This is a genomic window from Pseudomonas synxantha BG33R, assembly GCF_000263715.2.
Lineage (GTDB): Bacteria > Pseudomonadota > Gammaproteobacteria > Pseudomonadales > Pseudomonadaceae > Aquipseudomonas > Aquipseudomonas synxantha_A.
Genome location: NZ_CM001514.1, coordinates 1,090,083 through 1,994,396, shown reverse-complemented (window position 1 = coordinate 1,994,396; position 904,314 = coordinate 1,090,083). Strand labels below are relative to the sequence as shown.

Sequence of the window (904,314 nt, the reverse complement as noted above, 5' to 3'; positions counted from 1 at the left end):
CGCCATGAACACCTCGATGAAAACCCTCGTGCTCACGGCGCAATGCCCTACGCTGTTCGCCACGCGATGCATGCGCTCGGGTGCCGAGGGCTATGTGTGCAAGGAAGGGGACTTGAGCGAGTTGCTGAGCGCCATCCGTGCGGTCCTGTCCGGTTACAACTACTTCCCCAGCCAGGCGTTGAACGGCCCCGGAACGGAAGGCCTGGATGTACAAGAACTGGAACTGTTCAAGACAGTCAATGACCGGGAGCTGATGGTCTTGCAACTTTTTGCACAAGGCCGCACTAACAAGGAAATAGCCAAAGGCATGTTTTTGAGCAACAAGACTGTCAGTACTTATAAAAAGAGGTTAATGCAAAAACTCAAAGCCAAATCCTTGGTAGAACTCATCGAGATGGCAAAACGAAACGCGCTAGTGTGAGAAAGCGGATGCCCAGGCGTATAAAGGACTATCTGATTATATTGAGTGCCGGTCTGTACTTCAGCACTGCCGTGCTCGCAGAGCACCAAACAAACCCGGAACGCTTCACCTTATTGAGTCGTGCGGGAGCCGTTCAACTCGGCACTCATTTTGATAAGGCTCAGCACCAGTGGCTACAAAACAAACGCGAACTGGTGCTGGGCACCTCCGCGCCCGATTACCCGCCATTCGACCTGACGTCCAGCGGCTATGATTATGAAGGGCTGACCGCCGATTACGCGGGGTTGTTGGCCAAAGCACTCTCCTTGCCGGTCAACGTAATGCGCTACCCGTCCCGGGATGCAGCCATTCGAGCCTTGGAAACCGGGGAAATCGACTTGTTGGGCTCATCCAACGGTTTTGAGGCTGCGACACCGAACCTTATCCTCTCTGAACCCTACGCCGTGGACCAACCGGTACTGGTCACCCGCGAGGGAGAAACCCGTAGCCTCAACGAGGGCCTGGACGGGCTGCGCTTGAGCCTTGTCTACCATTACCTGCCGCTCAATGAGGTAGAAAAGCTGTACCCCAAGGCCATCATCCGCGCCTATCCGTCTTATCAGAACGCCTTGAATGCGGTGGCCTTCGACCAGGCGGATGTGTTTCTGGGTGACACCATTTCCACCCACTACATGATCAACAAGGGTTATCTCAAAAACATCCGCATGGCCAATTTCGGCAAGCATGAGGCTTATGGTTTCAGCTTCGCCATGCGTGAAGATAACCGCGTGCTGCTGAGCATTGTCGACGCGGTCCTGGCTGCGGTCCCCATCACCGAACGAGACAGCATCGCCAAACGCTGGAGCGCCGGCAGCGATATCCTGCTCACCGACAAGAAATTGCAACTGACCCAACGCGAAGAGCGCTGGCTTAAAGAGCATCCGGTGGTCAAGGTGATCGTCAATGAAACCTTCGCGCCTCTCACGTTCTTCGATGCGGACGGCAACTTTCGCGGCATTACCGCCGATCTCCTGGAGCTGATTCGCCTGCGCACCGGCCTACGCTTTTCGATCGTACGCGGGCGTGATGTCAACGCGATGATCGATCAGGTCACCAGCCAGAAGGTCGATATGATCGGGGCCATTGTGCCGAGCAACACAAGGGACTCGCAGCTCAATTTCAGCCGACCCTACCTGGAAAACTCCTACGTATTGTTGACACGCAAGGAGCCAGGGCCACCCGCGAACATCGCACAAATGGCAGGAAAGCGCCTGGCGATAACCCAGGGCAACCCCTTGATCGAGACCTTGACCAACGATTTTCCCCAGGTTCACCTGGTCGAAACCAGTGATACTTTCAGGGCATCGGAGTTACTCGCACAAGGCCAAGTGGATGGCGCGGTGAGCACACTGGTGATCGCCAACTACCTGCTGTCTGCCAAGGCTTTTCAGGACAAGCTGCAGATCAGCGCCAGCATTGGCACTACGCCGGCAACTTATACCCTGGCGACATCGCGCCACGCCACGGAGCTGAGCTCAATCCTCGACAAGGCGCTGCTCAGCATCGCCCCGGATGAAATGGGCGTGATCAACAGTCGTTGGCGGGGTTACACCGCCGCGTCCGACAGCTACTGGCGCAACTACCATCAATTGATATCTCGAATCATCATCGGCACCGGGCTGTTGCTACTGATTTCCCTGACCTGGAACGCCTACATGCGGCGCCAGATAAAACACCGCAAAATGGCCGAACGGGCCCTGAACGACCAATTCGAATTCATGCGTGCGCTGGTCAATGAAACCCCCCATCCGATCTACGTGCGTGACCGCAACGGCCTGCTGCAAACCTGCAACGACAGCTACCTGCAGGTATTCGACGTCAAACGCGAAGACGTGATCGGCAAAAGCGTCACCCAGATGAGCATGGCCCTGGAGTCGGAGGCGGCGCAATACCATGCCGACTATCTGCGCGTAGTGGCCGAGGGCATTCCGCTGATCCTGGATCGCACATTGCATATCCACGAGCGCAAACTGACGATCTATCACTGGATCCTGCCGTACCGCGACTCCACAGGCGAAGTCCAGGGCATCATCGGCGGCTGGATCGACATCAGCGACCGACGCGAGTTGTTTGATGAGCTACGCGCCGCCAAAGAGCGGGCCGATGAGGCCAATCGCGCCAAGAGCACGTTCCTTGCCACCATGAGCCACGAGATCCGTACGCCCATGAACGCCGTGATCGGAATGCTCGAACTGACGCTCAAGCGCGCCGATCAAGGGCATCTCGACCGCCCGGCCATCGAAGTGGCGTACAACTCGGCCAAGGATCTGCTGGAGTTGATCGGTGACATCCTGGACATCGCACGTATCGAGTCCGGCCGTCTCAGCCTGGCGCCGGAGCGCGTCAACCTGCGCGAGGTGATTGAGTCGGTGGTGCGTGTCTTCGACGGTCTCGCACGCCAGAAAACCCTCAGCCTGCTGCTGGAATTCAAGCCCGACCTGAACGATATCGAAGTGCTGATAGATCCTCTGCGCTTCAAGCAAGTACTGTCGAACCTGGTGAGCAACGCGATCAAGTTCACCGAGCAAGGTCAGGTGAAGATCAAGGTGGAAGTACAGCCGACCCAGGCACCGGAGCAGATCGAGCTGAAGCTGGTGGTGGAAGACACCGGCATCGGCATCAGCAGGGAGGATCAACTGCGTCTGTTCGAACCCTTTGCCCAAGCGGACAATTCCGGTCAACTGGCCAGGAGCGGCGCGGGGCTGGGGCTGGTGATCTGCCGCAGCCTGTGCGCCATGATGGGCGGCCAGTTGAGCCTGAGCAGCGTGCCCATGGTAGGTACCCAGGTGCACGTCAACCTGAGCGTACCCCGCCTGCAAACGATCACGGTGGTGGGTGAGCAACAGCCTGAAGCGCCGGCCGCCACTCGGGTGCTGAATGTACTGGTGGTAGACGACCACCCGGCGAACCGCCTGCTGATGTGCCAGCAACTGGGCTACCTGGGTCATCAATTCACTGCCGCCGAGCACGGTGCTGCAGGGTTCCAGGCCTGGCGCAAGGAGCATTTCGACCTGGTGATCGCCGATTGCAACATGCCCATCATGAATGGCTATGAGCTGAGCCGTTCAATCCGTGAGTATGAGCAACGCGAACAATTGGTACCTTGCGTGGTGCTGGGCTTTACCGCCAATGCCCAGCCAGAGGAAAGACAACGTTGCGTGCAGGCCGGCATGGATGACTGCCTGTTCAAGCCCATCAGCCTGACCGTACTGGAACGACAACTGGCGCAAATCGCCCCCAAACCTGCGAACCAGCGCCTGAACCTCGAGTGCCTGCAAGCGTTGACCGGCGGCGACCCGCAATTGAGTCGACGCCTGCTGGAGGAGCTGCTGAGCAGCAGCCGTGACGACCGTCAGGCGCTTGTCACGCTGTTGAACCGGCAGGCCCAACCCCCTGAGATCATTGAGCAAGCCCACAAAATCAAGGGCGCAGCCCGTATCGTTCAGGCCCATTCATTGGCTGGGCAATGCGAAGCGCTGGAGCAAACCTGCGCTCGCAATGAAGAGTGGGCAACCATTGAAACCGGCATCAAGGCGCTGGAGCATCTCATGCTGGAACTGGAGAGGATGCTGCAGGTTCAACTGGCCGAGCTGCAAGGCCAATAAACGCCCGGGCCCGCAACGGCAGGAGCGAGTCACTCGCTCCTGCACTCCTCTGCCTTGGCTTGCAGGTTCAGCAGTCGGTCAGCCGCAGGAAAATCGCCGCCAGCCGTTCAATCCCTGCCTGGTCCTGAGGTGTAAAACGGGCCAGTGAGGGACTGTCGAGGTCAAGCACGCCAATCAGCTGACCGTCTTTGACCAATGGCACCACCAACTCACTGTTCGAGGCACTGTCACAAGCGATATGGCCTGGGAACGCATGCACATCCTCCACCCGCTGGGTTTGTCGTGAAGCCGCAGCAGCGCCACATACGCCACGGCCGAAAGGGATACGTACGCAGGCTATCTGACCCTGGAACGGCCCAAGCACCAGTTCTTCATTGCGATTAAGGTACAAGCCTGCCCAGTTCAGGTCATCGAGCTGGTTGAACAGAAACGCAGAAAACTGTGCACTGTTGGCAATAAAGTCACGCTCATCCGCCAGCAATGACTCCAGTTGTGCACACAGCATGGCGTAGCCATCGAGACCGCTGCCGGCTTGTTGTAAATCGATCATGGTTGACGTTCCAGCAATTTAAGACCTACCCAGTAACGGGCAAACTGATAGGCACAACGACCATTGCGGTTGCCGCGCCCTGTGGCCCAGCACACCGCGAGTACATCAAGCTGCTCATCGCGCTGCCACTGCAAGCCGGCCTTGCCGGCCAACTCGCCGATCCAGTGTTCCACCACATCCAGGAAATGCTCCTGGGAAAACGGATAGAACGACAGCCACAAGCCAAAACGGTCCGACAAGGCAATCTTGTCCTCTACCGCCTCGCTCGGGTGCAACTCGCCATCCACACGTTTCCAGTTGTCGTTGTCGCTCTGGTTCTCCGGCACCAGATGACGGCGGTTGGACGTGGCATACAACAGCACGTTTTCCGGCGCCTGCTCCAGGGAACCGTCCAGCACGCTTTTGAGCACGCGATAATCGCCTTCGCCGGCTTCGAACGAAAGGTCATCGCAAAACAAAATGAAGCGCTGCGGCAGTTTTATCAACTGTTCGACCACGCGCGGCAGGTCGGCCAGGTGGTCGCGTTCGATTTCGATCAAGCGCAGACCCGCCGTGGCGTGCTGAGCCAGCAAGGCACGCACCATGGAAGACTTGCCGGTGCCGCGAGAACCCCACAGCAGCGCGTGGTTGGCGGGCAGGCCATCGAGGAACTGCTGGGTATTACGCGCCAGTTGTTCACATTGCTTGTCGACGCCAATCAGGTCCGACAAGCGCATATCCAGGCTCACTTCCAGCGGCAACAGGAAGCCACTGCGACCTTCGCGCTGCCAACGAGCGGCCAGGCATTGGCGCCAGTCGATGGCTTGGCGCGGGGCCGGCAATAAGGGTTCCAGGCGAGCAAGTACGGCGTCGGCCCGCTCAAGGAAGGCATTCAATCGAGAATCCATGATTATTCCTCTGGCAAGTTCTTGTAAAAGATGGCGTATTGACAACCCTGCGGCAGACCGCATGAGGCTGCGTCAAAAAACGATTCGTGCCCGGCAAGCTGAAGCTTGGGGATGTTCAGCTATGCTTGCCGGGCGAAAGGAAACGTGAAGTGGTTCAACACTCGATGGATATCAAGTTCGCCCACCGCTTGTCTTATAAACAAGCCAGATTGACTGTGCTGGTCGGTTTCGTGTTGGGAACCTTGCTCAGCCTGATCCAAATCGGCATTGATTATGCCAGTGAAGACGCATCCATCAACCGTGAAATACGCTCACTGATTGAAATCAGCCATAACCCCGCGTCGCGTATCGCCTACAACATCGATGCCGAACTCGCCCAGGAGCTGACCCTGGGCCTGCTGCACTCCCCTGCAATTACCCGTGCGCAGCTGATCGACAACAATGGCGCGGTGCTGGCCGACGTCAACCGCCCGCGCAAGGAAAGCAACTATCGCCCGGTCAGCGATTTTCTGTTTGGCGCCAATCGTCAGTTCGAGGACCGACTGTTTCTCAACCATATGCCCAACGAATCCCTCGGTGTATTGCGCCTCGACGTCGATACCTATGCCTTTGGCAGCCGTTTCCTGCATCGCGCCGAGATCACCTTGCTCAACGGATTTACCCGCAGCCTGCTGCTGACCGGGATCTTGCTGGGCTTATTCTACGTAATGCTCACTCAACCACTGGTACGTATTATCCGAGAGTTGAGTACCCGCAAACAGGCACGCCTGGATTGCCCGCCGGGGCATGAGCACGACGAAATCGGCGTATTGGTCGACGTCGCCAACCAGCAATTTGAAAACATGGAAACCGAGATCCATCAGCGGCGTCACGCCGAGGACCGCCTCACCGAATACCTGGGCCAATTGGAAAATATCGTTTCGGCGCGCACCCTTGAACTCAAGGCCAGCAACCAACGCTTGAGCCAATCCAATGATGAACTGGAAGCAGCCAGGATGACCGCGCTGGGTATGGCACAGGCACGGGCCGCGTTCCTCGCCAATATGAGCCATGAAATCCGTACGCCGCTCAATGGCCTGCTGGGGATGATTGCACTGTCGCTCGACAGCTCACTGAATGCCGAGCAGCGCCAGCAACTGTCGATCGCCCATGACTCGGGCAAAGTGCTGGTCGAATTGCTCAACGATATTCTCGATCTGTCCAAGTTCGATGCCGGCCAACTGGAACTGGAACATATCCCCTTCGACTTGGGCTCACTGGTGGAAGACACTGCCAACCTGCTGTCGCAGAATGCGGCGCCGAGTGTCGAGCTGACGTGCCTGATTGATCCACAGTTTCCCGCCCAGGTCATCGGCGACCCGACCCGGGTGCGGCAAATCGTCAGTAATCTGCTTTCCAATGCCTTGAAGTTCACCCGCTTCGGCCGGGTCGATGTGCGCCTGCGTGCCCTGGAAGGCAGGGTCAATATTGAAGTCTGTGATACCGGCATCGGTATCGCCCAGGAAGCCCAGGTAAAAATCTTCCAACCCTTCACCCAGGCCGGAGCGGGCATCACCCGTCAATTTGGCGGTACGGGTTTGGGGCTGGCCTTGACGCACAATCTGTGTGAAGCCATGCAAGGCCGCTTGAGTATCAGCTCGGAGGTGGGCTTTGGCAGCCAGTTCTGCGCCGACCTCCCGCTACCCACTCATCTGCCTGCCACGCGCTATACACCACTCACAGGTGATGTAATCGCCATCACCCATGCCGGTGGCGGGTTGACAGAGCTGCTCACCACCCTGCTGCCCTCTTGGGGGCTGACACCAAGGTGCTATTCCCAAGACGATGATTTGAGCGCACTGGCCCCTGACCTGTTGATTACCGACTGCCCTGAATGCTTGTTCCGCTTGCGCCCGGCAATCAGCGCGCCGATTCTGCTGGTCACCGCCTATGGCAACTTCATGCCCAGTGAAGAAGTCGCGGCGCTGGCACCGCTGCAGCAACAAGCACGTCCATTGAGCCGTAACGCGCTGTACCAGATCCTGCAACGCAACCTGCGCAGCAACACGCAACCGATCCTCGACCCGATCCAGATGGAAGCCGCGCCGCTGGCTCACCGCGCGCGCATCCTGTTGGTGGAGGACAACGCGGTCAATCAACTGGTGGCCAAGGGGATGCTCAGCAAGCTGGGGTGTGAGGTGATTGTGGCTGCCCATGGTGGGGAAGCGCTCAAGCTGCTTGAGGACCAGCGCTTCGATATGGTGCTGATGGACTGCAACATGCCGGTGATGGATGGCTACGAGGCCAGCCGGCAAATTCGCCGCAGCGGGCGCTGGCCAGACCTGCCCATTGTCGCCTTGACCGCAAATGCCCTGTCCGAAGAACGCGAGCGTTGCCGGGCGGCGGGCATGAACGATTACCTGGCCAAGCCGTTTCGCCGCGAAGAACTCCATGCGTTGCTGGAGTTGTGGGTACCGACGACGACAAGCCTCTGAGGCTGCGCCCACACTATCGTGGTCATTTGAGCAAGGCTTCGATCTCCTGGCTCAGGTCCTGGGGCTTGGTCGTTGGCGCAAAACGCTTGACCTGCTTGCCGTCGGGGCCGATGAGGAACTTGGTGAAGTTCCACTTGATATTCTTGGAGCCCAGCAGCCCCGGGGCCTGCTTTTTTAACTGTACGAACAACGGGTGGGCATCGCTGCCATTGACGTCGACCTTCTTGAACAGCGGAAAACTGACGCCGAAGTTCAGCTCGCAGAACTCGGCTATCGCGCCTTCGTTACCCGGTTCCTGCTTGCCGAACTGGTTGCAGGGAAACCCCAGCACCACCAGCCCCTGGTCCTTGTAGCGCTGCCAAAGTTGCTCCAGGCCCTTGTACTGGGGGGTGAAGCCACATTTGCTGGCGGTGTTGACCACCAAAATGGCCTTGCCGGCGAAATCGGCCAGGGTCTTTTGCTCACCCTTGATGGTGGTGCAAGGGATGCTCAGCAGGGAGTCGCTCATGGCAATGCCTCAATTCAGGGGAAGAAGTGATACGCGTACGCTTGACCGACCGGCATTCGGGCCTGTTTATCGCTTCAAGCCGAGCGCGGCACCAGGTCCAGGCACACCGAGTTGATGCAGTAGCGCAGGCCCGTCGGCGGCGGGCCGTCCGGGAACACATGCCCCAGGTGTGCGTCGCACTTGGCGCAGGTGACTTCGGTACGAATCATGCCGTGGCTGACGTCACGAATTTCGATCATCGCGCTGTCGGCAATCGGCGCGTAGAAGCTCGGCCAGCCGCAGCCGGAATCAAACTTGGTGGTCGAATCGAACAGCGGCTCATTACAGCAGATGCAGTGATACACGCCGTCGGTCCTGGTGCCGTTGTACTTGCCGCTGAAAGGCCGCTCGGTGCCCTTGAGGCGGCACACGTTGTACTGCTCAGGGTCGAGCATGGCCTTCCACTCATCAACGGTTTTCTGCAACTTTTCCATCGGTACACCTCGGCAACTGAAAAACCCTGATCTGTGTCTTTTCCATGGATCAGGCGGCACGTATGATTGCGCCTCTTCAAAACGCCAGTCTGGCACCCGCGCCATCGGCATTCAAACGTATTTATGGGGGCGAACCGCGCAGGATTCACCCTACGGTAGTGCCTACGCCGTCTGAATCGTTCATTTTCAGGATCACATCGCCATGCAGGTCAGCAAATCGAACAAGCTCGCCAACGTCTGCTACGACATTCGCGGCCCAGTGCTCAAGCACGCCAAGCGCCTGGAAGAGGAAGGCCATCGCATCCTCAAGTTGAACATTGGCAACCCGGCGCCGTTTGGTTTCGAAGCGCCGGACGAAATCCTCCAGGACGTGATCCGCAACCTGCCGACCGCCCAAGGCTACAGCGACTCCAAGGGCCTGTTCAGTGCACGCAAGGCGGTAATGCAGTACTACCAGCAGAAGCAGGTCGAAGGTGTCGGCATCGAGGACATCTACCTGGGCAACGGCGTGTCCGAGCTGATCGTGATGTCGATGCAGGCGCTGCTCAACAATGGCGATGAAGTGCTGGTGCCGGCACCGGACTATCCGCTCTGGACCGCTGCCGTGACCCTGGCTGGCGGCCATCCGGTGCATTACCTGTGTGATGAAGGTGCCGACTGGTTTCCGGACCTGGCCGACATCAAGGCCAAGATCACCCCCAACACCAAGGCCCTGGTGATCATCAATCCGAACAACCCTACCGGCGCCGTGTACTCCAAGGAAGTGCTGCTGGGCATGCTTGAACTGGCACGCCAGCACAACCTGGTAGTGTTCTCCGACGAGATCTACGACAAGATCCTCTACGATGACGCCGTTCACATATGCACCGCCTCCCTGGCTCCGGACCTGCTGTGCCTGACCTTCAACGGCCTGTCCAAGTCGTATCGCGTGGCGGGCTTCCGCTCCGGATGGATCGCCATTTCCGGCCCCAAGCATAATGCCCAGAGCTACATCGAAGGCATCGACATGCTGGCCAACATGCGCCTGTGTGCCAACGTGCCGAGCCAGCACGCCATCCAGACCGCCCTCGGCGGCTACCAGAGCATCAATGACCTGATCTTGCCCCAGGGTCGCCTGCTGGAGCAGCGCAACCGCACCTGGGAGTTGCTCAACGCGATCCCCGGTGTGAGCTGTGTGAAGCCTATGGGCGCGTTGTATGCGTTCCCGCGGATCGACCCGAAAGTCTGCCCGATTCTCAACGACGAGAAGTTCGTGCTCGACCTGCTACTGTCGGAAAAGCTGCTGGTGGTCCAGGGCACTGCGTTCAACTGGCCATGGCCGGATCACTTCCGCGTGGTGACTTTGCCACGTGTGGATGACCTGGAAATGGCCATCGGTCGCATCGGCAACTTCCTGAAGTCCTATCGCCAGTAAGGACATTGACGCTGTACGACTCACATTGGGTCGTACAGCGATTATCTGGCAACACTTCTTTCTCGCTTACGTGCGGTGGTAGTTCACTCAGCCCCTGCCCGAGGCGTGCCCCCTATAATCACGGGGCGGCAAGGCAAACTCACGCCGGTCATGGCCGACAATACAGGTCGGAAAATCCCTTCAGGGCCTTACGTTCACGCTGTAGGACACAGTTTGAAATAGTCGCTCGGTTGAATCACCCCATGCGGCACCTTATATACCCCGCAGTACGCGACATATTAAGCATGAGGAGAACCCTACAACCATGATGCGCATCCTGCTGTTCTTGGCCACTAACCTGGCGGTCGTGCTGATTGCCAGCATCACCCTGAGCCTGTTCGGCTTCAACGGGTTCATGGCGGCCAACGGGGTTGACCTGAACCTCAATCAGCTGTTGGTTTTCTGTGCGGTCTTTGGTTTTGCCGGCTCGCTGTTTTCGCTGTTCATCTCCAAGTGGATGGCGAAGATGAGTACCAGCACCCAGGTCATCACTCAACCTCGCACTCGCCATGAACAATGGCTGATGCAAACCGTGGAGCAGCTATCTCAAGAAGCAGGCATCAAAATGCCCGAAGTGGGGATTTTCCCTGCCTATGAGGCCAACGCCTTCGCCACCGGCTGGAACAAGAACGACGCGCTGGTGGCCGTAAGCCAGGGCCTGCTGGAGCGTTTTTCGCCCGATGAAGTCAAGGCGGTGCTGGCCCACGAGATCGGTCACGTGGCCAACGGCGACATGGTCACCCTCGCGCTGGTACAGGGCGTAGTGAACACCTTCGTGATGTTCTTTGCGCGGATCATCGGCAACTTTGTCGACAAGGTCATCTTCAAGAACGAAGAAGGTCGCGGCATTGCCTACTTCGTGGCGACCATCTTCGCCGAGTTGGTGCTGGGCTTCCTGGCCAGCGCGATCACCATGTGGTTCTCGCGCAAACGCGAGTTCCGCGCAGATGAAGCCGGCGCACGCCTGGCGGGCACCAGCGCAATGATCGGCGCGCTGCAACGCTTGCGCTCCGAACAGGGCCTGCCAGTGCATATGCCGGACAGCCTGACGGCCTTTGGCATCAACGGTGGCATCAAACAGGGCATGGCTCGCCTGTTCATGAGCCACCCGCCGCTGGAAGAGCGGATCGACGCACTGCGTCGTCGGGGCTGATAACCCAGGCAAGACAAAAAAGGGGCGATTGAATCGCCCCTTTTTCGTGGGCGTGATTTACCGCCTGGTCAGCCGATAAACACGCTCATCAAGCCGAGTAACGCCGTCCGCCTTGAATTTGCTGCTTTCACTCAAAATGTCCCGCTCTTGCAGCGTAACCACATTCCAGTGCGGGCCCAGCAGCGACTGCACTTCCTCATCCGGGACAGCGAAAGGCGGGCCAGCCCTTTGTACCTGGTCGTAGTCGACAGTGATCAACAACCCCTCACAGACGGGGGCCAGCAGGGTATCGAGATGCTCGGTGTATCGCGAGCGCATTGGCTGCGGCAAGGCGATCAGTGCCGCGCGGTCATACAGCGCCGTGCAATCAGCCAAGGCACTTGCGTCAAGGGCGAAGAAGTCACCGCACCACACCTCGACCAGGCCCGCCTGATACACCTTGAACACGCCTCTATGATCGATCTGCGGCGTAAGCCCCTGCTCGCTGAAGAACGCCTCAACGGCTTGATCAGACACCTCCACACCCATCACGCGATGCCCGCGATCCGCCAACCACTTCATGTCCAGGCTCTTGCCACACAAAGGCACGAAAACCCTGGCACCATCAGCCAGGGCCAACGCTGACCAATGCCGCTGCAAGTAAGGATTAACGTCGGACTGATGAAAACCGATCTGATTGGTTGCCCAGCGTTCCTGCCAAATTTTTGCGTCCATGCATCACCTTGAAAAAATCGATCAAAAGACACTAAATCTTATATTAGATCTCGATTAATGATCTGAATGAAGATAGCCCCATATTAATCTTCAGGGCCCCTCTTATGTTCCCCAGCCTGTTTATCTCCCATGGCTCTCCGATGCTGGCCCTGCAACCCGGTGCCAGCGGCCCGGCGCTGCAGGCCCTGGCAGCCGCGTTGCCACGGCCCAAGGCGATTGTGGTGGTATCGGCGCATTGGGAAAGCCACGAGTTACTGGTGAGTGGCAGCGCCGCGCCCGAAACCTGGCACGACTTCGGCGGCTTCCCTCGCGAACTGTTTGCGGTGCAATACCCTGCGCCGGGTGATCCACAGCTGGCAAATGAAATTGTCGAGTTATTGCAGGCTGACGGCCTGACTGCACGCGTCGACAACCAACAGCCCTTCGACCATGGCACCTGGGTGCCCCTGTCGCTGATGTACCCGGCGGCGGATATTCCGGTGGTGCAAGTCTCCCTGCCAAGCCGCATGGGCCCGGCTTTTCAAACCCGGGTTGGACACGCCCTCTGCAGCCTGCGCGATCAAGGTGTGCTACTGATCGGCTCCGGCAGCATCACCCATAATCTCAGTGAGCTGGACTGGCGGGCCGGGCCGGAAACCATCACGCCATGGGCGCTAGCCTTTCGCGACTGGGTGGTCGAAAAACTCGCTGCCGGTGACGAAACAGCCTTGCATGACTATCGCCTCCTGGCGCCCCATGCAGTGCGCAGCCACCCCAGCGACGAGCATTTGTTGCCGCTGTACTTTGCGCGGGGTGCCGGAGGTGATTTCAGCGTGGCGCATCAGGGCTTCACCCTCGGCGCCTTGGGCATGGACATCTACCGCTTTGGCTAACGCAGATGCACAGCCTGAAATCCCAGGCAAAAAAAATCCCCGAACCAGTCGGGGATTTTTTATGTGCGATCAATCAGCCCAGAGGCGGATCAATCTTCGCGGTAGCGACGCAGTTTGAGCTGCTTACCGGCAACGCGAGTGTCTTTGAGCTTGGCCAGCAGTTTTTCCAGGCCATCTTCCGGCAGCTCCACCAGGGAGAAGCTGTCACGTACCTGGATGCGACCGATGGCTTCACGCGCCAGACCACCCTCGTTGAGGATAGCGCCCAGCAGGTTCTTGGCAGCGATACCGTCACGCGCACCCAGCGCGGTACGGCAACGAGCACGACCTTCAGCCAATGGAACCGGAGCACGACGCTCACGATCACCACGCTCTGGACGGTCGCCGGAACGCTCTGGACGATCACCGCGCGGGGCGTTGTTCGGGACCAGTGGGCGCTCTTTCTCGATGGCAGCCAGGGTCAGGGCTTGACCATTGGTTGCTTTGCGCAGCAGGGCTGCAGCCAGGGCACGCGGGGTGCAACCGATATCTGCGGTCAGGCGGTCCAGCAGGTCGCCGTGGGTCGATTCAGCATCAGCCACCAATGGCGCCAGGCTGTTGGTCAATTTCTTGATGCGTGCATCAAGAACGGCCTGGGCATCCGGCAGGCGTACTTCGGCAACTTTCTGACCGGTGACACGCTCGATCACTTGCAGCATGCGGCGCTCGCGCGGAGTCACCAGCAGCAGTGCACGACCTTCGCGACCCGCACGGCCGGTACGGCCGATACGGTGAACGTAGGACTCTGGATCGTACGGCATGTCAACGTTGAACACGTGGGTGATACGTGGAACGTCGAGGCCACGAGCAGCAACGTCGGTCGCCACAACGATGTCCAGACGGCCATCCTTGAGGGAGTCGATCACGCGCTCACGTTGGTTCTGGGCGATGTCACCGTTCAGCGCAGCGGCTTTGTAGCCTTTGGCTTCCAGGGCACTGGCCAGGTCCAGGGTCGCTTGCTTGGTGCGCACGAACATGATCAGGGCGTCGAAGTCTTCGACTTCCAGCAGGCTCAATACAGCCGAGGTCTTCTGGTCAGCGTGAACCAACAGGTGAGCCTGTTCGATCGCGGTAACGGTCTGGGTCTTGGTCTGGATCTTCACGTGTTGCGGATCGCGCAGGTGGCGTTCGGCAATGGCACGGATCGACTGCGGCAGGGTGGCCGAGAACAATACGGTCTGACGGGTCGGTGGCAGCGCCTTGAAGATGACTTCCAGGTCATCCATGAAGCCCAGCTTCAACATTTCGTCAGCTTCGTCCAGAACCAGGTGGTTCACGGTCGACAGGACTTTTTCGTCACGACGCAGGTGGTCGCACAGACGGCCCGGGGTGGCGACAACGATCTGTGCGCCGTTACGGATAGCCTTGAGTTGTGGGCCCATCGGCGCGCCGCCGTAAACGGCCACAACGGTTACGCCTGGCATTTGCTTGGCGTAGGTTTCAAAAGCGGTTGCTACTTGCAGCGCCAACTCTCGGGTTGGCGCCAGGATCAGGGCTTGCGGCTCGCGCTTGGCAGGATCGATACAATGCAAAATAGGCAGGGCGAACGCGGCGGTTTTACCGGTACCGGTTTGCGCCTGGCCAATCATGTCCTGGCCGGCCATGATGATCGGGATCGATTGCTGCTGAATAGCCGAAGGTTCTTCGTAGCCAGTCGCGATGACAGCGGCGAGAATGTTCGGGTTAAGATTAAAAGCGGCGAAGCCGCCGGTTTCCTGGGTCATGGGTCTGCCTCTAAGTGCATCCGCAAAGACCCATGCTCCAAAGCTGCGCATGCCGTGTTGAGACTCAAGAGTCGCCCTGGCTGCTTTGTCGGCGGGGATTTGCGAAAACGAATGAATGAAAAAGATTCGTCAAGGGAGAGTCCGCTGTGCGGACGTGCAGCCGAAGCTGACTTCGGGGAATTGCGCTACCTAAACGCGGCCCGGTTAAAGGCCGGCGCGCACTATACCGGAAATAGCTGAAAAAGGGAGCTTTTTTTATCGCAGCGCACTGATAAACCGCGCTGCGTCGCGGGCTTTGCAGATCTGTGCGCCAGGGTCTATTTTTCAAAGGCCCGGCCCTGCTGGTCATCAAGCTTAAACGGTTCACCCACCCACTCAGGCCCTTCGGTCTGAAACCCTACCCGCGCCCGAGGGCACACCCGATGAAACAAGCCAGCAGTAGCCGCGTCAGCCGTGCACTTGAGGGCCATGTTCTATTGCTGGGCCTGGACCGCGTGGCCAAGCGCAATGCCTTCGACCTGGATTTACTCAATGAGCTGAGCCTGGCCTATGGCGAATTTGATCGAAACGATGACGCCCGGGTGGCCGTGGTATTTGCCCACGGCGATCACTTCACGGCGGGGCTGGACCTGGCCAATGTCAGCGGCGTGATGGCGGGCGGCTGGCAACCGCCGCTCGGCGGATGCGATCCCTGGGGCGTATTCGCAGGGCCCAGGGTCAGCAAACCGGTGATCGTCGCGGCCCAGGGCTACTGCCTGACCATTGGTATCGAGTTGATGCTGGCGGCGGATATCAACCTCTGCGCCAGCAATACACGCTTTGCACAGATGGAAGTGCAACGTGGGATCTTTCCGTTTGGCGGCGCAACAATGCGCTTGCACCAGATCGCGGGCTGGGGCAATGCGATGCGCTGGCTGCTTACCGGAGACGAGTTCGACGCCCATGAAGCCCTGCGCCTGGGCCTGGTACAGGAAGTAATGGCCAGTGAAGACCTGTTGCCCCGCGCCATCGAACTGGCCAACCGCATTGCTCGTCAGGCGCCGCTTGGCGTGCAGGCGACGCTGATGTCGGCGCGTCTGGCGCGTATGGAAGGCGAAGCTGTCGCCGCCGCCGCCCTGCCGCCCATGGTGGATAAATTGCTCAACAGCGAGGATGCCAAGGAAGGCGTGCGGGCGATGATCGAGAAGCGGCCGGGGGTGTTCAAGGGGATTTGAGTTGGTAATACCGACGCCATCGGGGGCAAGCTCCCGATGGCGACGGAGCACACAACTAGGTTGCCGGCCGAATAGCCTTGATCAACGGCTGCAACGAGTACCCCAATCTCGGCGCCAAGGCTTCGGCGCGGGCTGACAGGGCATCGAGGTCCAGTTCCTGATCCAGCTCGGAAGGCACCAGCAGAATCACATTGCCCTCCTTCACCGGCAGCTCCCAGTAGTGTCGGTGATACAACCCACGCAGCAATGCCGCGCCCAGCGGTTTACCATCATCGGTGGCCCACTGATTGATCACCAGCCAGCCGCCGGGGTTGAGTTTCTTCTGGCAGCTTTCCAGAAAGGTCCAGGCCAGATGCCCCACACCGGGGCCGACATCGGTGTAGAGGTCGACGAAGATCAGGTCGGCCGATTCAGCGGTATCGAGCAATTGCAGGGCGTCCCCCACGCGAATGTACAAGCGCGGGTCGTCATCGAGCCCCAGGTATTCGATGGCCAGGCGCGGTACATCAGGGCGCAGTTCAATGGCCTCGACGTCTTCCAGCGGCAGAAACCTGAGGCATGCCTGGGTCAACGTGCCCGCCCCTAAACCGAGGAACAACGCGCTCTCCGGCTGCTCATGGCACAGCGCACCGATCAACATGGCGCGGGTGTAGTCATACTCCAACCAGCTCGGATCGGCGGTGAACACGCAGCTTTGCTCGATGGCGTCGCCGAATTCGAGAAAGCGGTAATCGGCTACTTCGAGCACACGGATCATGCCGAAATCATCATGGACTTCGGCCAGCAGGCGCTCGACACGCTCCTCGGTCATCACTACTCCTAAGGGGTTTACCGCTTGGCAAAGGCGCTATTGTCGGCCAACCGGCAGCAACAGGTCACGCACTAATTGCTGATAACATCAGCGTCATCCGTCAATCACCCAATCGAGTTCATGATGAGCCAACCCTGGAGCCCCGACAGCTGGCGCGCCCTGCCGATCCAGCAACAACCCCAGTATCCGGACGCTGCACACCTGTTGCAGGTGGAGCAGAACCTGGCCAGCTACCCGCCGCTGGTGTTTGCCGGGGAAGCCCGTGAGTTGCGTCGCCAGTTTGCCGAAGTGACCCAGGGCCGCGCTTTCCTCCTGCAAGGTGGCGATTGTGCCGAGAGTTTTGCCGAGTTCTCCGCGGCAAAAATCCGCGACACCTTCAAGGTGCTGCTGCAGATGGCGATTGTCATGACCTTCGCCGCCGGTTGCCCGGTGGTGAAAGTCGGACGCATGGCCGGCCAGTTTGCCAAGCCGCGCTCGTCCAACGATGAGACCATCGACGGCATCACCCTGCCCGCCTACCGTGGCGACATCGTCAACGGCATCGGCTTCGATGAAAAAAGCCGTGTGCCGGACCCGGACCGCCTGTTGCAGTCCTACCACCAGTCCACCGCCACCCTCAACCTGCTGCGCGCGTTTGCCCAAGGGGGGTTCGCCGACCTGCACCAGGTGCACAAGTGGAACCTGGACTTTATCGCCAACTCCGCACTGGCCGAGAAGTACAGCCAACTGGCAGACCGCATCGACGAGACCCTGGCCTTCATGCGCGCCTGTGGCATGGACAGCTCGCCGCAATTGCGCGAAACCAGCTTCTTCACCGCCCACGAAGCGTTGCTGCTCAACTATGAACAAGCCTTCGTGCGTCGCGACAGCCTGACCAACGACTACTACGACTGCTCGGCCCATATGCTGTGGATCGGCGACCGTACACGCCAGTTGGACGGCGCCCACGTCGAATTCCTGCGCGGGGTGAACAACCCGATCGGCGTGAAAGTCGGGCCGAGCATGAACCCGGACGATCTGATCCGCCTGATTGATATCCTTAACCCGGACAATGACCCTGGTCGCCTCAACCTGATTGCGCGCATGGGCGCAGGCAAAGTCGGCGACCACTTGCCCAACCTGATCCGCGCCGTACAGCGCGAGGGCAAGCAGGTGCTGTGGAGCTCCGATCCGATGCACGGCAACACCATCAAGGCCAGCAGCGGCTACAAGACCCGCGACTTTGCGCAAATCCTCGGCGAAGTGAAGGAGTTCTTTCAGGCGCACCACGCCGAAGGCAGCTACGCCGGCGGCATTCATATCGAGATGACCGGGCAGAACGTCACCGAATGCATCGGCGGCGCACGGCCGATTACCGAAGACGGGCTATCGGACCGCTATCACACCCATTGCGACCCACGGATGAATGCCGATCAGTCGCTGGAGCTGGCGTTTCTGATTGCCGAGACCTTGAAACAGGTCAAACGCTGATCAACATCGCCGCCCTTAATCGGGCGGCATCGGGTCGCTGGCAATTGAGCTGGACCTGCTCCAGCCCCAGCCAGGCGGCCATTTGCCGCAGGTTGAAGGCCAGCGCCAACATGCCTTCGTCGTCCAGCCCCGATTCCTCTTCGTGCACTGCATGCACCGCCAGCCGCCCATGGGCACGCTCGGCCCGCAGGTCGACGCGCGCAGCGATCCGCTCATTGTGCAAAAACGGCAGCACGTAGTAGCCATACACCCGCTTGTCTTGCGGGGTGTAGATCTCCAGTCGATAGCGGAAATCGAACAAGCGCTCGGTGCGGCTGCGCTCCCATATCAATGAATCGAACGGTGACAGCAAAGCGCTCGCCGGCACTTTGCGTGGCACTTTGGGCTCCGGCAGACAGTACGCTGGTTGCTTGAAGCCTTGCACCTGGCACGTCAGCAACTGCCCGTCCTCGACCAGTTCGGCCAAGCGCGGGCGGCTGTCCGCGGGGTCGAGGCGGAAGTAATCGCGCAGGTCCTTTTCGGTGGCGATACCCAGCGCCGTCGCGCTATGCAAAAGCAAGCCGCGCTGGGCTTGAGCCTCGCTCACGGACGTTTGAAGAATCTCGCCCGGGATCACACGCTCCGGCAAATCATATAGCCGCTCAAAACCCCGGCGCCCAGCAACGGTGACCAAACCGGCGGCGAACAGCCATTCCAGTGCGTGCTTCTCATCACTCCAATCCCACCAGGGCCCAGCACGCTCCTCTCGGGTCGACAAACTGCCCGCACCCAAGGCGCCCTGTTGCTCGACGCTGTGCAACACACGCTGGATAGTCGCCTGCTGCTCACGGCCAAAACGCGCCATCTGCGCATAGATGCCCTGCCCTTGCCTGGCCCGCTCCATGCGCCAGCGCATCAGCGGGTACATCGCCATCGGCAACAGCGACGCCTCATGCCCCCAATACTCGAACAATGAACGCCGCCTCCCCTGGCTCCAGGCTGCTTGCTCAAGGAGCAACGGGGTGTACTGGCCCAGGCGGGAGAACAACGGCAGGTAGTGGGAACGCACCAATGCGTTGACCGAGTCGATCTGTATAACGCCCAGGCGTTCGATCAGCCGGTTGAGGTGCGCAGCTTTTATCTGGGCAGGCGCTTGGCGCCCCGAGAAACCCTGGGCGGCCAGCGCCATGCGTCGAGCTTGCTTGAGTGAAAAGGACAGGTCGGCGGGCATGGCAATCTCCATAAAAGCTCGCCCCTACCCTACTGCATCCTGGCTTACTTTCGCAGCGGGTCTTCCCAGAAATGCCGATGGCTTTCCTGCTCGACGTCGGCGCGGTTGAGCCCAATATCTTTGAGTGCGTCATCGCTCAAGGTCGCCAGCAAGTTGCGCTCCTGATGCAATAACTGCCAACGCGCAAACCTGTGGAACAGCTCGGCAAACGCCCCTTTATTCAGCAATACAGAACCTTTCTGGCCTTTCATCTACTCGCCCTCCAGTGGGGATGACGAAAGTGTGTGCCTGCCGCTATGATCAATCCAACGAATGTTTCTTATGCAATACATCTCGGAGATTGATCCATTGTCCGGTTACCCGAGTATCGACACTGACGTGCTACGCACCTTCGTGGCCATTGCCGACCAAGGTGGCTTTACCCGCGCCGGTGAGCTGGTCAACCGCACTCAATCGGCGGTGAGCATGCAGATGAAACGCCTGGAGGAGGATGTGTTGCAGCGCAAGCTGTTCGAGCGTGATGGCCGACAGGTGCGGCTTACGCCCGAAGGCCAAGTGCTGCTGGGGTACGCGCGGCGCATCCTGAAACTGCACAGCGAGGTGTTCAATACCCTGCGCGAGCCACACATGGTGGGGCTGGTACGCATCGGCACGCCGGATGACTACGTGATGCGTTTTCTGCCGGGGATCCTAAAGCAGTTTTCCAAAGCTTACCCACTGATTCAGCTTGAGATGCACTGCGAGGCGTCGTCTGTATTGATGCAACGGCGGGACCTGGCGCTGACCGTCATCAGCCGCGAGCCCGGTAATGATATCGGTGAGTTGTTGCGCACTGAACGCATGGTGTGGGCTGCGTCACCGTGCTTCTGTGTCGATGAGCACGATGCCCTGCCCCTGGCGATTTCCGGCGATGACTGCCTGTACACCCATTGGGCACGCGCCGCACTGGATGCGGCCGGACGCGATTATCGCCTGGCCTATCACAGCTCCAACGGCGCGGCGATCCAGGCGGTGGTCAGTGCTGGCCTGGCGGCGATGGTCAGCATGGAAAGCCTGATCACCGACGACCTGCGAGTGCTTGGCAGCGAAGAAGGCTTTCCCCCGCTGCCGTCGATGAATCTGCGCTTGCTACGCAACCCGCAGATGACGTCGCCGATCACGGAATGCCTGGCGGAGTACATCGTTGAAGGCTTCAAACTTTAAAGGTCAACATCACCGCGCACACCACTAAAAAGCCACAGAACAGGCCGCGCAACAGGCGCTCCGGCATGGCGTGCGCGACTTTCACACCCCAACTGATACTGAGCAGGCCACCTACCGCCAGTGGCAGGCCGATCATCCAGTCCACCTCGTGGTGCCAGGCATAAGTGACCAGAGTCACGCTGGTGCTGGGCAGCGCCAAGGCCAACGATAAGCCTTGGGCAACCACTTGGGTGGTGCCGAACACACTGGTGAGTACCGGCGTGGCGACCACCGCGCCACCCACGCCGAACAATCCGCCCATGGAGCCGGACGCCGCGCCCAATACACCAAGCCACGGCCATGAATAGCGCATCTGCGTCGTGGGCGGCGCGTTGCGGGTGAACATGCGCAGCAGGTTGTAGGCCGACAGCGCCACCAGGAACGCAATAAAGCCGATACGCATTGCGCCCGCATCCAGCCCCACCGCCCAGATAGATCCCAGCCAGGCAAAGCAGAATCCCATCACGCCCAATGGCAAGGCGTGACGCAACTCGATGCGATTACGCTGGTGATAGCGCCACAGGGCAAGCATCACATTGGGCACCACCATGACCAAGGCGGTGCCCTGGGCGATCTGCTGATCCAGGCCGAACAGCACGCCCAGCACCGGGATAGCAATCAGCCCGCCGCCAATGCCAAACAGCCCACCCACCGTGCCCAGGGCCGCGCCCAATATCAGGTACATCACTAAATCCAACACCGCGCTACTCCGTCATCCCAAGTCTTGCATGCTACGCAGTCGGCTCTAGCGCGGAAACGCACAGCAACGCACAATGGCTATGCCCATCTCGCACAAGCGCTAGCCAATGAACCCCAATACCCTCACCGAACAACTGGGCCTGTTTCTGGACGTATTGGAAACCGGCAGCTTTTCCGCCGCCGCACGGCGCCATCCGCTGACGCCCTCCGCGGTGGCTAGGCGTATCGACAGCCTGGAAAGCTCAGTGGGCAGCCAGCTGTTCCAGCGCAGCACCCATGCGGTGCTGCCGACACCGGCGGGTTTGGCCTTTGCCGAACGGGCCCGGCGGATCGTCAGTGAGTTGCAACTGGCCCGGGCGGAAGCAGTGTCCCTGAGCCACGCGCCGGAAGGCTTGATCCGGGTGGATGCACCTGCGGCATTCGGTCGACGGCACCTGGCACCGGTGATTGCGGATTTTTTGAACGTGTACCCGGGCCTGGACGTGCATCTGCACCTGATCGACAGCTTTGTCGATATGCAGGGCGCACATCTGGGCAAGGTCGACCTGGTGCTGCGTGCCGGGCATATCGTAGACACGCGGTTGATCGCTACCCCGCTGGCGAGCATCGTGCGTATCGCCTGTGCCAGCCCGGCCTACTTGAAGAGCCGCGGCACACCGACCCATCCTCGAGAACTGAGCGAGCATGACGGCCTTGACTGGGATGGCCTGGCGCCAATGTTTGCCTGGCGCTTTGAGCATGACGGGCGTCGCACCACTTATCGTCCGCGGCGTATCCGCCTGAGCGCCAACAACGCTGAGGCCCTGCTCAGCGGTGCGCTGGCGGGGCTGGGCATCGCGCATTTGCCTACCTGGCTTGCCAGTGAATACCTGGTACGCGGTGAGCTGCTGCCGCTGTTTTGTGAAAACGGCCTGCCCAGCCCGGAGACCGCCGGCATTTATGCGCTGCGCCTGGAACAACAACCCAACGCCCGTAGCCGATTACTCCTTGAATACCTCAAGTCGCGCTTCAGCCCAGTGCCGCCTTGGGATTTGGCCTTGCAAAGCGGCCTGATCTGACCCGCCTGGCAAAATTACCTGGCGCATTAAAGATTTGCCCGCTAGATTCCAGCGCAGACACGCTTTTACGAGGCACCCCAATGAGTAAAAACCCTGATCCCTGCCAATCGCTGCTGCTGGACAATCAGCTGTGCTTCGCCTTGCATTCCACCTCGTTGCTGATGACAAAGGTGTACAAACCCTTGCTCCAGGCGCTCGGCCTGACCTACCCGCAGTACTTGGCCATGATGGTGCTGTGGGAAGAGGATGGTTTGACCGTCAGCGAAATCAGCAGCCGCCTGCTGACGGACCCCGGTTCACTCACGCCATTACTCAAACGCCTGGAAGCCGAGGGCCTGCTTAGCCGCACCCGTAGCCGCGAAGATGAGCGGGTGGTGGTGGTAGAGCTGACCGACGCCGGGCGTGCCTTGCAGGGCAAGGCCAAGGATGTGCCCCAATGCATCCTGGGCGCCAGCGGGATGCAGCTTGCGCAATTGCGCAAGCTGCAAGCCGACCTGATCGCGTTGCGCGGCAATCTGCAAAGCGCTATTTAGAAAACAGCAAATCACTTTAATGTGGGAAGGGCGGTGCGCCCCTCCCACATTAAATTTCAGCCAGTCAAAAACATTTAGCTTGCGCGCAAAACATTAGCGCTATACATTGGCCCTGCCAACTAATTAGCGCGCAAACATTTAGCGCTACCAACCAAAGAGGAACGCCCCATGCAAACGCTCTATACCGCAGTAGCCACCGCCACTGGCGGCCGTGATGGTCGCGCTGTTTCCAGCGACAACATCCTCGACGTCAAACTCTCCACCCCCAAGGAATTGGGCGGTGCTGGTGGCCAGGCTACCAACCCGGAGCAACTGTTCGCCGCGGGCTACTCCGCTTGCTTCATCGGGGCGCTGAAATTTGTCGCCAGCCAGACCAAACGCAAAATCCCGGATGACGCCTCTATCACCGCCCACGTTGGCATCGGTCAGATCCCCGGCGGTTTCGGCCTGGACATCGACCTGCACGTCAGCCTGCCGGGCCTGGCCCAGGAGGATGCGCAAAGCCTGGTCGACGCCGCCCACCAGGTATGCCCTTATTCCAACGCCACCCGTGGCAACGTGGATGTGCGCTTGCATGTAACAGTCTGATAAACAGACGCCCACAAAAAAGCCCGACACCAGGTCGGGCTTTTTGCGTACCGGCGGGGCCAGAATTACTTCTTGGCGCGACCTTTGTACGAACCACCTTCGCGGGTGTCGATCTCGATCAGGTCGTCGATTTCGATGAAATCGGCCACTTGCAGTTCGGTACCGTTGCTCAGCTTGGCAGGCTTCATCACCTTGCCCGAAGTGTCGCCGCGAGCGGAACCTTCGGTGTAGGCAACCTTACGCACGATGGTAGTCGGCAGCTCTACGGACACCAGGCGCTCTTCGAAGAAAATCGCTTCGCAGACGTCTTCCATGCCTTCTTCGATGAACGGCAGAACGGCTTCGATATCTTCAGCGTTCAGCTCGTACATGGTGTAGTCGGTGGTGTCCATGAACGTGTAGGTGTCGCCGCTGATGAAGGACAGGGTCGCTTCCTTGCGGTCGAGGATCACGTCGTCCAGTTTGTCGTCAGCGCTGTAGACGATCTCGGTCTTGTAACCGGTCAGCAGGTTCTTCAGCTTGGTCTTCATGATTGCGCTGTTACGACCAGACTTGGTGAACTCAGCTTTCTGAACCAGCCAAGGGTCGTTTTCGAGACGGATCACTGTACCGGGTTTCAGTTCTTTACCAGTTTTCATTGCATATATCCGAAATTTGGATGGGATTTACAAAAATCAAGGTGGCGTATCATATCCAACTTTCATAAAACTGTACCAGCGCCGTCGCAAGATCGGCCTGCAAGCCTTGTTCCAGACACCAGTTCTGCGCGTGCTCATTCACCTCGGGCCAGTGTTCCAGCAGCATTTTCCAGGACTGTGCCATGTCGCCATCAGCGTTCCAGGCTTGCCAAAGCGCAAAGACAGCCGCTTTGGCGGCAGGCGAGAGTGCAGCGGTGTACAACTCAAGGAAGGCATCCAGTTTGTCCAGGTGGATGTCTTCATCCTGGCGGTAGATATGCCACAGCAACGGCCTCCCCGCCCATTGGGCGCGCACGAAGGAATCCTCACCGCGCACGGCGTTGAACTCGCAACACCACAGCAAATGGTCATATTGCTCCTGGCGCATGAATGCAATGACCTGCACCGTCAGCGCCCCGCGTACCTGGATGTCTCCCGCCGACAGGCTGGTCACGCCCAACCAGCGTTGCACATCCCCCAGAATTCGCCCTTCCGGCACCAGCAAGTGAGTCGCACGCCCATCCTTGGCGAGCACGTCCAGCCAACCGGCCAGCCCAGGATTCTCATAGGCAAACAATGAGATCAATCGTGCCCCGCCCGCAGGAGACACGCCCAGGCTCTGCAGGAATTGTCGTTGCGCAACGTCATCCTGCTGAAAAGCCTGGCGTCGCTCCACCAACCCGGCTTCACGCAGCAAACCACCGGTACCAGGACGAAAGCCGGGGAAGAAAAAGTACTTCTGCACCCCCTTGAACTTCACCGAAGGCAGGCGATGACAACCCACCACCCAGTCTTCTGCGCTGAGGTAATCCAGGTTCATCCACAACGGCGGAAGCTCACGCTCGGCCATGCGCTCCATGTAGTGCGGCGGCAGCTGGCAGGCGAATGCAGCAATCACCACATCGGCCGACTGCGCGCCCGGCCATTCGGCCGGCCAGTGCCGCACCTCTACGCCCTCTTGCCATTGCTGGTCCATCTGCACATCAATGTGCGGGCACATGCGCTCGAACGCCCGCAGGTCATCGACCCACAAGCGCACCTCACAACCATGCTCCGCCACCAACTGTCGGGCCAGGCGCCAGGTCACGCCGATGTCGCCGTAGTTGTCGACGACGCTGCAAAAAATATCCCAGCGGGCTTTCATTCCGGGCTCCATCGTCCAAAGGCTCGATTGTCCGCATAAATGCGCTGATGCAGAAGGCTTGATCGCGATTATTCTGCACGGCGGCTGTGCGACAATCGGCACCACGCCGTCAATGTCTGCCAGGAGGCCATCATGTCCGACCGTCAGCTGTCACTGTTCAAGCTGTGCATCGCCATTGCCGCAGGCGTGTGGCTGGGGTTTATCGCCATTGCGCTGACCGCCTGGCTGGCAACTCGCTATCTGTTTCCCCAAAGCCTGGCACCCGTGGCCCAGGCGGTTCAGCAGTTGGGCGAGCCGGCCGCAGTTGTGCCGCAGCCACCGAACCGCATGTTCGAACAGTATCAACAAAACCTGCAAAAGCAGGAACAACAACAGGCCCTGGACCAGGCCCGCAGTAATGCGCGCAACCTGTCCAACCCCAAATGCCAGTTCTGGCTGCAACAGGACCAGAACGCCCCCAGTGAAAAGACTCGGGCCAATGTCCTGCAATTTTGCGATTGAAGATCATGAATAAACACGCCGTCCTCCAGTTGATCCTGGAAAAACTCACCGCCGACCTCGATATTGCCCAACGCGCCGCGCAGACCGCTTACGAAACCGCGACCCACGAAGAAAACATCGCCGAGAACAAATACGACACCCTGGGGTTGGAGGCGTCATACCTCGCGGCCGGGCAGGCCAAGCGGGTCGAGGAGATCAAGCAATCGCTGACGCTGTGCCAGAACCTTCAGTTGCGAGGGTACGATGAACAACGCGGGATAGAAGTCGGGGCGCTGTTGGGCCTGGAAGACGAGAACGGTCGCCAGCAATGGCTATTTTTGGCGCCGGATGCGGCAGGGTTGAAAGTCGATGTGGTCGGGCAACCGGTGACCGTCATCACCCCGCGCTCGCCCCTGGGCAAAAGCCTATTGGGCAAGTTTGAAGGGGATGAGGTGGAGATTCTGGTGGCAGGCGCTCGGCAACACTTTATGGTTACCGAGGCCCGATAAATCACTCAGTGGACGGGTAATTCAACACCGTCGAACAAATCTTCCAGCTCTTGCTTGTTGTGGCACTGGATCGCCTTGGCCATGACTTCGCGGGTCAGGTGCGGTGCGAATTTCTCGATGAAATCGCACATGAACCCCCGCAGGAAGGTGCCGCGACGGAAGCCGATCTTGGTCACGCTCGACTCGAACAATTCGCTGGCATCCAGCACCACCAGGTCTTTGTCGAGGTTGGTGTCGACCGCCATCTTGGCGACGATCCCGACGCCCAGGCCCAGGCGAACGTAAGTTTTGATCACGTCAGCATCTGCAGCGGTGAACACCACTTTTGGCGTGAGGCCACGGTGGCTGAACGCTTCGTCGAGCTTGGAGCGGCCGGTAAAACCAAACACGTACGTCACGATTGGGTATTCAGCCAAAGCTTCCAAGGTCAGCTTCGGCAGCTTGGCCAGCGGGTGGCCTTGGGGCACCACTACGCAACGGTTCCAGCGGTAGCACGGCATCATCACCAGGTCGCCGAACAGCTCCAGGGCCTCGGTGGCGATGGCAAAATCGACGGTGCCATCAGCGGCCATCTCGGCGATCTGCATCGGCGAGCCCTGGTGCATGTGCAGGGCGACGTCCGGGTATTGCTTGATGAAATCGCGAATCACCGGCGGCAATGCATAACGCGCCTGGGTGTGGGTGGTGGCGATCGAGAGGGTGCCCTTTTTTTCGTTGGAGAATTCCTGGGCGATCTGCTTGATGCTCTCGACTTTACGCAAGATCTCGCCAGCGGTGGTGATGATCCGCTCGCCAGCCGGGGTGACGCGGGTCAGGTGCTTGCCACTGCGAGCGAACACTTCGACGCCCAACTCGTCTTCGAGCAGGCGGATCTGCTTGCTGATACCGGGTTGCGAGGTGTAAAGGCTTTGAGCGGTAGCGGAAACGTTGAGGTCGTGGTGCGCCACTTCCCAGATGTAGCGCAGTTGTTGAAGCTTCATATCAATCCCTCAAAGCAGATAGACGCCACGGGTATCAGCGACGATATATAACTATATTAAAGGTTAGACAGATAAATCTAGAACTTTTTATCGTTTTTACCGATCAGCTATCTTCGCTGCGTCTACGCTGCAGCGACGGCACCAGATAAACCGGCACCGGAGACAGCTGCAACACGCGAGCAGCGGTGCGCCCCAAGGGCACGGCCACGCCGGTTGCCTGGCTATGACTCCCTACGATCAGCAAGTCGACGGAAAGTTTTCGCAGTTGGTCGAGAATCACCTCGCAGGTATCCCCTTGGATCACCCTGACCGAACGAATCAATTGCAGGTCCTGCTCCCCTTCCCCCAACTCATCGCGAAAGCCGTCCAATACGCGCTGTTCGATGGTCGCCATGACCGTGCTCAACCCCTGGCTCTGCCATTCGCTCAGCGCCTTCTCATCAAGGTAGCTCTGTAATACTGATTCGGCGAACAACCCGATGGGCTCGACCACATGGATCACATACAGGTCAGCCTTGAACGTTCGCGCCAACGCCAGCGCATGTTGCATCACGTACGGCGCATACAGACCCAGGTCCGTGGCATACAACATCGAACGAATCATAGAACCTCCTGGACTGCCAGGATGGCGGAGATTGAATGAGCTTAGCAGCTAGCTCTCGGTCTGGATTCTCAACTCGTTACTGATGCCATGGGGCACATGCCCGGTGGCCACCACCTCCCTGGCTTTCTCGCAATGCCCGGCCTGGTCATCAAAAAATACATCGGCCGCAAAGGCCTCCAGGAAGGCGGATTTTTCCAGCCCACCGAGAAACAGCGACTCGTCCAGGCGGATATCCCACTCACGCAGCGTACGAATCACACGCTCATGGGACGGCGCCGAACGTGCAGTGACCAGCGCCGTGCGGATCGGGCAGGCGTCATCGGCAAACTCGCGCTGCAACAGGTTGAGCGCCGCCAGGAAGCCTTTGAACGGGCCGCCGTGCAACGGCTGGCGCGCCGACTCCCGCTCACTGGCCTGAAAGGCTTCCAGCCCGCCAGCCTGGTAGACACGCTCGGACTCGTCGGAGAACAACACTGCGTCGCCGTCGAATGCGATGCGCAGTTCTTCGCTCGAAGCCCGGCGCGCACCGCCCGACAGAATCGTCGCCGCGGCAAAACCGGCATCCAGGGCGCTGCGCACATCTTCAGCATGGGTGGAGAGAAACAGATGACAACCGAAGGCAGCCAAATAAGGATAAGGACTACGCCCGCCGACGAAAGCGGCGCGCGAAATGTCCAGGCCGTAATGCTGGATCGAGTTGAACACCCGCAACCCGGTATCGGCACTGTTGCGCGACACCAGCACCACCTCAACCCGCGCACGGCCCAAGCTGGCATTCAGGCTCAACAGCTTTTTGACCAGCGGGAAGGCATCGCCGGGCTCGAGGGTTTCTTCCTCGTGTTCGATCTGGTATTTGCGGTAAGCCTCAACACCTTCAGCCAGGTAGACCTTGTGACTGTCACTGAGGTCGAACAGCGCCCGCGAGGAAATCGCCAGCACCAGCTTGTCACCCAACCCCTTTGCCATGGTGTCTCCCCCCAATCAGCGATTGTGCCGATCAATAAAACTCAAGGCCTGGTACAGCGCCTGCATACGCGGCAGCTCGCAACCGGCCGCCCTCGCAGCGGCCAGGGGCCGGGCGTAGATCGCCGCCAATTCCAATGGGCGCTTATGCACGTGATCGTGATACATGCTGGGCAAGTAATCGTCCATGGTTTCGGTCATGGCAAACATCTGCCCTGCGTAGCTGACGGGAATTTCATGGCCGCAGGCACGGGCGCCTTGCACCACTTCGGCCATCAAGGCCTGGATCAATTCGCGGCTGGACTCATCCGCCATCATGGCCTTGGTTCCCGTGCCCAACAACACAGACAGGCCGTTATACGGCACGTTCCACACCAGTTTATGCCAGCGCGCCTGATGCACGTTGGCCATGGCCTGGGACTCGATGCCGGCCCGGTGAAACAGCCCCGCGCCCTCTTCGACAATTGCCTTTTGCTGCGCCTCATCGTTGGCAGCCGTACCGCTGTGATACCCCAGGTTGACCCGGCCCAGTGCCTGATGCTCGACCACACCCGGAGCGGACCGGTACACGCCGATGTAGCACAGCCCGCCGAGCAGGTGCAGCGACGCTGGCAAATGTTCACGCAGACTGTCCTCTACATCCAGGCCGTTTTGCAGCAGCACCACCTTGGCATCCGGCGCCGCGACCTGGGCGATAGTCGGCGCCAGGTCCACGTTGCCGGTGGATTTGGTGCCCACCAACAGCCAGTCGCATGAAGGCATGTCGGCGGCGCAGGCATAGGCCTGAACCGGATGCAGGTGCAACGGGCCATGCACCGTGCTGTTGACGTGCAGGCCCTTTTGACTAACCGCTGCATATTCGCTGCGCAACAGGAAATGCACATCGAAGCCAGCACGCGCCAGCATCAAGCCGTAGTAACCACCAATGGCACCCGTGCCAATAATGCCAATGCGTGGCGACGGGGATGAAAGGGCTGTCATGGCAAATCCTCTGGTGTGCGTGTGAGCGCCTGGTTTACACATTTGGCGAGGTCGGATGCCGTAAGCCGTGTCTGTAATTGCCCGAGGAACTGACCCTCGCACACCAGGAACAACGCCGGCAAATGAAAGATCTGGTAGCGTTCGACTGCACCGCCATTGTGCCCGGCATCAACCCAGCACACGCGGTCCACCGGCAGCGGCCAGCTCGGCAGTTGCTGGCGTGCCCAACGGCAACTGGAGCAGCCGACACTGGTAAACACTACCAGCGAAATACCTGGCAATCCCAGCAATTGCTGGTCAATATCCAGGTCGGTCAATTCCAGTTCCTTCACTATACTGCTGCCACTGCCGTCAACCGGACGGCGCTCGGAGTCCGTGTACATGGGTCGTTTTTTACCTCACCCTGATGATGTCGCTGTCGAGTTGATCCAACGTCCCTCTCCTGCCCTGCCCCGTCAACGCCTGCACACTATCGGCCGCGGCGGCGTCGCCTGCAATTGGCCGCGAGCCTGGCGCCCAGGCACGGCGGTCGACCTGCATATCCCCTCCTTGGGGCCCAGCGCCCGTTATCCGGGCTATGTAGCCTGGTGCCGCAAAGGCGAAAACGCTTATCGCGTCGGTATTTGCTTTACCGATGAGCACGCCTTGTTCGGTGCGCGAATGGGCGAGCAAGTGTGCCAGATCGAACGTTACTGCCGCCTGCACGAAAACACCGAGCCAACACCTGCGCAACTGGAAGCCATGGCCCGTGACTGGGTGTCGCGCCACGCCGCCGAGTTCTCCCATGAGGCCGTTGTGCAATCGGCGCTGGATTAAACCGGGCTTTGCCCATTGTCGCGGGCCCGTGTTACGCGCTAAGGTTCCTCCCCCCTGTATTCAAATCATGCTGTGCCCGCCGCACGGGGATGGCTGGCGGCCGGCACCCGTGACCCTGGCGAGTAACACGATGGCTGATTTACCGATCAATGACCTTAACGTCGAATCCAACGAGACCCTGATCACACCCGATCAGCTCAAGCGCGAAATCCCCCTGAGCGACGCTGCCCTGCAGACCGTCACCAAGGGTCGCGAAGTCATCCGTGACATTCTCGATGGCACCGACCACCGTCTTTTCGTGGTGATCGGGCCTTGCTCGATCCACGACCTCAAGGCTGCCCACGAATACGCCGAGCGTCTCAAGGTGCTGGCCGCTGAAGTGTCCGACACCCTGTACCTGGTGATGCGCGTCTATTTCGAGAAACCGCGTACCACCGTCGGCTGGAAAGGCTTGATCAACGACCCGTACCTGGACGACTCGTTCAAGATCCAGGACGGCTTGCACATCGGGCGCAAACTGTTGCTGGACCTGGCTGAAATGGGCCTGCCTACCGCCACCGAAGCGCTGGACCCGATCTCCCCGCAGTATCTGCAGGACCTGATCAGTTGGTCGGCCATCGGCGCACGCACCACCGAATCGCAAACCCACCGCGAAATGGCGTCCGGCCTGTCTTCGGCCGTAGGCTTCAAGAACGGCACCGACGGCGGCCTGACCGTGGCGATCAATGCCTTGCAATCGGTCTCCAGCCCTCACCGTTTCCTGGGTATCAACCAGGAAGGTGGCGTCTCCATCGTCACCACCAAGGGCAACGCCTACGGTCACGTAGTGCTGCGCGGTGGCAACGGCAAGCCCAACTACGATTCGGTCAGTGTCGCACTGTGCGAACAGGCGCTGAACAAAGCCAAGATCAAGCCAAACATCATGGTTGACTGCAGCCACGCCAACTCCAACAAGGACCCGGCCTTGCAGCCACTGGTGATGGAAAACGTCGCCAACCAGATCCTGGAAGGCAACCAGTCGATCATCGGCTTGATGGTCGAAAGCCATTTGAACTGGGGTTGCCAGGCAATTCCAAAGGATCTGGCCGATTTGCAGTACGGCGTGTCGATTACCGATGCCTGCATCGACTGGGCGGCTACCGAAACCACCCTGCGCAGCATGCACGCCAAGCTCAAGGACGTGTTGCCCAAGCGCAAACGCAGCTGAACCACGCATTTTTTCTGGATCAGACGCACACAAAAACGCCGGGCAAGCCCGGCGTTTTTATTGGCAACTGGTCAGTTACAGCTTTGCGGCATGGCGCTGGTGACGCTCCATATAGCGCTCGACATAGGAGCACGATGGAATCACGGTGTAGCCAGTCACTTCGGCATACTCCAAGGCTGCCTCGGTCAACGCGGCCGCAATGCCTCGTCCGCGCAGCGCGTTGGGCACGAACGTGCGATAGATATCCAGCGTCTGCTTCCCGAGGTCCATATAGGTCAGATAGGCACGATGACCGTCCACATTGGTCTCGAACTGATGACCAGCCTGGTCATGGTGGATGGACAACGCCTCGCTCATCACTACTCCTCGCGGGTCTTGAATATTGACCCTACCTTACCGATGTTTTTCCGGCGAAGGAACATCTACGCCACCCCGTGCCGGTTTCGACAACGAGAAAACCCTGAGCGCTCACAGCCAGCACGTAGGGAATAGTAGGCACCAATCCTGCAATTGCTCAAGGCGCACTCATCATTCCCTGCCCCGGCTGGATATATAGAAAGGGCCTCGATCAACCGTTGACCGATAGCCTGAACATTGCCGGCAGTTGAAGCTTGAGACGAACTGCCGCTCTTAAAGTCACCTCTACATGCGCAAAAGATGCCAGCCGGAGTAAAGCCGATGGCAACGAAAGTGCCCGCTTCGATATATAAATTTTCATCTGTTTACAAGGCTTAACACATGCGGGCCGGCCCTTTCAGCCTGGATCCAATGTCGGTCGAGATGAAAAAAACTGGACAGTTTTCATACAAACCTTCAAAAGGTTAGCCAAAATAGATTCGGCACAGGAATTTTTTTTGCTTCTTGCGCAACGTCAGTTTACTTACTACAAGTAATGGGTAGTATGTACGCCGGCTATTAGCTCACTCTGAGCAAGTAGCCATCTAATTGAAAGTCCTTGAAGGGGAACACGATGAACAACGTTCTGAAATTCTCTGCTCTGGCTCTGGCCGCAGTTCTGGCTACCGGTTGCAGCAGCGTCTCCAAAGAAACCGAAGCTCGTCTGACTGCAACTGAAGACGCAGCAGCTCGCTCCCAGGCTCGTGCAGACGAAGCCTACCGTAAAGCTGATGAAGCTCTGGCTGCTGCTCAAAAAGCACAACAGACTGCTGACGAAGCTAACGAGCGCGCTCTGCGCATGCTTGAGAAAGCAAGCCGCAAGTAATAATCCTTCGGGGTTGTTATCAAGCCGATCCATTTATGGGTCGGCTTTTTTTTGCCTCGCGCTTGACGCGCCTACAGGTCGACCGGCGTGCTGGAGGCCACCGGCGCCGCGCCCGGCACGCCAATCTCGGTCGGCAAACCATCCTCGGCCGCGACCACATCACGCACCTGGTCCCAGTTCACGCGCAGGTTGTTGGACAGGTCTTCACGCTTGAGCAACGCGTTGATGACCGCCGTGTGCTTGTCGACCACCGAAGGCGTGCCGTCATCGTTCAACGGGGTATTAGCTTCAAGGTAGACCTTGCCACCACTGCTGCCGAACTTGTAGGCGTCGTTGATAATGCGCACCGAGGTGCCCACCGGCACCATGCCGGCCATTTCCAGTACGTTGTTATTGAACATGCGGAAACAGCCGTGGCTGGTACGCGTGCCGATACCAAATTTCATGTTGGAGCCATGGATCAGGTAACCCGGCGTGCCCAGCGTGAACTTGAACGGCCCCAGCGGGTTATCCGGACCGGCAGGCACCACGTTGGGCAGCGGGTCACCGTTGGCGGCGTGCTCGGCCTTGATCGAGGCCGGTGGCGTCCAGGTCGGGTTCGGCGTCTTGGCGATGATACTGGTGTGGGCGATCGGCGAGCCCCAGCCTTCACGGCCAATGCCCAACGGGAAGGTGTAGACGACGTCCTGGCCCTTTGGATAGTAGTAGAGCCGGTACTCGGCCAAGTTGATCACAATGCCTTCCCGTGGCCCCGGCGGCAGGATAAAACGTGTCGGCAGCACAATATCGGTGCCCGCGCCCGGCAGCCAGGCATCGACGCCGGGGTTGGCCGCGACCATTTCCGAGTAGCCCAGGTCGTAGGTGGTGCCCAGGTCGGCAAAGGTATCTTCGTACTTGGCCTTGATGACCTGGACCTGACCGACAATGTCCTCGCCTGGCGGCGGCAGGGGCAACTGCAAGGCTGCCGCCGAACCGGCCGCACAAAGCGCAGCGAGAGACAGGCAGCAGGTGACGACGGAAAGGCGCGACAACATCCGGAAAATCCTTCGCAAGACGACGGGTAGGTTAAAAGCGAGCTACAAGCTACAAGCTTTCAGCCGCTAGCTTACAGCTTATAGCTCGAAGCTTGCAGCTGCTTCTATAACTCGAACCGCAGCTCCGGCCAGATCGGCGGCGTGCCGCGCTTTTGCGATTCGAGAATCGCCCGGCATAACGGGCACAGGCGCTGATCCTGGAAGATCGAGCGATTCACCGACGACCAGCGTGGCTGCGCCGGCAATAAAGTGCCGCAGAGCGTGCGGTCGATCGAGCCGCCCAACTCCAATTGACGCGCCACCAGATGCACCCGCACTTCCTGGCAGGCGAACAGATCCAGCTGCTCGTCCGGCTCGATCAGTTGGTAGTTAAACAGGGACCAGGCAGGGCGCGACATCGGGGGCTCCAGATCAGGGGGGCGCCACCTTAGCCGAAAGCCTGCCGGTAGAAAAGCGTCATAGCAGCGGTTTTAGCGTCGGCCAGACATTTTCCAGCAACTTGCCTTGCGCTGCGACCGCCGGGTGCAGTTGATCAGCCTGCATCAACTCTGGATGACCGCCCACGCCTTCGAGGAAAAACGGTACCAGCGGAACGTTTTTTTCCTTGGCCAACACACCATAGACTTCGGCAAACGCAGTGGTGTATCGCGGCCCGTAATTGGGTGGCAACTGCATACCCAGCAGCAGCACCTTGGCACCGCCAGCCTTGGACTGGTCAATCATCGACGCAAGATTTTGTTTCAATTGCGCCGGCGGTTGCCCGCGCAAGCCATCATTGCCCCCAAGTTCGATAACCACTACGTCAGGCTTATGCTCTGCAAGCGCCGCAGGCAGGCGTGCGAGGCCACCCGCACTGGTGTCGCCACTGAGGGATGCGTTGACCACTTTGTCGTCAAAACCCTCCTGCTTGAGCCGTTGTTCCAGCAGAGCAACCCACCCTTTGCGGGTATCCAGGCCGAAACCGGCACTGATACTATCGCCAACGATCAGGACTGTACCCGCCGCTGCGTTCTGGGCCATGCACATCAAGGCCAGGCCAGCACTCAAAAACCACATTCGCATCGGATTCTCCATGGGCGCAAGCATTCTCACCGCGCGAAACCTTAGCAAAGTGGTTCCCAGCGCGGAAGGTGAACTGACTATCCTGCACGAACTGAGCCTGGAACTGAACAAGGGCGATAGCCTGGCTATCGTCGGCAGCTCCGGTTCCGGCAAATCCACCCTGCTGGGCCTGCTGGCCGGCCTCGACCTGCCCAGCAGCGGCGAAGTCACCCTGGCCGGGCAAGCCTTGAGCACCCTCGACGAAGACCAGCGTGCACGCATCCGTGCCGAACATGTGGGTTTCGTCTTTCAATCCTTCCAACTGCTCGACAGCCTCAATGCACTGGAAAACGTGATGCTGCCGCTGGAACTGGACGGCCGCAAGGACGCCCGCGAACGCGCCCGGCATCTGTTGGAACGCGTGGGCCTGGGCCAGCGCCTGACCCACTCGCCGCGCCAACTGTCCGGTGGCGAGCAGCAACGGGTCGCCATTGCCCGCGCGTTTGCCGCCGAACCGGACGTGCTGTTTGCCGACGAACCCACCGGCAACCTCGACAGCCATACCGGCGAGCGCATCAGCGACCTGCTGTTCGAGCTCAATAAAGAGAGCGGCACGACCCTGGTACTGGTCACCCATGACGAGCGCCTGGCCCACCGTTGCCGACGCCTGATCCGCCTTGAAGCCGGCCTGATGGTCGCGCCCCTGGAGCCTTGATGGCACGTTTGCCGCTGTTGCGCCTGTTCAGCCTTGCCATGCGCCAGTTACTGCGCGACGCCCGCGCAGGTGAACTGCGCGTGCTGTTCTTTGCCCTGCTGGTGGCCGTGGCGGCCAGCACCGCCATCGGCTACTTCGGCGCGCGCCTCAACGGCGCCATGCTGTTGCGTGCCACCGAGTTCCTCGGCGCCGACCTGGTGCTCGAAGGCAGCTCACCTGCCCGCCCCGAGCAAATCAGGTCCGGGGCCGAACTGGGCCTGGATCACGCCCGCATCGTGGAGTTCTCCAGCGTTATCGCCACGGACAATGGCATTCAGCTTTCCAGTATCAAGGCCGTCAACGAGCAGTACCCCTTGCGCGGCGAGTTGAAAAGCAGCGCCGAACCCTTCGGTACGCAAACGCCGGGCGGCGGCCCCAAACCCGGTGAAGCCTGGGTGGAAGCAAGGCTGCTGACTGCGCTGGACCTGAAAGTCGGCGACAGCATCGACGTCGGCATGAAGACCCTGCGCCTGGCGCGTATCCTGACGTATGAGCCCGACCGGGCCGGCAACTTCTACAGCCTCACGCCCAGGGTGATGATCAACCTGACCGACCTGGACGCCACCGGTGTAGTCCAGCCAGGCAGCCGTGTGAGTTACCGCGAACTGTGGCGTGCCCCGCAAGGCAGCAAGGCGCTGCAAACCTATCGCGACCTGATCAAGCCGGGCCTCGCTGCGAACCAGCGACTGCAGGATTCGCGCGATGGCAACCAGCAGATCGGCGGCGCCCTGGGCAAGGCCGAGCGCTACCTGAACATGGCCAGCCTGGTGGCGGTGCTGCTGGCCGGCGTGGCCGTGGCACTGTCGGCCAACCGCTTCGCCAGTCGTCGTTTCGATGCCAGCGCGTTGTTGCGCTGCCTGGGATTGTCACGACGTGAAGCCATGTTGCTGTTCAGCCTGCAACTGAGCGTACTGGGCTTGCTGGCAAGCCTGGTCGGCGCCCTGCTCGGCTGGCTGGCGCAATTTGGATTGTTCTATTTCCTGCACGACCTGCTGCCCGCCGATGTGCCGCCGGGCGGATTGCTGCCGGCCGTCGCGGGGATCGGCACCGGGCTGGTCGCCCTCGCAGGCTTCGCCCTCCCACCATTGGCGGCGCTGGGGCGCGTACCGCCGCTGCGGGTATTGCGCCGCGATTTGCTGCCCATCCCCTCAAGCACCTGGATGGTCTACGGCGCGGCGCTGTTTGCCTTGGGCCTGATCATGTGGCGCCTGAGCCTGGACCTGGTATTGACCTTCGCTTTGCTGGGCGGCGGCGTGGTCGCGGCATTGATCCTTGGCGGCTTGTTGCTGCTGATGTTGCAAAGCCTGCGACGCCTATTGGCTCGCGCCTCCTTGCCCTGGCGCCTGGGCCTGGGCCAATTGCTGCGCCACCCGCTGGCGGCGGCAGGCCAATCCCTGGCCTTTGGCCTGATTCTGCTGTCCATGGGATTGATCGCGCTGTTGCGGGGCGAATTGCTCGACACCTGGCAAAATCAACTGCCCAAAGACGCGCCCAACTATTTCGCATTGAATATCCTGCCGGCCGACAAGGACGCCTTTGGCGCCCGCCTCCTGGAAGTACAAGCGCAAGCGGCACCGTTGTATCCGGTAGTGCCGGGGCGATTGATCAGCATCAACGGCGAACCCGTGCAAGAGATTGTCAGCAAGGACTCCAGTGGCGACCGTGCCATTCAACGCGACCTGAGCCTGACCTGGGCTGCCGATTTGCCTCCGGGTAACGCCCTGACGGCGGGCGCCTGGTGGTCGGCGCAACCAAGCGATGAGATTCCTGGCGTGTCGGTGGAAGCCAAGGTGGCCGAGAGCCTGAAACTCAAGCTCAACGACCATTTGCTGTTCACCATCGGCGGGGAAAACCGCGAGGCACGGGTCACCAGCCTGCGGACCATCAACTGGGATAATTTCCAGCCTAACTTCTTCATGATCTTCCAGCCCGGCACCTTGAAAGACTTACCCGCGACCTACCTGACCAGCTTCTACCTGGCACCCGGTCACGACCAACAGATCGTCGATCTTTCACGGGCCTTCCCGGCTGTCACTATCCTGCAGGTCGAGGCGTTGCTGGAGCAGTTGCGCAGCATCCTCGCCCAAGTGACCCTGGCGGTGGAGTACGTGCTGTTGTTTGTGTTGGCGGCGGGGATGGCGGTGTTGTTCTCCGGCTTGCAGGCCACTCTGGACGAACGCATCCGCCAGGGAGCCTTGCTGCGAGCCCTGGGTGCCGAGCGCAAATTGCTGATCAAGGCGCGACGCATCGAGTTCGGCCTGCTGGGTGCCGTCAGTGGCCTGCTTGCGGCATTGGGCACCGAACTGGTGACGTGGGTGCTGTACCGCTACGCCTTTGACCTGGCGTGGCATCCCCACCCGTGGCTGCTACTGCTACCCGTGATCGGGGCCGTGCTGATCGGCGCTGCCGGGGTATTCGGCACGCGTCGCGCACTGAATGCCAGCCCGCTGACCGTATTGCGCGAAGGCTGAGACCTGGCTGGCCCGTGCTCGGTTCAAAGCACGGGCCATTATGCCTGCTTCACATATTCAATCTTGGTGATCCACCAGCACACCTCGCCGCCTGGGGTGTGCACGATTGCCTCATCGTCCACCTCCTTGCGCAGCAGGGCCCGTGCCATGGGTGAGTCGATGGAGATGTAATCCATTCGGTCATAAATCTCGTCATAACCCACGATACGAAAACGCTTGGTGTCACCCTGTTCGTTTTCGATTTCGACCCATGCGCCGAAAAACACCTTGCCCTCCTGCTCGGGCATGTATTCCACCACGCGCATATCTTCCAGGCGTTTACGCAGGTAGCGCACCCGCCGGTCGATCTCCCGCAGCAGTTTCTTGTTGTACTGGTAGTCCGCGTTTTCACTGCGATCGCCCAGCGAGGCCGCCCAAGTCACTTTGCGCGTGGTGTCCGGACGCTTTTCCCGCCACAGGTAATCCAACTCTTTTTTAAGCGCTTCATGGCCTTCTTTGGTAATCAGCTTGGTACTCAAACGCTTGCATCCCCAGGCAGTGTCCAATGGTGCCAAATACGCCAGGCATCATGCCCAGGCGTTGGCTGGCTGGGGGTGATGATAAATGAACCTGGGCGGCGAGCCCATCGGCTTATCCCTGGCCATCCAGGACCTGGTCCAGGCCAAAGAGCGTCCCGTGCAGATGCTGGCGCACTCCTGACAACTGCGACATCATCATCGCCAGCTTTTCCGCCTTTTGGTTGACCTCTGATTGCTGATCCTGCAGTTGAGCATGACGCTGCTCCAGCTCTTGGTGTTTTTCGTCCAATTGGCTTTGCTGCTCTTGCAGCCGTATCTGCCAGTGCTCAAGTTGCTCTTCCTTTTCGAGGACAGCGCGTTTTTTTTGCGTCAGCTCCTGGGCGACCTTGGCGAGATTGCTCAGGGTGCTGTCCATCTCAAGCAAAGACTCTTGCTCCAGCGGCGCAGGCTCCTCAAACGGTGGGACTTCAGGCTGTTCAACCTGAAAAGGCACCTTAACTGCCTCAGCGGGCGCCTCCGGCATCTGCACAAACGATGGCACCGGTTCTTCCACGATATCTTCCACCACAGGCTGTGGCGCAATCCTGGGTGGGGTTGGGTTGCGTGGCGGTGCAACCATTTGCGATGAGAAGCGGATCGACGGCACGATCACCGTACTACTTTCGATGGCAGGCAGCGCAGGGGCTGACATACCCAGGGTAATCACCTTCATCACCAACGCTTTCTTGATGATCACTGAGTGGTGATCCTCGGGTCGGGCAGGCGGCAACCTGCACCCCTTCAGGTCAATGAAATGGAACGGAACCTGGGGCTCGGCAGCCGGTATCGCCTTGGAGCCTGGTGCCGCCGCCAGCGTCAGAACCTGCTTGAAGACCTGCATCGCCACCTGCAAATCCTCCTTCGAATCAACGCCGCCCAGGAAGTAGCGTTCAAGCTTTTTACGCAGAACCGCGATGTAGACCCTGGAATGACCAGGTTCGGCTTCTTCATCGAGGCTATACACAAGAAAGTTCGAAGCCGTTTGGGCGACAGCAAACCCACAGAGCAACGCACCGTTTACAGGTGCCTGCGCATCGCTGCGCTCAAGAACAAGAGTACGTAGAAGCATCATGGCGATCAGGCCTCGTTACAAAAGAGAAAACCTTATATAAACATCAGATAAACATCCGAACATTAATAAGCCCTCCAAACAAAACAATTGTTTCAGCGAATTATCGAGCCGAACGTAGGATTCTTCTTATAAGTCGCGCCGTGCGTTCCCAACCACAACTAATGAACGTACTCTTTTTAAGGCCCTTCCCTATAAAGCGCCGCTTCGCACACGCCCCGAACACTTATTCGGTAACGACATGATCGAGATAAGCAACTTAACAAAACAGCTGGGCAGAACAAGCGCAATTACCAATATTTCCTTCAGTGCGCAGCATCAGGAATGCGTGGGCCTGTTGGGAGAAAGTGGCGCAGGGAAAACGACCTTATTGAACTTGATCGCCGGTACGATCAAACCGACTTCTGGGCAAATCAATATTCTGGGGTTCAATACCCAAACTCATTCACTTCAAGCCAAAAAAGCCATTGGCTATCAACTTCAGGGCGGACTCACCCACCATAGAATGTCGGTCAAAAACATGCTTGATTTTATTGCGGCCATTCGTGGTTTGAGGGGCCTGGAAAAGCGTAGCCAGGTAGAGCAGGTAGCCGCACGGCTGGACCTGATGCCCGTGCTCGACTGCCCCACCGACATACTGTCCCCTGATTTGAAGCGCAGGGTTGCATTGGCCCAGGCTTTAGTCCACTCCCCAAGCCTGCTCCTGCTCGATGAACCCACGCAAGGGCTATGCCCTGATCAACGGCTCAAGTTCAGCGCACTTATCAAGTCCCTGACCGAGGACATGACGGTCATTATCGCCTCCCGCCAGTACCACGAACTGACGGACATGTGCACCCGCGCCCTGGTCATCGCCGGTGGCCGCCTGGCCGCCGATGCTTCGCTGGCGGATCTGCAGCGCAGTTCCCGGCATTTCCAGGCGGTGACCCTGGCATCAGACAGCCCGTTGGATTTACTCGCACTTGCCGTATTACCCGGCGTCGCGGGCATCGAGGAGGACCAACATGCACAGGGCAAGGTGACTGTCCTGGCCATGCCCGGGCACTCCATCTTCCCCTCGATTAACGCGCTTATCGCACATCGCGGCTGGAACATAACGTCTTTGAGCCTGGAGCCGGGTCGCCTGGGCGATGTCGTTCACCATCTGAGCCAGGAGATACCTGCTTGAGACTGCTACCTGTTATTTTCAAGCGTCAACTCGCCAGTTATGCCTGCTCACCAAGCACTTACCTGAGTGTGGCGGTTTTCCTCGTGCTGTGTGCGACATTGGGATTGGACACCCAGCACTGGATGGAGCGAAACAGCAGCGATTTGCAGGTTTTCTTCGAACTGCACCCCTGGCTCTATCTATTGTTGGTCCCCATTTTATCGACGCAGTTGTGGTCGGATGAATACAACAGCAGCTTTTGCGACACGCTGAAATCCTTGCCTGTCACCGCCACTGAACAGGTGGTCGGAAAATTCATCGCAGGCTGGACCGTCTGCGCCATTGCCTTAATGTTTAATTTCCCTTTGGTGATCGCGGCCAACTATCTGGGCACACCGGATAATGCCGTTATCGCGTCACAATTCCTGGCCAGTTGGTTGCTGGCCGGAAGTTATCTCTCGGTGGGCTGCTTCATCTGTGTACTTGCCAAGCAACGCATCATTATTTTCCTGCTCACACTGGGCTTATTGCTGATTGCCAGCGCGCTTTCCTCAATGCTGGATGCACTTGATAGCCAGACACCCATTTGGATTATCGACAGCCTGATGTCCCTTGACCCTATTGCTCGCTTTAGCACGATGGATAATGGCAAACTGACACTGCATGACGGCTTTTACTTTATAAGTATGATCCTGGCTTTTCTCTTTGCGACGACCATCACACTCAACTACAAGAACAGCTGAGAAGGAAAGCCACTGATGGGATCCGCTCTTCGTGCGGGTATGACCTTACTTGTCATATCGCTACTGTTTCTGGCATTCAATCTGGTCTGGGTACCGAAAATACCCAATATCCGCTGGGACTTTTCACACACACAAATCCATACCTTATCGTCATCAACGCGCCAACTGCTGACAACACTTGAAAACCCATTGGACCTGTATTACTTCAATGCCATCAATGCCCCTCAACGGAGCCAGGCAGTGAGTCGTTACGGCCGTCGCGTTGAAGACATGCTCAAGGAAGTCGAAAAGGCGGCCAACGGCATGATCAATCTACATGTCATCAATCCAACGCCTTTTTCAGAAGACGCTTACAAAGCTGGTTTGTTTGGCCTAGATGACACGCAAGGTTTCCTAGGCCTCATTGGCACCCGTGCCGGCCATAGCGCGCAACGCATTGACCTGTTCAGTCCCGAGCATGAGTCATTGCTTGAATATGAAATCAGCCACCTGCTCCACAAACTCATGCACCCTGAACGTCCCACTATCGGCCTGCTGTCGGGACTGGCGCTACACGAACCTGCCGGCGAACTACTGGAGCAGATGCGCGAACAATTCAACGTGGTGGAACTGGCATCGACCATCGCTCAAGTGCCGTCATCGATAAGTACATTGATGGTCGTACAGCCCGGCGCCCTGCCCGAGCAGGCTCTGTATGCCATTGAGCAAGCGGTAATGAGAGGCGCAAGGCTGATGGCCTTTATCGACCCGGTGAGCGAGATAGCTGCGCAAGCCATATCGACCAACGCCAGGCTGGATGCACTGCTCACTGCATGGGGTATACAAATGCCAGCGGACAAGCTGTTGGTCGATAATATTTACGCCTCATCGGCTACGCCCGGCCCCGGAATGCCAAAGGTACTGCACCCGGCCAGGCTGGAACTTCCACGCCAGGCAATGAACCCGACAGACCTGAGCACCTGGAACCTGGATGCCGTGACCGTGTCCAGCAGCGGCGCACTCTCCCTGTCCAACAAAAATCGTACGCTGCTGACCCCCTTGCTACAGAGCTCCCGGCAGTCCGTGCTGCTGGATGCAGGGCGCTTTGCTTCTGCGACCACGTTCGACTCACTCATCGATGAAACCGCCACGACAGGAGAGCGCCACGTGATTGCCGCCCGCGTTGAGGGCCCCGCTTATTCGGTGTTTCCCGACGGCCTCAAGGGCCAGCCACCGGGGATGCAACATGCCGAGCAGATCCAGGTGGTGGTCGTGGCCGACACTGATGTGCTCGCGTACGCTGTCAGCAACGCTCAGCCCAACGGCAACGCGCAATTTGTATTGAATACCCTGGATAACCTGGCGGTTCCGGAGATACTCAGGCGCATCCGACCTCGCGTCATCACCCAGCCACTGCACAGGCTCGAACACATGCGCGAAAAAGCCGCACAGGCTTATCGCAAAAGTGCGGTTGAACTGGAGCGACGGCACGAGCACACAGAGCAAGCATGGCAAAGGCTGAATCCAGGGCACGCACGCCTGGTCACACAGGCCGTGGATACCAACACCCAGTTGCAGGCACTCAACAGGGAGCGCCTGCAATTGCCCATCGAGTTGCATACACTCAAAGCCCAGGCATACGCGCCCTTGCAGCGTTTCGAGCGATACCTTAAAGGGCTGATGATCGCCACGATGCCGTTATTGTTATGCCTGATTGCCTGGGGACTTGCCCTCCACCAGCGTCGACGCCGATCAGCCGCGCCAGCGGTCTATGACTGACGGCTCAACGCCGCGCAATCAACCCCTGGCGGGCAATACGGGTCAGTTGGTGGATCACTTCATGGGCGTCGCCGGCATTGGGCGCCTGGATCACTGCAAGGTCGAAACTATTGCTGGCAAAACGAGCCAGGGATTCGCCGTCCTCGACAAACTGGATCAGGAACGCCGAGGGCCTACCGCCACGGCGTGGCCAGCCGTCCAGATAACGCAGGAGCGTCGGCTGGTGTTTACCACCCAGGAGGATTTTCGGATTGCGTTGAGTCAGGTCCGCGGTAATCGGGGCCAAGCGTATGAGAGGGCGTGGTGCATTCATCGTGTCGTGTCTCTGCCTCAAAAGTCTGCGGGCAGGTGAGAGGCAACACCGAACCAGCGCTTTAGCGGTATTTCGAAGAGCGCCCTGGGAGAGGATACGGACTTCTGTCGGGCTGCATTGAGTCCCAGTGGCGCCCCGCAATTAGCTGTTTAAATCGGCGCATGAGCAGCATCCTAGAGAAGCCGGTGGGGCAGTGTCAAGAATCCCGAGCAACGAAAAGGCCCGCAGATGCGGGCCTTTTCCGGGACATGCAAACAGATCAGTCAGTGATGGCGCGATCAACCGACAGTTTGCCGGCACCTTCGAGCAACACCGCCAGCGCCCCGCCGAGCAAAGCCAGAGCAAACTCATAACCGTTATTGGCCATGAACAAGCCGTTATGGATATGCACCGAGAAGATTGCCACCAGCGTGAGGAAGGTCAGGCCCAATGCCGCCGGGCGAGCGAGCAAACCAATGATCAGGGCCAGGCCGGCAAAAAACTCGGTACCACCCGACAACACTGCCATCAGGGTACCCGGCGTCAGGCCGAGGCTTTCCATGAATTGGGCAGTACCCGCCAGGCCGCCGCCGCCAAACCAGCCGAACAGTTTTTGCGAACCGTGAGCGGCAAAGATGATGCCGACGAAGATGCGCAGGACAGTCAGGCCGTAACCGGCGCGGGTAGACAGGACGCGTGTAATCATTGGGCTCATTTAAGTAAATCCTTTTCCAGGTAGGGGTTGGTTGGCCGCTATATTAATCAGTTTAAGCAATGATAAAAGCGCAAATATTGCCTAATTAATATCGATAAAGTTGATTATTTTCGTGAGACCATTTTTGCTGCAGGCGGCTCCAGGGACTCTCGCTCCCGGTCGAACGCCAAGTAATACTTGTTGACGCTATTAACATAGCTGACGCCGCCCATCCCCACCTGCTCCATGGCGATGCGTTCAACCTGGAAGAACCATTGATTGGGGTTCAGCCCGCGGCGCCTGGCCTCGGTGCGCATCCCCTGGACCCGCTCCGGGCCCATGTTGTAGGCCGCCAGCACAAAAGCCATGCGCTCGCGCTCGTTGAGCTTGGGGCTGGAGAAAAATTTACGCCGGATCAACGCCAGGTAACGTGCGCCAGCTTGCACATTGCTATCGAGACTCTCGATGTTGTTGACCCCCACCCGCTGCGCCGCCGAAGGCGTGATTTGCATCAGGCCGGTCGGGCCGCCGCTATTGCGTGCGCCTGGGTCCAGGGAGGACTCCTTGAACGCCAACGCCGCCAGGTTCAGCCAGTCCATCCCTTGCTCGCGCGCATGTTTTTGCAGGACCGGGCGCAGTTTTTCCAGACGCTGACGGTCGGCGCGCGCCAGCGGGTTGCGCACCTGATAGAGGCGTCGGTAGATACGCTGGAACGCCACGTCCTGATCGGCAGGGGTTCGATAGGTCTTGAGAAATCGGTCAATGCTGGCGCGCAGCATCGAAGCGTCCTGGCGCACGAACCAGAACTCGTCACCCGGTTCGCTGATTACCACCTGCTTGTCAAAGCGCAGCTTGGGCAGGATTTTCGACCAGCGTTCGGCAATCGGTTTTTCAACGATCGTCAGGTGAAAAATCCCGGCCTGCACCATCTCCAGTACATCCTCTACCGCCAGGCTAGGGTCAACCCACTCCACCTTCACCGGCGCTCGTTTGTGCAGCGCCAGTTTCTGATTGACCTGACTGATGGCATCCGCCGCCGCACTGCCGGTGGTCAGCGTCAGCGTGCGACCAGACAGTTGCTCCAACTTGGTAAACCGTCGCTCACCCTTGACGCCAACCAGCCACAACGGCACATCGCTGACAATCGGCTCGCTGGCGCTGATCTTGTGTACGGCCTTCACATCCAGCAACTCGCCGGGCGCCACCAGGTCACCTTCGCCACGGGCCAACGCGCCGAGTAACTGGTCCTTGGCCTTGGGGATGATCTTGAGGTTGATTTCCTGGCCATCGCGGGCGTGACCGTTGAGGTACTGTTCGAAGGCGCGCAACCGATGGTATTCGACGCCGATGGCCTGGCCCTGCACTTCACCGGAGCTGTTGCGGCTCTGGTTGACCAGTACGCGCAGGGTGCGACTGGAGCGAATTTGCGCCAAGTCACGCACCTTGCCAGGCTTGGTGACTTCCAACGGCCCGTCCAGACGTGCGACCGCCGCCATGGGCAGTAGCAACGTCAGGCACAACACAAGCAACGCCGAGGGTCGGATCATCCGCTCTCCGGAAAGAATACTGGCCAGCGCCTTCGCGAATAACAAAGTGCTGGAGGTCAGAAACAGAGCGCTCTATGCGCTGGCAAGGCGCGCAACGGCGACACAGTGACAGGCAACTGGCCAACCACAATGTCGCTTGCGACGTTCAAAGACAGCGATAACGCGTTGTAGTTCTTGGTTTTTCTTATAAATCTACAGCTCTGATATGCTTTCCGGCCGCAGGCGGAGATAGCACCATGCAACTCATTGATATCGGCGTCAACCTGACCAACCCCAGTTTCGACGAGAGGCACCAGGCTGTCCTCGAACGCGCCTACGCCGCTGGCGTGCAGCAATTGGTGCTCACCGGCACCAGCATCGAGGGCAGTGAACAGGCCCTGGAGCTGTGTGCAAAACTTGATGAAAGCGGCCAGCGCTTGTTCAGTACCGCTGGCATCCACCCTCACTCCGCCAGCGACTGGAACGGCGACAGTGCACAGCGCCTGCGTAGCCTGTTGGGAGACAGTCGGGTGCGTGCCGTGGGCGAGTGCGGGCTGGATTTCAACCGCGACTTCTCCCCTCGCCCCCAGCAGGAAAAAGTCCTCGAACACCACCTGGCCCTGGCCGTCGAGCTGAAACTGCCGGTGTTTCTCCACGAGCGCGACGCCAACCAGCGCCTGCTGGAGATCCTCAAAGATTACCGCGACCACCTGCCCGCCGCCGTGGTGCACTGCTTCACCGGTGAAAAAACAGCGCTGTTCAGCTACCTGGACCTGGACTTGCATATCGGCATCACCGGCTGGATCTGCGACGAACGCCGTGGGACGCACCTGCATCCGCTGGTCAGGGAAATTCCCAGGGGCCGCCTGATGCTGGAAAGCGACGCGCCGTACCTGCTGCCGCGCACCCTGCGCCCCAAACCAAAAAACGGTCGCAATGAACCAGCGTACTTGCCCGAAGTCCTGCGCGAAGTGGCCTTGCACCGTCATGAAACCCTCGAAGACCTGGCAATGCACAGCACCGCCTGCGCCCGCCGCTTTTTCGGCTTGCCTGATGTGGATTAATGCCGTGCATTGACGCATGTCAAAAACGTTTTTCTGAGTAGCGGCACAATAATGGCACCTTGCCAATACTGTTTCCGCTATCAGAGAAAACCTTCCATGGGTGCCTGGCTTAGCAATATCTCGCTCAAGTACAAATTCTGGGCCGTCAACGCGGTCGCCTTCATTACCACCCTGCTGCTGGTGCTGTACGCGGTACAGCTTGAGCAACAGGCACGCAGCCAGGCATCCCAGGCTTCGGCCCAGGCTCAGGGGCGGTTGCTCAACGCCTGGCCAGCCGACAAAGCCCTGCCCACCGGCGAGCAATGGCTGGCCTATGCCCAGGGGCAAACCCCACAATTGGGCGAACAGGCTCTTCCAGCCTTGAATACTGCCAGCGGCTGGGTCGAACTCAATCACATGCCGCTGTTGGGCAAAAACCCACTGATAGGCGCCGAGGTGATCGATCGCGTTGACGGTCAACACGTCGCCGTCCTCGCCTACGCACCCAGCCTTGGCCAAGTGTTCAGCGAGCGCTTCGCCAACTATGCCGTCGCCGTGGCAATCCTGATGCTGGCCATGCTCGGCGCCTCACAGCTGTTGATCCGCTTCCTGCTCAGCCAACTCAACACCCTCAAGGACGTGATGCTGCACGTCGAGAAAACCGGCGACCTGTCGGCACGCGTGCCCTTGGCCTGCAAGGACGAAGTCGGCCAGATGGCCAGTGCATTCAACGCCATGCAGGCCGGTTACCAGCGCGTGGTCAACACCGTGGCACGCACCGCCCGGCAACTGGATGACGGTGCCGCACGCCTGGCCAGCAGCATGAACGAGGTGCAGCACGGTATGCTCGGCCAGCAGAGCGAAACCGACCAGGCCGCCACTGCCATCAATGAGATGACCGCCACCGTCCACCATATCGCCCAGCACGCCGGCGCTACCCGCGACCTGTCCCAGACCGCCGACACCCTCGCCGGCAGCGGCCAGGAGGTGGTCACCCGCGTACAGCGTTCAATTGCCGGGCTGTCCAACGGCGTGCAGCAGACCGCCGAAATGATCCAGAAACTGGCCCAGGACAGCCAACAGATCAACGGCGTGGTCGGGGTGATCCACAGCATCGCCGAACAGACCAACCTGCTCGCCCTCAACGCCGCCATCGAAGCCGCCCGCGCCGGGGAAATGGGCCGAGGTTTCGCGGTGGTTGCCGACGAAGTACGCAACCTGGCCAAGCGCGTGCAAAGCTCCACCGACGAAATCACCCGCATGGTCTCGGCATTGCAAGCCGGTACTCGCGATGCGGTGGACTTTATGCAGGAAAGCTCATTCAAGGCCGACGACTGCGTACAACAAGCCCAGGAAGCTGGCGCCGCACTGGCGCAAATCACCGGTGCCGTGGCGCAGATGCGCGAGAGCAATACTCAGATCGCCGTCGCCGCCGAACAGCAAAGCCATGTGGCCGAAGAGATGAACCGCGCCGTGGTGAGTATTCGCGATGTCACCGAAAACACCGTACAGCAGACCATGTCGTCGGCAACCACCAGCAATGAACTGGCGACGTTGGCGGGTGAGTTGAGCAAGGCGATTGGGCAGTTGAAGCTGTAAGACTGTTCTACCTGTAATCCGATTCCTACCGCCAAGCCTCGGTTTACCTGAAGTTTAGGCGAAACTTCCTCGCCATCCCCGCGAATAACGCCGACTTCTTTTACCCAGGAACCGCTGCAAAGTCCCTCGCCTGATCAAATAGTGCGAGGGATTGCAGATGGTTGTTTTCGTTAGAGCCCTGGTTGACAGGGCTGGCTCTTGATTCCGGTGATCGCTGGCTTTGTGCTGGCCCCCATGGATCCCAAGGCGCCGGATGTCACTCGCGTTTTAGCGGATTTTCGTACCTGCCTGAACACGTTCGACGCGTGGGCCGACAGCCTGTTGAGTGGTTCGGCACTTGCCATGGAGCAGGTGTTCAAGGTTGGGGAAGACGTCGCACTGGTCGCGCCGGCCTCTTCCGACAAACCCAGCCGCACCGTCGCTCAATGCAAAGCCCAGGGTGGGTTGACCCTGGTGCATCTGTTTGAAAGTACCCGGTTTGTACCCATCGGCAACACCCAGGTGGAACTGCAAGCCCTGGCTCGAGATGGCAGCCCGGTCGGCGCGCCGCTTCATCGGACCATCGGCCCCAGCGGCATTCTCGAAGTCAACGACTGTACCCGCGACCAGCAATACCAAATCACCTTTTACCCCAATGTCTCCAAGGATCACGTCAAGGCGCTGTATGCCTCCTACACGTCAGTGATTGCCGGGTTGGAAGCTGATCTGCGCAAGCAGTGGGACGAGCATTTCCAGCTTCAATGGGCCGACTTTGTCAAAGCGCCAGCCTATCAACGCAGTGGAATGCAGGGCATGGCCTTTGCTACCGGGCTCGGCAAGGCGCTCTACAACCTGTGGGACAACATCACCGAGCTGTATGACCTGCTCGCGAACTTCAAATCCAACAGCGAAAAGTTGCTGAAGTACCTCTCCCAGGCCGAGCTGGATGCGCTGCTCGCGCTGGGCAAAGACACGCTGGCCAAGGGATTGCTGGTGCTCAGTGATGAGCCGCTGCTGTTTATCTACGTGGCAGCGGTGGTGGCCTGGATACGGATGCTGCCGCCGCCGCAGATGTATGAGTTGCTGGGTGAAATCACCGGCGAAGTCTTGATCAACCTGCTGCTGATCTGGGCCACGCGGGGTATTGGCGTACAGCTGCGGCTGGGTGCGCAGATGCTCAGTCGCGTCAAGTCCGGGCAAGCGCGGGCGTTGTTGGAGTTGCTGGCCAGGCAGGTGGCGGGGCCGCGGTTGGACACGCATGTTGAGGCCGCCAAGCCTGTGTTGCTGAGCAGTGCGGCGACGCCGATCAGGGTGGTGCCGGCTGTACCGTTGAAGGCTGGGAATCAACTGGTTTCGAACCCGGTGCCCGCAGTGCGAAGCAAGGCCCGGCAGACCGTATTGGTCCGGCAGGAGCACGTCGATGATGCGCCGGCTGTGGCTTCGAATCCGAAGGGGGATGCGGCGGCACCTGCGGACAAGACGGTTACTAACGGCTGCCCGGTGTCGATGGTCACCGGGGAAGAATTGCTTACCCTCACCGACGGCGCGCTGGATGGGGTTTTGCCGTTTGAGTGGACCCGGCTGTATCGCACCAGTGCGGTGGAAGTCGATTGTGGGTTGGGGTTTGGCTGGAGCCATGCGCTGGCGCACGGGCTTTGTGTGTCGGGCGATTCGGTGGTGTGGACCGACCATGAGAACCGCTCGACCACCCTGCCCTTGCCTACAGCGGCTCGACCCGCGATCACCAATAGTCTTGCCGAAGCGGCGATCTACTTGGGCTCGACGCCTGATGAACTGGTGCTGGCCCAGGCGTCGCGGTTCTATCACTTTCGCGACGGTGTACTGACTGCGATCAGCGATGCGTATGACAACCGTCTACGCATTTGTCGTGATCGCTCGGGGCGAATTGAGCGGCTGGATAACGGTGCTGGTCGCTCGCTGCTGCTGCGTTATGAGCTGGATCGAATCGTCGCGGTGGACTATCAGGTGCATCGCGCCACAGGGCGTGAACCTTACGTCTGGGAAACCGAGCAGAACGTTGTTTCCTACGCCTATGACGAAGCTGGACGACTGGTTTGCGCGACCAATGCCGTCGGTGAAAGCGAGCGTTATCGGTACGACGATCAGCACGTCATTCTTGAGCGGCAGCTGGCCGGTGGGGCGAGTTTCTTTTGGGAATGGGAGCGCGCTGGCAAGGCGGCGCGCTGCGTCCGGCACTGGGCGAGCTTTTCGCAGATGGACACGCGCTATGCCTGGGGGGATGACGGCCGTGTCACCGTGCATAACGCCGATGGCAGCCAGGAAGTCTATGTCCACGACGACCGGGCGCGGTTGGTGCAGCGGATCGATCCGGACGGCGCCGAGCATTTCAAATCCTATGACGACAAAGGCCGGCTGACCGTCGAGCAGGATCCGCTGGGCGCGGTGACGGCGTATCAGTACGACGAAGCCGGACGCTTGGTGGCGTTGTTTCCCGGGGATGATGAGCCGACCTCCTACGAACATGACAACGGCTTCGTACGGGTTGTAAGGCGCGGCGAGGCTGTCTGGAAATACGAGCGTAATGAGCAAGGCGATGTCACCCACAAAACTGATCCAGATGGTAATTCGACTGACTACAGCTACAACAAATACGGGCAACTGACCGGAGTTTGGTACCCGGATCACAGTTGCCATCGGCTGGTGTGGAATGAGCGGGGCCAGTTACTGGAAGAGCAATTGCCCAATGGCGGGATCAAGCGTTATCGCTATGACGATTTAGGCCGACAGATTGCCCGCGAGGATGAACACGGCGCACAGACAGTCTATGAATGGGACAGCGTCGGTAGGTTGATTCGCCTCGTCTTGCCAGGCGGCACCACACGAGAATTCAGCTACAACCCCTACGGAAAAATCATCGCCGAGCGCGATGAACTGGGCCACGTCACCCGCTACGAATACGCCGATGGGTTGCACCTGATCAGCCGCCGTATCAACGCCGACGGCACCCAGGTCAAATACCGCTACGACAACGTTCGCTTACTGCTGACCGAAATCGAAAACGAAGTCGGCGAAACCTACCAACTTGACTACCACCCCAACGGCCTGATCCAGCAGGAAACCGGCTTCGACGGCCAACGCACCGCCTACGTCTACGACCTCAACGGCAACCTGCTGGAAAAGACCGAACACGGCGACGACGGCAGTCAGCTCATCACCCGCTACGAGCGCGACCACGCCGGTCGCCTCGTACGAAAAACCCTGCCTGATGCCAGCGTTGTCGACTATGCCTACGACCGCCAAGGCAATCTCCTCAGCGTCGAAGACGGCCACTGGGCGTTGGCCTACGAATACGACCGCCAAAACCGCCTGACCGCCGAACACCAAGGCTGGGGCACCTTGCGCTACGGCTACGACGCCTGCGGCCAACTACAAAAACTGCGCCTGCCCGACAACAACCGCCTCACCTTCAACCACGACAAAGGCGGCCATCTCGCTACGGTCGAGCTCAATGGTGAGGTGCTCACTGCACATTTATTCAAGAGCGGCCGCGAACACCAACGCCAACAAGGTCAACTGCTCAGCCACTATCACTACGACGAGCAAAACCGCCTACACGCCCACGCCGTTACGCAGCAGCAAAACTACCTCTACCAACGCCAATACGACTACGACAAAAGCGGCACCCTCACCCGCCTGCTCGACACACGCAAAGGCCAACACGACTACCGCTACGACCCGCTTAATCGCCTGACCCGCGCCGATCATTCCCAAGACGTCCAGGAGCACTTCGCCCACGACCCGGCGGGCAACCTGCTGATGCAAGACCGTCCCGGCCCGGACATCGTTGCCGGCAACCGCCTGATGATCCAGGGCGACCGCCATTACGACTACGACGCCTTCGGCAACCTGATCCGCGAGCGGCGCGGCAAGGGCCAGCAACTCGTTACTGAGTACCGCTACGACTGCCAGCATCGGTTAATCAGCATCACAAAACCGAACGGCGAAACCGCCAGTTATCGCTATGACCCGTTTGGGCGACGTGTCAGCAAAACCGTGGATGGCAAGACCACCGAGTTTTTCTGGCAAGGCGACAAGCTGATTGCCGAACACCATGCGGATTGTCATCGCAGCTACATCTACGAGCCCAGCAGCTTCCGCCCCCTGGCACTGCTGGAAGGCTATGGACCGCAAGTCACAACGCCCTACCACTACCAACTCGACCACCTCGGCACACCGCAGGAACTCACCACGCCCGAAGGCGAAATCGTCTGGTCCGCCCACTACCGCGCCTACGGCCAGATCGCCCGGCTCGACGTAGGCAAGATCGACAATCCGTTGCGCTTTCAAGGGCAGTATTTCGATCAGGAAAGCGGGCTGCACTACAACCGCCATCGCTACTACAATCCGGATATCGGTCGTTACCTGACGCCGGACCCGGTGAAGTTGGCGGGTGGGGTCAATGGGTACCAGTACGTGCCCAGCCCTACTGGCTGGATTGATCCGCTGGGATTGAGTACAAATTGTCCGGGCTCAGGAAAGAAAAAACCGACCTGCTCTTTGCCTGCTGAACCGGATATACCTGATGTCTCTCGTAAAGGGGCGTTCAGGCAAGCAAAAAGGGATGCCAATGTACCGATGACTCAAAACCCCGATGTGATGACACACCCGAAGTCAGGAAGAACGACACAGTACATAGTAGAAAAAATGACTGATTTGAATGATGACAATATATTGGATGAGAGCGGTAGATTCATAAATTCAAGAGTTTATCAATTCACGAGGGCAGATGGCTCTAAAGTACTTATTCAAGACCATTCTGCCGGGCATAAATTTGGCAGACCAGACGGCATAGGTGACCAAAAAGCGCATTTCAATTTGCGACCAATAGACAAGCCTCGAAACGGAACCGTAAACGGCGGCAAGGATCATTACAACTTTAGGAAAAACCGATGAAATACTGGAACGAACTTGATCATAATATTTTTTTTGAAAAGATTTTTAGCACGCCTATAGAAATCGGAAAAATTGCTCTTTTTTCTTTGCAAATAGAAAATGATCGACCTTCTGTTGGATTAGGGTTCGACATACCCGAATTCCCAGATATCTTGCCAAAAAAATGGGAAGGGAAAGGCTATAACACCTGCAGAATGGGCATCGATTGTCATGGTATTCGCGAATTAAAAATACACAACATCCCCCTTAGAGAGGTGTTTTTTGTTGATATTACTAAGCAAAATGACCTTTTTCATTTCCAAGCAAAGAATGAAAGTTCTCTAATTGAATTCAAGGCTAAATTCATTTCACTTTGCGATCCGAATGTATACATAAATGGTCCAGACGATTATTTTTTCTAGATAGAACAAAAATAGCGTAATCACTATGCCCCCATAGCCAGCCCCAATTCGCCCCCCGTTGGTTTGGATGAGGCCTTTCGCAGAACAGGCATACCGGAGACTGAATACAGCGTATCAAAATGGGGCAAAGACCAATATGGCAAATCATTTCCAACGGAATGGCGTGTACAAAGCGGGCCCAATAGGGGAGTGGAAGTGAATATTGACGACCTTCTGCTTGTGCCAAGCAAAGAAGGCCCAAAATCACCTCATATCGGCTATCAAACTCCTGGAAAGAGGTCCGGTGGAGGTGCAAAGAGAGGCCATATACTGCTCAAACTGGTTCCTCTTAGCCGCTCCAAAAAAGGTGTCCCTTGATGAGCTACTTGGAAGAGGAAATAGACGAAGCATGTAACACCTTGAAAATCAGCTCAAGGAAGCTTGATGCGAATGAACTCAACGTATTGATAAATTCTCTGACGAGAAAATTTTTCAAATCACAAAGCAACGTGCTTGATTCCACCGAACTGAACGAAAAACACACGGAGCACAACCCTGACTTTTGGAAGGAAATACCGTATCGCATCAGCGAGAAGGATCTAGTTCTGGTGGTATTTGACTCAGCATATACCGCCTGGAAAATTGATAACTCTCGAGTTCTAGCATCTGTTTTAGGCGAAACCACCGGCTATCCATTTTGGATAACCGATAGCGAAATAACATTTTTGGTGCATATGGATGATCATGACTGCGTCATTTGGGCATGAGGATCACTCCGCCAAACTGTTCTCTATAACCCCAATAGCCAGCCTTGATTCGCTACCCCGCCCCTGCGCACCTAAACTCTGTCCAAGTTGTTCCAACGGACAGAGGACTCACGATCATGGGCAAACGTCACCCCAATCTCCCCGCCTGGCAATGGCGTCATTACCCACAAAACCACCAGCACCCGACCAACCTGGCGTTGCATCTGATTGCCGTGCCGCTGTTTATCGTCGGTTTCCTGCTGATCGTTTCAGGGGTGTTCAGCCTGAGCTTGGCCAGCTTGGCTATCGGTGTGGTCGGCATCGTGGCGGGCCTGGCGTTGCAGCGTCACGGCCACAGCCTGGAAGCCCAGGCCAGTGAGCCGTTCAGCGACCGTAAAGATGCGGTGCAACGCCTGGTGGTCGAGCAATTCGTGACCTTCCCGCGCTTTGTGTTAAGCGGTGGCTGGTGGCGTGCCTGGCGGCAACGTCACCACCACTGACAGGGCTTAGGCGAACACCACCACGGTCTGGCGGCTGAGGGCGATCAACTCGCCGGTCGGGCTCCACAGCGCAGCGGCAGCGTGGCCGTAGCCGTCGCGGGCGTGCTCGATGTTGACGTGGTACTGGCACCAGTCGAGGGTGGTCAGGTCTTGCAGCGGCTGGATGAACTCGATGGTCCAGGTCAGGGTGCTGCCAGGCGCAGGCGTTTTCAGGTGCGGTAGCAAAGCTGGCGGCCAGGCGTCGACCAGGGCGAGGATATGCGCTTCGGTCAGCGGCTCTTCTTTCACATCCCCGCGCAACCGTACCCAGCCGCCCATGTCGCGGGACTTATTGCCCGTAAACGGCAGGCCGCCCACGGCCCAACGCATCGCCAGGTGGCGCATGAACTCAGGGGTAACGCCCTTGATGTACGGCAGCTCCTGGCACTCATCCCAATGTTTGAACACTGGCGCCGGTTCGCTCGCGACGTCGATTTCCGACGTTCGAGATGCGCCAAAACTGGCCTGGACCAGGGTCGCTACTTCACCGTTCTGGACCACGCGCCCAAGCAACTGGCTGACGGCCTTGCCCTCGCGTAGCACTTCGACTTGATAACTGGCAGGTACATCCGGCGCCACCGGGCCGACAAAGGTGATGGCCAGGGAACGTAACGGACGATCCGCCGACACCTGGGCACGCAGCGCCTCGTATTGCAAAGCGGCGACCAGGCCGCCAAAGGTGGCACGGCCCTGAGCCCATTCGGCAGGAATGGTGACGTCCAACGGGTTGCTTCGGGCAGCGTCGAGCAAATCACTAAAGCGCATGGCGACCTCACATCAAGAAAATCGATGGGGAATCTTAACCATCAAGACGGACCGGCACACCACCCATTCCGGCCAAAAGCCGGACCGCGTTAAAAACAATCGGCGCTGAGTTTGTCCAGCACACGGTCAGCCTGCCCTTGAGCCTTGAGCATGGTGCGCTGCCAGATGGCAACGCAAGGTTGCAGATCCGCCTGCTGCCCGGCCTGGGCCAGCCACTGCCAGCAGTCATGCCAGTCGCCCAGGGCGCTTTGGGCTTTCTTCAATCGCGACATGGCGTTGGGGGATAGCTTGTCCAGTTCGGGGTAAGCCTCGGCGGCGTAACGCACGCGCTTGATCAGCAACCGCAGGCGGTGGCGATCATGCTCGGGATCCTTCAGGGCTTCATCGAGTTTCTGCCATTGCTTGGCCAGGCGTTTCTCGATGCGCGGGCGCAAGCCTTTGAGCAGTTTCTGGTGCTGGGAGGCGCGAATAAAGCGTGGGAATGCATCCAGAATCAGTAACAGGTGCGCCAACTCCGGGCTTTGCGCCACATGGCGATAGGCCTCGGGCTGCAGGCGCAGGCGCCGATCAGCCGCCTCGTGATAACCGTGCTGATGCAGATACGCCGCCAGGACCTCGCGGTCACGCAGCGGCGTGGTCAATTGGCCAACCGTACTGGCGGCCAATTCAAGCTGTTCCACACCGGGCAGCCCGCGCAAAGGCCGCAACAAGCTGCGCAAGCGCCGCACGGTGGTGCGCAAATCATGCAGGGCTTCATCGTCAGTGACGGCGGCGAGGCGAGCCTGGCAGCTCAGTAACCCTACTTCCAGGCCTATGACCTGGGCGACTAACTGATTGACCAACGCTGACATCCTGCCCTCACTTTCCAATGAATAATCCTACTCGCCGCTACAGGTCAACGCCCGGCGCGAGACTCACGAATATAGAACCGCGCCTTCTGGGCTTTGTTGGAGCACCCTTCAAACGCTTCAAACTGCTGCTGGGTCTTGGCGCCAGTCAATAGCGACAGAGCCTTGGAGTAACTCACGGTGCCGGCAAAACCTTCAGCCTTGGCCAGATCGAGTTCTTTCCAGGCGGCATCCAATTGGGAACCGCAGCTGTCGCGGTAGGCCGTCTTGCCGGCACAGCCGGCCAAGGCCAGCACGATCACAGGCACACACATCCAGGCTTTCATTGATGACACCTCAAAATAAGCAAAATCATTCGTAGCCTGTAGACGTTACCCACAGGGAAAAGTGCCTTGTCCCTAGCCTGAAATCGGTCGTACCTATTGCCAGAGCATACCCGAGCACAAAGGTTATCCTCGAAAAATAACCGAAGATTGAAGCCGCCCCCCGGATGGGTGCATTGTGGGCACCTGTTTTGCGAAGGACTGGGACATGAAAAAACGTGTTGCCTTAGTGCTGGGCTCCGGGGGAGCCAGGGGCTACGCCCATATCGGGGTGATCGAAGAAATCGAACGACGCGGCTATGACATCGCCTGTATCGCCGGCTGTTCGATGGGCGCGGTGGTCGGCGGCATCTATGCCGCAGGCAAGCTGGACGAATATCGAAACTGGATCGAAAGCCTGGACTACCTCGACGTATTGCGCCTGGTAGATGTGAGCTTTCGCCTGGGTGCGATTCGTGGCGAAAAAGTTTTCGGGCAGATTCGCAAAATCGTCGGCGAGATCAATATTGAAGAGCTGCGCATCCCCTACACCGCCGTGGCCACCGACCTTACCAACCAACAGGAAATCTGGTTTCAGGAAGGCTGCCTGCACCAGGCCATGCGCGCATCGGCGGCGATCCCAAGCCTGTTCACCCCGGTGATGCAAGGCAATCGGATGCTGGTGGACGGCGGTCTGCTCAACCCGCTGCCTATCGTGCCGGTGGTGTCGAGCCACTGTGACTTGATCATCGCGGTCAACCTCAACGCCACCAACCAGAAGCACTATCGGCTGCCGGTGATCCAGCGCCCGCCGGCGTTCAAGAGCCGCTTCAACAGCCTGGCCAAGTCGCTCGGATCGCACCTGCCATTTCGCCGCAAACAGGCCGAGCAGTTGATGAAGCTCGAACAGGAAGCCTTGCAGGCCCAGGCAGCAGAGATCAACCCGTGGCTGGAGTCGGCTGAACCCGAATCCCAGCAACCCGCTGCCGCGCCGGAAAAAGCCGGCGCACCGAAGTCGGCGACCGGCTCGTTCATTATCGATAACGTCGGGCCTGCGTCGCTGCTGGACCTGATCAACCAGAGTTTCGAGGTGATGCAGACGTCATTGGCGCAGTACAAGATCGCAGGCTACCCGCCAGATGTGCTGATCAACGTGCCGAAGCGAGTGTGCCGGTTCTTCGAGTTCTACAAGGCGCCGGAGCTGATCGCCCTGGGGCGGGAGATTGCCAGTGATACGTTGGATCGGTATGAGAGTGAGCAGAGTTGAGCGCGTGGGTGTTGCTGATGGCCTCATCGCGGGCAAGCCCGGCTCCCACAGGTGAATGCATTTCAACTGTGGGAGCTGGCTTGCCTGCAATGTCGCCAGCGCAGGCACCACAGACTCAGGCACCTAGCAACCGATACCCCACCCCCGCCTCGGTCACGATAAACCGTGGCTGCGTCGGGTCATCCGCCAGTTTCTGGCGCAGGTGCCCCACCACGATACGCAGGTAATGGCTGTCTTCGGTGTGAGTCGGGCCCCAAATATCCTTGAGCAATTGCTGCTGGGTAATCACCCGCCCCGGATGCCGGGCCAGTTGCGCCAGCACTGCATACTCCTTGCGGGTCAATGCCACTTCGGCACCGTCCAGCAGCACGCGGCGATAGGCCAGGTCCACCGTCAGCGGGCCAAAACTCAAGGCGGCTTCCTGAGCCTCTCCCGCCGGTGCCTGACGCAACAACGCACGCACCCGAGCGAGGAATTCCTGGATGCCGAAGGGCTTGGTCACGTAGTCATTGGCGCCACCGTCAAGAGCCTCGACTTTCTGGCCTTCACTGGCCCGCACTGACAGCACCAGCACCGGCACCGTCGACCACTCGCGAAACTCGCGCAGCACCTGCTGGCCGTCCATGTCGGGCAGCCCCAGGTCGAGCACCAGCAGGTCCGGTTTGTTCAGGGCCGCTTGCGCCAGGCCTTCGTTGCCGGTGCCGGCCTCGATTACCTTATAGCCCTGGGAGGCCAGGCTGATGCGCAGGAATTTGCGGATCTGCGGTTCGTCATCAATGACTAGAATCGTCGCGGTCTGGCTCATGGTGTCCGTCAAAATCCGTTAAAGAATCACCCCATTCAGGAGCCATTCAAAGGTCAGTGTCCAAGCCAGGTTGAGATTGTAGCGGCAGAAACAACGTGATGCAGGTACCCCGCCCATCAATGCCATCGGCCACGCTGATATGCCCGCCGTGCGCGCCCACCATGCCCTGGCAGATCGCCAAACCGAGGCCAGTGCCCTGTCCGCCTCGATCACCGCGAGCAGCGGTATAGAACATGTCGAAAATCTTCGCACGCTCGTCCTCGGGAATCCCCGGCCCTTCATCCGCCACGGCAAAAAACAACTGCTCATCCTGCACGCCAGCGCGCAACTGCAAGCGACCCTGGGGCGGCGAAAACCGGGCGGCATTTTCCAGCACATTGACCAACGCCTGTTCGATCAAGGCTGCATGCACATACAACAAGGGCAGTTCCGACGGCACCTCGGTGCTCACTTGTAATGGCGCCAGCACCGCGCGCAAACGCCCGAGGGCACTGCCGACGATATCACCGGGTGACACCCAGTCGCGCGCCAGTTTCAGCGCGCCGTGGCCCAGCCGCGTCATGTCCAGCAGGTTCTGGATATAGCGGTCCAGGCGCTCGGCCTCATCACGGGTGCCTTCAAGCAATTCGCGACGATCCTCCATGGGAATGGCTTCGCCGAGGGCCAGCAGGCTATCGATACTGCCGCGCATGGAGGTCAACGGCGTGCGCAAGTCGTGGGACACCGACGCCAGCAAGGCGCTGCGCAGTTGTTCGGTTTCGCCGTGCAGACGCGCCGACTCCAACTCTTGCCCCAACTGCGCCCGCGCCAGCGCCTGGGCCAGCGGCTGGCTCAAGGCAGTGAGCAAACGTCGGCGTTGCCCGCTCAACTCCAGGCCCGGTTTGGCGCTGACACCGAGCAAGCCCAGCGGCCCCTCTTCACCTGACAACGGCCACCACCACCAACGTCCGAACGGCAAGGTGCCGGTGCCCATACCGGCAGGCTGATCATGCTGCCAGGCCCAATCGGCGGCAGCGCGTTCGGCTTCGGTGAGGGTCAGCGGGCCACCGGTCTCGACCGTCCAGCCGCCCTGACCGTCGCGATTGACCAGACACAAGTCAAGGTCGCGCCAGCCTTGCAGATGGTGGGCGGCGGCGCTGATCACGGCTTGGCGATCGGTGGCCGCCGTGAGCTTGCGCGACAGGTCGAGCAGCTCGCTGGTTTCTTCCTGGGTATCGCGCAACGCCTGCAGTTGGCGGCGCTGGCGCGCGGCGAGGTTGCCGGTCAGGGCGGCCATCAGCAGGAAGAACAGCAGGGTCAGCACATCCTCTTCGCGCTGAATGGCGAAGGAAAAGTTCGGCGGGATAAACAGAAAATCGTAGGTCATGAACGACAGCGCCGCGCACACCAGCGACGGCCCCAGGCTGCTGCGCACCGCCACCAGCAATACGGCAGCGAGAAACACCAGCGAGATATTCGGCAGCGGCAACACACTGGACACGGCCCACGCCACGGCCGCAGCAACCACCGTGGCAACCACCGCCAACGCGTAATCGAACCACACTAACCCGCGCACATCCGGCAAGCGTGGCGGCGCCGGTATGTCATCGCTGTCGAGGACGTTGATTTCCAGGCCACGGGCATTGCGCAACAGCCGCGCCGCCAAGCCACCACCGAACAAGCGCCGGCGCCAGCGCATCCGCGACTGCCCCACCAGCAACAAGCTGGCACGGCGTTCGGCGGCGTGCTGGATCAGGGTCTTGGCGACCTCCCCGGCCCGCAATAACACCACTTCGCCGCCCAACCGCTCCGCCAGTTGCTGGGCGTTCTGCAGACGCAGGCGCGATTGCTCATCCCGCGCTCGGCCGTTGTCGACGTGCACCAGGCTCCAAGGCAAATGCCGACGCTGGGCCACACGGCTGGCATGACGCACCAGGCGTTCGGCTTGCGCATCGCCATCCACGCCCACCAGCAAACGCCCACGTACCGCCGGCGCGGCCTGGCCGAGTTGGCGATAGCCCTGGGCCAGATCATCGTCGACGTGGGCGGCGGCGGTTTGCATCGCCAGTTCGCGCAGGGCCATGAGGTTGGTCTGGGTGAAAAACGCATCGATGGCCGCACGCGCCTGTTCGGGCACATACACCTTGCCGTCACGCAGGCGTTCGAGCAGTTCGCGGGATGGCAGGTCGATCAGCAACAGTTCGTCGGCCTCTTGCAGCACCCAGTCCGGCAGGGTTTCGCGCACTTGCACGCCGGTGATGCCACGCACCTGATCATTGAGGCTTTCCAGGTGCTGGACGTTGACCGTGGTGAACACATTGATACCGGCCGCGAGCAATTCCTGAATATCTTGCCAGCGCTTTTCATGACGGCTGCCGGGGGCGTTGCTGTGGGCCAGTTCATCTACCAGCACCAGCTTGGGCTTGGCGGAGAGCAGGCCGTCGAGGTCCATTTCTTCGAGCATCACGCCGCGGTATTCGCTGCGTAACAGCGGTTGTTGCGGCAGGCCGCTGAGCAAGGCTTCGGTCTCGGCGCGGCCGTGGGTTTCGACCACCCCGGCAATCAGCCGTACGCCCTGACGCAGTTGGGTGTGGGCCGCCTGAAGCATGGCGTAAGTCTTGCCCACGCCAGGCGCGGCGCCGAGGAAGACCTTGAGCCGGCCACGGCCAGCCCGGGGCAGATCGGCTAACAGGGCATCGGCGCGGCCGGAGTCGCTCATACTCGGGGGTTCCTTCAGGTATTTATAGAGAGTCTTCAAGGCCGCCATCGCGGGCAAGCCCGGCTCCCACAGTGGAATGCATTCCACTGTGGGAGCCGGGCTTGCCCGCGATGGCGATCGCCTTGCTTACAACGCTTCCAAAGCCATATTCAGCGCCAGGACGTTTACCACCGGCGGCCCTACCAACGGGCTTTCGATGTGCTCATCCAGCAACCGCTGCAAGGTCGCCACCGGCACATTGCGCGCTGCCGCCACTCGCGCCAGTTGATAGGCAATCGCCTGCGGTGGCAAGTGTGGATCAAGGCCGCTGCCGGAGGTCGTCAGCGAGGCCAGTGGCACCGGGCCCTGGCCAGGCACTGATTGTTTGCCGGCATCCTCGACTATGCGGGTCGCCAAGGCCGGATTGCTGGGGCCCAGGTTACTGGCACTGCTGGACACCGTCGCAAAGGCTCCTGCTGACGGGCGTGGATGAAACCAGCTGTCGCCGGTAAAGTCCTGGGCGATCAGGCTGGAGCCGCGCACCTTGCCGCTGGCGTCGTGCACCAGGCTGCCATTGGCCTGGTCGGGGAAGGCCACTTGCGCCACGCCCGTGACCACCAGCGGGTAGGCGACGCCGGTGATCAGGGTCATGAGTACCAGCAGACTCAGGGCTGGGCGGATGATGTTTGTCATAGTCAAATCCTCAATAAATCAGACAGGTCAAACCAGGTGCAGCGCCGTCAGCAGCATGTCGATGGCTTTGATACCCACGAACGGCACCAACAGCCCGCCCAGGCCGTAAATCAGCAGGTTGCGCCGCAGCAAGGCCGCCGCACTCGCCGCTTGCACCCGTACACCGCGCAGCGCCAGAGGAATCAGCACCACGATAATCAAGGCGTTAAACACAATGGCCGAGAGGATCGCGCTCTGCGGGCTCTGCAAGTGCATGATGTTGAGCACGCCCAGTTGCGGGTAGATCGAGGCGAACAGCGCCGGCAGGATTGCGAAGTACTTGGCCACGTCGTTGGCGATGGAAAAGGTCGTCAACGCGCCACGGGTTACCAGCAATTCCTTGCCGATCTGCACCACGTCCAGCAGCTTGGTCGGGTCGCTGTCGAGGTCGACCATGTTGGCCGCCTCGCGCGCGGCCTGGGTGCCGTCGTTCATGGCCATGCCGACGTCAGCCTGAGCCAGCGCCGGGGCGTCGTTGGCGCCGTCGCCGCACATGGCAACCAGGCGACCATCGTTTTGTTCATGGCGAATACGCGCGAGTTTCTTCTCTGGCGTGGCTTCGGCCAGCACGTCATCCACCCCGGCTTCAGCGGCAATCGCGGCGGCGGTCAGGGGGTTGTCGCCAGTGACCATCACGGTGCGAATCCCCAACTTGCGCAACTCGGCAAACCGCTCGCGGATGCCGGGCTTGACTACGTCCTTGAGATGGATCGCACCGAGCAATTTGCCATCGGCGCAGACCAGCAATGGGGTGCCGCCGCTTTGGGCGATCTTGTCGATTTCCCGCGACAGCGCAGGTAAAAGCTCGCTGCGTGGCTGGCCGATAAACGCCAGCAGCGAATCCACGGCGCCTTTGCGGAACACGCGGCCCTGATAGTCGACACCCGACAAGCGGGTCTCGGCGCTGAAGGGTACAGCGGTCAATTCATCCAGGCTTGGCTCGGCCTGCGGGTGCAAGGCACGCAGGTATTCAACGATGGATTTGCCTTCCGCCGTGTCATCGGCCAAGGATGCCAGCAACGCGCCTTCAGCCAGTTCCCGGCCACTGACCCCAGGCGCCGCGACCACGGCCGAGCAACGACGATTGCCGAAGGTGATGGTGCCGGTCTTGTCCAGCAACAACACATGCACATCCCCCGCCGCTTCCACGGCGCGGCCGGACTTGGCGATCACATTGAGACGCACCAGGCGGTCCATGCCGGCAATGCCGATGGCCGACAACAAGCCGCCAATGGTGGTGGGGATCAGCGTCACCAGCAGTGCGACCAGAAACACCAGAGGCAGGCTGCCATTGGCAAAATGCGCGAACGGCTGCAAGGTCACCACTACCAGCAGGAAGATCAGGGTCAGGCCGATCAGCAGGATATCCAGTGCGACTTCGTTGGGGGTTTTCTGGCGTTTGGCGCCTTCCACCAACGCAATCATGCGATCCAGCGTGGACTCACCCGGGTTGGCGGTGATGCGAATCAGCAGCCAGTCCGACACCAGCCGTGTGTTGCCGGTAACGGCCGAGCGGTCACCGCCGGACTCGCGGATGACCGGGGCGGATTCGCCGGTGATCGCCGCTTCGTTGACCGCCGCAATACCTTCGACGACCTCGCCGTCACCGGGGATCATTTCCCCCGCGGCAACACGGACCACATCGCCCTTGCGCAGGCTGGTGGCCGGCACCACCTTGAAGCTGCCATCGGCCTCCTGGCGCCGGGCGCTCAAACCTTCGCTGCCAGCCTTGAGGCTGTCGGCGCGGGCCTTGCCGCGGCCTTCGGCCAGGGCTTCGGCGAAGTTGGCGAACAGCACGGTGAACCACAGCCACACGGCGATTTGCACGGCGACAAAGGTGGGCACGGTGGTATCGGGCACGAAGCACAATACGGTGGTGAGGATGGCAGTCAGTTCGACCACCAGCATCACTGGCGAACGTTGCAGTTGGCGTGGGTCCAGCTTGACGAACGCCTGGACCAGCGCCGGGCGCCAGAGCGCCGAGATGGCGGTTTTGGCAGGCTCCTGGGTTTTGACCGGGGCCGCGTTTTTTGCAGGCATGTTCATATTCATATCCCCTTGGTCAGAAGCCGATGCTCAGGTGTTCAGCGATAGGACCCAGCGCCAGCGTCGGCAGGAAAGTCAGGCCGCCCACCAGCAAAATGGTCACGGTCAACAAGGTGACGAACAGCGCGCCATGGGTGGGGAAGCTGTTCTGGCCAATCGGTGCGGCCTTCTTCATCGCCAGGCTGCCAGCCAGGGCCAGCACCGGGAGGATGTAGCCAAAGCGACCGATCAACATGCCCAGGCCGAGCATCAGGTTATGGAACGCGGTGTTGGCGCCGAGGCCGGCAAACGCCGAACCGTTGTTGGCACTGGCCGAGGTATAGGCGTAAAGCAACTGACTGAAGCCGTGGGGGCCAGGGTTACTGATCGCGCCCGCCGGGCCCGGCAGGCTGGCGGCGATGGCACTCAACACCAGCACGCCGACCGGCATGACCAGCAGGGTCACCACCAGCAATTGCACTTCCTTGGCCTGGAGTTTCTTGCCCAGATATTCCGGTGTGCGGCCGATCATCAGGCCGGCAAGGAACACCGCGATCAGTACGTTAAGCAACATGCCGTACATGCCAGCACCAACGCCGCCGAAGATCACTTCGCCAACCATCATGTTGACCAATGCCACCATCCCACTCAGCGGGCTGAGGCTGTCCTGCATACCGTTGACCGAGCCGTTGGATGCCGCGGTGGTGGTCACCGACCACAGCACGGTGCCGGTGGTACCGAAGCGTGTTTCCTTGCCCTCCAGCGGTGCGGTTTGCTCCACGGCCGGGTTGTTCAGGGTCGGATTGGGCTGGTACTCGGACCACAGCGACGTCGCGCCGCCGATCAGGAACAGCGCCAGCATACACGCGAGGATCGCCCGGCTCTGACGCAGGTCCTTGACGTAGTGGCCGAAGGTAAATACCAACGCCACCGGGATCAGAATGATCGAGGCCACTTCGAACAGGTTGGCCCAGGCTGTCGGGTCTTCGAACGGATGCGCCGAGTTCACCCCGAAGAAGCCGCCGCCATTGGTGCCCAGTTGCTTGATCGCAATCTGGCTGGCGGCCGGGCCCAAGGGAATCACTTGGTCCACGCCCTGCAGCGTGACGGCGTCAACATAGTGGGCGAAGGTTTGCGGCACGCCCTGCCACACCAGAAACAGTGCGAGCACCAGGCACAACGGCAGCAGGCCGTAGAGGGTGGCGCGGGTCATGTCGACCCAGAAGTTGCCCAGGGTATGGGCAGATTTGCGCCCGATCCCACGGCACAAGGCAACCAGGACAGCGAGACCGGTCGCCGCACTGACGAAGTTCTGCACAGTGAGGCCAGCCATCTGGCTGAGATAACTTAGGGACGCCTCACCGCTGTAGTTCTGCCAGTTGGTATTGGTCATGAAACTGACGGCGGTGTTGAACGCCAGGGTCCATTCCTGACCCGGCAACTTCTGCGGATTCAGTGGGAGGGAGCCCTGGAATAACAGGATCGAGAACAACAACAAGAAGCCCGCCAGGTTGAACGCGAGCAAGGCCAGCATGTATTTCTGCCAGCTCTGTTCCTGCTGCGCATCCACGCCCGAGAGGCGATAACAGGCCCTTTCGACAGGCCCCAACACCGGCGTCAACCACGTGCGCTGGCCTTCCATCACCTTGTAGTAGAACCGCCCCAAAAACGGTGCTGGCACCAGTACCACGGCAAAAAAGGCGATGATCAGCCAATAGTCATAACTGTGCATAGCCCGCTCCTAGTTCCGATCCGCGCGTAACAGCGCAACCAGCAGATAAATGAACAGCGCCACGGCCAATAGCAGTGACACTCCGTCCAGAACGCTCATGGAAATTTCCCCGTCTTGCGGCGATTGCCGCGTGTGAGGGCATTGTCCCCAGGAGGGGTGTAAAGGAACGAGAGCAAGGCGCCGGGTGGGGCGTAAAGATGGCGTAAAGAGTGGGTTTATGCGGGGTTTACAACGGGATTTGCAGTGGCTGGGAGGGCCTCTTCGCGGGCAAGCCCGGCTCCCACAGTGGAGTGCATTCCAAATGTGGGAGCCGGGCTTGCCCGCGATGGCGGCAGGTCAGACACCACCGCCCTTATCTGGTGCACGCCAAGCCACATTCAAACGCCAAACCGTCCCGCAGGCGACATAGGCACTGCTTTGCGACAGGGCTCCGCAGCCTGGCATAACCACTGCAACACCCTGAATCATTCCAACCCCTTCAGGGAGCACCCCACAATGAACACACAACTCAAACCCACCTTAGGCACCCTGCATCTCTGGGGCATCGCCGTGGGGCTGGTGATTTCCGGCGAGTACTTTGGCTGGAGCTACGGCTGGGGTGTGGCCGGCACCTTGGGCTTTCTGGTCACTTCGTTGATGGTCGCCGCGATGTACACCTGCTTCATCTTCAGTTTCACCGAGCTGACTACCGCCATTCCCCATGCCGGAGGCCCCTTTGCCTACAGCCGTCGCGCCTTTGGTGAAAAAGGCGGCTTGATTGCCGGGCTGGCTACCTTGATCGAATTCGTCTTCGCCCCGCCCGCAATTGCCCTGGCCATCGGCGCCTACCTGAACGTGCAATTCCCGGCACTTGATCCCAAGCACGCCGCCGTCGGCGCTTATATCATGTTCATGGGCCTGAACATCCTCGGGGTCAAACTTGCCGCGACCTTTGAGCTGGTGGTGTGCGTACTCGCCGTCGCCGAACTGCTAGTGTTCATGGGCGTGGTCGCGCCGGCGTTCAGCTTCAGCAACTTCGCCCTCAACGGCTGGGCCGGTTCCGACACCTTCGGCGCCCCGGCGATTGCCGGGATGTTTGCTGCGATCCCCTTCGCCATCTGGTTCTTCCTCGCCATCGAAGGCGCCGCCATGGCTGCCGAAGAAGCCAAGGACCCCAAGCGCACGATTCCAAAAGCCTATATCAGCGGCATCCTCACCCTGGTGATCCTGGCCATGGGCGTAATGTTCTTCGCCGGTGGCGTGGGTGACTGGCGCACCCTCTCGAACATCAACGACCCACTGCCCCAGGCGATGAAAACCGTAGTCGGCGAAAGCTCCGGCTGGTTGCACATGCTGGTGTGGATTGGCCTGTTTGGGTTGGTGGCGAGCTTCCACGGCGTCATCCTCGGCTACTCGCGCCAGTTCTTCGCCCTGGCCCGCGCCGGTTACCTGCCGCCTTTCCTGGCCAAACTGTCGCGTTTTCAGACACCCCATCGAGCAATTATCGCCGGCGGCCTAGTCGGCATCGCGGCCATCTACAGCGACGGCCTGATCAACCTGGGCGGCATGACCCTGACCGCGGCGATGATCACCATGGCGGTGTTCGGTGCCATCGTCATGTACATCATGAGCATGCTCAGCCTGTTCAAACTGCGTAAGACCGAGCCCATGCTGGAACGCACCTTTCGCGCACCGGGCTACCCCATCGTGCCGGGTATTGCACTGGTACTGGCAGTGGTGTGCCTGGTGGCGATGGCCTGGTTCAACGCCCTGATCGGGCTGATCTTCCTGGGCTTTATGCTGGCAGGCTTCATCTATTTCCAACTGACTGCGCAAGACCGCGCCGACGCCCCGGCAGATGCGATGTTGACGGGACTATAGCGCCCGCGAGGCAGAACGGGCCTACACTGAACTACTCAGAAAGCCCGTGACTCAAAGCAGTCATTACCGTGGGAAACTTTCCCACGGACATCTGCCTCAAGGAGAGCCTTATGCCGTGGTATGCGTGGTTGATTATGGTAGTCGCAATCGGATCGATCGTCGGAGGGCTGATGATGCTGCGCGACAGCGCCAACAAAGTCGAACTCACCGACGAACAACGTAAACGCGTGGCCGAGCGCAATGCGCAGGCGGATGCCAAGGATGCGCAGGATCGCTGAATCTTGAGTTACTCCCAATCCGCCTTGGCAATATGCAAGCCGTGCTGCCCTTTGTAGGCAGCACGTTCCGGTTGGCTCCAGCCACCTAGCAACGCGTCCTCCAACCGGTAGATTTCCACCCCCAACGGACGACAAACCGTTAGCGGGTCCTGCGCATCTGGCCCCCACATCGGCAGCGATAAATCCCCGCCAGGGCACGTCGACAACGCACACAGCAAATCAATCTCGGCAAAAAACTCCAGGTAATCACCCTTCTGCGCCGGACAGGCTTTCATAAAGTACATGTCATCGTGATTGAGGCCCGTGCACTGGAAAATATTCAACACGTCATGCACGTCGAATTCTGTCAGACCGTGGGGCAATACTGCACGGGTCAGGTTTGAGTGACAGTGGTGATGGAAATCCTCACCGGTCAGCATACGGTTCACATAAGGGTCGCAGCGCGTGCCAAGCAAATCGTGCAGGCGTCCGCCGTGTTCATCGATGCCGTAGCTGGCGAGGCTGTCGTCGGTGATGGTCACCAGCGGCCTTAGAAAGGGCAGGTTCGACCACAAGCGGTCATGGGTGCTGACATGGGCGCCTTGCAATTGCCTCGTGCGCGCAGCCCATAAACGCTCGCGCGGGTCATTGGCGTTCCACACGTTGAAGTCGCCCACCTGTGGACCCACCGGTGTGGTCACACGAAACACATGCCCTGCCGGAACCTTCCACGCCCTCCCCGTACGAATCGGTACCTCGAACTGTTCGATCAACGTGCGCTGATCCTTGCGATCACGAATACGTTCATAGAACGCCGTATCCACCTGCAACGCCGAACCTTTGCTGACTTGGTAAGCGGCGGGATAGTCTTTGTACATGGGGTATGCCTCCATCAAGGGTGATCAAACAAGGCGAGGGAAAGGCGTTCGGAATCATCCAGGTACAGGCTCATCGCCTCGCTGGCGGCCTGCGTCCGGTTGCTGGTCAGCAGCGTGTATATCTCATGGTCGCGCTCCAGCCAGGGTAACTGGAAACGCTGCTCATCCGGCGCGGCGCAAAACACCAGGCGCAGCTGGGCGATCACCTGGGCAAAAAACTCATCGAACAGTGGGCTATCCATCAACGCGACGATCTGTTGGTGGAACATAAGACTGTGGGTAGCCACCGCTCGCCAATCTTCGCGCTCCCGGGCCAGGGTGGTGGCGTCGATAGCGTTTTGCATGCGGCCTGATTGAGTGTCCGTCAGCGGACCGCTTTGGGCTATGGCCCGCAATTGCAGGGTGCGGCGGACTACGAAGAGGTCACGTACTTCTGCCCGCTCCAGGCGCCGAACCATTACGCCCTTATTGCGGACATAGCGGGTAAGCCCTTCTTGGCCCAAGCGATGCAGCGCCTCACGGATAGTATTGCGCGAGGCGTTGTAGGCCTTGACCAACTCGGCCTCGACGAGCGATACACCCGGCAGCAGCCGCCCGCCGATAATGTCGGCGCGTAATTCCAGGGCGATTTGGTCGGCTAAAGACAAGCTGGGCGTCATGTACACCTCAAGATTGTTGAACAATCGTTGAGTTGAATGTAATCACGTTTCATGCCAACGCGGCCTGAGAGGAAATAGACGCAGCTTTGATAAAGGAAAGGCCGGTCAATGACCGGCCTTCTGGGGCTATCTTCGCATCTTCAATTAATAACCAATCTGTCGCGATTCTTCTCCAGCAGTGCTTTGCCGATGCCTTTTACTTCCAGTAACTCATCCACCGCCGTGAACGGACCGTTGCTTTCGCGATACGCAACGATCGCCTTCGCCTTGGAAGCGCCGATACCGAACAGGTCGCGGCGCAGGGTTTCGGCATCGGCGGCGTTGAGGTTGACCTTGGTGGATTGTTCGATCTTGGTCATTTGGGTGGAGATTGGGCTTGAAGCTTCCGGCTTGATGGAGGGCGCAGCGATGGTGGCGACGGAGAGGCTAGTGAGGAACGCGAAGACGAGGGATGAAATGTAGAGGTTTTGCATTGGTGACGCTCCATGACATCGGTAAGAGAAAAGCAGCTTTCCGAAGCTGCATTTCTACATTAGGCGAAAGATGGAGGGTGTCAAAAATGGGGGTATTTCAAGGTATGAAAGAGTTCGGCTTTTTGTGTACAGGCCAGTAAACGCCTGCCGTCAAGCAACGGTTGGTGCCGACGTTCGCCTGATAAATCTTCGCACAGAATCGCAAATTCAAGTCGCGGGCGGTGCCTGGAATATCCAACCACCTTCCTAATGAACATCGATAATATCAAGGTCCGCAGCGAACTCGGCGGCCCCGGCATTACCGATGGACAGTAGGCGGAACAAAGAGGCCGATGCAGTAGCACCGCACACTTCATATCACAGCGTTTGTTTTTTCCGAGTAGGCAACCGTGGGGGCGTTGGTCTGCTCCACTCGTTTCTTGCGCATAAACCTTTTCTCTACATGAACAAAAGTAATGGTCGACAAGGCGACGATGATTGGAATGGTCACGAAATTTGCCACCCAAAAAGTTACTTTATCAAGAGCAGCAAGATCAAAAAATACAGACAGGAGCTTGAAGGATAAAAACAATACCGGCAAGTGGAGCAGGTAAACACTGTAGCTGATATCACTGAGCCTGTTCAGGAACTGGTAATGCAAGAAGTACGGATTTGAAATTGTAATGCATATGAAGAATATTGTTGCCAGCGCGAATCTCAACGCTCCGTAGCCGGGGACATCAACCAGCCCGCACACCCAAACAAATATACCCACTGCAATTAACATGGAAAAGAATTTAACCGGTTTATTCGTGATATTTTTTTTATGAACAACCGCCGCCACCATGCCTGACAGAAAGTAGGCCCAACACACCACGGCAGAGGTGCCCAGGTCAATGGCAGCAATCAGTATCGCCACCGTCAGGATAATGGACCTATAGCGCGACCTGTAAAAAATTGCCACCATTGGCAGCACTGCATAAAAACGCCATTCATGCACCAACGTCCATGTCACGGAACTCAGAGGCACAAGCGATACGCCCCCAATTTTCATTGGGTTATCTATGAAATTAAACGTTACCAGACCAGCGATAGTGGTAATAGACTCTTTATCCAGGAAATCAAACCCTGCAAAAGAAATCGCAATAATAAATACCAAGAACGATGCCAGATAGTAAAGCGGAGCCACTCTCCTGATTCTTGCTACGAAGAAATCACCCCAATCGATATGCTTGCTCTTCATGACTTTATCAAAGAAAAGAAAACCCGTTATGCAGAAAAAAATCTGCACACCAAAAGATCCAAGGTTCGGGTAAATTTGTCCCCACGCAGAAAAAACTGTATTTTTCACACCCAAATTTATTAGTACAAACGGCGCATGATTAATGAAAACAAATATAGCCGCAAGACCACGCAGGCCATTGATGAATTTATATTCATGCTGAACTTCTGCACTTTCTATTTTAGACCTGAATATCGACGAAAAAGCAATGAACATCAATATTATCAATAGCGTAAGTGCAATTACTTCAAGTGAATATTCGGTTTTCATTTAGAAAAATTACTCATGCAATGCCTTCCTGCTTTGGGCTATGTTGAAAAAGCTCCATGGATGATCAAGCCGCGGGCTCTGGCCGGCCGCTCATCACGAGGCAGCGCTCAATGAAAATGTCATCGTGCAGCGCCCCAAGCGGATTGTATTCCGGAAGCGGTGTGCAGGGGAAGAAAATGTAGAGCGCGAACGCTCCTTGAAAAGGGCGAGGTTATGCCAAAAAATACTCTAAATGCACGTCGTGACAGACAATGAAGCTGATAGCTGAGTATTTCAACGTGTCGGCAAACCAAGCCTTCTGATGAATAGATGTTGATTGACGTGAGTGCGCTGTAATTAATTAAATTATTCAACAGAGCGAACGTTTTTAAAGCATAGATAACAGCACCGCCGTACTGTTATCCGCTTCCAAGATCTTACCTCATGGCTCCAGCCGTCTTTGTTGATAAGACCAGTCAACAATTTCACCATCGGGGGCATAGCCGCTAACAGTTTCGCGTAACAATTGACGCACTTTACTGTAGTCATGGCTTTCAATAGCACATAACAACTCGGACAACCTCGGTTTCAATACGCTCCACGATAAATAATCTTCGTTTGCACTCATGATCATTGGATGTTGTGTGGCATCGACATTATCACCGATGAGTAATTCCTCGTAGAGTTTTTCCCCGGGCCGAAGCCCTGTGAACTCGATGGCGATATCGCCCAGCGGTTTTTTATCTGAACGAACACTCAGGCCAGACAGATGAATCATTTTCTCTGCCAATTCCGTGATTTTAACTGGTTCCCCCATATCCAATACAAAAACATCTCCTCCCTGGCCCATTGAGCCTGCCTGGATAACAAGTTGAGCCGCCTCAGGGATGGTCATGAAATATCGAGTGATCTTCGGGTGGGTCACTGTTATCGGCCCACCTGATTTGATCTGCTTGTGAAATAGAGGAATGACGGAACCAGAAGAACCCAGAACATTTCCAAACCGAACCATTGTGAAGCGTGTACGATTTTGAGGGGTAGCTGCACCGTTGAAGAGAGCAGGTTCTAGCTCACGGCTGAGCGCCTGCAACGTCATCTCAGCGAGCCGCTTGGTGCTTCCCATAACATTGGTAGGGCGAACCGCCTTATCAGTCGAAATAAGTACGAAATTAGCAACATTCGAAATAATGGCCGCTTGAGCGGTATTTAACGTACCAATAACATTATTCAGAAAACCTTCCGCAATATTATGCTCTACCATCGGCACATGCTTATAAGCGGCCGCATGATAGACGGTATTTACATGCCAGGTTTTCATCACATCAACCAATTTATCCTGGTGACGTATTGACCCCAGGATCGGCAGCAATTTTACCGCCAATGAATCCCTGAGTATGCGTGCCTCCAGTTCGGACATAATGCTGTATAAATTGTATTCACTGTGCTCAAAGAGAATCAGGGTGGTGGGTTGCAATTCAAGGATCTGGCGACACAGTTCAGATCCAATCGACCCCCCCGCGCCGGTAACCAGCACCACCTGGCCCTGTATGCAATGCTCCAACAGATCTTCTTGGGCGGGTACAGGATCGCGCCCCAACAGGTCGGCAATATCCACTTCTTGAATATCATCAACTTTGACACGACCGCTGGCCAAGTCCATGAAGCCCGGGACACTACGCACATGTAAAGGAAAACCTTCAAGAAATCCGAGGATTTCCCGACGACGCCCGCGCGTCGATGAAGGTATCGCCAATAAAATTTCTTGAGCCCCTGTGGCATCGATCATACGCTGGATATGTTTGGGCTTGTAAACCTGCAGCCCCGAGATTACCCGATCCGAAATAGTGGAATCATCGTCAATGAACGCAACGGGTCTCATCAAGCGGCCCATGCGTAATGCCGCGACTAGCTGATTTCCAGCAGACCCGGCACCGTAGATAGCTACACGCGGCAAACCATCGTCACGGTTGGTGAAAGGCACATGTTGAGCAGCGGTAAACCAATCTCCCAGGAAGAATTGGCGCAGCGCTAATCTCAAGCCCCCAATCATGATCAGGCTGAGCCACCAATAGTTAAAGATGATAGAACGCGGAATTACATTCTGGTGATTACTGTACCAATAAACGACCACACCAATAATTAGCGAAGACAGGCTGACAGCTTTGACGATAGCAATTAACGCATCATTTCCGAAATAGCGCAAAACCGCCCGATACATACCAAAATGTATAAACAGCGGAATAGTCACGATCGGCGCGGTCAAAAAAAGCCAGGTGTGCAGCATAAACGGATTGATCATTTCATCGAGACCTATCCGCACGACAAAAGCCAACCAAAGCGCAAACCAAACTAAGAAGACGTCAGTAATCACCTGCAAAATACGTTTATACCTGCGCGGGAGGCTTAATAAGCGCGATCTCAGTGAGTTCATATATTTCTAAACCTCTCGCAGTTCTAACAATCTAAAATCTAAATAGACGCACATCACGATTAGGCTCTCGCCACTCCGTCCCCTAACAACATTACTCTTTAACCCCGGCCTTGAACTTCAGAGCCAGGACAACGAGTGGAACATAGGCGATCAACATACCGACAGCACCATCAATTCTGTCAAATGCAACAAGCCATGCAATCGGTGCGAGCCAAACCAGGTTTATCAAGATTACGCACAGTGTGACAGGGACGTGGGCATTAAATCGCCGTGAGGCGTATTGATAAGCGTGACTGCGATGTGCCTCATACACTTTTTCGCCGCGTAGTAGCCTGCGCATCAAGGTAAATGTCGCGTCAACGATAAATACTCCTAATAAGATCAGCCAGACCCATAGCAGCGTAGAGGAAAAAGAAGCCGCTTTAAGAGAAATAATAGCGAGCGTGATTCCCAGGAAGCCGCTGCCCGCGTCGCCCATGAAAATTCGTGCTTTGGGAAAATTCCAGTAGAAAAAGCCTGCCGTCGCCAACGCTAAATAAATAGGCGGCCATAACAACTCCTCATACCCCAACATCCAATAGATGAGAGCGGCAGAAGAGCACGCACAGATGGCTTCAGCACTTGCCAAGCCGTCAATACCATCCATGAAGTTGTAAAGATTCAACATCCACACTGCATACAAAACGGCTAACGCCCCGCCAATCCAGCCTAGGTTGACGTGTAATCCAAAAATCGTGACAGGCGGTAGCCCGCCGATCCAATACACCGCCCATATCGCAGAGAGAAAATGTCCTAACAGGCGCCAGCGTGCAGGAATATGCCCGTGGTCATCCAGAAAACCTAACGCGGCTACCGTTATACCCGCCAGGAACGATGCAAGGAAAAAGGTGTTATCGATCAAATCAAAGGAACGCATCAACCCCAGGGATATCAGAAATCCCAGCACAATTGCCAGTCCACCACCACGAGGGGTCGGCACAGAGTGTGAACTTCTGCTGTTAGGAATATCCAATACATTGCGCTGGAGTGCATACCGACGCAATAATCCTGTAAAAAGAATGGAACTCGCTATTGAAATAATCGCTATCCAGAACGCCATCAGCCTATCCCTACCTGCAATAATTCGAAGTGAATCACTTTAATAAACGGAACTTTCGGCCTGTTTCGACCAAAGCATTACTGGCTTCTTTCGCAGGAACCCAATTCAATAATGTTTGAGCTTTGGCAGCATCCACAACCAATGACCTACACAACTGCGTATATAACGATCGCTTCCCGAGTGCGCTGGCGACCGAACGTATTACAGTGTCAGGAAGGCTGAACAATTTTTCTTTTCGCTCCATGCCCGAGGCGAGAAGTTTGATAATTTCACCAATGGAAAAATCATCTCCGTCAGAAATTAAAAATAGTTCGTTTGCAGCCAAAGGGTGCTCAATACACAGCTCAACGAAATCCACCAGATTATCCAGCGCTATCATGCTGCGCTTGTTTTTCACGGCGGCGAAGGGTAACGGCAATCCAGACGCTATCAGCTTCAGGAGACGATTAAAATTACCTGGCGCTTCAGCGGCATACACTAAAGGAGGCCGGATAACTGTCAACTCCATCGCCTCTGCAGCAAGTAACTCTGCTAGCGTGTGCTCTGCTTTTAATTTCGAGCGGGCATATTCTGCATGCGGCCGGGGCTCATCGCTCTCAGTAAAACCACACTTATCCGTCTCCGCACCATTTACTCCAATAGAGCTAATGAATATAAACCGACGGACACCTGCTTTTATCGATTGCTTTGCTAAATTAACGGCACCTTCGACATTTATTCGTTCAAACTCCGTAACTGGATCTTCGCTCCCCGCATTCAACACATGCGCGCGCGCGGCCAGATGGATAACGGTATCAACGCCTTGCAGGGCACGATCCCAGTCAGTATTACCGTCTACCTCACCGGTCGAAAACATCTGGATATCAGATGGCACATCAGTAGAGGGCCTGCGGGAAGAGCCGACAACTGAGTATTTGGCTAAACTGACGAGGTGCCCGGATAACGCCCGCCCAATAAAGCCATTCGCACCAGTAATAAGGATTTTCATTTAGTCCTGTCTAACACTTTCTGGTAAATTTTCAGAATTTTATCCAACATAATATCGAAAGTAAAATTTGTGCGATATCTGTATTGACCTGAAATGCCTTGTTTTTTTCGAAGCTCAGCGGATTTAATCAATTGCGTCAATGCGTCGATCAGCCCTTGCTGATCCCCACGCTCTACCACGAAACCGTTATCACCATTCGCAACCAGCTCGGACACCCCTCCGACGTTAGAGGCGATGACTGCAAGTCCACTGCGCATAGCTTCCAATATAGTCAGCGGCAGTCCTTCCCAGTCAGAAATCAAGACGAAAATGTCAGATCGTGAAAGCCTGATCGGAACGTCATCACAAGCCCCGGAAAACACCACCTTCTCGCTAATTCCCAGCTGTGCCGCCAATTTCCGGGCGTTCGCAAGTGAAGGGCCGTCGCCCACCAATTCAAGCTCCCAGTTTTTGGCTTCCACTTTTGCAAGCGCTTCCAATAGAAATTTTTGGTTTTTGGGTACTTCGAACCTTGCAACCATGATCAAGCGTATTTGATCAGACTCGGTAAAGCCGACTCTATTGGAACAGACCTCGGGCATACCATTGTGGATGGTCAGAACAGTATCTTCATCGCCCACTTTGGCCTTCAAGGCAAGTTGCCTGTCAAACTCGGAAACCGTAAGAATCTGGTCTGAGAAACGAGCCATGATCCTCTCAATATTACGGTATACGAAACGACGCTTTTCAGACACGCCCTCCGTAAAAGCCCAACCATGTGCCGTAAAGATCGCTGGCAAACCAAGACTCTTAGCGGCCAGTCTGCCGAGGATGCCAGCCTTGGAGGAGTGCAAGTGGACGAGATCGGGTTTTAGCTTGGAAAGCATCGCTCTCAGTTCAAAGAAGGCGCGAATATCCTTTCCAGGACTGATTTCACGAACGAGATATTTCAATGAATAGCACGACAGCCCCAGATCCCGCGCTCGAGAGTTAAAGACGCCCTCGCCACCCACGAGGATATCAACGCTATGACCTGCTTTAGATGAGCCCAGCGCCAAATCAAGGAGATGCACACTGGCGCCACCTATAACATCCGAACGAGTTATGACATAAACAATTTTCACACTACGCACCTTTTCAAATAACTTGCCCAAGCCCAAATTACCGGATCCAGAGATTGGCTATTTCTCATCGATGTGATCACACTAAAAACCACTCGAGGATTGCTGATAACCAAAATATCCTCAGGCCTTGGGCTGGGCATATAACTCCTCCCACCTACCAATCACAGACTCCATGGAAAAGTTATCAAGTACTCTTGATCTTGCCGAAGTGACGAGTGACTTTTTTTGCTCTGGAGGTAGATCAAGTGCCGAGTTGATAGCTTGACGTAGCGCCTCAGGATTGAATGGTTCAACAAGATAGCCGCTACCTCCCAGCACCTCTTTCACCCCTCCGCAATCTGTGGCAACCACTAACGTTTCGCACGACATCGCTTCAGCGACGACTAACCCAAAGCCTTCCCATGCAGAAGACAAAATATAGACATCCGCAGCGCTGTAGAATGACGGAACGTCGTCGCGTCGCCCGAAAAAACTTATCTTTTCGCTCAGGTTGGCTTTGTTAGCATATAGCGTGAGATCAGCAGCCAAGGGGCCGTCGCCTACTATCCACAGACGTACATTGTCGTGATCTTGTGAAACCAGTGTGAACGCATCTAACAGACAGGGATAGTTTTTGGCTTCAACCAGACGGCCGACTGCCAAGAGAACTCTAATAGAAGGATCCACAGACTCTCTGGCACGAACTTGATTCCGCACCGATTCATCAAACACAAAACGTTCCGTATCTATACCGTTGGGTACAAATACCATACGCCCGACAGGCGAAGCGCCTTTCGCAATAAGCATATCAACCGCTTCCTGGCTTACATTCGTTGTGAGATCAGCCAAAAAATCAGTCAGACGGTAAGCCAGCATTTTCAGCTTACCTCCTTCATTTGAACTATGTGCCGTACAAATCAGCCTGGGAACTCTCACAACTGAACGAACCATTCTGGCTATTAAATTCGCATGCACCATGTGGCTGTGCAATACATCTGGTTTAAATCGCTTAATTAATTTGACCAGATTATTAATTGCACGCACCATCCCGAAGATGGTTTTATTACCATTTAGAGCCACCACCGTTACATCGGGCGCCTCTGGAAGCACATCCGCGTCGCCTGTCAAATAAGCAATCACGACGTTATGTCCTCGTGCGCTCATCCGGTCAGCCAGATTTACGACTTGCTTCTCGGCCCCGCCCATCCCCAACCCAGTGATAAAATATAATATATTCATCGAGGCCGCCCTAGAAGCATATACAAAAGGCACTGTACGGATCTGATTAAATTCTTTAACTTATAATATACTGTTTTCTCACGCAAAAATTGCGACCAGTAATAAGTAAAGAAGCCTTTTGGATTAGCTCTTAAATGGCGTGAAAAATTACGACTGTATCCATCTTCCAGATAATCGCAGAGATAAATTATTTTTCGTGTAAAAAAGATGATATCGCCCGCGTCCCCCAATTTATTCCAGATATATAGTTCTGGAACAAATTTCTCGTTCTTGAATATGGGAAACGGAAATGCTGACATCACGTCAGTTCTAAATATGTAAGCCAAGTCACCCTTGAATAACTTGCCAGCTTCAGTCGGCGTCGAGACAAAGCTCTGCTCGACCGTGCTTAACTCATTACCAAGCAACTCACCACTGAAATACGCCTTTCGATAGCACAACCCCACTGTCTTATCAGTCGCGGTTGCGATTGAGGTATTTATCCTTTCAACGGCGTCAGACACCAGTGCATCATCGCTGTCTACTATAAAGATCCAGTTTGTTTTCGCAGCTGCTACCCCGCTATTAATAGCTGCGTGCTTTCCAGCATTACTTTGCCGTACCGCTGTCAGCGTGAAGCCTAGGTCTTTCTTTTTTAGCTCTTCAATGAAATTCTGAGTTTCATCTGAGCTGCCGTCGTCTATCACCACCCACTCAAACTCTTTTGAGCTTTGTTCAAGCAAGCTCTTGAGTAGCCGAGGGAGAGTACTGTAACGATTATATGTCGCCGTTAAAATTGTTATCACTCAGTGCGCCCCTCAAGATAAGTGACCGGCTTATATCGATAAGACAATACAAGAAACGTCACGCACAACATGACTTCCGCCAAAATAAACCCAAGCACGATACCATTGACATAATAGTTAATCGACAACAGACTTGCCAGAAGTATCGACACTACCGAGAACAAAAGCATTGCAGAACTCGCAACTTTGTCCATACCGCGAGGTATAAGCATGCACAAACCCAATGCTTGATTAGTCATTCTAAAAGGGATTATCCATACAAAAATCTGCAAGGTCGTCGTCGCCTGCTCGAAATCAGCCCCCAATAGTTTGTTTATCAGAAACCCACCAGCTACGGAAATGGAAAGTGCACTTACGCACCCCAGCAAGAACATCAACCCGACAATGATCCAGGAGAGCCTTGATGCTGATTTTGCAGAGGAAAGGTACTGTCTATTCAAATACGGAAAAAACCCAATGAGGACTGGATTTATAAAACCCACAAATCCTCTTATGATTTTTTCAGCAGGAACATATCCTGAAACAGCGACTTTTCCGCAGAGCAGTCCTACAAGAGCAGGCCCAGCGCTAAGCAGAATATTGTTTGAGCTCTTATAGATGAAAACGTGAAACCCTTTGCAAATCTGAAGCCATCCACCTGACAAGCTGAACCGAACGCGGCATCCATTTCGGTAGCACAAATAATTTCCGAGCACTGTATTTGCCAATGCAAATGTGGCTAAAATCGATAACGCCACCAATGCGTCACCTGGGTCGTGAACAAAAATAAATAAGCATATAAGGCTTGCGACCCGCAGACCTACTTCTAAAAAGACCACAAGCGCAATTTTCTCAAGCCCTTGAAAAAACCAAAACGGGCTAAACCCAAAAGCTATAAAGTACAGAAAACCCAAGCCTATTACTTCAAGCTCGAAGGTCTGTGAATTGATAAACATATAAAAACACAGTGCCGCGATGCTTATAACCGATGAAATTATCAGCTTCGCGGACAGCACCTCACCAAAGACCCTAGACAGTACCGTCACATCAGTCTTCGCCAAAGAGACTTGTCTGGCAGCACTCAACGAAAAACCGTATTCAACAACAAGTGAAGACAGTAAAGCAATTGATTGGACCAGTACGACCTTGCCGTATTCCTGTACACCCAATGAACGCGCCAGTACCGGAATCTCCAGAATAGGCACCAAATAACCAAAGAGCTGTACAACAAAAAGCAGGCTCATATTTTTAAATACGGTGAACACGTTATCGCCCTATCTGCTTGTCATACATAATATTCACCACCCCGGCATTGTCATACTTGTAAATACGAGACAACCAGGACACCATCAGAATCCAATAGCCCCATTCTGACATCTCAGTACTCAGCGGGTGAAAGAGCATAATAAAAATATAACAAAGAACGCCCAACACTGCGGCAAACTTAAAGAATATATTCTTATTTAAATCAGAACCGTCCACCAGCGACAACAAGAAAAACACAAACGGCATTAGCATTAAAAATAAAAGTGCCAACTCACCCAGTACGCCCACATCACCCAGCATGCCCAAATACACATTATGGATAACAATATTTTCCCCATCCACCACGCTAAATGAACTGCCGAATCCGCACCCGAATGGAAAGCATTTTTGGACGTTTGATATCCCATCTTGTATCATCGCCGACCTGACTGGATCGCCCTCAAACAAACGATTCAAGACCAACAATGAATCATGATTCGTCAGGTCAATATTTGAAGAGAGCAGCACACAAACCCCTGCGATCAAGCACAGTATTGCGACCAGTAGCGTCCTGATAGGGAAAATCAAAAAGCGCAAAAGAAAAAAGGAACATACAACGATCGCAAACCATAGAAAACCGGTGCGACTGGAGTCCGCCAGCAATATATACACCGACGCCATTAAAATGAGGCCAGCAAAAAGTGCATTTTTAATACGCGTCGTGAGTAACATTGCAATAATGTAGGGCGCAAAGAAAGCACACACTTTCCACATCACCCCTGGGTAGGCAAATTCACTGCCTTGCCGACCGTCACCCAATTGAATATAGAGGTCGGTAAAAAAGAATTTCGACAGCATAAATACAACAAGACTCACCACAATCGAAATCGAAGCAATCTTATAAAAGTCGTTCAACTCCAGCAAACCCGAACAGCTATATATCACGAGAAACAATATATAAATAGCTATGAATTTGACACCTTGATAAGCGGTATAGATATCCGAATTAATTACTCCGGAGATCATAAAAGCTAGTGTCATCAACGTAAAACCGAGGGTAATAGAGCTTACTTCTGGCGACAACTTCACTCTGCCGCCGCTACCATAAATCCCAAATACTAGTACTCCACCCCATAGCAACCAGTAGTTAAGCGAACCAATAATATTCCTAGTGTCACCCAAGGTCACGAGTACGCTGGCTGCCAGCACGGCCAGGAAGGCGTAACGCTTATTAGTTTTCATATCGACCTCAGAATACGCTCAGTTGAAGCATGCGCCGGTTGCCAATCGAGCCATTTCAGGTACCGATTAGATGAAGGGGACCACTAGAGCAAGCCATAGGCCCGACAGCGAGTAAAAACAATTTTACACTGCAATCGAGGCTTCTATCTAGGATCTTCTGCTGGGTCAAGGCTAAGAAAACCAACACTACAACAGATGGCAATTTGCCTCTAGGATAAGGGGGCGCGATTTTTACGCTTGACCCCCCGATCGAAACCCATCCTATATTGTATAATTGAAGAACTTGCTAAAGATCCGGCTCGCGCAATGCGTGCTTTATTATCCGGAAGAAAGCGATTGCAAACCCAACAACAAGACCAAGCAGTAATCCACCGATTATCAGCAAGGGACGATTCGGGCTTATCGGGGAAGTTGGCTCTAGTGCTTCTTTATCAATAGCCACAAGCTTAAGATTACTCATATCCTTATTCACACTCAGCAATCGTGCTTTCTCTGCGCGTAATGGCTGCACATCTGTCAGAAACAATTCATCCTTCACGCGACTCTTCAACACCTCAATCTCTCTATTGGACTCCAACAACTTTAATTCTTTGGCAATTTGAGAGATCCGTCGCTCAGTGAAGTCATTAGACTTTCGCTGTAGCAAGACTGCGCGCTCAGCTTCAAGCGCATTGACACCCATGAAATACAATGGAATCTGCTGATTGTTAATTTCCGTTCTCATGCTGACAGAACCGGAATGTGCATCATCACCCACGGAGGTAGGTGAAGCAGGCATCATAATATTCAGTTTCTTGGCAATTGTTATGGCCTCATTAAGCTCGGCAATTCGATTCGAATTTAAGCTATGAAGCTGCGTCCGCAGCCCTTGAAGCTCGTCTTGTAGCTGAGCTCGGCGAATTCTATCTGACTCGGAAAGGGATGCAATTCGTGCCTCTTTCCACGTGTCATAGCTTGAACGGGCTGCGGCCAACCTGCCGTCGATCTCCTTTAAACGGTTATTGATAATAACCGTCAAGTCGGCCGATATATGATCACGCTCATTCGCTATTGCATACTCTACAAAACCATTGAGTATTGAAACGCCATCAATCCCCTTTGGGTAGGTCAACTCAAGTTTCAAATAAGAACTAAGCGAGTCAGCTTTATCTTTATCGGACAACATCAAACTTATAGATTTTTTATTGAACTCTTCGAACGTCTGCTGAAGATTACGTCCAGGGCGCACAAACCCCTCAAAGAGCTTTTGATTGGATCTAAAAAAACCCATGCGAATCTCGTATGACTCTAAGGCCATACCTACCCTTACCAATGCTTCACCAGGAGGTAAAACGTAAACTTCCGAGCGGTTAAGCGCATCCAATTCATTAATCGCAGCAGGCCTAAGCACACTGCTCACCTTGTATTCTGGCGTGACCGAAAATGCATAAATCGCAAAAACTGAAGAAATCAGTGCGCCCACTGAAAAAATAATGATTTTTTGACGCCAGAGGCTTGTTACAAGCGCTAACGAGTCAAATTTTTTATGCTGAGGGATGAGAACGGAGCGTAAGCTACTACTCACAACAAAAACCTGCCTTCAAAGAGAAACTGCGGGCTCGTTATGCAAAACAGATTGTGTATTTTCTTATTTTAATTGGATTATCGTCAAAACCCTGCGTCTCTGCCGAATTTCGAGCGCACAAAATGCCTGTTATCGAGAACAGATTCCATTTTGCCATCTCTCAGACATTTTACAAGTCTTGACATGTATGTAGGGCGATTCTGAATTTGCCAAGGAACTGTCGCAATCTACGGGTTGCGCCAATAGGCACCGGCAGCGATTCATAATCCTTGAACGGCATGAGATTTCTGACAAGCGGTCACGATCACCGCTTATCCAATCCCTGCCCAAGACAATCAAGCAATCGACTTATTCTGACGCCTACGCACAAACACTCCCAATACTGGCCCAATCAACATCCCAACAATCAAAGCCACCACCACAAACACCGCCACCGGCATCTGCGCAGTACTCCAACCCAGGAACGACAGCGCCACACCCTGCTGGTTCTCCAGCACAAATGCCAAGACCACCAAAGCTGCAAGCACTGCAATCAATACCGCAACAACGCGCTTAACCCCACGCATACCCTTCTCCTTCCCCAAAAACACTCAGACGCCTTCTTCCTCTTCTTCGTTCACCCGATCACGCAATTCCTTGCCCGGTTTGAAGTGGGGTACGAATTTGCCATCGAGGCTGACGGATTGGCCGGTTTTTGGGTTGCGGCCTACGCGCGGTGCGCGGTAGTGCAGTGAGAAACTGCCGAAGCCACGGATTTCGATGCGGTCTCCGGTAGCGAGGCATTGGGACATTTGCTCAAGCATGGTCTTGATAGCCAGCTCCACATCCTTGGATGAGAGCAGCCCTTGATGGGTGACAATTCGTTCGATCAACTCCGACTTCGTCATATTTTTCCCTTCTTTTTCAAGCAGCTAGGAAAAGCGCTTCGAAGGTTTTAGCATGACTTGATGAATTTGAACAGCCCATGTGTAAACTTATCTGCCGACCGCATAAACACCTTCAGCCACCCTACTGTTACTCATTTACAGATCACCAACATCGTCCGCGTCACTGCGCCAGCCGGGTTCCAGCCGAACAGGTAGTCACCCTCTTCATCCTCTGCATCACTGGAGCGAGTGATGACTTTGTAGCCCTGCATCTTGCACTCACGGGCAGCACGCTTCTCGCACTTCTCCCATTTATTACCCAAGCCAGAGCAGTCGATCTCGATGCCACTGACGCCTCGCTTGGCGTGCGTCTTGGCGCTGGTGGAGGAGCAGCCGGCAAGCACTACCAATGCAAGTATTACGATAATCCTGTTCATTCAAACCCTTATTGAGTCAGCAACGCGAAATAGCCACTTCAAAGACTATAGTCAGTTCTGACATTGGGCTGAACGCCTTCGTTCGATGCAGTTGCTTCATCAAATTTCAGGCGCAAAAAAGGGCGACCGAGGTCGCCCTTTTTCAACAGCTTTACAGAACTTAGTTCTGCTTGGCCATTGCCTGGCGCAGCAGTGCCGCCATGGTGGTGTCAGCAGCAGCTTCCGGAGCAGCTTCTTTCAAGCTCTGGATAGCTTCTTTCTCTTCCACTTCGTCTTTCGACTTGATGGAGAGTTGGATCACGCGGCTCTTGCGATCAACGCTGATGATCTTGGCTTCTACTTCCTGGCCTTCTTTCAGAACGTTGCGCGCGTCTTCAACGCGGTCACGGCTGATTTCGGAGGCTTTCAGAGTCGCTTCGATATCGTCGGCCAGAGTGATGATGGCGCCTTTAGCGTCAACTTCTTTCACAGTGCCCTTAACGATTGCGCCTTTGTCGTTCTCTTGAACGTACTCGGAGAACGGATCGCTTTCCAGTTGCTTGATACCCAGGGAGATGCGCTCGCGCTCTGGGTCAACCGACAGGATAACGGTGTCCAGCTCGTCGCCCTTCTTGAAACGACGAACAGCTTCTTCGCCAACTTCGTTCCAGGAGATGTCGGACAGGTGAACCAGGCCGTCGATGCCGCCGTCCAGACCAATGAAGATACCGAAATCGGTGATCGACTTGATGGTGCCGGAGATTTTATCGCCCTTGTTGAACTGGCCAGAGAAATCTTCCCATGGGTTAGATTTGCACTGCTTGATGCCCAGGGAGATACGACGACGCTCTTCGTCGATGTCCAGAACCATGACTTCCACTTCGTCGCCGACTTGTACGACTTTCGAAGGGTGGATGTTCTTGTTGGTCCAGTCCATTTCGGAAACGTGTACCAGGCCTTCCACGCCTTCTTCCAGCTCTGCGAAGCAGCCGTAGTCGGTCAGGTTGGTAACACGCGCGGTTACGCGAGTGCTTTCTGGGTAACGGGCTTTGATAGCGACCCATGGATCTTCACCCAGTTGCTTCAGGCCCAGGGAAACACGGTTGCGTTCGCGATCGTATTTCAGAACCTTGACATCGATCTCGTCGCCAACGTTGACGATTTCGGAAGGATGCTTGATACGCTTCCAAGCCATGTCGGTAATGTGCAGCAGGCCATCGACGCCACCCAGATCGACGAATGCGCCGTAATCGGTGAGGTTCTTGACGATACCTTTGACTTGTTGGCCTTCCTGCAGGGATTCCAGCAGAGCTTCACGCTCGGCGGAGTTCTCTGCTTCCAGCACGCTGCGACGGGAAACGACAACGTTGTTGCGCTTCTGGTCGAGCTTGATGACTTTGAATTCGAGTTCTTTGCCTTCCAGGTGCGTGGTGTCGCGCACAGGACGAACGTCGACCAAAGAACCTGGCAGGAACGCACGGATGCCGTTAACGTCGACAGTGAAGCCGCCTTTAACCTTACCGTTGATAACGCCCTTGACCACTTCTTCAGCTGCGAAGGCTGCTTCGAGAACAATCCAGCATTCAGCGCGCTTGGCTTTTTCACGGGACAGCTTGGTTTCACCGAAACCGTCTTCAACCGAGTCCAGAGCAACGTGAACTTCGTCACCGACATTGATAGTCAGGTCACCAGCATCGTTGTAGAACTGTTCCAGCGGGATCAGAGCTTCAGACTTCAGACCAGCGTGAACGGTTACCCAGCGAGCTTGGTAATCGATATCAACGATAACACCGGTGATGATGGAGCCTGCCTGAAGGTTCAGGGTTTTTAGGCTTTCTTCAAAGAGTTCCGCAAAGCTTTCGCTCATTTTAATTCCTGTTGATAAGGGCGAAGAATACGCCCATCTCCACACCCCAGACGGTGTGGGTCAGTTTCAGTTAAAAGAAGCCACCGCAGGACTATGACTGGTCCCCTGCGGCCTTCTTGATCATCCGGCGATATCGCGAATGGCGATTTCACTCATGATGCGTTCCAGCACCTGTTCGATGGACAACTCCGTGGAATCCAGCTGTATGGCGTCAGCCGCCGGCTTGAGCGGGGCTACCGCACGCTGGGTATCACGCTCATCGCGTGCACGGATCTCATCTAGCAGACTCGACAGACTAACACCATCGACTTTGCCCTTCAACTGCAAGTAGCGGCGGCGCGCTCGTTCCTCGGCACTGGCCGTGAGGAATATCTTCAACGGCGCCTCGGGAAACACCACCGTGCCCATGTCGCGGCCGTCGGCTACCAGGCCCGGCGGCTCCTGGAACGCACGCTGGCGCTGCAGCAAAGCCTCACGAACCGCTGGCAAAGCAGCCACTTGGGAGGCGCCGGCACCGATGCTCTCGGTACGAATCACATCACTGACTTCGTCGCCTTCCAGAATGATGCGCTGCAGTTGACCGTCGGTCGCCGCGATGAACTGCACGTCCAGATGGGCGGCAATTTTCGTCAACAACTCTTCGTTGGTCAGGTCGACGCCATGGTTGCGCGCCGCGAATGCCAACAGGCGGTACAGCGCGCCGGAATCGAGCAGGCACCAGCCCAGGCGCTTGGCCAGGATGCCGGCGATGGTGCCTTTGCCCGAGCCGCTTGGCCCGTCGATGGTAATCACCGGTGCTTTGATATTCACAATTGAGCCTCTTGGGCAACACGAATGCCGACGTGGGCACCCAGTGTAAGAAAGTTCGGAAAAGACGTAGCAACATTGGCGCAGTCACGAATACGAATCGGCGCCGCCGCCAGCAGGGAGGCCACGCTGAACGCCATGGCGATGCGGTGATCGCCATGGGCATGCACTTCGCCACCGCCTATCGGGCCACCGTCAATGATAATCCCATCAGGCGTGGGTTGGCACTTCACACCCAGGGCCAGCAGACCGTCGGCCATGACCTGGATACGGTCCGATTCCTTGAGCCGCAGCTCCTCGGCACCGCGTAATACGGTGCGCCCCTCGGCGCAGGCAGCAGCGACAAACAATACGGGAAACTCATCGATCGCCAACGGCACCAACGCCGCTGGAATCTCGATACCCTTCAAGACAGCGGCCCGGACACGCAAGTCCGCAACAGGCTCGCCACCTACCTCACGCGGATTCTCAAGACTGATATCAGCCCCCATCAGCCGCAGGATATCGATCACGCCGGTGCGGGTCGGATTGACGCCGACATGCTCAAGCAGCAGCTCGGAACCCTGGGCAATCGACGCAGCCACCAGAAAAAACGCCGCAGACGAAATATCCCCAGGCACCTCAATGTGGGCAGCCGTCAGCCGATGACCCGACTCCACCGACGCCGTCGCGCCCTCCACCGCCACCGGATAACCAAAGCCACGCAACATGCGCTCGGTATGATCGCGGGTCGGCGCAGGCTCGGTGACTGCGGTTTTACCTTGTGCATACAGGCCAGCCAACAACAGGCAGGATTTAACCTGCGCACTGGCCATCGGCAACGCGTAAGTCAGGCCGTTGAGCGTCTGCCCACCACGAATGGTCAGCGGCGGACGCCCTTCAGGACCGGTCTCGATCACCGCGCCCATTTCCCGCAGCGGCTTGGCCACGCGACTCATCGGGCGCCTGGACAGCGACGCATCACCGGTCAGGACGCTATCGAAGCTTTGCGCCGCAAGCAGACCCGCCAACAGGCGCATCGATGTACCGGAGTTACCCAGGTAGATCGGTCCTGGCGCTGCCTTCAAGCCGTGCAGGCCAACCCCATGAATAGTCACTCGCCCATGGTGCGGGCCCTCGATCACCACGCCCATGTCGCGAAACGCCTGCAAGGTCGCCAGGGCATCTTCGCCTTCAAGGAAACCTTCGACCTCCGTTACGCCGTCAGCCAATGAACCCAGCATGATCGATCGATGGGAGATCGACTTGTCACCTGGCACCCGAATGCATCCGCTCAAGCGGCCACCCGGATTGGCGATAAAAGTCAGCTCATCGGCGTTCACTGCAGTTTCCATATAGGCCCGGCGCGCCAGGATCTTGCTGAAATGCTCTCGCGCCACCCGCGCCCGGGTGAACACACCCAGTAACTGATGGCCATCCCCCGCATCCACCGCATCGCGCAAGGCGTCGAGGTCACTGCGGAACGTGTCCAGGGTGCGCAACACCGCTTCGCGATTGGCGAGAAAGATGTCATGCCACATCACCGGGTCACTGCCGGCAATCCGCGTGAAATCGCGAAAACCACCGGCGGCGTAACGGAAAATCTCGAGGTTTTCGTTGCGCTTGGCCAACGAATCCACCAAGCCGAATGCCAGCAGATGGGGAAGATGGCTGGTCGCGGCCAACACTTCATCGTGGCGCTCGACCTGCATATGCTCCACATCCGCGCCCAGCTCGCGCCAGAGCCGATCCACCACGGCCAACGCCGCCGGATCAGTCTGCGCCAGTGGCGTCAGGATCACCTTATGCCGACGGAACAACTGCGCATTGGACGCTTCCACCCCGCTCTGCTCGGAACCGGCAATCGGATGGCCCGGCACAAAGCGCGGCGGCATAGCGCCAAACGCCAATTGTGCCGCGCGCACCACATTGCCTTTGGCGCTGCCGACGTCCGTGAGGATCGCCTGCCCCAGGTCCATGCCAGCCAATACGGCGAGCAATTTCTCCATGGCCAGGATCGGCACCGCAAGCTGGATCACGTCCGCACCCTGGCAAGCGATTGCCAGGTCCGCTTCACAGCGATCCACGACACCCAACTCCACCGCCAGCTTGCGCGATTGCGGGTCAAGGTCCACGCCGACTACTTCGCCACACAGCCCGCTGTCCCGCAGGCCCTTGGCGAACGAACCACCGATCAATCCCAGGCCGACCACCACCAGGCGACCGATCATAGGCACAGCAGGTTGCAATGCAGTGACATCAACCACGGGCCAGAACCTTGGCCAACGCCTCCAGGAAGCGGCTGTTCTCGGCCGGCAAACCAATGGTGATACGCAGGTGGTTCGGCATACCGTAGTTGGCCACCGGACGCACGATCACGCCTTCGCGCAACAAGCCCTGAAATACCGGTGCAGCCTCTTGGCCGAGGTCGACGCAGATGAAGTTGCCCTTGGACGGAATCCAGCCCAGGCCCAACTCGCGAAAGCCGTCCTGCAACTGCAACATGCCGCTTTCGTTAAGGCGGCGCCCTTCTTCCAGGTATTGGGCATCCTTCACCGCCGCACACGCAGCCGCCAGGGCCAGGCTGTTGACGTTGAACGGTTGGCGTACGCGGTTCAGCACATCGGCCACTACCGCTGTGGACAGGCCGTAGCCCACCCGCAACGACGCCAGGCCATAAGCCTTGGAGAAGGTGCGCGACACCAGCAGGTTCGGGTAGGCCGCGAGGAAATCCAGGCCATCGGGCAGGTCGCCGCCTTCGGCGTACTCGATGTAGGCTTCGTCCAGCACAACCAGCACATGCTCCGGCACGTTCTGCAGGAACTCGTTCAGGGCCTGCGCATCGAACCAGGTGCCGGTCGGGTTGTTCGGGTTAGCGATAAACACCACGCGGGTTTGCGCATCGATCGCTGCCAGCATCGCCGGCAGGTCGTGGCCCCAGTTCTTGGCAGGAATGACGCGCGCATCAGCCCCTACGGCCTGGGTCACGATCGGGTAGACCGCGAATGCATGCTCACTGAACACCGCATTCAAACCGGGCGCCAGGTAGGCACGCCCGACCAGTTCAAGAATGTCGTTGGAGCCATTGCCCAGGGTCACCTGATTGAGCTCGACCCGGCATTTGTCTGCCAGCAGGGACTTGAGGGCAAAGCCATTGCCGTCGGGATAACGGGTCAGCTCGGCAAGCTCCTCCCGAATCGCCGCCAATACTTTGGGGCTCGGACCCAGCGGGTTTTCGTTACTCGCCAGCTTGACGATCCTGGACGGGTCCAGATTCAACTCGCGCGCCAGCTCGTCCACAGGCTTGCCTGGAACGTAAGGCGAGAGTTGTTGCACGCCCGGCTGTGCCAGGGCGAGGAAGTTGCCACTCATGTCAAAGCCTCACAAAACCGCTTTCGGGTAAGAGCCCAGCACTTTGAGTGCCACGGCTTCCTGACTGATCTTCTCCAGCACGCCCTTGACCAGCGGGTCGCGGTGGTGGCCGATGAAGTCGATAAAGAACACGTAGGTCCATTTACCGCTGCGCGAAGGACGAGTCTCGATGCGCGTCAGGTCAATCCCGTTATCGTGGAATGGCACCAGCAGCTCATGCAACGCGCCGGGCTTGTTGCTCATGGAAACGATGATCGAAGTCTTGTCGTCGCCGGTTGGCGGCACTTCCTGGCTGCCGATCATCAAGAAGCGCGTGGAGTTGTCCGGGCGGTCCTCGATTTTCTCGGCCAAGCGTGTCAGCCCGTAGAGGCCCGCAGCCATATCGCCGGCAATCGCCGCCGAGTTCCACTCACCCTTGACCCGCTTGGCCGCTTCGGCGTTGCTGGACACCGCCACGCGCTCGACATTCGGGTAATGGGCGTCCAGCCACTTGCGGCACTGGGCCAGGGACTGAGCGTGAGAGTAGATACGGCTGATGCTGTCGGTCTTGGTGTTCTCGCCCACCAGCAGGTGGTGGTGAATACGCAACTCGACTTCGCCACAGATCACCATGTCGTGCTCGAGGAAGCTGTCCAGCGTGTGGTTGACCGCGCCTTCAGTGGAGTTTTCCACCGGCACCACGCCAAAATTCACCGCGCCGGCCGCCACTTCGCGGAACACTTCGTCGATGGCCGCCATCGGCTTGCTGATCACCGCGTGGCCGAAGTGCTTCATGGCCGCCGCCTGGGTGAAAGTGCCTTCAGGGCCCAGGTAGGCCACTTTCAGCGGCTGCTCAAGGGCAAGGCAAGAAGACATGATTTCACGGAACAACCGCGCCATCTCCTCATTGCCCAGCGGCCCCTTGTTGCGCTCCATCACGCGCTTTAGCACCTGGGCTTCGCGCTCAGGCCGGTAGAACACCGGCACTTCGCCTTCCGCCAGGGACGCCATTTTCACCCGAGCCACTTCCTGGGCGCAGCGCGCGCGCTCACTGATCAGCTCCAGGACTTTCTCGTCCAGGCTGTCAATGCGTACGCGCAGGGCTTTGAGTTCTTGCTCAGACATTAGCCGTGTTCCTTTTCGAACTCTGCCATGTAGGCAACCAGCGCGTTGATGGCGTGGATGTCGACAGCGTTATAAATGGAGGCGCGCATACCACCGACCGAGCGGTGGCCCTTGAGGTTCAGCAAGCCACGCTCGTCGGCGCCGGCCAGGAACGGCTTGTCCAGACGATCATCGGCCAGGCGGAACGGCACGTTCATCCACGAGCGGTCGGTAAGGTTGATCGGGTTGCTGTACAGGCCGCTGGCGTCGATGAAGTCGTACAGGGTGCGCTTCTTCTCTTCGTTGCGCTTGCCCATCGCAGCCACACCGCCCTGCTCCTTGAGCCATTCGAAGACCAGGCCGGACAGGTACCAGGCAAACGCCGGCGGGGTGTTGTACATCGAGCCGTTATCGGCCGCGACCTTGTAGTTGAGCATGGTCGGGCACAGCGAACGGGCGCGACCGAGCAGGTCTTCGCGGATGATATTGACCAGGATGCCGCTCGGGCCGATGTTCTTTTGCGCACCGGCGTAGATCATGCCGTACCGGGACACGTCGATCGGGCGCGAGAGGATGTCCGAGGACATGTCGCACACCAGCGGAACGTCACCGACTTCAGGCACCCAATCAAATTCCAGGCCACCGATGGTTTCGTTCGCGACGTAGTGAACGTAGGCCGCGTCCTTCGTCAGCTTCCACTCGTTCTGACCTGGAATGGCGAAGTAGTCGTAGGGCTTGGCGGTACCGGCCACATTGACGTGACCGTAGCGCGAGGCTTCTTCAATGGCTTTCTGCCCCCAGATACCGGTGTCGATATAGTCGGCAGTGCCCTCTTCGGGCAACAGGTTCAGTGGGATCTGAGCGAACTGCTGGCTCGCGCCGCCTTGCAGGAACAGCACTTTGTAATTGGATGGGATGTCCAGCAAGTCGCGCAGATCCTGCTCGGCCTTGGTGGCGATGGACACGAACTCATCGCTGCGATGGCTCATTTCCATCACGGAGAGGCCTTTTCCATGCCAGTCGAGGAGTTCACCCTGCGCACGCTGCAGGACTGCTTCAGGAAGCGCCGCGGGACCGGCACAGAAGTTATAGGCTCTCTTGCTCACATCCAATCTCACTCTGATCTGGTGGGGCTGCAATCATGTTCGGCAACACCCTTTTTCTGAAGCCAACCCATGTGGGAGCTGGCTTGCCTGCGATACAGGCACCTCGGTAGTTCCAGTGATACCGCGGTGATGCTATCGCAGGCAAGCCAGCTCCCACATGGACCGCGTCCAGGCAAAGGACGTGTATTTTTCAAAGGGGACAAACAACAAGGGGGCGAATCTTCATCCGCCCCCTGTGTGTCCGCTTATTCCTGCGGTTCTTCTTCGTCTGCGGCAGCATCGAGGGTTGGCTCGTCGACGTTGTCATCGCCGGCTGCGATCACCTCGCCGTCGAACTCCTCGCCTTCCAGCTCTTCACCTTCAACTTCCGAAGGCTCCTGCACACGCTCCAGGCCGACCAGTTTTTCATCCTTGGCCAGCTTGATCAGGGTCACGCCCTGGGTGTTACGACCCAGGCTCGACACTTCAGCCACACGGGTACGCACCAGGGTGCCCTGGTCGGAAATCAGCATGATCTCCTCGCCATCAAGCACCTGCACCGCGCCGACCAGACGGCCGTTGCGGTCGTTGCTGACCATGGCGATCACGCCCTGGCCGCCACGCTTGTACTCCGGGAACTCGCTGATGGCAGTGCGCTTGCCGTAGCCGCGCTCGGAAGCGGTGAGGATCTGGCTGCCTTCTTCCGGGATCAGCATCGAAATCAGCTTCTGCCCTTCCGGCAGGCGCATGCCGCGTACACCGCGGGCGGTACGGCCCATGGCGCGCACGTCGGATTCCTTGAAGCGCGTAACCTTGCCGCCATCGGAGAACAGCATGACTTCGCGCTCGCCATCGGTAATGGCGGCGGAAATCAGTACGTCACCTTCATCCAGCTCCAGGGCGATCAGGCCCACGCTGCGTTGACGGCTGAAGGATTCCAGCGGGGTCTTCTTCACGGTGCCCTTGGCGGTGGCCATGAAGATGAAGTGACCTTCGGTGTATTCCTCGACCGGCAGCATGGTGGTGATGTATTCATCACTGTCCAGCGGCAGCAGGTTGACCAATGGGCGACCACGGGCAGCACGGGAAGCTTCCGGGATTTCGTAGGTTTTGAGCCAGTACACCTTGCCCTTGCTGGAGAACAGCAGCAGCGTGGTGTGGCTGTTGGCGACCAGCAGGTGAGCGATGTAGTCCTCATCCTTGACGCCGGTAGCCGATTTGCCTTTACCGCCACGGCGCTGAGCCTGGTACGCAGCCAACGGCTGGGTCTTGGCATAGCCACCGTGGGAGATGGTCACGACGCGCTCTTCTTCCGGGATCATGTCACCCAGGGTCAGGTCCAGGCGCGCATCGAGGATTTCGGTGCGGCGCACGTCGCCATATTCGGCGCGAATCACTTCCAGTTCTTCGCGGATCACTTCCATCAGGCGCACAGCGCTGCTGAGGATGCGGATCAACTCGCCGATCTGGTTGAGGATTTCCTGGTACTCGGCCAGCAGCTTCTCGTGCTCAAGGCCGGTCAGGCGGTGCAGGCGCAGTTCCAGGATGGCCTGGGCCTGCTCCGGCGACAGGAAGTACTTGCCTTCGCGCAGGCCGTATTGCGGGTCCAGGGTTTCCGGACGGCACGAATCGGCGCCTGCGCGCTCAACCATGGCCACCACAGCGCTGGATTCCCAAGGCGTGCTGATCAACGCTTCCTTGGCTTCCGACGGGGTTGGCGAGGCTTTGATCAAGGCGATGACCGGATCGATGTTCGACAGCGCAACGGCCTGGCCTTCCAGGATGTGCCCACGCTCGCGGGCCTTGCGCAGTTCGAACACGGTACGGCGGGTGACCACTTCGCGACGGTGACGCACGAAGGCTTCCAGCAGGTCCTTGAGGTTCAGGATACGTGGGCGGCCGTCGATCAGTGCAACCACGTTGATACCAAACACGCTTTGCAGCTGGGTCTGGGCGTAGAGGTTGTTGAGGATCACCTCAGGCACTTCGCCACGACGCAGCTCGATCACCACGCGCATACCGTCTTTGTCGGACTCGTCGCGCAGTTCGGTGATGCCTTCGAGCTTCTTCTCTTTAACCAGCTCGGCGATCTTCTCGATCAGACGCGCCTTGTTCAGTTGGTATGGGAGCTCGGTGATGACGATCTGCTGGCGGCCACCGACCTTGTCGATGTCTTCGATCATCGAACGGGCGCGCATGTAAATGCGCCCGCGACCGGTGCGGTAGGCTTCGATGATGCCGGCGCGACCGTTGATGATCGCGGCGGTCGGGAAGTCCGGGCCGGGGATGTACTGCATCAGCTCATCGACAGTCAGCTCGGGGTTGTCGATAAGGGCCAGGCAACCATCGATGACTTCACCGAGGTTGTGCGGCGGGATGTTGGTGGCCATGCCCACGGCGATACCGCTGGAGCCGTTGACCAGCAGGTTGGGGATCTTGGTGGGCATGACGGCCGGGATCATTTCGGTGCCGTCGTAGTTCGGCACCCAGTCCACGGTTTCTTTATGCAGGTCGGCCAGCAGCTCATGCGCCAGCTTGGTCATGCGCACTTCGGTGTATCGCATGGCCGCGGCGTTGTCGCCGTCGACCGAACCGAAGTTGCCCTGGCCGTCTACCAGCAGGTAGCGCAGGGAAAACGGCTGGGCCATCCGAACGATGGTGTCGTACACCGCAGTGTCGCCGTGAGGGTGATACTTACCGATCACGTCACCGACAACACGGGCAGATTTCTTGTACGGCTTGTTCCAGTCGTTACCCAGCTCGCTCATCGCGAACAGCACACGCCGGTGCACGGGCTTCAAGCCATCGCGCGCATCAGGCAGTGCCCGACCGACAATTACGCTCATCGCGTAGTCGAGGTAGGACTGTTTCAGCTCGTCTTCGATATTGACCGGGAGGATTTCTTTGGCCAGTTCGCCCATGAGAAGCCTGATTCCTTTTTCGGGTGAAACCTCGTCACATCCATTCGGGACGAACGAAGCTCGCCGCTGCCGACACAGTGCCTGACAACGACTTACGACAAATCAACGAGTTATGACACGGATCTGCGCGTTATGGGCAACCCCTCGGGGCAGCCCTGGAAACCGCCGAATGTTATCACAATCGCCGCCACGCACCTATCCCCCTGATGCGCATGGAGGCTAGTAATTTGACGGATGACAGGCTTGAAGGGGACGAGAGGGGCTCAGAGGTGGGGTGATGCTGTTTTTTGAGGATGGATCCGAGGGTTTTATTGACTTTCGGGCCCAATCGGGGGCAAGCCCCCTCCCACACTTGAATTGTGAACACAGTCAAAATGTGGGAGGGGGCTTGCCCCCGATTGCTATTTCACAGACACCACTGTCCTCAATGCAGCCGCTTACGGCACATCAACCTGGCCAATTTGGCAGTATCCGGCCGCTCGACCACGCCTTTCTCGGTCACGATCACATCAATCAGGTCGGCCGGGGTCACATCAAATACCGGATTAAACGCATCCACCTCCAGCCGCTGCCCCATGACGTCCAGCAGCTCAGCGGGATCGCGCGTCTCCAGCGCAACATCATCGCCGGTAGCCATCATCAAATCGAGCGTCGAACTCGACGCCACCACCATAAAGCGCACGCCATGATGCATGGCACAGACGGCTAGCTGATAAGTGCCGATCTTGCTGATCACGTCACCATTGGCGGCAATACAGTCAGCACCGACCACCACCCAGGTCACGCCTTTGGTCTTGAGGATATGCGCCCCGGCGGAGTCGGCATTCACCGTCACCGGGATGCCCTCGCCCGCCAACTCCCACGCCGTCAGGCGCGAGCCTTGCAGCCATGGACGGGTTTCGTTGACATAGACCTGTTCGACCAGCCCCTCCAGGAACGCCGCGCGAATCACGCCGTGGGCCGTACCGACACCGCCCGTGGCCAATGCTCCGGCGTTGCCATGGGTGAGGATCGCCTGGGCGTTGCCCTGGTGCTTGCGAATCCGCTCCATACCCAACTGGGCCATGACCACATTGGCCTCCCGGTCGCTTTCATGGATCACAATGGCCTGGGCTTCCAGCACGGCAACCGGGTCGGCGTGCTGCTTGAGGCGGTCCAGGCAGTCGCGCATATTCTTGAGTGCCCAGAACAGATTCGACCCGGTCGGGCGGCTATCGGCCAGCAGCGCGTAGTCTTCTTCCCACGCTGCCTGCCAGTCGCCACCCTCGGCAATGCGCTCACGGGCGGCCAGCACCAGGCCATAGGCGGCGCTGATGCCGATGGCCGCTGCGCCCCGCACCACCATCGAACGAATGGCCTCGGCCACCGCCGCGACGGTATGACAGGCCACCCAGCTCTCCCGGGACGGCAACACGCGCTGATCGAGCAGGTACAGCGCGCCGTCACGCCAATCGATGGCCTTCACTTTCTCTGCAGCCAACAGTCGGTCGCGCATCCCTTACCCCGCACTCATGAACAAAAGCCGCGGATTATAGCGATCCGCCAGCCAGGACGCTCGGGTATACTTCGCCCTTCTTTTATAGCTGCCTGGGAAGAAGCCTGCGATGACCTCCACTGCCGCCCCGCTCGACGTGTTGCTCTTGCCGACCTGGCTGGTACCGGTCGAACCTGCCGGCGTGGTGCTCAAAGAGCATGGTCTGGGCATCCGCGATGGGCGCATTGCCTTTATCGGCCCACGGGCCGCCGCATTGAAGCTGGCGGCCAATGAGGTGCGCGAACTGCCCGGCATGTTGCTCAGCCCCGGCTTGATCAACGCCCACGGCCATGCGGCAATGAGCCTGTTCCGTGGCTTGGCCGATGACCTGCCGTTGATGACCTGGCTGGAAAAACACATCTGGCCGGCCGAAGCCAAATGGGTCGATGAAGCCTTTGTGCGCGACGGCACCAACCTGGCCATCGCCGAACAGCTCAAGGGCGGCATCACCTGCTTCTCCGACATGTACTTCTTCCCCAAGGTCGCCAGCGATTGCGTGCACAATAGCGGTATGCGCGCGCAGATCGCCATGCCGATCCTCGACTTCCCGATTCCCGGCGCCAGCATTGCCGACGAGGCGCTTCGCCAGGGCATCGAGCTGTTCGGCGACCTCAAGCACCACCCGCGCATCAAGATCACCTTCGGCCCTCACGCGCCCTACACCGTGTGCGACGCCAACCTGGAAAAGATCCGGGTGATCGCCGAAGAGCTGGACGCCGCGATCCATATGCATGTGCATGAAACCGCCTTTGAAGTACAACAAGCCGTGGAGCAGACCGGCGAGCGGCCATTGGCGCGCCTGGGTCGCCTCGGCTTGCTCGGGCCGCGCTTCCAGGCCGTTCACATGACCCAAATCAGCGAAGAAGACCTGGCTTTGCTGGTAGAAAGCAACACCAGCGTCATCCATTGCCCGGAATCGAACCTGAAACTGGCCAGCGGCTTTTGCCCGGTTGAGCGCCTGTGGCAGGCTGGGGTCAATGTGGCCATCGGCACCGACGGCGCCGCCAGCAACAATGACCTGGACCTGCTGGGCGAAACCCGTACCGCCGCGATGCTGGCCAAGGCCGTCGCCGGCTCGGCCACCGCTCTGGACGCCCACCGTGCCCTGCGCATGGCGACGCTCAACGGTGCACGGGCCATGGGCCTGGAAAGCGAGATTGGCTCGCTGGAAGTCGGCAAGGCCGCAGATATAGTCGCCTTCGATCTGTCGGGGCTGGCGCAACAACCGATCTACGATCCGGTCTCACAGCTTATATATGCCACCGGACGCGATTGCGTGAAACACCTTTGGGTCGCCGGCAAGCCATTGCTCGACGACCGGCAATTGACCCGCATGGATGAACAACAGTTGACCGCCACGGCCATTGCCTGGGGCCAACGCATCAGCGGGCACAGCGAATAACGAAGGTGCTGAGCCCATGCGCTCGGCACCCACTCACCGATTTTTCAGATTTAGAGGATTCATCATGAGCAACGTCGACCACGCCGAAATCGCCAAATTCGAAGCCCTCGCCCACCGCTGGTGGGACCGCGAGAGCGAGTTCAAACCCCTGCACGACATCAATCCACTGCGGGTCAACTGGATTGACGAGCGCGTCAACCTGGCCGGCAAGAAGGTGCTGGACGTGGGTTGCGGCGGCGGCATCCTCAGCGAAGCCATGGCTCAACGCGGCGCGACCGTGATGGGCATCGACATGGGCGAAGCGCCATTGGCCGTGGCGCAGTTGCACCAGCTTGAATCCGGCGTGAGCGTGGAATACCGCCAGATCACTGCCGAAGCCCTGGCCGAGGAAATGCCCGAGCAGTTTGACGTGGTGACCTGCCTGGAAATGCTCGAACACGTGCCGGACCCATCCTCTGTGATCCGTGCGTGCTTCCGTATGGTCAAGCCCGGCGGCCAGGTGTTCTTCTCCACCATCAACCGCAACCCCAAGGCTTACCTGTTCGCGATCATTGGCGCCGAATACATCATGAAGCTGCTGCCGCGTGGCACCCATGACTTCAAGAAATTCATCCGCCCCTCCGAGCTGGGTGCGTGGAGCCGTCAGGCCGGGCTGACCGTCAAGGACATCATCGGCCTGACCTACAACCCGCTGACCAAGCACTACAAGCTGGCCAGCGATGTTGACGTCAACTACATGATCCAGACCCTGCGCGAGGAGTAAGCCTGTGAAGTTGCGAGCGGTTCTCTTCGACATGGACGGTACCCTGCTGGATACCGCGCCGGACTTTATCGCCATCTGCCAGGCCATGCGCGCCGACCGCGGCCTGGATCCGATCAACCCGCAGCACATCCGCGATGAGATCTCCGGCGGTGCGCGGGCGATGGTTGCCGTGACCTTTTCAATGGACCCTGAATCACCCGGCTTTGAAGAGCTGCGCCAGGAATTCCTGGAGCGCTACCTCAAGGACTGCGCGGTGCACAGCAAACTGTTCGACGGCATGGCCGAGTTGTTGGAAGACATCGAGAAGGCCAAGCTGATCTGGGGTGTGGTCACCAACAAGCCCGTGCGCTTTGCCGAACCGATCATGCAGCGGCTGGGCCTGGCCGAGCGCTCGGCCGTGCTGATCTGCCCGGACCACGTGAAGAACAGCAAGCCGGACCCGGAGCCGATGATTCTGGCGTGCAAGCTGCTCGACCTCGACCCGGCGAGCGTATTGTTCGTGGGCGATGACCTGCGTGATATCGAATCCGGCCGCGATGCCGGTACGCGCACGGCGGCGGTCACCTACGGCTATATCCACCCGGACGACAACCCGCGTCACTGGGGCGCTGACGTGGTGGTGGATCACCCGCTGGAATTGCGCAAGGTGCTGGATAACGCGCTGTGCAGTTGCTGATTGTTCGAAGATCTCAACAACACTGAGATCAATGTGGGAGCTGGCTTGCCTGCGATAGCGGTCTGCCAGCCAGCACATCTGCCGACAGGTACTCCGCCATCGCAGGCAAGCCAGCTCCCACAGGAAATGGATTCCACTTTGAGTGGTGTATCACCTTGAATTTTGTCGAGGCTATTTATGTTTGATTATTCTGCCCCTCCAGAACTGCTCAAAGGCCGGGTCATCCTGGTCACCGGCGCCGGCCGCGGGATTGGCGCAGCAGCGGCAAAGACCTATGCCGCCCATGGCGCGACCGTGCTGTTGCTGGGCAAGACCGAAGCCAACCTGGCCCAGGTATATGACCAGATCGAAGCCGCCGGCCAGCCGCAACCGGTGGTGATCCCGTTCAACCTGGAGACCGCCCTGCCCCATCAATACGATGAGCTGGCAGCGATGATCGAAAAAGAATTCGGCCGCCTCGACGGCCTGTTGCACAACGCCTCGATCATCGGCCCACGCACGCCGATCGAGCAGTTGTCCGGCGAGAATTTCATGCGCGTGATGCATGTGAACGTCAACGCGATGTTCATGCTGACCAGCACCTTGCTGCCGCTGCTCAAGCTGTCCCAGGATGCATCGGTGGTGTTCACCTCCAGCAGCGTCGGGCGTAAGGGGCGGGCGTATTGGGGGGCTTATGGTGTGTCCAAGTTTGCTACCGAAGGCTTGATGCAAACCCTGGCCGATGAGCTGGAAGATGTAGCGGCAGTGCGCGCCAACAGCATCAACCCGGGCGGTACACGCACGAGTATGCGGGCCCAGGCGTATCCCGGTGAGAACCCGATGGAGCGGCCAGCACCGGAAGAGATCATGCCGGTGTACCTGTACCTGATGGGGCCGGACAGTGCCGGCATCAATGGACAGGCATTTGATGCGCAGTAAGCCCTGACACACTGCAAAAAATGTGGGAGCTGGCTTGCCTGCGATAGCGGTGGTGAATGTTCCATCGCCATCGCAGGCAAGCCAGCTCCCACATTGCTTTGTGGTGTTGTTAAAAACTCAGTTTTTGACCACTTCCTCCAAGGTGAAGCGCCCCAGCGGGTTCTGCAGGAAGTTACTCACATTCTTGCGTGAAATATTGATGTACGGGCTGTAGTACAGGTCAATCCAGTTCACATCCTGTTTCGCCAGTTTCTGCAACTCGACATACATCTGCTCACGCTTGGCCGGGTCTGCCTCGACTCGCGCCGCAGCTACCAGCGCCTTGACCTTGTCGTTCCTGTAGCGGGTCATGTAGTTCTGGTTGGTGTCGTGGCCCAGCACGAAGGTGGTTTTCTGGTCCGGGTCGAGGATGTCGTTGGTCCAGTACATCACCGAAATATCGTACTCACCGTCCACCAGCATCTGCCAGCTTTGGGTCGGGTCGACCTTTTGCAGGTTGGCGGTGACGCCGACCTTGGCCAACTGGTCCTTGATGATCACCGCAATCTGCTCGTCGGCCTCGTTGCCGGCGTTGACCACGTAGTTGAGCTTCAAGTCCTTGGCACCGGCCTCTTCCAGCAGTTTCCTGGCCTCAGTCGGGTCATAAGGACGTTGCAGGTTGTTGGCGTAGTGGTACAGCGAGCCTTTGGGAATGTAGGAATACGCCACGGTGCCTTGACCGTAAGTAGCGGTTTTCACCAGCGATTGTTTGTCGATGGCCATGTCCAATGCCTGGCGCACCTGCGGCTTGGCGAGCAAACCGTGCTCGTGGTTGATCAACAAGTGATCTTCACGGGTAGACGGGTCGGCGTGGATCACCACGTTCTTGTCTTTCTTCAGCTCTTCGACCCGCGAGAACGGTACGAAGATCGCCGTGTCGAGTTCGTTGTTCTGCACCATGCGCATACGGGTGTTGTCGTCGGTCACCGACACCCATTCCACGCCGTCGAGACTGACGTTATTGGCCTGCCAGAAATCCGGGTTCTTCTTCAGGATCACCCGGTCGCCCTTGCGCCACTCTTGCACGGTAAACGCACCGGACGTCACCGGGTTTTCCGAGTAGGCGTCTTCGCCCATCGTGGTCATGGCTTTTTCCGACAGGATCGACACCGTCGGCGACGCCAGTTGCGAGAGGAAGGCCACCGCCGGGGTTTTCAGAGTGACCACCAGGGTCTTCGCATCGCTGGCCTTGGCGGTGTTGATCAGGCTGAACGGATCGCTCCACAACGACGCCTTGTTGTCACGAATGCGCAGCAGGCTGAACGCCGCATCGGCAGCGGTGATCGGCGAGCCGTCGGAGAACTTCGCTTCGCGCAGTTTGAAGGTATACGTCAGGCCGTCTTTGGAAATGTCCCAGCTTTCGGCCAGGCCCGGTTCCATCTTGGTGCCCAGGTTATCCACGCGCACCAGGGTGTCGTAGACGTTGGCAAATACCCAAGTGTCGCGGTTTTGCGCGCTTTTGATCGGGTCAAAGGTGGTGCTGTCTTCACGGCAGCCGATGGTGAGGACACCGGCGGCCTGGGCCAGGCCTGCGGTCAGCGACCAGGCGGTCAGCGTAGCGGCGGCGAGCAACTTCAAGTGGCGCGATTGCATATCACAACTCCTTGTTAATGAATGGCAGAGGTCAAGGCAAAGGTTCTTCAAGCACGCAACTGTACCGATGCTCGTGCAGGAAATGGGTCGGCGGCAACACCGCGGAACACACGGCTTGCGCATACCGGCAACGCGGGTGAAACGCACAGCCTGTAGGCAGATTCAGTGGACTGGGTGGCTCACCCGGCAAGGGATGCGCGGGCAACGGCCGATGCGGGTCAATCTCGGGAATCGCCTCGATCAACGCCGCCGTGTACGGATGACGCGGCGTGGTGAACACCGCTTCCACCGGCCCTTCTTCGACGATCTTGCCCAGGTACATCACCGCCACGCGGTCGCACAGGCGCCGCACGATGGCCAGGTCATGGGCGATAAACAGGATCGCCAGGTTCATGCGTTGTTGCAGTTCCAGCAGCAAGTTGATGATCTGGCCCTGGATCGACACATCCAGCGCGGCCACGCATTCATCGGCAATGATCAGGCGCGGCTCCACCGCCAGTGCCCGGGCGATGCCGACGCGCTGGCATTGGCCGCCGCTGAGGGAGCCCGGTTTGCGCCCGGCCAACTCGGGGCGCAGGCCCACCAGTTCCAGCAGCTCGTTGACGCGTGTCGGGATCTGCTCCACAGCCACCTTGCGCTGCACGCGCAACACCTCGGCGAGGGTTTCGCCGATACTGTGCCGGGGGTTCAGCGCGGCGTACGGGTCCTGGAAAATCATCGCGGTTTCATGGCGCAGGCGGGCGATGTCGATGGCGCTGCCGTGAGCCATATCGATACCGTCAAACAGCACCTGGCCGGCGCTGATCGGGTTGAGGTGCAAAATCGCCCGGCCCAGGGTGCTCTTGCCGCTGCCGGACTCGCCCACCAAGCCGAGGGTTTCACCGGCGGCAAGGTTCAGCGACACCCCGTTCACCGCCCTCACCCACTGCTTGTTCAAACCGAACAGGCCACTGCCGGACGCGGCAAAACGTACCTCCAGGTCCTTGATCTGCAACAGGCTCATGGTCGCCCTCCCAACGGATAGTGACAGGCCACGCGTGCGCCTTGGGGCAACAGCTCGGCGCATAAGGCCCCGGCCTGCGGGCAACGCGGATTAAAGCGGCAACCTTCAGGCAAGGCATCGAGCAACGGCGGCTGGCCAGGGATGGTGCGCAACAAGGCATGACCGCTGCTGTGGGCCGGCTGGCAGTCGATCAGCCCAGCGGTGTACGGATGCTGTGGACGCGCCAGCAGTTCGTATTTGCTGCCGTGCTCGCACAGGCGCCCAGCGTACATCACCGCGATGGAGTCGCAGGTTTGCGCGACCACGCCCAGGTCATGGGTGATCATGATGATCGACAGGCCACGCTGGTCACGCAGGTCGAGCAACAGGCGCAGGATTTGCGCCTGCACCGTCACATCCAGAGCCGTGGTCGGCTCGTCGGCAATCAGCACTTTCGGGTTGCAGCCCAGGGCCACAGCGATCATCGCGCGCTGGCGCATACCGCCGGAAAACTCATGGGGATAGTTGTCGACCCGCGCCTGCGGGTCCGGGATTCCGACCTGGCGCAATACCTCGATAGCCTGCGTGCGCGCGTCCTTTTTTGTAGCACCTTGATGCAGGCGGATGCCCTCGGCGATCTGCTCGCCAATGCGCATCAGCGGATCCAGGTGGCTGCTGGGGTTCTGGAAGATCATGCCCAGTTGCCCGCCCCGCACGGCGCGCATACCGGCGTCATTCAGTTGCAGCAGGTCCTGGCCGGCCAGGCGTACGGCGCCACCTTGCACACGCAGGCCGGGCGATGGCAGCAGGCGCATCAAGCCGCGGCAGGCCATGGTCTTGCCCGACCCGCTCTCACCCACCAGGCCGAGAATCTCACCTTCGGCCAGGTCAAAGGACACACGATCTACCAAGGTGACATCACGCCCGCTGTTGTTGGCGATCACGCTGAGGTCGCGCACTTGCAGCAGGCTCACGAGCGGTCCCCCAACACTTGCGCGACACCGTCGGCCAACAGGCTAAAGCCCATGGCCAGGGTCACAATGGCCAACCCCGGGAAGGTGCAGATCCACCAGGCCGTGGTGATAAAGGCTTGCCCCTCGGCCACCATCGTCCCCCACTCCGCAGTAGGCGGTTGCACGCCCAGGCCCAGGTAACTCACGGCGGCGCCGTTGAGCAACACCAGCACCGCGTCAGACATGGAAAACACGATGGAGCCAAACAGGGCATTGGGCAGCAAATGCCGGAACAGAATGCGCCCATGGCCAAACCCCAGGCTCTTGGCGGCCAGGGCAAACTCGCTTTCCTTGAGCACCAGGATCTGCGAGCGAATCAACCGCGCATACGACACCCAGCCCACCAGTGCCATGGCGATATAAAAGCTCTGCAAGCCAGGCCCCAGAATGGCCATGATCGCCAGCATCAGCACCAGGAACGGGAACGCCAGCACCACATCGATCACGCGCATACAGAAACTGTCGAAACGCCCACCCACATAACCGGACACCGCGCCGACGAAAGTGCCGATGATGAACGGGAAGATCACCCCGACAATCGCCAGTTGCAGGTCGATGCGCGCGCCCCAGATCACCCGCGATAACACATCCCGGCCGTAATTGTCGGTACCCAGCGGATGGGCAAGGCTGGGCGCCAGCAAACTCATGTCGGTGTTTTGCGCGATGGGGTCAAACGGTGCGATCCACGGCGCAAACAGCGCCAGGGCCAGCCACGTCAACAGGATCAGTAGGCCCCAGGCGGCGGTCAGGCGGCCATTGCGAAAGCCAAAGCGCAGGCGCAAGCGCCAGGGTGCAATCAGTGGGCGGCTGCTCATTGCATCTTCACCCGTGGGTCGAGCGCTACCGTCACTATGTCGGCGACGAAGTTGACCACCACCGTGGCACAGGCCAGCACCATCGCCACGCCCTGCACCACCATGTAGTCACGGGTGAAAATACCGCGCACCAGCAATTGGCCGATGCCCGGAATCGCAAACAGGCTTTCGATGACCACCGTACCGCTGATCAGCCAGCCGATGTTGACCGCCAGCAGGTTGACGGCCGGCACCAGGGAGTTAGGCAGTACATGCCGACGAAACACCGCAGCCTCGGACAAGCCTCGGGCCCGGGCGGCGGTGACATGATCGGCCTGCAGCTCCATCAACATACTCGCCCGCAGGTTGCGCACCAGCACCGCCGAAAGCGCCAGGGCGATGGTCAGGCACGGCAACACCATATGGTGGGCCTTGTCCAGCCAGGTCCGCCCATAGCCAGACACCGGGAACAGGCCCCATTGCACGCTCAGCAGCAGGATCAGCATCAAGCCCAGCCAGAACGCCGGCATCCCCAGGCCGACCGTGGTGAAAACGCGGATCAGGTTGTCCGCCCAACCGCCTTTGTGACGCGCCGCTACTGTCGCCAGCGGCACCGCGATCAGCAACGCCAGGGCCACGCTGCCCAGCACCAGCATCAGCGTCGGCTCGATGCGGGTAACGATCAGTTTCAGCGCGTCGACCTTGTACAGCAGCGATTGGCCGAGGTCGCCCTTGAGCAGGTTTTTCAGGAAGTAGAAGTATTGCAGCCACAAGGGCTGGTCGAGGCCGAACTGGGCACGGATTTTCAGCAGCGCATCCGGCGTACTGCGCGAGCCAAGCAAAGCCCGCGCTGGGTCGCCGGGGATCGAGCGCACCAACACAAAAGTGATCAGGCTGATGCCAAACAGCACCGGCAGCAGTTGCAACGGCCGGGACAGGACAAAACGGTAACGCGCCAGGTTCATCCGTCAGCCTCGGTGGCGAGCGAGAAAGTCCAGCAGCACCGGGAAGTACGCTTGAGGTTCTTCATAAAACGGCATATGGCTGCTATTGGGGAATACGTGCAGTTCGGCGTGTGTGGCGGCCAGCTTCATGCGCATGGCGCAGGCGGGGGTCAGTTCGTCGTGCTGGCCGGTCGTGATCAGGATCGGCATCCGGAATTCAGCCATCTCCTTGAGGCGGTTCCAGTCCTTGAGGTTGCCGATATAAAGGAACTCGTTGGGGCCCTGCATGGTTGCGTAGGGCCCCATGTTCCAGTCGCCCAGGGAGCGTTTGAGCGGCTCCGGCCACTCGTCGAGGCGGCACACATGGCGGTAGTTGAGCAAGGTGATGGCGGCCTGATATTGCGGGTGGTCGAGGGCGCCCATGGCTTCGTGGCGCTGCATCATGGCCACGGTTTCGCTGCCCAGGGCGCCACGCAGGCGTTCGAGTTCCTGGGACAGATGAGGAATGTCGCCGACGGTGTTTTCCAGGATCAGGCTTTTCAGCGCATCGGGATAATGGATGGCGTATTCGATACCGAGCCAACCGCCCCAGGAATGCCCGAGCAAATGCACGCGGCCCAGGCCCAGGGCTTGGCGCACGGTCTCGACTTCCTCGACATAACGGCGGATTTCCCACAGCGCAACATCGGTCGGTCTGGCTGATGCGCCCGTGCCAAGCTGGTCGAATGCAACCACTCGCAGGTTATGCGCTTTGAGCCAGCCATGAGCGTCACGCAGATAGTCACACGGCAGGCCTGGGCCGCCGTTGAGACACAGCAGCACTTCATCGCCTTCGCCAAAGCTGTAGACCACGAGGTTATGGCCGTCGACTTGTACGTTGTACTGCTGGTCGGGGGCAATTTCACGCCACATGCATACATTCCTTGTGTTGTATCGGCCTGGCGGGTAGCGGCCGTTTATCAGGTCAACACTACCGAGGATACCGTGCGTCCATAACCTAGTATTTCTTATAGGTTTGGCCTGGCTGTCCTTCGCCGGGGCGTGGCATTCTACTTGCAGCAAGTCGAGATTCAAATGAATTCGGGAGCAGAACGGATGCTGGCCAAGCTGACCGCCTTCAATAATCGCCTCATGCCGGGCAGGAGCCTGGATGAACAGATGGACAATACGTTTATTCTTGCCCAACAACTGGGCTTCGATGCGCTGGTGTACGACTACACGCCGGTGCCCATCGACCTCAATGGCACACTGATTACCCCCTCGGTGTTGCAACTGCGCAACACACCGCCCGACTGGCACGCCTTATGGTGCAGCGAAGGGTTTTACCAGATCGACCCGGTGCAGCACCTGGCGTTGAGCACGGTATCGCCGTTTGTCTGGTCCTATGAAGCGAAAACCGAGACCGCCCTGCAAAAGATCATCGACCCGTGCCACGCCCCCGTTTCCTCGTACCTGCACGAACGTGAACTGACCTGCGGCGTCAGCGTGCCCATTCACTTGCCCCGTGGTGGCTTCGCATCGCTGACCGGCCTGCGCACCGGCAAGGCGCGCACGGTGTTGAAGGACGCACAGCACACATTGGCCGACTTCAGCCTGATTACCCACGCCCTGCAGGAAGCGGCTTACCCGTTGTTCAGCAAGGAACTGCGCGCCTACCCGCACATCCACCTGACCAAGCGCGAACGCGAATGCCTGAAATGGGCCGCCGATGGGCTGACCGCCGCCGAAATCGCCACCAAACTGAGCCGCTCCCTGGCAGTCGTCACCCTGCACCTGGCCTCGGCCATGCACAAGCTGGGGGCCAAGAACCGCGTCCAAGCGGTGGTGCGGGCCACCCATTACCGCTTGCTGGAAGGTTGAGTTTTCGCAAAAACCTAGCTGTTTTGCTAGTTACCTAAACTTTTTGTTCAGATTATCGTAACCCTGATCATTTTTTTCAGAGGGTACGAAATGGAATTCATCGAAAAAGTTCGCGAAGGCTTCGCACCCTTTGGCGCCTACCAGACCTGGTATCGCGTCACCGGTGACCTGGGCACGGGCCGCACGCCGCTGGTGATCATCCATGGCGGCCCGGGCTGCACCCACGATTACGTCGATGCCTTCAAGGATGTCGCCGCCAGCGGCCACGCGGTGATCCACTATGACCAACTGGGCAACGGTCGCTCCACGCACCTGCCCCACAAAGATCCTTCGTTCTGGACCATCGGCCTGTTCCTCGACGAGTTGAACAACCTGCTGGACCACCTGCAGATCAGCGAGGACTACGCGATCCTCGGTCAATCCTGGGGCGGTATGCTGGGCAGCGAACACGCGATCTTGCAGCCCAAGGGCCTGCGCGCGTTTATCCCCGCCAACTCACCGACCTGTATGCGCACCTGGGTCAGCGAAGCCAATCGCCTGCGTAAACTGCTGCCCGAAGGCGTGCACGAAACCCTGCTCAAACATGAACAGGCCGGCACTTATCAAGACCCGGAATACCTGGCGGCCTCGCGGATTTTCTATGACCAGCACGTGTGCCGGGTCAACCCATGGCCCGAGGAAGTGGCGCGCACCTTTGCCCAGGTCGACGCAGACCCGACGGTGTACCACGCCATGAGCGGCCCGACTGAATTCCACGTAATCGGCAGCTTGAAGGACTGGAACGTGATTGGCCGCCTGGACGCGATCAAAGTGCCGACCCTGGTGATTTCCGGTAGGCATGACGAAGCCACACCGCTGGTGGTAAAGCCGTTTCTGGATGAGATCGCAAACGTGCGCTGGGCACTGTTTGAAGACTCCAGCCACATGCCCCATGTGGAAGAACGCCAGGCGTGCATGGGGACCGTGGTGAAGTTTCTGGATGAGGTGTGTTCAATGCCGCACAAAGCCCGCAAGGCTGGCTAGGTTCCAATGTGGGAGGGGGCTTGCTCCCGATGACGGTGTATCAGTCAATATCTTCAGTGGCTGACACACTGCTATCGGGAGCAAGCCCCCTCCCACATTTTTAGACCTCAGTGGTTTCGGGTTTTGCAGCTTTCTTCGAGGTATCCGCTACCAGGGGAATCTCCTTACCTTCAGCATCAAACAACTTCCCACCCCGGTAGTAATCCCCATCACGCAACGCGGCCACATCGCGAAAGCACAAACTACGCTCAGTCCCCGCCACAAACACTGACTGCTGGTCCGAGTTACCCGCGGTGAAGTGGTTGAACGCCAGGTTCAGCAGGATCGCCATGATCGCCGACGAACTGATGCCCGAGTGGAAGATGGTCGCGAACCAGCTCGGGAACTGATCGTAAAAGCTCGGCGCGGCGATGGGGATCATGCCAAAGCCGATGGACGTGGCAACGATGATCAGGTTCATGTTGTTGCGGTAATCCACCTTGGACAGCGTACGAATGCCACTGGCCGCGACCGTGCCGAACAACACGATCCCCGCGCCACCCAGCACCGAGGTGGGCACCGCCGCGATCACCCGCCCCATAAAGGGCAACAGGCCCAGCACCACCAGGAACACCCCGCCGGTGGCCACCACAAAGCGGCTCTTCACCCCGGTCACCGCCACCAGGCCGACGTTCTGGGCGAACGCGCTTTGGGTGAACGAACCGAAGATCGGCGCGAACATACTCGACAGCATGTCGGCGCGCAGGCCATTGCCCAGGCGCTTGGAGTCAACCTTGGTGTCGATGATCTCGCCCACCGCGAGGATGTCCGCCGAGGTTTCCACCAGCGTCACCATCACCACGATGCACATGGAAATGATCGCGGCCACATGAAAGGTCGGCATACCAAAGTGGAAAGGTGTAGGAAAGCCAAACATCGGCCCTTGCGTGACGCTGGAGAAGTCAGCCATGCCAAGCAGTACGGCGATTATTGTGCCGATCACCATTGCCAGCAGGATAGACAAACGCGAGATGGTAGCGCTGCCGATTTTGCTCAATAGCAGCACCAGCACCAGAGTCAGGGCCGCGAGGCCGACATTCGACATACTGCCGAAATCCGCCGCACGGCTGTTGCCGCCCATGGCCCAGCGCGCAGCCACTGGCATCAGAGTCAGACCGATAGTGGTGATCACGATGCCGGTCACCAGTGGCGGAAAAAATTTGGTAATGCGTGAAAACACCGGGGTGATCAACAGGCCGATCAACGACGCGGCCATCACCGCACCGAGAATTGCCGGAATACCTCCCGCCCCGTCGCTGCCAACAATCGCCACCATGGTCGCCACACCCGCGAACGACACGCCCTGCACCAGTGGCAACTGACAGCCGAAGAACGGCAGGCCAAGGGTTTGCAGCAACGTGGCCAAGCCACCGGCAAATAACGACGCGGCAATCAACAGACCAATATCCGCCGGCGACAACCCGGCGGCCTGGCCGACGATCAACGGCACGGCGACGATGCCGCCGTACATGGTGAGTACATGCTGCAGGCCGTAAGCCATGTTGGCGGCAACGCCCAGATTTTCATCTTCGGGCCGCTGCGGTGACGCCTTCGGGATAGTCATGGTGAGGGGGTCTCTGTTTTTGTTGTGCGCTCACTGTATGCAATGTTCAGACTGTATGTCCATAGAGTTGTATACAATCAATCGAACAAGATACCCTCCCGCGGCGTTACAAAAACAATCCGGCCGTCATGAGCCAGAACGCCAAAGGACAAAAATAATGAAAAAGGCACTACAGGGCGCAACCGTTGCATTGACCCTTCTGGGCGGTGGTGAGGCTGTGGCAGTGGAATGGATGAACAACAGCGTAGGATTTCGCTACGGCCAGCACTTCACCAATCCGAACAACCCCGACGATTTCAGCAAGCGCATCTACAGCTTCACCCACGCCAGCGGCTACCGCTACGGCAGCAACTTCCTCAACCTCGATGTGTTTCTGTCCGATAGCCGCGACCCACGCAAGGGCACCGACCATGGCGGCAGCGAGGTGTATGCCGTGTACCGGCACCAGCTATATGCCTCGCGCGTGTTCGATCTGCCGCCGGGTACCGGGTTGATCAAGGATTACGCCCTGACCCTGGGTTTCGACGCCAACCGCAACAACAACTTCGCCTCAGCCAAAAAGCGCGCGCTGTTGATCGGCCCGACCTTGAAGTTCAACACCGTCGGCGTGCTGGACCTGAGCCTGATGTACTACAAGGAAAAGAACCACACCGGCATTCCCGGCGCACAAGAGTCGAACCACACCTTCGACGACACCTACATGCTTAACCTGACGTGGATGCGCCCGTTCGAGGTCGGCAACCATGCGGCGAAATTCCAGGGGTTTATCAATTACGTCGGGGAGAAAGGCGAGGACTACCATGGCCGCGATACGGCACCGGAAGCGCTCATGCGCACGGCGCTGATGGTGGCGGTACGGCCGGGTAAAAGCGTCAAGCCGAACCTGTACCTGGGGGTGGGGTATGAATACTGGCATAACAAATTCGGCGTGGACGGTGGCCGGGGAACCCGCACCTCAACCCCCACCCTGAACATGGAAGTGACGTTCTAACTGAAGAAACTCAAAAAAATGTGGGAGCTGGCTTGCCTGCGATAGCGGTGTATCAGTGCCAGATGGGCTAACTGACAGACCGCTATCGCAGGCAAGCCCCCTCCCACAGTTTGATCGTATTGTCAGCTCAGGCGCTGGCCAGTTCGGAAGTATTGCGCTTCGGCCGTGCCAGCCAATACCCCAACACCGCCAGCGGCGCCGTCGCCAACATCACAATCACCGTGATCATCAGCGGTTGCTCGATCATCGACGACACCAACAAGCTGGCCAGGAAGCACAGGCCCAGTTGCAGGGTGTTTTGCAGGGCCGCGGCCTTGCCGGAGTTTTCTGCAAACGGCATCAGCGCATTCGCCACCACGATCGGGTAGCTGGCGCCGTTGCACAGCGCCATCAGGCAGAACGGAATCAGTAAGGTGGTCAGGGTCGGCACGCTCAAGGTGGCCACCAGGTACAGCGCCACCATGCTCAGGCAATAGGCGCCCAGCAACCACGGCAACAGGGTTTTGCCCGCCAGGTGCTGCAAGGCGCTGCGGCAACTGTAGCCGCCAACGAGAAACGCCAGGGTCGGCAGTACGTAGCTCAGGCCGATGTCATTCGGGCTGTAGCCCATGCCGCCGAGGATGAACGGCGAGGCCGTGAGCCATGCGAAGAAGCTGGCCGAACAGGCGGCGAAAATCATCACGTTGCCGGTAAACACCCGCGAGGTGAGCAACTGTCCGTACCCCAGACGCGTGGGTCCGCCCTTGTGCTCCACACGCTTGGGCAGACTACGCAGGAACAAGGTCGGCAACAGCAGCAATAGCGAGACCACCAGCAACACGCCGAAGATCGCCTGCCAGCCAAAGTGATTCAACACCATGGCGCCCAACAACGGTGCAAGAGCCGGCGACAGCGACATCAATGGCATGATGCTGGCGAAGACGCGATGGGCCTTGTCGGCCGGGTAGCGATCAATCACCAATGCCTGCCAGCTCACGGCTGCGGCACACACGCCAATCGCCTGTATAAAGCGCAGCGCCAGCAGTTGTGGGGTGGTCTCGACCCAGAACATGCCCAGGCAACCGAGCACAAACAGGCTCAGGCCGGCAAGCAGGATGGGTTTGCGCCCCAAGCGGTCCGAGAGCGGCCCCCACACCAACTGCCCCACCGCAAAGCCGGCGAGAAAAATGCTCAAGCTGGCGCCCACCGCGCCAGCACCAATATTCAACTGCTCGCCCATGGCGCCAAACGCCGGCAAGTACATGTCCATGGCGAGATAGCCGAGCATACTCAGCCCCGCCAGATACCAGGTAAAACCAAAAGAATTTTTCATCGAAGCCTTGTAAAAACTGCCATCAAACTATTTGCTGACTGGCGCCCATTATGAAGCTGACAAAATCTGTGTGAAGCGATAATAATTGGACACTCTCATCAATAATTTTGAAGGCAGCCCACATGTGGTCGGAATATTCTCTGGATGTGGTCGACGCCGTCGCCCGTCACGGCAGCTTCAGCGCCGCCGCCCAGGAACTGCACCGCGTACCGTCGGCCATCAGTTACACCGTACGCCAACTTGAAGAATGGCTGGCCGTGCCCTTGTTTGTGCGCCGGCATCGCGACGTGGAACTGACCCCCGCAGGCCGCCTGTTTATCGACGAAGCCCGCAGCGTGATGAAGAAAATGCTCGGCACCCGACGCTTGTGCCAGCAGGTGGCCAATGGCTGGAGCGGCCAGTTGAAGGTGGCGGTGGACTCCATCGTCAAACCCCAACGCTGCCGCCAACTGGTGCTGGACTTCTATCGGCAGTTTCCCGAGGTGGAACTGCTGCTCGAATACGAGGTGTACAACGGCGTATGGGATGCGCTGGCCGATGAGCGCACCGACATCGTGATCGGCGCCACCAGCGCGGTGCCGGTGGCGAGTCACTTCAGCTTCCGCGACATGGGCCTGCTGAACTGGCTGTGTGTGGTCAGTGTTCGGCACCCCTTGGCGGCGGTGGAAGGCTTGCTCAGTGATGACCAATTGCGCCCTTTCGCCTCACTGTGCATGACCGACACCTCGCGCAATCTGCCCAAGCGTGACACCTGGACCCTGGATAACCAGCGCCGCCTGGTGGTGCCCAACTGGGCTTCGGCCCTGGATTGCCTACGCGATGGGCTGTGTGTAGGGATGGCGCCGGCCCATCAGGTATTGCCATGGATCGAGCGCGGCGAGTTGGTGGCGCTGCAATTGAGCCGGCCCTTTCCAGCCAGCCCATCATGCGTGGCGTGGGCGCAGAGCAAGCTTTCGCCGGCCATGGCGTGGTTGCTGGAATACCTGGGAGATACCGAAACCATGAACCAGGAATGGCTGAATGGCCCCTCCCTCTGAACCCCTCCCACACTTTGATTGCATTTCAAGCCAGTAGTCGGGTGATGGCACGTACGATCATTTCGACTTCCTTGCTGTGCAACGTCAGCGGCGGCAACAGGCGAATGATCTTGCCCCGTGTGACGTTGATCAGCAGCCCGTGCTCCTGGGCGGCACGTTGGGCCAGGTCGCGATAAGGGCTGGCCAGCTCAATCCCGATCATCAAGCCTTTGCCACGAATTGCCCGGACGTGCGGGTGCCCGTCCAGCTCCATGCGCAAGCGCGCCAGCAAGTGTTCGCCCTGGTGTGCGGCGTTTTGCAACAAGCCTTGCTCATGAATGATATCCAGCACGGTGCAACCGACACGGCACGCCAGCGGGTTGCCACCAAAGGTACTGCCATGGCTGCCTGGAGTGAACAGCGCAGCAACCGCGGCACGGGCCAGACAGGCGCCGATGGGCACGCCGTTGCCGAGGCCTTTGGCCAGGGTCATTACGTCTGGCACGATGCCTTCGTGCTGGAAGGCAAACCAGGCGCCAGTGCGCCCGATGCCGGTCTGGATTTCGTCGAGCATCATCAGCCAGCCGTGGCGCGTGCAGTGATCGCGCAAGGCTTTGAGATAACCCACTGGCGCCACCACCACACCACTTTCACCCTGGATCGGCTCAAGCAGCACGGCTGCGATGCGCGTGCCGAACTGCGCAGTGATCACCTCCAAAGCCTGCATATCGCCAAAGCCTACCTTGATGAAATCCCCCGGCAGGCGCTGAAAGCCCAGGCGCACCGATGGCCCGTCACTGGCGGCCATGGTGCCCAGCGTGCGGCCGTGAAAGGCGTTTTCCATCACCACCACCAACGGCTGTTCAATGCCTTTTTTCCAGCCATGCAAGCGCGCCAGTTTCAGGGCTGTCTCGTTGGCCTCAGCGCCGGAGTTGTTGAAGAACGCGCGATCGAGCCCCGACAGCTGCGCCAGGCGCTGGGCCAGCTGTTGTTGCCAGTCGATGCTGTAGAGGTTGGAGGTGTGCAGCAGCAAGCCGGCCTGTTCACTGATGGCCGCCACCAGCTTGGGGTGGGAATGGCCGACATTGGTCACTGCCACGCCGGCGACAGCGTCCAGGTATTCGCGGCCCTGCTGGTCCCAGAGGCGCGTGCCCAGGCCACGGGTGAAGCTCAGGGCCAAGGGTTGGTAGGTGCTCATCAGGCAGGCGGCGGTCATGGTTGCGGCTCCAGTGCATCGTTGCGGTGATGGAAGTATCGTTAACCACCTGCGCTGGATAAACTGCGAATATCTGCAATGACTTTAAATCAGGGCTTGATAATGGATCTTTTTCAGGCAATGTCGGTGTACGTGAAAGTGGTCGAAACCGGCAGCATGACTGCCGCCGCGCAAGAATGCGGGATGTCGACCACCATGGTGGGCAACCATCTGCGGGCGCTGGAGCAACGGCTGGGTGTGAGCTTGCTCAAACGCACCACGCGTAAGCAGAACCTGACCGAATTTGGCGGGCAATATTACCAGCGCTGCCTGGAAGTGCTGGGGCTGGTGGCGGACTCCGAACTGCTGGCCGAGCAGATCCACAGCGAAGCCCCTAAAGGCAGCCTGCGTATCACCGCGCCTCCTGTGTTCGGCACCGAACGCCTGGTGCCGGCCTTGAGCGAGTTTTCCCAGCGTTATCCACTTATCGACCTGTACGTAGTGCTGGGCAATGAACGCATGGACCTGGTCGACAGTGGCTTCGACGTAGCGATCCGTCTCGGTGAACTGGGGACCTCCAGCCTGATCGCCCGGCCCATGCAGCCCTACACGCTCACCCTCTGCGCATCACCTGCCTACCTGGCGCGACGCGGCACGCCGCAGACCCCGCAGGACCTGCAACAACATGACTGCCTGGCGTTCGCCTACCCTGCGAACGACAACTGGCGTGACACCGACAAACTGTGGCGCATGAGCGAGGATAGCAGCGAGGTGGAGGTTCCGGTGGCGGGTTCATTGACCATCAACAGCTCGCAAGGCTTGCGCCAGGCGGCCGTCAACGGCATGGGCATCACGATGCTGGCCGATGCCCTGGTGCAACCGGACCTGGAGAGCGGCAAGCTGGTGGCCCTGTTAACCACGTATAAATTGCCCAGCCGCCCGATGCACCTGCTGTATCGCCATGACCGTTACCGCCTGCCCAAGCTGCGGGCATTCGTCGATTTCGTCATGGAAAAGTGGGCACATTAAAGGCCACGCCCAACGCCCGCAGACGCGCGGCGGTACGCTCGGCAGATACATGATGAATGCCCTGCCAGCCCAACGCGATAGCAGCCTCGGTGTTGCCGGCGACATCGTCAATAAACACCACTTCACGCGGTTTTATGTCCGGCAGGTGAGCGCGGACCTGATCAAGGCTGGCGTGGTAGATCGCCGGGTCAGGCTTGATCAATTTCAACTCGCCGGACACGACGATGTTTCGAAAGAGTTGCAGGAACGGATAGTGGGCCCGGGCGTAGGGGAAGGTCTCCGCCGACCAGTTAGTAAGCCCGAACAACGGCATATCGGCCTTGTGCAAGGCCTTGAGAATCGCCACGCCGTCGGCTAACTCACCGCGCAGCATCTCGTGCCAGCGCTCGTAGTAAGCCTGGATCAAGGGTTCGTGATCGGGATGCAGGTCAATCAGGGTGCGGGTGGCTTCGGCCAGGGTACGACCGGCATCTTGCTCGGTGTTCCAGGCCTGGGTGCAGATGTTGTCGAGAAACCACTGCCGCTCTGCCTCATCGGCAATCAGCTTGCGGTACAGGTGCTGCGGGCTCCAGTCGAACAGGACACCGCCGAAATCAAAAACTACTGCACGAATCGTCATCAGATCCTCCGTTAGCGTGGCTTGATAGCAGCTGGAGTCTGGCAGATCTGGAAGAGAGAGGCGCGCGTCGGGGCGTAAGAAGTGTCTGAAAAGACTCGGATCAAATGTGGGAGGGGGCTTGCTCCCGATAGCAGGGTGTCAGCCACTGAAGATAGTGACTGATACGCCGCCATCGGGAGCAAGCCCCCTCCCACATTTTGGTCCGGATCAGACCTTAAGCTTGAATCAGGCCGTTGATTTTGACGGTCGGGTTCACATCCGCGTCGTAATCCACGCCATCGACTTCAAAGCCGAACAAGCGCAGGAACTCGGCCTTGTAGCCGGCAAAGTCGCTGATCTCATTGACGTTGTCGTCGGTAACCTGATTCCACAGCGCGGCCACGGCGTCCTGGACCTTGGGTTCCAGCTCAGCCAGGTCGGCGCGCAAGCGGCCATCGGCGTCGAGCTTAGGTTCTTTACCGTACAGGCTGTCCTTGAACAGGCCGTAGACTTGCTCGATGCAGCCTTCGTGGGTGCCCTGCTCTTTCATCACCTTGAACAGCAACGACAGGTACAGCGGCATGATCGGGATCGCCGAGCTGGCCTGGGTGACCACGGCCTTGAGCACCGACACGCGGGCGTCGCCCTTGAGCGCCGCGAGGTTTTCGCGCAGGGTCAGGACTTTCTTGTCCAGGTCTTTCTTGGCTTCGCCGATGGAGCCGTTCCAGTAGATGTCCTGGGTCAGCTTCTCACCGAGGTAGGTGAAGGCGGTGGTCTTGGCGCCTTCGGCCAACACATCGGCGTCACGCAGGGCATCGATCCACAGCTGCCAGTCTTCGCCGCCCATGACCTTCACGGTGCCGTCGATTTCTTCCTGGGTTGCAGGCTCAAGCGTGGTGTCGACCACCACGCCCTTGTCGGTGTTGATACCGCGCAGGGTGACGGCCTTGCCGATTGGCTTCAGGGTGGAGGTGTGCACCACGCCTTGCGGGTCGGTACGGCGCGGCGCGGCCAGGCTGTAGACCACCAGGTCGATCTTGCCCAGGTCTTTCTTGATGGTCTCGATGGTCAGGCGCTTGATCTCGTCGGAAAACGCGTCGCCGTTGATGCTCTTGGCGTACAGGCCTTTTTCCACGGCAAACTTCTCGAACGCCGCGCTGTTGTACCAGCCGGCGGAGCTCAGTTTGCCTTCTTCGCCTTCTTTCTCAAAAAACACGCCCAGGGTGTCGGCGCCGCAGCCAAACGCAGCACTAATGCGCGCGGCCAGGCCGTAGCCGGTGGAGGCACCGAGGACCAGTACCTTTTTAGGGCCGCCTTCGATGACGCCGTTTTTGATTACGTAGTCGATCTGCTCTTTGACGTTCGCTTCACAGCCAACAGGGTGGGCGGTCACACAGATAAAGCCACGAACCCGCGGTTTGATGATCATAAAAATTTCTGCCTCTTCCAAGGTGCCGAAGGCCAATGGTGGCCATTCAACTTCAATCGTACCGGTCTATGACGTCCAAAAAACCGAAGCGTCACGATAGTCGCAAATCTTCTGTTCTCAAAATTCAATCCACAACGCCCCCGGCTCGCCCCAGCAGGGGGTTAAAAATTGTGCAGAGGCTTCACAATTTTCGAACCATTTAAAACGCCTGCGCGGCCCATAAAGCCCTATCATGACGATATTGTTTCATTATGTTTCAAAGTTGGAGCCATGTTTCATGAGCAAAAGTGCTGTCGGCAAGAAGCTGGTGTCCCTCGCCTGGGTACTCGGTGTGTTGCTATTGATGGGCTGTTTTCCGCGAACCTGCCTGGTGTTTCTGCTGCTGGTGGTGGTGTGCGGTGTCTATGATTTCTTGCGCAACGGCCTCTACGACCGCGCCACCATCAAGAAATACTTCATCGGCAACGGTCGCAATACCTGGGTGCTGGCACCGTTCAACACCCTGCTCGATCTGCTGAGCAGCCGCAACCGGCATGTCTATACCCTGCAAGACCTGCCACCGGCCTGGCGCGAAGACCTGCAACAGGTGATCGACGACGCCATGGCCCGCAAGGATGAAATCATCGGTTACCTGGACGAACGCATGGCCGAGAAGAAACGCGGCATGTTGTTTTTCCAGTGGTACGGCCGCCCCATCGAGACCACGCTGGATATCCCGCAACTGCGCAAGAAACTGCCATTCGTGAAGACCATCGGCGTCTCGGCGTTCAACGAAAACCGTTCCACGTCCTTTCACTTCGGCCCCCTGCGCATGATGTTCCGCGTGCTCTACAACATGGCCCCGGCGCCCCACCACGAAGGCGTGTATATCCAGGTAGGCAAGCACAAGCACTACTGGCACGACGACCCGCTGTTTATCTTCGATGACACCCTGATGCATGCGTCCTTCAACAAAAACGACGCCAAGCGCTACTGCCTGTTCATCGACATCGTGCGCCCGACCTTGCTGCCGTCAGTGCTCAACGCCGTGATCGCAGGCTTTGCCGGGCTGGTCTTTACCCTGCGTCGGGTTTTCTACAAAAACTGGAAGCTGATTCAGTAAGTTCTGCGGCATGATGGTGCTGGACGGTATTTGCGCTGGGCCTCGCGCCTGAGGTAAATAACCGTCTCGTGCGACCTTAATTGGCGCTCACCATTCTCAAGCCATCGCCCCGAAACGGGCGCGGTGGCTGTGCTTTCAAGGAATCAGAATGCCCCAACGTCAAGTCATCAATGCCTCCGTCAGCCCCAAGGGCAGCCTCGAAACCCTGTCCCAACGTGAAGTGCAGCAACTGAGTGAAGCCGGCACCGGCAGCATCTACACCCTGTTCCGCCAATGCGCCTTGGCCATCCTCAACACCGGCGCGCATATCGACAACGCCAAGACCATCCTCGACGCCTACAAAGACTTTGAAGTGCGTATTCACCAGCAGGACCGCGGCGTGCGCCTGGAACTGCTCAACGCCCCGGCCGATGCCTTTGTCGATGGCGAGATGATCGCCAGCACCCGCGAGATGCTGTTCAGCGCCTTGCGTGACATCGTCTACACCGAGAACGAACTGGACAGCCAGCGCATCGACCTGAGCAACTCCCAAGGCATCACCGACTACGTGTTCCACCTGCTGCGCAACGCCCGTACGCTGCGCCCGGGTGTGGAGCCCAAGATCGTGGTGTGTTGGGGCGGCCATTCGATCAACACCGAAGAATACAAATACACCAAGAAAGTCGGGCACGAACTGGGCCTGCGCAGCCTCGACGTGTGCACCGGTTGCGGCCCTGGCGTGATGAAAGGCCCTATGAAGGGCGCGACCATTTCCCACGCCAAGCAACGCATCACCGGCGGGCGTTACCTGGGCTTGACCGAGCCAGGCATCATCGCGGCCGAAGCACCGAACCCCATCGTCAATGAGCTGGTGATTTTGCCGGACATCGAAAAACGCCTGGAAGCCTTCGTGCGCGTCGGCCACGGCATCATCATCTTCCCCGGCGGCGCCGGCACGGCAGAAGAGTTTTTGTACCTGCTGGGCATCCTGATGCACCCCGACAACCGCGACGTACCGTTCCCGGTAGTGTTGACCGGGCCCAAACACGCCGCGCCTTACCTGGAACAATTGCACGCGTTCGTCGGCGCCACCCTCGGCGAAGCGGCTCAGCAGCATTACCAGATCATCATCGACGACCCCGCCGAAGTGGCGCGCCAGATGACGGCCGGCCTCAAGGCGGTGAAGCAGTTCCGCCGTGAGCGTAACGACGCGTTCCACTTCAACTGGCTGCTGAAGATCGACGAAGGCTTCCAGCGCCCGTTCGATCCTACCCACGAAAACATGGCCAGCCTGCAACTGAGCCACGCGCTGCCGCCCCATGAACTGGCAGCCAACCTGCGCCGGGCGTTCTCGGGGATCGTGGCGGGTAACGTCAAGGACAAGGGCATCCGCCTGATCGAAGAGAACGGCCCGTATGAGATCCACGGCGACCCGGCGATCATGAAACCGCTGGATGAATTATTGAAGGCGTTCGTGGCCCAGCACCGCATGAAGCTACCGGGCGGCGCGGCGTATGTGCCGTGCTATCGCGTGGTGCAGTAAGCCAGCGGCGGTCGGTCATAGTTTGTATCTGTTTGGGGCGTAGCCAACGGTGTGAGTATCGAGCATTCGGACTAGGGTTTTACTACCGACTGACTCACACCTGCGAGCGACCTATGGACCAACGGATATTGTCCTCTGTCATTCCTTACCCTAAGGTAAGGAATATCACGATGGAGATCTTCACTATGGCTACCGCCACACTCACTTCAAAAGGGCAAATCACCATCCCTGTCCAGGTCAGGACAGCCCTGGGCCTGGAAACAGGCGACCGGGTGGAATTCGTCGAGATGGAAGACGGCAAGTTTTCCATGATCGCCGCCAGCAAAACCGTCAAGGACCTCAAGGGGTTGATCCGCAAACCCGCTCACACCGTGTCTATCGAAGACATGAACCGAGCCATCGCGGCCCAGGGAGCAACCGCTGGATGATTGGCCTGGATACCAACGTGCTGGTGCGTTATGTGACCCAGGACGACCCGGTTCAATCAGCTAAAGCATCCCAACTGATCGAATCGCTCTCGGCCGCCTCGCCAGGCTTTGTCAGCCTGGTGACGCTTACGGAGTTGGTGTGGGTGTTGCAGTCCTGCTACCAGTCGGCCAAAAGCGACGTGGTGACGGTGCTGGAAACCTTGTTGCACACACGGGAGCTGACCGTCGAGCACGCCGATATCATCTGGCAGGCATTGCGCAAGTTCAGCGCAGGCAAAGCCGACTTTGCCGACTGCCTGGTTGAACGCTGTGGCCATGCGGCGGGGTGCGAGTACACCGCCACCTTTGATCTGAACGCGGCCAAGGCAGCGGGGATGAAACGGCTCGACTAGCCCGTATTTTTTGTAGGAGCGAGCTTGCTCGCGAAGAACGTCAACGATAACGCGAGCAGTCAGGTTGCACGCGGTGCCTGTGAGTTTTTCGCGAGCAAGCTCGCCCCTACAGAGGGAGAGGAAATGGGGTCAGCGAACCCAGCCGCCGATCTGCCAGTGGTAGCCATCATTACGCTGCACCCAGTGCGGGTGTACATAACGATAGCCCTGGCGCACCGGCTCCCAATGGCCGTGCACCGCCACATAGCGCCCGCCTTCCCAACGCCAGTAACCGCGTGACCAGATATAACCTTCGCGCACCGCCGGCTCGACTTCGATCACCTGCACCGGCGGCGGTTGCGGCGCGACCACATCAACGTACTCATGCTGCACCGGCCTGCGCTCATGCACAACACGCTCTTGCACACACCCGGAAGCGGCGACCACCATGGCGGCCAATGCTGCATAACGTAGCAACATACAAAACCCTCGGGCGCGAACGCCCAACACCTGCACTGGTAAAAATCCCCCTTTGTTTCAGCCACGCTCCTGCTTGGCCCTGGGTACTTTTTAACAGGCGGTGTCTGTCGGGTTGCTGAACCTGCCAGCCTCAGGAAGTACAGGCGACAGTCGGTCGCTTCAGGCGCACCAGCACCAACCCCGCCACGACTACAGCAATGCCCGCGTAGGTCGATGCGTGGATCACATCACCAAACATCAACGCGGCCCACACCAGAGTCACCGGCGGCTCCAGGTACACCAGCGCCGCCACATGGGTGGCAGTCATCACCCGCAGCAGCATCCACAGGCTCAAATAGGCGAGGAAGGTGGAGAACACCGTCAGCCACACAATCGAGATCAGTACGTTGGTGTCATGGGGAACACTCAGGGTGTCGGTGTAGATCACGGCCGCGGTAAAACCTATCAAGGTCAACAGCGACTGGATAAACAGCGGCAATACCAACCCGCTGTCCTGGGCCTGCACCGAGCGACGCTCGTACAAAGTCGCCAGTGTCAGCCCAAGTGCCGACACCAGAGGCAAGAGATACATGACCAGCCCGACACCCTGCCCGCCACCGCCATACTGCCCGGCAATCACAATCGACACACCGACAAAGCCGATCATCAACCCCAACCACTGCCAGCCGCCACTGCGCTCGGACGCCATGCCCGTCGACAATGCCGCGGTCATCAACGGCTGCAACGCCGCAATGATCGCCGCGATCCCGGGCGGTAGACCGTTCTGGATCGCCACGTAGAGGCAACTCAAATACAGGAACTGCGACAGGAACCCGACAACCGCGTGATGACGGATCTGCTGCCAGGTCACCTCCAGCAACCGCTTGTTCAGGAACAGCGCCAGGCACAGCGAGACCAGCAGGAAACGCCAGAACAGCAGATTGAACGCCCCACCACCCTGGGTGCCGAGCTTGGCGCCGATAAAGCCTGAACTCCACGACAAAACGAAAACCGCCTGCAACAGCAGCAACCCTAAGGTAGATCGCTTCATATCGCCTCCCATCGCTGTGATTTGACTCAAAGGCTAAAGGCTGCACATGCTTGCGTATATTTGAATTACACAAACAACAAATCCGAAAAAGCCGAATTATGCCTAAACAACTGAATATCGAGCTGTTGCGCACCTTTCACGCCGTAGCGCGCTTTCGGCGCTTTAACGAGGCGGCCGAGCATGTGCACCGCAGCGCGTCCACCGTCACCACGCAAATCCAGAAGCTGGAGGACCAAGTCGGACAGCGTCTGTTCAGCCGCAGTAACCAGGGCGTGGAATTGACGCTGTACGGCCAGAAACTGCTCGGCGAAACCACCGAATTTCTCAAGAGCCATGACCGCCTGCTGATTTCGCTGATGCCCCAGCGCATGCAGGGCAAGATCCGCCTGGGGGTGCCGGATACCTACGCGCCCGCCTTCATCCAGGAATTTTTACCGCGACTGATCGCTGACAACCCCCTGCTGGAACTGGAGATCGAAGCGCGCACCAGCGGTGAGTTACTGGACTTATTCACGGCCAACCAACTGGACTTGGCGATCACCGTCAGCGCGCACCCGCTCGCACAAGGTGAACGCCTGGGGGCCGTGCAGCCGCTGTGGGTGGCGACCGAAGGCTTCAACTCGCCGCCGAACGTGCCATTACCCATCACTGTGCCCATCACTGGCTGCCCCTATCGCGCCGCAGCGCTGCAGTCGTTGAAGGATCATGGGGTCTACCACCGGCTACTGCTGGAAAGCCCCAACTCGTCTGCGGTCGAAGCCTGTGTACGCAGTGGCGTGGCGGTTGGCCTGATGGAGCAAAGCCGTATGGGCGAAGGGCTGATCCACATGTCAGAACTGCCACCTCTACCCGCGCAGCATCTGTACCTGATGTGCGATACCGGCAATGCGCTGGCGCTGCATGTGCATGAGCAAATCCGCCACTTCAAGGTCTGAACTGCGCCCACAAAAAAGCCCGCTGACCGTCACCGGTTCAGCGGGCTTTTTCGTGGGTGTTGCTTACAGCGCCAGGTCAGACGCCGGCTTGCTTGGCTCAGCCGCAGGCTTGGCAGCCTCGGTAGCCTGTGGAGCGGCCAGTTGCGGGATCGCTGGCGGTGGTGTCAGTTGCAGCACACCGGCGGTGTAGGCCCATTCCTTGGCAACAGCTTCAGGGCTGTCGTTCAGCTTGGTGCCGTAGCTTGGCACGATCTGGTGCAGTTTTTCCTGCCAGGCCGGGCTTGCTACTTTGTCCTTGAAGACTTTTTGCAGCACGGTCAGCATGATCGGAGCCGCGGTGGACGCGCCTGGCGATGCACCCAACAGGCCGGCAATGCTGTTGTCGGCAGAGCTGACCACTTCGGTACCCAGTTTCAGCACGCCGCCTTGCTCTTCATCACGCTTGATGATCTGCACGCGCTGGCCGGCTTGCCACAGGCGCCAGTCGGACTGCTTGGCGTTCGGGAAGTACTCTTGCAGCGCCTTGAAGCGGTCGTCATCGGACAGCATCAGTTGGCCGGCGAGGTACTCGACCAGTGGGTATTCACGAATACCGACTTTGGTCATGGGCCAGATGTTGTGGGTGGTGGTGCTGGTCAGCAGGTCCAGGTACGAGCCTTCTTTCAGGAACTTGGTCGAGAAGGTTGCGAATGGGCCAAACAGGATCACGCGCTTGCCATCCAGCACGCGGGTGTCCAGGTGCGGCACCGACATCGGTGGCGAACCGACCGAAGCCTTGCCGTAGGCCTTGGCCAGGTGCTGCTCGGCGATGGTCGGGTTCTCGGTCACCAGGAACGAACCACCGACCGGGAAGCCTGCGTATTCCTTGGCTTCAGGAATGCCCGACTTCTGCAGCAGGTGCAAGGCACCGCCGCCGGCGCCGATGAACACGAACTTGGCGTCGGTTTCAGTCTTGGTGCCGTCTTTGAGGTTTTTATAGCTCACGCGCCACGAACCGTCGTCGTTGCGGGTGATGTCCTGCACTTCGCTCGACAGTTTCAAGTCAAACTTCGGCGTGGTTTGCAGGTGAGCGACGAACTGGCGGGTGATCTCGCCGAAGTTCACGTCGGTGCCGATCGGGCTCCAGGTGGCCGCGATCTTCTGCTTCGGATCACGCCCTTCCATCATCAGCGGGACCCACTTGGCGATCTGCGCCGGGTCTTCGGAGTACTGCATGCCGGCGAACAACGGGCTGGCCTTCAGGGCTTCGTAGCGCTTTTTCAGGAACTTGATGTTGTCATCGCCCCACACAAAGCTCATGTGCGGTGTGGAGTTGATGAACGAACGCGGGTTCTTCAACACGCCCTGCTGAACCTGCCAGGACCAGAACTGACGGGAGATCTGGAACGCTTCGTTGATCTCGACCGCCTTAGGGATCTCAACGTTGCCGTTCTTGTCTTCCGGGGTGTAGTTCAGCTCAGCCAGGGCCGAGTGACCGGTACCGGCGTTGTTCCAGCCGTTGGAGCTTTCTTCGGCCACGCCATCGAGGCGCTCGACCATCTCCATCGACCAGTCCGGTTCCAGCTCATTGAGCCAGACACCCAGGGTCGCACTCATGATGCCGCCGCCGATCAGCAGCACATCGACTTTCTTTGCCTCTTCCGCGTGAACGGACGTGATCCCCATCGACAAAGCCAGCCCCAGCAGGGCAGTGTTTACTTTTTTAAACATCAGTAGCACCTATGATAAAACGCCATCCGCCCTACCGCCCCCGATCATGAGCAACCCTCGTTCACGCTACGTCAGGCAACGCACCGCGGGGTCTGCACATTCACATGAAGGCTGCAGGGTGGGCACACAAGGCCGATGGATCGACCTCACTGTTATGTCCCTTCTGCGCTGACTTCTTATCGTTATTGGCTTCAGCTACCTGGGCGACAGCCAACCGCTGGGACGTATACGGGTGTACGCACCAGGGAAAGACTAGACCAAGACGGCGCGCAGAATATCACGCTAAACAGCGTTTATGCGCCGTTTGGCCAATTGACAGGCCTAAATCGCGGGTTTTAATGCGCCGGTGTCAAGCCTGGCAGCCGCGACCTGCGGTCACAGGCCCGGAACTCTGACGCAAATGGCGGTTCTAGACACCTTCGCCGTTGCCTGCGTAGCATCGGCAGCTGTCCTTCGTGCACACCTTCCACACAGAGTTACCCATGACTACCCAGCAAACACCCGGGCACGTACTGCCCGCGCGCAGCGCCGCGAAAATGGAAGCGGCCATGGCCGTAGGCGCCTTCGCGATCGGCACCGGCGAATTCGCCATCATGGGCCTGATGCCCGACATCGCCCAGAACCTGGGCTTGAGCGAACCGCAAGTCGGCCACGCCATCAGCGCCTACGCCCTGGGCGTGATGGTCGGCGCCCCACTGCTGGCCATCCTCGGCGCCAAGCTGCTGCGCAAACACATGCTGCTATTGCTGATGGGCCTGTACGCCCTGGGCAACTTCGCCACCGCCTTCACCCCCACCTTCGGCTCACTGGTGGCCTTCCGCTTTATCAGCGGCCTGCCCCACGGCGCCTAATTCGGCATCGCCGCCGTGGTCGCTTCCAGCATGGTGCCCACCGACAAACGCGCCGGCGCCGTAGCCCGTGTGATGATGGGCCTGACCCTGGCCATGCTGCTCGGCAACCCCATCGCCACCTTCCTCGGCCAACACCTGGGCTGGCGCTCGGCGTTCGCCCTGGTCAGCGTGATCGCCCTGCTCACCATCGCCCTGGTCTGGCAATTCGTGCCCCACCGCCACGACGAACAACGCAGCGACCCGCGCAAGGAACTGCGCGCCTTCACCAAACCTCAGGTATGGATGGCCCTGTCCATCGGCGCGATTGGCTTTGCCGGGATGTTCTGCGTATTCAGCTATCTCGCGCCGACCATGCTGGAAGTGACCAAGGTCTCGTCGCAGTGGATTCCGTTTGGCCTTGCCGCGTTCGGCGTCGGCGGCATCATCGGCAACATTGCCGGTGGCAAGCTGTTTGATCGCATGCAGTTCCGGGCGGTGGGCTTGATTCTGGTGTGGTCGATGGCCGTGCTGCTGTTCTTCCCCTTCGCCGCCTCGTCGCTGTGGGGTGTGCTGCTGAGCATGGGATTGGTTGGCACCATGGTCGCATTGGCGGCACCGTTGCAGATCCGCCTGATGGACATAGCACACGAAGCGCCGAGCTTGGCGGCAGCGTCTAACCATGCCGCGTTCAACCTGGCAAATGCCCTGGGCCCGTGGTTTGGCGGCATGGCCATAACTGCCGGCCTTGGCTGGACCAGCACCGGCTACATCGGCGCCGCAACAGCGCTGGTGGGCCTGTGCCTCTACCTGATTGCCCGCCGCATGAAAGGCGGCCACTAGATTCTCTGTAGGAGCGAGCTTGCTCGCGAAAATCGCCAACGATAACGCGGGCATCCTGATTCACCACCGCGCCCTCAAGTTTTTCGCGAGCAAGCTCGCTCCTACACGTCATCACTCAAGCGGGCTGCACAACAGCCCAGCGCGACATCAATCATCACGCAACACCCCCGAACCAATACTCCCCGCCCACTGCCAACAAAATTCATCTTGGCAGCTTCGCCGGGGCTACGGTCGCCAAACGCCTGACCACTGAAAATCAAACTGTGGGAGGGGGCTTGCCCCCGATAGCAATGGGTCAATCAACACACCACTGACTGCCTCACCACCCCATCAATCATCATGCAACAACCCCGCCCCATACTCCCCATAACTACTCCCCAACCCACTACCGCCAAAATTCATCTTGGCGGCTTTGCCGGGGCTGTGGTCCCCAAACGCCTTACATCCGCCAGAAAAGCACGGGTCACTATTCACGGTTGGTGAAGATGAACAAGCACCCAACATCAACGTGCCGGTGATCATCACAACTTTGACGAGGTTCGAGATCATGGTTTCAGTTCCCTATGGGCTGGAGGCGCTGGGGTCCTCTCTTGCAGGCAATCGTAGACCTCAACTGCGCAGGGAATTATGAAACTTTGCTGGGGGACAGCATGAGTTCAGGTTGCCGCCTTGGGTAAGGCGGCGGAGTTGGTTATCAGGCTTTGACTGGGGCGGTTACAGGCGCAACCTGCTCCTGGGCTCGGTCAACGAGCAGCGAGCTCAACTCGATTAACTGCTGAATGCCCAGGGCGATAGCGCGCTGGGAATCGTCGAGGTCGAACGCCAAGGTGACGGCCATTTCGTTGGCGGATGCGAGGTTTTCGGCGGCGTTGGCCAGGAGGGTTTCGGGGTCGAGGGTTGGGTTTACGAGGAATAGGTTGTCGCTTGGGCGTTCGTCGGGCGCAGCGTTGTCGGATGGGGGCAAGTGATGATGGATTGCTCGCTGGGCTGCGGCTTGAAGCTTGGGATCAGGGGATGCAGCGTTTGAAGCATAAGGCGGATTAGGTGTGATCTTGTACATGGCGAAGCTCCTTAACTATTCAGGAACTACCAGTCTCACTTCCACATGAGAGGTGGCAGCTGTACGCAGGTGTGGAAGACCAGGGCTAAGGACCCGGCGCACCGAAGTGCCCCGCGCACAGCCGCCGAAACACATGATACAGGCGTAAAAAAACGCCGGTAGGTGTTTGTGACGATTGCGTCTTAGCTTGGTACGGACTTCCACATCCGACCGCTGGTTTTCCAGCGGTTTGGGGAGGTTAGCGAGGGGAGGCCTGAGGGGCAAGCCGAGAAAAGTGTGGGAAGTTTCCCGCTGGGGTTTTGGATCACAGATGAAAGTATGGTGGTCTGACTCCGAAGCCCGACCAATACATATTATTTGCTGAAAGGAAGCCTAAACTTTTAATACACGGTGGAAGCGAACAACTCCCCCATTGAACATTCAAGACAATTACCTACGCAAGCTCCCAAGGTTTATCATTTCTGCCATCGACTGGCTTCAACACCCCATCCTTTCTCATCGCCATTGCCGTCCACCGAACGTCGTACTGCCAGGTATAGAGAAGCGAGCCGGACCGCTTTATATCAGACTCATAATGATCCCATATATATTTGGCAACATCCCTCGGCCAACCAACCCCACCCATGGATTTCAACGCGGTAACAACCCAAGGTTTCATATCCTCTCTTGTAATCATAAATACCTGTTCAAATTTACCGAGATATCGTATCAGACCACCATACCGGTTTGAGTTGGCATAGGAAAAGCAAACGATTCACTCCCAGACACACCTCACCACGAGCTGTCGCTTCAACCCAGCGTTCCAAGGCGTAAGATGCCCCAAAACCTTCTTTCATCGAGGCCGCCATGACTGGGATATCCCTAAACCTGCCGGAAGACTTATCCAACTCTCTCGCCGGCCTAGCAAAAACCAACGGTCAGACAGCAAGCTACCTGGCGATGGACGTTCTTCGCGACTACATCGAGCACGAAAAAACGCTGACCGCTCAGATCGAGCTGGCGGTAAAAGACGCCGACGAAGGCAAATTCGCCACCGATGACCAAGTAGCAGCCATACGTACTAGGCGCTGGAGCATGAATCCGGGTTGAGTGGCTTAAAAAAACACTCAAAAACCTGGAAGACGAAGCGAAATATATCGCTCTTGAAAATCCAAAAGCCGCTGACGACTTCTCGGATGCCATTTTCGCCAGCGTCGACAGGCTGGCTCAGTTTCCTTCCATGGGACGCGAAGGTCGGGTGAAACATACCCGCGAACGTCCTCGCTCGAAGTGGCAATGCGCGCAAAACTTACCTCTCCGGCACCCAAGATCCGTTCCTGATAAACTGCGCGCCATTCGCCTCGCTGACTCAGATCCCCCATGTCCCTACAAACCGCCCCACTTTCCCGCCGCTTCTCCGTCGCCCCCATGATGGATAGGAACGACTGACGCTGTAGGCCGCGTATTCCCTAGCCTACAGAGCCGGCAGGAAAGCCACGTACCACTTTTGTACCACCCTTACTTGCGGGCTGCAGCGCCCTACCCCTTAAGATGGCGTCAACCTGCCAAAAGCAGATGCCGAAGCAGGCTATCTACATCGCCTGCCAGACAGCCGAACGTCCGCTCTTGGGCGATTACTACGGTTCGTGGAGAGCAATATTCGGCCAGAACCGGCCTTGTAGCTGTCTACGGGAAGGGCGATGGCGGTTATGATCAAGAAACCTCAAATAATTTAGAGCGGGGCCATGAACACATTCATTAATTTAGCTAACTACCTGCATCTTGCTGATATTGCAATAAACGCCATCGGTGGGTTTCTCGGGAGCGCTGTCCTTCTATGGCTAGCGATGGGACGTCAAGGCATTAGGACTTTGAGATCCAGACTTGGCCGACCGTCTGTGCTGCTACAGGCACGAAAAACGCCTGAAAACATCTTCACGGGTATTGAATTGGGAGCGCCTGCGGAATGGATTAAGGAGCAACTTGGACCACCGAATAGGATCGCAAAAAATTGGTGGGGCTATCGTTTTTCCGACTCCCTGGTTTCTCTAACATTCAACGCTAACCATTCTCTATTAACGCTTGCTGTAGCGCTCACAGATGAGAAAACAACATTCGAGTTCCCAGCATTACACTTTGACTGCCCTCCGCTAGGGAAAATGGTCGTGGCCGATCTTCAGGTGGACCATCTTTCATTAACGTTCAATGACTCTATGCGGCATAGTGAGTTATTGATCACAGGCATTGAAGGTCCTAAAGGAGCTTTTCATCACATCGCTTTCGGCGTGTTAAACCCGCACATTCCGGGTCCACTGTTAATGGACATTTTCGAGTGGGATAGTAACAAAGCTACTCTTATAACTCCCGCAGATAAGCTGCGGATCAATTGGGCTGCGGTATCAGCAACTCCAGTAATTAACACGTTCCCATGGGATTTAGGCTTAAGGTTGTAATGAGAGCATGAAAAGTGGGTTGATTTCTCCTAGCCGCTCTATTGCCCTTCGCAAATCTGCTGCTATTCTTCTAGCTTTGTGAATCAGGTGGATATAATGGCGAGCGACTACTCACTGCCGGCGGTGCTGGAAAAGATGTATGAGAACCAACTGGCGTTAGAGGCGGCATTAATGGAGTTGGTGTTATGGGCTGAGGACCGTGGCGCACCGACGGTTGGCGACAACATCCGTGGATCGCTTCACACGCTTGGTGAAAATGCGGGTTACATCAGACAAGGATTAGCTAGGCTGAGGCAGCAGGAGGGGCCATGAACAAATTGCGGACTGAAAATGCGGCTACGTCGATTAGAGAGTCGCACGTGTAGGCAGAAGTCGTACGCTTCTGCCCAGACGGAACGCAAAAAATTGGCCGATAGCATCCAGCCACTCAGGTGGGATTTTGCAGAACCACAAACTGAAGAGTTTACGGGGCCTGCTTCAACTTTATTGCCGCGCTTTTAAAGTTACAACTTAACACACCGGAACACCAAACTAATAGGCGGAAATTTTATGGACGAGTTCTCGTTAGAAAAAATGTCAGACAGCATTCACTATGGCAAGACAAAAGAATACTTCAGAGAAGTTTTGTCATCATATCATAACGGAAACTATAGATCCGCAGTAGTAATGCTTTGGTCGGTCGCGATATGCGACATTGTTTATAAGTTGCAAAACCTAATAGATTTATATGATGACGCATCAGCAAAGGCTATATTAGAGGAGGTCAGTAAGATCCAAGATACCGACCAAAAGTCTTCTGCCTGGGAACTGAAATTAATAGACGAGGTAAACGATAAAACAAATTTATTAGATAGCTCAGAGTATGAAAATCTTAGATATTTACAAAAACAAAGGCATCTATCAGCACATCCCGTTTTGAACAGAGAGCGTGAACTGCACTCACCGAACCACGAAACCGTGAGAGCATTAATACGAAATACCTTGACCGATGTATTAACTAAGCCTCCCTTCTACACCCAACATATCCTTCAAGAACTTCTCGATGACATTTCAGAGTCCAGAGAGATCCTTAACAGCAGATCAAAAGTAAAAAAATATGTTGTAAATCGATATTTTGACAGAACAACCAAACCAGTTGAGCTAAATATATTCCGTTCGCTGTGGAAGATTGTATTCAGACTTGAAAATGAGCAGTGCGAAAACAACAGGCTAATCAACCATCATGTTCTTGAAGTACTAGCTGAACGAAACAAAGCCTCACTAATTGCAACAATACAAGGAGACGTGGACTTTTTTAGTAACTTAGCTAGCGCTGGCAACCCATTGCAATATTTTATTTTCTTCCTTTCTGACAATCCCGAGTTATTCCCGTTATTAAGCGATGCTGCACGCTTGAAGATTGAACATTACATAGAGAACGACCCTATAGGTAAAACAACAGGATGGTTTGTAAAGGAGAACATTTTCAAGCACGGCGACGATCTAAAAGAGTGGATTGCAAAAGACAAACCAATATTTACCTCACATCAATTTGATTACATACTTAATCTTTCGGACTCTGAGGAGTGGCAAGAGAAATTCTGTGTGATCGCTTCAACGTACTATGGAGTCAGTACAAGTTATGACCAAGCCGACTCGCGCTTTCAAGTGGCGATCCCTCAGTACATAAAATTATTCAATGAAAACTCAATTAAGTATCTAGCCGAACAAATCGAAAACAACCCTCAGTGCCACGATAGAGGCCGCGCGCGACATGATTATACGATTATCAAAGCGAGAATAGATGAACTGTATGGAGATACATTCGACTATACGAATTATTACTGGTTTAGCAGAAAGCTTGGCCTCGCCGATTAAGTTTCAACGTCGAATCTCCAGCGCTTGAGGGTAAGCGCAGCTTGCGGCCGGATTGTGGTCATAGTAATTGGTAGGAAATACAGTTTATATAATAACGGCCTCAATCCGGAGGCCTTTTTTATACGCATTGAGACCACAGCCCGCAACATTTGTGCACCAAATCTTGCCTGACTGTATTCATGTATCTCTGGCAACTAGGAAAACGCTCACCTGGAAACGTCAACATCTGACGCTGTAAGGGTGAGAGTGCGGGTGCGTGCACGTAAAGTTCGTTAGTACTGCGCAACTTCGCACGCAGCTTCAAAAGCGGCCCGTCTAAGGCACCTCTAGCGTTTTCATGTTGACCCAAGGGAAGGAGGTTAGGAGGGTTAGTTTTTTGCAGAGCGCCCTGAAAGCCTTGTCTGTTGTGGCTTTCCGAAGGGTTGGCAAGGTTAGCTTTTGGGTTAATTCTGGTTATTTCCTAACCTTTATTAGCGTTAAATATTCAATATATTAATTCCTTTAAAAACAGTCACTTACGAATTACTAACCTTTGAACTAACCCAACCTAACCCATCAAAGTTAGGTCTCAAGCCCAACAAACACGGGCCTTCCAAGCCCAAAGCCCCCCTTCAAAAAAAAACTAACCCTTTTCCCGAGGCACCTTCTGATTTCAGCCGTTCGTGCGTGCTTATAAGCGTTGCGTAAAACATCCACCCTCGCAGGGTTCCGCAGGTTTCTGCCCCCTCCAAAACGCCAAGCAAGCGCCCAGCCTGAGCCGCCGAGAGTGGTACGCAGGGCCGCAGAAAAAACGACCCATTTAGCCCGCAGGCGAGGTGGGGGGACGACGGCGCGCGCCAGGTGCAGACCATCCTACCGACCGCCTGTAGCACGTCATTTCCCCGGCAACTTGTGGCACGCCACACCCCCGCACCGTGGGCGTGCGCATCGGGCCGGCGACGTGCCCTGACGCCGCCGAGCCACGACACGCCGGCCAACGGGTTAAGGCCCGTATTTACTGGCTGACGCCCTGCTTTCGATTGCCGTGCCGTCACCGAAATGCTATGTTGGGATGGGTTTCTTCACGCTATAGAAGCGCAAACTTTCATCCTCCCCCCGCTCATTTTTTCCTCCCCTGTCCGCCTCACTGCCTACAGCTCGTCGCCTCAAATCGCGCACGTTGCAAACCTCGATTACTGTATGCGCATACAGTGTTAATAAGCAGTCAATCGCATGACCCCCTTAGAACTCAAAACGGCTTGGCTCGCCAAATGGCGTCTGATCCTTGAAGACGGTCTTAGCCGAATGGATAACCCCGAGGCTCACAGATCTATGTGCCGGTGGGAAACCCACGACATGCTGGAGGCAGGGGTGGTTGATCAAATGGAAAAGATGGAAATGGACGAGTTGGCTGACGCGGCCTATTGGCATGCCGTCGAAGAACTGGCTACCGACGCTGAGGGATACATGTTTGGTGGACACTACGATGTAGTGCCCAGAGCCGGATCGGAGTGCATTGGGCGGATAATGTCCAACACGTACTATTCAGTCACTGGCCCAGGTGCGTGTGGGTTTGATGGAAAGGTGGTTGGTACCAAACGTGACCGTCGCCTGGAGCTCCGTAATAGCAATAAGGCCTGGGCTTTAGAGGGGCTGCTGCTGATCGCACCATCCGGTGAGCTGTACGACTTGGTGCAGACTGCACAAGTTATCAATGGGAAGGTTTATCCAATCATCAGCGACACGGACACCTATCGGGCGCTAGTAGATTGCGCCCAGGTCGCCTTGGAGGAGCATGATTTTGAAAGTTACCGCAAGACCAGGCCCCTACTGCAATGCGCCCAATTCACCAAGTGCACCGCTTGTCTGGACCACTTCGGGCTGCGGGAAGACTGCCTGAAGTGTTCAGGTCAGGGCTTTGTCCCTAAATCTGGCGGTCAACCAACGTCATCCGCGTAAGCCGAAACCGCCTCGTCGACCAACTCCCGCCATTCACCGCAATCGATCACCTTGCGCTCAAGCATGCTGTCAGCCAAGGCCAGGCGCGTTTCATATCGGTACTCTGGCGACCCAGCTTCAAACTCCGCATCAGTGAGAAGCGCAAACCACGCTTCCATCTCGTTAACCTGCTGTATATCGGTGGTCATGACGAATCTCCCGCCCAGGTGTCTATTGGATAGAGACCGGCCGGGGTACGGCTGTTCACCAGGACCGACGGGCGGAAAAGATATGTGCGGAAGGCTCTCGCAGTACAGCGGCATCCACGACTTCGTTGCGGCGTTGAGCATGCCCAACGCGCTGGTTAATTCCGTAGGGGATCTGCCGCTTGACCGCTATAACGTCGCCCCTATGACCCTGGTTGCACTACTGCATTTGCAGGGCGAGCTGCTGCACGCCGACCCAGTGCGCTGGGGCTGGCGACCGCACTGGGCAAAGGACCGAGCCGCGCCAATCAATGCCCGAGTTGAGAAGGTCGCTCATGGGCCGTTCTTCCGCTCGATCTGGCCGCATCGCGCAATCGCGCCAATAGATAACTGGTTTGAATGGGTGGATGAAGGCGGGCCAAAAAAACAGCCCTACCTGATCCGTAGACGGGATGGCGCGCCGGTGCTATGTGCATCCATCGGCCAGCTACCTGACTCCGATGAGGGGCCAGGCGAGCATGATGGGTTCGTGATTATCACCGCCGACAGTGCCGGCGGCATGGTGGACATTCACGATAGAAGGCCCGTGGTGTTGACCCCGGACCTGGCCCGCGAATGGTTGGACCCGGCAACGCCCAAGGAACGTGCCGAGCAGATGGTGTTGCACCAGGGCGAGCCAGCAGAGGCCTTTGAGTGGTTCCCTGTTGCAGTTTCAGTTGGTAACGTACGAAACCAAGGTCCTGAAATCATATTAAAAATCAAATAACATTAGAGCATATTAGACAAATCACAAATAGGCCTCCTCCCTCATTTTATTTCGTCGTTCCGCATTAAATACTCTTTCAACGAATCAACAGTAAAGTGTGGAACTGGAGATGTCACTAAATACTCATTGTCTTTTTTAATATCCATCTTCAAGCTCAGCACACCTTGTCCTTTGTACTTTTTATTCACGAGCACAGTAATCACGTCCATAGCGCTCCTTAATGTACTAAGTGTCTCATCTAAGATCTCGATCATTTGCTCTGTCATTACATGAATCGCGACTAATTGCCCTACACCTACCGCGTCTTTCAACTCATCAAGGCTGTGTCCTCCCACGCGCCCTAAACCTGAGCTTTTCAGAGTAGATCTGTACTCATCCAACCCCTCATTTCTATTGGCGAAGTTTTCAAAACAGGCCCTATACCTTGCATCGGCGAGATAAAGAACATCTATCGCTCGTGCGTCCTTCACCGAGAGCGCGATGTCAATCATTCGCGGATCAACCCGATCAACAACTCCAGCATTGCTTGGCAACTTAGATATATCTATAAATCTCGCAGGATGATCAAGACTAGGAAAAATATTGTACTTCTTTATTGAGTAAAGCTCGTTCACTTGCATCATCAAACGAACCCAAGTTTTATGAATCGTAGAAATATCAGCTTTGTTTTCTTTCTCTTTTTCAGTTCTCTTCTGAAAAACGTAAGAGCATACCGCACCCGCGATAGCGCCTCCAAAACCAGCAGCTACTGGGCCACCTACGTCTTTCAATAGGGCAACAACCACGGGGCTTATCATCTGCGAAAGATCTGAAGCAAAAGCCAAGATTGCTAAAGATAGGAAAAATATTGAAAACGCACCTATGAGAAATCCCATAACCATTGGAAAAAAAATACGCCTCTGACCTCCATACTTAACTCGAAATCGCATACTACAGACACTCAAGTGAAGAAGTTGCGGTTTCTGTTTCGACTCCCGCCTGTACTGGTGGAAATTGGACTTGGCGAAATACAACAGCGCCAAGCAGGCCCTCGAAAAGAGCGATGGCCACGAAGCCCAAACACTCAATGAAAAGCAGCTTCGGGAGAAGGCACTGAGCGTCGCCGGCTGCGTCGTCGAGATCGCCAACTGCTACCCCAAAGCCCTCTATTTCCAGCGCAACGAGATTACCGACGAATCCTGGTACTTCTTCCGCGTCGACTTCCCGCACGACGGCGGTTCAGTGAGAAACACCTTCACGGGTGGTCAGGTCGCCGCTGCCAGCGAATTCAAGAAAAGACTTCTCGGCATGGGTGCCGGAGCCGTGTTCACCGGCAGTGGACAGCAATTAGACAAACTCATGAAAGACCAGCTTTTCGGCATCAAGACAGTTCAGACCATCGACTATGTGGGCTACAGCAAGGAATACCACTGCTACGTTTTCAACGACGTCGCCATCCGCGAGGGCCAGGTAATTCACATCAATGAGGAAGAGTTTTTTGAGATGGGCAAGTTGAAGCTCAAGACTCTACAAAAGGGTGTGAAGATCGATCTGGAGAAGGATGGCAAAAAATACGATGACCAATGGCTTGGGCTTTTGTGGCAGTGCTTCGGTGCCCAGGGCATCGTGGCGTTGACCTTCTGGTTTGGCTCGCTGTTCGCCGAACAGATCCGCGGCCGGTACCAGTCGTTTCCTTTCCTTGAGGCCACTGGCGAGGCCGGCGCCGGCAAGACCACGTTGCTCACGCTGCTATGGAAACTCGCGGGGCGCGACGGATACGAAGGGTTTGACCCGTCCAAATCCACCAAGGCCGGCCGCAGCCGCTTGATGGGCCAGGTCTCCGGGATGCCCATCGTGCTACTGGAATCGGACCGTAGCGGCGACGACAAGGCCCATGCCAAAACCTTCGAATGGGACGAACTCAAGGATTACTACGGCGGCGGCACCCTGGCGACCAAGGGCGTGAAAACCGCAGGTAACGAAACCTACGAACCGCCGTTTCGAGGCACCATCGCCATCAGCCAGAACGCCCCTGTAGTGGCTTCAGAGGCGATCATGACCCGCATCGTCAAACTGCACTTCGTGCGACCCAACGTCACCGCTGAAAGCCGTGCGGCGGCAGATCGGCTCAATGCGCTGGAAGGTTCGAAACTCAGCAACTTTGTATTGCAGGCCGTGCGCAAAGAGCTGGAGGTGATGGAACTGTTCGGCCAGCGGGTTGCGGGCTACGAAGCGAAGTTGCGCAACCTGCATTCCCACTGCTTTGCCTGCGACACCCCATTCAAAGACGAGCACAGCGAATGTCGCCATTGCGGCAACAAGCTGCGCGGCTACATCCGCGTGGAGCGGATCAACAAGAACCACGCCCAAATGCTCGCCCTGCTGGACTGCCTGTGCATGGTGGTCCCGCTCACCGACGCACAGGTCGAGCATACCCGCTCGCAGATCATTCGCATGGCGATTGAGCGTCAGGCCTCGATCAGCTCCGACCATCCGGTAGTTGCTGAATTCTGGGAAGTTTACGAATACCTGGAAGGTCTCGACGCCGATGGCCCGGTGGTCAACCACAGCAAGAAAGACCACGTCATCGCCATCAACCTCAACGACTTCGTGAAATGCGCGGCAGAAAACCGACAAAAAATCGCCGACGTCAGCGAGCTGCGCGAACGCCTGAAGGACTCCCGCTCGCGGAAGCTACTCGACGTCAACAAGGCGACTGACAGCGCGGTACGGGCTCACCAGGCCAGCAAGACCAACGCCGTCGTCACGAAACAACCCATCGTGAAGTGCTGGCACTTCCAAGCCTGACTGATCAACAGCAATACCCGCCAGGCGCTGCAACGTCTGACACCACCCAAAGGAGAAGCACCATGCACGTACAAGTCATCGCAAGCGGCGGCCAAAACGGCGCAACGAACCGTCACAGACATATCGAAGAGCTGAGGGATTGGTTTGGGGAAAGCTCAAAAGTCATTCACGCCGAGGCCTATGCGCCTGACGACCTGGTCAAAATTCTGGAAGTTAGCGCGGCAACCGATTTTGAAATTCTGGTGCTGGAGTGCAGCCCCGAACAAATCGTCGCCGTCCTGCTGTGGCAGACAGAAACCGAAGAGGTTGCCGAACTTGAAAATGTGCTTGTGCACCTGGTGCGCAAGCAAAAAACAACTGGCGAAAGCCAGTAAGAAGGTGGTGCCGAGGGGCTGCAACCCCTCGACACCGACCACCCAAAGGAGAAGCACCATGCAAGTGAATCAACCCCAAGGCGGCACCGCAGAGGCTACCACAACCCCGCTCGTTGTCGGCGACACGGTCAGCTACGTCGCAATAAGCGGCGGTGGTCGGGCATACCGCCTCAGCGCTCGTACAGGTGTGATTGAAGGAATTTATGGCAACGTCGCCACACTACGCACTGCCAACGGCCGGAATGTTACTCAACCCCTGGACAAGCTGACACCCGACGGCCAGCCCAATGCGCTGACAAAAATGTTTATGAGGGGTCAGCGATGAGTTCAGGCCCTCGCACCCGCCCGCCGTTAGCCGGTTACCGGCTGGACTTGCCCAGCCGCTGCGATATCTGCGGCAAAGCCCGCTCAAAGGGAAAGCACGAGGCGTGTAGTCGAATACGCCAGCAGAGCAAGACGGCGGAATGGGCTGCATTTATGGCAGAGCGTGAAGCAGCCAAGCAGAAAAAACGGTGTCGTTACACGCATCTATGAGGATAGTCATGAACACAGCATTTATCCTGATGGCTCAGTACGACGGCCAGGCGATTATCTCGCTGGAGGTGGTGTGCCGTGACTACTTCACGCACCTGACGCCGGACATGTTCCAGCGCAAGGTGATGAGCGGTCAGATCAAGTTGCCCATCACCCGCCTGGAGCCCAGCCAGAAGTCGGCCAGGGGCGTCCACCTCACCGACCTGGCCGCGTACCTGGACTTGCAACGCGCGGCAGCAGTTAAAGAGCACAGCCAGATCAACGGGTTAAAACACGCCTTTTGAGCCATTTCATTGACGCGGCGCCCAGTTGGACGGGCGCCCTCAATATTTTGTCGTGCCACTCCCATCCCAAATAGCGGTCCCCCTTGCCACGCAGGTGGGTGTATCGCCGCATCGAATTCCAATCCCGATGGCCGGAAACGCTGGCCACACGCGGGATGTCCCAGCTCATTTCAAAGAGGCGACTGATACCTTCATGCCGAAGGTCGTGGAAGTGCAGGTCCTGGATTTCCAGAAACTTGCAAGCTTTCGTCCAGGACGTGGAGATAGATTCAGGACTGTAGGGGAATATATTGTCACCGGCCTTCGGCATCGTCTGGAGGATGTGCCACGCCTCGTCCGGCAGGTAACACCAAACATCGTTGCCGATCTTCTGCCCTGGGTTTTTCATGTCACGCACCAGGACACGCTGGCCGGCCTCGTCTATGTCTGCCCAGCGAATTCGGGTTATTTCATCGAGCCGGCGCGTGGAGAACAGGGCGAAACCCACGACCTTCAGCATATTTATGACAGTAGGGCGCCTCACTTGCATGTCCTGGTAGTGCGTCAGCACCCGTCTTAGCTCATCCAACGTCGGCCGGCGGTCACGCTCACGGCTTTTCAGGTTATAGCCCAGCTTGCGTAACACACGCCGGGCACCGCCCATGGCGAGCGGGTCGACCTGGTAGCCCCATGCGTCTTTGGCAATTGCCAGCACTGCGCCCAGGTGCGCCAGGTCATTGCCAGCGGTTTGTGGCTGAACACCTCCGCCCTCTCCGCTCATTCGCCAAAGTGCGTAATCGACTAGGCACTGGGTGTTGATATCCGTATCGGTCAACTTGCCCAGGTAAGTCTCGCCAATTGCATTAAGTGTGGCGCGCTTGGTCTTACCCAGCGGCTTGGCTTTCTCAACTTCGACCAGGTAGCGATCGGTCATATCTTTCAGCGTGGCGCCCTTGCGGTTTGCGCGCTCGATTGCACCAGGTTCATCCAGCTCCGACCCACGCTTGCGTGCCCAAGCCTGAGCAGCCTGTTTTCGGGCGAAGGTCTGGCTCTCTTGGTAGACTTGCACTCCGTCGCGCTTGATGCGGATCTGTGCCGTGTAGCTCACAGTCCCATCCGCCAGTTTTCTTGCCCTGATAGTCGCCATATTGAAAGTGGTACGCGTCAGTTTTGAAGTGGTACATCGTACCACCGAGCCTTTAAAAACGCCTGAAAACGCCCGAAAACACGCCTAGAACACGTTGAGTAAAATGCTAGATAAACAGAGCTTTAGCCCCGCAAACGCAAGGCCTACGCTGTCTCGGCGCTTTAGTGTTGCCCCCATGATGGATTGGACCGACCGCCACTGCCGGTTCTTCCTACGCCTGCTCTCCCAACACGCCCTGCTCTACACCGAGATGGTCACCACCGGCGCAATTCTCCACGGCGACCACGAGCGCTTCCTGCGCCACAACGAAGCCGAGCACCCGCTGGCGCTGCAATTGGGCGGCAGTGTTCCGGCTGATCTGGCCGCCTGTGCCCGGATGGCCGAGGCCGCCGGTTACGACGAAGTGAACCTGAACGTCGGTTGCCCCAGCGACCGGGTGCAGAACAACATGATCGGCGCGATCCTCATGGCGCACCCTGCCCTGGTGGCGGATTGTGTGAAGGCGATGCGCGATGCGGTGTCGATCCCTGTGACGGTGAAGCACCGTATCGGCATCAATGGCCGGGACAGTTATGCCGAGCTGTGTGATTTCGTCGGGACGGTGAAGGACGCCGGTTGCACCAGTTTTACCGTGCATGCGCGGATTGCGATTCTGGAGGGGTTGTCGCCCAAGGAGAACCGGGACATTCCGCCGTTGCGTTATGACGTGGCGGCGCAGTTGAAGCGGGATTTTCCGGAGTTGGAGATTAATCTCAACGGTGGGATCAAGACGCTGGAGCAGTGCCAGGAGCATTTGCAGACGTTTGATGGGGTGATGTTGGGGCGGGAGGCTTATCACAATCCGTATTTGCTGGCCGAGGTGGATCAACAGCTGTTTGGCAGCACTGCGCCTGTCATCACCCGCGCCGAGGCGCTGGCACAGTTGCGCCCGTATATAGCCGAGCACTTGGCAACAGGTGGCTCGATGCATCACATCACGCGCCATGTTCTGGGGCTGGGAACCGGTTTCCCGGGGGCGCGTAAGTTTCGGCAATTGTTGTCGGTGGATATTCATAAGGCGGTGGATCCGTTGGCGTTGCTGGATCAGGCGGGGGAATTGTTGGAGGGGCGGTGACGGGTTGGGTGTCAGTGGGGGTATTTGGGGCTGACAGGCTGCTTTCGCGAGCAAGGCCGCTCCCACAGTTTTGAGCGATGTGTGTCAGGTGAATATCAGTGGCTGGACTGGCGTTATCGCAGGCAAGCCAGCTCCCACAGTTTGACTGATGGGGGTCAGGTGAATGTCAGTGGCTGGGCTGGCGTCATGCAGGCAAGCCAGCTCCCACAGTTTGACTGATGGGGGTCATGTGAATGTCAGTGGCTGGGCTGGCGTCATGCAGGCAAGCCAGCTCCCACAGTTTGACTGATGGGGGTCAGGTGAATGTCAGTGGCTGGGCTGGCGTCATCGCAGGCAAGCCAGCTCCCACAGTTTGACTGATGGGGGTCAGGTGAATGTCAGTGGCTGGGCTGGCGTCATGCAGGCAAGCCGGCTCTCACAGTTTGATTGGGGTGGTCATCGGGCAGTTGGGTTGAACCTGCCAGCGATTTTGCCCTCCTATTGAGCACCACGGCCGGTAATTCAAACGGCCGTTTCCAGGTTATTGCCCTCGCAAACGACCTAACGCATTTGCGCCCTTGAGCGCTTGCCAGCGCTCGGGTAATGTCATCAGACCCACAGGACAGAGCACGCCCATGACTTCCAAGCTGGAACAACTCAAGCAATTCACCACTGTCGTAGCCGATACCGGCGATTTTTCCACCCTCGCCAAGCTCAAGCCACAAGACGCTACCACCAACCCTTCCCTGCTGCTCAAGGCTGCGTCGATCCCTGGCTATGCCAAGCTGCTGGATGAGTGTGTACAGGACTGCAACGGCGACGTGGGCCTGGCCAGTGACCGCTTTGCGGTGGCGGTGGGTCAAGAAATTCTCAAAGTAGTGCCGGGCCGTATTTCCACCGAGGTAGATGCGCGTCTGTCGTTCGACGAGGCGGCCATTCTCAAGCGTGCGCACCGTCTGATCGACCTGTACGACAAAGCCGGGGTTAGCCGCGATCGCGTGCTGATCAAGATCGCTTCTACCTGGGAAGGCATCCGCGCCGCCGAGAAGCTGGAAAAAGAAGGCATCCAGACCAACCTGACGCTGCTGTTCTCCTTCGCCCAGGCCGTTGCCTGTGCTGAAGCGGGTGTATTCCTGATTTCGCCATTCGTGGGCCGTATCTACGACTGGTACAAGAAGGCCAACGGCAACGACTACACCGGTTCCGATGACCCGGGCGTGCAGTCGGTGACGCGCATCTACAACTACTACAAGGCCAATGGCTACAAGACTGTGGTGATGGGTGCGAGCTTCCGTAACCTGAGCCAGATTGAAGAGCTGGCCGGGTGTGATCGCCTGACCATCAGCCCGGACCTGCTGGAGAAGCTGGCGGCGGATGAAGGCAAGCTGGAGCGCAAGCTGGCGCCAGGCCATGCCGGTGAGGCACGGGTGCATATGACTGAAGCGCAGTTCCGTTGGGAGTCCAACGAGGATGCGATGGCGACTGAGAAGCTGGCAGAGGGCATTCGCCAGTTTGCTCGCGACCAGGAGAAGCTGGAGGCGTTGTTGTCGGCCAAGCTGTAAGGGCAGATAGCAGCAAAAAGGGCGGCACCTGTGAGGGTCCGCCCTTTTTTGTGTGCGCCAGCCTCAAGCCAGTCGCAGATCAACTGTGGGAGGGGGCTTGCTCCCGATTGCGGACTGTCAGTTGGATATGTGCCGACTGATACACCGCTATCGGGAGCAAGCCCCCTCCCACATGGGTATGTGTTTGGTCAGAGAAGCCGTCAGTGGCGCTCGAGGGCGTTCACGAGGTCGTGGAAGGCTTCGCGGTTGGACTCGTTGAGGCCCATGAGGATCTTGTGCGCTTCCAGCACCTTGACCCGCACGACTTCCTCGGACTGGTCCTGGGACGGCAGGTCGGTGAGGCATTCCGGGCAGGGAATCGGGCGGTCAACGATGTTGAACACCTGGTCAAAACCCATCGACTGCAACAGCCGGGTGATGTCTTCGTGGGTGGTGACCACAGTCGGCAACAGGCCGACCTTCTGCCGCGACAGAATGGACAGCTTGGCCAACAGCCCCAGAGTGGTGCTGTCGATGCTGCGGGTTTCGGTCAGATCGATCACGATCGCCGAGAAGTTCAGCGCTGTGAAGATCCGCTCAATCGTCGCATCCAGGGCCGAACACAAGGTCAGGCGCACTTCACCGACAAACTTCAGGACGAAGGTCCCGTCTTGCTCGGCGAATTGGATTCTTCCGGTACTCATCAAAGATTCCTGCTCAACACCAATAGGGCGATATCATCCGGCATCTCCCCTAGCGTGGCCAATCCAAAAACCTGCCGCAGGCCATCCAGGCTGCCGCCCGCCGACTTGACCTTTTGGGGCAAGGCGGCTTCTTTCTCTTTGAGTGTAGGCTCTGGAAGAAGGTCCAGGATACCGTCGGACATCAGCGTCAGGCTGAAGGTCGGCGGCAGTTCCAGGATGTGGTCTTCGTAGGTGGCTTCGTTGAACAAGCCCACCGGCAGGCCACGCCCTTCCAGGTAACGCACACTGTCAGGAGTGTACAAAACAGGCATCGGCAGGTGACCGCCAATACTGTAGGTCAAAAGACCGGTTTCTTCGTCGATCACGCCGCCGACCATCGTCACGTGCTTGCCCAGCTTGCAGCTGATCAGGCCCCGGTTGATGTGGCCCAGCACTTCGGAGGGGGTGAACTCCGGCAAGGTGCCATTGCGCTTGGACTCGAACAACAGCCGCGTGGTCATGAACTTCAACAACACGGTCACAAAGGCAGAAGAAGCGCCATGGCCGGAAACGTCGGCCAGGTAGAACGCCACACGTCGCTCATCCACACGGAAATAATCGACAAAATCACCCGACAGGTACAACGACGGGATGATCTGGTGGGCAAACTTGAACTCGTCGATGCTCCAGGGGCTCACCGGCAGCATGTTCATCTGTACCTGGCGACCGGCGTTCTGGTCTTCCTGCAGCAGGTTCAGGCTGGCTTCGAGCTCGCGGTTGGCGGTCTCGAGCTTTTCGCGGTAGCGCTGGTTTTCCAGGAGCAGGCGTGCACGGTCCAGGGCGCGGCGCACCGAGTGCTCCAGCACGGCCAGGTCTTCCAGGGGCTTGATCAGGTAATCGGCAGCGCCCAGGCGCAGGGCTTCGACGGCGTCGTTCATGACACCGGCACCGGACACGACAATCACCGGCGTTTGCGGGGCAAGCTCGGTCACCTGGCGAATCAGCTCCAGGCCGCCCATCTGGGGCATGCGCAGGTCGCAGATCACAAGGTCGGGCTTGTCGCGCTCGAATACCTGGAGACCCTGTTGGCCATTACTGGCCTGCAGGACGCTGAAGCCACTGTCTTCCAAGTAGGCCGCGAGGCTCGCGCGCACTACTTCGTCGTCATCGATTATCAGCAGCGTGGCACTGGTTTTTTGCATGTGGGCAAACGGCGCCAGAATTAGGTTGGCGTAGGCGGCTCGGCAATGGCCGGGCTCACGTACTGGATTCGCTTTCTAGCCTCTCTGTCCTACAAAGCATTGGGATTTCGCCCATGCACAACGGTAAAGCAGAGGTGCCCTTCTAAGGCGCAGACGGTACTCCCATCCGTGAGGGGTTTCAAGCTCATGGCGATGGTCGCCGGGCGTCTTTACCCTGCAAATCACCGGGAGTTATAAGAACCGCTTGGACCACAACACAAAGTAAGGTTGTGGCACCCATAAAAAAGGCGACCATCAAGAGGCCGCCTTATTTCATTTCAAGATGTCACGGCTTAAAAGTCGTCGACAACCTTGCCGTCCTTGACCTTGAACTCACGGTTCTGCAGGTAGGCGTTACGGATAAAGGTGTACTTGTCGCCGCTGATCAGCTTCTCGCTGTCGAGCAGGCTGGCGCGCACGTCAACGACGTTGAGGCCGAAGGTGCTGTTACGCCAGCCGATGTCGTTCATGTAGCGGTACGGCTGGGTGTAGCTGTCGACGTACTTGGACGGCGCATCACGCAAGGTGCTTGGGCCCAGCAAGGGGATCATCACGTAGGGACCGCTGCCGACGCCCCAGTAGCCGAGGGTCTGGCCGAAGTCTTCGTCGCTGCGCTGCAGCCCCATTTTGGTGCCGACATCGATAAAGCCCAGCACGCCAAAGGTGGTGTTGACCAACAGGCGAGCGGTGTCGACACCGGCATTGTGCGGCTTGAGTTGCAGCACGTTGTTGGCCAGGTTGCCGACATCGCCGATGTTGCGGAAGAAGTTGTGAACGCCGTCCTGCACAAACTGCGGGGTGACGAACTGATAGCCCTGGGCGATCGGCTTGAGGGCGTAGGTATCAACGGTGTCGTTGAAGGTGAAGATCGGGCGGTTGACGCTTTCCCATGGATCATCTTCCGACGCGGCTTGAGCGGCGAACGGTGCCAACAGGATGGTGGCACACACCGATAGCTGAGCGAAGTAGTGGCTCCAGCGCATAGCTTTTGCTCCTTGAATGGTCTGTCATGGGCGCTATGCCCTGAATAAGGCCGTCAGTATATGACGGAAGTGTGTGTTTAGGCAGCCACAACGAAACGACTTACTTAAAATGAACAAATTTCCTACACATATCGACAGTGTCATGCCCTTGTCATGGCGCCCCGATATCGTGGTTGCTATTTCAGGGACGTTCAGATGCCACACGCCGAGATTGCCGTCACCACCGCCCCCTCGCTGACTGCCGTGTTATTTGGCCTGAGTGGCTGCCTGGTGGATTTTGGTTCCCAGGCCCGCGGCGACTCGCCCTCCCCCGACGCCGAAGCCACGCCTGGCGCACTGAAAGTTCTGCGTAGCCTGAAAGAACAAGGCGTGCCCTGCGCCTGGCTGGATGAACTGCCCCCTCCGTGACCACGCCCCTTTCCGCCAGCCTGCCGAGCTGGATCAAGGCCGCTTCGCCCTCCTCCATCCGCTGGCCCGCGCCCCACGCCTGCTGGCAAGCCTTGATGGAGTTGAACATTGAGCGCCTGGAAGGCTGCGTGCTGGTCAGCGGCGAGCCGCGCCTGCTGCAATCGGGCTTGAATGCCGGGTTGTGGACTATCGGCCTGGCCTCCTGTGGCTCGCTGTGCGGCCTGTCACCCGCGCAATGGCAGGCACTGACCGCGCAGCAACGCGAATACAAGCGTGGCAAGGCGACGGTGGCGCTCTATGGCCTGGGCGTGCACTCGGTGATCGACCACCTGGGCGAGTTGGGAAGTTGCCTGGCCGACATCAGCCTGCGCCGGCTCAAAGGCGAGAAGCCCTGATCAAGATCATGCACGGTTGGCCGCAGTGGATTAATCTACAGGCCAGCCCGTAGACCTTTCACGGCGTGCCGTGGTCTATGCCAGTGACTATCGATAAAAGGAAAGACGTCATGCCTGATCGCAAAAAGCTGGAAGAACAGGTCGAGATTCTGCGTGGGCAGTTGGAACAGGAGCCGCCGCTGTCGGAAGAAAAACGTGAAGCGCTGGAAGCCCTGATTGCCAAGTTTGAATTACAACTCGAACTTGAACCGGCCACTCAGACGCCAAGCATCTCCGACGATGTGAATCAAGCGGCCATAGAGTTCGACGCTGAGCACCCGGTCATTTCCGGGACATTGCGCAATATCATGATCACCCTGGGCAATATCGGCATCTAACCTGCCCGCCAGCCAAGCAAAGACCCACATGTGGGAGGGGGTTTGCTCCCTCCCACATTTGCTTGTGTGTACAGGCTTACTGACGCGCCAGACGCACGTTCAGGAACTGGGTATTTTCAGTACTGCGATACGGGTTGATATCCAACCCTCCCCGACGCACATACCGCGCATACACGGTCAATTTCTCCGGCTTGAGCAAGCGCTGCAAGTCCAGGAAGATCCGCTCCACGCACTGCTCATGGAAGTCCGAGTGCTGGCGAAAGCTGACGATATATTCCAGCAGGCTGGCGTGATCCAGCGCCGCGCCACGGTACTCCACCACCACACTGCCCCAATCGGGCTGGCTGGTCACCGGGCAGTTGGATTTGAGCAGGTGGCTGTGCACGCTCTCCTCAACAACACGCGAGTCATCACAGCGCAGCAGCTCCGGGCGCGGGTGCTCGTAGCTGCTGACATTGATATCCAGGCCGTCAATGCACGCACCCGGCAACGCCATCACACCTTCGGCCTCGATGTCGGCCAGGCTGCGGATGCGCACAGTCACCGGCTTGCCGGCTGCAAAGCTGAGGTCAGTGCGCAAGGTAGCTTCAAGGCTTGGCGTATCGGCAAACGCAGTCTGGTTCAGCGAGTTGAGGTACAGCTTGAACGACTTGGACTCGATGATGTTCGGCGAGTCCGCCGGAATGCTGAACTCACCGATGGCCACCACCGGCTTGCCCGACGGCAGCAACCAGGACAGTTCGAAGCAGTTCCAGAAATCCACGCCCTTGTACGGCAGGGTGTCGGCGCTCAGGCCCAGTTCGGCCCATTTGGCGGCGCGCGGAATCGGGAACAGCAACGAAGGCGTATAGGTAGAGATGTATTCACTGGACTTGCCCAGCGGCGAATGTTCGGCTGCGGGATGCATGGCGGAAACCTGGCTAAATAAACCGCGCCAGTCTACCAGCCTTTGCCCCCGCCCTTAACAAACGCCTCACTCAACGGTCAGTTTGCCGACCATGCCCGCCTGATAATGGCCGGGAAGGTTGCAAGCGAACTCCAGGCCAGTGGCCTTGGTGAAGGTCCAGGTCAGTTCGGCCGTCTTGCCCGGCTCCACCAACACACTGTTGGGATCGTCATGCTTCATGCCGCCCATATCGCCGTGGCCCATGGCGCTGTGGTCCATCTTGCCCATGCCGGTGGCGGTGAGCATGCCGCTGGCTTGCATCTGCAGCATCTCTTTCTGGTGAGCGGCATGCATTGCCGCGTCGCCCAGGTTGAATTCGTGGAGCAAGCGGCCTTTGTTGACCAGTACAAACCGCACGGTTTCACCGGCTTTTACGTCCAGGCTCTTGGGCTCGAAGGCAATGTCCTGCAGGGTGACTTCCACGGTACGCGTGGCCTTGGCTGCCGGAGCCGGCTGGCCGAACGCGTAACCATGAGCCGCATCCGCCAGCGCATTGAAGCTCAGCGCCAATAAGCAGCCCGCCGTTAACAGGGATGTACGCAACGCCATTTCTCACGCTCCAAAAATAGGTGACCAGCTTGGGCCGCACTTTAAGATAGCCTCGCTGCCAGCCAGCTGACTGCTAGATTACAACTTTGTCAGCTTGCGCCCATACCCTTGCGCCCACGGTATAAAGGCCCGCGCTTACCCCTTGCCAAGAGCCCGATATGAAACTGCTGATCGTCGAAGACCAACCCAAAACCGGCCACTATTTGCGTCAAGGCCTGGCCGAGGCTGGCTTTACCACCGAACTGGTGGCCGACGGCACGACCGGCCAGCACCTGGCGCTGAGCGGGGATTATGACTTGTTGATCCTCGATGTGATGCTTCCGGGCCGCGACGGCTGGCAGATCCTGCAGGCGGTGCGCAGCGCCGGCCTGGACATGCCGGTGCTGTTCCTCACCGCTCGCGATGCCGTGGAAGACCGCGTACATGGCCTGGAACTGGGCGCCGACGACTACCTGGTCAAGCCCTTCGCCTTTTCCGAACTGCTGGCCCGGGTGCGCACTTTGTTACGCCGTGGCAGCAGCACACCGCAGGAAACCACCCTGCAACTAGCCGACCTGCGCTTGGACCTGATCCGTCGCCGCGTCGAGCGCGACGGCCAGCGCATCGACCTCACCGCCAAGGAGTTTGCCCTGCTGGAAATGCTGCTGCGTCGCCAGGGCGAAGTACTGCCCAAGACGCTGATCGCGTCCCAGGTGTGGGACATGAATTTCGACAGCGACACCAACATCATCGAAGTGGCGATACGCCGCCTGCGCCTGAAAGTCGACGATAACTTCCCCAACAAACTGATCCACACCGTGCGCGGCATGGGTTACGTGCTGGAGGAGCGCTTCACGTGATCAAGCGCCTGTCGCTGACCAGCCGCCTGGCGCTGCTGTTTGCCGCCTGCACGGCGGTGGTCTCGTTGATCGCCGGCGTACTGTTCAACCGCGCCAGCGAAGCGCACTTCGTCGAGCTGGACCAGCAACTGCTCGACAGCAAGCTGGTGGCCCTGCGCAGCGCCTTGCAGGGTGTCGACTCACGTGAAGCCTTTGCCCTGCGCGGCCCGCAATTGCGCGCAGAACTTGATCACCAGCCCGACTTCACCGTGCGCATCACGGCGGCCGACCAGCGCTGGGTGGACGGTGCACCGTACCTCAGCGTGCCCGCAGCACCCGGCCTGCACAGCCTGCAAAACGCCGGCACCGACTACCGTGTGTACAACGCGCCATTGACGCCCGGCCAACCCGGTTCGCCACAGCTGAGCCTGATACTGGACATCACCCACCACCAGCACTTCCTGGAGCATATGCAACGCTTGATCTGGCTGACCGTCGGCCTCTCGGCCCTGGCTACCGCCCTGCTCGGCGCCTGGGCTGCGCGCAGCGGGTTGCGGCCGTTGCGGCGCATGGGCGAGGTGGCCGCCAGCGTATCCGCCCACTCGCTGACGCAACGCCTGCCCGAGGCGCAAATGCCGGTGGAGCTGGAGGAACTGGCCCAAGCCTTCAACGCCATGTTGGGGCGACTGGACGACGCCTTCCAGCGCCTGTCGGCGTTCTCCGCCGATATCGCCCACGAGCTGCGCACGCCGCTGTCGAACCTGCTGACCCAGACCCAGGTGATTCTCACCCAGCCACGCCCACTGGAGGATTACCGCGAGGCGCTGCACAGCAACCTCGAAGAGTTGCAATGGATGGCGCAACTGGTCAACGACATGCTGTACCTGGCCAAGGCCGACCACGGGTTGCTGATGCCCAACCGTGAAGCCCTGGATCTGGGCGATGAGGTCGACGCACTGTTGGAGTTTTTTACCCTGCTGGCGGAGGACGCACAGGTCACGCTGGTACGCGAAGGCAGCGCCCATACGCTGGGCGATCGCGGCATGTTGCGCCGGGCCCTGTCGAACTTGCTCGATAACGCGCTGCGGTTTACCCCACCGAGCGGTGAAGTGCGGGTGCGGATAGAGAGTGGCGTGACACTGACAGTTGAGAACACCGGGGAAGGTATTCCTGCGCAGCTGTTGCCGCGGCTGTTTGACCGGTTCTACCGAGCCGACCCGTCAAGGCAGCCAGGCAGCAGTGAACATGCGGGGCTGGGGTTGGCGATTACCCAGTCGATTGTGCGGGCGCATGGGGGGAGGATTTATTGTGAGTCGCAGGCGGGCTGGACAAGGTTTGTGATTGAGTTGCCCAAGGGAGATTGATGCAAGCTGGGCCGGCCCCATCGGGGGCAAGCCCCCTCCCACATTTTGACCTCATTGTTCCTGTATAAACGCGGTCCAGCGTGGGGGGCTTGCCCCCGATAGCGGTCTAAGGCCTTACGAATATCTCAAGGCATGGGCCGGCTCAATCTTCGCCGCCCGATACGCCGGGTAAATCGTCGCCAAAAAGCTCAACACAAACCCCGCCGAGCAGATCAGCAACACATCCCCACCTTGCAGCTCCGAAGGCAGGTTGCTGACAAAATACACATCCGAACTGAAGATATGCTGCCCGCTCACCCGCTCCAGCCAACCTACCAGTTCACTGACGTTCAGCGCCGCAATCACCCCCAGTACGCCGCCGATCAAGGTGCCGACCACGCCGATCACCGTGCCCTGCACCATGAAGATAGCCATGATCTGCCGAGGCGTGGCGCCGATGGTGCGCAGGATCGCGATGTCCGCGCCCTTGTCGTTCACCACCATGATCAACGTGGCGATGATGTTGAACGCAGCGACTGCGACGATCATCAGCAACAACAGACCGATCATGGTCTTTTCCATCTTCATCGCGCTGAACAGGCTGCCCTGGGTGTGGGTCCAGTCATCCGGCTTGTAAGCCGCGCCGAGGCTGGCAGCGATATCCGCCGAGACTTTGGGCGCTGCGTACAAGTCCTTCACCGCCAGGCGCACGCTTTGCACCTGGTTGGGCTGCCAATGCTGGATTTCTGCCGCGTCGGCCATGTGGATCAGGGCCATGGAGCCATCCAGCTCGGCGCCGACCTTGAAGATGCCCACCACGTTCAACCGCTGCATACGCGGGGTGATGCCGCCCGGCGCGCTGCTCAGTTCCGGGACGATCAGGGTCAGCTTGTCGCCCACGTTCAGGCGAAAGCGCCGCGCGGTGATATCGCCGACCACCACGCCAAACTCGCCGGGTTTGAGGTCGTCCAGTTTGCCGCGCACGATGTGCTGGGTCACGATCGACACCTTGCCTTCCTGGGCCGGGTCGACGCCGCTGATCTCGATCGGCTGCATGGCGCCCTTGTAGGAGAACATGCCGTCCATCTGGGTGAACGGTACCGCAGCTGTAACTTGCGGATTCTTCATCGCCGCGGCCGCCACCGGTTGCCAGTCATCAATCGGCTTTACGCCGACGATGGTGGCGTGGGGCACCATGCCGAGGATGCGCGAGCTCATTTCGCGCTGGAAGCCGTTCATTACCGACAGCACCACGATCATGGCCAATACGCCCAGGGCGAGGCCGATCATCGAGGTCATCGAGATAAACGAGACAAAACGGTTACGGCGCTTGGCGCGGGTATAGCGCGTGCCGATGAAAATGGATAACGGTCTGAACATTCGCGTACACCGCCTGAAAAAATGAAAAAGCCCGACGCCAGGCGCCAGGCTTGAAACAGGTCAGATGGCGACCAGGTGACCTTCCTGCAGGTGCAACACGCGGTCCATCTGCCGGGCCATGCTCATGTCATGGGTCACCACCAGGAACGCGGTGCGCATCTGGGTGCTCAGTTCCAGCATCAAGTCCTTGATGCCCTGGGCGGTGTGGGAGTCGAGGTTGCCGGTCGGCTCGTCGAGCATCACCAGGCCAGGGTTGTTCACCAGGGCGCGGGCAATCGCCACACGCTGGCGCTCACCGCCGGACAGTTCGGCCGGCTTGTGCTCCAGGCGATGGCCGAGGCCGACGCGCTCCAGCAAGGCGGTGGCACGTTGGCGCGCCTCCGGGATCGCGGTCTTGCCGATCAACAGCGGCATGCACACGTTTTCCAGGGCGGTGAATTCCGGCAGCAGGTGGTGGAACTGGTACACAAAGCCCAGCGAGCGGTTACGCAGTTGGCCACGGGCCTTTTCATTCAACGCCGACAGTTCTTCGCCGGCCAGCCATACGCTGCCCTGGGACGGCGTATCGAGGCCGCCCAACAGGTTCAGCAAGGTGCTTTTGCCGGAGCCGGAACTGCCGACGATCGCCACGCGTTCACCCGGATGCAGTTCCAGTTGCAGGTTCGACAGCACAACCACCGATTCCGGGCCTTCCTCGTAGGATTTGCCCAGGTTGCGGCAGCTCAGGATTGCTTTTTCACTCATGCCCGATTCACTCATAACGTAATGCCTGTGCTGGCTGGGTACGTGCCGCGCGCCAGGCTGGATACAGGGTGGCAAGGAAGCTCAGGACCAACGCGGCGCCGCCCACCATCAGCACGTCCTGGGTTTGCACCTGGGACGGCAAGTAGTCGATGAAGTAGACGTCAGCGTTGAGAAACTTGTGGCCGATCACTTTTTCAAGCAGGGCGATGGCGGCGCTGACGTTCAGAGCGGCCAGAATGCCCACCGCAGTACCGATCAGGGTGCCGACCACGCCAATCACGGTGCCCTGCACCATGAAGATCGCCATGATCTGCCCCGGCGTGGCGCCCAGGGTACGCAGGATGGCGATATCGCCCTTCTTGTCGTTCACTACCATCACCAGCGTGGAAATGATGTTGAACGCAGCCACGGCGACGATCAGCAGCAACAGCAGGCCGATCATGGCCTTCTCCATGCGGATGGCCTGGTAGAGGTTGCCGTGGGTACGGGTCCAGTCGCGGGCGTAATACTCGGATTCACCCAAGTGCTGGGCGATTTCCCAGGCGCCGCGCGGGGCGTCGAACAGGTCGTTGAACTTCAGCCGCAGGCCCTGCACCTGGTCCGGCTGCCAGCGATGCAGGCGGGCCAGGTCGGTAAGGTTGGTCAGGCCGATGTAACCGTCGATCTCGCCGGCGCCGACGTGGAAGGTGCCGACCACGGTAAAGCGCTTCATGCGCGGGAACATGCCGGCCGGGGTCACGGTGACTTCCGGAGCGACGAAGGTCAGCTTGTCGCCAACCCCCACACCGAGCTTGGCCGCCGCCTTGTCACCGATAACGATGCCGAAACTGCCGGGGGCCAGGTCGTCGAGCTTACCTTGCTGCATGAACTTGTCGATGATCGAGACGTGGCGTTCCTGGGCCGGGTCGATGGCATTGAGCAGGATCTTCTGCACCTTGCCGTCGTTGGTCAGCAACCCCTGCATCTGGGTAAACGGCGCGACCGCCACCACCTTGGGGTTCTGCTTGACCTTGGCGGCCAGGCTTTGCCAGTCGTTGATGGGCGCATCGCCCTCGATGGTCGCGTGGGGCACCATGCCCAGCACGCGGGTACGCATCTCATGATCGAAGCCGTTCATCACCGACAGCACCACGATCATCACGACCACGCCCAGGGCGAGACCGATCATCGAGGTCAAGGAAATGAACGACACAAAATGATTGCGACGCTTTGCACGGGTATAACGCGTGCCGATAAATACGAAGAGAGGTCTGAACATGTCGGGGCTTGTTCGGAGGAAAAGAAGACGTCCCGGTGGCGGGGTCTGGTAAGCAGCTTTACACTCAGACCATTACCGTTACCTGGGGTTCGCCATGTCGACATTAGATGAAGAAGAGCGCCGCGAATACTACCGTATCGACGACATGATCGCACTTCAAATCAGCACATTGTCTGGCCCCGAAGCGGCGAGCAAGGAAGTGTTGCTGGATGATTCGCCGCTATTCAATCTGCTCAGCGAACTGCACCTGAGCGAATTCGAAGCCCAGCACCTGCTGCGTCAGATCAGCGAGAAAGACCGCAGCCTGGCGGCCTTCCTCAAAGTGCAAAACAAGCGCCTGGACCTGCTCAGCCAGGTCATGGCCCGCGGCCTTCTGGCTGAAGTGGGCGCGCCGCAACCGGTGATTCTTTCCGAGGGCGGCATCGACTTCCAGCACCCTACCCCGCTGACACCCGATACTCACCTGGCGGTCAAGCTGGTGCTGATGCCCCAGGCGCTCGGCCTGTTGCTGCGCGCGCGGGTGACCCATTGCGATCCCAAGGGCGACAGCTTTGATGTGGGCACGGAATTCGAATCCATGACCGATGCCCAACGCCAACTGCTGGCGCGCTACATCCTGCAAAAGCAGGCGCAGGAACGCCGTCTGGCGCGAGAGCAAAGCGACGACCTCTGAATACCTATTCATTCCGCCAGCGATCCTGGCGCAAAGGAGCAACTGTGACCCTGATCTACGGCCATCGCGGTGCCAAAGGCGAAGCACCGGAAAATACCCTGACCAGTTTTCAGGAATGCCTCAAGCACGGCGTACGCCGTTGCGAGCTGGACCTGCACCTATCCATGGACGGCGAGCTGATGGTCATCCATGACCCGACCCTCAAGCGCACCGCCGACCGGCGCGGCAAGGTCGTCGAGTACTCGGCGGCTGATCTGGTGAAGATGGACGCGCGCAAAGGCGGCCCGGGTTGGGTCAGCCCGTGCCCGATCCCACGCCTGGAGGAGCTGTTCGAAAAGTGCGACTTCGATCACTGGCAACTGGAAGTCAAAAGCGCCTCGCGTACCCGTGCCGCCACCACCGTGCTGGCGATTCGCGAAATGGCCGTGCGCTTTGGCTTGATGGACAAGGTCACGGTGACGTCAAGCTCGCGGGAAGTGCTCAAGGCCGCCGTGGAACTCACCCCGGACCTGTCACGCGGCCTGGTCGCCGAATACGCCTGGCTCGACCCGTTGAAGGTCGCGCAGAACTATGGCTGTGAATACCTGGCATTGAACTGGACGTTATGCACCCCTGAGCGGCTGGAAAAAGCCCAGCGCCAGGGTTTGCACGTATCCGTGTGGACGGTCAACGAACCTGCGCTGATGCGCAGGCTCGCCGACTTCGGCGTAGATAGCCTGATTACAGACTTTCCCGGTTTGGCCACTGCCACTCTCGGGAATTACTGAAATCGGTCTCCCCGGCCGGCTCAGGCCACCGGCCGGAGCCGCTCAAAAAAGCCGGTTGAGGCCGTCGTAGGCGGCTACCCGATAGGCTTCGGCCATGGTCGGGTAGTTGAAGGTGGTGTTGACGAAATACTTGAGGGTATTTTGCTCACCCGGCTGGTTCATGATCGCCTGGCCAATGTGCACGATCTCCGACGCCTGGTAGCCAAAGCAATGCACGCCGAGTACTTCCAGGGTCTCGCGGTGGAACAGGATTTTCAGCATGCCTTGCGGCTCACCGGCGATCTGCGCACGCGCCATGCTCTTGAAGAACGCCTTGCCCACTTCGTAAGGCACCTTGGCCTTGGTCAGTTCGTGCTCGTTCTTGCCGATAGAGCTGATCTCGGGAATCGTGTAGATCCCGGTCGGCACATCATTCACGTAGCGCCAGCTGCCGTTGTCGACAATGCTGCCAGCAGCCGAACGGCCCTGGTCATGGGCGGCACTGGCCAGGCTTGGCCAGCCGATCACGTCACCGGCACCGTAGATATTGGTTACGCAGGTGCGGTAGTTCTCGTCCACCTCGATCTGGCCACGGCTGTTGACCTTGACCCCGATATTTTCCATACCCAGCTTGTCGGTGTTGCCGGTACGGCCATTGCACCACAGCAAGGCGTCGGCCTTGATCTTCTTGCCGGACTTGAGGTGCAGGATCACACCGTTGTCCAGGCCTTCGACTCGCTCGTACTCTTCGTTGTGGCGCACGGTGATGTTGTTGTTGCTGAAGTGGTAGCTCAACGCCTGGGAAATTTCCGAGTCGAGGAAGCTCAGTAACTGGTCACGGTTGTCCACCAGCTCCACCAGTACACCCAGGCCGCTGAAGATCGAGGCGTATTCGCAGCCGATAACGCCGGCGCCATAGATGATCAGTTTGCGCGGGGTGTGGCCCAGGCTGAGGATGGTGTCGCTATCGTAGATACGCGGGTGGTGGAAATCGATGTCCGCCGGGCGATACGGGCGCGAGCCGGTGGCAATGATGATGTGCTTGGCCACCAGTTTCTCGACCACGCCATTGGCGCAGACCACTTCGACGGTTTGCTCGTCGGCGAAGCTGCCGGTGCCGAAGAACAGGTCGACGCGGTTACGGGCGTAGTAGCCGGTACGCGAAGCGACTTGCTTGGAGATGACTTTTTCGGCGCTTTTCAACACGTCCGGGAACGAGAACCAGCGCGGCTCGCCAATAGCCCGGAACATCGGGTTGGTGTTGAACTGCATGATCTGGCGCACGGAGTGACGCAACGCCTTGGACGGGATGGTACCCAGGTGGGTGCAGTTACCGCCGACCTGACGACGGCTATCGACCATCGCCACCTTGCGCCCTGCTTTGGCAGCGTTCATCGCCGCACCTTCTCCAGCCGGGCCGGAACCCAGTACCACCACGTCATAGTTGTAGACAGCCATGCGTACTCCTCAGAACAGGCCAGGCGTACGGTTGGACGCCTGGCTAAATCATGCCGCGGCCAGCGGTCATGAAGGACAATTTGGCTCAAGTGTGTGAACCGGGGCACAGTCTATAGAAGGCCGAGCGCCGCGAACATTAACCCTTGGTCGCGTCGTAGGCCAGTGTTGCCATACTACAGGACGCAAATTAGCGCCGATTTCAGGATGAGCATTATGCGACAACTCTTATCTGTTTAATGTGTCGACTGAGCCATCGCTATCGGGAGCAAGTCGAATCGTCGCACCGCCCCTCCCACATTCTGATCTGCAAATACATTCAAATGTGGGAGGGGGCTTGCTCCCGAAGAGGCCCTACCCAGCAACACAAAACCCACAGGCATGAAAAAGCCCCGAACCAGTCGGGGCTTTCTCATTCAGCCCAAAGGCTTAGCGCGGGAACGCAGGCGGGTTGACCCCAGCCATGTCTTCCATCACGCGAACCACCTGGCAGCTGTAGCCAAACTCGTTGTCGTACCACACGTACAGCACAACACGGTTGTCCTGGGTGATGGTCGCTTCAGCGTCCACCACACCGGCGTGGCGCGAGCCAACGAAGTCGGTGGAGACCACTTCCTGCGAGTTGACGAAGTCGATTTGCTTGTGCAGATCGGAGTGCAGCGCCATGTAGCGCAGGTACTCGTTCATCTCTTCACGGGTGGCTGCTTTCTCAAGGTTGAGGTTGAGAATGGCCATCGACACGTTCGGCGTCGGTACACGGATCGCGTTACCGGTCAGCTTGCCGGCCAGCTCAGGCAGGGCCTTGGCAGCAGCGGTGGCAGCACCGGTCTCGGTGATCACCATGTTCAACGCGGCGCTACGGCCACGGCGATCGCCCTTGTGGAAGTTGTCGATCAGGTTCTGGTCGTTGGTGTACGAGTGAACGGTTTCAACGTGGCCGTTGACGATGCCGAACTTGTCATTCACAGCTTTGAGCACCGGCACGATGGCGTTGGTGGTGCAGGAAGCGGCGGACACGATCTTGTCGTCAGCGGTGATTTCAGCGTGGTTGATGCCGTGCACGATGTTCTTGAGCTTGCCTTTGCCAGGCGCGGTCAACACGACACGGTCGATACCCGGGCAAGCCAGGTGCTGGCCCAGGCCCTCGGCATCACGCCATACGCCGGTGTTGTCCACCAGCAGGGCGTCCTGGATGCCGTACTGGGTGTAATCCACCTCGGTCGGGTTCTTCGCGTAGATCACCTGGATCAGGTTACCGTTGGCGGTGATGGTGTTGTTTTCTTCGTCAATGGTGATGGTGCCGTTGAACGAGCCGTGTACCGAATCGCGACGCAGCAGGCTGGCGCGTTTGGTCAGGTCGTTTTCGGCGCCTTTGCGCACCACGATGGCACGCAGGCGCAGGCCGTCACCGCCACCGGTTTTCTCGATCAGGATGCGCGCCAGCAGGCGGCCGATACGGCCGAAGCCGTACAGCACCACGTCGGTGCCTTTGCGGGCCGCGGCGTTTTGCTGGCCAACCACATCGGCCATTTCTTCACGCACGAACTGCTCGGCACTGCGGCCGGCGCCTTCCTTGCGGAATTTGTAGGCCAACTTGCCCAGGTCTACCGAGGCCGCGCCGAGCTTGAGCTCGCTCATGGCTTTAAGCAGTGGGAATGTTTCGTGGACGGAGAGTTCGCTGTCGTCGGCGGAGCGATGGCGCGCAAAGCGGTGAGCTTTGAGAATCGCGATGACAGACTGGTTGATCAGGCTGCGGCCATAGATCGAGCTCACCACATTGTTATTGCGGTACAGCTGGCCGATAAGCGGAATCATCGCTTCTGCGAGTGCTTCACGGTCGATCCATTCACCAAGACACTGGTCGGGCTTCTGAGTCACGGGAACCTTCCACATGTAGGGGCAGAAAAAAGGGGCTACATTATGTCGCCCGACTGGCCGTTGAGCAATGCGCTAGGGGCAACAAAAAGCCCTTGCAAAAAAATACCGTCGCGCTACAGCCCAGTAAATACGCGGGTTCCAGAAGGCCACTAGTCCAGCGCCATCGCCGACTTGTCCGTAACCCTCCTAAACATTCGCGCATTTTGGCACTACATATTGAGTCAAAACCGGTCATTGTTTGTCTTAGCCACTACATTTCCTACAAACCGTAATAGGCACAGTCAGCAACTGACAGGCGGCACCTGGGGCCGTTACAATTACCGACTTTGTCGCAACGCTTGGAGCTCAACCTTCCGTGCCCGTTCTGCGTCTACCGCTTCTCCCTGCCGCGGCAGGTAAACAGCACTGGGGCAACCTGCCCGGTGCCGCCCTGAGCCTGGCCATTGCCGAGGCTGCCAGCGCAGCCAAGCGCTTTACCCTGCTGCTCACCGCCGACAGCCAAAGTGCCGAACGGTTGGAGCAGGAGCTGAGCTTCTTCGCCCCGGATTTGCCGGTGCTGCATTTTCCCGACTGGGAAACCCTGCCTTACGACCTGTTCTCGCCGCACCAGGACATCATCTCCCAGCGCATCGCCAGCCTGTACCGCCTGCCGGAACTGGCCCACGGCGTGCTGGTGGTGCCGATCACCACGGCGCTGCACCGCCTGGCGCCGACCAAGTTCCTGCTCGGCAGTAGCCTGGTGCTGGATATCGGCCAGAAGCTCGACGTAGAACAGATGCGCACGCGCCTGGAAGCCAGCGGCTACCGCTGCGTCGACACGGTGTACGAGCACGGTGAGTTCGCAGTGCGCGGCGCCCTGATCGACCTGTTCCCGATGGGCAGCAAGTTGCCGTATCGCATCGACCTGTTCGATGACGAAATCGAGACCTTGCGCACCTTCGATCCGGAAACCCAGCGCTCCATCGACAAGGTCGACTCGATCAAGCTGCTGCCGGCGCGGGAGTTCCCGCTGCAAAAAGACGCGGTCACCCGCTTCAAGGCGCGCTTTCGTGAGCGCTTTGACGTGGATTTCCGTCGCTGCCCAATCTTCCAGGACTTAAGCAGCGGGATTACCCCAGCGGGTATCGAGTACTACCTGCCATTGTTCTTCGACGAAACCTCCACCCTCTTCGACTACCTGCCCCAGGACACCCAGGTGTTCTCGCTGCCAGGCATCGAGCAGGCGGCGGAAAACTTCTGGAACGACGTGCGCAACCGCTATGAAGAGCGCCGCGTCGATCCGTCCCGGCCTTTATTGCCGCCCGCCGAACTGTTCCTGCCGGTAGAAGACTGCTTCGCCCGCTTGAAAAACTGGCCGCGCGTGGTCGCCAGCCAACAAGATGTAGACGCCGGCAGTGGTCGGGAACGCTTCCCCGCGGGAACCCTGCCCGACCTGGCGATCCAGGCCAAGGCCACGCAACCGTTGGAAGCGCTGTCCAACTTCCTCGGTGACTTCCCTGGCCGCGTGCTGTTTACCGCCGAGTCCGCCGGGCGCCGCGAAGTGCTGCTGGAGCTGTTGGAACGCTTGAAACTGCGGCCCAAGACCGTCGACAGCTGGCCGGATTTTGTAAATAGCAAAGAGCGCCTGGCGATCACCATCGCCCCCTTGGACGAAGGCTTGCTGTTGGACGACCCGGCCCTCGCACTGATCGCCGAGAGCCCGCTGTTCGGCCAGCGCGTGATGCAGCGCCGTCGCCGGGAAAAACGCGCAGACGCCAACAACGACGCGGTGATCAAGAACCTCACCGAACTGCGCGAAGGCGCCCCGGTGGTGCACATCGACCACGGCGTCGGCCGCTACCTGGGCCTGCAGACCCTGGAGATCGACAACCAGGCCGCCGAATTCCTCACCATGGAATACGCCGAGGGCGCCAAGCTCTATGTGCCGGTGGCCAGCCTGCACCTGATCGCCCGTTACACCGGTAGCGACGACGCTTTGGCGCCGTTGCATCGCCTGGGCTCCGAGACCTGGCAGAAAGCCAAGCGCAAGGCCGCCGAGCAGGTGCGCGACGTGGCCGCCGAATTGCTCGACATCTATGCCCGCCGCGCCGCCCGCGAAGGCTACGCGTTCGCCGACCCGAAAGCCGACTACGCCACCTTCAGCGCCGGCTTCGCCTTCGAAGAAACCCCAGACCAGCAAACCACCATCGAAGCGGTGCGCGCCGACATGCTCGCGCCCAAGCCGATGGACCGCCTGGTGTGTGGCGACGTGGGCTTCGGCAAAACCGAAGTGGCCATGCGCGCGGCCTTTATTGCGGTGCACGGCGGTCGCCAGGTGGCGATCCTGGTGCCGACCACCCTGCTCGCCCAGCAGCACTACAACAGCTTCCGCGACCGCTTTGCCGACTGGCCGGTGACCGTGGAAGTGATGAGCCGCTTCAAGTCCGCCAAGGAAGTGAATGCCGCCGTTGCCGACCTGGCCGAGGGCAAGATCGATATCGTCATCGGCACCCACAAGCTGCTGTCGGACGATGTGAAGATCAAGAACCTGGGCCTGGTGATCATCGACGAAGAGCACCGCTTTGGCGTGCGCCAGAAAGAACAGCTCAAGGCCCTGCGCAGCGAAGTCGACATCCTTACCCTCACTGCTACGCCGATTCCGCGCACGCTGAACATGGCCGTATCGGGTATGCGCGACCTGTCGATCATCGCTACACCGCCCGCACGCCGCCTGTCAGTGCGCACCTTCGTGATGGAGCAGAACAAAAGCACGGTCAAGGAAGCGCTGCTGCGTGAACTGCTGCGCGGCGGCCAGGTGTATTACCTGCACAACGATGTGAAGACCATCGAGAAATGCGCCGCCGACCTCGCCGAGCTGGTGCCGGAAGCCCGTATCGCCATCGGCCACGGGCAGATGCGCGAGCGCGAACTCGAACAGGTAATGAGCGACTTCTACCACAAGCGCTTCAACGTGCTGATCGCCTCGACCATCATCGAGACCGGCATCGACGTGCCCAGCGCCAACACCATCATCATCGAGCGCGCCGACAAGTTCGGCCTGGCGCAGCTGCACCAACTGCGCGGCCGCGTCGGGCGCAGTCACCACCAGGCCTATGCCTATCTGCTCACGCCGCCGCGCCAGCAGATCACTTCCGATGCGGAAAAACGCCTGGAAGCGATCGCCAATACCCAGGACCTCGGCGCCGGTTTTGTGCTGGCCACCAACGACCTGGAAATCCGTGGCGCCGGCGAGTTGCTCGGCGACGGCCAGAGCGGGCAGATCCAGGCGGTCGGTTTCACGTTATATATGGAGATGCTCGAACGCGCAGTGAAAGCCATCCGCAAGGGCGAGCAACCGAACCTCGATCAACCCCTGGGCGGCGGCCCGGAGATCAACCTGCGCTTGCCGGCATTGATTCCCGAAGACTACCTGCCGGATGTTCATGCGCGGCTGATCCTCTACAAGCGCATCGCCTCGGCCACCGACGAAGAGGGCCTCAAGGACCTGCAAGTGGAGATGATCGACCGCTTCGGCCTGCTGCCCGAACCGACCAAGAACCTGGTGCGCCTGACCCTGCTCAAGTTGCAGGCCGAGCAGTTGGGGATCAAGAAGGTCGACGCCGGGCCGCAAGGTGGGCGTATCGAATTCGAAGCGCAGACGCCGGTCGACCCGTTGGTACTGATCAAGCTGATCCAGGGCCAGCCCAACCGCTACAAGTTCGAAGGGGCTACGCTGTTCAAGTTCATGGTGCCGATGGAACGTGCCGAAGAACGCTTCAATACCCTGGAGGCGCTGTTTGAGCGCCTCATCCCGAAATCCGCTTGAAGGACGTCGCCATGCGCTTGTTCCGCATTCTGAGCCTGTTGTTGGTGGTACTCGCGCCTTCGGCATTTGCCGACAGCCCGTACCAGGTGGAAATGATCCTGGTGCGCCAGAATGCGGAGCCGGTGATCAACAGCCGCGCCGCCCCGGAGAACTGGGACGGCGGCGCCCAGCGCCTGGGCGAGCAGCTGAGCCCGCCGCGCCTGGGCAACATCGTCGAAAAATTGCGCGCTGATTCCAACTACACCGTGCTCGCGCACAAGGCCTGGGAACAGAACCTGGGCGAGCAGCCGGTGAAGATCGCGATCACCGACGGCCAGGAGCAATTCGGCCAGTTTCCTATCGAAGGCGTGCTGAGCCTGCAACTGGGTCGTTTCACCGACATCGATGCTGATTTCTGGATCAACCAGTTCGACGGCAACGGCAGCGTGATCGCCAGTGAACACCTGGCGCAGAAAGACGTACGCACCAAGAACAACCAGCTTAATTACCTGGACGGCGGCCACCTGGCGTTGCTGATCAAGATCACCTCGCTGACCGCCAAGCCGCCCAGCGCACCACCGCCCGACATGCAGGACTGATCCAGCGCCATGCCCCTCACTTCGCCTCTGACCAAACCCCTGGCCCCTTCGTGGGCCAATCGCTTCAAAGAGCAGAGCCTGGAGCGCGGGCGGCGTTACGCACTGGAAAACCGCGTGCGTATCGTCGAGTGCGGTGACAGCACCATTACCGCCAGTTGCGAAGGTTCCGGCGGTAACGTCTATCGGCAAACCATCTCGTTGCGTGAGTCGGCCAAGGGCCTGCTGATCCTGGTGGATAGCCGCTGTACCTGCCCGGTGCACACCAACTGCAAACACATCGCGGCGGTGTTGCTCAAGGTCCAGGAAACCCTGGCCTACCCGGCGGCAACCCAGGATGCGCAACTGCTGGAAAAACTCCAGGCCGTGCTGGATAACCGCGTGGTCCTGCCGCAGGTGGTCATGGAGGATGTGCAGCCCGTGCCACGCCTGTGGCTGGCGAGCGTCGAGTTCAGCGCGTTCGAACCGCGCAACGGCAAGATGCAGCGCTATATCCAGCACCGTGCGGCACTGTCGTTCAACTACCTGGGCAATTACGTCAGTGGGCAAAAGAACGCCGATATCATCGTGCGCCAGGACACCCAAAGCCTGCGAATCAAGCGCCACCCCGAGCTGGAACAAGCCTGTCGCGAACAGCTGCGTCTGCTGGGTTTCAAGATCGCTACGCGCCAAAGCAAGGCCTTGCCTGAAAGCGCCGGCGAGCTGTTCGAGATGGTCAATGACAGCGCCTGGCTGAACTTCACGCTCAACTCATCGCCGACGCTGCGGGCCGAGGGCTGGGAGCTGCAAATCGATGAAGACTTCGGTTTCGACCTGAGCCCGGTGGACGACTGGTACGCCAGCGTCGATGAAGCGCCGGAGCGTGACTGGTTCGACCTGGAGTTGGGCATCATCGTCAATGGCGAACGGTTGAGCCTGCTACCGATATTGCTGAACCTGATGCGCTCCCACACCGAGATCCTCAACCCGGAAAAACTCGCAAGGCGCCGCGATGATGAACTGATCCTGGTGAATATTCCCGGGCTGCCCAACGGCCACGGCCCGCTGCAAGTGGCGCTGCCCTACGGGCGCTTGAAACCGGTACTGGCGACTCTCGGCGAGTTCTACCTGCAGGAAACCGGCACCACGACGTTGCGCCTGGCCAAGGCCGACGCGATCAGGCTCAACCCGCTGGAAGACCTGCCGTTGCAATGGGAGGGTGGCGAGAAGATTCGTAACTTCGCCCAACGCCTGCGAGACATCAAGGACTTCACCTGCGTCGCGCCCCAGGGCCTGAACGCAACCTTGCGCCCCTATCAACTGGAAGGCTTGAGCTGGATGCAGTCACTGCGCCAGCTGGAAGTGGGCGGGATTCTCGCGGACGACATGGGCCTGGGCAAAACCCTGCAAACCCTCGCGCATATTCTCTCCGAGAAAATCGCCGGGCGCCTTGATCGGCCCTGCATGGTCGTGGTGCCCACCAGCCTGATTCCGAACTGGCTCGACGAAGCAGCGCACTTCACCCCGCAACTGCGGGTGCAGGCGCTGTACGGCGCAGGGCGCAAGAAACACTTCGCCAACCTGCACGACTACGACCTGCTGCTGACCACGTATGCCCTGCTGCCCAAGGACATCGACACGCTCGCCGCCCTGCCCTTGCACGTCTTGATCCTGGATGAAGCGCAGTACATCAAGAACCCGTCCAGCAAGGCCGCCCAGGCCGCACGCGAGCTGAATGCCCGCCAGCGCTTGTGCCTGAGCGGCACGCCATTGGAAAACCACTTGGGTGAACTGTGGTCCCTGTTCCACTTCCTGTTGCCGGGTTGGCTGGGCGACGTGAAGAGCTTCAACCGTGATTACCGCGTGCCGATTGAAAAGCGCGCCAGTGACGTGCGCTTGCAGCACCTAAACGGTCGAATCAAACCCTTCCTGCTGCGCCGCACCAAGGAACAGGTGGCGACCGAATTGCCACCCAAGACTGAAATCATCCACTGGGTCGACCTCAACGAGGCCCAGCGCGATGTGTACGAAACCATGCGCCTGGCCATGGATAAAAAGGTCCGCGACGAAATCACCCGCAAGGGCGTGGCACGCAGCCAGATCATCATCCTTGAAGCGCTGCTCAAACTGCGACAAGTGTGCTGCGACCTGCGCCTGGTCAACGACGCCACTCTGCCAGCGCGTGGCAGCAGCTCAGGCAAGCTCGACAGCCTGATGGAAATGCTCGACGAGCTGTTTGCCGAAGGCCGCAGGATTCTGCTGTTTTCGCAGTTCACCTCGATGCTGAGCCTGATCGAGACCGAACTTAAAAAGCGCGGGATTGCCTACGCGTTGCTGACTGGGCAGACCCGCGACCGGCGTACACCGGTGAAGGATTTCCAGAGCGGCAAGTTGCAGATCTTTCTGATCAGCTTGAAGGCCGGTGGCGTGGGTTTGAACCTGACCGAAGCCGACACGGTGATTCACTACGACCCGTGGTGGAACCCGGCCACGGAAAACCAGGCCACCGACCGCGCGTATCGCATCGGGCAGGAAAAACCGGTGTTCGTGTACAAGATGATTGCCCGAGGCACGGTGGAGGAGAAAATCCAGCACTTGCAGAAGGAGAAGTCCGACCTTGCGGCGGGTGTTCTGGATGGCCGGACCACTGGCGATTGGCAGTTGGGTAATGAGGATATCGAGGCGCTCTTCGCACCACTGCCTAATAAGCAAGAGAAGCGCTGACTGTTAGATCGCTATCGCAGGCAAGCCAGCTCCCACACTTGAATGTATTCACACATCAAAATGTGGGAGCTGGCTTGCCTGCGATGGCCGCGCTTCGGTTTTCAGTCGATCAACTGCGCATCACGCAACGCAGTAAGCGCTGTCAGCCAACGCGGGTACTGCTTATAGTCCGTCGACGCAACCGCCTGCCCACGCATACGCGCAATCCGCGCCGACGGCGCGACCTTCATCCGCTGCGCGGCGGTGAGTGCCAGCTCGGCAGCCGCGCGGTCATTGCACACCAGCCCCATATCACAACCCGCCGTCAGCGCCGCCTCGATCCGACTCGCCGCATCACCCACCACGTGGGCGCCCGCCATGGACAGGTCATCACTGAAAATCACCCCATCAAACTGCAACTCGCCGCGCAGGATGTCCTGCAACCAGCGGCGCGAGAAGCCGGCGGGCTGGCTGTCCACCTGCGGGTAGATCACGTGCGCGGGCATCACTGCGGCCAATTGCTTGCTCAAGCGTGCGAAAGGCACCAGGTCATTGGCGCGAATTTGTTCCAGGCTACGCTCGTCATTGGGAATGGCGACGTGGGAATCGGCCTCGGCCCAACCGTGGCCAGGGAAGTGTTTGCCGGTGGCGGCCATGCCGGCGCTGTTCATGCCGCGGATAAAGGCACCGGCCAGTACGGCGGCGCGCTCGGGGTCGCCTTCAAAGGAGCGAGTGCCGACCACAGCGCTGCGTTGGTAATCCAGGTCCAGCACCGGGGCGAAACTCAGGTCGAGACCCACGGCCAGTACTTCGGTGGCCATGATCCAGCCGCACTGTTCTGCCAGGTATTCAGCGTTGGGGTTATCGGCCAGCGCGCGCATGGCCGGCAGGCGCACAAAGCCTTGGCGCAGACGCTGCACGCGGCCACCTTCCTGATCGACCGCCAGCAGCAGGTCCGGGCGCACCGCACGGATCGCCGCACTCAGCTCGCGAACCTGGCGTGGATGCTCGATATTGCGCGCAAAAATAATCAGGCCGCCCACTTCCGGTTGGCGCAACAGGTGACGATCCTCGGCCGTCAGCCAGGTACCGGCAACGTCGACCATCAAAGAACCTTGCAGGGCAGCAGTCATAAACCTTCCTTAAATAACGCACACAACCCGTCGTGCTGACCAGGCACGGTCAGCACGACGGGTTGCGGACAAATAGCTGAAATCGGCATGGCGGCTAGCTTAGCGGATGCAAGCGGCCACGCACACCCAGGGGCGGTCAAACCTTGGCGGCGACCGGTGCAGTTTTGCTGCGTGGGCGCAGTTGGGCGGCGGCCATGGTCGAGTCGGTGACGCCAGTCTCGGCGCGCATACCCGCAGCGAGGAACGGCACCATCAGGCGCATCACCTGTTCGATCGAGGTGTTCACGCCGAAATCGGTCTCGGCTATCGCTCGCAACGCCTTGATCCCGGACATGCTGAACGCCGCAGCGCCGAGCATGAAATGCACGCGCCAGAACAGTTCGATAGGCGGAATACGTGGGGCCGCCTCGTTGACCAGCAACATATAGCGGCGGAATACTTTGCCGTACATGTCTTCCAGGTAACGGCGCAGGTGGCCTTGGCTCTGGCTGAACGCCAGGCCCAGCAGGCGCATGAAGATCGACAGGTCATTACCACTGCGAGGTTGCACGACCAACGCCTGCTCTACAAGAATTTCCAGCAGTTCTTCCAGGCTTGGCTTGTGATCAGCCTTGGCCTGGCGGCGCTCCAACTCACGGTCGAGGCTGGCACAGAATGGCCCCAGGAAGCGGGAAAACACCGCTTGGATCAGGGCTTTTTTCGAGCCGAAATGATAGTTCACGGCAGCGAGGTTGACCCCAGCCTTGCTGGTGATCAGCCGCAATGAGGTTTCAGCAAATCCTTTTTCCGCGAACAATTGCTCGGCAGCATCGAGAATGCGTTCAACGGTTTCCGACTGGGCCATGGCTACTCCGCCTGACAAACACTTGTTTGAAACATACGTTTCAGAGTGTGTCTTGTCAAGCCTGCGGGTTCGCTTTCCGGCCGGGCAGTCACCCCTTTCATCGCTATTTAATCACATCCCTTCCGCCGTGTAGGCAACACCCCATCTACGTTGTAGGAAGGGTGACGCATGACCGTCCAGCGGAGTCGCGCAAAAGGATGATTGCCAAGCGCAGCTCACTGTATATAATCCCAGTCACTGTATAAAAAGACAGAGCGATCAACATGCTAAAACTGACGCCACGCCAAGCCGAGATTCTGGCCTTCATCAAGCGCTGCCTTGATGACAACGGTTACCCGCCTACCCGTGCGGAGATTGCCCTGGAACTGGGGTTCAAGTCCCCGAATGCCGCGGAAGAGCACCTCAAGGCGCTCGCTCGCAAAGGCGCGATCGAGATGACTCCAGGGGCATCACGCGGTATCCGCATCCCTGGCTTTGAAGCCAAGGCCGACGAATCGACACTGCCGATCATCGGCCGCGTCGCTGCCGGTGCGCCGATCCTGGCGCAGCAGCACGTCGAGGAATCCTGCAATATCAACCCGACCTTCTTCCATCCTCGCGCCGACTATCTGTTGCGTGTGCACGGCATGAGCATGAAGGACGTAGGCATCTTCGATGGCGACCTGCTCGCCGTGCATACCACCCGTGAAGCCCGCAATGGCCAGATCGTCGTCGCCCGTATCGGTGATGAGGTCACGGTCAAACGCTTCAAGCGTGAAGGCAGCAAGGTCTGGCTGCTGGCCGAGAACCCTGAGTTCGCCCCGATTGAAGTCAACCTGAAAGATCAGGACCTGGTGATCGAAGGCTTGAGTGTCGGCGTCATTCGCCGCTAAAGGAGGCATCATGCAGCTCGTGCACACCCCACAACACACACAACTGTCGCTGTTCGAGGCCTTTATGGCCCAACCCCTTGCGCCCATCCTCAAGGAAACGGTCGAAGCCCCCTGGGGCGGTGAACCCGAGGCGTTCAGTGAATTGTCGTTGCGCGGTGCAGCCGAAAGCTGCCTGAACCTGCTGGCGCCAATTCTGCGCGAATTGAGCGAAGACCAGGACGCACGCTGGCTGACGCTGATCGCCCCGCCCGCCAGCCTGACCCAGGCCTGGCTGCGGGACGCCGGCCTCAACCGCGAGCGCATCCTGCTGTTGCAGCCACGGGGAGCGCAGAGCGCCCAGCAGTTGACCTGTGAGGCCTTGCGTCTAGGCCGCAGTCATACGGTGGTGAGCTGGTTGAATCCGTTGAATGCGAGCGCCAAGCAGCAACTCATCAGTGCCGCACGTACGGGCGATGCTCAGAGTTTGAATATTCGCTTGGGATAAAACTACAGCTTGGCGTGCAGTGATCGGGCTTGGAAGCCCTTTCAGCACAAGACTTCAGTGAAGTACCCGCGGGCCGTCGTCCTTCTCCGGTTCGCCTTCAGCCAGGCGACCTGCCATCTGCACGCCCACGCTCAACATGGCTTTAGCCACTTCCACGTGCTGGCCCTGCAGGAACACTTTGGCATCTTCGGAAAAATCCAGAATAACCAGAGAACCTTCGTCCTCAGCCCGGCGCAGTTCGATTCGGCCATCAGGCAGTTCAACAATTTCCAGAAAGGACGTTGGCATAAAAGTCTGTTCTCCACGAAAGGCCGAGATTATATCAGTCATCCACCCAGCCTCGCAGAGGAACCGGGCAGGTTTCTTTACGGCTTGATGAATGGTGCCCGGCGAGCGCCTACCTTCAGCACTCGTTCAACCCCTCACGAAAACGCAACGCCATCTTTTTCAGCTCCTGGCGCCAGCCTTCCAACTCTTCGCGCCCCAAGGGCTTGAGCTCATCCTGTTCCAACGCCACGGCAACGATCAGCGGCTGGGTGACATCGCCCTTGGGCACATGGGGAATACGTGGTGGATGGAACATATCCGCATGGGCCTTGAGCAGCCGTGCCACCCAACTGTCAGGGCTCTGGGCCATTTCCACCAGCTCGGCCAACTCAGGGATCGCCATCGAATCGAGCACTTCACGATTCATGATCATTTCTGCCCGGGGGGCACCTGCCTGGGGCAAGCGGTAGAACCCTGCAATTTCATGACACAGCCCCAGCAACGCGCCATAGAGATGGAACAAGGCCGCTTCGCGCCCCGCCTGCACCAGCGCGATGGCATTCATCTCCTTCCCTTCCTCTGCACGGCCAAGGGCGTCCAGGGATAAACCCGCGAAGTAAATTTTCTGATTGGTACGGGTATAGAGTTCGTTGGCCATGACGGCAATCTCCACAACGAATAGGCGTGATGCTGGCTGAACAGTGTCACGGATCAGCCGAATGTACTGCAAGTGCAAATGTGGGGGGGGGGGCTTGCTCCCGATGGCGGTGGGTCAGTTACAGATGTATCAACTGACACTCCCTCATCGGGCATAGGTATCTACACAACTCTGACGTAGCAACCATCAGTAACCACGATGCGAAGCGAGCCGCTCTTGATCTTGATCTGCTTTTGATCTTGATCTTAGGCGCCCCGTTAAACCACGCTGGCCGGAATTCGACAGGGATTTGGGGGGGTAAACCGGCAGGGATGCCGGTTTAGCCGCCCCGCGCCATGGATGGCGCGTGGCGGCGGCCCCCCAAATCACTGGCGGATTACGGGCACACCGAGCCACAGCGAGGTGCAGAGTGGTGGGGCGAAGGCCTTTTGCTTACTTTTGGGCGTCTCCAAAAGTGAGTCGCTGTAAGAGCGAAACCATAAGCGGCCGTTACCGCAGCAACGGATATGTACTCGGTCTGATCCAACATCCTGGTCGGCTGTCAGGCCGCCTTCGCAGGCAAGCCAGCTCCCACATTTGGATCGCGTCGCATCATTTAGATAGTCGGTGGCTGTCAGGCCGCCACGGGAGCAAGCTCCCTCGCCACAGGTTCAGGGCCATGCCAAAGTTGTGTAGATACCCATGCTCATCGGGGGCAAGCCCCCTCCCACATTTGGATCTTCAGCGCATCCGATGGATCAAGCGCCCTGGCGCTTGTCCTCGACCTTCCACTTGCCGCCGTCGTAGAACGCTTTCCAGCCGGTAGGCTTGCCGTCCACTTCGGTCTGCACGTACTGCTCCTTGGTCTTGCGGCTGTAGCGGATTACGGCTGGGCGACCATCCGGGTCCTTCTTCGGCGCTTCACACAGGAAGTGGTACTTCGGATCGATCTCGTCCTTGTGCGGTACGATTTCCATCACGAGCGGCGCACGGGTCTCGCGGTTTTTCGGGAACTGGCTGGCAGCCAGGAACAGCCCCGAAGCACCGTCACGCAGGATGTAGGTGTCGTTGACCTTTTCGCACTTGAGCTCCGGCATCTTCACCGGATCCATCTTCGGCGGCGCCGCATCACCGCTTTTGAGCAGTTTGCGCGTGTTCTTGCAGGTCGGATTGGTGCAGCCGAAGAACTTGCCGAAACGGCCGGTCTTGAGCTGCATCTCGCTGCCGCACTTATCGCATTCCAGGCTCGGACCTTCATAGCCTTTGATGCGGTAGGTGCCCTCTTCGATCTCGTAGCCATTGCAATCGGGGTTGTTACCGCAGATGTGCAACTTGTGCTTCTCGTCCAGCAGGTAGGCGTCCATCGCCGTGCTGCAGATCGGGCAGCGGTGCTTGCCACGCAGCACCAGCGACTCGGATTCACCCTCGTCATCAGCCGCGATTTCATCACCCGGCACCAGGTTGACGGTCGCCTTGCAGCGCTCTTTGGGCGGCAGGCTGTAGCCCGAGCAACCGAGGAATACGCCCGTGGAGGCGGTACGAATCTGCATTGGTCGACCGCAGGTGGTGCACGGAATATCCGTCATTACCGGCTGGTTGGCGCGCATACCGCTCTCAGGGTTCTCGGCCACTTCGAGTTTTTTCTTGAAGTCGCCGTAGAACTCATCCAGCACGTTTTTCCAGTCGCGCTCGCCCTGGGCCACGTCATCGAGGTTCTCTTCCATACCGGCGGTGAAGCCGTAGTCCATCAGGTTGGAGAAGCTCTCGGACAGACGCTCGGTAACGATATCGCCCATCTTTTCCGAATAGAAACGACGGTTGTGCAGCGCGACGTAGCCACGATCCTGGATGGTAGAGATGATCGCTGCATAGGTCGACGGGCGACCGATACCGCGTTTCTCCATCTCTTTCACCAGGCTGGCTTCCGAATAGCGCGCCGGCGGCTTGGTGAAATGCTGGGACGGGTCGAGCTTGATCAGCTTCAACGTATCGCCCTGGGCCATGTCCGGCAGCACGTCGTCATCGCCTGGCTTGGCGATTTGCGGCATGACGCGGGTGTAGCCGTCGAACTTGAGGATACGGCCCTTGGCGCGCAGCTCGAAGTCGCCAGCGCCCACACTGACAGTGGTAGACAGGTATTGCGCCGGCAGCATCTGGCAGGCCAGGAACTGGCGCCAGATCAGCTCGTAGAGGCGCTCAGCGTCACGCTCCATGCCGCTCAGCTTGGCGGGCGTGGTGTTGGCGTCGGAAGGACGAATCGCTTCGTGAGCCTCTTGTGCGCCTTCCTTGCTGCTGTAGACGTTCGGCTTCTCCGGCAGATAGGTCTTGCCGAATTCGCTTTCAATATACGTGCGCGCCATCGCCACCGCGTCTTGCGACAGGTTGGTGGAGTCGGTACGCATGTAGGTGATGTAACCGGCTTCATACAGACGCTGGGCCATCATCATGGTCTTCTTCACCCCGAAGCCCAGGCGGTTGCTCGCGGCCTGTTGCAGGGTAGAAGTGATAAACGGCGCCGACGGCTTGCTGCTGGTCGGTTTGTCTTCACGCTTGACGATGCTGTAGCTGGAAGCCTTGAGCTTTTCCAGCGCGGCCATGGCCTGGGCTTCGTTCAGCGGCTTGAAGGCCTCGCCTTTCTCGCGGGCCACTTCGAAGCGCACGTTGGCGCCCTTGGCAGTGCCCAGGTCCGCGTGGACTTCCCAATATTCTTCGGGGTTGAACGCACGAATCTCACGCTCACGCTCCACCACCAGCTTCACCGCAACCGATTGCACACGGCCGGCGGACAAACCACGGGCAATTTTCGCCCACAGCAGTGGCGAGACCATGTAGCCCACGACGCGGTCGAGGAAGCGACGGGCCTGCTGGGCGTTGACGCGGTCAATGTCCAGCTCGCCCGGCTTGGAGAAGGCTTCCTGGATGGCTTTCTTGGTGATTTCGTTGAACACCACACGCTTGTAGCGGCTGTCATCACCGCCGATGGCTTCGCGCAGGTGCCAGGCAATGGCTTCCCCTTCGCGGTCCAAGTCCGTCGCGAGATAGATGGTGTCAGCATCCTTGGCGAGCCGGCGCAGCTCTTCGATGACCTTTTCCTTGCCCGGAAGAATTTCGTACTTGGCCTTCCAGCCATGGTCCGGGTCCACACCCATGCGCGAGACCAGCTGCTTGCGCGCTTTCTCTTTAGGGCTGAGCACCGGACCTTCGCCTGCGGCCGCCTTGCCGCGCTTGGCGGCAGGCTCCTTGCTGGCGCTAGCCGAACCGCTGGTGGGCAGGTCTCGGATATGGCCGATACTCGACTTCACCACGTACTCGTTGCCCAAGTACTTGTTGATGGTCTTGGCCTTAGCCGGGGATTCCACAATGACCAGCGATTTGCCCATGGATCGGAAAGTTCCTGAATTCGAGAAGTGAAAGGCAGTTGGCGCCTGTCGCGGCAACGCTATATATAGTGGCAACAAGGTGAGGTCAAGCGCAGCATTCTGCGCGACCTGCCGTTATTGCCCTTTAAAAAGACTGGGTTCGGCCTGGACCAAAGCAAAGCGCGGGACCTGCTCGCCGTCAACTTCAACGGTCTCCAGGAACATGCTCAAGGGACGCACCCAAAAGCCGTATTCGCCATACAGTGCTTGGTAAAACACCACTTCTTCTTCGGTTTCCGAGTGCCGTGCCACGCTGAAAACGCGGTACTGCGGCCCCTTGTAATGTTGGTAGAGCCCTGGTTCGACTTTCATGCTCTGGCCCTCGTACAAAATTTGTTGAAAAAAAATATTAAAAAGTTCCAAAAAACAAAAACCGGGGCACTGGGCCCCGGCTTCCGTCAACCGAACGTTTAGACGCGTTCGAAGACGGTGGAGATGCCTTGGCCGAGACCAATGCACATGGTTGCAACCCCAAGGTTGCCGCCATTTTGCTTCATCACGTTAAGCAAAGTGCCGGAGATACGTGCACCGGAGCAACCGAATGGGTGGCCCAGGGCAATCGCACCGCCGTGCAGGTTAACCTTCTCGTTCATCTTGTCGAGTACTTTCAAATCTTTCAGCACTGGCAGGGCCTGTGCGGCGAAAGCTTCGTTGAGCTCGAAGAAGTCGATATCGGAGATGGAAAGGCCTGCGCGCTTCAAGGCTTTTTGTGTGGCCGGTACTGGACCATAGCCCATGATCGCCGGGTCCACACCTGCTACCGCCATCGAACGGATCACGGCCAACGGCTGGATACCCAGGTCCTGGGCACGCTGCGCCGACATCACGATCATGCACGAAGCACCGTCGGTGATCTGCGACGACGTACCGGCTGTCACGGTGCCGCCCTTTGGATTGAACGCAGGCTTCAACGCCGCGAGGCTTTCCAGGGTGGTGTCCGGACGAATGGTTTCGTCGTAGTCGAACAGTTTCAGGAAACCGTTCTCGTCATAGCCGTTCATCGGGATGATCTCATCCTTGAACTTGCCTTCCACGGTCGCCTTGTGGGCGAGTTGGTGGGAACGCAGGCCGAACGCGTCCTGGGCTTCGCGAGTGATGCCGTGCATCTTGCCAAGCATTTCCGCGGTCAGGCCCATCATGCCCGAGGCCTTCGCCGCGTACAGCGACATGTGCGGGTTGGGATCGACGCCGTGCATCATGCTGACGTGGCCCATATGTTCCACGCCGCCGACCACGAATACATCACCGTTGCCGGTCATGATCGCTTGTGCAGCGGTGTGCAGCGCGCTCATCGACGAGCCGCACAGGCGGCTGACGGTCTGGCCGGCTGCGGTGTGCGGGATCTGAGTCATCAACGACGCCATGCGCGCGATGTTCCAGCCCTGCTCCAGGGTCTGGTTGACGCAGCCCCAGATCACGTCTTCGACTTCGTTCGGGTCAACCTTGACGTTACGTTCCAGCAGCTTGCTGATCAGGTGCGCCGACATATCTTCAGCGCGGGTGTTGCGGTGCATGCCGCCCTTGGAGCGGCCCATCGGAGTACGACCGAAGTCGACAATCACGACGTCTCTTGGATTCAAGCTCATAAATATTCTCGCTCTAGTCGATTGGGCGCTTAACCGAAGAAGCTCTGGCCATTCTTGGCCATTTCACGCAGCTTCGCGGTCGGGTGGTACAGCGGGCCCAAATCAGCGTATTTGTCAGCCAGGGCAACGAACTCGGCCACACCGATCGAGTCGATGTAGCGCAGTGCACCACCACGGAATGGAGGGAAACCAATACCGTACACCAGGCCCATATCGGCTTCGGCGGCGGTTTCGACGATGCCGTCTTCCAGGCAACGCACGGTTTCCAGGCACAGGGCGATCATCATCCAGTTGATGATGTCCTCGTCCGACACCTCACGCTGTTCGTAGATGACCGGAGCGAGCACTTCGTGCACCGACGGGTCGGCGACTTTCTTCTGCTTGCCCTTCTTGTCGGCCTCGTAGGCGTAGAAGCCCTTGCCGTTCTTCTGGCCCAGGCGCTTGGCCTCGTACAGCGCGTCGATCGCCGAGCGGCGGTCGTCTTTCATGCGGTCCGGGAAGCCCTCAGCCATCACGTCGCGGCCGTGGTGGCCGGTGTCGATGCCGACCACGTCCATCAGGTACGCCGGGCCCATGGGCCAGCCGAATTTCTCCATGACCTTGTCGATGCGCACGAAGTCCACACCGGCACTGACCAACTTGGCGAAACCGCCGAAGTAGGGGAACAGCACGCGGTTGACCAAAAAGCCCGGGCAGTCGTTGACCACGATCGGGTTCTTGCCCATTTTCTTGGCGTAGGCAACGGTGGTGGCAACAGCCAGCTCGCTGGACTTCTCGCCACGGATCACTTCCACCAGCGGCATCATGTGCACCGGGTTGAAGAAGTGCATGCCGACGAAGTTTTCCGGACGCTTGAGGGCCTTGGCCAGCAGCGAAATGGAAATGGTCGAGGTGTTGGAGGCCAGGATAGTGTCGTCTTTGACCTGAGCTTCCACTTCAGCCAATACCGCCTGCTTGACCTTCGGGTTCTCGACAACCGCTTCGACCACCAGATCGACGTGGCCGAAATCGCCGTAGGACAGCGTAGGACGAATGCCGTTAAGCACTTCGGCCATTTTTGCAGCGGTCATACGACCTTTATCCACGCGGCCCACCAGCAGCTTGGCGGCTTCGGCCAGACCCTGTTCGATACCGTGCTCGTTGATGTCTTTCATCAGGATCGGCGTGCCTTTGGACGCCGACTGATAGGCGATACCGCCGCCCATGATACCGGCGCCGAGTACGGCAGCCTGCTTCACGTCCTTGGCAATTTCGTCGTAGGCCTTGGCCTTTTTCTTCAGTTCCTGATCGTTCAGGAACAGGCCGATCAGGCTCTGGGCCGCCGAGGTTTTCGCCAGTTTGACGAAGCCAGCCGCTTCCACTTCCAGGGCTTTGTCGCGACCGAAGTTCGCGGCCTTCTGGATGGTCTTGATCGCTTCAACCGGGGCCGGGTAGTTCGGGCCGGCCTGGCCTGCCACGAAACCTTTGGCGGTTTCGAAAGACATCATCTGTTCGATAGCGTTGAGCTTGAGTTTTTCCAGCTTCGGCTGACGCTTGGCCTTGTAGTCAAATTCGCCGCTGATGGCGCCCTTGATCAGGTTCAGCGCGGCTTCGGCCAGTTTGTCCGGAGCCACCACTGCGTCGACGGCACCGACTTTCAGTGCGTCCTCGGCCTTGTTTTCCTTACCGGCGGCGATCCATTCGATCGCATTGTCGGCACCGATCAGGCGCGGCAGGCGCACGGTACCGCCGAAGCCCGGGTAGATGCCCAGTTTGACTTCCGGCAGGCCGATCTTGGCGGTCGCGGACATGACGCGGAAATCCGCTGCCAGGCACATTTCCAGGCCGCCACCCAACGCAATGCCATTGATCGCGGCAACGGTCGGCACGTTGAGGTCTTCGAAATCGCTGAAGATCTTGTTGGCTTCGAGGTTGCCAGCCACCAGCTCGGCATCGGGCAGCTTGAAGTTGTCGACGAATTCGGTGATGTCAGCGCCGACGATAAACACGTCCTTGCCGCTGGAGACGATCACGCCCTTGACCGAAGCATCTGCTTTGATGGTGTCTACGGCCTGACGCAGTTCGTTCAGGGTTAGACGGTTGAACTTGTTGACGGACTCACCCTTGAGGTCGAATTTGAGTTCGACGATGCCACTTTCAAGAGCCTTAACCGTGATGGCTTTACCTTCGTAAATCATCAACTGATCTCCACGATATGGAAGCTGAACAGTACACACCGGACGCTGGCCTCTGGTTTGACGTTGACAGTCGCATCAATGCTCAAACCCATCCGCCAGGCACACCCGCCAGTGCGATAGTCGGGGTTATGTATGAGCTGCCTGTAGGACAAACGCTCAATTCATACGCCCGTTTGATTTGGGTACGCCACCTTCATCCAATTCCGGGCAATTGTCAATCGCTCCAAAGGCTCGGTAAAACGCGACTTTCCAGTCATTTCAGAACCCGGACCACAGGCAGGCAACCCGTCAATATTCAAATATTCACAAGATCAATAATAGAAAAGATGTGGGAAGCGGCTGTACAGAAAGGGATATACGGCTAGGCTAGCGGGAACTTGCAGATTTACCGGCCTGCCTGGCCACCTCCAGCCCGATGATGAAGTCGGGCTTTTTATTGCCCGATCTCTGTAGGAGCGAGCTTGCTCGGTCCTACAAACGCAGGGTCAGGCCAGAGCCTTGAGCAGCGCATCGATGTCTTTGAGCACGCTCGCGTCGCCCTTCTCGCCCCAATACAACGCGATCATTTGCTTGTCCGCTTCAATTTTGTAGACGTTCGCCGGTAGCGTTGCAAAATACGGCAACAACTTTTCATCCACACACCCTTCGCGCCATTGATTGACCCACACACCCGGCTCCAGCTGCCAGTAACTCCAGATGGCCGGCGTGCTCCCACGCCGTGGTCGACAGTACTGTGCACAAGGGCTCGGCGGCTCTTGCTTGAGCCAGTGCGGCCATTCCTGGGGCGCCAACTGCATGGCCAGGCCGATGCGGCGTGCCTCCATGCGCAGGGCCATGCGCCCGCTCTGCCCACGCGACGGGCGCAGCCAGGCCAGGGGGCTTAAAACCACCGCAAGGATTGACACCACTATCCACACCGTCATATGTGTACTCCCGAATTTCTAGATGAGCGGATTTGACCTGACGCAACCCCATCCGCTTGAAAGCAGCCATACTGAACTTATTGCAGCCCCCTGGAGGAACGCCTCATGCCCTACAAACATATTCTGGTCGCTGTCGATCTGACCGAAGAGTGCGATCCGGTGATCAAGCGCGCGCAGGAATCTGCATTGGCCAATGGCGCCATACTGTCGCTGGTGCATATCGTCGAGCCCATGGCCATGGCCTTTGGCGGTGACGTGCCGATGGACCTTTCCCAGTTGCAGCAACAACAATTTGACCAGGCCAAGGAGCGCCTGGACCGTTTGATTCTCAAATACCCGCACCTGAAAAAGGAAGACTGCCACCTGACCTACGGCCAACCGCGTCAGGAAATCCACCACTTGGCCAAGGAAAAAGCCTGTGACCTGATCGTGGTCGGCAGCCACGGCCGTCATGGCCTGGCACTGTTGCTGGGCTCCACCGCTAATGATGTATTGCACGGCGCGCCTTGCGATGTACTGGCCGTCAAACTGGCAAAGAGTTCGTAAGACCGATGAAGGTCTAATGTGGGAGCTGGCTTGCCTGCGATAGCAGCCTGTCAGTTGATGCATCAGATGGCTGTTACACCGCTATCGCAGGCAAGCCAGCTCCCACAGTTGAATCGCATTTCATATTAAAAAGCCCGGCGCTCATAGAAGAGTGCCGGGCTTTTTTATTGCGGTGCGATTACTCAGGCATCCAGCTCGGCCCAACGCTCAACCAACGCTTCCAGCTCCTGGTTCAACGTCTCCAGGGAAGCAATGACCGCAGCGGTTTCTGCCGCCGGGCGCAGGTAGAAACCGGCGTCAGCCATTTGCGCTTCTACCGCGGCAATCTGCTGTTCCTTGGCGTCGATCTCACCCGGCAAGGCTTCCAGCTCACGCTGCAACTTGTAGCTGAGTTTCTTCTTGGCCGCTGGTGCAGCTTCCTGGGCCGGTGCAGCCTCTTGCACAGGAGTCACAACCGCCGAGGTCAGGTCGGCCTTGCCGGACTTGCTCTCGGTCACGCCCAGCAGACGTGGCGAACCACCCTGACGCAACCAGTCCTGGTAACCACCGACGTATTCGCGCACCTTGCCTTCACCTTCAAAGACCAGGGTGCTGGTGACCACGTTGTCGAGGAATTCCCGGTCGTGGCTGACCATCAGCACAGTGCCGTTGAACGTCAGCAGCACTTCTTCGAGCAACTCGAGGGTTTCCACATCGAGGTCGTTGGTCGGTTCGTCGAGCACCAGCAGGTTGGCCGGCTTGCTGAACAGCTTGGCCAGCAGCAAACGCGCGCGCTCACCACCCGACAGGGCCTTGACCGGGGTACGTGCACGTTGCGGGCTGAACAGGAAGTCGCCCAGGTAGCTGAGTACGTGGCGGCTCTGGCCGTCGATGTCGATAAAGTCGCGACCTTCGGCGACGTTGTCGATCACGGTCTTTTCCAGGTCCAACTGGTGGCGCAACTGGTCAAAGTAGGCCACATCGATGCGCGTGCCCTCTTCAACCTTGCCGCTGGTCGGCTGCAGACCGCTGAGCATCAGCTTGAGCAAGGTGGTCTTGCCAGTGCCGTTGGCGCCCAGCAGGCCGATACGGTCGCCGCGCTGCAGGACCATGGAGAAGTCCTTGATCAGGAACGGGCCGTCCGGGTGATGGAAGCTGACATTCTCCAGCACCATTACCTGCTTGCCCGACTTGTCGGCGGTGTCCAGCTGAATATTGGCCTTGCCGGTACGCTCGCGGCGTTCACTGCGCTCCACGCGCAAGGCTTTCAAGGCACGTACGCGGCCTTCGTTACGGGTGCGACGGGCCTTGATGCCCTGGCGGATCCAGACTTCTTCCTGGGCCAGCTTTTTGTCAAACAGCGCGTTGGCGGTTTCTTCGGCAGCCAGGGCGGCTTCCTTGTGCACCAGGAAGCTGGCGTAGTCGCCGTTCCAGTCGATCAGGCCGCCACGGTCCAGCTCGAGGATGCGCGTGGCCAGGCTTTGCAGGAATGCACGGTCGTGCGTGATAAACAGCACGGCGCCCTGGAAGTCCTTGATGGCTTCTTCAAGCCAGGCAATGGCGCCGATGTCCAGGTGGTTGGTTGGTTCGTCGAGCAGCAGCAGGTCCGGCTCGGACACCAGGGCCTGGGCCAGCAGCACACGGCGACGCCAGCCACCGGACAATTCGGCGAGGGTCTTGTCGGCCGGCAGTTGCAGGCGGCTCAGGGTGCTGTCCACCAGTTGCTGCAAGCGCCAGCCGTCGCGGGCTTCGAGGTCTTGCTGGACGTGCATCAGCTTGTCCAGGTCTTCCTCGGTGACGCAGTTCTGCGCCAGGTGATGGTATTGCGCGAGCAACTCGCCAACGCCGTCCAGGCCTTCGGCAACCACGTCGAACACTGTCCGTCCGTCGGCCACCGGCAATTCCTGCGGCAATTCGCCGATCTTGAGGCCCGGGGCACGCCAGACAGAGCCGTCATCAGGCTTCTGGTCGCCTTTTACCAGCTTCATCATGCTGGACTTGCCGGTGCCGTTGCGGCCGATGATGCACACCCGCTCACCACGGGCGATCTGCCAGGACACCTTGTCCAACAACGGCATGGCGCCGAAAGCAAGGGACACATCGCTGAATTTGAGCAGGGTCATACGCTTCTCCAAAAACTGGGCGCGCATTCTACCTGACTTAAGGGTGGGATGCGGTCGGCATTTTCTCTATTGACACGTTCTGTAGGACATTTCCGGCGAACTTGAACGAACCAGACGGCAAAGCTTTCGCGGGCCGCTGGCAAAAGGCTAAGCTAGGGGCAATCAGTGTCGGCAGTGCCGGTGCTAGTCGTGATTTCTCTGCACGGACGTCTCATGCGCAGTCGCCTTTTCAACTTTTTATCTTGTCTGCTTCTTTCCGCCACTGCCGTTCAAACCGCCCAGGCGGTGGACCTCACCACCCAACGTCAGTATTACGATCAAGCCAAACGCGCCCTGGCCAAGGGCGACAGCGGCCCGTACATGCAATACAGCCAGGCCCTGGCCGACTACCCGCTCACGCCGTACCTGGCGTATGACGAGCTGACTGCACGCCTGAAAACCGCGAGCAACGAGGAAATCGAACAGTTCCTCGCCAAACACGGCGACCTGCCCCAGGCCAACTGGATGAAACTGCGTTGGCTGCGCTGGCTGGCCGAGCGTGGCGATTGGCAGACCTTTGAAAAGTACTACGACACCAAGCTCAATTTCGTCGAGCTGGACTGCCTGCATGGCCAGTACCAGCTCAGCCACAATCTGAAGGCTGAAGGCTACAAGACCGCCGAAAAGTTGTGGATGACCGGCAAATCCCAGCCCGCCGCCTGTGACGCCACCTTCGGCCAATGGGCCGCTGCCGGCCAACTGACCGAACAGAAGATTTGGGACCGCACCAAGCTCGCCGCCGAAGCCCGCAATTACGCGCTGGCCAACAGCCTGGTGAAGACCCTGCCAACCCTCGGCGTCCAAGGCCGCCTGATGGTGGATGTGGCGCAAAAGCCTGACATGCTCAGTGATCCGTCACGCTTCCTGCCGGCCACCGAGGCGATGTCTGACGCCGTCGGCCTGGGCCTGCGCCGCCTGGCCCGCCAGGATCCGGACAAGGCTATGGCCCTGCTCGACGGCTACGCCAGCAGCATGCACTTCTCTCGTGACGAAAAGGTGTCGATTGCCCGCGAGATTGGCCTGACCCTGGCCAAGCGCTTCGATCCACGTGCGCTGGACGTGATGACCAAGTACGACCCGGAACTGCGCGACAACACCGTGTCCGAATGGCGCCTGCGCCTGCTGTTGCGCCTGGCGCGCTGGGAAGATGCCTACCAGTTGACCCGCAAACTCCCACAAGACCTAGCCACCACTAACCGCTGGCGCTACTGGCAGGCGCGCAGCCTGGAGCTGGCCGAACCGAAAAACCCGCAGGCCCTGGTGCTGTACAAAAACGTGGCCAAGGAACGGGACTTCTACGGCTTCCTCGCCGCTGACCGTTCCAAATCCCCTTATCAGTTGAACAACAAACCGCTGGTGATGAGCCAGGCGTTGGTCAACAAGGTGCGCAATACCCCAGGTGTGCGCCGTGCGCTGGAGTTCTACGCCCGTGGCCAGATCGTGGATGGTCGCCGCGAGTGGTACCACGTCAGCCGGCACTTCAACCGTGACGAAATGGTCGCCCAGGCCAAGTTGGCCTACGACATGAAGTGGTACTTCCCGGCGATCCGTACCATCAGCCAGGCGCAGTACTGGGACGACCTGGACATCCGCTTCCCGATGGCGCACCGCGACACCCTGGTGCGCGAAGCCAAGGTGCGCGGCCTGCATTCAAGCTGGATATTTGCCATCACGCGTCAGGAAAGCGCGTTTATGGATGACGCCCGCTCCGGCGTGGGCGCCAGCGGCTTGATGCAACTGATGCCCGGCACTGCCAAGGAAACGGCGCGCAAGTTCAGCATCCCCCTGGCCTCCCCGGCCCAGGTGCTGGACCCGGACAAAAATATCCAGCTCGGCGCCGCCTACCTCAGCCAGGTGCACAGCCAGTTCAACGGCAACCGCGTGCTCGCTTCCGCCGCCTATAACGCCGGCCCCGGCCGTGTTCGCCAATGGCTGCGCGGTGCAGACCACCTGAGCTTCGACGTTTGGGTGGAAAGCATCCCGTTCGACGAAACCCGCCAGTATGTGCAGAACGTGCTGTCTTATTCGGTGATCTACGGGCAGAAGCTCAATTCGCCGCAGCCGCTGGTGGATTGGCATGAGCGCTACTTCGACGACCAATAATAGTTTGTAGAAGCGAGCTTGCTCGCGAAGAACTTCAACGATAACGCGTGCTTCATGGATGAACGCGGCGCTTGTGAGTTTTTCGCGAGCAAGCTCGCTCCTACAGAGGTTCCATGCCCGCTTCGAGAGATGCGGGCATTTTTTATGGGTGCTGATTCACCTGTTCATCTCCATCACTGAACTGCAACGCCGCCAACCGCGCGTATAGCGGGTTGTTTGCAATCAGCTGCTGATGCGTGCCCACTGCCACCAGCTTGCCCTGATCCATCACCGCTATTCGATCGGCATTCTTCACGGTCGCCAGGCGGTGGGCGATCACCAGCGTGGTTCGCCCTTGCATCAATTGCGGCAGCGCTTGCTGGATCAGGTGCTCACTCTGGGCATCGAGGGCGCTGGTGGCCTCGTCCAGCAACAGGATCGGCGCATCTATCAGCAAGGCGCGGGCGATGGCAAGGCGTTGGCGCTGGCCACCGGAGAGGCCCATGCCGCCATCGCCAAGATGGGTCTGGTAGCCGTCGGGCATCTGCAGGATGAAGTCGTGGGCATGGGCGATACGCGCAGCGGCTTCGACCTGGGCCATGGTGGCGGACGGGTTGCCGTAACGAATGTTGTCCTCGACGCTGCCGAAAAACAGCGCCGGGCTCTGGGACACCAGTGCAAAGTGGCGACGCAGGTCCAGGGGGTCCAGCTCGGTCAGCGGGCGGCCTTCGAGCAGGATGCGCCCTTGCTGGGGATCGTAGAAGCGCAGCAGCAGGTCGAAGATTGTCGACTTGCCCGCGCCGGAGGGGCCTACCAGCGCCAGGGTTTCGCCGGGATTGATGGTCAGGTTCAAGCCATCGATGGCGTAACTGTCCGGCCGTGAGGGGTAGCAAAAGCGCAGATCTTGCAGCTCCATGCGGCCACTGACCCGCTGCGGCAAGCGTTCGCTGCCATCGGCCGGCGCCTGGATGTCATTGCTCGACTGCAACAGCTCACCGATACGCTCGGCCGCACCGGCAGCACGCTGCAACTCGCCGAGCACTTCGCTCAGAGTGCCAACCGCACTGCCGACTATCAGGCTATAGAACACAAACGCCGCCAGCTCACCGCCGGAAATGCGCCCGCTGATCACGTCCATGCCACCTACCCATAGCATCACGCCCACGGCGCCGAGCACCAGCATGATCACCAACGTGATGAGCCAAGAGCGCTGCAGGATGCGTTTGCGGGCAGTGCTGAAGGCGTCCTCCACCGTCACAGAGAACCGTTGTTCGTCCTGCACCTGGTGGTTGTAGGCCTGCACCGTTTTGATCTGGCCCAAGGTCTCGGCGACATAGCTGCCGACGTCGGCAATACGATCCTGGCTCAAACGCGACAGGCTGCGCACCCGGCGCCCGAAGATCAGGATCGGCGCCAGTACCAGCGGCAGCGCCACCACCACGATGCTGGTGAGCTTGGGGTTGGTGATGAACAGCAACACGATGCCGCCGATGACCATCAGGGCGTTGCGCAGGAACAGCGACAGCGATGAGCCGATCACCGATTGCAGCAACGTGGTATCGGTGGTCAGCCGCGACTGGATCTCCGAGCTGCGGTTGTTCTCGTAGAAGCCTGGGTGCAGGTAGATCAGGTGGTTGAACACTTGCCGGCGAATATCGGCCACCACGCGCTCGCCAATCCATGACACCAGATAAAACCGCGTGAACGTACCCACAGCCAGGCCCAGCACCAGCACCATGAACAAGCCGATGGACTGGTTGAGCAAGTGCGGTGACTGGGTCATGAAACCCTGGTCGACCAGAAGGCGAATGCCCTGCCCCATGGACAAGGTGATGCCGGCGGTGACGATCAGCGCCAGCAAGGCGCCCAGGGCCTGCCAGCGGTAGGGCGCAATAAAGCGGCTGGCCAGGCGGATCGCACGGCGTTGACGGGTTGAGAACATGGAAGGCACCACCAATGAGGAATCTGTACTTCAACATTGGGGGAACTTGCGCAAATAACAATGAGTCAGGTTAATTATGCCCGCCGATACAGGCCGCTAGAGGCTATCGGTCTAAGACTCATCTGGAAATATGTACCGGTTTCTGGTGGACTGGGTGTTCGAACCGATGAGCGTGCAAGGAGTTGTAACAGCGCGTTCATGCGGGGGATTTAAGATAGGTACACAACCTGATGAGGAGACAGGCCATGACCTTGCAAGATAGCAGCAACGCCAAGATTGAAGTGATCCGCCAGCAGCAGGTGTTGCCTTGCTCGTATATCGATGCCAAGGGCCACGAAGTGCAGATTACCGAAGAGATGATCCAGCAAGCCTGCAGCGAGCTGGAACAGCGACTGGTCAAACCTGCCCAGCAAGGCTAAGTGCCCACGCTCTTTCAAACCCGGCCCAGGTGGCCGGGTTTTTTATAGGTGTTTACAGCGTTTCAGCGCCCAGAGCCGAAACGATAGCCGACAGCGCCGTCGACTCGCCCTTGATGCGCACTTTCAGGCCATCTATCTCACGGCGCTGCGGGTAGTGCTTGCGCAGCAAATCGAAGGACTGGCGCTGCTCCTGCACGGTCCCCACCAGGCTGCGACGAAAATCTGCATCATCACGGCGCGGGTCGTACACGCTGCGGCACAGGGCCGCCAGTGCCCAGGCAGGATCGGTTGAAGCGTTCAGGTGGACTTCGTCCAGCCAGGGTGCCGGCAATAAATCACTGAGCTGAACAGTCGGCTCCTGGCCCAGGTGCGCGCAGAACGCCTGGTAGATCTGCGCGGTGCCGCGCTGCTTGCCATCGAGGCTGTAGCCGGCGATATGCGGCGTGGCCAGCACGCACAGGTCAGCCAGGTCGACGTCCACTTGCGGCTCGCCTTCCCACACGTCCAGCACCGCTTGCAGGTCTTCACGGGCCAGCAGCACCTCGCGCAGCGCGGCGTTGTCCACCACCGCGCCACGGCTGGCGTTGATCAGCCAGGTGCCGGGCTTGAGTTGCTCCAGACGCTGGCGGTCGAATAAATGCCAGGTGGCGCCATTGCCGGACTTGATCAGCGGCGTGTGCAAGCTGATCACATCGCACTGCGCGATGATCTGTTGCAGGCTGACGTAGTCGCCGTCCTCGGCGATCTGGCGCGGCGGGTCGCACACCAGCACGTTCCAACCCAGGCCCTTGAGGACCTTGACCAGTCGCCCGCCCACCTCACCGGCACCGACGACACCGTAGGTGCGCGAGCCCAACTCGACACCTTCGATTTCGGCCAGGGTGTGCAAGCTGCCGAGTACGTAATCCACAACCCCCCGCGCATTGCAGCCAGGCGCGCTGGCCCACTGGATGCCTGCCCGCTTGAAAAAGTCCAGGTCCAGATGGTCGGTGCCGATGGTGCAGGTGCCGACAAAGCGTACGTTGCTGCCTTCGAGCAGGGCACGGTTGACGTTGGTCACCGAGCGCACCAGCAGCACGTCGGCCTGCTCGACGGTAGCGCGGTCGATGGACCGCCCAGGCACGCGGCGAATCTCGCCAAACCCCTGGAAAAAGTCATCAAGCAGCGGAATATTTTCGTCGGCAACAATCAGCATGGCAGGCTCCTTTGGCGGATCAGCAGTGTACAGGCATGGGATTCAACTAACACAACAGATCCCTGTGGGACTGCATTACAAATCAGCAACACAGGTTTTTTCCTGACCACTGCGTCAAAGCGTAGAATCCGCCGTCCTTGCGACTGCTTTTTTATTGGACACCTGTACGTGAACACTGCCACCGCTACCCTTTCCCGCCCCGCCCGCATCAGCCGGGAAGTGCGCGGCCTGCTGACGCTGGCCTTGCCGATCATGATCGGCCAATTGGCAACCACTGCGATGAGTTTTGTCGATGCGGTGATGGCCGGGCGTGTCAGCCCCCAGGACCTGGCGGCGGTCGGCCTGGGTAACTCGATCTGGATCCCGGTGTACCTGCTGATGACCGGCACCTTGCTGGCCACCACGCCGAAAGTGGCCGAGCGCTATGGCGCGGGCAAACTCACCGAGATCGGGCCGTTGGTGCGCCAATCGTTGTGGTTGGCCGTGGTGGTCGGCCTCTGCGGTGCGGTGCTGTTGCTGTGTGCCGAGCCGATCCTGCATGCGATGAAGGTCGAGCCCGACCTGATCGAGCCGTCCATGGGTTACCTGCATGGCATCGCCGCGGGGATGCCGGCAATTGCGCTGTATTACGTGCTGCGCTGCTTCAGTGATGGCCTGGGCCGTACGCGACCGAGCATGGTCATGGGCCTGTGCGGCCTGGCGCTGAATATTCCGCTGAACTACATCTTCATCTACGGCCACTTCGGCGTACCGGCCATGGGCGGCGTGGGTTGCGGCTGGGCCACGGCCATTGCGATGTGGGTGATGATGCTCGGCCTGGCGGGCTGGACGCGCTGGGGCCCGGTTTACCAAAGCAGTGAATTGTTCAAGCGTTTCGATTGGCCGCAATGGACGGTGATCAAGCGCATCCTGGGGATCGGCCTGCCGATTGGCGTAGCGATCTTCGCCGAGTCGAGCATATTCGCGGTGATTGCCCTGTTGCTTGGCAGCCTGGGCGCCACCGTGGTTTCCGGCCATCAGATCGCGTTGAATGTCAGTTCTTTGGTATTCATGATCCCCTACTCCCTGAGCATGGCCGTGACCGTGCGCGTCGGCCAGGCCCTGGGGCGTGGTGAACCGCGTGAAGCGCGCTTCGCCGCCGGGGTCGGCATGGGCACTGCACTGGCCTATGCGTGCCTTTCGTGCAGCCTGATGCTGGTGTTTCGTGAGCAGATCGCGGCGATCTACACGCCCGACCCGGTGGTCATCCACCTGGCGTCGATGCTGATTGTGTTCTCGGCGCTGTTCCAGTTCTCCGACTCGATTCAGGTCACCGCCGCCGGTGCTTTGCGCGGCTACCAGGACACCCGGGTGACCATGGTGCTGACCTTGTTCGCCTATTGGGGCGTGGGGCTGCCGGTGGGTTACGCCCTGGGGCTGACCGACTGGCTCGGCGAACCCAGCGGCCCAAGCGGTTTATGGCAAGGGCTGATCGTCGGCTTGAGCTGTGCGGCGGGGATGTTGCTGGTGCGCCTGGCGCGCAGTGCACGCCGGCGCATTCGAGCCGAAAAGGCGCTGGCTTAATCGGCTTTCTTGCGGATCCAGTACAGGTAGGTGCCAGCATCTTCCTGTTGATCCACCAGTTTGTGGCCAAGAAACACGCAGAATTTGGGAATATCTCGACGGGTCGACGGGTCGGTGGCGATCACCTTGAGCAAGCCGCCCGCCGGCAGGTCACGGATGTGCTGGTGCAGCATCATCACCGGCTCCGGACAGTTGAGGCCGGTGGCGTCGAGGGTGCCGTCAACAGGTAAATCAACACTCATACTTCACTCCTGAAACAGGCCCGCTCTTATGTGGGAGTGGGCTTGCCCGCGATGACGTGGGCACATTCAACATAGATTTCGACTGTTATACCGCTATCGCAGGCAAGCCAGCTCCCACATTTAATATCAGCGGCCTTTAGATTTCTTTATGTCTACCAGGCGACGCAGGTGACATGTCACTTCTTCGCGGTCGTGGTACAGCTGCTTGCAACCGATTTCCACCCGTATGCCGCGTGCCTTGAATCCCTCTTCGATGCGTTCGAGCAGGCGCTTCACTTCGGCGTAACGCTGCTTCATCGGCAACTTCAGGTTGACCACCGCCTCACGGCAATGCCCCTCGCCGATCCAGGTTTCCAGCAGCGCCGCGTTGCGCGCAGGCTTCTCGACGATATCGCAGACCATCCAGTCCACCGGCTGCTTGGGCACGAAGGTGAAGCCATCAGCCATCAAATGTTGCACCAGGCCGGTGTCCATCAGGCTTTCGGCCATGGGGCCGTTGTCGATGGCGGTGACCAGCATGCCGCGGTTGACCAGTTGCCAGGTCCAACCGCCTGGCGCTGCGCCGAGGTCGACGCCGGTCATATCACCGTGCAGGCGCTCGTCCCACTGGTCACGGGGGATAAAGTGATGCCAGGCCTCTTCCAGCTTCAAGGTCGAGCGGCTGGGCGCGTCACGCGGGAACTTGAGGCGCGGGATGCCCATCGGCCACATTGCCGAGTTGTTCGACTCGGCCAGCCCCATGAACACTTCGCGGCCGCTCTTGAAGGTCAGCAACAGGCGCGGCTTGCTCGGGTCGTCCACCAGCTTGCCGGCGCCCAGCAGGGCTTTGCGCAGGTGCACTTCGAATTTCTTGCAGAAGTTCGACAGTTCCTTGCCGTCGTTGGTGTCGACCATCTCCAGCCACAGGCTGCCGCACAGCGGAAATTCGCGCAGGTGGGCGAGGATCACGCTGATGCGGTCGGTTTCCGGCAGGTCGATAAACACCCCGCGTGCCCACTGCCTCGGGAAGATCAGCTCGGCGAAGCGCTGGCCGTGCATCAAGCGCTGGGCGCCGTCTTCTTCCGTGCAGACAAATTCGGCGCAGGCGCTGCCGGTCTTGGCCTTGGCGTAGCCGGACACGTTCAAGCGCGCGGCGTGTTCCGCGATCTCGGAACAGACTTCGCCTTCAAAACCCGGGCGGCAGTGCATAAAAAGGGTGTTCATCTACTCTCCTGGTGAATCACACTGACCTTGCGCTATCGCAATGCCTGTCATGAAAACGCGCGCATGATAGCCGAGTTCGGAACCTTGGGCTCGACGATAGAGTCCAGTTATTAGCCTGCTAATGAAAACAGCGCTAACGTGTTAGCTCTGTTCGTCCCGTCAGGTCCGTAGCCGTGCGGACCATAAGGAGTCATGTAATGTCATCCCTTGATAGCCTGAGAACCCTTAAGACACTGCAAATAGACAGCAAGACCTACCACTACTTCAGCCTGCCCGAAGCCGCCAAGAGCCTGGGTGATCTGGACAAGCTGCCGATGTCGCTCAAGGTGCTGCTGGAAAACCTGCTGCGCTGGGAAGATGCCAAGACCGTGACCGGCACCGACCTCAAAGCCATCGCCGCCTGGCTCAAAGAGCGCCAGTCGGACCGCGAGATCCAGTATCGCCCCGCCCGTGTGCTGATGCAGGACTTTACCGGGGTGCCCGCGGTGGTCGACCTGGCCGCCATGCGCGCCGCCGTGGCCAAGGCCGGCGGTGACCCGCAGCGCATCAACCCGCTGTCGCCGGTGGACCTGGTGATCGACCACTCGGTGATGGTCGACAAGTTCGGTACCACCAGCGCCTTTGAGCAGAACGTCGATATCGAAATGCAGCGCAACGGCGAACGCTACGCCTTCCTGCGCTGGGGCCAGAGCGCCTTTGACAACTTCAGCGTCGTGCCACCGGGCACCGGCATCTGTCACCAGGTGAACCTGGAATACCTGGGCCGCACCGTGTGGACCAAGGACGAAGACGGCCGCACGTACGCCTTCCCCGACACCCTGGTCGGCACCGACTCCCACACCACCATGATCAACGGCCTCGGCGTACTCGGCTGGGGCGTGGGCGGGATCGAAGCCGAAGCGGCCATGCTCGGCCAGCCGGTGTCGATGCTGATTCCGGAGGTCATCGGCTTCAAGCTCACCGGCAAGCTCAAGGAAGGCATCACCGCCACCGACCTGGTGCTCACCGTTACACAAATGCTGCGCAAGAAAGGCGTAGTGGGCAAGTTCGTCGAGTTCTACGGCGACGGCCTGGCCGACCTGCCCCTGGCCGACCGCGCCACCATCGCCAACATGGCGCCGGAGTACGGCGCTACCTGTGGCTTTTTCCCAGTTGATGAGGTGACGCTGGACTACCTGCGCCTGTCCGGCCGCCCGGCTGAGACGGTCAAACTGGTGGAGGCCTACACCAAGGCCCAGGGCCTGTGGCGCAATGCCGGCCAGGAGCCGGTGTTCACCGACACCCTGGCCCTGGACATGGGCAGCGTCGAAGCCAGCCTCGCCGGGCCCAAGCGCCCCCAAGACCGGGTATCCCTGCCGAATGTCGGCCAAGCGTTCAGCGACTTCCTCGACCTGCAATTCAAACCCACCAGCAAGGAAGAAGGCCGCCTGGAAAGTGAAGGCGGTGGCGGCGTGGCCGTGGGCAACGCCGATCTGGTCGGCGAGGCCGATTATGAATACGAAGGCAACACCTATCGCCTGAAAAACGGCGCGGTGGTGATCGCCGCCATCACCTCCTGCACCAACACCTCCAACCCCAGCGTAATGATGGCGGCCGGGTTGGTGGCGAAAAAGGCCGTGGAAAAGGGCCTGACCCGCAAACCTTGGGTCAAGACCTCGCTGGCCCCAGGCTCCAAGGTGGTCACCGACTATTACAAAGCCGCGGGCCTCACCCAGTACCTCGACAAGCTCGGTTTTGACCTGGTGGGCTACGGCTGCACCACCTGTATCGGTAACTCCGGGCCGTTGCCCGAGCCTATCGAAAAAGCCATCCAGAAGGCCGACCTCGCCGTGGCCTCGGTGCTGTCGGGTAACCGCAACTTCGAAGGCCGCGTGCACCCGCTGGTGAAAACCAACTGGCTGGCTTCGCCGCCCCTGGTAGTCGCCTATGCGTTGGCCGGCACTGTGCGTATCGACATCAGCAGCGAGCCGCTGGGTAACGATCAGCACGGAAACCCGGTGTACCTGAAAGATATCTGGCCCAGCAGCCAGGAAATCGCCGACGCGGTGGCGCAGGTCAGCACCAGCATGTTCCACAAGGAATACGCCGAGGTGTTTGCCGGTGACGAGCAATGGCAGGCGATTGAAGTGCCCCAGGCAGCGACTTATGTGTGGCAGAAGGATTCCACCTACATCCAGCATCCACCTTTCTTCGACGATATTGCCGGCCCGCTGCCGGTGATCAAGGATGTCAAGGGCGCCAACATCCTGGCCCTGCTGGGCGATTCGGTGACCACCGACCACATCTCCCCTGCCGGCAATATCAAGACCGACAGCCCGGCCGGACGCTACCTGCGCGAGCAAGGGGTGGAACCGCGTGACTTCAACTCCTACGGCTCGCGCCGGGGCAACCATGAAGTGATGATGCGCGGCACCTTTGCCAACATCCGTATCCGCAATGAAATGCTGGGCGGCGAGGAAGGCGGCAACACGCTGTATATCCCCACCGGGGAAAAAATGGCGATCTACGATGCATCCATGAAGTACCAGGCCTCAGGCACGCCGCTGGTAGTGATCGCAGGTCAGGAATACGGCACCGGTTCCAGCCGCGACTGGGCGGCCAAGGGTACCAACCTGCTGGGGGTCAAGGCGGTGATCGCCGAGAGTTTCGAGCGTATCCACCGCTCCAACCTGGTGGGCATGGGCGTGCTGCCGTTGCAGTTCAAGCTGGACCAGAACCGCAAGACGCTCAAGCTCACCGGCAAGGAGAAGATCGACATCCTCGGGCTGACCGATGCCGAGGTCGAACCGCGAATGAACCTGACGTTGGTGATCACTCGGGAAGATGGCAGCAGCGAGAAGGTTGAGGTGCTGTGCCGGATTGATACCTTGAATGAAGTGGAGTACTTCAAAGCGGGTGGGATTTTGCACTACGTGCTGCGCCAGTTGATCGCCTCTTAAGAGCAACGCAGATCAAATGTGGGAGCTGGCTTGCCTGCGAAAGCGGTGGGTCAGCCAACATTTTTATAGCTTGATACTCCGCCATCGCAGACAAGCCAGCTCCCACAGTTTTGATCACATTCCAGGCATAAAAAAGGCGCTGCATCTTTCGATACAGCGCCTTTTTTATGGTGTGCGGTTTAGCCGAACAACCACTTCCACAACAGCACCAACACCACCACCGCCAGCACCGGCCGCGCAATGCGGTACGCCTTGGGATGCTTGCGCTTCCACTGCTTGACCTGGCCACTGAACTTGTCGCTGAAGGTCTTGCTCCAGGCATAGGCCTGGTTGATGCCGCCCACGCGTTCGTCGTCAAGGTTCTGCGGCGCAGTAGCACGGCCCAGCTGCTTGCTGACCCAGCGGTTGATGCGGGTCATCACACGGTTGCTCAACGGCCGTTCGATGTCGCAGAACAGGATCACGCGGGTCTGCTCGGTTTCGTTCTTCACCCAGTGCACGTAGGTTTCGTCGAACATCACGTCTTCACCGTCGCGCCAGGCGTAGACCTGGCCGTCGACGAAGATGCGGCAGTCGTCAGAGTTCGGCGTGGACAGCCCCAGGTGATAACGCAACGAACCGGCGAAGGGGTCGCGGTGCGGGTTCAAGTGGCTGCCGCCTGGCAACAGCGCGAACATGGCGCCCTTGACGTTGGGGATGCTGCTGACCAGGGCCACGGTTTTGGGGCACAGGGCCTCGGCCGATGGCAGCGGTTTGTCGTACCACTTGAGGTAGAAGCGCTTCCAGCCTTTCTTGAAGAACGAACCGAAACCGGCGTCGTTGTTCTTTTCGGCGGCGCGAATGTAGCCCTCGTCAAACAGGTGCATGGCCTCTTCGCGGATCACTTCCCAGTTGTCCTTGAGCACGTCCAGTTCCGGGAACTTGCTGCGGTCCAGGTACGGCTTGGACGGCACCGCGGAAAACAGGTACATCAAGGCGTTATACGGGGCGAACAGCGCCGAATGGTTGACGAACTGGCGCAGCATCGGCAAACGGGCCTTGCCACGCAGGTGCACATACAGCGTGCTGCCGATAAACAGCAGCAACACCGACAGTTTGGCGGCCAAAGAAAAGGTCATGCAGCAACTCCTGGAAATAAGCGCCTGGCCGGCAAACTTGCGTCAACGGGAAACCAGACGTAACAGCCGGCCATGATAAACACTTGAGCCATTATGCAGAAGGCCCACGCCGACCGGATGACTTACATCAACCTTGTGGGACCGCTTTGAAGATCAGACCTGGTTTTCCTGGTCGGTAAACACATCGCTGAACAACATGCTCGACAGGTAGCGCTCGCCGGAGTCCGGCAAAATTACCACGATGGTCTTGCCTTGCATTTCCGGCTTCTCGGCCAGGCGTACTGCCACAGCCATGGCGGCCCCGCAGGAGATACCGCACAAGATACCCTCTTCCTGCATCAGACGCAGGGCCATGGCCTTGGACTCTTCGTCGGTCGCCAACTCCACGCGGTCGACCATCGACAGATCGAGGTTTTTTGGCACAAACCCGGCGCCGATACCCTGGATCTTGTGAGGGCTGGGCTTGATTTCTTCCCCCGCCAAGGCCTGGGTGATCACCGGGGAAACCATGGGTTCCACGGCCACCGACAGGATCGGCTTGCCCGCAGTGTTCTTGATATAGCGTGACACCCCGGTGATGGTACCGCCGGTCCCCACGCCCGCCACCAGCACATCCACGGCGCCGTCGGTGTCGTTCCAGATTTCCGGGCCGGTGGTTTTCTCGTGGATCGCAGGGTTGGCCGGGTTTTCGAACTGGGCCGGCATAAAGTAGGTGGTCGGGTCGCTGGCGAGGATTTCACCGGCCTTTTCGATGGCGCCCTTCATGCCCTTGGCCGGCTCGGTCAGCACCAGCTCGGCGCCCAGGGCCTTGAGCACTTTGCGGCGCTCAAGGCTCATGGACGACGGCATGCTCAGCAGCAACTTATAGCCACGGGCCGCCGCGACAAACGCCAGGCCGATACCGGTATTGCCGGAAGTCGGCTCGACAATGGTCATGCCTGGCTTGAGCTTGCCGCTGCTTTCGGCATCCCAGATCATGCTTGCGCCAATGCGGCACTTCACTGAATAACTCGGGTTACGCCCTTCGATCTTGGCCAGAATCGTCACGCCACGCGGTGCGATGCGGTTGATCTGAACCAGGGGCGTGTTACCGATGGAATGCGCGTTGTCTGCAAAGATACGGCTCATGAGGGATCCTGTTGGCGACTTTGAAGAAGGCCCCAAGGGTATGCCTCGTTCTCCAGGGCGTCCAGACGGGGGAACGTTGCGTTCATCAGAACAGTCAATCTCCTACAAGCAAGGAGAACTGCCCCATGAAACGTCGTTACAGTTGGCCGTTAGGGACAATCGCCGCTCTGGTGCTGGTCCTGATTGCCTTGAATATCGCGCTGCCCTACCTGGTGCGCAATTACCTGAACGAGAAACTCGCCAACATGGGCGATTACCGCGGCGAAATTGCCGATGTGGACCTGGCCCTGTGGCGCGGCGCCTACCGGATCAACGGCTTGCAAATCGTCAAGGTGGACGGCAAGGTCCCGGTGCCATTCGTGAAGGCGCCGCTGATCGAGTTCGCCGTGAGCTGGCATTCCCTCTGGTACGACCACGCCGTCGTGGCCGAGGGGCATTTTGTGCGTCCGCAGATCAACTTCGTCGATGGCGGTGCCAACAAGCAGGCGTCCCAGACGGGTAAAGGCACCGACTGGCAGGAACAACTGCGCAAGTTGCTGCCGATCACCCTCAATGAAGTGCGCATCGAAGACGGCGAGATTGCCTTCCATAACTTCAGCTCCAAGCCCCGGGTCAATATCAACGCCACTGGGGTCAACGCCAGCTTCTACAACCTGACCAATGTGGTGGATGTCAAAGGCAAGCGCGACGCCCGCTTCGAAGGCAAGGCACTGCTGCAAGGCCAGGCGCCCCTGGAGGCCAATGCCACCTTTGATCCGCTGAGTGATTTCAAAGAGTTCGAGTTCCGCTTCCGCGCCCGCGACCTGCAACTCAAGCGCATGAACGACTTTGCATCGGCCTATGGCAAGTTCGACTTCAAGGCCGGCACGGGCGACGTGGTGATCGAAGCCCAGGCTGAAAATGGCCGACTCACCGGCTACATCAAGCCGCTGCTGCGTGACGTAGAGGTGTTTGACTGGCAACAAGACGTTGAAAACAAGGACAAGAATATCTTCCGCTCAATCTGGGAGGCCGTGGTCGGAGCCAGCGAAACGGTGCTGAAAAACCAGCGTAAAAACCAGTTCGCCACCCGTGTGGAGCTCAGCGGTAGCGTGCACCAGCAGAATGTCAGTGCGTTTTCTGCAGTGATCGCAATTCTGCGCAATGGGTTTATCCAGGCGTTCAATGCCCGGTATGAACAACCCAAGCCCAGCGCTGATTAACCCTGTGGGAGCAAGCCCCCTCCCACATGTCCCTCATTGCTCAGGATATTGATGTGACCCGCCATTCAGAGACTGAATGCCCCGTCTGCGTTCACAGTCGCCGGGGCTGCGGGGTATAGTCGGGGCATTGATGAATCCGAGGAATGACCGATGAAGTTCGAAGGCACCCAGGCCTATGTGGCTACCGATGACCTGAAACTGGCCGTCAACGCCGCCATCACCCTGGAGCGGCCGTTGCTGGTCAAGGGCGAACCGGGCACTGGCAAAACCATGCTTGCCGAGCAACTGGCCGAATCCTTCGGCGCCAAGTTGATCACCTGGCACATCAAGTCCACCACCAAGGCGCATCAGGGCCTCTACGAGTACGACGCAGTGAGCCGCCTGCGCGACTCGCAACTGGGCGTGGACAAGGTTCACGACGTGCGCAATTACCTGAAAAAGGGCAAGCTCTGGGAAGCCTTCGAGTCCGAGGAGCGGGTGATCCTGCTGATCGACGAAATCGACAAGGCCGACATCGAGTTCCCCAACGACCTGTTGCAGGAACTCGACAAGATGGAGTTCTACGTCTACGAAATCGACGAGACCATCAAGGCCAAGAAGCGCCCGATCATCATCATTACCTCCAACAACGAAAAAGAGCTGCCGGATGCATTCCTGCGCCGCTGCTTCTTCCACTACATCGCCTTCCCCGACCGCACCACCCTGCAAAAAATCGTGGATGTGCACTACCCGGACATCAAGAAAGACCTGGTCAGCGAAGCGCTGGACGTGTTCTTCGATGTGCGCAAGGTTCCGGGGCTGAAGAAGAAGCCTTCCACGTCCGAACTGGTCGACTGGCTCAAGCTGCTGATGGCCGACAATATTGGCGAAGCGGTGCTGCGCGAGCGCGACCCGACCAAGGCCATCCCACCGCTGGCCGGCGCTTTGGTGAAAAACGAGCAGGATGTGCAATTGCTGGAACGGCTGGCGTTCATGAGCCGCCGCGGTAATCGCTGATGCTGCTCAACCTGTTCAATGAAATGCGTGCGGCCAAGGTGCCGGTGTCGGTGCGCGAGCTGCTGGACCTGATCAACGCGCTGAAACAGCGCGTGACCTTCGCTGACATGGACGAGTTCTACTACTTGGCCCGGGCGATACTGGTCAAGGACGAGCGGCATTTCGACAAGTTCGACCGTGCCTTCGGTGCTTATTTCAATGGCCTGGAAAAACTCGATGACCATTTGCAGGCGCTGATCCCCGAAGAGTGGCTGCGCAAGGAATTCGAACGTTCGCTGAGCGATGAAGAACGCGCGCAGATCCAGTCCCTCGGCGGCCTCGACAAGCTGATCGAGGAGTTCAAGAAACGCCTGGAAGAACAGAAAGAACGCCATGCCGGCGGCAACAAATGGATCGGCACTGGCGGCACCAGCCCGTTCGGTTCCGGTGGCTACAACCCCGAAGGCATTCGCGTCGGTGACGCCGGCAAGCGCCAGGGCAAGGCGGTGAAAGTCTGGGATCAGCGCGAGTACAAAAACCTGGACGATCAGGTGGAACTGGGCACGCGCAACATCAAGATCGCCCTGCGCCGCCTGCGCAAGTTTGCACGCCAGGGTGCGGCCGAAGAGCTGGATATCGACGGCACCATCGACCACACCGCCCGCGATGCCGGGTTGCTGAATATCCAGATGCGCCCCGAACGCCGCAACACCATCAAGCTGTTGCTGCTGTTCGACATCGGCGGCTCGATGGACGCCCATGTGAAGACCTGCGAAGAGCTGTTCTCGGCGTGCAAGACCGAGTTCAAGCACCTGGAGTACTTCTACTTCCATAACTTTGTGTACGAGTCAGTGTGGAAGAACAACCAGCGTCGCACTTCGGAGCGCACGTCCACCCAGGACCTGCTGCACAAGTACGGCGCCGACTACAAAGTGATCTTCATCGGCGATGCGGCCATGGCGCCCTATGAGATCACCCAGGCCGGCGGCAGCGTCGAGCACTGGAATGAAGAACCGGGGTATGTGTGGATGCAGCGCTTCATGGCCAAGTACAAGAAGCTGATCTGGATTAACCCCTACCCGAAAGATACCTGGGGCTATACGGCCTCGACGGGGATTGTGCGGGAGTTGGTGGAGGATCAGATGTACCCGCTGACGCTGCGCGGGTTGGAAGAAGGTATGCGTTTTCTCTCGAAATAGGCGGTGTTTTGACCGGCCTCATCGCAGCATGGGTATCTACACAACTTCAGTTCGCAGCCCCCCTACGGTAACCACGATGCGAAGCGAGCCGCTCTTGCTCTTGATCTGCTTTTGATCTTGATCTTAGGCGCCCCGTTAAACCACGCTGGCCGGAATTCGACAGGGATTTGGGGGGTAAACCGGCAGGGATGCCGGTTTAGCCGCCCCGCGCCATGGCGGATTACGGGCACACCGAGCCTGAGCGAGGTGCCGAGTGGTGGGGCGAAGGCCTTTTGCTTACTTTTGGGCCTCTCCAAAAGTGAGTCGCTGTAAGAGCGAAACCATAAGCGGCCGTTACCGCAGCAACGGATATGTACTCGGTCTGATCCAACATCCTGGTCGGCTGTCAGGCCGCCTTCGCAGGCAAGCCAGCTCCCACAAGGGTTATGCATTCCAACTTTGAAATGCATTCAACATGTGGGAGCTGGCTTGCCTGCGATGCTTTTAGCGATCGGCAAACCGCTGCAAAAACTTGGTGTGCTGCCGATGCGCCGCCTCCTGCACCACCGGTGCCAACCGCACCTTCTCCCCCGGCAAACACTGCGCCAGCCGCGCCAAGGATAAAGGCGTCAACGCGCCCAGCCGCGGATAACCGCCGATGGTCTGCCGGTCATTGAGCAACACAATCGGCTGCCCATCCGGGGGCACCTGGATCGCGCCCAACGGAATCCCTTCGGAAATCAACGACGGCCCCTGGTACTGCAACGGCGTGCCGAGCAAGCGCATCCCCATGCGGTCGGCGCGGCTGTCCAGCGCCCATTCGGTGTTGAAGGCGTCGAATAAACTCTGCCCGCTGAACTGGCCGATCTGCGCGCCGATAATCACGTCCAGTGAGGCACCGGATTGCAACTCCGGCTTGGCCAGCACCTTCATTGCACCGCCCGTACCGGAATAAGCCAACCGCCCGCCTTCGGCCAATGCCTTGCCGAAACCGTCCACCCCGCCCAACGCTTCGCGCACGACCGTGGCACAACTGCCAAGTACAGTCGGGGCATCGAACCCACCGGGCGCCGCCAGATAAGCGCGTGCCCCATTGAACGGCTGGGTGAAGCGCAGTCGCTGGCCCTTTTGCAGGATAAAACTGCGACCGGGGCTTATGGCGCGCTCATCGATATAGGCGCCCAGGTCTGCACCGGCCAGTGCCAACAGGCAATAATCCTCGGCCTGCACGGTAAAACCACCCAGGGTGATCTCCACCACCGGCGCATCCAGGGCATTGCCCAAGAGCCAGTTAGCCCAAGACATCGACACCCAGTCCAGTGCGCCGCCCTGGGTTACACCCAGGTGGCGCACGCCAAAACGCCCGGCGTCCTGCAACAGGCACAGCGGCGTGCTGGCCTCGATCATCAAGCGGCTCATGCCTGCGCCTCCAACGGCGTGTCATCGCCACCCAGGTTGACGAATTCGGTGTGGCTGACCGGGGCGAAGCGCACCGTGTCGCCGGGCTGCATCAGGCTGTAGCCGTCGCGCGCACGGTCGAAGAGTTTGGCCGGGGTGCGGCCGATCAGGTTCCAGCCGCCCGGGGACACCACCGGGTACGCAGCAGTTTGCCGTTCGGCGATGCCGACGCTGCCAGCGGCCACGCGTTTGCGCGGTGTGTTGAGGCGCGGTGTGGCGAGCATTTCATCCACCAGCCCCATAAAGGCAAAACCCGGCGCGAAACCAAGGGCGAACACCTGGTATTCATGGGCGCTGTGGCGGCGGATCACGTCCTCTACCGTCAGCCCGCTGCGCTGGGACAACAGCGTCAACTCCGGGCCGACGCTCAGGTCGTACCACACCGGCAGCACATGGCACTGGCCGCTGCCCTGGGCCTGGGGTTGCAGGTCCGTCAGCGCAAGGTCGATCAGCTCCCGAGCCTGTGTCGGGGTCAGCTCCCTGAGGTCGTAATGCACCATCAAGGTGGTGTAGGACGGCACCAGATCCACCAGCGCCGTGCCGAACTCTGCGCGCAAACGCTGCGTGGCAGCGAGCATCCACGGCATGTTGGCCTCGGCAATCACCTCAAACAGACGCACCATCAGGCAGTCGATGGCCACCACTTCAATGCGTGGCTTCATGCTGTCTGCAACGCTTGGCGGATACGCTGCACCGCGGCCACCGAGCTGGCGTTGTCGCCATGCACGCACAAGGTATCGGCCTGCAAGGCCAACGGGCTGCCGTCGCTGGCGACCAATGCCGCGCCACGGGAAATGGTCAGGGCCTGCTGCACGATAGTGTCGCTGTCGTGGTGCACCGCGCCGGGCAACTGCCGGGAAACCAGATGGCCCTTGCTGTCGTAGGCGCGATCGGCAAAGGCTTCGAACCACAGGGTCACACCGTATTCGTCACCCACAGCTTGGGCGGCGCTGTTGTCACGGGTAGCCAGCAGCATCAGCGGCAGGTCGCCGTAAGCGGCCACGGCCTGGATCACCGCACGCAACTGCGCGGGGTTGGCCATCATGTCGTTGTACATCGCACCGTGGGGTTTCACGTAGCTGACGCGTCCGCCCTGGACCCGGCAGATGCCGTCCAGCGCGCCGATCTGGTAATGCAACAGGTCCTGGATTTCCTGCGGCGTGTAGTTCATTGACCGTCGGCCAAAGCCTTGCAGGTCTTGATAGGCCGGGTGAGCGCCCACTTGCACGCCATGCTTGAACGCCAGGCTGACGGTCTTGCGCATGATGCTCGGGTCGCCGGCATGGAAACCGCAGGCCACGTTGGCGCAATCAATGAACGGCATGACTTCGGCGTCCAGACCCATGGTCCAGTTGCCAAAGCTTTCGCCGATGTCGCAGTTCAGTAGCAGGCGGCTCACGGTGGTCGCTCCTGTAGGTTTTGTTTTTTTGTAGTGTGGGATTTATTACACAGAACTCGCAACTTGTCCTGGCACCCCAACGACGCTTATCGTGGAACGGCTCGATTTTTGGCGCTTGCCCGGTGCGACGTCCAACTAATAAAAACCGATCCATGCATAAGAAAAAGTTGATCCCATGAATTTGAAGTTCCTCGAAACCTTCGTCTGGGTGGCCAAGCTCAAGAGCTTTCGCCTGACTGCCGAAAAGCTGTTCACCACCCAGGCCTCGATTTCCAGCCGCATCGCCGTGCTTGAAAGCGAGCTGGGGGTGAAGCTGTTCCTGCGAGACTCCCGGGGCGTGAGCCTGACCCCGGAAGGCTTGAAGGTGCTCGATTATGCCGAGCAGATGATGGTGACCATGCAGGGTTTGAAACAGTCCCTGGAGACCACCAGCAGCAAGGTCGGGCGCATTCGGATCGGCGCGATGGACACGGTGATCCACACCTGGCTCAGCCCGCTGGTGGCAGAACTGATGAAGCTGTTCCCGCTGGTGGAAATCGAGCTGGTCGCCGATACCGCGCTGAACCTCAGCGATCAGTTGCAAAAAGGTTTTCTCGACCTGATCCTGCAAACTGACCTGCTGCGCCTGGAAACCGTGCGCAGCCTGGAACTGGCCAGCCATCCCATGGCCTGGATCGTCGCCAGCCACTCGATTTACAACCGTGACTACGCCTCCCTCGCCGAACTGGCCCAGGAGCGCATCATCACCTACTCGAAAAACTCCCACCCGCATCAGGACGTGCTGAGCCTGATGCAGGCCAATGGCGTGGCCGCGCCCAGAATGAACTGTGTGAACTCGGTGTCGGCAATTACGCGATTGTTGCGTGACGGCTTCGGCATCGGTGCCCTGCCGCCGGTGCTGGTCAGTGAAGAGCTGGCGCGGGGGGAATTGGTGATGCTGCCGATGGCACAGCGCCTGCCGAACTTGCAGGTGGTGGTGTCATGGCGCGTGGGGGTGGAGTTGGTGGAGGAAATTGTGGGGCTGTGCCAGAAAGTGGTGGCTCGCTATGCCGAGGAAGTCGGTGCAGAACGCATGCAACTGCATAAACCCGATTAAAACTGTGGGAGCAGGCAAGCCAGCTCCCACATTGGACCGAGTCGGCCCTGACTTATAGGCCCTTCAAGTCCCGCTCTTCGATCGGACGGCTCTGACGCAAGCGCCGGCCACCCAGCACTACCCAGTCGATCAGGCGATACAGGCACTCGATGCCGAACGACAACAGCATCGCCCCGCCCAAGCCCCAGCCCATGGCTTCGGGCGTCAGCAGAATCTGGTAACTGTAGCCATTCCAGGTTTCCAGGCGGATATCCGGGTCGGCGGCTACGGCCACTTGCAGGGCGCGGATGTACCACGGGCCCTGCATGGCCTGGAATTGCTTGTCCAACTCAAGCTGGCGATCAAGCATCGCGCCCAGGCTGCTGGCGTCGCTCTGGAACACCGGGTCATCGCTGGCGCGGTAATGCGCCACCAGCGCTTGCATGTCACCGTTGAAGAACTGCTGCGCGGTGGACTCAAAGCCGCGCAAGCCAGTCTGTGCCTCAATCAAGTGGGCTTCGACGCGCTTGGCGTAATCGTTGATAAACCCCGGCACTTGCACGCCGACCAACAAGCCAATGGCAAACAGCACCAACCGCAGATAGCTGAGCAACATGGTCGATTCCTTATTCGGTAACGCCCTGGCTGACGCATTCACCGCGTCGCCACAGGCTCCATTGGCCCGGTTCGTAGCGGGTCCAGTTTTCGTTGTCGGTCAAAGGCTCGGTGGCGATGACGGTTACCACGTCATTGGGCGTCGTTTCGGCCTGAAAATCGACGATCACGTCGACATCTTTCAGGCGTGCGGGGCCAAACGGCGCGCGCCGGGTAATCTGCGCCAGCTTGGTCGAGCAGTAGCAAAACAGCCAGTCACCGTCGCTGAGCAAGCAGTTGAACACGCCCTTGCTGCGGTATTCGGCGCAGGCGGCGATCAGGTCCGGCAGCACGTGCTCGATGTCCACAGGCTCAGGGAAGGCTTCGCGCACGCGGTTGAGCAGGTCACAGAAGGCCGCTTCGCTGTCGGTATCGCCGACCGGGCGGTAAAACGTGGCGCGCGGGTGGAAGTCGGCCAACTGGCCGTTATGGGCAAAACACCAGTTGCGGCCCCACAGCTCACGCACGAACGGATGGGTATTGGCCAGGCTGACCTTGCCCACATTGGCCTGGCGGATATGGCCGATCACCACTTCGCTCTTGATCGGATAGCGCTGCACCAACAGCGCCACTTCAGACTCACTGCTCGCGGCCGGGTCCTGGAACAGGCGCAGGCCACGGCCTTCATAGAAGGCGATGCCCCAACCGTCGCGGTGCGGGCCGGTACGCCCACCGCGCTGCATCAGCCCGGTAAAGCTGAACACGATATCGGTGGGGACGTTGGCACTCATGCCCAATAATTCACACATGCCAGGGCTCTCGCTGCAGGGGCAGTCAACGTTTAAAGGCGCGGCTCGACCCGCATACCACCAGCAGGCGCCGGGCGACGGAACGGTTCGTCGTCTTCCGGCTCGGCGGCCAAGGCGGCATCTGCAGCAGCCTTGCGCTCACGGCGAGCGTTGGCGGCGCGTTCGATGGGCCAGCGGATCAGCACAAACACGATGTACAGGGCAAACACGATCATCGTGTACATGAACAGATCGGAGATCGCCCGCCAGGCGTTGTTGCCGACCTTGAGCACCAGGTCCAGGGCGGTAATGGCCACGGCCGGCGCAAACTGGGTCTTGACCGGGTCGACGATGGTCGGGCTCAGTAACAGCACCGCCATCAGCAATTGCAGCGGCTCGCGCAGCCAGCGCCAGACCCAGCGGGTCATGCGCCACCACACTAACAGGCAGCCCAAAGCGGCGAAGGCGTAGAGGCCCCAAGCGGTCAGATAGTCGTTCTCGGTCATGGTGTCCATGGCAAGGCTGGCAAAGAGGCGGCTATGATAACGGCTTTTGCGTGTCGCGGCTGCAATGCCGGCCACCGTCCGCCAGATAGGGAATTATCCATGCCTATTTCCACCGCTCCGATTGCCCGCAAGGCCCCAGGCGCAGACCCCTACGCCTGGCTGCAGGAGCGCGACACCCCTGAAGTGCTCGATTACCTCAAGGCGGAAAACGCCTGGCAGGAAGCCCAGCTCGCCGACCAGCAGGCTTTGCGCGAAACGCTGTTCGATGAGATCAAGGGCCGCATCCTCGAAACCGATCTGTCCCTGCCCTCCCCCTGGGGCCCGTACCTGTACTACACCCGCACCACCGCCGGCGACGAATATGCACGGCACTATCGCTGCCGCCGCCCGGCCGATGACAGCAACCAGGTGGACGAGAGCAGTGAAGAACTGCTGCTGGACCCGAACGTATTAGCCAATGGCGGCTTTTTCTCCCTCGGCGCGTTCAGCATCAGCCCCGACCACCAGCGCCTGGCCTACAGCCTCGACACCAGCGGTGAAGAGATCTACACCCTGTACGTGAAGGAATTGGCCACCGACAAGGTCAGCGAACTGGCGTTCGACAACTGCGACGGCAGCATGACCTGGGCCAATGACAGCCTGACGCTGTTCTTCGGCGAACTGGACGACACCCATCGCCCGCACAAGCTGTATCGCTACCGTCTGGACGGTACGGCGGCGCAGGAAGTGTTCCACGAGCCCGATGGCCGTTTCTTCCTGCACTGCTACCGTTCCAGCTCCGAGCGCCAACTGCTACTGGCCCTGGGCAGCAAGACCACCAGTGAAATCTGGGCGCTGGATGCCGATCAGCCGCACCTGGCCTTCACCTGCCTGGCGCCGCGGGTCGAGGACCACGAATACGATGTCGACCACGGCAAGCGTAACGGCGAGTGGACCTGGTTTATTCGCAGCAACCGCGACGGCATCAACTACGCGCTCTACCTCGCCGCCGATACCGGCACGCCGCCTACCGAGGCCGACTGGCAGAACCTGATCCCTCACAGCGACGAAGTCATGCTCGACGGCGTGAGCCTGAACGCCAGCGCCATGACATTGAGCCTGCGCATCGGCGGCCTGCCGGTCATCGAGGTGCACCCCGAGGGTGTACCGGCTTATCGCGTGGAATTACCCGACGCCGCCTACAGCCTCTACGTACAAAACAGCCTGGAATTTCCAAGCGACAAAATCCGCCTACGCTATGAGGCCCTGAACCGTCCCGCCCAGGTGCGTCAGCTAGAGCTGGCAAGCGGCGCGCAGGTGGTGCTCAAGGAAACCCCGGTACTCGGCACATTCAACGCCGACGACTACGTCAGCCAGCGCCTGTGGGCCACCTCTGCCGACGGCACCCAAGTGCCCATCAGCCTGGTGGTCAAGCGTGATCAACTGGGTAAACCCACCCCGCTGTATCTGTACGGCTACGGTGCCTACGGCTCAAGCCTGGACCCATGGTTCTCCCACGCACGCTTGAGCTTGCTGGACCGAGGGGTCGCGTTTGCCATCGCCCATGTGCGCGGCGGCGGTGAGCTGGGTGAAGCCTGGTACCGCAACGGCAAGCAGGAACACAAACAGAATACCTTCAGCGATTTTATCGCCTGCGCCGAACACCTGATCACCGAGGGGCTGACCACTTCCAGGCAACTGGCGATCAGCGGCGGCAGTGCCGGCGGCCTGTTGATTGGCGCGGTGCTCAACCAGCGCCCGGAACTGTTCCAGGCGGCGATTGCCGAAGTGCCGTTCGTCGATGTGCTCAACACCATGCTCGATCCGGAGCTACCGCTGACCATCACCGAGTACGACGAATGGGGCAACCCCGAGGAACCCGAAGTGTATGCGCGCATCAAGGCTTACGCGCCATACGAAAACGTCAGCGCCCAGGCGTACCCGGCCATGCTGGTGATTGCCGGCTACAACGACAGCCGCGTGCAGTATTGGGAGGCCGCCAAGTGGGTGGCCAAGCTGCGCGATACCGCCACTTCAGACAACCTGTTGCTGCTCAAAACCGAGCTGGGCGCCGGCCATGGCGGCATGAGCGGGCGCTACCAGGGATTGCGTGACGTAGCGCTCGAATATGCGTTTGTGTTCAAGGCGCTCGGGCTGATCTAGGCACTTGATGGAGCGGGCCCGTCTGAACGCAGGACCGCCTTGACTGTTTTAACCGCCGGGCGTCTTCGGCTTGCTGTCGTTCTGCTGCAGGCCGGGGACAGTCTGGTCCTTGGGCGGCGTGGGCAACACGATGGGCACCAACGGTGGCGTACCGTTCGTCTTGGGCGTGGCGGGCGGGCTGACTTGAGGGTACAACGTCGGGGTCGGCGTGCCCGGCGCGCCTGGGGTTGGTGCGGGCGCGACCGGTACGGTTTGCAACTCCTGAGCCTGCGCCGCAGCGGATATGAGCGCGCTCAATACAATGACCGTTAGAATGCTGCACTTCATCGATGGCTCCATGGCCTGACCGGAATGCCTTAAGGCTACTCCCAACTGCGCAAGAATGCCCTTCCCAATGAGATTTCCATGAAACGTTTCGTTCTGCTGGACACTACTCCGATCCCCGACAACGGCGGCGCCTTGTGCCTGTTCGAGTATGGCGAGGACTTCGTCATCAAGATCCAGGGCGGTGACGGCGGCCAGTTGATGAACACGCGCATGCACGGTTCCGAAGACGCCCTGGCGGAGATTCCCTGCCGCAAGGTCGCCGGTCGCCCCAACTCACGCGTGCTGATCGGCGGCTTGGGCATGGGCTTTACCTTGGCCGCGGCGCTCAAGCATTTGGGCAAGACTGCCGAAGTGGTGGTGGCCGAGCTGGTGCCGGGGGTCGTGGAATGGAACCGTGGGCCACTGGGAGAAAAATCCGGGCGCCCATTGCTGGACCCGCGCACGGTGATTCGTCTGGAAGATGTGGCCAAGGTGCTACAGGCCGAGCCCCAGGGCTTCGACGCGATCATGCTTGACGTCGACAACGGCCCCGAGGGGCTTACGCAAAAGGCCAACAGCTGGCTGTATTCCGCCGGTGGCCTGGCCGCCTGCGCCAAGGCCCTGCGGCCCAAGGGCGTGCTCGCCGTGTGGTCGGCCAGTGCCGATAAGCTGTTCAGCGACAAACTGCGCAAGGCCGGTTTCAAGGCTGAAGAGGTTCAGGTGTTCGCCCATGGCAATAAAGGCACGCGGCATACCATCTGGATTGCAGAAAAGCTGAAGAGTTGAATCACCCCCTCCCACATTTGACCTGCGGCGTCAGTTAAGGGATTTGCGGTAGTCGATCACGTACGGCACTTTCTTGTCGAAGGTCTTCTCCAACTCGTCGCGATCCAGCTGGGTCATACCGCCCAACTGCCGGGCAGTGAAACCGCTGTCGCCGACCATTGCCCCCGGCGCCAGGCTGACCATGCGCTTGGCCACAGCCTCGATGGCGTCCTTGTAGCCGCCCTTCTTGTTCAGGTTGTACTGGCCCAGATCAATCTGCGTGCGCAGCCAGTTGCCCCAGTAGAACTCGAGAAATTCCGGCGCAATCGCACCCTCGCTTGGCTTGCCGTAGGCGGCCTTGCGGGTGAAATACACCAGGCTGCGGAACGTGTCGTCCTGCAGGTTCTTGAAGCCCAGGTGCGCTGGCAGTTGCTCCGCTGGCAACGCCTGGCCTCGGTTGTCCTTGAGCCAGACCTTGCGAGCCGCTTCCATCCGCTGCCAGAACGTGGCGAGGTTAGGGCTGGCACTGAAGTCGTTGGTGACCTTGACCCACATTTTCAAGCGCGGGCCAGCGCCGGGTGTTTCCCACAGGGTGGTGAAACTGTGATGACCATCGGTCAGGTAAAGCTGGCCGCCGGGACCCACCACCACGGTTTTCATATCCTGCGCATAGGTGCCGACCGGGTGCTTGCAGGTAAAGCTGTCGGGCCTTAGCAGTTCGGCGTTTTTCGGCACCTGGTCAGCCTCGCCCTGGCCGTTGGTTTCGCAGTACTCATCGAACGCCTTGGCCGGCTTGTCGGCGAACAGCCCCAGGCTGTAGTAGATCTGGTCGAACCCCACCACGGCCTGGGTGGGGTGCAATTGCTCCAGGGCCACCTCGATCACCTGCCCGGGTTGCGGCGTCGACAACGCCTGGGCCTGAGCGGTAACCACACAGAGCACAAGCCCGAGAGTCCATGAATGCAGACGCATAAATTTCAAATCCTTATCAGTCAGTGAAGCAATCCCTAGGGGTGATTTTCAGCGTAAGCGGCTAGAATCAACCTTATCCGTGACCCACCAAATAGCCAGGAGCCATGATGAGCTCGACCAACCCGCCCTCCCACACCGCCAAGCTGGACCGCATCCTCGCCGATGCCCAGCGCGACCGCGAAATGGGCTACCGCGACAAAGCCTTGAAGATGTACCCCCACGTGTGCGGCCGCTGCGCCCGTGAATTCGCCGGCAAGCGTTTGAGTGAACTGACCGTACACCACCGCAACCATAATCATGATGACAATCCCCAGGACGGCTCCAACTGGGAATTGCTGTGCCTGTACTGCCACGACAACGAACACTCGCGCTACACCGACCAGCAGTATTTCGGCGAAGGCTCCACCAGCAGCCCGAGCATTGCCAAGGCGACGCACAACCCGTTTGCGGCGCTGGCGGGGTTGATGAAGAAAGACGACTGAAGATCGTCCTTGTCTGTACTGGCCTCATCGCAGGCAAGCCAGCTCCCACATTTGGAATGCATTCCCCTGTGGGAGCCGGGCTTGCCCGCGATGACGATCGCCCAAGCACTGCATACACCCAGGCCGTATAATCGCCGTTTTTCTCCAAGGCACCCTTCCCCGTGGGCAATAAACGCTACAGCTGCATCGGTCTGTATAACCCAAAATCCCCCGAAAACGTCGGCTCGGTGATGCGTGCCGCCGGCTGCTACGGCGTGGCCTCGGTGTTCTACACCGGCGTGCGCTACGAGCGCGCCCGGGACTTCATCACCGACACCAAGAAGGTCCACCACGACATTCCGCTGATCGGCATCGACGACCTGAAGAAGATCCTGCCCCTGGGCTGCATCCCGGTTGCCGTGGAACTGGTGGAAGGCGCCCGCCCGCTGCCTGAATACACCCACCCCGACCGCGCGCTGTATATCTTCGGCCCCGAGGACGGTTCCCTGGACAAGGAGATCCGCGACTGGTGCGAAGATGTGGTGTACATCCCCACCACGGGCTGCATGAACCTGGCGGCCACCGTCAATGTGGTGCTCTACGACCGCCTGGCCAAGGGCAACAACACCCGTTCGGGCCCCAAGTACTGATTCTGCGGGAACATCGGGCACCTGCGCGCAGTCAGCTAGTAACACTAGCCCTTGTTGGAGACAGATCATGAGCGACAGCAAAATTTTGCAACCTATCATCGAAGCCACACCGTTGAAGCCTCAGCCTACCCAGAACGTGCATGGCTGGGAGCGCATCGGCTCAGTGGCGGGCGGCGTGATGATGGTCGGCAAAGGCCTGCGCCGCGGCGGGATTTTCGGGCTGATCCAGGTGGCGATTGGCGGCGTGGCACTGGCCCGTGGCTTTACCGGGCACAGTTCGCTCAAAGACAAGCTGGAGCAGGGCCGCCAGGAGATGAACAGCGTGCGCACGAAGATCGAGCGGGCCGGGGAAGAATTGAAGAATTTGAAGACCAAGGCGGAAGTGGCGGCGCAGAAGGCTGTGAAACCCAAAACCTGACCTAAGTAATTGGACATGCTGGAGATTCAAATGTGGAAGGGGGCTTGCACCCTCCCACATTTTGAATTGCACAGGGCTTGGGATCAGCGCAGCAGTTTGCTATCCAGTACCACCGACGACTCGCCGATTACGCTTTCAGCCAACTGAACGAACTCTTTGGTGTTGATGCTGTTCACCCGCATCACCGCCTGCGCCAGATCATCCAGGGAGCGCTTGTTGTGGGTTTTCACGCGGATCTCGCGGTCCAGGTCCTGCAACACCAGTACTGCCCGCGCTACACCAGCGCTGCCGATTTGCTCGCCCCTCAGCGTGGTGACCGCCTTGCTTTCTTTGGCCAGGCGCGCCTGGATCGCCGCATAACGCTCATCGGTGAGGCCCCCGGCACGTCGCACCAGTTCAATCGCGTAATACTCCCCCAGGCCCTCGCTGATCCAGTCACTGCTGTCGTGGTCGTTGAAGCGCCCGATGGCCTGCACCACCTCGCGCAGCAACGGGCTGCTGCCATTTTCGCTGACCAGTGGCGTACGGCTGTTGAGGTAGATCGAATCGTGCGACGCCCAGGCACCGCGGCGCATCGGGTCACTCGCGCCGACGATCAATAATTTGGCGGGATGGCGTGGGAACGCAGCGTCCACCTGCGGCCACACAAACGTCAGCAGCGTCAGCACGTCCATGCGGCGCATGCCCTGCCCCTTTGGCGAGGCCACGGTGACCTCGGTTTCACCCAGGCGCAGGCGACGGCTGCCGAGGTTACCGGCGAGCATCCAGCCGGTGGGGCGGTCGAACAGGCGGGACACGTTGTCGATGCGGAATTTGTTTTTGCCAATGCGCGGCCAGGCGGTTTCGACGCTCTTCCAGCCCGCGGGCAGTTCGAACATCAGGCGCGAGACCAATTCAATGCCATCTTGCTGGTCCAGGCGCGCAGCCGGCACCAGGTCTTCACCGCGCAATAATGCCCAATTGGGCGTGGCCCGTGTGTCAAAGGTGCCCGGCTTGCGCGCGTGGGTCAGGCGCACGCGGTAGGTCAGGCTGGCCTTGTCGGCGCTGGGCTGCCACACACCACGGCTGCCCGTGACTTGCCATTGGCCGTCGGCCTTGAAGTCGCTGTAATCGCCACTGCGGCCCAGGTCAAAGTCCAGGCTGCGCACCGCCGAGCCTTGGGACAGACTGACGCGCACCTCGGCCTGCTCGCTCTGGGGCAGCAGCTTGACGTGATAATCCAGGTCAACCTTCTTAGCGCACCAGCCCGGCCCGCTCAGGGCCAGCAATACCAGGGCCGCTGCCAACTTGGCTGCCACCTTCATACACACTCCTTTGTTCAGCCTGCACGGAAGATCAGGTAATCCTCCCAGTCGTCCTCTGGCACGCTGCCTTCGCTGAGCATGCGCCCGGACTGGGAAATGCGTTCATGGTGCACGGCATCGCGGTCGCCGCAGACCAGGTGGTGCCAGAGCGGCAAATCCTTGCGCTCGCTGACCAGGCGATAGCCGCAGGTTGGCGGCAGCCATTTGAACTGGTCGGCCTGGCCGGGCGTGAGCTGGATACAGTCCGGCACCGAAGCGCGGCGATTGGGGTAATCGGTGCACTGGCAGGTTTTCAGGTCGAGCAGTTTGCAGGCGATACGCGTGTAATAGACGCTGTTGTCGTCTTCATCCTCAAGCTTTTGCAGGCAGCACAGGCCGCAGCCGTCGCACAACGACTCCCACTCCTCCTGGTCGAGGTGCTCAAGGGTTTTGCGTATCCAGAAAGGTTCGACTTTGGCGGCCATGGCTCAACATCAGTATCAGAAGGTGAAAAGGCCGCCAGTCTAGTGCCCAAGCCCGTTACGGCCAAGCGCTTACGACTGACGGTGTTGCAAGACTTGTCAGGCCTGGGTTGGCGCAGTAGTTTTGAACCCCGGCTTTTTTCATCAGGATCTGTCCATGAGCGATAACCCACGCGTTGCCGATTACCCGATCCATACCCAATTCACCGAACGCTGGTCGCCCCGCGCCTTTACTGGCGAAAGCATCCCGCAAGAGACGTTGCTGAGTTTCTTCGAAGCCGCACGCTGGGCACCCTCGGCGTACAACTCGCAGCCGTGGCGGTTTCTCTACGCCCGCCGGGACACGCCGGACTGGGAGCGTTTCCTGGGCCTGCTGAATGAGTTCAACCGCAATTGGGCGCAGCACGCGTCGGCCCTGGTCATCATCGCGTCGAAAACCGACTTCATCGCCCCCGGCGCTACAGAAGAAACCCCGGCGCTGTGGCACACCTTCGACACCGGCTCGGCCTGGGGACACCTGGCGCTGCAAGCCAGCCTCAGCGGCTGGCACACCCACGGCATGGCCGGTTTCGATCAGGAGCTGACCCGCAAAGAGCTGAAGATTCCACAAGGCTATGCGCTGCATGCGGCCGTAGCGGTGGGTAAGCTGGGTGACAAGTCGAGCCTGCCGGAATACCTGCAAGGCCGTGAAGCGCCGAGCCCGCGCAAACCGTTGAGCGAGCTGGTATCAGAAGGTGATTTCCGCTTATAAGGCCCGACGAAAGCTGCACCTGAGCAGTGCAGCTCTATCGGAAAGGGATCAGGTCTCTGGATCTTTTTTGATTGCAATATCGGGTATCGGTTGATAGTACGGGCCGTAGTCCATCAGCAATTCATCACCTTTCTTGATGTGTTTATTTGCCACGAAGAACGTCAGATTTTTCCCAACGCTGATGGACACCACATTGTTTGTTTGCCACACCGGCCCGCCGCGCAGCTGAGAGGTGTTGACCAGGCTCAGCGTATTGCCGCTATTCAATGCACTGACCGTACGTTCACGCGAGCGCGTGCCGAACAAGTAGGTCAAAACCGCACGCGAACCTTTTTTGCGCTCCTCCTCAAACAGGGCAACTTGATTGGGGTAATACTTTCCCGAGTACGGGCCCAGCACTTCGAATCTGGGGATATCTCGCCGCGCAAACACCGAAGCACCACGTACCGGCCCTTCGTCATCCAGCGGTGTCATCACCTCCAAGGTGTCATCAAATCGAGTGCCGTGCTGCCTCTCGGATCTTAACCAGTCTTTTATCGACTCTTTAATCTGACTGCCGACCGAGTTTCTATCGGCTGCACTCATACCATCCAACAATTCATTCCAATAGGTAATCCGAATATCGTCAATAGCCCCCTCCAACTCCCTGGTCAAGCTGATTCCGGGATTTCTCGGGTCCTGTAGGATGGGCAAGGAATTATCGATTTGATGGGGAGCCAGAGTACGAACGTACATGACACCTGGTTCAGTCTTGATGCTCGGGCCGGCTGCCGATGACGGCTCAGGTACCTGTGCCTGTTGCTTCACGACTGGGGCAGTTTCAGGGCGGGGCATCGACAGGTCCAGAGGTTCCTGCTGCGATGGTTCAACGAAATCAGACGCAGGCCGCTTTCTACCTGGGAGTGCGGGAGGGCTTGTACTTGTACTTGTACTTAAAGTGCCCGTACTCATGGGTGACACGGCAGGTGGAATGCGACCGACACGCCGTACAGCCTCCGTGGTGAGGGACCCATCGATTCGAACAAACCAGGACCATTCGAGCGGGCTGAGATTGTGCTGAGCCTGAAAAGCCGCCGGCGTGACTTTATTGCCAGGCTGTTGGGCAAGCTGGCTCCATTGCTGCAAATGCGTATCGGCGATCTTGGTGTAAGTGCCGCCAGCAGCCTTGAAAAACAGCGCCTGCGCCGCAGGCCCCACACTTGCGTCCTGCCTTGCGTGGTTTCGAAAATCACCTAAATCAAGATTATACCGAGCGGCGAAACCCTGCATGGTCACCGTGTCGCGTGCCTGCTGAGTCATCCCTTGCCATTCAAGAAGATGATCCGGTCTGATTGCAAACGCCGGTGTCCCGTTAGGGCGGTCACGCACGATCTTGCCCACATCACTCAAGCCACCACGGCCATCCAGGTAATACGCGAAGGTCGGCGGATGGATTTTATGTTGTCGGGCGAAACCTCGGACAGTGATCTTCTGCTGCTCTTGAGGGGACAGCGCTTCCCAGGCCCGGAGGTGATCGGCGTTAATGATCACACCGCCTTTGCTTCCCAGGCGCTGCCATTGATCGCCGTGCACCTGCTGGACCAGCAACTCGGTTTGCCGATTGTTGTGATAGATCCGCGCCTGGACAACACCCTCTTGCGTACGTGTCACTTGGCGAACTTCATACACCGCCGTCCGCCCATCACTGTCGATATGACGAATATGTGACAAATGGCCATCGGCAGCCACGTAAAGCCCCTGACTGTTTCGTACAAGCCCGGCGATTTTCGACTTGGGGGCCTCATATCGACTGAATGCGGTGTTGCTCAGCTCCACCCCTGATTCGATGTATGCGGTGCCGGCCAGGCCATCCACAGCGTGGATATCAGGGGTAAAACTGTCGAGCGGGCGCCCATAGGCGCGCATCGTGTCGCTATCAAAGGCATACCATTTGCCATTGTGCAGCACAGCCCCCCCTCTGACCCTGTCGCCTGCCACGTTGAAGGCCCCCGTTGCCGCGTCTCCGTACTGCTTGCTGGCAGCCTTGAGCACGTCATAACGACCCGCCGTGCCCCTGAGCTGCTTGAGTTGCCGGCGCACATAACTGCCGCCTTTGGTCGCCAACCGACCACCGCCCACCAACAGATCTCCAACGCCGCTCAACGGGTTGAGGGCATCTACCATGGTAGCTCCGACAAACCTTGCAGCCTTGGCCGCATGGCGTGTCGATGACAAGGCTTTACCCAGTACCTTGCCTGTTTGCGCAGCCTTGCCGACCCCCACGGTGAGCAGCCCGACGACATCCAGAGCCAGATCAAAGAGGCCTTGCCCGACGTTACCCTGGCGAAAATTGACGATGGCCGAGCGTAGCGGGATGAGATTCAGGAAGAACTCGCCAATCGCCTCGTTGCGGCTTCTGTCCTGATCATAGGAAGTGGTTCCCCTGGCCTCATTCAATAGATCATCGTTTTTCAGGTCGAGGGCCTTTACAAATACGCGGGCGATTGCATGACTGCGCGCAGAGTTGAAGCTGTCAGGCAGCACCGCCTCATCAGAGACAGCCTTGAACTGCCGAGCGCCGACATCATCGTGGGGCTTGAACGGCGCGGTTCTCGTAAGGATATCGGCATCCCGTTCATCCATCTTGTGAGAGGTGAAAGGGGCAGTGAGGCGGCGTATCCGATAATTCCTTTTTTCGATCACGCCCCGTCGGGTGTCAATCAGATAGACATTGGTTTGCCCATTCCTGGTGGCCTTCATCTCCAGGGTGTGGCCTCTGGTACGCAACATGGGCGGGCTAAATAAATCAGGGGCAACTGTATATTGGTTGGTATGGAAGAATTCCAACTCGCCGTATTCGAGGTTCTGACGATCTTCCAGCGGTAACGCCGAGATCAGGTGTCGGACCAAGCCTTGGTGGGCTTCTTCATGGGTGTTGATAGCCGCATCGAACGCGGTCTTGAACGACGCGGCAACACTCAATTTCCCCGCCCTGCCAAGGCTGCAAACTTTATCGATGGGCAGACGCTTGTCATTGCTGATCCAATGATCTTCAGCCCCGAGCGGGGTGCCTTCCATGACGATATCCAGCATCGAGCGCATACCGGGATAGAGACCGGGCCGCCCTTCTTTCAACCTGGCCTTCTGTATAGTTTTGACCTCAAACAAGCTTGGGTCCAAGCCGGGAAACGCCTCTTCAAGCAGAACCAAGGCATCCGCCCTTCGACTGGGGATCGGCGTTTGCAGCACAGCGCTGGTGGTTTTTATAGAACTCAAGTGACTGTTAAAGGCCACCCTTACACGCTCCATTGCATCCGCCGAAGGCGTCTGATCAGCACTGAAGAGGGGATCGTTAACCACGGCCCAGTCCCTCAATGCCTGATAATCGATCTGTTGGCTGACGTCTTCGTCGCTCTCAAGCTGCTCAGCAGCCAGCAAAACCTCGGCATACTCCATGCCCAGCGTACAGCCAGGGGTGCGTGCTTCGATCCTAGCCACCGCCATCGCCAAGTGTGTCCAGAGCACGCTGGCGTAGGTCACACTGGCAGGAATATTCTTGATCAGAAACTGCGGCGCTATCCTGGCCAACAGCAGAGAGGCACACAGGTTGGCGGTTTGCGCGGTGGCCCGGCCGTTTTCAATCAAGTGTGTAGCCAGCCTCTGAATCACCGCCGACGCCGTTTGCCCCCAGTGTTGACGGCTTGCCAGATCAAACCCGGCGACGGTGTCGCGGGCAGGCGTGACCAGGGACTCCGGATCAAGTCCAAGTTGGATCGCCGTTAACACATAATCGCTGCTGTCGACGCCCGCAGGGATGCCGTCCAGCCTGGACCGAATGGCATGCCCCAGCGCCATGGCCTTGGGCGAACCGAGCAGTTTTTCCATCGCCAGCACCGGCGCCTTCAGATCCGCTTCAGACACCGAGCTTTCGCTGATCAAATAGCCCAGGGCACCTTTCGCGCTATCCGCCAACGGCAAGCCTGGCAACCCACTGCTGTTGCTTTGCATCAGAGTGATGATGCTGTTCTGGTCTTGAAGGGGCATCTGGACGGGCCACGACAACCCGCCACCGAGGTTGCCCAAAGGATGAACTCTCGCCCGTTCGGCAATCATTTCCTGCAGGCTCGTCAACGCCTCCAGGGTTTTCGGAACCTCTGTGCCACTGCTGGACAAATAAGACTCAAGGCTGACCACTCGGTTGGCAGACAGTGGTTGCGCGGCCGGATCGGCAGAGTTGTCACACACGTACATCGTTGTGTTTTTGAGCTGCGATGCCAGCGCACTCTCCATCTGCGCTCTGGATAGCGCTGGGGTTTGAACGAGTTGCCGGTTCAAGTCCTGGATAATATTCTGCAACTTATCGGCCAGGGTTCGCCGGTTGCAGTGCTCTGCGAGCGCAGCATTAAGTGATTCAGGCTGTTTAATTGCGCGAATATCGACGGCGTGCACAACCTCTTCAGGAGGTTGGACAGCAGGGGTAACGGGCAAGCTGGAATGCGCGAGGGGGCGGGTATAACCCCCCGGCGAAGTGAGGGTATTCATAGGGGCTGTCCTTAGTCAACGAAGCGCTACCTGCGCTATCTGAAGTCCCTGGGTGGAAAATCAGAGAAGAAGGTTCCCTATAAACTGTCAGGCTTTATGTGAGTGACTATAGGTGAACGAGCACGCCCGGTTGCCAGGCGCCCTGGTCAATAGCCGCGCTCGAAATTCACTTCCCCGCGCAACGCTAGCTTGGCCTGGTAGGCGCGCACGTTTTGCACAAACAACGCCACCATCATCGACGGCGAGGTCGGTGCCGAGCTGTGACCGGTCAACAGCAAACCCCACGCGGTCCAGAACGGGTGGCGTTGCGGCAACGGCTCCTGACGGCACACGTCGATCACCGCGCCGGCCAGATGCCCTTCTTTCAGGGCCTCGACCAAGTCGGCATCCACCACCGCCACGCCGCGCCCGACGTTGATAAACAACGCCGTCGACTTGAATTGCTTGAACAACGCCGCGTTGTACACGTCATGGGTGTCCGGGGTATTGGGCAGCAGGTTGATCACGTAATCGACCTCGCCCACCAAGCGGCCCAACTGATCGAGCCCGGCCACTTCGATAAAGGGTGCCTGTTCCCGCGCCGTACTGGCGATGCCGTACAGCTTGACGCCAAAGGGCACCAGGAAATCAGCCACGCTTTTGCCAATATCACCCGTGCCGACAATCAGCGCCGTGCGCCCCGCCAGGCTCTGACCCATGCGGTTGTCCCATTTTCGCTCGACCTGGCTAACCAGCCGCGCCAGCACTTCGCGCTCATGGCCTAGCATATAGGTGAGGACAAACTCGGCCATGACCTGGCCGAAGATGCCAACCGCACGGGTCAGGCGATAGTCGCGGGGCAAGCCATCGGCCAGCAGCGGCGTGATACCGGCCCAGGTCGATTGCAACCACTGCGGGTGATGGCCCTGGCGCAGCAGCGTCGCCAGCAGATCGGGCTGGCCCAGCCACACCGGGCAATCGGCGGCCAGGCGCGAGAGTTCGGCCGAGTCACCGCTGGTCAGCACGTCAAGGTCCGGGGCGGCCTCCTTGAGCAGTTGGGTGTAGAGCGGGTGATCCTGTTCAGCAATCAGAACACGCATGGTTCAAACCTTTCAAAAACAATGCAGACGGACGCACGCATCCTTACGGCCACCGTCGTCTAATACGATTCCATTTAAAGCCTGTGCCCTGACACAGGCACTGATCGATCACATCGGGTCGTTGCGGCGCAGCAACTCTTCGGGCAAGTGCTCGATGTACTCGTCTTCGGCCGGCGGCATTTGCAGGTGGTAGCCCTGTTTGTCGAGGTTTTCCAGCACCACGGTGATGTCTTCGCGCGACAGCTTGCGCTCCGGCGTCAGCACCATGTCAAACGCGTGATGCGCCTTGCCGAAGGCGTCCATCAACGGCTCGGGCACGCGCTCGAGGGCATCGCTTTTGAGCACGTAGAGGTACATGCCGTCTTTTTTCTTGCTGCGGTAGATGGAACAAATACGTTTCAAGGCTGTTCTCCGGCATTGGCCAGGCTGTCGAGCAGCGCCTGGCCCATCAACTCGCGGCGCCAGCCACGCAGCGAGTCTGGCAATTGGTAAGGCCCATCGGGGTAGCCACTTTTGACCAGGGCTTCGAGGGTTTTCTTGCGCAGCATCAGTTCCGGCGCCATCTCCAGGCGCTCGGCGAACGTCTGGCCCAGGGCGCGCAGTTGCTTGATCAGCGCGGCGGCATCCACCGGCAACGGTTCGGCCACGGCGGGAGGCCATTGGTCCATCGGCACGCTACCGGCACGTTTGATGAGGTCCAGCAGGAACTGGCCGTCCTGACGCACGGTACGCGGGTGCATGTCTTCGATCTTGCCCAGCGCTGCCAGGTTGTCCGGCTGGGATTTGGCCAACGGCCAGAGCGAATGCTCGCGGATGATGCGGTTGCGCGGCAGGTCACGGGCGCGGGCCTGCTGCTCGCGCCAGGCGCACAATTCACGCAGCACGGCAAGTTGGGCACGGGACAGTTTCCACGCCAGCTTGGCGTCGCGGTACACCTCGAAAGGGTCGATTTCGCGGCGCAGGTTGGCGACCAGTTCGGCACCGTCTTCCAGGACCCAGGCGTACTTGTCATCCGATAGCTGCGGGCGCAGGCGAATATAGACCTCGGCCAGGTGCACCGCGTCTTCGGCGGCGTAACTGACCTGCGTCTCGGACAATGGCCGCTGCAGCCAGTCCGAGCGGGTTTCGCCCTTGGGCAGCTCGATATCCAGCACCGCTTGCACCAGGCGCGAATAACCCATGGAAAAGCCGAGGTTGAGGTAAGCCGCGGCCAACTGGGTGTCGAACAACGGCGCCGGCAGGCTGCCAGTCAGGCGCAACAGCACTTCCAGGTCTTCGCTGCAGGCGTGCACCACCTTGATCACCGCTGGGTTCTCCAGCAAAGCGGCCAAGGGTTGCCAGTTGTCGATGGTCAGGGGGTCGATCAGGTAAGCGCGCGCGCCATCACCGATCTGGATCAGCCCGGCAATAGGGTAAAAGGTGTCGACCCGCATGAATTCGGTGTCGAGGGCGACGAATGGCAACTGCTGCCATTGGGCGCAATGCTGGCCGAGGCTATCGTTGTCGCAGATCCAGTGAATATCGATGGCCACACGGCTCTCCCTTGAAGAATGGCGCGCAGTATATATCGCGAAAGGGGCTTGCGAGCATCCGCAGTGCACACACCATCATGAAAACTCCGACAGGAGATGAAGAATAGTCCGACAAATGGGAGTTATCCTCTCTTACGCAGCACGTACACACACCACAGTTTGGAGCCCGGCAGGAACTCCTGGTAATTCAGAACCTTGAAGCCCGCCTGACGAAACTCATCCTCTACCGGTGTACCCGCGCTTACGGAAACAATCACCGTGTCGCGGCTGACGCGGTGAAACTCACGCAACAACATTAATCGCACATCGCTGCTGGGCACATGACGAAACAACTCCAGGCAGAAAATGCAGTCCACCGCATTCGCCGAAAGGCCAATCGAAAACGCCGAGCCCTGGAAAGTTTTGACACGTTTGAGCAACGTGCCCGGGTGATGGGTACGCGCGTGGTCGAGCATGGCCTGGGAGTTGTCAGAGGCGAGGATCACCCGGTTGACGTGCTCGGCCAGCACCGGCCAGAAGCGCCCCGAACCACAGGCCAGGTCAAGGATAAGCCCTGGCTCACCCGCGACCTTCAGCGCATGGCGAACCAGCCGCGCATCCCGCCACGCGGCCAAGCGCTGCAACAGCCTTGGCGGACGCGGATCACCACAGACCCTGGCATGCTCACGGTCACAGCGCTCGGTGAATTCAGTCTCGATGGGGGATGGAGGTTGTGGCGACATCACGGGCTCATGTGGGTAAAACGGTAGTGAACGACCTTGATTCCCAGCTTAACCACTGCAACGTGAAAAAAAGGTCGAAAGCCGCCACCGTAAACTCCGTCACGCCTGATGCAGGTACCAGCGCCAATCCTGCTCACCGACCTCGCCCATGAACTGGCGATATTCGGCACGTTTGACTGCCAGGTAAACACCAAGGAATTCACTGCCAAACGCATCCTTTGCCCATCGCGAAGCCTCAAGCGCACGCAGGGTGGTCAGCCAGTCAGTGGGCAACAGCTCCTTGGCCTGGGCATAACCGTTTCCTTCCACCGGGGCGCCAGGGTCGCGTTGCTCGCGAATGCCGCGATGGATGCCGGCCAGGATCGCGGCGGCCGCCAGATAAGGGTTGGCATCGGCGCCGCAGATGCGGTGCTCGATATGCCGGGAACTGGCCGGGCCACCGGGCACGCGCAGGCTGACGGTGCGGTTGTCCACGCCCCAGGTGGCAGCCAGGGGTGCATAGCTGTTGGTTTGGAAACGCCGATAGGAGTTGGCGTTGGGGCAGAACATCAGCAGCGAATCGAGCAACGTACTCAGCATCCCGCCCACCGCCTGGCGCAGCAGTGGCGTGCCATCAGCCGCCTCGCTGGCGAACAGGTTATTGCCCTGGGCATCGGCCAGGCTGACGTGCATATGCATGCCGGTGCCGGCCAGGTCGTCGAACGGCTTGGCCATGAAACATGCGGCCATCCCATGCTTGTGGGCCACGCCCTTGACCAGGCGTTTGTAGCGCACCGCTTCGTCCATCGCCTGTAAAGCATCAGTGCGATGTTCAAGGGTGATTTCCACCTGGCCCGGGGCGTACTCGGAGATGGCCGTGCGCGCCGGGATACCTTGCAGCTTGCAGGCGCTATAAAGGTCGGCGAGAAACGGCTCGATCTGCTCCAGTTCGCGCAGGCCATACACCTGGGTCGAGCGCGGGCGATTGCCGTCCATATCCCGCGCCGGTTGCGGACGACCGTTGCCGTCGGGCTTCTGGTCGAGCAGGTAGAACTCCAGCTCTGCCGCCATCACCGGGTAATAGCCATCGGCCTTGAGTGCATCGATGACCTTGGCGAGCAAATGCCGAGGGTCGGCCACGGTGGCGGGCAAGCCTTGTGTGGGGTGCATGCTGACTTGCACCGCTGCGGTAGGAATCAAACGCCAGGGCATACGCTGCAAACTGCCACTGATCGGGTAGGCGCGGCAGTCGATATCGCCGACTTCCCACACCAGCCCTGAGTTTTCTACGTCATCGCCATTGATGGTCAGGCCGAGAATGGTGCTGGGCAGTGGCCGGCCGGTTTCGTACACCGCCAGCAGTTCGTCGCGGTGCAGCAGCTTGCCGCGGGGGACGCCGTTGTTGTCGAGGATAAACAGCTCGAACATCTCGATGTCGGGGTTCTGCTCAAGGAAGGTTCGGGCTTCGTGCAGGCGGGCAAAGACACTCATGGCAATTCTCATACGTTTGGGTCAGGCAGGCGCAGATGCGCACAGGTGCGCGTCATCCGTGGGGGTGGATCAACGTAGAAGAGAGGTGTCTGGCGGGCGCGCGTGTCGACAATGGAACAGGGCCCAGAACGCAAGTGCAGAAGGCAGTGTCGCGGCGTGAGTGTCGGGGCAACCGTCCATGCGCGGATCACAGAAATAGAGAACCCCGAGCGTCACACGCCTGGATAGGCGGTTAAATTCAGGCTTGATGGAGTTTGGGTGCAGTTTGGCTAAACATTCCTCACCTTGCCACCCTGCCCGGCGCTGGAAATAATGGGCGCCCCGACCGTGCCCCAAGGACTCGCCCCCATGAAAGCTCCTCTGGCCCTCTGTGTGCTGGCAAGCCTGGCCAACATCGCCCAGGCCGACACTGTTCCGTCACGTCTTGACGAGGTGATCCAGCGCGGCACCCTGACCGTTTGCACAACGGGCGACTACAAGCCCTACACCTCATTGCGCGCCGATGGCCGTTATGAAGGTATCGACATCACCATGGCCGAGTCCCTGGCCAAGAGCCTCAACGCCACGATCAAGTGGGTGCCCACCACGTGGAAAACCCTGATGCCGGACTTCCTCGCCCAACGGTGCGACATCGCCGTGGGCGGGATTTCGGTGTCGCTGGAGCGGCAGAAAAAGGCGTTCTTCAGCCAATCGCTGGGGGTTGACGGCAAGATCCCACTGGTGCGCTGCGCCGATGTGCAGCGCTACCAAACGGTTGAGCAGATCAACCAGCCACAGGTGCGGGTGATCGAGCCGGCAGGTGGCACCAATGAAGTGTTTGCCCGTGCCCACCTGGGCCAGACGCAGATTCGCCTGCATGACAATGTAACGATTTTTGATGAGCTGCTGGCGGGCAAGGCCGATGTGATGATTACCGATGCCAGCGAGGCGCGGTATCAGCAGAAGCTCAAGCCTGGGTTGTGTGCGGTCAATCCTGAGCGGCCGATGCAATACAGTGAAAAAGCCTTCCTGCTGCCTCGCGATGATGTGGCCTGGAAGAGTTATGTGGATCAGTGGTTGCACTTGAGCGTGGCGACCGGGGGGTATGCGGGGATTGTCAGCCAGTGGTTGGCTGCGCCTTGAATTTTCTGCCATGACGGCCTGTCTGGCACACCGAGATCCAAATGTGGGAAGGGGCTTGCTCCCGATATAGGTGGATCAGCCAAAAAACTGTTAACTGACACTCCGCTATCGGGAGCAAGCCCCCTCCCACATCAGCTCGACGAACGCCCTGCACGCGGCGCTGCGATAGGCGCCCTTGCGGCTCAATAGTGCGGCAGTACGCTGCGGCAGCGGTGGGTCGATGGTCACGGCGTGCAGCCCCGTCTGCGCCTCGGCCAGTGCTTGGGGCAGGACGGTTGCCAGTGACGTGTTGCGGACGATTTCGATGATTGCGCTGATGGAGTTGTCTTCCATGGCGATAAATGGTTTCACACCTTGCCCGCGGCAGTAGTCATCGATATGGCGGCGGGTAGCGAAGCTCGTGTTCAGCAGCACCAGGGGTTGTTCAAGCCAAACGAGTCGGCTCAATTGGGGATGGCTGGCACTGACCACTACGCTCAGTTGTTCGACAAACAGCCCCTCGCACTCAATGTCCGGCCCATGTTCGCCGGTAAATCCGATACCGATATCCAGCAGGTCCTCGCCCAGTGCAGCTTCGATACGGTCCTGGGTCAACTCCTCGACGCTGAGGGTGATGCCCGGGTACAGCGTATTGAATCGCGCCAGCAACGGGCCGATCAGGTAGGCGGTGAAGGTCGGCGTCATGGCCAGGCGCAAATGCCCGCGGCTGAGGTCCTGCACATCGTGTATGGCGCGGCTGCCGGCCTGCAGATCCTGCAACGCCAGCCGCGCAAAGCGCACATAGGCTTGCCCCGCATCGGTCAGGCTGATACTGCGCCCGGAGCGGTCGAGCAGCGGCGCGCCGAGGCTTTCTTCCAGCTGTTTAATCTGTTGTGAGAGGGTCGGCTGCGATACATGCAGCGCTTCGGCGGCGCGGGTGAAGTTGCGATGCTCGGCAACGGCGAGCAAGTAACGGATATGACGCAGCAGCATCGACAGCGCTCCAGCTATAGGCATGACTTATAGACAGCATCATAAACCGGTCTTGGACGCTATAGCCGAAAACTTCCATCCTTGCCCCATCAGCGACGCAAGGAGAACCACCATGCAGCATCTCATCGATGGCTTCCGCAAATTCCAACGTGAAGCCTTTTCCCAACGCAGCGACTTGTTCAAGCACCTGGCGACCACACAGAACCCCGGCACCTTGTTCGTGTCCTGCTCCGACAGCCGTGTCGTGCCGGAGCTTCTGACCCAGCAGGAACCCGGCGATCTGTTCGTGATCCGCAATGCCGGCAATATCGTGCCGTCCTACGGCCCCGAGCCGGGTGGTGTATCGGCCACGGTCGAATATGCGGTGGCGGTACTCGGGGTCAGCGACATTGTGATTTGCGGGCATTCGGACTGCGGCGCCATGACTGCCATTTCCACCTGCAAGTGCCTGGACCATCTGCCGGCCGTGGCCAACTGGTTGCGTCATGCCGAGTCAGCCAAGGTGATCAATGCATCCCGTACGCATGTCTCGGACGCTGCGCGCCTGGATTCATTGGTGCGTGAAAACGTGGTCGCCCAACTGGCTAATCTCAAGACTCACCCCAGCGTTGCGCTGGCCCTGGAACAAGGCCGGATGAACCTGCACGGCTGGGTGTATGACATCGAAACCGGTGGCATCGACGCGCTGGACGGTCGCACCGGACGCTTCGTCTCCCTGCTCGACCATCCAACCACCCGCGCCCACGCTGCCTGAACCTTAACCACCCAAGAGGACATCACCATGTTGCAATCCCAATTCGCCCAAACCCCACGCCTGGCCCTGGCCGATACCGTTATCGACCTCAAGGCACGCAAGAATCTGTCATGGCAGGACCTCACCGATGGCACCGGCCTGAGCCTGGCGTTCGTCACCGCCGCCCTGCTCGGCCAGCACCCACTGCCCAAGGAGGCGGCCGACATCGTGTGCGACAAACTCGGCCTCGACCAGGACGCCAGCCGCCTGCTGCAAAGCGTCCCACTGCGCGGCAGTTTCCCCAGCGGTGTGCCGACCGATCCGACGATGTACCGCTTCTACGAAATGCTGCAGGTCTACGGCTCTACCTTGAAGGCCTTGGTGCATGAGCAATTCGGCGACGGCATCATCAGCGCCATCAACTTCAAGCTGGACATCAAGAAAGTCGAAGACCCGGACGGCGGCTCCCGTGCGGTCATCACTCTGGACGGCAAATACCTGCCCACTAAACCCTTCTGATTCCCGAGCGACCGTCTACGCTCTTGTCACACCAACAAGACCGAGGGACGGGTATATGAACACACTGCTGCGACTCACCTGGCTGCTGTGTTGCAGCCAGGTACGGGCCAGCTGAAAAATTTGACGTGTGAATACTCCAGTTTCACCTGCACCTTTTTCGCAAATTACCACTTTCACCCTTCACGACCCCAGACTTAGTTCATTCAACGACTAGGGTAATGGAACGGCAACTTTTATCTGCCGACTACCAAAACCCCAGCAGCTGAATAACAGCATGGAGCCGAGCGCATGACACTTGATACGCCAGTAATCACTATAAGGATCGGATTATTCTTTGATGGAACCGGAAATAACGCTTTGAACGCCCTGGCTGGCACCCCTGACAAAGGAGTCAGCTACCAGGGTGCGATTTCAAATATTTATCGACTCTATAAATACTACACCACTACCATCGTTCCAGAGACATTGATGCAAACGGGGATTTATATGGAAGGTGTGGGTACCAAAACCAATGATTTTGACAGCACGCTGGCGATGGCCGTAGGCGTGGACCTTCCATTAACCATAGGCGGCTACGGCGTTTTTGCGAAGTATGCCATGGCGGTTAGCAAAGCCTGTGCAACGATCGGGCAATTATTGTCTTCCATGCTACCAACACAGAAAAACGTAAACATCGAGTTTGACGTGTTTGGTTTCAGTCGCGGCGCTACCATCGCGAGACACTTCGCCAATATGGTCATATCAAAAAACAATTCTATATACCTGCCCATCGCTGAAATATTAAAAAAGTACGACATGGTACTGAGACAAGATCTAGACATTCATTTTCTGGGACTCTTCGACACTGTGGCGAGCATCTGGACATTGAATAACGGCCAGTGGCAGGACCCTCATGATACGGGCAATACTTCCGGCATGGATATTGAACTGCGCTTGATTCATCCCAGCAAAGTGCTGCAAATCCAATCCATGCATGAGTATCGGTATAACTTCCCTCTGCGCAGTGTGCAACCGCCTTACGTAGAACTGCCCTTACCCGGCTGCCATTCCGATATAGGTGGCAGTTACGCCCTGGGCCCTGCCGTTCAAACTGAAGTTTGCCGCATCACACCAAAACGTTATTGGCCAAACCCGCACTACGATCCAAGAGCGCATGTGGTGGATGAAATTAATAACTTAAGAATGGATCCTATACTTAATGTTCTGCTGGAGCATAGTTCTGTCGAGTACTCTGTACTACCACTGCCCTATTATCAAGGTATCAGTCGTCGCGAGGTGAAAGGCGAATTGCAGCTCATTGCTGGCTGGGTAATGCTCGATACCGCCTGCCATAACGGTTGCAGTTTTGACAAGGACGCGTTCAAGGCGGACTACCCAATACCTGATGACCTCAAGCCTTTTTTACGCACGGCACTGATCCGGCGAAACGAAGTCAGCTCCCACATGCCCTTGACACCGTACTCCCCGCAAGAGCTGGCGTTTCTTGCGAGAGACTATATTCATATTTCGGTGGACTGGAAAAACGTATTAATGCCTTTTGCCCCGAGGCCGCTTAACCTGCTGACGGAGCCATTGCAGCAGCACATGCACGCGCAACTAGCGCTGGAGACGCACTTCAACGGGATTTTTGGCAACGAAAGTCCAAATCGACCCGATATGGATTGGCAGCGCAAAATTTTCATGAATGCTCACTCGATTTTCCCCCACCTCCGTCTGGGTGAGATGCGAGCAGAAAATTTCGTATCCGATAGCGCGATCATCATCGATAAAGTAGTAAGTTATTCCACGCCCCCCGCTCTGCCCCTCGATCACTGGAGCCTGGAAGGATTATGGAACTACGCCAATCAGACAATAACCCTGGACGCGCCTGGCGGCCGTATTGTCTACCGCTTCAATAGCCGTGACCTGTATTTGGTACTAGGCCCCGCAGTCGACGGCAATCATGTCCATTTTGAAGTCAAGCTCGACGGCCAGGCGCCTGCCCCGTACTCAGGCAGCGATGTAGCCCCAGACGGCACCGGCACCGTGATATCGAAGCGAAAGTATCATCTGGTTCATCGAACCGATAACACTGAAGAGCAAACATTCAGCATTACGTTTTATGGACCTAAAGTCGTGGTCTATGCTTTCGCTCTTGAGTGATTTCCCGGCTCTAAATCGCCCGACTCAACCACATCACGATAACCTGTCTCCTTTCCACAATAGCTGATGCTGACGGCGCGCTGAGCAAGAGCCGTCTACGCTCTTGTCACACCGACAAGACCGAGGGACGGTATATGAACACACTGCTGCGACTCACCTGGCTGCTGCTGTTATGTGGCTGCAGCCAGGTGCATGCTGCAACGGCTCAGGAAGCGGATGCCCAGGCCGCCAAGACCTTGCTGGAAAAGGCCTTGGCGTACTACCACAAGCAAGGTGACAAGGCCTTTGCCGCCTTCAGTCGACAGGGCGAATTCATCGACCAGGACCGCTATGTGTTTGTGGTTGATACCCAAGGCGTACTGCTGGCCAGTGGCGGCCCCTCGTCTGCGCTGATCGGTCGCGACGTGTCCGAGGTGCTCGGGCCGGATTTGCGTCAGTCATTCAAGGACGCGCTCAAGGTGCCCGAAAGCCAGGGTGTCCAGCAGGCCGACTATCGCTGGCAGAACTGGAACGACGGCAAGGTCGAACACAAGCATGTGTTTTATCAGCGGGTAGGCAAACGCATCCTGGCGGTGGGTTATTACCTGCCACGGGCCACGCCGGAACAGGCACGGGCGCTGCGTAACAAGGCGGTGGATGCGCTGGTGAAGGATGAAACCGGCACGCTCAAGGCCATCAACTCACTGCAGGGCGGCTTCCTGCAGGATGACCTCTATGTGTTTGTGGTTGACCTGAATACTCGACGTTATGTGGCACACGGGACAAACCTGCGTCTGATCAACACTGACTTTGCCAAGATCAAGGACCCGGATGGCAAACCGGTGGGTGAGCCGATCCTCAAGATGATGGCCGAGCAGGATCAGGGGGAATACAAATACCGCTGGAAAAACCCGGTGACGGGTAAGGTCGAGAACAAGCACGCTTATGTGCGCAAAAGCGGGCATTTCATGGTTGCGGTGGGGTATTACAGCCCCTGATCTGTTGGCTTTGATCGTTCCCACGCTCTGCGTGGGAACGCCGCCTGAGACGCTCCGCTTCCGCTTATCTAGCTTTGTCTTCACGACCGCGCAGTACCCGGTTCGGCATCACAATCGCCGCCGCCAGCCCAAACACCGACACCGCCGCGCTCACCATCAGCAAATGCCGAAACGTCACCGCCAACTCGCCGCGCAGCGCATCCTGCGCCGGGCCGGGTGCCGCGTTGAGGCCGTCAAGCAGCACGTTGCCAGAACTGCCTTCGGCCACCAGTGCGGCGCTCGTCAAATGGGCGAAACTGGAATCGTGCAACAGCGCCAGCAGCAACGCCGACATGCACGCCACCCCCACTGCCCCGCCCAAAGAGCGGAACAGGTTGGTGGTACTGGTGGCCACACCGATATCCCGTTGCTCCACCGAGTTCTGCGTACCCACCAACGAGGTCGGGAACTGCATACCGGCGGCAATGCCGCACAACAGCATGAATACGCTGGTGAGCACCACCGCCTGGGGCGCGCTGTAGGCCATGCCGAGAATCGCTAGCGGGCTCAACACCGCGCCGCTCAGGATCATCGGTTTATAGCGGCCAGTCACCGAGGTCATGCGCCCGGCGAAATACGCGCCCATCGGCAAGCCCATCGCCAAGGGCAGCAAGTGCAGGGCCGCACTGTCGGCACCGGCGCCGGTCACGGTCTGGTAACGCAGGGGCATCAGCACGGTCAGGGAAATCGCCTGGAAGCTGGTGACAAAAATCGTGCACCAACACAACACCGCACTGCGGTTGGCAAACAAGTGCATGGGCAGCAGCGGTTCGCGCGCGCGGCGTTCGTGCCACACAAACACGCTCAACGCCAGCAGTGCGCAGGCCAGCAACCCCAGCACTTGAGCGTCACGCCACGAATGGCCCTGGCCGATTTCGGTGATGCCCAGCAACAAGGCGGTGAGGCCGATGATCATCAGCACCGTGCCGAGGTAATCGATGATCGGCTTGCGCTGCGGCACCGGCAGCCCCACCAGAGTGCGATGGGCCACGTACCAGGCGCCGGCACCCAGCGGCAGGTTGATCAAAAACACCCAGCGCCACGACAAGTACTCGGTCATATAGCCGCCCAGCACCGGCCCCGCCACGCTGGCCACCGCGTACATGCTGCTGAAATAGCCCTGGTACCGGCCGCGTTCGCGAGGGGGAATGATGTCGCCGATGATTGCCTGGCTCACTGAAATCATCCCGCCGGCACCGACGCCCTGGAGAATCCGCGCCAGCACCAATTGCTCCATGCTTTGCGCCATGCCACAAAACAGCGACGCCAGGGTGAACACGCCCATGCCGATCAGCATCATGGGCCGGCGCCCATACAGATCGCCAAGCTTGCCGTAGATCGGCACCGCCACGGTCATCGCCACCATATAGCCGGAAATCACCCAGGCCAGCAGGTTGACGTCATGAAACTGCGCGGAAATGGCCGGCATGGACACCGCCACAATGGTCTGGTCCAGGGCGCCGAGGAAGATCGCCATCATCAGCGCAGCAAGAATACTGCGCACGGCGGGAACGGTTGGGGCGGGCTGATTGAGGTGAGTCACGGCAGAACCTTCGAACAAGGCCCGCAGGACAAGATCGCCCGCGGGAATGCTCAATACGATAGCAGGCTATTCGATAGGCTCGTAAGCAAGCCCGACGTAATTTTCTGCAATGGTTTTGCGCCCGGCATCCGAGTGGATGAAATAATCCAGCTCACTCTCGGCAATGCGCTGGCTGAAGGCGTCCGCCTGGGGAAACTCATGCAGCATCGAGGTCATCCACCAGGAAAATCGCTCGGCCTTCCATACCCGGCGCAGGCAGATCGCCGAGTACTTTTGCAGCAAGTCCAGGCGCCCTTCGCGGTACACCTTGAGCAAGATCCGGAACAACGTGCTCACATCACTGGCCGCCAGGTTCAAACCCTTGGCGCCGGTGGGCGGGACAATATGCGCAGCATCGCCAAGCAGGAACAGGCGCCCGTACTGCATGGGCTCCACCACGAAGCTGCGCAGCGGCGCGATACTTTTTTCAATCGAGGGGCCGGTCACCAACTGCTGCGCCAATGAACCGGGCAAGCGGGTTTTCAGCTCATCCCAGAAACGCTCATCCGACCAATCCTCCACAGCCTCGTCCTGCGGCACTTGCAGGTAATAACGGCTGCGCGTGGGTGAGCGCATGCTGCACAGGGCAAAACCCCGTGGGTGTTTGGCATACACCAGCTCGGCGTGTACCGGCGGCGTATTGGCGAGCACCCCCAGCCAACCGAAGGGATAGACCCGCTCGAATACCTTCAACGCCTGCGCCGGAATCGACTGGCGGGCGACGCCATGGAAGCCATCGCAACCGGCGATGTAATCGCACTCCAGGCGATAGGCTTGGCCTTGGTGATTGAACGTCAGCCAGGGTCGATCACTTTTCAGATCATGGGGCTGTACGTCGCACGCCTCGTACAGCGTGGTCGCGCCGGCGGCTGCGCGGGCGGCCATCAGGTCGCGAGTGACTTCGGTCTGGCCGTAGATCATCACCGATTGGCCACCGGTCAATGCCTTCAGATCGATCGGGATAAGTTGGTCATTGAGGGCAATGTCAAAGCCGGTGTGCACCAACCCCTCAGTCTCCATGCGTTGGTTCACCCCGGCTTCGCGCAACAGGTCGACCATGCCCTGCTCCAACACACCGGCACGGATGCGCCCTTGCACGTAATCGGCGCTCTGGCGCTCTAGAACAAGGGTTTGAATACCAGCGTTGTGCAGCAGCTGGCCGAGCAGCAATCCAGACGGACCGGCGCCAATAATGGCGACTTGGGTTTTCAGGGTTTTCATTATTTTTATGGCCTTCACGCTTTACCCGAACGTATCGAGTGAAAGAGTTGTCAGTGGACGTGTGGCTGACATTTTTCACTTGAGCGAACCGCATAAGAAGGTGAAAACTGCGTCAAAGCCTGCGCTTTTCGCCAATCGGGGCGATTACCGAACCATTATCCTGAGTATCGGATTGAAACCATGACCAAAACCGCGATTCCGGTCTTCAAGCTTTACGGGGAAAGCCAGCAGTGGCCGACGCCCGATTTGTTGCACTGCGAAACCATTTCCCGGCGCAGTCGGGAATACCAGTGGGAAATCCAGCCCCACCGGCACGCGGATCTGTGCCAACTGCTGTATGTGCACAAAGGCCAGGCACAACTGGAAATCGAAGGCCAGCGCACCACCCTCAATGAAGCGAGCCTGCAAGTGCTGCCGCCACTGTGCGTGCATGGCTTTCGTTTTTCCGAAGATGTGCAGGGTTATGTGGTGACCCTTTCGGCGCCGCTGGTCAGCCATTTGCAGGCGCAATTGGGCGACACCGTCGATGGCCTGCAAACCCTCGGCAGTTATCCTGCGGGCAAGGACAGCGACTACTTGAACAACCTGTTCGTGCGCTTGCAGGACGAATACGCCGATGATCAACCGGCACGGGACATGATGTTGCACGCCTTGGTCAGCGTGCTGCTGGTGTGGGTCAGCCGCCAGGCGATCCAGCGCCGTCATCCACGCGCCCCACGTGGTCGTGAGTATTTTCGGCGTTTCACCCAACTGGTCGAACAGCATTACCGTGAGCACCCCAAGATTGAAGATTTGGCCCACAAGCTGGGCATCTCGGTCTCACACTTGAACGGGACTTGTCGGGAGTTGGGCGGGCAACCGGCGTTGCAGATCATGCATGACCGCCAGTTGCTGGAAGCCAAGCGCTTGTTGACCTACACCAGCATGACCATCAATGAGATGTCCGAGGTGCTGGGCTTTTCCGACCCGACCAACTTCTCACGACTGTTTCGCCGCAGGGTCGGGTTTTCACCCAAGGCGTTTCGCGAGCAATTGAAGGCCGAGCAGCCTACCTGAGCGCGCTGAAACTGCCGGTGCGCGGCACGCATTGGTCCTGGTGGCAACTGATCGCGAACGCCGCCGGTTGCATGCGGGTTTGTTCGACGCGATAGGCGGCTGTCCCGTACAACGCAGTCGCCAATGCGCAGAGGGTGAAAATCGTCAGGTATTTTCTGGTTTTGATACTCATGGCACAGACCTCTGAACGGATCTACACGGTGCTGTTTAAAGCATAGGTCAGTCAGCGCAAGTTGCCATGATTGGCTGCCATTCAGCGCGTTTATATCGCCTTAGAGGCCGACGTCCCACGCAGGCGCCTCCGGAAACCGCAGCACCAGAAAATCCAGCAGGCTGCGCAGTGCCGAGGGCATGTGCTTGCGCGAGGCGTACACCGCATAGATGTTCATCTGCCGTGGCTCTGCTGCAGGCAGCAAGCGCACCAGTTCACCACTGCGGATCAGGTCACCGGCCTGATAACTGGGGAGCATCGCCACCCCTGCCCCGGCCAGGGTTATACGCAATAACGTGCTGGCCTCGTTGGCGGTGATATTGCCGTGCACCGGCACCGACACGTGTTCGCCCTGCTCTTCGAAATGCCACAGGCTCTTGCCGAAATAGGAGTGGGTCAGGCAGTTGTGCCGGGCCAGGTCTTCGACTTTCTGCGGCGCCGGATGCTCACGCAGATAGGCCGGTGTGGCACACACCACCGAGCGGCACACGGTCAAGCGCCGGGCGATCAGGTTCGGGTCCAGGTCATTGCTGGTGCGGATCGCCAGATCGATGCGCTCATCCACCAGGTTCACCGTGCGGTCGAGCATCTGCAAGTCCACCGTCACCAGCGGGTAGCGCTTGACGTACTCGGCAATGGCCGCGCCCAACTGCGCCTGGCCGAACGAGGTACTGACGCTCAGGCGCAACAAGCCCCGGGGCGCGTCATCGGGCTCGCTGACGGCGGCCTGCATATCAGCGCACAGCTCCAGCAATTGCCGGCAGCGCGGCAGGGTTTCGCTCCCGGCAGCAGTGAGGCTGAGCTTGCGCGTGGTGCGGTGCAGCAGGCGCGCGCCGACCCAATCCTCCAGCTCAGCCAGGTAACGCGAGACCACCGGGCGCGACAGGTCCAGATGATCGGCGGCGGCAGACTGACTGCCCAGGTCCACCACAGTGACAAACACGCGCATTGCTTGAAGACGATCCATGATCTGCCCGATTTCAGAAACAAACTATGTCCAAGCATCGCATTTTTTGTGGTGTTTTATGCAACTAAGCTCTACCCACCCCTTACCAATGGCAGGAGCTGCCCAATGTTCTCGACCTTCAAACGCTTGACCCTGGCCACTGCCGCCCTGGCCTTCGCCGCCCACGCGGCAGCCGCTGAGCTGAAACTGGACGTGTACAACCCCGGCGAAGCGGCGATCTTTCCCGTCAGCTCGGTGCTGGTCAGCGGTGCCAAAGACGCGATCCTGGTGGACGCCCAATTCGGCAAAGGCCAGGCCGAACAACTGGTGCAGAACATCCGCGCCAGCGGCAAGCACCTGACCACCATCTACATCAGCCATGGCGACCCGGACTACTACTTCGGCCTCGACACCCTGACCGCCGCCTTCCCCGACGCCAAGGTGCTGGCGCCGCAACCGGTGGTCGACCATATCAACGCCACCGTCGCCGGCAAGCTGGAATATTGGGGCCCGAAAATGGGCGCCGACAAACCGGCCAAGACGATTGTGCCGCAAGTGCTGCAAGGCCACAGCCTGACCCTTGAAGGGCAACAGCTTGAAGTGGTGGGTCTGGACGGTCCGCAGCCGGATCGCAGCTTTGTGTGGATCCCGTCGATCAAGGCTGTGGTCGGTGGTGTGGTTGTCGCCGAAAACATTCACCTGTGGATGGCTGACACTCAGGGCGCGCAATCTCATAAAGACTGGTTGAGCACCCTTGAGCGCATTGAAGGCTTGAAGCCAAAAACAGTGATCCCTGGCCACTACCTGGGCACCCCATCGCTGGCCTCGGTGAAATTCACCGCCGACTACATCAAGGCCTTCGACATCGAAACCGCCAAGGCCAAGGATTCCGCCGCCCTGATTGCGGCCATGAAACAGCGTTACCCCACCCTCGCCGACGAAAGCTCGCTGGAATTGAGCGCCAAAGTCGCCAAGGGCGAAATGAAGTGGTGATCGGCTTTAAACCCTAACCCTGATGGAGAACGTCATGAGCAAAATCGCAATCATTGGTGCCACCGGCCGTGCCGGTAGCCAACTGCTGGAAGAAGCCCTGCGCCGCGGGCATACCGTTACCGCCATCGCTCGCAACACCGACAAGCTGGGCGTACGCCCAGGCGTCACGGTCAAGCAGGTGGATGCCCTGGACGCCGATGCCCTGCAACACGCTATCAGCGGCAGCGATGTGGTGATCAGCGCCGCGCACTTTGCCACCTTGCCCGCCAGCGCCGTGATCGGCCCGGTGAAAAAGGCCGGGGTCAAACGCCTGCTGGTGGTGGGCGGTGCGGGTTCGTTGCTGCTACCGGACGGCAGTCGCGTCATCGATAGCCCGGGTTTCCCGGCGGAGTACAAGGCCGAAGCCAGTGCCGGGGCTGACTTCCTGGAAACGCTGCGTCAGGAAAAGGAATTGGATTGGACGTTCCTCTCGCCATCGGCGCTGTTCGACGGGACCGAGCGCACCGGCAAATTCCGCCTGGGCCAGGATGACCTGTTGGTGAGCAGTGACGGTAACAGCTCGATCAGCTTTGCCGACTACGCCATCGCCATGATCGACGAGGTTGAAACACCCAAGCACTCGCGTAAGCGCTTCACCGTTGGCTACTGACACCACGCGGTAAACATGTGGGAGGGGGCAAGCCCCTCCTACATTTGTGCCTGGCTGGCCAGCCAATCCATCAGGGCCAACAACCCGGCAGAAGGCACTGTCTGCGGCGGATACACCAGGTAATAGCCCATGCCCGTCGGCACCCGCAGTTCAAACGGCATCACCAGGCGCCCCGCCTTCAGGTCCTCGCCAATCAGCGCACGATCACCGATCGCCACGCCCGAGCCTTGTGCCGCCACCGTCATCGCCAGGTCCAGCGTTTCGAAATGATGCCCCTGGCTCAGACTGCTCAGGCGCGTACCCGCCGCTTTTAACCACAATGCCCAATCCCGCTGATCCCGCGTGGGGTGCAGCAGCACCTGGTGTTGCAGATCTGCTGGCGTGTGCAAGTTGTCCAGCAAGGCCGGCGCACAGACCGGTGTGAGTTGTTCATCGAACAAATGCCGAGCCTCCTCGGACTGCTCGGCGATGGGCGCATAGATCACCGCCGCATCAAATGGCTCGCGACGAAAATCCACGGTGTAGGCCACGGTGGTGGTGAGCTCCACCGGTACATCCGGGCGCTCCCTTTGCCATTGCAGCACGCGTGGCAGTAGCCAGCGCATCACACAGGTGGACGCCTTGAGCTGCAAAACCTCGCAGCGATTGCCGATTTGCTCCACGGCCTCACCGATCACGCCGAACACCTGCTGCACCCGCAGCGCCCACTCGCGACCTTCCTCGGTCAGGCTCAAACCCCGCGCCTGGCGCACAAACAACCCATAGCCCAAATGCCGTTCCAACCCCGCGATCTGGCGGCTCACCGCCCCCTGGGTGATGTGCAGTTGCTCGGCGGCGCGGGTGAAGTTGCAGCATTGGGCCGTAACCCAGAAGGTGTGCAATGCGGGCAACGGTGGAAGGCGTTTCATTAGGGCGCAGCCATGACGTGAGGACATGGCGAGTATGACTTTTTATCGATTGTTGCCGCTACCGGCCAGCCGTTCCAATAGCGCCTTCAATCCATAACAAGAGCGACCGGCATGGCAACCTGCGGCGAAGTATTGGTCCACCTCCTGAAAGGCTACGGTGTCGATCATGTGTTCGGCATCCCCGGTGTGCATACCGTGGAGCTGTACCGTGGTTTGGCGCGCTCCGGCATCCGTCACGTCACCCCGCGCCACGAACAGGGCGCCGGGTTTATGGCCGACGGCTACGCGCGCACCTGCGGCAAGCCTGGTGTGTGTTTCATCATTACCGGCCCGGGCATGACCAATATCACCACGGCCATGGGCCAGGCCTATGCCGATTCGATCCCGATGCTGGTGATTTCCAGTGTGCAGGCGCGCAGCCAGTTGGGCGGCGGGCGTGGCAAGTTGCATGAGTTGCCGAATCAGAGCGCACTGGTGGCCGGCGTGGCGGCTTTTTCCCATACCTTGATGTCGGCCCACGAATTGCCCGGCGTGCTGGCACGGGCGTTTGCACTGTTTCAGGCCGGGCGGCCGCGCCCGGTGCATATCGAGATTCCGTTGGATGTGCTGGTGGAAAATGCCGATGCCCTGCTGGGCAGCCAGCCGGTCAGCGTGGCCCGCGCCGGAGCGGCACCGACGGCGATCGAGCACATGAGCCGCTTGCTCGCCACCGCCCAACGCCCGCTGATTCTGGCCGGTGGCGGCGCCATCGATGCGGCGCCCGAGTTGACCCGCCTGGCCGAAACCCTCGGCGCGCCCGTGGCCCTGACCATCAATGCCAAAGGCCTGTTGCCTGCCGCACACTCATTGTTGATCGGCTCGACCCAGACCCTGGCGGCCACCCGCGCCCTGGTCGCCGAGGCCGATGTGGTACTGGCCATCGGCACGGAACTGGCGGAAACCGATTACGACGTGACCTTCGCCGGCGGCTTCAAGATTCCCGGTACGTTGCTGCGCATCGATATCGACCCGGACCAGACCGTACGCAACTACCCGCCCGAGGTGGCCCTGGTGGCCGACGCGAAAATCGCCGCCCGGGCGCTGCTTACCGAACTGGACCGCCAGCCACTGGCGCCGCGCAATACCGATTGGGGCCCGGTCCGCGTCGCACGTTTGTGGACCGAGCTGGAGCCCACTTGGGACGCTGCCACCCGTGCACACACGCGGCTTCTCAACACCGTCCTGGAAGAACTGCCCGGCGCCGTGCTGGTGGGTGATTCCACCCAACCGGTGTACAGCGCCAACCTGACCCTGAACCTCGACCGACCACGTCACTGGTTCAATTCATCCACCGGCTACGGCACCCTGGGCTATGCCCTGCCCGCCGCCATCGGCGCCTGGCTGGCGCGCGGCGATGGGCAACCGGTGGTGTGCCTGATCGGCGACGGCGGCCTGCAATTCACCCTGCCGGAACTGGCCAGCGCCGTGGAAGCCGGCACACCGGTGATCGTGCTGTTGTGGAATAACCAGGGCTATGAGGAGATCAAGAAATACATGCTCAATCGTGCCATCGAGCCTGTGGGTGTAGACATTTACACCCCGGACTTTATTGGCGTAGCCAAGGCCCTGGGCTGCGCGGCAGAGAGCATCGAAGGCATCGAGCATCTGCGCTCGGCACTGCGCGCCGCAGCTAATCGCCAGGGGCCGACGCTGATTGAAATCGACCAGGGGCGGTGGGAGTCGACCAGGCCCGGAACTCGCTCTATGTGACTCTGGTTTTCCCCTGTGAGAGGGGCGATCTGTCAGTTATCCGCAATTTTTAGATAGCCCCAGCGACTTTCTGATTTGCCCCACTTGCCCCTGCATGGCCTGATTCGCCCTTGTTCGATCAAGGCAGGCCCATGGAAAACGTTCACGCAAAACCCACCACCGCCGTATGGCTGATGATCAGCGTGGTGCTGGTCGCCCTTAACCTGCGACCGTCGATGGCGGCTGTGGGGCCGTTGTTGTCGTCGATTCGCGCGGACGTGCCGTTGAGTTTCAGCAGCGCCGCCTTACTGACCATGTTGCCGGTCATGGCCATGGGCCTGGCGATGTTTGTTGGCATGGGCCTGGCCAAGCGCCTGGGCGAACATCGCAGCATTATGCTGTCGCTGCTGGTGATTGGGCTGGCGACCTTATCGCGATTGTTGCTGGATTCGGCGCTGGAACTGATCGTCAGCGCGATTGCCGCAGGGGTCGGCATTGCGCTGATACAGGCGTTGATGCCGACGCTGATCAAGTCGCGATTCAGCGCTGACGTTTCACTGTTCATGGGCCTGTATGTGACTGCGATCATGGGCGGCGCTGCGCTGGCGGCATCACTCTCACCCTTGGTGCAAGTGCGCACCGGCAGTTGGCGCATCGGCCTGGCGATCTGGGCGGTGCTGGCGCTGTTGGCGCTGGTGTTCTGGTATGCCCAGCGTTCGGCTCTGCCACCCTTGCCTCAAGCAGCTTCGAGCACTCGGGAATCATTTTTCAGCAATCGCCGCGCCTGGTTGCTGGCGATCTTTTTTGGCCTGGGCACGGCGTCCTATACCTGTGTATTGGCGTGGCTGGCGCCCTACTACGTCGAACAGGGCTGGAGCGAGCAGAATGCCGGCTTGCTGCTGGGCTTGCTGACCGCCATGGAGGTGATCTCCGGCCTGGTCACCCCGGCCATCGCCAACCGACGCCAGGATAAACGCGGCGTGATCGCGGTGCTGCTGACGCTGATCATCCTCGGGTTCTGCGGCCTGATCCTCAGCCCACAACACTGGAGCCTGCTATGGCCTTGCCTGCTGGGCCTGGGTATCGGCGGGCTGTTTCCCATGAGCCTGATTGTGTCCCTCGACCACCTCGACAACCCACGGCGCGCCGGCAGCCTTACCGCGTTTGTACAGGGCATCGGTTACCTGATTGCCGGCATGTCGCCCTTGATTGCCGGAGTGATCCGCGATCAATTGGGCAGCTTTGAAGGGGCCTGGTGGTCGCTGACCGCGGTGACTGTGGTGATGCTGCTGATGGTCCTGCGCTTCAACCCCCGGCATTACGTACGACATATCCGCTGACGTCGTATTACAAACAGTATTTGTCCCACACGAAACATTGACGAGTCCTACAGAGCTTTCTATTGGTACGAGCGTTCCGTTAACATTTTGCTCAGTCTTGTACTGAGTTCGGTACAAAGGGTTTACGGACGAAACCGATGCTAAACAGTAACTCGCTCAGAAAGCTCGATATGCAGGATTTGATGGTGTTTATCGCCGTCTACGACCAGAGCAGCGTTACTGATGTGTCCGAAACGCTGTTCGTCAGCCAGTCCACGGTGAGCTACAGCCTGAAGAAGTTGCGCACCAGCTTTGAGGATGAGCTGTTTATCAACACACGGGCCGGTATGCGTCCGACGTACAAGGCCACCACCATGTACGGGCATGTGCAGAAAATCCTGGAAAGCATCAACCTGTGTCACGCCGGTGGCCAGGCCTTTGACCCGACCCAACAGGCGGTGACCTTCAATGTGTGCGCCCCGGAATACTTCGAGCAACTGATCCTGCCACGGCTGTTGAAGCACTTCGACCATGCCGACCTGCCGGTGATCGTCAATGTGCAGAAGCTGGAAACCGACATTCCTGTCGATGACCTGCGTGAAGGCCGCCTCGACCTGGTGATCTGCTTCGGCCCGCACTTTCATCGCACCCATAAAGACTTCAAGACCCAGATGCTGCTGGAGGATGACCTGGTTTGCGTGTTCGACCAGCGCTCGGCGCCCAGGGAGCCGGCGTTCAGCCTGCAATCTTTCGTCGAGCGGCGTCACATATTCCCCACGCCATGGTCCTCCGACACCAACATGATCGACGGCTGGCTCGCACGTCAGGCGCGCAAGCGCCAGGTGATCGCGCGGGCCAATAGCTACAGCGCAGCGTTGAAGATGATTACCGGCACCGACTTCATCGTCACCCTGCCGCGTCGCGTGCAAAAGTTGCTGGCGCCGGCACCGGGGTTCGGTGTGTGCGAAGCACCCAACGGTTTGCCGGGGTTCACCCTGGATATGCATTGGAAGGAAACCAATGGGCAAGACAGCGCCAATAGCTGGTTTCGTGAGCAAGTGGTGAAGGTGTGTGAGGAACAGCTGCAAGCGGCAAGTTGAAGGCGCCAAGCCGTCTCTACAGTTGCTTAGCTTGGAGCCGGGAGCTTGTCACTCATGAACGCCTCCAGCCGCGAACGCATCCAGCGCTCCGCCGGGTCGGTGTCGACGTGGCTGAGCCAGACCATCGACAAATCCAGGGTCGGGGTTTGGAAGGGAAACGGCTCGCAGTACAGATTGCCGCTGGCGGCCATGGCTTGGGCGGTGTAATCCGGCAGGCTGGCGATCATGTCGGTGCCGGCGAGCAACGCCGGCAGCGAACTGTATTGCGGCACCGACAGCACCACATGGCGCTTGCGGCCCACCTCCGCCAGCCACTCATCGGCAAACCCGGCCACGTTGGCAGTGTGGGACACCAGCACATGGGGCCGTGCGCAATATTCATCGAGGGTCAGCGGCGTGTCCGAGGCATCGGCGCGCAGCAGGCAGGGGCGGATATGCCGCAACAGCTTGCGCTTGGCATTTGCCGGCAGGCCGCGGGTCTGGGTGATGCCGACGGTGATATCGCCCGACGCCAGCAAGTCGGGAATGCGCCAGTAATCCACGTGCTGCACCACGAACACCACCTGCGGCGCCTCCTGGCGCAAGGCACGCAGCAACGGCGGTAGCAGGCCGAACTCGACGTCATCGGACAGGCCGATGCGAAAGGTCATGGTACTGATGGACGGATCAAAGTCATGGGTCAGGCTCAGGGCCGATGACAAGGAATCCAGGGCCGGCGACAGGTGCTGGATGATTTCCTCGGCACGGGCCGTGGGCTCCATGCGATGGCCGACACGAATGAACAACGGGTCGTTGAACAAGGTGCGCAGGCGGTTGAGGGCCGAACTGATGGTGGGCTGGCCGAGAAACAGCTTCTCCGCCACCCGCGTCACATTGCGCTCAAGCATCAGCGCTTCGAAGACCACCATCAGGTTGATGTCGGCCTTGCGTAATTCATTGCGATTCATCGGCGCCCACCCCTCTCCCCAAGACAAGCCGCAGTTTAGAAAGGCCACAGGGCTGCGTCTATGTGCGCACTGTTCATCCGGCGGCTTTGGGACTATAAATCAGCGCTTGAAGGTCGCAGAGACTCCATTGTGCTGATCATTTTCGCCCTGAGCCTACTGTTCAGCGGTTTTTTGCTATGGGCCATCAAATTCATCGTTCACCCCACCGCCAGGACTTTGCTGCGCGTTTTCGTCGGTTTATGCCTGGCGGCGGTGGTGGCTTACCTGGTGCTGGCTTCCGGGTTTCCGACCTCGTTGCCGGTGTGAGGGGCCTCCTGGCCCTGGCGCAGGCGTAATGCCGACAACGCGGCCACCACCAACACCACGACAATCACTTTCAAGCGGTTCATGGCATTACCGGTGCTCATCTCAATGGCGCCCATCACCGAACGCCCGACGAACCCACCAAAAACCCGCAAGCGTTGACGAACCCCTGTCCAGCAAAATTCGGTCGTCGTTCTCTTCCAGGCAAGGCCGTTTCCACAAATCAACTGAATCGATTTACTGTTAGATCTGACAGTAGATTTTCACTGACATTAGTATTAATCATTAATCACGAAAAAGGCTGTTAACTATTACTAATACTGATGAGAACTCCATCATGACGACTATCGAAAAACGTGCAACTACAGGTCGCTTAGAAGCCGATATCGAAGGTGACACTGAACGGTGGGTGGCTGACTCAGTTATCTATCAGGCCGACACGAACTCTTTTGTAGTAGGTGGTCCAGAAGAAGGAGTCATGTTCAAAGGTTTGTATTTTACATTCCCCACAGATATCTCTGTTGGTGAGCATGCAATCAATAGAGGTACCAGAGTCGGCGCGTGGTTCAATCCCGGCAGGGCAAACAGCTGGATTGCCGATGAAGAAGGAGGAACGGTGAATGTGTTATCAGTTTCCTCGAACGACGCTTCTATCAAAATATCTTTCAATTTTGTTGCAGTTAACCCGGCAAACAACCAAGAACGTAAGAAAATAGATGGCGAGGGCGAGTTCGAGGGACACTCCCTGAAAAGCGACGTAAAATATAAAAAATAATAATTATTTGCCACCCACATAAATAAAGCGCTTATCTTCAACTTCGAGGAAAACGAAATATAAATATACCCCTTGCATCGGTCATATATGAGAGCGAAGGTACTTTGACGCCCCCCCCCCACACATACAACGTCGCTCTCAATTTTTTTGACTGGATGGGTACTCAGGGTTTCAGCGGACGCTCCTGGTCCCGCTCGGAAAGCTCAGTCCCATCATCGGGATGCTTCCAGGTCTGCGGTTTTTCCTCCTCCTGTCGCCGGGGTTGTTCGCGCTCCGACTCATTCTGCCGTTTCTGTTCGTCAGCCATTACCACCTCCCATCCGTAAGAATTGGACACAGGCTCAAGTATAGAACAAGGCAGGTCTTTTGACGGAGGCACTGATTGATAGCCAGCGCGCATCAATCTATTCAAATTTGTCACTTATCATTTCTAAATGTGTCAGCCACTATCCCCAGTCTTAAGCGAAACAAGCACTTTAAAAAGAACGCTGGAGACACAAAATCATGACTAGCCCTTCCCGGCCCGCCCCTGCCAGCTCGAAAGTAGGCGCTGTATTGCGCGTTACTTCGGGCAACTTCCTCGAACAGTTCGACTTCTTTCTGTTCGGGTTCTACGCGACCTATATCGCTGCCGCGTTCTTCCCCGCCGCTAATGAGTTTGCGTCATTAATGATGACCTTCGCCGTGTTCGGCGCGGGCTTCCTGATGCGACCACTGGGCGCAATCATTCTGGGTGCCTATATCGATGACGTGGGCCGTCGCAAAGGCTTGATCGTGACGTTGTCGATCATGGCCAGCGGTACGCTATTGATCGTGCTGGTGCCCAGTTATCACACCATTGGCCTGTGGGCGCCGCTGCTGGTGCTGCTGGGCCGCCTGCTGCAAGGCTTCTCGGCCGGTGCGGAATTGGGCGGTGTCTCGGTTTACCTGTCTGAAATGGCTACGCCGGGCCGCAAAGGTTTCTACACCAGTTGGCAGTCGGGCAGCCAGCAGATCTCCATTGTGGTGGCCGCCGCGCTGGGTTATGGCTTGAACGTGTGGATGGAACCGTCGGTGGTCGCCGATTGGGGCTGGCGCATTCCGTTTGCCGTTGGTTGCGTGATCATTCCGTTTATCTTTGTGCTGCGTCGCAACCTGCAGGAAACCGAAGAGTTCGCCAACCGCAAGCATCGCCCGACCATGCGTGAAGTGATGGCGACCCTGGTGAAGAACTGGACCGTAGTCATCGGCGGCATGTTGATGGTGGCCATGACCACCACCGCGTTCTACCTGATCACCGTGTACGCACCGACCTTCGGCAAGACTGTGCTGCAACTGAGCACTTCCGATGCCCTGCTGGTGACCTTGCTGGTGGCGGTGTCGAACTTTTTCTGGCTGCCGATCGGCGGCATCCTCAGTGATCGCTTCGGCCGCAAACCGGTACTGATCGCCATGACCGTGCTGACTGTTCTCACTGCTTATCCAGCGCTGTCCTACGTGGTCAACGCGCCAAGCTTTGCGCACATGCTGGAAACCCTGTTGTGGTTCTCCTTCCTCTACGGCCTGTACAACGGCGCAATGATCCCGGCGCTGACCGAAATCATGCCGGTGGAAGTGCGCGTGGCGGGTTTCTCCCTGGCTTACAGCCTGGCGACTGCGGTCTTCGGTGGCTTCACGCCGGCGATTTCCACCTGGTTCATCCACATCACTGAAGACAAGGCATCTCCCGCCTATTGGATGATGTTCGCCGCACTGTGTGCACTGTGTTCAACCCTGGCGTTGTATCGCCACGCCAATACCCGTGGCCAAGTCATGCAGGAGGCGGTGCAATGAAGCCTTTATTCAAATCCCTCACTGCCGTTGTCCTCGGCGCCCTGGCGCTGACGGCCCAGGCCGAAGAGCTCAAGGTGATGACCTCCGGTGGCTTCACCGCCGCCTATAAACTGCTTGGCCCGCAATACGCCAAGCAAAGCGGGGACACCCTCGACACCATTCTCGGCCCGTCCATGGGCAAGGCGCCGGAAGCGATTCCCAACCGCCTGGCCCGCGGCGAGCACGCCGACGTAGTGATCATGGTCGGCTACGCCCTGGATGAGCTGATCAAGCAAGGCAAGGTCGACCCCGCGTCCCGCGTGGAATTGGCCGATTCGCGCATTGGCCTGGTGGTGAAGGAAGGCGCGCAAAAACCTGCGATCAATACCGACGCCGAACTCAAGGCCGTGCTGAGCAAAGCCAAATCCGTGGCGTACTCGGACAGCGCCAGCGGTGTGTACGTCGAGAAAGAGTTGTTCAAGAAACTCGGTATGCCGGCCAAAGGCACCATGATCGAACGCGTGCCGGTGGGCGAGCAGGTGGCCAAGGGTGACTACGAAGTGGGCTTGCAACAGGTGGCTGAATTGCTGCCGGTCAAGGGCGTGACGTTTGTCGGCAAAATCCCGGAAGACGTGCAATCGGTGACACGCTTTGCGGCGGGCATTCCGGTCAACGCCGAACACCCGGATGAGGCCAAGGCGCTGCTGCAGTTCATGGCCTCGCCGCAAGCTCAACCGGTGGTGCAATCCACCGGCCTGGACTCGGTGTCACGCTGACCGAAACGGCATCTCCCGCACCAATCGCTCCAACTCCAGCGCCGCGGGCGGCAGTGTCCGCCCGCGGCGCTTGATCAAGCCCACATTGCGCATCACCTGCGGCTCTACCAGCGGCACACTCACCAGAATCGGGTGCTCGCACGCCGGCATCGCAATCGACGGCACCATCGCCACGCCCAGCCCCGCCTCCACCAGCCCGATCATGGTGGTCACGTGGTGGGTCTCGCAGATACTCGGCTTTTTCACCCGCACGCCACGCAGCGCCTGGTCGAGCAGGAAGCGGTTGCCCGAGGTTTTGTCCACGCTTATGTAGTCGTGTTCATAGGCTTCGGTCCAGGTCACGCTCTCACGCATGGCCAACGGATGGTCACGCCGACAGGCAAGCACATAACGCTCCTGCAGCAACAGCTCGAACTCGACCTCGTCGGCCAGGCTACCGCTGAAGCTCACGCCGAAATCCGCTTCACCGCTTGCCACCGCATTGCTCACTTCACCAGCACTGGCATCGAGCACCCGCAGGCGAATCTTCGGATACAGCTTGTGGAATTCGGAGATCACGTGGGGCATGAAGTAATACGCGGTAGACGGCACACAGGCGATGGTGACGTTGCCCATGCGGGTGGACGCGACGTTGCTGATGCCCATCAAGGCGATGTCAAGATCGTCGAGCATTCGCTCCACCTGGGGCAAGAAGGCACGACCGACCATGGTCAGACTGACCCGCCGTGTGGTGCGTTCGAACAGCTTTACATCCAGGGCGGATTCAAGCTTCTCGATGCGTCGGCTGAGGGCCGGCTGCGAGATACGGATGGCCTCGGCGGCGCCACGGAAACTGCCCTTGTCTACCACGGCGCGGAAGGCTTGGAGGTCGTTGAGGTCGAAATTGATGATCACGGGAGGCGGGCCAAAGTGGTCGGGGTGACGAGCATTATCGTATGGGAGTCGATGGGATGCCATGCGAGCCGGGGCGGCTTTATCGAGATAATCCTGTTACAGATATCAAGTCATACATTTCAGCAGCTTATCGGCTACCTGCGGCCACGCGATCGTCAAAACGGGTCAATACTTGCGGCCTGGACCACACAACTGGAGACGCAGCAACTTATGCAAACCTACCCCTTCTGGATGGACGACGAGACGCCGGATATCGGCATTGATCAGTTGCTTGTTGCATCGCGCCAATGGTCAAGTAGGATTGAATCCTACTCACTTCTGGCGGACATCCCAATGCGCTCAACCCAGCAAATGAGCATCACCTTGCCCCTTGAAATGGCGGCCCTGGTCAAAGCCAAGGTGGCTGCCGGCGAATATGCCAGCGAAAGCGAAGTGATTCGCGACGGATTGCGGGTGCTGCTGGCACGTGACCGTGCCATGGAAGACTGGCTGAGGGACGAAGTCATCCCGGCAGCGACCGCTCTTGAGGCACAACCTGCGCGCGGGTTATCTGCAGAACAGGTTCGCGAGCATATGGCAGCCAGGCGTCAGCGCAAAGGCACCGGGAACGCGTGAGCTACTCGGTGGTTTTTTCGCCTGAAGTCCTGACGCAACTCGATGCCCTTGAGGATTACATCTGCGATGCCGGCTCCCCCTTGGTAGCGACGCGCTTTATCGACAATCTCGTCAGCTACTGTGAAAGCCTCGCCCTGTTCCCCTTGCGTGGCGCGCGCCGTGACGACCTGCTTACAGGCTTACGCATCACGCACTATCGTCGCAGCACCATCATCGCGTTCAGGGTGAGGCCTGATTGCGAAACGGTGTCGATAGTGGGGGTATTTTATGGCGGGCAAAACTACACGGCGCTGTTCCAGGGTGAGGGGAACGACTGCTCATTGATAGATGAAAAGCCTGCTGAAAACTGATCGGCAGGCCTTTAGCGCTTAATCGACTGATAGTTTCTCCCAAGCCGCTGGCGCACTGAAAAACGCCTGCGCATTACTGTCCAGCGTCTCCAGGTGATACCCCCCCTCCTGCACGATCAGGCACGGTAACCCCAGCCCTCGAATGCACTCTCCCAGCCGCGCAAAGCCTTCCCGCGTCACCGCGACCTTGCTTTGCGGGTCCAACTCGTAAATATCAAAGCCCAGTGACAACACCAGCACATCCGCCGAGAAGTCCTTCACCGCTGCCAGGGCCAGCTCCAGCTTTTCGAAAAACAGCGCTTCGCTGGCACCGTGGGGCATGGGCAGGTTGAGGTTGAACCCTAAGCCTGGGCCATCGCCTTTTTCTTCGGCAAAGCCCGCCACCCCGGGATAGAAGTTGGTCGGATCGCCATGGATCGACGTGTAGAGCACGTCATCGCGCTGGTAGAAAATCTCCTGGATGCCTTGGCCGTGATGCATGTCGGTATCGAGCACCGCGACGCGCTGGAAGCCTTGGCGTAACGCTTGCGCAGCCACCGCCGCATTATTGATGTAACAGAAGCCGCCCGCCGCATCGAAGCGAGCGTGATGACCCGGCGGGCGGCACAAGGCGTAGGCGGCAGGTGCGCCATCGAGAATCGCCTTGGCAGCGGCGACGGCGCTTTGGGCTGACCAATACGCCGAGCGCCAGGTCAGTTCACCGATCGGGCAGCTGCCATCGGCCAGGTAACGGGCCGCCTGGGCCAGAATACCGCGCAGGGCGTTGGGCTCGCGCACGAAGATGTTGGACATGACTTCGTCGCCCCAGTCTTCGGGGATTTCCTTCCAACGCTGGTGAGCTTCTTGGAGAAAATCCAGATATGCAGCGCCGTGCACGGCGAGCAGCGGTTCCATACCGTAGTCGCTCGGTTGCTGGATATCAAAGCCCAGGGTTTGCGCAGCCAGCAGCAGGTTGCGCGCACGCTCGGGGACCTCCTGTGGCGTGCGCATCTGGCCACGAGAGTAGTAGCTGCGTGGGTGATGCAGCAGTTGTTCGGGATGGAAAAACGTATTCATAGGATGCTCCTGGATAAACACAGAACCTGCGGGAGCTGGCTTGCCTGCGATTGCGCACGGTCAGAGCACAATGTACCGCCTGCGTCACCGCTATCGCAGGCAAGCCAGCTCCCACATGGGCACGGCGTCAGCCTTTAGAAATGAACCTGGCCGGCGCGTTTCAACACGGCGTTGAGCAATACATCGGTGCCCTGGCGCACGTCTTCAGGCAAGACGTCTTCGGCTTCGTTGTGGCTCAGGCCACCGACACAGGGGATGAAGATCATCGCAGTCGGGCAATAGCGCGCCAGGTGGATGGCATCGTGGCCAGCGCCGCTGATGATGGTCTGCTGGCTGTAGCCCAGAGCATCCACCGACGCTTGCACACAGGCCACGCACTCAGCATCGAACGGCGTGGCCGGGCTGATCCAGTGCGGTGTGATAGTCACGCTGAGGCCACGGTTGTCGGCAATCGCTTGCAGGCGTGCGCGCACTTGCTGCTCCATGGCGTCGATATCGGCGTCGCGGTGATGGCGCAGATCCACAGTGAAGTCGAGCACACCGGGAATGGTGTTGCGCGACGACTTGGCAATGCTCAATTCACCCACAGTGGTCAGGCCATACGGGGCAAAATCGGCAGCGAGGTTTTCCAGGGCCTGGATCATTTTTGCGGCGCCGTACAACGCATCTTTGCGCAGTGCCATCGGCGTGGTGCCCGCATGGGCAGCCATGCCTTCGACACGCACATCGAGCCAGCGAATCGCCTGGCCGCCGGTCACCACGCCGATACTGTTGGCGTTGTCTTCCAGGATCGGGCCTTGCTCGATATGCGCTTCGAAATACGCATCCACTGCCCCACCCAATGCACGCTCGCCGTTATAACCGGTGGTGCGCAACGCCTCGGCCACGCTGACGCCATCACCGTCGGTGGTCGCCAGCGCCTTGTCCAGCGCGAGGGCACCAGTGAACACCGCCGAGCCCAGCATCGCCGGGGTGAAACGCGCGCCTTCTTCGTTGGTCCACACCGCAATTTCCAGGGGCTTGCGCGTCTGGATGCCGTGGTCGTCGAGGCTGCGGATCACCTCGAGTCCGGCCAATACGCCGTACACGCCATCGAAGCGCCCGCCTTCGGGCTGGGTATCGAGATGGCTGCCGATCATCACCGCAGCGGCGTCATTGTCGGTACCCGCACGACGGGCGAACAGATTGCCAATGGCATCCACGCTCAACGTCAGGCCAGCCGCTGTACACCAGTGACTGAACAGCTCACGACCGGCCTGGTCTTCGGCGCTCAACGCCAGGCGGCAGCTGCCACCGCGTGCGGTTGCGCCGATCTCGGCCATGTCCATCAGGCTACGCCACAGGCGCTCGCCGTTAATCTTCAACATTGCGGACTCCCTCAACTGTGTGCCATTTCCAGGCGGTGAGCCGTGGCGTGGCGGCGGGACAAGGCCAGCACGCACACCAACGAGACCGCCGCGATCACGCTGTAAAACACTGCCATCGGCCACCATTGGCCCAGGTATTGATGGGCCAGCCAGGTGCCGATCAACGGTGTCAGGCCACCGGCCAATGCGCCGCATACCTGGTAAGCCAGAGATATCGCGGTGTAGCGCACACGGGTTTCAAACAGGCCGCTGACAAAGCCTGCGATGACGGCGTAGAACGACGCCATGCACACCACCGCGAGGGCTATGCCGAGGATGATCAACGGCGCCTGGCCGCTGCTGACCAGAACGAACATCGGATACGGCGAGGCCATTGCCAGTACGCACATGGCGCACAGGAACCGTGTAGCGCCGACCTTCTCTGCCACCCACGCGGCCAGTGGCTGAACGCAGAACTGAATAATGGCGACGACGAACAGGCATTCCAGAATCAGCGAGCGCGGCAGGTTCAGTTGTTGAGTGCTGTAGGCAATCATGAAGGTGTTGGTGAAATACACGCCGGCAATCCCCAATGTGTTGGCGCCAATGCACAACAACAGTGGGCGCCAGGCGGTTTTCAGCACTTCCAGCACGGGGGCTTGGTCCTTCTTGATCGCCCGCGCTTTTTCCGCCAGGGCCTTGTCTTCGAGGAACTGCGGCGACTCATTTACACCCAGACGAATCGCCAGGCCGACCACCAACAGCAAGGCACTGGCCAGGAACGGCAGGCGCCAGCCCCAACTGAGCAGGTCTTCTTCCGGCAAGCGGGTCACCGCACTGAACGCCAGCAGGGAAAGAATCAAACCGGCCGGGCTGCCCAATTGCGCGAAGGATGCAAAGAAGTTACGGCGCCCCTTTGGCGCATGTTCTCCGGCCATCAACACCGCCCCGCCCCACTCACCGCCGACCGCAATGCCCTGCACCACTCGCAGCAGTATCAGCAGCACCGGTGCCGCGGCGCCGATCTGTGCATAGGTCGGCAACAGGCCGATGCACACCGTGACCACGCCCATCATGACGAGGGTAATCACCAGGGATTTCTTGCGGCCGATGCGGTCGCCGATATGGCCAAACACAATGCCGCCCAACGGCCGCGCAAAGAAGCCCACGGCGAAGGTGCCGAACGCAGCCATGGTGCTGAACAATTTATCGTCGGAGGGGAAAAACAGCTGACCGAACACCAGCGCCGCAGCGGTGGCATAGATGTAAAAGTCGTACCACTCGATCATGGTGCCGATAAAAGCGGCGGCCGCGGCACGGCGAGGCTGCGGCGAAGCGGAAGGCTTCATGGGGCTGGCTCCTTTGGTTATTTTTTTGGCAGGAGAAGGTCGAACCGGTGCGCTCTGATGGCGCTTGTTGAGGCCGATTTTTCGGCCTGGGGCTATGATTAGTCAATTTTCTATTTATTATCTTGATTATAAATACTGCTTATTATCGAGCGACACCATGTCCGAATCCCGCCGCGATATTCACCCCCTGCTCAACGACCGCCTGGACTGGAACCTGCTGCGCACCTTCCGCGTGATCGGCCAGGAACTGAGCATCAGCCGCGCTGCTGCCCGCCTGCACCTGACGCAACCGGCCATCAGCCAGGCGCTCAAGCGCCTGGAGGAACAGCTGGATTGCCAGCTCATCGTACGTCGCGGCCCGCGCTTCGTGCTCACCGAGGCAGGTGAACAGATTTTCGCGATTGCCGGCGAGATGTACGGCCAGGTTTCGCAAATGAGCAACGCCCTGCAAAAGCCGGGTGATGAAGTGATCGGCAAAGTGCGCTTGCTGATGATCAGCCGGATTAATTCCGACACTTTCGATGACTTTCTCGCAGGCTTTCATCGCGAACATCCGCGGGTCGATCTGGAAGTCGAAGTGATGCGCAGCTCCGACATCGTCGCCGCCCTGCTGGAAAAAACCGCGACCCTGGGGTTGAGCCTCAATCGTCGGCCTCAGCCGCGCCTGGAACAGCACCTGTTTCTGCGTCAGCGCTACGCGTTCTTTTGCGGAAAACATCACCCATTGTTCGGGCGCACAAACCTGGCCGAGGGGGATTTGCAGTCGGAAAACTTCGTGAGTTTTACCAGCGACCAGATTGGCGGGATGCTCTCGCCGCTGACGATTTTTCGTGATCAGCAAGGGTTCAGCGGACGGATCGTGGCGTCATCTTCCAGCCTGGAAGAAGTGCGGCGTTTGGTCATTGCCGGGTTTGGCTTGGGGTGTTTGCCCATTCATGTGGTGGCGGACGATGTGAAGAACGGGCTGCTGTGGCGGTTGCCGCCGGATGAGGGGATTGCGGATGTGGATATTCATCTGTTGTGGAACCGGGAGCAGAAGATGAGCCGGGCGGAGGGGGTGTTTATTGAGAGTCTTTTGGGTCGGTTGGCCGACGTATAATTGACCACATCCTGCGTGTCAAAAAGCAGTTACAACTCACTGAATGCACGTCGAAGCACACACGGCTAGGATTGCAGCCAACTAAGCCAATGGCGTACATTAGCGATGATTTTCATAGAGACGTCAGTCTTCACCCGTCGCGTTAAAGAATTGATCGACGAGGATGCCTACATGGCTCTTCAGAACGAGCTGGTAGTCAACCCTTCTGCTGGCGATGTGATTGAGGGTACGGGTGGAGTTCGCAAGATACGAGTAGCAGCCAAAGGCCATGGCAAACGAGGCGGGGCGCGGGTGATCTATTACCATTTCGTCTCGGCATCACAGATTGTTTTACTGATGATCTATCCCAAAAATGAACAGCAGGACTTGACTGCCGTAGAGCGCAAGTCACTGAAGGCTGCGATTGAGCACTGGAGATAGCTATGAGCAGATTTTTTGATGAACTGATGGAAAGCGTTCAAGAGATGAACGAGATCCTGCGCGGAGAACGCGAACCTTCTCGTGAGTTCCATGTTGATTCAATGCGAGTCAAAGAGATCCGTAAGGCGACAGGGCTAACCCAGGCTAAATTCGCAGCGCTGATTGATGTGCAACTTGGCACGTTACGGAACTGGGAGCAGGGTCGTCGTGAGCCTACCGGACCAGCAAAGGCATTGTTGAAAGCTATCCATAATGACCCAGTCCATGTACTGAATGCGTTGGCTAGCTAAAATAAGACTCCAGCGCTGCGCCTTAAACATCGTCATACCCGGAAAAGCCCGGAGTTGACCCAGCGACGGGCTTTTTCGTTTGTGCGGCAGATTCAAGGCTCTTTAAATCTCACATCGATAGCACTGATGATTACTATCGAAACGAGCGCCTGAACGATTGCCGCCACTGATTCCTATAATCGCTTCAAATTCCCTCCTCGCCTGGCTTCAGGCGACATTCCTCCCGGAACCCAATCCCATGCCAAGCGCGAGCCAGGCCCCTAGCGGGCTTCCCGAACATAATCAACAAAGCGTCAAACAGCAGTGGCTGGCGATTCTTTCGGTCGCCGTGGGTGCCTTCGCCCTGGTGACCAGTGAATTTCTGCCGGTGGGCGTACTCAACGACGTCGCCAGCGACCTGGGCATCAGTGCCGGTCACGCCGGGTTGATGGTCACATTGCCCGGCATCATGGCCGCCCTCGCCGCGCCGTTTCTGTCGGTCAGCATTGGTGCCATGGACCGTCGCTACCTGCTGATCGGCCTGACACTGGTGATGATCATCGCCAACTCGGTGGTGGCCTTAGCTAACGATTTCAGCCTGCTGCTGTTCGGCCGTGTATTGCTCGGCATCAGCATCGGCGGCTTCTGGGCCACGGCCATTGCCCTCAGCGGGCGGCTGGCGCCCAAAGGCGTTGGGGTTGCGAAAGCCACCTCGATCATCATGATGGGCGTAACGCTCGCCACCGTACTGGGCGTGCCCGTCGGCACCTGGCTCAGTGGACTGATGGGCTGGCGCATGACCTTCCTGGTTACTGCGTTGGTGGGCATTCCGGTGCTGCTCGCGCAGATCTTCCTGCTACCGCGACTGACGCCGGAAAAGGCCATTGAGATTCGTGACTTGCCCGCGTTGTTTATCAACCCACAGGCGCGAGTCGGCTTGATCGCTGTATTGCTGATCGGCCTGGCGCACTTTGCTGCGTATACCTATGTCGCCCCCTTCTTCAAACACAGCTCCGGCTTTGACGGCCCGACAATTGGTTCATTGCTGCTGCTCTACGGTGTGGCCGGGGTAATGGGCAATATCTTTGCCGGTTTCGCCGCCAACCGCAGCGTACGTCACACCCTGCTGCTGGTTGCGTTGATGATCGGTACCAGCACCGCACTGTTCCCCTACTTCGCCACCGGCCTGACAGGCGCCTCGATGCTGATCGCACTCTGGGGTTTCGCCTTCGGCGCCTTCCCGGCTTGCGCCAGCATCTGGATGTTTGTCGTGGCCCCCAAGGATGTCGAACGCGGCATGCCACTGTTTGTGGCGCTGTTTCAGGTGATCATTGCCCTGGGCTCGTTCTTTGGCGGGCGCATCGTCGACCAGATGGGCAGCTCGGTGTTGTTGAGCCTGGCCACGGTGTTGGTGGGGTTCGGGTTTGCGACCGTGCTGGTATTGGGGCGCAAGGTCAGCAATAGCCTGGTGGCGCAGCCTGCCTGACCGGGTTAGAGATGCGCAAAAAAGCCTGCTGAGCATTGAGTTCAGCAGGCTTTTTTCGTTTCAGGGAGCAGGTACTTATTTGGCCGTGGGGAAATCACGCTCGAGGACGGCATCCACCAGCATTTGCGCGTTTTCGATCAATTGAGCCAGGGCCATGATCACGGGCGACTGCGTGCTGTCAGGATCTTCGGCGCATTGATAGGCGGTTTGCAGGGCGGATGAAAGGATTTCGGTGGCGTTGGTGAGGGCTTCTTCGGTGCCGACATCTGCACCTACATGGAAGATTTTCCGAGGGGAAAATTCGGAGTCAGAATCGAGATTGCTCATTGTGTAGCTCCTGTATGCAATGGGAGCTGCCACATCCCGCTGTCAAACAGAATCAGGTGGCAGCTATGCGCGGGTTGACAGACCGGTATACAGGACCCGGCGCACCCGAAGATGCCCCACGCACAGCCGCCATAAAACGACGTCACAGCAGAAACGCTGTAATCGCATGGAGGTCGTACACCTGTAAATCAGTCTGTCAAAACCGGTCGCCATGAGGGCGACGGCGAAAGGTTAGCGTCCTGCCCCAGTCAACGCAACCCTGCTGGAAAACTGTCGAACCGGCACAACGTAAGCACCTGTTTCGGAAAAGCTTGGTAACCAGAATTCCGGCGAGGAAGCTTGTGTGCACAAGCCTGCAAGCTAGCCTCAAAAAGGTCGCCGCCGTGGCGACATACTGTCAAGGATGCTGATATGCCAACGAGATATCGCGATGCGGTCACAGGTGAATACGTAACCGAGCAAGAGGCGAAGAAAAGACAAAGGGAAACGGTAAAAGAATCGGACAAAAAGCGCCCGGCAAAAGAGGATGAAGCGTTGATAGCGACCGTACGTGAGCGCCAGGCGTCTGCTCAGCGAGTGAAGGTTTCTCTAGACGACCTGTAGCCTTGATTTTACCGCGGGCCATTTGAATCGGCTCACTGGCCCGCGTCCTTAGTCAAGACATGTGCACTGAATGCCAGGAAATCGCCCAAATGTTTGGTGATGATCGCAACGGCAATAGGCAACTGAAGCGTCTGATACTCATGCACCGCGATATTGCGGAAACCGACCATGTTTTTCAGGTTAGTCAGTAAGGAAGGATTCACCCATCCTCCCTGCGCCAGCAGCTCAAACACGTCACGAGCACTTTGGGGGACACCGAGGCGCTCACGACGAATCAGATGTTGCCCCATGTCTAGAGCCGCCTCGCAGGCACGCTGAATATTGAGAATGGCCGCATCTTGACGGGTGAAGTCAGTGGCAAAACTGGCTGGATCCTTTTCGTACTCCTCCCGAGCACGAGCAACGCAACGCTCAATACTGGCAGCCTTGTTGATGAGTACATCATCGGCCATATACCGTTCCATCCTTTTGAATGTCGACTAGCAGCTCTGCCCTGGCGCAATCCAATGCAGTTTTCTCGCTGAGTATGTAGCTCTCAAAGATACCCGCCTGACTGTCCTTGCTCCAGAGGCGGCGCCCTGTCGTTATGACTTGGTATTGCATGACCGTCGAGGCTGCGCGTAAGTCCAGCAAATCGACGGGGACCTTGACGATATCCGCTAATTCCCCGCATAGGCGCCACAGTTGCAGTGGGTCAATGCTTCCCTCAATCAGCACAGCCAAGTCAAGATCGCTGTCGGCATTTGCCTCGCCCGTCGCCTGGCTGCCAAAGACGTACACTGCCAAAAGACCTGGAAGGTTAGCCTGCAAATGCGTGAGCACTTTTTCAAAATTCATGATTGACCCGCATTGTCATCAGGTAATCACGACCGTAGCAGAATTCACCTGAGCATTTCTGCTACAAAAACAAAAACCCCCAACAACCTTTAAGTTATTGGGGGTTTCTGTTTATAAGTAATGGCGGAGAGATAGGGATTCGAACCCTAGGTACCGGTGAAGGTACAACGGATTTCGAATCCGTCCCATTCGGCCACTCTGGCATCTCTCCAACGGCGCGCATCATAACAGCATGATTGATGGATGCAAAGCGCCGAAGCGATTTTTTTCCGTGCTATCAGATGCTTGCGTCGATTACAGCGGTACGCCCAGACGATTGGCGACTTCTTCGTAGGCTTCGATCACATCACCGAGGCCCTGGCGGAAGCGGTCTTTGTCCATCTTCTTCTTGGTGTCCTTGTCCCACAGGCGGCAGCCGTCTGGGCTGAATTCGTCGCCCAGGACGATGGAGCCGTCGTGGAACACGCCGAATTCGAGCTTGAAGTCCACCAGCAACAGGCCTGCGTCGTCGAACAGCTTGGTCAGCACGTCGTTGACCTTGAGGGACAACTCTTTCATGCGCGCCAGTTGTTCAGCGGTGCCCCAGCCGAAGGCCACGACGTGGGATTCGTTGATGAACGGGTCGCCCTTGGCGTCGTCCTTCAGGAACAGCTCGAACGTGTAAGGGTTGAGCTTGAGGCCCTCTTCCACACCCAGGCGCTTGACCAGGCTGCCGGCGGCGTAGTTACGCACGACGCATTCCACCGGGATCATGTCGAGCTTCTTGACCAGGCACTCGTTGTCGCCCAGCAGTTTGTCGAATTGGGTCGGGATACCGGCCGCTTCGAGCTTCTGCATGATGAAGGCGTTGAACTTGTTGTTCACCATGCCCTTGCGATCAAGCTGTTCGATGCGCTTACCGTCGAACGCCGAGGTGTCGTTGCGAAACAGCAGGATCAGGCGGTTGGCGTCGTCGGTCTTGTACACCGACTTGGCTTTGCCGCGGTAGAGTTCTTCACGTTTTTCCATGATGGGCTCCGCTTTGAGTAAGGTGGGCTAGGCGATGTGTCGCCAGTCGAGCCCTGAATCTTGATCGGCCAGTTGCAGCCAGTCCGGGTCGCACCCGAGGGTGTCGACAAAACATTGCCGGGCAAGCGTCGGCAGGTTGTTCTTGCTGCTGAGGTGAGCCAGGACCAGGTGTTGCAGGTCTTGCCAGCCCAACTCATACACCAGGTACGCCGCCTGGTGATTGTTCAAATGTCCCAGCTCGCCGCCCACCCGCTGCTTGAGAAAGTAAGGGTAGTGGCCGCGCGCCAGCAGATCCCTGCAGTGGTTGGACTCGATCATCAAGGCATCGAGGTCCCGGTAACCGTCCAGCACCCTGGCGCAGTAGGAACCCAGGTCGGTCAGCACGCCGAAACGCCGCTGGCCGTCACTGAATACGTATTGCGTGGGCTCCTGGGCATCGTGGGCAACCGCGATGACATTGATGCTCAAGGCACCGATTTGCAGTTGCTCGCCACCGGCCAGAAAACCTGCCGGCTCGATGGGCTTGCGCATCCCGCGCAGCGTGCCGCGACTCAAGTACACCGGCAGATTGTAGCGCCGAGACAGTAAACCCACGCCATGCACGTGGTCGGCATGTTCGTGGGTGACCAGAATTGCGCTCAACTGCGTGGGGTGAACCCCGAGGCGCAGCAGGCGTCGCTCGGTTTCTCTTAACGAGAAACCACAATCGACCAGCACGTACGTGTCATCGTGGGCGACCAGCGTACCGTTCCCTTGGCTACCGCTGCCGAGAACGGCAAAACGCACCGAATCAGCCCAGGTTGTCTTGAATCACGCCCAACACTTTGCGCGCTGTCTCAGCTGGCGCGACGGTATTGATGTTCTTCTCGACGGTGACTTGCACGCTTTCGCCAACCTTGCTCAAACGAACCTGATAACGCTCGGCACGGGTTTCGATCTCTTCCTTGGTCGGCGCGCTGCCGAACAGTTTGCCGAAGAAACCTGGCTCGTCGTCTTTCTTCTCGGCCTTTTCAGCCACGTTGATGTAGTACAGGCCCAGGCTGCGGTTGATGTCTTCAACGCGCCAAGGGCCTTGCTCCAACGCACGGCCAACACTGGCCCAGGCACGGTCGAGGTCTTCACCCAGGTTGAGCACCACGTTACCGCTGCCGTCTTCGGTGAGGCTGACGCGGTTAGGGGTGTCGTAGTCACGGGCGGCGAGCAGGGAAACGGAACCGCCCTTCTCGGAGATACGGCTCATGCTGGCGAGCATCTCGTCGACCAGCGCGGCATCGACGCCGGTGTTGACCGAACGCGGGGTGAAATCGACGTTGGCCGTGCTGCCGGCAGGGCGCTCGGCGCTGACCACATAGACTTCACTGGTATTGCGCTGCACGCCTGGCTCGATGCGCACACGCACACGGGCCTCGCTGTCGGCGGCCACACCGCCGGCCAGCAGGCGCTGAGCCATGTTGGCGGACAACTCGCGGCCTTGCTGCCACGCCGTGGTGAACTCACCGGTTTGCGGGCGTTGCTGGTCGAGACGGAAACCGTTGTCCTGGAAGAACTGCACTGCCACCGGCCAGACTTCGGCAGGTGGGCGCTGAGCCACGATCCAGCGGTTGTCGCCACTTTTCTGCAGGCTGTAGTCGCTGGCATCGGCCACTGCCGTGATCGGCTGCGGGCGCGGTACTACGTACTCGCCCTTGACGGTGTCGTCGGCGACGTTGCGTGGGATCGGCAACAAGGGGTCAAGACGCTTGGCGACATTGACATCAGGCGGCAACTGCATCGGTTTGGTTGCTTGCGCTTCCAGGTAATCGCTGCCGCGGTCACGGAAGTAGCCTTCCGGGCCCCATACCCAACCGCAGCCACTGGTGCTGGAGATAATCAAGGCAAGTGCGGAAAGTCCGGCCAATCGCTTCATGCGTAGTGCTTCCTCAATTAAACCAGGACGCCGGACTGGCGCAGGGCCTGTCGCAGCGGTTCGTGACAGGCTTCGCTGAGCCGGGTGAGCGGCAGACGGATACCGTCCGGCATCAGGCCCATCTCAGTCAGCGCCCATTTCACGGGAATAGGATTGGATTCGATAAACAGTGTCTTGTTGAGCGGCATCAGCTTCTCGTGGATCGCACGGGCCGTCGCGGCATCGCCGGCGATGGCGGCCGCGCACATTTCGCTCATGGCACGCGGAGCCACGTTGGCGGTCACGGAAATGTTGCCCTTGCCACCCAGCAGGATCAGTTCGACAGCGGTGGCGTCGTCACCGGAATACACCAGGAAGTCACTGCTCACGCCGGCCAGGATGTCCTTGGCGCGCTGCAGGTCGCCAGTGGCTTCCTTGATACCGATGATGTTCGGCACGGTGGACAGGCGGATCACGGTCTCGGCCTTCATATCGCACGCGGTACGACCCGGTACGTTATAGAGGATCTGCGGGATCTGGACGGCTTCGGCGATGGCTTTGAAGTGCTGGTACAAGCCTTCCTGGGTCGGCTTGTTGTAGTACGGGGTCACCAGCAGGCACGCATCGGCGCCGGCTTTCTTGGCGTTGCGAGTCAGCTCGATCGCTTCGCGCGTGGAGTTGGCGCCCGTTCCGGCGATCACGGCGATGCGGCCCGCAACGCGCTTGACCACGAACTCGATCACCTGGATGTGTTCTTCCACATCGAGGGTGGCCGATTCACCTGTGGTGCCGACCGCCACGATGGCGTTGGTGCCCTCTTGCAGGTGGAAGTCCACCAGTTTGCCCAGGCTGTCCCAGTCGAGACGACCTTGTGCATCCATGGGTGTGACCAGTGCCACCATACTGCCCGCAATCATGCAACCGCTCCTGCCGGAAAAAGAGAGCCGTAATGGTACTGGCGCCAAGATGCTTGTACAAGCGAAGTACCGCGTGAGGATGCGTTCTGGAGCAACTAAACGTCGGGCAATGCCATCATTGGGCCAAAGCACCGCTTCAAGCCGGCCGATCACGCAATGAAAACGCCACCTCCTAGCCCTTGGCGACGCTTTTCGCTACCCTTGATCCTTTGATCGATACGGCCCACACAGTATTGACCGCTCATCGCTTTAGGAAGGCTGCATGTCCACCCCCACAGTTCGCGAACAATTCCTTGTTATCAGTGCCCTCGGCGCCAACCCCATGGAGCTGACCAACGTCCTGTGCCGCGCCAGCCATGAGAACCGCTGCGCCGTCGTAACCTCCCGCCTCACCCGCCACGGCGAGTGCAGCGCGCTGGTCTTGCAGATTTCCGGTTCCTGGGACGCCTTGGCGCGCCTCGAAACCGGCCTGCCGGGCCTGGCCAAGAAACACGATTTCACCGTCAACGTAGTGCGCAGCGCAGCCCTGGAAAACCGCCCGCAGGCCCTGCCTTATGTGGCGTATGTCAGCTCGGCCTACCGCTCGGACATCGTCAACGAGTTGTGCCAGTTCTTCATCGACCACAACGTCGAGCTGGAAAACCTGACCTGCGACACCTACCAGGCCCCGCAAACCGGCGGCACCATGCTCAACGCCACGTTCACCGTGACCCTGCCGGCCGGCGTACAGATCAGTTGGTTGCGCGACCAGTTCCTGGATTTCGCCGATGCCCTGAACCTCGACGCGCTGATCGAGCCATGGCGCCCACAGAACCCAATGTAAGGAAGCATCTATTCATGCCAGTCATGCCGGTAGCCATCGATAAACCTGTCGCCGACTTCGAAGCCCAGGCCACCAGCGGCCAGACTTTCAGCCTCGCAGCTCTCAAGGGCAAGCAAGTGGTGATCTACTTCTACCCCAAGGACAGCACCCCGGGCTGCACCACTGAAGGCCAGGGCTTTCGTGACCAATACGCAGCTTTCCAGGCCGCCAACACTGAAGTGTTTGGTGTGTCGCGTGACAGCGTGAAGTCCCACGAGAACTTCAAGGCCAAGCAGGAATTTCCTTTCGAGCTGATCAGCGACAAGGACGAAGCGGTCTGCCAGCTGTTTGATGTGATCAAGCTCAAGAAGCTGTACGGCAAGGAATACCTGGGCGTTGATCGCAGCACCTTTCTGATCGACAGCGAAGGCGTGCTGCGTCAGGAATGGCGTGGCGTGAAAGTGCCGGGGCATGTGGATGCCGTGTTGGCGGCAGCGCAGGCGCTGAACAAGGCCTGATTGTGCGTCGATAAGGCCGTCAGGCCTTGCGCAACCAATACCGGTACACACCCTCGGCTTCTTCTTCGTGCTCCAGAGTGTGGCCGGCGAGTTTGGCAAAGGTGCGGAAGTCACGCTGGGAGCCAGCGTCGGTGGCGGTCACCTTGAGCACCGCACCGCGGGCCATTTTATTGAGTTCCATCTTGGCCTTGAGCAGGGGCAACGGGCAGTTGAGGCCGCTGGCATCGAGTTCGGCGTCAAAGGCTACAGCGTCGGTCATGGTGTTACTCCAGGCAAACATTTGGGCTGCTTAGAATATCTGGTCCCAGGCGCAGTGTCCGGCTACAGTAAGCTCTTTGTCGAAAGGCTTTGTGCATGACTTTTTTGCGCCCTACCCTGCTGACGCTGGCCTGCCTGCTGGCCTCCCCGGCCTTCGCCGATGAGCTGCCGTCACTTGGTGACGCCAGTTCTGCCATTGTCTCGCCCCAACAGGAATATCAACTGGGCCGCGCCTGGCTGGCCTATTTGCGCGGTCAGGTGTCGCAGCTTAATGACCCGCAACTCAAGGACTACGTAGAAACCAGCGTGTACAAGCTGGTGGAGACCAGCCAGGTCAACGATCGGCGCCTGGAATTCATCCTGATCAACAGCCCGCAGCTCAACGCCTTTGCGGCACCCGGCGGGATCATTGGGGTGAACGGCGGCTTGTTCCTCAATGCCCAGACCGAAGGTGAATACGCGTCGGTACTGGCCCACGAACTGGCGCACTTGTCCCAGCGCCACTTTGCCAGGGGCGTGGAAGCCCAGTCACGCATGCAACTGCCAATGATGGCGGCGCTGCTTGGCGGCATTATTGCCGCCGCCGCGGGTGCCGGCGATGCGGGTATCGCCGCAATTGCCGGCTCACAAGCGGCTGCGATCCAGGAGCAGCGCCGGTTCTCCCGGCAGAACGAACAAGAGGCAGACCGCATCGGCATCCTCAACCTGGAGAAAGCCGGCTACGACCCGCGGTCGATGCCCACCATGTTCGAACGCCTGATGCGTCAGTACCGCTTCGATGCCAAGCCACCGGAGTTCCTGTTGACGCACCCAGTGACCGAATCGCGTATTGCCGACACCCGCAATCGCGCCGAACAGGCCAAACTCGGCGGCAAGGAAGACAGCCTGCGCTATCAACTGATTCGCGCACGCGTGCAATTGAAATACGAAGACACGCCTGGCCTGGCTGCCAAGCGCTTCCAGGCGCAGTTGGACGACAACCCCAAAAACGATGTAGCGCGTTATGGCCTCGCCATTGCGCAGATCAAGGGAGTCCAACTCAAGGAAGCACGGGAAAGCCTGGCACCGCTGCTCGCCAAGGCACCCAATGACATCACCTACAATCTGGCGCAGATCGAACTGGACATCACCAGCAACCGCATGGCGGATGCCCAGCAACGGACTGACCGTATGCTCACCCAGTACCCCAGCAACTATCCGCTGAACCAGGTGCGGGTAGACCTGCTGCTTAAGCAGAACCGCACCGCCGATGCCGAAAAGGCGCTGGATGGCTTGCTCAAGTCACGCCCCGACGATCCGGACGTGTGGTATCAGGTGGCCGAAACACGCGGCCTGTCCGGCAACATCATCGGCTTGCATCAGGCCCGCGCCGAATACTTCGCACTGGTAGGGGACTTCCAGCAGGCCATCCAGCAACTGGACTTTGCCAAGCGCCGCGCAGGCAGTAATTTCCCACTGTCCTCACGTATCGACGCACGTCAGCGTGAGCTGATCGAACAGGAACGCCTGGTGAAAGGGATGATGAGCTAAACCCGTCACCCACAAAAAAGCCCCGCTGCCGTTAACCGGCAGTGGGGCTTTTCGTTTCTATTGCAATACAGGCTTGACGATTACTCGGCCAACTTGAAGGTGATGAAGCTGGCACGACCTTGACGCAGTACGCGCATCGACACCGAACGGTTCTTCGGCAACGCCTTGGCGATGTCGGTGAACTCCTTGGTGGTGTTGATCGCCTGATTGTTCAGGTGAGTGATCACGTCGCCCGGCTGCAGGCCGATCAAGGCGGCTGGGCCGTCCTGGACTTCCTTGATCACCACACCGCTTTGCAGGTCAAACGTCTTCTTCTGCTCGGCGGTCAGTTCAACCACGGCGATGCCCAGGCGGTTACTGCTGCGCTCTGCACCCGGCTTGGCATTACCCAGGGCATCCAGCGTCGCGCCTTCTTCCGGGATCGCACCGACGGTCAGCTCCACGTTCTGGCGCTTGCCGTCACGAATCACTTCCAGTTTGGCTTTGCCGCCGGCCTTGAGCGCGCCGACCAGATGAGGCAGGTCCGCCGACATGACGATGGGTTGGCCGTTCATGCTCAGAATCACGTCGCCGACTTTCAGGCCGCCTTTGGCCGCTGGACCATTGTCCTGGATTTGCGCAACCAGAGCACCGGCCGGCTTGTCGAGGCCGAAGGATTCAGCCAGGTCTTTGTTGACTTCCTGGATCACTACGCCCAACCAGCCACGGCTGACTTTGCCACCGCTTTTGAGCTGATTGGAGACGTCCATGGCCACGTCGATCGGGATCGCGAAAGACACGCCCATGAAACCACCGGAACGGGTGTAGATCTGTGAGTTGATGCCTACCACTTCGCCAGCCAGGTTGAACAATGGCCCCCCAGAGTTGCCCGGGTTGATCGGCACGTCGGTCTGGATAAACGGTACGTAGTTTTCATTCGGCAGGCTGCGACCAATAGCACTGACGATACCCTGGGTGACGGTATGGTCAAAGCCGAACGGCGAACCGATCGCGACGACCCATTGGCCGGCCTTCAAGTCCTGGGATTTGCCCAGCTTGAGAACCGGCAGGTCCTTGCCATCGATTTTAAGCAAGGCTACGTCGGAACGCGGGTCGGTACCGATCAGCTTGGCCTTGAGTTCACTGCGATCAGCCAGGCGCACGAGGATTTCGTCGGCATCGGCAATCACGTGGTTGTTGGTCAGAATATAGCCGTCAGGCGAAATGATGAAGCCCGAACCCAGGGATTGGGCTTCGCGCTGACCACCGCCACCACGAGGGGTGCGCGGTTGCGGCATACCGCGCTCGAAGAACTCGCGCAGCATGGGCGGCAAGCCTTCCAGGTCGGGCATCTGCTGGTTCGAAACTTTGCGATCCGGCAGTTTCTGGGTGGTACTGATATTCACCACGGCCGGTGAGGCTTGCTCTACCAGTTGGGTGAAGTCAGGCAGCTCAACTGCTTGCGCAGGCAAGGCCTGACCCAGTACCAGCACTGTGGCGACTATGGATAGGTAAGACTTCAAACGTGGTATCGACATACAGCTCCCGTTACGACGAGCAGGGTTAAGCGACAGGGTCCAATAAACGCCGAATGCGGCAAACGACATTTTTGTTCCGCGAACAAAACAAGGCCAGAGCCAACAAACCCTGACCTATAAAAAACATAGGAAATTTTTGCAAGTGAAAATGCTGATCCAGAAATTTCATACGATCGGCCCTCAACCTAACTTGAGCACAGATTGAAAGGTCAGGATGAACATAGAATTAACAATCTCACGGCTTGGCAGCGGCATTTTCACCGCGTACCGACAGCGCGATACGCTCAGCAGTGCCGACGGGGATCTCCCCTACTACGGTGACCATCATCTCACCGTCAACCGTATTCAAACGCCGAGAAACCGCCACCGTCGGGCCGAGCTGAGCGCGGGTTTCATTCATGTCGGCGCCCTTGGCGGACTCAAGAAATACAGAAAAACGTGCGAGCCCATCATCATACATCAGGCTATCGACGGTCGATTTCGTTTGGCGGTCTTTGCGCGTGGTGCTGCTGACCTGCTGGAAACCAGGCGGCAGCCAATCCAGATGCCACGCCTGGGAGGCAGGCATGTCAGAGGCTTTATCGGTGGAAGCAGCAACAGGCTTGCATTCGCTGCCAGGCTGTAAGTCATGCTCGGCAGGAACGACCGAGGTATCCAGGCGCGCATACTGAAAGCGCTCCAGCAATTGCCCCTGATCATTGAGCAGCAGGGATTTGAGCGGCAGCGCCGTCTCACGATCCAGGTGCAATTCAAAACCGTAGCGGTAGTGATCTCGCGGGCTGATTGACACAATCACAGCATGACGACCGGCCACGCGGGATTTGCCAATGACGGCAAGTTCATAGAATTGAGTGAGTTTTTTTGAATCGAGAGCACGCGAAGGTGCATCAGAAGAGGTGACCAACCCAGCACTCAGATCGCCACTGACGCAGTGCGTCCGGCCATCCAACCGTACGGTTTCCTGAGGCGAGCCGTCCAGTTGCAGCAACCGCTCACGGACATGACCGTCCTGCACACGGTGCCAGATAGCATGGGTAGAAAAACTGCCATTACGTTCGTAGACAAACGTACCTTCAAAGCTTTGCTGCTGCTCTGCACGCCCAAGTCGAGTCAGCCAGTCTTGGGCTTCATCGGCATGGGCGGACTGTGCAATCCAACTACTGAGCAAAAGCGCAAGGAGCGGTATGGCGCGCATAGAGCTCCCTAGCGGATCAGCGGTTTTCCTGACTGGCTGCGCGAGCGTATGGCAGAGCGCTTTCGGTACCTTTGGCGGCCGATTCCTGTGCGTGCTGACGCAGGTAACCTGGCAGACGCTGATCTTGCCAGCCAGATTGCCCTTGAAGCACACCATTGGCCATCGGGCCTGTGGTATCAGAGCTTTCCTTGTAGCCTGCCAGTACAGCCGGGCCTTTGACTTGCGGACCCGCCATGACGGGCTGCTGAGTTTGCTGGGCCAGTTCGGCGCCGGCAATTTCGTCCTGGTTGTACAGGCGAACACCAGCCAGTACGGCGACGGTCACCGAGGCAGCCACTGCCAGTCGACCCAGGCTACGCCACGGGCCACGAGCAGCTTTGGCCGGAACGGCTTCATCAGCCAGCGCGGCAGAAACGGCCGCAGCAATATCCAGACGAGGGATTAAAAGATCCTTGTGCATCACCGCCCGAGCGACTTGGTAACGAGACCAGGTATCACGGGTTTCGGCATCATCAAATGCGTTGAGCACTCGACGAAGTTCCAGTTCATCCGCTTCGTTATCCATCACTGCGGACAGCGATTCCTGCAGGGCATCACGACTCATGGCGGTTCCTCTCTTGGCTGTCGCCGCTGTCTTTAGTTTTCCTGCAACAATGGTTGCAAGGCTTTGTCGATGGCTTCCCGGGCCCGGAAAATCCGTGACCTTACAGTCCCCACCGGACATTGCATGACGCTCGCAATGTCTTCGTAACTCAGACCATCGAATTCACGTAAAGTTAATGCCGTACGCAAATCTTCTGGCAGTTGCTGAATTGTTCGATGGACGGTGCCTTCGATCTCGTCGCGCAGCAATGCACGCTCCGGCGACTCGAGATCTTTGAGGCCGTGATCACCATCGTAAAACTCAGCATCTTCTGAACTGACATCACTGTCTGGTGGGCGGCGGCCGCGAGACACCAGATAGTTCTTCGCCGTGTTAATGGCGATGCGATATAGCCACGTATAAAACGCACTATCACCGCGGAAATTTCCAAGTGCACGGTACGCCTTGATAAAGGCTTCCTGTGCAACGTCCTGCGCTTCATGGGTGTCGTGCACAAACCGCACGATCAACCCGAGAATTTTGTGCTGGTATTTCAGCACTAGCAGATCAAATGCTCGCTTGTCGCCGCGTTGTACGCGCTCGACCAGCTGCTGATCCTCTTCCTGGGTTAGCATGAACACTCCTCGTTGTACTCGAAGGAGGCTTGCATAACTAAACGATCAGGCTTGCAAACATAGACTCGGGCTTTTCGCAAAAGTTCTCCCCCTTCAAGCAAGTTTCCGGCATGCACTGATTTGGCACACACGAAAAACGCAGCCCGGGCGGGGCCGGCTGCGCGAATAATCTTGTCGCCGGTTTCGTGACGCGTCCAATGCTCCCGACGGGCCAATAAACTCAACGTTTTCCCAGCTTTCGGGCAACCTGCTATTGAGTCGGGGCCTATGCAAAAAGTTCCCGTCCCGCCAACCGGCCGTTTCCCAAAGCTGCGCGGCATAATCTCACAATGCCACGAATGCGTGGCTATTGTGCCGCTCCACCCCTCTATATACTAGTGGCCCGTGTGACCCTTTGATTCGCCGATCCAGGCGTCCTGTTTGCGCCGCTCCTTCGGATCGCTTTTTGCGGAATCCTTTCAATGAGCCAACAGTTTCAACACGATGTGCTGGTGATCGGCAGCGGTGCAGCCGGCTTGAGCCTTGCCCTGACCCTGCCCGGCCACCTGCGCATTGCGGTTTTGAGCAAAGGCGACCTGGCCAACGGCTCGACATTCTGGGCCCAGGGCGGCGTCGCGGCGGTACTGGACGACACCGATACGGTGCAATCGCATGTCGAAGACACCCTTAACGCCGGCGGCGGCCTGTGCAATGAGGAGGCCGTGCGCTTCACCGTCGAGCATAGCCGGGAAGCCATCCAATGGCTGATCGACCAAGGTGTGCCCTTCACCCGTGATGAACATGCCGGCAGCGACGACGGCGGCTTTGAGTTCCACCTGACCCGCGAAGGCGGCCACAGCCATCGCCGCATTATTCACGCCGCCGACGCCACGGGTGCCGCGATTTTCAAGACCCTGCTCGACCAGGCTCGCCAACGGCCCAACATCCAATTGCTGGAACAACGCGTCGCCGTCGACCTGATCACCGAAAAACGCCTGGGCCTTGCGGGCGAGCGCTGCCTCGGCGCCTACGTACTCAATCGCACCAGTGGCGAAGTCGATACCTACGGGGCGCGCTTCACTATTCTTGCTTCGGGCGGGGCCGCGAAGGTCTATCTCTATACCAGCAACCCCGACGGTGCTTGTGGCGACGGCATTGCCATGGCCTGGCGATCGGGCTGCCGGGTGGCCAACCTGGAGTTCAATCAGTTCCACCCCACCTGCCTGTACCACCCGCAAGCCAAGAGCTTCCTGATCACCGAAGCCCTGCGCGGCGAAGGTGCGCACTTGAAGCTGCCCAATGGCGAACGCTTCATGCAGCGCTTCGACCCACGCGCCGAGCTGGCACCGCGCGACATTGTCGCCCGCGCCATCGACCACGAGATGAAGCGCCTGGGTATCGATTGCGTCTACCTGGACATCAGCCACAAGCCCGAAGCGTTTATCAAGACCCACTTCCCGACCGTCTATGAACGCTGCCTGACCTTCAATATCGATATCACCAAAGGCCCGATCCCGGTGGTGCCGGCCGCGCACTACACCTGTGGCGGCGTGATGGTTGACCAGCACGGGCGCACCGACGTGCCCGGCCTCTACGCCATCGGTGAAACCAGCTTTACCGGTCTGCACGGCGCCAACCGCATGGCCAGCAATTCGCTGCTCGAGTGCTTCGTGTACGCGCGCTCGGCAGCAGCGGATATCCTTGAGCAACTGCCGCGCATCAAGGTTCCAGCCGCCCTGCCCCGCTGGGACGCCAGCCAGGTCACCGATTCGGACGAAGACGTGATCATCGCGCACAACTGGGACGAGTTGCGGCGTTTCATGTGGGACTACGTGGGCATTGTGCGCACCAACAAGCGCCTGCAACGGGCGCAGCACCGGGTACGTTTGCTGTTGGATGAGATCGACGAGTTCTACAGTAACTATAAGGTCAGCCGCGACCTGATCGAGTTGCGCAACCTTGCCCAAGTGGCCGAGCTGATGATTCGTTCAGCCATGGAACGCAAAGAAAGCCGCGGGCTGCATTACACCCTCGATTACCCACAGATGCTGCCCGAAGCGCGTGACACTATTCTGGTGCCAACCACCTACGGCGGCTGAACTTCAGGCGCACCCGCAGGCGTCGGTGCACATCGGCGCCCAGTGCGTCCTTGGGCACACAGATCGAGCGCACCCGCCGCTCGCCCGGCACTCGATAACGCAGCACCACGATCAGCGGCAACGCCAGGCTGTCGGGGCGCAGCTGCACCGCGTGCCAGCCGCGTGCGGCGCTGAATAATTGCCAGCCATCGTCGTCACGGCGCAGGCCACGAATCGACGAACGGTGAGTAAGCAGAACATGGCGCGGTAGCACCCACGCGCAGTGTGCCAGGCATAACAGGATGCCGAGGCTTGAATAAGGCAGGTTCAAAACCAGCAGGCTACCCATCGCGAACAGTTGGGCAAGCAGATACGCCGCCAGCAACAGCCGCGAAGCCTGCCAGCGACATTCAAAACGATTACTTGGGCTGGACACGATCCAGGATCATCCGAACCATGCGCTGCAGCTCTGGATCTTCAGATTCAGCGCGCTCCATGAACCAGCCGAACATGTCCTGATCTTCACAGGTCAGCAACCTGACGTAGAGCTCGCGGTCCACCTGATCGAGCGTTGCGTACACCTCTTTGGTGAAAGGCACCAGCAATACATCCAGCTCCAGCATGCCACGACGGCTGTGCCAGTAGAGGCGATTGATTTCTACATCTTCGACCATGGAGCCCTCCTCAAATAGAGCGCAAGTATACAGGCCCGGCGACACCGGAACAGTCGGCTTTGGTCGCCCGCGACGAAACTATGCATTTGCCGGACGCCCCTCTATGATGCACCCATGACTTTTTAACCTGCGATGACCCATGGCTGACTCTGCTTTCTTCTGCCCCCTGTCCCACGAAGGCGTTCTCGCCGTCCGCGGTTCTGATGCTGCCAAATTCCTGCAAGGCCAGCTGACCTGCAACCTCAATTACCTGAGTGATACCCAGGCCAGCCTGGGCGCGCGCTGCACGCAAAAAGGCCGGATGCAGTCCAGCTTCCGCATCCTGCTGCAAGGTGACGGCGTGCTCCTGGCCATGGCCACGGAGCTGCTCGAACCGCAGTTGGCAGACCTGAAGAAATACGCGGTGTTCTCCAAATCCAAACTTACCGACGAAAGCTCCGCCTGGGTACGCTTCGGGCTGGCGGACGCAGACACGCCCCTGGCCGCCCTTGGCCTGGCGCTACCCGCCGAAACCGACAGCGTGGTGCGCACCGACACCTTGATCGCTATTCGCGTGTCCCCTGGCCGTGCCGAACTCTGGGTGCCCACCGAACAAGCCGACACCGTGCGCAACCAACTGGCCGCACAATTGCCACAAGCTGAGTTGAATGCCTGGCTGCTTGGCCAGATTCGCGCGGGTATCGGCCAGGTAATGGCGCAGACCCGCGAACTGTTCATCCCGCAGATGCTCAACCTGCAAGCCGTGGGCGGCGTCAGTTTCAAGAAAGGCTGCTACACCGGCCAGGAAATCGTCGCGCGCATGCAATATCTGGGCAAACTCAAGCGGCGCCTGTATCGACTAAGCCTTGAAGCCACGCAATTACCCGAGCCCGGCACGCCGTTGTTTTCCCCAGGCCATAACAGCGCGGTTGGCGAGGTCGTGATCGCGGCAAAAGCTGACCAGTCGATTGAACTTCTCGCTGTGCTGCAAGCCGAAGCTGCCGAGAGTGGCGACGTGCGTACAGGCAGCCTGGAAGGCCCCGGCCTGCAGCTGCTTGATCTGCCTTACCAACTGGACCGTGATCGCGAGATACAGCGTTAATCGCCATACCTTTTTGCAGCACCCTAGAGAGCATGAATGAACAAGCTGGCGGAAAAAGTCCAACAGGCGTTGGTGACGGCCATCGACAACGATGACCTGGTTCTGCCGACATTGCCGGAGGTGGCCCTGAAAATTCGCCAGGCCGCCGAAGACCCTGAGATCAGCATCAGTCATTTGAGCAAGGTGATCAGTCGCGACACCGCCCTGTCGGCGCGCCTGATCAAGGTGGTCAACAGCCCGCTGTTACGGGCGAGCCAGGAAGTCACCGACCTTCACACGGCCATCACGCGGCTGGGCACCAACTACAGCAGCAACCTGGCCATCGGCCTGGTGATGGAGCAGATTTTTCACGCCCGCTCCGAAGTGGTCGCACAGAAAATGCGCGATGTGTGGTGCCGTAGCCTGGAAGTCGCCGGCGTCAGCTATGCCTTGTGTCGCCGGCATAGTCACCTCAAGGCCGACCAGGCGGCCCTCGGCGGGTTGGTGCATCAGATCGGCGTGCTGCCGATCCTCACCTACGCCGAAGACCACTACGAGCTGCTTTCCGACCCGGTCAGCCTCAACCACGTCATCGAAAGCATTCATCCGTTACTGGGCGACAAACTGCTGAGTCGCTGGGACTTCCCCGAAATGCTGGCGAAACTGCCGGGCCAGTACCTGAACCTGGAACGCAACTCTGCCACACTCGACTATGTGGATCTGGTGCAGATCGCCGTGCTCTACTGCCATCACAACACCGACCATCCGCTGGCGAAAGTCGACATTACCAGCGTGCCTGCGATGAAAAAGCTGCGAATTGATCTCTACAGCGAAAAGACGCGCACCGAACTGGATGAAGCCCGGTCGATGTTCTACTGATCAACCGCCGATAAAACTCACGCGCACTTTCAACCCGGCCAACTCGCCATCATGCAGGCTGATCTGCGCCAGGTGCGCACGGCAGATCTCCCCGACAATCGCCAGCCCCAAGCCAGACCCCATGCCCTGCTGGCTACGGCGATAAAAGCGCTCGAATACCCGGTCCCGCTCATCCAACGGGATGCCTGGGCCATCATCCTCAACCTCCAGCACCGCCGGCGCGGTCACGCGCAAAATCACATTGCCGCCAGGTGGCGTATGGGCCATAGCGTTGTCCACCAGATTGCTCAGCAGCTCATTCAACAGCGTCGGTTCACCGCGCAACCAGACCGGCTCGTCCGCCTCCAGTGCCAAGGCCACCCCGCGCGCGTGAGCCAGCGGCGCCATGGCCATGCCCAGTTCGCGCGCCAGCTGGCTGAGGTCGAGCAACTGCGCGCCCCCTTCAGCAATGGCTCGGGCACCGTTTTCGATACGGGCCAGCGACAACAATTGATTGGCCAGATGGGTCAGGCGGTCGGTGCCCTGGGCAGCGCTTTCCAGGGTGCTGTGCCAGGTGGCCGGCTCCTGGGCACGCAAGCCCAGTTCCAGGCGAGCCTTGAGCGCCGCCAAGGGCGTACGCAGTTCGTGGGCTGCATCGGCAATAAACTGGGCCTGGCGCTCGAACTGGCCGCGCAGACGTTCGGTGAAATGGTTGAGGGAGCGCACCAGCGGGCCGAACTCATCCTGAACTTCCACCAATGGCAGCGGCCGCAAATCATCGGGTTGGCGTTCTTCCACCGCTGTACGCAGGCGTTCGAGCGGACGCAGTGCAGCGCTCACCGCAAACCACACCAGCAGCAACGCGCCGATGGCCAGCATCCCCAGGCGCAGCAAGGTGTCGGCCATCAAGCTGCGGGCCATGGCAACGCGTGCTTCGTCGGTCTCCGCGACACGAATCTCGGCCATGCCATTCATGTTCGGCTCGGAGACGGCCTTGAGCAGGCTCACCACTCGCACGTGCTGGCCCTGGTACATGGCGTTGTAGAAGCGCGCCAGGGCCGGGTAATCGTCGGTGCGGGGAGTGCCGGGCGGCGGGCCTGGGAGGTTTTCGTAACCGGATATCAGCTTCTGGTGGATATCGTTGACCTGATAATAGATGCGCCCGGCACTGTCGTAGGCGAAGGTGTCGAGGGCCACATACGGCACATTTGCGCTGAGGGTGCCGTCCACCTGGGTCAAGCCTGCGGCAATGGTGCGCGCCGAAGCCAACAGCGTGCGGTCATAGGCCGTGTCGGCGGCTTCGCGCCCGTTCCAGTAGGCGCTCATGCCGCTGGCGAGCATCAACAGCACCAGCAACAGCGCCAGGTTCCACAGCAAGCGCCAGCGCAGACTGCTGGGCTTATGCATCGCGGGCTTCCAGCAAGTAGCCCAGGCCGCGGAACGTCACGATGGCGATGGGCTGGCCGTCGAGCTTCTTGCGCAGGCGATGCACGTAGATTTCGATGGCATCGGGGCTGGCCTCCTCGTCCAGGCCGAAAACCTGAGAGGCCAATTGCTCTTTGCTCATCACGCGGCCGGGTCGGGCGATCAAGGCTTCGAGCACGGCTTGCTCGCGGGAGGTCAACGTCATCAATTCACCGCCAACCGTGAAGCGTCGTGTGTCCAGGTCGTATACCAGCACCCCGCACGTCTGCTGGCGCTCCCCACCCAGTACGCTGCGGCGCAGCAGCGCCTTGACCCGCGCTTCCAGCTCTGTCAGTTCGAACGGCTTGGCGAGGTAGTCATCGGCGCCCAGGTTCAGGCCGTGCACGCGGTCTTTGACATCACTGCGTGCCGTCAGCATCAGCACCGGCAGGTTTTTCCCTCGGGCCCGCAAGCGCGCCAGCACCTCGAAACCATCCATGCGCGGCAGGCCCACATCGAGGATCGCCGCCGCGTATTCCTCGCTGCCCAAGGCCAGGTCCGCGGCCACACCATCGTGCAGCACGTCGACGGTCAGACCCATGCCCTTGAGCGCTTGCGCAACACTTTCGGCAAGTTGCAGATGGTCTTCAACCAGGAGGACACGCATGGATTTCTACCTCATGAGGAGTGGTCGGCGCGGCGTTTTATTGGCCCGCTGGCCGGCGAGTTTACAGGCGCAACTTGCCCTGTGAAGCCCGAAAACATTGAAAGACAATTGAAAGGTTAGTGAAAGCTTCGCCCTTTAGCATCCAGCTACGGTGGTTTCTGCCCGCCGAGCTGCCTCATCCGTAGCGCCCGAAAAACGCCTCGAAGCGTTTTCGCCAAAAATAAGAACAATAATGGAGTCCATCACGATGCTGTCGACACAGCCCCAGGCTTGCACGCCTGTTCGTTCTTGCCTTCTGAACCACACCGCTCTCGCCAGTGCTTGCGCCCTCGCCGGCTTTTCGCCGCTAAGTCAGGCTGCCTTCTTCGAAGACAGTAGCGCGACCCTGGAAACCCGCAACATGTACTTCAACCGCGACTTTCGCGACGGTACACGTGCGCAGCAATCCAAACGCGACGAATGGGCCCAGGGCTTTATGCTCAACCTGCAATCGGGCTACACCGACGGCACTGTCGGTTTTGGCGTGGATGCGCTGGGTATGCTCGGCCTCAAGCTCGACTCCAGCCCCGACCGCACCGGCACCGGGTTGCTGCCGACCCACGACGACGGCCGTGCCGCCAATGAGTACTCCAAGCTGGGCCTGACCGGCAAAGTGAAAATCTCCGCCACCGAGCTGAAGGTCGGCGCGCTGATACCCGAATTGCCGATCCTCAAGCCCAACGACGGTCGCATCCTGCCGCAGACCTTCAACGGTGGCTTGATCACCTCCAAGGAATTCAAGAACCTGGTATTCACCGGCGGCCGCCTGGACAAAGCCAAAGACCGCGACGACACCAACTACGAAGATATCGCGCTCAACAACAAGAACAGCCGCTTCCTCAGTGGCGCCACCGGCAAGCACTTCAACTTCGGCGGCGTGGACTACAAGTTCGCCGAAAAAATCACCGGCAGCTATCACTTCGCCCAACTCGATGACGTGTACCGCCAGCATTTCCTCGGCCTGGTCGCCGCGCGCCCGATGGGCCCCGGCACCTTTGCCGCCGACCTGCGCATGGCCATCAGTGACGACACCGGCAGCGCCCGCGGCGGCAATATCGACAACACATCCCTCAACGGCCTGTTCAGCTATGCCCTCAATGGCCATAAGCTCAGCGCCGGCTACCAGCACATGTCGGGCGACAGCGCCTTTCCGTATGTGGATGGCAGCGACCCGTACCTGGTCAACTTCGTACAGATCAACGACTTTGCCGGCGCCGAAGAACGCTCCTGGCAGGCACGCTACGACTACGATTTCGCCAAGCTTGGGATTCCAGGCCTGAGTTTCATGAGCCGTTATCTGTCGGGCGACAACATCAAGCTCAAGAACGGCCAAACGGGCAAAGAGTGGGAGCGCAACAGCGAGATCAAGTACGTGGTGCAAAGCGGCACGTTCAAGGATGTGGCCGTGCGCCTGCGTAACGCGACCTATCGCTCCAACTATTCAGCCCGTGATGCGGATGAAATGCGCTTGCTGGTCAGCTATAGCATTGCCCTTTGGTAAATGTGCGTTGGTACTAAAACCTTATAACAACAACGATGGAGATAACCATGAACCCTTCACTGCGTAAATTTGCCCTCGCCGCCGGCTGCATGTTGTTCGCCGGCCAGTTGCTGGCCGCCGACGAGCCCAAGCGCCCGGAATGTATCGCCCCGGCCTCACCTGGCGGCGGTTTTGACCTGACCTGCAAGCTGGCGCAAAGCGCGCTGGTCAACCAGAAGCTGCTGAGCAAGCCGATGCGTGTGACCTACATGCCCGGCGGCGTTGGCGCGGTGGCCTACAACGCAGTGGTTGCCCAGCGCCCTGCGGACGCAGGCACTTTGGTGGCCTGGTCCAGTGGTTCGCTGCTGAACCTGGCCCAGGGCAAGTTCGGTCGCTTTGATGAAAGCGCCGTGCGCTGGCTGGCGGCGGTAGGCACCAGCTACGGTGCCATCGCAGTGAAAAACGATTCGCCCTACAAGACCCTCGACGATCTCGTAAAAGCCTTGAAGAAAGATCCGGGCAGCGTAGTGATAGGTTCCGGCGGCACCGTCGGCAGCCAGGACTGGATGCAAACCGCGCTGATCGCCAAGGCTGCCGGGATCAACCCGCGTGAACTGCGTTATGTGGCCCTTGAAGGCGGCGGTGAAATCGCTACCGCGCTGCTCGGCGGTCATATCCAGGTGGGGAGTACCGACATCTCCGACTCCATGCCGCACATCCTCAGCGGTGACATGCGCCTGTTGGCGGTGTTCTCCGAGAAACGCCTGGACGAGCCGGAAATGAAAGACATCCCCACCGCCAAGGAGCAAGGCTACGACATCGTCTGGCCGGTGGTACGCGGTTTCTACCTGGGGCCAAAAGTCAGCGATGCCGACTACGCCTGGTGGAAAGACGCCTTCGACAAGCTGCTGGCCTCCGACGAGTTCGCCAAGCTGCGTGACCAGCGCGAGCTGTTCCCGTTCGCCATGACCGGCCCGGAGCTGGACACCTACGTGAAGAAACAGGTGGCTGACTACAAAGTGCTGGCCAAAGAGTTCGGCCTGATCCAGTAAACGCCCGTCATTTGTGTAATGCCCCTGTAGGAGCGAGCTTGCTCGCGAAGAACCCAAGGACATCCACGTGCGTCCAGACAGCACGCGTTATCGTTGAAGTTTTTTGCGAGCAAGCTCGCTTCTACAAGAGGGGCCTTGGAGTTTTCTATGCTCTTACAACGCATTTTCGCTGCAGCGCTGTTGCTGGCCTGCGCCGGCCTGGCCCTGATGGCCTGGCCGTATCAGGCGGCGTTTTCCTACGAGCCGGTCGGCCCACGTGCCTACCCGCTGCTGATGCTCGGGCTGATGAGCCTGGCGCTGATCTACATGCTGTTTCGCCCGCAACCGACCAGGCACACCGAAGAAGAACCGGCGCTGGACCGCGAAACCCTGATCAAGATCGGCCTTTGCGTCGCGCTGTTGCTCGTGTTCGCCGCCACCTTCGAATCCCTGGGGTTCATTCTCAGCAGCATGTTGATCGGCATTCCAATGGCGCGCCTGTATGGCGGCCGCTGGATGCCCAGCGTGGTGATCGTCGGCCTGATGGCTATCGGCTTGTACCTGCTGTTCGATAAAGCCATGGATGTGCCGTTGCCCCTCGGCCTGCTCGACGTTCTGGAGAACTGATATGGATACTTTTGGCTATTTGGGCCAGGGTTTCGGCGTCGCGCTGAGCCCGTACAACCTGGTGACCGCGCTGTGCGGCACTTTGATCGGCACCGTGGTGGGCCTGCTGCCGGGCCTGGGCCCGATCAACGGCGTGGCGCTGTTGATCCCCATCGCATTCGCCCTGGGCCTGCCGCCGGAGTCGGCTTTGATCCTGCTCGCAGCGGTGTACCTGGGTTGCGAATACGGCGGCCGCATCAGCTCGATCCTGCTCAACATCCCGGGCGAAGCGTCCACCGTGATGACTACCCTCGACGGTTACCCGATGGCCCGCAAAGGCCTGGCTGGCGTAGCGCTGTCGTTGTCGGCATGGAGTTCGTTCATCGGTGCGTTTATCGCTACCTGCGGCATGGTGCTGTTTGCCCCACTGCTGGCCAAATGGGCGATTGCCTTCGGCCCGGCGGAATATTTCGTACTGATGGTGTTTGCGATTGTGTGCCTGGGCGGCATGGCCGGTGACAAGCCGCTGAAGACCTTCGTGGCGGCGCTGATCGGGCTGTTCCTCTCGGCAGTGGGCATCGACGCCAACAGCGGCGTGTACCGCTTTACCGGGGATAACATCCACCTCACCGATGGCATCCAGTTTGTGGTGCTGGTGCTGGGCCTGTTCTCCATCAGCGAGATCCTGCTGCTGCTGGAAAAAACCCACCGTGGTCAGGAAGCGGTCAAGGCCACCGGACGCATGATGTTCAACCTGAAGGAAGCGGGTGCGGTGTTCGTGGTTAACATCCGTTGCGGCCTGCTCGGTTTCATCATGGGCGTATTGCCGGGCGCCGGTGCAACCCTTGCGTCCGCCGTTGCCTACATGACCGAAAAACGCATGGCCGGTGCCAGCGGCAAGTTCGGCCAGGGCGATATGCGCGGCCTGGCGGCACCGGAAACCGCCATTGGGGCGTCCGCCTGTGGCGCCTTGGTGCCGATGCTAACGCTCGGCGTGCCAGGTTCGGGCACCACTGCGGTGATGATCGGCGCCCTGTCGCTGTACAACATCACCCCAGGCCCGCTGCTGTTTCAACAGCAACCCGACATCGTCTGGGGCCTGATCGCATCGTTGTTCATTGCCAACATCATGCTGGTGATCCTCAACATCCCGATGATCCGTATCTTCACCCGTATCCTCGCCGTGCCGAACTGGGCACTGGTACCGGTGATCGCGATCATTACCGCGATTGGTGTGTATGCGGTGCATGCCACCACCTTCGACCTGTTCCTGATGGTCGGCATCGGCATCTTCGGCTACATCCTGCGCAAGCTGGATTTCCCGCTGTCGCCGGTATTGCTGGGCTTTATCCTCGGCGGTCTGATGGAACAGAACCTGCGCCGTGCGTTGTCGATTTCCAATGGTGCGCTGGAGATCCTGTGGTCGAGCCCGATCACCTTTGGTGTATGGGTACTGACAGCGCTGATGCTGATGTTCCCGCTGGTTCGCATCTACCGCAAACGGGCCCTGCAGCGTCGTGCCGTGGCTGATGTCTGAAGTCACCTTTAAACATTGGTGGGGAACACCGCTGGTCGGCCTGGCCGGCGGTTACCTGGCCAGCCTGGTCGGCTGGCCGTTGCCGTACATGGTCGGCGCGTTGCTGGCGATCATCCTGGTGCGCTGCCTCACGCCCTGGCAATTGGCGGAGATTCCCGGCGGGCGCAAATGCGGGCAATGGGTGGTGGGTATCGGCATCGGCCTGCATTTCACGCCGGTGGTGATCGAACAGGTGATGAGCCACTTCGGCCTGATCTTTTTCGGTGCTCTGGTGACCAGTTTTTCGAGCGTGGTCGGCGTGTGGTTGATGCGCCGCAGTGGGGAAGATCGCGCCACGGCGTTTTTCTCCAGCATGCCGGGCGGCTCCGGCGAGATGGTCAACCTCGGCGCCCGCAACGGCGCGGTGCTCAGCCGGGTGGCGGCAGGACAAAGCCTGCGTGTGCTGGTGGTGGTGTTGTGTGTGCCGGCGATCTTCAAGTATTTGCTGGGCGGCGGTGCACCGCAGTTTCACCCGGCGCCTGTGGACTGGGCCTGGCTGGCCCTGCTGTTCCCGGTAGGTGCGCTGGTGGCCTGGGGCTGGCAGCGTCTACGTCAGCCCAATCCCTGGCTGTTCGGGCCATTGCTGGTGAGCGCCATCGCCAGTGTGACGTGGGACTTGCACATCGGCCTGCCCGACGGCGGCAGCCAGATCGGCCAATGGCTGATCGGCAGCGGTTTGGGCTGCCACTTCAATCGGCAGTTCTTCCGCAGCGCACCGGCGTTCATGGGCCGCACCTTGACTGGCACGGCCTTGACCATGGCGCTCGCCACGTTGGCAGCGGTAGGGTTGAGTGCGCTGACCCACCTGGACCTGCGCTCACTGACGCTGGGCATGATGCCTGGCGGCATTGCCGAGATGAGCCTGACGGCAGAGACCCTGCAATTGTCGGTGCCGTTGGTGACGGCGATGCAGGTGATGCGTTTATTGTTTGTGTTGTTTCTGGCGGAGCCGTTATTCAGGCATTGGGACCGTCAGGCCTGATCAGGGATGGTGCACTGGGGCTAGCCGTTTATCGGAACTGTCATTTCTAACAGGTAGGCAACCTAAGCCACGCCGCGTTGAATGATTGTTGCGCCTACTTCTAGCCGAAGTAAAGGCGGACGAGGCACTCAACCGAGCAAGGAACCAAGTCATGAACCAAATAAACCAGTTAGAGACTGAAAAAACAAATCTCACCGAAATAGATCTGACCCAACCCGAAACCATTACTCCCATTTCCTTCGCTGACCTCACGCTCAATATTCCAAACATGACCACGCCCGTAGTTGGCTACGACGGCGGCATCAACAAAGCGGCCTTGAATGTTCAGCGAGATAAGGGTTTGCGGTGCATTCTTAAGCCCTATCTGGAGATGGCTGAAGATGACTTCATCGAGCTATTTTGCGTAAACACTGCGACGCCCGTCGCATTTCATACAGTGACCGCATACGAAGCCGAAAAAGGTCTGCAAATCCCTTTATATATTCCTTTTCTGCGACTGAATGAGGGTTCTGTAGGACCAGTGTTTTTCCGGGTAACACGCGGATCAGGTGGTGCGAAGGACGAAACAAAGCACTTCACATTAAAGGTCGATACTCTGGAACCTGGTGGCCGCGACCCCATCGCCAGCACACCTCAGAATGAAAACCTCACCAAGCCGATTTTCGATAGGGAAATCATCGATAACGGTGTTACAGAAAAAGATGCGGAAAAAGGTGTGGCCGTTCTCATCAACTATTACCCCATTGATGAATCGCTCCAAGCCGGGCATCACAGGTCAACACGCGATGTTATTCGACTGAGTATTAATGGAGTCATCATTGAGCATCCTGTGACCGAAGGCGAAGCCGCCAGCAAGGACCCCATCAAAATAATCATCTATCAGAAAAAATGGGAGGAGATAGGCAGTGGCGAGCGTGTCTGCGAGTATGAAGTAGTTGACGAGACCGGTAACTATTCGCTGGGCTGGTCTCCGATGCAAATTATTTCAGTCTACCTCAAAGATGCGACGCCACCACTGCCAAAGCCGTTCATTGAAGACACTAATAATGATGGTGAAGTGGACCTCGATGAGTTAAATGGGACTGATGCCACAATCGTTGTGTACGTACGCGACCGAGACTATCTGCCACGGGATCTGATACAAATACAAGCCGAAGGGCGTACAGAAGATCACGTCATCATCAAAAAGTCTTACGAGTACGAGGTACTGAGCGTTACACGGGACGCAAGAATTCTTCTTCCCTTTGAGGATCTATGGCCATTGGTCAAAGGCAGTTTGCGCTTGCGCTACGAGCGAATCCGCGCGGGAGTTACACCTAACCGAAGTTCACAAGTTGAGGTGGTAAACATCATCGGCACCGGAAACTCAAAAGGATTGCCACCGCCGTTGGTACTTGAAGCGCCTGATGGAAATTTAAAGCCTGATTCAGCAACTGTTACAGTACGAATCGAGCCTTTTACTGGGCAAACAGCATTCGCAAGCATTAAGCTCAAACTGGTTGGCACCCTTGCCAATGGCACGGGTTACTACCGGGAAGTCGGGCCACGCCCAGCGGGTAGCGGGCCAATAACTATCCGACTGATCAATGGGCCAGAGGGTGAAATAGCCAAATTGGAAGGTGGCACGCTTGAGATCTCGTATATTGTAACGCCCGAGAAACCTGGCCCCTCACGTGAATCCCAGTCTATACATCTCGAGATTGGGGACATCGTCGCCTCTTTGCCAGCCCCCATGGTTGAAGAAGCTCCGCCACCAGACTTTGTGTATAACCCAGAAGTCTCAAAGTATGGCGCAACTATCGTTGCTCGAAAAAACGCCGCATTTACCTTGGACAGCATTGTCACCCTGCACTTTGAGGGCAGTGTGGCGGGAGGAAGTGCAAAACCTCAACCCTTCAAAATCACCCAGAATTGGCTCAATGAAGACTTGTATTTTTTCGTAGACCAGTTAACGGTAGAGAAAAACAAAAACTACTCGGCGCGAATCTATTACACCCTGTCCAAAGAATATGAACGTACACGCTTTTCACACGCGCTCATCATGAAGGTCGGCGCACCGTTGAATCTGCCAGAACCCGAAGTGTTACAAGCGACTGTGATCAACCCAGGAAAGGCGACAATGAATCCGGCGCATGTTCTGACGCCTGCGCTATTCACTATTCGCGTCCGATATTCGCCCATGCTAGATACCCATCAAATCAACGTGGACTTCATGGGAGCCATAGGGCTGGGCACTCCTTATATTCCCTCACAATCTGGAAATTCGGCTCAGGGTTTTGTTGATTTCAATGTAAGCAATACCGCTGTAGCAGCCAACTTGGAAGGTACATGCACAGTCAAATATGAAGTCGTCAGTGCGGACGGAAAAACCCCCTCAAAAGAGCTGACCCTTGAAGTACAACCCTTGCCCTCTTCACTACTGAACGTGGTGAGCATACCCGAAGCGGTAGGAGGTGTCATTGACGCCAACCGTAAAAATAACGTACTCACCCTCGACTATCCATTTATGGGATTAAATCAAGAGTATTTCATTAATCTCAAAAGCCAAAGTAACCGCTTGCTGACTGGAAAAGTTTCACCGGAGGAATTCACAGCCAAGAGAATAGTGAAAGAGATACCTGCTGACTACTTACCCAGCCAACCGAATGGCAGCGACGTCACAGTGGAGGTCAGGGTCTCCTTAAATGGAGTTGGTGATCTCAACTCAGCAACCCGCCTTGGTGTTCCGCCGCCCTATAAAATAAAGAAAGCGATAGGAATAATAAACCATATTGACGTAGGTGGTACGCCAACTTGGCTGGTCACGAGCCCCAACGGGAAATTTTTATACGTCACCAATAACACAACCCACTCCGTATCGGTTATCGATACGACCACAGACAAAGTCATACATACTATTACCGGGCTGAACGGCCCATACAGTCTTGCAGTACATCCGGACGGTTCGCTTCTGTATGTGGGCAATCTGGGAGACAAGACAGTTTCCATATTCTCAACCGCCGACTACAAAGAGCTACTCCCAAGAATCCCCGGCTTCAATGCTCCCCATGGCATAGTCATAAATGACAGGGCGACACGTATGTACGTGACGTGCAATGCGGATGGCTACATTTACGTACATGATGTGGCCAGCAGAGGGCGTCTATCCAGTATCAAAATACTCTATCCAACGGGCATTGCTTTAAACCCCTCCAATAGCCGTCTTTACATTGCAGACTACAGTAGGGTGTCGATCCTCGACACATCAACAAATCAACTGGTTGGCACCGGGATCCCCGGCTTCAACTACCCGAGGGATATTGCGTACAGCCCGCACAACATCGCAACACCGCGTGTCTATTTAACGAACCAGAATTCCAATAATGTCATCATCGTTAACGCAGGAACCAACATCGCTCATAAGACTCTCAGTGGTTTCCTTCAACCCTATGGAGTGGCTATCAACCCTGTGATTGAACATGCCTATATCACAGAGAACACCGGCAACTCATTGAAAATAATTGATGTCAACACGGAGGAGGTCATTGACACTTTCACCGGTCTCAACCAGCCACGAGGCGTTGCCGTACTCCCGAATGGTTCAAAATTCTATGTTGCTAACGCCGGCGGTCACACTGTGACCGTTTTCTCTGCATAACCCACTGCAACTCTGTAGGTAAAAAAAAGCCCCGATTCGCAAGATCCGGGGCTTTTTTACCGCGTTACACGTGAGACGTTCACATCCTTAAAAGTCGTAACGCAACCCCACGTTCACGCCCCAAGGCTGGTCAATGCTCTTGCCCATGCTACGCTCCACATCGGCATGCACTTTCCAGTTCTTCGACACCGCCATGGCGACACCGGCAGCCATCTCAACCCGCGATCCCGACAGGTCGTTGTTGAAGCTGTTGCCGTTGACGGACACCTTGTTGCTCTGGTTGAACTCATGGGCCACTGCAGTACGCAGGTACGGCTGCAACACGCTGCCGCTTTCCAACTGGATATCGCGCCCGGCAGTCACACCCAGCTTACCCACCACCGAGGCCGTACGTGCGCCTTCGGCTTGCAGACCGTTGTCCAGTTCGTAGCTCTGGCGCTGGATGATCGCCGTGGCCAACTGGCCGTAAGGCTCGACGAAGTAACCGTCATCCAGCTTGATATTACGCCCCACTTCAGCAGAAGCCGTGACCGCGTTTTGCGTGTAGTTGCCCTTGGCTTTCTTGCCGTCGCTCATGGCCACGTTGGACTCGTTGTGCAAGCGGTTGAACTTGAGCACACCATCGAAGTAAAGACCACTTTGCGCGTCCATCCAGGTGGCATAACCGCCCAGGTAGTAGCTGTCGACGCTAGCCTTGCTGCCGCGGCTCAGGTCCAGGTCCGAGGTGCTGTGACCGGCCATGAAGCCTGCCAGCCATTGGCCATCGCCACCGGACAGCGGCACGTCGGCACGTCGGCACGTCGGCACCCAGGGTGAAACCACGCTGGGTCTGGTTGTACTGCATGCCTTTATCGCTGTTGTTCACTTCAAATTTGTTGCCATAGGCACGGCTCCACAACCCGGTCGATTGACCGTCGCTATGACGCAGCTCACCCATGCGGGTACGCAGGTTGGTCATTTCACCGTACAACACACTCGGCGCTGCGTTGGCCAGGGCCAGCACGGAGTTGGTGCTCGGGCTGATCACCTTGCTGCCGGGGTCCAGCAGCCAGTCCTTGCCTTCGTTGTCATCGACCAGGCTATAGGAATAGGTGCCGACATCCACCCGGTCCCCGGCCAGGCTGAACTTGGCGCCACCGTCTTCGGTGTGCACCACGTGCAGGCGATCTTCTGACAACGGATCGGCGCCGCTGCTGGCGATCAGCAGTTTATGGTCGCCCGAAGAAGTGCCGGTGACATTCAGGAAATCGCCGGTCAAGGTAGCGAAATCCGCGCTCATGACGAACGTGCCATTGCCTGACAGGTTGTCCACGTCCAATTGGTAGAACGTGCCGGTTTCGCCAAACTTGACGTTACCGCCACTCAGGGACAAGTCGCCCACGTGCTGGTTGTCGACCATCACCCAGGTAGCATCAGTGTTGACCGCCAGCTTGTCGACATTCTCCAGGCGGCCGGTAAGCACCGAGCCATTGTTCACACCAACACTGGCACTGCCGCCGTTGTTGATGACATCACCCGTCAGAATTGCGTGGTCCAGGTTAAGGTCCAACGCGCTGTCGGCACCCACCTGAATATTGCCATCCAACTCGCTGAAGCGCACGCGCATGTTGGCCGAGCCGCCCTGGGTCAGCTCGAGCATGTTACCGTTCTGACCCTGCAGGGACGAACCATTGGTCACGTCGATTTCAGCCGTGATCGGCCCCCGCACATTAATCGCGGGGCCATCGAGGCCCGTCACACGCGAGCCGTCGAGTATCAGATGAGGCGACTCAAGGGCAGTTGCACTTTCAAGGGACATCACAACGCCCGTGGTACCACCGGTAATTTCGCTGCCCGTGGCGATTGCGGCCCCTCCCAGGAGCCTCAACCCTTGCTGGCGTTGGCCCACCAGCACAGAGTTGTTCAACTCCAGAAGGCTATGGGACGTGACGTTGGCCCCATAGGTCGCTCCAGTGATTTCACTATTGTCGACTTGTGCGTAGGACCCCGTGGTCGCGCCCACCTGGCGAGCCACGTTCAAGCCGCCACTGGTGTGGCTGGTAATGCGCGCGTCGGAAATAGTGGCGCTTGAATTGCTGAGCGCAATGGCCGCCTGGGAGCCATGGACAGAACTCACAGTGGCGCCTGTCAACGTCAAGGTCGACCCGCTCGTCGCACGTATTTCTTTAACGTTGGCGTTCTTGTGAACAGTAAGCGTCGCACCTTTTTGGGCCAGATAGTCGCTGGCTGCGGACCCCGGGCGGACGTCATATTTGCCGCTGCCCACCGTTCCGTCCACCACAATCGTCGACATTGCCTGTTGACTCAACAGGCATAACGGTGCGGCGGCTACGAGCTTGATGATCGATGATAAACGCGAATAACGAAAACGCTGGGAAGTAGGAGAAATCATGTTGTGTAGCCTCAGAATTAAGTACCAGTTCGAACCCGGAACCCGTATCGAAGAGGTTTCCGTTTTCCACGGTGCAGAGACTAATAACGTGAGTTCCCAAAGAGCGTAGGACTTTCCTTAAAGTACAAACTTAATAAAAAACCCCACCCTCTCAAGCGAGAGGGTGGGGCCCCGACAGTCAATCAAAGCGTACCTTTGACGCGCGACGCACCCGGAACACAATAGCCAGGAATGTTGCCTCCCGAACCAACCAGATCCCAGGCTGCCCTCACCTCGTCGGACCTGCCCCGATCTCCCGTGGAGGGGCGCAGAAGCCTCCAACGCACACCGACGATGCCTCGGCCATTATTGCCTGTGACGTCTTGAAGCCAGACCTTCAAATCCAGCGGGACGGTCAAGCCAAGATTGACATGCTCACTGTTGAGTTCGAATTCAGCGGTCTCTATGGGCGCCCCGACAGGCGCGCCAGGAGCGTTGAACGCGTATCTGAGAGCCTCGATGCGCACTTTGTCGCCAACCACGAGCCCGGGATCCAGAATCTTGACAGGCACACCTAGCCAAGGCTGCCGAGCACAGTTAATGGCATAGGTGAAGTTCGGGTTGCCTGTAATAACGATGGCATTTTCAAAGGTCACAGGCGTCAGGCTACCGATGTTGAAGATCTCCACGACAACATCTTGATTCGGAGAATGCTTATAGTTGATGGCATCCCGAATAACGCAGTGGGTTTCAATGGTGCCGTTGCCCTTGACATCGATAGTGGCCCACGGCACGGTAAAAGGCACCGGAAAATCGGCCGCTTCCACCCCGGTTACCGAGTAAGTCCCAACGACATCCCCCCCATAGACATAGTCAATGAAATCACCCACTTCCAGCCCCGGTGGTAGGGTGAAAGTGACGGTGGCATCGAAGTTGCGATCTTTCTCGAAGAGGCGGTTATCGGGTTTGGGGTCGGGGCCCCCACCGAGCAGAACGGGCTGTGCCAAGTTTGTGTCTACAGGGCCTTCACCAGGGTTTTGCCCACCGGGCTCACGCAGGTCGACATCCACTTGCACCACAGCTGCGTTGTAAGTGGGGCTGCTTTGGCGCTCAATCATGACTTTGATATCCGCCGTATAGAAATTCCCGCCTGCCGCAATAGCTGCAAAACGTGCAGGGATGTCAATTGGGAAAACGGGCATGCCAACAGATTGACGATAGATCTCAATAGTCCCCCATAACACGACCAGGGTGTCGTTCTGCAAATGGCCGGTCAGGCTTTCCAACCGCACCGTTGCGCCGTTACGGGCCTCTGCTTTATCAACCAATGGCGCTTCCAACACACTGACGGGACCAAACACGGGCGCTTCGTTCAGACTCACTTGTACGTAGTTTGGAATAGACAACGTAGTCGTGTTGCCAGACCGATCAGCCAGGTTATATCTCACGTCTATCGAACCTGACCGCTCAAGAATCGTTGCAGTTGGAATATGACCAGTAATGTCGCCTGTCACCGGCACGTCATCCTCGATCGCAACGATATTACTTCCCACAAGTACTCGATAAGTATCACCGCCACGCCGGTCTGCCGGCGTGGGAATGGTGAACTCCAAACCCGGTTTACCCACGAGAAAGGCTGGGGTCAGTTCGGGGCCGTAATCTTCTATTATGACCCTCGAAGGTTGATTGCCATAGTTAGGGTCCTGCGCGTCTACGTAAACCCGATTGATGTTGTAATTAACGTCATTGCCGCTGAGGTTGAGCACATGAACGCTAATGTCTTTGACACCGTTGGTTTGCAAGGCCGACTTGGGGCCCAAATCCACAATTACCGGATCAGGTAAAGTGATAGCTGCGTCGTAGGTCTCAATATGTACCGGCCGGTCATTCACAGAGACGGTGAGTGTATCGAAGTCATTAATAAAGCCGGTACGGTCCCACAGGTCAACCCTTAGACTGAGTCCGCTCAATTGAAGCGCCCTTGGCACCACATTCCGGTGGTTGTCGCCATCAATGGCCGCCAATAAACCAGGGATCGTCGGAGCAGGTAAATATGTGGGATCGGTAACGGGTTCTTCCCACTCTTCCATGGGGCCTACAGGGTCGTGACTAACAGGTTTACTGGATGTGTTGGACATGATTCAAACTCCTCAAAAGAATAAGTATCTGTCCGGGCATAAAACGACGGTAAGACTAAACACCCGGGTGTCATTTTCTAAACGTATACCGACCCTGCAGAGGTCTGAATTGGCAAACCTGCTGGCGTCTCATTCATTTAATGCCATTTCCCTTTAACGCGTAACTGTCAAACTTGACAGTATCCCTTGCGGCTCGACTGTGATGCTCGCAACCACGAGCACCTCCTCCACTACAAGTACATTGCACCCTTCGCCACTACGCCTAATCGTCCGACACGCAAGGCGGTGAGTTGGGCCGAATCAATGTGATGAACACCAACTTACGCTCGGAATACCCCATGCCTGCACCTGCCGGTTTGATGATCTGGTAGCGCGCAACCGCAGAGCCATGCCGAGGGTTGGTTTGCCCTTCTGGTGGCTTGATCAGCCCCGGAAGCAAGATGTATGGGTCAAACGGAATCTGAAAGACATATCCCTCACGGGCTTCTCGGGCCGTCAGCGTATGGCTGAAGGACTTGATGGTGTCAGGAATGACAGCGCCGGCGAAACCATTAGGGTGCGCATAACTGGCCCAGTGCAAAAGCACCTCATCACCGCCGTCCAACAGCGTTGGATCCCCGGGTATTTTAACGCCGGCTCCGTTTACCCAAGGTCGCAGATGGCAGCTGATAAACCCAGCGTCCGGGCCAGGTCCGTAGTTGACTCCGACATACTCAAGGGGTTTGAGCCCAACGATAGGCACCGTATTGATCATTACCGGTGTGTCTGGCGCGCGTTGCCGGTTGACCCCGTTGAAGGTCCAGTAAAAGAAAGGAACCCAACCTGTATCTAAAAGCTCGATGATGTTCCAGTCGACGAACCACTCAATTTCCCGACCCGCGCTATCTCCCGCTTGTACGGTGTAGGTCGCGATGGGCCCGGGAAAGCTCCCTGCCATCAGTTCCAACTTTTGATCAACATCGGGCGCGCCATACAACGAGGTAATCACGCGTACCGGCTTACCCTCGTCGTTGATAGTCAATTGGTTGTCACCATCTACCCCCTTCACTGTCACCACGTCCAGCAATAGGTTGATAGGGTTTGGGTTATTCGGGCTCACCGGCCCGGCAACCGTCAGATCCACAGCAGCAAAGCGGGTGATCGATGGCCTGGAGGGGGCAACGCCTCTCTGCCAACTGTATTCTGCCCTCACAGTCCCGGAAACGAACTCGTAACCGCCGCTGGCCAACACCGAATACGGAATCGGCACCCTGATAGGCCAATCCTGAAAAGCTGAAATAACGATGGGGTCCAGCGGTATAAGATCCCATGACGGTAGGAGACGATCCCCTTCTGTTGAGCCGAGTACTTCGAGGATATTCATATATACCCCGCCTTCAGCACGGGCGTCATTGAGGGTTATACGCCCATCATCCAACTGCGGAATTTCAACCGGACGCAGGTCGGTGGGCGTAGGCGTCAGATTGATTAACAGGGGAGCGGTACGTGATGGGCCCGACTCACGCCCCGAGCGGTCTTTCAAAAAGTACTGAGCGTTGTACTCCCGATTGGCCAGACCGCGAAGAAAAGCGCCCGGGAAATGCACCTCGATGGGCCGAGCCCCATCCTTGTGCGCTTGAACAATGGTGGTGGTGGCAACGATGTCCAAATGGCGTGGACGTTTGCGCAAAGGCTTGAGAAAAGGCAGTGGTATTAAATAAGCCTCCACCACATCCCCCAAACGTATGTCCGGCCATATCAAATCAATAGTAGCTGTCACTCTGTCCAGATTGGCGGGATTATCCAGATATTCATCCGTTACGCCGTCATCTTCGATGACCTGCGGGAGCTGGAAACGCGGACCACGCAAGCCGTTATTTGGCCCGACCTTGTCACTGTCCAATATTGTCGAAAACGAAGGCCCCCCTGGGTTACCACTTGATTCTCTTAATATGACCTCGTAGCGCAATCTATGCAGGCCGGGTACTTCCATGAGATGGGGAGGTACCAGAGAGTCAACGTCAGGCAGGTCGCTAGCATCATAAGGCGCCTCCAGCCTCTTCTCATCAAACATCTCGTCCCCCAAGAACCACTGGACAAGAGTGACATCCCCTGGATCAAGTACATTATTGCCGGGCCACAACGTAGGCACTTCAACCCTCAGCCCTGTGCTTTGAAAAAATACCGGTATTTTATGACCGCGGTCATCTGCCTCAAGGTCTAATACATCAGGTGCAACAGGTGCATCCAGGACCAGCACACCTGCTTTTGTGCCACGACTGGAAGGCGGATTAAGCGGATCGTACTCAGACATATCGACTCTCCTAGACGACTATCAGGTTGAGGCCCTCGACCACCTAAAGGGTACTGACCCCATCCAAAGATCACGGAGAGTAGTTAAGGCAATTTGCCCCCAAGCGGATACTGTCAGAACTAACAGGTGCTGCGTCCCGTGCAGTTTTGTTCAGCTTGGCTAGAACGATAAAATTCTTTCGAATCATCGAATTGCAGATGTGAGACGGCATAGCACGCCTCGCACGCATCAGACAGGCGGCAACACCCAATCAATCGGTGTCTCACCGCTTTGCTCAAGAAACTTGTTGGCCCGGCTGAAATGCCCACATCCCAGAAACCCGCGATACGCGGACAACGGCGACGGATGCACCGACGTCAGCACCAGATGCTTGGTGGCGTCGATCAGCTTCTGCTTGCTTTGGGCGTGAGCGCCCCACAGCAGAAACACCAGATGGGGCTGATGCTCACTGACCACCTCGATAATCCGATCGGTAAAGAACTGCCAGCCCTTGCCCGCGTGGGCGTTGGCATTCGCCCGCTCTACAGTCATGGTGGTGTTGAGCATCAGCACACCCTGGTCGGCCCAGCTTTGCAGGTAGCCGTGGTTGGGGATGTCGATGTTCAGATCACGCTTGAGTTCTTTATAGATATTGACCAGTGACGGCGGCGCCGGTACGCCAGGTTGCACCGAGAAGCACAGGCCGTGGGCCTGGCCAGGGCCGTGGTAGGGGTCCTGGCCGAGGATCACCACCTTGACCTTGTCCAGAGGGGTGGAGTTAAGGGCGTTGAAAATCAACGGACCGGGCGGGTAGATCTCTTTGCCGGCGGCATGTTCCTGGCGCAGGAACTCGCGCAACTGGGCCATGTAGGGCTTCTCGAACTCATCGCGCAGGGCGTGTTTCCAGCTGGGTTCGAGTTTGATACGGTCGCCATCGGTCATAGTTGAATTGTCTTGTAAAAAAGAATGAGGCGAACCCTAGGAAAGCCGACCCCGCTTGTCAATTGATCTGACACACCCCCGGCACTTTCCCACGAAGGGATCATACTCATCCTTCACCTTCTCGATTGAGGTCACAATGAACCTGCACTTCGAAGAACTGGCCGGCAACGGCGGTGCGCGCATAGGCATCGCCAGCCTGGACGCTCAAAAATCCCTCAACGCCCTCTCCCTGCCCATGATTCTGGCGTTGGCAGAGCGCCTGGATGCCTGGGCCAACGACCCGCAAATCGCCTGTGTGTTGTTGCGCGGCAATGGGCCAAAAGCCTTTTGCGCTGGGGGTGAAGTGCGCAGCCTGGCTCAGGAGTGCCTTGAACAACCCGGCGAAGTACCGGCCCTGGCCGCGCAGTTTTTTGCTGCCGAATATAGCCTCGACTACCGCTTGCATACCTACCCCAAGCCGCTGATTTGCTGGGGCCACGGCTATGTATTGGGCGGTGGTATGGGTCTGTTGCAAAGTGCCTCGGTACGTATTGTTACGCCGAGCAGTCGCCTGGCCATGCCCGAGATCAGCATCGGGTTGTACCCGGATGTAGGTGCCAGCTGGTTTCTGTCTCGCCTGCCGGGCAAGCTCGGTTTGTTCCTGGGCATTACCGGCGCCCATGTCAACGGCCGCGATGCCCTGGACCTGGGCCTGGCTGACCGCTTCCTGCGTGATGACCAGCAAGATGAGCTGCTTGACGGTTTGCTGCAACTGAACTGGCAGGAACAGGCCGCAATGCAGCTCAACAGTTTGCTCAAGGCCCTAGCCCAGGAAGCGGTCGGCCAACAACCCGAAGCGCAATGGTTGCCGCGCCGTGGGCTGATCGACGAATGGCTGGATGTGGGCGATATACGGTGTGCCTGGCGCGCATTGAGCCTGTTGCGTGATCACAGCGATCCGCTCTTGGCGCGCGCGGGTAAAACCCTCAGTGAAGGCTGCCCGCTGACGGCACACCTGGTGTGGGAGCAGATTCAGCGTGCCCGTCATCTATCGCTGGCACAGGTGTTTCAGATGGAGTACACCATGAGCCTCAATTGCTGCCGTCATCCAGAGTTCGCCGAAGGTGTTCGAGCCCGCTTGATCGACAAGGACCAGACACCTCATTGGCATTGGCCGGATATCAATACCCTTCCGGAAGCGGTGGTGCACGCGCATTTCAACAAGGCATGGGAGGGCAGGAATCCTCTGGCGGACTTATCTGACTACTGACAGGTTTGTTCGCTTGTCGTTGACGTTGAAAGCGCAGTTGTCCGGCTGGCTGTCCGTGCAGGTATATACCGGCAGTGTGAACGCACCGGGCCGCAGCTCCCAATACAAGGTGCTGGTCAATGACATGTTGATAATTTTACTGTCCTTGTAGGGCCTCAGTGCTACCACACCGTCCCAACCGGTGCGGTAGATGCACTTATCCATGTAGCCGTTTTCCCTCTGCTCGTCCTCGCCCGGTATGAAGACCGCGCCGATGAATCCGTCGATAAAGCCCCGATACTTGACCTTCGGGCTTTGCCACCGCAGGCCGTTGTCCTCGACGCGATAATGCCCGTCGACATACGAGACCTGCGCCGGGTAAGGACAGCCTTGCTCCGCTCTGGCCGATGCAACGATGCAGCTCATCAGCAGGAGCACACAAATCAGTTGTTTGAACATAGGGATTCCATCTGCTCAGTTTCACCACGCAAAGCGCAGGGCTTTTCGCTAGTGAAATACAGCTATCGCCTCAAAGATAGCTGTTAAATCTGACAGTACGGACATACGGTACCTATAAAAAACGGCGCTTGATGCGCCGCTTGTTTTTCAAGATATTTAACGATGACCGCCGCGGCCACCTCCGTGATCGGAACCACGCCCATGCCCGCCGTTGCCCCAGCGATTACCCCACCCTTGGTTGGAGTAAGGCCGGTAACCCGCTCTTGGGTAATAACGCGGTGCCGGCTGGTAATAACGCGGCGCCGAATAATAGCGAGGTTGTGGTGCATAGTAGCGAGGCGCTGGGGTGTAATAACTGCGCCCATAGGGAGAATAACGCGGGCCGCCGTAATAATAGGCGGGCGCCGGTGCGGTATAGACTTCGGAGCGATAGTAAGTGGCGCCTCCATCGTAGTAGGGCACACAAGCTGACAAGGTCAGGCCGAGCAAAGCGATAAGCAGCAGTCGTCTATACATGGCGGCCTCCTGGACCGCGGAAGAGCTCCTCCAGCGACGCTGGAGAGCGGCATTCAGCCTTCACTGAATGACGAAATATCTGACATCAAAAACCGAATCTGGTGCGCCTACGACATAAGTAGAAACATCTGTTTCAGACCAAGTGAATGCTCGCCTTCAGGACGCGGCGATGGAACCGGACTCAGCGGCGCTGTATCGTGCAAGGACTTGTGCGCCCCTGCCCGATTCCTGCCTGAACCGACCGATGACCACACCCACCCTTTGCCCTGCCTGCGGCGCTCGCAACGACTGCACCCTGGCCGATCCGCGTACCGCCGACCAGCCCTGCTGGTGCTACAGCGTCACCATCGATCCGGCGGTGCTTGAAGCCTTGCCCGATGAACTGCGCAATAAAGCCTGCCTGTGCCCGCGCTGTGCCCAGGCGGACGAACAGTTGCGTAACCGCAATGCGCGTTGATCGTTTCCTCAGCAACCTGGCGCAGTTCAATCGCCAGCAAGTGCGCCTGCTGCTGGCGGGACGCCGGGTGACCGTCGATGGTGTCGTGATCAGCGACCCTCATCATCCAGTACGCGAATTCAGCCATGTCTGCGTTGACGGTGAAGTACTGCAGGCAGGCAAACCGGCGCGCTATTTCATGCTGCACAAACCCCGGGGCTGCGTGAGTGCCACATCGGACCCGCAACACCCCACTGTCCTGGACCTGCTGGATGTACCGGACAAGGCCGAGCTGCATATCGCCGGTCGCCTGGATTTCAATACCACCGGCCTGATGCTGATTACCAACGACGGCCAGTGGTCGCGGCGCCTGACGCAACCACAGACCAAGTTGCCCAAGGTTTACCGCGTGGAAACCGAGCAGGACATCGGTGCGCAGTACGCGGTGACTTTTGCCGAGGGTGTGTATTTCGCTTTCGAAGACCTCACCACCCAACCTGCCGAACTTGAGTTGCTGGGCCCAAGGACGGCGCGCTTGAGCATCATCGAAGGCCGCTATCACCAAGTGAAGCGGATGTTTGGCCATTTCAACAATAAGGTGACAGGCCTGCATCGCGAGCGGATGGGCCCGCTGGCTCTGGATACAAGCCTGGCGCCGGGCCAATACCGACCATTGACCGACGACGAAATCCGGCAGGTCTGACGACCGTTCGGCCAGCGACGGCAAAAATCCGGCCTTTAAACTTGCGGCCTGCCGGTTGTGCTGCTTGACTCAGGGCTGCGCCACATCATGACTGATGAGTCGCTCCATAATCTCCAAGAAACACCTTGCCTCGCCCGCGCTTGATCTGCGGGCCATCCCGGCAAACCGCCCTTCATAACAATACCCGCCGGCCAGCCGTCATCGGACCGACATGGGCCCTCATTTCCAGGCGTATGCCTACCTGTCACAAAGCTCGTGCAGAGTGATCTGCGCGCACTACCCGCTTGCCAGGAGTCTTACGACATGAGGCCAGAAATCGCTGTGCTGGATATACAGGGTCAGTATCGGGTGTACACGGAGTTCTATCGCGCGGACGCGGCTGAAAAGACCATCGTCCTGGTCAACGGCTCCATGGCGACCACGGCGTCCTTCGCTCAAACCGTGAAAAGCCTGTACCCGCAATTCAATGTGGTTTTGTACGACCAGCCTTACGCCGGCCGTTCCAAAATCCATAACCGCCATGAGCAGATGCTGACAAAGGAAGTTGAGGGCCAGATTCTCCTGGAACTGCTCGATCACTTCGCCGCAGAGCATGTGCTGTCCTTTTCGTGGGGCGGTGCCGCCACGCTGGTTGCGCTTGCACACCGGCCTCGACGTGTGGAAAAAGCCGTGATCAGCTCATTCTCGCCAGTGATCAATGCGCCGATGCGCGATTACCTTGAGCGCGGTGTCGACTACCTCGGCAACCTCGACCGCGACCGCGTCGGCCACCTGGTCAATAGCACCATCGGCAAGCATCTGCCGTCGCTGTTCAAGCGCTTCAACTACCGCCACGTCAGCAACCTGGCCGAGCACGAATATGGGCAGATGCACTTTCACATCAGCCACGTACTCAACAGCGACCGGCTTTGCTACCTCAGGGCGGCCAAACAGATCGACATTCCGGTGCTGTTCTTGAACGGCGAATGGGACGAATACACCAGCGCCGAGGATGCCAGGCTGTTTGGCCAGCATGTGGCCAAGAGCAGCTTCAGCACCATCCAGGCCACGGGGCACTTTCTGGATATGGAGCACAAAGCGGCGTGCCGGGATAGCCGTGAGGCAGTGGTGGGCTTCTTGAAACCAGAGCGACAGGTGAGCCGGCTGCGATATCACCAGGGGCAGACGCAGCATGCAGCTACCCTTTGAAATGGAGACTGGCGACGGTGAACAAGCGCCTTCGCCACACGCAACCCACACATTTTTCAAAGAAAAACTTCAAATTGCAGCGAACATCTGGTACAAAGTCAGCCGCTCTGAGCGGGTATAGTTTAGTGGCAAAACGAAAGCTTCCCAAGCTTTAGTTGAGGGTTCGATTCCCTCTACCCGCTCCACTTGAATGCGGCACCTGCGTCAGGCTAAATCTGGCGAAGGATGCATGGAAACCGGTCCCTGGTGACCGGTTTTTTTATGCCTGGGATTTGAGGTTCAAGAACGTTGTGCACTGACCAGCTCGGAGTTGACAGGCTTCCAGCCCACCAACGCGATCAACAGGGTCAGCAGTTGCAAACCGATGATCAGCCCCACACACCCGGCCCAGCCCCAGCGCTCCCAAATCAGCGCCGGCACGATAGCTCCGCAGCTACCGCCCAGGTAGTAACAGGTCAGGTAGACCCCCACTGCTCTTGCCTTGCTGTCGCCAGCGTTGGCGGTGATGAAGGCATTGGCAGCGGCTTGGGCGAGGAACACGCCGGTGGAGCTGAAGGCCAGACCTACCACGATGCACCACAGGGAAGGCACCAGGGTCAGGGCCGAACCACAAACGCCCAGCACCGCAGCGATGCTCAGCAATTGGGCCTGTGGGCGGGCTTTGCTGAGGCGGCCGGCGATGGGTATCACGATCAGCGCCAACAGAAATACCGTGTACAGCGCTCCCAAGGCCGCAGGCCCGAGGTTGAAAGGCGGTAGGCCAAGGTACAAACCTGCGTAGGTGAAGGCGGCGACCTGTGAAAATAACACGCAAAAACCTACGGCATACGCGGCCATCAGCGGCGTGCGTAAAGCACCTGACCAAGCCGCCTTGGCCGGCTTCGCCCGCGGGCGATTGGCGGGCAGCAGAAACTGGATGAAACCGCCCACCATCACGCTCAACACGGCCAGCCACTCAAACGCTTCGCGCCAGCCCACGTACTCGGTCACCACCCCAGTGACGAACCGGCCGGCGAACCCACCCAGCACGGTACCCGCCACATACAGGCTGGTGACTTCAGTCACCGTGCCACCGCTCCAGCGATCGCCGATGTAAGCCACGCTCGTGGCGAACACTATGGGGATCAGCATGCCCTCGACAAAGCGCCAAACCAACACTTCAGCAAAGCTGTCAGCATAGGCCGTCATCAACGCCGGCCCCGCCAGCAACAGCGCCGCCAGGCTTATCACCGTGCGTTGCTCGAAGTACCGGGTCAGGTGGCTGACGAATGGCGCAGTGATCGCCACCGCCAGCGTGGTTACGGTAATGCTCCAGCCCGCAGCCTTGGCGCTGATGCCGAACTGCGCCGCAAACACCTGCAGGATGCTCTGGGTGGCGTAGAGGTTGAGGAATGCGGCGCAGCCACACAGGAACAGGGCAAGGCGGGCACAATGCAGACGCGGTTTCATGAAACCTCTCGTTTTATTTTGTGCGGCCTTTATAGAATGGCCGGCGTGCCTTTAACCAATACCGAATTCCGACCGATTGATACCCAAGGATCAGGATGCTCGACCTACGCAAGCTGCGTTACTTTCTGACGGTCGCTGAAGAACTGCACTTCGGCCGTTCTGCACTTCGCCTGCATCTGGCCCAGCCGCCGCTGACTCGGCAGATTTCTGCGCTGGAGGCAGAATTGGGGTTCAAGCTGTTTGACCGCACCAGCCGCACGGTCACCCTCACCGCTCAGGGGCGTTCGTTCCTGCCCTATGCCCGCGGTGTGTTGGAGCAAGTAGAACTGGCGCAAGTGATCGCGCGTAAATTGGCCGCCGGCACTGCGGGCCAACTGGCACTGGGATATGCCAGCTCAATCGCGCTGTCGGACCTGTTCAGCCAGGCGATCCAGGCATTCGCCCAACGCTTTCCCGATGTGCAGTTGACCCTGGTGGAATGCGCATCCGGCAGCCTGGGTGCCCAGGTGGCGGACGGACGCCTGGATATCGGCTTGAGCCGCCTGATGCCGCAAAGCGCCGATGTCCAGGCGTTATCGCTGGGTGAGGAGCGATTGGTGGCCGCCGTCTCCAGCGACAGCCCATTGGCCAGTCAAACGATGCTCGGCGTGGCCCAACTCAGCACTTATCCGCTGATTCTGTTTCCGGCCGATTACGGGTCTGGCTTGAACCAGTCCATCGAGCAACTTTACCGACACCACGGCCAGCCCCTGCGCCCTGGGCCGACCGGGCGACAGATCACGTCGATCATTGCCTTGGTGGCGGCCGGGCAAGGCGTTGCGCTGGTCCCGGAATGTACCCAGAGCTTGATGAACAAAAGCGTGACGTATCGACCGCTGCAGGAAGTGGATGCATGTGCGCAGTTGTTGGTACTTACCCCGACATCAGGAAGAGGCGTATTGGTGGATGCATTTATTGGTGTACTTGAACAGGTATTACACATCCGGTAATACCGCGAAAAATCCCGCAATACGTCTCGGCGGCGCCATTCCAGCGCCGCCATACACTTCCTTCAACCGCTACCGAAATACCGGACATCGACCATCGGTAGGTAGAGTGTTGATAATTTTTTTTCAGTAGTTATAGTCACCACCAACACACACCACAAGGAGGTGATGTGGATAGCCGCTATTTGATAGGTCACATCGTTGCAGACGGTTGGTATCTGGTGCGCATCAGGGGCAGTCATCATCACTTCAAGCACCCGACAAAGCCCGGTCTGGTCACGATTCCTCATCCAAAAAAGGACCTGCTGGATAAAACCGCCAAGAGCATTTTGAAACAGGCTCTGCTGAGTTAACCGTCCCTGGAGGGCAACACACATGCTTTATCCCATCGCAATTTCAACGGGCGACGAGGACCACGCCTGGGGCGTGGAAGTCCCGGATATTCCCGGGTGCTATTCCGCCGGCGATGACCTGGACGACGCCATGGCCATGGCCCGCGAAGCCATCGAGGGGCACTTCGAGATCCTTGCAGAAGATGGCGCGCCGATCCCCTGCGCGCAGAAAGTCACCTTGCACGCCGCCAACCCACAGTACGCAGGCTGCACCTGGGCGGTGGTAGACATCGACGTCACCAAGTACCTGGGCAAGGCGCAAAAACTCAACATCACCCTGCCGGGGTATCTGTTGAATCGCATCGATGACTATGTACTGAATCACCCGGAAGAAAAAAGCCGCTCGGGGTTTCTGGCGTCCGCGGCACTCAAGGTATTGCAACAGGATCGATAATCGCGGCGAAGCAAAACCGAAGGGTTTACCGGAACGTTCAGCTGACGAGAATTTGACCGCAAGAAACGTAGTTTCCAGACCCGCTGGCGGAACTAGAGTAGCGTCATGCCCATTAAACGCCTGTTCGAGGAGCCCGCTCATGACTTACCAATTCAAGCTCATGCCTTCCCCTGTCGGTGAACTGACCCTGGTGGCGCGCAACGGCAAACTGAGCGCCATTTTATGGGAAGTGGAACGCGCAAACCGTGTGCGCCTGGGTGAATTGGTCGAGGCCAATGACAGCCCGATATTGCTGGAAACCCAACGCTAGTTAACGGAGTACTTTGCCGGATCGCGCAATCGGTTTGAGCTGGAGCTGGATTTCGCCGGTACCGATTTTCAGAAACAGGTTTGGCGGGCTCTGCTGACAATTCCCTTCGGCGAAACGCGCAGCTACAGCCAGATTGCCCAACAGATCGGCAACCCCAAGGCTGTACGCGCAGTCGGTGCGGCGAATGGGCGTAATCCGATCTCGATTGTCGCCCCCTGCCACCGGGTGATTGGTGCATCAGGCGGGCTGACCGGATTTGCCGGGGGGTTGCAGGCCAAGCAGTATTTGCTGGCACTGGAAGGCGCAGGTCAGGCAGAGCTGGCGTTCTGACTTAGGCGGCGACTGAACCGTTTACCGAGATATTTGTTAAAAGAAATTTCAAAGAACTGCTGTGGTCAATTATTCATCACCTCTTCACACAGGAAACGGTAATGAAATTCTCCACGGTCTCGCAAACCCTGTCCCGCTGGGCAGGCAGCCCCCGAACCTTCTACACAGCCGTCGCACTGATCCTGATATGGAGCCTGAGCGGGCCCTATTTCCACTACAACGACACCTGGCAACTGATCATCAATACCTCGACGACCATTATCACGTTCCTGATGGTGTTCCTGATCCAGAACACGCAAAACCGCGACAACGATATCCTGCATATCAAGATTGATGAGCTGCTGCGCGTATCCAAGGATGCGCAGAATGCCGTGCTCAGCCTCGATGGCCTGGACCGCAAGGAACTGGAAAAGCTGCGCCAGGAATACCGCGACATTGGCAACACCAGCAGCCTGAGTTTGAACAACGGTTGCACCGACAACGTGGCGCCGACCAAGACGGACCTGAATCAGGCATAGAAAACGGCGGTTGGGTAGGCCCCCACCGCCGATTTCATTTCACGCTACGGTCTCAACCGTCGCCTTGATGACCCTTGCCATAGGTTGATGCCAGGGCACGGGCTTTTTGCAGACGCTCTTCGAGCTTGGGCAGCGTCTCATCCACCAGCGCTTTTATCTCCGGCACATCCGACGCGGCACCTTCTTTCTTGAACAGGGCGATGGCGTCTTCGTTTTCCTTGACCTGCTGTGCGGTATAGGCAGCGTCAAAGGAGTCACCGTCCTTGAGTTCGGGCATCAGGGTTTCGGCCTTATCGACGATCTTCTCCCGTGGCGCGACCGGCAAATCGAGCTTCTTGGCGATGGCTGCCAAGTGCTGGTTGGCCAGGGTGCGCTCGTTGATGACCTCAATGGTGTAGTCCTTGATCTCTTGGGACGAGGTCTTGGCGTGGGCCATGCGACTGGTTTCGATATCGGCCATACCTTTGGCCGAAGCCTGCTCGATAAATTCAGCAGGCGACTGGGCGAAAGCATTGCTGGCGCCGAGGCCCAGCAGCATCGCGAAACTGGCGGTGCGTAACCGGATAGCCATGCGGCTCATGATGGGTTCCTCCAGAGCAAAAATAGGTACGGGGATCTACACCCGCCCTGGATTCGAATTTTCAGAGCCGCAAAGGTTTAGAAAAAACTTATCAGTGCGACGAACGGTTGTCGTCATTTCATGCCGGCTTGCTTGCAAACAAGCCCGGCAATGCATGCGCCAGGGCATTAATGGCAAAGCCGATGAACATCACGCCGCAGAGCTTGGTGATCAGGATTTCATGGCGTTGATACACCGTGCGCACTCGTTGGGCACCGACCACGCCGATCAAAATCCCATAGGCCAACAGGCCGCCCACAAAGCTCACGAAGATCAGCGACGGCAGCATCGACCACGTCAACAACTCGGCACGGCTGGACAGCAACGCGGTGAAAGTCGCCACGGCAACCGGATAGGCTTTGGGGTTGGTCAAGCCGAACACAATGCCATGCCAGAACGGGTGCCGCGCCGCGCCCTGGGGGGCATCGCCGTTGCGGCGCTGGGTACGGATCGCACGCCAGCCGAGCCAGAACAGATACACACCGCTGAGTACGCCCAATACATCAAACGCACTGCTGCCCACTTCTCGCGCACCGACGATGGCAATCAGCGCAGTACTGCACCACACCACATCACCGAGCAAATGCCCGCACAAAAAACCCGCTCCGGCACGCCGGCCACGCGCAGCACCGATGCCGAACACGGCCAAAACACCTGGGCCAGGTGTAATACCGTAGATAAAACCCGAAGCAAGGACGGCGAGCAGCAAGGATGGGGTCATGAATAGACGCTCTGACGGATTCTTGAAGGTGATTGATTCTGCATGTTTCACTGCGGTGGGTAAAACTTCATTCCTGCGTAAGGCTTGGCGCGACAAGCTTGCAGGCGCGAGGCCAGATCACCGACATGAACCTCCAGCTTGTGGCCGTCGGGATCGAGGAAATAAAACGACGCGCCTTCACTGCGGTTGTCACGCCACTCCTGCACGCCGGCGGCCCGCAGGCGTTCGACCAACGCGGTGAAATCAGCGGCATCGACGGTGAAGGCATAGTGGGTGTAATCCATTGCTGCAGTGGTCGAGCGCACCGGATCCAGCGACAGACACAGCCAAAGCCCGGGCAAGGACAGGTAAGCACCGTTGTCCCAAGTGGCATCGAGTTGAACACGCAGCAGATCGTGATAAAAACTGACGCTGCGCGGCACGTCGGTGACGGCCAGGGTCAGGTGGTTGAAGCCGGTTAGCATTTAGGTTTTCTCTTATTATCGGTGACCATCGGACAATACACCGCGCACCCGCCCAATCAACCACTGCAACCCAGAATCACCACCCCGCCGCACATGCCAGGCCAGCTCAAAAGCAAACGAGGGAATATGAAACGGCGGTGGCACGGTCAGCAAATGTTGATGGTCGATATTCAGTAAACCCCGGGACGACACCGTCAAAATCAGGTCCGTGCCCTCGATCAACTGTGGCGCCACGCCCCAGTGCGGCAGGCTGATTGCCACATGCCGCCGTTCACGTATCGCAGTCAGTGCCCGTTCGATTTCCGGGGTACCGCTGCCGCGCATCTCCAACAGCACATGTGGGCGCGACAGGTAAGTCGGCAGGTCCAGCGCACCGCTGGGTGCAAGGCTGTGGCGGTCGACCAGGCAGGTGTAATGCTCTTCGAACAATGGCGTCGTACACAGTTCGGCGGGCATGTCGGGGAATACGCCCGCCGCCAGGTCGAGATCGCCATTAAGCACGCCGTCAACCATGCCTTCGCGGCTGGCCTGGATGATCTGCAGGTCGATGCCCGGCGCTTCACTGCGCAGGACGCGGACCAATCCTGGTAGGAGGATCGCTGCGCTGTAGTCTGACATTGCCACGCGAAAGCGGCGCTTGGCCGAGGTGGGGTCAAAACGATTCGGCGCCAATAATGCCTGCACCTGGCCCAGCGCTTCGGCCAATGGCGCTGCCAACTCCAGAGCCCGAGCCGTGGGCACCAGCGCGCCGCCCTGACGCACCAACAGCGGGTCGCCAAGCATATCGCGCAGCCGCGCCAACGCGTGGCTCACCGCCGGCTGGCTCAGGTGCAGGCGCTCGGCGGCGCGGGTCACGTGTTGCTCGCTGAGCAAGGCGTCGAGGATCACCAGCAGGTTAAGGTCGATGCGGCGTAGATCATTCATCAGCTGCATGGTCTGTATAAGAACTTGGAATTTAAATCTGCGCGACGAATAGCCTAGAGTCCAGCGAAACTTCTGGGAGCATGGAGATGAGCGCGTTGCATTGGATGGGTTTGTTAGCGCTGGCGGTGATCGCCGGAGCCGTGGTGCCGTTTCAAAGTGCAATCAACGCTAATCTTGGGCGCGGCCTCGGCCATCCATTGTGGGCCACCTTGGCGTCGTTGCTGGTGAGTATCATCGTGCTGCTGCCAGTGATTATCGCTTTGCGTCTGCCCTTGCCGAGCCTGACATTTATCACCAAGGCACCGTTGTGGATGTGGGCCGGTGGCGCCTTCGGCGTCTGTTTTATTTCACTGGCGTTGATGCTGCTGCCCAAACTCGGCGCGTCAGGGTTTATTGCGTTGGCGATGGCCGGGCAGATTCTCGCCTCGTTGCTGCTCGACCATTTCGGCCTGTTCGGCCTGGTGCAACGCCAACTGACAACGCCGCGGGTGTTGGGCGCGTTGCTGCTGATCGGCGGCGTGGCATTGATCCAGTTCAGTGGCGCTCAGCCGCCAGGCGATTGATCTGGGCCTGCTCTACCACCGGCTGCGGCGCGCCCAGGCTCGCAGCCTGTAACATTGCCCGGCCGACAGTCTCGGTGCTCACCACCCAAGCCGGTTTTACCCGCCGCACAAACGAAAGCACCGGCCCCAGCACGCTATAGAAAGCTTGATACAAGGGCGTCTTTGAGCGCACGCCGTGCAACGGCTGAATGATCCCCGGACGGAACAGGTACACCGCCTTGAACGGCAGGCGCAGCAAGGCGTTTTCCGTCTTGCCCTTGACCCGCGCCCACATTGATTGGCCCGTCTCGGAACTGTCCGTGCCAGCGCCGGACACGTAGATAAAGGTCATCTGCGGATTAAGCCGCGCCAGGGTACTGGCAGCCACCAGGGTCAGGTCATAGGTGAGGTGGGTGTACCGGGCTTCGTTCATGCCTGCCGACGAGACACCGAGGCAAAAGAAACACGCATCAAAACCTTGCAGCAGGTTCTCCAGGGGCTGGAAGTCGAGCATGTCGCTGTGCAGCACCTGATGCAGTTTGCCGTGTTGCTGGGTCAGGGGCGTGCGGCCGACGGCGACCACTTCCTGCACATCTGCCGCCAGCAGGCACTCGCGCAGCACGCCCTGGCCGACCATGCCGGTGGCGCCGAATAACAGAACTCTCATTAGGGAACCTCAGCGGCACGCCGCAAGCTTGCTCAAGTAGAACGCGTTGAGCGTGTAGCTTAACGCCTGCCGCCTGAGGCTGCCCTATCAAAACGCGCTACGAAATATCTCCTCAATCTGACGCTGATCCGCCCGTCGTGGATTGGTCAGCCCGCACGCGTCCTTCAGCGCGTTCGCGGCCAGCACTGGGATGTCCTGCAACTTGGCACCCAGCTCACGCAGGCCGGCGGGGATTTCCACGTCCTGGGACAGTCGGCGGATTGCCGCAATCGCGGCCTGGGCGCCCTCCTCCACGGTGATGCCCTTGATGTCCGCGCCGAGGGCGCGGGCCACGTCGCTCAGGCGCTTGGCACTGACGCTGGCATTGAAGCTTTGTACGTGGGGCAGGAGCACGGCGTTGCAGACGCCATGGGGCAAGTCGTACAGACCACCCAGTTGGTGAGCCATGGCATGCACAAATCCCAGGGACGCGTTGTTGAATGCCATGCCAGCGAGGAACTGCGCATAAGCCATGTTTTCCCGTGCGGCCATGTCGTTGCCGTCGCGCACCGCCAGGCGCAGGTTGGCACTGATCAGCTCGATGGCCTTGATCGCACAGGCGTCGGTGATCGGTGTGGCGGCGGTGGACACGTAGGCTTCGATGGCGTGGGTCAGCGCATCCATCCCCGTGGCGGCGGTGAGGCCCTTGGGCATACCGACCATCAGCGCCGGGTCGTTGACCGATAGCAGCGGCGTGACGTTGCGATCGACGATGGCCATTTTCACGTGACGGGTTTCGTCGGTGATGATGCAAAACCGCGTCATCTCGCTGGCAGTGCCGGCGGTGGTGTTGATGGCGACCAGCGGCAGTTGCGGCTTGCTCGACTGATCGACGCCTTCATAGTCGCCGATGCGTCCGCCGTTGGTGGCGCACAAGGCGATGCCCTTGGCGCAGTCATGGGGCGAGCCGCCGCCCAGGGACACCACGAAATCGCAGGCCGTCTGTTGCAACAGCGCCAGCCCCTTCTCGACGTTTTCCACCGTGGGGTTGGGCTTGGCGCCGTCGTAGATCACCGAGTCGATATCCTGCATCGCCAGCTTCTCGGCGATCATGCTGGCCACACCGGCTTTGGCCAGGCCGGCGTCGGTAACGATCAAGGCTTTACGAAAGCCGTAGGCGCGAATAGCGGTCATGGCTTCGTCGAGGCAGTCGCTGCCCATGATGTTGACGGCGGGGATGAAAAATGTGCTGCTCATGGTCGATCCTCAGAGGCTTTATGCCGACAGAATCCACCGGTACTGCATAGCGCATCTTGATCAGGATCAACGCCGGCTCGTGATAAAGTCACCCTCCAGCCGATTTCGAGTAGACCCGCCGCAATGAAGGATTTCCAGGATATTGACGCCCACCTTGAAGATTGGAGCGCCCTGCGCGACGCCATCGACTTCAACGGGATTCTGATCGGCAACGGCGCCAGCCGCACGATCTGGGAAGACTTTGCCTACGACTCGCTGTTTGAAAACGCCCGCACCGTTGAAGAAAAACCCCTAAGCCAATCCGAACTCAGCGTGTTCGATGCCCTGCAAACCCGCAGTTTCGAGCAAGCCCTGGGCGCCTTGAAAACCACCAGCCGGGTCAACAAGGCCCTGGCGGTCAGTTCGGCGGCACCGCGTAATCGCTATTACGCGATCAAGGAAGCGTTGATCAACACCATTCACACCGTACACATCCCCTGGCGACTGGTGCAGCCATCGACCCTGGCGACGATCAACAATGAGTTGGCACGCTACGCCACCGTCTTCACCAGCAATTACGATTTGCTCAACTACTGGGCAATCCTGCACACGCCCGGGATCGACGACCTGTTCCGCAGCGCCGATTCAAGCTTCGACCTGCGCAATACCCACACCGACACCACGCGCATTCTCTACCTGCACGGCGGCCTGCATCTGGTGCGCAACCTTGATGGCACAGCGCGAAAACTGCCGTCCACCGACAGCACCTTGCTCAGCAGTTTCGCGATCAACAACACGATCAAGACGCTGGACGATGTGCCGCTGTTCGTCAGTGAAGGCAAGGTGGAGGAAAAGCTCAAGAGCATTCGCAGTTCGGATTATCTGTCGTTCTGTTATGAGCAGTTGCTGAGCCATGAAGGCGCGTTGTGCATTTTCGGGCATGACTTGGGGCCGCAGGATAAACACCTGGCGGATGCGATTCGCCAGGCCGGTATCACCACCCTGGCGATCTCGGTTTCGGGGCGCACTGATGGCTTTATTCGTCAGCAGAAGCAGCGGTATTCGCAGCTGTTCGAAGGTACAGGAGCGCAACTGAAATTCTTCGCGGCGCGCACGCATCCGCTGGGTAACCCGGCGCTTTCGGTGCCGGTCGAACACTGAGCAAGCCCGCCCCCACATTTGATTGCATTTCAAATCGGGATCAGCGTCATTCCTCAGCGCTGTGCACCACCACCAGCAACTGCGCCTGCACCTCTCCCACCGAGCGAATCCGGTGGGGTTTCTGCGCATTGAAATGCAGCGCATCGCCGCGCTCCAACAGCACCCGCTCGCTCATGAAATCCACTTCCACCTGGCCTTCATGCACGAACAGAAACTCTTCCCCCAAATGCTCCTTGAAGGTCTTGTCGGTGAACTCCGCCGGCGGGTAGATGATGAACGGCAACAGGCTGCGCTCGCTCACCTGATGGGCAAGTACCGCATAACCCGGTGACGTGTCGGGCCGTTCATGGCTGCGCACCAGGCTGTAGCTGTCGAGGCTGACGTTGCCTTCGCTGAACAGCTCTTCGACTTTCACGTTCAGCGCCTTGGCCAGTTTCAGCGCAGCAGCAATGGACGGCGTGTTGAGCCCACGCTCCACTTTCGACAGGTAACTCTTGGTCATCCCGGACTTTTCGGCCAGGGCCTCCAGGGTTACGCCAAGTTTTTTTCTAAGTAATTTCAAACGGATAGACATTTGCTGCGGTTAATCCATGCAGAAAGCGATGAGCCGTGCTTGCCAATGACACAAAGTGTCATATAGCATCTTTAGTGTCATTTGCAGTCACCCAACGACCTTGCGAGCAGCGGGCGAGCAGCAAATCCGACGTCCATTGAACTACCCAAAGGACACCGATATGGCCAAGACATTAGCACTCCCGAAAGACCAACTGGTCAAGCAAGCCCTGAGCCAGATGCAAAACAGCCTGGCAGATAATACGTGGACCGAGCGCCAAAAGCTGGCGCTGACCTGCCGAATTCTGTTCGAACACGGCCACGACTCTGGCCTGGCCGGGCAAATTACCGCACGCGGGCCTGCGCCTGGCACCTACTACACTCAGCAACTGGGCCTGGGTTTTGACGAAATCACCGCCAGCAACCTGCTGCTGGTCAACGAAGACCTGGAAGTGCTCGAAGGTCATGGCATCCCCAACCCGGCCAACCGTTTTCACACCTGGGTGTACCGCGGGCGCCCGGATGTAAACTGCATCATCCATACACACCCCACGCACATTGCCGCGCTGTCGATGCTGGAAGTGCCGTTGCAGGTGTCGCATATGGACCTCTGCCCGCTGTATGAAGATTGCGCGTTCCTGGAGGCCTGGCCCGGCGTGCCGGTGGGCAATGAAGAGGGGGAGATCATCACCACGGCGCTGGGTGACAAGCGCGCCATCCTGCTCTCGCACCACGGCCAGTTGTCCACCGGGGCCAGCATCGAAGAAGCCTGTGTCATCGCGCAGTTGATCGAGCGGGCGGCCAAGTTGCAGTTGCTGGCGATGTCTGCGGGCACCGTCAAGCCGATCCTGCCAGAGCTGGGGCGCGAGGCCCACGACTGGATTTCCAAGCCCAAGCGCCATGGCGCTGCGTTCAATTACTACGCGCGGCAGAATCTGCGTAAACATGCCGATTGCCTGAACTGATCGCCCCCTTTTTTCGACCGGAGTTTTCCCATGTCCAATCCAACTATTCACGGCATCATCGGCTACACCATCACCCCGTTCAGTGCTGATGGCCAGCGTGTTGACTTCGACGCACTCGGGCGTTCTATCGACCGCTTGATCGACAGCGGCATCCACGCTATCGCGCCGCTGGGCAGCACCGGCGAAGGCGCTTACCTGAGCGATGCCGAGTGGGACGAAGTCAGTGCCTACAGCATCGAGAAAGTCGCCAAACGCGTGCCGACCATTGTCAGCGTGTCCGACCTGACCACCGCCAAGGCCGTGCGCCGAGCGCGCTATGCCGAGGCGCACGGTGCCGATGTGGTCATGGTGCTGCCCGCCTCATACTGGAAACTCAGCGAAGCGCAAATCCTCGCCCACTACGCCGCAATCGGCGACAGCATCGGCGTGCCGATCATGCTCTACAACAACCCGGCCACCAGCGGTACCGACATGTCGGTGGAGTTGATCCTGCGCATCCTCAAGCAGGTCGACAACGTGACCATGGTCAAGGAGAGCACGGGCGACATCCAGCGCATGCACCAGTTAAAACTGGAGAGTGACGTGCCGTTCTACAACGGCTGCAACCCGCTGGCCCTGGAAGCCTTCGCGGCCGGTGCCAAAGGCTGGTGCACCGCGGCGCCGAACTTGATCCCCCAACTCAATCTGGACCTGTATCAGGCAGTGCTGGCCAATGACTTGAATAAAGCGCGAGAGCTGTTCTACCGGCAGTTGCCGTTGCTGCAATTCATCCTCAAGGGCGGGTTGCCGACGACGATCAAGGCCGGGTTGCGCTTGACTGGGCTGGAGGTGGGGGATCCAAGGTTGCCGGTGTTCCCGCTGGGTGAGGCGGGGATCGAGCAACTCAAAACACTTCTGAAATAAACTCAGGGCCTGTGTGGGAGGGGGCTTGCTCCCTCCCACAGTTGAATTGAGTACAGCCTTTTAATAGAGACAAATAGCAATAATTCTCGATATCATTCACGACTTTTCCACGCCGTGCTTCGTCAAGAAGGATATCCATGTCTCATCCCAAGCCCGACCCGTCGTCGGCCGATGCCTGTCGCGGGTTTTATGCAGATATTCTGTATTTCCTGCGTAAACGCACGGACAACGCCAGCGACGCGGCGGACATGACTCAGGATGTCTTTACCCAGTGGCTGGGCTACCGCGATCGAGCCAAGGTCGAGCAGCCCCGGGCGTTTCTGTTTCAGATGGCGCGCAATCTGTTGCGCGATCACTGGCGCAAACAGAAGGTACGGCACACCGCCCATTCCGATCACGCCGAAATGGATACCGAGCCGGTCACCGACGAACAGCACGACCCCATGGCCGCCGCCCTTCGCCTGCAACGCCTGGAACAGTTGAAAGAAGTCCTCGCCGAACTCTCGCCCCGCCGGCGAGAAGCCCTTATGCTGCACCGCTTCGAAGGCTTGAGCCAGGCACAGATCGCCGAACGCATGGGCATTTCGACCAGCATGGTAGAAAAGCATATTGCCTTGGCCCTGCTGCATTGCAAGCGACGCCTTCAATCCGACCCCGGCACGGAGCAGCCAGAATGAACCGCCCGAGCGACATCGACGCCCTGGACAGCCAAACGAGCGACTCCATCGACGCCCAGGCCGCCAGTTGGTTTGCGCGCAACCGCAACGCTGCCAGCCGTGCCGACCGCAAAGCCTTTGCCGCCTGGCAGGCGGTGCCAGCCCATGCGCGTGCCTATGCCGAATTCGAACAGCTGTGGGCCGACCTGGCCCAGTTGCAACAACTGAACAAACCGCTGCCGCTGGCAAAACGCAAACGCCCCCTCTGGCGCCCTGCCCTTGCGGTGGCCGCTGCCGTGCTGTGCGCCGTGCTGGCGACCCACATCGGCGCGCCCCGCGAGCTGTATCACACCCAGGTCGCCGCTCATGCCAAAGGTATGCGTACCTTGAACCTGCCCGATGGCAGCACTTTGTACGTGAATGCCAACACCCGCATCCGCGTGGACTTCAGCGCCCATCAACGTGTCGTGCATCTGGACAAAGGCCAGCTGTATATCGAAGTGGCGGCCGACAAGGAGCGGCCACTCTACGTGCAAGCCGGCGAGTCGATCATACGGGTGGTGGGCACTGGTTTTGACGTGCGCCGCGGCCAACAGCAACTGGTGGTGAGCGTTGCCCATGGCCAGGTGGCGTTCGAGCCGGACAGCAAAAGCCCCACCACCCTGCTCGGCGCCCGGCAACGTGCCGCTTACAGCTACGCCAAAGGCACCCTGCAACAACAAACCCTCAGCGCTGAAGAAGTGGCCGATTGGCGCAGCGGGCATTTATCGTTTCGCAATCGCGAACTGGCCAGCCTGATCGACGAGCTGAGCCTGTACCGTCCCCAGGCGCCGTTGCAGGTCAGCAAGGCCGTGGCGCAACTCAAGGTGTCGGGGAACCTGGATGTGAATGACCCCGATGCCCTGCTCAACGCCTTGCCCGCCCTGTTGCCGGTAAAAACCGTGGTCTTGGCCGATGGCAGTGTGAAAATCGAGCCGAGCAAATAGCCTGCATACCGCCCACATGAGAATATATTGCATTCGCATGTGTGGTTTTTTTGGCCTGCCCCGTCTTCCTCCTGTCCGTGTTTGATACGCACACCTTTTTGGCTATTTAGCCGCTCCGGGGGATTTCATGTTTCGCGCGCCTTGCCACGCTTCGCACCTGTTTCTTCGACCCACGCTCATGGCCACGTGCCTGGCCTTCAGCCTCAATGCCCAGGCCGAGTCGTTCACCCTGCACCTGCCGGCCCAGTCACTGGCCACGTCCCTGAGCCAGGTGGCACAGCAGGCGAAAATCCAGCTGCTGTTCGATGAAAACCTGCTCAAAAACCTGAAAGCGCCGGCGCTTGACGGTGACTACACCGCAGAAGTAGCGATTCGCTCCCTGCTGAAAAACGGCGAGTTCACCCTGATCAAGGTCGGCAGCACCTACGTAGTGCGCCCCGATGAGGGCAAGGCCACCAGCAGCGCCGCGATCCAGCTGGACACGCTGAGCGTGATCGGCACCGGCAACGAAGTGAACGCCGGCACCGTCAACCGCTCCACCCTGACCCAGGCCGATATCGACCGCTACCAGTCCAATAACATTCCGAGCCTGTTGCAGACCCTGCCCGGCGTCAGCCAGGGCGGTTCGCTCAAACCTGGCGGGCAGACCATCAACATTCGTGGTTTCGGCGATGCCGAAGACGTGCCGTTGACCGTGGACGGCGCCACCAAGACCGGCTTTGAGCGCTACCAGCAAGGCACGGTGTTTATCGAACCCGAGCTGATCAAGCGCATCGAAGTGGAGAAAGGCCCCAACTCGCCGTTCACCGGCAATGGCGGCTTCGGCGGCACCGTCAACATGATCACCAAGGACGCCCCGGACCTGCTCCAGGACGGTCGCAACAGCGGCGCGATGCTCAAATACGGCTACTCCAGCAATGACCATGAACAGGTCTACAGCGGTGCCGTGTATGGCCGCACCGACGATGGCCGTTTCGACGCCCTGGCCTATCTGACCCAACGCGACGGCGGCGATATGAAGGTGGCCGCCAAGTTGCCCAACGACAACAACGAGTACCCGATCAACCCCCAGCGCTTGCCCAACAGCGCGCAGGATGTGGACGGCAAGTTGTTCAAGGTCAACGCGTACTTCACCGATGAGCAGAGTGTCGGCCTGTCGTACTCGCGTTCTCACAGCAACCGCTGGACGCCGTTTTCCGCCGCGAGCTACCCAACGCCGCCCACCCAGTTCAACATCGACCGCTACGGCTACGAAGGGGCATTGAAGCGTTTCCTCGCGCACCGCGATACGGTCGATACCACCTGGTCGGGCAAGTATCACTACCAGCCGCTGGATAACCCGCTGGTGGACCTCACTGTCAAATACTCCCAGTCCAATACCGAACAGACCGACGAGCGTGACGCCACCGCGTTTTTCCAACTGGCTACCGGCGGGCGCAAGATGGACACCGCCTACACCGACAAAAACCTCGACATCCGCAACGTCAGCTTGTTCGACACCGGGCCCTTGCAGCACGCGGTGACCGTCGGCGGGCAGATCCGCAAGCACATCCGCGAAACCGAAATGTGGATGCCCGGCACCACCTACAACACGCCGCGCTACAACTATGGGCACTTCCAGCCGGGCTTCATGCCCCACGGCAAGGTCGATACCAACAGCTTCTTTATCCAGGACGCGGTAACCCTCGGCGACGTGACCATCACCCCGTCGCTGCGCTATGACCATGTGCGCAACCGTGGCGAAGGCAACGATGCGCCCTACTACAACAACCCCGACCCCGCGGTTGGCCACGATTACAGCGACCGCACCTACACCGGCTGGTCGCCACGCCTGGCGCTGTTCTGGACCGTGACGCCGAATGTGGGGTTGTTCGCCAACTGGAGCCAGACCTGGCGCGCCCCGGTGATCGACGAACAATATGAAGTACAGGGTCTGGGCAGCCGCACCGCGACCAGCGTGGACCTGGACCCGGAGCGCATCACCTCGATCACCCTGGGCAACATCACCAACTTCGACAACCTGTTGGCCCAGGACGATAACCTGCAACTGCGCACTACCCTGTTCCACAACAAGGTCGAAGACGAAATCTTCAAGGCCACCGGCGTGGGCTGCCAGAACCAGGCCATCAACGGCGGCAGCATCTCCTCAGCGTGCCCACCGGGGCCGATGTCCAACTATCGCAATATCGGTGGCATGACCATCAAGGGCGTCGAACTCGAATCGATCTATAACTCCACCTACCTGTTTGGTTCGGTATCGTTTGCCTATGCCAAGGGCCAGCATCAGGGCGCCTATACCAACCCCTGGGGCCCGGATGTGGCGGCACGGGATATCCCACCGACCAAATGGGTGCTGGTACTGGGCACCAACATCCCGGCCTGGGATGCCCAGGTGGGCTGGATGGGTCAATTCATCGGCGCTACCGACCGCTTGCCCAGCGACAAATACTCCGGTGGCCCGGGCTCCGGCGTGGGCGACCGGTTCTTCGACCAGTACGGCAACAAGCGTTACAACACCCAGGGCCTGTTCGCCAAATGGAAACCGCAGCAGGCTTACCTCAAAGGCACCGAGGTGAACTTCACCGTGGACAACCTGTTCAACGAAAACTTCCGCCCGGCGTTGAGCGGCGACCGCGCCTACACCAAGGGGCGCGATGCGAAGATCAGCGTGACGCGATTCTTCTGACCACACACGCATTCCAAATGTGGGAGCAGGCTTGCCTGCGATAGCCGTGGTACAGCCACCATCGTCATCGCAGGCAAGCCAGCGCCCACAGGGAACGCTCACTTCAGGCCAGGTAGCCATCCCCGCGCAACAGGGTTTCCAGGCAGTGCTCAGTGATGTGGTAGAACGCCTTGAGCTCCTGGATTTTCACCAGCAACTGCGCGTTGTCCAAAGGCTGCGCACGCTTGACCGCAAGAATCATCTTGTTCTTGTTGGTGTGCTCCAACGAGATGAACTCGAACACCTTGGTCTCATAGCCACAGGCTTCCAGGAACAACGCACGCAAGCTGTCGGTGACCATTTCTGCCTGCTGGCCCAGGTGCAGGCCGTATTGCAGCATCGGCTTGAGCAGCGCCGGGCTCTGGATCTGCAGGCGGATCTGCTTGTGGCAGCATGGCGAGCACATGATGATCGACGCGCCGGAGCGGATGCCGGTATGGATCGCGTAATCGGTGGCGATGTCGCAGGCATGCAGGGCGATCATCACGTCCAGCTCGCTCGGCGCCACACTGCGTACGTCCCCGCACTTGAACACCAGCCCCGGGTGCTCCAGCCGCGCGGCAGCACTGTTGCACAGGGTGACCATGTCTTGGCGCAATTCAACACCGGTAACCTCGCCCTCGGCCTTGAGGGTGTTGCGCAGGTAATCGTGAATGGCGAAGGTCAGGTAGCCCTTGCCAGAGCCGAAATCGGCAACGCGCACCGGTTGGTCGAGTTTCAACGGCGACGACGTCAGCGCATGGCTGAACACTTCGATGAACTTGTTGATCTGCTTCCACTTGCGCGACATCGAGGGAATCAACGCCTGCCTGGCATCGGTCACCCCCAGATCGGCGAGAAACGGCCGGCTCAGGTCGAGGTAGCGGTTCTTCTCACGGTTATGCTCGGCTGACGGTGCTTCGCGCAGTTGTTGCGGCTGGCTTTTGAACAGCGAGCTTTTGTTCTTCTTGCTGTATTCCAGCTGGGCTTCGTCAGTCAGCGACAGCAAGTGCGCGTTCTTGAATGACGCAGGCAACAGCTCGGCAATCGCCGCCACGCCGTCAGCCAAGGGGAAATTCTTGGTGATGTCGCGGGTCTTGTAGCGGTACACGAAGGACAGGCACGGCTGGTCTTTGACGGTGACCGGCTTGATGATCAGCCGTTGCAGCTCGGCTTCCTCACCGACGTACTTGGCCAGCACCAGCTTGATAAAGGCGTTTTGCGCAAGGCTTGCGCTCAGCAATTGGATGAACTGGGCGTGATGATCCGGCGCAGGGTTGGCGGGTTGAGCGGTGACGGACATGAACAAAAACGCCTCGGGCAAAGAATGCCGGGCATTTTAGGGGGGATAGGGGTTCAGGGCACGGGGTTATTTGACCAATGGTCAGTTCCAGCAGCCACAGTAGATCCAAATGTGGGAGGGGACCTGCCCCCTCCCACATTTGGAACTGAGTTGGCCGGGTTATTCGAGTACCACCAGGCGATTGGGCAGCTCATTGCGCGTTTGCGTCACCGGCACATGCACCTTGAGCAACTCGCCGCACGCCTCGATGCACGCAATGAACCCGGCCAGCGTCTGCCCCTGTTTCACCTGCTGGGTGAACGTCTTGACGATGGCGTCCCAACTGCTGTCATCCAGGCGTTTGGAAATGCCGTCATCGACGAGGATCTCCACGTAGCGTTCCGCCTCGCTGACAAATATCAGCACGCCAGTGCTGCCCAGCGTGTGGTGCAGGTTCTGCTCCAGAAACTGCCGACGCGCCAGGTTCGAGGCGCGCCAGTGGCGTACGGAGCGGGGAATCAGGCGGGTGGTGACCTTGGGCAAGCGAAACACCAGGCACAACACAATAAACGTCGCCCATTGCGCCAACAGCAAGGTGTACATGGTCAGGTAGCCCGACAAATAATGCACCACGCCCGGTACCACCAACGCGATCAGGCTGGCCCACAGCAACGGGATGTAGGCGTAGTCGTCGGCACGCGCCGCCAGCACGGTCACCAGTTCTGCGTCGGTGTTTTTTTCGACCCGGGCAATTGCTTCGGCGACTTGGCGCTGCTCATGTTCAGTCAGTAATGCCATGGTTGTAGATGCTCTTTTCTCGTTATTGTCATTACCAGCCGCCCGAAGCCCCGCCACCGCCGAAGCCACCACCGCCGCCACGGAAACCACCGCCACCGCCGCCCCCACCACCGCCGCGGCCGCTGCTGCTGAGAATGGCCAGCAGGATAGCGCCTACCGGCAAGCCCATGCGATTGCACAGCCACAACACGCCGATCAGCAGGATAAACAGGCCGATGGAAAACCCGGGGTTATCCTTGGCGAAATTCGCATCCGCCACATGGGCGGGCACCGCCAGGGGTTCACCGCCCACCACCTGGATCATCGCCGCCACGCCGTCGCTGATGCCCTGGCTGAAATTGCCGGTCTTGAACTTGGGCAGGATCACCTGGTTGATGATCACCCAGGACTGCGCATCCGTCAGCACACCTTCCAGGCCGTAACCGACTTCGATGCGCAATTGGCGCTCATCACGGGCAACGATCAACAGCGCGCCGTTGTCCTTGCCCTTCTGGCCGATGCCCCATGCGCGCCCCAATTGATAACCGTAGTCTTCAATCTGGACGCCCTGCAGGTCGGGCACGGTGACCACCACAAGCTGGTCACCGGAGGTCTGCTCCAGCGCCTGCAGCTGTTGAGTGAGCTGCTGGCGCGTTGCCGGGTCGATCATCTGGGCGTTGTCCACCACCCGCCCGGTCAATGCCGGGAAGGTCAGGGCCGCCTGGGCCATGCCCATGCAAGCCAGTAGCCAGAACGCCAGGCCTATCCGTAATAAACGCATCGACACCTCAAGGCAGCGTTATTTGAATTTCACCTGCGGCGCCTTGTCGGCATCGGCGCTGGTGGCTTCAAACGTGGCGCGGATCGGCAAGTCGCTGTACATCACGCTATGCCACAGACGGCCCGGGAAAGTACGGATTTCGGTGTTGTACGCCTGCACGGTCTGGATGAAATCACGACGGGCCACGGCGATACGGTTCTCGGTGCCTTCAAGCTGGGATTGCAAGGCCAGGAAATTCTGGTTGGCCTTGAGGTCCGGGTAACGCTCGGACACCACCATCAAACGGCTGAGTGCGCCGCTCAAGCCATCCTGAGCTTGCTGGAACTGCTTGAGTTTTTCCGGGTTGTCGAGGGTGCTGGCGTCCACCTGGATCGAGGTGGCCTTGGCCCGCGCTTCGATCACGGCGGTGAGGGTCTCCTGTTCGTGGGCGGCATAGGCCTTCACCGTTTCCACCAGGTTGGGGATCAGGTCGGCACGGCGTTGATACTGGTTCTGCACCTGGCCCCAGGCCGCCTTGGCCTGTTCGTCCAGGGTCGGGATGTTGTTGATGCCGCAACCGCTCAGCACGGTGCTGATCAATAGCAAAGCCGCGACCTTGAAGCCCCAACGGTAAGTCTGTGCTGCTTGCATGGTGTTTCTCCTGCCCAATCTTGATGGAATTTGACGACTAACCCTATAAACCACGCGCTTGGGGCATAATCCGCCACCACTGGAATGCATCGAGCCAATCAGCTACAAAGATGCCCAGCGCGAAAAAGAGTTCAGAGTGTGCTGCATTTATCTGAACAACACCCGAACAACAATAGACGCTCCCCACATTTTGGCCGACCAGCGTAACCGCTGTGCAGTGAGCCGAAAAAGGATATTCATGAAGAAGCTGTGTTTGCTCGGCCTTGTTGCCACGCTGGCCACCCACCCCGTCTGGGCAGAAACAAAGCCTGCTGCGCTTAAAGACAAGGACGCCTTCGTCAGCGACCTGCTCAAGCAAATGACCCTGGACGAAAAGATCGGCCAATTGCGCTTGATCAGCATCGGCCCGGAAATGCCCCGCGAGATGATCCGCAAGGAAATCGCCGCCGGCCGCATCGGTGGCACCTTCAACTCCATCACCCGCCCGGAAAACCGTCCGATGCAGGACGCAGCCATGCGCAGTCGCTTGAAGATCCCGATGTTCTTCGCCTATGACGTGATCCACGGCCACCGCACCATTTTCCCGATCAGCCTGGCCCTGGCCTCCAGCTGGGACATGGACGCCATCGGCCGCTCCGGGCGTATCGCCGCCGAGGAAGCCGCTGCCGACAGCCTCGACATCACCTTCGCGCCGATGGTCGATATCTCGCGCGACCCGCGCTGGGGCCGTACCTCCGAAGGTTTCGGCGAAGACACCTACCTGGTCTCGCGGATTGCCGAAGTCATGGTCAAGGCGTTCCAGGGCGCAAGCCCGGCGAATGCCGACAGCCTGATGGCCAGCGTCAAGCACTTCGCCCTGTATGGCGCGGTGGAAGGCGGGCGCGACTACAACGTGGTCGACATGAGCCCGGTCAAGATGTACCAGGACTACCTGCCGCCCTACCACGCGGCGATCAAGGCCGGTTCCGGCGGCGTGATGGTCGCGTTGAACTCGATCAACGGCGTGCCCGCCACCGCCAACACCTGGCTGATGAACGACCTGCTGCGCAAGGACTGGGGCTTCAAGGGCCTGACCGTCAGCGACCACGGCGCGATCTTCGAGCTGATCAAGCACGGCGTGGCCAAGGACGGGCGCGAAGCCGCCAAGCTGGCGATCAAGGCCGGCATCGACATGAGCATGAACGACTCGCTGTACGGCAAGGAATTGCCCGGGCTGCTCAAGTCCGGCGAGATCGAACAGAGCGACATCGACAATGCCGTGCGCGAAGTGCTCGGCGCCAAGTACGACATGGGCCTGTTCAAGGACCCGTACCTGCGCATCGGCAAGGCCGAGGATGACCCGGTCGACACCTACGCCGACAGCCGCCTGCACCGCGCCGAGGCCCGCGACATTGCGCGCCGCAGCCTGGTGTTGCTGAAGAACCACAACGACACCCTGCCGCTGAAAAAATCCGCGACCATCGCTCTGGTCGGCCCGCTGGCCAAGGCGCCGATCGACATGATGGGCAGTTGGGCGGCTGCCGGCCGACCTGCGCAATCAGTGACCCTGCTCGACGGCATGAACGCCGTGATCGGCGAAAAGGGCAAAGTGATCTATGCCCGCGGTGCCAACATCACCGGCGACAAGGCGGTGCTCGACTACCTCAACTTCCTCAACTTCGATGCTCCGGAAGTGGTGGATGACCCACGGCCCGCCCAGGTATTGATCGACGAAGCAGTGAAAGCGGCGAAAAACGCCGACGTCATCGTCGCGGCCGTGGGCGAATCCCGTGGCATGTCCCACGAGTCGTCGAGCCGCACCGACCTGAACATCCCGCAAAGCCAGCGCGACCTGATCAAGGCCCTCAAGGCGACCGGCAAGCCGTTGGTGCTGGTGCTGATGAACGGCCGCCCGCTGTCGATTCTCGAAGAGAACCAACAGGCTGACGCGATCCTGGAAACTTGGTTCGCAGGTACCGAAGGCGGCAACGCCATCGCCGACGTGCTGTTAGGGGATTACAACCCGTCGGGCAAGCTGCCGATCACCTTCCCGCGTTCGGTGGGGCAGATCCCGACCTACTACAACCACCTGACCATTGGCCGGCCGTTCACCCCAGGCAAGCCGGGCAACTACACCTCGCAGTACTTCGATGACACCACAGGTCCCCTGTTCCCCTTTGGCTATGGCCTGAGCTACACCACGTTCAGCCTGGCGGACATGGCGTTGTCGTCCACCACCCTGAACAAGACCGGCAAGCTCGACGCCAGCGTCACCGTGAAGAACACCGGCAAGGTCGACGGCGAAACCGTGGTGCAGTTGTATATCCAGGATGTGGCCGGCTCGATGATCCGCCCGATCAAGGAGCTGAAGAACTTCCAGAAGGTCATGCTCAAGGCCGGCGAAGCGCGCACGCTGCACTTCACCATCACCGAGGACGACTTGAAGTTCTACAACGCCCAGCTCAAGTTCGCGGCGGAACCAGGGGAGTTCAATGTGCAGATCGGACTGGATTCACAGGATGTGCAGCAGCAGACCTTTGAGCTGCTTTGATCTAAAGCTGTAAACACGGTCAGTGTGGGCGCTGGCTTTTGTGGGAGCTGGCTTGCCTGCGATACAGGCACCTCGGTTTGTCAGGTGTACCGAGGTGATGCTATCGCAGGCAAGCCAGCTCCCACATTTGATTGAGTGATGCGACTAGCCGCGCCGATCCAGCAGGTTCACCACCAACCGATCAATCCACCCCCACACTCGCTGCTTCACCCGCTTCCACAACGGCCGCGCCTTCCATGCCTCCAGGCTCACCACCTGGCTTTGGGCAAAATCCGCTTCGAAACTGCCCACCACCGCCGCCGTCAATCCCGGGTCCAGGGCTTCGAGGTTGGCTTCCAGGTTGAAGCGCAGATTCCAGTGATCGAAATTGCATGAACCAATGCTCACCCAATCATCCACCAGCACCATCTTCAGGTGCAAAAAGCACGGCTGGTATTCAAAGATCTGCACACCTGCACGCAGCAGACGCGGGTAATAACGATGGCCGGCGTAGCGTACTGACGGGTGATCGGTACGGGGCCCGGTGAGCAGCAAACGCACATCCACCCCGCGCCCTGCCGCCCGGCGCAAGGCACGACGCACACTCCAGGTCGGTAGAAAATAGGGAGTCGCCAGCCAGATACGCCCTTTGCTGCTGTTCAAGGCGCGAATCAACGACTGCAGGATATCGCGGTGCTGACGAGCGTCGGCGTACGCCACGCGACCAAGCCCGGGGCCCGTCGCTGGCACTTTCGGCAAGCGCGGCAAACCGAAATGGGTCGCCGGTTTCCATTCACGGCGCGCGGCGTTAGCGTGCCATTGCCGGTCGAACAGGGCCTGCCAGTCCAGTACCAGCGGGCCGCTGATCTGCACCATCACTTCATGCCAATCGGCGCTGTCTTGCCCCGGCGTCCAGAACTCATCGGTGACGCCCGTACCACCGACCACGGCAACGCGCTGGTCGATCAGCAGCAGCTTGCGGTGGTCGCGATACAGGTTGCGCATCCAGCGCCGCCAATTCAGGCGATTGTAAAAGCGCAGCTCCACGCCGGCGTCGGTCAAGCGCTTGCGCAGCCCAAGGGTAAACGCCAGGCTGCCGTAGTCATCGAACAAGCAGCGCACCTGCACCCCACGCTCGGCGGCCAGCACCAGCGCCTGCACCATCGCGTCGGCACAGGCGCCGGCTTCGACCAGATACAGCTCAAGATCCACCTGCTGCTCGGCCCGGGCGATGCCCACCAGCATCTGCGGGAAGAAACTCGGCCCGTCGATCAGCAGTTCGAATTGATTGGCGCTGCGCCACGGGAACACTGCGCCACTCATGTCAGCGCGCCGTGAAGATCAGTACCGCACCCACCGGCACCGACAAACTGATCGACTTGAGCCCCGCCGCCTTGCGCAAGGCCGCCACACCCGGCGCCAGATCGAAGTCCTCGGCGTGCAACACCACAGGCTCCAGGGTCACCACCTGGAAACGTCGCTCATCCAGGCGCGTGGCAAGCAATTCGGCACTGTAGGTCTGGGTCTTGCCGTGCAGGGTGACGCTCAGCGGCAGGCGCAACTCCAGCTGCGCGCCGGACGCCAGGTCGTTGATCGGTTGCAGATTGATCTGTGCGCTGATCAACGCGTCGGGAAAGGCCTTGATCTGGAACAGCTCTTTACGCATGCGCTCATCGCGCAGCGGGATGCCGCTGTTGATCGACTCCATCTCCACTTGCAACTGCGCCGCGCCCTTGGCATCGACTTTGCCGTGCAGCACCAGGAAGCGGTGGACTTCAGCAATCTCGGTGTTTTTGGTGGTGACGAAAGACAGGCGCGAGGATTCGTTATCCAGGTACCAATCGGCGTGGGCAGGCACGGCGGCACAAGTCAGCAGCGCGAAGACCAGAGGTTTGACATTGAACATAAAGACTCATGGGGCAAAAAACCTGGGCGAACATTAAGCGCAATCTCACGAACGGCGCAAATCCAATGTGGGAGCTGGCTTGCCTGCGATGGCGGTGTGCCAGGCGAGAAATGGTTGACTGATACATCGCCATCGCAGGCAAGCCAGCTCCCACAGGGTTTTGCGGTGTTTTTAATCCAGCGTTCGCTGAACTTCGCACACCGCCTGTTCGAGGCTGGCCATATGCAGGTTCAATACCCGCTCCACCGGCGCCTGATGCATGGGCCAATGCAACGCCATGCTCCCCACCAACCGACCATTGGCGCGCACCGGCAACGCCACCGCCCGAATCAGGAACGGCAAACGCACCGGGTATTCCCAATAGCCCTCGGTACGCTGGCCGAACCCCTGGTGCTGGGTTTGCTCGCAAGCATGGCTTTGCTCATCGGCGGCCACACGATCGCGACACGCCAGCCGTTGCACTTCATCAAGGGGCAACTGCGTCAGGCATGCCTTGCCCATCGCCGAGTGAAACAGGCTGGCGTACTGACCGACGATCTGGCAGTTGTTCGGGTAAAGCTTGCGCAACACGCCGGGAATCGCGCTTTCCATGACTTCCAGGCGCTCGCCGTCGAAACACGACAAGTCCACCACCAACCCCGTGCGCTCGCTGAGCTCCAATAACCAGGGCGCCGCGCTTTCCACCACCTGGCGCTTGAAGCGTTGCTGGGTATCGCCGAACAAACGCCGAGCGCGCAGGCGGTAACGCCGATCGCTCAGGCCGCGGTAGACCCAGCCCTGATCCTGCAAGGTCAGTAACATGCGCGACACCGTGGCCTTGGGCAGCCGCGTAAGGTAGTGCAGTTCTTCCAGCCCCAGGGCCTGGTGCTCGCCCAGCAATTCGACGATTGCCAGTGCGCGCTCAACCGAGCGTACCGTGCCTGTCTCCATGTTCGATCTCCCTGTTGCCGGTGGATGATCTGTTTTGCACAGCAAGATACAGGCCCGGTCGCGGGTCAGCCGGTCGGTGCAAGACACGCCGGCGGCCGGCGTTGCACCCATTGAGTCAGCTGTTCATGGGCAAATGCCAATTGCAGTACGGCTCGGTCGGCCTGGGCCGGGCCGATGATTTGCAGGCCCATGGGCAGCCCTTGGGGGTTGAAGCCCACCGGGATGCTCATGCTCGGCAAACCGGCGAGTGTCGGGCCGATCACCACCTCCATCCAGCGGTGATAGGTGTCCATTTCGCGCCCGCCAACGAGGCGTGGCCAAGGCTGTTGTGCATCGAAAGGGAACACTTGGGCGGTGGGCAACAGCAGAAAATCGTAACGTTCAAACAACTTGGCCAGGGCCCGATACCACTCGCTGCGATCCACCGACGCCTGGTACACCTGCTGGGCACTCAGGCCCTGGCCGCCCTCCACTTCCCATTGCGCTTCAGGCTTGAGCAATGCGCGTTTTTGCGGGTTGGCGTAGGCCGCGCCGAGATTGCCGTGCACCAGCCAATGGCGGTGTACCAGCCAGCAACGCCACAGGCGCGCCAGGGAAAAGTCCGGCTGGCAGCTTTGCACCTCGCAGCCCAGCGTGGCGAAATCATCGAGTGCCGCCTCGCACAGGCTCAGCACGCCTTCTTGCATCGGCAGATAACCGTTGTAGTCACCCAGCCAACCCAGGCGCGTGCCTTTGAAGTCGCGCTGTAACGGCTGGCCCAGCATCGCGGGATCGTCCTGGGACGACAAGGGCACACGGGGGTCGTAACCGGCCTGGATGCTCAGTAGCCGCGCTACATCCGTGACGCTGCGCCCCATCGGGCCTTCGGTACCCAGTTGCTGCACGAACAGCTCCGGCATCGGCCCGTGGGGCACGCGGCCCTGGGACGGGCGCAAGCCGAACACGTTATTGAACGCCGCCGGGTTGCGCAGCGAGCCCATCATGTCGCTGCCATCGGCCACCGGCAACATCCGCAACGCCAGGGCCACCGCTGCCCCGCCGCTGCTGCCGCCGGCCGTCAGGCGTGGGTCATAGGCATTGCCGGTGGTGCCAAACAGTGTGTTGTAGGTGTGGGACCCCAGGCCGAACTCCGGCACGTTGGTCTTGCCGATGATGATCGCGCCACTGGCACGCACCCGCGCCACGCTGATGGCGTCTTCGTTCGGTACATGCTCGGCAAACAATGGTGAGCCCAACGTGGTGCGCAAACCTTGGGTTGCCGCCAGATCCTTGATGGCCTGGGGCATGCCATGCATCCAGCCGCGGGATTGGCCCTGGTCCAGCTCACGGTCGCAGGCCCTTGCCTCGGCCAGCACAACCTCGCTGTCGCGCAACGACACCAACGCATTCACACGAGGGTTGAAACGCTGGATCTGCGCCAGGTACGCCTGCATCACCTCTTCGCACGACACCTGCCGCCCATGGATCGCCTGCGACAGTTGCGTGGCATCCCAATCGACAATACTCAAGGCTTCACCTCTCTGGAAAACGGCAGCGGTTTGCTCGCTCGCGGAGCCTCGCGCATGCAGTAAGTACCGAGCAGCGTCAGCACGCACGCGAACAATACATAGAACGACGGTGCCACGGGCGTGCCCAGTACTTTACTCAACCAGGTCACGATCAACGGCGCAAACCCGCCGAACACCATCACCGCCACGTTATAGGCCACCGACACGCCGGTCGAGCGCACCTCGATGGGAAACTGTTCGGCCAGCGCCGTCGGCGCCGGGCCGAAGAACCCGCCAATGGCCGTGCACAGCATCACCTGCATCACCAGCAAGCGCTCAATGGACGGCGCGGCAGCCACCCATACATACAACGGGTAGACCATCACGAAGAACGCCAGGGTGAAGGCCATCAACACCGGTCGCCGCCCCAAGCGATCCGAGAGCAGGCCGGACAACGGAATCACCACGGTCATCAGCGCCACCGCAAACATCTGCACCATCAACACCTGGTCCAACGGCAGGCCGAGATTCTTGTGGGCGAAGGTCGGCATGTTCACCAACACCACATAGAACGACACCGTCGCGCCGCAGGCCAGGCCCATGGACACCAGGATGCTGCGGCGATGATCACGCAATACATTCATCAGGCTCGGTGCCGGGCCGGTGGCGTTTCTGCGCGCCTGGATAAACTCTTCCGGGTCTTCCATATGCCGACGAATCCACAACCCCACCGGGCCGATCAGCAAGCCCAGCACAAACGGCAGGCGCCAGCCCCACAGGTCGAGGGTTTCGGGGGAGAAGAAGTGCGTGACCAGCGCCACCATCGCCGCACCACCAAACACCGCCAGGCACTGCCCCACCAATTGCCAGGAGCCATACAAGCCCTTGCGATGGGCCGGTGCGCTCTCCACCAGAAAAGCCGTGGCGCTGGCATATTCACCGCCCGTGGCAAACCCCTGAAGCATCCGCGCCACCACAATCAGCAACGGCGCGCCCATACCGATGGCGGCGTAGTTGGGGGCGAAGGCGATCAGCGCGATGGACACGGTCATCAGCCGGATAATCAACTGCATCGCGGCTTTGCGGCCTTTGCGGTCGGCATAGATACCCAACAGGATGCCGCCCACCGGCCGTATGAAAAAGCCCACGCCAAAGGTGGCCAGGGCCATCAGCAGCGAAGCGTATTCATCCTCCGACGGGAAAAACTGCCGGGCGATAATGCTGGCGAGAAAGCCGTAGACGATAAAGTCGTACCACTCCAGCGCGTTGCCGATCACAGCCGCCACCACTTGGCGGGTGCGGGAGACGCCGGGTTTTGAAGTCTGCATGAGGAACACTCCATTCAACCGATAAGGGAAAGGGTCCAGCGGCAGAAAAAAGTGCGGTCGTCAGGCAGGCTTGAGCCAGCTCTCGGCCAACGCGCCCCAATAGGCGGCGCCGGTCAGCAGGATGTCGTCGTTGAAGTCATAGGCGGGGTTATGCACCATCGGCCGCGACACGCCGTTGCCGATAAACAGGTAACTGCCGGGGCAGCGTTGCAGCATCCAGGCGAAGTCTTCACTGCCCATCAGCGTGCGAGTGTTGCCGTCCACCGCATCGGCGCCGAGCAAGGCCACACCGACCTGGCGAGCGAATTCGGTTTCTTCGCCATGGTTGACCAGCACCGGGTAGGCCGGACGGTGCTCGATCTGCACGGTGCAGCCGAAGCTGGCGGCCTGGGTGTTGATGATCGCGTTGACCCGCTCCAGCATCTGTTCGCGCACCTTGGGGTTGAGTGCGCGCAGACTCAGGCGCAGCAAGGCTTGCTGGGGAATCACGTTAGCAGCCTGGCCGGCCTGCAAGGCGCCGACGGTGACCACGGCGGCTTCCTGGGTATCGATATTGCGCGCCACCACCGTCTGCAAGGCCATGACCATACTCGCTGCAGCCACCAGTGGATCGACCGTGAGGTGCGGCATGGAACCATGGCCGCCGACGCCTTCCAACGTCACCGTGAGCAAGTCTTGCGAGGCCATCATCGGCCCGACTCGCAAACCAAGATGCCCAGCCGGCAAGCCCGGCATATTGTGCATGCCGAACAGGCCGTCACACGGGAAGCGCTCCAGCAAACCATCCGCCAACATCGCCTCGGCACCGCCCTGGCCTTCTTCGGCGGGTTGGAAAATCAGATTCAGGGTGCCGTCGAATTGCCGGGTCGCCGCCAGGTAGCGGGCAGCGCCGAGCAGCATGGTGGTGTGGCCGTCATGCCCGCAGGCGTGCATGCAACCGGCATGCTGGCTGGTGTAAGCCGCACCGGTATTTTCGATGATGGGCAAGGCATCCATATCGGCACGAATACCCAGCGTGCGCGAACTGCTGCCATTGCGCAGCACCCCGACCACACCGGTCTTGCCGATGCCGGTATGCACCTCATACCCCCAATCCCGCAGGGACTGCGCGACCAGCGCTGAGGTGCGGTTCTCTTCAAAGCCGAGTTCGGGATGGGCGTGGATATCGTGGCGCACAGCGTGCAAGTCGCTGGCGACATCGCTGAGCCAATCCAGGATGTGCTGGTGTGGGCGCATGGTGATTCTCCTCACAGGCGGGTGGTCCCGTTCTTGTTGGCGACACATCGACAGCTAAGCGCGATGTGGGCGCGAGGACAATCAAAGGTGGTTCCACCCTGTGGAACCTCAAGGCCGGTTCTTTTTCCGAGAACCCACGCAGATAATCTAAATGTGGGAGCTGGCTTGCCTGCGATGACGGCGGCACAGGCACCAGTGATGTTGGCTGACCTGACGCTATCGCAGGCAAGCCAGCTCCCACAGGGGAATTTGGGTGTGTCAGGGGTTGAGGCGGCAGCCTTGACGGTCGCCCAACCACCGTGCCGTATGCGTACGCCCCAACCCACTCGCCGTCACTTCACTGCGCTCCGGCGTGTCGATCAACGCACTGGTCGGCACGTACTGCTTCACATACCCACGGCAATACTGCGCCGGGTTGTTCTCCACATACCGGCACGAGCAATACTCCTTGGCCGTGTACGCCGCGATGATGTCGGGGAAGGCTTGCAGGTTGACGCGCTCGTGCCACACCCAACCCAATAGGGCCAGCAACAGCAGCAGAAACAGACTGGTAAACGGCCGACGACGAATCATGACCGCACCGCCGCCAGCACGCGCTTGAGCAGTTCGTTGTGGCGGTAGCTGCCGTCGCGGTCATCGCCGTAGCGCACGATCACCAAGTGTTCGTCGGGCAGTACAAACAGTGCCTGGCCCCAGTGGCCCAGTGCAGCGAAGGTATCGGCCGGCGCATCGGGCCACGGTTGGGGCATGCCTTTGTTGAGCCACCATTGGCCGCCCGGTACCGCTTCATCCTGGCCGGCTTTGTAGTTGTCGAAAGGCCGCCGATTGAAAGCCACCCACTCTTTGGGCAGCAACTGTTGCTCACCCCAGCGCCCATCCCGTGCCATCAGCAGCCCGACCCGCGCCAGATCGCGAGCAGTGAGGTAGGCGTAGGACGAGGCAACAAAGGTTTCGTCGGCATCGGTTTCCCACGTCGCGTTGCGAATGCCCAATGGCTTGAACAGCGCATCCCACGGATAGCTCATGTACGCCTTGTGGCCGAGCATGCCTTTAAGCGCAGCGGACAGAATATTGCTGTCGCCACTGGAATAACGGAACGCCTGGCCGGGTTCGGCGGCGGTTTCGGTATCGGCGGCAAATTGCGCCATATCGCCACGCCCACGGGTATAGAGCATCGCCACAACAGAAGACTTCAATGGGGCGTATTCATAGTCTTCCTGCCAATCCAGCCCCGAAGCCCAATGGAGCAAGTCGGCCATGCTCACCTTGGGGTGTTGCTTCATCGGCGGGTAAAAACGTGCGGCCGGGTCGGTGAGTTTGAAGCGGCCTTCACCGTAGGCCACGCCGAGCACAGTGGCCATCAGGCTTTTGCTCACCGACCAGGTCAGGTGCGGCGTGCTGGCGGTGGTTGGCGCGGCGTAGCGTTCGTAGATAATTTCGCCGTCACGAATGACCAGCAGCGCGTCGGTGCGGATGCCTTCGCGCGTTTCATCATTGCGCGGTGCAAAAGCAAAATCTTCCAACGCTTTGATAGCCGGACCCGCCAATTGCGGACCATAGGCCCACTCTTTCGCCGGCCATTGTTCGGCGCAGGCATTAGTGGTTAAAACCAGCAAGGCAGCGCACAACAAACGTTTGACCATAAAGGATCACTCAGCGCATTCAAGCCCGCCAGCCTAGCCGAGACAAATGACGGTTTGGCGACGCCACCACCTTGCCGCTCGCCTTAACGCCCTGTGACTGCCCAGCATGATTTTTGAATCCGTAGGCCTCGTAAACCTGGGCTCCCGTAGGTGTCGCCCCGCCCCGTTTGCCCCAGCGCTCCTCGTTGCCGTTAACAGAAACCGAAACGTGACTGCCAGATTGAAATACGCCCAGGCGCCCTTCTGCCAGTTCCTCGGGAGGCACCTGCTCGACCTGCTCCCATAAGCCCAACCGTTTGAAGGCGTACTCGATACTGCCGCCATTGTTCAAGATATCCAGCGCGCGAGCGTAATCTCCCGACCCACTGGCATGGCTTTGCTCCTGAAAACGCTTTGCCGCAACCGCCACGATAAAGTTGGCATAGATAGCAGCCTGAATGTTCTGGCACTTGAGCTTTGCCGCCTCTGCCGCTTGTTTCACCTCAGCCTTGCTCAGCGAAGTGGTATCACCATTTCGCAGGGTAATGTGATAGCCATGCGGGGTTTCACGTACTTTCTTGAAAATATCAGTAGGTTTTTCGCCGAACTGCATCATCGCCATCTTGATAACCGCCACGATGGTGCAGTTATCGCTGCTCCACTGACTGAATCCGCCCCAGATGTTCCCAGGCTTTTGCCCAGGGTGGGCATTTACCGGTTTGTACTGGTAATGAGGTGCCGCCCGCCAGTTCCGATGTGCGCCGACGGTACGCCCATAGGTACGCCCGTCTTTGCTACGAATACCGCTGAAGCTTTCGATAGGCCACTCAGCCAAGGCTGGCGCGGGCTGGTAGTTCCATCCAGTGATCGAATGTGAGCTTATAGGTGAAACAGCCATGCATGCTCCCAATGTCGCAGGGTTCCCGTTAATAGGTTTGTCTACCTTTTTGTGGTCCGAACGCTAATCAGGTTCCACTTGGCCTCCTATAGGGCCTCAACCTTATGTCGCCGAGAGAGAATGACGCGACATTGCCCTCCCTATCCCGTTGGCCTGTCATCCAACCGTCACCGTAACTTCATGGAGATGACACCGAGGCTACATAGCCTGACTTTGGACAACAAAGTCGACTGGCCGCAACCTGGCCGGCACCCGGAGACTCGCTATGACTCAGATCGCCCGCATCAGCGACAAAGGCAATGAACGCCGTCTGCAAGCCGAACGCCTGGTGGGCGCCAAAGCCTTGCAGGAAGCCCAGGCCCTGCGGTTCAACGTGTTCAGCGGCGAGTTCAACGCCAAGCTGAAAGGCGCGGAACTGGGCCTGGACATGGATGACTATGATGTTCACTGCAGCCACATCGGCGTGCGGGATTTGAACAGCGGTCGACTCGTCGCCACCACTCGTCTGCTCGACCACCAGGCCGCCAGCACTTTGGGCCGGTTCTACAGCGAAGAAGAATTCAGCCTGCACGGTTTGCTGCACTTGCAGGGCCCGATCCTGGAAATCGGCCGCACCTGCGTCGACCCCGCCTACCGCAACGGCGGCACCATCGCGGTGCTCTGGGGCGAACTGGCCGAAGTGCTCAACCAGGGCAGCTACAGCTACCTGATGGGCTGCGCGAGCATCCCGATGCACGATGGCGGCATTCAGGCCCACGCAATCATGCAGCGCTTGCGCGAGCGCTACCTGTGCAACGAACACCTGCGCGCCGAGCCGAAAAAGCCACTGCCGGCCCTGGACTTGCCGTCCAACGTCATCGCCGAAATGCCACCGCTGCTCAAAGCCTATATGCGCCTGGGCGCGAAGATCTGCGGCGAGCCGTGCTGGGATGAAGACTTCCAGGTGGCCGATGTGTTCATCCTGCTCAAGCGCGACGAGCTATGCCCGCGTTATGCGCGCCACTTCAAGGCGGCGATGTGATGAACCGCCTGCGCATCTACGGGCGCATCGCCCGCGTGCTGTTGGTGGTGGCGCTAGGCTTGAGCATGGCCAGCGTGTTTGGCCTGTTCGAGCGTCTGGGCGTGGCCAATTCAATGGTGCGGCGCCAGCGTTGGTCGCGGTTCTTTATGACGCGATTGAGCAACGCCCTGCCCTTTCGCGTAACGGTGCACGGTGAGCTGCCGCAAGCGCCGATGCTATGGGTGAGCAATCACGTGTCCTGGACCGACATTCCACTGCTGGGCATGGTCACGCCGCTGTCGTTTTTGTCCAAGGCCGAAGTCCGCACCTGGCCGGTAGCCGGCTGGCTGGCGGCCAAGGCCGGCAGCCTGTTCATTCGTCGTGGCGCGGGTGACAGCCAGTTGATCCGCAAACAGATGACCCGCCATCTGGAGCAACAGCACCCGTTGCTGATGTTCCCCGAGGGCACCACCACTGACGGACGCAGCTTGCGTACGTTCCACGGGCGTTTGCTGTCCAGTGCGATCGATGCGGATGTGTCGCTGCAACCGGTGGCGATTCGTTATCTGCGTGACGGTGGGGTTGATCCGCTGGCGCCGTTCATTGGCGATGACGATTTGCTCTCGCACCTGATGCGCTTGTTTTCCAACGACCAGGGCGATGTGCAGATTCATCTGCTCAAGCCGATTGCCTGCGCCGGGCAGGAACGCGCGGCATTGGCGTATCAGGCGCAGCAGGCGGTGCAAAAGGCGTTGTTTGGCCCGGTGCCGGAAGCTGAGCAAGTGGCTGCTCGACCTGCGTTCGCGGCATAAAGCGGGCACAGTCATATGTGGGAGGGGGCTTGCTCCCGATAGCAGTTGTTCAGTCAACATAGACAGTGACTGACACACCGCAATCGGGAGCAAGCCCCCTCCCACATTTAGACATCGGTGGTCAGTTGGATCTGCGCAAATCTCTGCAATTGGGGATAGAACACCCGGAAATCTTCACTTAACGGCTTATAAAGCTCGCGCAACTCGTGCATCGCAAATCCGAGTGCCTGCGGGTCAGTCAGCCGCCGCGAAATCCCGCGCAGCACCTGCTCCATCACCGCGAACTCGCGATACGAGCCCAGCCAGTCATCCGCCGCCATATACGGCGCAATCTGCGCCAGCCGCCCCGGCAACGCGGGTTCGGCGGCGAGCACGCGGTACACCTGCGCGGTGAAGCGCTCCAGAGGCTGGTCGGCATACAGCGCCCAATCCCGCGCCAGGCAATGGTCAAAAAACACATCGAGCACGATCCCGGCATAGCGCCTGCGGGTCAGGCTGAAGCGCGACAACGCCTCGCCCACCAACGGGTGGCTATCGGTAAACCGGTCAATCGAACGATGCAACTGGATCGCCGCTTCGATTTGCGGGCTGAACTGGCCCTGCAGGCGGCCTTTGACGAAGTCGCCATACAGGCTGCCCAGCAGTTGCGCAGGAAGTTGGCCGCCCAGGTGCAGATGTGCGAGATAATTCATGGCGCGCAGTCTATCACTGCCGCACTCATATCGTTATAACCCGATATACCGATTCGCTTTGGCCTCAGATCAAAATCATATTGGTATATCGGGATATGACGATTTAAAGTTCGCCTCATCGCGATATAACGCTTTACGACACCGAGCACCCTGCCATGTCCATCGACCTCGACGAAATAATAAAAGCCCTGGCGCACCCAGTACGACGAGACATCCTCACCTGGCTCAAAGACCCGAAAGTGCAATTCCCCGAGCAACTGCACAACCACGAATACGGCATCTGCGCCGGGCAGATCGACCAGCGCTGCGGCCTGTCCCAGTCGACCGTGTCGGCGCACCTGGCAACCTTGCAACGGGCGGGATTGATCAGCAGCCAGAAGGCCGGGCAATGGCACTTTTTCAAACGCAATGAGGAGACGATCCAAGCCTTTCTCACGGCGCTCATAACCGAACTCAGCACACCGCAATAACCAAGGAAACGCAAATGCCCCTCTCGCTCCTCATACTGGCCCTGAGCGCCTTCGCCATCGGCACCACCGAGTTCGTCATCATGGGGCTGCTGCCCGATGTTGCGGCGGACCTGGGTGTGTCGATTCCCGGCGCAGGCTGGTTGGTCACCGGCTACGCCCTGGGCGTGGCCATCGGCGCGCCCTTCATGGCACTGGCCACCGCCAGGCTGCCACGCAAGGCCGCCCTGGTAGCGTTGATGGGCATCTTTATTGTCGGCAACCTGCTGTGCGCCTTGGCCAGTGACTACAACGTGCTGATGTTTGCCCGCGTCGTCACGGCGCTGTGCCACGGTGCCTTCTTCGGGATCGGTTCCGTGGTGGCGGCCAACCTGGTGCCGGCCAATAAACGCGCTTCGGCGGTGGCCCTGATGTTCACCGGTTTGACCCTGGCCAACGTGCTCGGCGTGCCGTTGGGCACTGCACTGGGTCAGGAAGCTGGCTGGCGCTCGACCTTTTGGGCAGTGACCGTGATTGGCGTGATCGCCTTGATTGGCCTGATCCGCTTCCTGCCCGCCAAGCGTGACGAAGAAAAACTCGACATGCGCGCCGAACTCGCGGCCCTCAAAGGCGCGGGTATCTGGTTGTCGCTGAGCATGACAGCGCTGTTCGCCGCCTCCATGTTCACCCTCTTTACCTATGTAGCCCCGCTGCTCGGCGATGTGACCGGCGTGTCGCCCAAAGGCGTGACCTGGACCCTGCTGCTGATCGGCCTGGGCCTCACGGTGGGCAACATCATCGGCGGCAAGCTGGCCGACAAACGCCTGGCGGCCACCCTGATCGGCGTGTTCATCAGCATGGCGGTGGTTTCCACGGTGTTGAGCTGGACCAGCGTTGCACTGATACCGACCGAAATCACCCTGTTCCTGTGGGCCACCGCCTCGTTTGCCGCCGTACCAGCGCTGCAGATCAACGTGGTGACCTTCGGCAAGGCCGCCCCCAACCTGGTGTCCACCCTGAACATCGGTGCCTTCAACATCGGTAACGCCCTCGGCGCCTGGGTCGGTGGCAGCGTGATTGCCCACGGTTTCGGCCTGACCAGCGTGCCCCTGGCCGCTGCAGCACTGGCGATTCTCGCGCTGCTGGTGACCCTGATTACCTTCCGCCAGAGCGGCGATGCCGACCTGGCCCCCGCGACCAACTGATCAACTTAAAGACAAAGGTGTTTTCCCATGACGACTATTTTCGATCCGATCACACTGGGCGACCTGGAACTGTCGAACCGCATCATCATGGCGCCACTGACACGATGCCGAGCCGATGCCGGCCGCGTGCCCAACGCGCTGATGGCCGAGTATTACGTGCAGCGAGCATCCGCCGGGCTGATCCTCAGCGAAGCCACCTCCGTGACGCCCATGGGCGTGGGCTACCCGGACACCCCGGGCATCTGGTCCAACGACCAGGTGCGTGGCTGGACCAACATCACCAAGGCCGTGCATGGCGCGGGCGGCAAGATCTTCCTGCAACTGTGGCACGTGGGTCGCATCTCCCACGAGTCCTACCTGAACGGCGAAACCCCGGTGGCGCCAAGCGCGATCCAGCCTAAAGGCCACGTCAGCCTGGTGCGCCCACTGGCCGACTACCCTACCCCGCGCGCCCTGGAAACCGCTGAAATCGCCGACATCGTCGACGCTTACCGCGTAGGTGCCGAGAACGCCAAGGCCGCTGGGTTTGACGGCGTGGAAATCCACGGCGCCAACGGCTACCTGCTCGACCAGTTCCTGCAAAGCAGCACCAACCAGCGCACCGACCAATACGGCGGCTCCCTGGAAAACCGTGCGCGCCTGCTGCTGGAAGTCACCGACGCCGCCATCGAAGTGTGGGGCGCCGGCCGCGTGGGCGTGCACCTGGCACCGCGTGGCGATGCGCACGACATGGGCGACGCCAACCTGGCCGAAACCTTCACCTACGTCGCCAGCGAACTGGGCAAGCGTGGCATCGCCTTCATCTGCTCCCGTGAAAAAGAAGGTGCGGACAGCCTCGGCCCACAACTGAAAAAAGCCTTCGGCGGCGTGTACATCGCCAACGAACGCTTCACCAAGGACAGCGCCAATGCCTGGCTGGCGGCGGGTAAAGCAGATGCGGTGGCCTTCGGTATTCCTTTCATTGCCAACCCGGACCTGCCGGCACGCTTGAAGGTTGATGCGCCGTTGAACGAACCGCACCCGGAAACCTTCTATGGCAAAGGCCCGGTGGGTTACATCGACTACCCGACGCTGCCGATCTAACCTGATCCGCACAACCAATGTGGGAGGGGGCTTGCCCCCGATAGCAGTGTTTCAGTCAACACATCAGTGACTGATCCACCGCAATCGGGGGCAAGCCCCCTCCCACATTTACCTGTTTGTAGCGCCTGCGGAAACATTGCTTCACAGAACGGCAACAATATCGCTACAAAATACTTAGCCGGCTACCTATCAACGGCCCGCCAGCCCGTATATAACGTCACCCCACAAATCAGGCAGAAGGACGATTGACGATCCTTAGGCTTTACTGTTGACACAACTGGTCGCAATTACGCATTTTGTCTCAATTGCGCAGGCTGGGGCTCAGGCGCAGCATGTCCAGCCCTATATCAGCCCAACGCTCGGCGTCCTGATGCAATTGAAAACTGTCAGGCACCAGCAGCCACTGGCCGATCAAGCCGTGGATAAAGGCATGAATACACACAGCGCCGCGGGTGGTATCCAGCGTGGCTGGAAGTTGCCCGCGATGGACCGCGTTACGCAACGTCAAGCCGATGCGCAGGTTGCACTCAAGGGTGTGGGTCTGGCGTTGGCGGCGCATGTCACACATTTCATCGGTGAACTCGCACTTATGAAACAGAATCTCGTTGATGCGCCGGGTTTTCGGGTCCAGGGCCACTTCATGGTACAGATGAATCAAAAGCTTGCGCATACAGCCCAGCGGGTCGGCTTCGTCCTCGCTTTCACTGGCCCGCGCCAGTTCGTCCAGGGGCTCGTGCAACGTGTCGAGCAGTGCCTGAAGCAAGTCGGACTTGTTGCTGAAGTGCCAGTAGATAGCCCCGCGCGTCACCCCTGCCAGCGTGGCGATGTCCGCCAGGGTGGTCCGCGCGACGCCGCGCTCATAAAAGGCTTGCTCGGCGGCTTGGAGAATCTGGCTGCGCGTTTCCTGAGCTTCCTCTTTGGTGCGACGAACCATGGCAGTAAAACCTCAATCGGGACACTGTGGATGGTACTTGACCATCATCTGAATAATTATGGGACGACGCCGTCATGGGCACCGAACGTACTAGAATCGAGGCTTGCGGCAGTGCTTTGTCAACATTGCGGCAAGCCTGTCAAGAGTTTACAAACAACCATGAACGTAAGTATATTGCGTAGCAAGCTACTTATCCACTCACGGCTTGTTTTTTACCCTTCCACACTTCTTGTGCGCACTCTGCGCGCCTGACCCGAGGATCTTCATGCAACTTAAGCCAGCTGTTACCGCTCTGGTCACTGCCGTCGCCCTGGCATCGCTGCTCAGCGGATGTAAAAAGGAAGAAGCGGCACCGCCCGCTCAAACCCCTCAGGTCGGCGTGGTCACCATTCAACCGCAAGCCTATACCCTGACCACCGAGCTGCCAGGCCGCACCACGGCCTTTCGCATCGCGGAAGTCCGGCCTCAGGTCAACGGCATCATCCTCAAGCGCCTGTTCAAGGAAGGCGCCGACGTGAAGGAAGGGCAGCAGCTCTACCAGATCGACCCGTCGGTGTATGACGCCACCCTGAAAAGCGCACAAGCCAGCCTGTCCCAGACCAAGTCCATCAGCGACCGCTACAAGCAGTTGGTCGATGAACAGGCCGTCAGCCGTCAGGAATACGACACCGCCGTCGCCAACCGCATGACCGCCGAAGCAAACGTTCAAACCGCCCAGATCAACGTGCGCTACACCAAAGTGTTTGCACCGATCTCCGGGCGTATTGGTCGTTCTTCGGTGACCGAAGGCGCACTGGTCAGCAATGGCCAGGCCGATGCCATGGCCGTGATTCAGCAACTGGACCCGATCTACGTCGACGTCACGCAGTCCTCGGCTGAAATGCTGAAACTGCGCCGCGACCTGGAAAGCGGCCAGCTGGAGAAGGCCGGCGAAAACGCCGCCAAGGTCAAGCTGACCCTGGAAGACGGCACGCCTTACGCCCAGGACGGCAAGCTCGAGTTCTCCGAAGTGTCGGTCGACCAGACCACCGGTTCCGTGACCCTGCGTGCCGTGTTCCCCAACCCTGACCACGTGCTGCTGCCGGGCATGTTCGTGCACGCCCAGTTGCTGGCCGGTGTGAACAGCAAGGCCATCCTGGCTCCGCAGCAAGGCGTGACCCGTGACCTGCGCGGCATTCCGACGGCGCTGATCGTGAACAAGGACAACAAGGTCGAGCAACGCGAACTGGTTGCCAACCGTACCGCGGGTGCCTACTGGCTGGTGGAAAAAGGCCTCAATGCCGGTGACCGCGTCATCACCGAAGGCTTGCAATACGTCAAGCCGGGCGCCGAGGTGAAGGTCACAGAAGCTGCCAACGCTAAACCCGCCGGTACTGCTGCAGCGCCTGCTGCCGCCGCTGGTCAAGGGGAGTAATCCATGTCGAAATTTTTTATCGACCGCCCCATTTTCGCCTGGGTAATTGCCCTGGTGATCATGCTGGTCGGGGCACTCTCGATCCTGAAGTTGCCCATCAACCAATACCCGGCCATTGCGCCAACGGCCATTGATATCCAGGTGACCTACCCGGGCGCTTCCGCACAAACCGTGCAGGACACCGTGGTGCAGGTCATCGAGCAACAGCTCAACGGTATCGACAACCTGCGTTATGTCTCCTCGGACAGTAACTCCGACGGCAGCATGACCATCACCGTGACGTTCAACCAGGGTACCAACCCGGATATCGCCCAGGTTCAGGTACAGAACAAGCTGAACCTGGCCACCCCACTGCTGCCCCAAGAAGTGCAGCAACAGGGTATCCGCGTGACCAAGTCGGTGAAGAACTTCCTGATGGTGATCGGTCTGGTGTCGGAAGACGGCAGCATGACCAAGGACGACCTCTCCAACTACATCGTGTCCAACATCCAGGACCCGATCTCCCGTACCGCGGGGGTGGGTGACTTCCAGGTGTTCGGTTCGCAGTACGCCATGCGTATCTGGCTCGACCCGGCCAAACTGAACAATTACCAGCTCACGCCAGTGGACGTCAGCAATGCCATCAAGGCCCAGAACGTGCAGGTGGCCACCGGCCAACTGGGCGGCCTGCCTGCCCTGCCCGGCACCCAACTGAACGCCACGATCATCGGCAAGACGCGCCTGCAAAGCACAGAGGAATTCGCCAAGATCCTGATGAAGGTGAACACCGACGGCTCCCAGGTTCGTCTGGGTGACGTCGCGCGTATCGAACTGGGCGGCCAGAACTACAGCATCAGTGCGCAGTTCAACGGCAAGCCGGCCTCGGGTATGGCGATCAAGCTGGCGGCCGGTGCCAACGCACTGGACACCGGCAAGGCCATCCGCGAAACAGTGAAGTCCCTGGAGCCGTTCTTCCCGCCTGGCATGAAGGCGGTAGTGCCGTATGACACCACCCCGGTAGTGACCGAGTCGATCTCCGGCGTGGTTCACACCCTGGTCGAAGCGATCGTGCTGGTGTTCCTGGTGATGTTCCTGTTCCTGCAGAACTTCCGCGCCACCATCATCACCACCATGACCGTACCGGTGGTATTGCTGGGTACCTTCGGGATCCTGGCGGCGTGCGGCTTCACCATCAATACCCTGACCATGTTCGGCATGATCCTGGCCATCGGCTTGCTGGTGGACGATGCCATCGTGGTAGTGGAAAACGTCGAACGAGTAATGGCCGAGGAGCATCTGTCGCCCAAAGAAGCGACGATCAAGTCCATGGGCCAGATCCAGGGCGCCCTGGTGGGTATTGCCCTGGTACTGTCGGCGGTACTGCTGCCGATGGCGTTCTTCGGTGGCTCCACCGGCGTGATCTACCGCCAGTTCTCCATCACCATTGTTTCGGCGATGGCGTTGTCGGTACTGGTTGCCCTGATCTTCACCCCGGCCTTGTGCGCCACCATGCTCAAGCCGATCGATCCGGAAAAGCACGGCCAGCCCAAGCGCGGCTTCTTTGGCTGGTTCAACCGCACCTTCGACAGCGGCGTACTCAAGTACGAGCGCGGCGTGGGCAACATGATCAAGCACAAGATCCCGGCGTTTCTGGTGTATGTGCTGATTCTGGCCGGCATGATCTGGATGTTCACCCGTATTCCGAGCGCGTTCCTGCCTGAGGAAGACCAGGGTGTGATCTTCGCCCAGGTGCAGACACCGGTAGGCGCTTCGGCTGAGCGCACGCAAAAAGTTGTCGATGACATGCGCGCCTTCCTGTTGAACGACAAGGAAGGCGAGCCAGGCGAAGGCAAGTCGGTGAACTCGGTGTTTACCGTAAACGGCTTCAACTTCGCCGGTCGAGGCCAGAGCTCGGGCCTTGCGTTCGTGATGCTCAAGCCGTGGGATGAGCGTGATTCGACCCAATCGGTATTCGAAGTGGCCAAGCGTGCCCAGGGTTACTTCTTCGGGGCCTTCAAGGACGCCATGGTATTTGCCATCGTGCCGCCTTCGGTGCTGGAATTGGGTAACGCCACCGGTTTCGACGTGTTCCTGCAAGACCAGGGTGGCGTCGGCCACGACAAGCTGATGGCTGCACGTAACCAGTTCCTGGGCGCGGCGGCACAAAGCAAGGTGTTGGCGGGCGTACGTCCTAACGGCGTGAACGATGAGCCGCAGTACGAGCTGACCGTTGACGACGAGAAGGCCAGTGCCCAGGGCATCAGCCTCGCGGACATCCAGCAGACCCTGGCCATCGCCTTGGGTGGCAGCTACATCAACGACTTCATCGACCGTGGTCGCGTGAAGAAGGTGTATGTACAAGGTGACGCCGCCAGCCGCATGTCGCCGGAAGACCTGGACAAATGGTACGTGCGCAGCGACTCCGGGAAGATGGTGCCGTTGTCGGCCATCTCGTCGGGCCAGTGGATCTACGGTTCGCCCAAGCTTTCGCGATACAACGGTGTAGCGGCGATGGAAATCCTCGGTACCCCGGCACCAGGCTACAGTACCGGTGATGCGATGGCCGAAGTCGAACGCATTGCCAAAGAACTGCCGGCCGGTGTCGGCTATGCCTGGACAGGCCTGTCGTACGAAGAACGCCTGTCCGGCTCCCAGGCGCCTGCGCTGTACGCGCTGTCGCTGCTGGTGGTGTTCCTGTGCCTGGCGGCACTGTACGAAAGCTGGTCGATCCCGATCGCGGTGATTCTGGTTGTGCCACTGGGTGTGATCGGTGCACTGATCGCTACCAGTATGCGGGGCTTGTCCAACGACGTGTTCTTCCAGGTGGGCTTGCTGGTGACAGTGGGTCTGGCGGCGAAAAACGCCATCCTGATCGTGGAATTCGCCAAAGAGCTGCACGAGCAAGGCAAAGGCATTGTCGAGGCGGCTATCGAAGCGTCCCGGATGCGTCTGCGCCCGATCATCATGACGTCCATGGCGTTCGTGCTCGGCGTACTGCCGCTGGCAATTTCCAGCGGTGCCGGCTCAGGCAGCCAGCACGCGATCGGTACCGGCGTGATCGGCGGTATGATCACCGCCACTGTGCTTGCCATTTTCTGGGTGCCACTGTTCTACGCAACCGTGTCCTCGGCCGGCGAACGCAAAAAGAAAGACACTACTGAAACTCCTAAAGAGGCTGGCCAATGAGCAAGTCGCTACTTTCCCTAGCCGTCACGGCATTCGTGCTCAGTGGCTGCTCGCTGATACCTGACTATCAGCGCCCCGATGCGCCGGTGGCCGCACAGTTCCCGCCTGGGCCGGCGTATTCGTCGGCCCAGGCGCCGAACCAGGCCGCTGCCGAGCAGGGCTGGAAGCAGTTTTTCCATGACCCTGCCCTGCAACAGCTGATCCAGACCGCGTTGGTGAACAACCGTGACCTGCGTGTCGCGGCCCTGAACATCGACGCCTATGCAGCGCAGTACCAGATCCAGCGTGCCGACCTGTTCCCGGCGGTATCGGCCACCGGTAACGGCAGCCGTTCGCGCACCCCGGCCAAGCTGTCACAGACCGGCGAATCGTCTATCGCCAGCCAGTACTCGGCGGGCCTGGGGATCAGCTCTTATGAGCTGGACCTGTTCGGTCGCGTGCGCAGCCTGAGTGAAGAAGCACTGCAGAAGTACTTCGCCACTGAAGAAGCACGGCGCAGTACCCAGATCAGCCTGGTGGCCAGCGTGGCGAATGCCTACCTGACCTGGCAGGCCGACAAGGAACTGCTCAAGCTGACCCAGGACACCCTCGGTGCTTTCGAGCAGAGCTTCAAGCTCACCTCGCGCAGCAACGAAGTCGGCGTGGCCTCGGCGCTGGACCTCAGCCAGGCGCGCACCTCGGTGGAAAACGCTCGTGTGCAACTGGCGCGTTACACCCGCCAGGTGGCTCAGGACGAAAACAGCCTGACCCTGTTGCTGGGTACTGGTCTGCCGGCGAATATCGCCAGCAAGCCGCTATCCGATGACCTGCTCAGCGAAGTGCCTGCCGGCTTGCCGTCAGACCTGCTGCAACGTCGTCCCGACATTGTGCAGGCCGAGTACAACCTCAAGGCTGCCAATGCCAATATCGGCGCGGCCCGTGCGGCGTTCTTCCCCAGCATCAGCCTGACGGCCAGTGCCGGTACCGCCAGCCCAACCCTGGGCGGCCTGTTCAAAGGCGGTTCGGGTACCTGGGCGTTTGCCCCGCAGATCAACATCCCGATCTTCAACGCCGGTAGCCTGCGCGCAAGCCTGGACTACTCGAAGATCCAGAAAGAGATCAACGTGGCCAACTACGAGAAAGCCATCCAGACCGGCTTCCAGGAAGTCTCCGACGGCCTCGCTGCGCGTCAGACCTACAAGCAGCAACTGGATGCCCAACGTGGCTTCGTCGAGGCTAACCAGGATTACTACCGCCTGGCCGAGCGTCGCTACCGCATTGGTGTCGACAGCAACCTGACCTTCCTCGACGCCCAGCGCCAACTGTTCAGTGCCCAGCAATCGCTGATCACCGACCGCCTGGCGCAGCTGACCAGCGAGGTCAACCTGTACAAGGCCCTCGGCGGTGGCTGGAATGAGCAGACCGCCAAGAATGAGCCGTTGAAAGAACAAGCACCGCCATTGAAGTTGTTCTGATAGCGCGTGTGTAAGAAAACCGCTTCCCTTACCGGAAGCGGTTTTTTTATGCCTGGTTTTTTACCTCGCCAACTTGCGTTCGATCACCGCCCACAACCCGCCCTCCCCCACTTTCATCGCCCCTATACCGCCGCGCACCATGGCCGCCACCTGCATAAACCCAATAACAACAGGTCCAACGCCATGAGCACTTTTCACCCGCGCCAGCTGTTGCTGGCTGCCGCTGTCGGCAGTCTTGCCGTTCCTGCAATCGCCGAAGAACACGGTTTTCTTGAAGATGCCAGCGCCAACCTCAACCTGCGTAACTTCTTCTTCAACCGCAATTACACCAACCCGACCAAGGCCCAGGGTGGCGCACAGGAGTGGACGCAGAGTTTCATCCTCGACGCCAAGTCCGGCTTTACCCAAGGCACCGTGGGTTTTGGTGTGGATGTGCTGGGCCTGTACTCGCTCAAGCTTGATGGCGGGCGCGGCACGGGCGGCACTCAGTTGCTGCCGCTGGACCATGATGGCCGTCCGGCGGATGAGTTCGGGCGCCTGGGCGTGGCGTTCAAGGCGCGGTTTTCCAAGACCGAGGTCAAGGTGGGCGAATGGATGCCGGTGCTGCCGATCTTGCGTTCCGACGACGGCCGCTCCCTGCCGCAGACCCTGCGCGGCGGGCAGATTACCTCGAAGGAAATCGACGGCCTGACCCTGTATGGCGGCCAGTTCCGCGCCAACAGCCCGCGGGACGACGGCAGCATGAGCGACATGTCGATGTTCGGCAAAGCCGCCTTCACCTCCGACCGCTTCAACTTTCAGGGCGCCGAATACGTGTTCAATGACAAGCGTACCCAGGTTGGTGTGTGGAACGCCCAGCTCAAGGACATCTACAGCCAGCAGTATCTCAACCTGATCCACAGCCAGCCCGTGGGCGACTGGACCCTCGGCGCCAACCTGGGGTTCTTCTACGGCAAGGACGACGGCAGCGCACGCGCCGGTAGCCTGGACAACAAAACCTGGTCCGGTTTGTTCTCGGCCAGGTATGGCGGCAACACCTTCTACGTTGGCCTGCAAAAACTCACCGGCAACAGCGCCTGGATGCGCGTCAACGGCACCAGCGGCGGCACCCTGGCCAACGACAGCTATAACTCGAGTTACGACAACGCCGAGGAAAAATCCTGGCAAGTGCGCCACGACTACAACTTCGCCGCCCTCGGCGTACCGGGCCTGACCTTGATGAACCGCTACATCAGCGGCAGCAACGTACACACCGGCACCGTCACGGACGGCAAGGAGTGGGGCCGCGAAAGTGAAGTGGGCTACACCGTGCAGAGCGGCGGCCTGAAAAACCTCACGGTGCGGTGGCGTAATTCGAGCATGCGCCGCGACTACAGCAACAACGAATTCGATGAAAACCGGTTGATCGTCAGCTACCCGATAAGTCTGCTGTAAGACTTCGGCGAGCGTCACCAGCAAGGGCAACAGACACCGCCGTTGAGTCAGTGCTGCGTCTGGAAGGGTGGCCGGTCGTTGATTCTCAGCTGGCCGATTACGCGGTTCCAAGCGCAGGAAACTTGACCCTCTTACGTATTCAAACGACATAAAATGAATTTATTAGCATCGGAATGATACGTAGTTGATCGCCACACAGAACTTGCCTGCATAACGTCAGGCATTGTTCCTAATGAAGAGAATACGAATCATGGACACATCCCCCATCATCTCAACCTTTGAAAAAGTCCCAAAAGCGCCGACGTACGACACATCGTCCACGACAACCCCACCCAGAATGGTCGACCTGGCTAACGATGGAAATGCCGCCATAAGACAATTCAACGCTACTACCTACAACCCCGGGACCAGAGCAACCAAGGATGCGGTTACCGTTTTGATTGAAACAAGCGATAAAGCCGATGAAGTCAGCATTCGGTCTGGCGCTAGTGGCCGGCTCTCGGCATTGGTGAACGGCAAGTCCTACGATCTTCCCGCTATGGACGAACACGACTTTTTGGACATTAGAACTAAAGGTGGCAACGACAAGGTTTTCGTTGATCCGAGTGTCAAGGCTATCCTCCATATCAATGGCGGTGACGGCGACGACCGTATTGCAGGCGGAGGCGGTCACGGCATCTATTATGGCGGGGACGGTGACGACCACATCGTCGCGGGCAGCGGTTACACAAGGATCTTTGGCGGCGCAGGAAACGACATCATCCAAATGGGCCCGAAGCTAGGCGTTGCCCTCGGTGGGGCGGGCAACGATGTGATGCTCGCCGGCACCGGCAACGCGCAACTGTCCGGTGGTGATGGCAATGATGTGCTGTATGCAGGTGAAGGTCCCAAGGACCGAGTGGTTCATCTTAACGGCAATGGTGGCAATGACAGTATTCATGCAGGCAAAGGTATAAATGTGCTCAACGGTGGCAAGGGTGACGATACCCTGGTAGGCAACGAGCGCACTACTTTCTATACCGGCACAGGCCTGGACACCGTTCACGCACACAACCAACAAGACCGTATTTATGCGAAGCCCACCGACACTATTAATAACCACGGTGGTGCCGACATCACATATGTCGAACCTGGTAATGCCGGAGAAAAGGCATTTGCCATTAAAGGCTCAACCGCCTTCATGGCCCAGGTTGAGGAAGCCCTGGAAGAACTAAGGGCCTCGCCTGAAGGACAGGAAGTGCTCAAGAAGATGGATGAGCTTGTGCAACAGTCGGGCAACCCTATTACGATCCGGGAAGCGCAGCCACATGAGTTGGCTGCCAACTATATATTCAAGAACGCATTTGTCGACAAACTAAAGGCTGAGGGCACCAAGAACTATCCGCACAACGCCGACACGGGCTTTATGGTAGACGGTAAACCCGGATCGGTTGCGACCCATGCCGAGATTGCGATCAGATTCAATGAAATCGAATACTCTGAATTCACATCTCAGGCTACATTGCTTTTCCATAACATTATCCACGCCTATAACGGCGCATCCGGCACCTTCCTGCCGGGGCGACCGGCCGCCGTCGACGACGATGGCAAACCCGTTATCCGCGACGGCAAGGAAGTCTTGGATCACGACTACGAGCTGCAAGCGATCGGTGTTCCCAACAGCGCAGGGGTTGACAATCCTTACCCGTTCTTTGAAAACGCGCTGCGCGAAGGGATGGGTGTTCCATTGCGTCGAAGGGGCGTGGACATCGGCTAACCCTTGAGCATCACGCCACCGTCTACGTGCTCGTTGCATTGATCAGGGCACAAACCCACGCTCGATGAACTCGCTGTATGGTGCCCACCTGCTACCGCAGAGCCCATACACGGTGGCGTTTGAACAAGCCTAGCCCCATGAAATCCTTCTTTCTGGCACATGTACTTCTGGCCTCGGCCCTCAGCCTTTGCGGCTGCATCGGCCCTCCCTGCAAACGCCGAAGAACACGGTTTTCTGGAAGATGCCAGCGCCAACCTCAACCTTCTTAACGTCTTCCTCAACCGCAATTACACCATCCCGACCAAGGCCCAAGGCGGCGCGCAGGAATGGACGCAGAGTTTCATCCTCGACGCATGGCCGGCCGGCGGATGAGTTCGGGCGCCTGGGCGTGGCGTTCAAAGCGAGGTTTTCCAAGACCGAGGTCAAGGTGGGCGAATGGATGCCGGTGCTGCCGATCTTGCTTTCCGACGACGGCCGGTCGCTCCCGCAAAACCTGCACGGCGGGCAGATCACCTCGAAGGAAATCGATGGCCTGACCCTCTATGGTGGGCAGTTCCGCGCCAACAGCCCGCGGGATGAGCGACATGTTGATGTTCGGCAAAACCGCCTTCACTTCCGACCGTTTCAATTTCCAAGGTGCCGAGTACGCTTTCAACGACAAGCGCACCCAGGTCGGCGTATGGAATGCCCAGCTCAAGGACATCTACAGCCAGCAGTATCTCAACCTGATCCACAGCCAGCCTGTCGGCGCCTGGACCCTCGGCTCCAACCTCGGGTTCTTCTACGGCAAGGACGATGGCGGCGCCCGCGCAGGTAACCTGGACAACAGAACCTGGTCCGGCCTGCTCTCCGCCAGGTACGGCGGCAACACCTTCTATGTCGGCCTGCAAAAACTCACCGTGCACTGGCGTAATTCGAGCATGCGCCGCGACTACAGCAACAACGAATTCGATGAAAACCGGTTGATCGTCAGCTACCCGATAAGTCTGCTGTGAACCGGCGCCGGACTTACTGTATGGTGCGCGCCTGCCGCTGCTGATCCCCCCAGCAGCGGCCTTTATCGAGCCTGCGTACCTGATGAAACCCTTTGCCGCAGCGAGCGTAGTGTTTGCCTTGGCCCTGAGCCTGAGCGGCTGCATCGGCGCGCCCATTGCCCTGACACCGGCAACCCAGCAACGCTTGCAAGCCCAGGCACCGATCCGCTTCCTGTTGACCTTCGATGACGGCCCAAGCGCCTCGGGCTACAACAACCCGAGCCGTTCGGTAGTGGCCGACCTGGCCAATAACCCGGTGTTGCCGGGGATCAAGGCGGTGTTCTTCCTGCAGACCGAAGCGGCCCGCTCAGGTGGCAGTTCTCGGGGGCGCAAGACCATGGAACGTGAATTCGCCGCTGGCCATGTCCTGGCCTTTCACACGGCGACGGCGTTTCATACCAATCACCGCTGGCTGAACGATGCAGAGCTGGAACGCACCCTTTCCGAAGGTACGGCAGACATTGCCGCCATCACCGGCACGCCGCCCATGCTGGTACGCCCACCGTTCTGGAACTACGACCGCCGTACCTTCGCCGCCTACCAGCGGCATGGCATGCACGTACTGCTGACGGACCTCAGCGCCAATGACGGAAAGATCTGGGGCTTCAACGCCAGCCCGCGCCGGCGGGCCAATTTGTATCGGCAGCTGTCGGTCGTGCGTGAGCGCATCGCGCTGGGTGAACTGCCGATGGTTGAAGGCGTGATACCGGTGGTAGTGACCTTCCATGACATCAACCGCTACACCGCCCGGCATATGCAGGAGTATTTGCAGATCCTGATGGACAGCGCGCGGATCAACGGTTTGAAGACCGGTGTCGAGCCGTTCTACACCGACCACGCCATGCTGGAACGCGCAGCACTGGCACGTACCGTGAAGGATGTGAATGAAGAGGTCCATCTGCCGGGTGTATGGAACTGGATATGGGATGCGGACTCACACTGAAAGCTACAAACAATTACAACAGTAAGATATTTAAGTCAGACAGGTAGTCCCATCCTGCCCCACCACGCCCACCTCATTAACCACCCACAGACCATAAGCCTTTTAAATACGTAGGAAAGTGAAACAAGTGGCGTTGGAACTCAGTACTCCTTCCCGCCCACTATCGGATCAGTAGTTCGCAAGACTTACCGCGCACTGCCCAACCTTCTCACGCTTGCCAACCTTTAAAAGGACTTAGTCATGTTGACAACTCCCTTACAGAACAACTATTCGCACAGCCTTTACAACCCTAACGAAAAATCCATTCACTGCGATAAAAAACACTCAGACTCCCCCCACCCGCTGCACCGTAGAGAAAATAACTTTCTACCGGCGAACACCGCCAAATCTGCGCGCTTCGCGAAGGATCAGGTTGCTACCTCGCTGGCCGGCCAGCGTGTTAACTCCTCGATGGATAAACCCGTCAATTCCGCAGCCACGGCTCCAGCACAACAGCCCATGGAATCAAGCCCCATCACCGAAGTGCCACGCGCCCTCACCAGTACCCCGACCACTCACACGTACGATAACGGTAACGTCAAGATCACCTCGGCAACGGCTCATGAAGGCAGTTTTCACGGCGTTCCCATGCTGCGCAACAAAGTCACCATCGAAACCGGTAATAGTGCAGACAACGTTCACCTCAAGAGTCTTCCGGACATTGGGGTCGTCGCAGAAATAAACGGCAGGCGATACCTGTTACCGGTTCAGAATGCTGGCGGCATGACCGAGACCGTGGAAATAAAAACCAAGGGTGGCGATGACCACGTCACGATTGCAGACGACATCTGGTTCCAAACCACTGTGAGTCTTAACGACAACCACACGGTTTCCGGGACCAATGGCTATACCTCCGCCCCCGAGTCAGCGGGCGTGAAAACATTCTCGCAACCCGGAATCATCGCCATTGCACCTCACCTGCAAAAAGGCGCCGAGTTCAAACATGACGAGACCACATTCAAGTTCTCGCCAAACGCCAACCCAAGGCAGTTCGGCGACGGCGTCATGCAAATCACCGCCGGCAGCGGCAATGACACTATTCGTATCAGCGCAGCAGAAGACAATTCATTGTTAGCTGAAGTGAATGGGCAACAATTCCTCCTGCCTATTAAAAACGATCCAGCAGGTGGTTCCAGGCTGTTCATTCAAGCCGGAGACGGAGACGATAAAGTCACCATCGACTCTAATGTAAAGAACTATGCCTTTATCAACATGGGCGAGGGTAAAGCAGGCACTTTATACAGTGGCGGCGGGTTCGTTTCGGGTGAAGAAGAGCCCAATTTGAGGCAGCGCTATACCACGCAAAACTACAAACCTGTCGGGACCAGTGCCTGAACCCCACGCTGGCGTAATGTCATGAATACTGCCCGCCCGATGATCACGGGCGGGTCTTCTCGCCAATTACGCGCGCGATTCAACCCCGAGTTCATCCCACACCGACTCGGCCAAGTGAAACGTCGCATTCGCCGCCGGTATTCCGCAATAGATCGCACTCTGCATCAGCACTTCCTTGATCTCGGCGCGGGTCACACCATTGCTGGCGGCCGCACGCAGGTGCAGCTTGAGCTCTTCACTGCGGTTCATGCCGATCAACATGGCGATGGTGATCAGGCTGCGGGTATGCCGAGGCAGCCCGGGGCGCGTCCAGATATCGCCCCAGGCATGGCGCGTGATCATTTCCTGGAACTCGCTGTTGAACTCGGTCAGGGCATTGAGGCTGCGGTCGACATGGGCATCGCCCAGCACTTCGCGGCGCACCTGCAGGCCATCGGCGTAACGTTGTTTCTCGTCCACAAAACGCTCCTCAGCGAGCCAGCAGAAAGTTGATCACACGGTCGCTGAAGGCAGCGCCGGCTTGCACGTTGGACAGGTGCGCCGCATAGAACTCGGCGTACTCGGCGCCCTGCACATGGTGCTGGATAAAGTGGCTGCCAGCCGGCGGTGTCACCGCGTCTTCAGTGCCGGCAATCACCAGGGTCGGCACCTTGATCGACGACAGTTGCTCACGAAAATCCGCGTCGCGCACGGCGCCGCAATTGGCGGCGTAGCCCTCGGGCGATGTGGCCGCGAGCATGTCGGTGATCTGCTTGGCCTGGTGCGGGTTGGCCGCAGCGAAATCCGCGGTAAACCAGCGCGCAATCGAAGCATCGCGCAGCGCCACCATCGCAGCGGCGCCGTCACGCAGGACCATTTCGATGCGGGGGTTCCAGACCTCAGGCGTGCCGATCTTGGCGGCGGTATTGCACACCACCAGGCGCTGCAAACGCTCGCCGGCGTGGATGCCCAGCCATTGGCCGATCAAGCCGCCCATGGACAGGCCGCAAAAGTGCGCACGCTGGATATCCAGCGCATTCAGCAACGCAAGCACGTCGCGCCCCAGTTGTTCGATGCTGTAGGGCCCCTCGGTCACCAGGGACTTGCCGTGACCGCGGGTATCGAAACGCAACACGCGAAAATGCTCGGTGAACGCCGGGATCTGCACGTCCCACATGTGCAGGTCGGTGCCCAGAGAGTTGGACAGTACCAGCACCGGTGCATCCACCGGCCCGTCCAATTGGTAATGCAATTCGCCCTCGGCGAGTTGTACAAAAGCCACAGCAGTCTCCTCAGGCAGTCAACGCAAAGTGTTCAGTCACGGCACGCGTGACCCAGGTCTGGGCTTGGCCCAGGTAATGGGCCGGGTCGAGCAGGCGGTCCAGTTCAGCCGCTGACAACTCGGCAGTCACCTGGGGCTCATCCGCCAGCACGGCGCGCAAGTGACGCTGCTTGGCCACGGCGCGTTTGCAGCATTGCTCCAGCAGGTGGTGTGCGGTATCGCGGCCCAGGCGTTGGGCAAGCACGATGCTGACTGCTTCAGCCAACACCAGGCCCTGGGTCAGGTCCAGATTCTGCGCCATGCGCGCGGTATCGACCTCCAGCCCTTCACTCACCAGCAGCGCCTGTTGCAAGGCGCCGGACACCTGGCGGCAAATCTCTGGCAAGGTTTCCCATTCGGCGTGCCACAGGCCCAGGCTGCGTTCGTGCTCCTGGGGCATGGCGCTGAACATGGTCGCCACCAGGCCCGGCACGCGGGTGGCAGCGCTGATCAATACGGCGGCGCCTACGGGGTTGCGTTTGTGCGGCATGGTCGATGAACCGCCCTTGCCCGGCGCGGCGGGCTCAAACACTTCTGCCGCCTCGGTTTGCATCAACAGGCTGATGTCGCGTCCCAGTTTGCCGAGGCTGCCGGCGATCAGACCGAGTACGCTGGCAAATTCCACCAGGCGATCGCGCTGGGTGTGCCAGGGCTGTTCCGGCAAGCCCAGTTGCAACTCGGCGGCCAAGGCTTCGGCAACAGGCATGGCGTGTTCGCCGAGCGCCGCCAAGGTGCCGGACGCACCGCCAAATTGCAGCACCAACAGGCGCGGTTTCAATTCGGCAAGGCGCTGGCGACTGCGTGTCACCGCACCCAGCCAACCGGCGATTTTCATGCCCAGGGTGACCGGCGTCGCGTGCTGCAGCCAGGTGCGTCCGGCCAGGGGCACAGCGGCGTAACGCTGCGCCTGGGCAGCCAGCACGTCCCCCAGGCGCGCCAAATCCGCCTCGATCAACACCAGCGCCTGGCGCACTTGCAGCACCAGGCCGGTGTCCATCACATCCTGGCTGGTCGCGCCCAGGTGCACATAACGCTCGGCGTCGGCCTCTTCACTGGCGATCAACTTGCCCAGCGCCTTTACCACTGGAATCGCCGAATTACCCGCCGTGGCAATGGCCGCGCCAAGCGCATCGACGTCATACAGCGAAGCCAGGCACGCCTGGGCAATCGGCGCGACGGCAGCCTGGGGAATCAGCCCGACCCGAGCCTGGGCCCGGGCCAGCGCCGCCTCGAAATCCAGCATGCCCTGCAAGCGTCCCTGGTCACAGAACACTTCGGCCATGCTGGCGGCGGTGAAGTAAGCGTCGAACAGTTGATTGCTCGTGCGCAGCGTCATAACTCATCCCTTACAAATCGTGATGCAGGTACGCCGCCTGTTTAGGCAGGCGCAAGCTGAACAGGAAGGCCACCGCCATCATCGCAGTGACGTACCAATAGAAGGTGTTTTCCATGCCGATGGATTTCAGGCTCAGTGCGACCACTTCCGCCGAACCGCCAAACACCGCGTTAGCCACGGCATATGCCAGGCCCACACCCAAGGCACGCACCTGGGGCGGGAACATCTCGGCTTTGACCAGGCCGCTGATGGAGGTGTAGAAGCTGACAATCGCCAAGGCCAGGGTGATCAGTACAAACGCCAGGAACGGGCTGGTCACGGTTTTCAAGGTCAACAGGATCGGCACAGTGAACAAGGTGCCAAGGCCGGCGAACCAGAGCATGGAATTACGTCGCCCGATCTTGTCGGCCAACATGCCGAACAGCGGCTGCATGCACATGTACAGAAACAGCGCGCCGGTCATGATGTAGCTGGACGTCTTGGCGTGCATACCGACAGTGTTAACCAGGTACTTCTGCATGTAAGTGGTGAACGTGTAGAAAATCAGCGAGCCGCCAGCGGTGTAGCCCAGCACAGTGATGAAGGCTTTGCCGTGGTCACGGAACAGCGCGACGATGCTGCCGGCGTCCTTGTCCTGACGCATTTCCTTGCTGGTTGTTTCTTTCAGGGTGCGACGCAGCAGCAGGGAGATCACCGCTGCGATGGCGCCGATTACAAACGGAATGCGCCAGCCCCAGGCACGCAGTTCTTCTTCGCTGAGGATCTGTTGCAGGATCACCACCACCAGCACCGCCAGCAACTGGCCGCCGATCAGGGTCACGTATTGGAACGAGGCAAAGAAACCGCGCTGGCCCTTGAGCGCAACTTCACTCATGTAGGTCGCCGTGGTGCCGTACTCGCCCCCCACCGACAAACCCTGGAACAGCCGCGCCACCAACAGCAGCGCCGGCGCCCAGGCACCGATGTCGTTATAGGTGGGCAGGAAAGCGATAACCAGTGAACCGGCGCACATCATCAGCACCGAGATCATCATCGAATTTTTGCGCCCGTGCTTGTCGGCCACCCTGCCAAACAGCCAGCCGCCGATCGGCCGCATCAGGAACCCGGCGGCGAACACACCGGCGGTGTTGAGCAGTTGCACCGTGGGGTCGTCCGAGGGGAAAAACGCCGGGGCAAAATAGATTGCGCAGAAGGCGTAGACGTAGAAGTCGAACCATTCGACCAGGTTGCCGGAGGAAGCCCCGACAATCGCAAAAATCCGTTTGCGGCGTTCTTCTCCGGTGTAGTGACTCGTTGTTGTTGTCATGGTTTTTTACTCAGTGGGAACGGTTATAGCCTAGACATACTTTGCAACAACCATGTTCCGCAAGCAGACTTTTGGGTATGTAGTGACTGGGAGGGCCTCATCGGGAGCAAGACCCCTCCCACATTTGACCGAGTTGTCTGAACTCTACTCGGTCAGTGTGGGAGGGGCGGTGCGACGATTCGACTTGCCCCCGATGAGGCCCTACAGCCAACTCAGTAATCGAAGAACACCGTTTCCTTGTCTGTCCCCTGCAAAATCACATTCCACTGATACACACCCTGCGCATCCGCCTTGGCAATCAAGGTGCTACGACGCTCAGCCGGTACACACGCCAACAGCGGGTCATCGCCGTTGAGTGCCTCACCGTCAAAATAAATCCGCGTGAGCAAGTGCTTTACCAACCCACGGGCAAACACCAGTACCACCAGATGCGGCGCCTGAGTCGTGCCTTTCAATCCCGGCACACTGCCTGGCTTGATGGTGGTAAAGCGGAAGCGCCCCTCGGCATCCACCGGCACCCGGCCAAAACCTTCAAAGTGCGGATCGACCGCCTTGTCTTGCTCGTCCTCAGGGTGGTCATATTTACCGGCAGCATTGGCCTGCCAGACTTCCAGCATGGCGTCGTTGACGACATCACCGTTGCCGTCCACTACCTGGCCGCTGATCGCCACGCGCTCGCCGAGTGTGGCGGCTACGGTCATGTCTTCACGGTTCAGCCAGGTCAGGCCGATGTGGTAATACGGCCCGACGGTGTGGGACGTGGTCGCGTTGAGTGTCATCTCATTTCTCCATCGGCGTGGCGTCGCGGCCGCGCAGGACGATGTCCCAGCGGTAACCGAGGGCGTAGGAAGGGACGGTTTTTTCCAGGTCGAAACGCGCGATCAGGCGTTCCTTGGCGCGGGTATCCGGCACGCAGTTGTAGATCGGGTCGTATTCGAGCAATGGGTCGCCAGGGAAATACATCTGCGTCACCAAGCGCGTCAGCACACTGGGGCCGAACAGCGAAAAGTGGATATGCGCCGGGCGCCATGCATTGTGATGGTTGCCCCACGGGTAGGCGCCGGGCTTGATGGTCTGGAACTGGTACCAGCCATCGGCGTCGGTAACGGTACGCCCGGTGCCGGTGAAGTTCGGGTCCAGCGGCGCGTCGTGCAGGTCACGCTTGTGGTTGTAGCGCCCGGCGGCGTTGGCCTGCCAGATCTCCACGAGAATGCCCGGCACCGGCAAGCCATTCTCGTCCAGCACACGGCCATGAATGATGATGCGCTCGCCTTGGGGCTCGCCTTCATGCTGGGCGGTCAGGTCGTTGTCCTTGTCATTGATGCGCTCGGCGCCGATCGTCGGGCCGGTGATTTCCGACAATGAATGGGGCAGGAACACCAACGGCTGGGACGGCGAACGCAGGTTCGTCGACTGATACGCCGGGTGCAGGTAATCAGGTTGAGTGCCCGCTTGCGGGCGCCGGTAACCAGGCTTGTCACTCATGGAGCCATCCTCTTTTATTAGACGCGTTCAATCGCCAGGGCCAGGCCTTGGCCGACGCCCACGCACATGGTCGCCAAGCCTTTGCTGCCGCCGGTTTTTTCCAACTGGTGCAGGGCCGTCAACACCAGCCGTGCACCGCTCATGCCCAGGGGATGACCCAGCGCAATGGCACCGCCGTTCGGGTTGACCTGAGGTGCATCGTCGGCAATACCCAGCTCGCGCAGCACCGCCAGACCCTGGCTGGCGAAGGCTTCGTTAAGCTCGATCACGTCGAAGTCGGTGACCGCCAACCCCAGGCGTTCCACCAGCTTGCGCACCGCCGGCACCGGGCCGATGCCCATTACGCGCGGTGCGACACCGGCACTGGCCATGCCCAACACCCGGGCGCGGGCTGTGAGGCCGTGCTTCTTGACGGCATCGGCGGATGCCAGAATCAGCGCAGCAGCACCGTCATTGACCCCCGAAGCGTTGCCGGCGGTGACGGTCTTGTCCGGGCCGTTGACCGGCTTGAGTTTGGCCAGGGCTTGCAGGCTGGTGTCCCGCGGGTGTTCATCGTGTTCCACCAGGGTTTCGCCTTTTTTATGGGCGACCCGTACCGGCACGATTTCCTCGGCGAAGAAACCGGCGGCTTGCGCAGCGGCGGTACGCTGTTGGCTGCGCAAGGCGAAAGCGTCCTGGTCGGCGCGGGAAACCTGGTAGTCGTCGGCGACGTTATCGGCGGTCTGCGGCATGGCATCCACACCGTACTGGGCCTTCATCAACGGGTTGATGAAACGCCAGCCGATGGTAGTGTCTTCCAGCTTCATGCTGCGCGAAAACGCTGCATCGGCCTTGCCCATCACGAACGGAGCACGGGACATCGACTCGACGCCGCCAGCAATCGCAAGCTCCATTTCGCCACTGGCAATAGCGCGAAAGGCCGTGCCAATGGCATCCATGCCCGAGGCGCACAGACGGTTGAGGGTCACGCCCGGAATGCTCTCCGGCAGCCCCGCCAGCAACAGTGCCATGCGCGCCACGTTACGGTTGTCTTCGCCGGCCTGGTTGGCGCAGCCCAGGAAGACTTCGTCCACCGCGTCCCAGTTCACCGACGGGTTGCGCTCGATCAGGGCCTTGATCGGCAGCGCCGCCAGGTCATCGGCACGCACCGTGGACAGCCCACCGCCGAAACGACCGATCGGTGTGCGAATGGCATCACAGATAAATACCTCGCGCATCAGGCTTCTCCCGGTGCTTGGCCATGGGCGGCGGCGGTGCGAGCTTCAAGCTCGCGCAGCGCGGTCAGCTCTGTCTCGGTCGGTTCTGCCGTGGTGCTGACCTGGTCGGCAAAGCGAATCGCCCAGCCGGTGGCAGCGACCACTTGCTCGCGGGTCACGCCGGGGTGCAGCGCGGTGACCACGAACTCATGGCTGCCCTCCTCCGGTTCCATGATGCACAGGTCGGTAATGATGCCGACGGGGCCGGCACCGGGCAGGCCAAGACGCTTGCGTGAGTCGCCACCTTCGCCGTGACCGACGGAGGTGATGAAGTCCAGTTTGTCGACAAACGAACGGGACGACTGTTTAAGGATGATCAGCACGCTCTTGGCAGAACCGGCGATCTCCGGCGCGCCACCGGCACCCGGCAAACGCACTTTGGGCTGGTGATAATCACCGACCACGGTGGTGTTGATATTGCCGAAACGGTCGACCTGGGCCGCACCGAGAAAGCCCACGTCAATGCGCCCGCCCTGCAGCCAATAGCGAAAGATCTCACCGGTGGGCACCACAGTGTCGGCGGTCTCGGCCAGTTCGCCATCGCCGATCGACAGTGGCAACACGCTGGGCTTGGCACCAATCGGGCCAGACTCGTAGATCAACACCACATCGGGTGAGGACGTCAGCCGCGCCAGGTTGGCGGCCTTGGACGGCAGGCCGATACCGACGAAGCACACCGAGCCGTTCTTCAAACGGCGTGCAGCGGCGACGGTCATCATTTCATTGGTGGAGTAGGTCATTACTTGGCCTCCTGCGCGGTGGCCAGCTTGGCCTGGAACTCGCTGAAATCAGCAGTGCCGTGGATAAATTCATCAATCCAGGCGGTAAAGGTCCCACGGTCGCGAGCAATCGGATCCCACGCCTGGTAGAAGCGGTTATCCCGCTCGTTGTAGCCGTGAGCGTAGGAAGGATGTGCGCCACCCGGCACATGGCACACCGCAGTCAGTGCCCAGGTCGGCAACACGCAACTGTTCATCGGCGCATTGAGGTCATCGACGATTTCTTCCACGGTGACAATGCAACGCTGAGCCGCAAGGGCCGCTTCCTTCTGTACCCCGAGAATGCCCCAGAGCAACACGTTGCCCTTGCGATCGGCCTTCTGCGCGTGAATCACGGTGACATCCGGACGTACCGACGGCACCGCCGCCAGCACTTCGCCGGTGAATGGGCACGTAACGGTCTTGATCAGTGGGTTGACCTTGGGCAAGTCGGAACCAGCGTAGGCACGCAGCACCGCGAACGGCAGGCCCGAGGCACCGGCGACGTAGGCATTGGCCAAGTCGGCGTGGCTGTGTTCTTCGATCTCCAGCGGTTGCGGCCATTGCTTCTCCACCGCGTCGCGCAAACGATGCAGGGAGCCCACGCCCGGGTTGCCGCCCCAGGAAAAAATCAACTTGCGCGCGCAGCCAGCACCGATCAATTGGTCGTAGATCAGGTCGGGCGTCATACGCACCAGCGTCAGGTCTTTCTTACCCTGACGAATGATTTCATGACCTGCGGCCGTAGGGATCAGGTGGGTAAAACCTTCGAGAGCGACGGTATCGCCGTCGTTCACAAAGCGCTTGACCGCATCACGCAGGGTGAGGATTTCAGCCATGGGGTTGGGCTCCCGGTGTTGATCGAAAAAGGCGCTGAGGTGGCGCCGAAGTGCTTGAAGATTAAGCCGGGTAAATGGGCCGAACAATCCGATAATCGACTCAGCGTTCGATTATCGAACGGATTGTTGTCTAGCTAATCGTCTAAGCGAACGCAATTCAAATGTGGGAGGGGGCTTGCTCCCGATAGCGGTGGATCAGCCAACAAATTTTTTGACTGACACCCCGCAATCGGGAGCAAGCCCCCTCCCACATTTGAGTCCCATCAAGGCTTAAGTGGCGTCGGCATGGCTGACCATGCCCTTGATCAACACGGCTGCAGTGGCGAGTGCCGCCGGAATCACCAGTGCCGTGAGCACCTGCTCGAAATTCCAGCCCAGGCCCAGCAAGGTGGCCCCCATCCACGCGCCCAGGATCGCGCCGAAGCGGCCAATGCCAAGCATCCACGACACACCGGTAGCACGCCCCTGGGTGGGGTAGAAACGTGCGGCCAGGGACGGCATCGCCGACTGCGCACCGTTGACGCACATCCCGGCGATCAGCACTAACGTTGCCAATAAAGTGATATTGCCAAGGCTTTGCCCTACCGCGTAGGCAAACACCCCGGCCAGCAGGTAGAAAGTACCGATCACTTTGTGCGGGTTGAACCGGTCCATCGCCCAGCCCACGCCCACTGCGCTCAACACCCCGCCAAACTGGAACAACGCGCCGATAAATGCCGCCTGCTCCATGCTGGCGCCACTGTCGCGCATCAAGGTGGGCAGCCAACTGGTCAGCAGGTAAACAATCACCAGGCCCATGAAGTAAGTGAGCCACAGCAGCAAGGTGCCGGTGCTGTAGGTGCCCGAGAAAATCACCGCGAACACGTTGCGAGCCTTGACGGTTGTTTGCTCCGGCACGCTGAAGCTGCCGGCCTGGGCCACGATATTGGGCTCAATGGGTGCCAGGGCCTTGCGTACCTTGTCGGTACCGCGATTACGCACTACCAGGTAACGCGCCGACTCCGGCAGCCACACCAACAGCACCCCCGCCAGGATCAATGGCAGGATGCCGCCGATCAGCAACAAGCTGTGCCAGCCAAACGCCGGGATCAACTTGGCCGAGATAAACCCACCACCGGCCATGCCCAGGTTGAAACCGCAGAACATGCTGGTGACCAACAACGACTTATGACGCTCGGGGGTGTATTCGGAGAGCAAGGTCGTGGCATTGGGCATACCCGCGCCCAGACCCAGCCCGGTCAGAAAGCGCAGCACTAGCAACTGGTCGACATTAGTGCTGTAGGCCGAGGCCAGGCTGAACGCGCCAAATACCAGTACCGCACCGACCAACACGACTTTGCGACCAAAGCGGTCGGCCAGCGGGCCGGACCCGAGTGCGCCGAACACCATGCCGATCAACGCGGCGCTCATCACCGGGCCAAGGCTGGCGCGGTCGATGCCCCAGTCCTGGGACAGGGCCGGCGCAATAAAACCCATCGCCGCCGTATCGAGGCCGTCAAGAAAGACAATCAGGAAACACAGGATCACCACGCGCCACTGGTAGCGTGACAATGGCTGGGTGTTGATGAAGGACTGCACGTCCAGGGTGGTACCGACAGAAGGCTGATTCATTATTTTTATTCCACACCGATGGCGGGCCGATGACCTCAGGTCATCATTATTGTTAGGCGGCGCTTTGAAGCGCTGCCGCACATTAATAAGCCAGGGGAAACACCGTCAATCGAGCCGACCGGGATCTGTGCGGTCACCGAACAGCTTAGGCAAACAGTTGCGCGCTCAACTCACGGCTGGCGGTGAGCATACTCGGCAGGAAACGCTGTTCCAGCTCGCTGCGGCTGACGCGCCCGGCATGGGTGCTGACGTTCAGTGCGGCCAACACCTGGCCGGATGCGTCATACACCGGCACCGCGATGGAACGCAGGCCCTGCTCCAATTCCTGATCGACGATGCACCAGCCTTGCTGACGTACCTGTTGCAAGCACTCGAACAAGGCTTCGGGAGTCGTGAGCGTGCGGCTGGTCTTGGTTTGCAGGTCTGCGTGGTCGAGGTAATCCTGCAGCGAGGCATCATCCAGGGCCGCCAGGAGGATGCGCCCCATGGACGTGCAATAGGCCGGCAGCCGACCACCGACTGAAAGGTCCACGGAAATCAGACGCTGAGTCGTGGCCGAACGTGCGATGTAGAGAATATCGTCGCCTTCAAGGGTGGCCATGTTGCAGGCTTCATGGAGCTGCTCGCTCATGCGGTCCAGATAAGGCTGGGCCGAGACGGCCAACGGTGTGGACGACAAATAGGCATGACCGAGCGTCAGCACTTTAGGCAATAGCGAGTAGGTACGCCCATCCGTGGTGGCGTAGCCGAGTTTGATCAAGGTATGCAGGCAACGGCGCACAGCGGCGCGGGGGATTTCCGTGCGGTGGCTGATCTGGGCGATGGTCAGGTGACGCTTGCGCTCCTGGAACGCTTGCACCACGGCCAGGCCACGGGCCAGGGACGTCATGAAGTCCGGATCACCGGTGAACGCCTGGATGCGCTTGGCCGGTGAAGCCACGATCGGCGGCGCCACTGATGCGAAGGAGTTGCGCAATTGATCGTTCATTTCCAGGGTCCTGTCTCTTGTTCTTACCACGGGAGGGTTGGCCGCTATTACAAGCCGGGCCGGTCGCGATGCACAAGCCAGCGCCAGCAACATTGGGCGATTATCGGACGATCATGCGATTATCGCAATTTGTCAGGCTAGGGCAGCCGCCGCCGCGGCCAAGTTTCAGATTTGCCTGATGAACCTGGGAAGTGCGGACATTTACGCTTTTATTTAGAACCGGTGGCGACAATATGATGACGCTGTTCACAAATAGTGATGCCCACCCATAACACCCTCCCCTGCACCGTTGACGCTTTTTAACTTTATGATGATAGCGTTATTCAAATGCGCCGCTATAATGCAACCTGTGCAGAGGTCGGCCCGGTATCACTATCGGGATGGGAGCTCGCCAGGCGCTGGAGGACGTAAGCCGCGCCGGCCACAAGTAGCCGCTTAAAAGAACTGCCCTCAGGCCTGCTTTTCAACTTGAACGGTTTTCTACTGTTTTATTTGGAATCGCCCGAGGACGACTGTTGAAGCGCGACACTGCGCAATCAATAAACTTCACACAATTAGGTAATACTGTGACGAAAGATGAACTGCGCGCCGAACTTGAGCGCCAGGAGCAACGTTACAAGGACGTCTACGGCGGAGAAGTCACCACCTACGCCGCGCAACCTGAGCCGGAACGCAAGCCATGGCGCAAACGCGCCAGCCTGCTGGATCAGGCATTTGCCCAGGAAATCCAGAAGATCGAACAGGAACTCAAAACCGAAGAGCCATAAGCGCTTCGGTGCGAGTAGGCAGGGCCCTGCTGTCTCTGCCGGTCCGCCACCGGCAGGGAGCCCCTTGCGTCAGCGCCCGTTGGTCAGTCGCTTACAGCCGCGCACGAAATTTCATACAAATGTTTCAGGCATGACGTTTTCATGACAAATGCCGGCCTTTTGCGGCCTGCGCTTTATAAATCAAAGACTTGCCAAAGCCCCGAAAACCCTGGGATGCGTCCGTTTTGCCCGGGCTTGTGCGACGAAGATTGTTACCGATGAGCAGCTAATGCATCGATTACCGATGTTTTCTGGCATAATCGCGCCCCCTTACGACCGGGTCAGAAAACCTTCATGATCGATTTATTCAGCGGACTGGATGCTTGGGTTCTAGTGAGCCTGCTGCTCGCCCTGGCCTTTGTCCTCGCCTTCGAGTTCATCAATGGCTTTCATGACACCGCTAACGCGGTGGCCACAGTCATCTATACCAAAGCCATGCCGCCACACCTGGCCGTGTTCTTCTCCGGGGTCTTCAATTTCCTCGGCGTGTTGCTCGGTGGTGTCGGTGTCGCCTACGCCATCGTGCATTTGCTGCCGGTGGAGTTGCTGATCAATGTGAACACCGGCCATGGCCTGGCGATGGTCTTCTCGTTATTGGCGGCGGCGATCACCTGGAACCTGGGCACCTGGTACTTCGGTATTCCCGCCTCCAGCTCCCACACCCTGATCGGCTCGATCCTCGGTGTCGGCCTGGCCAACGCCCTGATCAACGACATCCCCCTGGCTGACGGTGTGAACTGGCAGAAGGCTGTGGATATCGGTGCATCCCTGGTGTTCTCGCCGATGGCCGGCTTCCTGGTCGCAGCCCTGGTGCTGATCGGCCTGAAGTGGTGGCGCCCGCTGTCGAAGATGCACAAGACCCCGGACCAGCGCCGCAAGCTCGACGACAAGAAGCACCCGCCGTTCTGGAACCGCCTGGTTCTGGTGATCTCGGCCATGGCCGTGAGCTTCGTGCACGGCTCCAACGATGGTCAGAAAGGCATCGGCCTGATCATGCTGGTGCTGATCGGTATCGTGCCGGCGCAGTTCGTATTGGACCTGGGCAGCACCACCTACCAGATTGAGCGTACCCGTGACGCAACCCTGCACCTGAACCAGTTCTACCAGCGCAACCACGAGACCCTCGGCGAGTTCCTGGCCCTGGGCAAAAGCGTGAAGGATGATCTGCCGGGCAAATTCCGCTGCAACCCGCAGCAGACCGAGCCGACGATCAACGCGCTGCTGGGCACCCTCAAGGGCGTCTCGGACTACCACTCGCTGACCGCAGATCATCGCATCGAAGTGCGTCGCTACCTGCTCTGCCTGGACGACACCGCGAAGAAAGTCGGCAAGCTGCCTGGGCTGGATTCCCGTGAGAAATCCGACCTCGACAAGCTGCGCAAAGACCTGACCGCCACCACCGAGTACGCCCCGTTCTGGGTGATCCTCGCGGTTGCACTGGCCCTGGGCCTGGGCACCATGGTGGGTTGGAAGCGCGTGGTACTGACCATTGGCGAGAAGATCGGCAAGCAGGGCATGACCTATGCCCAGGGCATGTCGGCGCAAATCACCACCGCGACCATGATCGGCTTCGCCAACATCTTCGCCCTGCCGGTGTCCACCACGCACGTGCTGTCTTCCGGTGTGGCAGGTACCATGGTTGCCAACAAGAGCGGCCTGCAAGGCGGCACCGTCAAGACCATCCTGATGGCCTGGGTATTGACCCTGCCAGCAACCGTCGGCCTGTCGGCCGGGTTGTTCTGGCTGGCGTCCAAGGCATTGGGCAACTGATAGCCGGCCGGCCATAAAAAAGGTGCGATCCGCGAGGGTCGCACCTTTTTTTATATCCAAGCGCACCGCCGTCCACCTGTGGGAGCTGGCTTGCCTGCGATTGCGCAGTAACAGTTGATGAATATATGAGCTGACCCACCGCGATCGCAGGCACGCCTCCCACATTTTTTTACCTTCTGCCATCAATTGACAGCCAAAAAAAAAGGGCGACCGAAGTCGCCCAAAATGCCTTGCGTGCCCATGTAACCCGGAAAGACTTAAGGTTTTTTACGCTTGTTCGCGTCTTTCCAGATAAAAAATCCAAACCCTACAAAAAACAGCACCATGAGGCTGACAGTCAGCACTCCGGCAAAAACCACATTATCGAAAAACATGACCGGCCTCCTGCACGTGCCCTGTTGCGATAGGGCTAAGTTAAGGGAGAAGGCGCAGTGGGAAATTGACCAGGATCAATGTCGCCCGCAACGGGGCGTAAAGAAGGGTAATAACTGACCTGCATCAACAGATGCAGGCGGTTTCAACGCTTTTTCGGTTTGTTCTTCGACTTCTTCTTGGGTTTGCCCAAGGGCATGGCTTGTTCAAAGGCTTGGCGCACTTCATTCAAGCGTTTGTCATTGAGGTCGTGCACGCGCTTGGCGCGTTCGGCATTCAGGTCGATCAGCTTGTCGTCATCACTCATGGCTTGGCTTACGTCGTGGCGGGAATGGCCCAATAATGCGGCCTGCCCCGCCCAACGGCAAATCAGCGGGCGACAAAATGCAGGTCATCGACCAAAATCGGCACTTTCCCCCTTACCCAGGAGGCGCCATCCGGTGGCCTTGCACAACGACCTTCCACCGCTATTGGCCCTGCGCGCCTTCGAGGCCGTGGCGCGGCACTTGAGCTTTATCAAGGCAGCGGGCGAATTGTCGGTGACCCAAAGTGCGCTGAGCCACCAGGTGCATAAGCTTGAACAGCATTTGGGCAAGCCGCTGTTTATCCGGCGTACCCGTGCGATTGATCTGACCTTGGCCGGGCAACATTACTACGACCAAATCCGCCCAGCCCTAGACGCCATCGCTACAGCGACACGCAGCCAACGGGGTGTACCCAGCACCAGCGTGTTGCGCATCGGCGTATTGGCGTCTTTCGCCACGCTATGGCTGGCACCGCGTCTGGCCGAGTTTCTACAGCGCTACCCGCACATCCAGGTGGAGTTGCTGCCCGCGATTCAACTGGCCAATGTCGCCACGGCCGAAGTTGACCTGGCCATCCGTTACGGCAAGGGCGATTGGCCCGACGTGCAGGCCACGCGCCTGATGGCCGAAACCTTGTCACCCGTGTGCAGCCCCGCGTTCAAGGCCAGCCAGGTAACCAAAGCCCCCCTACTGATGGCGACCTCGCACCGTCCTTTCGAGTGGACGGATTGGGCCGCCCATTACCAGGTCAACCTCGATCACCACCCCAGGGTGATGCTGCATGACTACAACATCGTGGTCGAGGCTACCGTGGCCGGCCAAGGTATCGCCATGGGCCGCCATCGCCTGATCGAACGCAGGCTTCAGGACGGCAGCCTGGTGGAGGCCTTTGACTGGCCGCCCTATCACAGCGAAATCGGCTATTGGCTGATCACTCCCCAGGGCCCACTCGGCGAAGCAGCCGAATGCTTCAGCCAGTGGTTGAAGCACCTGTGTGCGGATGGGTGAGTTTTTTCGATACGTCGATTGAGATCTATCCGTTTGTCGTCCATCGCAACAGCCAACATGCTCAAACCTCCTGAACCCAGAGGTTTTCAGCATGACCGATTCCATTCGCCAACGCGTACACACACTCGGCCTGACACTGCCCACACCCAGTCAACCGGCTGCCAATTACATCAACCATGTCGTCAGCCAACACCAGCTGTTCATTTCCGGGCAAATTCCCATACTCGATGGCAAACCCGCCTACATAGGCCGGCTGGGCGATTCCCTCAGCGATGAAGAAGGCGCCCAGGCGGCGGAACTGGCGGCGCTGGGCCTGCTGGGGCAATTGAGCGACGCGCTGGGCGATGACCTGTCGCGCGTGGTGCGCATCCTGCGTCTGGGCGTCTTCATCGCCAGCAACGCTGATTTCCAACGCCAGAGCGTGGTCGCCAATGGCGCCTCGAACCTGCTGGTCAACGCCCTCGGCGACAAAGGCCGGCACGTACGCACCGCCGTAGGCGTCAGCAGCTTGCCGGCTGGCGTCGCCGTGGAGGTGGATGCCATTTTCGAGCTGCAGCCATGAGCCCGCTGGACGTCCAACAACTGCGGGAGGCCACGCCCGGTTGCCAGTCGGGCCTTGTGCACTTCAACCATGCCGGGGCGTCCTTGCCCAGCCAGGCGACGCTGGACGCCATCATCGAACAGTTGCAACACGAAGCCCGCAACGGCCCGATGGAAGCTGGCGAACAGGGCGCCGTGCTGGTGGAAAACGCCCGCCGCGCCGCCGGGCAACTGCTCAATGCACCGCCCTCCTCGATCGCCTTCGCCAGCAGTGGCTCAACGGCCTGGAGCATGGCGTTCCAGGCGCTGGGACCCTGGCGGCCGGGCGACCGCATCCTGGTGGGGCGCCATGAATGGGGCGGCAACCTGGCGAGCATGGAGTTGGCCGTGCAAGCGGGCGCGCGCGTGGAAGTCATCCCCTGTGATGCCACCGGCGCGGTTTGCCCGGTAGCCCTGGAAGCGATGCTCGACGCCCACGTGAAGCTGATCGACCTTGCCTGGCTGCCGGCCAACGGCGGCCTGATCAACCCGGCCCAGGCCATCGGCGAAGTGGCTCGTCGGCACGCCATCCCCTACTTTATCGACGCAGGCCAAGCCGTCGGCCAATTACCGGTGGATGTGCAAGCGTTGCAGTGCGACGTGCTCAAATCCGCCGGCCGCAAACACCTGCGCGGCCCGCGCGGTACTGCACTGCTGTATGTCAGGCCGGATTTTCCTGGGCAACTGAACCCGGCGCAACGCGACGTGTTTTCGGCGCCCTGGACCACCGACGGCTTCGACCTGCGCAACGACGCCCGGCGCTTCGAAACCAGCGAAGTGTCCGTCGCCCTGCTGGCGGGCTTGGGCAATGCACTGCAAGAGATCAATCGACTGGGGATCGAGCGGGTGTGGGAAAGGGTCTCGCAGACCAGCGCCCGAATCCGCGAAGCGCTGCATCAGATACCTGGGATTAGCCTGCATGACCTGGGCAATGAACATTCGGGCTTGATCGCTTTCAACCTGGCCGGCTGGGATAGTTTTGAACTCAAGCGGCGCTTGGGGTTAAAGCGCATCAACATCGGTGCCAACGGCGTGGCCTATACGCCGCTGGATATGCAAGCACGTGGGGTGCGCAGCATTGCGCGCCTCTCCGTCAGCCCACTCAACACCGATGACGATATCGAACTGTTGATCAAGGCCCTGCATGAATTGAACGCTTAAACCTCGATGTCCACCCACAAGCCCTGGCGCGGCGCGTCTTCGATCAGCGGCGCCACGGGCACCGTGTTGTCAGCATTGAGCAAGTCGCCGGGGATAGGCAAATGCTGCTCGACGTCATCGTCGGCTTCGCGCCGACGCTTGTGCTGCTCCTGCTGACGACGCTGCTCTTCGCGCAACAGAAAGGTCGATTGCTCGGCATCGCCTTTTTTCAGGTCGATCGTGCTCTCGCTGGAGCCCGGTTGAACGGGCACCACCGGCGGAATATCCGGCTTCTGGCGTGCCGGATCGAGTTGCGACGTGACCGGCACAACACTGACGGGCAGCATGGGTGGCAGCATGATAGTTATTCTCCTGATCAACAGGCTGTCGGCGGGTTGCAGGGCGACTTGAGCGCAGGCTCGCCAAGCTGTGACTCAGTCGACACTCGCAAGTGCCCGCCACCCGTCGATTCAGCACTCTGCCCGCCGGCCAAACGGAGTAGTTTTTGTCAGAGTCCTTGGGCGCAAGGGCTTGTTCCGTTAAGATAGTCGGCTTTTTCACGGCGGGAGTCAGGCAGCATGGCGCAGCAGTATCAACCGGGGCAACGCTGGATTAGTGACAGCGAAGCAGAGCTGGGGTTAGGCACCGTTCTGGCACAGGACGGGCGCTTGTTGACCGTGCTCTATCCGGCCACTGGCGACACCCGCCAGTATGCGCTACGGAATGCGCCCCTCACTCGTGTGAGGTTTTCGCCGGGTGACACCATCACCCATTTCGAAGGCTGGAAAATGACCGTACAGGAAGTCGACGACGTCGACGGCCTGCTGGTCTACCACGGCCTCAATGGGCAGAACGAGCAGGTCACCCTGCCGGAAACCCAACTGTCCAACTTCATCCAGTTCCGCCTGGCCAGCGACCGTCTCTTCGCCGGGCAGATCGATCCGCTGGCGTGGTTCTCGCTGCGCTACCACACGCTGGAACACACCAGCCGCCAGTTGCAGTCCTCGTTGTGGGGCCTGGGCGGTGTGCGTGCACAACCTATTGCGCACCAACTGCACATCGCCCGTGAAGTCGCTGACCGTATCGCGCCGCGGGTCTTGCTGGCTGACGAAGTGGGCCTGGGCAAGACCATCGAAGCGGGCCTTGTGATCCATCGCCAACTGCTCTCGGGCCGCGCCAGCCGCGTGCTGATCCTGGTCCCGGAAAACCTGCAGCACCAGTGGCTGGTGGAAATGCGCCGCCGCTTCAACCTGCAGGTCGCGCTGTTCGACGAAGAACGCTTTATCGAAAGCGATGCCACCAACCCGTTCGAAGACACCCAGCTTGCACTCGTTGCGCTGGAATGGCTGGTGGACGACGAGAAGGCCCAGGACGCGCTGTTCGCCGCCGGCTGGGACTTGCTGGTGGTCGACGAAGCGCACCACCTGGTGTGGCATGAAGACAAGGCCAGCGCCGAGTACTCGCTGGTCGAACAACTGGCTGAAGTAATCCCAGGCGTGCTGTTGCTCACCGCCACCCCGGAACAACTGGGCCAGGACAGCCACTTTGCGCGCCTGCGCCTGCTGGACCCGAACCGCTTCCACGACCTGCAAGCCTTCCGCGCCGAGAGCGAAAACTATCGCCCGGTGGCCGAAGCCGTGCAGGAGCTGCTGGACAAGGGCCGCCTGTCGCCGACCGCACACAAGACCATTCAAGGCTTCCTCGGCGACGAAGGCGAAGCCCTGCTCACCGCCGTCAACGATGGCGACACCGAGGCCAGTGCACGCCTGGTACGTGAACTGCTGGACCGCCACGGTACCGGCCGCGTACTGTTCCGCAACACCCGCGCTGCCGTGCAAGGCTTCCCCGAGCGCAAGCTGCACGCCTACCCGCTGCCAAACCCGGATGAATACCTCGAACTGCCTTTGGGCGAACACGCCGAGCTGTACCCGGAAGTCAGCTTCCAGGCACAACCGGATATCGAGGAAGAACACCGCTGGTGGCGCTTCGACCCGCGTGTCGAGTGGCTGATCGATCAGCTGAAAATGCTCAAGCGCACCAAGGTCCTGGTGATCTGCGCCCACGCCGAAACCGCCATGGACCTGGAAGACGCCCTGCGCGTGCGCTCCGGCATCCCGGCCACGGTGTTCCATGAGGGCATGAACATCCTCGAGCGTGACCGCGCCGCCGCTTACTTTGCCGATGAAGAGTTCGGCGCCCAGGTGCTGATCTGTTCGGAAATCGGCAGTGAAGGCCGCAACTTCCAATTCTCCCACCACCTGGTGCTGTTCGACCTGCCGTCCCACCCCGACCTGCTGGAACAGCGTATCGGCCGTCTGGACCGGATCGGCCAGAAACACGTGATCGAACTGCACGTACCGTACCTGGAAACCAGCCCGCAACAGCGCCTGTTCCAGTGGTACCACGAAGCGCTCAACGCCTTCCTCAACACCTGCCCGACCGGCAACGCCTTGCAGCATCAGTTCGGCCCGCGCCTGCTGCCATTGCTCGAAGCCGCCGACGACGGCGAGTGGCAAGCCTTGATCGACGAAGCCCGTGCCGAGCGCGAGCGCCTGGAACAAGAGCTGCACACCGGTCGTGACCGCTTGCTGGAACTCAACTCCGGCGGCGCCGGTGAAGGCGATGCGCTGGTCGAGGACATCCTTGAGCAAGACGACCAGTTCGCCCTGCCGATCTATATGGAAACCCTGTTCGACGCCTTCGGCATCGACAGCGAAGACCATTCGGAAAACGCGCTGATCTTGAAACCCAGCGAAAAAATGCTCGACGCCAGCTTCCCCCTGGGCGACGACGAAGGTGTAACCATCACCTACGACCGTAACCAGGCGCTGTCGCGTGAAGACATGCAGTTCATCACCTGGGAACACCCGATGGTGCAAGGCGGCATGGACCTGGTGCTGTCCGGTTCCATGGGCAACACCGCCGTGGCGTTGATCAAGAACAAGGCGCTCAAGCCGGGCACTGTGCTGCTGGAACTGCTCTATGTCAGCGAAGTGGTTGCCCCGCGCTCGCTGCAACTGGGCCGTTACCTGCCACCGGCCGCCCTGCGCTGCCTGCTGGATGCCAATGGCAACGACCTGTCGGGCCGCGTGTCGTTCGTGACCTTGAACGACCAACTGGAAAGCGTACCGCGAGCCAGCGCCAACAAGTTCGTGCAGGCCCAGCGCGATCAGCTCACACCGCGCATCAACGCCGGTGAAGAGAAGATCGCCCCGCGTCACGCCGAGCGTGTGGCCGAAGCCAAGCGCCGCCTGGCCGCAGACACCGATGAAGAACTGGCGCGCCTGACCGCATTGCAAGCGGTCAACCCCACCGTGCGTGACAGCGAGCTGGTTGCCCTGCGCAATCAGCGCGAGCAAGGCCTGGCCATGCTCGACAAGGCGGCGCTGCGACTGGAAGCGATTCGGGTGTTGGTGGCGGGCTGATCATTCGCTGTCAGTAGAAGGCCCGCGCAATGCGGGCCTTTTTATTTGTCTTCAGGGCCTCATCGGGGCATGGGTATCTACACAACTTCAGTTCGCAGCCCCTACGGTAACCACGATGCGAAGCGAGCTGCTCTTGATCTTGATCTTAGGCGCCCCGTTAAACCACGCTGGCCGGAATTCGACAGGGATTTGGGGGGTAAACCGGCAGGGATGCCGGTTTAGCCGCCCCGCGCCATGGATGGCGCGTGGCGGCGGCCCCCCAAATCACTGGCGGATTACGGGCACACCGAGCCTAGGCGAGGTGCCGAGTGGTGGGGCAAGAGCGTTTTGCTTACTTTTGACTGGGCCGGCATTCCGGCTTTTCAAAAGTGAGCCGCCGTAAGGGCGGAACCAATAGCGGCCGTTACCCAAACAACGGATATGTACTCGGTCTGATCCAACATCCTGGTCGGCCCTGAGGCCGCCATCGGGAGCAAGTCGATAGGGTCACCGCGGTCTCAAGCTGTAGCGGCAGCCGCCGGCACCTCAACCGCACTCAACCCCTCCTTCATCTTCTTGGCATCACGTACAAAACTGCGCGAGGCCTGAAACAGAAACAGCATGGTCAAGAACAGCGCCACCGGAATCAGGTACATGGCGTCATGCAACCCCACGGCTTTATAAGCCTCAGTCATTTGCTCTGCCCCGGCCGCATACATCGCCGAATGGGCAAAGTGATCGGACAGCGCCCCGACCACCACCGGCCCCATGCCACCGCCGAGCAAATACAGGCCTGCAAAGAATAGCGCCATGGCCGTGGCACGCAGGCGCGGTTCGACCACGTCCTGGATCGCGGTATACACGCAGGTATAGAAATTATAGGCAAACAGCCAGCCCACACTGAACAGCGCGACAAACACGCCTATCTCGATACGCCCGGCATGCAAGGCCCAGGCGGTAGTCACCGTGGAGATGATCAAGCTGCACGCAGCAAACAGCAGACGGCCGTTGGCGACCCGCTGATGGATCTTGTCGGCAATCCAGCCACCCAGGGTCAAGCCCACCAGGCCGGTCAAGCCGACGATCACACCGGTGGCGACGGCAGCGTCCTGCAACGGCAGGAGGAAATAGCGTTGCAGCATCGGCACCAGGAACGAGTTGCACGCATACGTGGCAAAGTTAAAGCACAACCCGGCCAGCACCAGCCACAGGAAGGTCGGCACCGCCAGTACGCGGCGGATCGGGCGGTCTACACGCTCCTGGGACACTTGCACGGTTTCCGCCGCGCCGCGCTTAGGCTCTTTGATATAGAACATGAACACCGCCAGGATCATTCCGGGCACGGCGGCGATAAAGAACGGGGCACGCCAGCTATCAAACGCCTTGACCATCGCGCCAATGGTGAAAAACGCCAGCAGCAGCCCCAACGGCAGGCCGAGCATGAAAATCCCCATGGCCCGGGCGCGGCGATGGGCGGGGAACAGGTCGCCGATCAGTGAATTGGCCGCCGGTGCATAGCTGGCTTCCCCGATGCCGATGCCCATACGCACCAACAGGAAGGTCCAGAAACTCCCGACCATGCCATTGACCGCCGTCAGCCCGCTCCAGGCGAACAGGCCCCAGCCCATCAATTTGCTGCGCGAGCCGGTGTCGGCCAGTCGCCCGAGCGGCAGCCCGGCAATGGCGTAGACAATGGTAAAGGCGGTGCCGATGATACCGAGCTGAAAGTCGCTCAGGTGCCATTCCATGCGGATCGGCTCGATGATGATCGCGGGGATGGTGCGATCGAAGAAGTTGAACAGGTTGGCCAGGAACAGCAGGAACAGAATGCGCCAGGCATTCGCCGCTTGGGTCGAGTTCTGCATGGGTCCGTCTCTTTTATTGTTATGAGCGCTACGATGCCCGATGCATCCTGCCCGGTACCTGCAACATAGTCAGCTGAGGCGCGGTTGTCTGTAATGATTCGTAAAGCTGATAGGGCATGATTTCACCCGGTAACACGGGGATTTGTCCCACAAAAATATAAGTGCGCCTCCCCCTTCCCAACGGCCATGGCACGGATAGAATGGCGAGCCTTCCTGTAACACCCCCAACCTACTTTCTTATTGATGACGCCCATGTCCGAAGCCAGTCCGTGTCTGAATTGCGGTGCCTGCTGTTCACACTTTCGCGTGTCTTTCTTTTGGGGTGAGTGCGCCTCATCCGGGGGCACGGTGCCCGATGATCTGGTGGTGCAGATCAACCCGACCCGGGTGGCAATGATCGGTACCGATCAAAAGCCTGCGCGCTGTTGCAGCCTTGAGGGCGAAGTGGGCAAAAGCACCAGTTGCTCGATCTATGCACAGCGTTCGAGCCCGTGTCGCGAGTTCGATGCTTCCTGGAGCCAGGGTGTACAGAACGTTGATTGCGATGCTGCCCGTGCTGCCTTCGGCCTGGCCCCTTTGCAAGCTCCGCCGTTTGAACTGGACCTGCCCATCAGCGCTTAGCACCAAACGCTATGCACAGCATGACAAATTAATTGAGATCAAAATGCCATTACCCATGGCAAATTCCATGAGGCTTCTATACTCGACATGGTAGGTCATCGCCTCTGGCAGTGACGTGGCTCTATGACGGGATACGCTATGGAATGGCTGGGCCAGCATTTTTTCACCGACCTTCCAGACACCGGGCATTTATTGCTCAATTGCAGCCATAACCCCTTTCTGGTGCTACTGGCGTATCTGGTTGCCTGCGCAGCGGGGTTCGGCACGCTGGACATGGCCGAACGCGTCGGCCATGTAGAAGACCCCACCGCTCGCCGCCACTGGCGCTGGCTGGGAGCGGGCTGCCTGGCGGGCGGGATCTGGTCGACCCACTTCATCAGTATGCTGGCGTTCCAGGCCCCGATCGCCATTCATTACGAATTACTCACGACGTTTGCCTCGCTGTTGATCGCCCTGATCGCCTCGCTGTTCGCCATGAAAACCCTCAGTCATGCCCATCTGCGTGTGCACCAATACCTGCTGGCTTCGATATGGATGGGGCTGGGCATCGCGCTGATGCATTACGTGGGCATGGCGGCGATGCGCTCCCAGGCGCAGGTGTACTTTGAATCGCAGTTGTTCATGGCCTCGGTGGCGATTGCCATCGTTGCCAGCCTTGCGGCGTTGCTGCTGTCCAGTTACCTGCGCAACGGTGCCGGGGTGTTTCACCAACTGCTCAAGTACGCCGCCAGCCTGGTTCTTGGCGCGGGGATCCTGAGCATGCACTTCACCGGCATGGCGGCCATGCAAATGCTGGTACCCAGCGGCGCGGACCTGTCGTTGCCGGTGGACAACAATCCGATTCAACTGGGCCTGTCGGTGGCGGTGATTACCCTCTTGGTGATCGGCAGCGGTGTCAGCGCAGCCCTGGCAGACAAAAAACTGCAGCACAAGGAGCGTGACCTGCGCCGCGTCAATGCGCTGCTCAGCGAACTCGACCAGGCCCGCGCCTCACTGCAACAAGTGGCCCATTTTGACGCGTTGACCAACTTGCTCAACCGCCGTGGTTTCAATCAGATCTTCGCGGAGAAAGTTGCAGAAAAAACCCGAAGCCAAGGCATGATGGCGGTGATCTTCCTCGACATTGACCACTTCAAGCGCATCAATGACAGCCTCGGCCATGACGCTGGTGACCAGTTGCTCACGGTGCTGGCCGGGCATATCAAGGGCTCGATACGTAGCCGTGAGGATGTGGTCGCACGGTTTGGCGGCGATGAGTTCTGCATCCTGATCAATATCCATCACCGCGACGAAGCGCGGCACATGGCCCAGCGCATCATGCAGAAAATGAAAGAACCCATCGAACTGGCCGGCCGCCGCATGGTGATGACTACCAGCATCGGTATCAGCCTGTTCCCCGACGATGGCCAAACCTGCGAAGAACTGCTGAAGACCGCCGACCTGGCGCTGTACCAATCCAAGGACACCGGGCGCAACAGCCTGAACTTCTTCAGCTCCAACCTGAAAACCCGTGCCTCCCTGGAACTGCAACTGGAAGAGGAGCTTCGTGCCGCATTGCGCGCACGCACCGAACTGGTGCTGTTCTATCAACCAATCTTCGACATGAAACTGGGCAAGGTCACGCGCCTTGAGGCACTGGTGCGCTGGCAACACCCCCAGCATGGGTTGCTGGCCCCGGACCGGTTTATCGGCATCGCCGAGAACAATGGGCTGATCGCCGAGTTGGACCACTGGGTATTGCGCCAGGCCTGTCACGACCTGAGCCTGTTGTCTGACCGGGGCTACACCGAGTTGACCATGGCCGTGAACTGCTCGGCCCTGAACCTGGCGCGGGACGAGCTGGCCGATGAAATCGAAGACGCCCTGCGCTTTGCCGGCGTGGCGGCCAACCGCCTGGAACTGGAAGTCACCGAAAATGCGCTGATGGGCAATATCAGCAGCACCCTGGCGCTGTTGCGGCAAATCCGTGCCCTGGGGGTCTCCCTGGCGATCGATGATTTCGGCACCGGCTACTCATCCCTGGCCTATCTCAAGCGCCTGCCGCTTAACACCTTGAAGATTGATCGCTCGTTTATCCAGGACATCCCCAAATCCACCGCAGACAGCGAAATCGTCCAGGCGATTATCGGCATGGCCCACACCCTGCACTTGCAGGTGGTGACCGAAGGCGTGGAAACACAGGCGCAGTTTGAGCTATTGCTCAAGCACGACTGTGACTTCATCCAGGGTTACCTGCTCAGCCCGGCGGTGCCGTTCAACGACATCATCGGTGTGATGCAAGGCATTGCGATGCGCAATCCGCTCTACCCCTTCAGCGTGGAAGGCAATAAAGAGGCCGCTGCCCCCAAAGAACCCGCCGCAGGCCGTATCGGCCCGCCGGCCATCGTCAGGCCAATTCGCTGACGCCGAAGCTTTGGCCTTAGCCATCATTTGACGAAAAGCCCCCGACGAACGGCCGACTCACCAGAGTCCGACGAGGGGTCCTTTTAAAAAACAGGGTTAGAACCGAGCGTCCCGGCACATCGCGCCCAACGACCTCCAAAAATAGCGCTGCCTCCTAGACCTGCGACGTCTTGTCGCCCCATGAGCAGCGCCCGCTGGCCATCCAGCCCCGACTGGAAGATGATTCATCTCGTATCTGTTTGACCCTCGCGGCATCAAGACCAAACAGTCGCGCCGTTATTCAGTAGAGAGAAACGTCCAACTTTATAATGAACAGCTGAGGAGGCTGTACCCCGTGCCGATTGTGCTGAACCCCTCCGACCAAGTTTATCAATTTGTTCTCTCTCAGCGCTGAACCGACGAGTCCGCTCCTGTTAGGGAAGCTGAAGTAATCTTGAGGTACGCTGAATCTCTCCACCTGTCCTGTGATGAAAGGCTCTGTCACGTCCACGGGATGCAGACAATACAGCGTATCGTCCCCGACCCGCCTGAACAAAAGCGCAGTACCATCTTCTGTCGAATCAAGAAACTCAGCACGTGCGACCCTGCTCATGACTTCGACCATAAGCGCCCGGAGTGTGACCGGTCCCTGGCGAGTGACGGCTTGATGGTAATAAGGATGAAAACTGTCAGGCTCGAAATCCAAGCGGCGCCAGACTTTTGGTTGAGTCCCCTTATGAGCTCGACTGATAGGCAATCTGCGATTCGCACCTCTCGTAGGGTGAGTCAGCCCAAGCAGTGACAGAGGGTCACTTACTTGCGATTGGCCCGTGCGCCATACACGTAGCATGTCCACGAACTTGAAATCCTTCTGGTAGAGATTGAACACAGCCCTGGCAACTTGAGTTTGGCTGGTAGATGTCATTTCTGGAAACGCGTCCTGAACGTAAGCAGCAATTGTCTTTTCAAAAGGCCGCCGCTCCAGGACGTGCCAGGCCCGCGTACTGGTGTTGTAGGTTGCGATCATAGGCTGTTCGCCAGGATTGTTTCGCAACATCAACTCGAAACTATCAAAATCGTTATACGAAATGTTCGGGTTTCGAACACCGACTACCGTCTCGTACACGCGCCCATCAAAGGTGGTCCGATAAAAACGATCATCTAACTTAATGAAGGTACCTTCAACCTGAGACCAACCTGCCCCCTCCGTGAAAACGGGTTTGTACTCAAAAACATCGTAGGTGTCGTGCACTTGTTTCAACAACCCGGCTTGAATTTGCTGGCCCCAGGATTTCCACTGGTGGGTCACAATGACACTCGGACGCGCCACAGGCATGGCAACAGGAACCGAGTGCGCCGCTTGATCAATACCTTGCAACCGTAGCCTGACCTGATCAAGGGTCGTTACCGAATTAAGGTACTGACGAAACTCATGGGGAATATCCCGCAAACCGATGGAGTCCCACTGCGTCGAGCCGTCTCCCAAATCCCGGACGAAACGAAGTTCCATAGCCCTTTCACGGCCAGCGGGGAAATCAAATGAGTCCAACACCCTGGCAGCCTGTTGCGCATCCAGGTCGGGGTAGAGCCTGATCAGGTCATCTCGCGCCATGCGTGAGTGATAGCCGCCTCTCAAACCATACTCTGGCGAGCGTATGACCCACTCATTCAAAGTGTTCTGAGCAAGGGGCGGCAGGTGATACTGATATTCAGCCGTTTGACGAGGCCTTTGCAGGCGCCAGGTGCCGGTCCCCGAGGTTTCGTCAAAGGTGACCTTGTACCAGTGGTCCTTCTCCTTGAGAAAATGCTGCCCTGGCGTCGAGCCTTTTCCCGGGCGGGTGTAGATCCCTTTGCTTTCCCATCCGGACAGAGGAGTCACATCTTTCGGCGCAGCCTTGAGGGCCATGCTGTGGGGTAATCGCGGGCGTACAGGCGGGGTGAGACGTATCGGAGCAAAGCCCACGGCGCCATCAACCAAGGCTCCGACTGCATACGTGAAAGCCCTCACAAACTCATGTGTCGCTCCGACAGAGTCATCATTTTGCAAAGCATCCAGGGCCGCACTCAACGACATTGCGCTGCGCACCAGGCCGATGACAAAGGTGATTTTGATCGGAAAAACTGCCAGTGCCAGTTCCACCAGCCCTTCAACAACGGTCCAGACGCTACGTACATTCGACTCATGGGTGCTGGTGGTCTTGCGATCCGCGTGGGCGATAGCGGCACGAGCTTCGACGTCATAAGACCACTCGAGAAAGTTCAGTCTGATGGGCGATAACGAGACCTCGCTGCGAAAAATCCCTCTTTTGAGCGTGTTGCGCAGCCTGGGTAGCGCATCGCCGTCCATCCTTTCAAACAGGTAGTCACGCCATGCCTCGTCATTGATAAATTGCTCAAGCAGTTGCGTCATACCGGTGAATTCACGAAATGCCCGTCCGTCTTTCGCTCGCGGGGTGTAAAGCACCACGGTATAGACCTTTGGTTTTTTCGAGATGAAAGCCAACACCCCCCTCACGAGAATGTCACGTACATATAGCGCGGCGACCACGACGTTATAACCCTCGACCTTTGCCCGCTGACCGTTGTCGGTGGGTTGATCGAGCACGCTTTTAACCAACAGATAACTAAGGTCCTGCGGGTGCGCTAAATAATCCTTGGCGATCTTGGCTTCAATGGCATCAACCCTGAGCTGTTTGTGCATCACATTGACAAAATCCTGCTTGAGCGTGCGAGCCTCGCTGGACGTCAGCAAACGCGTTTTGAGAAACTCAATGTAGGAGCCGCCGATATCCACGTCCCGCACCAGGTCCTTGACTTGCTGCGTGGTCAACTCCGTATAGGGCTCGCCGTAGAGGCTTAAGCGGGACTTGGCTACGAACACCTCGTCGAAATAATCGACATTGACCAACGCCAACTCGGCCAGGCTTTTTGTTTGAATGGAATAGTGGGACTGGCCGTCTTGCGGATTAGGCCTGGCACCGGGAAAGTAGATGCCCGGTGCAGGGTTTGGCCGACGAATAGTGACCTTGATATCGGAGGGGTCCGTGTTGATGCCATATTGTTCCTCCAGCGCCTGCGCCAGTTGTTCATTGCTGTAGGCCAGTAATGCTTTGTGGTCACCAAACTGTAAAACCGAGGGCGCGCCCTCCCCTGTATCGGTACGTTGCAGCTCATTCAAGTAGTCGCGCACGGCCGTCGCCCAGGCCTGCTTGTCCGTTTCCGATGCTGTACTTAAAAATTGATCGAGTTCAGCCTTGGAGCGCTTTGTTTCACGAGCGAGCAGCACATCACTTACGCCAAACAGCCGCTGCATGTCCGTGGCCAAATTCAAGCTGGCCGGCAATTGGCTGAAGTCGTCGTCTACACCGCGCTGCTGATAACGGCTTACCTCGAATGCGAAGTCTTCGATCAGCTTTTCGTATTGCGACGCTACACTGGTGCTGAAGACCGACTCGAAAATCTCCTCATAGGCAAAGCACCCTGCGGCGGGCACTGTGTCACGCAGGGTTGTAGCAGGTTCACAATCTTTGTTTGCCAGCAGTGTGAACAGGCTATCGAACTCGTAGTCGGTGTTTAAACGACGATGCAGTTCCTGATCCAGAAGCGCCAGAGAAGGGAATGCCTCCAGCCCTCGATTGGGTGTGAACAACACCACAATGCCCACGCTGGCACTGGGCTCGACACGGCGAACGACAGGGGCCGCGGGTGAGGTGTCGTTAGCTGATGGCGGATCAGACGGGTCCCGGGACGTCAGCACCAACGCCCCATGCAAGGGCATGTCCGCAGTTGTGCCCTTCAGCGCCAGGGAGTAGCCGACAGGCCGGTTGGGTCTTGTTTGTCGCGCCACAGCATCGGGATACGCCACAAACGCCTCAACCAGCAGCAAGCCATTAGAGTTCAGCGTTCCGTCCCCCCTGAGCAACGTCGATTCCAGGCTGATTTGCGAACTGCGCGCCAAACCCACGTATTGCTTGTGCGAACGCGGGTTTTCTGTGGTCACTGCCTTATTCCAGAACGCATCCAGGCAAGTCTTGTAGGCGGTCTTCAGTGAACCCGCAAGATCATCCAGGAAAGCGTCAAATGCAGCTGGGGTAAGCGACGATGGCAACCCCTGGTCGGCCGCCTCGTCTCGATCGAAGGTAAAGCGGGTACGGCGATTGGCATACGCGGTGGGTTGATTATCGACAATTCGCCTCACCACGGCATCCATCAAGCTGGGGAGTAGCCGGAGCACCTGATCGGCATCCTGCTCGACCGCCGCGTCGCTCGAATCGCTTTTAATGAACACCCGAGAGGCGTCCAAAGGCTTGGCGGTCGAGGGGAATATGGCATTCACTCGCTCGTTTACAAACGATGAAAAGCTCGGCCGCGCACGCAGAACCTGAAGCTTTTTATCGATGCCTTCGAGTTGATTCCGGTAGTGCGCCTTGTAGTCATTATCCTGCGTAGCCCAAAGACTTGCAGAGGGGGTGGAAGACAATCGTGATGCCAGTTGCATAGTTGAGCCCTTGCTGAAAATTGAATAGTTCAGGGCTCAAAATTACGTTGCTGTCAGTTCGAGTAGGCAGCACATACTTACGACGGCGATTCAGTTGTACTCAGTAACAATTAAACTGAGCTGGCGACAGTCACACAACTGTGCCCATGACGTTAACGTCACCCTTACGTGTGACGTTTCTCTACGGCAAAGAGCCATCACGCTACTCGGCTACACACTTTATGTGGCGCCAATTAGCGCCCCGATGTGGTGCGCAGCATCATAACGGCGCCCTTTCCTGGATCAGTATCCACGGCGAAACCACCACCGCCCACAGGCTCGGATCACGCTCAACAAGGTCCAACGCCCGCGTCGCAGACACTTCGCCAAGGCTCCCTGAAGCCAGCCAGGCAGCGACTTTGTCACGGTTGTCTTCGGCCATTCCCTCGGCCGCCTCGATCAAATCCAGGGCAGCGTCGACCCACAATAGGGCGCCCTTGGCAAAGAACGGCTCTAGCTCCTTCCAGGAAATTTCAGCGGTTTCACCGAGCAGCTTGGCATAGAGGGTGCTAGGTTCTTGCGTCATGGGAGTTCACCTGAGTAAAAAATCGGCGCAATCATAGCCTTCTGACTCAGGCAGAAAAACCCAGTAGCAAATGAGGTAGCGATTGAAAGGGCCGGGAAAGCCAGGGAACACCTTGAAGACGGGTGTAAGCCCGCCGCAATTCTGTCTTTTTCTTTCATTTAAGCGACACGCTCAGGTTTTGCCCCCCGTTGCCAGCTTTTCAATTGATCAACCGGCGCTCTACACTGTACCGGTACAGTTGCCAGGGCAATACCGGGGGGATATCCGCGATATCTGATCCGGTTCTGCAGCTCACAAGGCCGCTAGAACTATAAAAAATACAACAGTAAGAGTGGAGCACTATGAATAAGGCTACTAAGCAGATTTCCAAACTGTTTGCCGCTATGGTCCTGGCTGGGGTTGCCGGCCATTCGTTCGCAGCTGACACCATCAAGATCGGCATCTCCGGTCCCAAGACCGGTCCGGTAACGCAATACGGCGACATGCAATTCATGGGTGCCAAGCAAGCCATCAAGGACATCAACGCCAAGGGCGGCGTGGATGGCAAAATGCTTGAAGCCAAGGAATACGACGACGCTTGCGATCCCAAACAAGCCGTGGCCGTCGCCAACAAAGTGGTCAACGACGGCGTCAAGTTCGTAGTCGGTCACCTCTGCTCCAGCTCCACTCAGCCAGCGTCGGATATTTATGAAGACGAAGGCGTCATCATGATTACCCCGGCTGCCACCAGCCCTGAAATCACTTCCCGTGGCTACAAGCTGATTTTCCGCACCATTGGTCTGGACAGCGCACAAGGCCCGGCAGCCGGCAACTACATCGCCGACCACGTCAAACCGAAAATCGTTGCGGTACTGCACGACAAGCAGCAGTACGGTGAAGGCATCGCCACCGCCGTGAAAAAGACCCTCGAAGAAAAAGGCACCAAGGTTGCCGTCTTCGAAGGATTGAACGCCGGCGACAAGGACTTCTCCTCGATCATCCAGAAACTCAAGCAAGCCAACGTCGACTTCGTCTACTACGGCGGCTACCACCCTGAGCTTGGCCTGATCCTGCGCCAGGCCAAGGAAAAAGGCCTGAACGCCAAGTTCATGGGCCCGGAAGGCGTCGGTAACGACTCCATCTCGCAAATCGCCCAGGGCGCTTCCGAAGGCCTGCTGGTGACCCTGCCGAAATCCTTCGACACCGACCCTGCCAACAAAGCCATCGTTGAAGAGTTCACCAAGAACAAGCAGGACCCGACCGGTCCGTTCGTGTTCCCGGCGTACTCGGCGGTTGAAGTCATCGCCGGCGGTATCGCTGCCGCGAAAAGCGAAGACACCGCCAAAGTGGCTGAAGCCATCCACGCCGGCACCTTCAAGACCCCTACCGGCGACCTGAGCTTCGACGCCAAGGGCGACCTGAAGGACTTCAAGTTCGTGGTCTACGAATGGCACTTCGGTAAACCAAAAACCGAAGTTTCCCCTCAGTAAGCCAGGCGTTACTGGTCAACAAGCCCACTGTGCAAGCAGTGGGCTTTGTTTTACGAGGTTTATGGGCCATGTCACCCGCGATCCGGGCGCTGGCTCACCTGAAAATCTTAAAACCGTCACCAGCGGTTCGCTGGCAAACGCTTCGTGCAACCTGGTCACAGAACAGGGCACCGAGCCGGAAATGACTCCACCAGTGAAATGCGTATCGGGTTTTTAGGAGCGCTGTAATGCCTGAGATCTATCATTTTTTCCAACAGCTGGTTAATGGCCTGACCATTGGCAGCACCTATGCCTTGATAGCCATTGGCTACACAATGGTTTACGGCATCATTGGAATGATCAACTTCGCCCATGGCGAGGTGTACATGATTGGTTCCTATGTGGCCTTCATCGCCCTTGCCGGGCTGGCCATGATGGGGATCCACTCCCTGCCGCTGTTGATGACCGCTGCGTTCCTGGCATCGATCATCGTGACCAGTGCCTATGGCTACAGTATCGAGCGGGTTGCCTACCGTCCCTTGCGTGGCAGCAACCGTTTGATCCCGCTGATTTCCGCCATCGGCATGTCGATTTTCCTGCAGAACACCGTACTGCTGTCCCAGGACTCCAAGGACAAGTCCATTCCCAACCTGATCCCGGGGAGCATCTCCTTCGGCCCAGGTGGCGCACAAGAAGTGCTGATTTCGTACATGCAGATTCTGGTTTTCGTGGTCACCCTGGTGGCCATGCTGGGCCTGACCCTGTTCATTTCCCGCTCCCGTCTGGGGCGCGCCTGCCGGGCCTGTGCCGAAGACATCAAGATGGCCAACCTGCTGGGCATCAACACCAACAACATCATCGCCCTGACCTTCGTCATTGGTGCTGCGCTGGCGGCCGTGGCGGCCGTGTTGCTGAGCATGCAATACGGCGTGATCAACCCCAACGCCGGTTTCCTGGTGGGCCTCAAGGCCTTTACCGCAGCGGTATTGGGCGGCATCGGCAGCATTCCGGGCGCCATGCTCGGCGGGCTGGTGCTGGGTGTGGCCGAAGCCTTTGGCGCCGATATCTTCGGCGACCAGTACAAGGACGTCGTAGCGTTCGGCCTGTTGGTTCTGGTGCTGTTGTTCCGTCCGACCGGCATCCTGGGCCGTCCGGAGGTTGAGAAAGTATGAGCAGATATCTTAAATCGGCGTTTTTCAGCGCCTTGCTGGTATGGGCAGTGGCCTTCCCGGTACTCGGCCTCAAGCTGAGCATTGTCGGCATCAACCTGGAAGTGCACGGCACCGGGCCCATGACCCTGACCGTCATCGCCTTATGTTCGGTGCTGATGTTTCTGCGCGTGCTGTTCACCCAGCAGGTCGGTGCCTTGTTCAAGGGCAACCGTGCTCCATTGGTGTCACCCAAGGTCAGCCAATTCCTGACCCTGCCGCGCACCCAGCGCTACATCATCATTGGCCTGATTATCGCCGCGCTGATCTGGCCGTTCTTCGGCTCCCGCGGTGCGGTCGACATTGCGACGCTGATCCTGATCTACGTGTTGCTGGGCCTGGGCCTGAACATCGTGGTGGGCCTGGCCGGCCTGCTCGACCTGGGTTATGTGGGCTTCTACGCCGTGGGTGCCTACACCTACGCGCTGCTCTCGCACTACCTGGGCTGGAGCTTCTGGATCTGCCTGCCGCTGGCCGGTATGGCGGCGGCGACGTTCGGCTTCCTGCTGGGCTTCCCGGTGCTGCGCCTGCGCGGTGACTACCTGGCCATCGTGACCCTGGGCTTCGGTGAGATCATCCGCCTGTTCCTGCGTAACCTCACCGATATCACCGGTGGGCCCAATGGTATCAGCAGCATTCCCAAGCCAACGTTCTTCGGGCTGTCGTTCGACCGCACCGCCGCCGAAGGCATGCAAACCTTCCACGAGTACTTCGGGATCGCCTACAACCCGGTCAGCAAAGTGGTGTTCCTGTACCTGGTGGCGCTGCTATTGGCGCTGGCGGCACTGTTCGTGATCAACCGTTTGCTGCGCATGCCCATCGGCCGTGCGTGGGAAGCGTTGCGCGAAGATGAAATCGCCTGCCGTGCCCTGGGCCTGAACCCGACCATCATCAAGCTCTCCGCGTTCACCCTGGGCGCCGCGTTCGCCGGTTTCGCCGGCAGCTTCTTCGCCGCTCGCCAGGGCCTGGTGACGCCGGAGTCGTTCACCTTTATCGAGTCGGCGATCATTCTCGCCATCGTGGTATTGGGTGGCATGGGCTCGCAACTGGGCGTGATCCTGGCGGCGATCGTGATGATCCTGCTGCCGGAAATGATGCGTGAGTTCAGCGAATACCGCATGTTGATGTTCGGCGCCATGATGGTGCTGATGATGATCTGGCGCCCTCAAGGCCTGCTGCCCATGCAACGTCCACACATGGAGCTGCGCAAATGAGCCGCGAGATCCTGAAAGTCGAAAACCTGAGCATGCGCTTCGGCGGCTTGCTGGCGGTCAATGGCGTGGCCCTGACCGTAAAAGAGAAACAGGTCGTGGCGCTGATCGGCCCCAACGGTGCCGGCAAGACCACGGTGTTCAACTGCCTCACCGGCTTCTACAAGCCGAGCGGCGGCAGCATCCTGCTGGACGGCCAACCGATCCAGGGCCTGGCGGGTCACGAGATCGCTCGCAAGGGCGTGGTGCGTACCTTCCAGAACGTGCGGTTGTTCAAGGACATGACCGCAGTCGAGAACCTGTTGATCGCCCAGCATCGTCACTTGAACACCAACTTCTTCGCGGGCCTGTTCAAGACCCCGGCGTTCCGCAAGAGCGAGCGCGAGGCCATGGAATACGCGGCGTACTGGCTGGACAAGGTCAACCTGACCGAGTTTGCCAACCGCCCGGCAGGCACCCTCGCCTACGGCCAGCAGCGTCGCCTGGAAATCGCCCGCTGCATGATGACCCGCCCGCGGATCCTCATGCTCGACGAACCTGCCGCGGGCCTGAACCCCAAGGAAACCGAAGACCTCAAGGCGCTGATCAGCGTGCTGCGTGAGGAAAACAACGCCACGGTGCTGTTGATCGAACACGACATGAAACTGGTCATGAGCATTTCCGACCATATTGTAGTGATCAACCAGGGCACGCCGCTGGCCGACGGCACGCCGGAGCAGATCCGCGACAATCCTGAAGTGATCAAAGCCTATCTGGGGGAAGCGTAAAATGTTGCAGTTCGAAAACGTTTCCACGTTCTACGGCAAGATCCAGGCCCTGCACGACGTCAATGTCGAAGTGCGCCAGGGTGAGATCGTCACCCTGATCGGCGCCAACGGTGCCGGCAAATCGACATTGCTGATGACCCTGTGCGGTTCGCCGCAAGCCTACAGCGGCAGCATCCGCTACATGGGTGAAGAGCTGGTGGGCAGGCACTGCGCCGAAATCATGCGCAAGAGCATTGCGGTGGTACCGGAAGGCCGCCGCGTGTTCTCGCGCCTGACCGTGGAAGAGAACCTGGCCATGGGCGGGTTCTTTACCGACAAGGGCGACTACCAGGAGCAGATGGACAAGGTGCTGCACCTGTTCCCCCGCCTCAAGGAACGCTTCAGCCAGCGCGGCGGCACCATGTCGGGCGGCGAGCAGCAAATGCTCGCCATCGGCCGGGCGCTGATGAGCAAGCCCAAGCTGTTGCTGCTGGACGAGCCCTCCCTGGGCCTGGCACCGATCATCATCCAGCAGATCTTCGATATCATTGAACAGCTGCGCAAAGATGGGGTGACGGTGTTTTTGGTGGAGCAAAACGCCAACCAGGCATTGAAAATCGCTGACCGGGCCTACGTGCTGGAAAACGGCCGGGTGGTGATGCAGGGCACTGGCGAGCAACTGCTGACCGATCCGAAAGTGCGCGAGGCATATCTGGGAGGTTAAGACCCGGTTACTGAGTAAACTGGATCTAAATGTGGGAGGGGGCTTGCCCCCGATAACGGTATATCAGTCACATGTCCTGTGCCTGACACACTGTCATCGGGAGCAAGCCCCCTCCCACATTTTGTTTTGCATAAATTTGAAGTTTTTTCGACTGATTTTGTAACGAACTCAATCCCCCTCCCTCTAGTGGTGCAAGCAGGCAATCAAGCCTGCGCATTCAACCACTGCTGGAGACACACCATGACCACCAAACTGTCCGCCGCCACCCTCGTCCTCGCCCTGGGTTCGGCCCTGAGCCTGTCCGCCCTGAGCACCACTGCCCAAGCAGCCGATGACATGCAGAAATGCTTCGGCGTGGCTGAAGCCGGCAAGAACGATTGCGCCGCAGGCGCTGGCACCTCTTGCGCCGGCACCTCCAAAACCCAGGACCAGGCCAATGCCTGGAAGCTGGTCCCCGCCGGTACCTGCACCAAGACCCCAAGCACCACCTCGCCGACCGGCTTCGGCCAGGAAACCGAATTCACTGCCAAATCCTGAAACCTCGTGCAGCCTGAGTACTGATGATGACGCCTACATCCCCTTATACGGTCTCACCGACTCAGGTGCCCGGCCTGCCCTTGCGGGCTGGGCTGGGGTTGAGGACCGAGCACTTTACCCAAGTGCTTGAGACCGGCCCCGATATCGGTTTTTTTGAAGTACACGCCGAAAACTACATGGTGGCCGGCGGCCCGTTTCATCACTACCTGGGATTGATCCGCGAGCAGTACCCGCTGTCGTTGCACGGCGTGGGCCTGTCCATCGGCGGCGAAGGTGCCCTGGATCGCGAACACCTGGCACGCTTGGCGACGTTGATCGAGCGCTATCAACCCCAGTCTTTTTCCGAACACCTGGCCTGGTCCAGCCACGGCCCGGTGTTTCTCAACGACTTGCTGCCGCTGGCTTACGACGCCACCACCCTGAGCCGAGTATGTGCGCATGTTGACCAGGTGCAGAGCACGCTCAAGCGGCCGATGCTGCTGGAGAATCCCTCGACCTACCTGCAGTTCCAGCGCTCTACCCTGGATGAAACCGACTTCATCAGCGAAGTCATCCGCCGTACCGGTTGCGGCCTGCTGCTCGACGTCAACAACGTCTACGTATCCTGCATCAATCACCAGCGCGATCCATCGGCCTACATCGACGCCCTGCCCTTGCACGCAGTGGGGGAGATTCATCTGGCCGGCTTTGCCGAAGACACAGACAGCCTGGGCGACCGCCTGCTGATCGATGACCACGGCGCGCCTATCGATAACGCCGTGTGGCAACTGTACGAGCACGTGCTGGCGCGGACCGGTCCGGTGGCCACGTTGATCGAGCGGGATAACCAGGTGCCGCCCTTTAGCGTATTGCAGGCCGAAGCCCGGCAGGCTGAAAGCTATTTGTCGCAGGTGGCCCGATGAGCCTTCAACAGGCATTCGCCCACGCGCTGCTGACGCCGGACGCAACCTGCCCCGAGGAGGTGTTCAGCAGCAACGGGGCCGACCCGGCGAGTCGCTTCGCGGTGTATCGCAATAATGTCCACAGCGCGTTGATAAATGCGCTCGTCGCCGCCTATCCGGTGACGCGGCAACTGGTTGACGATGAGTTTTTCCACGCCATGGCCAGCCTGTATGTCCAGGCTCACCCGCCCACCAGCCCTTTGATCAGCGAATACGGCAGCACGTTGGCAGCGTTTATCCAGCGCTTCGAACCGGCCTCAAGCGTGCCATACCTGGCAGATATCGCTCGGCTGGAGCGCCTGCGGGTTCGGGCTTATCACGCGGCGGATCGCCAGGCGCTGGATCAGCACAGCGTGCTCCAGCAACTGCAAGGCTGCGCGCAGCTGGGGCAATTGCGGGTGCGACTGCATCCATCCCTCGAAACATTGGAATCTCCCTACGCGATCGTGTCTGTTTGGGCTGCGCACCAGACCGACGGGGTTATCGCCACCTTGAACCCCTGGTACGCCCAAGGCGCGCTGGTCCTGCGCCACGGGTTGGCGGTCAAGGTGTTCGCCATCGACAGCGGCTCGGTGACGTTTATCAACCGCCTCAACCAAGGCGCCGGGCTGGAGTTGGCCATCGCTGACGCCCTTGAAGCCTCAGCCGAATTCGACTTGCACCAATGTCTCACGCTGCTGATCAGCCACGACGCCATTACTCATTTGCATCTGCCACCCAAGGTATCGCCATGAACACTCCCGCTCCGTGCCTGGTAAAGCGAACCATCGCACTGTTTGAAAAAATCCCCTACAGCCTGATCGCGTTTATTGCGCGCTTCTCCATTGCCGCAGTGTTCTGGAAGTCCGGGCAGACCAAGGTCGAAGGCTTTGCCATTGATGTGATCAGCGGCACATTCCAAGTCGGTGAACCCAAGCTCGCCGCCTCGACACTCTGGTTGTTTCGCAGCGAATATCGGTTGCCCCTGGTGCCACCGGAGGTGGCCGCGTACCTGGCAACCTTTGCCGAGCACTTTTTCCCGGTATTGATCCTGCTGGGGTTTGCCACACGCTTTTCGGCCCTGGCCCTGATCGGCATGACCTTGACCATTCAGTTGTTCGTCTACCCTGACGCCTACCCCACGCACGGCACCTGGCTCGCGCTGTTGTTGCTGTTGCTCGCCAAGGGGCCGGGCTGCTTGTCCATCGACCACCTGATTGCCCGTCGCTTGCGTTAAAGCCGATCCAGCGCCTCGCCGCTGCGCCGGAACCAATCCACCAGGTAATCGGCCAGCACCTGGGTGCGCCTCGGCAGCCCCCCCTGGTAGGGATGGACCAGGTACATCGGCATTCGGCGTGTCTGATAGTCGCGCAGGATCCAGCGCAATCGCCCCTCGGCCAACTCCGTCGGCAACACGTAGGACGGCAGGCGGGCGATTCCGGCGCCCACCAGGGCGGCTTTTTTCAGCAGGTTGTAATGGTTGGAGGCAAACGTGCCGCTCACCCGCACTCGCAGTAATTCATGCTGCTGGTGATACAACCACTCCTCACGACCGCTGTAGTGACTGTTGAGCAAGCAGCTGTGCGTCGACAGGTCCGCCGGGGTCAGCGGTTCGCCATGCTGCTCCAGATACGCCGGGCTGGCGCAGGTCACCTCGTGCCAGGCCAGTAAAGGCTTGGCGACCAGGCGTTCATTTTCGATGGCAGCCGCGCGCACGCCCAAGTCAAAGCCATCGCGCGCCAAGTCTCGGTAGCTGTTGTTAAGCTCCAGCTCGATCTGCACCTGCGGATATTGCCGGGAAAACTCCAGCAACAAGCCATCGAAGAAGGTTTCGCCCAGCGACACCGGAACGGTCATACGCACAGGGCCGGCCAAATCATCTTTGAGCCGCGCCAACGCCTGCCGCGCGCGTTCTACCTGTACCACCAGCGCTTGTGCCTGGGGCAGCAACGCCGCGCCGGCCGCGGTGAGGCTGAGCTTGCGGGTGGTGCGGTGCAACAGCACCACGGCAAACTGCGCTTCCAACTGGCTGATGCGCTTGGACAACTGCCCTTTGCTGCAGCCCAGCTGTTCGGCCGCCACGGTGAAACTGCCCGCTTCGATCAGCACAGCAAAGGCTGCCAGATCATCCATTTCGCTCATGGATTGTTTCCATTTGAAAACCAAAGGTTGCCTATTAGCGCGTTTATTCGCCTGAAAAGCCACACTAGACTGGACCTTCAGTTAACCCCCTGGAGGAACAGCACGATGAAAATCCTATTGATTGGTGCCAGCGGCACCATAGGTTCAGCGGTCAAGGCAGAGTTGGCGCAACGCCACGAAGTGATCAGCATCGGCCGTACCAGCGGCGACTTCCAGGTGGACATCAGCGATAGCGCCTCGATACGCAGGCTGTTCAAGCAGACCGGCAAGTTCGACGCCCTGATCTGCGCCGCAGGCAGTGTGAACTTCGTGGCTCTGGGAGAGATGAGCGACAGCGATTTCGAACTGGGTCTGCGTGACAAGCTGATGGGCCAGGTCAATCTGCTGCTGATCGGGCGCGAATACGCCAATGACGGTGCCTCGTTTACGTTCACCAGCGGCATTCTCAACCGCGACCCGATCCGTACCGGTGCCTCGGCCGCGCTGGTCAACGGCGCGCTGGATGCCTTTGTCAAAGCCGCGGCAATCGAGTTGCCACGGGGCTTGCGTGTCAATTCGGTGAGCCCGACAGTGCTGCTGGAAGCCATGGGCAGCTACGCTCCATACTTTCGTGGGTACAAACCGGTGCCTGGTGCAGATGTGGCGTTGGCCTACGCGAAGAGTGTCGAGGGCTTGCAGACAGGGCAGACCTTTATCGTGGGCTGACCTGCCAAAGAAGGTTCTCGGTACCTGCCACCTTTAGTGCAGGTACCGAGTTGCCCACTGCGCAGCCAAGTCTTTGGGCACGGCTACTCTTAAGCTGCCCCCCATAATCCCTTGAACGTGGCTGGTGTATAAACGGCGACCATCGATATAAAGCGTCATCTGCTTTCCGTAGGTCAGCGTGGTAATGGCTGTGGTACGCGCCTTGGCCTCTTCGCTTAACGTAATGCTGGCCGATACGGTATCCGCATTCAGATTGTGGATACTCTTGAGTTCAAGCGAGATCTCGGTGAAGTCATTAGCCGACGAATACTCCAACCTCGCGGCGTCCTCAGCAAACACCGAAACGCTGGCAAACAGCAGTCCATACGCGCTCCATTTATTTGTCATCGCAACTCTCCCAGGCAAAGTCATCAACCCTTGCATACCGCTCCCGTCCTTGCATCAGTAAAGGCTTAAAGGCTGACGTATGCCGCAGGTATTGGTTTCGAGCCGTTTACAGACTTGTGGTGCGACGCGAGGCTGCGTAACGTGGCGGCACTTGTTTTGGAGACCCGATCAATGCGCGCCGCTCGTACTCTTGCACTGCTTGCCCTGCTGCCCCTGTTCACCGCTTGCCAGATGTTCGAGAGCGAGCCGGCCAAACCGTCTACTGCCGGGCTGACCCGTATGCAGGGTGAGTTGACCGCTGTGGAGGGCAAATTGTTGTTCCAACCGTGCGGCGACAAACGCAACTATGTGGTCAACGACACCGGCGGCACCAGCATCCTGCAGGAAGCCGCGTCCCTGGCCGGCCAGCAAGGCGCTTTGTTTGCCGACCTGCGCGGCAAGTTTTCCGGGGTTGCCAGCGGCACCCAGGGTTCGCTCGACCTGCAACAACTCTATCGCGTAGAGCGCTCGACCTCAGCCTGCGACGATCCGGACTTCAAGCGCATGATCCTGCGCGCCAACGGCCATAAGCCGGCCTGGGCAATGAATGTCACAGCCAAGGGCATGGTGCTGGAACGCGAAGGCCAGCCACCGCTGGCGGTGCCCTACGTCGAAGAACAACTGGGCGATGGGCGCTTCAACCTGATGACCGAAGCCAATAACCAGCACATCGAACTGTGGGTGGCGCCCCAGCGCTGCGTCGACAGCGTGAGCGGCAGCCTGCAACACATGAGCGCCGAGTTGCGGGTGAACGGCCAGGTGCAGCGTGGCTGCGCGGCGTTTGGCGGCTCCCGGGACGACTGATTGTGCCTTGGGCTGTTTTAACCTGACGGAAAACCGCCTTTGGGGCTTATAATCGCCGGTTTGCAAAACAGCCGGCCTCCTTGCCCGCCGCCTACCGGATCCTGTCATGTTACGAATCACCGAACTCAAGCTGCCCATCGACCATCCCGAAGAAGACCTGCGGCCTGCCATCGTGCAGCGCCTGGGCATCGCCAGTGATGACCTGCTCGATTTCACCCTGTTCAAACGCAGCTACGACGCCCGTAAAAAGTCGTCGGAGCTGTGCTTCATCTACACCGTCGACCTGAACGTCAAGGGCGAAGCCGCCCTGCTGCTCAAGTTTGCCGATGACCGCAACGTCAATCCCGCGCCGGATGTCAGCTACAAGGTCGTGGGCCAGGCGCCGGCTGGCTTGGTTGAACGGCCAATCGTGGTGGGGTTTGGTCCCTGCGGGATCTTCGCCGGGCTGCTGCTGGCGCAGATGGGCTTCAAGCCGATCATCCTCGAACGCGGCAAGGAAGTGCGCCAACGCACCAAGGACACCTGGGGCCTGTGGCGTAAAAGCGTGCTCAACCCCGAGTCCAACGTGCAGTTCGGTGAAGGCGGTGCCGGGACCTTCTCCGACGGCAAGCTGTACAGCCAGATCAAGGACCCGAAATTCCACGGACGCAAAGTGCTGCACGAGTTCGTCAAGGCCGGTGCACCGGAAGAGATCCTCTATGTCAGCAAGCCGCATATCGGCACTTTCCGCCTGACCGGCGTCGTGGAGAACATGCGCGAGCAAATCATCGCCCTGGGCGGTGAAGTGCGCTTTGAACAACGCGTCACGGATGTGTTGATCGAAGACGGGCAGTTGAACGGCGTGGTCATCGACGGCGGCGAGCAGATCCTTTCCAGGCACGTGATTCTTGCCCTGGGCCACAGCGCCCGTGACACCTTCCGTATGCTCCATGAGCGCGGCGTGTACATGGAGGCCAAGCCGTTCTCGGTGGGTTTCCGTATCGAACACCCGCAGTCGCTGATCGACGCCGCACGTCTGGGCAAATACGCAGGCCATCCGAAACTGGGCGCAGCGGACTACAAGCTGGTGCACCACGCCAAGAATGGCCGCTCGGTCTACAGTTTCTGCATGTGCCCTGGCGGTACCGTGGTGGCTGCGACCTCAGAACCGAACCGCGTCGTGACAAACGGCATGAGTCAGTATTCGCGTAACGAACGCAACGCCAACTCCGGCATCGTGGTCGGCATCACCCCCGAGGTGGATTACCCGGGCGGCCCGCTGGCCGGTATCGAGTTGCAGGAGCGCCTGGAGTCCCACGCCTACATCCTCGGCGGCAGCAACTACGAGGCGCCCGCGCAACTGGTGGGTGACTTTATCGCCGGCAAACCTTCCACCGCCATCGGCAGTGTGGAGCCGTCCTACAAGCCCGGCGTGTCCCTGGGCGACCTGGCCCTGGCCTTGCCGGACTTCGCCATCGAAGCCATCCGCGAAGCGTTGCCGGCGTTCGAAAAGCAGATCAAAGGCTATTCGCTGCACGATGCAGTGTTGACCGGCATCGAGACTCGCACTTCGTCACCCTTGCGCATTACCCGCAATGAGTCGATGCAGAGCCTGAACGTCAAAGGCCTGTTCCCGGCCGGGGAAGGCGCGGGTTACGCCGGTGGGATTCTGTCGGCAGGTGTCGACGGGATTCGGATTGCCGAGGCGTTGGCGCGGGATATGTTGGGTATCGAAGCCTGAGAACACTGCAGTAAAAATGTCGGAGGGGCGGTGCGACGATTCGACTTGCTCCCTCCCACATTTTGATTTGCGCCCGGTCAGATGTTGGCGCGCAGGATACTGGTCGGTAGAGACTCGCCCTGCTCTACGCTCGCAGCCACTGCCGCAACCAACCCATCCAGCTCATACCCCTGCCCCGCCAACCACGCCTGATCGTAATAGGTGGTGGCATAACGCTCGCCGCCATCACACAAGATCGCTACGATCGAGCCTGACTCTCCCGCCGCTTTCATCTGGTGCGCAGCCACCAACGCGCCGATCAGGTTGGTCCCGCTGGAACCGCCGACCCGTCGTCCCAAACGCCCAGCCAGGTAATGCATGGCCGCCAATGACAAGGCGTCTGGCACCTTGACCATCGCATCAATCACCGCCGGCAGAAACGACGCCTCGACACGCGGGCGACCAATCCCTTCGATTCGCGAACCACACTCCAGGCGCAGGCTGGCGTCGCCGCTCTGGTAGAAGTCGAAAAACACCGAGCGCTCGGCATCGGCACACAGCACGCGGGTGCAATGCTGGCGATAACGTACGTAGCGGCCCAGTGTCGCGGTGGTGCCGCCAGTGCCGGGGCTGGAAATCAACCAACTGGGCTCCGGGTGCTCCTCAAAGCGCATCTGCTGGAAGATCGATTCGGCAATGTTGTTGTTTGCGCGCCAGTCGGTAGCACGCTCGGCGTAGGTGAACTGGTCCATGAAGTGACCACCACTTTCCTGGGCCAGGCGTTCGGATTCGGCGTAGATCTGCGTCGGATCCTGAACCAGATGGCTCTTGCCACCGTAGAAGGCGATCTGGGCGATCTTTTCCTGGGAGGTGGTGGCCGGCATGACGGCAATGAACGGCAACCCCAACAGGCGAGCGAAGTAGGCTTCAGAGATGGCTGTGGAACCGCTGGACGCTTCGATCACCGGGGCGCCCGGCTTGAGCCAGCCATTGCACAGCGCGTACAAAAACAGCGAGCGGGCCAGCCGGTGTTTCAGGCTGCCTGTGGGGTGGCTGGACTCGTCCTTGAAGTACAACTCGATGCCGGGCAACCCCGGTAACGGCAACGGGATCAGGTGGGTGTCGGCGCTCCGCTGGAAGTCCGCTTCAATGATGCGAATGGCTTCGCGGGCCCAGGTACAGTGGTCGCTCATGGTAGGTTCTCTAAGGTTTTCAGCCTTGATCTTAAGATGTTTCCTACACTTGACACAGATACAGTGCCGACTCAATTGGACACACAATTGCTAGTCTTTGACGCATTGGTAACCCGGCTCATCTCTTATAACAAATAAGAATATAACTTTTGTTTTAACAACTAACTGTACGGGTTAGGGTACCCACCTATTGAACCTCAAATGGAGAGCATCCCTTGCCTCTGCGTAGCACTTTTACTCGTTTCTTCCAGCTGGAAGCCGCCAGTGGTCTGTTGTTGATCGCCGCTGCCGCGTTGGCGCTGATCATCAACAACTCACCGTTGTCGCACCTGTACAACGCGTTTCTCGATACACCGGTGGTTGCCCAGGTCGGCGCGTTGAAAATCGCCAAGCCGGCACTGCTGTGGATAAACGACGGCCTGATGGCTCTGTTTTTCCTGCTGATCGGCCTGGAGGTCAAACGCGAACTGCTCGATGGTCACCTCTCCAAGCCTTCCCAGGTTGTGCTGCCCGGCGCAGCGGCCATCGGCGGCATGGTGGTGCCGGCGCTGATCTACTGGGCGCTGAACAAGGACAACCCGGCCGCCCTCGCCGGCTGGGCGATCCCGATGGCCACGGATATCGCGTTCGCTCTGGGCGTGCTGGCACTGCTGGGCAAGCGCGTACCGGTGTCGCTGAAGTTGTTCCTGATGACCCTCGCAATCATTGATGACCTCGGTGCCATCATCGTCATCGCACTGTTCTATTCCGCTGACTTGTCCGGCGCGTCCCTGGCGGGTGCGGGGGCTTGCTTGATTGCCTTGATTGCGATGAATCGCCTGGGCGTGATCAAGCTTGGGCCTTACCTGATCATCGGCCTGATCCTGTGGGTGTGCGTACTCAAGAGCGGTGTGCATGCCACACTGGCCGGTGTGACCCTGGCATTCTGCATTCCACTGCGCACCCGGAACGCCGAAACCTCACCGCTGCTGACCCTGGAGCACGCCCTGCACCCGTGGGTGGCCTACGCCATCCTGCCGTTGTTCGCGTTCGCCAATGCCGGGGTTTCCCTCACCGGCGTGAGCCTGGAGAGCTTCACCCATTCCGTGCCCATGGGCATCGCCGCCGGCCTGTTGATCGGCAAGACCATCGGTGTGTTCGGCCTCACTTGGCTGGCGATCAAGACTGGTATCGCGTCCCTGCCCAGCGGCGCCAACTGGGGCCAGGTGCTTGGCGTGGCTGTTCTGTGCGGTATCGGCTTCACCATGAGCCTGTTTGTAGGCTCCCTGGCATTTGTGCCGGGTGCCAGCGAGTTTGCCGGTGAAGACCGCATGGGGATTCTGACCGGGTCGATCCTGGCAGCCTTTATCGGGTATGCGGTGACGGCGATGGCGAGTCGCAAAAAAGCCTGAGCCCCTGGGAAAGCAGCATAAAAAAACCCCAACCGGTCACCCGGCTGGGGTTTTCTTTGCCCGATTACTTACCGCTTAGCGAGTAACGCGGCTGGTACCGTCAACAGTCATGATGCGTACGCGGTCGCCAATGCGGAAGATTTCATTTTCCTGCACGGCTTGTACGTAGGCGCGCATACTGCCGTCGTCTTCGCGCACGGTGATTTCCACGCCCTGGGTGCGGGTCAGGCCTTCTTCGGTGGCCGAGCCCAGCAGGCCGCCCGCGACCGCGCCGATTACAGCGGTGACGATGCTGCCACGGCCGCCACCGATGGCGCTGCCGCCAACACCGCCGATGACTGCGCCCGCAGCGCCGCCGATTGGGGTCTTGGTGCCTTCGATTTTCACCGGACGCAGGGATTCGATGGTACCCATGCGCACGGTCTGAACGCGACGCGCCTCATCACGGGAGTACGAGTCGCCGGTCAGACTCGAGGCGCAGCCACCCAACAGCAATGACAGGGTGGTAAAGCAGGCAACTAGTAAAACGGACTTACGCATAGCATCAACTCCAAAGGACAGGTATTCATTAAACGCTGTGGCTTGGCGCCTGTCACGGCAAGCCGGGCAGAAAATTGCTTTCATTCAGCCTGAGTACAGACTGCCAGCACCAGAAAACACGACGAACGGTAGCCTGGCTGTGGTGCGCAACGGCGCCCTCAACTGCTTGATCATTGTAGCCGCACAATCAAAAGCGCCGAAATCTCCTGAATAGAGACGTCGGCGCAAGGGGCATGATTCAGGCGGGATGACGAAAGGTGACGCTCAGGGCGCCAGGCGCTCGCGAATCCATTGGGCGTCTTGCACACGATAGTTGAGACGATCATGCAGGCGGCTGGCGCGGCCCTGCCAGAACTCGATGCGCTCGGGCAGCAAACGGTACCCACCCCAATGCTCGGGGCAATCGGGCTGGGTATCGCTGAAACGCTGTTCGGTGGCCTTGAGCAGATCGTGCAGCTCTTCACGGTCACGAATGACCCTGCTCTGCGGGGATGCCCAGGCGCCGAGGCGGCTGCCCAACGGGCGCACCTGGTAATAGGCATCCGACTCTTCAGGGGTGACCTTGACCACGCGCCCTTCAATACGCACCTGGCGTTCCAGGGTCGGCCAGAAGAACGTCATGGCCGCAAACGGCCGCGCCGCAAGTTGCTCACCCTTGGCGCTCTGGTAGTTGGTGAAGAAGGTAAAGCCCTGTGCATCCAGGCCCTTGAGCAGCAGGATGCGACAGTGCGGGCGACCGTCCTGGTCGACCGTCGCCAGGGTCATGGCATTGGCCTCCACCGGCGGCTGTTCGGTTTTCACCGCGTCGCCAAACCATTGGTGGAACAACGCAAACGGCTCGTCCGGGGCCTGGGCCTCGCTCAAACCGTCCCGTGTGTAGTCACGGCGCATATCAGCCAGTGCCTGGGTCATGCGGCTTTATCCTTGTGGTTCAACGGCTCAGTTTTTCGCCTGGTCGTTCGAAGCGGGTGCAGCAGCCTTGGCTTTGGTTGCAGCCGGCTTCTTCGCAGCAGGTTTGGCCGCGGCCTTTTTAGCCGCTGGCTTGGCGGCCGCTTTCTTGGCCGGAGCCTTCTTGGCTGGTGCTTTTGCCGCCGGTGCCGGGGCTGGAGCATTCTGCACGGCAACCATTTCAGCAACCGGTGGCGTCTTGCCCGAATTGTACTGGCTCAGCAGTGCAAGCATCGTTGTACGCTGAGTGAACATGATTTCCATGCGACGATTCAGCGCACGCCCCTGGTTGCTGTCGTTGGCGGCACGCGGCATAAGGTCGCCCATGCCACGCAGCATCAAGCGGTCCTGCTTCAAACCACTGAGGCTGAAGATCGAAGCAATGGACTGCGCACGCTCCTTGCTCAACGCCTGGCTCGCAGGAGCGCTGCCGGTGGCATCGACGTGGCCCAGAACCAGTACGGCGGTCTTGGGATCAGCCTCAACGGCCTTGGCCACACGAGTGAACGGGCCCAAAGTCACCGGCAGCAGCATCGCCGGACGCTTCGGGTTGTAGGAACCGTCTACCGGGGCAATCACGACCAGCACGTTGTCGCGACGCTCCAGTTGCAGCGAACTGCCCTTGATGGCCTCGCGCAGGCGTGGCTCGTAGTCGTCCAGCCAGGCTTGGGTGATTTTCGGGTCAGGCATTGGCACATTGGTCACGTCGACCTTGGCCAACGGCTTTGGCTTGCTTTCGAACGGCCACCACCAGCGGGGTTCGGCGTCGGTCTTGGCGACGACAGGTGCCGCGTCGGAAGTCGGGGTTGCGGCCTTCAGGTCGGCTTTCAGGTCGGCCTTGGCATCGGCGGCTTTTTCTTCGGCACTCTTGGTGGAGAACGGCCACCAGCTGTAGCCGGTATCAGCCTTGGCGGGCGAAGCAGGTGCAGCAGCAGCGGCGACAGGTTCAACAGGCTTGGCGCCGGCAGCTGGTTTGGCATCCGGCTTGGCGTCGGTTTGGGTCACTGCGTCCTTGGTCGCAGCCTTGTCCGATCCAAATGACCACCAATGCCCACCTTCGGCATCATTTTGTGGAGTTTGTGCGCAACCTGTAATAGTGAGGCACAGCGCCAGTGCCAAGGACTTGTTCGATAACATGAGATATCCACAAAATGAGAAAAAACCAGGGGGCCTGATGACCCGTTAAACAGACGCTTAAAGAACATTCAAGTTACAACATGTCGTTCAGCATCTTTTTATACTTGCCTTTGTAACAAAAAATTGTGAAACAGCAAGGGGTTTATAGACAACCGGCCAATATTCCGACCAACTTCTGCGCACGCGGGTCCATAAGTACGTAAGGGCCCAGGGTATTAGTCACAAAACCGAACGCTACATCATGTTCAGGGTCGGCAAACCCGACCGAGCCCCCTGCGCCGGGATGCCCGAAAGCGCGTGGCCCGAGGCCGAACGTGGCATTGGGCAGCTGCGGTTGATCCAACATGCAGCCCAGGCCGAAACGGGTTTGGGTCAATAAGGTTTTATCCGGCCCAATACTGTGTTCGCGGGTCAATTGTTCGAGCATGTCGCTTTCCAGCAAACTACCGTCCAACAAACCGCTATAAAACCCGGCCAGGCTGCGCGCATTACCGTGACCATTTGCCGCGGGTTGCTGCATGCGCCGCCATTCGGGCTTATTAGTGCTGGTCAGAATAGACGGTGGATTGGCAAATGCCCGTGTGGTCATCGCCGCCGGTTCGCGCATCATTACTTGAAGTAACCGTTGCGCGGCTTCATCCCCCATATTGCCCTTGCTGCGCGCTATATGGGCCACCCGATAAAACTCTGCATCCGCCAGGCCAACGTGGAAGTCCAGCCCCAGCGGCCGTGCGACCCGTGCCACGATCGACTCACCCGGCCCGCGCCCATCGGCGCGGCGCAACAGTTCGCCGACCAGCCAGCCGTAGGTAATCGCCTCGTAGCCATGGCCCTCGCCCGGGGTCCACCACGGCGACTCGGCCGCCAGGGTGTCAACCATCAGTTGCCAGTCATACAGGGCTTCGGTAGGCAGCATTTCGCGGATGGCCGGCAGCCCGGCCTGGTGGCAGAGCAACTGGCGCAATGTGATCGCCTCCTTGCCCGCCGCAGCGAATTCCGGCCAGTAGTCAGCCACCGGTGCATCAAGCTTGAGCTTGCCTTCGGCCACCAGTTGCAAGGCAGTGACAGCCGTGAAGGTCTTGGTGCAGGAGAACAGGTTGACGATGGTATCGCTGTGCCAGGCTTCGGCTCCGTCCTTGTCGGCAGTACCGGCCCATAGATCGACGACGGTTTGCCCGCCTACCTGGATGCACAGCCCGGCACCACGCTCCTGGGGATCATCGAACAATGCGGCAAAGGCTTCGCGTACCGCTTCGAACTGCAGCTCGTAATGACCCTGAATCTGCACCTGATTCCCCTCGCAAAGCACCATGAAAAGTGGCCGCCATTCTTTCAGCCATTGTGGGTTTTGTGAACCCGTCAACGACGAATCAATGACCGTTGCCGGAGTGCCCACCTGCATGTCCAGCGCCCTGCCCTGCGCCTTTGCCGCCCTGCCCCTGCTTGGCGCCTTCACTTTCACGCGCCGTGCGGGTCGCCTTGGCTTTTTGCGCCTCACGGCCCAACTGGTCGACCGCCGCCAGGTTGCTCTTGCGCACACTGTCAACGAAGCCCTGGAAAGGTACATCGGTGATGCCAACAAGGCCGAAATGGCCATTTTCGCCATCCAGCAGACGCCCGGTGACCGGCTGGTCCAGGTACTGGAACCAGTGCACGCCAACAATCGATGGCTCGGCCATGGCCTGCTTGAGGAACGTGGCGTACGCCGTACCGCGATCTTCTTCGCGGGCCAATTGCGTCACGCCGCCCCAGAACGGGCCACGGTCGGCCGAGCCGAAGTTGAATTCGGTGATCAACACCGGTTTGTCCAACTCACGCAGGGCGGCGAAGTCATAACCGTCCTGGGGTTTTAGGGTGTACATGTTGAAGCTCAACACATCGCAATACTGCGCGCACGACGCCACTGCTTCCGGGGTGCTCACGGCAAAACGGCCGCCCAGCAACAGTTGGTTCGGCGCGTGCCACTTCAGCGAGTCGGAAATGGTCTTGAAGTAAGCGTCGGCGAAGGTCTTCTGGAAGTACTTGAAGTCAGCTTCGATTTCCGGGTGTTCAGGGCTGGGCATCGGTGGCTCGAAGCCTGGGTCTTCCATCAGTTCCCAACCCGCCAGTTGAATACCCCAGGCTTTGGACAGACCTTCCTCGTTGCGATATTTGTCACGCAGCTGCTTGAGGAACGCGCGCTTGGCCGGGACATCGGTGGTCATGCGCAGGGTGCCGTAAGCCAAGGCGTAGCGGGATTTTGCATCGTCGCCAGGACCGGCCCAGGCCAGTTCGTTGTCGGCAAAAAAGCCGATCAACCACGGATCGTCGCGGTGATCACGAGCGGCGATGGCCACGGCGCGTTCGGTGGCCATCGCGAAACGTGGATCGAACGGATCGGGCATACCGCCCCACCAGTCGGTGCCGGTGCTGATGCTCGCGTAGTCACCCACAATCGACAGCGGCAGGGTATAAGGCACGCGGTCGGCAGTGGCCAGGTCCTCGTCGCTCCAGTTGCCCACGGTATTGAAACCCCAGGCTTGCAGACGGTCCAGGGTGTGCGTCACCCAGCGCTTCTGGTCCAAACTCTCGCCGCCGTAGGTGCGCTGCAGGTTGGCGCCATAAAAGTCATACCAACGCCCCGAACCAAAGCCGCGACCTTCGCCGGCACCGTTGCCGGTGCGGTTATCGCTGCTGCCGTAGTACTTGTCGAAGGATTCGCCGGCCTTGGGCAACGCCGCGAACATCCACTCACGCCCTGCCACGTAGGTCTGGCTGTTGTCCGCAGCCACGGTGTTGACCCCCAGTGAATAGAACGGATGACCTTCAGGCGTCACCAGATACCAGCGGCCGTCGCGCTTCTCTGTGCGGAAAAAGCCGCTGGAATCGAACGCCGGGCCTTTGTTCCAGCCGCCGTATTGGTCCAGGGAGGATTTGTCTCGCTCAGCCAACCAGGTTTTGAGCTGCTGCTGCTCTTTGGCAGCCGACGCCTTGAGCTGCTCGTCGCTGCTGACCTTTTCCGGCCAGCGCGCCCGGGTGGATTGGCCATAAGAGTCGACCAATTCGCTGTAGGCGGCCGTCATTACCGGCTCGCTGTCCTGCACGCCAAAGCGCTCCAGCAGGATGCTTTGGGCGGCATTGGGCTTGATCATCGACAGGGTCACCGACACTACCTGGCTGCGGTCGATTTCGCCGGCACTGGCGGCCAGCAATACGCGCTGGCCATCCACGGTCATCGGCATCGGCGGGCCAGCCTTCATGCCCTGGCTCAGTGGCGAGTTGGCTTGCAATGGTACCAGCAGGGTCTGCGCAGGCCCGGCCGGCAAGTCGATGCGGCTGACCAGGGTCTTGCCGTCGGCGCTCTGCACCTTGACGTAGAGGGTCAGTGCCCAGTTCATCGCGCTCTGGATACGCAGGCTCATGGCGCTCGATTGCGACCAGTCCCACACACCGGATTGCGGGCTGAGCACCAGGCTTGGCTCGGCCGCCGGGTTGAAGGTGATACGGCGCAGCACCTCGCCTTCGGGAGTTTGTTCGGCGTTGTATTGGGGCAGGCTGGCGTCCTGAGTCGCCACCTTGACCACATCGGCAGGCCGGACGAAGTTGAACAGCGTTTGTTGCCCGGCAGGCGCGGCCATCAACGGCGCAGCGAACAGCAAGGCAAAAAGAGCGGGCAGCGTGCGAATCATACGAACAAGGTTCTCCCAAACGGCCGGTGAATGGCCTGGTGATAGTGATGAGATAGACCACAAAGTGGGCGAATTCGCCCACGGGGGTTTAAGAAATTTCGCGCCTGAACGGCGGCAACGCATTGAGGATAGCTTTGCCATAGCGTTGGGTGACCAGGCGGCGGTCAAGCAAGGTGATGGTGCCGCGGTCTTGCTCGGTGCGCAGCAAGCGCCCGCAGGCCTGCACCAGCTTCAATGAGGCATCCGGCACCGAGATTTCCATGAACGGGTTGCCGCCACGGGCTTCGATCCATTCGGCCAGTGCGGCCTCGACCGGATCATCGGGCACCGAGAACGGGATCTTGGCGATCACCACGTGTTCGCAATAAGCGCCAGGCAAGTCCACGCCCTCGGCAAAACTTGCCAGGCCGAACAATACGCTGGAATCACCGCCGTCGACCCGCGCCTTGTGCTTGTTCAGGGTTTCCTGCTTGGACAGGTTGCCCTGGATAAACACCTGTTTGCGCCAGTCGCGGTCGAGGCCATCGAACACGTCCTGCATCTGTTTGCGCGACGAGAACAGCACCAGGGTGCCGCGCGAACCTTCCACCAGTGACGGCAGATCGCGAATGATCGCCGCCGTGTGGGCAGCCGCATCCCGAGGGTCAGCCTTGAGGTCCGGTACGCGCAGCACACCGGCATCGGCATGATGAAACGGGCTCGGTACCACAGCGGTAACGGCCTTTTTCGGCAGGCCGGCGCGCATACGGAAGCGATCAAAGGTGCCCAGGGCGGTCAGCGTGGCCGACGTTACCAGGCAGCCGTAGGCCACGTTCCACAGGTTGCGGCGCAGCATTTCAGCGGCGAGGATCGGGCTGGCGTTGACCTCGATATCAAACAGCGCACCGCTTTCCGACAGGGTAAGCCAACGGGCCATGGGCGGGTTGTCTTCCGGATCTTCCACGGTGAACGCGGTCCACAGCTCCCAGTTACCCTGTGAGCGGGACAACAGGCTGCCGAACAGCGGGTACCACTCCTCGGCCTGGTTGCTGGCAATGCCGATATTGACCTCGCCGTCCATGCCTTCCTTGAGCAAATCCGTAAGGCGGGTGAACAAGTCGGTCAGGCGTGAAAAGCCTTTCTTCAGCTCGATGCCCATTTCGCGCATGTGCTCGGGGATCATGCCGCCGACAAAACGGTGGCGCGGGCGCTCACGGCCCTCGACGTCTTCGCCGGGCTTGAAGTCGGCCACCTGTTCGCAGGCGCTGAACATGAATTGCTGTTGGGTCTTGATCTCCCGCGCCAGCTCCGGCACCTGCTCGATCAGCTTTCCCAGGTCGCCGGGCAGCGGATGCTGGGCCAGCAACTTGGTGAGGTTCTTGGCAGTGGTTTCCAGCCAGTCGGCAGTGGAACGCAGGCGCGTGTAATGGGCGAAGTGGCCGATGGCTTTGTCCGGCAGGTGGTGACCTTCGTCGAACACATAAAGCGTGTCGCGTGGGTCGGGCAGCACCGCGCCGCCGCCCAGTGCCAGGTCGGCCAGCACCATGTCGTGGTTGGTGACGATGACATCCACCTTGCCCATGCCTTCGCGGGCCTTGTAGAAGGCGCACTGGCCGAAATTGGGGCAATGGCGATTGGTGCACTGGCTGTGGTCGGTGGTCAGGCGCGCCCAGTCGGAATCCTCCAGGGCGGTGGGCCAGCTGTCGCGGTCGCCGTCCCATTTGTTGCCGGCCAGTTTCTCGATCATGCTGGTAAACAGCTTCTGGCTGGCCTCGTCGACCTCGATCTTGAAGCCTTCTTCTTCGAACAGCGATGCGGTGGCGGTTTGCGCATGGCCTTCCTGCAGCAACACGTCGAGCTTGGACAGACACATGTAGCGGCCACGGCCCTTGGCCAGGGCGAAGGTAAAGCTCAGGCCGCTGTTGCGCATCAGGTCGGGCAAGTCTTTGTAGACAATCTGCTCTTGCAGGGCGACGGTGGCGGTGGCGATCACCAGGCGCTTGCCGGCGGCCTTGGCGGTGGGGATCGCGGCCAGGCTGTAGGCCACAGTCTTGCCAGTACCGGTGCCGGCCTCGACGGCCACAACCGCGGGTTCGCCCTCGCGGCGACCTTCGTCATCGGTGTCGATATCCCCGAGGACTTTCGCCACTTCGGCGATCATCAGGCGTTGGCCGTAGCGCGGTTTCAAGCTCTTGGCTTCGAGAAAACGCGAATAGGCGCCCTGGATCGTGGTTTTGAGTTCAGTGCTGATCATGGATAGTCGGGCGCAAAAAACGCTGGATAAATTTTCAGTGGTTCGGATCGGCCGCTATCATACCCCGCTAATTAATCCCGCGCAGAACGGAGTACCACAATGACCGCGTTTAGCCTCGCTTACACCCTGCATGTACTGGCCGCCCTGATTTGGGTCGGCGGTATGTTTTTCGCCTGGATGATCCTGCGACCCGCCGCCATGGCGGCCCTTGAGGGCCCTGCCCGGCTCAAGTTGTGGGCAAATGTGCTTCAACGTTTTTTTGTGTGGGTGTGGGTCGCGGTCGTGATTTTGCCGATCAGCGGCGTTGGTTTGCTGCAACTGCGCTTCAACGGTTTTGAAACCGCGCCGCGCTATGTGCAGGTGATGATGGGGTTGTATCTGGTGATGACTGCGCTGTTTATCCGCATCCAGGCGTTGAAGTTCCCGGAACTGCGCAAGGCGGTGGCGGCTGAGGACTGGCCGGCGGGCGCGGCTGCGCTGGGGCAGATTCGCAAATTGGTGGGGATTAATCTGATCGTAGGGTTGGTGGTGGTGGCGATTGCTTCGGCTCGACCGATGTTCTGAGGCGAGGCTTGCATCGCCATCGGGGTGTGGATATCTACACAACTACAGTTCGCCGTACCCAACGGTAACCACGATGCGAAGCGAGCCGCTCTTGATCTTGATCTGCTTTTGATCTTAAGCGCCCCGTCAAACCACGCTGGCCGGAATTCGACAGGGATTTGGGGGGTAAACCGGCAGGGATGCCGGTTTAGCCGCCCCGCGCCATGGATGGCGCGTGGCGGCGGCCCCCCAAATCACTGGCGGATTACGGGCACACCGAGCCTAGGCGAGGTGCCAAGTGGTGGGGCAAGAGCGTTTTGCTTACTTTTGTCTGGGCCGGCATTCCGGCTTTTCAAAAGTGAGCCGCTGTAAGAGCGGAACCAATAGCAGCCGTTACCCAAATAACGGATATGTACTCGGTCTGATCCAGCATCCTGGTCGGCCCTGAGGCCGCCATCGGGGGCAAGCCCCCTCCCACCTGAAATGCATTCCAACATGTGGAAGGGGCGATGCGACGACTCGCCTTGCCCCGGTAGCATCGGAACAGTCGACTCAAAGCCGCTGAATGGTCACCGCCCCCGCAGGCCCGGCCGGCCCCGGCTGCCCTTCAAGCCCCGGCCGACCCTTGTCGCCACCATCGGCGCGGTACACCAGGCAGCCCTTGGACTGCCCACCCTTGCCAGGTTTACCCGCCACGCCAGGCAACCCACCGGCACCGCCGTCCACCCAGACCTTGATTTGCTCAATCGGGAAGTCCTGCGGCAACTCCAGACGTACCTGCGCACCCGCCGCACCCGGCAGGCCGTCACCGCCGTTGTCACCGTTAAACCCGCGCCCGGCCGAACCCCAGGTGCAGCCTGGGTCCACGCCGTTGGCGCCATCCAGGCCCGCATACCCTTGGGCACCGGCACCGCCGCGGGCGTCTACCGACAACGCTTCAGCAGTGAGGGAATTGATCCGCAAGGTCAGGTCACGCCCAGCCTTGGCAGGTTTTTCATGGGTGCCGGGGGCGCCGCGCGACGTGATCTGGCTACCCTGCTCCAGTTGCGCCTGGCGCACTTGCATTTGCAGCGCGCTAGCGCCGGGAACAATGGTGATGCGTGCGTCACGCCCCAGGTGCAACTCATCCACAGTGACCTGACTGATAGTGGCCGGAATCAGCAAAGTGCCATAGTCCGCCACGTCCAGGCGCTCAAGCTGCAACACGCTGGTGCTGCTGGGCAGGCGAATCAACGAGTTGGTTTCGACACTGACGCTCTGGGCCAGGGCAATGGGGCTGACCAGCAGGGCCAACAGAAAAACCTTACGCATCATGGGGCTCCTGAGTGTTTTCAAATTTTTCTTTGAGCGCACAGTAACGACTTCTACCGGCGATTTGCCAGTGAAGGATCAAAAAACTTCCGCTGGTACGGTACAAGCCGCCGTGGCCCTGACCGCAATGTCCTAGGCTGGCACGCCCAGCCGCGCTAGTCTCTACCGTCCTGATGTGAGGATCTGCAATGACCGCTGGAATTTCTTCCCGTACACCCCAGCAAGCCCTGGCTGCCCTGCTTGAGTTGCACCAGCCCAAACGCCTGCTGTTATTGGGCGCCAGCCAGTTTCCGGCGCTGGAGGCGTTTAAAACCGCGCACCCGGATGTGAACGTCTGTGTCGCCGCACCTGGGCCACTGCCTGCCGAACTGGCAGCGCAGCGTTTTGATTTGGCGCTGGTAGTCGATTGCCTTGAACACTTGCCCAAGCCTCAAGGTCTGACGCTTCTGGGCGGCATTCGAAACCTCAATGCCAGCCGGATCGCGGTGCTGGTCGACCTGCGTGCCTGCGACTGGAAGGACACCGACTTCTTTTCCCTGGCCTTGCAAGCCGGCGAGCGCTTCCAGCGCGATGAGCAAGTTCTGACGCTGTTTACCTATGATCTGCTTGACTATAAACAAGTGCCCGACTGGCTCAACGCACGCTTCTGGGCCAACCCGGAGAATTTTGGAAAGTATTGGTGGTAACCCGATGAGTACATCCATTTGCCCGTGCGGCAGCGGCAATCTGCTGGATGCCTGCTGCGGCCATTATCACGCCGGCCACCCGGCGCCCTGTGCCAGTGCGTTGATGCGCTCGCGCTACAGCGCCTATGTGCTGGGCCTGGTCGATTACCTGGTGGCCACCACCCTGCCCGCGCAACAGGCCGGTCTGGACCGCGACGCCATCGCCGCCTGGAGTGCGCAGAGCACCTGGCTGGGCCTTGAGGTGGAAAGCTCCGAGGTCTTCGGCGGCCAGCCGGAACACGCGTTCGTCACCTTTACTGCGCGCTGGCATGACAGCACCGGCGAACATAGCCACCGCGAGCAGTCTTCTTTCGTACAGAATGAGGGGCGCTGGTACTTCATCGACCCTACGGTGGAACTGAAGGCCGGGCGTAATGACGCGTGCCTGTGCGGCAGTGGGCAGAAGTTCAAGAAGTGCTGTTCCAGCTACCTTTAATTCACTCACAGGGATAACGCCATGCTTCGGATTTATAGCTTGATGCTGGCGTTAACCCTGGGCCTGACCGGCTGCGCCTCGTGGTTCGAAGACGACTCGCCGCCGCCTCACGTATCGCTGGTGAAGGTCGAAGTCGTGCGCGCCAAGCTGCTGGAGCAGAAATTCAAACTCTACTTTCGCGTGGACAACCGCGACGATGCCGACCTGACCGTGCGCGGCCTGATCTACAAGGTCACCCTTGGCGATCTGGTGTTGACCGAAGGCGAATCCAATGAATGGCTGACCGTGCCGCCGCGCGGTCATAAAGTCTTCCGGGTCTCGGTACGCACCAACCTCTGGCCACGCGTACGCGATGTGGTGCAGATGCTGAAAAATCCCGAGCGCCCCGTGCCCTATCGCCTGGAGGGCGAGCTGAAAACCGGATTATTCATCGGTAATGACGTGCAGGTGGCTCACAATGGCGAGATAATCCCCGGCGATTTTATTCCGGAGCAACATCGATGACTCAGCAACCCCATGTCCATGGTCCTGACTGCAACCACGATCACGATCACCATGATCACGACCACGGCCATGTCCACGGGCCGAACTGCGGCCACGCTCACCAGGAACCGGTGCGCAACGCCTTGAAGGATGTTGGCCGCAACGATCCTTGCCCGTGCGGCAGCGAGAAGAAATTCAAGAAGTGCCATGGCGCATAAGCCGCACTGATGATCAAAATGTGGGAGGGGGCTTTCTCCCTCCTACATTGATTTGCACATAGCTTGAGCACTCACGCAATTACACAACTCCCGCTTGCGTCGTTTCGCCGCGCTCACTAACGTAGCGCCTTTACTGACGCTACCCCCCGCAGGAGCTTTGCCATGGCCTCGCCAGCCCTCTTACACTTTCTTCCCCGGTTCGGCGTTGCCGCGGCAGTGGCCAGTGCCTTGGGCCTGGCGGGTTGCCAGCTCCAGAACACCCAGGACACCCTGCCACCTGTGGCTGGCGTACAGCCAATCAAGGGCCTGGCACAGAATGTATCGATACGCCGCAATGCCCAAGGCATGCCGCTGATCGAAAGCAACACCTTCCACGACGCGCTGTTCAGCCTTGGTTATGTGCACGCCAGCGACCGCATTGCCCAGATGGTCACCTTGCGCCTGCTGGCACAGGGCCGCCTGGCGGAAATGTCCGGGCCTCAAGTGCTGGATGTCGACCGTTTCATGCGTGCGGTCAACCTCAAGAAAAGCGCGGGCGAGCTGTACAACGCCTCGTCGCCGCGCCTCAAGCGCTTCTTTGAAGTGTATGCCCGGGGCGTCAATGCCTACCTGTTCCGCTATCGCGACAAGCTGCCGGCGGACCTGGCACAAAGCGGTTACACACCCGAATACTGGAAGCCGGAAGACTCGGCGCTACTGTTCTGCCTGCTCAATTTCAGTGAGTCGAGCAACCTGCAGGAAGAGATTTCGTCCTTGGTGCTGGCGCAAAAGGTCGGCGTCGACAAACTCGCCTGGCTCATCCCAAGCGCGCCGGACGAAGCCGTGCCGCTGGCCGAGGCCGACAAGCTCAAGGGCGTGAACCTGGGGCAGATCAGCGGCCTCGCCGCCCTGGGCACCGTAAGCCAGCAGTTGAGCGGCCTCAACACGCTCGGGGTCACCACCTCAAGCAACTGGGCCATCGCCCCGCAACGCAGCCGCAGCGGCAAAAGCCTGCTCGCCAACGATATCGCCGCCACGCCACAAGCCCCGTCGCCATGGAGCTACGTGCAGATTCGCGCGCCTAAATATCAGGCCGTGGGTGCTTCGATCGCTGGCCTGCCGACCCTGCTGTCCGGTTTCAACGGCAAGGTGGCGTGGAGCATGAGCGCGGTCAAGGGCGACACCCAGGACCTGTTCCTGGAGAAGGTCAAGCGCCAGGGCAACGCGTTGTACTACGAGAACAACGGCAAATGGCTGCCGGCTGGCGTGCGCAACGAAACCTTCTTTATCAAGGGCCAGCGCTCGATTCGCGAAACGGTGTACGAAACCCGTCACGGTGCGTTGCTCAATAGCAGCCAGGCCCTCACCAGCGGTCTCGGCCTGGCCCTGCAGACTGCTGCTTTCAAGGACGACAAGAGCCTGGACGCGTTCTTCGACCTGTCCCGTGCGCAAAACGCCGGCAAGGCCTCGGACGCCACTCGCGAGATTCGCGCCATCGCGTTGAACATGATCTTTGCCGACGCCAGCAATATCGGCTGGCAAGTCACCGGCCGCTTCCCCAACCGCCGCGAGGGCGAGGGCCTGTTGCCATCGCCGGGTTGGGACACGCGCTTTGACTGGGACGGTTATGCCGATGCGATGCTGCACCCCTACGACCAGGACCCGGCCCAGGGCTGGATCGGCACGGCCAACCAGCGCACCGCACCGCGTGGCTACGGGATGCAACTGTCCAACTCCTGGGATGCACCGGAGCGCAGCGAACGCCTCGCGCAACTGGCCGGTGCCGGCAAGCATGACAGCCGCAGCCTGATCGCCATGCAATACGACCAGACCACGACCTTCGCCGCCAAGCTCAAGAGCATGTTCCAGGCCCCGGGCATGGCCCAGCCGCTCAAGCAGGCAATCGACGCCCTGCCGCCAGCGGAGCGCGTCAAGGCTCGCGAAGCACTGGAGCGCCTGATGGCATTCGATGGTCGCCTTGCGCCAACCTCGGCTGACGCGGCGATCTACGAGCTGTTCCTGCAGGAAAGCGCCAGGCAGATTTTCCTCGACAAACTCGGCCCGCAAGACAGCGCCAGCTGGAAAGCCTTTGTCAGCAACGCCAGCCTGTCCTACTCAGCCATCGCCGACCACCTGCTGGGCCGCGAAGACAGTCCGTTCTGGGATGACACGCGTACACCGCAAAAAGAAGACAAACCGGCGATCCTGGCCCGCACGCTTGCCGCCGCTATCACTGCCGGTGACAGCCAACTGGGTGCCGATCACAAAGCCTGGCAGTGGGGCAAGCTGCACAGCACCACCTGGAAAAACGCCAGTGGCCAGGTGATTCGCGGCCCCTTCGCCAGTGGTGGCGACCACAACACCTTGAACCCGGCGCCGTATAACTGGGGTGAGGATTTCAACACCACCCAGGTGTCGGCGCTGCGCATGATCATCGACTTCGGCCTGGCCGAACCCATGCTGGGCCAGGGCGGTATCGGCCAGTCCGGCAACCCGGCCAGCCCGAACTATGCCAACGGCATTGACCCGTCGCTCAAGGCGCAATACCTGAGCTTCCCGATGCAGCCGCAGAACTTTGAAAAGGTGTATGGCAAGACCAGGTTGACCCTGACGCCCGGTAAGTAACCGGGCTTCCCTGACAAAACCGGATAACGCTGTGGGAGCCGGCTTGCCTGCGATAGCAGCCGAGTAACCACGATGCGAAGCGGCCGCTCTTGATCTTGCTCTTGCTCTTGATCTGAAGCGCCCCGTCAAACCACGCTGGCCGGAATTCGACAGGGATTTGGGGGGTAAACCGGCAGGGATGCCGGTTTAGCCGCCGTCAGGGCGGAACCCTAAGTGGCCGTTACCGCAGGAATGGATATGTACTCGTTATAACAGCGTCGACTGTCAGGCCGTCATCGCAGGTAAGCCAACTCCCACCTTTGCATTACCTGCATTCAGATAGAACTTCTGCAACCAGCCCCGCCTCATAAGTAACAAGCCCCCAGCCCCGGTCACCCCATGGACCTCGTCATCGCCCGCCCCGAAGGCCTCTACTGCCCTGCCGGTGATTTTTATATCGACCCCTGGCGCCCAGTGGAACGTGCGGTCATCACCCACGCCCACGGCGACCACGCCCGCACCGGCAACCAACATTACCTGGCCGCCGCCCCCGGCGAAGGCATCCTGCGCTGGCGCCTGGGCCAGGACATCAACTTGCAAACCCTGGCCTACGGTGAGCAGTTGCTGCATCACGGCGTGACCTTGAGTTTCCATCCGGCCGGGCACGTGCTCGGTTCGGCTCAGGTGCGCCTGGAATATCAGGGTGAAGTCTGGGTCGCGTCCGGCGACTATAAGGTCGAACCCGATGGCACCTGTGCGCCTTTCGAGCCGGTGCGTTGCCACACCTTTATCACCGAATCCACTTTTGGCCTGCCGATCTACCGATGGCAGCCCCAAGCGCAGATCTTTGCCGGGATCAATGACTGGTGGCAGGCCAATATCGCCACGGGCAAGGCCAGCGTGCTGTTCTGCTATTCCTTCGGCAAGGCCCAGCGCATTCTGCATGGCCTCGACGCCAGCATCGGTCCGATCCTCAGCCATGGCGCCGTCGAGCCGCTGAACCGGGTCTACCGCGAGGCCGGCATCTACATTCCCGAAACCCTGTATGCCGGGGATTTCAAAAAGACCGACCGTTTACTGCGCCAAGCCTTGATCATCGCCCCGCCCTCCGCCGGCGGCAGCACCTGGATGCGCCGTTTTGGCGACTACAGCGACGCCTTCGCCAGCGGCTGGATGCGCCTGCGCGGTACACGACGCCGGCGCGGGGTGGATCGCGGCTTTGTGCTGTCGGACCACGCCGATTGGCCCGGGCTGTTGTGGGCCATCGAACAAACCGGCGCCGAACGGGTGATGGTTACCCACGGTTCGGTCGGCGTGCTGGTACGCCACCTGCGAGAAAAGGGCCTGGACGCCCAGGGCTTCAGCACCGAATACGGTGATGACGAAGAAGAGGCCACGGCATGAAAGCCTTCGCCGAGCTGTACGCCAACCTCGACGCCACCACCTCCAGCAATGCCAAGCTCGCAGCCCTGCAAGCCTACTTCCTGCAAGCGCCGCCGGAAGATGCGGCATGGGCGGTGTACTTCCTCTCCGGCGGGCGACCACGGCAACTGGTGCCCACACGCTTGCTCAGGGATATGGCGACTGAGGCGGCGAGCATCGAGCCGTGGCTGTTTGAAGAGAGCTACCAGTCCGTAGGCGACCTGGCCGAAACCATCTCCCTGCTGCTCCCCGAATCGACCTACAGCTCTGAAGACGGGCTTGCCGTGTGGCTGGAAGAAAAACTGCTGCCTCTGCGCGGCCTTTCACCCATGGACCTTGCCGAGCGCCTGCCTGCGTTATGGGCGCAACTGGATCAACCGAGCCTGATGGTGTGCATCAAGTTGATCACCGGCAGCTTTCGCGTCGGCGTCTCCAAACTGCTGGTTACCCGCGCCCTTGCCGCCATGGCCAATCTGGATAGCAAGCGCGTGGCGCAGCGGTTGGTGGGTTATACCGACCTGTCCAACCGTCCTACAGCCGAGGGCTATCTCAAGCTGATCGCTGCCGAATCATCCGACGAACATGCACAACGTGGCGGGCAGCCATATCCGTTTTTTCTCGCCCACGGGCTGGCGCAACCCGTCGAGCAATTCGACAGCCTGCTCGGCTCCCCCGCCGACTGGCAGGTGGAATGGAAGTTCGATGGCATCCGTGCGCAGTTGGTCAAGCGCGAGGGGCGCCTGTGGATCTGGTCACGGGGTGAAGAGTTGGTGACCGAGCGTTTCCCCGAGCTTCACAGCCTGGTCAGTGGCCTGCCCGACGGCACGGTGATCGATGGCGAAATCGTGGTGTGGAAAGACGCGGTGCAACCCTTCGCGCTGCTGCAACAGCGGATCGGTCGCAAAACCCTGAGTAAAAAGGTACTTGAGGATGCGCCCGTCGCCGTGCTCGCTTACGACCTTCTGGAGTATCAGGGCGACGACTGGCGCAACCACATCCAGGCCGAGCGCCGCACGCAATTGGAACAGGTGATTGCCGCGTGCAACCAACCGGTGCTGTTGCCTTCGCCGCTGATCGAGGGGCCAACCTGGGCAGCGCTGGCGACCCAGCGCGAAGCCTCTCGCAGCCTTGGTGTTGAAGGCATGATGCTCAAGGATCGCAAGGGCCTGTACGGTGTGGGCCGCACCAAGGACATGGGCCTGTGGTTCAAATGGAAGGTCGACCCCTTCAGCGTCGACGCCGTGTTGATCTACGCCCAGCGCGGCCATGGCCGGCGCGCCAGCCTGTACAGCGACTACACCTTCGCGGTATGGGACGGCCCGCCGGGCAGCGAGCGCACGCTGGTGCCGTTCGCCAAGGCCTATTCCGGGCTGACCGACGAGGAAATGCGCAAAGTCGATGCGATTGTGCGCAAAACTACCGTGGAGAAGTTCGGCCCGGTCAGCAGCGTGACGCCAAACATGGTGTTTGAGTTGGGGTTTGAGGGTATCGCCCTGTCCAAACGGCACAAGAGCGGGATTGCGGTGCGGTTTCCGCGCATGTTGCGCTGGCGTCAGGACAAGACGGTGGAAGAGGCTGACAACCTCGCCACACTGCAGGACCTACTGACTTGACCTAAATCCCTGTGGGATCTCCACAGACCTGCAATGGTGCACCCATTTTCAGATGCCCATTTTCGGGCATCTCCTACACTCAGCCTTGCCTTATCCCACCTTTTAAAAAGCCCGTCCGGAACTATGGTGCAGAAATTGCTACTTGTGCTGCGTCTGACACCGTTCAGTAACAGTCCTAAACGCGCCACAAGCGCTTATCTTGGTTTCCAGGGAATACATAATGAAAAAAGCATTGCTGACCCTTTCTGCACTGGCTCTGTGCATGGCCGCTGGTGTCGCTACCGCCAAGGAATATAAGGAATTGCGTTTTGGTGTCGACCCGTCCTACGCACCGTTCGAATCCAAAGCCGCCGACGGCAGCCTGGTTGGCTTCGATATCGACCTGGGCAATGCGATCTGCGCGGAGCTGAAGGTCAAGTGCAAGTGGGTTGAAAGTGACTTTGACGGCATGATCCCGGGCCTCAAAGCCAACAAGTTCGATGGCGTGATTTCATCCATGACCGTAACGCCGGTGCGCGAAAAGGCAATCGACTTCTCCACCGAGCTGTTCTCCGGCCCCACGTCGCTGGTGTTCAAAAAAGGGGCTGGCTACTCGACACCTGAGTCCCTCAAGGGCAAGTCCGTGGGCTACGAGCAAGGCACCATCCAGGAAGCCTACGCCAAGGCCGTGCTGGACAAAGCCGGGGTAACCACCAAGGCCTACGCCAACCAGGATCAGGTGTATGCCGACCTGACCTCCGGCCGCCTCGACGCGTCGGTGCAGGACATGCTGCAAGCCGAACTGGGCTTTCTCAAGTCGCCGGCCGGTGCCGGTTATGAAGTCAGCGCCGCCATCGACGACCCGTTGCTGCCGTCGAAAACCGCGGTCGGTATCAAAAAAGGTAACACTGAACTGAAGGCGCTTTTGGATAAAGGTATCAAAGCGTTACACGATGATGGCACCTACGCCACCATCCAGAAGAAACACTTTGGCGATTTGAACCTGTACAGCGGCAAATAATGCCTGGAGCGCCCCTCCCTGCAGGGGCGCTTTTCTATCGCCATAGGTCCTGATTTATGTTCGAAGAACTGTTGCAAACCCTCGGGTTGAGCGCGCTCAGCTTGAAGGGTTTCGGCCCGCTGTTGCTGCAAGGCACCTGGATGACCATCAAGTTGTCGGTGCTGTCCCTGGCCGTCAGCGTACTGCTGGGCCTGCTCGGCGCCAGCGCCAAACTGTCCAGCCTGCCGTTCCTGCGTATCCCCGCCCAGCTCTACACCACGCTGATTCGCGGGGTGCCCGACCTGGTGCTGATGCTGCTGATTTTCTACAGCCTGCAAACCTGGCTCAGCAGCTTTACCGACTTCATGGAATGGGAATACATCGAGATCGACCCGTTCAGCGCCGGGGTGATCACCCTGGGCTTTATCTACGGTGCCTATTTCACCGAAACGTTTCGCGGCGCTATCCTCGCCGTGCCCCGCGGCCAACTGGAAGCCGCCACTGCTTACGGGCTCAAGCGCGGGCAGCGGTTTCGCTACGTGACCTTCCCGCAGATGATGCGCTTCGCCCTGCCGGGCATCGGCAATAACTGGATGGTGATGCTCAAGGCCACCGCGCTGGTATCGATCATCGGCCTGGCAGACCTGGTGAAAGCCGCCCAGGATGCGGGAAAAAGTACCTATCAACTGTTCTACTTCCTGGTACTCGCCGCGCTGATCTACCTGTTGATCACCAGCGCCTCCAACTTTGTCTTGCGCCGTCTGGAACGTCGCTACTCCGCCGGCGCCCGGGAGGCAGTGCGATGATCGAGCTATTGCAGGAATACTGGCGCCCCTTCCTTTATAGCGACGGCCAGCACGTCACCGGCCTTGCCATGACGATGTGGTTGCTGACGGCTGCACTGGTCATCGGCTTTCTGGTGTCGATCCCGCTTTCCATCGCCCGCGTCTCGCGCAAGCGCCTGGTACGTTGGCCGGTGCAGTTCTACACCTACCTGTTTCGCGGTACGCCGCTCTATATCCAGTTGCTGATCTGCTACACCGGTATCTACAGCATTGCCGCCGTACGCGAACAACCGCTGCTGGATGCGTTTTTTCGCGACGCGATGAACTGCACCATCCTGGCCTTCGCGCTCAACACTTGCGCCTACACCACGGAGATTTTCGCCGGGGCGATCCGCAGCATGGCGCATGGCGAAGTCGAGGCGGCCAAGGCTTACGGCCTCAGCGGCTGGAAGTTGTACGCCTACGTGATCATGCCGTCAGCGCTGCGCCGTGCGTTGCCCTACTACAGCAACGAAGTGATCCTGATGCTGCACTCGACCACGGTGGCATTTACCGCAACGATCCCGGACATCCTCAAAGTGGCACGGGACGCCAACTCCGCCACCTTCATGACCTTTCAATCATTTGGCATCGCCGCGTTGATCTACCTGGCGGTGACCTTTGCCCTGGTCGGCCTGTTCCGCCTGGCGGAGCGCCGCTGGCTAGCCTTTCTCGGGCCGAGCCATTAAGGAGACTCAATGCGCCATCAGCTACATGACCTGATCGCGCCGGTGCCCGGCACGGCGCGGCAGATCCACAGTTTTCACTTCGGCCCGCAGCAGGCCGCAGGCAAGGTCTACATCCAGTCGTCGCTGCACGCCGATGAATTGCCGGGCATGTTGGTGGCCTGGCATTTGAAAGTACGCCTGGTCGAGTTGGCCGCGGCCGGGCGCTTGCGTAGCGAAATCGTGCTGGTGCCGGTCGCCAACCCGGTGGGCCTCGAACAAGTGTTGATGGACATCCCCTTGGGCCGCTATGAACTGGAAAGCGGGCAGAACTTCAATCGCCTGTTCGTTGACCTTGGCGAAGAGGTCGGCAACCAGGTCGAAGAGCTGCTGGGCGATGATCCCCAGCACAATGCCCGCTTGATCCGCAGCGCATTGTCCAGCGCCCTGGCCGCGCACACCGCCCAGACCCAACTGCAATCCCAACGCCTGGTACTGCAACGCCTGGCCTGTGATGCCGACATGGTGCTCGACCTGCATTGCGACTTCGAAGCCGTGGCGCACCTGTACACCACACCTGAAGCCTGGCCACAGGTAGAGCCATTGGCGCGGTACCTCGGCTCCGAGGCCAACCTGCTGGCCACCGACTCCGGCGGGCAGTCCTTTGATGAGTGTTTCACCCTGGTGTGGTGGCAGTTGCAGCAACGTTTCGGCGAGCGCTTCCCGATTCCCATGGGCAGTTTTTCGGTGACCGTCGAACTGCGCGGCCAGGGCGATGTAAACCATGGTCTTGCCGCGCTGGACTGCCAGGCCATCATCGATTACCTGATCCACTTCGGCGCCATTACCGGCGATGTGACGCCCCTGCCCGCCCTGGCTTACCCGGCCACGCCATTGGCGGGTGTGGAGCCCGTCACCAGCCCGGTCGGCGGCTTGCTGGTGTTCAGTGCCTTGCCGGGTCAATACCTGGAGGCCGGGCAACTGGTCGCCGAAATCATCGACCCCATTACCGACCGCGTAACGCCGGTGCGCTGCAAGCACGCCGGCCTGCTGTACGCCCGTTCGCTGCGACGCATGGCCACTGCCGGGATGGTCATCGGCCATATCGCCGGCACGCAGGCCTACCGCAGCGGCTATCTACTTTCGCCTTGAGGATGCACGCCCCATGTACAAACTGACCGTTGAAGGCCTGCATAAAAGCTATGGCGACAATGAAGTGCTCAAAGGTGTTTCGCTCAAGGCCAGGACCGGTGACGTGATCAGCCTGATCGGCGCCAGCGGCTCCGGCAAGAGCACGTTCCTGCGCTGTATCAACTTCCTGGAAACCCCCAACGATGGCGCCATGACCCTGGACGGCCAGGCGATCCGCATGGTCAGCGACCGCCATGGTATGCGCGTGGCCGACGACGCCGAGCTACAACGCTTGCGCACACGGCTGGCGATGGTGTTCCAACACTTCAACCTGTGGAGCCACATGAGCGTGCTGGAAAACATCACCATGGCCCCGCGCCGCGTGTTGGGTTGCAGCAAGAAAGACGCCGAAGACCGCGCCCGTCGCTACCTGGACAAAGTCGGGCTGCCGGCGCGCGTGGCGGATCAATACCCGGCGTTCCTGTCCGGCGGCCAGCAGCAACGGGTGGCCATTGCCCGCGCCTTGGCCATGGAGCCGGAGGTGATGCTGTTCGATGAACCCACATCGGCTCTGGACCCGGAGCTGGTCGGTGAAGTGTTGAAGGTCATCCAGGGCCTGGCCGAGGAAGGCCGCACCATGATCATGGTGACCCACGAAATGAGCTTTGCGCGCAAGGTTTCAAGCCAGGTACTGTTCCTGCACAAGGGCCTGGTGGAAGAGCAAGGCACACCAGAGGATGTGCTAGGCAATCCGAAAAGCGAACGCCTGCAGCAGTTTCTGAGTGGCAATTTGAAATAAACCTTTGCGACGTCTGGAGGGTCTCTGCAATAGAGCCTCCAGAGCGTCAGCTGCCGCATGGCAAAAACCCACGATTTCGCCAAACAATGGTTCGCCGCCAAAGGCTGGAAACCGTTCGCCTTTCAGAAAGACGTCTGGGCAGCGGTCAAGGCGGGCCAATCAGGGTTACTGCATGCCAGCACCGGCGCGGGTAAAACCTATGCCCTGTGGTTTGCCGCCCTCAACCGTTTCGCCATCACTCGCCCGCCCGCCACTGGCAAGCGCAAACCACCTGCTGAGCCGCTGACCGTGTTGTGGATCACGCCCATGCGCGCCTTGGCCGCCGACTCCGCACGCGCCCTACAGGCACCGCTGGACGCCCTGCAGATTCCCTGGAGCGTGGGCCTGCGCACCGGCGACACCAGCAGCAGCGAACGCGCACGCCAGACCCGTCGTCAACCCACCGCATTGGTCACCACTCCGGAAAGCCTGACGTTGATGCTGGCGCGGGCCGACAGTGAAACGAGCCTGGCGCACCTGCGCATGGTGATCGTGGATGAATGGCATGAGTTGATCGGCAATAAGCGCGGCGTGCAGTTGCAACTGGCGCTGGCGCGCTTGCGGCGCTGGCATCCTGAGTTGATGGTGTGGGGCATTTCCGCGACGCTGGGTAATCAGGCCCACGCTTTGGAGGTTCTGGTCCCACAGGGCGGTGGGATCAATGTACAGGGGCAGACGGCCAAGGCACTGCAGGTCGACACCTTGCTGCCGCCCGTCACCGAGCGCTTTCCCTGGGCCGGGCATATCGGCTTGAAGATGTTGCCGCAAGTGGTCGCAGAGGTAGAAGCCAGCAGCAGTTGCCTGGTCTTTACCAACACCCGGGCGCAATCGGAGATCTGGTATCAGGCGATTCTCGATGCCCGCCCGGACTGGGCCGGATTGATTGCCCTGCACCACGGCTCGTTATCGCGGGAGACCCGGGATTGGGTGGAACGAGCATTGAAAGATGGGCAGCTCAAGGCGGTGGTGTGCACCTCCAGCCTCGACTTGGGTGTGGACTTCCTGCCGGTGGAGCGAGTGTTGCAGATCGGCTCCGCAAAAGGTGTGGCGCGGCTGATGCAACGCGCCGGGCGCTCCGGCCATGCACCGGGTCGGCCGTCACGGGTGACGCTGGTGCCGACCCATAGCCTGGAACTAGTGGAGGCGGCTGCCGCCCAGGATGCAATTGCGCAACGGCGCATCGAAGCGCGCGAATCGCCACACAAGCCGCTGGACGTCCTGGTGCAGCACTTGGTCAGCATGGCCCTGGGGGGTGGGTTTACCCCGGATGCGCTGCTGGCGGAGGTGCGCGGCGCCTGGGCCTATCGCGATCTCACCGAAGCGGATTGGGCCTGGGCCCTGGGGTTTGTACGCCATGGCGGCCTGTCACTTACCGCCTATCCGGATTACCGCCGTGTGGAGCCCGATGAGCATGGCATCTGGCGTGTACCGGATGCCCGCCTGGCACGCCGTCACCGCATGAGCGTCGGTACCATCGTCAGTGATGCCAGTATCCAGTTGAAATTCTGGAGCAAGGGCGGCGGCGGCAAGAACCTGGGCAGTGTCGAAGAGGGTTTTATTGCGCGGCTCAAGCCGGGGGATGGGTTTCTGTTCGCCGGGCGTTTGCTGGAATTGGTGCGCGTGGAAAACATGACCGCCTACGTGCGCCGCAGCAGCGCGAAAAAAGCCGCGGTGCCACGCTGGAATGGCGGGCGTATGCCGCTTTCCAACGAGCTGGCCCAAGCGGTAGTCGAACGTTTTGACGCGGCGGCGCATGGGCGTTTCGACGGGCCGGAAATGCAGGCGGTACAGCCACTGCTGCAAACCCAACTGCGTTGGTCTGGCCTGCCGACGCGCGACAACCTGCTCGCCGAAACCCTGCAATCGCGAGAAGGCTGGCACCTGTTTCTGTACCCCTTCGCCGGCCGTCAGGTACACCTGGGCCTGGCGAGCTTATTGGCGTGGCGGGTCAGTCAGCAGCAGGCGGTGACCTTCTCCATAGCTGTGAATGATTATGGCCTGGAACTGTTGAGCGCCACGCCAGTGAACTGGTCGTTGTTGTTGAATACGGCGTTGCTGAGCCCCCAGCGCTTGCTGGAGGATGTGGCCGCCAGCCTTAACGCAGGAGAACTGGCCCTGCGCCGCTTTCGCGAAATCGCGCGGATCGCCGGGCTGGTGTTTGCCGGGCATCCCGGTGCGCCGAAAAGCACGCGGCAGGTGCAGGCTTCCAGCGGATTATTCTTTGAAGTGTTCAAGCAATATGACCCGCAGAACCTGCTGCTGGCCCAGGCCGGGGAAGAAGTCTTGCGCGATGAGTTGGATATTCGTCGGCTGGAAGAGACATTAAGTCATCTATCGGCACTGAAACTGGACATGCACACGATTCAGCGGCCCACGCCCCTGGCCTTCCCGCTGTTGGTGGAACGGATGCGCGAAAGCATGAGTTCGGAGAAGTTGTCGGAGCGCATCGCCCGGATGGTCAAGGACCTGGAAAAAGTCGCAGACAAAGGAAAAGCTTGATGCATTGTGCACTGACGCTTGCAGGCGAAGAACTGTGGTTATTGGCGGACAAGGCCGTGTACTGGCCCGCTCGCCGGTGCCTGCTGATAGCCGATGCGCATTTCGGCAAGGCATCAGCCTATCGCAGCCTCGGGCAACCGGTGCCGCAGGGCACCACAACGGCCAACCTGGAACGCCTGGACAAGCTGCTCTCGGCCGTGCCTTGCACGCAGGTCATCTTTCTCGGTGACTTCCTGCATGGCCCAGGCTCTCACGCCAGCGGCACCCTCGGCGCGATCCGGGCCTGGCGTGAACGTAACGATGCCCTAGCGATGACCCTGATTCGCGGCAATCACGATAAACGGGCAGGCGACCCGCCTGCTGACCTGAGGATCGAGGTGGTGCCAGAGCCGCTGCTGATGGGCCCTTTCGCCCTGCAACATGAGCCTGACGCCCATGCCAGCCACCACGTATTGGCGGGGCATGTGCATCCGGTGTACCACCTGCGCGGCAAGGGCCGCGAGCGCTTGCGCTTGCCGTGCTTCCAGATCGGCGAACGGGTCAGCCTGCTGCCGGCGTTTGGCGCCTTTACCGGGGGCTATGCCGTGCAGCAGGACGATGAGCACCGAATCTTTGTCATCGGCGAACACAAGGTATGGCCCATTCAGTAATGTGACTGATTGGACGTCCAGGTATCAGGCGACAGGCGCGGGCGGTGGCTCGTCTGGCAGGGTCGGCTCACCGGGTTCGGTAGGCTGGGGGTAATCGGGTTCGGGTTGGCCTGGAATGCCGCCTGCATGGGCAGGGTTGGCCATCAGGGACCAGGCCAGAACACCAATCTGGTTGGGTTCAAGCCGGGCGAGTTCTGCGCTGATTCGCGGGTCGATCTTCATAAGGTACTCCTCAAGCGTGGCCCGACGCGTTTTGCACGCGCCGAGGCAGTACACCTGAATAGAGTCACTTTGTGCAGACTAATTCCCTTTAACCGTAGGAGCTTTCGATCAAGCGCGTGGGAGAGTGACGCCACGCTGGCCCTGGTACTTGCCGGCGCGGTCTTTGTAGGACACTTCACAAGCCTCGTCGGACTGCAGGAACAGCATCTGTGCCACGCCCTCATTGGCATAGATCTTTGCCGGCAAGGTGGTGGTGTTGGAGAACTCCAGGGTCACATGGCCTTCCCACTCCGGCTCAAGCGGGGTGACGTTGACGATAATGCCGCAACGAGCGTAAGTGCTTTTACCCAGGCAGATGGTCAATACGTCGCGGGGAATGCGGAAGAATTCCACGGTACGCGCCAGGGCAAAGGAGTTGGGCGGGATGATGCACACGTCACTCTTGACGTCGACGAAGCTTTTTTCATCGAAGTTCTTCGGATCGACAATCGCCGAATTGATGTTGGTGAACACCTTGAATTCATCGGCGCAACGCACGTCATAGCCATAGCTGGAGACCCCGTACGAAATCACCCGCTCGTCGCCCGAGCCACGAATCTGGCGCTCGACGAACGGCTCGATCATGCCGTGTTCCTGCGCCATGCGGCGAATCCACTTGTCCGATTTGATGCTCATGGCGGTGTCCTGAATAGCGAGGTGGAAAAAATCTGTGGGCCATCTTACCGGGGCCAGCCTTGGGGTTCAAAGGCCGCAAGGGTTTTCTTGATCAAAGCCCTGCCCGCTATAAGCCTCAGCCAACATGGCCGGGGCCGGGACTGCTGTCAGGGAGGGCTGTAAATACCACCGCCAGTCACGAAAATAGAGAAACCTTCGGAAATACCATTGGCACGTTCCGGAAAAAGGGTTAAGGTGGCGCCACTGTGCTGCTTGTGTCACTGAGAATCTCTACACGATATGTTGAATTTCGATCCAACCATCTCCAAGAATTTTTCCTGCTCTTTGCACTCAGTCTCGGCCAGGGCTTTTCCTGAGTCGCAGTTAACTTTGTCCAAGGAGTTACACCATGTCTAATCGCCAAACTGGTACCGTTAAGTGGTTCAACGATGAAAAAGGCTTCGGCTTCATCACTCCACAATCCGGTGACGACCTGTTCGTTCACTTCAAAGCTATCCAATCCGACGGCTTCAAAAGCCTGAAAGAAGGCCAACAGGTTTCTTTCATCGCTACCCGCGGTCAGAAAGGCATGCAAGCTGAAGAAGTTCAAGTTATCTAACTTGTACTGACTCAGTCGAAAAAACCCCGCCCTTAAAAGCGGGGTTTTTTTATGCCTGGATTTTGGGGGAGACCTGAACAAAAGCCGGGCATAAAAAATGTGGGAGGGGCTTGCCCCCTCCCACATCCAAGCTTTCAAGCGGCGTGGCTTACTGGAACAACGACTCACTCGACAAGCCATTCTTCTCAAGGATCTCACGCAAGCGCTTGAGGCCCTCCACCTGGATCTGCCGCACCCGCTCACGGGTCAGGCCAATCTCCAGGCCTACGTCTTCCAGGGTGCTGCTCTCGTGACCACGCAGGCCGAAGCGGCGAATCACCACCTCACGCTGCTTGTCCGTAAGCTCTGACAGCCACTGGTCAATACTTTGGGAAAGATCATCGTCCTGCAACAGCTCGCAGGGATCGGTCGGGCGATCATCCGTCAGGGTGTCCAGCAGGGTTTTATCCGAATCCGGCCCCAGCGAGACGTCGACCGACGATACACGCTCGTTAAGGCCCAGCATGCGCTTGACCTCCCCTACCGGTTTTTCCAGCAGGTTGGCGATCTCTTCAGGCGAAGGTTCATGATCGAGTTTTTGCGTCAGCTCACGCGCCGCCCGCAGGTAGACGTTGAGCTCCTTGACCACATGGATCGGCAGCCGGATCGTACGGGTCTGATTCATGATCGCCCGTTCGATGGTCTGGCGAATCCACCAGGTAGCATACGTCGAGAAGCGGAAGCCCCGCTCGGGGTCGAACTTTTCCACCGCCCGGATCAAGCCCAGGTTGCCCTCTTCGATCAAGTCCAGCAGCGACAGCCCACGATTGACGTAGCGTCGGGCGATTTTCACCACCAGGCGCAGGTTGCTTTCAATCATGCGTTTGCGCCCAGCCGGATCGCCCTTCTGCGACAAGCGCGCAAAATGGACTTCTTCTTCGGGAGTGAGCAGAGGGGAAAAGCCGATTTCATTGAGGTACAACTGAGTCGCATCGAGCGCCCGGGTGTAGTCAATGTACTTGTGTTGCTTTAACGCGGAGGCGCTCCTGGATTTGGTACGAACTGAAGGTGGTGCCGCTCCTTCATTCTCTGACATCGGTTCCGTAGCGATTTCGGCCCCCATAAGGAGAACCTCATCGTCGATGTCAAACTCCGGCGCTTCTTTACTGAGAGCCATTGTTATAGTCCTTTGGTGAGTTCGACCTCAAGCTCAAGCGACGCCTTTATCCTTGGCAACGCTGGAGCCTGTTCCTTCTACGTGAGGGAACAGGCTGTGCAACACATCAACGACGGGGCAGGAATTGCAGCGGATCTACAGGCTTCCCTTGGCGGCGAATCTCAAAGTGCAGTTTCACCCGGTCTGTGCCCGTTGAACCCATTTCGGCAATTGTCTGTCCGACTTTGACCTGCTGCCCCTCCCGAACCAACAGCCTGCGGTTATGACCGTAGGCACTGACGTAGGTATCGCTGTGTTTGATGATGACCAGCTCGCCGTAGCCCCGTAGACCACTCCCGGCGTACACCACTGTCCCATCAGACGCAGCCAAAACAGGCTGTCCCAAATCCCCGGCGATATCAATGCCTTTATTCAAACTACCGTTTGAAGAGAATTTTCCAATCAGTACGCCATTTGAAGGCCAACCCCAGCCGGTCGGCGCCGGCCCTGCAGGTGGCAACGGCGCGGGAGCGGGCTTACTTGCAACGCTAGGCGCAGCACTGCCTGCAGGCCGGGTGATGATGGTGGTTTTGCTCGAAGACGATGGCGAAGATCCCGACTTTGTCACAACTGCCGTAGCCGCCGAACCTGTGCGGCCATCGAAACGAATGGTCTGCCCTGGATGAATGGTATAGGGCACGGGAATGTTGTTACGAGCAGCCAGCGCCTTGTAGTCCCAGCCATAACGGAAGGCAATGGAGAACAGTGTGTCGCCTTTGCGCACCACATACTGGCCCGTGGTCACCGTGGGCCGCTGCGGTGCTGCGTTGGTGCGGTCAACGACACGCGCACCGCCCGATGGCGTGCTCGAGCAGGCGGCCAATAAGGAACTCAAGACAAGGCCAAGCACCAGTCGCTGAAAGCTTGTTTTACTCATTCGCTGCGCAGGACCTGTGAGACTCACCCGCCGCTCCCTTTGTGGTGGCTGAACGTTAACGCCTGGATCAGGCTTGAAATATGACGCAAGTATAACTGGGCATTGGCTTTTTACTGGCACCCGACTGAAACGAAAAATTCATCTTGTTCAATTGCGGCTGCCAAGCCTGTTGATTCAATAGACCCCGGCGTAAGACACATCCTCGCCAGCAGAATTCACTGCCAGGGAATAAATGCTCAGGCCAAGGGGCCATTCAACAGCGGCACGAAGCGCACTGCGCCCAGCACGTGCCGGGAAAAACCTTCTTCCTCGCGGATAATAAGCATCAACTGTTGCACTTCGCCGGAGCCCACCGGGATGACCAGCCGCCCGCCAGGCGCCAACTGATCCAACAGGGCTTGAGGCACATCGGTGGCCACGGCGGTGACAATAATGCCGTTGTACGGCGCCAGCGCCGGCCAGCCTTCCCAGCCATCGCCCCAGCGAAACACCACGTTGCGCAGGTTCAGTTCTACCAGACGCTCCTTGGCACGGTCCTGCAGCACCTTGATGCGCTCTACCGAAAACACTCGCTCTACCAACTGCGACAGCACGGCTGTCTGGTAACCGGAGCCGGTGCCGATCTCCAGCACCTTGTCCAGGGGCCCGGCCGCCAGCAACAGCTCGCTCATGCGCGCAACCATATAGGGCTGGGAGATGGTCTGGTTGTGGCCGATAGGCAACGCCGTGTCTTCATAGGCGCGGTGCGCCAGGGCCTCATCGACAAACAGGTGCCGCGGCGTACGCCGAATCACTTCCAGCACCTGGGCGTTGGACAAGCCTTCTTCGTACAGACGCTGGATCAACCGCTCCCGGGTGCGCTGGGAAGTCATCCCGATGCCACGGCGCAACAAGTCGTCTTGTTCACGAGCCATCAACGCAGTCCCTCCAGCCAGCCATCGAGGCCACTGAAGGCATCACTGAAGGTGCGATCCAATTGCAACGGGGTAATTGACACATAGCCTTGCATCACCGCATGAAAATCCGTGCCCTCCCCGCCATCCTCGGCATCACCGGCCGCGGCGATCCAATAGCCTTCCTTGCCGCGCGGGTCGACCACCTTCAGGGGCGCCGCCGCTCGGGCGCGATGGCCCAGGCGCGTCAGCTGGATACCGCGGATACGGTCGAGGGGCAGATTGGGAATATTCACGTTGAGTACCGTACGCGGCGGCAGGTCCAGTGACTCATGGGCCTGCACCAGCTTGCGCGCGAAATACGCCGCGGTTGCCAGGTTATCCAGTTGCCGCGAAGCAAAGGAAAAGGCGAACGCGGTGCGCCCCAGGAAGCGCCCTTCAAGGGCCGCCGCCACAGTGCCGGAATACAGCACGTCATCACCCAGGTTGGCGCCCAGGTTGATTCCCGAGACCACCAGGTCCGGCTCATGCTCCAGCAAACTGTTGATTGCCAGGTGCACGCAGTCGGTGGGGGTGCCGTTTACGCTGATAAAGCCATTGGCCAGAACCTGCGGGTGCAGCGGACGGTCGAGCGTCAGCGAACTGCTGGCGCCGCTCTTGTCCTGGTCGGGGGCAACCACCACGCACTCGGCGTAATCCTGCAGCGCAGCATAGAGCGCGGCAAGACCGGGTGCGGTGGCACCGTCATCGTTTGATATCAGAATACGCATGGGCTGTCCGTCTGCCCCACCGGCACCAGATCAACAAGCTCGCGCACCAAGACAGTGGCGAAGCATCCGGCCGGCAGGACGAATTCCAATTGCAGAATGTCAGGCCCGGGATAATGCCACGTCAACCCGCCAATGGGCAGTCGCAGAATGCGACGTTCCTGGCTCATTCCTGCATTCACCAGCCAATCACGTAGGTCGGATTCGCTGGCAGCGACAGATTGTTCCAGATCATGCGTAAGACCTTTCGCCGGCGAGTCGCCTTCGCCCCATTGTGGGCCAGTCGGGTGCAAGTCCAGGATCGCCAAACGCGGGTCGCTGCATTCAGCCTCCCCTGCAGGGAAAAAACTGCGGCTGTCGGTAAAGGCCAGCAGGTCACCCACCTGGGCGCGCTGCCAGGAGCCGTCGGCGACACGCGCTGCCAGCACTTTGTTGAACAAGTAGCTACGAGCGGTGGACAGCAATCGCGAACGCACGTTGCGTTGCTCCGGCAGGGCCTTGCGAGCCGCCCATTCACGGGCATCCACCACGTTGCCACCGTTGTGGCCAAAGCGCTGGGCGCCGAAATAATTGGGAATGCCATGCCGGGCAATCAACTGCAAACGCGCGTCGATGGCGGCGGTATCGCCGGCCAGTTGGGTCAGGCGCAAGGTAAAGCCGTTGGCCGAATGCGCACCACGTTGCAACTTGCGCTTGTGGCGGGTGGTTTTCAGGATCTTGAGGGTGTCATTTTCCGCACCGCTCAGGTCCGGGTCGGCCTTGCCGGGCAACTGTACGCTGAACCATTGGCGGGTCAGGGCCTGACGGTCCTTGAGCCCGGCATAGCTGACGGTGCGCAGCGACACACCGGCGGCCTTGGCGATACGCCGTGCGGCCTCTTCAGTATTCAAGCCGCGCTTTTCCACCCACAGCCACAGGTGCTCACCGTCACCAGTCAACGGGATGTCCAGCACCTCATCAACCTGGAAGTCTTCTGCCGTCGCCTTCAGCACCGCGCTGCCCAGGGCCTCGCCGTAGGCCCGCGGGCCCAGCAGTTGCAAGTCGTTCATGCGCGCAGCAACAAGGCAACGGAGTGCACGGCGATGCCCTCTTCACGACCGGTAAACCCGAGCTTTTCGGTGGTGGTGGCTTTCACGTTGACTTGATCCAGTTCAATTTGCAGGTCTGCGGCAATCAGCGCACGCATCGTTTCAATATGGGGGGCCATCTTCGGCGCCTGGGCCACGATGGTGTTGTCGACGTTGCCGACCTTCCAGCCCTTGGCATGGATCAACCCGACCACATGGCGCAACAACGCACGGCTGTCCGCACCCTTGAAGGTCGGATCGGTGTCCGGAAAGTGCTTGCCGATATCGCCCAATGCCGCCGCGCCGAGCAAGGCATCGCTCAAGGCATGCAAGACAACGTCGCCGTCGGAATGAGCCAGCAACCCATGGTGATGTGCAATGCGCACGCCGCCCAAGGTGATGAAATCGCCCTCAGCGAAACGGTGCACATCGTAGCCGTGGCCAATACGCATAAAAAAACGCCCCGATTTAATTCAGGGCGTGATTCTACCTACTTTTGCCTCACATTAACCGAGCAAAGCACGACCATGATGGCGCAAATGGTCTTCGATGAAGCTGGCGATGAAAAAGTAGCTGTGGTCGTAGCCAGGTTGCAGGCGCAGTTCCAACGGATGGTTGGCCGCCTTGGCCGCTTGCAGCAGGGCCTCGGGCTTGAGCTGAACCGCAAGGAAATCGTCACGATCGCCCTGGTCCACCAGTAGCGGCAGTTTTTCCGAGGCTTCGCTGATCAGCACGCAGGCATCCCATTCTCGCCACTTGGAACGCTCTTCGCCCAGGTAACGGGAAAAAGCTTTCTGCCCCCAGGGGCAGTCCATCGGATTGTTGATTGGCGAAAACGCCGACACCGATTGGTAGCGTCCCGGGTTACGCAGCGCGCATACCAATGCGCCATGTCCGCCCATGGAATGACCGCTGATGCCGCGTTTAGCCGACGCCGGGAAATGCGCCTCCACCAAGGCCGGTAACTCCTGCACCACGTAGTCATGCATCCGATAGTGCTTGGCCCAGGGCTCCTGCGTGGCGTTCAGATAGAAACCAGCGCCGAGGCCGAAGTCCCAGGCGTTGTCCGGATCGTCCGGCACACCGGGGCCGCGGGGGCTGGTGTCCGGTGCGACGATAATCAAACCCAGCTCGGCGGCCATGCGCTGGGCACCAGCCTTCTGCATGAAGTTCTCATCGGTGCAGGTCAAGCCGGACAGCCAGTACAGTACCGGCAACTTACCGCCCTGCTCTGCTTGCGGCGGCAGATAGACGGCGAAGGTCATGTCGCAACCGAGCACATCGGAATGATGCTTGTAGCGTTTATGCCAGCCGCCGAAGCTCTTCTGGCATGACAGGTTTTCCAGACTCATGGCCGACCTCAGAAGTGAATGACGGTACGAATGCTCTTGCCTTCATGCATCAGGTCAAACGCTTTGTTGATATCTTCAAGGCCCATGGTGTGGGTGATGAAGGTGTCCAGCGGGATCTCACCGGTCTGGGCCATTTCCACGTAGCTTGGCAGCTCTGTGCGCCCACGTACGCCACCGAATGCCGAACCGCGCCAGACGCGCCCGGTGACCAGTTGGAACGGACGCGTAGCGATTTCCTGGCCGGCACCGGCCACGCCGATGATCACCGACTCGCCCCAGCCTTTATGGCAGCACTCAAGCGCCGCACGCATCAGTTGCACATTGCCGATGCACTCGAAGGAAAAGTCCACGCCGCCGTCGGTCAAATCGACAATTACGTCCTGGATTGGGCGGTCGTAATCTTTCGGGTTAATGCAGTCGGTAGCCCCCAGTTGCTTCGCGATTTCGAATTTGGCCGGGTTGATGTCGATGGCGATGATGCGACCGGCCTTGGCCTTGACCGCGCCGATCACAGCCGACAGGCCGATACCGCCCAGCCCGAAGATAGCCACGGTGTCGCCCGGTTTGACCTTGGCGGTGTTGAGCACCGCGCCGATGCCTGTGGTGACGCCGCAACCAAGCAGGCAGACTTTTTCCAGCGGCGCTTCCTTAGGAATCTTGGCCACGGAGATTTCCGGCAACACGGTGTACTCGGAGAACGTCGACGTGCCCATGTAGTGGAAAATCGGCTGGCCTTTGTAGGAGAAACGCGTGGTGCCATCCGGCATCAGGCCTTTGCCTTGGGTAGAGCGGATGGCCTGGCACAGGTTGGTCTTGCCCGACAGGCAGAATTTGCACTTGCCACATTCCGGGGTGTACAGCGGGATCACATGATCGCCGACAGCGACTGAAGTTACGCCCTCGCCGATGGCTTCGACCACTGCGCCGCCTTCGTGGCCCAGGATCGACGGAAAAATGCCTTCCGGGTCCGCACCCGACAACGTATAGGCGTCGGTGTGGCACACGCCGGAGGCAACCACCCGCAACAGCACCTCGCCAGCCTTGGGCATGGCGACGTCCACTTCCACGATCTCAAGGGGCTTCTTGGCTTCGAAGGCTACGGCGGCGCGGGACTTGATCATCCGGGTTTCTCCAGGGGGTTAAAAATGGATTGCAGCAGTGTAAAACATGGCTGCTTGATTAATAATCCAGACAAAAGAAAAACTTTATTGCTGTACAGGGATAATGACCATGCTGGAAAACCGCTGGGAAGGCATCGACGAATTCGTCGCAGTGGCCGAGTGCAGCCAATTCACGGCGGCGGCCGAGCGCCTGGGAGTATCGTCGTCCCATATAAGCCGCCAGGTGGCACGCCTGGAGGAGCGCCTGCAAACGCGCCTGTTGTATCGCAGTACACGCAAGGTGACGCTGACCGAAGCGGGTCAGACGTTTCTGCAGCATTGCCAGCGTTTGCAGGACGGTCGCGAAGAAGCCCTGCGGGCGGTAGGCGACCTCACCAGCGAACCCAAGGGCATGTTGCGCATGACCTGCGCAGTCGCCTATGGCGAGCGCTTTATCGTGCCACTGGTGACCCGGTTCATGGCGCTCTATCCGCAACTGCGGGTGGATATCGAACTGAGCAACCGTCAATTGGATCTGGTGCACGAGGGCCTGGATTTGGCCATCCGCCTGGGTCGCCTGCAAGACTCGCGCATGGTCGCCAGCCGCCTGGCACCGCGGCGCATGTACCTGTGCGCCTCCCCTTCCTACCTGGAACGCTATGGTCGGCCACATAGCTTGTCGGAACTGAGTCGGCATAACTGCCTGATCGGCAGCTCGGATATCTGGCAACTGGCCCAGGACGGGCGGGAATTTTCCCAAAGGGTTCAGGGAAACTGGCGCTGTAACAGTGGGCAGGCGGTGCTGGATGCGGCGCTGCAAGGTGTAGGGCTGTGTCAGTTGCCGGATTATTACGTGCTGGAGCACTTGCACAGTGGTGCGCTGGTGTCGTTGCTGGAGGCGCATCAGCCACCGAATACGGCGGTGTGGGCGCTGTACCCGCAGCAGCGGCATTTGTCGCCGAAGGTCAGGAAGCTGGTGGACTTTCTCAAAGAAGGCTTGGGTGACAATTCGGTCTATCGAACATAAACAGCTACCGTTCGTGCATTGCCTGGACACCGGTTAATAACCGCTTTCATTAGAAAACCAGGCAAGCCCATGACGTCCAACACTCGGCAACTCCAGCACATCAATCATTTTGTCCGAAAGGTTCTGGCCGACTTTCCGGTGCCCAGCGCTATCGCAGCCCAATTGCTTTGCGAGCATCTACAACCATTCACTCAGGAACAACTGGACCCGGATACTACGTTCCTGACCACTCTGGAATACAACCTCGACAACCCCGATGCCCCCTACACTGCAGTGATCGTCCAATCCATGAGCCTGACCGAGGCCATGATCTGCAATGCGCCCCATGCCCCTGGCGGCATGATCAACAACACGGGCTTTTCCACTATCGCGCCGTACTTCAATATCGTTGATGAACTGCCGCGCCTGATGGATAACCGCATACCGCAAATGTTCAACGAAGAGTTCATCACTTCCGGCTGGATTCCGCCCAGACGGTATGAGGCGCTTTACCGGCAAAGCGAACCTCAGGTCTACGACCCGACCACCCAACTGGAGATCGCGCCTGCTGTTCTCAGAAAGGTGATTGACTCAAGCAACTTTGAACAAACCTATGACAAGGCCATCACCCAATTCTGGGAGGAACATCGGGACAATTACACCACCCTGATGCGCATCGCCTTCGCCAAGGCTTACCTCAATCAGTACGAAGAATTCACGCTCACCGAAGCAGAACGGCAACTGGCTGCACGAGCGGCAGGTATCGGCGTCGACAGGGACGCCAGCAACCTGACTCTTGAGGATTTTCAGGCGCCCTACTCACCGGATAAAAACTTATCCGTGCGCGTGCTGCGCATTCATCAGTTCGACGCCACCGACATTCTTACGATTACCGACACCCAGAGCCAGATCACCCTGCTGTACGTCCCCGGCAACTCCTCCCCCATCCATGGTTTCAACAGCCCAACGGACATGCGCAATGCGCTGGTAAAAGTGGCCAAGGACCCGACCCAGCGCAAAGCGCTGACCAACCACTTTGAACCCGACTCGATTGACTCCGGCCTGATCTACAGTGGTGTCGAGGAAGCATTGATCGGTATGGCGATGTACCCGGAATCTTCCAGCCCCCCCGGTTTTTTCAATAGCTTGTTGCGCAACGGTTATTGGGACCCCGAGCAATACATTAATAACCCAATGTATCCGGCGCTCAGAAGCAACCCATTTGCGTTTATCGCACGACAGATCCGCAGTCGGATTGCAAAATTGGCAGCCAAAACCGTTGTCTCGCCCTTGGACACATTCAAGGCCGACACCCTCGACGCCTTGGATAAAGCCTGCCTGCTGGCGATCCCCGTGGCGCTGACCATGGGCACGGCGTTGCTGGCGGAGTTTTGTTTCATTACCTCAGGCTTGACTGGCATGGCGATCGGCGCCGATGACGTGCTCAAGGACAAACCCCACGCCGTTGAGCGCATGGTGTTCGGCGCCCTGAACGCGCTCCCGGTGGTTATCCACGGCATCAGCAAAGGCGCGAGCAGTCTTGAGGCGTTACGCCCCGTGCTTGGCCCGGCTACGCGGGCAGAGGAGGGCCAGATCAGCGTCAAGGTGATCACTCAGGCCTCCGCCCAAACCGAGACTCGCCCCCTGGTCGCTGCAACATCCCCCAGCGGCTTGCAGACCGTCAGGATTCAGGGCGAGACCTTCCTGACCTACAAAAGCCCGAATGACTGGGGTTCTTTTGAGCTGTTCGTGAATAATCCAGAAGCCCCCGAGAAGATTCAATCCACGGGTCTCTATGCTATTCAGAGCGCCGACCTGCAATGGCGACGTGCCGGATTGACCGGAGGGGGGGCATTTCGCAATGCCTGGCAACGGGTTTACAAACTGTTTGGTAGCACCCAGCAGTTGAGTTTCTTCAGCGCCTACCAGATGCCAGCGCCCGTGCGCGAGACCGTCGTGCAGATGCTCACCGACACCAGCTCATTTTCGGAAGACTTCGAACCCTTCGGAATGGATGCACAGTCGATCAGCAACGCCCGGAGACTGTTCTTTGAGAAAAGGAGCCAATTAAACCAGGATTCGGCGATCTTCTTTCACCACCTGCCCTACTCGCCCCTGCAGCCGGTCCTCCCCCGCTTGAGCTTGAACGAATCACAGCGAAGCATTATCGAGAAACTGCTACGTGCCAGTGACGGCCTCGTGATCGGCGAAAGCCACAGCGCCGAATCGAGCAAAGCCTTTCTGATCGACAACATGCAGATACTCGCCAGCCAAGGTGTCAAACGCATCTACTTCGAACATCTGCTGACGGATGTGCATATTCCGATGCTGAAGGCTTTTTACCGGTCGAAGAACGCCCCCATGGCCGAGGCGCTGACAAACTTCCTGAACGGGATCTACCCACTGCCTCGAAACCACTATTACTCATTCACAAACGTCGTGACCAAAGCCCGAGAGGCCGGAATCAAGATCCAGCCGATCGACTGCACCGTGAGCTACATACTTCGCGATATGCGCGACAGTGCAGGAACCCTGCGCCAGCGGATGATGAACTATTACGCCACCGAGGTGATTCAGTGGATCCAGACCTCCAAGCGCCAACCCGGTAAATGGGTCGCACTGGTGGGCGATACCCATACCAATACCTTCAAGGACATCCCTGGGCTGGCCGAACTCACCGGCAGCATCGGCCTGCGGATAGAAGATAGAACGGGCACCCACCCGTTGGGCATCGAAGTCGATCCGGGGCGCACCGCCAGCCTGGGCCTGAACAAAGGGGAAGGCACGGTCAAAGCCAACCTGGTCTTGCGCGTTGATCCTGCCGCGTTGCAGCACTCAATGGAATCACAACCCGGCCCTTCGCACAGTCGAGTGGTGAAGTCGGCCCAGGCACTGCTGACACGGCCAGGCCAATTCATGCTCACCGAGGCCACCCACATTGACTATCGATCCCGACGCGGGGACCTGCGCAGTTTCAGGATCAACAGCCAGGAAGGCCGGAACTCCATCAACGTGGTCGGCTGGCCTATTGATGAGAAGCCATTCGACAGCATTGAGGCATTGGTGAGCGAGCTGAAAACCCTGCCCGGGTTGGAGCAAGTCTACGGCTGAGGGTCAGGACGCCTGATAAGCCCGGCGCTGACGCAGCCATTCAAGGTCTTCGGGGCGGGTGACCTTGATATTGTCCGCACGCCCTTCGACCAGCCGTGGCGCCTGGCCGGACCATTCCATGGCCGACGCTTCGTCGGTGATCACGGCGTCCGCCACCAGGCTGTCGGCCAAGGCGCGGTGCAAGGCCCCCAGGCGGAACATCTGCGGCGTATAAGCCTGCCAGATCAGGCTGCGGTCAACGGTTTCCACCACGCGGCCATGCTTGTCGACGCGCTTGAGCGTGTCGCGAGCCGGCACCGCCAGCAGACCGCCCACCGGGTCATCCGCCAGTTCAGCCAGGAGTTTATCGAGGTCATCACGGCTCAAGTTAGGCCGCGCCGCGTCATGCACCAGCACCCAGTCATCATCGCTGGCACCCAGGGCATTAAGGTGCAGCAGTGCATTAAGCACCGAGCCCGAGCGTTCCGAGCCACCGTCCGCACGCTGGATGCGCGGGTCTGTGGCGCACGCCAGGGTGGGCCAATAAGGATCATCAACAGCAAGACTGACCACCAGCCCCTTGAGCGAGGGGTGGTCGAGAAAACAGCCGAGGCTGTGTTCGAGAATAGTGCGCCCGCCCAATTGCAGGTATTGCTTGGGACGGTCCGCGGCCATACGGGCACCGACGCCCGCGGCAGGAATCACGGCCCAGAAGGCCGGTAGATCGTTGTTCATTGGGCCAACTGGTAGAGGGTCTCGCCCTCCTTGACCATGCCCAACTCATGGCGAGCCCGCTCTTCAACGGTCTCCGTACCTTTTTTCAGCTCAAGCACTTCGGCGTCCAGGACACGGTTGCGCTCCAGCAGGCGTTCGTTTTCGGCACGCTGGTCGGCAATTTGCTGGGTCAGTTCTTCCACCTGCGCAAAGCTGCCATTACCGACCCATAGGCGGTACTGCAGGCCAGCCAGCAACAAGAGCAAGACGAGGAACAACCAATTGGGACTGCGCATCGAAATCCGGATATCCAGTGAAAAAAGACAGTCATGCAAACCTTTTGCAGCAACTGATAGCACAAAGCCTGGAAAAACCAGGCTTGCGCTTGTCAGTCAGCAGATTAGCGCCGAAATTCACACTTTCGTGAAATTTCTGACGCAACCCGCAGACTTTTTACCATTTACTGCTTAGCCGCGAAACTCGCCGCGACCGTTGTACTTGGCTTTACCTGCCAATTGCTCTTCGATGCGCAGCAATTGGTTGTACTTGGAAACGCGATCGGAACGGCACAGGGAGCCGGTCTTGATCTGGCCCGCCGAAGTGCCCACGGCCAGGTCGGCAATGGTGGAATCTTCGGTTTCGCCGGAGCGGTGGGAGATCACGGCGGTGTAGCCCGCAGCCTTGGCCATCTGGATGGCTTCCAGGGTTTCGGTCAACGTGCCGATCTGGTTGAACTTGATCAGGATCGAGTTGGCGATCTTCTTGTCGATGCCTTCTTTCAGGATCTTGGTGTTGGTCACGAACAAGTCGTCGCCCACCAGCTGGATTTTCTCGCCGATCTTGTCGGTGAGGATTTTCCAGCCATCCCAATCGGACTCGTCCAGGCCGTCTTCGATCGAGATGATCGGGTAGCGCTGGGTCAAGCCCTTGAGGTATTCAGCGAAACCTTCGGAGTTGAACACCTGGCCTTCGCCGGACAGGTTGTACTTGCCATCTTCATAGAATTCGCTGGCCGCACAGTCCAGGGCCAGGGTCACGTCGGTGCCCAGTTTGTAGCCGGCGTTGGCCACGGCTTCGGAGATCACTTTCAGTGCATCTTCGTTGGAGGCCAGGTTCGGTGCAAAACCACCTTCGTCACCCACAGCGGTGCTCAGGCCACGGGCCTTCAGTACAGCCTTGAGGTGATGGAAAATCTCGGTGCCCATGCGCAGGCCTTCGGAGAAGGACTTGGCGCCCACCGGCTGCACCATGAATTCCTGGATGTCGACGTTGTTATCCGCGTGCTCGCCACCGTTGATGATGTTCATCATCGGTACCGGCATCGAGTAGACGCCCGGGGTGCCGTTCAGGTTGGCGATGTGCGCGTACAACGGCAGGTCCTGGTCCTGAGCTGCTGCCTTGGCGGCAGCCAGGGACACGGCGAGGATTGCGTTGGCGCCGAGGCTGCCTTTGTTTTCAGTGCCGTCGAGCTTGATCATCGCGTGGTCCAGGGCTTTCTGGTCCAGCGGGTCCTTGCCCAGCAACAGGTCACGAATCGGACCATTGATGTTGGCTACAGCCTTGAGTACACCCTTGCCCAGGTAACGGCTCTTGTCGCCATCACGCAGTTCCAGCGCTTCGCGCGAACCGGTGGAAGCACCGGACGGCGCGCAGGCGCTGCCGATGATGCCGTTATCGAGAAGCACGTCGGCTTCGACGGTGGGGTTGCCACGGGAGTCGAGAACTTCACGACCTTTGATGTCGACGATTTTTGCCATTGTTGTAAACACTCCAAAGTTGACGAAAACGACGCAGCTGAAGGAAATCTTTTGACCGACCGCAAGGGTGGAACAACGGGGCAGGCTTGCAGACGACAAGGCTCAGGCCCAAGGGCCTGAGCATTTAGCGTGGGAAATTCTACCGGAGAAATGGCAGTTACGCGGTCTCTACCGTCGGAAAACTCTTGACCAGCTCGTCCAACTGCTTGAGTTGGGCCAGGAATGGCTCCAGCTTGTCCAGGCGCAGGGCGCATGGGCCATCACATTTGGCGTTGTCCGGGTCTGGGTGGGCTTCAAGGAACAGGCCCGCCAGCGACTGGCTCATGCCCGCCTTGGCCAGGTCGGTGACCTGGGCACGGCGACCGCCGGCGGAGTCCGAGCGACCACCGGGCATTTGCAGCGCGTGGGTCACGTCGAAGAACACCGGGTATTCGAACTGTTTCATGATGCCGAAACCGAGCATGTCCACCACGAGGTTGTTGTAGCCGAAGCTCGAACCACGCTCGCAGAGGATCAACTGGTCGTTACCCGCTTCCACGCACTTGCTCAGGATGTGTTTCATCTCCTGAGGGGCGAGGAACTGGGCTTTCTTGATGTTGATCACAGCGCCGGTCTTGGCCATGGCGACCACGAGGTCGGTCTGGCGCGACAGGAAGGCCGGCAACTGGATGATGTCGCACACCTCCGCGACCACGGCAGCCTGCTCAGGCTCGTGGACGTCGGTGATGATCGGCACGCCGAAGGCTTGCTTGATGTCCTGGAAGATCCGCATGCCCTCTTCAAGGCCCGGGCCGCGATAGGAGGTCACGGACGAACGGTTGGCCTTGTCGAAACTGGCCTTGAACACGTATGGAATACCCAGCTTCTGGGTAACTCGCACGTATTCTTCACAGACCTGCATCGCCATGTCGCGGCTTTCCAGCACGTTCATGCCGCCGAACAGCACCATGGGCTTGTCGTTGGCAATCTCGATATCGCCTACGCGAATGATCTTCTGGGCCATCAGGGTTACGCCTTCTTCTGATGTTGCGTCAGTGCTGCTTTGACGAAACCGCTGAACAACGGGTGACCGTCGCGCGGCGTCGAGGTGAACTCCGGGTGGAACTGGCAGGCCACGAACCACGGATGATCCGGCGCTTCGACCACTTCAACCAGCTTGCCGTCACCGGAGCGACCGGAAATCTTCAGGCCAGCCTCTTTGATCTGCGGCAGCAGATTGTTGTTCACTTCATAGCGGTGACGGTGACGCTCGACGATTACGTCCTTGCCGTAGCAGTCGTGTACCAGCGAGCCGGCTTCCAGCAGGCAGTCCTGCGCACCAAGGCGCATGGTGCCGCCCAGGTCGGACGTTTCGGTACGGGTTTCAACGGCGCCGGTGGCGTCTTCCCACTCGGTGATCAGGCCGACGACCGGGTGGCCGCTGCTGTGATCGAACTCGGTGGAGTTGGCGTCTTTCCAGCCCAGCACGTTACGGGCGAACTCGATAACGGCCACTTGCATGCCCAGGCAGATACCCAGGTAGGGCACCTTGTTCTCGCGAGCGTATTGCACCGCGGTGATCTTGCCTTCCACGCCACGCAGGCCGAAACCGCCCGGCACGAGGATGGCGTCAACGCCTTCGAGCAGCGCAGTGCCCTGGTTCTCGATGTCTTCGGAATCGATGTAGCGCAGGTTGACCTTGGTACGGTTGCTGATGCCGGCGTGGCTCATCGCTTCGATCAGCGACTTGTACGCGTCCAGCAGCTCCATGTACTTGCCGACCATGGCGATGGTGACTTCATGCTCAGGGTTGAGCTTGGCGTCGACCACGGCTTCCCACTCGGACAGGTCCGCGCCATTGCACTGCAGGCCGAAACGCTCGACCACAAAATCATCCAGCCCCTGCGAATGCAGGATGCCCGGGATCTTGTAGATGGTGTCGGCGTCTTCCAGCGCGATCACCGCACGTTCTTCAACGTTGGTGAATTGCGCGATCTTGCGGCGCGAGGAAATGTCGATCGGATGATCGGAGCGGCACACCAGTACATCCGGCTGCAGGCCGATGGAACGCAGCTCCTTGACCGAGTGCTGGGTAGGCTTGGTTTTGGTTTCGCCGGCGGTGGCGATGTACGGCACCAACGTGAGGTGCATCAGCATCGCGCGCTTGGCGCCGACTTCGAAGCGCAGCTGGCGGATGGCTTCAAGGAACGGTTGGGATTCGATGTCACCCACGGTGCCACCGATCTCGACCATCGCCACGTCGGCATCGCCTGCACCCTTGATGATGCGGCGCTTGATTTCGTCGGTAATGTGCGGGATCACCTGGATGGTTGCACCCAGGTAGTCACCACGGCGCTCTTTGCGCAGCACGTGCTCGTAGACACGGCCAGTGGTGAAGTTGTTGTTCTGGGTCATGGTCGTGCGGATGAACCGCTCGTAGTGGCCCAGGTCCAGGTCGGTCTCGGCGCCGTCGTGAGTGACGAACACTTCACCGTGCTGGAACGGGCTCATGGTGCCCGGGTCGACGTTGATGTACGGGTCCAGCTTGAGCATGGTGACTTTAAGCCCCCGCGCCTCCAGGATGGCCGCCAATGAAGCGGAGGCAATGCCTTTCCCCAATGAAGAAACAACACCGCCCGTGACGAATATGTAGCGCGTCATGAAAAACCCTAGAAGTCTGCGTTAAAGCGGTCCGAGCCGCCGGGGAAAGCGAAGGAAGGCCGAAGCCCCCGATCACCTGCATTAATCACAGTGCACCTTTCAAAAAAACCGCCGCGTTGTGACAGACCAGCAAGGAAACACCGGTACGTTGATCGCTACACATTTTTTGGAATCGCCCAGCAAAGACTGCTTGGTAATCGGCAACTGCTGCGATTCAGTCGAATCCACAGAAGTTGTATCAAGAAGGGAGCGTAGTCTACCGGAAAGGCGCTATCAGCTCAAACCTTGATCGCAGGTCTGTGGCAACCAATGTAATTGCCAGTCATCCAGCGGACTGGCACTCAGCCCCGCAAGCGTTGGTACAGCCAGCAATTGCTCGCCCCGATAGACCAGCGGCAATCTGCCACGGACGAAGCCCGGCATACCACTTTCATTCAACAGGCGCTTGAGATCACGCCGGCCTCGACCTGGCACTTCGACGATTTCGCCACCCTGGCGATAACGAATCGACAAGGGTCCCTCGGGAGCCTTGCCGGCAAACATCAGTTGGCCGTTCCCGGGCAACTCTAGTGGATTTCGCGGATCGGGCCAGCTCACCGACTCGTCGGAAAATTCCGACCACGTGGAAGGCAGCCACCAAATGCGTTCGCCGCAACGATGAAGCTGACCGTCTGCCAGGCGCCATAACGGCTGTGCGTCCCCCTTGGCATCGCGCAGGGCGTACCAACTGGCCCAGTGGTCACTGTCGGGCATACGAGTCAGGGGATTCAGCCAATGACGCAAGGCATTGCGCTGGCGCGCATCGGAAAGATCGCGCAACGGAGCAAGGACCAGGGAAGGCAAAGGCAACCAGCGAAACGCTGAAGGCTGATCGGCGGCGGTCAGATCCATGTGCGCCAGTTCGTCGAGCAGGCCCTGGGCTTCACTCAGGTGCTCGGCAGTGCGGGCCAGGCTCAAGATTGCCTGGGGCCAGCGTTGAGTCAGCGCTGGAAAGACTTGGCGGCGCAGGTAATTGCGCGAGAACCGTGGATCGGCGTTCGAAGGGTCTTCAATCCACTTCAATTGGTGTTCGTGGGCGTAGGCTTCCAATGCTCCCCGGGAAACCGCCAGCAATGGCCGCACCAAGTGCCCCGTCGCCAACGGGCGACGCTCGGGCATTGCCGCCAACCCACGCACTCCGGCTCCGCGTAACAGGCGGAACAGCAGGGTCTCGGCTTGATCGTCGCGATGCTGGGCGGTGAGCAACACCTCCCCGGCCCCCATTACCTGCATGAACGCCTGGTAACGCGCATCGCGGGCCGCACGTTCAAGGCTCGCACCAGGACTGACTTGCACGCGCATGACCCGCAAGGGTACGCCCAGGCTGTCGCAGACCGATTGGCAATGCGCGGGCCACGCATCGGCAGCAGCTTGCAGGCCATGGTGGATATGGACGGCGCTGAGAGCAGGCAGATTTTCAAGTTTGGCCAGCGAGACCAGAAGGTGCAACAGGACGGTGGAGTCGAGACCGCCGGAGAATGCGATATGCCAGGCCGGCGCATTGCGCCAGGGTGCCAGGGTGCGCAGGAGTGTGGCCGGCAGGGTTGGTTTCATCACACGTCACCGCCGCAAAGCTGGAATACGTTCGTCAGCATACACAAAACAAATGTGGGAGCCGGGCTTGCCCGCGATGCAGGCACCTCGGTCTATCAGTGATACCAAGGTGATGCTATCGCAGGCAAGCCAGCTCCCACACAAGCCGGCTCCCACATCGAGTTACGGCGCCGACTTTAGAGACCGTAGCTCATCAGACGCTCGTAACGACGGGCCAGCAGCGCTTCGTTATCCAGCTTCTTGAGCATCGCCAGTTGCGAGCCCAGTTCAGCACGGATGGTCGCGGCAGCCGCGGCCGGGTCACGGTGGGCGCCGCCCAGTGGTTCGGCGATCACTTTGTCGACGATACCCAGGCCTTTGAGGCGATCGGCGGTGATGCCCATGGCTTCAGCCGCATCCGGCGCCTTCTCTGCGGTTTTCCACAGGATCGAGGCACACCCTTCCGGCGAAATCACCGCGTAGGTCGAATATTGCAGCATGTTCAACTGATCGCACACGCCAATGGCCAGCGCACCGCCGGAACCACCTTCACCGATCACAGTGGCGATGATCGGGGTTTTCAGGCGAGCCATGACGCGCAGGTTCCAGGCAATCGCTTCACTCTGGTTGCGCTCTTCGGCGTCAATACCCGGGTATGCGCCCGGAGTGTCGATGAAGGTCAGGATCGGCATCTTGAAGCGCTCGGCCATTTCCATCAGGCGGCAAGCCTTGCGGTAGCCTTCCGGACGCGGCATACCGAAGTTGCGACGGACTTTCTCGCGCACTTCACGGCCTTTCTGATGGCCGATCACCATCACCGGCTGGTCGTCCAGGCGAGCGATACCGCCCACAATGGCCGCGTCGTCGGAGAAGTGGCGGTCGCCGTGCAGCTCATCGAACTCGGTGAAGATGTGTTCGATGTAGTCCAGGGTGTACGGACGGCGCGGGTGGCGAGCCAGGCGCGCGATCTGCCAACTGGTCAGCTTGCCGAAGATGTCTTCGGTGAGCGTGCTGCTTTTGTCTTGCAGGCGAGCGATTTCGTCGCCGATATTCAGCGAATTGTCATTGCCGACCAGGCGCAGCTCTTCGATCTTGGCTTGCAGGTCAGCGATCGGCTGTTCGAAATCAAGAAAATTCGGGTTCATAAGCGTCCGTCTTGGGTCGACGGCCAGGGAGTGCCTGGCCAGCCGGTTGTCTATTCGCGCCCTACCTTAAGGGAGAGGCGCGTTTAGGTCGAGATTAAATGTTCAGCCGAGGTCAGGGGTACTGACCGTCAACGGTATTGGAGGAAGACGTTGTCTCGCCCGAACTGGTCACGCAAAGCTTGAATCAAGCCATCAGCCGGATCAATCCGCCACGTCTCACCAAACTGCAACATGGCCTTGGCGTCGCTGCCGGTGTACTCCATGGTTACCGGGCACGCGCCGCGGTGGCGCTTGAGCAGGTCACCCAACCAGCGTAGCTGATCGCCCTTGAGCGCTTCGGTCTTGACCTTCAAGCGCAGGCTTTCGGCCAGGTTGGTGCGCGCATCTTCCATGCTCATCACCCGTTTGATACGCAGGCGCAGGCCGCCGGAGAAGTCATCATTGCTGACCTCCCCTTCCACCACCACCATGGCATCGGTCTGTAAAAGCGATTGGGCGGAGTGGAACGCATCGGCAAACAGTGACGCTTCGATCCGGCCCGAGCGGTCATCCAGGGTGATGAAGCCCATTTTGTCGCCCTTTTTATTTTTCATCACCCGCAGGGCGATGATCATGCCGGCGACGGTCTGGGTATCCCGCGCGGGCTTGAGGTCGATGATGCGCTGGCGGGCGAAACGGCGGATTTCGCCTTCGTACTCGTCAATCGGGTGGCCGGTGAGGTACAGGCCCAAGGTGTCTTTCTCACCTTTGAGGCGTTCCTTGAGGGTCAGCTCCTTGGCCTTGCGATGATTGGCGTAGACATCCGCGTCTTCTTCGACGAACAGCCCGCCAAACAGATCGGCGTGGCCGCTGTCATGGGTGCGGGCAGTCTGTTCGGCAGCCTTGATCGCCTCTTCCATGGCGGTAAGCAGCACCGCACGGTTACGGTCGATATTGGCCTGGTAAGCCTTCGGCTCATCATGGAAATACGGACCGAGACGGTCGAGCGCGCCGCTGCGGATCAAGCCATCGAGGGTACGCTTGTTGATGCGCTTGAGGTCAACACGCGCGCAGAAGTCGAACAGGTCCTTGAATGGCCCATCCTGGCGCGCTTCGGTGATGGCCTCCACCGGACCTTCGCCCACGCCCTTGATCGCGCCGAGGCCATAGATGATGCGGCCTTCGTCGTTCACCGTGAACTTGAACTCAGAGGCGTTCACGTCCGGCGCATCGAGGCGCAGCTTCATGGTGCGCACTTCCTCGATCAAGGTCACGACCTTGTCGGTGTTGTGCATATCGGCCGACAGCACCGCTGCCATGAACGGCGCCGGGTAGTGGGCTTTCAGCCAGGCAGTCTGGTACGACACCAGGCCATAGGCGGCGGAGTGGGATTTGTTGAAACCATAACCGGCGAATTTTTCTACCAGGTCGAAGATGTTACCGGCCAGATCGGCGTCGATGTTGTTGGTGGCGCAACCCTCAATGAAACCGCCGCGCTGCTTGGCCATTTCCTCGGGTTTCTTTTTACCCATTGCGCGACGCAGCATGTCCGCACCACCGAGGGTGTAGCCGGCCATTACCTGGGCGATCTGCATCACCTGTTCCTGATACAGGATGATGCCGTACGTCGGCGCCAATACAGGCTTGAGGCCCTCGTATTGATAGTCGGAGTGCGGGTAAGCCAGCTCGGCGCGACCGTGCTTGCGGTTGATGAAGTCATCCACCATGCCCGATTGCAGCGGGCCCGGACGGAACAGCGCCACCAGTGCGATCAAGTCTTCCAGGCAGTCGGGCTTGAGCTTTTTGATCAGCTCTTTCATGCCCCGGGATTCAAGCTGGAACACCGCCGTGGTTTCAGCTTTTTGCAGCAGGCTGTAGGTCGGTTTGTCGTCCAGCGGGATAAACGCGATATCCAGCGGTTCTTCGCCAACCTTGGCGCGGTCGCGGTTGATGGTCTTGAGTGCCCAGTCGATGATCGTCAGGGTACGCAGGCCGAGGAAGTCGAACTTCACCAGGCCGGCCGCCTCCACGTCATCCTTGTCGAACTGGGTGACCAGGCCGTCGCCTTCTTCATCGCAGTAGATCGGCGAAAAGTCGGTGAGCTTGGTCGGGGCAATAACTACACCACCGGCGTGTTTACCGACGTTACGCACCACGCCTTCGAGCTTGCGCGCCATGTCCCAGATTTCGGCGGCTTCTTCATCGACCTTGATAAAGTCGCGCAGGATTTCTTCCTGCTCGTAGGCTTTTTCCAGGGTCATGCCGACTTCGAACGGGATCATCTTCGACAGGCGGTCGGCCAGGCCGTAGGACTTGCCCTGCACCCGCGCCACGTCGCGAATTACCGCTTTCGCCGCCATGGAACCGAAGGTGATGATCTGACTTACCGCGTTGCGGCCGTATTTCTCGGCCACGTATTCAATCACACGGTCACGACCATCCATGCAGAAGTCGACGTCGAAGTCGGGCATCGACACCCGTTCCGGGTTCAGGAACCGTTCGAACAGCAGGTCATATTCCAGCGGGTCAAGGTCGGTGATCTTCTGTACATAGGCCACCAGCGAGCCAGCACCTGACCCACGGCCAGGACCTACCGGTACGCCGTTGTTTTTGGCCCACTGGATAAAGTCCATTACGATCAGGAAGTAGCCGGGGAATCCCATCTGGATGATGATATCCAGCTCGAAATTCAACCGGTCGACATACACCTGACGCTTGGCTTCGTAGTCTTCAGTGGTGTCCTTGGGCAGCAGGACGCTAAGGCGTTCTTCCAGGCCATCGAACGACACTTTGCGAAAGTATTCGTCGATGGTCATGCCATCGGGTATCGGGAAGTTGGGCAAAAAGTGCTTGCCCAGCTTCACTTCAATGTTGCAGCGCTTGGCGATCTCGACGGAGTTTTCCAGGGCCTCGGGCAAATCGCTGAACAGCTGCGCCATTTCATCGGCGCTTTTGAGGTATTGCTCTTCACTGTAATTCTTCGAGCGGCGCGGGTCATCCAGGGCCCGGCCTTCGCCGATGCACACGCGGGTTTCATGGGCCTCGAAATCTTCTTTCTTGATAAACCGCACATCGTTGGTCGCCACCAGCGGCGCACCCAGCTTATCGGCCAGGGCTACGGCAGCATGCAGATGTTCTTCATCGTTGGGGCGGCTGGTACGCTGGACTTCCAGGTAGAAACGGTCCGGGAATACCTGCATCCACTCACGTGCCAGCACCTCGGCTTCCTGGGGATTACCGCCCAGCAACGCGATACCGATCTCGCCCTCTTTAGCCGCCGAGAGCATGATCAGGCCTTCGCTGGCTTCGGCCACCCACTCGCGCTCGATGATGATCGAGCCGTTGCGCTGGCCATCAATAAAGCCACGGGAAATCAGTTCGGTGAGGTTGCGATAACCCACGCCGTTCATCGCCAGCAGGCTGATGCGGCTCAGTGGGTTATCCGGGTCCTTGTTGGACAGCCACAGGTCGGCGCCGCAGATCGGCTTGATGCCGGCGCCCATGGCGTTCTTGTAGAACTTGACCAGGGAACACATGTTGTTCTGATCGGTTACCGCCACCGCAGGCATATTCATGCCCACCAGGGTTTTGACCAGCGGTTTGATCCGTACCAGGCCGTCGACCAGGGAATATTCAGTGTGCAGGCGCAGGTGAACGAATGAAGCCGGCATAGTGATCCTGTCTTGATACATGAAAACAACAAGGCCCGGATTGTACCGGGCCTTGGTAAAAACATCAGCCTTGCTGCTAAACCACGATCAGACTTTCGCGGGCCTCATAAGCCAGGCGTACCGGGGCAAACGAGCGGCGATGGATCGGGGTCGGGCCCAGCCGAGCCAGGGCTTCCAGATGAACGGGCGTCGGGTAGCCTTTATGGCCGCCAATCCCGTAGCCGGGGTAGATCAATTCGAACGCAGCCATTTCACGGTCACGGCTGACCTTGGCCAGGATCGAGGCAGCGGCAATGGCCGGAACCTTGCTATCGCCCTTGACCACCGCTTCCGACGGCACCGCAAGCTTCGGGCAACGGTTGCCATCGATCATCGCCATTTTCGGGGTGATATGCAGCCCTTCAACAGCACGCTGCATGGCTAACATGGTTGCATGGAGGATATTAAGTTCGTCGATTTCCTCGACTTCAGCGCGAGCGATATGCCAACTCAGGGCCTTCTCGCAGATCTCGTCATAGAGCTTTTCGCGACGGGCCTCGGTAAGCTTTTTCGAATCATTGAGGCCCAGGATCGGGCGGTTCGGATCAAGGATTACCGCCGCCGTGACCACTGCGCCACACAGCGGGCCGCGCCCTACTTCGTCAACACCGGCCACCAGTTCGTGAGCTTGGGCAACCAGGCTGAAATCCAGGCCCATTTGCGTGGTCATAAGGCTTCCTGTTTATGGCCGATCAAGGTCAGCACGGCGTCGGCCGCCTGGTTCGAGGCATCACGACGCAACGTGCGATGAATGTCGTCGAAACCACGGGTCTGCTCTTCGCCGCCGTCAATCAAGGGTAGTAGGGTTTGCGCAAGCGCTTCGGGCGTTGCATCGTCCTGCAACAACTCCGGCACTAGCAGGCGCTGGGCCAGCAGGTTGGGCAAGGAAATGTAAGGGCTCTTGACCATGCGCTTGAGGATCCAGAAGGTCAGTGGCGCCAGGCGATAGGCCACGACCATCGGCCGCTTGTACAGCAAGGCCTCAAGTGTGGCAGTGCCCGAGGCGATCAACACCGCATCGCAGGCTGCCAGGGCCAGGTGGGACTGGCCATCGAGCAGGGTCAACGGCAGGTTGCGGCCTTCCAGCAGGGTTTCGATCTGTGCACGACGTTGTGGACTGGCGCAAGGCAGCACAAAGCGGATTCCCGGCTTTTGCGCCTGAAGACGTTCGGCAGCATCAAAAAACAACGCCCCCAAACGCCCCACCTCACCGCCACGACTGCCTGGCATCAACGCTACCAACGGGCCAGCGGGCAAGCCCAGCTCGGCGCGTGCAGCCGCACGATCAGCCTGCAAGGGAATGGCGTCAGCCAGGGTGTGGCCGACAAACCGCACCGGCACGCCCTTCTCCTCGTAGAACCGGGCTTCGAATGGAAGCAAGGTCAACATCAGGTCGCAGCCTTCGCGGATTTTCAACACACGCTTCTGGCGCCACGCCCACACGGATGGGCTGACGTAGTGCACGGTCTTGATCCCGGCCTGGCGCAACTTGAGTTCGATATTGAGCGTGAAGTCCGGCGCATCGATGCCGATAAAGACGTCAGGTTTTTCTTCGATCAGCGTCTTGATCAAGAGCTTGCGGCGAGCGAGCAGCTCACGCAGGCGCCCCAACACCTCCACCAACCCCATGACCGACAGCCGCTCCATGGGGAAGTAGGAGGCAAGCCCTTCGGCCTGCATCAACGGCCCACCCACGCCGATAAACTCCACCGCAGGATGCTGGGCCTTGAGGGCTCGCATCAGGCCAGCACCCAGAATGTCGCCGGACGCTTCACCGGCCACCAGCGCAATACGCAGATTGGCCATGATCAGCGGGTGATGCCGCGAGTCGACGCCTGGATCGAGTCACGGAACACCGCGACTTCCGGAAACAGGGTTGCCGGCTCGGTCAGTTCGGTCAGCGCCTGCTCAACCGTCAGCCCCTGACGGTAAACCGTCTTGTAGGCACGGCGCAGAGCGTGGATCGCCTCTTCGCTGAATCCGCGACGGCGCATGCCTTCGAAGTTCATGCTGCGAGCCTCGGCAGGGTTGCCGAACACCGTCACGAATGCAGGGACATCCTTGCCAATGGCGGTACCCATGCCGGAAAAGCTGTGGGCGCCGATATGGCAGTACTGATGCACCAGGGTGAAACCGGACAGAATCGCCCAGTCGTCAACGTGCACATGGCCTGCCAGCGCAGTGTTGTTGACCAGGATGCAATGGTTGCCGATCACGCTGTCATGGCCGATGTGCGCATAGGCCATGACCAGGTTGTGATCACCCAAAGTGGTTTCAGCGCGATCCTGTACGGTGCCGCGGTGAATGGTGACGCCTTCACGGATGATGTTGTGGTCACCGATTACCAGGCGTGTTTCTTCACCCTTGTACTTCATGTCCGGGGTGTCTTCGCCTACCGAGGAAAACTGGTAGATACGATTGTGTTTGCCAATACGGGTCGGACCTTTAAGGATCACGTGTGGCCCGATGACAGTCCCCTCGCCGATTTCCACACCTGCGCCGACGATCGACCAAGGGCCGACCTCAACGTCGGCGGCCAGTACGGCCGACGGATCGATGATTGCGCGAGGGTCAATCAAACTCATAGTTTGCGTTCCGCACAGATGATCTCGGCAGAGCATACCGGCTTGCCATCTACCGAGGCCTGGCATTCGAACTTCCAGATCTGGCGCTTGCAGCTGATAAACCTGGCTTCCAGGATCAACTGGTCACCCGGGGTGACCGGGTTGCGAAAACGCAGCTTGTCGGAGCCCACGAAATAGTAAAGCGTGCCGTCGGCAGGCTTGAGGTCGAGCATTTTGAAACCAAGGATACCGGCAGCCTGGGCCATCGCTTCGATGATCAACACGCCCGGCATGATGGGATGCGCTGGGAAGTGACCGTTGAAGAATGGTTCGTTGATGCTGACATTCTTGTAGGCACGAATGCGCTTTTCCTCGACATTGAGGTCCACTACGCGGTCCACCAGCAGGAACGGGTAACGGTGAGGCAGGTATTCGCGAATCTCGTTGATGTCCATCATTTCGGGGGGAAGCCTGTAATAAAGATTGGGGGCGGGCGAACTAAGCGCACGCCCCGCTAGCAAATCAAGGAGGCAGTCTAGCGGCTGTGCACACTTGATATGGAAATGGTATCAGCCTTCAGATGAAGCATTACCGCCAGGGGTCACGTCCCCAACACGCTTTTCCAGCTGTTTGATACGTCGTGCCATGTCGTCGATCTTCCTCAAACGCGCCGCGCTCTTGCGCCATTCAGCCGCAGGTTGCATGGCGGTACCGGAAGAATAGGCCCCCGGCTCGGTAATCGAGTGAGTCACCATGGTCATGCCGGTGATAAAGACGTTGTCGCAAATATCGATATGCCCCACCAGCCCGACGCCGCCGGCGAGCATGCAATGCTTGCCGATTTTGGTGCTGCCGGAAATACCCACGCACGCAGCCATGGCGGTGTGATCGCCAATCTGTACGTTGTGGGCGATCTGGATCTGGTTGTCGAGCTTCACGCCGTTACCGATCACCGTATCGGCCAAAGCCCCGCGATCCACCGCAGTGTTTACACCGATCTCCACATCGTCGCCGATCAATACGCCGCCGACCTGGGCAATCTTGTGCCAGACACCTTTGGCGTTGGCAAAGCCAAAGCCTTCGCCGCCGATAACAGCGCCGGACTGAATGACCACACGCTGACCAATACGCACATCGTGGTAGAGGGTTACACGTGGGGCCAGCCAACCATTGGCACCGATTTCACAGCGTGCGCCGATAAAGCAGTGGGCGCCCACGGTGACACCTGCGCCAATACGCGCCCCGCTTTCGATCACTGCAAACGCACCGATGCTGGCCGCAGGGTCAACCTGGGCATCATCGGCAATTACCGCAGATGGGTGAATACCACCGGCCGCTTTCGGCTTGGGATCGAACAGGTGTGACGCCTTGGCGTACGACAGGTACGGGTCGGCCACCACCAGCGCATCCCCGATAAACCCTTCAGCGTCAGCGGCCTTCAGCAACACGGCTGCGGCCTGGCAATCAACCAGGTATTTACGGTATTGGGGATTTGCGAGGAAGCTCAACTGAGCTGGGCCAGCCTCCTGCAAGGTGGCTAGCCCAGTGATTTCTTTCTCCGGGGAGCCACGCAAGGTGGCTCCCAGGAACTCGGCCAACTCGCCGAGTTTGATAGTCGCGGTCATGGCTTACTTCAGCTGGTTCATGCGCTCGATCACCTGACGGGTGATGTCGTATTGAGGCTTGACGTCAATCACGGCGCCGCGCTCGAACACCAGGTCGAAAGCACCCTTCTTGATGACTTCTTCCACGGCGCTGTCGAGCTTGGGCTTGAGCTGCTTGAGCATTTCACGGTCGGCAACAGCCTTGGCTTCGTTCAGCTCCTTGGACTGGAACTGGTAGTCACGGGCCTTTTGCTTGAATTCAAGCTCCAGACGCTCGCGCTCGCCTTGCTGCATCTTGTCGCCACCGGCTACCAGACGATCCTGGATGCCCTTGGCGCTGCTTTCCAAGGTTTTGAGCTTGGTAAGTTGCGGACCGAATTTCTTCTCGGCATCCACGGCGTACTTCTTGGCCGCGTCGGATTCCAGCAGAGCCATCTGATAGTTCAGGACGGCGATTTTCATTTCGGCGAAGGCCGGGGTGGTTACCAGCACAGTGGCCAGCAGGACCAATTGAGTCAACTTACGCACGATGTACTCCTACAGAATCCGTTGTCGTTATCTTGGGTCAGACGCTTAGAACGTCTGGCCGAGGGAGAATTGGAAAATCTGGGTTTCAGCGTTATCCGGTTTCTTGATCGGCATGGCCAGAGCAAAGCTCAACGGGCCCAGCGCAGTCACCCAGGTCACACCCACACCCACGGAGCTCGCCAGGTTGCTGAGGCTCACGTCGTTGCACTGGGTGTTGGACTTCAGACCGCTTGGGTTCTTGATCTGCTCGCACTTGGAGTCGAACACGTTACCCACGTCCCAGAAGACCGAAGTCCGCAGGGAACGCTGGTCCTTGACGAACGGCAGCGGGAACAGGATCTCGGCACCACCCTGGATCAGCACGTTACCACCGAACGGCAGTGGATCATCGTCATCATCGCGGCGAGTGCCGACGTTACCGGTTTGGTCAACACCGCGGCTTGGGGTACCACGTGGGCCCAGAGTGCTGTCCTTGAAGCCACGCACCGAGTTGAAACCACCTGCGTAGTAGTTCTCGTAGAACGGCAAGCCATCGGTCGAACCATAACCGTCGCCATAGCCCAGCTCTGTGTGCAGGCGCATGGTGTAGTTATCGCTCAACGGCTGGAACAACTGGCCGCGGTAGTCAAGCTTGAAGAACGACAGGTCGCTGCCCGGTGTGGTGACTTCCGCAGTCAGGCTTTGAGAGTGACCACGGGTTGCCAGTACACCTTTGTTCAAGGTCGACTCGGACCAGCCGGCAGATGCCTTGAAGTTCAGGAACTTGTCACCTTCACGACGAGTGAAGTCGAAGATCTCGTCCACGGTATATACACCGGTCTTGATCTCGTCCTGTTGCGCGGTGATGCCGAAGGTCAGGCGCGAGGTTTCGCTGATCGGGTAACCGATGTTTGCGCCCACACCCAGGCTGTCGATCGCATAGCTTGCAACGTCGACGTCGAGGTCTTTGTAGTCGGTGGTGCGGTAGAAGGCGTTGTAGCCCAGGCTCACACCGTCAGCTGTCCAGTAGGGGTCGACATAACCGAAGTTATAGCGGCTCTGGTATTCGCTTCGGGTCAGGCCGATGGACACCTTGTTACCGGTACCGAGGAAGTTGTTCTGGGTGATCGAGCCACCCAGGATCAGGCCGGCGCTCTGTGCGAAACCGACGCTGGCGGTGATCGAGCCCGAAGCTTGCTCTTCAACGGCGTAGTTCACGTCAACCTGGTCATCCACACCCGGTACGGCCGGGGTTTCGACGTTGACTTCCTTGAAGAAGCCCAGACGCTCAAGACGGGTCTTGGACTGGTCGATCAGGTAGGTCGAAGCCCAGCCACCTTCCATCTGACGCATTTCACGACGCAGCACTTCGTCCGCAGACTTGGTGTTGCCACGGAAGTTGATGCGGTTTACGTAGGCGCGCTTGCCAGGATCGACGACGAAGGTGATGTCTACCGTGTGATCTTCATCATTCGGGGTCGGCACGCCGTTGACGTTGGCGAAGGTATAGCCTTCGTTACCCAGGCGGCGAGTGATCAGTTCGGAGGTAGTGGTCATCAGCTTGCGCGAGAACACCTGATCCTTCTGCACCAGCAGCAGGGACTTGACCTGGTCCTCAGGGACTTTCAGGTCGCCGCTGAGCTTGACGTCACGAACCTTGTACTTCTCGCCTTCGTTGACGTTCACGGTGATATAGACGTGCTTCTTGTCCGGGGTGATGGACACCTGGGTCGAAGCGATGTCCATGTTGATGTAGCCACGGTCCAGGTAGTAGGAGCGCAGGCGTTCAAGGTCACCGGAAAGTTTTTCACGGGCGTATTTGTCATCGTTCTTGAAGAACGACAGCCAGTTGGTGGTCTTGAGCTCGAACAGGTCGATCAGGTCGTCATCAGCGAATTTGGTGTTGCCCACCACGTTGATGTGCTGAATGGCCGCGACGGTACCTTCGTTGATGTTGACCTTGAGGCCCACACGGTTACGAGGCTGCGGGATCACTTCGGTTTCCACGGTCGCGGAGTAGCGGCCCTGGGCAACGTACTGGCGTTGCAGTTCGTTACGCACACCCTCAAGGGTCGCGCGCTGGAAGATCTCGCCTTCGGCCAGGCCGGATTGCTTCAGGCCCTTCATCAGGTCTTCAGTGGAGATGGCCTTGTTACCTTCGATCGCGATACTCGCAACGGAAGGTCGTTCGACGACCGTGATGACCAGGACGTTGCCTTCGCGACCCAGTTGGATATCTTGAAAGAACCCGGTTTTGAACAGCGCACGAGTGGATTCCACCAGGCGACGATCATCCGCCTGTTCCCCGACGTTCAACGGCAAGGCACCAAAGACGCTACCCGCGGAAACCCGCTGGAGGCCGTTGACGCGAATATCGGAGATGGTGAAGGACTCGGCGTGAACTTCGGCGATCATCAATACGGTGAGAACCGCAGTTAGCAGCAGACGTTTCATGAAGTCCTTTCTTATTCCAACTGGCAATAAACAAACTGCCGCAAAATGCGGCAGATTCGCAATTCAGCGAAGCGTTACAGTCGTCCCAGATCGTTGACCAGAGCTAACAACATCACCCCGACCACCAAACTGATACCGATCTGTATCCCCCAACCCTGCACCCGATCCGACAAGGGGCGACCACGCACCCACTCGACCAGATAAAACAGCAGATGCCCCCCATCCAATACTGGAATGGGCAGCAAATTCAGAACCCCAAGGCTAATACTCAGATAAGCCAGGAAATTCAGGAAATCCGCGACACCCGACTGGGCAGAAGCGCCCGCCACTTTAGCAATGGTTATCGGTCCACTCAAGTTTTTTACCGAGAGCTCACCGAACAACATTTTCTTGAGGGATTCGAGGGTCAGTACGCTCATGGTCCAGGTGCGGTTCGCACCCTCGCCAATCGCGGCCAAAGGCCCGAAGCTGACCTCTCGGACCATCGATGGCGGCCATTCGACACCTTTGACCCCGGCCCCCAGGTAACCCCCGGCCGCCTTCGCCTCCCCGCGAACCGACAAGGTCACGGGAACGTCGATTTGAGCACCCTCGCGCTCAACTTTCAGCACAATTCTGGTATCAGGACGCACGCGTACCAGGTCGACCACTTGCTGCCAGTCACCCAGCGCCTGGCCATCGAGGGCCAGCAGGCGATCACCGGTTTTCAGGCCTGCGGCCTGGGCCGGACCTTTCGGATCCAGCTCAGCGAGTACCGGCGGCAAGGCCGGACGCCAAGGACGAATCCCCAGGGATTTGATCGGATCAGGCTCATCGGCGCCCTTGAGCCAGTGGTCCAGAGCCAACGCCCGCGGGGTTTCGGCACTGGAATCCTGGTCACGCACCACCACATTGACGGTGCCGCTTTCACCCAGGCGGCGCACCAACTGCAAATTGACCGCGCCCCAACCGGTGGTCGGCTCGCCATCAATGGAAACAATTTCCTGCCCTGCCACCAAGCCGGCCCTGGACGCGATGCTGTCCGCCTCGATTGCACCGATGACCGGGCGCACCTGCTGGCTGCCCATCATGGCCAGAACCCAGAAGAACACCATTGCCAACAGGAAGTTGGCGATCGGGCCCGCTGCAACAATTGCGATACGCTGACGAACGGTCTTGCGATTGAAAGACTGATCCAATTGATCAGCCGGCACTTCACCTTCGCGCTCATCGAGCATCTTGACGTAGCCACCCAACGGGATAGCGGCAATCACGAACTCGGTGCCACGACGATCATGCCAGCGCAACAATGGCATGCCGAAACCAACGGAAAAGCGCAATACCTTGACGCCGCAACGACGCGCCACCCAGAAGTGGCCGAATTCGTGGAAGGTAACCAGCACACCCAGAGCAACCAGGGTGCCGACAATCATGTAGAGCGCACTCATCTAATTTCTCCGCATTTCAATCCGATGCCTGAAGGCTCAAACGCGCCCACCCTAACGTGTGTCGCGATCCAGCCATTGCTGGGCCAAGGCACGGGCCTTGGTATCAGCCTCAAATACCGCTCCCAGGTCATTTACAGCCACGACTGGCTCAAGATTCAGGACGTCCTCGATGATACTCGCGATCTGCGGAAAGCGGATGCGCCGTTCGAGAAACGCCGCCACCGCCACTTCATTGGCCGCATTGAGCATGGCCGGCGCGCTGTTACCCGCCTCGGCCGCTTGCCGCGCCAGACGCAGGCACGGAAAACGCTGCTCGTCCGGGGCTTCGAAGTCCAGGCGCGCAATCGCAAACAGATCCAGGGGCGCCACGCCGGAATCGATCCGCTCCGGCCAGGCCAAGGCATTGGCGATCGGCGTGCGCATATCCGGGTTGCCCAACTGCGCCAACACCGAACCGTCCACGTAATCGACCAAAGAGTGGATCACACTTTGCGGATGGATCACCACCTCGACCTGATCAGGCCGTGCATCGAACAACCAGCACGCCTCGATCAGCTCCAGGCCTTTGTTCATCATGCTCGCCGAATCCACGGAAATCTTGCGCCCCATGGACCAGTTCGGATGAGCGCAGGCCTGATCGGGAGACACATGCTCAAGCTCAGCCAGCGGAGTCTGCCGGAAGGGGCCACCGGACGCCGTCAGCAGAATCCGGCGCACACCGACCTGGCTCAAGCCGCGGGCGAAATCCCCGGGCATGCACTGGAAGATTGCGTTGTGCTCGCTGTCCAGCGGCAGCAGGACCGCCCCACTCTTGCGCACGGCTTGCATGAAGAGCGCGCCAGACATGACCAGGGCTTCTTTATTGGCCAGCAGAATTTTCTTGCCGGCATCGACTGCCGCCAGGGTCGGACGCAACCCCGCCGCGCCGACAATCGCCGCCACCACGGTATCCACATCGGCGTCGGCCGCCACCTGGCACAACCCCGCTTCCCCGACCAGCACCTGGGTGGTCAACCCTGCAGCCCGCAGATCATCCTGCAGCCCACGGGCCGCCGCGGCCTCAGGCACTACGGCAAAGCGCGGTGAGTGGCGCACGCACAAGGCCAGTAATTCGCGCAAACGCGTGAAGCCGGTCAGGGCGAAAACCTGGTAACGATCCGGGTGACGAGCGATGACATCCAGGGTACTCAGCCCGACGGAGCCGGTCGCGCCCAGCACGGTAACCTGCTGCAGGCCGCTCACGAAGCGATCATCCACAGCAACACCGCGAAGATCGGCAGCGCGGCAGTCAGACTGTCGATGCGATCCAGCACGCCACCATGACCCGGCAGCAGGTTACTGCTGTCCTTGATCCCGGCCTGGCGCTTGAACATGCTCTCGGTGAGGTCACCCACCACCGAGATAAACACGACGATAGCGGTGCCCAGCAAGGCCAGCAGAATCTCTTTCACCGACCAGTCACGCACCAAACCGACCACCAGCGTGATCAGTAGCGTCAAGGCCAGGCCACCGTATACGCCTTCCCAGCTCTTGCCCGGGCTGACGGCCGGAGCCAGCTTGCGCTTGCCAAATGCGCGACCAGAGAAGTAGGCGCCGATATCGGCCCCCCACACCAGCACCATCACGGCCAGGATCAATTCATTACCCATGGGGTAGCGCTTGATTTCCACCAGCCCTTGCCAGGCCGGTAGCAGGATCAGCAAGCCGATCACCAGCTTGCAGGCCACGCTGGACCATTGACCGCTGGTGCGTGGGTAAGTCAGCACCAGGAATGTTGCCAACGCCCACCACAGCACCGCCGCCCCCAATACCCAGGGTGCGATGTCCGGCAGGATGTACATCAGGAACAACAACACCGCGACCACTGCGGCGTACGCCACGCGCGGCAACTGGTTGCCGAAGCCTGCCAGGCGCGCCCATTCCCAGGCACCCAGACTCACGACCAGGCCGATGAACAGCGCAAAGCCGGAGCCTTCAAGCAGGAAAAAACCGCACAAGGCAATCGGCAGCAGGATCAGCGCCGTGATGATTCGTTGTTTAAGCATTTAAACCCGGGCTCCAGCTTCGATCTGCTCGCTCGTTTTACCGAAACGACGCTGACGGGAAGCGAAATCGGCCAGCGCATTGCGCATGGCATCGTGTTTGAAGTCCGGCCAGAACAGGTCGGAGAAGTACAACTCGGTATAGGCTAGCTGCCACAGCAGGAAATTGCTGATGCGATGCTCGCCACCGGTACGGATACACAAGTCCGGCAACGGCAGGTCGCCGGTCACCAGGCAGGTTTGCAACAGTTCGGGCGTGATGTCGTCGGGGCGCAGATGGCCGGCCTGCACTTCGCGGGCAAGCCGTTGCGCAGCCTGGGCGATATCCCACTGGCCACCGTAATTGGCTGCGATCTGCAGCACAAAACGATTACTGCCTGCGGTGATAGCCTCGGCTTCGCGCATGGCCGCTTGCAGCTCCGGGTGGAACCGCGAGCGATCACCAATGATGCGCAGACTGATGTTGTTGTCGTTGAGGCGCTTGGCCTCACGACGCAGCGCCTTGAAAAACAGGTCCATCAAGGCACTGACTTCGTCCGCGGGCCGCTGCCAGTTCTCACTGGAAAAGGCGAACAAGGTCAACACCTCGACCTTGGCCTCGGCACACACCTCAATCACTGCCCTTACCGCGTCAACACCCGCTTTATGCCCGGCAACACCCGGCATAAAGCGTTTTTTCGCCCAGCGATTATTCCCATCCATGATGATCGCGACATGGCGCGGCACCACGGAGGGCACAGTCTGCTTGGTCTTTTCCATAAAGGCGTCCTGACCCCTTATACGGCCATCAGGTCCTTTTCTTTTTCTTCGGTAGCCTTGGTGATCTGGGCTTCGGCGTCCTTGGTCAGCTTGTCGATATCAGCAACGGCACGACGCTCTTCGTCTTCGCTGATTTCCTTGTCCTTGACCAGCTTCTTCAGGTCACCCAACGCATCGCGACGGATGTTACGCACCGCAACGCGCGCATCTTCAGCGGCACTGCGCGCCTGCTTGGTGAAGCCCTTGCGGGTTTCTTCGGTCAAAGCTGGCATGGAGATCAACAACAACTCGCCGAGGTTGGTCGGGTTGAGGTTCAGGCCGGCGCTCTGGATCGCCTTGTCGACTGCCGCGAGCATGTTGCGCTCGAAGGCTACGACTTGCAGGGTGCGCGAGTCCTTCACGGTCACGTTGGCCACGCCGCTGAGCGGGGTGTCGGAACCGTAGTAAGGCACCATCACGCTGCCCAGGATGCTCGGGTGCGCCTTGCCGGTACGGATCTGACCAAATGCATGGCTCAGGGATTCCAGGGATTTCTGCATACGCGCCTGGGCGTCTTTCTTGATTTCATTGATCATTGTTGGCCTTCCTCGATCAGAGTCCCTTCCGCGCCGCCGTGTACGATATTCAGCAGGGCGCCGGGCTTGTTCATGTTAAATACGCGCAGCGGCATCTTGTGGTCGCGGCACAGGCAGATAGCAGTCAGGTCCATCACACCCAGCTTGCGATCCAGCACTTCATCGTAGGTCAGATGATCGAACTTCTCGGCATGCGGGTCTTTGAATGGGTCTGCAGTGTATACGCCATCCACCTTGGTGGCTTTGAGCACCACGTCGGCATCGATTTCGATAGCACGCAGGCACGCCGCCGAATCCGTGGTGAAGAACGGGTTGCCTGTGCCGGCGGCAAAGATCACCACTTCCTTGGAGTTCAGGTGGCGCATGGCTTTGCGGCGATCGTAGTGATCGGTCACGCCAACCATGGAGATAGCCGACATCACGATGGCCGAGATATTGGCACGCTCCAGGGCGTCGCGCATGGCCAGGGCGTTCATCACAGTGGCCAGCATGCCCATGTGGTCGCCAGTGACCCGATCCATACCGGCCGCACTCAGTGCCGCGCCGCGGAACAGGTTGCCGCCGCCGATCACCAGGCCGACCTGCACACCGATACCGACCAATTGGCCGACTTCCAGCGCCATGCGGTCAAGCACCTTGGGGTCGATCCCGAACTCTTCCGAGCCCATCAGGGCCTCGCCGCTGAGCTTGAGTAGAATGCGTTTATAGCGAGCCTGATAACCACTGCCCTGCTGAGCCATTGCGAATCTCTCCTGCGGCGTATTTTTTAAAAATTCTTGGCGAGCCGTTTACGGCTTGCGTTCACTCTAGCTGGACGCTGTCACAGCGCCATCGGAACACGGCTTTGTAAGCCAGTTCCGAGAGGAAACCAAATAAAATTGGCCTTCCCATTTGAAAAGAGGCTGCGCGCGTGAGCGGGCAGCCTCTTTCGGCGACAGTTTGGGACTGTCTTATTGCTTGGCGGCAGCCAGCTGGGCAGCAACTTCTTCAGCGAAGTTGTCGACCGGCTTCTCGATGCCTTCGCCTACTTTGAAGTAAGTGAAGGAAACGATTTCAGCACCGGCTTTCTTGGCCAGTTCGCCAACCTTGATTTCAGGGTTCTTGACGAACGCCTGCTCAACCAGGCTTGCTTCGGCCAGGAACTTGCTGATACGGCCTTTGACCATGTTCTCAACAATGTTTTCTGGCTTGCCTTTGATTTTTTCTTCGTTCAGCTGCAGGAACACAGCTTTTTCGCGCTCGATCGCTTCGGCAGACACTTCCGAAGGCAGCAGGAACTCAGGGTTGCTTGCAGCAACGTGCATAGCGATGTCTTTGGCCAGCTCAACGTCGCCGCCTTTCAGAACAACTGCTACACCGATCTTGTTGCCGTGCAGGTAACCACCGACAACATCACCTTCAACGCGAACCAGGCGACGGATGTTGACGTTTTCGCCAACCTTGCCGACCAGTACCAGGCGAGCTGCTTCTTGAGCTTCGATCAGAGGCTCAACAGTGGTCAGCTTGTCAGCGAAGGCTTTTTCGACGCTGGCAGCAACGAATGCCTTGAAGTCATCCTGCAGAGCCAGGAAGTCGGTCTGCGAGTTGACTTCCAGCAGAACGGCGGATTTGCCGTCTTCTTTCAGGGCGATAGCGCCTTCAGCAGCGACGTTGCCTGCTTTCTTGGCAGCCTTGATGGCGCCGGAAGCACGCATGTCATCAATGGCTTTTTCGATGTCGCCGCCGGCCTTGGTCAAGGCCTTTTTGCAATCCATCATGCCTTCGCCGGTACGCTCACGCAGTTCTTTAACCAACGCTGCAGTAATCTCTGCCATTTCAAAATCCTCTTGGATAGGTTTTCAACCATTCCACCCGATCAAACGGGCGATCAATTCTTCCCGAATTTCCGTTGTAGGCCGCTGCACGTTACAAATGATGTAGCTGCGCTGCCGACAAATGGTTTTCGAGGTGGCAAAAAGGGGGCCAAGCCCCCTTTTTGCTTACTGAGTCAACGCCAGGGCGTCAGTTACTCAGCGGCAGCTACCGGAGCTTCTTCAACGAACTGCTCGGTACCGCCAGCAACGTGGTTGCGACCACGGATTACAGCGTCAGCCATCGAACCCATGTACAGCTGGATAGCGCGGATTGCGTCATCGTTGCCTGGGATGATGTAGTCAACGCCTTCCGGGCTGCTGTTGGTATCGACTACGCCGATAACCGGGATGCCCAGCTTGTTGGCTTCGGTGATCGCGATGCGCTCGTGATCAACGTCGATAACGAACAGTGCGTCAGGCAGACCGCCCATGTCCTTGATACCACCCAGGGAACGATCGAGCTTTTCCAGGTCACGGGAGCGCATCAGCGCTTCTTTCTTGGTCAGCTTGGCGAAAGTACCGTCTTCGGCTTGCACTTCAAGGTCACGCAGACGCTTGATGGAAGCACGGATGGTTTTGAAGTTGGTCAGCATGCCGCCCAACCAGCGGTGATCGACGTACGGCGAACCGCAACGTGCTGCTTCTTCAGCAACGATCTTGCCAGCGGAACGCTTGGTGCCGACGAACAGGATCTTGTTTTTGCCCTGGGCCAGACGCTCTACGAAAGTCAGAGCTTCGTTGAACATTGGCAGGGTTTTTTCAAGGTTGATAATGTGAATCTTGTTACGCGCGCCGAAAATGTATTTACCCATTTTCGGGTTCCAGTAACGGGTCTGGTGACCGAAGTGCACACCGGCCTTCAGCATATCGCGCATGTTGACTTGGGACATGATAGTTCCTTAATAAGTCGGGTTTGGCCTCCACGTATCCCAATGACCAACCAGCGGCATCAAGGCCTCCGGCACCCAGGTCATCGTGTCGACACGTGTGTGGATTTAAGCTTTTCGGGGTATCCCCGGAAAGCGGCGCATTTTATACCACAGCAAGGGCGAAAACGAAACCCGCAATCACACCTGACCGCAGCGGTCTGTGCGCAAGCCGTTGAATAGAGCGGATTTACCCCCACTCTATAGATAGAAGCGATCGTCAGGGGCTCATGGTTTACCGCCCGCGTCTGGTAGAATCGCGTTTTTTGTGGTTTGTGCGAATTCAGCAACCTTTTGTCGCACGCCCGTAAACCGTATTGATTTCAGCGCGTCGCGCTAGAGAGAGCCTGTATGACCGTTAGTTTGAAAACCGCCGAAGACATCGCCGGCATGCGCATCGCCGGCAAACTGGCCGCCGACGTGCTGGAAATGATTGCAGAGCACGTAAAGCCGGGCGTCACCACCGAAGAGCTGAACCAGATCTGCCACGACTATATCGTCAATGTGCAAAAGGCCATCCCTGCGCCGCTGAACTACAAAGGCTTCCCCAAGTCGATCTGCACCTCGGTCAACCATGTGGTGTGCCACGGCATTCCCGGTGACAAGCCGTTGAAGGACGGCGACACCCTGAACATAGACGTCACCGTGATCAAGGACCGCTACTTCGGCGACACCAGCCGCATGTTCCACGTCGGCAACGTGCCGGTCTGGGCCGAGCGCCTGTCCCAGGTGACCCAGGAATGCATGTACAAGGCCATCGAAATCGTCAAGCCAGGCTGCCGCCTGGGTGACATCGGTGAAGTGATCCAGAAGCACGCCGAAAAGAACGGCTTCTCGGTGGTGCGCGAATTCTGCGGCCACGGCATCGGCACCGTGTTCCACGAAGAACCACAGATCCTGCACTACGGCCGCGCCGGCACCGGCATGGAACTCAAGGCAGGCATGACCTTTACCATCGAGCCGATGATCAACCAGGGCAAGGCCGATACCAAGGTGCTGGGCGACGGCTGGACAGCTATCACCAAGGACCGCAAGCTCTCGGCCCAGTGGGAACACACGCTGCTGGTCACCGAAACCGGCTACGAGATCTTCACGTTGCGTGCAGACGACACCATTCCTCGCGTTTCGGCGTGAGGGTTGCTTCGGTTTTCCAGCTTCAACCGTGTGACTGACTCAATAGATAGATAGGAAAGCCGACCGATGCCCCAGGTGGATCCCGAACTCTTCGACCGTGGCCAGTTCCAGGCCGAGCTGGCATTGAAGGCGAGCCCCATCGCCGCCTTCAAGAAAGCCATCCGCCAGGCACGCGAGGTGCTCGACGCGCGTTTTCGCAGTGGTCGGGACATCAGACGACTGATCGAGGACCGCGCCTGGTTCGTCGATAACATCCTGCAGAAAGCCTGGGAACAGTTCAGCTGGAGTGCAGACGCCGATATCGCCCTGGTGGCGGTCGGCGGCTACGGTCGCGGCGAACTTCACCCCTACTCCGACATCGACCTGTTGATCCTGCTGGACAGCGCCGACCACGAAACCTTTCGCGATTCCATCGAGCGTTTTCTGACATTGCTGTGGGACATCGGCCTGGAAGTCGGCCAGAGCGTGCGCTCGGTGGATGAATGCGCCGAAGAGGCCCGTGCCGACTTGACGGTGGTCACCAACCTGATGGAAAGCCGCACCATCTGCGGCCCCGAGCGCCTGCGCCAGCGGATGCTCGAAGTCACCAGCACCGCACACATGTGGCCGAGCAAGGATTTCTTCCTGGCCAAGCGCGCCGAACAGAAGGCACGGCACCACAAGTACAACGACACCGAATACAACCTGGAGCCCAACGTCAAAGGCTCCCCGGGCGGGCTGCGGGATATCCAGACGATTTTGTGGGTGGCGCGCCGCCAATACGGCACGCTGAACCTGCGCGCCCTGGCTGGCGAAGGCTTCCTGGTGGAGAGCGAAAACACCCTGCTGGCCTCGTCCCAGGAGTTCCTGTGGAAGGTGCGCTACGCCCTGCACATGCTCGCCGGGCGCTCCGAGGACCGCCTGCTGTTCGATCACCAACGCTCCATCGCCACCCTGCTGGGCTTTGAGGGCGAAGACGCGAAGACCAGCATCGAAAGCTTCATGCAACAGTACTACCGGGTGGTCATGAGCATCGCTCAGCTCAGCGACTTGATCATCCAGCACTTCGAGGAGGTGATCCTGGCCCCCGAAGACGAAGCGCCGCCGCAGCCGATCAATGCGCGCTTCCAACTGCATGACGGTTATATCGAAGCACGCAACGACAACGTGTTCCGCCGCACCCCGTTCGCCATGCTGGAAATCTTTGTGCTGATGGCCCAGCAGCCGGACATCAAAGGCGTGCGCGCCGATACCATCCGCTTGCTGCGGGAAAACCGTCACCTGATCGACGACGAATTTCGCAACGACATCCGCAATACCAGCCTGTTTATCGAACTGTTCAAGTGCCGCATCGGCATCCACCGCAACCTGCGGCGCATGAACCGCTACGGCATTCTCGGGCGCTACCTGCCGGAGTTCGGCTTTATCGTCGGGCAAATGCAGCACGACCTGTTCCACATCTACACCGTCGATGCCCACACCCTGAACCTGATCAAGCACCTGCGTAAGTTGCAGTACACCCAGGTATCAGAGAAATTCCCGCTGGCCAGTAAGCTAATGGCCAAGCTGCCCAAGCCCGAGCTGATCTACTTGGCGGGCCTGTATCACGATATCGGCAAGGGTCGCCATGGCGATCACTCGGAAATCGGTGCAGTGGACGCCGAAGCCTTCTGCCAGCGCCACCAACTGCCCCTCTGGGACAGCCGCCTGATCGTCTGGCTGGTGCAAAACCATCTGGTGATGTCGACAACCGCCCAGCGCAAGGACTTGTCCGACCCGCAGGTGATCCACGACTTTGCCGGCAAAGTCGGCGATGAAACCCGTCTCGACTATCTTTATGTGCTGACCGTCTCCGACATCAACGCCACCAACCCCACGTTATGGAACTCCTGGCGCGCCAGCCTGTTGCGTCAGCTGTACACCGAGACCAAGCGCGCCCTGCGCCGCGGCTTGGAAAACCCGGTGGACCGCGAAGAGCAGATCCGTCGCACCCAAAGTGCGGCCCTGGATATTCTGGTACGCGGTGGTAACGACCCGGACGACGTCGAACAGCTCTGGTCGCAACTGGGCGACGATTATTTCCTGCGCCACACCGCCGGCGACGTGGCCTGGCACAGCGATGCGATCCTGCAGCAGCCGGCCGACGGTGGCCCGCTGGTATTGATCAAGGAAACCACCCAGCGCGAATTCGAAGGCGGCACGCAGATCTTCATCTACGCGCCGGACCAGCACGACTTCTTCGCCGTGACCGTGGCCGCCATGGACCAGCTCAACCTGAACATCCATGACGCCCGGGTCATCACCTCCAGCAGCCAGTTCACCCTCGACACCTACATCGTGCTCGACACAGACGGCGACTCTATTGGCGATAACCCGGCGCGGGTGAAAAAGATCCGCGAAGGCCTCACCGAAGCCCTGCGCAACCCGGACGATTACCCAACCATCATCCAACGCCGGGTACCACGCCAGCTAAAGCATTTTGCCTTTGCGCCCCAGGTGACCATTTCCAACGACGCGCAGCGACCGGTGACGGTGCTGGAACTCAGCGCGCCGGATCGCCCGGGCCTGCTGGCGCGCATCGGCGGGATTTTCCTGGAGTTCGACCTGTCGTTGCAGAATGCCAAGATTGCGACCCTCGGCGAACGGGTGGAAGACGTGTTCTTCATCACCGACGCTGATAACCAGCCGCTGTCCGACCCTGAGCTGTGTCGCCGCCTGCAGGATGCGATCGTGGAACAATTGAGCGTGACCCAGGAACCCGGCGTTGAGCTGACCCGACTGACTATTTGAATTCTTAACTTTGTGAACACGAGTCATGTGGGAGCTGGCTTGTCTGCGATGCAGACACCTCGGTCCGTCAGGTCGACCGCAGTGATGCCATCGCAGGCAAGCCAGCTCCCACAGGGGCCGCGCTCACCGTGATAGAGGCTTATATGAACAACGCCCTTAACCAGTTGCAGCCCTACCCCTTCGAGAAACTGCGCGCCCTGCTCGGCAGCGTGACGCCGAACCCGGACAAACGCCCGATTGCACTGTCCATCGGCGAACCCAAGCACAAGTCCCCGACCTTTGTCGCCGAGGCGCTGAGCAACAACCTCGACCAGATGGCGGTGTATCCCACCACGCTTGGCACCCCTGCCCTGCGTGAAGCCATCGGCGCCTGGTGCGAACGCCGCTTCAATGTGCCCAAGGGCTGGTTGGACCCGGCGCGTAACATCCTGCCGGTCAACGGCACCCGTGAAGCCCTGTTCGCCTTCACCCAGACCGTGGTCAACCGTGGCGACGATGCGCTGGTGGTCAGTCCCAACCCGTTTTACCAAATCTACGAAGGCGCCGCGTTCCTGGCCGGGGCCAAGCCGCATTACCTGCCGTGCCTGGATAGCAATGGCTTCAACCCGGACTTCGACGCCGTCTCCCCCGACATCTGGAAACGTTGCCAAATCCTGTTCCTGTGCTCCCCAGGCAACCCGACCGGCGCGCTGATTCCCGTCGACACACTGAAAAAACTCATCGCCCTGGCCGACGAATACGACTTCGTGATCGCCGCCGACGAATGCTACAGCGAACTCTACTTCGACGAACAAACCCCACCGCCCGGCCTGCTCAGCGCCTGCGTCGAACTGGGGCGCCGGGATTTCAAACGCTGCGTGGTGTTCCATAGCCTGTCCAAGCGCTCCAACCTGCCAGGCCTGCGCTCAGGTTTCGTGGCCGGCGACGCCGACATCCTCAAGGCCTTTTTGCTGTACCGCACCTACCATGGTTGCGCGATGCCGGTGCAGACCCAGCTAGCCAGTATCGCTGCCTGGCAGGACGAGGCCCATGTACTGGCCAACCGTGACCTGTACCGCGAGAAGTTCGATGCGGTGCTGGCGATCCTCAAACCGGTGCTGGATGTACAAAGCCCGGACGGTGGGTTCTACCTGTGGCCGAATGTGAATGGCGACGACGCCGCCTTCTGCCGCGATTTGTTCGTGGAAGAACACGTGACCGTGGTGCCGGGCTCGTACCTGTCACGGGAAGTGGATGGCTTCAACCCGGGTGCCGGCCGTGTGCGCCTGGCACTGGTTGCGCCGTTGGCCGAATGTGTGGAAGCGGCTGAGCGGATTCGCGCTTTTATTCAGCGTCGCGGCTAAAGGCTCGCGGGTCACTTCATGTGACCCAAATTTGCCTCGCTCATATCCAATTCCGCCAACACCTCCCTCAATACGTCATCACCAATCTGGTGGTGACGGCTCAAGCTGTACAACTCCAGCCGTTGCGCACGCAGAGCCTTGAGCCGCAGCTTGCGTTCAAGCAGGTCCATCTGGTGCGCCAGCGCCTGGGCTTCAGCCGAATCGTTGAAGACTTCCAACTGATGGCGATATTCCGACATCAGCCGGGCCTTGAGTTCGGTAGCCAATGCCGCCTGGGCGGCGTCCGGCGTTTCGGCGTCGGCAGGCTCTTCGGCCTCAAGGGCATGGATTGCAGCCACGGCGGTCTTTTTCCAGGCCTCGCGCACTTCGTTGTGGCGTTTTTCATCCGGGCTTTTTTCGACGCCGCGTAACAGCAGCGGCAGCGCGATGCACGCAGCGACCAGCGATAACAGGATCACACCGGCCGCGATGAAAATCAGCAAGTCACGCTCCGGAAAGTCCTGCCCTGGCGCCAGCAGCAGGGGCACCGACATGACACCTGCCAACGTCACCGCACCGCGGACACCGCCGACGGTCAGCAACCAGCAGGAGCGCGCCGTCGGCACCAGGGTCAGCGCGCTTTTGCCACGCAGCCTGCGCAGCAACCCCGACAGCCGCCAGATGCTCTGCACCCAGATAAACCGCAGCACCACCAGCACCAGAAAGATCGCCACCACGTCCAGGCAGCGGTACAACAGGGTCGGCCACAGGGTGGTTTCGTGGCTGACCACAGCCTTGATGATGTCCGGCAGTTGCAAGCCCAGCAGCAGGAAGATCAAGCCATTGAAGGCAAACTCCAGCAGCGACCAGACGCTGCGGTTGAGCAAACGCGTACTGGTCTGGCGCGGCAGCAGGTCGAGCCAGCTCTGCATCATGCCCGCCGCCACCGCCGACAAAATGCCCGAAGCGCCCAGGCGCTCAGCCAACACGTAGGCAGCAAAGGGCAACAACAGCATGAACACCACATGGGTCGCGGGGTCATCCCAGCCCCGTGCAATCATCCACGCGCGCAGACGGCCGACCAGCCAGCTCAACGCTACCCCGACCGCCAAGCCGCCCACGGCGACCAATACAAAGGTCAGGCTGGCATCCGCCAGGGAAAACACCCCGGTCAACGCCGCCGTCAGGGCAAACTTGAAGGTCACCAGGCCTGACGCGTCATTCATCAGCGCCTCGCCTTGAAGCATGTGCATCAGCGGTTTAGGCAAGCGATTCTGAGAAATGGCCGACACCGCCACGGCATCCGTCGGGGATAAAACCGCCGCAAGGGCAAAGGCCACCGGCAAGGGGATCGAGGGCAGCAACCAATGAATGAAGTAGCCGGCGCCGACCACGGTAAACAGCACCAGGCCCACCGCCAATGTCAGAATCGGGCCACGTAGGCGCCACAGTTCGCGCTTGGGCATGCGCCAGCCATCGGAAAACAACAGCGGCGGCAGGAACAGAAACAGGAACAGCTCCGGGTCCAACGCCACATGCAGCCCCAATGTGGGCCAGGCCAGCAAGGCGCCGGCGGCAATCTGTACCAAGGGCAACGGTAGCGGGATGATGCGTCCGACCAGACGCGAAAAGCTGACCAGCATCAGCAGGATAAGAACAGTGTAGGCGGTTTGCATAACGCGGATTTCCCGGACAATCGACTTGCAACGACACATCAGGCAACAACTGGCCGTTGAAGTGCCATATTACCCCGCTATGTTACTCGCCTATGCCGCGCACCGGCTTTTGCACAAAAGTCGCAGGATGCTGACGGGCGGCGCCGAAACCGGCTGGTCGTGGCATAATCCGTGATCTTTCATTTTTCATTGGTCCAAAGGGGGGCAATTCCTTGACCGCTTCAAGCAAAACCCTGCACCTTTTCGGCATCAAAGCCTGGGATGCAGCATAAGAAACGCTCAAGGCCTTTAATATCAAGGCCTTGACCATAAAAACACCCACAAAAAGCACCAACTTTTGCGACTCTTCTAAACCCAATAAACATTGGTCCAAACGGTTGCGTTTTGGGGAAGAAACTCCAACGCGAAATCCCGCCACCGGCGTCCTGCCGACGAACACCACTCCCAAATCTGATTCACCTCGATTACTGTACACGCATACAGTACTTGAGATTCACCTATGAACGTTGACATGGACACCGATGATTGGCTCGGTTGCCCCACTCCGCTGGAGATGTACAAGCACCAATGCTCAATCCTCGTAGATGAACTGGTCGAGACAGAGCGCATGTTGCGCAGAGCACGGGCGAATATCGCCGGACTGGTCCAGATGAATGACCTGCTAATGAAAGGCAAGGCTCAGGCCGAGCAGCAGTTAAGCCTGGCAAGCTCAGAGCTCGCCGACCTTAAGGGCTCGCTCACAGAGCCTGGAGTGCTCAGTATTAGGCTTGTGGCCGGGCAGCGCGATCACTTCATGCGTGAGAATCAACGACTGCTGGCAGAGTTAAAAGCACTGCATGAGCTTCACCCGAGCTCATCTGAATAGGCTGCTACAGCTTCTTCCGTCAGTACCCGCCACTCACCCTCATCTATCAGGCCCTGCTCCTTCAAGTCATTCGCCAGGGCCAGCCGCGCTTTATAGCGCTCTTCTGGTACGCCCTATAAGGTCTACAACATTCAACGACAAATGACCTTGCAAAAACTACTGTATGTTTATACAGTGAAATCTGTTGAACGAAGATGGTTTCGAATCCATCGACTGAAAACCCGACGAACGGGGATCATTGAAATCGCACGTTAATACACCCAAATTGACTAACGTTGTAGAGATAATGAAACAACCGTAACGTAGGATTCATCATGCTTTCGCTACGATTTTGCTTCATAGAAAAGCTTCATGAACCTGTTAGGTCAATCGTATTGACGAGACCACTAACGTAGCCCATATTTGGATTGTGACTTTTGGCGAAGGTTGACAGTCTCACCAATAGCTATAGAATCCCGCGACCTTTTATAAACATCAGGATCGTCGGGAATGGTTCAGGAAGAGCTTAATCAGAAGCAGAAAACGGTTGCAATTCTGTACGACAACGTGCTACATGCTGCAAACCGTGTTTTGCACCAAGCAAAAAACTATTCTATAAGCGTCCTGAAGCTTGAAAACCCGACGTACGCACAAATAGCAGCACAGTTCAGGGAGGTGTGCTCGATCATTGATCTGCTAGCGAGTCAGATTGACGATCCCCACACAGCGCAAAAAGCGCAGGAATACGTGGGATGCATGGAAGGGATAGCGAAAGCAATCGACGAAGACGATGCTGACGCTCTCGAAAGCTTTGTTAAACAACTAGATATGAGGTCATTCCTGTGAAAAAGCTAAGCGATTTCGAATTTGCCGCACTGGCCAAACGCGCCACCGCTATTCTCGAATCTATCGAGCGTAAGCTGGACGCTACCGAAAAAGCATTGGCATCCCATGTAGGCGCCAAGCAAGCAGCTTAATTGCCGCATTGAATTCCTGGCCTCGCTTTTGCGGGGCCTTTTCATTTGTAGCGTGCAATGAATTTCTTGACCAACCTAAACCAGCACCAGTACCACCATCCCGATCGCCCCTCCCCTTCTGACAACTTGAGACACTATATATAGGCCTTTCCCAGAGCCCAGATACAAGATAATGCGTTTTTGAGGGGTTAGCAACGCACTGCCTGTGGATAACACTGTGGGTAAAATGTGTATTGATCTTTGAACACCCGTGCAGGCCGCAGCATCACTGGGTTGCACCGTTTATCACAGAATTTTCTGGCTATAAAACAAAGACTTAATACGGTGCAATAGCACTCACATACGCCTGGCAAGCACGCAAAGCGATTATGGCGTTATCCCCGTCATCGGTGATGCGGATAATTCTTTGAGAATGCGCTGGGTCAAGTTGGGCTCGACGGGCTGCATGAACCACGCCGGCGGTGCCGGGGGTGGTAGGCACGTTGCAGCCACTGGCTGAATCCTCGGCAAGGAGGACTGACAGCCGGACATCAGCAGTAGCAAGCTGGTCACGCAGGCGAGCTTGGTTGCGTTGGGCATCGGATAATTCCTTCGTGTGTTGTTGGTCCTGGAGCGCGAGCTGTTGCTCGGTGGCTAGGCGCTTATCCAGCTCGGCCGACTGCTGAAGCCAGGCCTCGCCAGTGATTGCATCCAGTTCCCTCTGGTGGTGGGCGCCCTGCTCCGCAATACGCTCGGCCATCTTCTTGCCCAGACGCCAGTCCTGAACCTGCCATGCCCCGCCAAAACCGATGCCCAGCGCCAGCAGGATTGCCAGCCCCAGGCCGGCCAGCTTCTGTACCGGCGTCATGCCAGCGCCCGCCGTACGCCTTCGGCCAACACCGCATCAGGGTAGGCATAGCCTGCGTTCTCGTGATGGATGATGGCTTTGACGAAGCCAGCCATTACGGCGGGCCGGGCCAGATCCACCTCGGCGCCAGGCCGGGTGCCGGTGTTCGCTTCGACCGAGCGCACGTACGCCGCAGTGTCGTTCTCTACCGACGGCGCCCACCGGCTGATGATCGCCTTCACAGTTTTCAGGCCATGTTTTCGCTGATAAGTCAGCAGCAGCTTGCCCAGGGCGCGAATACCATTCTCGGGCGTATCGAACCTGGCGAAGCGCTTTTCTACCGCAGGGTCTGGCTTCAACTGGCCCTGCCACTGGTTGGCCGGGTTGTAATCGATATTTCCGGGGTTTTTGTTGCGTACCCCGCGAGTTTCGGTGGTCGACATGCTTTTCTCCAGGCGTAAAAAAGCCCGCTCAATTGGCGGGCTGCTATTCTTCGGTCGATCTGAGTGGCGGCGGCGTATCGACCTTTGGCATTTCAAGCCGCACATCGATCCAGCTATTCAGCGGGACATCCATAGGTGCGCCCCAGCCCGGCACCATCTCCCCGTCGTCGGTGAGCGTCCAGCGCTGTTTGAATAGGCGAATGATGACAGTGCCGTCCTCTTCCTGATGGCTGTCGGTGATACCAAGCATCCGCCCACCGTCAGGGGAGCTTGGGTCGTGGGTCCGCCAGCCCTCCAGTGCCAGGCCAAGGCTTCCCGTCACCCGATACTCGCCAACGCCGAGGCGCTCAACAATAACGCCGCGTGCCTCATCGTTGGCCACACCCCATTCGCCGGCGGGGAGAAACGATTCCTCTTGCAGGTCGCGGCGCTCGCTGGCGGACACACTCGCAATTCTCAGGATTGGCGATGCCGCAGAAAGCGCACCGCCGGAACCGCGGGTGGTGTTGCCTGTGTGATAAAGCTTGTATGTGGGGCCGAATGCGCCGCCACTGTTAGATTCCGTGGTTCTAAAATGTAAGTTACCGGTGCCTTGAGCAACGGGGATGAGCAACTGCGCCTCGAAGTCCTGAGCATAGGGAATACGGATAACCGTGCTGTACGACAAGCCTGAAGACGAGCCGGGAGCGCCAAGTCTGGAAAAAGCACCACCTTGGCCGGGTTCGCCAGGCCTATCTGCTTGATATGTCGTCGGCGCATTGTTCGAATAAAACCCACTGTAAGTACCCGCAGGGATAAGCTCGCCGTCTTGCAACCCAAAGCTTTTAGTTGAGGCCGCTCCCAGCCCTAAGTTTTGCCGGGCAGAACTCGGCGTATTCCCGCCCGTGCCGCCTTTTGCAACGGGTAGCGCTGCTGGCAACTGTCCGTTAGCCGGAGCCCCAAGGGCAGTATAAAGCTCGTTCGAGTTGTCGTTATTCTTCTGGCTGGCAGTACGAAACGTATCGCCGCCTTGACCTGTCGGCGCCGTGCCGAGATTAATGCTTTGTCTTGCCATTAAATTAAACCCCTATTTTAAAAGACAATTAAACAGCCAGCTTCCCAAATACCGCAGCGAGCGAAAAGTATGTTGGGTTTGTCACGGTAGTGACGCTAAATCTGATAAGCCCGGCCGGAAAATCATATCGCAGCCCTGTTGCTCTGGACTCATTATTTCCCGCCATCATTGGCATTCTGCCGTTGTTCACCATTAAATAATCACCAAGCTGATAACTCATTGGAACAGAGTACCAATTCGTCGGTAGTCCCTGAGTGCTATAGGTTGTATGTGTATAGGTCCAATTCTGAAGGGCTCTCGTAAACACAGCCGCCTGTGTAGCAGAGTCAAATATCTGCTTGCCATCAGCGCCCCACATCCTCAACCCATATGTAGCGAGGGGCTTAGATGAAAAGGCCGCTACGAATAGGCTTCCAGAGTGAACTTGTCCCGATGTCACGGTAGCGCCCGTCCATGCCCCCGCTGAACCTTCAAGAAGAACGCCCAGCTGAATCAGTGAGCCATTATTCGGCGGCCTGATAAAAACAAGCGGTGGCTCCTGCGTGTCGACTACGTTCTGAAAGACAACAGACGTCCCCGAGTTATAGGTGCCTTTATGAAAAACGCACAACCTTGCATATTCAGAGTCGAGGGATATAGCCCCAGAATCATTTACCACTTGCAACCCGTAACTCATCACGCCCACCTTGCGACGATGAGACGCATGGTTGCAGTAGAAACAGAATCGCTTGGCCTAGCGGCAAGGAAATTCCTGACATACACCTCGTTCGTTCCCATTTCACATTCAAGCTGATTGTTAGACGACACCTGTGAGGTATCGTTGTTAATTGGCAGCAAGAAACAAATTGCATTATTTACATTGCAATTAGGCGCGGCAAATGTTCTGGTTCTTGGTCCTGATGATCCTGGCGAATAAGACACAAGCACTGATAGAACAATGCGATATGTAGATAGGCTTGTATCAAACTCTAGTGTTCCGTTAGAGGACCACATTCTTAGACCTGAGCTCATTCTGTTTGATCCCCTAGCTGTACTCGCTTCACACCGTTAGCGTCCCAGAAGCGCAGCGACCGATTTGTCATCATTAATCTTCCCTGGCCTGGCACCACCCCGTTGATTTCGACGGTTCCATCTTTGTTCAGGATCCAACCCTGCTGTCCGGCGATGTAGTTGGTCGAGCTGATGTAGGCCCCAATCTTCGCATTGGTGATCGTCCCATCCTGGATGAATGCCGACTTGATGTAGGTTTCTGTCCCGTTCACCGCGAATGGCACGCTTGACCCTGCCGCCCCTACCGCGCCGTTGTAGATTGCAAACTGGTCGGCTTGGATAACGAAGCGTGAAGTAACTTGACCGTTATCACCGGTTTCAATGCCAAATCCTACCCCGGTTGAGTAAGGCGAACCGTTCACGTCGAACTTGAACCGCAACGAGTAGGTGCCGGTGATCTTTCCGTTTACGTCTTGGTTGATGCTTGCTTGTTGCTGGAACTGCTGGGTGTGGCCGTTAACGGTTGTTTGCAGCTGAGTGGTCTGGCTTGCGGTGGCTGACGCCTGATCGGATACCGTCTTAATCTGCGTCTGTACGGTGGCTTTGTTCCCGTCAAAATCGGAGCGAAGAGCCGTTACTTGGTTGGTCGTAGCAGTCTGCTGATTGACGAGCGCGGTCGTTGTCTCCTCATATGTGGCGTAGTTTTTGATGACCTGAGCTTCGACAGTTTGAGTGAGCTTGCCCTGGGCGTAGTCACCATCGGTAATGGCAGACTGGATAGACCAAACGCCCGCATAGCCCTGCGTTCCGCCAGCCAGGTCATTCTCAGAACCAGCCATAGGCGCATTGATTTCAGCGTACACACCGTCAATTCGCTCTGTCTGCGCGGTCAGCTTGTCATCGACGTTGTCTACTCGCTGATTCACTTGGGTAACGTTATTTGCCGTAGCCGCCAGGCCAGTTACCGGGTCATTTACCTTTGTCTGGAGCTGGTTAAGCTGCTCCTGAGTGGCAATCACCTTTCCATCAACTACGTTGATTTCCTGGTCGAGGTTATCAACCCGTATGGCCAAAGCGTTCGCATCAGTGAGGATGTCGCCGACGTCTTTCCAGTTTGCGCTGGGCGGCTGAGAGCCAGTGTTAGCCGCGAGGGCTTGGTACAGCTTGTTTCCCTGACGAACGATGTCACCCTTGGCGTAAGCCTTTGCTGCATCCCACAACAGCGCATCAACATATGGCTTGATTTGCGCCTCTAGATCCTTTCTAAGCTGCTCATTTCGAGCGTTCACAGACCCAGGCCCATCGCCGTCGATCAGATTGATGCGTCCATTGAGGGCTGGAGCCAGCGATGATTCATCAATCTGCCCCTTGACCTGCTCAAGGAGCGGCCAAGCGTCCGAAACAGACTGGCCCATCACTCCGTTTACGGTCGGATAGAACGGGCCAATGTTCCCGGTGCGATCCACCAGGCGCGCCCAGAAGAACAGCGTTGCCCCTGACAGAAGCGACTGCATACGGTAGTCGGCCTGCGGGTATGCGAGGTCGGCCAGCTTCGTCGCCGCCTCCAGGTTGTTCGCTGGTCCATACCACAGCTCTGTCCGCTGGGTATCCTCGGCGCCAGCAGGGAAGCCCCACTTGATACTGATCCCGAACAGTTCGCCTTTAGTGGTGAGGGACGACACCGCCGGTGGCAGGCCTGTCTTGCCTTCAAGGTTGGTCAGGCTAGAGTTCTTCCAGATCGAAGAAATTTCGAAGGCACTCACCGAACGCACACGGGCGATATAGGCGCCCGAGTAGATGCCGGTGACGTCGACGCTTGTCGAGCCCGTGCGCTGCACCTTGAACCAGTTGCCGCTGTCCTTGCGCCACTCCACGTCATAGGCGACGGCGCCAGCAACAGCGGGCCATGAGATGTTCATGGTGCTAATGGCTATGCCCTGGTCGATCGATACGTTCGAAGTGATGGTGACGCTGGCGGGCGCCGGAACGACAGTAATAGGAATGACGCTGATCGGGCGTTCTTCCAGGCGTGCGCCCGTGTCGATGCTAGCGAACTTGCTTGGCTCGTACTGCAAAGCGCTAATGTCGTAATCGCCCTCAGGCGTCCGAGCGGTCCTCATAACTCTATATAGAGGGATTGCCAGGTCGTCAGCGTCGATTGCCCACTGCAGCTGTGCGGCCGGTGCCTCGCTGTAGGCGACGGTAACGGTTACGTTGCGGCCGTTCACGCTCTCCACTGTGCGCCCTTCCGCTCGCCCGCCGGGTAGGTTGATCACAAGCCGGTCGCCGGCCTTGGCCAGGGTGTCGCGGTCCAGGGTGATGACCTTCCCCGCCGCTGCCGCAATGCGCCCGCCGATCTCCCGGCCCGCCAGCAGCGAGTCGGCGACAGGGATAATGAAGCCTGGCAGCGGAATGCGCCCTTCCATGCCCGTCCTGAAGCTAATGGTGCGGTCCTGGTTGTTGCTCAGTACCAACCACTTGGCGCGGCGCTGGGCTTCTGATGCCCGAGTGCAACCGATGGCACTGATCTCCGTCGGCTTGTCGCCCAGGCGGCGCTGGAGTGGCAGGTCGGAGTAGACCGTGACGTCAGTGTCGTAGTTGTTGAGTGGGTTGTCGTAGCTGACCAGGCAGCGAGTGAAGCGGGTCTTCGCCGAGGCGCTGCCGTAGGAGATCTTGCCGTCGATGACGTTGGACCGGGTGAAGACGTAATCGATGTCCTGCGCCCGAGGCATATCGGCCTGCATGACTAATTGGCCCTGGGCCCAGTACGTCATCCCGCGATAGATGCCGGCGATGTCGCGCAACAGCGACCAGGCGTCGGCCTTGCCCTGCAGGTTCATGTCGCACAGAAAGCGTGGCTCCACGCCGTCGGCACCATTCGGCACCATCTGGTCGCAGTACTGTGCAATGCGATACAGCTCCCACTTATCCACCATCCACGGCTTGATGCGGCGGCCCAGACCGAAACGGTCCTGGGTGCAGATCCCGTAGGTGATCCAGGCCGGGTTATTGGTCCAGGCCTCCTTCATGGTGCCATCCCAGGCGCCAGAGTAGGTGCGGGCCACCGAGTCGTAGTTGCTCGGCACCTGCCAGCGGCGGGCCTTGCACTTCACGGTCACGGCCGGGATGTTGGTGAACTGCTCGGCGTCGAACTCGACGAACAGCAGCGCCGTGTTTGGGTAGCGCAACTTGGCGTCGATCACCTGCGTGTAGCCAGCTATGAATAGGCTGTCGGCTATCTTGTCGGTGTTCTGGGAGTTTGGCGTGAGGCGTCGAACGCGGATCAGCCAGCCGCTGGTAGCCGGTGGCAGATCAATACGCAGAGACCGCTCGTAGCGGGTGGTGGTTTTGCCATCCATGGCGCCCACCAGAACCTCCTGATACGCGCCGCCATCGGTTGCCACATCGACCGCATACTCGATACGGTAGCCGTTAATGTTGTTTTCGGCGTCCTGGCTCGCAAGACGAGGTGTGGCAAGGCGGATACGGGCGGCTGAAAGCTGAAGGTTGGTCAGTGACTGGACCCATGGCGCACCGCTGCGCAGCTCAATATTCAGAGAGGTCTCGTTGTCGACAGACGGAATGCCTGGAATATAGGTCTGCTCAACAGAGCCCGGCCGCCAGTCCCACTTGACGTTGTTGAAGTTGAAATTGCCGCTGGCATCTTGGATCGGGGTGTTGTCGAGGAAGATATCGCGCGCGGTTGGTGTGCCGTCGAATTCACCCTCGCCCACGGCGATCAGGATCTTGGCCACGTTGGTGGAGCGTAGGCTGTCGGGAGCCTCTACAGGTGCCTTTGGCTTGCTCTCGCCACCTTTGGCGCCGTGAATATCCAGCTTCTGTGCTGCGCCCATGCTTTCCTCCAGGCAATAAAAAACCGGCTCATGGCCGGCTTGCTCGATGCGTCGTGGTTATGTCTTGTCTTCGGCGTAGATCGATGCCGAGATGATTGCCCCGCCCCACCGCCGCTCACCGATGCAGATCGGGACAGGGTTGCCGCTGGCCGTGGTGTTCTTGGCGCTGCCAAATGCGTAGCTGGGCATGTTTTCAGGCGAAGCACTCTGCTTGAGGCCTGCAGCCTGTGGGCTGAGCATCTGGATCACGCCGCCGGCAGTGAGCGCGATACCCGGCGCCAGGGTCGCGCCGTTGGTTATGGTGCTCATGGCAATCAGGATGACGCCGAGAACCGTCTGTAGCAGTCCTGCTCGCTTCGCGCCCTCAACTACTGGAACAATCCTAACTTCCTTAGTACCACCCATGCCGAACTGGTCCAGGCCAGCGTTCTTTCGATTGCGGAAGATGGCGAAGCGAAGGCCCAGGCGGTCGAGGCGGCGAATCTCGGCCTCGAATCCGTCAATCGTGGCCTTCAGCGCCCGGAATACCTCCCAAGTGTCGCCAGACCCGACCTGGCGCCGGTGCAGCCTGCCGAATTTTTGAGCCAGCGAGCCGGACAGCTTAATGGTGGTCATCGGCGAATAAACGATGGCGCTCATCGGGCCTCCTTGTGTCGAAGAATTAAGCGGGTTCGCTGAAGCCAAGGGCCGCCGTAGACGATCACCTCTGATGGCCGGCCATAGAGGTGGTGCAGGACGAAGGGCCCAGGGCCGAACACGCCGGAGTCCTCACCAGGCAGAGCCGGTTCGGTGCCCAGATATATCCCAGCGTGGTTCGGGTGAGCCGTGCGACCTACCTCCATTACGATCATGTCACCGCGCTGCGGCGTGTCGACTTGCTCGAAGCCGGCGGCGGCGTAGTTCGCCTCGTACAGGCTGGTGCTGTCTGCACTCTCCCACCATCCCTCGGTGCGCTGGAAGGCTTCGAATTCCAGTCCCCATTCACGCTGGTACCAGTCAGCGCAGACCTGCCAACAGTCCCAAGCGCCATGCACGAACGGTCGCTTGAGCAGCGGCGTGCTGCCGGTGGGCGTGATGGTGCGAAGGTCGCCTTCAGGCCATGACAGGATGTGCCAGGGCAAGGCCGTAGCCTCGCACATGGCCAGGTCGCGCGATGACGGCCGGCTGGTGGCGTCTGGGTGGGAGTGAACGATGCCGATCACCTCGCCCTGGACTTCCGCCGCAGCGTAGTCCTCTGGATCAAGCCTGAACTCTTCGTTTGGCTCTGTTGCGATGTTCCGGCACTGGAAGTACTTCTGCGCTCGGCCTACGGCCAGCACCAGGCCGCAGCACTCTTTCGGGTACTCGGCCGCCGCATGCGCCTGGATGGCCGCAATGATGTGTTTGCGCATGGTCAGCTCCGGGCTATAAGGGAGACGGCGGGGTAGCCCCCGAATGGGTAGGCGTTGCCCTCGCCGAAGCGGGGGATACATCCCTTGCCCAGGGTGGCGTCGCACATATCCAGTTCAGGGTTGTCGGTGACCACGCCATCCTTCGTGACGTAAGGTCCCGTGTATCCGCAATTGGGGCCTCTGTAACCCCCCGTCAGGCACCAGTGGCACAGAGTGGTCATCTGCCTGCCGATCGTCTCGCCGCCGACATCGCCCGGACTGGCCAGGTCCCAGCTGACTGTCTCGCCGTCCTCGTTGGTTTTCTGGTCGACATACCAGACCTCGATCGATTCCTGAGTGGGATCGGCCGCGGGGTTGCCGCCTTCGAAGTTCACGGCATCGAGAAACTCGGCCAGCGTATTGCGAATGGTCAGCTTGAACTCGAGCAGATCCTCGAAGGCCAAGCAAAGCGCGGTGATTCGCCCGTTCACGTTGCCGACCGAAAGCTTGGGCCGTACCGCGGTGCCGTCGCCATTCGCCTCGCTGCCCTCGTACTGCATGGGCCAGGCACCGTACTCTTCGCCCTTCCACCAAATCGACTTGGCCGGCAACTGGTCAGCGTTGCCGCCGGCGGCGATCAGTTCGGCAGGTGTATGCGGGATCGCATGGCCGTGGAAGCGCAGAACATCGGCGCCGTAATCGCTGCCGTCCAGTTCGAACAGCATGACTTCGTTGCCAGGCTCAAGGGTCTGGATAGCATTGATCAGCGACATGGATTGACCTTTACGGATGGAAAGCGCGCTCGAACGTCGCTGTCACTTTGAATACGCCCCCGCCCATGGGCGTAGGGGTTGGGTTCTTGCAGGTGAACAGGCCGAGTTGGCCAAGTGGCGTGGTCCACAAGAAGGCCTTCGCACCCTGATGCCGGTCGAAGAACGCCATCATGGCCGCTGCTGTCGCGGTATTGCCCGTGTGGGTGATCGGGTAGGCATCGACCTTATTGTTGATCCCATCCCCGACCTCTTGCTTGTAGCCATCCCCAAACTGGGAGGTGCGCACCCGATAGGTGATATCGGGCGCCTCTCCGTGCTGGGTGGGCCAAGTGAACGTTTCAATCGCCATGGTTACCTCCCGTTGATCAGGCGCCAGATTGAGCCGCCAGGTTGCAACCCTTTGGAAATAGCGGTTTCTGCCTCGGTCTTGGCGGCCTGCTGGATACCCTTGCCGAGCTGCGTGGTGTCTTCCTGCGTTGCGTTGCCGCCAGCGCCTGCCGTTTGCACGGACACCGACACGGGGAAGTTGTAGGTGTTTCCACCTCCGCCACCGCCGGCCGCAGCCATGATTGAGCTGCCGCCCGTCATTAACGGCGTGACGCTGCCGCCCTGCGCACCGGTCATCAAGTACGACCGGCCGCCCTGACTGAACAGCTCTGGCCCCTTTTCGTTTACCTCGTACAGGGTATTTGGATCAACCGGGCCGCCAGATGCTCGCCCTTCTACAAGAGCGCTGCCGATGCTTGAGCCAAAACTGCCGGCACCTGCTCCCGCCGCTGACCCACCGCCAAACCAGGCGCCGATGGCAGTGCCCGCCAGGCCCGACAGCAAGCCGGAAGCAGCCTGCCGCGTGGCGATCCGCGCCATATCAGCGAGGATCGATTTGGTGAAGTCAGCGAACGAAAACTTGCCGTTGGTGACGAAGCTGGCCACCGCGTCTTCCATGGAGCTGAAAGCGTTGGTGAACAGGCTGCGAGTTTGCCCTGCGACATCTCGCGCAGACTCGAGATAGTTGTGGTAGGCAGAGGTTGCCCCCTTCCTCCAATCACCTTGCGCCTCGGACATCTTTCCGTAGTTGTCGACTACAGTGTCCCGATACTTAACCTCGGCATCCTGAAGACTGTCCAGGTCGTTCTCGTAGTCCTCCTTACTGTACTTGTCCGGAGCGGTCTTGCGTCGATCCAGCAGCTTGGCGCGCTCGTCGTTGAACTTGTCACGCGATGCATCAAGGTCGCGCTGCAGGCCTGACTCTCGGTCACCCATGCCGACCGCCGAAGCGTTTCGGTCGCCCGTGAGTGACAACGCTCTGCGTTGCCGCTCCAGTTGCTCGACGTACGCCTGCGAAGCAACAGTTAGCTGCTCAATGCGGCCCTTCTCGTTCGAAGAGAGCACTTTGAGCTGGCTGTCTGCATCCTTCTGCGCCTTGACCATCCCCTGCCGCGCATCGGCGATCTTCTGATCGATCTGGATGCTCTGCGCCGCGGTTGTACCCTTTTTGGCCTTGGCCGCCTCCAGCGCATCGATCTCAGCCTGGTATGCAGCAGTTACGTCATCCCTTTCCTGCTTGATCAGGGCTGACCGCTGCTTGGCATAGTCAATTAGCGATACAGCGCCGCGCTTCTGCTCCGCGTCCAACTCTTTCTGAGCGTTTTTGTAGTCGTTGACGATGTCAGATAGATTGTTTTTTGCGCTATTGAACGAGGTGAGGTCTACGCCATTTTTAGGCTGACTTTTATTGAATTTCTCTCGAATCCCTGCAATCTCTTTCTCGATCTCCACCTCGGAGCGCCCAGCCTCCATGCCAAGCTGTCTGGCGTCTTTGATATCGCTTTCAAGCTTCGCTCGGCCTGTTAGGTTACTCTTTTGGCGAGCATCCCACTTCCCGATAGCGTCAATCCTTGCTTGCTCTGCCCTATCAGCATCCCCCTGATCCTTCGCCGCTTTCTCGCTCGCCGCTGCGATAGCTTTCAGGCCTGCAAGACGCTTTTGAAGCGCTGCCGTGGAGTCGTCATTCTCGCCGTCTGCCAGCCCTAGACCAGAGTTCAGCTTGCTCAAACCGGAAGATATGGCACCTGCAATGCCCCCGTCTTGGCGGGTCTTAATGATCCGTTCAAGGATTTCTATTTCTTTTTTGGCATCCGGGAACAACTCGGACCGGACATTCCGATACGCCCTGCTGATTGCGCTGCCGATCGCATCCCATCCGGCCTCTACGCCAGACAGCGACTGCTTGTAACGCTCCAAACGCTTCTGGGCATTGGTGTTAAGTGTTTCTCCAAGCAAGTCGAGCGCTTCTTGCTTCTTGCCCTGCTCGTCGAGCGCTGCGATAGCTTCGTATTGTGCGGCGGTTAGAAGGCCGTATTGAGAGCTGATTTTCTGCGCAGCTTTCGTTGCGTTATCGCCCATGCCCCCAAGAGACGCTGCCACCTCGCCAGCGCTCTTGCCGGTAACTTCACCTATTGCCGCGGCGGCATTTGCGAGGCTCACAAACTGCTTCTCGCTGAGCCGGCCGCTGCCCGCGAGAGCCATTACCGCCTCTTTTGCTTGCGAAAAGCTTCCTGTCAGTACAGATGCAGCGGTAGCGATGGAAGAGAGTCCATCTGATGTGAAGCTTGTGCTCGCTGCTCCAGAGAAAAGCGCTTTATTGAAATCAGAGGCCTCTTTCTGAGCGCTGTAGAAGGCCAGGCCCAGCCCAGCAAGAGCGGCGCCAGCTATAGTGACAGGGCTTATGAGCCCGCCGATGTATCCACCAAGGGCCTTGGTTGCTGCTCCAATCCCGCCAAATGAATCTTTGATTTGCGAGCCTTGCTGGAGAAAAACAGTCAGCGGCGCTTGACCGCCCTGCAGCGAAACGAAAATGTCCGAAAACTGTGCAGGTAGCATCCTGAGAGCTGCGGCATTTTGTTTTGCAGTATTGCCAGTACGATTTATTGAGTCATCAAACCGGCCCAGAGCTTCTCTGGACTGCTGAATTTTTCCTTGGTATTCGCTGAAAGTCGACGCGTCCAGGCCGACGCCTTTGTGCCGCGCGAGCTTCGCTTCCAGTTCATCAAGTCTGCCAAGAGCTTTTACTGTCGGGTTAATTTCTCCAAGAAGATCGGCGAGCTCGTCTTTCTGTTTTTTCAAAGACGCGGAGGCTTTGTCCGCACCCTTCGATACACCTTCGGCTGCCTTTTCCGCCCTGGACCCTGCGGCAGCAAGCTTGTCTAAGTCAGAGCTCGCCTGCGTTGCATCGGTCGAATCGACCTTGATCCCAAGCTCGGCAATCGACGTCATACTTTTCTCCGGGCGTAAAAAAACCCGCCTTAGCGGGTTTCAATAATCATGATTGGTATAAATATGAAGCGGTCACTATCACTACCCCGATAGCACACACGATTAGTGTTCGACTTCGCCTCATTGGCTCATATAGCTGGGAGTGCGCAACCCTTGCTTGCTCTTCAGTGATAGGGGTGACATCAGCGGAGCAATGCTTGCATTTGCTGGCCTGCATCTTGATAAGTTCAGCACAGTGCGGGCACTCGCGCTCACCTGAGCTTGTAACAAGGAGACCTTTTGGAATAGATCCTGCCCGTTGTGGAAGCGGCTTAACAATCAAGAAGCCTATTAGGCCGGCAAGTGGAAAGCATGCCCCCACCAGGAAACCCGTTATCGCAGATCTATTCTTCGCGTTTGCAGCTATTGCGGTAAGTATGGCCATAACCAGCCAAGCCAATATGAGCATTCTCTTGCCTCCCTGTAGATAGCGGCAATCTACCACCATCCACGGGGAGCGCCAAAGCCGCCTGTACGAATCCCCAGTAACGCCCGACCATCGGCCAGTAGTAGCCTCCTGCCACACGCAAGGATTCCCCAGTCCTACGCCTGCAAGCCCAAGGACTGGGGTTGCGCCAATATCGGCGCGTTTATGACCTGGAGGTCAATGTGAGTGACGAATCAAATTACGGAGTTTCCTCTGGCCCTAGCGACAGGATGAAGCAAGAAATTGGTGAAATTGTCGTTGCACACGCCAATTGCGACCCCGCTCTCGCTGCTCTTATGCAACAACTCACCAAGACAAACGACCAAACGAACCTGGTGCTGATTCAACAATTAAAACTAAAAGGCTCATCAATGGCAGACTTCATCTCTGCTGTTGTCGATAAAACCGATCATGTAGATCCAGCCATTCGCGATCGCATCCTTAAGGTGATCACGCAGTATCGGAAGCTTTCTACCTACAGAAACGAGATTGCTCATTGGCAATGGAATCCTTGCGAGCCAGGAGTAGAAGCGGCGCTGTTAAGAAATACCCTCGCGAAAAAGCCGACCGAGAGCGAAAAAACGTATTCACTTCAGGATCTGCGTTCGATCTCTTTCGGCTTGCATCAGGTATTCGGTGTCGTAGGATCAATCAGCACAATTATTGCTGCCAATCCCCCCTCACAAATGTCCAATCAAATCATGTCGGCATTGGACGCCATGTTTGACAAGATCAAGTCGGCAATTTCCGACATTCCAGAGCCTTCGGCTGAAGAACAGCCATGATCCGAAAAACATCTTCCAACAGATGAGCGGACATTAACGGATCGTAGAGACTGTAGAGGTACTCCATGGAAGCCTCAGTCATCGCACTGGTTACGATCACCTGTTCCAGTTCCTGAGGCGACCGCCCTGCAAAGCGCGCAAGGTCTGCGTAGCCTTGCGCTGTGAGCCAATCTGATAGTTCTCTCACGCTCGCCTCCTGCGGCCATGCCGCGTCACATTGATTGTTTTACGTGCGGCTCTCGCCCATCACTAGCAGCGCTTCAGCCTCCATCATCCGAAGGTCGGGGAAAGCCTGTGCCAGCTCTTCCCGCTTGAGGCCGATCATGCTGGCCACCGGTTTAAGTGCGCTGTAATCCAGGCCCACGGCGCCGCCCATACCCACACGCCACTGCGTGGACATCGCCTCGAACAGCAGGAAGGCCGGCCAGTTGTCTGGCCAGACCTCGTACTCTTCATCGGGGATGTCGGCCTTGGTCATGCCGAAGGCCGCCAGATCAGCCTCTGACGGCCCCTGCTCGTAAAGGATGCGGGCAGCGCCGGTCAGTTTCCCAGGCGTGCCGGCTTGTATGCAGCCTGGTAGGCGTCCAGCACTGCCTGCGGCGCGCCGATGCAACTGGTAACCAGCGCAGTCATTGACTCGTCAGAAAGCTTTTCGTCGAAGCCCCAGCCGCTGACGATGTCCTTAAGCTGATTCACCTGCAGCGCGATTTCGGAGGCCGTGGCGTCCTGCCAGGACATGCCCTCGTCTTGCACTTTGGTTGCGTGCTCGTCCCGCGCGGTGTTCCAGCGGTCGAACAGTGCCGACAGCGCGATGCGGTCGAGGTACTTGAACTCGAAGTCCACCGCCACCGCGTCACCACCCACGCGGGGGATCTGCACCTTGGCCTTGAACGTTGGGTTTGGAGCGATCTTGATCTTGGCCATGGGTTACGCCGCCGCCTGGTAACGAGTCGGGCGCGAAGCCAGCGACAGAGTGATAGTGCGGGTCATGATGTTGTTGCGGGACAGAGATGGCGTAGAGGTGATCGAGACGTACGCGTTGTAGTAGATCTCGGAGCCGTTCGGCAGTTTCAGCCGGACCACGCGCGCTTCCTTGTCTTCGTCCGCGGCTTCGCAGATCGGCACATAAGGCAGCAACGGGTCATCGGCGACGGTAATAGTCATGCTGATTGGCGATTTGGTGGTAGGCAATTGGCGGTCGTCATCGTCTTCCAAGAAGCCGAAGGTAGTGAACTGCTGATCACCTCCACTGGTTGCGACTTCAGTGATTTGGGCGATCTGCGCCCAACCGCTTACGGCGCGCACCGAGCCAACCCCGGCGCCAGGCGTGTACACGTTCGTCTTGGTGGTGTTAATGCCCTCAAGCGCAAACGAATCCGTCAGGGCTGCGTCAACACGAGCGGTGCGGTCGTTAAGCCGAGTCCATCCGGATGTCACAACGATGATATCGCCGTCTTCCAGGGTGTGCGCAACTGCGGACACAACAGCAGGGTTGGCGTTGGTGATGGCGGTGGCCAGAACAGCAGCACTGAACACCGACGCGATTTCCATAATAGCGCCGTTGGGCAATTTGAAAGCCATTGGTTGTTTCCTCTTTGCAGAAATGACAAAACCCGCTCAGTGGCGGGTTCTGGGTTTGCCCAACGGGCGAATTAGTTGGTGTCGGCTCGATACTGGAACGAGGCCGGCACGGTGAAGGTGTTGCCATCAGGGATGCCTGGGCCTGGGCCGACCGGCGTAAGCACGATGGCGACGAGACCAGCGCGAGGGATACGCAGATTCACCGGGAACAGCGCGGCCAGCTCATCAACAATGCCGCTCGCCTCGGTCCGGTACTTGCCGGACGGTGCCACGATGTTGACCTGGAACACGCCGACGTACAGCTGGTGGTCGCCGCCGAGCGTGTTGCTGGCTGTCACCGCCGGCAGCGTGAAGGCCCTCAGGTACGTCTCGCCGGAAGCCGGTGTGTAGGTCTCGTTCTCGACCACCACCTTAAGGGGCTTAGTTCGAGCCTTGGCCCAGGCCAGCAGGCGCGACTCGAAAGCGGCCGAAATGATGTTATGGCTCATACCTGGTTATTCCTGATGGCTTCCTCAACGATCTGCTGGAAGCGGGCAAGCGTTATTTGCACCATGCCAGAGGGTGCTTTTTTCTGGGAGTGCCCATATTCCAGCGGGATCGCATACACCAGGTTGTTGACGATGTAGGCAACCTGCCCAGCCTCAAGCTTGCTGACTTCGGCCACCAGGGCGGCAATGGTCTCGTGTCCGGACTTGTCGAAAGTGTCCAGGCTCTGACTTGAAGGGGCGCCCACGGTAAACTGCCAGTTGCCTTTGAAGCGCCCAGTGTCCACCGGTGACAGGCGGATGACCGAAGTGCCGATCTCGATCACCACCTCACGGAACACATCGTCGATGGCTTCCTTGGTCTGCTCCGCGAACGCTGCCAGACTCTCAGCAAAACTGCCATTTAGCCCGCCGTAGCGGCTGGTCATGTGATGAGGTTTAGCCATTACTTACGCACCTGCAGCTCGAAGCCAACCGCCAGGCCGGCATAATTCCATGGGCCGACGGCGATCACCGTGTAGGTGGTGCCATCGAACTGGATACGGTCGTTACTCAGTGGCAAAGGCATGTCGGCTCCGTTGAGCTGCACCGGCGAGACCAGCAGCTTGACGTCGCCGCGAACGATCAGCGTGCCATCGATGTACTTGTCGTCGTATTCCTCGCGGAAGCCTGAGCCGTTCAGCACCAGCTCTCCAGGCGGCTGCGGATTGTCTGGGTCGTATTCGCCCAATGTCTCCCGGCGCAACACCAGTTCCAGGCCTTTGCCGCCCTTGCTGCGCGGCGCGAGCATGCGTGTGGCCGTGGCCTTTGCGCGGTCATAGATATCTGGCATCACTTGCGCCTTATCTTGTAGATGGCCGAGCAGCGGCAGTTGGCGCGCTCACTCCACCCAGCTCCGAGGCTCGTATCGCCCGGATACCTAAGTAATGCACCGTTCGGGCTTTGGAATGGCTGATCCTTCTGAACCTCTTGCCCGCCCATCACTGAGTGGGTGTGACGGACCTTCTTGTCGCCTCGGTCTCGCCAGGTCTTCGTTACCAGATCACGATCAAGGCCCTGAGCAATCAACTGCTCATACACCTGGTCGCGGCCGGCACCGAATGACTCCAGCGCCTCGGCCTTGGACAACATCTCGGCATAAGTCTTCATCAGGCGATCAGCGTAGCGACCGGCGATCTTGTCCACGTCAGCCTGTGCGACTGGCGTTCCCGCCTTGATTGCTCTGTTCACGATCCCATCGAAGCGGCGGTCCCGGCGCTTGCGCTGCAAGTACTTGCGCATCTCGTCGGGATTGCCGCCCAGGAGTTGGGCACGAGCATTCAGGACGTACTGGGCATAGTTGCCAGGCAGGCCGATGACGCCGCCTGAGCGTGAGCCTGTTTGAGCGCTTACACGGCCCAGGAGGTCAAGCGCTGCCTGGCGAGGCGTGCGAATCATCGGCGTAGCGATGACTCCCACCTGCACTGCAGCAGGCTGTGCACTGGGCCACCCGACCACGCGTCGGCGAGTAGCCATCACTTCGCGAATAGCGGCGCGGACGTCGATGGATGCGTTGGCGCGGATCTCTTCCGCCTTGGCCGACACCCACTTCTCAGCAGCGGGCTGCCTGGCATCGAACTCAAAACGCCCAAGCTCACGGGGGATCGCGATCGCCTTAACCTCGTACTTGGCGCCGGCGATGAACACCGACCGCGCCAGCTCAAGGAACACGGACAGCGCTCCCAGGCTGAGCAGCGAGACCAGGCCCTCTTCATCCTCTTCCGCGATCAGGCGCTCAACTTCTGCAACCGTCGCCGCGCCGACCACCGTCTTGACCTGCTCCAGATAGGCCCGCTGCATCGCAGGCTCCATTCCTTCGATGGCCTGGATGATCTGCGCCGGGGTCATACCGTAAACACCGCAGGCAGCGTGTAGCGAGCCACCAGCACCGGTGCAATCATCTCGTCGATGATGCTAATCACCGGTCGCACCGAGCTGGCCGCGTCCGCACCCACCGATACGGCGAATTCAGTTTCCAAAGGCCCGACCTTCTCACGCTTGACCATTGAGGCGGACACGAAGTCAGGGCTGAGGCTGCCAGGGCTGACCAGCTCACGAAGACCGGCTTCGTACGTTGCTTGCTCGACCTCAATCGGCACTTGGTCCGCTGGGATCGGGTGACCTTCATAGTCATAAGCGCCTGTGCGCGGCCACTCCCTGGCTTGCCCTCTGCCCTCAGTCTTCACGCCGGGGAACAATGACTGCCACACGCCAGAATCCAACAGCTTCCGGTAGCGACCGTCTATGTAGGCCGATGCCCGGATCAGCGCGGCCTGCTTCGCCACTTCATCGCCGGCCCAGGCGGTATTAGCGCGCGCAGCGTGATAGGCGTCGGCAGCTGCGACGGAACCGTAGAAATCAGGCATCGGGATATCTCGAATAGGTGGCCCGAAGGCCTTGGGTCAGGAGGCGAACATTTTGCAAAACGCCTTGGCGGCGCGCAGGGATGGAACCTTGCCGGTCTGCTTAAATACTGCCAGGTCGCCGCATTTCTGATACTCGAAGCCTGGGCCTGTCACGACCGCGATATGGCCGGAGCGCTCTGCTTTGATTTGGCTCATGTTCGAATCCTCGAATAAGTGGAGCGGCGAACCGCTCCGGGATTTACTTTTTGTCGCTGTCAGCTTTCTTGGCCTCGCCGACGGCAAGGAAGTCCAGGCGCTTGGCGCCCTTCAGACCCGCTTCGGTGAGGTCTACATCGACGGAGTCGCCTGGCGCGATGTATTGAACGCCAGACTTCGTATGCACGCCCTGCAGCGCCTTCGAGTTATTGGTCACTTTCATGTCGACCTCCTATCAGGCTACGGGCGGGGTGATTTCGTCGAGGTACGCCACGGCGCCCGGGAGACGAATTTCTGTGCCGCCGGTACGGGCGATGATGCCGGTTTCGAAGCCCATGATGGACTTCTGGCGCGGGGCCAGGACGCGGCGTGGCATCGGCAGGTGGAAGCGAACCACTTCTGGGTCCTTGCGGTACGCAACCAGGCGACCACCACCATCCTGCGAAGCGTTACGGGCCTCACGCAGCGGCGCGATGTCCAGCGGCAGGCCGGTTTCGGCGGTGTAGATGTTGTTGCGGCGCATGTATTCCAGAACCGTCATGAAGCCATCGCCAGCACCCATGCGCTTGGTTGCCACAGCGCGGAATGCATCAGGCGGCATACGCAGGGTGTCTGCCCACTCGACTTCGCCAGTGTTGGTGCGGATGCTTCCCAGCAAGCCGTTCACATCGGCCATGATCAGGTCGACGTCTTTGGCGGTCCAGTAGGTCGAACCAGCAGTGCCGGACGCAGCCGCATCCACACGGGACACGTTGCCGTCGTTCAGCAGGCCGGTCCAGCGCTTCTCGGTGCTACCGACGAAAGCAATGCTGTTCAGCAGGCGCTCAACCTTATCGGCGGCCGAATCAGCCTTGGTGCCGCTCAGGTTGATGCCGTACAGCTGGGCCTGGTTCACTTCTTCCAGGTTCCATTCCCAGCCGGAGCCGATCATGGCGAAGTCGTGCGATGCCTGGTCATGGGTGGCCGAGTTGAACGGCATGTCAGTACCCGAACCCGACAGGAACTTGGCTTCACCAGCGGTATCGACGGTGAAGAACGTGGTGCCGATAGCCCATGGAGCGCCTTCAGTGACCACTGGAATGCTCGCGGCGTAGTTAAACGTCGGGTAGCGGCGCGTGTAGATGCGCGTTTCGATGTTCCGGCCCTGGGCCAGAACGAACGGGAACGCCGACTGAGCGTCTTCGAAAACTTGAGGCATGTTAAGCGCTCCGATGTTTGAGGGAGATTTCGACGATGTCGCCGTTCGCACCGGTGGTGTCGAAGATGGCACCAGGGATCAACACTGCGCCTTCAGCGGCGGTCGTGACGTAGCGATTGGTCGCGGCGACGTAGTAGACGTCATCGCCTGGCACAACAGCGGCGCCGGCGGTTACGTACATCTGGCCATCGGTCATGAACGCGCCAGTGAAGTCACGCGGGTAACCGTCGATCAGAGTGGAACCGGTCGCCACAGGCGGTACGGCTGCGCTCAGCACGGCCAGGCCCAGGAACAGGGTGCCAGTGGCGGCGATCTTGTGATCGTTGCCAGCACCAGCCACACGGAAGCCAGGCGCGCCGAAGACAATGCCTTCAGCGTTCGAGACGGTGCGGCTGATCTTGTTGCACTTCTCTTCGTTGGCGACCAGGCCGGGCACGCCCTTGGCTGGAGCGTTGGTGTAGGTGGTTTGGTAAGTAGCCATGGTGTGCTCCTTATGCCTTCGGCAGGTGGGCGGTTTGCATGTCGACAATCATCTGCAGACGTGCTTTTTCCGATTCGTCGCCGACGGTCTTGCCGTCCTGCTGAATCATGTGCTTGCGGAAGGTGTCGCCGGCCGGGTCTTTCGCGGCGTCTTCCACCAGGATCTCGAAGCGCGCGTCGATGTAGGCGTCCGCCTTGCCCGTTACGGCTGCATCACCCAGCTTGGCGATGACCACGGCCTTGCGGATCTCGGCATCGGTCTTGCCGGTATAGTCGGCATCGGCGATGGTTTTGGCCTTGGTGAGCAGATCGGCACGGGCGGTGACGCGCTTGTCGATGTCGGCATCGCTGATCACAGCTGCTTTCAGCTTGGTGATCTCATCGTCCTTCTTGGCCAGTTCACCATCCTTCAGCGCGATTGCAGTAGCGTGCGCGTCGGTCAGGGTCTTGGTGGCGGTGGCAGCGTCGGCAAGCTTGGTGTTCAGCTTCTCGATGGCCTGGGCGCCTTGCTCGGTGACATCAATGGAGATGCCATCGACAAGGAGTTTTCGCAGTGCATCAGCCATGTCATGGCCTCCTGTTGGGGTATTTGGTTTGCTATCACCGATACGAAACTCTTCGCCAGCCCGCGCGCTGTGCACCAGGCTGAGGTGATTCATTTTCATTGGGCCCAGGCTGACGTGATACGCATCGCCCTCTGGCGTTACGCCATCCTGGAAGATGATTTCAGCGCCATAGCCCATGGAAAGTTGTCGTTTGCCAGCCTCGAAGTCCGAGATGGCCTTGGCATCCATGAGGACCAGCGGCACCTTCACCCGCTGACCATCACGGATGACCTCGCCGCCAGTGTTGCCGACAGCCACGTCCTTCCAGTTCTTGGAATTGACGCCGTCGCCGCCTGGGTGGTCGTTGGTCATGGGGCGGTAGGCGTAGGAGTTCATCGCGTCCTTGTGGAACACCGAGCTCTCAGGCCGGTAAACCTTGACGATTGGTACATCACGCAGCCCGTGTTCGTTGTCTGGGTCAATCTCGGAGCCTAGGTAATCCTGAATGCCGGTGCGGGCGACGAAGGCCTCGGCCACCAGGTAGCCGTCTGCCGTGCGTCGAACACCGGAGACAGGCACGGAGTCGGTAAAGATCATGGGTCGAGTCCCTCAGTGTCGGTTTTTTCGGGGGCTGGTGACGTCGGGAGGTCGCCGCCTACCTCTTCGTCCGGCATCTCAGCCCCGAACTGGTCGATGGCCGCTTCCAGCCCAGGCATCACGCTCAGCTCCACCAACAGGTTCACCGATGCAGCTGATAGCGCGTCCTCAGGGAACAGGCCCGAGTCCTTCAGCGCCTTGATGGTGTCGGCGGTGGTCTTGCCGATGTCTGCCCGCTCCTTGGCCGTGGCCTGCCACAGTGGCGCCCATGAGTAGTGGATCTCCCTGGGCCGACTGCCCAGCGCTGATCGGATCAGGCATTCATCCAGCACGCTCATGGCTGGCTTGATCTCCAGCTTCTGGCGCGATGCGACGTTGTCGTAGTAGTTGCGGGTGTTCTCTTCGCCGTTTGCACCCAGCCCGGTGGAGGACTGGCCGAACATGCGGGTGCCCGGGATATCGAACGCGCCGGACACGCCCTGCTCCGTCTTGGCGATCACCTCAGGCAGAGTGCCGAAGCTGGCCGACTTGGAACTGTGGGTTTCGTTGCCGTCGAGGATCAGCGCGCCGTTGATACCCTTGGCGGTAGCAGCGAGGCGCAAGCGCTCCAGCAGCAAGCGCTCGTAGTTCTTGTCCTGCATGCTCGCCATCAGGTTTGGGATGTTGATGACGTCGATCTTGGCCTCGTAGACCAGGCTGACCACGTTCGCGACCGTCTCGTCGTAGTGACGCACCGCAGGCATCGCGGCCAGCAGCACCGAGTCACCCCAGCCAAAGGCGGCACCCATGGCCAGTTCAGGGTCTGGGTGTGGTGTGCCGACGAAGATCACCAAGCGCGATGGATGGATCTCAACCATGCTGCCCGGTAACCGGTAAGCCTTGGGCTTGCCAAAGCGTGGGCTCTGGGGATCTTGTTCAATCTCCGTCGCGCTGAGTTGCCGGCGGGTCATAACAGTGAGGTATTTAACGCCTCCCTGCCGCACGCGCTCAGGGTTCAGCTCGGATGCCGTGTCTCGCTCCCCGGTGCCGATGAACACAGCAGCACCACCGAACAGGCGGGCCTTCAATAGGGCCTCAAGGATTTTGCCCTTGACGTTCAGGCGTTCTTCCTCGGCCTCGATCAGCTCGATCTGCCCCTTATCGGCTTGCCAGCTGCGCCAGTTACGGCACGCGTCCACCGCGGGGATGGTCACGCCCTTCTGTGCAGTCCACGAACCACGGAAGGCGTTCAGCAACTGCTGATCGTCCATCTCCGGGATGGCGTAGTGCGAGTGGGATGCCTTGTCGCGCGCAGTACCCAGTCCTGCGACCAGGTTCTGCAGGCTGTCTTTCAGGTAGCTGAATGCGCTCATGAGTTGCTCACGTTTGCGAGTGTGTAGCTGCCCGCAATCGGGAAGCGCTGGACAATGAAGTAGCCGAGTGCGTCGACCGGGTCTTCAGTGCCGTCCTTGTTGGGTTCGCCGTTTTCGGTGTATGCCTGTTGCTCCAGCACCTGGGTGGTTACTGGGCAGTTGTCGGTGTTCACCAGGTAGCGGCGCTTCTGGTCTATGTTCAGGAACATGGCGTTCACTGCCAGCACGCGATCACGGACAATCGGGTTGGATGGATTCACCATCACCATGAAGCCGGCGGCGCGGAGAAGGCTGTGGTCCGACTCGCTGCCGTTCACGCTCTTGCGGTTCTTGCCGCTGGCATCCGGGTATACCGTGATGCTGTGGCCAGGGAAGCGGCGTTTCAGCTCGACAATCATCGCCGGCGTATCGAAAAGGCTGGTCGCCTCTTCCAGCAGCATGGGCAGGCCGTCGCGGATGACGTGGATCGTCGCGGCCATACGGTTGATGTTGAAGTCCATGCCGACGTGCAGTTGCTCGCCTGGGCGGATCGTTGCGTCCGTGTGGTTCTGCTTTCGGCAGAAGCTCGGGTACACGCTGCCAGAGGTGAGGTTGACGAACAGGCCGTCAATGTAGGCGTCCACCAGGTTCGATGGGTAAGACTCCCGCAGCGACTTGATGTAGTCCTTCGGCAGGTTCTTGGCATTCTGCCGCGTGGAGGCGTGCACGATGCCGTACAGGGGCCTCTGACTTGGATTGGATGCAAGCTCCTTGACGAACTTGCGGTACACCCAGTTGAAGCCCTCCGGCGTCGTGGTGACGTCGATGGTGTTCATGTCCCGGCCAGGCCACACAGTGGACATCCGCGCGATGATCTTCTTCCAGGCGCTGTCAGCCTTCTTGATCGGCATGCAGTCGATCTCATCGACAAGCGCATGCGCAATGTTGAAGCCCACGATGCGGTGCGGGTGCTCCATGCTCTTGCAGACGATCGTGGACAGGCACCGGCCGCGGTTATCGCGCAGGTACACGCGCTTCTTGCTCGGCACGATGTCAGCGAATAGGCCGAAAGCCTCAGCAACCACCGGCATGGTGTCGTAGAAGATGTCCGCGATCTGCGGATAGGTCGGCGCGAAGTAGCCCTGGGGTATGCCTGGGAACTCCAGCGCGTTTACGCACATGCGCACGCAACCTACAAACGTCTTGCCACTCCGGTACCCACCAACGAACGCCATGAACTTCTTGTGGCTTTTGATGAACTCGAACTGGGGCTTATTCAGCATCAGGACAGCTTGCATCTTCCACCCCGATAATTACTTGCTTGGGCTCGGGCAGGCCCTTATTCGGGTCTTCCAGTTCGCGGCGCAGCTTCTCGTTGGTAAGGCGGCGCGTTTCCAGGTCTTCCTTTGTCCGCTCCAGGCTCTCGACACGGGCAGTAAGCCGGTCAATCAGGCTGGAGTAGTCGCGAACCTTGCTCGTAGTCGTTATCGATGTGAGCGAGGTCTCCTTGCCACTGACAAGGATCGGCTCTTCCTTCTCCGATTCCACCTCAAGCGTGTTGCCGAATTCGTTCTCCCTGGCCAGGGCACGCATCAAGCGCACTCGAGTCAGCCGCAGCTCATCGTCCACGCGCCCCAGCTCAATGCTGGCAAGCATGTCGTTCTCTTCGTCAGTGAGGAATCGGCTGTAGATCGAGCCGGGCTTTGCAGCGTTCTTGTTGCCCCTCTGTTCCTTGGGGCCTGAACTCTTGCCGCCGTGTAGCTTGCAGCGAGAGGAACCCGGTATCGCGTGACGCTTGCATGGTTCCCCGTTGCCGCGCTTGGATGCGCCGCATAGGGCCATAGTCAGCCTCATTCATGGGGTTGGTTTTCGCAGAACGATTCATTCAATGCATTCGAACGTCATTCAACGACCATTCGATTGATTTTTCCCTCACCAGCCGCCGACCATCTTGGCTCCTATCGCCATACCGGCGACGAACACCAGCATGACCAGCAGCGAGTCAATACTTAGCGCCATCGACGCCGTTGATTGGCGCATCGGCGGCGGCTCAGGAGGCTTAACTGCCTGGCACGTACCGCACATTGGAATGCGCTGATCCGTAATCAACGACACTCCGCACCCATTGCAAGCAGCGCACCTGGTGGGAGTCACGGTGCAACCTCATACTGGAATGCCCGATCAGCAGGCATGGCCGTCACAAACCGGCACCGGTGAGCATCGAACTCTTCCCGGGTCGCGATGGTGCGCTCGTACCGAGAGTTGGTCTTGCCGGTGAATCGCTCGCGGTGAACGACCACGCCCTTGCGCAGGAACTCGACTTCAGCCGATCCCAGGAGCTTGGTTACGATTACTTTCATGTGACCTATCTCGCGCCACGATTTGGCGCATACGAAAACGTGGCGCGGGTTACGGCGACTGACGCTCTACCGCTTCGTTGACCTTCTCAGCCGCCTTGCTCGCCGTATCAGCTGCCTGGACTGCGGAGCGTGAAGCGTCTTGCACCTTCACGGCTGCGTCCTGCGTCTTCTCGGCCAGGTTGGTCAGGCGTAGGTCACGCTTGCCCAGGGCGGCGTCATACGCGGCGCGCACCTCAGCAAGCTGCTTGGTCTGCTCGCTACTGGCGGACCACACGCCTGCCTGGTAGCCGAGGATCCCGCCACCTGTGACCAACATTAACGCGACTACCCAGATCTCTGCCCGGCGCCACCAGCGGCGAGCGATGAACTCCATTGCGCAACGATCCATTAAGCGATACCTCCGAGCTGAGAGCGCAGCCTGGCGATCTCTGCGCTCTGCGTTGTGACCTTCTCAGTGAGCGTGGCGATCTGGCTGGCCAAGGCTTCCACCTTGCCTTCCATGCGCCCCACAGTGGCGGCGAGCTCGTTGCGCTCTTTGGCGAACTGGTCAGCGCGGGCCTCAGCGGCGTTCGCTCTGGCACGCTCGGTGTCGAGCAGCTCATTCAGCCGGCGGACGGTGCCAATGTCGGCATTATCCATTGCCCGGTCAGTTGCATCCTTGGAGAGGAATTTCCTCAACCACAGAAAGCCGCCCAGTAATACGGTTCCAGTACCGCCCAGCCAGGTAGCTGTGCCTGGGCCGAGGTCAGTAGGATCCATCTTCACTCCATCGGTATAGGTTGGCCGTTGTCGGCCTTGCAATTGAATCGGCTCACACAGCACTCCCAGCTCGGAGCAATGGGTGTGGTGGAGCCGAAAACTGGAAAGGCCCGCGGATTGCGGACCGTTAGTTAGCTTTAGCGAAGCTGCGAAATTTGGGCTTCGAGCGCCGATATCCTGGCGCTCATAACGGAATCGGCGGCTATACGCGCCGTACATTCCTGTGTGATGAGTGCTTTCGTGACCGAGGCATCATCGACGAAGCCCTGGCGGATGTAGGTCACACCGTCCACTACGATGAATGGCTTTAGCTCTTGGACATCACGCAGATCAGGAAGATTGTCCAGAACGACTCGGGGTGAACCGTTTGTACTGATTACCAGCTTTCCGTCTTTGATGACCGTATTCGATCGCTCTTCCGGCAAGCCGTTGATCTCGAAGGTGCCGGTGGCCTGGTCAAGCTTCCAACCGGAAACGCCCGGCACGTAGTTTTTGGATTGAATAGAGCCGGACATTTGCTGTGCCTCACAACGAGAAAAGCCCCTGCATGTACAGAGGCCCTGAATAGGTCCCTCATCAGCGTGACAAGTCAGAGGCTCTGAGGGCTTGGGGAAACTTAGGCAATAAAAAACCCGGCGCAGTGGCCGGGTTCTTGTTAGTCAGTCCTACACACGCAGGAATGACAGGATGGGTGAATAATGCGACATGGCGACATGATATTGCAAGCCCTTTTGAGGGACTATTTCATGCCGCCTCGCTTTCCAGCACTCCAACCGCTTCAAGCATGTGCTGCGCCTCTACCAGAGCCTCGTTCACAAGCGACTCCAAACCCTCCTTGATCGCCTTGTTCCAGCGCTGGTAGGTTCGCTCTGTCAGCCCCTGGGCATCCCAATTCGTCATGTCGTAGTTCGACTCGGCCAGGACGATCATCTCACCCGGCTTCGACTCGGCGACAGACCTGGCGTGTTTGTTGGCGCGGGCTATATCGGCGTCCGCCGCCTTGTTGCGCCAATCCCACTGGCCATCCTCCTTGTTTTCCCGGTGCTTTGGCGCCTTGACCTCGACCACGGCGCGCTGGACACCCTTCGACTGCTGCGGTACCGCCCAGACCAGCACGGCCTGCTGGGTGAATCGCAGCGGCGCCGGCGTAGGCACAACCGCGACCAGGCGGCCGATTGAATCGATTTTGCGCCCGCGGTGGGTGCTGTACTTGGCAACCAGTGCATTCCAATGGCGCGGGGCGAGCTGGGCGTGCAGCAGCTTGTGAACGATGCAGTCGGCGAGCAGTGCCGCGTCCTTGCCGGTGATCTCGCCTTTGAGCTTGCTGGTCTGAACCCGAGGCTCGACATTGCAGCCGCCAGCGCTGTTGATGGTTTCCGCTGCCAGAGCACGGACGACTGCTGAAATGACGTTTTGATAGTTCATGCTGCAGCCCTCTTCAGTTCTCTGGTCTTTGCCCGGTATTCGGCCTTGATGATCTTGATGTCTTCCATGTCTCTAGGCCCTCAAGTGCGGCAAGTCATGAGCTACCAAGTAATCGTTGCGCGCTTTAACTGCTTCCTTGATTTCCTTGAAGCGGCCGAGGTGTATTTGCTTTCTCTGCCACTGGACCTTTGCTGACCACTTGCCTCGATCCCAAGAAACCCCGACATGGCCGCTGGTGTTCTTATCGGTCAGACGACGATTTGCCGCCTGCACGTTGTAATCGGCGTACCGGCAGTTCCCCGGCTCATACCCCTTCGAGGAATCGATTCGGTCAAGAGTCAGCTCATCGGTGTAGCCATTGGCGAGCGACCACTGCATGAATGGCTCAAAGCTCATCCACTTATCGCAAAGGGTGACACCCTCGTACTTCTGTACCTCGGCTCCCTTTGGGCTTAGGCATCGCCGTTTCATGTTTGACCAAGTCACATGCAGCCGGCTGTTTCTGTTGTTGAGCCCGTGGGTTGAGCGCTTCTGTCCGCCACGCTTGTTAGCGCAAGGGATGCAAAGCCCGGTCATGACCTTTGCCCGATCCGTCCGCGTTTCAAACTCGCCGCGGCAGTCGCGGCACTGAAATACGCCGATAGATCTACGGCCGCCGTGGCGGACTTCAGTGAATTTTCGTAAAAGAATCACATCGCTGCACATAAACCGGCATCCTCGTATCGCTTTTCAAGACGCTTTGCTTTCTTTGTGAACACCGCCTTCAAGCGCTTCAAGTACGGGATTTCATGGCGGACCAGTCCCTGATTGCACTCCAGCCACGCCACCTTTTCCGCTCCGATCTTCTCCACCAGGCGTGGTCGGTAAACCATGATGTTTCCGCTCAGGTGGGCATTGCATTGGGAGCAAGACTTGTTCATGTTCCAGAGGTTGAAGCGCAGGTGTGCTGCGGCGCCGACGCTGCGGAAGTGCGAGCAGTGCCATTGACCACCCCAGCTCGCCGGTTTGTCGCAACTGATACAGCCGAGACGCACATCGCGCAGGCGGACGTAGCGGTTTATGGCGGCCTGGGCCTCCTTGGCGTAATCACCGCGACTTTTCAGGGCCTCTTTTCGGACCTTGATGTCCTTGCGCTCGATCTCGGCCAGAGCCTTACGCGCCTTCGGCTCATGCCTGGGCGCGTCGATCATCGCGCAGGTTGGACTGCATACCGCCTGGCCCATGCGCGAAGGCACGAATGAGGCCCTGCAGGTAGCAACGCGGCATTTCTTGGGCTTGGCCGGCTTCCGTTCGATGGTCATAGTGCTTTCCTCGCGGCCCGTTCAACTTGGGCCTTTCGGTCCCTGCGCTTAAGCTCAAACTCTTCCACCGAGCGCTTGCGGCGATGGTCCAGCACCACGCCGGCGATAATCGACAGGACAAGGATGGCCCCGTAAACGTCTACGTAATCCATCAGTATCTGCCTCCCCAGTTGTCCTTCTGTGTCCAGCGCACGCCATGCTCGGCGCCAAATGCCATAACCCACTCAATCAACTCGCCGCACTGCTTCACGTTGAGCTTGCTGGTGCGTTCGTAGATGACGTCGAACCCGTTGCCATCGACCGCCGGGATCATCTGCGGTTGATCGCCCGACTCGCGCAGCCAGGCGGCGGTGAGGAGGCGTTTCCAGATCAGGACGTCCCACTTCTTCCCTGCGTGCTCTACCTGGGCGGCGATATCGGACAGGGCCGCGTGTAGGGCCTTGTTTTGCTCCCCGCTGCGGTCCACGTCGGTGATGGCCAACTTCTTGGGCCTGGCCAGGTCCAATCCGGCGATGTAGCCCATGGCCCTGGTGCGGTCTGATTCATTGCGGATCTGGAGATTGGTCATGGCCGCTTCTCCAGGCTTTCGAGGTAGAACACCAGGGCACCACCGATCAGCAGGCCCAGTACGAATACGCCGAAGGTGGTCATGACTGCTCTCCATTGCCCATGGCGGCGTCGAGCTGGCGGTCAAACTCGGCGTCGAATTCATCCTGAGTGTCCTCAATCTGCGCCAGGGTCATTGCTCGCATACGGCGAAAACGATCCGCATCCTTGCGCAGCGCCTCGCACTCAGCCTTCAACTCAGCATTCACCCGCTCGTAGGCTTCGTAGCCGGTCTTGAGGCCGGCGACTTCGGCGCGGAGTTGCTCCACCAATCGCTTGGAGTGGCGAGCCAATCGGAATGGGCAGTCCAGCTCGGCCTTGAGCCGGTCAACCTCGGCGTACATATGCTTTGTGCCCATGCGTCGCCCTTCGTCATATCCTGATTGCCAGCTATTGGCATCTGACTGGAAAGTCTCCACCTGCGCGTTAAGGGTTTTGTTCTCGGCGATCAGGGCCAGAATGGTGGCGGGAGTCGCGGCGCCAAAAAATGCCGTAACAGAATCAATCTCGGCCTGATTCGGGCCGCACTCGCTGCTGATCGCTATATCGACTGCAACATCGCCGTTCACTGCGTTTGCAGCCTCGGCAACCCGCTCCAATTCGCTGTAGTCGCTCATACCGCCTCCTGGTAATGCGTGTGGTGGGCACGCTTCTGTATGCCGTCGGCCATTACGATTCGCTTGTCGGCACCACGGGTGAGCCTGACGATCTCGTTGTTCTTGCTGGAGACCAGGAAGCCTTCGTCGCGTAGCTGCTGGACTGTTTGGGTTTGGGCTGGGGTCATGGCCGTTGCTCCTGAACCTTGCGATCGACACAGGCCACCCATGCGGATGAGCCACGCTCGTTTGTTTTCGCGCACACTTGAGCAAGGCTCGGGGCCGGCGCTATCAAATACCCAAAAAGGACGACCACAGCGAAGAAGAGCAGCGCGATAGCGGCGCCTTGCAACACGGCCCATATACGTCTCATCGCGATACCCTCTTCGCTTCACGCTCGGAGTCGTCTTTTCGAATTGCGCGGGTCATCGTGAAAAGGCAGTACCCAAAGGCAATTGCGATGGGAGAGAAAAGGATCCAGCCGTTCAATACCCAAGCCTTGCGCCAGGCCAAAGAACCGAGTGGCGCGCCCTCATAAATCCAAGGGCCGATCCAGATCGTATTGAGCGGACCCCAAATGATTGTGATGAACAGGAGCATCACAAGCATCGTGATGACGCAGCGAATCCCAGCTTTGTCGATGTGATCTTTCATCAAAAGCCCTCCTTGCCGCGCTGTGATTCCCAATCGAACGGAACAACGATCAGCCCGCCCTCCCGCAACCGGTCGACGCAGCGGTCGCCCATGGCTCGGCCCAGGTCATTCGCTTCCAGGTTGGATATGATCACCGTCGGCGCCTCGCGCTCGTACCGGCCGTTGATGATTGCGAACAGGGTGGTCAGCTCGAAGTCGCTCGGCTGCTCCTTGCTCACGCCGATCTCGTCCAGCACCAGCAGGTCGGGATTGATCAGGCTGGCCAGGATGTCTCCCTCGGTGCGCTCGCTGTGTCGGTCGTACGTGCCACGGATGGCCTGCAGGACTGCCCCAACCGTGCGATACACCGCAGACCGGGAGGTCTTGTGCAGCAGCTCGTTGGCGATGGCCACGCCGAGGTGGGTCTTGCCGGTACCAGGCTTGCCGATCAGCACCATGCAGCGCCCTACTTCGCGGATCTGGTCGAACGTGGCGACGTAGTGGCGGCAGAACTTCAACGCCTTGCGCTGTTGGTCATGCTCGACTTGGTAGTTATCCAGCGTGCGAGTGAGGAAGCGTTTCGGGATCAACGCATCGCCCAACTTGCGAGCCAGGGCAATCCGCAGCTCGTAGGCCTTGTTCGCCTTCTCGCTGGCTTCACGCTCTTCTGCGATGGCACGCATGCATTCAGGGCAGCCGCCCTTCAGCTCACGGCCCAGCAGAACGGTGACCTTCTGGTCGAAGTTGCCGTGCTTTTCGCATTCCGCCGGCTGGGTGCGGATCGGTGGCGCGCCTTCAGGAAGCGCCACAACCTTCTCAGAGCGCATAGGAGCCGTCCTCACGCTGGATCAGGCCGATTGTGTAGTCGCGTTCAGCGAAACCGGTGTGGCGCGATTGTGGGAACGGGTGAACGTTGCTGGCGGGCTTCACCTCGTCTTCCCAGCGCTTGCCGTTAAGCCAGGTGGACGGGTGCGGGATGAATTGCCCACCATCCTTGGTCCAGGCTTGAGAGGCGCATTGTTTGGCTAAGCCCTGGGCGATCAGGTTGAACAGGTCGTCAGTGACCTTAAGTTTCTTCCAGGCCTTTTCGGCGGCTGCCTTGCCCTTTTTGTTCGGGTAGAGCTTCCAGAACTTTGGGAACAGGTCATCAGCCGCAGGCGAAGAGCTTTTAGTGTTCTTATCTGTATATGTATCTGTATCTGTATCTATATGGTTGACGTTTCGTTGCAACGGATCGTCAACGCCCGTTGAACGTTCGTTGAGTTCTTGTTGCTTTTTGAGGGCCTTTGCACGCGCCGATGCCTTCCCAGCGTTCGAAGCGGTAACCACTTTGCTGTTGACCGCCTCCAAATCAGCTTCGACACGGAACTGCACCCAGTGCGTTTCGGTGACGTGGAAGAACTCGCTCAACGTCTCGGCAACGGAAGCCCAACGGTCGTTGGGAATCCGCGCGACTGTAGCGAGGCGATCAATGCGAAGAGGCTTGCCCGTCTGCCAGTAGCTGAACAACAGCAGCATGTAGGCTCCATGCTCCTCAGCAGTCAGGTGAGTGGTGTCGGCCAGGTAGTCGGCGACGTAGAACTGCATGTAAGGGAGCGCAGCCATCATTGGGCCTCCAGTTTGTACTGAGCCCACAGGCCGGCCACCCAGGTGACACCCTTGGGAGTGAATTTGGTTTGGTTAAATGCGTGGCCGCTGTCGCTGGTGCCGGTCTTCACGTCGAAGCGGCCGGCGTGGATGTGCCCGCTGTAGGCCTGCCACTCCCCGCCCATGCGGTACATGATCTTCTTGTCGAGCAGGAACTCGCGAAAGCGGGCCTCATTGGCCCCCAGCAGCTTGGCTGTCTGGCGGAAGCCCTTCAGTCCCGTGGACTCGACGTACTTGTCTACGAACTCTGCTTTGGGCGCAGCAATGGCCAGGGCCTGATTGGCCTGATGCTGCAACTCAAACTGCTCAGCCCAGGCACGGGCGGCGGCGGCCGGATTAGAGAAGTCCGGAAGCGTCGCGATGACGCGTGCGCCTTCAAACCCTTTCAGCTTCTTCAGGACTGATCGACGTACAGCCTTCGACTCGCGCATACCGACCAGCATGCATTGATCAAGAGTCAGGTCATAAGTGGCGACTTGGTTGCCGTGGTGGGGGGTGAAATATTTTTGCACCCCCTCAAGCTCATCACCCAGCTCATCCTCAACACGAGACAGGAAGTGGTCATTACGAACTTTTGGCTCGCCAGCGAGAACCCGAGCGTCGTTGATCATTTCCCGGAGTTCAATGCTAGACATTGTCCGCGCCACGTTTTTCGATTGCAGAAAACGTGGCGCATTAATTCCAGCGGTATTGCTTTGTGATTCGATTTGCATATAATCCGCCTATCAAGTTGTTCAAAAGGCCGGGTCACTACCCCGGCTTTTTATTGCCTAAAATTTGGTCAGCCCCTATCGAGGCCCTTTTTGTGTTCCACCAGTGAAAGCAGAGGCGCTTTGCGCTTCATCTGCTCCAGCTGGGTCTGGAACGCGAGCGATCGACCTGCTTCCAGGTATTCATGCGTCGCGTATTCGAGACTCCATCCAAGCTCGGCACTTAACTGCCGAACCTCGTCCTGAGCCCCCTTCTCCAGCATGTCGAAGGTTCTTTCAGGCATTGGCCCTCCATAGGGCCTTTAGGCCGTCTTATCATTGGAACCAAGGTTCATTTCCCGGATCAGTTCCGCTGCGCCGAGGCGGCGCGCAACCATCGAAAGCTCATGCACATACGTAGCGAGCTGCATGCCTGCGCGCTTTGCCTCCATCCGCAAATAGCGGACGTCTTCGGGCTTGAACCGGGATTTGATTACTTCACTGCGTTTGTGGGATGGATCGTCATAGGCCATTGATGGGCTCCTTGGTGGCTGATGAATTTGTTTAAGCGGCAGAAAGTTCTGGCCAAATCTGTCGCCAGTCTTCCGGGCGCAGATCTCGCCTCGTGACCAAACCGGATGTGGCCGATTCAGTGCGCGCAGCAATTTCTGCTGATGCTGTTTTGTGCCCATAGGCAATAAGCCGGAGGTAAGCCCGAGTCGTACCGGTGCCTTCGACCTGTTCGTCTGTCGCCGTTTTTAGCCAGGCGAGCAGGCTTTGATTTTTGGTCCGCATGGGGAACCTCCTTCTGGATATGAGGATTATTACCCACAGGTAATCATCAAAGCAATACCCATGGGGAATTTACCTTTTGGTAACAGATGGTGATGATCCGCAAATGGATATTTCAGAGATTCGGAGAGCCAACCTTCAGTCGTTGATGAATGAAAGGTTTGGCGGAACAAAGGCACGAATAGCGGACGAGCTTGGTAAAAGCCCTAGCTATATAGCTCGCTGCTTGTCTTTGACTATTGCCCCAGAAAACCGGAAAAAAATTGGCGAGGAATTCGCCAGGCACATCGAGGATGTTTTGGATTTGCCTCGCTATGCGATGGACAGTCCATCCGGGCTGAAAGACAGCAACGGCACATCACAAGCGATCGACAGCTCAAAAATGGATGCCTTGAGAAACCTCAAAGGCAAAGTGACGCCTCGTAGCCTTGACGCTTTAAAGCGAATTGAAAAGGCTGCGCTAGCCGGACGCCTTAAAGAGGCGGACCTTGTATTACTTGAAGGGATTGCAGCCAGATTTGAACAGCTCAGCAAAGAATAGCCTTGAGCCTATAGGTCGTGCCGAGGTAACTACGATACTTGGGCGGATCGGCGAAGGTAATGACGGCGAAACCTACAAAGCAGAGATGCTTGACGCCGACGGCAACACGATCACCGGCTATGTCAAACTAAGTCTTGACCCTCGAAAGATAATTGCCGAGCTGACAACCTCCCAGGTCGGTAGGGCGCTTGGTATGAGAATACCAAGACCCTTCATTGTGCTGCTGGACACCTCTGATCTTACAGAAGAGTATCAATCCAGCTTTTCGAATAGAGGCACGATGGTCTGCTTTGCGAGTCAGCAGGCAAGCAACAGAAGCTACAGCCTGGAACGCGCTATGCGAAATCCTTCGCAAGCATTTAGTAAGGCCGTCGAAAAGCAATTCGATCTTGATGGGACTATTGCTCTTGACGAGCTGATTGCGAACGACGACCGAAATTTAGGGAATATCATCTACTCCCCTGGCCGTCAGGAATTCTGGCTGATAGATCATGGTCGTGCGCTGACGGGGAGTTGGTGGGAATTGTGGGGGCTGGACGATCCATCTGTAGAAGTCAGGAATCTTTTGGTCGACAATAGCGTCTCAGGATGGGACGAGTCAGTCAGAAACAGAATTTTGGAAAAAGCACATTCGGTGGTAAACAAATGTGCAGCGCTTTGTCTGGATGATCTGGACAAAGATGGACACTTTGCCAAAATTGATCCAGCCACGGACAGGCAGGAAATTATTGATTTCTTGCGCGGACGAATCCAACACACGGTACCCCTATTATGCAATCGTCTCCAGTTGGGGCATCTGTCTTTGATGCCGCAGAGGCCTTCCTAAGCGACAGCAGTAAGCGGAAGCTTGTAAGCGCTCGCTGGATGGCTGTGTTGCTGGAGCCAATTAGCTTCTCAGGCGAGCGGATTACCTCTGGCGTTGCGATCGTGCCTGATGACGGATCTGCGCCGCGCGTTATATGCACGCTCTCGGCTGAGCCTCTCGAAAAGGTTTTCGGCAGGTATGGGAAGCACTTAATGAATTTGGCAGGCAGCGTCAATTCCGAATTACAGGCTTTTCTCCTGACTGGCGGCGACCTTAGGTCTTGGCAGCCGGACATGAACGGCGTGCACAAGGGCAAGATCACGCCCACCAAGAACGTTTCTCTAGAGGCGATTCTCAAGTCCGCTCTCATGCACAGCTCCCTTTTCAGTGCGAAAGGAAATGATGCTAATGGCAGCGAGGGTACTGATCGCTCCCTAGCAAAGTTTCAGGAAACAATCCGGCAAATCGTTCTAGCGTCTCGCGAAGGCATGAAGGTCAGATTCAACCCGAGAATGGCACTATATGGTGGAAAAGCTCGAATTCCGATCTCTTATGTTGGTACGCACCTGGCGATCAATCTGACATCTCTTGATATGACCGTAACGTCGAACTCCCAGCAGCGCGATGCCGCGCACAGAAAAATAAATCAACTCCTGGCCTTGAGAGATATCGGCATAGGGCATTCAACTGACAAGCTGGTCCTTGGGCTTTGGACGCCTGATCGAAAGCTGACTGATCAGCAGGAAGACACCTTCAGTGCATACACTACCGAGCTGGAATTTGCGGCCGGGAAAGTGGGCGTTGATTACATACTTGCGGATGGATCAATCGGGGAGTCTGAGGCAGCCATGCCTTTTGCGAAGCTGATTCTCGCCGACGCATAAATATTGCTTCGCTCTAGCTGAAGTCAAAGCCCGCCTTGCGCGGGTTTTTTATTGCCAAAAAGATTACCCATAGGTATTGACTTGAATAGTTACCCACAGGTAATGTTCAATCCATCGAGTCACCCAACAGGAACTCGCCAGGGCCTCAAAGCCCGCCGCTCTTTAACAGCACGGGAACCTCGCAGATCGATCCCCAGCAATGGGCACAGCGCGAGCAATAAATTCGATCTCCAAGCCAGCTCTGGAACTGGCCGTGCTCACCAGATGTGAGTACGCGAAACCACGCAAGCCGGTCGGCGAAGAACACCGTCCACGAAATGTGTGACGCCGGCCAGAGATATGAATCGGGCGATGCGCGTGGTGGAGACAACAGATTTCCTCGATGACCTTGGCGACAGGGTCATCCGGAAAATCAACCCGGAGGGCAACACGATGGCCAGAAGCAAACGCAGCGACTACGCAAAAGTAAAAATCTGGATGCCCAACATGATCTCAGATGTTGAAGGAACGATTGCCGGCGTTGCGCTGGAGACGTTTTCGGCGATCGGCGACAAGTTCACTCGTGAACAGGTGCTGAAGCTTATGACCGAACGGCACGAAGCAATCCTTAAGCGCGAAGCTGAACGTAGTGCCGCATGAATCAGACAACCAGCGCCACGACAGCCTGTCGTTAACTGCCCGAGTGCCTCTCACTGAGTAGCCGCGACGGCCATAGAGTGAGACCGCATCGGACTGACACTTTGCACGGAGCCTGCCGTAACCACTCGGAAGCGTAGCCGTGATCACGGAGTGTCAGCCCGATGCGGACGAAGCAACACTCCTCGCAATGAGGCCACCTGCATCAAGTCGGCCATGTCGGGCAGCGCTTAGGCGCAAGGCAGCCATGGCACCGGACGCGTAACCGGAACCTTAACGAACCACCCCGGCCCGACTCCAGCAGAGTGACCGGGTACAGATGGCTCCCTGCTGATTCAGGTAGCCATCTGGTTTCACAAATGCCTCTAGCCCCCCTGGAGGTATTTGGAAGCCAAACACCGCCAATTGGAGGCGACCATGACTTACGAAGTAATAGTTGAAGGGTACGTCCTCCAGGTGGAGGTGACGTGGCTTGAGGAAGCTCTGCCAACCGAGTACCGGAATGGCAGCCGGGAAGTGGCGTTCAACGTGTTGTCCGGGACCATGTACGACGCCGACGGCATTCCCATGGACGTGTTCCAGATGGAGCTTTCGGTACTCGCCGAGAGTGACGAGTTTGTCCCGATGATTGAAAAGGCGCTGTGGTATGAGATTGACGCCCGCAAGCGCCGCTATGGGAGCCTAGCAGCATGAGCAGAGCAAACGTTATAGCCGTGGGCATGATCGACGCCCGCTTCGACTGCATCCGCAACGGTGACACCTCGGCTCAGTTGTTCGCCGAAACCAGCATGGCCATGGAAATGGCTTACGCCCTGGGCGCCATAGATGACGGTGCGTTCTCTCACTACAAGGAACGCTACAACCGGCTTTATCAGACCCAGGCCGAAGCGTTCCTTAACGATATCCGAGCGAGGGCTGGGCTATGAGCATCGAAGCCGGATCATTCGAAGAAGTCGTGGAAGCCCTGATTCGTCAGGGTTTCTTGTTTCTGGTAGACGTGAAATGGATCGAGCAGCCTTGCAAGTGTGCGGGCCGCTGGACTTGCAAGGTGGCGATGTGAGGGATATCGAACGCACTGAGGCGCTGGGCTGGAAAGGCGAAAGCGAAGCTCGCCGGGCTGACAACCGCGAAAAGAGCGCTGTCATCTTGGCGGAACGCGGCATTCAGTTCGAAGCCAAGAACATGGGCGCACACCTGATCGTCAGCCATGACGGCAAGGTGGCCGACTTCTGGCCCGGCACTGGCAAGTACATTCCTCGCGGCGGTGGTCGCCCAGGTCGTGGCGTGTTCAACCTGCTCAAGCACTTAGGTGTAAAGCCATGACCAGTTACCAAAGAGCCAAGCGCTACTGCTTCTGGCGCGGGTCTGCCATAGCACTCGCATTCTTTACGACCTGGATGCTGCTAAGCGCATACGCCGGGACGATCACTAAATAACTCCAATTCATAAAGCCGCCTGCATGGCGGAATGAATCCCCCATGTCTGCAAATCAAGTTGCCGTCACCATTGACGACATCAGCGAAGCCAATGCCCCAGTGATCTACGTGAAAGACGGCCTGAAGCCTTTCCTGCAAGCCGTGAAGGAAGAAGTCAGCTCGCAAGTGCCTGACCTGACCACCGCCAAAGGCCGCGACCGTATCGCCTCCCTGGCCGCCAAGGTTAGCAAGTCCAAGGTTGCCGTCGAGAAGCCGGGCCGCGAATACCTGCGCCGCCTAAAGGAAATGCCGAAGGTAGTCGAGGCCGAGCTGCGCGAGTTTGTCGACGCCATGGATGCCCTGCGTGATGAGACGCGAAAGCCGTTGAGCGACTGGGAAGCCGCCGAGCAGACCCGCAAAGATAAGCACGTCGATGCAGTGCAGGCCATCCATGACTTCTGTGTAGATCTGACGGACATCAGCGCATCCGTCCTACTGGAATCAATCACCTCAGTCGAAGCTGTCCAGATGGGTGACCACTGGGAAGAGTTCGAGACCGAAGCCGCCCGCGCCAAAGAATCAACCCTGGCAAAGCTGCGCGCCGCGCTGACCGTTCGCCAGAACCACGAAGCCGAGCTTGCAGCGATTGCACAGTTCAACGCAGAGAAGGCGGTGCGCGAACAGCAAGAGCGCGATGCAGAGATTGCCCGTGTTGCTGCTGAGCAGGCTCGTATCGAAGCAGAGCAGCGGGCACAGGCTGAACGTGATGCTGCAGCCCGACGAGAACAAGAACTGCTGGATCAGGCCGCAGCCACTCAGCGTGCCGCAGCACAAGCCGCACTGGACGCCGAGGCAGCCGCCGAACGCCAACGCCTGCAACTGGAACTGCAGGCCGAACAAGCGCGCACAGCAGCGGCACAGGCAGAAGCAAGCCGTGTTGCCGCCGAACAGCGCGCCGAGCAAGAGCGCCTTGCGGCCATTCGCCGCCAAGAGGAAGCCGTGGAGCAGGCGCGACTGGATGAGGTTGCCCGGGCGAACGCAGCGGCAGATGAAATCCTGCGCCAGCAGCAGGAGCGCCAGGCTGACGTAGCACACAAGTCGAAGATCCTGGGCGAGGCTAAGCAGGCCCTGATCGGCATGAACATCAGCGAAGAGCTGGCCAAGGCCATCGTCCTAAAGATTGCCCGCGGCGAAGTGCCGAACGTATCCATTCAATTCTGAGGTATCAAGCATGTCCACTGACATCATCATGCCGGAGTCGCGCCGACAGGTAGCCGCTCCGGCCGCAATGGACACCAGCATCATGGCTGTCATCAGTCGTGCGGCTTCCGATCCTTCCTGTGACATCAACAAGCTTGAACGCCTGATGGAAATGCACGAGCGCATGCAGGCGCACAGTGCAAAGCAGCTGTACGACGAAGCATTGGCACAGATGCAGGAGGAGATGCCCGTCATCGGCGAGCGAGGCGGGATTAAGGATAAAAACGGACGCATCCAGAGCACCTACGCGCTCTGGGAGGACGTAAACGAAATGATAAAACCTGTAATGGCGAAGCACGGGTTCGCCATTACCTTCCGAACGCCTCGTAACGATCGAGGCATTGAGGTTGAGGGTGTTCTCAGTCACCGCGCTGGGCACCGTGAGGTTACCTCAATTGTCCTGCCCGTGGATGCGACTGGCAGCAAAAACGGCGTACAGGCCGTGGCTTCCAGCGTCAGCTACGGAAAGCGCTATACCGCAGGACTGCTGCTGAACATCACGACCACTGGCGAAGATGATGACGGAAACGGCCCAGCCGCCCAGATCACGCCGCGCGTTACCTCTGCCCAGGCCACGCAGTTGGCGACCTTACTGGAAAAGTGCAGTGACAAGGCCAAGGAAGCATTTAAGAAGATCCATGGCGCACCGGCCTCCGTTGAGAAAGCGGTATTCGATCAGGTGCTGGGAATGCTCACCAAGTCAGCCGCACAAAACGCAGCGGCTCAGGAGAACACTGATGCAGATAATCACTGAGGTTGAGCAGGGTTCGCCGGAATGGCTTGCCCTGCGCCTGGGCATCGTCACTTGCTCCGAGCTGGAATGTCTGCTTACCAACGGCAAAGGCGAGGCCGGTTTCGGCGTTGGCGCCTTCACCTACATGAACACGCTGATCGGCGAACGCATCACCGGTGAAGCTGCAGACCCATTCATGGGTAACCGCCACACCGAGCGCGGACACGAGCTGGAGGGTGTGGCCCGCAAGCTGTACGAGCAGCGCGAGGAGGTCGAAACCAACCAGGTGGCAATCATCCTTAACCACGGCGCCGGCTATTCGCCTGACTCGCTGGTGGGCGCCAAGGGCCTGACCGAAATCAAAACCAAACTCCCGAAGTTCCAGGTTGAGGTGATCCTCTCCGGCGAGATCCCCAAGGAACACGTCGCCCAGTGCCAGGGCGGCCTGTGGGTCTCGGAACGCGAGTGGATCGACTTTGTTTGCTACTGGCCAGGCATGCCGCTGTTCATAAAGCGCGCCTACCGGGACGAAGCGCTGATCCGCAAACTCTCGGAGCGGGTGAAAACCTTCTACGAGATCCTCGAAGACCGCATGAACCAAGTATTGGGGATCGCAGCATGATCAGCATCCTACAGAACGAAGTAGAACGACTTCGGCCGGCATCGAAGGAGCTGAACTCCCTGACCGAGCAGTTTCTGGCGGCCGGCGGCAAGATCGAAGAAGGCCCCGCCAGCGGCTATATCCCGAAGCCCATCACGTACAGCAACAAGATGCCGCCGACGCCTAAGCCGTTTCTTCGGCGCCGGGTTGAAGCAGAGCCGCTTCCCTTTGCACCACTGGACGCCAGGAATGACAGGCGCGCCAAGCAAGCCGAACAGGCAAAGGCTTTGGCACCTACCCATACACAGACCGAAGTATCGTTTGCCCTGGGCATGACGAGCAAAACGCTGAAGGCTCTGGCTAAGGATTTCGGCTTTGAGTACAAGCGGTCCACGCACGGTGGCTATAACGGTCCGGACCGAAAAAAGTTTCTCGCCGAGCGCGATGCAACATTCGTTGAGCGAATCAAGGAGTTCAAGGCGCAGGGCATCACGCGGCGCCAAGTGTGCGGAAAGCTCGCAATATCATGCAAAACGCTGGATCGGATTCTGAAAGAGTACGAGATCGACTATCCCAAAGCTCGCCTGGGCTCCCGTTCATGCGCCGCATAGCCCGCACCCAGCAACGCAAACGTCAAACCTGGCTCGCACTGCCGGCCAGCGGAATAGAAGAGGTAGGCCATGGCCAAGACTGTTCAGGAACGATCAGCCAAAGCAGCGCAGAAACGGCTGGCGGTCGCCGAGAAGGAATTGCGGCACAAGGTCAGGCCGGGCATCGAGCAGGCCATAGAGCGTATCTGCGCCAGGGGCAAGACGCCGATCATCAGCGAGGTCTTGCAGATTGCCATCATGAAGATGGACTTGATGGACGACGACAAGTTGGCAGAGTTCTTGAGTTATCCGCGCCACGACATCGTGATTAGCGAAAACGTAGCGCGTGAATTTCACAATCAAAGCTTGAATGAGGCAAGGCGGGACCCGGGTGACGAGATTCTGTCGCCTAGTAACGGGGGGCTGGCGGATTTTGCTCCAGGAATTTAGCGCCTCTCTCGTAGGCCGCTTTTTCTGCTTCTTCGGCAGTCTCAAACTCTCCACGGCGAGTTGGCGGCACTTCACGCCCATTGGCCGACACTGCGATTATGTCCCAGCCGCCTGCGAGGTTGGCAGAGCTAACAACGACCCTGACTCCATGCTCATTTGAAGATTCTTTCATAAACATCTGACTTCTCCTTTATCCGGCTCCATGCCGGTCACCCGTAATACCCCATATCAACGAATCACGCCAGCCGGCCCCGCAGCAGATAGGCCGGCCAGGTCGCGCCACCGCGCCAGGTCAGCGATCAGCTTGAGCCCCAGGCGTACCTCGGCTTCAAGCCTTTCTTCGGGGAGGCTGAGTAGCCGCACAACCTCAGCGCCGATCAGGCGTATCGCTTCCACGTCGGTTTTCGTGCTCATCGCAGTCACCGTCAGGTTTTTGCTGAGTGCAGATCATCAACCCTATTCACGAATCACGCCAGCCGGCGAGGCAGGCGCACGCTTGGAGATAACCCATGCAAGCAGTCATCTACGCTGGCCTGCGCAACGGCGAGCGCGATCAGCGAATCCACGACGCCCTGGTTTATAAGCACGTCGTTGAGGTTGCCAAGGAATTCCATCTGGCACCGAACACCATTCGCGCGGCGGCAAAGCGAATTCAAAATGCTGTTGTGTTCGAGCTCTGTCTGCTAGGGGGGGGGCAGCCAATGCCTATCGGCAAAGTCGTCGCGGATTGCTTCCGGAAGGCAGCCCTTGGCGCTTACCGGAACTACCACGGCACCTTCCGCAACCTTGAGCTGCCTTGCTGGGTGATCACCGATGGCACCAACCGCATTGAGGTGATGGAGCTTCGCAAGATCGATACAGGCGAAGTTTCGCTGTAGACACCACTCCCTCCTGAATCCCTCATGAATCACGCCACAGGCGAGGATCCCCTATGTCCGCACAACAGAAGAAACACCCCTTCGATTTCAAAACCCAATACGGGCTCGGCTTCAACCCTCAGGACGATGAGATCGTTGTCGACTTCTTCTGTGGTGGTGGCGGCGCCGGTACCGGACTGGAAATGGGCCTGGGCCGCGCGGTAAACGTCGCGAAGAACCACAGCCCGCAAGCGATCAGCATGCACACCGTGAATCACCCAGGCGCCAAGCACTTCACCACCGACGTGTTCGAGGGTGATCCGGACACCGAGTGCGGGGGCAAGGCCGTCGGCTGGTTCCACATGTCACCGGACTGCACGCACCACAGCCAAGCGGCAGGCGGACAGCCGCGCAAGCGCGAGATCCGCAACCTTTCATGGATCGGGCTCAAATGGGCAGGCATGAAGCGGCCCAGGGTGATCAGCCTGGAGAACGTGAAGCAGATCCTGCAGTGGGGCCGCTTGATCGCCAAGCGCGACAAGGTCACCGGACGAGTGGTGAAGCTTGACGGCAATATCGCGGCACCTGGCGAGGTGGTGCCGGTTGGTCAGCAGTTCCTGATCCCAGACCCAAAGCAGCGTGGCCGCACCTGGCGCCGCTTCGTCGCCTTGCTGGAAGGCATGGGCTATGTAGTTGAGTGGAAGGTGATCAAGGCGTGCGACTTCGGCGCGCCGACCAGCAGGGAGCGCCTGTTTATGATCGCCCGGTGCGACGGTCAGCCAATCGTGTGGCCGGAGGCGACCCACGCCAAGAACCCCATCAAAGGCCAGCAGAAGTGGAAAACAGCCGCCGACTGCATCGACTTCACCGACCTAGGCAAAAGCATCTTCGGCCGCAAGAAAGACCTGGCCCCGGCCACCCTGCGCCGCGTTGCCAAGGGCATGAAGAAGTTCGTCATCGATAGCGCCTCGCCGTTCATTGTGCCGATTGCCAATTGGTCCGGCGAGGCAGTGCAGTCTGCCGACGAGCCGCTGCGCACCGTCACCTCCTACCCGAAGGGCGGCGCCTTCTCGATGGTCAGTCCGATCATCGCCCCGGCAACGCACCAGGGCAGCGACAGAATCAATGACCCACTCGATCCGCTGCCGACGGTGACCTGCGCCAATCGCGGCGAGCTGACGCTGATCAGCCCGTTGATGGTTGGGGCCGGTGGCCCTGAGTACTCAGGCAAGCCGGTGGGCATGGACCAGCCGGTGGGCACGCTGATGACCCAGAACCACCGCGCGCTGGCTTCAGCTTGCATCGTCCAGGCTGGGCACGGCGAGGGCTCTGGCGCAAACAAGCGTCGCTCCCACGGGGTGAACGACATCTACGGTCCGATCGGCACCGTTACTGCCAGCGGCGGCGGCCAGTCCGTCAGCACCGCGGTGATGATCCAGGCCAACGGCGGATTCAACACCACCCACGCCAAAGGCATGGATGAGCCCATGACCACGGTGACCAACACCGGCAGCCAGCAGCAGTTGGTGACGGCCACTCTGGTGACGAACACCACCGGCCACGCGCCAACGGACCTTGACTGCCCTGTTCCCACCGTGACCACCGGCCAACACCACGCACTGACCACTGCCCACTTGGTGCACCTTCGCGGCAACTGCGATGCACGGGACGTGAACGACCCGCTGCACACCGTCAGCGCCGGCGGCCAGCACCACGGTCTGGTCAGCGCATTCATGGAGCGGGCATTCGGCGGCAGTGTTGGCCAGGGCCTGGAAGATCCGGCGCCGACCATCACGGCAGGCGGTGGTGGCAAGAGCTCGCTGGTGTCGCTCACTTTGTCGCCAGAACACGAAGCCGGTGCCCTTCGGGTCGCCGCGTTCCTTATCAGCTACTACGGCACCGAGAACATCAGTGCCTGCGACTCGCCCGCGCCAACGATCACCACCAAGGACCGCCTGGCCATGGTCACCGTGATGGTCAAGGGAACCCCCTACGTAATCGTCGACATCTGCCTGCGGATGCTGAAGCCGTCCGAGCTGTACAAGGCTCAAGGCTTCCCGGCCGACTACATCATCAACCACGGCGCCGACGGCAAGCCGTTCACCAAGACCCAGCAGGTGCACATGTGCGGCAACAGCGTCAGCCCGCCGCCGATGGCTGCACTGGCACGGGCCAACGACCCGTGGCGAATCGCTGAGCGTCAGGCCGTTGCTGCTTAAACGCGTTCAGCAATCAGCCTGGCCCCAACCTCACGCCCAGCCACCTGCGCCAGGCCACGGTCAACATAGGTTCGGTCACCCGCAACAACCGGCACTACCACCTCACCACCGCGCTTCACCTCGACGTTGATACGCCAGGTCTCCCGGCCTTCCTCGTCCTTGTCGCACTCCATGTAGTTCCAAACCTGAAAGCCTTCGATCTCATCGTAAATATCGTGCTTTGTCATGGTCCTGCCCATTTAGAGGAAGGGGCCATCGTAGCACCACACCCCGGGAATGGCCCGGCAAGGACTCCCCATGCCTACAGAAAACATACCGGCCGAGTCGGCGCGCAGCTTGGCCACGGCCAGCACCCTCGACGCTGAGACCTGGGCCGATTTCGTAAAACGCCTGCGCTATGACTGTGTCGGCGCCGGGGTGCACGATCACTGCACCGCCGACGCGATCTTCATTGTTCAGGCAAGACGCATCGTCTATGGCATCGACACCGACTACAGCGACAACCGCGTGCTGCTCGACCACTGCAACGAGGGCGAATGGTTTTCGCCGGAAGAGTTCTGGGAAGACCAGGATCATGACGCGCGCGCAGCGCTCAACAAGGCCATGCAGGATTGGTCGAGCTGCCAATTCATGAAGGCTGACGAGTCAGACCAGTGGTACGTGCTGGGAGAGCTGAAAGAACACAGCGTGACTGGCTGGCACGAAGCGTGGGAGTACATCAGCGCCCACTTCACCAAGGACGCCGCCGAGGCGTTCGTCCGCCGCAAGAAGCACGATTATCGCAAAGGCATGCGTGTCTACGTTGAATCCCAGTACTACTCCTGGGAGTTCAACACAATCAAGGAAGCGATCCTCGACGGCACGCTGACCTACACGCCGAAGGAGGCAGCATGAAGCGCATCTATCTCAGTGGTCCTATGAGCGGCTTGCCCGGGCTGAACTTCCCCACCTTCCACAGCATGACCGCCAGCCTCCGCGCCAGCGGCCACACAGTCACCAACCCCGCCGAGATCAACCCCGATGGCGGCACCTGGAACGACTGCATGCGCCGCGACATTGCCGCCCTGATGGACTGCGACACCGTGGCCACCCTGCCCGGCTGGGAGCATTCAAAGGGTGCTCGCCTGGAAGTCCTGATCGCCGAACGCCTCGGCATGACGGTTGTGAATGCCCATGATCTGGTAACGAGGGAGGCTGTATGAGCGAAGTCGAGCGATATTGGATCGACCCAAGCAGGTTGGTTCAGGAAGGCTGGCACCAGGACGATACCTGTGTTGCGAAGGACTGGGCCTACGACCGCGTTGTCGCCGAGCGTGACGCCCTGCAACAGCGCCTGACCGCAGCTGATGAGCGGAATGATGAGGCAATCGACCTGCTCAGACGCGCCCGCGCAGTGATCGAGGGCGGAGGCTGGGCGGATCTTGAAAGGGATATCGCCAAGTTCTTCAAGCCAGCAGAAGGCAAAACACCATCGATACCGCCAGAGCGCGAGCGCCTGATGGAAATCGTTCAGGAGTACCCAAACGTGGATCCGCTCGAATACGACGCCGCAGTCCGAATACTCCGCAAGTAACCCCTCCCCCTTCAAAGTCAGCCGCTATAGCGGCAAGGAACCGGTATGCCTGAACAAAAGTATCCGCTCGACGTGGAGAGCGTAGGCAGTGACACCTACATCGTTATGAGCAAAGGCCACCACGACTTCACCGAATTTATGACTGAGGCAGTTACCCAGTACCACGGGTGGTTCCTGGGCGGACCGCAGCACGTTTGGATTAAGACCACACCAACCAAAGGGGGCTGGAACTACAACATCGTAAAGGAAGGCACGCGAGGCGCCTGGCCGGCCACTTACTGCTGGGAGTACGCCGACAACTACAAGGAATGGCAGAAGCTGGCGGTGACGCCATGATCGCCACACCGCGAAGCGTACCGGACGCTGGCACCGGGATGCTGCCGATTCGCCTTCAGCGGCATGGAGCGCCCGGCGAGGTGTATCCATGCCCGACTCATTTCGGCGATAGCTGCTCCTACTGCGGCGGTACCGGCATGCGCGCCATCTGCGACAAGACTGATTGTCATGAGCACGGTTGTCAGGGTGGCGGCTGCTCCCGAACCGCCGAAGACTACCGAATCCAGCAGCTGCACAAATCGCGAGCGGAGGCAAAGCCATGATCGCCACCCTCTGGTTCGCCGACGTCTTCATCTACAAGGGGCCGAGGCCATGAGCCGGTTTATCGCCATCGTCCATGGCTGGCACGTCCACAGCAATGGCTTCACAGTGCACGAACTTCAGTCGATCACTCTGGTGGATGCCAACAAAGAAGCGTGCTGGCTAAAGGAGCAGCGTGAGGCGCCATTCGACAGGTGTGCATACGTTGTCGTTGCGATCGATGACACCGAATACCTGCCGCGTCGCCTGACCTGGCGCGAGCGTATTACCGGCTACCTGAAAGCAACCTCCTAACCCCAATCCCCCTACATGCCTGCCGGTGAGCGGCGGGCGAGGTATTCGCATGTCTGAGAAAACTGTTAAAGCCATCATGGAACAAGCCCAGGTATTCGCCAGCAGCTGGTCGATGGTGGGCGGGCCGTTCGCCGCCGACGACCAGCTCGAGCGCGCCAAAGATGAAAAATTGGAGCTGGAGAAACTCGTCAAAGGCGCGCTGGAGGGCTCAGTAGGCGCACCGCAGGATGTCGGCGAAATGATCGAAGCGCTGCTTGCCTGGCATAAACGGCAGACCGATCAACTGCAGATCCTTACGGACAACTCCAAAGAAGGCACGACCCTTTCCCTGGGCACCGATGATCCAGTCGACATCACCCTGACAAAAGATATGGCCAAGGGCTTGCGCATCGGGCTCGTCCTGGCAATGGATCGCCTTGGCAAACTGCCCATCAGCGTCAGCCATGGCGATGATGAAGATCCTGACTACGAAGACGAATAACCCAGCCCACCTTCTGCCGCCCAGCGCGGCAAGGACAACCCATGTTCGCTATGAAACTCACCCTGATACTGCTGGGCGCTTTGCTGTACCTGGTAGGAACCATCGGCTGGTTCGGCTGGCTCGGACTCGACCTGCTGTACACCGGCACCACCGAGGCACTGATCTACGCCTTCACCGGCACATGCACCTGGCTGCTGACCACCTTCGGCCTGGCAATCCACATCATCAAGACAGCTCGGCCCACTGCCGGCGGGAGGAATCCATGAGCAAAGTCACCCTAGATGAATGGGCGGCGGCCGAGTTCAAAACGCCACCAAGTCCCAACACCCTGCGCAAATGGGCACGGGAGGGCCGAATCAACCCTGTACCCGTAAAGCACGGCCGCAACTACTATGTAGAATCGGACGCACATTATCAGGACCCTGAGCAGCAGCCCGCCCGAATCACAGGGGGTAGCCTGATCAGCAGAATAGAGAGAGCCCGCCATGGCGCCCAGGCCGCGTAACACCGGGTCAAAGGACCTCCCACCCAATCTCTACCGCAAGACCGACGCCCGCAACGGCGTCACTTATTACACCTACCGCGACCCAATCAGTGGTCGCGTATTCGGCCTGGGCAAGGACAAGGAGGCGGCCATACGAGAGGCCGTCGCCGCCAACCACGCAGACGCCATCAAACCAACGCTGGCTGAGCGCATCAGCACTCCGGCGCCAGCGCCTGGCAAATTGTTCTCGGAATGGCTGGACGAATACCGCGAGCTGTTCGCCGAGCGGAAGCTGTCGGCAAGCAGCAATAAAAACGTGGGTATGCGGCTAAACCGCCTGACGGCAGTCTTCGGCTCGAAGGGGATTAAGGACATCACAACGATGGATGTGGCCGATTACCTGACGGGCATGGCCAAAGAGGGAAAGGCGCAGATGGCCAGGGCAATGCGTTCGCTGTTGCGAGACGTGTTCGCCGAGGCGCAGGCGCGGGGGTGGGCAGACGCCAACCCGGTCGAGGTGACCAAGGCGGCGCGGGTGAACATCAAGCGCGAACGGCTGACGCTGGAACTGTGGAAGGCGATCTACGAGGAAGCCACGAAACCGTGGCTTCGCAGGGCAATGGAGCTGGCGGTGCTCACCGGCCAGCGGCGTGACGATATTGCATCAATGCTTTTCAAGGACGTGCACGACGGCTTCCTGCATGTCGTTCAGTCCAAGACCGGGGCCAGGCTGCGGATCAGCACCGCGCTTCGCCTCGAGTCAGTAGGACTGGATCTGTCTACCGTAATAAAGCAATGCCGCGACCGCGTTCTGTCACAACACCTGGTGCACCATGCACAAGCTTCGGGCCGGGCAAAGGCGGGCCAGCCGTTGGTTCTGGACACGCTGAGCTCTGCCTTCGCTGAAGCGCGCGACAAAGCCGGCGTGAAGCTGGGCATAACTTTCGGCCGCCAGCCACCGTCCTTTCACGAACAGCGATCCCTCGCCGCACGACTTCACGAACTCGAAGGCCGTGACGCCCAGAAACTACTCGGTCACCGTTCGGCCACAATGACCGATCTGTACCGCGACAGCCGAGGCGCTGAGTGGATCGACGTGGCATAATCGACGGCTGAATTTTTGGGCGATATTGGGGAAGTTTTGGGGAGGATTTTATGCCCAATGGAATCAAGCACTTACAGCTTTACGGCATCAAAGCCTGCGACACCATGAAAAAGGCGCGCACCTGGCTCGATGAGCACGCGCTGAGCTACGAGTTCCATGACTACAAAACGGCCGGTATCGACCGCGAACACTTGACCCAATGGTGCAACGAGCACGGTTGGCAGGTGGTTTTGAACCGTGCGGGCACCACCTTTCGCAAACTCGAAGACGAACGCAAAGCCGATCTCGATCAGTCGAAAGCCATTGAACTGATGCTCGCACAACCCTCGATGATCAAGCGCCCGGTGCTTGATCTCGGTGACAGAACCCTGATTGGCTTCAAGCCAGATAGTTATTCGGCGGCCCTCAAGTAGGCCAGCCTTCCATTTTTGTAGAGGTAACAGCATGTCCAATTCCCTGTTCAGCCTGGGCTTCGGCGTCGGCACTCAGAACCGCCAAGGTGCTTGGCTGGAAGTGTTTTACGCACAACCGTTGCTCAACCCGTCAGCCGAGATCGTTGCCGCCATTGCGCCGATCCTGGGTTACACCGAGGGCAACCAGGCGATCACGTTCACCATCAGCCAGGCGCTGCAACTGGCAGATGCACTCAAGAACGTCGACGCCACCCAAGCCGCGCTGCTGAATCGCCTGGCTGAAAGCCACACCCCACTGGTTGCCACACTCCTGGCCGAAGACGCCGCGCTGACCTCCACGCCAGAGGCCTACCTCAAGCTGCACTTGCTGTCCCATCGCCTGGTCAAGCCTCACGGCCTGAACCTGGCAGGCGTGTTCCCGCAGTTGCCGAACGTGGCCTGGACCAGCCAGGGCGCCATCGACATCGCCGAACTCGCCGAGCGCCAGCTCGAAGCGCGTCTGCGTGGCGAGCTGCTGGAAGTGTTCTCGGTGGACAAGTTCCCGAAAATGACCGACTACGTGGTACCGGCCGGCGTACGCATCGCTGACGCTGCGCGTATCCGCCTGGGCGCCTACGTGGGCGAAGGCACTACCGTGATGCACGAAGGCTTCGTCAACTTCAACGCCGGCACCGAAGGCCCGGGCATGATCGAAGGCCGTGTATCGGCAGGCGTGTTCGTCGGCAAGGGTTCGGACCTGGGCGGCGGCTGCTCTACCATGGGCACCCTGTCGGGCGGCGGCAATATCGTGATCAAGGTAGGCGAAGACTGCCTGATCGGCGCCAACGCCGGCACCGGTATCCCGTTGGGCGACCGCAACACCGTGGAGTCGGGCCTGTACATCACCGCCGGCACCAAGGTTGCGGTGCTTGACGAGCAGAACCAGTTGGTCAAGGTGGTCAAGGCGCGCGAGTTGGCCGGTCAACCGGATCTGCTGTTCCGTCGCAATTCCGAGACCGGTGCCGTGGAGTGCAAAACCCACAAATCGGCCATCGAACTGAACGAAGCGCTGCACGCTCACAACTAAGCAGCCACTCGATGACACTAGCGGGCCGCACCTTCGGGTGCGGTTCGCTTATACGAGTCTTGATCACCATGCTTGTGCCCTCCCCCTGGCGCGCCGATTTCCCGGCCATCGCCACCCTGCAAAGGCAAGACCAGACCTATCTGGACAGCGCCGCCACCGCGCAAAAACCCCAGGCCCTGCTGGATGCCATCAGCCATTACTACGCCAATGGCGCAGCCAATGTGCACCGCGCCCAGCATTTGCCGGGAGCCCATGCGACCCAAGCCTTTGAGGACAGTCGCAGCAAGGTCGCGCAGTGGTTGAATGCAGGCGACAGCGGGCAGGTCGTGTTCACCCACGGCGCAACCTCTGCGCTGAACCTCTTGGCCTATGGCCTTGAGCACCTATTCAATGCGGGCGATGAGATAGCCATCAGCGCCCTGGAACACCACGCCAACCTGTTGCCCTGGCAACAATTGGCCAAACGGCGTGCGCTGACGCTGGTGGTATTGCCCCTGGACGATGACGGTGTGATCGACCTGCAAGCCGCCGCATCATTGATCGGCCCGCGCACGCGCCTGCTGGCGGTGAGCCAGTTGTCCAACGTGCTGGGCACCTGGCAGCCGCTGGAAGCGCTACTGACGCTGGCCCAGGCAAACGCTGCCCTGACTGTTGTGGATGGCGCCCAAGGCATCGTGCATGGTCGCCACGACGTACAGGCCCTGGGCTGCGATTTCTACGTATTTTCCAGCCACAAGCTCTACGGCCCGGACGGCGTCGGCGTGCTGTTCGGTCGCAACGCTGCCCTGCATCACCTGCGCCACTGGCAGTTTGGCGGCGAGATGGTGCAGCAGGCAGATTATCAAGGCGCCAGCTTCCGCCCAGCCCCCCTGGGGTTCGAAGCCGGCACGCCGCCCATTGCCGGCGTGATCGGCCTGGGTGCCGCCCTGGATTACCTGAGCTCACTGGATCAGCACGCCGTGACTGCCCATGAAGCGGCACTGCACGACTACCTGCTGCGCGGGCTGAAAGCTCGCAATGGCGTACGCGTCCTGGGGTCACCTCACGTGGCGTTGGTCAGCTTCGTGGTGGACGGCGTACATAATGCTGACCTCGCCCATCTCCTGACCGAACAAGGTATTGCCGTGCGCGCCGGGCATCATTGTGCAATGCCGCTGCTCAAGGCCATGCACTTACCCGGCGCCATTCGAGTGTCCCTGGCGCTGTACAACGATTCCGATGACCTGGAGCGCTTCTTTGAAGCGTTGGACCAGGCGCTGGATATGTTGCGATGAGCTTGCCAGTGGACGCGATGGCTGCGCTGCAGGCATTCCAGGCTGTCGGCGGTTGGGAGCAGCGCGCGCGGATGCTGATGCAATGGGGCGAGCGACTGCCCGCGTTGGCGGATGATGAAAAGGTCGACGCCAACCTGGTGCAAGGCTGTGAAAGCCTGGTGTGGTTGGTGGGGCGTTTGCAGGACGGCCATTGGCAGTTTGCTGCCAGCAGCGAGGCGCGAATGATTCGCGGGTTGGTGGCGCTGTTGCTGGCGCGGGTCAATGGGTTGTCGGCTGATGAACTGCAAGCGGTGGATTTGCCGGGTTGGTTTGCACAACTGGGTCTGTCCCGGCAGCTGTCACCATCGCGCACCAACGGCTTGAATGCAGTCCTGCAACGTATGCGCGAACTAAGCCATACACACAACTGAATGTGGGAGGGGGCTTGCTCCCGCTGGCGGCGTATCAGCCACCAGATCTATCAATCTGACACTCCAACTTGATAGCAACCGACGGTAACCACGATGCGAAGCGAGCCGCTCTTGATCTTGATCTTGATCTTAGGCGCCCCGTTAAACCACGCTGGCCGTAATTCGACAGGGATTTGGGGGGTAAACCGGCAGGGATGCCGGTTTACCCCCCAAATCCATGGCGGATTACGGGCACACCGAGCCTGAGCGAGGTGCCGAGTGGTGGGGCAAGAGCGTTTTGCTTACTTTTGCGCTGTTCAAAAGTGAGCCGCCGTAAGGGCGGAACCCATAGCGGCCGTTGCCCAAATAACGGATATGTACTCAGTCTGATCCAACATCCTGGTCGGCCCTGAGGCCGCCATCGGGAGCAAGCCCCCTCTCACATTTTGAACGGTGTAAAGCTCTGAGACTCAGAGGGGCTTGACCCGCTCCGAAGGTCTGCGCACCCCAGCCACAATCTTGTCCACCGCCTTGGTCGCCGCCACCATCCCGAAGGTAGCCGTCACCATCATCACCGCGCCAAACCCGCCCGCGCAGTCCAGCTTTACGCCGTCGCCAACAAAACTCTTCTGCAAACAGATGCTGCCGTCCGGCTTCGGATAGCGCAGTTGCTCGGTGGAAAACACGCACGGCACGCTGTAATGACGGGTGACGGTGCGCGAGAAACCGTAGTCGCGGCGCAGGGTGGAGCGCACCTTCGAGGCCAGCGGGTCATTGAAGGTGCGGTTCAGGTCGCACACCTGGATCAACGTCGGGTCAATCTGCCCGCCAGCGCCGCCGGTGGTGATGATCTGGATCTTGCGGCGCTTGCACCAGGCAATCAGCGCCGCCTTGGCGTTGACCGCATCGATGCAGTCGATCACGCAGTCGATGTTCGGGGTGATGTACTCGGCCATGGTGTCGCGGGTAACGAAGTCCGCCACGGCATGCACCGTGCACGCCGGGTTGATGCCGCGAAGGCGCTCGGCCATCACTTCGACCTTGGGCTTGCCCACGGTGCTGTCCAGGGCGTGCAACTGGCGGTTGCTGTTACTCACGCAGACATCGTCCAGGTCAAACAGCGAAATCTCGCCCACCCCGCAACGGGCGATCGCTTCCGCCGCCCAGGAGCCCACGCCGCCGACGCCGACAATCGCCACATGGGCCGCTTTCAAGCGTTCCAGCCCTTCGATGCCGTACAAACGGGCGACGCCTGCAAACCGCGGATCTTCTGTACTCATGATCATTACCCCAAAAACCGGCGCGCATTATGGACTACAGCGCGACAAGTTCGAAGCTTCCAGCTACAAGTAAAGAACTTAGGTGGACTTTCGCAGACTAACGTCCGGCTTTTCTCTGTCTGCTATACGCTCAGGGAAAGGCCGGTGTAGGATGCGCGCCGTTCGGCGTAGGCCGACACCTCTTTTCGTTCCGCACCTTTTGGAACCCGACATAACCATGGCATCGCGTAAATTTGGACTCAACCTGGTGATCGTGCTGGCCATCGCCGCGCTGTTCACCGGTTTCTGGGCGCTGATCAACCGCCCGGTCACCGCTCCCAACTGGCCTGAACAGATCTCCGGGTTTTCCTACTCGCCGTTCCAGCAAGGCCAGTACCCGCAGAAGAATCAGTTTCCGACTGAAGAGCAGATGCGTCAGGACCTTGCGATCATGAGCAAGCTGACGGACAACATCCGTACCTACTCGGTCGATGGCTCCCTGGGCGAAATCCCCAAGCTGGCCGAAGAGTTCGGACTGCGCGTGACCCTGGGGATCTGGATCAGCCCGGACCTTGAACGCAACGAGCGTGAAATCCAGCGTGCCATCGAGATCGCCAATAACTCGCGCAGTGTCGTGCGCGTGGTGGTCGGCAACGAAGCCTTGTTCCGTGACGAAATCACCCCTGAAGCGCTGATTGTGTTGCTGGACCGCGTGCGCGCTGCCGTGAAAGTGCCGGTGACCACTTCCGAGCAATGGCACATCTGGGAAAAGAACCCGCAACTGGCCAAGCACGTCGACCTGATCGCCGCGCACATCCTGCCGTTCTGGGAGTACATCCCGATGGACAAGGCCGGCCAGTACGTACTCGACCGTGCCAAGGATCTGAAGAAAGCCTTCCCGAAAAAGCCGCTGCTGCTGTCGGAAGTTGGCTGGCCGAGTAACGGCCGTATGCGCGGTGGTAATGAATCGTCGCCGGCTGACCAGGCCATTTACCTGCGCACGCTGGTAAACAAGCTTAACCGCCAGGGTTACAACTACTTCGTGATCGAGGCCTTCGATCAGCCGTGGAAAGTCAGTGACGAAGGCTCGGCAGGTGCTTACTGGGGCGTGTTCAACGCCGCGCGCCAGCAGAAATTCAATTTTGAAGGCCCGGTCGTTGCTATCCCGCAATGGCGGGTGCTGGCCATCGGCTCGGTGGTGCTTGCACTGCTGTCCCTGACCCTGTTGATGATCGACGGCTCGGCGCTGCGCCAGCGGGGCCGGACCTTCCTGACCTTTATTGCGTTTCTGTGCGGGTCGGTGCTGGTATGGATCGGCTACGACTACAGCCAGCAATACAGCACCTGGTTCAGCCTGATAGTCGGCGTGTTGCTGGCCCTCGGTGCTCTTGGCGTATTTATCGTGTTGCTGACCGAAGCCCACGAACTGGCGGAAGCGGTATGGACCCACAAGCGCCGGCGTGAATTCCTGCCGGTAGAAGGCGATTCGGACTACCGTCCGAAAGTGTCGATCCACGTGCCGTGCTACAACGAGCCACCGGAGATGGTCAAACAGACCCTCGACGCCCTGGCTGCCCTCGACTATCCGGACTACGAAGTCCTGATCATCGACAACAACACCAAGGACCCGGCGGTATGGGAACCGGTGCGCGACTACTGCGAAACCCTGGGCCCGCGCTTCAAGTTTTTCCACGTCGCACCCCTGGCTGGTTTCAAGGGGGGCGCGTTGAATTATCTGATCCCGCACACCGCCAAGGATGCCGAAGTGATCGCGGTGATCGACTCGGACTACTGCGTGTCACCCAACTGGCTCAAGCACATGGTGCCGCACTTCGCCGATCCGAAAATCGCCGTGGTGCAGTCGCCCCAGGATTACCGCGACCAGAACGAAAGCACCTTCAAGAAGCTCTGCTACGCCGAATACAAAGGCTTCTTCCATATCGGCATGGTTACCCGCAACGACCGTGACGCGATCATCCAGCACGGCACCATGACCATGACCCGTCGCTCGGTGCTTGAGGAACTGGGCTGGGCCGACTGGTGCATCTGTGAAGACGCCGAACTGGGCCTGCGCGTGTTCGAGAAAGGTTTGTCGGCAGCGTACTACCACGACAGCTACGGCAAGGGCCTGATGCCGGATACCTTTATCGACTTCAAGAAACAGCGTTTCCGCTGGGCCTATGGCGCGATCCAGATTATCAAGCGTCACACCGCCAGCCTGATACGTGGCAAAGACACCGAATTGACTCGCGGCCAGCGCTACCACTTCCTCGCGGGCTGGTTGCCGTGGGTAGCGGATGGCATGAACATCTTCTTTACCGTCGGCGCACTGTTGTGGTCGGCGGCGATGATCATCGTGCCGACACGGGTCGACCCGCCGTTGCTGATTTTCGCAATCCCGCCGTTGGCGTTGTTCGTGTTCAAGGTCGGCAAGATCATCTTCCTCTACCGTCGTGCCGTAGGGGTGAACTTGAAAGATGCGTTCTGCGCGGCCCTGGCCGGGTTGGCGTTGTCCCATACCATCGCCAAGGCGGTGTTGTATGGCTTCTTCACCACCAGCATTCCGTTCTTTCGCACGCCGAAAAACGCGGATAACCATGGCTTCTGGGTAGCGATCTCTGAAGCCCGCGAAGAAATGTTCATCATGCTGCTGCTGTGGGGCGCTGCGCTGGGGATCTACCTGGTGCAGGGCCTGCCAAGCAATGACATTCGCTTCTGGGTCGTGATGTTGCTGGTGCAGTCGCTGCCCTACGTGGCTGCGCTGATCATGGCGTTTCTGTCGTCGCTGCCGAAACCGGCGCCGAAGGCTGAGCCTGCCACGGCGGTGTAAAAACTTGCGCAATGCACTAAACGGCGGCCTCTGGCCGCCGTTTTGCTATAAGATAACGGCCCTTTTGTGAGACTTGGCCTGGCCCAATTCTATGTGGGAGCTGGCTTGCCTGCGATGCAGACGCCGCGGTCTGACAGGCACACCGCAGTGATGCTATCGCAGGCAAGCCAGCTCCCACATTGGAATTGCGTTGCTCCAGGCTCGATATTTCCACATTCGTCCTGCGCCCATCACACGCTTTCCGGAGTTTCCCCATGACGGCCCATGCCGACCTTTCGCCGACCCTTCAACTTGCCATCGACCTGATCCGTCGCCCCTCGGTCACGCCGATCGATGCCGATTGCCAGAAGCTGATGATGCAGCGCCTGGGCGACGCCGGTTTTGCGCTTGAACCGATGCGTATCGAAGACGTAGACAATTTCTGGGCCACCCACGGCAAGCACGAAGGCCCGGTGCTGTGCTTCGCCGGCCATACCGACGTGGTGCCGACCGGCCCGGTGCAGGCCTGGCAGAACGACCCCTTCGACGCCTTGATCGATGAAAACGGCATGCTTTGCGGCCGTGGCGCGGCAGACATGAAAGGCAGCCTGGCGGCGATGCTGGTGGCGGCGGAACGCTTTGTCACCGACTACCCGGACCACAAGGGTTCGGTCGCCTTCCTGATCACCAGCGACGAAGAAGGCCCGGCGCATCACGGCACCAAGGCCGTAATCGAACGCCTGGCTGCACGCAAGGAACGCCTGGACTGGTGTATCGTCGGCGAACCGTCGAGCACCACCCTGGTGGGCGATGTGGTCAAGAACGGCCGTCGCGGCTCCCTCGGCGCCACCTTGACCGTACGCGGCGTACAGGGCCACGTGGCTTACCCGCACCTGGCGAAGAACCCGATCCACCTGGCTGCGGCGGCCCTGGCCGAGTTGGCTGCCGAGCATTGGGATGACGGCAACGCCTTCTTCCCGCCGACCAGCTTCCAGATTTCCAACCTCAATTCCGGTACCGGCGCCACCAACGTGATCCCCGGCGACCTGACGGCGGTGTTCAACTTCCGCTTCTCGACCGAGTCCACCGTCGAGGGCCTGCAACAGCGGGTCGCGGCCATCCTGGATAAACATGGCCTGGACTGGCATGTGGATTGGGCGCTGTCGGGCCTGCCGTTCCTCACGGAGCCGGGCGCGCTGCTGGATGCGGTATCTGCCAGTATCAAGGCGATCACCGGGCGTGAGACCAAGGCGTCCACCAGTGGTGGTACTTCCGATGGGCGCTTTATCGCCACGCTGGGCACCCAGGTGGTCGAGCTGGGCCCGGTCAACGCGACCATCCACCAGGTCAACGAACGCATCCTGGCCAGCGACCTCGATGTGCTGACCGAAATCTATTACCAGACCCTGATCAAGTTGCTCGCCTGATGCTTGCCTGCCCCATTTGCAACGCACCGCTCAGCGCGGTGGACAATGGCGTAGCGTGCCCGGTCGGGCACCGTTTCGACCGTGCGCGCCAGGGCTACCTGAACCTGTTGCCGGTGCAGCACAAGAACAGCCGCGACCCGGGCGACAACCTGGCCATGGTCGAGGCACGCCGCGACTTCCTCAACGCCGGGCACTATGCCCCGGTGGCCAAGCGCCTGGCCGCACTGGCCGCCGAGCGCGCACCACAGCGCTGGGTCGACATTGGGTGTGGCGAGGGTTACTACACCGCGCAAATTGCCGAGGCGCTGCCCGACGCCGATGGCTATGCCCTGGATATATCCAAGGAGGCGGTCAAGCGCGCGTGCAAGCGCAACCCGGCGCTGACCTGGTTGATCGCCAGCATGGCCCGAGTACCCTTGGCCGATGCCAGCTGCCAGTTCCTCGCGAGCGTGTTCAGCCCGTTGGACTGGCAAGAAGCCAAGCGCCTGCTCAGCCCCGGCAGCGGCTTGATGAAGGTCGGCCCGACCAGCGGCCACTTGATGGAACTGCGCGAGCGCCTGTACGACGAAGTGCGCGAATACACCGACGATAAACACTTGGCCCTGGTGCCGGAGGGCATGAGCCTGGCGCACAGTGAAACCCTTGAGTTCACCCTGAGCCTGGCCGAGCCTGCCGACCGCGCCAACCTGCTGGCCATGACGCCTCATGGCTGGCGAGCCAGTGCCGAGCGCCGCGCCGAAGTGATCGAGGCGGCCGAGCCGCTGCAGGTCACGGTGTCGATGCGCTACGATTATTTCGTGCTTCAATAGCTGACTTTACAAATACCCGCGAATGGATTTTCGAATCCCGCAACGAGGAACATCCATGCGCCAACCCGATATCGAGATTTACCTGAAAGACGCCGACGTCGATCACAAGGCCATCGCCGCCTGGCTGGGCGCCGCCCTGGGCCCTTGCTCCGACTGGGTCCAGAGAGGCCAGACCTACAAGTGCAAAGCCGGCAGCGTGCCAGTTACCTGGCTACCCAAGGCTGTAGGCAAATGGAACAGCCTGTACCTGGAAAGCGACCAGACCCCGTGGGACGACGACATCGCCTGCGCCCGCGCCGCGTTTGCCGCATTGAATGTTGAAGTGCGCTGCGCACCGGGGACGTGGGTTGAGGAAGAAGGCGAGGAAAGTGCCGATACCTGGATTCGCATCAGCGCAGATGGTGAAGAGCAGATAACCTGGAAAACAGCCTGACAGTGGATTGCTAACCCAATCAATGTGGGAGCTGGCTTGCCTGCGATGCAGACACCTTGGTCTATCAGTCAGACCACAGTGATGCTATCGCAGGCAAGCCAGCTCCCACAGTTGATTGGGTTATCAAAACAAAGTTGTCACAGGCCCACCACATCCTCTGCCTGCAAGCCCTTCTCGCCCGTGACCACTGCGTATTCCACCTGCTGGCCTTCGGCCAACGAGCGGTGGCCTTCACCGCGAATGGCGCGGTAGTGCACAAACACGTCCTTGCCGTCTTCACGCTGGATAAAGCCGTAGCCCTTTGCATCGTTGAACCACTTCACATTGCCGGTTTCGCGCGTTGCCATCTGTTCACTCCCACTGGTTTTTTATTGTTGAGTCGCACGTATTGAACTGCCGAGTATAAGACAGGCTCAAAAACCATCAACTCAAGTTTACATCGCTGCTTTTTTGCCGATTTTCGGTGAATACGGCACACTACCTGCCCGAGCATCTGCTCGGTTTTTTCCACTTGAAGCAGTTCGCCTATGACCCGCTCCCCGTTCCGCCGTCTGGTGTTTGGCACCTTGCGCCGACTGTTGTACCTCTGGGTTCGCTCGGAGACGATCAACCAGTCGTCCCTCACCCTTAACCTGGACCGCAGCCGGCCGGTTTTCTACGTCCTGCAATCACCCTCCCTCACCGAGTTGGCGGTGGTCGATGCCGAGTGCACCAAGGCCGGCCTGCCGCGCCCGGTGCTGCCGGTATCGGTAGGCCCATTGATGGAGCCCGCGGCGTTCTTCTATCTCACGCCGGACCCGGATTGGCTCGGCCGTCAGGACAAGCGCGGTGCACCGCCCACCCTGACACGCCTGGTCAATACCCTGACCGAGCACGCCGAAGAGAATGCACAAATCATTCCCGTCAGCGTGTTCTGGGGCCAGTCTCCTGCAAGCGAGTCCAGCCCGTGGAAACTGCTGTTTGCCGACAGTTGGGCGGTGACCGGGCGTCTGCGCCGGTTGCTGAGCATCCTGATCCTGGGGCGCAAGACCCGCGTGCAATTCTCCGCGCCAATCAACCTGCGTGAATTGATCGAGCACAATAAAGGCCACGAACGCACCGTGCGCATGGCCCAGCGCATCCTGCGCGTGCACTTTCGTAACCTGAAGACGGCAGTGATCGGTCCCGACCTGTCCCACCGCCGTAACCTGGTGAAGGGGCTGGTGAATATGCCGCTGGTGCGCCAGGCCATTGTTGATGAAGCCGAACGAGAAAAAATCTCTGCGGAAAAAGCCAAGGCCCTGGCGCTGCGCTACGGCAACGAGATTGCCTCGGACTACACCTACACCGCGATCCGTTTTCTGGAAGTGGTGCTGAGCTGGTTCTGGAACAAGATCTACGACGGTATCAAGGTCAATAACATCGAAGGCGTGCAGAAGGTTGCCCAAGGCTACGAGGTGATCTATGTGCCTTGCCACCGCAGCCACATCGACTACCTGCTGCTGTCGTACCTGCTGTTCAAGAACGGCCTGACCCCGCCGCACATCGCGGCCGGTATCAACCTCAACATGCCAGTGATCGGCAGCCTGCTGCGCCGTGGCGGTGCGTTTTTCATGCGCCGCACCTTCAAGGGCAACCCGCTGTACACCTCGGTGTTCAACGAATACCTGCACACCCTGTTCACCAAGGGGTTCCCGGTGGAGTACTTCGTCGAAGGCGGCCGCTCGCGCACGGGGCGCATGCTGCAACCGAAAACCGGGATGCTGGCGATTACCCTGCGCAGCTTCCTGCGCTCCTCGCGTATGCCGATCGTGTTCGTGCCGGTGTATATCGGCTATGAACGCGTGCTCGAAGGCCGCACCTACCTCGGCGAATTGCGTGGCGCGAGCAAGAAGAAAGAGTCGATCTTCGATATTTTCAAAGTGGTCGGCGCCCTCAAGCAGCGTTTCGGCCAGGTCGCGGTCAACTTCGGTGAGCCGATCAAGCTGGCGGAATTTCTCGACGCCGAGCAACCGGACTGGCGCGCCCAGGAACTGGGCCCGAACTACAAGCCGGCGTGGCTCAACGAAACCACCAATCGCCTTGGCGAGCAGGTGGCGCGGCACTTGAACGAAGCCGCGGCGATCAACCCGGTGAACCTGGTGGCCCTGGCCCTGCTGTCGACCACACGCCTGGCCCTGGATGAACAAGCCATGGCGCGCCAGCTCGACCTGTACCTGGCGCTGCTGCGTCGCGTGCCCTACTCGCCCCACACGACCTTGCCGGAGGGCGATGGCCTGGCGCTGATCAAGCACGTCAAGGACATGAAGCTGCTGTCGGAACAAAGCGACGCCTTGGGCAAGATTGTCTACCTGGACGAGCAGAACGCCGTCCTGATGACCTACTACCGCAACAACGTGCTGCATATCTTCGCCCTGCCGGCGTTGCTGGCGAGCTTCTTCCAGAGCAGCTCGCGGATGAGCCGCGAACAGATCCTGCGCTACACCCGCGCGCTCTACCCGTATCTGCAATCGGAGCTGTTTATCCGCTGGTCGCTGGAAGAGTTGGACACCGTGGTCGACCAGTGGCTGGACGCGTTTGTCGAACAAGGCCTGCTGCGCTTCGAAAACGCCGTGTACCTGCGCCCGGCGCCGAGTTCGCGACAATTTGTGCTGTTGACGCTGTTGTCCAAGAGCATCGCCCAGACCCTGCAACGCTTCTACATGGCGATATCGCTGTTGCTCAACAGCGGCCAGAACAGCATCAGCGCCGAAGAACTGGAAGACCTGTGCACGATCATGGCCCAGCGCCTATCAATCCTGCACGGTCTCAACGCCCCGGAGTTCTTCGACAAGAGTCTTTTCCGACATTTTATTCAGACGTTGCTGGAGCAAGATGTGCTGCGTCGCGATGAAGCCGGCAAGCTGGGCTATCACGACCTGCTCGGCGAACTGGCCGAAGGCGCCGCCAAACGCGTGCTGCCGGCCGATATTCGCCTGTCGATCCGCCAGGTGGCCTTGCACCGCGTAGACGGCGCAGCCGAAGCGCTGGCGCAAGCAGAAGCAGTCACACCTGAACAAAGCCGTTAGATTGACTGAGGCGCCGGGCGGATTCCGGCGCCGTTGAAAAGGAGCTGCACCATGAAAAAGATCATTCTCCTGGGCCTGACCGCCCTGCTCGGAGCCTGCCACTCAATGACCCCAACCCCGAAAGCCAGCCTCGACGGCGAAGTGTTCTATCTGCAACGTATTGCCCTGCCGCCTGCTGCCACCTTGAGCGTCAGCCTGCAAGATGTGTCCCTCATGGACGCCCCGGCCGTGACCCTCGCCGAACAGAAAGGCCCGGTCAAAGGCCAGGTGCCTCTGCCGTTTCACTTGAGCTATGACCCGGCCCAGGTCAAGCCAGGCCATACTTACTCGGTCAGCGCTCGCATCGAACTGGAGGGCAAGCTACTGTTCATCACTACAGAGCGGCACGCCGTGCAACTCAATGGCCAGGATCCACAGCCGCTGCGCCTGCGGGTTGATGCGGTCGCACACTGATCAATTCACGTCATAAGGAAGCGCCCATGCTCCGCAAATCTCTTCGCCTCACCGCCCTGTGTGCCGGCTTGCTGTTCGGTGCCAACGCCATGGCCCTCGACCTTGGCAGCCTGTCCCAGGGCGACGCCAGCGGCGGCCTGAAGGATGCCTTGACCCAAGGTGCGCAGATTGCCGTCAAACAACTGGGCAAACCCGGTGGTTTCAGCAACAACCCGGAAGTAAAAATCGGCCTGCCAGGCAAGCTCGGCAAAGTCGCCGACAAACTGAAAATGTTCGGCATGGGTGACCAGGTCACGCAGCTGGAAACCAGCATGAACGCAGCGGCTGAAACCGCCGTGACCCAGGCCCAGCCGATTCTGGTCAACGCCGTGAAAAACATGAGCGTGACCGACGCCAAGGGCATTCTCAGCGGTGGTCAGGACTCTGCCACCCAATACCTGAACAAAAGCAGCCGAGAGGAAATCCGCGCCAAGTTCCTGCCCATCGTCAAGGCCGCTACCGACAAGGTCGGCGTGGCTCAGCAGTACAACGCCCTGGCCGGCAAGGCCGCGGCCTTCGGCGCCGTGGATGCCAAGAGCGCCAACGTCGAAAACTACGTGACCGAGCAAGCGCTGGATGGTTTGTTCAAGATGATTGCGCAGCAGGAAGAGACGATTCGCAAGAATCCGGCGGCGGCTGCCACCAGTTTGGCAAAGAAGGTGTTTGGAGCGCTGTAACCCCGCACTACGACCCTACTGCGCCAAGGCCGCTGGTAACGGGCCTTGGCGCAGTTGTTTCAGGCCAAGCCTGTCACGGGTTTAACGAAACAGCGGATACAAAGGTCTGCTGGGTGATTGATACCCGTGGACCGGTTGTTGATGCAGGTATGGCGGGTTGTGATACCTGGTGGGTTGGGCATAGCTAAAATGCGGGCGGTGGTAATGACCTGAACTTCCATGATGAGGTCTATAGGACTGGGTGATAGCGAAATCATTGCGTGGCGCATGATTACCCAGCAAGGCCCCGAGAAAAGCCTCTTTGAAAGCCGCAATTACATTAAAGAACGACATGTAAAACTCCATGAACTCAATGAAAAGGCCTGGCCGCCACATGGCAGTGCCAAGTCCTCTGCCTGTCCGTCAGGCATTGCCTGAGTGGAGTTACAAGGGCAAGCGTTCCATCTGAGCGACTGCGTGTTTGCATCGGTATGTAAATACTGCCCGGTGGGTATCAGGGGATGGCCAGGCACCGGCCTGGCAGAGAAACCCAAAAAAACACATGTACGGGAAACAGCAAACACCTCGCTACGCTGCCTCCTTCCTGACTCTGAACCACGCCGCGTACAACGCCGGCAAAAACAACAGCGTCAACGCCGTCGCCACAATCAACCCGCCCATGATCGCCACAGCCATGGGCCCGAAAAACACGCTGCGCGACAGTGGGATCATCGCCAGCACCGCCGCCAGGGCCGTCAGCACAATCGGACGAAAGCGTCGCACGGTCGCTTCGATAATCGCCTGCCACGGCGCCAGCCCGGCCTTGATGTCCTGCTCGATCTGGTCCACCAGAATGACCGAGTTACGCATGATCATTCCCGACAACGCGATCGTGCCGAGCATGGCGACGAAGCCAAAGGTTTGGCGGAATACCAGCAGGAACAAGGTCACACCGATCAGGCCCAGGGGGGCAGTCAGAAAAACCATCGCCGTGCGTGAGAAACTGCGCAATTGCAACATCAGCAAAGTCAGCACCACCACGATGAACAGCGGCACGCCGGCCTTCACCGAGTTTTGCCCGCGAGCAGAGTCTTCGACGGTGCCACCCACTTCCAACAGGTAACCGTCCGGCAGTTCGGCACGCACACCTGTGAGCGTCGGCAGGATCTGCTGCACCAAGGTCGCCGGTTGTTCCTTGCCGTAGATATCGGCACGCACGGTCACGGTGGGCAGGCGGTTGCGGTGCCAGATGATGCCTTCTTCGAAACCGTATTCGAGGGTGGCGATCTGCGACAGCGCCACGCTTTTACCATTGTCGGTGGGTACGGCAAGGCTCGGCAGCAGCGATAACTCGGTGCGTTCGTGGACGGTACCGCGCAGGAGGATCTCGATCAATTCGTTGTCCTCCCGGTATTGGCTGACGCTGGAACCGGTCAGGGAACTCTGCAGGAATTTCGACAGGTTGGCAGTACTCACGCCAAGGGCGCGCGCCCGGTCCTGGTCGATATTCAGATACACGATTTTGCTCGGTTCTTCCCAGTCCAGATGCACGTTAACCACGTGGGTGTTTTCGCGCACCTTGGCCGCCACTTTGCGGGCCAGGGCGCGGACCTCTTCGATGTGTTCGCCGGTCACGCGAAACTGCACCGGGTAGCCCACGGGCGGGCCATTCTCCAGGCGAGTGACCCGCGAGCGCAGCTCGGGGAACTGCTCGTTGAGCGTTTCAATCAGCCAGGTGCGCAGGCTTTCACGCTCCTCGATGGTGTTGGCCAACACCACGAACTGCGCGAAGCTGGCGGCCGGCAGTTGCTGGTCCAGCGGCAGGTAGAACCGCGGCGAGCCGGTGCCCACGTAGGCCACATAGTTGTCGATACCCGCGTGCGCCTTGAGCAATACCTCCAGACGCTTGACCTGCTCGGCGGTGTTGCTCAGGGAGGCGCCCTCGGCCAGTTTCAGGTCGACCATCAGTTCCAGGCGCCCGGAAGCCGGGAAGAACTGCTGCGGTACAAAGCGGAACAACGCGACCGAGCCGATAAACAACAGCAGGGTCAACACGATGACCGTCTTGCGCCGACGTATACACCACTCCACCAAACGTCTTACACGCTGGTAGAAAGGCGTGCCGTAGGGATCCGGGCCATCGGTGCCGTGCTTGGCCGCGTGAATTTTCGCCAGGTCCGGCAGCAGCTTTTCCCCGAGATACGGTACAAACACCACGGCAGCCACCCAGGAGGCCAATAAGGCAATGGTCACCACCTGGAAGATCGAGCGGGTGTATTCACCGGTGCTCGACTGCGCAGTGGCAATCGGCAAAAAGCCCGCCGCGGTGATCAAGGTACCGGTGAGCATGGGGAATGCTGTGCTGGTCCAGGCGAAGCTCGCAGCCTTGAGCCGGTCGTAGCCCTGCTCCATTTTGATCGCCATCATTTCCACAGCGATGATCGCGTCATCCACCAGCAAACCCAGGGCCAGCACCAGAGCGCCAAGGGAAATCTTGTGCAGGCCGATGCCCAGGTAATACATGCTGGCAAAGGTCATCGCCAGTACCAGCGGGATCGCCAGGGCGACCACCATGCCGGTGCGCACACCGAGGGAGAAAAAACTCACCAGCAATACAATGGCCAATGCCTCGGCGAGCACCTGGACGAATTCGCCGACGCTGGTCTTCACCGCTGCCGGTTGGTCCGACACCTTGCGCAGCTCCATGCCCGCAGGAAGGTTCTTTTGCAGGCGTGCGAATTCACTCTCAAGAGCTTTGCCCAGTACCAGAATATCCCCACCGTCGCGCATGGCCACGGCCAGGCCGATGGCGTCCGCGCCCATATAACGCATGCGCGGTGCCGGTGGGTCGTTGAAGCCCCGATGGATATCGGCAACATCGCCGATACGAAAGGTGCGATCGCCCACTCGAATCGGGAAGTCGCGAATCTGCTCCACGGTTTTGAAATTGCCCGACACGCGCAACTGCACACGCTCGCTCGGGGTTTCAAAAAAGCCGGCGGTCGATACGGCATTTTGTTCCTGCAACGCCTGCTGTACTGCGGCCAACGGCAAACCCAAGGTGGCAAGCTTGAGGTTGGACAGTTCGATCCAGATCTTCTCGTCCTGCAGGCCAAGCAACTCGACCTTGCCCACATCAGGCACCCGTTGCAGCTGAATCTGGATGCGGTCGGCGTAGTCCTTGAGCACGGCGTAGTCAAAACCATCGCCGGTCAGGGCGTAGATATTGCCGAAGGTGGTGCCGAATTCGTCGTTGAAAAATGGCCCCTGGATATCCGGTGGCAAGGTTTGGCGGATGTCGCTGATTTTCTTGCGTACCTGGTACCACAACTCAGGAATTTGCGCCGAACGCATCGAGTCGCGGGCGATGAAAGTGACCTGGGATTCGCCGGGGCGCGAGAAAGACACAATGCGCTCGTACTCACCGGTCTCCATCAATTTTTTCTCGATGCGTTCGGTGACTTGGCGCGACACCTCCTGGGCCGTGGCGCCGGGCCAGTTGGTCTTGATCACCATGGCCTTGAAGGTAAAGGGCGGGTCCTCGCTTTGCCCCAGCTTGGTGTAGGACAGGGTGCCGACCACGGCCAGCAGAATCATCAAAAACAGTACGATCTGGCGATTACGCAGCGCCCATTCGGAAAGATTGAAACCCATCGGGATTACTCCTTGGCCGCCAGATTCACGACACGGTTGGAGCGATCCACAGGGCGCACTTGCTGGCCCTCATGCAGCACATGCACGCCTGCGGCAACCACCCAGTCGGTGGGAGCCAAGCCTTCGAGCACCGGCACGTTTTTTTCACCGAACGCGCCAATGCGCACCGGCGTACGCTCAAGGGTGTTGTCCGGCTTTACCCGCCAGACGAAGGACGCGCCGTTCTCTGCGCTGAGAGCAGACAGCGGTACCGAGAGAGCAATGACGCCATCGGCTTGTATGAATACGCGCGCGCTCTGGCCCAGTTCGGCCGGCACTTTACCGCCGGTGAAGGCTACACGGGCGGCGAAGGTGCGGGATTTCGGGTCGGCTGCGGGTGACAGTTCACGGATGCGTCCGGCGAAGCGCTGTTCGGGCTGGCTCCACAACTCTACCGACACCGGCTGGCCGACCTTGAAGCGGCCGAAGCCTTGCTCGGGCAGGCTGATCAGCACTTCGCGCTCACCATCGGTGGCCAGGGTGAACACGGTCTGGCCCGCCGAGACCACTTGGCCGACTTCGACAGCACGCTTGGCGACCACGCCGTCCTGGGGCGCGCGCAGCACGGCATAACCGGCCTGGTTGCTCGACACGTCGAACTCGGCCTTGATCTGCTTCAGGCGCGCTTCACCTGCTCGGTAGAGGTTTTCGGCGTTGTCGTACTGCGAGCGGCTGACCATCTGACGGTCCATCAGGGTCTTGTAGCGATCGCGCTCAGCGCGCACCAGGTTCAGATTGGCCTCAGCGCCGGCCACTTGGGCACGGCTGGCTTCCAGTTGCAGGCGCACATCCTGGGGGTCGAGTTCAGCCAGTGACTGGTTAGCCTTGACCCGCTCGCCCTCCTCCACCAGCCGCTTGCTGACTTTGCCGCCGATGCGAAAGGCCAGGTCCGGCTCATAACGGGCACGTACTTCACCGGGGTAGCTGTCCATTGCCTGTGCCGAGGGCTGCGGTTGCACCACCATGGCGGGGCGGACGGTGGCCTGGGTCGCTTCTTCATGGCCGCAGGCGGCCAATAAAAAGACCAGGCTGACAGGCAAAGCAAGGGGCAGGAACGCGCTGCGCATGCTGAAGGACCTTTCGCAAATGAAGCTTGGAATAATTATACTGGCCGGTATGTTATTAATACCAAACTCGCCAGTCCAGTATTAAAGGTGAAAATGTCCGACAATCCTGTGAACACCGCCAGCCCCGGGCGTCCCAAGGACATGGCAAAACGCCAGGCAATCCTCGAAGCCGCGAAATCCCTGTTCCTGGGCAATGGCTACGCGAACACCAGCATGGATGCCGTCGCGCTTGCGGCAGGCGTCTCGAAACTCACCGTCTACAGCCACTTCACCGATAAAGAGACGTTGTTCACCGCGGCGGTGGTGGCCAAATGTGAAGAGCAATTGCCGGTGATGTATTTCGAGCTCCCCGCAGGCATGCCCGTAGAGACGGTATTGCTGAACATCGCACGGGGCTTTCATCGGCTGATCAACAGCGAGGAGTCGGTGAACCTGCATCGCCTGATGATGACCACCGGCAATCAGGACGTGAAGCTCTCGCGGATCTTCTTCGAAGCCGGCCCCATGCGCATGTTGCAAGGCATGGAACGCCTGCTCGGCAAGATCGACCAGAGCGGTGCCTTACACATCGACACCCCCTTCAAAGCGGCCGAGCACTTCTTTTGCCTGCTCAAGGGCACGGCGAACTTTCGCCTGTTGTACGGTTGCGGCGGGCAACTGAGCGCAGAGGAGGCAGAAGAGCATGTGCAGGACGTGGTGAAGTTGTTTATGCGGGCCTATCGCAGCCCGGTCTCGACAACAGCGTAGGGTGCAACAACCGACACTAACCACGATGCGAAGCGAGCCGCTCTTGATCTTGATCTGCTTTTGATCTTGATCTTAAGCGCCCCGTTAAACCACGCTGGCCGGAATTCGACAGGGATTTGGGGGGGTAAACCGGCAGGGATGCCGGTTTAGCCGCCCCGCGCCATGGATGGCGCGTGGCGGCGGCCCCCCAAATCACTGGCGGATTACGGGCACACCGAGCCTAAGCGAGGTGCCGAGTGGTGGGGCAAGAGCCTTTTGGTTACTTTGGGGCTCTTTTCCAAAGTGACCCGCTGTAAAAGCGGAACCAATAGCGGCCGTCACCTGAATAACGGATATGTACTCGGTCTAATCCAACATCCTGGTCGGCCCTGAGGCCGCCATCGGGATGCAAGCCCCCTCCCACATTTGGATCTCGCAGCATCACGAATATGAGTGCTGTTGCTTGCAGCTTATGGCTTGAGCGCTTTCTTGGGATAAATGTCGTAGCGGCTGGATTTGCCATCCAACGCATGACTCGGTTTGGGCCCGTCAATGCACGGCGCCTTGCGCGGGCGCTTGACCACCACACGGTGGCTGGCCAAAGCCAGGGCGGCAGCGAGCAAGGCCGGTGCATCCGGATCATCGCCCACCAACGGTCGAAACAGGCGCATTTCCTTCTTCACCAGGGCGGTTTTCTCACGGTGTGGAAACATCGGGTCCAGGTAGATCACCTGGGGCGGCTCGCCCTCCCAATTGAGCATCACATCGATGGAGTCGCCCTTGAGCAGCTTCATGCGCGCCACAATCGGTGCCACTTCAAAATCCTGCGCAGCGCGTGCCAGGCCGTCTTCGAGCAAGGCACCGATCAACGGCTGGCGTTCGATCAGGCTCATCTCGCACCCCAGGCTGGCCAATACGAACGCGTCCTTGCCCAACCCGGCCGTGGCGTCCAGCACCTTGGGCCGTACGCCTTGGGCGATGCCCACGGCCTTGGCGATCATTTGCCCGCTGCCACCGCCATATAAACGCCGGTGCGCCGCGCCGCCTTCGACAAAGTCGACCCGCACCGGCCCCGGCGCATCAGGCCCAAGCTGCTGCAATTGCAGGCCCTGCTCGCCCACTTGCAGGGAAAAATCCGCATCCGCCACCTGTAAAGGCAAGCCCAGCAGCGAAGCCCACTGCTCGGCGCAGGCCTGGAAACTTTCGGCCAACGCCTCGACCTGGATGCGGCTGGCCGCTGGTTGTTCGTTCATCAATCGCTACGCTCAAAAATATTAAGGATCGGCAAACAGCGGCCGATAAAAACAGCAGTCAGGTATTTTGCCAGAGCTGAGCGTCGACCGAGAAAAATGTCAGACATTCTTCCCCTAACCATCGGCGTACTGCCGACCCACAACCACTACGGCCTGCGCAATACTCAAGCGCTGGCCGGGGTGAGTCATGTGTGGCAGGACTTCTTCGCCCGGGCGCTGGCCGAACAGCTCGGTGAAACGCCGCGGGCACTGGCCGCCAAGGCGCCTGCACCTGCCGACCCTTCGGTCGAACCCGGCGAAGGCGCCGACATGCTCTCGCAGATCCTCACCCAGCGTGAGTGTGACGTGAAAGACACCGAGATCGCCCCGCCTGAGCCGCTGTTCCTGCCGATTGCCGAATTCGAAACCGAGTTGCTGCCACCGGCGCCGATACCCTTCCCGGAAGAAGAACTCGTCGCCCAGCAGCGCCAGCAGGATTTCGACAGCGGTTGGGTCCGCCCGATTGTGCTGAACGCCGGCCAACCACTACCAGAGCCCGGCCCGACTCCCGAGCCACGCACACTGCACTTGCCGATTGCCGAGTTCGAACTGGACCTGTTGCCACCGGCTGCCGAGCCATACCCCGAAGAAGAACTGATGGCGCAACAGAAGGCGCTGGATTTCGACTACTACTGGGCGCGCCCACTGGTGACCCACAACCTGCGCCTGGCCGCTTAAGCCTCAGCGACACACCCACCATCGCCCCATATCCAGATGAAAATGGTTGCGGTGAGCCGCGTTGTAGTCCGGGCTCAGCACCACGTTGAAATCATCACAGGCGTTATCGCGCACCCTGCGCAGGAAACGCGCACTGTCGCCCTCCCCCGGCCAGTCCTTCAACACGCTGATGCTGCGCCCGTCCGCCAGACGAAAACCGGCGATATCCAAGGCATTGGCCGAGGCATGTTGGCTCAGACGCCCGTCGGCACGGTTGTAAACATTACGGCAGGCAAAGCTGCCCAAATGCTCGACCCGACTCACCGCCTGACCGAACACTGCCTGGGCCGCCGGTTGCAGGCTGTGACGCTCGAACAACGCGAACGCCACAGCCAGGGGGCAACTGGCCAGAAAACTGCTGCTCAGAGCCACCTCAGAGCCCTGCACACGCAGGACATTGCGCAACGGGCACGCCGCATCGGCAGCGGTATCCGCCTGACGGCTGACCCGCAGGCCGGCGGTTTTCAAGACCTGGTCACACAGCGCCGGATCATCCTGCAAACGGCTGAGCTTGTAGCGCGTGAGCAGGTTGGGACTGGCGCGCACATCCAGGGGTGCCCAGGGGTTCCACTCAGCCGGCATCGGCACCCAGCCACGCCAGACGCCCAGCGCAAAAGCGCCCGCCAGCAGCAACAGCAGGCCCAGCCCTTTTATCGAACCCACGGCTCAATCCTTGAAAAATCGGATGTCTAGGGGGCGTTCTCAATTAGTTTCCCCGACGGGGAAACTAATTGAGAACGCCCCCTAGAGTAACCCCAGTTGCTGCGCAACGGGCTCTCGATGCAGGGTGGGCAGCGGCGGCAGGCCGGGCAGGCGCGCCATCAGCTGGGCATGAAAGCGCAACGCCAGTTGTGCTGCAAGGCGGTTGTCCGAGGTGTGCAGGAATATGTACGGCGTGCGTCCCTCTTCGATCCAAGTGGCGATCTTTTCCACCCATGGGATCAGGAACGGGTCATTGGCCTCCAGCTCCGGATGCCCGATGAAGCGCACCTGGGGAAACCGGGTCAGCGCCGCCGGGCGCGGTGGCACCCTTGGCTTTTTGGATTGGGCGTGCAGCACTGCCGCCGAGGTTGACGTGCAGCTGAACAAGGCGCGAGGGTCAAGGCAGATGCGCTCGACGCCACGATCGCGCAACAGGCGGTTGAGCATACGCTCGGCGTCTCCCTTGGCGAAGAACTGCTCGTGCCGGACTTCCACGGCCAATGGCCGATCAATACCATCGAGGAAACCGGCCAGTTCAGCCAGGCGCTGCGGGGTAAACCCTTTTGAGAGCTGCAGCCACAGCGGTGAAACGCGCTCACCCAAAGGGCTCATCAAACTGACAAAACTTTCTGCCGCAGGCAATTGCTCGCGCAAGTCACCCGCATGGCTGATATCCCCTGGGAATTTGGCGGTGAAGCGAAAGTCAGCCGGCATGATCTCGGCCCAGCGCTGCACGGTAGCGGCCGAAGGTCGAGCATAAAACGTGGTATTGCCTTCAACCGCATTGAAGACTTGAGAATAGAGCCCGAGGTAATCGCTGGAACGCGCCTCCACCGGGTACAGGTACTCGCGCCAGGCGTTTTCACTCCAGGACGGGCAACCAATGTAATAAGGCAAACCCATCAGATATGAATGTCGAGACCCAGCACTTCCATATCCCATTCGACAAAGCCGGCGGTGGTCAGGTAACTGGCCAGGGCAGTGGCAACGCTTTTGCTCATGGAGCGGGGGAAGACCATGTCTTGCTGACGGGCGGGAACGCCGCTGGTACGGGCGCCGCCAGCACTTTCGGCGCGGGAGGGCGACTCAGAGTGGACTTCGATGAAGTCCGGCGAATCCTCGACCGAATCATCTACCGTCACGTTCGCCTTGCGTGGCTTACGCTTGAGAGGGTAGGACTGTGAGGAGAAGCCGTCTATACGCATACATGCAGACTCGGTATCAATGATGGCAATTTAGCGGCGCTTTCCATAGTGCGCAAATGCTCTGGTGATAACTAGAACACATAATTTGTAAAAGGTTTAAAAACCGCGGCAAATTCTGACGATTGGCGAAATTTGCAGTCGAATGCGCCCATTTTTGACGTCAAATAATCCCGCGCTCGGCCTTTGTCTGCGCCACTTTATCGCGAAGGTAAACCGGTGCCGCTTGATCCGCCGGGATCGCCTCGCCGCGTTCGAACGCAAAACGTGCCAACGCCAGCAGATCTTCGGCATGGGGCAACATCGCAGCGTCCTGCCCTGCCAAATGCACGTCGATGCGTTCGCCATAACCCCAGCCGGTGCCGGCACCGAACCACTCACCGCTGGCATCAGCCGGCAACCCTGCCGCTTCTGGCGGCTGCACCGCCTCCACGCCCACCAGACGCATCTCACCGGCAGTTTCGCGGTAGCAACCCCAATAGACTTCATCCATGCGCGCATCAATTGCCGCCGCCACTTGCGTGGCGCCATGTTCACGCAATGCGCGCTGGGCCAGCACGGCGAGGTTGGACACCGGCAATACCGGACGCTCCAATGCAAAGGCCAGGCCCTGCACCACGCCGATGGCAATACGCACACCGGTAAAGGCACCGGGGCCGCGGCCAAAGGCGATGGCATCCACGGCAGCCAGGGTGGTACCGGCGTCTTCGAGCAACTGCTTGATCATCGGCAGCAACTTCTGCGCGTGCAGGCGCGGGATCACCTCGTAGTGGCTCGTTACCTTGCCATCGTGCAGCAAGGCAACGGAGCAAGCTTCAGTCGCGGTGTCCAGGGCCAGCAGGGTGCTCATCGGTGTGGGTGTCCAAATGGGGAAAAAAGTGCGCCAGTATAAACAACAACGGCCCGCAAGCGGGCCGTTGTACGCAAAGCTGATGGCGGGATCAGCTCAGTGCTTGCATCACCTTGGCGGTAATGGCTTCTACCGAGCCCACGCCTGGGATATGGCTGTACTTCGGCTTGCCTTGGGCAGCGGAGAGCTTCTGGTAGAAGTCCACCAGCGGCTTGGTCTGGGAATGATAGACCGACAGGCGATGACGCACGGTTTCTTCGGTGTCGTCTTTACGCTGCACCAGGTCTTCACCGGTGACATCGTCCTTGCCTGCAACTTTCGGCGGGTTGTAGACGATGTGGTAAACGCGGCCCGAACCCTCGTGAACGCGACGACCGGCAATACGCTGGACGATTTCTTCGTCCTCTACGGCGATTTCAACCACCGCATCCAACTCAACACCCGCCTTCACCAAGGCTTCAGCCTGGGGAATGGTGCGAGGGAAACCGTCGAACAGGAAGCCGTTCTTGCAATCTTCCTGGCTGATACGTTCCTTGACCAGGTTGATGATCAGATCATCGGAGACCAGGCCGCCGCTGTCCATCACGCTCTTGGCGATCAGGCCCAGCTCGGTGCCGGCTTTGACAGCAGCACGCAGCATGTCGCCGGTGGAGATTTGTGGAATGCCGAATTTTTCAGTGATGAACTTTGCCTGAGTACCTTTACCGGCCCCGGGAGCTCCCAGCAGAATGACGCGCATCGATGTGCTCCTCAATTTTTTATAGAGATGACGCTCGGATTCGCCGCGTGGGGCCAATCTCGTAAAAATATGGGTCCAGGCCGATCAAACGGCCAAAGGCTGATCAAGATACACAGCGGGCCCTCACCATACAAGCCGCCAAAAGTAGGAGAAACCCGCACCCGGCATACGTCAGCGGCATGGTGTGCCTGAGCGCAACCCGCCTCCTCAAACAACGACCGCCCTTTTCAGGGCGGTCGTTGTGGTTGATCCGCAAGCCGTTGAGAACACGCAAGAAACCTCAACCGGTGTTGCGCAAACCGGCGGCAATACCGGCCACGGACACCAGCAGCGCCTGTTCCAGAGGGCTGTCTTGCGCCGCCTCTTGCCGACGGGACCGCGCCAGCAACTCGGCCTGCAGCAGGTGCAACGGGTCGAGGTAGGTGTTGCGCAGGCGGATGAACTCCAGGGTGTCAGGGCTATGGGCCAGCAACTGCGACTGGCCGGTCAAGCCAAGCACCACATTACAGGCCTGCGACAATAGGTCGCGTAAATGCGCACCCAATGCCAGCAGGTCTGGCTGCACCAGGCGCTCATCATAAAGACGGGCGATATCGGCATCGGCCTTGGCCAGCACCATTTCCAGCATGTCGATGCGCGTGCGGAAAAACGGCCACTGTTCACGCATCTGCGCCAGCAACTCACCTTCCCCCCGCTCCAGCGCCTTGCTCAATGCCGCCTCCCAGCCGAGCCAGGCAGGCAGCATCAGGCGCGTCTGGGTCCAGCCGAAGATCCACGGGATCGCGCGCAAGCTTTCAATCCCACCTGCGCGACGCTTGGCCGGGCGGCTGCCCAGGGGCAAACGGCCCAACTCCTGCTCCGGCGTGGACTGGCGAAAATACTCGACGAACTGCGGATTTTCTCTCACCACGGCGCGGTAAGCGCTGACACCGTCTGCCGCCAATTCGTCCATCAAGTGACGCCAGGCAGGCTCCGGTGGTGGCGGCGGCAGCAGTGTCGCTTCCAGCACGGCGGCCAGATAGAGGTTGAGGTTCTGCTCGGCGATATCCGGCAGGCCGAATTTGAAGCGGATCATCTCGCCTTGTTCCGTGGTGCGGAAACGCCCTGCCACCGAGCCCGGTGGCTGCGACAGGATCGCCGCGTGGGCCGGGCCGCCGCCACGACCAACGGTGCCACCACGACCATGGAACAACAGCAGTTCCACCTGCTGTTCGCGGCAGATATCCACCAGACGCTCCTGCGCTCGGTATTGCGCCCAGGCGGCGGCGGTAGTGCCTGCGTCCTTGGCCGAGTCGGAGTAGCCGATCATCACTTCCTGAGGCCCCTGCAACCGCGCGCGATAACCCGGCAGTTGCAACAGCCGCTCCATCACCGGCCCGGCGTTATCCAGGTCAGCCAGCGTTTCGAACAACGGCACCACACGCATCGGTCGTTGTACGCCCGACTCTTTCAACAGCAACTGCACCGCCAGCACATCCGAGGCGGCACCCGCCATGGAGATAACATACGAGCCCAATGAGGCAGCCGGTGCGGCGGCGATTTCCTTGCAGGTATTGAGCACCTCGGCGGTGTCTGCCGACGCTTTGAAATACCCCGGCAGCAACGGCCGACGACTGGCCAGTTCCTGGGTCAGGAAGCGGATGCGTGCGTCTTCGTCCCAATCCTCATAACGCCCAAGGCCCAGGTAGTCAGTGATTTCAGTCATGGCCGCCGAGTGACGGCTGGAGTCCTGACGCACATCCAGGCGCACCAGGAACAGCCCGAAGGTCACCGCACGGCGCAAGCAGTCGAGCAGCGGCCCATCGGCGATCACGCCCATACCGCATTCATGCAGGGACTGGTAGCACAACTCCAGCGGGTCCAGCAGGTCGCGGTTGTTCTGCAACACTTCGGCAGGCGCCGGGGTGCTGGCCGTCAACGAAGCGTGGGCCCACTGGCGCGTGGCACGCAGGCGTTCGCGCAGTTGCTTGAGCAAGGCGCGATAGGGTTCGACGCTGTCGCCGACCTTGGCTTGCAACGCCGGGCTGGCCTGTTGCATCGACAGCTCGGAGGCCAGCTGATCGATGTCGCGCAAGTACAAATCCGCGGCCATCCAGCGCGCCAACAACAGCACCTCGCGGGTAACCGGCGCGGTGACATTGGGGTTGCCGTCACGGTCGCCGCCCATCCACGAGGCAAAGCGAATCGGCGCAGCCTCCAGGGGCAGGCGCAAGCCGGTAGCAGCGTGCAGGGCCTGGTCAGCCTTGCGCAGGTAATTGGGAATGGCGTGCCACAGCGAATGTTCGATCACCGCAAAGCCCCACTTGGCTTCGTCCACCGGGGTGGGCCGGATGCGGCGGATTTCTTCGGTGTGCCAGGCTTCGGCGATCAGCCGTTGCAAGCGTTCGCGGATCTGCTCGCGTTCGGCGCTGGTAAGGTCACGGTGGTCCTGGAGGGCCAGTTGCGCGGCGATGGCATCGTATTTCTGGATCAGGGTACGGCGAGCCACTTCGGTGGGGTGGGCGGTGAGCACCAGCTCGATTTCCAACCGTGCCAACTGCCGGGCCAGGGATTCATGGCTGTGCCCTTCGCTTTTCAGGCGCGCCAGCAACTCCGGCAACACCCGGGACTCAAAAGGCGCTGGTTGCGATTCATCGCGCCGATGAATCAGTTGATATTGTTCGGCAATGTTGGCCAGGTTGAGGAACTGGTTGAAGGCCCGGGCAACAGGCAGCAACTCGTCCTCTTGCAACTGATTCAAGCTGGCACTCAGTTCGTCGCCGGCCGCCTTGTCCGAGACGGCGCCGCGGCGGTCAGCCTTGGCGCCTTTGCGGATTTGCTCGATCTTGTCGAGAAAGTCATCGCCGTACTGCTCTCGAATGGTGTTGCCCAACAGTTCACCCAGCAGGTGAACATCCTCACGCAAGCGTGCATCGATATCACTCATCAGCCAATCTCCAGCCAGAAATCCGGGACGCGCAGGTGTTCCAGAGTGCCGCCGGCGTCGGTTTCTGACAAGGCCGAACGCAAACGACTTTAAACCTTGCGGCTTAAAGCTAGTCTCAAGCATGAGCCGTCGCGTTATTCACGCAGGCGGCTGGTCACTCATCACCGCCTGCCAGCGCAGGCTTATTGAGGTAGCCATGAAAATTCGAGAACTGGCCCAGCATTGGGAAGAAACCGCCAAGGGTCGCCTGACCAAGACTGAGTACGCGATTCATCTGGATGTGGAATCTGCCGCAAGGCTGGCCGCCATTGCCGAGATGTACCCCAAGCGCCACGTCGAAGAACTGCTCGGCGAGCTGATCGGCGCCGCCCTTGAAGAGCTGGAAGAAAGCTTTCCCTATATCAAGGGCGACCAAGTGATTGCCACCGATGAAGAGGGGGATCCACTGTATGAAGACGTGGGTCTCACACCCCGCTTTCTGACGTTGTCCCGCCGCTATCTTCATGATTTGTCCGCCAGCGCTGACGAACAGAAGCACTGAAAAACATTTTATTGACGTCAATCAAACCCAGGTATTCCGGGCTTTTTACAGGCTCGGAGTACCGCTGCGCGCTGCGAAAGTTCCATCTTTTGAACACTGACCACTCAGTCAGATATTTTTTCAGGCAATTCGCCATATCCGCTGAACTTTTGAAAAAAGCCTCGGGTCACAGCCAGTAGCCATCACTTGTGGAACGGTCGTTTGAACTGGCCTCATGAGCTTTACCGCCGGGCCCGCAACCGATACGCCACGATGGATTTTGATGTTTTTCAGGAGTTATCCAATGGAGTTGAAGACGATGAACACCAGCACCGCCAAATCCTCGTTTAACCACCTGCGCGGGCTCAAATTGGCCGCGCTGGCAATCGGCACCAGCTTCGTTCTGGCAGGCTGCGCCGGCAACCCTCCAACCGAGCAGTACGCTGTGACCCAATCGGCCGTTAACAGCGCCGTGAGCGCTGGCGGTACCGAGTTTGCAGCCGTGGAAATGAAGTCGGCTCAGGACAAGCTCAAAGAAGCTGAAATCGCGATGCACGACAAGAACTACGAGAAAGCTCGTCAGCTGGCTGAACAAGCCGAGTGGGACGCCCGCGTCGCCGAGCGTAAAGCCCAGGCTGCCAAGGCTCAACAGGCTGTGAAGGATTCTCAGAAGGCTGTTGAAGAACTGCGTAAGGAAGGCATGCGCCCAGCTGCAATCATGCAGAAGTAAGCCACTGCCCCTTGATTGCATCGCACCTGATATCGAATTGAAAGGACGACACGACTATGCGTAAACAATTGATGATCCCTGCCCTGCTGGCGATGAGCGTTGCCTTGGCGGCCTGCTCCACCCCGCCGAACGCGAACCTGGAAAATGCACGGACTAACTTCTCGGCCCTGCAAACCAACCCGCAAGCCACCAAACTGGCAGCCTTGGAAACCAAAGACGCCAGCGAATGGCTGGACAAGGCTGACAAGGCATACCGCGATAACGAAGACGAGAAGAAAGTCGACCAACTCGCTTACCTGACCAACCAGCGTGTTGAAGTTGCCAAGGACACCATCGTCCTGCGCGAATCCGAAGCCAAGCTGAAAAATGCCGGCGACGAACGTGCCCGCGCCCTGCTGGACGCCCGTGACGCGCAAATCAAGCAACTGCAAAACAGCTTGAACGCCAAGCAAACCGATCGCGGCACCCTGGTGACTTTCGGTGACGTACTGTTCGCCACCAACAAGTCCGACCTGAAATCCAGCGGCCTGGTGAACATCACCAAGCTGGCGCAGTTCCTGCGCGATAACCCGGATCGTAAAGTGATCGTTGAAGGCTACACCGACAGCACGGGTTCCGACTCGTACAACCAGAGCCTGTCGGAGCGTCGTGCAGCTTCCGTGCAACGTGCACTGGCTCAACAAGGCGTGGATATCTCGCGCATCGTGACCCAGGGCTACGGCAAGGAATATCCAGTTGCCGACAACGGCAGCGTTTCGGGCCGTGCCATGAACCGTCGCGTTGAAGTGACCATCTCCAACGACAACCAGCCAGTCAAGCCACGGTCTTCCGTTGCTAACTGATTGATTGTTGCCGGATAAAAAACCCACCTCGCGGTGGGTTTTTTTTGGCTAAGAAAATGTGATCGGACGATCGGTGTCTTCATCCGGCGGCGTTATCATCTTCGCGCTTGCGGGGCCGTCTGACGGGTTGCCAGTCAATTTGTTACGCGCTTGCTCTTGCGCATCATGCCGCTCCAACGCCTGATGCGCCCTGGCCATGGCCAGCATGTTGCGTATCACATTAATATCGATCACTACTCCCCGCCCCCTTCTGTGTAAGTTACATCGCCCTCTGTGGCTTTTTTACACAAAACGGTTCCCGGTAATTTCGCCAAGCGCAACTTTCAGCGAAATCAATCGGCTTATCCGGATTCGCCGCCAGGTAGTAGAAACGTGCTCATCACAGGCGGTGAGACCCAGGCTCACTGCTGCAATTGCGGGGTTTGCTCCCCCATACAACGCACGGCCTGCTTTTTGTTGTTCACCAGCACGCCGCTCAAGCCCTTCTGTTCGGTATCAAACATCACCAATACACCGTCGACACACTGCGCCACTTGTGCGGCCGGCGTGAGGGAGATCTTGTAATCCTCACCGGGCACGGTTTTGAGCATGGTGAAGTCGCTGAGCAGCAACGCATCTTCCGGCTTGGCGAAGTGCAGGTAGCCGTAATACCACAAGCACCCAACGGTACCGATGATAGTGCCGATGCCGGTGAGGATCAGCGGGATCATGTTGCGTTCTTCACTCATTGTGGGCTCTCTGATGAATCAACTTTAGGAATTGGATAATTCGCAATCTCGCCCAGCCGGCGCAGGCCGTTGAAGTGCTGCGGGTCGTCCAGGTAACGCAGCATGACGGTTTGCCAGGTCTTGTCGGCAAACGTCTGTACATGGCCGCCACGGGTCAGTTGCAACACCCTTGGCGCAGGGGCCACTTGATACAGGCGGATGCCATTGGCTACCGGCACGATGGGATCATCCAGGCTGTGGAACAACAGTTTTGGCACACCGGTCAGTTGGGGCATGGCATTGATTGCACTGTCGGCGTCGGGCACCAGCCACGACAGGGGCACCTGCAACGGCCAGGTTAACCAGGACGTGCTCAGGGCGAATTGTCCTACGTCACGATAACTGGCGGGTACGCCATCCAGTATCAGCGCCTTGATCTGGGGTTGACGCGCCGGATGGGCCGCCAGGTAATGCACCGCCAGCGCGCCGCCCAGGCTTTGGCCGAGCACAATCAACGGTTGCCCCTGGGTTTCAGGAGCTTTGTCGAGCCAGCTGAATGCTGCGTCGATATCCTGATAGATCGCCGGCAAGGACGGTTTGCCTTGCGAAAGCCCATAGCCGCGATAATCGAGCAACAGCACTTGATAGCCTTGCTCCGGCAACCACCAACTGCCGCCCAGGTGCCAGGCGAGATTACCGCCGTTGCCGTGCAGGTGCAGCACCGTTCCCTTCAGAGGTACGCCGGGTTTAGCCGGCAACCACCAGGCGTGGAGCTTGAGGCCGTCAGCAGTGGTGATAGTGACGTCGCGGTATTGCAGGCGGGCTTTTTCCGGCGTGAAGGGCAGGCCGGGCTCGGGATAGAACAGCAAGGAGCTGCAGCCGTTCAATGTGAGTAGCAGGCATAAGATGCCGAGGATTCTCATCCGTTGAAACCTCGTAGGTGAGTTGAAACCTGAAGTCTTGTGAAGATCCAATGGTGGGAGGGGGCAAGCCCCTCCCACACGCTGACCCGGTTGCTTCAATGAAATACCTAAAGGATATTGGAGTAATCCGCCTCGATCCGATCCAGGCTCAAGTGGTTGAGGAAGTTGGAAAAACACATCCACGCCGCCAGCGCGTTCATATCGCGAAACTGCTCCGGCAGGTACTTGGGCGGCACCACCAACCCCTCGTCGACCAGTTGGCGCAGGGTACGCATGTCTTCCAGGGTGGTCTTGCCACAGAACAGCAGCGGCACTTGTTCCAGCTTGCCTTTGCGCACGGCGAGCTGGATGTAGTTGTAGACCATGATAAAGCCCTTGAGGTAGGACAAATCCTTGGTAAACGGCAGACCGGTCGGCACTGAACCACGGAACACCCGGCTGGCGTTGCCATAGCTTTCGGCCATTTCAAAGCCTTGCTCACGGAAGAACTCGAACACCTGCAGGAAGTCGGCGCCCTCCTCCACCATATGGATGGCGCGGGTACGGTTGGTCAATTTACGCAGGCGGCTGGGATAGGAGGCAAACGTGATGATTTCCATCAGGATCGCCAGGCCCTCCTGGGTCACGGTGGACGACGGCGGGCCCTTGGACAGGAACGTGCAGATTGGCTGGTTCTGGCCATTGAGCGTGGTGCCCACATGCACCAGCCCTTCATGCACTTCCAGGGCGCGCACGTCGCGGTCGTTGAACATCGCGTCGGCGCGGATCTTGATATAGTCGGCGCCCGCCGCCGCATCCGCGACGATACCGTCGGACTCGAACACGCGGATAGTCTCTTCTGCCTCGCCAAACACCTTGTTCAGACGCGTTTGCAGCAGGCTCACCGCATCCTTGGCGGTGAGGGTCTTGGCTTCGTCCTTCAGATCGCCCCGGCCATCGATATTGTTCAGGTAGTCCGACAGCATCAGCCCCAGGTCTGCCAGGGTCGGGTCGCCAGCGTGGAACGCATCGGAGGCAGCGCCGTACAGTTCCTGGGATATCAGGCCAAAGTCCTCGGTGCCGCGCGCTTCAAGCATACGCACCACCATGCGGTATTCGCGGCACATGCGCCGCATGATCTGCCCCACCGGGCTGAACTGCCCCAGGCGGCGGGTGATGTCGCGCTCGATGTTCTGGAACTCCAGCTTCACCGCACTGGAATCGAAAGACAGGGGCCGGTTCAGGTAGTAATCGCGGTCCACGGCAGGCATGGCCTTGCCCTTGGCCTTGAGGAATCCCTGGCGGATGTTCTCGTCCCACTTCACTGCGTCGAGAACCCGGATCGGTGTCTGCGCCAGCACAATGCGATCGGACAAGCTGCGTATCGTCTGCTGGTAATCGTCCACCCGGTGTCTTCCTCTTTAAACGTTGAGCGTTGTCAGGCTTTGCTCGAATGCTGTCAGACCGAGGCCAATACCAGATGCATGTAACGCTTGAGGATTTCAAGCATCTCTTCACCGGTCAGAGGCTCTGCGCCGCCCAACAGGCCCTGATATTCCATCCGACTGATGATAGCCGTCAACACCTTGGCATCCTGCTGCGGCTCACGGGAGCCCAACACTTGAAAAAACTGCCCGGTGCCCTGCAACAGAATCTGTTGATGGGAGCGCACCAGTTCAGCCAGTCGCGGGTTCAGCAGGGCCTCCTGTCGAAACGCCTGCTCGGCCATCAGGTATTCGCGGCGGTTGGTCAGTTGGCGCAGCACGTAATCGGCGGTCAGCCGGGCAATGTCATCGGCCAGTTGCGCGCGCGACTGCGGGCTGCCATCGCCATAGGCAACCATCTCGCGCAACAAGCCCTCGTTACGCATCCACAGTTTGCCCATGAAGGCCGCGCTGCGTTCGACGTATTGGGCGAAGGTGTCGGTGAGCAGGTCATCGATATCCTTGAAATAGTAGGTGGTGGCCGACAACGGCACACCCGCCTCCGCCGCTACGGCTCGATGGCGTACGGCACGCACCCCTTCGCGCACCACGATGCGCATGGCCGCATCGAGAATGTCCTGGCGGCGTTGTTCGCTGCCCCGGCGGCTGGCCTTGCGGCCCTGGTACTGAACGCTTTCAGCCACGGCAGCAGCAATGCCGGCGGCACCTTCTTGAGCCATTACGCGGTTCACCACACTTCTTCCTTTAAAAGTGACGCTGGAATACGCCACATAAAAAAGCCGCCTTGTAAAAGGCGGCTTCGGATTTCGCAACGGTTACGCTTGTGGCCGCATGTGCGGGAACAGGATCACATCGCGGATCGATGGCGAGTTGGTCAACAACATCACCAGCCGGTCGATGCCGATGCCTTCACCAGCAGTCGGCGGCATGCCGTACTCCAGGGCACGTACGAAGTCGGCGTCGTAGTGCATGGCTTCGTCATCGCCGGCGTCCTTGTCGGCCACCTGAGCCATGAAGCGCTCGGCCTGATCTTCCGCGTCGTTAAGCTCGGAGTAGGCGTTGGCGATTTCGCGGCCGCCGATGAACAGTTCGAAACGGTCAGTGACGTTCGGGTTGTCGTCGTTGCGACGCGCCAGCGGCGACACTTCGAACGGGTACTGGGTAATGAAGTGTGGCTGCTCCAGCTTGTGCTCGACCAGCTCTTCGAAAATCATCACCTGCAATTTGCCCAGGCCTTCAAAGCCCAACACCTTGGCACCGGCTTTCTTGGCGATGGCGCGAGCCTTGTCGATGTCGTTCAGATCGTCAGCGGTCAGCTCAGGGTTGTACTTGAGGATCGAGTCGAACACCGAAAGACGCACGAACGGCTCGCCGAAGTGGAACACCTTGTCGCCGTACGGCACGTCGGTAGTCCCCAGAACAAGCTGCGCCAGTTCACGGAACAGTTCTTCGGTCAGGTCCATGTTGTCTTCGTAGTCGGCGTAGGCCTGGTAGAACTCCAACATGGTGAATTCAGGGTTGTGACGGGTCGAGACGCCTTCGTTACGGAAGTTGCGGTTGATCTCGAACACCTTCTCAAACCCGCCGACCACCAGGCGCTTGAGGTACAGCTCCGGCGCGATACGCAGGAACATTTCCATGTCCAGCGCGTTGTGGTGGGTTTCAAATGGCTTGGCTGCGGCACCACCGGGGATGGTTTGCAGCATCGGCGTTTCCACTTCCAGGAAGTCACGCTGCATCAGGAAGCTGCGGATGTGGGCAATGACTTGCGAACGCACACGGAAGGTCTGGCGCACGTCTTCGTTGACGATCAGGTCAACGTAACGCTGGCGATAGCGCTGCTCGGTGTCGGTCAGGCCGTGGTGCTTGTCCGGCAGCGGGCGCAAGGACTTGGTCAGCAGGCGCACGCTGGTCATTTCGACGTACAGGTCGCCCTTGCCGGAACGGGCCAGGGTGCCTTCTGCGGCGATGATGTCACCCATGTCCCAGGTTTTCACCGAGGCCAGGGTTTCTTCCGAGAGGGTTTTACGGTTGACGTAGACCTGGATACGCCCGGTCATGTCCTGAATCACCATGAACGAGCCACGGTTGAGCATGATGCGACCTGCCACCTTGACCGGGATCGCCGCTTCTGCCAGCTCTTCCTTGGTCTTGTCCGCGTACTGTTTCTGCAAGGCATCGCAGTAGTTGTCGCGGCGGAAGTCGTTGGGGAAGGCGTTACCCTTGGCGCGCTCGGCAGCAAGCTTTTCCTTGCGCAGGGCGATCAGGGAGTTTTCTTCCTGTTGCAGGGCTTGCGGGTCGAGTTGTTGGTCGCTCATGTCTTTTGAAATTCCATCACAGGTACGTTTTCCCCAGCCTTCGGCTGGGGATCGCGAGCAAGCTCGCTCCTACAGGGGTGTTACAGGCCGGATTTCAGGCTGGCTTCCAGGTATTCGTCGATATCACCGTCGAGTACCTTGTCGCAGTCGCTGCGTTCGATGTTGGTGCGCAGATCCTTGATCCGCGACGCATCGAGTACATACGAACGGATCTGGTGACCCCAGCCGATATCCGACTTGGTGTCTTCCAGCGCCTGGGAAGCGGCGTTGCGCTTCTGCATTTCCTGCTCGTACAACTTGGCCCGCAGCATTTTCATGGCGGTATCCTTGTTGGCGTGCTGGGAACGTTCGTTCTGGCAACTGACCACGGTGTTGGTCGGTACGTGGGTAATACGTACGGCCGAGTCAGTGGTGTTTACGTGCTGACCACCGGCACCGGAGGAACGGTAGGTGTCGATGCGCAGGTCGGCCGGGTTGATCTCGATTTCCACCTTGTCGTCGATCTCTGGCGAGACGAAAACGGCGGAGAACGAAGTGTGACGACGGTTGCCGGAGTCGAAGGGGCTCTTGCGCACCAGGCGGTGCACACCGATTTCGGTACGCAGCCAGCCAAAGGCGTATTCACCCTTGATATGCACGGTCGCGCCCTTGATACCGGCGACTTCACCGGCGGACAGTTCCATGATGGTCGCGTCGAAACCGCGCTTGTCGGCCCAGCGCAGGTACATGCGCAGCAGGATGTTGGCCCAGTCCTGGGCCTCGGTGCCGCCGGAACCGGCCTGGATGTCCAGGTAGGCGTTGTTCGGGTCCATTTCATGGCTGAACATGCGGCGGAATTCAAGCTTGGCGAGGTTTTCCTCGAGACGGGCCAGCTCGGCGACGACATCGCCCACTGCGCCTTCGTCGTTTTCTTCGACAGCCATGTCCAGCAGGTCACGACAATCGGCCAGACCGGTGTTCAGCTCGTCGAGGGTGTCGACGATCTGCGCCAGCGCAGCGCGCTCGCGCCCCAGTTCCTGGGCGTATTCAGGTTTGTTCCAGACACTCGGATCTTCAAGCTCGCGGTTGACCTCGGTCAGACGCTCATGCTTTTGATCGTAGTCAAAGATACCCCCGAATAGTTTCGGAGCGCTCGGACAGGTCCTTGATGGTGTTAAGGATCGGGTTGATTTCCATGGCGGGCAGCACTCGTTGGCGAACTTTTGAAAGCCGGCGAGTATAACGGCAAACGGCTGGGAACGGCAGCCCGCTTGGCCGATTCTGCCAAGGCGGCGCTTCCTCTCCTCACGCCAGCTTCGCTAACAGATGCGCGACCACCAAAGCGTTTCCTGCGGGAGGGCGATACCCCGCGTTAGAAAAACCACACCTACTACTCGCTCAAAAATGACCGTTCATCTGTTTATACAAATGATCTGAACATCAAAATCAGAGCCCGCCTAAAAGAGCACAATCCAACCCACCCGAACAAAAACAAACAATTAGGTTTCTAGCCAAATCGCCCCAAGACTCAAGTCACAAATATACAAGAATATAAATACATCAGTTTCAGACCCGTCTTACAAATACTCCTACAGACATAAAATCAAATCAAAACGCCATCAGTTTTTTATTCCTTCCCGCTCAAATAAGTTCGATCAAAGCGACTGAGCTTTGTCTTCAGGACGTACAAACTTTCAAACTCGATCACTCTCACAAAAAACGGAGAGACCCTATGGCACAGCAAGGGTGGCAACCAGGACAACCTTTAGAACTCAAGCCCACGATAATTACCGCCGGGAGACGAAACACTTATTGGGGTGGCGAAGGCGGAGGCTACGCAGGAAGTGGAGATGGCTGGGGCCTTCAAGAAGGGCCTCGTCGAGGTGAAGGAGACCGTAGCCGCTTCAAGCAGTTTGACTTCCCCAGCACCACCGCTGATTTCATTGGAGAGCAAAAGTACAACCAATCCTTGATTGACGCAGAGTACAGCGCACGGTTCGCAACGCTAACGACTGAAACTGAACGCGAACTCGCAGAGAAACAGCAAGCCGCGAAAGCTTCACAGCCACTCACAGAGACAGCCTCAGCCATTCTCGATCAAAAAATCGCACTTGAAATCATCGACGCGAAAAAAACCAAATACGCCAATACTGCGCCACTCATCTATGGGCTCTATGATCAAAGCCCTTTTTATCTGATGGAAAACTTAACCTATACAAAACTACGTGAAACGCTTGCATCCTCTGACCCGATAAGAAATTTGGGCGATACGTACACACTTTACGACAACGTTTGGAGAGCCGCGCAAGAACTCAAGGCTCTCTCGCTCTCCATAGACATTCTGGCTAAAAAACTTTCAGGGTTGGCAAAGGCCCGGCAAACGTTGGAGGCCAATTTAGCCGAACATGATCCTGGCTGGGCAAATTTACACAATGAGTATCTGAAGGCCATTGCCGATGAGTTGGAAATTCAGGTGCAGTTGCTGCCGGAATATTTGCAGGTGGAACTCACCTCTCTTGCAGGTTCTGTCGTTGGATTGACACCCGACCAGACCCTCATGCTTTACAAAAACACGCTGGACAAAATGATCGAAGAAACGATGGCTGCGATCAAACCTATTGACCCACCGTTAGCCATAAACCGGAACGGGTTGATGATTTACTATCCCGCAGCCAACCCACGGGTTACACCGCCACTGAGCAAACCCGAGCTTGAGGGACTGAAACAGCTTATTTATCTGCAGCAGAATACCGCGCTTGGGGTGAGATGGCTCAGCCACCATGATTTTGTGCTGAATTCAGAGTCCGCGCGGTTTCTTGCCAACGCCTCCAATGCAATCAGCGACCTCGCGGGACGTGCGCAGCAGGTAGCCACGGCCCAGGCGCGTATTGAAGCGGTACGAGCAACCAATACCTATCGACTGTCGGGCACTGCTTCTGCGACTCAAGCGATAGTCATGACCTCAGTCGGGACTATCGCAACAGCAGAAGGGATTACCATCACGCTGCAAGCTGCTATTCGGTCAGCAGTGGCCGCATTGACGGAGTTGGTCGCAAGTACCGCGAGTGGCTTAATGGTCGGTGTTTCAGCGTTGGTCTATTCCCCCAAACTCGCAAATGGAGAACTTCCAGAGCGTTATGCGCTTGGTACACCGATCTCAACCTTGGTACCAGACCTCAACGAGTCGACGATAACCTCGGCAGTCAACGGCACAATCGACCTGCCGGTTCGAATGAGTTCGAAGACGGCTACCGATGGGCGGTCAGAAGTATTAGTGGTCACTGCCGACGGTACAAGCGTGCCTTCCAAGGTCAAGGTGGTTGCTGCGACCTATGATCCTGGGCAGAAGGTATACACCGTCACGACAAGTGACATTCCACCAAGAACGTTGATCTGGACACCTATCGTTGCCCCTGGGGATAGCTCAACAACGCTGCCCGTTGATCAATCTGAACCGCCTGTCTATACGGGAGCTACCGTAACTCCCGTTGAAGGAAGGATTGACAGTTTTCCAGCCGCTGCTGAGGCAGGATTTGACGACTTCATCACTGTCTTCCCGGTCAACTCTGGCTTACCTCCCATCTATGTGTTTTTCAGGGATCGACGGGAAGACCCAGGAGTTGTGACAGGCAACGGGCAATCTATAACCGGTTCCTGGCTAGGAGCGGCCTCACAAGGGGAAGGCTCCCCTATACCTTCGCAAATTGCCGACAAGCTTAAAGGTCAGGAGTTTAAAAACTTCAGAGCATTTCGCGAAGCCTTCTGGAAAACGGTTGCCAACGACTCGGAACTGGCAAGTCAGTTCAAACGTCAAAATTTGTCGATAATGCTGGATGGGAAAACTCCCTTTTCAAGCAAATCAGAGTGGGTGGGGGAATCTGTTAAATTCGAAATTCACCACAAAATTTTCATTTCTCAAGGCGGCGAGATTTTTGACATTGACAACATCTATATAGTCACTCCAAAACGCCATAAAGAAATTCATAGAAAAGGCATCTAAAAAGATGAAAACATTAATCACCGAATACACAGAGACCGAATTTCTGAACTTTGTAATCTCTCTTTGTGACAGCAGCGTTCGCACCGAAGAAGAAGACATTGAAATGGTTTTCGAGTTTGAACGCCTGACGGAGCACCCGGACGGAGCGGATCTAATCTACTACCCAAGAGATGACAGAGAAGACAGCCCAGAAGGAATTGTAAAAGAAGTCAAAGAGTGGCGTGCGAATAATGGCAAGCCTGGTTTCAGAATAGAATAACGCCGCCCTATCCCCTGCCATCGGTTCTACAACGATGGCAGACTTCTTATTTCACTCAACGAGTCGACAATAACCTCGGCAGTCAACAGCACAATCGACCTGCCGGTTCGAATGAGTTCGAAGACGGCTGCCGATGGGCGGTCAGAATCATAATGCTGAAATTTACGCATACTAACCCCTAAACGCCACATGGAGCCTCATAAGAAAGGAGCCGAATGATGAAACTCAAACAAAGTTTTTCCGAGTATACAAAAGATGAATTTTTATTATTCATGAAAGAAATACTCAAGGAAAATACCGCTCCAACCGATGAGCGACTAGATAAACTTTTACAACACTTCGAATTAATTACTGAACACCCAGAAGGAACAGACCTTATTTATTACACCGCATCGGATACAGAAAGTACAATTGAAGCTATAACTGAAAGAGTTGAAAACTGGCGAGCCACCAATAACAAGCATGGATTTAAGGTTGAGCCATAATAAATACGGCCATTCAACTGGGTAATTAAGATGAAAACCTCAATTTCCGAGTACACAGAAAGCGAATTTTTAAGTTTTGTAACTTCTCTTTGTGATGCGAGTGCTCGCACTGAGGAAGAAGATGACGAAATGCTATTAGCATTCAAGCGACTTACGGAGCATCCTGACGGATCAGATCTCGTCTACTATCCAAGAGCTGACAGAGAAGACAGCCCGGAGGGCATTGTAAAAGAAGTTAAAGAGTGGCGTGCGGCTAATGGCAGGCCTGGATTTAAAATAGAATAATCTCTCTGCAATCCCCCTTCCATCGACGCTACATAGATGGCGGGTTTCTTCGTTCAACCACGTTCATGTGCACTTAATCTGGACGAATACCGCGCTCACAATGTGGGAGGGAAGCCCCTCCCACATTTTAATGGGGTACAGCCTCAACTCACTCGATACCAACCTGATTACGCCCATTATGCTTGGCCGTATACAGCCCCTTGTCCGCCGCCATGATCAGTTGCCGGCAGTCCGTGCCCTGCACCGGCGTCAAGGTCGACAGGCCAATGCTGATGGTCAGGCTCGCCCCTTCTGCCGGGGCAATGTGCGGGATTTTCAGGGCCGCCACCGCCATGCGCAATTTTTCTGCAACCAACCGTGCGCCGCCCGGCGAGGTATTGGGCAGTACCAGCGCGAACTCTTCGCCGCCGTATCGCGCCGGCAAGTCCGAAGGGCGGCTGCTGGCGTCGCGGATAGCGGCGGCGACTTTGCGCAAGGCTTCATCGCCTTCGACGTGGCCGAAGCTGTCGTTGTAGGTCTTGAAGAAGTCCACGTCGATCATCAGCAGCGACAGTTGGGTCTGGTCGCGCATGGCACGGCGCCACTCCAGTTCCAGGTATTCGTCGAAGTGGCGGCGGTTGGACAGCCCGGTCAGGCCGTCGGAGTTCATCAGGCGTTGCAGCACCAGGTTGGTATCCAGCAACTGTTGCTGGCTGACCCGCAGCGCACGGTAGGCCGCGTCACGCTGCAACAGCGTCATGTAGGACCGCGAGTGGTAGCGGATACGCGCCACCAGTTCGATGTTGTCGGGCAGCTTGACCAGGTAATCGTTGGCGCCGGCCGCGAAGGCCGCACTCTTGATCAGCGGGTCTTCCTTGGTGGACAGCACGATGATCGGGATATTCGCGGTCGCCGGGTGATTGCGGTATTCACGCACCAAGGTCAGACCGTCGAGGCCGGGCATCACCAGGTCCTGCAGGATCACCGTCGGCTTGATGCGGATCGCCTGGGCAATCGCCTGGTGCGGGTCGGCGCAAAAGTGGAAGTCGATGTTTTCTTCATGGGACAGGCCGCGCCGCACGGCTTCGCCGATCATGGCCTGATCGTCGACCAGCAGCACCATGGCGGCGTTCTCATCGGTCTTGAAGTCGTCGAGCTGTAAATCATTCATGTGCAGTCACCTGAATTACTACCTGCAAGCCAGCACGGCGGGAGATTTTCGATCATTTTGCAAAGACCTCCAGCAATCGGGGCGCAATTCTATCCAGTGGGCGAATTTCAACAGCAGCATCAATCGCCGCCGCCGCTTTGGGCATGCCGTACACCGCCGAGCTCTGCTGATCCTGGGCGATGGTCAAATATCCTTGTTCGCGCATCAGCTTGAGGCCCTGGGCCCCGTCGCGCCCCATGCCGGTCAGTAGTACGCCGACGGCGTCACCGGTCCAGTAACTGGCGACGCTTTCGAAAAACACGTCGATGGAGGGCCGGTAAATCTCGTTCACCGGCTCTGCGGTATAGGCTAGCGTGCCATTTTTCAACAAGCGAATATGATGGTTGGTGCCGGCCAGCAAGACCACGCCGGCCTGGGGCGGCTCGCCCTCACAGGCCAGGCGCACGGGCAGGCCGGAGGCGCTGCTCAGCCACTCGGCCATGCCGGCGGCGAAGACCTGGTCCACATGCTGCACCAGCACGATGGCGGCGGGAAAATCCCGCGGCAAGCCCTTGAGCAGAACCTCCAGCGCCGCCGGCCCACCCGCTGAAGAACCAATGGCCACCAGCCGTTGACGCTTGCCTGTGCCCCGTTGCGGTGGGGTTTCGGCACGCACACGCGTGCCGCGCTGGCCAATCAACCAACCGATATTGAGGATCTTGCGCAATAGCGGTGCCGCCGCATCCTTGGGGTTGCCTACGCCCAGCGCCGGGGTATCCACCACATCCAGCGCTCCGTGGCCCATGGCTTCGAATACGCGGCTGACGTTGGCCTGGCGGTCGACAGTAACGATCACGATAGGGCAAGGCGTGTCAGCCATGATCTGCCGGGTAGCCTCCACCCCATCCATCACCGGCATGATCAGGTCCATCAGGATCAGGTCCGGGGTCAGCTCGGCACAGCGGCGCACCGCTTCCAGGCCATTGCTGGCCACCCACACCACCTCGTGGGCGGGCTCAAAGCTCAAGGCGCGGCGCAAGGCCTCTATCGCCAGGGGCATGTCATTGACGATCGCAATCCTCATGCCCGGGCGCCTCCAATCAGTTCAACCACGGCGTCGAGCAAGGCGTCGTCATGGAAACTGGCTTTGGCTAAATAATAGTCGGCGCCCGCGTCGAGTCCACGACGTCGGTCTTCTTCACGATCCTTGTAGGAAACCACCATCACCGGCAACGATTGCAGGCGACTGTCACGACGCAAAAGTGTGACCAATTCAATACCGTCCATGCGAGGCATATCAATATCAGTGATAAGCAGGTCGAAGTCCTCGGAGCGCAATGCGTTCCAGCCATCCATGCCATCGACCGCAACAGCGACTTCATAACCACGATTGAGTAATAATTTGCGTTGCAGCTCGCGTACGGTCAGCGAGTCGTCTACCACCAGCACGCGCTTGCGCGGTGCTTCGGTGGCCTGCTGGCTGCGCCGGGCGATACGTTCCAGGCGGCCGGTGTTGAGCAATTTATCCACCGAACGCAGCATGTCTTCGACATCGACGATCAGTACCACCGAGCCGTCATCGAGCAAGGCCCCTGCAGAAATATCCTGGACCTTGCCCAGGCGATCATCCAGCGGCAACACCACCAGGGTGCGTTCACCGATAAAGCGCTCCACGGCAATCCCGTACACGGCATCGCGCTCGCGGATCACCACGACTTTCAGGGTCTGCGAAGGACTCTGCCCCGGTGGGCGCTGCAGCAACTGGCTGGCGGCAACCAGGCCCACATGTCGGCCCTCGTGCCAGAAGTGTTGGCGGCCTTCCAGTTGCACAATGTCGTCGGGAGCCAGGTCACACATACGTTCAATGTGGGCCAGGGGGAAGGCATAGGCTTCTTCGCCCACGTCCACCACCAGGCTGCGCACCACCGACAAGGTCAACGGCACTTCCAGATGGAAGCGACTGCCCTGCCCCGCCGTCTGCTCCAGTACCACCGCGCCACGCAGTTGGCGAACCATATGCTGCACTGCATCCAGGCCAACGCCACGACCGGACACCTCGGTGACCTTGTCGCGCAAGCTGAACCCCGGCAGGAACAGGAACGTCAGCAGTTCCTCTTCGCTCAGGCGCAGGGCAGTTTCCACCGGCGACAGATTACGTTCGACAATGGTGCCGCGCAGGCGCTCCAGATCGACACCGTTGCCGTCGTCGCTCAATTCCAGTACCAGCAACCCGGCTTGATGGGACGCACGCAGGCGGATCAGGCCTTCCGCCGGTTTGCCCGCCAGCAGCCGCTGCTCGGGCGTTTCGATGCCGTGGTCGACCGCATTGCGCAGTAAATGAGTGAGCGGTGCTTCAAGTTTTTCCAGGACGTCTCGATCGACCTGGGTCTTTTCGCCTTCGATTTCCAGGCGCACTTGCTTGCCCAGGCTGCGACCGAGGTCACGCACCATGCGCACCTGCCCCGCCAGCACGTCGGCAAACGGTCGCATGCGGCAGGCCAGTGCGGTGTCGTAAAGCACCTGGGCGCGCTGGCCGGCCTGCCAGGCGTACTCGTCAAGTTCCGCGTTTTTATCCGCCAGCAGTGCCTGAGCTTCGCTCAACAAGCGGCGGGTATCGGCCAGGGCTTCCTGAGTCTCAAGATTCAAATCCAGGTGCTTGAGGTGACCGTCCAGGGTATCGAGGGCGCGCAGGCTGTTGCTTTGAATGCGCTTGAGGCGTTGCATACTGGCCAGGTGAGGCTTGAGCCGCTGGGTTTCCACCAAGGACTTGCTCGACAGGTCCAACAGGCTGTTCAAGCGCTCGGCGGTAACCCGCAGTACACGCTCGCCACCCTCGGTGATGCGCTTGTTCTGACGCGGTGGCTCACTGCTGACGGGCGGTGCAACCTCTGGCTCTTGCGGCAATGCTTCAACGATAGGCGCCGGAGCAGGCTCGGGCTCGGCTTTTGGCGCCGGCGTAGCGGGTGGCTGCGCCGGGTCAAGCAGACGCTCCATCAACTCCACGTACGCCTGGATATCCAACGGCCCCACGCTGTTGCCTGGCGTGGCGATACGCATCAGCAGGTCAGTGCCTTGCAACAACGCATCGATATGTTCCGGTTGCAGGTACAGACGACCTTCCTGGGCGCTGACCAGGCAATCCTCCATGACGTGGGCCACGCCGACCCCGGCATCCACCCCAACAATCCGCGCCGCGCCCTTGAGCGAATGTGCGGCGCGCATACAGGCTTCAAGTTGATCCGCCTGGGTCGGGTTGCGCTCCAGGGCCAGCAGGCCGGCGCTCAATACCTGGGTTTGCGCATCGGCCTCCAGGCTGAACAGCTCCAACAGCGAGGCATCACGCATCTGGTCGGGGGTCATGCGAGGCTCCGGGTCACGGCGGACAACAATTGCGCTTCGTCCAGCCAGCGCAGGCTGCGGCCTTTGAACTGCAACACACCTTGGGTATAGCGTGCGCTGGCCTGGGTACCGGAGGCCGAGGCCGCGTTCAAGGTGCGCTCATCGATGGCATGAATGCCATCCACTTCATCCACCGGCACGACGATCGGACCGTCCTGGGCGGCAATGATCAACATGCGCGGCATGATCCGCCCGCCACTGGGCCCGCTGCTGGTGCTGTCCAGGCCCAGCAGTTCCACCAGCGATAGGCACGCCACCAGCGCACCCCGCACGTTGGCCACCCCCAGCAGCGCACGGGAACGCTGGTGCGGCAAGGAGTGGATCGGTTGCAATGGCGCCACTTCCACCAGGCAGCGGGTGGCGATACCGAGCCATTCTTCACCGAGGCGGAACATCAACAGCGAACGGGTGACCACCTCGCTACCCGCTTCGGCAGCGGCCTGCGAGCGCTGATCATCCTGCTGCAGGGCATAGCGGTCGAGCAGGCGCGTGGCGGCGGCGGAATACACCGAGCAGTTGCGGCAGTGAATATGCTCGTCCAGCAGTGGGCAGGACCTGTCGCCATGAATGCCGATACGGTTCCAGCAGTCATCGATGGCTTGGGTATCGGTCAGCGTCAGGTCCAGGCCTGCGGTGTCGAGCGCGTCAGGGCTGTTCATCGTTCGGACTCACTGTGTGCTCGCTCGCTACGGGCGGCGCGGGCTTGTAGCCGGCGCGCTCCCGCACTGTCGCCCTGGGATTCGAGCAACGCAGCCAGATGCATCAAGGCCTGCGAATGCTGCGGTTCCAGGTACAAGGCTTTTCGGTAATACCCCTGGGCTTCCAAGGCGCTGCCGGCCACATCGCTGAGCAACCCCAACCAATAGAACACCTGGGCAACCGGCGGGTGGCTGCTTAAATAACGCTCACAGGCGGCCCGGGCCTCCGCACTTTTGCCTTCATTGGCCAGGGTCGCGATCTGGCCGAGCAAATCCCCTGCGTCGGTGTGGGGCACCTTGACCGGCGGCACCTGAGTGCTGACCGTGCTGAACGGACGCGGCTTGAGTGGTATCGGTGCTGCACTGCGCTGCGGTGCTGGCGCGGGCATCGGCACGAATACCGGCGGCGGGGTCTGCTCTACGTGTCGACTGAAGGCAAAGGATTGCGGCACGCCAATCGAACGCATGCCATGGCGCCCCAGCAGGCTGCCCTCGGCCGGGCCGATAAACAGCACACCGTCCACATGAGTCAGTTCCTTGAGCACATCAAATACTTGCTTCTGGGTCGGCTGGTCGAAGTAGATCAACAGGTTGCGGCAGAACACAAAATCGTAGGTCGGCTCGTTGGCCAGCAGTGTCGGGTCGAGCAAGTTGCCCACTTGCAGACGCACTTGCTCGCGCACCCGGTCGGCGATGCGGTAACCGCCGGTTTCTTCTGTGAAGTGGCGGTCGCGAAATTCGAGATCGGCCCCGCGAAACGAGTTCTTGCCGTACACACCGCGCCGGGCACGTTCCACCGACAGCGGGCTGACGTCCATCCCCTGAACCTTGAACTGATGGGGCGCCAGGCCCGCATCCAACAAGGCCATGGCAATCGAATAGGGCTCTTCGCCAGTCGAACACGGCAGGCTGAGGATGCGCAGCGCGCGCATCTGCTTGATCTCGACCAGCCGCAGTTGGGCCAGGCGGGCCAAGGTCGCAAAGGACTCGGGGTAGCGGAAAAACCAGGTCTCGGGAACGATCACCGCTTCGATCAGTGCCTGCTGCTCGTCGTGGGAATGTTGCAGGAGCTGCCAGTAGGCCTCCGTCGACTGCGCCTGGGAGGCTTGGCAGCGCTGGCGCACCGCACGCTCGATGATCGCCTCGCCCACCGAGGCAACGTCCAGGCCGATGCGTTCTTTCAAGAACGCCGAAAAACGCGGGTCACTGCTCATAGGCTTAACTCGGCGCAAAACAGCAAGGCGCGTACTTCAGCGCTCAGCAGCTCGGCAATGCCAATCCACTGCATCAAGCCCTGTGCATCCTCGCGTACCGGCCCCAGGTAGGGCGCCTGCTGGTTGTCCACGCCATAAGGCTGGAACTCGGCGGGGTCGCAACGCAGGGTGTCGGTGGCCTGCTCCAGGATCAGCCCCAGCCCACGCGCTTCACTCCAGGGTTGCGGCTGGTAGTTGACCAGCACCAGCCGCGTGCTGGTGCGAGCCTGGGCCGGGGTGCCGAACGTCAGGGCACTGACATCGATTACCGGCACCAGCGCGCCGCGATGCGCAAAGATACCCGCCACCCACAGTGGCGCATGGGCGATGGGTTTGAGCGGCAGGCGCGGCAGCACCTCCGCCACTTCGGTGGCCTTTAGGGCAAAGCGTTCGTTGCCGATGCGAAACACCAGGAACAACGCCGTTTTCGCTGCCGGGACGGCGACGCGTTTAGCCGCGAGATCGCTCATCAGACTTTGAAACGCGACACGCCGCTGCGCAGACCCACCGCGACCTGGCTCAGCTCATCAATGGCAAAGCTGGCCTGACGCAGGGATTCGACGGTCTGGCTGCTGGCATCGCCCAATTGCACCAGCGCGTGGTTGATCTGTTCGGCGCCGGTGGCCTGGGCCTGCATGCCTTCGTTGACCATCAACACCCGCGGCGCCAGGGCCTGTACCTGGTGGATGATCTGCGACAGTTGCTCGCCCACTTGCTGCACTTCGAACATACCCCGGCGGACTTCCTCGGAGAACTTGTCCATGCCCATCACGCCCGCCGACACCGCTGACTGGATCTCACGCACCATTTGCTCGATGTCGTAGGTTGCCACGGCAGTCTGGTCGGCCAGGCGGCGCACTTCGGTGGCCACCACGGCAAAGCCGCGACCGTATTCACCGGCTTTCTCCGCTTCGATGGCGGCATTGAGAGACAACAGGTTGGTCTGGTCAGCCACCTTGACGATGGTCACCACCACCTGGTTGATGTTGCCGGCCTTTTCATTGAGGATCGCCAGCTTGGCGTTGACCAGGTCGGCGGCGCCCATCACCGAGTGCATGGTCTCTTCCATGCGTGCCAGGCCCTGCTGGCCGGAACCGGCGGCCACCGAGGCCTGGTCGGCGGCGGTGGACACTTCGGTCATGGTACGCACCAGATCCTTGGACGTGGCCGCAATCTCGCGGGAGGTGGCGCCGATTTCCGTGGTGGTGGCTGCGGTTTCCGTGGCGGTGGCCTGTTGCTGCTTGGAGGTCGCGGCGATCTCGGTGACCGAGGTGGTGACCTGCACCGACGAACGCTGCGCCTGGGACACCAGGGCAGTCAGCTCGGTCATCATGTCGTTGAAGCCGGTTTCGACCGCGTTGAATTCGTCCTTGCGCTCCAGGTTCAGGCGCTTGCTCAGGTCGCCGGTGCGCATGACCTCGAGGATCTGCACGATACGCTGCATCGGCGCCATGATCGCGCGCATCAGCAACAGGCCGCACAGCGCCGCGGCGAGAATCGCCAGCAGCAGCGAGACGCCCATGCTGACCTTTGCCGCTGCTACGGCATCATCGATGGCAGCGGTGGCATTGTCGGCGACCTGTTTGTTCTCATTGATGATGTCGTTGAGCTTCATGCGGCCTGCGGTCCAGGCGGGGGTCAGTTGTTCGTTGAACAGCCTTAGCGCCTCGGCCGGGTTGTTGCTCTGATGAGCCGCCAGGACCTGGGCGAGAATGGCGTTGTAGTTCTGGTGCAGTTTTTCGAAGGCATCGAATTCGGTCCGATCCTGGGTGATATTGATCGTGCCCGCGTAACTGGCCATGTGCTGCTCAAGCCGCGCTTCGAATGACTTGTAGTCCTGCTTGTCTTCCTCGGAAATGCCCTGGTTTTCGTGGATCCCGACCAGTTCCTGGGTTTGCAGGTAGCTGTCGACCCAGGCGCTGCGGATCATCGAGCTGAAAAACACGCCGGGCACGGCGTCGTCGCGCACGGAGTTTTCGCTGGCTTCGATCTTGAGCAGGCGCGAATAGGAGAGCACCACCATCAGCAGCATGATGGCGATAATTACCGCAAAGCTCGCCAAAATCCTTTGGCGCAGGGTCCAGTTCTTCACAGTAATTCCTCGCAGGGGCATTCAAATGGAGGGGAGTATAGCTGAGCGGATGCTCGGGTTTATCAACGCTTTTGAGGGGGGATCCACAGAATGCGTAAGCGGGATGGGTAGCATCTTTGGCTACAGGGATCTAACTGAAGGGGCCCGGAGCAAATGTGGGAGGGGCGGTGCGACGGTTCGACTTGCTCCCGATGGCGGCCTCAGGGTTGGTTGGGATGTTGGATCAGACCGAGTACATATCCGTTATTCAGGTGACGGCCGCTATTGGTTCCGCTTTTACAGCGGGTCACTTTGGAAAAGAGCCCCAAAGTAACCAAAAGGCTCTTGCCCCACCACTCGGCACCTCGCTTAGGCTCGGTGTGCCCGTAATCCGCCAGTGATTTGGGGGGCCGCCGCCACGCGCCATCCATGGCGCGGGGCGGCTAAACCGGCATCCCTGCCGGTTTACCCCCCAAATCCCTGTCGAATTCCGGCCAGCGTGGTTTAACGGGGCGCCTGAGATCAAAAGCAGATCAAGAGCAAGATCAAGAGCGGCTCGCTTCGCATCGTGGTTAGCGGGGCAGAGCTGCGTTGAGCCGCACTTGCTTTTCCAGCTCCAGCTTTAAGCCGGGTTCAAGTTTCAGTTGGCGGGCCAGTTCATCCAGGTAGGCTTTTTCCATGAAATTTTCCTCATCCACCAGCATGACGCTGGCGATGTACATTTCGGCGGCCATTTCCGGGGTGCTGGCGGCGCGGGCGACGTCGGTGGGGTCCAGGGGCTTGTTGAGTTCGGCGTGCAGCCAGTGTTGCAGTTCCTGGTCGTTGTCCAGCTTGGTGAATTCGCCTTCGATCAACGCGCGCTCGCGCTCATCCACATGGCCGTCTGCCTTTGCGGCGGCCACCAGTGCCTTGAGAATGCCCTGGCTGTGTTGTTCAACCTGGGCCGGAGGCAGGCGGTCGATGGTTTGTGGTTCGCCTTGGGGGGCGCTGGCTTGCTGGGCTTGCCAGTTGCCGTAGGCTTTATAGGCAATCACACCCAATGCGGCCAGGCCGCCGTAGGTCAGGGCCTTGCCGCCGAATTTGCGCGCTTTTTTGTTGCCCAGCAGCAAGCCCATGGCTCCGGCCGCCAGGGCGCCGCCGCCGGCACCGCCGAGCATGCTGCCCAGCCCGCTACCGCCGAGTAAACCGCCAAGGGCGCTTTTGTCGTTGGATTTGCGTTGGCCGCCAGCCTTGTTTTGCAACATATCCTGGCCAGACTTGAGCAACTGATCGAGCAATCCGCGGGTATTCATTCGTAGCCTCCAGACACTTGGGTTCATAGGATCAATAGGCCCCCAGCGTAAGACGAAGTGCCAAAAAGCCGCGATCTAGAGTGCTTCCAGATGTAACGCGGGTATGCCAACCAGGAAACGTCTTGTTGCATATGCAAGGCCATCATCCCGCCATCAATCAATTTGCCTTGTTCATCGAACCGCTTAAGCTATCCGGCGTCTGTTTATTGTCCGTTGCGTTTGGCCGAAGGCATGTCCGAACCGTTATTTCTGATCCGCTACGTGCCAGGAACGGCGCGGGATTTGCTCACGACAGGTTGTCTCTATGCACCGCAGGAATTTGCTCAAAGCATCCATGGCCATTGCGGCTTACACCGGTTTGTCGGCCAGCGGCCTGCTGGCCGCGCAGGCTTGGGCCGGGAACCGTGCCGCCGACGGCAAGGCCGTGGCGTTCGATTTCGAAACGCTCAAGGCGCAAGCCAAGCAACTGGCCACCCGTGGCTATCAAGACACTAAGCAGGTGCTGCCGCCAACCCTGGCCACCATGACCCCGCAGAATTTCAACGCCATTGGCTACGACGGTAACCATTCGTTGTGGAAAGAGTTGAACGGCCAACTGGACGTGCAGTTCTTCCATGTCGGCATGGGTTTCAAGACGCCGGTGCGCATGCACAGTGTCGACCCCAAGACCCGCGAGGCTCGCGAAGTGCATTTCCGCCCTTCGCTGTTCAACTATGAAAAAACCACGGTGGACACCCAGCAACTGACCGGCGACCTGGGTTTTTCCGGCTTCAAGCTGTTCAAGGCGCCGGAGCTGGACCGCCATGACGTGCTGTCGTTTCTCGGCGCCAGCTACTTTCGTGCGGTGGATTCCACCGGCCAATATGGCCTGTCGGCCCGTGGCCTGGCGATTGATACCTACGCGAAAAAACGCGAGGAATTCCCCGATTTCACGCAGTTCTGGTTCGAAACTCCGGACAAGAATGCCACCCGTTTTGTGGTCTATGCCCTGCTCGACTCGCCAAGCGCCACCGGCGCCTACCGCTTCGATATCGACTGCCAGGCCAAACAGGTGGTGATGGCAATCGACGCGCACATCAATGCACGCACCGCCATCGAACAATTGGGCATCGCACCCATGACCAGCATGTTCAGTTGCGGCACCCATGAACGGCGCATGTGCGACACCATCCACCCGCAAATCCACGACTCGGACCGCCTGGCCATGTGGCGCGGCAATGGCGAGTGGATCTGCCGCCCGTTGAACAACCCGGCCAAGCTGCAATTCAACGCGTTCGCCGACACCGACCCCAAAGGCTTCGGCCTGGTGCAGACCGACCATGAGTTCGCCAGCTACCAGGACACCGTCGACTGGTACAGCAAACGCCCAAGCCTGTGGGTTGAACCTACCACCGCGTGGGGTGAAGGCTCGATCGACCTGCTGGAGATCCCCACCACCGGCGAAACCCTGGACAATATCGTCGCCTTCTGGACCCCGAAAAAGCCCGTGGCCGCGGGTGATTCGCTCAACTATGGCTACAAGTTGTACTGGAGCGCACTGCCACCGGTGAGCACGCCGTTGGCGCAGGTCGACGCGACCCGGTCAGGCATGGGTGGTTTTACCGAAGGCTGGGCACCCGGCGAGCATTACCCGAAGGTGTGGGCGCGGCGTTTCGCCGTAGACTTCAAAGGCGGCGGGCTGGATCGCCTGCCAGCGGGCACCGGCATCGAGCCGGTGGTGACCTGCTCCCATGGTGAGGTGAAGGATTTCAGCGTGCTGGTGCTGGATAACATCAAGGGCTATCGCATCCTGTTCGACTGGTACCCCACCAGCGACAGTGTGGAGCCGGTGGAGCTGCGCCTGTTTATTCGCACCCAAGACCGCACCCTGAGCGAAACCTGGCTGTATCAGTACTTCCCGCCCGCACCGGAGCAGCGCAAGTACACCTGAAATTAACCGCCTGATCATTCCCACGTCGCAGCGTGGGAATGATCGCAGGTGGCTTAGAACCGCGATACGCTTTTCATCGCGCCAATCAGATACCGCATCGCCACCTGATCACTCTCGGTCAGCGCCCGGTACTGGGCCAGCAACTCCATTTCATCCGAACTCAACCTTCGACCCCGCAATGACATCCGGCGGCTCAGAAAAGACGCCATCGCACCCGCTACGCCATAGGATTTGGCCATGGACCACTACTCCTGATATCAGTCAAATACTCCTGGTGCCCATTTCCAAACTCCCCCGAAGCACAACGCTTTCGTGGTCAAGCGGCCTACCTCCCTGGGCTAGGAACCAGGCTTACCCTAAGCTTAGAAACTATCTCGTGGCACGTGGGATTTTTTTAGAGTATTCACTTAAAAAAATGGCCTCGGTAATAAAACCCTACAGCGCTTGCTTACGCCGTGGTCGATACAGGACGCAAGTTCTGGCAACCGCAAGAAAAAACCCACCGTATCAGGGTGGGTTCGACCTAACTGTGCGCGGGATCAATCGCGCAGATCCGATTCATGGATCGGCTGGTCCCGATGGGTTGCCCGCTGGTACTGCGCCGGCCAGATAGCCTTGCGCCCGCCCAGGTCATCGTCGGCATGCAGCGGCCAGTACGGGTCGCGCAGCAGTTCACGGGCCAGGAAGATGATGTCGGCCTGGCAGGTGCGCAGGATGTGCTCGGCCTGGGCCGGTTCGGTAATCATGCCAACCGTGCCAGTGGCGATGCCTGATTCCTTGCGCACGCGCTCGGCGAAGCGCGTCTGGTAGCCCGGGCCGGTGGGGATCTCGGCATTGGCGGCGGTGCCGCCGGAGGACACATCGATCAGGTCAACACCCAAGTCTTTCAGGCGGCGCGCCAATTCCACGGTTTCATCCGGGTTCCAGCCGTCCTCCACCCAATCGGTGGCCGATACCCGCACAAACAGTGGCAACTCCTGAGGCCAGGCCGCACGTACGGCCTTGGTCACCTCCAGCACCAGGCGAATGCGGTTTTCGAACGAGCCACCGTAGTGGTCCTGACGCTGGTTGCTGATGGGCGAGAGAAACTGGTGCAGCAGGTAGCCATGGGCAGCATGGATTTCCACCACTTCAAAACCTGCGGTCAAGGCACGCTTGGCGGCAGCGACAAAGTCGGCGATTACTTGCTGGATCTGCCCTTCGTCCAATTGCTTGGGCTGGGTGTGATTGGGGTCGAAGGCAATCGGCGAAGGGCCCACCGGCACCCACCCGCCCTCCTCCGGCTTGACACTGCCATGTTTGCCGATCCAGGGACGATGGGTGCTGGCCTTGCGCCCGGCATGGGCCAGTTGAATACCCGCCACCGCGCCCTGGGCCGCGATAAAGCGCGTGATACGCCGCAGCGGCTCGATCTGGGCGTCGTTCCACAGGCCCAGGTCCTGGGCGGTGATACGCCCATCAGCCGTCACGGCGGTGGCTTCGGTGAAAATCAACCCCGCGCCCCCCACGGCTCGGCTGCCGAGATGCACCAGGTGCCAATCATTGGCCAGGCCGTCGTCGCTGGAGTATTGGCACATCGGCGAGACCGCGATGCGGTTGAGCAGGGTCAATTGGCGCAGGGTATAGGGTTCGAGCAGCTGACTCATGGCGCACCTCTTCTGGGTTCTATGGGCACTGTTCAACAGTGTTTAGAGCCTAGTCGACAACCATCGATTGCACAGGGTTCAGAAAGGAAAGCGGGAGCCGATTGCCGGCTCCCGTTATGCAGCGCCTTACATTTCGACCTGGGTGCCCAGCTCGATCACACGGTTTACCGGCAGCTTGAAGAAGCGCAGGTTACCGTTGGCGTTCTTCAACATGAAGGCGAACAAGGTTTCGCGCCAGCGCGCCATGCCCTTGATGCGCGAGGCGATCACGGTCTCGCGGCTGAGGAAATAGGTGGTGCGCATCGGGCTGAAATCCAGATCATCCAGATGACACAGCTTCAGCGCTTCGGGCACGTCCGGCTCATCGGTGAACCCGAAATGCAGGATCACGCGAAAGAAACCCTCACCGTAGGAGTCCACCTCGAAACGCCGTGCGGCAGGCACCCGTGGAATGTCTTCGTAGACCACCGTCAGCAGCACCACCTGCTCATGCAGCACCTGGTTGTGCAGCAGGTTATGCAACAGCGCGTGGGGCACCGCATCCGGGCGCGCGGTCAGGAACACCGCCGTGCCCTGCACGCGATGAGGCGGCTGCACGCGGATGCTGCTGATAAAAATCGGCAATGGCAGCCCACCCTCGTCGAGGCGCTCGACCAGCAATTGCTTGCCGCGCTTCCAGGTGGTCATCAACACGAACAACACGATCCCCGCCAGTACCGGGAACGCGCCGCCCTGGATCACCTTGGGCACGTTGGCGGCGAAAAACAGACCGTCCACCAGCAAGCAGCAGAGCAACACCGGCACCGCCAGCACTGGTGGCCACTTCCACAGCAACAGCATGACCGCCGACACCAGGATGGTGGTCATCAGCATGGTGCCGGTCACCGCTACGCCGTAGGCCGACGCCAGGGCACCGGAAGATTCGAAGCCCAGCACCAGCAGGATCACGCCCACCATCAACGACCAGTTCACGGCGCCGATGTAGATCTGGCCTTGCTCGGCACTCGAAGTGTGCTGGATGTGCATACGCGGGATGTAACCCAACTGGATCGCCTGGCGGGTCAACGAGAACGCACCGGAAATGACTGCCTGGGACGCGATCACGGTCGCCAGGGTGGACAAGCCCACCAGCGGGATCAGCGCCCAGCTCGGTGCCAGCAGGTAAAACGGGTTGCGCGCGGCCTCCGGATCGCCCAGCAGCATCGCGCCCTGGCCGAAATAGTTGAGCACCAGCGCCGGCAGCACCAGGATGAACCAGGCACGGGCGATAGGCTTGCGCCCGAAGTGGCCCATGTCGGCGTACAACGCTTCGGCGCCGGTCAAGGCCAGCACCACCGCGCCAAGAATTGCCACGCCGATGCCGGGGTGAACCATAAAGAAGCGCACGCCCCATGCAGGGTTCAGCGCATTCAATACTTCAGGCTGCTGCAGAATGCCGTACACCCCGAGACCGCCCAACACCAGGAACCAGGTGACCATCACCGGGCCGAACAGCTTGCCGATACGATCGGTGCCGTGTTTCTGGATCAGAAACAGCGCCACCAGCACGATCAACGCAATGGGCACCACCCATTTTTCCAGGCCGTCGAACGCCAGTTCCAGGCCTTCAATGGCCGACAATACCGAAATCGCCGGGGTGATCATGCTGTCGCCATAAAAGAGCGCCGCGCCACACAGGCCGCACACCACCAGGAAACTGCGCAATTTAGCGCGCTCCCCGGCTGCCCGCCGCGCCAACGCCGTGAGCGCCATGATGCCGCCCTCGCCCTGGTTGTCGGCACGTAGCACGAACAACATGTACTTGATCGACACCACCCAGATCAGCGACCAGAAGATCAGCGCCAGGATCCCCAACACGCCGTCATGATTGACCTGCACCCCGTAACCGCCGTTGAACACCTCTTTAAGGGTGTAGAGCGGGCTGGTCCCGATATCGCCATAAACCACCCCGACTGCCGCCACCAGCATGCCAATCGGTTTGGCGTTTGAATGCTCGGCACCTGCTGCCTGACTACTTGCCTGACCCATCAACCACTCCTGCCCTTTGACCCAAGGTCTTTTATAAACAGCACGACTAAGCTGACCCTAGCATGCGCTGTTTTACTTCTCGAAACAGACGTTTTATTGACCCAAGGGCATTACCCGTGCGCAACGGCGCGAAGCATAGCGCAGCACTCGTCGCATTTCCCTGCATAAAGCTGGTCAAGTGCGCTGCCCGCCGATAGAATTGCGCACTTTTTGATCAGAGGCGCACCAAGCGTCCATCCGTTGCCTTGTCGTGCACGACCGGCAGCGTCATTCAATACCGAGGTTAGACATGTCCACCACCATCGCAAAAGCCAACCCCAAGGTTGGCTTTGTTTCCCTGGGTTGCCCGAAGGCTCTGGTCGACTCCGAGCGCATCCTCACGCAACTGCGTATGGAAGGCTATGACGTCGTGTCCACTTACCAGGACGCCGATGTGGTGGTGGTCAACACCTGCGGCTTTATTGATTCGGCCAAGGCCGAGTCTTTGGAAGTGATCGGCGAAGCCATCAAGGAAAACGGCAAGGTCATCGTCACCGGTTGCATGGGTGTGGAAGAAGGCAATATCCGCAACGTGCACCCAAGCGTGCTGGCTGTGACCGGCCCGCAGCAGTATGAGCAGGTGGTCAACGCCGTGCATGACGTGGTGCCGCCACGCCAGGATCACAACCCGCTGATCGATCTGGTGCCGCCTCAAGGTATCAAGCTGACCCCACGCCACTACGCGTATCTGAAGATTTCCGAAGGCTGCAACCACAGCTGCAGCTTCTGCATCATCCCGTCGATGCGCGGCAAACTGGTAAGCCGCCCGGTGGGTGACGTGCTCGACGAGGCCCAGCGCCTGGTCAAATCCGGCGTCAAGGAGTTGCTGGTAATCTCCCAGGACACCAGCGCCTACGGCGTCGACGTGAAATACCGCACCGGTTTCTGGAACGGCGCGCCGGTGAAAACCCGCATGACCGAACTCTGCGAAGCCCTCAGCAGCCTGGGCGTGTGGGTGCGCCTGCACTACGTTTACCCGTACCCGCACGTGGACGAGCTGATCCCGTTGATGGCCGCCGGCAAGATCCTGCCGTACCTGGACATCCCGTTCCAGCACGCCAGCCCCAAAGTGCTCAAGGCAATGAAACGCCCGGCGTTCGAAGACAAGACCCTGGCGCGTATCAAGAACTGGCGCGAGATCTGCCCGGAGCTGATCATCCGTTCCACTTTCATCGTCGGCTTCCCCGGCGAGACCGAAGAAGACTTCCAGTACCTGCTCGACTGGCTGACCGAAGCGCAGCTGGACCGCGTCGGCTGCTTCCAGTACTCGCCGGTGGAAGGCGCTCCGGCCAACCTGCTGGACCTGGCCGTGGTGCCGGACGACGTCAAGCAAGATCGTTGGGAGCGCTTCATGGCGCACCAACAGGCGATCAGCTCTGCACGCCTGCAACTGCGCATCGGCAAGGAAATCGAAGTGCTGATCGACGAAGTTGACGAGCAAGGCGCCGTTGGCCGCTGCTTTTTCGATGCACCGGAAATCGACGGCAACGTGTTTATTGACGATGCCAGCGGCTTGAAGCCGGGCGACAAGGTCTGGTGCACCGTGACCGACGCCGACGAGTACGACTTGTGGGCTGAAAAGCGCGACTGAAGCGTGTTTGCGTAATATTTTGAAAAAGCCCCGCCTCTGACAAGATGCGGGGCTTTTTTAGGTCTATCGTTTTGCTCATCAGCGCCAATAACGCCAAGAGGCAGCGGTCATGCGACAGCATTCGGTCATCCATACGCCTAAATCCAGCGACTACCCGCGCCTGGCGCAGATCTGGGAAGCCTCGGTACGCGCCACCCACGACTTCCTGCCGGACAGCTATATCGACCTGTTGAAAAACCTGGTGCTGACCCGCTACCTGGATGCGGTGATGCTGATCTGCACCAAGGACTCGCGCCAGCGCATCACCGGGTTCGCCGGGGTGGTGGCCGGCAAGGTGGAAATGCTGTTTATCGACCCGCAACACCGTGGCCAGGGCCTGGGCCGGCAATTGCTGGGCTATGCCATCGAACACCTGAACGCCGAGGAACTGGACGTCAACGAGCAGAACCCCCAGGCGCTGGGCTTTTACCTCAAGCAGGGCTTCGAGGTGATCGGACGCACGGAGCATGATGGCCTTGGGCAGCCTTACCCGTTGCTGCATATGCGTTTGCGCCAGCTGCAACAACAGGCGCGCCAGGGCTAAATGAAATGGGCTCGGGATTAACCGGCGCCAGGCAGGTACAATAGCCGCCCCCTTTTGTTACGGCCCTTGTCATGACTGACCCCATACGCCTCTCCAAACGCCTTATCGAACTGGTCGGTTGCTCCCGTCGGGAGGCTGAGCTGTTTATCGAAGGCGGCTGGGTCTCGGTGGACGGCGAAGTGATCGACGAGCCGCAGTTCAAGGTCACAACCGAAAAAGTCGAGCTGGACCCAGAGGCCAAAGCCACCCCGCCAGAGCCGGTGACCATTCTGTTGCACGCGCCGGCAGGTATGGACGCTGAAACCGCCATGGCCACGATCAGCGCCGAAACCTTGTCTGAAGAACACCGCTTCAGCAAGCGCCCGCTCAAGGGGCATTTCCTGCGCCTGACCGCCAGCGCCGACTTGCAAGCCAAGGCCAGCGGCTTGCTGGTGTTCACCCAGGACTGGAAGATTCTGCGCAAGTTGACCGCCGATGCCGCCAAGATCGAGCAGGAATACGTAGTAGAAGTCGAAGGCGACATGGTTGCCCACGGCCTCAACCGCCTGAACCACGGCCTGACCTACAAAGGTAAGGAACTGCCCGCCGTGAAAGCCAGCTGGCAGAACGAAAACCGCCTGCGCTTTGCGATGAAAAACCCGCAACCCGGCGTGATCGCACTGTTCTGCGAAGCCGTTGGCCTGAAAGTCATCGCCATCCGCCGCATCCGCATCGGCGGTGTGTCCATTGGCAAGGTGCCAGTGGGCCAATGGCGCTACCTGTCCGGCAAAGAGAAGTTCTAAGCCGTTCCCCTTTTCCCGACACCGTCTGATTGGGCGGCGTCATCAGTTCAATAGCAGGATTGCTCACCATGATTCACAACGACGTACTGCGCAGCGTGCGCTACATGCTCGACATCAGCGACAACAAGATGGTCGAGATCATCAAGCTCGGCGGCATGGACGTGACCAAGGAAGACCTGCTGACCTACCTCAAGAAAGATGAGGAAGAAGGCTTCGTGTTCTGCCCGGATGAAGTCATGGCTCACTTCCTCGATGGCTTGGTCATCTTCAAGCGCGGCAAGGACGAAAGCCGTCCACCGCAGCCGATCGAAACGCCGGTGACCAACAACATCATCCTGAAAAAGCTGCGCGTGGCCTTCGAACTCAAGGAAGACGACATGCATGCCATCCTCAAGGCAGCGGAGTTCCCGGTGTCCAAGCCAGAGCTGAGCGCGCTGTTCCGCAAGTTCGGCCATACCAACTACCGCACCTGTGGTGATCAGTTGCTGCGTAACTTCCTCAAGGGCTTGACCTTGCGGGTCCGTGCCTAAGCCATGAGTTACCAGGTCTCGCCCGTCGGTTTCGTACGCTCCTGCTTCAAGGAGAAGTTCGCCATCCCGCGCCAACCGCAACTGGCACCGGCTGCCCGTGGCGTACTGGAGTTGGTGGCGCCGTTCGACCAGGGCGAGGCGGTGCAGGGGCTGGAACAGGTCAGCCATGTGTGGTTGCTGTTCCTGTTTCATCAGGCCCTTGAAGACAAGCCACGCCTGAAAGTGCGCCCGCCACGCCTGGGCGGCAATACGTCCATGGGCGTGTTTGCCACCCGTGCAACCCATCGACCCAACGGCATTGGCCAATCGGTGGTCAAGCTGGACAAGGTGGAACCGGGGCGACTGTGGATTTCCGGGATCGACTTGCTCGATGGCACGCCGGTGCTGGATATCAAGCCATATGTGCCCTATGCCGACATTGTCGACAGCGCTACCAACAGCATCGCCAGCAGCGCGCCGCAACTGATTGCGGTGCAGTGGCTGAAGACGGCGCTGCAACAGGCGCAAGGCCACGCTCAACGCCTCGGCGAGCCGTTGGTGGAACTGATTGAGCAGTGTTTGGCGCAGGATCCGCGGCCGGCGTATCAGGTTCCTACGTCGGAACGGGAATACGGTGCGCAATTCTGGGATGTGGATGTGCGCTGGCACTACCCGGAACCCGGGATGATTTGTGTGCTGGAAGTGGTTCCCGCCGGATAAACCGGAGACTGAATGCGGAAGGGGGCTTGCTCCCGATAGCAGTGGGTCAGTCACCAGATGCAGTGACTGACACTCCGCCATCGGGGGCAAGCCCCCTCCCACATTTTGATCTGCTTACTGACGCGGTATTACTTCTCGACGAACGCACGCTCGATCAGGTAATCACCCGGCTCACGCATCCGTGGCGAAACCTTCAGGCCGAAGCTGTTCAGCACTTCGCTGGTCTCATCCAACATGCTTGGGCTGCCGCACAGCATGGCGCGGTCGTCCTCGGGGTTGATCGGCGGCAGGCCGATATCGCTGAACAGCTTGCCACTGCGCATCAGGTCGGTCAGGCGGCCTTCGTTTTCGAACGGCTCGCGGGTCACGGTCGGGTAGTAGATCAACTTGTCACGCAGGGCCTCGCCGAAGAATTCGTTCTGCGGCAGGTGCTCGGTGATGAATTCGCGATAGGCAACTTCGTTGACGTAACGCACGCCGTGGCACAGGATCACTTTTTCGAAACGCTCATAGGTCTCCGGATCCTGGATCACGCTCATAAATGGCGCGAGGCCAGTGCCGGTGCTGAGCAGGTACAGGTGTTTGCCCGGCTTCAAATCGTCAAGCACCAGGGTGCCCGTCGGTTTTTTGCTGATGATGATCTCGTCGCCTTCCTTCAAGTGCTGCAATTGGGAAGTCAGCGGGCCATCCGGCACCTTGATGCTGAAGAATTCCAGATGCTCTTCCCAGTTCGGGCTGGCAATCGAGTAAGCGCGCATGAGCGGGCGGCCGTTGGGCTGTTGCAGGCCGATCATCACGAACTGACCGTTCTCGAAGCGCAGGCCCGGATCGCGGGTGCACTTGAAGCTGAACAGAGTGTCGTTCCAGTGATGAACACTGAGGACACGCTCGTGGTTCATGTTGCTCATGTACGGGGGACTCCTGGAAATGGGTCTGCGCCAAAGGTAAGGATGCGCAATTGCACAGCATTCTAATGGCGGCGACAATATCTGTTAACTGGATTATTAAGATAAGGGTTATCGGTTATATCGATATGCGATTTACTCTCCGTCAACTGCAAGTTTTCGTCGCCGTCGCCCAGCAGGAAAGCGTCTCTCGCGCTGCTGGCCTTCTGGCCTTATCTCAATCCGCCGCCAGCACGTCGATCACCGAGCTGGAGCGTCAATCCAGCTGCCAATTGTTCGACCGCGCCGGCAAACGCCTGAGTCTCAACGCCCTCGGTCACCAGCTATTGCCCCAGGCGGTTGCACTGCTGGACCAGGCCAAAGAGATCGAGGACCTGCTCAACGGCAAGTCCGGCTTCGGCTCCTTGGCGGTCGGCGCGACCCTGACCATCGGCAATTACTTGGCGACGCTGCTGATTGGCAGCTTTATGCAGCAGCATCCCGAAAGCCAGGTGAAACTCCATGTGCAGAACACTGCACATATCGTGCATCAGGTAGCGCACTACGAAATTGACCTGGGTCTAATTGAGGGCGACTGCAGCCACCCGGATATCGAGGTGCAGACGTGGGTAGAAGATGAGCTGGTGGTGTTCTGTGCGCCGCAGCATCATTTGGCCAAGCGTGGCGTGGCCACCATGGACGAATTGACCCACGAAGCGTGGATCCTGCGCGAACAAGGCTCGGGCACGCGCCTGACGTTTGACCAGGCCATGCGCCATCATCGCAGCGCGCTGAATATCCGTCTGGAACTGGAACACACCGAGGCGATCAAGCGGGCAGTGGAGTCGGGGTTGGGGATCGGCTGCATTTCGCGGCTGGCGCTGCGCGACGCGTTCCGCCGCGGCAGCCTGGTACCGGTGGAAACCCCGGACCTGGACCTGGCCCGGCAGTTCTACTTCATCTGGCATAAGCAGAAATACCAGACCTCGGCGATGCGCGAGTTTCTCGAACTGTGCCGCGCCTTCACCGCTGGGGTGCAGCGCAGCGACGAGATCGTACTGCCGAGTATCGCCTGATCGTCAGATCAGAATCACAGCCCACACCAGGGTGATCATGGTCAGTGCCACAAATTGCGCGGCGCTGCCCATGTCCTTGGCGTTTTTCGACAGCGGGTGGCGGTCCAGGGAAATACGGTCAATGGCCGCTTCTACCGCAGAGTTGAGCAACTCGACAATCAACGCCAGCAGGCACACCGCAATCAGCAGTGCCCGCTCGACCCGGCTGACCTGCAGGAAAAAGCTCAAAGGGATCAGGATGACGTTCAACAACACCAACTGACGGAACGCCGCCTCGCCGGTGAAAGCTGCGCGCAGACCATCCAGGGAATAACCCCCTGCATTGAAGATACGTTTGATACCGGTTTGACCCTTGAAAGGCGACATAGATGTAGGCAACTGAACCAAAGAAGTGGGGAAGCTAGATCACGCAAAGTCAAAAAAGCGTGAAGTGGCTGTAACTTAATGTTGCGAGATTGACTCAAGTTGTTGCAAAAGCAACGCCGCCTGGGTCCGGGTACGCACCCCCAGCTTACGGAAAATCGCCGTGACATGGGCCTTGATGGTTGCTTCCGACACGCTCAATTCGTAGGCAATCTGCTTGTTCAGCAAACCTTCGCAGACCATGGTCAGCACCCGGAACTGCTGGGGGGTGAGACTGGCCAGGCCATCGCGGGCGGCCTTGGCTTCGTCGGACACGTTGATTTGTTCAAACGCCTGGGGCGGCCAGGACACATCGCCGTCCAATACCGCGCGCACGGCTTTCTGGATCTCTTCCATCGCGCTGGACTTGGGAATGAAGCCACTGGCGCCAAACTCCTTGGAGCGCACCACCACGTCGGCTTCTTCCTGGGCCGAGACCATCACCACGGGGATCTGCGGGTATTGCCCGCGCAGCAGCACCAGCCCGGAAAAGCCGTAGGCACCGGGCATGTTCAGGTCGAGCAGCACCAGGTCCCAGTCGGATTTTTCGGTGAGACGAGCTTCCAGTTCGGCGATGCTGGCCACTTCGACCAGGCGAACATCAGGGCCAAGCCCCAGGGTGACTGCCTGATGCAGAGCGCTGCGAAACAGCGGATGGTCATCGGCTATCAGGATTTCGTATGTGGCCATTGGTTAAATGATCCTGTTTTTTATGGCAGCCCTGATGGTTCAGGGCTCACCAATACACAAGGCGACGGCCTGGCAGCTATCGCCACAGGGCTTGCTCAACGTCAAAAGCACTTGAAACGACGTCAGGCATTCACGGTTGCGCCCCAATCGGCGCCCAGCATGACCAGCGTAGCCTGGAGGGTCAAGCACTACGCCCGCGGGCATTTTAGCGGGTTGCAGGTTTACGGTGCCATCATGCAAACGTCGTCTGGTTATACCGCCGGGATGTAGGGTGCAAGGCGAGTATGCACAACGTCCGTCGGGTCCAGCGGCATTTGGAACTTGGCAGCCAGGTAATGGGTGCTGAATACATCGAGATAGGCATCCAGCACTTCGCTGGCGGCCACGTCTTCGGCCAACTCCAGACACAGTGCCGCCACCTCGGCGGTGCAGAAATGGTCATCACGCTTGGAACGCCGCAGTTTGTAGCGCGATAACTGCTCAGGGGCCAGGCTCAGGACCGGCAAATGCTCAAGGTAGGGACTTTTGCGAAACATCTTGCGCGCTTCGCTCCAGGTGCCGTCCAGCAGGATGAACAGCGGGCGCTTGCCCTCCTCCATGCGCACTTCACTGACCACCCGTTCCGGTGCCACGAATTCACCGGGGAAGACAATATATGGCTGCCACTGCGGATCGGCCAACAATCTGAGCAAATCGGGGTCGACTTCGGTGCGCGACCAGGCGAATGCAGTGGTGTCGTGTATGACATCAGCGATCAGCCAACCCGTGTTGCTGGGTTTCATCGGCTCAACGTCATGCATCAACAGGCACATGGCCGACTTGGCTTGTACCTGGGGCCGCCAGGCACATAAGCAGTACTCGGGAATTACCCGACAGCCGGAGCAACGCTCAGCTCGGGAACCACGATTAAGAAACGGCCTGACGGCACGCGCCAGACGCTGAGCACGCAAACGGGAAACGGCGTGGCTCATCGGGCACGCGGCGAAGAAAAGGGAATCGACACGGAAGAAACTCGTGAAAAACAGAAGTCCCGAAGTTTACCAGCGATACGCCTGGCTGTAGTGGCAAGGGCTCACCTATAATTGCGCGCCACTGAACGCACAGCGCAGTGGCTGGTCTATGCACCAGTAACCGAATCAGGAGAGTTTCATGCTGCGTTCCATGCTGCGCCTTGTTGCCCCATCCCTCGCCATAGCGTTGGTCTTGCCTATGGGCGCCCACGCGGCTTCGCTGCTGGAGGCTCAAATGAACAGGAAGCTGCAAAGCGTCGCGGCCGAAAGCAACAAGGACCTGCCCCGGGAAATTGATGAAAAGACCCTGGAAGTGGCCTACACCGTTGAAGGTATGCAGCTGATTGATCACCTCAGCGTTCAGCCTGATCGTGCCGAACAGATGCGTGCCAACCCCAAGGCTGTGTATTTCCAGCTCGGCCGCAGCGTCTGCACCAACCCAGGCTACCGCGAACTGATGGCAAAGGGTGCTGTAATGCGCTACGAAATCACCGAGAACAAGACCAACCGCCCCGTGGCTTCGGTCAAGTTCGTTGAAGCCGATTGCCCGGCTCCGACAAAGAAGAAAAAGTAACCACTGCTAAACCCTCGCGCGCGGCTGTCCAGCGGCGCGCAATCCTTCGATCCGTTTTCTGCCAACGACTGAACGCTCTGATGCGTAACCAATAAGCGGTTGCCAGCCAAGGGTTTTTCGGCCCATGATCAAGCCATCCCATACGCCCGCCCACAGCTATTTCAATGCTGTTCAGTAACACTTTCAGGGCATAAGCGGCCTGCCCTCCTGTGGCATGCAACGACACATGCAGTGTCGTGGCCCCGACGACGCTCTCGTCGACTATCCGGCCCTGTAAAGAAGGAGAAGTTGAATGCCTTATGAATCCAATGATCAGTTGCTTCGTCATTTTGAAGAAAACGGGACCGACCTCACGCAGCAGGTCGACGCGCAAATCCAGTTGATCGCCCCCAACAGCCCGAATATCCCCCTTTATCGCGACATGATCCTTACCGTTCTGCGCATGGCCCAGGACGACCGGGATCGCTGGAATGCCAAGATCACCCTGCGCGCCATTCGTGAATTGGACCATGCATTTCGCGTACTCGAACAATTCAAGGACCGGCGCAAGGTGACGGTGTTCGGCTCAGCACGTACACCTGTGGAAAGCCCACTGTATGCGCTGGCCCGAGAGGTGGGTGCAGCATTGGCGCGCTCCGACCTGATGGTGATCACCGGCGGTGGCGGCGGCATCATGGCGGCAGCCCACGAAGGCGCGGGCCTGGCGCACAGCCTGGGGTTCAATATCACGCTACCCTTTGAACAGCACGCCAACCCCACCATCGATGGCACCGAAAACCTGCTGTCATTCCACTTCTTCTTTACTCGCAAGCTGTTCTTCGTCAAGGAAGCCGACGCGCTGGTGTTGTGCCCAGGCGGTTTCGGCACCCTGGACGAGGCTTTGGAAGTACTGACCCTGATCCAGACTGGCAAGAGCCCGCTGGTGCCAGTGGTGTTGCTGGATGCGCCGGGCGGCGGGTTCTGGCAAGGTGCCCTGGACTTTATCCGCAGCCAGTTGGAAGCCAACCGCTATATCCTGCCCACTGACCTCAAGCTGATACGCCTGGTCTACAGCGCCGAAGAAGCAGTGGATGAAATCAACCAGTTCTATGCTAACTTCCACTCCACCCGTTGGTTGAAACGCGAGTTTGTGGTGCGCATGAACCATCCTCTCAGTGAGCGTGCTCTGGCCCATTTGCAGCAAGAGTTTGCCAGCCTGCGGCTCAGTGGCGAGTTTCAACAACTCGCCTATACAGGCGAAGACCATGACGAACCAAGGTTCAGTCACTTGACCCGCCTGGTGTTCAACTTCAATGGCCGCGACCAGGGGCGACTGCGTGAATTGGTGGATTACATCAACCTGCCGGAAAACTGGGCACAGGCCCAAGGCAAGACGCAGCAACGCGTGACATCACTGCCGGCGTAGTTTTTTGCAGGCGAAAAAAAAGGCCCACTATTTTCATAGTGGGCCTTTTCGTTTTGGGGCGTTCAGTCGTCCATATCGCGGCCGCTCAACAAGCGGCTGATCATGTCCATCGAAAACCCGCGATAGCTCAGAAAGCGCCCTTGCTTCGCACGCTCCCTGGCGTCAATCGGAAGGTGCCCCGCAAACTTGCGGCGCCAAGTGTCTTCCAACTGCGACTGCCAGTTGATACCGCACTCACGCAGGGCAAGGTCGATATCGGCACGTTGCAGACCACGCTGGCTCAGCTCTTCACGAATCCGCGCAGGGCCGTAACCGGAGCGCGCTCGATAGGACACAAAACTTTCAAGGTAACGGGCTTCCGACAACAGCCCTTCTTCTGTCAAACGGTCGAGGGCTGTTTCGATCATCTCAGGCTCTGCGCCGCGCTGACGCAATTTACGCGTCAGCTCGACTCGGCCATGCTCGCGGCGAGCGAGCAGGTCCATTGCAGTGCGCCGAACGGCAACGAGTGTATCCAGTACAACAGTCATCGTTTGCTTCAGATGTCAGTGTCGGCTTCTTCCATCTCGTCAACCGGCTCGCGGTTAGCGGCAGCTTTCACGTCCGGCGCCGGGGTCAGCAGCTTGTCGCGAATCTGCTTCTCAAGCGTGGCAGCGATATCCGGGTTGTCCGCCAGGAACTTGGCCGAGTTGGCCTTGCCCTGACCGATCTTGCTGCCGTTATAGGCATACCAGGCACCGGACTTCTCGACGAAACCGTGCAGTACACCCAGGTCGATCATCTCGCCGTTCAGGTAGATACCCTTGCCGTAGAGAATCTGGAACTCAGCCTGACGGAATGGCGGGGCCACTTTGTTCTTCACAACCTTGACGCGAGTTTCGCTACCGACAACCTCGTCACCTTCCTTCACCGCGCCAGTACGGCGGATATCCAGACGGACCGAAGCGTAGAACTTCAGCGCGTTACCACCGGTGGTGGTTTCCGGGCTGCCGAACATCACGCCGATCTTCATGCGGATCTGGTTGATGAAGATCACCAGGCAGTTGGCGTTTTTGATGTTACCGGTGATTTTACGCAGCGCCTGGGACATCAGGCGGGCTTGCAGGCCCACGTGCATGTCACCCATTTCGCCTTCGATTTCAGCCTTGGGTACCAGGGCAGCCACGGAGTCGACCACGATCACGTCGATGGCGTTGGAGCGCACCAGCATGTCGGTGATTTCCAGGGCTTGCTCGCCGGTGTCCGGCTGGGAAACCAGCAGGTCATCGACGTTGACGCCCAGCTTGCCGGCGTACTCAGGATCCAGGGCGTGCTCGGCGTCGACGAACGCGCAGGTGGCGCCCATCTTTTGTGCCTGGGCAATCACCGACAGGGTCAGGGTGGTCTTACCGGAAGATTCAGGACCGTAGATTTCAACGATACGGCCTTTTGGCAGGCCGCCAATGCCGAGCGCGATGTCCAGACCCAGAGAGCCAGTGGAAATAGCCGGGATCGCCTGACGGTCGTGATCGCCCATACGCATTACGGCACCCTTGCCGAATTGACGTTCGATCTGACCCAGGGCCGCAGCCAAGGCTTTCTTCTTGTTGTCGTCCATTAAAGTCCTCACGTAATCAATAAGGCCTGACGGCCAACACCTGTATAAGTAGACAGTATTGTTCCACAAAGATCGGTGATCGCCTACCCCTGTTTCTCGATTTCTGCTGCAGCTCGTCGCAACAAGCCCTCCAGTGCGGCTTTTACCGTTTGTCGGCGCACCTCGTCGCGGTTGCCGGGGAAGTGCGCAAGCTCGGCTGTCACCTCGTCGCCCACTGCAAAGGCCAACCAAACGGTGCCCACCGGCTTGTCTGGCGAGCCGCCATCGGGGCCGGCCACACCGCTGACCGCCACGGCAAATCGCGCCAGGCTTTTTTCCTGCGCGCCGCGGGCCATCGCCTCCACCACTTCCTGGCTGACGGCGCCTACTTTGGAGAAGAGTTTTTCCGGCACGTTCAACTGCCGGGTCTTCTGCCGGTTGGAATAGGTGACATAGCCCGCCTCGAACCAGGCCGAACTGCCCGGGATCCGCGTGATGGCCTCGGCAATGCCGCCGCCGGTACAGGACTCGGCAGTGGTGACGTGGGCACTGAGCACCTGCAAACGGCGACCCAGTTCAGCAGCCAGTTGAGTGATTTCCTTCACGGTCGTCTCCAGGAGTGGGCGGGGGTTCGCCTACCCTACAGGAGCCTATCGGCCATGCAAGATACAGAGTGCATCAAGAGGCTAACGCGCGACGGCCTGCACATAGGCCTGGCAAGCGCGCAAGGCGATCAGGGCGCTGTCGCCGTCGTCGGTGATGCGGATAATTCGCTGAGCATGCGCCGGGTCAAGTCGGGCTCGCGGGGCTGCATGAACCATGCTGCCGGCGGCGGAGGTGGCAGGCACTGTGCAGCCAGTGGCGGCGCTGTCGAGAAGGACTGACAGCCGCACATCAGCAGTGGCCAGGCGATCGCGCAGAGCCGCTTGGTTGCGTTGGGCATCGTTCAATTCCTGAATGTGTTGGTGGTCGCTAGTCGAGAGCTGTTGTTCAAGGGCCAGGCGTTTGGTCTGTTCGGCCTGTTGCTGGCGAAGGATTGCCTGGCTTTGTTGGCTGAGCGCTTGCGCGTGGACCACCGATTGCAGCTCCAACTGCGCCCTGTATCGCCACGCCTGTACCTGCCAGACCAACGCCATGAGCAGACACACACCAATCAAGCGAAACACACCTAGGAAACGCATAGCACCGCCTTCGCCCGGGCCCACAACTGCAAACGGTCGTCCAGACCGTTGAGGCCGCCGTTGATACGCCGGGTGATGGTGGTGAACTGGTCTTTGTCGGCGAGCTCGTTGAGGCCGTTGCTTTGCCAGAACCAGGCGGCGGATTCGCAGGCCCATTGCGGCTGCTCAAGCAACTGCGGTTGTCGCAGCAGGCGATCGTCACCGAACAGCGCTTGGCTGCACGCAAGGTAATTACGGCGGCCGGTTATCTGGATCAACCCTCTGCCACGATACTTTTGTCCATCTGCGTCCGCTTCGGGAGTGTTACCCAGGCGCGCCGCCAAGACGCCGGTGTCGTATTTGCTCAGGTATTGATCACTGCCCAGCTCGCGCACGTAGTGCAGTTCACCGGACTCGTGACCGATTTGAGCGAGGAAGGCTGCGGCGCGTTGGGGAGTGCTGATTTGCCGATTCAGCATTGCCAAGTTGAGTGAGGATATGAAAACGCCCGCTAGAGAGCGGGCGCGTGGGAAGACTTGCTGAAGTTGCGTGAGCGTCATGGGATGACCTTGCCACGAGCCACCGCCCTGGCCGCCAGAATCTCTGCGGGTACGGGCGTGTTCTCTTCAAGGAACCGCAAACTGTACCAGTCGGTAGACGCCAGATAAGCGAGGGCCTCACGCGAGTCCGCCTGTGCCTGGAGGTCTTGGGGCGTCTGGTTTTGTTCAAGCTTCGACAAATCAAACATCGCTCAAGCCCTCCGCGGGGTTGGCTAAGTGAGTGGGCAGATCAATCGGCTCGACCGGAAAGGGAACCGGCCCCGCCGATACCTGGAGCCTGCCGTTCTGCCACATGTAAGCTGGCGCATCCGCGTTGACGGCCAGCTTCAAGGTCAATTCGATCTCGCCATTACGACGGCTGACGGGCCCTGCGAACAATTCATGCCCGATGGCGGACATCGGCAGGGTCATCCCGTCAGGGATCAGCGAAAGGTCAATCCTCTGGTCATTCAGGATCAATATTTCACCTTCGACAAAGGCTGTCGTGGGAGTCGCGGTGCCAAGAGGCCGAAAAGGAACATGGTGAATAATCATGCGTGCCATCTCCCGATTGCCGTCACTGTCACGATATTGTTCAGCGTCCGGTCAGACATAAAAAAGTAGGAACCACTATTGCCGTAGCACCTGGCCGACATGTCCCAGTCAATCGACGGGTAAATGTTGGGGAACACCGCCACAGGCGTATCCGCGAAAGCCGCCAGCCATGCAACGTTGCGCGTGACACCAGCGGTGTAGCCGGTGAAGCGCTGCTGACAGATTTGCAAACCGCCGGCAAAGCGGAAGTACCAATTATCAAGCGAACCACCGCGCTCGATGAGCCCCGAATTAATCGGCAGGGCACCCGAAGGGCCAGCGTTGAGTACCCCGGAAATCGCGTTGCCGTTATGAAGAATGCTGCGCCAGTTGGGCGCAGCCGCGCCTGGGTTGACACTGAACTGGCGGAAGTGAATACCGTCCCCCGATACCGCCATCGACAACTGCGCACGCCATTGCGGGTCATGGCCCCACGCCTGGGACAGCACACTGATCGCACCAAAGCCCGGCACACCGTCGGGGTGTAGGTAGTAGCTGTACAGGCCGGTATTGGCTTTGTTGGGCGAAGCGGTTTGCGCCGCCGATAGTCCCATCAATTCTCCCGGCGTCGCGCCTGGCGCAGTCCCCAGAGCGAAAACCGAGGTATTGATTTCGGCGCGCCACGGCGTCCACTGGCCATCAGCCCGTCGACCACGGGTGAAAACCGACTCATCCAGCATGGCTTTCGCGGTTTGCCAGATATAGCCACCCGAGTTGGCAATCTGCAGGATCTGCACATAAGGATTGGGGAGGTTGGCGCCCCCATTACCAAACTGAAACAACCCACTGACACGCGGCAGTTCGTTGGCATCGTCGGTGGGCTGTTTCGAAATGGGCTCGGCACCCCAGCCCGCATGACCCATCATTGACACCCGCCCTGGGGTGAAGTCGTCGCTGCCGCTCACCACGTTTTGAGTGGCTGCAGTGCCCAACTGAGCCTGGCGGGCGAACAGCTCCTGGGTCATTGCGTTGATCTTGATACTGGCGCTGCGCGGTGTGTCACCGCCGACGCCAGTGGGTGCCGCACCAATATTGATTTCCTGTCGTGCCATGTGGACTCTCCATAGTCATTTCAATAAAAAGCCCGCACAAAGGCGGGCACCGGAAACGCCAGTCAACTATTCAAAAAACTGGCACGACCACCGGAGCCGAATCAGCGATTTCACAATGCAAAGAGACGGCCCCCACCAACTCGTAGGGTTGCCCATCTTTTTGCAATTTAACGGTCATGATTTTTCGGGAGTACGTGACAACTGCCGAAACCTCTTTCTCACCCACTCCCATGCTGTAGCCCCACCCACTTCCTTCAGGCGCCAGCGGGATAAGGCCCAACGTACCGCGCACTTCATAGACACCTTGAGCCTTTCGCTTCGAGGTGACTTTCTGATTGCTGAACGGAACAACCGTACAAGTCCCCTCAGCCCCGCGTAGTTCAATGACTGCTCTCATTTTCAAATCGCCTTTATCGAGCCATCGGCCTGCTTTGCGCAGTTGGCCGTGTTCAGAGTGGTGATGACATTCAGCGCGCCCATGTTCATGCCGGCGGTAGGCGGTGCGATGTCCGCCTCCGTGATCCAGTTCGATGCAAAGGCTGCAGGCACTTCAAGGGTGCCGGTCTGAATTGAGTACATCGCAAACCGGGGCAGGTAGACCACTCCGGGAAAACCGATGTAAATGGACATCAGGCCGGTCTCTGGACGGCGGTATACGCTGACTTTCAACGATGCACCGCTTTGCACGCTGCCGATGGCCGGGGATGCCGCATTCAACAGCGCAACGCCGGAATTGAACGAGCCTTGGTAGTAGTACCAGGACAGGTCGAGCGTAAATGGCGACGTGTAGCCGTTTATGCAGCCCACACACCGAATCAACGGTGACTCGCTCTCGGTGTAGGGCATGGTGGTGTGGATGGTCAGCGAGGAAACCAGAGAACCACTGGCCCTCCCCGCCTCCGTGGTGTTTTGCCCAAGCAGGCGCTCACCATCGGCCTGGAAGGCACGCGACTTGAGACCCAGCCGTTGCTGGGTGGAAGCCAGGCCCGGGCCGTCGGTGAGGACTTTTTGCCAGGGTTGCCAAACACCCACAACCTCCACACGAACCCACCTCGAAGCGTCGTTGACGACGAAGTACTCTTGCATGGTATAGCCGGCGCCGGCCTCATTGACGGTCAACCAACCGTTTTGGCCTGTGGGGGTATGCAAGCCGGATATTGAATAATAGGTGCCCGCTTTGCGCACACCATCAAGGTCTGCTTCCGGGAGGGGATTGTAGGCACCCACGCCGAAGTCGCCCACGCGAACGACTCGGCCTGGAGTATGGTCATCGGCGCTTGTCGTCAATATGCCGGAAGCCGCCGAGCCAAGTGCATCCATCCGGCTATATAGCTCTTGAGTCATTGCGTTGATTTTAAAGTTAGCGCTACGCGGAGTATCACCCCCTACGCCGCTGGGGCGCGTACCGAGATCAATTTCTTGTCGTGACATCCTTCACCTCCAAATTGAAAATCCATTTCAAGCTCAGCAATATCCTTATCTTGTTATCTCTCGTAGTCATATCCCGCTTACGTCTACTACGAGGTAGCTGTAGGCTTCAGCTCGATAATTAAACTCTTTCACCTGATGCTGCTTGGTATAACCAAAATAATAATAATATTTGACCTTGAAATTTATTTTACCTGGGCCGTGAGTGAAGAAGTTGGTGCTCGCATACTCATTAATCCTAAAGTTCCCACCGCCACCTGTAAATTGCGTGGTGCGCCAACTTCGCCCACATCGGCCTCCAAACACAACTGCATATTTCTTGCCTGCTTCATAATTATGATCGCCGACCACCGCCTCAAAATTATCCGTTCCGACCAATACGTCTCTTACAATTAACTGAGGCGTCGTCGCGTCATACACCAACTCGCCATGGTCATTGAATATCTGCATGCCAAAGGCACCTCCCGCAGACACGCCCGGCCGGAAACGATATACATCCAAGTTGACGATCGTTGAACCATCCGTGACGTAACGCTGGATGTAACCGCCGCCACTGCGCGATACATTCGCCAGGCACACTGAGTGAGCTTCATTCTGGGCGCGTACAGCCACAATTTCCTCGGCATCCGGTATCCAGACATCCAAGTACTGCCCCCACGCCGGGTTACTGCTGGTGGCAGTACTCACCTGAGTTGTCTTACTCACAAAACCGTAGGTTTTAAAGTTTTGATCAAGGAGGACACTACGGTCATCGTTTAAAACTTGAAAGCCAATAGCCATCATGAAATACCGTACGTAATAAGCCCTGGATTGACAGAGGCACTCCACATCAAGGTGTTCTGCGAAATACGGCATTGGGGCCCATCAGTAACATTGATGCCGGCCTCAAGTGTGACCATATACCAAGGACGACCTTGGGCAAATGCATCGACCACCAACGAACCTGCTCCCGTGCCGCTGCTTATTCTGCCAATGACCCGGGCAAGCCGAGTATTTACATCGACCAGCACTCCGCCCTGTGCATTGAACGCTTGAAATCCTGCTGCCATAGCCTCTCTCCTGTTGATGGGTTGGTGATTAACCCCAGATCCCGAATCGAACACGCAATACCTGGTTAGCATCAAACACTTGAACCAATTGATTGCTGATGGTCATCCGGCCACCGCCCCCTACCCCGTTAAGTTCCAACCCCCCCGCCTTGTCAAGCTTCCAACCACGGACACCCGGCTGATAATCATTGGACTGAATAACCTGACCAATTTTGGCGTTAGTGATCGTGCCGTTCTGAATGAATGCACTATCGATAAACGTCTCAGTCCCCCTGACTGCGAAGGGCGTTGTCGGCTTACCCGGGGTATTTTCGTTATAAATCGCAAACTGATCCGCTGAAATCAGAAACTGACTTTGCAACCCACCTGGACCATTCTCGATGCCCAACCCAATACCGGCGAACTTATAACCACCACCCGCAGCAACTTGCATCCGCACTGACCAATTCGCCGCCAACTTCCCATTGGTATCCGCAATCGCCGAGGCATTGGTCTGGATACTCACTGACTGTTGGTTAACTTTGGTCTGTACCGTTTCAATGCTTTGGGCCAGCGTTTTATCCGCAGTGGCCAAGGTCGTCAGTCGCGTATCGATCGATGCCGAGTTGTTATTGACCTTTGCATCCAGCTGCGTAACCCGCTGGCCAAGGGCTTCATCTCGGGAGGCAGAAGCGCTGTCTACGTTGGTGATACTGGCCTGGTTCTGACTGACCCTTGCATCCAGCCGCGTAACCCGCTGGGCAAGGGCTTCATCCCGGGAAGCAGAAGCGCTGTCTACGGTGGTAATACTGGCTCGGTTCTGATTGACCCTCACCTCCAACGCATCCGTCTTCATCGCCTGGGCAATATCACCCTCGGCAATCGCCGACATCACCGACCAAGTGCCAGCCATGGAAACGTCATCGCCCGCGAATGAGGTTTGCTCGTCACCTGCCATCTTCGGGTTGACCTGGGCATACACCCCGTCGGTTTTCTGGGCAGTACTGGTGACCTTGCCGTCCACCGTCTCAATCGCCGTTTTGTTCTGCTGGATCTGCAACGCCAGTGCATTGCTGGTTTGCACCAGGGAGCCAATGTCCAGCCAATAAGCCGCGTTAGGCGGTGGGCTGTTAGCCGGTACTGCCTGGATAGCCTGGTAAAGATGACTCTCCTGGCGTACAAACTCGCCACTGGCATATGCCCTGGCCGCGTCGTACAGCAACGCATCCGTGACTTGATCAACCAGTGCTTGCAGTTCTTTACGGGTATTGTCCAATCGGTCGTTGACCGAACCCGAGCCAGATCCATCAATCAACTCGATACGGTCGAGCAAGTGCTTGCCCAGTTCCGTCTCGCTGATTTGCCCTGCGATCAGATCCAGAATCGGCGACGCATCCGAACTCGCTTGCCCGTTGACGCCCGACCCGCTTGGAAACCACGGCCCGATATTGCCCGTGCGATCCACCAACCGTGCCCAGAAAAACAACGACGTCCCCGCCGCCAGCCCCATCATGGTCAAATCGGTCTGCGGATAGGCGTAATCCCCCAGCTTGGTTGCCATCGCCAAATCAGCGGTTTTCCCGTACCAGATCTCCGTGCGCTGCAAATCCGCTGTGCTCACCCCCTGCGGAATCTGCCATTTGACCTTGATCGCAAACACCAACGACTCCGTCGTCAGCGCTGCCACGGTCGGCGGCAGTGTGGTCTTGCCGTTAAGGACGGTCTCCACGGACTCGCTATACAGGGAGCCGATATCCAGCGCGTTGATCGCCCGCACCTTGGCCACATAACGCCCGGCATAAATGCCGGACACCTCGATAGAACTGCCGCCCGTGCGGCCAGCGTAGACCCACTCACCGTCGTTCTTGCGCCAGTAAGCCTCATAGGCGATGGCATTGGCCGCCCGCTGCCACTCGATGGTCATGACATTGACCGCACTGCCTTGCTCGACGAAATGGTCATTGCTGACCGTCACGCCGGTAGGTGCTGCTTGCACGCTCGGCGGGATCACGGTGATCGGCGGGCTGTCGATTTTGGCGCCGTTGTCGATGGCGGCAAATTTGCTCGGTACGTGCTTGACCGCGCTGAGGCTGTATTTGATTTCGTCATCCGAAAAGTCTTCGGATATCGACAGTACGCGAAACTGTTGCAAAGCCAGGGTCGCCGAATCGATAGCCCAGATCGATTGGGCCGGCGGGAGTTCGTCGAGCCTGGTTTGCAGCACTACCAACTGCTCATCCGCACCTGCGGCGCTGACGGACTTGACCGCCCGGGACACCGCCTTGCCGTTGGGCATTACCAGGGTGATGGTGTCGCCGGCAGTGGCGGTGACTTCGGCATCCAGGGTCAGGCTGTCGAGTGTGGCAGCACGCAGGCGCCCGCCAATGCGGCGGCCGGCGCGGTCGTTGTCGGCCACGCGGATGATCTGGCCGGGGCGGGCCAGGGTGCCGTCGAGGCCAACCGAGAAGGTTACGCTTTCGGTTTCCAGACGGTTGGTCAGCAACGCCCATTTGCCGATGCGTTGGGCTTGCGCCTGGGAGGTACAACCGGTGGCACTGATTTCGGTTTGCTGGATGCCATAGCGCGCGATGCCTTCGGCGTCGTCGACGTACTGCACCTTCTGGCGATAGAAATCCGTCGGGTCATTCCAACTGACCAGGGCGACGGTGTAGCGGGTCTTTTTCGCCGAGCCGCCGTAGATGAATTGGCCGCCGATGACGTTGGCGTTGGAGTAGGTGTAGACCGGGTCTTCCGGCATGTCCGCCACCGCCATCACCGAACCCGCGCCCCAATAGGACATGCCACGGAAGGTGGTCGCCAGGTCTTGCAGCACCTTCAAGGCGTCGGCGCGCACCGACAGGTACAGGTTGCAGGTGAAGCGCGGTTCGGTGCCGCCCTTGCCGTCGGACACCGGCTGGTCGCAGTACTGGCCGATGCGGTACAGCTCCCACTTGTCCACTTGGCCGGCGTTGAGCAGGTGGCCCAGGCCATAGCGTTGGTGCAACAGCAGATCGTAGTAAATCCATGCCGGATTGTCGGTCCAGGCGGATTTGAACGTGCCGTCCCACACGCCGCTGTACACACGGGTTTGCGGGTCGTAGTTACTCGGCACCTTGATAATTCGCCCACGCAGTTCGAAAGAGCGCGAGGGGATCGACTGGAATTGCGCGGCATCGAATTGCAGACCGATCAACGCCGAGCCCGGGTAGCGCAGCTTGGCATCAATCACCTCAGTGGAAGACTCCACGGTGGTGGTATCGGCAATCGCGCCACTGGTGGAGTTCGGTGTGATCCGCCGCACGCGCAGGGCCCAGCCCACTTTGGCAGGGGGCAAGTCAACGCGGTGGGAACGTTCGTACTTGGTGGTGGTTTTACCGCTGAACGCGGCGGCCAGCACCTCTGTAAACGCACCGCCGTCGGTAGACAGGTCAATGGCGTACTGCACTGTATAACCGTTGGTGTCGCCATTGCTGGTGTTGGTCTGCGACAGTCGCGTGACCGCCAGGCGTATCCGCACTGCCGACAATTGCAGGTTGGAGTAGGACTTGGTCCAGGGCTGATCGCTGCGCAGCTCGATGGACACCGGGCTTTCGTTTTCCACTGCCGGGAAGCCAGGGATGTGTGACTGGTCCTGGCTGCCATTGCGGGTGTCGAGGGTCACGCCACTGAAGTTGAGGCTGCCATCGGCGTTGGCCAGCGGGGTCTCGTCGAGAAACACCGAGCGCTTATCGTTTTTCAAACCGACAATCTCGCCTTCGCTGACGAGATCGAGGATACGGGCATAGGCCGTACTTTGCAGGCTGTCTGGCGCCTCCACGGAGGGACGGGGCTTGGACGCGCCGCCTTTGCTGCCAGCGAGAGTGAGGTCAGTCATGGCTTTCCTTCAGGCGAAATAAAGCCCGCACGCGGCGGGCTGGTTGAAGAGCAGGAACGTTAGAGTTGATCCTGGGTGTAGATCCCGGCGCTGATCACGGAGCTGCCGACGATCAGTTGGCCGTAAAGCAGGCCGACCGGGTTGCCCTGGGCACTGGTGTTGACCGGGCCGTTGAAGCTGTAGCTGGCGCGGTTGTTGGGGCCATCTTGCGCCGCCAGGCCCTTGGGTACGGGTGACAACATTTGCATTACCCCGCCCATTACCATGGAGGCGCCCATCATGATCAGACTCGAACCAAACGGTGCGCCGGCACCAAAGGTGCCGCCCGTGATAATCGCGCCAACGACGATCAGCACCGCACCGACAATGGTCTGCAGGGCACCTGCGCGCTTGCTGCCGATCAGCACCGGCGCCAGGCGGATGTCATCATCGCCGACAGGGGCACTGAGGCGCTCCTGGGCAATGTTTTGCTTGCCCATGAACACCGAATAGGTCAGCCCGTTGTCTTTGGATTCCATCAGGAAACGTTCAAAGCCAGGCAGGAGGATGCTCAGGGCCCGGATGGCTTCTGAAACGCTACTGACCGCCAATCGATGTACTCTGCCAAAGCGCGCACCCAGCACGCCGTACAGGCGAACCGTGCGCACCTTTTCAGTGGCGGCTTGTTGTATGGCTGGCACGCACGTTGGGGAATAGGGAGTCACCGCAATCTTCCTCATAGTTGGTCCTGTGCATAAATGCCTGCGCTGATTACCGCGCTGCCTACCGTCAACTGACCATAAAGCAGACCCACCGGGCTGCCTTGAATGCTGGTATTGACCGGCCCATTAAAGCTGTAACTCGCACGGTTTTCCGGACGGTCCATGGTGCCCAGGCCTTTGGCCATGGGTGACATCAACTGCGCGACGCCACCCATGGCCATGGAAATCCCCATGCTCGCGGCGAAGGTCCAACCGGTGGTGGATGAAGCACCGATCAAGGCAGAGGAACTGCCCGAGGCCAGACCGCCAGAGAAGTACGACGCAGCCACAATCAGCGCCACACCAATAATGGTTTGCATCGACCCTGCGCGCTTGCTGCCCATCAGCACCGGTGCGATACGGATATCCGCAGCGCCTGGAGGTGCCTTGAGGCGATCCTGGCCAATGTTGTCGCGGCCCAGGAAAATCGAATACGTCACGCCCCGGTCCTTGGACTCCATCAAGAAACGCTCGAACCCCGGCACCAGAATGCACAGCGCATGGATCGCTTCCGAAGCATTGCTCACCGCCAGCCGATGCACACGCCCGAAGCTCGCGCCCAGGCTGCCGTAGAGGCGCACCGTCCTGACTTTTTCATGATGCATGGCATCCTCCAGGCGAATGATCCGCCGATGTGGTTAGTGTTTGGCCCGCAGGCCATGTCGCCAATAGCTGACCGTCACCTCGCCCCAATAGCCACCGTAGGTATCGCGCTTGCTGTCGCGACCATACAGGTGGTGCAGGATGGAACCTGGGGCCGGGTAATGCTCGGGTTCGCTTTGCAGCACGCCGTCGGCCAGGTAGATCGCGGCATGGTTGGGCACTGGCGACCGGATCTGCATCAGCACGATATCGCCCTGTTGCAGTTGGCTGACCTGCACGAAACCGGCGGCCGGCAGGTTGTCCAGGTAGAGGTTGCCGCCCTTGTCCCACCAACCGTCTTCACGCTGATAGTCGCCAAGCTCGATGCCCAGCTCGCGCCGGTAGTAGTCGAGGATGATGCTCAGGCAGTCATGCACGCCGTGGGCGAAGGCACGACCGATCAGGGGCGCCTGGTAGCCGTTTGGCGTGCAACTGGCCCATTCACCGGTACGCACCTGTCCGTCGTCGTCGGTGCGTACTTCAACAATGTGCCAGGGCAACCCGGAGGCTTCGCACGCCACGCGGTCTGCTTCACTGGGTGTCGCCGGACAATCCGGATGGCTGTGCACCACCGCGAGAATCTCGCCCCGCTCTTCGGCGCCAGCGTAGTCCTCGGGCGCCAGACGAAAATGTTCGCTGGGCGTGCTCGCCGTATTTCGACACGGCACATACACACGCTTGCGCCCTTCACGAATCAGCAGGCCGCAGCACTCATGGGGATACGCGGCCACGGCGTGCCGGGCAATCGCCGCCAGGTTGGTCTTGTTCATGCTCAGCTCCGCAACAGTCCGGCTGCCGGGAATGAGCCGTAGGGCAGTGGGTTGTTTTCGCCGAAACGCAGCTTGCAGCTGGTCAGCCGCCCACCACATTTATCCTTGGCCGCGTCGGTGACAATCACGTCATTGGCATCCGCCACCGGGCCGCCGTTGTAGCCGCAATAGGGGCCGCGATAACCGCCGCAGCTGAGCCACCAACATACGTTGGCAACGATCTGTCGACGGGGCAGTTGCACGCCGTTGAAGTCCAGCGCGCTGGCCAGTTCGAACTTCACCGTCTCACTGCTTTCGGCAACCTTGCGCTCGACGTACCAGATGTCTGGCGGCAGTTCCTCTTCCGGGTCAGCTTCGGGCTGGCCGTCGAGGTACTTGGCCAAAGTCCGATGGCGGATCAGGCGCGCGCCTACCAGGTCTTCGAAATACAGCACCAGCGCCGTGATGAAACCGCCGACGTTGCCTACGGCCAGTGTCGGCGTCGGTTGGGTGCCCTGCCCCGACATTTCGAAGCCCTCGGCCTGGATCGGCCAGGGTGAATATTCGTGGCCCTGCCAGAAGATCGATGACTCCTGGGGGTAACCGTGAAATCGGTACAACTCGGCACCCAGGTGGGTGGCATCGAGCTCGAAAAGCTCCACCCAGGCCCCGGGCTCCAGGGTCTGGATATCTGCAGTGATGGACATATGATTCTCCGGGCAAAGAAAACCCCGCACTACGGCGGGGTGGAGGCGGCGCTAGGGGTGGAAGGCTTGCTCGAACGTTGCCGTCAGGGAGTAGAGCCCGGCGCCCATGGGCGTTGGCTGGTAACCCTTGCAGCGATACAACGCAGGCGCTGCCAGTGGTGCGGTCCAGTTGAACGCCTTGGCGCCGGCATGGCGATCAAGGAAAGCAACGATCGCTTTGATGCGCGCTTCGTCACCCACGAACGTCAGTGGCCAGGACTGGGTCTTGTTGTTGATCCCGTCCGCTGCCGTTTGCTGGTAGCCATCGCCGAATTTGGCCGTCTTAAGACGAAACTCGACGCTGCCGACGGGCTCCACCTTGGGCACCCATGTGAAAGTTTCTGTGCTCATGTTTTCTCCAGGCGTAAGCCGTTGGTGGTCAGCGGCCGTTGATGGCCGACCAGATTTGCCCGCCCGGCTTGAGGTCGCGGGCGATCTGCTCGGCGGCGCCCTGACGGGCAGAGCCGGCGTAGGCGCGGGCAACGTTCTGGGCGTTGGTGTCGGTGCCTGAGCCCTGGCCGTCGGCAACGTTGATGGTTTGCTGGATCACCACCTGGTTGCTGCTGGTGCTGCCTGACTGACCGCCGCCCAGTGCGCGCACACCGAGGGAGCCGTCGGAGCCACGGCTCAGAGGCATGATGGCTTCGGGGCCGGCTTCGCCGAAGAGGGCCATGGGGGCCAGGGTTGGGCCTGAGGCGACGGAATTGGTGAAGGTGCCGCCGTTGGCGAAGGCTTGAACACCGTAGTTCCAGGCGCTCCCTTTCGCGTTGTAATGAATACCCGCCGTGTTGAGCTGGGGGTTAAAGGTGTAGCTGTTAGCACCGACACTGGTGGTTGTCGGAGCGGGCGTGCTGCTGCCCAACCAGGCGCCCACTGCCGAACTGGCCAGCCCGAACAACGAACTCAGCGCACTGGATGCCGCGGTCTTCGCCGCCATCGTGGCCATGTCCTTGAGAACCGAGGTAGCAAAATCTGAGAAGTTGAATTTCCCCGTGGTCGCGAACGTCAGAACAGCCTGGTCCATCTTTTCGAAAGCACTGCTAAACACTGCCTTCGACTGCTCGGCCGCCGTGCCTGCCTTGGTCGAATACTCTTCGAATGCGCTGCTCGCCCCCTGGCGCCAGTCATCAAGCAACTGCGTCATTTCGGCGAAGTTGCTCTTTACCTGCCGGGTCTTTGCGTCGTCCAGAAATGCCATCGCCGCGTCGTCACCCGAAGGCGTCGGTACAGCCTCTGCGTACGGCCCACCCACTGGAAACTTCAGCCCCGCCCGCTCGGTGTAACTGGACTGCGCATCCAGCGCGCCAACAAAATCATTCTGCGCACCCTGACTCTGCTTGAGCACTTGCACCAGTTGCGCATTTTTCTGGATAAATTTTTCCGCCGCATCCGTGGCCGGGTCATAGGCCCTTTGAAAGCCCTTGAACTGACCGGACGTGACCTGTAGCGCAGCTGCAGCAGAGGCGCTGACCTTTTTACTGGCGTCCTCGATCTTCTGCTGCATCTCGCGCATGCTGTTTTCGGTAATCCGCGACGCCTTCGCCAGGGCCTGCTCCAGGCTGCCGAGGTTGAGCGTCAGATTACCCTGGGAAGCAGTTGCCATAGGTTTCTCCGGGTCATGGATAAAACCCGTCGAAACGGGTTTCAAGGAAAGTGGCGTCGTCCTTAACGCCACTCGTTCATCGCACGTTCAAGCGACACACCCCGGCGCAGCTCGTGGGGCATGAAGTCAATCATCTCGGCCGTGCCGCCGCCCAGCCGGTGGGTCTGCAGCGCCACCAACGCGCTGCCCGCCTCCAGCCGCCTACCGGCGTGCAGGGAGCCATATCGGTCGATATAGCGTCCCCAGGCCAGGGCTTCGTGGTAGGTCATGCGTTCCTTGGCTTCGGCGATCGTGCGGCCGCCCACTCCGTTCAGCACCAGTTCGTGCCAGAACTCATCGGCGGCCGTCAGCTCTTTGCGCCACCACCCTGGGTGCCATTGACCTCATTGACTGCATTGAGGATCACAAACCCCAATGACGGCTCAAGACCGAACGCATCGTCGTAACTCAGGGCTTCATCACCCTCGGCCCCCAATGACACTGAGGCGGCGAGGTAGCTGGCGTTGCGGCTCTGTGCCGACTCGCCCTGGCTGAACAGACGTTCGATCACACCGAACGACTGGCGACGGATGTGCACCGTGAAGGTGTCAGTCACTTGCTTGCCGGTTTTGCTGTCCAGGTGCGTCCAGCTGATGTCTTTCTTCACCGGCTGGGCATCGACGATGCCGCCCTTGGCTTTCAGTTGTTTGAGGTTCATGGCGTCTCTCAGACTTTCTTGATCCAGGCGCTGGCGCCGGTGCGTTGGATGGTGACGGTGGTGGTCACGACTGCGTTCAGTGCGAAGTTGAACGGGAAGTCCGAGACGTAGCCGTCGAATGTGAACCAGGTGCGGGTTGCCGGCAGCTCAAAGCCATCGCCCTTGGCGTTGACGGTTGGCAGCACGTCCTTGCCGTCGGACCAGCCCACCGCCCACTTCACGCCGGTATCGCCCTTGGCCTCGGAGAGCTGGTGCAGGCGGATATGGCTGGCGTTGGTCGGGTCGGCGTTCAGGCCCAGGCTCGCCGTGCCAGGGGTACGCAAACCTTTCTTGTAGCTGCGCTCTTCGGCATTGAGGCTGGTGTCTTCAATCTGCTCGGCCGGGGCACCGCCCGGTTCGAACGAAGTGGCGTGCTCGACTTCCAGCACGGTGTAGGGCCCGGTGCCGGAGACCGGCGGGACGAGGGCAAAAATCTGGGTACCTTGGGTAAGAATCGACATCGAATGTTCTCCATGAACAATAAAAAACCCGCGAAGGCGGGCTGTGGGGTGCAACGGCTGTGTTGCTGCGTGCAAGGCAGGTCGAGACGGGATCAGGGGGCCGGTTTGCCATCCAGATAAGGCGGCGCATTCGGGTCCGGCTCTCGGCTCTTGATCAGGTCGACCAACGCCTGGTTGCTCTGGGCCAACAGTCGAATGGCCGCGTTGAGCGCCACCTGGCCATCGGTCTGGGTTTGCAGGGCGGCGATCAAGCGGTTGATCGCGGCCAATTCTTCGTCGTTCATAGGCATCTTGGTTCCTGTATCGCTTCAGGTCGGTAATGGGGAGCTTCAACGGCGCGCAGTAGTGACGATCAAGACGCCAGTCCACTGGCCATGATCGAGCTGCGATATCCCGTCGCCGGGTCGCCAACGTGGGTCACTTGAGTAATCGACCAGCGCCCCTGCATATACGAAGGCCAGGTTTCATCCAGCACCAGCAAGCCTTCGGCAGCGAGCAAAGGGTTACCGGGGCAATCGATCTGCAGCTTCAAACCTTCACGGCCCACCCGGCGCAGTTCGCCTTCGGCCACGGCGCGGGCTTCGGCTTCGTTCTGGCAGCGCTGGCGCAAGGTCTTGAACGGGGCAATCCCGACCTGGACCATGCGCTGCTTGCCAGCCCCGGAATCCCACCAGCTGACGCGGCTGCCCATGTACTTGGAGCGCGATTTTTCGTCGAGCTTGGCGGTGATAAAGGCCTGGTCTCCCGGGCGGTTGTCGTGTGTCACAGACAGCTTCACTTCGGGCAGCAACTGGCCGGTAAGGGACTTGGCCTGCCCCGCTTCGGCCAGCACGTAAAGCTCGTTAAACGGCTTGGTGACCGCGTTGTAACGCTTGGCCAGGCGGGTGATGAAGGCCATGTCGCTTTCGTTGGACTGGTCGATGTGCGCAATCGCAATGCCGTCCAGTGTCGGTGCCACTCGCGGTGAAAAACCATGGCGGCTGACCACTTGGCGAAACAATGCCCCCAAGGTAGTCGGCCCATGGCTGGCAGAGCGGCGCTGGCGATAGCCGCTTTTATCCGCCTCGCTGAAGGGCGCGGCGGTCGCCACGATCATCAGGCGCATCGGAAACAACACTGGGGTGCGTTGGGTGACAACAAACTCGCCTTTTTCCACCAAGCCGGTTTCCTGGTAACCGACGCGCAGGCCAATCTTGCCACTGAGGCTGGGCAAGCCCTCCAACCCTTCTATATTAAGGGTCAGTTCCAGGCGGTCAGTCTGGATACCCGCGGCGTCGGTGTGGCTCCAGTGCATCAGGCGTTGATTGAGCAGCGCCGCGTTGGCGCCGTAGAACTCTACGATCGGGGTAAATCCCTGTGCCATGCAGCCTCCTTAATCCCAGGCCAGAACGGGCCGTACAGCAGCCGGCCGGGCTTGCATCTCAGGCACGACCACCCATACGCCTGCCGGCAGTACCGGGCCGTATTCAGCCAGTTCAGGGTTCAAGCGCCAGAGGGTTTCTTCCGCCGCGTCATCGCAACGCCCCAGTTCGCGGTAGAGCAGCAGGTTGACCGAATCACCGGCAATACTTCGCACTCTACGCATTGACGTACTCCTCCAGCTCAAGGGTCCAGGTCATGACCATGGCAGTGCCGTCATCGATCACATTGCTTTGGGCTTCCACCACCGAATTGATCCGCCACAGGCCCCAGTTACGGCCGATACCGTCGACCAGCGGCAACGGCGCCCGCGCATTTTGCAGAGCGCGCAATTCGTCCAGGCGCTGCATGCCAACGGCGTACATGGCCGTGCCGCTGAAGGTGAGTTTTTCCAGCTTCTGGCCGCTCTGACGCGACTGCGGCTTGCTGGCAATAATCGCCAGGTCACTCCAGCCGCCGTCGCTGTTGCGGGCCAGTGTGGAATAGGCGAACCCTCGGGATAACCCAAAAATAAAGTCGCCCAGCACCATTTGTTGTCGCATCAATCACCTCCTGAAGGATCGGCCAGTGCCGCGTTGCGCCGGATGCCCAGGGAATCGGTGACCATCGGCACGCATTGAAATTGCAGGGCCTGGATCACCTGATTGACCACTTGCTGGGCGTCCGCCGGATTAACGCCGGTGATCTGGATGCTCGGTGAGAGCGTGACCTGGACGTTGTCCGTTCGCGCGCTGTTGAGCTCTTTACTCAGCGCGTTCGGCGCAGGTAGACGATCGCCTGAACCGAACAACTTGTCCCCAAGCCAGCTGCCGGCTTCGCTGCCGAGCAAGCCACCGATGGCGCCACCGACTGCGGTGCCAATGCCAGGGAAAACCAGCGTGCCGAGCGCGGCGCCGGCGGATGCTCCCGCCCAGGCGCCGCCAGCAGTGCTAAGGCCAGCACCAACGGCCTTGGCGTCGCCATTGCGTACGCCCTGGATCACATCCACGGCGGTGTCGACATACTTCAGCGGGCCAAGGCGACGTACGGCGGACGATTCAAGCTTTGCGAGCGTCCCCGACAGTCCAGGGGCCAAACCCTTGGGCCCACCCTGTGCTGCGACTCGGTCTGCCGAAGCGGCTGCGTAAGAGGTCAATGAGTTGCCGGAAATACTGCGTGTAGTCTCGCTCACCCGTTTGCTGTCGAACGCTAGCTGCGGCTGGCCCATGATATTGACTGGCGGCGCAGCAGGGGCTGGCGTGACAGTAGGCTGCGATTTGAGATCCGTCCGCCTTCTGACCTCTGGGATTTTGACCTCGCGCGATTTTATTTGACGGGCCTTGTTACGCTTGCCGCGCGGCCTCCTGGGATTATCTTTGGGGCGTGCCTTCTCTTCTTTCCTGGCGGTCTCACCGACACTCTCTGGCAACTGTGCGGCAGCGCTATCAAGCGGGCCGCGAATCTGCGCAGGCAGTGCTCCCGTGCAGCAACAGTCCTTGCCTTTTTCAGCGCCCTTGCCGTTATCGTCCTTGAGCCACTTGGCACCCTTCGGATACCTGGCAGCCACCGCATCAATCGCCTTGCCTGAAAGACGGTCTTTGGCTTTATCCCACAAACCGGTGAACACTTCCTTGCCGACGAACTTGACGGCATCCGTGGCCAGTTCAACACTTTTTTCCCCCCAGGACGGGGTAGCAGACGCAGGCTTGTCCTGCTTGCTTTCTGCGACTCCCGCGCGGACCTCTGCCGTCTTGGTTGCCAGGGAATTGGCGCTAATGAACAGCGTGCTGGTGAGCGTTTCCAGCGATTCGCGCAACCGAATTTGCTCTTGGGCCAGAGCGTTGATGTCCACACTGACGGTGATCAGCGCCGAGGTCAGCTCCGGCAGTGGTTGCGGCTGGGGTTGGAGTTGCGGTTGCGGTTGCGGTTGCGGCTGCGGCTGCGGCAACAATAACGGCGCCGACTGTGGTACCGATTCAAGGCTGACAGGCGCGGCGAGGTCTGCGGAAAACGGCGCCAGCACATTGCCCAGGTCCGCATCGCCAAGCAGCCAACGCTTGTCCTCCTGGACGAGCCTGGTCCCAAATTGAGTTTCTTGCATCCCGCTTACTCCTGTTTAACGCCAAGGCGAGTGATCGCAATGTCGTAGCGGCGCAATGCTTTTCCGGCGTCCCAGTCGAGGATCTCCGCCTCATTGACCGAGTAGATCAGCGGCACCACATCGAGGATTACTTCGATGTCGCGCTGCGAAAGAAGTCCGCCGGTTGATTTAAAAAATCGTCGATACGCTCCTGCAGTTCCGTCCAGTCGGGCACGGTCAAACCGGCCAGGTCAGGGATCATCAGGCCGGTGCAATGGGCGGTGATGAATTCGGCGCGCTCTTTGTTGGTGGCGAGCTTTTTCATCACCTTGGTGGCGCGCAGGGCAGGCATTTCCAGCGGCAGTTCGGTCAGGGTTCGGCCGGCTGCATTTAGGGGCAATAGCAACTGGACGGGTTGGTCCTGGGGTGTCACTTCATCCGCATTCAGGAAGAACGACGTCGGGCGCGTCGACATCTCGTGTACGTACTGGGCAATGCTCACGTAATCAGGGCGCTTGAGCTGGTCGAGCTCTTTTTCCGACAGGCCAGTGGCGAGTTTCGCCAGTTCGAAAAACTGATCGTCCTCGTCATCACCGGCCCGGGCCAGCGCGTCTTTTTGCGCGGCGTAGAACAACGGTTTTAGCTGAACCTGCTGGATCGTCGCGCCGGTGTCGGCGGTGATCGGAGCCAGCAGGATATGCAACGGTGGCATCCAGGCCATGGGGCAATTCCTTGTAGAGCGGTATTGAAAAGCACGGGAATCCCAATCTGAGCGCGGTCTCTGTGGGAGCTGGCTTGCCTGCGATAGCATCAACTCGGTGCTCCAGACGCACCGAGTCGCCTGCATCGCGGGCAAGCCCGGCTCCCACATTGACCGTGCCCGCTTCGATTGCAGTTATCCTTACGGCATCAGCACGGCGCGGCGCGCATCGCCCAGAATGTCGACGCCGTTGAGCACGAACTTCTGGGTGCGCACGTCGATGTCGATCACCGAAACGCCATTTTCCAGACGGTTGTAGGTGCGGCAGGACAGTTCCAATGTAGTGGTAGCCTTGTCGCCCATTTTCAGCTTCGCCTCCTCCAGGGATTTGAGCTTGCCGCCGACGGTGTGGTAGGTGAAGTAGGTCTTGCCGTCCTGGTCCTGGCCGGCTTCACGCACGTTCAGCAGGATGTCGTCGCCCATGCGCACGCCCAGGGCCAGCATGATTTCCGGACCGGCACCTTGCAGCACCAGCTTGGCATTGAGCACCTTGCCGCTCTTGGCCATTTCCTCGGCGATAAAGCGACCGCCGGACATGGGCTCCATGTCGAACTCGATCTTTGGCGGGGTGAACTCTTCCACGGTTGCGGACAACGGCAGGCCTTGAAGGGTGGCCGCAATGGCCTGTCTGACTCGGTTTGTAAACATTAGAGAACATCCTCCAGGAACTGCTCGATGATTTCATCGCGGGCGTTGAGTTGATAAACCATGTGTTCGTTAGGCGCGTAGCGGCCGTAGTCGATAACGATGAACCAGGTGCCGTTCTTGTACTTCTCGACGCTGTTCAGTTCCGGGTGCAGGTACACGCTGCCGCCGGGGATGGTTTCGTCGGCCACCAGGGTTTGCAGCCAGTCGTTGATGCGCTTGACCTCCTGGTCCATGAAGGACTTGGTGAGGTTCTTGGCCATGGCTTTCTGGCCGGCCTTGACCAGCTTGCGGCTGATGGCATCTTCCAGGCCGACGTAGCTGATGAACTTGCCGGTGATGGAGCGGTTACCCAGCAATGAAAAACCGCCGAGGATGGTGCGGGCGTAGTAGCTCACGCCATGGCGGTTGAGCAGGTCGCCTTCGGTGGAGGTGTCGAGGATGTTGTACTCGACCACGCGGGAAACGTCCTCAGCGAAGGTCACCTGGTTGCCCGGGCTTTCCCACTGTTTGACCTTGGCCAGTGCGGCGATGGCCAACGAGGATGGCGACAGGAACACGTTTTTCTTCGCAGCCTTGGAGTACACCGAAGGCATGTTGTGCACCAGCAGGCAACGGTCGAAACCGAGGTCGGCACCGCCCAGCTCGCCGCTGTAGGTCACTTGATCGGCCACCGAAGCGTCCTTGCCATCCAGTACCACACGCGCCTTGATGCGCTTGCCGAAAGAGGCAAACTCACCGGCCACGGCCTTGGTGCCGGTAAAGCCTGGGGCGCCGATGATGGTCAGGTCTTCAGGCACGCTGCTCAGGGCAGCCAGGCCCAGCTTGCGGCCGGTGACCGGGTCATTGCCACCGATCACATTGTTGATCGTATCGGCCGGGGTGGCGCCTTCTTCGACGATGACCACATAGACCGGCACCTTGACCACTTTGAGGATCTGATACACCGCCTGGAACAAGGTGCCCGACTCGGTGCCCGTAGGGTCCAGCAGCGCCTGGGTGGTGAAGCTGTTGATACGAAACGGGGCGTTTTTCGGGATCGATACGTGGGCATTCGGCGCAGTGCCGACCAGGCCAATCACGTTATCGCCAAGGCCACCCATGGCCTCGGGAGATTCGGTGGCATTCACAGTGATGCCGTTGTGCTCGAAGTTCAAAACCTCAGCCATGATTATTCAGCCTTCTTGGGGGTGGAGTTGAGGACGCTGGACAGTTCCAGGCGGCCAGCGGTGCGCAAGGCGGATGCTTCGACGTCCAGCAGTTCCAGTTCTTCGCCGGCGATGGACCAATGGCCGTTACCGATGGGGAATGGGATGAGGACGGTGTAGGTTTGGCGGGTGGGCATGGGTGAAAAATCTCCGGGTGGAAAATGCAAAAGCCCCTGTTGAGGAGGGGCTTTGGAGGAGGCGAAAAAAAACCGCTTTCGCGGTTATCAGTTATTTCAGGAAATCTGGTTTGGATGGCCAGAGCACTGCATCAGGGTTTTCTCCCTGATCTGGAATATCACGCAGTTTTTGACGATACTCAGCGAACAAGAGCTTATGGGTGTCGAGCATCGGATAGTCTGGCATTGCTGCATAATCACTCGCCGACAAGTCTTGATCCCTTGCCTTACGAATCATTTCCCACTTGATAATCGGATGAAGTTCAGCAGGTATAAATAGTGGTTTCATATTCTCTCCTCAGCCTAGGGCCAACATCGTTCCCCAATCACCTGGGTTGGTTACAACGCCTGTGCATGCCCCTGCGAGCATCACCTCAACAACGCCAGTTGACGAGGTGCGCATCGGGTGCAGATGGTAATAAGTTCCAAACAGCTCTGTAGGAGAAATAACACTGGAGCACCAGCGCCATTTGCCTTTTTCAACGCCATTACTCCATGCTCCAGACACGTTACCCTCCAAAAGACGTACGAAGGCACCAACGGTAAGGTAGGAGTTCTGCGGTACTGCACCAGAGCCATTCGCGAGCGCCATATCGACAGTGTAAGGGAACGCGAGCCAAGGACTAGCGTCTGACACCGACCACTTCATTTGCCACAGATGTACCAACGTGCGCCAATAGTCGCTGGCCCTGATTTCAAAATTTGGATATTGCTCACGCACATCTGCCTGCACCTGAAGCAAGAAATCCACATCAGCTTGCGGGCGTCCGGCCGCTTGAGAGGCAGTGGTGATAGTTCGCAGCTTAGTCGGCGTCACTTCAGCGTGAATCCCCCAATTTTCAATCAGTGTTCCATCGGCATTCGGGGACAAATTGAAGTTCTTGGTGACCGCCAATCTTGGGAGTCTATTTTTCAACTCCGACAATTGAGCGTCGTACGCCTGGCGGGCATCGACTATCGCCTTGTCAATTTCTCCGACTTTTCCGGTAATGACGTTAGTCAAGTTATTTGCCGCGCTTACAACGGCAGCAAGTTGCTGTTCGGTACTCAAATGAATGCTCCTAAACGCCTGGATAGCGTCATGTAAAATAAATTGAAAACGTTCTATTTTCTTTCGACTTCCATCACTCGAAATAGAACCCCTACACCGCGTGCCATATTGTCTATGCTCGCAGCTGATAAGGCCGCAATTTCATCAGTCAATAGCACATTCAAATTGTCGCTACCCACCACAATCGTCACGCTATCCGTCGGCAACGGCGAAACATCCAACGTAAACTTCTGCAGCACCCGAGCCGCCGCCGCCTTATACGTCAGCAACTTCCCCGCCACGGAATACACCGCCAGCAAAGTCCCGCTTGCGAGGTAAAAACCGAACTCGCCAATCTCATATTCGCCGTCGCCATCAAACAGCGCGGCCATCCTGAGTTGGCGCTCGCCCAGGTCTTCGTAATCGACGATGGCCACCCGTTGTCGCTCGTCACGCAAGGCCACTTCTGTGCCGTCGGGGTTGTAGCGGCCGGTGCCGGCGCCGATGTGGGTGATTTCGCCTTTGAGGCCCTGGTTCTTTGCCTGCAGCACTTCATCCAAACCTTTGGAAGTGAAGCGCACCAGGCGCGTGATTTCATCTGTCATGGCTGCGCCCTGAGGTCGTAGTCGTTAATGGTGTAGTGCTGGGCAACCCCGGCACTGTTAAGCCGAGCAACCAGCGCCCATTCCGGCAACGCGCCGTTTAGATAAAACTCGCCGTCGCTTAAAGGGGCGTCGAGCACTTGCGTGAACGCAAGCTGACCTTCGGTTTCATGCACGATGGTGATCGTCGCCTGATCGCGCTCACTCTTGGCCGCATTGATACGCCGGATCAGCCGGTTGTGATCACCGCTGGACCAACTGCGCCCGATGATCGCCTGTACGTCGAAGGTGTAAGGCACACCCAAGGGACGCTGCTGATACCAGGCGCTGATGTTGGGAGTGAAGCCCAATGACTCCACCGCATGACTCAGCGCCTTGGGCGTACCAGCCTGGCGCTGGATCTGCCAGGACAAGGCCACGGTCAGGCGCTTTTCGGCCTCGCTGGCCTCGGCATCCCATTCGCTGACGCCGCGGTCGGCGGCCAGGTACGGGAGGAATTCGCTGGGGGTTTGAAGTGGGTTCATCAGCGCTGGAAACGGCGGCGTGACGCGCTCAAGCAATGTGCCGAAGCCCAGGTCCAGGGCCTTTTCCAGCGGTGAACTGTTGGCCGGCAACAGACTCGCGTTGGGTTCACTCATAGCGTGCGCACCTCCACCTCGACACCCGTGCAATACGGGGCCTGGAACGCGGTGCTGACAATCGGCGCCAGCGGTTCCAGGATCTGCAGTTGCGCAGCACCCGCGCTATGAATGGCGTAGTCGATCCAGCTGGGGTCGACCCGCCCTTCCAGGCGATGGCAGGACTCTGCGTAGTCTTGCAGCAGCTTCTGCGCCGCCACTTGGGTCAGCCCCGAGTCCGGGCCAGCGTTGATCTTGGCCACCACGCGAATTTTGTAGGGTTGAATCTGTGCGCCTTGGACGCTGACAAGATCGGTTTCGGGCCTTACATCCGGCCGTGCGAAATGTCGACGCACACCGTCAAGCAAGTCCGCAGACGGCGTGCCGTCGCCCTCGCGGGAAAGCACAGTGACCATGACTTCACCCGGTGCGGTGCGTCGGGCGTTGCCGTCCTTGACCTGGGCTGCATAACCATCTGGATCGAAGGTGTAGGTGACCGTCACCACACCCGGCGTCGCGCTTTGCACTTTCACCGCCGGGCGCTCGCCAAGGGTGAACACTTCGCGGCGATACTGCATCCGCGAGCCCGCTGCCGGGGCGTGGGGGGCCAGGTAGTAACGCAGGCGAGCGTCGTCGTCGCTTTCCAGGGTGGGCGGCACGGGCGGGAACGCCGCCGAGTCGCCAGGGTCGAGCACTTGGCGCTCCAGGCCCATATCGGCCAGGCGCGCATCCAGGTTGCTGCCGGTGGCCCACCACGCCAGCATCTGCTTGATGCGGGCGTTGTATTTACGCTCGTGGGTTTGCAGACGCACGCAAAACGCTTCCAGGGCCAGGGTCAGCAGTTCGCTTTCGTTGTCGAGGCTGGCCCTGAGTTTGGCCGCACTTTGCGGCGCGCGGGTGGCGACGTAGTCGATGACAAACGTCTTGAACTCGGCCAGCAACGGTTCGAACTCATCCACCTTGATGATGGTCGGTTCCGCCAGTTGGTTCTGGCCGGGGATCAACATGCTCATGTCACGACCTCGAAGGATTGTTGGCGGTTTTTCCAGGTGCCGGCAAACCGCAGCAACAGGCCGGCGCCTTGGCGAGTGGCGACGATGACCTGGGGGTCAAAATCGCTGATGCCGTTATGGGTGTTGTAGAACGCCTGGGCGGCATGGCTCTGGGCGAGAATCAGCAGGTCGTCGCCGAGGTTTTGCCCGAGCAACTGCGGGATCAGCGAGCCATACAACGGACGCTTTTGCCGGGTGCCCACGGGGGTGGTCAGCGCTCGGGTGGCGCGCTGCACAAATTGCAGCCAGTCATCGACGGCTGCGCCGGTGTTCCTCTCGATTCCGAGCATGGGATGTCCTTATCGGGGGCTGATGACGCGTCCTTGATGGTCCACTACCGGGCCGCTGAAGTGAGCTCCGCCAACATCCAGCAACAGGCTGGTGCCGCCGATTTGCAAAGTGATGCTCTGGGCATTCATGGTCAGGCTGGCGGCGCCGACTTTAATGTCGACCTGTTCACGGGAGCCGCTGACGGTGGTTGGGCCGTTGACCCAGTTGAAGGTATGGCTGGCGTCGTCGTAGTCGCTTTGGGTGCCGTCGTGATGGCGACGCCGGGTCAGCGTCGCAACGCTGGAGACCGGCGGAAAGCGATCACTGTTGAGGCCGAACAGCGCCACTGACTGCACGCCGCCCTCCCCGCCACCGTAGTTAAGCAACAGGCATTGCTCGCCCACCGTTGGAATGCGGGTTTCCGTTTGCGCACCGGCGCTGGGGTTGAAAAAGCGGATCGCCGGGGTCAGCAAATCACCGTGGCTGACCTTGCAGGTGTTGCTGGCCGCGTCGACCTGCTGGCAAATGCCAATCCGGCAGAAGCTTTCAGCGCGGCGGTAAAGGTCTTCGAGTTGGGTCTCCATCTCTGCCAGGCGTTCGACGATCGGTCCCAATTGCATGCGTAACAGCGCGTCGAACATGGGCTACTCTGCCAGTGGTTTGTATTGGGCTGGATCGTCGATGTTGGAGACGTCCCAGGTGCAGGCAAACAGCGGCTGGCCTGTAGGATCTTCAAGTAACGGCGGCCCCAGATAGAGGGTTTGAGTAAACGAAACTGTCCAGGTGTCGTAGTCCGCATCAAGGGTGCTGCGCACAGCCGGAGCGGCGACGATATTTGCGGGCAAATCGCACTGTGCCTGGGGCAGGTCCCAACGGTTATCCAGCACAAGATCCATGAGTTGGCTGGCCAGGTCGCAGGCATCGAACGGCAATGCCCCGGGGGCGACCATGGCCCTGAGTGAAATGCTCAGCACGTGAGCCTTGCGCCCTTCGCGAGAGCGAATGCCCGGGCCATTGCCTTCGACTGTGACCTGCACACCGGTTTTTTCAGTGTCGTCCTGGAAGTCCTGATGACTGCCGACCTTGAGGTCCGGGAAAGCTGCATGCAGCGCAGCGCCCACGGCCTGGGGCAGTTGGGATGGCTTTTCGATAAGCGTCATTTTATGTAGCGTCCTTGCAACGATTACTGCGGGTCCTGGCGGGAGCCTTGGTTGATCCCGATGCGCTTGGCCGCCCACCGCTCATAAAGGCCGATAGCCACGTCGGCACCGGCCATGGCGGTCAGGCAACCAATGGCGCCGGCGGTCCAGATCGACATCCCCGCTGCGTAGCACAGCATCAGAGCCGAAACCCCGCAGACCATGCACGCCCCGGAACGCAGGGCCAGGCGTCGAATCAGCGACCAACCGCGAGCCCCTTCCTTATCGGCCCGCCACATCTCGCCGGATACGCCGCCGATCACGGCCAGTACGATGACCAGCCAGATAGGCATTTCCGCTAACGCTTGCTGTTCATTTGTCATGTCACGCCTCCTGGCTGAGCATTTAATAATCCATATTTCATTTACAGATGCTTCGATAGGTAGGCATTCCAAAAAGCCCGGTTGCCCGGGCTTTTCAGTAATGCGGTCCTCGGACTTTCGGCGCTACTGGCGCGGTACGGTCCTTTCCTCGATGTTTTTCCGACCACGATCCCTGTCTGCCGGATAACTGCTTCTGGTGCTTTACGCTGCACACCCGGGTCAGTTGCCAACCCTCTGAACCGTCAAGGCCGGTTCATCGCTGCCTGTTTTTGAAGCGTTGAAACTAAAGAGCGTCGGCATCCTTGCCGGTGTTGCCTGGCATCCCTGCCATCGCTTCGATGGCGTCCTTGCCGATGTTGCGTGCCTTCCTTGTCTTCCTTGGCAGCATCCTTGCCGCCTCCACCAGGCCTTGTTGGCTGGCTTGAGGTGAAGAATATGCATGTATGCATATACAGTCAATGCATCAATGCATTTATTTTTGCTATGGAAATGCACGAATGCATTTGAGGCCTTGCCAGCATGGGGTTTGCCGGTTTTTTCGGGGCGAAAAAAAACCCGCTCATAGGCGGGTTTCGTCTTACGCGAGGGGGTTAGCGGGCGTACATGCCCCACCAGAAAACATGACCGAGGATGCTGATCTGCTCATCCTGTATATCCTGGAAGCTGTAGTCCTCATCCGGATGCTCATCACGATTGAAACTGCGCAGGCGAATCCCGGAAGGCAGGCGGTAGAGCTGTTTAACTCGCAGCTGGCCGTTGTGATTGATGGCATACAGATCACCATCGACGATATCGCCAATGCCGCTTTTACCGGCGTTCACGCCAACCGTGGCACCGTCGCGCAATACCGGCAACATGCTGTTGCCGCGTACCGTCACGCACTTGGCCTGGTCGAACTGCACGCCGTTGTGCCGCAGACTGCGCTTGCCGAACCGCAGGCTGGCCTTCTCGCTTTCCTCGATGACGAATCTTCCTGATCCAGCAGCCAATTCAACCTCGCGCAGAAAAGGGATCGACACCTCGTCATCATTGACGGGGGTGTCATCGTCCCACAGGCTTATGTCCTTGAGTTCCGAATGCATCGGGTCGCGCCCGTCATCGCGCAAGGCTCCAACCGCAGCGCGCCCGCGCAGTTGGTCGGTGCTCACGCGAAAATACTCGGCGATACGGGAGATGTGTTTATCCGACGGATCAACGATCTTGCCGCTGAGGATCCGGGACAGTGTGGATTGAGGCACGCCGGTGCGCCGATGAAGCTCCGTGGGGGAGATCCGGTCGCGATCCAGCAGCTCTCTTAAGACGATAGAAACATTGCGTTTTTGCATAACGCGGATAGTGACGGGAGTTTTTGAGGTTGGCAAATGCTAATTTGCATATATCTACATAAAACGGATGTATTAAGTGACGTTTCGGCCAGTAAAGGAGCTGGACTCGCGTGATAGTCTCTACCTCACCACCGAAACAGATGGGGATGTTTGATTGAAGAGACCGCATTTCCCGAAGCAGGCAGGATGACACCGGCAGAGATTGATATTTCAGAAGAAGCACTGCGCTTTGCCCGCTCAAATAAAAAATCAATTGCCAAACGGCTGACAGACAAAGCTATCTATCCATCAGAAGAGTCACCGGTGTCCGTCTTCATGGCAGGATCACCCGGAGCAGGAAAAACCGAGGCCTCAATCGCTCTCGTGAACCTGTTCGCCGACACCCCCATCCTAAAGATCGACCCCGATGAGCTTCGCAAGGAGTTTGCCGCGTATCAGGGGGCGAACTCGTGGCTGTTTCAACAAGGCGTATCTATTTTGGTCGAAAAAATCGTCGACCTCGCATTGGATCAACGACAATCCTTCCTGCTCGATGGCACCTTTTCGAATCTAGAAATAGCTAGAAGCAATGTGGAACGCTCATTGAGAAAGGGCAGATCGTACAGATCTTGTACGTGTATCAAAACCCCATGCTTGCTTGGGATTTCGGCCGATCTAGCGGCTAAGCTCGGGCCACCATCAGGAGCGCGTTGATGATATCGATCAAGCTGGGCTTGTCCAAAGGTGCAAAAAGCTCCTTTGCCGACTTTATCCGTGACGCAAAATCCGAGCAGAAAAAGCGCGTCTACAGTGAGGTTCTGACTGAAGCGACCAAGCAGCAGAATCTCGTGATGATGAAGGCAGAAGCGAAAAGAGCTTGATTGCACACCGCCTTTCGAAGCCCGGCCCTGTGCCGGGCTTTTTATTGGGTTAATTTGCGTTTTACCTAGCCGTTTGCGACCTGCGAAGGGCCGACCTCGCGTGTTAACCTTGCCGCCATCGCAAAAAATGCTGGGCCAAGCGCCCCCTTTGCCCCATCACTTTCAACGAATTTGCCTACTACCCAATGAGTAAAAACACTTCAGACCTGTCCTCCCACACCCCGATGATGCAGCAGTATGGGCTTGAGTAGCCTAAAGACTACGTGTTCATTGGCTTCCAACCAATCACTGTCTAAAACTAATGAGAAAGGAAGTGCGTGGGAGGGCCTGTAAAACCGGGATAGCCCGACCTAGTATTAGACAGCTTTCTTGCCATATTACGCCACATATCCAACGGGCAAAATTATGGCAAGAATCGATGCAGCGCCAAATCCGACTTTTGTATTTGGCGCAGCTCGGGCGCCGAAACCAACTATGAAAAGGAGGATCTGTATATGGTAGACAAAAGGCCATTTAGAAAAAACCCAGGCGTCGTCCCAGTTGATTTAGATACTGTCAAGGCCACATGCATCTACTGCGGCTTCAAAAATGATATTAACTGGGTTGAGGATTTACTTTTCCCAAAGGAGCCAATTGAATTATCCGACGCTTCAGGGCACTGGGTACCTGTCTCATTCCCAATAACATGCTTAGATTGCAAAAAAGACTTTCATTTCAACACCCCAATCAAAGAGAAAGAGAGCACTTGGAATTTATTCGGAGACGAGGCAGCAAGAATAATAACCCGCAATGGCAAACAGATTAGCTTCTTTTGCATATCACTGGTCGGACTGCACAAGGACAAGCACGATATCGCTAAAAACAAAATTCAAAAGCTAAAACTAGTTGCACGTCCAGATGTGGCACCAGAGCTTTGGCCCCACCACTTCACTCAAATTTGGAGTGATAGCGGAGAAGATAGAGTTTTTAGCTTCAGCAGTGTTCAAGAAAAAATATTTTACGGCCAAAAACTCTCGAAGCTAATTAAAAACCTAAAGCCGCACCTTTCAACATTTAACTTTTCAAACGCGATAATTTTACCAGAAAACAAAAAAGACCGAGCCTCTGCGTTAAAACATCAAAAGCAAGACATCTACAAACAGGCATTACTTACCACGCTATCAATATTCAGAGAAAATAACAAGGGCATAAGATGGACGTTTGACAACATTAAAGACACAACAGACGGAACGAAAAAAGAGGGATGGGCTGACGAGTGCTTTTTAGGACTCCAGTACACTCGACTTTTCACTTATTTGTGCGCAGGAATTGCAGTCCATCCTCCAAAGTTTGTTCAACCCGGAAGTCATTTCCTCTTAGAAATAGCTGACTTCATAAGTTTCTGCATGGCTCGTGAGTTTCAGCGAGTATCAGAGGGAAAAAACTCCGAAATACCATCTGGACTCATGGGCAAGATGATTAATCAGATGGTAGAAGTCAACGGCAACCCGTTCTGGTTTAACGAGTTGGGTTCGATTTCAATTAGGAGGTATTTCCAGTAGAGCTTTATACAGATATAAAACTACCTCACGCAATTAACGCCAGTACTTTCAGTGCATATTTGTGTACCACGACCCTTTCGCAGATCTTCTGCGACAGCTTCACCCCATGATCTTTAGCGCTTTTTCATACAGCGCCTGGCGGTCGTCCTGGCCGGTAAGCCCACCGTTGATACGTCGGGTGATCTTCGCGAACTGCCCCTGATCCGCCAGCGTGTTTAGGCCTTTGGTCGACCAGAACCAGGCCGCTGACATGGCGGCGTGCTGGGGCAACTCAAGCAATTCAGGCTTGTTGATCAGGTCCAGCCCCAGGGCCTCGCCGCACGCGGCATAGTTGGCACGCCCAGTGACCTGGATCAGGCCACGACCACGGTACCTGGAACCGTCACCCTTCACGGTGTTGCCCAGATCGGCACGACCTTCGTACCCGGCCTGTTGCTGCGTTGGTCCCCAAATCTCCCGCACGTAACGCAACTGGCCCGACTCATGCCCGACCTGGGCGATGAACGCCGCGATGCGCGGCGGGGTGACAATGGCGTGTCGACTCATCGCCGCATTCAGCACAGGAACAAAAACGCCGGCATTGCGGCCGGCGTTCGGGAGTATCTGCAGCATTTGCTGCTCGGTGATAGGCATGGCTTTTCTCCAGGCGAAAAAATACCGCTCAAGGCGGCTGGTGGTGCGCGGTACCCGTTAAGCCGGAATGACGGGCCATTCAATGGATTGCGGATAATCCGCCTGGTCGACCACTCGGCTAAGCGCCAGCCGATACTTCTTCCATACCTTCAGGGCAGCGAGCTCCGCATCCGTGGCTTCGTCGACATCAACCGCATCCTGAAGTGGCGCGATAGCGTAGTCGGCGGCTGAACGTAGCTTAGCGATTTCTTCCTGGGCGGCTTCCAGGGGATCGGCTGGAGTTGGGGGCAATTGAGGAATCTCCTGGGCCGGCAGGGCGTCAACTGCCACATGCAGAGTAATACTGTGTGCCAGATCTGCAGGCTCACCGTCTTTTGCAACGCTCACCGCCAGCACTCCGTCATGGTAGCTGATCGCTACTGAGCAAGCCGCATCCATCTGGTTCAAAACGTAGCCCCAACCTTCAGGGGCCAGCGCCATCCCGAGCGTGCCGTAGACCAGGTACTGGCCGGGGCCTGGGTGTTCTGTGGTAATGGAGTCGACACCCAGGGAGGCGATGTCAATGACAGCGCCAGTTGCGCCTAGAATGTTTACCGCTGCGCGAGTAGTCATTTAAATAGCCTTTAAGGTGCCGTCTGCGGCACGAGTGGTGTTTCCAGTGTGGTAAACGCTATACGTGGGGCCGAAGGTTCCAGCGGCACCAGGCGTGGTGCGGAAGAGCAGCGAACCGGTGCCTTGCGACACAGGAATGAAAATCTGCGCCTCATATCCAACGTTGTACGGAATTCGAATCAGGGTTGAGTAGCTCAGCCCAGACGAAGATCCGTTATTCAGAAACTTGTAGAAAGCTCCTTGTTGCCCGGGCTCGCCAGGTCTGTCCATTTGATAGGCGTCTGGGGCAACATTGGAAAACATCCCGCTGAGTACGCCCGCCGGAATCAAGTCGCCGTTAGTAAGGCCAAAGTTTTTTGCAGAAGCGGTACCCAGGTCCAGTGCCACCTTGGCTGCTGCCTTGGTGGTAGTACCTGTACCACCATTTGCAAACGGGACAACCGCCATACTGGAGACGGGACCAAGTCCTGCGAGCGTGGCTCCCCACTGCTGAACCATCAGGTTGACCGCATCGGCCAGGGCCTTTGGGTAGCCGTTTACAGGGACAATGCCGTAGGACGCGCCGGAGGCATTGGCTCCGCGATAAGCCGGCGAGATCGACACGGAGGTATCGCTCGACGGGTTTATAACCTGATAGACGCCGTTATCTGGACCGACAAACATATCGCCAGAGCGGCAGTTTGAAAACTTCGTACCGACACCAGTCACAACGGTGTTGCCGTTATTGACGGTGACGGTTCCTTCTGAAAACCAAGAAGCCATATTTTTCTCCAGACAAAAAATTACCCGCACACGGCGGGCTCTTTGAGCTAATAAATCAGTTGAAGGGAAATGGCAGGTTGGCCGTCTCGATCACCAACGCGGTCGGTAGCCTATCCGTTGCAACTTGCGAAAAGTTTGGTGGCATTGGAGTACCACTCACAACCGTCGGGTGATCTTGAGGTGTCCCCCCAGCAGGCCCGAACATAAACTGAATGCCTCCTACGACACCGCCACACCCCTCGCTCCCCCCATAACGATAGGTCGGCTTCGACTCATTGAGACCGTACAACCAGATCTGACACCCCCTACTCCAGGGAAGGTACGCGGCGTACTCAACGCCCGGCTTGATATTAATCGTTACCTTGGCGGTAAATATATTTGACTGGTAACTGGGAGGTGTTTCGCGCTGCTCAACATTCAAGACGGCATTCGCGTATGGCCTGCTACCCGATGGGATTGGATATTGCGACTCCTGCGTTCCCGTCGGCGGAGGCGCTTGAATGGATGCAACTACATTCAAGGCCAGTTGCAGAGAGTTAAACGTCATTGCACCGTCCGTTTGCCGGGTTTTCAAGTACGGAGACCCCGCAATAGCGTCCTTCATCAAATCAAAGCAATAGAACTTAGTATTTACGCTTGCGTTGGTGTAAAGAAAAGTCATTGAATCGCCGGAAATCTTTGTCCCCTGCAAGCAGCCGCTGCCAGTGAGAAACACGATTGGCGACGAGGCTCCAACCACAGTGAAGCCATAAATAACATCTGACAAGGCAACGCTAGGACTTACACCTGAGCTTGTCCAGTTCCCCCCCCAATTAGGATCTACGTTCCCTCCTTTAAAACTCCGGCGCCACCAGGTCTCGATGACGCTCAGGTTTCCGCTTTTCACAAGACCATAGGTAATTTTGGCCGTATCAAACAGAAGACTGCCATCTTGTTTTTTAACTACGAGATTAGCCATTAATAATAACCGTAGTAAATAATGCAATTGGCTGAAAAATTACCCCAGCCATTGGTGTTGTACGAGTAGATCCAAGAGAGAACCCCGTTGGATATGGTTACCGACGGGACCTTTCCCTTTTCGAGCTGCCTGTCCTGAAGAGGAACGACGATTGGAAACTGGACCTTTCCAGGGGGCGGTGCCGGGATCGCTATTGAACCATTCGCAGAGTTGGTAACCACTGATCCTTGGGTCTGGCTAATACTCATAGTCATATCGACTTTAACCAGACCCGTATCGCGATCCCTTATTACTAATCCGACCATATTAGAGACTCAGATCAATACCAACCACACCGTTGGCGTAAATGAATTTAAGGAATGTATTGGTTAGCCTCATGGTGCCAAGGCCAGCAATATTCCCGTTCATTTCAAACGTACCGTCGAATGAAAGCCTCCACCCGCTGACCCCTGCCACGTAGTTATTTGACTGAATGTAATTACCGATCATGGCATTGGTGATCATGCCCGTCTTAATTACTGCCGAACTAATGAACACCTGCCCGCCAGAAACCACAAACGGGAAAGTTGCAGCGCCACTGACCTCGTCGATAATGGCGAATCGCTGAGCAAACGCCAGAATTTCGGACGTCTCCCCATCGCTGCCCAGAGCGAGCCCCGCCATTACTTTCTTTCCGTCCACATTGGTCTGGGCCTTGATGGTTGTCTGTGCCGATACCTTGCCGTCAAGGCCCGCTACGACCTGACTCACCTGCTGAACCGATGCATTGGTCTGGCCCAGACTGGCCTGGACCGTATCAGTCCGTTTGGACTGCACTTCTATCGCTGTGGCTCTTACCAGCTCCTCCTGCTGAATAAGCCCCTTCGCGCTATCAATCCCGGCCTGCAAGGTAGTCAGCCGCTCAGCAGTTGCTAATTCGCGAGATGCTTCAACACGCATCTGCTGGGCGATACTTGCGGTGGACTCATACGCTTTCAACGCCCCCGCCAGTTCGCCGGCGCCGTCGTCACCACGCACCGAAGCACGCAGTGATTCATTGCTGGATGCCTGGGCCGTGACCCGCCCGTCCAAGTTGGTGACCTTCGTGTCGAGGCCATTAATCGCTTGGGCATTGCCGATCGCCTTTTGATCAACCGCAGACAGGTCACTCTTGAGTTGGGTGATCTGCGTTGCGGACGTTTCGCGGTTGGTGGCAACAACCTGCTCAAGCACCGTCAGCGACGACTTGTTGTCACCAACCTGTGCGCCCAAGGTCAGCAATTGCTGGGCCATCGCATCATTTTCGCTGGCTCGGGTTTTACGCTCAACGGCAAGATCCGCCGTGGATGTCCAACCCTTGACTGCGTCGGCAAGATCGCCAGCGCCATCATCACCCCGAGCAGCAGAACGCAACGCCTCGACGGAGGTAGCGGTGGCCAACACCTTGCCGTCGATTTCCTCGATCTTGGTTTCGATGATCTGGACCTGCGACACCAGCGCGTCAGTGGTCTCAATGATGGTGCCAATATCGGTCCAGTACGTGGCGTCGGGCGGCGTTGCGCCGACAGGCACAGGGCCTTTCGCTTGGTAGAGGCGTTGATCCAGACGCACGATTTCGCCCTTCAAATACGGCTTTGCCGGGTCGTAAGCGAGGGCATCGCTCACTTTCTTGATCAGGTCTTCAAGTTCCTGCTTGGCCTCCTCCAGGCGTTCATTCACAGATCCTGGACCATCACCTGTAATCAGCTCGATCTCTTCTCGAAGGCTTTGGTACAGGGCGCCCTTTCCGATCTTGTCCGCAAAGTATTTTTCATACTCGGATTGATCCGAACTGGCCTGACCATTGACCGCACCAGGTACAGGGAAGAATGGGCCGACGTTGCCGGTCCGATCCACCAGGCGAGCCCAGAAGAACAGACTCGCGCCAGCCAACAGGCTGTGCATTTCGTGCTTGGCTTGCGGGTAACTGAAGTCGCTCAGCTTTATCGCGGTCGCCAGGTCAGCCGTTTGGCTGTACCAAAGTTCCGTGCGCTCAGTGTCCTCTGCACCTGGTGGGAATCCCCACTGAATGCCAATGCCATATACAAGGCTGGTGGTGGTTAGGAACGACACCGCCGGTGGCAGGCCGGTCTTGCCTGTCAGCATCACTTCAGGGCTGGCGCCCCAAATAGAGGCCACGTCCATTGCGTTGACCGAGCTAACCCGAGCAACGTAGCGACCGCTGTAGATGCCCTCAACTTCTGCACCCAAGCTCCCCGTGCGCGGCAAGCGGATCCAGTTTCCGCTGTCCTTGCGCCATTCCACGTTGTACGCAATGGCCCCCGGTACCGAGTCCCAGGTGATACGCATACTGGTAACAGCAATGCCTTGCGATACGACGCTGCGCGCCTCGATGCTGACGTTATCCGGCGGAGACATCACCCCTGGTGGAATGATGCTCGTTGGCTGTGGGTCAATGCGTGCGCCAGTGTCGATCGCCTGGTACTTAAGGGGCTCATGTTGAGTGGCAGCTATCTTGAACTGGTGCAGCCCTTGCGGCTCGATGGTCTGCACACGAAAGCGCATCACGGCCAGATCAGCACTTTCCACGGACCAACTGCATTCAGCCTCTGGGAGCTCCGAATAGTCTGCCATGACGGTGACCAGGCGCCCGGAGACCGACTTTACGATACGACCTTCGGATTTGCCGCTCGGCAAGTTGAGGATCAGACGGTCCTCCTCGTGTACCTCGGCGTCAATGTCGAGAGTTATCACGCGCCTGGTGGCCGCACTGATCCGACCGCCATTTGGCCGGCCAGCGAAGGTTTCATCTGCCACGCAGATAATCTGGCCAGGCTCGACGTTGCGGCCTTCCATGCCGGTGGTGAAGCTTACCGACCACTCCTCATACTGCTCAGACTTGAGCGCCCAGATACCGTGACGGATTGCTTCTCCCTCCACGGTACAGCCGAAACGCGAGATATCCAGCATCCGGTGCCCGAGGGCGCCGATCAGTTCCTCATTGGTTACCGGAGCCGGTTGGGTCTTGAACTCGTTTTCCGGGTTATCCCATGCGACTTTTGCCCTGGTGTGCCGATCAGGATAGGCGGCACCCACCATCTCGAACTCGCCAATAATGTTCGAGCGGGTGAAAACGTAGCCGTCCTCGTTGCCGGGAATGTCCGCCACCATAGTGACCTGCGAGCCGTTCCAGCAGCTGCTGCCACGGAACACGCTGGCCAGATCCGAAAGGAGCGCGTATCCCTCAATCGAATCCTGAATATAGACATTGGTGGTCATACGCGGCTGCATACCGCCCTTGCCGTCTGGCACCATCACGTCGCAATAGCGACCGATCTCGTACAGCGTCCAGTGATCCACCATGTCAGCGGTGATGCGGCGGCCCAAGCCATAGCGACGATGCAACAGCAGGTCGCGCCAAACCCAGACCGGGTTATTTGTATAGGCAAGCTTAAAGGTGCCGTTCCAGTCACCTGTATAGGTCCGGGTCTCTGGGTTGTAATTCGTCGGTACCTGAATAATTCGGCCGCGCATCAGGAAGCTGGCCTTTGGCGTGTCCTGGAATTGCTTGGCATCGAACTGCAGGCCGCCCAGCGCCAGGTTCGGATAGCGGAGCTTCTTGTCGATTACCTCCGTCAGCCCCTTGATGCGCATCAGGTCCGCAAAATTGGAATCGTTTCGGTTGGGGGTGAGTCGGCGCACGCGAACCAGCGCACTGGTGAAGCCCTCAGGGAGGTCGATTCGATGGGTGCGCTCGTATTCGGTTGTCCCTTTGTCGTCCAGGGTCGCCGACAAAACCGTTTGATAGCTTCCGCCATCTACGGAAAGATCAATGGCGTAGTCGATGCGGTAGCCGATCTGGTCGCCATTCGTCTTGACCTGCCAAATTTGCGGCCAGGACAAACGGATGCGCACAGCCGACAACTGCTGATCAGTGATCGCACGCGTCCAGGCGTTATCCGACTTCAACTCAACCGGCAGCCCCTGGGACGCCTCGTTCTCAATGGCCGGAAAGCCTGGAATGTGTTCTTGGTCCACAGTGCCCGGGCGGAAATCCCAAACGGTACCGGGAAAGTTCTCGCTACCGTCAGGCGAGACCAGCGGCGTGCCGTTGAGTTTTACCGACTTCTTATCATCGACCAGGCCGACGATTGGGCCCTCACTCAAGGCATAGAGCAATTTTACAGTGGCAACAGAAAGCGCAGTATCGGGTGCCTTGTAGGGCGTGTATGGCTTCTGCTCGCCCCCCTTGGCGCCCAAAACGCGGGCAGCAGTAGGCCGGCGCCGATGCTTTGCAGCAGGCGCTGTTGCGATTTTAGACATGGGTTTTCCTTACTGCTGATCTTCCGAAAAGACGCCAGCCGAGATGAGGGCGCCACCGATATCGCGTTCGCCATACAGAAGTGGTTTGCAGCGCCCCTGGGCCATCGTGGTGACCGCCCCGCCGAACGCATAGGACGGCCTGTTGCCATCGCCCTCCTTGTCCAGCACGCCCACCGGTGACGGGGACATACTCATGGCGATACCGCCAATCATCAGGCCAGCACCAGCTGCTACCAAGTAGTACTGCTGGGTGATTGCACCGACCACCACCAGGGCAAGACCTGCAATGGTGGCGAACAAGCCGCCTCCCTTGCTGCCAATCACAATTGGCGCAATACGGATCGGCTCAACGGTGTCCTGGCGCATCTCAATCTCGGTATCGCTCAGGTTCTTCTTCCCGCGGAACACTGCGTAGGTCAGGCCGCGCTCTTCCGAAAAGCGCAAGAACCGTCTGAAGCCGGGGATCTTCACGCACAACGCATGAATCGCCTCAGCGCATGACGCTACGGCCAGGTGGTGAACGCGACCGAACCGGGCGCCAAGCACACCATAAAGCATCACCAGCACCACCAAAGGCTGCGGGTTAACCGTAGTTTTCATTGCCATCAGTCAACCTCCGGCATTCGTTGGTGCCGAAGAATCAGCACGGTGTAATCAGCCCACATGCCGCCGTAAACGTCGCGGGTGGATTTCTTGCTGTAGCGATGATGCAGGAAGGTGCCCGGGGCCGGGTGCAGCTCCGGGGCACTGGTCAGCAAGCCGTCACCCAGATAGATTCCTGCATGGTTCGGTGCAGCGGCGTTGATCTGCATGACGATCATGTCACCCTTGCGCGGCATCGAAACCGGATAGAAACCGGCCTCCTCGTAGTACTTCTCGTAGAGGCTCTCACCATCGTTCCACCAGCCGTCCCGGCGTGGGTAGTTCGGCAATTCAATCCCATGCTCGCGCTCGTAGTAATCGCGGCACAGGGCATAGCAGTCCAGCAGACCATGGCCGAACTCGCGGCCAACCAGCGGGGCCTGGTAACCATCAGGCTTGAATTCGAAGTACTCGCCAGACGGCCAGCTCACAATACCCCACGGCTTTTCATGCAATTCGCAGCTGACACGATCGGTCATGCTCGGCATGGGTGGAACGTCGGGATGAGAGTGAATGATCATCGTCACCTCGCCACGGTCCTCAGCGTCACACTTATCCTCGGGGTTGATGATGAAGTGCTCGCTGGGGGTCTTGGCATCGTTGCGGCAGGCAACGTACTTCAGCCGCCCGGCCTCACGGATCACCACGCCGCAGCTTTCCTTCGGAAACTCCGCCGCAGCGTGCGCCTGAATTTGTTTCAGCATCGTCTTGTTCATGGGGTCTATCCAATAAGCGCAGCGCCAGGGGCGCCGCCGAACGACAACGGGTTGCCCTTGCCAAAGCGGATTTCGCAGTCACTTGGCCGGCCGCCACAGCGATCCAGTGCCGGGTCGTCCACTGGGTTGCCGTCGAGGTCGAACATCTTGATCCCGGTGTAGTTGCAGTCCGGGCCACGGTACTCGCCCCAAAGGCACCATTCGCACCGGTTCATGATCAGGCCGCCCGGCAACCTCTGACCCTTAACAGCAGTCGGAGGGGCCAACGAAAACACCACCTCTTCACGCAACAGGCTGGTGACCTGGTTGATATATGAGATGTCGAGCCTTTCCATGGTGCTGGCCGTCGGGTTGCCCTCTGGGAAATTCGCAGGGTCTAGGTATTTGACGTAGGTCTGCCGAACCGTCAGCTTGACCCCGCTCATCCCCTGGAATCGCCGGCATAGCGCTGTAATCGTTCCGTCGATATTGCTGATCTTCAGCATGGGTGTGGAGTTGTTGCCTTCAACGCTGCGCCCGAACCCGCCGGTCTCATAAGGACGTGGTAGATACACGTCGCCCTTCCAGATGATCGGCGTGGACTGTTGATGCGCGTGATACCGCAAGATGCCCATTCCACGCGCCTCGCCGTCCAACTCAATCAGCTGAATAACCGCGCCCGGCTCGAGCTTCTGGTCGTCCAAAGTGATCATGGGTTAAATACCTGCTGGAAAGTGGTGCTGAGGGTGTACTTCTTGTTGCCATGGGTTTGCAGTTGCCATCCACCGGTAGTGATGAACGCCCCTTGCACCTCAAGCGGCGGGGTCCACAGAAAGTGATTTGCCCCCTTGTGCCGCTTGAAGAACTCCCGGATCGGCTTGATGTAAGCCTCCCCGCCCGTGAAGGAAACGGTGTACGCGCCAGCAACATTGTTTATTCCGACCGATAATCGCTGGCTGTAGCCGTTACCGAACTTCGACTCAAGCACGTCAGGTTGATCGTCACCGGAAGAGCCAACCCGGGGCGACCAGTTGAATACCTCTGCCATCAGCTATTTCTCCGGTTGTTTGGATCGAGCAGGCCGTTTTGGCCTTTCTCTTGCACGATCACTTGGCGCGCGATCTTGGGCATTTCGGAGCGTGCGGTGGCAAGCAGCGCCAGCCCCATCTGCTCATAGCCTTCCGGCGCGTTCACAGATCCACCAGATCCGTCGCCATTGATGTGAAGGTGAATCTCTGGGGCAGAGCCTGACCCGGCGCCCGCCGCGACAGATGGAGCGGTGAAGGCCGGTGTGATACCTGGGCTTCCGACGAATCCGCCGCTCGCATAGCCTGGCTTACCGCTACGGTTCAGGCCGATGAGGTAATCCTTCATTCCAGGCTGATCGACCACCTCCTTGCGGATGACCACCTCGCCGCCGTGAACCACACCCTTCGGCTCAAACTTGCCACCCGGGCCGGTAAAACCACCTTCGGAGAACCCGGCCAGCGCCATGCCGGCGACCATGCCCGCATTTGCGTAACCCGCTGCCAGCAGCGCCGCGCCCACCGGTATACCGCCCAGGATGGTCAGTTCCGCCGGTGCCTTCGCTGCAGCTATCTGGGCGTTCATGATGATCGACGCCACCGCGAACGCCTTTTGCGCGACAAACAACGCCTTGTATGCGCCAGACTGCTCGCCAGCGATCTTGCCAACCATGTCTGCGGCCTGGCCCGACAACTCGCTGAAGGTGCCGATCACGGCCACTTTATAGGCGCCCTGAATGTCAGAAAGCCTCGCCTGGTTCGTTTGGTTGATTTCCACCACCCGGTCCAAGTACTGCTGCTCGGCGGCGAGCTTCTGTTCGTTGGTGCTTTGCTGGTCGGCCAGGATCTGATCGCGAAGTTCGGCCTGCATCGACATCTGCTTGTCGTGCCACTTTTTCAGGGCGGCCTCGGCCTCTGCAATCTTGACCAGCTCACCGGACGGCCCGCCCACCGATGAGTCGATGCCACCAAACTCTGGCGCCTCGGTAACGGTGGCTTTCGAGATGGCATCAGCGCCGGCGCGATAGTCGTCTGACGACAGCTTCCCAGCGCGATTGGCTGTTTCCAGGACCTGCATCCGCTCTTTCGTGGTTGCAAGCAGGGCCTGCTCTTTGGTTTGAAGGCCTGACATCAAGCCGTCATAGGCCTTTCTGGCATTGAGCGCGTCGAGCTCAATGGCCTTGCCCTCGAGCATTACCTTGTTCTTCGCTGATAGCTTCGAAAGCTCGCCAGTGGTGAGCTCGTAGCGGAGGCGCCCTATCTCGGTAGTTTCACCATATAGCGCTACCTGCTGTGTGAGGTTGGCCAGGGTCTGCTTGTAAGCGTTGTTGAGTTGTTCGGCTTGGCGGTGAATATCCTCCGCCGCTTTCTTCGCCTTCTGCTGGGCTTCCTCCGACGCCTTGGCCGCAGCCTCGGAACCTTTGATAGCACCGGCTAGAATGCGCCAGCCTTCCGCAGTAGCTGGGTCGACGCCCTCACGCTCAATACGGCGATTCACCTCACCGACCAGGTCTCCGCCATCCCGCACCGAATTCAGTCGCTCCACCAGCGTCTTGGAGTAACTGGTCCAGCCGTCAATCGTTTTCTGATCCGGCCCCTCTATCTTCTTCAGGCCCGCACCGGCCTGGTCGGCCGCGTCAGCGACATCGTTTAATCGTGCTGTCAGTATATTGGCGACGTCACCGTAATCGCCGGAGGCCTTGATGGCCTCACCGTACGCTGCTGCCGAGGCGTTGATGGCGTTGGTCATTTCCTTGTTTGGACCGATTGCCGCGACCAACTGCTGACTGGCCGAATCAATATCCTGGCCGCCGGCAATGCGACGATTGAAGTCTGTCACCGCCCGATCGCGCTGGAACGGGTTGGCCGAGTAGGTATCGCCCCACTTGTCATTGCCCTGGGCAGCGGCGCGGATCTCGCGTAGCGCCTTCTGTGCCGCGACCTGTGCGTCCGCCTGCTGCTGGATAACGCCGTCAAGCTTATACCGCGCCTGCTCTTTGCCAAGCTCGGAAAATTCTTTGCGCAACTCCTCCACGGGGCGCTTTAGGTCGACGGTAGCTTGCCGGGCCTTATCGCTGTTGTCGCGGAACAATAAATAGCTCGCCGCTACGGCGCCGGCGGTAACAGCAAGCCCGGCCGGGCCACCCATTACCCCAAGCAGCGCCGATCCGGCCCGCCCAGCCAGTGATGTCGCGGCTGTTTGGGCGGCTTGCGCGGCGGTCTGCGCGACGGTTGCTTGGGTATCAGCCAGCCTGGCGAGTCGAAGGCGGCTGAGGGCTGCGGTATGACCATCGGTAAATCTTGTCGCTGCGACCTGGGATTCTGCGGCGATCACTTCTGCAGCGGTACGGCGGGCGGCGGCTGTGGCCGCATCAAGCTGGGCGGTAGTCCGGCCAATTTCGGCAGATCGGGCTTCCCGCAAAGCGCCGACCTGATCACGCAACCCCTTAATCAGTTCGCCAGACTTCAGTCCGACATAGGCGGCGCCCGCAGTTAACGCCGACGCGGCCAATACATCCATGTTCTTTGCAACAAGGTCAATCGCACCAGAGAGAACCGCTGTGCTGCCGGTTGCTGAGTCAGCTCCTCCAATCCACGCCTGGAAGGCATTAGTCAGGGCCGTGGTTGAGCGGCTGACTGAAGGGGGCATTTTGCCGAACTCTTCATTTAGGACCCCAAGCTGGCTGATCAGCGCTGGCACGAGCTTATCAATAGTGATCAGCCCTTTATCAGCCATGGCCTTGAGCTCGCTCCTAGCAACGCCCATCCCTGCCGCAAGCGCGCGTAGAACACGATCTCCGCTATCAGCGATGGAGTTAAATTCCTCCCCGCGCAGCACGCCCTGGGCAAGTGCTTGAGCAAACTGAGTGATAGAAGAGGAAGCCTCAGCTGAGGTCGCACCGGATACTTGCAGACCCACCGATAATGCTTCTGTAACTCCAAGCACCTCAGATGTTGAATACCCAAATTCACGCATCGATGACGCCGAGCGGCTGAACAAACCGGCATTATCTGAATACGAAGTGCCAGTACGCTGACTCAGTTCAAACAAGGATTTCTGGCTTACGGCGAAGTCTTCAGTGCTGGTGGTGGCCTGTTTGAGCCTAGCATTTACTTGGTTCCAGGCGTCAGCCTGGTGAACAACGTTGCCCACTGCCAATGCACCAGCCATTGCGGCGGCATAGCTGCCCACTGTGGAAGTGAGAGACTGCATTGCCGCGCCCTGCGCACGCACAGCGGCCTCTTGAGAGCGCCAAGAACTTGTGGCGTCCCGATTGCCTGAGGTGATGGTCCGCAGATAGCTCTGGCCCAACAGCCAGCGGTACGGTGGTTGATATGGTGCCCAGCGCCACGCCCTCGCGGTTGGCGTACCAGTGACCAACCAAAAGCAGGATGGCCTGCTCGACATCAGGGGTCAGCCCCATTTGAGCAGGCTCCACAGGATCAGCCTCGACCAGTTCCCTGTCGCAGTGCATACCCACATGGGACTTGGCCGCCTCCAAGTAGCCGGCGATCAGAGCATCCTCTTCATCGTCATCGACCTTGAGGTGACTCTTCACTCGCGCCAGGTCGATCATTTACTTGGTCTCGTTGGGCTTGGCCGACTTATTCGCCGCCGGTTTCGCCTTTTCTGCGAGGCCTTTACCAATCAGCGCGTGCGCCAACTCTTCGTCCTCAACGTCGAGGGTGGTGCCGGCCGATACTCGGCCATTTGGAACCTTGAGCTTTTCGGGATCGCCCTCGAAGCCCCACAGAACTTTAATTTCCATGATATTCACCTGAGTTTTGTTCGGGGCCGTTAGGCCCCTGATGCTGGGTTGAGTTAGGCGACGTGCTTGAAGCGGCCTTTGACGAAGGCGTACTTCTTGCGCACGGCCAGGCCGAGACGCTCTTCCACCAGGATGGCGCGCTGGTTCTTGATGAAGTCGTCATTGATCATGCCGACCTTGATGGTGAAGCCCATGCGATCGTAGATCCGCGCGCCTTGCTGGAACGAGCCAGTCAGGAACTCGCCGCCGGTCGTTTCGCCGTCACCCTCGTCCATGCTGTCCGAGGCAACGATTGGGCGGCCCCACAGGACCGGGGTAACAAGGCCTTGCAGGTTGGCGAACAGGTAGCGGTTCTCGCCGTCCTTCTGCAGCTCGATGTTCATCCAATCCAGATCGGACATGACCACGGCATCGGCCGGCAGCTTAGACTGCTTGCGCGCCTGGTAGATCGCACGGCGCACGGTGTCGATGGCCGTGTCAGTGGCCTTGCTCAGCGCTGGGTCGAAAACGGTCGCCTGGGTCATGATGCCGTTCAGGTTATTACCGGTGCCATCCCCCTTCAGCAACTGACCTTCGCGCTTCAGCTCCAGGTCGAAGCGCAACAATTCCTGAATGTAGCTGTAGAGCTGCGGAACATCGTCGAGCGCTTCGTCGGTCACCGGCATCCATACAGCAATCTTCTTGATGGTGTCGGTGACCTGCTCGAAGGTCACGTTGCTGGTTGGCTTGGCGCCACCTTCTGGCACCATGCCCGCGCCCAGGGTGTGCAGCAGTTCACGGTAGTAGGTAAACGCCTGGCCGGTTACCGGCGTGGTCGGGATCAAGTCGCGAATCAGCAGGTTCTGGCGCGGAGCGCCCTGGATGACAGGATCGTACTGAGGGGCAACCAGGCCGGCGCTGGTGACCTTAACTTCGGCCATGCTGGCCATATCGGACTTGGTGATCTCAATTTCGGCCGAGCTCTGAGTCTTTTTGGTCAGGGCTTGGTAGTTATCGTTACCCTTAACAAAGTCGATGAAGCTTTTCTTTTCCGGGTTCTGGTTGCGCAGCTTGATGCCCTTTTCTTCGAGCTTCTGCACCTGCTCGATGACACGCTCGATCTCACCTTTTTGGTTTTCGATCTGAGACTTCATCTCGGCGGTGACGGTGTTGCCCTTCTGCAGCTCATCGGCAACAGCGTCGTACTTCTTCTGCAAGCCGCCGAAACCTTCTTTCAGCTGGTTTTCGAGCGAGCTTTTTACTTCTTGGATTGGATCGGTCATGGCGACACCTTAAAAAATTGGTCAAATGTGTGTGAGAGTTTTTTCAGCTCTTCCACGGTCGCCGTGGCCTCAGTCTCACCATCGCGGTGAACTGCGGAGTAGCCGAGCGAGGCGACCGCTGCCGCCTCCTTTTGGGAGAGCCCCATGCGGTCGCGCAGGGCCTTCTCAAAAATTCTGATATCCGACTTCACGTCGGTTACTTGTGCAGCCGGGTTCATTCCGAACGGCACTAGGGATGCCTCCCAGAGCTCCGCCTGTTTGATGATTCGCACGCTTCGACCTTCGCGTTCTTCGTAGGCCGCCAGGATCGTGTTAAAGCCGATAGACATGCTGTCGAGCGTGCCTTCCTTCATCAGCTCATAGGCGTCACGGGCGTAACTAACCGCTAAGTTGACCTTGCCCTTGATGTAGAGGCCGTGGTCGTCCTGGGTGAATTCGGCCGAGCCAACAAGCCGCGTCAAGTCATGGAACAGGGCCAGCTTCAAACGGCCCGCTCGCGTGGTCTTCACTTTGGTGAATGCACCGGGAAGGATCACGTCATCGCCCAGGTCGATGTTGTTGAACACCGCAGCGTAGCCCTCGAAGTTACCGAGCTCATCGCTGGCCTTCACCTCAAAGGGAACCTCAATCTTGCTTAGCATTGGTCTGCATCTCCCACCGGGTGACCCGGTCGTATTCTTCGCCAGCCAGGCGGGGCTCGTTTTCTTTCTCGCGGACGGCGTTGATACTTAACCAGCCAGAGCCACCAGAGCCGCCAAGCGCAGCCTTGTAGTAGGCTGCCCGGCCCGCGCTATCCGCACGCAACAAACCCTCCACGATGAACTCCACAAACTGGGGTTTATCGCGGAAGAGCTTGTCGTTGATTTCATCCTCAATTGCGTCGAGGTAGGGCTTGAGGCCAAAGGTCACGTAACCGCTGGTTTGTTGCTCCAGGTTCGACCCCATGATTGAGGTCTTGCCGGCACGGTTGGCCAGGTACAGAGGCACGCCGTAACAGCCGGCAATCGCCTCCTCCTGAAATTGCTGGGACTCAATGAACTGACTGTCCTTCTGGCTCAGCCCGGCCGGCACGATCTTCGGGCCGCCCTGCAAGATCCCCATTGAGCCGATATCGTTGATGTCGCCTTTACGCACATCAGGAAACTTCTCCATGATCTGCGCTTGCTGGACCTTGGTCAGGAACTGGTCATAGATGACGTAGCCACCGGTAAAGCCGCCTTTGCGCATGAACATTGCTGACCAGTTTTGCGCGGTCTTGGCGAGACCCATCGTTTCGGCCTGGTACTCAACAGGCGACAGTCCGTTGATTCCATCCATGCTGAACAGCTTGAAATGCAGCATGTTCTCTGGCGATACCGGGGAACGATCCCCGCCGATAGTGACCCAGTAGATCAAATCATCAGACGTATCGATCTCGACGTTGTCAGCACTTACCGGGATGAAGCCGATCCAGTCACCGTTATCGGCGCGCTCAATGATGCTGTACGCATTGCCCCGTAGCGCCATGTTCACCACGGCGCACTTTAGAAAGTTGAGTTTGGTCATGTACGGGTTAGGCTTTCTCAGCACCCTGGCTTGCCGCGACTTGGTGTCGGCCAGCACTCGACCCGACGGCGTATCTTCAAAAATCTTGAGCGGCAGCCCAGCGGCAGATTCGCTCAGGATCTTCACGCACGCCCAGACGATGGGGATAGTTATCGCAGCCTTGGACGTGATAGTGACGCCCGCCTTCGTGCGTTTACCCCCGGCCACCATTTCGACCTCGGTGTATTCGCCGGTCTTCGGGTCGGTGTAGCCGAACATGCGCCATGACAGCGGGTTATACCAACGAGATGCCATATTCAGCCTATGAGTTCGAGCCGATGAGTCCGAAGAACCCATCAGCCAGGTAATTGTCGAGCCCGCTTTGGGCTTGAGGATTGAGCGACAGCAGCGAGATGGCATTGAAGGCCGCCATCAACGGGTCGATCTTCGCCAGGCCCGACGCCTGCTTGGTGATCAAAATGGCGTTTCCGGCTGGTACCACCCGCGCATTGCCGCAGCACCAGGCCATCATTGGTTGGCCTCCATGGACCAGGCCGCCCTCGGCGAGCTTTCGCTCAGTGGTCTTGATTGCACCGTTCAGCTTCCAGCCTTGGCTGATGCCGATGATCTTCTCTTCCGGAATACCGGCCTCGGCGAGGGCGTCAAGAATTGCGCCGATACCGGAGGGGTCGACTCCGACCTTGTCGAGCAAACCGGCAGCCTCGACTCTGGCCACCAGCTCAGCGACGTCCTGCACGTCGTCACCGATGGTCTCGACCAAGGTCAAATCACCATTTCCGGCGAAGTCTAGAAATCGGGACGCTTCACTTTTGCGACGCTCCAGGACGGACGGGTGAGCCCAGGCATGGGTCCAGAGAAGCCATTGCCGAGTGAGCTTGTCGCGGCCGGCGGCGGCGAAGCCGAGCAAGTCGTCGAGGCCGCCGCCGTCAATGCCGATGTCGACAACCTCTGAGCGGTCAATCAGTTGCTCGAAGGTCAGGCCCCCTGGCGCCGCCTGAACCTCCCAAAACTCAGCGCCAGCCCAACGATCGGAACGCAGATCAAGCCCAATCTCCACGTTTAGGTGCTTTGCGAGAAATCCTCGAACCGCGCCCTCACCCTCTGCTTGGGCTTCCTGATACTTCTGCTCGATAACCTGCTGGTCGACGGAAAGCCCCCAGTTTGGGTTGGTGACGTGCGCGTTTGCCAAGTCGCGGTGATCGCCCCGCTTAATCATTTCCTTCGGGAATTCGTAAATCACCGGAAGAAAGCGGAGGTCCGTTATTTTTCCGTCGCGAACATTACGGGCGTAGTCGAGTTTCGCCTTGAACACTCCCGCTGGTGGCTCATCCGATTGTGTGGTGCAGTAGAAGACGAAGCCTTCAGGTCGCGACGTCAAACCGCCTGTTGCCTCCAGGAGCATCTTGGCGGACTGGCGCAACTGACGAGCCTTTAACATTCCGACCGGCCTTTAACTTCTCCAGAGCGGCAACAACATCAGGATCTTTGGCAAGCCTCGATCCAGCCGCCGAAGCGCTAGCGGCCGCGTATCCAGCGGCCTCCGCCGCTTCGCGATTCGAGGCCCCATCAGCCTTTGATTCGACAAAACGGCGTTTTTTGTTTGTTAACGCCATTAACAAAACCTTTAAAAAGGGGAAAAAAATCGCGCGTGAGAGGGGGAGTGGTCTGGGGAAAAGTCGATCCCCATATTTTGACCGCCCCCGGGTCTCAGGCCGGGGAGTTGGCGTGCTTCACGGTGCGAGTGACGTGCTACAGATCGACTCAGGCGCCCTGCGCTTCCTCGCGCTGCTTCTTCGAGGAGTGGCAGGTGCCGCACAGGCTCATCCAGTTGGTCCGGTCCCAGAACAGCGTCATGTCGCCTCGATGAGGGATGACGTGGTCAACCGTGTTGGCCGCTGTCACCCTTCCCTCGCGATCGCAGTACACACAGAGCGGGTTGTCATTGAGGTGGACCAGCCGAGCCTTCTGCCATTCGTAGTTGTAGCCACGCTGACTGGACGTGGTCTTGCCGGTACGCCATGAGCCTGGAGCAGCAGTTGCCAGCCTGTTGCCTTGAGTACTGACCCTATTGCCCAAGGTCTTGATTCGAGCCATCACCCTTCCAGTGAAAGCTTGATCGAGCCTAGGATCACGCCGAGCGCGGCAGCCTGGGATGACTTGGCCAGCTCAACTACCAACGCCTCAACACGTGCGACCTCGGCCTGCTCATCGGCTGGCATATCACTGACCATGCCTTTGATCTGGTAGTACTCGGCGCTTACTGTGCTCATGGTGTGGTCCTTGTCGCGCGCCACGATTTGGCGCATTCGAAAACGTGGCGCGGATTACTTGCTCTGGCTGCGGACGATCTGGGCGTCGACCTGGTCAGCGCACGTATCGAGCAGCTTGATGGCCTTGTCCTTCAGCTCCCAAACGTCGCCGTTGAAGTGAAGGTCGGCGTCTTCCTGGTCGACCCGCTCACATGGGATCAGCTCAGGGGCCTCCAGTCTTACGGCCTGGGTCTTTGTTACTACCGCCGGCTTTGCCGCGCAGGCCGTCAGGAAGAGGCTGAGCAGCCCAGTCACGAACAGGCTTGCTGTTGCGCTTGAGTTCTTCAAAGTCTTTCCTCGCCTTCTCGGCTTTCTTCTCGCTGGCCTTGATGCGCTTGGCCAGATCGGCGGTGTAAGCGGCGTTGCGCTGGGCCTCGGCCCGAAGGGTTGTGATTGTGGCCTGGCTCTCCGTGTTGGCCTTGACCGCCTCGTCCTTGGCCTGGGTCTCAACGAGCTTTTCGTTTCGCAGATCCTCAACACGCATCTGCTGGATGCCGACGAGCAACAGGCCAACCAGGGCGACGATGATTGCCACTGCTATCGCCTTCATGCTGAGTCCGCCTTTCTGCCCAGGAACCTGATGATCAGGTCGCGGATCGCTGTCACGCCGATGAAGCCAATAGCGCCACCGGCAGCCACTGAAAGGCTTGGCGGCCACTCCATCCACTCGATGATGCTGCTGGCGGATAGGCTCAAGGCCCCGCACAGCAGCGCTTCGAACAAGGTTCGCCAGTAGTTCGGCTCTTTGGCGTCGTACAGCACGCGCAACAATGTGATCGTGAAGGCCATGATTGCGCCCTGCCACAGTGGGTTCGAGAGGACCAGCCAGACTTGCGCCCAGAAGTCGGGGGTTTTCTCTGGCATTGGGTTCATCTCGGTATCCTCCCGGTGAGGGAGTGAAGGAATGGATTAGCGGGAGCGGTGAAGCAGGCCGCCCGGCATGAGCTCGCGGCGGATCACCGCTTTGACCTGGTCGGCGAGATTCGAACCCAGTAGGTCAACCTGCTCTTTCAGCTCTTGGTCAAGCTAGGTCTCGCCGATATTGCCAGCCAACACTTTGAGGATCTTGATGGCATCACCACTGGCGATAGCCCGCTCAAGATCGGTCTGTCCGTCCCTGGTCACACCGAAGCGATCAGCCGACACAACGAACCGCGAAGGCAGGCCCAGGCCAACGCCGGCTGAGTAGTACTGCCCGTTGGCCAGGACCTGCGTATTCACCGACCAGCTGGCGGCGAGCTTGCTGTCGAGCACTGCATCCTCGATGAAGGCCTCGTTGATGTAGACCTGATCGCCATCAACCTTGAAGGGCTGGGGTTTCTCAGGCTCTGGCTGATCCGGATTGCCGATCTTGAACCGCACAACACCGTCATGCGTAACGATCATTTCACCATTCTTGATGCTGACGCGCGTGCCGGCGACCTTCGCCTTCTCCAGACGATCAGCTAGCTCTTCCTCGGTTTCGAGCCGTGAGTAGCTCAAAAACAGGCGAGCATTGAAGGATTCATCGCCGTAGCTCGCGTCGAACTCTTCGAACTCGGCGGCGTGGCGATACTGCTCTGGTACCTTTTGCAGCTCGGCCTGCATGAACTGGAGCAGGTTGGCGGCATTCTTGGGCAAGTCGTACTTGCTCCAGCTGGCCACCTCGACCGACACCATCTGGCGCTCAGGCGCTTTGGCAGCGCTACCGAGGATGCAAGAGTTGATCTCGAAGGTACCGTCTTGTTCCAGCTTCCAGCCGGAAGCGCCCGGCACGTAGTTGGCGCTCTGGATATCACCGACGCGCGCTGTTTCAACTGAGTCGATCCGCGCTGCCAATGCCGCGTCCGCCGCCACTCGCGCAACCGACTCGGTCTGGATCTGGGCGCTGAGTGCATAGAACTGAGCGCGAACGGATTGGAGTTCAGGATCGGACATTTGCTGTGCCTCAATGAAAAAGGCCCGCCAATATGGCGAGCCTCGAAATAGGTTTGCGTGTCTCTCCACGCCTGTCCGCTTGAGCCAGCCCCAATAGCACACAGAATTAGCTGCTCAAGCTGCCGGTGTTCTTTCGTAACGCGTGACTACCGGCGATACCGCGTCCAGGCCCGCCCGAAGGCCCATCCTGGCTATGGCTCCACGCTCTCGCATAAATTCTGGGCATAAAAAAAGCCCAGCGCGTGGGCTGGGCTTTCTCTGTGGTGTCGCGCTTGTAAAGCTGAACACGGTGCCATGAAAACAGGGCTATTCCGCGTGTGCAAGTTTTTTATGCGGCTTCTATCAATCGCTCCAGAGAACAATCGATCCATCCCACGCCCGTCTTGATAATCTCCCGGGCCTTCGCCTCGCTCATTTCGTACTTGTTGCCGATCCGCTTGGCTGGCCACTTGGCTCCGTAGTAGAGCCAAATGAAGTCGCCCATCTCTGGCGCACGCTTGCAAAGCCTGGCGACAGCTCCATCAACAACACTGGCCAGTTCGTCGGTGATGACGTAGGACTTGCTCGTCGATGGGACCATGTCCCGCATGATCGCCCAGGACGGTGACACATAGCTCGGCACGCCCATGCCATCCATGCGCCAGAAGCCCCATTGCTCAAGCATGTACTCGGTATCGCCCAGCGGCAGACGCGATGGTTTTCTTGTATTCATGCCGCTTTCCTCGGTGTCGGTTCGTTCAGGCCAAATAGCTCACGGAGCATCTTGTCGGCGATTTTGTTCTTTGCGTGCCCTTCGGTGATCCATCGGCGGGCGTAGTCCTGGAAGCCAAGGCTGCCACGATGGTTGCCCCAGTCGGCGACCAGGTCCATCAGGGCGGCGGCGGCGATGCGCCCATTCGGCTTGTCGAGCAGCAGCCGGTTGCCCTGCTTGAGAAAGTCTCGTTCGTCAGAGGTCAGGCTCTTGCGCGGCAAGGCCGCAGTTACTGTATTCATCGTGCGGCACTCCATACGTGCAGAACTTCGTTGGGGGTCGTGTAGGTGCGAGCCTGGATTGATACCGCGCGCGACCAAGATCGATAAGCGCTGGCCGGCGAATCGCCGGCGCCCGCCCAGGGGTGCCCCTCGCCCAAGCACCACCAATGCCCGTTGGCGAAGTGGATGTGCACCTTGGGCAGTCGTCCAGTGAACCCAACCTTGCGGTGCCCAAGCCAATCGGCCACCGCCGGCCAGATGATTGCCTGCTCAGGCTTTGTGAAGTTCGTCTTCCCATTATTAGGGTGGACCTCGGCCAGCCCATAGTCCTCGTTGGCTACCCACAACCTGAACCCGCTGGGAATGTGGATCAGGTCATAGCCTTTGCGCGCCCAGCACCAGTCTTCGGGGAAATCCCGAATCGACGCAGCGATTCGCTCGGCTTCCGGGTACTTCGGCTCTGGCGGTGACGGGACAACGACGGCACCCTCCGGGACGATCCAGACCTGGCCCGTCTTCATCGAAGCATTCAGCGCACCCAAGCATTCGCCGGGTACGAATTGTTCGTTTCGCCGGCCTAACAGGCGATCCAGCAGCCTAAAACTTCTCATTGCTCTTCCTCCCCTTGTACTGGCTGGCGAAGGGCCGGCTGATCTCCACCTCTTCCTGGGTGGGCTCCCGCCCAGCGAAGTTCACGAACCTGGCGAACTTGCCCTGCTGCTGAACGATGCATGAGCCCACCGGTGCGTGCCTGCACTTGGGCATAAGCAGCTCTGTCGCTCCGTTCTGGCCCTCCTCGCTGTCCATGTCGCGGTGGACCAGGATGATGCAGTGAGCGTCAGCCTCGATCTGGCCGGAGTCGCGCAGGTCGGAGGCGATCGGCTTCTTGCCCGGACGCTTCGTTGAGTCGCGATTGAGCTGCGCCAGCAGGATCACGGGCACCTCGAGTTCCTTGGCGATATTCACAATGCCGGTCGATATCTTCCCGAGCTCAGAGGTGCGATTAAACGCCTTGCCGTCGGAGCCGATCAGGCCGATGTAGTCGATAACCACCACGTCGAGACCGTGCTTGCGCTTGACCTGTCGGCAGATGCTACGGATGCGCGGCACGGTCAGGCCCGATTTGTCACTGACGTAGAGGGGCTTGTCCATGATCTTGTTGACGGCGGACGTCAGCCGCGGCCAGTCGTCGTCCTCCAGCTTTCCGTTGTCGAGCAGCTGCAGGTCTATGCTGCCAAGTGATGCCAGCGCGCGATTGGCCAACTCCTCCTCAGGCATCTCCAACGAGAACACCATGCCGACACCAAGGCCGGTGCAAGCGATATGCTGGGCGATCTGCAGGCCGAGCGTTGTCTTGCCGCTGCCAGGGAGACCGGCAACGATCGTCACGGTTTTTTTGCGCAGTCCACGGATCAGCTTGTCCAGGTCGACCAGGCCGGTGGAAAGCCCCGACTGCACGCTCCCGTTGTACTTGGCGTCGATGATGTCGATGTTGCGACTGACAACCTCGTCGATTCGCTTGTAGTCAGGCTCACCAGTATCCAGGTCGCGCAGATCCGCCATGGCTTGCTGCGCGCTGGCGATAATCTCCGCCACCGGACGATTTTCGTTTGCCGAATCGCGTACCGCATCAGCGGCGTCAACCAGGCGCCGGAGTACCGCCCGCTCGGTCACTGTTCGGGCATATGCCTTCCAGTTGGCGGTGCTGGGCGTGTTCTTAGCCAGTTCCGCAGCGTAGGCGATGGTTGTGCCGCCACTCGGAAGTACCGGCTTGAAGTTATGGAGGGTGACGGGGTCTACCGGCTCGCCGGTGGCGTGCAGTTCAGTCATCACCTGGAACAGCGCCGCGTTTTCCGGATCGTGGAAGTCCGCCGTGGTAACGCTGGCAGTGATCGAGTCAAACAGCTCGCCATCCAGCATCAGAGCGCCGAGCAGCGCGTGTTCCGCCTCGTCGCTGTACAGCTCGCGATAGTCGTTCATGCGCGCCCCCTTGCAGATTCCCAGGTGAACCCGACCAGCAGCGCCTTGTTCTCGCGCAGGCGGTCGAGGGCTCGCTCGCCGATGTACTGGCTCAGGCCCTGGGCGTTGAGATTCGACACCACCACCGTGGGGCGGATCAGGTTGTAACGCCGATCCAGCACCTCATGCAGGACCGACAGCTCGTAGTGGGTGCCCGCTTGGGCGCCAACCTCATCGATCACCAGAAGGTCGAAACTCGCCAGTTCGTTGATCACGTCGCCCTCGGTGTAACCGGCAGTGCGATCCATCGAGCGCTTGAACACGCGAATGATCTCGGCGGCCGTGGTGATCACCGCCACGGCCCGGTGCTGGCGTATGACTTGCTGGACGATGCCGCTGGCCAGGTGCGTCTTGCCGTTACCGACGTTGCCGCACAGCAGCAGGTTGCGGCCCGCCTGGAAGTGCTCGCTGAAGTTTTCGGCATAGCCCTGGCACGTTTCCAGCGCGAGGGTCATGGCCGGTGTCGCGGCGCGGTAGCTCGCGAAGGTGCTGTCGGCAAACCGTGGCGTGATGCCAGAGCCCACAAGCGCGTTGTTGACGCTCTCAGCCTGCAGGTTGGCCAGCGCTTGGGAATGCTCTTCGCTACCCCGAGGCGCTACGCGCAGGCCGTGGAACTGGCACTGCTTGCATGGGCGGACAGCGAGGGTGCCGTCGAACTGCTCCACCTCGGAGCGATCCACCGTGCCGTGGACCGGGCACTCGCCGGCGAAGGTGCGCTGCTCAGGCTGGCGGCGGAAATTAGAACGCTGGGCCATCTTCGCCTCCTTGGTACATATCCGGGGTGTGGGTGGGCAGGTTGTTGAAAGCGTTCGCCTTTGCAGCCGACGCCGGTACCAGTTCATCAGTCCAGCGCTCCCCGTTCAGCCAAGTAGACGCCATCGGCACGTATTGCCCGTCGTCCTTGGACCAGTCGCGGGAAATCCGGTGATTGCCGAGAGCGGTCATCAGGGTCAGGCGAAGCTCAGCGCCTGGCTTGAGTTTTTCCCAAGCCTTTCGAGCGTCTTTCTTCGATTTCTTATTGGGGTACAGCTTCCAGAAAACTTCGAAGGCTTCGGCCATGTCCTTGTCCGCCATAGGTTTTTCAATCCTTGCTGCTTTATTCAGTCCTTGCTTACCTTCAATACTTACTAGGGGGGGATTTACCGGCGACGGTTCCACCGGGCCCGGATAATCCGTCGCCGGTGATTCCGACACGGTGTAGGATCGCCCTCCGAACTCGCCACCCTCGGCGCGCTCAAGGAAGATTTGCAGGTATCCAGCCTGCTCCAGTTCGCGGATCAAGCCGCGTACGGCGTCGCGACCAGATGCCTTGCCCAGGCAGTCCTTGGTCTGGCCGATCAGGTGGTGAGTGGACACCTCCCAGTGGTCAGGCTTGCCCAGCAGGAACACCAGCAGTCCCCTGGCAGCCCAGCTCAGGCGCTGATCCTCGCTGATCGCCTTGTTCAACAGATAAAAGTTACCCTCGGGACGAGGGGCGCGGATGATGCTCATACGTTCAACTCCCGCGTCACACGGCGGATGAAGTCGTCGTAGCTCTCACTCATGACGAAGCCTGCCTGTTCCAGCATCTCGCGGTGGGCCTTGGCGCCGCTGTACATCTTCCAGCGCTCGCGCTCTGGCAGATCCTTGAAGTGGGCGTAGGTTGGCCAGGGACCGACGATTACCGGCGCTGTACGGGCGTCCTGGGGGGGGGCATGAGGGTTGGTGGTGGTCATTGCAGCGTCTCCGAGCCTGGCGCATTGGCGATTGGCGTCTCGCTGCTGGCAATCGAAGCTACGCCGCCTGACAGCCTCTCGATCAGGACAACGAGCGCTCCCATGGCGTCAAGCGAGTGCGCGCGGGCGAGATCCAGCTCAACGAGTTTCGGGCAGTTACCCTTGATGTGCTCATGCGATCGGCTGATGTAGTTGAATCCAACTTGAGCCAGATCTGCAGTCGCAAGGGCTGAGAATACTGCGGTTGGTAACGGGCTGAGCGCTGGAGGCCGAATGGGAATAGGCAGGGATTTGGACTCCAGCCCTTCCATCAAGCACTTCCTCTCGTGGGCAAGATGATCAACCGAGACTTGCTGAACCTCATGCCCAGTCCTGCGCCTGAACATCACAGCCAGCGCCATGCATACCTCCATCAGCCCAACGTGGCTACAATCCCGCTCGGTGATTCCTTCACCTTCAGAGACCGCCTCTACCGCGTCTGCGGCCACCTCAAAGCACATGAGCAGCAGTGCCGCCTCATCGAATTTTTCGAAGTGAGCCTCATTGATGATCTCAACGGGTGCCGGTGTTGGAAAATTCAAGGCTTTGCTCATAGCGCACGCTCCAGGCGCTGAATGAGCGTCCGCATTTTGCGTTTGGTGCTGGTGGTCAGGTAGCGAGCGGCAATCCAGCGCTGGAAAGCTGCATCGGTGAAGCGCAGCACACCGCTGAACCGGTAATCTTCGGGGTCGATACGCTTGCGAGGCTCGTTGGGGTACGGGTGCCCGTAGGCAGTGAAGTAGGTCTTGTAAAGGGCATTCAGCTCGCGGCGCAGGCTGTTGCGCTGGGTCTCGGCCTGCTGGTATTTAACCGCGGCCTCGGCGATCTGCCCCATGAGTTCTTCGTAGGTGGTTTTCTTGCTCATAGGGGTGACTCCGAAGTGAATTTGCTAACGGTGAATTTGCCGTCCCAGGTTTGTTTCATGGGCAGCTTCTCGGCGATGTACATGTCGTGCAGCCGGCGGGCGCCCTCCTCCAGCACCACCGGCGTGTACTTGATAAACGGCACAATCCCCTCGCCGCGGATCGTGATCGGCTTCTCAGTCAGCCAGTGCTTGTCGCGCGGGATGGCGTAAACCCGGTATTTCGGCGAGCTGTCGGGATCGCGTTCGGCGTTGAACACCCACTTGATTTCGATGAGATACGCCAGCATCTGCTGGGAGTTGACGCCGTTGAGGCGCTTAGCGAACTGCGGGACCGTCTCGCCGGGCATGAACAGGTTTTCCAGCGCCTCGATCTTCTTGGCCTGCTGCTGGTTTTCGAGGGTCAGCACAGCTTTTTCCTCTGCCAGGTCAGCGGCCAGGCGCAGTGCGGCCGGTAGGTCCTCAGGAAGCGCCGGAGCCTTAACTGGCGAGAAGTACTCGTCGACGAGCCGCGACTGAACCTCCCAAGCCAAGTCATCATTGAATGGCTTGGTCAGCAGCATGTAACCGCGCTCAGTGAGCAAAGCACCGCGAGCTGTCCTGGGCGCGAAAGCCTGGCCAAGCGACTGCGTACGAATTTCGTCCGCGGTCACCTCGAAGTAATCCCGACCCTCCACGAACCGTTCCCGGTGCTCGTTGAAATTACGGCGCGCGGTGCCTTCCGGCCGCTCATGCACTTGGTCGATCATGGCGAGGGTGACAACACGCTGGCCGCGATACTCCACGATAGGCAGTCGGGTGTTGTGGATGGTGATGACGGCATCGCCGCCTTGAAATTTGGCGATGGTCATTGATCACCCCCACTTTCCCGCGCCACGTTTTCGTATTGCGCGTTTTGTGGCGCGGATTCGCCAAGCTCCTTGAATTGGTCGATGGCGCTATAAACCCCGCCGAAGCCGGTGTCGCTGAAGTACTTCGCCACCTCGAACAAGGTGCCAATACCTTGTCCGCCACCGTGCAGGTGGTCTAGATGGATGGCCTTGATCAATGCGTGCTGCCACTCGAGCACATCTTTGGCTGCACACAGCTGAAACTCTGCCTCTTGAGCAGCCTGTTGCATGGTCGGTAATGGATTGTTCATTTGGCGGCTCCCTGGTGCGGGATGTTCTGCAGCTTGTATGCAGCGGCTGCGCCGGCCTCGGCCATGGACATCGAAAGAAGGGCCAGTGAATTGATGAGCCATCCGGTACTCATGGCGAGCTCGTCAGTCAGCTCGCCGTGATTCGCGGCATGAGCGATGAGTTCGCCAATGGCCGCGACCCCGTGCAGGGTGCTGATCTGGAAGTTGTCGTTGGCGTTTTCCACTTCCTGGAGCTGCTCGACTTGAGCTGGGTTGAGCCTTGCCCCTTTGCCGTGCGTAGATGGGAATTCGCGCTCGACATCAATAAGTAGCTGGTTCCACATTGGAGGCTTCATTGGGCACCCCCCGAGCTTTCGATCTCGGAGGGCAGGCCCTTCTGGACAGACCACAGCAGCGCGCTGACGCTATCGGCCACGAATTGCAAAGTGGCCATGCCGTCGCAATAAACCATCTCGCCGTAATTCAGGCTGTCGTGCATGTGCTGACAGATCTGGCCGAGACCCGAAGCGAGGGTGCGGGCCTTTTGGATCGCATCGCGCGATTCAATACCGGCAACGACCTGGAGCATTTGGACGCCTGTGTTGCTGATAGGTGTATTGCAAAAATCAACCACAGTTGTGAGTGAGTCTTGCGCTATGGGTTGATTGTTGCTATTTTTTGGGTGTGACATATCGTCTTCTCCGACGAAGATTCAAAGAAGTCCCTTGCAGGGGACTGATTAAGAAGCCAGCCTCGACAGCTGGCTTTTTGCTGTCTGGGGTTTAACCGGACAGCAAATACAGGGATGGGCAGGCGCTCATGACGAGGCCTGCAAGCTGTGGTTTTCTGGGTTGTCCAGGGCGAGGATCATCTGCAGTTGGTTACGACCGCGCTCAACCTCGGCGATCAAGCCGGGCTTCTCACGCTTCCATTCAGCAAGATCGCGGCCGCTGGCACTTGCCTGTGACTGGCGATCATCAAGCCGCTTGCAAGCGTGGTTGAACCGCCCCATTGCCGAGGGGAAGCCACGAAGCAGCGCATCAATCTGCGTGTCGCACCAGACAGCGAAGTCGTCATCGAGCCATTGCGCGAAACGCACGCCCAATTTCGGATGAAGCCACGTTCCTGCCTTGCCGCGCCCCCGGACAGTCTCGACAAGTTTGAGGTCCGAAAATCGGACCTCATTAACGAGGTGCCTGGTCATGGCTGCCATGTAGCTCTTGGTGCTTGGTAGCTCCAACCATTTGATGGGCTTCTTTCCGAAGCGCTTTGCTACTTCGGTGGCATTGATCCAGCCGTCTGTATTGAAACGCACCAACTGGCCTTCGAAATCCAGGCGTATTACGTTATTCATCACGCCACCCTCCCAGTACTGGACGGATAACCAGATGGCTTGCCAGACTCTTCAGAGATGAGCGATAGGCGTATCGTTTTACTCAACATCGGGACGTTGCCTGGCGCTGAGTTACGATCAATGCGCGAGGGGAACCCTCTGATTTCTATAGCGGTGAATGTCCCGTCAAGCTTCTCAATGACAAGAACATCCCGGCCGATTCGAATAGCCTTACTAAGCGCTCCCTGAGTCATTCCTAGAATTGAGGCCGCTTCGGGCTGACCGCGATCTTTGGCAAAATCTTTCAGATTGATATGTTTCACGGCCAAATCTCCAAACAAAACTTTGGAAAAATAGTACCTATGGCATTTTCATAAAGCAATACCTTTGGCATTTGTTAAACTATTACTGATGGGAATATTATCGACCGATGAAAAAACCATTGCCCGCCGACCGCAAAGAAGAATGTCTCCGATTGAAGGCAATTTTCACCGCAAAAAAGAAACAGTTGAAGCTCACGCAGGAAAAGCTGGCTGAGCAGCTCGGAATCAACCAAAGCTCCGTATCGCACTATCTGAACGGTGTGAATCCGTTAAACACCGAGATCGCGGCTGCCTTTGCCAAGATTTTGGATGTGCCCGTATCTGAGTTCAGTCCGCGCCTAGCGGGAATCATTGAGATGGTTGCCTCATCCCGCATCACTGCAGACTCTTTTCGGACAACCTGGGCTAAAACTGCCCGTATCATTGATACTCCGCCCCGCGAGCAGTACGTCCTAATACCGCAGTATTTGGACGACAACTCCTTCGTGCCGGGCGTGAATGATGAGCATCGCGGGCTCACGGAAGGCATGGTATTTAGGCGGGGCTGGCTTCAGGAGATGGGGGTTGTGTTTGATAGGCTCAACATCGTTTACGCCGGAGATGACAGTATGGCCCCGCATATTTTGTCCGGCGACGTGGTTATGATTGACACGTACAAGCCGTCCTTGAAAGACGGCGAGATATATCTAATCCGCATGCCTGACGGCAGGACCAGCGTTAGGCGGTTAGCACAGCAAATTTCGGGGAACTGGGTGCTGAGGTGTGACAACCAAGACAAGCAGCTATTCCCCGACGAGGTTATCCCGAATTCAGCAGCCGTAGATCTCCCGTTAATTGGAAGAGTGGTATGGCGCGGGGGAAGTGTGAGGGTATCGAGACCCTGAGTCGCAAAAAGCCGCCGCTGCTGGGCGGTTTTTTTGGCTAGCCGAAATTAATATTGCCAAAGGTATTTACTTGATTAATTACCTTTGGTACTTTTTACTCCATCGCACCCCAGCATGGAGCTTCAGACATGACCACCAACACCCTCACCGCCGGCAACTGGCAGGGCAATCTCAAGATGGGCCTGGCTCCTCGCGAGCTTGAAGCCACCCTGTGGGCTGCCTGCGATATGACGGTGAAGGAGGTGGCTCGCGCAATGGGTATCAGCCCAATCACTGCCGAGAAACGCCTCGATAGCGCCCGCTTCAAGTTGGGCGTCAAGACGATGCGCGGGCTGGTGCTGGAAGCTTTCAAGCGCCAGATCATCACGCCGCTGGTGATCATGTTGTGCATGATCCTGACAGCCCAACAAGCCAACACCGAACAGTTCAGCCGCATCCGCCGCACAGGTGAGCGCCGAATTGAAACCCGCGTGGCCGTCCGCCGCATCGAGGCCGCTCAAACCGCTTAACCCAACCTGATTTTTGCGAAAGCCAACAACGCGGCCGGGATTCGTTCGGCCAGGAGAAAGTGAAATGAAGCTGTTCAAGTACCTGCTGTCGTTCGTGCTCTACCTGTTCGCAACGCTGATTTGGTTCTCCGAGGCCGTGCCGGTGATTTTCGATAACCCCAGCGACTTCGAGCTGATCGGCGGCGTGTTCGGCATCTGCGTCTGGATGATCGTCACCGCCTCTCTCGTGATTTACGTAATTCAAACCCCGCGCAAAAGCGCACCCACTGAAAGGAAGTAATCATGCTCGGTAAAATGTTCGGCAAGAAATCTGGTCAGGCCCGCGCTGCGGTAGCCAAGCTGGCCAACCGTGACCTGATGGAGGCCGTGGTCTACGGCTCCATTTATGTCGCCGCGGCTGATGGCGAGCTGGAAGAAAGCGAGCTCTCCAAGATCGAAACCATCCTCAGCAATAACCCGGCCCTTCAAGGCTTCGGCGCTGAGCTTTCCAACACCATCGACCGCGCCAAAACAGACTTCAAGTCCGGCGCCCGCATCCTTCGCCAGAACGCAGAGAAAGAGCTTAGTGACCTGGCGCACTCGCCAGCCGAGGCACTGACCGTGCTCAACGTGATGCTGACCGTTGCCGAAGCGGATGGCGAGATCGAGCCGACCGAACTGACCGCCCTGGAGCGCAGCGCCAAGCTGCTGGGCCTCAACCTGAAAGACCACCTGTAACCATGCTGGCCAGGTTCGGTACCAAGGCTCGGTCACTGGCAGCCTACGGGCTCGCCGGTGGCGTTGTCTTCGTCGACTCGGCCAGTCGCATCCTCTCAATGGTGGGCGACCTGGTCTTGGTTGTCCTGCTGTTGGTGGTGCTGATGGCTGGTAAGTCAAAGCCCAGTTAATAAGTCCACAGTGCCGATGGAGCAGATCTGCGCCATCGGCCGGGAGAACACTATGAACTCACCGAATTACGATTCCCGCACCGCTGACAAGTTTGTGGTGCGACTTCCCGACGGCCTGCGGGCTGACATTGAAGCCGCGGCAAATGCCAGCGATCGCAGCATGAATAGCGTTTTCATCCAGGCCGTTCGCCAGTACCTGGATGGGCAGAACCGCCAGCAGATCCTGCTCGACGTTCTGGCCAACACCGTCACCACTCTCATCACTGCCGATGCGACACACATCGACGATCGCGTGCGGATGGCAGCCAACGCTCGGCGTTATGAGTGGTTGCGATACGTGGCGTTCAGCGCAAACAACCAGATCCTGGTGCGCGATCATTTTGGCAACCTGCTGGTGAAAGACGACCTAGACCGCGAAATAGACCGCGCAATGCTGGAGTTTGGCGGTATGCCCGGTGCGTCAGTATGAACAAGTTCAAGCGATTCGAGCTCAACACCTGCGGCCGAGACTTCGCCGTCGGCGACGTGCACGGGCACTTCACCAAGCTCCAGGCCGCTCTGGACGCTATCGGGTTCAATCCTGCCGTGGATCGCCTGTTCAGCGTGGGCGATCTGGTTGACCGCGGGCCAGAGTCTGCCGAGGTGGATACCTGGCTGGCCAAGCCATGGTTCTTCTCCGTCCAGGGCAACCATGAGGCGATGGTAGTAGATGCGCACCACTTCGATCCGGACGGACGTGCAAGCGAAATGCACATCGCAAACGGTGGCGCCTGGATGCTCGGGCTGCCATCCGTAGAGCGTGATTGCTACGCCGCCCTGCTGGCTGACCTGCCGATAGCAATTGAAGTTGTCACGGCAGAGGGCATTGTGGGGATCGTGCACGCGGACTGCCCCTTCCCGGTCTGGGCGATACTCCGTGACGCGCTTACCGGCCTGATGCCCGGCCTGCTCAACGTCGACGCGGTTTGCCAATGGTCTCGCAGCCGTATCACCGACGAGAACCACGAAGGAGTCAGTGAAGTGCGGGCGGTCATCGTCGGGCACACCCCGGTGCGGCAGCCGGCTATCCTCGGCAACGTCTACCACATCGACACCGGCGCCTGGATGGGTGGCCACTTCACGCTGATCGACCTGCACACGCTTCAGTGCTATCCGCCGGTCAATCCGAAACTGCACTGGGACTGGGAGGACCGTCCATGAAGTGCTGCAATGGAACAAAGGGCCAACGCCTGATCGAACTGTTCAACGCCCTGCAGCGCCGGGAGACCACATTCGGCCAGATCTACGCTATGTCGTCATCATGCGGTATCGACGCGCGCCGGGTGCTGGCTGATCACTTTCAGCGAGGTGCGAATCATGGGTAAGAAGAATGCGGCACAGAAGCTCGCCATTGACCTGACCGCCCTGGCCAAGGCCGCAACCCCTGGGCCGTGGATCACCGACGGCGATTACATCAACGAGCACAACAATGTGCTGTACAGCTACATCGCCAGCGGTCGCAAACGCGGTGGACGGATCGCCAACACCTTCGCCAACTGCCTGGTCAAGACTGACGAGCAGTGCCGGGCGAACGCCGCTTTCATTGCGGGAGCGAATCCCAAGGCAATACTGGTGCTCACCGCAGAAATCGACAGGCTTACCGCTGCCTGCGCGAAGGCCGAACAGGTCATCAATACCGAAAGCAAGGCGGCAGCTTTTGCAACTGGCCGGGCGAACCTGCTGGGAACCGAGAACGAGCGACTGCGCAAGGGCCTGACAAATGTGTACAGCCACGTCGAAAGCAACACCGAGTGCCTGGTTCGGGATCTGGTCAACTGGGGAACGCCCAGGATCAACCCGAACGACTTCTATACCGAGTGCGAAGCAATCAAGGCGATCGCCGGCGCCGCGCTTGACAAAGAGGCCGCGACACCATCCACGGATACCGAAAACGTGTCGCGACACGAAAGGAGGTAGATATGTTCCTGACAGCAGAGGAAGTTGCCGACCTGACCGGCTACAAGAAGCCAGGGGCACAGATAAAGTGGCTTACCGCCGAACGCTACGGGTTCGCGGTAGGTGGTGATGGGCACCCGAAGGTACTGCGCCAAGTTGTCATCGGGCGCCTGGGTGGTATTCAATCAAGGAAGGGGCCGGAATTGCGGCTGTGTTGAGGTGAGTCGATGCGACCGCGCAAGAAGGACCGGCACCTGCCGGCGTGCATGTACCAGAAACATGGCGCTTACTATTTGGTTCGCAAGGGGAAGTGGAAGCGCCTAGGCACTGACTTTCAGGCAGCACTGGCTGAATACGCGATGCTGCTGGACAAGGGCAGCCAGGGCGGCATGCCCAAACTGATCGACGATGCCCTCGAACAGATGCGCACCAGGACAAAGCCGCCCCTCAAGCCGAACACCCTCAAGCAGTACGAAGCGGCATGCGAACGACTGAAGGAAAACTTCGCCGACTTCGAGCCACGCGAGGTACTGCAGCGGCACGTCGTCGCGCTCAAGCTTCACATGGCGGACACGCCAAATATGTCGAACCGGGTGATCTCGGTGTTGCGGGCGGTGTTCAGCTACGCGCTTGAGCAGCAGATAGTCGACTCTAACCCCTGCATTGGCGTCCGTCGGCACCTAGAGCACAAGCGCGACAGGTACATAACACACGGCGAATTCCAGGCGATCTGCGCCAACTCGAGCGACAACATGCGCGTCATCTACGAGATGTGCTACCTGACCGGCCAGCGCATCGGTGACGTGCTGTCCATCCGATTGGCCGACATCAGCCCTGAAGGCATTGCATTCAAGCAGGAGAAGACGAACGCAAGGCTGCTGGTGCAAATGACTCCAGACCTGGAAGACCTGGTCGCGCGCGCAAAGGCGCTGCCTAGGAAGATCCGTGGGCTCACGCTGTTCTGTTCCCCGCGCGGCGGCAAGCCAGTGCACTACAGCTCGGTGAAAGATGCCTTCGCAATCAGCTGCAGGAAGGCCGGCGTTGAAGATGCAAGCCTCCATGACCTGCGCGCCAAGTCGCTTTCCGACACGGACGACCAGGGCAACGACGCACAGAAGCTCGGTGGCCACACCGATGCAAAGATGACACAACGTTATCTGCGCCTGCGTAAAATCAACGTGGGCCTGCCGCCGACAATGCCGAAAAAATCCCTGTAGTATTAGACAGATGTACTTTGTCAAATAGACAGGAAGAGCTGAACGCCCCGTATGACAGACCTTTCAAGCCACACTCCAATGATGCAGCAGTACTGGCGCCTGAAAAACCAGCACCCTGATCAGTTGATGTTCTATCGCATGGGCGACTTCTACGAGATCTTCTATGAAGATGCGAAGAAGGCCGCCAAGCTGCTGGACATCACCCTGACCGCGCGCGGGCAGTCGGCGGGGCAGTCGATTCCGATGTGTGGGATTCCTTATCACTCGTTGGAAGGCTACCTGGTCAAGCTGGTGAAGCTGGGCGAGTCGGTGGTGATCTGTGAGCAGATCGGCGACCCGGCTACCAGTAAAGGGCCGGTGGAACGTCAAGTGGTGCGCATTATTACGCCGGGTACGGTGAGTGATGAGGCGTTGCTGGATGAGCGTCGCGATAACCTGATCGCTGCGGTGTTGGGCGATGAGCGTCTGTTCGGCCTGTCGGTGCTGGATATCACCAGCGGCAACTTCAGCGTGCTGGAGATCAAGGGCTGGGAGAACCTGCTGGCGGAGCTGGAGCGTATCAACCCGGTGGAGTTGTTGATCCCGGATGATTGGCCCAAGGACTTGCCGGCGGAGAAACGTCGTGGGACCAAGCGGCGTGCACCGTGGGATTTCGAACGTGATTCGGCGCTGAAAAGTCTGTGCCAGCAGTTTTCGGTGCAAGACCTTAAAGGCTTTGGCTGTGAAACGCTGACCCTGGCCATCGGCGCTGCTGGCTGCCTGCTCAGTTACGCGAAGGAAACCCAGCGCACCGCCCTGCCCCACTTGCGCAGCCTGCGTCATGAACGGCTGGACGATACCGTGGTGCTCGATGGCGCCAGCCGTCGCAACCTGGAATTGGATACCAACCTGGCCGGCGGGCGCGATAACACCCTGCAATCGGTGGTCGACCGCTGCCAGACCGCGATGGGCAGTCGCTTGCTGACCCGTTGGCTGAACCGTCCGCTGCGGGACTTGACCGTGCTGCAAGCGCGTCAAACCTCTATTACCTGCCTGCTCGATGGCTATCGCTTTGAAAAGCTGCAGCCGCAACTGAAAGAAATCGGTGATATCGAGCGTATCCTGGCGCGGATCGGCCTGCGCAATGCACGACCCCGCGACCTGGCGCGCCTTCGTGATGCCTTGAGCGCCCTGCCGCAGTTGCAACTGGCAATGACTGAGTTGGATACGCCTCACTTGCAACAGCTGGCGGTGACTGCCGGCACTTACCCGGACCTCGCGGCGCTGCTGGAAAAAGCCATCATCGACAACCCGCCCGCGATCATCCGTGATGGCGGCGTGTTGAAAACCGGCTACGACAACGAGCTGGATGAACTGCAGTCCCTGAGCGAAAACGCCGGCCAGTTCCTGATCGACCTGGAAGCCCGCGAAAAAGCCCGCACCGGTCTGGCTAACCTGAAGGTCGGCTACAACCGCGTGCATGGCTACTTTATTGAGTTGCCGAGCAAGCAAGCGGAGTCGGCGCCTATCGATTATCAACGTCGCCAGACGCTCAAGGGTGCCGAGCGTTTTATCACCCCAGAGCTCAAGGAGTTCGAAGACAAGGCGCTGTCAGCCAAAAGCCGCGCCCTGGCCCGGGAAAAGATGCTTTACGAAGCCTTGCTCGAGGATTTGATCAGCCGTTTGGCGCCATTGCAGGACACTGCGGCCGCCCTGGCGGAGCTGGATGTACTGAGCAACCTCGCCGAACGAGCGCTGAACCTTGACCTGAACTGCCCACGGTTTGTCAGCGAGCCATGCATGCGCATTGTGCAAGGTCGCCACCCGGTGGTGGAGCAGGTGTTGACCACGCCGTTCGTCGCCAACGACCTGTCGCTGGACGACGATACCCGCATGTTGGTGATCACCGGTCCGAACATGGGTGGTAAATCCACCTATATGCGCCAGACCGCGTTGATCGTGTTGTTGGCCCATATCGGCAGCTTTGTGCCGGCGGCCAGTTGCGAGCTGTCCCTGGTGGACCGCATCTTCACGCGGATCGGCTCCAGTGATGACCTGGCGGGTGGCCGTTCGACCTTTATGGTGGAAATGAGCGAGACCGCCAACATCCTGCACAACGCTACCGAGCGCAGTCTGGTGCTGATGGACGAAGTGGGTCGCGGCACCAGCACCTTCGACGGCCTGTCCCTGGCTTGGGCGGCGGCCGAACGTCTGGCGCATTTGCGCGCTTATACGCTGTTTGCCACGCACTACTTCGAACTCACGGTGTTGCCGGAAAGCGAGCCACTGGTGGCCAACGTGCATCTCAATGCCACCGAGCACAATGAGCGCATCGTGTTCCTGCACCATGTGCTGCCAGGGCCGGCGAGCCAGAGCTATGGCCTGGCCGTAGCACAGTTGGCCGGCGTGCCGAATGACGTGATTACTCGCGCCCGCGAACACCTCAGCCGCCTGGAAACCACAGCCCTGCCCCATGAAACCGTGGTCGCCAGCCCTGCCAAGGCCAGCAAGAAACCCGCCGCGCCGCACCAGAGCGATATGTTCGCCAGCCTGCCCCATCCGGTGCTGGATGAGTTGGCAAAGCTTGATCTGGATGACTTGACGCCGCGTAAAGCGCTCGAAATGTTATATGCACTGAAGACTCGGATATAACGCAGACGCTTGCAAGCTGATAGAATCTCGCGCGGTTTGGGATGCTGCGGGCTTTTAGCCTGGTCCGCAGACTATCGCTCTCAAACCTCGCGAACCCCACCACAAGGGGTTTCGCTGCCGCCGCCTGAGGAGAAAATTAGAAATGACCTTCGTCGTCACCGACAACTGCATCAAGTGCAAGTACACCGACTGCGTAGAAGTGTGTCCGGTGGACTGCTTCTACGAAGGCCCGAACTTCCTGGTTATTCACCCGGATGAGTGCATCGACTGCGCCCTGTGTGAACCAGAATGCCCGGCCGTCGCGATTTTCTCCGAGGACGAAGTGCCTGCGGAGATGCAGGAGTTTATTCAGCTGAACGTCGAGTTGGCGGAAATCTGGCCGAATATCACCGAGCGCAAAGACCCGATGCCCGATGCAGCGGAGTGGGATGGCAAAAAAGGTAAGATTGCAGACCTCAAACGCTGATAGCGTCGCCGCCCCCAAAAGGCCCCTTGCGGGCCTTTTTGCGTTTCTGAGGGGAGCGTTTTACTTTTCTACAGGCGAAAAAAGGGGCGGTATGACCCGCCCACATTTTTTCCCTAGTCCCTGTATTCCTTTTCATCATCCTGATGAATCGCATCCTGCGACGTTCCTTCAAACCATCGTTCCTTGATGGCTGTGTCAATCCGTGGACACAGGGCTGATGTTAGAGGGTTCGAAGATAAGTTCAACGCGACCCGGTTCGATCGACTGGCACGCTCTGACACCTAAACACAGATAAATAAGTCTTGTTTTTCAATGAGATGAAAAAAGTCTCAAAAAAATCGAGACGTCCATGCAAGATAAAAGAACCGATCACTTACGCAAAGGTAAGCAAATGCTTACACACACAATTGCGGAAAAGGGCAATAAGCCTCATTGCCCCCACCGCTTACTGTTGAAAGGCATCAGTCGTCACTGACAGTAATGGTCGGCATCGCCGGCGCAGCAGCTTCCTGCAAGACAATTCTCGCACCGACATGACGGGCCAGTTCCTGGTAGATCATCGAGATTTGGCCTTCAGGCTCGGCCGCCACGGTAGGTTTGCCACCATCGGCCTGCTCACGAATGCCCATCGCCAGCGGCAACGAAGCGAGCAGCTCGACACCGTACTGGGTCGCGAGCTTTTCGCCCCCACCTTCACCGAACAGATGCTCGGCGTGACCACAGTTGGAGCAGATGTGCACCGCCATGTTTTCCACGACGCCGAGCACCGGGATATTGACCTTGCGGAACATCTCGACGCCTTTCCTGGCGTCCAGCAGCGCGAGGTCCTGAGGCGTGGTGACGATCACCGCACCGGCCACCGGCACTTTTTGCGCCAGGGTCAGCTGAATGTCGCCGGTGCCTGGCGGCATGTCGATCACCAGGTAATCGAGGTCGCCCCAGGCGGTCTGTGTGACCAATTGCAGCAACGCCCCGGAAACCATCGGCCCGCGCCAGACCATCGGCGTGTTGTCATCGGTAAGAAAGGCCATGGACATCACTTCCACACCGAGCGACTCGATGGGTACAAACCATTTCTGATCCTTGACCTTCGGCCGCGTGCCTTCGGCGATGCCGAACATCACGCCTTGGCTTGGGCCGTAGATATCGGCGTCGAGAATCCCCACCCGCGCGCCTTCGCGGGCCAGGGCCAGGGCCAGGTTGGCCGCGGTGGTGGACTTGCCCACGCCACCCTTGCCGGAGGCCACCGCCACCACGTTCTTGACGTTGGCCAGGCCCGGGATCTGCGCCTGGGCCTTGTGCGGGGCGATCACGCATTGGATATCGACCTTCGCCGAACCCACGCCGTCGATGCCCTCAATGGCCATTTGGAGCATCTGCGCCCAGCCGCGTTTGAACAAGCCTGCGGCATAGCCCAGTTGCATCTGTACCGACACCTGGTCGCCCTGGACCTCGATACTGCGCACACAACCGGCACTGACCGGGTCCTGGTTCAAATAAGGGTCGGTGTACTGGCGAAGAACGGCTTCCACCGCTGCGCGATTGACGGCGCTCATGGGCTACTCCCGAAAAAAGACTGACTGAAACAGGCGGCTATCCTAACCGTTCCGGCGCTTGAGCGGCACGCTTTCGAGGTTCCGGAAGATTCTGAAACAGCGTCACGGGGTGAAATAAATTTCCCGGCGCTTTATAGTGGCCGACCTCCGTTTCATCAAGTAGCCGAGCCCCATGTCCGAGCCACGCAAGATCCTCGTCACCAGCGCCCTGCCCTATGCCAATGGTTCCATCCATCTTGGCCATATGCTTGAGTACATCCAGACCGATATGTGGGTGCGCTTCCAGAAGCATCGCGGCAATCAATGCATTTATGTCTGCGCGGACGACGCCCACGGTTCGGCCATCATGTTGCGTGCCGAAAAGGAAGGCATCACCCCGGAACAACTGATCGCCAACGTGCAGGCTGAACACAGCGCCGACTTTGCCGAGTTCCTGGTGGACTTCGACAACTTCCATTCGACCCACTCCGACGAAAACCGCGAGTTGTCGAGCCAGATCTACCTGCGGTTGAAGGAAGCCGGGCACATCGACCAACGTTCGGTGACCCAGTATTTCGACCCGGAAAAGAAGATGTTCCTGGCCGACCGCTTCATCAAGGGCACCTGCCCCAAATGCGGCACCGAAGACCAGTACGGCGACAACTGCGAAAAATGCGGCGCGACCTACGCACCAACCGACCTGAAGGATCCCAAGTCGGCGATCTCCGGCGCCACTCCGGTGCTCAAGGACTCGCAGCACTTCTTCTTCAAGCTCCCGGATTTCCAGCAAATGCTGCAAACCTGGACGCGCAGCGGTACCTTGCAGGACGCCGTGGCCAACAAACTCTCCGAATGGCTCGACAGTGGCCTGCAGCAGTGGGACATCTCCCGCGACGCGCCATACTTCGGCTTCGAGATCCCGGGCGAGCCGGGCAAGTATTTCTATGTATGGCTGGACGCGCCGATCGGCTACATGGCCAGCTTCAAGAACCTGTGCGACCGCACCCCGGAGCTGGACTTCGACGCGTTCTGGGGCAAGGACTCCACTGCCGAGCTGTACCACTTCATCGGCAAGGACATCGTCAACTTCCACGCGCTGTTCTGGCCGGCGATGCTTGAAGGCTCGGGCTACCGCAAGCCGACCGGCATTGCCGTGCACGGCTACCTGACGGTGAACGGGCAGAAAATGTCCAAGTCCCGTGGCACCTTTATCAAGGCGCGCACTTACCTGGACCACCTGTCGCCGGAATACCTGCGCTACTACTACGCATCCAAGCTGGGCCGGGGTGTCGACGACCTGGACCTGAACCTGGAAGACTTCGTACAGAAGGTCAACTCGGATCTGGTGGGTAAAGTCGTCAACATCGCCAGCCGTTGCGCCGGGTTTATCCACAAGGGCAACGCCGGTGTACTGGTAGCCGAGAACGCCGCACCGGAACTGACCGACGCCTTCCTGGCCGCCGCACCAAGCATCGCCGACGCCTATGAGGCCCGCGACTTCGCCCGCGCCATGCGCGAAATCATGGGCCTGGCCGACCGTGCCAATGCCTGGATCGCCGACAAGGCCCCGTGGTCGCTGAACAAGCAGGAAGGCAAGGAAGCTGAGGTTCAGGCTATCTGCGCCACCGGCGTCAATCTGTTCCGCCAGTTGGTGATCTTCCTCAAGCCGGTGCTGCCATTGCTGGCCGCCGATGCCGAGGCGTTCCTGAATGTGACGCCGCTGACCTGGAACGATCACGCCACCTTGCTCGGTAATCATCAGTTGAACGCGTTCAAGCCCTTGATGACCCGCATTGACCCGGTGAAAGTCCAGGCCATGACCGATGCTTCGAAAGAAGACCTGGTCGCCAGCCAGACCGATACCGGCCAATCCGCGCCTGCGGGCAATGGCGAACTGGCCAAGGACCCGATTTCTCCGGAAATCGATTTCGACGCCTTTGCCGCCGTGGACCTGCGCGTAGCACTGATTATCAAGGCCGAAGCCGTGGAGGGCGCCGACAAGTTGCTGCGCCTGACATTGGATATCGGTGACGAACAGCGCAACGTGTTCTCCGGGATCAAGAGCGCTTACCCGGACCCGTCCAAGCTCGATGGGCGCCTGACCATGATGATCGCCAACCTCAAGCCACGGAAAATGAAGTTTGGCATTTCCGAAGGCATGGTGATGGCGGCTGGCCCTGGCGGCGAAGAAATCTACCTGCTGAGCCCCGACAGCGGCGCCAAGCCGGGCCAACGCATCAAGTAACCCCTGCAAAATGCCCCGCTGTTGCCACGGCGGGGCTTTTCAGCTTGCCCACCTCCCTGGGCCGGGCGTCAACGCTATGATCACAGCATGAACCTCATTCAACGTATCGACGCGCTGCTGCCGCAGACTCAATGCGGCAAGTGCGGGCACCCGGGTTGCAAGCCTTATGCAGAAGGCATCGCCAAAGGCGAGGCCATCAACAAGTGCCCGCCCGGTGGGCAGGAAACCATCGCCGGGCTTGCGCAACTGCTGCGCCTGCCAATGCTGGACCTGGACACCAGCCGCGGGGAAGCGCCCGCGCAGATTGCCTATATCCGTGAGGCCGAATGCATCGGTTGTACCAAATGCATCCAGGCTTGCCCGGTGGACGCCATTGTGGGCGCCGCCAAGCTGATGCACACCGTGATTACCGACGAGTGCACCGGTTGCGACCTGTGTGTCGCCCCCTGCCCCGTCGACTGCATCGAGATGCGTGCGCTCGCTGACGTGCTGCCTATCGTGGGCGGCTTGGCAGCCAACGAGGAGGAGCGGCGTGAACGCGACCGCAAACGTGACCGGGCGCGGCGGCGTTTCGAACAACGTAACGCCCGCCTGCAACGTGAGGAAGCCTGCAAGCTCGCCGAACGCCTGACACGGGCCAAACGCGCAGCTGCGGTGGAAACGGCACAGGTCAATAATCATCAGGCCGCTCAGGACGCCGCAATCAAGCAGGCCAAAATCAGCGTCACCATGAGTCGCGCTCAATTGCACAAGTCGTTGAAGGCGTTTGGGCATCCCCCGACCTTTGAGCAACAGTCACAACTGATTATGCTGCAACGGCAGTTCGAGGCTTGCGAACAGGCGCTTGCTGCGCTGGAGGCCAACAGTGCGCCGCCGACAACGCCCCCAAAGAGCGCCGACCTCAAGCGTGCAAAGATCCAACTGGCCATGCGCCGAGCCGAGTTGAAAAAGGCCCAGGCCGAGCAGGCTGGCGAGCAGCAACTGGCAGCCTTGAGCGCTGCGTTGAACGCCGCCGAGCAGACGCTGCAGGATGCCGAGGCCAACACCGACGCCTGAACCTGCGCTTTGCATTGCTAACATCACGTCGACCGCCAGCAAGGAAACGTCCGCCCCTATGAATGCCGCAAAACGCCTGGAAATCTTCCGCAGGTTTCATGAAGACAATCCGGAACCGAAAACCGAACTGGCCTACTCCTCCCCCTTCGAATTACTGATTGCGGTGATCCTGTCAGCCCAATCCACGGACGTCGGTGTCAACAAGGCCACGGCCAAGCTGTATCCCGTGGCCAATACCCCGGCCGCGATTTACGCCCTGGGTGTGGAAGGTTTGTCCGAGTACATCAAGACCATCGGCCTGTATAACAGCAAGGCCAAGAATGTGATCGAAACGTGCCGCCTGCTGGTAGAGCTGCATGGTGGTGAAGTCCCGCAAACGCGCGAAGCCCTGGAAGCCTTGCCAGGGGTGGGCCGCAAAACGGCCAACGTGGTGCTCAATACCGCATTCCGGCAGTTGACCATGGCTGTGGATACGCACATCTTCCGGGTCAGTAACCGAACCGGCATTGCGCGGGGCAAAAATGTAGTCGAGGTGGAAAAGCAACTGATGAAGTTCGTGCCCAAGCCGTATTTGCTCGACTCCCATCATTGGCTGATCCTGCATGGGCGCTACGTTTGCCAGGCTCGCAAGCCCCGCTGCGGCAGCTGTCGCATCGAAGATTTGTGTGAATACAAGGACAAGACGTCCGACGATTGAGCGACCATTGCTTTTTTTGATCAGTCGATTGAAAAAATCTTTTTTACCCGTTCGCAGATTATCGCTATAAGGAGCCCCAATGGCAGTCTTAGCCCGGAGTTAATCTTATGAGCGCTGGCAAAGAACAACTGGAAGTGGAAGACGACCTCGCTGAGTCGGATGAGGACGCGGTAGAGACACCTGTAGAGGTAGCCAAGACCAATTTGAGCAAACGTCGCACTATCGACAATCTTCTGGAAGAGCGACGCTTGCAAAAACAGCTGGCCGATTACGACTTCGATCTGTGATCGATGCGTGAACGACCGGAAGCCTCCCTGACGGAGGCTTTTTTCTGCCGGATACACGGGTTTTGAGCGTTGCAACGTCCTCCTACACCAAGCCGTTGCGCTGGGCCAACTCGATCAGGTCCACAAGGGAGCGGGCATTGAGCTTGAGTAGCAGGCGGGTCTTGTAGGTACTGACGGTTTTGTTGCTGAGGAACATGCCGTCGGCAATCTCCTTGTTGGTTTTGCCACGTGCCAGTTGCTGCAGCACCATCATCTCTCGCCCCGACAAGCGTTCAACCATTTCAGCTTCACTGGCGTTGCCCATGGTTGAGCGCACTGAATTGAGCGCCTGGTTCGGGAAGTAGCTGTAGCCGGAGAGCACCGCCTTGATGGCGCTCAACAACTCGGTAAGATCCTGCTGTTTGCAGACATAGCCGGCCGCCCCTGCCTGCATGCAGCGCATGGAAAAATGGCCAGGGGCCTGGGACGTCAGCACCAGCACCTTGAACGATATGGCCTGCTTGGTTGAAGCCAACCGACAAATCACCTCCAGGCCGTCGAGCTTGGGGATTCCGATATCCAGTATCACAATATCCGGCATGTGTTCCCGTGCAAGTTGCAACGCATCGACACCGTTATCGGTCTCGGCAACGACCTCATAACCATGACGCTCCATTAGCATGCGCACAGCAAGACGAATGACGGGATGATCATCCACGATCAGCACTTTATTCATGAGAAAGTCCAATTTCGCTGTTCGAATTATTTAGAGCAAACACAATAGCCTAGTCGATTACTAGTTGGCATAGCATTCCACCCCGAGCAACGGCAGGGAGAGACCCAACCCACAGGAAGTTAGGAATTAGCCTACAAAAAATCGCAAACTTAGATGTATAGGGCTTTATGGATGCTTTCAGACTTTTCTCGACGCGCACATATTTTGAGTGAAATGTCCTTGGCATAAGCCTATGAAGGTAAACGCACCGCACAAGACTTTCAGGAAATGCCCCTTGCCTGGAGCCAGGCTGCACGCAGAACGACAAGGAAAGCCCGTCTGTATTAGTTCCATTTAACATATTTATAGATTTCCATAATTCCTACAGAAGATTCAACGAATAACCTCGCCATTGCAGTTATATGAGTGAATTTTCTGTCAGACATAGTTCCTCTGCAGATGTAAAAAATCATTCAGCGTTAAAAACAAAACGCAAAAAAGTAAAACAACCGGCAAAGTTTCAGAAAAAACACACTCAAGCACTCGCTAAACGCGGATAAACATCAGCGTCCTATTTATGTTCATCCAATAATAAACAAGCAAAAAAATGGCCCCTTGGATAAGGGGCCATTTTTCACAACCGAGGCAACACTCAGAACAACGAGCGGCCCTTGTTGGCAGCAATCCGCATACGCAGGGCGTTCAGCTTGATGAAGCCCGCCGCATCCGCCTGGTTGTAGGCGCCACCATCTTCTTCAAAGGTCGCAATGTTGGAGTCGAACAGCGACTCATCGGATTTACGACCCGTGACGATCACGTTGCCCTTGTAGAGTTTCAGGCGCACAACGCCATTCACGTGGGCCTGGGAGGCGTCGATCATCTGTTGCAGCATCAGACGCTCAGGGCTCCACCAGTAACCGGTGTAGATCAGGCTGGCGTACTTGGGCATCAGCTCGTCTTTAAGGTGTGCGACTTCACGGTCCAGGGTGATGGATTCGATGGCACGGTGGGCACGCAGCATGATGGTGCCGCCCGGGGTTTCATAGCAGCCGCGGGACTTCATGCCCACATAGCGGTTCTCGACGATGTCGAGACGGCCGATACCATGCTGGCCACCGATACGGTTGAGGGTCGCCAGCACGGTGGCCGGAGACATTTCAACGCCGTCCAACGCGACGATGTCGCCGTTGCGGTAAGTCAGTTCCAGATACTGTGGCTTGTCTGGAGCGTTCTCCGGGGAGACGGTCCATTTCCACATGTCTTCTTCGTGCTCGGTCCAGGTGTCTTCCAGCACGCCGCCCTCATAGGAGATGTGCAGCAGGTTGGCGTCCATCGAGTACGGCGACTTCTTCTTGCCATGACGCTCGATCGGGATCGCGTGCTTTTCAGCGTAATCCATCAGCTTTTCGCGGGAGAGCAGGTCCCATTCACGCCAAGGGGCGATCACTTTTACCCCTGGCTTGAGTGCATAGGCACCCAGTTCGAAACGCACCTGATCGTTGCCCTTGCCAGTGGCGCCGTGGGAAATGGCATCAGCGCCGGTTTCGTTGGCGATCTCGATCAGGCGTTTGGCGATCAGCGGACGTGCGATGGAGGTACCCAGCAGGTACTCACCTTCGTAGACAGTGTTGGCGCGAAACATCGGGAATACGAAATCGCGGACGAACTCTTCGCGCAGGTCGTCAATGTAGATCTCTTTCACGCCCATGGCTTGCGCCTTGGCACGTGCAGGTTCGACCTCTTCGCCCTGACCCAGGTCAGCGGTGAAGGTCACCACTTCACAGTTATAAGTATCCTGCAGCCACTTGAGGATCACCGAAGTGTCCAGGCCGCCGGAATACGCGAGAACGACCTTGTTTACGTCGGCCATGCCATCACTCCACGGGGTTGTACGGAAAGGCAACGATTCTACCGATCAAAACCGCGAAATTACAGGGGCGCGACAGCAAATGAAGATAAAGCGACAGATTATGTCGAGTGGGCGACCGATGGTCGCACCTACGAGGTAACCGCCGGGTTGCTCGGTACCGTGGCCTGGGGTGCCGGTTTCTCGGGGGCAGCGACCCGCTCAAGCTGGATATTCACACGGCGGTTGCGGGCGCGGTTGGCGGCACTGGTGTTGGGTGCCAGAGGGTAGCTCTCGCCGTGGAAACGCAGGGTGATCTGCGATTCCTGAATGCCATTGGCCTTGAAGTAATCCATCACCGCCAGGGCACGCCGGCGCGAGACGTCGCGATTGGTCAGGCGATTGCCACTGTTATCCGAGTGGCCGTTCAACTCGACATGATTGACGGTAGGGTCGGCCTTCATGAACGCAAGAATCACAGACAGCTTCTTCTTGGCGGCAGCGTCCAGCTCAATGCCGCCACCGGGGAATCCGACTTCAGTCTGCTTGACCTGATCGTAATTCATGGGCAACAGCTTGGCAGTGCACGACTGATAGTCGCTGTAAGCCTTGCTGAACCTCACCGGCAGCAGACGCACCTCCGAGTACCCGCCCTCGCGCGCGTAATGCCGTACGGTCGGGCTGCGCCCCTCAAGCAATCCAGTGAACAGGCGCCCGGCCTGGGCCTGGGAGCTATTGAACAGTACGTCGCCACTGCCGACACGTACCGCCCCGAGGTTGATATCGCCTCGGCCCGGCTGCCAGGGCGCAGCGGCGGCCAACAAGGTTGCCGAGCCTGCGCCGAACGCACCGTTATAGGCTTTCAGGCGAAACGTCGCCTGCTCGCCGGCCCGGCGCACGAACTCCCCGGAACCAAAGTCGGTGATCGGCTGCGTCAGGCGGCACTCGAACTGGTCGCCCTCTACCTTCCACTCAATATTCTCCAGACGTGTCTGGAACGTGAGGGCCATAGCGGGCAGGCTGGCGAACACACTGAGCAGGGCTAGATAATGCTGGCGCACGGGAGGCTCCACTGGTTTCTACAACACTTCAAAGCGTCATACATCGTTAAGGCATACCCGGGGATATCGGTCGCATCCGGCAAAACTTGATAGCGAGTGCCTGCAAGAGTCTTTTCCGGTAGCATTCCCACCAGATTGACCCGCCTGGAATCCCCAATGTCCGACCGCCTGACCCTGCTGCGTCCCGACGACTGGCATATTCATCTTCGCGATGGTGCTGCGTTACCCCAAACCGTGGCCGATGTGGCGCGCACGTTTGGCCGTGCCATCATCATGCCTAACCTGGTACCTCCGGTGCGCAATGCCGCAGAAGCCGACGCCTATCGCCAGCGTATTCTCGCTGCACGACCGGCCGGCAGCCGCTTTGAACCGTTGATGGTGCTCTACCTGACCGACCGCACCCAGCCTGAAGAAATTCGCCAGGCCAAGGCTAGCGGCTTCGTACACGCTGCCAAGCTCTATCCGGCCGGCGCGACCACCAACTCTGATTCCGGCGTAACCAGTATCGACAAGATCCTGCCGGCGATCGAAGCCATGGCCGAAGTTGGTATGCCGTTGCTGATCCATGGGGAAGTGACCCGTGGCGATGTGGACGTGTTCGATCGCGAGAAAATCTTCATCGACGAACACATGCGTCGTGTGGTCGAGTTGTTCCCGACTTTAAAGGTAGTGTTCGAGCACATCACCACCGCCGATGCCGTGCAGTTCGTCACCGAAGCTTCGGCTAACGTTGGCGCGACCATCACCGCTCACCACCTGCTCTACAACCGCAACCACATGTTGGTGGGCGGAATTCGGCCGCACTTCTATTGCCTGCCGATCCTCAAGCGCAACACTCACCAGGTGGCCCTGCTGGATGCCGCCACCAGCGGCAGCCCGAAGTTCTTCCTGGGCACCGACTCGGCGCCCCACGCCCAGCACGCCAAGGAAGCCGCATGCGGTTGTGCCGGATGCTACACGGCGTTTGCCGCCATCGAGCTGTATGCCGAAGCATTCGAACAGCGCAATGCCCTGGACAAACTCGAAGGTTTTGCCAGCCTCAATGGTCCGCGTTTCTACGGCCTGCCGGCGAATACCGACCGCATTACCCTGGTCCGTGAAGATTGGACCGCCCCCGCCAGCCTGCCGTTTGGCGAGCTGACCGTTATCCCGCTGCGCGCCGGTGAAACACTGCGCTGGCGCCTGCTGGAGGAAAGCAAGTGAGTGAAGACCATTACGATGACGAACAAGAGCACAGTGGCGGCGGCTCGCGCCACCCGATGGCCGAGCGTTTTCGCGGTTATCTGCCGGTTGTCATCGACGTAGAAACCGGTGGCTTCAACTGCGCCACCGACGCCCTGCTGGAAATCGCCGCAACCACCATCGGCATGGACGAACAGGGTTTCGTGTTCCCGGAACACACCCACTTCTTCCGTGTCGAGCCGTTCGAAGGCGCCAATATCGAAGCCGCGGCCCTGGAGTTCACCGGGATCAAGCTCGACCACCCGCTGCGCATGGCCGTCAGTGAAGAAGCAGCACTGACCGATATCTTCCGTGGCGTGCGCAAGGCGCTGAAGGCCAATGGCTGCAAACGCGCGATCCTGGTCGGCCACAACAGCAGCTTCGACCTGGGCTTCCTGAATGCCGCCGTGGCGCGCCTGGACATGAAGCGCAACCCGTTTCACCCGTTCTCAAGCTTCGACACTGCCACCCTTGCAGGCCTGGCGTATGGCCAGACCGTACTGGCCAAAGCCTGCCAGGCAGCGGGTATCGACTTTGATGGTCGTGAAGCCCACTCGGCCCGCTACGACACCGAAAAGACCGCCGACCTGTTCTGTGGCATCGTCAACCGCTGGAAACAGATGGGTGGCTGGGAAGACTTCAACGACTGAGCCTGCACCGCCCCTCCCATAAAAAAACCGGCCTTTTCAGGCCGGTTTTTTTGTACCTCGACGCAGGCTTACAGCTTGCCGGCGTTCTCGGTCAGGTAAGCGGCAACGCCTTCTGGCGAAGCGTTCATGCCTTTGTCGCCTTTTTTCCAGTTGGCAGGGCAGACTTCACCGTGCTCTTCGTGGAATTGCAGGGCGTCAACCAGGCGGATCAGCTCTTCCATGTTACGGCCCAGCGGCAGGTCGTTGATGATCTGCGAACGCACGACGCCCTTGTCGTCGATCAGGAACGCGCCACGGAAAGCGACGCCGCCTTCGGATTCAACGTCGTAGGCCTTGGCGATGTCGTGCTTCATGTCGGCAGCCATGGTGTATTTGACTTTGCCGATACCGCCGTCGTTGATGGCGGTGTTGCGCCAGGCGTTGTGGGTGAAATGGGAGTCGATGGACACAGCAACCACTTCAACGTTACGCGCCTTGAAATCGTCCATGCGATGGTCCAGGGCGATCAGCTCCGAAGGGCAGACGAAAGTGAAGTCCAGCGGGTAGAAGAATACCAGGCCGTATTTGCCTTTGATGGCTTCAGACAGTTTGAAGCTGTCTACGATTTCGCCATTGCCGAGGACGGCTGGAACGTCAAAATCCGGGGCTTGTTTACCGACGAGTACGCTCATTGGATATCTCCTGATATAGGGGGTGACGATTGAAGTAAAAGGACCGGTCGAGTCTGCCTGTGGAAGCAGACAGAAATATGACGCAATCACGCTTCGTGAAGACCGATCATCATACACCGAAAAAACCGTTCGTCAGCGCACGGGCAATTCCTCTCGGATTGCTGCTGAAACTATTTTGACAATCATTCTCGTTAACATTAAGATCCATCGCACTTAAGCCATAAACCCGCGACGGTTCTCACTTATGTATGTCTGCCTCTGCACTGGCGTCACCGACGGACAAATCCGCGAAGCGATCTACGAAGGTTGCTGCAGCTACAAAGAAGTGCGTGAAACCACGGGCGTTGCCAGCCAGTGCGGCAAATGCGCCTGCCTCGCCAAGCAAGTGGTACGGGAAACCCTGACGCAGCTGCAAACAGCCCAGGCCGCGATCCCCTACTCGACAGAATTTACACACGCCTGATAGGCATGTTTTAAAGAGCCGGACCTTGTGTCCGGTTTTTTTATGCCTGTAATTCAATTAGTTAGCGCCAAGACGCGGAACACAAACATTCTTATTCCGATTAATTTTCATTTATTATTCAATAACTTAGGTTTGACACTGGGATTTTCACCGCTCAGACTCCCCCTTATACACAGCTATTACAGGGCAGGACCCCAGTCATGAAAGGCGACATCTCAGTCATCCAGCAACTCAACAAAATCCTTGCCAATGAACTGGTCGCGATCAATCAGTACTTCCTGCATGCGCGCATGTACGACGATTGGGGCCTGGAAAAGCTCGGCAAGCGTGAATACAAAGAATCGATCAAGGCCATGAAGGACGCCGACGCGCTGATCAAGCGCATCCTGTTCCTGGAAGGTCTGCCGAACGTGCAGGACCTGGGCAAGCTGAACATCGGCGAGCACACTCAGGAAATGATCGGCAGTGACCTGGGCTTTGAGCGCAAAAGCCACAGCGACATCAAGGCAGCGATTGCCCACTGTGAGACCAAAGGCGATTTCGGCAGCCGTGAGCTGCTGGAAGACATCCTGGAAGACCAGGAAGAGCATATCGACTGGCTGGAAACCCAGCTGGGACTGATAGACAAGGTCAGCCTGGAGAACTACCTGCAATCGCAGATGGGTGAATAACCCCTACCAGATACAAAAAAGCCCCGCTCTCGTCAGAGAATCGGGGCTTTTTATTGCAGGTCAATCAAGCTTCAGTCTTGGCTGCCGCTTTTTCCGCTGCGTCTTTGATCAGCGCTTGCAGCGAACCGTCTGCTGCCATTTCAGTGATGATATCGCTGCCGCCAACCAGCTCACCGGCTACCCACAGTTGTGGGAAAGTCGGCCAGTTGGCGTACTTTGGCAGATTGGCGCGAATTTCCGGATTCTGCAGGATATCCACGTAGGCGAACTTCTCGCCACACGCCATGATGGCCTGGGAGGCTTTTGCGGAAAAACCGCACTGAGGAGCGTTAGGCGCGCCCTTCATGTAGAGCAGAATGGTGTTGTTGGCAATCTGGTCTTTGATCGTTTCGATGATATCCATGGAACACCTCGGCTGGAACTTTGCGACTCACAGGTCGGCACGGTGGCGCATTGTAACGCAAAATCCCAGCGCAGTGCTCGGGCACCTCACGCAGCCGCCACTTGCACCGGCACCCCATTGAGCGCCGCATTACCCGATAACTCATCCAATTGCCGCTCGTCGGTCAAGTCATTCGCACTCGCACCCGGCTGGCCGCTTGCGATGCTCATCTGCACGCCCGGACGATCATGACCCCAACCGTGAGGCAGGCTGACCACACCCTGCATCATGTCCGCGCTGGCCACGACTTCCACTTCGATCATGCCGATGCGCGAACTCACTCGCACCCGCTGGCCATCGCTCAACTGCCGACTGGCCAGATCGTCGGGGTGCATCAACAGTTGATGGCGCGGCTTGCCCTTCACCAGCCGGTGATAGTTATGCATCCACGAATTATTGCTGCGCACATGACGGCGACCAATCAGCAGCAGTTCGTCCACCGCAGGCACCGGTTGCGCGGCAAAACGCGACAGGTCCGCCAGGATCACCGGCGGTGCCGCCTGCACCTTGCCATCGGCGGTTTTCAGCCGCGCGCCCAAGTTTGGCTGGAGCGGCCCCAGGTCCACGCCGTGGGGGTGATCGGCCAGCATCGCCACCGACAGCTTATGTGCAGACGCATCCCCATAAGTACCGGCGCGCAGCCCGAAATCGATCATTTGCGCGGGCGGCATTGTCGGTTTTAGTGACACGCCGGTCTGCGCCGCAAAGGCTTTGGCCAAGCCGACGAAAATTTCCCAATCGTGCAGCGCGCCTGCGGGTTTTGGCAGGATCGCGCGGTTGAAGCGCGTGACATTGCGCACCGCGAACATGTTGAAGGTGGTGTCGTAGTGGTCATTTTCCAATGCCGACGTTGACGGCAGGATCAGGTCGGCATAACGCGTGGTTTCGTTGATGTAGAGATCGACACTGACCATGAACTCCAACCCATCCAGCGCCTGCTCAAGTTGACGGCCATTGGGCGTCGACAGGACCGGGTTGCCGGCCACCGTCACCAGGGCGCGGATTTGCCCTTCACCTTCGGTGAGCATTTCTTCGGCCAAGGCTGACACCGGCAGCTCTCCGCCGTACTCGGGACGCCCGGACACGCGGCTTTGCCAGCGATTGAAATGCCCGCCGCCAGTCGACGCCACCAGGTCCACCGCTGGTGTGGTGCACAACGCACCTCCCACCCGATCCAGGTTGCCGGTCACCAGGTTGATCAACTGCACCAGCCAATGACACAACGTGCCGAACGCCTGGGTCGAGACGCCCATGCGTCCGTAGCACACCGCTTTATCGGCGGCGGCAAAGTCTCGCGCCAATTGACGGATCTGCTCGGCAGGCACTGCACATTGGCGGCTCATGGCCTCGGCGGTAAAGTTGGCGATCGCCCGGCGTACGTCGTCCAGGCCTTCAACCGGCAAATGGCTGGCGCGGGTCAGCCCTTCAGCAAACAGGGTGTTGAGCACCCCGAACAACAACGCCGCATCACCGCCGGGGCGTACGAACAGATGCTGATCGGCAATCGCCGCCGTCTCGCTGCGTCGAGGGTCGACCACCACCACTTTACCGCCCCGTGCCTGAATGGCTTTGAGGCGTTTCTCCACATCGGGCACGGTCATGATGCTGCCATTGGACGCCAGCGGGTTGCCACCCAGAATCAGCATGAAGTCGGTGTGGTCGATGTCCGGGATCGGCAGCAGCAAGCCATGGCCGTACATCAGGTGACTGGTCAGATGGTGGGGCAACTGGTCGACGGAGGTTGCAGAGAACCGGTTGCGCGTCTTCAAAAGGCCAAGAAAATAATTGCTGTGCGTCATCAGCCCATAGTTGTGCACGCTGGGGTTGCCTTGGTAAACCGCCACCGCGTTCTGGCCATGCCGGGCCTGGATACCCGCAAGGCGTTCGGCTACAAGCGCAAAGGCACTTTCCCATGAGATCGGCTGCCATTCGTTGCCAACCCGCAGCATTGGCTGGTGCAAGCGGTCCGGGTCATTCTGGATATCCTGCAGCGCTACGGCCTTGGGGCAGATGTGTCCGCGGCTGAAGCTGTCCAGGGGGTCGCCCTTGATCGAGGTGATCGCCAGGCGACCGTCTTCGGCTTGAGTCGTTTCCAGGGTCAGGCCGCAGATGGCTTCGCACAGGTGGCAGGCACGGTGATGGAGAGTCTTGGTCATGGCCAGTCTCTTTATAAGGGCTTTGGCCCAACTATGGCCCGCGACCGCCCAGGGCGCCAGCAACCTTCGTGCTGTGAATCGACGGGCATAGGCAAAGGCATGGCTAACCATGAGCAAATGTTTCAGAAGCCTCCCGCGCACCGACTAAAACCGACACAACCTGGCCTGGGCCCGCCCCCGCGCATTGCAAAAGGTCTCGGCGCCAGTGTACAAATGGCCCGCTGCTGTCCGGAAATCGTCTTCAAACGCGCGTCAGCGCCCTGCTTGAACACTCTTAAAAACCGTAGCCCTATTGGTAAGACGCGACATTTAATGTCAATATCGCGCCTTCCCCTATTTCGTCGCCCCGCGCGGCTTTCGCCGCAGGTCTCGCCCGTTGTCACAATAAACAAGGCTTTGAGTATCTGCGGTCTGTTGCAAAAAGGTAGTTAATGATGAGCGCAAGGCACTTTCTCTCCCTGATGGATTGCACGCCCGAAGAGCTGGTCAGCGTGATCCGTCGAGGCATTGAGCTTAAAGACCTGCGTAACCGCGGCGTACTGTTTGAGCCCTTGAAAAACCGTGTACTGGGGATGATCTTCGAGAAGTCCTCGACTCGTACACGCCTGTCTTTCGAAGCCGGCATGATCCAGCTGGGTGGCCAGGCGATCTTCCTGTCCCCGCGTGATACCCAACTGGGCCGTGGCGAGCCGATCAGCGATTGCGCCATCGTCATGTCGCGGATGCTCGATGCCGTAATGATCCGTACCTTCGCCCACAGCACCCTGACCGAATTTGCCGCCAACTCGCGCGTGCCGGTGATCAACGGGCTGTCCGACGACCTGCACCCCTGCCAGTTGCTGGCCGACATGCAAACCTTCCTCGAACACCGCGGTTCGATCCAGGGCAAGACCGTGGCCTGGATCGGTGACGGCAACAACATGTGCAACAGCTATATAGAAGCGGCGATCCAGTTCGACTTCCACCTGCGTATCGCTTGCCCTGAAGGCTACGAGCCGAGCGCCGAGTTCATGGCCAGGGCCGATGGCCGCGTGCAGTTGCTGCGTGATCCGAAGGATGCGGTGGTTGGCGCACACCTGGTCAGCACCGACGTCTGGACCTCCATGGGCCAGGAAGACGAAACGGCCAAGCGCCTGGCCCGGTTCGCACCATTCCAGGTGACACGCGCCCTGCTCGATACAGCAGCGCCGGATGTACTGTTCATGCACTGCCTGCCTGCTCACCGAGGTGAGGAAATCAGCCTCGACCTGCTCGATGACCCACGCTCTGTCGCCTGGGACCAGGCCGAAAATCGCCTGCATGCGCAAAAAGCCTTGCTCGAGTTTCTCGTCCCACCGTCGTACCACCACGCATGAGCCAGCCATTACTGCTGAACCTGCGCAATCTGGCATGCGGCTATCAAGATCAACGGGTGGTGCAGAACCTCAACCTGCACCTCAATGCCGGTGACATCGGTTGCCTGCTTGGCTCGTCCGGTTGCGGCAAGACCACCACCTTGCGCGCCATTGCCGGCTTTGAACCGGTACACGAAGGCGAAATCAGCCTGGCGGGCGAAGTCATCTCCAGTGCTGGTTTCACCCTGGCACCGGAGAAACGGCGTATTGGCATGGTGTTCCAGGATTACGCACTGTTCCCGCACTTGAGCGTGGCAGACAACATCGTCTTTGGTATTCGCAAACATCCGCAAAAGGATCGTGTGGTCGCCGAGCTGCTGGAACTGGTCAACCTCAAGAATCTGGGCAAGCGCTTCCCTCATGAGCTTTCCGGTGGCCAGCAACAACGCGTCGCGCTCGCCCGCGCCCTAGCGCCAGAGCCGCAACTGTTGCTATTGGATGAACCCTTTTCCAACCTCGATGGCGAATTGCGCCGCAAGCTCAGCCATGAAGTGCGCGACATCCTCAAGGCACGCGGCACCAGTGCGATCCTGGTGACCCACGACCAGGAAGAAGCCTTTGCGGTCAGCGACCATGTCGGCGTGTTCAAGGAAGGTCGTCTGGAGCAATGGGACACGCCCTACAACCTTTACCACGAACCGCAGACGCCCTATGTCGCCAGCTTTATCGGCCAGGGTTACTTCATTCGAGGTCGCTTGAACTCACCGGAGTCAGTGAGCACCGAACTGGGAGACCTGCGCGGCAATCGCGCCTATACCTGGCCCACAGGTGGCGCGGTGGATGTTCTGCTACGCCCGGACGACATCGTCTACGCGCCGGACAGCGCATTGAAAGCCCGGATCGTCGGCAAGACGTTCCAGGGCGCCTCGACCTTGTACCGGTTGCAACTGCCAACGGGCGCTCAGCTGGAATCGATTTTCCCCAGCCATGTTGATCAACAGATGGGGACGGATGTGGGGATTCGAGTGGCGGCCGAGCATCTGGTGCTGTTCCAGGCGTAAGCGGTTATACATGTGGGAGTGGGCAAGCCCCCTCCCCCATTAGATCTCCAAAGGGCTGATCATCACGCCCGGCCGATGGCCGCGAATTTGGCTTGGGTATGTTCAGCCAGTACCGCGGCGGGCAATTCCACCTCCAGCCCTCGCCTCCCGGCACTGACAAAAATCGTTGCAAAGGGTTGCGCCGTTTCGTCGATAAACGTGCGCAAGCGCTTCTTCTGCCCCAGCGGGCTGATTCCGCCCAACAGATAGCCAGTAGACCGCTGTGCTGCCGCCGGGTCTGCCATTTCGACCTTTTTTACGCCAGCCGCATGGGCAAGCGCCTTCAAGTCCAGACTTCCGACGACCGGCACCACCGCCACCAACAATTCGCCCTTCTCGCTGCTCGCCAATAACGTCTTGAACACCTGCGCCGGGTCGAGGCCCAATTTCTCCGCAGCTTCCAGACCATACGACGCCGCCTTGGGGTCATGTTCATAACTGTGAATGCGATGTTCGGCGCGAACTTTTTTCAACAAATCCAGTGCGGGCGTCATGGCGTCTCCGGCAGGGAAAACAGGTGCCCAATTCTAGGCCAAGCGCCGGAAAAACGCTCTAGTCCAAGCACTGCTGGGTCAAAAGCTCGGTATGAAGGGCGTGATCATTCACCAGACCAATAGTTCGAAAGTGACCAATGGTTCACTTTCGACCTTTGACAGCGGTCATTCTTGTCTATATTTTTTCGTTTCCGAATACTGTAGGAATAGTCCATCAGTGCTCCAGCAGTAAGCCGCGGCTAAGGATGGGGATCCTCGTCACGGTGAAAATCGCGCAACCGCCCGTTGAGGCAGTGCGCCAGACAAGAACAACAACTGAGGTTTTCCATGACAACTGCTCTTCAACAGCCTTCACTTTCGAGCCAATGCATGGCCGAGTTCCTGGGCACTGCGCTGCTGATCTTCTTCGGTACCGGTTGCGTCGCTGCGCTCAAGGTCGCGGGTGCGAGCTTTGGGTTATGGGAAATCAGCATCATCTGGGGGATCGGCGTCAGCATGGCGATCTACCTGAGTGCCGGTATTTCCGGGGCTCACCTCAACCCGGCGGTCAGTATCGCCCTATGCCTTTTTGCCGACTTCGAAAAACGCAAACTGCCCTTCTATATTCTCGCCCAGGTCGCCGGCGCATTCTGCTCCGCCGCACTGGTGTACACGCTCTACAGCAATCTTTTTTTCGATTACGAACAAACCCACCAGATGGTCCGTGGCTCCCAGGCCAGCCTGGAACTGGCGTCGGTGTTTTCCACCTATCCCCATGCATTGCTGAGCACGGCCCAGGCATTTCTGGTGGAAATGGTCATCACCGCAATATTGATGGGCGTGATCATGGCCCTCACCGACGACAACAACGGCCTGCCTCGCGGCCCGCTGGCTCCGCTGCTGATCGGTTTATTGATCGCCGTGATTGGTAGCGCCATGGGCCCGCTGACCGGCTTTGCGATGAACCCGGCACGGGACTTCGGGCCCAAGCTGATGACCTTTTTCGCCGGTTGGGGTGAAATGGCCTTTACTGGCGGTCGCGATATTCCTTACTTCCTGGTACCGATATTCGCCCCGATTGTCGGTGCTTGCCTCGGTGCTGCCGCCTATCGCGGGCTGATCGCTCGCCACCTGCCGAGCGCAGCACCTGCTATAGCTGAAACACCTGACACGGCTGTCAACGGCAAGACTCGTATTTCCTGAAAGCGCCAGCCTGGCCCCCTGCCCTTCACGGCCCAGGCTGATTTCTGACTTCCTTATTTCGTTCAAGGCAATTGACATGACCGACCTTCAGAATAAGAACTACATCATTGCCCTCGATCAGGGCACCACCAGCTCGCGGGCGATCATCTTCGATCGCGACGCCAACGTGGTGTGCACCGCGCAACGTGAATTCGTCCAACACTACCCGCAGGCCGGCTGGGTTGAGCATGACCCGATGGAAATCTTCGCCACCCAAAGCGCGGTGATGGTAGAGGCGCTGGCCCAGGCCGGCTTGCACCATGATCAGGTTGCCGCCATCGGTATCACCAACCAGCGTGAAACCACCGTGGTCTGGGATAAAATCACCGGTCGCCCGATCTACAACGCCATCGTCTGGCAGTGCCGACGCAGCACCGAAATTTGCCAGCAACTCAAGCGCGACGGCCATGAGCAGTACATCAGCGACACTACCGGTCTGGTTACCGACCCGTACTTCTCCGGCACCAAGCTCAAGTGGATCCTCGACAACGTCGAAGGCAGCCGCGAACGTGCGCGCAATGGCGAGCTGTTGTTCGGCACCGTCGACAGCTGGCTGATCTGGAAATTTACCGGCGGCAAGACCCACGTCACCGACTACACCAACGCGTCGCGCACCATGCTCTTTAACATCCACACGCTGGAGTGGGATGCGAAGATGCTGGAGATTCTCGACATCCCGCGGGAAATGCTCCCCGAAGTGAAGTCGTCCTCCGAAATCTACGGCCGCACCAAAAGTGGTATCGCCATTGGCGGTATTGCCGGTGACCAACAGGCCGCGCTGTTCGGCCAGATGTGCGTCGAAGCCGGCCAGGCCAAGAACACCTATGGCACCGGTTGCTTCCTGCTGATGAACACCGGCGACAAGGCGGTGAAATCCAAGCACGGCATGCTCACCACCATCGCCTGCGGCCCCCGCGGTGAAGTGGCTTACGCTCTGGAAGGCGCGGTATTCAATGGTGGCTCCACTGTGCAATGGCTGCGTGACGAACTGAAAATCATCAACGACGCCCACGACACCGAATACTTCGCCGGCAAGGTCAAGGACAGCAACGGCGTGTATCTGGTACCCGCCTTTACCGGCCTGGGCGCACCGTACTGGGACCCGTATGCCCGTGGCGCGCTGTTCGGCCTGACACGAGGCGTACGCGTGGACCACATCATTCGTGCGGCGCTGGAGTCGATTGCCTACCAGACCCGCGACGTACTCGACGCCATGCAGCAGGACTCGGGCGAACGCCTCAAGGCCCTGCGCGTGGACGGTGGGGCGGTCGCCAACAACTTCCTGATGCAATTTCAGGCCGACATCCTCGGCACTCAGGTCGAACGCCCACAAATGCGCGAGACCACGGCCCTCGGCGCCGCCTACCTGGCTGGCCTGGCGTGTGGTTTCTGGGGCAGCCTGGAGGAGTTGCGTGGCAAGGCGGTGATCGAGCGCGAGTTCGAACCACAGCTGGATGAAGCAGCCAAAGAGAAACTCTACGCCGGCTGGCAAAAAGCGGTGAGCCGCACCCGTGACTGGGAACCGCACGAAGGCGCTGAATAAGGTTGTAACTGGCAGGGAGCGGATTCCTGCGTCATCATGGGCCACTTTTGTATGGCAGCCCAAAGGACGCCCCATGAATCTGCCTCCCCGCCAACAACAAATCCTCGAACTGGTCCGCGAACGCGGCTACGTCAGTATCGAGGAAATGGCGCAGCTATTCGTTGTCACCCCGCAAACCATCCGCCGCGATATCAACCAGCTGGCGGACGCCAATCTGCTGCGCCGCTACCACGGCGGCGCGGCCTATGACTCCAGTGTCGAGAACACTGCGTACGCCATGCGGGCCGATCAGATGCGTGACGAGAAGCAACGCATCGGCGAAGCGATCGCCGCTCAGATTCCCGACCATGCCTCGCTGTTCATCAACATCGGCACCACCACCGAATCCATCGCTCGTGCGCTGCTCAATCACAGCCACCTGAAAATCATCACCAATAACCTCAACGTCGCCACCATGCTCAGTGCCAAGGACGACTTCGATGTGTTGCTGACCGGCGGCAACGTGCGCCGCGATGGCGGCGTGGTGGGCCAGGCCAGTGTCGATTTCATCAATCAGTTCAAGGTGGACTTTGCCCTGGTAGGTATCAGCGGGATCGACGAGGACGGCAGCCTGCTGGACTTCGATTACCAGGAGGTGCGGGTTTCCCAGGCCATCATCGCCAATGCGCGGCAGGTGATCCTGGCGGCAGACTCCAGCAAATTCGGGCGCAATGCCATGATTCGCCTGGGGCCGATCAGCCTCGTGGATTGCCTGGTGACTGACCAGCAGCCGGTGCCGGCGCTGGTGCAAGTGCTGAATGAACACAAGGTGCGGCTGGAAGTGGTGTAGCGCCTGTTCAGGCGTCATCGCGGGCAAGCCCGGCTCCCACAGTTTGAAATTCGATCAAATGTGGGAGCCGGGCTTGCCCGCGATGACGGCCTCACTAACACCAATACATTCACCTTTGTTCACAATTCTTCCTTTTCCCACCCTTCGATGAGTTTTTTCAATCGAAGTCAGCTGGCTGTGCCCGCATTTATCAGCTACCATTTTCGCAAATGAACATTAATGTTCGAATTCCAAGACGAAAAGATCGCGAGGCTAGCCGATGAACCCTTCCACCTTGCCTGCTCCACCGCTTGCCGAAGTCTATGACGTTGCCGTAATTGGTGGCGGGATCAACGGCGTCGGCATTGCAGCAGACGCAGCCGGTCGCGGGTTGTCGGTATTCCTTTGCGAAAAGGATGACTTGGCCAGCCATACGTCGTCGGCCAGCAGCAAGCTGATCCACGGTGGTCTGCGTTATCTGGAACATTACGAATTCCGCCTGGTGCGTGAAGCCCTCGCCGAGCGTGAAGTACTGCTGGCCAAGGCCCCGCACATCGTCAAGCAAATGCGCTTCGTCCTGCCACACCGCCCGCACCTGCGCCCGGCGTGGATGATTCGTGCCGGTCTGTTCCTTTATGACCACTTGGGCAAGCGCGAAAAGCTGGCGGGCTCCAAAAGCCTCAAGTTCGGCGCCGACAGCCCACTCAAAAGCGAAATCACCAAGGGCTTTGAATACTCCGACTGCTGGGTCGACGACGCCCGCCTGGTGGTACTCAACGCCATGGCTGCCCGCGAGAAAGGCGCGCACATCCACACGCAGACCCGTTGCGTCAGCGCCAAGCGCAGCAACGGCTTGTGGGAAATGAACATGGAACGTGCCGACGGCAGCCTGTTCTCGATCCGCGCACGCGCGCTGGTGAATGCCGCCGGCCCGTGGGTAGCCAAATTCATCAGGGACGACCTGAAGCTGGATTCGCCTTATGGCATTCGCCTGATCCAGGGCAGCCACCTGATCGTGCCAAGACTGTACGAGGGTGCCCATGCGCATATCCTGCAGAACGAAGACCAACGCATCGTCTTCACCATTCCGTACCTGAACCACCTGACCATCATCGGCACCACCGATCGCGAATACACGGGCGACCCGGCTGCAGTTGCGATTACCGAAGGTGAAACCGACTACATGCTCAAGGTGGTCAACGCGCACTTCAAGAAGCAACTGAGCCGCGAGGATATCGTCCACACGTATTCCGGTGTGCGCCCACTGTGCAATGACGAATCGGACAACCCGTCGGCCATTACGCGTGACTACACCTTGTCGCTGTCCGGCGGTACCGGCGAAGCGCCGATCCTGTCGGTGTTCGGCGGCAAGCTGACCACCTATCGCAAGCTGGCCGAATCGGCCATGGCCCAACTGGCGCCGTACTTTACCCAGATGCGCCCAAGCTGGACCGCCACCGCCAGCCTGCCCGGCGGCGAAAACATGAGCACGCCTGAAGCGCTGGCCGAAGCCATCCGCAACAAGTTCGACTGGGTGCCGAGCGAGATCGCCCGCCGCTGGTCCACCACTTATGGCAGCCGCACCTGGCGCCTATTGGAAGGCGTGCAATCGCTGGCTGACCTCGGTGACCACCTGGGTGGCGGCCTGTATACCCGCGAAGTCGACTACCTGTGCGCCGAAGAGTGGGTGACCCAACCGCAGGACGTGCTGTGGCGCCGTACCAAGCTTGGCCTGTTCACCACACCGCAGGAGCAGGAAAACCTGCAGCGTTACCTGTCCAAGGTCGAGCAGAGCCGCAGCAAGATCGAAGCGGCCTGACCGCCCAATTGTAAGAGCGAGCTTGCTCGCGAAAAACCTGAGAGCGCCGCGTTTATTCAGCATAAACGCGGCGCTTTTGCGTTTTTCGCGAGCAAGCTCGCCCCTACGGACTATTCGGTTTTCCGAACACCCCCCCTCCACCCTATTCGGTTTGCCGGACCCCCGCCTGAAAATATCGCCGAAACAAAAAGTTAATCCCCATATAAATCATGTAGTTATCCTTTTATTTTCGGTATGGCACGACTCATGCTCTACACTCTCTGACGATTACCTGAGGCGCCTTAGGAGCCGTCACGGGCATTCGCTATACAAGAGAGCCGTTCACCTGGCTTCATAAAAAAAACAAATGTCGAGGAAGTATTGATGCGTATCGTTCCCCATATCCTGGGCGCAGCTATCGCTGCTGCTCTGATCAGCACTCCAGTTTTCGCCGCAGAACTCACCGGCACGCTGAAGAAAATCAACGACTCCGGCACCATCACTCTCGCTCACCGCGACAGCTCTATTCCGTTTTCCTACATTGCGGATGGTTCGGGCAAACCCGTGGGCTACTCCCACGACATTCAGTTGGCCGTCGTTGAACAACTGAAAAAAGACCTGAACAAACCCGACCTGAAAGCCAAATACAACCTGGTGACCTCGCAAACCCGTATCCCGTTGATCCAGAACGGCACCGCGGACCTGGAATGCGGCTCCACCACCAACAACGCCGAACGCGCCCAGCAAGTCGACTTCACCGTCAACATCTTCGAAATCGGCACCCGCCTGCTGGTCAAGAAAGACAAGGAAGGCAAGCCGTCCTACGCTGACTTTGCCGACCTCAAAGGCAAGAACGTCGTGACCACCGCCGGCACCACGTCCGAGCGCATCATCAAGGCGATGAACGCCGACAAGCAGATGGGCATGAACGTTATCTCCGCCAAAGACCACGGCGAATCCTTCCAGATGCTCGAAAGCGGCCGTGCCGTTGCGTTCATGATGGACGACGCGCTGCTGGCCGGTGAAGAAGCCAAGGCCAAGAAGCCGGATGACTGGGTTATCACCGGCACTCCGCAGTCCTTCGAAGCCTATGCCTGCATGGTTCGCAAAGGCGACCCGGACTTCAAGAAAGCCGTGGATGACGCCATTGTCGCCCTGTACAAGTCCGGCGAGATCAACAAGATCTACGCCAAATGGTTCGAAAGCCCAATCCCACCGAAGGGCCTGAACCTGAACTTCCCGATGAGCGACAAGGTCAAGGAGCTGATCGCCAACCCAAGCGACAAACCAGCGCCAGAAGTAAAAATCTGATACCTGACTAAGCTTATCTCCTGAGGGAGCCAACCCTCCCTCAGGCGTCTGTAATTACCTGCTGGCTTCAACTTGGAACACTCGACCTGGCGGTTTTCGAGCCGATCGCGTGTGCCTGGCATTCATTGTCGGGCGGAAAAGGATCTTCCCAAGCGGGTGCTTGTACATCGATCGATCTCGAGGGGAGACCCTAATGAATTACAACTGGGACTGGGGCGTGTTCTTCAAGTCCACCGGCGTGGGCAGCGAGACTTATCTCGACTGGTACATCTCCGGGCTGGGCTGGACCATCGCCATCGCCATCGTGGCATGGATTATCGCCTTGCTGCTGGGCTCCATTCTGGGGGTCATGCGCACGGTGCCAAACCGCCTCGTGTCGGGCATTGCGACCTGCTACGTAGAACTGTTTCGTAACGTGCCGCTGCTGGTTCAGCTGTTCATCTGGTACTTCCTGGTACCGGATATGCTGCCGCAAAACCTGCAGGACTGGTACAAACAAGACCTGAACCCGACCACCTCGGCCTACCTGAGCGTTGTGGTGTGCCTGGGCCTGTTCACCGCCGCCCGTGTGTGTGAGCAAGTACGTACAGGCATCCAGGCGCTGCCACGTGGCCAGGAATCCGCCGCGCGCGCCATGGGCTTCAAGCTGCCGCAGATCTACTGGAACGTGCTGCTGCCCCAGGCGTATCGCATCATCATTCCACCGCTTACCTCCGAATTCCTCAACGTGTTCAAGAACTCCTCCGTGGCGTCCTTGATCGGCTTGATGGAACTGCTGGCGCAAACCAAACAGACCGCCGAGTTTTCGGCCAACCTGTTTGAAGCCTTCACCCTGGCCACGCTGATCTACTTCACCCTGAACATGAGCCTGATGCTGCTGATGCGCGTGGTGGAGAAGAAAGTCGCAGTGCCCGGCCTGATCTCCGTGGGGGGTAAATAATGGACTTCGATTTCAGCGGCATCATCCCCGCCATCCCGGGCCTGTGGAACGGCATGGTCATGACCTTGAAGCTGATGGTCATGGGCGTGGTCGGCGGCATCATCATCGGGACCATCCTGGCACTGATGCGCTTGTCGTCCAATAAACTGCTGTCGCGTGTGGCCGGCGCCTATGTGAACTACTTCCGCTCGATCCCGCTGCTGCTGGTGATCACCTGGTTCTACCTGGCGGTGCCGTTCGTACTGCGCTGGATCACCGGCGAAGACACGCCGATCGGTGCGTTCACGTCCTGCGTCGTGGCATTCATGATGTTCGAGGCTGCGTACTTCTGCGAAATCGTGCGGGCCGGCGTGCAGTCGATCCCCAAGGGCCAGATGGCAGCGGCACAAGCGATGGGCATGACCTACGGCCAGACCATGCGCCTGATCATCCTGCCCCAGGCGTTCCGCAAGATGACGCCGTTGCTGCTGCAACAGTCGATCATCCTGTTCCAGGACACCTCCCTGGTCTACACCGTGGGCCTGGTGGACTTCCTCAACTCCGCCCGCTCCAACGGCGACATCATCGGCCGCTCCAATGAGTTCCTGATCTTTGCCGGTGTCGTCTACTTCATCATCAGCTTTTCCGCCTCGCTGCTGGTCAAGCGTCTGCAAAAAAGGTTTGCCGTATGATCTCTATCAAGAACATCAACAAGTGGTATGGCGACTTCCAGGTGCTGACCGATTGCAGCACCGAGGTTAAGAAAGGCGAAGTGATCGTGGTGTGCGGGCCCTCCGGCTCGGGCAAGTCCACCCTGATCAAGTGCGTCAACGCGCTGGAACCGTTCCAGAAGGGCGACATTGTGGTCGATGGCACCTCCATCGCCGACCCGAAGACCAACCTGCCAAAACTGCGTTCACGCGTTGGCATGGTGTTCCAGCACTTCGAGCTGTTCCCGCACCTGACCATCACTGAAAACCTGACCATCGCGCAGATCAAGGTACTGGGCCGCAGCAAGGAAGAAGCCACCAAGAAGGGTCTGCAACTGCTCGACCGCGTAGGCTTGTCGGCACACGCCCACAAGCATCCTGGCCAGCTCTCCGGCGGCCAGCAGCAACGTGTGGCGATTGCCCGCGCCCTGGCCATGGACCCGATCGTCATGCTGTTCGACGAACCGACCTCGGCGCTGGACCCGGAAATGGTCAACGAAGTGCTCGACGTGATGGTGCAACTGGCCCATGAAGGCATGACCATGATGTGCGTGACCCACGAAATGGGCTTCGCGCGCAAAGTGGCCGACCGCGTGATTTTCATGGACGCCGGCAAGATCATCGAAGACTGCCCGAAAGAAGAGTTCTTCGGCGACATCAGCGCACGCTCCGAACGCGCACAGCACTTCCTTGAGAAAATCCTGCAGCACTAAGTACTAAACAGCTCCCACTGTAGGAATATGGCCAATGTGGGAGGGGGCTTGCCCCCGATAGCGGTGGATCAGTGACAGATGTATCGACTGACACACTGCTATCGGGGGCAAGCCCCCTCCCACACTGGATCGCACAGGCTGGCAGCTCTGGTTGACCCAAGGCATCTGTGATGAAATGCGACCCCAATCAATATCGCGCCGCACCGCCATCACTTGCCGTGAAGCCTCGTCTGATACGCCAACTGTTCCTTCCGCCGTTGATCATCGCCCTGATGATCGGCCTGGGTTATATCGGCTTTTGGGTCAGCGAGTACTATGGCATCCGCACCCTCAGCGACAACGGCGAACGCCAGTTGGAGTTGCACGCCCGCACCGTCGAAAGTGAACTGAGCAAATACACCTACCTGCCCAGCCTGCTGGAGCTGGAGTCCAGCGTGTCGCAATTGCTGGCCGAGCCGAATCAGGAAACCCGTAAAACGGTCAACGACTACCTTGAGGGCCTGAATCGTCGCAGTCGCAGCCGAGCCATCTACGTGATGGACACCACCGGCCGCGTGCTGGCCACCAGTAACTGGCGCGATGCCGACAGTTACCAGGGTGAGGACCTGTCTTTTCGCGCCTATTTCCAGAATGCCGTACGCGGCCAACCCGGCCGTTTCTACGGTATCGGCAGCACCAACGGCGAACCCGGCTATTACCTGGCCCATGGCCTGGAAGAGCACGGCAAGATCATCGGCGTCGCCGTGGTCAAGGTGCGCCTCGAAGCCCTCGAAGAACGCTGGCAGCGTGCCCGTCTCGAGGCGTTCGTGAGCGACGAGAACGGCATCATCATTCTGTCCAGTGACCCGGCGCGCCGCCTCAAGGCTGTACGCCCGCTGAGCGATGACACCAAGGATCGCCTGGCCCACAGCCTGCAATATTACTGGGCGACGCTCAATGAACTGCAACCCCTGGCCCGCGAGCGCCTGAACGAAGGCACCGAGAAACTGACCTTCCCGGCCAATTCGGAAGTGGTCAACGACCAGCACGCTGTCAGCTACCTGGCGCAAACCCGACCGCTCAACGACACGCCGTGGAATTTCACCCTGCTCACCCCGCTCAATGACCTGCGCCGTGCCGCGATCAATCAGGGCATTCTGGTAGCAGTTGCCTTCGGCCTTGTCGCCTTCCTGCTGATTGCCTGGAACGAGCGACGCAAGGTCATCGCCACCCGCCTCGCCGCTCGGGAAGCCCTGCAGGAAGCCAACAGCCAACTGGAGCGGCGGATCGCCGAACGCACCGCCGACCTGCGCGCCAGTAACGAACGGCTCAAGGGCCAGATCCGCGAACGGCGCCAGGCTGAAGAGACCCTGCGCCGCGCCCAGGACGAATTGGTGCAGGCCGGCAAACTCGCCGCCATAGGCCAGATGTCCACCAGCATCGCCCACGAGTTGAACCAGCCGCTGGCCGCGCTGCGCACCCTGTCCGGCAATACCGTGCGCTTCCTTGAGCGCGGCGCCCTGGACACCGCCAGCACCAACCTCAAGACCATCAACGAACTGATCGACCGCATGGGCCGTATCACCGCCAGCCTGCGCTCGTTCGCCCGGCGCGGCGATGACCAGGGCGAAGCCAGCCTGGGCAAGGCCGTGGACGCTGCGTTCCAGGTGCTGGGCGCACGCATGGACGGTTTGCCACTGACCTTGCACCGCGACTTCGCACCCGCCCAGTTGCAGATCGACCAGACACGCCTGGAACAGATTCTGGTCAACCTGATTGGTAATGCTCTGGACGCGATGCAGACGCAACCGGCGCCGCAATTGTGGTTGGAGGGCCAGAGTACCGAGGGCAAATACCGCCTGCTGGTACGCGACAATGGTCACGGCATCGCCCCTGAGGCACGCAAGCATTTGTTCGAACCTTTCTTCACCACCAAGCCCGGCGAACAAGGCCTGGGGCTGGGCCTGACCCTGTCCGCTAGCCTCGCAGCCGCGACCGGTGGCAGCCTGGCCGTGGAACACCCGGCCGGTGGTGGTACTGCCTTTGTCCTGAACCTGCCGCTGGCGGGCGCTAAAAAAGTTGAGTCGACATGAATACTGATCCCCAAGACCTGACCGTGCTGATCGTCGAAGATGATCCCCACGTGCTGCTCGGTTGCCAACAGGCCCTGGCGCTGGAAGACATCCCCAGCGTCGGCGTGGGCAGCGCCGAAGAAGCGCTAAAACGTATCGGCGAAAACTTTGCCGGCATCGTCATCAGCGATATTCGCCTGCCGGGCATCGATGGCCTGGAGCTACTGACCCGCCTCAAGGCGTTGGATAAAAGCCTGCCGGTGGTCCTGATTACCGGGCATGGCGACATTTCCATGGCCGTCGGCGCCATGCGCAACGGCGCCTACGACTTCATGGAAAAACCCTTCTCTCCCGAGCGCCTGGTCGATGTTGCCCGTCGCGCCCTGGAGCAGCGTGGGCTGGCGCGAGAGGTCTGGTCACTGCGCCGCCAGTTGGCCGAGCGTGATTCGCTGGAAGGCCGCATCATTGGCCGCTCGCCGGCGATGCAGAACCTGCGCGAGCTGATCGCCAACGTCGCCGACACATCGGCCAACGTGCTGATCGAAGGCGAGACTGGCACCGGCAAGGAGCTGGTTGCCCGTTGCCTGCATGATTTCAGCCGACGCCACTCCCATCAGTTCGTCGCCTTGAACTGCGGGGGCCTGCCGGAAAACCTGTTCGAAAGCGAAATTTTCGGCCACGAGGCCAATGCCTTCACCGGCGCCGGCAAACGCCGCATCGGCAAGATCGAACACGCCCACCAGGGCACGCTGTTCCTCGATGAAGTGGAAAGTATGCCGATCAACCTGCAGATCAAACTGCTGCGGGTGCTGCAGGAACGCACCCTGGAGCGCCTGGGATCGAACCAGAGCGTGGCGGTGGATTGCCGGGTAATCGCTGCCACCAAGTCTGACCTCGACGAACTGAGCCGCGCCAACCAGTTCCGCAGCGACCTGTACTACCGCCTCAACGTGGTCACCCTGGAACTGCCGCCTTTGCGCGAGCGGCGCGAAGACATCCTGCAACTGTTCGAACACTTCCTGCAGCAATCGTCGCTGCGCTTCGACCGGGCGGTGCCGGAGTTGGACAACCAGACCCTGTCGAGCCTGATGAGCCACGACTGGCCGGGCAACGTGCGTGAACTGCGCAACGTCGCCGAACGTTTTGCCCTGGGGCTGCCCGCCTTCAAGAAAAGCGGCGCCAGCAGCGGCAACCACGGCCTGGCCTTTACCGAAGCGGTGGAAGCCTTTGAGCGCAACCTGCTGGTGGACGCCCTGCAGCGTAGCGGCGGCAACCTGACCCAGGCCAGCCAGGAATTGGGCATGGCCAAGACCACGCTGTTCGACAAGGTCAAGAAATACGGGTTGAGTCACTGATGGATCTGTTCTTGAAGGCCGCACTTGGCGCGGCGGTGGTGCTGATCCTGGCGGCACTGGCCAAGACCAAAAACTATTACATCGCAGGCTTGGTGCCACTGTTTCCGACCTTCGCACTGATCGCCCACTACATCGTCGGCAAAGGGCGTTCGGTGGAGGATTTGAAGACCACCATCGTGTTCGGGATGTGGTCGATCATTCCGTACTTCGTGTACCTGGCGACCTTGTATGTGATGGTCGATCGGATGCGGCTGGAGGCATCACTGGCAGTAGCTGCCGTGGCCTGGTTGATGGCCGCGACGATCCTGGTCAGCATCTGGGTTCGCCTCCACTCCTGACTCAACTCGGTCAACAATGTGGGAGGGGGCTTGCTCCCGATAGCGGTGGATCAGTGAAATAGGTACTGACTGACACACTGTTATCGGGAGCAAGCCCCCTCCCACATTTTTTGCCCGCCGTGTGTCAGCGGACGATTTTGTCGACTTGAATCCCGAGTTTTTTCAGGCGATACCAGAAACTGCGTTCGGAAATGCCGATCCGCTGCGCCGCCGCGGCCTGCACCCCGTTGCTCTCCTGCAACGCCGCCAGGATGTAGGCTTTCTCCACCTCGGCCAGCGCCGCATCCAGATCCTGCGGCACGCCCGGGCCGTCGCTGAGGATCGCCGTCACATCGCCCTCGCTCGGTTTTGAAGCAAACAGATAACCCGGCAAATCAATATCCTCGATCACCGGCGACGCTGCGACGATGGTCGCGCGCTCCACGCAGTTTTGCAGCTCGCGGATATTGCCCGGCCAGTGATACGCCGCCATCGCCTGCAATGCCTCGGGGCTGAAGCCGGTAATGCGCTTACCGGCGGTGGCGCTCAAGGTCTGGGCGAAATGCCGGGCCAGGGGCGCGATATCTTCCACGCGCTCACGCAGGGCCGGCAATGGAATCGGGAAGACGTTGAGGCGGTAGTAGAGGTCTTCGCGAAACTCTTTGTTCGCCACTGCGTCCAGCAGGTTCTTGTTGGTGGCGGCAATGACCCGCACATCCACCTTGCGCTCGCGTGGGTCACCCACCGGCTCGATGACCCGCTCTTGCAAGGCGCGCAAAATCTTGGCCTGCAACGCCAGGGGCATGTCCCCCACTTCATCGAGGAACAACGTGCCCTTGTCGGCCTGCATGAAGCGCCCTACCCGGTCGGCCACGGCGCCGGTGAAGGCACCTTTGCGATGGCCGAACATCTCGCTTTCCAGCAAACCTTCGGGAATCGCCGCGCAGTTGACGGCCACAAAGGGTTTGTCGGCACGGCTGCCATGCTTGTGGATGGCGCGGGCGACCATTTCCTTGCCGGTGCCGCTTTCGCCGGTCAGCAGGATGGTTGCGCTGCTGTCACGCACCGAATCCACGGCTTGCAGCACCTTGCGAAACGCCGGGCTGTCGCCCACCAGGCTGTCGAACTGCGCATGTTCGTCCAGCTCGGCGCGCATCCGTGCGTTATCGCGCATGATGTCGCGAAATTGCAGGGCCTTGGCCACGGTGATGTCCAGCTCATCGATATCGAACGGCTTGGCGATGTAGTCATAGGCACCGTTGCGCATCGACTGCACGGCATTTTTTACCGTGCTGTAGGCGGTCATCACAATCACCGGCACCTGTGGATAGCGCACCTTGATCTCGGCCAGCAATGCCGGCCCGTCCATGCCCGGCATACGCCAGTCGCTGATCACCAGGTCGATGTCCTCCTCGCCCAGCACCTTGAGCGCATGCAGGCCGTTGCCCGCGCTGAACACCTGGATACCGTTCTGGCTCAGGGCCTGGGTCAGCAAATCACAGAGCTTGGGCTCGTCGTCGACCACCAATACGTTATGCGTCATGCCCGTCCTCATCCTCACCGTCGTCTTCACCGTTAGCCGGAATGTACAGGCTGAAGGTGGCGCCGGCATCTTTCTCACTGGCGCATTCGATGCTGCCGTCGTGACTTTCCATGATCGAATAGACTTTGGCCAGACCCAGGCCGGTGCCCGATGCCTTGGTGGTGACAAACGGCGTGAAGATACGCTCGACCATATCCGCCGGGATACCCTGACCGGTATCGGCGATGCTGATCACCGTGTTGTCGCCCACGTTGCGGATGCCCAGGGTCAGGCGCCCGCCTTCGGGCATCGCGTCGATGGCGTTGAGTATCAGATTGAGGCAAGCCTGCTTGAGCTGCTTGGCATCGGCATAGATCGTGGCGTCGGGCGCCTGGTCGTCAATCTGTGCATCAATATTGTGGGTGCTCAGCTCCGGGCCGCAAAAACCGAGGATTTCTTCCACCAGGGCACGTGCCGGCTGCAGCACGCGTATCGGTGGATTGGGTTTGGCGAAATCGAGGAACTCGGTAATCAGCTCGTTGATGCGGCTGACCTCGCTGATGACGTACTCCAGGTGACGCTTGTCGGTTTCCGCCAGGTCGGCACGCCGGTGCAACAATTGGGTGGCGGTCTTGATGATGCCCAGCGGGTTGCGGATTTCATGGGCCAGGCCCATGGCGACTTCACCCAGGGCATGCAGCCGATCACGCCGGCGCAGTTGGGCTTCCAGGTGGTGCAGTTCGCCGAGGCGCTCGGTCATGTGGTTGAAGGTACTGCTCAACTGCGCCAGTTCATCACCGCCACTGACCACCACGCGATGCGCGTAACTACCGGAAATCACCGCGTTCACACCTTGGGACAAGTCGCGCAGCGGTTTGGTCAGGCGCTGCGACACCAGCACCCCGGCCGCCAGTGACAGCGCCGAGCTGAGCAGGAAGATCAGCACGAACAGGTTGCTCTGGTTCACCAGCCCTACCAGGCTGGTGTGACGCAACAGGCCGCTGAATATAACGCCTTGCAGTTCGCCGGCATCATTGAAGATCGGCCAGTACAAACCGCTGTACTGGTTAGTGAATTGCTCGCTGGGCTGCTTGGTGCTGCGCAGCGCGGCCTCGACGTTCTTCGGGATGCGCGAAGGGTGATTCTCGAAACGCTGGGTGGAAAATATCTCGGAAAAACCCGCCGGGTTGGCCAGGTACAAACGCAGGTCCAGGGAGTGCACATCGGCCACGCTGGTGAGGAAACTGCTGTCCAGGTAGGTCGCCACCAACAACAGGTAATCAACGCCATCGCGGCTGGTCTCGAAGGTTGACACCACCAGCCCCGTGCTCACCCCCGCGACTTGCACGGTCTGCAGCACGGCATTGCTGGTCAGGTTGATCTGCCTGACGATGTCATCGGCGGCTGTGCTGAACACCACTTTGTGGTCGCTGGTGCGAATCAGCGCGACCACGTCGATATCGGTGGCATCGGCAATGTCGGCGGTCAGCCGGTCATGCCTGGCCGCCTGTTTCGACGACGGTGGGCTGGTATAGCGCAAGAACAGCTTGGCCATGCGCGCGTTGTCATGAAGGATGTCACCGATCTCATCCTTGACGATCTTGGTCGATTCTTGCAGCCAGATACGTACGTTGCTGTCGAAAATCTGCGACAGCGTGGTGGCGGCCAGCTCAGCGGCAATCATGGTCGGAATAACGCTGACCAGCCAGAACGCCAGCACCAGCTTGCGCTGGACGCTCCAACGCGAAATGGCAAAGGGGCGGGCTTTCTGGCGGGTCTTGGTGATCATCAGGTTTCGCTTATCGCAGCAGCCATGGCAGGGTCGGAACGATCCGGTCGAATAAACAGTTTTACAAGCTTGAGCAGGCCGTTGACCAGCCGGTTGCGATGGCGAAAGAACAGGCTGTTGCCCTCGAACTCGCACCCCAGCCGCAGTTTACTGGCATACCCGGCCTGGCCGCACTCGTACACCGGAATATTGTGTTCAATACAATAGTCGACATTGGTCAGCCAACTGCGAAAGTACAGGTTGTACTCACGGCTGAATTCGATGTCGTGGCCAAAGAACTTATCCACCAGCCGCTGCTCATCCAGCAGGATCAGGTTGAACGCCACCAGGCGTTCGTCCACCCAGTAAAGAACACAGACCGCCCGCTCATGAAGGTGTTCAAGCACGCCGGTGAAGTAAGCGGCAGGCAGGCGCTCGAACTGTAGATCCGCGCGCGCAAGCGTGGCCTCGTACAGGCGCATGATCTCGGGCAGCACATCATCGACGTTGTGCCGCCACTCGATGCGCGGCCCGGGTGCCCGTAGCTTGCGGCGCAGGTCCTTGCGCGTGGATTTGCCCAGCGAGCCCAGGTACGCATCCACCGACCCATAGGGCAACGGCAACACCCCGGTCGGCAAGCTCGGCATGGTCTGAAAGCCGGCTGCACGACAACTGTCGGCCCAATGCGGGTCGTTGGTCGGCGCGTCCTTGACCGCCACCAGCCCAATACCGAAGTGGTCGGCATCCCGACGCGCAGCCGCCAGTAACTGCTGCAACAACAACGCGCGGCGGCCCTCGGGCACATGGCTGGCGACCCCCGCATCACAACGCTCAGCCACCGGCGAACCAATGGCGTACAGCGCCAATTGCAAAGCCTGCGGCCACAGGCGAGCCAGGCGTTCGGTCACGCGCTTGCCCGCCCCCGACACCGTGGTGTCGAGGCGATAATGGGTAATGAACGCAGCAGCCACAGCCACCAGCGTTTCATCTTCGTAGACCGCCAGGTAACGCCACTGAAAATCATCGATAGCGGCGTTTTCCACGGCCAGGTAATAGTCCCAATCCTCTAGGGCACCGGGAAAACAGTCGTTCCAGGCATCGCGCTGGATCGCCCGGATGGTCGGGAAGGCTTGGGTGGTTATCACAGATTGCCCTTATTTCTATGGCGAACGCCGATCAAATGTGAGAGCTGGCTTGCCGGCGATGCAGGCCCCTCGGTGCGTCAGGCAGACCGCAGTGATGCCATCGCCGGCAAGCCAGCTCCCACCTTGACCGGCGTTGACCTGAAGGCTGTGTGCTGCTCGACAAACTCGGCACTCAACTCGATCACCCGTCGGTATTGCAGGTCGACCGTGATCATGTGGTAGCAGTTATCCAGCAAAATCTTGGTCACCGGGCCACCGAGGTGGCGTTCCACGTAGTCGGCGTTCCAGCGGCTGGTGATGTCGTCTTCGATGGAATGCAGCACCAGCGCCGGCACCTTGATGTCGGGCATGCGCTTCTTGACCACCGCGTTCATGCGGTGCAATTCGCGCACGGTGATGCCTTCCATGGTCAGCAACCCTGCCTCGCTGCTCTCCCCTTCCTTCATCTGCCGTTCGACGATGGCCCGCAGGCGCTCATTCTTGATGCCGTAGGGCGGCTTCTCTTCGAAGCTGCAAACGTGCACGCCGAATGGAATCTTCATCAGCAACGGCGTGAGGAACGCCAGCTTGTTGATGCTCCAGCCGTCGTACTTCAGGGTGGTGGAGTACATCAGCAGCCCGGCGACCTGGCCTGGGTGTTCGGCGGCCACATACATAGACATCACCGCGCCCATGGACAAGCCGCCGACAAACACCTGCCCGTGGCGTTGCTTGACCTGCAGGAAGGTCTTGCGCACGCCTTCGTACCAGTCACGCCAGCCGGTAGCCTGCAAGTCGCTGTTATCGCCGCAGTGCCCGGCCAACGTGGGCACATACACCGTGCAATTGCCTGTCTTGGCCAGGCCCTTGGCGACCTGGCGCAACTCGGTCGGTGTGCCGGTCAAGCCGTGGATCAACAGGATCCCGACCGGACCTTCACCGAGAACGAAGCCGGCGGTACCTTCACCGAGGTCGATCCCTTGCGCATTCACCGATTGGTCGCTCGCACCAGCAGTTGCTCAAGCAGCTTGAGACCCAATTCGATTTCCGGGTAGCTGATTTCCAGGGACGGTGCCAGGGTGATCACGTTCTTGTAGTAACCGCCCACGTCGAGGATCAGACCCAGCTTCTGGCCGTCCACCACCATGTCGCCTTTCATGCCTTCCTCGACCATATAGTCCAGGGTCGCCTTGTCTGGGGTGAAGCCGTCCGGGCCGCAGATTTCGCAGCGCAGCGCCAGGCCCAGGCCGTCGACATCGCCAATGATCGGGAAGCGTTTTTGCAGGTCCTGCAAGCCTTCCAGGAAGAACTTGCCCTTGGCCATGACCATCGCGCCGTAATCGACTTCGTTGGTCATCTTGAACATTTCCAGGCCGACGGCGGTGCCCAACGGGTTGGAGGCGAAGGTGGAGTGAGTCGAACCTGGCGGGAACACCTTCGGGTTGATCAACTCTTCACGGGCCCAGATACCGCCCAATGGGTTGAGGCCATTGGTCAGGGCCTTGCCGAACACGATCACGTCCGGCTGCACATCGAAGTGCTCGATCGACCAGAGTTTGCCGGTGCGGTAGAAGCCCATCTGGATTTCGTCGGACACCATCAGGATGCCGTGCTGGTCCAGGACGTGCTTGAGCTCGCGGTAGAAGTTCATCGGTGGGATCACGTAGCCGCCGGTGCCCTGGATCGGCTCGACATAGAAAGCTGCGTATTCGCACTGGTTGGTTTTGGGGTCCCAGACGCCGTTGTATTCGGTCTCGAACAAACGGGCGAACTGCTGCACGCAATGGCTGCCGTACTCTTCCTTGGTCATGCCCTTCGGGCCACGGAAGTGGTAAGGGAATGGGATGAAGTTGGCGCGTTCGCCAAAGTGGCCGTAGCGACGACGATAGCGGAAGCTGGAGGTGATCGACGAGGCGCCGAGGGTGCGGCCGTGGTAGCCGCCTTCAAAGGCGAACATCAGGCTTTTGCCGTTGCTGGCGTTACGTACCACTTTCAACGAGTCTTCGATGGACTGCGAACCGCCGACGTTGAAGTGCACGCGGCCGTCGAGACCGAACTTCTTCTTGGCGTCGACCGCGATCATTTCCGAGAGCTCGATCTTGCCTTTGTGCAGATACTGGCTGGCAATTTGCGGCAGGGTGTCGATCTGTTGTTTCAGCGCATTGTTCAGGCGCGGGTTGGCGTAGCCGAAGTTGACGGCCGAGTACCACATCTGCAGGTCGAGGTAAGCCTGGTCTTCGGTGTCCCACACGTAGGAGCCTTCGCAACGGCTGAAAATACGCGGAGGCTCGATGTAGTGAACGGTGTCGCCGTAGGAGCAATACTTGGCTTCTTTATCCAGAAGGATCTGGTCTTCGGCGGTAGCGATACGGATATCAGACATGATGGAAGAGTTCCTGAGTGTCAGAAGAGGTGTTGAAGGTGGTGGCGTTGGCGGCGATGCCTTGGGGCAGCTTGGCCAGCAGTGCGGTCACTTGCGCAAAGGTGTCGAAGCGCGCGTGAGGAATGTGGTTGGCGACGCAGTAGTCGGCGAGGCTGCCCTTGGCGAACACGAAGTCGGCGGTGGACGCCACGCACATGTCGGACTTGCCGTCACCGATCACCAGTACGCGCTTGTTGCGCGGGGTGGATTTGCACTTGCAGTTGCCGGAAGCGGCGCGGCAAGCATCGCTGGCGTAGGGGAAGTCGATACGCCAGCTGTTCTGGTCGACCTGGCGCAGACGGTTGGCGAGGATCGGCAACAAGGTCACGTAATTGCGCGACAGGATGCGCGCGATGCCCTGCTCGATGCCGTCGCTGACCACCTCGATAGAGGCGCCCAGGTCCATGACGTGATCGACGAAATCCGGGAAGTCCGGGTCGATCTCGACGCTGTCGAAATACGCCAGCAGTTCGCTTGGGGTGGCCTTGATCAGCGCCAGTTGGCGGCTCAGGCATTCGCGTGAACCGATATGCCCGTCCAGCCATTGCTGTTCAATGGTTTCCCACTCGGGGCCGGCGAAGCGTTGGAGGACGTTGTCGATGACATCCGTGGGGGTAATGGTCCCATCGAAGTCACACACGATATGCCAGTGGATCATCTACCTGTACCTGAGAGAGCGCGCTGTATGCGCTTGCAACAGGGATAGAGCAGGGAGTGTGCCAACTAGTCAAAACCCAGTCGGGCTGGGGGTTTGCCGGCAGAGTCGCAGTGATAGGCGTGCTGCAAGCTACAATTTTTGTAGCTTGCTACAAACAACATGAGTGCTTGCGCAGGCGCGAGGGTTTGCGCGTTCATGCGCGCCTGTCACCTCAGGAACGTACACCATGACCAACATCACTTCTGCCGTATTCGCAGGTTTGCTCGGCCTATGGGGCTGCTCCAGTGCGGCCTGGGCAGACGGCATCAGCGGCGACGTGGGCGCGGGCCTGAGCTATCAGCCCCATGACCCCACCGGCAGCCGCTACGAAACCCGGCCCGTGCCCTACCTGGACCTGGATTGGGGCGACGTCAGCCTGAGCACCGACGACGGCCTGACCTGGAGCGCGCTGAACACCCACGGCATCACCGCCGGCCCCTATATCAATTACCTGGCAGGGCGTACCTCCAACGGTGAGTTGCAGGGCTTGCGCAATGTGTCGGACATGGCTGAGGTCGGCGGTTTCATCCAGTACGCCCCGGCCAATTTCTGGCGGGTCTACGCGCAGCTGGGCCAGGCCGTGGGCGGCGGTCACTCCCAGAGCGGCACCCTGGGTAAGATCGGCGGCGAACTGGGCTACCCGTTGGGCGGCGGGATTATCGGCAGCAGTGGCCTGGTGGCGCATTTTGCCGATGCGCGCCAGGCCAATACCTTCTTTGGCGTAGACAACAACGAAGCTGCCGCCACCGGCTTTCGGCCCTACAACGCCAGCGGCGGCTTCCAGAACGTGACGTTGAGCCAAAGCTTCGCTTTTCCCCTGGCGCCCCACTGGTCACTGCTGACCAGCGCAAGCTGGGTGCATCTGGTGGGCTCGGCGGCCCGGAGCAGCATCGTCAAGCAGGCCGGCGAGGTGAATCAGGGGCAGGTGCAGACGGCGATCAGCTACACCTTCGACTGAATTACACGGGAGCAAAATTGTGGGAGCGGGCTTGCTCGCGAATGCGATGGGTCAGTTAAATATCGGGGGACTGACACACTGCTTTCGCGAGCAAGCCCGCTCCCACATTGAGACTGTGTTTCATAGCACTATCTTCAGTGCTCTTCGCCCTCAGCCAACAGCGCGATACCACCGATAATCACCACCACCCCTACCCAATGCAACAGGCTGATGTGCTCACCCAACCCCAACCACGACCCCAGCAGCACCGCCACAAACACCAGTGAACTCAGGGGAAACGCCAGCGACAAACTGCTGCGCCGCAAGATCAGCATCCACACAAAAAACGCCCCCAGGTAACTGGCAATCGCCGCCAGGATCCCCGGGTTACGCGCCACGTCGGCCAGCCACTGCCAGGTGAAATCCATCTGCCCCAATTGATCACCGGCCACCTTGGTAAACAATTGCCCGGCGCTTTCGGTGGCAATCAGTAGCGCCCACAGCACCAGGGTGCCCAGGCGCCCATGTAACCAACCGCTATCGACTGTCTGCGTCGTCATGCCTGGCTCCCCGCAATCGCTACCAACATCACACCCAAGGTAATCACCAGCGTGCCCAGCCAACGCCTTGGGCTGACCCTTTCCTTGAGCACCACCCTGCCCGCCAGAACCACCAGGCAATAGGCCAAAGCCGCCAACGGAAACAGCAGACTCAATGGCGCACGGGACAGGGCTTCGAGCCAGACGAAAAACTCGATGACATAGGCGCCGACGCCCGCCCAGAGCAGTGGAGCATTGAACACCTGGCCCCAGAATGCGCGCAGGCTGAACCCGTCATCGAGTTGCGGTAAGCGGTCCACGCCCAGTTTGAAACACAGCTGGCCAATTACATCGAGAACAATGGAAAACGCCAGCAGCAACACCACGGTCAGGGTCACGGGAACAGCTCCTCAAACAGGTTGATCAAGGCCTCATTGGTCGCGGCATTGCGCTGCAAGTCTTGCGCGCTCCAGCGCTGCGGTGGCGGCTGGTCGGACTTGGCTTCCCAGCGCTTGAACGCGTTGCTGAACACCGGCGTGGCGAACTCACCGCACACGTCGATGCCAATGATGCGTTTATGCGCCGCCAACGCCCGCAGGGCCTGGAGCAGATGGGTCAGGCGCATACCGCCCTGATCCCAATTGGTGGCGGCGTCTTCGCTGGCCAGCACATCCTTGTCGATGGTGATCCAGATCGCTTCGGTGGGCAGGCTGGCGATCATCTGGTCGAGGAATTTCGCCCAATCGAGCTCTGCCAGGTTGCGCCAGTGCAGGTGGTTTTCCTGCTGCTGGTGACCCGCTCCATCACCGACCCGACCCCAGACCTTCGACGGCGGGTGCTGCCAGGGAAACAGCTGCAATTGCCCGCGCTTGAGCGCGCCAAGGTTGCCGCCACGCAGTTGTGGGTTATGCAGGTCATCGCTGCACGGGCCGAGGGTGACGATGCGCTTGATCGCCGGCATCTTCAGTGCGCGGTTGACCCACGAACCACAGTGGCGCTTGGGCGCAAAGCGTACCCAGTCGGGGTGGTTGTCGAAGTGGATCAGGCTGACGGGCTCTTTCAGATCAGCCAAAAAGGCCGGCGTAAGGTGGTGATAGTCGCCGGAGCCGACAAACAGGATTTCCGGGCGCGCATCCCTGGGCCGAGACCGTTGGGCCAGGCGTTCGGTAAATCGTTTCCAGGTTTTTTCTGTGGACCACAGGCGCAGTTTCGGCCCCAGGTCGAGCAGGTCCAGACGCGTGGCCCGGCCGCTGGCCAACCGCCGGGCAATGGGCGCCTGACCGGTTAGGCTGTGGTCGAGGTCAAGTATGTTCAAGGTAGTTTTCACCCCTAATGGCAGCGCCCAACCGCAGGCCGGCCGGGCTTTAGGGGGGTAATGCAAGGGATGGGCCAGCGCTTGGATGAGCGCCGTTTTTGAAAACAATGAGTATCAAGTGTGGGAGCTGGCTTGCCTGCTCCCACATTAGAGCGGCGTCAGGATCGCGCTTCGGCAATGATCTGGCGAATCGCGCCCACAAAGGCTTCAGCCGGCTGGCCGCCGCTGACAGCGTACTGGTCGTTGAACACAATGGTCGGCACCGAGGTCACTCCGCGGGTGATCCACAGTTTTTCCTGCTCGCGCACTTCGGCGGCATATTCATCAGAGGCAAGAATTTCGGCGGCGCGCTTCAAGTCCAGGCCGACGCTTTCGGCAATGATCGCCAGGGTCGCGTGGTCGGACGGGTCCTGGCCATCGCTGAAGTACGCCTTGAAGAGGGCTTCCTTGAGGTTGTACTGCAAGCCTTTCAACCCGGCCCAATGCAACAGGCGATGCGCATCGAAGGTGTTGTAGATGCGGCTCTGGCCGTCGGTGCGAAAAGCGAAGCCCAACGCTGCGCCCATGTCGCGGATGCGCGCACGGTTGGCCTGGGATTCTTCGGCGGTGGAGCCGTATTTCTCAGTGATGTGCTCGACGATGTTCTGACCTTCGGCGGGCATGTTCGGGTTCAGCTCGAACGGCTGGAAATGAATCTCTGCCTGCACCTCGGCGCCAAGCTGGTCAAGGGCTTCGGTCAGGCCGCGCAGGCCGATGATGCACCAGGGGCAGGACACGTCGCTGACGAAATCGATTTTCAGGGCAGTACTCATGGTAGGCAACCTCGCTGGCATTAATGCGCCGCAAAGCTACACGATACACCACCGCTACAGCAGCTTCGACCGCTCGCCCTGATCAATCTGCGCCCAGTGCGCCGTATCCTGGCGATGGGCTTGCAGGTAAGGCAACACCGCCGCCAGCAACGGCGCCTTGAACGCTTCCTGGAAACGGTGGGCCAGACCCGGGATCAATTTCAGCTGACTACCCTGGATATGCGCGGCCAGGTGCACACCATGCATCACCGGTAACAACGGATCGGCCGTGCCGTGCACCACCAGGGTCGGCACGCGCAGTTGGTTGAGCAACGGCACGCGGCTCGGTTCGGCAAGGATCGCCATGATCTGACGCTTCACGCCTTCCGGGTTAAACGCGCGGTCGTAGGACTGCGCCGCCTGATGCAGCAACGCCTGACGATCATCCTTTACATTCGGGCTGCCCAGCGCTGCGAGCAAATCGGCTTGCTGCTCCAGAGCCACTTCGCGATTGGGCGCGCTGCGCCGCGAGAGCAATTGCACGAGTGCCGCGTTCGGGGCGGGCAGGCCCTCGGCGCCGGAGCTGGTCATGATCAAGGTGAGGCTTTCCACCCGCTGCGGCGCCATTGCCGCCAGGTGCTGGGCGATCATGCCGCCCATGCTTGCGCCAAGGACATGGAATTGCTGCACCTGCAACGCATCCATCAAGCCCAGCGCGTCGTCGGCCATGTCGGTCAACGTATATGGCGCAGCCACCGGCAAGCCGAGCTTGTAGCGCAGCACCTCGAAGGTCAGGTTGGCACTGGCCGGCGCTTGCCGCCAGGTGGACAGGCCGACGTCACGGTTGTCGTAGCGGATCACCCGAAACCCTTGCTCGCACAGGGCGACCACCACTTCATCCGGCCAGTGGATCAACTGCCCACCCAGGCCCATCACCAGCAGCAAGGCAGGGTCTGACGCCCGCCCGATGCTCTGGTAGGCGATGCTCACCTTTTCCAGGTCGACGGTTTGGGTCGGGACATTGACATCACATCGAGAAGCCGCAAAAGACGGCAGGCCGAATAAAAGAGCGGCCAGTAGAAGCAACACACGCATGAAAAACACCGAAACGCAGAACCCCAGTAGAGCGCGAGTCTGATGAAGTTTGTGCAAGCGCGCTGCCACGGTTGCATGACAATTTGATGAATGACGCTAAACGGTCATCGGTCTCTAACTATGTAGGCCACAACCTTGCGCTTGCTCAACGTTAATGAGGCTCCCTTTATTTACGCGAGCACGATCCCATGGCCCTCCAGGCGCAACTACGCAGCAAGGCCCAGGAACCGATCACCACAGGTCGTGCCATGCGCACTCGCCAGTCACTGCGTATGCTCTACTTCAAGGATTGAAACCATGACCCACACAACAAGCCCCACCGATTTCGGCGCCTGGTCTCCACTGCCGCTAACGAGCATTGACGAAGACCTGTTGGTCGACGCCACACAACGCTGGCAAGACTGCCGCAGCGATATGCTCACGCTGATGGCCGGCATTCCCACGGTTCGCAGTTCGATCAACCGCCTGCTCCAAACCGATCTGCAACTGGACGGCGAGCGCGTGATGCTGCAGTTCTCCGCCACCGAACAACGTGGCCGCAGCCTGATCAGCCTGACCGATGCCTGCCTCTACCTGCAGCAACACCCCAGCCTGGACACCGCGCAAATACCGGAATGCAACCTGCTTTACCTGCCAGCGCAACACACCTTGGCGCAGCACACCGCTGCCCAACTGCTCAATGAGCTTAAAACCCTGGATCTGGAGCAAGCCATAGAGGACAACTGGTTGCGCTATTGGCGCACGGAGCGGGCCCCCAATACGCCTCTGACCTGCCTCAACCGGGCGATCGAACTCTACCGGATCCACTTCGAAGCCAGCGGAGAACACTTGCTGGCCGAGAACAAGGTCCATCCCGAAGTGCTCACACCGTTGTTCTCACTGATCAACCCGGTAGCGCCCACGGCCGACGCGCCAAAATTCTGCGCCGAGCAGCTGTTGCTCAAGCGCACCGGGGCCAATACCATCGCGCTGCCCGGCGCCTGGGTCCTGACCCTGGATACAGAACAACCGGTCAGCCAACTGGTGTACCTGCCGACACAGGCGCCTGCCTGGCATACCTTTAGCCGGCGCCTGGACCTGGAACGCTGGTTGCTCGACCGGCAGACCACGTTGTTCGCAGCCAGCGACATCGATCCCCTGGCCATCATCGAGTACAAGATCAACAACAACCCGCTGGAAGCCGGCCTCAATCTTTGGCTCAAGCAGTTGGCCAACCAGCAATACGAGGACGCGATCAAGCCGTTGGCCCACGTCAAGCTCCACGATGCCTACCAAGCCAGCCAGCATATTGACCAACGCGATGTCCAGCGCCGGGCCCAGGCACTCTTTGCGCAAGCGCCCGAACAACCGGGGACGACCGTCGATGCACAGGTCGACAGCGACCTGCCACAGTTCGGCCTGCTGCATAACGGCATACACGCCAGCCAACGCAAGGTCTTGATACGGCAGCACCGCCTTGCCCTGGAAAAACTGCTCGGCAGCAACACCCCGACGAGCCCAGCCTGGCAATCGTTCGAGCAGCAACTCAATAACCTGAAAGTGCAGCAACGCGCCGCTGAAGACGCGGCACGCGCCATGCTGAACCGTAGGCACCTGGATTTAGCCGCACTCAACACCCACTACTCCGCGCTCTACCAGGCGCGCGTGCAGGGGCTGCGGATCGAAGCGAACATTCAGCGAACCCTGGACCAGATCACCGAAGCCGAACTGCTACAGATCACCAGCGCCCTCGACACGCCTAAGCCCGACGTCATGGCGTTGATGTTGTCGGTCAAGCGGCCCGGCGATCTCCAACCGACACACACCGAACTCAACGGACCGCTGGTCTTGCTCCCCCCCCAGGCCCCGCAACCCCGTACCAACGGCAGCGGCACGCATTTCGTCTACTGGCCCGGTAACGACGGCGGCTTGCAACGCTTCGCCTCCCGACAGGCGCTGGAAGAAGGTTTGTTCGCCATCCATCCCCAAGATGAGGTGCTGGCCCTGCGGTTCAAGCCATTGACACAAGCCCCCTTCGAGTACAGCCTGAGCAGTCAACAAACCGCCTTCGAAGAACAAGCCGCGAGCCTGCGCCAAACCTGGTCCGCCCCCGAACAAGCATCAAGACTTGCCAGTGAGTTGGAAATACTGCGCAAGCAAACACTCCCGACGCTGCTGCTCCCCAATAACATGGCACGCGAAGTGGCGTTTTTACAGCTTATCGAGCAACACAACAGCCAGATGCTTGCCGAGCTGCTGCCAGAGTGGCTGCGCACAAACACCGCTGAAAATCGAGAAGCCTTCAAGGCGATGCTCCCGACCTACGTTCGTGCCCTGAAAAACGCGCAAGCGCTGATGGAGCGCTCGTTGTCACCTCGAGACGAGTTTGTCAGGAAAACGGTCGACGCACGTTTACGCAAGGATTTCTCCCTTAAGCAAGGTTTTACTCTCGACCTGGAATTGCCCGACTCGGTGGTGCAAAAACCTAATATTTTCCTCGATTCATTACCGAACGCACCCCATATCCTCTTCGACGAGCCCAGCGCTGAACGCAGCAAGGTATCTCTGGACTCACTGGCGCTGCAAAATCTCGACAGTGCCCTCAGTGCACGCCTGAAGTTCGTGAGCGTCGAGGTCACCGCCGACGACGTCAATGAGCGCGATGTACTTAAGGCTGGAGTGACGGAGCGGTACCTGGCCAGCACCATTCGCGATCTCAACCTGGCGCAGAAGTATGAAGACCTTATCCGCCAAACATTCAAAGGTGGACCAGAGGAGTCCATGCACCAGAAGCAATACCGACACGAATGCCTGACAGAACCTCTGCGTCTATTGCTCAAGATGCAGGGCAGACTGGCCGTCATGCAAAACCACATAGACACAGGCCAATTGCACCTGCTGAACATCGCGATTGACGCCGCCACCGATGCCGCCTGGAACATTGATGGCAAGCGCATCCGCCTACTGCCGGCCCACCTGAGCGCAGGCGGCAAGGATACGAACGACGAGAGCCCAATCACGCTGTCGGGTATCACGTTTATCGAAGAGCAAAACTCGGGAAATACCTTGCTCTATCTGCCTGAGGCGCCCGATGAACGCTACTTGCGTGGGTTTACCAGCCTTGAGCAGGCGCGCATTGCCCTATTTGAGCTGTGCAACCTCGACTCCATGGCGACCTACGTGGCGGGGCGCGCGATCAAGGGTGATGTGCGGGCCCACGTCGGGCGCATCGGCGACGCCATCGGCAAAAGATACAATGCAATGATCCAGGCCGGCTTCCCCTGGCCGGCCACCACGTCCCTGGCTGCCTATCAGTTGGATGCCCAAATGGGCCGCCTGATCGAGGCCAACCGCAATGACGCACGCTCCAACGACGACTTGGCAAATGAACGGTACGCACTCAAGAGCGGAACGCTTCTTCTCGGTATCAAAATCGCCGTGTCTTTTGTGCCCTTTGTAGGTGCCGTCGTATCCCTTGTGGACGCCTCCACCACCATGAATCAAGCGGTGGCCGCGTTTCGGCGAGGTGACACCAAACAAGGCCTCGAACAAATGATCTCGGCGCTCCAGTCTCTGGCCCAGGCGGTTGGGGACGTCGCGATATCCGCCGCCTTACCCGGTCCACGCGGCAGTGCGGCCCGGCAAATGACTCGCGCTCATCAGCTCAAACACCTGCCTGGCACCAGCTTGTGGCGATCATTGAAGTCACGCCAGGGGACAACCACCCGCGAGCGCTTCGCCGGCTTCGAACACCCCGAGACCATTAAGGCCGGCAATCTGCAACCGGTGTTGACCGGGCCCTATCGCCACACCTTGCGCCATAATGTGTCCGGCGATTACTTCATCCTCAGTGAAGGTCGTTACTACAGGGTCAGGTTCGACGCCCACACCGCAGAAATGCGCCTGATTGCCAGAAACAGGTATGACAGCGTGGTCATTGAACTGGACCCTGCCCTGCAATGGGACACCTACGGCGCGCTGCACGGTGGTCGCAACACCGTTTATGGCGGTGGCAGCCGGCGCGGAGGACGCGGGGGAGGCCAGCCGGGGAGCGTTCCACCTGCAGTCAATCGAGAACTCCCGGCATCCGCGCTAGAGGTCAATACGCAGCGCGCTACGCTCGGTAAAAATGTGATAACCCAACACAACGACCTTGTGACCCAAGTCGATGCCTGCACCGCAAAATTAAGAAAACACGCAAACGACTATCCAGACCCCCAAGTCGCGTCCACTCAAAGAACAACAGACAGCAAAGCCCTGGATGTCGACCTGGCCAGGGACATCGAAAGCGCCAAGAAGATGTATACGTCGCTCGAACTGGCCCAGCAACAGCAAGTCCGCCTACCCAACTTCAACTATGCTGTACAACTGAGTAAAACAGCCCACATTGTGTCTGACCGACTCAATCACCTGATTCACCATGCCACCAATCGGTCCGTGGCGTCATTTGACCGATCCATGGCGATCATCCAGCAGCTGGATAACCTGCCTTCAGCCTCCCCCATCACTCAAACACTGCTCAGTGAAGTGAGGCAATGCCGCCTGGACATACTTGATGATCTTAACGTGATAGAGCGCTCGATGAAGGACATGGGCACCTGGAGCAAACGCATTACCGCCAGAACGGCACGCACTGAGGTCGCGGCCAACCTGGCTTATTGGAAGCAGAGATTTACCGACCTGCGCATTACCAGTATGCGCAGCGGCCAACTGTTGCACCCAATCACCCGCCGACAGCAAACCGTGGACATTGACTGGATCTACCAGGAAACTGCGGTGAATCAGGCCAGGAACAACGTCAGCCGCGCTCTAACCGCGCACATGACCCTACCCGAAGCCAATATCAGCCGGGTTGAACGCAATCGAATATTGCAGAACTGCATCAAGGTCTATGAAGAGTTTTCACGTGATCTGAGTGCCTGGAACGAGAGGTCACCAGATCATTTCGATCCGAACTTTTTCCAACTCATGCAAAAAGACCTTGACCGCTTGATTCGAAAAGCCGAACGGGCCATCAAGAAACCCGCCTCCGAGCCCAATCCAAACGCTACTCGGACCGCCTTTGAAACCGAGGACGGGCAACTATTGATAGGCACCGAAAAACCCGCCGGGCAACAATCACCGCGACAATTCATCATCAGCGACGCCGACGGCAATCCCACTGAGGTATGGGATAAGATTGGCGACAGCAACACCTACCGTTTGAACCTGACCCAGAGCCAACCTGCCGCCGCCCCGCCTGCGCTGCCCACCGACCGCCGCGCCACACTTGCGGATGCCCGTACCCGCCTGGACGGAGTGGATGCTTATGAACAGCAGGTGCGAGGGTACAAAACCATGGAGCCGATCAACCTCGAACACAGGCTGGTCACCGAAGCCAAACAACTCAGGACTCGCGCCAACAACGTGCAAAGCCTCGACGCGGGCAACCCGATTGTCGATCAATTGCGCATTCGTGCAACTGCGCTTGAACAGGCAGGCGAAGCCTTACGGATCCAACGTAGCCTGGAAAGCCCAACGCCGACTGAAGGCTACCTGGACTATCTGGTCGGTAAAGGCCGAGTTGTGATTCGAAAAATCGGCGCGCGTAAAAAGCTCAGGGACAAACGCCCCGACGGCAAAGACGACTACCTGCAGGAATACGAGATCTACGACTCGAACCGGCAGGCTAAGGCTGACCAACCGATCTGGTACGCGCACTTTCACTATGACGCGCTGCAGTCCTCGTTCGACAGTTTCCCCAAGGCGCATTTAAAGCTCTTTGCACAACGCTACTTGGGCATGAAATGGCAAGCCGCAGCAGAGGGACTGGCCTTTGTAGACACTAAAATCTGGCGTGGGTCTATCGAAAAGCCCTTCGCCAGAATGCACTTCCAGGCGCTGAAGTAATCCCAACAGGTGGGCGGCCAACATGAAGAGCTTTCAATGAATTATCATTGTGCGCAAATACTATTCATGGAGGCCACAGTGCTGGAAATTCGTCATCTAAAAACACTGCATGCCCTGCGTGAAGCCGACAGCCTGGTGGAGGCAGCCGAGCGCCTGCACCTGACCCAGTCCGCCTTGTCCCACCAGTTCAAGGAACTGGAAGAGCGCCTGGGCATGCCGCTGTTCGCACGCAAGACCAAGCCTGTGCGCTTTACCAGCGCAGGCCTGCGTCTGCTGCAACTGGCGGACGCCACCCTGCCCTTGCTGCGTGGCGCCGAACGCGACATCGCACGGCTGGCAGGCGGCACCGCCGGGCGCCTGCACATGGCCATCGAATGCCACAGCTGCTTCCAGTGGCTGATGCCGACTATCGACCAGTTCCGCGATGCCTGGCCCGAGGTCGAGCTCGACCTGGCCTCCGGCTTTGCCTTCGCGCCATTGCCGGCACTGGCCCGTGGAGACCTCGACCTGGTGGTGACTTCCGACCCGCTGGAGCTGCCGGGTATCACCTATGTGCCGCTGTTCACCTACGAAGCCATGTTGGCCGTGGCCAACCAGCACCCGCTGGCGAACAAGTCATACATCGTGCCGGAAGATCTGCTGACGGAAACCCTGATCACCTACCCGGTGGAAAGAGACCGCCTGGACATCTTCACCCGCTTCCTGGAACCTGCCGACGTGGAACCCGCCCTGGTACGCACCTCGGAGCTGACGGTGATGATGATGCAACTGGTGGCCAGCGGCCGAGGCGTCTGCGGTATGCCCCACTGGGCGCTGCATGAGTACAGCTCACGCGGGTATGTGAAGGCCAAGCGCCTGGGCGAGAAAGGTCTGTTCGCCACGCTGTACGCGGGCATTCGGGCGGACATGCTGGATGCGCCGTACATGCGCGACTTCTTGCTGACGGCCAAGGACACGTCGTTTTCCACCCTGGATGGGGTCAGCGCAGTGCGTTAAGCGACTTCGCAGCCCCCCTAACCACGATGCGAAGCGAGCCGCTCTTGATCCTGATCTGCTTTTGATCTTGATCTTAAGCGCCCCGTCAAACCATGCTGGCCGTAATCCGCCATGGATTTGGGGCTCTTTTCCAAAAGTGACCCGCTGTAAAAGCGGAACCAATAGCAGCCGTTACCCAAATAACGGATATGTACTCGGTCTGATCCAGCATCCCAACCAACCCTGAGGCCGCCATCGGGAGCAAGTCGAACCGTCGCACCGCCCCTCCCACATTGGATATCACTGATCTTTTAACTCACGCCACATGTGGATCTTGTCGAAATACTCCTCACCAACCCGCACCGCCAACGGCTCCAAGCCGTACTGAATGAAGCCGCAACGCTGGTACAGCGCAAACGCTGCCTCATTCCCGGCAGTGACAGTCAGTTGGATCAGTTCCAGCCGCGGGTGTCTACGGGCCTCCTCCAGCGCAGCCTCTACCAGTTGCCGCCCCAATCCCCGTTGTTGATAAGCCGCACTCACATACATGCCGAATAATGTTGCCTTGTGCCACGCCTTCTCCCGCGGCTCGAACGCCAGGCCGGCGATACCCGCCAGTTGGTCGCCCTCGAATGCGCCAAGCAGGTGATCCAGAGCGCTGCTCACGCGTTTTTCCCACCAGCTCAGGGGCATCGCGGCGCGCTCGGCAACACTGGAGGTAAACGCCTGGGGATAAGCGCCATAAGCCTCAAGCATCAACGCCCGATACGCCAGGGCATCGCTAGCCTGCAGCGGGCGAATCATCATGCGCTGAGCAAGGAAGCACGATAATGCGGCAGGATGAACTCACGCGTCAGCGGCGCCAACTCCAGGCCGCCGTCGCCCATGGGGTCGATCCAGCATATTTCTTCTATTTCAGCCGCCGGTTCGACCGCCACGTCGATATGCAGCTGGTACATATCGGCCTGCACCATAAAACCCGGCTCGTTTGCGGCCCGGCTCGAGAATTGGCCGAGGTACACGGCCTCTTGCGGATTGATGTGCAGGTTCAGCTCTTCGTGCAGCTCACGAGCCAACGCCTGGAGCGGGGTTTCGTCAGCGTCGATCTTGCCGCCAGGCTGCATGAAAGCCCGGGTGCCGCGCTTGCGTACCAGCAGGGTTTGGCCGTCTTTATCGATCAGGACGGCGGCGGCGATGCGGATAGTTGAATGGCTCATGAAGGAATCGAGGTCTCGTCCGGTTGTTTGATGAATATGCTGTATTTGGCACCCTCCATGGCTTCGAAGGCAATCAGCTTGTCTACCAGCGGCAGGTTCAACACCTTGCCGGCGTTGAGCAGCAACATGCCGTTGTCGGCATTGAGGTTGCGGGCCAGCACCATCCCGGCTTCAAGTTCGCGGGTAGTGAGGACTTTGACCGTAGGGTCGCCCAGGGTCACGTCACTGAGGAAAGTCGCGCAGGCCAGCACAAAGTCTTCCACCAGCGCCGGGTCATACAAACGCCCGGCGTATTTGCGGATATACAGCAGCGCTTCGTCGCTGTTCAGGTGCCGCTCCAGGATCAGGCCCTTTTGCAACTCGATGAAGTCCACGGCCAGTTTCAGCAGGCGCGAACCCGACGGAATCGCGTCGCCCTTGAGGTGGTCGGGAAACCCCGAGCCGTCCCAGCGCTCCTGGTGATGACGAATGATCCGCGCTGCATCCTTCATCGGCTCCAGGGTCATCAACAGTGATTCGCTCTGGGTCGGGTACTCGCGATACTGCGCGCGGTCGGTGCTGTGCAGCTTGTCCGCCGGCGACACCATCATGCTGTCGCTCCAGCTCAGCTTGCCGATGTTGTACAGCGCGGCGGCCATGGTCAGGTCGCGGGTGCTGGCTTCATCCAGGGACTGGGCGGCACAGCACACGCGGATCAGCTCGATCAACGCGCGGTTGGTCTGCTTGTTCTTGGGCAAGCGCAGGTTGGCCAACAGCGAAAACACTTCAGTGCCGGTCACGTAGCTGCGCTTGAGCTCGTCATAGGCCAGGTCGAGCATATCGGCGGTCTGCTGCAACTCGGCGGTGCGCGCGGTCACGCGTTTTTCCAGGGTGGCGTTGAGCGCTTTGAGCTGCTCGTTCTGCTCGCGGGTCAGGTGTTGGAGCCGCTGGTGTTCGAGGCACTGCTGCAGCACCAGTATCAGCTCTGCGTCATTCCAGGGCTTGCTGATGTAACGGTGGATCTGCCCGTCATTGATTGCCTTGATGATGGTGTCATGGTCTGCGTAACCGGTGAGCAGGATGCGGCCGGTGGCGGGATACAGGCGGTGAACCTGCGCCAGAAGCGTGGCCCCGTCCATACCGGGCATACGCGCATCGCTCATCACCAAATCCACGGGCCGACTGGCCATGATCTCCAGCGCCTGGGCGCCGCTGGTGGCCAATAACACCTCGTAAGGCTGGCCGCGCAGCAAGCGGCGCAGGCTATTGAGGATCGATTCCTCATCGTCAACCAGCAAAACGGCAGACTTCGTAGCGAGTTGTTCATCCATGGTGACTCTGCCTTCAAATTGAACGAAGTTAAGCTAGATTGACGCGGGGGGGGGGCGTGCCCGTACCGGCTCCCGGCGCACAGCGCTGTTGATTTGACGCCAACTGGCCGTCGATATCAAGGAGCTCGACTATGCTGTCACTGCCAGTGGGCACCGAGCTACGCAGTCCAGCCAGGGAAGGAATCGCTATGCCATCAAGTCTTTTGCCTAGGCCAGACGCGCCATGAACACCCAAGGTGAACGGGCCAACCGTCGCATCCTCATCGTCGATGACACCGCCTCGATCCATCAGGACTTTCGCAAGATCCTCTGCGCCGATGAAGACGCCAAGCCCTCCCTCGACACCCTGGAGTCGACCCTGTTCGGCACCACTGCACCGTTGCGCCAAGCGTTCGAGCTGGATTCCGCCTACCAGGGTCAGGAAGCGCTGGCGCTGGTGAACAAGGCGCTGGCGGACAACGCCCCCTACGCCATGGTGTTTATCGACATGCGCATGCCGCCCGGCTGGGACGGGCTGCAAACCATCGAACAGCTATGGAACGTCGACCCCAACCTGCAAATCGCCCTGTGCACCGCCTACTCCGACTATTCCTTTGAGGCCATCGAAGCGCGACTGAAATACAGCGATCAGTTGCTGATCCTGAAAAAACCTTTCGACCCCTTGGAAATCCGCCAGATGGCCAGCGCACTGACCTGGAAATGGCAACTGGTCCAGGACGTGGCCCACAAGGTGCTCGGCCTGGAACGCATCATTGAAGAACGTGTGCAGGAACTGCTGAAGGTCTCGCACCTGTTGCAATACGATGCCCTCACCGAGTTGCCCAACAGCACGTTACTCGGCGACCGGCTGACCCAGGCCATCGCCCTGGGCCGGCGGCATGACTCGCAACTGGCGGTGATGTTTATCGGGCTGGACCGCTTCAAACGCATCAACAACGCCCTTGGCTATCCGGTGGGCGATGAAGTGCTGCAGCACGTCAGTCGCAGCCTGGTGGCGACGGTACGCGCTTCGGACTCAACGTTTCGCTACGGCGCCGATGAATTCGTGATCCTGCTCAACGATATCCAGCACCCTCAGCAAACCCAACACATTGCGCAAAAACTGCTCAGCGCCGTCAGCGCAACGCGTCATATTGCGGGGCACGACCTGAACGTCACCGCTAGCCTGGGTATCAGCATTTACCCCAATGACAGTACCAATGCGGTGCAACTGATCAAGCACGCCGAAACCGCCATGCGCACCAGCAAGGAACGCGGCCCCAACGACTTCAGCTTTTACACCGAAGACATGAACCGCCGCGCCCAGCACCAGCAAAACCTGGAGAGCGCGATGCGCCAGGCCCTGGAACGCCATGAGTTCGTCCTGCATTACCAACCCAAGCTGGATCTGGCGTCCGGGCGGATCGTCGGCGCCGAGGCGTTGACCCGCTGGTTTGAACCGCAGTCAGGCTGGATCAGCCCGGCGCAGTTTATTCCGGTGGCCGAAGACAGCGGGCTGATCGTGCGCCTGACCCAGTGGGTGTTGCGCCAAGCCTGCGAGCAAGCCCAAGCCTGGCGGGATCTGGGCCTGGCGCCGCTGCGCATGTCGGTGAACATCTCGGCGATCGACTTTCGCCAACGGGACTTCGTCGACAACCTGGCCGCCATCCTCAAGCAAACCGGCCTGCCGCCCGCCCAGCTGGAGCTGGAAATCACCGAAAGCGTGCTGATGCAGAATGTCGACGAGACCGTAGATACCCTGCGCAGAATCAAGGCCATGGGCGTGCGTCTGGCGCTGGATGATTTCGGTACCGGCTATTCGAGTCTGAGCTACCTGCGGCGCTTTCCCATCGATGTGCTGAAAATCGACCAGTCCTTCGTGCGCGGCCTCAGCGTAAATAACCAGGACGAACAACTGATCAGCGCTATCATCGGCATGGGCAAGAGCCTGGAGCTGAACATCATTGCCGAAGGCGTGGAAACCGTCGAGCAACTCAATTTCCTCAAGGCCCACAAGTGTGAAGAGGGCCAGGGTTTCCTCTTCAGCAAGGCGTTGCCCCCCAAGGATTTCGTGCAGTTGCTGCAAGTGGGTTGCGCGACACTGATGCCCCATCCATAGCCCTAGGCCTGCAAGGAGTGCTCGCTTGAGCAACGTTTCAACTACCCGATTCAGCCTTGTGCTCGCGTTTTGCCTGTGCACCGGCGCAGCACTCGCAGCCGCACCGCTGGACGAAGCGCTCAAGCCGTTGCCGAGTGTTCCCCTACAGGATCCGGCCAAGGTTGAGCTGGGCCGTCGGCTGTTCAATGAGCCGCGCTTATCGGCTAATAACAGCTTGTCCTGCGCCAGCTGCCATCACCTGGAAACCGGCGGTGCCGACAACAAACCTTTCTCCCTAGGCCTGGATGGCAAGCCGGTGCCACTCAATACGCCCACCGTGTTCAATGCCAGCCTGAACTTCAAGCAGTTCTGGGATGGCCGGGTCGACACCCTTCAAGCGCAGATCGAGCACGCGGTCATCAGCCCGATGGAAATGGGCAGCGACTGGAAAGCCGTGGAATACAACCTGTCCGCCCACCCTGATTACCAGCGCGCCTTCGCGCAGGTGTATGCCGATGGCGTCAGTGCCGCCAACGTGCAGGACGCGCTGGCGAGTTACGAGCGCACGCTGCTGACGCCCAACTCGCGATTTGACCAGTACCTGCTGGGCAACACCGAAATTCTGACGATCAAGGAAAAATACGGCTACCAGCGTTTCAAGGAGTACGGCTGTATCGCCTGCCATCAGGGCGTGAATATCGGCGGCAATATGTTGCAGAAATTCGGCGTGATGGGCGATTACTTCAAGGCACGTGGCAACCCGGTCGAATCGGACCTGGGCCGCTACCTGCTGACCGGCGATGAAGAGGACCGCCACGTGTTCAAGGTGCCCAGCCTGCGCAATGTGGCCGTCACCGCGCCCTACTTCCACGACGCTTCGGCCAAGACCCTGGAGGACGCGGTCGACGTGATGTTCAAGTACCAGTTGGGGCGCACTCCGTCCCAAGAAGACAAGGAACTGATTATCCAGTTTCTCAGAACCTTGACCGGCGAATGGGCGGGCAAGCCGCTATGAGACGTTTTTCGCGCCGTCGTGCCAGCCAGATGCTGCTGGGCCTGATAGCCTTGTTATTGGCCTCTACACTGGTGTTTTTGTACCTCAAATCTTCCCGCGACCAAACAGCCACTTATACCCAGTCCCGAGACCTGATCCGCCAGCTTCAGCAACTCAATGCCCAATGGGACAGTGAAGTGCTCAAGGCCCGGATCGCGATTACCCACAACTACGATCCGCTGGTCACGCCCCTCTCGGACATGACCCGTATCTGGTCTGAACTGCAAGGCCGCGACACCTACCACAACCCTGCCGACCTGCCGAGTTGGCAAGCCAGCCAGGCAGCGTATGTGGCCGCCATCCAGGAAAAAGCCCGCCTGGTGGATCAGTTCAAGTCCCACAACGCCGTGTTGCGCAACTCGCTGGCGTTTTTGCCGACCGCCGAAGACGACATTCAAGCCCAATTCAACCAGATTGACGATCAAGGCCGGCTGCAACTGCAAGGCGTGGCCACCGACACTTACGACCTGCTGCTCAGCAGCCTGGAGTTTGCCCAGGTCACCAGCGATGAACGCGCCGCCGATATCCTGGTGGGCCTGGGCAAACTGGCGATCAACAAACAGAGCCTGCCCAGTGAGTTCCAGGCGCCGGTGGAGATCCTCAGCAACCATATTTCGCTGATCCTGCGCGAGCAGCCGCTGGTCAACAGCCTCCTCGAACGCATTGCTGCCGTGCCGGTGGCCGAGCGCCTCGATGACCTGACCACCCACCTCAATCAGGACCAGCAGACCGCGGACCTCGTTGACCATCAATATCATCGCTACCTGCTGATTTTCTCGACGCTGCTGGTGGTGCTGTTGCTCTACCTGGCGGTGCGCCTGCTGCGCAGTTTCGCCGAGATCAACCGCGTCAATCGCGCCTTGCAATCGGCCAACGAAACCCTGGAGCAACGGGTGGAACGGCGCACCCAACAACTCAAGGATGCCCAGAGCGAACTGCTGGACAGCGCCCGCCAGGCAGGCATGGCAGAGATCGCCACCAACGTGCTGCACAACGTCGGCAACGTGCTCAACAGCGTGAATATTTCTGCCGAGCTGGTCAGCCGTAAACTGCGCGGCAGCAAAGCGCTGGGCCTGGGCAAAGCGATGCAATTGATCAACGCACACCAGGGCGACCTGGGCAGCTTTTTCACCGAAGATGAAAAGGGCAAATTGCTGCCCGGCTACCTCAACCAACTGGTGGAAGCGATCGCCGTGGAGCAACAGGGCATGAGTGATGAGCTGGCGCAACTGAGCAAAAGCATCGATCACATCAAGGACATCGTCTCGACCCAGCAATCCTATGCCGGCGCTGCCACATTGCTGGAGCCGATCAATATTGGCGCCTTGATGGACGATGCCCTGCGCATGAACGCCGGCGCGCTGAGCCGTCACCACGTCACTGTGGTCAAGGAATACGCACAGGTACCGCAGATCCTCGGCGACAAACACCGCCTGCTGCTGATCATGGTCAACCTGATCAGCAACGCCAAGTACGCCATGTCCAACCTTTCCGAGAGGCCACGACAAATCACGCTGAAGGTCGAGGCCCAGGGTGAAGACACCTTGAAGATCAGTGTGAAGGACGATGGCGAAGGCATACCGCCCGAGAACATGACACGGATCTTCACCCATGGTTTTACCACGCGCAAAGAAGGCCATGGCTTCGGCCTGCACAGCTGCGCCCTGGCCGCGGTGCAAATGCACGGCCAGCTCAGTGCTCACAGCGACGGGCCGGGCCTCGGCGCGGTATTCACCTTGACCATTCCCCTGACCCTTGCCGGAAGCAGCTCATGAACCAACCTCCCAACCGGCGTGTACTGCTGATCGATGACACACCGTCCATTCATGAGGATTTTCGCAAGATCCTGATGCCGGACACTGCGCCCAACCAGGTGCTGGATGACATGGAGTCGGCACTGTTTGGCGAAGCGGCCAAGCCCCAGGCCCAGGCGTTCGAACTGCATTCGGCCTATGGCGGCGAAGAGGGCCTGGGCTTGCTCACCAGCGCCATGGCGCAGCAGCGTCCTTATGCACTGGCGTTCGTTGACATGCGCATGCCCCAGGGCTGGGACGGCGCGAAGACGATCGAGGCGCTATGGCAGGTCGCACCCGAGTTGCAAGTGGTGGTGTGCACCGCGTACTCGGATTACTCCTGGGAAGACCTGCTGTTGCGCCTGCAGGCCCATGACCGTTTGCTGATCCTGAAAAAACCGTTCGACAATATTGAAGTGCAACAAATGGCCAATACCCTGGCCAATAAATGGGACATGGCCCGGCGTGCGTCGCTGCAGACATCTCTGCTGGAACAACTGGTTGAACAACGCACCCAGGCGCTGCAATTGGAAATCAACGAGCGCAAGCATCTGGAAAGCCAACTGGTGCAGTCGGAAAAGCTCGCCTCCCTTGGGCAGCTCGCCGCGGGCGTCGCCCATGAAATCAACAACCCGGTGGGGTTTATTTCCTCCAACCTCAGCACGCTCGACAGCTACTTCACGCAGCTGCAACAGATGCTCGACGCCTATCAACGCAGTGAGGAACACCTCGCGGCGCCAGAACAGCGCAATCAGCTAAAGGTTTTGCGCACCGACCTGGAACTGGATTTCCTCAAGGAAGACATACCGATCCTGATCCGCGAATCCAAGGAAGGCATTGGCCGTGTCGTGCAGATCGTCAAAGACCTGAAGAACTTCTCACGCGTGGATAACGACCAGACCTGGCAACTGGCTGACCTGCAGCAAGGCATCGATTCGACCCTGAACATCGTCGCCAGCGAACTCAAGTACAAGGCCGACGTGGTCAAGCACTACACGCCCCTGCCGGACATCGAATGCCTGGCCTCGCAGCTCAATCAGGTAGTGATGAACCTGGTGATCAATGCGGCCCAGGCCATGGGGCCGGAGCGTGGCACCATTACCATCAGCAACGGTGTGGAAGGCGAAAATATCTGGCTGGAAGTAGCCGATAACGGCTGCGGAATTGCCCCTGAAAGCCTACAGAAGATTTTCGACCCGTTCTTTACCACCAAGCCCGTGGGCGAAGGGACTGGACTGGGGTTGTCACTGTCCTACGGCATCGTCAAGAAACACGGCGGGGATATTTCCGTCAGCAGCGAACTGGGCAGAGGCACGACATTTCGCGTGGTGTTGCCGATTCGCCAGACGGCGGCGTAGGGCACGCCGCCGAATCATCCTCATGCTTCGGCTTTTTTCGGGTTCGAACCAAACGAGGCAAAGCGCTTGTTGAAGCCGGCAATGCGGCCTTCGGCTTGGGTCTTGCGCTGTTGGCCGGTATAGACCGGGTGCGAAGCACTTGAAACGTCCAACGGGATATAGGGATAGGTGTTGCCGTCGCTGTGCGTGTGGGTGCGGTCGCTGTCGGCAGTGGAGCCGATGAGGAAGTACACGTCGGCGGCGGTGTCGTGGAACAGTACGGTGCGGTAGTCGGGGTGGATACCAGCTTTCATAAAGCCTCCGGGGCGTTTGAGTGCAACTTGAGTGTTATACAGTAACACAAACAATGCAGACAAACGAGAACGTATTGCAATAACCCTAAGCCTATAGCTTGTCCCGAAAGCTCACTGTAGGTCGCCAATTGTCTATTGCGGGCCAGTCTGTCCTAGTGATGAGGTCAAACTGATTATTCCCACAGGTTGTCTAGGGTTTCCTCAGAGGCGCAGAATGGGTGATCGACCTGAAGAGTCCGAACCCAAGGAAACCGTATGAGCCTGTCCTTGTTAAGCCGCTACGCCTTCTTTGCTGTGTGCGTCATTTTCACCCTCGCCAGCCTGCCCTTTATCGAACATGAATGGCTGTGGCCCATTACCCTGGTCACCGGCATCCTCAGCCTGATCGGCATTTTCGACCTGCTGCAAAGCCCCCACGCGGTGCGCCGCAACTACCCGATCCTGGGCAATATCCGTTACCTGGTCGAAGGCATCCGCCCGGAAATCCGCCAATACCTGCTCGAGTCCGACAGCGACGCCCTGCCCTTCTCCCGGGCCCAGCGTTCGCTGGTGTATTCGCGCGCCAAGAACGAAACCGCAGACAAGCCCTTCGGCACCTTGATCGATGTATACCAGTCGGGCTTCGAATTTATCGGCCACTCCATGCGCCCGGCACCTTTGAGCGACCCCAGCGCATTTCGCGTGATGGTCGGCGGCCCGCAGTGCACACAACCGTACTCGGCGTCGGTGTTCAACATCTCGGCGATGAGCTTCGGCTCGTTGAGCGCCAACGCGATTCGCGCCCTCAACCAAGGCGCCAAACTCGGCAACTTTGCCCACGACACCGGTGAAGGCAGCATCAGCCCCTACCACCGTGAAAACGGTGGCGACCTGACTTGGGAACTGGGCAGCGGCTACTTCGGCTGCCGCACCAGCGACGGCCGTTTCGACCCGGAACGCTTTGCCGCGCAGGCGCAAAACCCGCAGGTGCGCATGATTGAAATCAAGATGAGCCAGGGCGCCAAGCCCGGCCATGGCGGGATCCTGCCCAAGCACAAGGTCACCCAGGAAATCGCCGACACCCGCGGCATCATGATGGGCGAAGACTGCATCTCGCCGTCGCGCCACAGTGCGTTTTCCACGCCCATCGAACTGATGCAATTCATCGCCCAATTGCGTGAACTGTCCGGCGGCAAACCCGTGGGTTTCAAGTTCTGCCTGGGCCATCCATGGGAATTCATGGGCATCGCCAAGGCCATGCTCGAAACCGGCATCCTCCCCGACTTTATCGTGGTCGATGGCAAGGAGGGTGGCACAGGCGCCGCCCCCGTAGAGTTCACCGACCATATCGGCGTGCCGCTGCGTGAAGGCTTGCTGTTTGTGCACAACACCCTGGTGGGCCTGAACCTGCGCGACAAAATCAAACTCGGCGCCAGCGGCAAGATTGTCAGTGCGTTCGATATCGCCAGCGTCCTGGCCATCGGCGCCGACTGGGCCAACTCGGCACGCGGCTTCATGTTCGCCATTGGCTGCATCCAGTCGCAGTCCTGCCACACCAACAAATGCCCGACCGGCGTGGCCACGCAAGACCCACTACGCCAACGAGCCCTGGTCGTGCCGGACAAGGCCCAGCGTGTGTTCAACTTCCACCGCAACACGCTGCACGCCCTGGCCGAAATGCTCGCCGCCGCAGGGCTCGATCACCCGTCGCAATTGTCGGCCAAGCACTTGGTGCGACGCATGTCGGCTACCGAGATCAAGCTGTTTTCGCAGTTGCATGTGTTCTTGAAGCCCGGCGAATTGCTCACGGGAGACGTGAACGGCGAGTTCTATTCGCGCATGTGGCAGATGGCGCGGGCGGACAGTTTTGAGCCCCATGAAACGGCTGCTGCCTGAAGGACGCCCGCCATGTTGAAAGTCATTGCTGAAGATTTTATCAAGCCCGAGCACCTGGAAACCGTGCGCCCGTGGTACGCCGAACTGGTGGAAAAAACCCGCCAGGAACCGCTGTGCGTTGCCTACGATCTGTTTGTCGATCAAAAAGACCCAGGGCATTTTATTTTTATCGAACAATGGCCCGATCAGGCAGCGCTGGATGCGCACTGCCAGACCGAGCACTTCAAACGGTTGGTGCCGCAGATCAACGCGTATCAGGCCAAGCCGTGCAGTGTCGTGTTGATGGACGCTTTCTGAAAATACCCATTGCCTGCTGAACCGGACCACCGACGGCATCGTTGAAACAAGGAGATTCACATGCCGTTACTCGACTTCGCTGCAATCGCCGCGCAATTGCCCGACAGTTGGAAATCCACACGCTTGGGTCAGGTTGGCCCGGCGCGGATCAAAGTATTGCGCATGGATGAGCAGGCGTACGAGGAAGAAACCCACGACTACAACGAAGGGTTGTTGGTGATCAGTGGGTACTTGCACCTGTGCATCAGTGATCAAGTCATCAGGGTGGACGCCGGCCAGATGTACCTCGTGGAAGCCGGCACTGCCCACGGTGTGCTCACCGGCAGCCGGGGCATTCTGGTGATCATTGATGTCTAGAGACATTCAGTAATATCCAACCTTTGCAATTGCTTACAAATACCGCCAACCTGCGCCCGCTCGACGTGCGGCGTACGACAACGCGCGCGCTCACCTATCGTCATTCAACTACTTGTTCAAGAGCCCGCTGCCATGCTGAACGGACGCGACCCGCGCATCGATTTTTTTCGGGGCCTGGCGTTGATCTTCATTTTCTGGGATCACGTCCCCCACAACCCTCTCGGCCTGATCACTCTGCGCAACTTCGGCTTCAGCGACGCGGCGGAGGTCTTCGTGTTTCTCGCCGGGTTCGCCTCGGTGCTGGCCTACGGCAAGGTCATGCAGCGCGAAGGCTATTGGATGGCCTGCCTGAAAATCCTGCGCCGCACCTGGGTGTTGTATGTGGTGCATATTTTCCTGCTGGCCCTGCTGATGGGTATCGTGTTCTTCGCCAACAACCATGTAGAAACCCGCGACCTGGTGGCGGAGATGGGCCTGACGCACTTCGTCACCCACCCGCAACAGGCACTGACCGACGAACTGCTGTTGCGCTTCAAGCCCAACCTGATGGATCCGTTGCCGTTGTACATCGTCTTGCTGGCTGGTTTGTCCGTGGTGCTGCCGCTGATGGTGCGCGCGCCCTGGGCCGTGGTAAGTGTCTCGCTGGTGGTCTACCTGATGGCGCCGTGGATGGGCTGGAACTTGCGCGCCATTGCCGATGGCGTGTGGTATTTCAACCCTGTTACCTGGCAATTGCTGTTTGTGCTGGGGGGCGCCGCGGCGATTTACAGCCAGCGGCCCAGCACGCCCGAGACACGCCCCTTGCAGCGCCAGCCGCTGTTCGTTGCGGCGGCGCTGTATGTGGTGGTGGCCGGCGTGATCACGCTGTCGTGGCTCTGGCCAGAAATCCATGATGCGGTGATGCCCACCACGCTCAACAACCTGCTGTACCCCATCAGCAAGACCAATCTGTCACCGGTGCGCCTCGTGCACTTCCTGGCGCTGGCCTATGTCACCGCCAAGCTGTTGCCAAACCCGCAATGGACGCAAAACCGTCTGGCTGAACGGATTTGCCAGATGGGCCGTTATTCCCTGGAAGTGTTCTGCCTGGGCGTGGTGCTGGCGCCACTGGCGGACATGCTCAATGCCCTGGCGGATGACGACGTGGTCATGCAATTACTCACCGCCTTGCTCGGTGTGGTGCTGATGTCGGCCCTCGCGGCCTGGATGGAGTTCAACAAACACCTCAATCAGACGCCACGCCCCTTGAAGCGAGACAGGCCGAATAGTTAATGCCCGCCTCGCTGCGCAGGAGTAAACGGCCCGGGCGATGACCTGACGTTTTAGTCATAAGCCAACAGGTTTCTCTTTTCGACGCCCCAATTGTGCAATCAGGTAGGCAACGGAGTCGGCGTTGTTAAGTACCGTAAGGATGCGTTTAAGCGAATCGGTACGGAAAACTCGCCGCGCATCGGCGAGGGTTTTGGCACCTGTGACGCTGAGTAGCCTGTCGAGCACATGCTGTGTTGACGTGCCCTGGGTAGGGTCTGATTTGAAGCCCGTTGCAACATCGACAACCTGGAACAACTCATGAGTCGGCGTATTGAGCGACAGTCTTGAAAGATGGCGCTTTTCCAGGGCTGCTTTAGTGTTACTGCCCTCAGGGGTTTGCGGATCAATCAGGTCATCAAAGGGATGGCCTGAATGCACGTAAGCCAAGTCCAACGTCGCACAGACATGATGAGTGATTTCGTGAATGAGGGTGGTCGCACGGGCGTGGGCGCTGACATAGAACGATTTTGTCAACAAATGACTGTATTTCAGACCCGGGTCGAAAAACGTCTCGGTCAAGTACACCAGTTGAAGGGGGTCGGGGACAATCGTAAAGGCCATCAACGTGTGTCCGCCCTGAATAGCCGGCAACCGCGAACGGCCTATGACAAATCGCGTTGAGTCCGAGGACGTCAGTGAGGGCTCCATTAACGCACTGCAGACCTTGTCGACGATCTCCTGAATTTTTTCAAGGTGTTCGACCTCGAGCGTCTGCAAGCCGAAAAACGTTTTGATCTGTTTGACCAGCTCAGGGGCAGCAAGGGGAGTTTGTGTGATCAGGCGCAAATTTTCCTGGGCGTTCTTTGCATAAAACGTCGCCAAGGCAAGTGCATCGGTGATAACCCAGGATTCTCGAGCGTAAAGCGCTCGTATCTCGCGCACTCCGCTGGCCAATACATTCATATTCGAGCGCGCAAATGGCTCGGAGTAGAAGCGATTAAGCAATCGTGCAATTGTCCGTCGCCCCGTCACCAATGGGCCAGCGCTACTGAGCATCCACTGTTGTCGAGGGTTGCGCTGTACCTCAGGGCCGACTTCGCCATCACCGATGATGCGCCAGCCCTGGCCATGCTTGATGACTTCGAACACTTTTCCTGCCACCGCCGCGTAGTAATGGTTGGAAGTCGATCGGTAAAGGTTGAGTGAGGTGTCTTTGATCAGGTTGGCCAAGCTCGGCTCAAGGACTTCGAAACGCTGGAGCCGGGTGCGCGAAGCAGCGGTAATGTCCAGCGCGGGCCAGGACACCACAGAGCTCGCAGATGTGGAAGGCGGCGGGATCGGCTCGGGTGCCGGGGGCACGCCGTCCTCTGATACGGGAGGCATGGAATCGCTCAACCCGGCAAGCGCAGCGACACCACCGATGAAATGACCCAGTGCCTCATGCCATTGGTGGCTTTGCAGCTCCTCGGCAGAAGCCTTGAACAGTTTATAGCTCTGCCAGATCACCAGGGGGTACGCCAGTTTGCCGGCAAAAAATACAGTGGCCGCCTGCACGCCCTCAGAGAACACGGCCTTGGCCGTATCCCAGGCAGTGCCTGCATCAGCGGCTTTTTGGCAGCCCAGCAGCGTTGTCAGCAGCTCGACATTGTCGGTGAACAGCTGTTTGAACAGCGCAGCGTTGATGGGGTTGCTTGCCAGCTGCAGGGTGGTGCTGGCCTGGGGTTGCTCCAGTGCGTTTGTCAGTGCTGCGAGGTCAATGGCCGGGACCACCTGCCGAACCCAACGCTGCAATGCGCCGGCGGCTGTCAACTCAGCACATAGTGCAGCCTCAACGGTATATTCCTTGAGGGTGTAGCATGGGCTATAGGGGGCATAAAGGACGTGAGGCCCCTTGTCACCGGAGGCGGATCCGATCAAATAAGCCCCGGGAATCTTGATGGTTTTCTTCCCGTCATCGACCAACAGTTCCAGAGGGCGGATCATGGCGTTGGCATCCACTACTGTCGCGCGGGCGATCGCATCGGGCATGTCCATGATCTGTTGAATGAGCCCGAAGGCCGTCGGTGAAAGCTGGTCTTGCAACTTCATGCCGTGAGCGTATTGCATCAATTGCCACGGCAGTTGCTTGGCGAAGCGCTTAGAGCGTTGCTCAAAGTCCGAGCTGGCAGGGCCCAGGAAGGATTTGATGTACGTTTGGTAAGCCGCGTTGATGTTCAACGCCTGTATCCGCGTTTTCAGCGTCTGCGCATCCAGGGTGGATGGCAACGGCGTTGTACCGGTGCTGGCGAAGAAGGGCACCTCATCGTTCCAATACGACTGATGACTCAAGGCGTAGTCCAGCAGGGACTGATTGCGGGCAGGCGTAGTGCCCTGCGCCGGCAGCCCGACTTCGATTTCATCAGGTGTGACGCTGTCCTGATCGTCAAGGTCCTTCAGTAAAGTGCTGAGCTTCTTGCGCGTGAACTGAACCAGGGAGTCGATCCCGTGCAGGTAATCCTGATTGTCGGTGACATTGTTTCGATACTGCTCCAGCAATTCGACGTACAGCTGTTGATCCACAGCATGAGCTTTGCCCAACCATTGCAAACCCTGTTGCCGGATCATGGCCTGGACCATGTCCTTGGCACGCTGCACGTTGGTGGGCGCAAGGTCTTGTGTGGCTTGAACCTGCCAGAGCTTGCGCAGCTGTTCGACCGACAGCTGCATGGACAGGATTTGCGACAGTTCATGGTCTTTTTGTTGCGCGTAGGTTCGTTGCAAGTGCTCGACGAGGTTGCCTTCGATCAGTTCAAGGGAACTGAATGCATAGCTCGGTTGTGCTTCCCAGTCCGGTGGCGCCAGGTTCGCCAGGAAAACCTGTCGCTCGTTCGGGATTGCCAGGCGTCGATTTATCTCTGCTTTGAAGTCATTCAATGAGGAGAAACTTTCCAGGCCCAACGCGGGTGTCCACAGCAGCGTGCGGCCGCAATATTGAGGATCAAGCCCGCCGCGCTCGGTCAGCACGAAACAGTTATTGAATACTAGCGGGGTATTCTGCCCAGTCGGTACGACCTGCAAAGAAAACGCATCAGGGCGGAACCCATTGACGCCAGGGCGTAAGTCTCTGGCGTAAATACCTAACACGGTCAAAAGCACTTCGTAGTCGAGGGGCAATAACGCATTGTTCCAAAGCCTGACTTGCACTTCCCCTGTCAAGCCCATCTCCATTGCCTTTCTCAGCAAGGGCTGCATGTTGGGGGACACGCTGTGGGTTCTACACAGGTACTGTTTAAACCCACCGACTGCACTGGTGATCAGCGTATTGAAGGCAGTGGCGTCCATACTTGAGACTTTAGTGGCGGGTTTGCCAGGAGCGGTTGAGTAGACATGAGTGTTAAGCGGATCGATGAGTGGACCCGCTTCGCCACATAAATGCGCCAGAAAATAGTCGACCATACTGCTCGATGAGAGCAGTTGAGGTTTGTCAGTGCCATTCGAAGGGTTGCTGTATTGGCGTACCGAGAGGCACGCAGCCTGCAAGTGTTGCTGCTTGATAGCGTACAGTCTGGTATTGAGATAGGTGATAACGGAACGCTCCAGCGAGGGGCGAAACGATAGGTGTTGTTCGATTTCGGCGGTGACATTTTCGAGTAAATGCACAGTTGTGCGCATTGCAGCAAGCGTTGGTGGAACCCTGGGTTCATTCACCGTCGCCGTCCAGGTCTCTGCCAACTGGGTACTCCAACGCCCCATGGGTTCGAAGGTCAGTAATGTTGGATCAATCATGCCACGTACATCCAGCACATGGTCGACCAGGGCGTCGAGGTCCATCGTGCCCTGGCTCAGGCGATACTGATCGAGGGCGTATTCAAGGTTGCGACCTTGTTTCTCAATGATGCCCTCCATGATGCGTTGGAAAATACCCCCGGTGATCGAGGCTGTGGTGACCTCGCAGGCCAGCAGATCGACTTCGTTATAGCGTTCCGGCCTGGACAGGTGCTTTCTCCAGGCATCGGCATGTTGCCTGAAGTTGAGACCATCAAGAAGGTGGGTTTTGAGTGCTCCCAGTTCGGCAAACGATTGCAGGCCTTGTTGAGGGGTGTAGAGCAGCCAGGGCGAGCCATCGTCGCTTTTGTTACTGCTGATGATGAGTGTGCCTGCCAGCTCGGCGGGGGTCTGTTCAGGCTCACTCAGCAGTGCCTTTTCAACATTGATCGCAGGAGCAAGCGTTGTCGCGGGCAGCGCAGCCTTGAGCGGCAAGGCCTGTAGTTGCAGACGCTGCTCAACCGTAATCGTAGTTTGCTGTTGTTGCTCCAGCGCCACCGTGAAAAAGGCATTGGCCATGGCATTGGTAAAAAGTTGTAGCCGTGAGGATCCTGCGGCGGCCGGCAGCGCCCAAAATGCCTTGGGCTGTTGCTTCATATAGGCTTTCAAGCCCCGGGCCAATCCTTGGACTGATACGTCCCAACGCAACTGATCATCAGCGTCCTGAGTAGGCTGCTGGGGGTTGTAGTAGTGCCGGGTTTCACCCGCAGGCCAGCTATTGGCAACGAAATACCTGAGGACAGTTTCGCTCAAGGAGCGGGTGGTTGTGTGTCGGGACGTTGGCGAATCAGAATTGCCTGATTCGCTGGATGCGTCGATAACATAACTCTGCACTTGGATCTGGCGCTGATCGACATCCGTAAAAGACTGCGCCAACTTGGAGGAAATGTATTCATCCAGCAGAGAAGTGAAACTGGGCAGTTTGAGCAGCTCCTCGCGCATCAAACGAGCATTTTCGAGCAGGTTATTGGAGAGGGTCGTATGTTGTGCTTCGAAGACAGCGCCAGCCACGGTATGTGCGGTAATCGTCAGGGCTGCCGTAGGCGTCAGGGTTACTTGCTGGGAGATGGAAAGGTAATCAAGCAACGCCTGGCGCTGCGACGAGTCTTTGAGCCACGACTTCATTTGCGTCTTGAGGATTTCATGGCTTTCCAGCTTTTCCAGACCACGAGCGGGTGTATAGAGAACAACCCCGCCTTCTGGGGCGGGGCTCATGACGAATGCACCCGCCAATTCAATAGCCGGTTGACCGAGCACATTCAGTTGCAGGGTTTGGACGTGCATCGGCGCTTTGTGTGCCCTGCGCAAAGCATCGGTGGCCAGATAGACCGAGTCGAACCAGTCAAGGTCCTTGAGGGTAAAGTTGCGTGTGCGTTGGCGCTCGCTTAGCTGTGTGCGATCGGTTTGGGTTTCGCTGAAAAAATACGGTGGGGTGTCAGTGCTCATTGAGTGCTCTCCATGCCGGATTGGCTGCTGAAGATCACTCTGGCGTTTCAAGTTTCAGCCGAGGGGCTACATATGCACCAGCGCTTCATGCCCCGGTGGAATGCCCGACACATCCCGCGCCGTCCCCCCGAAAAAGCGCAAGTGCGCTCAACAGCGTACCGGTATCGCCCTCAGTGATGAACGCGTCCCGGAAGGCTTTCCCGGTCTCCGGGTTGAACAAGCCATCACGCTCAAACTGTTCAAAAGCCTGGCGGGCCAAGACACCAGACCACTTGTAGGAATACATCCTGGCCCCATAGCTACCCATCGGTTGTTCGAAACTGTTGATCGGGCGGGTGCCATCTGGCCACTGCAAATGCCCGACTTCAACGTTGGCATGGGTGAAAACTTCATGAGGTGTACGTCCGTCGCCGTAAGTACGGTGCAGCTCGAAGTCGACGAGGCCCGTGAGCAAAATACTGGCGCTTTCCTGACTGGTCTGGGTGTGAACAAATCGGCTCATTTGAGTGGCCATATCGTCAGGCAAGGGATCTCCTGTCTGGAAATGGCCGGAGAGCCAGGTCAGGAACGACGCGGTAAAGCAGAATTGCTCCAGCACCTGGCCGAAAAACTCCGTCGTATCATGGCTTAATTGGCCCATACCGGAAATCGCCCGGTAGGGAGCGGCGGTCAACAAGTGCTGCAGGCAGTGGCCGAATTCATGCAATAAGACCCTTAATTGCAAGTGATCCAGCAAGCAAGGCTGAGTCGCTGTAGGGGGTGGCAACTGACTGCGTAGCACAGCTATGGGACGTTGTGGACGCCCCTCGGCCGTCATCCGGTGATTGCGCAAACCTGAGGCGGCGCCAATCTCGCCGCCCGCCATGCGGCGATAAGGGTCAATAAACAAATGCCCAATGGGCTCGGCATACTCCCTGAGTTCGAATACCTGCACATCCGGGTGCCAGGTATCGACTGTGGTTTGTTCAATCAGCTCAACGCCGAACAGCGTTTTGGTGAACGCGCACAAGCGTTGCAGCACCGTTTCCAACGGGAAGTATTTGCGCACTGCGTCTTGGGAGACACCCGCCACGTCCTGGCGAATTTTTTCCGCATAATAGTTGTAATCCCAGGGTTCCAGCGCATCGACCCCACGTTGCGCGGCATAGCGCTGCAGTTGTTGGGCCTCATAGGCAAATGTCGTGCGTGCCCAATCAATCTGCTGACGAAGAAATGCAGTGACCTCATCGGTCGTCTGCGCCATTTGTTCCACCAACGCCAGTTCGGCGAAGTTGGCATAGCCAAGCAATTGTGCTTTCTGGTGACGACTGTCGAGCAACACTGTCAGAACCAGTTCATTGTCGGTGGCAATGGCGTCGGGACCGGTCCCCACGGCACGGCGGTAGTAAGCCACCATCATTTCCTGGCGCAAGGCTCGATGGTCGGCGTAGCTCATCACCTCCTGAAAGGACTGCTCGGAAAGGGTTAACAACCAGCCATCCAGGCTTGCGTCCCGAGCCGCGGCCTCCATGCGTGCCAGGGCCGCGCCAGGCAGTCCACTGAGCATCGCCTTATCTTGAATGTGCTTACGCCATGCGTCGCTGGAGTCTTTCACACGCCGCAGGAACTCTTGGCTGACTTTCTCGATTTGCAGGTTCAACGTTTTGAGCTGTAGTTGATTCTCAGGCGAAAGATCAAGGCCGGCCAAGTGGTACTTGCGCAGTATTTTATGCAATGCACTGTGGCGTTGTTGATTGAAAAGGGCTGCGGGCGGGCTATTGGCAAGTTGTCGGTGAAGCTGGTACAGATCATTGTTCGCCGCCAGCTCGGCGCTGTACTGCATTGCCATCTCATGACTGCGATGTGATGCCAGCTTCCATGCCGGCCCCTGAGGAACGGAGTCAAGCAACTCAATGATTTTGAGAAAGCCGTCCAGGCGTGCCCCCAGTTCTTCCACTGCTTGCACCAGGTCGTCCCACGTAGGGAATAACGCCTGGCTGGCAATGATCGTGGCGGTGGTGTTGCGGCTATCAGCGATGATTTGCTCAATGGCGGGAACCAAGTGTTCTGCTCTGATGGCAGAGAACGGTGGCAAGTCGTAGGGCAGTAGCAGGGGGTTGCTTTCAGGCATGAAATCACTCTTCAAAGGTAGCTGTCGAATCAGCCAGCCTAGGGAATGAATTATCGTTGGAGGGGTAGATAGATATGAGCAACGCGATAACGCGCGGAACCGGATGCCCCGCGTCATACACAGGCGCAGTGCTCGCGATATCAGGCCCCAGGGGCGGCAGGCGCCTCACCGCAAATAGAGGATAGTGCAGAAAATACGGAGGTCAAAAGCCCCACCCCGCGATAGAGCGGGGTGGGGCTTTTTGTCACAAGACACACATCAGGACGCGGAACGCACCGTCCCTTGAGCGACGGTCTTTGGCTGCAACCTGAACACGTAGAACAGCACGGTCAAGACCACCAGGAACACCGGGCCCACATACAGCGCCACACGGGTATCGGGGAAGTACGCCATCAGCCCCACCACCATCACCAGGAACGCCAGCGCCAGGTAGGAACTGACCGGGTACAACCACATGCGGTACTTGAGGCCAGCCGCCTCGGCCGGGCTCAGGCTTTTGCGGAACTTGAGCTGGGCCAGCAGGATCATCAGCCAGGTCCAGATCGCGCCGAACGTGGCAATGGAGGTGACCCACACAAAGACTTTTTCCGGAACCATGTAATTGAGCAGCACACCCAGCAACAGTACGAAGATCGACAACAGCAACGCCTTGCGCGGTACGCCGTTGCTCGACGTGGTGCCGAAGGTGGCAGGTGCCTGGCCGTTCTGCGCCAGGCTGTAGAGCATACGCCCGGTGCTGAAGATCCCGCCGTTGCAGGACGACAGCGCAGCGGTGATCACCACGAAGTTGATGATGCCCGCCGCGGTCTTGATGCCCAGACGCTCGAAGGTCATCACGAATGGGCTGCCCTGGGTGCCGATTTCATTCCATGGGTAGATCGACAGGATCACAAACAACGCCCCCACGTAGAAGAGCAGGATGCGCCAGAACACCGAGCCGATGGCACTGGGAATGGTCTTCTGCGGGTTCTTCGCTTCACCAGCGGTCAGGCCGATCATCTCCACGCCCAGGTAGGCGAACATCACCATCTGCAAGGACATCAACACTCCCGTGACGCCATTGGGCATAAAGCCGCCGTGGGCCCACAGGTTGGAAATGCCCAGCGCCACGCCGTCATTGCCAAAACCAAACGCGATGATACCGACGCCGCCGATCACCATGGCAATGATCGTGACGATCTTGATCAGCGCGAACCAGAACTCGAACTCACCGAACGCCTTGACCGCGATCAGGTTGATTGTGCCCATGCTGATCAACGCCGCCAGGGCCCAGATCCAGCGTGGGGTGTCGGGGAACCAGACGCCCATGTACACGGCCACGGCGGTGATTTCCGCCACGCAGGTCACCAGCCACAGGAACCAATAGTTCCAGCCGGTGAGAAAGCCCGCCAAGGGGCCGAGATAGTCTTGGGCGTAACGGCTGAACGAGCCGGCGACAGGGTTGTGCACCGCCATTTCGCCGAGGGCGCGCATGATCACCAGGATCGCCAGGCCGCCAATGATGTACGAAAGCATGATCGCCGGGCCGGCCATTTCAATGGCCTTGGCCGAACCAAGGAACAGGCCGACACCGATACAGGCGCCAAGGGCCATCAGGCGAATATGCCGTTCACCGAGTTCGCGTTTGAGCGGGCCGCCTTGAGCGGTCTCGCCATGGGGCAGTGGGTTGCCGACTGGCATGGGGTACAACCTCATCTTGTTATTGGATAAACCACTTGGTCTCACAGACAGGCCGATAAGCCTGGCAGTGGGGATGAGTCCGAGTCTGTTTCATGGACAAACCCACCTTGTAGGACGAAACCTACAAAGTCAGCGGGGCATGCAGTATAAAAACCTCGACACAGGGTTTTTCACTATAAAAAAACACAATTTCAGTGGTAGCTCGTGGGAATAAGCCGGTTTACGAAGGAGCTTTAACTGGTTTTATCCTGAAAGCCGCTGACCAAAACGGCGGCGAGTATTGCACAGCATTGGTGCATCGTCATGCCCTGCGATGGCGCAATTGCCGACGCCCGGCTCAAGTCCTTCACCCCATAGCGACACCCACCAGAAAGAAACGAGAACGGTCCCGCTGCAGCCTGCCTCCGTAAAAGGCACGCTCGGCCAGTACCTTCAACGAGATTTCACGGATGACTGACTTGACCACCAACGACAGCCCCTCCCCCATTACTCAGACCACCCTCGACCAAGGCAAGACGCAACGCCAGAGCAGTGACAGGCAAATGCTCCAAACATTGATCGAACACTTGAAAATCCGCTCGAACGCCCCGGCCACTCTTCTGGTCATTACCCCACATTGCTCCCTGGACTGCTGGCTGCAACTCTTTCGCGAGGCGCTCAACCGTCCGCAATTACTTGTCTGGGCCCAACGTCGCTCAATGCGCCTCACCGGCATGACCCTGCGCAACGGAGCGCTGTACGCTAAAAATGCGACCACGCCGAGCGTCACACTGAGCGACGACAGCGGTTGGCGGCGTTTTACACCACCGATTTTGCATATCGCCCACGTCATCGATCCAGACGCCATCGGCCTGCCCTGCCCGCCGCCCAAGGATCAAAACCCACCCCTGCAACTGAGCGCCCGGCAGGTCTTGAGGTTCTACGGCTACCCACAACCGCAAAACCGCATACAGCGTGAGATGGTGATCGAAGAAATGAGTCGCCTGTAAACGCCCAACGACATCAGGAACAGCCCCACCACTAACACTGCATGTTTCATGTTTGATTACGCCTTATAGATTGAACCCAGCCAACGGCTGATATGCGGCCAATGCCCACTCAGACTTCTGAATCCCAGATCACCGTGACCACGCCGGTGTAGGTGCTGCCGGGTTGCTTGAGCATCTCTTTCACGTCGTCTCGCTCCACGGCAAAGTGCAGGCTTGCGGGACGGTTATTGACGTAATGGCCAGGCTGGAACAGCTCGGTGCCAGTGCCGTCAAGACGCAAAGGCAACTTGCTCACGGCCTGGCCGTACTGGGCTTGCAAGCCAAAAGGCAAGGTCACACCGACCTGCAGCGGCACTTCGTCCCCCGCGCTATTGCGCAGGCCGCAGGTGTTGCCGATGGTCAGGCCGCATTCGAGTTGCATCTTGAAGCGGGTACTGGCGGAAATGACGAAGGTCTGGTCGCGGAACAGGCGCGATGGTTGGCGCCCGCGGTTGAGCCAAGCCTGCCAGCCGCCCTCGGGCAATAGCTCCACGCGGTTGCCCCCCGGTGGCAGGTCCACCTTAAGGTTGTGCTCTACCCGAAGATCGAAGTTGAAGGTCAACACATCATCGTTTGGAAGGTACAAGTCACCAAAATCGAAATCCTGATACGGCCCGACACGGTAAGTAATCGACCCTCTGTAATCCCCCGCTTCCATATCCAAAGGATTAGGCGTACGCAATTCGTACGTGTACTCAAGCATGCTGAAACTGGAGGTGGGCACATCAAACGGCGTCACCAGATTACAAGCACCGGCGCCTTCCGGTACGAGCCAGAACCACAGCCTTAACGTGGGGGCAGCTGCCCACATGCCGGTGTACTGGCACGGAGCCGGTGCTTGCGTCCAGTTGGCGGGTAACGAACTCCAGGCCTGAACGCCCGGCGGATTAGTCGTATTGAAGCGGCTGCCAACCCCGGAAATACGCATTTCCACTGTTTTTCGGTCGCCCTTGGATGAAACCACCTCAAAACTTCGCCACTCGGAGGGGACCTTGAACATCAAACCTTGACGCGGGTTTGCATGGTTGGCCTCTATCGGACCGCTGGCGACAAAGTTGATATCCCAGGTTCGAATACTGAAAATGGCCAGGCTGTCGGAGCTGCCGTACATCAGACCCAACGCCGTATCGGGGCTGGCGCCGAAGCTGCGCAATTGACGGGTCAGGCCGTCGGAATTGGGGGTGAAGTGACCCAGGCGGAAAAATTGCCCTTCGAGTTCGCGCTGGGTGTACAGCTCGTGAATCGCGTGGCGCATGGGTTCGTTGTCGCCACTCTGACGCGCCAGTTGCAGGTTGAATACCTGGCTCCAGTTACCCACGCTGGAACTGGCTTGCAAGCCATAGCGACCGCCCAGGCTGTCTTCCTGGCTGCCGTTGAGGTTGAGCTGGTTGTTAATGATCAGCCCCAGGCTGCCGCCTTCGGGCTGGTCATAGAAACGCGGAATGTCGTCGCTGCGTTCGACGTCCTGGGTCAGGATCGCCAACTGGGAGTTTTCCAGGTTGTAGAACGCCGAGATCATTTTTTCCGGGCAGGCCTGGGTGCAGGCGCCCAGGGCTACGCCTTTTTCCAACAGGGCTTGCCAGGTATCACGGGTAGCGGCCGGTACTTTGCTGTCGCCGGTGTCGGTGAATTCGAGCAAGGTCACGCGATCATCCCGCGACAGCACAATCAGAGCCTCGCCCAGCGGTTGCTGGTCAAGGTCCACACGCACCGCCAACGGCACGTCGAAAAAGTGATCACTGAAACCTGCGGGCAGGCCTTGGGCCTGGGTAATCAAGCTGCCAGGGGTTGCAGCGCCGGAGGCAGCGGGTGCAGCCAGCGCACTCGTACACATCAACAGCGCAAGCGCAGCCGCGATAGGCGTCATCGGAAACATGAACGGATACCCTGAATGCCAAGAGATAAAAAAATCAGGTCGGCGGACAGAGAAGGGAATCAGCCGACCTGCAAGTGAATGCCCGTGATTAACAGGCACTCATTGGCATCACAGGGCTGGCAGTACGGCGTCGAATACCAGCGGTATCACGGCAGTGTAGGAACCACGCTGAGTCGCCGTAGGCCTGGCAGCGGAGATGTTCAGTTCAACACCCGCACCTGGAGTGGAGTCGGCTTCGTTGAGCACTTCCTGCGGGGTGCCGGACAGGGCCACACGATTGAGGGTGGTGGTAAGCGGGATGTTCTGCGCGGCATCACCGTTGAACAGCACCGCCGGGCCACCTTCGATGTAGGCGGCAACCGAACCGTTGGTGTTCTTGATGTCGTAGATGGCGCTCAGGGGCGCCAATTCACCGCTGACCAGGTTGTAGGTCATGGTCTCGTCACGGCCCCAGTTCGGATCACGCGGCTGGGCGTGGAACACGGTGGTCGGGATGTTTGCCTTGAGGTTGACGGTGTGGCTGGCTTCACCGGCAGCGATAGCGGTTACCGAGGAAGACAGCGCCAGAACAGCCAGGGGAACAGCAACAGCAAACTTCTTGAACATGGTCAATACCTGTAGTTGACAACATTGGTTGGTTCATTGCGAAGGAGATCCCTAACAACGAATTACATTGCCGATTAGTTGGAACAAGCAATGCCAAACAATGATCAATCGAAACTAGAGGCAGGTATGCAGGCGCATTCTAAAATTAGCGTAGCCCTTGTAAACAGCGGTTGAGCGAAAAAGATGGCATTTCGCCAAAACTTTAAAAGTATCCGTAGGAAACAGGCTACACACTTAAAAACACGATAAAGAAGTTACTGTAAGACGCAGACCACACTAACTCAAAAGCGCCTGCACAACCACGGGCTAGATAAGAATTCGAGTCATGACTCTAATTAAAGTTATAGCTCTATAAATAAAAAAGATCCAATCGGACTTGTTTCATTTATGACCGAAACCCGCGGCTACCCCATTGACCGTTGGTCGCCAAGGGCTATCCTCCGCACAAAGATATATCTTAAGTTATATCTAAACCTGTTCAGAGGACTTGCGCATGAAACACGAGCATCGCGGCGAATTTGAAAAACGCGGCGGCCGCGGCCCACGGGTATTCGCCCCCGGCGACCTGAAGCTGCTGCTGTTGTCATTGATCGCCGAGCAACCTTGCCATGGCTACGACCTGATCCGCCGCATCGAAAGCCTGTTCGACGGCGCCTACAGCCCCAGTCCCGGCGTGATCTACCCCACCCTGACCTTTCTTGAAGAGAGCGAGCTGATCAGCGGCGACGCCGATGGTGGAAAAAAACGCTACACAATCACCGACGCCGGTCGTCTCTTCTTAAGCGAACAAGCCGTTGCCCTGGATGGCGTGCGCATGCGCCTGGATGTCAGCAAGCGCTCGCTGCGTGGCCACGACCGCCCACCCCAGATCCATGAGGCAGTGCACAACCTGCGCCACGCCTTGCATTCGCACAACGGGCACTGGAGCCCGGAAGAAATCATTCGTGTCGCGGCGCTGCTCAATCGCACCGCTCAAGCCATTGCCGACGGGACAGACCAATGAACACACAAGCCATTCATCGCGTGACCCACGAAATCAAACGCCGCCGCCTGGATGTTCTGCGGGTGGTGGACATCACCCCGCGCATGCGCCGCATCACACTGGGTGGGCCTGAGCTGGAGGGCTTTATCAGCCTGGGCAGCGACGATCACATCAAGCTGCTGTTCCCGCAGAACGCCGCCGAGCAAGCAGCGCTTGAAAGCCCGACATTCGCCATCAAGGGCGACGGCCCGCAACCGGCCATGCGCGACTACACGCCACGGCGCTACGACCTGGAAATCGGCGAGCTGGATATCGACTTCGTGCTGCATGGCGATGGCCCTGCGTCCACCTGGGCCGAGCAGGCGCAGGTCGGGCAGCACCTGTATATCGGTGGGCCACGGGGCTCGATGATCGTGCCGGACATTTTCGACAGCTACCTGCTGATCGGCGATGAAACCGCCCTGCCCGCCATTGCGCGGCGTCTGGAGGAGTTGCCCGCTGGGCGCAAGGTGATTGCAGTGATTGAAATCGCCAATGCGGCGGAGCAACAGACGCTGCAAAGTGCGGCCGATGTGGAGGTGATCTGGGTGCTGCGTGGCCACGATGACCTGCTTGAGGTGGTGCAAAACCTGACGCTGCCCGACGGCACGCTGTACAGCTTCGTGGCGACCGAAACCAGATTGTCGCGCCAGGTACGGCGGGTGTTGCTGGACACCCACAAAGTCAATGAAGAATACCTCAAGGCCGTGGGTTACTGGCGCGCCGACGGTAGCTCGCAAGAGTGAGTCAGGGCCGGGGCTTGATGAATTTATCCAGCCCCACCATCACCAACGCTATCGCCACAAACCCCGCCAGAATCCCCCCGGCATTCACAAACACTTGTGGATAACCGAGGCGGTCCACATCGATGAACGGGTACTGATACTGCCCAAGCAAATGCCCACGCATCAGCACATACGCGAAGTACATCAATGGGTAAATCACCCAGGCGCCGATGTGCTTGAGGCGCAAAAAACCCTTGGGCACACAGCGCCACCAATAAATCAGAAACAGCAACGGCATCACGTCGTGCAGCAATTCATCGGCGATAAATTGAAAGCCTTCAGGGCTCCACAAATGCCGCAGCAGCAGGTTGTAGGCCAGGCTTACCACCACAATGCTCACGGCGACTCCACTGCTGATGTGAGGCGCCAGGAAAAACCGTTTGCCGGCTGACTCCCGGTTGACCCAGGCGTAGCTCAACACCACCACCACCAGGGTGTTGGTCAACACGGTGAAGAAACTGAAAAAACTCACCAGCCCACCCAGCAGGCTGGCTTCAATGGACCAGCGTGAATAAAGGATCAGGTACTGCTGGATCGTCAACCCCACCCAGCCGGCAAGCGCCGCCGTCGCGACAAAACGCTTCATGGGTTCAGTCCAGCGGGCGTTTGGTGCGCATCAGCTTGACGTACAACCCTTCGACTTTTTCCCGCGCCCAAGGCGTCTTGCGCAGGAAGGTCAGGCTCGACTTGATGCTCGGGTCGCTCTTGAAGCAGCGGATATCAATACGTTCGGCCAAGCCGCTCCATTCGTAATGCTCCACCAGGGTGGTGAGCACGTGTTGCAGGGTCACGCCGTGGAGCGGGTCGTTGCTTGTCGCGGTCATGCCAGGCCTTTTGCAAAAAGAGGAAACACAGCCGCGCACCTTAGCCGACGAGGCGTGCAGGTGGAAGCATCGCATTGAATATAGCCCGCCAGGAAAAGTTCCCCTTCCTGACGAAAAAAGAGATGTTATATTGTAACTATATCTATCAGACGTTTTGCCTAGGAATATCCGATGTCCCTGCCTTCTCTCTGGCGCTTGTCCCCTCTCGCCGCCGCCTTGTTGATCAGCTCACAAGCCTATGCCCTGGAACTGCCCCCCCAAGTCGTCACTGGCAACCCGCTGGGTAGCGAACAACTGGCCTCGCCCACCACTGTGCTGGAAGGTGATGAGCTGACCCTGCAACAAAAAGGCAGCCTCGGCGAAACCCTGAACAAGCAGCCCGGGGTGTCATCGTCGTATTTCGGCCCAGGCGCCAGCCGCCCGATCATTCGCGGCCAGGATGGCGACCGGATTCGCATCCTGCGCAACGGCGTGGGGGCGCTGGATGCGTCGTCGCTGTCCTATGACCACGCGGTGCCGCTGGACCCGATCAATGTCGACCGTATCGAAATCGTGCGCGGCCCCGCAGCACTGCTGTACGGCGGCAGTGCCATCGGTGGCGTGGTCAACACCTTCGACAACCGCATCCCCACCGAGGCCATCGAAGGCATCCACGGTGCGGGGGAACTGCGCTACGGCGGCGCCGACACCACCCGCAGCAGCGCGGGCAAGCTGGAGGCCGGCAATGGCACATTCGCCTTGCACCTGGACGCCAATGCGCGGGAATTCAACGACCTGAAAATCCCTGGTTATGCGCGCAGCCGCCACGCGCCGGAGAGCGAAAACGGCCCCGGCAAAAACGGCCGCCTGGGTAACAGCAACGGGCGTCAGGACGGCGGTGCGGTGGGTGGTTCCTACACCTGGGATGATGGTTACGCGGGCCTGTCCTACAGCAACTACGACAGCAATTATGGCTCCCCCGCCGAGCAGGATGTACGCATCCGCATGAAGCAGGATCATTACGCCTTTGCCTCCGAAATCCGCAACCTGCAGGGCCCGTTTACCTCGGTGAAGATCGACGCGGGCTACACCGAGTATCAGCACCGCGAAATCGAAGGCGGCGAAACCGGCACCACCTTCAAGAACAAAGGCTATGAAGCCCGAGTGGAGGCGCGTCACCAGCCCATCGGGCCGTTCGACGGCGTGGTCGGCGCCCAAGTGACCCGCAATGAATTTTCGGCCCTGGGTGAGGAAGCGTTCGTACCGCAGACCGATACCAACGCTGGCGCCCTGTTTATCCTGGAAGAGATGCAAGCCACCGAGCGCTTGAAACTCAGCCTGGGTGCGCGCCTTGAGCACACCAACGTCGACCCGGATGGCAAGGGCAATGCGCGCTTTGCCACTGCGGATAAATCCAGCGACTTCACCGCTGGCAGCCTGTCGTCGGGTGCGGTCTACACGCTTACGCCCATCTGGTCGGTGGCCGCGACGCTGGGCTACACCGAGCGCGCCCCGACCTTCTACGAGCTGTATGCCAACGGTGCCCACGTCGCCACCGGCACCTATGAATTGGGCGACGCCAACCTGTCGAAAGAAAAAGCCGTGTCCAGCGACCTGGCCCTGCGTTTTGACAATGGCACCCATAAGGGCAGCTTTGGCGTGTTCTACAGCCGCTTCTCCAACTACATCGGCTTGCTCGGCACTGGCCGCACGTTGAACGACGAGGGTGAAGAGGATGCTGGCGGTATTCCCGAGTACGGCTACTCCGGCGTACGTGCGCGTTTCGCCGGTTTCGAAGCCCAGGATCACTGGAAGCTCGGCGAAGGCGCCTACGGCAAGTTCGCGCTGGAACTGTCGGGCGACTACACCCGCGCTACCAACCTGGACAGCGGCGAAGCCTTGCCACGCATTGCGCCCCTGCGTTTGAACAGCGGCTTGCTGTGGGAACTGGATCGCTGGCAGGCACGTATCGATGTGGAACATGCCGCGGGCCAAGGGCGCGTGCCGGATAACGAGAGCGGCACCGATGGCTACACCACTTTGGGAGCAAGCGCGGGCTATCGCTTCAACGTCGGTGGCAGCCAGTGGCTGGCGTTCGTCAACGGTGAAAACCTGACCAACCAGACCGTGCGCTACGCCAGCTCGATCCTGCGCGACATCGCACCAGCACCGGGACGCAGTGTGCAATTCGGCATCCGCACCACCTTCTGACCAACACCGAAAACCCTTTGTGGGAGGGAACAAGCCCCCTCCCACATTATTAGATTAGCCAGCGACTATCTGTCACTGTTACCAAAACTGAAATGATGCATCTTGCGATTCACCCTTTCTCAAAACGCCCCGCCGCATTATCCTTCGCAACAATCTGAAACGCTTCACCTCCCGGTCGCCCCATTTGCCGAATCTCTTCCTGCACAAAGACAGCGCTGTCTTGAATCGACCAGCGCCGGGGGGTTTATTGCCCGCTTGTGGATAACCGAGTTATCCACAGAAAAAACCAAAAATAACGATGAACCAAGCCCGAGCCGAATCGTCATCTACAGTGAGTGAAGCACGGGGTTACATAATTCCAACGTAACGGAGAAACACACTATGAGCACTGATGGTGCCTCAAGCCCAAGCCGCCTGTTGCCCAGGCTGCTGGGGGTCTTGCTGCTGATCATGGGGCTGGCCTTGCTGGCCGGCGGCGTCAAGCTGAGTATGCTCGGCGGGTCGCTGTACTACCTGCTGGCCGGTATCGGCATTGCCCTGACCGGCGTGTTGCTGCTGGCTACCCGCCGCGCTGCGCTGGGCCTGTATGCACTGGTGTTGTTCGCCAGCACCGTGTGGGCCCTGTGGGAAGTGGGCCTGGACTGGTGGCAGTTGGTGCCGCGCCTGGCCCTGCTGTTCGCCCTGGGCATCGTCATGCTGCTGCCGTGGTTTCGCCGGCCATTGCTGCGTGGCCAAGCCGCGCCGCTGGGCACTGGCGCGCTGAGCGTGGCCGTGGTGCTGGCGGGCGCAACCGCCCTGGCCAGCCAGTTCACCAACCCAGGTGAAATGGTCAAGACCGGCCAACTGGACCGCGACGCGGTACCCGGCATGGCCAGCGCCGCACCCTCCCAAGCCGATGGCGACTGGAACTCCTATGGCCGTTCGGCCTTCGGTGACCGTTACTCGCCACTGGCGCAGATCACCCCGGAAAACGCCCACAAACTGGTGCCAGCGTGGACCTATCGCACCGGCGATATCCCGGGGCCGAACGATCCGGGTGAAACCACCGCGGAAAACACCCCGCTGAAAGTCAACGGCATGCTCTACGTGTGCACGCCGCACAGCCAGGTGATCGCGCTGGACCCGGACACCGGCAAGGAAATCTGGCGCTTCGATCCGAAGATCAGCAGCCAGGGCGCCGAGAACTTCAAGGGTTGGGCGCACATGACCTGCCGTGGCGTGTCGTATCACGATGACGCCGCCTACGCTTCCGAACAGAGCCCGACTGGCAGCGCTAGCCCGGCTGCGGCACCGACTGCCTGCCCGAAACGCATCTTCGTGCCGACTGCCGACACCCGTCTGATCGCCCTGAACGCCGACACCGGCAAGATGTGCGAAGACTTCGGTGACAAAGGCCAGGTCGACCTGCGTGCCAACATCGGCAGCTTCGCCCCAGGCGGCTACTACTCCACTTCGCCACCGGCCGTGACCAAGAACCTGGTGGTGATCGGCGGCCATGTGACCGATAACGTTTCCATCGACGAGCCTAGCGGTGTGATCCGCGCGTTCGACGTGCACACCGGCAAGCTGGTGTGGAACTGGGACAGCGGCAACCCGGACGACACCACCCCGTTGGCCGAGGGCAAGACCTACACCCGCAACTCGCCGAACATGTGGTCCATGTTCGCCGTGGATGAAAAACTCGGCATGTTGTACCTGCCGATGGGCAACCAGATGCCCGACCAGTACGGCGGCGACCGTACCGATGATTCCGAGAAATACGCAGCGGGCCTGACCGCTCTGGACATCGACACCGGCCACGTGAAGTGGACCTTCCAGTTCACCCACCATGACCTGTGGGACATGGACGTGGGCGGCCAGCCTTCGCTGATCGACATCAAGACTGCTGACGGCGTCAAGCAAGCGGTGATGGCATCGACCAAGCAAGGCAGCATCTACGTGCTGGATCGCAGCAACGGTCAGCCAGTGGTTCCGATCAACGAAATCCCTGTACCGCAAGGCGCAGTGGCCGGCGATCGCACCTCCCCGACCCAACCCAAGTCCGACCTGAACTTCATGCCGCCGCCCCTCAAAGAGCGTGACATGTGGGGCGTGACGCCGTTCGACCAACTGATCTGCCGGATCGACTTCAAGTCGATGCGCTACGACGGCCCGTTCACCCCGCCATCGTTGCAAGGCTCGATCGTGTACCCAGGCAACTTCGGCGTGTTCGACTGGGGCGGCATCTCGGTTGACCCGGTGCGTCAGATCGCGTTCGTGAACCCAAGCTACATGGCGTTCAAATCGAAACTGATCCCGGCAGCCGACATCGCCAAGCAAGGCCCACGCGTCAGCGAAACCGAAGGCGTACAGCCGAACAAAGGCGCGCCGTACGGTGTGATCCTTGAAGCACTGCTGTCGCCGATGGGCCTGCCGTGCCAGGCGCCAGCGTGGGGCTACGTGGCAGCGGTCGACCTGACCAACCACCAGACCATCTGGATGCACAAGAACGGCACCGTGCGTGACAGCTCGCCGGTCCCGATCCCGCTGACCATGGGCGTGCCTAGCCTGGGCGGTACGTTCACCACCGCCGGTGGCGTCGCGTTCCTCAGCGGCACCCTGGACCAGTACCTGCGTGCCTATGACGTGAAGAACGGCAAGCAACTGTGGGAAGGCCGCCTGCCAGCAGGCGCGCAAACCACCCCGATGACCTACACCGGCAAGGACGGCAAGCAATACGTGCTGGTCATGGCCGGCGGTCACGGCTCGCTGGGCACCAAGCAGGGTGACTATGTGATGGCGTTCAAACTGCCGGATTAAGCAGCATCGGCGGTCAATGAAGGCGGCTACCTGATGGGTAGCCGCTTTTTTTTCGTCCCTGATAACCACCACGCAAAGAGAAATCCTACTTGCCCGCTGCCCGTTGTCAGTAATTTAGTGCACAAGCCCTGCGTAACATCTGGGTGCACGGATGAAATTCAAATGGAGCTTTTCACTATGACGGACCATAGCGCTGTACAACCAAACCTGTGTATCTCGACAAAAATCCTGGAACTGGAACAACTCGACAGTCCAAGTTTAAGAAAGCTGATCAGCGGGCAAGTGCTTGCCATTCGAGTGCCCGACTTCGCCAACGAAAAAACCAGTGCACGGTTGATTCAGAGCATCAGCGAAACCGCCACGCTGGAGCAATACAGCCACGAAACCTACGAGGGCGGGCACGTCGTACAGCACTTCTATGGCGTGCATCGCTGGGGCACGCCGTTCAATTCCACCTATGGCAAGGTTGCGGGCAGTGATGCCCAACGCAAGTATTACGCTGACGCTGCCCATATGCGCAGCCTGATCGACCGCATTTGCGCCCCGCAACAGCCGCCCATTCAAGACTTGATGGAGCAGTTCCAGAGCATTTGGCCGCAAGGCGCACAAGCCGCTGCATTCCAGGGCCAGCCGATGTTCTGCGGGATCATCCGCGCCATGTTCCCCGAGACGGCGCACCTCTCTGAAACCGTTCCTCACGTGGATTGCCTGCCCCGCTTGATCGCTGATCTGGAACATCAGTTCAGCGCCAATATCTACCTTCAGACACCACCTTCGGGAGGAGAGTTAGTCATTTGGGATACCCCAGCGTTTGCCTATGACGAGGTCAAGCATTTCGAAGGCGCCCAACTGCCCGAGCAGCGCTTGCAAAAGCCGTTGCGCATTCAGCCACGCAAAAACGAACTGGTGATCATCAACACACGCCGCCCCCACGCCATTTGCGGATTCGATTCGGGCACACGCATCAGCATGCAATCGTTTATCGGCTACGTTCCTGGCGAACCGTTTTACTTCTGGTGCTAACCCTTTTATCGCGCTTGCAAATGGACATGTTGATATGACCCCCGAAGAATTCCGTCGCCATGGCTACGCCATGATCGACCTGATCGCAGACTATCGAGAAAACATCGAGCAACGCGGCGTGCAGCCCACCACGGTGCCTGGCGAAATCAAGGCCGCCCTGCCAGCGAGCCCGCCTGACAGCGCCGAACCGTTCGAACAGATCATGGGCGATGTCGAAAAGCTGATCATGCCCGGGCTGCTGCATTGGCAGCATCCGAGTTTTTTCGGCTTCTTCCCTTCCAACGTGGAGCTGTCTTCGGTGCTGGGCGATTGCCTGAGCACTGGCCTGGGTGTGGTGGGCTTGTCCTGGCAATCCAGCCCGGCCCTCACCGAAATCGAAGAAGTGACCACCGATTGGCTGCGCGACATGCTCGGCCTGAGCAGCGCCTGGAGCGGCGTGATCCAGGACTCCGCGTCCACCTCCACCCTGGTGGCCCTCATCAGCGCCAGGGAGCGCAGCTCCGATTACGCGCTGATGCATGACGGCCTGCAAAACAGCGGCGCGCCCCTGATCGTCTACACCTCAGCCCACGCCCATAGCTCGGTCAACAAGGCGGCGATCCTGGCCGGATTCGGCCAGAACCATATCCGCACCATCGCCACCGACCAACACAATGCAATGTCGCCCCAGGCATTGGCGCACGCCATCGAACAGGACCTGGCCGCCGGCAATCGCCCCTGCGTAGTAATTGCTACCACCGGGACCACAGCCGCCATGGCGATCGACCCTCTGGATGCGATTGGCGACCTGACCCAACGCCACGGTGTGTGGCTGCATGTGGACTCGGCCATGGCCGGCGCTGCGATGATCCTGCCGGAATGCCGGGCACTGTGGCAGGGCATCGAAAAAGCCGACTCCCTGGTGCTCAACCCGCACAAATGGCTGGGCGCGGCCTTCGATTGCTCGGTGTACTTCGTGCGCGACCCCGAGCATTTGATTCGCATCATGACCACCAACCCGAGCTACTTGCAGTCCAGTGCCGACGGCCAGGTCAGAAACTACCGCGACTGGCGGATTTCACTGGGCAGCCGCTTCCGTGCCCTGAAGCTGTGGTTTCTGATACGCGAACAAGGCGTCAGCGGCTTGCAGGCACGGCTGAGGCGCGACCTGGCCAATGCACGCTGGCTGGCTGAACAGATCGAAAGCAGCGCGCAATGGAAACTGGTGGCCGCGCCAGCCCTGCAAACCCTGTGTATTCGCCATGAACCGCCAGGGCTGAACGGCGAGGCGCTGGATCAGCACACGCGGGCCTGGGCAGAAAAGCTCAACCAGTCCGGTCATGCCTATGTCACCCCGGCCCTCCTCGAAGAGCGCTGGATGGTGCGGGTGTCCATCGGTGCATTGGGCACCGAGCGCCAGCATGTCGAACGGTTATGGACGCGGCTGCAAAGCCTGGTCGAGCAAACGCATTCTTAGGTCGACACCCGCGCACGGCGCATCCAGCGCTCGAACGCCATGGCATTCAGTGGCCGGCTGATCAGGTAGCCCTGGGCCGTGTCGCACTGCCAGTGCTTGAGCAGGGTGAGGCTGTGCTCGAACTCCACCCCCTCGGCCACTACCTTGAGGCCCAGGTTGTGGCTCATCTCGATGGTGGAGCGCACGATCACGCCGTCGCCGCTGGTGCTGTCGAGGTTGCGTATGAACGACTGGTCGATCTTCAACTCCTGTACCGGCAGGCGCTGCAACTGCGCCAGTGATGAGTAACCGGTACCGAAGTCGTCCACCGACAGGCTGATGCCGCAGCCGCGCAGTTGTTCAAGCACGCTGAGGGCTTGCTGTGGATTGTGCATGATGGCGCTTTCGGTGATTTCGAAAAGCAAATGCTCGGCGCTCACCTCGTAGTGGATCAATAGCGCAGTGACGCGAATGGCCAAGTCGTCATCGACCAGGTCGTTCACCGAGATATTCACCGACAGTTGAATCACCAGGCCACGCAGCGCCCATTCGGCAATCTGGCGGATGGCCTCCTCAATCACCCATAAGGTCAGGGGCCCCATGCTGCCGGTGCGTTCGGCCAGGGGAATGAATTCTGTGGGCGACACTTGCCCAAGGGTCGGGTGTTGCCAACGCAGCAAGGCTTCCGCCTGGCCCACATGGCCGTGCTTGAGGTCGAGCTTGGGCTGATAGCACAGGAACAACTCGCCTTCGACCACCGCCCGGCGCAGATCGCGGATCAAGGTAATCTGGCGTTGGTGAGCGAGGTCGCGATCAGGCTGGTAGATCTGCAAATGCCCCGGCATGGTGGCCGCGTCATGCCGAGCGATGGCGGCGCGGTTGATCAGTTCCTCGACCTGCTGACCGTCTGCGGGATACGCGGCAATGCCGATGCTCACTTCATGACGCACTTCATCGTTACCGATGCGCTGGGGTTCGGTCAGCAGCCCGTACACGCGGTCGGCACGGGCGACGGCGGAGTCGATTTCGGTGTTTTCCAGCAACAGCAGAAACTCACTGCCGGCAATGCGCGCGGCGGTGTCGCTGGCCAGCAGGCTCATGGACAGGCAGCGGCTGGCTTCGCACAACATTTCTTCCACACCCTGGGGGCCGAAGCCTTCGTTGATGACCCGATAGTTTTCAATCCCCAGGTACAGCAACACCACCGGCCGCCGCGCACTGATCGCACTGCCCAGACGCTCCATGGCCAGGGCACGATTAGGCAGGCCGGTGAGCGCATCATGCAAGGCGTTATGGGCCAACTGTCGTTCGCGCACGGCGATGCCGCTTTGCATGGCATTGAAAGCGCGGGCCAAGAGGCCGAACTCATCGTGGCTGCGCACCCGCACCGGCGTGTGGTAGTCACCGGCGCCGATCCGCTCAGCGGCCCGCACCAATGCATTGAGCGGGCGTGATACACGCCGCGCAAGAAACAACGCCGCCCCCAGCGAGACCAACAGCACCGCCACGGCAATCACCAGAAACTGCCGGTCCAGCGGTGCGAAGGATTCCAGGGCGTGGTCCAGCGGGCTTTGCAGCAGCACGCGCACTTCATCGCCTTCGCCGCTATTGGCCAAGGGCAACACCTGGCTGAGCACGCGCTGGCCATGGAACCCATGGACCCGCGCCTGCGGATCGATCGACGTGCCCAGCAGCAGGTCGATGACGCTCGGGCGCACACTGCCCGGCTGGGTAGTGAAGAGCTGGCCGACATGGCCGCCTTGCACACTGAGGAACGACACCTCAAGGTTGCTCATGGAGCGCAACTCATGGGCAAATTGCGTATCCATGGGAAAGCCCATGATCACTCGGGCGATGGGCGCAGGTTCAAGGACTTCCTTCTGCACCAGCAAGTAGGGGCGCCCAGCCATGGCGACGATCAACATTTGCTGGCCGCTGCGGCGCGCGCTGCGCAATGCATTGGCATAAGGGAACGCCTCCCCTTGCTTCATCGCCGGCAAGGTACTGACCATGACCCTGTCATCCAGGCCCAACACGAACACTTCGCTGGAATTGACCCCCGTACCGTGGCGCCCCAGGGCCTCCAGGATCGGCACCGTTGCGCCACCGGCCACGGCCTGCTTGAACGGGCCATCGATGGTGAGCCAGTCCAACCCATATTGCAGGCGGCGGCCGCGCAGGTCCAACAAGCGCTCGAACACCTGCCGCCCAGTGTCCAACTGCACCTGGGCCTGGTTCTCCACGGCGCGGGTAGTAGCGGCCTTGACGGCGAAATATGTGGCCGCCACCACCACCAGCAACAACAGCGCCAGTACTCCGGCAATCCGGGTTTGAAAGGTGTGCAGCCAGTGCATGGGCGTGCCTTCGGGTATCACCCGCCGCTGCGCGTGACTCCATCCTGTTCTCATACCTGTCCCTGGCGACCTGATCCGCCGTCAAAAAAACATTCATTTAGAGCGAATATTCAATTCACGCAGATTAGCTGGGACTAGAGATAAGTAAAACCCGTAAAAACAGGGGCCGGCGCGCCATATTTTTGACATAAAAGTCTTCGTCATCACTGCAAAACCCACTGTACCGTCGGTCGGCACTGTCATTTCTCACAGCTAGGCGAAGTGAAAAGGGTCGGATTGAATGAGTTACGGCTCGATCAAGCACAGGCTGCGAGTCGCACTTCTGACTCAATCACAATCAGGTGCCCGCCATGTCTTACGATCCAGACCATCTGTTACACGTGCCCAGCGCCCCCCGTTCTGCAGATTCAAGCGACAAGCCTGCTGGAGGACTTTCGGGAGACCCTGCAAACCCAACGTTGCTCGAAGAGGAAGAAGAGGAAAAAGTTCCGTTCTCCGACTTGGTGCTGAATATCGCGAACATCACCCCAATACCGGGTACCGATGGAGGCCTCAACAACGCAGCGCTGATAGTCAACCCCTCGGGCGTCAACTGCACCTTCAGACCCTGGATCAATATGGCCTATGACGACCGTGCATCCATTAATGTTAACGATATCGAAGCGGCTCATTACAACGTCACAGAGGAAGACGTCAGGGTTGGCAGGTCCGTGACCCTGACGATAGATCGTTTCAAGTTTGTCGACCAGGCACAAAACAAACTTCAAGGCGTAGTCAAAGGCGTGAACAGCGGCACTACCAGAGAATTCAGCATCTTGGTGGACAGCAAAGCGCCCGGTGGCCTGGACCCCGATGGCAGTACTGAGTTGACCAACGAAAACCTGGCGCGGATTGAATTCGTAGACCCCATCATCGAAAGCACAGGCATCGTAAACAGTGGACACATCACCAACGGCGTCAAGATCCGCATCGCCAAATACCCGGTGAATCAGGCGGTAGATCAGGTTTATCACCGCAAAGAGGGCGACGTCATCCACGTGAACATTGGGGGGTGGTCAGTACTCATCAAGTGACCAACGCGGAGGCAGCCAGCAACGAGCCGGTCATCATGACGATCGAACACGGCAAGTGGATGGAGATGACCAAGGGCGCGAATATCGCCCTCTGGTATGTGAGAGACCGGGTGGGTAACCAGTCTTTCGGCTTTTCGATCCCAAGGACCATACAGAACAGAACGTACGCGGGCACCAGCCTGAGCGCCGGGGAAGTTCATGAACACGAGTACGATGCAGACAATAACGAGTATTACATCGACGCCGATGCTCACGCGCGCGACCTGAACTATAAGGTCCGCCTGAACGGTGACGGCTGGCAGATCAACGATGAGTTACACGTCACCTACTTTGGGTTGACCTCGGCGGGAGCACTCAAACACATTGAAACTTATCCGGTGCTGCGCCCGGATTTGCTGCGCGTTGACATCCGGCTGCCACTGGCCTTTGTCAAACAACTGGTAGGCGTTTCACTGATTGCCTACCACGAACGCGTGCGCCCCGGAGAGCCAGAGAATGTCCCGTCCGAAACCGTTATTTACAAGGTTCGAGGTACACCCGTCGACAACCGATACCCAGCGCCCATCGTCGAAGGCCTGGTCAACGGCACGCTGCCCAATATCGACCCTGTATGGATTAAAGTGCCCCGCGGCAGGCTGATCAAAGATGACAGGATCGAATTGTCCATTACCGGTAAAACACCTTCCGGCGACGACGTGTATGCGTCAGACGTCCTACGCGTAACCGAAGATGACCCGGACTACATTTGGTTCTCGTTCAGATACCAACTGGTGTTCAAGCCGTTGGAGGGATCGGCGTTCACTGCAAAATACGTGGTCAATCGAGACGCCGAGAACCCCTCGCAAGCGGTTACCGTACCGGTCGGTGACATCGCTCTCCCCCTGCCCGCTCCCGTGTCACCGGACGCGCCACCGCCTGAACATCGGTTTGATGAGTTGGTAACCAAAGGCAATCTCAGAGCGAACGTCGAGTGGCATTCGAGCATCGCTCTGAACGATGAGGTAAGGATACTTGCCGAAGGAAGCAAGACGAACGACTCGGTTCCCACCTCGTGGCTCAAAGTTGATGGCACTTGGTATGGCGACACCCTTCCCTTCTACATCCCGCGCACCCTACTGCTGAACAATAGACACGGAACCGTGACGCTGCGTTGGGAAGTACGTACTCCGCCCTCGGTCAGCGTGCGTAGGTCCCTGCCGCTGATCGTCAAAGTCGGTGTGGGGTTGCAACTGACCGAATGCCCGACCCTGGTGGAAGCAGACCCAGTGTCGTCTTGCAGGGTCAGCCTCGATCCCCTGCGCGTATGGACCCCGTTTGCTCGCACAACTACATTCAGGGTCACTTACCCCATGGATCGCAATGACTGGGTCACCCTGAAAATAGAGGGAAAAGCCGGTGTGGGCACGCCGCAGATTCCGCCTAAACGTGGTGTTCCCGATGCGGGTCATGACTACATCACGTTTGCCTGGCTCAGTGACTTTATCGCTGCGTACCCAGGCGAATCCTTCGAGGTGTACTTTGAAGTGCTGCGCGACAACGACACGACTGAATCGCCTCGGCTTACCGTTCAGGTGCAACGTTTCCCTGCGCAAACGCTTAACCTGCTGAGCGTACCGGAGGCGGTGAACGGGGTGATCGACCCTGACAAAGCCAATTCGGTACAAATCAGGGCCTGGCCGTTTTTCCGCGCCGGCCGCGCGGTAGGGATCAACCTCTACAGCACGACCGACCTGGCGCTGCGGCGCGCGATTGATGTAACACCGGCAGAAGTGAGTGCCGGGCGTACGCTTGATCGGATACCGACCGAGTATTTTGAAGACTTCGCCGATGACACCGATGTCCGCGTAGAAGGCTGGGTATCGATGGATGGGTACAATTGCGAGGAAACAGCCCAGCGCTTTAACGTGGGCATATACCGCGTACGCAGGGCGGCGGGGGGGATTGTTCGGGAGATTGACGTGGGGAATGGGCCGACTTATATCGTGGTCAGCCGGGACGGTAAAAAGGCTTGTGTGGCAAATGGGCGTACGCCGTCGATTTCGGTAATTGATCTGGAGAACAATTCGGCGCGGACGGTAAATACGGTGGGTTCTATTATTAATGGATTGGCGTTGCATCCTTCGAATTCGAACTTGTATTTTTCGGTAGAGGGAGCTCCAACGTCTCAATCCACCCCAATTCTCAACATTAGTAATTTCACTTTCCGCTATCCCAACTGGCTAGGCAGCAATACCCGTGCAATATGCCTAAATCCAGGCGGAACACGACTCTTTGTAGGGACTCCAGCCGGCACTCATATTTACTATTGGAACGCCATAACAGAGAGCTACGAGGGTAATACCGCCAACACAGTCCAAGCCGGCTCCAGAGCGATAATAACTAACCCTCAAGGCACAGCATTTTATTCAGTTAGCGAGCACACACAGCGTGTTGATATCAATAGCAAAGTTCGCACCCACTCGGCCGCTAATAACGGAATCGCAAGTGCTCTAGCACACTCTCCACTGTTCGCCACCTTCGAACGGCTATTTGTATGTGTGCCTAACTTAGGAAAAGTAGATATCTACAACACCTACAACAACGGCCTTACTTACGTCAAATCCCTAACCGGACTGGCGACTCCACGGGGCGTAGCCTTCCACCCAGTCAAACCGCTGGCCTACGTGACGGAGTTCGCCAGCAACACCGTCCGAATCATCGACACCACGACCGAGGAACTGGTGGGCAGTATCCCTGGCTTCAATCAACCCACGGGCCTCGCGTGCAGCGAGGATGGCAGGTACTTGTTCGTCTGCAACTTCGGCAACAACACCGTAGCAGTGGTCAACGTGTAAGCACCGAAAAATGCCGCGTCTGCCTCAGGACGCGGCATTCAACCGCTCTACAGCGCCGGAGGCCATCTGCGCCATGCCCGGAAATCTCATGCAATATGTTGCTATCTCACCCCCACCATTGAAACCACTGCTCCCCCGCCCCATCTAACCTGCATACTCCCTTATGCAGGTGCCCCATGAGCGACCAGCAAGACGTCCCTGATTACGACCTCAACGATTACGCCGACCCCGAAAACGCCGAAACCGCCTCGTCCAACACCGGCCTGGCGCTGCCTGGGCAGAACCTGCCGGACAAGGTCTATATCATCCCGATCCACAACCGGCCGTTTTTCCCGGCGCAAGTGCTGCCGGTGATCGTCAATGAAGAGCCGTGGGCCGAGACCCTCGAGCTGGTGAGCAAATCCGACCACCACTCCCTTGCCCTGTTTTTCATGGACACGCCGCCCGAAGACCCGCGGCACTTCGACACCTCGGCCCTGCCGCTGTACGGCACCCTGGTCAAGGTGCACCACGCCAGCCGCGAGAACGGCAAGCTGCAATTCGTCGCCCAGGGCCTGACCCGTGTGCGCATCAAGACCTGGCTCAAACACCATCGCCCACCGTACCTGGTGGAGGTCGAATACCCGCATCAGCCCAGCGAGCCCACCGACGAGGTCAAGGCCTACGGCATGGCGTTGATCAATGCGATCAAGGAACTGCTGCCGCTCAACCCGCTGTACAGCGAAGAGTTGAAGAACTACCTCAACCGCTTCAGCCCCAACGACCCGTCGCCGCTCACCGACTTCGCCGCCGCCCTCACCTCGGCGACAGGCAATGAGTTGCAGGAAGTGCTGGACTGCGTGCCCATGCTCAAGCGCATGGAAAAAGTGCTGCCGATGCTGCGCAAAGAGGTCGAAGTGGCGCGCCTGCAAAAAGAACTGTCTGCCGAAGTGAACCGCAAGATCGGCGAGCACCAGCGCGAATTCTTCCTCAAGGAACAGCTCAAGGTCATCCAGCAGGAGCTGGGCCTCACCAAGGACGACCGCAGTGCGGACGTCGAGCAGTTCGAGCAGCGCCTGGAAGGCAAGGTGCTGCCGGCCCAGGCGAAAAAACGCATTGATGAAGAATTGAACAAACTGTCGATCCTGGAGACCGGCTCGCCGGAATACGCCGTCACGCGCAACTACCTGGACTGGGCCACTTCGGTGCCATGGGGCGTGTACGGCGCAGATAAGCTCGACCTCAAACACGCGCGCAAGGTGCTGGACAAACACCATGCGGGCCTGGATGACATCAAGAGTCGCATCCTCGAATTCCTCGCGGTGGGCGCCTATAAAGGCGAAGTCGCCGGCTCCATCGTGTTGCTGGTAGGCCCGCCGGGCGTGGGCAAGACCAGCGTGGGCAAATCCATTGCCGAGTCCCTGGGCCGACCGTTCTACCGTTTCAGCGTCGGCGGTATGCGCGATGAGGCCGAGATCAAGGGCCATCGCCGCACCTACATCGGCGCCCTGCCCGGCAAACTGGTGCAGGCACTGAAAGACGTGGAAGTCATGAACCCGGTGATCATGCTCGACGAGATCGACAAGATGGGCCAGAGCTTCCAGGGCGACCCGGCATCGGCGCTGCTGGAAACCCTGGACCCGGAGCAGAACGTCGAATTCCTCGACCACTACCTGGACCTGCGCCTGGACCTGTCCAAAGTGCTGTTCGTGTGCACCGCCAACACACTGGACTCGATTCCGGGCCCGTTGCTGGACCGCATGGAAGTGATTCGCCTGTCGGGTTATATCACCGAAGAAAAAGTCGCCATCGCCAAGCGCCACCTGTGGCCCAAACAGCTGGAAAAAGCCGGCGTCGCGAAAAACAGCCTGACCATCAGCGACGGCGCGCTGCGTGCTTTGATCGACGGTTATGCGCGGGAAGCCGGGGTGCGTCAGTTGGAGAAACAACTGGGCAAACTGGTGCGCAAGGCGGTGGTCAAGCTGCTGGATGAGCCCGACAGCATAATCAAGATCGGCAACAAGGACCTGGAAAGCTCCCTGGGGATGCCGGTATTCCGTAACGAGCAGGTGCTGTCCGGCACCGGCGTGATCACCGGCCTGGCCTGGACCAGCATGGGCGGCGCCACTTTGCCGATTGAAGCAACGCGTATCCACACGCTCAATCGCGGCTTCAAGCTCACCGGGCAGTTGGGTGAAGTGATGAAGGAATCCGCCGAAATCGCCTACAGCTACATCAGCTCGAACCTGAAGTCGTTTGGCGGTGATCCGAAGTTCTTCGACGAAGCCTTCGTTCACTTGCACGTGCCAGAAGGCGCCACGCCGAAAGACGGCCCGAGTGCGGGTGTGACCATGGCCAGTGCGCTGCTGTCGCTGGCACGCAACCAGCCGCCAAAGAAAGGCGTGGCCATGACTGGCGAACTGACCTTGACCGGGCATGTACTGCCGATTGGCGGGGTGCGTGAAAAGGTGATTGCGGCGCGGCGCCAGAAGATCCACGAGCTGATCCTGCCGGAGCCCAACCGTGGCAGCTTTGAAGAGTTGCCGGAGTACCTGAAGGAAGGCATGACGGTGCACTTCGCCAAGCGCTTTGCGGATGTGGCGAAGGTGCTGTTCTGATAGAGCTCTAGCGCCTGAACCGGCCTCATCGGGGGCAAGCCCCCGATGGCGTGAGTGGCCGCGACACATACCCTCCTTGTCACACCCTGGCTCATCTTCGGTTATGCTCGCCCTTCGTCGTGTATAAACGGAGCCTCCATGACCGCTGCCCGCCTGCTTCTCCCCTTGAGCCTTGCCCTGTTGGCCGCGTGCGCCAGTGCGCCGAAGCAAAACGTCACCGTGGACAACCAGAGTGCCTGCCCGCTCCAGCTTAAAACCAATCAAAACCTGATCCTTACCTTGCCCAGCAATCCCACCACCGGCTACCGCTGGGCCATCCAGGACTCCGCTGGTGGTGTTCTGCGCGCATTAAGCCCCGAGGTCTATAGCAGCAGCGAATCCGGTGTGATCGGCGGCGGTGGTCAATCGACCTGGCGCTTCCAGGCATTCGCCCCAGGGCAAGGCCGTTTGCGCCTGACCTCCCAGCAACCCTGGGAACCGGAAGCCGAACCTGTCGAAACCTTTGACTGCGCCATTACGGTGAACTGATATGCCCTGGCTGATCCTTGCCTTGATGGGCGCCGGTACCTTTATCTACGGCCTGGCGACTCACTCGACGCTGCTGTGCCTGCTGGTCAAGCCACTGCCGGTTCTGGCACTGCTGGGTTGGCTGCATGACGCGCCGCCTACCGATTATCGACGCTGGATCAGCCTGGGGTTGATTTTTTCCGTGGTGGGCGACGTATTGCTCGCCTGGCCGGGGGACCTGTTTATCTTTGGCCTGGGCGCATTTCTGTGTGCGCATCTGGCTTACCTCAAAGCCTATTTCAGCGACTGTCGGCGTCTGGCAATAGTACCGCTGGTGCTGGCCCTGGCTGTCGGGGCGATCCTGCTGGGCATCCTGATCTCCCACGGTTTAGGCGAGTTGCTGATACCGGTGGTGGTTTACGCGCTGGTGATCAGCGCCATGCTCTGGCGTGCATTGGCAAGGTTGGGCAGCGCGGTACCGCAACGCTCGGCACTGCTGGCGGCAGCGGGTGCGGTGTCGTTTGTGTTTTCCGATACGTTGATCGGTATCAACCGGTTTGTATTGGCCTTCGATGCGGCGCCCTATTTGTTGATCGCCACTTATTGGCTCGGGCAATGGGGCATCACCGCCTCAGCTTTCCATCAGACAACCCGCGCATCCGAGGGCCAACTTGGCTAAAATGCCGGCCTTTCCCCCTCGTCGCCGGAACAACCGTGAGCAAAGAACCCGATCGCCTATTCGCCCAGCCCCTGCCCCAGGTGCCGGACTTCGCCTTTAACGAGGATGTGGTGCGGGTGTTCCCGGACATGATCAAACGCTCGGTACCGGGCTACCCGACCATCGTCGAGAACCTCGGCGTGCTGGCCGCGCAATTTGCCCAGCCGGATAGCGTGCTGTATGACCTGGGCGCGTCCCTGGGTGCCGTGACCCAAGCCCTGCGTCGCCATGTGCGCACCGATGGCTGCCGGGTGATCGCGGTGGATAACTCGGCGGCGATGGTCGAGCGCTGCCGCGAATACCTCAACGGCCAGGACTCGATGTTCCAGGAGCTGCTGCCGGTCGAGGTGATCGAGGGCGATATCCTCGCGCTGAAATTTGAGCCGGCATCGGTGGTAGCACTGAACTTCACCCTGCAATTTATCGCCCCTGACGAACGTTTGGCGTTGCTCGGGCGTATCCGCCAATCGCTGCTGCCGGGCGGGGCGTTGATCCTCTCGGAAAAGCTGCGCTTTAACGATGTTGAAGAACACGCACTGCTGACCGACCTGCATATCGCGTTCAAACGCGCCAACGGCTACAGCGAACTGGAAATCGCCCAGAAGCGCAGCGCCATCGAAAACGTCATGAAACCCGACAGCCTCGAAGAACACCGCGAACGCCTGCTGGCAGCCGGGTTCTCGAAAGTCGTGCCGTGGTTCCAGTGTCTTAACTTTGCCTCGTTGATTGCCTTGCCATGATTGATTTATCCCCCCTCGCCCGCCATCTGGTCGGCACTCCTTTGGCCGTTTGGGCCCAGGGCCTGCAAGCGCAGCTCGACAGCAAGATGGAAAAAGGTCACGGCGACCTGGAGCGTTGGCAGAGTGCTTTGGACGCACTGCCGAAGATCCAGCCCAACGAAGTCGACCTGTTGAACGGCCTGGTGCTGGACACCGATTGCGACGACGAAACCCGCGCCCGGATGCACTCGGCACTGATGGGGCTGAGCCCATGGCGCAAAGGCCCGTTCCACCTGTTCGGCGTGCATGTGGACACCGAATGGCGTTCGGACTGGAAATGGTCGCGGGTTGCGCCGCACTTGAACTTGAAGGGCAAACGCATCCTCGATGTGGGCTGCGGCAACGGTTACTACATGTGGCGAATGCTCGGCGCGGGCGCCGACAGTGTGATTGGCGTGGACCCCAACTGGCTGTTCTTCTGCCAGTTCCAGGCAGTGCAACGTTACCTGTCTGAGCCCAAAGCCTGGCACCTGCCGTTCCCGTTCGAAGACTTGCCGGCGAACCTGGAAGGCTTCGACACGGTGTTCTCCATGGGCGTGTTCTACCATCGCCGCTCGCCGATCGAGCACTTGCTGGCGCTCAAAGACACCTTGGTCAAGGGCGGCGAGCTGGTCCTGGAAACCCTGGTGGTGGAAGGCGATCAGCAGCAGGTGCTGGTGCCGGAAGACCGTTATGCACAGATGCGTAACGTGTGGTTCCTGCCCTCGGTGCCGGCGTTGATGCTGTGGCTGCGCCGTGCAGGCTTCAGTGAGGTGCGGTGCGTGGATGTGAGCGTGACCACGGTTGAGGAACAGCGTGGAACAGAATGGATGAAATATCAGTCGCTCAGTGACTTCCTCGACCCCGAAGATCACAGCAAGACCATCGAAGGGCTGCCGGCGCCGATGCGGGCGGTGATCATCGCTCGCAAATAAGTCCACTATCTTCCTGAAAAAATGGAGATCAAATGTGGGAGCTGGCTTGCCTGCGATAGCGGTGGGTCAGTCAAGATTGGGGTGACTGACAGATAGCTATCGCAGGCAAGCCAGCTCCCACATTGATACTTAAGTGTTCTTCAGAGTGGTGGCTTGGCCCGGCGAGCCTTGAAGAACTCGCTCAACACCGTGCCGCACTCCTCGGCCAGCACGCCGCCTTCAAACAGTACCTTATGGTTGAGAAAACCCTGGGTAAAAAACTGCCCCTGGCTCTGCACAATCCCGGCCTTGGGCTCCAGTGCGCCATACACCACCCTTGCGATGCGTGAATGCACGATCAACCCGGCGCACATGCTGCACGGTTCCAGGGTCACATACAGCGTGCTGCCCACCAGGCGATAGTTGCTGATCGCTTGCGCAGCGGCGCGGATCGCGACCATTTCGGCATGGGCGCTGGGGTCGTTGCCGCTGATCGGGCAATTGAAGCCGCGGCCGATGATTGCACCATCCTGCACCAGCACCGCACCCACCGGCACTTCGCCCAGTGCGGCGCCTTGGGCGGCCAGGGCGAGGGCTTCGCGCATAAAGTCCTGGTCGCGGCTGCGGTCGATAATCGCGCTGGGGCGAATCTGGCGCATCACGCCACCTCGATAGCGGCCATCAGGCCGGTTTCCATATGGTCGATCACGTGGCAATGGAACATCCACACTCCCGGGTTATCCGCCACCAGCGCCACGCGGGCGCGTTCGTTCTTGCCCAGCAGGTAGGTGTCGGTGAAATACGGGATGACCTTGTGGCGGTTCGACGCGATCACCTTGAAGCTCATGCCATGCAGGTGGATCGGGTGCTGGTACTGGGTCATGTTCTTCAATTCAAAAATGTAGCTCTTGCCCTTTTCAAGCCTGGCAATCGGGCGGTCGGCACAGGTCTTGTCGGTGATGTCCCAGGCCTGGCCGTTGATCTGCCACAGGCTGGGCGGCTTACCGTTTTCGACATTGACCGACACCGAACCGACCCATTCGAAATTGAAGTTGAGTTTCTCGGCATTGGCCAGGTCCGGCTCGGCAACCGGGTTGGCCGGCAATGCTGGTGGCCACTGGGTAGGCGCATCGGTGTTGGCCACCGAACGGAAGGTGCCCAGGCGCACCGGGCCGTTGCGGATCGACAATTCTTCACCCGCCGGCGGGGCCTTGATTGCCAGACAGATGCGCATCCCCGGGCCCAGCCAGTATTCCTTGCCCAGCGGGCGCGGCTCGATGGGGTTGCCGTCAAGTGCGTAGATCTGTGCTTCGACGCCGGGGATGTTGAGGCGATAGGTCAGCGTGTTGTCGAGGTTGAGCAAGCGCACGCGAGTGATTTGCCCGGCGGGCAGGTCGATGACCGCCTGGGGCACGCCGTTGATGGTGGAGAGGCGCCCTGCAGTGCCGCCCCGCGCCGCTTCACGGGGGATACTGAACTCGACAAACGCCCCTTCTTCGTCGATGTGCCAGTTCTTCAGGCTCAAGGTACGTTCGTATTTGAAACCGGTGGGTTCTCGCTCTTCCACAATCAATGGGCCGACCAGGCCACGGCCAAGTTCTTCGCTGCTGCTTACGTGGGGGTGATACCAGTAGCTGCCGGCATCGGGCACGCGGAATTTGTAGTCGAAGTATTCGCCCGGCAGCACCGGCAATTGCGAAACGTAGGGGACGCCGTCCATTTCCAGCGGCAGGCGGATGCCGTGCCAGTGGATGGTGGTGGCGACCGGCAGGTGATTGATGAAACGTACCCGCAGCCATTCGCCCTGGCGCACGCGCAACTCGGTGCCAGGCGCGGAAGGGCCGAATGCCCAGGCTTGGGTCTTGTACCCCGGTACCAACTCTACGTCCAGGGGCGCCGCAATCAACTCGTAATCGTGCCCGGCCTCGGACTCAGCGACTTTCCCCAGCCAGTAGCGGTAGCCACCGCCGGCACCGACGCCTACTACGGCCAGGCCAGCAAGACCACCCAGGATTTGTCGACGGGAAAAGGATCGGGACACAACAACCTCGCGTATCTGCCGCAGGCCAAGGGCCCGCAAAGGGCTGATACGATACACCTGCGTCGGCTAAACAGTAAGGCTTCGCATTGCCGCACATTGAAAACGCCGAAGACTCGTCATGTGGGAGCTGGCTTGCCTGCGATTGCGGTGGGTCAGCTACGAATGCATCAACTGATACTCCGCTATCGCAGGCAAGCCAGCTCCCACATTGATCTTCATTGTTTATTAATGCTTGGCAGCGGCCAGAATCAGGGCTTTCATCTCGGCCACGGCGCCTTTGAAACCGACGAACAACGCATGGGCCACCAGCGCATGGCCGATATTCAGTTCGTTGATGCCCTTGATCGCCGCCACAGCTTCGACGTTGTGGTAGTGCAAGCCATGGCCGGCGTTGACGATCAAGCCTTCGTTGAGCCCGCAGTTCACGCCGTCGATGATGCGTTGCAGCTCGTCGGCCACTTCAGTCGGGGTGGTGGCGTCGGCGTAACGGCCAGTGTGCAATTCGATGGCCGGGGCACCAACCCGGCGCGAGGCTTCGATCTGGCGCTCGTCGGCGTCGATGAACAACGAGACTTCACTGCCGATCTTCGACAGGCGCTCCACCGCGGCCTTGATCCGCGCTTCCTGGCCGGCGACGTCGAGGCCGCCCTCGGTGGTCAGCTCCTGGCGGGTTTCGGGCACCAGGCAGATATGCGCCGGGCGAATGCGCTCGGCAAACGCCATCATTTCTTCGGTGACGCCCATTTCGAAGTTCATGCGGGTTTGCAGCACGTCCTTGAGCAGCAGCACGTCGCGCTCCTGGATGTGGCGGCGGTCTTCGCGCAGGTGCACGGTAATGCCGTCGGCGCCCGCTTCTTCGGCGTCCAGCGCGGCCTTGACCGGGTCAGGGTAACGGGTGCCCCGGGCCTGGCGCAGGGTGGCGACGTGGTCGATGTTGACGCCAAGAAGAATGCGATTGCTGGTGGTCACGGAAGCGCTCCTGAAAAGAGAAAGAATCGGTGCACAGCATACACGGGGATGTCAGGGCTTTCGAAACAACTCGCGACTGACCAGCGGTCGCCCGCCCAGGTGCACGGCCAGGGCCTGGCGCATCAGGCGCTTGGCGGCGGACAAGGCGCCCGGCGCGCTCCAGTCCGCATCGCTCATGGCCAGCAGTTCGCTGCCCTGGAACAGCCCCGGCTGCAACAGGTACACGCGTTCAAGGCCCGCATCCACTTGCAGGCGGTACATGCCGTCGGCGGCGACGGGATCGCCGTGCAGGTCGTTGTGCAATTCAAAGCCATAGCCCAGGTCGTCGAGCAAGCGCCATTCGAAGGCGCGCAGCAGCGGCTCCAGGGGCCGGCCTTCAGCGAGGGCCAGCAAGGTGGCAGCGTAGTGATCGAAGACTGCCGGGTGCGGGTCTTCGGCGGGCAACAGGCGGATCAGCAGTTCATTGAGGTAAAGGCCGCTGAACAGTGCATCACCGTTAAGCCAGGCGGAAGTGCCGACGCTTTCCAGGCGGCCGACGTTTTTCAGCTCGCCCTTGCCGCGAAACTCCACATCCAGCGCCACGAATGGCCGCGCCAAGGTACCTGCCTTACCCCGTGCGCTGCGCAGCACCGCACGCAGGCGGCCTTGAGGCGTGAGGAAGTCCACCAGCGCGCTGGTCTCGCGATAGGCGCGGCTGTGCAGCACGTAGGCGAGTTGGCTGGGAGGTGGGGATTGAGACATGGGAACTCACTGCTGGAATGCAATTTTGAAAACCACACAACCTAATATGGGAGGGGGCTTGCTCCCGATGGCGGTGGGTCAGTTAACAAATAAGTGACTGACCCTCCGCTATCGGGAGCAAGCCCCCTCCCACATTTTTTACCCTGCGGTGTTCTTAAAGGTCGCCGTAGCCCAGTGAGCGCAACGCACGCTCATCATCGGACCAGCCACCCTTAACCTTCACCCACAGGTTAAGCATGATCTTGGAGTCGAACAGCAATTCCATATCCTTGCGCGCTTCAGTGCCGATGCGCTTGATGCGCTCGCCCTTGTCGCCAATGATGATTTTTTTCTGGCCGTCACGCTCGACGAGGATCAGCGCATGGATATGCAGGGTCTTGCCCTGCTGCTTGAACTCTTCGATTTCCACGGTGATCTGGTATGGCAGCTCGGCACCCATCTGACGCATGATTTTCTCGCGTACCAGCTCGGCGGCGAGGAAGCGGCTGCTGCGGTCGGTGATCTGGTCTTCCGGGAAGAAATGCTCGTTTTCCGGCAGGTAACCGGCAATCACGCGCTCCAGGGCTTCGAGGTTGTGGCCGTGCTGGGCCGAGATCGGCATGATCTGGGCGTTCGGCAGTTGTTCCTGCAACCAGGTCAGGTGCGGCATCAGCTCGGCCTTGTCTTCGATGCGGTCGGTCTTGTTCAACGCGACGATCAAGGGGCCGGTGACGTACTGCACACGCTCGAGAACCATCTGGTCTTCGTCGGTCCACTTGGTGCGGTCGACCACGAAGATCACCACGTCGACGTCTTTCAACGCCGCCGAAGCGGTCTTGTTCATGTAGCGGTTCAGGGCTTTCTCACCGCCTTTGTGCATGCCCGGGGTATCGACATACACCGCTTGCACGTTGCCTTCGGTCTTGATGCCCAACATGTTGTGACGAGTGGTCTGGGGCTTGCGCGAAGTGATCGCGAGTTTCTGACCGAGGATGTGGTTGAGCAGCGTGGACTTGCCCACGTTCGGGCGGCCGACGATGGCAACATAGCCACAGCGTGTTGCGGTTGAATCAGTCATGGCCATTCTCCACGCCCAGGGCAATCAGTGCTGCAGCGGCCGCTACCTGTTCGGCAATACGACGGCTCACACCCTGACCTCGGCTTTTTTCATTCAATAGGGTGATTTCACATTCCACGAAGAACACGCGGCAATGGGGCTCACCCTGGATATCCACCACTTCGTAGCGTGGCAGTTCGCAACCGCGGGACTGCAGGTATTCCTGCAGGCGGGTCTTGGGATCTTTGTTGGTGTCGACCAGTGTCAGGCTTTCGATTTCAGAAGCCAGCCAGGCGACCACGCGCTCCTTGGCCGTCTCCATCCCTGCATCGAGGTAGATCGCGCCGATCAAGGCTTCCAGGGCATCAGCCAGAATCGATTCGCGACGGAAACCGCCGCTTTTCAATTCACCGGACCCCAACCGCAGGTACTCGCCCAGGCCGAAACCTCGGGCCAGCACGGCCAGGGTCTCGCCTTTCACAAGGCGCGCCCGCAGGCGCGAAAGCTGGCCTTCGCGCGCTTGAGGAAAACGCTCGAACAGCGCCTCACCGGCGGCAAAATTGAGGATGGCATCACCGAGGAATTCCAGGCGCTCGTTATTGCGCCCTGCAAAGCTGCGGTGTGTGAGGGCAAGGACCATCAATTCGGGGTCCTTGAAGGTGTAGCCGAGCTGGCGCTCGAGACGACTTAGAGAAACGGTCACGGTTTATCCATATCTAGTTGGTGGCACCGGCGGCCATCGACGATTGACGCAGTGTTCAAATTCACATCCTGGTTGGTGCTGCATGGGGCCGGACGATTAATTGTCCAAACCCCAGAAAAGCATTCGGCGCTGTGTTCACAGCGCCGCCTGTATTACTTGATCAGCCCGACCCGCGAGAAGTTCGGCAGGTGGCTGAGCTTGGGCTCCGGCCAACTCATCCAGACCGCGAAGGCTTTGCCGACGATGTTCTCGTCGGGCACCATGCCCAGCAGGTCCTTGGGAATATTGGGGTCATCCCAGTAACGGCTGTCATTGGAGTTGTCGCGGTTGTCGCCCATCATGAAGTAGTGCCCGGCGGGTACTTTCCACTGGCCATCAGGCATTGCGCGGTAGCGGCTCATTTCCTTGCGGATCTCGTGCTCTACCGCACCGAGTTTTTCCTGGTACAGCTCGGCGCTGCCCAGGGTGTTCGGCTCGGCGCCCAGCAGCTTCTCGGCCACCGATTCACCGTTGATGAACAGGCGCTTGTCGCTGGTGTAGCGCACCACGTCGCCCGGCAGGCCGACTACACGCTTGATGTAGTTGACGTTAGGGTCGCTCGGGTAGCGGAATACCATCACATCGCCGCGCTGCGGGTCACCGATCTCGATGACTTTCTTGTCGATCACCGGCAAGCGGATCCCGTAGGAAAACTTGTTCACCAGGATAAAGTCGCCCACGTCCAGGGTCGGCTTCATCGACCCAGAAGGGATCTGGAACGGCTCCACCAGGAACGAACGCAGCACCAGCACGATGAACAACACCGGGAAGAACGACTTGCCGTATTCAACCAGCAAGGGCTCTTTGTTCAGCTTCTCGACCACCACCGCATCGGGCTGGCTGACACTGCCCTGATAGGAAGCAATGGCCGACCGCCGACGCGGGGCGAAGAACACCAGATCGAGCAACGCCAGGAGGCCGCAAACGGCGACGGCGATAACCAGCAACAGCGGGAAATTTAGTGACATAGGACCTAACTATCCAACCTGAGCACCGCAAGGAAGGCTTCTTGTGGAACTTCCACGTTACCTACTTGCTTCATGCGTTTTTTACCGGCCTTTTGCTTCTCAAGCAGCTTGCGCTTACGGCTTACGTCACCGCCGTAGCATTTGGCCAGTACGTTCTTTCTGAGAGCCTTGACGGAAGTCCGTGCAATGATCTGCCCGCCAATGGCGGCCTGGATCGCAACGTCGAACATCTGGCGCGGAATCAGTTCTTTCATCTTCTCGGTCAGTTGGCGACCTTTGTAGTGCGCGTTGTCCTTGTGCACGATCAGCGCCAGGGCATCTACCTTGTCGCCGTTGATCAGCACATCCAGTTTCACCAGATTAGCCGATTGGTAACGATCGAAATGGTAATCCAGCGAAGCATAGCCGCGACTGGTGGATTTGAGACGGTCGAAGAAGTCCAGGACCACTTCGTTCATCGGCATATCGTAGGTCACTTGCACCTGGGTACCGAGGAACAGCATGTCGCGCTGTACGCCCCGCTTCTCGATACACAGGGTGATGACGTTGCCCAGGTGCTCCTGCGGGACCAGGATATTGGCCCGCACGATTGGCTCACGCATGTCTTCGATGGCCGACAGATCCGGAAGCTTGGACGGGTTGTCGACGTAAATCGTTTCACCGGTTTTGAGCAACAGCTCGAAAATAACGGTCGGCGCCGTGGTGATCAGGTCCAGGTCGTACTCGCGCTCAAGACGCTCCTGGATGATTTCCATGTGCAGCATGCCCAGGAACCCGCAGCGGAAGCCGAAGCCCAGGGCGTCGGAGCTTTCCGGGGTGTACTGCAACGACGAGTCGTTGAGGGTCAGCTTTTGCAGGGCTTCGCGGAAATCCTCGAAGTCGTCGGAGCTGACCGGGAACAGGCCGGCGTAGACCTGTGGCTGGATACGCTTGAAGCCGGGCAGTACGTCGACGTCGGGCGTGGAGCTCAGGGTCAGGGTGTCACCCACCGGTGCACCGTGGATGTCCTTGATACCGGCGATGATGAAGCCTACTTCACCGGCTTTCAGATCAGCGGTGGCGGTGTGCTTGGGGTTGAATACACCGACGCTGTCCACCAGGTGGATCTTGCCGGTGGACTTGACCAGGATCTTGTCGCCCTTCTTCACACGGCCATGGCGCACGCGGACCAGGGAGACAACGCCCAGGTAGTTGTCGAACCAGGAGTCGATGATCAACGCTTGCAGCGGATCTTCGTAGTTGCCGGTCGGCGCGGGAATGGTGTGAACCAGGCGTTCGAGTACTTCGTCGACACCCAGGCCGGTCTTGGCGCTGCAGGTGACGGCGTCGGTGGCGTCGATGCCGATGATCTTCTCGATCTCTTCCTTGACGCGCTCAGGCTCGGCCTGGGGCAGGTCGATCTTGTTGAGCACGGGCATGACTTCCAGGCCCTGCTCGATCGCGGTGTAGCAGTTGGCAACCGACTGCGCCTCGACGCCCTGGCCGGCGTCGACCACCAGCAAGGCACCTTCGCAGGCCGCAAGCGAACGGCTGACTTCATAGGTGAAGTCGACGTGGCCCGGGGTGTCAATGAAGTTCAGCTGGTAGGTGATGCCGTCTTTGGCCTTGTAATACAGAGTAACGCTGTGGGCCTTGATGGTGATCCCGCGTTCGCGTTCGAGGTCCATGGAGTCCAGTACCTGGGCTTCCATTTCACGCTCGGCAAGGCCGCCGCACATCTGGATGAATCGATCGGCCAGCGTCGACTTGCCATGGTCAATGTGGGCGATGATGGAGAAATTGCGGATATGACTCAAATCACTCACGGATCAACACTCAAAAAGGCTGCAGGCAGATTGCCCGCTGAAAAATAGCCGGGAATTGTACCTGATGCTCAGGCCAGACGTCATCTTTGCTGACCAGAACAAAAATGCCCCACTCACGAGAGCGGGGCATTTTTTGTGCATAAGCGCAGCTTCAACCGGCCCGACGCAGCAGCCAGAACCCGGCCACGGCGCAGATGGCCGTCGGCACCAGCACCGCAAACAGCGGCGAGAAACCGAACACCAGGCTCGACGGCCCGAGCAGATCCTGGGCGATGCGGAAGGTAAAGCCCACCAGCACGCCGGTAAATACCCGCTGGCCCAGGGTTACGGAGCGCAACGGCCCGAAGATGAAGGAGATCGCCATCAACACCAACGCGGCGGTTACCACCGGTTGCAAGACTTTCACCCAGAACGCCAGCCAGTAGCGGCCGTTGTTCAGGCCCTGCTCCTTGAGGTAATGGATGTAGCTCCACAACCCCGAGATCGGCAGCGCTTCGGGGACCATCACCACGGTGTTGAGCAGTTCCGGCTTCAGGGCGATATCCCACTGCTCGGTCGGTGCATTGACCACTTCGGTGCTGGCCTTGGTGCCCTGGCCCACATTGCGGAAGTAGGTGGTGGTGACGTCGCTCAGCTGCCATTGCTCGGCATTGTATTGCGCGCGCTTGGCGAAGCTGGAGGACAGCATGTGCCGCTCTTTATCGAAGGTATAGCGCGTGACACCGATCAACAGGCCGCCTGGCTGCACGGCGTTGATGTGGATGAACTCATCACCCTGGCGGTGCCACAGGCCGTGCTTGGCGCTTTGCGCATCGCCCGACCCCTGGGCCAGGGCGCGATTGGCCTGGGCAGTGGCTTCGGCCGGGGGCGCGACGTATTCACCGATCAGCACGCTGCACGCCATCAGCAGCAGCATCGGCTTCATCACCGCCCAGACGATACGACCAATGGAAACGCCAGCGGCGCGCATGATGGTCAGCTCGCTGTTGCTGGCCAGGGTGCCCAGGCCGATCAGGCAACCGATCAGCGCCGCCATCGGCATCATGTCGTAGAGACGGCGCGGCGCAGTCAGTGCCACGTAGCTCAGTACATCCGTGACCGTGTAGGTGTCGGTGACGTTGCCCACTTCATCAATGAAGGCGAACAGCAAGGCCAGGCCAAGAATGATGCCCAGTACCGCGAGGATGGCGATCAGTACGCTGCTGCCAATGTAGCGATCAAGCTTAGCCACGGGCCAACTCCTTCAGGCCACGACGGCTCTTCATTTTCAAACGGATAGGTTCCCAATAGAGCAGCCCCAGGCCGATCAACAGGAAAACCCCGTGCACCCACCACAGGCCAAGGGCTGGCGGCAACTTGCCTTTCTCGAGGGAGCCACGGGCGGAAATCAGGATGGTCAGGTAGGCCATGTACAGCAGGATCGCCGGCAGCAGTTTGAGGAAACGCCCCTGGCGCGGGTTGACGCGCGACAGCGGCACGGCCATCAAGGTTACGATAAACACCAGCAGCGGCAAGGACAAACGCCATTGCAGCTCGGCAATGGAGCGCAGTTCCTGGCTGCCGAACAGCGATGCAGTCGGCAGTGCGTCGCGGTCGGTGACCTCGCCGCTGATCTCAGGCTTGGGCAGCATGACACCATAAGTGTCGTACTTGATCGCCCGATAGTCCGCCAGACCAGGGCTGCCGTCGTAGCGGTAGCCATTTTCCAGGATCAGGTAGCGGTTGCCGTCGGGGCGTACTTCCTGGCGGCCGCTGTCGGCCACCAGAATGGAAATGCCACGGTCCTTCTGGTTCTGGCCAAGGTTTTTCTGGGAAATGAACACGCCGCCGAGGTTGGAGCGGTCATCGGTCATGGTTTCGGTATAAGTCACCCGCGTGCCGTCGCTGAGCGCCTGGAAGCGCCCGGGCTCGAGGGTATCGAACTCGGTCATCGCATCCTGCTTGTTCAACAGCAGCTGGAACTGCATGGCGCCCTGGGGCGCCAGGCTCATACTCAACCAGGCCACCACCAGGGCAACGCCGGCGGCCGGCACCATGGTCATGGCCAGCAAACGTTGCTGGCTCATGCCGGTGGCCGACAGCACAGTCATTTCACTCTCAAGGTACAAGCGGCCATAGGCCAGCAATATGCCGAGAAACAGGCCAAGGGGCAGGATCAGCTGCAGCATCCCGGGCATCCGGTAGCCCATGATCAAGAACAACGACCCCGGATCCAGGGCGCCTGCGGCGGCTTGAGCCAGGAACTTGACGAAACGACCACTCATGATGATGACCAGCAACACCGCACTCACGGCACTCAGGGTCAACAGGACTTCGCGGGACAGATAACGGAAGACGATCAAACCAGACACTCCAGGGTTGTCAGGCTAAGGCGGCCAAACAAGCAAGCATACCGAGACGACCCGTTTATCACGGATCGGCTAAAAAGATGGCGCATTATCCTGTGATTGACCGCGCCTGTCACGGAGCTTACTCATGCGCACGCACAAAGCGTGCGCCAAGGGTTGTCAGGCTCCGCCGGCGAGGTTCAAACTGCGGCCTTTGTCCGCTGGCGGTTTACCAAGCTGCCGAGCTTCAAGCCTGAGTACAAACTCCAGGCTCACAGACCTTGATAAGGGACCCGAACATGGAATTGGTTGTAAAAAGCGTTAGCCCCGAAACGTTGAAAACCGCCACCCTCGTGGTCGCTGTCGGCGAAGGCCGCACACTCGGCGTCGCCGCCAAGCAACTGGACGAACTGAGCGGCGGCGCGATCAGCGCGATCCTCAAGCGCGGCGACCTGGCCGGCAAAGTCGGCCAGAGCCTGCTGCTGCAGAGCCTGCCCAACCTCAAGGCCGAGCGCGTATTACTGGTGGGCGTGGGCAAGGACGCCGAACTGGGCGACCGTCCATTGCGCAAGATCATCAGCGGCATCCTTACCACCCTCAAGGGCCTGGGCGGCAGCGATGCGGCACTGGCACTCGACGAAATCGTGATCAAGGGCCGTGACAGCTACGGCAAGACCCGCCTGCTAGCCGAGTCGCTGCTGGACGGCGGCTATGTTTTCGACCAGTTCAAGAGCCAGAAGGCCGAACCCCGCGCCCTGAAGAAAATCACCCTGCTGACCATCAAGGCTGCCCAGGCTGAAGTTCAGCGCGCCGTGACCCACGCCCAGGCCATCGCCAACGGCATGTCGTTCACCCGCGACCTGGGCAACCTGCCGCCGAACATCTGCCACCCGACATTCCTGGGCGAACAGGCCAAGGCATTGGGCAAAGAGTTCAAGGGCTTGAAGGTTGAAGTGCTGGATGAAAAGAAGATCAAGGACCTGGGCATGGGCTCGTTCTATGCCGTAGGCCAGGGCAGCGACCAGCCGCCACGCCTGATCGTGATGCAATACAACGGCGGCAAGAAATCCGAGAAGCCTTACGCCCTGGTGGGTAAAGGCATCACCTTCGACACCGGCGGCATCAGCCTCAAGCCGGGCGCGGGCATGGATGAGATGAAATACGACATGGGCGGCGCGGCCAGCGTGTTTGGTACCCTGCGTGCCGTGCTGGAACTCAAGCTGCCGATCAACCTGGTGTGCATCCTGGCCTGTGCCGAGAACATGCCGAGCGGCGGCGCGGCCCGCCCGGGCGATATCGTCACGACCATGAGCGGCCAGACCGTGGAAATCCTCAACACCGACGCCGAAGGCCGCCTGGTGCTGTGCGACGCCCTGACCTACGCCGAGCGCTTCAAGCCCCAGGCCGTGATCGACATTGCCACCCTGACCGGCGCGTGCATCGTTGCCTTGGGCTCCCACACTTCGGGCCTGCTGGGCAACAACGACGAACTGATCGAGCAACTACTCAGCGCCGGCAAGGCTGCCGACGACCGCGCCTGGCAACTGCCGCTGTTCGATGAGTACCAGGAACAACTGGACAGCCCGTTCGCCGACATCGCCAACATCGGTGGCCCGAAAGCCGGCACCATCACGGCGGCCTGCTTCCTGTCGCGCTTTGCCAAGAACTTCAACTGGGCCCACCTGGACATCGCCGGCACCGCCTGGACCAGCGGCGGCAAGGACAAGGGCGCAACCGGCCGTCCGGTGCCACTGTTGACCCAATACCTGCTGGATCGCGCCAAGGCCTGAAACTGAAGATGCCGGGGCGACCATCCCGCCGCCCCGGCCTTAGGAACCGCAATGACCCAAGTCGACTTCTATATATTGCCCAGCGCCGATCCCCTCGCGCGCCTGGACTTTGCCTGCAAGCTCACCGAAAAAGCCTGGCGCATGGGCCACCGCATCTACCTGCATTGCAGCGATGCCGCCCAACGCGATGAGCTGGATGCCCGCCTGTGGCGCTTCAAGGGCGAAAGCTTCGTGCCCCACGGCCCCGCCGAATCCGAACCTGAAAGCCTGGTAGTCCTGGGTGTGGGCGACAGTTGCGGCGATCACCATGACCTGCTGGTCAACCTGGACCTGAAAGTACCGGCCTTTGCCAAGGCCTTCGCCCGCGTGGCGGAAGTGGTGGTGGAAGACCCAGCTATTCGTCAGGCCGCGCGGGAGAGTTTCCGTTTCTATCGCGAACAGGGCTATTCTCTGCAGGATCACCGGTTACAACGACTTTAGAGCACACGATGGACACTCCCAACCCGCTGAAAAAAGACGACCACCTGCTGGACGACCTGGAGTCGATCCGTCAGTTGCTGGGTGATGACAACCTGCAACCGCCGCTGCTGACCGAAACGGCCGACGGCGAGGTACAGATCCCGCTGCTGTTCGACATGGTCAGCGGCAAGCCTGCCGCGCCGGAACCTGTGGTTGCAGAACCCGCTCCCGCCGCAGAAAAAGCCCCCGATGCCCTGCTCCTGCACCTGGACAATGAACTGCGCGCTGCCGCGCAATTGATCATGCAGGATGTGATCGACGACTTTGCGCCGCATATTGAAGCCGAGATCAAGCGTCGGATGGATGCGCGGATGGAGCGGTTGCTCAGCCAGTACCAGTCCTAAACGACACTGATATTTCCTGTGGGAGGGGGCTTGCTCCCGATAGCGTTGTATCAGCCGATGATTCGGTGGCTGACACTCAGCAATCGGGAGCAAGCCCCCTCCCACATTAGTTTTGCATCAGCCTTAAGTCCGTCTTCAACTCGCCCTCCTCGTCCTCCCCCGTTATACTTGCCGGCTTTCCTGAATAAATGCCAACTAGGGTCCCGCCGCGCATGGATAAGACCTACCAGCCCCACGCTATCGAAACTTCCTGGTACAACACCTGGGAGTCCGAGAACTATTTCGCCCCACAAGGTGCGGGCGACTCGTACACCATCATGATCCCGCCACCGAACGTCACTGGCAGCCTGCACATGGGCCATGGCTTCAACAATGCGATCATGGATGCGTTGATCCGTTTCCGCCGTATGCAGGGTCGCGACACCCTGTGGCAGCCGGGCACCGACCACGCCGGTATCGCCACGCAGATGCTGGTGGAACGCCAACTGGAAGCCACCGGCCAGAACCGTCACGACCTGGGCCGCGAGAAATTCCTGGAGAAAGTCTGGGAATGGAAAGATCAGTCCGGCGGCAATATCAGCCGTCAGATCCGTCGCCTGGGCTCCTCCGTGGATTGGAGCCGCGAGCGCTTCACCATGGACGACGGCCTGTCGGAAGCCGTGAAGGAAGCCTTCGTGCGCCTGCACGAAGACGGCCTGATCTACCGCGGCAAGCGCCTGGTCAACTGGGACACCAAGTTGCACACGGCCATTTCCGACCTCGAAGTGGAAAACCACGACGAGAAAGGTTTCCTGTGGAACCTCAAGTACCCGCTGGCCGATGGCGCCAAGACTGCTGAAGGCAACGACTACCTGATCGTCGCCACCACTCGTCCGGAAACCATGCTGGGCGACGCCGCCGTAGCCGTTAACCCGAACGACGAGCGCTACCAGGCGCTGATCGGCAAGTTCGTCGAACTGCCACTGGTTGGCCGCCGCATCCCGATCATTGCGGACGATTACTGCGATCCTGAATTCGGCACCGGCTGCGTGAAAATCACCCCGGCCCACGATTTCAACGACTATGAAGTCGGCAAACGTCACAACCTGCCGCTGCTGAACATCTTCGACAAGAATGCCGCCGTATTGCCGGCCTGCCAGGTATTCAACCTGGACGGCTCGCTGAACGACAGCATCGACGGCAAGATTCCCGCCGAATATGCAGGTCTGGACCGTTTTGAAGCGCGCAAGCAGATCGTTGCCGCCTTCGACGCCGCCGGCTTGCTGGTCAGCGTCGACGACCACGGCCTGAAAGTGCCGAAGGGCGATCGCTCCGGCACCGTGATCGAGCCGTGGCTGACCGACCAGTGGTATGTGTCCACCAAGCCGCTGGCAGAGCCTGCCATCGCCGCCGTGGAAGATGGCCGCATCCAGTTCGTGCCTAAACAGTACGAAAACATGTACTTCTCGTGGATGCGCGACATCCAGGATTGGTGCATCAGCCGTCAGCTGTGGTGGGGCCATCGTATTCCGGCCTGGTATGACGAGTCGGGCAAGGTCTATGTAGGCCGCGACGAAGCCGAAGTGCGTGCCAAGCACAACCTCGGCGCCGACATCGCGCTGCAACAGGACAACGACGTACTCGACACCTGGTTCAGCTCGGGCCTGTGGACGTTCTCCACCCTGGGTTGGCCGCAGCAGACCGAATTCCTGAAGAAATTCCACTCCACCGACGTGCTGGTCACCGGCTTCGATATCATTTTCTTCTGGGTTGCCCGGATGATCATGCTCACCATGCATTTGGTGAAAAACGAAGACGGCACCCCGCAGGTACCGTTCAAGACCGTGTACGTACACGGCCTGGTACGCGACGGCCAGGGCCAGAAGATGTCCAAGTCCAAGGGCAACGTCCTGGACCCGCTGGACATCATCGACGGCATCGACCTGGAAACCCTGGTGCAGAAACGCACCTCGGGCCTGATGCAGCCAAAACTGGCGAAAAAGATCGAGAAGCAGACCCGCGACGAATTCGCCGACGGCATCGCCAGCTACGGCACCGACGCCCTGCGCTTCACCTTCTGCTCGCTGGCCTCTACCGGTCGCGACATCAAGTTCGACATGGGCCGCGTCGAAGGCTATCGCAACTTCTGCAACAAGATCTGGAACGCCGCGCGCTATGTGCTGGATAAAGGCGAAGACTGCGGCCAGAACGGCGAAGCCTATGAGTTGAGCCTGGCTGATCGCTGGATCATCTCGCAGTTGCAGCGCACCGAAGCCGAAGTGACCCGCCAGCTCGACCAGTTCCGTTTCGACCTGGCTGCACAGGCGCTGTACGAGTTCATCTGGAACCAATACTGCGACTGGTACCTGGAACTGTCCAAGCCGGTATTGTGGGACGAAAACGCCCCGGTCGAACGCCAGCGCGGTACTCGCCGCACCCTGGTGCGCGTACTGGAAGTGGCATTGCGCCTGGCGCATCCGTTCATGCCGTTCATCACCGAAGAGATCTGGCAGCGCCTGGCGCCGCTGGCCGGTATCGAAGGCAAGACCATCATGCTGCAACCTTGGCCGGTGGCCAATGAAGCGCGCATCGATGAGGCCGCCGAAAGCGATATCGAATGGCTCAAGACCCTGATGCTCGGCACTCGCAACATCCGCGCCGAGATGAACATCGGACCGGGCAAACCGTTGGCCGTGTTCGTGAAGAACGCCAGTGCCGAAGATCAGCGTCGCCTCAGCGAGAACGACGCGTTGCTCAAGAAGCTGGCCAAGCTGGAGTCGATCACCGTATTGGCTGCCGATGCCGAAGCGCCGCTGTCCGCCACTGCATTGGTGGGCGACATGGAAGTGCTGGTACCGATGGCCGGCCTGATCGACAAGGGCGCCGAACTGGCCCGTCTCGACAAGGAAATCGCACGCCTGCAAGGCGAAGTGCAACGCGTGGGCGGTAAGCTGTCCAACGCGGCATTCGTCGACAAGGCGCCGGCGGAGGTGATCGAGAAAGAACGCGCCAAGTTGGCCGAAGCTGAACAGGCTTTGGGCAAACTGGCCGAGCAACATGCGCGGATTTCCAGCCTGTAAGGCTTGAGTCGCGTAAAAAAAGAGACCTTCGGGTCTCTTTTTTTGCTTCTGTGGGAGCAAGCCCCCTCCCACATTTGACCGGGTTGAGCTCAGGATGTGTGACAATGGCCGCCACTTTGAGCCAACACCAGAATCATCATGACCGCCCCCACTACGCCTAAACCTTCGCGCAAGAAGCCTAAATCCGCTACCCCGGCCAAGCCCGTGGTACCGCGCAAAGAGGCCACCTTGCACCCGCGCAACCGCCACACGGGCCGTTACGACTTCCCGGCGCTGATCAAGACCACGCCAGAACTGGCGAAATTCGTGATCATCAACCCCTATGGCAAGGAAAGCATTGACTTCGCCAGCCCGGACGCGGTGCGGGTGTTCAACCGGGCGTTGCTCAAGTCGTTCTATGGCATCCAGCATTGGGACATCCCGGCCGATTACCTGTGCCCGCCGGTACCGGGGCGTGCCGACTATGTGCATTTTCTCGCCGACCTGCTGGCCAGCGTCAACGACGGCAAGATCCCGCGTGGCTCGATCGTCAAGGTGCTGGATATCGGCATGGGCGCCAACTGCGTCTACCCGCTGATTGGCTACATGGAGTACCGCTGGAACTTCCTGGGCTCGGAGGTCGACCCTATCGCCGTGAGCGCCGCCAAGGCCATCGTGCAGTCCAACGACCTGAGCAAGGTTATCCAGCTGCGCCAGCAGCCCAACCCCAAGCAGATCCTGCTGGGTTTGCTGGAACCCGGTGAGCGCTTTGACCTGACCATGTGCAACCCGCCGTTCCATGCGTCCATGGATGAAGCCACCAAGGGCAGCGAGCGCAAGTGGCGTGCCCTGGGCAAGGCGGATCCGAAACGCAAGTTGCCGGTACTCAACTTTGGCGGCCAATCGGCTGAACTGTGGTGTGAAGGCGGCGAAGCACGCTTTGTGACGCAGTTGATCGCCGAGAGCGCGCATTTTGCCCACAAGGTGTTGTGGTTCAGCACCCTGGTGTCAAAAGCGTCCAACTTGCCTGCGATCGAAACCGCGCTGAAAAAAGCCGGCGTGCTGGAAAGCCAGGTGGTAGAGATGTCTCAGGGGCAGAAGCAAAGCCGGTTTGTGGCCTGGACCTTCCAGACCAAGAACGAACAGCAGATCTGGCGCCAGCGCTGGGTGCGCGATTAACCTTTCATCACAATAAAACCGCAGGCAACAAAAAACCGTGCCCGGATCACTCCGGAGCACGGTTTTTTTTACTGCGTCTTACTTGTTAACAGCGTCGGTCAGGCCTTTAGCCACAACCAGCTTGATAACTTTCTTGGCAGCGATTTCGATGGCAGCGCCAGTCGAAGGGTTACGGCCAGTACGGGCAGGACGCTCGGTTACTTTCAGCTTGCCAATGCCTGGCAGAGTGATTTCGCCGCCATTTTCCAGCTGATCAGCAACGATCTGGCCCAGTTGGTCCAGAGCAGCGCGCGCGGTGGTTTTTGGCGCGTCGATAGCTTCAGCGATATCAGCGATCAGTTGGTCTTTAGTCAAAGCCATTGTGGTGTTCCTTCCCTATCAAATTCATATGGATTGCAGAGTGCAGTGTCAGCCGTCGAGCCCGACCGTCATGGCCTGGCATCCCCGGCTATAACCACGGAGATCGGGGTTATAGATGCTTGAAACGGGGATTGGTTCGACCTGACAAATGCTGAATGCACGCTTAACGCCGAGACTTGGCGTAAGACGGGGCAAAACTAGCACAGAGACGGGGAAATATCCGCCTCAACATACCCATTTGGTCAGCTTTATCGCTCTAAACCGTGAAAAAAAGGCATATGGGCAGTCGGAGGGCATCCAAAATGCCCTTCGGGGCACGTCACGGCCAATGGGTGCGGTACACTGGGCGACTTTTCGGGGAGGCCGCCCCCTCCCCCTTCAACCAGCCGAGAAGCCTATGCCGATCCGTCATTGCATCGTCCACCTGATCGACAAAAAACCCGACGGCACCCCCGCAGTGCTCCATGCCCGCGACTCCGAACTGTCCGAGTCGGCCGCCATCGAGAACATGCTTGCCGACCTCAACGAGAGCTACAACGCCAAACAAGGCAAGGCCTGGGGTTTCTTCCATGCCGAGTCCGGCGCGCATCCGTTCAGCGGCTGGTTGAAGGAATACTTTGACGGTGGCCAGGACTTCACCACCTTCAGCCGCACGGCGGTGGAACACCTGCAGAAGCTGATGGAGGAGTCCAACCTCTCCACCGGCGGCCATGTGCTGTTTGCCCATTACCAACAAGGCATGACCGACTACCTGGCCATCGCCCTGCTGCACCACAGCGAAGGCGTGGCAGTCACCGACGAGCTGGACGTGACGCCCTCGCGCCACCTGGACCTGGGCCAGTTGCACCTGGCGGCGCGCATCAACGTCTCCGAGTGGCAGAACAACAAGCAGTCCAAGCAATACATCTCCTTTATCAAGGGCAAGAACGGCAAGAAGGTCTCGGAGTACTTCCGCGACTTTATCGGTTGCCAGGAAGGCGTCGACGGCCCGGGCGAAACCCGCACCCTGCTCAAGGCGTTCAGTGACTTCGTTGAAAGCGAAGACCTGCCTGACGAATCCGCCCGCGAAAAGACCAAGACTCTGGTGGACTACGCCAGCAGCCAGGCCAAGCTCGGCGAACCCATGGGCCTGGAAGAACTCTCCGGCCTGATCGATGAAGATCGGCCAAAAGCGTTCTACGACCATATCCGCAACAAGGATTACGGCCTGTCGCCGGAGATTCCGGCCGACAAACGCACCCTCAACCAGTTCCGCCGCTTCACCGGGCGCGCCGAGGGCTTGTCCATCAGCTTTGAAGCGCACCTGCTGGGCGACAAGATCGAATACGACGAAGCCGCCGGCACCTTGATCATCAAGGGCCTGCCAACCCAACTGACCGATCAGCTCAAGCGCCGTAACTGATGCTGGGCGGGGTTTTAAAGAAAGTCCTGCTGGTGTTGCTGGTGGTGGTCGTGATCCAGAACTGGGGCAAGATCGAGCGGGTGTTCAACCCGTCCCAGGTGGTGTCGGAGCAGGTACGCGCCTCTGCGCGGGTGGTGCTCTATGCGACCGAGTGGTGCGGGTACTGCAAGCAGATCCGGCGTTTTCTGGACCAGAAGGGTATCCCGTACCAGGCCGTCGATATCGAGAAGGATACCCAGGCGCGCAAGGCGTATGAAGCGCTGGGTGGGGGTGGGATTCCATTTGTGGACGTCAATGGCACATTGATCCGCGACTACAACCCGGATGCGATCATGGCGGCCCTGAAGTAACCCCCGTCTCAAAAGCACAGCAGAACTAAATGTGGGAGGGAGCAAGTCGAATCGTCGCACCGCCCCTCCCACATTTGGTTTGTGGTGGTCTTAGAAGTTGGCTTCCAGCGACACCATCGCTGTACGCTCCTCGCCCACGTTGTAATACGCCGTACTCGCCCCCAACCCGTTGACCGGCGCCGAGTTGAACGCCACGGTACGCGCCGAACTCAAGTATTCCTTGTCGAAGACGTTGAGCATCGACAGGCGCAGGGTCGCCGACTTGATGACCCTCTTGTCCACCGGTAAGTAAATACCGGCATTGAGGTCAAACACCGTACGGCCTTCGATCTTCTCCTTGTTGGTCAAATCACCATAGAAGCTGCCGACATACTTGCCCGCGACGTTGCCGTAAAACCGCGAGTCGTCGTACCCGAACACCAGGTTGAACATGTTTTCCGGCACGTTGGCCAGTTGCTTGCCCGACGTTGGCAGCAGCACATTCTTACTGAGCAGGTCGTCCTTCTGCTCGGACTGGGTGTAGGTGTACGAGGCGTAGTAGTTGAAGTTGTGCGGCAACAAGCCACTCCACTCCAGCTCCAGGCCCTTGTTATCGACGCTGCCGACGTTAAGCACCATGTAGTCACCGCTGGCGTCGGTGGTCGACACCTGGCGATCCTTGAAACTGATATAGAACAAGGTCGCACTCAGCGCCATGTCGTCTTCGGTGTAGCGCCAGCCCAGTTCCTGGTTCCAGCTCAATTCGGACTTGAGGCTGACGGAGTCGCCCTTGTTGTACAGCACGTAGTTGGGAGGCGTGCGCATATTGCGAGTGACGTTGTAGAACGCCTGGTTGCTTTCGTCGACCTGGTACTTGGCGCTGAAGTTGGGCAGGAACTGATGGTAACGGGTGTTACGTTTTTCCGCTTTGTCGTAGAGGCTGCCGAGATTGTTGCCGTCGCGCTCGACGTATTGATAGGCCAGGCCCGCGACAAAACTCAGGTCCGGCGTGGCTTGCCAGTTGTCCTGTACCCAGAGTTTCTGCGCCGGGGTGACGGTGTAATAGTGGCGGCCTTGTACAGTGGCGCCATTCTTGTCGACCACCTGCCCGCCGCTGTTGTAATCGCCCCACACATCATCGGGTGCGCCCTCGCCGTTGATCCCGATAAATGGCTGGGTCTGGCGCTGGCGTGCGCGTTCATACCAGTAGCCGTAGTCCAGACTGTGCGCTTCGTTGATGTCCCACTTCATTTTGGCCGTGACGCCCGGGCGCCAGGTCTCGGTCCATGAAGGGCGGTAATAGTTGGCCGATTGCAGGTTACTCAGGTCGTAGTTGCCGGCCTTGTCAGACTTTGGCCCCAGGTTGGAGGCGGTCTGGCCGCTGAAGCTGCCGCCGTTGGACCAGTAGTAGTACGGCGTGACTGTCAGCGACAGGTTGTCTTGCAATTGCCAGCGCTGGGTCAGCGTGGCGTTTACGCTTTCGAAGGGGTTGCGGTTGAGCTTGTAGGACGCAGACAACAGACCTGCCTTGTACACCGGGCTTTCGGCGTAGTCCTTGCGCCGCCCCTCCGTGTCAAACTGTGATTTGCTCAGGCTGTTGTAGTTGTAGTTTTCCTGTTTGTTGTACTTGACCGTGGCCAGTGTGGAATTGCCGTTGTCACCTTCGAACAGGCTGCTCCACTCGATTTTATCGCTGCGCAGGGTGCCCTTGCCGCGCCACTTGTCACCTTCCAGGTGCGATGCCGAGACCCAGGTCTTGAGGCCACCGAAATCACCGGTATTTGCCCGCACGAAGGTTTTGCGCAGGTTATTGGTACCCAAGGTCTGCTTGGCAAAAACCCCCGCCTCCTTGGTTGGCCGCATCGTAATCATGCCGATGTTGCCGCCGCTGGAACCGATGTGCGGGCCGTCGGCCTCGGAGGAGCCCTGGGTGGCGAACACTTCGGCAAGGTTTTCCGGGTCTCCCAGCTGGTTGGAATACACGCTGTAGTTGCCAGAATCGTTGATCGGCACGCCGTCCACCGACACCCCGACCTGGTCCGAACTCATGCCGCGCATAGTGAAGTTGGTGCCGCTGGTGCCGCTGGCGTCATCGCTGGAAACGTTGATGCCCGGCGTGTATTTGAGCTTGTCGATGGCGTTGGCGGTGGCCGACATTTCGTCCATGGCCTCCTTGGTCACCGTCGAGCGCGCCTTGGCACTTTCTTCGCGAATCATGTGGCCGTTGCCCAGGGTCTGCTTGCCGGCAACGTTCACCGAACCTACGTCCTGGGTGTCATCAGCCATAACCAGCGGTGCAAAGCCGCCCAGGCCCGATGCCAGAAGCAGGGCATAAAGAGAGTTGTAGTTCACGTGTAGATCCCTTACTGACATTGTTGTGTTGTATGGGGCAGAGGTGCTCTTCCTGACCACTTGCTCAGGAACCCAGGGATGATCCACGGCACGTGTAACCGTTTGGTGACAGGTTTTGGCGATTGCGATGAAGGTTTGGTGAAGCGCGCCCTAGCGCAACACGATCATGCGCCCCAGCAGCGAGTGTTGTTCAAAGCCGAGCACCGCTTGCAGCGCATTCAACACCGCCTGCGGATCCTTGCTTGGAAAGCTGCCGCTGACGCGCCTGGCGCCCATCTCATCGTTAAGCAACACGATGCGGCCCGGGTAATAACGGCTCAGGTCCTTGACCACATCCGCCAGCGGCGCCTTGTAGTAATTGAGCCAGCCGTCACGCCAGGCCAGGCGTGACTGGCTGTCGACAGCGTGCAGGGTGTCGGCTACGCCGTCGGCATAGGCCACTTGCTGACCTGCGGCCAGCACCTGTTGCAGGCCCTGTCTGGATGGCGTCACGCCAACCCGTCCGGATAACACGGTGACCTCTGCCCCGGCAGGTTGCAGGCGCACTTCAAACTGGGTGCCCAGCACCCGCGCCTCACCACCGCCCGCCTCCACCACGAAGGGCTGACCCGTGTGGGTCACACTGAAAAATCCCGCACCGCGACGCAGTTGGATATGCCGCGCGCCATGGCTGAAATCCACGGCAATGGCGCTGTCGGCGTCGAGGGTGACCTGGGATTGATCTGCCAGGGTAAAGGTCTTCACCTCCCCCGCCGCCGTCACGTAATCGGCACCTAACTCATCGACCCAGCGCGACGGCTGCCAACCGGCGCCCATCGCCACCATCAGCAGCAGGCTTGCGGCCATCGCCAGGGCGCCGGACCAACGCACCCCACGTGAACGCTTGGAGGTGTTGATCTTGTTGAGGTAGCCCTGCAAGGCCAGCGCATCCTCATCAGCCAGCTGACGTGCCGGCACTTCGCTCAACTCCCACAGCACCTGGGCCTGGGCGTAGGCCTCGACATGCGCGGGATCAGCGCGCAGCCAGCGGCTGAAAGTAGCCTGGTCGCCGCTGCTGGGCTGGTCATGCAACAGGCTCAGCCAGGCCAGCGCAGCCTGTTCCTGGGCGGGTGTGGGCGTAACGTTCACGGTGCTTTCCCTGGCGTGCGTGGAGGCGGTGGTTCGCGAAGGCTGGCCTTGCAGGCTTCGAGGGCGCGCATCATATGTTTTTCCACGGCACTTTGGGACAGCCCCATGGCCTTGGCGATCTCTGCATATTTGCGACCGTGGATGCGGTTGAGCAGGAAAATCTGCCGGGTGCGCTCGGGCAAGCTGCGCAAGGCGGCTTCGACATGGCGCAGATCATTGCCGGCCTCCAGCGCCGCCTGGAACTCGCACCTCTGGTTGTCTTGCTGCTCCGGCAACCAGCCTTCATTGCTGCGCACTCGGGCGCCTTCAGTGCGCAAATGATCGATGGCGATATTGCCCGCGCAGCGCAGCAGGTAGGTACTGAGCTCTTCGACCTGCACCAGGGGGCGGCGCCAGAAACGCAGGAACAAATCCTGCACCAGGTCGGCCGCGGTGGCGCGGCAACCGACGCGGCGGCTGACCAGGGCCTCCATCTGCGAACGCTGGGACAAAAATACCTGCAGGAAATGCGCTCGCCCACCGGCCGCATCGGTGTGCGGGCTGTCCTGGGGTTCCGGCGGTGGACTGATCATCATGGCAGGCTCAGGACAGGGCGAATGCCGCAACAGGGCTGGCCAGCAGGCTCAGGCCCGCCAGGATCAAGGCCAGCCTTGGGCGATAAGGCAGCAGCAACACCAGCAGCAAGGCGCTGAGCATCAACACCGCGCACCACTGCACCAGGCCCTGGCTCCAGCCGGCGGCAAGCACCGCGGGCCAGATCGCGACAATCAGCAGCAACCAACCGCCCACGCGCAGCCCCAAACGCCGAGTGGGCGTGGGTTTGCTGTGCAGCAGCTCGCCGTGGTGACGGTCAGTGGACAGGCACAGCGCAGTAAACCCGGCGTAGCACATCAGCAGCGCGAGCAGCATCAGCTGGCCTCCTGCTTGAGCGTCAGGCCACGTGCACGTTCGGCCTTGGGTTGCGGCGCCGTGCGATGGTGCATCTTCCAGGCCGCCCAGGCGAGAAACGCGCCACTGGCCAGGCAGGTCAGGTCGAAGCCGGCCATGGCCCAGTCGCCATTGACCAACGAAACGCCCAAATGCTGCGAGGTGGTGCTGGCGTTAAGCAGTGGGACCGCCGCAAACAGCAACGCGCCGAAGCTCAGTTGCTCGACCCAACCCTGGCGACCGCGACGCAACATGGCGTGCAGCAGGCTCAGGCCCCAGGCGGTAAAGAAGGCTTGTACTTCCCAGCCGGAACGCTCGGCGAAACTCACCGGCAACAGTCGGTTGGCCCAGAAAAACGCAGCGATGGCGATCATCAGCCCGGACATGCTGGCAATGTTCAACACTTCTACCAACCGCAGTTCAAACGGCATCACCGAAGTTTTGGCATGCTTGAGCTGGCGCTTGCCGAGCCAGATCACCAGCCCCGTGCCGATCATCGCCGTGCCCGCCAGGCCGCAGATAAAGTACAACCAACGCAGCACGGGACCGGCAAAATGGCCCATGTGCAAACCATAGAAACTACCACCAATCACCGCAGGCAAAGACGGCTCGCCACTGGCCCGCAACAGCTCGCCAGTGGTGCCGTTGAACGACAGGGTATTGCCAAAGGCGTGCACCACGCTGTCGGAGCCAGCGCGAAACACATTCACTGAGGCGTTGACATCACCAGGGTTATTGACCGCCAGCCGCCCCACATGGCCGCCCGCCCACTGCTCGCGCGCCTGCTGGTACATCGGCAGTAACGGCAGCAACTGACCGGGCTGGCCGAGGGCCGGCGCATTGTTGGTAGCGGGGAACAACTCATCGAAGAACGCCCGGCTGTCGTCGCCATAGGACGCCATGATGGGCGCGGGCATGACCATGTTCATGAAAATCACCAGGCTGCTGTAGGTGATCATCAGGTGAAACGGCAGCACCAGCACGCCCACCGCGTTGTGCCCGTCGAGCCAGGAGCGCTGGCCTTTGCGCGGGCGGAAAGTGAAGAAGTCCTTGAAGATTTTCTTGTGGGTGATGATGCCGGTGATCAGCGCGACCAACATCACCATGGCGGCGATGGTCGACAGCCAGCGGCCCCACGGGTAAGGCATTTGCAGCTGGAAGTGGAACCGATAGAAGAACTCGCCGCCCTTGCTGTCGCGGGCCTGCACGGGTTGGCCGCTGACCGGGTCGAGGGTTTTCTGGACGAAGGTGCCGCGCTTGCCGGGCTCGACCTTGTCTTGCCACATCACGGACAGGCCGGGATCACGATGGGTAGGCAAGGTAATGAACCAGCGTGCGGCCGTGGGCGCCTGTTGTTGCAGGTAATTCTGGGCTACGGCAAGGCTACGCCCGTCGTCCAGGGGATGGGCCTGCACTTCGGGCTGCATCCAATGGGTAATTTCGTCTTTGAAATAGGCCAGGGTGCCGGTCAGGAAAATCGCAAACAGCAGCCAGCCGAAGATCAATCCGGCCCAGGTATGCAGCCAGGCCATGGCCTGGCGAAAGCCCTCTTTCATGTGCGCGCCACCCAGAAACCAACGCCGGCCAACGTGGCAAATAGCGCACTTGGCACCATCACCCCGGCCCAGGCGCGCCAGGCCGTGCGGCAAGCGAAACACCAGAGCACCGCCAGCAGGTAGAACACGAACGAACTCATCATGCCGGTGACCACCGCATCGGCGCGGGAACTGGGCAACCAGAGCGCCAGGCAGATGGCGGCCAAGGAGGCCATCAAGTAACCACCGATCACAGCCGCCAGCACGCGCGAGGTGACGGCGAGGCGATAGGAAATGGGCAATGCGGTTTTGCTTTTCATGCGGCAGGCGCCAAGTTCATCAACGCGCAATATTAATGATAAATATTCTCATAAGCAAAAGAGAACGGATGAATCGCCTGCCCTGGCCGATTGCCGAAGCTCGTTACCCGCCCTACAATGCGAACAATTCTTGTTCTCTAAAGCGTGTCAATGCTTGTGGAGTGATCGCGTTGCAGCCGTCCAACACCGTCGAAGTTTTGTATAACGACCATCACCACTGGCTCACCGGCTGGTTGCGACGCAAGCTCGGCTGCCCGGAAAATGCGGCCGACCTGGCCCAGGACACCTTTATTCGCGTGCTCAGCGCACGGGATACCCCGACACTGATCGAGCCCCGCGCCTTCCTCACCACCGTGGCCAAGCGCGTGCTGTGCAACTTCTATCGCCGCCAGGACCTGGAGCGCGCCTACCTCGATGCCTTGGCGCAAATGCCCGAGCAGGTGGCGCCATCGGAAGAAGACCGCGCAATCATTCTGCAAACCCTACTGGAGCTGGACCAACTGCTCGACGGCCTGCCCCGGCTGGTTAAACGCGCGTTCCTGCTGGCCCAGCTCGACGGCCTGACCTACGCGCAAATCAGCGCAGAACTGGGCATTTCCATCGCCACGGTCAAACGCCACCTGACCAAAGCCGCCATGCGCTGCTACTTCGCCCTATGAACGTGTCCAGCCAAGTCGCCGAACAAGCCGTGCACTGGCTGCTGGAAATGCAGCAAGGCGCGCTCACCCCTCGCCAGCAAGCGGCCTGGCAACAATGGCTGAACGCCCACAGCGAGCACCAGCGTGCGTGGGAGCAGATTCAACAGGTCAATCAGCGCTTGCGCGGGATGCCCTCGCCCCTGGCCCATGCAGCCTTGAATGCACCGCGCTCCAGCAGCCGACGCCAGGCGCTGAAGTTGCTGCTGATCCTGGGCGCTGGCTCGGCAGCGGCCTGGAGCCTGCGTCAGCAACATATTCTGCCGCCGCTGAGCGCCGACTATCGCAGCCCGGTTGGCCAGCGCCGTACGGTGCAATTGGCCGACGGCAGCCAGTTGCAGCTCAACACCGGCAGCGCGGTGGATGTGCATTTCGACGGTCGGCAGCGCCTGGTACGCCTGCTCGAAGGGGAAATCCTGCTCACCTCCCGTGCCGGTGATACGCCGTTGCGCGTGCTGACCGGCCAGGGCCTGCTCAGCAGCCAGGCGGCGCGCCTGAATGTGCGCCAGTTCAACGACCTCACCCAATTGGCGGTGCTGGCCGGCCAGGTCGAGGTGATGCCCAACAACTACAGCGGCTTGCCGCTGAGCGTCGATGCCGCACGCCAGGTCAATTTCACCCGCAAGGGCTGGGACACCCCACGCGCCACCGACGCCAACTGCGGCGCCTGGGCCGACGGTATGTTGGTGGCTGCACACATGCGCCTTGAAGACTTCTTGAATGAACTGGGGCGCTATCGTCGCGGCCAGCTCAATTGTGACCCGCAAGTGGCAAACCTTTTGCTGTCCGGCAGCTACCCGCTAGATAACAGCGAACGCATTCTGGACCTGCTGGAAATCAGCCTGCCGGTGAAAGTTCGGCGCTTCACCCGCTATTGGGTGACTGTGCAGGCCCGGGCCTGAATTTATTTTGCATTTGTGTGAGCTGTTTTCCGCACCTGGCGTGACAGAGAAGGAAAGCCACCTTGATCCTTCCTTCTCAGGACCACCTTCATGCCCCAGCAACCGACGCTTCTTGCCCGCACCTTGCGCCAACTCCTACTGGGCGCCAGCCTCAGCCTGACCGTGCTGCCTGCGGTGATGGCCGCCGACGCCAAGGCGTACCACATCGCGCCGACCACCCTGGAAGCGGCCCTGAACCAATTTGGTCGCCAAGCCGGTGTGCTGGTGTCGTTCGGTTCTGATGTGACGGCTGGTATGCAAAGCCACGGCCTGTCGGGCAATTACAGCGCGGCCGAGGGCCTGAGCAAACTGCTGGAGGGCACCGGCCTGCAAGCCCGGGCCGAGGGCGACAACGCCTTCAGCCTGCAACCGGTTGGCGCCCCCGCCACCCTCGAACTGCAAACCTCCAACGTGGTCGGCGACTGGCTCGGTGACGCGGCGCAAACCAACGTGTTCGAACACCCCGGCGCCCGTGATGTGATCCGCCGCGAAGAGTTCGAACGCCAAGGTGCAACCCAAGCTCGCGACGTGCTCAACCGCATTCCCGGCGTCAACGCCCCGGAAAACAACGGCACTGGCAGCCATGACATGGCGCTGAACTTCGGCATTCGCGGGCTCAATCCGCGCCTGGCATCGCGCTCCACGGTGCTGATGGATGGCATCCCGGTGCCCTTCGCGCCCTATGGCCAGCCGCAGTTGTCCTTTGCACCGATCAGCATGGGCAACATGGACGCGGTAGACGTGGTCCGTGGCGGCGGTGCGGTGCGTTATGGCCCGCAAAACGTCGGCGGCATCGTCAACTTCGTGACCCGCGCTATCCCGGATGCGCCCACGGTCAAAGGCGGCTTGCAGACCGAAACCAGCCCGTCTTCCAGCCACGACGGTTTCAAGACCACCGGCAACCTGCTCGCCGGCGGCACTGCCGACAATGGCCTGGGCGGCGCGATCCTGTACTCCGGCACCCGCGGCGGCGACTGGCGCGAAAACAGCAACACGCGCATCGACGACCTGATCCTCAAGGGCAAATACCAACTGGACGACGCCAACAGCTTCAACGCCATGGCGCAGTACTACGAAGGCCAGGCCGACATGCCCGGAGGCTTGAACGTCAAGGACTACAAGGCCGACCCGTATCAGTCCACCCGCCCCTACGATAAATTCTGGGGCCGCCGTACGATGTTCAACGTCGGCTATCGCTACGAGCAAGACCGCCGCGAATTCACGGTCAACAGTTTCTTCACCAAGACCCTGCGCAGCGGTTACCTGGACCAGGGCAGCTTCCTGTCGCTGTCGCCACGCGAATACTGGGTACGCGGCCTGGAAACCCGCTTCGCCCAGGGCTTCGACCTTGGCCCGACCAGCCATGAAGTGGGTGTCGGCTACCGCTATATCAATGAAGCCGGTCACGAGTTGCGCTACCGCACGCCGATTGCCGCCAACCAGCAAATCCCCACCACCAACAGTCGCAACGACCGCGACACCCGTGGCGGCACTGAAGCCAACGCGTTCTTTATCGACGACCGCATTGATATCGGCAAGTGGACCATCACCCCGGGCGTGCGCTACGAGATGATCAAGTCTGAGCAAACCAACAATCTGAGCAACGTCAAATACAAGGGCGACTACAACACCGCGCTGCCGGCGCTGAACGTGCTCTATCACCTCACTGACGACTGGAACCTCTACGCCAACACCGAGGGCTCGTTCGGCAGCGTGCAGTACAGCCAGATGCCCAACCGCGTGAACAGCGGCGAAGTAAAACCGGAAAAAGCCCGCACCTGGGAACTCGGCACGCGCTACGACAATGGCAGCCTGCGCGCCGAAATCGGCGCGTTCCTGATCAACTTCGACAACCAGTACGACAGCAACCAGACCAACGACACGGTGATCGCCCGCGGTGAAACCCGTCACCAGGGCATCGAGTCGAGCATCAACTATGCGCTCGACGGCCTGAGCCCGGCGCTGGCGGGTTTCGATGTGTATGCCACTTATGCCTATGTCGACGCGACCATTCGTGAAGACGGCCCGAACAAAGGCAACCGCGTGCCCTTCTCGTCCAAGCACAAAGGCACCCTCGGCGTGGGTTACACCGAAGGCCCGTGGAAGCTGAATGTGGACAGCAGCTACCAGAGCAGCCAATTCGCCGACAATGCCAACACCCAGGCCGAAAGCGCCGACGGTGCCAATGGACGCATCCCCGGCTACATGCTGTTCAGCAGCCGCGCGGCCTATGACTTCGGCCCGCAATTGTCGGATTTGAATGTGGCGGTGGGGGTGAAGAACATCTTCAACAAGCAGTACTACACCCGCTCGTTTGACGACAACAACAAAGGCAAGTACGTGGGTGAGCCGCGCACGGTGTATGTGCAAACCTCTATCGCGTTCTGACCCAAATCTGCAGAACAACACAGAACCTACTGTGGGAGGGGGCTTGCTCCCGATGGCGGTGTGTCAGTCGGTACATTTGCCACTGATATACCGCTATCGGGAGCAAGCCCCCTCCCACATTGGCCCCCAGTGGCTTCAGCTGCCCGCCAGGCAACTGGGGGTGGCGGCCACCAACGCATCGATGGCACACCGCGTCTTGGCCGGCATATGCACCGCCGTCGGCCAGACCACATGGATCGGCGCAGGCTGTTCGCGATAGCTGGGCAGCACCGCTTCCAATTGCCCCCGCAGCGCATAGTGAGCAATCAACCAACTCGGCAACCAGGCCAGGCCCACGCCCGCGATGGCGGCATCGGCTAGCGCCTGGAGGTCGTCCACTATCAGGGGCGAAGCCAGGCGCGAGCGATGCGTGGTGTTGCTGCGATACGCAATGCCGCGATGAGCGGCCAGGTCTTCGATACTCTCAATGGCACCCTTGCGCTGCAGATACGCCGGTGACGCTGCCAGCCCCATGGCCTGTTGGCCCAGGCGACGGGCACTCAGGCGGTCGGTGTCCGGTAACGGGCCGATGCGTACGGCCATATCGAAGCCTTCCTGCGCCAGATCGATCATGCGGTCGGAGAAGCAAATCTCGATTTCAAGTTCAGGGTAACGCTCCATCAGGCCCCACAAGGCCGGTGCCGCATAGTGGTGCCCGAACGCCAGCGGCACACTGACCCTCAGTCGTCCCCGTGGTTGTTGCCGGCCACTTTCGAGCACCGATTCGGCCGCTTCCAGTTCGGCCAATGCGCGCAGGCAATGTTCGTAGTAGGCCTGCCCATCCTCGGTCAACCGCTGGCGGCGTGTGGAACGCTGCAACAGGCACGTGCCCAGCCGCGCCTCCAGACGCGCCAAGCCTTTACCGACGGCCGAGCGTGTAAGGTTCAGGCGCTCGGCGGCGTCGGTCAGGTTGCCGCTCTCGACGATTTGCAAAAACAGCTCAACGCCATCAAAACGCGGGGTAGCCATGCGTCAATTGTCGCCCTTGATTCCCATATCGATGGAAAACTTATCACGAATAACGAATTCGATTCCCGAGAGAATAGAGCCCTCCCCTATTTGAAAGGAACTCGTCATGCCGTCCGCCGCTGCTGCATCGGCCCTCAACCCGCCGAGCGCCGCCAGAAATGCCCTGGCCCTCACCGCCGTTTGCCTGGTGGCCCTCATGTTCGGCCTGGAAATCTCCAGCGTGCCGGTGATCCTGCCGACGCTGGAACAGGAATTGGGTACCGGCTTTCAAGACGCCCAATGGATCATGAATGCCTACACCCTGGCCTGCACCAGCGTGCTGATGGCGGCGGGCACGCTGGCGGATCGCTTCGGTAGGCGGCGCGTGCTGGTGCTGTGTCTATGGGTGTTCGCCCTGGCCTCGCTGGCGTGTGGCCTGGCCAACGATGCGCCGACACTGATCGTGGCGCGATTCATCCAGGGCATTGGCGCCGGCGCGATGATGATTTGCCAGTTTGCCATCTTGTCCCACCAGTTCCGCGAACCGGCGGCGCGGGCGCGAGCCTTCGCGATATGGGGCGTGATTGCCGGCGTGGGCCTGGGTTTCGGGCCGATGATCGGGGCAGTGATACTGGCCGTGGCGGACTGGCGCTGGGTTTTCCTGGTGCATGTACCACTGACCTTGTTTACCTTGGCGCTGCTGCACATCAGCGTGCAGGAATCCCGTGACCCGGCCAGCCATCGCCTCGACATTGCCGGCATGTTGACCATGACGCTGGCGGTGTTTGCGCTGGTCTACTTCATCACCCAAGGCAGCGAGAACGGTTTCGGCACCCCGGCGATGCTCGGCTGGGCCGGCCTGTCGGTCTTCGGACTGCTGCTGTTTATCTTGATTGAGCGGCGCAGCGCCCATCCGATGTTCGACTTCTCGGTGTTCCGCATCCAACGTTTCAACGGCGCCTTGATGGGCTCAATCGGCATGAACTTCAGCTTCTGGCCGTTCATGATCTACTTGCCACTGTATTTCCAGGCGGGCCTGGGTTACGACACGCTGACCACCGGCGCGGCGCTGCTCGCGTACACCTTGCCCACTTTGTTGGTGCCGCCATTGGCCGAACGCCTGGCCCTGCGCTTTGGCGCCGAATGCATCATCCCCCTGGGCCTGGGGACGATGGGCGCAGGTTTTTTGGGCATGGCCGCGGTTAATTACGCCGAACAGCCCAGCACAGCACTGGTGCTGCTCAGTTGCGCGATCGCCGGCATTGGGCTGGCACTGACCAATTCGCCGACCACCAATACCACCACCGGCGCCGTCTCGACTGACCGCGCAGGCATGGCCTCGGGCATCGACTTCAGCGCACGGCTGATCACCCTGGCGCTCAACATCGCATTGATGGGGCTGGTGCTGTTGCTCGGAATCAGCCATCACCTGGCCAATGTATTGCCGGCCAGCACGGCGGCGGATTGGGCAACCCTCAGCCAGCATATTGCGGCGGGCAAGCTGAACGCGCCTGGACTCACACGCCTGGAGGCACAGACGGCCCTGCGTAGCGGCGCTGGTTGGGCCATGCTGTTTGCGGGCTTGGGCGCTTGCGGGTTGGCCGCTCTGAGCCGGTATTTCTTCCAGCGACGGCGTTGAACGAAAACGGGCCTGCATATGCAGGCCCGTTTTCAGTGGGGAATGAAAAAACAGTTAGCTGTTAATAACAGCGTTTTCGTTTTCCAGGAATTCCTCTTCCAGCGCGTCTTCATTCACTTTGTTGATCGGCTGGTTTTTCCCGGCAGCGCGAGGCTTGCCTTGCAGTTTGCCGAACAAGTGTTCCAGCGCATGATCCAGCTTGGTGGCGGCGCCATCGATCGCTTGCTCCAGCGTATCGGCTTTATGGCACACGGAAACTGGCTGGTGGCCCTTTGGCCGTGCTTCCAGGCGGCAACTTAAATCGTGGGGTCCGGGCTTGTCGCCGTTCTCGTCCCGCAGGTAGACCTCAACGCGGGTCAGGTCTTCTTCATAACGTTCGAGCGTGCTCTCAATGGTAGTACGTACCCACTCCTCCAGTCGGATGCTGCTTTCAATATGGTTATCGCTATTGACTTGGATTTGCATAGTTCTTCCCTTATTTCAGCTAGCTCGCCAGAGATCACAAACTGCAACACCGGGGTGGTGAAACCATGACCTCTTGATTACACAATTGAGCACCTGCTGAAACAATTCAACCCCTTTGCAAAGATAAATCCCACATTACAAATTAACCCTGACGACGAGCAAAAACGCTGGTAGGGTGGGGAGTTAGTTACAACTTCTTACGTCCTGTTTCCTCACAATTGCCCCTCTCCCAACGGGTGCAAACCGCGAAAAATCCCTGCTTCCTCCACCAGCCAGTCGTGCACCGCGCGCACGCCGGGGTGGCTCAATGCACCTGGCGCATACAGCAGCACATAGCGCTTATGGTTGGGCACGGCCAGGCCAAACGGCACAATCAGGGTGCCGCGCTCCAGTTCATCATTGAGCAACGTGCGCCGCGCAATCGCTACCCCCATGCCGGCAATGGCGGCTTCGATGGTCAGGTGGTTGCGGTTGAAGGTATGCCCGCGCCGCACGTCGGCACCGTGGTGGCCGATGGCATTCAGGTAGAACTCCCACTCGGCATATTCATAACTCCCACGCCAGGCAGTGATGTCGTGCAGCAGCGGAAAATGCGCCAGATCGGCCGGGCCATGCAACGGCGGCCGTCCACGTAGAAGGCTGGGGGCGCACACCGGGAATATCTGCTCGTCCAACAGGGCTGTGGATAACAAGCCGGGGTAGCTGCCATCGTTGAGGTCGATGGCCAGGTCGAAGTCGCCTTCATGCAGGGCGATGCTGCTGTCTTCGGCGACCATGCGCAGTTGGATGTCGGGAAAGCGCTGCTGCAAACGTGGCAGGCGCGGGGTCAGCCACTTGCCGAGAAACGAGGGGATCGAGCGCAGGCGCAGGGTGCCGCTGATCATCCCGGCATCCAAGCGCTGCAACTCCGCATCAATGCTCCCGTAAGCCTCGCCGACCACCGCCGCCAGGCGCTGCCCCTCGGCGCTGAGTTCAACCCCGCGGGCGCGCCGATGAAACAGCCGAAAGCCCAGGCGCTCCTCCAACTGGCGAATCTGCTGGCTCACCGCCCCCGGCGTGATGTGCAGTTCTTCGGCGCAGCGGGTGAACGACAGATGCCGTGCAGCGCAAGAAAACACATGCAGCCACACATAGGTCTGGCCGTGAAGGGGGCGGGTCATAGCGTTTAGTCCTGCTAAAGGGTGTCTTAGGATAATTCGTTGGTCAGTGCCGATCCAGAGGCTCAGTATCGCGCCAATTCCGCCTGCTCTACAAAACATGGCAGCGATTTCTACTCCATTGCTTGTAAGGCTTTAGCATGGCTATCAGTGTTTTCGATCTATTCAAGGTGGGCATTGGCCCCTCCAGCTCCCATACCGTCGGCCCGATGCGCGCTGCCGCGACGTTCGCCCAGGCCCTGACCGATCAGCATTTGCTCAGCCAAACCCGCCGCGTTGAAGTGCGCCTGTACGGCTCGCTGTCCGCCACCGGCGTAGGCCATGCCACTGATCGCGCCTGTGTGATGGGCTTGATGGGCGAATGGCCGGACCGCGTCGATCCCACCTCGATCAATGCGCGTATCCAGCAACTGCGCGAGTCGGGTCAATTGCTGTTGGCCGGCTCCCAGGCAATCGCTTTCAACTGGCACACCGACCTGTTGCTGCTGGATGAAAGCCTGCCTTACCACCCCAACGCCATGTCCCTGCACGCCTATGGCGACAACGGCCTGCTGAGCGAGCAGACCTATTACTCGGTAGGCGGTGGTTTCATCATCGAGGCCGCCGAAGCCGCATCAGGCATTGCGCCGACCAGCGACGTGCAATTGCCCTACGACTTTTCCAGTGCTGTGGAACTGCTGGCGTTGTGCAACAAGCACGGCTTGCGGGTTTCTGAACTGATGATGGCCAACGAACGTGCGTGGCGCAGCGACGAAGACATCCGCAGCGGCCTGCTGCACATCTGGTCGGTGATGCGCGAATGCGTGGAACAGGGCCTGCGCGATGAAGGCATCCTGCCCGGCGGCCTGGACGTGCCGCGCAGGGCGGCGAAATTGCACCGCAGCCTGCTGGAAATCGGCAAACCCAATGTGATCACTTCAACCTTGTCGGCGATGGAATGGGTCAACCTGTTCGCCCTCGCCGTCAACGAAGAAAACGCCGCCGGCGGGCGCATGGTCACTGCCCCGACCAATGGCGCGGCCGGCATCATCCCGGCGGTGCTGCATTACTACATGAAATTCAACGCCGACGCGTCTGACGACGATGTGGTCAATTTCTTCCTGGCCGCCGCCGCCGTCGGCATCCTCTGCAAGAAAAACGCCTCGATCTCCGGCGCCGAAGTCGGCTGCCAGGGCGAAGTGGGCTCGGCCTGCGCCATGGCCGCGGCCGGCCTGGCCGATATTCTCGGCGCCACCCCCGAGCAACTGGAAAACGCCGCCGAAATCGGCCTGGAACATAACCTCGGCCTGACCTGCGACCCGGTCGGCGGCCTGGTGCAGGTGCCGTGCATCGAGCGTAATGCCATTGCCGCGGTCAAGGCGATCAACGCCACGCAAATGGCCCTGCGCGGTGACGGCAAGCACTTCATTTCCCTCGACCGGGTCATCCGCACCATGCGCGATACCGGCGCCGATATGCATGACAAATACAAAGAAACTTCACGGGGCGGCCTGGCGGTCAGCTGGGTGGAGTGCTGATCGGAGCACTGCTACCCGCCCCAACGTGAGCCCGCGCAAAAATAATAACGAGGCAATACCGATGACTGATGTACGTACACCTGCTGCCGAAAATCCTGTATCCGAAGCAAGCGTGACCACCGGCTGGACCAAACACGACACCACCTGGATGCTCGGCCTCTACGGCACCGCCATCGGCGCCGGCACCCTGTTCCTGCCGATCAACGCCGGCGTCGGCGGTTTCTGGCCGCTGATCGTACTGGCGCTGCTGGCTTTTCCGATGACTTTCTTCGCCCACCGTGGGCTGACGCGCTTTGTGTTGTCGGGTAAATCCGGCGACATCACCGAAGTGGTCGAGGAACACTTTGGTGTCGGCGCCGGCAAGCTGATCACCCTGCTCTACTTCTTTGCGATCTTCCCGATCCTGCTGGTGTACAGCGTGGCACTGACCAACACATTGGGCAGTTTCATGGAGCACCAACTGCACATGACCCCACCGCCCCGTGCGATCTTGTCCCTGGTGCTGATCCTCGGCCTGATGGCCATCGTGCGTTGTGGCCAGGGTGTGATCGTCAAGGCCATGAGTGTGCTGGTGTACCCTTTCGTTGCTGCGCTGTTGCTATTGGCTGTCAGCCTGATTCCCAACTGGAATGGCGCGTTCTTCGCCTCCGCCAGCGAAGGCATGCCGCTGCCGCTGTTCTTCAAGACGCTGTGGCTGGCGATCCCGGTGATGGTGTTCTCGTTCAACCACTCACCGATCATCTCCGCTTTCGCCGTGGACCAGAAGCGCGTCTACGGCGCCCAGGCCGAGCGAAAAAGCAGCGGCATCCTCGCCACCGCCCACACCATGATGGTGCTGACCGTGATGTTCTTCTGCTTCAGTTGCGTACTGGCGCTATCGCCCGCTGACCTGGCCGCCGCCAAGGCGCAGAACATCTCGATCCTGTCGTACCTGGCCAACCACTTCCAAACCCCGGTGATCGCCTACGCCGCGCCGCTGATCGCACTGGTGGCGATTACCAAATCGTTCCTGGGCCACTACATCGGTGCCAGCGAAGGCTTCCAGGGCTTGATCGTCAAATCCCTGCGCGGGCGCAACCGCTCGATGTCGACAAAATGGCTGGAACGCTCCACCGCGCTGTTCATGGTGCTGACCTGCTGGGCCGTGGCCACCTTCAACCCAAGCATCCTGGGCATGATCGAAACCATGGGCGGGCCGATTATCGCGTGCCTGCTGTTCCTGATGCCGATGTACGCGATTCGCCGCGTGCCATCGCTGCGCCAGTATTCGGGCCAGCTGTCGAACGTGTTTGTAGTGGTGATCGGGTTGATTGCGCTGTCTGCGATCGTTTTTTCCGTGATGCCCTGAAATAGCTCACCTGCCTGAGTAACAACACAGACCCAATGTGGGAGGGGGCTTGCCCCCGATAGCAGTCTTTCAGCCGAGTATTTATTGGCTGATACACCGCTATCGGGGGCAAGCCCCCTCCCACATTGAGCTTCCAACGCCTGTACGGCACGGCCCTTGCTGTAGAACTTTTGAGGAAAACGGAATTTGGCCGATGGTCAGGCAATGCGAACTAATCCTGACACCGGCCGTCAATGACTGCATGTTCTTATCAGGCGGTAACGCACCATGGACAATCCTTTTCAGATCATCACCGACACCTTCACCCCCCAATACCGCGTCAATCTGAGCATCCAGCGGCTGGACGGCAGCATCATGCTCACCCTCTCGGACGACACCGGCGTGGTGGCCAAGCGCATGATCAGCGCCGAACAGCGCAACGACCCGCAGCGCCTCAAACGCCTGGTGCAAAGCATCCAGTTCGGTATCGCCATCGAACAGGGTCATAGCGCCGTGGAAATCCTCGAACTGATGACGGACGGCGACAGCCACAAACTCCTGCAGCGCCCGCCTGCCCGCACCCTGCCCTTCAGCGTGGGGCTTTAAAGCTCGCCCTTCTCGGTCTCCAGGCTCGCCTCGCCTTTGCGACGCGGGCTTTCGACCTTCACCGAAGGGAACGCCGACGACGCATAGCGCACCACCAGAATGGCAAACGCCAACAACAGAATTCCGCCGCACAGGTAGATGATGCCCACATCCGGCGGGTTGTGGTGCGACACGTTGGAGATCAGCAAACGCGTAAGCGCGGTGATTGCCACATAGATCAGGAAGCGTACCGGCATGTGGTTGGTCTTGAAGTAAATCCCGACCATCGCGCCCAGTTCCAGGTAGATGAACAGCAGCAAGATGTCATCGATCTTGATGTGCCCATTTTCCAGCATCCCCAAAAACTCCATCACCGCTGCCCAGGCGGTCACCGCACCAATGGCAAACAACGCCAGGTAGTGAAACGACTCGACAAACAGATTGCCCAGGGATTCGGCCAGCCCGTGGACTTGCTGGCGCAGCCTTTCGGCCCAGTTGATTTTCACGATGATGCTTCCTTAGGTCGGTTCGACCGGATAATGCGGGTTGGACGTGACGGTTGTTCTGTATGCAGAAAAAAGGCCATAGACAGGGTATTGAGATGATGGCGGGCTGATATTAGGCACTTAATCAATCTTTGTGGCGAGAGAGCTTGCTCCCGCTGGGGTGCGCAGCGCCCCCCTTTCCCAGCTACATTAAAAACCTACTATCCAAACCCCGGCGTTTGGCTTATCCTTTTCACTGTATGCAAATACAGTAGTCGCAAAAGACAACTATCGTGAAGGCATGTGAGGTGGTGAATGGCCGTCGAAGTGGTATACCGCAGCAGCCGAGATCTGGAGCGTTTGTTCATGGATAAAGCCGAAGCTGACCGTCATGACAAGATGCTTGAACTCGCTGAGTTGCTGGCAGAGGTGTTGCAAAAAGCCGTGCCATCTTTGAGTGAGCAGCAGGTGGAGGAAGCCGGGATCTACATGGCGAAGAACCGCGATGTATTTGCCAAGGCATTCAAAAGCCAGCCGGACGCGTTGTCCGAGTTGCTGAACGCGGTGGCAGAGTAAAGCCCGAATTGAACAGGCCCTGAATCATGGATTCAGGGCCTTTTTAATGCCCGGCCTATTTGTACAGCAGACGTTCGGCCAGCTCATCGGCGACCCGTGCGGGGGAGCGCTTTTCGGCTTGGGCGTGGGCGAAGATTTCGGTCAGGCGCGTGCCAATGTTCGACAGGTGCGCGGTAATCCCGGGCAGGTCGGTGCCGGCGTGTTTGAGGGCGACGTAGATCAGGCCGCCGGAGTTGATCACGTAGTCCGGGGCATAGAGGATGCCGCGGCCTTCCAACTGGTCGGCGATGTCCAGGTTGGTCAATTGTGCGCTGGCCGAACCTGCCACGGCGGCGCACCGCAACTGGCCGACGCTGTTGCGGTTGAATACAGCGCCGACGCCGCAGGGCGCGAGGATGTCGCAGGGGGTGCTGAGCAAGGCATCGTTGGCAATCGGGTGGGCGCCCAGTTGTTCCATGGCCAGTTGCACCTTGCCGTGGTCGATGTCGCTGACCAACAGTTCTGCACCCGCAGCGTGCAGTTGCTCGGCCAGGGCATAACCGACGTTGCCCAGGCCCTGCACCGCTACGCGCAAGCCTTCAAGGTTGTCGCTGCCCAGGCGCGCCATGGCGGTGGTACGGATGCCGGTAAATACACCCATGGCGGCATGAGGCGCAGGGTCGCCGGCGGCGGTGGTGCTGGTGACGAAGCGAGTGTGCTGGGCGATGCAATCCATGTCGGCGACCGAGGTGCCGCTGTCGATCGAGGTAATGAAACGGCCGTCGAGTTTTTCGATACAGCGGCCAAACGCCTCGAATAGCGCGGCGCGGCTCTCCACGTGCACAGGGCGGATGATGACCGCCGTACCGCCGCCCACCGCCAGCCCGGCCAGTGCAGCCTTGTAACTCATGCCTTGGGCCAGGCGCGCGGCATCGGCCACGGCACTGTCATCGTTGGGGTAAGCCAGGTAGCGACAGCCGCCCAAGGCAGGCCCCAGGCGACTGTTATGGATGGCGATGATCGCTTTCAGCCCGGTCACCGGGTCGACGCTCAGGTGCAGCGATTCAAGGCGGGTGCTGTGCATGAGCGCAAACATCAATGAGCTCCCGAATCACTTTTGGTTGTGGGCAAAGTATAGGCTCGCGGCAGAAAACTGCTGGATTTCACTGGAATAAGCCGCGCTGTTTCGTAAGATCCAAGACATAAGCACGCAGGATATTTTTCAAGATACTGGACGAAATTTCCTGGCAAGGCTAAAACGGGGCATCCGCCGGAGAACGCGATGAATCCCCGCACAGCCTTTTTCGCCTGCCTGGACCGTTCACCCCCTGCGCTGTTTGAAGCCGCGCTGTGGATGGCTGCCGAACACGATGCCAGCGTACAGCCGTTGCTGATCCTGCAAGAGCTGCGTGTGCTGCAACAGCAGGTCAGCCTGGGCATGCCCCTGTTGCCGGCCGATGAACTCGGCCAGCCGCTGTTGCGGCGTCTGAATGACCTGGGGTTTGCCCAGGATGACCAGACCCCGTTGCGCCCCGCCGCCGCGCTGCTCGACAAAGTGCTGCGGCGAAAACGCGGGCAACCCTTGGCCATGGGCCTGATCGCTCTGGAAATGGCACGGCGCCTGGATATCCCCATGGTCGGGGTAAATTTCCCTGGCCACTTCCTGCTACGCGTACCCGGTGCCGACCACCTGCTGGACCCGTGCGGCGGTCGACGCCTGTACCCCAACGATTGTCGCGAACTGCTGCACCGGCAATACGGGCCAAAACTCAACTTGCACGCCGACCACCTGCACACCGCCGAGCCTAGGGCGATCCTGCAGCGGCTGTCACGTAACCTGCGCCAACTGCACCTCGCCAACGACGATCCCCTGGCTGCCCTGGTGGACGCCGAGCGCGTACTGGAACTGGGCAATGCCAGCGCCGCCGACTACCTTGCACGCGCCAGCCTATACCAGCGCCTGGATTGCCCGAGTGCCGAGCGCTTTGACCTGGAACATGCGTTGATGCTCAGCGAAGACCCGATCCAGCGCCTGCGCCTGACCGAGCGGCTGGGGCACCTGCCGCCCAATTCAGTGGTGCATTGACCTAGGGGGCGTTCTCAATTAGTTTCCCCGCCGCGTTGTCGCCTTAAAGCGGGCCAGGCAAGGCGCAGGCCGCAGGGAATGGTTGTTCCCTTTCCAAGGCCTGCAACGCAGGCTGGCCCGCTTTAAGGCACAACCCGAAGGGCCTGCTGTTGTGCAGGGCTGCGTTGCTCGAAGCTTATTTGGAATGACCAAACCACGCTTCTCGCGCCTTGCCCTGCACAACAGCAGACCCGGCGCGACGGGGAAACTAATTGAGAACGCCCCCCTAGGTGCGATTGAGAATATCGCCAGGCACTGGCGTTTTTAGCGTAGTGGAGCCCGGCGCCCGCACCTGAATAATCAACAGCGCCGCAATCACGGCCGGAATCGCACAGAAGAAGAAAATCTGCTGCACCGGTATATGCATCGCCAGCAACATACTGCCGAACAGCGGCCCCAGGATTGATCCAAAACGCCCTACCCCCAACGCCCAGCCTGTGCCGGTGGCGCGCACCTGCGCCGGGTAGAAATTGCTCGCAAAGGCATTGAGGGTCAGTTGCCCGCCGATGATGCAGAACCCGGCAGCGAACACGCAGGCCACCAGGTAACGTGGATTGTCGTGGTTCAAGCCCAGCAGGATGGTGCACAACGCAGCCGCCGCCAGCACCCCGGACAACAGTCGCACCTTGCTTTTCAGGCGGTCGGCAAACCAGGCCATGAGGATGGCGCCCAAGGTGCCGGCAAACAGGAACATGGACGTGACCAGGTTGGCTTCGTTCAGCGCCAGGCCGCTTTCGAGCAACAGCGATGGCAACCAACTGATCATGAAATACAGCAAAATCAGGCTGACAAAAAAGGTCGCCCAGATCAGCAGCGTCGGGCGCGCGTAGCCGTTGCGAAACAGCTCCACCACCGTCAGTTTGCTGCCTTGTTCCTGCAGGTTTTCAGCTTCGGTCGCGGGCGGCGGTTGCCAGTCGGGCAGCATCCGCGCCGTGACTTTGCGCAGACGCAGATACGGCGGCGCATCGCGCAACAGGCGTGGCAAGGATTCGGGCAACAGCCACACCAGGAACGGGAACAGCAGCAACGGTGTTACCCCACCAGCCAGGAACACCGCCTGCCAACCAAAGCTATCGATAAACCCGGCCGCCACAAAGCCGCCTGCCGCGCCGCCGAACGAAAAGCCGCAGGCCGCCAGGGTCACCATCAAGGTGCGCATGCGCGGCGGCGAATATTCAGACATCAATGCCATGGCACTGGGCATTGCGCCTCCCATGCCGATGCCGCAGATAAACCGCGCCGCCATCAGTGTGGTGAGGGAATTGGCAAACACCATCAGTACGGTCAGGCTGGCGTAGATCAGCACACAGGCCAACAGGATGCGCCGCACGCCGAAACGATCCGCCAGCGGTGTCACCAGCAGCGAGCCGAGGGTCAACCCAAGCAGGTTGGCGCTGAATACCGGCCCGAACGCGGCTTTTTCCAGGCCCCAATCCTGAGCCAGTGCCGGCACTACATAGCCCAGCACCTGGGCGTCGTAGCCATCGGTGACCAGCAGCAACGCCAGCAACACGAGAATCAACCACTGGTAGCGCGACACCGGACGGGCGTCGAGTGCCGCGCGAAAGCTGGCAATCTGATTGTGCATCGCAAGGTACCTTTATTTTTTATTAGGTTGGCACGATCAAATGTGGGAGGGGCTATGGCGTGTCAGGTTGATTGGCGGGGTGGGCCTGCACGAAGGCCGGATGTTGGGCCGCCAACGCCGCCACTCGCCCTATGCGCGAGTACGCCGCCAAGGGCACCTTGAAACGCTCGGCCGCGTACAACTGCGGGATCAGAAACGTATCGGCCAAGCCCGGCTGCTCGCCAAAGCAAAACCCTGTGTCGCCAATCAACTGCTCCACCGCGCCCAGGCCCTGACTGATCCAGTGCCCGATCCACTCCAGCAATTGCGCCTCATCGTGCCCCCACTTGCGCAACAGGTTCTGCGTGCTGGAGTTGTGCAGCGGGTGGATATCGCAGGCGATGATCGACGCTACCGCCCGTTCATGGGCACGGGCTGCCGGATCACTTGAGAGCAGTGGCACCTGTGGATAACGCTCCTCCAGATATTCGATGATCGCCTGCGACTGGATCAACGTCTGCCCTTGATCAGTACGCAACGCCGGCACACGTCCTTGAGGGTTGATCGCCAGGTACTCGGGCTGGTGATTGGCGCCGCCTGCCGGGACCAGCAGGTTGACTGGCAGCGCGGTGAAATCCAGGCCCTTGAGCGCCAGGGCAATACGTACCCGATACGACGCGGTGGAACGGTAGTAAGTATAGAGTTCCATGACCCTGCCCTCTTAACGTGCCGCAACCACAGTACCGCGGCATTCACCAAAGCCGATGCTGGCAAAACCTTCGCGGCGGCAACGGCCACGCAGGATGATTTCGTCACCATCTTCAAGGAATTTACGTACCTCGCCCGAGGCCAATTCAATCGGCTTCTTGCCGCCTTCGGTAATTTCCAACAGGCTGCCGAACTGCCCCGGCTGCGGCCCGGACAAGGTGCCTGAACCAAACAGGTCGCCGGCCTGCAACTGGCAACCGTTGACGCTGTGGTGCGCAACCATTTGCGCCACTGTCCAGTACATATGCTCGGTATTGCTCAAGGTCAGGCGATGGGCGGGCAGGTTCTGCTCGCGCATTGAGGCTGTGGTGAGCAGCACTTCCAGCTCGATATCAAAGGCGCCCGCGTTCTGATCACGTTTATCCAGCAGATACGGCAGCGGTTGCGGGTCGCCCTCGGGCCGCGCCGGTTGCGCTTTGCGAAAGGGCTCCAGCGCTTCGGCGGTCACCACCCATGGCGAAATACTGGTGATAAAGCTTTTCGACAGGAACGGGCCCAGCGGCTGGTATTCCCAGGCCTGGATATCTCGCGCCGACCAGTCATTGAGCAGACAGAAACCGGCGATGTGCTCGGCCGCATCGCCGATGGCAATCGCTTCGCCCATGGCATTGCCCTGGCCGATCCAGATGCCCAGCTCCAGTTCGTAGTCCAGGCGCGCGCAGGGGCCGAGCGTCGGTTCGGACTGGCCGGCCGGCAGTGTCTGGCCTTTGGGGCGCCGGACCTGCGTGCCCGACGGGCGAATGGTCGACGCACGGCCGTGGTAACCAATCGGCACGTACTTGTAGTTGGGCAACAGGGGGTTATCCGGGCGAAACAGTTTGCCGACGTTCTGCGCGTGCTCGATGCCGACGTAGAAGTCGGTGTAGTCATTGATCTTCGCCGGCAAGTGCATCTGGCAATCGGCGGCGCGGTGCAGCACCTGCGCTTCGCGCTGTTGCAGCTGGCTGCCTTCGGCCAGCAGCTCCAGCAGGCGCTCGCGTAACGCCACGCGTGGCCCACGGCCAAGTTCAAAAAAAGCGTTCAATTGGCCACCCGCTGTTGCCTCAACGGCACGCCGGGCATCACCGTCAAATTCATCCAGCGCGGCGTGCAGGTCGAGGACCATATCGCCGATCGCCACGCCACAGCGCGGGGCCGAGCCGTTGATACTGAACACGCCCAGGGGCAGGTTCTGCAGGGGGAAATCCGCGTGACCGTTGGCCGAGGCCACCCAGCTGCGGGTCTGCGTTGGTTGCGTCATGGGTTATCTCCGATTCGGGTTGAAGGTGGCGGGCAGTGAGGCCCAGCACGCGTCGTAAGCAGGTTGCAGCTGCGGGCACTCCAGGGCGAACTGGGTCGGGCGCAGCACTTGGCTGGTCTCGAACATGAAGGCCATGGTGTTATCGATCTTGTGCGGCGCCAGGTCCGCATTGATGGCCTTGGTGCAGGTCTCGCCATCCGGGCCATGGGCGCTCATGCAGCTGTGCAGCGACGCGCCGCCGGGCAGGAAGCCTTCGGCCTTGGCATCGTAGGCGCCCTGGATCAGGCCCATGTATTCGTTCATCAGGTTGCGATGGAACCATGGCGGACGGAAGGTATTCTCGGCCACCATCCAGCGCGGCGGGAAGATCACGAAGTCGAGGTTGGCCAGGCCATGTACGCTGGTGGGTGAGGTCAGCACGGTGAAGATCGACGGATCCGGATGATCGAAACTCACCGTGCCGATAGTGTTGAAGCGACGCAGGTCGTATTTGTACGGCACGTTGTTGCCGTGCCAGGCGACCACATTGAGCGGTGAATGGTCCAGCTCGCAGGCCCACAGTTCACCGAGGAATTTCTGTACCAGCGTGGTCGGTTGCTTGAGGTCTTCGTAGCGGGCCACTGGCGTCAGGAAGTCGCGAGGGTTGGCCAAACCGTTGCTGCCGATAGGACCCAGGTCGGGCAGGCGCAGCGGGGCGCCGTGGTTTTCAGCGACGTAGCCGCGAGCCTGCGCGTCCAGCAATTCGATACGGAATTTGAGGCCACGGGGCAGCACGACAATTTCCAGCGGCTCGACGTCCAGCACGCCCAGTTCGGTGGCGATGCGCAGGCGGCCCTGCTCCGGCACGATCAGCAGTTCACCGTCGGCATTGAAGAACACCCGCTCCATGGAACGATTGGCGCGGTAGGTATAGATGCTGATGCCCGAAGGTTTTTCCGACCCCGAGTTGGCAACCATGCCGACCAGTCCATCGATAAAGTCGGTCGGCTCACTCGGAATATCCAGCGGGTTCCAGCGCAGACGATTGGGCGTCACTGCGCCCAAGGGTCCACCGGCCATTTGCCGCGCAAGCTTGACGAACGCCGGGTGATTGGCCGACGGCTGGATGCGATACAGCCACGTGCGCCGCGCTTCACTGCGTGCCATGGTGAAGGCAGTGCCGGAAAACAGTTCGGTGTAGAGCCCGTAGGGGGCTTTTTGCGGTGAGTTCTGGCCGACCGGCAGCGCGCCAGGCAAGGCTTCGCTGGCGAATTCATTGCCAAAGCCCGACAGGTATTCGAGGTCCATGGATCTTCCTCTGTACAGAAGTTGTTTTTATCGTAATCCAGTTACGCATAACGTAATTTGATCACTATCGACCGTCAAGCTATAAAGACGCCCATTCATCTCTCGGATTCTCGCCCTTCCATGGAAAAGCCCCGCGACACCGGTAAACAGAAAGTCCGCTCGGCGGAAGTCGGCACCGATATTCTCAAGGCTCTGGCCGAATTGTCCCCGGCCACCTCGCTGTCGCGCCTGGCCGACCATGTGCAGATGCCGGCGAGCAAGGTCCACCGTTATTTGCAGGCGCTGATTGCCTCCGGCTTTGCCGAGCAGAACACCGCCACCAACCATTACGGCCTGGGCCGGGAGGCTTTGCGCGTGGGGCTGGCGGCGCTGGGCAGCATGGATGTGTTGAAAGTCGGCGCCATGCCCCTGGCCGAGCTGCGCGATGAATTGAATGAGACCTGCTTTCTGGCGGTGTGGGGCAACCAGGGCGCGACCGTGGTACAGATCGAGCCGGCAGTGCGCGCCGTTACCGTGGTGACGCAGTTGGGCTCAGTGCTGCCGCTGCTCAGTTCGTCCACCGGGCTGGTTTTCAGCGCTTACCTGCCGTCACGGGAAACGGTGGAACTGCGCGAACGCGAGATTCAATCCGGCACCGCCCACTCGCTGGCGGACGATCAGGCCTACGCCACGGTGTGCGAGCAAATCCGCAGCCGTGGCCTGCACTTTGTGCATGGCCTGCTGATGCCCGGCGTGGATGCGTTGTCGGCGCCGGTGTTCAATGCGGTCGGGCAAGTGGCGGCAGTGATGACCGTGGTCGGCCCGACCTCACTGTTCCATGCCGATGAAGATGGCCCGGCGGCGCAGCACCTGCTGGCGGCGACCCGGGCCGTGAGTTGGCGCATGGGCTATCAGCCCTGAATCAATCGTCGCTGCGCGACAGCGCAACGGCCACGCGGTCTTCCAGCGCCTTGACCTGCGCGCCGGCCACTACGTAGTTGTTGGTCAGCATCGCGAACACCAGCTTGCGCCCGCCGGCGTCGGTGATGTAACCACTCAATGACGACACGCCGCCCATGGAGCCGGTCTTGGCGTGCAGGTTGTTTTGCGCCTGCGTGTCGCGCAGACGGTAGCGCAGGCTGCCGCCGGTCATGCGGTCAGTGCTGCCGGCAATCGGCAGCGCGTTGTACCAGGCGTCGAACCACGGCTGTTTGCTGGCGGCCAGTAGCAGGTCGGTGAGGGTTTGCGACGACACCAGATTGCGCCGCGAGAGGCCGGAGCCGTCGACCTGACTGAACGTGCTGGTGTCCAGCCCCTGACGCTTGAGAAACCCGGCCACCGCCACGGCGCCCGCCGCTGCCGTGCCGTTGTTGGCGGTCTGGCGACCCATGGCCTTGAGCAAGGCTTCAGACATGTTGTTGTTCGAGAGTTTGAGCAGCGGCACGATCAGCTCCTGCAACGGTGCCGATTGGTGCTCGGCCAGCACCGTCACTGCAGCCGGGCTTGCCCCACCCATCACTCGACGCCCCAATACGGTGATGCCCTGTTGCGCCAAGGCTTGTTCGAATAGATTCGCGACCAGTTGCGTCGGCTCCCAGACGCTGACCAATTGCTGGCTCTGCCGCCCCGGCGCCACTGCGCCGCTGAGCTGCAACAGGTTGGTGCCATGGCGACGGTTGATCCCATAGCTATTGCCCGGCCCACTGATGGCGCGGTTGCTCAGTTGCAGGTAGTCGCTGGGCGGGAAAATATCGACACTCACCGGTGTGCCGGCCCGTAACGGCGCCTTGGCTGTGACCAGCACGCTGCCTGCATCAAAGTCCGCATTGGGTGCCACGGTCAGCGCCGAAATCTGCGCGCCGTAGTAGGTGGTTTCATCGTCATGGGACCAATCCACCCCCAGCCGCTCGGCATCGAACCAGGTGTCGTCGAACACAAGGTCGCCCTGCACCTGGCGCACGCCCTGGCTGGCCAATTGCGCGGCCAGGGTCTGGTAATCGGCAAACTGAACGGTCGGGTCGCCGAGGCCACGCAGGTACAGGTTGCCGGTCAAACGGTCGCCCTGGCGTATGCCATTGCTCAGCAGTTGGGTGGCGAAGCGGTATTGCGGCCCCAGCACATCCATCGCCGCGGCGGTGGTCAGCAACTTGAGGTTGGACGCGGGCACCAGCCGGGTGCGCGGGTTGTGCTGATACAGCGTGGAGCCCGTGCGGGCGTCACGTACCATCAGCGAGACCGTAGCGCCTTGCAGCGCCGGATCGCTCAACAGTTTATCCAGGGTTGCCGGCGTGGAAGTTTGGGAGACGCTGGCGCAGCCGCCCAGTAAAAAACTCAAACCGACCAGCAGGGTGCCGGTGCGTAACCATTTTACAAAGTGCATCGTTGCGTTTTCCATAAGCATGCAATGGCGGCAACGCTAACAGCTCGCTATCAATGTGGCGACCGCTTTCCTGTGGGAGCTGGCTTGCCTGCGATGCAGACAACTCGGTGTATCAGGCAAACCCAGTCGATGCCATCGCAGGCAAGCCAGCTCCCACAGATAAATGAATCAGAAGGTCAAGGTGCTGGACACCGACACCTGCCGCGCATCGCCCATGGACACAAACTGCGTATTCACCGATGAGGTGTAGTAAGTACGATCGAACAGGTTCTTCACATTGAGCTGGAACTTGACCTTCTGCCCTTCAAGCCGGGTGTCATAGCTGGCGAACACATCGGCCACGGTGTAGCTGGGCAGGTCGAAACTGTTGGCCGCGTCACCTGCCCGCTCGCCGACATAACGCGCTCCGGCGCCGACGCGCAGTTGATCGCCGCCCAGGATACTGCCGAAGTCATACACCGCCGACAACGAGCCGGTGCTTTTTGCCACATTCTGCAGGCGATTGCCTTTGAGCTTAGGGTCTTCGGTAACCTCGGCATCGGTATAGGCATAGCTGCCAATCAGGCTCCATTTATCCGTCAGTTGGCCGCTGGCATCCAGCTCCAGACCGCGAGAGCGCACCTTGCCGGCCACGCTGTACTCCGAGGTCAGGCCCTCGCCTACCTGCACCAACACGTTGCGTTTATCGATGGTGAACAGCGCGGCACTGGCGGTGATGCGCCCCGGCAGGTCGAACTTGGTACCCAGCTCCCAGGCTTTGGATTCTTCCGGCTGCAAACTGCCACTCAACACGGTTTTATTGGCCAGCGGCGCGATGGTGGAGTTGGGTTTGAACGACTCGGTATAACTGCCGTAGAACGACAATTGATCAGTGTAGCGATACACCAGCCCGGCCCGTGGTACCCACTTCTGGCCATTGCCGTCGGTGTTGGCGGTAAACGGCACGCCTTTGCCGGCGTATTGGTCGTACATCTGGTAGCGCGCACCGCCGACCAGAATCCATTGATCGTTGAGGTGGATGGCATCCTGGAAGAACAGCGAATCGCTGCGCAGCAGGTCGGTCTGGTTGCTGTCCGGCGCGCTGACTTTGGAACCGGCGACTTCATTGCCGTACACCGGGTTGTTGTAATCGAAGGTGCCCCGCGGCGCCTGGCGGATCAGGTCGGCACGGTAGATCTTGCGGTACTCATCGTCCAGGCCGAACACCAGATCGTGCTGCATACCTGCAACATCGACCTTGCCTTCAAGGCTGGCGGTGGCGAAGCGATCGGTGGTCAACGCGCCCTGGGTACCGTCCATGCTACGGGTCAGAGTGCCGTTGGTGTTGACCTTGACCACGCGCACCTGGCTGGCGTCATAGGTTTCGCGATTCCAGCTGTAGCCGAAGTGAGCCTTCCAGTCGTCGTTCAGATCGTGGTCGACGGTCAGGCGATACAGATCGGAGCGCCCTTCCATATTGTTGAACGGCTCATCCAGACGCCGGGTCGCGGGGATGTTCAGCGGGTGGTTGGTCTTGGGATCGATGGCGGTGCCACGGTCGAACGGCGCGAGAAATTCGCGGTGTTCATAGGCCAGCACCACCTGGGTGGTATCGCCGTACCAGGCCAGGGACGGCGCCACCAGGGTCTCGCGATGGGTGCCGTAGTTACGCCAATAGTCTTCGTCTTCATGATCGACGATCAGGCGATAAGCCAGGCCGCTGTCGCCGAGGGGGCCGGTGGTGTCGAGGTTGCCGCCACTGCCGTTCTTGCCGCTGCCGAAGGTCGAGCCGCGCGCGGTCAGGGAGGTGGACTGCACCAGCTCAGGCTTTTTGCTGACGATATTGACCACGCCGCCCGGGTCCTGGATGCCATACAACAGCGAGGACGGGCCCTTGAGCACTTCAATACGCTCGGCGGTAGCGTTCATGGCACGGCCCTGCACCACCGGCATACCGTCCTTCATGATCGAGCCGTTACGGTTGTCGCCAAAACCACGCAACATCACCGCGTCCTGAGTACTGCCGAGGGTGTTGGACTGGGTGATGCCGCTGATATTGCCCAGGGCGTCATCCAGGTTGCGCGGTTGCTGGTCGCGCAGCACCTGGGCCGGCACCACGTTGACAGTTTGCGGGGTTTCCAGCAGCAACCCATGGGAGCGCATCACCGAACTGGTGGGCGGCGGCTGATAGCTGGTGCTGTCCTGCGTCGGGTTGACCGCGCTGATGGTGGTGGCGCCAAGGTTGACCGCACCGTCGCTGGGCAGCGGCTCCAGGGCCAGGGTGCGAGCGTCGATCTGGCGGAAGGTGAAACCTGTATTGCTCAGCAGACGTTGCAGGGCCTGGGTTGCGCTCATCTGCCCACTGACCGCCGGGGCATTGAGGCCGAAGGGCGCTTCATCGGTGTAGATCACACTGATGCCTGTGACCCGGCTGAACTCGCTCAGGGCCTGGGGCAGTGGTTTGGCTGCCAGGGCAAAATTGAACTGGGCGCTTTGCTGCTCCTGCGCACGCGCAACGCTCAACGGCAGCAACGCCAGCCCTGACACCGCCAGGACCGAGGCTCCCAGCCACTGTTTTACCCAACCACCCGCCGCTGACTTCATGCTGTGAGAACCCGTGTAGAAAACGCTGTTAATGCGAATAGATCGCAGTTTCATGCACTACACGGATGGGCCGGGGATTTACCTCACCTGAATCAGCAAATAATTTCGATCATTGCTTGCCACTCGTCGCGAGACACTCCTTGGCGCTCTTCTTCAGCTTCTTGATCAGCCGCTCCTGGCGCAACGCCTCACCCTTGCTCGCGCATTGTTCGGTGTACACCAACGCCACCGCCGGGCTGGACAAGAAGAACCGCGCGCCCTTGCCGCTTTGGTGGCAGGCAAAGCGGCGCACCGGGTCATTGCTGATGCCGCAATACAACGAGCCATTGGCGGCACGCACCAGGTAGACGAACCAGGGTTTGGGTTCTGCAGGATCAGTCACAGGGCAATTTCGGTAAACCAGAGGAGCGCCAATCTTATCAACGACCGGCCTGGAATGCCTTCAAGCCTTTAAGTGCCTGGGCCCGCACCGCATTTTTCAGCGCCGGCGACCAGCCCAACAGCAGCCCTTTCAAGCCCAGCGCCTGGCGCGACCATCGCCACAGGTCGAAGTGATCCTGGTGCTCGCAGATCTTGCCGTCGCGAAACACAAAGCGCGCACCGATGTCGTTGACCACCGTATTCCCCGTGGCGCTGAACAGGTAAGTCGCCACCCAGTGCGCGCTGCCTGTGCTGTCATCACTGCGCACGTGGTCGAAGGTCAGGGAGAAATCCTTGGCCCGCGTGGTGAGCATGCGCCACATATCCCCAGCGTCGCGCCCGCGCAACTCGCCGAAGGCCGGGTCGCTGAACACCACGTCTTCGGTGTAGCAGGCGGCCATGGCTTCGGCATCCAGGCGCTGGAAGGCACTGTAGAACTCGGTGATCAGGGCGTTATGGGCATCACTCATGGGCAGGCTCCGCAGGTGTCGAAAGAATAAGCGCACGATAGGCTGCCCAGACCGCGCTGGCTACTGACATTCGCCAGGCAAATGCATGAGCCTACGGCACCATCCCAGTGCTGCGAGCGTAGGCGAACAGGTCTACATCGGTGGAGATACTCAGCCGCTGCATAGCCGTGCTTTTCTGCTTACTGATGGTCGAGATACTGCGGTTGACCTGTGCCGCAATCTGGCTGACGGTCATGCCGCTGGCCAACATGCGCACCACCTCACGCTCCTTGCAGGACAATTGCGGCACCTGGGACTGATCGCCCGTGCCCGCCTCCACCATTTGCACCCGCAGGGATTCACTGGCGAACGTCTGGCCGGCACACACAGCCTTGATCGCCTGGGGCAGCTCTTTGGCGGAAGCACTTTTGGCCACCACGGCCTTGGCACCATGGGCGAAGGAAGCACGCAGGGTGGCGACGCTGGCGAACATGGTCACCAGAATCACCGGCAACTGCGGATACTGGCGGTGCAACAGGCTCAACAGCCCGTAGCCGTCGGCCTGCTGGCCGCCTGGCATGGCAAAGTCTGTGACGAGCAAGTCACACGGGGTTGTCCTCAACACTTCGAGCAACTGATCGGGGCCGTCGGCCTCCGCGACCACTTTGCACCGGCCATGCGCCTCAATCACGACTTTCTGCCCGATACGCACAATAGGGTGATCGTCAGCAATAATTACTCGAAGCATAGATTCCCACGAATGATGGCAAACTGAATCCGCGCAAAATACCCCCGCTGGCGCTCATCAACAACCGCTAACAAAGCGCTGCTGGCAGCCGCGCTCAATGTTCAGTAGCTCACACTTTTTTGCCTACAAAACAATAAGAAAATACCTACAGCAAAGACAAGATCAACGGATTGCAAAACGTTCTGCGCCAACACTGCCTCTCAGACTTCAGAGAGGTACTCGAGATAGACGAACAAGCGCGCCAGGAACAACTCCAATTGCACCTTGTGCGCAGCAACACCCTGGGACTGGACCTGTTCGATCAGCCTCACGGCGCTTGATTCAAGGCCAGTACCACCCAAAAACACCAGGCTGCCCACCAAGCGATGGAGGCGCTCAGCCGTCAGTGATGAGTTCAACGTCAAGCAGGCATGACGCAACACGCGGTGGTCTTCCCAGGCCTCGAACAACAGGGTTTCCAACAATTGATCGACGATACGCTCGCTGCCAAACATCGCGACCAACGTGGCACGGGTTGGCCAGCCGGCGAGCGGTGCAACAGCTCTCTGGGCGACATGCGCGTCATCCTCGCCCGGCAACCAGCGTGCCAACACGGCGTGCAGCTGTTCAAGGGTCAATGGCTTGAGCAGCCAGGCATCCATGCCGGCGTCGCGGCAACGCTGGGGGCTGTCGTTTTGCAGGTTGGCGGTCAAGGCAATGATCGGCACTCGCCTCTGCCCGTTGTCACACTCATGCTGGCGAATAGCGCGAGCCATGCTGTAGCCATCCATAACGGGCATCTGGCAATCACTGATCACCAAGTCGAAGGGCCGGCTGGCGAAGGCCACCAGCCCGAAGTACCCATCGTCGGCCAATTCGTATCCCAGCCCCAACTTCTGCAGCAAACAACCCAGCAACAGGCGGTAGGCCGAATGATCTTCCACCACCAGCACGCTCAGCTGCTGCCAATGAAGCGGGGGGGCACCTTGCGGCTTCAATTTGCGGTTCGCTCCTGCTGTTGAACCTGCCAGCGAACCCATCAGTACCTCTATCGTGACTATTGATCCGGCAGTAATCTCCGGCACTGGTGCAATAGCCCTCGAGACCTTTCATGCAGCAATGATCGAAATACCCTTTCAGGGGTTATCGACAAAAAACATATAATCCTTTGAGTCAATCAGAGTCGATACAACAACTACGAAAAGCACTACCGAACCACCCTCTCCCGGCACGTCCTTCGTACCCCTGCCAATGTCGTATTAGTTGTATTTCCCCCGTGCATCCCCCTGGCTAGATTATGCCTACCCCAAAGAGGGACGGCTTGCCACTCCCCGGCAAGCGCTAAAAAACATCGAGATCACCGCCAGGCAACCACCCGTCCACACACGATCGGGCGTTGCTCTGCCGCATCTCAATCTGCCAGCTTGTAATGGAACAATTTGAAATGAAGACCTCTGTATCCCTACTGAGCAGTGCCCTGCTGCTCGCCATAACGTCATCCGCTTTCGCCGCCAGCAGCGTCGACCTGACTGTCAAAGGGTTGATCACGCCCAGCGCCTGCACACCCAGCCTGCCGGGTGACGTCGATCTTGGAAAAATCGCCGCAAAAGATCTGTATCAAGACAGCTATACGCCGCTTGAGAAAAAGACCCTGCAACTGAGCGTCAATTGCGACGCGGCGACGCTGTTTGCAATCCATCCCGTCGACAATCGAGCCGGTTCCGCCGCGTCTGGCGCCGCCTTTGGCCTGGGCTTGATCAACGAAAACCAGAAGCTCGGCCTGTATCAGTTGACGTTCACCAACCCCGTCACTGAAACACCATCCACCCTGATTGCAATGTACAACTCCGAGGGCCGATGGACAGAACTCCTTAAGGATGAGGTCATTGCCCCCAACGATCTGGTGGCGCTGGGCAGCCGCGGTGAGAACGGTTGGGCCCCCCACCCGATCAAAGAGGCGCTCATGGACATGACGCTGCACACCTTGATTGCACCTGCAAGAAACCTGACCTTGACCAGCGAAGTGGCCATCGACGGCTCCGCGACCTTTGAAGTGAAGTACCTGTAAATGGACGTTTCCCAGATGAAGACCCGCCTGCCCCTGTTGAGCAGCGCCCTGCTGCTCACCCTGGCGTCATCCGCTTTCGCTGCCAGTTCCGTGGACCTGACCGTCAAGGGCTTGATCACACCGAGTGCCTGCACCCCGAACCTGCCAGGGGCTGTGGACTATGGAAAAGTCGCAGCAAAAGACCTGAACCTCGACAGCCATACCTGGCTTGAGGACCAGACATTACAACTGAGCGTGAGTTGCGAGGCGGCGACGCTGTTTGCCATCAAGCCCATCGACAACCGAGCCGGCTCCTCAACGTTCGGCGCCTACGGCCTGGGTGTAGCCAACGGCACAGAAAAGCTCGGCGGGTACCAACTGATGTTCAGTAAGCCCGTCGCCGAAACGCCTTCGACCTTGCTCTACCAGTACGAACAGCGCCCCTGGGCGCCGCTCTATCCGGAGGACCCGCTGCAAGACGCTATGTTGGTGGCCCTGGGCAGCCGTGCCGATTCCGGCTGGGCCCCGCACCCCGTGCACAACGCGCTCATGGACATCACCGTGCACACCGCCATTGCACCCGCCAACGGCTTGAGCCTGGCCAACGAAGTGGCGCTGGACGGCTCCGCAACTTTGGAAGTTCTGTACCTGTAACCCCTCATCTTCGTACTAAGGAAGGTTCAAACGATGACTTACTTAAGAGCCACGCCCCTGGCCGTCCTATTGTTGACCACCTCGCCTCTCACACTGGCCGCCAGCAGCCTGGACCTCACCGTCAAAGGCATCATCACGCCAAGCGCCTGCGCGCCAGAGGTCTCCGGCGGTGGCAATGTCGACTTCGGCAAGGTGTCGGTCAAGGATCTCAATAGCGACACCTACACCGACCTGCCCCGAGAAACCATGCTCTTGAGCGTGCGTTGCGAAGGGCCGACGTTTTTTACCCTGAACACCATCGACAACCGTGCCGGCACCACTGCCAGCCACTTCAGTTGGCACGGCCTGGGCATGACCCCCAACGATGAAAAAGTCGGTGATGCCGGGCTTGGCCTCTACCAGCCGGTCGCCGACAACATGCCGGTACGCACCATTATCTCCAGGGATGGCGGCACAACCTGGATGCCCTCCGTGATGCTCAGCCACACCGTGCTGACGGCGGTTGCCAACAACGACGGCCTGGTGCCGATTGCGATCCAGAAGCTGGACGCCGAGATCCGCCTGATCACTCACATTGCGCCTGCCAGCAACCTGACGCTGACCGACGATGTACCTATCGACGGCCACGCCACCGTGCAAGTCAATTACCTCTAAGGATATGGAGCCCCCGATGAACATTCGATTGACCACCCTGGCCGCCAGCGTACTTCTGCTCAGCTCAACCACTGCCTTCGCTGCCTCCAGCGTCGACCTGACCGTCAAAGGGCTGATCGTGCCCAGCGCCTGTATACCCACCTTTCACGGTAGCAATGTGATCGACCACGGCAAGATCTCTGCTAAAGACCTGAAACCTGACAACCCGACAGTCATTGGCAACCATACCCTGGTCCTGGCCGTCAATTGCGATGCGCCGATCCAATTCGCCCTGCACTCGATCGATAACCGTGCATCCTCAGGTATCTCTTCGAGTTACGGCCTGGGCTTTATCAATGACACCCAGAAGCTGGGGGGATACAGCCTCACGCTTGCCAATCCACTGGCCGATGATGGTGTAGTGGTGCAACCCATTGCATCGTCCGACCAAGGTAATACCTGGTTCAAAGAAAAGTTCTGGGATCCGGGCCTGTACATGTCGATCGCCGCAATGGATGACGACAGCCAGCCGCTGCCTGTCAAAGACCTGCAGGTCGATCTGCAAGTGCAGACCTTCATCATGAGCACTGCCGGCATGGACCTCAGCAATGAGGTGACCATCGACGGCTCCGCCACCCTTGAAGTGAAGTACCTGTAACCCATGGCCGCCCACCCCTCGAGCGCCGGCAGGCATGGGCTGCGTCTGGCGCTGCCCGTGCTCGCGGCATGGGGGCAAAACGTGGCCATCGTGCTTGGCCTGGCCGCGATGACCGATGCCCACGCAGCGTCGACCGTCGACCTCACGGTGACCGGCCGGGTGACACCGGATGCCTGCCATATCGAGCTGACGAATGACGGCATCATCGAGCACGACAAGATCCCCGCACATAGCCTCAATGCAGACGAGTTTACCGTGCTGCCCAGCCAGCTACTCGAACTGCATGTGCTCTGCGCCAGGCCCATGCTGTTTGCCTTGGTAGGCATCGACAATCGCGCCGACTCCTCGCTGGCCCCCGACTTTTTCTACGGACTGGGCAGAAACATCCACGCCCCCGAGGAGCGTCTCGGCTCCGTGGCGTTGTCCTATCGCAACGCGGTGGGCGATGCGCAGCCCATGCAGGTATTGGCCTCCACCAACAACGGGGAAACCTGGTCGCCGGACCCCAACGCCTATCCAAGATCCTATATGGCCTTTGCACCGCTGGGCGACCGTCAACCGGATTTCATCAGCCAACTGACCGCCGAGCTTCAGGTGGTCACCGCCATCAACTTTTCGCAGTACCTGACGCTGGACCAGGAAGTCCCCCTCGACGGCTCCATCGTCCTGGATTTGCGCTACCTCTGACCGATGCCTTTTGGCCTAATGGAAAACCCGTCATGACGACGACATTCTCAAACACCGCTGTCGGCCTTGTCGCCCTGCTGCTGATACTCGGCAATCAAGTCAAAGCCGACGGGATGATACCGGACACCTCCGTGGTGATCGTGTTCGAAGCCGAAGGCGAAGCGGCAGTGTCAGTGACCAACACCGACAGCCAACTCGCGCTGCTGCATGTGACCCTGCAGGATATTCCGGAGGACACCGAGCCGCTGCTGGTGGTGACCCCGCCGCTTTCACGGGTCGAGGCGTCCAAATCCCAGTTGGTGCGCTTCATCCTGCAAAACCGGAAGCCGTTGCTCACCCAACGGCTTAAACGCGCGGTGTTCGAAGGCATGCCCCAAGGCCGTGACGCGACCGCCGCCGGACATGCCCGCGTGGGTGTGACCGTGCGCCAGAACTTGCCGGTGATCGTGCATCCCAAAGGCCTTGCCCCCAACCGCACGCCCTGGACCGACCTGACCTGGACCTTGCGCGACGGCCAGTTGCAGGTGCGTAACGACACGCCCTATGTAGTACGCCTGGCGCAGGAACTGCTGCTGTTGCCCGGCAACGGCAGGGCGATGCTGCCGCGCACTTACGTGCTGCCCGGCGAAGCCTTGAGCGTGCCGGCCAGCGGCGGCAAGGCCAACACGGTCAGGTTGCAGCCGGCCACTGTGTACGGCTTTGCGGTGAAGGCCTACGACGCACCGATCACCCTCTGACTGAAAACCGCAGGCGTCGCCCCCCTGACCGCCGCCTGAATAACGAAGTGACGGCTCATTGACCGTCACCAGAACGCCTGGGCACACGGGGCCCGCGCGTTCACTACTCGAGTACCTTGCGTGAAAACAGTATTGAGTTACCGTGACGGCGAAGCCGTGCCCGACATCCCTGTCAGCTCGACCTTGCCGCTGGTGTTACTGCTGTGCGCGCTGATGCCCGCCAAGGCATGGGCCGAAAACTCCAGCTTCGACGCCCAGACCTTGCATCAACGCGGCATTGATCCACAGCTGGCCAGCCTGCTGCTGGCAGCACCGCGCTTCGCCAGCGGGCAACACACGGTCAATCTGCGGGTCAATGGTCAGCGACACGGCCGGCTGGATGTGACCTTCGATCAGCAAGGCAACCTGTGCTTCGACCGCGCATTGCTGGACGCCGCCAACCTGGTGATCCCGAATGAAACGGCAGGTTGTCAGGATTTTCTTGCGCAATATCCACAAACCCTGGTTGAACCGGACCCGGCGACGCTGACGGTGTCACTGGTGGTACCCACCGAGGCGCTGCGCCCCATACAACAGGATATCTCGGGGTACGAAACCGGCGGGTTTGCCGGGCTGCTCAACTACGACCTCAGTGGTTTCTACAACCGCTTCGGCGATGACGCCAGCCGCTTTGGCTCGGCCAACACCGAGGTGGGGTTCAATGCCGGCGATTGGATCGTGCGCAGCCGCCAAGTACAGACCTGGCAGGATGGCCTGTCACGCAGCACCCACTTGCAAGCCTATGCCCAACGCACCTTTGCCAGCCACCAGGCGGTGCTGCAGGCTGGGCAAATCAACCTGTATAACCCGGTACTGTCCGGCGCGCAGATCACCGGGGTGCAGGTGCTTACCGAGCACGCCCTTCAAGAACAGGGCCAGGGTGCGCGGATCCAGGGCATTGCCAACAGCCCTGCCCAGGTGGAGGTACGACAGAACGGAGCGTTGATTCACTCCACCGTCGTGCCCGCTGGTCCCTTTACCCTGACCGATGTACGTCGCTTGAATACGCGCTCGGACGTGGAGGTCACGGTCAAGGAAAGCGCTGGCGGTGAGCGGCGCTTCACCGTGCCGGCGGCCATGCTCGGCCTTGGGTTGCCAGCACCGGGTTACTCCGTGGCGGCGGGTCGGGTGCGTAATGTGGGCGACGCCAAAGGCGCTGATCCGTGGGTGGTCAGTGGCGGCTGGACCGGTGCGCTGCACCCGCAGTTGACCCTGGGCACCGGTGTACTGGCAGCCAGCGATTACCGCTCGGTGGGCGCCAGCCTGGGCTGGTTGCCGTGGGTGGACAGCCAGATCCAACTGTCCACGCAGCTGTCCAACACCCAGGCGTGGGAAAAGGTTTCGGGCGTACAGACTGACCTTTCCTGGTCCCAGCGCCTGGGCGAGCAGTGGTCGATCAGCGTCGCCAATTCCTGGCGCAGCATCGGCTATCGCGAACTCGAAGAAAGCACGTATGAGCGTGGTGACAGCAACCGCGACTCTCGTTATCGCGACCAGCAAAGCCTCAACCTGGGCTGGTCGCATCCGCTGCTGGGTGCGTTCAGCGCCGGGGTTGCGCGCTCGGCCAACTTCGCTGGCGACAGCAGCAGCCGTGCGTTGGCCTCGTGGGGCACGAGTATCGGTGCTGTGTCACTGTCGGCCAGTGCCGAGTGGCAAATGGGCGGTAGCCAGCAACAGGACAACGCCGTGTACCTCAATATCAGCGTGCCGTTGGGCGAAAGTCGCCGGCTACGTAGCTGGGCGCGCAATTCCGGCGGTGAGAACCGCACCGGCCTGGGCCTCACCGAACAGATCGACGACCAACTCAGCTATCGCGTCAGCGCCGAACACGACAGCAGCGACCATCAAGTGGAAACCACGCTGGGCGTCTCGGTATTGCCGCGTTACAGCCAGCTCGATTTCAGCTACAGCCGCTCCGATGCCGAACGCTCCAGTTATCAAGGCGGCGCTCGCGGCGGTGTGGTGATACATGGCGACGGCGTAACTTTTTCACCCTACCCGGTGCGCGACACCTTTGCCCTGGCGTCGGTCGGCGATATGAGTGGCATCAAGCTCAGCACCCCCAGCGGCGCGGTATGGACCGACTGGCAAGGCCAGGCCGTGGTGCCGCAAGTCACCGCCTACGGGCGCAGCCCAGTGGAAGTGCAGACACGTTCACTGCCGCGCAATGCCGACATCCACAATGGCCTGGCGATGATCTCGGCCGGACGCGGCGCTGTTGACCGAGTGGAATTTGGCATCAGCTTGACCCGTCGCATATTGCTCACCGTCAGCACCGACCAGGGTAAACCTCTGCCTGCCGGAGCCTCAGTCAGCAGCGCCAGCGGCGAGTTCGTCACCTTGGTGCAAGACGGCAGCCAGGTGTTTCTACCCAACGTGCTGGACCAATCGACGCTGTGGATAACCATGCCCGATGGCGGTCGATGCGAATTGCGTTACTCACTTCCGGAAAAAGCCGACCCCACGGTGTACTTCGAAACTGCTCCCGCGCGTTGCCACGCGCCTTGAGGATCCCCGTCATGCCCTTCGCAACGTGTATGCGCCAACTGTGCCTGTGGTTATTGATCGGCGGTGCCGGCACCGCCCACGCCTTGGAAGAATGCCAACTGAATGTCAGCGAACCCCTGATCGATTTCGGCTTGATGAGCCGCCTGGCACAAAGCGACAGTGCACTGGAACGCTTGCTTGGCGAGCGGCGCCTGAGCGTGACCATCAACTGTCCGCAAGCGCAAGATTTGAGCCTGTTCTATCGCGCACTGGCCGCTAGCCCGCAGCGCCTGCAATTTACCCCGCATGGCAGCTATGCCATCGAAGCCGGCAACGCCGTGCTCGATGGTCGCGCCGTAAAGTTGGGGCTGCTACCTGCTGCGGGCCAGGCGCCCGTGGCCAATGGCACGGAGCTGGAATGGCGCTCCGGCCATGGCGTCGCGCCGGTCGAACACGGTGCGGTGCTCAGGGGCAACACCCTGTCGTTGCAACTGACGCTGCGCGCCTGGGCCGACCCCGCTGCCACTCAAGTGCGCGACAACACCACCTGGGAAGTTTCCGGGATGGTGTACAGCGCACAAAACGGACGCTACCGGGAACTGACCGTGCGCGCGCACTTTGCGCCCATCGCCTGCCTGCCGACATTATCCGACCACGGCGTGGTGGACTACGGCACCCTGTATGCCAAAGACCTCAACGCCACCACTGAAACACCGCTGCCCATGCGCACACTGCGCCTGAGTGTGACCTGCGATGCGCCGATCCGCTTTGCTCTGCACATGAAAGACAATCGCGACGGTTCAGCCACGGGCGGTACCGATGAAACCGCGTATGGATTGGACCTGGATGCCAGTCGCAACAAAATCGGGCGGTTTTACCTGACTATCGACCCGGCCGAATTCAGCGCCGACACCTTCCCCGCGCTGTACCGCACCGACTCCACCAGCAACGGCGTGGCATGGAGCAGTTCCACCGCACGGCAAATCCCCATGGCCGCCAACAGCCTGCTGGGGTTTACCGACACGATGGGGGTCACCACCGGCCCGGTCGCCATCCAGACCCTGACCGGCACGATGCGCCTCAAGTCTTACCTTGCCCCCATGCAAAGCCTGAATCTTCGCGAGGTGGTGCATATCAATGGTTCCGGCACTATCGAAATCGTCTACCCCTGACCCGTCACTATGAGGAACTCGTCCCGTGAAAACCCGCCTCTTTACCAGTCTGTTGCTGTTGACCAGCACGCCCTCTGTGCTAGCCGCCTCGGCGGTGGACCTGAGTGTCAAAGGCCTGATCACTCCCTCCGCCTGCATGCCGCAGTTCCCCGGCGGTGCCCTGATTGACTACGGCAAGATTGCCCAACAGGACTTGAACCTGGAGACTGCTACGCGTCTGCCCGTCAAGACCTTGACCGTCGGCATCGCCTGCACGGGCACGGTTCGCTTTGCCCTGCGCATGCGCGACAACCGCGACGGCTCGGCCATGGTCGACAGCGAGATTTACTACGGCCTGGGGTTCGATGTCAGCGGCAACCGCCTGGGGGTCTACTCCATGACCTTCGACCCACGACAGACCCAGGCCGGCAACATTGCGCAGATCTACGGCACCGAGTCCACTACCGGGGGCCTGGCGTGGCGCACGTCCAACCTCAACCCCATCGACATCGGCTCCAGGAGCTACCTGGGTTTTACCGACGTAGAGGGTAGTGTCAGCGGCCCCGCGGCCATCGGTTTAATGCTGAGCACCGTCACCGTGCAGACGGTGATCAATGCTCGACAAAACCTGGACCTGAGCGTGGAAACCCCGCTCGACGGTTCAGCCACTCTGGAAGTGGTTTACCTCTAGAGCTTCTCGCTGGTGACCTGTACGTAGCACGCACGACCGGCGCCCAGGCCCGCGACAATCGCGCCCAGGCCGATCACCGCGAAGATCCAGCCGATAGCCGCCCAGCCGCCGGTCCAGTCGTGCACCAGGCCAACCGCAAACGGGCCCATTGACGCCAGGGTGTAACCGATCCCCTGGGCCATGCTCGACAGGTTGGCGGCGACGTGAGCGTCACGCGAGCGCAGCACGATCAAAGTCAGCGCCAGGCTGAAGGTGCCGCCCTGCCCCAGACCGAGCAGAATCGCCCAGCCCCATAAACCGTCCAGCGGCGCATACAGGCAACCGAACAGGCCGCCGAGGGTCAGCAGCATCACCACCACAATCGCCAGGCGCTGGTCCTTGCCTCGGGTGGCCAACCACGGTGCGGCCAGGGAACTGAGCAGTTGCACAATGATGGAGCCTGAGAGCGCCAACCCGGCTTCGGTAGCACTCAGGCCACGTCCGATCAGGATTGACGGCAACCAGCCAAACACAATGTAGGCCAGGGACGATTGCAGGCCCATGTACAAAGTCACCTGCCAGGCGAGCGGGTCACGCAGCAAGCCCCTGACCCGGTAAGCCACCTGATGGGCACCGTGCTTTTGCCCCACTTGTGGCAACCAGAACAAGGCCGCCAGCAACGCCGGAATAACCCAGAACCCCAGGCCGATGGCCCAGCTGTCTGCGAAATATTGGCTCAGGGGCACCGTGGCTCCCGCAGCCAACGCAGCCCCTAGACACAACGCCATGGTGTAGACGCCGGTCATGGCACCCGCCTGCCTGGCAAAATCGCGCTTGACGATGCCCGGCAGCAACACGCCAATGATGCCAATACTCGCACCGGCAATCAGGCTGCCGGCGAACAGCCCCACTTCACCGAACGAACTGCGCAGGATAATTCCGGCGGCCAGGGTCAGCAGGATGCCCAGCACCACGCGCTCGGCGCCAAAACGTCTGGCCAGGATCGGCGCAGTGGGCGCGAACAGGCCCAGGCACAAGACCGGCAAAGTAGTCAGCAACCCGGCCTTGGCCGCAGATAACCCAAGGCTGCTGGAGACTTCAGCCAGCAGTGGCGACATGCTCGACAGCGCCGGCCGCAGGTTCAACGCCACCAGTACCAGGCCCAGTAGCAGGAGCCACGGACGAACCACCCGCGGATGGGCCTGCTGGACGGCCTCGTCATCGGCTTCGGCGTCGATCAACAGTTCTTCGAGTTCAGTCGTACGTTTGGCTTCAAGGTTCATTGATCAACTGCCGGCAGAGGGATTTGGCACGTTCGCGGTCTTGGTTTCTACCGCGTCGAGCAAGGCGATATGCAGGTCGAATACAGCCTGGCGACGCGGTGAGATGTTCAGGGCCTGACGTAACTGGGCGCCGACGAGGCTATTCGCAGTTGCCTGCAAAGGCAACGCACCAGAGTGCCTGGATTAGCAAAAGAAGCAGTAGAGTGGCTAGGCCAGGGTATTTGCGCAGGTTTACTCATATCCTCAACACGGGAGCCAGAGGCGCTCAAGGCTTGCTAGCCGACAAACAATAAACCCGGCACCAGGCCGGGTTTATGTGTTCAACCATCGATCAATGCAGTATCTGGCTCAAGAACAACTTGGTCCGGTCATTCTGCGGGTTGTCGAAGAAGTCATTCGGCGCCGCCTGCTCCACGATCTCGCCCTTGTCCATGAAGATCACGCGGTTGGCCACGGTGCGCGCAAAGCCCATTTCGTGAGTCACGCACAACATGGTCATGCCGTCTTCGGCCAGGCCAATCATGGTGTCCAGAACCTCTTTCACCATTTCCGGGTCGAGTGCCGAGGTCGGCTCGTCGAACAGCATGATTTTCGGTTTCATGCACAAGGCACGGGCGATGGCCACACGCTGTTGCTGGCCGCCGGACAGTTGCCCCGGAAACTTGTGGGCCTGCTCTGGAATGCGTACGCGCTCAAGGTAGTGCATGGCAATTTCCTCGGCCTTGCGCTTGGGCATCTTGCGCACCCACATCGGCGCCAGCGTGCAGTTTTGCAGGATGGTCAGGTGTGGGAACAGATTGAAGTGCTGGAACACCATGCCCACTTCACGGCGGATCGCTTCGATCTGCTTGAGGTCGTTGGTCAACTCCACGCCATCGACCACGATGCGGCCTTGCTGGTGCTCTTCCAGGCGGTTGAGGCAGCGAATGGTGGTGGACTTGCCCGAGCCCGACGGCCCGCACAGCACAATGCGCTCGCCCTGCTTGACGTTGAGGTTGATGTCTTTCAACACGTGGAACTGGCCATACCACTTGTTGACGCCCTGCATCTGAATAATGCCTTCAGGGCTCACCGGCTGCTTGATTGCTTGGCTCATTAAAACAACTCCTAACGCTTGTGGCCGGTGTCGAGCTTGCGTTCCAGATGCATGGAATAGCGCGACATACCAAAACAGAAAATCCAGAACACCAGGGCGGCGAACACGTAGCCTTCAGTGGCCATGCCCAGCCATTTGGGGTCGGCGGCGGCTTGCTTGACGCTGTTGAGCAGGTCGAACAGGCCGATGATGATCACAAGGCTGGTGTCCTTGAACAGTGCGATGAACGTATTGACGATGCCCGGTATCACCATCTTCAAGGCTTGCGGCAGGATCACCAGGCCCATGCTGCGCCAGTAACCCAGGCCCATCGCCGCAGCCGCTTCGTATTGCCCCTTGGGGATCGCCTGCAAGCCACCGCGCACCACTTCTGCCACATAGGCCGACTGAAACAGAATCACGCCGATCAGGGCACGCAACAACTTGTCGAAGTTCATGCCCTCGGGCAGAAACAACGGCAACATCACCGATGACATGAACAGCACCGTGATCAACGGCACGCCGCGCCAGAACTCGATGAAGGTCACGCAAACCACCCGAATCGCCGGCATGTTCGAACGCCTGCCCAACGCCAGCACAATGCCCAACGGCAAGGCGCCGGCGATGCCCACCGTGGCGATCACCAGGGTCAGCATCAAGCCGCCCCATTGGCTGGTCGCCACGTTGCTCAGCCCGAACACGCCGCCATGCAGCAAGCAGTAGGCGATGATCGGGTACAGCAGCAAAAAGCCCAGGCCGTAGATCGCCTTGCGTGGAAAACGCGAGATGAACAACGGCGCCACGCCAACGATGGCCAGCCATACCGTCATGTCCACGCGCCAGCGCAGGTCGACGGGGTAATAGCCATACATGAACTGCCCGAAGCGCTGCTGGATGAACACCCAGCAGGCGCCCTCTTTGGTGCAATCGGCGCGCGTGGTGCCGACCCAGTTGGCATCCAGAATCGCCCAATGCAAAATCGGCGGCACCACCAGGTACACCAGGTAGATCGCCAGCAAAGTCAGCAGCGTGTTGAGCCAGCTTGAGAACAGATTGGCGCGCATCCAGGCCACCGGCCCGAAGACTTTGCCCGGGGGTGGCATATCAGGTTTGAACGTATGCGTAGTCATGGGCGTCTCCTCACCGCTCGATCAGCGCAATGCGCTTGTTGTACCAGTTCATCAGCAGGGAAATGCTGATGCTGATCGCCAGGTACACGCTCATGGTGATGGCAATGACTTCGATGGCCTGGCCGGTCTGATTGAGCACCGTGCCGGCAAACAGCGAAACCATTTCCGGGTAACCGATACCGGCGGCCAACGAGGAGTTTTTCGCCAGGTTCAGGTATTGGCTGGTCAACGGGGGAATGATCACGCGCAAGGCTTGCGGGATGATGACCTTGCGTAGCGTCGGCCCCGGGCGCAGGCCCAGCGAGCGTGCCGCTTCAGTCTGGCCATGGCTGACGGACTTGATGCCAGAACGCACGATCTCCGCAATGAAGGCCGCCGTGTACACGGTCAGGGCCAGGGTCAATGCCAGCAGTTCCGGAATCAGTACCCAGCCGCCGACGAAGTTGAAGCCTGCAAGCCTGGGCATTTCCCAATGCAGCGGTGCGCCGAAGGTCAACCCGCACAACGTCGGGATCACAATCAATAGCGCCAGGCCCGTCCAGAATTTATGGAACGGTACGCCTGTCGCTTCAAAGCGCTTGTTGGCCCAGCGGGTCATCAGCACGATAGCCACGATAGCGACCACCACGCTGGCGACAAACGGCCAGAACCCATCGGCCGCCAGCGCCGCCGGCATGTTCAGGCCACGACTGCTGACGAAGAACATGTCACCGAAGTTATGGCTGTTGCGCGGCCCCGGCATGGTCAGGAACACCGCGAAATACCAGAACAGGATTTGCAGCAACGGCGGGATATTGCGAAAGACTTCCACATAGACCGTCGCCAGCTTGTTGATCATCCAGTTGGGCGACAGGCGCGCCACGCCGATGATGAAACCGAGCAGGGTTGCCAGCACCACACCAATGACGGTCACCAGCAAGGTATTGAGCAAGCCGATCACAAACACCCGGGCATAGCTGTCCGATTCGGTGTAGTCGATCAAATGCTGCGCGATGCCAAAGCCGGCACTGCGCTCAAGAAAGTCGAAACCGGAGGTGATGCCCCGGTGTTGCAGGTTGGTCTGGGTGTTGTGAAACAGGTACCAGCCCAGCGAGACCACCGCCACAATGGTGATGATCTGGAAGAGCCACGCGCGCACTTTGGGATCGCTGAAGCTGAGCTTCTGCTTGGGTGCGCCGATGAGATTTTGCATGGAATGCCCCGCAAGGAATGGAACAGAACATCACCCGGCGGTTGGCCCACCGGGTGATAGAACCATCAGCGATCAGCGCACAGGAGGTGCGTACTGGATACCGCCGTTGTTCCACAGCGCGTTCAGGCCACGGTCGATTTCCAGCGGCGTGCTCTTGCCCAGGTTGCGCTCGAACATTTCGCCGTAGTTACCCACTTGCTTGACGATCTGTACGACCCAATCCTTCTTCACTTTCAGGTCTTTGCCGTATTCGCCATCGGCACCGAGCAGACGCGCAACGTCCGGGTTCTTGGTGGACTTGGCTTCGGCCTCGACGTTCTTGGAGGTCACACCGGCCTCTTCAGCGTTGAGCATGGCGTAGCCCACCCAGCGCACGATGGCCAGCCACTCGTCGTCGCCGTTACGCACCACCGGGCCCAGTGGTTCCTTGGAAATGGTTTCCGGCAGCACCACGTAGTCTTTCGGCGCCGCCAGCTTGCTGCGCTGGGCGAACAGTTGCGACTTGTCGGAAGTCAGCACGTCGCAACGCCCGGACTCCAGCGACTTGGCGCTTTCATCAGAAGTGTCGAAGGTGATCGGGGTGTACTTGAGGTTGTTGGCGCGGAAGTAATCGGAAACGTTCAGCTCAGTGGTAGTACCCGCCTGGATGCAGATGGTCGCGCCGTCCAGTTCCTTGGCACTTTTCACGCCGAGCTTGTTGTTGACCAGAAAGCCGATGCCGTCGTAGTAGGTGATGAAGCCCGGGAATTTCAGGCCCATGCCCGCATCGCGGGAACTGGTCATGGTGGTGTTGCGCGACAGGATGTCGACTTCGCCCGATTGCAGCGCGGTGAAACGCTCCTTGGCGTTCAACTGGCTGAACTTGACCTTGGTGGCGTCACCAAAAACCGCAGCAGCCACAGCGCGGCAGTAGTCAGCGTCAATCCCGAGGATCTTGCCGCTGGCATCCGGCACCGAGAAACCCGGCAAACCGTCACTTACGCCGCATTGCACAAAGCCTTTTTTCTGCACGGCATCCAGAGTGGCGCCCGCCTGGGCGAAACCACTGACACCCAGTACAGCCGCCGCGGTGACGATGGCCAGGGTGGACTTCAATACCTTCATTACATACCTCCAGTTGCTCTTGTTGTGTCCAAGCTCCAACCTCAGCGCACCCTTATGAGGCGATATCGACCCGTGTTGGCTTTTTTTGGGGTCAAGCAGCATGAGGTTTTTGCGGTAATTCCAGTTGCTTTCCCACCGGCGGCAGTCACTGATAGTGTTACCGCCCTGGGAGAGTTCTGACATCGACCTACACATAGCAAGGCGCGTACCAGAGTGCTGGCCGAGTCGCTGCCCGTCCTGTTCAGTGGTAAAAGATTCAACCTTGCGACATTCTCTTAACAGATCAACCTGTCGCGCACCGTCCCGATGCCCCCAATCCAAGCGTGCGCACATATATGGAGCAGACATGACCGACCCCTTGATTCTTCAGCCCGCCAAGCCCGCAGACGCCTGCGTTATCTGGTTGCATGGCCTGGGTGCCGATCGCTACGACTTCCTGCCGGTGGCCGAGGCGCTGCAGGAAAGCTTGCTGACCACCCGCTTCGTTTTGCCCCAGGCGCCCACTCGTCCGGTGACCATCAACGGCGGTTATGAGATGCCGAGCTGGTACGACATCAAGGCCATGAGCCCGGCGCGTTCGATCAGCCTGGAAGAACTGGAAACCTCGGCCAAAATGGTCACGGATTTGATCGAGGCACAAAAGAGAACCGGAATAGACGCTTCGCGAATTTTTCTCGCGGGTTTTTCCCAGGGTGGCGCAGTGGTTTTCCACACGGCGTTCAAACACTCGGAGGGTCCATTGGGTGGCGTAATTGCCCTCTCCACGTATGCACCGACCTTTGACGATGAGCTGGAGTTGTCCGCCAGCCAGCAACGCATTCCCGCCCTCTGCCTGCATGGCCAGTACGACGACGTCGTCCAGAACGCCATGGGTCGTAGCGCCTACGAGCATTTAAAGAGCCGTGGTGTCACCGTGACATGGCAGGAATACCCAATGGGCCACGAAGTGTTACCCGAAGAGATACGCGATATCGGCACCTGGCTGGCTGAACGCCTGCGCTGAAACCCGCGTTTATGTAGCCGTATGACAGACGCACTACGCCGCGCCCGATTCTTGCATTACACTGGCCGGCGTACATTCCTTAACCAATTAATGAGATGACCGTGCTCAAAGCACTCAAGAAGATGTTCGGCAAAAGCGAGGCTGAGCCGCTCGCGCCTGTTCCCAGTGCTCCTGCCCCCAAGCCCGGCAACCGCAATGACGGTCCACAGCCTGGCCGGACTACGCCTGCCGCCTCACCGAAAAAACCCACGGTGACGCCGCCTGAACAGGTAACGCCTGCTGAGGCCGCCCCAGCACCTGCGGCCAAACCTCGTCGCGAGCGCGCGCCCAAGCCGCCGGTGACCCCGTGGAGACTCGAAGACTTCGTCGTCGAGCCCCAGGAAGGCAAAACCCGCTTCCACGACTTCAAGCTGGCCCCGGAACTGATGCACGCCATCCAGGACCTGGGTTTCCCGTACTGCACGCCGATCCAGGCGCAGGTGCTGGGCTTCACCCTGGCCGGCAAAGACGCCATCGGCCGCGCCCAGACCGGTACCGGCAAGACCGCCGCGTTCCTGATCTCGATCATCACCCAGCTGCTGCAAACGCCGCCGCCCAAGGAACGCTACATGGGTGAACCGCGCGCCCTGATCATCGCCCCTACCCGGGAGCTGGTGGTGCAGATCGCCAAGGACGCCGCCGACCTGACCAAGTACACCGGCCTCAATGTCATGACATTTGTCGGCGGCATGGACTTCGACAAGCAGCTCAAGCACCTCGAAGCCCGTCACTGCGACATCCTGGTCGCCACTCCAGGCCGCCTGCTGGACTTCAACCAGCGCGGCGACGTGCATCTGGATATGGTCGAAGTGATGGTGCTGGACGAAGCCGACCGGATGCTCGACATGGGCTTTATCCCGCAAGTACGCCAGATCATTCGCCAGACGCCGCCGAAAACCGAGCGCCAGACTCTGCTGTTCTCCGCGACCTTCACCGAAGACGTGATGAACCTCGCCAAACAGTGGACCACCGACCCGTCGATCGTCGAGATCGAGGCGCTGAACGTTGCCAGTGAAAACGTCGAGCAACATATCTACGCCGTGGCCGGTGCCGACAAGTACAAGCTGCTCTACAACCTGGTCAACGACAATGGCTGGGAACGCGTGATGGTCTTTGCCAACCGCAAGGACGAAGTGCGCCGCATCGAAGAACGCCTGGTGCGCGACGGCGTCAATGCTGCGCAACTGTCGGGCGATGTGCCGCAGCACAAGCGCATCAAAACCCTGGAAGGCTTCCGCGAAGGCAAGATCCGCGTGCTGGTGGCCACCGACGTGGCCGGTCGCGGTATTCACATCGACGGCATCAGCCACGTGATCAACTTCACCCTGCCGGAAGTGCCGGACGACTATGTGCACCGCATTGGCCGTACCGGCCGTGCCGGGGCGGCGGGTGTGTCGATCAGCTTTGCCGGGGAAGATGACTCGTATCAGTTGCCGTCGATCGAGACGCTGCTGGGGCGCAAGATCAGCTGTGAGACGCCGCCGACGCATTTGCTGCGTCCTGTAGAACGCAAGCGACCGTAAGGTTGAACCAATGCCAGTCAGCGAGCCTGACTGGCATTTTTTATGCGCCCACTGCCTTGTCCAGATCAGTCACTATCGCCCAGGTCACTCCAGACAGGCTGACGAATACGCATGGCCTCTTTTCGAAATTCCCCATAGAACTGAAAACTGCTCCCCGGCATGTCTGCCAGCCCCAGGCTTATGGGGCGCGGCTGTGGTTGCTGCTGGCGCTGTGACTGCTCGTCGTCGGCCGACGGCTGAGCTTGCAGGCTCTTGGTTCGCGCATCCAAGCCACGACCGAAGTTAGTCCACCGGAGTACCGCGCGGGTAGCACCGAATAGTTGACTGGCAGTGGTTACCCTGGCTGGCACAGCGAGCGAGTAGGATAACCCTGCCGCGTTCTTGCCGGCCGCAACGAGCCCGCTGCCCAATTGACTGGAAAGTAAGCCCGTGGTTTTTTCGGAGGCCGAGGACGCCGCGCTTTTGAAAGCGATAATCCCAGCATTGACAGAGATCGAGACCGCGGCAACGACGCCTACCGTAGAAAACCCGAAAGATGCCCATCCAAGGTTCTTGATGTGCTGCGAACGATCCCACCCCATTTGCTTGTCGACGGCCTCGATACTCAGCCCTGTAATCCCCAGCGTGCCGCCTACCGAGCTAGAGCCCGTAGCGATGACGCCCAGAATATTTGCCGCCTTTACCGCCCCTTTAGCGAGCGCCGCCGCCATCCCGACCACTGCAACCTTGAACGCCACCACCGATAAGGCCAGCGCAATCCCGGTCAGCACCCAAGACAGCCACTTTGGAAAAAGCCCACTCGGGTCGATGAGGTTGATCGGGTTACCAGCGCAGTAGGCGTAGCTGTTAATCCCACCCTCATCAAAAGGCGCCAATGGATCAGCCGAAAAGAACACCATCAAGCCCGGGTCGTAGGCACGCGCACCCAAATGGTAAAGGCCTGCCGCCGCATCCAGACGCTCGCCGTTAAACGCCGGCAGTTGCAGATCCGCCATCGATCGCACACTGCCGTCCTGCGGCACAACCTGGCCCTCGCCATACGGCGCGTAATGACGCTGCACAGGCGCTTGCCCAGGTTCCACCACGCCGCGCACGGTACCGGCCCCGTCATTCAGATGCAGCTGCGGCCCCTCGACGCCACCGGTACGCGCCTGCACTTGGCCCCCGACGTTGAAGTAACGCAGTTTTCTACTGCCCTGCACCAACCTATCCAGATGATCCCCCGCATAGACCATGACCACCGGTGATTCATTGTCACGTGTCGCCACGACTTGTCGAGACTCGGCATCGTACTGGTAGCTGCACTGCAGGGAACCTTCCTGCACGCAGGTCAACTGGTCATAGCCGTTGTAGGTGTAAGTTCGCCCTGCTGGCCCCCCGGTCAAATTACCCGCCGCATCATAGGTCAGGGCATCATCCTGCAACGGGTTGGAGTGGGTCACACGGGTCAGGCGCGTGGGGTCTGCGTCGGTGAAAAACCGCTCGCTGATGTCCTGCGCGCCGTCAGCGAAAGTCGTCACGACGTGCGTGATGTTATCCAGGCTGTCGAAGCAAAATTGCTGCCCAACGATGTCGCGCCCCAGCGAGTCCTGGGGATGTTCACGCCCCTCGCATTTGTAAGTCTTGAGCCGCAGGAAGGCGTCATAGGTGAAGGTCTCCCCCATCACCAATTCAGAGGCTGCGTCACGCACGATGCGACTGGCCAGCAGGCTGTTGGGATGATAAGTGCTGCTGATGATGTGTAGCAGCACGCCATTGTGCAAAAAGCGCCGCTGCGCCTCCCGCCCCAAGGGGTCGTAGCTCACCTGCGTGACCACCTCGGTATCGGCGTAGCGAGTGGTCAGTACGTCAGGTCGCGCAAACATGTCATAGCGCTGTTCAATGACTACCGTCCCAGCAGTCATCGTGCAAACCCTGCCCATGGAGTCATATTCAAACTCGCTACGCTGCCCATCATCCGAGATGTGTTGCAACATACGCCCGCCGATTGAATAACCATACTGCGTGACCAGTGCCATACCGAGGACCGTTTGTATCTCTTTTTCCGGGTAGCCGTTCACATCATGGAACAACTCATGTTTGAGCGTGCCACTCTCTGAATAGGTCGGCTGACCACTGACCGGATCATGCCGGTACTGCCTATCCGTGTGCCCCGACATTTTGACCGTGCTCGGGGTGCCCAACTCCTTGTCGTAGGTCCATTGCTGACGGTGCCCACTGCCCGAGACCACGGCGACAGGTTCGGTCCAGTTTGTCTCATAGTGCCAAGTGGTGGCGGGTGCCGTGCCCCTGGACTGAGCAGTCAAACGCCCCAGGCTGTCGTAGGTGCGCGACCCCACCTGTTTGCCATCGATACTGATTGAACTGGGCAGCGACTCGCTGGTTCCACGCGCGTAGGCCACCGTGCGCAGCCGCGCAGGGCTGCCATCCGAAGGCGTGTGGAGGGTGGTCAATATGCGGTCGAACAGGTCGTAGGTGTAATCGATGCGATGCTTGTCCACGTCCACGCGTGACAGGCAGCGCCCCAGGCCGTCATAGAGGCATGACTGCACTTCGGTAATCTGCCCGAGGGCGTCCACCTGGTTCACCAGGAACGGCTGATGATGAGCATTCAGATAGGTTTCCAGGCGCTCGCCGCCTTCGACCCCCGTTACACGCAGGTGCAGCCTTGGGTCATATTCATCGATCGCCACGCTGCCATCGGCACGGCTTACACGGCAGGCGTTGCCCCACGCGTTATAAGCGTAGCGCGTGGTCAATACACGCTCGCCATCCGGCAGATAATCAATATGAGTCCGTTCCACCGTTTGCCCAAGGGCGTCATAGCGCCAAGTCCCGAGGGGCTGCTCCTTTGCACCGTTTTCCAGCAACAACGCCTCGGCGACCGGCCGCCCCGCCCCGTCGAAGTAAGTGACGGTACTGCGGCCTTGTGCATCAGTCATCACCAAATGAGCGCGTTTCGTTGGCGCTGCATAGTGATAAACAAAACTACGACTGGCCTGCTGCGGCTCACCTGGCGAAGCGGTTTGCGCCGTCAATCGTCCTGCAACATCGTACGCGGTGACCAGCGTTGCCCCTCCATCCCGGCTCATCAACAGTAGGCGCCTGTCGACCAGAGAGTGCGTGCGCACTGATTCCAGCCAGTGGCCCTCACGCCCCAACAGCCGACAGGTTTCGCTAAGCGTGTCGCCTGTGACGGTGTAACTGTAATTGCTGACTAACACCTGGCCATCAACGGTAGACGTGGTGCTTTTCAACCGGCCAGCCAGCTCGGCAGGCGCGTCGTAGTAGGTTTGCTGTGTGCTGAATGCGCCAGCCTGAGTGACCGACTCCGGCATGACAAAATAGCTGTTATCCGTATGCTGCACACGGGTATGGGTGTACTCGGTGAATCGGACGGCAGGCGTGCCCCCGGCGGGGATAAGACGCTCTTGCTTGACATAGCGCGGGAACAAATCATGGGGGTCGGCCGGACACTTACCCAGTTCTCCGTCTTTGGAGTAATAACTGTATTCAATGCGCACCCCGGAGTCCTCGGTACGGCTTAGCTCGTTACCGTAGTCGTCAGTCTCAATCTCGACCTTTACCACCCGCTCCGCGCCTCCCGCCACCAGCGCATAACTGGTCGTGATAACGCGGGGTAGCTGGAGGTTGGGAGGCTGCGCCGGAAAGAGCCCTGGGCACACGTTATATTCAATGGTCCTGGTAGTCCGGGTGCCTTCGCGCAGGACCTGCTCCTCGGTCAGCAGGTGGAATTTGTTGTAAGTGGTACGCGTAACGCTCAGCGTTGTCTTACTGGTTATGTCATCGATGCGGGTCTCTTCCGTCCAATAGTTGTAGTCACTGCCTATGAGGTACAGATTATCCTCGCCCTCACGAAAACCGCCTGAAAAGGGATAGCCGGTGAAATTCCTGCCCGGGCTGTAACTATAGGTACGTGACATGCCGGGCTGGCCGGCAGCGGGTGTCTGGACCCAACTGGTGACGCGGGGGATGTGTTGACCATTGGCATACTGATGGCCGTTTTCAGCATAGTTGATCAACTCATCACCCCCCATCGGTGGGCGCACCCGGCGGATCGCAATCATGCCGTTGCGAAAAGCTTGTCCGTACTCCAATACATAGTTTGCACTGGGAGGCGACTCGCGACTGTCATAAGGGGCGGTGAAACCGGTCAGTCGACCATTCGACTGAGTGAAGGCGATACGCGCATAACGTCCTCCGTCGACTCGCGTATCACTACGTACCAAGCGCCCGTTGGAGTAGGTCAACAACAGCAGCACTTGCTGATCATGATCCAGAATACGCTCAAGAGAACCACCCGGCGCGTACTCCCACTTCAGACGCTCACCGTTTTCAAACTGGATAGCATCAATACGATAGGGCGTGGTGCTGCCCGTACGCTTCAATATCTCGACGGTACCGTCCTTGTAAATCACATGAAGCGTCGTGGCATCCGGTCGTTTGACTACCAGGTCCTTAAGCTTGCGGTCCTTGATCAGCAGCGTTCCTCCAACTGGGGGCAGGCTTTGGGTTTTAAATTGTTCGCCGGTGAGCAGTGTGAGCCGCGAAAGGGTGCTGTCAAACTCGGTGTTGCTGATGCTCCAACTGGTTCCATAAACACCCACTTTGTTATTCAGCATGGAGAATGACAGCGCGATCGTTCTACTGATCTCCAGCGGGCCTTGCGGGTACAAGGTGGCCAACTGAATTCGACAACCGTATTGGCCGGTGCGTGGGTCTACTGCGCCGCCGAAGTAAGAGCGGAAATTAAAGGCTTGAGAGTAAACATCCATATCTGACTCCGACACTTAACGTAGAATCCAGAATGAGAGAAAGCAAAAACCCACAACACTCTAAACATCCGTCAAACCAAGCTTATCTCCGTCATATAATTGCTCAATTCGAAAAACATGTTCGCATCCGTAATTATCCCACAAGCGCCAAACACTATTATTATCCCTGCTACCCGTTATATTATATTCCCCACAAAAACGAACAGCTCGCATTATTGTCGATCGCCGATTGAACCTGACAGAATCTCCGGATGGATTGGGGTGTCCGCTAAAAATATCCCCTATCAAAACTGAAGCATTAACAGTATCTTTATTAATCACCACCCCGCCCTTTGCAAATGAACTTTGCTTGTTTCTTGTAAAATAGGAGGTGCGAAAATTCCATCCTTCAGCAGGAATTGACGCAGGGGAGTCAAGACCTCTATTTACAAGAAATCGCAAACCCGCCGGGGGTGTCCAATAATAAACATCGACATCACACAGATTATCACTATAAGCATCATTATCGACATACTCGACAAGCTGGCTCGTTGACAACGCATAGGGTAGTGTTGCGCGAATCGTTACATACGAGTCAAAGGCAACATCATCATCACTGTAGTTAGTGGTGTACGTCACCCCACCTAATTCGATTGACGCCATGAATCTGCGCTCTTCGATGGGCACACTCGGATCCACACGTAAATAGCGCTCTACGATCTCGACTTGTCGCTGAGCGTGCCCAGCCACGACCTCTGGTTTTTGATCCGGCCTTACCTCATCGATACGTGTACGCCATAGACCCGTATCGTAAATGTTCTTCTCCTTATCACAACTCCAACCTTCAGGAAGCGGCTCATTGACATTTGGCGAGTAGAGCGTAATGGTCAAGCTATTACGCTCCGCATCCGACAGCCTGGCAGGTATCCAATACCCACCAGCATCCAGTTGTTCAACAACAACCTCAACGACCACCTTGCATTGATGACGCCCATTGGCATACAGCTCATCGGTAACGGACCTGCCACCGGGCAACATGATTTTAAAAAGAATGAGCTTGAGGGTCCGAACGATCTCGCCGGTCAATTTAAAAAAAGGAACGCCAGGAAGATTCAGTGGATCTGTGTGTTTCACTAAAAATTTTTGCTCAGTGCCATAGTTATCCAACACCCGCCAATAACTCTTCGCGTCGCGATTCTCAGGCACCAGTGGGGACTTCAACCTGATCGCACGCAGCACAGTCGCTCTTTTGTTAAACGGGATTAAGGGATCGGGAGAGGGTGCAGGAAGCCCTGCATCAATCTCATGCAGATGAAGTGTCGAGTCGAGCTCATCCTTGTTTATAAAGGTTCCTACCCTGCTTGAAGTAGTGTTATCGATAGGCGAATGCCACGATAAAACGCTCTGAAAATCCTTACCCTCCCCCGGCAAACCCAGCGGGCTATCAAAACCCATATTTTTTACTACCCACAAGCCTCCTGGTGGGGTCCAGTAGTAAACATCCACCAAGGTGCGATAAGGAGGCGCACTGGAGTAGGCAAGATAATCCACATAAAGATCCATATCGTCCGCATCCCAGCTCATTGGGCGAACAGGGTTAATCGTGATAAAAGACTCAAAAACGGCGTCGCGCTTAAAGCTGTAAGTTGTGTAAACACAACTATCTATGGTCACACACGCCATAAATACTGCTGGCCCGATGGGTGCGTCCGGAGCGCAACGTAAATAGCGCTTGATAGGTTCCTCCAATGAACGCTCAAGACGTTTTTCCAAGTCGTTGCCCGGCTCCAGCGGCAGTGATTTATCCCGCCAAAGCCCAAGCGTGAATTGATTTTTTTCTACATCGCAGCTCCACCCGGGTGTGAGGGTTTGATTGCCATGTTCTGAGCATTCGACAACGGTAACACTGGCGCGCTCTTCATCAGTCAAGCGCACACGGACCCACTCGTCGCCTACGCCACTGATTTCTTTAACAACGTCAATGAGGACTTCACATTGATGGCGTCCGTTGGCATAGAGCCCATTAGCCGCTTGCGTATTGGCGGGACGACTGATGCTGAACTTCGACAAACGACATTTGCTTGCTTGTGTGACCATGTCCCACCCCATCATTAAGTAAGTCCTGAGATCATCAGAACCCGCAAAGAGGGGCGGAACAACTGTCAGATCTGACAGTTCTATAGATTTATTTTAAATATCGCTATCGGTTAAAAGCGCGGCAACGCCTATGATTTCCAGCGATCCGCCGCTGCGTGATCACTGTCTCGCCCATCCACCCAACGAACCCCCTCACTGGTGTTCTCCTTTTTCCAGAACGGCGCCCGCGTCTTCAGGTAATCCATCACAAACGCACAGGCGTCAAACGCCGCCTGCCGATGAGCACTGGCCGCCGCCACGAACACAATCGGCTCACCCGGTTCCAAGGCGCCAATGCGGTGCAACACCTCCAACTTGAGCAACGGCCAACGCTGCTCAGCCTCAACGGCAATCTTGGCCAAAGCCTTTTCAGTCATGCCCGGGTAGTGCTCCAGAAACATCCCAGACACATCGCGTCCGTCATTGAAGTCACGCACGTAACCGACAAAGCTCACCACCGCGCCTACGCCCACATTGGCCGCGTGCATGGCGTTGACTTCGGCGCCCGGATCAAAGGCTTCGACCTGCACACGAATGGCCATGCTCAGCCTCCGGTCACGGGCGGGAAAAACGCGACATCGTCACCCGCTTGCACCGGCTCATCAAGGCCGCACAGTTCTTCATTGCGTGCGCACATCAGGCTGCTCTCGTTGAGCACTGCAAACTCCGGGTCACCGGCCAGCGCCAGGCGCACAGCATCGACGGTGGCGAAATCGCCCTCCATCTCCAGAGAGTCCAAGCCTACCGCTTCAGCGTAACGCGCAAAAAACAATACGTTGATGCTCATATCTGGTCCGCCTTGAAATGCCCGCTTTTACCGCCAAGCTTTTCCAGCAGGCGAATACTTTCGATGGTCATGCCACGGTCCACCGCCTTGCACATGTCGTAGATCGTCAGCGCGGCGACGCTGGCCGCCGTCAGGGCTTCCATTTCCACGCCGGTCTGGCCGGAGAGCTTGCAGCGCGCCAGGATATGCACGGCATCCACGCCATCGGCGCGCAGTTCGACCTTGACCCCGGTGAGCATCAGCGGGTGGCACAGGGGGATCAAGTCACTGGTTTTTTTCGCCGCCTGGATCCCGGCAATGCGGGCCACGGCGAACACGTCGCCCTTGGGGTGGGCGCCATCGACAATCATTGTCAGGGTTTCGGGCAACATGCGCACCCGCGCTTCGGCCACGGCCTCACGGAACGTCACGGCTTTGTCGGTGACGTCGACCATATGGGCACGACCTTGGGAATCGAGATGAGTCAGCACAGCAATACTCCTGATCAGGAGCAGAGATTGTAAACCTGTGGGTCAAATTTGCGCAGGGCTGTTTATTCCATAGATGACTGTGGCGCGGGAGCAAGCTCCCTCGCCACAGGGCACCAGTGCAGGGTCAGAAACGGAAGGTAAACCCGGCGTTGATCCCGTTGTTGTTACCGCGGTTGGACAGCAAGCCGCTGTAGTTCAGCGACACCAGGGTGTCTTTGGTCAAGGCCATTTGCGCACTGGCCTTGATCACCGCGCCATCCCGGGCGACGGGCACGCTATTAACGGCAAAAGCAGTGTCGCTGCCGGCAAACTTCAGCGAGGCTTCGCGATCGGTATCACCGAACTGATGCTCCCAACCCAGCTCACCGCGCAACGTCACTGCCGAGGTGGAGCTGACCGGCAACTGCGTATGCGCACGCAGGCCCACCGTAGAGAGCGTCGCGTCCTGGCTTTGCTTGCTGGCGTGCAAGGCAGCGGCGCCGCCTTTTTCCTTGAACGAGTCGCTCTGGTAGTTCAGGTACGTGAGGTTGGCGAAGGGTTCGAATGGGTTCCACTGGGTGTAGCCGATCTCGGCAAACACTTGGTCGGTGCGCGCATTGTAATCGGCCTTGGCATAGTCCGACTGGTTGGCGTAAGCCACCCGCCGCGAAGTATCCAGACGATGCCAGGTGGTAGCGCCGCCCAGGCGTAAGGCGATCGCCTCGAAGCGCTTACCGCCATACACCGACAGGTGGTAGTTGTCGCTGTCCGCCGAAGCCGACTGGCCATTGAGGTGGCTCTGGGTATAACCGGTCGCCGCCCCCACGCGCCAGCCGTCGCTGACCTCGGTATCCAGCCCCAGCAATACCCCACTGGTGGACGAAGAATAGCCACTGGCGTTGTTGTCACCGCTGACGTTATTGCGCCCACCGAGCAGTTGCACCCAGCCGCCGTTGTCACGGCTATCGATCTGCGCGCTGGAATCCAGGGCCTGGGCCTGTTGCAGACGAGCATTGACCGCTTCGCGAAGGTATCGACTGTCGGCCATTTGCGCCGCCGCAACATCCGAATGCAGCTGCCCCGACAATTGCTTGAATGCATCCCGAGCCTGTGCAGCGGAATCGGAAGCCAACAGGCTTTCGTAAACCGGGCTGCCGGCGCCCAGCGTCTCGGCCGCTGTCGCCACAGCCCGTTCGTTGCGGGTTTGCGCGACGCTGGCGAAGGTGGTCTGGTTGCGCGCTATCGCCAGGGTCAGTTGGTTCGGTTGGTAAGCGAGTTGCGTGCCGATGAACAGGTAGTTGGGCGCGAACGCCGCAAACTGGCCATTGATACCCTGACTGGCGCTGAGGATGTTGAACTGCTGGCCCAGCAAACTGCGCGCCTCGCTGGCGGACAGCAGGTTGGGACTGTTCTCCAGGGACACGTTCACCACACCGCCATTGAGGGTCGCCACGCCGCTGCTCTGGATCTGGTCGCTGCGGCCATTGGCCCCCACTTCAACGGCATACACCGAGCCAGGGTTGAAGGTCACGTCGCCGGTACGCAGCGTGCCAATCGAATGCCCCGGCGCCACGCGCCCGCCAGTGTTGACGGTCAGGGCGCCCACCGTGCCGTTGCCGGCCAGGGTGCCGCCCACTGTGGTCATTACGCCATTGTCAGCATTACGCGTGCCCACGGCACTGCCATCCACCGTCACGGCAGAGGTCAACGCACCGTCCACCGACAATGTGCCTCCGCGCACCCAGGTGCTACCTGAATAGGTGTTCTGGCCTTCCAACACCAACTCGCCGTCACCGGACTTGACCAGGCTACCGACGTAGGTGGCGCCGGTGAGCAAGTCCTGGCCACGGGTGAGCGTCGCCTGCTCCCGTGCATGACCGATCTCGTATTCGAACTGATCATCGGCCGAGGCACTGGTGGGCAGGCCATTGAGCCAGCCCTTCTGCTGCTTGGTCGCCGCCCAGGTGGCCTGCTCGGCAGCGTCTTCCACACGGCGGGCGCGAATGGCTTCATCGGAAATCGGGTTGGCCCAGATATCGCGGGTACCGGTAGGCAAGGCCACCGCCACGGCACCCAGGAACTGCCCCGGCCCTTGCATCGCTTTTTGCAGATTGGGCAGGCCCCATCCGCTGACCACACCCGGCACTTGCGGCGTTCCCGGCGCGGCATCATGCACCGGTTGCAGGTTGTCGTAGGTGCGCCCTCCCGTCAGCTCGCCCACGGGCGTGTCCGCACCGTCCGGCGCCTGCAGGCTGGAGGTGGTGAGCAACACATCCCGCGCCTGGCTGGCGGTCATGTAGGGAAAGCGCTGGATCACCAAGGCCAAGGCGCCGGAAACGCTCGGCGCCGCCGCGGAGGTACCATTGGCATTCGGGATGATTTCGCCCTCAGGCCCGGCAGACGGGATGCCCGATACGCCCATTACACACCACCACTTCGAGGTGCCGCAGCGGTTGTAGACCTGGGCGCTGGTCTCGTCATAGCCGGTGATCGCGAGGAACTTGCCTTCGATATCCGGCTTGAAAAACGGCAGGTTCGCGTTGGTGTCAGGGTTGGCACCATGGCTGTCGTTGCCCGCCGAGATGATCTGGATAAAGCTGTTTTGCCGTGCAGTGTCGGCCATGGCGTCCATCCAGGTTTTGTGCCCGGCGTGGGCCTTGTCCCAGAACGGGCGATAGGCGGCGGTCATGTCCCGCAGGTTTTGCGCGGCGCTGTCGCCGACATTGCCAAAGTGGTTCTCCACGTCATCGCGCGAGCTTTGCCCCCAGCTCTGGTTGACGATCGACACGTTCTTCGCCGCCAGGGCGTTGTAGCTGGCCATGAACGCGTTGTAGTCGAGGTCGTTGGAGCCCTGGTACCGATCGTTGTCGCTGCCGCCTGTGTTGGCGACAAAGATATTCGCATCGAAGGCAATGCCGTGCATACCGGTGCCGTTGCGATTGGCGCCGAGCACACCGGACATTTCCGTACCGTGGCCATCGTTGAACGCCGGGTCATACTCACCGGGAATACTGAAATGTTCACCCTGCTTGAACTCGCCGCTGGGCACTTCAAGGCGGTAGCGCGGATGAGTGGCGTAGTACTCGCCAGTGGAAGTCACCGCCTGCACTCGGTCCTGGCCCTGGGCATTCTTGCCCTGGAATTCGAAGTGCCGGGTGAGGATGCCCGAGTCCAGCACGCCGACATTCACACCCTTGCCGGTGATGCCCAGGGCATAGGCGTAATACGCGTTGGTGCGGTCCAGGCCAGAGTTGACCTGGGCTTCCGGGGTCTTCCAGGTTTGCGCGTTGGCGCTCCAGTCACGGGTCGCGCCGGCCCAGGATTGCCCGGCGTTCAGTTGCCCAGTGAGATTGCTGCTCACACCCGGCTCTACGTAGGTATAGGGCTTGGCGGCCGGCAGGTTGGCGATGATGGCCTTGGAGAAATCGAGAATATTGGTGGTGTAGCGACCATTGTTGCTGAACAGCCGGCTGCGGTAGTAATCCAGGCGCGAGGTGTAGTCCAGCGGTCGCCGTGTATCGCCGAGCATGGCGCCGATGGTGAGGTTTTCAGGCTGTAGTTCGTAGTTCTGCTTGAGGGCCGAATCGAACTTGCCGGACTGGGCGGCGAAGTCCTTGGCCGCCAGGTCGACGATATCCGCGTAGGCAAACCGCAGGTTCTTGTACACCTCAGTGTCGGAGCCGAAGGAGGCGACGGCTTTGCGAAATGCCGACTCCAGTACCTGGGAGGTGTAGGGATTGTCGTCCGCCCAGGCCAATGAGCCCTGGCCCAGCCAGAGGGCCAGGCCGAGTGCGATAGGTGTCAGGGGTATCTGCTTGAAACGAGTGGCGTGCTTGCGTTGCGACAAAGTGAAGCCATTACCTGCTACGTCCATTTTCCTTTCCCTTTGGATATGTGCGTCATCAATGAGCGATGTATCGGGCTTTTGTAATAGGCAGGGTCACGGTGAAAACCCTAGACAGGTCTTCAAAACGTTCGTCGAATCAAGGAGGTGGTGTTCCGACGGGTTGTGGAGTGTTCTTATTGTTTTTACCGCGGGAAAAAATGTAACAAAATAATTACAAAAACCACAAGTACCCAGGGCGCGTTATCGCAGGCAAATGTCGCCCACAACAAAAACCCCGGATTTCGTGAAAAATCCGGGGGGTTCGTGGCATTTAGCCACTTGTTGGTTACAGGTGGGATTCGGCGTATTCAGCCAGAATCGAACGAGGCACCCCTTGCAGCGCGATATGCACGCCGTTGGGGAAGTCTTTGAAACGTTCCGTCAGGTAGGTCAGCCCGGAGCTGGTCGCGGACAGGTAAGGGGTGTCGATCTGTGCCAGGTTGCCCAGGCACACCACTTTGGAACCGGCACCGGCACGGGTGATGATGGTTTTCATCTGGTGCGGGGTAAGGTTCTGGCATTCATCGATCAGTATCAGGCTCTGCTGGAAGCTGCGACCTCGGATGTAGTTGAGGGATTTGAACTGCAACGGCACTTTGCTGAGGATGTAATCGACGCTGCCATGGGTGTTTTCGTCATCCATGTGCAAGGCTTCGAGGTTGTCGGTGATCGCCCCCAGCCACGGCTCCATTTTTTCCGCTTCGGTGCCGGGCAAAAAGCCGATTTCCTGGTCCAGGCCCTGCACACTGCGGGTGGCGATGATGCGGCGATAGCGTTTGGTCACCATGGTCTGCTCGATGGCGGCCGCCAGGGCGAGGATGGTTTTGCCCGAGCCTGCGGCGCCGGTCAGGTTGACCAGGTGGATGTCCGGGTCGAGCAGCGCATACAGCGCCAGGCTCTGGTAGATATCACGCGGTTTCAGGCCCCAGGCTTCCTGGTGCAACAGGGGTTCCTGATGCAGGTCGAGGATCAGCAGCTTGTCGACCTGGATCTCTTTGATCCAGCCCACGAAGCCTTGTTCATCGACGATGAATTCATTGATATGCACGGCCGGCAGGTTGTCGATCAGCTGTACCTGGTGCCAGGTGCGGCCATGGTCCTGACGGGTCTCGACCTTGCTGACACGGTCCCAGAACGAACCGGTCATCATGTGATAACCCCGCGACAGCATCGACACGTCGTCGACTAGCTGGTCGGTGCTGTAGTCCTCGGCAGCGATCCCACACGCTCGTGCCTTGAGGCGCATATTGATGTCTTTGGTCACCAGCACTACGCGCAGGTCCTTGTCGCGCGCGTGCAGGTCGATCAATTGGTTGATGATCTTGTTGTCGTTCAGGTTTTCCGGCAGCAGGCTGTTGGGCTCGCTGCGCTTGCTCATCAGGATCGACAGCAAACCCTTGGGCCCGCTTTTGCCACGCTGGATCGGCACACCGACCTCAACGTCCTCGGGCGAGGCTTCGCCCAGGGTCTTGTCGATCAGACGGATGGCCTGGCGGCATTCGGCGGCGACGCTGTGGTGGCCGCTTTTGAGTTTGTCGAGCTCCTCAAGCACGATCATCGGGATGGCGACGTGGTGTTCTTCAAAGTTAAGCAATGCGTTTGGATCGTGGATCAATACGTTGGTATCAAGCACGTAAAGGATTGGCTGGTCGGAAGAAGGGTTACGTCCATGATCATCCATACTCGGTCACCTTTGTGGGAGCCAGTCGACGCAATACCTGGGCGGTGCTGCGCCTCGATTCGACCACCGAATGCACCTGAGGGACGTCAAGTGCACTGCCCACATGAGGAGTCTTGGAAGACGCCACCTGTGTCGCAGGGTTCGGCGGTCTGACTTCGTAATACCGCAAAACCCATGACAGGAAAAAGCACTTTGACGCTTTTTTGAAGTTTATTTTTCAGGATGACGAATAGCACTAGCCGAGTGCCAGCCACCCCGTTAAAGTCGGAAGTCCGCCTGCATCGAAATGTCGCAGCAAATCACCCCAGAAATGCCTCATCCTCAACGGGGCCGGGGATTTTCAGCGAAATGCCTCGCGACACTCCTGCCAACCCAAACCACTCTGCGCCGTTGCCTGCAACACCATCGGCAATGCCACTCGCGCCTTGTCCTGGGTGTCGTGATACACAATCACGCCTTTGCGCCACAGCAGCATCAGCGTCAGCACCCGCTGCGCCGATTCCTCGGCCTTGAGTTTGCCCGGATCGTCCTGGGAATCGATGTCCCACAACGCCACCTGCAAACCCTGCTGCTGGAAGAACCCCTGGCTGTCCGCACGACGCTGCCCATAAGGCGGTCGGAACAGCGGCACATAGTTTTCCGGCATCAGGTTCTGCACCAGCGCGGCACTGCGGGTGATGGAGCTTTGCCAGTCGACCCAATGGCTATGGGAACGGTATTGCCAACCCTGGATACCCACGCACTGCCCTTGGTACAGCGCCTGCACATCCGCAACAGAACTGCGCTCCACACGGCTTTGCAAACTGCTGCCGAGGGAGAAGAACGTGGCGTTCATCTTCTGCTTGCGCAGGTAGTCGGTGAGCCAGTCGGTATTACCGCCCACCAACGCCGGGCCGCCATCGAAGGTCAGCAGGAACATGCGATCGTTGAGCTCGTCGCCATTGCGCTCATGGTCGCCAAAGCGCGCCACTTCGCTACTGATCTGCGGGAACAGCGCAGCCTTGCGCAGCAGCTCATCCAGATAGCGCTCATGAAAGTGCCGGCTGGGTGCGGCCCAGCCTATATAGAACGAGTTGTCACTGACCTCGAACTTGCCGGCCTGCTCGCGCAGGTCGTCCATGTTTTCCACCAGGTAGCAGAACGAAGCATCTTCTTCGCAGCTCTGCTGGGCGAATGTGTAGTTCTCCAACAGCCGTTGCCAGAGCTGGCGACGCAGGTCGTCGATGGCCGCCAGGTTGATGATCTTCAGCCCCAGGCGTTGCTTGAGCGCGGTGTCGTCCAGGGCTTCGCTGGCAAGCAGGCCGTGGGCAAACATCAGGATTTCCGCCCGCGAGGCCACATCGAACAGCGCGGGGCTGGTGAGTTTTTCCGGCCAGGTGCTGCGGTCGAGGCTGGCGACATCCACCGGCGCCGCTTGGGCGGTGACGCACAGCAGGCAAGCCGACAATAAAAGCGCTAATCGCACACGGGGTCTTCCTTTCCAGAGTTACCGCCCATCATAGCGGATCGCATCTATCGCCATCATAGGTGGAGTCCAAACGCCCCAACCCCTAGAATCTCGCCCACGATTCCAGGAGCCAACTTCATGCTGATGGTGATTTCCCCCGCCAAAACCCTCGATTTCGAGTCCAAGCCGGTCACTGCGCGCTTTACCCAACCGCAATACCTGGACCATTCCCAGGAGCTGATAGAACAGCTGCGCGAACTGAGCCCGGCACAGATCAGCGAATTGATGCACGTCTCCGACAAGATCGGTGGCCTCAACGCCGCCCGCTTCGGCAGCTGGACGCCCGCCTTCACCCCGGCCAATGCCAAGCAGGCGCTGTTGGCTTTCAAGGGCGATGTGTACACCGGCCTCAACGCAGAGACCTTCAGCGATGCCGATTTCAGCTATGCCCAGGACCATCTGCGTATGCTCTCAGGCCTGTACGGCCTGCTGCGCCCGCTGGACCTGATGATGCCGTATCGCCTGGAGATGGGCACCAAGCTGGCCAACGCCCGGGGCAAGGACCTTTACGCGTTCTGGGGCACCCGCATCAGCGAATGGTTGAATGAGGCCCTGGCCGCACAAGGCGACGATGTGCTGCTCAACCTGGCGTCCAATGAGTACTTCTCGGCGGTCAAGCGCACGGCCCTGAATGCGCGCATCATCAACACCGAGTTCAAGGACCTGAAGAACGGCCAGTACAAGATCATCAGCTTCTACGCAAAAAAGGCCCGGGGCATGATGAGCCGCTTTGTGATTGAAGAACGCATCAACGATCCGGCCAAGCTCAAGCAGTTCGATGTGCAGGGCTATCGCTTCAATGCGGAGCAATCCAAGCCGGATAACCTGGTGTTTTTGCGCGATCACGCACCGGAGTAAGGCCTGTACAGCCACCAAAATCAAATGTGGGAGCTGGCTTGCCTGCGATAGCGCAGGGTCAGCCGGCTCACATGTTTCTGATAGACAGCTATCGCAGGCAAGCCAGCTCCCACATTTTTTGCCTGCATTTCACCTTAAGAATCGTCATTTATTTGGCGCCAGAAAAACATCCAGACACAACCCTAACGATTTTTTCACTCGACACTTGTCGGTTTTTTTCGTAGTGGCACCACTTTTTTTAATCAGTAGTGGCACAAAACTATCCTCTCGCACCAACTCCCCATAACTACTGGTCTAAATAGCAAGTGCTATCAATATAGTACCAGTGCCATCTTTTCTAATATTTCAAAAAATTTCGGGAAAGGGGATGAGCGGCCAGGAACTTCGTCCTGATGCACCGCTCATACCACCGGTAACGAAATTCTCTGTTTGCGTAAGAGATGACTTACATAACGACCAACGGAAGTAGCCAAGTTGTCATAAAACACTTTGGTTCTATGGTCATAACATCAACTGATCGAGTTAAGGGTGGCGATAAGTACGCATTGCTATCCCCTGCAGGCCAAGGCAGCGCTGACCTAAATGAGCCCGTGCAAATACACAAGGCATTGATAGAAAAGGCATTTTGCCTTCATCAGAACCTTGCCGCACCGGCGCCGGAGCCTTCCTCCAAGGAAGCACGGCTGCATTTCAGGGCAAGCCCCAATAATAAGGCCTCGTTGCGCACAACTTGAGTGCAATAGTTAGTCACTCGTTATTCAACATGCCTGCACGCGGTAAGTCGGCGTCTATTCGCCTAACTTTCGCGGCATCAGTGACGCTTGCAAACATGAACTCCGGCCATTTAATGGCATGAATTAAACAAAGAGGTAATTGCGATGCGCATCAGCATATTTGGTTTGGGTTACGTTGGCGCCGTGTGTGCCGGTTGCCTGTCTGCCCGTGGCCACGAAGTGGTCGGCGTAGACATCTCCAAGGAAAAGATCGATCTGATCAATGCGGGTAAATCGCCGATTGTTGAGCCGGGTCTTGGCGAGTTGTTGAGCCAGGGTATCCAGACCGGCCGACTGCGTGGCACTACCAACTTCGCCGAGGCGATTCGCGATACCGACCTGTCGATGATTTGCGTCGGCACGCCCAGCAAGAAGAACGGCGACCTGGAACTGAACTACATCGAGTCGGTATGCCGCGAGATCGGTTTTGTCCTGCGTGACAAGACCACCCGCCACACCATCGTGGTGCGCAGCACCGTCCTCCCGGGCACCGTCGCCAACGTTGTGATTCCAATCCTCGAAGACTGCTCCGGCAAGAAAGCCGGCGTCGACTTCGGCGTTGCGGTCAACCCGGAATTCCTGCGTGAATCCACCGCCATTGCCGACTACGACCTGCCACCAATGACCGTCATCGGCGAGTTCGATAAAGCCTCCGGCGATGTCCTGCAATCGCTGTACGAAGAACTCGACGCGCCGATCATCCGCAAGGACATCGCCGTCGCCGAAATGATCAAGTACACCTGCAACGTGTGGCACGCCACCAAAGTCACCTTCGCCAACGAGATCGGCAACATCGCCAAGGCTGTCGGCGTCGATGGTCGTGAAGTGATGGAAGTGGTCTGCCAGGACAAGACCCTCAACCTGTCCCAGTACTACATGCGCCCTGGCTTCGCTTTCGGCGGTTCGTGCCTGCCAAAAGACGTGCGTGCCCTGACCTACCGCGCCGGTTCCCTGGACGTGGAAGCGCCGCTGCTCAACTCGCTGATGCGCAGCAACGAATCGCAAGTGCAAAACGCCTTCGACATCGTCTCCAGCCACGACAAGCGCAAAGTCGCCCTGCTGGGCCTGAGCTTCAAGGCCGGTACCGATGACCTGCGTGAAAGCCCATTGGTAGAACTGGCGGAAATGCTGATCGGCAAGGGCTACGACCTGAGCATCTACGACAGCAACGTCGAGTCCGCCCGTGTGCACGGCGCGAACAAGGACTACATCGAAGGCAAGATCCCGCACGTGTCGTCCCTGCTCAACTCGGATTTCGATGATGTGATCAACAACTCCGACGTGATCATCCTCGGTAACCGTGACGAGAAGTTCCGTGCCCTGGCGCATAACGCTCCGGAAGGCAAGCAAGTGGTCGACCTGGTGGGCTTCATGTCCAAGGCCACCAGCGTGAGTGGCCGTACTGAAGGTATTTGCTGGTAACAGCAACGGCAAGTTTCAGGCTGCAAGTGTCTTTATCCCCAGTGCTTGCAGCCTGAAGCCTCCTCCCCTTCCGGATGACGCTTATGTCCAAGTTAAAACATGTATTTCTGCAATCGGCCGGCTGGCTGTTATTCCTCAGCCTGTTGATGGGTCTCGCCCTGCTGTTGCCGGCGAGCACCTTCGATTCGCAATCGAAGAATTTTATTTTCCTGATTGGCGCCGTGGGTATCTGGCGCTACTCGATGGGCGCCACGCATTTCTTTCGCGGCATGCTGTTTCTCTACGTGGTGTACCCGCACCTGCGCCGCAAAGTGCGCAAGCTGGGCAAGGCCGCCGACCCGTCCCATGTGTTCCTGATGGTCACCAGTTTTCGTATCGATGCGCTGACCACCGCCCAGGTCTACAGCTCGGTGATTCGCGAAGCCATCGAATGCGGCTTCCCTACCACCGTGGTCTGCTCGCTGGTGGAAATGTCCGATGAGCTGCTGGTGAAAAGCCTCTGGGAAAAGATGAACCCACCGGCCCACGTCAAGCTCGACTTCGTGCGCATCGCCGGTACCGGCAAGCGTGACGGTTTGGCCTTCGGTTTTCGCGCCATCTCGCGCCACTTGCCGGATGACCGTGCCGTGGTAGCCGTGATCGATGGCGACACCGTGCTCGCCGAAGGCGTGGTCCGCAAGACCGTCCCCTGGTTCCAGCTGTTCGGCAATGTCGGTGGCCTGACCACCAACGAATTCTGCGAAGTGCGCGGCGGCTACATCATGAGCGAGTGGCACAAGCTGCGCTTCGCCCAGCGCCACATCAACATGTGCTCCATGGCCCTGTCCAAGCGCGTGCTGACCATGACCGGGCGCATGTCGGTGTTTCGCGCCAGCGTAGTGACTGACCCGGGCTTTATCGCCGACGTGGAAAGCGACTCGCTGCAACACTGGCGCCTGGGGCGCTTCAAGTTCCTCACCGGCGATGACAAATCCAGCTGGTTCAGCCTGATGCGCCTGGGCTACGACACCTTCTACGTACCGGACGCCGCCATCAACACCGTGGAACACCCGCCGGAAAAGAGCTTTATCAAAGCCAGCCGTAAACTGATGTTCCGCTGGTATGGCAACAACCTGCGCCAGAACTCCCGTGCCCTCGGCCTGGGCGTGCGTCGCCTCGGCGTGTTCACCAGCGTGGTGCTGTTCGACCAGCGCGTGTCGATGTGGACCTCCCTGCTCGGCCTGACCGTGGCGATGATCGCCACGTTCAAGTATGGCGGCGCGTTCATCCTCGCGTACCTGCTGTGGATCGGTATCACCCGCCTGATCCTGACCCTGTTGCTGTCGTGCTCAGGCCACAAGATCGGCCCGGCCTACCCGCTGATTCTCTATTACAACCAGATCATGGGCGCGTTGGTGAAGATCTACGTGTTCTTCCGCCTTGATCAACAGTCCTGGACCCGCCAGGACACCAAACTGACCCGCGATTTGGCCAGCTTTCAACGTTGGTTCAACACCTGGTCGTCTCGGACCATGACCTTCTCCGCCGGCAGCATCTTCGTTGCCGTGTTGCTGATGATGGTCTGACCCTGCCAAGCCTGAATTAACTAGGAAATCGAATACTATGAACAGCCAAGTAAACGCCAACGTTGTCCACGAATCCGAAGCCCAGCGCCAGCACGCCCGGGTCAAAATCCCGGCCAAGCTGCGCTTCTTCAACAGCGACCGCACGCCGACCGAAGCACGCGTGATCGACCTGTCCGCCGGTGGCCTGGCCTTTACCGCCACCCAGCCGCTCACCGTCGGCCAAGTGCACAAGGGCCGCCTGCAGTTCGTGATCGATAACCTCGGCCTGGCCATGGACGTGGAGCTGCAAATCCGCTCCTACGATCGCCAGACCGGCCGCACCGGCTGCCAGTTCCAGAACCTCGATGCCCAGGACATTTCCACCCTGCGCCACCTGATCACCTCGCACTTGTCCGGCGACATCGTGACCATGGGCGACGTGCTGGCGACGCTGCAACGCGACAACTTCACCAAGGCGCGCAAGGTCAAGGACGGCGGCAGTGGCATGACCGCGTTCGGTCGCCTGCGTGCGGTGACGTTCAGCCTGGCGATTTTCCTGGTTGGTCTGGCCGCCTTCGGTTTTGTCTTCAAATCGCTGTACGGCATGTACTTCGTCAGCCACGCCCAGGCCGGCCTTGTGAGCGTACCGGGCATGAACGTGACCATGCCGCGTGACGGCACCGTGCAGAGCCTGCTCAAGGGTGACTCGGTAGCGGCCAAGGGCGCGCCACTGGCGACGTTCAGCACCAGTATGCTCGACGTACTCAAGGGCCACCTGGACGAAGACCAACTGCAACCGGCCAAGGTTGAAGAGCTGTTCGGCAAGCAAATGACCGGCACCCTCACCTCGCCATGCGATTGCGTAGTGGCCCAGCAACTGGTCGCCGATGGCCAGTACGCCAGCAAGGGCGATGTGATCTTCCAACTGGTGCCGCGTGGCAGCCAGGCTAACGTCGAAGCCCGCTTCACCTACCGCCAGTTTGGCGATGTGCGTCCAGGTACGCCGGTGAGCTTCCAGGTCGCCGACGAAGAACAGGTTCGCACCGGCACCATCGTCAGCAGCACCAGCCTGAACAGCGCCGACCTGTCCTCTGACATCCGTGTGCAGATCAAGCCCGACGCACCGCTGGACAGCACCTACGCCGGTCGCCCGGTGGAAGTCACCAGTGACCGTGGCCCATCGCTGAACTGGCTGATCGACAAAGCCATGGCTCACGGTCTGTAAGCGAGGACATGCCTGTGAACCCTATTCCAACAACACCGCTGACCTCTGTGGGAGCCGGGCTTGCCCGCGATGCAGGCGACTCGGTGCATCAGTTGCACCGCAGCGATGCCATCGCAGGCAAGTCAGCTCCCACACAGAGCAGATTTCACTTGGCCTCTGCGTACTGCGCGCTGGCACTGGCCGTGAGCCTGGCCGGTTGCGCCGGCCTGCCCGACCAACGCCTGGCCAATGAAGCCCTCAAGCGCGGCGATACCGTCACCGCGCAGCAGAATTACCAGCAACTGGCAGACCTGGGCTACAGCGAGGCCCAGGTGGGCCTGGCCGATATCCAGGTCGGCACCCGCGACCCAGCGCAAATCAAGCAGGCCGAAGCCACTTACCGTGCGGCGGCAGACACCTCGCCGCGTGCCCAAGCGCGTCTCGGTCGCCTGCTGGCGGCCAAGCCGGGCGCCACTGAGGCCGAGCACCACGAAGCCGAAAGCCTGTTGAAAAAAGCCTTTGCCAATGGCGAAGGCAACACCCTGATCCCGTTGGCGATGCTGTACCTGCAATACCCGCACAGCTTCCCCAACGTGAATGCCCAGCAGCAGATCAGCAAATGGCAAGCGGCCGGTTACCCGGAAGCCGGCCTGGCCCAGGTGCTGCTGTATCGCACCCAGGGCACTTACGACCAGCACCTGGATGATGTGGAGCGCATCTGCAAGGCCGCGTTGAACACCACCGATATCTGCTATGTCGAACTGGCCACGGTCTATCAGAAAAAACAGCAGCCTGAACAACAGGCCGAATTGCTCAAGCAGATGGAAGCAGGCTTCAGCCGTGGCAGCGTCACCGCCCAGCGCGTCGACAGCGTCGCCCGCGTACTCGGCGATGCCACCCTCGGCACCCCGGACGAAAAAACCGCCCAGGCTTTGCTTGAAAAAATCGCCCCCGGCTACCCGGCGTCCTGGGTCAGCCTGGCGCAGTTGCTCTACGACTTCCCCGAACTGGGCGATGTCGAGCAGATGATGAAGTACCTCGACAACGGCCGCGCCGCCGACCAGCCGCGCGCCGAATTGCTGCTGGGCAAGCTCTACTACGAAGGCAAGTGGGTGCCAGCCGACGCCAAGGCCGCCGAGGCGCATTTCGAAAAAGCCGTGGGCCGTGAAGTGGCCGCCGATTACTACCTCGGCCAGATCTACCGCCGTGGCTACCTGGGCAAGGTCTACCCGCAAAAGGCCCTGGACCACTTGCTGACCGCTGCGCGCAACGGCCAGAACAGCGCCGACTTTGCCATTGCCCAACTGTTTTCCCAAGGCAAGGGCACCAAGCCCGACCCATTGAACGCCTATGTCTTCAGCCAGTTGGCCAAGGCCCAGGACACGCCAGAGGCCAATGACCTGGCCACCCAGCTCGAAGCGCCGTTGACCCCTGAGCAACGCGCCGAGGGCCAACGCCTGGTGCAACAGGAACTGGCCGCCCGCGGCACCCTGGCCCAAAGCACGCTGCAACTGCACGCCCTGCAAGAAGAAGACGGCGAGGAATCCCTATGAAGCTCAACCCATTCGTCAAGGCCGGTATCGGCCTGTCCTTCGCCCTGCTGTGGTCGTGCCCGACCCTGGCCGCGCTGACCGAAGCCAAGAACTTCGGCCTGGAAGTCAAAGCCACCGCGCAGTCCGAAGACGACCGCGACCTGGGCACCCAGAAAGGCGGCGACGTCAACGGTATCGGCCTTGACCTGCGCCCCTGGATCTACGGCGAAAGCGGCGCGTGGAGCGCCTATGCCATGGGCCAGGCGGTGGTGTCCAGCGACATCATCGAGACCGACACCCTGCAACAGTCGGCCGATGACACCACCGAGCAGCAGTCGAGCAACGACGACCGCAAGGCCAAGAAAAACTATCTGGCCCTGCGCGAGTTCTGGGTCGGCTACAGCGGCTTCACGCCCTACCCCGGCGAGATCCTCAAGTTCGGTCGCCAGCGCCTGCGCAATGACGACGGCCAATGGCGCGACACCAACATCGAAGCGCTGAACTGGACCTTCGACACCACCTTGCTCAAGGCCAATGTCGGCGCCGCCGAACGCTTCAGCGAATACCGCACCGACCTCAAGGAACTCTCGCCAGTGGACAAGGACCGCCAGCACTTCTACGCCGACGCCGCCTACCAGTGGACGCCGGGCCAGTGGATCGGCCTGCGCGGCCACCACACCCATGACGACGGCAAGCTCGATTACGCCGAACCGGGTGTGGCCAGTGACCCGTTGGACAAGCGCGAAAACGGCGACCTGACCTGGCTCGGTATCGAAGCCAACAGCGATGCTTACAACTGGCGCAACACCAACACCGTCAACTACTGGGCCAGCATCACCGGCATGCGCGGCGACCGCGACAAGGTCAACGCCTTGAACGCCGACGGCACGCGCCCCACCAGCGCCAAGCGCAGCGATGACCTCAGCGGCTGGGCCACCGACATCGGTGTGCGCCTGCGCCTGGACCCGCAATGGCAAGTCGGCGCGGCCTATTCCCGTGCCAGCGCCGAATACGAACAGAACGGCCTGCAAAGCAACCGTTCGAACTGGACCGGCACCCAGTCCCGCGTGCACCGTTTCGGTGAAGCGTTTCGCGGCGAGATGAACAACATGCAGTCCATGAGCCTGTTCGGTTCCTGGCAGCTGCGCGAGGACTACGACGCCAGCCTGGTGTACCACAAGTTCTGGCGCGTGGACGGCAACAAGCCGGTGGGCAGCAACGGTATCGATGCGGTGCAGAACAACACCGACGACGTCACCGGCGCGATCCTCTCCAGCACCTCCCTGCCGCTGGAAGATGGCAAGAAGGACCTCGGCCAGGAGATGGACCTGGTGGTCACCAAGTACTTCAAGAAAGGCTTGCTGCCCGCCGCGCTGAGCCAGTCGATCGACGAGCCATCGGCCCTGGTGCGCTTGCGCGCCGGCGTGTTCAAGCCGGGCGACGCCTACGGCAGCCAGGTCGACTCCTACATGCACCGCGCGTTTGTCGACGTGGTCTGGAAATTCTGATGGGAGCCTGCGCCATGAATGCTCAAAGCCTACTCGTCGCGGCAATGCTGATGGCCAGCGCCACAGCGTTTGCCGATACGGCGGCCAAGGCGCCGATCATCGCCAAGGAACTGCAACAGGCCAAGACCTACACTATTTCCAGCCCGCCCACCGCGCCGCTGGAAATGGCCAAGCCGGCGCTGCCCGATTTGTCGGGCTACACCGCCGCCGCGATGGAAAAGAAGATCATCAAGACCAAGGCGGGCAAAATCAGCATCCGCCGCATGATGCAGGAAGACGCGCTCAAGGACTTTATCGGCGGCGATAACAAGATGGCCGAATGGGTGGTGCGCCAGCATGGCATCCCCCAGGCAATCTTTGTCGACGACGGCTACATGAACCTCAAGGACCTGCTGGGCAAGGTGCCCAAGCAGTACTTCAGCGAAACGTCGCCGGGGGTGTTCCTGGCCAAGTTGCCGATTGTGGTGGGCCGCAAAGGCATCCTCGATATCGACAAGAACACCCAGGAATTGCGCCTGTCCCAGCAAGCTGGCTCATTTTTGATCAACGACGGCCAGTTGTTCGTACGTGACACCAAGGTCACCGGCTGGGATGAAAAAACCAACGGCCCTGCCCTGTTCAAATCGCCCAAGGAATTCCGCCCATTCCTGCTGGCCTGGGGCGGCACTGAGACCTATATCTCCAAGACCAAGATGGCCAGCTTCGGCTACGCCAACAGTAAGTCCTACGGGGTGAGTATTTCCCAGTACACGCCGAACATGGCCAAGGTGCTCAAGCGTCCCGAGCCGACCGGTTGGATCATCGACTCCGAGTTCTCGGACATGTGGTACGGCTTCTACTGCTACGAGACCACAGGCTTTGTGATCAAGGGCAATACCTACAAAGACAACATCGTCTACGGCATTGACCCCCACGACCGCTCCCACGGCCTGATCATCGCCGACAACACGGTGTACGGCACCAAGAAGAAGCACGGCATCATCATTTCGCGGGAAGTGAACGACAGCTTCATCTTCAATAACCGCAGCTACGACAACAAGCTCTCGGGCCTGGTGATCGACCGTAACAGCGTGAACAACCTGATCGCCGACAACGAGATCTACCGTAACCACACCGACGGCATCACTCTCTATGAGAGCGGTGACAACCTGCTGTGGGGCAACAAGGTGATCAGCAACCGTCGCCACGGCATCCGCGTGCGTAACAGCGTGAACATCAAGCTCTACGAAAACACCTCGATGGCCAACGGCCTGACCGGCGTGTACGGCCACATCAAGGACTTGACCGACACCGACCGCGACATCGCCCTCGACCCATTCGATGCCAAGGTCTCGCTGATCGTGGTGGGTGGTGAACTGGCGGGTAACGGCAGCGGGCCGCTGTCCATCGATTCGCCGTTGAGTATCGAGTTGTATCGCGTGTCGATGCTGGCGCCGACCAAATCCAGCGGCATCAGCTTCTCCGGCATTCTGGGCGATCGCCAGGAAGAAATTCTCGACCTGCTGGTGCGCCAGCAGAAAGCCGTGCTGATCGACCCCGTCGAACGCCAGACCGAATTGCAGGACTGAGGATGACCCTTATGCACCCACACATGATCAAACTGCTGAGCCTCTCGGGTCTGACCCTCGGCCTGCTGGCGGCCAGCCAGGGCGTGCGCGCCGATGAAGTCAAGGCACCGACCTTCACTGCCGAGCCGTGCTGCAGCCTGTGCCCGGCGGCCCATGACGCGAAGAACTACACCACGCGCTACCAGCAGAACTTCACCACCCTGGTACAAGCCCAGGGCGATTGGTTGTTCCGTACCCAGGAAGACCTGCGCACCGAATTCGACACCACACCGGCCGGCTACAAACGCATGCAGCAATTGCACAATGCGTTCAAGGCCAAGGGCGTGGAACTGGTGGTGGTCTACCAGCCAACCCGTGGCCTGGTGAACCGCAACAAGCTCAACCCTGAAGAAAAAGCCAAGTTCGACTTCGACAAGGCGCTGACCAACTACAAGACCATGCTTGGGCGTTTCGCCAAGATGGGCTACGTGGTGCCGGACCTGTCGCCGCTGACCAACGAGCAGTTGCCGGACGAACTGCCGGCTCACGACTTCTACTTCCGCGGCGACCAGCACTGGACCCCCTACGGCGCCCAGCGCACGGCGAAGATCGTCGCGGCCAAGGTCAAGCAGATGCCGGAGTACGCCGAGATTCCCAAGCGCGAATTCGAGACCAAGCGCTCGGGCCGCATGGGCAAGACCGGCACCCTGCACAACATGGCCGGGCAACTGTGCGGCACCAGCTATGCGATCCAGTACATGGACCAGTTCACCACCGAGCCCAAGGGCGAAGCCGGTGACGGTGACCTGTTCAGTGATTCGGGCAACCCGCAGATCACCCTGGTGGGCACCAGCCACAGCGGCAAGAACTACAACTTCGCCGGTTTCCTCGAAGAAGAAATCGGTGCCGACATCCTCAACGTCGCCTTCCCCGGCGGTGGCCTGGAAGGCTCGATGTTGCAGTACCTGGGCAGCGACGAGTTCCAGAAGACCCCACCGAAGATCCTGATCTGGGAATTCTCGCCGCTGTACCGTCTCGACCAGGAAACCATCTACCGCCAGATGATGGCGCTGCTGGACAACGGTTGCGAAGGCAAGCCTGCACAGATGTCCGCCAGCACCACCCTCAAGCCCGGCAAGAACGAACTGATGGTCAACAGCGCGAACAGAGACCTGCGCAACGCCAACCATCAGGTCGACATCCGCTTCGCCGATCCATCGGTCAAAACCTTGCAAGCCACCCTCTGGTACATGAACGGTCGCCACGAGGACATCAAGATCGAGAAACCCGAGACATCCGATACAGACGGGCGTTTCGCCTTTGAACTGCGCACCGATGAAGACTGGGCCTCGCAGAACTTGCTGGCCGTGGAAGTACAGGGCCCGGAAAAGGGTGCTGCCGCGCAGAAAGTCGAAGCGAAAATTTGCACACGCAACGTATTCCCAAGCGGTGGTCAGCAGACCGCTTCAACTGGGCAATGAGGTTACTTATGCAGAAGCTATTGATTCCATCGTTACTGGGCCTGGCGATCTTCGCCGGGGCAGCCAACGCCGCCGCGCCGCTGCGCCCGCCCCAGGGCTATTTCGCACCGATCGAAGCGTTCAAGACCGGCGACTTCAAGGAAAACTGCGACACCATGCCGACCCCCTACACCGGGCCGTTGCAGTTTCGCAGCAAGTACGAAGGTTCGGACAAGGCGCGCTCCACGCTGAACGTGCAATCGGAAAAAGCCTTCCGCGATAGCACTGCCGATATCACCAAGCTGGAAAAAGACACCAGCAAACGGGTGATGCAGTTCATGCGCGACGGTCGCCCGCAGCAGCTCGAATGCACCCTGAACTGGCTGGTGTCGTGGGCCAAGGCCGACGCACTGATGTCCAAGGACTTCAACCACACCGGCAAGTCCATGCGCAAATGGGCACTGGGCAGCATGGCCTCGGCCTATGTACGCCTGAAGTTCTCCGAATCTCACCCGCTGGCCAACCATCAGCAGGAGTCGCAACAGATCGAAGCCTGGTTCAACAAACTGGCCGATCAGGTGGTGAGCGACTGGGACAACCTGCCACTGGAAAAAACCAACAACCACTCCTACTGGGCCGCCTGGTCGGTGATGGCGACCTCCATCGCCACCAACCGTCGCGACCTGTTTGACTGGGCCGTGAAGGAATACAAGGTCGGTGTGAACCAGGTCGATGACCAGGGCTTTTTGCCGAACGAATTGAAGCGTCAGCAACGCGCGCTGTCGTACCACAACTACGCCCTGCCGCCGCTGTCGATGATCGCCAGTTTTGCCCTGGTCAACGGCGTGGACCTGCGCCAGGAAAACAACAGCGCGCTCAAGCGCCTGGGCGACAAGGTACTGGCCGGGGTGAAAGACCCGGACATCTTCGAGCAGAAGAACGGTAAAGAGCAGGACATGAAGGACTTGAAGCAGGACATGAAATTCGCCTGGCTTGAACCCTTCTGCACCCTCTACACCTGCGCACCGGATGTGATCGAGCGCAAGCACGGGATGCAACCGTTCAAGACGTTCCGCCTGGGTGGCGACCTGACCAAGGTCTACGACCCGGCGCACGAAAAAGGCAACAAAGGCAGCTGATACATAGCTCCCGGTTGGACTCGGTCCAACTGTGGGAGCTGGCTTGCCTGCGATAGGGGTCTGACATTCAACATTGATGTCGACTGATACACCGCCATCGCAGGCAAGCCAGCTCCCACAGTTAACCCGGTTCCTTCAGTGAAATTGCAATACAACCTCCCCCCGAAATCGTGGGGGGGTTTGGGGGGCTCTGGCCCTTGACTGTTGGTTAAACATGGAGAGATCGGGATGGTTTTCTCGTCCAATGTGTTCCTGTTTCTGTTCTTGCCGATCTTTCTCGGCTTGTACTATTTGAGCGGGCAACGCTATCGCAACCTGCTGCTGCTGATTGCCAGCTATGTGTTCTACGCCTGGTGGCGAGTGGACTTCCTGGCGCTGTTCGCCGCCGTCACGCTGTGGAATTACTGGATCGGCCTCAAGGTCGGTGCCGCTGGCGTGCGCACCAAGCCGGCGCAGCGCTGGCTGCTGCTCGGCGTGGCGGTCGATCTGTGCATCCTCGGCTACTTCAAGTACGCCAACTTCGGCGTCGACAGCATCAATGTGATGATGAAGTCGGCGGGCCTGGAGCCGTTCATTCTCACCCACGTGCTGTTGCCGATTGGTATCTCGTTCTACATCTTCGAGTCCATCAGCTACATCATCGACGTGTACCGCGGCGACACCCCGGCGACCCGCAACCTGATCGACTTCGCGGCGTTCGTGGCGATCTTCCCGCACTTGATCGCCGGCCCCGTGCTGCGTTTTCGCGACCTGGCCGACCAGTTCAACAACCGCACCCACACCCTCGACAAGTTCTCCGAGGGCTGCACGCGGTTCATGCAGGGTTTCATCAAGAAGGTATTTATTGCCGACACCCTGGCGGTGGTGGCCGACCATTGCTTCGCCCTGCAAAACCCCACCACGGGTGACGCCTGGCTCGGCGCACTGGCCTACACCGCGCAGCTGTACTTCGATTTCTCCGGCTACAGCGACATGGCCATCGGCCTGGGCTTGATGATGGGTTTCCGCTTCATGGAAAACTTCAAGCAGCCCTACATCAGCCAGTCGATCACCGAGTTCTGGCGGCGCTGGCACATCAGCCTCTCTACCTGGCTGCGTGATTACCTGTACATCACCCTGGGCGGCAATCGTAAAGGCACGTTGACCACCTACCGCAACCTGTTCCTGACCATGCTGCTCGGTGGCCTGTGGCACGGCGCCAACATCACCTACATCGTATGGGGTGCCTGGCACGGCATGTGGCTGGCGATTGAAAAAGCCATCGGCCTCAATACTGCGCCGCGCAGCTTCAACGTGTTGCGCTGGGCCTTCACCTTCCTGCTGGTGGTGATGGGCTGGGTGATCTTCCGCGCCGAAAACCTGCACGTCGCAGGCCGCATGTACGGTGCGATGTTCAGCTTCAGCGAATGGTCGCTGTCGGAACTCAACCGCGCCAACCTTACTGGCCTGCAAGTGGCAACGTTGGTCGTGGCCTACGCAACCCTGGCGTTCTTCGGCCTGCGTGACTTCTACACCAATCGCCCAGCCGACAAGGCCAAGCCGGCCGATCCGAGCCTGATCAAGGCGGTACCTGGCGACAACCCAGGCAGCATTCACGAGCCCGGTTTCAGCGTGGGCCGTGACGCCGCTGTGCAACCGGCCTACTGGACCGCTGACTGGCCACGCTACGCCATGCGCGCTGCGGTGCTGCTGCTGTTCGTGGCGTCGATTCTGAAACTGTCGGCGCAGAGTTTCTCGCCGTTCCTTTACTTCCAATTCTGAGGGAGCCGACCATGACCCGTTCATTACGCGTCCTCTATATCGGCCTGTTCCTGGTGCTGCTGCTGGCACTGGGGGCGTGGTCACTGCGCAGCTTCTTTGGCTTCAGCACCAACGCTGATGCCACAGTGCTTAACGGTCGCTGGACCAAAGCCGTCGAGACTCACTACGACGAGGAGTTCCCGATCAAGCGCCTGGGCACCAACCTGTGGGCTGCGCTGGACTACAAGCTGTTCAATGAAGGTCGCCCTGGCGTAGTGCTGGGCCGCGACCACTGGCTGTACAGCGACGAGGAGTTCAATCCGGCCGTCAACGAAGACCAGAACCTTGAAGGCAACTACGCGCTGGTCGAAGGCGTGCGCCAGAAACTCAAGGCCCAAGGCATCCAACTGGTGATGGCGATTGTGCCGGCCAAGGTGCGCCTGTACCCGGAACACCTGGGTGAGGTGAAACCGGCGAGCATTCACGCCAACCTGTACCAGGACTTCCACGCCCGGGTCGCCGCCGACAACATCCCGGCCCCCGACCTGCTCGGCCCGCTGCAACAGGCCAAGCTGGGTGGCAAGCAGGTGTTCCTGCGTACCGACACTCACTGGACTCCGGACGGTGCGCAAGTCGCTGCCACGCAATTGGCCAAGGCGATTGCCGACAAGACCCCGCTGAGTGGCGAGCCGCAGCGTTTTGTCACCGAGGCCGAGAAAACCGAGCCGCATAAAGGCGACCTGCGTTTGTTCCTGCCCCTGGACCCGCTGTTCGAAAACCTGATGCCGCCCAAAGAGCCGCTGGAAAAACGCGTCACGCACCTGGCCGAAGAGAAAGGTGACGACGCGCTGTTCAGCGACAGCGAAACCCCGGTGGCCCTGGTGGGCACCAGCTACAGCGCCAACCCCAACTGGAACTTCGTGGGCGCGCTCAAGCAAGCCTTGCACAGCGACGTGGTCAGCTACGCCGAAGACGGCCACGGCCCGATCCTGCCGATGCTCAGCTACCTCAAAAGTGACGATTTCAAGAACAACCCGCCCCAGGTGCTGATCTGGGAATTCCCCGAACGCTATCTGCCCGTGAATAACGAAATCGGTGACGCCGACCCAGCGTGGGTTGCGCAGCTTAAACAAGCCGGTTCGCGCCAACAGAACATGGCAATCAATACATCTAAATCCGAGACGCCCGACCGGGCGCAAAACTGAAAGAGAGGTAACTCACATGACTTTCACTACTACTCCTCGTCGTCTCGCCAAGACCCTGGCTATCGCTGCCGGCCTGAGCTTCGTATCAATGTCCGCCTTTGCCGGTGGTGACGCCGCCCTCTACGGCCCAACCGCGCCGAAGGGCTCCAGCTTCGTGCGCATATACAACGCCAGCAACCAGGAAGTCAGCGCCACCGTCGGCGCCACCAACCTCAGCGACGTTGCACCGTTGGCCAGCAGCGACTTCAGCTTCATGCCGGGCGGTGACTACAGCGCCAAGGTCGGCAGCCAGACCGTACCGGTCAAACTCGCCGCCGACCACTACTACACCCTGGTCAACAGCGGCAGCGGCCAACCGCAGTTGATCGAAGAACCGCCGTTCAAGAACAAGCAGAAATCCCTGGTACGCGTGCAGAACCTCAGCGACAAGGCCCTGAGCCTGAAAACTGCCGACGGCAAGACCGATGTGGTCAAGTCGGTAGCCGCCAAGGGCCGTGGCGAACGTGAGATCAACCCGGTGAAGGTAAGCCTGGCGTTGTATGACGGCGACAAGAAGGTCGGCGATGTGAAGCCGGTAGCGCTGGAGCGTGGTGAGGCAGCGGTGCTGTACGTCACCGGTTCCGGTTCGAGCCTGTCGCCAGTGTGGGTGAAACGCCCGGTGTCGACCCGATAACTATTTCCCTGAGTTGACACGTCCCCTTGTGGGAGCTGGCTTGCCTGCGATGGCGGTCTTTTAGGCGCCATCGCAGGCAAGCCAGCTCCCACACTGACCGGTTTTCAACTCAGGACCGAGACAAAAACAAGAGTGAAACGACAAACCTTCGTAGCTCTGACCCAAACTGATTCAAGGAGAAACACCCATGATCCCAGTAATCCTTTCCGGTGGTAGCGGCTCACGTCTTTGGCCGCTTTCGCGTAAACAGTTCCCCAAGCAGTTCCTGGCCCTGACCGGCGAGCACACCTTGTTCCAGCAAACCCTGGAACGCCTGGTGTTCGAAGGCATGGACTCCCCTATCGTGGTCTGCAACAAGGATCACCGCTTCATCGTCAACGAGCAACTGAGCGCACGTAAGCTTGAATGCCAACGCATCCTGATGGAGCCCTTTGGGCGCAACACCGCACCGGCCGTGGCCCTGACCGCGATGATGCTGGTCAACGAAGGCCGTGACGAGCTGATGCTGGTGCTGCCTGCCGACCACGTGATCGACGACCAGAAAGCCCTGCAACGTGCCCTGGCCCTGGCCACTGTGGCGGCCGAGCGTGGCGAGATGGTGTTGTTCGGCGTACCGGCGACCCGTCCGGAAACCGGCTATGGCTACATCAAGTCCACCAACGACTCGCTGCTGCCCGAAGGCGTGAGCCGCGTGCAGCAGTTCGTGGAAAAGCCCGATGAAAAGCGCGCCATCGAGTTCGTCAAAAGCGGTGGTTACTTCTGGAACAGCGGTATGTTCCTGTTCCGCGCCAGCCGCTTCCTCGAAGAGCTGAAAAAGCACGATCCGGACATCTACGACACCTGCGTGCTGACCCTGGAACGCAGTGAGCAGACCCACGACACGGTCACCTTCGACGACGCCACCTTCGCCTGCTGCCCGGACAACTCCATCGACTACGCCGTGATGGAAAAGACCCAACGCGCCTGCGTGGTGCCATTGGCCGCCGGCTGGAGCGACGTGGGTTGCTGGGCCTCGCTGTGGGCGGTCAACGACAAAGACGCCAACGGCAACGTGAGCAAAGGCGACGTAGTGATCCAGGACAGCCGCAACTGCATGGTGCATGGCAACGGCAAACTGGTATCGGTGATCGGCCTGGACAACATCGTGGTGGTGGAAACCAAAGACGCGATGATGATTGCCCACAAGGACAAGGTCCAGGGCGTCAAGCAGATGGTCAACACGCTCAACGAACAGGGCCGCAGCGAAACCCAGAACCACTGCGAAGTCTACCGTCCGTGGGGCTCCTACGACTCGGTGGACATGGGCGGCCGCTTCCAGGTCAAGCACATCTCGGTCAAACCGGGTGCGTGCCTGTCGCTGCAGATGCACCACCACCGCGCCGAACACTGGATTGTGGTCAGCGGCACCGCGGAAGTCACCTGTGACGACAACGTGTTCCTGCTCTGCGAGAACCAATCCACCTACATCCCGATCGCCTCGGTGCACCGCCTGCGCAACCCGGGCAAGATCCCACTGGAGATCATCGAAGTGCAATCGGGCAGCTACCTGGGGGAAGACGATATCGAGCGGTTCGAAGATATCTACGGTCGCTCGACGCCGGTTGAACGTGGCGTGTCAGTGAAAACTATCGCGCAGTAAAACAGTCGTACAAGAAGCCCTCGCCCAGCCCATTGCGTCCCCTATCCGCAGTGGGTTGGGTGGGGGCTTTTTGTTGAGGGCTTTGTGGTGAATAGGCCGAAAGCACGACAGTCATCATGGCCACCCAATACCGGCCAACGCCATGGGCTTATATTTAAATCGGCGTTCTCCCATGAGAAATAACGCGATCGACTAATTCACCGTTAGGCCCACCCCGGTACTTCAAAGGAATGGAAAACGGCACATCCACATAGAAAATATGCGGATTATCAGGGCTTTGGATAACATTTAACCCCGACGTATTGACTTCGTAGTAGCGCGACATTTTATCCATCGCATTGCCATACTTACGCTTCCCAAAGATGGTTTCGGAAATCTGTCGGGCAGGCATATTCCCTGGCGTCAAGTCCGTAAAGTAATGCCGGCCTCGCTTTCCGGGCAGAGGTCGACCGCTCAAATCTGAACTTGAAGGTGAAAGGCTCCTATCGGCCATGATTGCGGCATGCGGTTTATCCCCGGTGTAGTGATAAAAAACATTCTTACCTTTTACCGGTGGCTCCATCAGCGCTTTTTCTCCCGGAAAGCTTTCCGGCACCCTCGGTCGCTTATTGGCCGGTTGAGCACTTGTCGCGTTACTCGTGCCGACGCTGCCTGAAGAGCTGCCTTGGTCAAACGGGCGCTTGCTCGGCCGAGATGCCCCCGTAGCAGTGGGAGCCCCGCCCGGCAATCGGCTCAAACGCCACTCACCGTTACCCGCGGACTCCAGAAATGCTTGAACCCTATAGAGCTTCGACGTCTCCAGTGGCGCCTGAGGATCCACGATAGCGACCCGCCCGTCACGTGCGTGGAAGGCCGAATCAATCTGATACACCTTGTTGACCCCCGTACTGTCGGTAAAGCGCACGTAAAAATCATTGCCCACGTTATAGGTACCGTCTGGCCTCAAAGGGCGACCTTTGATGACATCTTCCGACACGGAGAAGGTGCTCAGATTAAGGTTTGGACGCGCGCCAGCCGTTGGTGCTCTGACGATGACTGGAGGGGCTGGCGGGACCACCGAGCTTTTGAACACCGGCCGCAACGGCACAGCACTCACATTGGGAATACCAGAGGCGGCCAGCGTGAAATCCGAGTAGACCGCACGCAGTGCGCCCGGGCTTTTGAGCAGTCGCGGCAAGATTCGGGCATTGGCGCGCAAGGCCGTCACGGCAGCCTTTCCTAAGCGAACCCCCATGGAGATGCCTTTTCCGAGCACTGGCAACAAGTCGAGGAAGATGGAGGCCACCTCAACGCCGAACTGAACTTTGTTGATTCTCGATTGATACGCGACCTCTGCGCTGCTGACGCTTTGGTGGTCCGCGTGATCGATGAGTAACTTTACTTTCTGCTTGTACAGCTCATCCTGAAAGTTGCCATCGAAGGGCTTGAGTGTCACGGGAACGTCCGTCAACTTAAGCACCTTGATAAGCGTATCCAGAGCGCGCAAGGGGTTCTTCGTCGGATCGAATGTGTGTGCCTTGATCGCCTCGCCAGCTTTAACCACGTCGTTCTTATCGACCGGTGACGCTCTGCTCGCGGTGTAGAGCCGCCACTCCTTTTTCGCCATCAAGGCGTTCAAGGCGCTCAGATCCGCCACCTCGCGAAAACACACGCCATCGGGCGCATTCGGCGTGCACAGTACAAGCGAGGCGTCTGTGTCATTGCCAATCACCATCGCTCCCTGAACCGGCAACCCACGCTGGATAAGGGCATTGGTGACAATTTTTTTCCCATCCACCAAAGGCCGGTCAGCCGGGTCCGGGTAATCAAGAACAGCCGCGACCCACTGCGCCCCTCGCTTGGTGCTAGTGTCTTGGGTAGCGTCTATGTTGTAGCTATTGGGGTTGAGTGCTGCGAGAAACGCCTCTTTATCCAGCATGTCGCTCAGGTGGGTTTTCCAAGCATTGCGGACGTCGCCGGCCGCACCCGACGGGGCATCCGCGGCCAACTCCTGTTTAAGCAGCTCGGTATAGGCTCCTCCTACATCAGCAGTGTTGACCAACGCTTTGAGCTGCTCGGTATTCAGGACGACCTGCTTGCCATCGTCGCCCAACAGAGGGTTGCCGTGAGTATCGGTCAGCGGTAATTCGAAGGTGAGCTGGGTGAAGTGGCCGTGCTGGACGGCTGGAAACTCACTGGGGTTTTTCAGCGCCAGATCAGTCAGCGATACGCGGTGGTGCTTGACGGTGAGCGTATGACTGCTGCTTTGCCCGCCAGTGTGAGGATTGGACCTGGTTTTCACCCGCACCATCAGCTTGTCCGCATCGACCTGTGCAGCGGGGAACTGCCGTTTGATTGCTTCGTTCATCCGGTCGCGGGAAAAGCTACCCAGAGAAGGAAGGGTTGCCAGCGATGACGCCAGCGCATTTGCACTGCGGGCCTCGGTGTGTTCCAGGTAATCAAACAACGCTTCCTGGGCCGGGCTCAGGTTTTTCAGCCACTCGGGGGCCAGCTTGTCAGCCAGTTGTTCATCCCGCGCCGCCATGGCGTTGTCGCTACTGAGCAAGTACGACCAGTCAGCGGCATCATCCATGCGCTTGAGTGCTCCCGGCTCTGTCGATACCCGGGCGAGATTCGCAACGACTTCCTCCTGCTGACGCTTGAGCATCCAGGGGATGCCCTCGGCCAGCACATCCCCCGTCAAGGGTGAGGCGCTCAACATCACATCGTCGCCAGAGGGCGGTTCGGACTTGTTTTGTAACGACAACGGCAGCGTTTGCAACAGTAGGTCCGCGTCGGCGCCCCCCTCATCAAGGCGCGCTGCAATCGCCTGGCGCGCCAGGGCTGGCGTCGCAAACTGCTCGAAGCCCTCACCCGGGGTGTACAGCACGACCGGTCCATTCGTCTCATCGAGTGCCAAGGTTCGGCCTTTGGTCCAGACAGGGGGCATGGCCCCGGAACCGTCGGTGCTGGTGATCAGGAAGCAGCCCGCCATCAAGGCTCCCCCCTCGCTACCGTCATCAACGGTAAGCGGGTAGACACCAGGCCGTGCGCCATTGAGGAAGGCAGCTTCCCGTTCAGCCAGCGTGGGGTATTGCAGTGCTGCGTCGATCAACCGCTTGCTCGCCGCGCTCAGTGTTCCATCGCTCACGCGCAATGCCGCCAGCGTCGAAAGTTGCTGCTTGTGCAAGGTCAACAACTGGTCTTGAGGGGCCTGCAGAACCTGAGGGTCTTTCAACGTCGGGCGGGGGGTTGTCCAGAAGGTTTGAAGGACCATCGGAAACTGCGTGACGATGCGCTGGGCAATCGTATCCAGGGTCAACTGTGGCGTGACGAGGGTGCTCGGGCTGGTGTCCGTGGCACGGGTAAAAATGCCGGACTGTTCAACGTCGTCTGCCTTGGGCTGCTTGTCAGGATTGGCCAGCAAGTTCGCCACCTTCCTGTTCAAGGCGTCCAGCACCGGCTCGGACGACAGTGTTTTGATAGAGCCATCGTCCTGCTCGACCCAGCGCTTGAAGACCAGGTCTTGTGGCTTCAAGGTCGACATGTACGGAAACATTTGGCCCACTTGCTGACGCAGGAAGTCCTGGAAGCTCGGTTGCTCACCGTGCAAACGCTGCATGTCGCGGGATTGAAGGGCGTGTTGGGTGACAAACGCCTCCTGATTGGTAACCTTGAATTGCTGCATGAGCCGTGGGTATTCCAGCCTGGCCGGGGGGATGCCGGCCGAGGTGGGAAGAGGAATATCGTCCGGCGCGTAGGTCAATACCGGTGGCAGGTGCACGGGCTTTAGCGGGGGGGTGTCAACGGCAATATCGGTTTGGGTGGCCAATGCGTTTGGGGCAACAACGCTTTGTGGGGGGGAAAGGTGGGTCGAGTTGTCGGTCGCTGCAAACATAAAATAAACCTTACATAGAAGAGTTGAACGTCGCCGCTACCTCCCTGTAGGTCGTCAGATAAGTGGACGTTCAATGCGCTCCGGTTCCTGCCAGGAATGTAAGCTCAAGTAGCAGATCGCTGTGAGCTCTGCTGAATAAGATCAAGTACCAGGGCGCTGTACGGTCCTATTGATTGAAGTAAAAAACACCTGCTTTGCGTACAGCCCCCTCCCACATTTGAATGTGTTCACAAATCAAAGGTGGGAGGGGGCTTGCTCCCGATGAGGCCCGCAGGGTCACCACAGCACTCAAGGTAACCAATCCCACCTACGCTTCAGTTAGGATGCTCGTTCCCCATTCGAGGTGGTCTCCATGTTCTTCGGCGTTCTCCTGATCATTACCTGGCTGATCCTGCTGCTGCGTTACCCGGCCAAGGCACTGCCGGTTTCGCTGGCCGCTGCGGTCGGCCTGGGTTTCGTCGCCGTCTGGGTGGTGTGGCTGGACAACCGCGAAGCCGCGCAACTGGCACGCCTCGAGTTGCGCATCAGCTACGCCCCTCAGGACTGCCCCGCCGACCGACCGCTCAAACTGACCCTCAACAACGGCAACGACGTACCGCTCACCGAGCTGCGCTGGCGCGTCGCCGCCTATGCACCGGGCGATACGGTCAACCTGGCCGACAACGTCTACGCCGCCCCACGCTATCGCGGCCCCGGCGAATTGCAGGCCGGCGCCACCTGGGACGATTGCCTGCCCACACCGCCCCTGCGCCCTGGCTATCGCCCACAAACCCTGGAATTTCGCGCCGAGCACCTGCAAGGCAGTTTCTCGGACTGACAAAGGAATGATGCATGCTCAACGTACTGATCACCGGTTGCTCCAGCGGCATCGGCCGCGCCCTCGCCGACGCGTTCAAAGCCGCAGGCTTCAACGTGTGGGCCAGCGCCCGCCAACCCGATGACGTCGCTGCGCTTACCGCTGCAGGCTTTAATGCCGTGCAACTGGACGTCAACGACAGCGCCGCCCTGAAACGATTGTCCGAACAGTGGGGCGAGCTGGATGTACTGATCAACAACGCCGGCTACGGCGCCATGGGCCCGTTGCTCGACGGCGGCACCAAAGCGATGCAGCGCCAGTTCCAAACCAATGTGTTTTCCATTGTCGGCGTGACCCAGGCGCTGTTTCCGGCCTTGCGTCGCAGCAAGGGCCTGGTGGTGAACATCGGCAGTGTTTCCGGCGTATTGGTGACGCCGTTCGCCGGCGCCTACTGCGCATCCAAAGCCGCTGTGCATGCCTTGAGCGATGCCCTGCGCATGGAACTGGCACCGTTTGGCGTGCGGGTGATGGAAGTGCAGCCCGGTGCGATCAATACCCATTTTGCGAAGAATGCCGGGGCCCAGGCCGAATTGTTGATCAATGAAACGTCGCCGTGGTGGCCGCTGCGCGAGGGCATTCGCGCGCGCAGCCAAGCCTCCCAGGACAAGCCAACTCCAGCCACTGAGTTTGCGGCGGATGTGCTCAAGGCCGTGCAACAAGACCAGCCACCGCGCCTGCTACGCTCGGGCAACGGCAGCCGCGCACTGCCGTTGATGGCGGCGCTGTTGCCCAAGGGGTTGCTGGAGAAGGTGTTGAAGAAGCGCTTTGGCTTGGGCGGCGTGTTGTAAGCACGCGTGAAGCCTACCTGCCAAAACTCGGGATGAGTGCCATAATCGCCGCCTGCCTCTTGAAACTGACCGGCCCATAAGGGTAATGCGATGGAAATCAGAAAAATTCGACTGAATAACGTCGGTCGTTTTACCGACTTGGAAGTCGCCTTTGCGCCTACCGAAAAGCATGCGTCGAAGGTGACGGTGTTTGTGGGGAATAATGGGGCGGGGAAGACGACAATTCTGAAGTCGCTGGCGACGGCGCTTAGTTGGTTTGTAGCGAGAGTGAAGACTGAAAGAGGGAGAGGCTCGTCGATTGCTTCAGAGGTCATTAAAAACGCTGCCAACACAGCCGCCATCTACATTGAAATAAACGACACCAGGCATTCAAAACGCTCAACTTATTACTGGACGATTTCCCAGTCACGCCAAGGTCGAATGGGGTTGGGCACCAGTGAACTTGCAGATGCAACTGAATTGGCTGGTAACTACCGGTACCATTGGTCATTGGTGGACGAAAACATCTCTCTACCTATGATCGCTTTTTATCCTGTAGAGCGGTCCGTATTACAAATTCCGCTAGCCATCAAAAAAACTAAAAACTCTGCTGACCAACTGAGCGGTTATGAAAACTCCTTGGGAGGAAGCGTAAATTTTTCACACTTTTTCGAATGGTTCCGAGACCGTGAGGATGGTGAAAATGAAGCTGCCATACCTTTCGATGTATTGGTCCACCTGAAAAAAACTTTCGGGGCAGACAAAGAATTTGTTGATGAGCTGAATCGCGTACAAAATGCCTCAAGAGACCGCCAACTCTCAGCAGTGCGCTCTGCAATTACCGTATTCATGCACGACTTTGACAACTTGCGAGTTCAACGAACACCTAACCTACATATGGCAATTGATAAAAAAGGGGTGACACTTAATGTCTCACAACTTTCTCAAGGCGAAAAATCTTTAATGGCCTTGGTTGGTGATATCGCCCGTCGTCTCGCCATAATGAACCCCGCTTTAGAAAACCCATTATATGGATCAGGCATTGTTCTGATAGACGAAGTAGATCTTCACCTACATCCCAAATGGCAAGGCAATCTTATTTGCCAGTTGACTGAAACCTTCCCCAACTGCCAATTCATCCTGACGACCCATTCTCCATTAGTGATCAGCGATGCCAAGGATGTCTTGTGCTACGTCCTCGATGACGGCGAATTGGAAGAACGCAATGGCCTCTATGGCTTGGACGCTAACCAAGTGCTGATTAGTGTCATGGACACGGACGTGCGTAATAGTAAGGTTCAGGCCAGTCTTGATCGTCTATTGGAACTGGTGCAAGACAAAAAGCTAAGCGAGGCCAAGGTCCTCTTCGAAGAGTTGTCCTCAGACCTTCCTCCAGGACATATCGAACTCACCAAAGCCGCCCTTCTGATTCGCAAACTGGAGTTGCGCAGTGCGTAAGATCATCAAAGGAGATGAACCAGCAGCACTAACGCAATGGAAACGTGCAAACCCAAAGAGTCGCTACCAAGACTTGGCGCATGAGCCAAGCCAATCCATTCGGCAGGCATGCGTCGAAGAACAACATGGACTTTGTGCTTACTGCTGCCACGAAATCACTGCTAACAACGCTCGCAATGAGCATGTTCAAGCTCGAAAACTCGCGCCAAATCGCACATTGGATTTTTCCAACATCGTCGCTAGCTGCGACAGGTCCAAACAATGCGACAAAGCCCACGGCCACCAAGTATTACCACTCACACCGTTGATGGATGAATGCGAAAGCGAACTGAAATTTTATATTTCAGGACGAGTGGAGGGGCTGACCCCAAGGGCAGCAACCGCCATTAAAGTGCTAAACCTGGGTGACAGCCATGAAAGCAACCGAGCATTGATTAATGCCCGAAAAACTCTAGTGGAAGCGCTTCTGTATGAGGGGGGAGTAGAGCTCGAAGTAGAAAATACCGAGCTGTTGCTCCTGTTAATGGATGAGTTGAGCGTTCCAGACGCCAACAACCGACTGAAACCTTTCGCGCCTGTCCTCATAAACGTCATCCGCCAGCTAACCACCTGACATTATCCCTTCATAAAATCAATAAACGCCCGCACCTTAAGCGGCAAATGCCGGGTATCCGGATACATCGCGTAGACCCCTTGAGGCGCGAAGCGATGGTCCGCCAACACACGCACCAGCCGTCCCGCCTCCAAATCCTCCTGCACAAGCCACTGTGGCAAGATCGCCACACCGTGGCCACGCACCGCAAACGCCTGGAGCACCGCCGCACTGTCGGCCACCAAGGCGGCCGGACCTGCGCGGTATTGATGCTCATCACCGACAGGGTTGGTCACGCTCAACTCAGTCAAGCGACCATGGCCCAGCCTGGGCACCTGCTCCAACTCCTCCAGGGTCTGAACGCCCGCAAACGCTGGCGCCGCGACAGCGAACACTTCAAACGTCGACAACTGCACCGCCCGATGATTGGAGTCCAGCAAGCGCCCCAGCCGAATCGCCACGTCAAAACGCTCGGAGATCAAATCGGCGTGGGTGGAGGATGTGGATAAGTGGATATTCAGGTCCGGGTGCAGGCGGCGAAACGCTTCCACCGCCGGGGCGACCACGGCCAGGGCATACTCGACTGTGGTGGTGATGCGCAGCGTACCTTTGAGCTGCGCATGTTCGGAACGGGCCTCTTCCACCGCCAGGCGCGCCTCTTCGAGCATTCGTGTGCAGCGCAGGTAGAAACGTTCGCCGGCATCGGTGAGCGCCAGTTGGCGAGTGTTGCGGGTCAGCAGGGTGACGCCCAACTCCGCCTCCAGGCGCTTGAGGTTGAAGCTGACCACGGCGCGGGTCTGGCCGAGCAGATCCGCGGCGGCCGTGAGCGAGCCGGCCTCGACCACGGCCTTGAAGGTGTCGAATCGATCCAGGCTGACCATGGGCCACGCCCTCCGTTTGTCAAAATATTTTTGACAAACTAACAGGCAAACCGAGGTATCCCAAACCCTGCTTGCCGCCTACCCTGCGCGCTTCATTCGCAGGATCGCGTTCATGACCTACCGCTCTAAAGTCGCCTGGATCTTTCTACTGGGCTTTGCCCTGGACCTGGTGAACATGTTTGTCGCCACCGTCGCCTACCCGGACATCGCCCGCGAACTGCACGCCTCGGTCACGCAGCTGGCGTGGATCAGTAATGCCTACATGCTCGGGCTAACGGTGATCATTCCCTTGAGCGTGTGGCTGGCGGCGCTCATGGGCGAGCGCACCCTGATCGCCACCAGCCTGCTGCTGTTTGCCGGGGCATCGGTGATGGTCGGCCAGGCCGGCTCCATCGAGACGTTGATTGGCTGGCGCGCTGTGCAGGGGCTCGGTGGCGGCTTGCTGATTCCAGTGGGGCAAGCCATGGCTTACCGACACTTTCCCGCGGCCGAGCGCAGCCAGTTGACGGCGCGGGTCATGTCGGTGGCATTGCTGGTACCGGCATTGTCTCCAGCGCTGGGTGGGGTGATTGTCGACAGCCTGTCCTGGCGCTGGATTTTCTACGCCAACCTGCCTCTGGCGCTGGTGACCCTGCTGCTGGCGCTGCTGTGGATAAAACCCGATGTGCCTTCCACCGTACGCCCGCCCCTGGACCTGGGCAGTATGTTCAAACAAGCCGCCAGCCCGATGCTGCGTGTGGCAATGCTGGTTTACCTGTGTATTCCGGGGATATTTATCGGCACCAGCCTGATCGCCATCCTCTACGTGCGTGACCTGGGGTATGACGCCACCCAGACCGGCGCACTCATGTTGCCGTGGGCATTGGCCTCAGCCGTGGCGATCTACCTGAGCAAGCAACTCTTCAATCGTTGTGGCCCGAAACCCTTGCTGGTGGCGGGCATGGCGCTGCAATGCGGCGGCATCCTGTTGCTCAACGAGCCGGCGCTGATGATTGCGGCCTACGTCCTGATGGGCCTGGGCGGCAGCCTGTGCAGCAGCACCGCACAGACCCTGGCCTTTCTGGATATTCCCGCCGAGCGCATGGGCCACGCCAGCGCGTTATGGAACATGAACCGGCAAGTGAGCTTCTGCGTGGGCGCCGCCTTGCTCAGTGCAGTACTGTCGACCTTGGATTCCTTCGCCATAACCTTCACGATAGCGGCAGCTCTGACCCTGTTGCCGCTTTTCGCAGTGCTGCGTCTGGATGCGTCCAAGGTACGCAGGCTGCTTCACCCTTGCAGCGAGCCCAACCATGATTGACTACAGCGATTTTTTTGAAGAAGTGATCCAGACTCATGTCGAGATCGAGCAGTGGTTTGCCGGCGTTGCGCCTGAGGGCACGCTGCAAAATCTGCTGGCGCGCTTCTCACCGGAGTTCAGCATGGTCGCGCCGGCCACCGGTACGCGGGTCAACAGGGCCGGGGTCAATGCGTTGTTCACGCGCCTGGGTGGGATGCGGCCGGGGTTGAAAATCACCTTGAGTGAAATGACCGGGATTGATCGTCATGCGCGGGGAGCCACGGTGACGTATCGCGAGCATCAGCTGGATGACAGTGGCACCCAGACAGATCGCCGCGCCACGGTGGTGTTCGAGAAGCAGGCCAGTGGTGCGCTTTTGTGGCGTCACTTGCATGAGACGTTCATCAAGGCTTAACGCGGGCCTGAATGTGGGAGAGGGCTTGCCCCCGATGAGCATAGATATCTACACAATTTTGTAGTCGCCAATGGTAACCACGATGCGAAGCGAGCCGCTCTTGCTCTTGATCTGCTTTTGATCTTAGGCGCCCCGTTAAACCACGCTGGCCGGAATTCGACAGGGATTTGGGGGGTAAACCGGCAGGGATGCCGGTTTAGCCGCCCCGCGCCATGGATGGCGCGTGGCGGCGGCCCCCCAAATCACTGTCGGATTACGGGCACACCGAGCCTAAGCGAGGTGCCGAGTGGTGGGGCAAGAGCCCTTTGGTTACTTTGGGGCTCTTTTCCAAAGTGACCCGCTGTAAAAGCGGAACCAATAGCAGCCGTTACCCAAATAACGGATATGTACTCGGTCTGATCCAACATCCTGGTCGGCTGTCAGGCCGCCATCGGGGGCAAGCCCCCTCCCACAGGGTCCCGCGGTGTACCGAAAAGTTGTGTAGATACTCATGCCCCTCCCACATTTCAGTTTTGTGTTGGATTGACGATCACAGTGCAGGTAATCCCTGCCGCCAACAACACGCCTTCCGGCACTTCATCAATCTGAATCCGCACCGGCACACGCTGAGCCAGGCGCACCCAGTTGAACGTCGGGTTCACATCGGCAATCAGCTCGCGGCTCTCGGGGTTGTCGCGGTCGTAGATGCCACGGGAGATGCTCTCCACATGGCCCTTGAGGGTTTCGCCGCTCATCAATTGCATGTCGGCTTTATCTCCAACGTTGACGCGGGGCAGCTTGGTTTCTTCAAAGAAGCCATAGACCCAGAACGAATTCATATCCACCACCGCCATCTTCGCCTCGCCGATGCGCGCATAATCGCCGCGATGCACGTTGAGGTTGGTGACGTAGCCGTCCACCGCCGCCAGCACGCGGGTGCGTTTCAGGTTGAGTTCGGCAGCTTCCAGTTGCGCCAGGGCGTGCTGGTAATCGGCCAGGGCCGAGTCGGCGATGTTGCTGGCGTCGTCGCGGTTTTCCCTGGAAATCACCAGGGCGTCGAGGTCGGCGCGGCGGTGGGCGTTGAGCTTGCGCATCTCCCAGGTGGCCTTGCGTGAAGCCACCAGCGATTGCGCCTGCTTGACCGCGATGCGGTAATGCTCGGGGTCGATCTGCATCAGCAGGTCGCCTTTTTTCACCAACTGGTTATCGCGTACCGGCACCTCTACCACTTCGCCGGTAACGTCCGCCGCGACGTTGATGATGTCGGCGCGCACGCGGCCGTCGCGGGTCCATGGCGTTTGCATGTAGTGCACCCACAACGTGCGGCCAATCCAGATCGCCAGGGCCAGCACCAGCAAGGTCGCGAGCAGGCTGAAAAACTTTTTCATCGGGGCATTCTCAACGGTAGACGCTCAGCGCCAGGGCGCCGAACAGGCAAGCAAACAGGCTCAGGCGCAACAGCGCCGGGTGCCAGAAAAACCGGTACAGGTCGAACCCGGCCAGAAAGCGATCAATCGCCCAGGCCAGCCCGGCGGCGATCAGGAACATCAGGGTCATGGTCGGCATATAGATGCCGTGGAATGCGATTTCACGGGGCATTCGAGGCTCCTTTGAGGGCCGCCAGTGGCGATTGCGGGTCGAGCAACGAGGTGCGGATAAAGTGCAGGTAGCTCTTTACCCGGCGCAGGGCTGAGGTATCGAAGTGCGGGGCGAAAGGTTCGTCGGTGGCCTGCACGCGGCTGATCGCATGGTCGACGGCGATCAAGCCGCGCTCCAGGTTGCTGGCGCTGGGTTGCAGGAACAACCGCACCAGCGAACGGCCCATCACGCGGATCGCCTGGCGCCACGGCTGGGACTCGGCATAGGCCGGATGCACCGGCAGAATCGCCTGTTCCTTGCGCAACTCGATGATTGCGTGACCGACCTCCAGCACCACGAACATCCAGCGCAACAGGTCGCGTTGCACCTGCGGCTGGCCAGCCGCGAGGCCATAAGCCTGGTGCAGCAGGTCGCGGGTACGGCTTTCAAAACTCGACGCCAGGCCCTTGAGCTTGCCGCTGATCGCATACACCACCTGCTCACGCAGGTCCTGCTCCAGGCGGCGCCACAGCCAGCGGCTGTTGGGCGGCAGGATGATCGCCCCCGCCGCCGCGCACACCAACATGCCGATGACCATGGCGATGTAGTCGTTGATAAAGGTGTAAGGGTTGTAGACCGTGAGGTTGTCCGGCACCGAGCCGGTGCTGAAGAAAATCAACAGGCCCACGCCGACACCGGCGTACTGCGGGCGGGAGGAGAGGAAAGCACCGAAGATGATCACCGGTGCGAGCATCACGCACAGCAGCGGGAAGCCATCGATCAAGGGGAACACGAAGAACATTTCGACAAAGCCGACCAAGGCGCCGATCAAGGTGCCGCAGGCCATCTGGAACGCCATGCGCTTGGGGTTGGGTGTGGCAGCGGAGAGGCCCACCGTGGCCGCCGCGATCAGGGTCATGGTCGCGCCGCTGGGCCAGGCGGTGGCTACCCAGTAACTGCCCAGCACGATCAGGATAAACGAAGCCCGCACCCCGGCGGCGGCGCAGGCCAGCCAGTTGGTTTTTGGCGTATAGGCTTCGTGCCAGTCTTCCCGCGCATGGCGGTGGTCAGCCAGGGACGCGTGGGTTTGCGCGTAGTTGTGCAGGTCGTCAACGAAGCGGTACAGCAGCTCGTAGGCCGTATGAAAGTCCAACTGCTCGGCTTCGGTCGGGTTATCGCCCTGGAAGCTCGCCCGCAGGCTGCGCACCTTGGCGGGCAGGTCGTCCTTGTAGGCGCTCAGTTGGTTGACCAGGCGCGCGGCGTCCGGGCTGGTGAGGGCGCGACCGGAGAAGCTGTCGAGCACTTCGGCCAGGTCTTGCAGCCCGGGCTTGATCGCTGCGACCACATGATCGGCCTCATCGGCACGCAAGCGTTCAAGCAACTGGTGCAAGGCGTTGAAGCGCGTGGTGATGCTCATGAATTCGCTGTTGAGGCGACTGAGCCGCCCGTTGCGTCGGCGCATGTGCGGGTCTTCGAATACGGTGACGCTGCGCAGCCCTTCCAGACCCACGGCTTCGGCGATAAAACGCACGTTACTGGCCTCGAACCCTTCGCGCTGGCTGCGCCCGCGCAGGCCGTCGGTGACGAACAGCGCGAACACGCCAAAGCGCTGGTACAGCGCGTTGCGCATGGCGGCGCTGGAGGTCTGCGGCAGGATGGCGGCGCTGACCACTGTCGAGCACAGAATCCCCAGGGAGATTTCCAGCACCCGCCACACCGCTGCCATAAAGGCGCCGTCCGGGTGGGCCAGTGCCGGCAGGCCGACCATCGCGGCGGTGTAGCCGGCAAGCACAAACCCATAGGCGCGGAAGTTGCGGTTGCGCGTAGCGCCAGCGGTACAAATGCCCACCCAGATCGCCAGCGCACCGAGGAACAGTTCGGTGTTCTGCGCAAACAAGGCGATCAGCAGCACCATCACCGCCGAGCCTGCCAGGGTGCCGAGGAAACGGTAGAAACTCTTGGCGAACACCTGGCCGCTCTGGGGCTGCATCACGATAAACACGGTGATCATCGCGGTGCGCGGTTGCGGCAGTTCCAGGCGCATCGCCAGCCACAGCGTGAGGAACGCGGCGACCAGCACCTTGAAGATATACACCCAGGTCACGCCGTCGCTGCGTGCCCAGTCGAAAAAGCCACGGCGCCACTCAAGGGAATGCAGCCAGCGCAGCGGTGCAGGCAAGGAAGTCATCGAATCCTACTCAGTGGTCGAACACGGCAAGTGCCGCCGGGGTCTTGCTTGGAAGGGTCTTGGCATCCTGGGGCACATCGTTGCCGGCACCTAGGCCGCCACCCAAGGCGGTCACCAGTTCGGCGTGGGCACTCAGGCGCGCCGCCTGCACCTGTTGCTCGACCTGTTGCTGACGGAACAGCAGGGTCTGGGCGTTGAGCACATTGAGGTAGTCGGTGAGGCCACGCTGGTAGGCGACCATCGCGATGTCGTAGGTCTTCTGCGCCGAGGCCACCGACTGCGCGGCGAAAGCCGACTGCTTGTCCATGGACTCGCGGCGGATCAACTGGTCGCTGATGCCCTTGAGCGCATTGACCAGCGTCTGGTTGTACTGGGCGACCGCGATGTCATAGCCGGCACTGGCTTCGCCCAATTGAGCACGCAGGCGGCCGCCATCAAAGATCGGCAAGGTGATCGCCGGACCGACGTTGTAGTTGAATTTCTTCCCCGCCAGGAATTCCAGCATGCCGCCGCCGGTGGCCATGTAGCCGAGGCTGCCGACCAGGTCGACGTTGGGGTAGAAACCGGCGTGGGCCACATCAATGCCACGGGCCTGGGCCGCCACCTGCCAGCGGCTGGCGACCACGTCCGGGCGTTGACCGAGCAACTGCGCCGGCAGGCTCGAAGGCAGTTTCAAAGGTGCCGCGAGGGCCAGGCACGGGCGTTGCAACTGCGCGCCCTCGCCCGGGCCTTTGCCCGCCAGCGCCGCCAGCTGGTTACGGCTCAAGGCGATTTCTTCGTCAAGGGCATCCAGCTGGCGATGGGTTTCCGGCAGCGGGCTTTCGGCCTGGCTGACGTCGAAGTGCGTGCCGATCCCGGCGGCCAGGCGTTTGTGGGCCAGGTCGAGAATCTGCTGTTGCTGGGCCAGGGTGGCGGCGACGATATCGCGGTTGGCGTAATGCAACGACAACTGGATATAGGCGCGCACCACGTTGTTCTGCAGTTCGAGCTGGGCCTGACGTGCTTCGGCAGCGCTCATGTGCGCCAGGTCGACCGCACGTTCGGTGCTGTTGCTTTCCCGCCCCCACAGGTCGAGGGCGTAACTCAGGCCTAGGGACGAGTTGTTGTCCCAGGTGTTGGCGCCGCTCAATTCGCCGGGGCCGTAGAACTGATCTTTCGGCCAGTTGTGGCGCTTGAGGGTGGTGTCGCTGTTGATCTGCAACGACTCGGCCGACTCCGCAACCCCGGCCAGCGCCCGCGCTTGCCGCACGCGTGCGGCGGCCACGGCCAGGCTGGGACTGTTCTGGGTGGCGAGTTCGACCCAACGGTTGAGCTGCGGGTCGCCGTAGGCTTGCCACCATTGGGCGGTGGGCCAATGGGCATCCTGGGAGGCGTCTTGAATGGCTTCATCGGTGGCCAGGGTATTGGCGTTGAGGGCCTGGCCTTGGGGGGCAATTCCTCCGGTTCCGATGCAACCGCTGATGGCTAACGATAAGGCCCAAACACTGAGAGTCTTCAGCTCTCTGCTGATGCGACGCGGCACGGCAAGCGAATTCCTGAGAGGTGTTGCGCAAGAGGTGGCGCAATTCTAGGCGGCGGCATGGAGGACGATAAGCTGGCATTCCTGTGAATCTTTGTTACCGTTCAGGCGATAATCCGTTGGTAGGGATCACTGGTCGGCGTAACTTTCTGTCACAATTTGTCATCTCCCTTGAGAACACTCCATGGACACTTTGCAAAACATGCGCGCTTTCAGTTGCGTGGCCGAAGCCGGCAGCTTCACCGCCGCCGCCGCGCAACTGGACACCACCACGGCCAATGTCTCGCGCGCGGTCTCCAACCTTGAGGCCCACCTGCAAACCCGCTTGCTCAACCGCACCACCCGGCGCATCGCGCTGACCGAGGCCGGCAAACGTTATTTGCTGCGTTGCGAGCAGATCCTCGCCTACGTCGAAGAAGCCGAGGCCGAAGCCAGCGACGCCCACGCCCGCCCTGCCGGGCAGCTCAAAGTGCACACCATGACCGGCATCGGCCAGCATTTCGTCATCGACGCGATTGCCCGTTACCGCCGCACCCACCCCGACGTGACCTTCGACCTGACCCTGGCCAACCGCGTACCGGACCTGCTCGACGAGGGCTACGACGTGTCCATCGTGCTGGCCAGTGAACTGCCGGACTCGGGTTTCGTGTCCCAGCGCCTGGGCATCACCTACAGCATCGCCTGTGCTTCCCCGGAATACGTCAAGGCCAAGGGCTGTGCACAGCAGCCGCAGGATTTGCTCAACCATGCGTGCCTGCGCCTGGTCAGCCCGGTGATCCAACTGGACAAATGGACCTTCAACGGGCCTGAAGGCCAGGAAAGCGTGGCGATCAACAGCTCGCCGTTCCTGGTCAATTCGGCCGACGCGATGAAAACCGCAATCACCAGCGGCATGGGCGTCGGCCTGCTGCCGGTGTATGCCGCCATCGAAGGGCTGCGCAACGGCACGCTGGTGCGGGTGATGCCGACCTACCGCTCTCAGGAACTGAACCTGTACGCCATCTACCCTTCGCGCCAATACCTGGATGCGAAGATCAAGACCTGGGTGGAGTACCTGCGTGGTTCGTTGCCGGAGATCCTGGCGGCGCACCAGGCGGAGCTGGTGGCGTATGAGTTGAGCGGCGGCCTGGGTGGCACGCGCATTGCGACCTGATTTTGGAATGCTGCTTCCCAACCCTTATAAATTCATTGTGGGAGCTGGCTTGCCTGCGATGACGGTGGATCAGCCAATACAATAGTGACTGACATACCGCCATCGCAGGCAAGCCAGCTCCCACACGTTGAGTGGAGTTCTACAATGAAAAAGACTGTCCTGGCCTTCAGCCGCATCACCCCACCGATGATCGAACGCCTGCAACAGGATTTCGAGGTGATCGTGCCCAACCCCAAGCAGGGTGACATCAACGCGCAGTTCAACGACGCCCTGCCCCACTCCCACGGTTTGATCGGCGTGGGCCGCAAGCTGGGCCGTGAACAGCTTGAAGGCGCGAGCAAACTTGAAGTGGTGTCCAGCGTGTCGGTGGGCTACGACAACTACGACGTGCCGTACTTCAACGAGCGCGGCATCATGCTGACCAACACCCCCGATGTACTCACCGAGAGCACTGCCGACCTGGCCTTTGCGTTGCTGATGAGCAGCGCACGCCGGGTGGCCGAGCTGGACGCTTGGACCAAGGCCGGTCAGTGGAAAGCCAGCGTCGGCGCGCCGTTGTTTGGCTGCGATGTACATGGCAAGACCCTGGGCATCGTCGGCATGGGCAATATCGGCGCGGCCGTGGCCCGCCGTGGGCGCCTGGGTTTCAACATGCCGATCCTGTACAGCGGCAACAGCCGCAAGACCGCGCTGGAGCAAGAACTGGGCGCGCAGTTCCGTAGCCTGGACCAGTTGCTGGCCGAGGCGGATTTTGTCTGCCTGGTGGTGCCATTGAGCGACAAGACCCGTCACCTGATCAGCACGCGCGAATTAGGCCTGATGAAGCCCAGCGCGATCCTGATCAATATTTCCCGTGGGCCGGTGGTGGATGAACCGGCGCTGGTCGAAGCCCTGCAAACCCAGCAAATTCGCGGTGCCGGGCTGGATGTGTATGAAAAGGAACCGCTGGCCGAATCGCCGTTGTTCCAGTTGAGTAATGCCGTGACCCTGCCGCACGTCGGTTCGGCCACCGGTGAAACCCGCGAAGCCATGGCCAATCGTGCTTTGGATAACCTGCGCAGCGCCCTGCTGGGCCAACGCCCGCAGGACCTGGTGAACCCACAGGTCTGGAAGGGCTGATACATAACCCAATGTGGGAGGGGGCTTGCTCCCGATGGCGGTGGATCAGTTGTACATCTGCTGACTGACACGCCGATATCGGGAGCAAGCCCCCTCCCACATTAGCAGTGCCCGACACAAAATCCGGTTAAAGCCCAGGCCAGCCGAGTCGATAACCTTCCATAGATGATCGTCATCCCTGATCCACAGAAGGTTTTTATGTCCACCACCAAAGCCCGCGCAGACTCACTTTCGCTTCTGCTCTTTACCCTGCGCAGCGGCAAGCTGATGGCCATCAACCTGCTGAAAGTCAGTGAGATCATCCCCTGCCCGCCGCTGACCAAGCTGCCGGAGTCCCACCCGCACGTCAAAGGCATTGCCACCTTGCGCGGCACCTCGCTGTCGGTGATCGACTTGAGCCGCGCCCTCGGTGAAATGCCCTTGCAAGACCCGGACGGCGGCTGCCTGATCGTCACCGATGTCAGCCGTTCCAAGCAGGGTTTGCATGTGCAGGCAGTGAGCAAGATCGTGCATTGCCTGACCACTGATATCCGCCCGCCACCCTACGGCTCCGGGGGCAACCGTGCATTTATCACTGGGGTAACCCAAGTGGAAGGTGGCCTGGTACAGGTGCTGGATATCGAGAAAGTCATCCACGGCATCGCCCCGGCACCGATTGAAACGGCGCCGACCGACCTGACCATGGAAGAAGCCGAAGTGCTCGGCAACGCCCGCATCCTGGTGGTGGACGACAGTCAGGTGGCCTTGCAGCAGTCGGTACACACCCTGCGTAATCTCGGCCTGACCTGCCACACCGCGCGCAGCGCCAAGGAAGCCATCGACGTGTTGCTGGAGCTGCAAGGCACGGGCGAGCAGATCAATGTGGTGGTGTCGGATATCGAGATGTCCGAGATGGACGGCTACGCCCTCACCCGCACCCTGCGCGAAACCCCGGATTTCAAGGACCTCTACGTGCTGTTGCACACTTCCCTGGACAGCGCGATGAACAGCGAGAAAGCCCGCCTGGCCGGTGCCGATGCGGTGCTCACCAAGTTCTCCTCCCCGGAGCTGACCAAGTACCTGGTCATCGCCGCGCAAACCGTAGCGCAAAAGGGCCTGTAAGCAGTGGCCGAGTATTTCCAGCTGCTGCGTCGCGACCTCACGGGCAGCCTGCCCGCCCCGCAGTGGCCGGCGAATACCCGACTGGATCATTACCGTGATGAGCTGGCCCCGGCGATCCATGCCGTGTTGCGCATGACTCAAGACCAGGGCGGCGGCCGTGTCGCCAGCCTGGATGAATGGCGCCGACAGTTCGTGACCGATGCCGAGTGCGACCCGACGTTGTGCCTGGTCGCCATTAACGCCGACGGCATTCTCGGTGTCGCCCAGTGCTGGACCAGCGCCTTCATCAAGAACCTTGCGGTACACCCTTGCGCCCAGGGCCAGGGGCTGGGGCGCGCCTTGTTACTGCACAGCTTTCAGGTGTTCAAGCAGCGCGGCGAACCCTATGTCGACCTCAAGGTGCTGGAAAGCAACCTGCGTGCCCGGCAACTGTATGAAAGTGCCGATATGAGATTTGTCCTGCGCGACACAGTGCCCAAGGGCTGACAACCACTGGCGCATAACTTGCTTCCAGAGTGCCGAGCGGTCGATAGAGGTAAAAAACCCGTCACCCCTCAAGCGTGCCCTCTGACCTAGCCTGGTGACAGATCCGCCATGAACACTCAGTTTTCTTGCGTAGGTTGCGGCAAATGCTGCAGCGACCATCACGTCCCCCTGACCCTCGCAGAAGCCCGTAGCTGGGCGGCGGACGGCGGTAACGTCATCGTCCTGGTCGAGGGTTTCCTCGGCAACGGCCTGGGCCTGCCCCTGCAACAACGTGAGCACGCCGAGCGCCGATCGGTGAGCGTGCCCAGCGGCACTACCGAGGCGTTTGTGGCAATCACCTTTGCCGCCTATAACGCCGGACGCTGCCGGAATCTTGACGAAGACAACCTTTGCCGCATCTATGAACGGCGCCCACTGGTGTGCCGGATTTACCCGATGGAGATCAACCCGCATATCCCGCTGAATCCGAGTGCCAAGGATTGCCCGCCAGAATCCTGGGAACAGGGCCCGGCTTTGATCGTCGGTGGCGAGTTAATGGACAAGGAACTGGCTGAACTGATTGGCCGCTCGCGCCAGGCCGACCGTGACGATGTACAAACCAAGGAAGCGGTGTGTGCGTTGCTCGGCATTCGTACCACAGCGCTCAAGGGCGACGGCTTCACCGCCTACCTGCCGGATATGCAGGCGTTTGCCCAAGCTGTCGAACAGGCAGTGGTCCAGCCGAGCATGGCCAATGAGTGGGTGTTCCACGTATCCGGTATGGACATCGCCGAACAACTGCTGGACGCCGGGGCGCAGATTGCCACCGAAGTGCCGGCCAACTATGCGTTTATCTCGTTGCGGGCTGCCTGACCGCTGACGGGGATTTGACTGAGTCTGCTCCGGCATTGAGATCTATCGCGATCATGGAGTGGCAGGCGCTACATCCAGACGATAGGGCTGGAGGATGCGTTGGTATTCGCCGTTTTGCATCAGCTGTTCAAGCGCATGGTTCAGCTCATTGCGCAGCGCGGTATCAGGTTTGCGTACCGCGATAGCCACGCTGTTGCCCAACAGGCCCGATGACACCACAGGCCCCAGGAAACCGAAGTCCAGGCCGTCGGCTGTGTCGAGCAGCGCCTCACGGATCTCCACGGCACCTTGCAAGGTCGCATCGATATCACCCGACACCAGGCTCTGAACCAGTTGGTCGTTGAGCCAGAAACTTCTGATGATCACCCCCGCCGGTGCCCACTGCGAGAGCGCAAAGGCTTCACGATTACTCCTGACCAGCACCCCCACGCGCTTGCCCTTGAGCGAGCGCCGGCCAGGGGTCAAGCCTGAGCCTTTACGACCCACCAGGCGGGTGGTGATCGGGTAGAGGTCATCGGTAAAACTCACCCGTTGTCGGCGCCGACATGTCGGCGCCATGCCCATGATCGCGTCGAACTGCCGGGCTTCGAGGGCCGGAAAATTTTCCATGACGACTTGGTCAACCCAGATACAGCGCACGTTGAGTTGTTCGCACAAGGCATTGCCCAGTTCGATGTTCAGCCCCACCAGTTGCCCTTGCGGGTTGCGGCTCTGAAAGGGGGGAAAATGCGCGGCCACGGCGAAACGGATCTCGCGCCGCGGTTGAACGTCGCCCGCAACGGCCGTCGTCGAGAGCAAGAAGGCAAGCACTGCACAGAGGTGTATCAGGGCCACGGGAACGTCCTTTTCCGGAAAGCTTACTCACTCGTCCCGATGGAGCGTCATCGGGACGAAGCAAACGCTGTGCAAGCTTTCAAGAATCGACCGCGGACCTACAAGTAGAAATATCGACAGGCGACGTAGGCAACAGCCTATAACGCTAGCTTCGATTTAGCCTTAACGTTTACCCATCGAACGGCGCGTGCCTGGGGGTGCCATGCCAGGGGTCTTGGTATGGCCGTTCTTGGCGCCGCCTTTGTACCAGGGCTGGCTGGCGTTTTTGGCGCCTGCCAGTTCACCCGGCTTGAAGGGGAACTTGAATGCCGGGATCTCGGCTTTTTCAGCACTGTCGGCGGTGGCCGAATCGACGAGGTCGGCCGCTTCAACAGGGGGTTGGGTGGGGGAAGTCATAGGGGCTCCGGCACAGCTATAGGTGTAAAAACGCGAGTATACGGGGCCGAGGCTGCCAGCAGTAACTTCAAGCGACAGGCTCACACAGCCTAACTGTCACGGCTGTCAGTTTGCCGTCACCGTGCTGACGGTGAAACAGCGCTATAAAGCAGCTTTCCAAACTCCAACGTGCAGTTTGCGCCGGCGCCCTCCTATGCAGATCAAACGAAACATGGCCCTGATAGTAGGTGCCCTCCTGATACTGGCTGTCGCAGCCTGGGCATTGACCCGGCCGGTCAAAGCACGGCTGGCGGCGCCTACCGCCATTCCCGTGCGGGTGGTGAGCGTGACGCAACAGGATGTACCACGGTTTGTCAGCGGCATCGGCTCGGTGCTGTCGTTGCACAACGTGGTGATTCGCCCGCAGATCGACGGCATCCTCACCCGGTTGCTGGTCCAGGAAGGTCAGTCGGTGAAGGCCGGTGACCTGCTGGCGACCCTCGATGACCGCTCGATCCGCGCCAGCCTCGACCAGGCCAAGGCGCAACTGGGTGAAAGCCAGGCGCAGTTGCAAGTGGCACTGGTCAACCTCAAGCGCTACAAGGCGCTGAGCGTTGACGACGGCGTATCAAAGCAGACTTATGACCAGCAGCAGGCATTGGTGAACCAGCTCAGGGCCACCGTGCAAGGCAATCAGGCTGCGATTGATGCTGCTCAGGTACAACTTTCCTACACCCAGATTCGCTCCCCCGTCAGTGGTCGCGTGGGCATTCGCAGTGTGGATGAAGGTAATTTCCTGCGCATGAGCGACACCCAGGGGTTGTTCTCCGTCACCCAGCTCGACCCGATCGCCGTTGAGTTCTCCCTGCCGCAGCAGATGCTGCCGACCCTGCAGGGCCTGATCGCGGCGCCAACCCCGGCCAGCGTCGACGCCTACCTGGGCGCCGATACCGACGGCGACACCGGCCACCTGCTCGGCGAAGGCCACCTGAGCCTGATCGACAACCAGATCAGCTCCACCACCGGCACCCTGCGAGCCAAGGCCGAGTTCAACAACCCTGCGCAAAAGCTGTGGCCGGGGCAACTGGTGACCATCAAGATCCAGACGGCCCTCGACAAGCATGTTCTAGTGGTACCACCGACCGTAGTGCAGCGTGGGCTGGACGCGCACTTCGTGTACCGGGTCAACGGTAATAAAGCAGAAGTGGTGCCGGTACAGGTTGCCTATCAGAACAGCGAGATCAACATCATCACCGGCGTGCAGGCCGGGGACGTGCTGGTCAGCGACGGTCAGTCGCGGCTCAAGGCCGGCGCCCAGGTGGAAGTACTCAAGGAGCCACCACAGGTGATCCAGACCGCTGACGCCACGGTGCAACCATGAGCGGCAGCCGTTCGCCCTCGGCCTGGTGCGTTGATCACCCGGTAGCCACCCTGTTGTTGACGTTTGCCTTGGTACTGCTGGGGATCATCGCCTTCCCACGCCTGTCCATCGCCCCGCTGCCGGAAGCGGAATTTCCGACGATCCAGGTCACCGCGCAACTGCCCGGTGCCAGCCCGGACACCATGGCCTCATCAGTGGCCACGCCCCTGGAGGTGCAATTCAGTGCCATCCCCGGCGTGACCCAGATGACCTCCAGCAGCGCCTTGGGCTCAAGCCTTTTGACGTTGCAGTTCACCCTGGAAAAAAGCATCGACACCGCCGCCCAGGAAGTCCAGGCCGCAATCAACACCGCCTCCGGCAAGCTGCCCAGCGATATGCCGAACTTGCCGACCTGGAGAAAGGTCAACCCGGCCGACAGCCCGGTGCTGATCCTCAGCGTCAGTTCAGGCAGCATGCCCAGCACCGAGCTGAGTGATTACGTGGAAACCCTGCTGGCGCGCCAGATCAGCCAGATCGACGGCGTCGGCCAGATCAACATCACCGGCCAGCAACGCCCGGCGATTCGCGTGCAGGCCTCCCCCGACAAACTCGCGGCCATCGGCCTGACCCTCGCCGACATACGCCTGGCCATTCAGCAGTCGAGCCTCAACTTGGCCAAGGGCGCGATCTATGGCGAGAACAGCGTCTCGACCCTGTCGACCAACGACCAGCTGTTTCATCCCGAAGACTACGGCCAGTTAATCGTTTCCTACAAAGACGGCGCACCGGTTCAACTGCGCGATATCGCCAACGTCATCAATGGTTCGGAAAACGCCTACGTGCAAGCCTGGTCCGGCGATACGCCAGGGGTCAACCTGGTGATTTCGCGTCAGCCCGGCGCCAACATCGTCGAAACCGTCGACCGCATCCAGGCCGAACTGCCGCGCCTGCAAGGCATGTTGCCGGCCTCGGTGCAGGTCAGCGTATTGACCGACCGCACCAAGACCATCCGCGCCTCCCTGCATGAAGTGGAAATGACCCTGCTGATCGCCATCCTGCTAGTGGTGGCGGTGATGGCGCTGTTTTTGCGCCAGCTCTCGGCGACACTGATTGTGTCGGCCGTGCTGGGTGTATCGCTGGTGGCCAGTTTTGCCCTGATGTACGTGATGGGGTTCAGCCTGAACAACCTGACCCTGGTCGCTATCGTGATCGCCGTGGGCTTCGTGGTGGACGATGCGATTGTGGTGGTGGAGAACATCCATCGGCACCTGGAGGCCGGCCTGGGCCAGCGCGAAGCGGCGATCAAGGGGGCCGGCGAAATCGGTTTTACCGTGGTGTCCATCAGCTTCTCGCTGGTAGCGGCGTTTATTCCGCTGCTGTTCATGGGCGGTGTGGTCGGGCGGTTGTTCAAGGAATTCGCGCTGACGGCCACTTCGACCATCCTGATTTCGGTGGTGGTTTCGCTGACATTGGCGCCTACCCTGGCCGCCTTGTTCATGCGCGCACCGAGCCATCCTGCCCACGCCAAACCCTCCTTCAGCGAGCGCCTGCTGGCCGGCTACGCACGCAATCTGCGCCGGGCACTGGCGCACCAACGCAGCATGGCGGCGATCTTCGTGGTGACCCTGGCCTTGGCTGTGGTCGGTTATGTGTTTATCCCCAAGGGTTTCTTCCCGGTGCAGGACACCGGTTTCGTGCTCGGCACCAGCGAGGCGGCGGCCGATGTGTCGTACAAGGACATGGTTGCCAAGCACAAGGCCCTGGCGGACATCGTCAAGGCCGACCCGGCGGTGCAGGCGTTTTCCCACTCGGTGGGCGTCACCGGCAGCAACCAGACCATCGCCAACGGGCGCTTCTGGATTGCCTTGAAAGATCGCGGTGATCGCGACGTGTCCGCCAGCCAGTTCATCGACCGCCTGCGCCCGCAACTGGCGAAAGTGCCCGGTATCGTGCTGTACCTGCGCGCCGGCCAGGACATCAACTTGAGCTCCGGCCCCAGCCGCGCCCAGTACCAATACGTGCTCAAGAGCAACGACGGCCCGACGCTCAACACCTGGACCCAACGCCTCACGGAGAAACTGCGCAGCAACCCTGCGTTTCGTGACCTGTCCAACGACCTGCAACTGGGCGGCAGCATTACCCACATCAACATCGACCGCCAGGCCGCAGCCCGCTTCGGCCTGACCGCCACCGATGTCGACCAGGCGCTGTACGACGCCTTCGGCCAGCGCCAGATCAACGAGTTCCAGACCGAGATCAACCAGTACCAGGTGATACTCGAACTGGACAGCCAGCAACGCGGCAAGGCCGAAAGCCTCAACTACTTTTACCTGCGCTCGCCGCTGACCAACGAAATGGTGCCGCTGTCGGCACTGGCCAGGGTCGAGCCGCCCAGCGTGGGGCCCTTGTCCATCAGCCATGACGGCATGTTCCCCGCCGCCAACCTGTCGTTCAACCTGGCGCCCGGCGTGGCCCTGGGCGACGCGGTGATCATGCTCGACCAGGCCAAGAACGACATCGGTATGCCGAGCACCCTGATCGGCAACTTCCAGGGCGCAGCCCAGGCGTTCCAGAGTTCGCTGGCCAGCCAACCGTGGCTGATCCTCGCGGCGCTGGTGGCGGTGTACATCATCCTGGGTGTGCTGTACGAGAGTTTCGTGCACCCGCTGACGATCATTTCCACCCTGCCCTCGGCGGGCCTGGGTGCGCTGATCATGCTATGGCTGCTGGGCCAGGATTTTTCGATCATGGCCTTGATCGGCCTGGTGTTGCTGATCGGCATCGTCAAGAAAAACGGCATTTTGATGATCGACTTCGCCCTGGAAGCCCAGCGCGTGCGCGGGCTGACGCCGGAGGATGCGATTTATGAAGCCTGCGTCACGCGGTTCCGACCGATCATCATGACCACCCTCGCCGCCCTGCTCGGCGCGGTGCCCTTGATGCTGGGCTCGGGCCCGGGGGCGGAGCTGCGTCAACCGCTGGGCATTGCGGTGGTGGGTGGCTTGCTGGTGAGCCAGGCGCTGACGCTGTTCACGACTCCGGTCATATACTTGTACCTTGAACGGACTTTCCACAGGCCCAAACCAGCGCTGGCGCTGGCGACCACACACTGAGGCGGTCATGCGCGTCCTGATTATTGAAGATGAAGAAAAAACCGCAGACTACCTGCACCGTGGCCTGACAGAGCAAGGCTACACCGTCGATGTGGCACGCGAAGGCGTCGAGGGCCTGCACCTGGCGCTGGAGAATGAGTACGCGGTGATCGTGCTCGACGTGATGCTCCCCGGCCTGGACGGCTTTGGCGTATTGCGGGCGTTGCGCGCCCGCAAGCAGACGCCGGTGATCATGCTCACCGCCCGCGAGCGCGTGGAGGACCGCATTCGCGGCCTGCGTGAGGGCGCCGATGATTACCTGGGCAAGCCGTTTTCGTTTCTTGAGCTGGTGGCGCGCCTGCAAGCCCTGACCCGCCGCAGCGGCGGCCATGAGCCGGTGCAGGTAACCGTTGCCGACCTGTGGATCGACTTGATCAGCCGCAAGGCCAGTCGCAACGGTGTACGCCTGGACCTGACCGCCAAGGAGTTCTCGCTGCTCAGCGTGTTGGCGCGGCGCCAGGGAGAAATCCTGTCCAAGACCGCGATTGCCGAGATGGTCTGGGACATCAATTTCGACAGCGATGCCAACGTGGTGGAAGTGGCGATCAAGCGCCTGCGCGCCAAGCTCGACGGGCCGTTCGAACACAAGCTGCTGCACACCATTCGCGGCATGGGTTATGTACTGGAGAACCGTAGTGTCGGCTAATTCCATTGCCCTGCGTTTGAGCAGCATGTTCACTCTGGTGGCGCTGCTGATCTTCGTGCTGATCGGCGGCGCGCTGTACCAGCAGGTGGATCGCGGCCTGGGGTTGTTGCCGGGCGCCGAACTGGATGCGCGCTACAGCGTGCTGGAATCGTCGGTGAACCGCTTCGGCACGCCGGAGCATTGGGTCAAGATAAAGTCCAAGCTCAAGCTGCTGGGCGAAGAAGACAAGCGCATTCGATTCTGGGTGGTCAGCAGCGACCCGAGCTATGAATATGGCGAGCCGGACGCGCAAATCCGTGCCTTTGCACAGGGCCCGACGGGCAAGCGCGACCTGCGCCTGCCCGGCCACGCTTATCCGTTCAAGGTGCTGGTCAGCCAGTTTGCGGCCAAGGACCAGCGCCCGGCGTTGCGCTTTATGATCGCCATCGACACCGAAAACTTCCGCGCCACCCAGCATCATTTGCTGGTGGCGTTGATCAGCCTGGCAATGGTGGGTGTGGTCATGGCCGCGCTGCTGGGCTTCTGGGTTGCGCGCATCGGCTTGAAGCCACTGGAAAAGCTCTCCGACGAAGCGCGCAAACTCGCCCCGCCCAAACTCTCGGGGCGCTTGCAATTGTCACCGCTGCCACCGGAGTTGAGCCTCTTCGTCAATTCGTTCAATGCCACTCTCGACCGCGTGGAACAAGCCTACTCGCGCCTGGAATCGTTCAACGCCGACGTGGCCCATGAACTGCGCTCGCCGCTGACCAACCTGATCGGCCAGACCCAAGTCGCACTGACACGCGGGCGTTCGGCCGAGCACTATTTCGAGGTGTTGCAATCGAACCTGGAAGAGCTGGAACGGCTGCGCTCGATCATCAACGACATGCTGTTCCTCGCCAGCGCCGACCAGGGCAGCAAAGCCACCAAGCTGATCGAATGCTCCCTGGCCGATGAAGTGGCCACCACCCTCGATTACCTGGACTTCATCCTCGAAGACGCCCAGGTCCAGGTGCGCGTGCACGGCGATGCCCGGGTACAGATCGAAAAGGCCCACCTGCGGCGTGCGCTGATCAACCTGCTGAGCAATGCCGTGCAACACACCGCGCCCGGACAGGTTATCAACGTGCACATCCAAGTGCAGGGGCAACAGGTAGCGATTGGCGTGACCAACCCGGGCGAGACGATCGCCAGCGAACACTTGCCGCGCCTGTTCGAACGTTTCTACCGGGTGGATGCATCACGCAGCAACAGCGGGGCCAATCACGGGCTGGGGCTGGCTATCGTCAAGGCGATTGCGTTGATGCATGGCGGGGATGTGTTTGTGCGCAGCGAAGGCGGTGGCAATACCTTTGGTATCACCCTTCCGGTCTAAACAACTCGTTCAAAAATGTGGGAGCTGGCTTGCCTGCGATAGCCATAGGTATCTACACAACTTGATAGCAACCGACGGTAACCACGATGCGAAGCGAGTAGCTCTTGATCTTGATCTGCTTTTGATCTCAGGCGCCCCGTTAAACCACGCTGGCTGGAATCCGACATGGATTTGGGGGGTAAACCGGCAGGGATGCCGGTTTAGCCGCCCCGCGCCATGGATGGCGCGTGGCGGCGGCCCCCCAAATCCATGGCGGATTACGGGCACACCGAGCCTAAGCGAGGTGCCGAGTGTTGGGGCAAGAGCGTTTTGCTTACTTTTGTCTGGGCCGGCATTCCGGCTTTTCAAAAGTGAGCCGCTGTAAGAGCGGAACCAATAGCAGCCGTTACCTAAATAACGGATATGTACTCGGTCTGACCCAGCACCCTCGTCGGCCCTGAGGCCGCCAGCGGGAGCAAGCTCCCTCGCCACAGGTACAGCGCCGTACCAAAAGATGTGTAGATACCCATGCTGCGATAGCATCATCCCGGCGCGCGTGGCATACCGAGGTGTCTGCATCGCATGCAAGCCAGCTCCCACAGAAGATCCTATCGCCCACACTGTTGCGATTTGGGCAATAGTTATTATCTTGTTACACTCTGTATCGCACCGCTCGCCTGCGTTACTTTGACGCATCGATGAGCGCGACGGCAAAGGCAGCTGACCCGCTTACCCGAATTTCCCTCGACTTATTTCCAGGGCTCTACACTGGGAATCTGTCTTAAAGCCGCTGACTTCAGCGGCTTTTTTTTGCCGTGAAAAAAGGCCGGGCACACCCCACGACACTGGCCGTTCATGATTGACCAAAGGAGCTCCACCGGTGAAGAACTCGCTGACGTTCACCCCGTTATTCCTCGCAATCGCAGCAACGATCATCCCCCTTGCCCACGCGGCGGACGCCCCGCCCGACGAAGGCTTCGTCGAGGGTTCGCACCTCACGGTCAACACCCGCAACTACTACATGAACCGCGACCGACGCGACACCCATACCGATGACAGCAAGGAATGGGGCCAGGGCTTTATCGGCACTTTCGAGTCCGGCTACACCCAGGGCACCGTCGGCTTTGGCCTGGACGTCAACGCCATGCTCGGCCTGAAGCTCGACGGCGGCGGCGGCACTGATGGCTCCAGCATCCTTCCCTACGGCAGCGGCAACGGCAAGGCACCGGGTTCGTTTTCCACCGCCGGCGGCACCTTGAAAATGCGTGCCTTCGATACCGAACTGAAAGCCGGCGACCTGTTCCTTAACAACCCGGTGATCGCCGGCGGCATGACGCGCATGTTGCCGCAGACGTTCCGGGGTGTAAGCCTGACCAACCACAGCTTTGACGGCTGGATGATCGAAGGCGGCCAGGCCAGCTTTACCAAGCTCTACAACCAGAGCGGCCATCGGCGCATCGGCACCAGCTACGGCGCATTGCCGGCCAATGCCGACAGCCAGCACCTGGACTGGGCCGGCGTGTCGTTCAGCGGCATTGCCGGGTTGACCAGCAACCTGTACGCCTCCGAACTCAAGGACGTATGGCACCAGTACTACTACGACCTCGAATATACCTACGCCCTCAATGATCTGGTCAGCCTGACCCCCGGCCTGCACTACTACCACACCCAGGACACCGGCCAATCGCTGCTGGGTGATATCGACAACAACACCTACAGCCTGCATTTCACCGTAGGCGTGGGCAACCACAGCGTCACGGCCACCTATCAGCGGGTCAACGGCAACACGCCGTTCGACTACATCACCCAGGGCGACAGCGTGTACCTGGACAACTCCCAGCAGTACTCGGACTTCAACGGCCCCAACGAGCGCTCCTGGAAGCTCAAGTACGCCTACGACTTCGCCGGCCTCGGCGTGCCGGGGCTGACGTCTGCCGTGTCCTACATCAGCGGCAAGACCGACCTGACCAAGGTCGACCCCAACAGTCGTGGCTACAGCAGTTGGTACAGCGCCGACGGCAAGGACGCCAAGCATTGGGAACGGGATATCGACGTGAAATATGTGGTGCAGGGTGGCAAGGCCAAGGACCTCGCCGTGCGCCTGCAATGGGCGACTAATCGAGGAAGCAATGGCTACTCGGCAGTGGATCGGGATGTGGATGAGTACCGTGTGATTGTGGATTACCCCATCAACATCTTCTGACAAGGTTCCAAATGTGGGAGGGGGATTGCTCCCACATTTGGGTTCTGCGACCTATTCCAGAGTTGCTACTAAGCTATTGGCATCCTCAAAGCAGAAGTGCGTCCGATGAGCCCAAGCCTTACCCGCCCTGAGCGCCTGCTTATCCTGGGCAGCACGCTGACAGTGTTGCTGATCGTGGGAGTCGTCACGGCGCTGCTGATTCGTGAACACGCCAATACCTTGCAGACGGCCAAGCGCACCGCCAATACCATCACCCAATTGATCGACGCCGACGTGTTGCGCAATGTCGAACTCTACGATGTGGGCCTCAAGGGTTTGATCACCGCTACCGAACGTACTGACCTGCAGGATGTATCCGCGAGTATCCGTCAGTTGGTGCTGTTCGACCGCTCCGCCGCCGCGCCATACAAGGGCGATGTCCTGTTGCTGGACCCCACCGGCGAGGTGATTGCCGACTCGTCACTGCTCACGATCAAGCCCGGCAACTTCGCTGATCGGGACTATTTTCAGGTTCACCGCCAGAATCCGGACGTGGGGTTGTACATCAGCCGTCCGTTCATGGCCCGCTGTGTGTGCGATGACCAATGGCGCATCGCGTTCAGCCGCCGCGTTTCGTCACCGGACGGGCGCTTCCTGGGAGTCGCCGTCGCGTCCATGCGCCTGTCGTACTTCCGCCAGCTGTTCACCAGCCTGAATATCGGCAGCAACAGCACGATCAACCTGCTCAACCACCAAGGCATCCTGCTGGCGCAAGAGCCTTTGCTGGAAGCGGATATCATCAACAAGGACCTGAGCCAACGCCCCAACGTCGCACGTATGCTGCGTGAACGGGACGGCAGTTTCCGAAGCATCTCCAGTGTCGACCATCAGGCACGCCTTTACAGTTTCTCCAATGTGGGCAATTTGCCATTGATCGTTGCGGTGGCCCTCTCCAGTGATGAAGTGTTCGCGCCCTGGCGGCGCGCGGCGTGGCTGGTCAGCCTTGCAACGGGGGTGTTATGTGTGGGTCTGTTGTGGCTGACTTGGGCGCTGTGCATGGAATTGCGCCGTCGCCATCGTGCCGAGCAGGTGCTGTCAGAACTGGCAGCCACCGACGCCCTCACCGGCCTGGCCAACCGTCGCACTCTGGACGAGCGTTTGCGTATGGAATGGGACCGTGCGCAGCGCTCAACCGAGCCGCTGACCGTGCTGATGATCGACGTGGACCACTTCAAGGCCTTCAACGACCGCCACGGCCATCAGGGTGGGGATGATGCGTTGCGGGCAGTCGCGCAGGTAATCAACAGCACTATCCGTCGCCCGGCCGACCTGGCAGCGCGTTATGGCGGTGAAGAGTTCGCCGCGGTGCTGCCCCATACCGACGCCAAGGGCGCCTGGGTGATCGCCGAGCGTATCCGCCAGAGCGTTCAGCATTTGCCGCAGGTGGCCGGGGATGATCAGCCGATCACGGTGAGCATCGGCATGAGTACCTGGCACAAGCACAGCCGTATCACCCTTGAGGACTTGCTGCTCAAGGCTGACCAAGCGTTGTATGAGGCCAAGCACAGTGGGCGCAATCGCATTGTGGACGCGGCAACCCTTCCCATATAAAACGGCGCGCCATAAAAAAAGGCCACCCGAAGGCAGCCTTTAAAAACTAAAGAAAGAGAGTTGTTACTTACACCGCCGCAACGGGACGCATGTAAGAGATCGGTGCGGTGCTGGCATCTTCGAAGGTCACGACTTCCCAAGCGTCTGTCTGCTCAATCAACTTGCGCAGCAGCTGGTTGTTAAGGGCGTGGCCCGACTTGAAGCCTTTGAACTCGCCTATCAGGCTATTGCCCAGCAGGTAGAGGTCACCGATTGCATCGAGGATCTTGTGCTTCACGAATTCGTCTTCGTAGCGAAGGCCGTCTTCGTTCAGTACACCATCCGCGTCGACCACAATGGCGTTTTCAACGCTGCCGCCGAGTGCGAGGTTGTGCTTGCGCAGGTACTCGATGTCACTCATGAAACCAAAGGTACGGGCGCGGCTGACTTCTTTTACGAACGAAGTGCTGGAAAAATCCACGCTTGCACTTTGGGTGCGGTCACGGAATACCGGGTGATCGAAATCGATCTCAAAGCTCACTTTAAAGCCTTCGAACGGGACGAAGGTGGCGCGCTTGTCGCCGTCTTCTACTGTCACTTCCCGCAGAATGCGAATGAACTTCTTGGCTGCGTCCTGTTCTTCCAGGCCGGCAGATTGAATCAAGAATACGAAGGGTCCAGCGCTGCCATCCATGATCGGGACTTCGGACGCGGAGAGCTCGACGTAGGCGTTATCGATGCCCAGGCCAGCCATGGCCGAGAGCAAGTGCTCCACCGTGTCCACTTTGACGTCACCGTTGACCAGAGTGGTCGACATCGTGGTTTCGCCAACGTTTTCCGCGCGAGCAGGAATCTGCACCACAGGGTCCAGGTCGGCACGAACAAACACGATGCCGGTGTCGACAGGTGCGGGCTTGAGGGTCAGGTATACCTTCTCCCCGGAGTGCAGACCTACACCTGTGGCACGGATAATATTCTTCAGGGTGCGTTGTTTAATCATGGCTTGGACCGCTTCAGCGCAAATTGCGAACTGGTATCAACAAAGGCTGGCGATAATAACAGACCAGACCTTTGCTGAACACCAATCACCTTCATAGCCCTGATACATTCCATTAATCGGCCTGACGACGCAGGAATGCCGGGATGTCCAGGTAGTCCAGATCATCTTGCGGATTCAGGCTACGGGATGCAGCAGCACCGGCCTGGGCCTGGTTGCGCATCACGGTCGGACGGTCCAGATCACGGTAGTTCACCGACGGCAGTTCCTGGCGAGCAGGTGCTGCAGCGGCCGCTGCCTGATTAGCCTGGCTGACCTGGCTGTTGTGCAGGGTGTTGTCGATGACCTTTACAGGCTTCTCGATTTTCGCACCCAGGCCGGTCGCAACCACGGTTACATGCAGTTCATCACGCATGTCCGGATCGATAACGGTACCCACCTTGACCATGGCGTGCTCGGACGCGAAGGCTTCGATGATGCTACCCACGTCGGAGTACTCACCCAGGGACAGGTCGGGACCTGCGGTGATGTTCACCAGGATGCCGCGTGCGCCTTGCAGGTTCACGTCTTCGAGCAACGGGTTGCGGATGGCCGCTTCGGTCGCTTCGCGTGCACGGTTAGGACCGCTGGCGCAGCCAGTGCCCATCATCGCCATGCCCATTTCGCTCATGACGGTACGAACGTCGGCAAAGTCGACGTTGATCATGCCCGGACGCTTGATGATGTCGGAGATACCGCGAACGGCACCGGCCAGTACATCGTCAGCCTTGGCGAACGCAGACAGCAGGCTTGCGTCCTTGCCCAGGATGGTCAGCAGTTTCTCGTTGGGAATGGTGATCAACGAGTCGACGCTTTCAGACAGCAGACGGATACCTTCGTCGGCAATCTGCATGCGCTTGCGGCCTTCGAACGGGAACGGACGCGTCACGACAGCGACGGTCAGAATCCCCATTTCCTTGGCCACTTCGGCAATGATCGGAGCAGCACCGGTACCGGTACCTCCGCCCATGCCGGTGGTGATGAACACCATGTTGGTGCCTTGCAGCACTTCGGCAATACGCTCGCGGTCTTCCAGAGCGGCTTGACGGCCGACTTCCGGATTGGCGCCAGCGCCGAGGCCCTTGGTCACCGCTGTGCCCAATTGCAGGATGGTCCGCGCGCCGATGCTTTTCAGCGCCTGGGCATCAGTGTTGGCGCAGATGAATTCAACGCCTTCAATGTTGCTCTTGACCATGTGGTTGACAGCGTTGCCGCCGCCACCGCCGACACCGATTACTTTGATAACCGGGCTAGCGGGGATGTTGTCTACGAGTTCAAACATGTTCCCTCTCCTTTCGTTTTCTCTAGTTTTTTCGCCTACTGCTTACTGCGGGTGCTGCGGTGTCGCGGTAAATCTTTAGAAATTGCCTTTGACCCAAGCCTGCAACCGCTCGAACAACGGCGCTTTGGCTTCGTCGTCACTGCGGTAGCTGTCGCGGATGCTCGGGCCCGACAGGGAAATGCCATCGGTCTGCTTTTGCAGCCCGTACAACAGCAAGCCCACACCGGTGGAATAAATCGGGTTGCGCACGACGTCGCCAAGGCCTTTCACGCCATGGGGCACGCCCAGGCGCACAGGCATGTGGAAGATCTCTTCGGCCAGTTCGACCGCGCCTTCCATCTTCGAGGTGCCACCGGTCAGCACGATGCCGGCCGGGATCAGATCTTCGTAGCCGCTGCGACGCAGTTCAGCCTGGATCAGGGTGAACAGTTCGTCGTAGCGCGGCTCGACCACTTCGGCCAGGGCCTGGCGCGACAGTTCGCGCGGTGGGCGGTCGCCCACGCTTGGCACCTTGATGGTCTCGCCGGCACCGGCCAGTTTGGCCAGGGCACAGGCGTAGCGGATCTTGATTTCTTCGGCGTACTGGGTCGGTGTACGCAACGCCATGGCGATGTCGTTGGTGACCTGGTCGCCGGCAATCGGGATCACCGCGGTGTGACGGATCGCACCCTCGGTGAAGATCGCGATGTCGGTGGTGCCGCCGCCGATGTCCACCAGGCACACGCCCAGCTCTTTTTCGTCGTCGGTGAGTACCGAGTAGGCCGAAGCCAACTGCTCGAGAATGATGTCGTCGATTTCCAGGCCGCAACGGCGCACGCATTTTTCAATGTTCTGTGCGGCGTTGACGGCGCAGGTCACCACGTGAACCTTGGCTTCCAGACGTACGCCCGACATTCCCAGGGGCTCGCGCACGCCTTCCTGGTTATCGATCACGTAGTCCTGCGGCAGGGTGTGCAGCACGCGCTGGTCAGCCGGGATCGCCACGGCCTGGGCCGCGTCGAGGACGCGATCAAGGTCGGCCGAGCTGACTTCACGGTCGCGGATCGCCACGATGCCATGGGAATTCAGGCTGCGGATATGGTTGCCGGCCACGCCGACAAACGCCGAGTGAATCCGGCAACCGGCCATCAGCTGCGCTTCTTCGATAGCGCGCTGGATCGATTGCACGGTGGACTCGATGTTCACCACCACGCCCTTCTTCAGGCCCCGGGACGGATGCGTGCCAATACCGACGATTTCGATCGCGCCGTCTTCCCCAACCTCGCCCACCAGCGCCACCACCTTGGAGGTGCCGATATCGAGACCGACGATCATTTTGCCGCTTTGCACGTTTGCCATGGGTCCTGCCTCTTCTTAATTCTTCGCGACAGCGGGTTGTGCTGCCGTGGGCGCGGCCGGTGCACGCCAGCCGACGGCCAGGCCGTTGGCGTAACGCAGGTCGACGCTCGCAATGTTCGTAATCTGTTCTTTCAAGGTTTTTTCATAGATGGCAATAAAGCGGCGCATCTTTTCCACCAAGCGGTCGCGTCCCAGCAACAACTCGATGCCCGGGCCGGAACTGCCTGCCCCGGTCGTCAAAAACCAGCTGCCCCGTTCACGCAGTTCCAGGCGTGCAATGGAGAAGCCCAGTGGCCGCAGCATCTGGCTCAAGGCCTGGTACTGCTGCATCACTTGCTGCTGCGCCCGCTGCGGCCCGAACAGCTGCGGCAGGTGCTCATAGTTGGCCAGCTCACGCGGGGTGAACGCCTGGCCCTGGTTGTTCAACAGCGCTTCATCACCCCAACGGGCCACGGGCAGCTGTTCTTCCAGGCGGATCGTGACCTGGTCGGGCCATACGCGGCGCACTTCGGCGTGGGCGATCCACGGCATCTGTTCCAGCTCCGAGCGCATGCCGGCCAGGTCGATGGTAAAGAAGCTCGCCGCCAGGTACGGGCCGATGCGCTGCTGTACCGCCTGCTGGCTGATGTAGCTCAAGTCGCCCTGCACGCTGATCTTGGTGATCGGCCGGTCGGCATACGGCAGCAGGCGTTGCGCGCCTTCGTAGGTACCGAAGCCCAGCACCACCAGCAATACCGGCCAGAACAGCGCCTTGATAAAGCCAAAGTTGGCTTTGGGCAGGCGCGCCGACATCGGCTCTTTGGCCACCATGCGGCTGGCACCCCGTGGCACCGGCTTGCGGCTCGGTGCTTGTGGGGGCTGATGACGAAGCGATGCGCCTTTCATGTCTTAGCCTCGTGACTCGATACTTGCCGCCAGGATCGCCAGCACCAACTGCTGAAAATCCAGGCCGGCTGCGCGAGCGGCCATCGGCACCAGGCTGTGGTCGGTCATCCCCGGTGCGGTGTTGACTTCAAGGAACCAGAAATCCCCTTGGTCATCCTGCATCACGTCTGCCCGCGCCCAACCGGCGATACCCAACGCCTCACAGGCTTTCGCCGTGAGGTCCATCAATTGCTGTTCCTTGGTTGCTTCGAGGCCACATGGAATCCGGTACTGGGTATCGGAAGCCAGGTACTTGGCGTCGTAGTCATAAAAGGTGTGGGGCGTACCCAAGGCGATGGGCGGCAATACCTGGCCACGCAGGGTGGCGATGGTGTACTCGGGACCGGAAATCCACTGTTCGACCAACACTTGCGAATCGTAGGTACTTGCCGCTTTCCATGCGTCGATCAATTCGGCGGCCGAGTTCACTTTAGCCATGCCGATACTGGAGCCTTCATGGGCTGGTTTGACGATCAAAGGCAGGCCCAGTTCCTTGGCCGCAGAAATACAATCGTCTTCGCTGCACAGCACGGCGTGACGCGGGGTCGGAATACCCAGGCTGTGCCACACCTGCTTGGTGCGCAATTTGTCCATCGCCAGCGCGGAAGCGAGGATACCGCTACCGGTGTAGGGGATGCCGGCACATTCGAGCAGGCCTTGCATGCTGCCGTCTTCACCGCCACGACCATGGAGGATGATGAAGGCGCGGTCGATCTTCTCGGCTTGCAGACGGGCGAGGAAGTCATCGCCGACGTCGATGCCAAAGGCGTTCACACCGGCACTTTGCAGCGCCTGGAGCACGGCATTACCGGACTTGAGCGACACTTCGCGTTCAGCGCTCTTGCCGCCGAACAGCACGGCGACGCGACCGAAATCGGCAGGCGCGACAGTGGAAAACAGGGAGCCGTAGTCAGTGATCATTTCGACGCCCCCTTTGCCACGGCTGCAAACAGCGGGCTCGCCAGCAACTTGGGCGCAAGGCCACCGATATCACCGGCACCCTGGCACAGCAGGATGTCGCCGGCGCGCAGCAACGGCTTGACGATAGGGGCCAGGTCGACGCCACGCTCGATGTAGATCGGGTCCAGTTGGCCACGCTGGCGGATGCTGTTGCACAGCTTGCGGCTGTCAGCGCCCGGGATCGGTTCTTCACCGGCCGGGTAAACCTCCATCAGCAGCAGCACGTTGGCATCGGCCAGTACATTGACGAAATCGTCGTACAGGTCGCGGGTACGGCTATAGCGGTGCGGCTGGTAAACCATCACCAGACGACGCTCCGGCCAGCCGCCGCGCACGGCCTTGATCACAGCGGCAACTTCGGTCGGGTGGTGACCGTAGTCGTCCACCAGCATCACGTCACCGCCTTCAACCGGCAACTGGCCGTAGACCTGGAAGCGACGGCCGACACCGGCAAAGCGCGACAGCCCTTCGACGATGGCTTCGTCGCTGACACCCTCATCGGTGGCGATGCAGATGGTCGCCAGGGAGTTCAGCACGTTGTGGTTGCCCGGCATGTTCACCGAGACATCCAGCGGTTCGCGGTCGGGACGCAGCACGGTGAAGAAGGTTTGCATGCCTTCCTGGCGTACATTGATTGCGCGCACATCGGCGTCTTCGCTAAAGCCGTAGGTCACGGTCGGACGCTTGACCTGCGGCAGGATTTCACGCACCACCGGGTCGTCCAGGCACACCACCGCCAGACCGTAGAACGGCAGGTTGTGCAGGAAGTCGACGAAGGTTTTCTTCAGTTTATTGAAGTCACCGTCGTAGGTCGCCATGTGGTCTTCGTCGATGTTGGTGACGACGGCGACCAGCGGTTGCAGGTGCAGGAAGCTCGCATCGCTCTCATCGGCTTCGGCGATCAGATAGCGGCTGGTGCCGAGCTGGGCATTGGTGCCGGCTGCATTCAGGCGGCCACCGATGACGAACGTCGGGTCCAGGCCACCGGCGGCGAACACCGAGGCGATCAGGCTGGTGGTGGTGGTCTTGCCATGGGTACCGGCGACGGCGATGCCGTGGCGATAGCGCATCAGTTCGGCGAGCATCTCGGCACGCGGCACCACCGGGATACGGCGTTCAAGGGCGGTGGCCACTTCCGGGTTGGAGGTGTTCACGGCACTGGACACCACCAGCACATCGGCCTCGGCAGCGTTCTCGGCACGGTGGCCGATAAAGATCTGCGCACCGAAGGACTTCAGGCGCTCGGTGACCGGCGACTCTTTCAAGTCCGAGCCGGACACCTGGTAGCCCAGGTTCAGCAGTACTTCGGCGATGCCGCACATGCCCACACCGCCGATACCGACGAAATGAATGCGACGGATGCGGCGCATCTCGGGTTGCGGCATGGCTTTCTGATTCTCAACCATGGGCCACCTCCAGGCAGATATCGACCACGGTGCGGGTTGCGTCAGGTTTGGCCAGGCGGCTTGCGGTGCTCGCCATGCTGTTGAGTCGTTCCGGTTGCATCAAAACCTCGGTCAGGCGTGCGGCCAAATCGGCGGCGCCAGTCGTTCTTTGCGGCAGCAGGAAGGCAGCGCCCTCCCCGGCCAAATATTCGGCGTTGCGGGTCTGGTGATCGTCGATCGCATGGGGCAAAGGCACCAGCAACGACGGCAGACCGGCAGCGGCCAGTTCACTGACGGTCAGCGCACCAGCGCGGCAGACCACCAGGTCGGCCCAGCCATAGGCTTGGGCCATGTCTTTGATGAAGGGCTGTACATTCGCCTCCACACCGGCCTCGCGATAACGCGTGGCGGTGACTTCATCATGGTTCTTGCCGGCCTGGTGGAAGATCTCCGGGCGCACATCCTCAGGAAGTTGCGCAACGGCTTCAGGCAGCAATTTGTTCAGTGGCTCGGCGCCCAGGCTTCCGCCCAGGATCAGCAGGTGCGCCTTGCGCCCGGCCAGAGCGTCACGCGCAATGGCCATGAACAGTTCGGTACGCACTGGGTTACCGGTGGTACGAAGCTTGTCCGAGGCAGCGAAGGTTTTCGGGAAGGCTTCACACACCCGCGATGCCAACGGCACCAGCAGACGGTTGGCAGTCCCGGCGACGGCGTTCTGTTCGTGCACGATCACCGGTACGCCAGCGAGCTTCGCCGCGACGCCACCAGGGCCGGTCACATAACCGCCGAAACCGAGCACACACACCGGCTTCAGTTCGCGGATGATCCTGCGTGCCTGCATGACCGCCTTGAGCAACACGAACGGCGCCTTGAGCAGGGACAACTTGCTCTTGCCACGCAGGCCGGTGACGTTGATCAGATGCAGGGGCAAACCGGCATTGGGCACCAATTCGTTTTCAATGCCACGGGGCGTACCCAACCAGTGCACGGTATAGCCGCGGTTCTGGAATTCACGGGCGCAAGCCAGGGCCGGGAACACATGCCCCCCGGTGCCGCCAGCCATGATCAACACGTTAGCGCCCATGGGTCGGCTCCTCGGCGAAGTCGCTTTCGCTGAACTCCATCTCTTCGCTGCCCAAGTGGGTTCGACTCTCCCACTCGATACGCAGCAACAAGCCAAGACAGGCGCAGCAGATCACCAACGAACTGCCACCGTAACTGAGGAACGGCAAGGTCAGGCCCTTGGTCGGCAGCAGGCCGACGTTCACGCCGATGTTGATCAGGAACTGGCCGATCCACAGGAATGCCAGCCCGTAGGCAACGTAGGCGGCAAAGAACTGCTTGGCCTTCTCGGCCCACAGACCGATGTACATGGCGCGTACACAGACGAATACGAACAGGCCGACAGTGCACAGCGAACCCACGACACCCAGCTCTTCGGCGAGTACCGAGAACACGAAGTCGGTGTGGGCTTCGGGCAGGTAGAACTGCTTCTGCACGCTGTTGCCCAGGCCCACGCCCAGCCACTCGCCGCGACCGAAGGCAATCAGCGCCTGGGTCAACTGGTAGCCGGAACCGAACTGATCGGACCAGGGGTCGGTGAAGGTAATCAGACGGGCCATCCGGTAAGGTTGCGCCTGTACCAGAATGGTCACCGCCGCGACTGCCAGCACCACCATCAAGGTGAAGCGGAACAGGCCGACGCCGCCGAGGAACAGCATGGCCGCCGCAGCGCCCATCATGACCACGGTGGCACCGAAGTCGGGCTCCATCAGCAACAGCCCGGCCATGGGCAGCAGCACGATGAAGGGTTTGAAGAAGCCCATCCAGCTTTCGCGCACTTCTTTCTGACGGCGTACCAGGTAACCGGCCAGGTAGATCACCACGAACACTTTGGCAATCTCCGAGGGCTGCACGTTGAACGCGCCGAAGCCGATCCAGCGCATCGAACCGTTCACCTCGCGGCCGATGCCGGGCACGATCACCATCACCAGCAAACCGAACGCGCCGATCAGCATCAGCCAGCCCAGACGCTGCCAGGTGGCGATAGGAATCATCATGGTGACGATGCACGCGCCGAGGCCGATCACCAGATACACCAGGTGACGGATCATCATGTAAAGGGTATTGCCCGACTGCACGGCAGCCACTTCGGAGGATGCCGAAGTGATCATCACCAGGCCCAGGCCGAGCAGCGCGAGGCACCCGGCGAGCATTGGGAAATCGAGGTCGATGCCGCGCCCGGTAATGATCGGCGACGGGTACGGCTTGATGATGTTTTTCAGGTTGAGGCTCATGCCAAGGCCTCCACGGCGCGGGCGAACAGCTGACCGCGCTCTTCGTAATTCTTGAACATGTCGAAACTGGCGCAGGCCGGCGACAGCAGCACGGCGTCCCCCGGCTGGGCCAGGGCTTTGCAGTGGGCAATGGCGTCATCCAGCGAAGTCGCGCGTACTTGCGGCACCGCGTCGCCGAGGGCGGCGGCAATCAGGTCCGAATCGCGACCCATCAGCACCACAGCGCGGCAATGGGCGGCGACCGGATTTGCAAGGTCCTTGAAGTCGGCGCCCTTGCCATCACCACCAGCGATCAGCACCAGCTTGCCGTCGATATCGGCACCCAGGCCCTCGATGGCAGCCAGGGCGGCACCGACGTTGGTGGCCTTGGAGTCGTTGTAGTAGCTCACGCCATTGAGGTCGCGTACCCACTGGCAGCGATGCTCAAGGCCAGCGAACGTACGCAGGCTGGCGAGCATGGCGTCGAATGGCAGGCCAACCGCATGACCGAGCGCCAGTGCAGCCAGGGCATTGGACTGGTTATGTGCGCCACGGATCTTCAGTTCGCGTACCGGCATCAGGTTCTGGAATTCGAAGGCCAGGTACTTCTCGCCGTTCTCTTCGCGAATGCCGAAGCCTTTGAAATCGGGTTTGCCCAGGCCGAAAGTCCAGCAAGGCATGCCCTCGCCCATCAGCGGACGGCTCAGGGCATCCTGGCGATTGACTACAAATTGCCTGGCGCCACGGAAGATCCGGTGCTTGGCCAAGTGATAAGCCGGCAGGCCGCTGTAGCGGTCCATATGGTCTTCGCTGACATTCAGCACGGTGGCCACTTCAGCGCCGAGATCGTGGGTGGTTTCCAGCTGGAAGCTCGACAACTCCATCACGTACAACTCGACGTCGTCGCTGAGCAGGTCCAACGCCGGCACACCGAGATTGCCGCCCACAGCCACGCGCTTGCCGGCCGCAGCCGCCATTTCGCCGACCAGGGTGGTCACGGTGCTCTTCGCGTTGGAACCGCTGATGGCCACGATCGGCGCCTTGGCGTTACGCGCAAACAGATCGATATCGCCGGACAGCTTGACGCCACGCGCTGCGGCAGCTTGCAGGGCGGGCGTAGCCAGGGCCAGGCCGGGGCTCACGTAGAGCTCATCGGCACGGCACAGAAACTCGACATCCAACTCGCCACAACGCACTTCCACGTGCGGGTAGTCACGGCGCAGCGTGACCAGCTCCGGTGGATTTTCCCGCGTGTCGGCCACGGCGAACGACGTGCCCCGGTTCGCCAGGAAGCGAACCAGGGACATGCCGCTCTTGCCGAGGCCGACAACGATGCGGAAGTGGTCTGAAGCGATCAGGGACACTCGTTTCTACCTCAGTTTCAGGGTGGCAAGGCCGACCAGTACCAGAATCACGGTGATGATCCAGAAACGGACGATCACACGTGGCTCGGGCCAGCCCTTGAGTTCAAAGTGGTGGTGGATCGGCGCCATGCGGAACACACGACGCCCGGTCAATTTGAAGGAAGCCACCTGGATGACCACCGACAGGGTTTCCATCACGAACACACCGCCCATGATGAACAGCACGATTTCCTGGCGAACGATCACCGCAATGGTGCCCAGGGCAGCGCCCAGCGCCAGCGCGCCGACGTCACCCATGAAGACTTGTGCCGGGTAGGTGTTGAACCACAGGAACCCCAGGCCGGCACCGATCAGCGCGCCGCAGAACACGATCAGCTCACCGGCGCCCGGTACGTAAGGGATCAGCAGGTATTCAGCGAATTTCACGTTACCCGACAGGTAGCAGAAGATGCCGAGTGCACCGCCAACCATCACCGTCGGCATGATCGCCAGGCCATCAAGGCCGTCGGTCAGGTTCACTGCGTTGCTGGAGCCGACGATCACGAAATAGGTCAGCACCACGAAGCCGACACCCAGTGGAATGCTTACATCCTTGAGCATCGGGATGATCAAGGTGGTTTCCACGGCGCTTGGCGCAGTGGTGTACAGGAAGACTGCCGCAGCGAGGCCGAACACCGACTGCCAGAAATACTTCCAGCGGCTTGGCAGCCCCTTGGAGTTTTTCTCGATCACTTTGCGGTAGTCATCCACCCAGCCGATGGCACCGAACAACAGGGTCACCAGCAGCACCACCCACACGTAGCGGTTATGCAGGTCGGCCCAGAGCAAGGTGCTGACGCCGATGGACGACAGGATCAGCGCACCGCCCATCGTCGGCGTGCCGGACTTGGACAGATGCGACTGCGGGCCGTCGTTACGAACCGATTGACCAATTTGCAGGTTCTGCAGGGTGCGGATCATCCACGGCCCCAGGAACAGTGACAAAGACAGCGCGGTCAGCACACCCAGGATCCCGCGCAGGGTCAGGTACTGAAAGACCGCGAAGCCTTTGTGGAACTGTTGCAGATACTCAGCCAGCAGCAGCAGCATTAATGTTTCTCCGTACTTGAGCCACACAAGGCTGCGACGACGTTTTCCATCACCGCGCTGCGCGATCCCTTGATCAAAATGGTTGTGTGTTTGTCGTGTTCAGTCGCCGTCAGCGCCTGGATCAATTCAGCTTGCGTCGCGAAATGCCGCGCACCGGGGCCAAAGGTGCTCACGGCGTGAGTCATGTTCGGGCCGACCGCGTAGAGCGCGTCGACCTTGCCGCTGGCGTAGGCACCCACTTCGCGATGGGACTGCTCGGCCCAGTCGCCCAGTTCGGCGATATCGCCCAGCACCAGTACTTTGCGGCCATCGAAACCCTTGAGCAGATCTATGGCGGCGCAGACCGAGGACTGATTGGCGTTGTAGGTGTCATCAATCACGCGCATGCCGTTGGCAGCCAATTGCGCCACGGTGCGGCCCTTGACCGGCTGCACCGCGCCCAGGCCCGTAGCGATACCGAACAGCGACACGCCCAGGGCATGGGCGGCGGCGGCGGCGGCCAGGGCGTTGGCAACGTTATGGTTGCCCAGCAGGTTCAACTGCACGTGTTCGCTGCCTTGCGGGGTATGCAAGGTGAAAGACGGGCAACCGCGGGCGTCAACGGTGATATTTGAAGCATGGAAGTCGGCCGCGGCATTGAGCACCGCAAACGTCAGCACCTTGCGACCGGCGGCGCGTACACGCCAGGTCTCGAAAGCCTTGTCGTCCAGGTTCAGCACAGCGGTGCCCGAGGCGTCGAGCCCTTCAAGGATTTCACCCTTGGCTTCGACGATTTTTTCCGGGCCGCCGAACTCGCCGACATGGGCGGTACCGGCATTGTTGATGATCGCCACGTGAGGCTTGGTCAGCGCCACGGTGTAGGCGATTTCGCCGATGCGCGAAGCCCCCAGCTCGATCACGGCTGCCGTGTGCTCCGGGGCCAGCTCGAGCAGGGTCAGCGGTGCGCCGAAATCATTGTTGAGGTTGCCACGAGTCGCGAGCACTGGCCCGCGCGTACGCAGGACGCCGGCAAGCAGTTCCTTGACCGTGGTCTTGCCGCTGGAGCCGGTAATGGCCGCCACCGGCTTGTCAAAAGCCGCGCGGTTGAGCGCACCCAGTTGGCCCAGGGCCAGGCGGGTATCGGCAACCAGCAATTGCGGCAAGGTGGAGTCGGCCACTTCACGCTGTACCAAGGCACCGACGGCACCTTTGGCGGCGACTTCGTTCAGGTAGTCGTGACCATCGAAGCGCGGGCCTGCCAGGGCGACAAACAACTGCCCAGGCTGAATGTTGCGGCTGTCGATACTCACGCCGTTGAAGGTGCAATCGCTCGACACTACGCGGGCCGACAGGGCCTGGGTGAGTTCGCTGAACTGCATGACTTTAAGCATGGGCGACCTCCCAGGCAGTCAAGGCGTGATCAGCCTCGACCAGATCGGAGAAGGCATGGCGCTCGCCGTTGATTTCCTGGTAGTCCTCGTGCCCCTTGCCCGCCAGCACCACCACATCGTCAGCGCTGGCGCTGGCAATCAGTTGGGCAATGGCGGCACCACGACCGGCAACGAAGGTGGCCTTGGAGGCATCTTTGAAGCCGACACGGATGTCATCGAAAATCTGGCTTGGGTCTTCGCTGCGCGGGTTGTCGTCGGTGACGAGTACGCCGTCGGCCAAACGCTCGACAATCTCGGCCATCAACGGACGCTTGCCGCGATCGCGATCACCGCCGCAGCCGAACAGGCAGAGCAATTTGCCCTTGGCATGTGGGCGCAGCGCTTCGAGAACTTTTTCCAGGGCATCCGGGGTATGGGCGTAATCGACCACCACCAGCGGCTGCTTGCCGCCACCCAGGCGCTGCATACGGCCAGCCGGGCCCTCAAGCTTGGGCAGTACGCGCAGGATTTCATCCAGGGCGTAATCCAGCCCCAGCAGCGCGCCGATGGCAGCAAGTACGTTGCTCAGGTTGAAGCGGCCGAGCAAGGTACTGCGCAAGTGGTGTTCGCCCTGGGGCGTGACCAACGTGGCGCGTACGCCCTCGTCATTGAACTGGGCTTCGCGGCAATACAGGTAGGCACTGGAATCTTTCAGGCTATAGCTGATCAGGCGTGCTTCGCTTTCTTCGCCAGCCAGTTGACGGCCAAATGCGTCGTCCAGGTTGATCACTCGGCACTTCAGGTCATTCCAGGCAAACAGCTTGGCCTTGGCGGCGGCGTACGCCTCCATGGTGCCGTGGTAGTCGAGGTGATCACGGGACAGGTTGGTCATCACCGCAACGTCAAAGGCCAGGGCAGCCACTCGCCCCTGATCCAGACCATGTGAGGAAACTTCCATTGCAACCGCCTTGGCGCCGGCCTTTTTCAGGTCGGCCAGGGTCGCTTGCACGGCAATCGGGTTCGGCGTGGTGTGCAGGCCGCTTTGCAGCGCACCATAAAAGCCAGTGCCCAGGGTGCCGACGATGCCGCAGTGCTGGCCCAAAAGGTCAAGGGCCTGGGCGACCAACTGGGTCACGCTGGTCTTGCCATTGGTGCCGGTCACGCCGATCAGGTTGAGCTGGCGGCTCGGGTCGCCGTAAAAACGCCCGGCGATGTCAGAGAGCTGCGCAGCCAGGCCCTTGACTGGAATCAACGGCACGTCGGTGATCGGCAGCACAGTGGCGCCTTCCACTTCATAGGCCACAGCCGCCGCGCCGCGTTGCAGGGCGTCTGCGATATGCGCACGACCGTCGAACTTGCCGCCAGGCACCGCCAGGAACAGGTCACCGGCGCGTACGTTGCGGCTGTCCAGGCTCAATTCGCGAATCAGCAGATCGCGGCCGGCATGGGCAAAAATCTTGTTGAGGCTCAGAGACATCAGCCGCGCCCTCCATTGGCTTTGACAGCGGCGGCCGGTGGTCCGGCGTTGGCTTGTTGGGTCGGCGGCAGGTTGTCCGGCGTGATGTTCATCAGGCGCAGGGTGCCGGACATCACTTTGCTGAACACCGGCGCCGATACCAGGCCACCGAAGTAGCCGGCTTTACTCGGTTCGTCGATCACCACGACGATGGCGTAGCGCGGGTCGCTCATCGGGCCGAAGCCAGCGAACAGCGAGCGGTAGGAATTTTCGGCGTAGCCCTTGGTGCCTACCGATGTCTTGCGCGCAGTACCCGACTTGCCTGCCACGTGATATGCCGGCACCTGGGCACGGAACACCCCGCGTGGAGCTTCGATCACTTGTTGCAGCATGCCCTGGATGGTCTTGGCGACTTTTTCCGGAATGACCTGATTGGCTTTCGGCGGTTCATCCACATGGATCAGGCTCAACGGCACCATGCGGCCGTTGTTGGCTAATACAGAGAACGCGTGGGCCAGCTGGATCGCAGTGACCGACAGGCCGTAGCCGTAGGACAGCGTGGCAGTCTCGGCCTTTCTCCACTCGCGGTAGTTCGGCAGGTTGCCCACGCGCTCACCCGGGAAATCGAGGCCGGTGGGTTGCCCCAGACCGATTTTTTGCGCCAGGTGATAGATCGTTTCGCCGCCAATGTCGAAGGCGACCTTACTCATGCCCACGTTACTGGAGTTGATCAGGATACCTGTCAGATCCAGCACCGGACCTTCGCTGCGGGATACGTCGCGAATGGTGTATTTGCCCAGTTGCAAGGTGCCTGGGTAAACCTCGACCTTGTCGGTAGGTTTCCAGCGCCCGGTTTCCAGGGCAGCGCTCATGGAGATGGCTTTCATGGTCGAACCCGGCTCGAACACGTCGATCATTGCGCGGTTACGCATCATCGCCGGCTGCAGGTTGCGACGGTTGTTGGGGTTATAGGTCGGCTGGTTGACCATGGCGAGGATCTCGCCGGTCTTCACGTCCATGATCACCAGGCTACCGGCCTTGGCGCCGTTCTCGATGATCGCGTTACGCAGTTCGCGGTTGGCCAGGTATTGCAGGCGCAGATCGATCGACAACGCCAGAGGCTTGCCGGCCTTGGCGTTTTTGGTGACCTGGACATCCTTGATCAGCCTGCCGCGCCGATCCTTGATGACCTGCCGCTTGCCCGGAACTCCGGCCAGCCATTCGTCGTACGCCAGCTCAACACCTTCGCGACCATGATCATCGATATCGGTAAAGCCGACCATGTGCGCGGTGGTTTCACCGGCCGGGTAGAAACGACGAAACTCCTCGATGCCGTAGACACCGGGGATTTTAAGGTCGAGCACCTGCTGGCCTTGCTCGGGGGTGAGCCCGCGAACCAGATAGATGAATTCCTTGTTGGCCTGGGCTTCGAGGCGATCGGTCAGGGCCTTGCGGTCCTGGCCAAGGGCGGCGGCCAGCTCGGGCCACTTGTCCTTGGCAACTTGCAGCTCTTTAGCGTTGGCCCACAGCGTCGTCACCGGGGTACTGACGGCCAGGGGCTCGCCATTGCGGTCGGTGATCAGGCCGCGGTGCGCAGGAATTGGAATATGCCGCAGGCTGCGGGCGTCACCCTGGCCGATCAGGAAGTCGCGGTCGACCACCTGCAGGTCGAAGATGCGCCAGACGATCGCACCCACCATCAATGCCAGCAAGCCGAGCATCAGGCGGAAGCGCCACGGGTAGAGTGCGCCTTCGAGCTTCATCATGGCGCCACCATGCGGACTTCGGCCGCGCCCGGGATGTGCATCTTCAGCTGCTCGGTAGCCAGCACTTCGATACGGCTGTGGGCTGTCCAGGTACTTTGTTCGAGGATCAACCGGCCCCACTCCGCCTGCGCCTTGTCACGCACGCTCAACTCCCCATACAGGGTATTGAGCAACTGGCGGTTCCAGTGGGCGCTGTAGGACACCGCAATCGCGGACACCAGCACGCCGACAAACAGCAGCAACATAAAGAAGCTGCCGCCCGGCAGGGGTTTGGCGAAAAGCTTGCTCACCGCAGCTTCTCCGCGACGCGCATGACGGCGCTACGGGAACGTGGGTTGGCCTTGAGTTCGGCTTCGGAAGCGAACTGCGCTTTGCCATGGATTTTGATTTTCGGCACAAAGGCTTCGAAACGTACCGGCAGGTTGCGCGGCAGGTTGTCGGACTCGCCCTTGACCAGACGACGCATGAACAGTTTGACGATGCGGTCTTCCAACGAGTGGAAGCTGATCACCACCAGGCGACCGCCCACTTCCAGAGCATCCAGAGCGGCTTCGAGGCCGGCTTCCAGATCACCCAATTCGTTGTTGACGTGAATGCGCAGGCCCTGGAACGCACGGGTTGCCGGGTTCTTGCCCTTTTCCCACGCTGGGTTGGCGACCTTCAGCACTTCAGCCAGGTCGGCGGTACGCTCGAATGGCTGGATTTCCCGACGCTCGACCACGGCACGCGCCATCCGGCCGGCGAAGCGTTCTTCGCCGTATTCCTTGAATACGCGGGCGATTTCTTCCACCGGTGCGGTGGCGATGAACTGGGCAGCGCTGACCCCTCGGGTGGGGTCCATGCGCATGTCCAGGGGGCCGTCGTTCATGAAGCTGAAGCCGCGCTCCGGGTCGTCGAGCTGCGGCGAAGACACGCCCAGGTCGAGCAAAACCCCGGCCACCTTGCCTGCCATGCCGCGCTCGGCGACTTCGGCACCCAACTCGGCAAAGCTGCGCTGCACAACGACAAAGCGGCCGTCTTCGGCCGCTAGCGCTTGCCCGGTGGCAATCGCTTGAGGGTCCTTGTCGAACCCGAGGAGCTTACCGTCGGGCCCGAGCTGGCTGAGTATCAAACGGCTGTGCCCGCCCCTGCCGAAGGTGCCATCCAAATAGCAGCCATCCGCGCGTACGGCGAGAGCCTCAACGGCTTCGTCAAGCAGTACGGTGATGTGGTTAAAGCCGCTATCAATAGTCACAGGATCAAATCACGCAGTTCATCAGGCATCGCGCCCGGTTGTTGAATAGCAGCCAGGTCAGCTGCAGAAACAGCATCCCAGGCATCTTCGTCCCACAATTGGAACTTGTTCAGTTGGCCTACCAGCATTGCGCGCTTGTCGAGCTTGGCGTACTCGCGCAGACGCGGCGGTACCAGGAAACGACCGCTGCCATCGAGTTCTAGGTCAACGGCATTGCCGATCAGCAAACGCTGGAGGCGGCGGTTTTCTTCACGCAATGAAGGCAGCGCGCGCAACTTGGTTTCAATCAACTCCCACTCATCGAGGGGGTAAACACACAAACAAGGGTCAACGGCGTCAATCGTGATGATTAACTGCCCTGAACTTCGCGAAATGAGCTCGTCACGATACCGGCTCGGCATGGCGAGACGGCCTTTTGCATCGAGACTGATAGCGTTAGCTCCGCGAAACACAGATGCGTTTCTCCAAATTTTAGCGTTTTACGTTCAAAAAACCCACTTTGTGCCACTTTCCGCCACTTGCGCACACTATAGGAATGCGCCTACCACACCGTCAAGGCGCGTATTCAAGGAAAAGCCTTACAGAACGGAGATTTAGGAAGGTAAAAGGAGGAGAAACGAGAGTTTGCCGATGTTTTTGACTCAACAACGGCAAATAGCTCATGGAGCTACGACTTAAAGTTAAAGTGATTTATTAAGAGTAAGATTTTTTTGGTATTACGAAGACGCATCTGCCAATGATTTGGCAGGGAGGGATTCTTGCGTTACTACCGGGTTTGCGCACGAGATTCGAACGCAAGGAAAAAAGGTGGAGAGTCGATCTGTAAGCCGGGTTCTGTCTTGAACAGTCATTCGTCTACGATGGCCATCACTGGACATCTTTAGCAACCTACCCGGTCCCAGCGCGGGCCACGCCTTGGGACCCTATTTGGTCTTGCTCCAAGTGGGGTTTACCTAGCCACGAACTGTTGCCAGTCGTGCGGTGCGCTCTTACCGCACCTTTTCACCCTTACCGGCACCGAAGCGCTTAGGCGGTTATTTTCTGTGGCACTTTCCGTAGGCTCACGCCTCCCAGGCATTACCTGGCACTTCGCCCTATGGAGCCCGGACTTTCCTCCCCCCCCTAATTTTCATAGAGGGCAGCGACTGTCCAATCGACTCTCCGCCGCGCAGGTTAACGGCACGACGGTCTGAGGACAAGTATTAAAGTGCAGCAGTGCCATCATGTTCGGACGAAATACAGATTCGACCCCGGAACTATTCAGCCTTCTGTTTATCGAGCGCCACTTGATACAACACGTTTTTGCGCACCCCGGTAATTTCTGCGGCAAGGGCAGCGGCACGCTTGAGCGGCATTTCCTTGAGCAACAGATCGAGGATGCGCATGGCTTCGCTGCCCACGGCGTCTTCATTCTCCGGCGCACTCCAGCCCGCCACCAGCACCACACATTCGCCCCGCTGCTGATTGCTGTCGCCCTCGACAAACGCTCGCAACGCCTCCAGCGGCAGCCCCTTGAGGGTTTCGAAGGTCTTGGTCAACTCCCGGGCCAGCAATGCCAGGCGCTCGCCGCCGAACACCAGTTCCATATCCTGCAGGCATTCAAGGATGCGGTGCGGAGCTTCGTAGAAGATCAGGGTGCGCGGCTCTTCCTTCAGGGCCTGAAGGCGTGCGCGACGGCCGACTGCCTTGGCCGGCAGGAAACCTTCGAAAATAAACCGATCCGACGGCAAGCCTGCGGCAGATAATGCGGCAATCAGCGCGCACGCTCCCGGAACAGGCACTACATTGATACCAGCGGCGCGTGCCTGGCGGACCAAGTGGTATCCCGGATCGGAAATCAACGGCGTACCCGCATCGGAGATCAATGCCACGTCATCACCGGCCAGCAAGCGGGTGATGAAACGGCTGCCTTCTTCGCGCTCGTTGTGTTCATGGCACGCCGCCAGTGGCGTGCTGATTCCAAAATGCTGCATCAACCGTTGGGAGTGTCGCGTGTCTTCCGCCGCGATCAATTTAACCTCGCGCAACACCTTCAGCGCCCGGGCACTGATGTCGTCCAGGTTGCCAATCGGCGTCGCCACCACAAAAAGCGAGCCAGCAGTGGAATTCAATGGACCTGGAGCAGTCAAAACGCACACCTCGATGGTTGGCAAAAGCCACATTGTAGCGCGTAGACGCCGTGAAAATATGCCATCACGGTGGATGCCGTTTCAGCCAGCACTGGTTAATCGCAACATTTGCACGACCTAAATCCATGGTTTCACGCCACTAACATCGCGCCTGGGCCAGTGCTTGGGTACACTTCCACGCTAATTTGATCGGTATCAGGAACACTTACATGATCGCTTGCCTGCGGCTGCTCTCCGCCCTCTGCCTCGCTGCCTTGCTGGCCGCGTGTGCCAGCTCGCCCTCGTCCAGCCTTGGCGACCTGCCACGGACCCCGGATGCCAGTATCGAGCAACTGCTCGAACAGGCAACGAACGCCAACACGCCGGAAAAGGCCGCCATGCTGCGCCTGAGTGCGGCAGACCTGGCCTACCAGCAGAACAATGCCGGCCGCTCGTCGCAGATCCTTGCGCAGGTGCCCCTGGACGTCCTCAAACCCGCCGCGCAGATATTTGCCAGCACCCTGGCCGCCGAACTGGCGATGACTCGCAACCAGCCCAAGGCGGCATTGGCGGCGCTGAACCATCCCAGCCTGCAAAGCCTGAAGGAGCTGCCGGCAGACCAGCAGATCCGCACCGGTACCGTGCACGCCCGCGCTTACGAAGCCGACGGCCAGACCCTGGCCGCCGCTCGCGAGCGGGTTGCCATGGCGCCGCTGCTGACCGGCGATGCCGCTGCAAGCAACCACGAAGCCATCTGGGTGCTGATTGCCGCGCTGCCGGCCGAACAGTTGCAGGCCACCGGCAACCCGACACTCGATGGCTGGGTGACCTTGGCCCAGGCGGTCAAGGGCGCCGGCACCCTGGAGCAACAACAGGCCGCTATCGATACCTGGCGCGCGCAGAACCCGGGCCACCCGGCAGCGGTGCAACTGCCGACGCCATTGACCAGGCTCAAGGAGCTGGCCAGCCAGCCCCTGAACAAGATCGCCGTGCTGCTCCCGCAGGAAGGCCCATTGGCTTCGGTCGGCAAGGCATTGCGAGAAGGTTTCATGGCGGCTCACTACCAGGCCGAACAGGCCGGGCAGAAGGCGCCGGTCATCGAGTTCTACGACAGCTCGCGCATGACCTCCCTCGACGACTTCTACGCCAAGGCCCAGGCCGCCGGCGTGCAATTGGTGGTAGGCCCGCTGGAAAAACCGCTGGTCAAGCAACTCAGCGCACGCCCGCAATTGCCGATCACCACCCTGGCACTCAATTACAGCGAGACTGATCAAGGCCCGGCGCAACTGTTCCAGTTCGGCCTGGCCGCTGAAGACGAAGCCCGTGAAGTATCGCGCCGCGCCCGTGCCGATGGCCTGCATCGCGCCGCAGCCATGGTGCCGCGTGGCGAATGGGGCGAGCGTGTCTACAAAGCCTTCCGCCAGGATTGGGAAGCCAATGGCGGCACTGTGATGGGCGTCGAGTATGTCGATCAGCCAGTGGCACTGGCCCAGCAGATCGCCGACCTGTTCCAGTTGCGTAAAAGTGAAGGTCGCG

The 904,314-nt window shown here is 59.3% G+C and carries 854 protein-coding genes, 2 tRNA genes, 1 other RNA gene and 12 pseudogenes (2 of these 869 running past the window's edge); 367 read left to right on the top strand and 502 right to left on the bottom strand.

Going from position 1 to position 904,314, the window contains the following annotated elements:
- Both PSEBG33_RS18090 and PSEBG33_RS18095 read left to right on the top strand, forming a co-directional pair.
- A protein-coding gene (locus PSEBG33_RS18090) for a response regulator transcription factor (RefSeq protein WP_005786466.1) crosses the window boundary here: on the top strand, positions 1–421 show its 3' portion. Its footprint begins 206 nt before the window's first position; 421 of the gene's 627 nt are visible here — the last part of the coding sequence; the start codon falls outside the window, past its left edge; the stop codon is at positions 419–421.
- An 8-nt stretch (positions 422–429) separates the two neighbouring features.
- Entirely contained in the window at positions 430–4,065 is a 3,636-nt protein-coding gene (locus PSEBG33_RS18095) for a transporter substrate-binding domain-containing protein (RefSeq protein ID WP_005786464.1), read from the top strand.
- A 67-nt stretch (positions 4,066–4,132) separates the two neighbouring features.
- Here PSEBG33_RS18095 and PSEBG33_RS18100 read toward each other — a convergent pair whose 3' ends face one another.
- Together PSEBG33_RS18100 and PSEBG33_RS18105 are read right to left on the bottom strand one after the other, a co-directional pair.
- Complete coding sequence (locus tag PSEBG33_RS18100; protein WP_005786462.1) at positions 4,133–4,615, bottom strand: GAF domain-containing protein; 483 nt, start codon at positions 4,613–4,615, stop codon at positions 4,133–4,135.
- Positions 4,612–5,502 carry an ATP-binding protein gene (locus PSEBG33_RS18105; protein WP_005786460.1) on the bottom strand — a complete coding sequence of 297 codons (891 nt, stop codon included), beginning with the start codon at positions 5,500–5,502 and terminating at the stop codon, positions 4,612–4,614. The genes PSEBG33_RS18100 and PSEBG33_RS18105 overlap by 4 nt, the downstream gene beginning before the upstream one ends.
- A gap of 164 nt (positions 5,503–5,666) precedes the next feature.
- On the opposite strand from PSEBG33_RS18105, the gene PSEBG33_RS18110 reads away from it, so the two are divergent.
- Positions 5,667–7,976: a hybrid sensor histidine kinase/response regulator gene (locus tag PSEBG33_RS18110; protein ID WP_005786458.1), complete on the top strand. Its 2,310-nt coding sequence runs from the start codon at positions 5,667–5,669 to the stop codon at positions 7,974–7,976.
- A 22-nt stretch (positions 7,977–7,998) separates the two neighbouring features.
- Here the strand turns inward: PSEBG33_RS18110 and PSEBG33_RS18115 are convergent, their stop codons facing one another.
- A complete protein-coding gene (locus tag PSEBG33_RS18115) occupies positions 7,999–8,484 on the bottom strand; it encodes a glutathione peroxidase (protein WP_005786456.1) in 486 nt (161 codons plus the stop codon).
- A 74-nt stretch (positions 8,485–8,558) separates the two neighbouring features.
- Positions 8,559–8,957, bottom strand: a complete 399-nt coding sequence (gene msrB, locus PSEBG33_RS18120) for a peptide-methionine (R)-S-oxide reductase MsrB (protein WP_005786454.1) — start codon at positions 8,955–8,957, stop codon at positions 8,559–8,561.
- A gap of 202 nt (positions 8,958–9,159) precedes the next feature.
- Between msrB and PSEBG33_RS18125 the strand changes: the two genes are divergently transcribed.
- Positions 9,160–10,371 carry a pyridoxal phosphate-dependent aminotransferase gene (locus tag PSEBG33_RS18125; RefSeq protein WP_003189906.1) on the top strand — a complete coding sequence of 404 codons (1,212 nt, stop codon included), beginning with the start codon at positions 9,160–9,162 and terminating at the stop codon, positions 10,369–10,371.
- A gap of 304 nt (positions 10,372–10,675) precedes the next feature.
- Positions 10,676–11,563 (top strand): protease HtpX, encoded by an 888-nt coding sequence (gene htpX, locus PSEBG33_RS18130; RefSeq protein ID WP_005786451.1) that lies wholly within the window; start codon positions 10,676–10,678, stop codon positions 11,561–11,563.
- Positions 11,564–11,620: 57 nt separating this feature from the next.
- On the opposite strand, the gene PSEBG33_RS18135 is transcribed toward htpX, so the two are convergent.
- A complete protein-coding gene (locus tag PSEBG33_RS18135) occupies positions 11,621–12,277 on the bottom strand; it encodes a thiopurine S-methyltransferase (protein ID WP_005786449.1) in 657 nt (218 codons plus the stop codon).
- A 104-nt stretch (positions 12,278–12,381) separates the two neighbouring features.
- Here PSEBG33_RS18135 and PSEBG33_RS18140 point away from each other — a divergent pair, with 104 nt between their 5' ends.
- Positions 12,382–13,149, top strand: coding sequence for a DODA-type extradiol aromatic ring-opening family dioxygenase (locus tag PSEBG33_RS18140; RefSeq protein ID WP_005786447.1), 768 nt, complete (start codon positions 12,382–12,384; stop codon positions 13,147–13,149).
- An 89-nt stretch (positions 13,150–13,238) separates the two neighbouring features.
- Here PSEBG33_RS18140 and PSEBG33_RS18145 read toward each other — a convergent pair whose 3' ends face one another.
- Positions 13,239–14,912: a DEAD/DEAH box helicase gene (locus PSEBG33_RS18145; protein WP_005786445.1), complete on the bottom strand. Its 1,674-nt coding sequence runs from the start codon at positions 14,910–14,912 to the stop codon at positions 13,239–13,241.
- 422 nt (positions 14,913–15,334) lie between these two features.
- On the opposite strand from PSEBG33_RS18145, the gene PSEBG33_RS18150 reads away from it, so the two are divergent.
- On the top strand, positions 15,335–16,126 hold the full coding sequence (locus tag PSEBG33_RS18150; RefSeq protein ID WP_005786443.1) for a crotonase/enoyl-CoA hydratase family protein: 792 nt from the start codon (positions 15,335–15,337) through the stop codon (positions 16,124–16,126).
- Between the two features lie 55 nt (positions 16,127–16,181).
- Here the strand turns inward: PSEBG33_RS18150 and PSEBG33_RS18155 are convergent, their stop codons facing one another.
- Positions 16,182–16,937, bottom strand: a complete 756-nt coding sequence (locus tag PSEBG33_RS18155) for a spermidine synthase (protein WP_005786442.1) — start codon at positions 16,935–16,937, stop codon at positions 16,182–16,184.
- Between the two features lie 123 nt (positions 16,938–17,060).
- Between PSEBG33_RS18155 and PSEBG33_RS18160 the strand changes: the two genes are divergently transcribed.
- Positions 17,061–18,407, top strand: coding sequence for a class II 3-deoxy-7-phosphoheptulonate synthase (locus PSEBG33_RS18160; protein WP_005786440.1), 1,347 nt, complete (start codon positions 17,061–17,063; stop codon positions 18,405–18,407).
- Here PSEBG33_RS18160 and PSEBG33_RS18165 read toward each other — a convergent pair.
- Together PSEBG33_RS18165 and PSEBG33_RS18170 are read right to left on the bottom strand one after the other, a co-directional pair.
- On the bottom strand, positions 18,397–19,617 hold the full coding sequence (locus PSEBG33_RS18165) for a winged helix-turn-helix domain-containing protein (RefSeq protein WP_005786439.1): 1,221 nt from the start codon (positions 19,615–19,617) through the stop codon (positions 18,397–18,399). The two genes, PSEBG33_RS18160 and PSEBG33_RS18165, sit on opposite strands and share 11 nt — an antisense overlap.
- 44 nt (positions 19,618–19,661) lie before the next feature.
- Complete coding sequence (locus tag PSEBG33_RS18170; protein ID WP_005786437.1) at positions 19,662–19,868, bottom strand: DUF1127 domain-containing protein; 207 nt, start codon at positions 19,866–19,868, stop codon at positions 19,662–19,664.
- Positions 19,869–19,938: 70 nt separating this feature from the next.
- On the opposite strand from PSEBG33_RS18170, the gene PSEBG33_RS18175 reads away from it, so the two are divergent.
- Positions 19,939–20,820, top strand: coding sequence for a LysR family transcriptional regulator (locus PSEBG33_RS18175; RefSeq protein ID WP_005786436.1), 882 nt, complete (start codon positions 19,939–19,941; stop codon positions 20,818–20,820).
- Here PSEBG33_RS18175 and PSEBG33_RS18180 read toward each other — a convergent pair.
- Positions 20,810–21,559: a sulfite exporter TauE/SafE family protein gene (locus PSEBG33_RS18180; RefSeq protein WP_005786435.1), complete on the bottom strand. Its 750-nt coding sequence runs from the start codon at positions 21,557–21,559 to the stop codon at positions 20,810–20,812. The two genes, PSEBG33_RS18175 and PSEBG33_RS18180, sit on opposite strands and share 11 nt — an antisense overlap.
- A 106-nt stretch (positions 21,560–21,665) precedes the next feature.
- Between PSEBG33_RS18180 and PSEBG33_RS18185 the strand changes: the two genes are divergently transcribed.
- The 3 genes from PSEBG33_RS18185 (at position 21,666) to PSEBG33_RS18195 (ending at position 23,737) form a co-directional block, all read left to right on the top strand.
- Entirely contained in the window at positions 21,666–22,616 is a 951-nt protein-coding gene (locus PSEBG33_RS18185) for a LysR family transcriptional regulator (protein ID WP_005786433.1), read from the top strand.
- Between the two features lie 80 nt (positions 22,617–22,696).
- Positions 22,697–23,149, top strand: coding sequence for a MarR family winged helix-turn-helix transcriptional regulator (locus PSEBG33_RS18190; RefSeq protein ID WP_005786431.1), 453 nt, complete (start codon positions 22,697–22,699; stop codon positions 23,147–23,149).
- A 168-nt stretch (positions 23,150–23,317) separates the two neighbouring features.
- Complete coding sequence (locus PSEBG33_RS18195) at positions 23,318–23,737, top strand: organic hydroperoxide resistance protein (RefSeq protein ID WP_005786430.1); 420 nt, start codon at positions 23,318–23,320, stop codon at positions 23,735–23,737.
- Positions 23,738–23,802: 65 nt separating this feature from the next.
- Here the strand turns inward: PSEBG33_RS18195 and PSEBG33_RS18200 are convergent, their stop codons facing one another.
- Entirely contained in the window at positions 23,803–24,375 is a 573-nt protein-coding gene (locus tag PSEBG33_RS18200) for an elongation factor P (RefSeq protein ID WP_003172723.1), read from the bottom strand.
- A 49-nt stretch (positions 24,376–24,424) separates the two neighbouring features.
- Positions 24,425–25,558: an elongation factor P maturation arginine rhamnosyltransferase EarP gene (gene earP, locus PSEBG33_RS18205; protein WP_005786428.1), complete on the bottom strand. Its 1,134-nt coding sequence runs from the start codon at positions 25,556–25,558 to the stop codon at positions 24,425–24,427.
- Positions 25,559–25,690: 132 nt separating this feature from the next.
- On the opposite strand from earP, the gene PSEBG33_RS18210 reads away from it, so the two are divergent.
- Together PSEBG33_RS18210 and PSEBG33_RS18215 are read left to right on the top strand one after the other, a co-directional pair.
- On the top strand, positions 25,691–26,059 hold the full coding sequence (locus PSEBG33_RS18210; protein WP_005786426.1) for a hypothetical protein: 369 nt from the start codon (positions 25,691–25,693) through the stop codon (positions 26,057–26,059).
- Between the two features lie 5 nt (positions 26,060–26,064).
- Positions 26,065–26,547 (top strand): GreA/GreB family elongation factor, encoded by a 483-nt coding sequence (locus PSEBG33_RS18215; RefSeq protein ID WP_005786425.1) that lies wholly within the window; start codon positions 26,065–26,067, stop codon positions 26,545–26,547.
- Between the two features lie 5 nt (positions 26,548–26,552).
- Here the strand turns inward: PSEBG33_RS18215 and cysB are convergent, their stop codons facing one another.
- From cysB to PSEBG33_RS18240, 5 genes are all read right to left on the bottom strand, one after another.
- On the bottom strand, positions 26,553–27,527 hold the full coding sequence (gene cysB / locus PSEBG33_RS18220; protein WP_005786423.1) for an HTH-type transcriptional regulator CysB: 975 nt from the start codon (positions 27,525–27,527) through the stop codon (positions 26,553–26,555).
- A gap of 103 nt (positions 27,528–27,630) precedes the next feature.
- A complete protein-coding gene (locus PSEBG33_RS18225) occupies positions 27,631–28,131 on the bottom strand; it encodes a universal stress protein (protein ID WP_005786422.1) in 501 nt (166 codons plus the stop codon).
- Positions 28,132–28,179: 48 nt separating this feature from the next.
- Complete coding sequence (locus PSEBG33_RS18230; RefSeq protein ID WP_005786420.1) at positions 28,180–29,097, bottom strand: 5'-nucleotidase; 918 nt, start codon at positions 29,095–29,097, stop codon at positions 28,180–28,182.
- Between the two features lie 15 nt (positions 29,098–29,112).
- On the bottom strand, positions 29,113–30,075 hold the full coding sequence (locus PSEBG33_RS18235; protein WP_005786419.1) for a putative 2-dehydropantoate 2-reductase: 963 nt from the start codon (positions 30,073–30,075) through the stop codon (positions 29,113–29,115).
- Positions 30,072–30,458 carry a hypothetical protein gene (locus PSEBG33_RS18240; RefSeq protein ID WP_005786417.1) on the bottom strand — a complete coding sequence of 129 codons (387 nt, stop codon included), beginning with the start codon at positions 30,456–30,458 and terminating at the stop codon, positions 30,072–30,074. The genes PSEBG33_RS18235 and PSEBG33_RS18240 overlap by 4 nt, the downstream gene beginning before the upstream one ends.
- Here PSEBG33_RS18240 and PSEBG33_RS18245 point away from each other — a divergent pair.
- Positions 30,457–30,891 carry a PilZ domain-containing protein gene (locus PSEBG33_RS18245; protein ID WP_005786415.1) on the top strand — a complete coding sequence of 145 codons (435 nt, stop codon included), beginning with the start codon at positions 30,457–30,459 and terminating at the stop codon, positions 30,889–30,891. The two genes, PSEBG33_RS18240 and PSEBG33_RS18245, sit on opposite strands and share 2 nt — an antisense overlap.
- Before the next feature lie 130 nt (positions 30,892–31,021).
- Complete coding sequence (locus PSEBG33_RS18250; RefSeq protein WP_005786414.1) at positions 31,022–32,098, top strand: 3-deoxy-7-phosphoheptulonate synthase; 1,077 nt, start codon at positions 31,022–31,024, stop codon at positions 32,096–32,098.
- Positions 32,099–32,173: 75 nt separating this feature from the next.
- Here PSEBG33_RS18250 and PSEBG33_RS18255 read toward each other — a convergent pair whose 3' ends face one another.
- Entirely contained in the window at positions 32,174–32,455 is a 282-nt protein-coding gene (locus tag PSEBG33_RS18255) for a GNAT family N-acetyltransferase (RefSeq protein ID WP_005786412.1), read from the bottom strand.
- Positions 32,456–33,068: 613 nt separating this feature from the next.
- Here PSEBG33_RS18255 and oprI point away from each other — a divergent pair.
- Positions 33,069–33,320, top strand: coding sequence for an outer membrane lipoprotei OprI (gene oprI, locus PSEBG33_RS18260; RefSeq protein WP_003172710.1), 252 nt, complete (start codon positions 33,069–33,071; stop codon positions 33,318–33,320).
- A gap of 71 nt (positions 33,321–33,391) precedes the next feature.
- On the opposite strand, the gene PSEBG33_RS18265 is transcribed toward oprI, so the two are convergent.
- From PSEBG33_RS18265 to PSEBG33_RS18275, 3 genes are all read right to left on the bottom strand, one after another.
- On the bottom strand, positions 33,392–34,354 hold the full coding sequence (locus tag PSEBG33_RS18265) for a L,D-transpeptidase family protein (protein ID WP_005786396.1): 963 nt from the start codon (positions 34,352–34,354) through the stop codon (positions 33,392–33,394).
- Positions 34,355–34,458: 104 nt separating this feature from the next.
- Entirely contained in the window at positions 34,459–34,752 is a 294-nt protein-coding gene (locus PSEBG33_RS18270) for a hypothetical protein (protein ID WP_003189866.1), read from the bottom strand.
- A 58-nt stretch (positions 34,753–34,810) separates the two neighbouring features.
- Positions 34,811–35,416: an arylesterase gene (locus tag PSEBG33_RS18275; protein ID WP_005786393.1), complete on the bottom strand. Its 606-nt coding sequence runs from the start codon at positions 35,414–35,416 to the stop codon at positions 34,811–34,813.
- A gap of 10 nt (positions 35,417–35,426) precedes the next feature.
- Between PSEBG33_RS18275 and PSEBG33_RS18280 the strand changes: the two genes are divergently transcribed.
- Both PSEBG33_RS18280 and PSEBG33_RS18285 read left to right on the top strand, forming a co-directional pair.
- Positions 35,427–36,110 (top strand): ABC transporter ATP-binding protein, encoded by a 684-nt coding sequence (locus tag PSEBG33_RS18280; protein WP_005786391.1) that lies wholly within the window; start codon positions 35,427–35,429, stop codon positions 36,108–36,110.
- Positions 36,110–38,620, top strand: coding sequence for an ABC transporter permease (locus tag PSEBG33_RS18285; RefSeq protein ID WP_005786389.1), 2,511 nt, complete (start codon positions 36,110–36,112; stop codon positions 38,618–38,620). The genes PSEBG33_RS18280 and PSEBG33_RS18285 overlap by 1 nt, the downstream gene beginning before the upstream one ends.
- Before the next feature lie 38 nt (positions 38,621–38,658).
- Here the strand turns inward: PSEBG33_RS18285 and greB are convergent, their stop codons facing one another.
- A complete protein-coding gene (gene greB / locus PSEBG33_RS18290) occupies positions 38,659–39,138 on the bottom strand; it encodes a transcription elongation factor GreB (protein WP_005786387.1) in 480 nt (159 codons plus the stop codon).
- A gap of 112 nt (positions 39,139–39,250) precedes the next feature.
- A complete protein-coding gene (locus tag PSEBG33_RS18295) occupies positions 39,251–40,249 on the bottom strand; it encodes a hypothetical protein (RefSeq protein WP_005786385.1) in 999 nt (332 codons plus the stop codon).
- Positions 40,250–40,487: 238 nt separating this feature from the next.
- Between PSEBG33_RS18295 and PSEBG33_RS18300 the strand changes: the two genes are divergently transcribed.
- Genes PSEBG33_RS18300 through PSEBG33_RS18310 form a run of 3 tightly spaced genes read left to right on the top strand, consistent with a single transcriptional unit; the run spans position 40,488 to position 43,894 of the window.
- Positions 40,488–41,414, top strand: a complete 927-nt coding sequence (locus tag PSEBG33_RS18300) for an ABC transporter ATP-binding protein (protein ID WP_005786383.1) — start codon at positions 40,488–40,490, stop codon at positions 41,412–41,414.
- Positions 41,411–42,136 (top strand): ABC transporter permease, encoded by a 726-nt coding sequence (locus PSEBG33_RS18305; RefSeq protein ID WP_005786382.1) that lies wholly within the window; start codon positions 41,411–41,413, stop codon positions 42,134–42,136. Before PSEBG33_RS18300 ends, PSEBG33_RS18305 begins: the two co-directional genes overlap by 4 nt.
- A gap of 15 nt (positions 42,137–42,151) precedes the next feature.
- Positions 42,152–43,894 (top strand): Gldg family protein, encoded by a 1,743-nt coding sequence (locus tag PSEBG33_RS18310; RefSeq protein ID WP_005786379.1) that lies wholly within the window; start codon positions 42,152–42,154, stop codon positions 43,892–43,894.
- A gap of 4 nt (positions 43,895–43,898) precedes the next feature.
- Here the strand turns inward: PSEBG33_RS18310 and PSEBG33_RS18315 are convergent, their stop codons facing one another.
- The 3 genes from PSEBG33_RS18315 to PSEBG33_RS18325 form a co-directional block, all read right to left on the bottom strand.
- Complete coding sequence (locus PSEBG33_RS18315; protein ID WP_032803384.1) at positions 43,899–44,207, bottom strand: hypothetical protein; 309 nt, start codon at positions 44,205–44,207, stop codon at positions 43,899–43,901.
- 259 nt (positions 44,208–44,466) lie between these two features.
- Complete coding sequence (locus tag PSEBG33_RS18320) at positions 44,467–44,901, bottom strand: DoxX family protein (protein ID WP_005786375.1); 435 nt, start codon at positions 44,899–44,901, stop codon at positions 44,467–44,469.
- Between the two features lie 104 nt (positions 44,902–45,005).
- A complete protein-coding gene (locus tag PSEBG33_RS18325; RefSeq protein ID WP_005786373.1) occupies positions 45,006–46,427 on the bottom strand; it encodes a transglycosylase SLT domain-containing protein in 1,422 nt (473 codons plus the stop codon).
- A gap of 236 nt (positions 46,428–46,663) precedes the next feature.
- Here PSEBG33_RS18325 and PSEBG33_RS18330 point away from each other — a divergent pair, with 236 nt between their 5' ends.
- The 7 genes from PSEBG33_RS18330 (at position 46,664) to PSEBG33_RS18355 (ending at position 55,588) form a co-directional block, all read left to right on the top strand.
- Entirely contained in the window at positions 46,664–47,470 is an 807-nt protein-coding gene (locus tag PSEBG33_RS18330; protein WP_005786371.1) for a TatD family hydrolase, read from the top strand.
- Between the two features lie 96 nt (positions 47,471–47,566).
- A complete protein-coding gene (locus tag PSEBG33_RS18335; protein ID WP_005786369.1) occupies positions 47,567–49,048 on the top strand; it encodes a methyl-accepting chemotaxis protein in 1,482 nt (493 codons plus the stop codon).
- Between the two features lie 198 nt (positions 49,049–49,246).
- A complete protein-coding gene (locus tag PSEBG33_RS18340) occupies positions 49,247–53,962 on the top strand; it encodes an RHS repeat-associated core domain-containing protein (RefSeq protein WP_005786367.1) in 4,716 nt (1,571 codons plus the stop codon).
- Positions 53,959–54,363: an Imm50 family immunity protein gene (locus tag PSEBG33_RS18345; protein ID WP_005786365.1), complete on the top strand. Its 405-nt coding sequence runs from the start codon at positions 53,959–53,961 to the stop codon at positions 54,361–54,363. The genes PSEBG33_RS18340 and PSEBG33_RS18345 overlap by 4 nt, the downstream gene beginning before the upstream one ends.
- A 63-nt stretch (positions 54,364–54,426) precedes the next feature.
- Complete coding sequence (locus PSEBG33_RS30070) at positions 54,427–54,720, top strand: polymorphic toxin type 47 domain-containing protein (protein ID WP_157264133.1); 294 nt, start codon at positions 54,427–54,429, stop codon at positions 54,718–54,720.
- Positions 54,720–55,109: a hypothetical protein gene (locus PSEBG33_RS18350; RefSeq protein ID WP_005786362.1), complete on the top strand. Its 390-nt coding sequence runs from the start codon at positions 54,720–54,722 to the stop codon at positions 55,107–55,109. Before PSEBG33_RS30070 ends, PSEBG33_RS18350 begins: the two co-directional genes overlap by 1 nt.
- 116 nt (positions 55,110–55,225) lie before the next feature.
- A complete protein-coding gene (locus PSEBG33_RS18355; RefSeq protein ID WP_005786360.1) occupies positions 55,226–55,588 on the top strand; it encodes an Mpo1-like protein in 363 nt (120 codons plus the stop codon).
- 6 nt (positions 55,589–55,594) lie between these two features.
- Here the strand turns inward: PSEBG33_RS18355 and PSEBG33_RS18360 are convergent, their stop codons facing one another.
- The 3 genes from PSEBG33_RS18360 to PSEBG33_RS18370 form a co-directional block, all read right to left on the bottom strand.
- Positions 55,595–56,392: an acyl-CoA thioesterase gene (locus PSEBG33_RS18360; RefSeq protein ID WP_005786358.1), complete on the bottom strand. Its 798-nt coding sequence runs from the start codon at positions 56,390–56,392 to the stop codon at positions 55,595–55,597.
- Positions 56,393–56,481: 89 nt separating this feature from the next.
- Positions 56,482–57,243: a CHAD domain-containing protein gene (locus PSEBG33_RS18365; RefSeq protein WP_005786356.1), complete on the bottom strand. Its 762-nt coding sequence runs from the start codon at positions 57,241–57,243 to the stop codon at positions 56,482–56,484.
- A gap of 44 nt (positions 57,244–57,287) precedes the next feature.
- Positions 57,288–57,566 (bottom strand): hypothetical protein, encoded by a 279-nt coding sequence (locus tag PSEBG33_RS18370; RefSeq protein WP_005786355.1) that lies wholly within the window; start codon positions 57,564–57,566, stop codon positions 57,288–57,290.
- Between the two features lie 205 nt (positions 57,567–57,771).
- Between PSEBG33_RS18370 and PSEBG33_RS18375 the strand changes: the two genes are divergently transcribed.
- Positions 57,772–58,809, top strand: a complete 1,038-nt coding sequence (locus PSEBG33_RS18375) for a patatin-like phospholipase family protein (RefSeq protein WP_005786353.1) — start codon at positions 57,772–57,774, stop codon at positions 58,807–58,809.
- Positions 58,810–58,924: 115 nt separating this feature from the next.
- Here PSEBG33_RS18375 and PSEBG33_RS18380 read toward each other — a convergent pair whose 3' ends face one another.
- The 6 genes from PSEBG33_RS18380 to kdpF form a co-directional block, all read right to left on the bottom strand.
- The gene (locus tag PSEBG33_RS18380; protein WP_005786351.1) at positions 58,925–59,614 is read right to left on the bottom strand and encodes a response regulator; all 690 of its coding nucleotides are present in this window, start codon (positions 59,612–59,614) and stop codon (positions 58,925–58,927) included.
- Between the two features lie 46 nt (positions 59,615–59,660).
- On the bottom strand, positions 59,661–62,312 hold the full coding sequence (locus tag PSEBG33_RS18385; RefSeq protein WP_005786349.1) for a sensor histidine kinase: 2,652 nt from the start codon (positions 62,310–62,312) through the stop codon (positions 59,661–59,663).
- Positions 62,313–62,438: 126 nt separating this feature from the next.
- Positions 62,439–62,984, bottom strand: a complete 546-nt coding sequence (kdpC, locus tag PSEBG33_RS18390; RefSeq protein ID WP_005786347.1) for a potassium-transporting ATPase subunit KdpC — start codon at positions 62,982–62,984, stop codon at positions 62,439–62,441.
- A 27-nt stretch (positions 62,985–63,011) separates the two neighbouring features.
- A complete protein-coding gene (kdpB, locus tag PSEBG33_RS18395) occupies positions 63,012–65,075 on the bottom strand; it encodes a potassium-transporting ATPase subunit KdpB (RefSeq protein WP_032803383.1) in 2,064 nt (687 codons plus the stop codon).
- A gap of 10 nt (positions 65,076–65,085) precedes the next feature.
- The gene (gene kdpA, locus PSEBG33_RS18400) at positions 65,086–66,780 is read right to left on the bottom strand and encodes a potassium-transporting ATPase subunit KdpA (RefSeq protein ID WP_005786344.1); all 1,695 of its coding nucleotides are present in this window, start codon (positions 66,778–66,780) and stop codon (positions 65,086–65,088) included.
- A gap of 9 nt (positions 66,781–66,789) precedes the next feature.
- Positions 66,790–66,879, bottom strand: coding sequence for a K(+)-transporting ATPase subunit F (gene kdpF, locus PSEBG33_RS28550; RefSeq protein ID WP_003218754.1), 90 nt, complete (start codon positions 66,877–66,879; stop codon positions 66,790–66,792).
- Positions 66,880–67,275: 396 nt separating this feature from the next.
- Here kdpF and eat point away from each other — a divergent pair, with 396 nt between their 5' ends.
- Both eat and PSEBG33_RS28545 read left to right on the top strand, forming a co-directional pair.
- On the top strand, positions 67,276–68,640 hold the full coding sequence (eat, locus tag PSEBG33_RS18405; protein WP_005786342.1) for an ethanolamine permease: 1,365 nt from the start codon (positions 67,276–67,278) through the stop codon (positions 68,638–68,640).
- Positions 68,641–68,750: 110 nt separating this feature from the next.
- On the top strand, positions 68,751–68,918 hold the full coding sequence (locus tag PSEBG33_RS28545; protein ID WP_003172675.1) for a DUF2897 family protein: 168 nt from the start codon (positions 68,751–68,753) through the stop codon (positions 68,916–68,918).
- Between the two features lie 8 nt (positions 68,919–68,926).
- On the opposite strand, the gene PSEBG33_RS18410 is transcribed toward PSEBG33_RS28545, so the two are convergent.
- The 24 genes from PSEBG33_RS18410 to mtnA form a co-directional block, all read right to left on the bottom strand.
- The gene (locus PSEBG33_RS18410; RefSeq protein WP_005786339.1) at positions 68,927–69,775 is read right to left on the bottom strand and encodes an urea carboxylase-associated family protein; all 849 of its coding nucleotides are present in this window, start codon (positions 69,773–69,775) and stop codon (positions 68,927–68,929) included.
- A 14-nt stretch (positions 69,776–69,789) separates the two neighbouring features.
- On the bottom strand, positions 69,790–70,434 hold the full coding sequence (locus PSEBG33_RS18415; protein ID WP_005786337.1) for a GntR family transcriptional regulator: 645 nt from the start codon (positions 70,432–70,434) through the stop codon (positions 69,790–69,792).
- A gap of 140 nt (positions 70,435–70,574) precedes the next feature.
- Positions 70,575–70,907: a ComEA family DNA-binding protein gene (locus PSEBG33_RS18420; protein WP_005786335.1), complete on the bottom strand. Its 333-nt coding sequence runs from the start codon at positions 70,905–70,907 to the stop codon at positions 70,575–70,577.
- A 352-nt stretch (positions 70,908–71,259) separates the two neighbouring features.
- On the bottom strand, positions 71,260–72,438 hold the full coding sequence (locus tag PSEBG33_RS18425; RefSeq protein WP_005786333.1) for an acyltransferase family protein: 1,179 nt from the start codon (positions 72,436–72,438) through the stop codon (positions 71,260–71,262).
- A 421-nt stretch (positions 72,439–72,859) separates the two neighbouring features.
- The gene (locus PSEBG33_RS18430) at positions 72,860–74,848 is read right to left on the bottom strand and encodes a polysaccharide biosynthesis protein (RefSeq protein ID WP_005786331.1); all 1,989 of its coding nucleotides are present in this window, start codon (positions 74,846–74,848) and stop codon (positions 72,860–72,862) included.
- Between the two features lie 91 nt (positions 74,849–74,939).
- Entirely contained in the window at positions 74,940–75,947 is a 1,008-nt protein-coding gene (locus tag PSEBG33_RS18435; RefSeq protein ID WP_005786329.1) for an MraY family glycosyltransferase, read from the bottom strand.
- A 34-nt stretch (positions 75,948–75,981) separates the two neighbouring features.
- Positions 75,982–76,935, bottom strand: coding sequence for an NAD-dependent epimerase/dehydratase family protein (locus PSEBG33_RS18440; RefSeq protein ID WP_005786327.1), 954 nt, complete (start codon positions 76,933–76,935; stop codon positions 75,982–75,984).
- Positions 76,932–78,068, bottom strand: coding sequence for a glycosyltransferase family 4 protein (locus PSEBG33_RS18445; protein WP_232289411.1), 1,137 nt, complete (start codon positions 78,066–78,068; stop codon positions 76,932–76,934). Before PSEBG33_RS18445 ends, PSEBG33_RS18440 begins: the two co-directional genes overlap by 4 nt.
- Before the next feature lie 90 nt (positions 78,069–78,158).
- Complete coding sequence (locus PSEBG33_RS18450) at positions 78,159–79,256, bottom strand: glycosyltransferase (protein ID WP_005786322.1); 1,098 nt, start codon at positions 79,254–79,256, stop codon at positions 78,159–78,161.
- A complete protein-coding gene (locus PSEBG33_RS18455) occupies positions 79,253–80,041 on the bottom strand; it encodes a glycosyltransferase family 2 protein (RefSeq protein WP_005786320.1) in 789 nt (262 codons plus the stop codon). The genes PSEBG33_RS18450 and PSEBG33_RS18455 overlap by 4 nt, the downstream gene beginning before the upstream one ends.
- Positions 80,038–81,285 (bottom strand): oligosaccharide flippase family protein, encoded by a 1,248-nt coding sequence (locus PSEBG33_RS18460; RefSeq protein ID WP_005786319.1) that lies wholly within the window; start codon positions 81,283–81,285, stop codon positions 80,038–80,040. The genes PSEBG33_RS18455 and PSEBG33_RS18460 overlap by 4 nt, the downstream gene beginning before the upstream one ends.
- Position 81,286: 1 nt before the next feature.
- Positions 81,287–82,507, bottom strand: coding sequence for a hypothetical protein (locus PSEBG33_RS18465; RefSeq protein ID WP_005786317.1), 1,221 nt, complete (start codon positions 82,505–82,507; stop codon positions 81,287–81,289).
- A gap of 286 nt (positions 82,508–82,793) precedes the next feature.
- Positions 82,794–84,071 (bottom strand): hypothetical protein, encoded by a 1,278-nt coding sequence (locus tag PSEBG33_RS18470; protein WP_005786315.1) that lies wholly within the window; start codon positions 84,069–84,071, stop codon positions 82,794–82,796.
- A 335-nt stretch (positions 84,072–84,406) separates the two neighbouring features.
- Positions 84,407–84,637, bottom strand: a complete 231-nt coding sequence (locus PSEBG33_RS18475; protein ID WP_005786313.1) for a LapA family protein — start codon at positions 84,635–84,637, stop codon at positions 84,407–84,409.
- A gap of 24 nt (positions 84,638–84,661) precedes the next feature.
- Positions 84,662–84,958, bottom strand: coding sequence for an integration host factor subunit beta (gene ihfB, locus PSEBG33_RS18480; protein ID WP_003189779.1), 297 nt, complete (start codon positions 84,956–84,958; stop codon positions 84,662–84,664).
- A 131-nt stretch (positions 84,959–85,089) separates the two neighbouring features.
- On the bottom strand, positions 85,090–85,374 hold the full coding sequence (locus PSEBG33_RS18485; protein ID WP_005786306.1) for a hypothetical protein: 285 nt from the start codon (positions 85,372–85,374) through the stop codon (positions 85,090–85,092).
- 160 nt (positions 85,375–85,534) lie between these two features.
- Positions 85,535–87,220, bottom strand: a complete 1,686-nt coding sequence (gene rpsA / locus PSEBG33_RS18490) for a 30S ribosomal protein S1 (RefSeq protein WP_005786304.1) — start codon at positions 87,218–87,220, stop codon at positions 85,535–85,537.
- Between the two features lie 120 nt (positions 87,221–87,340).
- Positions 87,341–88,030, bottom strand: a complete 690-nt coding sequence (cmk, locus tag PSEBG33_RS18495) for a (d)CMP kinase (protein WP_005786302.1) — start codon at positions 88,028–88,030, stop codon at positions 87,341–87,343.
- Complete coding sequence (locus PSEBG33_RS18500; RefSeq protein ID WP_005786300.1) at positions 88,027–90,237, bottom strand: bifunctional prephenate dehydrogenase/3-phosphoshikimate 1-carboxyvinyltransferase; 2,211 nt, start codon at positions 90,235–90,237, stop codon at positions 88,027–88,029. Before PSEBG33_RS18500 ends, cmk begins: the two co-directional genes overlap by 4 nt.
- Positions 90,238–90,265: 28 nt before the next feature.
- A complete protein-coding gene (gene hisC, locus PSEBG33_RS18505) occupies positions 90,266–91,378 on the bottom strand; it encodes a histidinol-phosphate transaminase (RefSeq protein ID WP_005786298.1) in 1,113 nt (370 codons plus the stop codon).
- A gap of 9 nt (positions 91,379–91,387) precedes the next feature.
- On the bottom strand, positions 91,388–92,482 hold the full coding sequence (pheA, locus tag PSEBG33_RS18510; protein WP_003172650.1) for a prephenate dehydratase: 1,095 nt from the start codon (positions 92,480–92,482) through the stop codon (positions 91,388–91,390).
- Positions 92,482–93,567: a 3-phosphoserine/phosphohydroxythreonine transaminase gene (gene serC / locus PSEBG33_RS18515; RefSeq protein WP_005786296.1), complete on the bottom strand. Its 1,086-nt coding sequence runs from the start codon at positions 93,565–93,567 to the stop codon at positions 92,482–92,484. The genes pheA and serC overlap by 1 nt, the downstream gene beginning before the upstream one ends.
- Positions 93,568–93,812: 245 nt before the next feature.
- The gene (gene gyrA, locus PSEBG33_RS18520) at positions 93,813–96,467 is read right to left on the bottom strand and encodes a DNA gyrase subunit A (protein WP_005786294.1); all 2,655 of its coding nucleotides are present in this window, start codon (positions 96,465–96,467) and stop codon (positions 93,813–93,815) included.
- 424 nt (positions 96,468–96,891) lie between these two features.
- Positions 96,892–97,962, bottom strand: a complete 1,071-nt coding sequence (gene mtnA / locus PSEBG33_RS18525) for an S-methyl-5-thioribose-1-phosphate isomerase (protein WP_005786292.1) — start codon at positions 97,960–97,962, stop codon at positions 96,892–96,894.
- Between the two features lie 109 nt (positions 97,963–98,071).
- Here mtnA and PSEBG33_RS18530 point away from each other — a divergent pair, with 109 nt between their 5' ends.
- The 4 genes from PSEBG33_RS18530 (at position 98,072) to PSEBG33_RS18545 (ending at position 101,760) form a co-directional block, all read left to right on the top strand.
- Positions 98,072–99,403 carry a TRZ/ATZ family hydrolase gene (locus tag PSEBG33_RS18530; RefSeq protein WP_005786291.1) on the top strand — a complete coding sequence of 444 codons (1,332 nt, stop codon included), beginning with the start codon at positions 98,072–98,074 and terminating at the stop codon, positions 99,401–99,403.
- Positions 99,404–99,467: 64 nt separating this feature from the next.
- Positions 99,468–100,166: a bifunctional 2-polyprenyl-6-hydroxyphenol methylase/3-demethylubiquinol 3-O-methyltransferase UbiG gene (gene ubiG, locus PSEBG33_RS18535; protein ID WP_003172645.1), complete on the top strand. Its 699-nt coding sequence runs from the start codon at positions 99,468–99,470 to the stop codon at positions 100,164–100,166.
- Between the two features lie 4 nt (positions 100,167–100,170).
- Entirely contained in the window at positions 100,171–100,842 is a 672-nt protein-coding gene (mupP, locus tag PSEBG33_RS18540) for an N-acetylmuramic acid 6-phosphate phosphatase MupP (RefSeq protein WP_005786289.1), read from the top strand.
- A gap of 177 nt (positions 100,843–101,019) precedes the next feature.
- Positions 101,020–101,760 (top strand): YciK family oxidoreductase, encoded by a 741-nt coding sequence (locus tag PSEBG33_RS18545; RefSeq protein WP_005786287.1) that lies wholly within the window; start codon positions 101,020–101,022, stop codon positions 101,758–101,760.
- Between the two features lie 117 nt (positions 101,761–101,877).
- On the opposite strand, the gene PSEBG33_RS18550 is transcribed toward PSEBG33_RS18545, so the two are convergent.
- Genes PSEBG33_RS18550 through PSEBG33_RS18575 form a run of 6 tightly spaced genes read right to left on the bottom strand, consistent with a single transcriptional unit; the run spans position 101,878 to position 108,037 of the window.
- Complete coding sequence (locus PSEBG33_RS18550) at positions 101,878–103,392, bottom strand: ABC transporter substrate-binding protein (protein ID WP_005786286.1); 1,515 nt, start codon at positions 103,390–103,392, stop codon at positions 101,878–101,880.
- 31 nt (positions 103,393–103,423) lie between these two features.
- Positions 103,424–104,395 (bottom strand): ABC transporter ATP-binding protein, encoded by a 972-nt coding sequence (locus PSEBG33_RS18555; RefSeq protein ID WP_005786284.1) that lies wholly within the window; start codon positions 104,393–104,395, stop codon positions 103,424–103,426.
- On the bottom strand, positions 104,392–105,348 hold the full coding sequence (locus PSEBG33_RS18560; RefSeq protein WP_005786283.1) for an ABC transporter ATP-binding protein: 957 nt from the start codon (positions 105,346–105,348) through the stop codon (positions 104,392–104,394). Before PSEBG33_RS18560 ends, PSEBG33_RS18555 begins: the two co-directional genes overlap by 4 nt.
- Complete coding sequence (locus tag PSEBG33_RS18565; protein WP_005786281.1) at positions 105,345–106,202, bottom strand: ABC transporter permease; 858 nt, start codon at positions 106,200–106,202, stop codon at positions 105,345–105,347. Before PSEBG33_RS18565 ends, PSEBG33_RS18560 begins: the two co-directional genes overlap by 4 nt.
- Entirely contained in the window at positions 106,199–107,146 is a 948-nt protein-coding gene (locus PSEBG33_RS18570; RefSeq protein ID WP_005786280.1) for an ABC transporter permease, read from the bottom strand. Before PSEBG33_RS18570 ends, PSEBG33_RS18565 begins: the two co-directional genes overlap by 4 nt.
- A gap of 3 nt (positions 107,147–107,149) precedes the next feature.
- The gene (locus PSEBG33_RS18575; protein WP_005786278.1) at positions 107,150–108,037 is read right to left on the bottom strand and encodes a proline iminopeptidase-family hydrolase; all 888 of its coding nucleotides are present in this window, start codon (positions 108,035–108,037) and stop codon (positions 107,150–107,152) included.
- Positions 108,038–108,220: 183 nt separating this feature from the next.
- Between PSEBG33_RS18575 and PSEBG33_RS18580 the strand changes: the two genes are divergently transcribed.
- Together PSEBG33_RS18580 and PSEBG33_RS18585 are read left to right on the top strand one after the other, a co-directional pair.
- Complete coding sequence (locus tag PSEBG33_RS18580; protein ID WP_005786276.1) at positions 108,221–108,985, top strand: LuxR family transcriptional regulator; 765 nt, start codon at positions 108,221–108,223, stop codon at positions 108,983–108,985.
- 90 nt (positions 108,986–109,075) lie between these two features.
- Entirely contained in the window at positions 109,076–110,008 is a 933-nt protein-coding gene (locus tag PSEBG33_RS18585; protein WP_005786275.1) for a proline iminopeptidase-family hydrolase, read from the top strand.
- A gap of 100 nt (positions 110,009–110,108) precedes the next feature.
- On the opposite strand, the gene PSEBG33_RS18590 is transcribed toward PSEBG33_RS18585, so the two are convergent.
- Positions 110,109–111,611 (bottom strand): nucleobase:cation symporter-2 family protein, encoded by a 1,503-nt coding sequence (locus PSEBG33_RS18590; protein ID WP_005786273.1) that lies wholly within the window; start codon positions 111,609–111,611, stop codon positions 110,109–110,111.
- 157 nt (positions 111,612–111,768) lie between these two features.
- On the opposite strand from PSEBG33_RS18590, the gene PSEBG33_RS18595 reads away from it, so the two are divergent.
- Positions 111,769–112,602, top strand: coding sequence for a hypothetical protein (locus tag PSEBG33_RS18595; protein WP_005786272.1), 834 nt, complete (start codon positions 111,769–111,771; stop codon positions 112,600–112,602).
- Positions 112,603–112,729: 127 nt separating this feature from the next.
- Here the strand turns inward: PSEBG33_RS18595 and punC are convergent, their stop codons facing one another.
- Positions 112,730–113,914, bottom strand: a complete 1,185-nt coding sequence (gene punC, locus PSEBG33_RS18600; protein WP_005786270.1) for a purine nucleoside transporter PunC — start codon at positions 113,912–113,914, stop codon at positions 112,730–112,732.
- Between the two features lie 122 nt (positions 113,915–114,036).
- On the opposite strand from punC, the gene punR reads away from it, so the two are divergent.
- Complete coding sequence (punR, locus tag PSEBG33_RS18605) at positions 114,037–114,951, top strand: DNA-binding transcriptional activator PunR (protein WP_005786268.1); 915 nt, start codon at positions 114,037–114,039, stop codon at positions 114,949–114,951.
- Positions 114,952–114,976: 25 nt separating this feature from the next.
- Here punR and PSEBG33_RS18610 read toward each other — a convergent pair whose 3' ends face one another.
- Positions 114,977–116,146 carry an aspartate aminotransferase family protein gene (locus PSEBG33_RS18610; RefSeq protein ID WP_005786266.1) on the bottom strand — a complete coding sequence of 390 codons (1,170 nt, stop codon included), beginning with the start codon at positions 116,144–116,146 and terminating at the stop codon, positions 114,977–114,979.
- Positions 116,147–116,248: 102 nt separating this feature from the next.
- On the opposite strand from PSEBG33_RS18610, the gene PSEBG33_RS18615 reads away from it, so the two are divergent.
- A complete protein-coding gene (locus PSEBG33_RS18615; RefSeq protein WP_005786265.1) occupies positions 116,249–117,154 on the top strand; it encodes a LysR family transcriptional regulator in 906 nt (301 codons plus the stop codon).
- Here PSEBG33_RS18615 and PSEBG33_RS18620 read toward each other — a convergent pair.
- Together PSEBG33_RS18620 and fabV are read right to left on the bottom strand one after the other, a co-directional pair.
- Entirely contained in the window at positions 117,132–117,773 is a 642-nt protein-coding gene (locus PSEBG33_RS18620; RefSeq protein ID WP_005786263.1) for an HAD family hydrolase, read from the bottom strand. The two genes, PSEBG33_RS18615 and PSEBG33_RS18620, sit on opposite strands and share 23 nt — an antisense overlap.
- A gap of 214 nt (positions 117,774–117,987) precedes the next feature.
- Positions 117,988–119,181, bottom strand: a complete 1,194-nt coding sequence (gene fabV, locus PSEBG33_RS18625) for an enoyl-ACP reductase FabV (protein ID WP_005786262.1) — start codon at positions 119,179–119,181, stop codon at positions 117,988–117,990.
- A gap of 277 nt (positions 119,182–119,458) precedes the next feature.
- On the opposite strand from fabV, the gene PSEBG33_RS18630 reads away from it, so the two are divergent.
- The 4 genes from PSEBG33_RS18630 to PSEBG33_RS18645 all read left to right on the top strand — a co-directional run bounded on the left by PSEBG33_RS18630 (position 119,459) and on the right by PSEBG33_RS18645 (position 122,625).
- The gene (locus PSEBG33_RS18630; RefSeq protein ID WP_032803380.1) at positions 119,459–120,283 is read left to right on the top strand and encodes an aspartyl/asparaginyl beta-hydroxylase domain-containing protein; all 825 of its coding nucleotides are present in this window, start codon (positions 119,459–119,461) and stop codon (positions 120,281–120,283) included.
- Positions 120,284–120,431: 148 nt separating this feature from the next.
- Positions 120,432–121,805 (top strand): nucleotide 5'-monophosphate nucleosidase PpnN, encoded by a 1,374-nt coding sequence (gene ppnN, locus PSEBG33_RS18635; RefSeq protein WP_005786258.1) that lies wholly within the window; start codon positions 120,432–120,434, stop codon positions 121,803–121,805.
- Between the two features lie 170 nt (positions 121,806–121,975).
- Entirely contained in the window at positions 121,976–122,233 is a 258-nt protein-coding gene (locus PSEBG33_RS18640) for an AbrB/MazE/SpoVT family DNA-binding domain-containing protein (RefSeq protein ID WP_005786256.1), read from the top strand.
- On the top strand, positions 122,230–122,625 hold the full coding sequence (locus PSEBG33_RS18645; protein ID WP_005786254.1) for a PIN domain-containing protein: 396 nt from the start codon (positions 122,230–122,232) through the stop codon (positions 122,623–122,625). The genes PSEBG33_RS18640 and PSEBG33_RS18645 overlap by 4 nt, the downstream gene beginning before the upstream one ends.
- A gap of 129 nt (positions 122,626–122,754) precedes the next feature.
- Here PSEBG33_RS18645 and PSEBG33_RS18650 read toward each other — a convergent pair whose 3' ends face one another.
- Positions 122,755–123,084 (bottom strand): YXWGXW repeat-containing protein, encoded by a 330-nt coding sequence (locus tag PSEBG33_RS18650; RefSeq protein WP_005786252.1) that lies wholly within the window; start codon positions 123,082–123,084, stop codon positions 122,755–122,757.
- A 130-nt stretch (positions 123,085–123,214) separates the two neighbouring features.
- Positions 123,215–124,114 carry a DMT family transporter gene (locus PSEBG33_RS18655; protein ID WP_005786250.1) on the bottom strand — a complete coding sequence of 300 codons (900 nt, stop codon included), beginning with the start codon at positions 124,112–124,114 and terminating at the stop codon, positions 123,215–123,217.
- A gap of 98 nt (positions 124,115–124,212) precedes the next feature.
- Here PSEBG33_RS18655 and PSEBG33_RS18660 point away from each other — a divergent pair, with 98 nt between their 5' ends.
- Complete coding sequence (locus PSEBG33_RS18660; protein WP_005786248.1) at positions 124,213–125,049, top strand: LysR family transcriptional regulator; 837 nt, start codon at positions 124,213–124,215, stop codon at positions 125,047–125,049.
- Between the two features lie 63 nt (positions 125,050–125,112).
- On the opposite strand, the gene mqo is transcribed toward PSEBG33_RS18660, so the two are convergent.
- Positions 125,113–126,759, bottom strand: a complete 1,647-nt coding sequence (gene mqo / locus PSEBG33_RS18665) for a malate dehydrogenase (quinone) (RefSeq protein WP_005786246.1) — start codon at positions 126,757–126,759, stop codon at positions 125,113–125,115.
- Positions 126,760–127,241: 482 nt separating this feature from the next.
- Between mqo and PSEBG33_RS27925 the strand changes: the two are divergent.
- Positions 127,242–128,429, top strand: a pseudogene (locus PSEBG33_RS27925) (MFS transporter).
- Positions 128,430–128,759: 330 nt separating this feature from the next.
- Here PSEBG33_RS27925 and PSEBG33_RS28535 read toward each other — a convergent pair.
- Both PSEBG33_RS28535 and PSEBG33_RS18670 read right to left on the bottom strand, forming a co-directional pair.
- Positions 128,760–128,978, bottom strand: coding sequence for a hypothetical protein (locus PSEBG33_RS28535; protein ID WP_087945228.1), 219 nt, complete (start codon positions 128,976–128,978; stop codon positions 128,760–128,762).
- A 145-nt stretch (positions 128,979–129,123) separates the two neighbouring features.
- On the bottom strand, positions 129,124–129,489 hold the full coding sequence (locus tag PSEBG33_RS18670) for a DUF6124 family protein (RefSeq protein ID WP_005786240.1): 366 nt from the start codon (positions 129,487–129,489) through the stop codon (positions 129,124–129,126).
- An 846-nt stretch (positions 129,490–130,335) separates the two neighbouring features.
- Here PSEBG33_RS18670 and PSEBG33_RS18675 point away from each other — a divergent pair.
- The 6 genes from PSEBG33_RS18675 to PSEBG33_RS18690 all read left to right on the top strand — a co-directional run bounded on the left by PSEBG33_RS18675 (position 130,336) and on the right by PSEBG33_RS18690 (position 135,716).
- Positions 130,336–130,578, top strand: coding sequence for a CopG family ribbon-helix-helix protein (locus tag PSEBG33_RS18675; RefSeq protein WP_005786238.1), 243 nt, complete (start codon positions 130,336–130,338; stop codon positions 130,576–130,578).
- A complete protein-coding gene (locus tag PSEBG33_RS30065; RefSeq protein ID WP_420066312.1) occupies positions 130,568–130,900 on the top strand; it encodes a type II toxin-antitoxin system RelE/ParE family toxin in 333 nt (110 codons plus the stop codon). Before PSEBG33_RS18675 ends, PSEBG33_RS30065 begins: the two co-directional genes overlap by 11 nt.
- 313 nt (positions 130,901–131,213) lie before the next feature.
- The gene (locus tag PSEBG33_RS18680; protein WP_005786236.1) at positions 131,214–131,921 is read left to right on the top strand and encodes a hypothetical protein; all 708 of its coding nucleotides are present in this window, start codon (positions 131,214–131,216) and stop codon (positions 131,919–131,921) included.
- A gap of 96 nt (positions 131,922–132,017) precedes the next feature.
- Positions 132,018–132,233 carry a hypothetical protein gene (locus PSEBG33_RS27090; RefSeq protein ID WP_032803374.1) on the top strand — a complete coding sequence of 72 codons (216 nt, stop codon included), beginning with the start codon at positions 132,018–132,020 and terminating at the stop codon, positions 132,231–132,233.
- Positions 132,234–132,470: 237 nt separating this feature from the next.
- Positions 132,471–133,778, top strand: a complete 1,308-nt coding sequence (locus PSEBG33_RS18685) for a hypothetical protein (RefSeq protein ID WP_005786233.1) — start codon at positions 132,471–132,473, stop codon at positions 133,776–133,778.
- Between the two features lie 1,212 nt (positions 133,779–134,990).
- A complete protein-coding gene (locus PSEBG33_RS18690; protein WP_005786231.1) occupies positions 134,991–135,716 on the top strand; it encodes a hypothetical protein in 726 nt (241 codons plus the stop codon).
- Here the strand turns inward: PSEBG33_RS18690 and PSEBG33_RS18695 are convergent.
- On the bottom strand, positions 135,695–135,904 hold the full coding sequence (locus PSEBG33_RS18695; protein ID WP_005786229.1) for a hypothetical protein: 210 nt from the start codon (positions 135,902–135,904) through the stop codon (positions 135,695–135,697). The genes PSEBG33_RS18690 and PSEBG33_RS18695 overlap by 22 nt on opposite strands.
- A gap of 82 nt (positions 135,905–135,986) precedes the next feature.
- Here PSEBG33_RS18695 and PSEBG33_RS18700 point away from each other — a divergent pair, with 82 nt between their 5' ends.
- The gene (locus PSEBG33_RS18700) at positions 135,987–136,667 is read left to right on the top strand and encodes an SOS response-associated peptidase family protein (RefSeq protein WP_005786227.1); all 681 of its coding nucleotides are present in this window, start codon (positions 135,987–135,989) and stop codon (positions 136,665–136,667) included.
- A gap of 41 nt (positions 136,668–136,708) precedes the next feature.
- Here the strand turns inward: PSEBG33_RS18700 and PSEBG33_RS18705 are convergent, their stop codons facing one another.
- Positions 136,709–137,548 (bottom strand): hypothetical protein, encoded by an 840-nt coding sequence (locus PSEBG33_RS18705; RefSeq protein ID WP_005786225.1) that lies wholly within the window; start codon positions 137,546–137,548, stop codon positions 136,709–136,711.
- A gap of 79 nt (positions 137,549–137,627) precedes the next feature.
- On the opposite strand from PSEBG33_RS18705, the pseudogene PSEBG33_RS18710 reads away from it, so the two are divergent.
- From PSEBG33_RS18710 to PSEBG33_RS18720, 4 genes and pseudogenes are all read left to right on the top strand, one after another.
- Positions 137,628–139,454, top strand: a pseudogene (locus PSEBG33_RS18710) (bifunctional DNA primase/helicase); the annotation flags it as partial.
- Between the two features lie 62 nt (positions 139,455–139,516).
- Positions 139,517–139,828 carry a hypothetical protein gene (locus tag PSEBG33_RS27085; protein WP_032803372.1) on the top strand — a complete coding sequence of 104 codons (312 nt, stop codon included), beginning with the start codon at positions 139,517–139,519 and terminating at the stop codon, positions 139,826–139,828.
- Between the two features lie 58 nt (positions 139,829–139,886).
- Positions 139,887–140,153, top strand: coding sequence for a hypothetical protein (locus tag PSEBG33_RS18715; protein ID WP_005786221.1), 267 nt, complete (start codon positions 139,887–139,889; stop codon positions 140,151–140,153).
- Positions 140,154–140,370: 217 nt separating this feature from the next.
- Entirely contained in the window at positions 140,371–140,646 is a 276-nt protein-coding gene (locus PSEBG33_RS18720; protein ID WP_005786219.1) for a pyocin activator PrtN family protein, read from the top strand.
- On the opposite strand, the gene PSEBG33_RS18725 is transcribed toward PSEBG33_RS18720, so the two are convergent.
- Positions 140,621–141,772 (bottom strand): site-specific integrase, encoded by a 1,152-nt coding sequence (locus PSEBG33_RS18725; RefSeq protein WP_005786218.1) that lies wholly within the window; start codon positions 141,770–141,772, stop codon positions 140,621–140,623. The two genes, PSEBG33_RS18720 and PSEBG33_RS18725, sit on opposite strands and share 26 nt — an antisense overlap.
- 103 nt (positions 141,773–141,875) lie before the next feature.
- Here PSEBG33_RS18725 and dusA point away from each other — a divergent pair, with 103 nt between their 5' ends.
- Complete coding sequence (gene dusA / locus PSEBG33_RS18730; RefSeq protein WP_005786216.1) at positions 141,876–142,886, top strand: tRNA dihydrouridine(20/20a) synthase DusA; 1,011 nt, start codon at positions 141,876–141,878, stop codon at positions 142,884–142,886.
- Between the two features lie 614 nt (positions 142,887–143,500).
- Complete coding sequence (gene tal, locus PSEBG33_RS18735; protein ID WP_003189693.1) at positions 143,501–144,427, top strand: transaldolase; 927 nt, start codon at positions 143,501–143,503, stop codon at positions 144,425–144,427.
- 200 nt (positions 144,428–144,627) lie between these two features.
- Here the strand turns inward: tal and rssC are convergent, their stop codons facing one another.
- From rssC to PSEBG33_RS18750, 3 genes are all read right to left on the bottom strand, one after another.
- Positions 144,628–145,110, bottom strand: a complete 483-nt coding sequence (rssC, locus tag PSEBG33_RS18740) for an anti-sigma factor antagonist RssC (protein ID WP_003172602.1) — start codon at positions 145,108–145,110, stop codon at positions 144,628–144,630.
- Positions 145,110–146,291 carry a two-component system response regulator RssB gene (gene rssB / locus PSEBG33_RS18745; RefSeq protein WP_005786210.1) on the bottom strand — a complete coding sequence of 394 codons (1,182 nt, stop codon included), beginning with the start codon at positions 146,289–146,291 and terminating at the stop codon, positions 145,110–145,112. The genes rssC and rssB overlap by 1 nt, the downstream gene beginning before the upstream one ends.
- Before the next feature lie 332 nt (positions 146,292–146,623).
- Positions 146,624–147,313 carry a VacJ family lipoprotein gene (locus tag PSEBG33_RS18750; protein ID WP_005786208.1) on the bottom strand — a complete coding sequence of 230 codons (690 nt, stop codon included), beginning with the start codon at positions 147,311–147,313 and terminating at the stop codon, positions 146,624–146,626.
- Between the two features lie 195 nt (positions 147,314–147,508).
- On the opposite strand from PSEBG33_RS18750, the pseudogene PSEBG33_RS27920 reads away from it, so the two are divergent.
- Positions 147,509–148,116: pseudogene (locus tag PSEBG33_RS27920) on the top strand (HAD family phosphatase).
- Between the two features lie 110 nt (positions 148,117–148,226).
- Positions 148,227–148,493: a DUF4404 family protein gene (locus PSEBG33_RS18755; RefSeq protein WP_005786202.1), complete on the top strand. Its 267-nt coding sequence runs from the start codon at positions 148,227–148,229 to the stop codon at positions 148,491–148,493.
- A 76-nt stretch (positions 148,494–148,569) separates the two neighbouring features.
- Here the strand turns inward: PSEBG33_RS18755 and queF are convergent, their stop codons facing one another.
- On the bottom strand, positions 148,570–149,400 hold the full coding sequence (queF, locus tag PSEBG33_RS18760) for an NADPH-dependent 7-cyano-7-deazaguanine reductase QueF (RefSeq protein WP_005786200.1): 831 nt from the start codon (positions 149,398–149,400) through the stop codon (positions 148,570–148,572).
- Between the two features lie 66 nt (positions 149,401–149,466).
- The gene (locus tag PSEBG33_RS18765) at positions 149,467–149,988 is read right to left on the bottom strand and encodes a cupredoxin domain-containing protein (protein WP_005786197.1); all 522 of its coding nucleotides are present in this window, start codon (positions 149,986–149,988) and stop codon (positions 149,467–149,469) included.
- Between the two features lie 158 nt (positions 149,989–150,146).
- Here PSEBG33_RS18765 and PSEBG33_RS18770 point away from each other — a divergent pair, with 158 nt between their 5' ends.
- Positions 150,147–150,827, top strand: a complete 681-nt coding sequence (locus tag PSEBG33_RS18770; RefSeq protein ID WP_005786195.1) for a heavy metal response regulator transcription factor — start codon at positions 150,147–150,149, stop codon at positions 150,825–150,827.
- Positions 150,824–152,170 carry a heavy metal sensor histidine kinase gene (locus PSEBG33_RS18775; RefSeq protein ID WP_005786193.1) on the top strand — a complete coding sequence of 449 codons (1,347 nt, stop codon included), beginning with the start codon at positions 150,824–150,826 and terminating at the stop codon, positions 152,168–152,170. Before PSEBG33_RS18770 ends, PSEBG33_RS18775 begins: the two co-directional genes overlap by 4 nt.
- Positions 152,171–152,284: 114 nt before the next feature.
- Here the strand turns inward: PSEBG33_RS18775 and PSEBG33_RS18780 are convergent, their stop codons facing one another.
- Genes PSEBG33_RS18780 through PSEBG33_RS18790 form a run of 3 tightly spaced genes read right to left on the bottom strand, consistent with a single transcriptional unit; the run spans position 152,285 to position 155,531 of the window.
- Positions 152,285–153,529 (bottom strand): lipoprotein-releasing ABC transporter permease subunit, encoded by a 1,245-nt coding sequence (locus PSEBG33_RS18780; protein ID WP_005786190.1) that lies wholly within the window; start codon positions 153,527–153,529, stop codon positions 152,285–152,287.
- 60 nt (positions 153,530–153,589) lie between these two features.
- Positions 153,590–154,273, bottom strand: coding sequence for a lipoprotein-releasing ABC transporter ATP-binding protein LolD (lolD, locus tag PSEBG33_RS18785; protein ID WP_019818240.1), 684 nt, complete (start codon positions 154,271–154,273; stop codon positions 153,590–153,592).
- 7 nt (positions 154,274–154,280) lie between these two features.
- Complete coding sequence (locus tag PSEBG33_RS18790; protein WP_005786187.1) at positions 154,281–155,531, bottom strand: lipoprotein-releasing ABC transporter permease subunit; 1,251 nt, start codon at positions 155,529–155,531, stop codon at positions 154,281–154,283.
- 94 nt (positions 155,532–155,625) lie between these two features.
- On the opposite strand from PSEBG33_RS18790, the gene PSEBG33_RS18795 reads away from it, so the two are divergent.
- Complete coding sequence (locus PSEBG33_RS18795; protein ID WP_005786185.1) at positions 155,626–156,204, top strand: PilZ domain-containing protein; 579 nt, start codon at positions 155,626–155,628, stop codon at positions 156,202–156,204.
- Positions 156,205–156,248: 44 nt separating this feature from the next.
- Complete coding sequence (locus PSEBG33_RS18800) at positions 156,249–156,971, top strand: glycerophosphodiester phosphodiesterase (RefSeq protein WP_003172585.1); 723 nt, start codon at positions 156,249–156,251, stop codon at positions 156,969–156,971.
- A gap of 42 nt (positions 156,972–157,013) precedes the next feature.
- Here PSEBG33_RS18800 and sthA read toward each other — a convergent pair whose 3' ends face one another.
- Both sthA and PSEBG33_RS18810 read right to left on the bottom strand, forming a co-directional pair.
- Complete coding sequence (gene sthA / locus PSEBG33_RS18805; protein WP_005786183.1) at positions 157,014–158,408, bottom strand: Si-specific NAD(P)(+) transhydrogenase; 1,395 nt, start codon at positions 158,406–158,408, stop codon at positions 157,014–157,016.
- 426 nt (positions 158,409–158,834) lie between these two features.
- Positions 158,835–160,298, bottom strand: a complete 1,464-nt coding sequence (locus PSEBG33_RS18810; protein ID WP_032803369.1) for a glyceraldehyde-3-phosphate dehydrogenase — start codon at positions 160,296–160,298, stop codon at positions 158,835–158,837.
- A gap of 340 nt (positions 160,299–160,638) precedes the next feature.
- Between PSEBG33_RS18810 and mfd the strand changes: the two genes are divergently transcribed.
- Genes mfd through PSEBG33_RS18825 form a run of 3 tightly spaced genes read left to right on the top strand, consistent with a single transcriptional unit; the run spans position 160,639 to position 167,366 of the window.
- Positions 160,639–164,088: a transcription-repair coupling factor gene (gene mfd / locus PSEBG33_RS18815; protein ID WP_005786178.1), complete on the top strand. Its 3,450-nt coding sequence runs from the start codon at positions 160,639–160,641 to the stop codon at positions 164,086–164,088.
- 11 nt (positions 164,089–164,099) lie between these two features.
- The gene (locus tag PSEBG33_RS18820; RefSeq protein WP_005786177.1) at positions 164,100–164,666 is read left to right on the top strand and encodes a CsiV family protein; all 567 of its coding nucleotides are present in this window, start codon (positions 164,100–164,102) and stop codon (positions 164,664–164,666) included.
- Between the two features lie 9 nt (positions 164,667–164,675).
- Positions 164,676–167,366, top strand: coding sequence for a DEAD/DEAH box helicase (locus tag PSEBG33_RS18825; RefSeq protein ID WP_005786174.1), 2,691 nt, complete (start codon positions 164,676–164,678; stop codon positions 167,364–167,366).
- A gap of 101 nt (positions 167,367–167,467) precedes the next feature.
- On the opposite strand, the gene nagZ is transcribed toward PSEBG33_RS18825, so the two are convergent.
- Both nagZ and PSEBG33_RS18835 read right to left on the bottom strand, forming a co-directional pair.
- Positions 167,468–168,478: a beta-N-acetylhexosaminidase gene (nagZ, locus tag PSEBG33_RS18830; RefSeq protein ID WP_005786173.1), complete on the bottom strand. Its 1,011-nt coding sequence runs from the start codon at positions 168,476–168,478 to the stop codon at positions 167,468–167,470.
- A gap of 136 nt (positions 168,479–168,614) precedes the next feature.
- Positions 168,615–169,322, bottom strand: a complete 708-nt coding sequence (locus tag PSEBG33_RS18835; RefSeq protein ID WP_005786171.1) for a TetR/AcrR family transcriptional regulator — start codon at positions 169,320–169,322, stop codon at positions 168,615–168,617.
- Positions 169,323–169,585: 263 nt separating this feature from the next.
- Here PSEBG33_RS18835 and lexA point away from each other — a divergent pair, with 263 nt between their 5' ends.
- Together lexA and sulA are read left to right on the top strand one after the other, a co-directional pair.
- On the top strand, positions 169,586–170,194 hold the full coding sequence (gene lexA, locus PSEBG33_RS18840; protein ID WP_003172575.1) for a transcriptional repressor LexA: 609 nt from the start codon (positions 169,586–169,588) through the stop codon (positions 170,192–170,194).
- A 10-nt stretch (positions 170,195–170,204) separates the two neighbouring features.
- Complete coding sequence (gene sulA, locus PSEBG33_RS18845; RefSeq protein WP_005786162.1) at positions 170,205–170,678, top strand: SOS-induced cell division inhibitor SulA; 474 nt, start codon at positions 170,205–170,207, stop codon at positions 170,676–170,678.
- Between the two features lie 54 nt (positions 170,679–170,732).
- Here the strand turns inward: sulA and PSEBG33_RS18850 are convergent, their stop codons facing one another.
- The 7 genes from PSEBG33_RS18850 to PSEBG33_RS18880 form a co-directional block, all read right to left on the bottom strand.
- Positions 170,733–170,966: a hypothetical protein gene (locus PSEBG33_RS18850; protein ID WP_005786160.1), complete on the bottom strand. Its 234-nt coding sequence runs from the start codon at positions 170,964–170,966 to the stop codon at positions 170,733–170,735.
- Positions 170,967–171,081: 115 nt separating this feature from the next.
- The gene (locus PSEBG33_RS18855; protein ID WP_005786158.1) at positions 171,082–171,603 is read right to left on the bottom strand and encodes a DUF6586 family protein; all 522 of its coding nucleotides are present in this window, start codon (positions 171,601–171,603) and stop codon (positions 171,082–171,084) included.
- 737 nt (positions 171,604–172,340) lie between these two features.
- Positions 172,341–174,962, bottom strand: coding sequence for a type I DNA topoisomerase (gene topA, locus PSEBG33_RS18860; RefSeq protein WP_005786156.1), 2,622 nt, complete (start codon positions 174,960–174,962; stop codon positions 172,341–172,343).
- Positions 174,963–175,076: 114 nt separating this feature from the next.
- Entirely contained in the window at positions 175,077–175,313 is a 237-nt protein-coding gene (locus tag PSEBG33_RS18865; protein WP_032803813.1) for a DUF1653 domain-containing protein, read from the bottom strand.
- Between the two features lie 98 nt (positions 175,314–175,411).
- The gene (gene fadA / locus PSEBG33_RS18870) at positions 175,412–176,587 is read right to left on the bottom strand and encodes an acetyl-CoA C-acyltransferase FadA (RefSeq protein ID WP_005786153.1); all 1,176 of its coding nucleotides are present in this window, start codon (positions 176,585–176,587) and stop codon (positions 175,412–175,414) included.
- Positions 176,588–176,616: 29 nt separating this feature from the next.
- Entirely contained in the window at positions 176,617–178,764 is a 2,148-nt protein-coding gene (fadB, locus tag PSEBG33_RS18875; protein ID WP_005786151.1) for a fatty acid oxidation complex subunit alpha FadB, read from the bottom strand.
- 485 nt (positions 178,765–179,249) lie between these two features.
- Positions 179,250–179,687 (bottom strand): hypothetical protein, encoded by a 438-nt coding sequence (locus tag PSEBG33_RS18880; protein WP_005786149.1) that lies wholly within the window; start codon positions 179,685–179,687, stop codon positions 179,250–179,252.
- A 105-nt stretch (positions 179,688–179,792) separates the two neighbouring features.
- Here PSEBG33_RS18880 and PSEBG33_RS18885 point away from each other — a divergent pair, with 105 nt between their 5' ends.
- Complete coding sequence (locus PSEBG33_RS18885) at positions 179,793–180,233, top strand: universal stress protein (RefSeq protein ID WP_005786147.1); 441 nt, start codon at positions 179,793–179,795, stop codon at positions 180,231–180,233.
- A 182-nt stretch (positions 180,234–180,415) separates the two neighbouring features.
- Here the strand turns inward: PSEBG33_RS18885 and PSEBG33_RS18890 are convergent, their stop codons facing one another.
- Positions 180,416–182,335, bottom strand: a complete 1,920-nt coding sequence (locus PSEBG33_RS18890; RefSeq protein WP_005786146.1) for an ATP-binding cassette domain-containing protein — start codon at positions 182,333–182,335, stop codon at positions 180,416–180,418.
- Positions 182,336–182,548: 213 nt separating this feature from the next.
- Here PSEBG33_RS18890 and PSEBG33_RS18895 point away from each other — a divergent pair, with 213 nt between their 5' ends.
- A complete protein-coding gene (locus tag PSEBG33_RS18895) occupies positions 182,549–184,477 on the top strand; it encodes a transglycosylase SLT domain-containing protein (RefSeq protein WP_005786144.1) in 1,929 nt (642 codons plus the stop codon).
- Between the two features lie 142 nt (positions 184,478–184,619).
- Here PSEBG33_RS18895 and PSEBG33_RS18900 read toward each other — a convergent pair whose 3' ends face one another.
- Entirely contained in the window at positions 184,620–186,398 is a 1,779-nt protein-coding gene (locus PSEBG33_RS18900; RefSeq protein WP_005786142.1) for an ABC transporter transmembrane domain-containing protein, read from the bottom strand.
- A 245-nt stretch (positions 186,399–186,643) separates the two neighbouring features.
- Here PSEBG33_RS18900 and PSEBG33_RS29510 point away from each other — a divergent pair, with 245 nt between their 5' ends.
- On the top strand, positions 186,644–186,817 hold the full coding sequence (locus PSEBG33_RS29510; protein WP_005786139.1) for a PA1571 family protein: 174 nt from the start codon (positions 186,644–186,646) through the stop codon (positions 186,815–186,817).
- Between the two features lie 52 nt (positions 186,818–186,869).
- On the opposite strand, the gene pdxB is transcribed toward PSEBG33_RS29510, so the two are convergent.
- A complete protein-coding gene (gene pdxB / locus PSEBG33_RS18910; RefSeq protein ID WP_005786137.1) occupies positions 186,870–188,012 on the bottom strand; it encodes a 4-phosphoerythronate dehydrogenase PdxB in 1,143 nt (380 codons plus the stop codon).
- 168 nt (positions 188,013–188,180) lie between these two features.
- Between pdxB and PSEBG33_RS18915 the strand changes: the two genes are divergently transcribed.
- Positions 188,181–189,575: an MATE family efflux transporter gene (locus PSEBG33_RS18915; RefSeq protein WP_005786134.1), complete on the top strand. Its 1,395-nt coding sequence runs from the start codon at positions 188,181–188,183 to the stop codon at positions 189,573–189,575.
- Here the strand turns inward: PSEBG33_RS18915 and tusA are convergent.
- Positions 189,572–189,817, bottom strand: a complete 246-nt coding sequence (gene tusA / locus PSEBG33_RS18920; protein WP_005786132.1) for a sulfurtransferase TusA — start codon at positions 189,815–189,817, stop codon at positions 189,572–189,574. The two genes, PSEBG33_RS18915 and tusA, sit on opposite strands and share 4 nt — an antisense overlap.
- A 126-nt stretch (positions 189,818–189,943) precedes the next feature.
- On the bottom strand, positions 189,944–191,020 hold the full coding sequence (rlmM, locus tag PSEBG33_RS18925) for a 23S rRNA (cytidine(2498)-2'-O)-methyltransferase RlmM (RefSeq protein ID WP_005786130.1): 1,077 nt from the start codon (positions 191,018–191,020) through the stop codon (positions 189,944–189,946).
- Between the two features lie 197 nt (positions 191,021–191,217).
- Here rlmM and acnA point away from each other — a divergent pair, with 197 nt between their 5' ends.
- Entirely contained in the window at positions 191,218–193,959 is a 2,742-nt protein-coding gene (gene acnA, locus PSEBG33_RS18930) for an aconitate hydratase AcnA (RefSeq protein ID WP_005786128.1), read from the top strand.
- Between the two features lie 179 nt (positions 193,960–194,138).
- Here the strand turns inward: acnA and PSEBG33_RS18935 are convergent, their stop codons facing one another.
- Together PSEBG33_RS18935 and cysK are read right to left on the bottom strand one after the other, a co-directional pair.
- A complete protein-coding gene (locus PSEBG33_RS18935; RefSeq protein ID WP_005786126.1) occupies positions 194,139–195,077 on the bottom strand; it encodes an aspartyl/asparaginyl beta-hydroxylase domain-containing protein in 939 nt (312 codons plus the stop codon).
- Between the two features lie 153 nt (positions 195,078–195,230).
- A complete protein-coding gene (gene cysK / locus PSEBG33_RS18940) occupies positions 195,231–196,205 on the bottom strand; it encodes a cysteine synthase A (RefSeq protein WP_005786124.1) in 975 nt (324 codons plus the stop codon).
- A 125-nt stretch (positions 196,206–196,330) separates the two neighbouring features.
- Here cysK and PSEBG33_RS18945 point away from each other — a divergent pair, with 125 nt between their 5' ends.
- From PSEBG33_RS18945 to PSEBG33_RS18955, 3 genes are all read left to right on the top strand, one after another.
- Positions 196,331–197,407 (top strand): DUF748 domain-containing protein, encoded by a 1,077-nt coding sequence (locus PSEBG33_RS18945; RefSeq protein ID WP_005786123.1) that lies wholly within the window; start codon positions 196,331–196,333, stop codon positions 197,405–197,407.
- 150 nt (positions 197,408–197,557) lie between these two features.
- Positions 197,558–198,403 carry an AAA family ATPase gene (locus tag PSEBG33_RS18950; RefSeq protein ID WP_003210690.1) on the top strand — a complete coding sequence of 282 codons (846 nt, stop codon included), beginning with the start codon at positions 197,558–197,560 and terminating at the stop codon, positions 198,401–198,403.
- Positions 198,403–199,581, top strand: coding sequence for a vWA domain-containing protein (locus PSEBG33_RS18955; RefSeq protein ID WP_005786120.1), 1,179 nt, complete (start codon positions 198,403–198,405; stop codon positions 199,579–199,581). Before PSEBG33_RS18950 ends, PSEBG33_RS18955 begins: the two co-directional genes overlap by 1 nt.
- Positions 199,582–200,064: 483 nt before the next feature.
- On the opposite strand, the gene PSEBG33_RS18960 is transcribed toward PSEBG33_RS18955, so the two are convergent.
- The 3 genes from PSEBG33_RS18960 to PSEBG33_RS18970 are packed head-to-tail and all read right to left on the bottom strand — an operon-like array spanning position 200,065 to position 202,417.
- Positions 200,065–200,979, bottom strand: coding sequence for a biotin-dependent carboxyltransferase family protein (locus tag PSEBG33_RS18960; RefSeq protein WP_005786119.1), 915 nt, complete (start codon positions 200,977–200,979; stop codon positions 200,065–200,067).
- The gene (gene pxpB, locus PSEBG33_RS18965) at positions 200,976–201,680 is read right to left on the bottom strand and encodes a 5-oxoprolinase subunit PxpB (RefSeq protein ID WP_005786118.1); all 705 of its coding nucleotides are present in this window, start codon (positions 201,678–201,680) and stop codon (positions 200,976–200,978) included. The genes PSEBG33_RS18960 and pxpB overlap by 4 nt, the downstream gene beginning before the upstream one ends.
- Complete coding sequence (locus tag PSEBG33_RS18970) at positions 201,677–202,417, bottom strand: 5-oxoprolinase subunit PxpA (RefSeq protein WP_005786116.1); 741 nt, start codon at positions 202,415–202,417, stop codon at positions 201,677–201,679. Before PSEBG33_RS18970 ends, pxpB begins: the two co-directional genes overlap by 4 nt.
- A gap of 175 nt (positions 202,418–202,592) precedes the next feature.
- On the opposite strand from PSEBG33_RS18970, the gene PSEBG33_RS18975 reads away from it, so the two are divergent.
- Positions 202,593–203,513 (top strand): LysR family transcriptional regulator, encoded by a 921-nt coding sequence (locus tag PSEBG33_RS18975; RefSeq protein WP_005786115.1) that lies wholly within the window; start codon positions 202,593–202,595, stop codon positions 203,511–203,513.
- A 52-nt stretch (positions 203,514–203,565) separates the two neighbouring features.
- On the opposite strand, the gene PSEBG33_RS18980 is transcribed toward PSEBG33_RS18975, so the two are convergent.
- The 3 genes from PSEBG33_RS18980 to PSEBG33_RS18990 are packed head-to-tail and all read right to left on the bottom strand — an operon-like array spanning position 203,566 to position 205,455.
- Positions 203,566–204,108, bottom strand: a complete 543-nt coding sequence (locus PSEBG33_RS18980; RefSeq protein ID WP_005786113.1) for a DUF2937 family protein — start codon at positions 204,106–204,108, stop codon at positions 203,566–203,568.
- 10 nt (positions 204,109–204,118) lie between these two features.
- Positions 204,119–204,895 (bottom strand): class II glutamine amidotransferase, encoded by a 777-nt coding sequence (locus PSEBG33_RS18985; RefSeq protein ID WP_005786112.1) that lies wholly within the window; start codon positions 204,893–204,895, stop codon positions 204,119–204,121.
- Positions 204,896–204,927: 32 nt separating this feature from the next.
- The gene (locus PSEBG33_RS18990; protein WP_032803366.1) at positions 204,928–205,455 is read right to left on the bottom strand and encodes a hypothetical protein; all 528 of its coding nucleotides are present in this window, start codon (positions 205,453–205,455) and stop codon (positions 204,928–204,930) included.
- Positions 205,456–205,479: 24 nt separating this feature from the next.
- Here PSEBG33_RS18990 and PSEBG33_RS18995 point away from each other — a divergent pair, with 24 nt between their 5' ends.
- On the top strand, positions 205,480–207,522 hold the full coding sequence (locus PSEBG33_RS18995; RefSeq protein WP_005786109.1) for a S9 family peptidase: 2,043 nt from the start codon (positions 205,480–205,482) through the stop codon (positions 207,520–207,522).
- Between the two features lie 48 nt (positions 207,523–207,570).
- Here PSEBG33_RS18995 and PSEBG33_RS19000 read toward each other — a convergent pair whose 3' ends face one another.
- Positions 207,571–207,849 carry a hypothetical protein gene (locus PSEBG33_RS19000; RefSeq protein WP_005786107.1) on the bottom strand — a complete coding sequence of 93 codons (279 nt, stop codon included), beginning with the start codon at positions 207,847–207,849 and terminating at the stop codon, positions 207,571–207,573.
- A gap of 78 nt (positions 207,850–207,927) precedes the next feature.
- Between PSEBG33_RS19000 and PSEBG33_RS19005 the strand changes: the two genes are divergently transcribed.
- Positions 207,928–208,614, top strand: coding sequence for a spermidine synthase (locus PSEBG33_RS19005; RefSeq protein WP_005786106.1), 687 nt, complete (start codon positions 207,928–207,930; stop codon positions 208,612–208,614).
- A 30-nt stretch (positions 208,615–208,644) separates the two neighbouring features.
- Here PSEBG33_RS19005 and PSEBG33_RS19010 read toward each other — a convergent pair whose 3' ends face one another.
- Complete coding sequence (locus PSEBG33_RS19010) at positions 208,645–209,565, bottom strand: ParB/Srx family N-terminal domain-containing protein (RefSeq protein ID WP_005786104.1); 921 nt, start codon at positions 209,563–209,565, stop codon at positions 208,645–208,647.
- A gap of 107 nt (positions 209,566–209,672) precedes the next feature.
- On the opposite strand from PSEBG33_RS19010, the gene PSEBG33_RS19015 reads away from it, so the two are divergent.
- The 3 genes from PSEBG33_RS19015 to PSEBG33_RS19025 all read left to right on the top strand — a co-directional run bounded on the left by PSEBG33_RS19015 (position 209,673) and on the right by PSEBG33_RS19025 (position 211,094).
- Positions 209,673–210,047, top strand: a complete 375-nt coding sequence (locus PSEBG33_RS19015) for a YajD family HNH nuclease (protein WP_005786102.1) — start codon at positions 209,673–209,675, stop codon at positions 210,045–210,047.
- 161 nt (positions 210,048–210,208) lie between these two features.
- Complete coding sequence (locus tag PSEBG33_RS19020) at positions 210,209–210,676, top strand: RNA methyltransferase (RefSeq protein WP_003189607.1); 468 nt, start codon at positions 210,209–210,211, stop codon at positions 210,674–210,676.
- 67 nt (positions 210,677–210,743) lie between these two features.
- On the top strand, positions 210,744–211,094 hold the full coding sequence (locus tag PSEBG33_RS19025; protein ID WP_005786098.1) for a YgaP family membrane protein: 351 nt from the start codon (positions 210,744–210,746) through the stop codon (positions 211,092–211,094).
- 83 nt (positions 211,095–211,177) lie between these two features.
- On the opposite strand, the gene PSEBG33_RS19030 is transcribed toward PSEBG33_RS19025, so the two are convergent.
- On the bottom strand, positions 211,178–212,398 hold the full coding sequence (locus tag PSEBG33_RS19030) for a hypothetical protein (protein WP_005786096.1): 1,221 nt from the start codon (positions 212,396–212,398) through the stop codon (positions 211,178–211,180).
- A 14-nt stretch (positions 212,399–212,412) separates the two neighbouring features.
- Positions 212,413–212,862 carry a YcgN family cysteine cluster protein gene (locus tag PSEBG33_RS19035; protein ID WP_003172524.1) on the bottom strand — a complete coding sequence of 150 codons (450 nt, stop codon included), beginning with the start codon at positions 212,860–212,862 and terminating at the stop codon, positions 212,413–212,415.
- A gap of 154 nt (positions 212,863–213,016) precedes the next feature.
- On the opposite strand from PSEBG33_RS19035, the gene PSEBG33_RS19040 reads away from it, so the two are divergent.
- Complete coding sequence (locus PSEBG33_RS19040; RefSeq protein ID WP_032803360.1) at positions 213,017–213,610, top strand: nitroreductase family protein; 594 nt, start codon at positions 213,017–213,019, stop codon at positions 213,608–213,610.
- A gap of 48 nt (positions 213,611–213,658) precedes the next feature.
- Here the strand turns inward: PSEBG33_RS19040 and PSEBG33_RS29505 are convergent, their stop codons facing one another.
- The 6 genes from PSEBG33_RS29505 to PSEBG33_RS19065 form a co-directional block, all read right to left on the bottom strand.
- Positions 213,659–218,131, bottom strand: coding sequence for an SET domain-containing protein-lysine N-methyltransferase (locus tag PSEBG33_RS29505; protein WP_005786091.1), 4,473 nt, complete (start codon positions 218,129–218,131; stop codon positions 213,659–213,661).
- A 146-nt stretch (positions 218,132–218,277) separates the two neighbouring features.
- Positions 218,278–219,210 carry a D-2-hydroxyacid dehydrogenase gene (locus PSEBG33_RS19045; protein WP_005786090.1) on the bottom strand — a complete coding sequence of 311 codons (933 nt, stop codon included), beginning with the start codon at positions 219,208–219,210 and terminating at the stop codon, positions 218,278–218,280.
- Positions 219,211–219,318: 108 nt separating this feature from the next.
- Positions 219,319–219,612, bottom strand: a complete 294-nt coding sequence (locus PSEBG33_RS19050; protein WP_005786089.1) for a YcgL domain-containing protein — start codon at positions 219,610–219,612, stop codon at positions 219,319–219,321.
- Positions 219,609–220,742 (bottom strand): ribonuclease D, encoded by a 1,134-nt coding sequence (rnd, locus tag PSEBG33_RS19055; RefSeq protein WP_005786087.1) that lies wholly within the window; start codon positions 220,740–220,742, stop codon positions 219,609–219,611. Before rnd ends, PSEBG33_RS19050 begins: the two co-directional genes overlap by 4 nt.
- A 122-nt stretch (positions 220,743–220,864) precedes the next feature.
- Positions 220,865–221,464, bottom strand: coding sequence for a class I SAM-dependent methyltransferase (locus PSEBG33_RS19060; protein WP_005786086.1), 600 nt, complete (start codon positions 221,462–221,464; stop codon positions 220,865–220,867).
- A 99-nt stretch (positions 221,465–221,563) separates the two neighbouring features.
- Positions 221,564–222,934, bottom strand: coding sequence for a glutamine synthetase family protein (locus tag PSEBG33_RS19065; protein ID WP_005786085.1), 1,371 nt, complete (start codon positions 222,932–222,934; stop codon positions 221,564–221,566).
- A gap of 348 nt (positions 222,935–223,282) precedes the next feature.
- Between PSEBG33_RS19065 and PSEBG33_RS19070 the strand changes: the two genes are divergently transcribed.
- Positions 223,283–224,056 (top strand): transporter substrate-binding domain-containing protein, encoded by a 774-nt coding sequence (locus PSEBG33_RS19070; RefSeq protein WP_005786084.1) that lies wholly within the window; start codon positions 223,283–223,285, stop codon positions 224,054–224,056.
- Positions 224,057–224,161: 105 nt separating this feature from the next.
- On the opposite strand, the gene cynR is transcribed toward PSEBG33_RS19070, so the two are convergent.
- Positions 224,162–225,028, bottom strand: coding sequence for a transcriptional regulator CynR (gene cynR / locus PSEBG33_RS19075; protein WP_005786083.1), 867 nt, complete (start codon positions 225,026–225,028; stop codon positions 224,162–224,164).
- A 112-nt stretch (positions 225,029–225,140) separates the two neighbouring features.
- On the opposite strand from cynR, the gene PSEBG33_RS19080 reads away from it, so the two are divergent.
- The 4 genes from PSEBG33_RS19080 (at position 225,141) to PSEBG33_RS19095 (ending at position 229,399) form a co-directional block, all read left to right on the top strand.
- Complete coding sequence (locus tag PSEBG33_RS19080; RefSeq protein WP_005786082.1) at positions 225,141–225,782, top strand: carbonic anhydrase; 642 nt, start codon at positions 225,141–225,143, stop codon at positions 225,780–225,782.
- A gap of 27 nt (positions 225,783–225,809) precedes the next feature.
- Positions 225,810–226,280 (top strand): cyanase, encoded by a 471-nt coding sequence (gene cynS / locus PSEBG33_RS19085; RefSeq protein ID WP_005786081.1) that lies wholly within the window; start codon positions 225,810–225,812, stop codon positions 226,278–226,280.
- 288 nt (positions 226,281–226,568) lie between these two features.
- The gene (locus PSEBG33_RS19090) at positions 226,569–228,422 is read left to right on the top strand and encodes a phospholipase effector Tle1 domain-containing protein (RefSeq protein ID WP_005786080.1); all 1,854 of its coding nucleotides are present in this window, start codon (positions 226,569–226,571) and stop codon (positions 228,420–228,422) included.
- Between the two features lie 134 nt (positions 228,423–228,556).
- Positions 228,557–229,399, top strand: a complete 843-nt coding sequence (locus tag PSEBG33_RS19095) for a cache domain-containing protein (RefSeq protein ID WP_005786078.1) — start codon at positions 228,557–228,559, stop codon at positions 229,397–229,399.
- 64 nt (positions 229,400–229,463) lie between these two features.
- On the opposite strand, the gene PSEBG33_RS19100 is transcribed toward PSEBG33_RS19095, so the two are convergent.
- Positions 229,464–230,981, bottom strand: a complete 1,518-nt coding sequence (locus PSEBG33_RS19100) for an MDR family MFS transporter (RefSeq protein ID WP_005786077.1) — start codon at positions 230,979–230,981, stop codon at positions 229,464–229,466.
- Positions 230,982–231,047: 66 nt separating this feature from the next.
- Positions 231,048–232,241, bottom strand: a complete 1,194-nt coding sequence (gene pobA / locus PSEBG33_RS19105; protein WP_005786076.1) for a 4-hydroxybenzoate 3-monooxygenase — start codon at positions 232,239–232,241, stop codon at positions 231,048–231,050.
- A 180-nt stretch (positions 232,242–232,421) separates the two neighbouring features.
- On the opposite strand from pobA, the gene PSEBG33_RS19110 reads away from it, so the two are divergent.
- A complete protein-coding gene (locus PSEBG33_RS19110) occupies positions 232,422–233,297 on the top strand; it encodes a helix-turn-helix domain-containing protein (RefSeq protein ID WP_005786075.1) in 876 nt (291 codons plus the stop codon).
- Here the strand turns inward: PSEBG33_RS19110 and PSEBG33_RS19115 are convergent.
- Positions 233,290–233,469, bottom strand: a complete 180-nt coding sequence (locus PSEBG33_RS19115; RefSeq protein WP_003189580.1) for a hypothetical protein — start codon at positions 233,467–233,469, stop codon at positions 233,290–233,292. The two genes, PSEBG33_RS19110 and PSEBG33_RS19115, sit on opposite strands and share 8 nt — an antisense overlap.
- 100 nt (positions 233,470–233,569) lie before the next feature.
- A complete protein-coding gene (locus PSEBG33_RS19120; protein WP_005786071.1) occupies positions 233,570–234,475 on the bottom strand; it encodes a LysR family transcriptional regulator in 906 nt (301 codons plus the stop codon).
- Positions 234,476–234,580: 105 nt separating this feature from the next.
- Here PSEBG33_RS19120 and PSEBG33_RS19125 point away from each other — a divergent pair, with 105 nt between their 5' ends.
- Entirely contained in the window at positions 234,581–235,447 is an 867-nt protein-coding gene (locus PSEBG33_RS19125; protein ID WP_005786070.1) for an MBL fold metallo-hydrolase, read from the top strand.
- Between the two features lie 34 nt (positions 235,448–235,481).
- Entirely contained in the window at positions 235,482–236,096 is a 615-nt protein-coding gene (locus PSEBG33_RS19130) for an NAD(P)-dependent oxidoreductase (protein ID WP_005786068.1), read from the top strand.
- Between the two features lie 38 nt (positions 236,097–236,134).
- Here the strand turns inward: PSEBG33_RS19130 and PSEBG33_RS19135 are convergent, their stop codons facing one another.
- On the bottom strand, positions 236,135–237,004 hold the full coding sequence (locus PSEBG33_RS19135; RefSeq protein ID WP_005786066.1) for a LysR substrate-binding domain-containing protein: 870 nt from the start codon (positions 237,002–237,004) through the stop codon (positions 236,135–236,137).
- A 111-nt stretch (positions 237,005–237,115) separates the two neighbouring features.
- On the opposite strand from PSEBG33_RS19135, the gene PSEBG33_RS19140 reads away from it, so the two are divergent.
- The 3 genes from PSEBG33_RS19140 to PSEBG33_RS19150 all read left to right on the top strand — a co-directional run bounded on the left by PSEBG33_RS19140 (position 237,116) and on the right by PSEBG33_RS19150 (position 241,151).
- Positions 237,116–238,753, top strand: a complete 1,638-nt coding sequence (locus PSEBG33_RS19140; protein WP_005786064.1) for a 5-guanidino-2-oxopentanoate decarboxylase — start codon at positions 237,116–237,118, stop codon at positions 238,751–238,753.
- Positions 238,754–238,884: 131 nt separating this feature from the next.
- Positions 238,885–240,072: a cyanate transporter gene (locus PSEBG33_RS19145; protein WP_005786063.1), complete on the top strand. Its 1,188-nt coding sequence runs from the start codon at positions 238,885–238,887 to the stop codon at positions 240,070–240,072.
- 137 nt (positions 240,073–240,209) lie between these two features.
- A complete protein-coding gene (locus PSEBG33_RS19150) occupies positions 240,210–241,151 on the top strand; it encodes a LysR family transcriptional regulator (protein WP_005786061.1) in 942 nt (313 codons plus the stop codon).
- Positions 241,152–241,177: 26 nt separating this feature from the next.
- Here PSEBG33_RS19150 and PSEBG33_RS19155 read toward each other — a convergent pair whose 3' ends face one another.
- Positions 241,178–242,098, bottom strand: coding sequence for a LysR substrate-binding domain-containing protein (locus PSEBG33_RS19155; protein ID WP_005786059.1), 921 nt, complete (start codon positions 242,096–242,098; stop codon positions 241,178–241,180).
- A gap of 260 nt (positions 242,099–242,358) precedes the next feature.
- A pseudogene (locus tag PSEBG33_RS28510) lies at positions 242,359–242,576 on the bottom strand (MFS transporter); the annotation flags it as partial.
- Between the two features lie 162 nt (positions 242,577–242,738).
- Between PSEBG33_RS28510 and PSEBG33_RS27065 the strand changes: the two are divergent.
- Positions 242,739–243,176 (top strand): hypothetical protein, encoded by a 438-nt coding sequence (locus PSEBG33_RS27065; RefSeq protein ID WP_032803354.1) that lies wholly within the window; start codon positions 242,739–242,741, stop codon positions 243,174–243,176.
- Positions 243,177–243,339: 163 nt separating this feature from the next.
- On the opposite strand, the gene PSEBG33_RS29500 is transcribed toward PSEBG33_RS27065, so the two are convergent.
- Entirely contained in the window at positions 243,340–243,483 is a 144-nt protein-coding gene (locus PSEBG33_RS29500) for a hypothetical protein (RefSeq protein ID WP_173664474.1), read from the bottom strand.
- 197 nt (positions 243,484–243,680) lie between these two features.
- Between PSEBG33_RS29500 and PSEBG33_RS19160 the strand changes: the two genes are divergently transcribed.
- Both PSEBG33_RS19160 and PSEBG33_RS19165 read left to right on the top strand, forming a co-directional pair.
- Complete coding sequence (locus PSEBG33_RS19160; protein WP_005786058.1) at positions 243,681–244,988, top strand: MFS transporter; 1,308 nt, start codon at positions 243,681–243,683, stop codon at positions 244,986–244,988.
- Positions 244,985–245,743, top strand: a complete 759-nt coding sequence (locus PSEBG33_RS19165; RefSeq protein ID WP_005786057.1) for a substrate-binding domain-containing protein — start codon at positions 244,985–244,987, stop codon at positions 245,741–245,743. The genes PSEBG33_RS19160 and PSEBG33_RS19165 overlap by 4 nt, the downstream gene beginning before the upstream one ends.
- Here the strand turns inward: PSEBG33_RS19165 and PSEBG33_RS19170 are convergent.
- Positions 245,735–246,637 (bottom strand): LysR family transcriptional regulator, encoded by a 903-nt coding sequence (locus PSEBG33_RS19170; RefSeq protein WP_005786055.1) that lies wholly within the window; start codon positions 246,635–246,637, stop codon positions 245,735–245,737. The two genes, PSEBG33_RS19165 and PSEBG33_RS19170, sit on opposite strands and share 9 nt — an antisense overlap.
- 24 nt (positions 246,638–246,661) lie before the next feature.
- Between PSEBG33_RS19170 and PSEBG33_RS30060 the strand changes: the two genes are divergently transcribed.
- Together PSEBG33_RS30060 and PSEBG33_RS19175 are read left to right on the top strand one after the other, a co-directional pair.
- A complete protein-coding gene (locus PSEBG33_RS30060) occupies positions 246,662–247,252 on the top strand; it encodes a ribbon-helix-helix domain-containing protein (RefSeq protein ID WP_232289410.1) in 591 nt (196 codons plus the stop codon).
- On the top strand, positions 247,249–247,602 hold the full coding sequence (locus tag PSEBG33_RS19175) for a type II toxin-antitoxin system RelE/ParE family toxin (RefSeq protein ID WP_005786051.1): 354 nt from the start codon (positions 247,249–247,251) through the stop codon (positions 247,600–247,602). Before PSEBG33_RS30060 ends, PSEBG33_RS19175 begins: the two co-directional genes overlap by 4 nt.
- 18 nt (positions 247,603–247,620) lie before the next feature.
- Here PSEBG33_RS19175 and PSEBG33_RS19180 read toward each other — a convergent pair whose 3' ends face one another.
- The 3 genes from PSEBG33_RS19180 to PSEBG33_RS19190 form a co-directional block, all read right to left on the bottom strand.
- Positions 247,621–248,658, bottom strand: a complete 1,038-nt coding sequence (locus PSEBG33_RS19180; RefSeq protein ID WP_005786049.1) for a histone deacetylase family protein — start codon at positions 248,656–248,658, stop codon at positions 247,621–247,623.
- Positions 248,659–248,792: 134 nt separating this feature from the next.
- Positions 248,793–250,025, bottom strand: coding sequence for a Zn-dependent hydrolase (locus PSEBG33_RS19185; RefSeq protein ID WP_005786047.1), 1,233 nt, complete (start codon positions 250,023–250,025; stop codon positions 248,793–248,795).
- 11 nt (positions 250,026–250,036) lie between these two features.
- Positions 250,037–251,353 carry an MFS transporter gene (locus tag PSEBG33_RS19190; protein ID WP_005786044.1) on the bottom strand — a complete coding sequence of 439 codons (1,317 nt, stop codon included), beginning with the start codon at positions 251,351–251,353 and terminating at the stop codon, positions 250,037–250,039.
- Between the two features lie 157 nt (positions 251,354–251,510).
- Here PSEBG33_RS19190 and PSEBG33_RS19195 point away from each other — a divergent pair, with 157 nt between their 5' ends.
- The 4 genes from PSEBG33_RS19195 to PSEBG33_RS19210 all read left to right on the top strand — a co-directional run bounded on the left by PSEBG33_RS19195 (position 251,511) and on the right by PSEBG33_RS19210 (position 254,627).
- Positions 251,511–252,452 carry a LysR family transcriptional regulator gene (locus PSEBG33_RS19195; RefSeq protein WP_005786043.1) on the top strand — a complete coding sequence of 314 codons (942 nt, stop codon included), beginning with the start codon at positions 251,511–251,513 and terminating at the stop codon, positions 252,450–252,452.
- Positions 252,453–252,557: 105 nt separating this feature from the next.
- Complete coding sequence (locus tag PSEBG33_RS19200) at positions 252,558–252,872, top strand: type II toxin-antitoxin system RelE/ParE family toxin (protein WP_005786041.1); 315 nt, start codon at positions 252,558–252,560, stop codon at positions 252,870–252,872.
- 2 nt (positions 252,873–252,874) lie between these two features.
- Positions 252,875–253,162 carry a NadS family protein gene (gene nadS, locus PSEBG33_RS19205; protein ID WP_003189536.1) on the top strand — a complete coding sequence of 96 codons (288 nt, stop codon included), beginning with the start codon at positions 252,875–252,877 and terminating at the stop codon, positions 253,160–253,162.
- A 238-nt stretch (positions 253,163–253,400) separates the two neighbouring features.
- Positions 253,401–254,627, top strand: a complete 1,227-nt coding sequence (locus PSEBG33_RS19210) for an MFS transporter (RefSeq protein ID WP_005786037.1) — start codon at positions 253,401–253,403, stop codon at positions 254,625–254,627.
- Positions 254,628–254,702: 75 nt separating this feature from the next.
- Here the strand turns inward: PSEBG33_RS19210 and PSEBG33_RS19215 are convergent, their stop codons facing one another.
- The gene (locus tag PSEBG33_RS19215; protein ID WP_005786036.1) at positions 254,703–254,954 is read right to left on the bottom strand and encodes a DUF6124 family protein; all 252 of its coding nucleotides are present in this window, start codon (positions 254,952–254,954) and stop codon (positions 254,703–254,705) included.
- Between the two features lie 411 nt (positions 254,955–255,365).
- Here PSEBG33_RS19215 and PSEBG33_RS29970 point away from each other — a divergent pair, with 411 nt between their 5' ends.
- On the top strand, positions 255,366–255,557 hold the full coding sequence (locus tag PSEBG33_RS29970; RefSeq protein ID WP_157264131.1) for a hypothetical protein: 192 nt from the start codon (positions 255,366–255,368) through the stop codon (positions 255,555–255,557).
- Between the two features lie 32 nt (positions 255,558–255,589).
- Here the strand turns inward: PSEBG33_RS29970 and hepT are convergent, their stop codons facing one another.
- The 7 genes from hepT to dapA form a co-directional block, all read right to left on the bottom strand.
- Positions 255,590–256,009 (bottom strand): type VII toxin-antitoxin system HepT family RNase toxin, encoded by a 420-nt coding sequence (hepT, locus tag PSEBG33_RS19220; protein WP_005786034.1) that lies wholly within the window; start codon positions 256,007–256,009, stop codon positions 255,590–255,592.
- On the bottom strand, positions 255,999–256,394 hold the full coding sequence (mntA, locus tag PSEBG33_RS19225; RefSeq protein ID WP_005786031.1) for a type VII toxin-antitoxin system MntA family adenylyltransferase antitoxin: 396 nt from the start codon (positions 256,392–256,394) through the stop codon (positions 255,999–256,001). Before mntA ends, hepT begins: the two co-directional genes overlap by 11 nt.
- Positions 256,395–256,515: 121 nt before the next feature.
- A tRNA-Ser gene (locus PSEBG33_RS19230) sits at positions 256,516–256,605 on the bottom strand.
- Positions 256,606–256,688: 83 nt separating this feature from the next.
- Entirely contained in the window at positions 256,689–257,402 is a 714-nt protein-coding gene (purC, locus tag PSEBG33_RS19235) for a phosphoribosylaminoimidazolesuccinocarboxamide synthase (RefSeq protein WP_005786030.1), read from the bottom strand.
- A gap of 27 nt (positions 257,403–257,429) precedes the next feature.
- Positions 257,430–258,188, bottom strand: a complete 759-nt coding sequence (locus PSEBG33_RS19240; RefSeq protein WP_005786028.1) for an MBL fold metallo-hydrolase — start codon at positions 258,186–258,188, stop codon at positions 257,430–257,432.
- A gap of 4 nt (positions 258,189–258,192) precedes the next feature.
- Positions 258,193–259,308 (bottom strand): outer membrane protein assembly factor BamC, encoded by a 1,116-nt coding sequence (gene bamC, locus PSEBG33_RS19245; protein WP_005786026.1) that lies wholly within the window; start codon positions 259,306–259,308, stop codon positions 258,193–258,195.
- Positions 259,309–259,325: 17 nt separating this feature from the next.
- Positions 259,326–260,204 (bottom strand): 4-hydroxy-tetrahydrodipicolinate synthase, encoded by an 879-nt coding sequence (gene dapA, locus PSEBG33_RS19250; protein ID WP_005786024.1) that lies wholly within the window; start codon positions 260,202–260,204, stop codon positions 259,326–259,328.
- Positions 260,205–260,466: 262 nt separating this feature from the next.
- On the opposite strand from dapA, the gene PSEBG33_RS19255 reads away from it, so the two are divergent.
- Together PSEBG33_RS19255 and PSEBG33_RS19260 are read left to right on the top strand one after the other, a co-directional pair.
- Positions 260,467–261,027 carry a glycine cleavage system protein R gene (locus tag PSEBG33_RS19255; protein WP_003189463.1) on the top strand — a complete coding sequence of 187 codons (561 nt, stop codon included), beginning with the start codon at positions 260,467–260,469 and terminating at the stop codon, positions 261,025–261,027.
- Positions 261,028–261,050: 23 nt separating this feature from the next.
- Positions 261,051–261,524, top strand: a complete 474-nt coding sequence (locus PSEBG33_RS19260) for a peroxiredoxin (protein ID WP_005786022.1) — start codon at positions 261,051–261,053, stop codon at positions 261,522–261,524.
- A gap of 19 nt (positions 261,525–261,543) precedes the next feature.
- Here the strand turns inward: PSEBG33_RS19260 and PSEBG33_RS19265 are convergent, their stop codons facing one another.
- Positions 261,544–261,783: a sulfurtransferase TusA family protein gene (locus PSEBG33_RS19265; protein ID WP_005786019.1), complete on the bottom strand. Its 240-nt coding sequence runs from the start codon at positions 261,781–261,783 to the stop codon at positions 261,544–261,546.
- A gap of 95 nt (positions 261,784–261,878) precedes the next feature.
- Between PSEBG33_RS19265 and PSEBG33_RS19270 the strand changes: the two genes are divergently transcribed.
- Positions 261,879–263,312, top strand: coding sequence for a M48 family metalloprotease (locus tag PSEBG33_RS19270; RefSeq protein WP_005786017.1), 1,434 nt, complete (start codon positions 261,879–261,881; stop codon positions 263,310–263,312).
- Positions 263,313–263,392: 80 nt separating this feature from the next.
- On the opposite strand, the gene PSEBG33_RS19275 is transcribed toward PSEBG33_RS19270, so the two are convergent.
- From PSEBG33_RS19275 to rpoE, 4 genes are all read right to left on the bottom strand, one after another.
- Positions 263,393–264,829 (bottom strand): DegQ family serine endoprotease, encoded by a 1,437-nt coding sequence (locus PSEBG33_RS19275; RefSeq protein ID WP_005786015.1) that lies wholly within the window; start codon positions 264,827–264,829, stop codon positions 263,393–263,395.
- Between the two features lie 235 nt (positions 264,830–265,064).
- A complete protein-coding gene (locus PSEBG33_RS19280) occupies positions 265,065–266,024 on the bottom strand; it encodes a MucB/RseB C-terminal domain-containing protein (protein WP_005786013.1) in 960 nt (319 codons plus the stop codon).
- 16 nt (positions 266,025–266,040) lie between these two features.
- Positions 266,041–266,628, bottom strand: a complete 588-nt coding sequence (locus tag PSEBG33_RS19285; protein WP_005786011.1) for a sigma-E factor negative regulatory protein — start codon at positions 266,626–266,628, stop codon at positions 266,041–266,043.
- 32 nt (positions 266,629–266,660) lie between these two features.
- Entirely contained in the window at positions 266,661–267,242 is a 582-nt protein-coding gene (gene rpoE, locus PSEBG33_RS19290) for an RNA polymerase sigma factor RpoE (protein WP_003172477.1), read from the bottom strand.
- 461 nt (positions 267,243–267,703) lie between these two features.
- Between rpoE and nadB the strand changes: the two genes are divergently transcribed.
- Complete coding sequence (nadB, locus tag PSEBG33_RS19295; RefSeq protein ID WP_005785988.1) at positions 267,704–269,320, top strand: L-aspartate oxidase; 1,617 nt, start codon at positions 267,704–267,706, stop codon at positions 269,318–269,320.
- On the opposite strand, the gene PSEBG33_RS19300 is transcribed toward nadB, so the two are convergent.
- Together PSEBG33_RS19300 and PSEBG33_RS19305 are read right to left on the bottom strand one after the other, a co-directional pair.
- Positions 269,289–269,735, bottom strand: a complete 447-nt coding sequence (locus tag PSEBG33_RS19300; RefSeq protein WP_005785987.1) for a protein YgfX — start codon at positions 269,733–269,735, stop codon at positions 269,289–269,291. The two genes, nadB and PSEBG33_RS19300, sit on opposite strands and share 32 nt — an antisense overlap.
- The gene (locus tag PSEBG33_RS19305; RefSeq protein WP_005785986.1) at positions 269,719–269,973 is read right to left on the bottom strand and encodes a succinate dehydrogenase assembly factor 2; all 255 of its coding nucleotides are present in this window, start codon (positions 269,971–269,973) and stop codon (positions 269,719–269,721) included. Before PSEBG33_RS19305 ends, PSEBG33_RS19300 begins: the two co-directional genes overlap by 17 nt.
- A gap of 139 nt (positions 269,974–270,112) precedes the next feature.
- Between PSEBG33_RS19305 and PSEBG33_RS19310 the strand changes: the two genes are divergently transcribed.
- Both PSEBG33_RS19310 and PSEBG33_RS19315 read left to right on the top strand, forming a co-directional pair.
- Entirely contained in the window at positions 270,113–271,054 is a 942-nt protein-coding gene (locus tag PSEBG33_RS19310; RefSeq protein ID WP_005785985.1) for a YgfZ/GcvT domain-containing protein, read from the top strand.
- Between the two features lie 36 nt (positions 271,055–271,090).
- Positions 271,091–271,912, top strand: coding sequence for an HDOD domain-containing protein (locus tag PSEBG33_RS19315; RefSeq protein ID WP_005785984.1), 822 nt, complete (start codon positions 271,091–271,093; stop codon positions 271,910–271,912).
- Here the strand turns inward: PSEBG33_RS19315 and PSEBG33_RS19320 are convergent, their stop codons facing one another.
- Positions 271,913–273,298 (bottom strand): sensor histidine kinase, encoded by a 1,386-nt coding sequence (locus PSEBG33_RS19320; RefSeq protein WP_005785983.1) that lies wholly within the window; start codon positions 273,296–273,298, stop codon positions 271,913–271,915.
- On the bottom strand, positions 273,291–273,962 hold the full coding sequence (locus tag PSEBG33_RS19325; RefSeq protein WP_005785982.1) for a response regulator: 672 nt from the start codon (positions 273,960–273,962) through the stop codon (positions 273,291–273,293). Before PSEBG33_RS19325 ends, PSEBG33_RS19320 begins: the two co-directional genes overlap by 8 nt.
- Positions 273,963–274,209: 247 nt before the next feature.
- On the opposite strand from PSEBG33_RS19325, the gene PSEBG33_RS19330 reads away from it, so the two are divergent.
- From PSEBG33_RS19330 to PSEBG33_RS27050, 6 genes are all read left to right on the top strand, one after another.
- Positions 274,210–275,502, top strand: coding sequence for an OprD family porin (locus PSEBG33_RS19330; protein ID WP_005785981.1), 1,293 nt, complete (start codon positions 274,210–274,212; stop codon positions 275,500–275,502).
- 47 nt (positions 275,503–275,549) lie between these two features.
- On the top strand, positions 275,550–276,533 hold the full coding sequence (locus tag PSEBG33_RS19335) for a Bug family tripartite tricarboxylate transporter substrate binding protein (protein WP_005785980.1): 984 nt from the start codon (positions 275,550–275,552) through the stop codon (positions 276,531–276,533).
- Positions 276,534–276,680: 147 nt separating this feature from the next.
- Entirely contained in the window at positions 276,681–277,139 is a 459-nt protein-coding gene (locus PSEBG33_RS19340; RefSeq protein ID WP_005785979.1) for a tripartite tricarboxylate transporter TctB family protein, read from the top strand.
- 1 nt (position 277,140) lies between these two features.
- Positions 277,141–278,655, top strand: coding sequence for a tripartite tricarboxylate transporter permease (locus PSEBG33_RS19345; protein WP_005785978.1), 1,515 nt, complete (start codon positions 277,141–277,143; stop codon positions 278,653–278,655).
- On the top strand, positions 278,648–279,676 hold the full coding sequence (locus tag PSEBG33_RS19350) for an AbrB family transcriptional regulator (protein ID WP_005785977.1): 1,029 nt from the start codon (positions 278,648–278,650) through the stop codon (positions 279,674–279,676). Before PSEBG33_RS19345 ends, PSEBG33_RS19350 begins: the two co-directional genes overlap by 8 nt.
- Positions 279,677–279,827: 151 nt before the next feature.
- Positions 279,828–283,313 (top strand): YncE family protein, encoded by a 3,486-nt coding sequence (locus PSEBG33_RS27050; protein ID WP_005785976.1) that lies wholly within the window; start codon positions 279,828–279,830, stop codon positions 283,311–283,313.
- A gap of 87 nt (positions 283,314–283,400) precedes the next feature.
- On the opposite strand, the pseudogene PSEBG33_RS27915 reads toward PSEBG33_RS27050, so the two are convergent.
- The 4 genes and pseudogenes from PSEBG33_RS27915 to ung form a co-directional block, all read right to left on the bottom strand.
- A pseudogene (locus tag PSEBG33_RS27915) lies at positions 283,401–285,705 on the bottom strand (autotransporter outer membrane beta-barrel domain-containing protein).
- 182 nt (positions 285,706–285,887) lie between these two features.
- A complete protein-coding gene (locus PSEBG33_RS19355) occupies positions 285,888–287,822 on the bottom strand; it encodes a hypothetical protein (protein ID WP_005785973.1) in 1,935 nt (644 codons plus the stop codon).
- A 262-nt stretch (positions 287,823–288,084) separates the two neighbouring features.
- A complete protein-coding gene (locus PSEBG33_RS19360; RefSeq protein WP_005785972.1) occupies positions 288,085–290,115 on the bottom strand; it encodes a hypothetical protein in 2,031 nt (676 codons plus the stop codon).
- Positions 290,116–290,343: 228 nt separating this feature from the next.
- A complete protein-coding gene (ung, locus tag PSEBG33_RS19365; RefSeq protein WP_005785971.1) occupies positions 290,344–291,036 on the bottom strand; it encodes a uracil-DNA glycosylase in 693 nt (230 codons plus the stop codon).
- 136 nt (positions 291,037–291,172) lie between these two features.
- Between ung and PSEBG33_RS19370 the strand changes: the two genes are divergently transcribed.
- Positions 291,173–292,285 (top strand): enoyl-CoA hydratase/isomerase family protein, encoded by a 1,113-nt coding sequence (locus tag PSEBG33_RS19370; RefSeq protein WP_005785970.1) that lies wholly within the window; start codon positions 291,173–291,175, stop codon positions 292,283–292,285.
- Here the strand turns inward: PSEBG33_RS19370 and PSEBG33_RS27040 are convergent.
- Together PSEBG33_RS27040 and PSEBG33_RS27035 are read right to left on the bottom strand one after the other, a co-directional pair.
- Complete coding sequence (locus PSEBG33_RS27040; protein WP_032803349.1) at positions 292,271–292,723, bottom strand: DUF3757 domain-containing protein; 453 nt, start codon at positions 292,721–292,723, stop codon at positions 292,271–292,273. The two genes, PSEBG33_RS19370 and PSEBG33_RS27040, sit on opposite strands and share 15 nt — an antisense overlap.
- 156 nt (positions 292,724–292,879) lie before the next feature.
- Entirely contained in the window at positions 292,880–293,239 is a 360-nt protein-coding gene (locus tag PSEBG33_RS27035; RefSeq protein ID WP_081883289.1) for a hypothetical protein, read from the bottom strand.
- 244 nt (positions 293,240–293,483) lie between these two features.
- Between PSEBG33_RS27035 and PSEBG33_RS19375 the strand changes: the two genes are divergently transcribed.
- From PSEBG33_RS19375 to PSEBG33_RS19390, 4 genes are all read left to right on the top strand, one after another.
- Complete coding sequence (locus tag PSEBG33_RS19375) at positions 293,484–293,696, top strand: cysteine-rich CWC family protein (RefSeq protein WP_005785969.1); 213 nt, start codon at positions 293,484–293,486, stop codon at positions 293,694–293,696.
- A complete protein-coding gene (locus tag PSEBG33_RS19380; RefSeq protein WP_005785968.1) occupies positions 293,686–294,378 on the top strand; it encodes a pseudouridine synthase in 693 nt (230 codons plus the stop codon). The genes PSEBG33_RS19375 and PSEBG33_RS19380 overlap by 11 nt, the downstream gene beginning before the upstream one ends.
- Before the next feature lie 303 nt (positions 294,379–294,681).
- On the top strand, positions 294,682–295,566 hold the full coding sequence (locus PSEBG33_RS19385; protein ID WP_005785967.1) for an alpha/beta fold hydrolase: 885 nt from the start codon (positions 294,682–294,684) through the stop codon (positions 295,564–295,566).
- Positions 295,567–295,677: 111 nt separating this feature from the next.
- A tRNA-Gly gene (locus tag PSEBG33_RS19390) sits at positions 295,678–295,751 on the top strand.
- Positions 295,752–295,845: 94 nt separating this feature from the next.
- Here the strand turns inward: PSEBG33_RS19390 and PSEBG33_RS19395 are convergent.
- Complete coding sequence (locus PSEBG33_RS19395; protein ID WP_005785966.1) at positions 295,846–297,015, bottom strand: MFS transporter; 1,170 nt, start codon at positions 297,013–297,015, stop codon at positions 295,846–295,848.
- A gap of 95 nt (positions 297,016–297,110) precedes the next feature.
- Between PSEBG33_RS19395 and PSEBG33_RS19400 the strand changes: the two genes are divergently transcribed.
- The 5 genes and pseudogenes from PSEBG33_RS19400 to PSEBG33_RS19410 all read left to right on the top strand — a co-directional run bounded on the left by PSEBG33_RS19400 (position 297,111) and on the right by PSEBG33_RS19410 (position 299,945).
- A complete protein-coding gene (locus tag PSEBG33_RS19400; protein WP_005785965.1) occupies positions 297,111–298,004 on the top strand; it encodes a LysR family transcriptional regulator in 894 nt (297 codons plus the stop codon).
- Between the two features lie 167 nt (positions 298,005–298,171).
- Positions 298,172–298,354, top strand: a complete 183-nt coding sequence (locus tag PSEBG33_RS28505; RefSeq protein ID WP_003189411.1) for a type II toxin-antitoxin system HicA family toxin — start codon at positions 298,172–298,174, stop codon at positions 298,352–298,354.
- A 22-nt stretch (positions 298,355–298,376) separates the two neighbouring features.
- Positions 298,377–298,787 carry a type II toxin-antitoxin system HicB family antitoxin gene (locus PSEBG33_RS19405; RefSeq protein WP_005785962.1) on the top strand — a complete coding sequence of 137 codons (411 nt, stop codon included), beginning with the start codon at positions 298,377–298,379 and terminating at the stop codon, positions 298,785–298,787.
- 139 nt (positions 298,788–298,926) lie between these two features.
- Positions 298,927–299,427, top strand: a pseudogene (locus PSEBG33_RS29910) (methylated-DNA--[protein]-cysteine S-methyltransferase).
- A gap of 101 nt (positions 299,428–299,528) precedes the next feature.
- A complete protein-coding gene (locus PSEBG33_RS19410; RefSeq protein WP_005785960.1) occupies positions 299,529–299,945 on the top strand; it encodes a low affinity iron permease family protein in 417 nt (138 codons plus the stop codon).
- Positions 299,946–299,997: 52 nt separating this feature from the next.
- Here the strand turns inward: PSEBG33_RS19410 and PSEBG33_RS19415 are convergent, their stop codons facing one another.
- From PSEBG33_RS19415 to PSEBG33_RS19430, 4 genes are all read right to left on the bottom strand, one after another.
- Entirely contained in the window at positions 299,998–300,525 is a 528-nt protein-coding gene (locus tag PSEBG33_RS19415; protein WP_005785958.1) for a DUF4142 domain-containing protein, read from the bottom strand.
- A gap of 118 nt (positions 300,526–300,643) precedes the next feature.
- Entirely contained in the window at positions 300,644–301,285 is a 642-nt protein-coding gene (locus tag PSEBG33_RS19420) for a LysE family translocator (RefSeq protein ID WP_005785956.1), read from the bottom strand.
- Between the two features lie 47 nt (positions 301,286–301,332).
- The gene (fos, locus tag PSEBG33_RS19425; RefSeq protein WP_005785954.1) at positions 301,333–301,749 is read right to left on the bottom strand and encodes a fosfomycin resistance glutathione transferase; all 417 of its coding nucleotides are present in this window, start codon (positions 301,747–301,749) and stop codon (positions 301,333–301,335) included.
- A gap of 15 nt (positions 301,750–301,764) precedes the next feature.
- Positions 301,765–302,682 (bottom strand): LysR family transcriptional regulator, encoded by a 918-nt coding sequence (locus tag PSEBG33_RS19430; RefSeq protein ID WP_005785953.1) that lies wholly within the window; start codon positions 302,680–302,682, stop codon positions 301,765–301,767.
- Between the two features lie 77 nt (positions 302,683–302,759).
- Between PSEBG33_RS19430 and PSEBG33_RS19435 the strand changes: the two genes are divergently transcribed.
- Positions 302,760–303,236 (top strand): DMT family transporter, encoded by a 477-nt coding sequence (locus tag PSEBG33_RS19435; RefSeq protein WP_005785951.1) that lies wholly within the window; start codon positions 302,760–302,762, stop codon positions 303,234–303,236.
- Here the strand turns inward: PSEBG33_RS19435 and PSEBG33_RS19440 are convergent.
- Both PSEBG33_RS19440 and yiaY read right to left on the bottom strand, forming a co-directional pair.
- Positions 303,208–303,882, bottom strand: a complete 675-nt coding sequence (locus PSEBG33_RS19440; RefSeq protein WP_005785949.1) for an NAD(P)H-binding protein — start codon at positions 303,880–303,882, stop codon at positions 303,208–303,210. The two genes, PSEBG33_RS19435 and PSEBG33_RS19440, sit on opposite strands and share 29 nt — an antisense overlap.
- Before the next feature lie 87 nt (positions 303,883–303,969).
- Entirely contained in the window at positions 303,970–305,118 is a 1,149-nt protein-coding gene (gene yiaY / locus PSEBG33_RS19445) for an L-threonine dehydrogenase (RefSeq protein WP_005785947.1), read from the bottom strand.
- Between the two features lie 123 nt (positions 305,119–305,241).
- Between yiaY and PSEBG33_RS19450 the strand changes: the two genes are divergently transcribed.
- Complete coding sequence (locus PSEBG33_RS19450; RefSeq protein WP_005785946.1) at positions 305,242–306,258, top strand: DUF4917 family protein; 1,017 nt, start codon at positions 305,242–305,244, stop codon at positions 306,256–306,258.
- A 46-nt stretch (positions 306,259–306,304) separates the two neighbouring features.
- On the opposite strand, the gene PSEBG33_RS19455 is transcribed toward PSEBG33_RS19450, so the two are convergent.
- Positions 306,305–306,832, bottom strand: coding sequence for a helix-turn-helix domain-containing protein (locus PSEBG33_RS19455; protein ID WP_005785945.1), 528 nt, complete (start codon positions 306,830–306,832; stop codon positions 306,305–306,307).
- Between the two features lie 160 nt (positions 306,833–306,992).
- Between PSEBG33_RS19455 and PSEBG33_RS19460 the strand changes: the two genes are divergently transcribed.
- The 5 genes from PSEBG33_RS19460 (at position 306,993) to PSEBG33_RS19480 (ending at position 313,006) form a co-directional block, all read left to right on the top strand.
- Entirely contained in the window at positions 306,993–307,775 is a 783-nt protein-coding gene (locus tag PSEBG33_RS19460; protein ID WP_005785944.1) for an aldolase, read from the top strand.
- Positions 307,776–307,805: 30 nt separating this feature from the next.
- Positions 307,806–308,678 carry a dihydrodipicolinate synthase family protein gene (locus tag PSEBG33_RS19465; protein ID WP_005785942.1) on the top strand — a complete coding sequence of 291 codons (873 nt, stop codon included), beginning with the start codon at positions 307,806–307,808 and terminating at the stop codon, positions 308,676–308,678.
- 137 nt (positions 308,679–308,815) lie between these two features.
- Entirely contained in the window at positions 308,816–309,355 is a 540-nt protein-coding gene (locus PSEBG33_RS19470; RefSeq protein WP_005785940.1) for an RNA polymerase sigma factor, read from the top strand.
- On the top strand, positions 309,352–310,320 hold the full coding sequence (locus tag PSEBG33_RS19475; protein WP_005785938.1) for a FecR family protein: 969 nt from the start codon (positions 309,352–309,354) through the stop codon (positions 310,318–310,320). Before PSEBG33_RS19470 ends, PSEBG33_RS19475 begins: the two co-directional genes overlap by 4 nt.
- 127 nt (positions 310,321–310,447) lie before the next feature.
- Positions 310,448–313,006, top strand: coding sequence for a TonB-dependent receptor (locus PSEBG33_RS19480; RefSeq protein WP_005785937.1), 2,559 nt, complete (start codon positions 310,448–310,450; stop codon positions 313,004–313,006).
- A gap of 103 nt (positions 313,007–313,109) precedes the next feature.
- Here the strand turns inward: PSEBG33_RS19480 and PSEBG33_RS19485 are convergent, their stop codons facing one another.
- From PSEBG33_RS19485 to PSEBG33_RS19500, 4 genes are all read right to left on the bottom strand, one after another.
- Positions 313,110–314,327 carry a class I SAM-dependent methyltransferase gene (locus PSEBG33_RS19485; protein ID WP_005785936.1) on the bottom strand — a complete coding sequence of 406 codons (1,218 nt, stop codon included), beginning with the start codon at positions 314,325–314,327 and terminating at the stop codon, positions 313,110–313,112.
- Between the two features lie 159 nt (positions 314,328–314,486).
- The gene (locus tag PSEBG33_RS19490; RefSeq protein ID WP_005785935.1) at positions 314,487–315,104 is read right to left on the bottom strand and encodes a TPM domain-containing protein; all 618 of its coding nucleotides are present in this window, start codon (positions 315,102–315,104) and stop codon (positions 314,487–314,489) included.
- Positions 315,105–315,135: 31 nt separating this feature from the next.
- The gene (locus PSEBG33_RS29905) at positions 315,136–315,864 is read right to left on the bottom strand and encodes a TPM domain-containing protein (protein ID WP_005785934.1); all 729 of its coding nucleotides are present in this window, start codon (positions 315,862–315,864) and stop codon (positions 315,136–315,138) included.
- 18 nt (positions 315,865–315,882) lie between these two features.
- On the bottom strand, positions 315,883–316,494 hold the full coding sequence (locus PSEBG33_RS19500; protein WP_005785932.1) for a LemA family protein: 612 nt from the start codon (positions 316,492–316,494) through the stop codon (positions 315,883–315,885).
- Between the two features lie 238 nt (positions 316,495–316,732).
- Between PSEBG33_RS19500 and bglX the strand changes: the two genes are divergently transcribed.
- Positions 316,733–319,024 carry a beta-glucosidase BglX gene (bglX, locus tag PSEBG33_RS19505; RefSeq protein WP_005785931.1) on the top strand — a complete coding sequence of 764 codons (2,292 nt, stop codon included), beginning with the start codon at positions 316,733–316,735 and terminating at the stop codon, positions 319,022–319,024.
- Positions 319,025–319,168: 144 nt separating this feature from the next.
- On the opposite strand, the gene PSEBG33_RS19510 is transcribed toward bglX, so the two are convergent.
- The 9 genes from PSEBG33_RS19510 to PSEBG33_RS27020 form a co-directional block, all read right to left on the bottom strand.
- On the bottom strand, positions 319,169–320,326 hold the full coding sequence (locus tag PSEBG33_RS19510) for a phospholipase D-like domain-containing protein (RefSeq protein ID WP_005785930.1): 1,158 nt from the start codon (positions 320,324–320,326) through the stop codon (positions 319,169–319,171).
- Position 320,327: 1 nt separating this feature from the next.
- Positions 320,328–320,909, bottom strand: coding sequence for a YceI family protein (locus tag PSEBG33_RS19515; protein ID WP_005785928.1), 582 nt, complete (start codon positions 320,907–320,909; stop codon positions 320,328–320,330).
- Between the two features lie 171 nt (positions 320,910–321,080).
- Positions 321,081–321,839 (bottom strand): helix-turn-helix domain-containing protein, encoded by a 759-nt coding sequence (locus tag PSEBG33_RS19520; RefSeq protein WP_005785926.1) that lies wholly within the window; start codon positions 321,837–321,839, stop codon positions 321,081–321,083.
- Positions 321,840–321,904: 65 nt separating this feature from the next.
- Positions 321,905–323,347, bottom strand: coding sequence for an amidase (locus PSEBG33_RS19525; protein WP_005785924.1), 1,443 nt, complete (start codon positions 323,345–323,347; stop codon positions 321,905–321,907).
- Entirely contained in the window at positions 323,344–324,654 is a 1,311-nt protein-coding gene (locus tag PSEBG33_RS19530; protein ID WP_005785922.1) for a citrate-proton symporter, read from the bottom strand. Before PSEBG33_RS19530 ends, PSEBG33_RS19525 begins: the two co-directional genes overlap by 4 nt.
- A 60-nt stretch (positions 324,655–324,714) precedes the next feature.
- The gene (locus PSEBG33_RS19535; protein ID WP_005785919.1) at positions 324,715–325,890 is read right to left on the bottom strand and encodes a M20 aminoacylase family protein; all 1,176 of its coding nucleotides are present in this window, start codon (positions 325,888–325,890) and stop codon (positions 324,715–324,717) included.
- Positions 325,891–326,148: 258 nt separating this feature from the next.
- Entirely contained in the window at positions 326,149–326,463 is a 315-nt protein-coding gene (locus PSEBG33_RS19540; protein ID WP_005785917.1) for a hypothetical protein, read from the bottom strand.
- Entirely contained in the window at positions 326,460–327,533 is a 1,074-nt protein-coding gene (locus PSEBG33_RS19545; RefSeq protein ID WP_005785916.1) for a serine hydrolase domain-containing protein, read from the bottom strand. Before PSEBG33_RS19545 ends, PSEBG33_RS19540 begins: the two co-directional genes overlap by 4 nt.
- Before the next feature lie 19 nt (positions 327,534–327,552).
- Positions 327,553–328,410, bottom strand: a complete 858-nt coding sequence (locus PSEBG33_RS27020; protein WP_005785914.1) for a hypothetical protein — start codon at positions 328,408–328,410, stop codon at positions 327,553–327,555.
- Positions 328,411–328,675: 265 nt separating this feature from the next.
- On the opposite strand from PSEBG33_RS27020, the gene olsB reads away from it, so the two are divergent.
- Positions 328,676–329,431 carry an L-ornithine N(alpha)-acyltransferase gene (olsB, locus tag PSEBG33_RS19550; protein WP_005785912.1) on the top strand — a complete coding sequence of 252 codons (756 nt, stop codon included), beginning with the start codon at positions 328,676–328,678 and terminating at the stop codon, positions 329,429–329,431.
- Positions 329,431–330,222, top strand: a complete 792-nt coding sequence (locus PSEBG33_RS19555; protein ID WP_005785911.1) for a lysophospholipid acyltransferase family protein — start codon at positions 329,431–329,433, stop codon at positions 330,220–330,222. Before olsB ends, PSEBG33_RS19555 begins: the two co-directional genes overlap by 1 nt.
- Positions 330,223–330,329: 107 nt before the next feature.
- On the opposite strand, the gene PSEBG33_RS19560 is transcribed toward PSEBG33_RS19555, so the two are convergent.
- Entirely contained in the window at positions 330,330–330,914 is a 585-nt protein-coding gene (locus PSEBG33_RS19560; protein WP_005785909.1) for an ACP phosphodiesterase, read from the bottom strand.
- 155 nt (positions 330,915–331,069) lie between these two features.
- On the opposite strand from PSEBG33_RS19560, the gene PSEBG33_RS19565 reads away from it, so the two are divergent.
- Genes PSEBG33_RS19565 through PSEBG33_RS19575 form a run of 3 tightly spaced genes read left to right on the top strand, consistent with a single transcriptional unit; the run spans position 331,070 to position 333,648 of the window.
- Positions 331,070–331,384, top strand: coding sequence for an ArsR/SmtB family transcription factor (locus PSEBG33_RS19565; RefSeq protein WP_005785908.1), 315 nt, complete (start codon positions 331,070–331,072; stop codon positions 331,382–331,384).
- A 14-nt stretch (positions 331,385–331,398) separates the two neighbouring features.
- On the top strand, positions 331,399–332,565 hold the full coding sequence (locus PSEBG33_RS19570) for an MFS transporter (protein ID WP_005785906.1): 1,167 nt from the start codon (positions 331,399–331,401) through the stop codon (positions 332,563–332,565).
- Positions 332,566–332,592: 27 nt separating this feature from the next.
- Positions 332,593–333,648: an alkene reductase gene (locus tag PSEBG33_RS19575; RefSeq protein WP_005785905.1), complete on the top strand. Its 1,056-nt coding sequence runs from the start codon at positions 332,593–332,595 to the stop codon at positions 333,646–333,648.
- A gap of 301 nt (positions 333,649–333,949) precedes the next feature.
- Here the strand turns inward: PSEBG33_RS19575 and PSEBG33_RS19580 are convergent, their stop codons facing one another.
- Positions 333,950–334,582: a TetR family transcriptional regulator gene (locus PSEBG33_RS19580; RefSeq protein WP_005785903.1), complete on the bottom strand. Its 633-nt coding sequence runs from the start codon at positions 334,580–334,582 to the stop codon at positions 333,950–333,952.
- Positions 334,583–334,847: 265 nt separating this feature from the next.
- Here PSEBG33_RS19580 and PSEBG33_RS19585 point away from each other — a divergent pair, with 265 nt between their 5' ends.
- From PSEBG33_RS19585 to PSEBG33_RS19615, 8 genes and pseudogenes are all read left to right on the top strand, one after another.
- Positions 334,848–335,996, top strand: a complete 1,149-nt coding sequence (locus PSEBG33_RS19585; protein WP_005785901.1) for an efflux RND transporter periplasmic adaptor subunit — start codon at positions 334,848–334,850, stop codon at positions 335,994–335,996.
- Between the two features lie 3 nt (positions 335,997–335,999).
- A complete protein-coding gene (locus tag PSEBG33_RS19590) occupies positions 336,000–339,161 on the top strand; it encodes an efflux RND transporter permease subunit (protein ID WP_005785899.1) in 3,162 nt (1,053 codons plus the stop codon).
- Positions 339,158–340,615 carry an AdeC/AdeK/OprM family multidrug efflux complex outer membrane factor gene (adeC, locus tag PSEBG33_RS19595; RefSeq protein ID WP_005785897.1) on the top strand — a complete coding sequence of 486 codons (1,458 nt, stop codon included), beginning with the start codon at positions 339,158–339,160 and terminating at the stop codon, positions 340,613–340,615. The genes PSEBG33_RS19590 and adeC overlap by 4 nt, the downstream gene beginning before the upstream one ends.
- Before the next feature lie 183 nt (positions 340,616–340,798).
- The gene (locus PSEBG33_RS19600) at positions 340,799–342,049 is read left to right on the top strand and encodes an OprD family porin (protein WP_005785895.1); all 1,251 of its coding nucleotides are present in this window, start codon (positions 340,799–340,801) and stop codon (positions 342,047–342,049) included.
- 250 nt (positions 342,050–342,299) lie between these two features.
- Entirely contained in the window at positions 342,300–343,805 is a 1,506-nt protein-coding gene (locus PSEBG33_RS19605) for a M91 family zinc metallopeptidase (RefSeq protein WP_005785893.1), read from the top strand.
- A 159-nt stretch (positions 343,806–343,964) separates the two neighbouring features.
- Positions 343,965–344,800: pseudogene (locus tag PSEBG33_RS27905) on the top strand (OprD family outer membrane porin).
- A gap of 82 nt (positions 344,801–344,882) precedes the next feature.
- Positions 344,883–345,782: a polysaccharide deacetylase family protein gene (locus PSEBG33_RS19610; protein ID WP_005785886.1), complete on the top strand. Its 900-nt coding sequence runs from the start codon at positions 344,883–344,885 to the stop codon at positions 345,780–345,782.
- 240 nt (positions 345,783–346,022) lie between these two features.
- Positions 346,023–347,156, top strand: a complete 1,134-nt coding sequence (locus PSEBG33_RS19615) for a hypothetical protein (protein WP_005785884.1) — start codon at positions 346,023–346,025, stop codon at positions 347,154–347,156.
- A gap of 66 nt (positions 347,157–347,222) precedes the next feature.
- On the opposite strand, the gene pcaC is transcribed toward PSEBG33_RS19615, so the two are convergent.
- The 11 genes from pcaC to pcaR all read right to left on the bottom strand — a co-directional run bounded on the left by pcaC (position 347,223) and on the right by pcaR (position 358,035).
- On the bottom strand, positions 347,223–347,615 hold the full coding sequence (gene pcaC / locus PSEBG33_RS19620; RefSeq protein WP_005785883.1) for a 4-carboxymuconolactone decarboxylase: 393 nt from the start codon (positions 347,613–347,615) through the stop codon (positions 347,223–347,225).
- 10 nt (positions 347,616–347,625) lie between these two features.
- A complete protein-coding gene (gene pcaD, locus PSEBG33_RS19625) occupies positions 347,626–348,417 on the bottom strand; it encodes a 3-oxoadipate enol-lactonase (RefSeq protein ID WP_005785881.1) in 792 nt (263 codons plus the stop codon).
- Positions 348,418–348,427: 10 nt separating this feature from the next.
- Entirely contained in the window at positions 348,428–349,792 is a 1,365-nt protein-coding gene (locus PSEBG33_RS19630; RefSeq protein ID WP_005785880.1) for a 3-carboxy-cis,cis-muconate cycloisomerase, read from the bottom strand.
- Between the two features lie 10 nt (positions 349,793–349,802).
- A complete protein-coding gene (locus tag PSEBG33_RS19635; RefSeq protein WP_005785878.1) occupies positions 349,803–351,098 on the bottom strand; it encodes an MFS family transporter in 1,296 nt (431 codons plus the stop codon).
- Positions 351,099–351,310: 212 nt separating this feature from the next.
- On the bottom strand, positions 351,311–351,877 hold the full coding sequence (gene pcaG, locus PSEBG33_RS19640) for a protocatechuate 3,4-dioxygenase subunit alpha (RefSeq protein ID WP_005785876.1): 567 nt from the start codon (positions 351,875–351,877) through the stop codon (positions 351,311–351,313).
- A 1-nt stretch (position 351,878) separates the two neighbouring features.
- Positions 351,879–352,583 (bottom strand): protocatechuate 3,4-dioxygenase subunit beta, encoded by a 705-nt coding sequence (gene pcaH / locus PSEBG33_RS19645; RefSeq protein ID WP_005785874.1) that lies wholly within the window; start codon positions 352,581–352,583, stop codon positions 351,879–351,881.
- Positions 352,584–352,600: 17 nt separating this feature from the next.
- A complete protein-coding gene (gene pcaF / locus PSEBG33_RS19650) occupies positions 352,601–353,803 on the bottom strand; it encodes a 3-oxoadipyl-CoA thiolase (RefSeq protein WP_194440661.1) in 1,203 nt (400 codons plus the stop codon).
- The gene (locus tag PSEBG33_RS19655; protein WP_005785870.1) at positions 353,800–354,579 is read right to left on the bottom strand and encodes a CoA-transferase subunit beta; all 780 of its coding nucleotides are present in this window, start codon (positions 354,577–354,579) and stop codon (positions 353,800–353,802) included. The genes pcaF and PSEBG33_RS19655 overlap by 4 nt, the downstream gene beginning before the upstream one ends.
- Positions 354,579–355,436: a CoA transferase subunit A gene (locus PSEBG33_RS19660; RefSeq protein ID WP_005785868.1), complete on the bottom strand. Its 858-nt coding sequence runs from the start codon at positions 355,434–355,436 to the stop codon at positions 354,579–354,581. Before PSEBG33_RS19660 ends, PSEBG33_RS19655 begins: the two co-directional genes overlap by 1 nt.
- Before the next feature lie 270 nt (positions 355,437–355,706).
- Complete coding sequence (locus PSEBG33_RS19665) at positions 355,707–357,047, bottom strand: MFS transporter (protein ID WP_005785866.1); 1,341 nt, start codon at positions 357,045–357,047, stop codon at positions 355,707–355,709.
- A gap of 145 nt (positions 357,048–357,192) precedes the next feature.
- Positions 357,193–358,035 carry a pca regulon transcriptional regulator PcaR gene (gene pcaR, locus PSEBG33_RS19670; RefSeq protein ID WP_005785864.1) on the bottom strand — a complete coding sequence of 281 codons (843 nt, stop codon included), beginning with the start codon at positions 358,033–358,035 and terminating at the stop codon, positions 357,193–357,195.
- 566 nt (positions 358,036–358,601) lie between these two features.
- Between pcaR and PSEBG33_RS27010 the strand changes: the two genes are divergently transcribed.
- A complete protein-coding gene (locus tag PSEBG33_RS27010; protein ID WP_003189295.1) occupies positions 358,602–358,802 on the top strand; it encodes a hypothetical protein in 201 nt (66 codons plus the stop codon).
- A gap of 333 nt (positions 358,803–359,135) precedes the next feature.
- On the top strand, positions 359,136–360,611 hold the full coding sequence (locus PSEBG33_RS19675) for an inorganic phosphate transporter (protein ID WP_003189291.1): 1,476 nt from the start codon (positions 359,136–359,138) through the stop codon (positions 360,609–360,611).
- A gap of 257 nt (positions 360,612–360,868) precedes the next feature.
- On the opposite strand, the gene ccoM is transcribed toward PSEBG33_RS19675, so the two are convergent.
- Both ccoM and PSEBG33_RS29485 read right to left on the bottom strand, forming a co-directional pair.
- Positions 360,869–360,985 (bottom strand): cytochrome c oxidase subunit CcoM, encoded by a 117-nt coding sequence (gene ccoM, locus PSEBG33_RS29960; protein WP_019817835.1) that lies wholly within the window; start codon positions 360,983–360,985, stop codon positions 360,869–360,871.
- A gap of 143 nt (positions 360,986–361,128) precedes the next feature.
- Positions 361,129–361,290 (bottom strand): hypothetical protein, encoded by a 162-nt coding sequence (locus PSEBG33_RS29485; RefSeq protein WP_005785860.1) that lies wholly within the window; start codon positions 361,288–361,290, stop codon positions 361,129–361,131.
- Between the two features lie 133 nt (positions 361,291–361,423).
- Here PSEBG33_RS29485 and PSEBG33_RS19685 point away from each other — a divergent pair, with 133 nt between their 5' ends.
- The 3 genes from PSEBG33_RS19685 (at position 361,424) to PSEBG33_RS19695 (ending at position 364,036) form a co-directional block, all read left to right on the top strand.
- A complete protein-coding gene (locus tag PSEBG33_RS19685; RefSeq protein WP_005785858.1) occupies positions 361,424–362,296 on the top strand; it encodes a LysR substrate-binding domain-containing protein in 873 nt (290 codons plus the stop codon).
- A 91-nt stretch (positions 362,297–362,387) separates the two neighbouring features.
- The gene (locus PSEBG33_RS19690) at positions 362,388–362,858 is read left to right on the top strand and encodes a RidA family protein (protein ID WP_005785856.1); all 471 of its coding nucleotides are present in this window, start codon (positions 362,388–362,390) and stop codon (positions 362,856–362,858) included.
- Complete coding sequence (locus PSEBG33_RS19695) at positions 362,855–364,036, top strand: aminotransferase class V-fold PLP-dependent enzyme (protein WP_005785855.1); 1,182 nt, start codon at positions 362,855–362,857, stop codon at positions 364,034–364,036. The genes PSEBG33_RS19690 and PSEBG33_RS19695 overlap by 4 nt, the downstream gene beginning before the upstream one ends.
- Here the strand turns inward: PSEBG33_RS19695 and PSEBG33_RS19700 are convergent.
- Positions 364,033–364,374 carry a hypothetical protein gene (locus PSEBG33_RS19700; protein ID WP_005785853.1) on the bottom strand — a complete coding sequence of 114 codons (342 nt, stop codon included), beginning with the start codon at positions 364,372–364,374 and terminating at the stop codon, positions 364,033–364,035. The genes PSEBG33_RS19695 and PSEBG33_RS19700 overlap by 4 nt on opposite strands.
- Positions 364,375–364,593: 219 nt before the next feature.
- Between PSEBG33_RS19700 and rapA the strand changes: the two genes are divergently transcribed.
- Positions 364,594–367,440, top strand: coding sequence for an RNA polymerase-associated protein RapA (rapA, locus tag PSEBG33_RS19705; protein ID WP_005785851.1), 2,847 nt, complete (start codon positions 364,594–364,596; stop codon positions 367,438–367,440).
- A 497-nt stretch (positions 367,441–367,937) separates the two neighbouring features.
- Here the strand turns inward: rapA and PSEBG33_RS19710 are convergent, their stop codons facing one another.
- The gene (locus tag PSEBG33_RS19710; RefSeq protein ID WP_005785849.1) at positions 367,938–369,284 is read right to left on the bottom strand and encodes a spinster family MFS transporter; all 1,347 of its coding nucleotides are present in this window, start codon (positions 369,282–369,284) and stop codon (positions 367,938–367,940) included.
- 252 nt (positions 369,285–369,536) lie between these two features.
- Here PSEBG33_RS19710 and PSEBG33_RS19715 point away from each other — a divergent pair, with 252 nt between their 5' ends.
- Together PSEBG33_RS19715 and PSEBG33_RS19720 are read left to right on the top strand one after the other, a co-directional pair.
- A complete protein-coding gene (locus PSEBG33_RS19715) occupies positions 369,537–369,905 on the top strand; it encodes a YkgJ family cysteine cluster protein (RefSeq protein ID WP_032803342.1) in 369 nt (122 codons plus the stop codon).
- A gap of 138 nt (positions 369,906–370,043) precedes the next feature.
- Complete coding sequence (locus tag PSEBG33_RS19720) at positions 370,044–372,308, top strand: putative bifunctional diguanylate cyclase/phosphodiesterase (RefSeq protein ID WP_005785845.1); 2,265 nt, start codon at positions 370,044–370,046, stop codon at positions 372,306–372,308.
- Between the two features lie 280 nt (positions 372,309–372,588).
- On the opposite strand, the gene PSEBG33_RS19725 is transcribed toward PSEBG33_RS19720, so the two are convergent.
- Positions 372,589–376,785 carry a dermonecrotic toxin domain-containing protein gene (locus PSEBG33_RS19725; protein WP_005785842.1) on the bottom strand — a complete coding sequence of 1,399 codons (4,197 nt, stop codon included), beginning with the start codon at positions 376,783–376,785 and terminating at the stop codon, positions 372,589–372,591.
- A 259-nt stretch (positions 376,786–377,044) separates the two neighbouring features.
- The gene (locus PSEBG33_RS19730) at positions 377,045–377,350 is read right to left on the bottom strand and encodes a DUF2288 domain-containing protein (RefSeq protein ID WP_005785840.1); all 306 of its coding nucleotides are present in this window, start codon (positions 377,348–377,350) and stop codon (positions 377,045–377,047) included.
- A 341-nt stretch (positions 377,351–377,691) separates the two neighbouring features.
- On the opposite strand from PSEBG33_RS19730, the gene PSEBG33_RS19735 reads away from it, so the two are divergent.
- From PSEBG33_RS19735 to PSEBG33_RS19775, 9 genes are all read left to right on the top strand, one after another.
- Entirely contained in the window at positions 377,692–378,819 is a 1,128-nt protein-coding gene (locus tag PSEBG33_RS19735; protein ID WP_005785839.1) for a branched-chain amino acid ABC transporter substrate-binding protein, read from the top strand.
- Positions 378,820–379,046: 227 nt separating this feature from the next.
- The gene (gene livH / locus PSEBG33_RS19740; protein WP_003193535.1) at positions 379,047–379,970 is read left to right on the top strand and encodes a high-affinity branched-chain amino acid ABC transporter permease LivH; all 924 of its coding nucleotides are present in this window, start codon (positions 379,047–379,049) and stop codon (positions 379,968–379,970) included.
- Entirely contained in the window at positions 379,967–381,220 is a 1,254-nt protein-coding gene (locus PSEBG33_RS19745; protein WP_005785833.1) for a high-affinity branched-chain amino acid ABC transporter permease LivM, read from the top strand. The genes livH and PSEBG33_RS19745 overlap by 4 nt, the downstream gene beginning before the upstream one ends.
- Positions 381,217–381,984: a high-affinity branched-chain amino acid ABC transporter ATP-binding protein LivG gene (gene livG, locus PSEBG33_RS19750; RefSeq protein ID WP_005785832.1), complete on the top strand. Its 768-nt coding sequence runs from the start codon at positions 381,217–381,219 to the stop codon at positions 381,982–381,984. The genes PSEBG33_RS19745 and livG overlap by 4 nt, the downstream gene beginning before the upstream one ends.
- 1 nt (position 381,985) lies before the next feature.
- Complete coding sequence (locus PSEBG33_RS19755; protein ID WP_005785830.1) at positions 381,986–382,687, top strand: ABC transporter ATP-binding protein; 702 nt, start codon at positions 381,986–381,988, stop codon at positions 382,685–382,687.
- 240 nt (positions 382,688–382,927) lie between these two features.
- Positions 382,928–383,224, top strand: coding sequence for a DUF2282 domain-containing protein (locus PSEBG33_RS19760; RefSeq protein ID WP_005785829.1), 297 nt, complete (start codon positions 382,928–382,930; stop codon positions 383,222–383,224).
- Positions 383,225–383,247: 23 nt separating this feature from the next.
- The gene (locus PSEBG33_RS19765; protein WP_005785827.1) at positions 383,248–384,126 is read left to right on the top strand and encodes a DUF692 domain-containing protein; all 879 of its coding nucleotides are present in this window, start codon (positions 383,248–383,250) and stop codon (positions 384,124–384,126) included.
- Entirely contained in the window at positions 384,123–384,899 is a 777-nt protein-coding gene (locus PSEBG33_RS19770; protein ID WP_005785825.1) for a DNA-binding domain-containing protein, read from the top strand. Before PSEBG33_RS19765 ends, PSEBG33_RS19770 begins: the two co-directional genes overlap by 4 nt.
- The gene (locus PSEBG33_RS19775; RefSeq protein WP_005785823.1) at positions 384,896–385,381 is read left to right on the top strand and encodes a DoxX family protein; all 486 of its coding nucleotides are present in this window, start codon (positions 384,896–384,898) and stop codon (positions 385,379–385,381) included. Before PSEBG33_RS19770 ends, PSEBG33_RS19775 begins: the two co-directional genes overlap by 4 nt.
- On the opposite strand, the gene PSEBG33_RS19780 is transcribed toward PSEBG33_RS19775, so the two are convergent.
- Positions 385,378–386,286 (bottom strand): LysR family transcriptional regulator, encoded by a 909-nt coding sequence (locus PSEBG33_RS19780; protein ID WP_005785822.1) that lies wholly within the window; start codon positions 386,284–386,286, stop codon positions 385,378–385,380. The genes PSEBG33_RS19775 and PSEBG33_RS19780 overlap by 4 nt on opposite strands.
- Before the next feature lie 105 nt (positions 386,287–386,391).
- On the opposite strand from PSEBG33_RS19780, the gene PSEBG33_RS19785 reads away from it, so the two are divergent.
- Positions 386,392–386,991: a short chain dehydrogenase gene (locus tag PSEBG33_RS19785; RefSeq protein ID WP_005785820.1), complete on the top strand. Its 600-nt coding sequence runs from the start codon at positions 386,392–386,394 to the stop codon at positions 386,989–386,991.
- 33 nt (positions 386,992–387,024) lie between these two features.
- Here PSEBG33_RS19785 and PSEBG33_RS19790 read toward each other — a convergent pair whose 3' ends face one another.
- Positions 387,025–387,414 (bottom strand): hypothetical protein, encoded by a 390-nt coding sequence (locus PSEBG33_RS19790; RefSeq protein ID WP_050989030.1) that lies wholly within the window; start codon positions 387,412–387,414, stop codon positions 387,025–387,027.
- A 135-nt stretch (positions 387,415–387,549) separates the two neighbouring features.
- On the opposite strand from PSEBG33_RS19790, the gene PSEBG33_RS19795 reads away from it, so the two are divergent.
- Together PSEBG33_RS19795 and PSEBG33_RS19800 are read left to right on the top strand one after the other, a co-directional pair.
- Positions 387,550–388,221 (top strand): COG3650 family protein, encoded by a 672-nt coding sequence (locus tag PSEBG33_RS19795; RefSeq protein ID WP_005785817.1) that lies wholly within the window; start codon positions 387,550–387,552, stop codon positions 388,219–388,221.
- 106 nt (positions 388,222–388,327) lie between these two features.
- A complete protein-coding gene (locus PSEBG33_RS19800) occupies positions 388,328–389,941 on the top strand; it encodes an NAD(P)/FAD-dependent oxidoreductase (protein WP_005785816.1) in 1,614 nt (537 codons plus the stop codon).
- Positions 389,942–390,018: 77 nt separating this feature from the next.
- Here PSEBG33_RS19800 and PSEBG33_RS19805 read toward each other — a convergent pair whose 3' ends face one another.
- Positions 390,019–391,113 carry a PLP-dependent cysteine synthase family protein gene (locus PSEBG33_RS19805; RefSeq protein ID WP_005785814.1) on the bottom strand — a complete coding sequence of 365 codons (1,095 nt, stop codon included), beginning with the start codon at positions 391,111–391,113 and terminating at the stop codon, positions 390,019–390,021.
- Between the two features lie 215 nt (positions 391,114–391,328).
- On the opposite strand from PSEBG33_RS19805, the gene nhaA reads away from it, so the two are divergent.
- Positions 391,329–392,504: a Na+/H+ antiporter NhaA gene (gene nhaA, locus PSEBG33_RS19810; RefSeq protein ID WP_005785813.1), complete on the top strand. Its 1,176-nt coding sequence runs from the start codon at positions 391,329–391,331 to the stop codon at positions 392,502–392,504.
- A 75-nt stretch (positions 392,505–392,579) separates the two neighbouring features.
- On the opposite strand, the gene PSEBG33_RS19815 is transcribed toward nhaA, so the two are convergent.
- From PSEBG33_RS19815 to dinG, 6 genes are all read right to left on the bottom strand, one after another.
- Positions 392,580–393,044 (bottom strand): glycine zipper 2TM domain-containing protein, encoded by a 465-nt coding sequence (locus tag PSEBG33_RS19815; RefSeq protein ID WP_003189251.1) that lies wholly within the window; start codon positions 393,042–393,044, stop codon positions 392,580–392,582.
- A 264-nt stretch (positions 393,045–393,308) separates the two neighbouring features.
- A complete protein-coding gene (pdxH, locus tag PSEBG33_RS19820) occupies positions 393,309–393,956 on the bottom strand; it encodes a pyridoxamine 5'-phosphate oxidase (protein WP_005785810.1) in 648 nt (215 codons plus the stop codon).
- A gap of 27 nt (positions 393,957–393,983) precedes the next feature.
- Positions 393,984–395,129 carry an OmpA family protein gene (locus PSEBG33_RS19825; RefSeq protein WP_005785808.1) on the bottom strand — a complete coding sequence of 382 codons (1,146 nt, stop codon included), beginning with the start codon at positions 395,127–395,129 and terminating at the stop codon, positions 393,984–393,986.
- 142 nt (positions 395,130–395,271) lie between these two features.
- Positions 395,272–396,417 carry an EstA family serine hydrolase gene (locus PSEBG33_RS19830; RefSeq protein WP_005785806.1) on the bottom strand — a complete coding sequence of 382 codons (1,146 nt, stop codon included), beginning with the start codon at positions 396,415–396,417 and terminating at the stop codon, positions 395,272–395,274.
- Positions 396,418–396,499: 82 nt separating this feature from the next.
- The gene (locus PSEBG33_RS19835) at positions 396,500–398,797 is read right to left on the bottom strand and encodes a beta-galactosidase (RefSeq protein WP_005785804.1); all 2,298 of its coding nucleotides are present in this window, start codon (positions 398,795–398,797) and stop codon (positions 396,500–396,502) included.
- Positions 398,798–398,885: 88 nt separating this feature from the next.
- Positions 398,886–401,030 (bottom strand): ATP-dependent DNA helicase DinG, encoded by a 2,145-nt coding sequence (gene dinG, locus PSEBG33_RS19840; RefSeq protein WP_005785803.1) that lies wholly within the window; start codon positions 401,028–401,030, stop codon positions 398,886–398,888.
- A gap of 99 nt (positions 401,031–401,129) precedes the next feature.
- Here dinG and PSEBG33_RS19845 point away from each other — a divergent pair, with 99 nt between their 5' ends.
- On the top strand, positions 401,130–401,594 hold the full coding sequence (locus PSEBG33_RS19845) for a CopD family protein (RefSeq protein ID WP_005785801.1): 465 nt from the start codon (positions 401,130–401,132) through the stop codon (positions 401,592–401,594).
- Between the two features lie 531 nt (positions 401,595–402,125).
- Here PSEBG33_RS19845 and PSEBG33_RS19850 read toward each other — a convergent pair.
- Positions 402,126–402,884 (bottom strand): collagen-like triple helix repeat-containing protein, encoded by a 759-nt coding sequence (locus PSEBG33_RS19850; RefSeq protein WP_032803805.1) that lies wholly within the window; start codon positions 402,882–402,884, stop codon positions 402,126–402,128.
- Positions 402,885–403,072: 188 nt separating this feature from the next.
- Between PSEBG33_RS19850 and PSEBG33_RS19855 the strand changes: the two genes are divergently transcribed.
- From PSEBG33_RS19855 to pdeM, 14 genes are all read left to right on the top strand, one after another.
- The gene (locus PSEBG33_RS19855; protein ID WP_005785798.1) at positions 403,073–403,570 is read left to right on the top strand and encodes a DUF6231 family protein; all 498 of its coding nucleotides are present in this window, start codon (positions 403,073–403,075) and stop codon (positions 403,568–403,570) included.
- Positions 403,571–403,574: 4 nt separating this feature from the next.
- Positions 403,575–404,045, top strand: coding sequence for a YchJ family protein (locus PSEBG33_RS19860; protein WP_005785796.1), 471 nt, complete (start codon positions 403,575–403,577; stop codon positions 404,043–404,045).
- A gap of 21 nt (positions 404,046–404,066) precedes the next feature.
- The gene (locus PSEBG33_RS19865) at positions 404,067–404,549 is read left to right on the top strand and encodes an LEA type 2 family protein (protein ID WP_005785795.1); all 483 of its coding nucleotides are present in this window, start codon (positions 404,067–404,069) and stop codon (positions 404,547–404,549) included.
- The gene (locus tag PSEBG33_RS19870) at positions 404,546–404,746 is read left to right on the top strand and encodes an SEC-C metal-binding domain-containing protein (RefSeq protein WP_003189235.1); all 201 of its coding nucleotides are present in this window, start codon (positions 404,546–404,548) and stop codon (positions 404,744–404,746) included. The genes PSEBG33_RS19865 and PSEBG33_RS19870 overlap by 4 nt, the downstream gene beginning before the upstream one ends.
- A 162-nt stretch (positions 404,747–404,908) precedes the next feature.
- On the top strand, positions 404,909–407,350 hold the full coding sequence (locus tag PSEBG33_RS19875; RefSeq protein ID WP_005785791.1) for a penicillin acylase family protein: 2,442 nt from the start codon (positions 404,909–404,911) through the stop codon (positions 407,348–407,350).
- 378 nt (positions 407,351–407,728) lie between these two features.
- Entirely contained in the window at positions 407,729–408,733 is a 1,005-nt protein-coding gene (locus PSEBG33_RS19880; protein WP_005785788.1) for a ligase-associated DNA damage response exonuclease, read from the top strand.
- Entirely contained in the window at positions 408,730–410,364 is a 1,635-nt protein-coding gene (locus tag PSEBG33_RS19885) for an ATP-dependent DNA ligase (RefSeq protein ID WP_005785785.1), read from the top strand. The genes PSEBG33_RS19880 and PSEBG33_RS19885 overlap by 4 nt, the downstream gene beginning before the upstream one ends.
- Positions 410,365–410,584: 220 nt before the next feature.
- The gene (locus PSEBG33_RS19890; RefSeq protein WP_005785784.1) at positions 410,585–411,364 is read left to right on the top strand and encodes a transporter substrate-binding domain-containing protein; all 780 of its coding nucleotides are present in this window, start codon (positions 410,585–410,587) and stop codon (positions 411,362–411,364) included.
- Positions 411,365–411,420: 56 nt separating this feature from the next.
- A complete protein-coding gene (locus PSEBG33_RS19895; RefSeq protein ID WP_005785781.1) occupies positions 411,421–412,149 on the top strand; it encodes an ABC transporter permease in 729 nt (242 codons plus the stop codon).
- A complete protein-coding gene (locus PSEBG33_RS19900; protein ID WP_005785779.1) occupies positions 412,146–412,856 on the top strand; it encodes an ABC transporter permease in 711 nt (236 codons plus the stop codon). The genes PSEBG33_RS19895 and PSEBG33_RS19900 overlap by 4 nt, the downstream gene beginning before the upstream one ends.
- Positions 412,857–412,865: 9 nt before the next feature.
- A complete protein-coding gene (locus tag PSEBG33_RS19905; protein ID WP_005785777.1) occupies positions 412,866–413,984 on the top strand; it encodes a succinylglutamate desuccinylase/aspartoacylase family protein in 1,119 nt (372 codons plus the stop codon).
- Positions 413,985–413,997: 13 nt separating this feature from the next.
- On the top strand, positions 413,998–414,762 hold the full coding sequence (locus tag PSEBG33_RS19910) for an ABC transporter ATP-binding protein (protein WP_005785775.1): 765 nt from the start codon (positions 413,998–414,000) through the stop codon (positions 414,760–414,762).
- Between the two features lie 57 nt (positions 414,763–414,819).
- Entirely contained in the window at positions 414,820–417,300 is a 2,481-nt protein-coding gene (locus PSEBG33_RS19915; protein ID WP_005785773.1) for a ligase-associated DNA damage response DEXH box helicase, read from the top strand.
- Positions 417,300–417,950 carry a ligase-associated DNA damage response endonuclease PdeM gene (gene pdeM, locus PSEBG33_RS19920; RefSeq protein WP_005785771.1) on the top strand — a complete coding sequence of 217 codons (651 nt, stop codon included), beginning with the start codon at positions 417,300–417,302 and terminating at the stop codon, positions 417,948–417,950. The genes PSEBG33_RS19915 and pdeM overlap by 1 nt, the downstream gene beginning before the upstream one ends.
- Before the next feature lie 24 nt (positions 417,951–417,974).
- On the opposite strand, the gene PSEBG33_RS19925 is transcribed toward pdeM, so the two are convergent.
- Positions 417,975–418,172: a hypothetical protein gene (locus PSEBG33_RS19925; protein ID WP_005785769.1), complete on the bottom strand. Its 198-nt coding sequence runs from the start codon at positions 418,170–418,172 to the stop codon at positions 417,975–417,977.
- A gap of 108 nt (positions 418,173–418,280) precedes the next feature.
- The gene (gene dcd, locus PSEBG33_RS19930) at positions 418,281–418,847 is read right to left on the bottom strand and encodes a dCTP deaminase (RefSeq protein ID WP_005785767.1); all 567 of its coding nucleotides are present in this window, start codon (positions 418,845–418,847) and stop codon (positions 418,281–418,283) included.
- 388 nt (positions 418,848–419,235) lie between these two features.
- On the opposite strand from dcd, the gene PSEBG33_RS19935 reads away from it, so the two are divergent.
- Positions 419,236–419,445 (top strand): cold-shock protein, encoded by a 210-nt coding sequence (locus tag PSEBG33_RS19935; protein ID WP_002554837.1) that lies wholly within the window; start codon positions 419,236–419,238, stop codon positions 419,443–419,445.
- A gap of 148 nt (positions 419,446–419,593) precedes the next feature.
- Here the strand turns inward: PSEBG33_RS19935 and rpoS are convergent, their stop codons facing one another.
- The 8 genes from rpoS to PSEBG33_RS19975 all read right to left on the bottom strand — a co-directional run bounded on the left by rpoS (position 419,594) and on the right by PSEBG33_RS19975 (position 426,717).
- Positions 419,594–420,520, bottom strand: coding sequence for an RNA polymerase sigma factor RpoS (gene rpoS, locus PSEBG33_RS19940; RefSeq protein WP_413817856.1), 927 nt, complete (start codon positions 420,518–420,520; stop codon positions 419,594–419,596).
- A 187-nt stretch (positions 420,521–420,707) separates the two neighbouring features.
- Positions 420,708–421,544 carry a peptidoglycan DD-metalloendopeptidase family protein gene (locus PSEBG33_RS19945; protein ID WP_005785763.1) on the bottom strand — a complete coding sequence of 279 codons (837 nt, stop codon included), beginning with the start codon at positions 421,542–421,544 and terminating at the stop codon, positions 420,708–420,710.
- Positions 421,545–421,753: 209 nt separating this feature from the next.
- A complete protein-coding gene (locus tag PSEBG33_RS19950) occupies positions 421,754–422,389 on the bottom strand; it encodes a protein-L-isoaspartate(D-aspartate) O-methyltransferase (protein WP_010176736.1) in 636 nt (211 codons plus the stop codon).
- A 41-nt stretch (positions 422,390–422,430) separates the two neighbouring features.
- A complete protein-coding gene (gene surE / locus PSEBG33_RS19955; protein ID WP_005785760.1) occupies positions 422,431–423,180 on the bottom strand; it encodes a 5'/3'-nucleotidase SurE in 750 nt (249 codons plus the stop codon).
- Positions 423,168–424,226 carry a tRNA pseudouridine(13) synthase TruD gene (truD, locus tag PSEBG33_RS19960; RefSeq protein ID WP_005785757.1) on the bottom strand — a complete coding sequence of 353 codons (1,059 nt, stop codon included), beginning with the start codon at positions 424,224–424,226 and terminating at the stop codon, positions 423,168–423,170. Before truD ends, surE begins: the two co-directional genes overlap by 13 nt.
- Positions 424,223–424,696, bottom strand: a complete 474-nt coding sequence (gene ispF, locus PSEBG33_RS19965; RefSeq protein WP_005785755.1) for a 2-C-methyl-D-erythritol 2,4-cyclodiphosphate synthase — start codon at positions 424,694–424,696, stop codon at positions 424,223–424,225. The genes truD and ispF overlap by 4 nt, the downstream gene beginning before the upstream one ends.
- 54 nt (positions 424,697–424,750) lie before the next feature.
- Entirely contained in the window at positions 424,751–425,596 is an 846-nt protein-coding gene (gene fghA / locus PSEBG33_RS19970) for an S-formylglutathione hydrolase (RefSeq protein WP_005785754.1), read from the bottom strand.
- 8 nt (positions 425,597–425,604) lie between these two features.
- A complete protein-coding gene (locus PSEBG33_RS19975; protein ID WP_005785751.1) occupies positions 425,605–426,717 on the bottom strand; it encodes an S-(hydroxymethyl)glutathione dehydrogenase/class III alcohol dehydrogenase in 1,113 nt (370 codons plus the stop codon).
- 109 nt (positions 426,718–426,826) lie between these two features.
- Here PSEBG33_RS19975 and PSEBG33_RS19980 point away from each other — a divergent pair, with 109 nt between their 5' ends.
- The gene (locus PSEBG33_RS19980) at positions 426,827–427,723 is read left to right on the top strand and encodes a LysR substrate-binding domain-containing protein (RefSeq protein WP_005785749.1); all 897 of its coding nucleotides are present in this window, start codon (positions 426,827–426,829) and stop codon (positions 427,721–427,723) included.
- A gap of 69 nt (positions 427,724–427,792) precedes the next feature.
- The gene (locus PSEBG33_RS19985; protein ID WP_005785747.1) at positions 427,793–430,813 is read left to right on the top strand and encodes a membrane-targeted effector domain-containing toxin; all 3,021 of its coding nucleotides are present in this window, start codon (positions 427,793–427,795) and stop codon (positions 430,811–430,813) included.
- A 3-nt stretch (positions 430,814–430,816) separates the two neighbouring features.
- Here PSEBG33_RS19985 and ispD read toward each other — a convergent pair whose 3' ends face one another.
- The 23 genes from ispD to rpsB form a co-directional block, all read right to left on the bottom strand.
- Entirely contained in the window at positions 430,817–431,527 is a 711-nt protein-coding gene (gene ispD / locus PSEBG33_RS19990; RefSeq protein ID WP_005785745.1) for a 2-C-methyl-D-erythritol 4-phosphate cytidylyltransferase, read from the bottom strand.
- Positions 431,524–431,802, bottom strand: coding sequence for a cell division protein FtsB (ftsB, locus tag PSEBG33_RS19995; RefSeq protein ID WP_003189195.1), 279 nt, complete (start codon positions 431,800–431,802; stop codon positions 431,524–431,526). The genes ispD and ftsB overlap by 4 nt, the downstream gene beginning before the upstream one ends.
- 171 nt (positions 431,803–431,973) lie before the next feature.
- Complete coding sequence (gene eno / locus PSEBG33_RS20000; protein WP_003189193.1) at positions 431,974–433,263, bottom strand: phosphopyruvate hydratase; 1,290 nt, start codon at positions 433,261–433,263, stop codon at positions 431,974–431,976.
- A 157-nt stretch (positions 433,264–433,420) separates the two neighbouring features.
- Complete coding sequence (kdsA, locus tag PSEBG33_RS20005; protein ID WP_003189190.1) at positions 433,421–434,266, bottom strand: 3-deoxy-8-phosphooctulonate synthase; 846 nt, start codon at positions 434,264–434,266, stop codon at positions 433,421–433,423.
- Positions 434,267–434,271: 5 nt separating this feature from the next.
- Positions 434,272–435,903: a CTP synthase gene (locus PSEBG33_RS20010; protein ID WP_005785740.1), complete on the bottom strand. Its 1,632-nt coding sequence runs from the start codon at positions 435,901–435,903 to the stop codon at positions 434,272–434,274.
- 273 nt (positions 435,904–436,176) lie between these two features.
- On the bottom strand, positions 436,177–437,496 hold the full coding sequence (gene tilS, locus PSEBG33_RS20015; RefSeq protein WP_005785737.1) for a tRNA lysidine(34) synthetase TilS: 1,320 nt from the start codon (positions 437,494–437,496) through the stop codon (positions 436,177–436,179).
- A 176-nt stretch (positions 437,497–437,672) separates the two neighbouring features.
- Complete coding sequence (locus tag PSEBG33_RS20020; protein WP_003189182.1) at positions 437,673–438,620, bottom strand: acetyl-CoA carboxylase carboxyltransferase subunit alpha; 948 nt, start codon at positions 438,618–438,620, stop codon at positions 437,673–437,675.
- 128 nt (positions 438,621–438,748) lie between these two features.
- Complete coding sequence (gene dnaE / locus PSEBG33_RS20025) at positions 438,749–442,270, bottom strand: DNA polymerase III subunit alpha (protein ID WP_005785733.1); 3,522 nt, start codon at positions 442,268–442,270, stop codon at positions 438,749–438,751.
- Between the two features lie 76 nt (positions 442,271–442,346).
- Positions 442,347–442,979, bottom strand: coding sequence for a ribonuclease HII (gene rnhB, locus PSEBG33_RS20030; protein WP_032803329.1), 633 nt, complete (start codon positions 442,977–442,979; stop codon positions 442,347–442,349).
- Positions 442,976–444,115, bottom strand: a complete 1,140-nt coding sequence (lpxB, locus tag PSEBG33_RS20035; protein ID WP_005785729.1) for a lipid-A-disaccharide synthase — start codon at positions 444,113–444,115, stop codon at positions 442,976–442,978. Before lpxB ends, rnhB begins: the two co-directional genes overlap by 4 nt.
- Before the next feature lie 2 nt (positions 444,116–444,117).
- Complete coding sequence (gene lpxA / locus PSEBG33_RS20040) at positions 444,118–444,894, bottom strand: acyl-ACP--UDP-N-acetylglucosamine O-acyltransferase (RefSeq protein WP_005785728.1); 777 nt, start codon at positions 444,892–444,894, stop codon at positions 444,118–444,120.
- Entirely contained in the window at positions 444,891–445,331 is a 441-nt protein-coding gene (gene fabZ, locus PSEBG33_RS20045; RefSeq protein WP_005785726.1) for a 3-hydroxyacyl-ACP dehydratase FabZ, read from the bottom strand. The genes lpxA and fabZ overlap by 4 nt, the downstream gene beginning before the upstream one ends.
- 111 nt (positions 445,332–445,442) lie before the next feature.
- Positions 445,443–446,498, bottom strand: a complete 1,056-nt coding sequence (lpxD, locus tag PSEBG33_RS20050) for a UDP-3-O-(3-hydroxymyristoyl)glucosamine N-acyltransferase (RefSeq protein ID WP_005785724.1) — start codon at positions 446,496–446,498, stop codon at positions 445,443–445,445.
- 3 nt (positions 446,499–446,501) lie between these two features.
- A complete protein-coding gene (locus PSEBG33_RS20055; protein ID WP_003172279.1) occupies positions 446,502–447,005 on the bottom strand; it encodes an OmpH family outer membrane protein in 504 nt (167 codons plus the stop codon).
- 45 nt (positions 447,006–447,050) lie between these two features.
- Entirely contained in the window at positions 447,051–449,438 is a 2,388-nt protein-coding gene (bamA, locus tag PSEBG33_RS20060) for an outer membrane protein assembly factor BamA (protein WP_005785722.1), read from the bottom strand.
- A 74-nt stretch (positions 449,439–449,512) separates the two neighbouring features.
- The gene (gene rseP / locus PSEBG33_RS20065) at positions 449,513–450,865 is read right to left on the bottom strand and encodes a sigma E protease regulator RseP (RefSeq protein WP_005785720.1); all 1,353 of its coding nucleotides are present in this window, start codon (positions 450,863–450,865) and stop codon (positions 449,513–449,515) included.
- Positions 450,866–450,916: 51 nt separating this feature from the next.
- Positions 450,917–452,107 (bottom strand): 1-deoxy-D-xylulose-5-phosphate reductoisomerase, encoded by a 1,191-nt coding sequence (gene ispC / locus PSEBG33_RS20070; protein ID WP_005785718.1) that lies wholly within the window; start codon positions 452,105–452,107, stop codon positions 450,917–450,919.
- Positions 452,104–452,910: a phosphatidate cytidylyltransferase gene (locus PSEBG33_RS20075; RefSeq protein ID WP_005785716.1), complete on the bottom strand. Its 807-nt coding sequence runs from the start codon at positions 452,908–452,910 to the stop codon at positions 452,104–452,106. The genes ispC and PSEBG33_RS20075 overlap by 4 nt, the downstream gene beginning before the upstream one ends.
- Positions 452,911–453,666, bottom strand: coding sequence for a polyprenyl diphosphate synthase (uppS, locus tag PSEBG33_RS20080; protein WP_005785713.1), 756 nt, complete (start codon positions 453,664–453,666; stop codon positions 452,911–452,913).
- 17 nt (positions 453,667–453,683) lie between these two features.
- Entirely contained in the window at positions 453,684–454,241 is a 558-nt protein-coding gene (gene frr, locus PSEBG33_RS20085) for a ribosome recycling factor (RefSeq protein WP_003189163.1), read from the bottom strand.
- Positions 454,238–454,981, bottom strand: a complete 744-nt coding sequence (pyrH, locus tag PSEBG33_RS20090; protein WP_003189161.1) for a UMP kinase — start codon at positions 454,979–454,981, stop codon at positions 454,238–454,240. Before pyrH ends, frr begins: the two co-directional genes overlap by 4 nt.
- 210 nt (positions 454,982–455,191) lie before the next feature.
- The gene (gene tsf, locus PSEBG33_RS20095; protein WP_005785711.1) at positions 455,192–456,055 is read right to left on the bottom strand and encodes a translation elongation factor Ts; all 864 of its coding nucleotides are present in this window, start codon (positions 456,053–456,055) and stop codon (positions 455,192–455,194) included.
- A 191-nt stretch (positions 456,056–456,246) separates the two neighbouring features.
- Positions 456,247–456,984: a 30S ribosomal protein S2 gene (gene rpsB / locus PSEBG33_RS20100; protein WP_003189158.1), complete on the bottom strand. Its 738-nt coding sequence runs from the start codon at positions 456,982–456,984 to the stop codon at positions 456,247–456,249.
- Between the two features lie 387 nt (positions 456,985–457,371).
- Here rpsB and map point away from each other — a divergent pair, with 387 nt between their 5' ends.
- The 3 genes from map (at position 457,372) to dapC (ending at position 462,266) form a co-directional block, all read left to right on the top strand.
- A complete protein-coding gene (gene map, locus PSEBG33_RS20105; RefSeq protein ID WP_005785707.1) occupies positions 457,372–458,154 on the top strand; it encodes a type I methionyl aminopeptidase in 783 nt (260 codons plus the stop codon).
- 66 nt (positions 458,155–458,220) lie between these two features.
- Positions 458,221–460,923: a [protein-PII] uridylyltransferase gene (locus tag PSEBG33_RS20110; RefSeq protein ID WP_005785705.1), complete on the top strand. Its 2,703-nt coding sequence runs from the start codon at positions 458,221–458,223 to the stop codon at positions 460,921–460,923.
- 143 nt (positions 460,924–461,066) lie between these two features.
- Positions 461,067–462,266: a succinyldiaminopimelate transaminase gene (dapC, locus tag PSEBG33_RS20115; protein ID WP_005785704.1), complete on the top strand. Its 1,200-nt coding sequence runs from the start codon at positions 461,067–461,069 to the stop codon at positions 462,264–462,266.
- A gap of 11 nt (positions 462,267–462,277) precedes the next feature.
- Here the strand turns inward: dapC and PSEBG33_RS20120 are convergent, their stop codons facing one another.
- On the bottom strand, positions 462,278–463,921 hold the full coding sequence (locus tag PSEBG33_RS20120; RefSeq protein ID WP_005785702.1) for a Na+/H+ antiporter: 1,644 nt from the start codon (positions 463,919–463,921) through the stop codon (positions 462,278–462,280).
- An 82-nt stretch (positions 463,922–464,003) separates the two neighbouring features.
- Positions 464,004–464,396: a hypothetical protein gene (locus PSEBG33_RS29280; protein ID WP_157264129.1), complete on the bottom strand. Its 393-nt coding sequence runs from the start codon at positions 464,394–464,396 to the stop codon at positions 464,004–464,006.
- Between the two features lie 24 nt (positions 464,397–464,420).
- On the opposite strand from PSEBG33_RS29280, the gene PSEBG33_RS20125 reads away from it, so the two are divergent.
- The 3 genes from PSEBG33_RS20125 to PSEBG33_RS29900 all read left to right on the top strand — a co-directional run bounded on the left by PSEBG33_RS20125 (position 464,421) and on the right by PSEBG33_RS29900 (position 465,742).
- Complete coding sequence (locus tag PSEBG33_RS20125) at positions 464,421–464,786, top strand: hypothetical protein (RefSeq protein ID WP_005785700.1); 366 nt, start codon at positions 464,421–464,423, stop codon at positions 464,784–464,786.
- A 489-nt stretch (positions 464,787–465,275) separates the two neighbouring features.
- A complete protein-coding gene (locus tag PSEBG33_RS20130) occupies positions 465,276–465,611 on the top strand; it encodes a hypothetical protein (RefSeq protein WP_005785698.1) in 336 nt (111 codons plus the stop codon).
- Entirely contained in the window at positions 465,608–465,742 is a 135-nt protein-coding gene (locus tag PSEBG33_RS29900; RefSeq protein ID WP_254989845.1) for a hypothetical protein, read from the top strand. Before PSEBG33_RS20130 ends, PSEBG33_RS29900 begins: the two co-directional genes overlap by 4 nt.
- 316 nt (positions 465,743–466,058) lie before the next feature.
- On the opposite strand, the gene PSEBG33_RS20135 is transcribed toward PSEBG33_RS29900, so the two are convergent.
- From PSEBG33_RS20135 to PSEBG33_RS20180, 10 genes are all read right to left on the bottom strand, one after another.
- Positions 466,059–466,589: a lysis system i-spanin subunit Rz gene (locus PSEBG33_RS20135; RefSeq protein ID WP_005785696.1), complete on the bottom strand. Its 531-nt coding sequence runs from the start codon at positions 466,587–466,589 to the stop codon at positions 466,059–466,061.
- The gene (locus tag PSEBG33_RS20140; protein ID WP_005785695.1) at positions 466,586–467,011 is read right to left on the bottom strand and encodes a hypothetical protein; all 426 of its coding nucleotides are present in this window, start codon (positions 467,009–467,011) and stop codon (positions 466,586–466,588) included. The genes PSEBG33_RS20135 and PSEBG33_RS20140 overlap by 4 nt, the downstream gene beginning before the upstream one ends.
- Positions 467,012–467,054: 43 nt before the next feature.
- Positions 467,055–468,065 (bottom strand): hypothetical protein, encoded by a 1,011-nt coding sequence (locus tag PSEBG33_RS20145; RefSeq protein WP_005785692.1) that lies wholly within the window; start codon positions 468,063–468,065, stop codon positions 467,055–467,057.
- A gap of 28 nt (positions 468,066–468,093) precedes the next feature.
- Positions 468,094–468,741 carry a hypothetical protein gene (locus PSEBG33_RS20150; RefSeq protein ID WP_032803326.1) on the bottom strand — a complete coding sequence of 216 codons (648 nt, stop codon included), beginning with the start codon at positions 468,739–468,741 and terminating at the stop codon, positions 468,094–468,096.
- Positions 468,742–469,072: 331 nt separating this feature from the next.
- Positions 469,073–472,909 carry a TipJ family phage tail tip protein gene (gene gpJ / locus PSEBG33_RS20155; RefSeq protein WP_005785686.1) on the bottom strand — a complete coding sequence of 1,279 codons (3,837 nt, stop codon included), beginning with the start codon at positions 472,907–472,909 and terminating at the stop codon, positions 469,073–469,075.
- A gap of 57 nt (positions 472,910–472,966) precedes the next feature.
- A complete protein-coding gene (locus PSEBG33_RS20160) occupies positions 472,967–473,548 on the bottom strand; it encodes a tail assembly protein (RefSeq protein WP_005785683.1) in 582 nt (193 codons plus the stop codon).
- On the bottom strand, positions 473,545–474,300 hold the full coding sequence (locus PSEBG33_RS20165; protein ID WP_005785681.1) for a C40 family peptidase: 756 nt from the start codon (positions 474,298–474,300) through the stop codon (positions 473,545–473,547). Before PSEBG33_RS20165 ends, PSEBG33_RS20160 begins: the two co-directional genes overlap by 4 nt.
- A 2-nt stretch (positions 474,301–474,302) precedes the next feature.
- Positions 474,303–475,052, bottom strand: coding sequence for a phage minor tail protein L (locus PSEBG33_RS20170; protein ID WP_005785679.1), 750 nt, complete (start codon positions 475,050–475,052; stop codon positions 474,303–474,305).
- Positions 475,053–475,062: 10 nt separating this feature from the next.
- Complete coding sequence (locus PSEBG33_RS20175; RefSeq protein WP_005785677.1) at positions 475,063–475,401, bottom strand: phage tail protein; 339 nt, start codon at positions 475,399–475,401, stop codon at positions 475,063–475,065.
- A gap of 2 nt (positions 475,402–475,403) precedes the next feature.
- Entirely contained in the window at positions 475,404–478,328 is a 2,925-nt protein-coding gene (locus tag PSEBG33_RS20180) for a phage tail tape measure protein (protein WP_005785674.1), read from the bottom strand.
- 648 nt (positions 478,329–478,976) lie between these two features.
- Between PSEBG33_RS20180 and PSEBG33_RS27000 the strand changes: the two genes are divergently transcribed.
- Positions 478,977–479,579, top strand: a complete 603-nt coding sequence (locus tag PSEBG33_RS27000) for a hypothetical protein (RefSeq protein ID WP_232289409.1) — start codon at positions 478,977–478,979, stop codon at positions 479,577–479,579.
- A gap of 226 nt (positions 479,580–479,805) precedes the next feature.
- Here the strand turns inward: PSEBG33_RS27000 and PSEBG33_RS26995 are convergent, their stop codons facing one another.
- The 35 genes and pseudogenes from PSEBG33_RS26995 to PSEBG33_RS26975 all read right to left on the bottom strand — a co-directional run bounded on the left by PSEBG33_RS26995 (position 479,806) and on the right by PSEBG33_RS26975 (position 499,207).
- Complete coding sequence (locus PSEBG33_RS26995; protein ID WP_032803323.1) at positions 479,806–480,057, bottom strand: DUF1799 domain-containing protein; 252 nt, start codon at positions 480,055–480,057, stop codon at positions 479,806–479,808.
- Between the two features lie 62 nt (positions 480,058–480,119).
- Positions 480,120–480,503: a phage tail assembly chaperone gene (locus PSEBG33_RS20185; RefSeq protein WP_005785667.1), complete on the bottom strand. Its 384-nt coding sequence runs from the start codon at positions 480,501–480,503 to the stop codon at positions 480,120–480,122.
- A gap of 3 nt (positions 480,504–480,506) precedes the next feature.
- Positions 480,507–481,160: a phage tail protein gene (locus PSEBG33_RS20190; RefSeq protein WP_005785665.1), complete on the bottom strand. Its 654-nt coding sequence runs from the start codon at positions 481,158–481,160 to the stop codon at positions 480,507–480,509.
- A gap of 71 nt (positions 481,161–481,231) precedes the next feature.
- The gene (locus PSEBG33_RS20195) at positions 481,232–481,648 is read right to left on the bottom strand and encodes a phage tail terminator-like protein (protein WP_005785663.1); all 417 of its coding nucleotides are present in this window, start codon (positions 481,646–481,648) and stop codon (positions 481,232–481,234) included.
- Positions 481,645–482,091 (bottom strand): HK97 gp10 family phage protein, encoded by a 447-nt coding sequence (locus PSEBG33_RS20200; RefSeq protein ID WP_005785661.1) that lies wholly within the window; start codon positions 482,089–482,091, stop codon positions 481,645–481,647. The genes PSEBG33_RS20195 and PSEBG33_RS20200 overlap by 4 nt, the downstream gene beginning before the upstream one ends.
- Entirely contained in the window at positions 482,091–482,477 is a 387-nt protein-coding gene (locus tag PSEBG33_RS20205; RefSeq protein WP_005785660.1) for a hypothetical protein, read from the bottom strand. The genes PSEBG33_RS20200 and PSEBG33_RS20205 overlap by 1 nt, the downstream gene beginning before the upstream one ends.
- The gene (locus PSEBG33_RS20210; protein ID WP_005785658.1) at positions 482,477–483,532 is read right to left on the bottom strand and encodes a hypothetical protein; all 1,056 of its coding nucleotides are present in this window, start codon (positions 483,530–483,532) and stop codon (positions 482,477–482,479) included. Before PSEBG33_RS20210 ends, PSEBG33_RS20205 begins: the two co-directional genes overlap by 1 nt.
- Positions 483,529–484,050, bottom strand: coding sequence for a DnaT-like ssDNA-binding protein (locus PSEBG33_RS20215; RefSeq protein ID WP_005785656.1), 522 nt, complete (start codon positions 484,048–484,050; stop codon positions 483,529–483,531). Before PSEBG33_RS20215 ends, PSEBG33_RS20210 begins: the two co-directional genes overlap by 4 nt.
- 36 nt (positions 484,051–484,086) lie before the next feature.
- Positions 484,087–484,245 carry a hypothetical protein gene (locus PSEBG33_RS29275; RefSeq protein WP_005785653.1) on the bottom strand — a complete coding sequence of 53 codons (159 nt, stop codon included), beginning with the start codon at positions 484,243–484,245 and terminating at the stop codon, positions 484,087–484,089.
- A 43-nt stretch (positions 484,246–484,288) separates the two neighbouring features.
- On the bottom strand, positions 484,289–484,468 hold the full coding sequence (locus tag PSEBG33_RS20220) for a hypothetical protein (RefSeq protein WP_005785651.1): 180 nt from the start codon (positions 484,466–484,468) through the stop codon (positions 484,289–484,291).
- 12 nt (positions 484,469–484,480) lie between these two features.
- Positions 484,481–485,443, bottom strand: coding sequence for a DUF2184 domain-containing protein (locus PSEBG33_RS20225; RefSeq protein ID WP_005785649.1), 963 nt, complete (start codon positions 485,441–485,443; stop codon positions 484,481–484,483).
- A 1-nt stretch (position 485,444) separates the two neighbouring features.
- The gene (locus PSEBG33_RS20230; RefSeq protein ID WP_005785648.1) at positions 485,445–485,924 is read right to left on the bottom strand and encodes a structural cement protein Gp24; all 480 of its coding nucleotides are present in this window, start codon (positions 485,922–485,924) and stop codon (positions 485,445–485,447) included.
- Positions 485,925–485,934: 10 nt separating this feature from the next.
- Positions 485,935–487,065, bottom strand: a complete 1,131-nt coding sequence (locus PSEBG33_RS20235; protein ID WP_005785646.1) for a DUF2213 domain-containing protein — start codon at positions 487,063–487,065, stop codon at positions 485,935–485,937.
- Entirely contained in the window at positions 487,062–488,417 is a 1,356-nt protein-coding gene (locus PSEBG33_RS20240; protein ID WP_005785644.1) for a DUF1073 domain-containing protein, read from the bottom strand. Before PSEBG33_RS20240 ends, PSEBG33_RS20235 begins: the two co-directional genes overlap by 4 nt.
- The gene (locus PSEBG33_RS20245; RefSeq protein WP_032803321.1) at positions 488,414–489,694 is read right to left on the bottom strand and encodes a terminase large subunit domain-containing protein; all 1,281 of its coding nucleotides are present in this window, start codon (positions 489,692–489,694) and stop codon (positions 488,414–488,416) included. Before PSEBG33_RS20245 ends, PSEBG33_RS20240 begins: the two co-directional genes overlap by 4 nt.
- Entirely contained in the window at positions 489,669–490,052 is a 384-nt protein-coding gene (locus PSEBG33_RS29480) for a hypothetical protein (protein ID WP_198287279.1), read from the bottom strand. Before PSEBG33_RS29480 ends, PSEBG33_RS20245 begins: the two co-directional genes overlap by 26 nt.
- A gap of 114 nt (positions 490,053–490,166) precedes the next feature.
- A pseudogene (locus PSEBG33_RS30055) lies at positions 490,167–490,238 on the bottom strand (hypothetical protein); the annotation flags it as partial.
- Positions 490,239–490,546: 308 nt separating this feature from the next.
- Complete coding sequence (locus tag PSEBG33_RS20255; protein ID WP_005785637.1) at positions 490,547–490,756, bottom strand: hypothetical protein; 210 nt, start codon at positions 490,754–490,756, stop codon at positions 490,547–490,549.
- A gap of 49 nt (positions 490,757–490,805) precedes the next feature.
- Positions 490,806–491,144: a hypothetical protein gene (locus tag PSEBG33_RS20260; RefSeq protein WP_032803319.1), complete on the bottom strand. Its 339-nt coding sequence runs from the start codon at positions 491,142–491,144 to the stop codon at positions 490,806–490,808.
- Positions 491,144–491,515, bottom strand: a complete 372-nt coding sequence (locus tag PSEBG33_RS20265) for a hypothetical protein (RefSeq protein WP_005785634.1) — start codon at positions 491,513–491,515, stop codon at positions 491,144–491,146. The genes PSEBG33_RS20260 and PSEBG33_RS20265 overlap by 1 nt, the downstream gene beginning before the upstream one ends.
- A 137-nt stretch (positions 491,516–491,652) precedes the next feature.
- The gene (locus PSEBG33_RS20270; protein ID WP_005785632.1) at positions 491,653–492,030 is read right to left on the bottom strand and encodes a hypothetical protein; all 378 of its coding nucleotides are present in this window, start codon (positions 492,028–492,030) and stop codon (positions 491,653–491,655) included.
- A 229-nt stretch (positions 492,031–492,259) separates the two neighbouring features.
- Positions 492,260–492,940, bottom strand: coding sequence for a hypothetical protein (locus PSEBG33_RS20275; RefSeq protein WP_005785629.1), 681 nt, complete (start codon positions 492,938–492,940; stop codon positions 492,260–492,262).
- A gap of 72 nt (positions 492,941–493,012) precedes the next feature.
- A complete protein-coding gene (locus tag PSEBG33_RS28180; protein ID WP_005785627.1) occupies positions 493,013–493,645 on the bottom strand; it encodes an AP2 domain protein in 633 nt (210 codons plus the stop codon).
- Positions 493,630–494,241, bottom strand: a complete 612-nt coding sequence (locus PSEBG33_RS20280) for a recombination protein NinG (protein WP_005785625.1) — start codon at positions 494,239–494,241, stop codon at positions 493,630–493,632. Before PSEBG33_RS20280 ends, PSEBG33_RS28180 begins: the two co-directional genes overlap by 16 nt.
- Positions 494,238–494,393: a hypothetical protein gene (locus PSEBG33_RS29265; RefSeq protein WP_157264125.1), complete on the bottom strand. Its 156-nt coding sequence runs from the start codon at positions 494,391–494,393 to the stop codon at positions 494,238–494,240. Before PSEBG33_RS29265 ends, PSEBG33_RS20280 begins: the two co-directional genes overlap by 4 nt.
- Entirely contained in the window at positions 494,393–494,809 is a 417-nt protein-coding gene (locus PSEBG33_RS20285) for a recombination protein NinB (RefSeq protein WP_005785623.1), read from the bottom strand. Before PSEBG33_RS20285 ends, PSEBG33_RS29265 begins: the two co-directional genes overlap by 1 nt.
- 79 nt (positions 494,810–494,888) lie before the next feature.
- Positions 494,889–495,464 (bottom strand): hypothetical protein, encoded by a 576-nt coding sequence (locus tag PSEBG33_RS29675; RefSeq protein ID WP_005785621.1) that lies wholly within the window; start codon positions 495,462–495,464, stop codon positions 494,889–494,891.
- Positions 495,461–495,631: a hypothetical protein gene (locus PSEBG33_RS29255; protein ID WP_157264123.1), complete on the bottom strand. Its 171-nt coding sequence runs from the start codon at positions 495,629–495,631 to the stop codon at positions 495,461–495,463. Before PSEBG33_RS29255 ends, PSEBG33_RS29675 begins: the two co-directional genes overlap by 4 nt.
- Positions 495,632–495,812: 181 nt before the next feature.
- Entirely contained in the window at positions 495,813–496,097 is a 285-nt protein-coding gene (locus PSEBG33_RS20295; RefSeq protein ID WP_005785617.1) for a hypothetical protein, read from the bottom strand.
- Entirely contained in the window at positions 496,097–496,903 is an 807-nt protein-coding gene (locus PSEBG33_RS20300) for an ATP-binding protein (protein WP_005785616.1), read from the bottom strand. The genes PSEBG33_RS20295 and PSEBG33_RS20300 overlap by 1 nt, the downstream gene beginning before the upstream one ends.
- Positions 496,893–497,681, bottom strand: a complete 789-nt coding sequence (locus PSEBG33_RS20305) for a YdaU family protein (RefSeq protein ID WP_005785614.1) — start codon at positions 497,679–497,681, stop codon at positions 496,893–496,895. The genes PSEBG33_RS20300 and PSEBG33_RS20305 overlap by 11 nt, the downstream gene beginning before the upstream one ends.
- On the bottom strand, positions 497,681–498,436 hold the full coding sequence (locus tag PSEBG33_RS20310) for a phage antirepressor KilAC domain-containing protein (RefSeq protein ID WP_005785612.1): 756 nt from the start codon (positions 498,434–498,436) through the stop codon (positions 497,681–497,683). Before PSEBG33_RS20310 ends, PSEBG33_RS20305 begins: the two co-directional genes overlap by 1 nt.
- A 68-nt stretch (positions 498,437–498,504) precedes the next feature.
- Positions 498,505–498,717, bottom strand: a complete 213-nt coding sequence (locus PSEBG33_RS20315) for a hypothetical protein (protein ID WP_005785610.1) — start codon at positions 498,715–498,717, stop codon at positions 498,505–498,507.
- An 18-nt stretch (positions 498,718–498,735) separates the two neighbouring features.
- Positions 498,736–498,945 (bottom strand): hypothetical protein, encoded by a 210-nt coding sequence (locus PSEBG33_RS26980; RefSeq protein ID WP_032803313.1) that lies wholly within the window; start codon positions 498,943–498,945, stop codon positions 498,736–498,738.
- Between the two features lie 31 nt (positions 498,946–498,976).
- Entirely contained in the window at positions 498,977–499,207 is a 231-nt protein-coding gene (locus PSEBG33_RS26975; protein ID WP_032803311.1) for a hypothetical protein, read from the bottom strand.
- Positions 499,208–499,310: 103 nt separating this feature from the next.
- Between PSEBG33_RS26975 and PSEBG33_RS28175 the strand changes: the two genes are divergently transcribed.
- The 12 genes from PSEBG33_RS28175 to PSEBG33_RS20370 all read left to right on the top strand — a co-directional run bounded on the left by PSEBG33_RS28175 (position 499,311) and on the right by PSEBG33_RS20370 (position 507,119).
- Positions 499,311–499,745: a hypothetical protein gene (locus tag PSEBG33_RS28175; RefSeq protein ID WP_050989029.1), complete on the top strand. Its 435-nt coding sequence runs from the start codon at positions 499,311–499,313 to the stop codon at positions 499,743–499,745.
- Positions 499,693–500,571: a HipA family kinase gene (locus PSEBG33_RS20320; RefSeq protein WP_157264121.1), complete on the top strand. Its 879-nt coding sequence runs from the start codon at positions 499,693–499,695 to the stop codon at positions 500,569–500,571. The genes PSEBG33_RS28175 and PSEBG33_RS20320 overlap by 53 nt, the downstream gene beginning before the upstream one ends.
- A gap of 38 nt (positions 500,572–500,609) precedes the next feature.
- Positions 500,610–501,434 (top strand): hypothetical protein, encoded by an 825-nt coding sequence (locus PSEBG33_RS20325; RefSeq protein ID WP_005785603.1) that lies wholly within the window; start codon positions 500,610–500,612, stop codon positions 501,432–501,434.
- Positions 501,435–501,773: 339 nt separating this feature from the next.
- Complete coding sequence (locus PSEBG33_RS20330) at positions 501,774–502,073, top strand: hypothetical protein (RefSeq protein ID WP_198287278.1); 300 nt, start codon at positions 501,774–501,776, stop codon at positions 502,071–502,073.
- 414 nt (positions 502,074–502,487) lie between these two features.
- Positions 502,488–502,763, top strand: coding sequence for a hypothetical protein (locus tag PSEBG33_RS20335; RefSeq protein ID WP_032803309.1), 276 nt, complete (start codon positions 502,488–502,490; stop codon positions 502,761–502,763).
- The gene (locus PSEBG33_RS20340) at positions 502,760–502,996 is read left to right on the top strand and encodes a hypothetical protein (protein ID WP_032803308.1); all 237 of its coding nucleotides are present in this window, start codon (positions 502,760–502,762) and stop codon (positions 502,994–502,996) included. The genes PSEBG33_RS20335 and PSEBG33_RS20340 overlap by 4 nt, the downstream gene beginning before the upstream one ends.
- A 76-nt stretch (positions 502,997–503,072) precedes the next feature.
- Positions 503,073–503,393 (top strand): hypothetical protein, encoded by a 321-nt coding sequence (locus PSEBG33_RS20345; RefSeq protein ID WP_005785597.1) that lies wholly within the window; start codon positions 503,073–503,075, stop codon positions 503,391–503,393.
- Positions 503,394–503,548: 155 nt separating this feature from the next.
- Positions 503,549–504,706, top strand: a complete 1,158-nt coding sequence (locus PSEBG33_RS20350) for a hypothetical protein (RefSeq protein ID WP_005785596.1) — start codon at positions 503,549–503,551, stop codon at positions 504,704–504,706.
- 10 nt (positions 504,707–504,716) lie between these two features.
- Positions 504,717–505,499, top strand: a complete 783-nt coding sequence (locus tag PSEBG33_RS20355; protein WP_005785595.1) for an ERF family protein — start codon at positions 504,717–504,719, stop codon at positions 505,497–505,499.
- Positions 505,483–506,100, top strand: a complete 618-nt coding sequence (locus PSEBG33_RS20360) for a lambda exonuclease family protein (RefSeq protein ID WP_005785594.1) — start codon at positions 505,483–505,485, stop codon at positions 506,098–506,100. Before PSEBG33_RS20355 ends, PSEBG33_RS20360 begins: the two co-directional genes overlap by 17 nt.
- A complete protein-coding gene (locus tag PSEBG33_RS20365; protein WP_005785593.1) occupies positions 506,097–506,690 on the top strand; it encodes a hypothetical protein in 594 nt (197 codons plus the stop codon). The genes PSEBG33_RS20360 and PSEBG33_RS20365 overlap by 4 nt, the downstream gene beginning before the upstream one ends.
- A gap of 69 nt (positions 506,691–506,759) precedes the next feature.
- Positions 506,760–507,119 carry a hypothetical protein gene (locus PSEBG33_RS20370; protein ID WP_005785592.1) on the top strand — a complete coding sequence of 120 codons (360 nt, stop codon included), beginning with the start codon at positions 506,760–506,762 and terminating at the stop codon, positions 507,117–507,119.
- Positions 507,120–507,347: 228 nt separating this feature from the next.
- On the opposite strand, the gene PSEBG33_RS26965 is transcribed toward PSEBG33_RS20370, so the two are convergent.
- Positions 507,348–507,533, bottom strand: coding sequence for a hypothetical protein (locus PSEBG33_RS26965; RefSeq protein ID WP_032803307.1), 186 nt, complete (start codon positions 507,531–507,533; stop codon positions 507,348–507,350).
- Between the two features lie 95 nt (positions 507,534–507,628).
- Here PSEBG33_RS26965 and PSEBG33_RS20375 point away from each other — a divergent pair, with 95 nt between their 5' ends.
- Both PSEBG33_RS20375 and PSEBG33_RS20380 read left to right on the top strand, forming a co-directional pair.
- A complete protein-coding gene (locus PSEBG33_RS20375; protein ID WP_005785588.1) occupies positions 507,629–507,997 on the top strand; it encodes a hypothetical protein in 369 nt (122 codons plus the stop codon).
- Between the two features lie 53 nt (positions 507,998–508,050).
- Positions 508,051–510,195, top strand: a complete 2,145-nt coding sequence (locus PSEBG33_RS20380) for a DNA cytosine methyltransferase (RefSeq protein ID WP_005785586.1) — start codon at positions 508,051–508,053, stop codon at positions 510,193–510,195.
- On the opposite strand, the gene PSEBG33_RS20385 is transcribed toward PSEBG33_RS20380, so the two are convergent.
- Positions 510,192–510,422, bottom strand: coding sequence for a hypothetical protein (locus PSEBG33_RS20385; RefSeq protein WP_032803306.1), 231 nt, complete (start codon positions 510,420–510,422; stop codon positions 510,192–510,194). The genes PSEBG33_RS20380 and PSEBG33_RS20385 overlap by 4 nt on opposite strands.
- Before the next feature lie 70 nt (positions 510,423–510,492).
- On the opposite strand from PSEBG33_RS20385, the gene PSEBG33_RS20390 reads away from it, so the two are divergent.
- The 13 genes from PSEBG33_RS20390 (at position 510,493) to PSEBG33_RS20445 (ending at position 517,892) form a co-directional block, all read left to right on the top strand.
- Positions 510,493–511,089, top strand: coding sequence for a hypothetical protein (locus PSEBG33_RS20390; RefSeq protein ID WP_005785584.1), 597 nt, complete (start codon positions 510,493–510,495; stop codon positions 511,087–511,089).
- A complete protein-coding gene (locus PSEBG33_RS20395; RefSeq protein ID WP_005785583.1) occupies positions 511,086–511,397 on the top strand; it encodes a DUF4406 domain-containing protein in 312 nt (103 codons plus the stop codon). The genes PSEBG33_RS20390 and PSEBG33_RS20395 overlap by 4 nt, the downstream gene beginning before the upstream one ends.
- Entirely contained in the window at positions 511,394–511,768 is a 375-nt protein-coding gene (locus tag PSEBG33_RS20400) for a hypothetical protein (protein ID WP_005785582.1), read from the top strand. The genes PSEBG33_RS20395 and PSEBG33_RS20400 overlap by 4 nt, the downstream gene beginning before the upstream one ends.
- A 45-nt stretch (positions 511,769–511,813) precedes the next feature.
- Positions 511,814–512,104: a hypothetical protein gene (locus tag PSEBG33_RS20405; protein WP_005785581.1), complete on the top strand. Its 291-nt coding sequence runs from the start codon at positions 511,814–511,816 to the stop codon at positions 512,102–512,104.
- A gap of 312 nt (positions 512,105–512,416) precedes the next feature.
- Complete coding sequence (locus PSEBG33_RS26960; protein ID WP_032803305.1) at positions 512,417–512,659, top strand: hypothetical protein; 243 nt, start codon at positions 512,417–512,419, stop codon at positions 512,657–512,659.
- A gap of 49 nt (positions 512,660–512,708) precedes the next feature.
- Positions 512,709–513,140 (top strand): hypothetical protein, encoded by a 432-nt coding sequence (locus PSEBG33_RS20410; RefSeq protein WP_005785578.1) that lies wholly within the window; start codon positions 512,709–512,711, stop codon positions 513,138–513,140.
- A gap of 41 nt (positions 513,141–513,181) precedes the next feature.
- The gene (locus tag PSEBG33_RS20415) at positions 513,182–513,406 is read left to right on the top strand and encodes a hypothetical protein (RefSeq protein WP_005785576.1); all 225 of its coding nucleotides are present in this window, start codon (positions 513,182–513,184) and stop codon (positions 513,404–513,406) included.
- On the top strand, positions 513,403–513,645 hold the full coding sequence (locus tag PSEBG33_RS20420; protein ID WP_005785574.1) for an excisionase: 243 nt from the start codon (positions 513,403–513,405) through the stop codon (positions 513,643–513,645). Before PSEBG33_RS20415 ends, PSEBG33_RS20420 begins: the two co-directional genes overlap by 4 nt.
- Positions 513,626–514,729 carry a phage integrase Arm DNA-binding domain-containing protein gene (locus PSEBG33_RS20425; RefSeq protein WP_005785572.1) on the top strand — a complete coding sequence of 368 codons (1,104 nt, stop codon included), beginning with the start codon at positions 513,626–513,628 and terminating at the stop codon, positions 514,727–514,729. Before PSEBG33_RS20420 ends, PSEBG33_RS20425 begins: the two co-directional genes overlap by 20 nt.
- A 50-nt stretch (positions 514,730–514,779) precedes the next feature.
- Positions 514,780–515,142 carry an ArsC family reductase gene (locus PSEBG33_RS20430; protein WP_005785565.1) on the top strand — a complete coding sequence of 121 codons (363 nt, stop codon included), beginning with the start codon at positions 514,780–514,782 and terminating at the stop codon, positions 515,140–515,142.
- 31 nt (positions 515,143–515,173) lie between these two features.
- Positions 515,174–516,208, top strand: coding sequence for a 2,3,4,5-tetrahydropyridine-2,6-dicarboxylate N-succinyltransferase (gene dapD, locus PSEBG33_RS20435; protein WP_005785563.1), 1,035 nt, complete (start codon positions 515,174–515,176; stop codon positions 516,206–516,208).
- Positions 516,209–516,276: 68 nt separating this feature from the next.
- Positions 516,277–517,482: an aminotransferase class V-fold PLP-dependent enzyme gene (locus PSEBG33_RS20440; protein ID WP_005785561.1), complete on the top strand. Its 1,206-nt coding sequence runs from the start codon at positions 516,277–516,279 to the stop codon at positions 517,480–517,482.
- Complete coding sequence (locus PSEBG33_RS20445; protein ID WP_005785559.1) at positions 517,479–517,892, top strand: SufE family protein; 414 nt, start codon at positions 517,479–517,481, stop codon at positions 517,890–517,892. Before PSEBG33_RS20440 ends, PSEBG33_RS20445 begins: the two co-directional genes overlap by 4 nt.
- Before the next feature lie 449 nt (positions 517,893–518,341).
- On the opposite strand, the gene tcdA is transcribed toward PSEBG33_RS20445, so the two are convergent.
- A complete protein-coding gene (gene tcdA / locus PSEBG33_RS20450; protein ID WP_005785557.1) occupies positions 518,342–519,151 on the bottom strand; it encodes a tRNA cyclic N6-threonylcarbamoyladenosine(37) synthase TcdA in 810 nt (269 codons plus the stop codon).
- A gap of 217 nt (positions 519,152–519,368) precedes the next feature.
- Here tcdA and PSEBG33_RS20455 point away from each other — a divergent pair, with 217 nt between their 5' ends.
- From PSEBG33_RS20455 to PSEBG33_RS20470, 4 genes are all read left to right on the top strand, one after another.
- On the top strand, positions 519,369–521,960 hold the full coding sequence (locus tag PSEBG33_RS20455; protein ID WP_005785555.1) for a glycosyltransferase: 2,592 nt from the start codon (positions 519,369–519,371) through the stop codon (positions 521,958–521,960).
- Between the two features lie 254 nt (positions 521,961–522,214).
- Positions 522,215–523,366, top strand: coding sequence for a succinyl-diaminopimelate desuccinylase (gene dapE, locus PSEBG33_RS20460; protein ID WP_005785553.1), 1,152 nt, complete (start codon positions 522,215–522,217; stop codon positions 523,364–523,366).
- Positions 523,366–524,175, top strand: coding sequence for a putative RNA methyltransferase (locus PSEBG33_RS20465; protein ID WP_005785551.1), 810 nt, complete (start codon positions 523,366–523,368; stop codon positions 524,173–524,175). The genes dapE and PSEBG33_RS20465 overlap by 1 nt, the downstream gene beginning before the upstream one ends.
- 55 nt (positions 524,176–524,230) lie before the next feature.
- On the top strand, positions 524,231–524,608 hold the full coding sequence (locus tag PSEBG33_RS20470) for a hypothetical protein (RefSeq protein ID WP_005785549.1): 378 nt from the start codon (positions 524,231–524,233) through the stop codon (positions 524,606–524,608).
- Positions 524,609–524,745: 137 nt separating this feature from the next.
- On the opposite strand, the gene PSEBG33_RS20475 is transcribed toward PSEBG33_RS20470, so the two are convergent.
- The gene (locus PSEBG33_RS20475; protein WP_003219353.1) at positions 524,746–524,955 is read right to left on the bottom strand and encodes a cold-shock protein; all 210 of its coding nucleotides are present in this window, start codon (positions 524,953–524,955) and stop codon (positions 524,746–524,748) included.
- A gap of 180 nt (positions 524,956–525,135) precedes the next feature.
- On the opposite strand from PSEBG33_RS20475, the gene plsB reads away from it, so the two are divergent.
- From plsB to PSEBG33_RS20490, 3 genes are read left to right on the top strand one after another with little or no spacing between them, the layout of a single operon-like run.
- Complete coding sequence (plsB, locus tag PSEBG33_RS20480) at positions 525,136–527,655, top strand: glycerol-3-phosphate 1-O-acyltransferase PlsB (RefSeq protein ID WP_005785543.1); 2,520 nt, start codon at positions 525,136–525,138, stop codon at positions 527,653–527,655.
- Between the two features lie 51 nt (positions 527,656–527,706).
- Entirely contained in the window at positions 527,707–528,108 is a 402-nt protein-coding gene (locus tag PSEBG33_RS20485) for a YbaY family lipoprotein (protein WP_005785541.1), read from the top strand.
- Positions 528,109–528,134: 26 nt separating this feature from the next.
- On the top strand, positions 528,135–528,824 hold the full coding sequence (locus tag PSEBG33_RS20490; protein WP_005785540.1) for a DUF4197 domain-containing protein: 690 nt from the start codon (positions 528,135–528,137) through the stop codon (positions 528,822–528,824).
- Between the two features lie 567 nt (positions 528,825–529,391).
- Here PSEBG33_RS20490 and PSEBG33_RS20495 read toward each other — a convergent pair.
- Both PSEBG33_RS20495 and PSEBG33_RS20500 read right to left on the bottom strand, forming a co-directional pair.
- Positions 529,392–532,457 carry an efflux RND transporter permease subunit gene (locus tag PSEBG33_RS20495; protein ID WP_005785537.1) on the bottom strand — a complete coding sequence of 1,022 codons (3,066 nt, stop codon included), beginning with the start codon at positions 532,455–532,457 and terminating at the stop codon, positions 529,392–529,394.
- 5 nt (positions 532,458–532,462) lie between these two features.
- Positions 532,463–533,563 carry an efflux RND transporter periplasmic adaptor subunit gene (locus tag PSEBG33_RS20500; protein ID WP_005785535.1) on the bottom strand — a complete coding sequence of 367 codons (1,101 nt, stop codon included), beginning with the start codon at positions 533,561–533,563 and terminating at the stop codon, positions 532,463–532,465.
- Between the two features lie 93 nt (positions 533,564–533,656).
- Here PSEBG33_RS20500 and PSEBG33_RS20505 point away from each other — a divergent pair, with 93 nt between their 5' ends.
- Positions 533,657–534,310: a TetR/AcrR family transcriptional regulator gene (locus PSEBG33_RS20505; protein WP_005785534.1), complete on the top strand. Its 654-nt coding sequence runs from the start codon at positions 533,657–533,659 to the stop codon at positions 534,308–534,310.
- Positions 534,311–534,759: 449 nt separating this feature from the next.
- On the opposite strand, the gene PSEBG33_RS20510 is transcribed toward PSEBG33_RS20505, so the two are convergent.
- On the bottom strand, positions 534,760–535,542 hold the full coding sequence (locus tag PSEBG33_RS20510) for a class I SAM-dependent methyltransferase (protein ID WP_005785532.1): 783 nt from the start codon (positions 535,540–535,542) through the stop codon (positions 534,760–534,762).
- A gap of 96 nt (positions 535,543–535,638) precedes the next feature.
- Between PSEBG33_RS20510 and PSEBG33_RS20515 the strand changes: the two genes are divergently transcribed.
- Entirely contained in the window at positions 535,639–536,259 is a 621-nt protein-coding gene (locus tag PSEBG33_RS20515) for a hypothetical protein (protein WP_005785531.1), read from the top strand.
- A gap of 3 nt (positions 536,260–536,262) precedes the next feature.
- Here PSEBG33_RS20515 and PSEBG33_RS20520 read toward each other — a convergent pair whose 3' ends face one another.
- From PSEBG33_RS20520 to ppc, 6 genes are all read right to left on the bottom strand, one after another.
- The gene (locus PSEBG33_RS20520) at positions 536,263–536,961 is read right to left on the bottom strand and encodes an extensin family protein (RefSeq protein WP_005785530.1); all 699 of its coding nucleotides are present in this window, start codon (positions 536,959–536,961) and stop codon (positions 536,263–536,265) included.
- An 81-nt stretch (positions 536,962–537,042) separates the two neighbouring features.
- Positions 537,043–537,903 (bottom strand): DUF72 domain-containing protein, encoded by an 861-nt coding sequence (locus tag PSEBG33_RS20525; RefSeq protein ID WP_005785528.1) that lies wholly within the window; start codon positions 537,901–537,903, stop codon positions 537,043–537,045.
- The gene (locus PSEBG33_RS26955) at positions 537,903–538,205 is read right to left on the bottom strand and encodes a hypothetical protein (RefSeq protein WP_032803303.1); all 303 of its coding nucleotides are present in this window, start codon (positions 538,203–538,205) and stop codon (positions 537,903–537,905) included. Before PSEBG33_RS26955 ends, PSEBG33_RS20525 begins: the two co-directional genes overlap by 1 nt.
- Before the next feature lie 160 nt (positions 538,206–538,365).
- Positions 538,366–539,052 carry a tRNA (adenosine(37)-N6)-threonylcarbamoyltransferase complex dimerization subunit type 1 TsaB gene (gene tsaB, locus PSEBG33_RS20530; RefSeq protein WP_005785525.1) on the bottom strand — a complete coding sequence of 229 codons (687 nt, stop codon included), beginning with the start codon at positions 539,050–539,052 and terminating at the stop codon, positions 538,366–538,368.
- 91 nt (positions 539,053–539,143) lie between these two features.
- Complete coding sequence (adk, locus tag PSEBG33_RS20535) at positions 539,144–539,791, bottom strand: adenylate kinase (protein WP_005785523.1); 648 nt, start codon at positions 539,789–539,791, stop codon at positions 539,144–539,146.
- A gap of 280 nt (positions 539,792–540,071) precedes the next feature.
- The gene (gene ppc / locus PSEBG33_RS20540) at positions 540,072–542,717 is read right to left on the bottom strand and encodes a phosphoenolpyruvate carboxylase (protein WP_005785522.1); all 2,646 of its coding nucleotides are present in this window, start codon (positions 542,715–542,717) and stop codon (positions 540,072–540,074) included.
- 196 nt (positions 542,718–542,913) lie between these two features.
- Here ppc and PSEBG33_RS20545 point away from each other — a divergent pair, with 196 nt between their 5' ends.
- From PSEBG33_RS20545 to PSEBG33_RS20555, 3 genes are all read left to right on the top strand, one after another.
- Positions 542,914–543,258: a hypothetical protein gene (locus PSEBG33_RS20545; protein WP_005785520.1), complete on the top strand. Its 345-nt coding sequence runs from the start codon at positions 542,914–542,916 to the stop codon at positions 543,256–543,258.
- A 283-nt stretch (positions 543,259–543,541) separates the two neighbouring features.
- Complete coding sequence (locus PSEBG33_RS20550; protein WP_005785519.1) at positions 543,542–543,967, top strand: DUF4398 domain-containing protein; 426 nt, start codon at positions 543,542–543,544, stop codon at positions 543,965–543,967.
- A 56-nt stretch (positions 543,968–544,023) separates the two neighbouring features.
- Positions 544,024–544,809 (top strand): OmpA family protein, encoded by a 786-nt coding sequence (locus PSEBG33_RS20555; protein WP_005785517.1) that lies wholly within the window; start codon positions 544,024–544,026, stop codon positions 544,807–544,809.
- 48 nt (positions 544,810–544,857) lie between these two features.
- Here the strand turns inward: PSEBG33_RS20555 and PSEBG33_RS20560 are convergent, their stop codons facing one another.
- The 7 genes from PSEBG33_RS20560 to prfB all read right to left on the bottom strand — a co-directional run bounded on the left by PSEBG33_RS20560 (position 544,858) and on the right by prfB (position 551,357).
- The gene (locus PSEBG33_RS20560; RefSeq protein ID WP_032803302.1) at positions 544,858–545,043 is read right to left on the bottom strand and encodes a hypothetical protein; all 186 of its coding nucleotides are present in this window, start codon (positions 545,041–545,043) and stop codon (positions 544,858–544,860) included.
- A 167-nt stretch (positions 545,044–545,210) separates the two neighbouring features.
- The gene (locus tag PSEBG33_RS20565; protein ID WP_005785514.1) at positions 545,211–545,537 is read right to left on the bottom strand and encodes a hypothetical protein; all 327 of its coding nucleotides are present in this window, start codon (positions 545,535–545,537) and stop codon (positions 545,211–545,213) included.
- A complete protein-coding gene (locus PSEBG33_RS20570) occupies positions 545,534–546,439 on the bottom strand; it encodes an alpha/beta hydrolase (RefSeq protein ID WP_005785512.1) in 906 nt (301 codons plus the stop codon). Before PSEBG33_RS20570 ends, PSEBG33_RS20565 begins: the two co-directional genes overlap by 4 nt.
- 107 nt (positions 546,440–546,546) lie before the next feature.
- Positions 546,547–547,824, bottom strand: a complete 1,278-nt coding sequence (locus tag PSEBG33_RS20575; protein WP_005785511.1) for a flavohemoglobin expression-modulating QEGLA motif protein — start codon at positions 547,822–547,824, stop codon at positions 546,547–546,549.
- A 53-nt stretch (positions 547,825–547,877) separates the two neighbouring features.
- Positions 547,878–548,594 (bottom strand): TetR/AcrR family transcriptional regulator, encoded by a 717-nt coding sequence (locus tag PSEBG33_RS20580; RefSeq protein ID WP_005785508.1) that lies wholly within the window; start codon positions 548,592–548,594, stop codon positions 547,878–547,880.
- An 84-nt stretch (positions 548,595–548,678) separates the two neighbouring features.
- Positions 548,679–550,181, bottom strand: a complete 1,503-nt coding sequence (lysS, locus tag PSEBG33_RS20585; protein ID WP_005785507.1) for a lysine--tRNA ligase — start codon at positions 550,179–550,181, stop codon at positions 548,679–548,681.
- Between the two features lie 80 nt (positions 550,182–550,261).
- Positions 550,262–551,357, bottom strand: a protein-coding gene (prfB, locus tag PSEBG33_RS26950; RefSeq protein WP_098465888.1) for a peptide chain release factor 2 whose coding sequence is annotated in 2 segments (ribosomal slippage) — positions 550,262–551,284 and positions 551,286–551,357 — 1,095 coding nt in all. Because the reading frame shifts where the segments join, the coding sequence is not laid out codon by codon here.
- 535 nt (positions 551,358–551,892) lie between these two features.
- Here prfB and PSEBG33_RS20590 point away from each other — a divergent pair.
- The 4 genes from PSEBG33_RS20590 to PSEBG33_RS28490 all read left to right on the top strand — a co-directional run bounded on the left by PSEBG33_RS20590 (position 551,893) and on the right by PSEBG33_RS28490 (position 555,189).
- Positions 551,893–554,160, top strand: coding sequence for an S-type pyocin domain-containing protein (locus tag PSEBG33_RS20590; RefSeq protein ID WP_005785504.1), 2,268 nt, complete (start codon positions 551,893–551,895; stop codon positions 554,158–554,160).
- A 4-nt stretch (positions 554,161–554,164) separates the two neighbouring features.
- On the top strand, positions 554,165–554,419 hold the full coding sequence (locus tag PSEBG33_RS26940; RefSeq protein ID WP_032803300.1) for a bacteriocin immunity protein: 255 nt from the start codon (positions 554,165–554,167) through the stop codon (positions 554,417–554,419).
- Positions 554,420–554,637: 218 nt separating this feature from the next.
- Positions 554,638–554,904 (top strand): bacteriocin immunity protein, encoded by a 267-nt coding sequence (locus PSEBG33_RS20595; protein ID WP_032803299.1) that lies wholly within the window; start codon positions 554,638–554,640, stop codon positions 554,902–554,904.
- A gap of 30 nt (positions 554,905–554,934) precedes the next feature.
- Positions 554,935–555,189: a bacteriocin immunity protein gene (locus PSEBG33_RS28490; protein ID WP_087945225.1), complete on the top strand. Its 255-nt coding sequence runs from the start codon at positions 554,935–554,937 to the stop codon at positions 555,187–555,189.
- A gap of 148 nt (positions 555,190–555,337) precedes the next feature.
- Here the strand turns inward: PSEBG33_RS28490 and PSEBG33_RS20600 are convergent, their stop codons facing one another.
- The 8 genes from PSEBG33_RS20600 to PSEBG33_RS20635 all read right to left on the bottom strand — a co-directional run bounded on the left by PSEBG33_RS20600 (position 555,338) and on the right by PSEBG33_RS20635 (position 565,031).
- A complete protein-coding gene (locus tag PSEBG33_RS20600; protein ID WP_005785499.1) occupies positions 555,338–556,339 on the bottom strand; it encodes a response regulator in 1,002 nt (333 codons plus the stop codon).
- A 52-nt stretch (positions 556,340–556,391) separates the two neighbouring features.
- Positions 556,392–557,402, bottom strand: coding sequence for a chemotaxis response regulator protein-glutamate methylesterase (locus PSEBG33_RS20605; protein WP_005785497.1), 1,011 nt, complete (start codon positions 557,400–557,402; stop codon positions 556,392–556,394).
- Entirely contained in the window at positions 557,399–559,678 is a 2,280-nt protein-coding gene (locus PSEBG33_RS20610; RefSeq protein ID WP_005785494.1) for a hybrid sensor histidine kinase/response regulator, read from the bottom strand. Before PSEBG33_RS20610 ends, PSEBG33_RS20605 begins: the two co-directional genes overlap by 4 nt.
- Entirely contained in the window at positions 559,675–560,376 is a 702-nt protein-coding gene (locus tag PSEBG33_RS20615; protein WP_005785492.1) for a chemotaxis protein CheW, read from the bottom strand. The genes PSEBG33_RS20610 and PSEBG33_RS20615 overlap by 4 nt, the downstream gene beginning before the upstream one ends.
- Positions 560,373–561,629, bottom strand: a complete 1,257-nt coding sequence (locus tag PSEBG33_RS20620) for a CheR family methyltransferase (protein ID WP_005785490.1) — start codon at positions 561,627–561,629, stop codon at positions 560,373–560,375. The genes PSEBG33_RS20615 and PSEBG33_RS20620 overlap by 4 nt, the downstream gene beginning before the upstream one ends.
- On the bottom strand, positions 561,626–562,138 hold the full coding sequence (locus PSEBG33_RS20625; protein WP_005785488.1) for a chemotaxis protein CheW: 513 nt from the start codon (positions 562,136–562,138) through the stop codon (positions 561,626–561,628). The genes PSEBG33_RS20620 and PSEBG33_RS20625 overlap by 4 nt, the downstream gene beginning before the upstream one ends.
- Positions 562,138–563,760: a methyl-accepting chemotaxis protein gene (locus PSEBG33_RS20630; protein WP_005785487.1), complete on the bottom strand. Its 1,623-nt coding sequence runs from the start codon at positions 563,758–563,760 to the stop codon at positions 562,138–562,140. The genes PSEBG33_RS20625 and PSEBG33_RS20630 overlap by 1 nt, the downstream gene beginning before the upstream one ends.
- 551 nt (positions 563,761–564,311) lie before the next feature.
- Positions 564,312–565,031 (bottom strand): tellurite resistance TerB family protein, encoded by a 720-nt coding sequence (locus PSEBG33_RS20635; RefSeq protein ID WP_005785485.1) that lies wholly within the window; start codon positions 565,029–565,031, stop codon positions 564,312–564,314.
- Between the two features lie 304 nt (positions 565,032–565,335).
- On the opposite strand from PSEBG33_RS20635, the gene PSEBG33_RS20640 reads away from it, so the two are divergent.
- Positions 565,336–566,961, top strand: a complete 1,626-nt coding sequence (locus tag PSEBG33_RS20640; protein WP_005785483.1) for a glucan biosynthesis protein D — start codon at positions 565,336–565,338, stop codon at positions 566,959–566,961.
- Positions 566,962–567,014: 53 nt separating this feature from the next.
- Here the strand turns inward: PSEBG33_RS20640 and PSEBG33_RS20645 are convergent, their stop codons facing one another.
- From PSEBG33_RS20645 to PSEBG33_RS20655, 3 genes are all read right to left on the bottom strand, one after another.
- Positions 567,015–567,200: a hypothetical protein gene (locus PSEBG33_RS20645; RefSeq protein WP_005785481.1), complete on the bottom strand. Its 186-nt coding sequence runs from the start codon at positions 567,198–567,200 to the stop codon at positions 567,015–567,017.
- A gap of 300 nt (positions 567,201–567,500) precedes the next feature.
- Entirely contained in the window at positions 567,501–568,607 is a 1,107-nt protein-coding gene (locus PSEBG33_RS20650) for an NADH:flavin oxidoreductase/NADH oxidase (protein WP_005785478.1), read from the bottom strand.
- A gap of 126 nt (positions 568,608–568,733) precedes the next feature.
- Positions 568,734–570,635 carry a potassium transporter Kup gene (locus tag PSEBG33_RS20655; protein WP_005785476.1) on the bottom strand — a complete coding sequence of 634 codons (1,902 nt, stop codon included), beginning with the start codon at positions 570,633–570,635 and terminating at the stop codon, positions 568,734–568,736.
- Positions 570,636–570,924: 289 nt separating this feature from the next.
- On the opposite strand from PSEBG33_RS20655, the gene rimO reads away from it, so the two are divergent.
- From rimO to tsaA, 5 genes are all read left to right on the top strand, one after another.
- Positions 570,925–572,265 carry a 30S ribosomal protein S12 methylthiotransferase RimO gene (rimO, locus tag PSEBG33_RS20660; RefSeq protein ID WP_005785474.1) on the top strand — a complete coding sequence of 447 codons (1,341 nt, stop codon included), beginning with the start codon at positions 570,925–570,927 and terminating at the stop codon, positions 572,263–572,265.
- 109 nt (positions 572,266–572,374) lie between these two features.
- Entirely contained in the window at positions 572,375–572,848 is a 474-nt protein-coding gene (locus tag PSEBG33_RS20665; RefSeq protein WP_005785473.1) for a GNAT family N-acetyltransferase, read from the top strand.
- Positions 572,849–572,919: 71 nt separating this feature from the next.
- Entirely contained in the window at positions 572,920–573,630 is a 711-nt protein-coding gene (locus PSEBG33_RS20670) for an rRNA pseudouridine synthase (RefSeq protein ID WP_005785471.1), read from the top strand.
- Positions 573,631–573,698: 68 nt separating this feature from the next.
- Complete coding sequence (locus PSEBG33_RS20675; protein ID WP_005785469.1) at positions 573,699–574,160, top strand: DUF1456 family protein; 462 nt, start codon at positions 573,699–573,701, stop codon at positions 574,158–574,160.
- A 3-nt stretch (positions 574,161–574,163) separates the two neighbouring features.
- A complete protein-coding gene (tsaA, locus tag PSEBG33_RS20680; protein ID WP_005785467.1) occupies positions 574,164–574,859 on the top strand; it encodes a tRNA (N6-threonylcarbamoyladenosine(37)-N6)-methyltransferase TrmO in 696 nt (231 codons plus the stop codon).
- A 128-nt stretch (positions 574,860–574,987) separates the two neighbouring features.
- Here the strand turns inward: tsaA and fpr are convergent, their stop codons facing one another.
- The gene (fpr, locus tag PSEBG33_RS20685; protein ID WP_003189055.1) at positions 574,988–575,767 is read right to left on the bottom strand and encodes a ferredoxin-NADP reductase; all 780 of its coding nucleotides are present in this window, start codon (positions 575,765–575,767) and stop codon (positions 574,988–574,990) included.
- Between the two features lie 125 nt (positions 575,768–575,892).
- Here fpr and PSEBG33_RS20690 point away from each other — a divergent pair, with 125 nt between their 5' ends.
- A complete protein-coding gene (locus PSEBG33_RS20690) occupies positions 575,893–576,819 on the top strand; it encodes a LysR family transcriptional regulator (protein WP_003189054.1) in 927 nt (308 codons plus the stop codon).
- Positions 576,820–576,822: 3 nt separating this feature from the next.
- On the opposite strand, the gene PSEBG33_RS20695 is transcribed toward PSEBG33_RS20690, so the two are convergent.
- From PSEBG33_RS20695 to PSEBG33_RS20705, 3 genes are all read right to left on the bottom strand, one after another.
- A complete protein-coding gene (locus PSEBG33_RS20695; protein WP_003189051.1) occupies positions 576,823–577,185 on the bottom strand; it encodes a diacylglycerol kinase in 363 nt (120 codons plus the stop codon).
- A 75-nt stretch (positions 577,186–577,260) separates the two neighbouring features.
- Positions 577,261–577,911, bottom strand: coding sequence for a response regulator transcription factor ErdR (gene erdR, locus PSEBG33_RS20700; RefSeq protein WP_005785464.1), 651 nt, complete (start codon positions 577,909–577,911; stop codon positions 577,261–577,263).
- 251 nt (positions 577,912–578,162) lie between these two features.
- The gene (locus tag PSEBG33_RS20705; protein ID WP_005785462.1) at positions 578,163–578,882 is read right to left on the bottom strand and encodes a tRNA-uridine aminocarboxypropyltransferase; all 720 of its coding nucleotides are present in this window, start codon (positions 578,880–578,882) and stop codon (positions 578,163–578,165) included.
- A gap of 178 nt (positions 578,883–579,060) precedes the next feature.
- Here PSEBG33_RS20705 and PSEBG33_RS20710 point away from each other — a divergent pair, with 178 nt between their 5' ends.
- Positions 579,061–579,495 carry a PA3611 family quorum-sensing-regulated virulence factor gene (locus PSEBG33_RS20710; RefSeq protein ID WP_005785460.1) on the top strand — a complete coding sequence of 145 codons (435 nt, stop codon included), beginning with the start codon at positions 579,061–579,063 and terminating at the stop codon, positions 579,493–579,495.
- A gap of 292 nt (positions 579,496–579,787) precedes the next feature.
- Complete coding sequence (locus PSEBG33_RS20715; RefSeq protein WP_005785458.1) at positions 579,788–580,900, top strand: TIGR00730 family Rossman fold protein; 1,113 nt, start codon at positions 579,788–579,790, stop codon at positions 580,898–580,900.
- Between the two features lie 62 nt (positions 580,901–580,962).
- Here the strand turns inward: PSEBG33_RS20715 and recX are convergent, their stop codons facing one another.
- The 41 genes from recX to PSEBG33_RS20905 form a co-directional block, all read right to left on the bottom strand.
- A complete protein-coding gene (gene recX / locus PSEBG33_RS20720) occupies positions 580,963–581,430 on the bottom strand; it encodes a recombination regulator RecX (RefSeq protein ID WP_005785456.1) in 468 nt (155 codons plus the stop codon).
- An 8-nt stretch (positions 581,431–581,438) separates the two neighbouring features.
- Positions 581,439–582,497 carry a recombinase RecA gene (gene recA, locus PSEBG33_RS20725; RefSeq protein WP_005785454.1) on the bottom strand — a complete coding sequence of 353 codons (1,059 nt, stop codon included), beginning with the start codon at positions 582,495–582,497 and terminating at the stop codon, positions 581,439–581,441.
- An 83-nt stretch (positions 582,498–582,580) separates the two neighbouring features.
- Complete coding sequence (locus PSEBG33_RS20730) at positions 582,581–583,081, bottom strand: CinA family protein (protein WP_005785452.1); 501 nt, start codon at positions 583,079–583,081, stop codon at positions 582,581–582,583.
- An 81-nt stretch (positions 583,082–583,162) separates the two neighbouring features.
- Positions 583,163–583,657, bottom strand: a complete 495-nt coding sequence (locus PSEBG33_RS20735) for a lysis system i-spanin subunit Rz (RefSeq protein WP_005785450.1) — start codon at positions 583,655–583,657, stop codon at positions 583,163–583,165.
- Positions 583,645–584,196 (bottom strand): glycoside hydrolase family 19 protein, encoded by a 552-nt coding sequence (locus PSEBG33_RS20740; RefSeq protein WP_005785448.1) that lies wholly within the window; start codon positions 584,194–584,196, stop codon positions 583,645–583,647. Before PSEBG33_RS20740 ends, PSEBG33_RS20735 begins: the two co-directional genes overlap by 13 nt.
- The gene (locus PSEBG33_RS20745) at positions 584,193–584,384 is read right to left on the bottom strand and encodes a hypothetical protein (protein WP_005785446.1); all 192 of its coding nucleotides are present in this window, start codon (positions 584,382–584,384) and stop codon (positions 584,193–584,195) included. Before PSEBG33_RS20745 ends, PSEBG33_RS20740 begins: the two co-directional genes overlap by 4 nt.
- Entirely contained in the window at positions 584,377–584,730 is a 354-nt protein-coding gene (locus PSEBG33_RS26930) for a hypothetical protein (RefSeq protein WP_005785444.1), read from the bottom strand. Before PSEBG33_RS26930 ends, PSEBG33_RS20745 begins: the two co-directional genes overlap by 8 nt.
- Positions 584,727–585,821 (bottom strand): hypothetical protein, encoded by a 1,095-nt coding sequence (locus PSEBG33_RS20750; protein ID WP_005785442.1) that lies wholly within the window; start codon positions 585,819–585,821, stop codon positions 584,727–584,729. The genes PSEBG33_RS26930 and PSEBG33_RS20750 overlap by 4 nt, the downstream gene beginning before the upstream one ends.
- 70 nt (positions 585,822–585,891) lie before the next feature.
- Positions 585,892–586,218 (bottom strand): hypothetical protein, encoded by a 327-nt coding sequence (locus PSEBG33_RS26925; protein ID WP_032803292.1) that lies wholly within the window; start codon positions 586,216–586,218, stop codon positions 585,892–585,894.
- A 2-nt stretch (positions 586,219–586,220) separates the two neighbouring features.
- Positions 586,221–587,252 (bottom strand): pyocin knob domain-containing protein, encoded by a 1,032-nt coding sequence (locus tag PSEBG33_RS20755; protein ID WP_157264119.1) that lies wholly within the window; start codon positions 587,250–587,252, stop codon positions 586,221–586,223.
- Positions 587,253–587,318: 66 nt separating this feature from the next.
- Complete coding sequence (locus PSEBG33_RS20760; RefSeq protein ID WP_146097856.1) at positions 587,319–588,029, bottom strand: hypothetical protein; 711 nt, start codon at positions 588,027–588,029, stop codon at positions 587,319–587,321.
- Complete coding sequence (locus PSEBG33_RS29250) at positions 588,029–588,298, bottom strand: hypothetical protein (protein WP_146097855.1); 270 nt, start codon at positions 588,296–588,298, stop codon at positions 588,029–588,031. Before PSEBG33_RS29250 ends, PSEBG33_RS20760 begins: the two co-directional genes overlap by 1 nt.
- Positions 588,299–588,326: 28 nt before the next feature.
- A complete protein-coding gene (locus tag PSEBG33_RS20765; RefSeq protein WP_005785436.1) occupies positions 588,327–592,151 on the bottom strand; it encodes a phage tail protein in 3,825 nt (1,274 codons plus the stop codon).
- Between the two features lie 59 nt (positions 592,152–592,210).
- The gene (locus PSEBG33_RS20770; RefSeq protein WP_005785434.1) at positions 592,211–592,870 is read right to left on the bottom strand and encodes a tail assembly protein; all 660 of its coding nucleotides are present in this window, start codon (positions 592,868–592,870) and stop codon (positions 592,211–592,213) included.
- Positions 592,867–593,496 carry a tail assembly protein gene (locus PSEBG33_RS20775; protein WP_005785432.1) on the bottom strand — a complete coding sequence of 210 codons (630 nt, stop codon included), beginning with the start codon at positions 593,494–593,496 and terminating at the stop codon, positions 592,867–592,869. Before PSEBG33_RS20775 ends, PSEBG33_RS20770 begins: the two co-directional genes overlap by 4 nt.
- Positions 593,497–593,529: 33 nt before the next feature.
- Positions 593,530–594,303 (bottom strand): C40 family peptidase, encoded by a 774-nt coding sequence (locus PSEBG33_RS20780; RefSeq protein ID WP_005785430.1) that lies wholly within the window; start codon positions 594,301–594,303, stop codon positions 593,530–593,532.
- 2 nt (positions 594,304–594,305) lie between these two features.
- Entirely contained in the window at positions 594,306–594,989 is a 684-nt protein-coding gene (locus PSEBG33_RS20785) for a phage minor tail protein L (RefSeq protein ID WP_005785428.1), read from the bottom strand.
- Positions 594,990–595,040: 51 nt separating this feature from the next.
- Positions 595,041–595,379, bottom strand: coding sequence for a phage tail protein (locus PSEBG33_RS20790; protein WP_005785426.1), 339 nt, complete (start codon positions 595,377–595,379; stop codon positions 595,041–595,043).
- Positions 595,380–595,407: 28 nt separating this feature from the next.
- A complete protein-coding gene (locus PSEBG33_RS20795; RefSeq protein ID WP_005785423.1) occupies positions 595,408–596,631 on the bottom strand; it encodes a phage tail tape measure C-terminal domain-containing protein in 1,224 nt (407 codons plus the stop codon).
- A gap of 62 nt (positions 596,632–596,693) precedes the next feature.
- Positions 596,694–596,948, bottom strand: coding sequence for a hypothetical protein (locus PSEBG33_RS20800; RefSeq protein WP_032803291.1), 255 nt, complete (start codon positions 596,946–596,948; stop codon positions 596,694–596,696).
- A gap of 29 nt (positions 596,949–596,977) precedes the next feature.
- The gene (locus PSEBG33_RS20805) at positions 596,978–597,328 is read right to left on the bottom strand and encodes a phage tail assembly chaperone family protein, TAC (protein WP_005785418.1); all 351 of its coding nucleotides are present in this window, start codon (positions 597,326–597,328) and stop codon (positions 596,978–596,980) included.
- Positions 597,329–597,336: 8 nt separating this feature from the next.
- Positions 597,337–597,828 carry a phage tail tube protein gene (locus tag PSEBG33_RS20810; protein WP_005785416.1) on the bottom strand — a complete coding sequence of 164 codons (492 nt, stop codon included), beginning with the start codon at positions 597,826–597,828 and terminating at the stop codon, positions 597,337–597,339.
- Between the two features lie 92 nt (positions 597,829–597,920).
- The gene (locus PSEBG33_RS20815; protein WP_228391189.1) at positions 597,921–598,118 is read right to left on the bottom strand and encodes a hypothetical protein; all 198 of its coding nucleotides are present in this window, start codon (positions 598,116–598,118) and stop codon (positions 597,921–597,923) included.
- 62 nt (positions 598,119–598,180) lie between these two features.
- Positions 598,181–599,191, bottom strand: coding sequence for a contractile injection system protein, VgrG/Pvc8 family (locus PSEBG33_RS20820; RefSeq protein WP_005785411.1), 1,011 nt, complete (start codon positions 599,189–599,191; stop codon positions 598,181–598,183).
- A gap of 9 nt (positions 599,192–599,200) precedes the next feature.
- A complete protein-coding gene (locus tag PSEBG33_RS20825; RefSeq protein WP_005785409.1) occupies positions 599,201–599,413 on the bottom strand; it encodes a tail protein X in 213 nt (70 codons plus the stop codon).
- Positions 599,406–599,789, bottom strand: coding sequence for a phage tail protein (locus tag PSEBG33_RS20830; RefSeq protein WP_005785407.1), 384 nt, complete (start codon positions 599,787–599,789; stop codon positions 599,406–599,408). Before PSEBG33_RS20830 ends, PSEBG33_RS20825 begins: the two co-directional genes overlap by 8 nt.
- Entirely contained in the window at positions 599,789–601,327 is a 1,539-nt protein-coding gene (locus PSEBG33_RS20835; RefSeq protein ID WP_005785405.1) for a hypothetical protein, read from the bottom strand. Before PSEBG33_RS20835 ends, PSEBG33_RS20830 begins: the two co-directional genes overlap by 1 nt.
- Positions 601,328–601,454: 127 nt before the next feature.
- Positions 601,455–602,027 carry a phage tail assembly protein gene (locus PSEBG33_RS20845; protein ID WP_005785403.1) on the bottom strand — a complete coding sequence of 191 codons (573 nt, stop codon included), beginning with the start codon at positions 602,025–602,027 and terminating at the stop codon, positions 601,455–601,457.
- Between the two features lie 180 nt (positions 602,028–602,207).
- Complete coding sequence (locus PSEBG33_RS20850) at positions 602,208–602,714, bottom strand: phage major tail tube protein (RefSeq protein WP_005785401.1); 507 nt, start codon at positions 602,712–602,714, stop codon at positions 602,208–602,210.
- Positions 602,714–603,880, bottom strand: coding sequence for a hypothetical protein (locus tag PSEBG33_RS20855; protein WP_005785399.1), 1,167 nt, complete (start codon positions 603,878–603,880; stop codon positions 602,714–602,716). Before PSEBG33_RS20855 ends, PSEBG33_RS20850 begins: the two co-directional genes overlap by 1 nt.
- A 2-nt stretch (positions 603,881–603,882) precedes the next feature.
- A complete protein-coding gene (locus PSEBG33_RS29475) occupies positions 603,883–604,056 on the bottom strand; it encodes a hypothetical protein (protein ID WP_005785398.1) in 174 nt (57 codons plus the stop codon).
- Positions 604,057–604,147: 91 nt separating this feature from the next.
- Complete coding sequence (locus tag PSEBG33_RS28485) at positions 604,148–604,384, bottom strand: tail fiber assembly protein (RefSeq protein WP_005785396.1); 237 nt, start codon at positions 604,382–604,384, stop codon at positions 604,148–604,150.
- Between the two features lie 9 nt (positions 604,385–604,393).
- Positions 604,394–605,146, bottom strand: a complete 753-nt coding sequence (locus PSEBG33_RS20865) for a hypothetical protein (protein WP_005785395.1) — start codon at positions 605,144–605,146, stop codon at positions 604,394–604,396.
- A gap of 53 nt (positions 605,147–605,199) precedes the next feature.
- Complete coding sequence (locus PSEBG33_RS20870) at positions 605,200–605,730, bottom strand: tail fiber protein (RefSeq protein WP_005785393.1); 531 nt, start codon at positions 605,728–605,730, stop codon at positions 605,200–605,202.
- Entirely contained in the window at positions 605,727–606,365 is a 639-nt protein-coding gene (locus PSEBG33_RS20875) for a phage tail protein I (protein ID WP_005785392.1), read from the bottom strand. The genes PSEBG33_RS20870 and PSEBG33_RS20875 overlap by 4 nt, the downstream gene beginning before the upstream one ends.
- Entirely contained in the window at positions 606,362–607,357 is a 996-nt protein-coding gene (locus tag PSEBG33_RS20880; protein WP_005785390.1) for a baseplate J/gp47 family protein, read from the bottom strand. Before PSEBG33_RS20880 ends, PSEBG33_RS20875 begins: the two co-directional genes overlap by 4 nt.
- On the bottom strand, positions 607,354–607,686 hold the full coding sequence (locus tag PSEBG33_RS20885; RefSeq protein WP_005785388.1) for a phage baseplate protein: 333 nt from the start codon (positions 607,684–607,686) through the stop codon (positions 607,354–607,356). The genes PSEBG33_RS20880 and PSEBG33_RS20885 overlap by 4 nt, the downstream gene beginning before the upstream one ends.
- 9 nt (positions 607,687–607,695) lie before the next feature.
- Entirely contained in the window at positions 607,696–608,307 is a 612-nt protein-coding gene (locus PSEBG33_RS20890) for a phage baseplate assembly protein V (RefSeq protein WP_005785387.1), read from the bottom strand.
- Positions 608,308–608,310: 3 nt separating this feature from the next.
- Complete coding sequence (locus tag PSEBG33_RS20895) at positions 608,311–608,826, bottom strand: hypothetical protein (RefSeq protein WP_005785385.1); 516 nt, start codon at positions 608,824–608,826, stop codon at positions 608,311–608,313.
- 23 nt (positions 608,827–608,849) lie between these two features.
- The gene (locus tag PSEBG33_RS20900) at positions 608,850–609,188 is read right to left on the bottom strand and encodes a phage holin family protein (RefSeq protein WP_005785384.1); all 339 of its coding nucleotides are present in this window, start codon (positions 609,186–609,188) and stop codon (positions 608,850–608,852) included.
- A gap of 590 nt (positions 609,189–609,778) precedes the next feature.
- Positions 609,779–610,513, bottom strand: a complete 735-nt coding sequence (locus PSEBG33_RS20905) for a LexA family transcriptional regulator (RefSeq protein WP_005785382.1) — start codon at positions 610,511–610,513, stop codon at positions 609,779–609,781.
- A 186-nt stretch (positions 610,514–610,699) separates the two neighbouring features.
- Here PSEBG33_RS20905 and PSEBG33_RS27900 point away from each other — a divergent pair.
- The 3 genes and pseudogenes from PSEBG33_RS27900 to PSEBG33_RS20915 form a co-directional block, all read left to right on the top strand.
- Positions 610,700–611,160 (top strand): annotated as a pseudogene (locus tag PSEBG33_RS27900) (zeta toxin family protein); the annotation flags it as partial.
- A gap of 45 nt (positions 611,161–611,205) precedes the next feature.
- Positions 611,206–611,373 carry a hypothetical protein gene (locus PSEBG33_RS29470; RefSeq protein WP_005785379.1) on the top strand — a complete coding sequence of 56 codons (168 nt, stop codon included), beginning with the start codon at positions 611,206–611,208 and terminating at the stop codon, positions 611,371–611,373.
- A gap of 494 nt (positions 611,374–611,867) precedes the next feature.
- Positions 611,868–612,914, top strand: coding sequence for a hypothetical protein (locus PSEBG33_RS20915; RefSeq protein WP_005785377.1), 1,047 nt, complete (start codon positions 611,868–611,870; stop codon positions 612,912–612,914).
- Between the two features lie 99 nt (positions 612,915–613,013).
- Here PSEBG33_RS20915 and PSEBG33_RS20920 read toward each other — a convergent pair whose 3' ends face one another.
- The 37 genes and pseudogenes from PSEBG33_RS20920 to PSEBG33_RS29955 form a co-directional block, all read right to left on the bottom strand.
- A complete protein-coding gene (locus PSEBG33_RS20920; RefSeq protein WP_005785375.1) occupies positions 613,014–613,547 on the bottom strand; it encodes a glycoside hydrolase family 19 protein in 534 nt (177 codons plus the stop codon).
- Between the two features lie 57 nt (positions 613,548–613,604).
- Positions 613,605–614,159, bottom strand: coding sequence for a tail fiber assembly protein (locus tag PSEBG33_RS20925; protein WP_005785373.1), 555 nt, complete (start codon positions 614,157–614,159; stop codon positions 613,605–613,607).
- A complete protein-coding gene (locus PSEBG33_RS29465) occupies positions 614,160–614,921 on the bottom strand; it encodes a hypothetical protein (protein WP_005785372.1) in 762 nt (253 codons plus the stop codon). It lies immediately after the preceding gene.
- 55 nt (positions 614,922–614,976) lie between these two features.
- A complete protein-coding gene (locus PSEBG33_RS20930) occupies positions 614,977–615,879 on the bottom strand; it encodes a hypothetical protein (protein WP_032803286.1) in 903 nt (300 codons plus the stop codon).
- A 306-nt stretch (positions 615,880–616,185) separates the two neighbouring features.
- Positions 616,186–620,181 (bottom strand): phage tail protein, encoded by a 3,996-nt coding sequence (locus tag PSEBG33_RS20935; protein WP_005785368.1) that lies wholly within the window; start codon positions 620,179–620,181, stop codon positions 616,186–616,188.
- A gap of 9 nt (positions 620,182–620,190) precedes the next feature.
- Complete coding sequence (locus PSEBG33_RS20940) at positions 620,191–620,787, bottom strand: tail assembly protein (protein WP_005785366.1); 597 nt, start codon at positions 620,785–620,787, stop codon at positions 620,191–620,193.
- Positions 620,787–621,539: a C40 family peptidase gene (locus PSEBG33_RS20945; RefSeq protein ID WP_005785365.1), complete on the bottom strand. Its 753-nt coding sequence runs from the start codon at positions 621,537–621,539 to the stop codon at positions 620,787–620,789. Before PSEBG33_RS20945 ends, PSEBG33_RS20940 begins: the two co-directional genes overlap by 1 nt.
- Positions 621,540–621,544: 5 nt before the next feature.
- Positions 621,545–622,231 carry a phage minor tail protein L gene (locus PSEBG33_RS20950; protein WP_005785363.1) on the bottom strand — a complete coding sequence of 229 codons (687 nt, stop codon included), beginning with the start codon at positions 622,229–622,231 and terminating at the stop codon, positions 621,545–621,547.
- Positions 622,228–622,566: a phage tail protein gene (locus tag PSEBG33_RS20955; protein WP_005785361.1), complete on the bottom strand. Its 339-nt coding sequence runs from the start codon at positions 622,564–622,566 to the stop codon at positions 622,228–622,230. Before PSEBG33_RS20955 ends, PSEBG33_RS20950 begins: the two co-directional genes overlap by 4 nt.
- Positions 622,566–625,757, bottom strand: a complete 3,192-nt coding sequence (locus tag PSEBG33_RS28160) for a tape measure protein (protein WP_157264117.1) — start codon at positions 625,755–625,757, stop codon at positions 622,566–622,568. Before PSEBG33_RS28160 ends, PSEBG33_RS20955 begins: the two co-directional genes overlap by 1 nt.
- A 97-nt stretch (positions 625,758–625,854) precedes the next feature.
- A pseudogene (locus PSEBG33_RS29670) lies at positions 625,855–626,121 on the bottom strand (head-tail connector protein); the annotation flags it as partial.
- Positions 626,122–626,313, bottom strand: a complete 192-nt coding sequence (locus PSEBG33_RS20960; protein ID WP_005785356.1) for a hypothetical protein — start codon at positions 626,311–626,313, stop codon at positions 626,122–626,124.
- A 53-nt stretch (positions 626,314–626,366) separates the two neighbouring features.
- Positions 626,367–627,575 carry a phage major capsid protein gene (locus PSEBG33_RS20965; RefSeq protein WP_005785355.1) on the bottom strand — a complete coding sequence of 403 codons (1,209 nt, stop codon included), beginning with the start codon at positions 627,573–627,575 and terminating at the stop codon, positions 626,367–626,369.
- Positions 627,572–628,216: an HK97 family phage prohead protease gene (locus PSEBG33_RS20970; protein WP_005785353.1), complete on the bottom strand. Its 645-nt coding sequence runs from the start codon at positions 628,214–628,216 to the stop codon at positions 627,572–627,574. The genes PSEBG33_RS20965 and PSEBG33_RS20970 overlap by 4 nt, the downstream gene beginning before the upstream one ends.
- Positions 628,200–629,414 (bottom strand): phage portal protein, encoded by a 1,215-nt coding sequence (locus tag PSEBG33_RS20975; protein ID WP_005785351.1) that lies wholly within the window; start codon positions 629,412–629,414, stop codon positions 628,200–628,202. The genes PSEBG33_RS20970 and PSEBG33_RS20975 overlap by 17 nt, the downstream gene beginning before the upstream one ends.
- A gap of 7 nt (positions 629,415–629,421) precedes the next feature.
- Positions 629,422–630,522 (bottom strand): annotated as a pseudogene (locus tag PSEBG33_RS20980) (terminase TerL endonuclease subunit); the annotation flags it as partial.
- Positions 630,482–630,733: a terminase small subunit gene (locus PSEBG33_RS28470; protein WP_420066306.1), complete on the bottom strand. Its 252-nt coding sequence runs from the start codon at positions 630,731–630,733 to the stop codon at positions 630,482–630,484. The pseudogene PSEBG33_RS20980 and the gene PSEBG33_RS28470, both read right to left, overlap by 41 nt.
- A 148-nt stretch (positions 630,734–630,881) precedes the next feature.
- On the bottom strand, positions 630,882–631,214 hold the full coding sequence (locus PSEBG33_RS20985; protein ID WP_005785347.1) for an HNH endonuclease: 333 nt from the start codon (positions 631,212–631,214) through the stop codon (positions 630,882–630,884).
- Positions 631,214–631,390 (bottom strand): hypothetical protein, encoded by a 177-nt coding sequence (locus PSEBG33_RS20990; protein WP_005785345.1) that lies wholly within the window; start codon positions 631,388–631,390, stop codon positions 631,214–631,216. The genes PSEBG33_RS20985 and PSEBG33_RS20990 overlap by 1 nt, the downstream gene beginning before the upstream one ends.
- Before the next feature lie 202 nt (positions 631,391–631,592).
- On the bottom strand, positions 631,593–631,979 hold the full coding sequence (locus PSEBG33_RS20995) for a hypothetical protein (RefSeq protein WP_005785343.1): 387 nt from the start codon (positions 631,977–631,979) through the stop codon (positions 631,593–631,595).
- Positions 631,976–632,302, bottom strand: coding sequence for a phage holin, lambda family (locus PSEBG33_RS21000; protein ID WP_005785342.1), 327 nt, complete (start codon positions 632,300–632,302; stop codon positions 631,976–631,978). The genes PSEBG33_RS20995 and PSEBG33_RS21000 overlap by 4 nt, the downstream gene beginning before the upstream one ends.
- Positions 632,303–632,455: 153 nt before the next feature.
- Positions 632,456–633,346 (bottom strand): phage tail tip fiber protein, encoded by an 891-nt coding sequence (locus PSEBG33_RS21005; RefSeq protein WP_005785340.1) that lies wholly within the window; start codon positions 633,344–633,346, stop codon positions 632,456–632,458.
- 328 nt (positions 633,347–633,674) lie between these two features.
- Positions 633,675–634,058, bottom strand: a complete 384-nt coding sequence (locus tag PSEBG33_RS21010; RefSeq protein WP_005785338.1) for an antiterminator Q family protein — start codon at positions 634,056–634,058, stop codon at positions 633,675–633,677.
- The gene (locus PSEBG33_RS21015; protein ID WP_005785337.1) at positions 634,055–634,339 is read right to left on the bottom strand and encodes a hypothetical protein; all 285 of its coding nucleotides are present in this window, start codon (positions 634,337–634,339) and stop codon (positions 634,055–634,057) included. Before PSEBG33_RS21015 ends, PSEBG33_RS21010 begins: the two co-directional genes overlap by 4 nt.
- Positions 634,336–634,929, bottom strand: coding sequence for a hypothetical protein (locus PSEBG33_RS21020; protein ID WP_005785335.1), 594 nt, complete (start codon positions 634,927–634,929; stop codon positions 634,336–634,338). Before PSEBG33_RS21020 ends, PSEBG33_RS21015 begins: the two co-directional genes overlap by 4 nt.
- A complete protein-coding gene (locus PSEBG33_RS21025; protein ID WP_005785333.1) occupies positions 634,916–636,298 on the bottom strand; it encodes a replicative DNA helicase in 1,383 nt (460 codons plus the stop codon). The genes PSEBG33_RS21020 and PSEBG33_RS21025 overlap by 14 nt, the downstream gene beginning before the upstream one ends.
- The gene (locus tag PSEBG33_RS21030) at positions 636,295–637,092 is read right to left on the bottom strand and encodes an ATP-binding protein (protein WP_005785332.1); all 798 of its coding nucleotides are present in this window, start codon (positions 637,090–637,092) and stop codon (positions 636,295–636,297) included. Before PSEBG33_RS21030 ends, PSEBG33_RS21025 begins: the two co-directional genes overlap by 4 nt.
- A complete protein-coding gene (locus tag PSEBG33_RS29460; RefSeq protein ID WP_005785330.1) occupies positions 637,076–637,828 on the bottom strand; it encodes a hypothetical protein in 753 nt (250 codons plus the stop codon). The genes PSEBG33_RS21030 and PSEBG33_RS29460 overlap by 17 nt, the downstream gene beginning before the upstream one ends.
- Positions 637,825–638,052, bottom strand: coding sequence for a hypothetical protein (locus tag PSEBG33_RS21040; protein ID WP_005785328.1), 228 nt, complete (start codon positions 638,050–638,052; stop codon positions 637,825–637,827). Before PSEBG33_RS21040 ends, PSEBG33_RS29460 begins: the two co-directional genes overlap by 4 nt.
- Positions 638,049–638,645 (bottom strand): hypothetical protein, encoded by a 597-nt coding sequence (locus tag PSEBG33_RS21045; protein WP_005785325.1) that lies wholly within the window; start codon positions 638,643–638,645, stop codon positions 638,049–638,051. The genes PSEBG33_RS21040 and PSEBG33_RS21045 overlap by 4 nt, the downstream gene beginning before the upstream one ends.
- A complete protein-coding gene (locus PSEBG33_RS21050) occupies positions 638,642–638,956 on the bottom strand; it encodes a hypothetical protein (RefSeq protein WP_005785322.1) in 315 nt (104 codons plus the stop codon). The genes PSEBG33_RS21045 and PSEBG33_RS21050 overlap by 4 nt, the downstream gene beginning before the upstream one ends.
- Complete coding sequence (locus tag PSEBG33_RS21055) at positions 638,953–639,804, bottom strand: ORF6N domain-containing protein (protein ID WP_005785321.1); 852 nt, start codon at positions 639,802–639,804, stop codon at positions 638,953–638,955. The genes PSEBG33_RS21050 and PSEBG33_RS21055 overlap by 4 nt, the downstream gene beginning before the upstream one ends.
- Positions 639,801–640,094 (bottom strand): hypothetical protein, encoded by a 294-nt coding sequence (locus tag PSEBG33_RS21060; protein WP_005785319.1) that lies wholly within the window; start codon positions 640,092–640,094, stop codon positions 639,801–639,803. The genes PSEBG33_RS21055 and PSEBG33_RS21060 overlap by 4 nt, the downstream gene beginning before the upstream one ends.
- Positions 640,091–640,417 carry a hypothetical protein gene (locus PSEBG33_RS28155; RefSeq protein WP_050989025.1) on the bottom strand — a complete coding sequence of 109 codons (327 nt, stop codon included), beginning with the start codon at positions 640,415–640,417 and terminating at the stop codon, positions 640,091–640,093. Before PSEBG33_RS28155 ends, PSEBG33_RS21060 begins: the two co-directional genes overlap by 4 nt.
- An 8-nt stretch (positions 640,418–640,425) precedes the next feature.
- The gene (locus PSEBG33_RS21065) at positions 640,426–640,662 is read right to left on the bottom strand and encodes a hypothetical protein (protein WP_232289406.1); all 237 of its coding nucleotides are present in this window, start codon (positions 640,660–640,662) and stop codon (positions 640,426–640,428) included.
- 228 nt (positions 640,663–640,890) lie between these two features.
- Positions 640,891–641,427 (bottom strand): KilA-N domain-containing protein, encoded by a 537-nt coding sequence (locus tag PSEBG33_RS21070; RefSeq protein WP_005785314.1) that lies wholly within the window; start codon positions 641,425–641,427, stop codon positions 640,891–640,893.
- Positions 641,427–641,729 (bottom strand): Cro/CI family transcriptional regulator, encoded by a 303-nt coding sequence (locus PSEBG33_RS29955; protein ID WP_005785312.1) that lies wholly within the window; start codon positions 641,727–641,729, stop codon positions 641,427–641,429. Before PSEBG33_RS29955 ends, PSEBG33_RS21070 begins: the two co-directional genes overlap by 1 nt.
- A 107-nt stretch (positions 641,730–641,836) precedes the next feature.
- On the opposite strand from PSEBG33_RS29955, the gene PSEBG33_RS21080 reads away from it, so the two are divergent.
- The 11 genes from PSEBG33_RS21080 to fdxA all read left to right on the top strand — a co-directional run bounded on the left by PSEBG33_RS21080 (position 641,837) and on the right by fdxA (position 650,258).
- Entirely contained in the window at positions 641,837–642,613 is a 777-nt protein-coding gene (locus tag PSEBG33_RS21080) for a LexA family transcriptional regulator (protein WP_005785310.1), read from the top strand.
- A 128-nt stretch (positions 642,614–642,741) separates the two neighbouring features.
- A complete protein-coding gene (locus PSEBG33_RS21085) occupies positions 642,742–643,122 on the top strand; it encodes a helix-turn-helix transcriptional regulator (RefSeq protein ID WP_005785308.1) in 381 nt (126 codons plus the stop codon).
- 64 nt (positions 643,123–643,186) lie between these two features.
- Positions 643,187–643,402, top strand: a complete 216-nt coding sequence (locus tag PSEBG33_RS21090) for a hypothetical protein (protein WP_005785306.1) — start codon at positions 643,187–643,189, stop codon at positions 643,400–643,402.
- Positions 643,403–643,404: 2 nt separating this feature from the next.
- Positions 643,405–643,839, top strand: a complete 435-nt coding sequence (locus PSEBG33_RS21095; protein ID WP_005785304.1) for a tellurite resistance TerB family protein — start codon at positions 643,405–643,407, stop codon at positions 643,837–643,839.
- A gap of 222 nt (positions 643,840–644,061) precedes the next feature.
- Positions 644,062–644,478: an Arc family DNA-binding protein gene (locus tag PSEBG33_RS29950; RefSeq protein WP_005785300.1), complete on the top strand. Its 417-nt coding sequence runs from the start codon at positions 644,062–644,064 to the stop codon at positions 644,476–644,478.
- Positions 644,475–645,209, top strand: coding sequence for a metallophosphoesterase (locus tag PSEBG33_RS21100; RefSeq protein WP_005785298.1), 735 nt, complete (start codon positions 644,475–644,477; stop codon positions 645,207–645,209). Before PSEBG33_RS29950 ends, PSEBG33_RS21100 begins: the two co-directional genes overlap by 4 nt.
- Positions 645,210–645,365: 156 nt before the next feature.
- On the top strand, positions 645,366–645,965 hold the full coding sequence (locus PSEBG33_RS28150) for a hypothetical protein (RefSeq protein WP_005785294.1): 600 nt from the start codon (positions 645,366–645,368) through the stop codon (positions 645,963–645,965).
- Positions 645,966–645,967: 2 nt separating this feature from the next.
- A complete protein-coding gene (locus PSEBG33_RS21105) occupies positions 645,968–646,162 on the top strand; it encodes a DUF4224 domain-containing protein (protein ID WP_005785292.1) in 195 nt (64 codons plus the stop codon).
- A 9-nt stretch (positions 646,163–646,171) separates the two neighbouring features.
- A complete protein-coding gene (locus tag PSEBG33_RS21110; RefSeq protein ID WP_005785290.1) occupies positions 646,172–647,161 on the top strand; it encodes a tyrosine-type recombinase/integrase in 990 nt (329 codons plus the stop codon).
- A gap of 51 nt (positions 647,162–647,212) precedes the next feature.
- Positions 647,213–649,792 (top strand): DNA mismatch repair protein MutS, encoded by a 2,580-nt coding sequence (mutS, locus tag PSEBG33_RS21115; RefSeq protein WP_005785288.1) that lies wholly within the window; start codon positions 647,213–647,215, stop codon positions 649,790–649,792.
- A 142-nt stretch (positions 649,793–649,934) separates the two neighbouring features.
- A complete protein-coding gene (gene fdxA, locus PSEBG33_RS21120) occupies positions 649,935–650,258 on the top strand; it encodes a ferredoxin FdxA (protein WP_005785286.1) in 324 nt (107 codons plus the stop codon).
- A 461-nt stretch (positions 650,259–650,719) separates the two neighbouring features.
- On the opposite strand, the gene apbC is transcribed toward fdxA, so the two are convergent.
- Positions 650,720–651,814 carry an iron-sulfur cluster carrier protein ApbC gene (gene apbC / locus PSEBG33_RS21125; protein ID WP_005785285.1) on the bottom strand — a complete coding sequence of 365 codons (1,095 nt, stop codon included), beginning with the start codon at positions 651,812–651,814 and terminating at the stop codon, positions 650,720–650,722.
- 172 nt (positions 651,815–651,986) lie between these two features.
- On the opposite strand from apbC, the gene metG reads away from it, so the two are divergent.
- From metG to PSEBG33_RS21145, 4 genes are all read left to right on the top strand, one after another.
- A complete protein-coding gene (gene metG / locus PSEBG33_RS21130) occupies positions 651,987–654,038 on the top strand; it encodes a methionine--tRNA ligase (protein ID WP_005785283.1) in 2,052 nt (683 codons plus the stop codon).
- An 87-nt stretch (positions 654,039–654,125) separates the two neighbouring features.
- Positions 654,126–655,094: an electron transport complex subunit RsxB gene (rsxB, locus tag PSEBG33_RS21135; RefSeq protein WP_005785282.1), complete on the top strand. Its 969-nt coding sequence runs from the start codon at positions 654,126–654,128 to the stop codon at positions 655,092–655,094.
- 58 nt (positions 655,095–655,152) lie between these two features.
- Positions 655,153–655,791 (top strand): endonuclease III, encoded by a 639-nt coding sequence (gene nth / locus PSEBG33_RS21140; protein ID WP_005785281.1) that lies wholly within the window; start codon positions 655,153–655,155, stop codon positions 655,789–655,791.
- 107 nt (positions 655,792–655,898) lie between these two features.
- Entirely contained in the window at positions 655,899–656,078 is a 180-nt protein-coding gene (locus PSEBG33_RS21145) for a PA3496 family putative envelope integrity protein (protein WP_005785279.1), read from the top strand.
- 82 nt (positions 656,079–656,160) lie between these two features.
- Here the strand turns inward: PSEBG33_RS21145 and PSEBG33_RS21150 are convergent, their stop codons facing one another.
- From PSEBG33_RS21150 to PSEBG33_RS21160, 3 genes are all read right to left on the bottom strand, one after another.
- Positions 656,161–656,793, bottom strand: coding sequence for a response regulator transcription factor (locus tag PSEBG33_RS21150; RefSeq protein ID WP_005785278.1), 633 nt, complete (start codon positions 656,791–656,793; stop codon positions 656,161–656,163).
- A gap of 631 nt (positions 656,794–657,424) precedes the next feature.
- Entirely contained in the window at positions 657,425–658,642 is a 1,218-nt protein-coding gene (locus tag PSEBG33_RS21155; protein WP_005785276.1) for an argininosuccinate synthase, read from the bottom strand.
- Positions 658,643–658,770: 128 nt separating this feature from the next.
- A complete protein-coding gene (locus PSEBG33_RS21160; RefSeq protein WP_005785275.1) occupies positions 658,771–659,679 on the bottom strand; it encodes a flagellar protein MotY in 909 nt (302 codons plus the stop codon).
- Positions 659,680–659,835: 156 nt separating this feature from the next.
- Between PSEBG33_RS21160 and pyrC the strand changes: the two genes are divergently transcribed.
- The gene (gene pyrC, locus PSEBG33_RS21165; RefSeq protein ID WP_005785273.1) at positions 659,836–660,882 is read left to right on the top strand and encodes a dihydroorotase; all 1,047 of its coding nucleotides are present in this window, start codon (positions 659,836–659,838) and stop codon (positions 660,880–660,882) included.
- Positions 660,879–661,550: a ribonuclease T gene (rnt, locus tag PSEBG33_RS21170; RefSeq protein ID WP_005785271.1), complete on the top strand. Its 672-nt coding sequence runs from the start codon at positions 660,879–660,881 to the stop codon at positions 661,548–661,550. Before pyrC ends, rnt begins: the two co-directional genes overlap by 4 nt.
- 68 nt (positions 661,551–661,618) lie before the next feature.
- Here rnt and PSEBG33_RS21175 read toward each other — a convergent pair whose 3' ends face one another.
- Positions 661,619–662,221 (bottom strand): peroxiredoxin, encoded by a 603-nt coding sequence (locus tag PSEBG33_RS21175; protein ID WP_003172097.1) that lies wholly within the window; start codon positions 662,219–662,221, stop codon positions 661,619–661,621.
- A gap of 244 nt (positions 662,222–662,465) precedes the next feature.
- Here PSEBG33_RS21175 and PSEBG33_RS21180 point away from each other — a divergent pair, with 244 nt between their 5' ends.
- Positions 662,466–662,684 (top strand): bacterioferritin-associated ferredoxin, encoded by a 219-nt coding sequence (locus tag PSEBG33_RS21180; RefSeq protein WP_005785268.1) that lies wholly within the window; start codon positions 662,466–662,468, stop codon positions 662,682–662,684.
- 200 nt (positions 662,685–662,884) lie between these two features.
- Positions 662,885–663,355 (top strand): bacterioferritin, encoded by a 471-nt coding sequence (bfr, locus tag PSEBG33_RS21185; protein ID WP_005785266.1) that lies wholly within the window; start codon positions 662,885–662,887, stop codon positions 663,353–663,355.
- Positions 663,356–663,419: 64 nt separating this feature from the next.
- Here the strand turns inward: bfr and grxD are convergent, their stop codons facing one another.
- Both grxD and PSEBG33_RS21195 read right to left on the bottom strand, forming a co-directional pair.
- A complete protein-coding gene (gene grxD, locus PSEBG33_RS21190) occupies positions 663,420–663,758 on the bottom strand; it encodes a Grx4 family monothiol glutaredoxin (protein WP_005785264.1) in 339 nt (112 codons plus the stop codon).
- 86 nt (positions 663,759–663,844) lie between these two features.
- Positions 663,845–665,953 carry a molybdopterin oxidoreductase family protein gene (locus PSEBG33_RS21195; RefSeq protein WP_005785262.1) on the bottom strand — a complete coding sequence of 703 codons (2,109 nt, stop codon included), beginning with the start codon at positions 665,951–665,953 and terminating at the stop codon, positions 663,845–663,847.
- 434 nt (positions 665,954–666,387) lie between these two features.
- Between PSEBG33_RS21195 and argF the strand changes: the two genes are divergently transcribed.
- Together argF and PSEBG33_RS21205 are read left to right on the top strand one after the other, a co-directional pair.
- Positions 666,388–667,308 (top strand): ornithine carbamoyltransferase, encoded by a 921-nt coding sequence (argF, locus tag PSEBG33_RS21200; protein ID WP_005785261.1) that lies wholly within the window; start codon positions 666,388–666,390, stop codon positions 667,306–667,308.
- Positions 667,305–668,348, top strand: coding sequence for an ABC transporter ATP-binding protein (locus PSEBG33_RS21205; protein ID WP_005785259.1), 1,044 nt, complete (start codon positions 667,305–667,307; stop codon positions 668,346–668,348). The genes argF and PSEBG33_RS21205 overlap by 4 nt, the downstream gene beginning before the upstream one ends.
- A 62-nt stretch (positions 668,349–668,410) precedes the next feature.
- Here the strand turns inward: PSEBG33_RS21205 and ybaK are convergent, their stop codons facing one another.
- Positions 668,411–668,881, bottom strand: a complete 471-nt coding sequence (gene ybaK / locus PSEBG33_RS21210) for a Cys-tRNA(Pro) deacylase (RefSeq protein ID WP_005785257.1) — start codon at positions 668,879–668,881, stop codon at positions 668,411–668,413.
- 327 nt (positions 668,882–669,208) lie between these two features.
- On the opposite strand from ybaK, the gene PSEBG33_RS21215 reads away from it, so the two are divergent.
- From PSEBG33_RS21215 to PSEBG33_RS21265, 11 genes are all read left to right on the top strand, one after another.
- Positions 669,209–670,063 carry an MIP/aquaporin family protein gene (locus tag PSEBG33_RS21215; RefSeq protein WP_005785255.1) on the top strand — a complete coding sequence of 285 codons (855 nt, stop codon included), beginning with the start codon at positions 669,209–669,211 and terminating at the stop codon, positions 670,061–670,063.
- Positions 670,064–670,139: 76 nt separating this feature from the next.
- Entirely contained in the window at positions 670,140–671,645 is a 1,506-nt protein-coding gene (gene glpK / locus PSEBG33_RS21220) for a glycerol kinase GlpK (RefSeq protein WP_005785253.1), read from the top strand.
- Between the two features lie 73 nt (positions 671,646–671,718).
- Positions 671,719–672,474: a DeoR/GlpR family transcriptional regulator gene (locus PSEBG33_RS21225; protein WP_003188962.1), complete on the top strand. Its 756-nt coding sequence runs from the start codon at positions 671,719–671,721 to the stop codon at positions 672,472–672,474.
- A gap of 259 nt (positions 672,475–672,733) precedes the next feature.
- A complete protein-coding gene (gene glpD, locus PSEBG33_RS21230; protein WP_005785251.1) occupies positions 672,734–674,272 on the top strand; it encodes a glycerol-3-phosphate dehydrogenase in 1,539 nt (512 codons plus the stop codon).
- 363 nt (positions 674,273–674,635) lie between these two features.
- Positions 674,636–675,562 (top strand): glutamate/aspartate ABC transporter substrate-binding protein, encoded by a 927-nt coding sequence (locus tag PSEBG33_RS21235; RefSeq protein WP_005785249.1) that lies wholly within the window; start codon positions 674,636–674,638, stop codon positions 675,560–675,562.
- A gap of 193 nt (positions 675,563–675,755) precedes the next feature.
- A complete protein-coding gene (locus PSEBG33_RS21240; protein ID WP_005785247.1) occupies positions 675,756–676,502 on the top strand; it encodes an amino acid ABC transporter permease in 747 nt (248 codons plus the stop codon).
- Positions 676,502–677,173, top strand: coding sequence for an amino acid ABC transporter permease (locus PSEBG33_RS21245; protein ID WP_003188954.1), 672 nt, complete (start codon positions 676,502–676,504; stop codon positions 677,171–677,173). The genes PSEBG33_RS21240 and PSEBG33_RS21245 overlap by 1 nt, the downstream gene beginning before the upstream one ends.
- Entirely contained in the window at positions 677,170–677,904 is a 735-nt protein-coding gene (locus PSEBG33_RS21250) for an amino acid ABC transporter ATP-binding protein (protein ID WP_003188952.1), read from the top strand. Before PSEBG33_RS21245 ends, PSEBG33_RS21250 begins: the two co-directional genes overlap by 4 nt.
- A gap of 170 nt (positions 677,905–678,074) precedes the next feature.
- The gene (locus tag PSEBG33_RS21255; RefSeq protein WP_005785245.1) at positions 678,075–679,976 is read left to right on the top strand and encodes a sensor histidine kinase; all 1,902 of its coding nucleotides are present in this window, start codon (positions 678,075–678,077) and stop codon (positions 679,974–679,976) included.
- Positions 679,973–681,310, top strand: coding sequence for a sigma-54-dependent transcriptional regulator (locus PSEBG33_RS21260; protein ID WP_005785243.1), 1,338 nt, complete (start codon positions 679,973–679,975; stop codon positions 681,308–681,310). Before PSEBG33_RS21255 ends, PSEBG33_RS21260 begins: the two co-directional genes overlap by 4 nt.
- On the top strand, positions 681,310–681,648 hold the full coding sequence (locus PSEBG33_RS21265) for a GlpM family protein (protein ID WP_005785241.1): 339 nt from the start codon (positions 681,310–681,312) through the stop codon (positions 681,646–681,648). The genes PSEBG33_RS21260 and PSEBG33_RS21265 overlap by 1 nt, the downstream gene beginning before the upstream one ends.
- A 124-nt stretch (positions 681,649–681,772) precedes the next feature.
- Here the strand turns inward: PSEBG33_RS21265 and PSEBG33_RS21270 are convergent, their stop codons facing one another.
- From PSEBG33_RS21270 to PSEBG33_RS21295, 6 genes are all read right to left on the bottom strand, one after another.
- Complete coding sequence (locus PSEBG33_RS21270) at positions 681,773–683,170, bottom strand: sigma-54-dependent transcriptional regulator (RefSeq protein WP_005785239.1); 1,398 nt, start codon at positions 683,168–683,170, stop codon at positions 681,773–681,775.
- Positions 683,160–684,938, bottom strand: coding sequence for a HAMP domain-containing sensor histidine kinase (locus PSEBG33_RS21275; RefSeq protein WP_005785237.1), 1,779 nt, complete (start codon positions 684,936–684,938; stop codon positions 683,160–683,162). The genes PSEBG33_RS21270 and PSEBG33_RS21275 overlap by 11 nt, the downstream gene beginning before the upstream one ends.
- Positions 684,938–686,062, bottom strand: coding sequence for a GNAT family N-acetyltransferase (locus tag PSEBG33_RS21280; protein ID WP_005785235.1), 1,125 nt, complete (start codon positions 686,060–686,062; stop codon positions 684,938–684,940). Before PSEBG33_RS21280 ends, PSEBG33_RS21275 begins: the two co-directional genes overlap by 1 nt.
- A gap of 77 nt (positions 686,063–686,139) precedes the next feature.
- On the bottom strand, positions 686,140–687,033 hold the full coding sequence (locus PSEBG33_RS21285) for an alpha/beta hydrolase (protein WP_005785233.1): 894 nt from the start codon (positions 687,031–687,033) through the stop codon (positions 686,140–686,142).
- Positions 687,030–688,424, bottom strand: coding sequence for an aspartate aminotransferase family protein (locus PSEBG33_RS21290; RefSeq protein WP_005785231.1), 1,395 nt, complete (start codon positions 688,422–688,424; stop codon positions 687,030–687,032). The genes PSEBG33_RS21285 and PSEBG33_RS21290 overlap by 4 nt, the downstream gene beginning before the upstream one ends.
- Positions 688,417–689,121 carry an MtnX-like HAD-IB family phosphatase gene (locus PSEBG33_RS21295; RefSeq protein ID WP_005785229.1) on the bottom strand — a complete coding sequence of 235 codons (705 nt, stop codon included), beginning with the start codon at positions 689,119–689,121 and terminating at the stop codon, positions 688,417–688,419. Before PSEBG33_RS21295 ends, PSEBG33_RS21290 begins: the two co-directional genes overlap by 8 nt.
- A gap of 226 nt (positions 689,122–689,347) precedes the next feature.
- Here PSEBG33_RS21295 and PSEBG33_RS21300 point away from each other — a divergent pair, with 226 nt between their 5' ends.
- Complete coding sequence (locus tag PSEBG33_RS21300; RefSeq protein WP_005785228.1) at positions 689,348–690,118, top strand: MipA/OmpV family protein; 771 nt, start codon at positions 689,348–689,350, stop codon at positions 690,116–690,118.
- Positions 690,119–690,252: 134 nt separating this feature from the next.
- Here PSEBG33_RS21300 and PSEBG33_RS21305 read toward each other — a convergent pair whose 3' ends face one another.
- From PSEBG33_RS21305 to PSEBG33_RS21325, 5 genes are all read right to left on the bottom strand, one after another.
- Entirely contained in the window at positions 690,253–690,657 is a 405-nt protein-coding gene (locus PSEBG33_RS21305; protein ID WP_005785226.1) for an EamA family transporter, read from the bottom strand.
- Positions 690,654–691,034, bottom strand: coding sequence for an EamA family transporter (locus PSEBG33_RS21310; protein ID WP_005785225.1), 381 nt, complete (start codon positions 691,032–691,034; stop codon positions 690,654–690,656). The genes PSEBG33_RS21305 and PSEBG33_RS21310 overlap by 4 nt, the downstream gene beginning before the upstream one ends.
- Positions 691,031–691,951 (bottom strand): arginase family protein, encoded by a 921-nt coding sequence (locus PSEBG33_RS21315; RefSeq protein WP_032803279.1) that lies wholly within the window; start codon positions 691,949–691,951, stop codon positions 691,031–691,033. Before PSEBG33_RS21315 ends, PSEBG33_RS21310 begins: the two co-directional genes overlap by 4 nt.
- A gap of 158 nt (positions 691,952–692,109) precedes the next feature.
- On the bottom strand, positions 692,110–692,763 hold the full coding sequence (locus PSEBG33_RS21320; RefSeq protein WP_005785221.1) for a DsbA family oxidoreductase: 654 nt from the start codon (positions 692,761–692,763) through the stop codon (positions 692,110–692,112).
- Positions 692,764–692,817: 54 nt separating this feature from the next.
- A complete protein-coding gene (locus PSEBG33_RS21325) occupies positions 692,818–693,837 on the bottom strand; it encodes an alpha/beta fold hydrolase (RefSeq protein WP_005785219.1) in 1,020 nt (339 codons plus the stop codon).
- Between the two features lie 297 nt (positions 693,838–694,134).
- Here PSEBG33_RS21325 and PSEBG33_RS21330 point away from each other — a divergent pair, with 297 nt between their 5' ends.
- Complete coding sequence (locus PSEBG33_RS21330) at positions 694,135–699,705, top strand: dermonecrotic toxin domain-containing protein (RefSeq protein ID WP_005785217.1); 5,571 nt, start codon at positions 694,135–694,137, stop codon at positions 699,703–699,705.
- A gap of 78 nt (positions 699,706–699,783) precedes the next feature.
- Complete coding sequence (metR, locus tag PSEBG33_RS21335) at positions 699,784–700,701, top strand: transcriptional regulator MetR (RefSeq protein WP_005785216.1); 918 nt, start codon at positions 699,784–699,786, stop codon at positions 700,699–700,701.
- 279 nt (positions 700,702–700,980) lie between these two features.
- Here the strand turns inward: metR and PSEBG33_RS21340 are convergent, their stop codons facing one another.
- The 3 genes from PSEBG33_RS21340 to PSEBG33_RS21350 are packed head-to-tail and all read right to left on the bottom strand — an operon-like array spanning position 700,981 to position 703,207.
- Positions 700,981–701,487: a GNAT family N-acetyltransferase gene (locus PSEBG33_RS21340; RefSeq protein ID WP_005785214.1), complete on the bottom strand. Its 507-nt coding sequence runs from the start codon at positions 701,485–701,487 to the stop codon at positions 700,981–700,983.
- A complete protein-coding gene (locus PSEBG33_RS21345) occupies positions 701,484–701,897 on the bottom strand; it encodes an NUDIX hydrolase (protein WP_005785212.1) in 414 nt (137 codons plus the stop codon). The genes PSEBG33_RS21340 and PSEBG33_RS21345 overlap by 4 nt, the downstream gene beginning before the upstream one ends.
- Positions 701,894–703,207, bottom strand: a complete 1,314-nt coding sequence (locus tag PSEBG33_RS21350; protein ID WP_005785210.1) for an HD domain-containing phosphohydrolase — start codon at positions 703,205–703,207, stop codon at positions 701,894–701,896. The genes PSEBG33_RS21345 and PSEBG33_RS21350 overlap by 4 nt, the downstream gene beginning before the upstream one ends.
- Before the next feature lie 223 nt (positions 703,208–703,430).
- Between PSEBG33_RS21350 and PSEBG33_RS21355 the strand changes: the two genes are divergently transcribed.
- The 4 genes from PSEBG33_RS21355 to PSEBG33_RS21370 are packed head-to-tail and all read left to right on the top strand — an operon-like array spanning position 703,431 to position 709,489.
- Complete coding sequence (locus PSEBG33_RS21355; RefSeq protein ID WP_005785208.1) at positions 703,431–705,305, top strand: putative bifunctional diguanylate cyclase/phosphodiesterase; 1,875 nt, start codon at positions 703,431–703,433, stop codon at positions 705,303–705,305.
- Between the two features lie 25 nt (positions 705,306–705,330).
- A complete protein-coding gene (locus PSEBG33_RS21360; RefSeq protein ID WP_005785206.1) occupies positions 705,331–706,299 on the top strand; it encodes a cytochrome-c peroxidase in 969 nt (322 codons plus the stop codon).
- Positions 706,296–708,113, top strand: coding sequence for a DAHL domain-containing protein (locus tag PSEBG33_RS21365; RefSeq protein WP_005785205.1), 1,818 nt, complete (start codon positions 706,296–706,298; stop codon positions 708,111–708,113). The genes PSEBG33_RS21360 and PSEBG33_RS21365 overlap by 4 nt, the downstream gene beginning before the upstream one ends.
- Positions 708,110–709,489, top strand: coding sequence for an ATP-binding protein (locus PSEBG33_RS21370; protein ID WP_005785203.1), 1,380 nt, complete (start codon positions 708,110–708,112; stop codon positions 709,487–709,489). Before PSEBG33_RS21365 ends, PSEBG33_RS21370 begins: the two co-directional genes overlap by 4 nt.
- 20 nt (positions 709,490–709,509) lie before the next feature.
- Here the strand turns inward: PSEBG33_RS21370 and PSEBG33_RS21375 are convergent, their stop codons facing one another.
- Positions 709,510–709,782, bottom strand: a complete 273-nt coding sequence (locus tag PSEBG33_RS21375; RefSeq protein WP_005785201.1) for a type B 50S ribosomal protein L31 — start codon at positions 709,780–709,782, stop codon at positions 709,510–709,512.
- 255 nt (positions 709,783–710,037) lie between these two features.
- On the opposite strand from PSEBG33_RS21375, the gene PSEBG33_RS21380 reads away from it, so the two are divergent.
- From PSEBG33_RS21380 to PSEBG33_RS21395, 4 genes are all read left to right on the top strand, one after another.
- On the top strand, positions 710,038–711,657 hold the full coding sequence (locus PSEBG33_RS21380; protein ID WP_005785200.1) for an FMN-binding glutamate synthase family protein: 1,620 nt from the start codon (positions 710,038–710,040) through the stop codon (positions 711,655–711,657).
- 12 nt (positions 711,658–711,669) lie between these two features.
- Entirely contained in the window at positions 711,670–711,954 is a 285-nt protein-coding gene (locus PSEBG33_RS21385) for a putative quinol monooxygenase (protein ID WP_005785198.1), read from the top strand.
- A gap of 60 nt (positions 711,955–712,014) precedes the next feature.
- On the top strand, positions 712,015–712,311 hold the full coding sequence (locus PSEBG33_RS21390; protein WP_005785196.1) for a cupin domain-containing protein: 297 nt from the start codon (positions 712,015–712,017) through the stop codon (positions 712,309–712,311).
- A gap of 132 nt (positions 712,312–712,443) precedes the next feature.
- Entirely contained in the window at positions 712,444–713,583 is a 1,140-nt protein-coding gene (locus tag PSEBG33_RS21395; protein WP_005785195.1) for an OpgC domain-containing protein, read from the top strand.
- A gap of 54 nt (positions 713,584–713,637) precedes the next feature.
- Here PSEBG33_RS21395 and PSEBG33_RS21400 read toward each other — a convergent pair whose 3' ends face one another.
- The 3 genes from PSEBG33_RS21400 to PSEBG33_RS21410 form a co-directional block, all read right to left on the bottom strand.
- Positions 713,638–718,812 (bottom strand): dermonecrotic toxin domain-containing protein, encoded by a 5,175-nt coding sequence (locus tag PSEBG33_RS21400; RefSeq protein ID WP_005785193.1) that lies wholly within the window; start codon positions 718,810–718,812, stop codon positions 713,638–713,640.
- An 85-nt stretch (positions 718,813–718,897) separates the two neighbouring features.
- Positions 718,898–720,922 (bottom strand): M3 family metallopeptidase, encoded by a 2,025-nt coding sequence (locus PSEBG33_RS21405; RefSeq protein ID WP_005785191.1) that lies wholly within the window; start codon positions 720,920–720,922, stop codon positions 718,898–718,900.
- A 258-nt stretch (positions 720,923–721,180) separates the two neighbouring features.
- On the bottom strand, positions 721,181–722,602 hold the full coding sequence (locus PSEBG33_RS21410) for an amino acid permease (protein WP_005785190.1): 1,422 nt from the start codon (positions 722,600–722,602) through the stop codon (positions 721,181–721,183).
- A 449-nt stretch (positions 722,603–723,051) separates the two neighbouring features.
- On the opposite strand from PSEBG33_RS21410, the gene PSEBG33_RS28145 reads away from it, so the two are divergent.
- Positions 723,052–723,591, top strand: a complete 540-nt coding sequence (locus PSEBG33_RS28145) for a hypothetical protein (protein WP_005785189.1) — start codon at positions 723,052–723,054, stop codon at positions 723,589–723,591.
- Between the two features lie 109 nt (positions 723,592–723,700).
- Here the strand turns inward: PSEBG33_RS28145 and PSEBG33_RS30050 are convergent, their stop codons facing one another.
- Both PSEBG33_RS30050 and PSEBG33_RS21415 read right to left on the bottom strand, forming a co-directional pair.
- Positions 723,701–725,506, bottom strand: a complete 1,806-nt coding sequence (locus tag PSEBG33_RS30050; protein ID WP_005785188.1) for a hypothetical protein — start codon at positions 725,504–725,506, stop codon at positions 723,701–723,703.
- A 108-nt stretch (positions 725,507–725,614) separates the two neighbouring features.
- Entirely contained in the window at positions 725,615–726,112 is a 498-nt protein-coding gene (locus tag PSEBG33_RS21415; protein WP_005785186.1) for a CS1 type fimbrial major subunit, read from the bottom strand.
- A gap of 493 nt (positions 726,113–726,605) precedes the next feature.
- On the opposite strand from PSEBG33_RS21415, the gene PSEBG33_RS21420 reads away from it, so the two are divergent.
- Complete coding sequence (locus tag PSEBG33_RS21420; protein ID WP_005785185.1) at positions 726,606–727,115, top strand: PadR family transcriptional regulator; 510 nt, start codon at positions 726,606–726,608, stop codon at positions 727,113–727,115.
- Positions 727,112–727,879: a siderophore-interacting protein gene (locus PSEBG33_RS21425; protein WP_005785183.1), complete on the top strand. Its 768-nt coding sequence runs from the start codon at positions 727,112–727,114 to the stop codon at positions 727,877–727,879. The genes PSEBG33_RS21420 and PSEBG33_RS21425 overlap by 4 nt, the downstream gene beginning before the upstream one ends.
- 1 nt (position 727,880) lies before the next feature.
- Here the strand turns inward: PSEBG33_RS21425 and PSEBG33_RS21430 are convergent, their stop codons facing one another.
- Positions 727,881–728,504, bottom strand: coding sequence for a Pr6Pr family membrane protein (locus PSEBG33_RS21430; protein ID WP_005785181.1), 624 nt, complete (start codon positions 728,502–728,504; stop codon positions 727,881–727,883).
- A 4-nt stretch (positions 728,505–728,508) separates the two neighbouring features.
- Entirely contained in the window at positions 728,509–728,742 is a 234-nt protein-coding gene (locus tag PSEBG33_RS21435; RefSeq protein ID WP_003188882.1) for a VF530 family DNA-binding protein, read from the bottom strand.
- Positions 728,743–728,913: 171 nt separating this feature from the next.
- Here PSEBG33_RS21435 and PSEBG33_RS21440 point away from each other — a divergent pair, with 171 nt between their 5' ends.
- The 4 genes from PSEBG33_RS21440 to PSEBG33_RS21455 all read left to right on the top strand — a co-directional run bounded on the left by PSEBG33_RS21440 (position 728,914) and on the right by PSEBG33_RS21455 (position 736,210).
- Complete coding sequence (locus PSEBG33_RS21440; protein WP_005785178.1) at positions 728,914–730,932, top strand: TonB-dependent receptor; 2,019 nt, start codon at positions 728,914–728,916, stop codon at positions 730,930–730,932.
- A gap of 381 nt (positions 730,933–731,313) precedes the next feature.
- Positions 731,314–733,731, top strand: a complete 2,418-nt coding sequence (locus PSEBG33_RS21445; protein ID WP_005785177.1) for a glucose/quinate/shikimate family membrane-bound PQQ-dependent dehydrogenase — start codon at positions 731,314–731,316, stop codon at positions 733,729–733,731.
- Positions 733,732–733,908: 177 nt separating this feature from the next.
- On the top strand, positions 733,909–734,754 hold the full coding sequence (locus PSEBG33_RS21450) for a 2OG-Fe(II) oxygenase (protein ID WP_005785174.1): 846 nt from the start codon (positions 733,909–733,911) through the stop codon (positions 734,752–734,754).
- 34 nt (positions 734,755–734,788) lie between these two features.
- Positions 734,789–736,210: a pyridoxal phosphate-dependent decarboxylase family protein gene (locus PSEBG33_RS21455; protein ID WP_005785172.1), complete on the top strand. Its 1,422-nt coding sequence runs from the start codon at positions 734,789–734,791 to the stop codon at positions 736,208–736,210.
- Here PSEBG33_RS21455 and PSEBG33_RS21460 read toward each other — a convergent pair.
- On the bottom strand, positions 736,207–738,543 hold the full coding sequence (locus PSEBG33_RS21460) for a putative bifunctional diguanylate cyclase/phosphodiesterase (protein WP_005785170.1): 2,337 nt from the start codon (positions 738,541–738,543) through the stop codon (positions 736,207–736,209). The genes PSEBG33_RS21455 and PSEBG33_RS21460 overlap by 4 nt on opposite strands.
- A 350-nt stretch (positions 738,544–738,893) precedes the next feature.
- On the opposite strand from PSEBG33_RS21460, the gene PSEBG33_RS28140 reads away from it, so the two are divergent.
- The 7 genes from PSEBG33_RS28140 (at position 738,894) to cmoB (ending at position 747,965) form a co-directional block, all read left to right on the top strand.
- Entirely contained in the window at positions 738,894–739,616 is a 723-nt protein-coding gene (locus PSEBG33_RS28140) for a hypothetical protein (RefSeq protein ID WP_005785167.1), read from the top strand.
- 35 nt (positions 739,617–739,651) lie between these two features.
- Positions 739,652–742,450: a YncE family protein gene (locus PSEBG33_RS27895; RefSeq protein WP_005785165.1), complete on the top strand. Its 2,799-nt coding sequence runs from the start codon at positions 739,652–739,654 to the stop codon at positions 742,448–742,450.
- A gap of 176 nt (positions 742,451–742,626) precedes the next feature.
- Positions 742,627–745,047 (top strand): endopeptidase La, encoded by a 2,421-nt coding sequence (gene lon, locus PSEBG33_RS21470; RefSeq protein ID WP_005785163.1) that lies wholly within the window; start codon positions 742,627–742,629, stop codon positions 745,045–745,047.
- Positions 745,048–745,185: 138 nt separating this feature from the next.
- On the top strand, positions 745,186–745,575 hold the full coding sequence (locus tag PSEBG33_RS21475; RefSeq protein WP_005785161.1) for a protease inhibitor I42 family protein: 390 nt from the start codon (positions 745,186–745,188) through the stop codon (positions 745,573–745,575).
- A gap of 1 nt (position 745,576) precedes the next feature.
- The gene (locus PSEBG33_RS21480) at positions 745,577–746,233 is read left to right on the top strand and encodes a lysoplasmalogenase (RefSeq protein ID WP_005785159.1); all 657 of its coding nucleotides are present in this window, start codon (positions 745,577–745,579) and stop codon (positions 746,231–746,233) included.
- Positions 746,234–746,268: 35 nt separating this feature from the next.
- Positions 746,269–747,012, top strand: a complete 744-nt coding sequence (cmoA, locus tag PSEBG33_RS21485; protein ID WP_005785157.1) for a carboxy-S-adenosyl-L-methionine synthase CmoA — start codon at positions 746,269–746,271, stop codon at positions 747,010–747,012.
- The gene (gene cmoB, locus PSEBG33_RS21490) at positions 747,009–747,965 is read left to right on the top strand and encodes a tRNA 5-methoxyuridine(34)/uridine 5-oxyacetic acid(34) synthase CmoB (RefSeq protein ID WP_005785155.1); all 957 of its coding nucleotides are present in this window, start codon (positions 747,009–747,011) and stop codon (positions 747,963–747,965) included. Before cmoA ends, cmoB begins: the two co-directional genes overlap by 4 nt.
- Positions 747,966–748,105: 140 nt before the next feature.
- Here the strand turns inward: cmoB and tadA are convergent, their stop codons facing one another.
- From tadA to lptF, 10 genes are all read right to left on the bottom strand, one after another.
- A complete protein-coding gene (tadA, locus tag PSEBG33_RS21495) occupies positions 748,106–748,603 on the bottom strand; it encodes a tRNA adenosine(34) deaminase TadA (RefSeq protein WP_005785153.1) in 498 nt (165 codons plus the stop codon).
- Positions 748,603–749,985, bottom strand: coding sequence for a multicopper oxidase family protein (locus PSEBG33_RS21500; protein WP_005785151.1), 1,383 nt, complete (start codon positions 749,983–749,985; stop codon positions 748,603–748,605). The genes tadA and PSEBG33_RS21500 overlap by 1 nt, the downstream gene beginning before the upstream one ends.
- A gap of 225 nt (positions 749,986–750,210) precedes the next feature.
- Positions 750,211–750,954, bottom strand: a complete 744-nt coding sequence (pdxJ, locus tag PSEBG33_RS21505) for a pyridoxine 5'-phosphate synthase (RefSeq protein WP_005785150.1) — start codon at positions 750,952–750,954, stop codon at positions 750,211–750,213.
- Between the two features lie 51 nt (positions 750,955–751,005).
- Positions 751,006–751,695 (bottom strand): DNA repair protein RecO, encoded by a 690-nt coding sequence (recO, locus tag PSEBG33_RS21510; protein WP_005785148.1) that lies wholly within the window; start codon positions 751,693–751,695, stop codon positions 751,006–751,008.
- 154 nt (positions 751,696–751,849) lie between these two features.
- The gene (era, locus tag PSEBG33_RS21515; RefSeq protein ID WP_005785147.1) at positions 751,850–752,752 is read right to left on the bottom strand and encodes a GTPase Era; all 903 of its coding nucleotides are present in this window, start codon (positions 752,750–752,752) and stop codon (positions 751,850–751,852) included.
- Positions 752,745–753,434 carry a ribonuclease III gene (gene rnc / locus PSEBG33_RS21520; protein ID WP_005785145.1) on the bottom strand — a complete coding sequence of 230 codons (690 nt, stop codon included), beginning with the start codon at positions 753,432–753,434 and terminating at the stop codon, positions 752,745–752,747. Before rnc ends, era begins: the two co-directional genes overlap by 8 nt.
- A 152-nt stretch (positions 753,435–753,586) precedes the next feature.
- Complete coding sequence (lepB, locus tag PSEBG33_RS21525; protein ID WP_005785144.1) at positions 753,587–754,441, bottom strand: signal peptidase I; 855 nt, start codon at positions 754,439–754,441, stop codon at positions 753,587–753,589.
- Between the two features lie 5 nt (positions 754,442–754,446).
- The gene (gene lepA / locus PSEBG33_RS21530) at positions 754,447–756,246 is read right to left on the bottom strand and encodes a translation elongation factor 4 (RefSeq protein ID WP_005785142.1); all 1,800 of its coding nucleotides are present in this window, start codon (positions 756,244–756,246) and stop codon (positions 754,447–754,449) included.
- Positions 756,247–756,397: 151 nt separating this feature from the next.
- Positions 756,398–757,477, bottom strand: a complete 1,080-nt coding sequence (lptG, locus tag PSEBG33_RS21535; protein ID WP_005785141.1) for an LPS export ABC transporter permease LptG — start codon at positions 757,475–757,477, stop codon at positions 756,398–756,400.
- On the bottom strand, positions 757,470–758,588 hold the full coding sequence (gene lptF / locus PSEBG33_RS21540) for an LPS export ABC transporter permease LptF (protein ID WP_005785139.1): 1,119 nt from the start codon (positions 758,586–758,588) through the stop codon (positions 757,470–757,472). The genes lptG and lptF overlap by 8 nt, the downstream gene beginning before the upstream one ends.
- A gap of 284 nt (positions 758,589–758,872) precedes the next feature.
- Here lptF and PSEBG33_RS21545 point away from each other — a divergent pair, with 284 nt between their 5' ends.
- The 5 genes from PSEBG33_RS21545 to rlmF all read left to right on the top strand — a co-directional run bounded on the left by PSEBG33_RS21545 (position 758,873) and on the right by rlmF (position 765,443).
- The gene (locus tag PSEBG33_RS21545; protein ID WP_005785138.1) at positions 758,873–760,363 is read left to right on the top strand and encodes a leucyl aminopeptidase; all 1,491 of its coding nucleotides are present in this window, start codon (positions 758,873–758,875) and stop codon (positions 760,361–760,363) included.
- 51 nt (positions 760,364–760,414) lie between these two features.
- On the top strand, positions 760,415–760,843 hold the full coding sequence (locus PSEBG33_RS21550) for a DNA polymerase III subunit chi (protein ID WP_005785137.1): 429 nt from the start codon (positions 760,415–760,417) through the stop codon (positions 760,841–760,843).
- A gap of 8 nt (positions 760,844–760,851) precedes the next feature.
- Complete coding sequence (locus tag PSEBG33_RS21555) at positions 760,852–761,226, top strand: hypothetical protein (RefSeq protein ID WP_005785135.1); 375 nt, start codon at positions 760,852–760,854, stop codon at positions 761,224–761,226.
- Between the two features lie 212 nt (positions 761,227–761,438).
- A complete protein-coding gene (locus PSEBG33_RS21560) occupies positions 761,439–764,285 on the top strand; it encodes a valine--tRNA ligase (protein ID WP_005785134.1) in 2,847 nt (948 codons plus the stop codon).
- A gap of 138 nt (positions 764,286–764,423) precedes the next feature.
- Positions 764,424–765,443 carry a 23S rRNA (adenine(1618)-N(6))-methyltransferase RlmF gene (gene rlmF / locus PSEBG33_RS21565; RefSeq protein ID WP_005785132.1) on the top strand — a complete coding sequence of 340 codons (1,020 nt, stop codon included), beginning with the start codon at positions 764,424–764,426 and terminating at the stop codon, positions 765,441–765,443.
- Positions 765,444–765,521: 78 nt separating this feature from the next.
- Here rlmF and PSEBG33_RS21570 read toward each other — a convergent pair whose 3' ends face one another.
- On the bottom strand, positions 765,522–765,803 hold the full coding sequence (locus PSEBG33_RS21570; RefSeq protein ID WP_005785131.1) for an HU family DNA-binding protein: 282 nt from the start codon (positions 765,801–765,803) through the stop codon (positions 765,522–765,524).
- A 397-nt stretch (positions 765,804–766,200) separates the two neighbouring features.
- Here PSEBG33_RS21570 and yejK point away from each other — a divergent pair, with 397 nt between their 5' ends.
- Positions 766,201–767,205 (top strand): nucleoid-associated protein YejK, encoded by a 1,005-nt coding sequence (yejK, locus tag PSEBG33_RS21575; protein WP_003171997.1) that lies wholly within the window; start codon positions 766,201–766,203, stop codon positions 767,203–767,205.
- Entirely contained in the window at positions 767,205–767,555 is a 351-nt protein-coding gene (locus tag PSEBG33_RS21580) for a glutaredoxin family protein (RefSeq protein WP_005785130.1), read from the top strand. Before yejK ends, PSEBG33_RS21580 begins: the two co-directional genes overlap by 1 nt.
- A 90-nt stretch (positions 767,556–767,645) precedes the next feature.
- On the opposite strand, the gene PSEBG33_RS21585 is transcribed toward PSEBG33_RS21580, so the two are convergent.
- The 6 genes from PSEBG33_RS21585 to PSEBG33_RS21610 form a co-directional block, all read right to left on the bottom strand.
- Complete coding sequence (locus PSEBG33_RS21585; protein ID WP_005785128.1) at positions 767,646–769,886, bottom strand: TonB-dependent receptor family protein; 2,241 nt, start codon at positions 769,884–769,886, stop codon at positions 767,646–767,648.
- A 150-nt stretch (positions 769,887–770,036) separates the two neighbouring features.
- A complete protein-coding gene (locus PSEBG33_RS21590) occupies positions 770,037–771,014 on the bottom strand; it encodes a FecR family protein (RefSeq protein ID WP_005785127.1) in 978 nt (325 codons plus the stop codon).
- Positions 771,011–771,589 (bottom strand): RNA polymerase sigma factor, encoded by a 579-nt coding sequence (locus tag PSEBG33_RS21595; RefSeq protein WP_005785126.1) that lies wholly within the window; start codon positions 771,587–771,589, stop codon positions 771,011–771,013. The genes PSEBG33_RS21590 and PSEBG33_RS21595 overlap by 4 nt, the downstream gene beginning before the upstream one ends.
- A gap of 7 nt (positions 771,590–771,596) precedes the next feature.
- Positions 771,597–771,923 carry a DUF3325 domain-containing protein gene (locus PSEBG33_RS21600; RefSeq protein WP_005785124.1) on the bottom strand — a complete coding sequence of 109 codons (327 nt, stop codon included), beginning with the start codon at positions 771,921–771,923 and terminating at the stop codon, positions 771,597–771,599.
- Entirely contained in the window at positions 771,923–773,497 is a 1,575-nt protein-coding gene (locus PSEBG33_RS21605; RefSeq protein ID WP_005785123.1) for a PepSY-associated TM helix domain-containing protein, read from the bottom strand. The genes PSEBG33_RS21600 and PSEBG33_RS21605 overlap by 1 nt, the downstream gene beginning before the upstream one ends.
- Positions 773,494–773,796: a DUF3649 domain-containing protein gene (locus tag PSEBG33_RS21610; protein WP_005785121.1), complete on the bottom strand. Its 303-nt coding sequence runs from the start codon at positions 773,794–773,796 to the stop codon at positions 773,494–773,496. The genes PSEBG33_RS21605 and PSEBG33_RS21610 overlap by 4 nt, the downstream gene beginning before the upstream one ends.
- Positions 773,797–773,966: 170 nt before the next feature.
- Here PSEBG33_RS21610 and PSEBG33_RS21615 point away from each other — a divergent pair, with 170 nt between their 5' ends.
- The 3 genes from PSEBG33_RS21615 (at position 773,967) to fecA (ending at position 777,820) form a co-directional block, all read left to right on the top strand.
- Complete coding sequence (locus tag PSEBG33_RS21615; protein WP_005785119.1) at positions 773,967–774,455, top strand: sigma-70 family RNA polymerase sigma factor; 489 nt, start codon at positions 773,967–773,969, stop codon at positions 774,453–774,455.
- The gene (locus PSEBG33_RS21620) at positions 774,452–775,393 is read left to right on the top strand and encodes a FecR domain-containing protein (RefSeq protein ID WP_005785117.1); all 942 of its coding nucleotides are present in this window, start codon (positions 774,452–774,454) and stop codon (positions 775,391–775,393) included. Before PSEBG33_RS21615 ends, PSEBG33_RS21620 begins: the two co-directional genes overlap by 4 nt.
- A gap of 90 nt (positions 775,394–775,483) precedes the next feature.
- Complete coding sequence (gene fecA / locus PSEBG33_RS21625) at positions 775,484–777,820, top strand: TonB-dependent Fe(3+) dicitrate receptor FecA (protein WP_005785116.1); 2,337 nt, start codon at positions 775,484–775,486, stop codon at positions 777,818–777,820.
- Positions 777,821–777,955: 135 nt separating this feature from the next.
- Here the strand turns inward: fecA and PSEBG33_RS21630 are convergent, their stop codons facing one another.
- Complete coding sequence (locus PSEBG33_RS21630; RefSeq protein ID WP_005785114.1) at positions 777,956–778,828, bottom strand: LysR family transcriptional regulator; 873 nt, start codon at positions 778,826–778,828, stop codon at positions 777,956–777,958.
- A gap of 106 nt (positions 778,829–778,934) precedes the next feature.
- On the opposite strand from PSEBG33_RS21630, the gene PSEBG33_RS21635 reads away from it, so the two are divergent.
- Positions 778,935–780,446 (top strand): MFS transporter, encoded by a 1,512-nt coding sequence (locus PSEBG33_RS21635; RefSeq protein WP_005785113.1) that lies wholly within the window; start codon positions 778,935–778,937, stop codon positions 780,444–780,446.
- Positions 780,447–780,500: 54 nt separating this feature from the next.
- Here the strand turns inward: PSEBG33_RS21635 and PSEBG33_RS21640 are convergent, their stop codons facing one another.
- Positions 780,501–780,911, bottom strand: coding sequence for an HPF/RaiA family ribosome-associated protein (locus PSEBG33_RS21640; protein ID WP_005785111.1), 411 nt, complete (start codon positions 780,909–780,911; stop codon positions 780,501–780,503).
- Between the two features lie 212 nt (positions 780,912–781,123).
- Positions 781,124–782,071, bottom strand: coding sequence for a LysR substrate-binding domain-containing protein (locus PSEBG33_RS21645; RefSeq protein ID WP_005785109.1), 948 nt, complete (start codon positions 782,069–782,071; stop codon positions 781,124–781,126).
- Positions 782,072–782,208: 137 nt separating this feature from the next.
- On the opposite strand from PSEBG33_RS21645, the gene PSEBG33_RS21650 reads away from it, so the two are divergent.
- The 3 genes from PSEBG33_RS21650 to PSEBG33_RS21660 all read left to right on the top strand — a co-directional run bounded on the left by PSEBG33_RS21650 (position 782,209) and on the right by PSEBG33_RS21660 (position 785,518).
- Positions 782,209–783,585: an L-serine ammonia-lyase gene (locus PSEBG33_RS21650; protein ID WP_005785108.1), complete on the top strand. Its 1,377-nt coding sequence runs from the start codon at positions 782,209–782,211 to the stop codon at positions 783,583–783,585.
- 61 nt (positions 783,586–783,646) lie between these two features.
- Positions 783,647–784,933: a serine/threonine transporter gene (locus PSEBG33_RS21655; protein WP_005785105.1), complete on the top strand. Its 1,287-nt coding sequence runs from the start codon at positions 783,647–783,649 to the stop codon at positions 784,931–784,933.
- Positions 784,934–785,200: 267 nt separating this feature from the next.
- Entirely contained in the window at positions 785,201–785,518 is a 318-nt protein-coding gene (locus tag PSEBG33_RS21660) for a DUF3509 domain-containing protein (RefSeq protein ID WP_005785103.1), read from the top strand.
- Here the strand turns inward: PSEBG33_RS21660 and PSEBG33_RS21665 are convergent.
- Positions 785,515–786,003 (bottom strand): phosphate-starvation-inducible protein PsiE, encoded by a 489-nt coding sequence (locus tag PSEBG33_RS21665; protein WP_003188808.1) that lies wholly within the window; start codon positions 786,001–786,003, stop codon positions 785,515–785,517. The genes PSEBG33_RS21660 and PSEBG33_RS21665 overlap by 4 nt on opposite strands.
- A 294-nt stretch (positions 786,004–786,297) precedes the next feature.
- Here PSEBG33_RS21665 and PSEBG33_RS21670 point away from each other — a divergent pair, with 294 nt between their 5' ends.
- The gene (locus tag PSEBG33_RS21670; RefSeq protein WP_005785100.1) at positions 786,298–786,558 is read left to right on the top strand and encodes a YebG family protein; all 261 of its coding nucleotides are present in this window, start codon (positions 786,298–786,300) and stop codon (positions 786,556–786,558) included.
- 55 nt (positions 786,559–786,613) lie between these two features.
- Here PSEBG33_RS21670 and PSEBG33_RS21675 read toward each other — a convergent pair whose 3' ends face one another.
- Positions 786,614–787,633, bottom strand: a complete 1,020-nt coding sequence (locus PSEBG33_RS21675) for a Glu/Leu/Phe/Val dehydrogenase family protein (protein WP_005785098.1) — start codon at positions 787,631–787,633, stop codon at positions 786,614–786,616.
- 186 nt (positions 787,634–787,819) lie between these two features.
- Here PSEBG33_RS21675 and PSEBG33_RS21680 point away from each other — a divergent pair, with 186 nt between their 5' ends.
- Positions 787,820–788,623: a SirB1 family protein gene (locus PSEBG33_RS21680; protein ID WP_005785096.1), complete on the top strand. Its 804-nt coding sequence runs from the start codon at positions 787,820–787,822 to the stop codon at positions 788,621–788,623.
- A 265-nt stretch (positions 788,624–788,888) separates the two neighbouring features.
- On the opposite strand, the gene PSEBG33_RS21685 is transcribed toward PSEBG33_RS21680, so the two are convergent.
- The 4 genes from PSEBG33_RS21685 to hmgA are packed head-to-tail and all read right to left on the bottom strand — an operon-like array spanning position 788,889 to position 793,524.
- On the bottom strand, positions 788,889–790,250 hold the full coding sequence (locus tag PSEBG33_RS21685; protein WP_005785094.1) for an MFS transporter: 1,362 nt from the start codon (positions 790,248–790,250) through the stop codon (positions 788,889–788,891).
- 52 nt (positions 790,251–790,302) lie between these two features.
- Positions 790,303–790,938 (bottom strand): maleylacetoacetate isomerase, encoded by a 636-nt coding sequence (gene maiA / locus PSEBG33_RS21690; protein ID WP_005785092.1) that lies wholly within the window; start codon positions 790,936–790,938, stop codon positions 790,303–790,305.
- Between the two features lie 12 nt (positions 790,939–790,950).
- Entirely contained in the window at positions 790,951–792,237 is a 1,287-nt protein-coding gene (fahA, locus tag PSEBG33_RS21695) for a fumarylacetoacetase (RefSeq protein WP_005785089.1), read from the bottom strand.
- 3 nt (positions 792,238–792,240) lie between these two features.
- Complete coding sequence (gene hmgA, locus PSEBG33_RS21700) at positions 792,241–793,524, bottom strand: homogentisate 1,2-dioxygenase (RefSeq protein WP_005785087.1); 1,284 nt, start codon at positions 793,522–793,524, stop codon at positions 792,241–792,243.
- Between the two features lie 120 nt (positions 793,525–793,644).
- Between hmgA and PSEBG33_RS21705 the strand changes: the two genes are divergently transcribed.
- Positions 793,645–794,424: an IclR family transcriptional regulator gene (locus tag PSEBG33_RS21705; RefSeq protein WP_005785085.1), complete on the top strand. Its 780-nt coding sequence runs from the start codon at positions 793,645–793,647 to the stop codon at positions 794,422–794,424.
- 1 nt (position 794,425) lies between these two features.
- Here PSEBG33_RS21705 and dacB read toward each other — a convergent pair whose 3' ends face one another.
- The 6 genes from dacB to PSEBG33_RS21735 all read right to left on the bottom strand — a co-directional run bounded on the left by dacB (position 794,426) and on the right by PSEBG33_RS21735 (position 801,102).
- Complete coding sequence (gene dacB / locus PSEBG33_RS21710) at positions 794,426–795,883, bottom strand: D-alanyl-D-alanine carboxypeptidase/D-alanyl-D-alanine-endopeptidase (RefSeq protein ID WP_005785083.1); 1,458 nt, start codon at positions 795,881–795,883, stop codon at positions 794,426–794,428.
- A 168-nt stretch (positions 795,884–796,051) separates the two neighbouring features.
- Positions 796,052–798,466, bottom strand: coding sequence for a TonB-dependent siderophore receptor (locus PSEBG33_RS21715; RefSeq protein ID WP_005785081.1), 2,415 nt, complete (start codon positions 798,464–798,466; stop codon positions 796,052–796,054).
- A gap of 109 nt (positions 798,467–798,575) precedes the next feature.
- Complete coding sequence (locus PSEBG33_RS21720) at positions 798,576–798,848, bottom strand: GIY-YIG nuclease family protein (RefSeq protein WP_005785079.1); 273 nt, start codon at positions 798,846–798,848, stop codon at positions 798,576–798,578.
- A gap of 37 nt (positions 798,849–798,885) precedes the next feature.
- On the bottom strand, positions 798,886–799,356 hold the full coding sequence (locus PSEBG33_RS21725; protein ID WP_005785077.1) for a nuclear transport factor 2 family protein: 471 nt from the start codon (positions 799,354–799,356) through the stop codon (positions 798,886–798,888).
- Between the two features lie 91 nt (positions 799,357–799,447).
- Positions 799,448–800,083, bottom strand: coding sequence for a response regulator transcription factor (locus PSEBG33_RS21730; protein WP_005785075.1), 636 nt, complete (start codon positions 800,081–800,083; stop codon positions 799,448–799,450).
- Between the two features lie 200 nt (positions 800,084–800,283).
- Positions 800,284–801,102: a response regulator gene (locus tag PSEBG33_RS21735; protein ID WP_005785072.1), complete on the bottom strand. Its 819-nt coding sequence runs from the start codon at positions 801,100–801,102 to the stop codon at positions 800,284–800,286.
- 404 nt (positions 801,103–801,506) lie between these two features.
- On the opposite strand from PSEBG33_RS21735, the gene PSEBG33_RS21740 reads away from it, so the two are divergent.
- The 9 genes from PSEBG33_RS21740 (at position 801,507) to PSEBG33_RS21780 (ending at position 809,846) form a co-directional block, all read left to right on the top strand.
- Positions 801,507–802,130: a DUF1120 domain-containing protein gene (locus PSEBG33_RS21740; protein WP_005785071.1), complete on the top strand. Its 624-nt coding sequence runs from the start codon at positions 801,507–801,509 to the stop codon at positions 802,128–802,130.
- Positions 802,131–802,145: 15 nt separating this feature from the next.
- Entirely contained in the window at positions 802,146–802,763 is a 618-nt protein-coding gene (locus PSEBG33_RS21745; protein ID WP_005785069.1) for a DUF1120 domain-containing protein, read from the top strand.
- Between the two features lie 33 nt (positions 802,764–802,796).
- Positions 802,797–803,417, top strand: a complete 621-nt coding sequence (locus tag PSEBG33_RS21750) for a DUF1120 domain-containing protein (RefSeq protein ID WP_005785067.1) — start codon at positions 802,797–802,799, stop codon at positions 803,415–803,417.
- Positions 803,418–803,433: 16 nt separating this feature from the next.
- On the top strand, positions 803,434–804,054 hold the full coding sequence (locus tag PSEBG33_RS21755) for a DUF1120 domain-containing protein (protein WP_005785066.1): 621 nt from the start codon (positions 803,434–803,436) through the stop codon (positions 804,052–804,054).
- 3 nt (positions 804,055–804,057) lie between these two features.
- Entirely contained in the window at positions 804,058–804,741 is a 684-nt protein-coding gene (locus PSEBG33_RS21760; RefSeq protein ID WP_005785064.1) for a DUF1120 domain-containing protein, read from the top strand.
- Positions 804,742–804,773: 32 nt separating this feature from the next.
- Entirely contained in the window at positions 804,774–805,478 is a 705-nt protein-coding gene (locus PSEBG33_RS21765; RefSeq protein WP_005785061.1) for a fimbria/pilus chaperone family protein, read from the top strand.
- Positions 805,479–805,598: 120 nt separating this feature from the next.
- A complete protein-coding gene (locus PSEBG33_RS21770) occupies positions 805,599–808,025 on the top strand; it encodes a fimbria/pilus outer membrane usher protein (RefSeq protein WP_005785060.1) in 2,427 nt (808 codons plus the stop codon).
- 11 nt (positions 808,026–808,036) lie between these two features.
- Positions 808,037–809,176, top strand: a complete 1,140-nt coding sequence (locus PSEBG33_RS21775) for a DUF1120 domain-containing protein (protein ID WP_005785059.1) — start codon at positions 808,037–808,039, stop codon at positions 809,174–809,176.
- A gap of 25 nt (positions 809,177–809,201) precedes the next feature.
- Positions 809,202–809,846 carry a DUF1120 domain-containing protein gene (locus tag PSEBG33_RS21780; RefSeq protein WP_005785057.1) on the top strand — a complete coding sequence of 215 codons (645 nt, stop codon included), beginning with the start codon at positions 809,202–809,204 and terminating at the stop codon, positions 809,844–809,846.
- Here PSEBG33_RS21780 and PSEBG33_RS21785 read toward each other — a convergent pair.
- The 6 genes and pseudogenes from PSEBG33_RS21785 to PSEBG33_RS21805 form a co-directional block, all read right to left on the bottom strand.
- On the bottom strand, positions 809,843–811,108 hold the full coding sequence (locus PSEBG33_RS21785; protein ID WP_005785054.1) for a CynX/NimT family MFS transporter: 1,266 nt from the start codon (positions 811,106–811,108) through the stop codon (positions 809,843–809,845). The two genes, PSEBG33_RS21780 and PSEBG33_RS21785, sit on opposite strands and share 4 nt — an antisense overlap.
- A pseudogene (locus tag PSEBG33_RS28450) lies at positions 811,098–811,252 on the bottom strand (GntR family transcriptional regulator); the annotation flags it as partial. The pseudogene PSEBG33_RS28450 and the gene PSEBG33_RS21785, both read right to left, overlap by 11 nt.
- Before the next feature lie 187 nt (positions 811,253–811,439).
- A complete protein-coding gene (locus PSEBG33_RS21790; RefSeq protein WP_005785051.1) occupies positions 811,440–812,204 on the bottom strand; it encodes an amino acid ABC transporter ATP-binding protein in 765 nt (254 codons plus the stop codon).
- An 11-nt stretch (positions 812,205–812,215) separates the two neighbouring features.
- Positions 812,216–813,313 carry an amino acid ABC transporter permease gene (locus PSEBG33_RS21795; RefSeq protein WP_005785049.1) on the bottom strand — a complete coding sequence of 366 codons (1,098 nt, stop codon included), beginning with the start codon at positions 813,311–813,313 and terminating at the stop codon, positions 812,216–812,218.
- Positions 813,314–813,323: 10 nt separating this feature from the next.
- Complete coding sequence (locus PSEBG33_RS21800; protein ID WP_005785047.1) at positions 813,324–814,505, bottom strand: amino acid ABC transporter permease; 1,182 nt, start codon at positions 814,503–814,505, stop codon at positions 813,324–813,326.
- Positions 814,506–814,577: 72 nt separating this feature from the next.
- Complete coding sequence (locus PSEBG33_RS21805; protein WP_005785045.1) at positions 814,578–815,609, bottom strand: amino acid ABC transporter substrate-binding protein; 1,032 nt, start codon at positions 815,607–815,609, stop codon at positions 814,578–814,580.
- Positions 815,610–815,955: 346 nt separating this feature from the next.
- On the opposite strand from PSEBG33_RS21805, the gene PSEBG33_RS21810 reads away from it, so the two are divergent.
- Both PSEBG33_RS21810 and rhlB read left to right on the top strand, forming a co-directional pair.
- Positions 815,956–816,612: an alpha/beta hydrolase gene (locus PSEBG33_RS21810; protein ID WP_005785043.1), complete on the top strand. Its 657-nt coding sequence runs from the start codon at positions 815,956–815,958 to the stop codon at positions 816,610–816,612.
- 95 nt (positions 816,613–816,707) lie between these two features.
- On the top strand, positions 816,708–818,174 hold the full coding sequence (gene rhlB, locus PSEBG33_RS21815) for an ATP-dependent RNA helicase RhlB (protein ID WP_005785041.1): 1,467 nt from the start codon (positions 816,708–816,710) through the stop codon (positions 818,172–818,174).
- Positions 818,175–818,239: 65 nt separating this feature from the next.
- Here the strand turns inward: rhlB and PSEBG33_RS21820 are convergent, their stop codons facing one another.
- The 8 genes from PSEBG33_RS21820 to PSEBG33_RS21855 form a co-directional block, all read right to left on the bottom strand.
- The gene (locus PSEBG33_RS21820; RefSeq protein ID WP_005785039.1) at positions 818,240–822,970 is read right to left on the bottom strand and encodes an RHS repeat domain-containing protein; all 4,731 of its coding nucleotides are present in this window, start codon (positions 822,968–822,970) and stop codon (positions 818,240–818,242) included.
- A 60-nt stretch (positions 822,971–823,030) separates the two neighbouring features.
- Positions 823,031–825,046, bottom strand: a complete 2,016-nt coding sequence (locus PSEBG33_RS21825; RefSeq protein WP_157264115.1) for a hypothetical protein — start codon at positions 825,044–825,046, stop codon at positions 823,031–823,033.
- 128 nt (positions 825,047–825,174) lie between these two features.
- The gene (moaE, locus tag PSEBG33_RS21830; RefSeq protein WP_005785035.1) at positions 825,175–825,627 is read right to left on the bottom strand and encodes a molybdopterin synthase catalytic subunit MoaE; all 453 of its coding nucleotides are present in this window, start codon (positions 825,625–825,627) and stop codon (positions 825,175–825,177) included.
- A 2-nt stretch (positions 825,628–825,629) separates the two neighbouring features.
- The gene (locus PSEBG33_RS21835; protein WP_005785032.1) at positions 825,630–825,872 is read right to left on the bottom strand and encodes a MoaD/ThiS family protein; all 243 of its coding nucleotides are present in this window, start codon (positions 825,870–825,872) and stop codon (positions 825,630–825,632) included.
- Positions 825,869–826,342 carry a cyclic pyranopterin monophosphate synthase MoaC gene (gene moaC, locus PSEBG33_RS21840; RefSeq protein WP_005785030.1) on the bottom strand — a complete coding sequence of 158 codons (474 nt, stop codon included), beginning with the start codon at positions 826,340–826,342 and terminating at the stop codon, positions 825,869–825,871. The genes PSEBG33_RS21835 and moaC overlap by 4 nt, the downstream gene beginning before the upstream one ends.
- A gap of 124 nt (positions 826,343–826,466) precedes the next feature.
- Positions 826,467–830,195 carry an autotransporter domain-containing protein gene (locus PSEBG33_RS21845; RefSeq protein WP_005785027.1) on the bottom strand — a complete coding sequence of 1,243 codons (3,729 nt, stop codon included), beginning with the start codon at positions 830,193–830,195 and terminating at the stop codon, positions 826,467–826,469.
- Positions 830,196–830,493: 298 nt separating this feature from the next.
- A complete protein-coding gene (locus tag PSEBG33_RS21850; protein WP_005785025.1) occupies positions 830,494–831,888 on the bottom strand; it encodes a PhoH family protein in 1,395 nt (464 codons plus the stop codon).
- Between the two features lie 340 nt (positions 831,889–832,228).
- Complete coding sequence (locus PSEBG33_RS21855) at positions 832,229–833,353, bottom strand: polysaccharide deacetylase family protein (protein WP_005785023.1); 1,125 nt, start codon at positions 833,351–833,353, stop codon at positions 832,229–832,231.
- A 120-nt stretch (positions 833,354–833,473) separates the two neighbouring features.
- On the opposite strand from PSEBG33_RS21855, the gene yaaA reads away from it, so the two are divergent.
- The 13 genes from yaaA (at position 833,474) to PSEBG33_RS21920 (ending at position 851,639) form a co-directional block, all read left to right on the top strand.
- Entirely contained in the window at positions 833,474–834,253 is a 780-nt protein-coding gene (yaaA, locus tag PSEBG33_RS21860; protein ID WP_005785021.1) for a peroxide stress protein YaaA, read from the top strand.
- Between the two features lie 878 nt (positions 834,254–835,131).
- Positions 835,132–836,448 (top strand): nucleotide sugar dehydrogenase, encoded by a 1,317-nt coding sequence (locus tag PSEBG33_RS21865; RefSeq protein WP_005785019.1) that lies wholly within the window; start codon positions 835,132–835,134, stop codon positions 836,446–836,448.
- An 83-nt stretch (positions 836,449–836,531) separates the two neighbouring features.
- A complete protein-coding gene (alg8, locus tag PSEBG33_RS21870) occupies positions 836,532–838,013 on the top strand; it encodes a mannuronan synthase (RefSeq protein ID WP_005785017.1) in 1,482 nt (493 codons plus the stop codon).
- Between the two features lie 37 nt (positions 838,014–838,050).
- The gene (locus PSEBG33_RS21875; protein WP_005785015.1) at positions 838,051–839,217 is read left to right on the top strand and encodes an alginate biosynthesis protein Alg44; all 1,167 of its coding nucleotides are present in this window, start codon (positions 838,051–838,053) and stop codon (positions 839,215–839,217) included.
- A 110-nt stretch (positions 839,218–839,327) separates the two neighbouring features.
- Positions 839,328–840,749 carry an alginate biosynthesis TPR repeat lipoprotein AlgK gene (gene algK, locus PSEBG33_RS21880; protein ID WP_050989062.1) on the top strand — a complete coding sequence of 474 codons (1,422 nt, stop codon included), beginning with the start codon at positions 839,328–839,330 and terminating at the stop codon, positions 840,747–840,749.
- A complete protein-coding gene (locus PSEBG33_RS21885; protein WP_005785011.1) occupies positions 840,746–842,236 on the top strand; it encodes an alginate export family protein in 1,491 nt (496 codons plus the stop codon). The genes algK and PSEBG33_RS21885 overlap by 4 nt, the downstream gene beginning before the upstream one ends.
- Positions 842,236–843,804: a mannuronan 5-epimerase AlgG gene (gene algG / locus PSEBG33_RS21890; protein WP_005785009.1), complete on the top strand. Its 1,569-nt coding sequence runs from the start codon at positions 842,236–842,238 to the stop codon at positions 843,802–843,804. The genes PSEBG33_RS21885 and algG overlap by 1 nt, the downstream gene beginning before the upstream one ends.
- 11 nt (positions 843,805–843,815) lie before the next feature.
- The gene (locus PSEBG33_RS21895) at positions 843,816–845,264 is read left to right on the top strand and encodes an alginate O-acetyltransferase (protein WP_005785007.1); all 1,449 of its coding nucleotides are present in this window, start codon (positions 843,816–843,818) and stop codon (positions 845,262–845,264) included.
- Between the two features lie 8 nt (positions 845,265–845,272).
- Entirely contained in the window at positions 845,273–846,382 is a 1,110-nt protein-coding gene (locus tag PSEBG33_RS21900) for a mannuronate-specific alginate lyase (RefSeq protein WP_005785006.1), read from the top strand.
- A gap of 228 nt (positions 846,383–846,610) precedes the next feature.
- Complete coding sequence (locus tag PSEBG33_RS21905) at positions 846,611–848,143, top strand: MBOAT family O-acyltransferase (protein WP_003188730.1); 1,533 nt, start codon at positions 846,611–846,613, stop codon at positions 848,141–848,143.
- Positions 848,144–848,154: 11 nt separating this feature from the next.
- The gene (locus PSEBG33_RS21910) at positions 848,155–849,327 is read left to right on the top strand and encodes an alginate O-acetyltransferase (RefSeq protein ID WP_005785003.1); all 1,173 of its coding nucleotides are present in this window, start codon (positions 848,155–848,157) and stop codon (positions 849,325–849,327) included.
- Positions 849,328–849,343: 16 nt separating this feature from the next.
- Complete coding sequence (locus tag PSEBG33_RS21915) at positions 849,344–850,000, top strand: alginate O-acetyltransferase AlgF (protein WP_005785001.1); 657 nt, start codon at positions 849,344–849,346, stop codon at positions 849,998–850,000.
- A 187-nt stretch (positions 850,001–850,187) separates the two neighbouring features.
- Complete coding sequence (locus PSEBG33_RS21920) at positions 850,188–851,639, top strand: mannose-1-phosphate guanylyltransferase/mannose-6-phosphate isomerase (RefSeq protein WP_005784999.1); 1,452 nt, start codon at positions 850,188–850,190, stop codon at positions 851,637–851,639.
- A gap of 154 nt (positions 851,640–851,793) precedes the next feature.
- Here PSEBG33_RS21920 and PSEBG33_RS26870 read toward each other — a convergent pair whose 3' ends face one another.
- Positions 851,794–855,516 (bottom strand): dermonecrotic toxin domain-containing protein, encoded by a 3,723-nt coding sequence (locus tag PSEBG33_RS26870; protein ID WP_005784997.1) that lies wholly within the window; start codon positions 855,514–855,516, stop codon positions 851,794–851,796.
- Positions 855,517–855,868: 352 nt separating this feature from the next.
- Here PSEBG33_RS26870 and PSEBG33_RS21925 point away from each other — a divergent pair, with 352 nt between their 5' ends.
- The 4 genes from PSEBG33_RS21925 (at position 855,869) to PSEBG33_RS26865 (ending at position 859,210) form a co-directional block, all read left to right on the top strand.
- The gene (locus PSEBG33_RS21925; protein WP_005784995.1) at positions 855,869–856,333 is read left to right on the top strand and encodes a hypothetical protein; all 465 of its coding nucleotides are present in this window, start codon (positions 855,869–855,871) and stop codon (positions 856,331–856,333) included.
- Between the two features lie 14 nt (positions 856,334–856,347).
- Positions 856,348–857,160 (top strand): SDR family oxidoreductase, encoded by an 813-nt coding sequence (locus PSEBG33_RS21930; RefSeq protein ID WP_005784994.1) that lies wholly within the window; start codon positions 856,348–856,350, stop codon positions 857,158–857,160.
- A gap of 90 nt (positions 857,161–857,250) precedes the next feature.
- Positions 857,251–858,597 (top strand): AAA family ATPase, encoded by a 1,347-nt coding sequence (locus PSEBG33_RS21935; RefSeq protein ID WP_005784992.1) that lies wholly within the window; start codon positions 857,251–857,253, stop codon positions 858,595–858,597.
- Positions 858,590–859,210, top strand: coding sequence for a retron system putative HNH endonuclease (locus PSEBG33_RS26865; RefSeq protein ID WP_032803263.1), 621 nt, complete (start codon positions 858,590–858,592; stop codon positions 859,208–859,210). Before PSEBG33_RS21935 ends, PSEBG33_RS26865 begins: the two co-directional genes overlap by 8 nt.
- A 2-nt stretch (positions 859,211–859,212) precedes the next feature.
- On the opposite strand, the gene PSEBG33_RS21940 is transcribed toward PSEBG33_RS26865, so the two are convergent.
- Positions 859,213–860,070, bottom strand: coding sequence for a LysR family transcriptional regulator (locus PSEBG33_RS21940; protein ID WP_005784988.1), 858 nt, complete (start codon positions 860,068–860,070; stop codon positions 859,213–859,215).
- Between the two features lie 112 nt (positions 860,071–860,182).
- On the opposite strand from PSEBG33_RS21940, the gene PSEBG33_RS21945 reads away from it, so the two are divergent.
- Positions 860,183–861,370, top strand: coding sequence for an MFS transporter (locus PSEBG33_RS21945; protein WP_005784987.1), 1,188 nt, complete (start codon positions 860,183–860,185; stop codon positions 861,368–861,370).
- Positions 861,363–861,764, top strand: a complete 402-nt coding sequence (locus PSEBG33_RS21950) for a hypothetical protein (RefSeq protein WP_005784985.1) — start codon at positions 861,363–861,365, stop codon at positions 861,762–861,764. Before PSEBG33_RS21945 ends, PSEBG33_RS21950 begins: the two co-directional genes overlap by 8 nt.
- Positions 861,765–862,270: 506 nt before the next feature.
- Here the strand turns inward: PSEBG33_RS21950 and PSEBG33_RS21955 are convergent.
- The 4 genes from PSEBG33_RS21955 to PSEBG33_RS21970 are packed head-to-tail and all read right to left on the bottom strand — an operon-like array spanning position 862,271 to position 867,031.
- On the bottom strand, positions 862,271–863,131 hold the full coding sequence (locus PSEBG33_RS21955; RefSeq protein WP_005784984.1) for an HlyD family secretion protein: 861 nt from the start codon (positions 863,129–863,131) through the stop codon (positions 862,271–862,273).
- A 10-nt stretch (positions 863,132–863,141) separates the two neighbouring features.
- Positions 863,142–863,342: a DUF1656 domain-containing protein gene (locus tag PSEBG33_RS21960; RefSeq protein WP_005784982.1), complete on the bottom strand. Its 201-nt coding sequence runs from the start codon at positions 863,340–863,342 to the stop codon at positions 863,142–863,144.
- Positions 863,332–865,509: an FUSC family protein gene (locus tag PSEBG33_RS21965; RefSeq protein WP_005784980.1), complete on the bottom strand. Its 2,178-nt coding sequence runs from the start codon at positions 865,507–865,509 to the stop codon at positions 863,332–863,334. Before PSEBG33_RS21965 ends, PSEBG33_RS21960 begins: the two co-directional genes overlap by 11 nt.
- Before the next feature lie 10 nt (positions 865,510–865,519).
- Entirely contained in the window at positions 865,520–867,031 is a 1,512-nt protein-coding gene (locus PSEBG33_RS21970; protein ID WP_005784978.1) for an efflux transporter outer membrane subunit, read from the bottom strand.
- A 181-nt stretch (positions 867,032–867,212) separates the two neighbouring features.
- Here PSEBG33_RS21970 and PSEBG33_RS21975 point away from each other — a divergent pair, with 181 nt between their 5' ends.
- From PSEBG33_RS21975 to PSEBG33_RS21995, 5 genes are all read left to right on the top strand, one after another.
- On the top strand, positions 867,213–868,181 hold the full coding sequence (locus PSEBG33_RS21975; RefSeq protein WP_005784976.1) for a LysR family transcriptional regulator: 969 nt from the start codon (positions 867,213–867,215) through the stop codon (positions 868,179–868,181).
- Between the two features lie 144 nt (positions 868,182–868,325).
- Positions 868,326–869,300 (top strand): 2-hydroxyacid dehydrogenase, encoded by a 975-nt coding sequence (locus tag PSEBG33_RS21980; protein ID WP_005784974.1) that lies wholly within the window; start codon positions 868,326–868,328, stop codon positions 869,298–869,300.
- 198 nt (positions 869,301–869,498) lie between these two features.
- Positions 869,499–870,401 (top strand): chemotaxis protein CheV, encoded by a 903-nt coding sequence (locus PSEBG33_RS21985; RefSeq protein WP_005784972.1) that lies wholly within the window; start codon positions 869,499–869,501, stop codon positions 870,399–870,401.
- Positions 870,402–870,404: 3 nt separating this feature from the next.
- The gene (locus PSEBG33_RS21990) at positions 870,405–870,887 is read left to right on the top strand and encodes a GNAT family N-acetyltransferase (RefSeq protein ID WP_005784970.1); all 483 of its coding nucleotides are present in this window, start codon (positions 870,405–870,407) and stop codon (positions 870,885–870,887) included.
- A 108-nt stretch (positions 870,888–870,995) separates the two neighbouring features.
- Entirely contained in the window at positions 870,996–871,739 is a 744-nt protein-coding gene (locus PSEBG33_RS21995) for a YkgJ family cysteine cluster protein (RefSeq protein ID WP_005784968.1), read from the top strand.
- 51 nt (positions 871,740–871,790) lie between these two features.
- Here the strand turns inward: PSEBG33_RS21995 and PSEBG33_RS22000 are convergent, their stop codons facing one another.
- Complete coding sequence (locus PSEBG33_RS22000) at positions 871,791–872,573, bottom strand: transporter substrate-binding domain-containing protein (protein ID WP_005784966.1); 783 nt, start codon at positions 872,571–872,573, stop codon at positions 871,791–871,793.
- A 162-nt stretch (positions 872,574–872,735) separates the two neighbouring features.
- Positions 872,736–872,969: a hypothetical protein gene (locus PSEBG33_RS22005; protein WP_005784964.1), complete on the bottom strand. Its 234-nt coding sequence runs from the start codon at positions 872,967–872,969 to the stop codon at positions 872,736–872,738.
- A gap of 193 nt (positions 872,970–873,162) precedes the next feature.
- Here PSEBG33_RS22005 and PSEBG33_RS22010 point away from each other — a divergent pair, with 193 nt between their 5' ends.
- From PSEBG33_RS22010 to PSEBG33_RS22035, 6 genes are all read left to right on the top strand, one after another.
- On the top strand, positions 873,163–874,329 hold the full coding sequence (locus tag PSEBG33_RS22010) for an efflux RND transporter periplasmic adaptor subunit (RefSeq protein ID WP_005784962.1): 1,167 nt from the start codon (positions 873,163–873,165) through the stop codon (positions 874,327–874,329).
- Entirely contained in the window at positions 874,326–877,421 is a 3,096-nt protein-coding gene (locus PSEBG33_RS22015; RefSeq protein WP_005784960.1) for a multidrug efflux RND transporter permease subunit, read from the top strand. Before PSEBG33_RS22010 ends, PSEBG33_RS22015 begins: the two co-directional genes overlap by 4 nt.
- A 7-nt stretch (positions 877,422–877,428) precedes the next feature.
- The gene (locus PSEBG33_RS22020) at positions 877,429–878,106 is read left to right on the top strand and encodes a heavy metal response regulator transcription factor (protein ID WP_005784958.1); all 678 of its coding nucleotides are present in this window, start codon (positions 877,429–877,431) and stop codon (positions 878,104–878,106) included.
- The gene (locus tag PSEBG33_RS22025) at positions 878,096–879,460 is read left to right on the top strand and encodes a heavy metal sensor histidine kinase (protein WP_005784956.1); all 1,365 of its coding nucleotides are present in this window, start codon (positions 878,096–878,098) and stop codon (positions 879,458–879,460) included. The genes PSEBG33_RS22020 and PSEBG33_RS22025 overlap by 11 nt, the downstream gene beginning before the upstream one ends.
- Positions 879,461–880,319: 859 nt before the next feature.
- Positions 880,320–881,642 carry an OprD family porin gene (locus PSEBG33_RS22030; protein ID WP_005784954.1) on the top strand — a complete coding sequence of 441 codons (1,323 nt, stop codon included), beginning with the start codon at positions 880,320–880,322 and terminating at the stop codon, positions 881,640–881,642.
- Between the two features lie 105 nt (positions 881,643–881,747).
- The gene (locus PSEBG33_RS22035) at positions 881,748–883,232 is read left to right on the top strand and encodes a diguanylate cyclase (protein ID WP_005784952.1); all 1,485 of its coding nucleotides are present in this window, start codon (positions 881,748–881,750) and stop codon (positions 883,230–883,232) included.
- Between the two features lie 67 nt (positions 883,233–883,299).
- Here PSEBG33_RS22035 and lpxC read toward each other — a convergent pair whose 3' ends face one another.
- The 18 genes from lpxC to rsmI all read right to left on the bottom strand — a co-directional run bounded on the left by lpxC (position 883,300) and on the right by rsmI (position 902,832).
- Positions 883,300–884,211, bottom strand: a complete 912-nt coding sequence (gene lpxC, locus PSEBG33_RS22040; RefSeq protein WP_003171886.1) for a UDP-3-O-acyl-N-acetylglucosamine deacetylase — start codon at positions 884,209–884,211, stop codon at positions 883,300–883,302.
- Between the two features lie 112 nt (positions 884,212–884,323).
- Positions 884,324–885,529, bottom strand: coding sequence for a cell division protein FtsZ (ftsZ, locus tag PSEBG33_RS22045; protein ID WP_005784951.1), 1,206 nt, complete (start codon positions 885,527–885,529; stop codon positions 884,324–884,326).
- Positions 885,530–885,604: 75 nt separating this feature from the next.
- Positions 885,605–886,867: a cell division protein FtsA gene (gene ftsA / locus PSEBG33_RS22050; protein ID WP_005784949.1), complete on the bottom strand. Its 1,263-nt coding sequence runs from the start codon at positions 886,865–886,867 to the stop codon at positions 885,605–885,607.
- 15 nt (positions 886,868–886,882) lie between these two features.
- The gene (locus tag PSEBG33_RS22055; RefSeq protein ID WP_032803262.1) at positions 886,883–887,752 is read right to left on the bottom strand and encodes a cell division protein FtsQ/DivIB; all 870 of its coding nucleotides are present in this window, start codon (positions 887,750–887,752) and stop codon (positions 886,883–886,885) included.
- A gap of 3 nt (positions 887,753–887,755) precedes the next feature.
- Positions 887,756–888,712: a D-alanine--D-alanine ligase gene (locus tag PSEBG33_RS22060; protein WP_005784946.1), complete on the bottom strand. Its 957-nt coding sequence runs from the start codon at positions 888,710–888,712 to the stop codon at positions 887,756–887,758.
- Positions 888,709–890,157: a UDP-N-acetylmuramate--L-alanine ligase gene (murC, locus tag PSEBG33_RS22065; protein WP_005784945.1), complete on the bottom strand. Its 1,449-nt coding sequence runs from the start codon at positions 890,155–890,157 to the stop codon at positions 888,709–888,711. The genes PSEBG33_RS22060 and murC overlap by 4 nt, the downstream gene beginning before the upstream one ends.
- A complete protein-coding gene (murG, locus tag PSEBG33_RS22070) occupies positions 890,150–891,220 on the bottom strand; it encodes an undecaprenyldiphospho-muramoylpentapeptide beta-N-acetylglucosaminyltransferase (protein WP_005784943.1) in 1,071 nt (356 codons plus the stop codon). The genes murC and murG overlap by 8 nt, the downstream gene beginning before the upstream one ends.
- Complete coding sequence (gene ftsW, locus PSEBG33_RS22075; RefSeq protein ID WP_005784942.1) at positions 891,210–892,433, bottom strand: putative lipid II flippase FtsW; 1,224 nt, start codon at positions 892,431–892,433, stop codon at positions 891,210–891,212. Before ftsW ends, murG begins: the two co-directional genes overlap by 11 nt.
- Positions 892,430–893,776, bottom strand: coding sequence for a UDP-N-acetylmuramoyl-L-alanine--D-glutamate ligase (murD, locus tag PSEBG33_RS22080; protein WP_005784940.1), 1,347 nt, complete (start codon positions 893,774–893,776; stop codon positions 892,430–892,432). Before murD ends, ftsW begins: the two co-directional genes overlap by 4 nt.
- A 6-nt stretch (positions 893,777–893,782) precedes the next feature.
- A complete protein-coding gene (mraY, locus tag PSEBG33_RS22085; protein WP_005784939.1) occupies positions 893,783–894,865 on the bottom strand; it encodes a phospho-N-acetylmuramoyl-pentapeptide-transferase in 1,083 nt (360 codons plus the stop codon).
- A complete protein-coding gene (locus PSEBG33_RS22090; protein WP_005784937.1) occupies positions 894,865–896,235 on the bottom strand; it encodes a UDP-N-acetylmuramoyl-tripeptide--D-alanyl-D-alanine ligase in 1,371 nt (456 codons plus the stop codon). The genes mraY and PSEBG33_RS22090 overlap by 1 nt, the downstream gene beginning before the upstream one ends.
- A complete protein-coding gene (locus tag PSEBG33_RS22095) occupies positions 896,228–897,691 on the bottom strand; it encodes a UDP-N-acetylmuramoyl-L-alanyl-D-glutamate--2,6-diaminopimelate ligase (RefSeq protein WP_005784935.1) in 1,464 nt (487 codons plus the stop codon). The genes PSEBG33_RS22090 and PSEBG33_RS22095 overlap by 8 nt, the downstream gene beginning before the upstream one ends.
- Positions 897,691–899,433, bottom strand: a complete 1,743-nt coding sequence (locus PSEBG33_RS22100; RefSeq protein ID WP_164699553.1) for a peptidoglycan D,D-transpeptidase FtsI family protein — start codon at positions 899,431–899,433, stop codon at positions 897,691–897,693. The genes PSEBG33_RS22095 and PSEBG33_RS22100 overlap by 1 nt, the downstream gene beginning before the upstream one ends.
- Entirely contained in the window at positions 899,433–899,726 is a 294-nt protein-coding gene (gene ftsL / locus PSEBG33_RS22105) for a cell division protein FtsL (protein ID WP_003188663.1), read from the bottom strand. The genes PSEBG33_RS22100 and ftsL overlap by 1 nt, the downstream gene beginning before the upstream one ends.
- Complete coding sequence (gene rsmH / locus PSEBG33_RS22110) at positions 899,723–900,670, bottom strand: 16S rRNA (cytosine(1402)-N(4))-methyltransferase RsmH (RefSeq protein ID WP_005784932.1); 948 nt, start codon at positions 900,668–900,670, stop codon at positions 899,723–899,725. The genes ftsL and rsmH overlap by 4 nt, the downstream gene beginning before the upstream one ends.
- Positions 900,667–901,122, bottom strand: coding sequence for a division/cell wall cluster transcriptional repressor MraZ (mraZ, locus tag PSEBG33_RS22115; RefSeq protein WP_003171868.1), 456 nt, complete (start codon positions 901,120–901,122; stop codon positions 900,667–900,669). The genes rsmH and mraZ overlap by 4 nt, the downstream gene beginning before the upstream one ends.
- A 355-nt stretch (positions 901,123–901,477) precedes the next feature.
- Positions 901,478–901,831, bottom strand: an RNA gene (gene rnpB, locus PSEBG33_RS28275) — RNase P RNA component class A.
- 95 nt (positions 901,832–901,926) lie between these two features.
- Positions 901,927–902,832 carry a 16S rRNA (cytidine(1402)-2'-O)-methyltransferase gene (gene rsmI / locus PSEBG33_RS22120; protein ID WP_164699512.1) on the bottom strand — a complete coding sequence of 302 codons (906 nt, stop codon included), beginning with the start codon at positions 902,830–902,832 and terminating at the stop codon, positions 901,927–901,929.
- Between the two features lie 176 nt (positions 902,833–903,008).
- On the opposite strand from rsmI, the gene PSEBG33_RS22125 reads away from it, so the two are divergent.
- Positions 903,009–904,314, top strand: partial view of a penicillin-binding protein activator gene (locus PSEBG33_RS22125; RefSeq protein WP_005784928.1) — the 5' portion only. 506 nt of this gene lie beyond the right edge of the window; only the first 1,306 of its 1,812 coding nucleotides appear in the window; it begins with the start codon at positions 903,009–903,011; its stop codon lies off the right edge, out of view.

Excerpts from the sequence above, each read along its gene's own strand:
- PSEBG33_RS18095 (WP_005786464.1), top strand. The coding sequence starts at position 430 with ATGCCCAGGCGTATAAAGGACTATCTGATTATATTGAGTGCCGGTCTG.
- PSEBG33_RS18100 (WP_005786462.1), bottom strand. The coding sequence starts at position 4,615 with ATGATCGATTTACAACAAGCCGGCAGCGGTCTCGATGGCTACGCCATG.
- PSEBG33_RS18105 (WP_005786460.1), bottom strand. The coding sequence starts at position 5,502 with ATGGATTCTCGATTGAATGCCTTCCTTGAGCGGGCCGACGCCGTACTT.
- PSEBG33_RS18110 (WP_005786458.1), top strand. The coding sequence starts at position 5,667 with ATGGATATCAAGTTCGCCCACCGCTTGTCTTATAAACAAGCCAGATTG.
- PSEBG33_RS18115 (WP_005786456.1), bottom strand. The coding sequence starts at position 8,484 with ATGAGCGACTCCCTGCTGAGCATCCCTTGCACCACCATCAAGGGTGAG.
- msrB (WP_005786454.1), bottom strand. The coding sequence starts at position 8,957 with ATGGAAAAGTTGCAGAAAACCGTTGATGAGTGGAAGGCCATGCTCGAC.
- PSEBG33_RS18125 (WP_003189906.1), top strand. The coding sequence starts at position 9,160 with ATGCAGGTCAGCAAATCGAACAAGCTCGCCAACGTCTGCTACGACATT.
- htpX (WP_005786451.1), top strand. The coding sequence starts at position 10,676 with ATGATGCGCATCCTGCTGTTCTTGGCCACTAACCTGGCGGTCGTGCTG.
- PSEBG33_RS18135 (WP_005786449.1), bottom strand. The coding sequence starts at position 12,277 with ATGGACGCAAAAATTTGGCAGGAACGCTGGGCAACCAATCAGATCGGT.
- PSEBG33_RS18140 (WP_005786447.1), top strand. The coding sequence starts at position 12,382 with ATGTTCCCCAGCCTGTTTATCTCCCATGGCTCTCCGATGCTGGCCCTG.
- PSEBG33_RS18145 (WP_005786445.1), bottom strand. The coding sequence starts at position 14,912 with ATGACCCAGGAAACCGGCGGCTTCGCCGCTTTTAATCTTAACCCGAAC.
- PSEBG33_RS18150 (WP_005786443.1), top strand. The coding sequence starts at position 15,335 with ATGAAACAAGCCAGCAGTAGCCGCGTCAGCCGTGCACTTGAGGGCCAT.
- PSEBG33_RS18155 (WP_005786442.1), bottom strand. The coding sequence starts at position 16,937 with ATGACCGAGGAGCGTGTCGAGCGCCTGCTGGCCGAAGTCCATGATGAT.
- PSEBG33_RS18160 (WP_005786440.1), top strand. The coding sequence starts at position 17,061 with ATGAGCCAACCCTGGAGCCCCGACAGCTGGCGCGCCCTGCCGATCCAG.
- PSEBG33_RS18165 (WP_005786439.1), bottom strand. The coding sequence starts at position 19,617 with ATGCCCGCCGACCTGTCCTTTTCACTCAAGCAAGCTCGACGCATGGCG.
- PSEBG33_RS18170 (WP_005786437.1), bottom strand. The coding sequence starts at position 19,868 with ATGAAAGGCCAGAAAGGTTCTGTATTGCTGAATAAAGGGGCGTTTGCC.
- PSEBG33_RS18175 (WP_005786436.1), top strand. The coding sequence starts at position 19,939 with ATGCAATACATCTCGGAGATTGATCCATTGTCCGGTTACCCGAGTATC.
- PSEBG33_RS18185 (WP_005786433.1), top strand. The coding sequence starts at position 21,666 with ATGAACCCCAATACCCTCACCGAACAACTGGGCCTGTTTCTGGACGTA.
- PSEBG33_RS18190 (WP_005786431.1), top strand. The coding sequence starts at position 22,697 with ATGAGTAAAAACCCTGATCCCTGCCAATCGCTGCTGCTGGACAATCAG.
- PSEBG33_RS18195 (WP_005786430.1), top strand. The coding sequence starts at position 23,318 with ATGCAAACGCTCTATACCGCAGTAGCCACCGCCACTGGCGGCCGTGAT.
- PSEBG33_RS18200 (WP_003172723.1), bottom strand. The coding sequence starts at position 24,375 with ATGAAAACTGGTAAAGAACTGAAACCCGGTACAGTGATCCGTCTCGAA.
- earP (WP_005786428.1), bottom strand. The coding sequence starts at position 25,558 with ATGAAAGCCCGCTGGGATATTTTTTGCAGCGTCGTCGACAACTACGGC.
- PSEBG33_RS18210 (WP_005786426.1), top strand. The coding sequence starts at position 25,691 with ATGTCCGACCGTCAGCTGTCACTGTTCAAGCTGTGCATCGCCATTGCC.
- PSEBG33_RS18215 (WP_005786425.1), top strand. The coding sequence starts at position 26,065 with ATGAATAAACACGCCGTCCTCCAGTTGATCCTGGAAAAACTCACCGCC.
- cysB (WP_005786423.1), bottom strand. The coding sequence starts at position 27,527 with ATGAAGCTTCAACAACTGCGCTACATCTGGGAAGTGGCGCACCACGAC.
- PSEBG33_RS18225 (WP_005786422.1), bottom strand. The coding sequence starts at position 28,131 with ATGATTCGTTCGATGTTGTATGCCACGGACCTGGGTCTGTATGCGCCG.
- PSEBG33_RS18230 (WP_005786420.1), bottom strand. The coding sequence starts at position 29,097 with ATGGCAAAGGGGTTGGGTGACAAGCTGGTGCTGGCGATTTCCTCGCGG.
- PSEBG33_RS18235 (WP_005786419.1), bottom strand. The coding sequence starts at position 30,075 with ATGACAGCCCTTTCATCCCCGTCGCCACGCATTGGCATTATTGGCACG.
- PSEBG33_RS18245 (WP_005786415.1), top strand. The coding sequence starts at position 30,457 with ATGGGTCGTTTTTTACCTCACCCTGATGATGTCGCTGTCGAGTTGATC.
- PSEBG33_RS18240 (WP_005786417.1), bottom strand. The coding sequence starts at position 30,458 with ATGTACACGGACTCCGAGCGCCGTCCGGTTGACGGCAGTGGCAGCAGT.
- PSEBG33_RS18250 (WP_005786414.1), top strand. The coding sequence starts at position 31,022 with ATGGCTGATTTACCGATCAATGACCTTAACGTCGAATCCAACGAGACC.
- PSEBG33_RS18255 (WP_005786412.1), bottom strand. The coding sequence starts at position 32,455 with ATGAGCGAGGCGTTGTCCATCCACCATGACCAGGCTGGTCATCAGTTC.
- oprI (WP_003172710.1), top strand. The coding sequence starts at position 33,069 with ATGAACAACGTTCTGAAATTCTCTGCTCTGGCTCTGGCCGCAGTTCTG.
- PSEBG33_RS18265 (WP_005786396.1), bottom strand. The coding sequence starts at position 34,354 with ATGTTGTCGCGCCTTTCCGTCGTCACCTGCTGCCTGTCTCTCGCTGCG.
- PSEBG33_RS18270 (WP_003189866.1), bottom strand. The coding sequence starts at position 34,752 with ATGTCGCGCCCTGCCTGGTCCCTGTTTAACTACCAACTGATCGAGCCG.
- PSEBG33_RS18275 (WP_005786393.1), bottom strand. The coding sequence starts at position 35,416 with ATGCGAATGTGGTTTTTGAGTGCTGGCCTGGCCTTGATGTGCATGGCC.
- PSEBG33_RS18280 (WP_005786391.1), top strand. The coding sequence starts at position 35,427 with ATGGGCGCAAGCATTCTCACCGCGCGAAACCTTAGCAAAGTGGTTCCC.
- PSEBG33_RS18285 (WP_005786389.1), top strand. The coding sequence starts at position 36,110 with ATGGCACGTTTGCCGCTGTTGCGCCTGTTCAGCCTTGCCATGCGCCAG.
- PSEBG33_RS18295 (WP_005786385.1), bottom strand. The coding sequence starts at position 40,249 with ATGATGCTTCTACGTACTCTTGTTCTTGAGCGCAGCGATGCGCAGGCA.
- PSEBG33_RS18300 (WP_005786383.1), top strand. The coding sequence starts at position 40,488 with ATGATCGAGATAAGCAACTTAACAAAACAGCTGGGCAGAACAAGCGCA.
- PSEBG33_RS18310 (WP_005786379.1), top strand. The coding sequence starts at position 42,152 with ATGGGATCCGCTCTTCGTGCGGGTATGACCTTACTTGTCATATCGCTA.
- PSEBG33_RS18315 (WP_032803384.1), bottom strand. The coding sequence starts at position 44,207 with ATGAATGCACCACGCCCTCTCATACGCTTGGCCCCGATTACCGCGGAC.
- PSEBG33_RS18320 (WP_005786375.1), bottom strand. The coding sequence starts at position 44,901 with ATGAGCCCAATGATTACACGCGTCCTGTCTACCCGCGCCGGTTACGGC.
- PSEBG33_RS18325 (WP_005786373.1), bottom strand. The coding sequence starts at position 46,427 with ATGATCCGACCCTCGGCGTTGCTTGTGTTGTGCCTGACGTTGCTACTG.
- PSEBG33_RS18330 (WP_005786371.1), top strand. The coding sequence starts at position 46,664 with ATGCAACTCATTGATATCGGCGTCAACCTGACCAACCCCAGTTTCGAC.
- PSEBG33_RS18335 (WP_005786369.1), top strand. The coding sequence starts at position 47,567 with ATGGGTGCCTGGCTTAGCAATATCTCGCTCAAGTACAAATTCTGGGCC.
- PSEBG33_RS18345 (WP_005786365.1), top strand. The coding sequence starts at position 53,959 with ATGAAATACTGGAACGAACTTGATCATAATATTTTTTTTGAAAAGATT.
- PSEBG33_RS18350 (WP_005786362.1), top strand. The coding sequence starts at position 54,720 with ATGAGCTACTTGGAAGAGGAAATAGACGAAGCATGTAACACCTTGAAA.
- PSEBG33_RS18355 (WP_005786360.1), top strand. The coding sequence starts at position 55,226 with ATGGGCAAACGTCACCCCAATCTCCCCGCCTGGCAATGGCGTCATTAC.
- PSEBG33_RS18360 (WP_005786358.1), bottom strand. The coding sequence starts at position 56,392 with ATGCGCTTTAGTGATTTGCTCGACGCTGCCCGAAGCAACCCGTTGGAC.
- PSEBG33_RS18365 (WP_005786356.1), bottom strand. The coding sequence starts at position 57,243 with ATGTCAGCGTTGGTCAATCAGTTAGTCGCCCAGGTCATAGGCCTGGAA.
- PSEBG33_RS18370 (WP_005786355.1), bottom strand. The coding sequence starts at position 57,566 with ATGAAAGCCTGGATGTGTGTGCCTGTGATCGTGCTGGCCTTGGCCGGC.
- PSEBG33_RS18375 (WP_005786353.1), top strand. The coding sequence starts at position 57,772 with ATGAAAAAACGTGTTGCCTTAGTGCTGGGCTCCGGGGGAGCCAGGGGC.
- PSEBG33_RS18380 (WP_005786351.1), bottom strand. The coding sequence starts at position 59,614 with ATGAGCCAGACCGCGACGATTCTAGTCATTGATGACGAACCGCAGATC.
- PSEBG33_RS18385 (WP_005786349.1), bottom strand. The coding sequence starts at position 62,312 with ATGAGCGACTCCGGCCGCGCCGATGCCCTGTTAGCCGATCTGCCCCGG.
- kdpC (WP_005786347.1), bottom strand. The coding sequence starts at position 62,984 with ATGACAAACATCATCCGCCCAGCCCTGAGTCTGCTGGTACTCATGACC.
- kdpB (WP_032803383.1), bottom strand. The coding sequence starts at position 65,075 with ATGAATATGAACATGCCTGCAAAAAACGCGGCCCCGGTCAAAACCCAG.
- kdpA (WP_005786344.1), bottom strand. The coding sequence starts at position 66,780 with ATGCACAGTTATGACTATTGGCTGATCATCGCCTTTTTTGCCGTGGTA.
- kdpF (WP_003218754.1), bottom strand. The coding sequence starts at position 66,879 with ATGAGCGTTCTGGACGGAGTGTCACTGCTATTGGCCGTGGCGCTGTTC.
- eat (WP_005786342.1), top strand. The coding sequence starts at position 67,276 with ATGAACACACAACTCAAACCCACCTTAGGCACCCTGCATCTCTGGGGC.
- PSEBG33_RS28545 (WP_003172675.1), top strand. The coding sequence starts at position 68,751 with ATGCCGTGGTATGCGTGGTTGATTATGGTAGTCGCAATCGGATCGATC.
- PSEBG33_RS18410 (WP_005786339.1), bottom strand. The coding sequence starts at position 69,775 with ATGTACAAAGACTATCCCGCCGCTTACCAAGTCAGCAAAGGTTCGGCG.
- PSEBG33_RS18415 (WP_005786337.1), bottom strand. The coding sequence starts at position 70,434 with ATGACGCCCAGCTTGTCTTTAGCCGACCAAATCGCCCTGGAATTACGC.
- PSEBG33_RS18420 (WP_005786335.1), bottom strand. The coding sequence starts at position 70,907 with ATGCAAAACCTCTACATTTCATCCCTCGTCTTCGCGTTCCTCACTAGC.
- PSEBG33_RS18425 (WP_005786333.1), bottom strand. The coding sequence starts at position 72,438 with ATGAAAACCGAATATTCACTTGAAGTAATTGCACTTACGCTATTGATA.
- PSEBG33_RS18430 (WP_005786331.1), bottom strand. The coding sequence starts at position 74,848 with ATGAACTCACTGAGATCGCGCTTATTAAGCCTCCCGCGCAGGTATAAA.
- PSEBG33_RS18435 (WP_005786329.1), bottom strand. The coding sequence starts at position 75,947 with ATGGCGTTCTGGATAGCGATTATTTCAATAGCGAGTTCCATTCTTTTT.
- PSEBG33_RS18440 (WP_005786327.1), bottom strand. The coding sequence starts at position 76,935 with ATGAAAATCCTTATTACTGGTGCGAATGGCTTTATTGGGCGGGCGTTA.
- PSEBG33_RS18450 (WP_005786322.1), bottom strand. The coding sequence starts at position 79,256 with ATGAATATATTATATTTTATCACTGGGTTGGGGATGGGCGGGGCCGAG.
- PSEBG33_RS18465 (WP_005786317.1), bottom strand. The coding sequence starts at position 82,507 with ATGAAAACTAATAAGCGTTACGCCTTCCTGGCCGTGCTGGCAGCCAGC.
- PSEBG33_RS18475 (WP_005786313.1), bottom strand. The coding sequence starts at position 84,637 with ATGCGTGGGGTTAAGCGCGTTGTTGCGGTATTGATTGCAGTGCTTGCA.
- ihfB (WP_003189779.1), bottom strand. The coding sequence starts at position 84,958 with ATGACGAAGTCGGAGTTGATCGAACGAATTGTCACCCATCAAGGGCTG.
- PSEBG33_RS18485 (WP_005786306.1), bottom strand. The coding sequence starts at position 85,374 with ATGAACAGGATTATCGTAATACTTGCATTGGTAGTGCTTGCCGGCTGC.
- rpsA (WP_005786304.1), bottom strand. The coding sequence starts at position 87,220 with ATGAGCGAAAGCTTTGCGGAACTCTTTGAAGAAAGCCTAAAAACCCTG.
- PSEBG33_RS18500 (WP_005786300.1), bottom strand. The coding sequence starts at position 90,237 with ATGATCGGTCGCCTGGTGGTGGTCGGCCTGGGATTGATCGGTGGTTCG.
- hisC (WP_005786298.1), bottom strand. The coding sequence starts at position 91,378 with ATGAGTGGCAACTTCCTCGCCCTGGCACAGCCGGGCGTGCAACAACTC.
- pheA (WP_003172650.1), bottom strand. The coding sequence starts at position 92,482 with ATGTCTGAGCAAGAACTCAAAGCCCTGCGCGTACGCATTGACAGCCTG.
- gyrA (WP_005786294.1), bottom strand. The coding sequence starts at position 96,467 with ATGGGCGAACTGGCCAAAGAAATCCTCCCGGTCAATATCGAAGACGAG.
- mtnA (WP_005786292.1), bottom strand. The coding sequence starts at position 97,962 with ATGCGCGACCGACTGTTGGCTGCAGAGAAAGTGAAGGCCATCGATTGG.
- PSEBG33_RS18530 (WP_005786291.1), top strand. The coding sequence starts at position 98,072 with ATGACCTCCACTGCCGCCCCGCTCGACGTGTTGCTCTTGCCGACCTGG.
- ubiG (WP_003172645.1), top strand. The coding sequence starts at position 99,468 with ATGAGCAACGTCGACCACGCCGAAATCGCCAAATTCGAAGCCCTCGCC.
- PSEBG33_RS18545 (WP_005786287.1), top strand. The coding sequence starts at position 101,020 with ATGTTTGATTATTCTGCCCCTCCAGAACTGCTCAAAGGCCGGGTCATC.
- PSEBG33_RS18550 (WP_005786286.1), bottom strand. The coding sequence starts at position 103,392 with ATGCAATCGCGCCACTTGAAGTTGCTCGCCGCCGCTACGCTGACCGCC.
- PSEBG33_RS18555 (WP_005786284.1), bottom strand. The coding sequence starts at position 104,395 with ATGAGCCTGTTGCAGATCAAGGACCTGGAGGTACGTTTTGCCGCGTCC.
- PSEBG33_RS18565 (WP_005786281.1), bottom strand. The coding sequence starts at position 106,202 with ATGAGCAGCCGCCCACTGATTGCACCCTGGCGCTTGCGCCTGCGCTTT.
- PSEBG33_RS18570 (WP_005786280.1), bottom strand. The coding sequence starts at position 107,146 with ATGAACCTGGCGCGTTACCGTTTTGTCCTGTCCCGGCCGTTGCAACTG.
- PSEBG33_RS18575 (WP_005786278.1), bottom strand. The coding sequence starts at position 108,037 with ATGTGGCGTGAAATTGCCCCCGACCAGCAGTACAACGTACAAGTCGAC.
- PSEBG33_RS18580 (WP_005786276.1), top strand. The coding sequence starts at position 108,221 with ATGCTGGCCAAGCTGACCGCCTTCAATAATCGCCTCATGCCGGGCAGG.
- PSEBG33_RS18585 (WP_005786275.1), top strand. The coding sequence starts at position 109,076 with ATGGAATTCATCGAAAAAGTTCGCGAAGGCTTCGCACCCTTTGGCGCC.
- PSEBG33_RS18590 (WP_005786273.1), bottom strand. The coding sequence starts at position 111,611 with ATGACTATCCCGAAGGCGTCACCGCAGCGGCCCGAAGATGAAAATCTG.
- PSEBG33_RS18595 (WP_005786272.1), top strand. The coding sequence starts at position 111,769 with ATGAAAAAGGCACTACAGGGCGCAACCGTTGCATTGACCCTTCTGGGC.
- punC (WP_005786270.1), bottom strand. The coding sequence starts at position 113,914 with ATGAAAAATTCTTTTGGTTTTACCTGGTATCTGGCGGGGCTGAGTATG.
- punR (WP_005786268.1), top strand. The coding sequence starts at position 114,037 with ATGTGGTCGGAATATTCTCTGGATGTGGTCGACGCCGTCGCCCGTCAC.
- PSEBG33_RS18610 (WP_005786266.1), bottom strand. The coding sequence starts at position 116,146 with ATGACCGCCGCCTGCCTGATGAGCACCTACCAACCCTTGGCCCTGAGC.
- PSEBG33_RS18615 (WP_005786265.1), top strand. The coding sequence starts at position 116,249 with ATGGATCTTTTTCAGGCAATGTCGGTGTACGTGAAAGTGGTCGAAACC.
- PSEBG33_RS18620 (WP_005786263.1), bottom strand. The coding sequence starts at position 117,773 with ATGACGATTCGTGCAGTAGTTTTTGATTTCGGCGGTGTCCTGTTCGAC.
- fabV (WP_005786262.1), bottom strand. The coding sequence starts at position 119,181 with ATGATCATCAAACCGCGGGTTCGTGGCTTTATCTGTGTGACCGCCCAC.
- PSEBG33_RS18630 (WP_032803380.1), top strand. The coding sequence starts at position 119,459 with ATGAGCAAAAGTGCTGTCGGCAAGAAGCTGGTGTCCCTCGCCTGGGTA.
- ppnN (WP_005786258.1), top strand. The coding sequence starts at position 120,432 with ATGCCCCAACGTCAAGTCATCAATGCCTCCGTCAGCCCCAAGGGCAGC.
- PSEBG33_RS18640 (WP_005786256.1), top strand. The coding sequence starts at position 121,976 with ATGGAGATCTTCACTATGGCTACCGCCACACTCACTTCAAAAGGGCAA.
- PSEBG33_RS18645 (WP_005786254.1), top strand. The coding sequence starts at position 122,230 with ATGATTGGCCTGGATACCAACGTGCTGGTGCGTTATGTGACCCAGGAC.
- PSEBG33_RS18650 (WP_005786252.1), bottom strand. The coding sequence starts at position 123,084 with ATGTTGCTACGTTATGCAGCATTGGCCGCCATGGTGGTCGCCGCTTCC.
- PSEBG33_RS18655 (WP_005786250.1), bottom strand. The coding sequence starts at position 124,114 with ATGAAGCGATCTACCTTAGGGTTGCTGCTGTTGCAGGCGGTTTTCGTT.
- PSEBG33_RS18660 (WP_005786248.1), top strand. The coding sequence starts at position 124,213 with ATGCCTAAACAACTGAATATCGAGCTGTTGCGCACCTTTCACGCCGTA.
- mqo (WP_005786246.1), bottom strand. The coding sequence starts at position 126,759 with ATGTTTAAAAAAGTAAACACTGCCCTGCTGGGGCTGGCTTTGTCGATG.
- PSEBG33_RS28535 (WP_087945228.1), bottom strand. The coding sequence starts at position 128,978 with ATGATCTCGAACCTCGTCAAAGTTGTGATGATCACCGGCACGTTGATG.
- PSEBG33_RS18670 (WP_005786240.1), bottom strand. The coding sequence starts at position 129,489 with ATGTACAAGATCACACCTAATCCGCCTTATGCTTCAAACGCTGCATCC.
- PSEBG33_RS18675 (WP_005786238.1), top strand. The coding sequence starts at position 130,336 with ATGACTGGGATATCCCTAAACCTGCCGGAAGACTTATCCAACTCTCTC.
- PSEBG33_RS18680 (WP_005786236.1), top strand. The coding sequence starts at position 131,214 with ATGAACACATTCATTAATTTAGCTAACTACCTGCATCTTGCTGATATT.
- PSEBG33_RS27090 (WP_032803374.1), top strand. The coding sequence starts at position 132,018 with ATGGCGAGCGACTACTCACTGCCGGCGGTGCTGGAAAAGATGTATGAG.
- PSEBG33_RS18685 (WP_005786233.1), top strand. The coding sequence starts at position 132,471 with ATGGACGAGTTCTCGTTAGAAAAAATGTCAGACAGCATTCACTATGGC.
- PSEBG33_RS18690 (WP_005786231.1), top strand. The coding sequence starts at position 134,991 with ATGACCCCCTTAGAACTCAAAACGGCTTGGCTCGCCAAATGGCGTCTG.
- PSEBG33_RS18695 (WP_005786229.1), bottom strand. The coding sequence starts at position 135,904 with ATGACCACCGATATACAGCAGGTTAACGAGATGGAAGCGTGGTTTGCG.
- PSEBG33_RS18700 (WP_005786227.1), top strand. The coding sequence starts at position 135,987 with ATGTGCGGAAGGCTCTCGCAGTACAGCGGCATCCACGACTTCGTTGCG.
- PSEBG33_RS18705 (WP_005786225.1), bottom strand. The coding sequence starts at position 137,548 with ATGGTTATGGGATTTCTCATAGGTGCGTTTTCAATATTTTTCCTATCT.
- PSEBG33_RS27085 (WP_032803372.1), top strand. The coding sequence starts at position 139,517 with ATGCACGTACAAGTCATCGCAAGCGGCGGCCAAAACGGCGCAACGAAC.
- PSEBG33_RS18715 (WP_005786221.1), top strand. The coding sequence starts at position 139,887 with ATGCAAGTGAATCAACCCCAAGGCGGCACCGCAGAGGCTACCACAACC.
- PSEBG33_RS18720 (WP_005786219.1), top strand. The coding sequence starts at position 140,371 with ATGAACACAGCATTTATCCTGATGGCTCAGTACGACGGCCAGGCGATT.
- PSEBG33_RS18725 (WP_005786218.1), bottom strand. The coding sequence starts at position 141,772 with ATGGCGACTATCAGGGCAAGAAAACTGGCGGATGGGACTGTGAGCTAC.
- dusA (WP_005786216.1), top strand. The coding sequence starts at position 141,876 with ATGCTAGATAAACAGAGCTTTAGCCCCGCAAACGCAAGGCCTACGCTG.
- tal (WP_003189693.1), top strand. The coding sequence starts at position 143,501 with ATGACTTCCAAGCTGGAACAACTCAAGCAATTCACCACTGTCGTAGCC.
- rssC (WP_003172602.1), bottom strand. The coding sequence starts at position 145,110 with ATGAGTACCGGAAGAATCCAATTCGCCGAGCAAGACGGGACCTTCGTC.
- rssB (WP_005786210.1), bottom strand. The coding sequence starts at position 146,291 with ATGCAAAAAACCAGTGCCACGCTGCTGATAATCGATGACGACGAAGTA.
- PSEBG33_RS18750 (WP_005786208.1), bottom strand. The coding sequence starts at position 147,313 with ATGCGCTGGAGCCACTACTTCGCTCAGCTATCGGTGTGTGCCACCATC.
- PSEBG33_RS18755 (WP_005786202.1), top strand. The coding sequence starts at position 148,227 with ATGCCTGATCGCAAAAAGCTGGAAGAACAGGTCGAGATTCTGCGTGGG.
- queF (WP_005786200.1), bottom strand. The coding sequence starts at position 149,400 with ATGCATCCCGCAGCCGAACATTCGCCGCTGGGCAAGTCCAGTGAATAC.
- PSEBG33_RS18765 (WP_005786197.1), bottom strand. The coding sequence starts at position 149,988 with ATGGCGTTGCGTACATCCCTGTTAACGGCGGGCTGCTTATTGGCGCTG.
- PSEBG33_RS18770 (WP_005786195.1), top strand. The coding sequence starts at position 150,147 with ATGAAACTGCTGATCGTCGAAGACCAACCCAAAACCGGCCACTATTTG.
- PSEBG33_RS18780 (WP_005786190.1), bottom strand. The coding sequence starts at position 153,529 with ATGTTCAGACCGTTATCCATTTTCATCGGCACGCGCTATACCCGCGCC.
- lolD (WP_019818240.1), bottom strand. The coding sequence starts at position 154,273 with ATGAGTGAAAAAGCAATCCTGAGCTGCCGCAACCTGGGCAAATCCTAC.
- PSEBG33_RS18790 (WP_005786187.1), bottom strand. The coding sequence starts at position 155,531 with ATGTTCAGACCTCTCTTCGTATTTATCGGCACGCGTTATACCCGTGCA.
- PSEBG33_RS18795 (WP_005786185.1), top strand. The coding sequence starts at position 155,626 with ATGTCGACATTAGATGAAGAAGAGCGCCGCGAATACTACCGTATCGAC.
- sthA (WP_005786183.1), bottom strand. The coding sequence starts at position 158,408 with ATGGCTGTCTACAACTATGACGTGGTGGTACTGGGTTCCGGCCCGGCT.
- PSEBG33_RS18810 (WP_032803369.1), bottom strand. The coding sequence starts at position 160,298 with ATGTGGAAGGTTCCCGTGACTCAGAAGCCCGACCAGTGTCTTGGTGAA.
- PSEBG33_RS18820 (WP_005786177.1), top strand. The coding sequence starts at position 164,100 with ATGCGCTTGTTCCGCATTCTGAGCCTGTTGTTGGTGGTACTCGCGCCT.
- PSEBG33_RS18825 (WP_005786174.1), top strand. The coding sequence starts at position 164,676 with ATGCCCCTCACTTCGCCTCTGACCAAACCCCTGGCCCCTTCGTGGGCC.
- nagZ (WP_005786173.1), bottom strand. The coding sequence starts at position 168,478 with ATGACTGCTGCCCTGCAAGGTTCTTTGATGGTCGACGTTGCCGGTACC.
- PSEBG33_RS18835 (WP_005786171.1), bottom strand. The coding sequence starts at position 169,322 with ATGGCCCAGTCGGAAACCGTTGAACGCATTCTCGATGCTGCCGAGCAA.
- lexA (WP_003172575.1), top strand. The coding sequence starts at position 169,586 with ATGCTAAAACTGACGCCACGCCAAGCCGAGATTCTGGCCTTCATCAAG.
- sulA (WP_005786162.1), top strand. The coding sequence starts at position 170,205 with ATGCAGCTCGTGCACACCCCACAACACACACAACTGTCGCTGTTCGAG.
- PSEBG33_RS18850 (WP_005786160.1), bottom strand. The coding sequence starts at position 170,966 with ATGCCAACGTCCTTTCTGGAAATTGTTGAACTGCCTGATGGCCGAATC.
- PSEBG33_RS18855 (WP_005786158.1), bottom strand. The coding sequence starts at position 171,603 with ATGGCCAACGAACTCTATACCCGTACCAATCAGAAAATTTACTTCGCG.
- topA (WP_005786156.1), bottom strand. The coding sequence starts at position 174,962 with ATGGGCAAATCGCTGGTCATTGTGGAATCCCCGGCTAAGGCCAAGACC.
- PSEBG33_RS18865 (WP_032803813.1), bottom strand. The coding sequence starts at position 175,313 with ATGAAAGTCGAACCAGGGCTCTACCAACATTACAAGGGGCCGCAGTAC.
- fadA (WP_005786153.1), bottom strand. The coding sequence starts at position 176,587 with ATGAGCTTGAATCCAAGAGACGTCGTGATTGTCGACTTCGGTCGTACT.
- fadB (WP_005786151.1), bottom strand. The coding sequence starts at position 178,764 with ATGATTTACGAAGGTAAAGCCATCACGGTTAAGGCTCTTGAAAGTGGC.
- PSEBG33_RS18880 (WP_005786149.1), bottom strand. The coding sequence starts at position 179,687 with ATGACGGTGTGGATAGTGGTGTCAATCCTTGCGGTGGTTTTAAGCCCC.
- PSEBG33_RS18885 (WP_005786147.1), top strand. The coding sequence starts at position 179,793 with ATGCCCTACAAACATATTCTGGTCGCTGTCGATCTGACCGAAGAGTGC.
- PSEBG33_RS18890 (WP_005786146.1), bottom strand. The coding sequence starts at position 182,335 with ATGACCCTGCTCAAATTCAGCGATGTGTCCCTTGCTTTCGGCGCCATG.
- PSEBG33_RS18895 (WP_005786144.1), top strand. The coding sequence starts at position 182,549 with ATGCGCAGTCGCCTTTTCAACTTTTTATCTTGTCTGCTTCTTTCCGCC.
- PSEBG33_RS18900 (WP_005786142.1), bottom strand. The coding sequence starts at position 186,398 with ATGTTCTCAACCCGTCAACGCCGTGCGATCCGCCTGGCCAGCCGCTTT.
- PSEBG33_RS29510 (WP_005786139.1), top strand. The coding sequence starts at position 186,644 with ATGACCTTGCAAGATAGCAGCAACGCCAAGATTGAAGTGATCCGCCAG.
- pdxB (WP_005786137.1), bottom strand. The coding sequence starts at position 188,012 with ATGCTGATTGTTGCCGACGAAAATATTCCGCTGCTTGATGACTTTTTC.
- tusA (WP_005786132.1), bottom strand. The coding sequence starts at position 189,817 with ATGAGTGTTGATTTACCTGTTGACGGCACCCTCGACGCCACCGGCCTC.
- rlmM (WP_005786130.1), bottom strand. The coding sequence starts at position 191,020 with ATGAACACCCTTTTTATGCACTGCCGCCCGGGTTTTGAAGGCGAAGTC.
- acnA (WP_005786128.1), top strand. The coding sequence starts at position 191,218 with ATGTCATCCCTTGATAGCCTGAGAACCCTTAAGACACTGCAAATAGAC.
- PSEBG33_RS18935 (WP_005786126.1), bottom strand. The coding sequence starts at position 195,077 with ATGACCTTTTCTTTGGCCGCCAAACTGTCGGTGTTGCTGCTGTTTATC.
- cysK (WP_005786124.1), bottom strand. The coding sequence starts at position 196,205 with ATGAGCCGTATCTTTGCAGACAACGCGCATTCCATCGGTAACACGCCC.
- PSEBG33_RS18945 (WP_005786123.1), top strand. The coding sequence starts at position 196,331 with ATGAAACGTCGTTACAGTTGGCCGTTAGGGACAATCGCCGCTCTGGTG.
- PSEBG33_RS18950 (WP_003210690.1), top strand. The coding sequence starts at position 197,558 with ATGAAGTTCGAAGGCACCCAGGCCTATGTGGCTACCGATGACCTGAAA.
- PSEBG33_RS18955 (WP_005786120.1), top strand. The coding sequence starts at position 198,403 with ATGCTGCTCAACCTGTTCAATGAAATGCGTGCGGCCAAGGTGCCGGTG.
- PSEBG33_RS18960 (WP_005786119.1), bottom strand. The coding sequence starts at position 200,979 with ATGAGCCGCTTGATGATCGAGGCCAGCACGCCGCTGTGCCTGTTGCAG.
- pxpB (WP_005786118.1), bottom strand. The coding sequence starts at position 201,680 with ATGAAGCCACGCATTGAAGTGGTGGCCATCGACTGCCTGATGGTGCGT.
- PSEBG33_RS18975 (WP_005786115.1), top strand. The coding sequence starts at position 202,593 with ATGAATTTGAAGTTCCTCGAAACCTTCGTCTGGGTGGCCAAGCTCAAG.
- PSEBG33_RS18980 (WP_005786113.1), bottom strand. The coding sequence starts at position 204,108 with ATGTTGCTCAGCTATCTGCGGTTGGTGCTGTTTGCCATTGGCTTGTTG.
- PSEBG33_RS18985 (WP_005786112.1), bottom strand. The coding sequence starts at position 204,895 with ATGTGTGAATTATTGGGCATGAGTGCCAACGTCCCCACCGATATCGTG.
- PSEBG33_RS18995 (WP_005786109.1), top strand. The coding sequence starts at position 205,480 with ATGCCTATTTCCACCGCTCCGATTGCCCGCAAGGCCCCAGGCGCAGAC.
- PSEBG33_RS19000 (WP_005786107.1), bottom strand. The coding sequence starts at position 207,849 with ATGAAGTGCAGCATTCTAACGGTCATTGTATTGAGCGCGCTCATATCC.
- PSEBG33_RS19005 (WP_005786106.1), top strand. The coding sequence starts at position 207,928 with ATGAAACGTTTCGTTCTGCTGGACACTACTCCGATCCCCGACAACGGC.
- PSEBG33_RS19010 (WP_005786104.1), bottom strand. The coding sequence starts at position 209,565 with ATGCGTCTGCATTCATGGACTCTCGGGCTTGTGCTCTGTGTGGTTACC.
- PSEBG33_RS19015 (WP_005786102.1), top strand. The coding sequence starts at position 209,673 with ATGAGCTCGACCAACCCGCCCTCCCACACCGCCAAGCTGGACCGCATC.
- PSEBG33_RS19025 (WP_005786098.1), top strand. The coding sequence starts at position 210,744 with ATGAGCGACAGCAAAATTTTGCAACCTATCATCGAAGCCACACCGTTG.
- PSEBG33_RS19030 (WP_005786096.1), bottom strand. The coding sequence starts at position 212,398 with ATGAAGGTGGCAGCCAAGTTGGCAGCGGCCCTGGTATTGCTGGCCCTG.
- PSEBG33_RS19035 (WP_003172524.1), bottom strand. The coding sequence starts at position 212,862 with ATGGCCGCCAAAGTCGAACCTTTCTGGATACGCAAAACCCTTGAGCAC.
- PSEBG33_RS19040 (WP_032803360.1), top strand. The coding sequence starts at position 213,017 with ATGAGCGATAACCCACGCGTTGCCGATTACCCGATCCATACCCAATTC.
- PSEBG33_RS29505 (WP_005786091.1), bottom strand. The coding sequence starts at position 218,131 with ATGAATACCCTCACTTCGCCGGGGGGTTATACCCGCCCCCTCGCGCAT.
- PSEBG33_RS19045 (WP_005786090.1), bottom strand. The coding sequence starts at position 219,210 with ATGCGTGTTCTGATTGCTGAACAGGATCACCCGCTCTACACCCAACTG.
- PSEBG33_RS19060 (WP_005786086.1), bottom strand. The coding sequence starts at position 221,464 with ATGTCGCCACAACCTCCATCCCCCATCGAGACTGAATTCACCGAGCGC.
- PSEBG33_RS19065 (WP_005786085.1), bottom strand. The coding sequence starts at position 222,934 with ATGAGTGTCTTTGCCCGCCTGCACGAAGCCCGAACCTTCCTTGAGCAG.
- PSEBG33_RS19070 (WP_005786084.1), top strand. The coding sequence starts at position 223,283 with ATGAAAGCTCCTCTGGCCCTCTGTGTGCTGGCAAGCCTGGCCAACATC.
- cynR (WP_005786083.1), bottom strand. The coding sequence starts at position 225,028 with ATGCTGCTGCGTCATATCCGTTACTTGCTCGCCGTTGCCGAGCATCGC.
- PSEBG33_RS19080 (WP_005786082.1), top strand. The coding sequence starts at position 225,141 with ATGCAGCATCTCATCGATGGCTTCCGCAAATTCCAACGTGAAGCCTTT.
- cynS (WP_005786081.1), top strand. The coding sequence starts at position 225,810 with ATGTTGCAATCCCAATTCGCCCAAACCCCACGCCTGGCCCTGGCCGAT.
- PSEBG33_RS19090 (WP_005786080.1), top strand. The coding sequence starts at position 226,569 with ATGACACTTGATACGCCAGTAATCACTATAAGGATCGGATTATTCTTT.
- PSEBG33_RS19095 (WP_005786078.1), top strand. The coding sequence starts at position 228,557 with ATGAACACACTGCTGCGACTCACCTGGCTGCTGCTGTTATGTGGCTGC.
- pobA (WP_005786076.1), bottom strand. The coding sequence starts at position 232,241 with ATGAAAACCCTGAAAACCCAAGTCGCCATTATTGGCGCCGGTCCGTCT.
- PSEBG33_RS19110 (WP_005786075.1), top strand. The coding sequence starts at position 232,422 with ATGACCAAAACCGCGATTCCGGTCTTCAAGCTTTACGGGGAAAGCCAG.
- PSEBG33_RS19115 (WP_003189580.1), bottom strand. The coding sequence starts at position 233,469 with ATGAGTATCAAAACCAGAAAATACCTGACGATTTTCACCCTCTGCGCA.
- PSEBG33_RS19120 (WP_005786071.1), bottom strand. The coding sequence starts at position 234,475 with ATGGATCGTCTTCAAGCAATGCGCGTGTTTGTCACTGTGGTGGACCTG.
- PSEBG33_RS19125 (WP_005786070.1), top strand. The coding sequence starts at position 234,581 with ATGTTCTCGACCTTCAAACGCTTGACCCTGGCCACTGCCGCCCTGGCC.
- PSEBG33_RS19130 (WP_005786068.1), top strand. The coding sequence starts at position 235,482 with ATGAGCAAAATCGCAATCATTGGTGCCACCGGCCGTGCCGGTAGCCAA.
- PSEBG33_RS19135 (WP_005786066.1), bottom strand. The coding sequence starts at position 237,004 with ATGAAACGCCTTCCACCGTTGCCCGCATTGCACACCTTCTGGGTTACG.
- PSEBG33_RS19140 (WP_005786064.1), top strand. The coding sequence starts at position 237,116 with ATGGCAACCTGCGGCGAAGTATTGGTCCACCTCCTGAAAGGCTACGGT.
- PSEBG33_RS19145 (WP_005786063.1), top strand. The coding sequence starts at position 238,885 with ATGGAAAACGTTCACGCAAAACCCACCACCGCCGTATGGCTGATGATC.
- PSEBG33_RS19150 (WP_005786061.1), top strand. The coding sequence starts at position 240,210 with ATGCTAAACAGTAACTCGCTCAGAAAGCTCGATATGCAGGATTTGATG.
- PSEBG33_RS19155 (WP_005786059.1), bottom strand. The coding sequence starts at position 242,098 with ATGAATCGCAATGAATTACGCAAGGCCGACATCAACCTGATGGTGGTC.
- PSEBG33_RS27065 (WP_032803354.1), top strand. The coding sequence starts at position 242,739 with ATGACGACTATCGAAAAACGTGCAACTACAGGTCGCTTAGAAGCCGAT.
- PSEBG33_RS29500 (WP_173664474.1), bottom strand. The coding sequence starts at position 243,483 with ATGGCTGACGAACAGAAACGGCAGAATGAGTCGGAGCGCGAACAACCC.
- PSEBG33_RS19160 (WP_005786058.1), top strand. The coding sequence starts at position 243,681 with ATGACTAGCCCTTCCCGGCCCGCCCCTGCCAGCTCGAAAGTAGGCGCT.
- PSEBG33_RS19165 (WP_005786057.1), top strand. The coding sequence starts at position 244,985 with ATGAAGCCTTTATTCAAATCCCTCACTGCCGTTGTCCTCGGCGCCCTG.
- PSEBG33_RS19180 (WP_005786049.1), bottom strand. The coding sequence starts at position 248,658 with ATGAATACGTTTTTCCATCCCGAACAACTGCTGCATCACCCACGCAGC.
- PSEBG33_RS19185 (WP_005786047.1), bottom strand. The coding sequence starts at position 250,025 with ATGTTGAAGATTAACGGCGAGCGCCTGTGGCGTAGCCTGATGGACATG.
- PSEBG33_RS19190 (WP_005786044.1), bottom strand. The coding sequence starts at position 251,353 with ATGAAGCCTTCCGCTTCGCCGCAGCCTCGCCGTGCCGCGGCCGCCGCT.
- PSEBG33_RS19195 (WP_005786043.1), top strand. The coding sequence starts at position 251,511 with ATGTCCGAATCCCGCCGCGATATTCACCCCCTGCTCAACGACCGCCTG.
- PSEBG33_RS19200 (WP_005786041.1), top strand. The coding sequence starts at position 252,558 with ATGATTTTCATAGAGACGTCAGTCTTCACCCGTCGCGTTAAAGAATTG.
- nadS (WP_003189536.1), top strand. The coding sequence starts at position 252,875 with ATGAGCAGATTTTTTGATGAACTGATGGAAAGCGTTCAAGAGATGAAC.
- PSEBG33_RS19210 (WP_005786037.1), top strand. The coding sequence starts at position 253,401 with ATGCCAAGCGCGAGCCAGGCCCCTAGCGGGCTTCCCGAACATAATCAA.
- PSEBG33_RS19215 (WP_005786036.1), bottom strand. The coding sequence starts at position 254,954 with ATGAGCAATCTCGATTCTGACTCCGAATTTTCCCCTCGGAAAATCTTC.
- PSEBG33_RS29970 (WP_157264131.1), top strand. The coding sequence starts at position 255,366 with ATGCCAACGAGATATCGCGATGCGGTCACAGGTGAATACGTAACCGAG.
- hepT (WP_005786034.1), bottom strand. The coding sequence starts at position 256,009 with ATGGCCGATGATGTACTCATCAACAAGGCTGCCAGTATTGAGCGTTGC.
- mntA (WP_005786031.1), bottom strand. The coding sequence starts at position 256,394 with ATGAATTTTGAAAAAGTGCTCACGCATTTGCAGGCTAACCTTCCAGGT.
- purC (WP_005786030.1), bottom strand. The coding sequence starts at position 257,402 with ATGGAAAAACGTGAAGAACTCTACCGCGGCAAAGCCAAGTCGGTGTAC.
- bamC (WP_005786026.1), bottom strand. The coding sequence starts at position 259,308 with ATGAAGCGATTGGCCGGACTTTCCGCACTTGCCTTGATTATCTCCAGC.
- dapA (WP_005786024.1), bottom strand. The coding sequence starts at position 260,204 with ATGATTGCGGGCAGTATGGTGGCACTGGTCACACCCATGGATGCACAA.
- PSEBG33_RS19255 (WP_003189463.1), top strand. The coding sequence starts at position 260,467 with ATGTCCACCCCCACAGTTCGCGAACAATTCCTTGTTATCAGTGCCCTC.
- PSEBG33_RS19260 (WP_005786022.1), top strand. The coding sequence starts at position 261,051 with ATGCCGGTAGCCATCGATAAACCTGTCGCCGACTTCGAAGCCCAGGCC.
- PSEBG33_RS19265 (WP_005786019.1), bottom strand. The coding sequence starts at position 261,783 with ATGACCGACGCTGTAGCCTTTGACGCCGAACTCGATGCCAGCGGCCTC.
- PSEBG33_RS19270 (WP_005786017.1), top strand. The coding sequence starts at position 261,879 with ATGACTTTTTTGCGCCCTACCCTGCTGACGCTGGCCTGCCTGCTGGCC.
- PSEBG33_RS19275 (WP_005786015.1), bottom strand. The coding sequence starts at position 264,829 with ATGTCGATACCACGTTTGAAGTCTTACCTATCCATAGTCGCCACAGTG.
- PSEBG33_RS19280 (WP_005786013.1), bottom strand. The coding sequence starts at position 266,024 with ATGCGCGCCATACCGCTCCTTGCGCTTTTGCTCAGTAGTTGGATTGCA.
- PSEBG33_RS19285 (WP_005786011.1), bottom strand. The coding sequence starts at position 266,628 with ATGAGTCGTGATGCCCTGCAGGAATCGCTGTCCGCAGTGATGGATAAC.
- rpoE (WP_003172477.1), bottom strand. The coding sequence starts at position 267,242 with ATGCTAACCCAGGAAGAGGATCAGCAGCTGGTCGAGCGCGTACAACGC.
- nadB (WP_005785988.1), top strand. The coding sequence starts at position 267,704 with ATGAGCCAACAGTTTCAACACGATGTGCTGGTGATCGGCAGCGGTGCA.
- PSEBG33_RS19305 (WP_005785986.1), bottom strand. The coding sequence starts at position 269,973 with ATGGTCGAAGATGTAGAAATCAATCGCCTCTACTGGCACAGCCGTCGT.
- PSEBG33_RS19310 (WP_005785985.1), top strand. The coding sequence starts at position 270,113 with ATGGCTGACTCTGCTTTCTTCTGCCCCCTGTCCCACGAAGGCGTTCTC.
- PSEBG33_RS19315 (WP_005785984.1), top strand. The coding sequence starts at position 271,091 with ATGAACAAGCTGGCGGAAAAAGTCCAACAGGCGTTGGTGACGGCCATC.
- PSEBG33_RS19320 (WP_005785983.1), bottom strand. The coding sequence starts at position 273,298 with ATGCATAAGCCCAGCAGTCTGCGCTGGCGCTTGCTGTGGAACCTGGCG.
- PSEBG33_RS19325 (WP_005785982.1), bottom strand. The coding sequence starts at position 273,962 with ATGCGTGTCCTCCTGGTTGAAGACCATCTGCAACTTGCCGAAAGTGTT.
- PSEBG33_RS19330 (WP_005785981.1), top strand. The coding sequence starts at position 274,210 with ATGCTGTCGACACAGCCCCAGGCTTGCACGCCTGTTCGTTCTTGCCTT.
- PSEBG33_RS19335 (WP_005785980.1), top strand. The coding sequence starts at position 275,550 with ATGAACCCTTCACTGCGTAAATTTGCCCTCGCCGCCGGCTGCATGTTG.
- PSEBG33_RS19340 (WP_005785979.1), top strand. The coding sequence starts at position 276,681 with ATGCTCTTACAACGCATTTTCGCTGCAGCGCTGTTGCTGGCCTGCGCC.
- PSEBG33_RS19345 (WP_005785978.1), top strand. The coding sequence starts at position 277,141 with ATGGATACTTTTGGCTATTTGGGCCAGGGTTTCGGCGTCGCGCTGAGC.
- PSEBG33_RS19350 (WP_005785977.1), top strand. The coding sequence starts at position 278,648 with ATGTCTGAAGTCACCTTTAAACATTGGTGGGGAACACCGCTGGTCGGC.
- PSEBG33_RS27050 (WP_005785976.1), top strand. The coding sequence starts at position 279,828 with ATGAACCAAATAAACCAGTTAGAGACTGAAAAAACAAATCTCACCGAA.
- PSEBG33_RS19355 (WP_005785973.1), bottom strand. The coding sequence starts at position 287,822 with ATGTCCAACACATCCAGTAAACCTGTTAGTCACGACCCTGTAGGCCCC.
- PSEBG33_RS19360 (WP_005785972.1), bottom strand. The coding sequence starts at position 290,115 with ATGTCTGAGTACGATCCGCTTAATCCGCCTTCCAGTCGTGGCACAAAA.
- ung (WP_005785971.1), bottom strand. The coding sequence starts at position 291,036 with ATGACCGATGGCGACCGTATCAAACTCGAACCCAGCTGGAAACACGCC.
- PSEBG33_RS19370 (WP_005785970.1), top strand. The coding sequence starts at position 291,173 with ATGAACCTGCACTTCGAAGAACTGGCCGGCAACGGCGGTGCGCGCATA.
- PSEBG33_RS27040 (WP_032803349.1), bottom strand. The coding sequence starts at position 292,723 with ATGTTCAAACAACTGATTTGTGTGCTCCTGCTGATGAGCTGCATCGTT.
- PSEBG33_RS27035 (WP_081883289.1), bottom strand. The coding sequence starts at position 293,239 with ATGTATAGACGACTGCTGCTTATCGCTTTGCTCGGCCTGACCTTGTCA.
- PSEBG33_RS19375 (WP_005785969.1), top strand. The coding sequence starts at position 293,484 with ATGACCACACCCACCCTTTGCCCTGCCTGCGGCGCTCGCAACGACTGC.
- PSEBG33_RS19380 (WP_005785968.1), top strand. The coding sequence starts at position 293,686 with ATGCGCGTTGATCGTTTCCTCAGCAACCTGGCGCAGTTCAATCGCCAG.
- PSEBG33_RS19385 (WP_005785967.1), top strand. The coding sequence starts at position 294,682 with ATGAGGCCAGAAATCGCTGTGCTGGATATACAGGGTCAGTATCGGGTG.
- PSEBG33_RS19395 (WP_005785966.1), bottom strand. The coding sequence starts at position 297,015 with ATGAAACCGCGTCTGCATTGTGCCCGCCTTGCCCTGTTCCTGTGTGGC.
- PSEBG33_RS19400 (WP_005785965.1), top strand. The coding sequence starts at position 297,111 with ATGCTCGACCTACGCAAGCTGCGTTACTTTCTGACGGTCGCTGAAGAA.
- PSEBG33_RS19405 (WP_005785962.1), top strand. The coding sequence starts at position 298,377 with ATGCTTTATCCCATCGCAATTTCAACGGGCGACGAGGACCACGCCTGG.
- PSEBG33_RS19410 (WP_005785960.1), top strand. The coding sequence starts at position 299,529 with ATGAAATTCTCCACGGTCTCGCAAACCCTGTCCCGCTGGGCAGGCAGC.
- PSEBG33_RS19415 (WP_005785958.1), bottom strand. The coding sequence starts at position 300,525 with ATGAGCCGCATGGCTATCCGGTTACGCACCGCCAGTTTCGCGATGCTG.
- PSEBG33_RS19420 (WP_005785956.1), bottom strand. The coding sequence starts at position 301,285 with ATGACCCCATCCTTGCTGCTCGCCGTCCTTGCTTCGGGTTTTATCTAC.
- fos (WP_005785954.1), bottom strand. The coding sequence starts at position 301,749 with ATGCTAACCGGCTTCAACCACCTGACCCTGGCCGTCACCGACGTGCCG.
- PSEBG33_RS19430 (WP_005785953.1), bottom strand. The coding sequence starts at position 302,682 with ATGCAGCTGATGAATGATCTACGCCGCATCGACCTTAACCTGCTGGTG.
- PSEBG33_RS19435 (WP_005785951.1), top strand. The coding sequence starts at position 302,760 with ATGAGCGCGTTGCATTGGATGGGTTTGTTAGCGCTGGCGGTGATCGCC.
- PSEBG33_RS19440 (WP_005785949.1), bottom strand. The coding sequence starts at position 303,882 with ATGAGAGTTCTGTTATTCGGCGCCACCGGCATGGTCGGCCAGGGCGTG.
- yiaY (WP_005785947.1), bottom strand. The coding sequence starts at position 305,118 with ATGAGCAGCACATTTTTCATCCCCGCCGTCAACATCATGGGCAGCGAC.
- PSEBG33_RS19450 (WP_005785946.1), top strand. The coding sequence starts at position 305,242 with ATGAAGGATTTCCAGGATATTGACGCCCACCTTGAAGATTGGAGCGCC.
- PSEBG33_RS19455 (WP_005785945.1), bottom strand. The coding sequence starts at position 306,832 with ATGTCTATCCGTTTGAAATTACTTAGAAAAAAACTTGGCGTAACCCTG.
- PSEBG33_RS19460 (WP_005785944.1), top strand. The coding sequence starts at position 306,993 with ATGGCCAAGACATTAGCACTCCCGAAAGACCAACTGGTCAAGCAAGCC.
- PSEBG33_RS19465 (WP_005785942.1), top strand. The coding sequence starts at position 307,806 with ATGTCCAATCCAACTATTCACGGCATCATCGGCTACACCATCACCCCG.
- PSEBG33_RS19470 (WP_005785940.1), top strand. The coding sequence starts at position 308,816 with ATGTCTCATCCCAAGCCCGACCCGTCGTCGGCCGATGCCTGTCGCGGG.
- PSEBG33_RS19475 (WP_005785938.1), top strand. The coding sequence starts at position 309,352 with ATGAACCGCCCGAGCGACATCGACGCCCTGGACAGCCAAACGAGCGAC.
- PSEBG33_RS19480 (WP_005785937.1), top strand. The coding sequence starts at position 310,448 with ATGTTTCGCGCGCCTTGCCACGCTTCGCACCTGTTTCTTCGACCCACG.
- PSEBG33_RS19485 (WP_005785936.1), bottom strand. The coding sequence starts at position 314,327 with ATGTCCGTCACCGCTCAACCCGCCAACCCTGCGCCGGATCATCACGCC.
- PSEBG33_RS19490 (WP_005785935.1), bottom strand. The coding sequence starts at position 315,104 with ATGGCATTACTGACTGAACATGAGCAGCGCCAAGTCGCCGAAGCAATT.
- PSEBG33_RS29905 (WP_005785934.1), bottom strand. The coding sequence starts at position 315,864 with ATGCGTTTATTACGGATAGGCCTGGCGTTCTGGCTACTGGCTTGCATG.
- PSEBG33_RS19500 (WP_005785932.1), bottom strand. The coding sequence starts at position 316,494 with ATGCAAGCAGCACAGACTTACCGTTGGGGCTTCAAGGTCGCGGCTTTG.
- bglX (WP_005785931.1), top strand. The coding sequence starts at position 316,733 with ATGAAGAAGCTGTGTTTGCTCGGCCTTGTTGCCACGCTGGCCACCCAC.
- PSEBG33_RS19510 (WP_005785930.1), bottom strand. The coding sequence starts at position 320,326 with ATGAGTGGCGCAGTGTTCCCGTGGCGCAGCGCCAATCAATTCGAACTG.
- PSEBG33_RS19515 (WP_005785928.1), bottom strand. The coding sequence starts at position 320,909 with ATGTTCAATGTCAAACCTCTGGTCTTCGCGCTGCTGACTTGTGCCGCC.
- PSEBG33_RS19520 (WP_005785926.1), bottom strand. The coding sequence starts at position 321,839 with ATGGAGACAGGCACGGTACGCTCGGTTGAGCGCGCACTGGCAATCGTC.
- PSEBG33_RS19530 (WP_005785922.1), bottom strand. The coding sequence starts at position 324,654 with ATGCAGACTTCAAAACCCGGCGTCTCCCGCACCCGCCAAGTGGTGGCG.
- PSEBG33_RS19535 (WP_005785919.1), bottom strand. The coding sequence starts at position 325,890 with ATGCGCCCACACCAGCACATCCTGGATTGGCTCAGCGATGTCGCCAGC.
- PSEBG33_RS19540 (WP_005785917.1), bottom strand. The coding sequence starts at position 326,463 with ATGATTCGTCGTCGGCCGTTTACCAGTCTGTTTCTGCTGCTGTTGCTG.
- PSEBG33_RS19545 (WP_005785916.1), bottom strand. The coding sequence starts at position 327,533 with ATGGTCAAACGTTTGTTGTGCGCTGCCTTGCTGGTTTTAACCACTAAT.
- PSEBG33_RS27020 (WP_005785914.1), bottom strand. The coding sequence starts at position 328,410 with ATGGCTGTTTCACCTATAAGCTCACATTCGATCACTGGATGGAACTAC.
- olsB (WP_005785912.1), top strand. The coding sequence starts at position 328,676 with ATGACTCAGATCGCCCGCATCAGCGACAAAGGCAATGAACGCCGTCTG.
- PSEBG33_RS19555 (WP_005785911.1), top strand. The coding sequence starts at position 329,431 with ATGAACCGCCTGCGCATCTACGGGCGCATCGCCCGCGTGCTGTTGGTG.
- PSEBG33_RS19560 (WP_005785909.1), bottom strand. The coding sequence starts at position 330,914 with ATGAATTATCTCGCACATCTGCACCTGGGCGGCCAACTTCCTGCGCAA.
- PSEBG33_RS19565 (WP_005785908.1), top strand. The coding sequence starts at position 331,070 with ATGTCCATCGACCTCGACGAAATAATAAAAGCCCTGGCGCACCCAGTA.
- PSEBG33_RS19570 (WP_005785906.1), top strand. The coding sequence starts at position 331,399 with ATGCCCCTCTCGCTCCTCATACTGGCCCTGAGCGCCTTCGCCATCGGC.
- PSEBG33_RS19575 (WP_005785905.1), top strand. The coding sequence starts at position 332,593 with ATGACGACTATTTTCGATCCGATCACACTGGGCGACCTGGAACTGTCG.
- PSEBG33_RS19580 (WP_005785903.1), bottom strand. The coding sequence starts at position 334,582 with ATGGTTCGTCGCACCAAAGAGGAAGCTCAGGAAACGCGCAGCCAGATT.
- PSEBG33_RS19585 (WP_005785901.1), top strand. The coding sequence starts at position 334,848 with ATGCAACTTAAGCCAGCTGTTACCGCTCTGGTCACTGCCGTCGCCCTG.
- PSEBG33_RS19590 (WP_005785899.1), top strand. The coding sequence starts at position 336,000 with ATGTCGAAATTTTTTATCGACCGCCCCATTTTCGCCTGGGTAATTGCC.
- adeC (WP_005785897.1), top strand. The coding sequence starts at position 339,158 with ATGAGCAAGTCGCTACTTTCCCTAGCCGTCACGGCATTCGTGCTCAGT.
- PSEBG33_RS19600 (WP_005785895.1), top strand. The coding sequence starts at position 340,799 with ATGAGCACTTTTCACCCGCGCCAGCTGTTGCTGGCTGCCGCTGTCGGC.
- PSEBG33_RS19605 (WP_005785893.1), top strand. The coding sequence starts at position 342,300 with ATGGACACATCCCCCATCATCTCAACCTTTGAAAAAGTCCCAAAAGCG.
- PSEBG33_RS19610 (WP_005785886.1), top strand. The coding sequence starts at position 344,883 with ATGAAACCCTTTGCCGCAGCGAGCGTAGTGTTTGCCTTGGCCCTGAGC.
- PSEBG33_RS19615 (WP_005785884.1), top strand. The coding sequence starts at position 346,023 with ATGTTGACAACTCCCTTACAGAACAACTATTCGCACAGCCTTTACAAC.
- PSEBG33_RS19630 (WP_005785880.1), bottom strand. The coding sequence starts at position 349,792 with ATGACGCTGCGCACGAGCAATCAACTGTTCGACGCTTACTTCACCGCC.
- PSEBG33_RS19635 (WP_005785878.1), bottom strand. The coding sequence starts at position 351,098 with ATGACAACAACAACGAGTCACTACACCGGAGAAGAACGCCGCAAACGG.
- pcaG (WP_005785876.1), bottom strand. The coding sequence starts at position 351,877 with ATGACACTCAACGCGACCACGTCCCACACCGTCGGGCCGTATTACCAC.
- pcaH (WP_005785874.1), bottom strand. The coding sequence starts at position 352,583 with ATGAGTGACAAGCCTGGTTACCGGCGCCCGCAAGCGGGCACTCAACCT.
- PSEBG33_RS19655 (WP_005785870.1), bottom strand. The coding sequence starts at position 354,579 with ATGACCTACTCCACCAATGAAATGATGACCGTCGCCGCTGCACGCCGT.
- PSEBG33_RS19660 (WP_005785868.1), bottom strand. The coding sequence starts at position 355,436 with ATGGCTGAAATCCTCACCCTGCGTGATGCGGTCAAGCGCTTTGTGAAC.
- PSEBG33_RS19665 (WP_005785866.1), bottom strand. The coding sequence starts at position 357,047 with ATGAATCAGCCTTCTGTCGGTACCACCCTGGACGTGCAGTCCTTCATC.
- pcaR (WP_005785864.1), bottom strand. The coding sequence starts at position 358,035 with ATGAACGATCAATTGCGCAACTCCTTCGCATCAGTGGCGCCGCCGATC.
- PSEBG33_RS19675 (WP_003189291.1), top strand. The coding sequence starts at position 359,136 with ATGATCGATTTATTCAGCGGACTGGATGCTTGGGTTCTAGTGAGCCTG.
- ccoM (WP_019817835.1), bottom strand. The coding sequence starts at position 360,985 with ATGTTTTTCGATAATGTGGTTTTTGCCGGAGTGCTGACTGTCAGCCTC.
- PSEBG33_RS29485 (WP_005785860.1), bottom strand. The coding sequence starts at position 361,290 with ATGAGTGATGACGACAAGCTGATCGACCTGAATGCCGAACGCGCCAAG.
- PSEBG33_RS19690 (WP_005785856.1), top strand. The coding sequence starts at position 362,388 with ATGACCGATTCCATTCGCCAACGCGTACACACACTCGGCCTGACACTG.
- PSEBG33_RS19695 (WP_005785855.1), top strand. The coding sequence starts at position 362,855 with ATGAGCCCGCTGGACGTCCAACAACTGCGGGAGGCCACGCCCGGTTGC.
- PSEBG33_RS19700 (WP_005785853.1), bottom strand. The coding sequence starts at position 364,374 with ATGCTGCCACCCATGCTGCCCGTCAGTGTTGTGCCGGTCACGTCGCAA.
- rapA (WP_005785851.1), top strand. The coding sequence starts at position 364,594 with ATGGCGCAGCAGTATCAACCGGGGCAACGCTGGATTAGTGACAGCGAA.
- PSEBG33_RS19710 (WP_005785849.1), bottom strand. The coding sequence starts at position 369,284 with ATGCAGAACTCGACCCAAGCGGCGAATGCCTGGCGCATTCTGTTCCTG.
- PSEBG33_RS19715 (WP_032803342.1), top strand. The coding sequence starts at position 369,537 with ATGTCCGAAGCCAGTCCGTGTCTGAATTGCGGTGCCTGCTGTTCACAC.
- PSEBG33_RS19720 (WP_005785845.1), top strand. The coding sequence starts at position 370,044 with ATGGAATGGCTGGGCCAGCATTTTTTCACCGACCTTCCAGACACCGGG.
- PSEBG33_RS19725 (WP_005785842.1), bottom strand. The coding sequence starts at position 376,785 with ATGCAACTGGCATCACGATTGTCTTCCACCCCCTCTGCAAGTCTTTGG.
- PSEBG33_RS19730 (WP_005785840.1), bottom strand. The coding sequence starts at position 377,350 with ATGACGCAAGAACCTAGCACCCTCTATGCCAAGCTGCTCGGTGAAACC.
- PSEBG33_RS19735 (WP_005785839.1), top strand. The coding sequence starts at position 377,692 with ATGAATAAGGCTACTAAGCAGATTTCCAAACTGTTTGCCGCTATGGTC.
- livH (WP_003193535.1), top strand. The coding sequence starts at position 379,047 with ATGCCTGAGATCTATCATTTTTTCCAACAGCTGGTTAATGGCCTGACC.
- PSEBG33_RS19745 (WP_005785833.1), top strand. The coding sequence starts at position 379,967 with ATGAGCAGATATCTTAAATCGGCGTTTTTCAGCGCCTTGCTGGTATGG.
- livG (WP_005785832.1), top strand. The coding sequence starts at position 381,217 with ATGAGCCGCGAGATCCTGAAAGTCGAAAACCTGAGCATGCGCTTCGGC.
- PSEBG33_RS19755 (WP_005785830.1), top strand. The coding sequence starts at position 381,986 with ATGTTGCAGTTCGAAAACGTTTCCACGTTCTACGGCAAGATCCAGGCC.
- PSEBG33_RS19760 (WP_005785829.1), top strand. The coding sequence starts at position 382,928 with ATGACCACCAAACTGTCCGCCGCCACCCTCGTCCTCGCCCTGGGTTCG.
- PSEBG33_RS19765 (WP_005785827.1), top strand. The coding sequence starts at position 383,248 with ATGATGACGCCTACATCCCCTTATACGGTCTCACCGACTCAGGTGCCC.
- PSEBG33_RS19770 (WP_005785825.1), top strand. The coding sequence starts at position 384,123 with ATGAGCCTTCAACAGGCATTCGCCCACGCGCTGCTGACGCCGGACGCA.
- PSEBG33_RS19775 (WP_005785823.1), top strand. The coding sequence starts at position 384,896 with ATGAACACTCCCGCTCCGTGCCTGGTAAAGCGAACCATCGCACTGTTT.
- PSEBG33_RS19780 (WP_005785822.1), bottom strand. The coding sequence starts at position 386,286 with ATGAGCGAAATGGATGATCTGGCAGCCTTTGCTGTGCTGATCGAAGCG.
- PSEBG33_RS19785 (WP_005785820.1), top strand. The coding sequence starts at position 386,392 with ATGAAAATCCTATTGATTGGTGCCAGCGGCACCATAGGTTCAGCGGTC.
- PSEBG33_RS19790 (WP_050989030.1), bottom strand. The coding sequence starts at position 387,414 with ATGCAAGGGTTGATGACTTTGCCTGGGAGAGTTGCGATGACAAATAAA.
- PSEBG33_RS19795 (WP_005785817.1), top strand. The coding sequence starts at position 387,550 with ATGCGCGCCGCTCGTACTCTTGCACTGCTTGCCCTGCTGCCCCTGTTC.
- PSEBG33_RS19800 (WP_005785816.1), top strand. The coding sequence starts at position 388,328 with ATGTTACGAATCACCGAACTCAAGCTGCCCATCGACCATCCCGAAGAA.
- PSEBG33_RS19805 (WP_005785814.1), bottom strand. The coding sequence starts at position 391,113 with ATGAGCGACCACTGTACCTGGGCCCGCGAAGCCATTCGCATCATTGAA.
- PSEBG33_RS19815 (WP_003189251.1), bottom strand. The coding sequence starts at position 393,044 with ATGCGTAAGTCCGTTTTACTAGTTGCCTGCTTTACCACCCTGTCATTG.
- pdxH (WP_005785810.1), bottom strand. The coding sequence starts at position 393,956 with ATGACCCAGGCACTGGCTGATATGCGCCGTGACTACACACGGGACGGT.
- PSEBG33_RS19825 (WP_005785808.1), bottom strand. The coding sequence starts at position 395,129 with ATGTTATCGAACAAGTCCTTGGCACTGGCGCTGTGCCTCACTATTACA.
- PSEBG33_RS19835 (WP_005785804.1), bottom strand. The coding sequence starts at position 398,797 with ATGATTCGCACGCTGCCCGCTCTTTTTGCCTTGCTGTTCGCTGCGCCG.
- dinG (WP_005785803.1), bottom strand. The coding sequence starts at position 401,030 with ATGATCAGCACTGAACTCAAAACCACGATCCAGGGCGCCTATTCGCGT.
- PSEBG33_RS19845 (WP_005785801.1), top strand. The coding sequence starts at position 401,130 with ATGACCGCGTTTAGCCTCGCTTACACCCTGCATGTACTGGCCGCCCTG.
- PSEBG33_RS19850 (WP_032803805.1), bottom strand. The coding sequence starts at position 402,884 with ATGCGTAAGGTTTTTCTGTTGGCCCTGCTGGTCAGCCCCATTGCCCTG.
- PSEBG33_RS19855 (WP_005785798.1), top strand. The coding sequence starts at position 403,073 with ATGACCGCTGGAATTTCTTCCCGTACACCCCAGCAAGCCCTGGCTGCC.
- PSEBG33_RS19860 (WP_005785796.1), top strand. The coding sequence starts at position 403,575 with ATGAGTACATCCATTTGCCCGTGCGGCAGCGGCAATCTGCTGGATGCC.
- PSEBG33_RS19865 (WP_005785795.1), top strand. The coding sequence starts at position 404,067 with ATGCTTCGGATTTATAGCTTGATGCTGGCGTTAACCCTGGGCCTGACC.
- PSEBG33_RS19870 (WP_003189235.1), top strand. The coding sequence starts at position 404,546 with ATGACTCAGCAACCCCATGTCCATGGTCCTGACTGCAACCACGATCAC.
- PSEBG33_RS19875 (WP_005785791.1), top strand. The coding sequence starts at position 404,909 with ATGGCCTCGCCAGCCCTCTTACACTTTCTTCCCCGGTTCGGCGTTGCC.
- PSEBG33_RS19880 (WP_005785788.1), top strand. The coding sequence starts at position 407,729 with ATGGACCTCGTCATCGCCCGCCCCGAAGGCCTCTACTGCCCTGCCGGT.
- PSEBG33_RS19885 (WP_005785785.1), top strand. The coding sequence starts at position 408,730 with ATGAAAGCCTTCGCCGAGCTGTACGCCAACCTCGACGCCACCACCTCC.
- PSEBG33_RS19890 (WP_005785784.1), top strand. The coding sequence starts at position 410,585 with ATGAAAAAAGCATTGCTGACCCTTTCTGCACTGGCTCTGTGCATGGCC.
- PSEBG33_RS19895 (WP_005785781.1), top strand. The coding sequence starts at position 411,421 with ATGTTCGAAGAACTGTTGCAAACCCTCGGGTTGAGCGCGCTCAGCTTG.
- PSEBG33_RS19900 (WP_005785779.1), top strand. The coding sequence starts at position 412,146 with ATGATCGAGCTATTGCAGGAATACTGGCGCCCCTTCCTTTATAGCGAC.
- PSEBG33_RS19905 (WP_005785777.1), top strand. The coding sequence starts at position 412,866 with ATGCGCCATCAGCTACATGACCTGATCGCGCCGGTGCCCGGCACGGCG.
- PSEBG33_RS19910 (WP_005785775.1), top strand. The coding sequence starts at position 413,998 with ATGTACAAACTGACCGTTGAAGGCCTGCATAAAAGCTATGGCGACAAT.
- PSEBG33_RS19915 (WP_005785773.1), top strand. The coding sequence starts at position 414,820 with ATGGCAAAAACCCACGATTTCGCCAAACAATGGTTCGCCGCCAAAGGC.
- pdeM (WP_005785771.1), top strand. The coding sequence starts at position 417,300 with ATGCATTGTGCACTGACGCTTGCAGGCGAAGAACTGTGGTTATTGGCG.
- PSEBG33_RS19925 (WP_005785769.1), bottom strand. The coding sequence starts at position 418,172 with ATGAAGATCGACCCGCGAATCAGCGCAGAACTCGCCCGGCTTGAACCC.
- dcd (WP_005785767.1), bottom strand. The coding sequence starts at position 418,847 with ATGAGCATCAAATCGGACAAGTGGATTCGCCGCATGGCGCAGGAACAC.
- PSEBG33_RS19935 (WP_002554837.1), top strand. The coding sequence starts at position 419,236 with ATGTCTAATCGCCAAACTGGTACCGTTAAGTGGTTCAACGATGAAAAA.
- rpoS (WP_413817856.1), bottom strand. The coding sequence starts at position 420,520 with ATGTCAGAGAATGAAGGAGCGGCACCACCTTCAGTTCGTACCAAATCC.
- PSEBG33_RS19950 (WP_010176736.1), bottom strand. The coding sequence starts at position 422,389 with ATGACTTCCCAGCGCACCCGGGAGCGGTTGATCCAGCGTCTGTACGAA.
- surE (WP_005785760.1), bottom strand. The coding sequence starts at position 423,180 with ATGCGTATTCTGATATCAAACGATGACGGTGCCACCGCACCCGGTCTT.
- truD (WP_005785757.1), bottom strand. The coding sequence starts at position 424,226 with ATGAACGACTTGCAACTGCTGGGCCCGCGGGCCTACGGCGAGGCCCTG.
- ispF (WP_005785755.1), bottom strand. The coding sequence starts at position 424,696 with ATGCGTATTGGCCACGGCTACGATGTGCACCGTTTCGCTGAGGGCGAT.
- fghA (WP_005785754.1), bottom strand. The coding sequence starts at position 425,596 with ATGAGTCTGGAAAACCTGTCATGCCAGAAGAGCTTCGGCGGCTGGCAT.
- PSEBG33_RS19975 (WP_005785751.1), bottom strand. The coding sequence starts at position 426,717 with ATGATCAAGTCCCGCGCCGCCGTAGCCTTCGAAGCCAAGAAGCCCCTT.
- PSEBG33_RS19980 (WP_005785749.1), top strand. The coding sequence starts at position 426,827 with ATGCTGGAAAACCGCTGGGAAGGCATCGACGAATTCGTCGCAGTGGCC.
- PSEBG33_RS19985 (WP_005785747.1), top strand. The coding sequence starts at position 427,793 with ATGACGTCCAACACTCGGCAACTCCAGCACATCAATCATTTTGTCCGA.
- ispD (WP_005785745.1), bottom strand. The coding sequence starts at position 431,527 with ATGAACAACGATCTACCGGCCTTCTGGGCCGTGATTCCTGCCGCGGGC.
- ftsB (WP_003189195.1), bottom strand. The coding sequence starts at position 431,802 with ATGCGCAGTCCCAATTGGTTGTTCCTCGTCTTGCTCTTGTTGCTGGCT.
- eno (WP_003189193.1), bottom strand. The coding sequence starts at position 433,263 with ATGGCAAAAATCGTCGACATCAAAGGTCGTGAAGTTCTCGACTCCCGT.
- kdsA (WP_003189190.1), bottom strand. The coding sequence starts at position 434,266 with ATGGCCCAGAAGATCATTCGCGTAGGCGATATCGAGATTGCCAACGAC.
- PSEBG33_RS20010 (WP_005785740.1), bottom strand. The coding sequence starts at position 435,903 with ATGACGCGCTACATATTCGTCACGGGCGGTGTTGTTTCTTCATTGGGG.
- tilS (WP_005785737.1), bottom strand. The coding sequence starts at position 437,496 with ATGAAACCAACCCTGCCGGCCACACTCCTGCGCACCCTGGCACCCTGG.
- PSEBG33_RS20020 (WP_003189182.1), bottom strand. The coding sequence starts at position 438,620 with ATGAACCCGAATTTTCTTGATTTCGAACAGCCGATCGCTGACCTGCAA.
- dnaE (WP_005785733.1), bottom strand. The coding sequence starts at position 442,270 with ATGCCGGCTTCATTCGTTCACCTGCGCCTGCACACTGAATATTCCCTG.
- rnhB (WP_032803329.1), bottom strand. The coding sequence starts at position 442,979 with ATGACCACGCAAATGGGCCTGGATTTCAGCCTGGTTGCCCAAGCTCAC.
- lpxB (WP_005785729.1), bottom strand. The coding sequence starts at position 444,115 with ATGGCCAATCTGCGTATTGCGCTGGTGGCCGGTGAAGCGTCCGGCGAC.
- lpxA (WP_005785728.1), bottom strand. The coding sequence starts at position 444,894 with ATGAGTTTGATTGACCCTCGCGCAATCATCGATCCGTCGGCCGTACTG.
- fabZ (WP_005785726.1), bottom strand. The coding sequence starts at position 445,331 with ATGATGGACATCAACGAGATTCGCGAATACCTGCCTCACCGTTACCCG.
- lpxD (WP_005785724.1), bottom strand. The coding sequence starts at position 446,498 with ATGACCGCGACTATCAAACTCGGCGAGTTGGCCGAGTTCCTGGGAGCC.
- bamA (WP_005785722.1), bottom strand. The coding sequence starts at position 449,438 with ATGAAACGTCTGCTGCTAACTGCGGTTCTCACCGTATTGATGATCGCC.
- rseP (WP_005785720.1), bottom strand. The coding sequence starts at position 450,865 with ATGAGTGCGCTCTACATGATTGTCGGCACCCTGGTTGCTCTGGGTGTG.
- PSEBG33_RS20075 (WP_005785716.1), bottom strand. The coding sequence starts at position 452,910 with ATGCTTAAACAACGAATCATCACGGCGCTGATCCTGCTGCCGATTGCC.
- uppS (WP_005785713.1), bottom strand. The coding sequence starts at position 453,666 with ATGGAAAAGACCAAGCAGACTGTGCCCTCCGTGGTGCCGCGCCATGTC.
- frr (WP_003189163.1), bottom strand. The coding sequence starts at position 454,241 with ATGATCAATGAAATCAAGAAAGACGCCCAGGCGCGTATGCAGAAATCC.
- pyrH (WP_003189161.1), bottom strand. The coding sequence starts at position 454,981 with ATGGCTCAGCAGGGCAGTGGTTATCAGGCTCGCTATAAACGCATTCTA.
- tsf (WP_005785711.1), bottom strand. The coding sequence starts at position 456,055 with ATGGCAGAGATTACTGCAGCGTTGGTTAAAGAACTGCGTGAGCGTACC.
- rpsB (WP_003189158.1), bottom strand. The coding sequence starts at position 456,984 with ATGTCCCAAGTCAACATGCGCGATATGCTGAAGGCCGGTGTGCACTTC.
- map (WP_005785707.1), top strand. The coding sequence starts at position 457,372 with ATGACCGTTAGTTTGAAAACCGCCGAAGACATCGCCGGCATGCGCATC.
- PSEBG33_RS20110 (WP_005785705.1), top strand. The coding sequence starts at position 458,221 with ATGCCCCAGGTGGATCCCGAACTCTTCGACCGTGGCCAGTTCCAGGCC.
- dapC (WP_005785704.1), top strand. The coding sequence starts at position 461,067 with ATGAACAACGCCCTTAACCAGTTGCAGCCCTACCCCTTCGAGAAACTG.
- PSEBG33_RS20120 (WP_005785702.1), bottom strand. The coding sequence starts at position 463,921 with ATGCAAACCGCCTACACTGTTCTTATCCTGCTGATGCTGGTCAGCTTT.
- PSEBG33_RS20125 (WP_005785700.1), top strand. The coding sequence starts at position 464,421 with ATGAACGTTGACATGGACACCGATGATTGGCTCGGTTGCCCCACTCCG.
- PSEBG33_RS20130 (WP_005785698.1), top strand. The coding sequence starts at position 465,276 with ATGGTTCAGGAAGAGCTTAATCAGAAGCAGAAAACGGTTGCAATTCTG.
- PSEBG33_RS20135 (WP_005785696.1), bottom strand. The coding sequence starts at position 466,589 with ATGACGCCGGTACAGAAGCTGGCCGGCCTGGGGCTGGCAATCCTGCTG.
- PSEBG33_RS20140 (WP_005785695.1), bottom strand. The coding sequence starts at position 467,011 with ATGTCGACCACCGAAACTCGCGGGGTACGCAACAAAAACCCCGGAAAT.
- PSEBG33_RS20145 (WP_005785692.1), bottom strand. The coding sequence starts at position 468,065 with ATGGCAAGACAAAGCATTAATCTCGGCACGGCGCCGACAGGTCAAGGC.
- PSEBG33_RS20150 (WP_032803326.1), bottom strand. The coding sequence starts at position 468,741 with ATGAGTTACGGGTTGCAAGTGGTAAATGATTCTGGGGCTATATCCCTC.
- gpJ (WP_005785686.1), bottom strand. The coding sequence starts at position 472,909 with ATGGGCGCAGCACAGAAGCTGGATATTCACGGCGCCAAAGGTGGCGAG.
- PSEBG33_RS20160 (WP_005785683.1), bottom strand. The coding sequence starts at position 473,548 with ATGAGCGCCATCGTTTATTCGCCGATGACCACCATTAAGCTGTCCGGC.
- PSEBG33_RS20165 (WP_005785681.1), bottom strand. The coding sequence starts at position 474,300 with ATGCGCAAACACATCATTGCGGCCATCCAGGCGCATGCGGCGGCCGAG.
- PSEBG33_RS20170 (WP_005785679.1), bottom strand. The coding sequence starts at position 475,052 with ATGTCGCTGATCAATGCTATCCAGACCCTTGAGCCTGGCAACGAAGTC.
- PSEBG33_RS20175 (WP_005785677.1), bottom strand. The coding sequence starts at position 475,401 with ATGGCGATTGAAACGTTCACTTGGCCCACCCAGCACGGAGAGGCGCCC.
- PSEBG33_RS20180 (WP_005785674.1), bottom strand. The coding sequence starts at position 478,328 with ATGACGTCGATTGCCGAGCTTGGGATCAAGGTCGATTCGACCGATGCA.
- PSEBG33_RS26995 (WP_032803323.1), bottom strand. The coding sequence starts at position 480,057 with ATGACCAAGGCCGACATCCCCGATGAAGAGTACGAGGTCTGGCCAGAC.
- PSEBG33_RS20185 (WP_005785667.1), bottom strand. The coding sequence starts at position 480,503 with ATGGCCAAGATCAAGATCGCTCCAAACCCAACGTTCAAGGCCAAGGTG.
- PSEBG33_RS20190 (WP_005785665.1), bottom strand. The coding sequence starts at position 481,160 with ATGGCTTTCAAATTGCCCAACGGCGCTATTATGGAAATCGCGTCGGTG.
- PSEBG33_RS20195 (WP_005785663.1), bottom strand. The coding sequence starts at position 481,648 with ATGAGCCATAACATCATTTCGGCCGCTTTCGAGTCGCGCCTGCTGGCC.
- PSEBG33_RS20200 (WP_005785661.1), bottom strand. The coding sequence starts at position 482,091 with ATGGCTAAACCTCATCACATGACCAGCCGCTACGGCGGGCTAAATGGC.
- PSEBG33_RS20205 (WP_005785660.1), bottom strand. The coding sequence starts at position 482,477 with ATGCCAGATATCTATGACCGCGCAAAGGCCACGGCCACACGCATGCTC.
- PSEBG33_RS20210 (WP_005785658.1), bottom strand. The coding sequence starts at position 483,532 with ATGACCCCGGCGCAGATCATCCAGGCCATCGAAGGAATGGAGCCTGCG.
- PSEBG33_RS20215 (WP_005785656.1), bottom strand. The coding sequence starts at position 484,050 with ATGCCTGATTTCTACGGTTCCGTCGCAGCTGCCGACGCCTATCACGCT.
- PSEBG33_RS29275 (WP_005785653.1), bottom strand. The coding sequence starts at position 484,245 with ATGAGCCAAATCAAAGCAGAGCGCTCCGGCCATATCGCGGTCGTGACA.
- PSEBG33_RS20220 (WP_005785651.1), bottom strand. The coding sequence starts at position 484,468 with ATGAAAGTGACCAATAACTCGAAGGCGCTGCAGGGCGTGCATACGAAG.
- PSEBG33_RS20225 (WP_005785649.1), bottom strand. The coding sequence starts at position 485,443 with ATGCCTCAAGTTTTCGAAGACGCTCAGTCGGCGTTCCCGTTCGTTCTG.
- PSEBG33_RS20230 (WP_005785648.1), bottom strand. The coding sequence starts at position 485,924 with ATGGCTACTTACCAAACCACCTACACCAACGCTCCAGCCAAGGGCGTG.
- PSEBG33_RS20235 (WP_005785646.1), bottom strand. The coding sequence starts at position 487,065 with ATGATCTTTACCGACTCCGTGCCTGTCTCCGGTGTTCGACGCACGGCA.
- PSEBG33_RS20240 (WP_005785644.1), bottom strand. The coding sequence starts at position 488,417 with ATGAGCGCATTCAGCTACCTGAAAGACAGCCTGCAGAACCTGGTCGCA.
- PSEBG33_RS20245 (WP_032803321.1), bottom strand. The coding sequence starts at position 489,694 with ATGCAAGCTGTCCTGATGCTGAATAAGCCCCAGTTCGAGTTCATCAAA.
- PSEBG33_RS29480 (WP_198287279.1), bottom strand. The coding sequence starts at position 490,052 with ATGCTTGCCAGCATTGAGCTGGGGCGCGTGGACGATGAGCTGCGGCTG.
- PSEBG33_RS20255 (WP_005785637.1), bottom strand. The coding sequence starts at position 490,756 with ATGAAAGTAATCGTAACCAAGCTCCTGGGATCGGCTGAAGTCGAGTTC.
- PSEBG33_RS20260 (WP_032803319.1), bottom strand. The coding sequence starts at position 491,144 with ATGGATCGTTGCGCAATGGAGTTCATCGCTCGCCGCTGGTGGCGCCGG.
- PSEBG33_RS20265 (WP_005785634.1), bottom strand. The coding sequence starts at position 491,515 with ATGGATCCTACTGACCTCGGCCCAGGCACAGCTACCTGGCTGGGCGGT.
- PSEBG33_RS20270 (WP_005785632.1), bottom strand. The coding sequence starts at position 492,030 with ATGTCCGGCTCTATTCAATCCAAAAACTACGTGCCGGGCGTTTCCGGT.
- PSEBG33_RS20275 (WP_005785629.1), bottom strand. The coding sequence starts at position 492,940 with ATGAACTATCAAAACGTCATTTCAGCAGTCGTCCGTGCTCTGGCAGCG.
- PSEBG33_RS28180 (WP_005785627.1), bottom strand. The coding sequence starts at position 493,645 with ATGTGCAGCGATGTGATTCTTTTACGAAAATTCACTGAAGTCCGCCAC.
- PSEBG33_RS20280 (WP_005785625.1), bottom strand. The coding sequence starts at position 494,241 with ATGACCATCGAACGGAAGCCGGCCAAGCCCAAGAAATGCCGCGTTGCT.
- PSEBG33_RS29265 (WP_157264125.1), bottom strand. The coding sequence starts at position 494,393 with ATGGATTACGTAGACGTTTACGGGGCCATCCTTGTCCTGTCGATTATC.
- PSEBG33_RS20285 (WP_005785623.1), bottom strand. The coding sequence starts at position 494,809 with ATGACCAATCTCCAGATCCGCAATGAATCAGACCGCACCAGGGCCATG.
- PSEBG33_RS29675 (WP_005785621.1), bottom strand. The coding sequence starts at position 495,464 with ATGAGCGACTACAGCGAATTGGAGCGGGTTGCCGAGGCTGCAAACGCA.
- PSEBG33_RS29255 (WP_157264123.1), bottom strand. The coding sequence starts at position 495,631 with ATGACCCCAGCCCAAACCCAAACAGTCCAGCAGCTACGCGACGAAGGC.
- PSEBG33_RS20295 (WP_005785617.1), bottom strand. The coding sequence starts at position 496,097 with ATGAAAGATCACATCGACAAAGCTGGGATTCGCTGCGTCATCACGATG.
- PSEBG33_RS20300 (WP_005785616.1), bottom strand. The coding sequence starts at position 496,903 with ATGCGCTCTGAGAAGGTTGTGGCGCTTCCTGAAGGCGCGCCACCGATC.
- PSEBG33_RS20305 (WP_005785614.1), bottom strand. The coding sequence starts at position 497,681 with ATGGCTGCGCTCCCTTACATGCAGTTCTACGTCGCCGACTACCTGGCC.
- PSEBG33_RS20310 (WP_005785612.1), bottom strand. The coding sequence starts at position 498,436 with ATGCAAATCGAATCACAAAGCAATACCGCTGGAATTAATGCGCCACGT.
- PSEBG33_RS20315 (WP_005785610.1), bottom strand. The coding sequence starts at position 498,717 with ATGCCTGAAAGAACCTTCGACATGCTGGAGAAGGGGGCTCAGGACGAG.
- PSEBG33_RS26980 (WP_032803313.1), bottom strand. The coding sequence starts at position 498,945 with ATGGCCTATGACGATCCATCCCACAAACGCAGTGAAGTAATCAAATCC.
- PSEBG33_RS26975 (WP_032803311.1), bottom strand. The coding sequence starts at position 499,207 with ATGCGGACCAAAAATCAAAGCCTGCTCGCCTGGCTAAAAACGGCGACA.
- PSEBG33_RS28175 (WP_050989029.1), top strand. The coding sequence starts at position 499,311 with ATGGATATTTCAGAGATTCGGAGAGCCAACCTTCAGTCGTTGATGAAT.
- PSEBG33_RS20325 (WP_005785603.1), top strand. The coding sequence starts at position 500,610 with ATGGCTGTGTTGCTGGAGCCAATTAGCTTCTCAGGCGAGCGGATTACC.
- PSEBG33_RS20330 (WP_198287278.1), top strand. The coding sequence starts at position 501,774 with ATGAATCGGGCGATGCGCGTGGTGGAGACAACAGATTTCCTCGATGAC.
- PSEBG33_RS20335 (WP_032803309.1), top strand. The coding sequence starts at position 502,488 with ATGACTTACGAAGTAATAGTTGAAGGGTACGTCCTCCAGGTGGAGGTG.
- PSEBG33_RS20340 (WP_032803308.1), top strand. The coding sequence starts at position 502,760 with ATGAGCAGAGCAAACGTTATAGCCGTGGGCATGATCGACGCCCGCTTC.
- PSEBG33_RS20345 (WP_005785597.1), top strand. The coding sequence starts at position 503,073 with ATGGATCGAGCAGCCTTGCAAGTGTGCGGGCCGCTGGACTTGCAAGGT.
- PSEBG33_RS20350 (WP_005785596.1), top strand. The coding sequence starts at position 503,549 with ATGTCTGCAAATCAAGTTGCCGTCACCATTGACGACATCAGCGAAGCC.
- PSEBG33_RS20355 (WP_005785595.1), top strand. The coding sequence starts at position 504,717 with ATGTCCACTGACATCATCATGCCGGAGTCGCGCCGACAGGTAGCCGCT.
- PSEBG33_RS20360 (WP_005785594.1), top strand. The coding sequence starts at position 505,483 with ATGCAGATAATCACTGAGGTTGAGCAGGGTTCGCCGGAATGGCTTGCC.
- PSEBG33_RS20365 (WP_005785593.1), top strand. The coding sequence starts at position 506,097 with ATGATCAGCATCCTACAGAACGAAGTAGAACGACTTCGGCCGGCATCG.
- PSEBG33_RS20370 (WP_005785592.1), top strand. The coding sequence starts at position 506,760 with ATGGCCAAGACTGTTCAGGAACGATCAGCCAAAGCAGCGCAGAAACGG.
- PSEBG33_RS26965 (WP_032803307.1), bottom strand. The coding sequence starts at position 507,533 with ATGAGCACGAAAACCGACGTGGAAGCGATACGCCTGATCGGCGCTGAG.
- PSEBG33_RS20375 (WP_005785588.1), top strand. The coding sequence starts at position 507,629 with ATGCAAGCAGTCATCTACGCTGGCCTGCGCAACGGCGAGCGCGATCAG.
- PSEBG33_RS20380 (WP_005785586.1), top strand. The coding sequence starts at position 508,051 with ATGTCCGCACAACAGAAGAAACACCCCTTCGATTTCAAAACCCAATAC.
- PSEBG33_RS20385 (WP_032803306.1), bottom strand. The coding sequence starts at position 510,422 with ATGACAAAGCACGATATTTACGATGAGATCGAAGGCTTTCAGGTTTGG.
- PSEBG33_RS20390 (WP_005785584.1), top strand. The coding sequence starts at position 510,493 with ATGCCTACAGAAAACATACCGGCCGAGTCGGCGCGCAGCTTGGCCACG.
- PSEBG33_RS20395 (WP_005785583.1), top strand. The coding sequence starts at position 511,086 with ATGAAGCGCATCTATCTCAGTGGTCCTATGAGCGGCTTGCCCGGGCTG.
- PSEBG33_RS20400 (WP_005785582.1), top strand. The coding sequence starts at position 511,394 with ATGAGCGAAGTCGAGCGATATTGGATCGACCCAAGCAGGTTGGTTCAG.
- PSEBG33_RS20405 (WP_005785581.1), top strand. The coding sequence starts at position 511,814 with ATGCCTGAACAAAAGTATCCGCTCGACGTGGAGAGCGTAGGCAGTGAC.
- PSEBG33_RS26960 (WP_032803305.1), top strand. The coding sequence starts at position 512,417 with ATGAGCCGGTTTATCGCCATCGTCCATGGCTGGCACGTCCACAGCAAT.
- PSEBG33_RS20410 (WP_005785578.1), top strand. The coding sequence starts at position 512,709 with ATGTCTGAGAAAACTGTTAAAGCCATCATGGAACAAGCCCAGGTATTC.
- PSEBG33_RS20415 (WP_005785576.1), top strand. The coding sequence starts at position 513,182 with ATGTTCGCTATGAAACTCACCCTGATACTGCTGGGCGCTTTGCTGTAC.
- PSEBG33_RS20420 (WP_005785574.1), top strand. The coding sequence starts at position 513,403 with ATGAGCAAAGTCACCCTAGATGAATGGGCGGCGGCCGAGTTCAAAACG.
- PSEBG33_RS20425 (WP_005785572.1), top strand. The coding sequence starts at position 513,626 with ATGGCGCCCAGGCCGCGTAACACCGGGTCAAAGGACCTCCCACCCAAT.
- PSEBG33_RS20430 (WP_005785565.1), top strand. The coding sequence starts at position 514,780 with ATGCCCAATGGAATCAAGCACTTACAGCTTTACGGCATCAAAGCCTGC.
- dapD (WP_005785563.1), top strand. The coding sequence starts at position 515,174 with ATGTCCAATTCCCTGTTCAGCCTGGGCTTCGGCGTCGGCACTCAGAAC.
- PSEBG33_RS20440 (WP_005785561.1), top strand. The coding sequence starts at position 516,277 with ATGCTTGTGCCCTCCCCCTGGCGCGCCGATTTCCCGGCCATCGCCACC.
- PSEBG33_RS20445 (WP_005785559.1), top strand. The coding sequence starts at position 517,479 with ATGAGCTTGCCAGTGGACGCGATGGCTGCGCTGCAGGCATTCCAGGCT.
- tcdA (WP_005785557.1), bottom strand. The coding sequence starts at position 519,151 with ATGAGTACAGAAGATCCGCGGTTTGCAGGCGTCGCCCGTTTGTACGGC.
- PSEBG33_RS20455 (WP_005785555.1), top strand. The coding sequence starts at position 519,369 with ATGGCATCGCGTAAATTTGGACTCAACCTGGTGATCGTGCTGGCCATC.
- dapE (WP_005785553.1), top strand. The coding sequence starts at position 522,215 with ATGACGGCCCATGCCGACCTTTCGCCGACCCTTCAACTTGCCATCGAC.
- PSEBG33_RS20465 (WP_005785551.1), top strand. The coding sequence starts at position 523,366 with ATGCTTGCCTGCCCCATTTGCAACGCACCGCTCAGCGCGGTGGACAAT.
- PSEBG33_RS20470 (WP_005785549.1), top strand. The coding sequence starts at position 524,231 with ATGCGCCAACCCGATATCGAGATTTACCTGAAAGACGCCGACGTCGAT.
- PSEBG33_RS20475 (WP_003219353.1), bottom strand. The coding sequence starts at position 524,955 with ATGGCAACGCGCGAAACCGGCAATGTGAAGTGGTTCAACGATGCAAAG.
- plsB (WP_005785543.1), top strand. The coding sequence starts at position 525,136 with ATGACCCGCTCCCCGTTCCGCCGTCTGGTGTTTGGCACCTTGCGCCGA.
- PSEBG33_RS20485 (WP_005785541.1), top strand. The coding sequence starts at position 527,707 with ATGAAAAAGATCATTCTCCTGGGCCTGACCGCCCTGCTCGGAGCCTGC.
- PSEBG33_RS20490 (WP_005785540.1), top strand. The coding sequence starts at position 528,135 with ATGCTCCGCAAATCTCTTCGCCTCACCGCCCTGTGTGCCGGCTTGCTG.
- PSEBG33_RS20495 (WP_005785537.1), bottom strand. The coding sequence starts at position 532,457 with ATGGGTTTCAATCTTTCCGAATGGGCGCTGCGTAATCGCCAGATCGTA.
- PSEBG33_RS20500 (WP_005785535.1), bottom strand. The coding sequence starts at position 533,563 with ATGCGCAGCGCGTTCCTGCCCCTTGCTTTGCCTGTCAGCCTGGTCTTT.
- PSEBG33_RS20505 (WP_005785534.1), top strand. The coding sequence starts at position 533,657 with ATGTCCGACAATCCTGTGAACACCGCCAGCCCCGGGCGTCCCAAGGAC.
- PSEBG33_RS20510 (WP_005785532.1), bottom strand. The coding sequence starts at position 535,542 with ATGAACGAACAACCAGCGGCCAGCCGCATCCAGGTCGAGGCGTTGGCC.
- PSEBG33_RS20515 (WP_005785531.1), top strand. The coding sequence starts at position 535,639 with ATGTCAGACATTCTTCCCCTAACCATCGGCGTACTGCCGACCCACAAC.
- PSEBG33_RS20525 (WP_005785528.1), bottom strand. The coding sequence starts at position 537,903 with ATGGGTTTGCCTTATTACATTGGTTGCCCGTCCTGGAGTGAAAACGCC.
- PSEBG33_RS26955 (WP_032803303.1), bottom strand. The coding sequence starts at position 538,205 with ATGCGTATAGACGGCTTCTCCTCACAGTCCTACCCTCTCAAGCGTAAG.
- tsaB (WP_005785525.1), bottom strand. The coding sequence starts at position 539,052 with ATGAGCACCCTGCTGGCCCTGGACACCGCGACTGAAGCTTGCTCCGTT.
- adk (WP_005785523.1), bottom strand. The coding sequence starts at position 539,791 with ATGCGCGTCATTCTGCTGGGAGCTCCCGGGGCCGGTAAAGGTACTCAG.
- ppc (WP_005785522.1), bottom strand. The coding sequence starts at position 542,717 with ATGAGTGATATCGATGCACGCTTGCGTGAGGATGTTCACCTGCTGGGT.
- PSEBG33_RS20545 (WP_005785520.1), top strand. The coding sequence starts at position 542,914 with ATGAAAATTCGAGAACTGGCCCAGCATTGGGAAGAAACCGCCAAGGGT.
- PSEBG33_RS20550 (WP_005785519.1), top strand. The coding sequence starts at position 543,542 with ATGGAGTTGAAGACGATGAACACCAGCACCGCCAAATCCTCGTTTAAC.
- PSEBG33_RS20555 (WP_005785517.1), top strand. The coding sequence starts at position 544,024 with ATGCGTAAACAATTGATGATCCCTGCCCTGCTGGCGATGAGCGTTGCC.
- PSEBG33_RS20565 (WP_005785514.1), bottom strand. The coding sequence starts at position 545,537 with ATGAGTGAAGAACGCAACATGATCCCGCTGATCCTCACCGGCATCGGC.
- PSEBG33_RS20570 (WP_005785512.1), bottom strand. The coding sequence starts at position 546,439 with ATGAGAATCCTCGGCATCTTATGCCTGCTACTCACATTGAACGGCTGC.
- lysS (WP_005785507.1), bottom strand. The coding sequence starts at position 550,181 with ATGAGCGACCAACAACTCGACCCGCAAGCCCTGCAACAGGAAGAAAAC.
- PSEBG33_RS20590 (WP_005785504.1), top strand. The coding sequence starts at position 551,893 with ATGGCACAGCAAGGGTGGCAACCAGGACAACCTTTAGAACTCAAGCCC.
- PSEBG33_RS26940 (WP_032803300.1), top strand. The coding sequence starts at position 554,165 with ATGAAAACATTAATCACCGAATACACAGAGACCGAATTTCTGAACTTT.
- PSEBG33_RS20595 (WP_032803299.1), top strand. The coding sequence starts at position 554,638 with ATGAAACTCAAACAAAGTTTTTCCGAGTATACAAAAGATGAATTTTTA.
- PSEBG33_RS28490 (WP_087945225.1), top strand. The coding sequence starts at position 554,935 with ATGAAAACCTCAATTTCCGAGTACACAGAAAGCGAATTTTTAAGTTTT.
- PSEBG33_RS20600 (WP_005785499.1), bottom strand. The coding sequence starts at position 556,339 with ATGAATGATTTACAGCTCGACGACTTCAAGACCGATGAGAACGCCGCC.
- PSEBG33_RS20605 (WP_005785497.1), bottom strand. The coding sequence starts at position 557,402 with ATGAGGATTGCGATCGTCAATGACATGCCCCTGGCGATAGAGGCCTTG.
- PSEBG33_RS20610 (WP_005785494.1), bottom strand. The coding sequence starts at position 559,678 with ATGACCCCCGACCAGATGCGTGATGCCTCGCTGTTGGAGCTGTTCAGC.
- PSEBG33_RS20615 (WP_005785492.1), bottom strand. The coding sequence starts at position 560,376 with ATGAACAGCCCTGACGCGCTCGACACCGCAGGCCTGGACCTGACGCTG.
- PSEBG33_RS20620 (WP_005785490.1), bottom strand. The coding sequence starts at position 561,629 with ATGAGCAGTGACCCGCGTTTTTCGGCGTTCTTGAAAGAACGCATCGGC.
- PSEBG33_RS20625 (WP_005785488.1), bottom strand. The coding sequence starts at position 562,138 with ATGAGCGATCTCGCGGCTAAACGCGTCGCCGTCCCGGCAGCGAAAACG.
- PSEBG33_RS20635 (WP_005785485.1), bottom strand. The coding sequence starts at position 565,031 with ATGAATACCCGCGGATTGCTCGATCAGTTGCTCAAGTCTGGCCAGGAT.
- PSEBG33_RS20640 (WP_005785483.1), top strand. The coding sequence starts at position 565,336 with ATGCACCGCAGGAATTTGCTCAAAGCATCCATGGCCATTGCGGCTTAC.
- PSEBG33_RS20645 (WP_005785481.1), bottom strand. The coding sequence starts at position 567,200 with ATGGCCAAATCCTATGGCGTAGCGGGTGCGATGGCGTCTTTTCTGAGC.
- PSEBG33_RS20650 (WP_005785478.1), bottom strand. The coding sequence starts at position 568,607 with ATGAGTCAGCTGCTCGAACCCTATACCCTGCGCCAATTGACCCTGCTC.
- PSEBG33_RS20655 (WP_005785476.1), bottom strand. The coding sequence starts at position 570,635 with ATGGGTCAGGCAAGTAGTCAGGCAGCAGGTGCCGAGCATTCAAACGCC.
- rimO (WP_005785474.1), top strand. The coding sequence starts at position 570,925 with ATGTCCACCACCATCGCAAAAGCCAACCCCAAGGTTGGCTTTGTTTCC.
- PSEBG33_RS20665 (WP_005785473.1), top strand. The coding sequence starts at position 572,375 with ATGCGACAGCATTCGGTCATCCATACGCCTAAATCCAGCGACTACCCG.
- PSEBG33_RS20670 (WP_005785471.1), top strand. The coding sequence starts at position 572,920 with ATGACTGACCCCATACGCCTCTCCAAACGCCTTATCGAACTGGTCGGT.
- PSEBG33_RS20675 (WP_005785469.1), top strand. The coding sequence starts at position 573,699 with ATGATTCACAACGACGTACTGCGCAGCGTGCGCTACATGCTCGACATC.
- tsaA (WP_005785467.1), top strand. The coding sequence starts at position 574,164 with ATGAGTTACCAGGTCTCGCCCGTCGGTTTCGTACGCTCCTGCTTCAAG.
- fpr (WP_003189055.1), bottom strand. The coding sequence starts at position 575,767 with ATGAGCAACATGAACCACGAGCGTGTCCTCAGTGTTCATCACTGGAAC.
- PSEBG33_RS20690 (WP_003189054.1), top strand. The coding sequence starts at position 575,893 with ATGCGATTTACTCTCCGTCAACTGCAAGTTTTCGTCGCCGTCGCCCAG.
- PSEBG33_RS20695 (WP_003189051.1), bottom strand. The coding sequence starts at position 577,185 with ATGTCGCCTTTCAAGGGTCAAACCGGTATCAAACGTATCTTCAATGCA.
- erdR (WP_005785464.1), bottom strand. The coding sequence starts at position 577,911 with ATGGCCACATACGAAATCCTGATAGCCGATGACCATCCGCTGTTTCGC.
- PSEBG33_RS20705 (WP_005785462.1), bottom strand. The coding sequence starts at position 578,882 with ATGAGCCACGCCGTTTCCCGTTTGCGTGCTCAGCGTCTGGCGCGTGCC.
- PSEBG33_RS20710 (WP_005785460.1), top strand. The coding sequence starts at position 579,061 with ATGCTGCGTTCCATGCTGCGCCTTGTTGCCCCATCCCTCGCCATAGCG.
- PSEBG33_RS20715 (WP_005785458.1), top strand. The coding sequence starts at position 579,788 with ATGCCTTATGAATCCAATGATCAGTTGCTTCGTCATTTTGAAGAAAAC.
- recX (WP_005785456.1), bottom strand. The coding sequence starts at position 581,430 with ATGACTGTTGTACTGGATACACTCGTTGCCGTTCGGCGCACTGCAATG.
- recA (WP_005785454.1), bottom strand. The coding sequence starts at position 582,497 with ATGGACGACAACAAGAAGAAAGCCTTGGCTGCGGCCCTGGGTCAGATC.
- PSEBG33_RS20735 (WP_005785450.1), bottom strand. The coding sequence starts at position 583,657 with ATGCGTTTCCTAGGTGTGTTTCGCTTGATTGGTGTGTGTCTGCTCATG.
- PSEBG33_RS20740 (WP_005785448.1), bottom strand. The coding sequence starts at position 584,196 with ATGACGCTCACGCAACTTCAGCAAGTCTTCCCACGCGCCCGCTCTCTA.
- PSEBG33_RS20745 (WP_005785446.1), bottom strand. The coding sequence starts at position 584,384 with ATGTTTGATTTGTCGAAGCTTGAACAAAACCAGACGCCCCAAGACCTC.
- PSEBG33_RS26930 (WP_005785444.1), bottom strand. The coding sequence starts at position 584,730 with ATGATTATTCACCATGTTCCTTTTCGGCCTCTTGGCACCGCGACTCCC.
- PSEBG33_RS20750 (WP_005785442.1), bottom strand. The coding sequence starts at position 585,821 with ATGGCACGACAGGAAATCAATATTGGTGCGGCACCCACTGGCGTCGGC.
- PSEBG33_RS26925 (WP_032803292.1), bottom strand. The coding sequence starts at position 586,218 with ATGAGAGCAGTCATTGAACTACGCGGGGCTGAGGGGACTTGTACGGTT.
- PSEBG33_RS20755 (WP_157264119.1), bottom strand. The coding sequence starts at position 587,252 with ATGTCACGACAAGAAATTGATCTCGGTACGCGCCCCAGCGGCGTAGGG.
- PSEBG33_RS20760 (WP_146097856.1), bottom strand. The coding sequence starts at position 588,029 with ATGGCTATTGGCTTTCAAGTTTTAAACGATGACCGTAGTGTCCTCCTT.
- PSEBG33_RS29250 (WP_146097855.1), bottom strand. The coding sequence starts at position 588,298 with ATGGCAGCAGGATTTCAAGCGTTCAATGCACAGGGCGGAGTGCTGGTC.
- PSEBG33_RS20765 (WP_005785436.1), bottom strand. The coding sequence starts at position 592,151 with ATGACTGACCTCACTCTCGCTGGCAGCAAAGGCGGCGCGTCCAAGCCC.
- PSEBG33_RS20770 (WP_005785434.1), bottom strand. The coding sequence starts at position 592,870 with ATGAGGAAGATTGCGGTGACTCCCTATTCCCCAACGTGCGTGCCAGCC.
- PSEBG33_RS20775 (WP_005785432.1), bottom strand. The coding sequence starts at position 593,496 with ATGCATCATGAAAAAGTCAGGACGGTGCGCCTCTACGGCAGCCTGGGC.
- PSEBG33_RS20780 (WP_005785430.1), bottom strand. The coding sequence starts at position 594,303 with ATGAACAAGACCAACCTGGCGGCGATTGCCCGGCACGCCGTGGCCGCG.
- PSEBG33_RS20785 (WP_005785428.1), bottom strand. The coding sequence starts at position 594,989 with ATGTCCATCACTGCAGATATCCAGACCCTGGAGCCCGGGGCCTGGGTG.
- PSEBG33_RS20790 (WP_005785426.1), bottom strand. The coding sequence starts at position 595,379 with ATGAGCACAGAAACTTTCACATGGGTGCCCAAGGTGGAGCCCGTCGGC.
- PSEBG33_RS20795 (WP_005785423.1), bottom strand. The coding sequence starts at position 596,631 with ATGGCAACTGCTTCCCAGGGTAATCTGACGCTCAACCTCGGCAGCCTG.
- PSEBG33_RS20805 (WP_005785418.1), bottom strand. The coding sequence starts at position 597,328 with ATGAACCTCAAACAACTGAAAGCCAAGGGCGGCATCGTCGATGCCCAG.
- PSEBG33_RS20810 (WP_005785416.1), bottom strand. The coding sequence starts at position 597,828 with ATGTCGATTCTTACCCAAGGTACCCAGATTTTTGCCCTCGTCCCGCCG.
- PSEBG33_RS20815 (WP_228391189.1), bottom strand. The coding sequence starts at position 598,118 with ATGCCTATGAACGACGAAGAATTGGCCGCGATCAACCGCTTGATCGCC.
- PSEBG33_RS20820 (WP_005785411.1), bottom strand. The coding sequence starts at position 599,191 with ATGGCACAGGGATTTACCCCGATCGTAGAGTTCTACGGCGCCAACGCG.
- PSEBG33_RS20825 (WP_005785409.1), bottom strand. The coding sequence starts at position 599,413 with ATGCGTAGAGTGCGAAGTATTGCCGGTGATTCGGTCAACCTGCTGCTC.
- PSEBG33_RS20830 (WP_005785407.1), bottom strand. The coding sequence starts at position 599,789 with ATGCGACAACAAATGGTGCTGGGCGACTTTATTTTTGGGTTATCCCGA.
- PSEBG33_RS20835 (WP_005785405.1), bottom strand. The coding sequence starts at position 601,327 with ATGCAAGAAACTCAATTTGGGACCAGGCTCGTCCAGGAGGACAAGCGT.
- PSEBG33_RS20845 (WP_005785403.1), bottom strand. The coding sequence starts at position 602,027 with ATGGCCTGGATGCCACCGTTGCATATCCTGCTGGCTCCGATCACCGCC.
- PSEBG33_RS20850 (WP_005785401.1), bottom strand. The coding sequence starts at position 602,714 with ATGTTTACAAACCGAGTCAGACAGGCCATTGCGGCCACCCTTCAAGGC.
- PSEBG33_RS20855 (WP_005785399.1), bottom strand. The coding sequence starts at position 603,880 with ATGGCTGAGGTTTTGAACTTCGAGCACAACGGCATCACTGTGAATGCC.
- PSEBG33_RS29475 (WP_005785398.1), bottom strand. The coding sequence starts at position 604,056 with ATGCCCACCCGCCAAACCTACACCGTCCTCATCCCATTCCCCATCGGT.
- PSEBG33_RS28485 (WP_005785396.1), bottom strand. The coding sequence starts at position 604,384 with ATGAAACCACTATTTATACCTGCTGAACTTCATCCGATTATCAAGTGG.
- PSEBG33_RS20870 (WP_005785393.1), bottom strand. The coding sequence starts at position 605,730 with ATGACAGATGAAATCACGCGCCTGGTGCGCTTCACTTCCAAAGGTTTG.
- PSEBG33_RS20875 (WP_005785392.1), bottom strand. The coding sequence starts at position 606,365 with ATGAGTGAACCCAACGCGAGTCTGTTGCCGGCCAACAGTTCACCGCTG.
- PSEBG33_RS20880 (WP_005785390.1), bottom strand. The coding sequence starts at position 607,357 with ATGAGCATGTTGATCCCCGGCCAGAACCAACTGGCGGAACCGACCATC.
- PSEBG33_RS20885 (WP_005785388.1), bottom strand. The coding sequence starts at position 607,686 with ATGCTCGGAATCGAGAGGAACACCGGCGCAGCCGTCGATGACTGGCTG.
- PSEBG33_RS20890 (WP_005785387.1), bottom strand. The coding sequence starts at position 608,307 with ATGTTCGACGCGCTGTTACGCATGCAATTGGGACCGATCGTCGAACGC.
- PSEBG33_RS20895 (WP_005785385.1), bottom strand. The coding sequence starts at position 608,826 with ATGACGCTTATCGAAAAGCCATCCCAACTGCCCCAGGCCGTGGGCGCT.
- PSEBG33_RS20900 (WP_005785384.1), bottom strand. The coding sequence starts at position 609,188 with ATGACAAATGAACAGCAAGCGTTAGCGGAAATGCCTATCTGGCTGGTC.
- PSEBG33_RS20905 (WP_005785382.1), bottom strand. The coding sequence starts at position 610,513 with ATGCAAAAACGCAATGTTTCTATCGTCTTAAGAGAGCTGCTGGATCGC.
- PSEBG33_RS29470 (WP_005785379.1), top strand. The coding sequence starts at position 611,206 with ATGATATCGATCAAGCTGGGCTTGTCCAAAGGTGCAAAAAGCTCCTTT.
- PSEBG33_RS20915 (WP_005785377.1), top strand. The coding sequence starts at position 611,868 with ATGGTAGACAAAAGGCCATTTAGAAAAAACCCAGGCGTCGTCCCAGTT.
- PSEBG33_RS20920 (WP_005785375.1), bottom strand. The coding sequence starts at position 613,547 with ATGCCTATCACCGAGCAGCAAATGCTGCAGATACTCCCGAACGCCGGC.
- PSEBG33_RS20925 (WP_005785373.1), bottom strand. The coding sequence starts at position 614,159 with ATGACTACTCGCGCAGCGGTAAACATTCTAGGCGCAACTGGCGCTGTC.
- PSEBG33_RS29465 (WP_005785372.1), bottom strand. The coding sequence starts at position 614,921 with ATGGCTTCTTGGTTTTCAGAAGGAACCGTCACCGTCAATAACGGCAAC.
- PSEBG33_RS20930 (WP_032803286.1), bottom strand. The coding sequence starts at position 615,879 with ATGGCTAATCTCGTAGTTAAAAAACAAGATGGCAGTCTTCTGTTTGAT.
- PSEBG33_RS20935 (WP_005785368.1), bottom strand. The coding sequence starts at position 620,181 with ATGTCTAAAATCGCAACAGCGCCTGCTGCAAAGCATCGGCGCCGGCCT.
- PSEBG33_RS20940 (WP_005785366.1), bottom strand. The coding sequence starts at position 620,787 with ATGGCAATGAAAACTACGGTTAACCCGCAGCCTTTGGTGGTGCTGGTG.
- PSEBG33_RS20945 (WP_005785365.1), bottom strand. The coding sequence starts at position 621,539 with ATGAACAAGACGATGCTGAAACAAATTCAGGCGCACGCTGCGGCGGAG.
- PSEBG33_RS20950 (WP_005785363.1), bottom strand. The coding sequence starts at position 622,231 with ATGATCACTTTGGACGACCAGAAGCTCGAGCCGGGCGCGGTTATTCAG.
- PSEBG33_RS20955 (WP_005785361.1), bottom strand. The coding sequence starts at position 622,566 with ATGGCAGAGGTATTCAACTGGTCGCCCCGGGTTGGCTCTTCCGGTGAC.
- PSEBG33_RS28160 (WP_157264117.1), bottom strand. The coding sequence starts at position 625,757 with ATGCAGTCTCTCACTTCCACAGTGGGCAGCTATGCCGCCGCAATGGCT.
- PSEBG33_RS20960 (WP_005785356.1), bottom strand. The coding sequence starts at position 626,313 with ATGGAAATTAAAGTTCTGTGGGGCTTCGAGGGCGATCCCGAAAAGCTC.
- PSEBG33_RS20965 (WP_005785355.1), bottom strand. The coding sequence starts at position 627,575 with ATGACCGATCCAATCCAAGAAGTAAAAAGCTCGCTCGAAAACCAGCTG.
- PSEBG33_RS20970 (WP_005785353.1), bottom strand. The coding sequence starts at position 628,216 with ATGCTAAGCAAGATTGAGGTTCCCTTTGAGGTGAAGGCCAGCGATGAG.
- PSEBG33_RS20975 (WP_005785351.1), bottom strand. The coding sequence starts at position 629,414 with ATGGCATCTCGTTGGTATAACCCGCTGTCATGGCGCATGTTCGGCTAC.
- PSEBG33_RS28470 (WP_420066306.1), bottom strand. The coding sequence starts at position 630,733 with ATGGCGTTAACAAACAAAAAACGCCGTTTTGTCGAATCAAAGGCTGAT.
- PSEBG33_RS20985 (WP_005785347.1), bottom strand. The coding sequence starts at position 631,214 with ATGGCTCGAATCAAGACCTTGGGCAATAGGGTCAGTACTCAAGGCAAC.
- PSEBG33_RS20990 (WP_005785345.1), bottom strand. The coding sequence starts at position 631,390 with ATGAGCACAGTAAGCGCCGAGTACTACCAGATCAAAGGCATGGTCAGT.
- PSEBG33_RS20995 (WP_005785343.1), bottom strand. The coding sequence starts at position 631,979 with ATGAAGGCGATAGCAGTGGCAATCATCGTCGCCCTGGTTGGCCTGTTG.
- PSEBG33_RS21000 (WP_005785342.1), bottom strand. The coding sequence starts at position 632,302 with ATGAACCCAATGCCAGAGAAAACCCCCGACTTCTGGGCGCAAGTCTGG.
- PSEBG33_RS21005 (WP_005785340.1), bottom strand. The coding sequence starts at position 633,346 with ATGTCCGATCCTGAACTCCAATCCGTTCGCGCTCAGTTCTATGCACTC.
- PSEBG33_RS21010 (WP_005785338.1), bottom strand. The coding sequence starts at position 634,058 with ATGAATACAAGAAAACCATCGCGTCTGCCGCTGGGCGATACCGAGTAC.
- PSEBG33_RS21015 (WP_005785337.1), bottom strand. The coding sequence starts at position 634,339 with ATGAATACAGTAACTGCGGCCTTGCCGCGCAAGAGCCTGACCTCTGAC.
- PSEBG33_RS21020 (WP_005785335.1), bottom strand. The coding sequence starts at position 634,929 with ATGAGAAGTTTTAGGCTGCTGGATCGCCTGTTAGGCCGGCGAAACGAA.
- PSEBG33_RS21025 (WP_005785333.1), bottom strand. The coding sequence starts at position 636,298 with ATGAACGACTATCGCGAGCTGTACAGCGACGAGGCGGAACACGCGCTG.
- PSEBG33_RS21030 (WP_005785332.1), bottom strand. The coding sequence starts at position 637,092 with ATGGCCCAGCGTTCTAATTTCCGCCGCCAGCCTGAGCAGCGCACCTTC.
- PSEBG33_RS29460 (WP_005785330.1), bottom strand. The coding sequence starts at position 637,828 with ATGAGCATCATCCGCGCCCCTCGTCCCGAGGGTAACTTTTATCTGTTG.
- PSEBG33_RS21040 (WP_005785328.1), bottom strand. The coding sequence starts at position 638,052 with ATGACCACCACCAACCCTCATGCCCCCCCCCAGGACGCCCGTACAGCG.
- PSEBG33_RS21045 (WP_005785325.1), bottom strand. The coding sequence starts at position 638,645 with ATGAGCAAAGCCTTGAATTTTCCAACACCGGCACCCGTTGAGATCATC.
- PSEBG33_RS21050 (WP_005785322.1), bottom strand. The coding sequence starts at position 638,956 with ATGAGCAAGAAAACCACCTACGAAGAACTCATGGGGCAGATCGCCGAG.
- PSEBG33_RS21055 (WP_005785321.1), bottom strand. The coding sequence starts at position 639,804 with ATGACCATCGCCAAATTTCAAGGCGGCGATGCCGTCATCACCATCCAC.
- PSEBG33_RS21060 (WP_005785319.1), bottom strand. The coding sequence starts at position 640,094 with ATGAACAATCCATTACCGACCATGCAACAGGCTGCTCAAGAGGCAGAG.
- PSEBG33_RS28155 (WP_050989025.1), bottom strand. The coding sequence starts at position 640,417 with ATGTGGAACCAGCTACTTATTGATGTCGAGCGCGAATTCCCATCTACG.
- PSEBG33_RS21065 (WP_232289406.1), bottom strand. The coding sequence starts at position 640,662 with ATGCTCCAGGTCGTTGCCGGTATTGAATCGCGCGATGCGATCCAAAAG.
- PSEBG33_RS21070 (WP_005785314.1), bottom strand. The coding sequence starts at position 641,427 with ATGAATAACGTAATACGCCTGGATTTCGAAGGCCAGTTGGTGCGTTTC.
- PSEBG33_RS21080 (WP_005785310.1), top strand. The coding sequence starts at position 641,837 with ATGAAAAAACCATTGCCCGCCGACCGCAAAGAAGAATGTCTCCGATTG.
- PSEBG33_RS21085 (WP_005785308.1), top strand. The coding sequence starts at position 642,742 with ATGACCACCAACACCCTCACCGCCGGCAACTGGCAGGGCAATCTCAAG.
- PSEBG33_RS21090 (WP_005785306.1), top strand. The coding sequence starts at position 643,187 with ATGAAGCTGTTCAAGTACCTGCTGTCGTTCGTGCTCTACCTGTTCGCA.
- PSEBG33_RS21095 (WP_005785304.1), top strand. The coding sequence starts at position 643,405 with ATGCTCGGTAAAATGTTCGGCAAGAAATCTGGTCAGGCCCGCGCTGCG.
- PSEBG33_RS29950 (WP_005785300.1), top strand. The coding sequence starts at position 644,062 with ATGAACTCACCGAATTACGATTCCCGCACCGCTGACAAGTTTGTGGTG.
- PSEBG33_RS21100 (WP_005785298.1), top strand. The coding sequence starts at position 644,475 with ATGAACAAGTTCAAGCGATTCGAGCTCAACACCTGCGGCCGAGACTTC.
- PSEBG33_RS28150 (WP_005785294.1), top strand. The coding sequence starts at position 645,366 with ATGGGTAAGAAGAATGCGGCACAGAAGCTCGCCATTGACCTGACCGCC.
- PSEBG33_RS21105 (WP_005785292.1), top strand. The coding sequence starts at position 645,968 with ATGTTCCTGACAGCAGAGGAAGTTGCCGACCTGACCGGCTACAAGAAG.
- PSEBG33_RS21110 (WP_005785290.1), top strand. The coding sequence starts at position 646,172 with ATGCGACCGCGCAAGAAGGACCGGCACCTGCCGGCGTGCATGTACCAG.
- mutS (WP_005785288.1), top strand. The coding sequence starts at position 647,213 with ATGACAGACCTTTCAAGCCACACTCCAATGATGCAGCAGTACTGGCGC.
- fdxA (WP_005785286.1), top strand. The coding sequence starts at position 649,935 with ATGACCTTCGTCGTCACCGACAACTGCATCAAGTGCAAGTACACCGAC.
- apbC (WP_005785285.1), bottom strand. The coding sequence starts at position 651,814 with ATGAGCGCCGTCAATCGCGCAGCGGTGGAAGCCGTTCTTCGCCAGTAC.
- metG (WP_005785283.1), top strand. The coding sequence starts at position 651,987 with ATGTCCGAGCCACGCAAGATCCTCGTCACCAGCGCCCTGCCCTATGCC.
- rsxB (WP_005785282.1), top strand. The coding sequence starts at position 654,126 with ATGAACCTCATTCAACGTATCGACGCGCTGCTGCCGCAGACTCAATGC.
- nth (WP_005785281.1), top strand. The coding sequence starts at position 655,153 with ATGAATGCCGCAAAACGCCTGGAAATCTTCCGCAGGTTTCATGAAGAC.
- PSEBG33_RS21145 (WP_005785279.1), top strand. The coding sequence starts at position 655,899 with ATGAGCGCTGGCAAAGAACAACTGGAAGTGGAAGACGACCTCGCTGAG.
- PSEBG33_RS21150 (WP_005785278.1), bottom strand. The coding sequence starts at position 656,793 with ATGAATAAAGTGCTGATCGTGGATGATCATCCCGTCATTCGTCTTGCT.
- PSEBG33_RS21155 (WP_005785276.1), bottom strand. The coding sequence starts at position 658,642 with ATGGCCGACGTAAACAAGGTCGTTCTCGCGTATTCCGGCGGCCTGGAC.
- pyrC (WP_005785273.1), top strand. The coding sequence starts at position 659,836 with ATGTCCGACCGCCTGACCCTGCTGCGTCCCGACGACTGGCATATTCAT.
- PSEBG33_RS21175 (WP_003172097.1), bottom strand. The coding sequence starts at position 662,221 with ATGAGCGTACTCGTCGGTAAACAAGCCCCGGATTTTGACGTTCCAGCC.
- PSEBG33_RS21180 (WP_005785268.1), top strand. The coding sequence starts at position 662,466 with ATGTATGTCTGCCTCTGCACTGGCGTCACCGACGGACAAATCCGCGAA.
- bfr (WP_005785266.1), top strand. The coding sequence starts at position 662,885 with ATGAAAGGCGACATCTCAGTCATCCAGCAACTCAACAAAATCCTTGCC.
- grxD (WP_005785264.1), bottom strand. The coding sequence starts at position 663,758 with ATGGATATCATCGAAACGATCAAAGACCAGATTGCCAACAACACCATT.
- PSEBG33_RS21195 (WP_005785262.1), bottom strand. The coding sequence starts at position 665,953 with ATGACCAAGACTCTCCATCACCGTGCCTGCCACCTGTGCGAAGCCATC.
- argF (WP_005785261.1), top strand. The coding sequence starts at position 666,388 with ATGAGCGCAAGGCACTTTCTCTCCCTGATGGATTGCACGCCCGAAGAG.
- PSEBG33_RS21205 (WP_005785259.1), top strand. The coding sequence starts at position 667,305 with ATGAGCCAGCCATTACTGCTGAACCTGCGCAATCTGGCATGCGGCTAT.
- ybaK (WP_005785257.1), bottom strand. The coding sequence starts at position 668,881 with ATGACGCCCGCACTGGATTTGTTGAAAAAAGTTCGCGCCGAACATCGC.
- PSEBG33_RS21215 (WP_005785255.1), top strand. The coding sequence starts at position 669,209 with ATGACAACTGCTCTTCAACAGCCTTCACTTTCGAGCCAATGCATGGCC.
- glpK (WP_005785253.1), top strand. The coding sequence starts at position 670,140 with ATGACCGACCTTCAGAATAAGAACTACATCATTGCCCTCGATCAGGGC.
- PSEBG33_RS21225 (WP_003188962.1), top strand. The coding sequence starts at position 671,719 with ATGAATCTGCCTCCCCGCCAACAACAAATCCTCGAACTGGTCCGCGAA.
- glpD (WP_005785251.1), top strand. The coding sequence starts at position 672,734 with ATGAACCCTTCCACCTTGCCTGCTCCACCGCTTGCCGAAGTCTATGAC.
- PSEBG33_RS21235 (WP_005785249.1), top strand. The coding sequence starts at position 674,636 with ATGCGTATCGTTCCCCATATCCTGGGCGCAGCTATCGCTGCTGCTCTG.
- PSEBG33_RS21240 (WP_005785247.1), top strand. The coding sequence starts at position 675,756 with ATGAATTACAACTGGGACTGGGGCGTGTTCTTCAAGTCCACCGGCGTG.
- PSEBG33_RS21245 (WP_003188954.1), top strand. The coding sequence starts at position 676,502 with ATGGACTTCGATTTCAGCGGCATCATCCCCGCCATCCCGGGCCTGTGG.
- PSEBG33_RS21250 (WP_003188952.1), top strand. The coding sequence starts at position 677,170 with ATGATCTCTATCAAGAACATCAACAAGTGGTATGGCGACTTCCAGGTG.
- PSEBG33_RS21255 (WP_005785245.1), top strand. The coding sequence starts at position 678,075 with ATGAAATGCGACCCCAATCAATATCGCGCCGCACCGCCATCACTTGCC.
- PSEBG33_RS21260 (WP_005785243.1), top strand. The coding sequence starts at position 679,973 with ATGAATACTGATCCCCAAGACCTGACCGTGCTGATCGTCGAAGATGAT.
- PSEBG33_RS21265 (WP_005785241.1), top strand. The coding sequence starts at position 681,310 with ATGGATCTGTTCTTGAAGGCCGCACTTGGCGCGGCGGTGGTGCTGATC.
- PSEBG33_RS21270 (WP_005785239.1), bottom strand. The coding sequence starts at position 683,170 with ATGACGCATAACGTATTGGTGGTCGACGACGAGCCCAAGCTCTGTGAT.
- PSEBG33_RS21275 (WP_005785237.1), bottom strand. The coding sequence starts at position 684,938 with ATGATCACCAAGACCCGCCAGAAAGCCCGCCCCTTTGCCATTTCGCGT.
- PSEBG33_RS21290 (WP_005785231.1), bottom strand. The coding sequence starts at position 688,424 with ATGTCTGATATCCGTATCGCTACCGCCGAAGACCAGATCCTTCTGGAT.
- PSEBG33_RS21295 (WP_005785229.1), bottom strand. The coding sequence starts at position 689,121 with ATGATCCACTGGCATATCGTGTGTGACTTCGATGGGACCATTACCCCC.
- PSEBG33_RS21300 (WP_005785228.1), top strand. The coding sequence starts at position 689,348 with ATGACCAACATCACTTCTGCCGTATTCGCAGGTTTGCTCGGCCTATGG.
- PSEBG33_RS21305 (WP_005785226.1), bottom strand. The coding sequence starts at position 690,657 with ATGACGACGCAGACAGTCGATAGCGGTTGGTTACATGGGCGCCTGGGC.
- PSEBG33_RS21320 (WP_005785221.1), bottom strand. The coding sequence starts at position 692,763 with ATGAGTACTGCCCTGAAAATCGATTTCGTCAGCGACGTGTCCTGCCCC.
- PSEBG33_RS21325 (WP_005785219.1), bottom strand. The coding sequence starts at position 693,837 with ATGCGTGTGTTGCTTCTACTGGCCGCTCTTTTATTCGGCCTGCCGTCT.
- PSEBG33_RS21330 (WP_005785217.1), top strand. The coding sequence starts at position 694,135 with ATGACCCACACAACAAGCCCCACCGATTTCGGCGCCTGGTCTCCACTG.
- PSEBG33_RS21340 (WP_005785214.1), bottom strand. The coding sequence starts at position 701,487 with ATGATGATTCGCCCGCTGCAGGCTAGCGATGCCCTGGCGTATCGGGCG.
- PSEBG33_RS21345 (WP_005785212.1), bottom strand. The coding sequence starts at position 701,897 with ATGAGCCATTCAACTATCCGCATCGCCGCCGCCGTCCTGATCGATAAA.
- PSEBG33_RS21350 (WP_005785210.1), bottom strand. The coding sequence starts at position 703,207 with ATGGATGAACAACTCGCTACGAAGTCTGCCGTTTTGCTGGTTGACGAT.
- PSEBG33_RS21355 (WP_005785208.1), top strand. The coding sequence starts at position 703,431 with ATGAACACCCAAGGTGAACGGGCCAACCGTCGCATCCTCATCGTCGAT.
- PSEBG33_RS21365 (WP_005785205.1), top strand. The coding sequence starts at position 706,296 with ATGAGACGTTTTTCGCGCCGTCGTGCCAGCCAGATGCTGCTGGGCCTG.
- PSEBG33_RS21370 (WP_005785203.1), top strand. The coding sequence starts at position 708,110 with ATGAACCAACCTCCCAACCGGCGTGTACTGCTGATCGATGACACACCG.
- PSEBG33_RS21375 (WP_005785201.1), bottom strand. The coding sequence starts at position 709,782 with ATGAAAGCTGGTATCCACCCCGACTACCGCACCGTACTGTTCCACGAC.
- PSEBG33_RS21380 (WP_005785200.1), top strand. The coding sequence starts at position 710,038 with ATGAGCCTGTCCTTGTTAAGCCGCTACGCCTTCTTTGCTGTGTGCGTC.
- PSEBG33_RS21385 (WP_005785198.1), top strand. The coding sequence starts at position 711,670 with ATGTTGAAAGTCATTGCTGAAGATTTTATCAAGCCCGAGCACCTGGAA.
- PSEBG33_RS21390 (WP_005785196.1), top strand. The coding sequence starts at position 712,015 with ATGCCGTTACTCGACTTCGCTGCAATCGCCGCGCAATTGCCCGACAGT.
- PSEBG33_RS21395 (WP_005785195.1), top strand. The coding sequence starts at position 712,444 with ATGCTGAACGGACGCGACCCGCGCATCGATTTTTTTCGGGGCCTGGCG.
- PSEBG33_RS21400 (WP_005785193.1), bottom strand. The coding sequence starts at position 718,812 with ATGAGCACTGACACCCCACCGTATTTTTTCAGCGAAACCCAAACCGAT.
- PSEBG33_RS21405 (WP_005785191.1), bottom strand. The coding sequence starts at position 720,922 with ATGCCTGAAAGCAACCCCCTGCTACTGCCCTACGACTTGCCACCGTTC.
- PSEBG33_RS21410 (WP_005785190.1), bottom strand. The coding sequence starts at position 722,602 with ATGCCAGTCGGCAACCCACTGCCCCATGGCGAGACCGCTCAAGGCGGC.
- PSEBG33_RS28145 (WP_005785189.1), top strand. The coding sequence starts at position 723,052 with ATGACTGACTTGACCACCAACGACAGCCCCTCCCCCATTACTCAGACC.
- PSEBG33_RS30050 (WP_005785188.1), bottom strand. The coding sequence starts at position 725,506 with ATGTTTCCGATGACGCCTATCGCGGCTGCGCTTGCGCTGTTGATGTGT.
- PSEBG33_RS21415 (WP_005785186.1), bottom strand. The coding sequence starts at position 726,112 with ATGTTCAAGAAGTTTGCTGTTGCTGTTCCCCTGGCTGTTCTGGCGCTG.
- PSEBG33_RS21420 (WP_005785185.1), top strand. The coding sequence starts at position 726,606 with ATGAAACACGAGCATCGCGGCGAATTTGAAAAACGCGGCGGCCGCGGC.
- PSEBG33_RS21425 (WP_005785183.1), top strand. The coding sequence starts at position 727,112 with ATGAACACACAAGCCATTCATCGCGTGACCCACGAAATCAAACGCCGC.
- PSEBG33_RS21430 (WP_005785181.1), bottom strand. The coding sequence starts at position 728,504 with ATGAAGCGTTTTGTCGCGACGGCGGCGCTTGCCGGCTGGGTGGGGTTG.
- PSEBG33_RS21435 (WP_003188882.1), bottom strand. The coding sequence starts at position 728,742 with ATGACCGCGACAAGCAACGACCCGCTCCACGGCGTGACCCTGCAACAC.
- PSEBG33_RS21440 (WP_005785178.1), top strand. The coding sequence starts at position 728,914 with ATGTCCCTGCCTTCTCTCTGGCGCTTGTCCCCTCTCGCCGCCGCCTTG.
- PSEBG33_RS21445 (WP_005785177.1), top strand. The coding sequence starts at position 731,314 with ATGAGCACTGATGGTGCCTCAAGCCCAAGCCGCCTGTTGCCCAGGCTG.
- PSEBG33_RS21450 (WP_005785174.1), top strand. The coding sequence starts at position 733,909 with ATGACGGACCATAGCGCTGTACAACCAAACCTGTGTATCTCGACAAAA.
- PSEBG33_RS21455 (WP_005785172.1), top strand. The coding sequence starts at position 734,789 with ATGACCCCCGAAGAATTCCGTCGCCATGGCTACGCCATGATCGACCTG.
- PSEBG33_RS21460 (WP_005785170.1), bottom strand. The coding sequence starts at position 738,543 with ATGCACTGGCTGCACACCTTTCAAACCCGGATTGCCGGAGTACTGGCG.
- PSEBG33_RS28140 (WP_005785167.1), top strand. The coding sequence starts at position 738,894 with ATGTCTTACGATCCAGACCATCTGTTACACGTGCCCAGCGCCCCCCGT.
- PSEBG33_RS27895 (WP_005785165.1), top strand. The coding sequence starts at position 739,652 with ATGACGATCGAACACGGCAAGTGGATGGAGATGACCAAGGGCGCGAAT.
- lon (WP_005785163.1), top strand. The coding sequence starts at position 742,627 with ATGAGCGACCAGCAAGACGTCCCTGATTACGACCTCAACGATTACGCC.
- PSEBG33_RS21475 (WP_005785161.1), top strand. The coding sequence starts at position 745,186 with ATGACCGCTGCCCGCCTGCTTCTCCCCTTGAGCCTTGCCCTGTTGGCC.
- PSEBG33_RS21480 (WP_005785159.1), top strand. The coding sequence starts at position 745,577 with ATGCCCTGGCTGATCCTTGCCTTGATGGGCGCCGGTACCTTTATCTAC.
- cmoB (WP_005785155.1), top strand. The coding sequence starts at position 747,009 with ATGATTGATTTATCCCCCCTCGCCCGCCATCTGGTCGGCACTCCTTTG.
- tadA (WP_005785153.1), bottom strand. The coding sequence starts at position 748,603 with ATGCGCCAGATTCGCCCCAGCGCGATTATCGACCGCAGCCGCGACCAG.
- recO (WP_005785148.1), bottom strand. The coding sequence starts at position 751,695 with ATGTCTCAATCCCCACCTCCCAGCCAACTCGCCTACGTGCTGCACAGC.
- era (WP_005785147.1), bottom strand. The coding sequence starts at position 752,752 with ATGACTGATTCAACCGCAACACGCTGTGGCTATGTTGCCATCGTCGGC.
- lepB (WP_005785144.1), bottom strand. The coding sequence starts at position 754,441 with ATGTCACTAAATTTCCCGCTGTTGCTGGTTATCGCCGTCGCCGTTTGC.
- PSEBG33_RS21545 (WP_005785138.1), top strand. The coding sequence starts at position 758,873 with ATGGAATTGGTTGTAAAAAGCGTTAGCCCCGAAACGTTGAAAACCGCC.
- PSEBG33_RS21550 (WP_005785137.1), top strand. The coding sequence starts at position 760,415 with ATGACCCAAGTCGACTTCTATATATTGCCCAGCGCCGATCCCCTCGCG.
- PSEBG33_RS21555 (WP_005785135.1), top strand. The coding sequence starts at position 760,852 with ATGGACACTCCCAACCCGCTGAAAAAAGACGACCACCTGCTGGACGAC.
- PSEBG33_RS21560 (WP_005785134.1), top strand. The coding sequence starts at position 761,439 with ATGGATAAGACCTACCAGCCCCACGCTATCGAAACTTCCTGGTACAAC.
- rlmF (WP_005785132.1), top strand. The coding sequence starts at position 764,424 with ATGACCGCCCCCACTACGCCTAAACCTTCGCGCAAGAAGCCTAAATCC.
- PSEBG33_RS21570 (WP_005785131.1), bottom strand. The coding sequence starts at position 765,803 with ATGGCTTTGACTAAAGACCAACTGATCGCTGATATCGCTGAAGCTATC.
- yejK (WP_003171997.1), top strand. The coding sequence starts at position 766,201 with ATGCCGATCCGTCATTGCATCGTCCACCTGATCGACAAAAAACCCGAC.
- PSEBG33_RS21580 (WP_005785130.1), top strand. The coding sequence starts at position 767,205 with ATGCTGGGCGGGGTTTTAAAGAAAGTCCTGCTGGTGTTGCTGGTGGTG.
- PSEBG33_RS21595 (WP_005785126.1), bottom strand. The coding sequence starts at position 771,589 with ATGATGATCAGTCCACCGCCGGAACCCCAGGACAGCCCGCACACCGAT.
- PSEBG33_RS21600 (WP_005785124.1), bottom strand. The coding sequence starts at position 771,923 with ATGCTGCTCGCGCTGCTGATGTGCTACGCCGGGTTTACTGCGCTGTGC.
- PSEBG33_RS21605 (WP_005785123.1), bottom strand. The coding sequence starts at position 773,497 with ATGAAAGAGGGCTTTCGCCAGGCCATGGCCTGGCTGCATACCTGGGCC.
- PSEBG33_RS21610 (WP_005785121.1), bottom strand. The coding sequence starts at position 773,796 with ATGAAAAGCAAAACCGCATTGCCCATTTCCTATCGCCTCGCCGTCACC.
- PSEBG33_RS21620 (WP_005785117.1), top strand. The coding sequence starts at position 774,452 with ATGAACGTGTCCAGCCAAGTCGCCGAACAAGCCGTGCACTGGCTGCTG.
- fecA (WP_005785116.1), top strand. The coding sequence starts at position 775,484 with ATGCCCCAGCAACCGACGCTTCTTGCCCGCACCTTGCGCCAACTCCTA.
- PSEBG33_RS21630 (WP_005785114.1), bottom strand. The coding sequence starts at position 778,828 with ATGGCTACCCCGCGTTTTGATGGCGTTGAGCTGTTTTTGCAAATCGTC.
- PSEBG33_RS21635 (WP_005785113.1), top strand. The coding sequence starts at position 778,935 with ATGCCGTCCGCCGCTGCTGCATCGGCCCTCAACCCGCCGAGCGCCGCC.
- PSEBG33_RS21640 (WP_005785111.1), bottom strand. The coding sequence starts at position 780,911 with ATGCAAATCCAAGTCAATAGCGATAACCATATTGAAAGCAGCATCCGA.
- PSEBG33_RS21645 (WP_005785109.1), bottom strand. The coding sequence starts at position 782,071 with ATGACCCGCCCCCTTCACGGCCAGACCTATGTGTGGCTGCATGTGTTT.
- PSEBG33_RS21650 (WP_005785108.1), top strand. The coding sequence starts at position 782,209 with ATGGCTATCAGTGTTTTCGATCTATTCAAGGTGGGCATTGGCCCCTCC.
- PSEBG33_RS21655 (WP_005785105.1), top strand. The coding sequence starts at position 783,647 with ATGACTGATGTACGTACACCTGCTGCCGAAAATCCTGTATCCGAAGCA.
- PSEBG33_RS21660 (WP_005785103.1), top strand. The coding sequence starts at position 785,201 with ATGGACAATCCTTTTCAGATCATCACCGACACCTTCACCCCCCAATAC.
- PSEBG33_RS21670 (WP_005785100.1), top strand. The coding sequence starts at position 786,298 with ATGGCCGTCGAAGTGGTATACCGCAGCAGCCGAGATCTGGAGCGTTTG.
- PSEBG33_RS21675 (WP_005785098.1), bottom strand. The coding sequence starts at position 787,633 with ATGTTTGCGCTCATGCACAGCACCCGCCTTGAATCGCTGCACCTGAGC.
- PSEBG33_RS21680 (WP_005785096.1), top strand. The coding sequence starts at position 787,820 with ATGAATCCCCGCACAGCCTTTTTCGCCTGCCTGGACCGTTCACCCCCT.
- PSEBG33_RS21685 (WP_005785094.1), bottom strand. The coding sequence starts at position 790,250 with ATGCACAATCAGATTGCCAGCTTTCGCGCGGCACTCGACGCCCGTCCG.
- maiA (WP_005785092.1), bottom strand. The coding sequence starts at position 790,938 with ATGGAACTCTATACTTACTACCGTTCCACCGCGTCGTATCGGGTACGT.
- fahA (WP_005785089.1), bottom strand. The coding sequence starts at position 792,237 with ATGACGCAACCAACGCAGACCCGCAGCTGGGTGGCCTCGGCCAACGGT.
- hmgA (WP_005785087.1), bottom strand. The coding sequence starts at position 793,524 with ATGGACCTCGAATACCTGTCGGGCTTTGGCAATGAATTCGCCAGCGAA.
- PSEBG33_RS21705 (WP_005785085.1), top strand. The coding sequence starts at position 793,645 with ATGGAAAAGCCCCGCGACACCGGTAAACAGAAAGTCCGCTCGGCGGAA.
- dacB (WP_005785083.1), bottom strand. The coding sequence starts at position 795,883 with ATGCACTTTGTAAAATGGTTACGCACCGGCACCCTGCTGGTCGGTTTG.
- PSEBG33_RS21715 (WP_005785081.1), bottom strand. The coding sequence starts at position 798,466 with ATGAAGTCAGCGGCGGGTGGTTGGGTAAAACAGTGGCTGGGAGCCTCG.
- PSEBG33_RS21725 (WP_005785077.1), bottom strand. The coding sequence starts at position 799,356 with ATGAGTGATGCCCATAACGCCCTGATCACCGAGTTCTACAGTGCCTTC.
- PSEBG33_RS21730 (WP_005785075.1), bottom strand. The coding sequence starts at position 800,083 with ATGCTTCGAGTAATTATTGCTGACGATCACCCTATTGTGCGTATCGGG.
- PSEBG33_RS21735 (WP_005785072.1), bottom strand. The coding sequence starts at position 801,102 with ATGGGTTCGCTGGCAGGTTCAACAGCAGGAGCGAACCGCAAATTGAAG.
- PSEBG33_RS21740 (WP_005785071.1), top strand. The coding sequence starts at position 801,507 with ATGAAGACCTCTGTATCCCTACTGAGCAGTGCCCTGCTGCTCGCCATA.
- PSEBG33_RS21745 (WP_005785069.1), top strand. The coding sequence starts at position 802,146 with ATGAAGACCCGCCTGCCCCTGTTGAGCAGCGCCCTGCTGCTCACCCTG.
- PSEBG33_RS21750 (WP_005785067.1), top strand. The coding sequence starts at position 802,797 with ATGACTTACTTAAGAGCCACGCCCCTGGCCGTCCTATTGTTGACCACC.
- PSEBG33_RS21755 (WP_005785066.1), top strand. The coding sequence starts at position 803,434 with ATGAACATTCGATTGACCACCCTGGCCGCCAGCGTACTTCTGCTCAGC.
- PSEBG33_RS21760 (WP_005785064.1), top strand. The coding sequence starts at position 804,058 with ATGGCCGCCCACCCCTCGAGCGCCGGCAGGCATGGGCTGCGTCTGGCG.
- PSEBG33_RS21765 (WP_005785061.1), top strand. The coding sequence starts at position 804,774 with ATGACGACGACATTCTCAAACACCGCTGTCGGCCTTGTCGCCCTGCTG.
- PSEBG33_RS21775 (WP_005785059.1), top strand. The coding sequence starts at position 808,037 with ATGCCCTTCGCAACGTGTATGCGCCAACTGTGCCTGTGGTTATTGATC.
- PSEBG33_RS21785 (WP_005785054.1), bottom strand. The coding sequence starts at position 811,108 with ATGAACCTTGAAGCCAAACGTACGACTGAACTCGAAGAACTGTTGATC.
- PSEBG33_RS21790 (WP_005785051.1), bottom strand. The coding sequence starts at position 812,204 with ATGAGCCAAGCAATCAAGCAGCCGGTGAGCCCTGAAGGCATTATTCAG.
- PSEBG33_RS21795 (WP_005785049.1), bottom strand. The coding sequence starts at position 813,313 with ATGACTACGCATACGTTCAAACCTGATATGCCACCCCCGGGCAAAGTC.
- PSEBG33_RS21800 (WP_005785047.1), bottom strand. The coding sequence starts at position 814,505 with ATGCAAAATCTCATCGGCGCACCCAAGCAGAAGCTCAGCTTCAGCGAT.
- PSEBG33_RS21805 (WP_005785045.1), bottom strand. The coding sequence starts at position 815,609 with ATGAAGGTATTGAAGTCCACCCTGGCCATCGTCACCGCGGCGGCTGTA.
- PSEBG33_RS21810 (WP_005785043.1), top strand. The coding sequence starts at position 815,956 with ATGACCGACCCCTTGATTCTTCAGCCCGCCAAGCCCGCAGACGCCTGC.
- rhlB (WP_005785041.1), top strand. The coding sequence starts at position 816,708 with ATGACCGTGCTCAAAGCACTCAAGAAGATGTTCGGCAAAAGCGAGGCT.
- PSEBG33_RS21820 (WP_005785039.1), bottom strand. The coding sequence starts at position 822,970 with ATGGATGTTTACTCTCAAGCCTTTAATTTCCGCTCTTACTTCGGCGGC.
- PSEBG33_RS21825 (WP_157264115.1), bottom strand. The coding sequence starts at position 825,046 with ATGGTCACACAAGCAAGCAAATGTCGTTTGTCGAAGTTCAGCATCAGT.
- moaE (WP_005785035.1), bottom strand. The coding sequence starts at position 825,627 with ATGGCCATTCGTGTGCAGGTCGAAGCCTTTGATCCGGGCGCCGAAGTC.
- PSEBG33_RS21835 (WP_005785032.1), bottom strand. The coding sequence starts at position 825,872 with ATGAGCATCAACGTATTGTTTTTTGCGCGTTACGCTGAAGCGGTAGGC.
- PSEBG33_RS21845 (WP_005785027.1), bottom strand. The coding sequence starts at position 830,195 with ATGGACGTAGCAGGTAATGGCTTCACTTTGTCGCAACGCAAGCACGCC.
- PSEBG33_RS21850 (WP_005785025.1), bottom strand. The coding sequence starts at position 831,888 with ATGGATGATCATGGACGTAACCCTTCTTCCGACCAGCCAATCCTTTAC.
- yaaA (WP_005785021.1), top strand. The coding sequence starts at position 833,474 with ATGCTGATGGTGATTTCCCCCGCCAAAACCCTCGATTTCGAGTCCAAG.
- PSEBG33_RS21865 (WP_005785019.1), top strand. The coding sequence starts at position 835,132 with ATGCGCATCAGCATATTTGGTTTGGGTTACGTTGGCGCCGTGTGTGCC.
- alg8 (WP_005785017.1), top strand. The coding sequence starts at position 836,532 with ATGTCCAAGTTAAAACATGTATTTCTGCAATCGGCCGGCTGGCTGTTA.
- PSEBG33_RS21875 (WP_005785015.1), top strand. The coding sequence starts at position 838,051 with ATGAACAGCCAAGTAAACGCCAACGTTGTCCACGAATCCGAAGCCCAG.
- PSEBG33_RS21885 (WP_005785011.1), top strand. The coding sequence starts at position 840,746 with ATGAAGCTCAACCCATTCGTCAAGGCCGGTATCGGCCTGTCCTTCGCC.
- algG (WP_005785009.1), top strand. The coding sequence starts at position 842,236 with ATGGGAGCCTGCGCCATGAATGCTCAAAGCCTACTCGTCGCGGCAATG.
- PSEBG33_RS21895 (WP_005785007.1), top strand. The coding sequence starts at position 843,816 with ATGCACCCACACATGATCAAACTGCTGAGCCTCTCGGGTCTGACCCTC.
- PSEBG33_RS21900 (WP_005785006.1), top strand. The coding sequence starts at position 845,273 with ATGCAGAAGCTATTGATTCCATCGTTACTGGGCCTGGCGATCTTCGCC.
- PSEBG33_RS21905 (WP_003188730.1), top strand. The coding sequence starts at position 846,611 with ATGGTTTTCTCGTCCAATGTGTTCCTGTTTCTGTTCTTGCCGATCTTT.
- PSEBG33_RS21910 (WP_005785003.1), top strand. The coding sequence starts at position 848,155 with ATGACCCGTTCATTACGCGTCCTCTATATCGGCCTGTTCCTGGTGCTG.
- PSEBG33_RS21915 (WP_005785001.1), top strand. The coding sequence starts at position 849,344 with ATGACTTTCACTACTACTCCTCGTCGTCTCGCCAAGACCCTGGCTATC.
- PSEBG33_RS21920 (WP_005784999.1), top strand. The coding sequence starts at position 850,188 with ATGATCCCAGTAATCCTTTCCGGTGGTAGCGGCTCACGTCTTTGGCCG.
- PSEBG33_RS26870 (WP_005784997.1), bottom strand. The coding sequence starts at position 855,516 with ATGTTTGCAGCGACCGACAACTCGACCCACCTTTCCCCCCCACAAAGC.
- PSEBG33_RS21925 (WP_005784995.1), top strand. The coding sequence starts at position 855,869 with ATGTTCTTCGGCGTTCTCCTGATCATTACCTGGCTGATCCTGCTGCTG.
- PSEBG33_RS21930 (WP_005784994.1), top strand. The coding sequence starts at position 856,348 with ATGCTCAACGTACTGATCACCGGTTGCTCCAGCGGCATCGGCCGCGCC.
- PSEBG33_RS21935 (WP_005784992.1), top strand. The coding sequence starts at position 857,251 with ATGGAAATCAGAAAAATTCGACTGAATAACGTCGGTCGTTTTACCGAC.
- PSEBG33_RS21940 (WP_005784988.1), bottom strand. The coding sequence starts at position 860,070 with ATGGTCAGCCTGGATCGATTCGACACCTTCAAGGCCGTGGTCGAGGCC.
- PSEBG33_RS21945 (WP_005784987.1), top strand. The coding sequence starts at position 860,183 with ATGACCTACCGCTCTAAAGTCGCCTGGATCTTTCTACTGGGCTTTGCC.
- PSEBG33_RS21950 (WP_005784985.1), top strand. The coding sequence starts at position 861,363 with ATGATTGACTACAGCGATTTTTTTGAAGAAGTGATCCAGACTCATGTC.
- PSEBG33_RS21955 (WP_005784984.1), bottom strand. The coding sequence starts at position 863,131 with ATGAAAAAGTTTTTCAGCCTGCTCGCGACCTTGCTGGTGCTGGCCCTG.
- PSEBG33_RS21960 (WP_005784982.1), bottom strand. The coding sequence starts at position 863,342 with ATGCCCCGTGAAATCGCATTCCACGGCATCTATATGCCGACCATGACC.
- PSEBG33_RS21965 (WP_005784980.1), bottom strand. The coding sequence starts at position 865,509 with ATGACTTCCTTGCCTGCACCGCTGCGCTGGCTGCATTCCCTTGAGTGG.
- PSEBG33_RS21975 (WP_005784976.1), top strand. The coding sequence starts at position 867,213 with ATGGACACTTTGCAAAACATGCGCGCTTTCAGTTGCGTGGCCGAAGCC.
- PSEBG33_RS21980 (WP_005784974.1), top strand. The coding sequence starts at position 868,326 with ATGAAAAAGACTGTCCTGGCCTTCAGCCGCATCACCCCACCGATGATC.
- PSEBG33_RS21985 (WP_005784972.1), top strand. The coding sequence starts at position 869,499 with ATGTCCACCACCAAAGCCCGCGCAGACTCACTTTCGCTTCTGCTCTTT.
- PSEBG33_RS21995 (WP_005784968.1), top strand. The coding sequence starts at position 870,996 with ATGAACACTCAGTTTTCTTGCGTAGGTTGCGGCAAATGCTGCAGCGAC.
- PSEBG33_RS22005 (WP_005784964.1), bottom strand. The coding sequence starts at position 872,969 with ATGACTTCCCCCACCCAACCCCCTGTTGAAGCGGCCGACCTCGTCGAT.
- PSEBG33_RS22010 (WP_005784962.1), top strand. The coding sequence starts at position 873,163 with ATGCAGATCAAACGAAACATGGCCCTGATAGTAGGTGCCCTCCTGATA.
- PSEBG33_RS22015 (WP_005784960.1), top strand. The coding sequence starts at position 874,326 with ATGAGCGGCAGCCGTTCGCCCTCGGCCTGGTGCGTTGATCACCCGGTA.
- PSEBG33_RS22020 (WP_005784958.1), top strand. The coding sequence starts at position 877,429 with ATGCGCGTCCTGATTATTGAAGATGAAGAAAAAACCGCAGACTACCTG.
- PSEBG33_RS22035 (WP_005784952.1), top strand. The coding sequence starts at position 881,748 with ATGAGCCCAAGCCTTACCCGCCCTGAGCGCCTGCTTATCCTGGGCAGC.
- lpxC (WP_003171886.1), bottom strand. The coding sequence starts at position 884,211 with ATGATTAAACAACGCACCCTGAAGAATATTATCCGTGCCACAGGTGTA.
- ftsZ (WP_005784951.1), bottom strand. The coding sequence starts at position 885,529 with ATGTTTGAACTCGTAGACAACATCCCCGCTAGCCCGGTTATCAAAGTA.
- ftsA (WP_005784949.1), bottom strand. The coding sequence starts at position 886,867 with ATGGCAAACGTGCAAAGCGGCAAAATGATCGTCGGTCTCGATATCGGC.
- PSEBG33_RS22055 (WP_032803262.1), bottom strand. The coding sequence starts at position 887,752 with ATGAAAGGCGCATCGCTTCGTCATCAGCCCCCACAAGCACCGAGCCGC.
- PSEBG33_RS22060 (WP_005784946.1), bottom strand. The coding sequence starts at position 888,712 with ATGATCACTGACTACGGCTCCCTGTTTTCCACTGTCGCGCCTGCCGAT.
- murC (WP_005784945.1), bottom strand. The coding sequence starts at position 890,157 with ATGGTTGAGAATCAGAAAGCCATGCCGCAACCCGAGATGCGCCGCATC.
- murG (WP_005784943.1), bottom strand. The coding sequence starts at position 891,220 with ATGGGCGCTAACGTGTTGATCATGGCTGGCGGCACCGGGGGGCATGTG.
- ftsW (WP_005784942.1), bottom strand. The coding sequence starts at position 892,433 with ATGAGCCTCAACCTGAAAAACATCATCAAGCCGTACCCGTCGCCGATC.
- mraY (WP_005784939.1), bottom strand. The coding sequence starts at position 894,865 with ATGCTGCTGCTGCTGGCTGAGTATCTGCAACAGTTCCACAAAGGCTTC.
- PSEBG33_RS22090 (WP_005784937.1), bottom strand. The coding sequence starts at position 896,235 with ATGCTTAAAGTCATGCAGTTCAGCGAACTCACCCAGGCCCTGTCGGCC.
- PSEBG33_RS22095 (WP_005784935.1), bottom strand. The coding sequence starts at position 897,691 with ATGTCTCTGAGCCTCAACAAGATTTTTGCCCATGCCGGCCGCGATCTG.
- PSEBG33_RS22100 (WP_164699553.1), bottom strand. The coding sequence starts at position 899,433 with ATGAAGCTCGAAGGCGCACTCTACCCGTGGCGCTTCCGCCTGATGCTC.
- rsmI (WP_164699512.1), bottom strand. The coding sequence starts at position 902,832 with ATGTGGCTTTTGCCAACCATCGAGGTGTGCGTTTTGACTGCTCCAGGT.